This window comes from Nocardia colli, assembly GCF_008704205.1.
Taxonomy (GTDB): Bacteria; Actinomycetota; Actinomycetes; order Mycobacteriales; family Mycobacteriaceae; genus Nocardia; species Nocardia colli.
This window is the reverse complement of record NZ_VXLC01000004.1, coordinates 115344-1017760: the sequence shown is the minus strand read 5'-3', so window position 1 is coordinate 1017760 and position 902417 is coordinate 115344. Positions and strand designations below refer to the sequence as shown.

Annotated in this window: 876 protein-coding genes, 4 tRNA genes, 1 other RNA gene, 7 pseudogenes and 1 riboswitch (1 of these 889 only partly in view); of the genes and pseudogenes, 444 read left to right on the top strand and 444 right to left on the bottom strand. The window is 67.8% G+C overall.

Translation table 11 applies throughout. From position 1 onward, the window contains the following. Positions 1–8 precede the first annotated feature (8 nt). The 4 genes from F3087_RS16770 to F3087_RS16755 all read right to left on the bottom strand — a co-directional run bounded on the left by F3087_RS16770 (position 9) and on the right by F3087_RS16755 (position 2688). Positions 9–725, bottom strand: a complete 717-nt coding sequence (locus F3087_RS16770) for a hypothetical protein (protein ID WP_150402806.1) — start codon at positions 723–725, stop codon at positions 9–11. 186 nt (positions 726–911) lie between these two features. After that, positions 912–1166, bottom strand: a complete 255-nt coding sequence (locus F3087_RS16765) for a phosphopantetheine-binding protein (RefSeq protein ID WP_150402805.1) — start codon at positions 1164–1166, stop codon at positions 912–914. A gap of 31 nt (positions 1167–1197) precedes the next feature. After that, positions 1198–1845, bottom strand: coding sequence for an isochorismatase family protein (locus F3087_RS16760; protein WP_150402804.1), 648 nt, complete (start codon positions 1843–1845; stop codon positions 1198–1200). A 33-nt stretch (positions 1846–1878) separates the two neighbouring features. Continuing rightward, positions 1879–2688 (bottom strand): SDR family oxidoreductase, encoded by an 810-nt coding sequence (locus F3087_RS16755; RefSeq protein ID WP_191093983.1) that lies wholly within the window; start codon positions 2686–2688, stop codon positions 1879–1881. Positions 2689–2848: 160 nt separating this feature from the next. Here F3087_RS16755 and F3087_RS16750 point away from each other — a divergent pair, with 160 nt between their 5' ends. The 8 genes from F3087_RS16750 to F3087_RS16715 all read left to right on the top strand — a co-directional run bounded on the left by F3087_RS16750 (position 2849) and on the right by F3087_RS16715 (position 17767). Next, entirely contained in the window at positions 2849–4399 is a 1551-nt protein-coding gene (locus F3087_RS16750; RefSeq protein WP_223885133.1) for a (2,3-dihydroxybenzoyl)adenylate synthase, read from the top strand. A gap of 121 nt (positions 4400–4520) precedes the next feature. Next, the gene (locus tag F3087_RS16745; protein ID WP_150402802.1) at positions 4521–5531 is read left to right on the top strand and encodes an iron chelate uptake ABC transporter family permease subunit; all 1011 of its coding nucleotides are present in this window, start codon (positions 4521–4523) and stop codon (positions 5529–5531) included. Next, a complete protein-coding gene (locus F3087_RS16740; protein WP_150402801.1) occupies positions 5528–6574 on the top strand; it encodes a FecCD family ABC transporter permease in 1047 nt (348 codons plus the stop codon). The genes F3087_RS16745 and F3087_RS16740 overlap by 4 nt, the downstream gene beginning before the upstream one ends. A 41-nt stretch (positions 6575–6615) precedes the next feature. Beyond that, complete coding sequence (locus F3087_RS16735) at positions 6616–7467, top strand: ABC transporter ATP-binding protein (RefSeq protein ID WP_150402924.1); 852 nt, start codon at positions 6616–6618, stop codon at positions 7465–7467. Between the two features lie 160 nt (positions 7468–7627). Next, positions 7628–14674, top strand: a complete 7047-nt coding sequence (locus tag F3087_RS16730; protein WP_191093982.1) for an amino acid adenylation domain-containing protein — start codon at positions 7628–7630, stop codon at positions 14672–14674. Positions 14675–14706: 32 nt separating this feature from the next. After that, positions 14707–15705 (top strand): ABC transporter substrate-binding protein, encoded by a 999-nt coding sequence (locus tag F3087_RS16725; protein WP_150402799.1) that lies wholly within the window; start codon positions 14707–14709, stop codon positions 15703–15705. Then, positions 15702–16931 carry an enterobactin transporter EntS gene (entS, locus tag F3087_RS16720; RefSeq protein WP_150402798.1) on the top strand — a complete coding sequence of 410 codons (1230 nt, stop codon included), beginning with the start codon at positions 15702–15704 and terminating at the stop codon, positions 16929–16931. Before F3087_RS16725 ends, entS begins: the two co-directional genes overlap by 4 nt. Further along, positions 16931–17767 (top strand): siderophore-interacting protein, encoded by an 837-nt coding sequence (locus F3087_RS16715; RefSeq protein WP_150402797.1) that lies wholly within the window; start codon positions 16931–16933, stop codon positions 17765–17767. Before entS ends, F3087_RS16715 begins: the two co-directional genes overlap by 1 nt. 16 nt (positions 17768–17783) lie before the next feature. Here the strand turns inward: F3087_RS16715 and F3087_RS16710 are convergent, their stop codons facing one another. After that, entirely contained in the window at positions 17784–18743 is a 960-nt protein-coding gene (locus F3087_RS16710; RefSeq protein WP_150402796.1) for a purine-nucleoside phosphorylase, read from the bottom strand. Positions 18744–18901: 158 nt separating this feature from the next. Between F3087_RS16710 and gndA the strand changes: the two genes are divergently transcribed. Next, on the top strand, positions 18902–20356 hold the full coding sequence (gene gndA, locus F3087_RS16705; protein ID WP_150402795.1) for an NADP-dependent phosphogluconate dehydrogenase: 1455 nt from the start codon (positions 18902–18904) through the stop codon (positions 20354–20356). Positions 20357–20419: 63 nt separating this feature from the next. Here gndA and F3087_RS16700 read toward each other — a convergent pair whose 3' ends face one another. Beyond that, a complete protein-coding gene (locus tag F3087_RS16700) occupies positions 20420–20881 on the bottom strand; it encodes a hypothetical protein (protein ID WP_150402794.1) in 462 nt (153 codons plus the stop codon). A gap of 451 nt (positions 20882–21332) precedes the next feature. Between F3087_RS16700 and F3087_RS16695 the strand changes: the two genes are divergently transcribed. Together F3087_RS16695 and F3087_RS16690 are read left to right on the top strand one after the other, a co-directional pair. Further along, positions 21333–22667 (top strand): S8 family serine peptidase, encoded by a 1335-nt coding sequence (locus F3087_RS16695; RefSeq protein ID WP_150402793.1) that lies wholly within the window; start codon positions 21333–21335, stop codon positions 22665–22667. A gap of 9 nt (positions 22668–22676) precedes the next feature. Continuing rightward, positions 22677–22928, top strand: coding sequence for a hypothetical protein (locus tag F3087_RS16690; RefSeq protein ID WP_150402792.1), 252 nt, complete (start codon positions 22677–22679; stop codon positions 22926–22928). Between the two features lie 23 nt (positions 22929–22951). Here F3087_RS16690 and F3087_RS16685 read toward each other — a convergent pair whose 3' ends face one another. After that, positions 22952–23926 carry an alpha/beta hydrolase gene (locus F3087_RS16685; RefSeq protein WP_223885109.1) on the bottom strand — a complete coding sequence of 325 codons (975 nt, stop codon included), beginning with the start codon at positions 23924–23926 and terminating at the stop codon, positions 22952–22954. Between the two features lie 342 nt (positions 23927–24268). Beyond that, on the bottom strand, positions 24269–25117 hold the full coding sequence (locus tag F3087_RS16680; RefSeq protein WP_223885108.1) for an alpha/beta hydrolase: 849 nt from the start codon (positions 25115–25117) through the stop codon (positions 24269–24271). A gap of 713 nt (positions 25118–25830) precedes the next feature. Between F3087_RS16680 and F3087_RS16675 the strand changes: the two genes are divergently transcribed. Then, positions 25831–26802: a hypothetical protein gene (locus F3087_RS16675; protein WP_223885107.1), complete on the top strand. Its 972-nt coding sequence runs from the start codon at positions 25831–25833 to the stop codon at positions 26800–26802. Positions 26803–26901: 99 nt separating this feature from the next. Continuing rightward, entirely contained in the window at positions 26902–27693 is a 792-nt protein-coding gene (locus F3087_RS16670) for an SAM-dependent methyltransferase (protein ID WP_223885106.1), read from the top strand. Here F3087_RS16670 and F3087_RS16665 read toward each other — a convergent pair. Beyond that, positions 27690–29006: a HAMP domain-containing sensor histidine kinase gene (locus F3087_RS16665; protein ID WP_150402789.1), complete on the bottom strand. Its 1317-nt coding sequence runs from the start codon at positions 29004–29006 to the stop codon at positions 27690–27692. The genes F3087_RS16670 and F3087_RS16665 overlap by 4 nt on opposite strands. After that, positions 29006–29710, bottom strand: coding sequence for a response regulator transcription factor (locus F3087_RS16660; protein WP_223885105.1), 705 nt, complete (start codon positions 29708–29710; stop codon positions 29006–29008). The genes F3087_RS16665 and F3087_RS16660 overlap by 1 nt, the downstream gene beginning before the upstream one ends. Before the next feature lie 188 nt (positions 29711–29898). Here F3087_RS16660 and F3087_RS16655 point away from each other — a divergent pair, with 188 nt between their 5' ends. The 7 genes from F3087_RS16655 (at position 29899) to F3087_RS16625 (ending at position 38143) form a co-directional block, all read left to right on the top strand. Beyond that, positions 29899–31386 (top strand): alpha/beta fold hydrolase, encoded by a 1488-nt coding sequence (locus F3087_RS16655; protein WP_150402787.1) that lies wholly within the window; start codon positions 29899–29901, stop codon positions 31384–31386. A gap of 270 nt (positions 31387–31656) precedes the next feature. Beyond that, positions 31657–32568: a dihydrodipicolinate synthase family protein gene (locus F3087_RS16650; protein WP_150402786.1), complete on the top strand. Its 912-nt coding sequence runs from the start codon at positions 31657–31659 to the stop codon at positions 32566–32568. Between the two features lie 42 nt (positions 32569–32610). After that, entirely contained in the window at positions 32611–34077 is a 1467-nt protein-coding gene (locus F3087_RS16645) for an aldehyde dehydrogenase (NADP(+)) (RefSeq protein ID WP_150402785.1), read from the top strand. After that, entirely contained in the window at positions 34074–35291 is a 1218-nt protein-coding gene (locus tag F3087_RS16640) for an NAD(P)/FAD-dependent oxidoreductase (protein ID WP_150402784.1), read from the top strand. The genes F3087_RS16645 and F3087_RS16640 overlap by 4 nt, the downstream gene beginning before the upstream one ends. A 124-nt stretch (positions 35292–35415) precedes the next feature. Next, complete coding sequence (locus F3087_RS16635) at positions 35416–35724, top strand: (2Fe-2S)-binding protein (RefSeq protein ID WP_150402783.1); 309 nt, start codon at positions 35416–35418, stop codon at positions 35722–35724. Beyond that, a complete protein-coding gene (locus F3087_RS16630) occupies positions 35721–37142 on the top strand; it encodes an FAD-dependent oxidoreductase (protein ID WP_150402782.1) in 1422 nt (473 codons plus the stop codon). The genes F3087_RS16635 and F3087_RS16630 overlap by 4 nt, the downstream gene beginning before the upstream one ends. Continuing rightward, on the top strand, positions 37142–38143 hold the full coding sequence (locus tag F3087_RS16625; RefSeq protein ID WP_150402781.1) for a proline racemase family protein: 1002 nt from the start codon (positions 37142–37144) through the stop codon (positions 38141–38143). Before F3087_RS16630 ends, F3087_RS16625 begins: the two co-directional genes overlap by 1 nt. 67 nt (positions 38144–38210) lie before the next feature. Here F3087_RS16625 and F3087_RS16620 read toward each other — a convergent pair whose 3' ends face one another. Further along, positions 38211–39365 carry an RNA-guided endonuclease InsQ/TnpB family protein gene (locus F3087_RS16620; RefSeq protein ID WP_150402780.1) on the bottom strand — a complete coding sequence of 385 codons (1155 nt, stop codon included), beginning with the start codon at positions 39363–39365 and terminating at the stop codon, positions 38211–38213. Between the two features lie 86 nt (positions 39366–39451). Between F3087_RS16620 and F3087_RS16615 the strand changes: the two genes are divergently transcribed. Beyond that, complete coding sequence (locus F3087_RS16615) at positions 39452–40885, top strand: amino acid permease (protein WP_150402779.1); 1434 nt, start codon at positions 39452–39454, stop codon at positions 40883–40885. 42 nt (positions 40886–40927) lie between these two features. Next, the gene (locus tag F3087_RS16610) at positions 40928–41605 is read left to right on the top strand and encodes a GntR family transcriptional regulator (RefSeq protein ID WP_150402778.1); all 678 of its coding nucleotides are present in this window, start codon (positions 40928–40930) and stop codon (positions 41603–41605) included. Positions 41606–41608: 3 nt separating this feature from the next. Here F3087_RS16610 and F3087_RS16605 read toward each other — a convergent pair whose 3' ends face one another. The 4 genes from F3087_RS16605 to F3087_RS16590 are packed head-to-tail and all read right to left on the bottom strand — an operon-like array spanning position 41609 to position 45513. Next, positions 41609–42061 carry a hypothetical protein gene (locus F3087_RS16605; RefSeq protein ID WP_150402777.1) on the bottom strand — a complete coding sequence of 151 codons (453 nt, stop codon included), beginning with the start codon at positions 42059–42061 and terminating at the stop codon, positions 41609–41611. A gap of 57 nt (positions 42062–42118) precedes the next feature. Continuing rightward, the gene (locus F3087_RS16600) at positions 42119–43318 is read right to left on the bottom strand and encodes a methyltransferase (protein ID WP_150402776.1); all 1200 of its coding nucleotides are present in this window, start codon (positions 43316–43318) and stop codon (positions 42119–42121) included. 48 nt (positions 43319–43366) lie between these two features. Then, entirely contained in the window at positions 43367–44347 is a 981-nt protein-coding gene (locus F3087_RS16595) for a TauD/TfdA family dioxygenase (RefSeq protein WP_150402775.1), read from the bottom strand. Positions 44348–44397: 50 nt separating this feature from the next. Beyond that, positions 44398–45513: a hypothetical protein gene (locus F3087_RS16590; RefSeq protein ID WP_150402774.1), complete on the bottom strand. Its 1116-nt coding sequence runs from the start codon at positions 45511–45513 to the stop codon at positions 44398–44400. A 202-nt stretch (positions 45514–45715) separates the two neighbouring features. Between F3087_RS16590 and F3087_RS16585 the strand changes: the two genes are divergently transcribed. Further along, positions 45716–46321, top strand: a complete 606-nt coding sequence (locus F3087_RS16585; RefSeq protein ID WP_150402773.1) for a hypothetical protein — start codon at positions 45716–45718, stop codon at positions 46319–46321. A gap of 6 nt (positions 46322–46327) precedes the next feature. Here F3087_RS16585 and F3087_RS16580 read toward each other — a convergent pair whose 3' ends face one another. Both F3087_RS16580 and F3087_RS16575 read right to left on the bottom strand, forming a co-directional pair. Then, positions 46328–46882, bottom strand: coding sequence for a cysteine hydrolase family protein (locus tag F3087_RS16580; RefSeq protein WP_150402772.1), 555 nt, complete (start codon positions 46880–46882; stop codon positions 46328–46330). A 101-nt stretch (positions 46883–46983) separates the two neighbouring features. After that, on the bottom strand, positions 46984–47442 hold the full coding sequence (locus F3087_RS16575; protein WP_150402771.1) for an SRPBCC family protein: 459 nt from the start codon (positions 47440–47442) through the stop codon (positions 46984–46986). A 340-nt stretch (positions 47443–47782) separates the two neighbouring features. Between F3087_RS16575 and sph the strand changes: the two genes are divergently transcribed. The 3 genes from sph to F3087_RS45955 all read left to right on the top strand — a co-directional run bounded on the left by sph (position 47783) and on the right by F3087_RS45955 (position 50437). Next, positions 47783–48754 carry a sphingomyelin phosphodiesterase gene (gene sph, locus F3087_RS16570; protein WP_150402770.1) on the top strand — a complete coding sequence of 324 codons (972 nt, stop codon included), beginning with the start codon at positions 47783–47785 and terminating at the stop codon, positions 48752–48754. Positions 48755–48929: 175 nt separating this feature from the next. Beyond that, positions 48930–50303: an L-lactate MFS transporter gene (locus F3087_RS16565; protein WP_150402769.1), complete on the top strand. Its 1374-nt coding sequence runs from the start codon at positions 48930–48932 to the stop codon at positions 50301–50303. Next, on the top strand, positions 50300–50437 hold the full coding sequence (locus F3087_RS45955; protein WP_191093981.1) for an MFS transporter small subunit: 138 nt from the start codon (positions 50300–50302) through the stop codon (positions 50435–50437). The genes F3087_RS16565 and F3087_RS45955 overlap by 4 nt, the downstream gene beginning before the upstream one ends. Here F3087_RS45955 and F3087_RS16560 read toward each other — a convergent pair. After that, positions 50421–51860 (bottom strand): hypothetical protein, encoded by a 1440-nt coding sequence (locus F3087_RS16560; RefSeq protein WP_150402768.1) that lies wholly within the window; start codon positions 51858–51860, stop codon positions 50421–50423. The two genes, F3087_RS45955 and F3087_RS16560, sit on opposite strands and share 17 nt — an antisense overlap. Positions 51861–52243: 383 nt before the next feature. Here F3087_RS16560 and F3087_RS16555 point away from each other — a divergent pair, with 383 nt between their 5' ends. Both F3087_RS16555 and F3087_RS16550 read left to right on the top strand, forming a co-directional pair. Next, positions 52244–53101 carry a DUF1206 domain-containing protein gene (locus tag F3087_RS16555; protein WP_150402767.1) on the top strand — a complete coding sequence of 286 codons (858 nt, stop codon included), beginning with the start codon at positions 52244–52246 and terminating at the stop codon, positions 53099–53101. A gap of 28 nt (positions 53102–53129) precedes the next feature. Beyond that, positions 53130–53831, top strand: coding sequence for an NUDIX hydrolase (locus F3087_RS16550; protein ID WP_150402766.1), 702 nt, complete (start codon positions 53130–53132; stop codon positions 53829–53831). Positions 53832–53842: 11 nt separating this feature from the next. On the opposite strand, the gene F3087_RS16545 is transcribed toward F3087_RS16550, so the two are convergent. The 4 genes from F3087_RS16545 to F3087_RS16530 all read right to left on the bottom strand — a co-directional run bounded on the left by F3087_RS16545 (position 53843) and on the right by F3087_RS16530 (position 59837). Further along, on the bottom strand, positions 53843–56635 hold the full coding sequence (locus F3087_RS16545) for an outer membrane protein assembly factor BamB family protein (protein WP_223885104.1): 2793 nt from the start codon (positions 56633–56635) through the stop codon (positions 53843–53845). 83 nt (positions 56636–56718) lie between these two features. After that, complete coding sequence (locus F3087_RS16540) at positions 56719–57648, bottom strand: carbon-nitrogen hydrolase family protein (RefSeq protein WP_150402764.1); 930 nt, start codon at positions 57646–57648, stop codon at positions 56719–56721. 21 nt (positions 57649–57669) lie between these two features. After that, positions 57670–59550 (bottom strand): cutinase family protein, encoded by a 1881-nt coding sequence (locus tag F3087_RS16535; protein WP_150402763.1) that lies wholly within the window; start codon positions 59548–59550, stop codon positions 57670–57672. A 92-nt stretch (positions 59551–59642) separates the two neighbouring features. Next, entirely contained in the window at positions 59643–59837 is a 195-nt protein-coding gene (locus F3087_RS16530) for a hypothetical protein (RefSeq protein ID WP_150402762.1), read from the bottom strand. 296 nt (positions 59838–60133) lie between these two features. Here F3087_RS16530 and F3087_RS16525 point away from each other — a divergent pair, with 296 nt between their 5' ends. The 4 genes from F3087_RS16525 (at position 60134) to F3087_RS16510 (ending at position 66693) form a co-directional block, all read left to right on the top strand. Next, positions 60134–61261, top strand: coding sequence for a lactonase family protein (locus F3087_RS16525; protein WP_223885103.1), 1128 nt, complete (start codon positions 60134–60136; stop codon positions 61259–61261). A gap of 145 nt (positions 61262–61406) precedes the next feature. Continuing rightward, the gene (locus tag F3087_RS16520) at positions 61407–63632 is read left to right on the top strand and encodes a glycoside hydrolase family 31 protein (protein ID WP_150402761.1); all 2226 of its coding nucleotides are present in this window, start codon (positions 61407–61409) and stop codon (positions 63630–63632) included. A gap of 106 nt (positions 63633–63738) precedes the next feature. Further along, entirely contained in the window at positions 63739–65151 is a 1413-nt protein-coding gene (locus F3087_RS16515) for a serine/threonine-protein kinase (RefSeq protein ID WP_223885102.1), read from the top strand. 84 nt (positions 65152–65235) lie between these two features. After that, positions 65236–66693: a M20/M25/M40 family metallo-hydrolase gene (locus tag F3087_RS16510; protein ID WP_223885101.1), complete on the top strand. Its 1458-nt coding sequence runs from the start codon at positions 65236–65238 to the stop codon at positions 66691–66693. Between the two features lie 43 nt (positions 66694–66736). On the opposite strand, the gene F3087_RS16505 is transcribed toward F3087_RS16510, so the two are convergent. Further along, entirely contained in the window at positions 66737–67291 is a 555-nt protein-coding gene (locus tag F3087_RS16505; protein ID WP_150402759.1) for a hypothetical protein, read from the bottom strand. A gap of 186 nt (positions 67292–67477) precedes the next feature. Between F3087_RS16505 and F3087_RS16500 the strand changes: the two genes are divergently transcribed. Further along, positions 67478–68353, top strand: coding sequence for an LLM class F420-dependent oxidoreductase (locus tag F3087_RS16500; RefSeq protein ID WP_150402758.1), 876 nt, complete (start codon positions 67478–67480; stop codon positions 68351–68353). 80 nt (positions 68354–68433) lie between these two features. Here the strand turns inward: F3087_RS16500 and F3087_RS45950 are convergent, their stop codons facing one another. The 4 genes from F3087_RS45950 to F3087_RS16480 form a co-directional block, all read right to left on the bottom strand. Further along, positions 68434–69651, bottom strand: coding sequence for a CAP domain-containing protein (locus F3087_RS45950; protein WP_223885100.1), 1218 nt, complete (start codon positions 69649–69651; stop codon positions 68434–68436). Between the two features lie 128 nt (positions 69652–69779). Continuing rightward, positions 69780–70274, bottom strand: coding sequence for a hypothetical protein (locus tag F3087_RS16490; RefSeq protein ID WP_150402757.1), 495 nt, complete (start codon positions 70272–70274; stop codon positions 69780–69782). 297 nt (positions 70275–70571) lie between these two features. After that, the gene (locus F3087_RS16485) at positions 70572–72029 is read right to left on the bottom strand and encodes an AMP nucleosidase (RefSeq protein ID WP_150402756.1); all 1458 of its coding nucleotides are present in this window, start codon (positions 72027–72029) and stop codon (positions 70572–70574) included. Positions 72030–72135: 106 nt separating this feature from the next. Further along, the gene (locus F3087_RS16480) at positions 72136–72882 is read right to left on the bottom strand and encodes an alpha/beta hydrolase family protein (protein ID WP_150402755.1); all 747 of its coding nucleotides are present in this window, start codon (positions 72880–72882) and stop codon (positions 72136–72138) included. Positions 72883–73017: 135 nt separating this feature from the next. On the opposite strand from F3087_RS16480, the gene F3087_RS16475 reads away from it, so the two are divergent. Both F3087_RS16475 and F3087_RS16470 read left to right on the top strand, forming a co-directional pair. Further along, a complete protein-coding gene (locus tag F3087_RS16475) occupies positions 73018–74850 on the top strand; it encodes an ABC transporter ATP-binding protein (protein WP_150402754.1) in 1833 nt (610 codons plus the stop codon). Further along, positions 74847–76562 carry an ABC transporter ATP-binding protein gene (locus F3087_RS16470; RefSeq protein ID WP_150402753.1) on the top strand — a complete coding sequence of 572 codons (1716 nt, stop codon included), beginning with the start codon at positions 74847–74849 and terminating at the stop codon, positions 76560–76562. Before F3087_RS16475 ends, F3087_RS16470 begins: the two co-directional genes overlap by 4 nt. A gap of 5 nt (positions 76563–76567) precedes the next feature. Here the strand turns inward: F3087_RS16470 and F3087_RS16465 are convergent, their stop codons facing one another. After that, positions 76568–77548 carry a helix-turn-helix transcriptional regulator gene (locus F3087_RS16465; RefSeq protein WP_150402752.1) on the bottom strand — a complete coding sequence of 327 codons (981 nt, stop codon included), beginning with the start codon at positions 77546–77548 and terminating at the stop codon, positions 76568–76570. A gap of 90 nt (positions 77549–77638) precedes the next feature. Between F3087_RS16465 and F3087_RS16460 the strand changes: the two genes are divergently transcribed. Then, on the top strand, positions 77639–78037 hold the full coding sequence (locus F3087_RS16460) for a VOC family protein (protein ID WP_150402751.1): 399 nt from the start codon (positions 77639–77641) through the stop codon (positions 78035–78037). A 23-nt stretch (positions 78038–78060) separates the two neighbouring features. On the opposite strand, the gene F3087_RS16455 is transcribed toward F3087_RS16460, so the two are convergent. Continuing rightward, complete coding sequence (locus tag F3087_RS16455) at positions 78061–79449, bottom strand: glycosyltransferase 87 family protein (RefSeq protein ID WP_150402750.1); 1389 nt, start codon at positions 79447–79449, stop codon at positions 78061–78063. 111 nt (positions 79450–79560) lie between these two features. On the opposite strand from F3087_RS16455, the gene F3087_RS16450 reads away from it, so the two are divergent. Continuing rightward, positions 79561–80190 (top strand): VOC family protein, encoded by a 630-nt coding sequence (locus F3087_RS16450; protein WP_150402749.1) that lies wholly within the window; start codon positions 79561–79563, stop codon positions 80188–80190. On the opposite strand, the gene F3087_RS16445 is transcribed toward F3087_RS16450, so the two are convergent. From F3087_RS16445 to F3087_RS16425, 5 genes are all read right to left on the bottom strand, one after another. After that, positions 80187–80882 carry an MspA family porin gene (locus F3087_RS16445; protein ID WP_191093979.1) on the bottom strand — a complete coding sequence of 232 codons (696 nt, stop codon included), beginning with the start codon at positions 80880–80882 and terminating at the stop codon, positions 80187–80189. The two genes, F3087_RS16450 and F3087_RS16445, sit on opposite strands and share 4 nt — an antisense overlap. A gap of 29 nt (positions 80883–80911) precedes the next feature. Next, positions 80912–81517: an MspA family porin gene (locus F3087_RS16440; RefSeq protein WP_150402747.1), complete on the bottom strand. Its 606-nt coding sequence runs from the start codon at positions 81515–81517 to the stop codon at positions 80912–80914. Positions 81518–81652: 135 nt separating this feature from the next. Further along, complete coding sequence (locus F3087_RS16435; RefSeq protein WP_150402746.1) at positions 81653–82048, bottom strand: hypothetical protein; 396 nt, start codon at positions 82046–82048, stop codon at positions 81653–81655. A 70-nt stretch (positions 82049–82118) separates the two neighbouring features. Beyond that, a complete protein-coding gene (locus F3087_RS16430; protein ID WP_150402745.1) occupies positions 82119–82520 on the bottom strand; it encodes a hypothetical protein in 402 nt (133 codons plus the stop codon). 296 nt (positions 82521–82816) lie between these two features. Continuing rightward, the gene (locus tag F3087_RS16425) at positions 82817–83212 is read right to left on the bottom strand and encodes a RidA family protein (RefSeq protein WP_150402744.1); all 396 of its coding nucleotides are present in this window, start codon (positions 83210–83212) and stop codon (positions 82817–82819) included. A gap of 102 nt (positions 83213–83314) precedes the next feature. On the opposite strand from F3087_RS16425, the gene F3087_RS16420 reads away from it, so the two are divergent. Both F3087_RS16420 and F3087_RS16415 read left to right on the top strand, forming a co-directional pair. Continuing rightward, positions 83315–83719 carry a MarR family winged helix-turn-helix transcriptional regulator gene (locus F3087_RS16420; protein WP_150402743.1) on the top strand — a complete coding sequence of 135 codons (405 nt, stop codon included), beginning with the start codon at positions 83315–83317 and terminating at the stop codon, positions 83717–83719. Positions 83720–83772: 53 nt separating this feature from the next. Next, positions 83773–84564, top strand: a complete 792-nt coding sequence (locus tag F3087_RS16415; protein ID WP_150402742.1) for a helix-turn-helix domain-containing protein — start codon at positions 83773–83775, stop codon at positions 84562–84564. Here the strand turns inward: F3087_RS16415 and F3087_RS47115 are convergent. From F3087_RS47115 to F3087_RS16395, 4 genes and pseudogenes are all read right to left on the bottom strand, one after another. Beyond that, positions 84548–85273, bottom strand: coding sequence for an MFS transporter (locus tag F3087_RS47115; protein WP_263407211.1), 726 nt, complete (start codon positions 85271–85273; stop codon positions 84548–84550). The two genes, F3087_RS16415 and F3087_RS47115, sit on opposite strands and share 17 nt — an antisense overlap. Before the next feature lie 163 nt (positions 85274–85436). Next, a pseudogene (locus F3087_RS47110) lies at positions 85437–86051 on the bottom strand (MFS transporter); the annotation flags it as partial. 246 nt (positions 86052–86297) lie between these two features. Beyond that, positions 86298–86789, bottom strand: a complete 492-nt coding sequence (locus tag F3087_RS16400; RefSeq protein ID WP_150402739.1) for a MarR family transcriptional regulator — start codon at positions 86787–86789, stop codon at positions 86298–86300. Between the two features lie 100 nt (positions 86790–86889). Next, positions 86890–87309: a nitroreductase/quinone reductase family protein gene (locus F3087_RS16395; protein ID WP_150402919.1), complete on the bottom strand. Its 420-nt coding sequence runs from the start codon at positions 87307–87309 to the stop codon at positions 86890–86892. Positions 87310–87503: 194 nt separating this feature from the next. Between F3087_RS16395 and F3087_RS47430 the strand changes: the two are divergent. The 13 genes and pseudogenes from F3087_RS47430 to F3087_RS16335 form a co-directional block, all read left to right on the top strand. Further along, positions 87504–87764: pseudogene (locus F3087_RS47430) on the top strand (DUF6188 family protein); the annotation flags it as partial. Positions 87765–88324: 560 nt separating this feature from the next. Next, the gene (locus F3087_RS16390; protein ID WP_223885099.1) at positions 88325–89356 is read left to right on the top strand and encodes a ParB/RepB/Spo0J family partition protein; all 1032 of its coding nucleotides are present in this window, start codon (positions 88325–88327) and stop codon (positions 89354–89356) included. Between the two features lie 441 nt (positions 89357–89797). After that, positions 89798–91117: a lysine N(6)-hydroxylase/L-ornithine N(5)-oxygenase family protein gene (locus tag F3087_RS16385; protein WP_150402738.1), complete on the top strand. Its 1320-nt coding sequence runs from the start codon at positions 89798–89800 to the stop codon at positions 91115–91117. Beyond that, entirely contained in the window at positions 91114–92193 is a 1080-nt protein-coding gene (locus tag F3087_RS16380) for an NAD(P)/FAD-dependent oxidoreductase (RefSeq protein ID WP_150402737.1), read from the top strand. The genes F3087_RS16385 and F3087_RS16380 overlap by 4 nt, the downstream gene beginning before the upstream one ends. Beyond that, positions 92190–94205 carry a class I tRNA ligase family protein gene (locus tag F3087_RS16375; protein ID WP_191093978.1) on the top strand — a complete coding sequence of 672 codons (2016 nt, stop codon included), beginning with the start codon at positions 92190–92192 and terminating at the stop codon, positions 94203–94205. The genes F3087_RS16380 and F3087_RS16375 overlap by 4 nt, the downstream gene beginning before the upstream one ends. Beyond that, on the top strand, positions 94205–95692 hold the full coding sequence (locus F3087_RS16370) for an AMP-binding protein (RefSeq protein ID WP_150402736.1): 1488 nt from the start codon (positions 94205–94207) through the stop codon (positions 95690–95692). The genes F3087_RS16375 and F3087_RS16370 overlap by 1 nt, the downstream gene beginning before the upstream one ends. Then, on the top strand, positions 95685–95945 hold the full coding sequence (locus F3087_RS16365) for an acyl carrier protein (protein ID WP_150402735.1): 261 nt from the start codon (positions 95685–95687) through the stop codon (positions 95943–95945). The genes F3087_RS16370 and F3087_RS16365 overlap by 8 nt, the downstream gene beginning before the upstream one ends. A gap of 1 nt (position 95946) precedes the next feature. After that, positions 95947–96561 (top strand): GNAT family N-acetyltransferase, encoded by a 615-nt coding sequence (locus F3087_RS16360; RefSeq protein WP_150402734.1) that lies wholly within the window; start codon positions 95947–95949, stop codon positions 96559–96561. Continuing rightward, on the top strand, positions 96558–97598 hold the full coding sequence (locus tag F3087_RS16355) for a C45 family autoproteolytic acyltransferase/hydolase (RefSeq protein ID WP_150402733.1): 1041 nt from the start codon (positions 96558–96560) through the stop codon (positions 97596–97598). Before F3087_RS16360 ends, F3087_RS16355 begins: the two co-directional genes overlap by 4 nt. Positions 97599–97606: 8 nt before the next feature. Continuing rightward, positions 97607–98785 (top strand): acyl-CoA dehydrogenase family protein, encoded by a 1179-nt coding sequence (locus tag F3087_RS16350; RefSeq protein ID WP_150402732.1) that lies wholly within the window; start codon positions 97607–97609, stop codon positions 98783–98785. Continuing rightward, positions 98782–102480 (top strand): type I polyketide synthase, encoded by a 3699-nt coding sequence (locus tag F3087_RS16345; RefSeq protein WP_150402731.1) that lies wholly within the window; start codon positions 98782–98784, stop codon positions 102478–102480. The genes F3087_RS16350 and F3087_RS16345 overlap by 4 nt, the downstream gene beginning before the upstream one ends. A 2-nt stretch (positions 102481–102482) precedes the next feature. Next, positions 102483–103487 carry an AurF N-oxygenase family protein gene (locus tag F3087_RS16340; protein ID WP_150402730.1) on the top strand — a complete coding sequence of 335 codons (1005 nt, stop codon included), beginning with the start codon at positions 102483–102485 and terminating at the stop codon, positions 103485–103487. Continuing rightward, on the top strand, positions 103484–104701 hold the full coding sequence (locus F3087_RS16335) for a CynX/NimT family MFS transporter (protein WP_150402729.1): 1218 nt from the start codon (positions 103484–103486) through the stop codon (positions 104699–104701). Before F3087_RS16340 ends, F3087_RS16335 begins: the two co-directional genes overlap by 4 nt. A gap of 49 nt (positions 104702–104750) precedes the next feature. On the opposite strand, the gene F3087_RS16330 is transcribed toward F3087_RS16335, so the two are convergent. After that, positions 104751–105455 carry a DUF899 domain-containing protein gene (locus F3087_RS16330; RefSeq protein WP_150402728.1) on the bottom strand — a complete coding sequence of 235 codons (705 nt, stop codon included), beginning with the start codon at positions 105453–105455 and terminating at the stop codon, positions 104751–104753. A gap of 140 nt (positions 105456–105595) precedes the next feature. Between F3087_RS16330 and F3087_RS16325 the strand changes: the two genes are divergently transcribed. Together F3087_RS16325 and F3087_RS16320 are read left to right on the top strand one after the other, a co-directional pair. After that, on the top strand, positions 105596–105958 hold the full coding sequence (locus F3087_RS16325) for a PadR family transcriptional regulator (protein ID WP_150402727.1): 363 nt from the start codon (positions 105596–105598) through the stop codon (positions 105956–105958). Then, the gene (locus tag F3087_RS16320) at positions 105958–107304 is read left to right on the top strand and encodes a permease prefix domain 1-containing protein (protein WP_150402726.1); all 1347 of its coding nucleotides are present in this window, start codon (positions 105958–105960) and stop codon (positions 107302–107304) included. The genes F3087_RS16325 and F3087_RS16320 overlap by 1 nt, the downstream gene beginning before the upstream one ends. Positions 107305–107365: 61 nt before the next feature. Here F3087_RS16320 and F3087_RS16315 read toward each other — a convergent pair whose 3' ends face one another. The 4 genes from F3087_RS16315 to F3087_RS16300 all read right to left on the bottom strand — a co-directional run bounded on the left by F3087_RS16315 (position 107366) and on the right by F3087_RS16300 (position 110307). After that, complete coding sequence (locus tag F3087_RS16315; RefSeq protein ID WP_150402725.1) at positions 107366–107785, bottom strand: MarR family winged helix-turn-helix transcriptional regulator; 420 nt, start codon at positions 107783–107785, stop codon at positions 107366–107368. A gap of 28 nt (positions 107786–107813) precedes the next feature. Continuing rightward, a complete protein-coding gene (locus F3087_RS16310; RefSeq protein WP_150402724.1) occupies positions 107814–108347 on the bottom strand; it encodes a DUF6790 family protein in 534 nt (177 codons plus the stop codon). Positions 108348–108424: 77 nt separating this feature from the next. Then, positions 108425–109501 carry an NADH:flavin oxidoreductase/NADH oxidase gene (locus tag F3087_RS16305; protein WP_223885098.1) on the bottom strand — a complete coding sequence of 359 codons (1077 nt, stop codon included), beginning with the start codon at positions 109499–109501 and terminating at the stop codon, positions 108425–108427. Further along, positions 109498–110307 (bottom strand): alpha/beta fold hydrolase, encoded by an 810-nt coding sequence (locus F3087_RS16300; protein WP_150402723.1) that lies wholly within the window; start codon positions 110305–110307, stop codon positions 109498–109500. Before F3087_RS16300 ends, F3087_RS16305 begins: the two co-directional genes overlap by 4 nt. Positions 110308–110407: 100 nt before the next feature. On the opposite strand from F3087_RS16300, the gene F3087_RS16295 reads away from it, so the two are divergent. Continuing rightward, positions 110408–110980: a TetR/AcrR family transcriptional regulator gene (locus F3087_RS16295; RefSeq protein ID WP_150402722.1), complete on the top strand. Its 573-nt coding sequence runs from the start codon at positions 110408–110410 to the stop codon at positions 110978–110980. 117 nt (positions 110981–111097) lie between these two features. On the opposite strand, the gene F3087_RS16290 is transcribed toward F3087_RS16295, so the two are convergent. Together F3087_RS16290 and F3087_RS16285 are read right to left on the bottom strand one after the other, a co-directional pair. Further along, positions 111098–111994 (bottom strand): aminoglycoside phosphotransferase family protein, encoded by an 897-nt coding sequence (locus F3087_RS16290; protein ID WP_150402721.1) that lies wholly within the window; start codon positions 111992–111994, stop codon positions 111098–111100. A gap of 44 nt (positions 111995–112038) precedes the next feature. Then, positions 112039–112584 (bottom strand): dihydrofolate reductase family protein, encoded by a 546-nt coding sequence (locus F3087_RS16285; RefSeq protein ID WP_150402720.1) that lies wholly within the window; start codon positions 112582–112584, stop codon positions 112039–112041. Between the two features lie 91 nt (positions 112585–112675). Here F3087_RS16285 and F3087_RS16280 point away from each other — a divergent pair, with 91 nt between their 5' ends. After that, a complete protein-coding gene (locus F3087_RS16280) occupies positions 112676–113617 on the top strand; it encodes a LysR family transcriptional regulator (protein WP_150402719.1) in 942 nt (313 codons plus the stop codon). Here F3087_RS16280 and F3087_RS16275 read toward each other — a convergent pair. Both F3087_RS16275 and F3087_RS16270 read right to left on the bottom strand, forming a co-directional pair. After that, complete coding sequence (locus F3087_RS16275; RefSeq protein WP_223885097.1) at positions 113564–114157, bottom strand: TetR/AcrR family transcriptional regulator; 594 nt, start codon at positions 114155–114157, stop codon at positions 113564–113566. The genes F3087_RS16280 and F3087_RS16275 overlap by 54 nt on opposite strands. Before the next feature lies 1 nt (position 114158). After that, positions 114159–115010 carry an alpha/beta fold hydrolase gene (locus F3087_RS16270; protein WP_150402717.1) on the bottom strand — a complete coding sequence of 284 codons (852 nt, stop codon included), beginning with the start codon at positions 115008–115010 and terminating at the stop codon, positions 114159–114161. Between the two features lie 196 nt (positions 115011–115206). Between F3087_RS16270 and F3087_RS16265 the strand changes: the two genes are divergently transcribed. Next, positions 115207–115836, top strand: coding sequence for a VOC family protein (locus tag F3087_RS16265; RefSeq protein WP_150402716.1), 630 nt, complete (start codon positions 115207–115209; stop codon positions 115834–115836). Between the two features lie 8 nt (positions 115837–115844). Here the strand turns inward: F3087_RS16265 and F3087_RS16260 are convergent, their stop codons facing one another. Further along, a complete protein-coding gene (locus tag F3087_RS16260; RefSeq protein ID WP_223885096.1) occupies positions 115845–118553 on the bottom strand; it encodes an ATP-binding protein in 2709 nt (902 codons plus the stop codon). A 140-nt stretch (positions 118554–118693) separates the two neighbouring features. Between F3087_RS16260 and F3087_RS16255 the strand changes: the two genes are divergently transcribed. The 3 genes from F3087_RS16255 to F3087_RS16245 are packed head-to-tail and all read left to right on the top strand — an operon-like array spanning position 118694 to position 120020. Next, complete coding sequence (locus F3087_RS16255) at positions 118694–119044, top strand: VOC family protein (RefSeq protein WP_150402715.1); 351 nt, start codon at positions 118694–118696, stop codon at positions 119042–119044. Positions 119045–119086: 42 nt separating this feature from the next. Beyond that, the gene (locus F3087_RS16250) at positions 119087–119545 is read left to right on the top strand and encodes an iron chaperone (protein WP_150402714.1); all 459 of its coding nucleotides are present in this window, start codon (positions 119087–119089) and stop codon (positions 119543–119545) included. Between the two features lie 40 nt (positions 119546–119585). Beyond that, entirely contained in the window at positions 119586–120020 is a 435-nt protein-coding gene (locus F3087_RS16245; protein ID WP_150402713.1) for a YdeI/OmpD-associated family protein, read from the top strand. A gap of 21 nt (positions 120021–120041) precedes the next feature. Here the strand turns inward: F3087_RS16245 and F3087_RS16240 are convergent, their stop codons facing one another. Both F3087_RS16240 and F3087_RS16235 read right to left on the bottom strand, forming a co-directional pair. Next, positions 120042–121157 (bottom strand): hypothetical protein, encoded by a 1116-nt coding sequence (locus F3087_RS16240; protein WP_150402712.1) that lies wholly within the window; start codon positions 121155–121157, stop codon positions 120042–120044. A 13-nt stretch (positions 121158–121170) separates the two neighbouring features. Next, the gene (locus F3087_RS16235) at positions 121171–122304 is read right to left on the bottom strand and encodes a phosphotransferase family protein (RefSeq protein WP_150402711.1); all 1134 of its coding nucleotides are present in this window, start codon (positions 122302–122304) and stop codon (positions 121171–121173) included. A 193-nt stretch (positions 122305–122497) separates the two neighbouring features. On the opposite strand from F3087_RS16235, the gene F3087_RS16230 reads away from it, so the two are divergent. The 7 genes from F3087_RS16230 (at position 122498) to F3087_RS16200 (ending at position 128294) form a co-directional block, all read left to right on the top strand. Next, positions 122498–122731: a hypothetical protein gene (locus F3087_RS16230; RefSeq protein ID WP_150402710.1), complete on the top strand. Its 234-nt coding sequence runs from the start codon at positions 122498–122500 to the stop codon at positions 122729–122731. 147 nt (positions 122732–122878) lie between these two features. After that, entirely contained in the window at positions 122879–123958 is a 1080-nt protein-coding gene (locus F3087_RS16225; RefSeq protein WP_191093977.1) for an LLM class flavin-dependent oxidoreductase, read from the top strand. Positions 123959–124089: 131 nt separating this feature from the next. Further along, positions 124090–125157, top strand: coding sequence for a hypothetical protein (locus F3087_RS16220; RefSeq protein ID WP_150402708.1), 1068 nt, complete (start codon positions 124090–124092; stop codon positions 125155–125157). A gap of 151 nt (positions 125158–125308) precedes the next feature. Next, entirely contained in the window at positions 125309–126121 is an 813-nt protein-coding gene (locus F3087_RS16215; RefSeq protein WP_150402707.1) for an SAM-dependent methyltransferase, read from the top strand. 104 nt (positions 126122–126225) lie between these two features. Next, positions 126226–126708 (top strand): hypothetical protein, encoded by a 483-nt coding sequence (locus F3087_RS16210; RefSeq protein WP_223885095.1) that lies wholly within the window; start codon positions 126226–126228, stop codon positions 126706–126708. 15 nt (positions 126709–126723) lie between these two features. Then, positions 126724–127461, top strand: coding sequence for an ABC transporter ATP-binding protein (locus F3087_RS16205; protein ID WP_150402706.1), 738 nt, complete (start codon positions 126724–126726; stop codon positions 127459–127461). Continuing rightward, complete coding sequence (locus tag F3087_RS16200; protein ID WP_150402705.1) at positions 127458–128294, top strand: ABC transporter permease; 837 nt, start codon at positions 127458–127460, stop codon at positions 128292–128294. Before F3087_RS16205 ends, F3087_RS16200 begins: the two co-directional genes overlap by 4 nt. Before the next feature lie 29 nt (positions 128295–128323). On the opposite strand, the gene F3087_RS16195 is transcribed toward F3087_RS16200, so the two are convergent. After that, positions 128324–129700 (bottom strand): cytochrome P450, encoded by a 1377-nt coding sequence (locus F3087_RS16195; protein ID WP_150402704.1) that lies wholly within the window; start codon positions 129698–129700, stop codon positions 128324–128326. 682 nt (positions 129701–130382) lie between these two features. Between F3087_RS16195 and F3087_RS16190 the strand changes: the two genes are divergently transcribed. Then, positions 130383–131021 carry a helix-turn-helix domain-containing protein gene (locus F3087_RS16190; RefSeq protein WP_150402703.1) on the top strand — a complete coding sequence of 213 codons (639 nt, stop codon included), beginning with the start codon at positions 130383–130385 and terminating at the stop codon, positions 131019–131021. Between the two features lie 77 nt (positions 131022–131098). Here F3087_RS16190 and F3087_RS16185 read toward each other — a convergent pair whose 3' ends face one another. The 12 genes from F3087_RS16185 to F3087_RS16130 form a co-directional block, all read right to left on the bottom strand. Next, on the bottom strand, positions 131099–132772 hold the full coding sequence (locus F3087_RS16185) for a PucR family transcriptional regulator (protein WP_150402702.1): 1674 nt from the start codon (positions 132770–132772) through the stop codon (positions 131099–131101). A gap of 97 nt (positions 132773–132869) precedes the next feature. Beyond that, the gene (locus tag F3087_RS16180; protein WP_191093976.1) at positions 132870–133310 is read right to left on the bottom strand and encodes a DUF1931 family protein; all 441 of its coding nucleotides are present in this window, start codon (positions 133308–133310) and stop codon (positions 132870–132872) included. Positions 133311–133324: 14 nt separating this feature from the next. Further along, positions 133325–134974, bottom strand: a complete 1650-nt coding sequence (locus F3087_RS16175) for an FAD-dependent oxidoreductase (RefSeq protein WP_150402700.1) — start codon at positions 134972–134974, stop codon at positions 133325–133327. Further along, entirely contained in the window at positions 134974–135240 is a 267-nt protein-coding gene (locus tag F3087_RS16170) for a UBP-type zinc finger domain-containing protein (RefSeq protein WP_150402699.1), read from the bottom strand. The genes F3087_RS16175 and F3087_RS16170 overlap by 1 nt, the downstream gene beginning before the upstream one ends. Further along, the gene (locus tag F3087_RS16165) at positions 135237–135689 is read right to left on the bottom strand and encodes a thioredoxin family protein (RefSeq protein ID WP_150402698.1); all 453 of its coding nucleotides are present in this window, start codon (positions 135687–135689) and stop codon (positions 135237–135239) included. The genes F3087_RS16170 and F3087_RS16165 overlap by 4 nt, the downstream gene beginning before the upstream one ends. Before the next feature lie 14 nt (positions 135690–135703). Continuing rightward, complete coding sequence (gene clpB, locus F3087_RS16160) at positions 135704–138334, bottom strand: ATP-dependent chaperone ClpB (protein WP_150402697.1); 2631 nt, start codon at positions 138332–138334, stop codon at positions 135704–135706. Continuing rightward, on the bottom strand, positions 138316–138633 hold the full coding sequence (locus F3087_RS16155; RefSeq protein WP_150402696.1) for a chaperone modulator CbpM: 318 nt from the start codon (positions 138631–138633) through the stop codon (positions 138316–138318). Before F3087_RS16155 ends, clpB begins: the two co-directional genes overlap by 19 nt. After that, entirely contained in the window at positions 138630–139550 is a 921-nt protein-coding gene (locus F3087_RS16150; RefSeq protein WP_150402695.1) for a DnaJ C-terminal domain-containing protein, read from the bottom strand. Before F3087_RS16150 ends, F3087_RS16155 begins: the two co-directional genes overlap by 4 nt. A 6-nt stretch (positions 139551–139556) precedes the next feature. Next, entirely contained in the window at positions 139557–140054 is a 498-nt protein-coding gene (locus tag F3087_RS16145; RefSeq protein WP_150402694.1) for a nucleotide exchange factor GrpE, read from the bottom strand. A gap of 12 nt (positions 140055–140066) precedes the next feature. Beyond that, complete coding sequence (dnaK, locus tag F3087_RS16140; protein WP_150402693.1) at positions 140067–141959, bottom strand: molecular chaperone DnaK; 1893 nt, start codon at positions 141957–141959, stop codon at positions 140067–140069. A gap of 150 nt (positions 141960–142109) precedes the next feature. Next, positions 142110–143204, bottom strand: a complete 1095-nt coding sequence (locus F3087_RS16135) for a hypothetical protein (RefSeq protein WP_150402692.1) — start codon at positions 143202–143204, stop codon at positions 142110–142112. A gap of 73 nt (positions 143205–143277) precedes the next feature. Then, a complete protein-coding gene (locus F3087_RS16130) occupies positions 143278–144777 on the bottom strand; it encodes an alpha/beta hydrolase (RefSeq protein WP_191093975.1) in 1500 nt (499 codons plus the stop codon). Positions 144778–145006: 229 nt separating this feature from the next. Between F3087_RS16130 and F3087_RS16125 the strand changes: the two genes are divergently transcribed. From F3087_RS16125 to F3087_RS16115, 3 genes are all read left to right on the top strand, one after another. Beyond that, positions 145007–146191: a sensor histidine kinase gene (locus tag F3087_RS16125; protein WP_150402691.1), complete on the top strand. Its 1185-nt coding sequence runs from the start codon at positions 145007–145009 to the stop codon at positions 146189–146191. Then, positions 146192–146869, top strand: a complete 678-nt coding sequence (locus F3087_RS16120) for a response regulator (protein ID WP_150402690.1) — start codon at positions 146192–146194, stop codon at positions 146867–146869. A 697-nt stretch (positions 146870–147566) separates the two neighbouring features. Beyond that, the gene (locus F3087_RS16115; RefSeq protein ID WP_150402912.1) at positions 147567–148142 is read left to right on the top strand and encodes a TerD family protein; all 576 of its coding nucleotides are present in this window, start codon (positions 147567–147569) and stop codon (positions 148140–148142) included. 77 nt (positions 148143–148219) lie between these two features. Here the strand turns inward: F3087_RS16115 and F3087_RS16110 are convergent, their stop codons facing one another. Both F3087_RS16110 and F3087_RS16105 read right to left on the bottom strand, forming a co-directional pair. Then, positions 148220–148657 (bottom strand): F0F1 ATP synthase subunit epsilon, encoded by a 438-nt coding sequence (locus F3087_RS16110; protein ID WP_150402689.1) that lies wholly within the window; start codon positions 148655–148657, stop codon positions 148220–148222. 473 nt (positions 148658–149130) lie between these two features. Continuing rightward, on the bottom strand, positions 149131–149466 hold the full coding sequence (locus F3087_RS16105; protein WP_150402688.1) for a hypothetical protein: 336 nt from the start codon (positions 149464–149466) through the stop codon (positions 149131–149133). Positions 149467–149615: 149 nt separating this feature from the next. On the opposite strand from F3087_RS16105, the pseudogene F3087_RS16100 reads away from it, so the two are divergent. After that, a pseudogene (locus F3087_RS16100) lies at positions 149616–150096 on the top strand (PAS and ANTAR domain-containing protein). 5 nt (positions 150097–150101) lie between these two features. Here the strand turns inward: F3087_RS16100 and F3087_RS16095 are convergent. Next, positions 150102–151046, bottom strand: a complete 945-nt coding sequence (locus F3087_RS16095) for a helix-turn-helix transcriptional regulator (RefSeq protein WP_150402687.1) — start codon at positions 151044–151046, stop codon at positions 150102–150104. Between the two features lie 297 nt (positions 151047–151343). Between F3087_RS16095 and F3087_RS16090 the strand changes: the two genes are divergently transcribed. Both F3087_RS16090 and F3087_RS16085 read left to right on the top strand, forming a co-directional pair. Continuing rightward, positions 151344–152168 carry an RNA polymerase sigma factor SigF gene (locus F3087_RS16090; protein ID WP_150402686.1) on the top strand — a complete coding sequence of 275 codons (825 nt, stop codon included), beginning with the start codon at positions 151344–151346 and terminating at the stop codon, positions 152166–152168. A gap of 41 nt (positions 152169–152209) precedes the next feature. Continuing rightward, positions 152210–152494 (top strand): hypothetical protein, encoded by a 285-nt coding sequence (locus tag F3087_RS16085; protein WP_150402685.1) that lies wholly within the window; start codon positions 152210–152212, stop codon positions 152492–152494. Positions 152495–152534: 40 nt separating this feature from the next. Here F3087_RS16085 and F3087_RS16080 read toward each other — a convergent pair whose 3' ends face one another. Next, a complete protein-coding gene (locus F3087_RS16080) occupies positions 152535–153731 on the bottom strand; it encodes a zinc-dependent alcohol dehydrogenase (protein WP_150402684.1) in 1197 nt (398 codons plus the stop codon). A 155-nt stretch (positions 153732–153886) separates the two neighbouring features. Here F3087_RS16080 and F3087_RS16075 point away from each other — a divergent pair, with 155 nt between their 5' ends. Beyond that, the gene (locus tag F3087_RS16075) at positions 153887–155353 is read left to right on the top strand and encodes an aminotransferase class I/II-fold pyridoxal phosphate-dependent enzyme (RefSeq protein ID WP_150402911.1); all 1467 of its coding nucleotides are present in this window, start codon (positions 153887–153889) and stop codon (positions 155351–155353) included. A gap of 382 nt (positions 155354–155735) precedes the next feature. Here F3087_RS16075 and F3087_RS16070 read toward each other — a convergent pair whose 3' ends face one another. The 3 genes from F3087_RS16070 to F3087_RS16060 all read right to left on the bottom strand — a co-directional run bounded on the left by F3087_RS16070 (position 155736) and on the right by F3087_RS16060 (position 157240). Continuing rightward, positions 155736–156593: a hypothetical protein gene (locus tag F3087_RS16070; RefSeq protein WP_150402683.1), complete on the bottom strand. Its 858-nt coding sequence runs from the start codon at positions 156591–156593 to the stop codon at positions 155736–155738. Then, positions 156541–157014 (bottom strand): DoxX family protein, encoded by a 474-nt coding sequence (locus F3087_RS16065; protein ID WP_150402682.1) that lies wholly within the window; start codon positions 157012–157014, stop codon positions 156541–156543. Before F3087_RS16065 ends, F3087_RS16070 begins: the two co-directional genes overlap by 53 nt. A gap of 153 nt (positions 157015–157167) precedes the next feature. Continuing rightward, positions 157168–157240 (bottom strand) — tRNA-Ala (locus tag F3087_RS16060). Positions 157241–157362: 122 nt separating this feature from the next. Between F3087_RS16060 and F3087_RS16055 the strand changes: the two genes are divergently transcribed. Further along, complete coding sequence (locus F3087_RS16055; protein ID WP_150402681.1) at positions 157363–158742, top strand: DUF222 domain-containing protein; 1380 nt, start codon at positions 157363–157365, stop codon at positions 158740–158742. A 447-nt stretch (positions 158743–159189) separates the two neighbouring features. On the opposite strand, the gene F3087_RS16050 is transcribed toward F3087_RS16055, so the two are convergent. The 7 genes from F3087_RS16050 to F3087_RS16020 form a co-directional block, all read right to left on the bottom strand. Next, positions 159190–159993, bottom strand: coding sequence for an SAM-dependent methyltransferase (locus F3087_RS16050; protein WP_150402680.1), 804 nt, complete (start codon positions 159991–159993; stop codon positions 159190–159192). A gap of 113 nt (positions 159994–160106) precedes the next feature. Next, complete coding sequence (locus tag F3087_RS16045) at positions 160107–160844, bottom strand: DsbA family protein (RefSeq protein ID WP_223885094.1); 738 nt, start codon at positions 160842–160844, stop codon at positions 160107–160109. A gap of 374 nt (positions 160845–161218) precedes the next feature. Then, positions 161219–162763, bottom strand: coding sequence for an MFS transporter (locus F3087_RS16040; RefSeq protein ID WP_396897557.1), 1545 nt, complete (start codon positions 162761–162763; stop codon positions 161219–161221). Continuing rightward, positions 162756–164396, bottom strand: a complete 1641-nt coding sequence (gene pgm / locus F3087_RS16035) for a phosphoglucomutase (alpha-D-glucose-1,6-bisphosphate-dependent) (RefSeq protein WP_150402679.1) — start codon at positions 164394–164396, stop codon at positions 162756–162758. Before pgm ends, F3087_RS16040 begins: the two co-directional genes overlap by 8 nt. 47 nt (positions 164397–164443) lie before the next feature. After that, positions 164444–164680, bottom strand: a complete 237-nt coding sequence (locus tag F3087_RS16030) for a hypothetical protein (RefSeq protein ID WP_150402678.1) — start codon at positions 164678–164680, stop codon at positions 164444–164446. Continuing rightward, entirely contained in the window at positions 164677–165018 is a 342-nt protein-coding gene (locus tag F3087_RS16025; protein WP_150402677.1) for a DUF190 domain-containing protein, read from the bottom strand. The genes F3087_RS16030 and F3087_RS16025 overlap by 4 nt, the downstream gene beginning before the upstream one ends. Beyond that, positions 164979–165338, bottom strand: a complete 360-nt coding sequence (locus tag F3087_RS16020) for a fluoride efflux transporter FluC (protein ID WP_263407210.1) — start codon at positions 165336–165338, stop codon at positions 164979–164981. The genes F3087_RS16025 and F3087_RS16020 overlap by 40 nt, the downstream gene beginning before the upstream one ends. A 266-nt stretch (positions 165339–165604) precedes the next feature. On the opposite strand from F3087_RS16020, the gene F3087_RS16015 reads away from it, so the two are divergent. Beyond that, complete coding sequence (locus F3087_RS16015) at positions 165605–166780, top strand: lipase family protein (RefSeq protein WP_396897556.1); 1176 nt, start codon at positions 165605–165607, stop codon at positions 166778–166780. Positions 166781–166848: 68 nt separating this feature from the next. Here F3087_RS16015 and F3087_RS16010 read toward each other — a convergent pair whose 3' ends face one another. Continuing rightward, complete coding sequence (locus F3087_RS16010) at positions 166849–168348, bottom strand: MFS transporter (RefSeq protein WP_150402675.1); 1500 nt, start codon at positions 168346–168348, stop codon at positions 166849–166851. Positions 168349–168465: 117 nt separating this feature from the next. Between F3087_RS16010 and F3087_RS16005 the strand changes: the two genes are divergently transcribed. Further along, positions 168466–169137, top strand: a complete 672-nt coding sequence (locus F3087_RS16005) for a TetR/AcrR family transcriptional regulator (protein WP_150402674.1) — start codon at positions 168466–168468, stop codon at positions 169135–169137. Positions 169138–169190: 53 nt separating this feature from the next. Then, entirely contained in the window at positions 169191–170489 is a 1299-nt protein-coding gene (locus F3087_RS16000) for a D-arabinono-1,4-lactone oxidase (RefSeq protein ID WP_150402673.1), read from the top strand. A 3-nt stretch (positions 170490–170492) separates the two neighbouring features. Here F3087_RS16000 and F3087_RS15995 read toward each other — a convergent pair whose 3' ends face one another. Then, positions 170493–171245 carry an SIR2 family NAD-dependent protein deacylase gene (locus F3087_RS15995; RefSeq protein ID WP_150402672.1) on the bottom strand — a complete coding sequence of 251 codons (753 nt, stop codon included), beginning with the start codon at positions 171243–171245 and terminating at the stop codon, positions 170493–170495. Between the two features lie 109 nt (positions 171246–171354). Here F3087_RS15995 and F3087_RS15990 point away from each other — a divergent pair, with 109 nt between their 5' ends. From F3087_RS15990 to F3087_RS15980, 3 genes are all read left to right on the top strand, one after another. Then, entirely contained in the window at positions 171355–172257 is a 903-nt protein-coding gene (locus F3087_RS15990; RefSeq protein WP_150402671.1) for an oxygenase MpaB family protein, read from the top strand. A 349-nt stretch (positions 172258–172606) separates the two neighbouring features. After that, a complete protein-coding gene (locus F3087_RS15985; RefSeq protein ID WP_150402670.1) occupies positions 172607–173020 on the top strand; it encodes an arsenate reductase ArsC in 414 nt (137 codons plus the stop codon). A gap of 50 nt (positions 173021–173070) precedes the next feature. Then, positions 173071–173469 (top strand): VOC family protein, encoded by a 399-nt coding sequence (locus tag F3087_RS15980; RefSeq protein WP_150402669.1) that lies wholly within the window; start codon positions 173071–173073, stop codon positions 173467–173469. 25 nt (positions 173470–173494) lie between these two features. Here the strand turns inward: F3087_RS15980 and F3087_RS15975 are convergent, their stop codons facing one another. Next, positions 173495–174247: a helix-turn-helix domain-containing protein gene (locus F3087_RS15975; RefSeq protein WP_150402668.1), complete on the bottom strand. Its 753-nt coding sequence runs from the start codon at positions 174245–174247 to the stop codon at positions 173495–173497. A 170-nt stretch (positions 174248–174417) separates the two neighbouring features. Beyond that, a complete protein-coding gene (locus F3087_RS15970) occupies positions 174418–175119 on the bottom strand; it encodes a TetR family transcriptional regulator (RefSeq protein ID WP_223885092.1) in 702 nt (233 codons plus the stop codon). Between the two features lie 88 nt (positions 175120–175207). On the opposite strand from F3087_RS15970, the gene F3087_RS15965 reads away from it, so the two are divergent. Beyond that, positions 175208–176374, top strand: coding sequence for an FAD-dependent monooxygenase (locus tag F3087_RS15965; protein ID WP_191093974.1), 1167 nt, complete (start codon positions 175208–175210; stop codon positions 176372–176374). A 29-nt stretch (positions 176375–176403) separates the two neighbouring features. Here F3087_RS15965 and F3087_RS15960 read toward each other — a convergent pair whose 3' ends face one another. Continuing rightward, positions 176404–176910, bottom strand: coding sequence for a hypothetical protein (locus F3087_RS15960; RefSeq protein ID WP_150402666.1), 507 nt, complete (start codon positions 176908–176910; stop codon positions 176404–176406). A gap of 227 nt (positions 176911–177137) precedes the next feature. Here F3087_RS15960 and F3087_RS15955 point away from each other — a divergent pair, with 227 nt between their 5' ends. The 5 genes from F3087_RS15955 to F3087_RS15935 all read left to right on the top strand — a co-directional run bounded on the left by F3087_RS15955 (position 177138) and on the right by F3087_RS15935 (position 182084). Next, positions 177138–177908 carry a dienelactone hydrolase family protein gene (locus tag F3087_RS15955; protein WP_150402665.1) on the top strand — a complete coding sequence of 257 codons (771 nt, stop codon included), beginning with the start codon at positions 177138–177140 and terminating at the stop codon, positions 177906–177908. A gap of 215 nt (positions 177909–178123) precedes the next feature. Further along, positions 178124–179515: a bifunctional lysylphosphatidylglycerol flippase/synthetase MprF gene (locus tag F3087_RS15950; protein ID WP_150402664.1), complete on the top strand. Its 1392-nt coding sequence runs from the start codon at positions 178124–178126 to the stop codon at positions 179513–179515. An 8-nt stretch (positions 179516–179523) separates the two neighbouring features. Next, a complete protein-coding gene (locus F3087_RS15945) occupies positions 179524–180465 on the top strand; it encodes a threonine/serine dehydratase (protein ID WP_150402663.1) in 942 nt (313 codons plus the stop codon). Between the two features lie 66 nt (positions 180466–180531). Beyond that, positions 180532–181077, top strand: coding sequence for a thioredoxin family protein (locus F3087_RS15940; protein ID WP_150402662.1), 546 nt, complete (start codon positions 180532–180534; stop codon positions 181075–181077). Positions 181078–181160: 83 nt separating this feature from the next. Then, a complete protein-coding gene (locus tag F3087_RS15935; protein WP_150402661.1) occupies positions 181161–182084 on the top strand; it encodes a hypothetical protein in 924 nt (307 codons plus the stop codon). On the opposite strand, the gene F3087_RS15930 is transcribed toward F3087_RS15935, so the two are convergent. Continuing rightward, positions 182081–183256, bottom strand: a complete 1176-nt coding sequence (locus F3087_RS15930) for an MFS transporter (protein ID WP_150402660.1) — start codon at positions 183254–183256, stop codon at positions 182081–182083. The two genes, F3087_RS15935 and F3087_RS15930, sit on opposite strands and share 4 nt — an antisense overlap. Positions 183257–183338: 82 nt before the next feature. Between F3087_RS15930 and F3087_RS15925 the strand changes: the two genes are divergently transcribed. Together F3087_RS15925 and F3087_RS15920 are read left to right on the top strand one after the other, a co-directional pair. Then, positions 183339–183770: a MarR family winged helix-turn-helix transcriptional regulator gene (locus tag F3087_RS15925; protein WP_150402659.1), complete on the top strand. Its 432-nt coding sequence runs from the start codon at positions 183339–183341 to the stop codon at positions 183768–183770. Positions 183771–183811: 41 nt separating this feature from the next. Next, the gene (locus F3087_RS15920) at positions 183812–184522 is read left to right on the top strand and encodes an SGNH/GDSL hydrolase family protein (RefSeq protein WP_150402658.1); all 711 of its coding nucleotides are present in this window, start codon (positions 183812–183814) and stop codon (positions 184520–184522) included. Here F3087_RS15920 and F3087_RS15915 read toward each other — a convergent pair. From F3087_RS15915 to F3087_RS15905, 3 genes are all read right to left on the bottom strand, one after another. Further along, a complete protein-coding gene (locus tag F3087_RS15915) occupies positions 184516–185127 on the bottom strand; it encodes a dihydrofolate reductase family protein (RefSeq protein WP_150402657.1) in 612 nt (203 codons plus the stop codon). The genes F3087_RS15920 and F3087_RS15915 overlap by 7 nt on opposite strands. Before the next feature lie 78 nt (positions 185128–185205). After that, positions 185206–185922 (bottom strand): class I SAM-dependent methyltransferase, encoded by a 717-nt coding sequence (locus tag F3087_RS15910; protein WP_150402656.1) that lies wholly within the window; start codon positions 185920–185922, stop codon positions 185206–185208. Between the two features lie 97 nt (positions 185923–186019). Then, a complete protein-coding gene (locus F3087_RS15905) occupies positions 186020–186973 on the bottom strand; it encodes a GlxA family transcriptional regulator (RefSeq protein WP_150402655.1) in 954 nt (317 codons plus the stop codon). Between the two features lie 153 nt (positions 186974–187126). Here F3087_RS15905 and F3087_RS15900 point away from each other — a divergent pair, with 153 nt between their 5' ends. Then, a complete protein-coding gene (locus F3087_RS15900) occupies positions 187127–187576 on the top strand; it encodes a hypothetical protein (protein WP_150402654.1) in 450 nt (149 codons plus the stop codon). On the opposite strand, the gene F3087_RS15895 is transcribed toward F3087_RS15900, so the two are convergent. From F3087_RS15895 to F3087_RS15870, 6 genes are all read right to left on the bottom strand, one after another. After that, positions 187577–187942: an HPF/RaiA family ribosome-associated protein gene (locus F3087_RS15895; RefSeq protein ID WP_223885091.1), complete on the bottom strand. Its 366-nt coding sequence runs from the start codon at positions 187940–187942 to the stop codon at positions 187577–187579. Between the two features lie 110 nt (positions 187943–188052). After that, positions 188053–188712: a VC0807 family protein gene (locus F3087_RS15890; protein WP_150402652.1), complete on the bottom strand. Its 660-nt coding sequence runs from the start codon at positions 188710–188712 to the stop codon at positions 188053–188055. Positions 188713–188829: 117 nt separating this feature from the next. Then, positions 188830–189645, bottom strand: a complete 816-nt coding sequence (locus tag F3087_RS15885; RefSeq protein WP_150402651.1) for a mycofactocin-coupled SDR family oxidoreductase — start codon at positions 189643–189645, stop codon at positions 188830–188832. 25 nt (positions 189646–189670) lie between these two features. Continuing rightward, positions 189671–191200 carry a flavin-containing monooxygenase gene (locus F3087_RS15880; protein ID WP_150402650.1) on the bottom strand — a complete coding sequence of 510 codons (1530 nt, stop codon included), beginning with the start codon at positions 191198–191200 and terminating at the stop codon, positions 189671–189673. Between the two features lie 14 nt (positions 191201–191214). Beyond that, the gene (locus tag F3087_RS15875) at positions 191215–191820 is read right to left on the bottom strand and encodes a TetR/AcrR family transcriptional regulator (RefSeq protein ID WP_191093973.1); all 606 of its coding nucleotides are present in this window, start codon (positions 191818–191820) and stop codon (positions 191215–191217) included. A 116-nt stretch (positions 191821–191936) separates the two neighbouring features. Further along, positions 191937–192311 (bottom strand): hypothetical protein, encoded by a 375-nt coding sequence (locus F3087_RS15870; protein WP_150402648.1) that lies wholly within the window; start codon positions 192309–192311, stop codon positions 191937–191939. Between the two features lie 189 nt (positions 192312–192500). Between F3087_RS15870 and F3087_RS46560 the strand changes: the two are divergent. Both F3087_RS46560 and F3087_RS46555 read left to right on the top strand, forming a co-directional pair. Next, positions 192501–192614 (top strand): annotated as a pseudogene (locus F3087_RS46560) (ABC transporter ATP-binding protein); the annotation flags it as partial. 127 nt (positions 192615–192741) lie between these two features. After that, a complete protein-coding gene (locus tag F3087_RS46555) occupies positions 192742–193053 on the top strand; it encodes an AAA family ATPase (protein ID WP_317983924.1) in 312 nt (103 codons plus the stop codon). A gap of 6 nt (positions 193054–193059) precedes the next feature. On the opposite strand, the gene F3087_RS15860 is transcribed toward F3087_RS46555, so the two are convergent. Next, positions 193060–193464 (bottom strand): hypothetical protein, encoded by a 405-nt coding sequence (locus F3087_RS15860; protein WP_150402647.1) that lies wholly within the window; start codon positions 193462–193464, stop codon positions 193060–193062. A 102-nt stretch (positions 193465–193566) separates the two neighbouring features. Beyond that, positions 193567–194502, bottom strand: a complete 936-nt coding sequence (locus F3087_RS15855; RefSeq protein ID WP_223885090.1) for a phosphotransferase family protein — start codon at positions 194500–194502, stop codon at positions 193567–193569. A gap of 122 nt (positions 194503–194624) precedes the next feature. Between F3087_RS15855 and F3087_RS47425 the strand changes: the two are divergent. Both F3087_RS47425 and F3087_RS15845 read left to right on the top strand, forming a co-directional pair. Then, a pseudogene (locus F3087_RS47425) lies at positions 194625–194843 on the top strand (AfsR/SARP family transcriptional regulator); the annotation flags it as partial. A 58-nt stretch (positions 194844–194901) separates the two neighbouring features. Beyond that, on the top strand, positions 194902–197685 hold the full coding sequence (locus tag F3087_RS15845; protein WP_191093972.1) for an ATP-binding protein: 2784 nt from the start codon (positions 194902–194904) through the stop codon (positions 197683–197685). Positions 197686–197725: 40 nt separating this feature from the next. Here F3087_RS15845 and F3087_RS15840 read toward each other — a convergent pair whose 3' ends face one another. Beyond that, a complete protein-coding gene (locus tag F3087_RS15840) occupies positions 197726–198310 on the bottom strand; it encodes a hypothetical protein (protein ID WP_150402645.1) in 585 nt (194 codons plus the stop codon). Between the two features lie 114 nt (positions 198311–198424). On the opposite strand from F3087_RS15840, the gene F3087_RS15835 reads away from it, so the two are divergent. Both F3087_RS15835 and F3087_RS15830 read left to right on the top strand, forming a co-directional pair. Then, positions 198425–198691, top strand: coding sequence for a glutaredoxin family protein (locus F3087_RS15835; protein WP_150402644.1), 267 nt, complete (start codon positions 198425–198427; stop codon positions 198689–198691). A 430-nt stretch (positions 198692–199121) separates the two neighbouring features. Further along, positions 199122–199565, top strand: coding sequence for a hypothetical protein (locus F3087_RS15830; protein WP_150402643.1), 444 nt, complete (start codon positions 199122–199124; stop codon positions 199563–199565). Positions 199566–199611: 46 nt separating this feature from the next. On the opposite strand, the gene F3087_RS15825 is transcribed toward F3087_RS15830, so the two are convergent. Both F3087_RS15825 and F3087_RS15820 read right to left on the bottom strand, forming a co-directional pair. Then, entirely contained in the window at positions 199612–200760 is a 1149-nt protein-coding gene (locus tag F3087_RS15825; protein ID WP_150402642.1) for a hypothetical protein, read from the bottom strand. A gap of 96 nt (positions 200761–200856) precedes the next feature. Beyond that, on the bottom strand, positions 200857–201207 hold the full coding sequence (locus tag F3087_RS15820; RefSeq protein WP_150402641.1) for a hypothetical protein: 351 nt from the start codon (positions 201205–201207) through the stop codon (positions 200857–200859). A gap of 152 nt (positions 201208–201359) precedes the next feature. Between F3087_RS15820 and F3087_RS15815 the strand changes: the two genes are divergently transcribed. Beyond that, positions 201360–201770, top strand: a complete 411-nt coding sequence (locus F3087_RS15815; RefSeq protein ID WP_150402640.1) for a pyridoxamine 5'-phosphate oxidase family protein — start codon at positions 201360–201362, stop codon at positions 201768–201770. 1 nt (position 201771) lies between these two features. Here F3087_RS15815 and F3087_RS15810 read toward each other — a convergent pair whose 3' ends face one another. Together F3087_RS15810 and F3087_RS15805 are read right to left on the bottom strand one after the other, a co-directional pair. Further along, positions 201772–202425, bottom strand: a complete 654-nt coding sequence (locus F3087_RS15810; protein ID WP_150402639.1) for a Rid family hydrolase — start codon at positions 202423–202425, stop codon at positions 201772–201774. A 20-nt stretch (positions 202426–202445) separates the two neighbouring features. Further along, on the bottom strand, positions 202446–204020 hold the full coding sequence (locus F3087_RS15805; RefSeq protein ID WP_150402906.1) for a flavin monoamine oxidase family protein: 1575 nt from the start codon (positions 204018–204020) through the stop codon (positions 202446–202448). Positions 204021–204263: 243 nt separating this feature from the next. Here F3087_RS15805 and F3087_RS15800 point away from each other — a divergent pair, with 243 nt between their 5' ends. The 3 genes from F3087_RS15800 to F3087_RS15790 are packed head-to-tail and all read left to right on the top strand — an operon-like array spanning position 204264 to position 206964. Beyond that, positions 204264–205772: an APC family permease gene (locus F3087_RS15800; RefSeq protein WP_150402638.1), complete on the top strand. Its 1509-nt coding sequence runs from the start codon at positions 204264–204266 to the stop codon at positions 205770–205772. Then, complete coding sequence (locus F3087_RS15795; RefSeq protein ID WP_150402637.1) at positions 205769–206509, top strand: IclR family transcriptional regulator; 741 nt, start codon at positions 205769–205771, stop codon at positions 206507–206509. Before F3087_RS15800 ends, F3087_RS15795 begins: the two co-directional genes overlap by 4 nt. 59 nt (positions 206510–206568) lie before the next feature. Then, positions 206569–206964 (top strand): helix-turn-helix domain-containing protein, encoded by a 396-nt coding sequence (locus F3087_RS15790; protein ID WP_150402636.1) that lies wholly within the window; start codon positions 206569–206571, stop codon positions 206962–206964. Between the two features lie 3 nt (positions 206965–206967). Here F3087_RS15790 and F3087_RS15785 read toward each other — a convergent pair whose 3' ends face one another. Further along, the gene (locus F3087_RS15785) at positions 206968–207561 is read right to left on the bottom strand and encodes a ClpP family protease (RefSeq protein ID WP_150402635.1); all 594 of its coding nucleotides are present in this window, start codon (positions 207559–207561) and stop codon (positions 206968–206970) included. A 2-nt stretch (positions 207562–207563) separates the two neighbouring features. After that, positions 207564–208166 carry a ClpP family protease gene (locus F3087_RS15780; protein ID WP_150402634.1) on the bottom strand — a complete coding sequence of 201 codons (603 nt, stop codon included), beginning with the start codon at positions 208164–208166 and terminating at the stop codon, positions 207564–207566. Between the two features lie 150 nt (positions 208167–208316). Here F3087_RS15780 and F3087_RS15775 point away from each other — a divergent pair, with 150 nt between their 5' ends. Further along, positions 208317–208811: a GNAT family N-acetyltransferase gene (locus F3087_RS15775; RefSeq protein WP_150402633.1), complete on the top strand. Its 495-nt coding sequence runs from the start codon at positions 208317–208319 to the stop codon at positions 208809–208811. On the opposite strand, the gene F3087_RS15770 is transcribed toward F3087_RS15775, so the two are convergent. Both F3087_RS15770 and F3087_RS15765 read right to left on the bottom strand, forming a co-directional pair. After that, positions 208808–210025 (bottom strand): acyl-CoA dehydrogenase family protein, encoded by a 1218-nt coding sequence (locus F3087_RS15770; RefSeq protein ID WP_223885089.1) that lies wholly within the window; start codon positions 210023–210025, stop codon positions 208808–208810. The two genes, F3087_RS15775 and F3087_RS15770, sit on opposite strands and share 4 nt — an antisense overlap. 147 nt (positions 210026–210172) lie before the next feature. After that, positions 210173–211033, bottom strand: coding sequence for a helix-turn-helix transcriptional regulator (locus F3087_RS15765; protein WP_150402632.1), 861 nt, complete (start codon positions 211031–211033; stop codon positions 210173–210175). 101 nt (positions 211034–211134) lie between these two features. Between F3087_RS15765 and F3087_RS15760 the strand changes: the two genes are divergently transcribed. Further along, complete coding sequence (locus F3087_RS15760) at positions 211135–211884, top strand: SDR family oxidoreductase (protein ID WP_150402631.1); 750 nt, start codon at positions 211135–211137, stop codon at positions 211882–211884. Positions 211885–211944: 60 nt separating this feature from the next. On the opposite strand, the gene F3087_RS15755 is transcribed toward F3087_RS15760, so the two are convergent. From F3087_RS15755 to F3087_RS15745, 3 genes are all read right to left on the bottom strand, one after another. Then, on the bottom strand, positions 211945–213510 hold the full coding sequence (locus F3087_RS15755) for a peptide ABC transporter substrate-binding protein (protein ID WP_150402904.1): 1566 nt from the start codon (positions 213508–213510) through the stop codon (positions 211945–211947). A 206-nt stretch (positions 213511–213716) separates the two neighbouring features. After that, a complete protein-coding gene (locus F3087_RS15750) occupies positions 213717–215438 on the bottom strand; it encodes a thiamine pyrophosphate-dependent enzyme (protein WP_150402630.1) in 1722 nt (573 codons plus the stop codon). Positions 215439–215483: 45 nt separating this feature from the next. Beyond that, complete coding sequence (locus tag F3087_RS15745; protein ID WP_150402629.1) at positions 215484–215756, bottom strand: GlsB/YeaQ/YmgE family stress response membrane protein; 273 nt, start codon at positions 215754–215756, stop codon at positions 215484–215486. A gap of 146 nt (positions 215757–215902) precedes the next feature. On the opposite strand from F3087_RS15745, the gene F3087_RS15740 reads away from it, so the two are divergent. From F3087_RS15740 to F3087_RS15720, 5 genes are read left to right on the top strand one after another with little or no spacing between them, the layout of a single operon-like run. Further along, the gene (locus tag F3087_RS15740) at positions 215903–216667 is read left to right on the top strand and encodes a glycosyltransferase (protein WP_150402628.1); all 765 of its coding nucleotides are present in this window, start codon (positions 215903–215905) and stop codon (positions 216665–216667) included. Then, positions 216667–217644 carry an acyl-CoA dehydrogenase family protein gene (locus F3087_RS15735; protein WP_150402627.1) on the top strand — a complete coding sequence of 326 codons (978 nt, stop codon included), beginning with the start codon at positions 216667–216669 and terminating at the stop codon, positions 217642–217644. The genes F3087_RS15740 and F3087_RS15735 overlap by 1 nt, the downstream gene beginning before the upstream one ends. After that, the gene (locus F3087_RS15730; RefSeq protein WP_150402626.1) at positions 217626–218378 is read left to right on the top strand and encodes a PIG-L deacetylase family protein; all 753 of its coding nucleotides are present in this window, start codon (positions 217626–217628) and stop codon (positions 218376–218378) included. The genes F3087_RS15735 and F3087_RS15730 overlap by 19 nt, the downstream gene beginning before the upstream one ends. Then, a complete protein-coding gene (locus tag F3087_RS15725) occupies positions 218375–219001 on the top strand; it encodes a class I SAM-dependent DNA methyltransferase (protein ID WP_150402625.1) in 627 nt (208 codons plus the stop codon). Before F3087_RS15730 ends, F3087_RS15725 begins: the two co-directional genes overlap by 4 nt. 35 nt (positions 219002–219036) lie before the next feature. Continuing rightward, positions 219037–219225: a hypothetical protein gene (locus F3087_RS15720; protein ID WP_223885088.1), complete on the top strand. Its 189-nt coding sequence runs from the start codon at positions 219037–219039 to the stop codon at positions 219223–219225. A gap of 3 nt (positions 219226–219228) precedes the next feature. Here F3087_RS15720 and F3087_RS15715 read toward each other — a convergent pair whose 3' ends face one another. Further along, positions 219229–219810 (bottom strand): TerD family protein, encoded by a 582-nt coding sequence (locus tag F3087_RS15715; protein ID WP_150402624.1) that lies wholly within the window; start codon positions 219808–219810, stop codon positions 219229–219231. Positions 219811–219930: 120 nt separating this feature from the next. Then, positions 219931–220365 carry a MarR family winged helix-turn-helix transcriptional regulator gene (locus F3087_RS15710; protein WP_191093971.1) on the bottom strand — a complete coding sequence of 145 codons (435 nt, stop codon included), beginning with the start codon at positions 220363–220365 and terminating at the stop codon, positions 219931–219933. 203 nt (positions 220366–220568) lie between these two features. Between F3087_RS15710 and F3087_RS15705 the strand changes: the two genes are divergently transcribed. Further along, a complete protein-coding gene (locus F3087_RS15705; protein WP_150402622.1) occupies positions 220569–221993 on the top strand; it encodes a pyridoxal phosphate-dependent decarboxylase family protein in 1425 nt (474 codons plus the stop codon). Here F3087_RS15705 and F3087_RS15700 read toward each other — a convergent pair. Beyond that, positions 221990–222649 (bottom strand): RraA family protein, encoded by a 660-nt coding sequence (locus F3087_RS15700; RefSeq protein ID WP_150402621.1) that lies wholly within the window; start codon positions 222647–222649, stop codon positions 221990–221992. The two genes, F3087_RS15705 and F3087_RS15700, sit on opposite strands and share 4 nt — an antisense overlap. A gap of 583 nt (positions 222650–223232) precedes the next feature. On the opposite strand from F3087_RS15700, the gene F3087_RS15695 reads away from it, so the two are divergent. Both F3087_RS15695 and F3087_RS15690 read left to right on the top strand, forming a co-directional pair. Continuing rightward, a complete protein-coding gene (locus F3087_RS15695; protein WP_150402620.1) occupies positions 223233–223883 on the top strand; it encodes an amidase domain-containing protein in 651 nt (216 codons plus the stop codon). A gap of 91 nt (positions 223884–223974) precedes the next feature. Then, positions 223975–225657, top strand: coding sequence for a TerD family protein (locus F3087_RS15690; protein ID WP_317983921.1), 1683 nt, complete (start codon positions 223975–223977; stop codon positions 225655–225657). Between the two features lie 5 nt (positions 225658–225662). Here F3087_RS15690 and F3087_RS15685 read toward each other — a convergent pair whose 3' ends face one another. From F3087_RS15685 to recQ, 11 genes are all read right to left on the bottom strand, one after another. Continuing rightward, a complete protein-coding gene (locus F3087_RS15685; RefSeq protein ID WP_150402618.1) occupies positions 225663–226442 on the bottom strand; it encodes a class I SAM-dependent methyltransferase in 780 nt (259 codons plus the stop codon). Positions 226443–226517: 75 nt separating this feature from the next. Then, complete coding sequence (locus tag F3087_RS15680; RefSeq protein WP_150402617.1) at positions 226518–228272, bottom strand: sugar-binding protein; 1755 nt, start codon at positions 228270–228272, stop codon at positions 226518–226520. Positions 228273–228439: 167 nt separating this feature from the next. Further along, positions 228440–228724: a hypothetical protein gene (locus F3087_RS15675; RefSeq protein WP_191093970.1), complete on the bottom strand. Its 285-nt coding sequence runs from the start codon at positions 228722–228724 to the stop codon at positions 228440–228442. Positions 228725–228799: 75 nt separating this feature from the next. Continuing rightward, positions 228800–229270: an NUDIX hydrolase gene (locus F3087_RS15670; protein WP_150402615.1), complete on the bottom strand. Its 471-nt coding sequence runs from the start codon at positions 229268–229270 to the stop codon at positions 228800–228802. A gap of 178 nt (positions 229271–229448) precedes the next feature. Then, positions 229449–229820: a transfer-messenger RNA gene (ssrA, locus tag F3087_RS15665) on the bottom strand. A 90-nt stretch (positions 229821–229910) separates the two neighbouring features. Further along, positions 229911–230759, bottom strand: coding sequence for a DMT family transporter (locus F3087_RS15660; protein WP_263407209.1), 849 nt, complete (start codon positions 230757–230759; stop codon positions 229911–229913). Positions 230760–230770: 11 nt separating this feature from the next. Further along, on the bottom strand, positions 230771–231244 hold the full coding sequence (smpB, locus tag F3087_RS15655; protein ID WP_150402613.1) for an SsrA-binding protein SmpB: 474 nt from the start codon (positions 231242–231244) through the stop codon (positions 230771–230773). A 65-nt stretch (positions 231245–231309) separates the two neighbouring features. After that, complete coding sequence (locus F3087_RS15650) at positions 231310–231543, bottom strand: hypothetical protein (RefSeq protein WP_150402612.1); 234 nt, start codon at positions 231541–231543, stop codon at positions 231310–231312. Between the two features lie 68 nt (positions 231544–231611). Further along, positions 231612–232679: a metallophosphoesterase gene (locus F3087_RS15645; RefSeq protein WP_150402611.1), complete on the bottom strand. Its 1068-nt coding sequence runs from the start codon at positions 232677–232679 to the stop codon at positions 231612–231614. A 98-nt stretch (positions 232680–232777) separates the two neighbouring features. After that, positions 232778–234268 (bottom strand): alkaline phosphatase, encoded by a 1491-nt coding sequence (gene phoA, locus F3087_RS15640; protein WP_396897554.1) that lies wholly within the window; start codon positions 234266–234268, stop codon positions 232778–232780. 232 nt (positions 234269–234500) lie between these two features. Further along, the gene (gene recQ / locus F3087_RS15635; protein WP_223885087.1) at positions 234501–236390 is read right to left on the bottom strand and encodes a DNA helicase RecQ; all 1890 of its coding nucleotides are present in this window, start codon (positions 236388–236390) and stop codon (positions 234501–234503) included. 212 nt (positions 236391–236602) lie between these two features. On the opposite strand from recQ, the gene F3087_RS15630 reads away from it, so the two are divergent. The 3 genes from F3087_RS15630 to F3087_RS15620 are packed head-to-tail and all read left to right on the top strand — an operon-like array spanning position 236603 to position 238753. Continuing rightward, positions 236603–237580 carry an SMP-30/gluconolactonase/LRE family protein gene (locus tag F3087_RS15630; RefSeq protein ID WP_150402610.1) on the top strand — a complete coding sequence of 326 codons (978 nt, stop codon included), beginning with the start codon at positions 236603–236605 and terminating at the stop codon, positions 237578–237580. A gap of 31 nt (positions 237581–237611) precedes the next feature. After that, on the top strand, positions 237612–238130 hold the full coding sequence (locus F3087_RS15625; RefSeq protein WP_223885086.1) for a GNAT family N-acetyltransferase: 519 nt from the start codon (positions 237612–237614) through the stop codon (positions 238128–238130). Further along, positions 238130–238753: a histidine phosphatase family protein gene (locus tag F3087_RS15620; RefSeq protein ID WP_150402609.1), complete on the top strand. Its 624-nt coding sequence runs from the start codon at positions 238130–238132 to the stop codon at positions 238751–238753. Before F3087_RS15625 ends, F3087_RS15620 begins: the two co-directional genes overlap by 1 nt. Positions 238754–238762: 9 nt before the next feature. On the opposite strand, the gene hisN is transcribed toward F3087_RS15620, so the two are convergent. Then, positions 238763–239548 (bottom strand): histidinol-phosphatase, encoded by a 786-nt coding sequence (hisN, locus tag F3087_RS15615; protein ID WP_150402608.1) that lies wholly within the window; start codon positions 239546–239548, stop codon positions 238763–238765. 117 nt (positions 239549–239665) lie between these two features. Then, positions 239666–240256 carry an NADPH-dependent FMN reductase gene (locus tag F3087_RS15610; RefSeq protein WP_150402607.1) on the bottom strand — a complete coding sequence of 197 codons (591 nt, stop codon included), beginning with the start codon at positions 240254–240256 and terminating at the stop codon, positions 239666–239668. 140 nt (positions 240257–240396) lie between these two features. Between F3087_RS15610 and F3087_RS15605 the strand changes: the two genes are divergently transcribed. From F3087_RS15605 to ftsX, 6 genes are all read left to right on the top strand, one after another. Beyond that, on the top strand, positions 240397–241245 hold the full coding sequence (locus F3087_RS15605) for a helix-turn-helix transcriptional regulator (protein ID WP_150402606.1): 849 nt from the start codon (positions 240397–240399) through the stop codon (positions 241243–241245). A gap of 228 nt (positions 241246–241473) precedes the next feature. Beyond that, complete coding sequence (gene prfB, locus F3087_RS15600) at positions 241474–242589, top strand: peptide chain release factor 2 (protein WP_150402605.1); 1116 nt, start codon at positions 241474–241476, stop codon at positions 242587–242589. Between the two features lie 100 nt (positions 242590–242689). Further along, complete coding sequence (locus F3087_RS15595; protein WP_150402604.1) at positions 242690–243535, top strand: mechanosensitive ion channel family protein; 846 nt, start codon at positions 242690–242692, stop codon at positions 243533–243535. Beyond that, the gene (locus F3087_RS15590; protein WP_150402603.1) at positions 243522–243746 is read left to right on the top strand and encodes a hypothetical protein; all 225 of its coding nucleotides are present in this window, start codon (positions 243522–243524) and stop codon (positions 243744–243746) included. The genes F3087_RS15595 and F3087_RS15590 overlap by 14 nt, the downstream gene beginning before the upstream one ends. A gap of 73 nt (positions 243747–243819) precedes the next feature. Then, positions 243820–244509: a cell division ATP-binding protein FtsE gene (gene ftsE / locus F3087_RS15585; RefSeq protein ID WP_150402602.1), complete on the top strand. Its 690-nt coding sequence runs from the start codon at positions 243820–243822 to the stop codon at positions 244507–244509. Beyond that, complete coding sequence (gene ftsX / locus F3087_RS15580; RefSeq protein WP_150402601.1) at positions 244509–245414, top strand: permease-like cell division protein FtsX; 906 nt, start codon at positions 244509–244511, stop codon at positions 245412–245414. Before ftsE ends, ftsX begins: the two co-directional genes overlap by 1 nt. Before the next feature lie 132 nt (positions 245415–245546). On the opposite strand, the gene F3087_RS15575 is transcribed toward ftsX, so the two are convergent. After that, positions 245547–245918 (bottom strand): MerR family transcriptional regulator, encoded by a 372-nt coding sequence (locus tag F3087_RS15575; RefSeq protein WP_150402600.1) that lies wholly within the window; start codon positions 245916–245918, stop codon positions 245547–245549. Positions 245919–245977: 59 nt separating this feature from the next. On the opposite strand from F3087_RS15575, the gene F3087_RS15570 reads away from it, so the two are divergent. Further along, positions 245978–246739, top strand: a complete 762-nt coding sequence (locus tag F3087_RS15570; protein ID WP_150402599.1) for an alpha/beta fold hydrolase — start codon at positions 245978–245980, stop codon at positions 246737–246739. A 106-nt stretch (positions 246740–246845) separates the two neighbouring features. Here the strand turns inward: F3087_RS15570 and F3087_RS15565 are convergent, their stop codons facing one another. Next, on the bottom strand, positions 246846–248363 hold the full coding sequence (locus F3087_RS15565) for an ArnT family glycosyltransferase (RefSeq protein WP_150402598.1): 1518 nt from the start codon (positions 248361–248363) through the stop codon (positions 246846–246848). A 130-nt stretch (positions 248364–248493) separates the two neighbouring features. On the opposite strand from F3087_RS15565, the gene F3087_RS15560 reads away from it, so the two are divergent. Continuing rightward, on the top strand, positions 248494–249888 hold the full coding sequence (locus tag F3087_RS15560; protein ID WP_396897553.1) for an acyl-CoA dehydrogenase family protein: 1395 nt from the start codon (positions 248494–248496) through the stop codon (positions 249886–249888). A gap of 33 nt (positions 249889–249921) precedes the next feature. Further along, positions 249922–251151, top strand: a complete 1230-nt coding sequence (locus F3087_RS15555) for an acyl-CoA dehydrogenase family protein (RefSeq protein ID WP_150402596.1) — start codon at positions 249922–249924, stop codon at positions 251149–251151. 68 nt (positions 251152–251219) lie between these two features. Here the strand turns inward: F3087_RS15555 and F3087_RS15550 are convergent, their stop codons facing one another. Further along, positions 251220–252851, bottom strand: coding sequence for an MFS transporter (locus F3087_RS15550; protein ID WP_223885085.1), 1632 nt, complete (start codon positions 252849–252851; stop codon positions 251220–251222). A 95-nt stretch (positions 252852–252946) separates the two neighbouring features. Between F3087_RS15550 and F3087_RS15545 the strand changes: the two genes are divergently transcribed. Together F3087_RS15545 and F3087_RS15540 are read left to right on the top strand one after the other, a co-directional pair. Then, complete coding sequence (locus F3087_RS15545; RefSeq protein WP_150402595.1) at positions 252947–253453, top strand: MarR family winged helix-turn-helix transcriptional regulator; 507 nt, start codon at positions 252947–252949, stop codon at positions 253451–253453. A 30-nt stretch (positions 253454–253483) separates the two neighbouring features. Beyond that, positions 253484–253738, top strand: coding sequence for a DUF5713 family protein (locus tag F3087_RS15540; RefSeq protein WP_223885084.1), 255 nt, complete (start codon positions 253484–253486; stop codon positions 253736–253738). 13 nt (positions 253739–253751) lie between these two features. Here the strand turns inward: F3087_RS15540 and F3087_RS15535 are convergent, their stop codons facing one another. Genes F3087_RS15535 through F3087_RS15525 form a run of 3 tightly spaced genes read right to left on the bottom strand, consistent with a single transcriptional unit; the run spans position 253752 to position 255138 of the window. After that, complete coding sequence (locus F3087_RS15535) at positions 253752–254603, bottom strand: class I SAM-dependent methyltransferase (RefSeq protein WP_150402594.1); 852 nt, start codon at positions 254601–254603, stop codon at positions 253752–253754. A gap of 18 nt (positions 254604–254621) precedes the next feature. After that, entirely contained in the window at positions 254622–254960 is a 339-nt protein-coding gene (locus F3087_RS15530) for a VOC family protein (RefSeq protein WP_150402593.1), read from the bottom strand. 25 nt (positions 254961–254985) lie between these two features. Beyond that, a complete protein-coding gene (locus F3087_RS15525) occupies positions 254986–255138 on the bottom strand; it encodes a ribbon-helix-helix domain-containing protein (protein ID WP_150402592.1) in 153 nt (50 codons plus the stop codon). A gap of 642 nt (positions 255139–255780) precedes the next feature. On the opposite strand from F3087_RS15525, the gene F3087_RS15520 reads away from it, so the two are divergent. From F3087_RS15520 to F3087_RS15495, 6 genes are all read left to right on the top strand, one after another. After that, a complete protein-coding gene (locus F3087_RS15520; RefSeq protein ID WP_150402591.1) occupies positions 255781–256413 on the top strand; it encodes a hypothetical protein in 633 nt (210 codons plus the stop codon). A 96-nt stretch (positions 256414–256509) separates the two neighbouring features. Further along, on the top strand, positions 256510–257013 hold the full coding sequence (locus F3087_RS15515) for an ArsR/SmtB family transcription factor (RefSeq protein ID WP_150402590.1): 504 nt from the start codon (positions 256510–256512) through the stop codon (positions 257011–257013). 374 nt (positions 257014–257387) lie between these two features. Beyond that, a complete protein-coding gene (locus F3087_RS15510) occupies positions 257388–259013 on the top strand; it encodes an acyl-CoA synthetase (RefSeq protein WP_150402589.1) in 1626 nt (541 codons plus the stop codon). Positions 259014–259186: 173 nt separating this feature from the next. Beyond that, the gene (locus tag F3087_RS15505) at positions 259187–260845 is read left to right on the top strand and encodes an acyl-CoA synthetase (RefSeq protein WP_150402588.1); all 1659 of its coding nucleotides are present in this window, start codon (positions 259187–259189) and stop codon (positions 260843–260845) included. Positions 260846–260897: 52 nt separating this feature from the next. Beyond that, the gene (locus F3087_RS15500) at positions 260898–261461 is read left to right on the top strand and encodes a hypothetical protein (protein WP_150402587.1); all 564 of its coding nucleotides are present in this window, start codon (positions 260898–260900) and stop codon (positions 261459–261461) included. Positions 261462–261707: 246 nt separating this feature from the next. Beyond that, positions 261708–263177, top strand: coding sequence for a PepSY-associated TM helix domain-containing protein (locus tag F3087_RS15495; protein WP_150402586.1), 1470 nt, complete (start codon positions 261708–261710; stop codon positions 263175–263177). 203 nt (positions 263178–263380) lie between these two features. On the opposite strand, the gene F3087_RS15490 is transcribed toward F3087_RS15495, so the two are convergent. The 4 genes from F3087_RS15490 to galK form a co-directional block, all read right to left on the bottom strand. After that, positions 263381–263872 (bottom strand): FBP domain-containing protein, encoded by a 492-nt coding sequence (locus F3087_RS15490; protein ID WP_150402585.1) that lies wholly within the window; start codon positions 263870–263872, stop codon positions 263381–263383. Positions 263873–264086: 214 nt separating this feature from the next. Then, positions 264087–264341 (bottom strand): hypothetical protein, encoded by a 255-nt coding sequence (locus F3087_RS15485; RefSeq protein ID WP_150402584.1) that lies wholly within the window; start codon positions 264339–264341, stop codon positions 264087–264089. Positions 264342–264350: 9 nt separating this feature from the next. Further along, positions 264351–266078, bottom strand: a complete 1728-nt coding sequence (locus F3087_RS15480) for a sodium:solute symporter family protein (protein ID WP_150402899.1) — start codon at positions 266076–266078, stop codon at positions 264351–264353. Between the two features lie 143 nt (positions 266079–266221). Continuing rightward, positions 266222–267349, bottom strand: a complete 1128-nt coding sequence (galK, locus tag F3087_RS15475) for a galactokinase (protein WP_150402898.1) — start codon at positions 267347–267349, stop codon at positions 266222–266224. A 173-nt stretch (positions 267350–267522) separates the two neighbouring features. On the opposite strand from galK, the gene F3087_RS15470 reads away from it, so the two are divergent. From F3087_RS15470 to F3087_RS15460, 3 genes are read left to right on the top strand one after another with little or no spacing between them, the layout of a single operon-like run. Then, positions 267523–268119 carry a pyruvoyl-dependent arginine decarboxylase gene (locus F3087_RS15470; RefSeq protein WP_223885083.1) on the top strand — a complete coding sequence of 199 codons (597 nt, stop codon included), beginning with the start codon at positions 267523–267525 and terminating at the stop codon, positions 268117–268119. After that, entirely contained in the window at positions 268116–268775 is a 660-nt protein-coding gene (locus F3087_RS15465) for a hypothetical protein (protein WP_223885082.1), read from the top strand. The genes F3087_RS15470 and F3087_RS15465 overlap by 4 nt, the downstream gene beginning before the upstream one ends. Continuing rightward, positions 268775–270349 (top strand): GGDEF domain-containing protein, encoded by a 1575-nt coding sequence (locus tag F3087_RS15460; RefSeq protein WP_150402583.1) that lies wholly within the window; start codon positions 268775–268777, stop codon positions 270347–270349. Before F3087_RS15465 ends, F3087_RS15460 begins: the two co-directional genes overlap by 1 nt. A gap of 1 nt (position 270350) precedes the next feature. On the opposite strand, the gene F3087_RS15455 is transcribed toward F3087_RS15460, so the two are convergent. Continuing rightward, positions 270351–271130, bottom strand: coding sequence for a DUF6319 family protein (locus tag F3087_RS15455; protein WP_150402582.1), 780 nt, complete (start codon positions 271128–271130; stop codon positions 270351–270353). 161 nt (positions 271131–271291) lie between these two features. Continuing rightward, the gene (locus F3087_RS15450) at positions 271292–271921 is read right to left on the bottom strand and encodes a TetR/AcrR family transcriptional regulator (RefSeq protein WP_223885081.1); all 630 of its coding nucleotides are present in this window, start codon (positions 271919–271921) and stop codon (positions 271292–271294) included. Between the two features lie 239 nt (positions 271922–272160). On the opposite strand from F3087_RS15450, the gene F3087_RS15445 reads away from it, so the two are divergent. From F3087_RS15445 to F3087_RS15425, 5 genes are all read left to right on the top strand, one after another. Further along, entirely contained in the window at positions 272161–273528 is a 1368-nt protein-coding gene (locus F3087_RS15445) for a flavin-containing monooxygenase (RefSeq protein ID WP_150402581.1), read from the top strand. Next, positions 273525–274673 (top strand): serine hydrolase domain-containing protein, encoded by a 1149-nt coding sequence (locus F3087_RS15440; RefSeq protein WP_150402580.1) that lies wholly within the window; start codon positions 273525–273527, stop codon positions 274671–274673. The genes F3087_RS15445 and F3087_RS15440 overlap by 4 nt, the downstream gene beginning before the upstream one ends. Then, positions 274673–275713 (top strand): NAD(P)-dependent alcohol dehydrogenase, encoded by a 1041-nt coding sequence (locus F3087_RS15435; RefSeq protein WP_150402894.1) that lies wholly within the window; start codon positions 274673–274675, stop codon positions 275711–275713. Before F3087_RS15440 ends, F3087_RS15435 begins: the two co-directional genes overlap by 1 nt. Before the next feature lie 17 nt (positions 275714–275730). After that, positions 275731–277380, top strand: coding sequence for a class I adenylate-forming enzyme family protein (locus F3087_RS15430; protein ID WP_150402579.1), 1650 nt, complete (start codon positions 275731–275733; stop codon positions 277378–277380). Between the two features lie 106 nt (positions 277381–277486). Then, positions 277487–278341, top strand: a complete 855-nt coding sequence (locus F3087_RS15425) for an alpha/beta fold hydrolase (RefSeq protein ID WP_191093969.1) — start codon at positions 277487–277489, stop codon at positions 278339–278341. Between the two features lie 9 nt (positions 278342–278350). Here F3087_RS15425 and F3087_RS15420 read toward each other — a convergent pair whose 3' ends face one another. Then, complete coding sequence (locus tag F3087_RS15420; protein ID WP_150402577.1) at positions 278351–278635, bottom strand: hypothetical protein; 285 nt, start codon at positions 278633–278635, stop codon at positions 278351–278353. A gap of 203 nt (positions 278636–278838) precedes the next feature. Here F3087_RS15420 and F3087_RS15415 point away from each other — a divergent pair, with 203 nt between their 5' ends. Further along, positions 278839–279903 (top strand): DoxX family protein, encoded by a 1065-nt coding sequence (locus F3087_RS15415; RefSeq protein ID WP_150402576.1) that lies wholly within the window; start codon positions 278839–278841, stop codon positions 279901–279903. Between the two features lie 8 nt (positions 279904–279911). Here F3087_RS15415 and F3087_RS15410 read toward each other — a convergent pair whose 3' ends face one another. Continuing rightward, entirely contained in the window at positions 279912–280343 is a 432-nt protein-coding gene (locus F3087_RS15410; RefSeq protein ID WP_150402575.1) for an STAS domain-containing protein, read from the bottom strand. A gap of 91 nt (positions 280344–280434) precedes the next feature. On the opposite strand from F3087_RS15410, the gene F3087_RS15405 reads away from it, so the two are divergent. Continuing rightward, positions 280435–281025, top strand: coding sequence for a TetR/AcrR family transcriptional regulator (locus F3087_RS15405; RefSeq protein ID WP_223885080.1), 591 nt, complete (start codon positions 280435–280437; stop codon positions 281023–281025). 5 nt (positions 281026–281030) lie between these two features. Here F3087_RS15405 and F3087_RS15400 read toward each other — a convergent pair whose 3' ends face one another. Further along, on the bottom strand, positions 281031–281708 hold the full coding sequence (locus tag F3087_RS15400) for a hypothetical protein (protein ID WP_223885079.1): 678 nt from the start codon (positions 281706–281708) through the stop codon (positions 281031–281033). A gap of 298 nt (positions 281709–282006) precedes the next feature. Between F3087_RS15400 and scoE the strand changes: the two genes are divergently transcribed. From scoE to F3087_RS15360, 8 genes are read left to right on the top strand one after another with little or no spacing between them, the layout of a single operon-like run. Beyond that, on the top strand, positions 282007–282882 hold the full coding sequence (scoE, locus tag F3087_RS15395) for a (3R)-3-[(carboxymethyl)amino]fatty acid oxygenase/decarboxylase (protein ID WP_223885078.1): 876 nt from the start codon (positions 282007–282009) through the stop codon (positions 282880–282882). Beyond that, on the top strand, positions 282879–283418 hold the full coding sequence (locus F3087_RS15390; RefSeq protein ID WP_150402573.1) for an FcoT family thioesterase: 540 nt from the start codon (positions 282879–282881) through the stop codon (positions 283416–283418). Before scoE ends, F3087_RS15390 begins: the two co-directional genes overlap by 4 nt. Beyond that, positions 283415–284953, top strand: coding sequence for a long-chain-fatty-acid--CoA ligase (locus F3087_RS15385; protein ID WP_150402572.1), 1539 nt, complete (start codon positions 283415–283417; stop codon positions 284951–284953). Before F3087_RS15390 ends, F3087_RS15385 begins: the two co-directional genes overlap by 4 nt. Before the next feature lie 5 nt (positions 284954–284958). After that, on the top strand, positions 284959–285195 hold the full coding sequence (locus tag F3087_RS15380) for a phosphopantetheine-binding protein (RefSeq protein WP_150402571.1): 237 nt from the start codon (positions 284959–284961) through the stop codon (positions 285193–285195). Next, positions 285159–289631, top strand: a complete 4473-nt coding sequence (locus F3087_RS15375; protein WP_150402570.1) for a non-ribosomal peptide synthetase — start codon at positions 285159–285161, stop codon at positions 289629–289631. Before F3087_RS15380 ends, F3087_RS15375 begins: the two co-directional genes overlap by 37 nt. Continuing rightward, positions 289625–290674 (top strand): ABC transporter substrate-binding protein, encoded by a 1050-nt coding sequence (locus F3087_RS15370; protein WP_150402569.1) that lies wholly within the window; start codon positions 289625–289627, stop codon positions 290672–290674. The genes F3087_RS15375 and F3087_RS15370 overlap by 7 nt, the downstream gene beginning before the upstream one ends. Continuing rightward, positions 290671–291741, top strand: coding sequence for a FecCD family ABC transporter permease (locus tag F3087_RS15365; RefSeq protein WP_150402568.1), 1071 nt, complete (start codon positions 290671–290673; stop codon positions 291739–291741). The genes F3087_RS15370 and F3087_RS15365 overlap by 4 nt, the downstream gene beginning before the upstream one ends. Next, entirely contained in the window at positions 291738–292526 is a 789-nt protein-coding gene (locus tag F3087_RS15360; RefSeq protein WP_150402567.1) for an ABC transporter ATP-binding protein, read from the top strand. Before F3087_RS15365 ends, F3087_RS15360 begins: the two co-directional genes overlap by 4 nt. A 5-nt stretch (positions 292527–292531) precedes the next feature. On the opposite strand, the gene F3087_RS15355 is transcribed toward F3087_RS15360, so the two are convergent. Next, positions 292532–293311 carry an SDR family NAD(P)-dependent oxidoreductase gene (locus F3087_RS15355; RefSeq protein ID WP_150402566.1) on the bottom strand — a complete coding sequence of 260 codons (780 nt, stop codon included), beginning with the start codon at positions 293309–293311 and terminating at the stop codon, positions 292532–292534. An 87-nt stretch (positions 293312–293398) separates the two neighbouring features. Here F3087_RS15355 and F3087_RS15350 point away from each other — a divergent pair, with 87 nt between their 5' ends. Then, positions 293399–294250, top strand: a complete 852-nt coding sequence (locus F3087_RS15350; protein WP_150402565.1) for a helix-turn-helix transcriptional regulator — start codon at positions 293399–293401, stop codon at positions 294248–294250. Between the two features lie 4 nt (positions 294251–294254). Here F3087_RS15350 and sigC read toward each other — a convergent pair whose 3' ends face one another. After that, the gene (sigC, locus tag F3087_RS15345) at positions 294255–294821 is read right to left on the bottom strand and encodes an RNA polymerase sigma factor SigC (protein ID WP_150402564.1); all 567 of its coding nucleotides are present in this window, start codon (positions 294819–294821) and stop codon (positions 294255–294257) included. A 141-nt stretch (positions 294822–294962) separates the two neighbouring features. On the opposite strand from sigC, the gene F3087_RS15340 reads away from it, so the two are divergent. Both F3087_RS15340 and F3087_RS15335 read left to right on the top strand, forming a co-directional pair. Beyond that, positions 294963–295706, top strand: a complete 744-nt coding sequence (locus tag F3087_RS15340) for a zf-HC2 domain-containing protein (RefSeq protein WP_191093967.1) — start codon at positions 294963–294965, stop codon at positions 295704–295706. 10 nt (positions 295707–295716) lie between these two features. After that, a complete protein-coding gene (locus F3087_RS15335; protein ID WP_150402562.1) occupies positions 295717–297987 on the top strand; it encodes a heavy metal translocating P-type ATPase in 2271 nt (756 codons plus the stop codon). Between the two features lie 6 nt (positions 297988–297993). On the opposite strand, the gene F3087_RS15330 is transcribed toward F3087_RS15335, so the two are convergent. Both F3087_RS15330 and F3087_RS15325 read right to left on the bottom strand, forming a co-directional pair. Then, positions 297994–299967 carry a cytochrome c oxidase assembly protein gene (locus F3087_RS15330; RefSeq protein ID WP_150402561.1) on the bottom strand — a complete coding sequence of 658 codons (1974 nt, stop codon included), beginning with the start codon at positions 299965–299967 and terminating at the stop codon, positions 297994–297996. A gap of 124 nt (positions 299968–300091) precedes the next feature. After that, positions 300092–300922: a mycofactocin-coupled SDR family oxidoreductase gene (locus tag F3087_RS15325; RefSeq protein WP_150402560.1), complete on the bottom strand. Its 831-nt coding sequence runs from the start codon at positions 300920–300922 to the stop codon at positions 300092–300094. A 186-nt stretch (positions 300923–301108) separates the two neighbouring features. Between F3087_RS15325 and F3087_RS15320 the strand changes: the two genes are divergently transcribed. Continuing rightward, the gene (locus F3087_RS15320) at positions 301109–301342 is read left to right on the top strand and encodes a hypothetical protein (RefSeq protein WP_150402559.1); all 234 of its coding nucleotides are present in this window, start codon (positions 301109–301111) and stop codon (positions 301340–301342) included. A gap of 6 nt (positions 301343–301348) precedes the next feature. Here the strand turns inward: F3087_RS15320 and F3087_RS15315 are convergent, their stop codons facing one another. After that, positions 301349–302647, bottom strand: coding sequence for a cytochrome P450 (locus F3087_RS15315; RefSeq protein ID WP_191093966.1), 1299 nt, complete (start codon positions 302645–302647; stop codon positions 301349–301351). Between the two features lie 347 nt (positions 302648–302994). Between F3087_RS15315 and ctaD the strand changes: the two genes are divergently transcribed. Further along, complete coding sequence (gene ctaD, locus F3087_RS15310; protein ID WP_191093996.1) at positions 302995–304746, top strand: aa3-type cytochrome oxidase subunit I; 1752 nt, start codon at positions 302995–302997, stop codon at positions 304744–304746. A gap of 61 nt (positions 304747–304807) precedes the next feature. Next, complete coding sequence (locus F3087_RS15305) at positions 304808–305479, top strand: class I SAM-dependent methyltransferase (RefSeq protein ID WP_150402558.1); 672 nt, start codon at positions 304808–304810, stop codon at positions 305477–305479. Between the two features lie 107 nt (positions 305480–305586). On the opposite strand, the gene F3087_RS15300 is transcribed toward F3087_RS15305, so the two are convergent. Further along, positions 305587–306054, bottom strand: coding sequence for a hypothetical protein (locus F3087_RS15300; RefSeq protein WP_150402557.1), 468 nt, complete (start codon positions 306052–306054; stop codon positions 305587–305589). A gap of 148 nt (positions 306055–306202) precedes the next feature. On the opposite strand from F3087_RS15300, the gene F3087_RS15295 reads away from it, so the two are divergent. Both F3087_RS15295 and F3087_RS15290 read left to right on the top strand, forming a co-directional pair. Continuing rightward, complete coding sequence (locus tag F3087_RS15295; RefSeq protein ID WP_150402556.1) at positions 306203–306586, top strand: lipocalin-like domain-containing protein; 384 nt, start codon at positions 306203–306205, stop codon at positions 306584–306586. Positions 306587–306597: 11 nt separating this feature from the next. Further along, the gene (locus F3087_RS15290) at positions 306598–306978 is read left to right on the top strand and encodes a hypothetical protein (RefSeq protein WP_150402555.1); all 381 of its coding nucleotides are present in this window, start codon (positions 306598–306600) and stop codon (positions 306976–306978) included. On the opposite strand, the gene F3087_RS15285 is transcribed toward F3087_RS15290, so the two are convergent. Beyond that, positions 306965–307792 (bottom strand): amidohydrolase family protein, encoded by an 828-nt coding sequence (locus F3087_RS15285; RefSeq protein WP_150402890.1) that lies wholly within the window; start codon positions 307790–307792, stop codon positions 306965–306967. The two genes, F3087_RS15290 and F3087_RS15285, sit on opposite strands and share 14 nt — an antisense overlap. Positions 307793–308135: 343 nt before the next feature. Between F3087_RS15285 and F3087_RS15280 the strand changes: the two genes are divergently transcribed. After that, a complete protein-coding gene (locus F3087_RS15280; protein WP_150402554.1) occupies positions 308136–309656 on the top strand; it encodes a sensor histidine kinase in 1521 nt (506 codons plus the stop codon). A gap of 73 nt (positions 309657–309729) precedes the next feature. Here the strand turns inward: F3087_RS15280 and F3087_RS15275 are convergent, their stop codons facing one another. Beyond that, entirely contained in the window at positions 309730–310521 is a 792-nt protein-coding gene (locus F3087_RS15275; protein WP_150402553.1) for a PIG-L deacetylase family protein, read from the bottom strand. Positions 310522–310589: 68 nt separating this feature from the next. Here F3087_RS15275 and F3087_RS15270 point away from each other — a divergent pair, with 68 nt between their 5' ends. Beyond that, positions 310590–310895, top strand: coding sequence for a hypothetical protein (locus F3087_RS15270; RefSeq protein WP_150402552.1), 306 nt, complete (start codon positions 310590–310592; stop codon positions 310893–310895). Here F3087_RS15270 and F3087_RS15265 read toward each other — a convergent pair. Further along, positions 310859–312184, bottom strand: coding sequence for a cryptochrome/photolyase family protein (locus F3087_RS15265; protein ID WP_150402551.1), 1326 nt, complete (start codon positions 312182–312184; stop codon positions 310859–310861). The genes F3087_RS15270 and F3087_RS15265 overlap by 37 nt on opposite strands. Before the next feature lie 122 nt (positions 312185–312306). Further along, the gene (locus tag F3087_RS15260; protein ID WP_223885077.1) at positions 312307–312924 is read right to left on the bottom strand and encodes a lipocalin family protein; all 618 of its coding nucleotides are present in this window, start codon (positions 312922–312924) and stop codon (positions 312307–312309) included. Positions 312925–313013: 89 nt separating this feature from the next. Between F3087_RS15260 and F3087_RS15255 the strand changes: the two genes are divergently transcribed. The 5 genes from F3087_RS15255 (at position 313014) to F3087_RS15235 (ending at position 317977) form a co-directional block, all read left to right on the top strand. Continuing rightward, the gene (locus F3087_RS15255) at positions 313014–313376 is read left to right on the top strand and encodes a hypothetical protein (RefSeq protein WP_223885076.1); all 363 of its coding nucleotides are present in this window, start codon (positions 313014–313016) and stop codon (positions 313374–313376) included. A 90-nt stretch (positions 313377–313466) separates the two neighbouring features. Continuing rightward, positions 313467–314312, top strand: a complete 846-nt coding sequence (locus F3087_RS15250; protein WP_150402549.1) for a MerR family transcriptional regulator — start codon at positions 313467–313469, stop codon at positions 314310–314312. Between the two features lie 364 nt (positions 314313–314676). Next, entirely contained in the window at positions 314677–315999 is a 1323-nt protein-coding gene (locus F3087_RS15245; RefSeq protein ID WP_150402888.1) for an NAD(P)/FAD-dependent oxidoreductase, read from the top strand. A 53-nt stretch (positions 316000–316052) separates the two neighbouring features. After that, positions 316053–316724 (top strand): DUF1365 domain-containing protein, encoded by a 672-nt coding sequence (locus F3087_RS15240; protein WP_396897564.1) that lies wholly within the window; start codon positions 316053–316055, stop codon positions 316722–316724. Then, a complete protein-coding gene (locus F3087_RS15235) occupies positions 316721–317977 on the top strand; it encodes an SAM-dependent methyltransferase (protein ID WP_150402547.1) in 1257 nt (418 codons plus the stop codon). Before F3087_RS15240 ends, F3087_RS15235 begins: the two co-directional genes overlap by 4 nt. Before the next feature lie 9 nt (positions 317978–317986). Here F3087_RS15235 and F3087_RS15230 read toward each other — a convergent pair whose 3' ends face one another. Beyond that, positions 317987–319330 carry a TIGR01777 family oxidoreductase gene (locus F3087_RS15230; protein WP_150402546.1) on the bottom strand — a complete coding sequence of 448 codons (1344 nt, stop codon included), beginning with the start codon at positions 319328–319330 and terminating at the stop codon, positions 317987–317989. Positions 319331–319416: 86 nt separating this feature from the next. On the opposite strand from F3087_RS15230, the gene F3087_RS15225 reads away from it, so the two are divergent. Both F3087_RS15225 and F3087_RS15220 read left to right on the top strand, forming a co-directional pair. Beyond that, on the top strand, positions 319417–320394 hold the full coding sequence (locus F3087_RS15225; protein WP_150402545.1) for an SDR family NAD(P)-dependent oxidoreductase: 978 nt from the start codon (positions 319417–319419) through the stop codon (positions 320392–320394). Between the two features lie 86 nt (positions 320395–320480). Next, on the top strand, positions 320481–321287 hold the full coding sequence (locus tag F3087_RS15220) for a nuclear transport factor 2 family protein (protein WP_150402544.1): 807 nt from the start codon (positions 320481–320483) through the stop codon (positions 321285–321287). A gap of 54 nt (positions 321288–321341) precedes the next feature. On the opposite strand, the gene F3087_RS15215 is transcribed toward F3087_RS15220, so the two are convergent. Next, positions 321342–322238, bottom strand: coding sequence for a sterol desaturase family protein (locus F3087_RS15215; RefSeq protein ID WP_191093965.1), 897 nt, complete (start codon positions 322236–322238; stop codon positions 321342–321344). Positions 322239–322447: 209 nt separating this feature from the next. Between F3087_RS15215 and F3087_RS15210 the strand changes: the two genes are divergently transcribed. The 3 genes from F3087_RS15210 to F3087_RS15200 all read left to right on the top strand — a co-directional run bounded on the left by F3087_RS15210 (position 322448) and on the right by F3087_RS15200 (position 324962). After that, positions 322448–323611, top strand: a complete 1164-nt coding sequence (locus F3087_RS15210) for a sensor histidine kinase (RefSeq protein ID WP_223885130.1) — start codon at positions 322448–322450, stop codon at positions 323609–323611. A gap of 2 nt (positions 323612–323613) precedes the next feature. Further along, positions 323614–324279 (top strand): response regulator, encoded by a 666-nt coding sequence (locus tag F3087_RS15205; protein WP_150402885.1) that lies wholly within the window; start codon positions 323614–323616, stop codon positions 324277–324279. A 245-nt stretch (positions 324280–324524) separates the two neighbouring features. Continuing rightward, a complete protein-coding gene (locus F3087_RS15200) occupies positions 324525–324962 on the top strand; it encodes a hypothetical protein (RefSeq protein ID WP_150402543.1) in 438 nt (145 codons plus the stop codon). Between the two features lie 54 nt (positions 324963–325016). On the opposite strand, the gene F3087_RS15195 is transcribed toward F3087_RS15200, so the two are convergent. Further along, on the bottom strand, positions 325017–325820 hold the full coding sequence (locus F3087_RS15195) for a VOC family protein (protein WP_150402542.1): 804 nt from the start codon (positions 325818–325820) through the stop codon (positions 325017–325019). Between the two features lie 171 nt (positions 325821–325991). On the opposite strand from F3087_RS15195, the gene F3087_RS15190 reads away from it, so the two are divergent. Then, positions 325992–327254, top strand: coding sequence for an MFS transporter (locus tag F3087_RS15190; protein WP_150402541.1), 1263 nt, complete (start codon positions 325992–325994; stop codon positions 327252–327254). Positions 327255–327257: 3 nt separating this feature from the next. Here the strand turns inward: F3087_RS15190 and F3087_RS15185 are convergent, their stop codons facing one another. Beyond that, positions 327258–327878, bottom strand: coding sequence for an NAD(P)-dependent oxidoreductase (locus tag F3087_RS15185; RefSeq protein WP_150402540.1), 621 nt, complete (start codon positions 327876–327878; stop codon positions 327258–327260). A gap of 103 nt (positions 327879–327981) precedes the next feature. Here F3087_RS15185 and F3087_RS15180 point away from each other — a divergent pair, with 103 nt between their 5' ends. Then, positions 327982–328692, top strand: coding sequence for a TetR/AcrR family transcriptional regulator (locus tag F3087_RS15180; RefSeq protein WP_150402539.1), 711 nt, complete (start codon positions 327982–327984; stop codon positions 328690–328692). Positions 328693–328713: 21 nt separating this feature from the next. Here F3087_RS15180 and F3087_RS15175 read toward each other — a convergent pair whose 3' ends face one another. Then, positions 328714–329403: a chymotrypsin family serine protease gene (locus F3087_RS15175; protein WP_150402538.1), complete on the bottom strand. Its 690-nt coding sequence runs from the start codon at positions 329401–329403 to the stop codon at positions 328714–328716. A 198-nt stretch (positions 329404–329601) separates the two neighbouring features. Here F3087_RS15175 and F3087_RS15170 point away from each other — a divergent pair, with 198 nt between their 5' ends. Beyond that, a complete protein-coding gene (locus tag F3087_RS15170; protein ID WP_150402537.1) occupies positions 329602–330048 on the top strand; it encodes a GNAT family N-acetyltransferase in 447 nt (148 codons plus the stop codon). Here the strand turns inward: F3087_RS15170 and F3087_RS15165 are convergent. Then, positions 330042–330347, bottom strand: a complete 306-nt coding sequence (locus F3087_RS15165) for a hypothetical protein (protein ID WP_150402536.1) — start codon at positions 330345–330347, stop codon at positions 330042–330044. The genes F3087_RS15170 and F3087_RS15165 overlap by 7 nt on opposite strands. 372 nt (positions 330348–330719) lie before the next feature. Here F3087_RS15165 and F3087_RS45945 point away from each other — a divergent pair, with 372 nt between their 5' ends. The 3 genes from F3087_RS45945 (at position 330720) to F3087_RS15155 (ending at position 332251) form a co-directional block, all read left to right on the top strand. Further along, positions 330720–330872, top strand: a complete 153-nt coding sequence (locus tag F3087_RS45945; protein WP_191093964.1) for a hypothetical protein — start codon at positions 330720–330722, stop codon at positions 330870–330872. A gap of 392 nt (positions 330873–331264) precedes the next feature. Further along, entirely contained in the window at positions 331265–331828 is a 564-nt protein-coding gene (locus F3087_RS15160; protein WP_150402535.1) for a hypothetical protein, read from the top strand. A gap of 18 nt (positions 331829–331846) precedes the next feature. Further along, positions 331847–332251 (top strand): hypothetical protein, encoded by a 405-nt coding sequence (locus F3087_RS15155; RefSeq protein ID WP_150402534.1) that lies wholly within the window; start codon positions 331847–331849, stop codon positions 332249–332251. 303 nt (positions 332252–332554) lie between these two features. On the opposite strand, the gene F3087_RS15150 is transcribed toward F3087_RS15155, so the two are convergent. Then, positions 332555–332628: transfer RNA gene (locus F3087_RS15150), tRNA-Met, on the bottom strand. A 551-nt stretch (positions 332629–333179) separates the two neighbouring features. Between F3087_RS15150 and F3087_RS15145 the strand changes: the two genes are divergently transcribed. Continuing rightward, positions 333180–333740 (top strand): transglycosylase family protein, encoded by a 561-nt coding sequence (locus tag F3087_RS15145; protein WP_150402533.1) that lies wholly within the window; start codon positions 333180–333182, stop codon positions 333738–333740. 257 nt (positions 333741–333997) lie between these two features. Here the strand turns inward: F3087_RS15145 and F3087_RS15140 are convergent, their stop codons facing one another. Next, positions 333998–337000: a UPF0182 family protein gene (locus tag F3087_RS15140; RefSeq protein ID WP_191093963.1), complete on the bottom strand. Its 3003-nt coding sequence runs from the start codon at positions 336998–337000 to the stop codon at positions 333998–334000. Positions 337001–337191: 191 nt separating this feature from the next. Here F3087_RS15140 and F3087_RS15135 point away from each other — a divergent pair, with 191 nt between their 5' ends. Next, positions 337192–337791, top strand: a complete 600-nt coding sequence (locus tag F3087_RS15135; RefSeq protein WP_396897552.1) for a PPA1309 family protein — start codon at positions 337192–337194, stop codon at positions 337789–337791. 6 nt (positions 337792–337797) lie between these two features. Here the strand turns inward: F3087_RS15135 and F3087_RS15130 are convergent, their stop codons facing one another. Continuing rightward, entirely contained in the window at positions 337798–338823 is a 1026-nt protein-coding gene (locus tag F3087_RS15130) for a YlbL family protein (protein ID WP_191093962.1), read from the bottom strand. Between the two features lie 126 nt (positions 338824–338949). Between F3087_RS15130 and F3087_RS15125 the strand changes: the two genes are divergently transcribed. The 4 genes from F3087_RS15125 (at position 338950) to F3087_RS15110 (ending at position 343300) form a co-directional block, all read left to right on the top strand. Further along, positions 338950–340356 (top strand): zinc-dependent metalloprotease, encoded by a 1407-nt coding sequence (locus F3087_RS15125; RefSeq protein ID WP_150402530.1) that lies wholly within the window; start codon positions 338950–338952, stop codon positions 340354–340356. Positions 340357–340442: 86 nt separating this feature from the next. Further along, entirely contained in the window at positions 340443–341348 is a 906-nt protein-coding gene (locus F3087_RS15120; RefSeq protein WP_150402529.1) for a hypothetical protein, read from the top strand. A 77-nt stretch (positions 341349–341425) separates the two neighbouring features. Continuing rightward, a complete protein-coding gene (locus tag F3087_RS15115; RefSeq protein WP_150402528.1) occupies positions 341426–342769 on the top strand; it encodes an ABC1 kinase family protein in 1344 nt (447 codons plus the stop codon). 111 nt (positions 342770–342880) lie between these two features. Next, a complete protein-coding gene (locus tag F3087_RS15110) occupies positions 342881–343300 on the top strand; it encodes an SSI family serine proteinase inhibitor (RefSeq protein WP_191093961.1) in 420 nt (139 codons plus the stop codon). Here the strand turns inward: F3087_RS15110 and F3087_RS15105 are convergent. Both F3087_RS15105 and F3087_RS15100 read right to left on the bottom strand, forming a co-directional pair. Further along, the gene (locus F3087_RS15105) at positions 343237–344589 is read right to left on the bottom strand and encodes a uracil-xanthine permease family protein (RefSeq protein WP_150402526.1); all 1353 of its coding nucleotides are present in this window, start codon (positions 344587–344589) and stop codon (positions 343237–343239) included. The genes F3087_RS15110 and F3087_RS15105 overlap by 64 nt on opposite strands. Then, the gene (locus F3087_RS15100) at positions 344580–345674 is read right to left on the bottom strand and encodes an aryl-sulfate sulfotransferase (RefSeq protein WP_150402525.1); all 1095 of its coding nucleotides are present in this window, start codon (positions 345672–345674) and stop codon (positions 344580–344582) included. Before F3087_RS15100 ends, F3087_RS15105 begins: the two co-directional genes overlap by 10 nt. A gap of 143 nt (positions 345675–345817) precedes the next feature. Here F3087_RS15100 and F3087_RS15095 point away from each other — a divergent pair, with 143 nt between their 5' ends. Then, a complete protein-coding gene (locus F3087_RS15095; protein WP_223885074.1) occupies positions 345818–346426 on the top strand; it encodes a helix-turn-helix domain-containing protein in 609 nt (202 codons plus the stop codon). A gap of 142 nt (positions 346427–346568) precedes the next feature. On the opposite strand, the gene F3087_RS15090 is transcribed toward F3087_RS15095, so the two are convergent. The 3 genes from F3087_RS15090 to F3087_RS15080 form a co-directional block, all read right to left on the bottom strand. Continuing rightward, entirely contained in the window at positions 346569–346892 is a 324-nt protein-coding gene (locus F3087_RS15090) for a WhiB family transcriptional regulator (RefSeq protein WP_375912830.1), read from the bottom strand. 137 nt (positions 346893–347029) lie between these two features. Continuing rightward, positions 347030–347362 (bottom strand): hypothetical protein, encoded by a 333-nt coding sequence (locus F3087_RS15085; RefSeq protein ID WP_150402524.1) that lies wholly within the window; start codon positions 347360–347362, stop codon positions 347030–347032. Positions 347363–347473: 111 nt separating this feature from the next. Continuing rightward, a complete protein-coding gene (locus F3087_RS15080) occupies positions 347474–349645 on the bottom strand; it encodes an ATP-dependent DNA helicase UvrD2 (protein WP_396897563.1) in 2172 nt (723 codons plus the stop codon). 48 nt (positions 349646–349693) lie between these two features. Here F3087_RS15080 and F3087_RS15075 point away from each other — a divergent pair, with 48 nt between their 5' ends. Beyond that, positions 349694–350947 (top strand): low temperature requirement protein A, encoded by a 1254-nt coding sequence (locus tag F3087_RS15075; protein ID WP_150402523.1) that lies wholly within the window; start codon positions 349694–349696, stop codon positions 350945–350947. On the opposite strand, the gene F3087_RS15070 is transcribed toward F3087_RS15075, so the two are convergent. The 3 genes from F3087_RS15070 to F3087_RS15060 are packed head-to-tail and all read right to left on the bottom strand — an operon-like array spanning position 350942 to position 352257. Next, positions 350942–351394, bottom strand: coding sequence for a MarR family winged helix-turn-helix transcriptional regulator (locus F3087_RS15070; protein WP_150402522.1), 453 nt, complete (start codon positions 351392–351394; stop codon positions 350942–350944). The genes F3087_RS15075 and F3087_RS15070 overlap by 6 nt on opposite strands. Before the next feature lie 9 nt (positions 351395–351403). Next, positions 351404–351838, bottom strand: coding sequence for an EVE domain-containing protein (locus F3087_RS15065; RefSeq protein WP_150402521.1), 435 nt, complete (start codon positions 351836–351838; stop codon positions 351404–351406). Further along, entirely contained in the window at positions 351835–352257 is a 423-nt protein-coding gene (locus F3087_RS15060; protein WP_150402520.1) for an SRPBCC family protein, read from the bottom strand. Before F3087_RS15060 ends, F3087_RS15065 begins: the two co-directional genes overlap by 4 nt. Positions 352258–352376: 119 nt before the next feature. Between F3087_RS15060 and F3087_RS15055 the strand changes: the two genes are divergently transcribed. Next, positions 352377–352607 (top strand): mycoredoxin, encoded by a 231-nt coding sequence (locus F3087_RS15055; protein WP_150402880.1) that lies wholly within the window; start codon positions 352377–352379, stop codon positions 352605–352607. Between the two features lie 53 nt (positions 352608–352660). Here the strand turns inward: F3087_RS15055 and nudC are convergent, their stop codons facing one another. Further along, entirely contained in the window at positions 352661–353563 is a 903-nt protein-coding gene (nudC, locus tag F3087_RS15050) for an NAD(+) diphosphatase (RefSeq protein WP_150402519.1), read from the bottom strand. A 45-nt stretch (positions 353564–353608) separates the two neighbouring features. Then, positions 353609–354664 (bottom strand): potassium channel family protein, encoded by a 1056-nt coding sequence (locus tag F3087_RS15045; RefSeq protein WP_150402518.1) that lies wholly within the window; start codon positions 354662–354664, stop codon positions 353609–353611. A 139-nt stretch (positions 354665–354803) separates the two neighbouring features. Between F3087_RS15045 and F3087_RS15040 the strand changes: the two genes are divergently transcribed. Next, entirely contained in the window at positions 354804–355220 is a 417-nt protein-coding gene (locus F3087_RS15040; protein ID WP_150402517.1) for a DoxX family protein, read from the top strand. On the opposite strand, the gene F3087_RS15035 is transcribed toward F3087_RS15040, so the two are convergent. The 3 genes from F3087_RS15035 to F3087_RS15025 are packed head-to-tail and all read right to left on the bottom strand — an operon-like array spanning position 355174 to position 363172. Next, positions 355174–359085 (bottom strand): UvrD-helicase domain-containing protein, encoded by a 3912-nt coding sequence (locus tag F3087_RS15035; protein WP_150402516.1) that lies wholly within the window; start codon positions 359083–359085, stop codon positions 355174–355176. The two genes, F3087_RS15040 and F3087_RS15035, sit on opposite strands and share 47 nt — an antisense overlap. Further along, positions 359082–359267: a hypothetical protein gene (locus F3087_RS15030; RefSeq protein ID WP_150402515.1), complete on the bottom strand. Its 186-nt coding sequence runs from the start codon at positions 359265–359267 to the stop codon at positions 359082–359084. The genes F3087_RS15035 and F3087_RS15030 overlap by 4 nt, the downstream gene beginning before the upstream one ends. Then, a complete protein-coding gene (locus tag F3087_RS15025; protein ID WP_191093960.1) occupies positions 359264–363172 on the bottom strand; it encodes an ATP-dependent helicase in 3909 nt (1302 codons plus the stop codon). The genes F3087_RS15030 and F3087_RS15025 overlap by 4 nt, the downstream gene beginning before the upstream one ends. Before the next feature lie 113 nt (positions 363173–363285). Between F3087_RS15025 and F3087_RS15020 the strand changes: the two genes are divergently transcribed. From F3087_RS15020 to mtnC, 11 genes are all read left to right on the top strand, one after another. Next, positions 363286–364062, top strand: a complete 777-nt coding sequence (locus F3087_RS15020) for an alpha/beta fold hydrolase (protein ID WP_150402514.1) — start codon at positions 363286–363288, stop codon at positions 364060–364062. Positions 364063–364066: 4 nt separating this feature from the next. Further along, positions 364067–364363, top strand: coding sequence for an MGMT family protein (locus F3087_RS15015; protein ID WP_150402513.1), 297 nt, complete (start codon positions 364067–364069; stop codon positions 364361–364363). A 40-nt stretch (positions 364364–364403) separates the two neighbouring features. Next, a complete protein-coding gene (locus F3087_RS15010; protein WP_150402512.1) occupies positions 364404–365147 on the top strand; it encodes a VOC family protein in 744 nt (247 codons plus the stop codon). Between the two features lie 77 nt (positions 365148–365224). Beyond that, entirely contained in the window at positions 365225–366964 is a 1740-nt protein-coding gene (locus F3087_RS15005) for an NTP transferase domain-containing protein (RefSeq protein ID WP_150402511.1), read from the top strand. Between the two features lie 44 nt (positions 366965–367008). Next, positions 367009–367767 carry a class I SAM-dependent methyltransferase gene (locus F3087_RS15000; RefSeq protein WP_150402510.1) on the top strand — a complete coding sequence of 253 codons (759 nt, stop codon included), beginning with the start codon at positions 367009–367011 and terminating at the stop codon, positions 367765–367767. A 145-nt stretch (positions 367768–367912) separates the two neighbouring features. After that, a complete protein-coding gene (locus F3087_RS14995; RefSeq protein WP_150402509.1) occupies positions 367913–368113 on the top strand; it encodes a hypothetical protein in 201 nt (66 codons plus the stop codon). A 128-nt stretch (positions 368114–368241) separates the two neighbouring features. Then, complete coding sequence (locus tag F3087_RS14990; protein WP_150402508.1) at positions 368242–370554, top strand: arylsulfatase; 2313 nt, start codon at positions 368242–368244, stop codon at positions 370552–370554. Between the two features lie 104 nt (positions 370555–370658). Further along, positions 370659–371006 carry a DUF1330 domain-containing protein gene (locus F3087_RS14985; protein WP_150402507.1) on the top strand — a complete coding sequence of 116 codons (348 nt, stop codon included), beginning with the start codon at positions 370659–370661 and terminating at the stop codon, positions 371004–371006. 91 nt (positions 371007–371097) lie between these two features. Beyond that, a complete protein-coding gene (gene mtnA / locus F3087_RS14980) occupies positions 371098–372768 on the top strand; it encodes an S-methyl-5-thioribose-1-phosphate isomerase (RefSeq protein WP_150402506.1) in 1671 nt (556 codons plus the stop codon). Beyond that, positions 372765–373340 carry a 1,2-dihydroxy-3-keto-5-methylthiopentene dioxygenase gene (locus F3087_RS14975; RefSeq protein ID WP_150402505.1) on the top strand — a complete coding sequence of 192 codons (576 nt, stop codon included), beginning with the start codon at positions 372765–372767 and terminating at the stop codon, positions 373338–373340. The genes mtnA and F3087_RS14975 overlap by 4 nt, the downstream gene beginning before the upstream one ends. Then, the gene (gene mtnC / locus F3087_RS14970) at positions 373337–374026 is read left to right on the top strand and encodes an acireductone synthase (protein WP_150402504.1); all 690 of its coding nucleotides are present in this window, start codon (positions 373337–373339) and stop codon (positions 374024–374026) included. Before F3087_RS14975 ends, mtnC begins: the two co-directional genes overlap by 4 nt. 4 nt (positions 374027–374030) lie before the next feature. Here the strand turns inward: mtnC and F3087_RS14965 are convergent, their stop codons facing one another. The 3 genes from F3087_RS14965 to F3087_RS14955 all read right to left on the bottom strand — a co-directional run bounded on the left by F3087_RS14965 (position 374031) and on the right by F3087_RS14955 (position 375538). Continuing rightward, positions 374031–374465 (bottom strand): YdeI/OmpD-associated family protein, encoded by a 435-nt coding sequence (locus tag F3087_RS14965; protein ID WP_150402503.1) that lies wholly within the window; start codon positions 374463–374465, stop codon positions 374031–374033. A 19-nt stretch (positions 374466–374484) separates the two neighbouring features. Next, on the bottom strand, positions 374485–374940 hold the full coding sequence (locus tag F3087_RS14960) for a VOC family protein (protein WP_150402502.1): 456 nt from the start codon (positions 374938–374940) through the stop codon (positions 374485–374487). Between the two features lie 151 nt (positions 374941–375091). After that, positions 375092–375538: a cupin domain-containing protein gene (locus F3087_RS14955; RefSeq protein ID WP_150402501.1), complete on the bottom strand. Its 447-nt coding sequence runs from the start codon at positions 375536–375538 to the stop codon at positions 375092–375094. 150 nt (positions 375539–375688) lie between these two features. Between F3087_RS14955 and F3087_RS14950 the strand changes: the two genes are divergently transcribed. Then, the gene (locus F3087_RS14950) at positions 375689–377392 is read left to right on the top strand and encodes a metallophosphoesterase (RefSeq protein WP_150402500.1); all 1704 of its coding nucleotides are present in this window, start codon (positions 375689–375691) and stop codon (positions 377390–377392) included. Between the two features lie 10 nt (positions 377393–377402). Here F3087_RS14950 and F3087_RS14945 read toward each other — a convergent pair whose 3' ends face one another. From F3087_RS14945 to F3087_RS14905, 9 genes are all read right to left on the bottom strand, one after another. Next, on the bottom strand, positions 377403–377759 hold the full coding sequence (locus tag F3087_RS14945) for a TfoX/Sxy family protein (RefSeq protein ID WP_150402499.1): 357 nt from the start codon (positions 377757–377759) through the stop codon (positions 377403–377405). Positions 377760–377805: 46 nt separating this feature from the next. Then, a complete protein-coding gene (locus F3087_RS14940; RefSeq protein ID WP_150402498.1) occupies positions 377806–378783 on the bottom strand; it encodes an alpha/beta hydrolase in 978 nt (325 codons plus the stop codon). Positions 378784–378823: 40 nt separating this feature from the next. After that, entirely contained in the window at positions 378824–379537 is a 714-nt protein-coding gene (locus F3087_RS14935; RefSeq protein WP_150402497.1) for a DUF6875 domain-containing protein, read from the bottom strand. Beyond that, complete coding sequence (locus F3087_RS14930; protein ID WP_191093959.1) at positions 379534–383829, bottom strand: non-ribosomal peptide synthetase; 4296 nt, start codon at positions 383827–383829, stop codon at positions 379534–379536. The genes F3087_RS14935 and F3087_RS14930 overlap by 4 nt, the downstream gene beginning before the upstream one ends. Before the next feature lie 309 nt (positions 383830–384138). After that, positions 384139–384900, bottom strand: coding sequence for a sirohydrochlorin chelatase (locus tag F3087_RS14925; protein ID WP_150402495.1), 762 nt, complete (start codon positions 384898–384900; stop codon positions 384139–384141). Next, on the bottom strand, positions 384897–386117 hold the full coding sequence (locus F3087_RS14920; RefSeq protein ID WP_150402494.1) for a uroporphyrinogen-III synthase: 1221 nt from the start codon (positions 386115–386117) through the stop codon (positions 384897–384899). The genes F3087_RS14925 and F3087_RS14920 overlap by 4 nt, the downstream gene beginning before the upstream one ends. A gap of 5 nt (positions 386118–386122) precedes the next feature. After that, positions 386123–386524: a nitrite reductase small subunit NirD gene (gene nirD, locus F3087_RS14915; protein ID WP_150402493.1), complete on the bottom strand. Its 402-nt coding sequence runs from the start codon at positions 386522–386524 to the stop codon at positions 386123–386125. A gap of 64 nt (positions 386525–386588) precedes the next feature. Beyond that, positions 386589–389135 carry a nitrite reductase large subunit NirB gene (gene nirB / locus F3087_RS14910; protein ID WP_223885073.1) on the bottom strand — a complete coding sequence of 849 codons (2547 nt, stop codon included), beginning with the start codon at positions 389133–389135 and terminating at the stop codon, positions 386589–386591. 410 nt (positions 389136–389545) lie between these two features. Next, positions 389546–390802 (bottom strand): CynX/NimT family MFS transporter, encoded by a 1257-nt coding sequence (locus tag F3087_RS14905; protein ID WP_223885072.1) that lies wholly within the window; start codon positions 390800–390802, stop codon positions 389546–389548. 65 nt (positions 390803–390867) lie between these two features. Between F3087_RS14905 and F3087_RS14900 the strand changes: the two genes are divergently transcribed. Both F3087_RS14900 and F3087_RS14895 read left to right on the top strand, forming a co-directional pair. Then, on the top strand, positions 390868–391539 hold the full coding sequence (locus F3087_RS14900; protein WP_150402492.1) for a FadR/GntR family transcriptional regulator: 672 nt from the start codon (positions 390868–390870) through the stop codon (positions 391537–391539). A gap of 213 nt (positions 391540–391752) precedes the next feature. Beyond that, positions 391753–393261, top strand: a complete 1509-nt coding sequence (locus tag F3087_RS14895) for an MFS transporter (protein WP_150402491.1) — start codon at positions 391753–391755, stop codon at positions 393259–393261. 76 nt (positions 393262–393337) lie between these two features. Here the strand turns inward: F3087_RS14895 and F3087_RS14890 are convergent, their stop codons facing one another. The 3 genes from F3087_RS14890 to F3087_RS14880 all read right to left on the bottom strand — a co-directional run bounded on the left by F3087_RS14890 (position 393338) and on the right by F3087_RS14880 (position 396562). Beyond that, positions 393338–394192, bottom strand: a complete 855-nt coding sequence (locus tag F3087_RS14890; RefSeq protein WP_150402490.1) for a TIGR02569 family protein — start codon at positions 394190–394192, stop codon at positions 393338–393340. Positions 394193–394288: 96 nt separating this feature from the next. Continuing rightward, positions 394289–395455: an adenylyltransferase/sulfurtransferase MoeZ gene (gene moeZ, locus F3087_RS14885; RefSeq protein ID WP_263407212.1), complete on the bottom strand. Its 1167-nt coding sequence runs from the start codon at positions 395453–395455 to the stop codon at positions 394289–394291. 114 nt (positions 395456–395569) lie between these two features. Continuing rightward, the gene (locus tag F3087_RS14880) at positions 395570–396562 is read right to left on the bottom strand and encodes a DUF3152 domain-containing protein (RefSeq protein WP_223885129.1); all 993 of its coding nucleotides are present in this window, start codon (positions 396560–396562) and stop codon (positions 395570–395572) included. A gap of 372 nt (positions 396563–396934) precedes the next feature. On the opposite strand from F3087_RS14880, the gene F3087_RS14875 reads away from it, so the two are divergent. Then, positions 396935–397591, top strand: coding sequence for a TetR/AcrR family transcriptional regulator (locus F3087_RS14875; protein ID WP_150402487.1), 657 nt, complete (start codon positions 396935–396937; stop codon positions 397589–397591). A 72-nt stretch (positions 397592–397663) separates the two neighbouring features. Here F3087_RS14875 and F3087_RS14870 read toward each other — a convergent pair whose 3' ends face one another. Together F3087_RS14870 and F3087_RS14865 are read right to left on the bottom strand one after the other, a co-directional pair. Next, positions 397664–397891: a DUF3107 domain-containing protein gene (locus F3087_RS14870; protein WP_040738278.1), complete on the bottom strand. Its 228-nt coding sequence runs from the start codon at positions 397889–397891 to the stop codon at positions 397664–397666. Between the two features lie 152 nt (positions 397892–398043). Next, on the bottom strand, positions 398044–398595 hold the full coding sequence (locus F3087_RS14865) for a YceI family protein (protein ID WP_150402486.1): 552 nt from the start codon (positions 398593–398595) through the stop codon (positions 398044–398046). Between the two features lie 102 nt (positions 398596–398697). Between F3087_RS14865 and F3087_RS14860 the strand changes: the two genes are divergently transcribed. Further along, positions 398698–399537, top strand: a complete 840-nt coding sequence (locus F3087_RS14860; RefSeq protein ID WP_150402485.1) for a helix-turn-helix transcriptional regulator — start codon at positions 398698–398700, stop codon at positions 399535–399537. A gap of 4 nt (positions 399538–399541) precedes the next feature. Here F3087_RS14860 and F3087_RS14855 read toward each other — a convergent pair whose 3' ends face one another. The 3 genes from F3087_RS14855 to F3087_RS14845 are packed head-to-tail and all read right to left on the bottom strand — an operon-like array spanning position 399542 to position 402271. Next, positions 399542–400231 carry a ferritin-like fold-containing protein gene (locus F3087_RS14855; RefSeq protein WP_150402484.1) on the bottom strand — a complete coding sequence of 230 codons (690 nt, stop codon included), beginning with the start codon at positions 400229–400231 and terminating at the stop codon, positions 399542–399544. A gap of 58 nt (positions 400232–400289) precedes the next feature. After that, positions 400290–401357 carry an alpha/beta fold hydrolase gene (locus tag F3087_RS14850; RefSeq protein WP_150402483.1) on the bottom strand — a complete coding sequence of 356 codons (1068 nt, stop codon included), beginning with the start codon at positions 401355–401357 and terminating at the stop codon, positions 400290–400292. Positions 401358–401413: 56 nt separating this feature from the next. Beyond that, a complete protein-coding gene (locus F3087_RS14845; RefSeq protein ID WP_150402482.1) occupies positions 401414–402271 on the bottom strand; it encodes an SCO6745 family protein in 858 nt (285 codons plus the stop codon). A gap of 366 nt (positions 402272–402637) precedes the next feature. Between F3087_RS14845 and F3087_RS14840 the strand changes: the two genes are divergently transcribed. The 5 genes from F3087_RS14840 (at position 402638) to F3087_RS14820 (ending at position 407520) form a co-directional block, all read left to right on the top strand. Continuing rightward, positions 402638–404401, top strand: a complete 1764-nt coding sequence (locus F3087_RS14840) for a DEAD/DEAH box helicase (protein ID WP_223885071.1) — start codon at positions 402638–402640, stop codon at positions 404399–404401. 27 nt (positions 404402–404428) lie between these two features. Then, on the top strand, positions 404429–405664 hold the full coding sequence (locus tag F3087_RS14835; RefSeq protein WP_150402481.1) for an Rv3212 family protein: 1236 nt from the start codon (positions 404429–404431) through the stop codon (positions 405662–405664). Positions 405665–405741: 77 nt separating this feature from the next. Next, positions 405742–406353, top strand: coding sequence for an acid phosphatase (locus tag F3087_RS14830; RefSeq protein WP_150402480.1), 612 nt, complete (start codon positions 405742–405744; stop codon positions 406351–406353). Next, positions 406350–406835, top strand: coding sequence for a GNAT family N-acetyltransferase (locus F3087_RS14825; RefSeq protein ID WP_150402479.1), 486 nt, complete (start codon positions 406350–406352; stop codon positions 406833–406835). The genes F3087_RS14830 and F3087_RS14825 overlap by 4 nt, the downstream gene beginning before the upstream one ends. Positions 406836–406845: 10 nt before the next feature. After that, positions 406846–407520, top strand: coding sequence for an endonuclease V (locus tag F3087_RS14820; protein ID WP_150402478.1), 675 nt, complete (start codon positions 406846–406848; stop codon positions 407518–407520). A gap of 38 nt (positions 407521–407558) precedes the next feature. Here F3087_RS14820 and F3087_RS14815 read toward each other — a convergent pair whose 3' ends face one another. Further along, positions 407559–407987, bottom strand: coding sequence for a hypothetical protein (locus F3087_RS14815; protein WP_223885070.1), 429 nt, complete (start codon positions 407985–407987; stop codon positions 407559–407561). Positions 407988–408083: 96 nt separating this feature from the next. On the opposite strand from F3087_RS14815, the gene F3087_RS14810 reads away from it, so the two are divergent. Both F3087_RS14810 and F3087_RS14805 read left to right on the top strand, forming a co-directional pair. Then, positions 408084–409028: a diacylglycerol/lipid kinase family protein gene (locus F3087_RS14810; protein ID WP_150402477.1), complete on the top strand. Its 945-nt coding sequence runs from the start codon at positions 408084–408086 to the stop codon at positions 409026–409028. Positions 409029–409280: 252 nt separating this feature from the next. Further along, entirely contained in the window at positions 409281–409535 is a 255-nt protein-coding gene (locus tag F3087_RS14805; RefSeq protein WP_011211115.1) for a WhiB family transcriptional regulator, read from the top strand. Positions 409536–409650: 115 nt separating this feature from the next. Here F3087_RS14805 and F3087_RS14800 read toward each other — a convergent pair whose 3' ends face one another. Continuing rightward, the gene (locus F3087_RS14800; protein WP_150402476.1) at positions 409651–411165 is read right to left on the bottom strand and encodes a sensor histidine kinase; all 1515 of its coding nucleotides are present in this window, start codon (positions 411163–411165) and stop codon (positions 409651–409653) included. A gap of 22 nt (positions 411166–411187) precedes the next feature. Beyond that, positions 411188–411403, bottom strand: coding sequence for a biotin/lipoyl-binding carrier protein (locus F3087_RS14795; RefSeq protein WP_150402475.1), 216 nt, complete (start codon positions 411401–411403; stop codon positions 411188–411190). Positions 411404–411542: 139 nt separating this feature from the next. On the opposite strand from F3087_RS14795, the gene F3087_RS47420 reads away from it, so the two are divergent. Next, positions 411543–411617 carry a 50S ribosomal protein bL37 gene (locus tag F3087_RS47420; RefSeq protein WP_110293457.1) on the top strand — a complete coding sequence of 25 codons (75 nt, stop codon included), beginning with the start codon at positions 411543–411545 and terminating at the stop codon, positions 411615–411617. 79 nt (positions 411618–411696) lie between these two features. Here the strand turns inward: F3087_RS47420 and rsrA are convergent, their stop codons facing one another. Continuing rightward, entirely contained in the window at positions 411697–411990 is a 294-nt protein-coding gene (rsrA, locus tag F3087_RS14785; protein ID WP_150402474.1) for a mycothiol system anti-sigma-R factor, read from the bottom strand. A 73-nt stretch (positions 411991–412063) separates the two neighbouring features. Further along, positions 412064–412819 carry a sigma-70 family RNA polymerase sigma factor gene (locus F3087_RS14780; protein ID WP_449583772.1) on the bottom strand — a complete coding sequence of 252 codons (756 nt, stop codon included), beginning with the start codon at positions 412817–412819 and terminating at the stop codon, positions 412064–412066. A gap of 137 nt (positions 412820–412956) precedes the next feature. Between F3087_RS14780 and ybaK the strand changes: the two genes are divergently transcribed. After that, entirely contained in the window at positions 412957–413448 is a 492-nt protein-coding gene (gene ybaK / locus F3087_RS14775; protein WP_150402472.1) for a Cys-tRNA(Pro) deacylase, read from the top strand. 75 nt (positions 413449–413523) lie between these two features. Beyond that, positions 413524–413835, top strand: a complete 312-nt coding sequence (locus tag F3087_RS14770) for a hypothetical protein (protein ID WP_150402471.1) — start codon at positions 413524–413526, stop codon at positions 413833–413835. A 23-nt stretch (positions 413836–413858) separates the two neighbouring features. Here F3087_RS14770 and F3087_RS14765 read toward each other — a convergent pair whose 3' ends face one another. After that, a complete protein-coding gene (locus F3087_RS14765; RefSeq protein ID WP_150402470.1) occupies positions 413859–414644 on the bottom strand; it encodes an SOS response-associated peptidase in 786 nt (261 codons plus the stop codon). 204 nt (positions 414645–414848) lie between these two features. On the opposite strand from F3087_RS14765, the gene F3087_RS14760 reads away from it, so the two are divergent. The 3 genes from F3087_RS14760 to rsgA all read left to right on the top strand — a co-directional run bounded on the left by F3087_RS14760 (position 414849) and on the right by rsgA (position 418818). Then, the gene (locus F3087_RS14760; protein WP_150402469.1) at positions 414849–416348 is read left to right on the top strand and encodes an aldehyde dehydrogenase family protein; all 1500 of its coding nucleotides are present in this window, start codon (positions 414849–414851) and stop codon (positions 416346–416348) included. Between the two features lie 155 nt (positions 416349–416503). Further along, positions 416504–417805, top strand: a complete 1302-nt coding sequence (gene aroA / locus F3087_RS14755; RefSeq protein ID WP_150402468.1) for a 3-phosphoshikimate 1-carboxyvinyltransferase — start codon at positions 416504–416506, stop codon at positions 417803–417805. Further along, the gene (rsgA, locus tag F3087_RS14750) at positions 417802–418818 is read left to right on the top strand and encodes a ribosome small subunit-dependent GTPase A (protein WP_150402874.1); all 1017 of its coding nucleotides are present in this window, start codon (positions 417802–417804) and stop codon (positions 418816–418818) included. The genes aroA and rsgA overlap by 4 nt, the downstream gene beginning before the upstream one ends. A 4-nt stretch (positions 418819–418822) precedes the next feature. Here rsgA and F3087_RS14745 read toward each other — a convergent pair whose 3' ends face one another. The 3 genes from F3087_RS14745 to F3087_RS14735 all read right to left on the bottom strand — a co-directional run bounded on the left by F3087_RS14745 (position 418823) and on the right by F3087_RS14735 (position 422872). Beyond that, positions 418823–419245: a YybH family protein gene (locus F3087_RS14745; protein ID WP_150402467.1), complete on the bottom strand. Its 423-nt coding sequence runs from the start codon at positions 419243–419245 to the stop codon at positions 418823–418825. A 202-nt stretch (positions 419246–419447) separates the two neighbouring features. Then, on the bottom strand, positions 419448–422303 hold the full coding sequence (gene secA / locus F3087_RS14740) for a preprotein translocase subunit SecA (RefSeq protein ID WP_150402466.1): 2856 nt from the start codon (positions 422301–422303) through the stop codon (positions 419448–419450). Positions 422304–422461: 158 nt separating this feature from the next. After that, positions 422462–422872 (bottom strand): Rv3235 family protein, encoded by a 411-nt coding sequence (locus F3087_RS14735; RefSeq protein WP_223885128.1) that lies wholly within the window; start codon positions 422870–422872, stop codon positions 422462–422464. A gap of 304 nt (positions 422873–423176) precedes the next feature. Between F3087_RS14735 and F3087_RS14730 the strand changes: the two genes are divergently transcribed. The 4 genes from F3087_RS14730 to F3087_RS14715 all read left to right on the top strand — a co-directional run bounded on the left by F3087_RS14730 (position 423177) and on the right by F3087_RS14715 (position 427977). Continuing rightward, positions 423177–424598 (top strand): WS/DGAT/MGAT family O-acyltransferase, encoded by a 1422-nt coding sequence (locus F3087_RS14730; protein ID WP_150402464.1) that lies wholly within the window; start codon positions 423177–423179, stop codon positions 424596–424598. A 10-nt stretch (positions 424599–424608) separates the two neighbouring features. Next, on the top strand, positions 424609–425148 hold the full coding sequence (locus F3087_RS14725; protein ID WP_150402873.1) for a DUF6912 family protein: 540 nt from the start codon (positions 424609–424611) through the stop codon (positions 425146–425148). 149 nt (positions 425149–425297) lie between these two features. Beyond that, a complete protein-coding gene (locus F3087_RS14720) occupies positions 425298–426455 on the top strand; it encodes a ferredoxin reductase (RefSeq protein WP_150402463.1) in 1158 nt (385 codons plus the stop codon). Between the two features lie 82 nt (positions 426456–426537). Next, positions 426538–427977 (top strand): fatty acid desaturase, encoded by a 1440-nt coding sequence (locus F3087_RS14715; RefSeq protein WP_150402462.1) that lies wholly within the window; start codon positions 426538–426540, stop codon positions 427975–427977. 47 nt (positions 427978–428024) lie between these two features. Here the strand turns inward: F3087_RS14715 and F3087_RS14710 are convergent, their stop codons facing one another. Beyond that, a complete protein-coding gene (locus F3087_RS14710; protein ID WP_150402461.1) occupies positions 428025–429023 on the bottom strand; it encodes an endonuclease/exonuclease/phosphatase family protein in 999 nt (332 codons plus the stop codon). A 375-nt stretch (positions 429024–429398) separates the two neighbouring features. Between F3087_RS14710 and F3087_RS14705 the strand changes: the two genes are divergently transcribed. From F3087_RS14705 to F3087_RS14685, 5 genes are all read left to right on the top strand, one after another. Beyond that, entirely contained in the window at positions 429399–430673 is a 1275-nt protein-coding gene (locus tag F3087_RS14705; protein WP_150402460.1) for a fatty acid desaturase family protein, read from the top strand. 215 nt (positions 430674–430888) lie between these two features. After that, positions 430889–431113: a hypothetical protein gene (locus F3087_RS14700; RefSeq protein ID WP_150402459.1), complete on the top strand. Its 225-nt coding sequence runs from the start codon at positions 430889–430891 to the stop codon at positions 431111–431113. 136 nt (positions 431114–431249) lie between these two features. Further along, positions 431250–431480, top strand: coding sequence for a hypothetical protein (locus F3087_RS14695; protein ID WP_150402458.1), 231 nt, complete (start codon positions 431250–431252; stop codon positions 431478–431480). Positions 431481–431590: 110 nt separating this feature from the next. Then, complete coding sequence (gene bluB, locus F3087_RS14690) at positions 431591–432211, top strand: 5,6-dimethylbenzimidazole synthase (protein WP_191093994.1); 621 nt, start codon at positions 431591–431593, stop codon at positions 432209–432211. A 171-nt stretch (positions 432212–432382) separates the two neighbouring features. Continuing rightward, positions 432383–432622: a hypothetical protein gene (locus tag F3087_RS14685; RefSeq protein WP_150402456.1), complete on the top strand. Its 240-nt coding sequence runs from the start codon at positions 432383–432385 to the stop codon at positions 432620–432622. Between the two features lie 653 nt (positions 432623–433275). Here the strand turns inward: F3087_RS14685 and F3087_RS14680 are convergent. Then, positions 433276–434568: an acetyl-CoA C-acyltransferase gene (locus F3087_RS14680; RefSeq protein WP_150402455.1), complete on the bottom strand. Its 1293-nt coding sequence runs from the start codon at positions 434566–434568 to the stop codon at positions 433276–433278. Positions 434569–434885: 317 nt separating this feature from the next. Between F3087_RS14680 and F3087_RS14675 the strand changes: the two genes are divergently transcribed. The 4 genes from F3087_RS14675 to F3087_RS14660 are packed head-to-tail and all read left to right on the top strand — an operon-like array spanning position 434886 to position 437716. Further along, positions 434886–435596, top strand: coding sequence for a helix-turn-helix domain-containing protein (locus tag F3087_RS14675; RefSeq protein ID WP_150402454.1), 711 nt, complete (start codon positions 434886–434888; stop codon positions 435594–435596). A gap of 10 nt (positions 435597–435606) precedes the next feature. Then, positions 435607–436044 carry a hypothetical protein gene (locus F3087_RS14670; RefSeq protein ID WP_150402453.1) on the top strand — a complete coding sequence of 146 codons (438 nt, stop codon included), beginning with the start codon at positions 435607–435609 and terminating at the stop codon, positions 436042–436044. Between the two features lie 50 nt (positions 436045–436094). Next, a complete protein-coding gene (locus tag F3087_RS14665) occupies positions 436095–436619 on the top strand; it encodes a hypothetical protein (protein WP_150402452.1) in 525 nt (174 codons plus the stop codon). Then, a complete protein-coding gene (locus F3087_RS14660) occupies positions 436616–437716 on the top strand; it encodes an MAB_1171c family putative transporter (RefSeq protein ID WP_150402451.1) in 1101 nt (366 codons plus the stop codon). The genes F3087_RS14665 and F3087_RS14660 overlap by 4 nt, the downstream gene beginning before the upstream one ends. Before the next feature lie 115 nt (positions 437717–437831). Here the strand turns inward: F3087_RS14660 and hpf are convergent, their stop codons facing one another. From hpf to ahcY, 7 genes are all read right to left on the bottom strand, one after another. After that, a complete protein-coding gene (gene hpf / locus F3087_RS14655) occupies positions 437832–438596 on the bottom strand; it encodes a ribosome hibernation-promoting factor, HPF/YfiA family (RefSeq protein WP_396897550.1) in 765 nt (254 codons plus the stop codon). Between the two features lie 183 nt (positions 438597–438779). Further along, positions 438780–439424 carry a ComF family protein gene (locus tag F3087_RS14650; RefSeq protein ID WP_191093958.1) on the bottom strand — a complete coding sequence of 215 codons (645 nt, stop codon included), beginning with the start codon at positions 439422–439424 and terminating at the stop codon, positions 438780–438782. Positions 439425–439505: 81 nt separating this feature from the next. Continuing rightward, on the bottom strand, positions 439506–441329 hold the full coding sequence (gene lpqB, locus F3087_RS14645) for an MtrAB system accessory lipoprotein LpqB (protein WP_150402449.1): 1824 nt from the start codon (positions 441327–441329) through the stop codon (positions 439506–439508). Next, entirely contained in the window at positions 441326–443110 is a 1785-nt protein-coding gene (mtrB, locus tag F3087_RS14640; protein ID WP_150402448.1) for an MtrAB system histidine kinase MtrB, read from the bottom strand. Before mtrB ends, lpqB begins: the two co-directional genes overlap by 4 nt. Positions 443111–443180: 70 nt before the next feature. After that, positions 443181–443858 (bottom strand): MtrAB system response regulator MtrA, encoded by a 678-nt coding sequence (gene mtrA / locus F3087_RS14635; protein WP_069163595.1) that lies wholly within the window; start codon positions 443856–443858, stop codon positions 443181–443183. 78 nt (positions 443859–443936) lie between these two features. After that, positions 443937–444584 carry a dTMP kinase gene (locus F3087_RS14630; RefSeq protein ID WP_150402447.1) on the bottom strand — a complete coding sequence of 216 codons (648 nt, stop codon included), beginning with the start codon at positions 444582–444584 and terminating at the stop codon, positions 443937–443939. Positions 444585–444673: 89 nt separating this feature from the next. Then, a complete protein-coding gene (gene ahcY / locus F3087_RS14625) occupies positions 444674–446158 on the bottom strand; it encodes an adenosylhomocysteinase (protein ID WP_150402446.1) in 1485 nt (494 codons plus the stop codon). Positions 446159–446259: 101 nt separating this feature from the next. Between ahcY and F3087_RS14620 the strand changes: the two genes are divergently transcribed. Further along, positions 446260–447306 carry a glycerophosphodiester phosphodiesterase family protein gene (locus F3087_RS14620; protein WP_150402445.1) on the top strand — a complete coding sequence of 349 codons (1047 nt, stop codon included), beginning with the start codon at positions 446260–446262 and terminating at the stop codon, positions 447304–447306. A gap of 18 nt (positions 447307–447324) precedes the next feature. On the opposite strand, the gene F3087_RS14615 is transcribed toward F3087_RS14620, so the two are convergent. From F3087_RS14615 to cofD, 8 genes are all read right to left on the bottom strand, one after another. Continuing rightward, complete coding sequence (locus F3087_RS14615; protein ID WP_150402444.1) at positions 447325–448578, bottom strand: alkane 1-monooxygenase; 1254 nt, start codon at positions 448576–448578, stop codon at positions 447325–447327. A 193-nt stretch (positions 448579–448771) separates the two neighbouring features. Then, positions 448772–449392 carry a TetR/AcrR family transcriptional regulator gene (locus tag F3087_RS14610; protein WP_150402443.1) on the bottom strand — a complete coding sequence of 207 codons (621 nt, stop codon included), beginning with the start codon at positions 449390–449392 and terminating at the stop codon, positions 448772–448774. Positions 449393–449432: 40 nt separating this feature from the next. Beyond that, on the bottom strand, positions 449433–449615 hold the full coding sequence (locus F3087_RS14605; protein ID WP_150402442.1) for a rubredoxin: 183 nt from the start codon (positions 449613–449615) through the stop codon (positions 449433–449435). Then, on the bottom strand, positions 449612–449785 hold the full coding sequence (locus tag F3087_RS14600) for a rubredoxin (protein ID WP_150402441.1): 174 nt from the start codon (positions 449783–449785) through the stop codon (positions 449612–449614). Before F3087_RS14600 ends, F3087_RS14605 begins: the two co-directional genes overlap by 4 nt. Further along, positions 449782–451032: an alkane 1-monooxygenase gene (locus F3087_RS14595; RefSeq protein ID WP_150402440.1), complete on the bottom strand. Its 1251-nt coding sequence runs from the start codon at positions 451030–451032 to the stop codon at positions 449782–449784. The genes F3087_RS14600 and F3087_RS14595 overlap by 4 nt, the downstream gene beginning before the upstream one ends. Before the next feature lie 182 nt (positions 451033–451214). Continuing rightward, positions 451215–451733, bottom strand: coding sequence for an NUDIX hydrolase (locus F3087_RS14590; protein WP_150402439.1), 519 nt, complete (start codon positions 451731–451733; stop codon positions 451215–451217). Next, positions 451730–453070, bottom strand: a complete 1341-nt coding sequence (locus F3087_RS14585) for a coenzyme F420-0:L-glutamate ligase (RefSeq protein WP_150402438.1) — start codon at positions 453068–453070, stop codon at positions 451730–451732. The genes F3087_RS14590 and F3087_RS14585 overlap by 4 nt, the downstream gene beginning before the upstream one ends. After that, the gene (cofD, locus tag F3087_RS14580) at positions 453067–454206 is read right to left on the bottom strand and encodes a 2-phospho-L-lactate transferase (RefSeq protein WP_223885069.1); all 1140 of its coding nucleotides are present in this window, start codon (positions 454204–454206) and stop codon (positions 453067–453069) included. Before cofD ends, F3087_RS14585 begins: the two co-directional genes overlap by 4 nt. 381 nt (positions 454207–454587) lie before the next feature. Here cofD and F3087_RS14575 point away from each other — a divergent pair, with 381 nt between their 5' ends. The 7 genes from F3087_RS14575 (at position 454588) to F3087_RS14545 (ending at position 461106) form a co-directional block, all read left to right on the top strand. Next, positions 454588–454821, top strand: coding sequence for a WhiB family transcriptional regulator (locus F3087_RS14575; RefSeq protein WP_029901515.1), 234 nt, complete (start codon positions 454588–454590; stop codon positions 454819–454821). Between the two features lie 178 nt (positions 454822–454999). Further along, positions 455000–455482, top strand: a complete 483-nt coding sequence (locus tag F3087_RS14570; protein ID WP_191093957.1) for a metallopeptidase family protein — start codon at positions 455000–455002, stop codon at positions 455480–455482. 242 nt (positions 455483–455724) lie between these two features. Continuing rightward, positions 455725–456105 (top strand): DUF3499 domain-containing protein, encoded by a 381-nt coding sequence (locus tag F3087_RS14565; RefSeq protein WP_150402868.1) that lies wholly within the window; start codon positions 455725–455727, stop codon positions 456103–456105. 53 nt (positions 456106–456158) lie between these two features. Beyond that, a complete protein-coding gene (locus F3087_RS14560) occupies positions 456159–457535 on the top strand; it encodes a phosphomannomutase/phosphoglucomutase (protein WP_150402437.1) in 1377 nt (458 codons plus the stop codon). 118 nt (positions 457536–457653) lie between these two features. After that, positions 457654–458856, top strand: a complete 1203-nt coding sequence (locus tag F3087_RS14555; RefSeq protein ID WP_150402436.1) for a tobH protein — start codon at positions 457654–457656, stop codon at positions 458854–458856. Further along, complete coding sequence (gene manA, locus F3087_RS14550) at positions 458856–460073, top strand: mannose-6-phosphate isomerase, class I (RefSeq protein ID WP_150402435.1); 1218 nt, start codon at positions 458856–458858, stop codon at positions 460071–460073. Before F3087_RS14555 ends, manA begins: the two co-directional genes overlap by 1 nt. A 112-nt stretch (positions 460074–460185) precedes the next feature. Then, entirely contained in the window at positions 460186–461106 is a 921-nt protein-coding gene (locus tag F3087_RS14545) for a cation diffusion facilitator family transporter (protein ID WP_150402434.1), read from the top strand. Here F3087_RS14545 and F3087_RS14540 read toward each other — a convergent pair. Together F3087_RS14540 and F3087_RS14535 are read right to left on the bottom strand one after the other, a co-directional pair. Continuing rightward, entirely contained in the window at positions 461103–462557 is a 1455-nt protein-coding gene (locus F3087_RS14540) for a phytoene desaturase family protein (protein WP_150402433.1), read from the bottom strand. The two genes, F3087_RS14545 and F3087_RS14540, sit on opposite strands and share 4 nt — an antisense overlap. A gap of 64 nt (positions 462558–462621) precedes the next feature. Continuing rightward, a complete protein-coding gene (locus F3087_RS14535) occupies positions 462622–463212 on the bottom strand; it encodes a TetR/AcrR family transcriptional regulator (RefSeq protein WP_150402432.1) in 591 nt (196 codons plus the stop codon). A 108-nt stretch (positions 463213–463320) separates the two neighbouring features. On the opposite strand from F3087_RS14535, the gene F3087_RS14530 reads away from it, so the two are divergent. Together F3087_RS14530 and F3087_RS14525 are read left to right on the top strand one after the other, a co-directional pair. Next, the gene (locus F3087_RS14530; protein ID WP_150402431.1) at positions 463321–463746 is read left to right on the top strand and encodes a DUF4267 domain-containing protein; all 426 of its coding nucleotides are present in this window, start codon (positions 463321–463323) and stop codon (positions 463744–463746) included. Positions 463747–463910: 164 nt separating this feature from the next. Beyond that, positions 463911–464126: a DUF4287 domain-containing protein gene (locus F3087_RS14525; RefSeq protein WP_150402430.1), complete on the top strand. Its 216-nt coding sequence runs from the start codon at positions 463911–463913 to the stop codon at positions 464124–464126. Between the two features lie 58 nt (positions 464127–464184). On the opposite strand, the gene F3087_RS14520 is transcribed toward F3087_RS14525, so the two are convergent. Continuing rightward, on the bottom strand, positions 464185–465552 hold the full coding sequence (locus F3087_RS14520; RefSeq protein ID WP_150402429.1) for a cation:dicarboxylate symporter family transporter: 1368 nt from the start codon (positions 465550–465552) through the stop codon (positions 464185–464187). Positions 465553–465677: 125 nt separating this feature from the next. Here F3087_RS14520 and F3087_RS14515 point away from each other — a divergent pair, with 125 nt between their 5' ends. Then, positions 465678–467276: a sensor histidine kinase gene (locus tag F3087_RS14515; RefSeq protein ID WP_150402428.1), complete on the top strand. Its 1599-nt coding sequence runs from the start codon at positions 465678–465680 to the stop codon at positions 467274–467276. Next, complete coding sequence (locus tag F3087_RS14510; RefSeq protein WP_150402427.1) at positions 467273–467971, top strand: response regulator; 699 nt, start codon at positions 467273–467275, stop codon at positions 467969–467971. The genes F3087_RS14515 and F3087_RS14510 overlap by 4 nt, the downstream gene beginning before the upstream one ends. A gap of 66 nt (positions 467972–468037) precedes the next feature. On the opposite strand, the gene F3087_RS14505 is transcribed toward F3087_RS14510, so the two are convergent. From F3087_RS14505 to rfbD, 4 genes are all read right to left on the bottom strand, one after another. Next, positions 468038–468379 (bottom strand): hypothetical protein, encoded by a 342-nt coding sequence (locus tag F3087_RS14505; protein WP_150402426.1) that lies wholly within the window; start codon positions 468377–468379, stop codon positions 468038–468040. Between the two features lie 124 nt (positions 468380–468503). Further along, entirely contained in the window at positions 468504–469583 is a 1080-nt protein-coding gene (locus F3087_RS14500) for a mannose-1-phosphate guanylyltransferase (RefSeq protein ID WP_150402425.1), read from the bottom strand. Between the two features lie 121 nt (positions 469584–469704). Further along, a complete protein-coding gene (locus F3087_RS14495; RefSeq protein WP_150402424.1) occupies positions 469705–470601 on the bottom strand; it encodes a glycosyltransferase family 2 protein in 897 nt (298 codons plus the stop codon). Positions 470602–470612: 11 nt separating this feature from the next. Beyond that, positions 470613–471479, bottom strand: a complete 867-nt coding sequence (rfbD, locus tag F3087_RS14490) for a dTDP-4-dehydrorhamnose reductase (protein ID WP_150402423.1) — start codon at positions 471477–471479, stop codon at positions 470613–470615. Positions 471480–471723: 244 nt separating this feature from the next. On the opposite strand from rfbD, the gene F3087_RS14485 reads away from it, so the two are divergent. The 3 genes from F3087_RS14485 to F3087_RS14475 all read left to right on the top strand — a co-directional run bounded on the left by F3087_RS14485 (position 471724) and on the right by F3087_RS14475 (position 475443). Next, positions 471724–473196 (top strand): LCP family protein, encoded by a 1473-nt coding sequence (locus tag F3087_RS14485; RefSeq protein WP_446430545.1) that lies wholly within the window; start codon positions 471724–471726, stop codon positions 473194–473196. Between the two features lie 3 nt (positions 473197–473199). Then, positions 473200–473922 carry a TIGR03089 family protein gene (locus F3087_RS14480; protein ID WP_150402422.1) on the top strand — a complete coding sequence of 241 codons (723 nt, stop codon included), beginning with the start codon at positions 473200–473202 and terminating at the stop codon, positions 473920–473922. A 210-nt stretch (positions 473923–474132) separates the two neighbouring features. Beyond that, positions 474133–475443: a cytochrome P450 gene (locus F3087_RS14475; protein WP_150402866.1), complete on the top strand. Its 1311-nt coding sequence runs from the start codon at positions 474133–474135 to the stop codon at positions 475441–475443. On the opposite strand, the gene F3087_RS14470 is transcribed toward F3087_RS14475, so the two are convergent. Next, complete coding sequence (locus tag F3087_RS14470) at positions 475440–477038, bottom strand: carboxylesterase/lipase family protein (protein WP_150402421.1); 1599 nt, start codon at positions 477036–477038, stop codon at positions 475440–475442. The two genes, F3087_RS14475 and F3087_RS14470, sit on opposite strands and share 4 nt — an antisense overlap. Before the next feature lie 152 nt (positions 477039–477190). Here F3087_RS14470 and F3087_RS14465 point away from each other — a divergent pair, with 152 nt between their 5' ends. After that, positions 477191–477415, top strand: coding sequence for an FmdB family zinc ribbon protein (locus F3087_RS14465; protein WP_150402420.1), 225 nt, complete (start codon positions 477191–477193; stop codon positions 477413–477415). Between the two features lie 38 nt (positions 477416–477453). Here F3087_RS14465 and F3087_RS14460 read toward each other — a convergent pair whose 3' ends face one another. The 4 genes from F3087_RS14460 to F3087_RS14445 are packed head-to-tail and all read right to left on the bottom strand — an operon-like array spanning position 477454 to position 481094. Beyond that, positions 477454–477729 (bottom strand): SelT/SelW/SelH family protein, encoded by a 276-nt coding sequence (locus F3087_RS14460; protein WP_150402419.1) that lies wholly within the window; start codon positions 477727–477729, stop codon positions 477454–477456. 15 nt (positions 477730–477744) lie between these two features. Next, a complete protein-coding gene (locus F3087_RS14455) occupies positions 477745–478134 on the bottom strand; it encodes a YchJ family protein (protein ID WP_223885068.1) in 390 nt (129 codons plus the stop codon). A 58-nt stretch (positions 478135–478192) separates the two neighbouring features. After that, complete coding sequence (locus tag F3087_RS14450) at positions 478193–478666, bottom strand: hypothetical protein (RefSeq protein WP_223885067.1); 474 nt, start codon at positions 478664–478666, stop codon at positions 478193–478195. Positions 478667–478676: 10 nt separating this feature from the next. Next, the gene (locus F3087_RS14445) at positions 478677–481094 is read right to left on the bottom strand and encodes an AAA family ATPase (RefSeq protein WP_150402418.1); all 2418 of its coding nucleotides are present in this window, start codon (positions 481092–481094) and stop codon (positions 478677–478679) included. 420 nt (positions 481095–481514) lie between these two features. Between F3087_RS14445 and F3087_RS14440 the strand changes: the two genes are divergently transcribed. From F3087_RS14440 to F3087_RS14415, 6 genes are all read left to right on the top strand, one after another. Next, complete coding sequence (locus F3087_RS14440) at positions 481515–484388, top strand: SWIM zinc finger family protein (RefSeq protein WP_150402417.1); 2874 nt, start codon at positions 481515–481517, stop codon at positions 484386–484388. Continuing rightward, the gene (locus F3087_RS14435; RefSeq protein ID WP_150402416.1) at positions 484385–485485 is read left to right on the top strand and encodes an ATP-binding protein; all 1101 of its coding nucleotides are present in this window, start codon (positions 484385–484387) and stop codon (positions 485483–485485) included. Before F3087_RS14440 ends, F3087_RS14435 begins: the two co-directional genes overlap by 4 nt. Positions 485486–485524: 39 nt before the next feature. Then, positions 485525–487849 carry a DUF5682 family protein gene (locus tag F3087_RS14430; RefSeq protein ID WP_150402415.1) on the top strand — a complete coding sequence of 775 codons (2325 nt, stop codon included), beginning with the start codon at positions 485525–485527 and terminating at the stop codon, positions 487847–487849. Next, complete coding sequence (locus tag F3087_RS14425; RefSeq protein WP_150402414.1) at positions 487846–489006, top strand: VWA domain-containing protein; 1161 nt, start codon at positions 487846–487848, stop codon at positions 489004–489006. Before F3087_RS14430 ends, F3087_RS14425 begins: the two co-directional genes overlap by 4 nt. Positions 489007–489081: 75 nt before the next feature. Next, positions 489082–489321: an AbrB/MazE/SpoVT family DNA-binding domain-containing protein gene (locus tag F3087_RS14420; RefSeq protein WP_150402413.1), complete on the top strand. Its 240-nt coding sequence runs from the start codon at positions 489082–489084 to the stop codon at positions 489319–489321. Then, positions 489318–489746 (top strand): PIN domain-containing protein, encoded by a 429-nt coding sequence (locus tag F3087_RS14415; RefSeq protein WP_150402412.1) that lies wholly within the window; start codon positions 489318–489320, stop codon positions 489744–489746. The genes F3087_RS14420 and F3087_RS14415 overlap by 4 nt, the downstream gene beginning before the upstream one ends. Positions 489747–489947: 201 nt before the next feature. Here F3087_RS14415 and F3087_RS14410 read toward each other — a convergent pair whose 3' ends face one another. The 4 genes from F3087_RS14410 to F3087_RS14395 all read right to left on the bottom strand — a co-directional run bounded on the left by F3087_RS14410 (position 489948) and on the right by F3087_RS14395 (position 494820). Next, positions 489948–490775, bottom strand: coding sequence for a phosphatase PAP2 family protein (locus F3087_RS14410; RefSeq protein WP_223885066.1), 828 nt, complete (start codon positions 490773–490775; stop codon positions 489948–489950). Positions 490776–490996: 221 nt separating this feature from the next. Next, on the bottom strand, positions 490997–493525 hold the full coding sequence (locus F3087_RS14405; RefSeq protein ID WP_191093955.1) for an ABC transporter permease: 2529 nt from the start codon (positions 493523–493525) through the stop codon (positions 490997–490999). Continuing rightward, positions 493525–494301: an ABC transporter ATP-binding protein gene (locus tag F3087_RS14400; RefSeq protein WP_150402411.1), complete on the bottom strand. Its 777-nt coding sequence runs from the start codon at positions 494299–494301 to the stop codon at positions 493525–493527. Before F3087_RS14400 ends, F3087_RS14405 begins: the two co-directional genes overlap by 1 nt. An 81-nt stretch (positions 494302–494382) precedes the next feature. Then, positions 494383–494820, bottom strand: coding sequence for a MarR family winged helix-turn-helix transcriptional regulator (locus F3087_RS14395; RefSeq protein WP_150402410.1), 438 nt, complete (start codon positions 494818–494820; stop codon positions 494383–494385). 51 nt (positions 494821–494871) lie between these two features. Between F3087_RS14395 and F3087_RS14390 the strand changes: the two genes are divergently transcribed. From F3087_RS14390 to fmdA, 3 genes are all read left to right on the top strand, one after another. Then, complete coding sequence (locus tag F3087_RS14390) at positions 494872–495957, top strand: substrate-binding domain-containing protein (protein ID WP_150402409.1); 1086 nt, start codon at positions 494872–494874, stop codon at positions 495955–495957. Between the two features lie 103 nt (positions 495958–496060). Continuing rightward, the gene (locus F3087_RS46545) at positions 496061–496336 is read left to right on the top strand and encodes an FmdB family zinc ribbon protein (RefSeq protein ID WP_223885065.1); all 276 of its coding nucleotides are present in this window, start codon (positions 496061–496063) and stop codon (positions 496334–496336) included. Between the two features lie 16 nt (positions 496337–496352). Next, a complete protein-coding gene (fmdA, locus tag F3087_RS14380; protein ID WP_150402407.1) occupies positions 496353–497606 on the top strand; it encodes a formamidase in 1254 nt (417 codons plus the stop codon). Positions 497607–497608: 2 nt separating this feature from the next. On the opposite strand, the gene F3087_RS14375 is transcribed toward fmdA, so the two are convergent. Then, positions 497609–498841, bottom strand: a complete 1233-nt coding sequence (locus tag F3087_RS14375; RefSeq protein WP_150402406.1) for a type II toxin-antitoxin system HipA family toxin — start codon at positions 498839–498841, stop codon at positions 497609–497611. Continuing rightward, positions 498841–499089 carry a helix-turn-helix transcriptional regulator gene (locus F3087_RS14370; protein ID WP_150402405.1) on the bottom strand — a complete coding sequence of 83 codons (249 nt, stop codon included), beginning with the start codon at positions 499087–499089 and terminating at the stop codon, positions 498841–498843. Before F3087_RS14370 ends, F3087_RS14375 begins: the two co-directional genes overlap by 1 nt. Positions 499090–499528: 439 nt before the next feature. On the opposite strand from F3087_RS14370, the gene cqsA reads away from it, so the two are divergent. After that, the gene (cqsA, locus tag F3087_RS14365; protein ID WP_150402404.1) at positions 499529–500761 is read left to right on the top strand and encodes an alpha-hydroxyketone-type quorum-sensing autoinducer synthase; all 1233 of its coding nucleotides are present in this window, start codon (positions 499529–499531) and stop codon (positions 500759–500761) included. 54 nt (positions 500762–500815) lie between these two features. Here cqsA and F3087_RS14360 read toward each other — a convergent pair. The 7 genes and pseudogenes from F3087_RS14360 to F3087_RS14335 all read right to left on the bottom strand — a co-directional run bounded on the left by F3087_RS14360 (position 500816) and on the right by F3087_RS14335 (position 507485). Further along, positions 500816–501940: pseudogene (locus F3087_RS14360) on the bottom strand (GTP-binding protein). 252 nt (positions 501941–502192) lie between these two features. After that, entirely contained in the window at positions 502193–502807 is a 615-nt protein-coding gene (locus tag F3087_RS14355; protein WP_150402403.1) for a ribosomal eL19 family protein, read from the bottom strand. 439 nt (positions 502808–503246) lie between these two features. Next, a complete protein-coding gene (locus F3087_RS14350; RefSeq protein ID WP_150402402.1) occupies positions 503247–504173 on the bottom strand; it encodes a hydroxymethylglutaryl-CoA lyase in 927 nt (308 codons plus the stop codon). Next, positions 504170–504328, bottom strand: coding sequence for a hypothetical protein (locus F3087_RS45940; protein WP_191093954.1), 159 nt, complete (start codon positions 504326–504328; stop codon positions 504170–504172). Before F3087_RS45940 ends, F3087_RS14350 begins: the two co-directional genes overlap by 4 nt. Further along, positions 504325–505542, bottom strand: coding sequence for a CaiB/BaiF CoA transferase family protein (locus F3087_RS14345; protein ID WP_150402401.1), 1218 nt, complete (start codon positions 505540–505542; stop codon positions 504325–504327). Before F3087_RS14345 ends, F3087_RS45940 begins: the two co-directional genes overlap by 4 nt. 138 nt (positions 505543–505680) lie before the next feature. After that, on the bottom strand, positions 505681–506610 hold the full coding sequence (locus F3087_RS14340) for a TauD/TfdA dioxygenase family protein (RefSeq protein WP_150402400.1): 930 nt from the start codon (positions 506608–506610) through the stop codon (positions 505681–505683). A gap of 104 nt (positions 506611–506714) precedes the next feature. After that, entirely contained in the window at positions 506715–507485 is a 771-nt protein-coding gene (locus F3087_RS14335) for a deoxyribonuclease IV (protein WP_150402399.1), read from the bottom strand. Between the two features lie 129 nt (positions 507486–507614). Between F3087_RS14335 and F3087_RS14330 the strand changes: the two genes are divergently transcribed. Next, positions 507615–509444, top strand: a complete 1830-nt coding sequence (locus F3087_RS14330; RefSeq protein ID WP_150402398.1) for a serine/threonine-protein kinase — start codon at positions 507615–507617, stop codon at positions 509442–509444. A gap of 3 nt (positions 509445–509447) precedes the next feature. After that, positions 509448–511100: a serine/threonine-protein kinase gene (locus F3087_RS14325; protein WP_150402397.1), complete on the top strand. Its 1653-nt coding sequence runs from the start codon at positions 509448–509450 to the stop codon at positions 511098–511100. Positions 511101–511135: 35 nt separating this feature from the next. On the opposite strand, the gene F3087_RS14320 is transcribed toward F3087_RS14325, so the two are convergent. Further along, the gene (locus tag F3087_RS14320; RefSeq protein WP_191093953.1) at positions 511136–511969 is read right to left on the bottom strand and encodes a GNAT family N-acetyltransferase; all 834 of its coding nucleotides are present in this window, start codon (positions 511967–511969) and stop codon (positions 511136–511138) included. Between the two features lie 121 nt (positions 511970–512090). Continuing rightward, complete coding sequence (locus tag F3087_RS14315) at positions 512091–512384, bottom strand: hypothetical protein (protein WP_150402395.1); 294 nt, start codon at positions 512382–512384, stop codon at positions 512091–512093. 294 nt (positions 512385–512678) lie between these two features. Between F3087_RS14315 and F3087_RS14310 the strand changes: the two genes are divergently transcribed. After that, entirely contained in the window at positions 512679–513188 is a 510-nt protein-coding gene (locus tag F3087_RS14310) for a hypothetical protein (protein ID WP_150402394.1), read from the top strand. Positions 513189–513226: 38 nt separating this feature from the next. Here the strand turns inward: F3087_RS14310 and F3087_RS14305 are convergent, their stop codons facing one another. Further along, positions 513227–514354 (bottom strand): acyl-CoA dehydrogenase family protein, encoded by a 1128-nt coding sequence (locus F3087_RS14305; RefSeq protein ID WP_150402393.1) that lies wholly within the window; start codon positions 514352–514354, stop codon positions 513227–513229. 9 nt (positions 514355–514363) lie between these two features. Beyond that, positions 514364–515536 (bottom strand): acyl-CoA dehydrogenase family protein, encoded by a 1173-nt coding sequence (locus F3087_RS14300; protein ID WP_150402392.1) that lies wholly within the window; start codon positions 515534–515536, stop codon positions 514364–514366. 206 nt (positions 515537–515742) lie between these two features. Here F3087_RS14300 and F3087_RS14295 point away from each other — a divergent pair, with 206 nt between their 5' ends. Then, the gene (locus F3087_RS14295) at positions 515743–516651 is read left to right on the top strand and encodes a hypothetical protein (protein WP_150402391.1); all 909 of its coding nucleotides are present in this window, start codon (positions 515743–515745) and stop codon (positions 516649–516651) included. 47 nt (positions 516652–516698) lie between these two features. On the opposite strand, the gene F3087_RS14290 is transcribed toward F3087_RS14295, so the two are convergent. Beyond that, entirely contained in the window at positions 516699–517844 is a 1146-nt protein-coding gene (locus F3087_RS14290; RefSeq protein WP_150402390.1) for an epoxide hydrolase family protein, read from the bottom strand. A 97-nt stretch (positions 517845–517941) separates the two neighbouring features. On the opposite strand from F3087_RS14290, the gene F3087_RS14285 reads away from it, so the two are divergent. Continuing rightward, a complete protein-coding gene (locus F3087_RS14285) occupies positions 517942–518922 on the top strand; it encodes a helix-turn-helix transcriptional regulator (protein ID WP_150402389.1) in 981 nt (326 codons plus the stop codon). Here the strand turns inward: F3087_RS14285 and F3087_RS14280 are convergent. Beyond that, complete coding sequence (locus F3087_RS14280; protein ID WP_150402388.1) at positions 518907–519830, bottom strand: SMP-30/gluconolactonase/LRE family protein; 924 nt, start codon at positions 519828–519830, stop codon at positions 518907–518909. The genes F3087_RS14285 and F3087_RS14280 overlap by 16 nt on opposite strands. Positions 519831–519999: 169 nt before the next feature. Between F3087_RS14280 and F3087_RS14275 the strand changes: the two genes are divergently transcribed. From F3087_RS14275 to F3087_RS14255, 5 genes are read left to right on the top strand one after another with little or no spacing between them, the layout of a single operon-like run. Continuing rightward, positions 520000–520725, top strand: a complete 726-nt coding sequence (locus F3087_RS14275; RefSeq protein WP_150402387.1) for an alpha/beta hydrolase — start codon at positions 520000–520002, stop codon at positions 520723–520725. Positions 520726–520762: 37 nt separating this feature from the next. Then, positions 520763–521203, top strand: a complete 441-nt coding sequence (locus tag F3087_RS14270; RefSeq protein ID WP_150402386.1) for a hypothetical protein — start codon at positions 520763–520765, stop codon at positions 521201–521203. Further along, positions 521196–522521 (top strand): WXG100 family type VII secretion target, encoded by a 1326-nt coding sequence (locus F3087_RS14265; protein WP_150402385.1) that lies wholly within the window; start codon positions 521196–521198, stop codon positions 522519–522521. Before F3087_RS14270 ends, F3087_RS14265 begins: the two co-directional genes overlap by 8 nt. Continuing rightward, complete coding sequence (locus tag F3087_RS14260; RefSeq protein ID WP_150402384.1) at positions 522518–523288, top strand: ESX secretion-associated protein EspG; 771 nt, start codon at positions 522518–522520, stop codon at positions 523286–523288. Before F3087_RS14265 ends, F3087_RS14260 begins: the two co-directional genes overlap by 4 nt. Before the next feature lie 22 nt (positions 523289–523310). Beyond that, positions 523311–523835 carry a gamma carbonic anhydrase family protein gene (locus F3087_RS14255; RefSeq protein WP_150402383.1) on the top strand — a complete coding sequence of 175 codons (525 nt, stop codon included), beginning with the start codon at positions 523311–523313 and terminating at the stop codon, positions 523833–523835. An 81-nt stretch (positions 523836–523916) separates the two neighbouring features. On the opposite strand, the gene F3087_RS14250 is transcribed toward F3087_RS14255, so the two are convergent. Both F3087_RS14250 and F3087_RS14245 read right to left on the bottom strand, forming a co-directional pair. Then, positions 523917–524540 (bottom strand): phosphoribosyltransferase, encoded by a 624-nt coding sequence (locus F3087_RS14250; RefSeq protein WP_150402382.1) that lies wholly within the window; start codon positions 524538–524540, stop codon positions 523917–523919. Between the two features lie 87 nt (positions 524541–524627). Next, the gene (locus F3087_RS14245) at positions 524628–525476 is read right to left on the bottom strand and encodes a carbon-nitrogen hydrolase family protein (RefSeq protein WP_150402381.1); all 849 of its coding nucleotides are present in this window, start codon (positions 525474–525476) and stop codon (positions 524628–524630) included. A gap of 62 nt (positions 525477–525538) precedes the next feature. Here F3087_RS14245 and F3087_RS14240 point away from each other — a divergent pair, with 62 nt between their 5' ends. Together F3087_RS14240 and F3087_RS14235 are read left to right on the top strand one after the other, a co-directional pair. Then, positions 525539–527329: a DEAD/DEAH box helicase gene (locus tag F3087_RS14240; protein WP_150402380.1), complete on the top strand. Its 1791-nt coding sequence runs from the start codon at positions 525539–525541 to the stop codon at positions 527327–527329. Positions 527330–527539: 210 nt separating this feature from the next. Beyond that, entirely contained in the window at positions 527540–530905 is a 3366-nt protein-coding gene (locus F3087_RS14235) for an AAA domain-containing protein (protein ID WP_223885064.1), read from the top strand. An 11-nt stretch (positions 530906–530916) separates the two neighbouring features. Here the strand turns inward: F3087_RS14235 and F3087_RS14230 are convergent, their stop codons facing one another. After that, positions 530917–532095: an amino acid deaminase/aldolase gene (locus F3087_RS14230; RefSeq protein WP_150402378.1), complete on the bottom strand. Its 1179-nt coding sequence runs from the start codon at positions 532093–532095 to the stop codon at positions 530917–530919. A gap of 84 nt (positions 532096–532179) precedes the next feature. Then, positions 532180–532659, bottom strand: a complete 480-nt coding sequence (locus F3087_RS14225; RefSeq protein WP_150402377.1) for a TetR family transcriptional regulator — start codon at positions 532657–532659, stop codon at positions 532180–532182. 416 nt (positions 532660–533075) lie between these two features. Between F3087_RS14225 and F3087_RS14220 the strand changes: the two genes are divergently transcribed. Beyond that, entirely contained in the window at positions 533076–533822 is a 747-nt protein-coding gene (locus tag F3087_RS14220) for a tyrosine-protein phosphatase (protein ID WP_150402376.1), read from the top strand. Positions 533823–533829: 7 nt separating this feature from the next. Here the strand turns inward: F3087_RS14220 and F3087_RS14215 are convergent, their stop codons facing one another. Together F3087_RS14215 and F3087_RS14210 are read right to left on the bottom strand one after the other, a co-directional pair. Further along, on the bottom strand, positions 533830–535095 hold the full coding sequence (locus tag F3087_RS14215; protein WP_150402375.1) for a class I adenylate-forming enzyme family protein: 1266 nt from the start codon (positions 535093–535095) through the stop codon (positions 533830–533832). 92 nt (positions 535096–535187) lie between these two features. Continuing rightward, positions 535188–535982, bottom strand: coding sequence for an enoyl-CoA hydratase/isomerase family protein (locus F3087_RS14210; protein ID WP_150402374.1), 795 nt, complete (start codon positions 535980–535982; stop codon positions 535188–535190). 38 nt (positions 535983–536020) lie between these two features. On the opposite strand from F3087_RS14210, the gene F3087_RS14205 reads away from it, so the two are divergent. The 12 genes from F3087_RS14205 to F3087_RS14150 all read left to right on the top strand — a co-directional run bounded on the left by F3087_RS14205 (position 536021) and on the right by F3087_RS14150 (position 551472). After that, entirely contained in the window at positions 536021–537043 is a 1023-nt protein-coding gene (locus F3087_RS14205; protein ID WP_150402373.1) for a glutathione S-transferase family protein, read from the top strand. Between the two features lie 97 nt (positions 537044–537140). Further along, positions 537141–537872, top strand: a complete 732-nt coding sequence (locus F3087_RS14200; protein ID WP_150402372.1) for a hypothetical protein — start codon at positions 537141–537143, stop codon at positions 537870–537872. A gap of 5 nt (positions 537873–537877) precedes the next feature. Continuing rightward, positions 537878–538873 carry an ABC transporter ATP-binding protein gene (locus F3087_RS14195; RefSeq protein ID WP_223885063.1) on the top strand — a complete coding sequence of 332 codons (996 nt, stop codon included), beginning with the start codon at positions 537878–537880 and terminating at the stop codon, positions 538871–538873. After that, a complete protein-coding gene (locus tag F3087_RS14190) occupies positions 538870–539652 on the top strand; it encodes an ABC transporter permease (RefSeq protein WP_150402370.1) in 783 nt (260 codons plus the stop codon). The genes F3087_RS14195 and F3087_RS14190 overlap by 4 nt, the downstream gene beginning before the upstream one ends. Before the next feature lie 57 nt (positions 539653–539709). Next, a complete protein-coding gene (locus F3087_RS14185; RefSeq protein WP_150402369.1) occupies positions 539710–543381 on the top strand; it encodes an ABC transporter ATP-binding protein in 3672 nt (1223 codons plus the stop codon). Between the two features lie 126 nt (positions 543382–543507). Next, entirely contained in the window at positions 543508–547293 is a 3786-nt protein-coding gene (locus tag F3087_RS14180) for a multifunctional oxoglutarate decarboxylase/oxoglutarate dehydrogenase thiamine pyrophosphate-binding subunit/dihydrolipoyllysine-residue succinyltransferase subunit (RefSeq protein ID WP_150402368.1), read from the top strand. A gap of 110 nt (positions 547294–547403) precedes the next feature. Beyond that, on the top strand, positions 547404–547745 hold the full coding sequence (locus F3087_RS14175) for a WXG100 family type VII secretion target (RefSeq protein WP_150402367.1): 342 nt from the start codon (positions 547404–547406) through the stop codon (positions 547743–547745). Continuing rightward, the gene (locus F3087_RS14170; protein ID WP_150402366.1) at positions 547742–548041 is read left to right on the top strand and encodes a WXG100 family type VII secretion target; all 300 of its coding nucleotides are present in this window, start codon (positions 547742–547744) and stop codon (positions 548039–548041) included. The genes F3087_RS14175 and F3087_RS14170 overlap by 4 nt, the downstream gene beginning before the upstream one ends. Before the next feature lie 3 nt (positions 548042–548044). After that, positions 548045–549397: a hypothetical protein gene (locus tag F3087_RS14165; RefSeq protein ID WP_191093952.1), complete on the top strand. Its 1353-nt coding sequence runs from the start codon at positions 548045–548047 to the stop codon at positions 549395–549397. Further along, complete coding sequence (locus F3087_RS14160) at positions 549397–549915, top strand: Imm42 family immunity protein (RefSeq protein WP_150402365.1); 519 nt, start codon at positions 549397–549399, stop codon at positions 549913–549915. Before F3087_RS14165 ends, F3087_RS14160 begins: the two co-directional genes overlap by 1 nt. Positions 549916–549948: 33 nt before the next feature. After that, positions 549949–550458 carry a hypothetical protein gene (locus F3087_RS14155; protein WP_150402364.1) on the top strand — a complete coding sequence of 170 codons (510 nt, stop codon included), beginning with the start codon at positions 549949–549951 and terminating at the stop codon, positions 550456–550458. Between the two features lie 327 nt (positions 550459–550785). Then, the gene (locus tag F3087_RS14150) at positions 550786–551472 is read left to right on the top strand and encodes a hypothetical protein (RefSeq protein ID WP_150402363.1); all 687 of its coding nucleotides are present in this window, start codon (positions 550786–550788) and stop codon (positions 551470–551472) included. Positions 551473–551702: 230 nt separating this feature from the next. Here F3087_RS14150 and F3087_RS14145 read toward each other — a convergent pair whose 3' ends face one another. Beyond that, positions 551703–552329 carry a TetR/AcrR family transcriptional regulator gene (locus tag F3087_RS14145; protein WP_150402861.1) on the bottom strand — a complete coding sequence of 209 codons (627 nt, stop codon included), beginning with the start codon at positions 552327–552329 and terminating at the stop codon, positions 551703–551705. Between the two features lie 74 nt (positions 552330–552403). Here F3087_RS14145 and F3087_RS14140 point away from each other — a divergent pair, with 74 nt between their 5' ends. From F3087_RS14140 to F3087_RS14115, 6 genes are all read left to right on the top strand, one after another. Continuing rightward, positions 552404–553939, top strand: a complete 1536-nt coding sequence (locus F3087_RS14140; protein ID WP_150402362.1) for a flavin-containing monooxygenase — start codon at positions 552404–552406, stop codon at positions 553937–553939. After that, positions 553936–554766: an SDR family NAD(P)-dependent oxidoreductase gene (locus tag F3087_RS14135; protein ID WP_150402361.1), complete on the top strand. Its 831-nt coding sequence runs from the start codon at positions 553936–553938 to the stop codon at positions 554764–554766. Before F3087_RS14140 ends, F3087_RS14135 begins: the two co-directional genes overlap by 4 nt. A gap of 17 nt (positions 554767–554783) precedes the next feature. After that, complete coding sequence (locus tag F3087_RS14130) at positions 554784–555698, top strand: alpha/beta hydrolase (protein WP_150402360.1); 915 nt, start codon at positions 554784–554786, stop codon at positions 555696–555698. 118 nt (positions 555699–555816) lie between these two features. Beyond that, positions 555817–557610, top strand: coding sequence for an AMP-dependent synthetase/ligase (locus F3087_RS14125; RefSeq protein ID WP_150402359.1), 1794 nt, complete (start codon positions 555817–555819; stop codon positions 557608–557610). A gap of 124 nt (positions 557611–557734) precedes the next feature. Next, positions 557735–558391: a transcriptional regulator gene (locus F3087_RS14120; protein ID WP_150402358.1), complete on the top strand. Its 657-nt coding sequence runs from the start codon at positions 557735–557737 to the stop codon at positions 558389–558391. A gap of 69 nt (positions 558392–558460) precedes the next feature. Beyond that, complete coding sequence (locus tag F3087_RS14115; protein ID WP_150402357.1) at positions 558461–560296, top strand: molybdopterin-dependent oxidoreductase; 1836 nt, start codon at positions 558461–558463, stop codon at positions 560294–560296. Between the two features lie 55 nt (positions 560297–560351). Here the strand turns inward: F3087_RS14115 and F3087_RS14110 are convergent, their stop codons facing one another. The 6 genes from F3087_RS14110 to F3087_RS14085 form a co-directional block, all read right to left on the bottom strand. Next, positions 560352–561833 (bottom strand): DHA2 family efflux MFS transporter permease subunit, encoded by a 1482-nt coding sequence (locus tag F3087_RS14110; RefSeq protein WP_150402356.1) that lies wholly within the window; start codon positions 561831–561833, stop codon positions 560352–560354. Further along, complete coding sequence (locus F3087_RS14105) at positions 561830–562594, bottom strand: PadR family transcriptional regulator (RefSeq protein ID WP_150402355.1); 765 nt, start codon at positions 562592–562594, stop codon at positions 561830–561832. The genes F3087_RS14110 and F3087_RS14105 overlap by 4 nt, the downstream gene beginning before the upstream one ends. Before the next feature lie 238 nt (positions 562595–562832). Then, positions 562833–563549, bottom strand: coding sequence for an ABC transporter permease (locus F3087_RS14100; RefSeq protein ID WP_150402354.1), 717 nt, complete (start codon positions 563547–563549; stop codon positions 562833–562835). Beyond that, entirely contained in the window at positions 563546–564214 is a 669-nt protein-coding gene (locus tag F3087_RS14095; protein WP_150402353.1) for an ABC transporter permease, read from the bottom strand. Before F3087_RS14095 ends, F3087_RS14100 begins: the two co-directional genes overlap by 4 nt. Next, positions 564211–565374: an ABC transporter ATP-binding protein gene (locus tag F3087_RS14090; RefSeq protein ID WP_150402352.1), complete on the bottom strand. Its 1164-nt coding sequence runs from the start codon at positions 565372–565374 to the stop codon at positions 564211–564213. Before F3087_RS14090 ends, F3087_RS14095 begins: the two co-directional genes overlap by 4 nt. 10 nt (positions 565375–565384) lie before the next feature. Beyond that, positions 565385–566272: an ABC transporter substrate-binding protein gene (locus F3087_RS14085; RefSeq protein ID WP_223885124.1), complete on the bottom strand. Its 888-nt coding sequence runs from the start codon at positions 566270–566272 to the stop codon at positions 565385–565387. A gap of 244 nt (positions 566273–566516) precedes the next feature. Here F3087_RS14085 and F3087_RS14080 point away from each other — a divergent pair, with 244 nt between their 5' ends. Further along, positions 566517–567410 carry an ABC transporter substrate-binding protein gene (locus tag F3087_RS14080; protein ID WP_150402351.1) on the top strand — a complete coding sequence of 298 codons (894 nt, stop codon included), beginning with the start codon at positions 566517–566519 and terminating at the stop codon, positions 567408–567410. Between the two features lie 41 nt (positions 567411–567451). Further along, a complete protein-coding gene (locus F3087_RS14075; protein ID WP_150402350.1) occupies positions 567452–567673 on the top strand; it encodes a hypothetical protein in 222 nt (73 codons plus the stop codon). Between the two features lie 9 nt (positions 567674–567682). On the opposite strand, the gene F3087_RS14070 is transcribed toward F3087_RS14075, so the two are convergent. From F3087_RS14070 to F3087_RS14055, 4 genes are all read right to left on the bottom strand, one after another. Further along, the gene (locus F3087_RS14070) at positions 567683–568879 is read right to left on the bottom strand and encodes an NADP-dependent malic enzyme (protein WP_396897549.1); all 1197 of its coding nucleotides are present in this window, start codon (positions 568877–568879) and stop codon (positions 567683–567685) included. A 440-nt stretch (positions 568880–569319) separates the two neighbouring features. Next, positions 569320–571086 carry an FAD-dependent oxidoreductase gene (locus F3087_RS14065; RefSeq protein ID WP_150402349.1) on the bottom strand — a complete coding sequence of 589 codons (1767 nt, stop codon included), beginning with the start codon at positions 571084–571086 and terminating at the stop codon, positions 569320–569322. A gap of 96 nt (positions 571087–571182) precedes the next feature. Further along, positions 571183–571449 (bottom strand): hypothetical protein, encoded by a 267-nt coding sequence (locus F3087_RS14060; protein WP_150402348.1) that lies wholly within the window; start codon positions 571447–571449, stop codon positions 571183–571185. Continuing rightward, positions 571446–572300 (bottom strand): PHP domain-containing protein, encoded by an 855-nt coding sequence (locus F3087_RS14055; RefSeq protein ID WP_150402347.1) that lies wholly within the window; start codon positions 572298–572300, stop codon positions 571446–571448. The genes F3087_RS14060 and F3087_RS14055 overlap by 4 nt, the downstream gene beginning before the upstream one ends. A 61-nt stretch (positions 572301–572361) precedes the next feature. Here F3087_RS14055 and F3087_RS14050 point away from each other — a divergent pair, with 61 nt between their 5' ends. Continuing rightward, positions 572362–573438, top strand: coding sequence for a magnesium and cobalt transport protein CorA (locus F3087_RS14050; protein WP_150402346.1), 1077 nt, complete (start codon positions 572362–572364; stop codon positions 573436–573438). Between the two features lie 6 nt (positions 573439–573444). Here F3087_RS14050 and F3087_RS14045 read toward each other — a convergent pair whose 3' ends face one another. The 3 genes from F3087_RS14045 to F3087_RS14035 are packed head-to-tail and all read right to left on the bottom strand — an operon-like array spanning position 573445 to position 575502. After that, a complete protein-coding gene (locus F3087_RS14045) occupies positions 573445–574026 on the bottom strand; it encodes a suppressor of fused domain protein (protein WP_150402345.1) in 582 nt (193 codons plus the stop codon). Positions 574027–574029: 3 nt separating this feature from the next. Further along, positions 574030–574521 (bottom strand): general stress protein, encoded by a 492-nt coding sequence (locus tag F3087_RS14040; protein ID WP_150402344.1) that lies wholly within the window; start codon positions 574519–574521, stop codon positions 574030–574032. Between the two features lie 18 nt (positions 574522–574539). Then, entirely contained in the window at positions 574540–575502 is a 963-nt protein-coding gene (locus tag F3087_RS14035) for an HpcH/HpaI aldolase/citrate lyase family protein (protein WP_150402343.1), read from the bottom strand. Between the two features lie 51 nt (positions 575503–575553). On the opposite strand from F3087_RS14035, the gene F3087_RS14030 reads away from it, so the two are divergent. The 9 genes from F3087_RS14030 (at position 575554) to F3087_RS13990 (ending at position 583242) form a co-directional block, all read left to right on the top strand. Further along, entirely contained in the window at positions 575554–576840 is a 1287-nt protein-coding gene (locus F3087_RS14030) for a magnesium transporter MgtE N-terminal domain-containing protein (protein WP_150402342.1), read from the top strand. Further along, a complete protein-coding gene (locus F3087_RS14025) occupies positions 576833–577396 on the top strand; it encodes a DUF1003 domain-containing protein (protein ID WP_150402341.1) in 564 nt (187 codons plus the stop codon). The genes F3087_RS14030 and F3087_RS14025 overlap by 8 nt, the downstream gene beginning before the upstream one ends. 360 nt (positions 577397–577756) lie before the next feature. Then, on the top strand, positions 577757–578959 hold the full coding sequence (locus F3087_RS14020; protein WP_317983920.1) for a lytic transglycosylase domain-containing protein: 1203 nt from the start codon (positions 577757–577759) through the stop codon (positions 578957–578959). Positions 578960–579070: 111 nt separating this feature from the next. Further along, positions 579071–579934, top strand: coding sequence for a lytic transglycosylase domain-containing protein (locus tag F3087_RS14015; RefSeq protein ID WP_150402339.1), 864 nt, complete (start codon positions 579071–579073; stop codon positions 579932–579934). Between the two features lie 19 nt (positions 579935–579953). Next, positions 579954–581090 (top strand): Mrp/NBP35 family ATP-binding protein, encoded by a 1137-nt coding sequence (locus F3087_RS14010; RefSeq protein ID WP_150402338.1) that lies wholly within the window; start codon positions 579954–579956, stop codon positions 581088–581090. A gap of 73 nt (positions 581091–581163) precedes the next feature. Beyond that, a complete protein-coding gene (locus F3087_RS14005; protein WP_150402337.1) occupies positions 581164–581484 on the top strand; it encodes a DivIVA domain-containing protein in 321 nt (106 codons plus the stop codon). Then, entirely contained in the window at positions 581481–582089 is a 609-nt protein-coding gene (locus F3087_RS14000; protein ID WP_150402336.1) for a DNA-3-methyladenine glycosylase I, read from the top strand. Before F3087_RS14005 ends, F3087_RS14000 begins: the two co-directional genes overlap by 4 nt. A gap of 141 nt (positions 582090–582230) precedes the next feature. Further along, entirely contained in the window at positions 582231–582398 is a 168-nt protein-coding gene (locus F3087_RS13995; protein ID WP_011211259.1) for a DUF3117 domain-containing protein, read from the top strand. Next, the gene (locus tag F3087_RS13990; protein WP_223885062.1) at positions 582385–583242 is read left to right on the top strand and encodes a putative RNA methyltransferase; all 858 of its coding nucleotides are present in this window, start codon (positions 582385–582387) and stop codon (positions 583240–583242) included. Before F3087_RS13995 ends, F3087_RS13990 begins: the two co-directional genes overlap by 14 nt. A gap of 66 nt (positions 583243–583308) precedes the next feature. Here F3087_RS13990 and glgA read toward each other — a convergent pair whose 3' ends face one another. After that, on the bottom strand, positions 583309–584466 hold the full coding sequence (gene glgA / locus F3087_RS13985) for a glycogen synthase (protein WP_150402857.1): 1158 nt from the start codon (positions 584464–584466) through the stop codon (positions 583309–583311). 138 nt (positions 584467–584604) lie between these two features. Here glgA and glgC point away from each other — a divergent pair, with 138 nt between their 5' ends. From glgC to F3087_RS13970, 3 genes are read left to right on the top strand one after another with little or no spacing between them, the layout of a single operon-like run. Then, positions 584605–585819, top strand: coding sequence for a glucose-1-phosphate adenylyltransferase (gene glgC / locus F3087_RS13980; protein ID WP_150402335.1), 1215 nt, complete (start codon positions 584605–584607; stop codon positions 585817–585819). A gap of 45 nt (positions 585820–585864) precedes the next feature. Beyond that, on the top strand, positions 585865–586365 hold the full coding sequence (locus F3087_RS13975) for a hypothetical protein (protein WP_150402334.1): 501 nt from the start codon (positions 585865–585867) through the stop codon (positions 586363–586365). Positions 586366–586386: 21 nt separating this feature from the next. After that, the gene (locus F3087_RS13970) at positions 586387–587550 is read left to right on the top strand and encodes an MAB_1171c family putative transporter (protein ID WP_150402333.1); all 1164 of its coding nucleotides are present in this window, start codon (positions 586387–586389) and stop codon (positions 587548–587550) included. Here the strand turns inward: F3087_RS13970 and F3087_RS13965 are convergent. From F3087_RS13965 to F3087_RS13955, 3 genes are all read right to left on the bottom strand, one after another. Next, entirely contained in the window at positions 587528–587752 is a 225-nt protein-coding gene (locus tag F3087_RS13965) for a hypothetical protein (RefSeq protein WP_150402332.1), read from the bottom strand. The genes F3087_RS13970 and F3087_RS13965 overlap by 23 nt on opposite strands. A 293-nt stretch (positions 587753–588045) precedes the next feature. Then, the gene (locus tag F3087_RS13960) at positions 588046–588285 is read right to left on the bottom strand and encodes a hypothetical protein (protein WP_150402331.1); all 240 of its coding nucleotides are present in this window, start codon (positions 588283–588285) and stop codon (positions 588046–588048) included. A 62-nt stretch (positions 588286–588347) separates the two neighbouring features. Beyond that, a complete protein-coding gene (locus F3087_RS13955; protein ID WP_150402856.1) occupies positions 588348–588986 on the bottom strand; it encodes an O-methyltransferase in 639 nt (212 codons plus the stop codon). Between the two features lie 291 nt (positions 588987–589277). Here F3087_RS13955 and sigE point away from each other — a divergent pair, with 291 nt between their 5' ends. The 8 genes from sigE to F3087_RS13915 all read left to right on the top strand — a co-directional run bounded on the left by sigE (position 589278) and on the right by F3087_RS13915 (position 595570). Next, complete coding sequence (gene sigE, locus F3087_RS13950) at positions 589278–589940, top strand: RNA polymerase sigma factor SigE (RefSeq protein ID WP_191093951.1); 663 nt, start codon at positions 589278–589280, stop codon at positions 589938–589940. A gap of 64 nt (positions 589941–590004) precedes the next feature. Beyond that, positions 590005–590391, top strand: coding sequence for a hypothetical protein (locus tag F3087_RS13945; RefSeq protein WP_150402854.1), 387 nt, complete (start codon positions 590005–590007; stop codon positions 590389–590391). 10 nt (positions 590392–590401) lie between these two features. After that, positions 590402–591955, top strand: a complete 1554-nt coding sequence (locus F3087_RS13940; protein WP_150402330.1) for a S1C family serine protease — start codon at positions 590402–590404, stop codon at positions 591953–591955. A 77-nt stretch (positions 591956–592032) separates the two neighbouring features. Then, positions 592033–592449: a Sec-independent protein translocase protein TatB gene (gene tatB / locus F3087_RS13935; RefSeq protein ID WP_150402329.1), complete on the top strand. Its 417-nt coding sequence runs from the start codon at positions 592033–592035 to the stop codon at positions 592447–592449. A gap of 82 nt (positions 592450–592531) precedes the next feature. Next, complete coding sequence (locus F3087_RS13930; RefSeq protein WP_150402328.1) at positions 592532–593389, top strand: hypothetical protein; 858 nt, start codon at positions 592532–592534, stop codon at positions 593387–593389. Positions 593390–593536: 147 nt separating this feature from the next. After that, complete coding sequence (locus F3087_RS13925) at positions 593537–594100, top strand: hypothetical protein (protein WP_150402327.1); 564 nt, start codon at positions 593537–593539, stop codon at positions 594098–594100. A 22-nt stretch (positions 594101–594122) separates the two neighbouring features. Continuing rightward, a complete protein-coding gene (locus tag F3087_RS13920; RefSeq protein WP_150402326.1) occupies positions 594123–594341 on the top strand; it encodes a hypothetical protein in 219 nt (72 codons plus the stop codon). Between the two features lie 152 nt (positions 594342–594493). After that, positions 594494–595570: an XdhC family protein gene (locus F3087_RS13915; RefSeq protein ID WP_191093950.1), complete on the top strand. Its 1077-nt coding sequence runs from the start codon at positions 594494–594496 to the stop codon at positions 595568–595570. A gap of 78 nt (positions 595571–595648) precedes the next feature. Here F3087_RS13915 and F3087_RS13910 read toward each other — a convergent pair whose 3' ends face one another. From F3087_RS13910 to dapE, 9 genes are all read right to left on the bottom strand, one after another. Then, complete coding sequence (locus tag F3087_RS13910) at positions 595649–597892, bottom strand: xanthine dehydrogenase family protein molybdopterin-binding subunit (RefSeq protein ID WP_150402325.1); 2244 nt, start codon at positions 597890–597892, stop codon at positions 595649–595651. Continuing rightward, positions 597889–598890 (bottom strand): FAD binding domain-containing protein, encoded by a 1002-nt coding sequence (locus tag F3087_RS13905; protein ID WP_150402324.1) that lies wholly within the window; start codon positions 598888–598890, stop codon positions 597889–597891. The genes F3087_RS13910 and F3087_RS13905 overlap by 4 nt, the downstream gene beginning before the upstream one ends. Beyond that, the gene (locus F3087_RS13900; RefSeq protein WP_364722235.1) at positions 598887–599420 is read right to left on the bottom strand and encodes a (2Fe-2S)-binding protein; all 534 of its coding nucleotides are present in this window, start codon (positions 599418–599420) and stop codon (positions 598887–598889) included. Before F3087_RS13900 ends, F3087_RS13905 begins: the two co-directional genes overlap by 4 nt. A gap of 213 nt (positions 599421–599633) precedes the next feature. Then, positions 599634–600587 carry a glucosyl-3-phosphoglycerate synthase gene (locus tag F3087_RS13895; protein WP_150402323.1) on the bottom strand — a complete coding sequence of 318 codons (954 nt, stop codon included), beginning with the start codon at positions 600585–600587 and terminating at the stop codon, positions 599634–599636. After that, positions 600584–601468 (bottom strand): dihydropteroate synthase, encoded by an 885-nt coding sequence (gene folP, locus F3087_RS13890; protein ID WP_150402322.1) that lies wholly within the window; start codon positions 601466–601468, stop codon positions 600584–600586. The genes F3087_RS13895 and folP overlap by 4 nt, the downstream gene beginning before the upstream one ends. Positions 601469–601520: 52 nt before the next feature. Then, a complete protein-coding gene (locus F3087_RS13885) occupies positions 601521–603290 on the bottom strand; it encodes a long-chain-acyl-CoA synthetase (protein ID WP_150402321.1) in 1770 nt (589 codons plus the stop codon). A gap of 16 nt (positions 603291–603306) precedes the next feature. Next, the gene (locus tag F3087_RS13880) at positions 603307–603870 is read right to left on the bottom strand and encodes a TIGR00730 family Rossman fold protein (RefSeq protein ID WP_396897548.1); all 564 of its coding nucleotides are present in this window, start codon (positions 603868–603870) and stop codon (positions 603307–603309) included. After that, positions 603867–604676 carry an LOG family protein gene (locus F3087_RS13875; RefSeq protein ID WP_150402319.1) on the bottom strand — a complete coding sequence of 270 codons (810 nt, stop codon included), beginning with the start codon at positions 604674–604676 and terminating at the stop codon, positions 603867–603869. Before F3087_RS13875 ends, F3087_RS13880 begins: the two co-directional genes overlap by 4 nt. A 126-nt stretch (positions 604677–604802) precedes the next feature. Beyond that, a complete protein-coding gene (gene dapE, locus F3087_RS13870; RefSeq protein ID WP_150402318.1) occupies positions 604803–605906 on the bottom strand; it encodes a succinyl-diaminopimelate desuccinylase in 1104 nt (367 codons plus the stop codon). A 333-nt stretch (positions 605907–606239) separates the two neighbouring features. Between dapE and dapD the strand changes: the two genes are divergently transcribed. After that, the gene (gene dapD, locus F3087_RS13865) at positions 606240–607187 is read left to right on the top strand and encodes a 2,3,4,5-tetrahydropyridine-2,6-dicarboxylate N-succinyltransferase (RefSeq protein ID WP_150402317.1); all 948 of its coding nucleotides are present in this window, start codon (positions 606240–606242) and stop codon (positions 607185–607187) included. Positions 607188–607191: 4 nt separating this feature from the next. Here the strand turns inward: dapD and F3087_RS13860 are convergent, their stop codons facing one another. Then, the gene (locus tag F3087_RS13860) at positions 607192–608619 is read right to left on the bottom strand and encodes an acyl-CoA synthetase (RefSeq protein ID WP_191093949.1); all 1428 of its coding nucleotides are present in this window, start codon (positions 608617–608619) and stop codon (positions 607192–607194) included. 146 nt (positions 608620–608765) lie between these two features. Here F3087_RS13860 and F3087_RS13855 point away from each other — a divergent pair, with 146 nt between their 5' ends. Both F3087_RS13855 and F3087_RS13850 read left to right on the top strand, forming a co-directional pair. Further along, entirely contained in the window at positions 608766–609620 is an 855-nt protein-coding gene (locus tag F3087_RS13855; protein ID WP_150402316.1) for an oxygenase MpaB family protein, read from the top strand. A gap of 98 nt (positions 609621–609718) precedes the next feature. Further along, positions 609719–610432, top strand: coding sequence for a hypothetical protein (locus F3087_RS13850; RefSeq protein WP_150402315.1), 714 nt, complete (start codon positions 609719–609721; stop codon positions 610430–610432). Positions 610433–610439: 7 nt separating this feature from the next. Here the strand turns inward: F3087_RS13850 and F3087_RS13845 are convergent, their stop codons facing one another. Next, positions 610440–611072: a TetR/AcrR family transcriptional regulator gene (locus tag F3087_RS13845; RefSeq protein ID WP_150402314.1), complete on the bottom strand. Its 633-nt coding sequence runs from the start codon at positions 611070–611072 to the stop codon at positions 610440–610442. Between the two features lie 156 nt (positions 611073–611228). Between F3087_RS13845 and F3087_RS13840 the strand changes: the two genes are divergently transcribed. Then, positions 611229–612086, top strand: a complete 858-nt coding sequence (locus F3087_RS13840; protein WP_150402313.1) for an oxygenase MpaB family protein — start codon at positions 611229–611231, stop codon at positions 612084–612086. A 6-nt stretch (positions 612087–612092) separates the two neighbouring features. On the opposite strand, the gene F3087_RS13835 is transcribed toward F3087_RS13840, so the two are convergent. The 5 genes from F3087_RS13835 to F3087_RS13815 form a co-directional block, all read right to left on the bottom strand. Beyond that, positions 612093–613001, bottom strand: a complete 909-nt coding sequence (locus tag F3087_RS13835) for a proline dehydrogenase family protein (protein WP_150402850.1) — start codon at positions 612999–613001, stop codon at positions 612093–612095. A gap of 51 nt (positions 613002–613052) precedes the next feature. After that, positions 613053–614687 carry an L-glutamate gamma-semialdehyde dehydrogenase gene (gene pruA / locus F3087_RS13830; RefSeq protein WP_150402312.1) on the bottom strand — a complete coding sequence of 545 codons (1635 nt, stop codon included), beginning with the start codon at positions 614685–614687 and terminating at the stop codon, positions 613053–613055. Between the two features lie 81 nt (positions 614688–614768). Further along, positions 614769–615881 (bottom strand): succinyldiaminopimelate transaminase, encoded by a 1113-nt coding sequence (gene dapC, locus F3087_RS13825; RefSeq protein ID WP_150402311.1) that lies wholly within the window; start codon positions 615879–615881, stop codon positions 614769–614771. 7 nt (positions 615882–615888) lie between these two features. Further along, positions 615889–616212: a ferredoxin gene (gene fdxA / locus F3087_RS13820; RefSeq protein WP_150402310.1), complete on the bottom strand. Its 324-nt coding sequence runs from the start codon at positions 616210–616212 to the stop codon at positions 615889–615891. Positions 616213–616523: 311 nt separating this feature from the next. After that, the gene (locus F3087_RS13815) at positions 616524–619112 is read right to left on the bottom strand and encodes a bifunctional FO biosynthesis protein CofGH (RefSeq protein ID WP_223885061.1); all 2589 of its coding nucleotides are present in this window, start codon (positions 619110–619112) and stop codon (positions 616524–616526) included. 342 nt (positions 619113–619454) lie between these two features. Between F3087_RS13815 and F3087_RS13810 the strand changes: the two genes are divergently transcribed. Both F3087_RS13810 and F3087_RS13805 read left to right on the top strand, forming a co-directional pair. Next, positions 619455–619952 (top strand): PH domain-containing protein, encoded by a 498-nt coding sequence (locus F3087_RS13810; protein WP_150402308.1) that lies wholly within the window; start codon positions 619455–619457, stop codon positions 619950–619952. Positions 619953–620011: 59 nt separating this feature from the next. Beyond that, positions 620012–621508, top strand: coding sequence for a PH domain-containing protein (locus F3087_RS13805; protein ID WP_396897562.1), 1497 nt, complete (start codon positions 620012–620014; stop codon positions 621506–621508). Here F3087_RS13805 and F3087_RS13800 read toward each other — a convergent pair. The 6 genes from F3087_RS13800 to typA form a co-directional block, all read right to left on the bottom strand. Further along, the gene (locus F3087_RS13800; protein WP_223885060.1) at positions 621505–621945 is read right to left on the bottom strand and encodes a hypothetical protein; all 441 of its coding nucleotides are present in this window, start codon (positions 621943–621945) and stop codon (positions 621505–621507) included. The two genes, F3087_RS13805 and F3087_RS13800, sit on opposite strands and share 4 nt — an antisense overlap. Continuing rightward, complete coding sequence (locus F3087_RS45935; protein ID WP_191093948.1) at positions 621942–622100, bottom strand: hypothetical protein; 159 nt, start codon at positions 622098–622100, stop codon at positions 621942–621944. The genes F3087_RS13800 and F3087_RS45935 overlap by 4 nt, the downstream gene beginning before the upstream one ends. A gap of 45 nt (positions 622101–622145) precedes the next feature. Next, on the bottom strand, positions 622146–623615 hold the full coding sequence (locus F3087_RS13795; RefSeq protein ID WP_150402848.1) for an amino acid permease: 1470 nt from the start codon (positions 623613–623615) through the stop codon (positions 622146–622148). A gap of 176 nt (positions 623616–623791) precedes the next feature. Next, entirely contained in the window at positions 623792–624670 is an 879-nt protein-coding gene (gene mshB, locus F3087_RS13790) for an N-acetyl-1-D-myo-inositol-2-amino-2-deoxy-alpha-D-glucopyranoside deacetylase (RefSeq protein ID WP_150402847.1), read from the bottom strand. Continuing rightward, a complete protein-coding gene (locus F3087_RS13785; protein WP_375922543.1) occupies positions 624667–626451 on the bottom strand; it encodes an ABC transporter family substrate-binding protein in 1785 nt (594 codons plus the stop codon). Before F3087_RS13785 ends, mshB begins: the two co-directional genes overlap by 4 nt. Before the next feature lie 12 nt (positions 626452–626463). After that, a complete protein-coding gene (gene typA, locus F3087_RS13780) occupies positions 626464–628362 on the bottom strand; it encodes a translational GTPase TypA (RefSeq protein WP_150402306.1) in 1899 nt (632 codons plus the stop codon). A 153-nt stretch (positions 628363–628515) separates the two neighbouring features. On the opposite strand from typA, the gene F3087_RS45930 reads away from it, so the two are divergent. Further along, positions 628516–628692 carry a hypothetical protein gene (locus tag F3087_RS45930; protein ID WP_191093947.1) on the top strand — a complete coding sequence of 59 codons (177 nt, stop codon included), beginning with the start codon at positions 628516–628518 and terminating at the stop codon, positions 628690–628692. A 96-nt stretch (positions 628693–628788) separates the two neighbouring features. Further along, a complete protein-coding gene (locus tag F3087_RS13775) occupies positions 628789–629085 on the top strand; it encodes a 4a-hydroxytetrahydrobiopterin dehydratase (RefSeq protein ID WP_150402305.1) in 297 nt (98 codons plus the stop codon). Positions 629086–629091: 6 nt separating this feature from the next. On the opposite strand, the gene F3087_RS13770 is transcribed toward F3087_RS13775, so the two are convergent. Beyond that, positions 629092–630360 (bottom strand): mannosyltransferase, encoded by a 1269-nt coding sequence (locus F3087_RS13770; RefSeq protein WP_150402304.1) that lies wholly within the window; start codon positions 630358–630360, stop codon positions 629092–629094. A 299-nt stretch (positions 630361–630659) separates the two neighbouring features. Between F3087_RS13770 and F3087_RS13765 the strand changes: the two genes are divergently transcribed. Beyond that, the gene (locus F3087_RS13765) at positions 630660–631448 is read left to right on the top strand and encodes an Rv1157c family protein (RefSeq protein ID WP_150402303.1); all 789 of its coding nucleotides are present in this window, start codon (positions 630660–630662) and stop codon (positions 631446–631448) included. A gap of 121 nt (positions 631449–631569) precedes the next feature. Continuing rightward, positions 631570–631929 carry a hypothetical protein gene (locus tag F3087_RS13760; protein ID WP_150402302.1) on the top strand — a complete coding sequence of 120 codons (360 nt, stop codon included), beginning with the start codon at positions 631570–631572 and terminating at the stop codon, positions 631927–631929. Between the two features lie 4 nt (positions 631930–631933). On the opposite strand, the gene F3087_RS13755 is transcribed toward F3087_RS13760, so the two are convergent. The 3 genes from F3087_RS13755 to F3087_RS13745 form a co-directional block, all read right to left on the bottom strand. After that, a complete protein-coding gene (locus F3087_RS13755) occupies positions 631934–632641 on the bottom strand; it encodes a DUF1906 domain-containing protein (RefSeq protein ID WP_150402301.1) in 708 nt (235 codons plus the stop codon). 208 nt (positions 632642–632849) lie between these two features. Further along, positions 632850–633977: a hypothetical protein gene (locus tag F3087_RS13750; RefSeq protein ID WP_150402300.1), complete on the bottom strand. Its 1128-nt coding sequence runs from the start codon at positions 633975–633977 to the stop codon at positions 632850–632852. 233 nt (positions 633978–634210) lie between these two features. Then, positions 634211–634786 (bottom strand): CHAP domain-containing protein, encoded by a 576-nt coding sequence (locus tag F3087_RS13745; protein ID WP_223885058.1) that lies wholly within the window; start codon positions 634784–634786, stop codon positions 634211–634213. A gap of 234 nt (positions 634787–635020) precedes the next feature. Here F3087_RS13745 and F3087_RS13740 point away from each other — a divergent pair, with 234 nt between their 5' ends. The 6 genes from F3087_RS13740 to F3087_RS13715 all read left to right on the top strand — a co-directional run bounded on the left by F3087_RS13740 (position 635021) and on the right by F3087_RS13715 (position 639359). After that, positions 635021–635272 carry a type II toxin-antitoxin system VapB family antitoxin gene (locus tag F3087_RS13740; RefSeq protein WP_150402298.1) on the top strand — a complete coding sequence of 84 codons (252 nt, stop codon included), beginning with the start codon at positions 635021–635023 and terminating at the stop codon, positions 635270–635272. After that, positions 635269–635661: a type II toxin-antitoxin system VapC family toxin gene (locus tag F3087_RS13735; RefSeq protein WP_150402297.1), complete on the top strand. Its 393-nt coding sequence runs from the start codon at positions 635269–635271 to the stop codon at positions 635659–635661. Before F3087_RS13740 ends, F3087_RS13735 begins: the two co-directional genes overlap by 4 nt. A 105-nt stretch (positions 635662–635766) precedes the next feature. Next, a complete protein-coding gene (locus tag F3087_RS13730; RefSeq protein ID WP_150402296.1) occupies positions 635767–636417 on the top strand; it encodes an ABC transporter permease in 651 nt (216 codons plus the stop codon). After that, positions 636410–637609 (top strand): ABC transporter ATP-binding protein, encoded by a 1200-nt coding sequence (locus F3087_RS13725; RefSeq protein WP_150402295.1) that lies wholly within the window; start codon positions 636410–636412, stop codon positions 637607–637609. Before F3087_RS13730 ends, F3087_RS13725 begins: the two co-directional genes overlap by 8 nt. After that, positions 637606–638388, top strand: coding sequence for an ABC transporter permease (locus F3087_RS13720; protein ID WP_150402294.1), 783 nt, complete (start codon positions 637606–637608; stop codon positions 638386–638388). Before F3087_RS13725 ends, F3087_RS13720 begins: the two co-directional genes overlap by 4 nt. Next, complete coding sequence (locus tag F3087_RS13715) at positions 638385–639359, top strand: glycine betaine ABC transporter substrate-binding protein (RefSeq protein WP_150402293.1); 975 nt, start codon at positions 638385–638387, stop codon at positions 639357–639359. Before F3087_RS13720 ends, F3087_RS13715 begins: the two co-directional genes overlap by 4 nt. A gap of 73 nt (positions 639360–639432) precedes the next feature. Here the strand turns inward: F3087_RS13715 and F3087_RS13710 are convergent, their stop codons facing one another. Beyond that, positions 639433–640119, bottom strand: coding sequence for a TIGR03086 family metal-binding protein (locus F3087_RS13710; RefSeq protein ID WP_223885057.1), 687 nt, complete (start codon positions 640117–640119; stop codon positions 639433–639435). Between the two features lie 53 nt (positions 640120–640172). Between F3087_RS13710 and F3087_RS13705 the strand changes: the two genes are divergently transcribed. From F3087_RS13705 to F3087_RS13695, 3 genes are all read left to right on the top strand, one after another. Continuing rightward, complete coding sequence (locus tag F3087_RS13705; RefSeq protein WP_150402292.1) at positions 640173–641183, top strand: helix-turn-helix transcriptional regulator; 1011 nt, start codon at positions 640173–640175, stop codon at positions 641181–641183. A gap of 87 nt (positions 641184–641270) precedes the next feature. Next, positions 641271–642191, top strand: a complete 921-nt coding sequence (locus F3087_RS13700; RefSeq protein WP_150402291.1) for an alpha/beta fold hydrolase — start codon at positions 641271–641273, stop codon at positions 642189–642191. Between the two features lie 152 nt (positions 642192–642343). Continuing rightward, on the top strand, positions 642344–642991 hold the full coding sequence (locus tag F3087_RS13695) for an HD domain-containing protein (protein WP_150402290.1): 648 nt from the start codon (positions 642344–642346) through the stop codon (positions 642989–642991). A 54-nt stretch (positions 642992–643045) separates the two neighbouring features. Here the strand turns inward: F3087_RS13695 and F3087_RS13690 are convergent, their stop codons facing one another. After that, a complete protein-coding gene (locus F3087_RS13690) occupies positions 643046–644503 on the bottom strand; it encodes an MFS transporter (RefSeq protein WP_150402289.1) in 1458 nt (485 codons plus the stop codon). 74 nt (positions 644504–644577) lie between these two features. On the opposite strand from F3087_RS13690, the gene F3087_RS13685 reads away from it, so the two are divergent. Further along, positions 644578–645063, top strand: a complete 486-nt coding sequence (locus F3087_RS13685) for a MarR family winged helix-turn-helix transcriptional regulator (protein WP_150402288.1) — start codon at positions 644578–644580, stop codon at positions 645061–645063. On the opposite strand, the gene F3087_RS13680 is transcribed toward F3087_RS13685, so the two are convergent. Further along, entirely contained in the window at positions 645060–646052 is a 993-nt protein-coding gene (locus F3087_RS13680; protein WP_150402287.1) for an Lrp/AsnC family transcriptional regulator, read from the bottom strand. The genes F3087_RS13685 and F3087_RS13680 overlap by 4 nt on opposite strands. A 142-nt stretch (positions 646053–646194) precedes the next feature. Here F3087_RS13680 and F3087_RS13675 point away from each other — a divergent pair, with 142 nt between their 5' ends. Beyond that, on the top strand, positions 646195–647055 hold the full coding sequence (locus F3087_RS13675) for an NAD(P)H-binding protein (protein ID WP_150402286.1): 861 nt from the start codon (positions 646195–646197) through the stop codon (positions 647053–647055). 46 nt (positions 647056–647101) lie between these two features. Then, entirely contained in the window at positions 647102–647704 is a 603-nt protein-coding gene (locus F3087_RS13670) for a hypothetical protein (protein WP_223885056.1), read from the top strand. On the opposite strand, the gene F3087_RS13665 is transcribed toward F3087_RS13670, so the two are convergent. Together F3087_RS13665 and vapB are read right to left on the bottom strand one after the other, a co-directional pair. After that, on the bottom strand, positions 647701–648114 hold the full coding sequence (locus F3087_RS13665) for a PIN domain nuclease (RefSeq protein WP_150402285.1): 414 nt from the start codon (positions 648112–648114) through the stop codon (positions 647701–647703). The genes F3087_RS13670 and F3087_RS13665 overlap by 4 nt on opposite strands. Next, positions 648111–648401 (bottom strand): type II toxin-antitoxin system VapB family antitoxin, encoded by a 291-nt coding sequence (vapB, locus tag F3087_RS13660; protein ID WP_223885055.1) that lies wholly within the window; start codon positions 648399–648401, stop codon positions 648111–648113. The genes F3087_RS13665 and vapB overlap by 4 nt, the downstream gene beginning before the upstream one ends. Before the next feature lie 176 nt (positions 648402–648577). Between vapB and F3087_RS13655 the strand changes: the two genes are divergently transcribed. The 4 genes from F3087_RS13655 to F3087_RS13640 all read left to right on the top strand — a co-directional run bounded on the left by F3087_RS13655 (position 648578) and on the right by F3087_RS13640 (position 651960). After that, positions 648578–648895: a hypothetical protein gene (locus F3087_RS13655; protein WP_150402284.1), complete on the top strand. Its 318-nt coding sequence runs from the start codon at positions 648578–648580 to the stop codon at positions 648893–648895. 104 nt (positions 648896–648999) lie between these two features. Further along, entirely contained in the window at positions 649000–650856 is a 1857-nt protein-coding gene (locus F3087_RS13650; RefSeq protein WP_150402283.1) for a lipase family protein, read from the top strand. Positions 650857–650908: 52 nt separating this feature from the next. Then, complete coding sequence (locus F3087_RS13645; RefSeq protein ID WP_150402282.1) at positions 650909–651217, top strand: type II toxin-antitoxin system prevent-host-death family antitoxin; 309 nt, start codon at positions 650909–650911, stop codon at positions 651215–651217. After that, the gene (locus F3087_RS13640) at positions 651214–651960 is read left to right on the top strand and encodes a hypothetical protein (RefSeq protein ID WP_150402281.1); all 747 of its coding nucleotides are present in this window, start codon (positions 651214–651216) and stop codon (positions 651958–651960) included. The genes F3087_RS13645 and F3087_RS13640 overlap by 4 nt, the downstream gene beginning before the upstream one ends. A 29-nt stretch (positions 651961–651989) precedes the next feature. Here F3087_RS13640 and F3087_RS13635 read toward each other — a convergent pair whose 3' ends face one another. From F3087_RS13635 to F3087_RS13620, 4 genes are all read right to left on the bottom strand, one after another. After that, positions 651990–652574: an NADPH-dependent FMN reductase gene (locus F3087_RS13635; protein WP_150402280.1), complete on the bottom strand. Its 585-nt coding sequence runs from the start codon at positions 652572–652574 to the stop codon at positions 651990–651992. Positions 652575–652683: 109 nt separating this feature from the next. Then, positions 652684–653784, bottom strand: coding sequence for a hypothetical protein (locus tag F3087_RS13630; protein ID WP_150402279.1), 1101 nt, complete (start codon positions 653782–653784; stop codon positions 652684–652686). A gap of 173 nt (positions 653785–653957) precedes the next feature. Next, positions 653958–654590: a hypothetical protein gene (locus tag F3087_RS13625; RefSeq protein ID WP_150402278.1), complete on the bottom strand. Its 633-nt coding sequence runs from the start codon at positions 654588–654590 to the stop codon at positions 653958–653960. Between the two features lie 210 nt (positions 654591–654800). Next, complete coding sequence (locus F3087_RS13620) at positions 654801–655631, bottom strand: hypothetical protein (protein ID WP_150402277.1); 831 nt, start codon at positions 655629–655631, stop codon at positions 654801–654803. Between the two features lie 150 nt (positions 655632–655781). Between F3087_RS13620 and F3087_RS13615 the strand changes: the two genes are divergently transcribed. From F3087_RS13615 to F3087_RS13605, 3 genes are all read left to right on the top strand, one after another. Further along, a complete protein-coding gene (locus F3087_RS13615) occupies positions 655782–656162 on the top strand; it encodes a nuclear transport factor 2 family protein (protein WP_150402276.1) in 381 nt (126 codons plus the stop codon). Positions 656163–656244: 82 nt separating this feature from the next. Then, a complete protein-coding gene (locus F3087_RS13610; protein WP_150402275.1) occupies positions 656245–656955 on the top strand; it encodes a TVP38/TMEM64 family protein in 711 nt (236 codons plus the stop codon). Positions 656956–656985: 30 nt separating this feature from the next. Then, complete coding sequence (locus F3087_RS13605) at positions 656986–657354, top strand: hypothetical protein (protein WP_150402274.1); 369 nt, start codon at positions 656986–656988, stop codon at positions 657352–657354. A 16-nt stretch (positions 657355–657370) separates the two neighbouring features. On the opposite strand, the gene ychF is transcribed toward F3087_RS13605, so the two are convergent. Continuing rightward, a complete protein-coding gene (ychF, locus tag F3087_RS13600) occupies positions 657371–658450 on the bottom strand; it encodes a redox-regulated ATPase YchF (RefSeq protein ID WP_150402273.1) in 1080 nt (359 codons plus the stop codon). Positions 658451–658509: 59 nt separating this feature from the next. Continuing rightward, complete coding sequence (locus F3087_RS13595; protein WP_150402272.1) at positions 658510–659433, bottom strand: quinone oxidoreductase family protein; 924 nt, start codon at positions 659431–659433, stop codon at positions 658510–658512. A 130-nt stretch (positions 659434–659563) separates the two neighbouring features. Here F3087_RS13595 and F3087_RS13590 point away from each other — a divergent pair, with 130 nt between their 5' ends. Together F3087_RS13590 and F3087_RS13585 are read left to right on the top strand one after the other, a co-directional pair. Continuing rightward, positions 659564–660406 (top strand): AraC family transcriptional regulator, encoded by an 843-nt coding sequence (locus tag F3087_RS13590; RefSeq protein WP_150402271.1) that lies wholly within the window; start codon positions 659564–659566, stop codon positions 660404–660406. A 4-nt stretch (positions 660407–660410) separates the two neighbouring features. Then, entirely contained in the window at positions 660411–660833 is a 423-nt protein-coding gene (locus tag F3087_RS13585; RefSeq protein ID WP_150402270.1) for a VOC family protein, read from the top strand. 82 nt (positions 660834–660915) lie between these two features. Here the strand turns inward: F3087_RS13585 and F3087_RS13580 are convergent, their stop codons facing one another. From F3087_RS13580 to F3087_RS13570, 3 genes are read right to left on the bottom strand one after another with little or no spacing between them, the layout of a single operon-like run. Further along, the gene (locus tag F3087_RS13580; protein WP_150402269.1) at positions 660916–661758 is read right to left on the bottom strand and encodes a carbohydrate ABC transporter permease; all 843 of its coding nucleotides are present in this window, start codon (positions 661756–661758) and stop codon (positions 660916–660918) included. After that, positions 661755–662600, bottom strand: coding sequence for a carbohydrate ABC transporter permease (locus F3087_RS13575; protein ID WP_150402842.1), 846 nt, complete (start codon positions 662598–662600; stop codon positions 661755–661757). The genes F3087_RS13580 and F3087_RS13575 overlap by 4 nt, the downstream gene beginning before the upstream one ends. Before the next feature lie 41 nt (positions 662601–662641). Next, complete coding sequence (locus F3087_RS13570) at positions 662642–663925, bottom strand: ABC transporter substrate-binding protein (protein WP_223885054.1); 1284 nt, start codon at positions 663923–663925, stop codon at positions 662642–662644. Positions 663926–664279: 354 nt separating this feature from the next. Between F3087_RS13570 and F3087_RS13565 the strand changes: the two genes are divergently transcribed. The 4 genes from F3087_RS13565 to F3087_RS13550 all read left to right on the top strand — a co-directional run bounded on the left by F3087_RS13565 (position 664280) and on the right by F3087_RS13550 (position 669131). After that, entirely contained in the window at positions 664280–666574 is a 2295-nt protein-coding gene (locus F3087_RS13565) for a carbon starvation CstA family protein (RefSeq protein ID WP_150402267.1), read from the top strand. 47 nt (positions 666575–666621) lie between these two features. After that, a complete protein-coding gene (locus tag F3087_RS46540) occupies positions 666622–666825 on the top strand; it encodes a YbdD/YjiX family protein (RefSeq protein WP_223885122.1) in 204 nt (67 codons plus the stop codon). 147 nt (positions 666826–666972) lie between these two features. Next, a complete protein-coding gene (locus F3087_RS13555) occupies positions 666973–668592 on the top strand; it encodes a DNA-3-methyladenine glycosylase 2 family protein (protein ID WP_396897547.1) in 1620 nt (539 codons plus the stop codon). Continuing rightward, on the top strand, positions 668589–669131 hold the full coding sequence (locus F3087_RS13550) for a methylated-DNA--[protein]-cysteine S-methyltransferase (RefSeq protein ID WP_150402264.1): 543 nt from the start codon (positions 668589–668591) through the stop codon (positions 669129–669131). Before F3087_RS13555 ends, F3087_RS13550 begins: the two co-directional genes overlap by 4 nt. Before the next feature lie 45 nt (positions 669132–669176). Here F3087_RS13550 and F3087_RS13545 read toward each other — a convergent pair whose 3' ends face one another. The 4 genes from F3087_RS13545 to F3087_RS13530 form a co-directional block, all read right to left on the bottom strand. Then, a complete protein-coding gene (locus F3087_RS13545) occupies positions 669177–670373 on the bottom strand; it encodes an MFS transporter (RefSeq protein WP_150402263.1) in 1197 nt (398 codons plus the stop codon). A gap of 51 nt (positions 670374–670424) precedes the next feature. Then, positions 670425–670871, bottom strand: a complete 447-nt coding sequence (locus tag F3087_RS13540; RefSeq protein WP_150402262.1) for a MerR family transcriptional regulator — start codon at positions 670869–670871, stop codon at positions 670425–670427. 43 nt (positions 670872–670914) lie between these two features. Continuing rightward, the gene (locus tag F3087_RS13535; RefSeq protein WP_150402261.1) at positions 670915–674484 is read right to left on the bottom strand and encodes an AAA family ATPase; all 3570 of its coding nucleotides are present in this window, start codon (positions 674482–674484) and stop codon (positions 670915–670917) included. 67 nt (positions 674485–674551) lie between these two features. Then, the gene (locus F3087_RS13530) at positions 674552–675727 is read right to left on the bottom strand and encodes an exonuclease SbcCD subunit D (RefSeq protein WP_150402260.1); all 1176 of its coding nucleotides are present in this window, start codon (positions 675725–675727) and stop codon (positions 674552–674554) included. 405 nt (positions 675728–676132) lie between these two features. Here F3087_RS13530 and F3087_RS13525 point away from each other — a divergent pair, with 405 nt between their 5' ends. Then, positions 676133–677290, top strand: a complete 1158-nt coding sequence (locus F3087_RS13525; protein ID WP_150402259.1) for a DNA recombination protein RmuC — start codon at positions 676133–676135, stop codon at positions 677288–677290. Between the two features lie 58 nt (positions 677291–677348). Then, the gene (locus F3087_RS13520; RefSeq protein WP_191093946.1) at positions 677349–678224 is read left to right on the top strand and encodes a DUF6542 domain-containing protein; all 876 of its coding nucleotides are present in this window, start codon (positions 677349–677351) and stop codon (positions 678222–678224) included. Between the two features lie 1034 nt (positions 678225–679258). Here the strand turns inward: F3087_RS13520 and F3087_RS13510 are convergent. Continuing rightward, positions 679259–680272 carry a 4-hydroxy-3-methylbut-2-enyl diphosphate reductase gene (locus F3087_RS13510; RefSeq protein ID WP_150402258.1) on the bottom strand — a complete coding sequence of 338 codons (1014 nt, stop codon included), beginning with the start codon at positions 680270–680272 and terminating at the stop codon, positions 679259–679261. A gap of 166 nt (positions 680273–680438) precedes the next feature. Between F3087_RS13510 and F3087_RS13505 the strand changes: the two genes are divergently transcribed. Genes F3087_RS13505 through F3087_RS13490 form a run of 4 tightly spaced genes read left to right on the top strand, consistent with a single transcriptional unit; the run spans position 680439 to position 682985 of the window. Continuing rightward, positions 680439–681071, top strand: coding sequence for a lipid droplet-associated protein (locus F3087_RS13505; protein WP_150402257.1), 633 nt, complete (start codon positions 680439–680441; stop codon positions 681069–681071). Next, positions 681068–682405 (top strand): exodeoxyribonuclease VII large subunit, encoded by a 1338-nt coding sequence (gene xseA / locus F3087_RS13500; protein WP_150402256.1) that lies wholly within the window; start codon positions 681068–681070, stop codon positions 682403–682405. The genes F3087_RS13505 and xseA overlap by 4 nt, the downstream gene beginning before the upstream one ends. A 23-nt stretch (positions 682406–682428) precedes the next feature. Continuing rightward, positions 682429–682644 (top strand): exodeoxyribonuclease VII small subunit, encoded by a 216-nt coding sequence (locus F3087_RS13495; RefSeq protein WP_150402840.1) that lies wholly within the window; start codon positions 682429–682431, stop codon positions 682642–682644. Next, on the top strand, positions 682641–682985 hold the full coding sequence (locus tag F3087_RS13490) for a VOC family protein (protein WP_150402255.1): 345 nt from the start codon (positions 682641–682643) through the stop codon (positions 682983–682985). The genes F3087_RS13495 and F3087_RS13490 overlap by 4 nt, the downstream gene beginning before the upstream one ends. On the opposite strand, the gene F3087_RS13485 is transcribed toward F3087_RS13490, so the two are convergent. After that, positions 682982–683197 carry a hypothetical protein gene (locus tag F3087_RS13485; protein WP_150402254.1) on the bottom strand — a complete coding sequence of 72 codons (216 nt, stop codon included), beginning with the start codon at positions 683195–683197 and terminating at the stop codon, positions 682982–682984. The genes F3087_RS13490 and F3087_RS13485 overlap by 4 nt on opposite strands. A gap of 102 nt (positions 683198–683299) precedes the next feature. After that, positions 683300–683869: a DUF4245 domain-containing protein gene (locus F3087_RS13480; protein WP_150402253.1), complete on the bottom strand. Its 570-nt coding sequence runs from the start codon at positions 683867–683869 to the stop codon at positions 683300–683302. Between the two features lie 129 nt (positions 683870–683998). On the opposite strand from F3087_RS13480, the gene glpX reads away from it, so the two are divergent. Together glpX and F3087_RS13470 are read left to right on the top strand one after the other, a co-directional pair. Then, positions 683999–685042 carry a class II fructose-bisphosphatase gene (glpX, locus tag F3087_RS13475; RefSeq protein ID WP_150402252.1) on the top strand — a complete coding sequence of 348 codons (1044 nt, stop codon included), beginning with the start codon at positions 683999–684001 and terminating at the stop codon, positions 685040–685042. Positions 685043–685173: 131 nt separating this feature from the next. Further along, positions 685174–686580 carry a class II fumarate hydratase gene (locus F3087_RS13470; RefSeq protein WP_150402251.1) on the top strand — a complete coding sequence of 469 codons (1407 nt, stop codon included), beginning with the start codon at positions 685174–685176 and terminating at the stop codon, positions 686578–686580. A gap of 348 nt (positions 686581–686928) precedes the next feature. On the opposite strand, the gene F3087_RS13465 is transcribed toward F3087_RS13470, so the two are convergent. The 3 genes from F3087_RS13465 to F3087_RS13455 form a co-directional block, all read right to left on the bottom strand. Next, on the bottom strand, positions 686929–687783 hold the full coding sequence (locus tag F3087_RS13465) for an acyl-ACP desaturase (RefSeq protein ID WP_150402250.1): 855 nt from the start codon (positions 687781–687783) through the stop codon (positions 686929–686931). A 98-nt stretch (positions 687784–687881) separates the two neighbouring features. Beyond that, positions 687882–688421: an LGFP repeat-containing protein gene (locus F3087_RS13460; RefSeq protein ID WP_150402249.1), complete on the bottom strand. Its 540-nt coding sequence runs from the start codon at positions 688419–688421 to the stop codon at positions 687882–687884. Between the two features lie 175 nt (positions 688422–688596). Then, the gene (locus F3087_RS13455; protein WP_150402248.1) at positions 688597–689982 is read right to left on the bottom strand and encodes a PhoH family protein; all 1386 of its coding nucleotides are present in this window, start codon (positions 689980–689982) and stop codon (positions 688597–688599) included. A 316-nt stretch (positions 689983–690298) separates the two neighbouring features. Between F3087_RS13455 and F3087_RS13450 the strand changes: the two genes are divergently transcribed. Beyond that, a complete protein-coding gene (locus F3087_RS13450; protein WP_150402247.1) occupies positions 690299–690571 on the top strand; it encodes a hypothetical protein in 273 nt (90 codons plus the stop codon). Positions 690572–690648: 77 nt separating this feature from the next. On the opposite strand, the gene F3087_RS13445 is transcribed toward F3087_RS13450, so the two are convergent. Beyond that, positions 690649–691833, bottom strand: a complete 1185-nt coding sequence (locus F3087_RS13445) for a cytochrome P450 (protein ID WP_150402246.1) — start codon at positions 691831–691833, stop codon at positions 690649–690651. 235 nt (positions 691834–692068) lie between these two features. Between F3087_RS13445 and F3087_RS13440 the strand changes: the two genes are divergently transcribed. Then, positions 692069–692773, top strand: a complete 705-nt coding sequence (locus F3087_RS13440; RefSeq protein WP_150402245.1) for a GbsR/MarR family transcriptional regulator — start codon at positions 692069–692071, stop codon at positions 692771–692773. 19 nt (positions 692774–692792) lie between these two features. Here the strand turns inward: F3087_RS13440 and F3087_RS13435 are convergent, their stop codons facing one another. Continuing rightward, positions 692793–693212 (bottom strand): limonene-1,2-epoxide hydrolase family protein, encoded by a 420-nt coding sequence (locus F3087_RS13435; protein ID WP_150402244.1) that lies wholly within the window; start codon positions 693210–693212, stop codon positions 692793–692795. A 55-nt stretch (positions 693213–693267) separates the two neighbouring features. Then, positions 693268–693993 carry a TetR/AcrR family transcriptional regulator gene (locus tag F3087_RS13430; protein ID WP_150402243.1) on the bottom strand — a complete coding sequence of 242 codons (726 nt, stop codon included), beginning with the start codon at positions 693991–693993 and terminating at the stop codon, positions 693268–693270. A gap of 112 nt (positions 693994–694105) precedes the next feature. Between F3087_RS13430 and F3087_RS13425 the strand changes: the two genes are divergently transcribed. From F3087_RS13425 to F3087_RS13400, 6 genes are all read left to right on the top strand, one after another. Next, complete coding sequence (locus F3087_RS13425; protein ID WP_150402242.1) at positions 694106–695302, top strand: FAD-dependent monooxygenase; 1197 nt, start codon at positions 694106–694108, stop codon at positions 695300–695302. Between the two features lie 170 nt (positions 695303–695472). Next, positions 695473–695862 (top strand): hypothetical protein, encoded by a 390-nt coding sequence (locus F3087_RS13420; protein ID WP_150402241.1) that lies wholly within the window; start codon positions 695473–695475, stop codon positions 695860–695862. After that, positions 695859–696452 (top strand): DUF3558 domain-containing protein, encoded by a 594-nt coding sequence (locus F3087_RS13415; RefSeq protein WP_150402240.1) that lies wholly within the window; start codon positions 695859–695861, stop codon positions 696450–696452. Before F3087_RS13420 ends, F3087_RS13415 begins: the two co-directional genes overlap by 4 nt. 24 nt (positions 696453–696476) lie before the next feature. Then, on the top strand, positions 696477–697700 hold the full coding sequence (locus F3087_RS13410) for a hypothetical protein (protein WP_150402239.1): 1224 nt from the start codon (positions 696477–696479) through the stop codon (positions 697698–697700). Beyond that, complete coding sequence (locus F3087_RS13405) at positions 697697–698443, top strand: ESX secretion-associated protein EspG (protein ID WP_150402238.1); 747 nt, start codon at positions 697697–697699, stop codon at positions 698441–698443. Before F3087_RS13410 ends, F3087_RS13405 begins: the two co-directional genes overlap by 4 nt. A 38-nt stretch (positions 698444–698481) precedes the next feature. Then, positions 698482–698925 (top strand): hypothetical protein, encoded by a 444-nt coding sequence (locus F3087_RS13400; protein WP_150402237.1) that lies wholly within the window; start codon positions 698482–698484, stop codon positions 698923–698925. 4 nt (positions 698926–698929) lie between these two features. On the opposite strand, the gene F3087_RS13395 is transcribed toward F3087_RS13400, so the two are convergent. The 3 genes from F3087_RS13395 to F3087_RS13385 all read right to left on the bottom strand — a co-directional run bounded on the left by F3087_RS13395 (position 698930) and on the right by F3087_RS13385 (position 702089). Further along, positions 698930–699760, bottom strand: a complete 831-nt coding sequence (locus tag F3087_RS13395; protein WP_223885053.1) for a GDSL-type esterase/lipase family protein — start codon at positions 699758–699760, stop codon at positions 698930–698932. Positions 699761–700128: 368 nt separating this feature from the next. Continuing rightward, on the bottom strand, positions 700129–701424 hold the full coding sequence (glyA, locus tag F3087_RS13390; protein ID WP_150402235.1) for a serine hydroxymethyltransferase: 1296 nt from the start codon (positions 701422–701424) through the stop codon (positions 700129–700131). Between the two features lie 89 nt (positions 701425–701513). Continuing rightward, a complete protein-coding gene (locus tag F3087_RS13385; RefSeq protein WP_150402234.1) occupies positions 701514–702089 on the bottom strand; it encodes a TetR/AcrR family transcriptional regulator in 576 nt (191 codons plus the stop codon). A 236-nt stretch (positions 702090–702325) separates the two neighbouring features. Between F3087_RS13385 and F3087_RS13380 the strand changes: the two genes are divergently transcribed. Next, on the top strand, positions 702326–702784 hold the full coding sequence (locus F3087_RS13380; RefSeq protein ID WP_150402233.1) for a PaaI family thioesterase: 459 nt from the start codon (positions 702326–702328) through the stop codon (positions 702782–702784). Positions 702785–702802: 18 nt separating this feature from the next. Further along, positions 702803–703252, top strand: coding sequence for a nitroreductase family deazaflavin-dependent oxidoreductase (locus F3087_RS13375; protein WP_150402232.1), 450 nt, complete (start codon positions 702803–702805; stop codon positions 703250–703252). A 531-nt stretch (positions 703253–703783) separates the two neighbouring features. On the opposite strand, the gene F3087_RS13370 is transcribed toward F3087_RS13375, so the two are convergent. Beyond that, on the bottom strand, positions 703784–704983 hold the full coding sequence (locus F3087_RS13370; RefSeq protein ID WP_150402231.1) for a DUF885 domain-containing protein: 1200 nt from the start codon (positions 704981–704983) through the stop codon (positions 703784–703786). Positions 704984–705151: 168 nt separating this feature from the next. Between F3087_RS13370 and coaA the strand changes: the two genes are divergently transcribed. Further along, a complete protein-coding gene (coaA, locus tag F3087_RS13365; RefSeq protein ID WP_150402230.1) occupies positions 705152–706084 on the top strand; it encodes a type I pantothenate kinase in 933 nt (310 codons plus the stop codon). A gap of 6 nt (positions 706085–706090) precedes the next feature. Here the strand turns inward: coaA and F3087_RS13360 are convergent, their stop codons facing one another. Together F3087_RS13360 and F3087_RS13355 are read right to left on the bottom strand one after the other, a co-directional pair. Next, positions 706091–706681: a hypothetical protein gene (locus F3087_RS13360; RefSeq protein ID WP_150402229.1), complete on the bottom strand. Its 591-nt coding sequence runs from the start codon at positions 706679–706681 to the stop codon at positions 706091–706093. Positions 706682–706696: 15 nt separating this feature from the next. Then, positions 706697–707476, bottom strand: a complete 780-nt coding sequence (locus F3087_RS13355) for an isoprenyl transferase (protein WP_150402228.1) — start codon at positions 707474–707476, stop codon at positions 706697–706699. Positions 707477–707684: 208 nt separating this feature from the next. Between F3087_RS13355 and trhA the strand changes: the two genes are divergently transcribed. Both trhA and F3087_RS13345 read left to right on the top strand, forming a co-directional pair. Further along, complete coding sequence (gene trhA, locus F3087_RS13350) at positions 707685–708308, top strand: PAQR family membrane homeostasis protein TrhA (RefSeq protein WP_150402839.1); 624 nt, start codon at positions 707685–707687, stop codon at positions 708306–708308. Between the two features lie 96 nt (positions 708309–708404). Next, on the top strand, positions 708405–710006 hold the full coding sequence (locus F3087_RS13345; protein ID WP_150402227.1) for an adenylate/guanylate cyclase domain-containing protein: 1602 nt from the start codon (positions 708405–708407) through the stop codon (positions 710004–710006). 410 nt (positions 710007–710416) lie between these two features. Here the strand turns inward: F3087_RS13345 and F3087_RS13340 are convergent, their stop codons facing one another. Further along, the gene (locus F3087_RS13340) at positions 710417–712465 is read right to left on the bottom strand and encodes a thioredoxin domain-containing protein (protein WP_150402226.1); all 2049 of its coding nucleotides are present in this window, start codon (positions 712463–712465) and stop codon (positions 710417–710419) included. Positions 712466–712553: 88 nt separating this feature from the next. Then, positions 712554–712682, bottom strand: a complete 129-nt coding sequence (locus F3087_RS47105) for a hypothetical protein (RefSeq protein WP_263407207.1) — start codon at positions 712680–712682, stop codon at positions 712554–712556. A gap of 80 nt (positions 712683–712762) precedes the next feature. Between F3087_RS47105 and F3087_RS13335 the strand changes: the two genes are divergently transcribed. Further along, the gene (locus F3087_RS13335; RefSeq protein ID WP_150402225.1) at positions 712763–713278 is read left to right on the top strand and encodes a hypothetical protein; all 516 of its coding nucleotides are present in this window, start codon (positions 712763–712765) and stop codon (positions 713276–713278) included. Between the two features lie 5 nt (positions 713279–713283). Here the strand turns inward: F3087_RS13335 and F3087_RS13330 are convergent, their stop codons facing one another. Then, on the bottom strand, positions 713284–713664 hold the full coding sequence (locus F3087_RS13330; RefSeq protein ID WP_150402224.1) for a hypothetical protein: 381 nt from the start codon (positions 713662–713664) through the stop codon (positions 713284–713286). A gap of 323 nt (positions 713665–713987) precedes the next feature. Between F3087_RS13330 and F3087_RS13325 the strand changes: the two genes are divergently transcribed. Next, positions 713988–714449, top strand: a complete 462-nt coding sequence (locus tag F3087_RS13325) for a PPOX class F420-dependent oxidoreductase (RefSeq protein WP_150402223.1) — start codon at positions 713988–713990, stop codon at positions 714447–714449. A gap of 1 nt (position 714450) precedes the next feature. Here F3087_RS13325 and F3087_RS13320 read toward each other — a convergent pair whose 3' ends face one another. From F3087_RS13320 to F3087_RS13300, 5 genes are all read right to left on the bottom strand, one after another. Next, entirely contained in the window at positions 714451–715398 is a 948-nt protein-coding gene (locus F3087_RS13320) for an NADP-dependent oxidoreductase (RefSeq protein ID WP_150402838.1), read from the bottom strand. A gap of 57 nt (positions 715399–715455) precedes the next feature. After that, positions 715456–716766 carry an FAD-binding oxidoreductase gene (locus tag F3087_RS13315; RefSeq protein WP_191093944.1) on the bottom strand — a complete coding sequence of 437 codons (1311 nt, stop codon included), beginning with the start codon at positions 716764–716766 and terminating at the stop codon, positions 715456–715458. A 190-nt stretch (positions 716767–716956) separates the two neighbouring features. Continuing rightward, positions 716957–719662 (bottom strand): helix-turn-helix transcriptional regulator, encoded by a 2706-nt coding sequence (locus tag F3087_RS13310; protein WP_150402221.1) that lies wholly within the window; start codon positions 719660–719662, stop codon positions 716957–716959. 121 nt (positions 719663–719783) lie between these two features. Next, positions 719784–720269 carry a cupin domain-containing protein gene (locus tag F3087_RS13305; protein WP_150402220.1) on the bottom strand — a complete coding sequence of 162 codons (486 nt, stop codon included), beginning with the start codon at positions 720267–720269 and terminating at the stop codon, positions 719784–719786. A gap of 113 nt (positions 720270–720382) precedes the next feature. Continuing rightward, positions 720383–721354 carry an MBL fold metallo-hydrolase gene (locus F3087_RS13300; RefSeq protein WP_150402219.1) on the bottom strand — a complete coding sequence of 324 codons (972 nt, stop codon included), beginning with the start codon at positions 721352–721354 and terminating at the stop codon, positions 720383–720385. 89 nt (positions 721355–721443) lie between these two features. On the opposite strand from F3087_RS13300, the gene F3087_RS13295 reads away from it, so the two are divergent. Next, positions 721444–722388 carry a LysR substrate-binding domain-containing protein gene (locus F3087_RS13295; RefSeq protein ID WP_223885121.1) on the top strand — a complete coding sequence of 315 codons (945 nt, stop codon included), beginning with the start codon at positions 721444–721446 and terminating at the stop codon, positions 722386–722388. Here the strand turns inward: F3087_RS13295 and F3087_RS13290 are convergent. Beyond that, on the bottom strand, positions 722340–723242 hold the full coding sequence (locus F3087_RS13290; protein WP_150402217.1) for a serine hydrolase: 903 nt from the start codon (positions 723240–723242) through the stop codon (positions 722340–722342). The genes F3087_RS13295 and F3087_RS13290 overlap by 49 nt on opposite strands. 65 nt (positions 723243–723307) lie before the next feature. On the opposite strand from F3087_RS13290, the gene F3087_RS13285 reads away from it, so the two are divergent. Together F3087_RS13285 and F3087_RS13280 are read left to right on the top strand one after the other, a co-directional pair. Continuing rightward, positions 723308–723871: a GyrI-like domain-containing protein gene (locus F3087_RS13285; RefSeq protein ID WP_150402216.1), complete on the top strand. Its 564-nt coding sequence runs from the start codon at positions 723308–723310 to the stop codon at positions 723869–723871. Positions 723872–724084: 213 nt separating this feature from the next. Beyond that, positions 724085–724270: a hypothetical protein gene (locus F3087_RS13280; protein ID WP_150402215.1), complete on the top strand. Its 186-nt coding sequence runs from the start codon at positions 724085–724087 to the stop codon at positions 724268–724270. 4 nt (positions 724271–724274) lie between these two features. Here F3087_RS13280 and F3087_RS13275 read toward each other — a convergent pair whose 3' ends face one another. Further along, positions 724275–724853, bottom strand: coding sequence for a TIGR03086 family metal-binding protein (locus tag F3087_RS13275; protein WP_150402214.1), 579 nt, complete (start codon positions 724851–724853; stop codon positions 724275–724277). Between the two features lie 421 nt (positions 724854–725274). On the opposite strand from F3087_RS13275, the gene F3087_RS13270 reads away from it, so the two are divergent. Further along, positions 725275–725667, top strand: a complete 393-nt coding sequence (locus tag F3087_RS13270) for a VOC family protein (RefSeq protein WP_150402213.1) — start codon at positions 725275–725277, stop codon at positions 725665–725667. An 8-nt stretch (positions 725668–725675) separates the two neighbouring features. Here F3087_RS13270 and F3087_RS13265 read toward each other — a convergent pair whose 3' ends face one another. Both F3087_RS13265 and mca read right to left on the bottom strand, forming a co-directional pair. Further along, positions 725676–725945: a hypothetical protein gene (locus F3087_RS13265; RefSeq protein WP_150402837.1), complete on the bottom strand. Its 270-nt coding sequence runs from the start codon at positions 725943–725945 to the stop codon at positions 725676–725678. After that, entirely contained in the window at positions 725945–726811 is an 867-nt protein-coding gene (mca, locus tag F3087_RS13260) for a mycothiol conjugate amidase Mca (protein ID WP_150402836.1), read from the bottom strand. Before mca ends, F3087_RS13265 begins: the two co-directional genes overlap by 1 nt. 119 nt (positions 726812–726930) lie before the next feature. Between mca and F3087_RS13255 the strand changes: the two genes are divergently transcribed. Next, a complete protein-coding gene (locus F3087_RS13255; RefSeq protein WP_150402212.1) occupies positions 726931–727380 on the top strand; it encodes a DUF4307 domain-containing protein in 450 nt (149 codons plus the stop codon). Between the two features lie 300 nt (positions 727381–727680). Continuing rightward, complete coding sequence (gene greA, locus F3087_RS13250; protein WP_040738717.1) at positions 727681–728175, top strand: transcription elongation factor GreA; 495 nt, start codon at positions 727681–727683, stop codon at positions 728173–728175. A gap of 118 nt (positions 728176–728293) precedes the next feature. On the opposite strand, the gene F3087_RS13245 is transcribed toward greA, so the two are convergent. Next, positions 728294–729436, bottom strand: a complete 1143-nt coding sequence (locus F3087_RS13245; protein ID WP_150402211.1) for a cystathionine gamma-synthase — start codon at positions 729434–729436, stop codon at positions 728294–728296. 185 nt (positions 729437–729621) lie between these two features. On the opposite strand from F3087_RS13245, the gene F3087_RS13240 reads away from it, so the two are divergent. Then, entirely contained in the window at positions 729622–730797 is a 1176-nt protein-coding gene (locus F3087_RS13240; protein ID WP_150402210.1) for an acyl-CoA dehydrogenase family protein, read from the top strand. 204 nt (positions 730798–731001) lie between these two features. After that, positions 731002–731370 (top strand): DUF6401 family natural product biosynthesis protein, encoded by a 369-nt coding sequence (locus tag F3087_RS13235; protein ID WP_150402209.1) that lies wholly within the window; start codon positions 731002–731004, stop codon positions 731368–731370. 63 nt (positions 731371–731433) lie between these two features. Here F3087_RS13235 and F3087_RS13230 read toward each other — a convergent pair whose 3' ends face one another. Then, on the bottom strand, positions 731434–732306 hold the full coding sequence (locus tag F3087_RS13230; RefSeq protein ID WP_150402208.1) for a mechanosensitive ion channel family protein: 873 nt from the start codon (positions 732304–732306) through the stop codon (positions 731434–731436). A gap of 354 nt (positions 732307–732660) precedes the next feature. Between F3087_RS13230 and F3087_RS13225 the strand changes: the two genes are divergently transcribed. Continuing rightward, complete coding sequence (locus F3087_RS13225) at positions 732661–733095, top strand: DUF4254 domain-containing protein (protein WP_150402207.1); 435 nt, start codon at positions 732661–732663, stop codon at positions 733093–733095. A gap of 14 nt (positions 733096–733109) precedes the next feature. Here the strand turns inward: F3087_RS13225 and F3087_RS13220 are convergent, their stop codons facing one another. After that, positions 733110–734243: an AbrB family transcriptional regulator gene (locus F3087_RS13220; protein WP_150402206.1), complete on the bottom strand. Its 1134-nt coding sequence runs from the start codon at positions 734241–734243 to the stop codon at positions 733110–733112. A 255-nt stretch (positions 734244–734498) separates the two neighbouring features. After that, positions 734499–734614: riboswitch (TPP riboswitch) on the top strand. Between F3087_RS13220 and F3087_RS13215 the strand changes: the two genes are divergently transcribed. Further along, positions 734611–735999, top strand: coding sequence for a purine-cytosine permease family protein (locus tag F3087_RS13215; RefSeq protein WP_150402205.1), 1389 nt, complete (start codon positions 734611–734613; stop codon positions 735997–735999). (Overlaps the previous riboswitch by 4 nt.) 16 nt (positions 736000–736015) lie before the next feature. Next, the gene (locus F3087_RS13210; RefSeq protein WP_150402204.1) at positions 736016–736837 is read left to right on the top strand and encodes a DUF72 domain-containing protein; all 822 of its coding nucleotides are present in this window, start codon (positions 736016–736018) and stop codon (positions 736835–736837) included. A gap of 43 nt (positions 736838–736880) precedes the next feature. Here the strand turns inward: F3087_RS13210 and F3087_RS13205 are convergent, their stop codons facing one another. After that, complete coding sequence (locus F3087_RS13205) at positions 736881–738272, bottom strand: cystathionine beta-synthase (RefSeq protein ID WP_150402203.1); 1392 nt, start codon at positions 738270–738272, stop codon at positions 736881–736883. 109 nt (positions 738273–738381) lie between these two features. On the opposite strand from F3087_RS13205, the gene F3087_RS13200 reads away from it, so the two are divergent. From F3087_RS13200 to F3087_RS13190, 3 genes are all read left to right on the top strand, one after another. Continuing rightward, positions 738382–738861: a hypothetical protein gene (locus tag F3087_RS13200; RefSeq protein ID WP_150402202.1), complete on the top strand. Its 480-nt coding sequence runs from the start codon at positions 738382–738384 to the stop codon at positions 738859–738861. A gap of 99 nt (positions 738862–738960) precedes the next feature. Continuing rightward, positions 738961–739851 (top strand): SGNH/GDSL hydrolase family protein, encoded by an 891-nt coding sequence (locus F3087_RS13195; protein WP_223885051.1) that lies wholly within the window; start codon positions 738961–738963, stop codon positions 739849–739851. Between the two features lie 40 nt (positions 739852–739891). Continuing rightward, positions 739892–741112: an acetyl-CoA C-acetyltransferase gene (locus F3087_RS13190; protein ID WP_150402200.1), complete on the top strand. Its 1221-nt coding sequence runs from the start codon at positions 739892–739894 to the stop codon at positions 741110–741112. Between the two features lie 182 nt (positions 741113–741294). Here the strand turns inward: F3087_RS13190 and F3087_RS13185 are convergent, their stop codons facing one another. The 3 genes from F3087_RS13185 to F3087_RS13175 form a co-directional block, all read right to left on the bottom strand. Continuing rightward, positions 741295–742155, bottom strand: a complete 861-nt coding sequence (locus tag F3087_RS13185; RefSeq protein ID WP_150402199.1) for a Bax inhibitor-1/YccA family protein — start codon at positions 742153–742155, stop codon at positions 741295–741297. 124 nt (positions 742156–742279) lie between these two features. Further along, positions 742280–743431 (bottom strand): class I SAM-dependent methyltransferase, encoded by a 1152-nt coding sequence (locus tag F3087_RS13180; RefSeq protein WP_150402198.1) that lies wholly within the window; start codon positions 743429–743431, stop codon positions 742280–742282. Positions 743432–743549: 118 nt separating this feature from the next. Then, positions 743550–744158 (bottom strand): hypothetical protein, encoded by a 609-nt coding sequence (locus tag F3087_RS13175; protein WP_150402197.1) that lies wholly within the window; start codon positions 744156–744158, stop codon positions 743550–743552. Between the two features lie 164 nt (positions 744159–744322). Here F3087_RS13175 and F3087_RS13170 point away from each other — a divergent pair, with 164 nt between their 5' ends. From F3087_RS13170 to F3087_RS13155, 4 genes are all read left to right on the top strand, one after another. After that, entirely contained in the window at positions 744323–744901 is a 579-nt protein-coding gene (locus F3087_RS13170; protein WP_150402196.1) for an AMIN-like domain-containing (lipo)protein, read from the top strand. A gap of 60 nt (positions 744902–744961) precedes the next feature. Continuing rightward, positions 744962–745579: a DUF6153 family protein gene (locus tag F3087_RS13165; RefSeq protein WP_150402195.1), complete on the top strand. Its 618-nt coding sequence runs from the start codon at positions 744962–744964 to the stop codon at positions 745577–745579. A gap of 84 nt (positions 745580–745663) precedes the next feature. Next, the gene (locus F3087_RS13160; RefSeq protein ID WP_150402194.1) at positions 745664–746281 is read left to right on the top strand and encodes a DUF305 domain-containing protein; all 618 of its coding nucleotides are present in this window, start codon (positions 745664–745666) and stop codon (positions 746279–746281) included. A 160-nt stretch (positions 746282–746441) separates the two neighbouring features. Then, positions 746442–746993: a hypothetical protein gene (locus tag F3087_RS13155; protein WP_150402193.1), complete on the top strand. Its 552-nt coding sequence runs from the start codon at positions 746442–746444 to the stop codon at positions 746991–746993. On the opposite strand, the gene F3087_RS13150 is transcribed toward F3087_RS13155, so the two are convergent. The 4 genes from F3087_RS13150 to F3087_RS13135 form a co-directional block, all read right to left on the bottom strand. After that, complete coding sequence (locus F3087_RS13150; RefSeq protein WP_223885050.1) at positions 746990–747760, bottom strand: alpha/beta fold hydrolase; 771 nt, start codon at positions 747758–747760, stop codon at positions 746990–746992. The two genes, F3087_RS13155 and F3087_RS13150, sit on opposite strands and share 4 nt — an antisense overlap. A gap of 23 nt (positions 747761–747783) precedes the next feature. After that, the gene (locus F3087_RS13145; RefSeq protein WP_150402192.1) at positions 747784–748218 is read right to left on the bottom strand and encodes a hypothetical protein; all 435 of its coding nucleotides are present in this window, start codon (positions 748216–748218) and stop codon (positions 747784–747786) included. Between the two features lie 132 nt (positions 748219–748350). Next, positions 748351–748686, bottom strand: a complete 336-nt coding sequence (locus F3087_RS13140) for a hypothetical protein (protein WP_150402191.1) — start codon at positions 748684–748686, stop codon at positions 748351–748353. 100 nt (positions 748687–748786) lie between these two features. Further along, on the bottom strand, positions 748787–750208 hold the full coding sequence (locus F3087_RS13135; protein ID WP_396897546.1) for a three-helix bundle dimerization domain-containing protein: 1422 nt from the start codon (positions 750206–750208) through the stop codon (positions 748787–748789). Between the two features lie 245 nt (positions 750209–750453). On the opposite strand from F3087_RS13135, the gene F3087_RS13130 reads away from it, so the two are divergent. Next, positions 750454–751257, top strand: a complete 804-nt coding sequence (locus F3087_RS13130; protein WP_150402189.1) for an SDR family oxidoreductase — start codon at positions 750454–750456, stop codon at positions 751255–751257. 4 nt (positions 751258–751261) lie between these two features. Here F3087_RS13130 and F3087_RS13125 read toward each other — a convergent pair whose 3' ends face one another. Then, entirely contained in the window at positions 751262–751741 is a 480-nt protein-coding gene (locus tag F3087_RS13125) for a Dps family protein (protein WP_150402188.1), read from the bottom strand. Between the two features lie 117 nt (positions 751742–751858). Here F3087_RS13125 and F3087_RS13120 point away from each other — a divergent pair, with 117 nt between their 5' ends. Beyond that, on the top strand, positions 751859–752365 hold the full coding sequence (locus tag F3087_RS13120) for a DUF4240 domain-containing protein (protein ID WP_150402187.1): 507 nt from the start codon (positions 751859–751861) through the stop codon (positions 752363–752365). 18 nt (positions 752366–752383) lie between these two features. Here F3087_RS13120 and F3087_RS13115 read toward each other — a convergent pair whose 3' ends face one another. The 3 genes from F3087_RS13115 to F3087_RS13105 are packed head-to-tail and all read right to left on the bottom strand — an operon-like array spanning position 752384 to position 756354. Continuing rightward, on the bottom strand, positions 752384–753598 hold the full coding sequence (locus F3087_RS13115; RefSeq protein ID WP_150402186.1) for a hypothetical protein: 1215 nt from the start codon (positions 753596–753598) through the stop codon (positions 752384–752386). Positions 753599–753606: 8 nt separating this feature from the next. After that, entirely contained in the window at positions 753607–755229 is a 1623-nt protein-coding gene (locus tag F3087_RS13110; RefSeq protein WP_150402185.1) for a DUF885 family protein, read from the bottom strand. Between the two features lie 60 nt (positions 755230–755289). Then, entirely contained in the window at positions 755290–756354 is a 1065-nt protein-coding gene (locus F3087_RS13105) for a glycosyltransferase family 4 protein (RefSeq protein WP_150402184.1), read from the bottom strand. A 115-nt stretch (positions 756355–756469) separates the two neighbouring features. Here F3087_RS13105 and F3087_RS13100 point away from each other — a divergent pair, with 115 nt between their 5' ends. Then, a complete protein-coding gene (locus F3087_RS13100; RefSeq protein WP_150402183.1) occupies positions 756470–756973 on the top strand; it encodes a glycosyltransferase in 504 nt (167 codons plus the stop codon). Further along, entirely contained in the window at positions 756970–757989 is a 1020-nt protein-coding gene (locus F3087_RS13095) for a glycosyltransferase (protein ID WP_150402182.1), read from the top strand. The genes F3087_RS13100 and F3087_RS13095 overlap by 4 nt, the downstream gene beginning before the upstream one ends. Here F3087_RS13095 and F3087_RS13090 read toward each other — a convergent pair. After that, positions 757986–758555 (bottom strand): TetR/AcrR family transcriptional regulator, encoded by a 570-nt coding sequence (locus F3087_RS13090; protein WP_150402181.1) that lies wholly within the window; start codon positions 758553–758555, stop codon positions 757986–757988. The genes F3087_RS13095 and F3087_RS13090 overlap by 4 nt on opposite strands. A 132-nt stretch (positions 758556–758687) precedes the next feature. Between F3087_RS13090 and F3087_RS13085 the strand changes: the two genes are divergently transcribed. Then, positions 758688–760010, top strand: coding sequence for a family 1 glycosylhydrolase (locus F3087_RS13085; RefSeq protein ID WP_150402180.1), 1323 nt, complete (start codon positions 758688–758690; stop codon positions 760008–760010). 43 nt (positions 760011–760053) lie between these two features. Continuing rightward, positions 760054–760992 (top strand): esterase/lipase family protein, encoded by a 939-nt coding sequence (locus F3087_RS13080; RefSeq protein WP_150402179.1) that lies wholly within the window; start codon positions 760054–760056, stop codon positions 760990–760992. Here F3087_RS13080 and F3087_RS13075 read toward each other — a convergent pair whose 3' ends face one another. The 6 genes from F3087_RS13075 to F3087_RS13050 all read right to left on the bottom strand — a co-directional run bounded on the left by F3087_RS13075 (position 760993) and on the right by F3087_RS13050 (position 765854). After that, the gene (locus F3087_RS13075; protein WP_150402178.1) at positions 760993–761283 is read right to left on the bottom strand and encodes a hypothetical protein; all 291 of its coding nucleotides are present in this window, start codon (positions 761281–761283) and stop codon (positions 760993–760995) included. A 14-nt stretch (positions 761284–761297) separates the two neighbouring features. After that, the gene (locus tag F3087_RS13070; RefSeq protein ID WP_150402177.1) at positions 761298–761837 is read right to left on the bottom strand and encodes an LpqN/LpqT family lipoprotein; all 540 of its coding nucleotides are present in this window, start codon (positions 761835–761837) and stop codon (positions 761298–761300) included. Beyond that, on the bottom strand, positions 761838–763160 hold the full coding sequence (locus F3087_RS45925; protein WP_191093943.1) for a phage head morphogenesis protein: 1323 nt from the start codon (positions 763158–763160) through the stop codon (positions 761838–761840). Continuing rightward, complete coding sequence (locus F3087_RS13060; protein WP_150402176.1) at positions 763157–763486, bottom strand: WXG100 family type VII secretion target; 330 nt, start codon at positions 763484–763486, stop codon at positions 763157–763159. The genes F3087_RS45925 and F3087_RS13060 overlap by 4 nt, the downstream gene beginning before the upstream one ends. Before the next feature lie 122 nt (positions 763487–763608). Then, positions 763609–765219, bottom strand: coding sequence for an MDR family MFS transporter (locus F3087_RS13055; RefSeq protein ID WP_150402175.1), 1611 nt, complete (start codon positions 765217–765219; stop codon positions 763609–763611). After that, a complete protein-coding gene (locus F3087_RS13050) occupies positions 765216–765854 on the bottom strand; it encodes a TetR/AcrR family transcriptional regulator (RefSeq protein ID WP_223885048.1) in 639 nt (212 codons plus the stop codon). Before F3087_RS13050 ends, F3087_RS13055 begins: the two co-directional genes overlap by 4 nt. Positions 765855–766080: 226 nt before the next feature. Between F3087_RS13050 and F3087_RS13045 the strand changes: the two genes are divergently transcribed. Together F3087_RS13045 and F3087_RS13040 are read left to right on the top strand one after the other, a co-directional pair. Further along, entirely contained in the window at positions 766081–766485 is a 405-nt protein-coding gene (locus tag F3087_RS13045) for a hypothetical protein (protein ID WP_150402174.1), read from the top strand. 88 nt (positions 766486–766573) lie between these two features. Further along, complete coding sequence (locus F3087_RS13040) at positions 766574–767119, top strand: hypothetical protein (RefSeq protein ID WP_150402173.1); 546 nt, start codon at positions 766574–766576, stop codon at positions 767117–767119. 12 nt (positions 767120–767131) lie between these two features. On the opposite strand, the gene F3087_RS13035 is transcribed toward F3087_RS13040, so the two are convergent. Then, on the bottom strand, positions 767132–768466 hold the full coding sequence (locus tag F3087_RS13035) for an aspartate aminotransferase family protein (protein ID WP_150402172.1): 1335 nt from the start codon (positions 768464–768466) through the stop codon (positions 767132–767134). 86 nt (positions 768467–768552) lie between these two features. On the opposite strand from F3087_RS13035, the gene F3087_RS13030 reads away from it, so the two are divergent. The 3 genes from F3087_RS13030 to F3087_RS13020 all read left to right on the top strand — a co-directional run bounded on the left by F3087_RS13030 (position 768553) and on the right by F3087_RS13020 (position 771014). After that, positions 768553–769464, top strand: coding sequence for a LysR family transcriptional regulator (locus F3087_RS13030; RefSeq protein WP_150402171.1), 912 nt, complete (start codon positions 768553–768555; stop codon positions 769462–769464). A 352-nt stretch (positions 769465–769816) separates the two neighbouring features. Beyond that, positions 769817–770545: a C40 family peptidase gene (locus F3087_RS13025; protein WP_150402170.1), complete on the top strand. Its 729-nt coding sequence runs from the start codon at positions 769817–769819 to the stop codon at positions 770543–770545. 97 nt (positions 770546–770642) lie between these two features. Further along, positions 770643–771014, top strand: coding sequence for a MerR family transcriptional regulator (locus tag F3087_RS13020; RefSeq protein WP_150402169.1), 372 nt, complete (start codon positions 770643–770645; stop codon positions 771012–771014). A 16-nt stretch (positions 771015–771030) separates the two neighbouring features. On the opposite strand, the gene F3087_RS45920 is transcribed toward F3087_RS13020, so the two are convergent. After that, the gene (locus tag F3087_RS45920) at positions 771031–771192 is read right to left on the bottom strand and encodes a hypothetical protein (RefSeq protein WP_191094002.1); all 162 of its coding nucleotides are present in this window, start codon (positions 771190–771192) and stop codon (positions 771031–771033) included. 66 nt (positions 771193–771258) lie between these two features. Here F3087_RS45920 and F3087_RS13015 point away from each other — a divergent pair, with 66 nt between their 5' ends. After that, on the top strand, positions 771259–771600 hold the full coding sequence (locus F3087_RS13015; RefSeq protein WP_150402168.1) for a hypothetical protein: 342 nt from the start codon (positions 771259–771261) through the stop codon (positions 771598–771600). Between the two features lies 1 nt (position 771601). Here the strand turns inward: F3087_RS13015 and F3087_RS13010 are convergent, their stop codons facing one another. Both F3087_RS13010 and F3087_RS13005 read right to left on the bottom strand, forming a co-directional pair. Continuing rightward, a complete protein-coding gene (locus tag F3087_RS13010; RefSeq protein ID WP_150402167.1) occupies positions 771602–772345 on the bottom strand; it encodes a glutamine amidotransferase in 744 nt (247 codons plus the stop codon). Positions 772346–772592: 247 nt separating this feature from the next. Then, complete coding sequence (locus F3087_RS13005; protein WP_150402166.1) at positions 772593–773468, bottom strand: serine hydrolase; 876 nt, start codon at positions 773466–773468, stop codon at positions 772593–772595. 375 nt (positions 773469–773843) lie between these two features. On the opposite strand from F3087_RS13005, the gene F3087_RS13000 reads away from it, so the two are divergent. Next, positions 773844–774329 carry a hypothetical protein gene (locus F3087_RS13000; protein ID WP_150402165.1) on the top strand — a complete coding sequence of 162 codons (486 nt, stop codon included), beginning with the start codon at positions 773844–773846 and terminating at the stop codon, positions 774327–774329. 14 nt (positions 774330–774343) lie between these two features. Here the strand turns inward: F3087_RS13000 and F3087_RS12995 are convergent, their stop codons facing one another. From F3087_RS12995 to F3087_RS12975, 5 genes are all read right to left on the bottom strand, one after another. Further along, positions 774344–775390, bottom strand: coding sequence for an ABC transporter ATP-binding protein (locus F3087_RS12995; protein WP_150402164.1), 1047 nt, complete (start codon positions 775388–775390; stop codon positions 774344–774346). Further along, positions 775387–776466, bottom strand: coding sequence for an ABC transporter ATP-binding protein (locus F3087_RS12990; protein ID WP_150402163.1), 1080 nt, complete (start codon positions 776464–776466; stop codon positions 775387–775389). Before F3087_RS12990 ends, F3087_RS12995 begins: the two co-directional genes overlap by 4 nt. Beyond that, positions 776463–777443, bottom strand: a complete 981-nt coding sequence (locus tag F3087_RS12985; protein ID WP_150402162.1) for an ABC transporter permease — start codon at positions 777441–777443, stop codon at positions 776463–776465. The genes F3087_RS12990 and F3087_RS12985 overlap by 4 nt, the downstream gene beginning before the upstream one ends. 77 nt (positions 777444–777520) lie before the next feature. Further along, positions 777521–779293, bottom strand: coding sequence for an ABC transporter substrate-binding protein (locus tag F3087_RS12980; RefSeq protein ID WP_150402161.1), 1773 nt, complete (start codon positions 779291–779293; stop codon positions 777521–777523). 48 nt (positions 779294–779341) lie between these two features. Then, on the bottom strand, positions 779342–780346 hold the full coding sequence (locus F3087_RS12975; RefSeq protein ID WP_223885047.1) for an ABC transporter permease: 1005 nt from the start codon (positions 780344–780346) through the stop codon (positions 779342–779344). Positions 780347–780832: 486 nt separating this feature from the next. Here F3087_RS12975 and F3087_RS12970 point away from each other — a divergent pair, with 486 nt between their 5' ends. Both F3087_RS12970 and F3087_RS12965 read left to right on the top strand, forming a co-directional pair. After that, positions 780833–781606 (top strand): SDR family oxidoreductase, encoded by a 774-nt coding sequence (locus F3087_RS12970; protein ID WP_150402159.1) that lies wholly within the window; start codon positions 780833–780835, stop codon positions 781604–781606. A 32-nt stretch (positions 781607–781638) separates the two neighbouring features. Then, on the top strand, positions 781639–782382 hold the full coding sequence (locus tag F3087_RS12965) for an SDR family oxidoreductase (RefSeq protein ID WP_150402158.1): 744 nt from the start codon (positions 781639–781641) through the stop codon (positions 782380–782382). A gap of 3 nt (positions 782383–782385) precedes the next feature. On the opposite strand, the gene F3087_RS12960 is transcribed toward F3087_RS12965, so the two are convergent. Then, the gene (locus F3087_RS12960) at positions 782386–783282 is read right to left on the bottom strand and encodes a LysR family transcriptional regulator (protein WP_150402157.1); all 897 of its coding nucleotides are present in this window, start codon (positions 783280–783282) and stop codon (positions 782386–782388) included. A gap of 220 nt (positions 783283–783502) precedes the next feature. On the opposite strand from F3087_RS12960, the gene F3087_RS12955 reads away from it, so the two are divergent. After that, positions 783503–783751: a hypothetical protein gene (locus tag F3087_RS12955; protein WP_223885046.1), complete on the top strand. Its 249-nt coding sequence runs from the start codon at positions 783503–783505 to the stop codon at positions 783749–783751. A 33-nt stretch (positions 783752–783784) separates the two neighbouring features. Here F3087_RS12955 and F3087_RS12950 read toward each other — a convergent pair whose 3' ends face one another. After that, positions 783785–784177 (bottom strand): RDD family protein, encoded by a 393-nt coding sequence (locus F3087_RS12950; RefSeq protein WP_191093942.1) that lies wholly within the window; start codon positions 784175–784177, stop codon positions 783785–783787. A gap of 203 nt (positions 784178–784380) precedes the next feature. Between F3087_RS12950 and F3087_RS12945 the strand changes: the two genes are divergently transcribed. Beyond that, the gene (locus F3087_RS12945; RefSeq protein WP_223885045.1) at positions 784381–784779 is read left to right on the top strand and encodes a DUF4870 domain-containing protein; all 399 of its coding nucleotides are present in this window, start codon (positions 784381–784383) and stop codon (positions 784777–784779) included. Between the two features lie 378 nt (positions 784780–785157). Next, positions 785158–785610 (top strand): hypothetical protein, encoded by a 453-nt coding sequence (locus F3087_RS12940; protein WP_150402155.1) that lies wholly within the window; start codon positions 785158–785160, stop codon positions 785608–785610. A gap of 102 nt (positions 785611–785712) precedes the next feature. Here the strand turns inward: F3087_RS12940 and F3087_RS12935 are convergent, their stop codons facing one another. The 9 genes from F3087_RS12935 to F3087_RS12895 form a co-directional block, all read right to left on the bottom strand. Then, on the bottom strand, positions 785713–787299 hold the full coding sequence (locus tag F3087_RS12935) for an RNA polymerase sigma factor (RefSeq protein WP_150402154.1): 1587 nt from the start codon (positions 787297–787299) through the stop codon (positions 785713–785715). A 265-nt stretch (positions 787300–787564) separates the two neighbouring features. Continuing rightward, the gene (locus tag F3087_RS12930) at positions 787565–787861 is read right to left on the bottom strand and encodes a hypothetical protein (RefSeq protein ID WP_150402153.1); all 297 of its coding nucleotides are present in this window, start codon (positions 787859–787861) and stop codon (positions 787565–787567) included. Positions 787862–787870: 9 nt separating this feature from the next. Beyond that, positions 787871–789262: a hypothetical protein gene (locus F3087_RS12925; RefSeq protein ID WP_223885044.1), complete on the bottom strand. Its 1392-nt coding sequence runs from the start codon at positions 789260–789262 to the stop codon at positions 787871–787873. Between the two features lie 5 nt (positions 789263–789267). After that, entirely contained in the window at positions 789268–789567 is a 300-nt protein-coding gene (locus F3087_RS12920) for a WXG100 family type VII secretion target (RefSeq protein WP_150402152.1), read from the bottom strand. Then, on the bottom strand, positions 789564–789743 hold the full coding sequence (locus F3087_RS12915) for a hypothetical protein (RefSeq protein WP_150402151.1): 180 nt from the start codon (positions 789741–789743) through the stop codon (positions 789564–789566). The genes F3087_RS12920 and F3087_RS12915 overlap by 4 nt, the downstream gene beginning before the upstream one ends. Before the next feature lie 111 nt (positions 789744–789854). Beyond that, positions 789855–789931, bottom strand: a tRNA-Leu gene (locus tag F3087_RS12910). Positions 789932–790094: 163 nt separating this feature from the next. After that, entirely contained in the window at positions 790095–791012 is a 918-nt protein-coding gene (locus tag F3087_RS12905) for a ribonuclease Z (protein ID WP_150402150.1), read from the bottom strand. A gap of 149 nt (positions 791013–791161) precedes the next feature. Beyond that, positions 791162–792661 carry an amino acid permease gene (locus F3087_RS12900; RefSeq protein WP_150402149.1) on the bottom strand — a complete coding sequence of 500 codons (1500 nt, stop codon included), beginning with the start codon at positions 792659–792661 and terminating at the stop codon, positions 791162–791164. A gap of 55 nt (positions 792662–792716) precedes the next feature. Next, positions 792717–794183 (bottom strand): peptide MFS transporter, encoded by a 1467-nt coding sequence (locus F3087_RS12895; protein ID WP_150402148.1) that lies wholly within the window; start codon positions 794181–794183, stop codon positions 792717–792719. A 195-nt stretch (positions 794184–794378) separates the two neighbouring features. On the opposite strand from F3087_RS12895, the gene F3087_RS12890 reads away from it, so the two are divergent. After that, a complete protein-coding gene (locus F3087_RS12890) occupies positions 794379–794834 on the top strand; it encodes an SRPBCC family protein (protein ID WP_150402147.1) in 456 nt (151 codons plus the stop codon). Positions 794835–794846: 12 nt separating this feature from the next. Here the strand turns inward: F3087_RS12890 and F3087_RS12885 are convergent, their stop codons facing one another. From F3087_RS12885 to F3087_RS12845, 9 genes are all read right to left on the bottom strand, one after another. Then, complete coding sequence (locus F3087_RS12885; RefSeq protein ID WP_150402146.1) at positions 794847–795794, bottom strand: Ppx/GppA phosphatase family protein; 948 nt, start codon at positions 795792–795794, stop codon at positions 794847–794849. After that, complete coding sequence (locus tag F3087_RS12880; RefSeq protein ID WP_150402145.1) at positions 795791–796327, bottom strand: DUF501 domain-containing protein; 537 nt, start codon at positions 796325–796327, stop codon at positions 795791–795793. Before F3087_RS12880 ends, F3087_RS12885 begins: the two co-directional genes overlap by 4 nt. Then, positions 796324–796992, bottom strand: a complete 669-nt coding sequence (locus F3087_RS12875) for an FtsB family cell division protein (protein ID WP_150402144.1) — start codon at positions 796990–796992, stop codon at positions 796324–796326. The genes F3087_RS12880 and F3087_RS12875 overlap by 4 nt, the downstream gene beginning before the upstream one ends. Positions 796993–797007: 15 nt before the next feature. Further along, complete coding sequence (gene eno, locus F3087_RS12870; protein WP_150402143.1) at positions 797008–798294, bottom strand: phosphopyruvate hydratase; 1287 nt, start codon at positions 798292–798294, stop codon at positions 797008–797010. Positions 798295–798406: 112 nt separating this feature from the next. Beyond that, a complete protein-coding gene (locus tag F3087_RS12865; protein ID WP_150402142.1) occupies positions 798407–799144 on the bottom strand; it encodes a lytic transglycosylase domain-containing protein in 738 nt (245 codons plus the stop codon). Positions 799145–799172: 28 nt separating this feature from the next. Beyond that, positions 799173–801005, bottom strand: a complete 1833-nt coding sequence (locus F3087_RS46535) for an ABC transporter ATP-binding protein (protein WP_223885043.1) — start codon at positions 801003–801005, stop codon at positions 799173–799175. A gap of 120 nt (positions 801006–801125) precedes the next feature. Beyond that, a complete protein-coding gene (locus tag F3087_RS12855) occupies positions 801126–801974 on the bottom strand; it encodes an ABC transporter permease subunit (RefSeq protein ID WP_150402141.1) in 849 nt (282 codons plus the stop codon). After that, positions 801971–802954 (bottom strand): ABC transporter permease, encoded by a 984-nt coding sequence (locus tag F3087_RS12850; protein WP_223885042.1) that lies wholly within the window; start codon positions 802952–802954, stop codon positions 801971–801973. Before F3087_RS12850 ends, F3087_RS12855 begins: the two co-directional genes overlap by 4 nt. Further along, entirely contained in the window at positions 802951–804468 is a 1518-nt protein-coding gene (locus F3087_RS12845; RefSeq protein ID WP_150402140.1) for an ABC transporter substrate-binding protein, read from the bottom strand. The genes F3087_RS12850 and F3087_RS12845 overlap by 4 nt, the downstream gene beginning before the upstream one ends. Positions 804469–804684: 216 nt before the next feature. Between F3087_RS12845 and F3087_RS12840 the strand changes: the two genes are divergently transcribed. The 5 genes from F3087_RS12840 to F3087_RS12820 all read left to right on the top strand — a co-directional run bounded on the left by F3087_RS12840 (position 804685) and on the right by F3087_RS12820 (position 810961). Continuing rightward, positions 804685–805887, top strand: coding sequence for a TauD/TfdA family dioxygenase (locus F3087_RS12840; protein WP_150402139.1), 1203 nt, complete (start codon positions 804685–804687; stop codon positions 805885–805887). Then, on the top strand, positions 805859–806869 hold the full coding sequence (locus F3087_RS12835; protein ID WP_150402138.1) for an ornithine cyclodeaminase family protein: 1011 nt from the start codon (positions 805859–805861) through the stop codon (positions 806867–806869). Before F3087_RS12840 ends, F3087_RS12835 begins: the two co-directional genes overlap by 29 nt. Further along, complete coding sequence (locus F3087_RS12830; protein WP_150402137.1) at positions 806860–808218, top strand: alanine racemase; 1359 nt, start codon at positions 806860–806862, stop codon at positions 808216–808218. Before F3087_RS12835 ends, F3087_RS12830 begins: the two co-directional genes overlap by 10 nt. A gap of 33 nt (positions 808219–808251) precedes the next feature. Beyond that, entirely contained in the window at positions 808252–809289 is a 1038-nt protein-coding gene (locus F3087_RS12825) for a PLP-dependent cysteine synthase family protein (RefSeq protein WP_150402136.1), read from the top strand. A 322-nt stretch (positions 809290–809611) separates the two neighbouring features. Beyond that, the gene (locus F3087_RS12820) at positions 809612–810961 is read left to right on the top strand and encodes an MATE family efflux transporter (RefSeq protein ID WP_263407206.1); all 1350 of its coding nucleotides are present in this window, start codon (positions 809612–809614) and stop codon (positions 810959–810961) included. A gap of 69 nt (positions 810962–811030) precedes the next feature. Here the strand turns inward: F3087_RS12820 and F3087_RS12815 are convergent, their stop codons facing one another. The 3 genes from F3087_RS12815 to F3087_RS12805 all read right to left on the bottom strand — a co-directional run bounded on the left by F3087_RS12815 (position 811031) and on the right by F3087_RS12805 (position 812749). Further along, positions 811031–811606 (bottom strand): TerD family protein, encoded by a 576-nt coding sequence (locus F3087_RS12815; RefSeq protein ID WP_150402134.1) that lies wholly within the window; start codon positions 811604–811606, stop codon positions 811031–811033. Positions 811607–811683: 77 nt separating this feature from the next. Beyond that, positions 811684–812175 (bottom strand): pyridoxamine 5'-phosphate oxidase family protein, encoded by a 492-nt coding sequence (locus F3087_RS12810; protein WP_150402828.1) that lies wholly within the window; start codon positions 812173–812175, stop codon positions 811684–811686. 121 nt (positions 812176–812296) lie between these two features. Beyond that, entirely contained in the window at positions 812297–812749 is a 453-nt protein-coding gene (locus F3087_RS12805) for a flavodoxin domain-containing protein (RefSeq protein WP_150402133.1), read from the bottom strand. A 635-nt stretch (positions 812750–813384) separates the two neighbouring features. Between F3087_RS12805 and F3087_RS12800 the strand changes: the two genes are divergently transcribed. Further along, on the top strand, positions 813385–814842 hold the full coding sequence (locus tag F3087_RS12800; protein WP_150402827.1) for a stealth family protein: 1458 nt from the start codon (positions 813385–813387) through the stop codon (positions 814840–814842). On the opposite strand, the gene F3087_RS12795 is transcribed toward F3087_RS12800, so the two are convergent. Beyond that, a complete protein-coding gene (locus F3087_RS12795) occupies positions 814790–815743 on the bottom strand; it encodes a phosphodiesterase (protein ID WP_191093941.1) in 954 nt (317 codons plus the stop codon). The two genes, F3087_RS12800 and F3087_RS12795, sit on opposite strands and share 53 nt — an antisense overlap. 240 nt (positions 815744–815983) lie before the next feature. After that, on the bottom strand, positions 815984–817078 hold the full coding sequence (locus F3087_RS12790) for a glycerol dehydrogenase (protein WP_150402132.1): 1095 nt from the start codon (positions 817076–817078) through the stop codon (positions 815984–815986). Between the two features lie 258 nt (positions 817079–817336). Here F3087_RS12790 and F3087_RS12785 point away from each other — a divergent pair, with 258 nt between their 5' ends. Beyond that, entirely contained in the window at positions 817337–817951 is a 615-nt protein-coding gene (locus F3087_RS12785; RefSeq protein WP_150402131.1) for a peptide deformylase, read from the top strand. Here F3087_RS12785 and F3087_RS12780 read toward each other — a convergent pair. From F3087_RS12780 to F3087_RS12765, 4 genes are all read right to left on the bottom strand, one after another. Then, on the bottom strand, positions 817945–818577 hold the full coding sequence (locus F3087_RS12780; protein ID WP_396897561.1) for a MazG family protein: 633 nt from the start codon (positions 818575–818577) through the stop codon (positions 817945–817947). The genes F3087_RS12785 and F3087_RS12780 overlap by 7 nt on opposite strands. Positions 818578–818687: 110 nt before the next feature. Then, positions 818688–822302 (bottom strand): transcription-repair coupling factor, encoded by a 3615-nt coding sequence (gene mfd, locus F3087_RS12775; RefSeq protein ID WP_191093940.1) that lies wholly within the window; start codon positions 822300–822302, stop codon positions 818688–818690. An 82-nt stretch (positions 822303–822384) separates the two neighbouring features. Beyond that, complete coding sequence (locus F3087_RS12770) at positions 822385–823032, bottom strand: TetR/AcrR family transcriptional regulator (protein WP_014988187.1); 648 nt, start codon at positions 823030–823032, stop codon at positions 822385–822387. Positions 823033–823214: 182 nt separating this feature from the next. After that, positions 823215–823829 (bottom strand): TetR/AcrR family transcriptional regulator, encoded by a 615-nt coding sequence (locus F3087_RS12765; RefSeq protein WP_150402128.1) that lies wholly within the window; start codon positions 823827–823829, stop codon positions 823215–823217. A gap of 263 nt (positions 823830–824092) precedes the next feature. Here F3087_RS12765 and F3087_RS12760 point away from each other — a divergent pair. From F3087_RS12760 to F3087_RS12735, 6 genes are all read left to right on the top strand, one after another. Further along, positions 824093–824163, top strand: a tRNA-Gln gene (locus F3087_RS12760). 113 nt (positions 824164–824276) lie between these two features. After that, positions 824277–825767: a bifunctional UDP-N-acetylglucosamine diphosphorylase/glucosamine-1-phosphate N-acetyltransferase GlmU gene (gene glmU, locus F3087_RS12755; protein ID WP_150402127.1), complete on the top strand. Its 1491-nt coding sequence runs from the start codon at positions 824277–824279 to the stop codon at positions 825765–825767. Then, the gene (locus F3087_RS12750; RefSeq protein WP_107659278.1) at positions 825764–826744 is read left to right on the top strand and encodes a ribose-phosphate diphosphokinase; all 981 of its coding nucleotides are present in this window, start codon (positions 825764–825766) and stop codon (positions 826742–826744) included. The genes glmU and F3087_RS12750 overlap by 4 nt, the downstream gene beginning before the upstream one ends. Before the next feature lie 99 nt (positions 826745–826843). Further along, the gene (locus F3087_RS12745) at positions 826844–827104 is read left to right on the top strand and encodes a hypothetical protein (protein ID WP_150402126.1); all 261 of its coding nucleotides are present in this window, start codon (positions 826844–826846) and stop codon (positions 827102–827104) included. Positions 827105–827238: 134 nt separating this feature from the next. Further along, positions 827239–828141: a DUF4190 domain-containing protein gene (locus tag F3087_RS12740; protein ID WP_150402125.1), complete on the top strand. Its 903-nt coding sequence runs from the start codon at positions 827239–827241 to the stop codon at positions 828139–828141. Positions 828142–828168: 27 nt separating this feature from the next. After that, on the top strand, positions 828169–828831 hold the full coding sequence (locus F3087_RS12735; RefSeq protein ID WP_150402124.1) for a DUF2461 domain-containing protein: 663 nt from the start codon (positions 828169–828171) through the stop codon (positions 828829–828831). On the opposite strand, the gene egtD is transcribed toward F3087_RS12735, so the two are convergent. The 4 genes from egtD to egtA form a co-directional block, all read right to left on the bottom strand. Next, positions 828828–829799: an L-histidine N(alpha)-methyltransferase gene (egtD, locus tag F3087_RS12730; RefSeq protein ID WP_150402123.1), complete on the bottom strand. Its 972-nt coding sequence runs from the start codon at positions 829797–829799 to the stop codon at positions 828828–828830. The genes F3087_RS12735 and egtD overlap by 4 nt on opposite strands. Then, positions 829796–830686 carry a class II glutamine amidotransferase gene (locus F3087_RS12725; RefSeq protein ID WP_150402122.1) on the bottom strand — a complete coding sequence of 297 codons (891 nt, stop codon included), beginning with the start codon at positions 830684–830686 and terminating at the stop codon, positions 829796–829798. Before F3087_RS12725 ends, egtD begins: the two co-directional genes overlap by 4 nt. Before the next feature lie 25 nt (positions 830687–830711). Beyond that, positions 830712–832058 carry an ergothioneine biosynthesis protein EgtB gene (gene egtB / locus F3087_RS12720; RefSeq protein ID WP_150402121.1) on the bottom strand — a complete coding sequence of 449 codons (1347 nt, stop codon included), beginning with the start codon at positions 832056–832058 and terminating at the stop codon, positions 830712–830714. Between the two features lie 136 nt (positions 832059–832194). Continuing rightward, complete coding sequence (egtA, locus tag F3087_RS12715) at positions 832195–833559, bottom strand: ergothioneine biosynthesis glutamate--cysteine ligase EgtA (protein ID WP_150402120.1); 1365 nt, start codon at positions 833557–833559, stop codon at positions 832195–832197. Positions 833560–833762: 203 nt separating this feature from the next. Between egtA and F3087_RS12710 the strand changes: the two genes are divergently transcribed. Then, the gene (locus tag F3087_RS12710) at positions 833763–834935 is read left to right on the top strand and encodes an aminotransferase class V-fold PLP-dependent enzyme (RefSeq protein WP_150402119.1); all 1173 of its coding nucleotides are present in this window, start codon (positions 833763–833765) and stop codon (positions 834933–834935) included. A 12-nt stretch (positions 834936–834947) separates the two neighbouring features. Here F3087_RS12710 and F3087_RS12705 read toward each other — a convergent pair whose 3' ends face one another. After that, complete coding sequence (locus F3087_RS12705; protein WP_150402118.1) at positions 834948–835511, bottom strand: TetR/AcrR family transcriptional regulator; 564 nt, start codon at positions 835509–835511, stop codon at positions 834948–834950. Between the two features lie 107 nt (positions 835512–835618). On the opposite strand from F3087_RS12705, the gene F3087_RS12700 reads away from it, so the two are divergent. Both F3087_RS12700 and F3087_RS12695 read left to right on the top strand, forming a co-directional pair. Next, complete coding sequence (locus tag F3087_RS12700; protein ID WP_150402117.1) at positions 835619–836287, top strand: lysophospholipid acyltransferase family protein; 669 nt, start codon at positions 835619–835621, stop codon at positions 836285–836287. 204 nt (positions 836288–836491) lie between these two features. Beyond that, on the top strand, positions 836492–838138 hold the full coding sequence (locus tag F3087_RS12695) for a fatty acyl-AMP ligase (protein WP_150402116.1): 1647 nt from the start codon (positions 836492–836494) through the stop codon (positions 838136–838138). Between the two features lie 53 nt (positions 838139–838191). Here F3087_RS12695 and pth read toward each other — a convergent pair whose 3' ends face one another. Then, positions 838192–838773, bottom strand: a complete 582-nt coding sequence (pth, locus tag F3087_RS12690; RefSeq protein WP_150402115.1) for an aminoacyl-tRNA hydrolase — start codon at positions 838771–838773, stop codon at positions 838192–838194. A 23-nt stretch (positions 838774–838796) separates the two neighbouring features. Then, a complete protein-coding gene (locus F3087_RS12685; RefSeq protein ID WP_150402114.1) occupies positions 838797–839411 on the bottom strand; it encodes a 50S ribosomal protein L25/general stress protein Ctc in 615 nt (204 codons plus the stop codon). A gap of 306 nt (positions 839412–839717) precedes the next feature. On the opposite strand from F3087_RS12685, the gene F3087_RS12680 reads away from it, so the two are divergent. Then, entirely contained in the window at positions 839718–841337 is a 1620-nt protein-coding gene (locus F3087_RS12680; protein ID WP_150402113.1) for a peptide chain release factor 3, read from the top strand. Positions 841338–841339: 2 nt separating this feature from the next. Here the strand turns inward: F3087_RS12680 and F3087_RS12675 are convergent, their stop codons facing one another. After that, on the bottom strand, positions 841340–841957 hold the full coding sequence (locus F3087_RS12675) for a nuclear transport factor 2 family protein (protein WP_396897560.1): 618 nt from the start codon (positions 841955–841957) through the stop codon (positions 841340–841342). Between the two features lie 183 nt (positions 841958–842140). After that, positions 842141–843034 (bottom strand): Abi-alpha family protein, encoded by an 894-nt coding sequence (locus tag F3087_RS12670; protein ID WP_150402111.1) that lies wholly within the window; start codon positions 843032–843034, stop codon positions 842141–842143. A 243-nt stretch (positions 843035–843277) separates the two neighbouring features. On the opposite strand from F3087_RS12670, the gene F3087_RS12665 reads away from it, so the two are divergent. Next, complete coding sequence (locus tag F3087_RS12665; protein ID WP_223885041.1) at positions 843278–844621, top strand: hypothetical protein; 1344 nt, start codon at positions 843278–843280, stop codon at positions 844619–844621. Then, entirely contained in the window at positions 844612–845499 is an 888-nt protein-coding gene (locus F3087_RS12660) for an Abi-alpha family protein (protein WP_150402110.1), read from the top strand. The genes F3087_RS12665 and F3087_RS12660 overlap by 10 nt, the downstream gene beginning before the upstream one ends. A gap of 7 nt (positions 845500–845506) precedes the next feature. Here F3087_RS12660 and F3087_RS12655 read toward each other — a convergent pair whose 3' ends face one another. After that, on the bottom strand, positions 845507–847291 hold the full coding sequence (locus tag F3087_RS12655; protein ID WP_150402109.1) for an ABC-F family ATP-binding cassette domain-containing protein: 1785 nt from the start codon (positions 847289–847291) through the stop codon (positions 845507–845509). Between the two features lie 258 nt (positions 847292–847549). Here F3087_RS12655 and F3087_RS12650 point away from each other — a divergent pair, with 258 nt between their 5' ends. After that, the gene (locus F3087_RS12650; protein ID WP_150402108.1) at positions 847550–848398 is read left to right on the top strand and encodes an LLM class flavin-dependent oxidoreductase; all 849 of its coding nucleotides are present in this window, start codon (positions 847550–847552) and stop codon (positions 848396–848398) included. Positions 848399–848403: 5 nt separating this feature from the next. Here the strand turns inward: F3087_RS12650 and F3087_RS12645 are convergent, their stop codons facing one another. Then, a complete protein-coding gene (locus F3087_RS12645) occupies positions 848404–849339 on the bottom strand; it encodes a 4-(cytidine 5'-diphospho)-2-C-methyl-D-erythritol kinase (protein WP_150402107.1) in 936 nt (311 codons plus the stop codon). Between the two features lie 76 nt (positions 849340–849415). Further along, positions 849416–850168 carry an SDR family oxidoreductase gene (locus tag F3087_RS12640; RefSeq protein WP_150402106.1) on the bottom strand — a complete coding sequence of 251 codons (753 nt, stop codon included), beginning with the start codon at positions 850166–850168 and terminating at the stop codon, positions 849416–849418. A 79-nt stretch (positions 850169–850247) separates the two neighbouring features. Between F3087_RS12640 and F3087_RS12635 the strand changes: the two genes are divergently transcribed. The 4 genes from F3087_RS12635 to F3087_RS12620 all read left to right on the top strand — a co-directional run bounded on the left by F3087_RS12635 (position 850248) and on the right by F3087_RS12620 (position 852964). Then, positions 850248–850847 (top strand): TetR/AcrR family transcriptional regulator, encoded by a 600-nt coding sequence (locus F3087_RS12635; RefSeq protein WP_223885040.1) that lies wholly within the window; start codon positions 850248–850250, stop codon positions 850845–850847. A gap of 91 nt (positions 850848–850938) precedes the next feature. Then, positions 850939–851748: a CPBP family intramembrane glutamic endopeptidase gene (locus F3087_RS12630; protein ID WP_191093939.1), complete on the top strand. Its 810-nt coding sequence runs from the start codon at positions 850939–850941 to the stop codon at positions 851746–851748. Positions 851749–851849: 101 nt separating this feature from the next. Continuing rightward, positions 851850–852056, top strand: coding sequence for a heavy-metal-associated domain-containing protein (locus F3087_RS12625; protein ID WP_150402103.1), 207 nt, complete (start codon positions 851850–851852; stop codon positions 852054–852056). Continuing rightward, entirely contained in the window at positions 852056–852964 is a 909-nt protein-coding gene (locus tag F3087_RS12620) for a hypothetical protein (RefSeq protein WP_150402102.1), read from the top strand. Before F3087_RS12625 ends, F3087_RS12620 begins: the two co-directional genes overlap by 1 nt. A 333-nt stretch (positions 852965–853297) precedes the next feature. On the opposite strand, the gene F3087_RS12615 is transcribed toward F3087_RS12620, so the two are convergent. After that, a complete protein-coding gene (locus tag F3087_RS12615) occupies positions 853298–854152 on the bottom strand; it encodes a GNAT family N-acetyltransferase (RefSeq protein ID WP_191093938.1) in 855 nt (284 codons plus the stop codon). A 111-nt stretch (positions 854153–854263) separates the two neighbouring features. On the opposite strand from F3087_RS12615, the gene F3087_RS45915 reads away from it, so the two are divergent. Next, positions 854264–854860 (top strand): TetR/AcrR family transcriptional regulator, encoded by a 597-nt coding sequence (locus F3087_RS45915; protein ID WP_223885039.1) that lies wholly within the window; start codon positions 854264–854266, stop codon positions 854858–854860. Then, a complete protein-coding gene (locus F3087_RS12605) occupies positions 854857–856092 on the top strand; it encodes a cytochrome P450 (protein ID WP_191093936.1) in 1236 nt (411 codons plus the stop codon). Before F3087_RS45915 ends, F3087_RS12605 begins: the two co-directional genes overlap by 4 nt. 1 nt (position 856093) lies before the next feature. Here the strand turns inward: F3087_RS12605 and rsmA are convergent, their stop codons facing one another. From rsmA to F3087_RS12585, 4 genes are all read right to left on the bottom strand, one after another. Then, positions 856094–856975 carry a 16S rRNA (adenine(1518)-N(6)/adenine(1519)-N(6))-dimethyltransferase RsmA gene (gene rsmA, locus F3087_RS12600; RefSeq protein WP_150402099.1) on the bottom strand — a complete coding sequence of 294 codons (882 nt, stop codon included), beginning with the start codon at positions 856973–856975 and terminating at the stop codon, positions 856094–856096. A gap of 139 nt (positions 856976–857114) precedes the next feature. After that, positions 857115–858281, bottom strand: a complete 1167-nt coding sequence (locus F3087_RS12595) for an alpha/beta fold hydrolase (protein WP_150402098.1) — start codon at positions 858279–858281, stop codon at positions 857115–857117. A 226-nt stretch (positions 858282–858507) separates the two neighbouring features. Beyond that, on the bottom strand, positions 858508–859635 hold the full coding sequence (locus F3087_RS47305) for a resuscitation-promoting factor (protein WP_150402097.1): 1128 nt from the start codon (positions 859633–859635) through the stop codon (positions 858508–858510). 191 nt (positions 859636–859826) lie between these two features. Further along, positions 859827–860654 (bottom strand): TatD family hydrolase, encoded by an 828-nt coding sequence (locus F3087_RS12585; RefSeq protein ID WP_150402096.1) that lies wholly within the window; start codon positions 860652–860654, stop codon positions 859827–859829. A 166-nt stretch (positions 860655–860820) separates the two neighbouring features. Here F3087_RS12585 and metG point away from each other — a divergent pair, with 166 nt between their 5' ends. Together metG and F3087_RS12575 are read left to right on the top strand one after the other, a co-directional pair. Next, the gene (gene metG / locus F3087_RS12580; RefSeq protein ID WP_150402095.1) at positions 860821–862380 is read left to right on the top strand and encodes a methionine--tRNA ligase; all 1560 of its coding nucleotides are present in this window, start codon (positions 860821–860823) and stop codon (positions 862378–862380) included. Between the two features lie 106 nt (positions 862381–862486). Next, positions 862487–863155 carry a TetR/AcrR family transcriptional regulator gene (locus F3087_RS12575; RefSeq protein ID WP_150402094.1) on the top strand — a complete coding sequence of 223 codons (669 nt, stop codon included), beginning with the start codon at positions 862487–862489 and terminating at the stop codon, positions 863153–863155. Positions 863156–863222: 67 nt separating this feature from the next. On the opposite strand, the gene F3087_RS12570 is transcribed toward F3087_RS12575, so the two are convergent. The 3 genes from F3087_RS12570 to rsmI all read right to left on the bottom strand — a co-directional run bounded on the left by F3087_RS12570 (position 863223) and on the right by rsmI (position 865962). Next, entirely contained in the window at positions 863223–863975 is a 753-nt protein-coding gene (locus tag F3087_RS12570; protein WP_150402093.1) for an isocitrate lyase/PEP mutase family protein, read from the bottom strand. Between the two features lie 38 nt (positions 863976–864013). Next, the gene (locus F3087_RS12565) at positions 864014–864949 is read right to left on the bottom strand and encodes an SMP-30/gluconolactonase/LRE family protein (protein ID WP_150402092.1); all 936 of its coding nucleotides are present in this window, start codon (positions 864947–864949) and stop codon (positions 864014–864016) included. A 152-nt stretch (positions 864950–865101) separates the two neighbouring features. After that, the gene (rsmI, locus tag F3087_RS12560; RefSeq protein ID WP_150402091.1) at positions 865102–865962 is read right to left on the bottom strand and encodes a 16S rRNA (cytidine(1402)-2'-O)-methyltransferase; all 861 of its coding nucleotides are present in this window, start codon (positions 865960–865962) and stop codon (positions 865102–865104) included. Between the two features lie 146 nt (positions 865963–866108). Here rsmI and F3087_RS12555 point away from each other — a divergent pair, with 146 nt between their 5' ends. Further along, on the top strand, positions 866109–867731 hold the full coding sequence (locus F3087_RS12555; RefSeq protein ID WP_396897545.1) for a dolichyl-phosphate-mannose--protein mannosyltransferase: 1623 nt from the start codon (positions 866109–866111) through the stop codon (positions 867729–867731). Here F3087_RS12555 and F3087_RS12550 read toward each other — a convergent pair. Continuing rightward, positions 867728–868087 carry a GntR family transcriptional regulator gene (locus F3087_RS12550; RefSeq protein WP_135237604.1) on the bottom strand — a complete coding sequence of 120 codons (360 nt, stop codon included), beginning with the start codon at positions 868085–868087 and terminating at the stop codon, positions 867728–867730. The genes F3087_RS12555 and F3087_RS12550 overlap by 4 nt on opposite strands. Positions 868088–868094: 7 nt before the next feature. Beyond that, positions 868095–869393 carry an arginine deiminase gene (arcA, locus tag F3087_RS12545; RefSeq protein ID WP_223885038.1) on the bottom strand — a complete coding sequence of 433 codons (1299 nt, stop codon included), beginning with the start codon at positions 869391–869393 and terminating at the stop codon, positions 868095–868097. A gap of 173 nt (positions 869394–869566) precedes the next feature. On the opposite strand from arcA, the gene soxR reads away from it, so the two are divergent. Next, a complete protein-coding gene (gene soxR / locus F3087_RS12540) occupies positions 869567–870052 on the top strand; it encodes a redox-sensitive transcriptional activator SoxR (protein WP_150402090.1) in 486 nt (161 codons plus the stop codon). On the opposite strand, the gene F3087_RS12535 is transcribed toward soxR, so the two are convergent. From F3087_RS12535 to F3087_RS12510, 6 genes are all read right to left on the bottom strand, one after another. Next, entirely contained in the window at positions 870021–870860 is an 840-nt protein-coding gene (locus F3087_RS12535; protein ID WP_150402089.1) for an SDR family oxidoreductase, read from the bottom strand. The two genes, soxR and F3087_RS12535, sit on opposite strands and share 32 nt — an antisense overlap. A 91-nt stretch (positions 870861–870951) precedes the next feature. After that, positions 870952–872079: a glycosyltransferase gene (locus F3087_RS12530; RefSeq protein WP_150402088.1), complete on the bottom strand. Its 1128-nt coding sequence runs from the start codon at positions 872077–872079 to the stop codon at positions 870952–870954. A 91-nt stretch (positions 872080–872170) separates the two neighbouring features. Next, positions 872171–873181: a GAF domain-containing protein gene (locus F3087_RS12525; RefSeq protein WP_150402087.1), complete on the bottom strand. Its 1011-nt coding sequence runs from the start codon at positions 873179–873181 to the stop codon at positions 872171–872173. After that, positions 873178–874995, bottom strand: a complete 1818-nt coding sequence (locus F3087_RS12520) for a putative bifunctional diguanylate cyclase/phosphodiesterase (protein ID WP_150402822.1) — start codon at positions 874993–874995, stop codon at positions 873178–873180. Before F3087_RS12520 ends, F3087_RS12525 begins: the two co-directional genes overlap by 4 nt. 746 nt (positions 874996–875741) lie before the next feature. Continuing rightward, the gene (locus tag F3087_RS12515) at positions 875742–876176 is read right to left on the bottom strand and encodes an effector binding domain-containing protein (protein ID WP_150402086.1); all 435 of its coding nucleotides are present in this window, start codon (positions 876174–876176) and stop codon (positions 875742–875744) included. Next, positions 876173–876616, bottom strand: coding sequence for a GyrI-like domain-containing protein (locus F3087_RS12510; protein WP_040738955.1), 444 nt, complete (start codon positions 876614–876616; stop codon positions 876173–876175). Before F3087_RS12510 ends, F3087_RS12515 begins: the two co-directional genes overlap by 4 nt. Positions 876617–876854: 238 nt before the next feature. Here F3087_RS12510 and F3087_RS12505 point away from each other — a divergent pair, with 238 nt between their 5' ends. After that, a complete protein-coding gene (locus F3087_RS12505; RefSeq protein WP_150402085.1) occupies positions 876855–877622 on the top strand; it encodes a uracil-DNA glycosylase in 768 nt (255 codons plus the stop codon). Positions 877623–877757: 135 nt separating this feature from the next. Beyond that, positions 877758–878993 carry a cation:proton antiporter gene (locus F3087_RS12500; RefSeq protein WP_150402084.1) on the top strand — a complete coding sequence of 412 codons (1236 nt, stop codon included), beginning with the start codon at positions 877758–877760 and terminating at the stop codon, positions 878991–878993. Here F3087_RS12500 and F3087_RS12495 read toward each other — a convergent pair. Both F3087_RS12495 and F3087_RS12490 read right to left on the bottom strand, forming a co-directional pair. Further along, positions 878988–880217 (bottom strand): epoxide hydrolase family protein, encoded by a 1230-nt coding sequence (locus tag F3087_RS12495; RefSeq protein ID WP_150402083.1) that lies wholly within the window; start codon positions 880215–880217, stop codon positions 878988–878990. The two genes, F3087_RS12500 and F3087_RS12495, sit on opposite strands and share 6 nt — an antisense overlap. Next, positions 880214–880696, bottom strand: coding sequence for a MarR family winged helix-turn-helix transcriptional regulator (locus F3087_RS12490; RefSeq protein WP_150402082.1), 483 nt, complete (start codon positions 880694–880696; stop codon positions 880214–880216). Before F3087_RS12490 ends, F3087_RS12495 begins: the two co-directional genes overlap by 4 nt. A gap of 113 nt (positions 880697–880809) precedes the next feature. Here F3087_RS12490 and F3087_RS12485 point away from each other — a divergent pair, with 113 nt between their 5' ends. Next, positions 880810–881895, top strand: coding sequence for an ABC transporter permease (locus F3087_RS12485; RefSeq protein ID WP_191093935.1), 1086 nt, complete (start codon positions 880810–880812; stop codon positions 881893–881895). Here F3087_RS12485 and F3087_RS12480 read toward each other — a convergent pair. Then, positions 881845–883014: an alpha/beta hydrolase gene (locus F3087_RS12480; RefSeq protein WP_150402081.1), complete on the bottom strand. Its 1170-nt coding sequence runs from the start codon at positions 883012–883014 to the stop codon at positions 881845–881847. The genes F3087_RS12485 and F3087_RS12480 overlap by 51 nt on opposite strands. Positions 883015–883214: 200 nt before the next feature. Here F3087_RS12480 and F3087_RS12475 point away from each other — a divergent pair, with 200 nt between their 5' ends. Both F3087_RS12475 and F3087_RS12470 read left to right on the top strand, forming a co-directional pair. Further along, a complete protein-coding gene (locus F3087_RS12475; RefSeq protein WP_150402080.1) occupies positions 883215–883853 on the top strand; it encodes an HD domain-containing protein in 639 nt (212 codons plus the stop codon). Then, entirely contained in the window at positions 883850–884821 is a 972-nt protein-coding gene (locus F3087_RS12470) for a GlxA family transcriptional regulator (RefSeq protein WP_150402079.1), read from the top strand. The genes F3087_RS12475 and F3087_RS12470 overlap by 4 nt, the downstream gene beginning before the upstream one ends. Before the next feature lie 9 nt (positions 884822–884830). Here the strand turns inward: F3087_RS12470 and F3087_RS12465 are convergent, their stop codons facing one another. Beyond that, positions 884831–885265, bottom strand: a complete 435-nt coding sequence (locus tag F3087_RS12465) for a hypothetical protein (RefSeq protein WP_150402078.1) — start codon at positions 885263–885265, stop codon at positions 884831–884833. Between the two features lie 391 nt (positions 885266–885656). Here F3087_RS12465 and F3087_RS12460 point away from each other — a divergent pair, with 391 nt between their 5' ends. Further along, on the top strand, positions 885657–886976 hold the full coding sequence (locus tag F3087_RS12460; protein WP_191093934.1) for an FAD-binding oxidoreductase: 1320 nt from the start codon (positions 885657–885659) through the stop codon (positions 886974–886976). A 21-nt stretch (positions 886977–886997) separates the two neighbouring features. Here F3087_RS12460 and F3087_RS12455 read toward each other — a convergent pair whose 3' ends face one another. The 3 genes and pseudogenes from F3087_RS12455 to F3087_RS12445 all read right to left on the bottom strand — a co-directional run. Continuing rightward, the gene (locus tag F3087_RS12455) at positions 886998–887840 is read right to left on the bottom strand and encodes a GNAT family N-acetyltransferase (protein WP_150402076.1); all 843 of its coding nucleotides are present in this window, start codon (positions 887838–887840) and stop codon (positions 886998–887000) included. A gap of 51 nt (positions 887841–887891) precedes the next feature. Continuing rightward, complete coding sequence (locus tag F3087_RS12450) at positions 887892–888488, bottom strand: hypothetical protein (protein ID WP_150402075.1); 597 nt, start codon at positions 888486–888488, stop codon at positions 887892–887894. Between the two features lie 71 nt (positions 888489–888559). Next, positions 888560–889178, bottom strand: a pseudogene (locus F3087_RS12445) (cytochrome P450); the annotation flags it as partial. 268 nt (positions 889179–889446) lie between these two features. Between F3087_RS12445 and F3087_RS12440 the strand changes: the two are divergent. Both F3087_RS12440 and F3087_RS12435 read left to right on the top strand, forming a co-directional pair. Next, the gene (locus F3087_RS12440) at positions 889447–890319 is read left to right on the top strand and encodes an esterase/lipase family protein (protein WP_191093933.1); all 873 of its coding nucleotides are present in this window, start codon (positions 889447–889449) and stop codon (positions 890317–890319) included. A 180-nt stretch (positions 890320–890499) separates the two neighbouring features. Beyond that, positions 890500–891039: a hypothetical protein gene (locus tag F3087_RS12435; protein WP_150402073.1), complete on the top strand. Its 540-nt coding sequence runs from the start codon at positions 890500–890502 to the stop codon at positions 891037–891039. Positions 891040–891108: 69 nt separating this feature from the next. Here the strand turns inward: F3087_RS12435 and F3087_RS12430 are convergent, their stop codons facing one another. Further along, positions 891109–891699: a hypothetical protein gene (locus F3087_RS12430; RefSeq protein ID WP_223885037.1), complete on the bottom strand. Its 591-nt coding sequence runs from the start codon at positions 891697–891699 to the stop codon at positions 891109–891111. A gap of 114 nt (positions 891700–891813) precedes the next feature. Here F3087_RS12430 and F3087_RS12425 point away from each other — a divergent pair, with 114 nt between their 5' ends. Then, positions 891814–892338 (top strand): DUF3237 domain-containing protein, encoded by a 525-nt coding sequence (locus tag F3087_RS12425; protein WP_223885036.1) that lies wholly within the window; start codon positions 891814–891816, stop codon positions 892336–892338. 354 nt (positions 892339–892692) lie between these two features. Beyond that, positions 892693–894213 (top strand): peptidoglycan DD-metalloendopeptidase family protein, encoded by a 1521-nt coding sequence (locus F3087_RS12420; protein WP_150402072.1) that lies wholly within the window; start codon positions 892693–892695, stop codon positions 894211–894213. A 90-nt stretch (positions 894214–894303) separates the two neighbouring features. Here the strand turns inward: F3087_RS12420 and F3087_RS12415 are convergent, their stop codons facing one another. Beyond that, positions 894304–894954 carry a TetR/AcrR family transcriptional regulator gene (locus tag F3087_RS12415; protein WP_150402071.1) on the bottom strand — a complete coding sequence of 217 codons (651 nt, stop codon included), beginning with the start codon at positions 894952–894954 and terminating at the stop codon, positions 894304–894306. Positions 894955–895070: 116 nt separating this feature from the next. Further along, on the bottom strand, positions 895071–896378 hold the full coding sequence (locus F3087_RS12410) for an FAD-binding oxidoreductase (protein WP_150402070.1): 1308 nt from the start codon (positions 896376–896378) through the stop codon (positions 895071–895073). Positions 896379–897140: 762 nt separating this feature from the next. Between F3087_RS12410 and F3087_RS12405 the strand changes: the two genes are divergently transcribed. Further along, positions 897141–898079, top strand: coding sequence for an undecaprenyl-diphosphate phosphatase (locus F3087_RS12405; protein WP_150402069.1), 939 nt, complete (start codon positions 897141–897143; stop codon positions 898077–898079). Between the two features lie 5 nt (positions 898080–898084). Here the strand turns inward: F3087_RS12405 and F3087_RS12400 are convergent, their stop codons facing one another. From F3087_RS12400 to F3087_RS12380, 5 genes are all read right to left on the bottom strand, one after another. Then, positions 898085–898615, bottom strand: coding sequence for a hypothetical protein (locus F3087_RS12400; RefSeq protein ID WP_150402068.1), 531 nt, complete (start codon positions 898613–898615; stop codon positions 898085–898087). After that, positions 898612–899460 (bottom strand): hypothetical protein, encoded by an 849-nt coding sequence (locus F3087_RS12395; RefSeq protein WP_150402067.1) that lies wholly within the window; start codon positions 899458–899460, stop codon positions 898612–898614. The genes F3087_RS12400 and F3087_RS12395 overlap by 4 nt, the downstream gene beginning before the upstream one ends. Positions 899461–899462: 2 nt before the next feature. Further along, entirely contained in the window at positions 899463–899774 is a 312-nt protein-coding gene (locus tag F3087_RS12390) for a hypothetical protein (protein ID WP_150402066.1), read from the bottom strand. After that, the gene (locus tag F3087_RS12385; protein ID WP_150402065.1) at positions 899774–900358 is read right to left on the bottom strand and encodes a hypothetical protein; all 585 of its coding nucleotides are present in this window, start codon (positions 900356–900358) and stop codon (positions 899774–899776) included. Before F3087_RS12385 ends, F3087_RS12390 begins: the two co-directional genes overlap by 1 nt. Before the next feature lie 407 nt (positions 900359–900765). Beyond that, positions 900766–901929 (bottom strand): epoxide hydrolase family protein, encoded by a 1164-nt coding sequence (locus F3087_RS12380; protein WP_150402064.1) that lies wholly within the window; start codon positions 901927–901929, stop codon positions 900766–900768. Positions 901930–902032: 103 nt separating this feature from the next. On the opposite strand from F3087_RS12380, the gene F3087_RS12375 reads away from it, so the two are divergent. Beyond that, positions 902033–902417 carry the 5' portion of a CGNR zinc finger domain-containing protein gene (locus tag F3087_RS12375; RefSeq protein ID WP_150402063.1) on the top strand. The gene runs 221 nt beyond the window's last position, so 385 of the gene's 606 nt are visible here — the first part of the coding sequence; its start codon is at positions 902033–902035; its stop codon lies beyond the right edge, outside the window.

Genomic DNA, 902417 nt, shown 5'->3' with positions numbered 1-902417 from the left:
GAAAGGTATTACTTGGGGGCGGGAGCGGGGGTGAACGGCTGGTTGATCGTGGTGAAGTACTGGATCGCCGCGGCGATCGCGACCGGCGCGGTGATGAAGATCTGGCCCGCGACCGTGCCGAGGGCGCCCATGGCGGCCGCGCCACCGAGGCAGCCGGCGATGATGCCGCCGACGAACGGACCGAACAGGCCGACGATGGTGCCGCCGACGATCACGCCGCCGAGCGCGCCGCCCAGGACGCAGCCGACAGCCGCGCCGCCGAGGCCGCCGACCAGGGTGGCGATGGAGGCGCCGAGGCTGATCGTGCCGGTCATCCGCGACCAAGCGGCCTGCTCACGGTCGTACTCGGACTTCCACGGCGCCTTGTCCTCGAACGGCAGGGCGACCGGCTTGTAGGTGGCCTTGGCCAGGTCGAGCTGCGGGGTGAGGGTCGCGGTGCGGCCCGCGACGTCGGCCGCGATCGGGAACTCGAACTCGTCGATCCGGAACTTCAGCGGGGTGCCGGCCACCACATTTCCGTTGGCCGCCTTGATCTTCAGCGCGTCGCCCTCGACGACGATCGAGCCTGCGTCGATGGAGACGATCGCCTGGGAGTCGGTGGACTCGGCGGTGAAATTGATCGGCGCGTCAGCGTCCGCGGCCGGAGCCGCGTTGACGGTGCCGGCCGAGACGCCGAGCGCTGCGATCAGCAGCGTGGCCGTCGCGGCAAAGTTCCTCATCAACATTCTCAGATCCTTCTTAGGTGTGGTCGGGATGCGGTGAGCTTAGGATAGGCACTCCTAAACCTGTCAAGAGGTACGTTCTACCCCCGAGACGCCGCCCGGAGGCGTGCTTCATCACCCCAGATGCCAAGGCAGGCACCGGGTTACGCGATTTCGCCGCCCGATCGAGCGGTCAAGGCGTCGTCGTGGTTACCTCTCCACCCGGTCAGTGGGCACAAGGACCTCGAGCCAGGCACTCAGCACCGGCTCGGCCGCCAGGGTCGCGAAGTCGGCCTCGTCCACACCGGCGGAGCGCCACTTCTCCACCAGTGACATCAGTCGCACCGAATCCAAGCCCGCATCAGTGAGATCCGCGTCTACCGGCACCTCGTCCGGTGTCACACCCAACGCGGCCGCGATATCGGCGATCACGTCCTGGCGGCCGAGGGTAACCGGCTCGCTCATGTTTTCCTCCGTGTCAGTCAGCAAGGCCGCGTCAGGCCGCATTCGATTGCCGCAGCGCGAATTCCAGCGCGTCGGTCGTCGTCACCGCGCCGCAGCGGCGGGCCACGTAGTTCATGGCCATCAGGTGTTCGTCCCGGCCGAAGTCGGCGGTCGCGTCCAGCACCACGAACGGCTTGATGTCGTTCATGAACGCGTCCGCGGCGCTGAGCATGCAGCCCATGTGCGCGTACACGCCAGTGACGACGAGCTGGTCGCGGTTGTAGTGGTTCAGCAATTCGCGCAGGTCGGTCCGCTGGAACGCCGAGTAGCGCCACTTGGTCACCTGGATGTCGGCCGGACCGGGCTTCAGGTCGGCGACCACGTCGGTGGACGGACCCGTGGTCAACCCGCTACCCCAGAAATCCGCGAGAATGCCGCGGCGCGAGGGATGTTGATCGCCGGGCTGCATCGTGTAGATCACCGGAACGCCGGCCGCGTTGCACCATTCACGCAGCCGCCGGATGTTCGCGATGACCGACGAGATCGGTTCCTGGTCCAGCTGATACGCGTCGATGAAGTACCGCTGCATGTCGTGGATCAGCAGCGCCGAGCGCGACGGATCCAGCGACCACGGCACCTGGTTCGCCACGATGTCGTCGCGTCCCGGTATCGAATACGGTGCTATCGGCGGGATAGCCAACAGTCTTCTCCTGTTCAGTGATGTCGGACAGTGTCAGGCGTCGAACGTGGCGCCGCCATCGACCCGCAGGTCATGCATGGTGATGTGGCGGGCACGCGGGGAAGTCAGGAAGTAGATGCTCTCGGCGACGTCTTCGGGCTGGGCCACCCGGCGCAGCGGGATGCCGAGGCGGAAGTTGGCGGGGTCGCCGGCCAGCACGTGATCGCGGGCAGACTCGGACAATTCGGCCGCGTCCTCGGCCCACATGCCGCGCAACATCGGTGTGTCGGTGGATCCCGGGGACACCATGTTCACCCGGACGCCGGACGCGGCCACCTCCAGGCCGAGCGCCATCGCGAACGCGCGGGCCGCGGCCTTGGACGCGCCGTAGGCGGCCATGCCGACCCGCGGGGTGCCCGCGGCGTTCGAGGTGACGACCACGATCGAGCCGCCACCGTTCGCGGCGAGCACGGCGGCGGCCCGCCGGGTGACGTTCATGGTCCCGGTGGCGTTCACCGCCAAGCACCGATCCCATTGCGCGGCAGTCAATTCCGCCACCGAACCGGTTTCCAGGATGCCCGCCGCGTGCACGACGGATGCGATCGGGCCGACCCGTTCGGCGGCCGCGGCGAACGCCTTGTCCACCGAATCGGCATCGGTCACATCGACCTGTTGCGCGTGGGTGATGCTCTCGCCTCGGGTCGAGCCGATCTCGGTGGCCACGTCGTGCACCGCGGGATCCTGGTCCCACAGCACCACCGGCGCCGCCGATCTGGCCGCGAACATCTGCGCCGCCGCGCGGCCGATACCGCGGGCCGCACCGGTGACGATCACACCACCTTCGACTTTACTCTCCCGAGACATGTGCTTAGCCTAACCTTAATTCTCGATAGAAGTAAATCAACGACGTTTCGGCTGAAGGAGTTCGCCAGTGCCGTCTCAATCCGACCTAACCCCTTGGCCCGCAACGGAAGTCGAGCAGTATCGCGCATTGGGGTACTGGACCGGCGAGACCTTCCCCGGCATGCTCAGCGCCCGCGCGGCGGCGACGCCGGACGCGATTGCCGTGTTAGACGACCGGAATCGGTGGACCTACGCGCAACTGGAGACGCGCGCCAGTTCACTCGCGGCCGGGTTCCTGAACCTCGGCGTGCAGCCGGGCGATCGAGTGCTGGTCCAGCTGCCCAACATCGCCGAGTTCGTCGAGGTGATCTTCGGGCTCTTCTACGCGGGCGCGCTGCCGGTCTTCTGCCTGCCCGCGCACCGCCAGTCCGAGCTGATCCCGATCGCGCAGGCCAGCGGCGCGGTGGCGATCGTCACCTGCCATCACCACCAGAAGTTCAACCACGCAACCCTTTCCGCGATCCTGCGGGACAACTCCGCCGCGCTGCGGCACCTGATAATCGTCCCGGACCGGCAGGGCGCCGCGCTGCCCGGCGGCACGCACGCCCTCGACGACCTGCGCGCCGAACCACGCGAGCTGCCGCAGGTGGACGCCGCCGACGTCGCGTTCCTGCAACTGTCCGGCGGCAGCACCGGGACGCCGAAGCTGATCCCGCGCACCCACGACGACTACCTCTACAGCGTGCGCCGCAGCGCCGAGCTGTGCGAACTCGACAGCACCAGCGTCTACCTCGCGGCTTTGCCGGTCGCACACAACTTCCCGATGAGCTCGCCGGGCATTCTGGGCGCGCTGGTCGCCGGCGGCACGGTGGCGATGGCCATCGACCCCTCCCCCACCACCGCGTTCGGCGCGATCGAACGGTTCGGCGTCACCATCACCGGACTGGTCCCGCCGCTGGCCCGGCTGTGGGTCGAACGCGCGGAAGCAAGTACCAAGTACGACATTTCGAGCCTGAAGGTGCTGCTCGTCGGCGGCGCCCGCTGCCCGGACGAGCTGGCCCGCCGCATCCGTCCCGCGCTCGGCGCGACGTTGCAGCAGGTGTTCGGCATGGCCGAGGGCTTGGTCTGCTACACCCGGCTCGACGATCCGGAAGAGGTGGTGCTGGCCACCCAGGGTCGCCCGATGTCCCCGCACGATCAGGTCGCGGTGGTCGACGAGCAGGGCAACCACGTCCCGCCCGGCACCGACGGCCTGCTGATCACCAAGGGGCCGTACACAATTCGCGGGTACTACCGCAACCCCGAGGCCAACGCGTCCTCGTTCACCGCGGACGGCTGGTACCGCACCGGCGATGTGGTGAACCTGCGCCCGGACGGCAACCTGGTGGTCAAGGGCAGGCTCGGCGACCGGGTCAACCGCGGCGGCGAGAAGATCTCCGCCGAGGAGATCGAAGCGCACCTGCTGGACCACCCGCTGATTCGCGACGCGATCGTCGTCTCGGTGCCGGACGAGCGGCTCGGCGAGCGCAGCTGCGTATTCGTGCTGGCCGCCGACCCGGCCACCCCGCCGGCACTCGGCCAGATCCGCCAGTTCGTCCGCGAACGCGGCGTGGCGACCTGGAAGATCCCCGACCTGCTCGAGGTCGTCGACAGCTTCCCGGAAACCAGCGTCGGCAAGATCAGCCGCCGCTCCCTGCGCGCCGCACTCACCGCGCAGGCATCCGCGACCTGACCCCGCCGGATCTGCCGATTCTGGTTCTCGCGATTACTACCGACCGAGACGACACGCTAGGGTAGGCAAACCTAAATATTACTTCGCCTGTCACCGCTCGGAATCGTGGAGAAATTACCAGATGGAAGGTACGCGCGCACGGGCCAGGCGCTGGCCGGGGTGGCTGCTGGCGGCTGCCGTACTGGTAGCCGCCTGCTTGCTCAGCCTCATGATCGGCACCAAGGCGATCCCGGCCGGGCAGGTGTGGGATGCGCTGTGGGGTTCCGACGGGTCGGCGGACGCGCTGGTCATCACCGAGTATCGGGTACCGCGCACGCTGCTCGGACTGCTCGCCGGAATCGCACTGGGCGTGGCCGGCTGCCTCATGCAGGGGCTGACGCGCAATCCGCTGGCCGATCCGGGACTGCTCGGCATCAATGCCGGAGCGGCGTTCGTCATCGCGATGGCGGTCTCGTTCCTGGGCGTCACCGAGATCACCTCGTACGTGTGGTTCGGGTTCATCGGCGCCGCACTGGCGTCGGTCGTGGTGTATCGGCTGGGCACCGCGGGCAGGCAGGGGACGGATCCGGTCCGGCTGACGCTGGCCGGAGTCGCCATCACGGCCGTGCTCTCCGGACTCACCAAAGGTCTGATTCTGCTGAACCCCAAGGCCTTCGACCAGATGCGGAACTGGGATGCCGGATCGTTGACCGGGCGCGGTCACGACGTCATCGCCGGCGCCGCGCCGTTCATTCTCGTGGGCCTGGTGGCGGCGGTGATCGCCGCGCGCTCGCTCAACGCCGTCGCGCTCGGTGACGACCTCGCCCACGCCCTCGGCGTGCACGTCGGGCGGACCCGGCTGCTCACCGTCACCGCGCTCACCCTGTTGTGCGGCACCGCGACCGCCGCGGTGGGGCCGATCACCTTCGTCGGCTTGGCAGTGCCGCACATCGCACGCTGGATCGTCGGACCCGACCAGCGCTGGATCGTCGCCTACTCCATGCTGCTCGCGCCGATTCTGGTGCTTGGCGCGGATATGCTGGGACGCATCATCATTCGGCCCGATGAAGTCGCGGCAGGATTGGTCACCGCCTTCCTCGGCGCACCCATCCTGATCTGGCTGGCGCGGCGACCCCGGGTGGGTGCGCAGTGACCGCGATCGATTTCGGCCACTCGGTGCTGGTGGTCCGGACCCGCCGCCTCGCCGCGCGGGTGAGTGTTCGCACCGTGGTGGTGTGCGCGGTCCTGGTCGTCGCGGCCCTGGTCGTGGCCGTATTGTCGCTCGGCACCGGCGATTACCCGATTCCACCGGATCGGGTGCTGCGGGCGCTGTTCGTCGGGGATCAGCGTTTCGACCGGCTCGTGGTGTGGGAGTGGCGATTTCCCCGCGTGGTGCTCGCGCTGGTATTGGGTGCGGCGCTCGGGGTGAGCGGCGCGATCCTGCAATCGGTGACCCGCAATCCACTCGGCAGCCCGGACCTCATCGGCTTCAACACCGGCGCTTACACCGGCGCGCTCATCGTCATGCTGGTGCTGGGCGGCGGCGGATTCGAGACCTCGGCGGGCGCGTTCCTCGGCGGATTGGCTGCGGCCCTGGCCATTCAGCTGCTGGCCTTCCGGCACAACGTCACCGGCTTCCGGCTCATCATCGTGGGTATCGGCGTCAGCGCGATGCTGGCCTCGGTCAATACCTGGCTCATTCTGCGCGCGGATCTCACCGCCGCCATGTCGGCGGCCGCCTGGGGCGCCGGCTCGCTGGGCGGGGCCAACTCGGCGCAGATCGGGCCGGCGCTCATCCTGCTGGCGGTGCTGGCCGTGGCCGCGGTCGCCGCCGCGCCCCGCTTGCGCATCCTGGAATTGGGTGACGATCTGGCCCAGTCGTTCGGCGTCCGGGTCGGACGTGACCGCCTGCTGCTGATCGTGCTGAGCGTCGCGTTCTGCTCCGTCGCCACGGCCATCGCCGGGCCTATCGCCTTCCTGGCCTTGGCCGCACCGCAATTGGGCCGCCGCCTGGCGCGCACCGCGTCCACCGCCTTGGCCCCGGCCGCTGCCATGGGTGCGCTGCTGCTGGTGACCTGCGACTGGATCGCGCAACGGCTGTTCGCGCCCACCGCACTTCCGGTCGGCGTCGTCACCGTCTCGGTGGGCGGGTTGTATCTGGCGTATGTGCTGGTCGCCGAGGCGCGACGGAACTAGGGGAAACGACCATGAACGAGAAACACAGCGCCGGAATCGAAATGGCCGCGGATCGCGCGCCGGCGCAGACGAACGGCCACAGTGCGCCAAAGGACCAGGTCCGATTGCGAGCCGACCAGGTGCGCCTCGGCTATCGCGGCCGGATCATCAGCGACCAGCTCTCGGTGGATATCCCGGACGGCGCCTTCACGGTGATCATCGGCCCCAACGCCTGCGGGAAATCCACCCTGCTGCGCGCGCTGGCCCGGCTGCTCACCCCGGAGGACGGCGCAGTCCTGCTCGACGGCAAAGCCATCACCGCCTATCCGGCCAAGGAGGTGGCCCGCCGCATCGGCCTGCTCCCCCAGTCGTCCACCGCGCCGGACGGCATCCGGGTCGCGGATCTGGTTGCACGCGGCCGATATCCGCACCAGACCCTGCTCCGGCAGTGGTCGCAGGCGGACGAGGCAGCGGTCACCGCGGCGATGGCGGCCACCGGCGTCACCGATCTGTCCGCCCGCTCGGTGGACGAGTTGTCCGGCGGCCAGCGCCAACGCGTCTGGATCGCCATGGTGCTGGCACAGGAGACGCCGATCATTCTGCTCGACGAGCCGACCACCTACCTGGACATCGCGCATCAGATCCAACTGCTGGACCTGTGCCGCTCGCTGAACCGGGAATCCGGCCGGACCGTGGTCGCCGTCCTGCACGACCTGAACCACGCCTTCCGCTACGCCGATCACCTCATCGCCATGCGCGACGGCCAGGTGATCGCCGCCGGTGCGCCGCGCGAGATCGCGACCGCCGAGCTGGTGCGCGAGGTCTTCGCGCTCGGCTGCCGGATCATCGAGGACCCGGAAACCGGTGCGCCACTGGTGATTCCGCTCGCCGAAAACGCGGCCGCCACGGAGTGATCCGGCGCCGGGGAGCAGCCGGACAGGTGACCCGGGTCATGATTTCCGTCTGAAATTAATGTTAGGCTAACCTTCCTTGCGCCGGTACGGCCGGACGCTGCCCGAGCCCGGGCAGACCGAGGGACGAGGCGCGCGAACAATGCTGATGAAGGGAGCTTTCGTGGGACCGGAGGACCGGGACGAGTCGAACGACGGTCACCGAGGACTACCGCTCACCGGACCGCAGCTGGGCATCTGGAACGCCCAGCGCTTCGACCCGGAATCCGGCCGCTACCTGGTCGGCGAGGTACTCGAGATCTCTGGCGCGAAACCCGTCGACGTGGAACTGCTCGCCGAGGCCATCCGCCGCACCGTCGCCGAAGCCGAGAACATGCGGCTGCGGTTCCGCGAGACCGCCGACGGCCCACGGCAATTCGTCACCGAGGCCGCAGCCGTCCTGCGGCCGGTCATCGACTTACGCCTGGCCGCCGAACCGTTCGCGCTGGCCAACGAGGCCGTGGCGCTGGAGCGGCAGCGCGCCGCCGAGGACTGCCGCGTCATGGTGGACCGGCAGCTCTACAACTACACGCTGATCCGCGTCACGGACTGCGACGTGTGGTGCGTGCAGCTGTACCACCATCTGATCGTCGACGGCTACAGCGCGGCCATGCTCTCCCGGAAGGTCGCCGCCCACTACACCGCGCTGCGCCGTGGAAAGCCCACGCCCAAGCAGACTTTCGGCACCATCGCGACCCTGGTCGCGGAGGAGCAGGAGTACCGCGCGAGCGAGCAGTTCCAACAGGACCGCCGGTTCTGGCGCGAGCAGCTGACCCCCTGGCCCGACATGGACGGCCGCGGACAACATGTGGGCGGGGCGGTCGAACGCACCCTCCGCGCGGAAACGGCGCTGTCCGCCGAAACCCTTGCCTGCCTGCGCGAATGCGCCGACAACTACGGCATCACCTGGGCCGATGTACTGGTCGCCGCCTACGCCGCCTTCCTCAACCGCCAACTCGGCACCTCCGACGTGGTGCTGTCCATGCTGCTCATGGGCCGCGTCGGCCGAGCGGCCCTGACCACCCCGGCGATGGCCGTCAACATCCTCCCGCTGCGCCTGCGCGTGCACGCCGCCGACCGGTTGAGCGAACTCGGCCCCCGGGTGGCCGAAGCCCTGCGCGAGGTCCGCGCGCACCAGCGCTACAGCGGTGACGACCTGGCCCGGGACTTCCACGGCTACAACGCCGGTGAACTCCTGCACGGCGTCGGCATCAACCTCAAGCTCTTCGACTTCGCCTTGGACTTCGACGGCTCCCGCGGCGTCCTGCGCAATATCGCGGGCGGCCCGCCCGAAGACCTCGGCCTCACGGTGACCCCGCTCCCCGACGGCACCCTCCTGCTCGGCTTCGAACCCGATGCCCGCAGCAACGACCCCGAGACAGTCCAGCAGCGAATCAACGGCCTGGCTCGCGCGATCGTCGCGTTCACCGGCAGCGACAAGCCGGCGGTGGGCGCACTCGAGCTCATCGACCGAGAAACCCGAAGCCGCCTGCTGGACAGCCGTTTCGGCCCCACCACAACCGCTGCGGTCGAACTGGTGCCGGATGCGTTGACGAGACTGGTGGCCGAGCAACCCGACGCCGTCGTCCTCGCAACGGCCGAAGGACAGTGGACCGCAGCCGAGTTCGGCCATCGGGTCGACACGCTCGCTCGATTCCTGCGTGCGCACGGCGTCGGCCCGGAAGCGATCGTCGGTGTGGCACTGCCCCGCTCGGCCGATCTGGTGGTGGCGTTGTTCGCCGTTTGGCGGGCCGGCGGCGTCCATCTCCCGCTGGACCCGGAACATCCGGCCTCGCGGCTGCGCGCCGTAATCGCCGATGCCGCACCGACAGTGGTGCTCAGCTCCGATCTGCTGGCCGCCGATTTGCGGTCCGACCACGACGGACCGTCCTCCGCCGTGGAAGACGCGCTGCCGCCGATCATTCCGGCCCGGGTGTGGCACGCCGGGCCGGCGGAGGGCGCGGACTCGGCGGATCCAGTTGAGCCGCAGCCACTCCCGGGCAACGGCGCATATCTGATCTATACCTCGGGCTCGACCGGCCGCCCGAAGGGCGTGCTCGTGGAACACCGCGCGCTGGCGCACCTCTTGGCTGCCCACCGTGCCGGGATGTACGCCGACACGGCCGCGCGCGCCGGCCGGCCACTGCACATCGCGCACACCACCTCCTTCGCCTTCGACGCCGCCATCGATCCGCTGCTCTGGCTTCTCGACGGCCACCGAATCCATGTGTACGACAGCGATATTCGTCGTGACCCCCGCGCACTGGTCGAGGCGTTCGCCCGGGACGGGATCGACGTCGCCGACGGTACGCCGACCTTCGCCGCCGCCCTGCTGGAGCACGGGCTGACCGACATCGCACTGCTGGCGCTGGGCGGCGAGGCCTGCCCACCCGATCTCTGGCAGGCGATTCAGCATGCGGGGATCCCGGCGATCAACCTGTACGGGCCGACCGAGGCCACGGTGGACGCGCTCTGCGCCCCGGTGCAGGACGCGCGCCCGCGCATCGGGCTGCCGCTGCCGGGAGCACGGATCTATCTGCTGGACAACGCTTTACATGCCGTCGCCGACAATCAGGTCGGCGAGCTGTATCTGGCCGGGCCGCAGGTGGCACGGGGCTATCTCGGGCGGCCGGAGGCCACCGCGGATCGGTTCGTGGCCGATCCGTACGGACCCGCGGGCGCGCGGATGTACCGCACCGGTGACCGGGCGCGGTGGGTCCCGGGGCGGGGCTACGAGTACGTCGGACGTAGCGACAATCAGGTCAAGATTCGCGGGCATCGAGTCGAGTTGGGCGAGGTCGAGGCCGCGCTCGGCAGCCTGCCGGAGGTGCGGGCGGCAGCGGCCGATATCCGGGAGATCTCGGGCCGGCCGACGCTGGTCGGATACGTCGTACCCTGTGGGGCCGTGCCGAATTCGGTGCATTTGCGGTCGCGGCTGGCGGATCTGGTGCCCGACCATATGGTGCCGTCGCGGTTGGTGATGGTCGACGTACTGCCGCACACCGTGAACGGCAAGGTCGATCGCGCGGCGTTGCCGGAGCCTGCCGCGGAGGTGGCCGGACGGCTGCCCGCCACCCCGGCCGAATCGGCGATGTGCGAGGTGGTGGCGACCGCGCTCGGGTATGACGCGGTGAGCGTCGACGACGACTTCTTCGGGGCCGGCGGCGACAGCATCACCGCGATCAGCGTCAGTAGCCGGTTGCGCGAGCGAGGGCTCGTGCTGTCGCCGCAGCAGCTGCTCACCCGGCGGCCGCTGGCCGAGCTCGCCGCCTCGGCCACGGTGCTCGGTGCCGGGAAAACGGCGCCCGAGGCCGCCCCGACGCGGCCGGCGGCGCACGTTATCGCGTTGCCGCAGCAGAGCATCGGCGAGCTGACGGCCCGCTACGGGACGATCGACGATGTGCTGCCGCTGTCCCCGCTCCAGGAGGGGCTGCTCTTCCACGCGCTGCGGGACGGGGACGCCGATGTATACACCATGACGGCGCGCTTCGACCTGGACGGCGCGGTCGATCCGGATCGGCTCGCGCAGGCCTTCGAACGGACGCTGGACCGGCATCCCAATCTGGGCGCGGCCTTCTGCTACGAGGAGTTCGACCAGCCCGTCCAGGTAATCCCCGGCGAGCGCCGAATGCTGTGGCGCGTCGAAGATCTGCGCGGGCTTTCGGCCGAGGAAGCCGAGCGTGCGGCGGCGGAACTGGGCAGGCAAGCGGGCAGCGATCCGTTCGACATCGCCGAACCGCCGCTGCTGCGCGTGCTGCTGATCCGGTTGAGCGACACCGCGCAGCGCCTGATTCTCACCGCGCATCATCTGCTGGCCGATGGCTGGTCGGTGCCGATCATCCTGCGGGAGACGCTCACGCTGTACCACGGCGACGGCGAAAACCTCGCTGTCCCTGGCTATTACGGGGATTACCTGGCTTGGCTGATCGCCCAGGACACCGATGCCGCGATCGCCCGATGGAGCGAGTACCTGCGGGGCGCGTCCGCACCGACGCTGGTCGGCGTCGCCGGACCGCACTCCCCCGCGCAACTGCTGCGAATCCCCTTGCCGGACAACACCGCGACCGAACTGGAACGACTCGGGCGCGAGCACGGCCTGACCATGAGCACGCTCATGCAGGGTGCGTGGGCGCTGGTACTGGCCGATCATCTCGGCCGCGCCGACGTGGTGTTCGGCACGGTCATCTCCGGACGCCCGGCGGATCTGCCCGGCGTGGAGCAGACCGTCGGCCTGTTCAGCAATACGATTCCGCTTCGGCTGCGGCTGGATTCGAGCCGATCGCTGTTCGATCAGCTGGTGGACTTCCAGCGCGGCGCGTTCGAGATGCAGGAACACGGCTACCTCGGCCTGGCCACCGTCGAACGGGCGGCCGGACTCGGCCGGCTGTTCGACTCCCTCGTCGTCTTCGAGAACTTCCCGAAATCCGGCCTGCGCCAGCCGGATTCGCACGAGTTGCGGGTCGCCGACGTCGCGGTGCACAGCCTCACCCACTTCCCGGTCACGGTGACCGCGAGGCCCGGCGATCGCTTCGACCTACTGCTGCACCATGATCCGGCGGCAGTACCGGAGTCCACGGCCACCCGGCTGGCCGAGCGGCTGGGCACGGTGCTCACCGCCCTGACCGCGACGCCCGCGGCCACGGTCGCGGCGGTGCTGGCCGCGACCACGCAGCGCGAGACCCACGGCGCCACCCTCGCGGACTGGGGTACGGCGGTCGATCCCGAGGCCCCGGCGGTCACCTTCGAGGGAGCGACCATCAGCTTCGGCGAGTTCGAGGCCACCGCCAATCGCCTTGCCCGCTGGCTGATCTCGCGCGGCATCGGCACCGAGACCGTGGTGGCGGTGACCATGCCCCGTACGCCCGACGCGGTGATCGCGGCGCATGCGATCGTCCGCGCCGGCGGCGTCTACCTGCCGATCGATCCCGAACAGCCCGCGCAGCGCATCCAGCAGATCCTCGACACCGCCGCTCCCGCACTGGTTCTCGGTACCCTCGACGACCTGGACACCGCGGCCTTCGCCGACACCCCGGTCACCGATGCCGAGCGGATCGCGCCGCTGCGCCCGGTGAACACTGCCTACCTGCTGTTCACCTCCGGATCCACCGGCGTGCCCAAGGGCGTCGCCGTGGCGCACGAGGCGATCGTGAACACCTTCGAATGGTTGCAGCGCCGGCACGGTTTCGGCCGCGGCGACACGGTCCTGTACCGCACTCCGCCGACCTTCGACGCCTCCCTGCTGGAGCTGTTCCTGCCGCTGCACGTCGGCGCGCGGATCGTGCTGACCCGGCCGAACGGGCACCGCGACCCGTACTACCAGGCGCAGCTCATGCGCGCCGAACGGGTCACCGCGCTGCAGATGACCACCTCCATGCTCACCGTGCTCGGTGAGGAGGCGGACCTGACCGGATACACCGATCTGCGTTGCGTTTTCACCGGCGGCGAGGCCCTGCCCCCGGCCACCGCGCACCGCATCTCCGCCCTGACCGGCGCCCAGGTGGACAACCTGTACGGTCCGACCGAGGCCGCGGTGTGCATCACCTATCACGAGGCCACCGGTCTGGATCAGGTGTCGGTGCCCATCGGCCGCCCGGCCAGCCGGGCCGGCGTCCGGGTGCTCGACGAACGGCTGCTCCCGGTGACCGCCGGCGCCATCGGCGACCTGTATCTGACCGGTGTGCAGCTGGCCCGCGGCTACTTCGCCCGCCCGGACCTGACCGCCGCGTCGTTCGTCGCCGATCCGCACGGCAGCGGCGAAAGAATGTATCGCACAGGCGATCTGGTGAAATGGAACCCCAACGGGGAACTGGAGTACGTGGGCCGCGGCGACAGCCAGATCAAGCTGCGCGGCCAGCGCATCGAACTCGGCGATATCGAGGCCGCCCTGCTGGGTTGCGCGGGCGTCGCCCAGGCGGTGGTGCTGCTGCGCGAGGACACACCGGGCGATCAGCGCCTGGTCGCCTATCTCATCGCACGCTCCGGCGTCGACCTCGACACCGAGGCCGTGCGGGATTCGGTGCGAACGGCCCTGCCCGCGCACATGATTCCCGCCGCGTTCGTGGTGCTCGCCGAGATCCCGCGCACGACCAGCGAGAAGATCGACCGCAAGGCGCTGCCCGCACCGGCCGAGCCGGCGACCCCGGCCGAACCTGCGCGGGTGGTGATCACCGGTGCGGCAACAGAATTCGCGGATGCCGACACAGCGGAAGCGGTACGTGCGGCCATGGCAGCGGCGCTGTCCGCCGCCGAACTCGACCTGGATGACGACTTCTTCGCCACCGGCGGGCATTCGCTCACCGCGGTCCGGCTGGTCGGCCGGCTGCGCCGCGCGGGACTGGCGGTCGTGCTCGACGATGTCTTCGCCGCCCCCACCGCACGCGCACTGGCGGCACGGATCGCCCAGGCCGACACCGCCGTCGAGGGCGCGACCGAGGAGGGGCTGGCTATGCTGGGCAGCCGCCTCGATCATGTGCTGCCGCTGCGTGCCAACGGTTCCGGCGCACCGCTGTTCTGTGTGCATCCGGTGGGCGGCACCGCATGGCAGTTCGGTCCGCTGGCCCGCCTGCTGCGCGCCGACCGGCCGATCATCGGCCTGCAACTGCCGACGCTGAGCGGCACCGGTTTCCAGGCCGAGACGCTCGACGAGCTGGCCCGGCACTACCTGGCCACCATCCGTGGCATCCAGCCGCGCGGCCCGTACCACCTGCTCGGGTATTCGCTCGGCGGCACCATCGTGCACGCCCTGGCCGCGCTGATGATCGCCGAGGGCGAGTCCATCGCCTATGTGGGCATGGTGGATTCGCATCCGCTGGCCAACCTCGTCGATCAGGCCGAACGGGCACTCGCCGATCCCGCCGATCTGGATCGCCTGCTCCCCGAACTGCCCAGTGACGCACCGGAACTCGCGGCGGCGATCCGTACCGCCGCGGCCACGCTGCTCGGCATGGTCACCCGCTCGACCGCAGCGGACTATCGCGGCCCGATCGCGCTGTACTCCGCCGACGACGGCGCCGACCCCGGACGCGCCGAGGCTCAGCGGACCGGCTGGCATGCGCTGGACGCGCAACTCACCGTCCGCCGACTCCCCTACTCGCACTTCGACATCGTGTCCCCGAAGGGCTGGACCGAGATCGCGGCGCTGCTCGACGTGGATCCGGTGATCCACCCATGACCCCCTCCCCTAACCAGAAAGAACACCCCTCCATGTCGCTGTACCGAAAGACGGCCCGCCTGCGTGCCGCCGTCGCGCTGCTGATCCTCGCGCTCGTCGCGCTGGTGGCGGGCTGCAATAGCTCCGCAACGGACGATTCGAGCAAGTCCGGCACCAGGGAGGTGCAGACCGCCAAGGGCGCGGTCACCGTGCCCGCCGATCCGCAGCGCATCGTGGTGGTCAACGGCGTGCTCTCCGGATACCTCTTCGATCTGGGCGCCAAGGTGAAGGCCGCGGATCCGCGCATGCTGGGCGTCACGCTGAAGCCCGGTGAGTTCCCCGCGACCTGGGCCGCGGAGGCCAAGCAGCAGGGCACCGTGGCGGTCCCCTCCGGCGACAACATGAACCTGGAGTTCATCGCCGCGCAGCAGCCGGACCTGATCATCGGCGGCGGCCCCGGCTACCCGGGCCAGCAGTCGATCGACAACTACGACAAGCTCACCGCCATCGCACCCACCGCGCTGGTGCCGTCCAACGCCACCGACTGGCAGGACCAGTTGAAGGCGGTGGCCGACATCGTGAACCGCTCGGCGAAGGTGGACAGCCTGATCAGCGCCTACAACGACAAGGTCGCGAAGGTGAAGGCCGGGATCAAGCTGCCGCAGGGCGAGGCCGCGGTGCTGCAGTCGCGTAAGGACGGCAAGCCCACCCTGATCGCCCCCAACACCTCGCTGGCCGGACTGCTGACCTCGGTCGGCATCAAGATGGACGACAAGGTCGAGGCGAAGGCGGGCAACCCGGCCCGGCCTGCAGCCGGTGACTGGGTGAGCTTCAGCCCCGAGCTGCTGAGCACGGTCGTCGACGCCCCGGTGCTGTTCGTGATCACGCTCGACGGCGGCCGCAACATCGCCCAGCTGAAGGAAGACCCGCTGCTGGCCAAGCTGCCCGCGTTCCAGAACGGCCAGCTCTACGAGCTGCCGGCGACCAGCCAGCGTCCGGATTACCGCAGCGCCATGGCCACCCTCGACCTGTTGGCGGAGCGCTTCAAGTGACATCCTTCGGTGGCTTATTGATCGACACCTCGCCACTGCGGGCCAGCCGGGAGTTCCGCAATGCCTTTGCGGCCCGGCTGATCTCGGTGCTCGGCATCGGCCTGCTCATGGTGGCGCTGCCGGTGCAGGTCTATCAAGCCACCGGATCGTCACTGCACGTCGCCGGCGTCACCGCGGTCACCGCGGTCGCTCTGTTCGCCGGAAGCTTGGCGGGCGGGGTGATCGCGGACCGGTACGACCGGCGCGATGTTATTCAATGGTCGCGTACCGCAGCCGGTTTCGGCTTCCTCGCGCTCGGGTTGAACGCGCTGCTGCCGGATCCGTTCCTGGCTGTCATCTACGCCGCAGGCGTGGTGGACGGCCTGGCCGGCGGTGTCAGCGGATCGGCGCTCATGTCGGTGATCCCCAAGCTCGTCGGTCGGGAGAAGGTGGCCGCCGCGGGCGCGCTCACCTCGCTCACCACCGATCTGGGCACCATGATCACCCCGGCGCTGGCCGGCCTGCTGATCGCGAAAAGCGGTGTCGGGCTGGCCTTCTTCCTCTGCGCGGCCGCGACCGTCGCCACCGTGGGGCTGATCCGATCCATCGGACCGCAGCCACCGCCGCAGCGGGAGGTCGCGCATCCACTGCGCGAACTCGCCATCGGCATCAAATTCGCCGCCAGGCACCAGGTCATCCGGGTCACGCTGTTGACCGGCATGATCGCCATGCTGGTGAGTGGTCCGCTGGTGCTGCTGCCCGCGCTGGCGAACGACGAACTCGGCGTCGGGACCACAACTCTCGGCCTGCTCTATGCCGCACCGGGTGTCGGCGCGGTGCTGGGTTCGCTGACCAGCGGCTGGATCGGTCGCAGCACGCGACCCGGCCGGGCGCTGCTGATCTCGATGGCGGTCATGCCGCTCGGCGTGATCGTCGCCGGTCTCTGGCCGCATGCCGCGCCGGTCTTCCTCGGCCTGGCCGGGTTCGGTCTGGCGCGGGCGCTGAACATCGTGTTGCGCTACACCATCCTGCAGCAGGCGGCCCCGGAGGAGCTGCGTGGCCGGCTCTCCGGCCTGCTCATGGTGCAGTCGGTGACCGGGACCGCGGTCGGCTCGATGGCGGCCGGTCTGGTCGGCCAATTCTTCACGCCCGGAACCGCTCTCGTGGTCTACGGGCTGTCCGTACTGGTATTGGGCGGATTGACGGCCGTCGCCGCCGCGCCGCTGTTGGGAAAGGAGAACTCCTGATGGATCGTGCCGGCTATGCCGATCACATCGCCGAGGCGCTTGCGGGGTCGCACGGAACCAAGGTCGGATACCCGATCGGCCTGTGCGCGGTAGAGGTGGTGCGCGCCGAGCAGGTGGGCGCGGGCCTGATCCGCATCACCTTCGGCGGCCCGGATCTCGCCGAATTCCACAGCTACGTGCCGGATGAGCATGTGCGACTGGTCTTTCCGGACGAGGAGGGCGTGCTGCGGCTGCCGCAGAAGGACGGGCTCTCCCTGGAGTGGGGCAAGCCGCGTCCGGTGTCGCGGGAGTACACCGTGCGGCGCTTCAGTGCCGAGGACCGGGAACTGGATATCGACTTCGCCGTGCATCCGGGCGGTCTCGCCTCGGATTGGGCGCTGGCCGCCACCCCGGGTACCCCGATGCACATCGCCGGTCCGCCCGGCGGCGTGGTGGTGCCGAAGACCTACGACCGGTATCTGCTCGCCGGCGACATCACCGCGCTGCCGGCCATCGCGCGCTGGCTGGAATGGCTGCCCCGCGAGTCCGCCGGGTGGGCCGTCATCGAGGTGGGCGGTCCGGAGGAGGAGATCCCCCTGGACGCGCCCGCCGGCTTAGAGGTGCACTGGGTGCATCGCGGCAACGCCGCGCCCGGCACCGGCGACGCCTTCGAGAAGACGCTGCGCGCCCTCGAAGTGCCTGCCGGAGAACGGACTTACGTCTGGCTGGCCGGCGAGTCGGGCGTGCTGAAGCCGCTGCGCCGCTGGGTGCGCAGCGATCTCGGCATCGATCCGAAGGACTATCTGATCGCCGGGTACTGGAAGCGCGGCATCGCCGACTACGACCGGGACGAATAGGAACCGGCCTGCCTGCTCAGCGTGCCGGCTGGTACCGGTTCTTCAGGAAGTAGTCGACGACCGTGCGGCCCACGGTGTACCCGTTGTCGAGGGACAGCCGGAAGCCCGCGGAGTGCTGCTCGAGGTGGTCGAGCACACTCTGCCCCGGGTACGGCTGATCGAAATTGCTCACCGTGCGCAAGGCCAGGTAGCGGTTGAGATAGCCGTGCCGGTCGAGGACGGCGGCGGTGGCGTTGTCCTCCATCTGCGTGGTGCAGTAGGTGCCCTGGCCGTTGGTGCGCACGCCCATGATGTAGCGCGCGGTGTCGGAGAGTTCCTTGCCGGAGAACCAGTCGTCACCGGTCATGGTGTCGCACTTGGTCACCGACGGCTTGCGGTCGCCCTGACCGAACTGGACGCGTTCGGCGGCGGCCTCGGGGCTGTCGGCGAGGGTGGCGTGCTCGGTGAGGCCGAAGGCGGTATCGATCAGCTGATCGTTCAGGCGGTAGGCGGCGGTGTTGTAGTTCTCGACGGGGCGGTAGCCGTACGGCAGGCCCGGCGCTTCGGCCGGGATCAGGTGGTTGCCGAGGTCGAAGTCGACGACCCAGCGGGCCCAGGTCGCGGAGCCCAGGGTGGCCTGGTCCGGCGGCGCGCCCGCGGTGCCGACGGTGAGGAAGTGCGCGTTGGTGAAGTCGAGTTTCGGGCTGTCCAGCACGGCCATCATGGTGGCCGCGGCATTGGCCTTGCCCTGCCCGGTCTCCGCGACACACAGTCCGTCGTCGTTGCAGTGCACCGGCTTGTAGGAGGTGGGCACGTCCACGGTGATCGGCAGCGATTCGCGCTGCAACCACGGCTCGACCTCCGGGTCGAACATCGTGATGACCAGCACGCCGACCTGCACCGGCACCGCGGACGACTCCCCGCCGCCGCCGCATCCGGCCGCCGAGGCGACCGCCGTGAACACCGTCAACGCGACTATCCAGCGACGTAGTGGCATCGGATGATCCTATGACAAGTCCCCTTGCCGCAGCCCCGTGCACCGCGACCCACCTGAACGGCCGATAATCACGGAAAGCTACCCATGTAGGTTTGGACGGCAGGTTTTCTTGCGGCACAAGCGCGGCGAAGTCCGCGCCGAGTGAAAGGCCTTTCAGCATGACGTCATCGGCGGGATCGAACGCACGCGCCCACATCGGGGTCACCGGCCTCGCGGTGATGGGAAGCAATATCGCGCGCAACTTCGCCCGGCACGGACACACCGTCGCACTGCACAACCGCAGCATCGCCAAGACCGACGCGCTGCTCGCGGCGCACGGCGACGAGGGTGACTTCGTCCGCACCGAGACGATCGAGGAATTCGTCGGCGCGCTGCAGAAGCCGCGCCGGGTGCTGATCATGGTCAAGGCCGGCGACCCGACCGACGCGGTGATCGAGGAACTCGCCGCCGCGATGGACGAGGGCGACATCATCATCGACGGCGGCAACGCGCTGTTCACCGATACCATCCGCCGGGAGAAGTCGCTGAGCGAGCGCGGCCTGCACTTCGTCGGCGCGGGCATCTCCGGCGGCGAGGAGGGCGCGCTGAACGGCCCGGCCATCATGCCGGGCGGGCCCAAGGAGTCCTACGAGGTGCTCGGCCCGCTGCTGGAATCGATCGCCGCGCAGGTCGACGGCACCCCGTGCTGCACGCACATCGGGCCGGACGGCTCGGGCCACTTCGTGAAGATGGTGCACAACGGCATCGAGTACGCCGACATGCAGCTCATCGGCGAGGCCTACCACCTGCTCCGCGACGCCGTCGGCTACGACGCCAAGCAGATCGCCGACGTGTTCACCGGCTGGAACCAGGGCGAGCTGGAAAGCTACCTGGTCGAGATCACCGCCGAGGTGCTCAACCAGGTCGACGCCAAGACCGGCAAGCCGCTGGTCGACGTCATCCTGGATGCGGCCGAGCAGAAGGGCACCGGCCGCTGGACGGTCAAGGCGGCCCTCGATCTCGGCGTCCCGGTCACCGGCATCGCCGAGGCCGTGTTCGCCCGCGCGCTGTCCGGCGCCACCGATCAGCGCCGCGCCGCCGTGGGGCTCGCCTCGGGGCAGCTCGCGGACAAGCCGGCCGATGTCGAGCAGTTCACCAAGGACATCGAGCGCGCGCTGTACGCGTCCAAGGTGGTCGCCTACGCCCAGGGCTTCGACCAGATCGCCGCCGCCAGCACCGAATACGACTGGAACCTGCGCCCCGGTGACCTGGCCACCATCTGGCGCGGCGGCTGCATCATCCGCGCGCGCTTCCTCAACCGGATCAAGGACGCGTACGACACCAACGCGCAACTGCCGAGCCTGATCCTCGATCCGTTCTTCCAGGAAGCCATCGAGAACGCCATCGACAGCTGGCGGCGCGTGGTCGCGGCGGCCGTGCAGCTCGGCATCCCGGTCCCCGCCTTCGCCTCGTCGCTGGCCTACTACGACGGCCTGCGCGCCGAGCGTCTGCCCGCCGCCCTCACCCAGGCCCAGCGTGACTTCTTCGGCGCGCACACCTACGAGCGCATCGATATGCCGGGCAAGTACCACACGCTGTGGAGCGGTGACCGCAGCGAAATCCAGGCCGACTGATCGAGTCCGCACCGAGCGCCCGGCCGAGCAATCGGCCGGGCGCTCGTCGTTTTCTGCGGCAGATCAGCTGACTTGGTACTCCGCGCTGCATTCGCCGTTGGTGTAGTTCTGGCCCTCGCCGTGGTTGAACACGCCCAGGTTGAACAGGATTCGGCCGGGCTTGGTGGGGATGCCGGTGACGGTCAGGGTGTTGTCCGAGCCCTTCACCTGGGCGGAGGTGTCGGCTACGCCGCTGCGGCCGGTGTCGAGATTCGCCCAGTTGACCGAGAATTTCTGGTCGTAGGCGATATCCGTGCCCGCATTCGTGTGGACTTTCAGATCGACCGAGCCGTTGGCGGACGTCGCGAACACCTCGCTGGACGCCGGAGTTTGGAACGGCTCCACCGGGACCGGGTAACTCATCGTGCAGATCGGCGCGGACGGATCGTTCGGGGCAGCGAAGGCAGCGGGTGCGCCGGCCGCGGTTACTGCGAGGCAGGCGATCGCGGCGATCCCAAATCGAGCCGAGCGGGTTCCTGATTTCATCGAACCGTCCCATCAATCATCGAGATGAACTGGATGAACCTGGTTGCCACGGTGCCGAATAACGGTCGACAACGCCGGCAACCAACACCAGGGTAGCGACGACATCGGCGGCATGGCAACGTTCGAGAAATCGAAATAGGCTCTAGCAAAAGGGATCTCGACTAGCAAGACGTCAATTTGTCTGGGGCACAGCAATTCTGATGATGACCTGCGCAGACGTTGCCTGACAACCCGCCCGGCAAGGCATTCTGCGCGAATCGACCACCGCTGTCCGGTGTGCCTGATTCGGCATCCGGCAAACCCGCCCGAGCGCCGTACTGTGATCCGCACCACGCTCTTCGATGAAATTGCTGGCAGCTTGCAGTTACCCCGGTCGCCGTAGCGCATCGACACAGCCGCACTTTGCACGCCAGGCGCGAATTTTGCCGAACGGCGCGGCATCATGGCAGATATGCGCGTACTTATTCAGCTTCGTCCGTCCGTCGATCTGATTACCGCAGTGGCCGATCGCGCGGTTCCGGTCGCCTCCGCCGATGTTGCCGGGCATCTGTCCGGGATCGCCTTGGATCATGCCTACGCGCCGATCGCGGTGCCGAAATCCGTTCCCGCGGTGTCGGATACCGCCCGGTTGCAGTATTCATTGGCACCGGCGGACGCGTCGGTGCTGGTGCGCGGGGAGATCGAGGATGACGGCATAGCGGACAGTGTGTCGCGATTAGCGACAGCGCGCGGAGTGACCGGAGTCTTCGCTGATCCGGTGATCCAGACCAACCTCACCTGCGGCGGCACGCCCGCCGTCGGCAACTGGCACGATGTCGAAACCCTGTTGCACCACAGCGATTTGGCGGCGGCGGGCCTGGACGGTAGCGCGGTGGCGCTGGCCATCGTGGACACCGGGATCAACGCCGCGAAGGTCAAGCAGGTGCGCGGCGGATCGGTGACCATCGACAAGGCGCGCAGCTGGAATCCGTCCGGCGTCACCGGCACGGCGGGTGAGTTCCCGGTGGACCACGGCACGATGTGCGCGTTCGACGCGCTCATCGCCGCACCGAAGGCGTCGCTGCTCGACCTCCCGGTCTTGCAGAGCCGACGACAGGGCGGCACCGTCATGGAAGGCCTGCTGTCGGATGCGCTGGCCGGGTACGCCCACCTGCGTACCGTGCTCACCGATCAGCCCGCCGCGTCCCGGGCCCTGGTGATCAGCAACAGCTGGGGTTCGTTCTCGCCGAGCTGGGATTTTCCGGTCGGAGCGCCGGGCAATTACTCCGACAATCCGGCGCACCCGTTCAACGTGATCGTCGGCTCGCTCGAAGCCGCGGGCGCCGACATTCTCTTCGCCGCGGGCAATTGCGGGCGGGACTGCCCGGACGGCCGTTGCGCCTATCCGGACAAGCCGATCGGCGGGGCCAACTCGCATCCGAGCGTGCTGTCCATCGGCGGCGTCGACACCGCGGGCAAGCGGGTGGGCTATTCGTCCCAGGGCCCCGGCCGGCTGACCGACCGCAAGCCGGACGTCTGCTCCTACACCCATTTCCTCGGGTCGACGGCTTTCGGCGCCACCGAACCGGACACCGGCACCTCCGCGGCCACGCCGGTGGCGGCGGGCCTGGTCACGGCCATCCGCACCCGCTGGTCGGCCACCGCGCTGCCGCCCGCCCAGCTGCGAGAGTTGCTGCAGCGCACCGCGACCGCGCAGCCCGGCGGCTACAACTACGACTACGGGTACGGCGTCGCCGACACCACGGCATTGCTCGCGGAGCTGAACCGGGCGGCCACCCGCGCGTAACGTGGGGGCATGCCGCTGCTGACCGTCCGGCTCCCGCAGGAGGCGACCTTGGACGCCGCCCTGCGGGAGCTGAAACTCACCGCTGACGATGTCGATACCGCCTACGGCCTGGTGGCGGTGGATCCGGCGAACGGCCTGTACGCGCTGCGGGTGACCGACGCGGCCGCGGCCCGGATGAGTTCGATCGGGACCGAGATCTTCGCCGACCCCCGGATCGAGCCGGGCAACGGATCGGCGTTCGATCCGAAACCCCGTGCGTGAGAATCGGGCTCAGGTTCGGGTCACTATCGGACGATCGAGTCCATCCAGTCGATGACGGCGGCCCGATACTCGGCGGTGTTGGGCGCGAGGTTCACCGAATGCCCGGAACCGGGCAATACGAACGTCCGCAGCTTCGCGTCGGGACCGAAATACGGCGCCTCCGCCGCTTGCAGGGCCGCGGTGTCCGCGCAGATCGAGAACCCGGGTCCGCAGGACAAGATGTCCTTGCTGCCGTTGACCACCATGGTCGGCGCGGTGATCAGGCTGGACATCCCCGGCAGCGTGGACATCAGCCCGTCGGGATACTCGGTGAGCGAGAAGGTTTCCTTGGTCGCCTCGTCGGCGGCGACCACCTTCGGATCGAAATTGTCTCCGTAGAAATCCGCGGCGCGGGAGCCGGGCCGGGACACCAGATAGCCGGGGTCATAGCCACGACCGGCGAACGCCGGATCCTGGGCGGCCGGGTAGTACGTGCCGATCACCCCGAGCACTCCGGGCACGTACAGCGTGTGTGAATATCCGGTCAGCAGCACGCCGTCGACGTCGTGATACTTGGTGGCCTCCATGACGGAGGTGCCCGAGCTGAGCGAATGCCCGCCGGTGACGATCTTGCCGAACGGCTTCGGGCCCGGCAGACCCTGGCGCAGTTGCTGCACGATGAGGTGCAGGGCTTCCGCGGTGGCCGTCGCCGTCAGGGTCGCGCTCGGCGGCTTGGTGCTCGCGCCGTTGCCGAGCCGGTCGACCACCAGCGTGGCGTAGCCCGCGCCGTTCATCGCGCGCCGGAAGTTGTACGTCGCCGGCTCGTACTGGAAATCCCAGTAGGAGCCGTTGTAATTGGAGCCCGCCATCAACACCATGACGGCATCGGCCGGCCGGTCCGTCGGCTGGCATAGCTTCCCCGCCAGCGTTCCCTGCGGCACCGGGAAGGTGATCTCCTGGCAGCGATCCGGCAGCGAAACTTGGTCAGCCTGGGCAATACCCGGCGTCAGACAGAGCATTGTTGATATGACAAAAGCCCGTATCGAGGCCCGCACGCGACCGGCTCCCCTCGGAGTTATACGCGGATAACCACTTCGGCATCCTTGTTGAGTCATCAACCGGGAGGCTAACCCGCGCGCCGGATGATGCGCAATACCTATCGCGAAGTTGTGGCAACTGCGCCCGCGCGCCCCGCCCGGCGGAGATGCGTTGGCCCACTTGACAAACCAGCGCTACCAGCAAGGCGACGATCAATACCGCACCTTTCGGGCACATCGGGCGGCAACCGCCTGAGGGCGGGAGCTTTGCCCGCTCCCGCCCTCAGGGCTATCGGTCGTCCGCGCCGGCCGGCGGCGCGATGATCAGAACATCGAGGCCAGCCAATCACGCACTGCGGCTTGATAAGCGGTGGTGTTCAGGGCGAGATTCACCGAATGCCCGCTACCCGGTAAGACAAAGGTGCGCAGCCGGGCGGCAGCAGTGAAATACGGCGCTTCCGCGGCGGCCAGGGTCGCCGTGCTCGCGCAGGCGTTCAGGCACAACCGATCCGCACTTCCGTTGACCACCATGACCGGCACGTTGATCAAGTTGGTCGCCGGCGGAAGGGTGGACACGAGACCATCGGGATACTCGGTCAGCGAGAAGACCTCCTTGGTCGCCTCGTCGGTCGCGAGCACCGCGGGGTCGTAATCACCGGCGCCATAGAAATCGTCCGCCCGAGTGCCGGGCCGGGTGGTCAGGTAACCGGGGTCGTAGCCCTTTCCGGCGAATTGCGGGTCACCCGCAGCCGGGTAATAGGTGGCCACCACGCCGAGCGTGCCCAGCAGATTCAAACTGTGCGAAAACCCGGTCAGCAGAACGCCATCGACGTCGTGATGGGTGCTCGCCTCGATGACCGCGACCCCCGAACTGAGCGAGTGCCCGCCGGTGATCACCTTGCTGAACGGTTGCACGCCGGGCAACCCCGCACGTACCGCGCCGACGAGTTGATGCAGGGCGACGACCGAACCGGTCGCCGTCAGCACCGCGCTCGGCGGCCGGGTGCTCGCGCCGTTGCCGAAGCGGTCGACGACCAGCGTCGCATACCCCGCGGCGTTCATCGCGCGCCGGAAGTTGTACGTCTCCGGCGCATACGGAAAGTCCCAATAGGTGTGGTTGTAATTGGATCCCGGCATCAGCACCAGCACCGTGCTGGTCGGTGTCGCCGGCATACAGAGAGTGGCCGCCAAAGTGCCCGTCGGGGGAACGGCAAAGGAAATTGCGGTGCAGCCGCCTGGTGGTGATGTGTCGTCGGCGTGGGCTACAACCGGAACCAGACACAGAATTGATGACACGACAAACGCTTTTAAGAAGGCCCGCACGAGACGCGCTCCCCTCGGAGTTACACGAGGATAACCACTTTGGCATCCTGATTCAGTTGTCAGTCCGGAGGTTAGACCGCGATCCGGTGGACTCGCAACGGTTATCGGAAAACAAATGAATACTCGTTACCGTCGCAACCACCGACGGACTTGGATTGCCGCACTTGATAAATCGCCACATTTCAGTTGGACAAACGCTCAACTATTGATCGGCGGAATGAGTTTCACGAAATCGGCCTCGATGCACGTCCGGGTCGACCGCTCCGGCAACGACTTCGGACGCCTGCGCGTCGGACGCCGGGCGACCGAGCCCGGCCAGGGCCGGCCACCATTCGGCGAATCATCGCACCCCCCAGCATGATTCGCGAAACTCGCAGGGTAGACCACCCCGAGCACGCAGTCCGCCCGTCCGGGAAGGTAACAGTACGACAACGAGTCGTACCCGAACGCTCACGAGATCGCGCGCAGCAAACCGCCGGTCTAGTATCCGACCCATGGGTACGCGAGCGGTGCACTTCGTCGGGAGTTTTCCAGCGGAGAGCACAGACGCCGCAATGAGAGCGATGCTGGACAGCGTCGGTCCGCAGCTACGAACACTGCCCACCGGCGAAACGTGGCGCTACGAGTTCTACATCCGCCCCATCATCGAAGACCTGGTTGCGCAGGGCGCACTGGAATCGAAACGACCCGGGCAGTGGCGCACCAGCCGGGAGCGGACTATCTATCGGCCCGCGGGCGGCCGGAAACTCACCGGCGACATGATGGATCTCGGATATTTCCGCGAGGCGCAGGAAGCAGTCCCGGTATTCAACGCACTACGCGCGGAACGGGATTTGCCCGGCGTCACACTCCAACTGGGGATGGCAACCGACTTCACCATGGCGTTCGTCGCGCTCGGCCCCAAGGGGGTGCGGGAAAGCAAAAAGGCGTTCACCGATGCCACCGTTCGCGACATCGTGGCGATCCGGGAATTGGCCGGTGACGACGTCGTCATCCAGCTCGAGGCCACCGCGGAATTACTGCTGATGGCGAAGACGCAGCCGCTGCACCGTCTCCTCGATCGCGCACTCGGCGTCGGGCGCGGCATCGCCGAGATCGCCGCGGCGTCCCCGCCGGGCACTCGATTCGGCGTGCACCTGTGCCTCGGCAGTATGAACAACAAGGCCCGCGCCACATTGCGCACCATTCGACCGGCCGTGGATCTGGCGAACTCGATCGCGCGGCAGTGGCCCGCCGACCGCACCCTGACATTCGTGCACGCACCCTTCGCCGCGGGCGACATCCCGCCGTCCGCAAAGCCGAAATTCTATGCGCCCCTTGCTGATCTGGCGCTGCCCGCGGGCACCGCCTTCTACGCGGGCATGGTGCACGAGAGCCCGACCGAAGCCGAACAACTGCACACCTTGCACCTCGTCGAGCACGCGCTCGGCCGTCCGGTCGACGGCGTCGCCACCGCGTGCGGCCTCGGCCGCCGCCCACGCACGGTCGCCGACGCGCTCATGGCGCGAGCGAATACACTTGCTGCGAAAGGGTGATTCGGTGCGCGGGCCGCACGGGGTACACCCCACTGTGGCATAGCACACCATCCAGCCGGGAAGATCGCTACGATTGTGGTCGAGGATCGGGAGGACACCTTGTCGGACGTAGACCGAGCGCCAGGACTCAACCCGAACGTGCCGAGCTCTGCCCGGATCTATGACTACATGCTCGGCGGCAAAGACAACTACGACGTCGACCGCGAGGTTGCGCATCGGATGCTGGCCATCGCACCCGACACCAAAACCCTGGCCTGGTTCATCCGAAAATTCCTGGTGAAGGCGATCGAGATGGCCGCCGACGCGGGCGTGCGGCAGTTCGTCGATCTGGGTTCGGGCATCCCGACCTCGCCGAATGTGCACGAGGTCGCGCGCAAGATCCACCCGGAAGCACGCGTGGTCTACATCGACAACGACCCGATCGTGCACGCGCATTGCGATGCGCTGCTGGCACATTCGCCCGGCGTGACGGCATTGAAAGCCGACATCCGCCAGCCCGAGGACATCATCGACCGGTTGAAGACCGGCGCCCTGATCGACTTCGACGAGCCGGTCGCCGTGCTGATCATCGGCGTGCTGCACTACGTGATGGACGACGAAGACCCGTACGGGATCGTCGCGAAGTTCCGCGACCTGATGGCGCCGGGCAGCTACCTCGCGATCACACACGGCTCCAACGACACCCACCCGGACTTCATCACCCAGTCCCAGGACGACACCGACAAGAGCCCCTCCCAGGTCATCTACCGAGCGCACGACCAGGTCGAGGCGTTCTTCGACGGCTTCGACCTGATCGATCCGGGCGTGGTGCCCGCGCAGGAATGGCTCGACGACGACCTGCCCGCCACCCGCCTGGTGATCTACGGCGGCGTCGGCACCAAGGCGAGCTAGCGGCGGCGACGCCCGTCCACCGGTTCCCGCGGCGGGAGCCGGAAACCGATGCGCGCGCCGGGTCCGTGCTCGGCGAACACCGTGCCGTCGTGTGCGGTGATGATGTCCGCGACGATGGCGAGCCCGAGCCCGGAACCCGGTGTGCCCTGGGTGTTCGCGGCGCGATAGAACCGATCGAAGATGGCGGTGGTGTCGTCCGCGGCGATGCCGGGCCCTTGGTCGCGGACGGTCAGCTCGGTGCGATGAATGTGCACGTCGACCGGGGTGTCCGGCGGGCTGAACTTGATCGCGTTGCTGATCAGGTTGTCCACACATCGGGCCAGGGCGCGCGGCCGGGCCAGCACGGGTGCGGGATCGTCCGCGGTGACGGTGATGATGCGACCGCTGCGGTGACGGAAGCGCTGCGCGCAGTCTTCGGCCACCGTCGACAGATCCAGTTCGACGGGTTCCTCGGCGGTGTGCTGATCGGTAGCGAGTTCGACGAGTTCGGCGACCAGATCGTCGAGCGCGGCGGACTCCTGCACGAGGGTGTTGAGCACCTTGGTCTCGTCCTCGGCGCCGAGCCGGCCGCGGGCCCGCTGCAACAGTTCGGCGCTGCCGCGAATCGAGGTCAGCGGGGTGCGCAACTCGTGACTGGCGTCCTGGACGAGCCGGTGCTGCTGCGCGCGAGAACGGCGCAGCGCGGTCAGCATCGTGTCGAAACTGCCGGTGAGCCTGCCGATTTCGTCGCGACCGGTGGGCGGCAACGGCACCGACAGGTCCTGCGTGGTGCTGATCTGCTCGGTCGCGGCGAGCAGGCGGCGCACCGGTCGCAGGATGCGCCCGATCGCCAGCCAGCTCAGCAGCGCCGACAGCGCCACCGCGATCACGGTGATACCGCCGGTGCGCCAAAGGAATTCGTTGTCGATCCGTTCGGACTCGTGGTAGCGCTGCGCCACCATCACCGCACCGCCGCCGGGGCGCGGCTTGGTCAGGATCCCGTACGGTTCGCCGTCCAGGTCGATGTTGTATTCGGCTGTGCCGCTACCGGTTCGGGCCACCCGGTGATCCGCGTCGGAGACCGGGAGCGACATGTGGCCCGGCAGCAGCGGGCGCGCGCTCCCGTCGGCCGACAGCAACTGCTCGATGGTGTCGGACCGCTCGGGCAGCACCGCGGGCAGCACGGCGATGACGGCGTCGACCCGGTCGTTGAGGCTGCGGTCGATCTGATTACCGACCAGCTCGCTGACCCCGCGATACGAGGTGGCGAGCGTGACCACGATCGCGGCCACCACGGCCACGATGACGACGAGGGTGATCCGGGCGCGCAACATCAGGCGGGACGCACGGCGTAGCCGACATTGCGGACGGTGTGGATCAGCCGGGATTCGCCCTCCTGCTCGGTCTTCCGACGCAGATAGCCGATGTACACATCGAGCGAGCGCGAATCGGTGTCGAAGTCGTAGCCCCAGATGTGTTCATAGATCCGGCTGCGGGACAACACGATTCGCGCGTTGCGCAGCAGCAGCTCGAGCACGTCGAACTCGGTCTTGGTGAGTTCGATGGCCCGGTCCCCGCGATGCACCTCGCGGGTCGCCGGGTTCAGCGTCAGATCCGCGACGGACAGCACCTCGGTGTCCTCGTCCAGCGCGCTGCGCCGCAGCAGCGCGCGCAGCCGGGCGAGCAGCTCGTCGGTGGCGAACGGTTTGGGCAGGTAGTCGTCGGCGCCCGCGTCCAGCCCGGCGACCCGATCGCCGATCTGATGGCGCGCGGTGAGCACCAGGATCGGCAGCCGGTCCCCGCGGCGGCGCAGCAGCCGGCACAGCGACAGCCCGTCCATGCGCGGCATGACCACGTCGACCACCGCCATATCCGGCTCGATCTCGGCCAGCATCTCCAAGGCCTGCTGTCCGTCCGCGGCCAGGTGAACGGTGTAGCCCTCGAAGCGCAGCAGTTGATCGAGGGTGCTGCGCACGTGCGGGTCGTCCTCGACGACGAGCACCGAGGCGGCGGGGGCGGACGAGTTCGGTGTGCTCACGCTGCCATTGTTGCTGGTGAGTAGCGAGTTCGCCGGCATCGGCGGTCCACTTCGTGACCGCTGTCACGTGCCGTGGATTCTTACGTGATTCTGTCGTTGTCCTCGCCGACCCTTGACTTCTACCGCGCAGGATTCTCCTCAACACCCCGCCGAATGCGGGAGTTGCTTCAAGGGAAGGGATTTCGAGTATGCGCAACGGAATGCGGGCAGTCGCAGGCTTGGTCGCCGCACTCGCCGCCACCACGCTGATCACGGCGTGCGGGGACAGCAAGCCGGCCGGCCCCGACTGGTGCCCGACGGTGCCGGGTCATCAGGTCGAGTGCGGCGTGCAGTCCCGGCCGCTTGTCTCGGAAAAGCCCGAATTGGGCACCGTCGCAGTGAGTTACGCGCTCGTCCGGCGCAGCAACCTGGATGCGCCCGCCGCGGGCACGATCGCCCCGAACCCGGGTGGGCCCGGCGTCCCGCTGATCGACCACGCCGCGCAGGCCACTCAGCTGTCCGCGCAGTTGCTCGACGATCATGATCTGCTCCTCGTCGATCCGCGCGGCACCGGCCTGTCCAGCCCGTTGGATTGCGGCGCGGACGAGGCCGGATACGAGATCGGCACCCGCGAATACCAGCAGCAGACGGTGGCCCGCTGCGCCGAACAGCTCGGCCCGCGCGCGGCCGGCTACACCTCGGCCGCCACCGCCGACGACTTCGACGCGATCCGCGCCCGGCTCGGCATCCCCAAGCTGGTGCTCTACGGCATCTCCTACGGCACCTACCTGATGCCGATCTACGCCGAGCGCCACCCCGACACCGTGCAGTCGATGGTGCTCTCCGGCGCCTACCCGCCCGAGTTCGACCTGCTGTCGCGCCCCAACGCCGAAGCGGTATCGCTTGCCCTGCAACGGATCTGCGATCGCAGCCGGGCCTGTGACGGCGCGACCGCCGTCGCCGACCTGCGCACGGTGACGCAGCGCCTGGCCGCCCAGCCGCTCGCCATCGCCGGGCGGAATCCGTTGCAGCTCAGCGAAAGCAAGTTCGCCACCCTCGCCTTCGAGGTGGCCAGCACCAGCGTGGGCGCCGACCCGACGCAACCGACCCTGATGGGCGCGCTGCCCGCCGCCCTGCACAGCGCCGCCAACGGCGACGACACCGGGCTGCGGCAGTGGGCCGAGCAGGCGGGCAGTGAGCCGACCGCCGAGAACATCGACCTGTTCATCACCGTCGCCTGCAACGACTACCCGAACATCTGGAAGCGTCAGTCGCCGCTGAACGAGCGGGTGCAGCAGTACCGGGACGGACTCGCCGCGGCCGGATCCGACGGCGTCGGCGCGTTCAGCGCCGAGGGATTCAGCGCCGGTATGCGCGACGGCGGTGACGCGTGCATCCAGTGGCCCGCCGTCACCGATGCCTACCCCGGCCGCCCGGCCTCCGCGCTGCCGAACGTCCCGGTGCTGGTCATGTCCGGCGACCTCGATGCCATCACTCCGGACGCGAACGGCAAGCGGGTCGCCGCCGGCTTCCCGAACGCGACCTTCCTGTCCGTGCCCAACACCGGCCATGTCCCCGACCTGGAGCCCAGCGGCTGCATCACCGACCTGGTGGCCCGCTTCATCCGGACCGGCAACACCGGACCGACGTCCTGTGTGGATGCCATCCCGCCGATCGCGGTCACCCCGGTCCGCTGATCTACCCAGCCGAATAACGCCCAGCCCCGACACAGCGCGCGCTGATCGAAAGTCGAACAGCCGCAATGCCATCCCCGCGCGAGCGGACGGTGAGCGCTGTTGTCGGGGCGGGGCGTTTCCGCGTTTCCGGGATCGTAGAACTCGCGTGTCCCCAGTCACTTTCCCCATCTTGCGTGACCACCGTCACTTAGCTATCTTGTGCAATGTCACACGTCACATGACATCTGGATCGACCGTTGATCCGGACAATCGCGCAGATGGAGGCTTCACATGTCCGAACCGATCACCTCAGCCGCGACCAAGCCCTGGCACGGGATCCTGGTCGCGACGACCCTGCCGTTCGCTGAGGACTACTCGGTCGACTACGACGCCTACGCCCAGCACGTGCAGTGGCTGGCCGCCAACGGCTGCCACGGAGTGAGCCCGAACGGGTCGCTCGGCGAATACCAGACCCTCGACGACGAGGAGCGGGCCAGGGTGGTGCGCACCGCCATCGAGGCCGCGCCGGACGGCTTCACCGTGATGCCCGGCGTCGCCGCGTACGGCGCGTTGCAGGCGCGCAAGTGGGCCGCGCAGGCCGCCGAGGCCGGCGCCCAGGCCGTGATGCTGCTGCCGCCGAACACCTATCGCGGCGGGCGGGACTCGGTCCTCGACCACTACCGCACCGTGGCCGAGGTCGGCCTGCCGATCGTGGCCTACAACAACCCGTTCGACACCCGCATCGACCTGACCCCGGACATCCTGGCCGAACTGCACGGCGAGGGCCTGATCGTCGCGGTCAAGGAGTTCACCGGCGACGTGCGGCGCTTCTACGAGATCAAGGAGCTCGCCCCCGAACTCGACGTGCTCGTCGGCTCGGACGACGTGCTCCTGGAACTCGGCATCGCCGGCGCGGTCGGCTGGGTGGCCGGATACCCGAACGCGATCCCCCGGGCCACCGTCGAGCTGTACAACGCCGCGGTCAACCGGGATCTGGACAAGGCACTTCCGCTCTACCGCGAGCTGCACAAGCTGCTGCGCTGGGACTCGAAGCCGCAGTTCGTGCACGCGATCAAGCTGTCCATGGACCTGGCCGGCCGCAACGGCGGCAAATGCCGTCCGCCGCGGGTTCCGCTCGCGCCGGAGCTGATCGCGAAACTCACCGAGGACACCCGTGACCTGCTCGCCAAGGGTTACCGGTAGGCAGTCTGTAGCTCGGTGCACACGAAAGACGAGGAGTTGGCGATGAGCACGATCGAATCCGTTCGCGACACGACCGCCGAGGAGGTCGACGGCATTGCCGCCGCGGCCGCCACGGCGGCGGCGCCCTGGGCGGCGATGGGTCTGCCCGATCGGTCCCGGGTGCTGCGCGGCATCGCCGATCGGCTGGACGCGCAGGCCGCGGAGCTGATCCCGCTGGCCATGCGGGAGACGCACCTGCCAGAGCCGCGACTGGCCGGTGAGCTGAAGCGCACCAGTTTTCAGCTGCGGTTGTTCGCGCAGACCGTGCTCGACGGCGATTTCCTCGACGTGCGCATCGACACCGCGGACGCGGACTGGCCGATGGGCGCGCCGCGGCCGGATCTGCGGCGGATGAATATCGCGCTCGGTCCGGTGGTGAATTTCGCGGCGAGCAACTTTCCGTTCGCGTTCTCGGTCGCCGGCGGCGATACCGCGTCCGCGCTGGCGGCGGGTTGCCCGGTGATCGTCAAGGCCAGTCCCGGGCACCCCGCGCTGTCCCGCGCGGTCGGGCGGCTGATCGACGCGGCACTCGCCGAATGTGGTTCTCCGAGTGGCACTTTCGGTCTCGTATTCGGTCGCGACGCTGGTGTGCAGGTGCTCACCCATCCCGCCGTCGCCGCCGCGGCGTTCACCGGGTCGACCGCGGGTGGGCGGGCGCTGTACGACCTGGCGGCCGGTCGGCCGGTGCCGATCCCCTTCTATGGCGAACTCGGTTCCATCAACCCGGTATTCGTCACCCGCGACGCTGCCCGGACCCGGGCAGCGGAGATCGCTTCGGGTCTGCTGACGGCGGTCAGCGCCAGCGCGGGTCAGCTGTGCACCAAGCCGGGCCTGGTCGCAATCCCGGAGGAGGCAACGGTTTTCAGTGAGTTGGCTCAGCTGATCAGGGACCGTCCGGTGCCCACCGGCGACCCGCTCAACGCGGAGATCGCCGCCGGGTTCGCCCGTGCTGTCGAGCAGGTTCGCGCGCATTCGAACGTGGAACTGCTCGCGGGCGGCGGACCTGGCGAGGCGCTGCTCCTCGCCACCACGGCGCGCACGGTGTTGTCCGATCCCGAGGCATTGCTGCACGAGATGTTCGGCCCGGCAACACTTCTGGTCAGCTATCGGAACACCGACGAGCTGCTCGAGCTGGCTCGTTCGGTGGGCGGTCAGTTGACGGTCTCCCTCTTCGGCGATCAAGTCGACGACACCGCACGCGCGTTGATCGCCGCCGCGGTGGACACGGCCGGGCGGGTGCTGTGGAACAGCTGGCCGACCGGGCTCTCGGTGACCTACGCGCAGCAGCACGGCGGCCCCTACCCGGCGACGACGGCTCCGACCGCGACCTCCGTCGGCACTGCGGCGATCTCCCGTTTCCTGCGTCCGGTGACCTATCAGTCGGTGCCGGAGGATCTGCTGCCGCTCGAACTGCGCACGGACAACCCGCTTTCCGTGCCGCGCTCGGTGAACGGGGCCCGCGCACGATGACCGGAGCCGCGCCCCTGCGGGGATCAGACGTCCTGATCATCGGCGGCGGCATGATCGGATGTGCGCTCGCGGACCGGCTCAGCCTGGACGGCGCCTCGGTCCGGGTCTGCGAGCGGGGCGGGGTCGCCTCCGGCACCACGGCGCACGGCGAAGGCAATGTGCTCGTCTCGGATAAGGGACCCGGGCCCGAGTTGGCGCTGGCCCAGTTGTCCCGGCGACTGTGGCCCGCCGTGCTCGAGCGGATCGCCGAGCGACTGCCCGACGACGCGGCCGGCATCGAATGGGAACCCAAGGGCGGCATAGTCGTTGCCACCACCGAAGCGGGCGCTGCCGCACTGGGCGCGTTCGCCGACGGACAGCGCGAAGCCGGAGTGCGGTGCGAACATCTCGACGGGGATCAGCTGGCCGCGGCCGAGCCCGCGCTTACCCGCGATGTGTGCGCGGCGGTGTATTACCCCGAAGACGCGCAGGTCCAACCCGCCGGTGCCGCAACGGCTTTGCTCGGATCCGCCGTCGCGGCAGGCGCGATCGTCGAGACTCGCTGCGAGGTCACCGCGCCGCTGATCCAGGACGGCCGGTTGGTCGGGGTGGAAACCACTCGCGGACAACGGCATGCCGACATCGTGATCAATGCGGCGGGCCCGTGGTCGGGCATCGTGTCCGGACTACTCGGCGCACCGATCGCGATCAAGCCCCGCCGTGGCGACGTACTCATCACCGCACCCATGCCGCCGACCGTGTTCCACAAGGTCTACGACGCGGATTACGTCGGCGCGGTAGGCAGCTCGGACGCCGCATTGCAATCGTCGGCGGTGGTCGAATCGACCAGGGGCGGCCCGCTGCTGCTCGGCTCGTCCCGCCGTCAGTGCGGCTTCGACGATCGGATCCAGCCGGACAGCCTGGCCGCCATCGCCCGAAAGGCGTTGCGGCTCTACCCGATCCTCGCCGACGTCGCGATCATGCGGGCGTACGGCGGCTTCCGTCCGTACGTCGACGACCACCTTCCGGTGATCGGCCCCGATCCACGGCTGCCTGGCCTCTGGCACGCGACCGGGCACGAGGGTGCGGGCATCGGCCTGTCGGTCGGTACCGCCCAGCTGATCTCGTCCGCACTGGCCGGGCAACCGGCCGAGGTCGACATCGCGGCCTTCGCCATCGATCGCCCCGCCGTAATCCCTAGCCGCACCGAACCGACCCAGAAGGCATCCCGATGACCGAACCCGCCGACCCTCATCCGACCGAAGGGCACCTTCAGCCCGCCAGACCGACTGAAAGCGCCCCTCGGTCGATGGCGGATGTCCGACCGGGTGCGACGTTCGGCCGGGACGGGGGGATCGTGTGAGCGCGCGTTCGATTGGGGCGGATGTTGATTCGGTTGGGCGGAGGGATCGGCCGCTGGCGGTGACTGTCGATGGCACGTCGGTTGCTGGTGTGCATGGTCAGACGCTTGCGACGGTGCTGTTGGCCGATGGTCGGTCGCACTGGCGAACCGGGCCTGACGGTGGTTCGCGTGGTGTGTTCTGTGGCATCGGTGTGTGTTTCGACTGTGTCGCCACCGTCAATGGGATTCCGGATGTTCGGCTGTGCCGTCGACCGGCTCAAGATGGCGACCGGGTCACCACTCAAAACCGTTCGGCGGCACAATGAGCCGGCATGTAGTGGTGGTCGGTGGGGGTCCGGCGGGCACTGCGGCCGCCGAATCCGCGCTGCGGCACGGCGCGACGGTGACCCTGATCGACTCGAACGAAGCCCTCGGTGGTCAGTACAACCGGCGCATCCCGGCCGCGTACGGCGTCCGTCAGCCGCTCGCTATCGGGCACGGGTATGCCGCGGCCGCCCGCCGCGCACGGCTGCTGATCGAGCACCCGCGTTGCGAATACCTGTCCTGGGCGTCCGTCTATCAGATCGAGCGTCACCTCGAAGGTGGTTGTCCCGCAGTACGTTTGCTGATCGGTGTAGAGGGCGACCGGCGAGCGCATCGGGTAGTGCAAGGTGACGCACTGGTTCTCGCCACCGGTGCCTACGACCGGGTGTGCCCGTTCCCCGGTTGGGATCTGCCGGGCGTCTACACCGCCGGTGCCGCGCAGACTCTCGCGAAGACCCAGCGGCTCTTGGTCGGCAAGTCCGTATTGCTTTCTGGTACCGGCCCATTCCTCCTACCGGTCGCACAATCGTTGGCGGACAACGGTGCCCGAGTGCAGGCTGTGCTCGAAGCCAACCCCGGTCGCCGGATCGCCAAGCAGTGGGCGGCGCGACCGTGGGAACTGCGACACAGTGCGGCCAAGGCCGCTGAGCTGATCGAATATCTGGCCTGCGGTGTGCGGCATCGGATTCCGCTCCGCACCTCGCGCGCAGTGGTCGCAGTCTCAGGTGACGGCCGGGTGGAAGAAGCCACCGTCGCTCGACTCGACGAGAGCTGGACGCCGATCCCTGGCAGCCATATCACGGTGCCGGTAGACGCGGTCGCAGTCTCCCATGGCTTCACCCCGCAGCACGAGCTCGCGGTCGCCGCCGGCGCGAAGCTGACCCCGGACGGCTTCGTCCAGGTCGACGGCAACCAGCAGACAAGCGTCGAATGCGTTTGGGCCGCAGGAGAAATCACCGGCATCGGCGGCGCTCAGGTCTCCGTCATCGAGGGAACCGTTGCCGGTCTGGCCGCGGCGGGCGCCGCCTCGGATCGCGCGCTACGGACACGCCACCGCACCGCCGAGCAATTCGTGACCCGTCTCGCGACCGCGCACCCCATCCGCTCCGGCGTACTGACCTGGTCGCGCCCCGACACCGTCATCTGCCGCTGCGAGGGCACCACCTGCGGCGAGCTGACCGCCGCCTGGTCCCGCGCCGCGGGCGAGAGCTACCGCTCCGCCAAACTCGCCACCCGCGCCGGACTCGGCCCGTGCCAGGGCCGAATGTGCGCGGCGAACATCGAGGCATTGCGTGACCGGCCGTACGCCGACAGCGCAACTCCCACAACAGGTCTCGCCGCGGCCGGTCCCGCCTGGCGACCGCTCGCCGCCCCCGTGCGCCTCCGCGAACTCGCCGAACTAGACGAAGGACAGTCCTGATGCGCAGCAACAGAATCATTTCCGCGATCGACACCCACACCGAAGGCATGCCGACCCGGGTGATCACCGGCGGGATCGGCACGGTCCCCGGCGACACCATGGCCGCCAAGCGCATGCACTTCATCGAGCACCTCGACGGCTTGCGCACCCTGCTGGTCGACGAACCGCGCGGCCACGCGTCGATGAGCGGCGCGATCCTGCAACCGGCCACCACCGGCGACGGCCACTACGGCGTCCTGTTCATCGAGGTCAGCGGCCTGCTGCCGATGTGCGGACACGGCACCATCGGCGTCGCGACCGCCTTGGTCGAGGCGGGCATGGTGCCGGTCACCGAACCGGTCACCGACATCCGCCTCGACACCCCCGCCGGCCGCGTCGTCGCCTCGGTCGCGGTGACCGACGGCCACGCGGATTCGGTCACCCTGCGCAACGTACCCGCCTATTGCGACAGCCTGGACAACGAAGTCGAGGTATCCGGCCTGGGCACAGTGCGTTACGACATGTCCTACGGCGGCAACTTCTACGCCATCGTCGACCTCGGCAAGCTCGGCCTGCCCTACGAACGCGCGCACAAGGACCGCATCCTCGACGCCGGACTGCGAATCATGGCGGCCATCAACGAGTCTCGTCGCCCGGTCCATCTCGAAGACGAACGCATCGCCGGCTGCAAGCACGTCCTGTTCCTCGACCCCGCATCCGAGCCGACCCACACCCGCAACGCCTTGGTCGCCCACCCCGGCTGGTTCGACCGCTCCCCCTGCGGCACCGGCACCTCCGCCCTGCTCGCCCGCCAGCACGCCCGCGGCCTCCTCACCGACGACCAAGTCCTGCAAAGCGATTCGTTCATCGGCACCACCTTCTACGCCCGCGCCATCGACACCGCCACCGTCGGCGACCGCCCCGCCATCGTCCCCGCCATCACCGGCCGCGCCTGGGTCACCGGCACCGCCAACTATCTACTCGACCCCACCGACCCTTTCCCCGAGGGCTTCCGATTCTGACCAGCACCACCACCTGAAAGGCCAGTCATTAACGCTTCTCCTGCATGGAAGGCAGGGGATTTCACGCTCAGACCGCAACCGAACCAACCACCCGAAGGAGGTGATCCGATTGTCTGACATCCTCAACACGTATGTGGCCGCGCTCTGCCACAGCCAGAATCACCCTGGCGGCGTTACGGTCCCGGCTCTCCGAAAATCCGCAGCCCTGGCACCGGAAGGTTCGCTCCCCGAGTTCGAGTCGCTGCTTGGCTCTCGCGAAGCAACTCGAACACGTCATGCTCGTATAGGCGGGCTGAACCAACACCACCCTCCGGCCAGCCCGCACACCACGCTCGATCAACTCCCGCTTCGCCGCACCGATCGCCGCGTCAGCGGCCTTGCGCGCCATCGTGGACTTCGCCAGAAACCTCGGCTTGAAATCCTCTACTGCGATCAGCTCATGATGATCGACAACGGCTTTCACCCATGTCCGCACATCATGCTGACTCTGACGGGCGGCCTTGATGTGCAACCTGGCCGCCTGGCGCGCTGCTTGTTGGTATCCGCGCGACTGCGGACCCTGCTTGCTGCGGCGGCGAGCCATCTTGCGTTGTATCCGAGCCAACTCGGCCGCGCAGCGTGCCCGATGCCCGCGATACGGCAGATCGAACTTCGAGCAAGTGGTCGTGGCCGTGACGCGCACACCCCAATCGACGCCGATAAGGCCTTCGGCGGCGGCCGGAAGTTCGGCGCTACGGCGCACGACAAACGACGCGTACCAATGCCCGACCGAATCCCGGGTCACACGCACACTAGTAGGTTCCGAGGGCAACTCTCGCGACCACACCACAGGAACAATCACTCCCTTTGCCAGAACCAGTCGTCCGTTTCGGATGCTGAATCCCCGCCTGGTGTACTCCAGCGACACACGAGCCCTCTTGCGGGTCTTGAACACCGGCAGTCCCCGGCCCTTGACAGTGCGCGACTGCGTCACTGCCTGCACGTACGTCCGCAGCGTCTGTTGTTGAGCGACCTGAGACCCATCCCGCAGCCACGTATTCCGCGCGCGGGCCCCGGTGAGCTGCCTGCTCAGCAGGCCAAAGGGCGTCGGCGCTTTGCGCGAATTCTGCTGATGGACAGCCTCATTCCAGACAAACCGGCACCGACCCCACTCGGCCAGCAATGCCGATTCCGCAGTACGGCCCGGCCACAAACGAAAGCTGTACCGCACCACCTCATCCATGCGCCACAACCTAACTGCCACCACCGACACCGAATGGAGGACAGCGCTTCCCCTCATCAATGAGGGCTGTCCGCGCTGAAAATCTGATGAAGACTGTCGTCACCAGGCCCGCGCGTCCACCGCTCAGCAAGCGCGGGGTCATGCGGCGAATGCCGGTAATCGTCGCCGACACCGGCGATTTCACGAAGAGCATGGGGCTGTGGCAGCTAGTCGCGCTGAGTCTCGGCGGGCTGGTCGGGGCGGGGGTGTTCTCGCTGGCCGGGGTGGTGGCCAACGAGGTCGCCGGTCCGGCGGTGCTGGTCTCGTTCGCCATCGCGATCATCGCCTCCGGCGCGGCGGGGCTCTGCTATGCCGAGTTCGCGGGCATGGTTCCGCGCGCCGGGTCCGCGTACACCTACTCGTATGTCGCGCTCGGCGAGATCATCGGCTTCATGATCGGCTGGGATCTGTTGCTGGAGTACACGGCCATCGTGTCGGTCGTCGCGATCGCGGTGTCCGGGTACCTGAACTACATCACCCACTACATCGGATTCGACCTGCCCACTTGGGCGCTCGGCGCGCCGGGCACCGGATCCGGGCACAAGGTCGACCTGTTCGCGGTGCTGCTGTGCCTGCTGCTGGCCTTCCTGCTCTCCCGCGGCACCCGCGAATCCGCCCGGGTGCAAACCGGTCTCGTCGCGCTGAAGCTGGTGATCGTCGCAATCGTGGTGGTGGCGGGCGCATTCCACATCAAGGCCGGTAACTATCAGCCGTTCTTCCCGTTCGGCGTCGGCGGCGCGGTATCCGGTGCGGCCCTGGCCTTCTTCGCGGTCTACGGCTACGACGCGATGAGCGCCGCCGCGGAGGAATCCAAGGACGGCAAGCGGCTGATGCCGAAGGCGATCATGATCAGCCTCGGCATCGCGTCGCTGGTCTATCTGCTGGTCTGCCTGGTGATCGTCGGGATGGTCAACTACACCGACATCAACGTCTCCGCGCCGTTCTCCAGCGCGTTCGACTCGGTGGGCATGGGCGTGCTCGGCCTGATCATCGCGGTCGGCGCCGTCGTCGGCGTCACCACCTCGGCGTTCGCCAATATGCTCGCCGTGACCAGGGTCGGCTTCGCGATGAGCAGGGACGGCCTGCTGCCGGCCTACTTCGCCAAGTCCAGCCCGGTCCGCAAGGTGCCGTCCCGGGTGATCTGGCCGGTCGGCATCGTGTCCGCGCTGATCGCCGGCTTCCTGCCGATCCGCGAGGCCGCCGAGCTCACCAATGTCGGCATTCTGATGGCGTTCATCGTGGTGGCGCTCGGCGTCATGCGGCTGCGCCGGACCCGCCCGGAGGTCGAGCGCGCGTTCCGCACCCCGTGGGTGCCGGTGGTGCCGCTGATCGGAATCGTCTTCTCGCTCTGGCTGATCAGCCACCTTACCTGGGTCACCTGGCTGCGGTTCGTGGTCTGGCTGCTGATCGGCCTCGCGGTATACGTCGCGTTCAGCTACCGGCACTCGAAGCTGAACGATGCCGACCGTTCACTAACCTGATACCAGCGGTGCTCGCACACAGGAGAAACCCGGAGCGCATTGATGATCGAACGGCTGGATATACCCAAGCGGCCCACGCTGCGCGATCACGTGTCCGACGCGCTGCGAGCCGCGATCATCTCCGGTGAGCTCGAACCCGGAGTGCTCTACTCGGCCCCGTGGCTGTCGGAGCGCTTCGGGGTCTCCCCCACCCCGGTGCGCGAGGCGATGCTGGATCTGGTCAAGCAGGGCCTGGTGGTGTCGGTGCCGAACAAGGGTTTCCGGGTCACCGAGATCTCCGACGCCGACCTCGATTCGATCGCCAAGATCCGGATGCTGCTGGAACCGCCGAGCGTCCGGGCGATCGTCGGCGAGATCCCCACGGCGGACATCCCGGGCCTGCGCACGCAGGCCGACAAGATCGTGGACGCGGCCAAGCGCGGCGATCTCGTCGAATACGTCGACGCCGACCGGCAATTCCACCTGATGCTGCTGGACTACTGCCACAACCCGCGGCTGTCGCAGATCGTCGGCGACCTGCGCGCCCAAACCCGCCTGTTCGGTCTCGCCGCGCTCGTCGAGCGCGGCGAGCTGGACAAGTCGGCGCAGGAGCACCACACGATCATCGACTTGATCGAGACGCAGCGCGACGAGGAGCTGGAGCGATTCCTGCGCAAGCACATCGGGCATGTCCGCGGCATCTGGGCGGCCGGTAACGCACCCGACGAAGACATCTCGTAAGAACTATCGGCTCCGCATTTTCTTTGTCTCCAGCTCGCTGGACACATCCGACTCCGCGAGGAATTCGGCGGTCCGCTTGGCCAGCGCGTCGGCCCACCAGAATGCGCTGGCGATCTGGAGAAAGCCGTTCACGTCGTAATTGATCGCCAGAAACGACACCAGAGTGCCTTTGCCCGCGGTGTAGAACAGCGTCTGGATATGCAGGCCGCCGCCCGCGTCGACCAGCATCGCCATCGCGGGTTCGTGCTCGGTGACGAGCCTGCGCGCCTCGCCGGGATGCAGCGCGCGCACCGACCAGAATTCGCCGATCCCCGGCGTCTTGTAGTACTTGAGCCTGCGCTCGGCGAACGACGGGTTCTTGGTGGCGGCCATGTGCACTGCCGCGGCGACCGTGGTGATCGGCGCCGCTGTGGTGAGCACGACGCCGACCTTCGCGGGAGCGATCAGTCCGGACATGCGGTTCCTAGGGTCAGCCATCGTGGTATGGCCAACGGTAGGTGCCGAAATCCCTTGTCAGTATCCGTCGTTCGACCGACTCAGGCTGCCCGGCTTGCGCCCGTACACCATCGATGTGGGCCCGATCAGGTGCCGCTTCTTGATGTTCACGAAGCCCGCCTCGCGGAACCAGTCCGCGCATTGGGTCGTCGTGGCTTCGAAACCCTCACGCATCTCCAACATGATGTTCAGGCTGGACAGCGAACTGATGAGGTTCTGCTTGCGCCCGGGATCGGTCATGGCGTCGTAGACGAGCAGTGCGCCGCCGGGCGGCACCGCCGCGTAGGCCTTGGCGATCAGTTCACGCCGCACGGTCTCGCTGTAGCCGTGCAGCACGTGGCCGAAGCTGATCACGTCCGCGCTGGGCAGCGGACCGGCGAACATGTCGCCGGAGGTGAACCGGATGCGGTCACCGAGTCCGAACGACTCGACGTATTCCTCGAAGATCGGCTGCACGGCGGGCAGGTCGTAACTGACCCCGCTGATGTGCGAATGGGTGAGCGCGACCCGCACCGGCAGTGCGCCCTGTGCCGCACCGACATCCAGGAACGTCCGGAACCGCTTCCACGGAAAGCGCGCGGCGATCAGCATGGCCTCGCCGGTCGAGATCCCGGTCATGCCGGCCAGGAATTTCCGCAATGCGGTCTGATCGCCGTAGAGGGTGGAAAAGAATTCGCTCTCGCCCTGTTCCTCTTCGGCTCCGGGATTGCCGGTGCGCAGCAGATCCCCCAGACCGGACCACAGATCGTAGAGGCGAGTGCTGGACAGCTCCATCAACCCGCCGATATAGCTGGGTTTGGCCCGGTCCAAGAAGAGGGCGGCCTGGCGGGAATTCGTGTAGCGCCCAGCACGATCGCGCCGCAGCAGACTCATGTCGACGAGCGCGTTGAGGAATGGGCCCGCGGCGCGTGGATGCCAGTTCAGCCGGTCCAGCAATTCCTGCTGCGACAGCGGACGCACCGCCAGTTCGGTGAACACGCCCAGCTCGACCGCCGTGAGCACGACCCGGGACGGCCAGAAGCCCATCCCCGTTTCCAGGATCTGCTGCGGGTCGGCGAAGCGCCGCAGCACCGGACCGGCGATCCGGCTCTGGAAGGCCTTCATCAACAGCAGCTCCCGGCGCAGGTCTCCGTTGCCCGGGGCCGGGTCGAGCACGTCGGGCGCCGTCGGGTCCGGGGTGGACGCGCGGTCGTCGGTCGGGCTCTTGGGTTGTGCCATCGTGCGACTCCTCGGTGGTGCGGACGTCGGGTCACTGCTCACCGGCGATCATCGGGCGATGATGTAGCCGTCTTCCGGTCGGTGGTCGCGGGAACGGCGCAGGTCGGCGATGGCGAACGTGCGTTGCACCCAGCGGTCCGCGCCGTCGTAGCGGGGAGTGAACGCCGTACGGCCGTGGACGGTGACCCGATTGTCCACGATGACCAGGTCGCCCGGGGCGAGTCTGGTGATGTGCGCGACCGTGTTGCAGGCCTGGCCGAATTCGGTCAGCGCCGCTTCGGCGCGTGCGGTCAGCGGTGTGGTGGCGATGGTGGCCATTCGGATGTCCGGGTCTTCGACCGACCCGGACAGCAGGGGTTTCGGCGCACGGGCCTCGCCGTCGGAGGAAAACGACGGCGGCGGGGCGGTGATGAATTCCGGCGCGAACAACGCTTCGCGGCTCGCGGCGGTCAGCAGCGGCAGCACTTCGCGCAGGCAGGCGGTGCGCAGGCCGGCCACCTGATCGTGGTCGGCGCGCAGGCACAGCAGCAGCACGTAGTCCGGTTCGTGCTGGTGAAAGGCGTTCTCGTTGTGAAAGGTGAGCAGCACCGAACCGGCGTTGCCGGAGAAGGTCTCCTTGCCTCGCACCGGCACGACATCCTGGACGAGCGCGCCCGACTTCTCCGCCAGGTACGCGGCGGGATCACCGAGCCCGCAGGCCAGCATGGTGAGCACGGCCGCGGAAACGGTCGCGACGCGCTGCACCGAATCCGGCGTCGAGGGCGTCGCGGGCAGCCTCGCCTCGTCGACCGGGAGGCCTTTGATCGTCAGCGTGCCGCGTACACCGGAGTGCCGCCGGAATTCGCGCACGCCGCGACGCAGCGGACGCGGCAACGCATCCCAGGAACGCCGTGCGCGAGCGACCCATTCGGGATCGTCCACCTGATCCCGCGGACCCGCACAGAGTGCGCGCGCCAGCTCATCGATCTCGGTCGTGTCGGCCGAGTTCAACTCCAGGTCGACGGTGGTCTCGGCGATCTCGTACGACAACGCGCTCTCCTGGATCGGAAAAATAAAGGCGGCGAATCACTCTCGGTCGATCAGCGGTGCCGGCGGGTCGAGATGGCCTCGGCGAGGTAGTGGTCGCCGAAGCGGATCAACGGGGCGTACTGGGCCGCCCGGCGGTGGCGCATCAGGCGGAGTTCGCCGACGGCATTGTCGGGGCCGGTGGGTAGCTGTGCGATGGAGCGGCGCAACCGGACCATCGAATAAGCCAGCGTGACATGGCGTTCGCTGTCCACCAGGTCGGCTTCGAGCAGCGCGTCCCTGGCCTCGGCGAGTTCCGGGTCGCGGGCGTGCAATTCGGCGAAGGTGTCCGGCAGCACGCCGAGCAGATCCTTCATCGCGCCGCGAAAGGTCTTGTAGCCGCGGTGTTGTCGGCCGCTCAACGGAATCGACACCTCCGGCGGCTGCATGGTCGGGCGGACCGAGGCCATGTAGTACTCCACCGGAATGGTGCTGGCGTGGGTCATCGCGGCGGGGAAGCCACGCACATAGGTGGTCGCGTGGTCGAGCCGGGTCAATGCGGTCTCGGTCGCGCCGTCGCGTAGGTGTTGCGCGGCATCGGTCACCGCGACGGCCGCGCAGATGTTGAACAGGACGTGGACCTGGTGCCCGACGAGCCAGCGCGCGGTCCACTCTCGCTCTTGCGAAAGCTCTTCCACCGCTGCCGAACTGGGCAGGGTCTCGCCGGATGGCGGGTCGGATTCGGTGGCGCCGGTGAGGTCGAGCGCGGCCTGTCGCATGCCCGCGACCTCCACCGCCAGATCAGCGCCGGACAGCGGGGCTCGACAGAGATCCCGCACACCGCGGTAGACGACCAGGAGTCCGTGCAGCGCGGCCTGTTGATCGGACAGATCCACCTCGCGGACCCGGAAGAACGACTGGCTCACCGACTCCGCGGGTAGCTCCTCACCGATGATCGGCCCCGCCTCTGCCGACAGCGCGTTGACCAGCTCACCGGCCGCGGTCGCGGCGTGCTGGAGTGCGGCGGTGCGCTCGCCCGGACCGGCATGTGTCGGCACTCGTGCCAGCGTCAGCGCGGTCCGCTGTGCTTCCGATCGGATGCGCGAGTTCAGCTTCGGGACGGTCCCCCCGTCCGCCAGTCCTCGGAACACGGCCACGGGCGGATGCGGGTCTGCCACCGAGGTACCCATGGTCAGAGGATATCCGCAACCGGGGTCACGGCGCTGGATTGTCGCGATCGTGCGAGTGACGAATTCCTTTGGCACACCAGCTATTTCATGGCACATAAAGCTGGCCGAGGCGATTTGCTCCAAGTACGGCACGGCAGGCTCTCGCCGACTTCACCGTCGGCCCACCCGACTACCACGGCATCGACCTACTAGGTTCGGATATATGCCATCGTTCACACCACGCCGCCCATGGGGTTGCCTGCTGCCGCTGGCAATCATGGTGCTCGTCGTCGCCGGGTTCGCCGTCTACCTGAAACTTCAGAGCAAATCCGAGCAATCCCACCCGGCCGCCGCCGCGCCGCCCGATCTGTGCGCGGCCATCGGTCCGGCGATGTTCGAGCGGCTGGTGCCGTCCGGCGTGCCGGATACCAAGGCGAGCTACTCCTCGGGCTCGGATGCGGCGTGCGACTACAGCACCGCGGACGGCCGCCCGGTCGGCTCCGACACCTATGGCTACCTGCATGTGCGGCTGCTCCGCTACGGCCAGATCGGCTGGAAATCCGGAGCGGATCTGGCGGACGACGCCCAGACCTCGGCGTGCGCGGGCAGCGCGTCGGCCGGTCCGTACCACGGCGCCAGCGGGCTCGGCGACAAAGCCTGCGCCGTCTACAGCGACGAGGGTCCGGGCGGGACCGCCCACGGTTCGATGGTGATGCGCCGCGGCGCCGACGTGTTCTGGGTCGACTATTACACCCACCCCGGCGCCGCGAACCGGGCCGAGCGGGCCGTCACCGAGGTGGCGCAGGCCGCGCTCGCCGGCGTCCGATAGTCGAAGTCAGCCGCTGAACGCCACGTCCGCGGCCTGCTCGACGCCGGCGGTGCGGCCGGGCGCGGTCTGGAACCGCCAGTAGAGGTTGGTGTGTGCGATGACCTGCTCCGGCGGCGGCGCACCCCATTCGCTCTTGTCGAAGGTGGTGTGCGCGTCACCGACGAGCGTGACGTCGTAGCCGCGGGCGAACGCGCCGTGAATCGTGGACCTGATGCAGGCGTCGGTCTCGGCCCCGGTGACGACCAACCGTCCGATGCCCGCTTTCGCCAGCACCTCCTCGAGGTCGGTGTCCTCGAAGGAGTCGCCGAACATCTTCTGCACCAACGGTTCCGATTCCAGGCGGATCAGCTCCGGAACATAGTCCCAGCCTTCGCTCCCCCGCACCAGCTCCTCGGAGTTGTGCTGAATCCAGACGACCGGAACACCCTGGTCGCGCGCCTTGTCGACCAGGGCGCCGATGGTGGCGACGACCGCGTCACGCTGATACGCCTCGCCCACGACGCCGTTCTGCACGTCGATCACCAGCAAAGCGGTGTTCGGTCGGTCCGACAGCACTGTCATGATGGGTCTCCTCTACTGGCCGAACAGGCGCTGACAACACCGATCACGGTAGACCGGACCACCGACAGACCGCGTGGACCCGAGACGTCACGCAGCCGGATTCACTGACGTTCGGCGAGTTCGGCCAGCCGGTCCAGCGATGCCTGCAGCTTCTCCGGCGTGGTGGCGCGGGCCCGGACGAGGCGCTTCTCGTCGGTCAGCTGCGTCCAGTCGTAGGTGTGGGTGACCCGGCTGTGCGTGTCGTCGATGGGCTCGACCTCCCAGCGCCACAGGTGTCCGGGCGGCTGCTGCCCCGGCTCGGACGGCCGCCAGGCGATGCGCCGGCCCTCTTCGAACTCGACCACATGGTTGTCCCGGTCGGCGCCGGTGGTCAGCGTCATGACGAACACGTCGCCGACCGCGCGAACCCGTTGCTCCGCCGCGGCTTTCGCCAGATTCTCGTTGCCGTCCCAGAGCGGCTGCCGGGCCGGATCGGCGATCAGTTCGAAGACCTGTTCCGTGCCTGCCGCGATGTCCCGGCTCGCGGTCACGGTACGCGAAGACTCGATGTTGTCCGTCATCCCCTGATCGAAGCATCCCGCCACCGGCTTGCGCCAGGGGCTCGGCGATCAGGATTGCAGCGGAATCTTTCCCGGCAGCGGCGGAAAGCACGGCAACGCAGGCGCTTCGACGGAGTCACCGTCGGCGATTACCTGAGCGGCCGCCATTCGAAAGAAATTGTTTGAGCATTACCGGCTTATACCCACGTTCGTCAACGCTGATATTCCCCAGTTCCACGCACAAGAAATTCAGTCAAACTTATTGTGCCGCTCAGTGCATCGCGACGTCATGAACGCGTCACCGACGCCTGGTCTCATCACTTCTGTCCGATCCGGAATCTATGAGATTCGAGGAAGTGCAATGCCGCTACCGAAGCCCACCCGGCTCAGCATCATCGCCGCACTCGCCACCACCCTCATGGTGAGTGCCCCGCAGGCCTCCGCAGCACCCGCCTCGACCCCCGAGCTGAAAGTGCTGACCTACAACACTTTCCTGATGAGCAAGAACCTGTATCCCAACTGGGGACAGGACCATCGGGCCGCCGAAATCGCGAAGACCGACTTCTTCAAGGGCAACGATGTCGTCGTGCTGCAAGAGATGTTCGACAACGAGGCCTCGGACGCGCTGAAGGCGAAAGCCGCAGCGGAGTACCCGAATCAGACGCCGGTCGTCGGCCGCTCGAAGGACGGCTGGGACGCCACCGGCGGCAAGTACAGCGCGCTGACTCCGGAGGACGGCGGGGTCACCATCCTCAGCAAGTGGCCGATCATCCGCAAGGAGCAGTTCATCTTCGCCGACGCGTGCGGCGCGGACTGGTGGTCCAACAAGGGGATCGCCTACGCGGTCCTCTCGGTCAACGGCAGCAAGGTGCACGTGGTCGGCACGCACAGCCAGTCCACCGATCCGGGCTGCAGCGCCGGTGAGGCGGCGCGCGATCGGTCGTTGCAGTTCAAAGAGATCGACGCGTTCCTGACCGCGAAGCGCATCCCGGCGAACGAACAGGTGCTGCTGGCCGGCGACCTGAATGTCGACTCGCACAGTGCCGAATACGGTTCGATGCTGGCCGACGCCCGCCTCGAACCCGCGACCGCCCGCACCGGGCACCCGTTCTCCTTCGACACCAAGGAGAACTCGATCGCCAACTTCCGCTACCCGAACGACCCGCGCGAGGATCTCGACTACGTCCTGCACCGCAAGGGGCACGCCAAGCCCGCGAGCTGGCAGAACCGGGTCATCAAGGAGACCTGTCCGGCCTGGACGGTGACCAGCCAGGGCAAGGACTACACCTACACCAACCTGTCCGATCACTACCCGGTGACCGCCGGCGCCTGATCCGCTGAGCGGACCGCGCCCGGCTCGCCTGCACTGCGGACGGGCGCGGTTTCCGCTGGTAGCGGACGGATTGTTGAGCACCGATGCCGGTGCGGCAGCGGCGAGTGAAAGTTGTTGCCACAGAACCGGGTCGTGCGCCCTATGATCGCCACACAGCGAGAGTGGAGAGCGCCGCATGACCGCAGTTACCAATGCCGGTACCACCGGATATTCCCGCGTGATCGCGCCGCCGGGCTGGAGCCGCTGGCTGGTTCCGCCCGCCGCGCTGTCCATTCATCTCGCCATCGGGCAGGCCTACGCGTGGAGCGTGTTCAAGCCGCCGCTGGAAAAGGCGATGGACATCTCGGGGACCGGCAGCGCGCTGCCCTTCCAGATCGCCATCGTCATGCTCGGGCTGTCCGCCGCCTTCGGCGGGACGCTGGTCGAGCGCCGCGGACCGCGCTGGGCGATGACCGTCTCGCTGGTGTGTTTCTCCTCGGGCCTGCTGATCTCGGCGATCGGCGCGTACGCGAATGCCTACTGGCTCATCGTGTTCGGCTACGGGTTCGTCGGCGGGATCGGGCTCGGCATCGGGTACATCTCCCCCGTGTCCACGCTGATCCGCTGGTTCCCCGACCGGCCGGGCATGGCCACGGGTTTCGCGATCATGGGCTTCGGCGGTGGCGCGTTGATCGCCTCGCCGTGGACGACCCAGTTGCTCACCACCTTCGGCAAGGACCACGTCGGCATCGCCGAGACCTTCCTGGTCATGGGGTTGGTCTACGCGGTGTTCATGTCGGTCGGCGTGCTGCTCGTGCGGGTGCCGCCGCCCGGTTGGCGGCCTGCGGGCTGGGTGCCGAAGGCGAATACCGCGAAGCTGATCAGCGAACACGACGTCGCCGCCAATGACGCGATCCGCACGCCGCAGTTCTGGCTGCTGTGGATTGTGTTGTGCTTCAACGTGACCGCGGGCATCGGCATCCTGGAGAAGGCAGCGCCGATGGTGATCGACTTCTTCAAGCAGACCTCGACGCCGGTGACGGCGGCCGCGGCGGCGGGCTTCGTCGCGGTGCTGTCCGCGGCGAACATGGCCGGGCGAATCGGCTGGTCGTCGCTGTCGGATGTGATCGGCCGCAAGCACATGTACCGGATCTACCTGGGCGTCGGCGCGCTCGCCTATGCCATGGTGTGGTCGGTCGGGCAGACCAGCAAGCCGCTGTTCATCCTCGGCGCGATGGTGATCCTGTCGTTCTACGGCGGTGGATTCGCCACGGTTCCGGCGTATCTCAAGGATTTGTTCGGGACCTACCAGGTGGGGGCGATCCACGGCCGGCTGCTCACCGCGTGGTCGGCGGCGGGTGTCGCGGGACCGTTGATCGTCAATGCCATCGCGGATTCCGGTGCGCGGCACGGGAAGACCGGGCCCGAACTGTACGGGGCGTCGTTCGCCATCATGATCACGTTGCTGTGCCTCGGTTTCGTCGCCAACGAGCTGATCCGGCCGGTCAACTCGAAGTATCACCGGAAGGTTCCGGCGGAAGCCGTCGTCACGGAGGGAAATCCGGCATGACCGAACTCGACAGCGCCGAACCGGCTCCGCCGCGGCGCATTCCGCTGCTGATCTTCGCCTGGCTGTGGGTGGCCGCGCCGTTCGCCTATGGGCTCGATCGGCTGATCGTGAACCTGCTCAAGCTGTTCCAGTAGGGATCGTGTCCCCGGTGTAGATGTGCAGCGGGTGCAGGCCCCAGGATCTGGCGACTTTCTTCGCGAGGTCGGCGAGTTCCGCTGCGGTGTGCGCCATCTCGGGCTTGAGGCTCTCCAGAGCCCAGTGGATTCTGCCGTCGGACTCCGACAGCCAGGTCGCCAGCGCGACCGGCTGCCTGGCCGTGCGTGGGACGTCGATGCCCTGCACCACGGCGCGCTTCATATGCAGCGACGGCTCGAATCCGGCGAGCTGCGGGGCGATGAACGAGTCCAGAACGCCCATGTTGGAACACATTCCGACGGTGATCGGGACCGTTTCCAGGAGCCGGTGCACCACGCCGTCGGGCAGCACGTCGAGTAGATCGGGCGGCATCTGGCGCGGCTGGGAGAGGACGCCGGAGCCGACCGCAGCCACCGCCGCGAAGGCCGCCTTGCTGACCGCGCGCAGGGAGACGAGGTCGTGGCTGTCCAGCCAGTCGCGCTGCACCACGATCGGCACCCTGGTGAAGGAGTTCGAATCCGGTTGATCGCGTTCGCGGAGGACACGGACGGCGGGTGTCAGTACCGGCGGGATGTTGTCGATGAGGGGGCAGCGGCGCAGGAGGTCGGCGGTCAGTGCGAGGTACAGCGTGTTGGTCGTGCCGCCGTCACGCTCGGCCGCCGATTTCCATTGCGCCGCATCGAAGGTGACGATCGCCGACTGCTCGTGCCAACCTTTGGGGTCGGGCGCGGGTTCCGGTGCGCGGGAGAACAATGCTGTGCGCACGGCAGCGCGATGCAATGGGTCGCGGGCGGCTCGTCGCATTTCCGTAAACGCTTGGCGCGCAATAGCGATGCCGCGGTGATAGCCGTCGGAGAGTTCCTCCCACGCGCCGACCTGTGCATCGAGGCCGGCGTTCGTGGCGAGTTCCGGATCGACCAGACCGGCCTCGGCCATCAACCCCGCGTGACCGTCGGCGACCGCGTGCGACTTGGTCAAGCAGACGACCATGCCACCGGAATGTGTTGCTACCGCGGACAATCGCCATCCGAAGCCCGCATCGGGATCGAGCCGATACTGTGCCTGCTCGTTCGCCCAGGTCAACGCGTCGGCCGCATCGATCGGCGCGGGCGCGACATACAGCGGAAGCGCGTCGGCGGCTGGCACCCACCGCGCGCGAGCGAACGGGACCATCGAGCGGTGCACCCGCCGCGCCAACGGGCCGGATTTCAACAGCGCGTACATCTCGTTCAGCTGATCGTCGCCCGGTCTGCGACCGAGCACCGTCAGCGTCTGCGTGACAACCGGCATCCCGTACCCGTGATGCAGCCGCAAGAACGCCTTGTCGGTGAGATTGACATACACCGGCCCCGCCGCCGGGGACCCACCATTACGGGCGATGTCGTTCCGATCGGCCCGAAAGCCCCGAGTAATGGTTGCCATGAATACTCCTGTGCGCCAGGCCGCGCGATCGATCACGTCGTCCGTCCGCAGCCGAACGCCCAATAAACGGATTCCACCGAACGCATCCGGCACAGGTTGTCTCCCTGCCGGATTGGAAAGCCCGAGCTCCCACTGAATACAAGTATTCGTCAACTAATCTACCGTAACCACATATCAACGACACCGGTGAGAACCACCACATAAATAAGCCGTAAGTATTCGCATTACGCGCAATTCCCCGGTCGGGCCGGCGCTGCCCGATCGCAGCACAGACACCGCCCCACGAGCCTGCGCTGCCGGGGCCTGGTCGGCCGGGTGGTGTTTCGAACCGGGCTCGCCGGGTATCTGCCGGACGTTCGGTTCGACGGAGATGAGGACGTCTGATGAGTGGGTTGTCGACTGGGACGAATCGGTCTCGTGGCCGGCAGGGCGGGGGTGGGAACTCGTCCACCGCCGAGCGGTTTGCGCAGCACGAGATTTTCGAGCGATTTGCCCGCGCCGGGTTCGTGATGACCGGGATCGTGCATCTATTCGTCGGGTATATCGCCATCCGGATCGCGCTCGGTGGGTCGGGCGGCAATGCCGATCAATCCGGCGCGCTGGGGGAATTGGCGAGTAAGCCGGGTGGCATCGTGCTCATGTGGGCGGGGGTGGTGGCGTTCGTCCTGATGGGGTTGTGGCGGCTGGCGGAGGCGGCGTTCGGGAGTGCGTCCAAGCCGGAGAAGGACAGCAAGAAGTCGGAGGCGTTTCACCGGGTGAAGGCGTTCGCGCTGGCGGTGATCTATTTTTCGTTCGCGGTGTCGGCGTTCGGGTTCGCCCGTGGGGCGGGCAAATCGAGTAGCGAGCAGAGCACCGGGATCACCGGTCGGTTGATGCAGAACACGGCGGGCAAGGTCGCGCTGGTCGTGGCCGGGCTGATCATCATCGGCGTCGGCGGATATCACGTCTACAAGGGCATCAGCCGCAAGTTCGTCAAGGATCTCGAGGGCAACACCACTGCCCTCGTGCGCCGGCTGGGCACGACCGGGTATATCGCGAAGGGGCTCGCGGTCGGGGCCATCGGGTTGCTGGTGATCCTCGCGGTCGGCAAGGCCGAGCCGGGCAAGGCCGCCGGCCTCGACGGCGCGTTGAAAACCCTTGGCGCGCAACCGTATGGCGTGATCCTGCTGGTCGTAGCGGGTCTGGGCATCATCACCTACGGTCTCTACAGCTTCGTCATGGCCCGATACGCCAAGATGTAGCCGCCGGCGCGTGGGGCAAGATCGAGGCATGAGCTCCACCAACGGACCGCTGGCACCCGCGACCGTGGACGAATTCCGCGGCCTGGCGCGCACTCGGCTGCGTGAATTCCCGCATACCGAGGTCCCGGACACACCGGGCCTGCGCCGGGCCGCGGTGCTGCTGTGCGTCGTCGCGGAGGACGACGGCACGCCGTCGGTGGTCGTCATCCGGCGGGCCTACCGTGGACGCAATGCCGGTCAGTGGGGATTGCCCGGCGGCAGGCTGGACGAGGGCGAGACCGCGGAGCAGGCCGTAGTACGCGAACTGCACGAGGAACTCGGCCTGACCGCCGCGCCCGCCGACCTCCTCGGCCGGCTCGACGACTTCCCCGCGGCATCGGGTTTCGCGATCACCCCGTTCGTGGCGGCGCTCCCCGATACCGCCGAGCTGAAGCCGAGCCCGGACGAGGTGCACTCGGTGCACCTGGTGCCGCTCGCCCGGCTGGCCGCCGACGATGTCCCGCACTGGGTCGCGCCGCACGAGGCGGTCAAGCAACCCGAACTCCGCAACAGCGCGGCGTCCGTGCCGGAAAGCGTTGGCCTGCTTCAGATGCGCCTCGGCGAGGGCATGACCATCCATGCCCCCACCGGTGCGCTGCTCTGGCAGTTCCGCGCGGTCGTACTACTCGGGCTGGATCATGCGGCCGCCCGCGTAGCCCACTTCACCCAACCCGACTGGACTCAGCACTAGGACAAGATTTTTCACCGGCGAGCAGCCAGTGCGTGCACGGTGCCGTCGGTGGTGAGGACGAACAGCCAGTCGCCGGTCACCGACATGGCCGAGGCGACCGCGCCGCCGAAGTCGTACTGGTTCAACTGCTTTCCGGTGCGCCGGTCGAGGACAACCAGTCGGCCGTCCCAGGTGCCGACGTATACGACGGTCTCGGTGGTCAGCGCGTGCATCGCGGGCGCGTTCGGTGCCGCCGTGCAGCCTGCCGCCACTCGTGCAGGATCGTCGAGTGGCCCTGTGCCCGGCAGATAGCCGATCTCGGTCGCCCACAAGGGTTCTGCCGGGTTACTCGCCGACGTATCGAACGCGCGAACCTTGCCGTCGATGGACGCGACGTAGACCAGTTGCCCACGGACAGCCGGGCTGGTGATCGGTGGCGGGCCGGGTTCGCAAGCGCTGCCGGGGATTTCGGCATGCCACAGGGCACGGCCGTCGCGCGGATCATGACCACTCAGACCATCACCGGTCATGGTGACCAGCTGCCGCCCACCCTCGGTGAGCGCGGGCGACGAGTGGCTGAACAGTCCGCCCGCCGTGTCGACGGAGTATCGACTGGTGCAGGTGGTCAGGTCCATGGCGATGAGCGATTGACTCGAACCTGAGTGCAGGTAGGCGGTTTTCGTGTCTGTCCCGCGCACGGCGGCGCTGTGGAACTCGCCCCAGCCGGCGGGCGCGGCGAAGCCACCACCGAGCCGGGCTCCGGTGCCTGCATCGCGGCAGACGATCTGGTCGTAGGCCTGGTAGACCGCGACCGCGCGATGCTGGTCGGGTAGGTCGAAGACGCTGACCGGCCCGCCCGCCCGGCCGTAGCGGCGCACCGTCTCGCCGGTGCGGTGCTCGTCGTCGATGGTCTGCCAGTCCACGACACCGGTGCGCGAGTTGAGCGCGTACACCCGGCCGACGCCGGTGGTGAGATAGACCTGGCCGCCCTGCACGGTCGGGAAGGACTCCGCGTCGCCGTCGAGGTAGGTCCGCCACAGCTGCTTGCCGGTGTCGCGGTGATAGGCCAGCACCTGGTTGTACGGCGAGGCAAAGGCCTGGGAGGACACGATCACCATGTCGCCGACCACGGCAGCGCCGTTGAGGGCGAAGTGCTCCCCGGTATTGGCCGACCACCGCTGGTCCAGCACTGCGCCAGGATCGGAAGCCGCGGTGGATCCGCCTGATTCGGCACCGCCTTGGCGCGGCCAGTCCGCTCCGGCGGCCGGTGGTGAGCCGACCGGCAGCACGCGGAAGGTGCTCGTCAGCACGGGCCATTTCCCGCCCGCGGTGTCGGTGGCGATCGCCTCGACCCGGTAGGTCCCCGGTTGCAGAAACAGAATGCTGCCGTGCGCGGTCGCCGCATTGGCGCGAACGGGTGGGCACGCCTCGGCCCGTCCGCCGGGCGGCGTGTAGCAGTTCACCCAGCCGGGCGCGGCGTCTGTGCTGCCGAAGCGCAGGTCCGCGCGCCACACCTCGCCGCCGCGGTCGTCGCGCACCAGCACCTGCGCACTCGCCGGAGTCCGTCCCGCGTCCTCGACGTACAGGTCGACCGGGATCGATGCGCCGGAGCGATGGGCGCTCTCGGGTGCGGGACTCACCAGCGCCGTCCGGTCGTGGACGAAGAACTGCCGGTGCACGCCGGAGACGTAGCCAGTGTCCTCGTTCGCCGGCGTCGCCCGGTCGTCGGTGATGCCGGCGAAATCCAGGACCTTGTATCCCGGTCGCGCGCCGTCGATTCCGTAGGTGGCGCCCATGTTGTTCACCTCCACCGAGCGCGGGAACGCGCCGCGACGGAACTCGCTCTGCTGATTGTGCCCCGAGGCGAACATGCGCACGTCATAGCGGGCCAGCTCATCGATGGTCGGCTGAATAGCCTGTCCCGCGCCCCATTTGGTGAACAGCGACCGGTGGGCGAAGACGAACACCTGCTTCCCCGTCGCATGGCGGCGCAAATCCTCACGCAGCCATTGCAATTGCGGCGCGAGGCCGGTGGTGTCGTAATTGTCCTCCAGCACCACGATGTGGCGGCCGTTGCGGTCGAAGCTGTACCACTCCGGACCCAGGTTGCGCCGATAGAGCTCCATGCTCGCGGAATACCCGGACGCCGTTCCGGTGCCGCCCGCGTCGTGGTTGCCCATCACCGGGTAGAACGGGCGGCCGAAGCGCCCCTTGGTCAGACCCGCGCGCAGGATGTCGTAGCTGCCCTGGCGGCGCTCGGGAGCGGTGTAGTCGGTGACGGTGAGGTCGCCGGTCGCGATGGCGACGGTGCCCTCCCGGTTCCTGGCCATCGCCTCGACCTGGCCGGTCCATTGGGCCCGGCTCGCCGCCGCGGCGGCGTCGCTGCGGTTGTCGGTCTCGGTGTCGGACAACATCAGCCACGCCTCCCGCGGGTCGGCCGCGTGTTTGTCGGGAACCATGGCGAAGTCGATGTTGTCCTGCCGAGTCGCGCCCTCGGTGAGCGCCCGGAAGTAGCGCGGGACCGAGTCCTCGCGCAGGACCGGGGTGTAGCCGTCCGGCGAAACTACCTGTACCAGATCGGTTTCCCGGCGGCGCGGATCGATCCGCAAGCTGTAGCCGCCGTCCTTGCCGGTCTTCGCCCAGACCGCTCCGTCGGTGACGGAGATGCCCGCCAGACCCGGCTCGTCCCGGTCGCGAATTCCGTTGCCGTTCTTGTCGTCGAAGACCGTGCCGCGCGCCTCGACCGAGGCATCCGCCGCAAAGGCCGGAGTGGGTGCGGTGATTGCCGTCAGAGTGATGAGCAGACTTAGCAGATATTTCCACACGGAAATAACTCTAAATCTAGCGTGCCGCAATGAGACCCGGCTCTCACTACAGTTCGTCCGATGTACCGCGGTTGTTCAGCGGATCAATCCTCCAGGAAATTCGCGGCGGTCCGGCGGCGGCGGTCCACGGTTACGGTGAATACATCCGGACGTCCGTAATGTCCCGTCGGATCGAAATTCTGCCGCTCCCTTGCCACTTCGCCCGGATCGATATCGGCGATGACGAGTCGTTCTTCGCCGGCTATCGGTTCGATCAGCCAATCACCGTTGGGGCCGGCGAGGGCGGAGCCGCCGTCATAGCCCGCGGGCTTACCGACTGCCAGAAGTTCGTCGCGCAGCGGAAAGTCGGTGGGCACGTCCGCGTAATCGAGAACAGCGCCGACCGCGAGCGAGTACACCCGGCCTTCCATTGCGACGAAACGGGTTATGTCCCTGGTGTTTCGGACCGACCCCGGCCAGGTGGAGACGTGCAGGGTCGTGCCGTCGGCATACAACGCATGCCGCGCCTGCGGCATCCAGTTCTCCCAACAGGACAGACCACCGACACGGAACTCGCCGACGTCATGCGCACGTAGCCCGTTACCGTCACCGATCCCCCAGACCATCCGCTCCTCGTGCGTGGGCATCAACTTGCGATGCGCACTCACCACGCCGCGAACCGGATCGATGGCGACCAGCGTGCAGTACACGGTGCCGCGGACCCGCTCGGTGATGCCGAGATAACAGAACACCCCGAGATCGGCGACCGCCTCCCGCACCGTGGCGATATGCGGCCCATCGAGTGTGACCGCCGCGTCCAAATAATAAGCGTAAGCGGCCTTTTGCTCCGGATTGTCGAACCGCGCCCCGCCGGTCCTGGCCAACCAGATCGGATAGCCGGACAGAAATGTCTCCGGAAAGGCGACGAGCTCCACCCCCGCCGCCGCGGCCTGGGTCAAATAGTCGACAACAATCTTGGTCCCGGCCGTGGGGTCGAGCCAGGCAGGCCGTGCCTGCGCCGCAGCAATTCGCATGCGGCGACCCTAACGCCGGATTCAATTGGCCTGCCCGATTTGGCCGTTCATCCAGTCGCCGAGCCACTGGATGGCGTTGCGGCCGGAATCGTCGACGACCAGGGCGCCGTAGTTGATGTGGGCGTTGGAGGAGAAAAACGTTGCGGCGCTGAGGCCGTCGCGGATGAGGCCAAGCAGGTTGATGCCAACCTTGGGCGGCGCGGTCTTGGCGAGTGCGGCACTCAGGTCGTCGATGTCGAGGTGCTGGGTGTTCTTGCTGCCGAGCAGGCCGGTGGCGACGGTGGCCAGTTCGAGGCCGACCGGCAGCAAGCCGGACAGCACGGCGGCCGCGCCGGCCGGGTCCGGCGCCCGCCCGGGCGGCGGGACCAGTTTCTCCACCACCGACCAGGCGATCTCCTGGATCTGGCCGACCAGGGTGGCCATCCGGATGACGTCCACGTTCGACAGGATCGAGGTCATGGACGCGGCGATCTGGACGTACCCCTGCGAGTTCGGCACCGTGGAGAGCACCTGCGCGACCGATTTCAGGTCGGCGCTGGCGACCAGATCTACCAGCGGTTTGAACTGGTTGTTCAGCGCACCGGCGACCTGATGGGCGCCCTGGGCGTCCATCGCCGCCACCTTCTGCGGCAGCAGCGCGAGGTTCGCCATGATCGCGCCGAAGTCGAGCGCGGTGACGTTGGCGACGACGTCGAGGGTCTGGTCGACCAGCATGGTGGGCTTCAGCATCGCGAGGATCTTGGTCGCCGAGCCGAGGATGGCCGCGGGCAGGTCGGCCAGCGGCGCGATCTGATCGACGAGGGCCTCGACCTTGATGGTCAGCGTGGCCGCGTCGGGCGAGTTCACCTGGAGGGTATGCACGCCTCGGTTCAACAGGTTGGTCGCGGTGTCGGTAATCGTGCTCACCGCTGTGGCGGCGCCGGTCAGGTCGGACTCCCCGGCCTTGATCAGCACCTGGCCCGCACTGTTCTCGGCCGATCCGGCGGGGGCATCGGCGAGTCGGGCGGCGGTATCGGAATCATGTAGCCCGGCAAGGATCTTGAGGTTGCCTTCCAACTTCGCGGCGGTGTCGCGAAGCTGGGTCAGGTTGATGCCGCCCGGCGCGGTGAGGCCGGTGGACAGCTCGTCGACGGCGCCGGCCAGACCGGGGAGGTCGGCCTTTGCGGCATTCGCGGTCAGGGTCTTGGCCAGGGTGGAGTTGCTGAGCACCTTGCTCAGCAGCGAGCCGAGCTTCCCCAGTAACGGGTTGTCGCCCTTCTTGATCGAGCAGTACAGGTCCCCGGGATCGCAGATCGAGCTGACCCGCCCGGTGAGCTTGCCCATGCCCAGCGGCCGCGGATCGGCGATCCCGGAACCCACGGTGTGCGGGCCGACGGCGGTTTCGCCCTTGGTGCCCGCGGCCGGGTCGGCGATGAGTCCCACGGCAATAACCCGTTCGGCGGGCACCGGGCCGCGGTCGTTGCCGATCTCGGCGGCGACGTCACCCGCGGCGTCCGCGCCCTGGCTGTAGCCGGTTATGGTGAATTTCGCTCCGGGACAACGATTGCCGTAGTCATGCAAGGCCTTGCGCGCGTTGACCAGCGCGGTGTTCTTGCTGTCGGCATAGGTGTAGCCGTTGTCGAAGGCGCGGGCCATGTACGGCGTGAAGTAGATGTCGGAGCTCGGGCCGTGCTGGCGCTGGATGGCCTCGGCGATCGGGCGGAGCATTCCGATGGGCTGTGCGGGGTCGGCCTTTTCGTTGGTTTCCCAGGTGCCGGGAATGAACAGGTTGAAGGTGTCCGCGCAGTCGGCGGGCGCCGCGTGCACGACGGCCGGGGCGGCGACAGTCGCGGAGGCGACGGCCACCCCGAGCGCCACCATCGTCGCCACCACGTAGCGATTGGACGAATGCGTGACTGACATCTGAACCTCACTACGCGCGAAATTGCCGATACGATGCGCATGCGTATTCAGCGCGGCAGCCGAATGCGCCGCGCTGAATATCGCGTTCCGGGTCAGGACAAATGACCGACCAGCAAACTGAGCAGTTTCAGGGCCACCTTGGCCAAATCCAATCCGGTGCCGAGCGATCCGGTCGATGATCCGCCGCCGCTGAGGGAATCGCCTGCGTCGCTGGACCCGGAGTCGCTGGACCCGGCGCTCGCGGCAATGTAGTGCACGGTATCCATAACGCTGAGGAGTGTGGACATGTCTCAAACCGCCTGTCTGGTAACGGTATTGACCGAGCAGCACCTGAGCACAGGTGCCTGGATCATGGGGATGTTGGCAGCAACCAGATTCCCCTCGGATCCCCGTCGCGTCCAGATGTTCAACTGGGGAAGTTGTGCCGTAGTGGGCCTTTCGGAGCGAATGCCGGTGGCAGACCGGCAGGTTTTCTGATCTCCCCACTCCGCACTGGGGATTCGACGCCAAGGAAATTCTCAGACGCGTGCGACATTCTGACCCGCACGCGGAGAGATCTGCCGCGGGACGGAAGGAGAAATCGGTGCGCAATGGTGAGCTCGGACGGCGGGGATTCCTCGGGGTACTGGGTGCCGCGGTCACGACCGCAGCGGTCCGGCCCGCGGTAGCGGGCGCGGCGAACGGCACTCGCGCGTTCCTCGGTTCCTATACCTCCGGTGGCGCAGGCGGTTCCGGCATCAGCGTCGCCACCGTCGATCCCGGCAGCGGCCGGCTCGTCGTGGAAAGCACTGTGCGCGTGGCCGATCCGTCGTTCCTCGCATTGTCTCCCGATCGGCGCTACCTGTACGCGGTGAACGAGGGGTCCGGCCCGGGCACGGCCACCGCGCTCGATCTCCGGGGGCCACGACCGACGGTATTGAATACCGTTGCGGTACAAGGCGATGCGCCCACCCACCTGTGCGTCACCCCGGACGGACGGTACGTGCTGACCGCGAACTACACCTCGGGCAGCGTCAGCGTGCTCGCCGTGGGCCGGGACGGACGGCTCGGCGCGGTGGTCGACGTGGCAAAGCACACCGGCAGCGGACCGGATCCGGATCGTCAGACCGGACCGCACGCGCATCAGGTCTCGATCGATCCGTCCGGCCGCTGGGTGCTGGCGGTGGACCTGGGCGTCGACTCGGTCTACGTCTATCGGCTGGCCGGCGGCAAGCTGAACCAGCACGCGCGGGTCGCGCTGGCGCCGGGCAGCGGACCGCGGCACTTGACCTTCCATCCCAACGGCCGCAACGCCTTTCTCGCCAACGAGCTGAATTCCACGGTGACCGTGCTGAATTGGCGGGCCGATCGCGGCGAGCTACGGGCCGGGCAGTCGGTGCCCGCGGACCAGAACGCCGGCGGCGACCGGAACTATCCCTCCGCGCCGGTGGTCGCCAGGGACGGCCGATTCCTCTACCTGGCCAACCGGGGCCACGACAATGTCGCGACCTTCGCCGTGGTCGGCGAGATGCTGATGCCGATGGGCAGCACGCCCTGTGGCGGAAAGTTCCCCCGTGATCTGACCCTGAGCCCCGACGGCAGGCACCTGTACGCGGCCAACCAGAAGTCGAATTCCGTGGCCCTGCTCGACCTCGATCCCGTTACCGGACTGCCCGCCGCACCGTCGGCCGTGCTCGCCGCGCCCGCGGCCACCTGCGTGCTGTTCGAGTAGCGAGTCAGCCTCTCGTACACCAGATTCCGGGCTGCCGCCGCAGGTAGACCGGTCCCCAGTTGCGCGCCAGTCGAGATGGCCGACCAGGTTGGTTCTACTTGGTCCTAGATCATCCATGCTCGTTCACGCGTGAAAGGGTTTCTGAATGCGCAGAATCACGCATATCACGCTAGGTCTGCTGGTGGTCGCCGGCAGCCTGGTGGCCACGCCCGACGCTTGGGCCGACGCGGACAACGGCCGGCTCGGCAACCTCGGCCGCATCGTCGACGACGGTACGACCACCACCATGTACTCCGGATCGGCCGCGGTCCGGGTCAACTTCCCTACCGCGGGCGCGGTGCGGGTGCAGCTGGCGCCGGACGGCAAGTTCACCGATCCGGCCCGCGACAAGATCGTCCTCCCGACCAAGGTCCCACCCGCCAAGACGAAGAAGACGGACAAGGGCGACTACTGGGCCATCACCACCACCGATCTCACCCTGCGCGCCTACAAGTCTCCGCTGCGCTTCGCCCTCTACGACGGCACCAACCGGCGGCAGATCTGGGCCGAGTCGGCGCCGCTGTCCTGGACCAAGACCGCGACCACACAGAGCCTCGGCCGGGGCAAGGACGAGCAGTTCTTCGGCGGCGGTGAGCAGAACGGGCGGTTCAGCCACCGCGACCAGACGATCAAGATCTTCGCCGACGACAACTGGAACGACGGCGGCGCGCCGAACTCCCAGCCGTTCTACCTGTCCAGCAACGGATACGGCGTGCTGCGCAACACGTTCGCGCCGGGCAACTACGCCTTCACCGATCCGGCCCGCACCACCCACGAGGAACGCCGCTTCGACGCGATCTATGTGGTCGGCGACGGCCCGAAGGGGGTGATCTCCGCCTACACCGCGCTGGTCGGCCGGCCGTTCCTGCCGCCGATCTACGGCCTCGAGATGGGCGACTCGGATTGCTACCTGCACAACGCCAATCGCGGTGAGCGGCACACCCTCGACGCGGTCGGCATCGCCGACGGATACGTGCGCAATCAGATGCCCAACGGCTGGATGCTGGTGAACGACGGCTACGGCTGCGGTTACGAGAATCTGCCGCAGGTCGGCGAGGGACTGCGCAAGAACAACATGCAGCTCGGATTGTGGACCGAGAACGGACTGCCGAATCAGGCCGAGGAGGTCAAAGCCGGTGTGCGCGTGCGCAAGCTGGACGTGGCCTGGGTGGGTCCCGGCTATCAGTTCGCCTTGGACGCGTGCGACAGCGCGCACCGCGGCATCGAAGAGAACAGCGACGCACGGGGTTTCGTCTGGACGCCGGTGAGCTGGGCGGGCGCGCAACGCTGCGCGGTGCTGTGGAGCGGGGACCAGTCCGGCACCTACGACTACATCCGCTGGCAGATTCCCACCTACGCGGGCTCGACGATGTCCGGCATCGCCTACAACACCGGCGACGTCGACGGCATCTTCGGCGGCAGTCCCCGCACCTACACCCGCGACCTGCAGTGGAAGGCGTTCCTGCCCACCATCATGTCGATGGACGGCTGGGCGCCCAACGACAAGCAGCCGTGGCGGTACGGCGAGCCCTACACCTCGATCAACCGAAAGTACCTGCAGCTCAAGGAGAGACTGCTGCCCTATACCTATTCTTATGCGGTCGAGGCGAATCGCACCGGGGTGGGCCAGGTCCGGCCGCTCGCGCTGGAGTACCCGCACGACAAGGCGACGTGGGGCGAGCAGGCCCGCTACGAATTCCTTTCCGGGAAGGACTTTCTCGTCGCGCCGGTATACAACGACGCCGAACAGCGGGACGGCATCTACCTGCCCGAAGGCACCTGGATCGACTACTGGAGCGGCCGCACCTGGACCGGGCCGACCACGGTGAACGGCTACAACGCTCCGCTGGACACGCTGCCGCTGTTCGTGCGGGCGGGCGCGGTGGTCCCGATGTGGGCCGAGGGCACCCAGTCCTGGCGGACCCGCGACCAGAGCGTGCTGAACCTGGACGTCTACCCGCAGGCCGCGGGCAACTTCACGCTGGTCGAGGACGACGGAGTAACCCGCGGTTATCAGCGCGGCGAACAGGCATCGCAGAACTTCGCGGTGCGCTCGCCCGAGGCCGGTGCGATCGAGGTGAGCATCGGCGCCGGTTCGGGGTCGTATCCGGGCAAACCGGCCGCGCGCCGCTACGAGATCGCGGTGCACACGGCCGCGGCGCCGAAGGCAGTCCAAACCGCGGCGGGTCCGTTGACTCAGCGGACCAGCCGGGACGACCTCGACCGTGCGCCCAACGGCTGGTGGTTCGACCCGAACGACCGCGGCGGCATCGTGCACGTCAAGACCGATCCGGTCGATGCGGCGAAGAGTCAGTCGGTGGTTCTGCGGTGACGATTTCCCTGGCCCGGCCCGAGGTGGCAGATTCGGAGGGTGCGGGTTATGGGTGAGGGTGGTTAACTCCTCTCGGATTGTCAGCTCGAAGGGAGTAGGGGTAGGCGTGGTGCAGCTCGGAGTGAACGAGTCGTTCGCGGACTACCTCATCGAGGGCGTGCTCGGTCGCGGCGGGATGGGCACTGTGTATCTGGCGCAGCATCCGCGGTTGCCGCGCCGAGTCGCCCTCAAACTGTTGAATCGCGAGGTCTCCGCGGATCCGGAATTGCGGCGGCGGTTCGAGCAGGAGGCCAATGTCGTTGCCCGGCTGGATCATCCGGGCATTGTCGGCATCCACGATCGGGGCACCCACAACGGGCACCTGTGGATCGCCATGCAGTACATCCACGGCTCCGACGCCTCCCGGTTGAATCCGCGGGACGTGCCGGTCGACCGGGCCTTGCGCATCGTCTCCGAGACCGGTTCCGCGCTCGATCACGCGCACAGCCGTGGCGTGCTGCACCGTGACATCAAGCCGGCGAACATTCTGCTGTCGTCGCCGGATACCGGGCGCGCGGAACGGGCGGTGCTGACCGACTTCGGGATCGCCCGGCTGCTCGATTCGAATACGCAGCTCACCTCCAGCGGCACGTTCAACGCCACGCTCGCCTATGCCTCGCCGGAGCAGCTGTCCGGCGAGCGGGTCGATCACCGCTCCGATCAGTATTCGCTCGGCTGCACCTTGTTCACGCTGCTCGCGGGGCATCCGCCGTTCGCGGCGACGAATCCGGGACAGGTCGTCGCGGGGCACATCAGCAAGCCGGTGCCGCGGCTCAGTTCCGTTCGGCCAGACGCACCGCCGGCGTTGGACGAGGTCATCGCCCGGGCGATGGCGAAACGGCCGGACGAACGATTCGACAGCTGCCGCGAGCTCACCGCGGCGGCCTGGGAATCGCTGCACGGCCGTCCGCCCGCTCGAACCGCCGTGGCACCGGCCCGGATCGCTCCGACGGCGTTGAATCAGAATCCGCCGAGCCGGCCGTCGGTACCGTCGCAGGCCGCACAGCCCGCACGCCCTCCCCAGCCCGCCCCGGAACCGGCGGCGGCCGGTGAGCCGTCCCCGTCGAGCGGTTTCCGCGACGCGCTCGGTGCCTGCGTGCTCGCGGTGCTGCTCGGCTGCCTGGTCGCCTACGAGGTGGTGTCGCCCCGGGAACCGGTCATCCGTGCGTTCCTCGCGGACGGCGAGCCGCGCCTGGCCCCCTATGCCGCGTCCGGTGTCGCGGGCGGCGGCGCGGTGGTGTTGCTGCTCTGTGGTGCGGTTCTGCTGCTGGCGCGTAAGCGATTGGGCCGTGCGCTGGTGGTTTTGGGGTGTGCGGGCTATCTGGCGAGCCTGGCGCCCGTCCGGTTCGGCTACGACAGTCCGGCCGGCACCACCGGGTGGACGATGGCAGCGGGCGTCGGATTGCTGTTGCTGACAGTGGTTTTCGCCATGTCCAAGCCGACGGCCCGGTGGCTGCGGGCGGGTCGGGCACGACGGTAGCGGGAATTCTGGAATTCGGGCCGACGAAATATCCCCGAGTCCATTTCCGGGGGCGAATTGAGCATTTCGGGTAAAATCTTTCGCGTGTCTAATATCAGTCGCCGCAACCCGCTCATTTCGGTGGCCGCATTGGGACTTATCGCGGCGCTTACCGCAACTGCCTGCAACTCAGAGGCTTCGAAGAACGATTCGAGTCCGCCGCCGAGCTCGTCGAGCGCGCCGGCCCAAGACAATACGCAACTCTTCCACGATATCTACAAGCAATTGGTGGAGACCGACACTTCGCACTCGACCGGCAGCACCACGGTCGCCGCGAACGCGGTCAAGCAGCGCCTGCTGGACGCGGGCTTCGCCGAATCCGATATCCAGATCTTCGAACCGGTGCAGCGCAAGGGCGACCTGGTGCTCCGGTTCACCGGGTCCGGGCAGCGTAAACCGTTGCTGCTCTTGGGCCATCTCGATGTGGTCGAGGCCAAACGCGAGGACGGGTGGAACACCGACCCGTACAAGCTGACCGAAACCGACGGCTTCTACGCCGCCCGCGGTTCGATCGACGACAAGGCCATGGTGTCCGCGCTGGTTTCCGGCCTGATCCAATTGAAGCGCGAGGGATTCAAGCCCAACCGCGACATCGTGCTCGCCCTGACCGCCGACGAGGAGGCCGGGACGGACAACGGCGCGAAATGGTTGATGGACAACAAAGCCGACCTGATGAGCGCCGAATACGGCCTCAACGAGGGCGGTCGGGCGCTGCTGGTCGACGGGAAGCCGTCGCTGCAAGGCGTGCAGGTGGCCGAGAAGACCTACACCACCTACCAGGTGGAGGCCAAGGCGAGCGGCGGTCACAGCTCGGTGCCGACGCCCGACAATGCCATCTACACCCTCACCGCCGCGCTGAATAGGCTTGCCGCATACCGGTTCCCGACCTCGCTCAGCGACCCGGCCAAGGACAACTTCGGCGCGCTGGCCGCCGGGCGCACCGGGCAGGAAGCCGACGACATGCGTGCGGTCGCGGCGGGCAATCCGAGTCCGGAAGCGCTGGAACGGCTTTCGGCGACGCCCGAGTACAACGCCCAGCTGCGGACCACCTGCGTGAGCACCATGCTCAAGGCCGGGGAGGCCGAGAACGCGTTGCCGCAGACCGCGACGGCGACGGTCAATTGCCGAATTCTCCCGCAGGACAACCCCGAAGACATCGACAAGCAGTTCAAGGCCGCGCTCGCCGACAGCAAACTGAACGTCACCCGCAAGCTCGATCCGGCCGGCGGCATCTCGCCGGCCAACGGCGACGTCATGGCGGCGGTCACCTCGTTGACCAAGGAGCTGTTCCCCACCGCCGCGGTGAGTTCGTTCATGTCGACCGGCGCCACGGACAGCAAATACGCGCGCAGCAAAGGGATTCCGATGTACGGGGTCAGCGGATTGTTCATGGTGTCCGCCGATGCCGGCCGCATTCACGGCGTGAACGAACGAGCGCCGATCGCCGGACTCGACGCCAGCCGCGAATTCCTCTACCGACTGGTCAAGCAACTGTCCCAATAGTTTTCGACCCGATGTGACTCGCCGCGCCCCTGGGTGCGGCGAGTCACTCTGTCTGGTCGAGGGATTCGAGTTCCGTGCGCAGCTCCACCACCTCGGCGGCGAGTTCGTCGCGCAGCTGCTCGCGTTCCAGCAGGCTGGCGCGCATGCTGTCGATGGTGTCGTTCATCGCGGCCAGCTTCTGGTCGGCCCCGTTGAGCCGCCATTCGATGACGCCGCGGCGATCCACGTCCTCGCTGGCGTTGCGCACCCACTCCACGACATAGTCCAGCCACTCCGGCTGCTTGGGCATCTCCTCGTCGCCGTCCCAGCCGCGCCGGGTCGCGGTCTTCGGCGAGAGCACCCGATCGCCGGCCGGCCCGGCGATCGGCGCGTTCATCTGCACGTGGCTGAGCTTGCCCGCCGTCGTCACGATGGCGGTGATCCGGTAGCGCCCGGCCAGGTGCATCTTCAATTCCGCCGCGCCACGACCGTCGGCATCCATCGCGCCGAGCCACGGCCCGTCGGCCGCGCTGATGATCGACTCGAGCACGCCGAGCTGCCCGACCGCGCGGCGAACCCGGTTCGCGCGCTCGCGTAGTTCGTCCGGTGTGGCGGTCATCTGGTCCCAGTGCATCGCACCTACTTCCTCGTCGACCGGCTCCCAGGGATTAGGAACTGCTACGAACGTACATTCGCCGCGCGCTCGAACGACGCAGACGTGCGGCGGCGGCGACACTTGACTTGGAGTGCACTCCAGGTCGTAGCGTGGGGAAATCTCGGTTACCGACACATAAGGGGAAGCTCGATGGAGCTCGGTTTTCACGTTCCGATTTTCGACATCGACGGTGGTACCACCGCTATCGCCGGCGAACTGGCCAGGGTGGGCGCCGCGGCCGAGGCGTCCGGCGCGACCTGGCTGTCGTTCATGGACCACTACTTCCAGATCGAGCCGACCGGGCTGCCCGCCGAGTCGAACATGCTCGAGGGTTACACCACGCTCGGCTTCCTGGCCGCGCACACCTCCACCATCGAACTCGGCCTGCTCGTCACCGGCGTGACCTACCGGCACCCCGGCCTGCTCGCCAAGATCGTCACCACGCTCGACGTGCTCTCCGGCGGCCGGGCCACGCTCGGCATCGGCGCCGCGTGGTTCGAGCGCGAACACCTCGGGCTCGGCGTGCCGTACCCGCCGATCGCGGAACGGTTCGAGCGGCTGGAGGAGGCGTTGCGGATCTGCCGGCAGATGTGGGATCCGGCGGACAACGGGCCGTTCGACGGCAAGCACTATCAGCTGGCCGAGACGCTCTGCTCGCCGCAGCCGATCAACCGGCCCAAGGTACTCATCGGCGGCAGCGGCGAGCGCAAGACGCTGCGCCTGGTCGCGCAGTACGGCGACGCGTGCAATCTGTTCGGCAGTTCGCCCGCCGAGGTCGAGCACAAGCTCGAGGTGCTGCGCCGGCATTGCGACGACGTCGGACGGAATTACGACGACATCCGGGTGACCATCATGGCCAACAATCCGCGGCCGAACCCGGGCACCCGCGACGAATTCGTCCGGACGATGGCCGACTACGCCAAGCTCGGCGTGCACGCGGTGATCATCACGCCGACCACCGGGGCACCGGCCGCGTGGATCGATGCGATGGCGCCCGCCGTCGCGCAGCTGGCCGAACTCGGCTGACCGAGTCAGGGTCTACAACGTAGACGATCGCCGAACAAGGTGGGAGTCAACCTTGTTCGGCGATCGCTATTGCCGATCGGCTACAGTCCGCCGGCGAGTGCGCCGAGGCCTTCGCCTAAGCCGCCGAGTCCGCCGAGGGCATCTCCGGCTTCGCCGAGTCCGCCCAGCGCGTCGCCGGCGCCGCCGAGTCCGCTCAGCAGCTCGCCGAGTCCGCCGAAGGCGTCGCCGCCGCCGGTGAGTGCGCCGAGGCCGTCGTCGGAGGGAGCGTTGAACCAGTCGAAGGCGTCGGCGGACGCGTCACCCGCGCCGCCGTCGGCGGACGCATCGCCCGCGTCGTCGGAGAAGAGGTCGCTCCAGGAGTCCTGGAGCGAACCGCCTGTGTCGTCGGCGGATTCGTCCGAACCCTCGCCCAGCGCGTCCTCGGACCAATCACCGCCGTCGGACGACTCGTCACCCGATGAATCCTCGGACGCATCGCCGCCGTCTGCCGAGGAGTCGTCGGCACCCTCACCCCACGGGTCCGCGGACGAATCACCCTCACCCTCCGAAGATTCGTCCGAACCGTCGCCGGACGGGTCCTCCGCCGAATCGCCTGCGCCGTCGGAAGATTCGTCCGAACCGTCACTCGACGGGTCCTCGGCCGAATCGCCCCCGTCCTGCGTGGGGTCTTCCGAACCGTCACCCGAAGGATCCTCGGACGAGTCGTCGCCACCGGAAGGCTTGTCACCACCGGGCTTGTCCTTGTCGCCACCCGAGGGCTGGTCGCCGCCGGGCTTGCTTTTGTCACCACCGGAAGGCTTGTCACCACCGGGTTTGTCCTTGTCACCACCAGAGGGCTTGTCCTTGTCTCCCCCGGACGGCTTGTCTTTGTCCGAGCCGTTGGACGCGCCGAAATCCTGTGTCCAGTACGGGGTTCCGTCGCCGGCCTTGGCATAGCCGACGCCGATGTCCTTCAGCCCGCAGTTCAAGATGTTCGCGCGGTGGCCTTCGCTGTTCATCCACGCGTCGACCACCTCGGACGCGCTGGTCTGGCCCTGAGCGATGTTCTCCGCCCAGGTCTGTGCCTTGTAGCCCGCCGCGCTGATCCGGTCACCCGGATCGCCCTTCGACGAGTTGTGGTCCAGGTTTCCGGACGCGGCCATATCTTTGGTGTGGGCCTGCGCGGCCTCGGTGAGATGCTCTTCGGATTTCAACGCAGAGCAGCCGGCTTTGGTGCGTGCCGCGTTGGTAAGGCTGATCACCTCATCGGCGGGAGAATCGGGACCCGCCGAGGCCGTGGGAGCTCCAGCAAAAGTCACAGCAAAAGCTGATACTCCGAAAGCGGTGGACAATGTGAGCATTGTTGCCGGCGAAACTTTCCGCGGTGCACTGTGCTTACCCATGAAATGCCTTCTGGTTGCTGGTCAGCGGCCTCGAGTCGGCCGGATCAGGCGCTGCCGGTGAGCAGGCCGAGCAGCGGCGCGAGTCCGCCGGCGGCCTTGCTGCCGGTCGCGGCGCTGCCGGAGACCGCGGTGCTGCCGGTGCTGAACGCCTTGGCCAGCGGGGTGACCGCGGCACTGCCGGTGTTGAGGCTCTTCGCCAAACCGCCGAGCGCGGCGCTGCCGCTGTTCAGCAGCTCGAACGGGTCGGCGGGCTTGTCCGCGGCCGGCTTGGCCTTCGGCTTGGCGCCGGGCTTCTTCTTCTTGGGCTGCACCGCGTTTCGGCTGTGGTGGCCCTGTCCGTTCGCGGCCAATACCCGCTTCGCCTTGGCCGGCGCAGGCGCTACCTGGTCGCCCGCGGTGGTGGTGCTCGTCGTCGTTTCCGCGACGGCCTGGCCCGCGCCGCTGTGCGCCGAGACGCCGAGGCCGATCAAGGTGGCCGTCGACAGAATTGCCAGCCGGGCCGGAATCTGACTTTTACTTGGTGCGCTGTGCTTACCCATTAGACGCTTCTTTCGTCAGTGGTCGATCACCTGCCGGATCGCCTGTCCGCCAAAGGCACAGGCTCTGCTTCGAGGTTAGAACTCGGCAGCCGAACCCACGACTTGTAAGCCGAATTCTAAAATCGAGTTGAGAGCTGATTAACAGCGACACAGGCGATCACGAGCAGATCACGCCCCGATCACATCCGATCACGAGCGGTCCACCGCCGCCGACCTGGGCGGTGGACCAAGCCACGCGCGTACCCGGTGTGCACCCTGCGGCGCGGCGCACCCACGCGGCAGGATCCGGCCGAGCCGCTACCGGAACGGCGGCTCGTTGAACGTGCGCAGCTTGCGCGAATGCAGCCGATCCCCTTCGGCGCGAAGCAACTCCACGGCCCGGATGCCGATCTGCAAATGCTCCGAAATCGCGCCCTCGTAGAAGCGATTCGCCTGCCCCGGCAGTTTGATCTCGCCGTGCAGCGGCTTATCCGAGACGCACAGCAAAGTGCCGTAGGGCACCCGGAAGCGATATCCCTGCGCCGCGATGGTGGCGCTCTCCATATCGATGGCGACCGCGCGGCTCAGATTGAATCGCAACGCCGACGCGGAGTATCGCAGTTCCCAGTTCCGGTCGTCGGTGGTGACCACGGTGCCGGTGCGCAACCGCTGCTTCACCGCTTCGCCCGGCATTCCGCTGACAATCTTGGTGGCGTCGTAGAGCGCCCGCTGCACCTCGGCGATGCTGGGAATCGGAATATCCGGCGGCAGTACCGAATCCAGCACGTGATCGTCGCGCAGATACGCGTGGGCGAGCACATAGTCGCCGATCGCCTGGCTTTCCCGCAGGCCGCCGCAGTGCCCGATCATCAGCCAGGCGTGCGGGCGCAGCACCGCCAGGTGATCGCAGATGGTCTTCGCGTTCGACGGGCCGACGCCGATGTTCACCAGGGTGATGCCGCGTCGATCGGCGGAGGTCAGGTGCCAGGCCGGCATCTGATGCTTCTTCCAGGCCAGGTCGGAAGTGGTTGCCGCGCCGATGGTTTCGGCGGTGATCACGGTGCCGCCCGGACAGGACAGGCCGTCGTAGGGGCTGTCCGGGTCGGCGATCTGCGCGCAGGCCCAGCGCACGAATTCGTCGACGTAGCGGGTGTAGTTGGTGAACAGCACGAACGGCTGGAAATGGTCGACCGGGGTGCCGGTGTAATGCTGCAACCGGGCCAGCGAGAAATCGGTGCGCAGCGCGTCGAAATGGCTGAGCGGGAAGGTGTCGACGGCATTGAAGATGCCGTCGGCGGTTTCGTCGCCGATGCTGGCCAGGTCGGTGGTCGGGAAATAGCGCGCCATCACCGCGGCCATCGAGCTGTCCAGGGCGAGGTCGGCGCGATCGATCACATAGGGGAACGGGATCTCTTGGCGCGACGGCAACACCTCGATGCGCACCTCGTAGTCGCGCTCGATCATCTCCAGTTGTTCGGCCAGATAATGGCGCAACAGGTCCGGGCGGGTAATAGTCGTCGCATAGCTGCCCGGCCGGGTGAACCGGCCCCACGCACGCGAACGATCCTTCGACGGGGCGGCGCCGTCCCAGCTGATCCGGAGTTCGGGATAGACGAACAGGCCGCCTTCGCGGGTGGCCTCGTCGGGCACGGATCCGTTCTCGACGAAGGCCCGGATCGCGTCGCGCAAGGCGGCGACGGACTGCTCGTACAGCTTCTCCAGCTGGTCCAGAGCCTCGGCGCTGGTCAACGAATTGGCTGGTGACCGATTCGGCATGTGTCTCCCTGCGTCGCGTTCGTACGTTCCGAGGACACCGTATTTCACGCCGGCTACGGGCCGGCGAACCGGCAGTGACCAGCGTTGCGCCCGGCTCGGCCGGGACTCAGTCCGCGTCGCGCAGACGGCCTGCCGCCGAACGCACCAATTCCAGTATCCGGGGCCATCTTTCGGACTCGGGATCGATGAGGTCGAAGTGGTGGGTGTGCGGTAGGACCAGTGCATCGGCTGGGCTGTCCTGGCTCAGCGCGACCGGGACGGTCTGGTCGTCGGTGCCGTGCACCAGGAGGACATCGGGTGGGTTCGGCGGCAGTCGGCGTTGGGGATCCAGGTCCGCGTATCGGCTCGGGTGCTGCTCGGGGGTTCCGCCCATCCATGCGGTGACCGCGCCGTCCCCGAGATGCAGCCGGGAGGCGCGGGTGAGGTCGGCTACCGGTGCGAGGGCGAGGATCGCGGCCGGTCTCCGGTAGGCCCGGGTCAGTGCCAGCATTCCGCCGGCGGAGTGGCCGGCCCAGAGGACCGGCTCGGTCAGTTGGCTCTCGAACCGGTCCAGGTCGTCGATCGTTGCCTGCGGATCGCCCGGTATCCGCCGGTATTCGAGCAACACCACCCGCACGCCCGCCCTGGCCAGCGCGCGGGCGAGCGGCCGGGCATGGGTCCGATCGATGGCAGGCCGGAAGTAGCCGCCGTGGATGAAGACCACGGCCGGCCCGGTTTCGCCGAAGACCTCCAGCACCTGGTCCGGGTGCGGGCCATAGGCCGTGCCGGCGCCCGCCTCGGCGCCCTGCTGAATCAGGCGCTCGACTACTGCGCGTTCCTCGTGATCGATGCGCCGGCGGTCTGGATCGGTCAACGGAGACTCCCTTCCCTTGCAGGCAAATTAGCAAAGTTTCGGTGCCGGTCCGCTGGGGTCGATCGGTCTATGGCCCGTCGGGGATGCTCGAGGTACATTATTTATACGCGTACTAAAACTGTGAACGGGAGAGCGATGACCGCGATCGACCTTGCGGAGGCGAGGGTGCAGACCGCACCGGCACCCCGCCCTGATTCCGCGGCGGGACAGCACCTTTCGGGTTTGCTGCGGCCGCACGCACCGAGTTTCGCCGCGGTGATCCTCACCCAGGTGATCGGCGCCCTCGCGGGTCTCGCGCCGCTGCTCGCAGCGGTCGAACTGGGGCGAATTCTGTTGTCGCCCGGGCCGATCGATCACCGGCACGTGTGGGTGGTGGTGATCGCGGGTGCGGTAGGCATGTTCGTGCGACTGGTGTTCACCGCCGCGTCCGCCGGGATCGGGCACATCGTCGACAACCAGGTGCAGCTGTCGTTTCGCCGGCGGCTGGCGCAGCAGTTGGGGCGGGTGCCGATCGGCTGGTTCGCCCAGCGCCGGACCGGTGAGTTGGCGAAGGTGGTCGGCGAGGACGTCAGCGCCGTGCATCCATTTATCGCGCATGCCCCCGGTGAGCTGGTTTCCGCGTTCGTGGTGCCGCTGGTCGCGTTGATCTACCTGTTCACCATCGACTGGCGGCTCACGTTGGTCGCGCTGATACCGGTGGTGCTGGCGATAGCGCTGGTCCCGCTGATGATGACGCCGGCCCGGCAGCGCGAGCAGGCGGAGTTCGATACCGCCATGGGACGGATCGCCAGTTCGGTGGTGGAGTTCGTGCAGGGCATCTCGGTGGTCAAGGCGTTCGGCGGTTCCGGGCGGGCGCACGGTAAATTCCGCACGGCCGCAGATGATTTCGTCGACGCCTTCCTGCAGTGGGTGCGCGGCGTCTCGGCGATCGCCGCGGGGATGCAGTTGGCGTTGTCGCCGCCGTTCGTGTTGCTGGTCCTGTTGATCGGCGGTACGACGCTGATCACGAACGGTTCGCTGGCCCCGGCGGATCTGCTCCCCTTCCTGCTGCTCGGGCTGGGGTTGACCGCGCCGGTGGCGGCGCTCGGTCACGGGTTCGACGATATGCAGGCCGCCGGACGCGCGGTCGGCCGGATGAAGGACGTGCTTGCCGTGCCGCCCCTGCCGGAACCTGCGCATCCGGTTGCGCCGCAGGGACATCGGGTGGAGCTGCGCGGCGTTCGATTCGGTTACGCCGCCGACCACGAGGTGCTGCGCGGGATCGATCTGGTGCTCGAACCGGGGACGGTCACCGCGCTCGTCGGGCCTTCCGGGAGCGGGAAATCCACACTGGTGCAGCTGTTGCCGCGATTCTTCGATCCGACCCACGGCTCGGTCGTGCTGGGCGGGGTCGATCTGCGCGAGCTGAGCAGCGTCGATCTCTATCGGACGGTTTCCTTTGTCTTCCAGGATGTTCGACTGCTGCGCGCATCGATCGCGGACAACATCGCGCTGGCGGTGCCGCACGCCGATCTCGCAGAGGTGATGCGGACAGCCCGCTTGGCGAACATCCATGATCGGATTCTGGAGCTGCCACGTGGCTACGACTCGGTGATCGGCGTCGATGTCAAGCTGTCCGGCGGTGAGGCGCAACGCATTTCGATCGCCCGCGCGCTACTCGCGGCCGCGCCGGTACTGGTGCTGGACGAAGCGACCGCCTTCGCCGACCCGCAGACCGAACACGCGGTGCGCGCGGCCCTTTCGACGCTGTCCGGTGATCGGACCATTCTGGTCATCGCGCATCGCCTGGAGACGGTCGCCGATGCGGACACCGTGGTGGTGCTGGACGACGGAGCGATCGTAGAGCAGGGACGGCCCGCCGAATTGCTCACGCAGAACGGCAAGTTCGCGGAATTCTGGCGATCGCACCAGGGCGCGATCAGCGACGAGATCGACCCGCAGGTGCGGCAAGGAGACGAGCTCCGATGATTCGAATGCTGTTGCAGATCCTGGGACCCGAGTATGCCCGGACGATGCGCCGCACCATGGCCCTGATGACGACCACCGCGGTGGCGGAGGGTTTGTCCTACGCGCTGCTGGTTCCCGTGCTGCGCGAACTGCTCGGGAGCGATCCCGGGAATGCGCGGCCGTGGCTGATCGCGTTCGCGGCGGCGGTCGCGGTGTACGCGGTGCTGCGCTATCGCAGTGATCTGTCCGGATTCCGGGTCGGGGCAACGATGTTGCGCGGGATGTATCACCGGCTCGGTGATCATCTGGCCCGCTTGCCGATCGGGTGGTACAGCGCCGATCGGGTCGGCGAGGTGTCCGTCATGGCCAGTCGTGGTCTGCTGCAAGCGATGAGCGTGGCGGCGCATCTGCTCGCGCCGTTCATCTCGGCGTGCGTGACGCCGCTGACGATCATCGCGGTGATGTTCGCCTTCAATTGGCAGCTCGGGTTGGCGGCGCTGGTCGCCGCGCCGATCGTTGCGGCAGTGCAGATTTGGACGGGACGATCGATGGCCGCCGCCGATGCGGAGAGTGCCGAGCGGAGTCGTGAGTCGTCGGGACGGGTCATCGAGTATTTGCAGGCGCAGCCGGTGCTGCGGGCGGGTGGCCGGACGGGCGAGCGTTTCGAGCTGCTCGACGACTCGTTGCGGGAAGCTCAGCGCGCGGCTCGTCGTTCGACGCTCTCGGCGTTGCCCGGGGTGGTCGGCCTGACGCTGACCGTGCAGGCGATGTTCACCGCGCTGCTCACCCTCGGCGCGTATCTCGCGCTCGGCGGAAACATCGGCGCGGCAGAGGTTTTGGCCATCCTGGTGCTCACCGCCCGCTGCGCCGACCCGCTGCTTTCCCTGTCGGATATCGGCGGCAAGCTGCGCGGCGCGCGGTCCGAGCTGGCCCGGCTCGACGCGGTACTGCGCACCGAGCCGCTGCCGGAACCGCGCGAACCGATCCGGCCGGTCAACGGTGAGCTGGCGTTCGAGTCCGTCACCTTCCGGCAGAACGGTCGCACGTTGATCGACGACCTGTCGCTGTCCGTGCCGGAGGGACAGCGGCTCGCCGTCGTCGGCCCGTCGGGTGCGGGAAAGAGCACGCTGCTGCAACTGCTCGCACGGTTCTACGACGTAGACGCGGGCGTGGTGCGCGTGGGCGGCGCCGACGTCCGCGCGATCAGCACCGAAACGCTGATGCGGCAGATCGCCATCGTCTTCCAGGACGTCTACCTCTTCGACGGCACCATCGAGGAGAACATCCGCCTCGGCCGTCCCGGCGCCGACGACGCCGAGGTCCGCGCGGCCGCTACCGCGGCACGCCTGGACGAGGTGATCGACCGCCTGCCCGGCGGCTGGTCGACCAACGTCGGCGAGGGCGGCGCGCTCCTGTCCGGCGGTGAGCGCCAACGTGTTTCGATCGCCCGAGCGCTCCTGAAGAACTCCCCCATCGTCCTGCTCGACGAGGTGACCTCCGCCCTGGACCCGGTGAACCAGGCGGCCGTGCACGAGGGCATCGAACGCCTGATGGCCGGCCGCACCGTGGTCATGGTCGCCCACCGCCTGCGCACCGTCCACCGCGCCGACCACATCGTCTTCCTCGACGCCGGCCGAATCGTGGAACAGGGCACCCATGCCGAACTCCTGCACCGCGCAGGGCGATACGCCGATTTCTGGGGCATCGCCATGGCACCCGCGGCGAGTGCCTGAGTCGGTCAGGGGGTTCGGCGGGCGGAGGTCATCAGCCGGTTGGCGAAGGCGATGACCAGGGGGCGGAGTTCGGCTGGTTGTTCGATGACGAAGGGTAGGTCGAGGGAGGCGAGTACGGCGGGGAGCCAGTCGAGGCGTTCGGCGCGCAGTTCGACGTGCGACCAAGGCGGTGCTCCGCGCACGGACGGTGGCTCCGTCACGGTCGCGATAGAAGCCGGAAGCCGGGTGCGGATCTGCTCGGTTGTCCCTTGGATTCGAAGGGTCACCTCGTATCGATAGGGAGCGGTGGCGAGGCCGGTGAGGAGGCGTTGCGCCGGATCGAATCCGGTTGGTGGGTCGAAGGAGCCGGGCAAGGTCCGGGCTTCGGTGATGCGGTCCAATCGGAGGGTTCGGTCTTCGCTGATCGCCGGGTCCGCGCCCGTCACATACCACCTGCCGGAGTGGGCGACCAGCCCGTACGGGTGCAGGGTGCGTTCGCTGCGGCGGCCGTCGGCGGCGGTGTATCGGATGGAGATCGGCCAGTGCCGGCGTACGGCGTCGGCGATCGTGAGCAGGACTGTGGTTTCCGGAGCCGCCGACGCACCGGGCGGTGCGGTGAAGGCGAGGGTGTCGAGGACCGCGTCGAGTTTGCGGCCGAGCCGGTCCGGCAGCACCCGGCGGATCTTGGCTGCTGCCGTTTCGCTCGCCGCGCCCGTGGTCGTCAGCAATCCGGCTCGCCGACCCGCGACCAAGCCGAGCAAGACGGCCAGCGCTTCGTCATCGCTCAGCATGAGCGGCGGCATGCGGTAACCAGGGGCGAGCCGATAGCCGCCGTAACGTCCGCGCACCGATTCGACGGGGACGTCGAGGTCGAGGAGGTGATCGACGTATCGGCGCACAGTGCGTTCGTCGACGTCGAGGCGGCCGGCCAGTTCGGCGACGGTTCGGGTGCCGCCCGCTTGCAGGAGTTCCAGCAGGGTGAGCACGCGGGCGATCGGTCGAGGCATGGTGAAAGTCTCTCGCGAATACCGGGCGGTTTCTGTCCGGTATCGACCGTAGCGTGCGGTCAGTAGCCCCGACCGATCAGGAGAGAATCCATGAACTTCGTCTCGATCCGCATCATCACCGGCGACGTCGCCCGCCTTGTCGGCTTCTACGAACGCGTCACCGGCGTGCGGGCGAACTGGGCCACCGAGGACTTCGCCGAACTCAGGACCGACGCGGCAACCCTCGCGATCGCCAGTACCCGAACGGTCGCGCTGTTCGGGACCGACTCGGCGCACCCGGCCGACAACCGCAGCGTCATCATCGAATTCCTGGTCGACGACGTGGACCGCGTGCACCGGAACCTGACCGAGTTCGTGCCGGACTTCGTCCAGGAGCCCACCACGATGCCGTGGGGCAACCGCTCACTGCTGTTCCGCGACCCGGACGGCAACCTGGTGAACTTCTTCACTCCGGTCACCGCGGCGGCGATCGAGAAGTTCGCTCGCTGAACCGAAGCCGGGCAGCGGCAGGATCACACCTGCCGCACCCGTTCGTCCGCCGGATGTTCCGCCGGCTCCGCGTCTGGCTTCGAACTCGAGCGCAGCGCTACAGCGGCGGCCGCGAGCAGCACCATGGTCAACCAGAGGTAGGCGTTGCGATAGAGCACGCTCGGCCGGGCCCGATCCGCGTAGTCGAAGATGCTGACCAGCGTCGGATCGTAAAAGGTCAGCAGGCCGCTGGAGACGACAAGCGCGGTCAGCAGGAAACCGATCGGCGCGATGAAACCACGACGGCGCACTGCGAGATCACCCATATAGATGAGCAGCGGTGCGAGCCAAACCCAGTGGTGCACCCAACTGAACGGCGACACCGCGGTCATGGTGACACCCACGCAAACCACCGCGGCAAGTTCGCGTCCGGTCTGCGAGAACCGCCGCGCGAGGTACAGGCACAGTGCCGCCATCGCGGCCGCCCCGACCAACCAGAGCAGTTGATGCGCGCCCTCGACCCCGACCCGGCGCGCGATCAGGCCGCGCAACGATTCGTTGGACAGGTTCCCCGGCACGCCGACCCGTTGCGGGTCCATGAACGCACCACCCCAGAACGTCAGCGAATCCTTCGGCAGCACCGCGAATCCGATGATCATCGTCGCGACGAGGGCACCCACCGCGTTCGCCGCGGCTCGATACCGCCGCGTGACCAGCAGGTAGAGCACGAAGAACGCGGGCGTCAGTTTGATGCCGGCGGCGATACCCGTCAGCACGCCCTTCCATCGCGACGTATCCGGCAGCGCCATATCCACGATGACGATCAACAGCAGCAAGATATTGACCTGCCCGAACGCCATGGTCATCCGGATCGGTTCGCACCACATCAGCAGTCCGGCGATCGCGACGGCCGCGATGGCCAGCCGCCGGTCGCGCCGGTAGCCGAGCATCGACAGCGCCACCCAGCACGATGCGGCGAGCATGACGAAATTGCCGAGACCGCCGACCCACGTGTACAGGTCGCCGTGCAGCCAGCGCAGCGGAACGAACAGCAGCGCGGCGAACGGGGTGTAGACGAACTCCCAGACGCCGCGGGTATTGCCGAGCAGCGGACTGTCGTAGACCGAAACATGATGGCTCACGCGGTCTCCGGCGATCTGATAGACGCTCAGGTCGATCAGGTGCATCATGATCTGCCGATGCTCGAGCACCTGGACCAGGTAATACGCGCCCGCGACGACTCCGGCCAGGACGATCGTCCACCAGACGGCCGGCGCGATGGTGCGCGGCGAATCGTTCGGCGCGGCGGAGGATGCTTCGATGTTCTCGATGGTCGAACTCGACAAACTAACTCCCAGATATCGGACTCCGTTCGCGCCACCCCACGCTAGCGGCGCTCGGGCGCTCTTTCCAGCGCGACCGCAACTGGGCATACCCAGCGCCGCGCCCCGTACACGACCCCTCTCGGTCCGACCCGGAGACCGGAAACAGGTGATCAGGAATCGAGAAGCGCTGGTCACGACCCAGCGCATAGCGTCGGTCCCATGAACATCAGCACTGATCAGACCGCTATCGAAGCCGTCACCCTGGAGGTGCCCGACCCCGCGGCCGCCACCGCTTTCTATGCCGCCGCGTTCGGCCTCTGCGACCAGCTGCGGGTCCGCGCCGCCGCGGCCCCGACCGCCGGATTCCGCGGCTACATCCTGTCCCTCGTGGTGTCGCAGCCGAGCACCGTCGACAGCCTGATCGGCACCGCGATCGAGGCCGGCGCGACGACGGTGAAGCCGGCCAAGAAGAGCTTCTGGGGCTACGGCGGCGTGGTCCAGGCGCCGGACGGGGCGATCTGGAAGATCGCGACGTCGGCGAAGAAGGACACCGGACCGGCCACCCGGAAGGTCGACGATCTCGTGGTGCTGCTCGGCGTCGACAACGTCAAGGCGACCAAGCAGTTCTACGTCGACCGGGGCCTGACCGTGGGCAAGAGCTTCGGCAGCAAGTACGTCGAGTTCGAGGCGCCGGCCGGGTCGGTGAAGCTGGCGCTGTACGGGCGCAAGGCCGCCGCCAAGGACGCCGGCGTCGACCCCGAGGGCAGCGGGTCGCATCGGATCGTCCTCGGCAGCGGGATCGGCCCGTTCGCCGATCCGGACGGTTTCGCCTGGGAAGCCGGGCACTAGCCGAGGCTGAAGGGTTGGCCCCACAGGGTTTCCGAATCGTCCATCACGTTGTCGTGCACGGTGACCGTCGTGTACGCGCGGGCTTCGGCGGCGCCCGCGCAACCCTCGACGGACAGTGTGTGATTCACGTATTGCGTGATGCCGGAGGTGCCGGTGAAGGAGTAGTCCTCGATCTTCTTCGTGGCGACCTTTCCCGGCTCGAGCTGAATGCTCATCGAGGGATCGGCGTAGGGCGAGACGCCCGATTTGTTGACGGTGCCGCCGGCGTTACCGCCCGCGCTGAGACCGTCGTTGCCGCCGCCGTCCTTGCCCGGCTTGTCCGGGGCATCGGGTTTCGGGTCGCCGGGGGTGTCGCCGCTGCCGTCCGCGTGCGTGGCACTGCCGAGGTCGACCTGGCAGCCCACGAGGTAGCCGGTCTCGATCCGGCCGCCGGTGACCGTGACACCGGCGGGGACGGTCAGATGAATCGACGTCACCCCCGATACCCACGCGTTGCGCGAAAGTGGGCTCGCCGCCATCGAACCGGAGATCTTTGCCTGTTCACCGGTGCGGTCGACCGCGGCGACGACACCGCCGTGAATCGTGAACTGGTCGTGTCCATCCGGGAGCGTCACCGCCGTGTCCGCCTGGGCCAGACCGACCGGGACCAGTACGAATGCGCACGCCACCGCGGCGCACAACGAACCGCGCATCGCGGTGTTCCTCTCGTTCGATCGCATGCTCAACCCACGCTGAACGGGTCGCCGTACAGGGTCACTTCGGCGGAACCTTGGTCGTTGGTGACCGTCAGCGCGCTGTATGCGCGGGCCTGCGCGAATCCGCCGCAGCCGCTGAGCTGGATACCGCGGTTGCGGTAGGCGATTCCGACGGCGCCCGCGGCCGGATCGAGTTGCTTGGTGCCGAACTTCACCACCGCTACCGCGCCCGGGCCCAGTTTGATGCTGGGGTTCAATTCCGGAGAGACCGAGTCGGGCGAGAGGTAGACATCGCCGCCGAGGGACAGTCCGCCGGACAGATCCACCTGGCAGCCGACCAGATACCCGGTCTCCAGGCTGCCTGCCGTCGCGCCCGGGATCGTGGCGTAAGTGGTGCCGGACAGCTGCGCCGTCCGGGACATGCCGTTCGCGGCCAATGACGGGGAGAGGACTGCGGTTTCGCCGGTCCTGGTCAGATCGACCGGGATGCCCGTCGCCGTCGTCAACGCCTGTTCCCCGTCCGGCAGCGGGACCACCGTGTCGGCGTTCGCGCTCCCGCAGCCGAGCAGCAGCGCGGCCAGCGCGATGCCGATCCCGGCCGCGCTTCGGCCGGCGCCTTCCACAACCCTCATCAAACCTCAACTTCGACAGCCAGCAGGAACCGCAAACTTCGCACGCGAAGTTGAACGTCAGCTGGGAATCAGCGGTGGGCTTGCTGTATGCCGGTGCGTGCGCCCAAAGAGGTTCTGGTGGGATCGAATTCGCGATCAGGGGTTCGGGACGACGCCCGCGCGGCGTAGTGCGTCGACGGTGGTCTCCGGTGAGGTGTTGAAGCAGAACACCGCTCCGCTGAGCAGGTTGACGATGCGTTCGAACAGCACGGTGTGCTCCGGCATCATCCGGATCGCTCCCCCGATCATCGCCACGGCGATCGGGCCCTCGGCGAGGTGGGCGCGGATTTCGCGTTCGGCGTCGTCGGGTTCGGTGCCGATCAGGCAGGACACGGCATCGAAGCCGGCCGCGCGCATGGCGGCGTGGCCGGTTTCGATGCGGGCCAGCAGTTTCGGCTCGTCCAGGTCCGGGAATCGGCTGTAGTCAAGGACTTTCGGGTGTAGGCCGATGGTCAGGACGCGACCCGTCGTGGGTTGTTCTTCGTGGACCATGCCGGCACTCCCGCCTCCGATTTACCTTTGATTGCAAAGTTAATTTGGAGTCAAAGGTATGTCAAGGACGCTAGGGCACCAGCAGGTACCACTCCGCGAATGTGCCCTTGATCGGCCACGACGCCGCCATCACCTTGGCCGGGCCCATTCCGACCCACAGGTCCGCCGTCACGGTGTCACCCGGTGTCGCGCCGGCACCGACCCAGACATCCTGGGTCCGCGGACCCGCCGAACCCACCCAGCCCAGCTTCACCTGATTGCCGCACGGGCCGCCCAGATAACCCCGCGGGGTTATCTGGGCCAGCACATGACCCGGTCGGCGCGGCGCCGCCTCGAGCGCGACGTCGATCAGGCCCGCACAGACCTTCGCGTCACCGAACGCGAACAGCGTGGTGCCGACCGTGGTCACCTGCGGCAGCGGATCCGCCTGCGCCGGGGTCGCCACCGCCGCCATGCACACCGCAGCGCTCACCGCTGACACCAACCCCGCTACCATCCGCCGCGCCCTCATCAGTTGAAACCCTTCTCACAGAACGACATTCGTGACCGCGCCACGCGCGTCGGCCACCAGACCCCACAACCCGGCGCGCGCAGCTTTGCGCGGCGGCGGGTGTTTGCCGGGCCAGCGTAGCGAGGAAAATGAGGTGGTGTCGGCAAGTTAAGACCCGCCTAATCGCTTCTGAAGTTCAGCTGCGCCAACCGAATTGGGCGATCACGGCGCCACCGTGGATCGCCGCCATCGGCGTCGGCTTCGTGCGGTCGCGGGAATCAGGGCGCGAGGGCGGTGACTTCCACTTCGATCTGCCAGTCGGGCTGCGCGAGGGAGGACACCTCGAGCAAGGTGTCGGCCGGATAGGGCTCGGCGAGAAACTCCTCGCGGAGCTGAATTACCTTGTCCAGGTTGGCCGCCATGTCGGTGACGAAGATGCCGACCTTCACCACGTCCCCCAGGTCCGCCCCGGCCTCGACCAGAACTCGCCGGATGTTGGCGAACGCCTGCCTGCCCTGGGCCAGGAAGTCGTCGGAGACCGTTTTCCCCTGCTCGTCGATGCCGGCCTGGCCGGACACGTAGAGCACGCCGTTCGCCTTGATCGCCTGCGAGATCTTGTACGGCTGGTACCAGTCCGGCGTGGTGGCGATCTTCTCGATGCGCTGTGTGGTCATCGCCGTTTCCTCTCGAACATTGCATGTACATGCAATAAATGTAGGTGCATGCACATATTGTCACTGCATGTATCCTGATGTCAACACAGGAAGGCGGTGATCATGGACGCGACCGACTGGGATCAGCTGGTGACGCTGCACGGCATGGTGACCCACCGGCTGGCCAAGGAGATGCAGCGCCGCCACAACATCGGACTCTCGGAGTACCAGGCCCTGTGCCGGCTCACCCAGGCCGACGACGGCGAGCTGCGAATGCAGGAACTGGCCGAGCTCATCGGCCTCAACCAGAGCTCGGTCAGCCGCCTGGTCGCCCGCCTGGAAACCAGCGGCCTGTCCCGTCGCGACCTGTGCCCCAAGGACCGCCGCGGCGTGTACACCGTGATCACCGAGGAGGGGCGCGCCCTCCAGCGGAAGGCCGAGCCGACCTACCAGGCGGCCCTGACCGAGGCGATGGACGAGGCGGCCGCGGACGTCCGGGTGCGCGAGTTCGCCGCCAAACTCCGTTGAAGTCACTCCGCGCCAACCGAATTCGGTTCGGCTGCCTCCGATAGGGTTCCGACATGGCGACCGACCCGCCTCCGCGGCTCGACTATTCCGACTACCCGAGCATCGTGATTCCACTGGAAGCCACCACCGGCGTCGGGATGCACAGTCATCCACAGCATCAACTCACCTGGGTGCCCGACGGTGTGCTGACGATGGAGGTCGGTTCCTGCCGCTGGATCGTGCAGCGGTCGCGGGCGCTGTGGATTCCCGGCGACACCCCGCATGCGGTGATTCCCAATTCGTCGTGCGAGATGCTCTCGCTGTTCTTCGACCCGGCGGACTGCCCGCAGCAGTGGGACCTGCCGACGGTTGTCGATGCCACGGGGCTGGTCGGGCCGCTGCTCAGGTATCTCGTCGGGCTGCCCAACGGAGCCGACGCCGAACGCGGGCGGGCCAACGCGGTGCTGTGGGATCTGGTGAAACCGCTCTCGGTGACCACGATTCCGACCATCTTGCCGACGGATCCGCAGGCCAGGCAGGTCGCGCTGGCGATCAAGCGGGATCCGGCCGATACTCGTGGGCTCGACGCATGGGGCAGGCAGGTCGGCGCGTCGCAGCGGACGTTGTCGCGGCGGTTCCGGGCCGAGACCGGTGTGAGCTTCGAGAGTTGGCGGACCTTCGAGCGGCTCAATGCGGCGCTTCCGTTACTCGGTGCGGGACTGCCTATTTCGCAGGTGGCGCGGTCGGTGGGTTACCGGACTGCCAGTGCGTTCATCACCGCGTTCCGACGGGAAATCGGCACCACTCCCGCCGCGTATTTCGGTGGGAGTGGCGCCGATTCGGAGAGATCTAGACCGGTTGCTTGACCAGCCGTCTGCCTATGAGGAAGGCGAGGGCCGAGCCGAGTACGGCGACGACGCCGATGCCTGCACCGAGGTTCGCCAGTGCGTTGAGGGCGTCGATCGACGCGGTGTTCGCAGTATCGGTCAATGACGTTGCAGCGCTGGCGAATTCCGGCGGCAACGCATGGACAACCTCGGCTCCCGCACCGGCGCCGACACCGTCGAGGAACTGTTCGCGCAGCCCCGTCGGGATCTGGTCGGCATGCGAGAGCGCATCGAATCCGTTGCCCGCGCGGTCTTTTGCGGTGTAGCTGAACAGCGCGCCGAGGCCGGCCACGCCGATCGCCATGCCGACCTGACGCAGCGTGCCGAAGGTGGCGCTCGCCATGCCCGCGTTCTCCGCGGCGGCGAAGGTCAGGGACGCGGCCTGGGTGATCGCCGTGATGGCGCCGAGTCCGATGCCGCCGATCACCATCCCGGGGACAAAGTGCGTCCACGAATCACCTTGCTCGAAGCCGCTGATCAGCACCATGCCCAGAGCAACGAGGGCCATGGTCGCGGGCAGCGCGATCGGAATCGGGATCCGCTTGGCGTAGATCGCCGCCAGCGGTGCCGTCGCCAACGCGGCGATGCTGATCGGCAGCAGCCGCAGACCCATTTGCAGCGGGGTGTAACCGAGGGTGTTGATGAGGAACAGCGCGAGATAGTTGGAGGCCGCCATCAGCGTCGCCATGTGGGCGACGGAAACGATTGCGGTACCGGCGAATCCAGGCTTCTTCAGCATCGAAGAGCGGGTGCGCGGTGCGGAACTGCCACACCATGAAGAGCACGAGCAGCGCGATGGCGAGCGCGGCCAGCGTCACGCTGGTCGCCGAACCCCAGCCGAGAGCGTTACCGCGGGTCATGCAGTAGACCCCGGCCACGAGTCCGCCGGTGAGCAGCAACGAACCGAGCCAATCCGTGCGCCGCTCCGGCGTGCGCGGCGATTCCGGCATCCGCAGCACCGCGATCGCGATGATGACCAGGCCGATCGGGATGTTGATGGTGAAGACCGATCGCCAGCCGAACTGGGTGACCAGCAGTCCGCCGAGCACCGGACCCGCGACCGAAGCGCCCGCCATCACCGCTCCGTAGATGCCGATTGCCTTGGCGCGCTTGGCCGAATCGGGGAAGGCGACCGAGAGCAGTGGCAGCGCGGTCGCGAACAGCATTGCCGCGCCGACACCTTGCACCGCACGGAGAATATTGAGCTGCAAGATCGTGTCCGAAAGCGTCAGCGCCAGTGACGATGCCGTGAACACCGCCATGCCGAGCACGAACATTCGCTTGCGTCCGTAGCGATCGCCGACCGTGGCGAAGGTCAGCAGCACGCCGGCCAGCGGAATCGCGTAGGCATCGATGACCCACTGGAGGCCGTCGATCGACGTGTTGAAGTCGGTGCGGATATCGGCGAGCGTGGCCGAGACGACGGTGGCGTCGAGCATCAGCATGAAGATCGCCGAGCACACCATGAACAGCACCAAACCGGCGCCGCGACGGGCGTCCGAGCCGACCCAGGCCGGGCCGGGCGGCATGACAGTAGTGGTTGACATCGAATCCCTCACTTCAGCGCATGCAGGAATGCCGTTGTCCTGCAAACGATTTCGATTGAATTGCGCATCCGGAAGGGGCGCGTCTCCAACGGTAATGAGGGAATCCCGCGACGGGAAGGCGAAATGAAGACAACCGATTTCGTTTAGCGGACAGGTTTAGCTGCCTCAGCCCTCGGACAGCTCCTCGGCCGAAGCCTGTCCAGCTGTGCTGGTGCGATGGAGGAAGTCGGCGATCAGCTCGAGTTCGGCCTCGGAGTAGTGCGCGCAGACGTCGTCCATTCGGCCGTTCATTCCGGCGAACAGCTCGAAAAGCGTCGAATTGCGTTCGCGGACAGCGCGTATGGTGACTGCGCGGCGATCCGCGGACTCCGGGTCGCGCTCGCGCGCGACCCAGCCGCCTTTCTGTAGCCGGTCGAGGATGCCGGTCAGGGTCGCCGGATGCAGCCCGGCCTGGCGCGCCAATGCGGTCGGGGTCATCGGCCCGTACCGGTTGACCAGGTCGAGGCAGGTCCAGTCGATATCTCTGAGCTCGACCCGGCCGCCGAATCTGCGGTTGAGCAGCGACAGCTGAATGTTCAGGTCGCGCACGGCTTCCTTGACCGCAACCGTGAGCTGCCGGCGCTGGCGCGCCCTGGCCCGATCTGCCCCTGAACTCACCCGGCACTACTTTCACGTCAGGTTGTATGGATTCCATACTGTATCGCGGCGCCGGATCGTTCGACGCCACCGCAGACCGGGTCGGCGCGTGCCCGTCCGATCAGGCCGGTTCGACGCGGAAGACCGCGATCCGATGCGCCGCCTCCGCGACCCCGTCCGGCGTGGCGGTCGCGGCCAACCCGGTGGTCACGAAGCGATTGCCGACGCTCGCCGGACTGGTCGTCACCAATTCACGCAGCAGCACACGACGCTCCTCCACCGGCACCTCGACCAGCCGAGCAGTCGACGACTTCCGCCCCCGCGTCAACGTGACAGTGCTCGCATCCCGAACGTTCACCACCCAGGCAGCCTTCGGAAACGCCTGAAAGATGTACCGCCCGCCACCCACCTCGTTCACCGCGATCGGAAACGTACGCAACTCCCCACTCCGCCGCCCCCTCACCGTAAGCAACTGCATCGGCCCAAAAGCGATCCCCCTGCGCTGCAACCCAACGATCACCCGATTGATCGTGTTGGTCATCCGGCGATATCTGTCTGCGTTCATGCCCCGCAACCCTTCTCAGAAGATGCCGCAGCAGAAGCTACGGTTCTCATATAATATCAGAAGCATACGATATTTGACCCTGGTCGGCGACCAGGACCAGACAGCACCACCGGCCCCATCCGTACGAGCCGCACAACGAGCACCTCGAGGCAAGGTGCCCGGCCACCAGCCGGGCACTACTCCCCTCCAGCAGTTACGCCGACCTGGCCACCGAACTCGAAGCGCTGATTGGTTCGACAGCGACCAGGGCCGACGCCAGCGAAGCCGATGGGTTGAGCCTCGAGTTCGACTCGGGCGTTGCGATTCATGTTCCCGTCCACGAGAAGTACGAATCTTGGGGAATCGTCGGGCTGGATGGCTATCGGGTTATCTGCTTGCCGGGCGGAGAGTTCGCCATCTGGTCTGCCCGCCGAATGAATTCCCTTTTCTAGCAACGGATTCCCCTGGGATAGCGGAACGAAGCGAACTTTTGCACAGCCGGAGTTCACCCTTCAATGGCTCACACGAGATCTCCACGAATACGCCACCGCATGTGCACCGCTGACCCGCATTTCACCCGAGCGCTGTATGGGCGCCCATCACGCAGGTCAAGGCGTGGACCGGAAGGGCGACCGCCGGGCGGGCAAGACGTGAGACATGCGAACGGACTCGATTCGTGCGGGCGGTATACCGTCGCGGAAGCCCGTCGCAGATGCGCCACTGCATACCGCGCAGGTGATTCCATGCGGTAGCTTTTCAGAGTCGAGGCAGACGTGCGGACACGCCGCCATCGAAAGGGCCGCCGAGGGGCGCGGCCAGGAGAAAGGGGTACGCGAGACGGCGCGATGCCCCGCCCGCGCCGCGGCGCGATACCCCCCGAACGGGGGGAGCCGGGGCGGCGGTGTCGCTGGTTAGGCTGAGGTGGGACTCGATCCCGGATTGCCTGCGCCGTGGCCGTCAGTGCACTCGGCTGCGCGGCGTATCGGAAGCATACGGACCCGGGAGGGAATCCATGACCAGTGGGGGTAATGCCGGTTCGTTCCGGGCAGGGGCCCTATCCGTACCGAATTTCCCTGGCGCACATACACACTGCTCGGAGATCGTCGAACTGCCGATCAGCGGGCTCCGACCGGCGGATGCGCCACCCCGCGCGGCCGCGGAGAACACGGCACACACGCGCGCGCTGGCCGAATCGACGACCGCACCCGCGCCCATCGTGGTCCGGCGCGCGACGATGCAGGTCGTCGACGGCTGGCATCGATTGTGCGCGGCTCGGCTGCGCGGCGAAAAGACCATCGCGGCAGTGTTTTTCGACGGCGGACCGGAGGAAGCGTTCGTGCTGGCGGTGCAACTGAACACCGCGCACGGCCTGCCGCTGTCGCTGGCCGAACGCAAGGCCGCCGCGCTCCGCATCCTGCTGTCGTATCCGGACTGGTCGGATCGCGCGATCGCCGCCATCGCCGGGGTCTCGCCCAAGACCGTTTCGGCGATCCGCAGGCGGTCGCCTGTGGAAGTTCCACAGGCGACCGGTCGGATCGCTCGTAACGGTGTCCGGCATCGGTTCGGATCGCAGGGCCGGCAGCGGGCCGCCGAGCTGTTCACCGCCGATCCCACCGCGTCGACCCGGAAAGTCGCTGTGGCGGCGGGTATTTCGGTCACGACGGCGAAGGATGTGCGCAAACGGCTACTCAGCGGCAAGAATCCGGTGCCACTGCGCCGCTCCGCGCGTCGTCCGGCTTCCACGACCGACGCCGCCGACCGGTCCGAGGCGACGCCGATCCCGCTCGCGCAGCGGATGATCACCGCGGAGATGTTGCATCAGCTGCGCAAGGACCCGTCGCTGCGTTTCTCCGAGACCGGCCGAAAACTGCTGCGGTGGTTGGAGTTTCCGTTCGATGACGACGTGGAGTGGGATGACGTCATCGGCAATGTCCCGAGTCACTGCGCTCCGCGCATCGCCGAGCTCGCGCGCCGACGTTCGCAGGACCTGCATCGGCTGGCACAGCTGCTCGACCCGCCCACCCGCGGAGCATTCTCCGCGTAAGCGCCATAGACGCCTGACGATCGGCATCAACCGCCGAAACAGCTGCCATGCAACAGCTTTCGCTGTGCACACGCAACACCGGCGCTACGCCGAGAGAAGCGACCGGCCACCGCCCGCCTCCAAGGTTACGCCTTCGACGTCTCATCCCAAAGACCCACCGCGCCAACCGCTTCCCGCGCCGCGTGGCCGAGATCGTCAGCGCCGCAGAACACCCCGTCAAAAACTTTCACTTTTCTTGTGCGCGCCTGCCCCACCCGCTACCGTTGATTTCGAGGATATTACCGCGGGTTCCGAAGTGGTAAACAGGGCTCCAGCCGATCGACGGGGGTTCTATTCATTGCAGGCAAATCTGCCCGGGCGGGCGAGTATTGCGGATCAGCAACCGATGATTGTTTCGGTATTCACCCCGGGGGCCGGTGGCCTCGAGGGGCAGGAGGCGTAATGAGCCAGGGATCGCTCACCGACAATTCTGAACATTACCGATGCGTCGGCATCGGTATCGGACCAGCAAATCTGAGCCTGGCGTCGCTGCTGTACGAGCAGCCGGACGTCTCGAACCGGTTCTTCGAAAAGCGGCGCGACTTCCGGTGGCACGACGGCCAGCTCCTGCCCAATACCTCGCTGCAGGTCTCGATGCTCAAGGACCTGGTCAGCCTCTCCGACCCGACGAACCGGTTCACCTTCCTGGCCTATCTGCATGCCAAGGGCCGGATCTACCACTATCTGAACGCGCAGTTCGATGCGGTGCCGCGCAGCGAGTTCCGGAACTATCTCGAATGGGTCAGTTCCATGAACGAGAATCTTGTTTTCGGTGAACAGGTGCGGTCGATCGAATTCGACGGGGTCTTCCGGTTACGCACCGGCAACCACACCGTGACGGCCGACAACGTCGTGATCGGCGTCGGCCGGAAGCCTTATGTTCCGCCGGTGGCCGAAAACCTGCTCGGGCCTACGCAATTCCATATCAGCGAATTCGCCGACAAGGCAGCCGGCCTCGCCGGAAAACGGGTCTGGGTGATCGGCGGCGGCCAGTCCGGCGCGGAGGCGTTTCTCGAACTGATCTCCCGCCCACGCAGCGAGCTGCCGCGCCGGGTGGGCTGGATATCCCGGCGGCGCAACTACTTTCCATTGGACGACTCGCCGTTCACGAACGACTATTACATGCCGGGCTATTCGGAGTACTTCTCCGGCCTCCCCGGCGCCGCCCGCGAAGCGCTCAACTTCGCCCACGTGCTGACCAGCGACGGCATCTCCGAGGCGACCCTGCGCGAGATCTATCAGCGCATCTACCTGCACCACTTCGTCGACGGCGCAACCGATCTGGTCGCCCTGTACCCGAACCGTGAGGTGCTGCGGGTCACCGGCGATCCCGGCTCCGGCTGGGACATCACCTTCACGCACAACGACCAGCCCGGCGCGGAAGAGCACGCCGAGGCGGATGTGATCGTCTGGGCGACCGGCTTCCGCACCGACGACATGGAGTTCCTGTCCCCGGTCGCGGACCGCTTGGAACGCGACCACGACGAATACCGAATCGACTCGGATTTCGCCGTCTGCTGGGACGGCCCGGCCGACCGAAACATATTCTTACAGAACGGGGCCCGTCGCCAGCGTGGCCTCGCGGACACCAATCTGAGCCTGCTCGCCTGGCGCAGCAAACGGATCGCCGATCGTCTGCGCGGCATCCGCTCCGACGATCCGCACGATTCCTTCCTCGAATGGTCGGCCAAGGCTCCCGACGACCGGAGCGTAGAGCGATGACGAGCCGGACCGTCGCCGTGGTCGGCGGCGGCATCATCGGCTGTCTGATCGCGCGCGAGGTGATTTCGCGCTCCCCCGACACCCCCGTCGTGGTGTTCGACCGGGACGGCATCGGCAGCGGAGCGAGCAGGCGCTCCGCGGGACTGCACTTTCCGCGCGGAGCCACCGAGCGGGTGCGGCGGATGACCGCCTACAGCCACGACTACTACCTGGACCTGGTGGCGCAACATCCCGCGCTGCCGATTCATTCGGTCGACATGACCGTGGTGGCGACGCAGACCGCGGCGAGCCTCGGCGAGGTCTACCTCGACCGCGCGGCCCTGACCCCGACGGTCGCGGTGCCGGGCGGTCTGGTCCGGGTGCCGCGCGAGGCCGGCGTCTGGCGCGGTCACGGTTGCCACTACGCCGACGTGTCCGCGGTGGCGCAGGCAATCGCCCACGAGCTTCGCCCGCGCGTCACCTTCCGGGAAGGCCTGCGCGTCAACGCAATCGAAGACGCCGAAGGCGAGGTGCTGCTCCGGCTCAGCAGCGGAGAGACGTGCACGGCCGCCCGCGTGGTGCTGGCCCCTGGACCGTGGCTGGCCGACCGCGCCTGGCGCGACCTGGTGGCCCCGCTGAACGCCCAAGTCAAGAAGGTGGTCGCGCTGCACATCGAACAGCAGCCGGGGCCCGACGACGGCGTCATCGTGTTCCAGGACGAGGACGCCTTCCTGCTGCCGCTGCGCCACCGCGGGCACTGGCTGTTCAGCTACACCCACGACGAGTGGGACGTCGACCCCGACACCGTGTCCGGCGGGCTCGACGACCGCGTCTTCGCGGCGGCACTGCCACTGCTGCACCAGTATTCGCCCGCGCTCGCCGAGCACGCCGTGGGCGGCCGGATGTTCTGCGACGCCTACAGCGTCGATCGGCAGCCGCAGGTGCGGGCGCTCGACCCGGCCGGGCGGGTGATCTTCGCGGGCGCAGCGAACGGGTCGGGTTATCGGCTGGCCCCGGCGATCGCGGCCGAGGCCGTCGGCCTGCTGCACCTGGACGGGCAGCCAAGTCAGCCACCGAAGGAGATGAGTCCCGCGTGATCATCAATCGTTTCGACACGGCCGAACTGCACGCCGCATTCGGCATCGACATGAGTTCGATCGACGGATTCGGTTTCGGCGCCGGCTGGGCGCGGGTGGCCCCCGGCCGGCACTCCGATCCACACCAGCACGACGAGACCGAGCTGTTCCTGGTGGTCAGCGGGCACGGCGACGTCGTCGTGGACGGTGCGCGCCATCCGGTCTCCCCCGGCATGGCCGTGCTGTTCGACCCGTTCGAGACCCATGTCGTGGAGAACACCGGGTCGACGGAGCTGGTGTTCTTCGACCTGTACTGGCGTGATCCGAGCCGGGCCGCCCGGGCGGCGACCGGACGCAGCGACCGGCGACGGTTCGGCGAGCGGCCGATCTTCGTGTTCTCCACACCGCCGACGCCGAACGGCGACCTGCACCTCGGACACCTTTCGGGCCCCTATCTGGGTGCGGATGTGTTCGTCCGTTTTCAGCGGATGAACGGCGCCCAGGCCTGGCACCTCACCGGCAGTGACGATTATCAGAGTTACGTGGTCGATCTGGCGAAACGCGAGGGCAGGGAGCCCGCGGCGACGGCGGCGCACTACAGCGCCGAGATCGCCGAAACGCTGCGGCTGATGGACATCGAACCCGATCAGTACACGGTGACCGACACCGAGCCCGCCTACCGGACCGGCTTGCAGGAGTACTTCTCTCGCCTCGTGGCGTCGGGATCGGTTGCGCCCCAAGCGGGTCCGGCGCTGTTCGACGGGACGACCGACGACTACCTGTACGAGGTCGACGTGTCGGGCGGTTGCCCCGGCTGCGGCGCGACGACCGGCGGCAATATCTGCGAGGGCTGCGGCGAGCCGAATTCCTGTGTCGACCTGAGCGATCCGCGATCGAAACGATCGCCGGCGACCCCGCGGATCGATTCGATCACCCGATTCACCTTGCCGTTGCACGAATTCGCGGCCGAGCTCGCCGCGCACCACCGCCTGGGCCGGGTTCCGGCGCGGCTGCGCGAGCTGGCCAGTCGAGTGTTCGCCCGCACGCGGCTCGATGTGGCGATCACCCATCCGGCGACGTGGGGCGTGCCGCCTACCGAAAAAGGCGCGGACGGACAGGTCATCTGGGTCTGGCCGGAGATGTCCTACGGGTTCCTGCACGGCATTTCGGCGCTGGGGCGTCGCCTCGGCCGGGACTGGCAGGCGGGCCGGCCGGAGCAGGACTGGAAGATCGTGCATTTCTTCGGCTACGACAACAGCTTCTACCACTCGATCCTGTATCCGGTGCTCTACCGGCTGGCCTTCCCCGACTGGCACCCCGACATCGACTACCACGTCAACGAGTTCTATCTGCTGAACGGCGGCAAGTTCTCCACCAGCCGACGAAATGCCGTCTGGGGCAAGGAAATCCTCACGCCGGACAGCGTGGACGGGGTGCGGTACTTCCTGTCCCGGACGCGACCGGAGTCGCGGAGTACCAACTTCACTCGGGATGACTACGCGGCCACCGTGCGCGAGGAACTGATCGGCACCTGGCAGCAATGGCTCAACGACCTCGGCCACCGCATCCAGACCCGGTACGGCGGCCAAGCGCCGGACGCCGGTGTCTGGACACCGGAGCACACGGCATTCCTCGGACGCCTCGGCGCCCGGTTGTCCGCGGTGACCGCCGCCCTCGGCCCGGACGCGTTCTCGATCGCGGTCGCGACCGCGGAACTGCACGAAATCGTTACCGACACAGTTGAATTCGCCGAGCGAGAAAGCGCGGTGGCGACGATCGAGGGCTGGCACGACGAGGCCCGCACCGCCGTCGCGCTGGAACTGGCCGCGGCACGGTTGCTCGCCCACTGCGCCACACCGGTGCTGCCCCGGTTCGCCGGGCGGCTCGGCGAAGCCCTCGGCGGACAGCGCCCGGACGAGTGGCCGCACATCGTGCAACTCGTGCCCGCGGGCACCCGGATCGACCTGGTGCGGGAGTTCTTCGCCGAACCAGCGGTCACGGCGGCGGAGCCGGTCGGCGTGGGGAGCGCCTGATGGATTCGGTGATCAACAGGATCGTCACGACACCGCCGCCTGCGGGCTATCACGCCACCTTCGCGCGGCTGGGCACGACGGAAACGATCGAGCTGCGCGAGTTGTCCGCGCTGGCCGACTGTTTGGCGGTTCGACTGCGCGAATTGGGCGTGGCGCCCGGGGATCGCATCGGGATTCTCGCCGCGAACTGCCTGGAGTGGGTGCTGCTGGATCTCGCCGCGTTGCGGTGCAAGGCGGTGACCGCCGGGCTGGAACCCGGCAAATTCGAGCCTGACGCGGCGCTGCTCGCGCGCTACGACTTGAAGCTGCTGTTCACCGATCAGCCGTCCGCCGCCGCCGGCGTCCGGCCGATCAGCGAGGCGCGCACCCTCGCCGGCCAACCCGCGGACCCACTGCCCCCGGTCCGGTACGACAGCGACGAGGCGACGACGCTCAAGTTCACCTCGGGCAGCACCGGGGTGCCGAAGGGACTCGCGGCCAGCGTGGGCAGCATCGACAGCTCGCTGCGCGCGGTCCAGGACATGTTCGCGCACGGCCCCGGCGATCACCTGTTCGTCTTCCTGCCGCTGGCGCTGTTGCAGCAGCGGTACTGGATCTATTCGGCGCTGTGCTTCGGCCACGACGTCACGGTCAGCACCTATGAGGCGGCGTTCGCCGCGATGCGGCAGGTGCGGCCCACCGTGGTGATGGGGGTGCCGGGTTTCTACGAGACGGTGAAACGGCATCTGTCCGCGCAGGCCGATCCGCAGGTCGCGGCCAAGGAGTTGCTCGGCGACCGAATCCGCTACCTGTGGACCGGTTCCGCGCCGGCCGGCGCGGACATGCTGCGCTTCTTCACCCGTCTCGGCGTGCCCATCTACGAGGGCTACGGGATGAACGAGACCTGCATCGTGGCCAAGAACTATCCGGGCGCCAGCAGGGAGGGCAGCGTCGGGCGGGTCGTGCCCGGCAAGGAGGTGTTGTTCGACGCCGACGGAGTGATCAGCGTCCGCAGCGATTATCCGGTGGCGCGGCGGTACGAATACGGTGCGGCCGGGCCGGCGATGGGGGTGTTCGGCGCGGACGGCACGGTCCGGACCGGCGATATCGGCTACCTCGACGACGACGGGTTCCTCTACATCCGTGGTCGCGCCGACGACGTGATCGTGCTGGCGAACGGGAAGAAGATCATCGTCCGGCCGATCGAGGAGCGGATGGCGGCGAGCCCGGCGATCGAGCACTGCGTGGTGTTCTGCCCGGCGCAGACCCAGCTCGTCGCGGTCGTCTCCCCCACGGCCGAACCGGCCGACGAGGCGGCCATCGCCGAGCACGTCGAGCGCACCAACGCCGAGTTGGAGCGCGACGAGCGCATCGGCCGGATCGTGCTTGCCCGGCCGCGGTTCAGCATCGACAACGGACTGCTCAGCGCGCAGTACAAGCCGAAACGGCGGCAGATCCTCGACCAGTATCGACGGGAAATCGGTGAGAAAGGAAGAACCCATGCCTGATGTGGAAAAGGCTGTGCACGACAACTTCCGGAAGGTGATCGCGTCGAACAACGCGCAAGGTGAGCTCGATCCGGACCTCGACATGGTCGACGACTACGGGCTCACCTCACTGAACAAGGTCCTGTTCCTGACCGCGGTCTGCGACGACACGGGCATCTCGCTGGCGAACTTCACCGAGGAGAACGTGGCCGCGATGCGCACCCTGCGCGACGTGACCGCCGAGCTGTCCCGGCACGCGGAAAGTGCGGTCTGACATGGGATGGGCAGAGCTTGCGCCGGCGCGGCTGGAGAACGATCACCTCCTGCTCCGGCCGATCGAGCCGGCGGACCGGGCGGCGCTGTGCGAGATCGCGCTGGATCCGGACATCTGGCGGTACTTCGTTTCGCTGGTGGAGACCGAGGCCGACTTCGACGCGTTCTTCGACGCGGCACTGGAGGATCAGCGAGCCGGGCGCCGGGTGGTCTTCTACATCGTGGACAAGGCCAGCGGGCGGGCCGCGGGCAGCATGAGCTACGGGAACCTGGCCGAGCGCGACGGCAGGCTGGAGATCGGCTGGTCCTGGCTCGGGCGCGATTTCCGCGGCCGCGGGCTCAACCGGTGGGCGAAATACCTGCTGCTGGAGCACGCTTTCGAACGGCTCGGCGCGGAACGGGTGGAGTTCAAGACCGACGTGCTCAACGAGCAGGCGCGGCGCGGTCTGCGCAATATCGGGGCGACCGAGGAGGGGGTGCTGCGCAGTTTCAATCCGATGCCGGGCGGCCGTCGCCGCGACGCCATCTTCTACAGCGTGCTGTGCGGCGAATGGGCCGGTGTCAAAAGCAAATTGGCGGCTTATCCGAAGGTGCAGTTGGCGGGCGCCGTCGAATGAGCGCGGTCCTGCGGACTCCGTTCATTCGAGTCGAGGGTGACTGTTTCGCCCTCGGCTATCAGCACGGGCAGGCCAGGGCCGCCGAGTTGCGGAGCTTCCTGGACGACGGGCTGTGCCGGTTGAACCGGCTCCTCCCCGCCCCGGTCTCGCCGGCCGAGCTGGGGCCGACGATCGACGCCTACCTGGCCGAGATCACCGCTGCCACACCGGAATTGGCCGAGGAGATCCAGGGTCTCGCCGCCGGGGCGGACCTCGACCTGCGGGAAGCCGTGCTACTGCAGGTGCGGCGCGAAATCCTTGGCTACCAGAAGATTCCGACCGCCGGGGACTGCACCACCTTCGCGTCGGCCGATCCCGATCCGGTGCTGGCGCAGACGGTGGATCTCAACGGCAATCTCGACGATCAGATCAGCGTGCTGGAGATCGCGCGAGCCGGGACAGCGCGGCGCGCGCTGGTGCTCAGTTTCGGCGGGCTGCTCGGCTACCTCGGCCTGAACAGCGATGGGCTCGCGGTGGGATTGAATCTCGTGCTCGGCGGGGAGTGGGGGCCGGGTGTGCCGCCCTACCTGGCTATCCGGCATCTGCTCGACCACGCGGGCTCGGTGGAGGAAGCGGTGGGTCTGTTGCGGGAGTTGCCGCTGGCGAGTTCGCGCAACATCGTACTGTGTGACCGCGACGGTGCCGCCTATGTCGAAGCGCTCGGTACCGAGTTCAGGGTCGAGTACGGGCCGAATGTGTTGCACACCAACCATTTCCTGCATCCCGATTTCGCAGCTCAGGACGAGATCAACGTGTTCGCCCGCAATTCCTCCGTGCGCAGGCTCGAGGTGTGCCGGTCCCGGCTCGCCACCGCGGGCACCGAACCGGAGGACCATTTCGCCGTGCTGTCCGCGCCACCGATCAACGTCACGGACAACGGGGACATCCGCCGCGAACGGACGGTGGCGGCGGTCGTGTTGTGCCCCGGTCGCGGCCAATTGCACCTGCGGCCAGGTGATCCCGTGGTGCACCCCACCGAAATCTTCACGCTGTCCTAGGAGCAACGATGAGCTTCGATGCGGGCATCCTCGCCCTTCCGTTCTACGAGCCGCGACATGTGCAGCGCGCCCAGCAGATCGAGAGTTGGTGCGCGGAAAACGCTGAGCTGTGGGATGACTCGAGCGCCGATCCGGATGCGGCCGGGCTGCGGATCCTGCGGGCGCTGGGTGAACACGGCTGGTTGGCCGCGCTGGATCCGGCGGCGGGACCGGAAGGCTCGGCGGCCGGTGACTGCCGCTCCCTGTGCCTGCTGCGCGAGGGGCTGGCCTACGCCGACGATCTCGCCGATTTCGCGTTCTCGATCCAGGCGCTGGCCGCGACGCCGATCGTGCGGCACGGCAATGAAGAACAGCAGCGACGGTATCTCGCGCCGATGGCGAAGGGCACGCTGTGCGGTGCGTTCGCCATCTCCGAACCGGACGTGGGGTCGGATGTCGCGGCGATCGGTCTGCGGGCCGACAAGGACGCCGATGGTTATGTGCTGAACGGGGCCAAGGCGTGGATCGCGAACGGCGGTATCGCCGACCTGTTCTGCGTCATCGCGCGGACCGGCGAGGGGCCGGGCGCGCTGGGGCTGACGGCGTTCCTGGTGCCCGCGGATACCCCGGGATTGACCGTGGGACAACGGGTTCCGCTGATCGCGCCGCGCTCCTTCGCCGATCTCGAGTTCACCGACTGCCGGCTGCCGAAGGACAGCGTGCTCGGCCGGCCGGGCGCCGGCTTCGTGATCGCGATGGAGGTGCTCGAACGGTTCCGGATGACCGTGGGCGCGGCGGCGATCGGGTTCGCCCGCCGGGCCACCGATGCCGCGCTGAGCCACGCGAAGAACCGGAAGATGTACGGCGCCAAGCAATTCGACTTGCAGCTGGTGAAGGCCACGTTCGCGGACATCGAGGTCGAGCTGAACGCCGCCGCGTTGCTGGTGGCCCGCGCCGCGTGGGCAGCCGACCGCGGGGATCCGGCCGCGGCGAAACACTCCAGCATCGCCAAGCTGTACGCCACCGAGCACGCACAGCACATCGTGGATGCCTGCGTGCAGGTCTTCGGCGCGGCGGGGCTGGTCGCGGACAGCGTGACCGAGCGGCTGTACCGGCAGATCCGGTCGCTGCGGATCTACGAGGGCAGCTCCGAGGTGCAGAAGATGATCATCGCGGGCTCGCTCGGCGGGCGGGGGCGGGCGAAATGAGTGCGTTTCTAGCCCGGCAGCCCCGGCGCTCGGCTCGGGTGCGGCTGTTCTGCTTCCCGCATTCCGGCGGCGGCGCTTCGGTTTTCCGTGGCTGGCCGCAGGACTTGCCGGGCTGGGTGGACGTGCTGCCGGTGCTGCTTCCCGGCCGGGAGGAACGCGCGGACGAGGCGCCGCAGGCCGATCTGGACGAACTGGCCGATGCGATCGCCGAGACGCTCCGTCCGCATCTCGACGTGCCCTTCGCGTTGTTCGGGCACAGCCTGGGCGGCCTGCTCGCGTATCAGGTGGCGGTGCGGCTGCCCCGGGCGCCGGTGGCGCTGCTGGTGGCGGGCTTGGCCGCGCCGCACCGGCTCGCACCGGAGCCGATGCACGAGTTGTCCGACGACGATCTGCTCGATCGGATCTTCGAGCTGGGCGGCACCCCGGCCGAATTGCGCGATGAGCGGGATCTGCTGCGTTCGGCGTTGCCCGCGCTGCGCGCGGATGTGACGATGTTCTGCACCTACCGGCATCGGCCTGCCGCGCCGCTGGCGTGCCCGATCGTGGTGTTCAGCGGTCGCGACGACGCCCTTGCCGCACCGGACGATGCCGCCGAATGGGGCGCGCTCACCGACGGGGCCGTGCGAACGCGCGAATTGCCCGGTGGTCACTTCTTCGTCCGGACCCATCGCCGCGAGCTGACCCGGATGATCGCCGCCGAATTGCGCCGATGCCTGCCACCGAGCGATGAGTCACGAACGCCGGCCCCGGAACCCGTTCTGCGCGGGCGTATCGAACCGGTCGCCGTCATCGGTATCGGCTGCCGTTTGCCGGGCGCGGATGGGCCCCAGGCACTTTGGCGGTTGCTGATCGACGGCGTGGATGCGGTGACCGAGGTGCCCGTGGAGCGCGCCGACCATCCGACCGTGCTCGGTCGGCTGCCCGCGGTCCCGTCCGGGTTTCGCCGCTTCGGCGGATTCCTCGAGGACGTCGAGGGTTTCGATGCCGCGTTCTTCAGCATCTCGCCCCGGGAGGCCGATCGGATGGATCCGCAGCAGCGGTTGCTGCTGGAGGTGGCGTGGGAAGCATTGGAGGACGCGGGGATTGCGCCTACCGCGCTGGCGGGCACGCGTACCGGTGTCTTCGTCGGGCAGATGGGCCGGGACTACTGGGAATTGCAGGCCCGGCAGAGTTCGCTCGACCTGCACGCGCTGACCGGCGGCGGGTTGTCCTCGTTCCTGTCCGGGCGGATCTCGTTCGCGCTGGACCTGCGCGGGCCGAGCGTGTCGGTCGACACGGCGTGCTCGTCGTCCCTGACCGCGGTGCATCTGGCCTGGCAGAGCCTGCAACTCGGGGACTCGGACGTCGCGCTGGCCGCCGGGGCGAACCTGGTGCTGCTGCCCGAGCTGGCCGCGATCTACGAGCAGGTCGGGTTGATGTCGCGGCGGGGGCGCTGCCGGTTCGGCGACGCCACCGGCGATGGGTTCGTCCGGTCCGAAGGTGTCGGCGTGGTGGTGCTCAAACCGCTGGCGCAGGCGCGCGCGGACGGCAATCGTGTGTACGCGGTGATCGCGGGTAGTGCGAGCAACAACGACGGCAGCGGGGGCGGTTCCCTGGTCGCGCCGGCGCAGGATGCACAGGAGCGGTTGCTGCGCGACGCGCTGGACCGCGCGGGGGTCGATCCCGCTGCGGTGGATTACGTGGAAGCCCATGGCACGGGGACGAATACGGGTGACGCGATCGAGCTGCGGGCACTGTCCCAGGTGTTCGGTGGAACGCGCCCCGATGGGCGGCCGTGTCTGGTCGGTTCGGTGAAGACCAATATCGGTCATCCCGAAGGGGCGGCCGGGATCTCGGGCTTCATCAAAACGGTGTTGAGCGTGCATCATCGGCTGATTCCGGGGAATCCGCTGCTGACCGAACCGCATCCGGTCTTGCTGGAGCCGGGCACGCCGCTCAGTGTGCCGACCGAACCTGTTGCGTGGCCGGAGGATTCGTCGCCGGTAGCCGGTGTGACGTCCTTCGGTTTGTCCGGAACCAACGTGCACGTTGTGCTGACCGCCTCCCCCGTGGTGGCGGAAACGGACGACGACGATGCGCCTGAGTCGCTGGTGCTGCCGCTCTCGGCACGCGATCCCGTTGCCGCGCGGGAGCTTATAGCTGCGTATGCGGACCGGCTGGACGGCGCAGACCCGGTTACCGCGCGGCAGGTGTGCGCCGTCGCGGCCCGTGGTCGGGCGCATCACGAATGGCGTTCGGCGGTGGCCGCTTTCGACGGCGACGGACTGGCCGCCGCGTTACGCGATCGGCTGCTCGACGAGGTCGCACAGCAGCCCTCCGGCGGACGCCGCGTCGCCTTCGTCTTTCCCGGGCACGGCAGCCAGTGGGTCGGCATGGGTCGCGAGCTACTGAACACCTCGGCCGCATTCCGCGACGCAATCGAAAACTGTGACGCGGCAATTCGATCCGCGGCCCGCTGGTCGCTGCTGAAGGTGCTCGCCGACGACGACGGGACGGAGCTGGCCAAGACAGCGGTGATCCAACCGGCTGTGTGGGCGATGCAGGTGGCGTTGACGCAACACTTGAGGTCCTGGGGAATTCGGCCCGATATCGTCATCGGTCACAGCTTCGGGGAGGTGGCCGCCGCCACGGTCGCCGGGGCGATCGATCTACCTACCGCCGCCGAACTCATCTGTCGCCGTGGTGAACTCACCGCGCAGGCGGACGGCCTGGGCGGGATGGTCGCGGTGGCGATGCCGGTTGCCGAGGCGGAGGCGGCCGTCGCGCGCTACGGCGATCGGATCGTGGTGGCCGCGCGCAATAGTCCGCGTCTGACGGTGTTGTCCGGTGAGACGGACGCGCTGGACGCGTTGCTCGCCGAGCTGCGCGACTCCGGGGCCCGTGCGGGGCGGGTGCGGATCAACTTCGCCTCGCACAGCCGGTTCATGGATCCCCTGCAACCGCAGCTGATCTCCGCGCTCACCGGAATGCGGGCCGCGCAGGTTGCCGTGCCGTTCCGGTCCACGGTCACCGGCGAGCGCATGTCCGGTCCGGATCTCGACGCCCGGTATTGGGCCGGCAACCTGCGATCCGCCGTTCGATTCGCCGACGCCATAGGTGCTGAAATTGCCGAGGGCCCAACGGTTTTTCTTGAGATCAGCCCACATTCAGTGCTGGCGCAAGCCATCGAGCAATGCCTCGCCGACAGTGACAGCGGGCTGGCGGTGGCCGGGCTACGCCGGGACGAGTCCGAAACCACGCGGCTCGCGGAGATCGTCGCCGGCTTGTACGCCGCCGGTGTCGATCCGGATTGGACCGCGCTGTACCCGACGCTCACCGTTCCGGACGAGATGCCGACCTACCCGTGGCAGCGGCGGCGCACCTGGTTCACGCCGGTCGAGTCGGCGCCGGTCGACACACAGGTCCCCGCCGCATCACCCACGGTGGTCTCGGCTACCGGGGGTCTGCTGGACACCCTGACCGCCGAGCTCGGCGCGGCGCTCGGCCTTCCCGCGCAACGGATTCCGCGCCGTCGCCCGTTGCGCGACGTCGGCTGCGACTCACTGGCCGCGGTCGAGATCCGGGCCCGGATCGAGCAGCGCTGGGGAACCCAGATTTCGTCGAGCGCGGTGCTCGCGGCGAGCGTCGAGGACCTCGCCGAGGCGATCACCACTAGCCGCCCGGACACGGGCGGCCGGAAGGAAATGGAGGGATAGCCGTGACTTTGCCACAATATCCCGGAGGCGGTACTGCCGTGCCGTCGCTACCGGAGCACGACCCCGACGATCCGGTCGAGAACGCGGTGATCAGCAGGCTCACCGCGAACTGGCATCGGCGCGCGATGGTGAAGCGCCCCGAGCCCGACCTGGACGAACTGTTCGAACCCGCCCGGCCCGACTATCCGGAAGGTCTCATCCCGTTCCGGGACCACCCGACCTACCAGGCCATGGACCCCGATCTCCGGGCGCGGTTGCTCGGCTGGGGCTGGGTGGCCTTCAACAAGCACATCATGGACACCGAACAGCACGTGGTGAACCCGACCTTCGCGCTGGTCATCGACGAAACCTTCGACACCGGCCTGCAGATGGAGACGCTGACCACCTCCATGACCCAGGCGATGCTGGACGAGCAGTACCACACCCTCATGCACCTCAATGCCAGCTCGGTGATGCGGCGCCGGCGCGGCTGGCGGATGCCCGAGACGGCACTCCCGCTCGGGCACAAGGCCTCCCGGCTCCGGCAGCGCATGGAACGCAGCGAGCACCGCTGGCAGCGCGACCTCAGCGCGCTCGCCTTCACCACGGTCGCCGAGATCTCGATCAACTCCTACCTCGATCTGATCGCCGAGGACGACGAGATCCAGCCGATCAACAAGGTCACCGCGACCATGCACAACCGCGACGAGTACTGCCACTCCTCGATCGCCGACGAGATCGCCAAGGCGGTGTATCACCGGCTCGGTCCGGCCGAACGCGCCCTGTTCCGGGAGGCTATGGTCGACGGGCTGGAAGCGTTCGCCGCGAACAACTTTCCGACCTGGCATCGGATCGTCGATCTGGTCGGGTTCGACGGCGGACACGAGATGCTGCGCGAGGTCGAGCACGACCCGTCGGCGAAGCGGTTGCTGTCCAATTTCAGTGGGCTGCACAAGTTCTGCAGCGAGCTGGACATACTCGAGGAGCTCACGTTCGATTGGTCGACGGTGACGGTCGAGGGCCCGTGAGGGCGGACTCGACAGCTGACACCCCGGCGGTTGCGCCGAAATCCGCGGTGGCGGTGCCGATCTGGCTGGTGGCCGTCGGCGTGTCGCTGGTCGCGCTGAACCTGCGGCCGCCGATCACGGCGATTTCGACGCTGATGCCGCAGGTGCAGCAGCAGGAGGGGTTCAACAGCACCGTCGCCAGCCTGCTGGTGGCGGTGCCGATCGCGTGCTGGGTCGGCTTCTCCGGGCTGACGCCGCGCATCGGGCGCACGCTCGGGCTCAACCGCACCATCGGGTTCGCGCTGCTGGTGTTGTTGGCCGGCTTCGGTATTCGACTGCTGCCCGGCGTGCCTGCGCTGTTCGCGGGGACCGCGATCATCGGTCTGGCCATCACCGTCGGCAACGTTCTGGTGCCGGCCGCGATCAAGCGCGATCACCCGGCCCACGTCGGGTTGCTGACCGGGCTCTACACCATGTCGCTGTACACCGGTGCGGCCGCGGCCTCCGGAATCACGCTGCCGCTGCAGGATGCCACCGGGTTCGGCTGGCGCGCGACGCTGGGCCTGTGGGCCGTTCCCGTGGTCATCGCGTGGCTGGTCTGGTTGCCGCAGTTGCGCGTTCGCAGCGACGCAGGCACCGGACCCGCGTCGGAGGGCACGCCGCGCAGCCTGTGGTTACAGCCGCTGGCCTGGGCGGTAACCATCTTCTTCGCCATGCCCGCGCTGCTGTTCTACACCGTTTCCGCATGGCTGCCAACGATTCTCGTGGACGCCGGCATGAACGCCTCGGTGGCGGGCGGCATGCTCTCGGTCGCCAATCTGGTCGCGGTCCCCTCCGCGCTGGCCATGTCCATCCTGGTGAACCGCAGCGAACGACAGGTCTGGGCCGCCACCTCGACCGGCGCCGTGCTGGCCATTGCCTTTGCTGGACTGCTGATTTCGCCGACCGGTGCGGCGATCGTCTGGATGACCCTGCTCGGCATCGGACTGGGCGCCGGCACCGCGATCGGCTACTCACTCCCGATCCTCCGGTCGCACGACGCCCAGACAACGGCGAAACTGACCGCGATGAGCCAAATCGCCGGCTTCGCCCTCTGCGCGATCGGCCCGGTCCTGGCCGGCGCCCTACACGACCTCACCCACGCCTGGACCTCGGTCCTGGTCCTGCTGATGGCGCTTTCGCTCGTGCAGATCGTGTCCGGCGCACGAGCCGGAACCCCACGCTTCGTCTCCTGAATCGCCCCTTTCGCGCTTTACCGTCGAAGCCGGTGAAACCCGCTGCCCCCTAGGATGTTTCGCCGTTGGGGCCGAAGAGGCGGGCGACGTCGGGGGAGTCGAGCCACTTGGAGTAGGTGGGCGACTTGGGCCAGCCGTCGGGGGAATCCTGCCATTCTTCCTGGCGGCCCCAGGGCAGGACGTCGATCAGCGCGAAGGTGTAGCTGAGTTGTTCGGTGCCGCGGCCGTTGGTGTGCCAGGTGCGGTAGACCTTGTCGCCGTCGCGGAGGAAGACGTTCACCCCGAAGCCGGCGCCGGGCGGGGCGTCGACGTCCGCGCCGAACGAGCTTTCCGCGGACGAGTACCAGTCCATCTTGTTGCCGACTTTGGTCTTGTAGGCCAGCGCTTCCTCGATCGGGCCGTTGGTGACGATGACGAAACGCGCATCGTAGTTGGCCAGCAGGTCCAGGCGGACGTACTGCGAGGTGAGCCCGGTGCAGCCGCCGCACTGCCACTCGGCGCCGTCGGACCACATGTGGTTGTAGACGATGAGCTGGGAACGCCCGTCGAAGACGTCGACCAGCCGGACCGGGCCGTCCGCGCCGATCAGCGTGTAGTCCGGGAGCTCGACCATCGGGAGTCTGCGGCGCTGGGCGGCGATGGCGTCGAGTTCGCGGGTGGCGGCCTTCTCTCGTATCCGTAAATCGTCGAGCGCGGCTTGCCAAGTCTGCCGGTCTACGACGGGTGGCAGTGCGCTGGTGGTCTTCTCGGTCACGGTTCCTCCCGGGGTTTCGGATCGATCTGCTGTGTAGACCCGGGACAGCCACGAAAATCATCGGTCTCGGGCCGGATCATCGATACCAGCCGAGGTCTCTGCTAACGTCGATACCTAGCAGATCTAGGTATCGGAGTCCGGTGCACATAGACAAAGACTTGGTGGCGGCGTCGGCGACGCCGCTGGTACTCGGGATACTCGCCGACGGCGAGTCCTACGGGTACGCCATTCTCAAACGGGTCAACGAGCTGTCCGGCGGGCGCATGCAATGGACCGACGGGATGCTCTATCCGTTGCTGCACCGGTTGGAACGGCTGGGGCATGTGACATCGAGCTGGCAGTCCGCCGACAGCGGGCGGCGGCGCAAACACTATGCGATCACCGAGTCGGGTCGGGCCGCGCTCGCGGAACGCCGCACCCAGTGGGCGGTCGTGGCCGAGGCACTCGGGCAGGTCTGGCGCAGCGTCGAGCAACCGCCGGACGCGGCGAAGGGATGGGCGTGATGAGTACCGATGCCGAGCTGGAATCGCAGATCGGGCAGTGGCGCGGATATGTCCAGCGCCATCAGGCGATCTCGGCTGCCGATGTCGAGGAGATGGAAGACCATCTGCGCGAGCAGGTTTCGGACCTGACCGGTGCCGGGCTGGCGTCCGACGAGGCATTCCTGGTCGCGGTGAAACGGATGGGCAGCGTGGACTCGATCTCGCGCGAGTTCGCCCGTGAACATTCCGAGCGGCTGTGGAAACAGTTGGTACTGCTGCCGGCGGAGCCGGAAGGCGGGGACGCTCGGCCCAAGCGTGAGCTGATCGTCGTGCTCGCGCTGGCCGTGGTTGCGGCGCTGGCGTTGAAGGCCGGCCTTGCGTTGCTCGACGGCGCGACGGCGGCGCGCAATCTCAGCCTGTTCGTATTGCCTTTCCTCGCTGGATATTTCGCATGGAAGCGGCAGGTCCGCCCGCGCGTCGCCGCCGCGTTGCTGGTGCCGTTCGCGCTCGCGGCCGTGGTGCTGAACGTCTTTCCGTTCGAGCCGGACGGATCGACCGAGGTCATCGCCGCGATCCACGCGCCGATCGCGTTGTGGTTCGCCGTCGGCCTCGCCTACGTCGGCGGGGACTGGCAATCCGACCGGCGCCGAATGGATTTCATCCGGTTCACCGGTGAATGGATCGTCTACCTGACCCTGCTCGCGTTCGGCGGCGGCGTGCTGATGGGGCTGACGGTCAACGCGTTCGACACGCTCGGCATGAGCATCGAATGGGTCATCCAGGACTGGGTGGCGCCGTTCGGCATCGCGGGCGCGGTGATCGTCGCGGCCTGGCTGGTCGAGGCCAAGCAGAACGTGGTGGAGAACATCGCCCCGGTGCTCACGCGCGTGTTCACCCCGCTCACCGTCGTGATGCTGCTCGCGCTGCTGGTGGCGTTCGCGGCCAACCGCAGCGTCATCGACATCGACCGCAATCTGCTGATCCTGATGGACCTGATCCTCGTGGTGGTGCTCGGATTGCTGTTGTACGCGATCTCCGCGCGCGATCCGCGACTCGCACCCGACACCTTCGACCGGCTGCAACTGCTCCTGGTCATCAGCGCCCTCGCCGTCGACGTGGTGATGCTGGCCGCAATGCTGTCCCGCATAGCGGAATTCGGCTTCACCCCGAACAAGGCGGTAGCCCTCGGCATGAACCTGGTGCTCCTGGTGAACCTGGCCTGGTCGGTCTGGCTCGGCTTCGGATTCGTCCGTGGCCGACACGGATTCGCCGACGTCGAACGCTGGCAAACCCGTTACCTCCCGGTTTACGGGGCGTGGGCCGCAGCCGTAATCGTCGTACTCCCACCGATTTTCGACTTCGCCTGAACGGCGAAGCCGCTGCGGTAGGACAGATCGTCCGCAGCGGCAAGGTCGATTCGGTGTGCTATCAAGACGGTTCGAGGAGTTCGGCCAGCGCGAGGGTGTCGTTCAGGTAGCGGTCGTAGGGGAAGTCGGCGGCGAGTAGGGCGGTGCGTAGTTCGTCGACCAGGGGTTTGCCGTTGGTGTGGAACGCTTTTCGGCCGGCTTCGGTGAGGCCGACCAGGCGGCGGCGCTTGTGGTCGGAGTCGGTTTCGATGTGCACGAGTCCGGCTTCTTCCAAAGGGCGTAGTGCGCGGCTGACGGCCGGGTCGGAGACCGCCAGCGCTTGGGCCAATTGGTGCTGGGTGACCGGTTCGATGTCTTCCAGGGTTCCCAGCAGGCGGATTTGGCTGTAGCTGAGCCCGGCGGTGTTGTCCACTCGCCGCCGGGCCGCTTCGCCGAGTAGGTACACCACGCGATGCAGCAAGTCTCCGAGTCCATCGTCCACGTGTCGAGCATAACCGAGTGTTGCCTGGTTAAGACTTGACGGCGGCGAAGGCGGTCTCGGTCTGCTCGGTGGCGGACAGTTGTTGCGAGCGCCGGGCGAGGATGATCAGGACGGCGGGGAGGAGCAGGTCGCAGACCAGGACTCCCCCGGTGTTGCCGGGCTGGTGGTCGCCGTTGGCCAACCACTGGTAGACGTGACCGATCAGCGCGCCCCAGAGGAACATTCCAGCGCCGAGGCCGATGGTGATGCGTTCGCGAGCCGTCGCCGAGACGGCGCGGAAGCCCATGACGGCGAGGCCGAGGTTGGCGAACGCGATCTCGAACTGGAACGGGGTCGAGTCGAAGCCGATCGCGGTCGCCATGACGTCGGGAACCAACACGAAGGTGATCGTCATCCACAGGCTGCCGAACCCGAGTGCGACGACGGCCCACCACCGGTGCCAGGTTTCGAGCGCCGCCTGACGGGAGGGGCTGTGCCGGGTGGCGACGAATGCGCCGACGACCGCGATCAGCGGCCAGATCAAAGGAACGGAGGTCTGGGCGAGGTAAGAGGTTGTGCTCATGACCTCAGTCTTGCATGGTTAATATTAACTACGCAAGACTCTCTTTCGAACTCACGTCCCACGCCGGCCCCAATGGCTCACAGAGCGCGTTGATACTGGTCGGGCCAGGCCGTTTTATCCATCGGGGGCTGGCGTAAGGCGAGGTACGGGTCGCGAAGCAACGGACGTCCCAGCATCGCGGCGTCCAACTGACCGTTCGCCACCAGTTCGCCGACCAGCGACACGTCTGCGATCTGGCCGACCGCGGTGACCGCGAGTCCCGTCGCGTTCTTGAGCGTCGACGCGAACTCGACGTGGACCCCGGGCCGCTTCGGCGGGCGAGCCTGCTGGTCGCGCACCACCAGTCCGGATGTGACGTCCAGGAGGTCGATCCCCAGGGCCGCGAGTTCCTTGGCGAACAGCACCGCGTCGTCGATGGTGAGCCCGCCCTCGACCCAGTCCGTGGCGGTGATCCGGACGGAGACCGGGTTGCCGGCCGGGAATGCCTCCCGGACTGCGCGGGCCACCCGCAGCGCGAGCCGCATCCGATTCTGCGGACTGCCGCCGTATTCGTCGGTGCGGTGATTGGTCAGCGGTGAGAGGAACTCGTGCAGGAGGTATCCGTGCGAGCCTTGGATCTCGACCACTTGATATCCGGCCAGCGCGGCCATCCGGGCCGCATGGGCGAACGCCTCGACCACCTCATCGATGTCGGCGTGATCGGCTTCCCGCGGTACGGCCAAGTCGCCGAACGGAATCGGCGAAGAGCCGAACGTCCGCCAGCCGCCGTCGGTCACCCCCACGGAACCGTTCTGCCCGTCACCCACCCAGGGCAGCTGGTGTGAACCTTTGCGGCCGGCGGCCTGCAATTGAATCCCGGGAACCGTGCCGCGCTCGCGGATGAACGAGGTCAGGCGGCGGTGCGCGGCGGCCTGGTCCTCGTTCCAGATGCCGAGGTCGGCGGTGGTGGTCCGATGCAGCGGGCCGACGGCGGTGGCCTCGACCATGATCAGACCGACCGCGCCGACCGCGCGGGCGCCGTAGTGCACGAGATGCCAGTCGTTCGGTTTTCCGTCCGGGCCCGCGGCGTATTGGGCCATCGGGGACATCCACACACGATTGGGAAAGGTGACTTCCCGCAGTCGCAGTGGGCTCAGCTCGGGTCGGGTGGTCACAGCCGAACTCGCTCCTGCACGCCGGCCAGCAGCTGCGCCGTGCCTTCGGGGGCCTCTACCTGGAAGTGGTGACTGCCCAGGTCGATGAGCACGATGTCGAGGCGGTCCGCGTAGCGGTCGAGCGCCTCCTGGGTCACCAGGTCACGGATCGCGAAGACGGTGATCGGCGGCTTCGTTTCGCGCAGCGCGGCGTCCATGTCCCAGTGGATCAGGCCTTCGATGGCCCGCAGGCCTGCGGGTTGCCGCACCGCGACCATCTTGTCGAAGTAGGCGTCCTGGCGCGCCTGGTCCGTTCCGGCCGGCGAACCTCCCTCGACGAGACCACGCACCGCACCGGCGAAGTCCGTTCGGAACATGTGCACCATCGCCTCGGTCTGCTCGTCGTCCAACGCGGGGAACAGCGACAGGTAGTGCAGCGCGTCGAGCGCGACCACCTGCGAGACCAGATCGGGGAACAGTCGGCCGACCTCGACGGCGACCGCGCCGCCATGCGAGTGACCCGCCACGATCACCGCGTTCGCCGACTCGGCGCGCAGCACCGCGGCCACGTCGTGCGCGAACTCCTCGATGGTCCAGACGTCCCGGGTCGACCGGGACTCGCCGTGCTCGGCGAGATCGATCGCGAGGACCCGGTAGTCCTCGGGCAGATGGTCGGTCACCGCATCGAAATCGCTGCGGTCGCAACCCCATCCGTGGATGAGCGCCAGGGTCGGACCTTCCGCCGGACCGCTGGCGGTGTATCGGATCGTCGTGTGGCCGGATCGCTGAACCTCGCGGTTCTGCTTGGTCCTACCTGAAGTCGTCATGCAAACCTCGCAGTGATCGTTGCGTTAGTGATCTCACCGTAGCGCAAACGCATCGATCACTGCAATAAAAAAAAGCAATGATCAGTGCAATAATGGACGTATGTCGGTGTCGAACCCCTCTCCAACCCACGCAGGTAGCAGGCCTGGGGGGCGTTCCGCCCGAGTCCGCGCGGCCGTACACCGGGCGGCCGAAGAGCTGATCACCAGTGAGGTCGCCGAGCAATTGACCATCCCCGCCATAGCCGCCCGCGCGGGCGTCCACGCCACCACGGTCTACCGTCGCTGGGGCTCGGTCGGCGAGTTGCTCGCCGACGTCGCGACCAGCCGCTTCTCCGGTGACATCGTGGTGCCGGACACCGGAAACCTGCGCGGTGATCTGGAGCGCTACGCGTGCGACCTGGCCAGGGACCTCTGCGATCCGGACACCCTCGCCCTGGTGCGCGCCACCATCGGCATCGGCGGAGAACAAGGGTCCGCCGCCTGCCGCGGGGAACGGCAACAGCAGCTCGAGGCGATCCTCGAACGCGATCAGGGCCGGGGAAACCAGCCTCCGACCTTGGAGCGCACCACGGATGCGGTGCTCGCTCCGCTGTACTACCGGGCCGTTTTCACCAACGATCCGCTGACGCCCGAGTGGGCACACAGCCTCGTGGCGCACCTGTTGCCGGACTGATACGTCCGGTACGAGGTCGGCTTTTTCCGGGCCCTATGTGCTTCTCCCCCATCGCTATTGGGCCCCGTCACCTCGGCGTAGTACATCACCGTCCGCAACCCGCAGGGGAAAGCTGCGTCAAATGCCGTGCAGGACACGATCTAGTGCCGCGCGGCCCACGGGTCCCCAGTGCGGCTTGCCGCCGGGGAGGCCTCGATCTCCGTTCTGTCCCATGAGCATCAGGAAGAGACTTTTTATCGCGGCCAGGCCGCGGGCGCGCCGGATTGCCGCGTCGTCTGCTTGCGCGTAGCTGCCGAAGAACCGTGCGGCGGTGCCCGCGGGTAGCAGCACCCACGCCGCGGCGAGGTCCCACGCCGGGTCGCCGGCGAACATGTCACCGAAATCGACTATGCCGGAGAGTGTTCCGTCCGAGACGACGACGTTCGCGGGATGGAGGTCGCCGTGCACCCACACCGGCGGGCCCGTCCACGCCTGGGCCGCAACGGCTTCCGCCCAGACGCTGCGGACATCGGCGGCGATGTCCTCGGGAGCAACGGCCTGAAGAAGGTTCTCGAAACCGTCCGTGTAGTTCCGGGGATGGCCTCCGCGATCGGCGGAGATCGGCGCTTCGGCCGGTGCCTCCACATGCAGTGCCCGAAGGAAACTCGCCAACGTGTCGGCCGCGTGGGCACTGCGGCTGATCATGCCGTGATCCAGCGGCTCGCCGGGAACCCACGTCATCACCGTCCAGTGCTTGGGGAAACGCTCGGACGGTTCGCCGAACCGCACCGGGTTCGGCACCGGGAGCGGCAGGCGCGGGGCTAGAACCGGTAGCCACCGCCGCTCCTTGAGCTGGAGCTCCGGGGTCGGGTCCATGCGCTGCATGCGCACGGCCAACTCGTCTCCGAGACGCCACATCTGGTTGCCCCAGCCGCCCGCCACCTCGCGGATGGTCAGCCTCGCAAGGTCCGGATGCTGCTCCTGTAGCAGGTCCCGGACCAGGTCTGCGGTGATCTCGAACCCGTTGTCGGTCATCCGGATTCAGTGTACCGAGGCAGACCGACCGCGCCCGGTCGTCGTCAGCGGTTGGCGATCACCGCGGCGAGGGTATAGGTGTGCTCCACCGACCCGTCCCCCAGTGTTCGCGACGATTCGAGGCGCAGATGCTGCGGCGCGCTGCCGGCCGGGGTGAGCCGCATGCCGTCGCCGAGCAGGATCGGCAGCAGGACGACGCCGAAACTGTCCAGCGCATTGATGCCGCGGAAGGCCTCGATGGTTCGCTGACCACCGACCAGATGTACGTCGCCGTCGAAGTCCGCGTCCCGCATCGCCTCGAGCAGCTTTTCCGGCGTCGGCGCCGACACCACGTGGTCGGGAGTTCCAGCTGGAAGGGGACGGGTGGTCAGCACGAACACCCTGAGGTCGGGCCACGGCCAGGTCGGCGAGCCGACGGCGGGTTCGAAGGTGTTGCGCCCCATCACCACCGCACCGCAGCCGGCGATGAATTCCGGCAGGCCGTGCGATCGCCCGGTTTCGAAGGTCGGCATGGTCAGCACGGCCGGCAGACCGTCGGCCGATGTGATGAAACCGTCGAGGCTGACACCGATATGGGTCTTGATTTTCATGTGTCCAGCTTCGGCGGCGCGATGTGCCTGATCAACGGCCGAATTCGCACACCAGCCATTAGCCGGCCTTATCAATGTCTATGATTCGGGCGTGGAATTGCGTGCCGTCGAGATCTTCTTGGTGCTGGCCGAGGAGTTGCACTTCGGCCGGACCGCACAGCGCCTGTACCTGACCCAGCCGCGGGTCAGTCAGACCATCAGGGCACTCGAGGAGAGCATCGGCGGAAGACTCTTCGACCGAACGTCGCGACAGGTGCGGCTCACCGCGCTCGGCGAGCGGTTGCGCGACGAACTACGCCCCGCACATGACCAATTCCGACATGCGATCAGCACCGTCACCGAGCTGGCGCGTGGCGTCAGCGGTGAATTGCGGGTCTGCCTGGCGAGTTACGCGATGGCGGGTCGCCACTTCACCACGATCGTCCGGGAATTCACCCGCCGATATCCCGATTGCCGGCTCACGGTGACGGAGGAGTTTCCCGGCGAGTTCGCGCGCCTGCGCACCGGCGTCTATCACCTGATGTGCCATCGGCAGCCGATCACGGAACCCGATCTGACCATCGGCCCCACCCTGAGTCGCGAGCCGAGCATTCTGCTGGTGCAGGCCGGGCACCGCCTCGCCGTGCGTGGATACGCGACGCTCGAGGATCTCGGCGACTACGCCGTCATACCGCGTGGCGATATTCCGAAAGCCTTGTACGAGAAGTATTTTCCGCTCACCACTCCGGCGGGAAGGCCGATCAGGCGCGGCTCACCGATTGCGACGACCAGTGACATCTTGCATCGCATCGCGGGAGGTGAAGTGGTTCATCCGACCTCGGAGTCCTTCGTGAACTACTACCACCATCCGGACGTGACTCATGTTCCGCTGCACGGGAATCCGGAGGTGGAAAGCGCACTCGTCTGGGTCACCGAGATGGAGAACGCTGCGGTCCGCGCCTTCGCCGAGGTGGCCGCGGAAGTGCTCGCCTGCGCCGGATCAGTCGGCGGCCGGTCCGTGCAGATCGGTTCGGCGCGAACCGATCTGGGTTAGACCCTGGTCGATGAACCGGATCATCCACTCGAAACTGCTGTCGGTGTCTTCGCTCCACTGGAAACCGTTGGACGTCTGTAGCGTGGCGAAGCCGTGGAAGGCGCCGCGTAGCGCGCGCATCGCGTGCACCATGTCCTGCTCGTCGATGTCGTAGCCGTGCAGGACCGTTTCCATGGACTCCAGCAGCCGGGAACCGCTGTGCAGCATGGGATCTTCCGGTCCGGTGTAGGGCTCGCCGATGGTGGCGGCGTAGCGGCCGGGATGCGCGACGAGGTAGTCGCGGAAGGCGTTGGCGAAGGCGGCCAGCGCGCCGGTTCCGGAGCGATCCCGCATGGCGTCGCGGACCTGCTGGTCGAGTTCGGTGATGGCCAGGGCGGCGATGCCGTGTCGCAGGTCGGCGAGGCTGTCGATGTGCTTGTACAGCGACGGGGTGCGCACACCCAGCCGCTCGGCCAGCGTGCCCAGCGCTAGATTCGCGAAACCGATCTCGTCCACGAGGGTCGCTCCCGCCGCGACGACGTCGGCTCTGCTGAGGCCCACCCTAGGCATGGTGTTCCTTCAGGAACGGCAGGATCACCTCGGTGGTTTGCCCGACGGCATCGAACTGCGGGTAGTGCCCGCTGCCGTCGATCACGGCGAGGCGGCCCAGCCCGGCCGGCAGTGCGGCGACGATGCGTTCGCCCTCGGCCTGCGGGCTCGGGAAGTCAGGATCGGCGGAGCCCATGATGATCAGCGTGGGCTGAGTTACGTTGGGCACCTGCGCTTCCGCGTCCGCGGGTGTCGTCTTGCCGGTCTTCATGAACTCGGCCATCCGGCCCGGCTCGCGCAGCTTCGCCGCGACCGTGGTCAGGTACTCGTCATAGTCGGCGGGCTTGACCGGAATGGCCACGCTCAAGTACTTCAGCCACTGGCCGACGCTCTTGAAGATCATCGTGCCCATCAACGGCAGCATGCCGCGCCGGTGGCGCGAGTTGGTGAGCAGCGCACCGATATCGGCCTTCTGGGTCAGCGTGAACGGGTTGATCTCCACGATCGCCCGCACGAGGTCCGGCCGCCGTGCGGCGGCGATGGTGGCCGAGCCGCCCGAGAGCGAGTTCCCGACGATGACCGCCGGCCCACCACCCAGCTTCTCGATGACCGCAAGCAGATCCTCGGCCACATCGGTCCGGCTGATGGCTTCCTTGCCGGTGACCGAGGTCCAGTTCATGCTCGACTCCCCGTGGCCGCGCATATCGGTGTTGATCACCCGGTATCCGGCACCGACCAACTGCGGGATCAGGTGCCGATAGGCGTGCCGGTCCACGCCCATCCCGTGCGACAGCACCACCAGCGGCCCGGTGCCGGCCTCGTCGTACGCGATCCGGCCACCGTCGATGTCCACATACAGCGTCATGGTCTCACCCTTCGAGAAAAGCTAACTGCATTAGCCACTAAAGCTAATCGCATTAGCCACGGGCGTCAACCCCATCGGGGATGCAGCAGTAGACGAAGTTCCTGGCCGGACCACGTAGCCACCGACCGACTCTCAGTGGTGGGTTACGTGGTTGGCACGGATGTGACCGGGGCGGGGCGAATCTAGCGTTATGAGCATGGAAAACAACACGAAGACCAGCACCGATATCAACATTCAGCTCGAGGTGGCCGATCCGCAGGCCGCGGCCGCGATCTATGACGCCGCGTTCGGTTTGGGGGACCGGCTCGGGTTCCGGGCCGCACAGGAGCCGACGACCGGCTTCCGTGGATTCATTCTGTCCCTGGTGGTTTCGCAGCCGTCCACCGTCGATAGCTTGGTCGGGACCGCGGTCGATGCCGGGTTCACCGTCCTCAAGGCCGCGAAGAAGAGCCTGTGGGGTTACAGCGCGGTGATCCAGGCGCCGGAGGGGACGATCTGGAAGATCGCCACCTCGAAGAAGAAGGATGTGGGTCCGTTCACCCGCGAGATCGACGACATGGTGTTGCTGATGGGCGTGACGGACGTGAAGGCCAGCAAGCAGGTGTATGCCGATCGCGGACTGACGGTGTCGAAGAGCTTCGGCGGCAAGTACGCCGAGTTCGAGAACCAGGGCTCCCCGGTCACCCTAGCGTTGTACCCGCGCAAGGCGGCCGCCAAGGAGGCAGGGGTCGACCTGGACGGCAGTGGATCGCACCGCATCGTCATGGATGGCGGCATCGGATCGTTCACCGACCCGGACGGGTACCTGTGGGAAGCGACGGCCTGAGCCGGGTGTCAGGCTCCGCCGTCGGCGTCGAGCCGGGCGGCAGCCCGCTCGACGATCGAACCGGCTATCGGGTTGCCGGACACCGTAGTCCGTGCCGCGGCGACGAGGCCGCGCGCATCCCGATGGCCGGCCAGGGCAGCGGCTTCGGCGCGCAGCGCGACATACCAGTGCCGCCAGATCCAGATGGCGCGTTCGTCCAATGCGTCGGGCTCGGTGGACAATTCGGCCAGTGCCTGTTCGGGCCGGCCACAGTCGAGCAGCACGATGGCGTCGAACACGGCGCGGTAGGCGGACCGATAATCGGACGTGCCGGCGAGGATGTCCACGATGTTCAGCCACTCGGCGCGCGCGACGTCGTCGCCGCGCAGGCCGTGGGTCATCGCGACGGCCGCGGCGGCCGGCGCGAGACCGGGGGCGTACGGCCGGCCGGAGAGTTCCCAGGCGTCGAGGAATCGTCCACTGGCGGTGAGTACTTCATCGAGGTTGCCGGCCAGCGCATCCGCGACCAGCAGCGCGGAGGTGGCGAAATCACCGCGCTCGGCCAGCAAGGGCAGGTCGCGCAACTGTTCGGCCCAGCGGTGCGAACCGTCGAGGTCGCCGACGCCGATACCGATCTCGGCCGCCTCGGACAGCGCGTTGACGTGTTCGAGGGCGCTGGCGGGCGTGCGCGGCATGGCGGCCAGCAGGGAGACGCGCCGCTGGGTGGTCTCGGCGGCGGCGAAGATGTCCCCGGCCCAGCATTGTGCCGCGGCGAGAGCGTCGAGGGCCGCGCTGCGGGCGAACGGGTCGCCGGTGCGATCGGCCAGTTCCACTGCCCGTAGCGCACGCGAGATCGCCACGGAGACAGATGTTTCCGATTCTTTCGGATCGGCGCGTGCGGTATCGGCGGACGCGATCACTTCAGGCGCAACGGTTTTCGACTCGGTGGTATCGGCGAGCACACCACACTCGGCGAGGGCCACCGCGGCAAGTGCGGCCGGGTCCACACCGGCGAGCGATCGTGCCTCGGACAGCAGAGCCGCGGCCTCGCCCGCCGCAACCGGCTGCGCGAACGTGTCGGACATCCGGTAGGCGGTGATCGCCGCGGTGGCCAGATCCCGGGCCGATGCTGCGGAATCGCCTGCCCCGACTGCGATTTCGGCGGAAGCACGGTACAGGCGGTACATGTCCTCGCCACGCATCCGGCACCCGGCCACCTCGGCGGCCCGCCGTAACGCCCCCGCGGCCACGACCGGGTCATCGGTAAGCGCCGCGGCCTGTTCGTAACGACGCTGGGATTCACTGATCAGATTTCGAGCAAAAGCCAACTGCGCCAAGGAAATCGCCAGCGCGTACGCGTCGTCCCGACGCTCGGGCAGCGCGGCCACCCAGGCCAGTGCGGCGCGCATGTCGTCGGCGACGGCATCGAACGCCCGGTGCCAGTCGCGGGTCGCCGACGTGGGATCGGCGATCAGCTGTCCGGCGGTTTTCGAACACCAATCCAGATGGCGCGCAAGGACTTCGTCGAGTTCACCGGCCGTGGCCAGTTCTTCCCGTTCGTATTGGCGGATGGTCTCCAACGCCCGGTATCGAGTGCCGCGCGGGGACGGCACCATGGTGAGCAAGCTTTGCTCGGTGAGCCGAGCCAGCCCGTCGGCGACCGCGATCGGATCCAGGTCCGCCGATCCCGCCACCACCATGGCGTCGGCAGCGGTGAACGGCGCGGCGAACACCGCGATCCGCCGCAGCACGCGCCGGTCCTCGGCGGTCAGCAGCGCCTGACTCCAATCCAGCATGGCCCGCACGGACCGATGCCGTTCGTCGGCGCGGCGACCGCCGACGAGCAGTCGCAACGGATCCGCGAGGCTCGCGCCGAGCCCGTCGAGACCGAGGGTGGGCAGCCGGGCGGCCGCGAGTTCGATGGCCAGCGCCAGCCCGTCGAGCCGGCCGCAGATCTCGTGCACCCGAGCCGACTGCTCGGCGTCCACCGGCCAGCCCAGCGCCGCGGCCCGATCCAGAAACAACGCCACGGCGTCATCGCCGAGCGACAGCGGCGGCACCGTGAAGACCTGCTCGAACGGCACCATGAGCCGCGCGCGGCTGGTGGCCAGCACCGTCACGTTCGGACAATGCGCGAGCAGGTGCTCGGTGAACGGCGCCACCCCGTCGCGCAGATGCTCGCAGTTGTCGAGCACCAGCAGCACCCGGCGCTCCCCCAGCGCGGCCGACACCGACTCGTCGAGCGTGCGCCCCTGCTGCTCACCGAGCCGCAGCGCCCGCGCCACCGCGGCCCCGGCCATCGCCGGATCGGTCACCGGCACCAGGTCGACGAACCATGCGCCGCCGGTGAATTCACCGGAGAGGTCCGCGGCGACCGCCAGGGCCAGCCGGGTCTTGCCGACGCCGCCGGGCCCCAGCGCGGTCACCTGCCGATGCGTCCGCACGGCCTCGCGCAGCGCGGAACGCTCCCGCTCGCGGCCGACGAACGAGGTCAGCGGCGTGGGCAGCACGGCGGCCACCGCGCCGCCGTCGTCCGCCTGCGCGAACTCGGAAGCCCGGCCGGCCAGCGCCCGCCGGTCGACCACCCCGACCTTGCGCAGCAGCGAGGACACATGGGTCTCCACGGTCCGCACGGAAATGAACAGCTGCGCCGCGATCTCGGCATTGCTGCGATGTTGCCCCACCAGGGCGAGCACCTCGGCCTCACGGTCCGAGATCCCCAGCTTCGACTTCGACACGCCCACATTCTCACGTACCACCGATTCACCCGCACGAGAGCATCTCCGTGGCGCGCTCCGTGGTCAGCACGGATGTCCCGGGAACGCGCCGGCAATACCGTTTACCCATACCGAACAGCACAAAGACTTCAGGAGCAGCTATGACCGCGACCAAGGGGATCAAGACCGTCTTGCACCCCGTCACCGACCTGAAAACGGCCACGGCGGTGTACACCGCACTGCTCGGCGTGCCGCCGCAGATCGAGGGCACCTACTACGTAGGTTTCGACATCGACGGCCACCACATCGGCCTGGTCCCCGACGGCGGCCCGCAGGCCATCACCACCCCGGTCATCTACTGGGAGGTGTCCGATATCGAGGCCAAGCTGGCCGAACTGACCGCCGCCGGCGCCACCGTGAAGCAGGCGCTGCGCGATGTCGGCGAGGGCCGCCGGGTCGCCGAGGTCCTCGACCCCGACGGCAACGTCGTCGGTCTGCTCCAAGATCGCTGAAACCCACCCACCGAAACCAACCCGCACCCGAAGGAAACCGAAATGACCACTCGCACCACCACCAAGAACCAGCCCACCGTCGGCTTCTCCGCCGAGGAGCGCGCCGCCATGAAGGACCACGCCCAGGAACTCGGGACCGCCGCGCGCCGCGGCGCCCGCGCCACCAAGGCCGACGGCACCGCGGACGTCTTGGCGAAGATCGCCGAAATGAACGACTCCGACCGCGCGCTGGCCGAACGCATCCACGCCATCGTCACCGAGCACGCCCCGCACCTGAGCCCCAAGACCTGGTACGGCATGCCCGCCTACGCCAAGGACGGCAAGATCGTCTGCTTCTTCAAATCCGCGGAGAAGTTCAAATCCCGTTACGCCACCCTCGGTTTCGAAGACAAGGCCACCCTCGACGCCGGCACCGTCTGGCCCACCTCCTTCGCCCTCGCGGGCCTCACAGCCGCCGACGAACAGATGATCGGCGCACTGGTCGCGAAGGCCGCGAACTGACCCCGTCCGGAAAGCCGGCCGCACGAACAGGAGAGAGAACATGAAGTTTCGCACCCACGTCGAGCCGCCCGAGCCCATGCGCGGCCTGGAGATTCCGCCCGAGGTGGTCGCGGCGCTCGGCGAGGGTGCACGGCCGCCGGTGACGATCACGCTCAACGGTCATACCTGGAAGAGCCGGGTCGCCCTGATGCGCGGCCGCTACCTGCTCGGCCTCAGCCACGCCAACCGGCAGGCCGCGGGTGTCGAGATCGGCGAGGAGGTCGAGGTCGAACTCGAACTCGACACCCAGCCGCGCGTCATCGTCGAGCCCCCGGACTTCGCCCGGGCCCTGGACGACGATCCGGTCGCCCGCGCCGCCTACGACCAGCTCGCGTACAGCCGCAAGCGCGAACACGTGCACGCCATCGAGAGCGCGAAGAAGCCGGAGACGCGCCGGCGACGGATCGAGAAGGCCATCGCCACCCTGCGCGGCTGAACCCCGGAGCGCACTCGAATGTCAGGGGGCGACCGACGCCCAGTCAGCGAAACCGGTGGAGTCGTGGCGGCCGAGGCTCGCGTGATCGAACAGGCCCCAGCCCTCGGCGTCGCCGCAGCGGGCGTGGGCGACGTATTCGACGACACCGTAGGGGACGCGAGCGATGATCTCCGGATCGGTCAGGTCATACGAACTGGATTTGACCCAGTCGCGGCCCATCCACCGACCGTGCAGCCACTCGGGGTCGCCGCCGTAACCGCATCCGACATGCAGGGCGACATGCGCGCCGGTCTGCACGTCCACCTCGAGCGGCCTGCCGTCCGGAGTGCTGAGGGTCAACTTGGCCGCGACGACATGTCTTGTCCCCGAGCGGTATTCGAGCTGGACGTGCGGCCAGCCGAGTTGCTCGACTCGGCCGTCCGGCCAGATTCGCACGGCGTCGTTGAGCGTGCGATAACCGTCGGGCTCCTCCTGCACGATCACCACGATGGCGAAGTCGTCGAAACGCAGCGGCACGTACAGCCACCAGTACCCCTCGGTTGTCCCGGCCTCGCGCCCCGCGGGATCGGGCTCGCCGACCGGGCGGATGCCCCAGGACCGATCCCGCGTGCCGACCCAGACATCGGGGTCCACTGTGACGTCCGTGCCGTCCACGTGCAGGGTGCCCGCCCACGTTCCGACCTGAGCGAACCGGGTCGCCTCGATGATCGGCCTGGCTCCGGACAGAATCAGGTGGGGCTGTTCCCGCACGGCGGGGAAGGAACCGTTCCAGAGGATGTCGCAGCCGAGATCATCGTGTTCGCAGATCACCCGGATCTGTTGCAGCGGCTCCCGCACCTCGATCCGGTAGCCGCCGACCTGCTGCGTGAGACTGCGTTCGGCGAGCGCGTCGGAGAAGCGGACGCTTCGTTGCGTATTACCTTGCCGGACAGTGAGATAGGCGTCGATTACGCCGAGATTCGGGTAGACGCCGAGCCCGGTGATGAGAAAGGTTCCGCCGTCTCGGTCGTGGGCGTTGAAGTAGCTGCGGTCGTAGAAGTTCCGGTCGCTGGTAGCCACCCTGGCCAGCGACAGCGGGGTCTGGTGGATGGGGTACTCGTCCAGCGGCGCCGGAGCGACGCCAAGGGTCCGGGTCATCAGCTGTTTCCTCTCAATCCCATGCATAGGTTCCGTCGAGCAGCGCGGTGAGCCCGGCTCGGTGCATGACGTAGTCGTCGCGGTCGGGAGTGTCGGTGTCTTCGCCGAAATGGATCATCCGGCGCTTGATCCTGGCCATGCCGATGGCATGCCGCAGCGCGGCGTAGACCAGGTGGAAGTCCAGATCGCGCACCGAATGTCCGCTCAGTTCTTCGTATTTCGTGACGACATCGGCGCGGCACAGAAAGTCGGGCAGTCCCGGGTGGTCGAAGCGGGTGGCGATATCCTGGAAGAAACGGTGCATGAAGATGAGCCACGCGAGGTCGATTTCCCGCGGGCCGAGCGCCGCAAGTTCCCAATCCAGCACGCCGACCGGCTCGAAACCGCGGTAGAGGATATTGCCCGGCCGCGCGTCGCCCCACAGCAATACGTCAGGTCCCGGTTCGGCGGGCCAGCGCGCCTCCAGCCACTCGAACCCGCGCTCCACGATCGGGATTCGAAATCCGTCGTCGACGAGTCCCCAGCGGTACAGCGCGCGAACGGAGTCGACGTGCCTGCGCAGTGCCTGCCCCGGTCCCGTGAGCATCGGAAACCGCACGGCCGGTTCGGGAATCGCGTGGATCTTCGAGATCACCTCGACGGTGTTCGCGGCGAGCCGGGCACGCTCCTCGACCGTGGCATCGAACAACCAGCCGGTGAACACATACGGCGGATTGTCCGCGGGTATCCGGCCGACTATCCGCTTCATCACGAAAAATGTTGCGCCGAGCGGTGATTCGTCGGTCTCCAACCAGCACAGCTCCGGCATCGGCACATCGGTGGCGGCTGCCACGCCGACCATGATGTCGAATTGCCGGGCCAGGTCATAGGTCTCGAAGACCGGGAACGAGTCGAGTTCCGGGGCCATCCTGGCTACGAAAGACTCGCGGACGGGCAGACCGCCGACCGTCCATCTCGCGTCGAAAAATACTGTCGAGCTGGACATTCCAGAACCCTCTGGACTCGACAGCGCCGAAATCTCGGGCGGCTGGTCGGCGGCGATTCTGGTGGCCAGCCATCGAGACAGCGCCGCGGCGATACTTTCGGCGTTGCGCGCACTCACCGTCAGCTGTCGGCGCGCGGTCGGATCAGGATTGCCGTCGCTCATCGTGCTCACGGTAAATGGATGGACAATCCGTCGAATCACGACTGGAAAAACCCTCCCACTGAGCGGAATTCGCCCAGACCACGGCCCTGGCCGGGATGGCGCAGTCCATCGTCTCCCGGGCCGCGCCGAAGTCATCGATCGTCTGGTCGATGACCGCTACGGTTCGAGAACTCATCTCGGCTAGATTCCAGTCATGGATGTTGATCGGGTGGACGTGGTGTCGCTGCTCGACAGCCTGTGCGTCGATCACGGTTTCTGCCTGCCGCCGGACGAGCGGAACAGGTTCTGCACATCGCCGCCTTCGGACGTCGACTCGTTTACCGACGCTGTCTTTGTCGCCGAGGGGATGGACCCGCATGGGGACAAGCACCTGCGTGCGTTGGTCCGTCAGAAGGTGATACGCGCGTTTCCGGGTCAGGAGTCCTAGCTTCTTGCTATAACTCGAGCAGGATTCCTCTCGGGGGTGGCGATGGGCCGGCGCGAAAGTTCGTACAAGGTTCGGCGGCGGGATGACCGGGTGCGGGTCGGGTCCTTGATCGAGCCGGTTGCTCCTGTGTGGGCGATCAGGATGAACATGCGGACCGCGAGGGTGCTCGGGGTCGATGACGTGTGGTTTTCCGACCACACCAAGTCGGCGTTTCCGGCTGCCGCGTGGAACGTTCGGTTTTCGCCGATGGCGCGCTTCGTTTCCTCGCTGGACGCATACCTGGATCCGACTGTCGCACTTGCTCGTTGGGCTCGTCCGCGCGGGCCGGTGATGGGGGTCGCGGTCACCGATGTGGTCCGGCGCAGTCCGGCCGATCTGGCGCGGGCGTGGATGTCGTTGCATCATCTGTCCCGCGGCAAGGTCGTGCTGGGGATCGGGTCGGGCGAATACGAGAACACCGTCCCCTACGGACTGACCCTCGAGCCGCGCGCCGGGCGCTTGGCCGACGCCTTGACCGCGTTGCGCGCCGCGTGGGCCGCTCCGGACGAATTGCTCACGCACACAGGGCCGTTCCACGACTGGCACGCCGCCAGATTCGGGCTGCCACCACTCGATGGCACGACTCCCCCGGTCTGGGTCGCCGCGCAAGGCCCACGCGCGTGCCGGATCGCCGGGCAGCACGGCGACGGCTGGATGTTCATCCTCAACGACACCACCACCTCCTGGCACACCGCCGCGACCCACTTCGCGCGCGGCGCCCAGGACGCTGGGCGCGACCCGGAAACCTTGCACCGCAGCGTGCTACTGGCCCCGCTGCTCGCGCCCGACCAGCGTGTCCTCGACGAACTGTGCCGCGCGCCCTTCATCCAAGCCATGGCGCTGGTCATGCCGGGAGCGAGCTGGACCGCGGCCGGGGCGACACACCCGCTCGGCGCGGACAACCCCGGTTATTCGCAGGTCGATCCCGCCGTCTTCGAGGGCGAGCGGTTCGCCGAATACAGCAAACATGTCACACCCGAATTGGTGCGCGCCCTGATGCCGTCCGGCACCGCCGCCGATGTCGAACGCTGGCTGGACCCCTACCTCGACGCGGGACTGAACCACATCCTCTTCTATGCCTTCGCCTCCGCGGTCAAACCGACGTTGGCCGCGGCCGGCCTCCGGGAACAGCGTCGCCTGATCAGCAAACTGAAGAAACGGCGACCAGGTCCGCTCGCGGTGGGGTGACGCGCCGATCGGTCGAATCTCGCTGCCAGGTGGTCGAATCCGACGCCCGCCGAGAGTCGGGCAACGCTTACGTCGCGAGACGGTCGATATGCGACACTGGCGCGGTGCAGCCTAAGCGCAGGATTCACTTCGTGGGCAGTTTGCCCCCGCAGTTGGACAGTCCGGAAAAGGCAATGGCGTTCGCCGTCGACACAGCCGGGGAATTCCTGGACGGCCTCATTCCGGGCGGTGAAGCGGATCCCTATCGCGCCCAGTGGTACGTCAGACCGATCATCGACCGGCTCGGCAAGATCCCGGCGCTGGCGCCCGTGCGCACCGGTGATTGGTCGACGCTGCGTTCCCGCGACACGTTCCGGCTTCGGGCCGGCCGATCGCTGGCCGAGGCCGATGTCGACGCCGCGCTCGGCTATGCGGCGGAGGCCGGACGGGCGATGGACGCGCTGGCCGAGGTGCGCCGCACCGATCCCGGACTGCGCTTGCAGGTAGGCATACCGACGCCCTTTGTCATCGGTTTCATCGCCTTCGAGGCGCGGATGCTGCTGCGGCGTCGAGGCTCGGTCGGCCACGGTGACCGAGGCTTTCCTTATTATCGCCCGCTTGTCGACGCGACCGTCAGGGAGATCGTCCGGATCCAGGAAGCGTTGCGGGACAACGTCGTTTTCCAACTCGAACTGCCGGCGGAGACGCTCATCTGCACGGGAACACCCGCGGGCCTGCGGCGCGCTCCGGCCACCGCGGTCGGCCGAGCCATCGCCCGACTCGTCGCCCGGGCGCCCCACGACTCCCGTTTCGGCATACACCTCTGCTACGGGAGCCTCGACGACAAGCCGGTCGTGCGGCCGAGATCGGCGGCCCCGGTCGTCACGCTGGCCAACGCGATCGCGCGATACTGGCCTGCGGGAAGGCAGCTCGAGTTCGTCCACTTCCCCATCGGCGACGGCAAACAGGCGCCGGTTCGGCCGCGGTACTACGCGCCGCTGGCCGGCCTCGAATTGCCTGCCACCACGCGGGTTGTCGCCGGACTCGCGCATCCGGCGCAGCCGCTCGCGCAAGCACGGGAGGCGCTGGCGACGGCGGAGTCGGCCTTCGGCGGCCTGCTGGACGTCGCGTCCCCCTGCGGACTCGGCCGCTATGCGACCGTCGACCGGGCGCGGTCCGCGGTGGCACACGCAGTCGCCTTGGCTGAAACAGGTTCGTAAAACCTTGTGTCGGAACATGGTTCGCCGATGGTTCAAACCGGGGGCCGGTTCGGGCGGGCAAAGCAGCGCCTCGTTCGGGCAATGCGCCCATCGGGGCAGCAGATCTGCGAAGGCCCCCCGTCGGCGGTAGCGATCGGCTACGGTTACCCCTGTGGTCCATGGAACCGAAGGGCCGGTGTCGGCGGACGACCGAACACCGCAACCATTCAAACCCGATCAGCCCAATTCCGCCCGGGTGTATGACTACCTGTTAGGCGGAAAGGACAATCGCGACACCGACCGCAACCTAGCGAACGAAATGCTCGCTGACGCACCCGAAGTCAAGACCGTGGCCTGGTTCGCCCGGAGTTTCGCGCTCAAGGCGGTCCGGATGGCCGCGGAAGCCGGTATCCGTCAGTTCGTCGATCTCGGCTCGGGCATCCCCGCCTCGCCCAACCTGCACGAGGCAGCTCGGGAGATCGAGCCGTCGGCCCGGGTGGTGTACGTGGATTACGACCCGGTGGTGCACGTCCATTGCGAGGCGCTGCTGGCCGACCCCCATGGTGTCTCAGCATTGCTGGGCGACATTCGGCGTCCTCGCGACATCATCGATCAGCTGACGACCAACTCCCTGATCGACTTCGACGAGCCGGTGGCGATCCTGCTCATCGGCGTGCTGCACTACATCACGGACGACGAAGATCCCGCCGGGATCCTCGCCACCTTCCGCGATCGGATGACACCAGGCAGTTACCTGGCAATCACCCACGGCTCCCTCGATACCTCCCCCGAGATACTCGAGGTGCTCACCGCTACCAAGGGCACCTCGGCCCAAGTCGAATTCCGGTCCGCGAAACAGACCGAAGCGTTCCTCGCCGGCTTCGAGTTGTTCGAACCCGGCGTGGTGCCGATACAGCAGTGGCTCCGTCCGGATCTGCCGGAGACTCGAATGGTCATGGACGGCGCCATCGGCCGCAAACCCTGAGAAACCGGCCGGAACAGGAGTAATCTCGTACGCGCGAATTACTTTGGCCGCCTGAACATTCGATGACATGTCAGGCATTGTTCCAGTCAATCAGAGGATGAAAGATGAAGACCCTCAAAATTGTCGCCGGTAGCGTGTCGACGATCGTAGCGGTCGCTGTGGTCACGACTGGCGCCTCAGTTGTCAATGCCCCTGTCGCCGCCGCCGCTCCCGGTTTGCTCCCCATTACCAGCGAAGTCCCCACCCTGGACGAACTCAACGCTCAGGTCGATTTCCTGATCGAAGAGCCCGGCTCCGACGAGGCCAAGGCTGCCCAGATGGAAGGCGGCATGCGCGCGGTCGTGGTTGCCCGCACCCTCTACAACCTCGGCTGGTACCGAGCTCCGCTCGGGTCGAATGACATCACCGGTCCCGAAACCCACAACGGCAACGTGCACACCGCGAAGCTGGTCAGCAAGTCCGTGGGAAAACCGACCTTGCAGGCGACTGTGGTCTGGAAGCGTATCGATGGTGCCTGGAAGCTGTCCAACAGTTCCGTGTGCGAGGGCGTCAGGGCCGTGGGCCTGCCGATGGCCTGTGACTTCTGACCGGCTCCGAGCGCCGTGATAGATATTCATGACCTCACCTTGAGCTACCCGGGCGTAACCGTCCTCGAAGTCCCCGAACTGACCGTGGCTGACGGGGCACTCACCTACCTGATCGGTCTCAACGGCACCGGCAAAACCACGCTGCTGCGGTGTATCTGCGGTGTCATCGCACCTGCCGCCGGCACCGTCCGGGTCGACGGCACCCTCGTCCGGGCCCATCACACCACGCCGGCAACGCTCGGCATGCACCTCAACTACCGAGCGTTCGACCCACGCCACACCGCCCGCCGGCACCTCCGCTGGCTCGCCCGTGCCCGTGGCGTGCCCACCGGTCGAGTCGGCGACGTCCTCGAGATCGTCGACCTCGTCCGGGTCGCCGATCGCAGGCTGGGGCACTATTCGCTCGGCATGCTGCAACGTGTCGGCATCGCCGCCGCATTGCTCTCCGACCCGCGCACCCTGCTGCTCGACGAACCGCTCAACGGCCTGGATATCGCGGGCATCCGCTGGATCCGCGAACTGCTGCGCGACCTCGCCGATGCCGGGACCTGCGTCCTGGTTGCCACGCACCTGCTCGATGAGGTCGCACGCAACGCCGACCACGTCGTCATCCTCGGAAACCAGCGCGTACTGGCGGACCAGCCGTTCGCTCAGCTCATGAACACCCTGGGTGCCGGCGAGACCACCCTCGAAGACGCCTACGTGCGGATCGCCGGCCTGCCGACTCACCGAGCATCCGGCGTTGCGCCATGAACAATCCCGGTCCGGCCACCATGATTCGCCGCGGCATCGCCGCCGAATGGACCCGCACCACCGGACGCAGCTTCCTGTGGGCCGTCGCGGTCCCCCTCACCTTCGCGCTGCCGCTGGTCGTCACCTTCGGAATCGCCGCCGTCGCAGAACGACTCGCCACCCTCCCCGGACAGAGTTTCGTAGCCCCGGTCTCCACCACGAACTCCGTGTACTGGGTGATGACCTTTTCCGTGTCCATCATGATGGTCACCGCCGCCTACGCCCACGCAGCCCAATGGCGGGGTCAGACAAGCGATCTCAATGCCTTCCTGTTTCCCCGGACCTGGACGGTCGCGCTCGCCCGGTGGTTCTACTACGGCATCATCGCGGCAATCTCGACGGTTGTGCTGCTCGTCGTCGTCATGGTCACGTTGCCCCACCAGTTCCCGCAGCTCTATGGAGATGTAGACATCACCGACTCGGCCGGCATCCGGTTCCTCTGGACCGTCCCGATTTACGCGTTCGCCGCATGCGGAGTGGGTATCGCGGCCGGGTCACTGATTCGCACCCCGTCCGCCGCCGTCGCAGCCCTGCTGTTCTGGGTCTATGTGGCCGAGAACTCGCTCAATCTGCTGCCCCATGGGTTCACGCTGCAGGCCTACGCGCCGTTCCTCAATGCCGTCGCCGCAACCGGGCAGCAGGTTGCTTTCCTCCCGCGCTTCGGCCGCAACGGATCTCTGCTCTACTTCATTCTCGTCGCCGCGGCGCTCTTCATCATCACCGCCGTCGTACCCGTCCTCGTACGCCGGTTGTCCGGACGCCGCAAAACGCTCACCGAATCAGGCACAACCTGAGCCGAACTCCGCGACTTGCGGCCGCGCGATCATCCGGCGACTGGACGGACCTCGAGCGGAAGTCGCCTCGGCCCAGGAATCGGGCCCATGGCCTGCGCGATCTTCTTGGTCGCGACCGGGTGGAACTCCCATTTCGACAGCAGACTGAGCAGAGTCGTTTGCAGGACTATCCACGCCACGTTGTTGCCGATACACATCTGGCTGCCCATGCTGAACGGAACGAAGGTCCGGCATTTCGACCCGGCGGGCGACCACCGATCGGGGTCGAAGGTGTCGGGCTCGGCGAAAAGGTTCGGGTTGCGGTGAACGGCGGCAAGGCTGTAGCCGATATCTATCCCAGCGGGGAAGGTGAAACCGCCGAGTTCGACCGTCGTGACGGTGCGGCGGGTCTGCAGTAGCGGCGAATGGAGCCGGGTGACCTCGTTCAGGAACCGGTTCAGGTAGTCAAGTTTGTCGAGGCTCCGAGGACTGGGATCTTCGACCGTGGACAGCTCTTTCCGCAGTTGCGCGGCCACCTCCGGGCGCTGCGCCAACTCGTGCAGAGTCCAGGTCAGCATGGCGGTCGAGGCGTCGATCCCGCCGAAGAGGATGGTCACTGCCTGCTCTGCCAGGAACTTGTCGCTGCGGGGTTCGTCACCGAACGAATTCAGCAGGAGGTCGATCAGGTCGTTGCGGCGTTCACCGCTCGCCCGGCGTGCGACGAGCAACTTCTGGCAGAACTCCCGAAGCTGCGTGCCTGACGACAGGAAATTGCGGTTCACCGCCAACGGCAGTTTCGCCAACCACTTCGGCAGCACACTGCCCACTATCGCGCCCGCCGCGATGTCCTCGATGAGCCCGACGATGAGTTTCAACTCGTCGTCGTCTGGCTCATGGGAGAACATGGAGCCGAGCAGGTCGGTGATCACCAATCCCAGCAGCGCGGAACGGACCTCGACAATCTGGCCGGGCTGCCACGAACTCGCCAATACCTCCGCGTTACGCTTTATCGCGTGCGCGTAGTTTTCCAGCAATGTCCGATGGAATGCTGGTTGCAGCAGCCGGCGAAGATCCCGGTGTTGCTGACCATCCGCGACGATGAACGAATCACCGAATATGAGGCGAATTCGTTCGAACAGAAGCCCGCGCTCGAACTCGTCGGAGTTTTCCAGCAAAACCTTGTGCAGTAATTCGAAATCGGTGATGACATAGACAACGCGACTGCCGATATCGACCCGCGCTATTTTCCCGACATCGACCAGATCGACCATGAACTGAACCGGATCGCGCCGCAATCGCCAACCGTGGCCGAGAATCGGCAAATGCCCGGGCCCGCACGGGACGTCCCGGAAATCCACTGCGGGTTGCCTTTCCGTCGGCCGGTTCGAGGCCAGCGGCTTCTGGTGATCGGACGCCATCTCAGACATGAGCGATCCCACTCCTTCCCTGCTGCCCGCCGGCGTGATCGCCGGCCAACCGGTCCAGGCCGGCGACGGCACGACGCTGAGTGCCCCGCCTGCGCGAAGCGGTCTTTACGAGCAGGTCAGTCAAAGCCAACTCCCGGATCAGCGGTCGAGCAACGATCTCCGCACAACTGTCGGCACATTCGCCTCGGTCGCAGACCTCCCCGATCGTCCACAGAGGAACACCTGGGTGAATAGGTGTCCACCGAGCGGGATCGCTGAGGCCTGTTGCCCGTCAACACGTTACATTAGTCGGGATGGCATCCCGGCCCCGGCTCTTCCGCCGAATCCCCACGGGCCGAGCGCTATTCACAATCGACCCCACGTCTTCTGCAACGGCGTCCCGGTGTCGCCAGCGGCGACGTCGAAACCACCATCCTCATCTGCGCACCGAATTATGCGGATCGGCTTGACTATTGGACGCGTCATGTTCGTTCGAACCACGGTGAATACCGGATGGATTTCCGCGAAATTCTGCGATCGCGCAAGGGAGATCCGCTCGCCGACTACCACGTGGCCGAACGGATCACCGCGGCATCCCGACACGCAACACTGGTGTACGGACTCAGCACTGCGAGTCGTCGCCGCGGCAGGAAAGCCCCCAATTCTGGTCGAGTGTCCGGTCATCGAGTGAAATGACCGACCGATGGGTCACAGCGCGACTCCCGCCGTTTACGAGATCCGGTCCACCGTCGATGTGTCGGCCCGGGACGCATTCGAGCAGTGGGAAGGCGCGGCGGCCGTCGTTGGCCAATTCTTTCGCGGTGTTGCCCCACTGCAGACTCTGTCCAAGCAGACGGTCTTGGCCTTCATTCGCCGCAACTACACGAATCCCGAGCTGACCGCCGAGCAGATCGCGCGTGCCTGCATGGTGTCGCCGCGCAGCCTGTACCGGTTGTTCGAGGACACCGAGCACGGAATAGGCGCCCGACTGATGCGGATGCGGCTCGACCACGCACGGAAGTTGCTCCGTACCCACCCCTTCCGGTCGCTGGCATCGGTGGCGGCCGCGTCGGGATTCGCCTCCGAGACCCACACCGAGGGCGCGGCGATAGTTCCGCGGTCGACGTTCTTCCACAGCGTGGTCACGCTGGTGCGGTGCATGCGCAGCATGGCGGCGGTGTCGACGAAGCGCACGCATCGAGGTCTCGGGAAAGGGTTGCGCTCCAGATGTTTCCAGTGCTCGGCACACGGCAGCGTCCAGCAGGGCCAGCGGCCGACCGTGACGTCGGGCGAGGGCACTCACACCGGGCCCAGCTGCCGCCAGCGCAGCAGCGCGTCGTAATCGGTATCGGTGACCGCGGCCAGGCTGCGCGCACCGATGTACGCTCGGCCTCGCCGCATGGGCCGAAGGCCGCGGCGTCAGGGATCCGGGACGACAGCGAGGAATTGCCACGCGCGCGTTGCCGCTTGGAGATTGAATCGGACATTCATATCGCGCAAATCGAAGCCCGTGAGTTCGCGGATGCGGCCGAGACGATAGCGCAGAGTGCTGCGATGGATGTGCAACACGGCGGCGGAATCGTCGTAATTGCCGCCGCATTCGAGATACTGGGCCAGGGTGTACACGAGGTCGGAGTGCCGGTTGTCGTCGTAATCCAGGAGGGCGCCCAGCCATTCGCGCACGAAGTCCTCGACCTGCCCCTGGGTGTGGGCCGCGTCGACCAGACGATAGAAACCGAGTTCGTCGAATGCCGTCGCGCCGTCCGGGACACGCGACCGTTGCCGGATGTGAACCGCGCGGCGCGCATCGGCGAAGGATCGCGCGAAATCGCTCGGCTGCTCGCACCGGCCGCTGATGCCGATGGTTATCGGCGTCGTGTCGACGCCCTCGCGCAGCGCGTGATGGAAGGCGGCCGGATCCGGTCTGCGGTCGGTGATCAACACGATCATGCCGCTGTAACGCCCTTGGATGGCGTGCAGACTCGCGGCCGACGCGGCGCGGCTCGCCGTCTCGGCGATCGCCTCGAGGTGGCTCGCGCTGTGCACGAGAACGACGTAGTGCGCTCCGCGCAGATCGTGGCCCAATGCGTCGGCGCGGGCATAGGCGCTGTCGTTGTCGGTGCCGGAGGCAAGATCGTCGACCAGATCGCGACGTAACCGCAACTCGACCTCGGCGAGATTGCGTTGGTGTGCGAGTTCGAGGGCGAGCATGGTACTGCCGTACATCAGCGCGAACAGCTGAGCGTCGGCCACCTGGTCGTCGGGATCGATCAGCGCGAGTGTGCCGAGGATCTCGGCCCGCGGCTTCACCAACATGATCACCCGATCGTGGACCCGCAGCGGCGCATTATGCGTTGCGAGCCGACGCAGCAGTCGATCACGTTGCTCCGGTGCGGTTTTCGGATAGCGTTCCGGTCGGCCGGGTCCCGACCAGGCCCGCAGATTGCCGAAGAGGTCCTCGACCACGACCGGCAAATCGGTCAGCTGGGCGATGGCATCGGCGATACCCTGTTCGCCCTGTCCGTAGGCGGCGGCTCCGGAGAGCACCTCGAGTGCCCGCGCCTGCCGTTCGAGACGCAGCACAGTGGCGGCCAAATGCTCGTTGATCTCGGTCAGTTCGGTCGCATGCAGGCCGGCGCGCTCGTGGGTGGCCGCATTGGCCAACGCCGCACCGGTGACCTGCGCCAGCACTTCCAGCAGGAATATCTCCTCGGGTCGCGGCGCGCGATCGGAGCCGACAATCAGTGAACCGACGACTCCGGACCAACTCCCGAGGACAAACGCCCAACCCCATTTCTCGTCGGCCACACTCACACTGCCCGCACCGTCCTGCGCGCTGACCTGCGCGTCCAGGCCTGGCTGTGCGGGCCGCTCCTGCGGATCCCGCCGGAATTCGCCGTCCACCCGACGGTAGCTCGCCAGCGTGCGACACGAGCCGAGGGACGGGACAGCGGCACCGGCCATGCGCAGTATTTCGACGACTTGGTGCTCGCCCGACAGCGCCGCGGACAACGCGCACAGCCCGCGCAGCGACACCAGCTGAGCATCTGCCGATCCGTCGACGACGGGAAAACTCAGCAGTGGCTGGTTCATGGCAAAGAGGTCTGGCTTCCGAGGTCGGATGATGATCATCGAAATACCCCAACTCATCCGGCGTATGCCGATCCAGACAATATGCACCGTTAATGCATCAAAGCAGCAAATGGAATATCTCGAATACCGTCGACCATTCGGCGGTACCCGGATGCTTGGCTTTCGGGGCGATCGCGACGAACGTCTGCGCGAGCGCCACACTCAGGCCGCCGGCGATCAGCGGCAGCCTGCGCTCGGTCTCCTCCGCGAGCGCCACGTCCAACGGCGGATGAGCGACGAGTTGGTCGAGCAGCGGTTGCAGCTCGATCTCCTCGTCCAGCTTCTCGAACCGATGGATGCTCTGCTGCAGGCCTGCGGTGATCGGCAGATCCCACGGTTCGATCACATCGCGCGCGTTCGCCTTCGCCGACGCCTTGGCGACGAGGAACAGGTCGTAGATCTTCTCGTCGATGAACTCGTTATAGCGCTCGATGTCATTGTGGTGCACCTGCAGCCCGGCCGCGGCGCGGAAAAAACGCTGAAATTTGACAACGCCCATTATCGGCATTCAGATCAGCCCCTCTCGAAGTATTCGTGAATGTGGCGCACCGCCATTGCGCCTTCACCGACGGCGGACGCGACCCGTTTGACCGAGCCGCTACGGACATCGCCCACCGCGAAGACGCCGGGCCTGCTTGTCTCGAGTGGCAGCGGCCGACGGCCCGGATCGTGCTGGTCCTCGGCCGGATATACCGCGTCCAGCCCGGTGCGGACGAAGCCGTGCGCGTCCAGCGCGACAGAATCCGCCAACCACTGGGTGCACGGCGTCGCGCCGATGAAAACGAACAGTGCCCGCACCGGGAGCGTCTCTCGCTGCGCGGTGTGATTGTTCTCGACCTCGATGGCATCGAGCTCGCCGACTCCGATCAACTCGCGCACCTCGGTGTTGCGATGCACCGTCACCCGCGGGTGCTGCTCGATCCGTTCGACCAGATATCGGGACATGCTCTTGCCTAGGTCGTCGCCCCGGATGAGCAGGTGCACGTGCGCGACCCGCCCGGCGAGAAACACCGTCGCCTGTCCGGCGGAATTGCCGCCGCCGACGATCGCCACCGGGTCCACGCCGCACATCGACGCCTCCTGATGGGTAGCGGCGTAATACACACTGGTGCCTTCGAAGCGCTCGATCCCGGTTACGGCGAGTCTGCGATAGCGGGCACCGGTGGCCAGGACCAGCGTGCGGCCGAGCACCGCACCGCCACCGGCCAGCCGCAGCAGATGATGTCCGTCCTCGGCCTCCAGCCCGACCACCTCCGCGGACACCAGCAATCGAGCACCGAACTTGCCGGCCTGGATGACCGCTCGCTCGGCCAGTTCGGTGCCCGAGATGCCCGCGGGAAAGCCCAGGTAGTTCTCGATGCAGGAGGAGGTGCCCGCCTGCCCGCCCGCGGCGATCGCCTCCAGCACCGAGGTGTCGAGCCCGTCCGAGGCGCCGTACACCGCGGCGGCCAGACCGGCCGGGCCGGCGCCCACCACGATGAGGTCGCACACGTCGCGCAGCGGCTCCGGCACCGGTAGGCCGACGAGTCGCGCCAATTCGGCATTCGTCGGGTTGCGCAGCACGCGCTCGCCCCGCCAGATGACGACCGGGGTGTCCTCGGCCGCGACACCGAGATCGGCGAGGAGCTGCTCGGCCCTGCTGTCGCGCTCCAGGTCGATCCAATTGTGCGGCAGACGGTTTCGCACGGCGAACTCGCGCAGCCGCCGGGTGTCGGGTGAGTAGCAGGACCCGATGATCCGGAACCCGGATACCATGCCGAGCAGTCCGCAGCGGCGGATCAGATACGCACGCAGAATGAGGTCGCTGAGCATCGGATCGTGTTCGACCAGTGCGCGTATCCGGTCGACCGGAACGGCCAGCACTTCGCCGTCTTCGATCATCTGCGCGGTGTAGAACGCGACCTGACCTTCCAGCAGACCCAGCTCGCCGAGGAATCGGCCCGGCCCGTGAATTCGCAGCACCCGTCGTTCCACCGCATCCTCGTCGACGATCGCGACGGTGCCGGACAGGATCACGAAGAACTCATCGCTGGGCGCGCCGGCCCGAACCAATATCGCACCGGCACTCACCGGCCGCCGGTCGCCGCCGACGGCGAGCGTCGCCACCTGCGGCTGCGACAATCGCGGAAACGCGCCCACGTCATCGGGGGTTTCGACGCTCATCAGACGAAATTCTGGTGGACGTAGCACCAGCGCCAATTCTCGCCGGGTTCCATCGATTCGACGATCGGGTGACCGACCCCGCCGGCGTGCGCTCGCGCGTGCCGCATCGGGGACGAGTCACAGCAGCCGACGTGCCCGCAGGTCAGGCACAGCCGCAGATGCACCCACGGCGTGCCTAGTTGAAGACACTCCTCGCAACCCTGCGGTGTCCGCGGCGTCACCGACCGGATCGCCGCGACGTGGGGATCAGTATGGATCGAAGTCATGCGCTCACGTCCTTCTCCGCTCGGTCGGACAGGTTGTGGTCCAGCCATCTGCGCAGTTCCGGCATCGGAGCGGCGCCGGCCTGCCGAGCCAGCACCGCGCCGTGGTCGAGTATCAGCAGGGTCGGCACGGCCCGGACGACGAACCGCTCGGCGGTGCGGGGTGCGGCATCGACGTCGACCTTGACCAGCTTCAGCCGGCCGGCGCGTTCAGTGGCGAGCTGTTCGAGGGCCGGGCTGACCAGCACACAGGGCCGGCACCAGGTCGCCCAGAGGTCGACCAGGACCGGCACCGAAGACTTTTCGGTCACCTCGGTGAAGTCGTCGTCACCGGCCGCGACGATCCACGGCAGCGGTGTGTGGCAGTTACCGCAGCGCGGTGTGCCCGCCGCCACGGCCGGTACCCGGTTCGTCTTCCCGCAGTTCGGGCACTTGATCGTCGTGGTTTCCATAGTCATACCTCGTTTCACGCGGCGACCGCGGGCGCGGTGTACGCGACGGCGAGCTCCGAACCGGCCACGGTGACGGTGACGGTGCCGCCCTGACCGATATCGCCGCGCACGAGCGCCCGGCCGATCTTCGTCTCCACTTCGTGCGCGATGTAGCGGCGCAGCGGCCGCGCACCGTAGACCGGATCGAATCCGTGCTCGGCGATGAGCCTGCGCGCCTCGGGGGTGATGTCGAGCGTGATCTGCCGCTCGGCCAGGCGGTGTCGGAGTTCTTCGAGTTGCAGCACGACGATGTGCTCGATCTGCGGCAGCGTCAGCGGCGTGAACAGCACGATGTCGTCCACCCGGTTGAGGAACTCGGGGCGGAAGTGCCCGCGCAGCTCGGCAAGCACCCGATCCCGTGCGTCCGGCTTGATCTCGCCGTCGGGGGTGACACCGTCGAGCAGGTGGTGGGAGCCGATATTCGAGGTCATGATGACCACGGTGTTGCGGAAATCGACGTGCCTGCCTTGCGAATCGGTGATCCGGCCGTCGTCGAGCACCTGCAACAGCGTGTTGAAGACGTCGGCGTGCGCCTTCTCGATCTCGTCGAACAACACCACCGAGTACGGCTTGCGGCGCACCGCCTCGGTGAGCTGCCCGCCCTCGTCATACCCGACGTAGCCGGGCGGCGCGCCGATCAGCCGGCTGACCGTATGCCGCTCCTGGTACTCGCTCATGTCCAGGCGCACCATATTGTCTTCGCTGTCGAAAAGTGTTGCGGCCAAGGTCTTCGCGAGTTCGGTCTTACCGACTCCGGTGGGACCGAGGAAGATGAACGACCCGATCGGCCTGCGTGGATCGCGGATGCCCGAACGGGCCCGGATCACCGCATCGGCGACGAGTTGCACCGCCTCCTCCTGCCCGATCACCCGCTCGTGCAGGATCTCATCGAGCCGTAGCAGCTTCTCCCGCTCGCCCTCCTGTAGCCGCGCTACCGGGATTCCGGTCCACGCGGCGACGATTTCGGCGATCTCGTCCTCGGTGACCACCTCGCGCAGCAGCGGCTGCTTACCCTGCTTGGTCCGCAATTGTTCCTCTGCCGCTTGCAGATTGCGTTCCAGCTCGGTGATCTCGCCGTAGCGCAACTCGGCCGCGCGGTTGAGGTCGTAGTTGCGTTCGGCCTCTTCTGCCTCATGGCGCAGTTGCTCGAGCTGTCCACGCAGTTCCTGCACCCGCCGGATCGCTTGCCGTTCGGCCTCCCACTGGGCATGGCGCGAATCGGCCTCGGCCCGTAGATCGGCGAGTTCGCGGCGGAGCTCGTCGAGCCGCGCCTTGCTTGCCGCGTCGGTTTCCTTGGACAGCGCCGCCTCTTCGATCTCCAGCCGGGTCACCCTCCTGGTCAGCTCATCGAGTTCGGCCGGCATGGAGTCGATTTCGGTGCGCAGCCGGGCACAGGCCTCGTCTACCAGGTCGATGGCCTTGTCCGGCAGGAAGCGGTCGGTGATGTAGCGATGCGACAGGGTCACCGCGGCCACCAGCGCGCCGTCCTGGATCTTCACGCCGTGGAAGACCTCGAGGCGTTCGCGCAGCCCGCGCAGGATGGACACCGCGTCCTCGACGCTGGGCTCGTCCACCAGCACCGTCTGGAATCGGCGTTCCAGTGCCGCGTCGGCTTCGATATGCTTGCGGTACTCGTCCAGGGTGGTCGCGCCGATCATGTGCAACTCACCGCGGGCGAGCATCGGCTTGAGCATGTTGCCCGCGTCGAGCGATCCTTCGCCGCCGGCCGATCCCGCGCCGACCACGGTATGCAGCTCGTCGACGAAAAGCAGGATGCGGCCCTCGGCCGCCTTCACCTCCGACAGCACCGCTTGCAGCCGCTCCTCGAATTCGCCGCGATACTTCGCGCCCGCGACGAGCGACCCCATATCGAGCGAGAAGATCGTCTTGTCACGCAGGCCTTCCGGCACATCACCACGGACGATGCGCTGAGCCAAGCCCTCCACGATCGCGGTCTTGCCGACACCGGGGTCACCGATCAATACCGGGTTGTTCTTGGTCTTCCTGCTCAAAATCTGGGTCACCCTGCGGATCTCGGCGTCTCGGCCGATGACCGGGTCCAGCTTGCCCGCGCGGGCTTCGGCCACGAGATCGCGGCCATACTTCTCCAGTGCCTCGTAAGCACCCTCCGGGGTCGCCGAGGTCACCCGCTGATTACCCCGAACCGTGGTCAGCGCCTGCAGGAACGACTCTCTGGTGATGCCCTGACCCGCGAGGATCCGGCCCGCCGCGGTGCCAGACCCCTCCTCGGCCAGCGCCATGACCAGGTGCTCCACCGAAACGTAGGAGTCCTTGAGCCGCTTGGCTTCTCGCTCGGCCGACGCCAGCAAGGCGGCCAATCGCCGGGTGACCATCACCTGGCCCGGCGCGGCGCCGGGCCCGCTCACCTTCGGCCGGCGGGCCAGCTCGCGATTCACCTCGGCGCGCAACGCGTCGAGGTCCGCGCCGGCCTGGTCGAGCAGCCGGGGCACCAGTCCGTCCGGCTGGTCGATCAGGGCGAGCAGCAGATGTTCCCCGTCGACCTCGCTGTGCCCCAATCGCGTCGCCGCGTTCTGTGCTTCGCTCAGGGCTTCCCGAGACTTCTCGGTCAACTTGCTGGTGTCCATCGGGACGTCCTCCTTCGAGGATCGGCTTCGAGTTCTTCGATTCGGTCCAGCAGATCGAGCACCAACCCGATTGCCGCGTAGTTCAATCCGAGTCCGGACCGCAAGCGCTGGATTCGGGCGACAACGGCCACCGCGGACGGTTCGAAGCGAAGATCGGTGCCTTCGCGCGCTCCGTCGAGCAGCCCGAGCGCGACCAGTCTGCGCACCAGGCTCGGATGCAGACCACAGCGCCGGGAGAACTCGTCCAGCCGCAACCCCGCTTGCCGCACGATCACGTATCGACGGGTGGGCGCGCTCATTGCTCTCTCCTCGGATCGAAGGTCGACGCGGCGGCCAACTGCTCGAACAGCTCGCGTTCACGCGCGGTCGGTTTCGCCGGGACCATGACCTTGACCTCGGCGTACAGGTTGCCGCCGGCGCCGCGGGGATTGGGCATGCCCGCGCCGCGCAAGCGCAGCTTGCGTCCGGTCGAGGAGCCCGGCACCACTTTGACTTTCGCCTCGCCGCCCGGCGTCGGGATCGCGACCGTGGCCCCCAGCACCGCCTCCCACGGGGACACGGGCAGGTCGAGGTAGATGTCGCGACCGACCAACCGGAAGCGCGGATGCTGCTTGATATGCACGACCAGGTACAGATCTCCGGCGGGCGCGTTGCCGCTACCACTGCCGCCCTGCCCGGCCAACCGGATTCGCTGGCCGTCGATGACCCCGGCCGGGATATCGACGTCGTAGCTGCGCTCGCCGAGCCGTAGCTTGCGCTTGCCGCCGCGATAGGCCTCCTCGACGGTCAGCTCCAGGACCGCCTCCTGATCGGCGCCGGGAATCGGGCCGTATCCGCCACCCCGGCCACCGAAGATATCGCCGAATATGTCACTGAAGTCGGCGTTTCCATCGAAACCGCGACCGAAGTGCACCCGGGTTCCGCCGCCGAAACCGCCGCTGCCGCCGCCGAAACCGCCGGCGGCGGCGCCGACCCGTTCGTCGTAGTCCTCCGGCACCCGCCGGAAGTCGGCGCCGAAGCGGTCGTAGCGACTCCTCGTCGACGGGTCGGACAGGACCTCGTAGGCCTCACTGACCTCCTTGAACCGATCCTCCGCCGCCGGATCGGCATTCACGTCCGGGTGATATCGCCGTGCCAGCTTGCGATACGCCTGCTGGATCTGGTCCTTGTCGGCGTCGCGGGGAACCCCGAGGACCTCGTAGTAGTCGCGCGCCATCGACGCTCACCCCTCGCGTCTGCTGACGATCACGGTCGCCGGACGCAGTTGCTGTCCGTTCTCCCCATATCCGGGGCGCAGCACCTCGACCACGGTCCCCGGCGGCAGATCGGGCCGGTCGACCACGCTGACCACCTCGTGCATATGCGGGGAGAACGGGACTCCGACCTCCGAATGTCTCGGGTAGCCAAGCTGTTCGAGGACCTGCACCGCCTGGTCCCGGATCGCGCGGACGCCCGCGACGAGAGGGTCCGCCTCCTCGTTCGCATGTGCCAGCGCCAGTTCCAAGTTGTCCAGCATCGGTAGCCAGGCGCCCGCGACCTTCCATCGTTCGGCCGCACGCTCTCGCTCGAGATCCCTGGCGTAGCGCTTGCGCAGGTTGTCCAGATCGGCGGCGGTGCGCCGCGCGCGGTCTTCCCACTCGGAAATCTGGGCTTCGGGTTGTTCGACTACCGCGTCCGGGTCTGGGGTGTCGGTGAACGACTGGTCTGCGGAGGTTTCCATCGCCGAACCTCCTCAGCTCTGGTCGAACTCGGCGTCGATCACGTCGTCGTCACCGGGCGCGCCGGCCCGCGCACCCGCGCCCGCGTAGCTGGACTGTCCGTCGCCGCCTCCGGATTGCGTGGGCTGCAACCCGTATAGCAATTGCTGCAGCTCCGAGGTGAGCGACTGCACCCGATCCAGCGGCGCTTCCGCTTTGACCGCCTGTCTGGCGTCGGTGATCAGCATCTCGGCACGTGCCCGGTCGTGCGGCGGCGCGCTGTCGCCGAGCTCGGCGAGTCGCCGCTCCACCTGGTACGCGGCCGAATCCAACGCGTTGCGGGCATCGACGGCCCGGCGCAGCTCCTCGTCTTCGCGGCGGTGCCGCTCGGCCTCGGCGAGCATCCGGTCGACTTCGCTCTGGTCCAGATTGGACTGCTCGCTGATCGTGATGCTCTGCTCTTTACCGGTGTCCTTGTCCCGTGCGGTCACATTGAGGATGCCGTTGGCGTCGATGTCGAAGATGACCTCGACCTGTGCCTGGCCGCGTGGCGCAGGCCGGATGTCCTCCAGCCGGAACCGGCCGAGCACTCGGTTGTCGGCGGCACGCTCGCGTTCGCCTTGGAGCACAACCACATCGACCGCGGGCTGGTTGTCCTCGGCGGTGGAGAACACCTCGCTGCGCCGGGCCGGGATGGTGGTGTTGCGTTCGATGATCTTCGTCATCACCCCGCCCTGGGTCTCCACGCCCAGCGACAGCGGCGTGACGTCCAGCAGCAGCACGTCGGAGACCTCACCCTTGAGCACGCCGGCCTGCACCGCCGCACCCAACGCGACCACCTCGTCGGGGTTGACGCTCATGTTCGGGTCCTTGCCACCGGTCAGCCTGCGTACCAACGCCTGTACCGCCGGAATACGGGTGGAACCGCCGACGAGGATCACCTCGTCGATGTCGTTGGCAGTGACCTTGGCATCGGACATGGCCTGTTCGACCGGGCCGAGGCAGCGCTGCACCAGATCCGCGGTCAGGTCCTCGAACTTCGAGCGCATGAGCGTGGAGGTGAGGTGCTTGGGTCCGTTCGCGTCGGCGGTGACGAAGGGCAGGTTCACCTGCGTCTGCGTCACCGAGGACAGCTCGACCTTGGCCTTCTCCGCCGCCTCGAAAAGTCGTTGCAGCGCTTGCGGATCGGCCCGCAGATCGATGTGCTCGGCGCGCTGGAACTCGTCGGCGAGAAAGTCGACGATGCGCCGGTCGAAGTCGTCGCCGCCCAGATGCGAATCACCCGCGGTGGAACGGACTTCGACTACGCCTTCACCGACGTCGAGCAGGCTGACATCGAAAGTGCCACCGCCGAGGTCGAATACGAGCACCGTCTCATGAGTCTGCTTGTCCAACCCGTACGCCAACGCGGCGGCGGTCGGCTCGTTGATGATGCGCAGGACCTCGAGTCCCGCGATCCGGCCCGCGTCCTTGGTGGCGTTGCGCTGCGCGTCGTTGAAGTAGGCGGGCACGGTGATCACCGCTTCTTTGACCCGCTCGCCCAGATACTTGCTCGCGTCATCGACCAGCTTGCGCAACACCTGCGCGCTGATCTCCTCGGGTGCGTACAGCTTGCCCCGCACATCGAATCGGGCAACGCCGCCCTCGCCTTCGACGACGTCGAAGCTCACGGCCTTGGCTTCTTCCGAGATTTCGTCGAAGTGACGCCCGATGAATCGCTTCGCCGAATAGATCGTGCCCTTCGGATTCAAGATCGCTTGTCTGCGGGCGAGCTGACCGACAAGGCGCTCACCGCTCTCGGTGAAGGCCACCACCGATGGCGTGGTGCGCGCGCCTTCGGCGTTGGCGATCACCACCGGCTCGCCGCCCTGCCAACTCGCGATGACAGAGTTCGTAGTTCCCAGGTCGATTCCTACTGCAGTGGCCATATCAATTCCCTCGGATCGGCGCGACCGGCCGGCCGCCGGATATTCGACACCGCCAATCCTTCCGATCGCGCCCGAGAGACGAAACGGCCTGTCAAGGCGAAAAAAACTCGCCGGTTCGTCCTGCCAGGACAACCTCGCGCGCCGCGCGCATCAGGCGTCGTTCGACCGACCCTGGTTTTCCTCGAGGCGCTGGCGCTGCCGGACCCCGTACGCCGCCGCCTTGACCGCGGTGTCGTCCTCGAGACCGGACCCGAGCGCCCCACCGATGGTCGCGATCGAGGCCAACAGCCAAGCGAGGGTGAGGTAATCGGAAAAGTTCACTCCGTGCCCCAGGATGCGAGACAGCAGTTCCGGGGGAAGTGTCAGGGACGCGGTGAACAGCAGCAGGCAAAACAGGGCCACGTGCAGGACACCGACGCCGGTGACCAGGGTGACTACGGTCGCGAAGTTGTACAGCACCGATCGATCACGGTCGGACGGCGAGGTCGGCCGCTCCCAGAGTTCGTGATCGAGGATCAGCCATAGAACCATCGCCGCGATCGTCAGGATCGTCGCCGCACTCATACGCCACGGACCCATCAGGTCGGCGAACATCCAGATCGTGCTGGTGGCCAACGCGACCGCACCCGTGGCGAAAGCGCCGACGAGCACCTTCGAAAGTCCGGTGACCAGCCGCCACGGCCGGTTGGCCCGCACCATCCCGGCCAGCAGGCGCAGTCGCCGCAGACCTGGCGGAGTGAAATACCGTATGCCGCCGGGGATCCGGGCAGCTGGGAACCGCCGTGCCGCGCCGGGCGGCGGGAGTTCCGGGTCGCCGAGCATATGGGTGATCGCGAGTTCGGTGACAGTGCGGACACGTCGCTCGATGTCGATGCCGCCCACACCCGGCAGGGAAACGAGGGCGAATTTGTGGTCGGCACTGACATCGGCCACCACCGGCAGGGTTTCCGCGCGACGCGGTAAATCGGTGAGGTAGACAACGAGGTCCTCGTCTTCCGCGGACGGGTCGACAGTGTCGATCACCTCGGCGAAATCCGCTTGCTCGTCGGGCAGATAGGGCTTGGGGCGCACCCGCGTCGTCCACCGGCGCTCCGGACGAGCACGGCTGCGCAGGCCGCCCGGCAGGCGTTCGGCGAGACGCTCCGCCACGGCGGCTGCCTTGCCCGGATCCGCGATCAGCAACACCGAAACCCGCTCACCAGCCGTGCCGGCCTGTCCAGTTGCCCCGTGCTCGTTCCCATCCACGGCCGGCGGCTACCCGCCCGAGCCGCCCCCAAACACCAGGCAGCGGAAGCGAACCCACGACGGCACGGCCGGGCTAGCCCGCCCGGCAGGTCATGTCGTGTTCGGGCAAGGTGCCCTTTACCAAGTAGCTGGTGACGACGTCCGACGTGCAAGGGTTGGCGCCGAGAACATAGGCTCCGTGCCCACTTCCGTCGACGGTGACCAATCGAGACCGCTGACCGAACTTTTCGTCGAGCAGCTCACCGCCGCGGAGCGGGGTAACCGGGTCGCGCTGGTTCTGCACGATCAGCACATCGGCCGGGCCGGTGTCGTCGATCCGCACCGGCGGCTCGGACGGACCGAGCTTCCAATAAGCGCAGGGCATGACGTTCGCGGCGGCCGCACCGAAGAGGGGGTAGCGTTCCCGGTCCTCGGCGACGGCACGGCGATAGGTCCCGATGTCCTCGGGCCATTCGATATCGTTGCAGGTAACGGCCAGAAAGACCGACCAGGCATTGTCGTTCGGCGAAGGCGCTCCGGTACCGGGCGCTCGGCCGCCCGCAGGGCCGGGATGCCCGGTTTCGCGGAGCGATTTCCAGCTCTCGGCCGTCGATTTGTACAACGCCGGGCGATAGAGCGTGAAGAAGGTGCCGAACCGGAAGAGGCCGCCATCCAACCCGTCCACGGGATTCGCGTCGAGTCGCTCAGCGAGGGTGAGGTACGTCCGCCGCACCTCGTCCGCTGTGCGCCCCAGACCGTAGATGTCATGGCGGGCTGCGGCCCACTCGGCGAAGTCTGGGAACGTTTCTTCCATTCCGCGGCCGTACAGACGCATCCCGTCATGGTCGAGATAGGTGTCGCCGATGTTGCTGTCGAGCACGATGCGGTCGGCCCGCTGCGGGAACATCGAGGCATAGGCGGCGCCCAGCGCGGTGCCGTAGGAGTAACCGAGGAAACTGGCTTTGCGCTCACCTAGCGCCGCCCGGATCTGGTCCAGGTCACGGGCCATATTCGCCGTCGAGACATACCGCAACCGGCCCTCGTGGTCGTTGGCCGCGCACTGGTCGGCGACCCCCTTGGCGACCGTGGCCCGCTCGGTGACCGCCGCATCGTTCACCGCGTACGGCGAGATATTGCCGAAGTACGTCTGATCGTCGGTGAAACCGCAGCTCACCGGTGTCGAATGCCCGACCCCGCGGGTATCGATACCGATCACGTCATAGCTGTCCAGCACCTCGGCGGGCAGCCCGTGCGCGGCCAGGAATGTTGGCTGGTCCAGCCCTGGACCACCAGGCCCACCGGGGTTGAGCATCAACACTCCGCGACGCTTGCCCGGATTCTTACTCGCCAGCCGGGAGATCATGATCTCGATCTGCGCACCCTCCGGCTCGCTGTAATTCAAGGGCACCGGCACGGTGGCGCAGTGCAACTGGGAGGGCCCGGCCGCGGGATCTTCCACCCCCTCCGGACAGGCTCCCCACGACACGTGCGCCGCCGGACCATCGTCCGACTGTGCGGCCACGACCAGCGCCCCGACCAGCGCTCCGGTGAGACCGAGCACGGCCAGCAGGATCAGGCTCCGTTGTCCATTCATACGTTGCTACTCTCCGACGAAATGGCGCCGGCCACGAGCAAGCCGTCCGCAGGGCTTCGTGGGTCCGGCTGGTACCTGAACGAGTCTGTCGAGCTCATGCCGCCGGCACATCGCTCCGGCGGCGGCGATCGTGTCCGACGAAAGTCGAAGCGGCGATTAGACCCGGGTCGAGCACGCCTCAGCCGCTGGGCTGCTGCTTGCGGCCGGTCGATGCCGCGATAATGACCGGGTGGACACCGACAGCGCCGCCCCGCTCGGGGTATGGCAGCAGAGCTGGCGGCTGGCGGCGGCCGCTGTACTCGGCATCGCGTTCTGGTTCTCCCTCGCCACGGCACTGCCGGTGGGCTGCGCGGCCGATACGTGTTCGTGGTTCGTCTCCGGTGATCCGCTGATCGCACTCGGCTGCCTGACGGTGCTGCTGTGGCGGCGGCGGTTCCCGTTCCTCGTCGCTCTGGCGGTCGTGATCGCTGCGGCCGCATCGGCGCTCGCCACCGGTGCCGCGCTGCTGGCACTGTGTTCGCTGTCCACTCGCCGCCGTCCGGTCGAGATCGCGGTGGTCGTCCTGGCCTACGTGACTGCGGCGCAGTTCAGCGATGACCTCTACCCGATCACCACGCTGCCCGCTCCGGCCTGGCTGCAACTCGCGCCGCTGGTAACGAGCGCGGGAATCGCGGTGGCAACCGGTGTGGCCATCGACGCCCGTCGCGCCGAACTGCGATCGCTGCGGGACCGCGCCGACAGCGCGGAACGCGAACAGGCTGCCCGGGCCGCGCAGGCACAGGCCACCGAACGCAACCGGATCGCCCGCGAAATGCACGATGTGCTCGCGCACCGGATCTCGCTGGTCGCCATGCAAGCCGGCGTCCTGGACCACCGCGAGGATCTCTCGATCGTGGACAAGCGCACACTGATCCGCGGGATCGCCGACGGCTCCCGTCAAGCGCTGGAAGAACTCCGCGACGTCCTCGGCGTCCTCCGCGCCGATCCCGACCATCCCGAACCACCGCAACCCACTTTGGACCGGATCTCGGATCTGGTGGCCGAGGCGCGGTCGGCGGGCCTGGACGTCACGCTCGCCACCACGGTGACCGCTACTCCGCCCGAGACCCTTGGACGCACCGGTTATCGGGTAGTTCAGGAAGGGCTGACCAATGCCGCGAAACACGCCCCGGCTGCGGCGGTGCACATCACCGTAGACGGGACGCCCGGCAGGGAACTGCACGTCAGCGTCCGTAACTCGGCGGCCGCCACCGCCGTTACCCGGCCGCCGGCCTCGGGCTTCGGGCTGCTCGGCCTCGCCGAACGAATCACGCTCGCCGGCGGAACGCTCGACCATCGTCGGACGGAAGACAACGGCTACATTCTCGCCGCGCAACTTCCCTGGCCGGGACACGACCGCGAGGAAAGAGCTTGAGTGCACACTGAACAGGACTTGGTGCGCGTGGTCATCGTCGACGACGACCAGCTGGTGCGGATGGCGCTGCGACTCGTCATCGACGGCGAGCCGGATCTGACCGTCGTCGGGGAAGCCGCAGACGGGGACACCGCGATTCAGGTAGTGGACCAACAGCGGCCGGACGTAGTGCTGATGGATGTGCGGATGCCCGGCCGCGACGGCGTCGACACCGCCCGGCACCTGCGCAGCGCACCGGACGCGCCGGCGGTACTCATGCTGACCACCTTCGACTCCGACGAGCTGGTACTCGCTGCCCTGCGGGCCGGGGCGCTCGGCTTCGTGCTCAAGGACACCCCGCCCGCTCGGATCGCCGACGCGGTGCGCACGGTCGCGGCCGGCCACCCCGTGCTGTCTCCGACGGTGACAGCCCGGGTGATCGCCGCGGCGACCGGGCCGGGTTCCGCCGAATCCCGCAGCGACTCCCGCGACGCCGCGCGACAACGCTTGGCTGCCCTGTCCGAACGGGAGCTCGATACCGCGCGGGCGATTGCGGACGGGCTGGGCAACCCGGAGATCGCGGCCCGGTTGCAGGTCACCGTCGCCACCGTCAAGGCGCACACCGGCAATCTGTTCACCAAGCTGGGTGTCGCCAATCGAGTACAGATCGCGCTAGTGGTCCGCGACGCAGAACAATGACTCCGGTGCAGCGCCGAGCGACGACTGCGTCCCGACCAGCGGTACGCGGTGCGGCGAGCGGGTGGCATTCGCGACCTCCCGACCGACCGAGTTCGTGCCGCGCCGACGTCGGCAACTGGCATCATGGTGATAGCGACAGTGAATCATGTTGTGCGGTAACGGTGTTTGGGTTGTCAACCTGCGGAACCGCCGAGACGAGGGGCATCCAGGCGGTGTCGTATCGGAAAGGACCGCGGTGGGTGACAACAGCGACCACGAACCGGCGGTAGCCGAGGCGAGTACGGTCGCGGCGCGGCTACGCGAGGCGGTGACGGCGGCGAATGCGGAGGCGTCGCGCGCATTGGGCGAGGCCCGCAAAGCCGGCCTTCCGCTCTCGCGTGACGTCATCGAGTTGATCGCATTGCGGCGCCGGGTACTGACCATCGCCGAGCAACTCGAGCACGGCGGCACCCCGGCGCGCGAGCGCCCGGGCCACGACGTCGCCGCGGAGCACGATCGGCCACGGCCCCGCACCGGAAACGAGCCGGTGTTGCCGATCACCGAGCGCCATGTGATCGCCCCGCCGGGTAGCTTCGATATCGGTGATCGGCGCGATGCCGAGCACGGCAAGTCGGCGGCGCCGGTGGGAGACTCCACCTCCGCAGTCGACTGGGGTTGGTGGCAGAAGATGTTTCACAGCGATACGGAGGGAAAGATCATGGGTGTCAGTCTGGCCAAGGGCGGCAATGTGTCGCTGTCGAAGCAGGCCCCGAACCTGACCGCGGTAGCGGTGGGACTGGGCTGGGACGTGCGCTCGACCACCGGCGCCGATTTCGACCTCGACGCCAGCGCGCTGGCCACCGGCGAGAACCGGAAAGTGCTCTCCGACAGCCATTTCGTGTTCTACAACAACCTGCGCTCGCCCGAAGGCAGCATCGAACACACCGGGGACAACCTCACCGGCGAGGGCGAGGGTGACGACGAAGTGATCAACGTCGATCTCGCGGCGACGCCGCCGACGATCACCAACATCTTCTTCCCCGTCTCGATCCACGACGCCGAGGCACGTCAGCAGTCCTTCGGTCAGGTTCGCAACGCCTTCATCCGGGTCGTGGACCGCGCAACCGGGGTGGAATTGGCCCGTTACGACCTGTCCGAGGACGCCTCATCGGAGACCGCGATGGTCTTCGGCGAGCTCTACCGCCATGGTCCGGAGTGGAAATTCCGGGCGATCGGCCAAGGTTATGCGTCCGGGCTGGCCGGGATCGCCCGCGATTACGGCGTCAACATCTAGGCGGCATCGCACGCCGCGTATTCGCCGAAGCCGCAGGGCGGGGGAGCTTGGCAGCGCTTGTCGAGCGGGTGTCTGCCTCAGGGATGGACCCGCGCCGCGACCGCCAGTCGGAGATTGGCGCGTCGCAGTGCGGCTCGGGCGCCGGAGTCGGCATGGTTATTCGTCAGCCGTTGCGCCGCGTCGGACTGTGCGGCCTTGGCCCTGGTCACATCGATGCGATCCGCGAACTCCAAGGCCTCGGCCAGCAGACGCACCTCGTCGTCGCGCACGCGCACGACTCCACCGTGCAACGCGGCCAGCCACTGGCGTCCACCGGCGCGTACGGTCAGTACTCCGATGCCGAGTGGGGCTTCTAGTCGGTGGTGGCCCGGCTCGATCACGTGCGCGCCGTCGAGCGCAGGAACATCGACATACTCGGCGCCGAAGGCGAATTCGCGATAACCGGGCACCGCCAGGGTGACTGCCAAGGGTGCGGAGGTGCGTACCTGCACCCCGGGGCCGGCATCTCGTCGCATAGCGGGCCTTCTTCCGATAGTCGAGGGCACTGCGTTGGTGGACTGCCACGGCGGGTGGCGGGCCCGAACGCGGATACCCCTGTAGAAAGCGTCGAAACCTCATGTATCCGCAGACCGCAGTCTCGGCACCGGGGTCTATCCGGCCTGCGAATAGCCGGTGCAGCCGCCGTGATCCGCTAGCGGATGGCATCGAGCTGGTGCCGGGATTGAGGCCCGAGACTGCGGGTATGCGGCCAGCGTCGGCTGTTGCCGAACCTGCCCTTGCCCGCGGCGGTTGAGGCGAACTCAGCGCTGAACATCCCGAGCTGGAACGCCACCGCCGGGAACTGGCCGACGCTGTCGGACTCGAGCAGCGCGAGACCGCATGAGCCGGGTTGTCGATGGCAGACGAGCCCGCCGTCCTGGGTTTGCCCGACCGCGGCCGGAGCCGCCCGACGGGCGAACTCCGTACCGACGGTCCAGGACTCGGTAAGTCAGTCGGGCGGTTCTTGGGCGTCCTCGGGGATCGAGCCGGGGATGTTGGCGGCAAGGTCGTCATTGCCGTCGTAGCTGCCCGGGCCGAGATCGGCGGACGGGCGGCGGACCGTGTCGGGTGGCTGCGGTGCGGCACCGGTGCCGGCGAGGCCAGGTGCCGACGCACCGGGTTCCGGTGCACTGGCTTTGGTTCCGGTGCCAGGGTCGGTGTTGTCGATGGCGTCGATCGCCGCGCTCAGTTCATCGCGCAGGCGATCGGCAGCCGCCTCGTCTCCGGCGTCGGCTGCGGTGGTGATGTCTTGACGTAGCTGGGCGATGACGTCGTGCAAAGCCATGATCCTCCTAGCTGATGGGCTGACGCGGGTAGGTGGGCGCCAGCGCTGGTGCGGCCCGCTCAGATCGATCAGCCGCGGCTACGCGCTACCCGCTATGCCCGGCAGTAATCCGCAACCCCGAGTGGACGCAGACCCCCGAGGACCGGCCGATGGTGGGGAGCTTCCGGTTCTGGTTCACCACCGGCCGGTGGGAGTGGTCTCCCGAGGTATACGCCATGCACGGCTACACACCGGGGCAGGTCGAACCGAGCACCGAGCTGGTGTTGCAACACAACCATCCCGACGATCGCAATCACGTCGCCGAGATGATCACCCGCTCCATCCGCCAGGGCGAGCCGTTCTCGAGCCGGCACCGTTTCCTCGACATCCGCGGCGGCGAACATGCGGTGATCGTGGTCGCCGATCGCATCTTCGACGACAGAGGTGCTGATGTACGTCTATCGGGTCAGCGCCGAACAAGCCTTCAAGGTGTTGCAGTGGCGCTCGCAGGAAACCAATACGAAACTACGCACCCTGGCCGAACAGATCCTCACCGAACTCGGCAAAGCGCAACCCCCGCCTGCCACCGTCAATGAGTTCGACTCGATCCTGTTGACCGCCCACACCCGCGTGCCCCCGCCTGAGCGGTAAAGCGTTCAGGCACGCAGAGTTTCGCTCGGCGGGTGGCCGTAGGCACGCTTGTACGCGAGCGCGAACCGTCCCGAATGCGCGAATCCCCATTCGTAGGCGACGGAGGTCACGGTGACCAGACCGCCGGGTACGGCGGCCCGCAACTGCTCGTGCGCCGCGGCCAGCCGCAGCCGGCGCAGCATCGCCAGCGGCGTGGTGTCGAGGTGTTTGCGGAACGCCAATTGCAGCGCGCGCACCGTCACGAACGAGGCCATCGCGATGTCGGCGACGGCGAGATCCTCGTCGAGATGGGTCTCGATGTAGGAGACGGCACGCCGCACTGCCGCCGGGCGGGCGTCGCGCCGGTCCGCCGAGGTCGGGTCGTTCGCCGCCGTCGTCGGCATGACGTCCAGGACGGTCGCGGCCAAATAGTCGGCGAGGGTCGAGGCGACGAGGTCACCGGTCGGGCCCTCGGGACTCGCCGCGACCAGTTGCAGATGCGCGATCGCCCGCACCAGGCGGCGCCCCGCACCGGCGCCGGTCGGCCGATGCCCGAAGAACCGGACGGGTTTTCCCAGATCGGCGGGATCGCGGACCCTGGCCAGCAACGAGGGATCGAACATTGTGATGCTGTATCGCGCCGAACGGACCGCCCCACGATACGGTTCCGGCGGAGCCGCCGATCCGACCTCCCCTGAGCTGACCACCTCCACTTCGGTACTGCCGTAAGTTTCCTCGATGGTGCCGCTGTGTACTGCGCAGACGCACACTTTCTCCAGCGGATCGGCGTCGTAGAACAGGTCGAACCCAAGGTCCAGCTGATCCAGGCTGACCGGTCCGAGAGTGTCTCGCCGGATATGCGCGGATGTCTGCCGAGCACCGGCGTTGCCGATCTGCATAGTGGTGTAGGCGCTGTTGAGGAATACCTCGATGGCACTCAGGTCGTCGCTGTCGAATATCAGAGTGCGCACGATCCACCTCGTCCTTGTGTCGGCACAGCTTGCCGAACGACCCCCTTGACGTCGGACCGAGGTATCGCCCATGCCACGCCTGTCGATGTGGCAGTTCAGTGGCGATCTACCCGGCCCTGGTTCGTCCAAACGCGATAACGCTTGTCGTTTTCTGTCCCGTTGCGCGAGCAGACCTTCGTTATCGGGACTGACACGCACGGTTGCGGGCTGAGAAGCTGACAGGGCGTCGAGTCGACTGAGGACGTTCAGACCACGAGCGAAACCTCACCGTGAGCTCGTGCGCTGGGAAGGTTTCCGATGACCGACCACTCCAGTCTTGCCGCACCCCCTGCTCGTACCGCCCGCCGACACGGCGGCGATCCCTACGACAACATCGAACCCTGGCTGGCACAGCTGGGCGAACTGCCGTCTGGCTCGCGCGAATACGCCCGGATGCGCGAGGAAATCCAGCTCCGCTGCCTGCCGTTGGCCGACCATATCGCCCGGCGCTACACCGGGCGCGGGGAGTATTACGAGGACCTCTATCAAGTCGCCTGCCTGGGCTTGGTCGCGGCCATCGACCGTTTCGACCCGGCTCGCGGGGTTCCGTTCCCGGCCTTCGCCGTGCCGACCATCATGGGTGAGGTGCGCCGGCACTTCCGTGATCGCGGCTGGGCGGTGCGAGTTCCCCGCCGCACCAAGGAAATTCAGCTGACCCTCGCTCCCGCGGTCGAGGCCCTGTGTCATCGGCTCTCGCGAATGCCTACGGCTGTAGAGGTCGCCATGGAACTCGGCGTCGACCTGTTCGAGGTGACCCAGGCGATGCTCGCCGCCAACGCCTACACCAGCGACTCCCTCGACACCTCGGCCTACGACAACGATGAGGACTTCGCGCCCAGCGCGGCCGCCACCTACGGTGCGGTGGACCCGGGTTATCAGCTCAGCGATGAGGCGATCACCGTCGCACCGCTGCTCGATGAGCTTCCACCCCGGGAACGCCTGATTCTGCACCTACGATTCTTCGGCGGTCAGACCCAAACCCAGATTGCCGAGCGGTTGGGCGTCTCTCAAATGCAGATCTCGCGTATTCTCAGCCGAACGCTGACCCTGCTGAGAGAAACCGCCACGACCACTAAGGACTGAACCACCGAGCAGCCACATACCCGGCAAGCCGAGAGGTAGATATGGCATCCAGGGAAATCACCGTTCGCCTGGCCAAGGCCGACTGGCGTATCGTCAGCGACGCCGCTGACTGCGCGGGCATGAGTATCGAGGCCTACATCAGTTGGGGCGTACGGCTTTTGGCGTTGCAGGCCGTGCCGGGCGCGGCCTCGCCCGGCCCGGGGTTCGCCCGTCCCGAGCAAAGCCGGCGGGCGAAAACGCCGGTGGAACAACCGGAGTCGGCGGTGTGGGAGCAATGCTTCGCCGAACGGCTGTCGCATCACGCCGAACAGTTCCGCGAAGTCTGAATCCGATCGCCGGGACAGTCCGGGATGCCCGGAACGCCGATCAGTTCGAACGCAGCGTGGGATCCAGCACGATTTTCACCGCACCGTCGGTCTTGCGCTGGAACATGTCGTAGGCCTCGGGCGCGGCATCGAGCGGAAGCCGATGAGTGGCAAAGGTTTCCACGCCCAACGGGTCATCGTCACCGAGCAGGGGCATGATGTCGTCGACCCACCGCTTGACGTTGGCCTGGCCCATGCGGAGCTGAATCTGCTTATCGAACAGGATGCGCATCGGCATCGGGTCGAGCATGCCGCCGTACACGCCGATCAGCGAGACCGTACCGCCGCGGCGGACGATGTCGATAGCACTGTGCAAGGCCGACAGGCGATCGACCCCCGCGGTGCCGATCACCTTCTCCGCCAACGCATCCGGCAGGAACGCGGCCGAGCGTTGCGCGATCGAGGCGATCGGCGAACCGTGCGCCTCCATGCCGACCGCGTCGATCACCGCATCGGTGCCACGACCCTGGGTCATCTCCCGGATGACGTCGCCGATCGGCTGATCGATCGCAGACAGGTCGACCGTTTCGATGCCCCGATCGGCGACCCGGCGCACCCGCTCCGGCACGAGGTCGACACCGATCACCCGCAGACCACGCTGCGCGGCCACCCGGCACGCCATATCCCCGATCGGCCCCAAGCCGAGCACGGTGAGTGACCCGTCCTTGGGCGTCCCCGCGTATTCGACGGCCTGCCAAGCCGTCGGCAACACATCGGACAGGTACAGAAATCGGCTGTCGGGCGGCCCGTCCGGCACCTTGATGTGAGTGAAGTCCGCATGCGGCACCCGCAGATACTCCGCTTGACCGCCCGGCACCTGGCCGTAGAGCTTGGAGTAACCGAAAAGCGCTGCTCCGCTACCTTGTTCACGCACCTGAGTGGTCTCGCACTGAGTGCTCAGCCCTTGATCACACATGAAACAACGACCGCAGGCGATCTGGAACGGAACGACCACCCGGTCACCCACCGACAGATTCCGCAGACCGGCGCCGACCTCTTCGACCACCCCGATCGGTTCGTGCCCGAGCACGTCACCTTCGCTCATGAACGCGCCGAGCACCTCGTACAAATGCAGATCGGATCCACAGATTCCGGACGAGGTCACCCGGATGATCGCATCGGTCGGCGCCTCGATCCTCGGATCGGGAACAGTGTCGACACCGATCTTGCGCCTGCCTTGCCATGTCACAGCTTTCATGTCAGCTCCTGGGCCGCTCGCGAATATCGTGCCGCGACTACCCGCAGTGCGCAGGGCGAAACTGCGGGCATCGCCGCGGCGGCCGGTCGACCTCACCCAGTGATTGCCGACCGGATGCACGGGTAAGCGCGGAGCAGGAGGCGCATATGTCGACAATGCAGCACGACCATGCCAAAGCTCCGCTCATCGACGCCCTCGCGGCGTACCACGATTGGGGCCGATACGGATTCACCCCGCCCGGTCATCGGCAGGGACGCGGCATCGACAAGCGCGTGCTGGAAGTCATGGGCGCGGACGCGTTCGGTTCCGATGTACTGATGAGCGCGGGACTCGACGATCGGCTGACCCGCAATGGTTATCTGCGCGACGCAGAGGAACTGATGGCCGACGCGGTCGGCGCGGATACCACGTTCTTCTCTACCTGCGGCAGTTCGCTGTCGGTCAAAGCCGCGATGATGGCTGTGGCCGGCGGGCACGACGGAGGTTTGCTGGTCGCCCGGGACAGCCACAAGTCGATCGTCGCCGGGCTGATCTTCTCCGGCGTGCTCCCCCGCTGGATCACTCCCCGCTGGGACGCTGACCATCATCTGTCCCATCCGCCGTCGCCGGAGCAAGTCCGTCAGGCTTGGGACGCCCAGCCCGACGCGGCCGGGGCGTTGATCGTCAGCCCCAGTCCGTACGGTACCTGCGCCGATATCACCGGCATTGCCGCCGAATGTCACGCCCGCGGCAAGCCGCTCATCGTGGACGAGGCCTGGGGTGCGCACCTGCCATTTCACCCCGCCCTGCCGACCTGGGCGATGGACGCCGGCGCCGACGTCTGTGTAGTCAGTGTGCACAAGATGGGAATGGGATTCGAACAGGGATCGGTTTTCCACGTCCAAGGCGACCTCATCGACCGGGCCAGGCTCAGCGCCTGCGCCGATCTGCTGATGACAACCAGTCCGAACGTGCTGATCTACTCGGCATTGGACGGCTGGCGCCGGCAAATGGTCCAGCACGGACGCGAATTGCTCGACGCCGCATTGGGTATCGCCGATGAGGCGCGCACCGCACTCGACCAGATCCCCGGCATCCGGGTCCTCGAGCATGAACTGCTCGGCGCCGAAGCCTCGCACGACCTCGACCGCATGCAGGTGCTGATCGATCTGTCCGACACGGGCGCTTCGGGGTATCAGGCCGCCGACTGGATGCGCGAGCAGCGCCGGATCGACCTAGGTCTCACCGACCATCGCCGCATCCTGGCGACCCTGTCCACCGCCGACGACACGAACACCATCGCCGGCCTGGTCGACGGCCTCACCGCCTGGCGAAAGAATCTGAAAGACCCAGAGCCACCCAAGATTTCACTGCCCGCACCCGGCGAACTCGAGCTCGAGACAGTCCAGTCACCGCGCGACGCGTTCTTCAGCCGCACCGACACCGTGCCCCTCGCCGAAGCCGCCGGACGAATCGCCGCCGAACAACTCACCCCCTACCCGCCCGGCATTCCGGCAGTCGTCCCCGGCGAACGCCTCGACACCGCGGTCATCGACTACTTACGCACCGGCGTCGAGGCAGGAATGAACGTCCCCGACGCCGCCGACCCGCGCCTGCACACCATCCGGGTCACCGCACGCTGAGCCACGCCGACACCACAACCGGTAGCGGCGGTATCGTCCGCCACCGGCTCCCTCATGGAACCCTCCAGTCCGTCGGCCTCGGTGAGGAGTTCGGACCTCGGCCGTGCGCACATGCCGATTCGACGAATTCCGGTTTGCCGGTCGGGCGGGCTCGGCCTGTGCCGAGGGAACAAGCATGCTCGATGCGGCCGATCCGAGCACGACGACCGCTGCCATCAGTCGCAGCGTTCGACTACGAGCGTCCGGCCCCGGTCGGAGGTTCTGTGGTGATCGACGTTGGAGTTCGGCGATGACGGCTATATAACTCTCGACCGCTCCTGGCCCGATTGTATTTCGCTCAAATGGTCGGACTACACGACACCAGCTGTCGCGCCGACTTCGATTAATTGGCCACGGCGCCCACGTTATCGGGGGAGGTGATCCTCCATGTCAGGTCGCCGGCGTATTCCGCCGTGAAGACGATGGTGGTGGACGCACCGCCGGCCAGCGTGCCGAGCTCGCATTCGGACATCTCCTTGTTGCTGGCGCACCGCGGGTCCTCGGTCTGCGCGGCCTGGTTCACCGCATAGCTGTCCATCTCGGACTTCGCTCTATCGATCCTGGACTGCTTCGAACCCTTGAAAACGGGCTCCGTGGCGAGTGCCCTGCGATATTGCTTGACCGCGTCGAGTGCAATCAGGGCGTCCCAGTCGATGATTCGCCCGTTGCTCGTCGTCATGACCACCGAGCCGGCCTTGCCCGGTCCGGTGTTGGTGATCGTGAGGGTGAGCGTCTTGCCGTCCTCGCCCGGCTGCACCGAGGCGCTGAGCCGCGGGCCGGTCGGTGCGCTGGTGAAGGTCACCGGCACCGATACCGTGCCCTGTACGACACCCTCGGAGCGTGCCCCACCTGAGTGATTCGTGCGGCCGTTGGCGATGACGGTCGCGGTGAGTTCGTAGCTGCCCGGACCGGGGTAGGGCACCGCGTGCAGATCGCCGGCAACCACCTCGGCGCCGTCCCGGGTCAGCCGCCAGCTTCCGTCGACCTGGCACGAGTCGTACCGGCTCCAGCCGATGGTCTTGACGAAGCAGTCGCCGCTCATCCGCACGGTAAGCCGGTTGCCGTCGGTCTCGGTGCACAAGGCAACGTTGGCCTTGACGACATCGTCACGATTGATCTCCCGAGTGGCCGAACAGGACTTCTCGACCTCAGCAGCGGACGCGGGACCGGCGAGCGGGGCGACGACCGCAGCCGAACCCACCAACAACACGCCAAGAGCGGCACAGGTTTTCATGCGCAACAGCTATACCAGCAAGATGGTGCCGCATCGGTTCGCCACGCCCCGCCGCCGGGCGCTGGCGGTGCCGATAACAAATTCCGACCGGAGTCGTCGTGGATACACGAAATGTCTTGCAGCCCTGCAGGTTTAGCCACCCTCGGGCGAGGGTCATCGTCAATACCAGCCCGGTCGCGGCCAGCGGCACCAGGATCGGGGCGATCCCGGTTACCGCCGGCAGTATCAATCCGAGTGCGGCCAGCACCTCGAGTACGCCGAGCCCCTTGATCGCGGGCGGTGGCCAACCTTCGTACAAACCCAGTCCGGAGGCGATCAACTCCTGTCTCGAGACCCCGACATTCTTCGTATCGCCGACACACTCTTGGCGTCCAACTGCCGGCCGCACGAGGGATCAGCACCGGCGCCGCGCTACCTCGGCCGGCCACGGCAGGCACCGCTAGGACGAACCATGGGATCGAAACCTGGGGTAAACCATGAGGAATCCTCCAAAACAAACAAGTCAGGCCCGGCAAATGCCGGGCCTGACTTGCGTAAACGGTGGAGCTAAGGGGACTCGAACCCCTGACCCCCACACTGCCAGTGTGGTGCGCTACCAGCTGCGCCATAGCCCCGAGTGGGTTGCTTTCAGGTTTCCCTGACTGCCTGAACGAAGTTACACCACGGGTGTGGTGGCGGCCAAATCGCGTTGAATCGGGGGTAGCGGCGGAGAGGTTGGAGTCGTAGAATCGAACACATGTTCGATTGTAGCGATCTCTCGGTGCTGGACTTTCAGGCCATGAGCGATGAGGGGCTGATCGATGCTCTTCGGACTGCGCATGGGGCGTCGGCGGCCGCGCAGGCGGCGGAGGTGTTCGCGGTACGGGAGCTGTATCGGCGGCATCGGGCGGTGAGCGCGGAGCCGGGGCCCGGTGGGGTGCGGGCGGGTGAGTTCGCGGCGACCGAGGCAGCGGTGGCGGTGGGGGTCGACGAGGGGTCGACGGCCGCGATGATCGATATCGGGCTGGCGCTGGAGGATTGGCTGCCGCGCACGCGGGCGGAGTTCGCGGCGGGGCGGATCGACCTGGCGAAGGTGCGGGTGATTATCGACAACACGCGTGCGGTGGCCAGGGAGGTGCTCGGCGAGTTGGAGCCGAGGTTGCTGGAGACGGCGGGGCGGACGACGCCGGTGCGGTTGCGGCAGGCGGCGCGGCGGTGGGCGGGGCGGCTGGATCCCGCTGGGGCGCAACGGCGGCGGGAGCGGCGGCAGGATGATCGGGACGTCCGGATTCGGGCGGTGCAGGACTGCATGGCGGTGTTCGACGGGCTGTTGCCCGCGGCCGGCGCGCAAACGGTGGCGATGCGGCTGCGGGAGATGAGTCTGGAGGTGTGTGCGGCGGATCCGCGGACGATGCCGCAGCGACGGGCGGACGCGCTGGTGGCGCTGGCGGACGGGTCGGGGCGGTTGCGGTGCGCGTGCGGGCGTGGCGCGCGCTGTCCGAAGGAGGAGGTGACGGGTGAGGCCTCGCGGCGGCCGTTGATCCAGATCGGGATCGCGGCAGACACATTGCTGGACATGCGGGACGCGCCCGCGTTTCTAGCGGGGTACGGGCCGATCGATGCCGCGTTGGCCCGGTTGCTCGCCGAACATGCTCGGTTCCAAGTGATTTCGGAGCGGGCGGATGCCGGCGATACGGAAACGCCACCGCTGGATCGGGAAGTTCTTGCGCTGGACGGGATGTGCCGGTTCCCGGGGTGCACGATGCCCGCCGCCGAATCCGAACTGGATGACGCCACGGTGCTGTGCGCACGCCACCGACGCTTGAAAACGTTGGCAGACAACAAGAAAGTGCCGTGGGACACGTGGCTGGCCGACCCGGATCGGTTGCAGTGGACCGCACCGACCGGCGAGATACACACCACGTCTCGCGAAGGTGCCCGATACCTGTTCCCGCACAACGACATCAACCTGCCGATAAGCCAGAACTTCAGCGCGCCAACACCTTCGACAGATCTGCCCGACGATGTCGCGTATCCCTTCCGCGGCCACGCCCTGGTCCACCGTCAGCTCTGCCGAATCGCACCGGAGGACGAAATCCCCGACGAAGCAACAACTCCCGCGATCAACCGGGTGTAGGAAACGAGAGGGGTGCGGACAGATGCGGACCCCCACAGACCAACTGAAGACTCGACGCGCGGCGGTCCCGGCCGACTGGGGAAGCAGGACCGCGCCGTCGAACGGGTCGAGCCGCCGACTGGTGGAGTCGGCGGCTCGGCCGCACGAAACGACGCGCGCGATGCAGGGGGATATCCGATCGCGCCGTCGAACGGGCCGGGTCGCCGGGTGGTGGATGCGGCGACCCGGCCCTCCGACCATCAGAATGCTCGGCGCGCGGCTGTCCGGCTGACTGGGGAAGCCGGATACCGCGCCGAGCGGGCCGAGTCTGCGATGCGTTCGCCGGCTCGGCCCCCGGACCAACCGAATGCTCGGCGTCCGCGGTCCCGGGGAACTCCTGGAGTCGGATCGCCCGCGTCGAGCGGGCCGGGCCGCGACCAGGTGGTGTGTCCGGTCCGGCCCCCGAGCTCAGGACTTGATGGCGATCCCGCCGACGATGATCTCTTCTACCAGCGTCAGCTTGTCCCGCACGATGCCGTCCGGCCGCCAATACGACAGCGGCACCAGGCCGGGCTCGACCAGCTCGCAGCCGCGGAACAGACGCAGGATCTCCTCGCGGGTGCGGAACCGGCCGGTGCCGAGGAAGTCGAGGAACGACTTCTCCAGCGCCCGCGATTCGTCGCCGGTGTCGAGGAAGTGCGTGATGAACAGGTGACTGCCCACGGGCACGGCATCGAGGTATCCGTCGACGACACCCTCGGGATCCTCGTCGTCGTGCAGGTGATGCAGCATGCCGACAAGCATGATGGCCACCGGCTGGGAGAAGTCGATCATGCTCTGCACGTCGGGATGGGCCAGCACGGCGGCGGGGTCGCGTAGGTCGGCGGTGATGACGCGCGTCTGGCCGTTCTCGCCCAGCAGCGCGCGCCCGTGCGCGAGCACGATCGGATCCTTGTCGACGTAGACGACCTTGGCTTCCGGTTGCAACGCCTGCGCGACCTGGTGGGTGTTCTCCATGGTGGGGAGCCCGGCGCCGAGGTCGAGGTACTGCTTCAGCCCACCCTCGCCGGCCAAGTACCTGACCCCGCGACCGAGCACCGCGCGGTTCAGTTTGGCCAGTTCATCGACCTCGGGCATGGTTTCGCGCAGATGTTCCAACACGTGTTCGTCCGACGGGTAGTAGTCCTTACCCCCGAGTAGTGCATCGTAGACTCGCGAGATACTCGGCTTCGAAACGTCGAACTCGACTGGGGCCGATTCGGAATTCGTCATCGTTCATCCCTTACGCTTACGCGCGATACTCGGACACTTGACCGCTTTTCAAAAGCCTATCCACGCAAGCGGATATCGTGCGGCGCAATTGGCCGATCTGTGTCAAAGCGACATCACGGAGCGAGAACCTGCAGCCAGTCCTCTTTGTTCACATCGATTTTCGTCTTGCCGTCGAATACAGCGGGGGTGGCCGCGGAGCCGTTGAGGGCCGCGCCGAGGGCATCGGTCGTGGCGGTCGCGCTGGTGCGGGCACCCTCGACTTTGGCGCCGGTGGAGATGCACTGCAACACCGATTCCGGGGCACCGGCGACCCGGGCGACCGCGGCGAGTTCGTCGTTGTTCAGGTCGGAGCCGCCTTCGCTCGGACGCTTGCTGGTGAACAGTTCGGTGTGGAACTTCGAATACACCGGCCCCGAACCGCCTTCTGCGACACACTGATTCGCGGCCACCGCACGCGTCGAGTAGTCCTTGCTGCGCGAGCGGGGATCGAGGAAGTTGACCAGCCGGTAGCGCACCGCGAGCTTGCCCTCGTCGATCTTCTGCGCGATCTCCTGACCGTAGATGCGCTCCATGTTCCCGCAACCGGGGCAGATCGGATCCTCGAAGATATCGATCGTCTTCGGGGCGCCGGGCCGACCGAGCAGAATCGAACCGTCCGGTTCCAGCATGACGAGCACGCCGGGATCGTGCGCGGACCCATACCCGTCGTTACGCACGCTCGCCTCGTCGTGCCCACCGCGGATCGCCAAGATAACGATCACCACGATCAACGCGAGGGCGACGGCACCCAACGCGTAGGTGGTCTTGCTGGACATGGGCCGCGGGGTGTAGTTCGAACGCGATTCGCTCACCCCAACACTCTGCCGCAACCCACGCAGTCCCCCACCGCCAACCCCCACCAGCTGCGAACTTCCACACATTCAGCCGGTCCGCCGCGCCCGAAGCCCCACCCCGCGCGCGATCTATTCGGCCGATCTGCTGCGCACGATTTCGCATCCCGCGCATGATCCAGCTAGCAAATTCGTGCGCAGCAGGCAAATCCGCGCGCAGGAACCGGCCGCCGCCCGCAACCCGCACCCGGCAGGGGTGCGGTAGAGGTAGCAGTGCCGTGCGGTCGCGGCGTTGGAATTGGTGCGCCGCGCGCAGTTTCGCCAGCGATTTCGTACGCTGCGAGCAAACGTGCGCGCGTCACCTCCGCTGATTAGCGGTCGGTGACGCGCAGGAGTTAGCGCGCGACTGAGTCGCGGGCGATCGGTCCGGAGTCCGCGTCGGCGGGATCGGTTGCGCGGCCGACCGGGCGGTCGTGCCCCGCCGATTTCCGCGCGGCCGAATCGCGCGTCGTCGCTTCCGTGCCGGATCGCTCCGGGCTGCCGATATCGGGCACCGAGCCCTCGGCGGTAACGGGCTCGGCGATCGGCGGCACCGGGCTGTCGGCGATCGGCGCACCGGCCGCGTCGTTCACCGCGTGCTCGACCTCGGCATCCTGCCCCGCCAGCTGATGATCGGCCCCGTCCGCACCACAGATGTGGTCGCATTCGCCTTCCGCCTTACGCGACGGTTTACGCAACGGCTCCGGCACCAACGCCCAGCCCACCGCCGCGACGGCGAGCAGCGCACCGGTCACCGCGAGCGCGAGACCATACGACGCCTGCTGCGCCAGCGCACCGACGGCGACCGGACCGAGCACGGTCCCGAGATCCGCCGCCATCTGGAACCCGGCCAGCACCGGCCCACCACGAGCATTCGGCCCGATGATGTCGGCGACCGCGGCCTGCTGGGTGGGCGTGAACATGCCCGCCCCGAGACCCGCCACGAACGAGGTGCCGAGCAACCACGGCAGCGTGTCGGCGATGCCGAGACCGGCCGTGCCGAGCGCACAGACCAGCGACCCGACGATCAGAAAGGGCTTGCGCCCCCAGCGATCCGAGTATCGGCCCGCGGCGAAGAGCACCGCGATATTGCCCGCCGCGAACACGGTCAATGCCACCCCGGCCATGCCGGGCGTCTGATGCAGCACCTCGACGACGAGCAACGGCACCAACGCCATGCGCACACCGAAGATCGCGGCCCCGTTGGCGAAGTTGGACCACAGCACCGCCCGATACTCCGACCGGGCCCACGCTTCCCGGAACGACATCATCCGCAGTCCACCAACGGGTTCCGGCGCGGCCAGCTGCGAATTGCGCAGCGCCAGATACACCGCGACGGTCACCACGAGCAACGCGACCGCGTAGATCACGAACGGCATCCGCAGGCCGAGCCCGGACAACGCCCCGCCGACCAGCGGCCCGCTGACCGACCCGATCAGGAACCCGGTCGACCACAACCCGGATACCCGCCCGCGCGCGGCGGGCGGCGACATCCGGATCACCAGCGCCAGCGAGGACACGGTGAACATGGTCGACCCGATTCCGCCGAGCGACCGCAAAACCATCAGCTGCCAGTAACTTTGGGCGAACGCGCTGGCTCCGGTCGACACCGCGACGATCAGCAGACCGCCGAGATACACCGACCGCTCCCCCAGCCGCTGCACCAGCCGGCCGCTGACCGGCGCGAACAGCAACCGCATCAACGCGAACGCGCTCACGATCGCCGAGGCCGCCGCGACCCCGACGCCGAAGCTGCGGGCGAACTGCGGCAGCACGGGCGCGACCAGCCCGAACCCGATGGCGATGACGAACGCGCCGCCGACCAGCACCCAGATCTCGATAGGCAGTGGCTCCGCCCGATCGCTGGACCGGGCCGGGCCGACTGCCGGGGATCTACTCACCGCCTAGCGCCTGTCCCACCACTTCCTCCGCGGCCGCCTGCACCTGCGCGAGGTGCTCGGGTCCGTGGAACGACTCCGCGTAGATCTTGTATTTGTCCTCGGTGCCCGAGGGGCGGGCGGCGAACCACGCGTTCTCGGTGGTCACCTTGAGCCCGCCCAGCGGCGCGCCGTTGCCCTTCGCCCGGGTGAGCACGGACGTGATGGGCTCACCAGCGATCTCCTTGGTGGTGATCATGTCCGGAGTCAACTTCGCCAGGAGCGCTTTCTGTTCCGTCGTCGCGGCGGCGTCGATCCGCGCGTAGGCCGGACTCCCGTAGCGGCGTTCGAGTTCGACGTAGCGCGCCGACGGGCTCTGGCCGGTGACCGCGGCGATCTCGGCGGCCAGCAGCGCGAGCAGGATGCCGTCCTTATCGGTGGTCCAGACGGTGCCGTCCATCCGCAGGAAGGACGCGCCCGCGCTCTCCTCACCGCCGAAAGCGAGGCTGCCGCTGAACAATCCGGGCACGAAGAACTTGAAGCCGACCGGCACCTCGTGCACGTCCCGGCCGAGTACGCTGACCACTCGATCGATCATCGACGAGGTAACCGCCGTCTTGCCGATCTTGGTGAGCGCGTCCCAGCCCATCCGGTTCGCGACCAGATACTCGATCGCCACCGCGAGGAAGTGGTTCGGGTTCATCAGCCCGCCGTCGGGCGTGACGATGCCGTGCCGATCCGCGTCCGCGTCGTTGCCGGTGGACAGGTCGTAGTCGTCCTTGATCGCGATCAGCGAGGCCATCGCGTAGCGCGAGGACGGGTCCATCCGGATCTTGCCGTCGCTGTCCAGCGTCATGAACCGCCAGGTCGGGTCGACGAACGGGTTGACCACCTCCAGCTCGAGGTCGTAGCGCTGGCCGATCTCTTCCCAGTAGTCGACGCTCGCGCCGCCCATCGGGTCGGCGCCGAGCCGGATGCCCGCGCCGCGAATCGCGTCCAGGTTCAACACATTCGGCAGGTCGGCGATGTAGTGGTCGAGGTAGTCGTAGCGCTGGACGTTGGTTTCCAGCGCGTGCTGCAGCGTGGTCCGCTTGATCTCGGACATGCGGTCGCGCAGCAGCTCGTTGGCGCGCGCGGCGATGGCGTCGGTGGCGGTGTTGTCGGCCGGACCACCGTGCGGCGGATTGTATTTGAAGCCACCATCGCGCGGCGGATTGTGCGACGGGGTGATCACGATGCCGTCGGCCTGGTTCCGGGTGCCGCCCCGATTGTGGCGCAGCACAGCATGACTCAGCGCCGGCGTCGGCGTGTACCGGTCGCGGGCGTCGATCATCGCGGTCACGTCGTTGGCGGCGAGCACCTCGAGCGCGGTGACCAGGGCCGGCTCGGACAGCGCGTGCGTGTCCCTGGCCAGGTACACCGGACCGGTAATCCCGCGGGTGGCACGGTATTCCACGATCGACTGGGTGATCGCGAGGATGTGTGCCTCGTTGAACGCCGTGTCCAAGCTGGAGCCGCGATGTCCCGACGTGCCGAAAACCACCTGCTGCGCCGGATCCTCCGGATCCGGAATCCGGCTGTAGTACGCCGTGACCAGATGCGCGATGTCTTCCAGGTCGGTGGGACGCGCGAGTCGCCCTGCTCGATCATGGGCCATGCTCGGGTCTCCCTTCCGTATCGGCTGTGCCCTGCTCGTCATCAGGATCATGGGCACAACCACTGTGTCGTCGACGCGGCGACGAAGACCGCGATCAGGCCGGCCGCGACACTGGTTTTCAGCAGCCGGTTGCCCGCACCCGCGCCGATCAATCCACCGAGCAGCGCCGAACCGACAATGCTAACGGTCAGCGCGCCCAGTGGCAGCAGAGAAGCGAAACGTGCTGGTACGACATGGTCTACGCGGTGCGCTGCCGCGCCGGACCTGACGAGCGGCAGGGTCATCGGGCGGCTCCCTGCCACAGTTCCAGTGGCGAGAGCGCGACATTCAGGGTGGTGAAAAGCTCCGCGTTCTGTTCGACGAACGCGCGCAGCCGGATCGGTTCGTCGACCAGCATCAGCACCAGCGGCAGATGCTCGGCCATGTCGAGTACGCGCGTGGTGTGGATCCGGGAGGACGCGCCGTAGCCTTCGATGCCGCGCCACACGCTCGCGCCGGCCAGGCCGGTGTCGCGGGCGCGCCGGACGATCTCCGCGTACAGCGGCGTGTGCCGCCATTTGTCGTCCTCGTCGAGCAGCACCGTCAGTCGCGCCGCGGGTTGCCACTGTCCTGCTTCTCCCACTGCCTGGCCCCCTTCCGTCGTGCCGTTGCCTGCCGAGTGAATCCAGTTGTCCACCCCGACGACGCCACCACCGCTCCCCCGCGGGAGCCGGGCGCCTGGACCGCGGCGCCCGATTCGAGCAGTCTACGAACCTCGAGCCGGTGGGTGGAAAAGGTGGTGAAACCGCCGAGCACTCCGATACCGAGAACGGGACGCAGCAGTCTGTGGGCTACCCACACCTCGGTGCTCAGAACCATCAGAATCCCGATAGCAAAGCATCCCATGACATTTACCGCGCGCGTCGACCAGGGGACCCTCCGCGCGCACGCCACCCGAGTCATGTTATCGGGTGTACCGGACGGTCCGTTCAGCCGGACCCTGCGGGTCACAGCACTACGAACAGCGTTGTTCATTGACATTGGGCCGAGTTCCGCGTACGAATGGCCTGAAGGTTTGGCCGAAGTTGCCTCCACCCCTCACTCACAAGGTCGGAGCAACGATGGTGGCACAGCGGGCACAACCGAATGCGCACCCGGAAACGGCGGAATCCCGCCGACCGGGTCCTCAGCAAATATCAGGCAGACGGCAACTAGCCGTCGGCCGTACTTTGCGTCGACTCTCGATCGTGGCCCTCGCGACGGCGGCGGCCGGGCTCGGACACCTCGCTCCCGCGGTGGCCGCTCCTATCTATCCGGTGCCCGACGGCGACGGCTTCTATTCCGCGCCACCGGATGTCGCGAACTTCCAGCCGGGCGACGTGATGCGCAGCAGGCAGGTGCCCGCGGCCGGCTTTCCCGGCGCGACGGCCTGGCAGCTGCTCTACCGATCGACCAATTCGGCCGACGCGCCGATCGGCGCGATGACCACACTGCTGCTGCCGCCGGGCGGCGGGATGAACCGGCCGATCGTGTCGTATCAGCCGTTCGTCAACTCGCTGGGCATGCAGTGCGCGCCGTCGCACAGCATCTTCGACGGCACCATGCAGGAGGCGCCCGCGCTGAACATGCTGCTGGCCCGGGGCTGGGCGGTCGCGGTGCCCGATCATCTCGGACCGACCAGCGCCTACGGCGCCGCGAAGCTCGGCGGGCGGCTGACCCTGGACGGCATTCGCGCGGTAAAGCGTTTCGGCCCAGCCGATCTCGGCGGTAGCCCGGTGGGCATGGCGGGTTACTCGGGCGGCGGCATGGCGACCGGGTTCGCGGCGGCGCTCGCGCCCGAGTACGCACCCGAACTGCCGATCGTCGGCGCGGCCCAGGGCGGTGTCCCGATGAACATCGGCAAGCTGGCCCAGGACGTCGGGTTGCAGCGCAGCCCGCTGTTCGGCCTCGGCTTCGCCGCCGCCATCGGGCTCGAGCGGGAGTACCCCGCCGAGTTGCAGATGGACCGGATCCTGAACCCGGCCGGCTACGCCCTGCGCAACCAGATCGCCAACGCCTGCACCAGCCAGATCATCGACGCGGGCGCGAACAAGAGCTTCAGCGATGTCTTCTACGGCGCGATGGATGCCGACCCGACGGTGGTCCGGATCCTGCACGAGAACAGCATCGAGATCTACCCCGGCGTCCCGCGCACCCCGATCTACGAGTGGCACGGCGCCAACGACCAGGTGTCCCCGCAGCTCGTGCGCGACGTCCTCGGCCGGTACTGCAGCCAGGGCGTGCGCGTCCAGCTCGACATGATCCCCGGCGCCGACCACGGCACCGCGATCGCACCGGGCGCGATCAATGCGTTCAACTACCTCGGCGACCGCTTCGCGGGACTGCCCGCTCCCAGTAACTGCTAGGTCTGTACACAGCACAGCGGCCCGCATTCGACATTGAATGCGGGCCGCTGTGTCGTTCGAGCGGAACGTCAGTGCGCGAGCACCGGCTCACCCTCCGACGGCACGGGCACCGTGTTCGGCATGAGCACCGCGGTGATCAGCGCGCCGGCCACGAAGATCGCGGTCGCCCACCAGAAGCTGGTGGTGTAGCTCTCCACCGCGGACTGGGCGACGGTCAGCGGATCCGGCGTGCGGGTCGACAGGTAGTCGGTGGCGGCCGAGGCGGCGATGGTGCTGAGCAGCGCCGTGCCGATCGAGCCACCGACCTGCTGGCTGGTGTTGATCATCGCCGAGGCCACACCGGCGTCCTCGTGGTGCACCCCGGAGGTCGCACCCTGGAACGCGGTCGACATCGCGCCACCGAGGCCGAGGCCGAGCAGGATCAGCGCGGGCAGGATGTGCGAGGAGTACCCGGTCTCCAGCCCGATCTGGGTCAGCCAGGCCATACCGCCTGCGGCGATCAGGAAGCCGCCGGACATGACGACCTTCGGGCCGAGCTTCGGCAGCACGAACGAGGGCACGGTGGTCGAGGAGACGACCATGGCCGCGACCATCGGCAGGAACGCCAGGCCGGTCTTGATCGGCGAGTAGCCCATGCTCAGCTGCATGTAGTAGGTGAGGAAGAGGAAGATCGCGAACATACCGATGCCCATGACGAACACCGTCAGGAACGAACCGCCACGGGTCCGGTCCAGCACGATGCGCAGCGGCAGCAGCGGGTTCTTGACCTTGGTCTCCAGGAAGGCGAACACGCCGATCAGCACCGCGCCGCCGATCAGGAAGCCGAGCGTGACCGGGTTGGTCCAGCTGGTCGATTCGGCGTGGGAGAAGCCGTACACGATGCCGAACAGGGCCGCGGTCACCACGATGGTGCCGGGGATGTCGAGCTTGGGCCGGTTCTCGGTCACGTGCTTGGCCAGCAGCAGCACCGCACCCACCAGGGCGACGGCGGCGAAGGCCAGGTTGACGAACATCACCCAGCGCCAGTTGGCCCATTCGGTGAGCATGCCGCCGAGCAGCAGGCCGATCGCACCACCGGCACCGGCGACCGCACCGAAGATGCCGAATGCCTTGGCGCGCTCACCCGGTTCGGTGAACGTGACAGTAAGGAGCGACAGGGCAGCCGGAGCCAGCAGCGCGCCGAACACACCCTGGCCGACGCGGGCCGCGACCAGCATCTCGAAGCTGGTGGCCGCGCCGCCGACCGCGGAGGCGCCGGCGAAGCCGATCAGGCCGATGATGAAGGTGTTGCGGCGACCGAAGAGGTCACTGAGCCGGCCGCCGAGCAGCAGCAAGCTGCCGAACGCGAGCGCGTAACCGGTGACCACCCACTGGCGGTCGCCGTCGCTGAAGCCGAGGTCGCGCTGCGCGGCGGGCAGGGCGATGTTCACGACGGTCGCGTCCAGCACGACCATGAGCTGTGCCACGCCGAGGACGGCGAGCACCCACCAACGCAGGGCGTGCGAGCCGCGACGGCCCTGATCCGGTTTCGCGGGGGCGGGTGCCCCACGGTCGAACGTGGTAGTCATGTGTCCCCTTTGTCTCGAGTATTGATGCGGAGTTGACGCCTCCGGTTACTGTTAGAAGCTACCACCATAACGGAGAGAACGCCTCCGCTTAATCCCGATACTTGATAGGATGTGGGTGTGAATCACGCCACGGCCCTCTCTCCACCCCGGCGCCTGCGTGCCGATGCCGCCCGGAACCAACAGCGGATCATCGCCGCGGCACGCGAGCTATTCGCCGACCACGGGCTCGAGATCACCCTCGACGACGTCGCAGAACGCGCCGGCGTCGGCGTCGGCACCGTCTACCGGCGGTTTGCCAACAAAAAGGAACTGATCACCGAGGTCTTCGAACAGAGCATCACCGAGTTCGCCGAGGCGGCCGAGTCCGCCTACCGGCACGCCGATCCCTGGTTCGGACTCGTCGAGTTCTTCGAATACGCCTGCCGTCATATGGCGAAGAATCGCGGCTTCAGCGAGGTGATGCTCGAACTGGAGGACGACGTCGACCGGTTCGTCGTCGTGCGCGACCGGATCAAGCCGACCGTCACCGGCATCGTCGACCGGGCCCGCGAGGCGGGCGTGCTCGCGCCCGGCATCGAGCCCTCCGACTTCTTCGCGCTGATCCACATGGTCGACGGCATCGCCGAGTTCGCCCGGCCGGTCAATCCAGACGTCTGGCAGCGTTATATGGCCATCGTGCTGAACGGCGTGCGCTCCGAGCAGACCCCGCCGCAGCAACTGCTGGTGCCGCCGCTGAACGACACCGAGGTGGAACAGGCGAAGGGCGCGTGCCAGGGACGCAAAAGGTAACAACTGCGTTATAGGTAGGCCAGATCACACACTGATCCCCTACAGTTGGACACATGACCAACTCGTGGGTGAACTGGGCTGGCGATCAACAGTGCGCACCGGCGACCATCGCCGCCCCGCGCACTGCTGATGAGGTCGCCGAGATCCTCGGCCGGGCCGGCGATGCCGGTCAGATCGTGCGCGTCGCGGGCGCCGGACATTCGTTCACCGACACCGTCCTGACCGACGGCGTGCTATTGAACCTGGCCAATCTCAACCGCGTCCTGGACGTGGACACCGCCACCGGACGCGTCCGGGTCGAAGCGGGCATCACCCTCAACGCCGCGAGCAACCAGCTGCACGAGCACGGCCTCGCCTTCCCCAACCTGGGCGACATCGACGTACAGACCGTGGCCGGCGCGACCGCCACCGCCACCCACGGCACCGGGGCCACCCTGCAAAACCTCTCGGCCGCAATGCATTCCATCGAACTGATGCTCGCCGACGGCAGCCGGGTCGAGCTGAACGCCGAGACCGATCCGGACGGCTGGCGCGCGGCTCGGGTCAGCGTCGGCGCACTCGGCGTGATCACCGCGATGACGTTGCAACTGGTGCCGTCGTTCGTGCTCGAAGGCATCGAGCGGCCGATCCCGGTGGAAGACCTGCTGGCCGACCTGGATACCTACGTCGACACCAACGAGCACTTCGAGTTCTACATGTTCGGCCACAGCCCGCTGGCCATGACCAAGCGCAACAACCCGGTCGAGCTGGTCGAGCAGCCGCGCAGCAAGGCCGCCGACTGGTTCACCGACATCCTGGTGTCCAACCACACCTTCGACCTGCTGTGCAAGCTCGCCCGCTGGCAGCCGCGCATGGTGCCGATGATCCAGCGCGGCGCCGCCTACGCGGGCAGCTACCGCCGCCAGGTCGACCGCTCCTACCGGGTCTTCGCGTCCCCGCGCCTGCTGCGCTTCACCGAGATGGAATACGCGATCCCGCGCGAGCACGCCGTCGCCGCGATCCGCGAAATCAAGGCCGTCTCCGCGAGTTCCGATACCGCGATGCCGATCGAGATCCGCTGGGTCGCCCCCGACGACGCGTTCCTGTCCCCCGCCACCGGCCGCGACACCTGCTACATCGCGGTGCACCAATACCGGGGCATGGCCTACGAACCGTACTTCCGCGCCTGCGAGGCGGTATTCGACAAGTACAACGGACGCCCGCACTGGGGCAAGCGGCACTTCCAGACCGCGGACACGTTGCGCGAGCGCTACCCCGACTGGGATCGCTTCGCCGAGGTGCGCCGCCGGTTCGACCCGAAGGGCCGGTTCAGCAACGCCTACCTGGACCGGGTGCTCGGCCCGATCGACTAGGCGTTATCCGCGCGCGGCGAGGATCTCGGCGACCAGGCGCGGGACCGCGGTGCCGATGGGTTCGCGGACCAGCTCGGTGGCCATCGAGTCGTACGGTGTCGCTTCGTTGTTCACGATGACCAGGTCCGCGCCGTTCTCGACGGCCACGGCACACATCGAGGCGGCCGGCTCGACCTGCAGCGAGCTGCCGATCGCCAGGAAGACGGCGCTGGTCTGCGCGGCCAGCGCGGCTTTCAGCATGGTGCGCCGATCCATCTGCTGGCCGAACATGATGGTCGCCGATTTCAGCACGCCGCCGCACTGCGGGCACGGCGGGTCCGCCTCGCCGGCCGCGACTCGGTCGAGGGTCGCGGCCATCGTTGTCCGGTAATCACATTCGACGCAGACCACCTCGAACATGTTGCCGTGGATCTCGATCACCCGATCCGGCGGTGAACCGGCCCGCTGATGCAGCTGGTCGATGTTCTGCGTGATGATCGTGACCGCGCGCCCGGCCTGTGCCAGCTCGGCCAGCGCGATGTGCGCGGCATTGGGCCGCGCCTGCCAGGCCGGGTTGTCGCGGCGGGCCAGCCACGCGCGTTGCCGCAGTTCCGGATCGGCCAGGTAGTTGTCGTAAGTCGAAAGCAGTTCGGCGATCGGGTCTTTCGTCCACACGCCGCGCGGGCCGCGGAAGTCGGGGATGCCGGAGTCGGTGGAGATGCCCGCCCCGGTGAGCACCCCGATGCGGCCGTCGCGGCTGCGCCACTCGCTCGTCATGACATCGAGCCTAGGGGGTCATCCGAGTTCGAATGACTCTTCGCAAGACGATGAGAGAATGTTACGCTAATCCTCTCATCGCTTTGGGTGTTGATCAAAGGAGATCACGATGACCGTGTCCGCCCTCGAATCCACCAGCGCGCCCGCGGCGCGCCGCCCGTTCGCACCGGGCACCCGGCTCTGGGACGAAACCGGCCTGATCACCTTCTCGCTCACCGCCGGTTCGGCCTTCCTGTTGCAGACCATGGAACCGAGCATCTCCGCGGTGGTCGACGAGCACTCCACCTTCCGCACCGACCCCATGGGTCGCGCCCTCCGCAGCATCGCCTCGGTGATGATGTGGATCTACGGCGGCGACGAGGCACTCGTCGAGGCCGATCGGCTGCGCACCATGCACGCCTCGCTGAACACCACCGACGCGCACGGCGTCCGGCACAAGGCGCTCGCCTCCGGGCCGTGGGCCTGGGTACTGCACACCGGAACGTTCGCCTTCGCCGAGAACGCGAAGTACTTCGCCCGCAACCCGCTCTCCCCCGCCGAGAAGGAGGCGGTCTACCAGGAGATGGTGCAGCTGATGCGCAATTTCTCGGTGGCGCCCAAGGAGATTCCGGCGAGCTACCCGGAGTTCGAGACCTTCTTCAACGACATGGTGGCAAATCAGTTGGAGGCCACCGGAACCGCGCGCGACTACCTGCGGGTGATCCGTTCCGTCGCGCCGCCGAAGCAGTTGCCGCGCGTCTTCGCGCCGATCTGGCGGCGCGCGGTCGCACCGGTCGGCCGGATGCAGTACTTCGTCACGGTCGGCACCACACCCGAGGTCGCCCGGGCCAAGCTCGGACTGACCTGGAGCGAGTCCGACGAGCGCAAGCTGCGCGCACTCGGCTGGATGATCGCCCGGGCCGTTCCGCTGCTGCCGGAACGCGTGCGCTACTTCCCGATCGCCTACGAGGCCCGCCGCCTGGAGCGCGACCGCGCACGGTTGCGCAAGATGATCGACTTCCGCCCGATCTGAGCGATGCCTTCGACGGCGCCGTGGCCACTATCGGCCGCGGCGCCGTCTTTGTTTGTGTGGCAATGGCTTTCGATTCGCCTACAAACCGACCAGTCCGGAAACCGGCTCCGATCAATCCCTTCGAACGCGACATCGGCGTCATCCGCACTTATCCTATAAAGGGCTGTGCAACAACAACTTTCGAAGCACCTCGAGTGCGGCGAACCGGCCCGATGAGGGGCGTTACTGCGGACGAGGACCTGTCCGCAGTAACGATCTTCGTCGCGCTGGTATACGTATCCCGTACGCTTCGACAGCGTTTCGGCCCCAGACAATTCTTGCTTCAGCTCCGCTCACGAAAGGCGCTTCTATGCCGCACAAGCCCAGCGTGCTGTTCATCTGCGTGCACAACGCGGGCAGATCGCAGATGGCCGCCGGGTTCCTCAGCACGCTCGCGGGCGACCGGATCGAGGTCCGGTCGGCAGGCAGCGCACCGGCCGACGCGCTCAACCCGGTCGTCGTCGCGGCCATGGCCGAGGTCGGCATCGACATCTCGGGCCGCACGCCCAAGCCACTGACGATGGACGCCGTCGGCATCTCCGACGTGGTGGTGACCATGGGCTGCGGCGACGCCTGCCCGTTCTTCCCCGGCATCAGCTACCGCGACTGGGTGCTGCCCGATCCGTCCGGGCAGACCATCGACGTGGTCCGCACCATCCGCGACCGCATCCAAATTCTCGTCGAGAACCTGATAGCCGAACTGGTCCCCGCGCTCGCCCGCTGAGGTCCGATTTGTTCAAGACCGGCGGGGGCGTGGGTGGTTACGGTTCGGGTATGACTCCACAACTCGACGTCATCGGCATCGTTGTCACCGATATGAGCGCCTCGGTCGCGTTCTATCGCCGCCTCGGCCTCGACTTCCCCGACGGTTCGGAGGCTGAGCCGCATGCCGAAGCGGCGCTGCCGGGTGGTTTCCGGCTGGCCCTCGACACCGAGGCGACCATCAAGTCCTTCCACGCCGACTGGCGGCCCCCGACCAGTGCGGGCCGAATCGGATTGGCGTTCCGCTGCGCCGATCCCGCCGAGGTCGACTCGGTGTACGCGACGCTCGTCGGGGCCGGATACCACGGTGAGATGAAGCCGTGGGATGCGTTCTGGGGCCAGCGCTACGCCGTCGTGCAAGACCCGGACGGTAACGGCGTCGACCTCTACGCGGCACTCTCGGCAGACTGAACCAATTCTCCACACAGGCGCCTGATCAGCCCACCTCCGACAGCGGGCGAACCTCTTCGGCGCGAGACCGAGTCAGCACCTGCCCCAACGGCATTCCGGTGAGGTCACGCACCTCCCGGGCCAGGTGTGCCTGATCCGCGAAGCCGGTGGCGGCCGCGGTGTCGGCGAACGACACCCCGCGCCGCGCCGCCGCCAGCGCGCGTTGCATGCGCAACACCCGCGCCAAGGTCTTCGGTCCGTAACCGAACGCCGCCAGCGAACGCCGATGCAGCAGCCGCGCATTCCGCCCGGCCGCATCGGCGGTCGCGCCCACCGACCAGCCCGCGTCCAACGCCGTCACCACGCGCCGCAGCACCGGGTCGGGCGGCGCCACCTCCGCCGCCCGCCGCAGCGCGATCCGCTCCAACGTCGACACCGGATCGTCGGCCTCGCCGAGTTCCTCGCTCAGCCGCCGCACCGTCCCCGACGACCACACATCGGCCAGTTCGATTCGCTGGTCCCGCAATTCGTCCGCGGGCACTCCGAGCAGCGCGGGCGCCGTCCCGGGAAAGAATCGAATCCCGGCGTACCTGGTCCCCACCGCCGCGACCGGCCGATAGGCCCGCGTATCCGGCCCGGCGATGACGAGCTGCCCGCCGACCCACAGCAGATCGATACACCCGTCCGGCAGCACCGGCATTCCGGCGTCCTGCTCGCGCACCGTCCGCGTCCACACGACCGCCCGCTCGAACCGCGACGGCCGCTCCCGGTACCCGCCGCTGCTCGAGGTCTCATCCATATTCCGACGCTACCGCCGCTCACCGACACCACCAGGGGTCGACCGCGCAACCGACCTGTTCGTCCGGCTCGCCGAAAAACTGCCGCGACCACCACGTCCGACCGTTCCTGATGGACGGCGCCCGCTTCCACCGGCTCGCTGTCTCAAAAATAATGTCTCAAAAAGAGGCATTATTTGAGATATCGGTAGACCGTCGCCCGCGAAACACCGAGGACTCGCGCGACATCCGGAACACTGCGCTTTTCCACCTGGTGCAGATGCCGAGCCTGCGCGACCAGTTCGGGCGTCATCGCGGCGGGACGCCCGCGCTGCCCGTTGGCCGGCGTGGGATCGACGGACAACAGCAGCCGCACGCCTTCGAGCACCTCGGTCCGCAACTCCGCCACCGGAGCCTCGGCATACAGCACCACCGGATCGCTCAGCCCGGCGATCGCCTGACTCGCTCGCACCCGTTCGGCAAAGGTCGGGTTCGGCCCGGCGACCAGCAGGTTCGCCTGCATCATCGTGTCCCGGAAGCGATCGAAAATGCTTCCGGGAGCGGCCAATGCGAGATCGTTGACGTTGAGCCTGAGCAGATAGCGGTACTCGATGAAGGTCTCCAGCAACCCGTGGATCACCCGCCGCCGCGCCTCGCACGGATCCGGATGCCGCGCCTCGGCGACGGTCGACTCCATGGCCGTGAGCAGCGGTTCCGCCAGCCCGGCCAGGATGTCGTACTTGCTCGGATAGTGGTACAGCACGCCGGCCTTGCTGATGCCGAGCTGTTCGGCGATCGCGCGCACCGAGGTGCGGTGATAGCCGTGCGCCGCGAACAGGGCCATCGCCACCTCGAGGATCTTCGCCTGGGTATTCGGCGCCGTTTCGTCACTCACGGCTCGATCCTACCGCTTGACTGACCGCTGGTCAGTGATCTACCTTCATGACTGACCAACGGTCAGTATCAATCTCGAGGAGGCCACCGTGCCGAACAACCCCCGCGTTCTCATCTCCGGCGCCAGCATCGCCGGCCCCGCACTCGCCTTCTGGCTGGCCCGCAACGGCTTCGCGCCCACCGTGGTCGAACGGACGCCCGCCCTGCGCGACGGCGGCAACGGCGTCGACATCCGCGGCGACTCCGTGCGCATCGCCACCGAAATGGGCATCCTGCCCGCCCTGCGCGAACGGGCCACCGACATCCGCGAATTGACCTTCGTCGACGCCGCCGACCGCCGCGTCGCGGGCATGCCGACCAGCACCTTCAATGCCGAGGGCGACATCGAGATCATGCGCGGCGATCTGGCCCGGGTGCTCTACGACGCGACCGCCGACGACGTCGACTACACCTTCGGCGATTCGATCGCCACCATCGCCCAGCGCCCCGCCGGCGTGGACGTCACCTTCGACAGCGGCAGGCAGGCCGAGTTCGACCTGGTGATCGGCGCCGACGGATTGCATTCGCGGGTCCGCAATCTCGCGGTCCGGCCGGAGGCCGACGCGCTGCACCATCTCGGCATCTACTTCGCCACCGCCCGCGTCGACGCCGATCTCGGCCGCCCGCGCTCGGTGGTCCTGTACAACACGCCGGGCAAGGTCGCCGGCGTCTACCGCTCCGGCAACCACGACATGGCCACCGCGTTCTTCGCCTTCCGCGAGCCCCGCGTGCTCGACTTCGACCACCGCGACCAGGCGGCGCAGAAGTCGTTGCTGCACCGCTACTTCGGCGATCTGGGCTGGCAGGTGCCCACGCTGCTGGACCAGGCGAGCGCCGACGAGGGCTTCTATCTCGACGCGGTGAGCCAGGTCCGGATGCCGGCCTGGTCGAACGGACGGGTCGCGCTGGTCGGCGACGCGGGCTACTGCGCGACGCTGCTGTCCGGCGCGGGCGCCGCCCTGGCGCTGGAGGGAGCGCACCTGCTCGCCGGCGAGCTGGCCGCGGCCGACGGAGACCATCGAGTCGCGTTCACCCGCTACCAGGACAGGCTGCGCCCGACCGTGCTGAGGCGCCAGCGCTCGGTCCGCGCGAGCAGCGCGATGCTGATTCCCGCCGCGGGCAGCCACATCTGGCTACGCAACCAGCTGACCCGCCTGTCGGTCCTGCAGTCCATGGCCGCCCGGGTCTATCGCCCGACCCCGGCCGAGGCCGCGTGATCGACCCGCCCGCCGCCCGGCGCTGAACCTCAGCGCTGGGCAGGCATCGGCATCACCCCGCGCGGGACGACGCGCACGAACGCGTCGGGGTGCGCGGCGGCGATTTTCGAGTCAGGGTCTTTGCAACCGACCGTGACTTCGCCGACCGGGGCGGCGGAAAACGTCCACACCGTCATCCAGTCCTTGCCATTCACCGATTCGGTCTTTTTCACATCCGAGGATCGTAGATCTTCGTTCCGCCCGGAACTGTCGACCACCGTGCAGCGCAGCTCATTTGCCGCCGCGCCCCACTCCGCGGGCACCCGGATATCCATCACCGCGTCGGCGGGTACCGCGACTTTCTTCGTCTCGCCGAGCGCGATCCGCACGCCCCCGCCGGTTTCGCTGTCCGCGCCCACGGCGGTCGTGGTCGCTTCCGAGCTGGACGTCCCCGGATTACTCGACGAGGACGTTTCCTTGCTTGCGGACTTGTCGTCGGAACATCCCGAGACGACCACCGCGACCAGCGCCGGACCCACCAGCCAAATCAATTTCACAGATCAAACCCTCTCGTCGTGCCCCACTTACCAGGCGATTGGTACGGATCAGCGATCGAACTGCGGGTGCGCCTCGTGACCACGGGCACGCCGCCGACAGACAGAGCATGACAACTTCGGAGTCGAATGGAGAGTACACGCGCCCGAAATCGCCGATTTATTCAGTAATTTGCCGGAGTAATGTTGGCTCGTTCGGTTGTCACCATTACTCCACGGAGACTCGTCTGATGACTTCACCCGTCGCGTTCAACGCGGTCGAAATTTCCCTGCCCGACGGCACCGCCGACGCCTACTTCGCCCATCCCGGCGACAACGCCGCGCATCCGGGCCTGCTGTTCTATCCGGACGCGCTCGGCCTGCGACCGACGCTGCGCGAGATGGTGGAAACCATTGCCGCGCACGGGTTCGCCGTACTCGCGCCCAATTTCTTCTACCGCTCCGGTCGCGCGCCGGTGGTGCCGTTACCCGATTTCAGCGAACCGGACGCGATGGGCGACTTCTTCACCGACCTCGCCCCGGTGCGGGAGGCCCTCACCCCGGACAAGGCCATGCAGGACGCGCACGGCTACCTCGCGTGGCTCTCCGCCAACGAACTGGTGGCGCCCGGCGCGCTCGCGACGACCGGCTACTGCATGGGCGGCCGGCTCGCCCTACGCACCGCGGCGACCTTCGGCGACCAGATCGCCGCCGCGGCCAGCTTCCACGGCGGCTTCCTCGCGGCCGACGACCGCCCGGACAGCCCGCACCACACCGCGGCCGACATCACCGCCGAACTGTTCGTCGCGCACGCCGACCACGACGGGTCCATGCCGCCCGAGGACATCACCCGGCTCGAGCAGGCGCTGGACAAGGCGGGCGTGCGCTACACCTCCGTCGTCTATCCCGACGCCCCACACGGTTTCACCATGCGGGACACGCCGGCCTATCGCCCGGAGGCGTACCAGCGCCACCTGGACGATCTGCTGACGCTGCTGCATCGTTCCTTCCGCCCGGAATAAAGGCCATATCATCCGATGTTTCGGCTGGAGTCGGTATCGACTCCAGCCGCCGGATCGTCTTGTGCCCGTCACGCGACCAACCGGACGGTTTCCAAGGGGGTCGTTGCCGCTGGAACCGCCGGTTCCGCATAGTGTTGTGAGTAGGCGATCACGGGAGGACCACATGGCGATGCTGTTGTGGATGGAGGAACGCGACAACGGGGCGGAGTTCCGGCGTGAGTGACGAACGGGGAACGGCGGCGGCCGCACAGCGATACTCGTCCTTCACCGGGTACCGCCAGGCCGCGCTCACGACCACCTCGTCGACCCGCCCGGTCTTCATCGGCGTCGCGCTGGTCGTCAGCGTGCTGCTGGTCTACGCGGCCCATCCCGCCGCGAAGGACGGGGCCGATCACGCGTGGTTCGTCGGCATCGCGGTGGCGGGCGTGTTCGTGGCCCGCGGGCTGCACCTGCGCCGGCCGATCACCCTGGCGCACTTCGCGGTCGCCGTTCTGGTGCTCGCGATCGCGAGTCTCGCCTACCGCGCCGAGCATCCCGGCATCGGTTTCGTGCTGCTGGCCGCCAGCGGATTCATCATGGTGCTGCCGCAGTCGAGCCGGCCACAGCCCGAACAGCTCTACCGGGTAGCCGAATTGGTCGGCCGGACCGAACTGGACCCGCTGGCGCCGTTCGCCCTGCACTCCTCGAAAACCTACTTCTTCAACGGCAATTCGACCGCGGGCATCGGCTACCGCACGCGCTTCGGCATCGCCGTGGTGGCCGGCGATCCGATCGGCGACCGCGCGGCCTTCCCCGAATTGCTCACGGAGTTCTCCGAATTCGCGATCAACCAGGGCTGGCGGGTCGCGGTGCTCGGCGCGAGCCCCGAGCTGGCCGAGCTGTGGCGTCGCCGCGCGCTCGATCACCGCGGGCTGCACGCCGTCCCGATCGGCCGCGACGTGGTGATCGACGTGGACGAGTTCAAGATGGTCGGCCGGCACTTCCGCAACCTGCGCCAGGCGGTCAGCCGCACCCGCAACTTCGGCGTCACCACCGAGATCGTGGACGAGTCCGCGCTCACCGACGCGCAGCGCGACGAGCTGCTCGCCATCGTCGACTCGTGGGGACACGGCAGGCAGACCCGCGGTTTCTCCATGATCCTGGACCACCTGCTCGACGGGCGGAACCCGAACATGCTGGTGGTGATGGCCAAGGACGAGCACGGAACGCTGGCCGGCTTCCAGCGCTACGGCGTGTCCAACCGCGGCCGCGAGCTCAGCCTCGACGTGCCGTGGCGGCGCAAGGACGCGCCGAACGGGCTGGACGAGCGGATGATCATCGACCTCGTCGACTACGCCCGCGAGCACGACATCCACCGGATCTCGCTGGCCTTCGCGCCGTTTCCCGAGCTGTTCGCCGACAAGGAGAAGTCGCGCACGGCGAAGCTGATCTATGTGGCTGTGCACCTGGGTGATCCGCTGATCCGGCTGGAATCGCTGTATCGGTTCCTGCGCAAGTTCCACGCGCTGACCGATCAGCGGTTCGTGCTGATCCGCTGGCGCGAGGTGGTCATCGCCGCCGCCGCGCTGCTTACCCTGGAGTTCGCCCCGCACCGCCGCGAACACTGAGGAAGCCGATGGAACTCACGCACAGCGATATCAAGGCCGCCGTCGAACGGGTGGCGGGCCGGGTCCGGCCGATCGCCCTCGCCCCCGCCGACGACGGGCAGCTGTGCTTCGCGCTGGAGTTCCTGCAGCACACCGGCAGCTTCAAAGCCCGTGGCGCGCTGAACTTCCTGCTCACCCACCGGGAGAACGGCACGCTGCCGGACGCGGGCGTGACCATCGCCTCCGGCGGCAATGCCGGGCTGGCCTGCGCCTGGGCCGCGCGCAGTCAAGGCGTGCGGGCGACGGTGTTCCTGCCGGCCACCGCGCCGAAGGTGAAGGTGGACCGGCTGCACTCCTATGGCGCCGAGGTCACGCTCATCGGCACCCAGTACGCCGACGCGCTCGCGGCCAGCCGCGAATTCGCCGCCAGGACCGGCGCTCTGCTCTCGCACGCCTACGACAACCCGCTGATCGCCGCGGGCGCGGGCACGCTGATGGAGGAGATCCATCAGCAACTGCCGGACCTGGACACCGTGGTGGTAGCCGTCGGCGGCGGCGGGTTGTTCGCCGGAGTAGCTACCGCCGCACAGCATTACGGCGTCCGGACGATCGCGGTGGAACCCACGCGGTGCCGCGCTCTCAACGCGTCGATCGAGGCCGGCGAGCTGGTCGACGTGGACATCGACTCGATCGCGGCGGACTCGCTCGGTGCCCGTCGGGCCACCGAATTGGCGTTGTTCGCGGCACAGAACTACAACGTCACCTCGGTGCTGGTCGACGACGCCGACATCGTCGCGGCCCGCCGAGCTATCTGGGAAGACCGCCGCCTCGCCGTCGAATACGGTGCCGCCACAGCACTTGCCGCACTGCGCGGCGGTGCCAACCCGCCGGCTTTCCGCCCGGAACCCGGCGAGAAGGTGTGCGTCGTAGTGTGCGGCGCGAATACCGATCCCGCCGATCTGGCCACCTGATCCCCGGCGAACGCCACCGAGCGGAGTTACGCTCGTACCGTCTTCGATCCCGACGGAAGCACTTCCATGGCGCTCGCATCCCGCATGGTTCCCCTCGGCACACCGGCACCGGACTTCACGCTGCCCGATCTAGATCACCGGACCCATTCGCGCGCGGACTTCGCCGGCGGTCCCGGCCTGCTCGTCGTCTTCGCGTCCAATCACTGCCCGTACGTCAAGCATCTCGAAGCGGCCCTGGGTGAACTCGTCGATTCACTGCCCATCCCGACGGTGGCGATCTGCACCAACGACATCGTCAGCTACCCCGATGACTCCCCGATCCGGCTGCGCGACCAGGCCATTCGCGCCGGCTGGACGTTTCCCTACCTGGTCGACGAGTCACAGGAAGTAGGCCACGCCTTCGAGGCCGCGTGCACTCCGGACTTCTTCCTCTACGACGCGACCCTCGCCCTCGCCTACCGCGGCGCCTTCGACGAATCCACCCCGGGCAACGGAAAACCGTTGACCGGCAACGCATTGCGCGCCGCCATCGAAGCGGTCCTGGATGGCAAGCCGGTGCCCGAACCGCACCGGCCGAGCATGGGCTGCTCGATCAAATGGCGCGCGGACTGAATCAGCGCACGACAATCCGCGCCGGCTCGGCGAGAATGAACGCCGAAGGCCGGACTTGACCGTCCAACGAAAGGGGTGGGACGTTGGCAACGATCGTCCTCGTGCACGGAATCGCCCAGGAGCAGGCCGCGGCCGACACCCTGGAGGCGCAATGGCTGCCGGGATTGGCGGGCGGGGTGCGCAACCACGGCGACAACGAGCTCGCCGATCGCCTGTGGCGCAACGGTTTACCCGGCGACATCTCGACCAGGATGGCGTTCTACGGCAATCAGTTCCTGGCCGAGGGCGCGCAGGGCACCGCGGTCGGCGACCTCGACGACGAGCAGCTCGAACTCATGGAGCAACTCGCCGAGGAGTGGTTGGCGACGGCCGCCGAGTTCGCCGGCGACCAACGCGACCGCGCGACCGCCCAGCGGTTGAGCGCCGTGCCGCCGCCGGAGGCCAAGCCGCAGGGGGCCAAAGCCGCTCTGCGCCCTGCGCTCAACGCGCTGGTCCGGCTGCGCTGGTTCGCACCGTTCGGCGTGGGGCTCGCGGAGAAGTTCGTGGTGCGTGCCCTGTCTCAGGTCACCCGGTACTTCACCGATCCAGCCGTTCGCGAGTACGCGCAGCAGCAGGTGCTCGCCCACATCGGCCCGGAGACGAAGCTCGTCATCGCGCACTCGCTCGGCTCGGTGGTCGCCTACGAGGCGCTGCACCGGGTCGACCAGGAGGTGACCCTGCTGACCATGGGTTCACCGCTCGGCCTGCGCACGGTCATCTACGACCGGCTCCAGCCGAAACCGTCCACCGTGCCCAAATCCGTTGCCGGCTGGCACAATCTGGTCGACCGCGACGACCTGGTCGCCGCCCACCTCGATCTCGTCCCGTACTTCCCGCCGTTCCCCGGCGCCGGCGTCGCCCCGATCACCGAGGAACCGCTGGACAACGGCGCGAGCCCGCACGATTCCACGAACTATCTGACGAAGGCGATCACCGGCGGCATCGTCGCCAAAGCACTGACGCCCTAACGGTTCTCGACAGCCCGCGTCCGTTCGGACGCGGCGCTGGACGCACGCCACCATAGGTACGCCGCCAACGCCAACCCCACGACGGTGAGCGCAGCACCGACCAACGGAATCGATCGCAAGCCCGATCCGTCACCGATCACCGCACCGCCCAACCGTCCGGCGACGGCCGCCGCGAGCTGAAACCCGGAGGCGTTGACCGCGACAGCCAGCGTCGGCGCCACGGCCGCTGCCGCGACAACCCGCGTCTGCATCCCGGGAATGATCGCGAACGCCAGCGCGCCGATCACGAAAGTCAGTATCGCCGCGGATATTTGGTTCCCACCGACGAGCCAGAACAGAAACAGCGCGCCGGCCAGAGCGGCAAGCAGTCCCGTCACCGAAGGCAGCAGTGCCCGGTCGGCCAACCACCCGCCCGCCTGATTGCCGACTACCGCACCGACGCCATACACCAGCAACAGCACCGGAACCGTACTCGCAGCGAACCCGCCCACATCGGTGAGCAGGGGCGTGATGAACGTGAAAACGGTGACCACACCGATGTTTCCGAGCGCTGTGAGCCCGATCGCCCACCACACCCCGCGGTCACCGAAGACCCGCAACTCACCGAACACCGAACCATCGGCCGCGGGCAGGTCCGGCATGAACCGGACCACCAACGGCAACGCCACCGCCGCACACACCGCCACCGCGACGAACGTCGCCCGCCAACCCAGACTTTGGCCGATAACCGCCCCGATCGGCGTCCCGAGCACGATCCCCAGATTCATCCCGAGCGCCACCCGCGCCACCGCCGCAGCCGCTTTGCCTGGCACCGCGGTCGACACCGCGGTAGCGATCGCCACCGCGAAGAACGTGGCCACCACCAACCCCGCAGCTCCCCGCATCACCAGCAGCACAGCGTAATTCGGCGCGATCGCCGATCCCAGATTCGCGAGCACCGCGAACAGCACCAGCCCGGCGACCAGTCGCTTACGCCTCACCCGAGCCGTCGCCACCGTGACCACCGGCCCGCCGACGATCATCCCGATCGCATACGCGGTCACCAGCATTCCCGCCGATGACACCGAAACATCAAGCCCCGCAGCCACTTCCGGCAGAATTCCGGCGATCACGAACTCCCCGGTCGTGAGACTGAACACCACCAACATCAACGAAAACACAGCAGGCCGCATCAGGCATCCTCATATAGTTCTAACTCAAATGATATGAACTAGAACTATCACAGTTCGAACCATGAGCGCTAGACTCGGACCAATGAACCGCCAGCCCCCGCCGACCGTGGACACCGAGCTCGACCGGGACGTCTGCAAGCTGGTGCACCAGTTCACCCACCGGCTCGACGTGCACGTCCGGCGCGTCGCCGAACAGCTGGACCTCACCCCGTCCCAGGTCATCGCCCTGCGCGAATTGTCGGAGCCGATCACCGCGCGCGAGCTCGCCACCCGCATGTCCTGCGAGCCGTCCAACGCGACCTTCGTCCTCGATCGACTCGAGCAGCAGGAGTTGATCCGCCGTGAACCCCACCCGACCGACCGGCGGGCCAAGCAGATCGTGCTGACCCCGGCCGGTCAGCGGCGGCGCGCCGACGCGGTCGAGCTACTCGGCGCCGAGTCGCCGCTCACCTCGCTCACCGCCGCGCAGCAGAAGGCGTTGCGCGATCTGCTGCACGCCATGGCCGAGGACTGATCACTTGAAATAGACATACGTACGCACGTATTGTTTGTTTCATGACCGTGGCTATCCCCACCACCGAAGAAACCGATCCGTTCTGCCTGCCACCCTTGGAGGCCGCGGCACTGATCTACGACGCCCCCTGGCAACGCTTCGCCGTGATCGGCGACAGCCTCTCCGCCGGCACCGGCGACCCGAGCCCGGGCTACGCCACCCTCGGCTGGAGCGACCGGGTGGCCGACGTCCTGCGCCGCGTGCACCCCGGCCTCGCGTATCTCAACACCGCGGAAATCGGGGCCACGACTCCGGAAACCCTTCGGCAGCAAGCGGATCGAATGCTGGAGTTCGCCCCCGAGCTGCTGCACCTGCCGTCCGGCGCGAACGACATCGTCCGCCGCACACCGGATTTCGACGAGATCGAACAGGTGCTGCGCGACATGTACCGCATGGCGGCAACCACGGGCGCCCGGCTGACCGTCTTCACCCTCGGCAAAGCCTATGTCGTGCCGGTCTTTCCGGATTGGCGTGACCGCGTCCGCCGGGTCAACGACCGCACCCGCAAGCTCGCCGCGGAATTCGACGCCACGGTGGTCGACATGTGGGATCATCCGCTCAACGAACGCCCGAACCTGTTGAGCGCGGACGGTATTCACTTCGCCACCGCCGGACAGGCGGTCCTCGCCACTGAATACGTCAAACAGCTCGCGCACCTGCTCGCCCCCGCGATGCGGGCCGTCCAGGACAGCCCGCCGCGGGTGGACTACTGATCCTTGGACAGCGCGGCCTTCGCCGTCTCGTAGTCACCGGTCGGCGCCGCATCGTCCTTGGTGTAGACGAGGTGCAGTACACCGGTGGTGAAGGTCTCCGAAGACAACAGCCGCAACGGCAGCGTCGAGTCACTCTCGTCGAACAACCGCAGCCCCTTGCCGACCGTGATCGGGTGCACCAGCAGGTGCAGCTCGTCCAGCAGCCCCGCCCGCAGCAACTGGCGCACGACCGACACCGACCCGCTCATGCCGATGTCGCCGCCGGGCTCGTTCTTCAGCGCGGTCACCGCCTCGACCAGATCGCCCTTCAGCACCTCGGAGTTGCGCCAGGGCAGGTCCAGGTCCTGATGCGTGACCACGATCTTGCGGGCATCGCCCATCGACTTGGCCATGCCCGCGTCCTCGCCGCCGGCGTCCTCGCGCTCCGGCCAAGCCGCCGCGAAGCCCTCGTAGGTCACCCGGCCCAGCAGCAGCGTGTCGGCGGTCCCCAGCTGCGCGGAGACCGCCGCACCCATCTCCTCGTTGAAGTACGGGAAGTGCCAGTCCTGCGGGTCGGCGACCACGCCGTCGAGCGCCACGAACATGCCTGCGGTGATTTTCCTCATCGTCCATCTCCTGGATCAGTAGTGCCGGTGTTGCCTGATCTGACGGAGCGGTGATCGGGAAATCATCGGTGCCGAGGGTCAGACCCGTTCAGCCTCCACTACCCAGATCGGCAGCAGCATCGAACCCTCGGCATCGAACTGGAGCTTCGCCCCGCTGCGGTCCATCACCGCCTTGAACTCCGGGGAAGGCTTGATCGCGGTCAGCTTGTCGTTGCGCAGCTCGGTGAGGTTCCAGTCCGGCGCGCGGAAGGTGGCGCGCAGCTCGTCCTCGCCGATCGAGTACGGGGCGTAGGTCTCGCTGAAATCGGCTGCGGAGAAACAGAATTGGATCAATCGCGCACCGGGTCGCATCGCCCGGACCAGCGCGGCCACGTGCGCTTTGCGCTGTTCCGGATCGAGGCAATGCGCGAGCGCACTGCTGACCACGGTGTCGAACCGGCCGTCGTAACCGGTCAGCACGGTCGCGTCCGCGACGGCGAACGACGCGGTCACGCCGCTTTCCGCGGCCTTGGCCCTGGCCTTCTCGATCGCCGTCGGCGCGAAATCCAAGCCGGTCACCTGGTAGCCGAGGCCGGCCAGGTAGATCGTGGTATCCCCTGGGCCGCAACCGATATCGAGCACGTCACCGGTGATCCGCCCCGCCTGCTCGAACTCGACCAGCAGCGGCTGGGGCCTGCCGATCTCCCACGGCAGCCGGTCCATGGCCAGGCCCTCGACGATGGTGCCGCCCTGGTAAGCCTGTTCGAAATCGATGTTCGTCGGGTCGATCGCGGGTGTTGCGTCATTGTCAGTCATCACTAACCTGTCCCTCGCCTTGATGGTGGATCGGGAATTCGACGGATGAAGTCTAACCAGAAACGGAGTAAGTGTCTCCGGTTTGACGTGACATGCTTCAGCCGACAGCGGACCCGTGGAAGGCCGCGCGATAACTGTGCGGACTGGTGCCGACGACCCGCTTGAACCGGTCCCGGAACGCGGTGGGCGAACCGAAACCGACCTGTCCGGCGATCCGGTCCACCGGGTGCGCGGTGGATTCGAGCAGGTACTGCGCCTGCCGAATCCGGGCGCGCAACAACCATTGCAGCGGCGTGGTTCCGGTCTGTTCGCGGAAGCGGCGGTTGAGCGTGCGGGTGCTCATCCCGGCCTGCGCGGCGATGTCGTCGAGGGTCAGGTCCTTGGCGAAATTGTCTTGCAGCCAACGGGTTACCGGTTCCAGCACCGAGCCGCGCGGGGTCGGCGGCTGGTCGTGCACGATGAATTGCGCCTGTCCCCCTTCACGTTCCAGCGGCACGACGGACAACCGGGCGGCGTCGGCCGCGACGGCGGAACCGTGGTCGCGGCGAATCAGGTGCAGGCACAGGTCGATTCCCGCGGCGGCGCCCGCCGAGGTGAGCAGTTGCCCGTTGTCCACGTAGAGCACGTCCGGGTCGACCTCGATGGCCGGATAGCGGGCCGCGAACTCGGTGGCGGCGGCCCAGTGCGTGGTCGCGCGGCACCCGTCCAGCAGGCCGGTGTCGGCGAGGATGAACGCGCCGACACAGATCGAGGCGATGCGGGTGCCGCGGGCGGCCGCCTGCCGCAGCGCGGCCAGGACCTCCGCCGGCACCGGCAGCGTGAGATCGGCGCGGCCGGGCACGATGATCGTGTCCGCGTCGGCCAACCCGGTCAGGTCGAACGGGGGCTGCAACGTGAACGCCCCGGCATCCACCGTCGGCGTGACGCCGCAGACCCGCACCCGGTAGGCGGCCCGCCCGTCGGGCAGCCTGGCCGCGCCGAACACATCGATGGGTGTGGTCAGATCCGACGGGATGACCTTGTCCAGCGCGAGCACGGCCACGACATGCATGACGCCAGGATAGGTGGCTGCCGAATTCGAGCCAATACCTGTGAGCTGCGGATATGAGGCAGATCACCAGGCCGAGGCGGTTGGCCGGAATCGACCGGTGTGTGGCAGTTTCGCCTGTTCCACACCGGTCGTTTCACCACTAGCCTCGCCGCTGTGACGAAGTTTCTGCTCTCGGTCCACGTGCTGGCCGTGATCCTCGCCGTAGGCCCGGTGACGGTCGCGGCGAGCATGTTCCCGCCGACCACGCGCCGGACCCTGGCCGAGCCCGGCAGCGAACCGGTCGTGCTGAGCACGCTGCATCGCATCTGCCGCGTCTACGCCTACCTCGGGATTCTGGTCCCGGTCTTCGGCGCGCTCACCGCACTGAGCCTCGGCGTGCTCACCGACACCTGGCTCGTCATCGCGATCGGCCTGACCGCGGCCGCCGCCGGCGTGCTCGCGCTGCTCATCCTGCCCGGCCAGCACAAGATCCTCGCCGACCTGCCCGGCACGACGCCGACGCTGATCCGCCGGCTCGGCATGGACACCGGCATTTTCAACCTGCTATGGGTCGTCGTCACCGTGCTGATGATCGTCCGGCCGGGCTCGACTACCGGGGCCTGATCACTCCGGGGCGGCCATGTGCCGGATCGTCTCGCCGCCCTTGGCGTGGTGCAGCCGGCCGAACTTGCTGTCGAGCAGGTGCGCCATGCTGTCGGCCGCACCGCGAACCGCCTCTTCCAGCGTTTCCCCGCGATGCGTGGCCGCGACCGGATGCTGTCCGGCGGGCCGGGCCTCCAGTACGCACTGCTTGTCTTCCGGCCCGCCCTTGTCGCCGTTCTGGTCGGTCAGGTGGGCCTCGACCCGCGTCAGCTGTTCGCTGAAACGGTCGAGCACCGAAGCGATCTCGGCCTCCGCCCACCGCATCAGGTCTTCGCCGCCGTGGATGCCGCTTCCGGTATTGATCTGGATCTGCACTGCGTTCTCCATTCCGTTAGGTAGCAAACTCCACGAAACCGACACTACCTGCGCGACCCGAGTGGCCGAGGGCACAGGCGGAAGGCCCGGTCCGCGTCGGACCGGGCCTGCACCGCGACTGCTCAGGCGCGACGGCCCCGATTGCGGGCCACGATGCTGAGCGCGATCAGCGGCCCGACCACGGCGATCATCAGCACCGGCGACAGCCACGCCATGGTGTGGATCGGCAGTTGGTAGGCCAGCACGATTCGGATCGCGGCCTCGAGCACCAGGCCCGCGCCCCACATCACGGTCAGCACGGTGAACGCGCGGCGCTTCGCCGGATCGGTGCGGTAGGCCGTCTCGAGCTCGGCGATCCGGGCCGGACCGCCCGCGCTGACCGCCTTGCGCGCCACCAGGTAGGTCAGCGGCTTGCCGATCATCGCGCTGATCAGGAACGCGAGACCGATCAGCACCGTCGCCGCGGAATCCTTGACGATCATCATCCGCGGGTCACCACTGATCAGCGACGCGACCAGCCCGAAGACGAAGCCGCCCAGGATGATCGCCGACATCAGCTCCAGCCGCCGGGACCGGATCGCCTGCCCGATCACCATCAGCGCCGAGACCACGGTGCCGGCGAGCAGCCCGGCGAAGTCGCTGTAACCGAGTGCGTGCAGGACGAAGTACGCGCCGACCGGTATGGCGATATCACGGGCGATCGACGCCACCCAGGCGTACTGCTTGACCGGCGACTCGGCCGGCCGGTCGACCTTGCTGGTGTCGGATGCGGTGCTGATCATCGGATGCTCCTCGTCGGCGTATTCAGCGGTGCGCTACGAGAATTGACGCTACGGAGAGCGGCGGGCGAGCAGATCTGTCAACCATCACGACTGCGGCATGACATGTGTCATGCCGGGTTACCTGGCCAGGTAACCCTTGTCCACCGGTATCTGGGCGCCGGTGATGACTCCCGACGCGTCCCCCGCCAGCCACACCACGACCTCGGAGATCTCCTCGGGTTCCACCAGTGCGTCGGTCTTGAGCAGGTTGGGCGGGAAGCTGTAGACGAAGGCCGGGTGCTGCTCGAACATCGAATACATCGACGTGTCGTTGCCGAGCGGGGTGTTGGTGCCGTAGGGCAGCACCGTGTTCGCCCGGATGCCGTACTCGCCGAGCTCGACCGCGAGCGACTTGGTCAGGCCGACGACGCCGAATTTGCTTGCGGCGTAATGGCCGCAGCCCGGCGGCGGCTTGACGCCGGCCACGGAGCTGACGGTGATGATGGATCCGCCGTTGCCCGCCTCGATCATCGCGGGCACCACCGCCTTGATCGTGTTCCACACCCCGACCAGGTTCACGTCGACGGCCTCCTGGAACTGTTCGGCCGAGATCTCCCAGAGCCGGCCCCAGCTGCACACGCCGGCATTGGCGACCACGATGTCGAGCCGGCCGAAGGTGGCGACGATCTCGGCCACCACCTCCTGCTGGCCGGCCAGGTCGCGCACGTCGACCTGCTTGGTCAGGATCTTGCGCCCCTCGGCCTCGACCAGGCGGGCGGTCTCGGCCAGATCCTCCGGCTCGGACATCGGGTAGCCGCTGTACTTCGCGGCCTGCGCGCAGACGTCGATGGCGACGATGTCGGCGCCCGCGCGGGCCAGCCGGACCGCGTGCGAACGTCCTTGTCCGCGAGCGGCTCCGGTCACCAGCGCTACTTTTCCGGCGAGTGCGGTCATAGTGTTCCCTCGATTCTCGATGGATTCAGTTGTGGGATGTGAAGGAGTAGTCGTCGATCGGCGAGAACCGGCTGAACCACAGTGCGCCGCTGATGGTTTGCGGTCGGTAGTAGAGCGCCTCGCCCTGCGAGTTGACGAAATAGGTACGCAGACCGGGATTGCAGTCGGCGGTGTAGGTGCTGATCACCTTGCCGTGCCGGTTCATCTTGCGGACCCAGCGGGCGAACGCCGCGGTGCGGACCTGTGCGACCGCGGCTTCCCGGCGCTTGGCCTCGGTGATCACCCGAACCGCGTGGCGCGCGGTGAGATCGACGAAGGTGTGCCAGGCGGCGCCGACGAAGCCCTGGGGGGCGACGAGTGCCCAGCGGTTGGGCAGGCCGGGGTGGGCGGAGCCGCCGTAGCTACGCAGGCCGTTGCTGCGGTACTCGTCGGCGAGATCGAACCCGTTGGGGCCCAGCGTCGTTCCGGGACGATAGGTCTCCGGGTCGGTGAACAGCTCATAGCCGGTGGCCAGGACGATGAGGTCGTACGGGCGATCCGTGCCGTCGGCGGTGCGAATGCCGTCGGCGGTGATTCGTTCGATCGGGTTCGCGACCAGCGCCGCCGAGTCCGATTCGAGGGCGGCGAAGAAGCTGCTCGACAGCACCGGACGCTTGGCGAGGATGCCGTAGCCCGGGACCAGCGCCTTGCGATCGGCGTCGTCGCTGATCTTGCGCCGCAACAGGACTCGGTACAGGCCGCGCCAGATCTTGTCGTACTGCGGGAGAGCCGCGGCCAGTAGCCGGCGGGGCAGCAGCGGGAGCACGTTGCAGATCAGCTGCAGCGGGAGCTCCATAGTCGCCAGCACCGCTCCGTTGATCGCCGCGGCCACGCCCGGCAGCGCCAGAATCCGTTGCGCGCGTGGCGAAAAGGCGAAGTCCGGCTTGGGCAGGATCCACGAGGGCGTGCGCTGATAGACGTCCACCCGCTCGGCCTCGTCGAGGACCGCCGCGACGATCTGCACCGAACTGGATCCGGTGCCGATCACGGCGACTCGTTTACCGCGACAGGAGTATTCGGGATCCCAGGCATTCGGCCGCAGTATCGTCCCGCCGAATTCGCCGGTTCCCGGAATCGTGTCGGTCGATTTCGCGTTGATGTATCCGCCGACCGCGTTGATCACGAACCGCGCCCGGACCGGCTCGTCCCCGGCGATGTCGAGCACCCAGACCTGATCTCGGTCGTCCCACACCTCGCGTTCGACCGTGCAGTTACTCCGAAAGTACTTGTACAGGTGGAGATCTTCCGCGACCTGCTGGTTGTACCGCTGGATCTCGGCGCCTTCGGGGAACAGCCGCGACCAATCGGCCTTGCGGGCGAACGGGAATTGATAGAACAGCGTCGGAATATCGACGGCGAGACCGGGATATACATTGTCGCGCCAGCTGCCGCCGAACTCGCCCGCCCGGTCCAGAATAACGAAATTCGTTATCCCGGAACGTAATAGGTGATAGGCCGCGGTGATGCCGCCAGGACCGGCACCGATGATCGCGACCTCGAAGTCGTCACTTGCCATGTTGTGTGCACTCTCTAGGTATTGCGGGGCGCGAGACCGTTGAGCAAGAAGTCGCCGGTGCGCGCCCGCACGTCGTCCGGGCCGGCGAAATCGGCCACCACGAACGGCAGGATCTCCAGGCTGAGCAGCACCCGGACGATCCAGTCGCCCGCGTGCAGCGGCTCCAGCCCGCGGTCGATCTCGCCGCGGTCCTGCGCCTCGATGACCAGCGTCGCCCAGAACGCCGCCCAGCTGTGGCACAGATTGCCACCGTAGTGTTCGAGCAGCGTGGCGATGATGCTCTCGGTGCGCAGCGCGGGCGAGAAGGTCTGCGGCGTCTTGACGTGGTCGTAGATCATCGCCGCCGCCTCACCGATCTGCTCGCGCAGTGTCGGCAGCGGACGGACCACCGCCGCCAGCGCGTCGATGAAGGCGTTGCACAGGTAGGCCAGCCCGGCGTTGATCGCGGTTTCCTTGTCGCCGAAGCCGTTGTACACCGTCCCGCGGGACACCCCCGCGATCTTGGCGACCTCGGTCAGCCGAAACCCGTTGACCCCGTAGCGCCGAACGCATTCCGCCGCACCGAGGACCAGCTCGATCGAGGCCTCGACCCGGGGAGCGTCCTGCGCCGCACTGCTCATGTTGAACATATTGCGTCAAGTTGTTCAATGCGTCAAGAGTGTGGCAGCGAAGTCGCCGGTATGAACTCGTCAGCGCTACGCGCGGGGCAAGCCCGGCGCGTCAATCCCGCAGTGGGTCAATCCCACAGCGCCGCAACAACAGTCTGGTAGTCGCACGGCGCGAGCGTCGAGCGTCCGGTCGCCAGCAACCACCGCTCGACCGCGCGATCACCATCGGTGCGATACGTCCGCTCCGCGCCGCGCGCGATCTCGATGACCCCGCGCTGCACCCGCACGGTCTCCTCGTCCGACAGCTGCGCGACGAAACCCCGGTAGGCACTGTCGTTTTCGCCGTCACTCGGGTTCGCCCGCGGTGCCGCGGCGATCAAGCCGTGTAGCTGCGCCTCGTCCCCCGGCGCCAGTAGCCACTTCGGATTGGGCTGGTCGGAATGGATGTCGAGCTCGACCTTGATCATGACCGTCCCCCTGGCGACGAGCGGAATGTCCGACATCACTGCCCTCCTCACGGGGCGCTGAATGGGGTGATGGTAGCCCCGCTCCGCCGCCCCCACCACTCGGCGAAACAAATTCTGACCAGGCAATTCCGACTGTCCTGTTCGCTCCTACGATGAGGTGTGCGCAACCACGTCGACCGACCCGGATTCCTGCGCGAGCTGCGGCTCGAGTCGGATGCCGTTGACATGGACGAATATCCGTTCTGCCTGCCGGCCGTGACCCAGCTCTCGCGGGCCGGCGGCCTCGCGCTGGCGCCGGGGGTCACCTTCCTGGTCGGCGAGAACGGCAGTGGGAAGTCCACTCTCGTGGAGGCGCTGGCGGTGGCCGTACTACAACGTCGCTACCGCGACAGAGGCCCTCGGACCGGATCAACTGGCGGTGTTCGGCGGGGTGTCGCCACACGAACGCTCGCATGGCGAATCGTTCATGGACCTGATGCGGCTGCGCTTCTACCCGAACGGGCTGTACCTGCTGGACGAGCCCGAAGCGGCCCTGTCACCCCGCGGCTGCATGACCGTGCTGGCGCTGCTGGCCGACCTGACCGCGCGGGGCTGCCAGTTCGTGGTGGCGACCCACTCCCCGATCCTGCTCGCGCTGCCCGGCGCGACCATCTACGAGATCGCCGAGGACGGCGACATCGGCGAGGTCACCTACGACGAGGCGCTGCCGGTCCGGCTGACCAGGGACTTCCTCGCCGAACCGGACCGCTACCTGCGACATCTGGTCGACCCGGACTGAGCCCGCTCAGCCGCCGAAGACGTTGCAGCCGTATCCCAGGTGCACGCCGTTGCCGACCCGCAGGTCCACGCTCGCGACCACGCTGTCATCGGGCGCCTGCACCGCGCTGATCGTGTGCAACCCTTGCGTCGCGGGCACCCAATCCACCAGCGCGACACCGCCGGACGGTTTCACCACCGCGAACGGAATCCCGTTGTCGTAGAACACAACCGGCTGCACCACATCGGTCAGCTTCGCCTTCGCCTGATAGGTACAACCAGTTCCGTAATTGGTCGCCGACCCGAAATTGATCCCCGGCGACATACCGACCTGCGTCACCGTGGCGCCCGCGCCCGGCATGGCACACACCGCCGCGGCTCCCACCATTCCCGCAACAACCCCGACTCGCATCCAGATGGTTCTGTCCGTCATGAATTCGGTCCTAGTCCTGGGCGCCGGAGCACCACGCACCGGCGAGATACCTTGCATCCTCACTCGCCGGGCGGATCCGTGTGACACAAACCGCCGAATGTTTCAGATCATCTGGCGGATGTCGTCGGCGATGCCGGGCAACGGCGCTTTGTCACCGATGGAAGCGAACCAATCCCAGAGTTCGAGTGCGTGATAGAGGCGATACAGCGCGGAGGTCGCAGACCAGTCCTCGGGAAGCTCGCCATAACCGTCGATGACTGCTGCCCGTTTTACGGGATTACCGTGCACGGAGTAATAGTCGGTCTTGGCCAGGTCCAGGAGTGGGTCACCGGCAAGGGCATTCTCCACATCGATGAATCCGGTCATCGTCCAATGGCCTGCGACCTGTCCGACGAGCACGTTTCCTTCGTGTAAGTCGTTGTGGCACAACACCGGAACTGTGCATCGACGGAACAATCCGACCCGGTTCGCGACGTATGCGTGGATACCAGCGTGCAATGCGGAGTCACCACCGAGCTCCGCGAATTCGTTGAGCTTCTTGGTGAACTGACGCGTCATATAGGCGGTGTTGTCCGGCTCCGGATCGAGGATTCGAGTCGTCAGATAACCATAGGAACTCTGCTCGATCCGATGGATCGCCGACAGGGTCGCGCCCACCTGCCGGTACACATGGGCGAGCTGCGCATCGTCGAAGTACGCGCTGACCTGCGACAGCGGCTGGCCGGGCAGCATGGTCAGCACGGTGAACGCGCAGCCGAGCACACCGGTGTCCGGCTCGACCCGCAGGATCTCCGGCACCGGACCGACCTCGTGTGCCCGCAACAGGCGGTAGACGAAGACCTCTTTGGCCTGCTTCCACCGCCACTGCTCGGCATACACCTTCACGATCACCGACGTCGCGGGCTCCGCGCACCGCACCTCGTAGACCGAACTCAACTGCCCGCCCGTGCGAACCCGGAGGTCGATCACGACCACATCCGGCCACACCGGACGGAGGATTTCGGTCGCCTGCGCGTTGTCCAGAGGTCGGTCGATCACGCCCTGACCGTAGAGGCGTCGCCCGCCCAAATCGACCGATTTTCCGCGCCGGCCCACATCTTTCGACAGACGCACGCGGGCGGGCGGCGTGGCCGGCAAAACCGTGCGGCAGGCTGTAGCGCGTGCGTGTGTTGCTTTTGGGAACGTTCGAGGTGCGGGGGGCAGACGGGCTGCCGGTCGAGATTCCGGGGGTTCGGGTGCGGGCGTTGCTGGCTCGGCTTGCCATGGAGGCGGGGCGGGTGGTTTCGGTGGACACGTTGATCGACGCGATTTGGGCGGAGCAGCCGCCGGCGAAGGGCGGCAATGCGCTGCAAGCGCTGGTGTCGCGGGCGCGGCGGGCGATCGGGGCGGAGCGGGTGGAGGGGGCGCGCACTCGGATATCGCCTGCTCATCGATCCCGTGGATGTGGATTTCATCCGGTTCGAACGGCTGGCGGCGGCGGGGCGGGAGTCGGGCGATCTGGCGACATTGCGCGAGGCCGAGTCGTTGTGGCGAGGTCCCGCGCTGAGCGACCTGCGCGAGATGCGCTTCGCGGCCGACGCCGCGGTGCGGTGGGACGAGCTGCGGATGGCGGCGAACGAGCAACGCCTCGGGCTGGAAGTCGCCGCGGGCCATGACGTGCTGGACGAGGTACGCGCACTGGCCGACACGCATCCACTGGCAGAACCGTTGCAGGGCTTGCTGATTCGCGCGTTGTATGCGGCGGGTCGACAGGTCGATGCACTCGACGCGTACGAGCGGGTCAAGGAGCGGCTCGGCGACGAATTGGGTGTCGACCCATCGCTCGAACTGGCCGAGCTGCACCTGGCGATCCTGCGCCAGGAACCGCAGCGACCGCGGCCTCGGACGAACCTGCGCGCTCGAGTGACGAGCTTCGTCGGTCGCGCGGACGACGTGGCCGAGTTGGCCGGACGTCTGGCGACCGTCCGGCTGATCACCCTGGTCGGACCCGGCGGCGCGGGGAAGACCCGGCTCGCGATCGAGGTGGCCGAGCGGGTGCCCGGAACCGTCTGGCTGGTCGAACTCGCGGCGGTCACCGACCCGGGCCAGGTCGGTTCCGCGGTGCTCACCACGATCGGCGTCCGGGAAGTCGGCCTGCTGGAGCAACCGAGCGGCGACCCGGTGGACCGGTTGGCGGAGTTCTTCGCGCAGCAGCAGGTGGTGCTGGTCCTGGACAACTGTGAGCACCTGGTCGACGCGGTCGCGGATCTCGCGGATCGACTGCTCGGTGCGTGCCCCGAGTTGCACATCCTCGCCACGAGTCGCGAACCATTGCTGATCGACGGCGAACATCTGCACCAGGTCGGTCCGCTCCCCTGGCCGGTCGATACCGCCGACGCGCCCGAAACATTCCCTGCGGTAGAGCTTTTCGTCGAACGCGCGACCGCGGTGCACCCCGGCTTCGCCCTCACCGCGGACAACACCGCCGACGTGATCGAGATCTGCCGCAGGCTCGACGGCCTGCCCCTGGCCATCGAATTGGCGGCGGCCCGGCTGCGCACGTTCTCCGTCGCCCAGATCGCCGCCAAGCTGGACGATCGGTTCGCCTTGCTCGGTCGCGGCAGCCGAACCGCCGACGCCAGGCATCGCACGTTGCGCGCGGTCATCGAATGGAGCTGGTCACCGCTGTCGGAATCCGAACGCGCACTGGCGATGTGGCTCGCGGCCTGTCCCGCGGGCGCGACGCTCGATGCCGTAACCGATACCGGACTCGCCGCTGTGCGCGATACCGGCAAAGCGATCGACTCTGGATCGGATCGGCTCCGCGACGCATCCCCGGCAGCGCAGCTGGCCCTGCAGCATCCGGCCGACCCGGACACACTTACCGATCTGGTGGACAAGTCGCTGGTCGAGCGCCAAGGCGAGCGGTATCGGATGTTGGAGACGATCCGGTCCTATGCGCTGGAGCGGTTGGCGGAGTCCGGCCACGAGCAGGCAGTTCGTGTTGAGCACGCGCATTATTTCCTGCGTCTCGCCGAAACCGCCGAGGCGGAGTTGCGCACCGCGGACCAGCTCACCGCGCTCGCCCGTCTCGACGCCGAACGCGACAACCTCTCGGCCGCACTGCGATTCGCGGTCGACACCGCCGACCCAGATCTCGGGCTCCGATTTATCGCCGCCCTGTTCTGGTACTGGACACTGCGCGGCATCCACACGGAGCGGCTGCGCTGGACGCGAGAGGTGCTGAACATTCCCGGCGCACCCTCCGAGAGTCTGCGAGTACTGCGCACGGTTCTCGACGAACTACTGCGCTACGAGACCGGGACGAGCGCAGGCCGCACGGTGGACCTCGGACTCGAACTCGGCGAACCGAATTCGCCCGGCCGGACGTTATTGCTCGTCGCCCCGGCATTTCTGGAGAACCGCGACCTCACCGCCTGGTCGTCACACACCGGTCTCACCGGCTGGGAACGCGGCATGGCGCTGCTGCTCTCCGCCGCGGACGATACTCGATTGGCCGAGGCCAGAACGGAATTCGAGGCCGCAGGCGATCGCTTCGGGCTGTCGACCACGCTGCGCGCGATCGCCGACTACCAACTCCGTCGAGGAGAACTGCGCGCGGCGGTATCCGGACTCGGCCGCGCCGCCGAGGCGATCGAGCAGCTCGGCAGCGCGGGTGACGCCGCGGCGGCGGGAGCGGAGCTGGCCACGGCATTGGCCCGGCTCGGCGAACTCGACCGCGCCCAAGGCGCTTTGACCCGCGCTCGACAGCACGCCGACCAGGCCGGCGAGCCCCGCACCGTGACCTACGTTCAGCTCGCCGCCGCCGAACTCCTGCTGCGCCAAGGCGATCGGACGGCGGCGCGGCGCGAACTGGACCGCATCGAGACCGGACTCGCGCACACCCCATCCGGCGCACGAGTCCGACTGTGGTGCACGGTCTTCCGGGCAATCATCGCGATACAGGACGGCGATCCGATCGCGGCCCGCCGCACGCTCGGCACTGCCGATCTCGACGGTGCTCAAGCCGAGGACCTGGCCGGGCAGGCGCACCTGCACGCCGCACTCGCTGTGCATGTTGGCGATCCGGCCACGGCGGCCCGACTCGTCGGTGTCGCCGCCGCTCTGCTCGGCGCGGAGGATCGTCGCGGTTACGACAACCTCCTCGCGCCGGCCGAGCGTGCCCGCGAGCTGCTCGGTCCGGACGCTTCGCCGCGGTCTTCGACACCACCGCCACGCTGACCCCTGCCGCCGCAACGGAATTCCTGCGCACCCATGCGCTTCAGGCGGCCTTGCGGAAGTAGGCCCGCGCAGAACCGAGCGACAGGAGCAGCACGACCAACGCCGAACCGACGGTGATGGTCGCCGACCGCCCCTTGGCCAGCGACGGCAACCAGCTCGGATACACCGATTCGGCCGCATCCAGGAACGACTGGATGTCGATGTCGCGCACGCTGTCCTTACCGGTCTTCTCGAAGACCTTCGCGACGGCCTGCGCGGCCCCCTTGTTGCTGGCCATGATCGCGTAGTTGCCCGCGATCACGATCGGCGCGAAGACCAGCGACGCGATCCGCCCGACCCGGCTGCCCGACAGGTTCAGCACCGCGAGCGCAGCCAGCGCCGCGGCCACCGATCCCGGGATCGCCGACTCGAACCCGCTGGCGTCGAAGCGAATGCCGGTGTCCACCAGCACCTGTCCGTCGTGGCCCTGCCGCTCGATATCGGCGACCGCCGCCGCCTGTGATTCGGCCCCGAACCGGGCCCGGATGGCGGGGGTGCTCAGGAACGCGCCGGCCACTAGGAATTGCGCGACCGCGGCGAGGGTGACGGTGGTCGGGCGGAACAGCTTCAGCGAGTCGGTGCTCATGTCGTTCTCCTTGTCAGCGGCGGCGCCCCGGTGGCGTCTCGGCATGAACAGAGAATCGCCGGGCGCGCTGACATGGCGCTGACACGGGCGAAAAAGCGGGTATACGCTCGATGGATGACGAATTCCGCCGCGGCCGATCCGATCACCGTCTACTGGCGTTGGGGCTGTCCGTTCTGTCTGCGGCTCGGCGCACGACTGCGGCTGGCGCGCATTCCGTTCCGCCGGGTCGACATCCGCGATCCGAAGGCGGCGGCCGAGGTGCGGGCAATCACCGGCGGGGACGAGGTCACACCCACGGTGATCGCGAACGGGCACGAACTGGTGAATCCGAGTCTCGCCGAGATCCGCGCCGCGCTGGCCGGACCGCGGCCGACGGCGTAGCGGCGACGTCCGGTTCAGACCGCGATCGGTCGGCGAACAATTCGAGCTTCACTAACCTATTCGTTGCCAGGACAGTTCTGGATGGGTGTAATTTTCGGTCATTTCCGATCATTGCGCGAACTCCCATAAATCGCCCCTGACCTGGCATTTTGCCGAGCCTCACGGCGTGCGCTAACCTTTGCGCGATTCATCGAGTTCCGACGTTCAGGCATGCGGCCGCCGCGCACAGCCTGCCCTCGCAGCCGCGATAACGCCCTGCGATCGGGCCCCGGACAATGCGATGGACGCTGTTCGAAATTTCGCATGAGCATTGCCCAGAGCCTGCTTCACACGTTTCAGCCGGCAGCTTCTGCCGAGAATCCATGACGCACAGGGAGCTCTTGGCTCGGCCACCGGCGTCGCCGAAACAGCAATGGGAGGTAGCGTTTCTATGCGCACATCAAAGGTCCTGGTCGGCAGCGCGATGGCGGTTGCCGCGGCGATGCAGATCGGTTTGGGTGGTATCGCGTCGGCGGGAGAAGGAGAGGCCCTGTCGGTCAGCGGCGTCGCTGTCGATTCGAATGGCACGACCATGACCGTCCTCGTCGGCTACACCTGCGCCGAAAACTCGAAGCACACGATGCTCAGCGTGGTAGTCGCAGAAGACGGGGAGAAGGGCGTCACCGGCACTGGCACGGCGAAGGTGGACAAGTCGACCTGCGACGGGTCAGCGCAGCAAGCAATGGTCAAGGTCGAGGCGGACACGGATGCCGACGATAAGCAGCTCAAATGGACAAAGCCCGGAAAAGGCACCGTGACTGTGTCATTCAGCGATGACATCCAGTTCAACACGAAAACAAGCGGCCTGCAGTGGGTTTCCGGAAAGGGCGCGTAGCACAAGCGTTGGTAACTCAACGGGCCGGAACTGAGCACTCAGCCGTTCACATGAACGACGACTCCTTGGTCAGCCCAAGGGCTTCGTCACCACCGGTGATGATCGGCTGGCAGTTGCCGACTCCGGTCGCACCCGTGGAATCGGTTACCCGGACCACGGTGTCGCGGATCTGATGTAAGCGGCGGGCGGATTCGTAGGTGGAGCAGTCCTCGATCCGCTCGCCGTCTACGTGCAGTCCGGGGCCGAGCCAGGAACCGTGATGCCGGCCTTCGAAGCCGAAGTAGAGACCGGCGCCGAGGTGAAACCCGGTGTCCGACACGGCTTCCAGCTTCAGCACCCGCTCGGTGCCGTCCTCGGACGTCGCGAGGATCTCACCGCCGCGCAGTCGCCGGTTGTCCGGGTCGAAGGACAGGTCGGGCACCAGGTCCTTCCACTTCTCGAACCGCCCGTCCGTGTGCTCGATCCCACCCATCACCGTTTTGCTGAAAAACCCGTCCATTCGCACGATTTGGCAATGCAGGTGCAGTCCGTACCGGGACCCGTCCGACCGAGTCATCAGGATCGGCGCCCAGATCATCCGGAACGATACCTCCGGCGGCAGCTCCATCGACTCCACATCACCGAGTGGCACCCCGACGTCGTAGCGCACGCCCCACGAGTGATCCCTGGTCGACACCCAGTCCTCGAACGTGGTCCGCACCCCGTCGATGCTGACCCACCCTGCGGCAGTGCCGATTTGGTGATAGCGCACCAGATCCGACATCACCCGATAGCCACGCCGCATGTGCGTGCGGTCCTCGAGCTGCGCGGGCAATGCCGCCTCGAAGGTCCACTCGAAAGCTACCGGCTGACAATCGTTTTCCGCCAGGCTGAACCGAATCTTCTGTAGCGGTTCCACGATCTCGTACTGAATCGGCCCCACCGACAACGCTTCCGGCGTGGGCATCAGCGTCCGGCTCCCCCGCACCGTCACCTGCTCGACGCCCCGCGAAACCCCCGCGTACCCGTCGAGCACGTTGCGATTCTTGTACTGCCCCAACCCGAACCCCAGCTGCACCGACCCATCCGGCGCACACGCCATCGCGCACACCTTCTCGGTCCACGCCAAGTCACTCGTGCCGACCGTCGCAACGGTATCGACGATCTGATGGTTGAAGCCTTCGTCAGCGGCCCCGAGCGGCCCAATCGGATTCACATCGCCTGTCCTAACACCCCGCCCGAACCTCGGTCGACCAGTGATCCCACCCACCGGACGCCGCGATCTGACCCGCCGTGCGTCAAGTCGGCAAACTCAGCGGCGGCGGAGACGCGCGCGGGGGATCTGCCCGTCGGCGGATGTGGGGCGTTGGCGTTCGCTGGCGAGGGCGAGCATGGCCAGGCCAGTGTCACGAATCAGCATGTCGAGATCATCGACCAGGGCGGTGATGGTCTCGCGGACCTGGGGTTGCGTGGTGGGGTCCAGGTCGTCGAGCACGTGGTGCAGTTGCAGGCCCACGTCGAACAGGTGCCGGACCAGACGATCACTGGCATCCGCGAATTCCGTGCTGCTACCGGGCGATTCATCGGGCAGGTCGGCGGCTCGGTGCGGGAGGCGGACGCGGGTGGAGCTGCCGGTGTAGCCGAGCCGAGCAGAATATGGCATGTGGTCCTCCTCAATCGAAACATGGCTCGACGCCACCCCCGGCCACGCTTCGGGACTCCACGGCGTTGCCTAATTTTACGGATACCTGTGCAATTTTCGCCATCGGCGTCCATGCCCCGAAACCGATCCGCGACAGGTGGGACAATGGGGACATGCCCGCCCACCGCGCAAGCGAGACGCGTGAGCTGTCGGTAGAGGATTCCCTGGACCTGCTGCACACCGTCCGATTCGGCCGTATCGCGTTCTCGCGGCATGCTTTACCCACGATCCGCCCGGTCCGGCACACCGTCGTGGACGGCTGCATCGTGATCGCCGCCGACCCGGCGATGATCCGCACGCTGCACCGCCAGGTCGTCGCCTACGAGGTCGACACCATCGATCATCACACCAGCCTCGGCCGGTGCGTGATCATCACCGGCATCGCCGACACCGTCACCGACCAGCAGGAGCTCGCGCACTACCGGGTCCACCTGCGGTCCGAGGCCGGACCGGACAATCAGCTGATCGTGATCGACCCGGACATCATCACCGGCATCGAGTACATCGGCGGCAACGGCGCCTGAGTCAGGACGCCGTCCCCTTCGCCGGATACACGGCGTCTACCTCGACCTCCACCAGCCAGCCTGCGACCGGAAGACTGGCGACCTCCAGCGCGAAGCGGGTCGGTCGTGCGGCATTGCGGATCACCGGAGCCGCGGGCGCCGCCGTGCCGAGCGGCACGAGTTCGGTATCGCCGCTATCCAGGTTGGTGTTGGCGAAGTACTGGCGGTAGGCCCGATTCCAGCCGGCATAGTCCGCGCGGTCGGCGCCCGGCGCGTTGTCCAGGAACACCCGCATGGTCGTCACGTTGTCCAGGGCCAGGCCCTGCGCCTCCAGGTTCTCCTTGATCCGCGAAAGCACCGCCATGCCTTGCGCTTCCGTGAGGGTGACGCCCGCAGGCAACACTCCACCGGCGAACAGCGTTGGGTCGATATAGAACTCGGGGCTGCCCTCGCGTGCTGCCTTGTTGGTCACGGAGGGTCCGATACCACTGGTCTTGTAGAGCGCCGCTCCGTTGGCGATCACCACTCCCTGCGCGATCATCGGATTCGCCTGTCCTGCTTCGAGAACGGGCTTGGTGCTCAACGTCTCCGTCGTCGCCTTCTCGGTGTCGGCGGAGCAGGCGGTGAGTGCGAGCGCGGCGGCGATGAGCGCGGCAGCGGCATACGGTCGGGTCATTCGATACTCCTTGGGTGAGGTCAGCTGGCGGCGACGCGGGTGTGCAACGCGGTCACCACGTCGCGAGCGGAGGTGAAAGCGCCGTGCTGCCAGGCGATCGCGTTGGACAGGTGATCCCCGGCGAAGTAGATGCGCTGGACCGGCGCGAGCAGCTTGGTGTACTCGGGGGTCGCGACACCGCCGTGCGCGTCGCTGCCGGACCAGCCGACCCACGCGCCCTCGGAATACTTGGTCCGCCGCCAGCTGCCGGAGAACGACGAGCTGATGTCGCGCCCGTACTTCTCGCCGTGAATTGTCTTGCCCTCGGCGACCGCCTTGGCCAAACGCTGCTTGTGCGTGAGCGATTCGAACGCCTGATGCCGCTTGCCGGTGTTGTAGTAGCCGACCACCACGCCGCGATCGGAGTTGAAATGGTCGTAGGGGAACATGATCTGCGCGATGTCCTTGTCGGTGTTGCTGGCGCCGCCGTAGATCCGGTCCTCCAGCTCCCACCACCGGCGCGAGTACTCGATGCCGAGCTTGCCGGAGGACACCGGCACCGCCGCCTTGAGCGCCGAAAGCACCTCCGCGGGAAGGTTGTTGGCGAGCCGGCCGACCAGATTCGGCGGCAGCGCGCACACGCAGTAATCCGCGTCCACGGCCTGCTTCCGGCCGCCCTGGGTGAACTCGACCCGCACCCCGTCGGTCGTATTGTGCAGCGCGGTCGCCTCGGCCCCGAACTTGATCCGGTCCATCCCGATCTTGCGCTGGAAGGCGTAGTAGATGCGATCCATCCCGCCGATCGGGGTCATCATCATCATGGCCTGGTCGTAGTCGAACTCGAAGCTGAAGTTGCGGCCGAGACCGCCGCGGATCACGTCCGACATCGGGTACGGCTGCCGCGGCGCGCCGAAGTTCAATCCGGCGCCGGGCTCGGAATCGTACCCGCGGCGCGGAGATCCGAGGTAGCGTCCGTCGCTGGACAGATCGCCGAAGTCGCGCAGGAATGACGACAGCGCCTCCTTGTCCGCCGTCGACAGCACGTCGTCGAGCGCTCCCCGGGACGCCGCCTTCTGCAACAACTCCGCCAGGTACCCGTACACGTCGGCCTTCGCCGTCCGATACTGGACCGACTGACCGGACAACGCCGTATCACTCTTGTACTGCACCAATGTATTCGCGTTCTGATTGCCGAAAGGCTGGATGGGGACGTCCAATTCGCGGCAGTAATCCAGGGTGATGTGACCCTGCGGGATGCGGGTGGCGCCGAGGTTGAAGAAGTGCCCGTCGGAGAACGTGCAGTGCTGGGTTTCGCCGTTGAGGTCGGTCTCGCTGGTCCCGTTGCGGATCGACCACACCCGGCCGCCCGGCCGCTGCCTGGCCTCCAGCACCGTGACGTCGTAGCCGGCCTTACGCAGTTCATAGGCCGCGCACAGCCCCGCCGGTCCGCCGCCGAGGACGACCACCGAGCTCTTGCCGGACGCCCGCCCGATCAGATCCCCCATCGCGGGCGGATCGAACCGCCGCGGCGCTTCGGCCAGCGCCGGTGCCAAGCCGAGCGTCGAGAGCGCGCCGTAGGCCAGTCCCGCGCCACCGGTCACGCCGAGGCCCTGTATCAAAGATCGCCTGGTGACAGTCAATTCGAGCTCCATCCGCCGAGATGTCCGTGCTGGGAAAATCGTCGGACGGACACGAGTCGCGGCCGCTACGGCGAGGCAACGATTCACCGATCGCCGAGTGGGAGCGGCGTCGCCGATATTTCCCACTCGCCGACGGACAACCGAAGCGCTGTCGCAATATCCGCGAAACGCGCCGCCGATAGCCTCACCGCACAAGGTGTGCGTGTGGAGGTGTGGCTGATGACTGCTCTGGCCGACGCCGTCGCGCGGTCCTTTTCGGCGGGTGAGCCGGAGCGCCCGGCGGTCTCGCCGCTGCGCGCCCTGGGGCGCAGGCAGCTGTCCGGCGCCGAGCTGCTCGGTCAGTCGGTCGCGACGACGGCGCCAGCCGCGTCGATGGTGCTGCTGCCGGTCACCATGCTGAGCCACGAGACGTTGCTGCCGGGGCTGATCACGATCGTCGTCGCGACGGTGGTGACCACGCTGATCGCCGGCTGCGTCGCGCAATTCGCCCGGCGGCTGGCCGCGTCCGGAGGTCTGTACACGTTCGTGTTCCAGGGGTTGGGTACCCGGGCGGCACTGACCTGCGGCGTCGGCATGCTGGTGAAATACCTCGGGAGTGCGGCGCTGACCATGTATTTCGGCGGGCAGTCGGCGATCGCGGTCGCGGCACAGCTCGGCGTCCACCTGCACGGGTGGCGCGTTGCGGCCGTCTATCTGGCGATCGCGGCGGCCATCGGTGGCGCGCTCGTGCGCGGTGTGCGGTTCGCCGCGGTGGTGATCCTCGCGGTCGAGGCGTGCTCGCTGACCTTCATCGCCGGATTGATGCTGCTGTCCGGCACACCGGGCGAGGTACCGATCACCGCGCCGAGTACCGACGGACCCGGCGTGCTGCTCGTGGCCCTGTCGGCGCTGTTCGCGCTGGCCGGTTTCGAGAGCGCCACGTTCTTCGCGCCCGAGACCCGGCGGCCGCTGGTGACGGTGCCGCGGACCGTCCTGTTCACCCCGGTGCTGTGCGGCGCGCTGTTCATCTTCGCCGCCTGGGCGGCGTGGTCCGGGCGGGCCGGTGTTCTGGTCAACGCCTATCTGCACGGCACGGCGACCGGGGTGAGTCCGCTCGTGGTCATCGTGCTCGATATCGGGCTCACCTGCTCGTGGCTGGCGTCCTCGATGGCGTCGTCGAATGCCGCGTCCCGGCTGGTCTATTCGATGAGCCTGGAAGGCGTGCTGCCACGCGTGTTCACCCGGGTGAACCGGCGCCTGCGCACCCCGCAGGTCGCGCTCGCGGCGATCGTGCTCGCCGTGGCCGCGGGCGACATGGTGTTCGTCGCGCTCGATGGTGTGCCGAACGAAGCGAAAATGATCGTCCGCACCGCGATCGCCGCCGCCTATCTGCTGGTGGCGGTCGCATCGGTGCGGTTCTTGCGGCGAATCCATGAAATACGTCCGCTGGATACCTATTTCGCCCGGATCGGCGGCACCGCGATCGCCGCGATGTTCGGTGCCCTGCTCGTATTCGGCACTCCGGGCAGCATTCTCGCCTTTGCCGCGACCGCGGTCTCGGTGGCCGCGGCAAGCCTGTTGTGGCACCGGTACTTACGCGTCGCTCACCCTCGAACCCTCACCACCATAGGAGTTTTCGACAGTCCCGAATCGGCCGATGTCCTACCCGGCGCCGGGGTGTTCGCCGTCAACGCGCGCGGCACCATCGCCCTGGTCGGCGCGCGGCACACCGACGCCAGCGGGCCATGACCACCCAGCACCGCCAGGGCGCGCCGAGCGGCCACGAACCGCGCGCCGTGCAGAAGGCACTGGCCCTGCTCGAGGCGGTGGCCCGGCTCGGCTCCGGCGCCACCGCCAAAAGCATTGCCGCGCATACCGGTATCCCGCCCGCGACCGCCTACCGGCTGCTGAACCTGCTCGTCGCCGACGGCTACCTGGTGCGCATCGAGGACCTGTCCGGCTTCGCCCTCGGCCGCCGCACCCGCGAACTCGCCGGTGCCGCACCGCCGCCTGCGGACAACCGCCATGTGCTCGACGAACTGCGCGCACAAATCCGCTTCGGCATCCACCTGGCCGCGTTCACCGGCAATCGAGTTCGGTTGATAGACAAGGACCCCGACCACGAACTCGGCGGCGAACACCTCCTCGGCACGCACCTGCATGCCTCGGCGATCGGCAAACTCCTGCTCGCCGCGCACCCGGAACTCGCAGGCGGACCGCTGCGCAGAGTCACCGCGACAACCATCACCTCCGCCGCCCTGCTCACCGAGGAACTCCGCCGGGTCGCCACCACCAACGTGGCCACCGAGGTCGACGAATGCCGCGTCGGCCGCAGCGCCCTCGCCGTGCCGGTGCACGCCGACGACGGTGCGCTGGTCGGCGCGCTGGCCGCGATCGGCACCACCGGTCGCATCGCCGTCCACGACCCGGCCCTGCTCGACCTGCTGCGCGCCTGCGCCGCCCGGCTGACCCTGGTCGCGGCGTAGTTGTCTGCCGTGGGCGAACATGGACCGGATCGGTTCCGCGAGGTGTAAGACTCGTCGATATGGCAGCAGAAGAGGATGGCGTCGTAGTCGATCTCGATGCGCACCGTCGTAGCGAGCCGCGCCGGAACCGGGTCGAGACACCCGCACCGCGCGAGGTCGCGACGGTCTCACCGCTGCTGCGTTCCGTCTACGGCGAGGTGCTGCGCGACGAGCGCCGGGATCAGGACCGCACGCTGGCCGAGGTCGCGGACGCGGTCGGCATGTCCAAGCAGTACCTGTCCGAGATCGAACGCGGACGCAAGGAAGCGTCCTCGGAGATGCTGCACTCGATCTGCGACGCGCTGGGCATGCCGGTCGAGTCGCTGCTGTTCCGCGGCGCTCGGCGACTGGGCGCACTGCGGCAGCTGCGCCGCCGCCCGATCGCCGAGGCGCACGTCCAACTGCTGGCGGCCTAGCCGTCAGCGATCGCGGGTGAAGATCAGCTCGTCGGCCAGGCCGTACTCCACGGCCTCCTGTGCGGTGAACACCCGATCCCGTGCGGTGTCCTTGCGCAGCTGTTCGACGCTCTGACCGGTGTGCTTGCTGAGGATGGCCTCGGTCTGCGCGCGAATCCGCATCACCTCCGCCGCCTGCAAGGCCAGGTCCGAGATGGTGCCCTGCCCCTGCGCCGACGGCTGATGCAGCAGCACCCGGGAGTGGTTGAGCACATAGCGCCGCCCGGGCGTGCCCGCCGACAGCAGCACCGCGGCCGCCGAGACCGCCTGACCCATGGCGTAGGTCTCCACCGGCGTCCGCATGAACTGCATGGTGTCGTAGATGGCCAGCATCGCCGTGTTCGAGCCGCCCGGCGAGTTGATGTACAGGCTGATCTCGCGATCGGGCGACTCCGACTCGAGGTGCAGCAGTTGCGCCATCACGACATTCGCGACGCCGTCGTCGATCTCGGTGCCCAAGAAGATGATTCGGTCGTTGAGCAGCCGGCTGAACACGTCGAAGGAGCGCTCGCCGTTCGGGGTGCGTTCGATGACATGCGGAATCGTGTACTGGGACATGGTCACAACCCCGCTCGGTGTGCGTTGGTGAAGGGTGCGATCTGGGCGAAGCCGGCCGCGATCTCGTCGACGATGCCGTATTCGCGCGCCTGTTCCGGCGTGAACCAGCGGTCGCGGTCGCTGTCGGTGCGGATCTCCTCCAGCGAATGACCGGTCTCCGCGGCGAGAATCTGCTCCGACTGCAGCTTCATGTACTCCAGGTTCTCCGCCTGGATCGCGATGTCCATGGCGGTGCCGCCGATGCCGGCCGACGGCTGATGCATCATGATCCGGCTGTGCGCCAAGCTGATTCGCTTGCCCTTGGTGCCCGAGGCGAGCAGCACCTGCCCCATGCTCGCGGCGAAGCCGACGGCCACGGTGACCACGTCGTTGGGGATCAGCTTCATCGTGTCGTAGATGGCCAGCCCGGCGAGCACGGACCCGCCCGGCGAATTGATGTAGATGACGATGTCGCGCTTGTTGTCCTCGCTGGCCAGCAGCACCAGTTCGGTGCAGGCCCGCTCGGCCATCGCGTCGTCGACCTCGCCGGTCAGTTGGATGGTCCGGTGGCGGAACAATCGATCGGCTAGTTGACCTCGGTAGTCCAGGTGCGATGTTTCGATCATGGATCAGGTCTATCGCGCGCGGACCATCGAAAGTCGCTGTGTCTGCCGACAGCAGACGCAGGTGCCCGCATGCCTGATCCAGATGCCGCTGACCAGTGCGGATGCCGAGAAGGGGTGTGGATCTTCGGTGCCATCTCGTAGAGTGCGCGAATGGTCGACAGTGTTGCGGCGGTGGTGCTGCGGGCGGCGCGGCCGGAGGATGCGGCGACGGTCGCCGAGATCTGGTACTCGGGCTGGGGCGACGCGCACCTGGGGAACGTGCCCGACGCGTTGATCGTGGCCCGCACCCGCGAATCCTTCGATACCCGTGCGGTGCAATACCTCTCGAATACCACCGTCGCGACGGTCGGCGACGCGATCGCCGGGTTCGTGATGGTGATCGACGACGAGGTGAATCAGGTCTACGTCGCCGCCGACCACCGCGGCGCCGGCATTGCCCCGATCCTGCTGGCGGCGGCGGAATCCCGGGTGCGTGACAACGGCCATCAGCGAGCGTGGCTGGCCGTCGTGCCGGGCAACGCGCGTGCCCGCAAGTTCTACGCGAACAACGGCTGGTCCGACGAAGGCCTGTTCATGCTCGACGCACCCGGCCCGACGGGCACCATCGACGTACCGTGCCACCGCTACGTCAAACGGGTCGGCTAACGCACACCGAGCACGAGCGGGAATTCCGGCCGGCCGCCGAGCAGGAACGCGCCCGCCGTCTGGATCATTTGGTCGTGCGCCATGAGATGCGTTGTCATGGTGCTCATATCGCGCAACCAGACGTCGAGCGGGCTCGGCTTGTACACCGATTCGGTGCCGACCAGCTCGCACAGGCGGGCGATGATGCGGCGGCAGGCGCGGTAGGAATGGGTGCGGGTGAGCAAGGTCTGGATCCGGATGTCCGCCGGGATATCGGCAAACCGGTTCTCGTCCAACGCATCCCACAGCGTGCGCAGGCTGTCGACCACCGCGCCCCGCGCGACGATGTACTCCATCTCGCACTCGCCCAGAATGTATTGCGCCCGATAGTTGTCCGCCCACTTCTGCCCGGTGGTCGCCACGACCTTGCCCTGCGCGAGCTCGCGGACGTAGTCCAGGGCGGCCCGCGTCGCGCCGAGCGGGATGCCGGGCATCACCCGGGCGAGGGTCTCCGGTTCGGCGAGTTTACCTGTGCCGCTTCGGGGTTCGTAGAAGTCGAAGCAGTGATGTTCAGGGATGAAGAGGTCGTCGGTCGCGTAATCGTTGCTGCCGCTGCCGCGCAGGCCGGTGCTGTCCCAGGTGTCGAACACCTGGACCTGATCGCGGCGCATGAAGAACATCTTCGCGATCGGGGCTCCGTCGGCCATCGCCACGACGTCGCCGTCGAAGATCATCGCGCCGGCCACCACGAGGTCGGCGTGGTTGATCGCGCTACCCAGTTTCCAGCGGCCGGTCAGCCGGTAGCCGCCATCGGTCCGCACCGCCCGGCCTGCTGGCGCGATCAGCCCGGAGGTGATCAGGTCGCGCGTCGGGATCAGCTCGGCGAGGGCCTGTTTGTCCAGGAACCCCGCGTAGATGCCGGTCGCCGCCCCGATCATCGCGCACCACCCGGTGGCGGTATCGCCGTACGCCAGGGCCTCGAAGACTTCCATCTGCTCCAGCGAGGTCAGCCCCGGCCCGCCGAGCTCGGCACTGAATCCCATCCCGTAGATACCCATGGCACGCAGCCGCTCGACGATGTCGCGCGGCAGTTGCCGCGCCGCATCGATCTCCTGCCGCCGCGTCGCCAGTTCCGGCGCGAACGCACGCGCCGCCGCCAGCAGTTCACCCGCCGTCGTCGATTCTCCGGTCACCATCGCCCCAATCAGCTCCAGCCACAATCGAATTCGCGTCACCGACCGCATACCGAGAGTAGCCCCGCCGCCGCTCCGCGAATCGAGTTACCGGCGAACGACACAGAGCTATCCGGGAAGCAACGCCCTCGATCGAGTATGGCCAGCCGCCACCCCCCTCGCCAGGAAACGGACCGTTGATCGAACCGGCTAGTCGCGCACCGCGGCACGTGATTCGTGCGGCACCGCATCCCCGGTGGCGGCCATGCTGCCGAGCAAGGCCAACGCACGCTCGGACTCGGAGCCAGGTTCCGCGTGGTAAGCGATGAGCAGCTGCCCGGGCGCCCCGTTCACCGAGAACGTCTCGTACGACAGTTTCAACTCACCGACCATCGGATTGACGAAGCGCTTGAGCCCCGCCGTCTTCCCCCTGATGTCGTGCCGCGCCCACAGCCGCCGGAAGTCGTCGCTCTTCAAGGACAGTTCGCCGACCAGCTCGGTCAGGTGCGGATCGTCGAGATCGCCCGCGCTCGCCCGCAGACTCGCCACCGTCTCCGCGGCATGAATCGCCCAGTCCGGGTAGATGTTTCGCGCCTCCGGATCGAGAAACATCATCCTGACCTGGTTGATCCCCGGCACCGAACAGGCATTGACCGCGACCGCCAGCGGGTTCGCGGCGAGCACGTCCAGGTGCCGGCCGAGAACCAGCGCGGGCGTGTCCTGCCACGCCTGCATCAAGGCCAGCAACCCTGGACTCACCCGTTCGGGACGCTGCGGCGCCCGTCGCCGCCGCACCACCGGACGGGCCAGCTCACGCAGGTGCGCGGCGCCCTCGTCGTCGAGCGCGAACACCCGCGCCAACGCAGCCACCACCTGCTCGGACGGATGCTTGTCCCGTCCTTGCTCCAGCCGCACGTAATAGTCGGCACTCATTCCAGCGAGCATGGCGACTTCCTCGCGGCGCAGCCCGGCCACCCGGCGCTGGCCGCCGCCGGACATCCCGAAATCCTCCGGGCGAACCAGCTCGCGCCTTGCCCGGAGAAAGACGCCCAATCGGTTGTCCGAATCCATTCTTCGAGCGTAGGCGAGGGTCCGGCCGGCTGGGTGGCCCTCCCGCTACCAGGAAGTCCGCCCCCTGGCACAACCCGCTGACCAGCGCGAATGTTGTCCTCATGACAAACAACCTCACCGGCCGCGTCGCGGTCGTCACCGGAGCTTCCAGTGGAATCGGCGCCGCCACCGCGCAGCGGCTCGCCGCCGACGGCGCGAAGGTCGCGCTGCTCGGGCGGCGCAAGGATCGGCTCGAAGAACTGGCCGATCGGATCGGTGGCGAGGTGCTCGCGGTGACCGCCGACGTGGCCGTGCAGCAGTCGGTGCGGGACGCCGCGGCGACCGTGCGGGCGGCGTTCGGTCCGGTCGATCTGGTCGTCGCCAACGCGGGCGTCATGCTCGGCGCCCCGTTCGAGTCGGCACAGACCGACGAGTGGGAGCAGATGGTCGGCACGAACATCAACGGATTGCTCTACACCGGAAGGGCTTTCATCGATGACCTGCTCGCCGCGGCGGGCAACGGCGAACGGGCCGATCTGCTGCATGTCGGCTCGGTCGGCGGGCACCTGCCGTTCCCCAACTACGGCGTCTATTGCGCGACCAAGGCCGCGGTCGCCCACCTGACCCGCAACCTGCGCACCGAGTTCGGTCCGCGCGGCGTCCGGGTGAAGACCATCGAACCCGGTTTCGTCAGCACCGAACTCGGCGCGGGCATGCTCGACGAGGACCAGAAGACCGTCCTCGCCGGGTGGCGCAGCGATATCGGAACCCTTGTCGCCGAGGACATCGCGGACGCGATCGCCTACGCGATCGCGGCCCCGAAGCGGGTGAACATCGCCGAAATGATCGTCGTACCAACGCCGCAGGGCTGACCTGAAACGAAAAGCCCGCCGGCGCAACATGCGTCGGCGGGCTCTCGCGTTCTGCCGGTATTACTTCTCGATGCCCTCGAAGTCGAACAGGCCGTTCCAGGCCAGCTCGGCCTTCTTGACCTTGTCCGAGCGGCCCGCGGCGGCCACGTAGTCGAACATCGGGATGTCGACCATGTCCCGGAGCAGCAGCGCCTGCGCCTGGCCGACGATCTTGTAGGACTCCTCCAGCGTCGGCGCCGCCAGCGCCGCGTTCAGCAGGGCGTCGAACTCCGGGTTGTCGTAGTTGACGTTGTTCCCGTCGGAGAAGCTGTAGTACTGCGAGGTGAGGAACTGCAGCATGGTCGGGTAGTCACCCTGCCAGCCGTAGCGGAACGCCTTGCCGATGGTCTTCGCGTTGATCGCGTCCCGGATGGTCTTGAACGTCGGGTACGGCGTGCCGATGGCCTCGATGCCGAGGGTGTTCTTGATGCTGTTCGCCGTGGCCTCGATCCAGCCCTGGTGGCCGCCGTCGGAGTTGTAGGCGATTTCGTAAGTACCCGACCACGGGGAGATGGCGTTGGCCTGGGCCCACACCTTCTTGGCTTCTTCCGGGTTGTAATCCAACGCCTCTACCCCGGGCAGGTGCTCGTTGAACCCGGGCAGGGTGCGGGCGGTGAAGTCCCGCGCAGGCAGCCGCAGACCGTGGAAGATGTTCTGGCTGATCTGTTCTCGGTTGATCGCCATCGACAGCGCCCGGCGACGCAGCAGGCCTTCCTGGCCGCCGAAGTGCGGTGCGTTGGTCTGGATGCCGATGGCCGCCTTGTACGCGATCGGCTTGGTGATCGCGCGATCGCCGAGATCCTTCTTGTAGCTCGCCATCGCGCTGTCCGGAATGACGTCGAGCGTGTCCAGGTTGCCCGCCAGCAGATCGGCGTAGGCCGTCTCGAAGGTCTGGTACATCACGAACCGCAGGCCCTTGTTCTTGGCCGGGCGGCCGCCCTTGTATTCGGGGTTCGGCACCAGGTCGATCTGCACGTTGTGCTGCCACGCACCGTTTTTCGCGAATTTGTACGGGCCGTTGCCGATCGGGTTCTCGCCGAACGCCTTCATATCCTTGAACGCGGCCTCGGGCAGCGGGTAGAACGGCGCGTAGCCGAGCTCGGTCTCGAAGTCGATCGACGGCTGCTTCAACGCCACGGTGAAGGTCTTGTCATCGACCACCTTCAACCCCGACATCGTCTGCACCTTCGCGTCTTTCGCCTGCACCTCGTCGAAGCCGACGATGGGTGCGAAGACGTAGCTCTGCAGCTGGGCGTTGGTACCGAGGGCGCCGTAGTTCCAGGCGTCGACGAAGGACTTCGCGGTCACCGCCGTGCCGTCGGAGAACTTCCAGTCCGGCTTGATGGTGATCTTGTAGTTCTTCCGGTCCGTCGTCTCGATCGACTGCGCCAGCTCGTCGTGCGCCACACCGCTGGCGTCGTAGTACTTCAGCCCCGAATACAGCCGGTCGACGACGCGTCCGCCCATGTTCTCGTTGGTGTTGGTGGGCACCAAGGGATTCTGTGGCTCGCCGGCGTTGGTCGTGACGATGTCGGCATCGCCACCGTCGTCCGACGAGCATGCGGTCAGCCCCAGGCTTGTGGCCATGAGCGCCGCCGCGAGCAGCGCACCAGCTCTTGTGAATCTCACGCGTTCTCCCGATTTCGAACAGATCATCGGGACACGCAGAGACACGAACCGTGCCCCACCCCGATCACCTTGGAATGTTCTCGGACAGTAACCATTCCGAGACCCGTTGTCATGGGATCCGCCGATGATCGGACCGGCCGCAGGTCACCGCGGCCGGCGGCCCGTTATGTCCGACTCTCCAGGGTCTCCTTGACCTTGGCGATGGCGAAGCCCCACGCCTGGTCGAAGGTCGGTTTCGGCGGGATGGAGATCTCGTCGGGATTGGTGACGACATCGAGGAGCACCGGCTTGCGTTCGGCGAAGGCCGCCGCGACCGCCTCGTCCAGATCCTCGGGATCGGTCACCCGGCGCGAGTGCAGACCCATCGCGGCGGCGACCGCGGCCAGATCCGGGTTGTCCAGCACGGTGCCGAATTCGGGCAGGCCACCCTCTTCCTGCTCGAGTTTGACCATGCCGAGGCGTCCGTTGTTGAACACCACCAGCGTGACCGGCAGGTCGTAGGTGACCGCGGTGCGCAGGTCGCCGAGCAGCATCATCAGCCCGCCGTCGCCGCAGAAGGCGACGACCTGGCGGTCCCGATCGAGGATCTGCGCGCCGAGCGCCTGCGGCATGGCGTTGGCCATCGACCCGAAGTTGTACGAGCCGATCAATCGGCGCGAGCCGCGCAGGCTGAGGAATCGGGACAGCCAGACCGTGGACATGCCGGTGTCCGAGGTGAAGATCGCGTCGTCGGCGGCGTGCGTATCGACCGCGGCGGCCACCGCTTCCGGGCGGATCAGCTGGTCCGGGTTGTCCAGGTGGCGGCGGATCCGGCCGAGGAGTTTGCGGTCGTGCTTGGGTTCGGCCAGGCGCTGCTGGAGGCCGGTCCAGCGCTGATACTCCGTTTGCGCCTTCTTCAGGTGCTTGTCGGAGGACTTCGTGTCCAGCTTGAGCAGGAGTTCGCGCAGTGACGGTCCGGTGTGGCCGACCATCGCGACATCGACCGGGGTGCGGCGACCGATGTGGTCGAGCCGCGAGTCCAGCTGGATGACGGTCTTGCCGGTCGGATACCAGTCCCGGTACGGGAAGTCGGTGCCGACCATGAACAGCACGTCGCAGTCCTCGAGCGCCGAATTGGCGGCGGGATTACCGATCAACCCGGTCTGCCCGACCGCATACGGATTGTCGTGTTCGAGGCCCTCTTTCGCCTTGATGGTGAGCACCATCGGCGCGGAGAGTTGCTCGGCGAGCCGCAGCACCTCGTCGCGGGCTTCCCGCGCGCCGATGCCGACGAGCAAGGTGACCTTGTCCGCCTTGTTCAGCGTCTCCGCGGCCTGCACGATCTCGGTCACGCCGGGCACCGTCGTGCGGTCACGGGCGACGAACCGGGGGCGGACATCGGTGTCCAGCTTCAGGCCACCGATGTCGCCCGGGATGGTCAGCACGGAGACGCCCTGGCGCGACACCGCCGCGTTCACGGCCTGTTCGAGCAGGCGCGGCATCTGCGCGGCATTGGTGACCGTCGCGGTGAACTCCGAGACATCCCGGAACACCGCGTCGTTGTCGACCTCCTGGAAGTACTCGCTGCCCATCTCGGAGGTCGGCACCTGACCGCAGATGGCGAGCACCGGTGCGTGTGATTTCTTGGCGTCGTAGAGACCGCCCAGCAGATGGATCGAACCGGGACCGACGGTGCCCGCGCACACCCCGATGGTGCCGGTGAGCTGGGCTTGCGCGCCCGCCGCGTAGGCGGCGACCTCTTCGTGCCGCACGCCGATCCATTCGATTCGATCCTCCCGGCGGATCGCGTCGGTGATCGGGTTGAGCGCGTCGCCGACCACACCCCAGACCTGGGTGACGCCTTCGTCCGCCAGCGCAGTGACGATCATTTCCGCAACCGTGGTCATCCTCGACTCCTCCGCGTCATAGTCGGTTCTGCTGGGCGGCCGCTGTCATCGAGAAACTCGTCGACCGGTGACCAGGCCGACCAGGAACAGCAGGATCACGGCGCCGCCGATGCAGGTGAAGAAGCTGAACCAGAGCCCGCCGCCTTCGACGTCCACGCCGAGCAGCTTCAGCAGGAAGCCGCCGAGCAGACCGCCGACAATGCCGACGACGATGTTCAACAGAATGCCCTGCTGAGCATCCGTCTTCATGATCTTGCTGGCAATCCACCCGGCAAGGCCGCCGATGATGATCCACCCGATAATCCCGAGTCCCAGCATGATGTCCTCCTGTTCGTTCGCGCCCATCGGAAAGGCGCGCTGCGCGGGTCATACCCGCCCGCGCGCGGCCCAAGCAGAGCAGCGAGGTTCACCACATCGAAACTCGCTGTCCGTTTGCCCGGCCCGCCGCCGGGTAGCCGGGGGGCATGACCGACTCCCGTCCCCGCGACAGAGTCCTTATCCCGCCCGCCGACCGGCTCGAAGTAGCCGATTCCGGTGGTGCCGTCGCGCGGATTCTGGTCGTCGTTCCGGTCCGTAACGAAGAGCGGCTGCTGCCCGCCTGCCTATCCGCATTGGCGCACGCGGCCGGGCGCGTCGAGGTTCCGGTCCGGGTCCAGCTGGTGCTCGACGGGTGCACCGATGGTTCCGCGGACGTGCCCACCTCGAATGTCGCGGTGCTGCACGTCGACGAAGGCAATGTCGGCGCCGCCCGCGCGTTGGGTTTCGCGCATGCGGGCGCGAACTGTGCGGGCGAGACCTGGTTCGCGACAACGGATGCCGACTCCGAAGTCGATGAGCGGTGGTTGCAGGCCCAGCTGGCGTACGCGCACGCGGGAAATGATGTGGTCGCCGGAATCGTCGGCGTGCGGAGTTGGGCCGATCATGCCGCCGCTACCCGGCAACGCTATGAGAAGGAGTACGGCACCGGCGGCGCCCACGGGCATGTCCACGGCGCGAATCTCGGCTTCCGGGCCGACGCGTACTGGCGGGTCGACGGGTTCCGGCACCTGCGCACCGGTGAGGACGTCGATCTGGTCTCCCGCATGGTGGCCGGCGGCGCCCGGATCGCCTGGGCCGAGGATGTCCTCGTCAGCACCTCCGCGCGCCGGGTCGGCCGCGCCCCGCAAGGGTTCGCTGCGCATTTGCGGCGACTGGAGAACACGTATCGCGCACAGAGCAGGAGCGCCTGATGCCGCCCACTGACCTCCTGGACACCGCGCCCACCGCGACCGCGCTCCAGCGACTCGCGGAGGCCGGTCGGTTGGCCTTGCCCTATCCCGGATCCGGACGCACCCTCGACCGCTGGCGCGCGCTCGCCGATTTCGCCTTCGGCAATGTGGTGATCGGACGGATGGTGGAGGCGCACGCGGATGCCGAGGCGATTCTGGCGGAGCTCGGCGGTGGGGTCGTCGAGCGTGGCCAGATCTGGGGCGTGTGGGCCGCCGAGCCGCCGAAGCCGGTGCTACAGGCGCGATTCGAGGCCGGGCGGTGGCGGCTGGACGGGCGCAAGCCGTGGTGTTCCGGCGCGACGATCTGCACGCATGCGCTGGTCACCGCGCGCGTTGGGGACGAGCGCCGGTTGTTCGCCGTCGATCTCAGCCAACCTTCCGTTCGTGCGGTGCCCGGTACCTGGCACGCCGTGGGTATGGCGGAATCCGACTCCGGTGCAGTGGATTTCACCGATGCGGTCGCTGAGCCGGTCGGAGAACCCGGGGCGTATCTGACACGAGCAGGGTTCTGGCACGGTGCAATCGGCGTCGCCGCCTGCTGGTACGGCGGGGCGTGCGCCGTCGCGCGCACCCTGCACGATCGCGCGTCCGACGAACACGCCCTGGCCCACCTCGGTGCGGTCATGAGCGGATTACACGCCGCCGCACTGTGTTTGACGGATGCCGCACGGCAGATCGACGCCGACCCGGACGACCGTTCCGGCACGGCGCGGCTGCGCGCCAGGGCGGTGCGGGCGGTGGTCGAGGACGCGGCGTCGGCGACCATCGATCGAGTCGGGCGTGCGCTCGGCGCCGGTCCGCTGTGCGCCGATGCCGAGCATGCACGACGCGTCGCCGACCTCACCGTCTATCTCCGCCAGAGTCATGCGGAACGAGATCTGGCCGATCTTGGCCGTGCCTACGCGGAAAAGGAGTTCTCATGGTTGCCGAACCGCTGATCGACCTAGCCGCCCGGGGCACTCCGGAGCGCACCTGGACCCGGTGGCGCCACCGGCGACCGGAGTTGTCCCTCACGGGCTGGCGGCATTTGATCGTCGTCGCGCCGCATCCCGACGACGAGGTGCTCGGCGTCGGCGGTTTGATCGCGCTGGCCCGCGCGCACGGGCTGCCGGTCACGGTCGTCACGGTGACCGACGGCGAGGCGTCGCACCCGGGCTCCCCCACCTGTTCGCCGACCGAGCTCGCGGATCTGCGCGTAGCGGAATCCCGCCGCGCCGCAGCGGAACTGGGTGTCGAACCACCGATTCGGCTAGGTATCGGCGACGGCAAAGTGGCCGCCGCCGAAGCGGCGGTGACCGAAGCGTTGTCCCGCGTCCTCACCGAGTGCGGCCACGCGGGCGCGTGGTGCGCGACCACCTGGCGACGCGACGGCCACCCCGATCACGAAGCGGTCGGCCGGGCCGCCGCCGCGGCCTGCGCGGGCACCGCGACCCGGCTACTGGAGTTCCCGGTATGGATGTGGCACTGGGCAACTCCAGAACACCCGGTGGTGCCTGGCAGTCGCGCCCGGACGTTGACCTTGCCCAGCACGGCGGTCGACGCCAAGTTGCGCGCCATCTCGCAATTCCACAGTCAGATCCTGCCGATGTCGGAGGATCCCGCCGATCAGCCGATCCTGCCGCCGCACGTGCTGGACCGGTTCACCGGCAACACGGAAACGTACTTCGTATGAGCGAAACCAGGCTCGCCACCGACTATTTCGACGATATGTACGCCCGCGATCCCGACCCGTGGGGCTTCACCACCCGCTGGTACGAACAGCGCAAACGTGCGCTCACCATGGCCGCGCTGCCGAAGACCCGGTACCACAACGCCTTCGAGCCAGGCTGTTCGATCGGCACCCTCTCCGCCGAACTCACCGACCGCTGTGATCGCCTGGTCTGCACCGACATCGCCGCCCAGGCCCTCGACTCCGCCGGCCGCCGCATCGATCGGCTGCCCGAATCCGAGCGCGGCGCAGTCGAATTCCGCCGCTGGGCGCTCGGCGACCCCTGGCCCGACGAACACTTCGACCTGATCGTGCTCAGCGAGGTCTGTTACTACCTCGACTCGGTCAGCCTGCGCACCGCCTTCGCCCAAGCCGTCGACCACCTCGAACCCAACGGCGCCCTGCTCTGCGTGCACTGGCGCCGCAAGGTCCCCGAATACCCGCTCTCCGGCGACCACGTCCACGCCATCGCCCGCACCACCCACGGCCTCACCGCCCTGGCCGGCTACCACGACGAAGACCTCCTCCTCGACGTCTTCATCGCCGGCGACCCCATCTCCGTCGCCACCACCGAACACATCGAGTAACCAATCCACACAGGCAGATACGTCCCATGAATGGGTTGACCTCAACCCTCCCGCTCTCGGCGGCCGTCGTGCGCCGCATCGTCGACGGATTCGACCCGTATTCCTACGACCGGCTCTACACCCTCGGCGGGCACACCATTGATCGCGACGCCGAGCAGGCCGTACGCAAGTCAGCCGAGCGGCACATCCGCTGGCTCAGCGGCGAATTCGATCATCTGACTTGATCGCTAGGCCATCGCGAAGCGGAGCAGGGCCTGCTTGTCGCCCTGCTTGATCTTGCCCTTGCGGTTCAGCACTTCGAGTTGCCAGGTAGCGCCGGAGCGGAAGGCGCGGGCGACGGCGTTGGCGTTGTCCGCGCCGAGTAGCGACGGCCAGATGTCGGCGACCTGCTGGCTGCTGCCGCCGCTCGCGTCGTAGACCTTGAAGCTGATGTTGTTCGCCTTCTCGAACGAGCTGCCCTTCTTGAAGGCGGCCGCGACGAAGACGATGGCGTCGATGCCGCCGGGCACGTCGGCGAAGGTGACGTGGACCGTCTCGTCGTCGCCGGCTGCGGCACCGGTCTGCTCGTCGCCGCTGTGCAGGACCGAGCCGTTGCCCAGCGGGTCGAGGGAGTCGAGTCCGGCGAAGCGGACCGGCTCGGCACCCTGCATGAGGATGGCGATCAGGTCCAGGTCGACGCCTTTCTTGCGGCGTGCCCAGCCGAGTGCCCCGCCGCTGGTCCCCGCCGAAGGATCCCAGCTCACGCCGACACTCAGCTTGGTGACGCCGGCGAGATCCGCGGCGCCGTCTTCTTTCTTGAGCGTGATCATGGGTTCAGATTAGCGGGGGTTTCGTAACTTCAAGCGCCAGAAAGATTCTCATTCGGGACATCGACGATGACAGCAGAGTGGCAGTGAAATCTATTGATAGCGAATAGCTCTCGTCGCCGATCAGGCGATGGAGGTGGCCTTAGCCAGCAGCCGGTGCAGCTGCCGCTGCTCCCTGGCGGAGAGCCGGCGCAGTGGCAGATGCTGGGTCATCGCGTCGACCAGCTGCTCGCGTTGGGCCGCCCCGGCGGCGGTGAGGGCAACCACTTTCACCCGCTTGTCGTCCGGCCCGGGTAGTCGCTCGACCGTGCCGCGTTTCTCCAGCTTGTCGATGATGAAGGTGACCGTCGACGGGTCGCTGCAGGTGCGGCGGGCCAGCTCGGACATCGATGGCAGCGGGGCCGCCGGATTGAGATGCCAGAGGACGTTCGCGGAGGGCACGGTGAGATCCAGTTCACGCAGGACGCTCACCAGCGCGGCATCTAGCTGGTCGGATACCGTGCGAAGCTCGGCGAGCAGGCGATAACCCAGGTCCGCTTCAGGCAGGTCCGCTGTCACGCACGACAGTGTAGCCAGCTACTTGAAGTCTCCTATGAAGTTACTTTGACACTCAAATTTCGACAGGGTGATTTCGGCGGGCGCGTCGTTCGGCAGCGGTCTCCAGATCGTTTGCCGCTTCGGCGTGCCGCGGACCGGCCGTGACCAATCACCTTGGCCGACTGGCTATTTACAAAGAGGGCCGGGGCGCGGTTCGGTGAGGCATGGGTGATCCGCTGAACGAACAGGACCTCGCGGCGCAGGCGCTGGCATTGGTGAACCAGGCGGCGGGGCCGTACCTGGACAGCCTGCCCGAGCGCCTGGTGCGCGACGCCACTGCCGACCCGCTCATCGACGAGCTCGGCGGCCCGCTGCCGGAACAGGGCGCGGGCGCATTGGCGGCGATCGAGGAGTTGCTCGCGGTCGGGACCCAGGCGTCAGTGCACTCTTCCGGCCCGCGCTTCTTCCATCTCGTGGTCGGCGGGGCGACACCCGCGGCGATGGCCGGGGATTGGGCGACCGCACTGCTGGACCAGAACGCGGGGCTGTGGGTGACGTCGCCGCTCGCGTCGCGCCTCGAGACCGTCGTGCTCGGGTGGTTGAAGGATCTGTTCGGCCTGCCGCAGGACTTCGGCGGAGTGCTCACGCCCAGTGCCACTTTCGCGAACCTGACCGGGTTGGCGGCAGCACGCTATTGGTGGGCTGATCGGCACGGAGTCGACGTGGTCGCCGACGGTCTGGTCGGGCTGCCGCAAATGCCGGTCCTGACCAGCGGATACGTGCACGCCAGCACGCGCAAGGCGTTGCAGCTTCTCGGTTGCGGACGAGATACCTTGCGCACCTTCGTCCGTGACGATGCCGGGCGGATCGATCCGGCCGCGCTGGAGCGGGCGCTGATCGAGCTCGACGGCGCGCCCGCGGTGATCGTCGGCAACCTCGGCGAGGTGAACGCCGGCGACTCCGACCCTATCGACGAGCTGGCTGATCTGGCCGAGCAGTACCGCGCCTGGCTACACGTCGACGGCGCGTTCGGATTGTTCGCGGCGATCTCTCCGCGCACGGCGCACCTAGCCCGCGGTGTCGAACGCGCCGACTCGATCACCGCCGACGGGCACAAATGGCTGAATGTGCCACAGGAGAGCGGGTTTTCGTTCGTCAAGGACAGCTCGATCCTCGGCAAGACCTTCGGCGGCTGGGGCGCCGCCTACCTGCCCACCCTCGATGACGAGCAGATCAGCTACAACATGCACGGCCCCGAATCCTCCCGCCGCGCACGGGCATTCCCCATCTGGGCGACGTTGCGCGCGTACGGCCGTGCGGGCCACCGGGAAATGGTGGAACGCCATCTCGACGTAGCCGCCCACCTCGGCCGAATCGTCGACGGCGCACCAGACTTCGAACTGCTCGCCCCAGTCCAGTTGTGCGTCACCTGTTTCCGCTACCGCCCGCCCGGCGTACCGGAACCCGACCTGGACGCCCTCAACGCCCGCCTAGGCGCGGCCATCCTCGAAGACGGCCGCGTCTACGTCGGCACCACCACTTACCGAGGCGTGACGGCGCTACGCCCCACCTTCGTGAATTGGCGCATCACCGAACCCGAGGCGGACCTGCTCGTCCAGGTCATCCGGGAGATCGGACCTCAGCTCTAGGCCAAGAACTGAAGCGACGAACGTTCGCCGCGTTGCAGAGCCTCGGTATGCGCGGCAACGTTCACCGCATCACTCAACGTCGCGCCCGCATCCAATTTCGCCACCACCCTGGCTTCGGCTTCCTTGGTAGCCGCAGCCGCGTCGAGCAGCGCCTCGACCCGCTCGGGCTCGACCACGATGATCCCCTCCTCGTCGGCAAGGATCACGTCGCCGGGAGACACCGGAACACCACCACAGGTCACCGGAATCTGCAGCTCACCGAGCTGAGCAGTAGTCCCCGCCATCGGCGTCACAAACCGGCTGTAGATCGGCAGCTCACACCCCCGAACATACGAAATATCCCGATATCCCCCATCGATGATGATCCCCCCGAGCCGCCGCACCAGCGCCCCCCGCGCGAAAAGCTCACCAGCAAAAGCGATCTCACGCCCACCCCCGTCCACAACGATCACCTCCCCCGGCGACGCGGCCTCGATCGCCCGCAGCACCCCGAAAAAGTCACCCCTGCACTGCACAGTGAACGCGGTCCCCACAATCCGCACTCCTGCCGACCGCGCCCGAATCCCACTGTCCAACACCCGAATCGACTTATCCGCATCACAGATAGCAGTCGTATCAACGGAGTCGAACTTCGCAACAACCTCATCAGCCACCATCGGCGCCACCCTCTTCAAGGCTCGGAGTATGCGGTCGCCTCGACCTTACGTCCCAGCCCGGATCTCGCCGCAGCATACCGGAACTACAGCGGGTCTTGAATATTGAGGGTGTGACCTCCCCGTGGTACCAGAACAGCGCCGCCATCGACGCCTCCGGAGGATCCACCCGGCAGTACTCGAGACCGGTCAGCGGAAGCGATTTCTTCCCCAGACACCGCACCTCCCGCGACTTCGGAATCGGCCCTTTCAGCTCGAATCGCTTGCCGGACAACGCGATCGTAGACGGCCGTGCCAATACCAATCAGGCTTGCCGAACAACCACCAGTAATAACCGAAGATGACCGAGACCACCAGAACAACAGCGGTCACCAATACCGCGACCACCTTTTCCGCCTAGAAGTCATCTCTCATACTCGGTCGAGCATGTCGGCCGATCGGCGTACAGACGCGATAGCGGTGCGCTGCGTACGGTCAGGTTCGATGGCGGGCGTTGCCGCCACCAACGGGCGCGTAACTGCGGTGATGGAACGTGCCTGTGTCATCAGGGCGGCGTTCGGCGTCGTCGCGAGAGAGGTTCGTGCCGATGAGTACTGCGCGCGCACGCGTCAACCGTCGAACACTTTTTGCCGGGTCGGGCGCACTCGCGCTCGCCGCCAGCGTGTTCGGCGTAGCCCCCGGCTCGGCCGGAGCCAAGGTGGGCTATGACCGGACGAAGGCGGTGACCTGGGCTCGGGGACGAGTGTACGACGATCCCGACCCGATCAAGTTCGACAACAACTGCACCTGGTACGTGTCCAAGGTGCTGTGGGTCGGCGGCCTGCCACAAGACGCGGACTGGACGAGTTCCAGTCCAGATCCGACGAAATGGGCGTCCAAGTGGACGGACCAGGGGCCGACCAAGACCGCGGCGCATGCCGACAGCTTGAAGAACCATTTGATCAACAAGAAATACGCGTCGATCCGCGAACTGAACTGGCGGCAGAACGACGTCCCCGACGCCCAAATCGGTGACGTGATCGGCTACGACTGGGACAACGGCGCCGACGGCTACATCGATCACCTCATGGTCGTCACCGGCTTCTCCGGAAAGTACCCACTGGTGTCAGGTCATTCCCTCCCCCGCCTCGACGCCGGCTGGACCTGGAGCGACAAAGCAAACGACTGGATCGAGCGTGCCTACACATCGCCCACCGGCAACCCGCCACGCGCCTACCTGCTCCATATCAACACCTGATTCCCAACCACACAGTGGCAGCGGCTGCTCGATCAGGAAAACCGAATCAGCCTGCGCCGCAATTGAGGACACATATGCACCACCAGCAACCATGCGTGTAGCGGAATCTCGTCATGGAAACGGTATGCGCCAAGTGAAACTCGCAAGAGGTGGGAACACTGCAGTCACCGCGCAGACAGTCACAGTGACACTCACCTGGGGATCGCGGCATGAGGTCGATCCGCAAGCGCTGCTCTTGGCAGAAACCGGAAAGATCCGGACCAACGACGACTTCGTCTTCTTCAACGCGCCACGTCACCCATCAGGTTCGGTCTCGATGGTCGAGTCCATGGCTGGCCGGGCAGCGCTCTCGATCTCACTGACCTCAGTCGAAGCTGGTGTTTCCCGGATCGTCATTTCGGGATCGGTCGACGGAGGTTCGTTCCGGGACATCCCCGATCTCACGTTGAGCGTTCAGAACGGAAACGGCACACTGATCTCGTTCGATGTCGATCAGTCGGACGCCGTCACAGCGATGGTGTTCGGCGAGCTCTACCGCAGAGGCGGAATGTGGAAATTCCGCGCGGTCGGCCAAGGCTGGACAAGCGGGCTACGCGGGCTTGCCGAGGAGTTCGGCGTCGAAGTCGACGATTCGCCCGCCACCCTGCCACCGGCGGGATCACCCGTTCCGCTGGTTGGCAACGCGCCACCTCAGCAACAGTTGGAACCCGGATGGTATCCAGACCCGAGTGATTCATTTCGTGTGCATTGGTGGAACGGTACGACTTGGACCGAGGACACCACACAATTGTTTCCGTCAGATCCCGCAGTCTGCGAGCGTTGCGGCCGGGCGAAACGAGTTTCGCGCTTCGGGAGCCCGCCACCCTGTCGACCGTGTGAGTCAGAGGTCAACAGATTCATGGAAACATGGCGGTCCCAGGCTTGGCAGGTGCTGACCACCACAGGTCCGCACGGCACCGCCTGGGACGAGCTGTGGATCGCCCTGCGCTTCCAGCGAATACATGAAACCAATGGTCGGGAAGCGCTGCGCCCGATCGCGATCGCGTATCTGGAGCGAGTGGTCACCTTCGCCTTCGCCGACGACGAAATCGAGGCGCATGAACTCGACGATTTCGAGCGGGCGGTGACCGATCTGCAAGCGGCGGTAAACCTGGGCGCTGCCCAACGACGGGTGGACGAACTTCGACAGCGCATGCTCCGCGGTCGATCACTCACCCAGGTGCGCGCCGGCGAACTGCCCCGCATCCGACGACCGGGCCTGCATCTGGAAGCTGACGAGACGCTGTACATCGACGTCAACGCAGCCCAAATCAAGTACTTGGCAAATGGACCAAGGCACAACAACGGCAGGTTGATCGGTAGCAGCAAGAAGTTGCGATTCGTCGGTGCAGGCGCCGGTACCGAATTGGCGTGGTCAAAAATCGTCTCGATTGCCAGCGAGTACGGCAACGTCATTGTCTCCGCGACTACTGCTCGCGGTGGTGGAACGTACAGCGTTCCCGACCCCGAATACGTTGCCGCCGTTCTCGAAGGAGCACTACGGGTCGCGAAGCGGCTGGTACTTGCTCCCGGGCAACGAGATTCCCGATCGATACCACCCGATGTGAAATCCGAAGTGTGGCAACGAGATGGCGGTCGATGCCAGCAATGCGGCGACACTCACTACCTGGAGTTCGATCACGTTATCCCACTGAGCCGAGGTGGGGCGACCAGTGTTGGCAATCTTCAGATCCTTTGCCGCAGATGCAACCTGGCCAAGGGCACGCGCCTCTGACCTGATCATGTCCGTGAAAAGACGGCGCAGGTGAGAGGTGGCTGCGCGGGGAGGAATTCGACCTGTATTGCGGGGTCGGCGGCTTGGGCGAGGGCGGTCAGGGCTTGAGGGCGGTAGGCGCGGAGCATGCTGATTATGGCGTCGTGCAGGAAAGGCAGGATGGTGAGTGGGCCCTGGCGGAGTGCGCCTGGTGCTGCGATGAGGAGTCCGAGCAGCGGGATCAGTGGGAGGGCCGGGGTTGGTAGGCGGGCGAGGTCTATTACCAGGAATTTGGCGCTGATGCGGGTGGCTTCGGCGATGGCGCGGGAGGCGAGGGCGGGTGGTAGGTGGTGGAAGGACATCGCGAATACCACTAGGTCGTAACTGTTTTCGGCGGCATCGATGGCGGTGGCGTCCACGACTTGAGTGTGGGCGCGTGGGTGTGTGCCGAGGGGGCCGGCGGCGATCTTGGCGACCGAGGTGGGGTCCAGGTCGGTGACGGTTACCGTGGCGGTGGGGTGTAGTTCGAGGATCTTGGCCGACAGTTTTCCGTGGCCTGCACCGAGTTCGAGGATGCGGGGATTGTCGATGTCGGCGACCAGAGACAGTGCGGTGCGGGCGTTGCTCTCGTGCCAGTCCTGGCGGTCGAGTTCGCTGATCACTACCTGTTTGATCTCGTCGGATACGTCGTAGCGGTCGATGTATTCGAGTACGTCGGTCTGCATGCGCCGGTCGAGCCAGGAGGCGTTCGGGCCGCCGCGGGGCATCGTGCCGATGTCGAAAGCACGGGATCGCTGCTCGGTCATTACGTCCTCCACGGGACCAAAGCCCCTCACTAGCCGGTGTTTTCACCGTACCGGGCGGGCAGGAGGAGGGCCGGGCTAGCGGGGATTGCCGGCGATCGGGACTCGGGTGCGCTCGGCCTGGGCCAGTGATGCGGGTGAGTCGGCGCTGCGGGCGGCGGATTGCGGTATGGCGGGCGGTATTTCGGGTGTCGGCGCGGGGTGGTAGTCGGCGAGGGTCGCAGTGCCCCATACGTAAGGGTCTGCTTGGGGACTGCCGAAAGGTGACCAGGCCAAGCGGGTTTGGCCGGTCTTGTCGGTGGTGTCGGAGTCGTAGACCAGGATGTTCATCGCGAACTTGGCGGGGTCGACCGGTGCGGGCAATTCGTCGAGCGGGATTTTCACCTCCACCGAGTAACCGCGGTAGGGCTCGGAGACGACTGCGGCCACCTGCATTCCGGGTGTCGTCGCGCCCTGATGGTTGTCGGCGTCGCGCTCGGCGGCCGGACCCCCGCTTGCCGTGTACGGCAGGATGCCGGTCTTGAAAGTTGTGGAGGTGTCGTCGGAGTCTCCACTGGGATCGATGGCAATCTCGACCGAGTCTGTGCGCCAATGCCTTTTGATGTCGTCGGCGGTCAGTTCCGCGCCCTTACGGTCGTCGGTCACGGTGACCAGCACGTATAGATCGTTGTCGTGCCTGGACAGTTTCGCGGTTGCCGCGCAGGTGTCGCCACCCTGCCAAATGGCAAGTGGCAGTTCCGGTCCCGGGTACTCCCCCGGTCCTTCGACACCGTTGAGAGTCGGCGCGACGGCAACGGCGGGGACCGTAGTTTCGGGGTTCGGTGGGTAGTCCGGTTGGACTCGGTTTGCCAGCCAAGGCAACCCGGTCCGGTCGGCCCAGGCGGCGAACTCTGCGTACAGCGGTTTCAGTTCGGTTTGGCGGTGCACCGGCACCTCGACGAAGCGGCCGTCGTCGGCCAGGACGGTGAACCAATCGGAACCGAGCTGCTGCGGGTCCGTCGGCTCCTGTGCGGGCTTCGCGGCGAAACCCTGTGTGAGATATAGGCGAGCCGCGTCACGCTCGACTTGCGCCCAGGTGGTGTTGTGCTCGCGCGAAGGTGCGCCGGACCAGACACCCATGACCGGCAACCCGGTGCTGGAGTCGGTATGCGGCTGTTCCGGAGCGTCTGGACCCAGTAATGCATCGAAGCCGTAGTTCTGGGCGAAGAGCCTCGTGGGATGCCACGGCGTCAGCGCCTCGTCGGCGATCTGCCCGGGGAAGGCGTTCGGGTCGCCGGCCATTCGGAACGCTTCGATCCCGAGCCGGGCCGAAAGCTGATGCCCGCCATGCTGATTGAACGGTCGAGGATCCATCACCACGATGGTGTGCGGTGTGGTCCGGCGGACCAGTCGTACCAGCCTCGCCAACGTGTCTCGCTCGTCCCAGATCCGCGCGGTCAGCGGCGCCGAGAGCGTGTACCAGAAGTCCGGCTTGTCGAGGTAGTAGATGTTTTCGATGCCGGCGAGGGCGGTGGCGGTGCGCTCCTCGGTCTCGCGGAGCAGACCCAGCTCGGGTCCTTCCGCCAAACCGACGGCGTTGCCGCCGCCCTCGCCGCGCGTGATGGTGACGACGCCGGTGGTCCAGCCCCGGTTTTCGTGCCACTGGCCGAAGGTGGACAGGTTGCTGGATTCATCGTCCGGGTGCGCGCCGATGAACAGCACGTCGGTGTGCGCCAGATCGCCCGCAGGCTTGTTGTCCGATGAACAGCTCGCGACCAGCCAGGGTGCGGCCAAGGCCGAGACGAGAAGGGTGCGGCGACTCAGTTTGCCCCTGAACCCACCTGTTTCCACCATTCACTGCCTCCAGTCGCCCTCCTCACCGTCATGTCGAATCACAACACATCAGTAGTCCGAGGTCGCGCCCGCGGTGTTCTCGGCGCGTCGGTCGACCGATGCCCACCACAAGAACTTGTTAGCTGACCGGCGGACTCACCCACACCACTCTGGAAAGCCTGAAACCCCTAGGGCTGCCCACCGTCAGGATCGATAGTGGTGATGACGTCGCCAGGCTCGACATTATCCGAGACGGGTTCGGAAAATGTGATCGAGAAATGATTCGGGGCGACCGAGGACGTGTGAATATGCATCCCCGTCATCACGCCACGGTAAACTCGACCATCGGCCTTCGCGAGCTCGACTCCCTGCCCGACCGTGAACTCCCCATCGACGAATCCGGTAACGATGGGCAGCCTTTGGAAGCTCACCCTGAACACGTCGTCCACCTCGAATTTACTCAACCCGTTCACTTTCCTCCGTTAGCGATGCACTTGGCCCAGAATGCGTCCTCGGCAGCGGAATATCGGATGTCGTCGGTGGAATCTTCAGCCGAGGTATGGCGTGGATCGCCCCTCGAGGTAGTGGGTCAGCCTGAGTCGCTGTGTGTGGTGCATGTCGAGGCTGTCCAGCTCGGCGGGGGCTACGAACCGTAGTTCAGTGGACTCATCGGAGATTGCGAGGTCTCCCCCGATGACACGGGCCAGGAAGCACACGTTGAACTGGCGACGGACTTCGCCGTCGCTGTAGGCGATTACGTGGCGCGGATCGGTGTAAGTGCCTACGAGACCGGTGATTTCGATGTCGAGACCGGTTTCTTCCTTGACCTCTCGCACCGCACACCCAGGGAGACTGTCAGTCATCTCCATACCGCCGCCAGGCAGTGCCCACAGCCCGCTGTCGGCGCGCCGTTGAAGCAGGATGCGGCCCTCGCCGTCGCTCACCACGGCGGAAGCCGCGACGACGAGACTGTTCGGCTCTGGTGCGGCTGGATCGTCGTAGAACTCGGTGCGCGCCATCGGCTCAGCCTTCCACGGGTCGGGCCGTCTGCAGACCGCGTCGAAACGACGGCGTGGCCGATCGAACGGGCGTTGGATCCGAGCCGCCGCTGCAAGGTGTGCCCAAACAGCCCGATCTTCGAGTAGTCGGGGCATGAAAAAGGCCCTTCACCTGCGTCGCAAGTGAAGGGCCTTTGGGCGGTGGAGCTGCCGGGAATCGAACCCGGGTCCTCTGCCGTGTCTCCAGGGCTTCTCCGTGTGCAGTTCGCTGTGTCTCTACTTGGATCTCTGGGTCTCGCGAACAAGCTCAGATGACGATCCCAGTCGCTGTTTGGTGTTCCGTTCTGGTCCGCGACCGGCCAGGACGGTAAGTCTCTCTAGCTGATGCCAGGACCCGGGTCGAGAGACGAACCCGGACTGACAGACTTGCTCTGCTACTTAGGCAGCGAGAGCGAAGTCGCGCTGATTGGAATCGGCGCTTAATTGGTTGCAATGACGCTTACGGTGGTCTCTTGCCTGCACCGACACGCTTCCCCTGAATCTACGTACAAAGTCGAAACCGTTCAGCCCCGTACGTCCCGGCACCTTGCCGGGCTGTTCATGTTAACACCGGCCACAGCGCGGTTCTTCCCATTATCGGGCCGGGTGTCCCGGCACCTGCTCACGCTGCGGCGATGAGCGCGACGGAGACGAGGGCGAGCACCATGCCGACCTGTTGCTGCCGGCCGACGCGTTCGCCGAGCAGCACCATGGCGAGCAGGACGGTGGTGGCGGGGTACAGCGACCCGATGACGCTGACCAGGGAGAGCAGCGATCCGTGGAAGGCGTGCAGCAGCGCGACGTTGGCGATCACGTCGAGCACGCCGATGTAGCAGGCCAGCCGCAGCGGCTCACCGCGCAGCCGCTTGAACTGCCTGGCCGACAGGGCGGTCATCCACACCACGCCGGTGGCGGCGCCGCGCTGGGCGAGCAACGGCCACAGCCCGGATGACGCGGCGGTCTGATGCAGGAAGACGAACATGAAGCCGAAGGCGAGACCGGATCCGACGGTCAGCAGGGCGACCTTCTTGGTGAAGCGCAGCTCACGCCCGCCGGTGATCTCTTCGGTGACGGCGTCCGGTGATTCCCGGCTGACCAGCAACACGGAGACCAGGGCAAAAGCGATCCCGATGAAGGCGAGCAACCCGGGTCGCTCCCCGATCACCAGCCCGACCAGCACAGGCACACCCGCCACCAGCACCGCGGTCAGCGGCGACACCACGGCCATCGGACCGCTGGCGAGCGCGGCGTAGAACCACCACACCGCGACACCGCTGGCCACGCCCGCCGCCAGACCCCAGCCGATCGACGCGGCGTCCGGAGTCCCGTCGACGAACGGCAGGAGCAGCAGCACGAGCAGAACCGAAAACGGGTACGAGTAGATGACGACCCGTAGTGCGGTCACCTTTCGAGCAGCGACTCCGCCGTAGAAGTCGCTCACGCCGTAGCCGAGGGCGGCTACCAGCGCCAATAGGACGGCGGTCAGCGCATGCCTTTGATGCGCCGCCCTAGTTCGCGGGTGACTTCCCGCTCGGCGTCGCGCTTGGCCAGATCCTGGCGCTTGTCGTAGTCCTGCTTGCCCTTGGCGAGAGCCAGTTCGACCTTGACCTTGCCGTCGGAGAAGTACATGGACAGCGGGACCAGCGTCTGATTGCCCTCGCGCGACTTGCCGACCAGGCGGTCGATCTCACGCTTGTGCAGCAACAGTTTCCGGACGCGGCGCGGCGAATGGTTGGTCCAGGTGCCGTGGCTGAACTCCGGAATGTGCAGCCCACGCAGCCACACCTCGCCGTTGTCGACCGTCGCGAACGCGTCCACCAGCGAGGCCTTGCCCTCACGCAGGCTCTTGACCTCGGTACCGACCAGCGCGATCCCGGCCTCATAGACGTCCAGGATCGTGTAGTTGTGCCGCGCCCGGCGGTTGGTCGCGATGACCTTGCGCCCCTGTTCCTTCATAACGATCAACCTTAAGTGACGCGGCAACCGGATTATTCCCAGGTCGAGGCGCGGCACCGGCCGAACTAGCCGCCGGGGTGCAGAACAACCCACAGGGTGAGCAGCGCGATGAAGGCGAGCACGAGCAGTACCGTGGAAAAACGCGGTCTGCCCGGCCGCGGGGGCGGGCGATGCCGCAACCACACACTCTCTACGGTCGGGTCGATCCCCCGGCGGGTGTTCGGCGGCGCGTCCGGCACCTCGGAGCTGGGGGAACTGCCCGACGAGTCCCCATCGTCCGGGCCATCACCGGTAGCCATAGCCAGCACGGTAGCCCGCACCGCCCGCGACACGCCGCAATTCCCGCGCGCCGCAACAGAGTTGGTACTCAGGCGAGACGTCGGGCGAAGGCCTGGGTGGCGGCGGAGGTCGCCACGTCGACGGTGAACACGCGCAGATCGACGGTGGCCGGGGTGAGATCCAACACCATGAAACCGAGCTCGTGGTAGTTCTCGAACAGCGCGGGGTGCCCGGCGCGCGGCGTGACCGCGGGCTCGGCGCCCACTGTCTTGGCGGCGGCACCGGAGATGATCTGGCGGGTGCCCTTGGATTCGACGGTCGGTTCCAGCACCTGGAGCGAATGGTCGTGCCCGGAGAACAGGAACTGGCAGGCGCCGGCGACGTGCTGCTCGATGAACCGCTTGACGTGGATGCCGTTGATCGGCTCGATGGGCAGGCCCTCGTAGTGTCCGGCGTCGCCGTGCGGGCCGTTGTTGAGGTACGGGTGGTGCGTGCAGGCGATCTTCCAGGTGGCGCTGGATCCGGCGATGGCCTGGTCGAGCCAGGCGCGCTGCTCGTTCATGAACTGACCGTCGACCGCCCAGTACGGGGACAGGATCGGCGGGATGTAAGCCGCGAGCGGGTTGAGATCGAGGACGAAAAACTCGATGACGGGGTTCTGCTCGGGCACCCGCACCGAGTAGTAGCGGCTCGGCATCCACCAGCGCGGTGAGTTCGCGTGGTATTCGACCTCGTGATTGCCGCGCGCCAGCCAGCCGCCGTCGCCGGGCAGCACGGAACTCGTGTCGTGGTTGCCGAGCACCATCAACCACGGGAAATCCAGTCCGGCGTTGGGGTTTTCGAACTTGTCCGCGAACTGGGGATCGGTGCCGCTGTTCGGGCCGGATTCGTAGATGTTGTCGCCGAGGCCGACGGCGAGCGAAACCGGTTCGCGGCGGTGGAATTCGCGCATGGCGTTGGCGACGGCCCACTGCGTGCGGGTCCCGGTGCCGGCGTCGCCGGTCATCAGTACCCGCACATTACGTCCGGTCGGGAAGCCGAACTTGGTGACACCGGGTGCGATCGGCACCGCCTGCGCGGGCGAGAGCCCGACCAGCGACGCGACGCCCGCCGCGCCGGCCAGGAAGCCCCGGCGACCAAAGCTGTTGTCAGGCATGCGATGTCCTCTGCAGTCCGGTGTCCCACCCGGCGACCATCTTCACCCATCGGGGGCGCGATGGCGATGCCGGGTGGGACCGGATCGACTGGGGAGACCTACTTCGCCGCGGCGACCGGCTTCTTGCTCCGGTCCAGGCCGAGCGCGTCGGACATGGTGAAGAACAGGTCGGTCTGGTCGGTGAGGCCGACCACGTTGGCCGCGCGCGGGCCGTAGGCGGCGACGCGCAGTTGCGTGCCGGTGTGCTCCTGCGAACCGCCGGCCTCGGCGTTGCCGTAGGAGACACCCATCTCGGCGCCGTCCTTGGTGACGACCTTGCTGGTCAGCGACTGCGACTTGGTCTCCAGCGGGACGATCTGGCTGCTGTGCGCGTGGTCGGCAGTGACGATCACCAGGGTGTTGCCGTCGTTCTTGGCGAATTCGAGCGCGGCCTGCACGGCCTCGTCCAGGTCGACGGTCTCACCGACCTGGCCACACGGGTTGGCGTTGTGGTCCTGCTTGTCGATCGAGGCGCCCTCGACCTGCAGGAAGAAGCCATCCTTGCGCGGCTTGAGCAGGTCGATCGCCTTGCGGGTCATGGTCGCCAGGTCGGGCTGGGTGGCGGCCCGCTCGGGGTTGGGCTTGCAGGTCTGCGCAGGCAGGTTCAGGCCGTTCTGCACGGCGAGGTCGCCGGTCCAGCGGACCGGCATGTTGCCGGGGCTGAACAGGCCGAGCACCGGCGCGTCCTGGTCGGCCTTGGTGACGGCGTCCAGGCCGGCCTTGTCCGCGACGATGTTGTAGCCGCGCGCCTTGGCCTGGTCACGCAGGGCCTGGCCCTGCCACTGACCGCCGGCCGCCTTCTGCTCGAAGCTCTTGGAACCGCCGCCGAGGGTGACGTCGGCACGGGTGTTGAGCAGCTGCTCGCTGATCGAGCCGAGGCCGCCCTTCTCCAGCGCGTTGGTCGGGCACTTCGCCGCCGTCTCCTCCGGGCCGTAGCACTTGCGGTCGGTGACGTGCGCGCCGAGCACGGCCGGGGTGGCGTCCTGGATCTCGGCGGTGGTCACGTTGCCGGTGGCCTTGCCGTTCGCCTTGGCGATCTCCAGCAGGTTGGTCTGCGGGTCACCCTTGAGGTCGACGCCGATGGCGCCGTTGTAGGTCTTGGTGCCGGTGGACCACGCGCTGCCGCTGGCCGCGGAATCGGTGACGTAGTCCGGCTTTCCGGTCTTCTTGTCCAGCGAGTAGTGGGTGTAGGAGCCGGTGAGCGGCAGCGCGTCGATGCCCTTGAAGTAGCCGCCCGCACCCTCGGCGACGTTGCGCGCCACGGTGATCTCGGAATCGCCCATGCCGTCGCCGATCAGCAGGATGACGTTCTTGGCCTGGTTGCCGTTGAGCGAGGCGCGCAGCGCGTCGGTGCGGTCGCCGGTGGTGCGGCGGGCGCCACCGTTCTCGGTGACCGTGCCCTTGGCGTTGGGGGTGAGGAGATCGCCGTTGCCCTGCTTCGTGGAATCGGACGAACCGCAGGCGGCCAGGGCCCCGACGAGAACAGCGGCGCCCAGGATGGCGCCCGCGCGGAACCGGCGGGGCATGGAACGCGACGAGACAGGGGGCATGAGCGAAAACTCCATTGTTCGTAGATACGTCGGTTGGCTGGAGCCTTGCGAGGTCTTCTGAACAAAAAGGGCATAGTGGGCAACCGGGCGGTTACCGGACTATTTCTCATTCGCATGTTCGCATACGTCTACTTGCCGTGCGACAACCCAATAGCGATGCCGCACAGTGTCTTTCACCGAAAGCGAGGGACCGAATCCACTTTCCGGTCAGCCGGCCGAAAGGTGCAGAATCTCACTCCGCGGCCAGGACCTCCAGTACTCCTTCGCCGTATTTGGCCAGCTTGTTCTCGCCGACGCCGCCGACCTTGCCGAGCTCGGCAAGGCTGGTCGGCTTGCGCGCCACGATCTCGCGCAGGGTGGCGTCGTGGAAGACGACGTACGCGGGTACGCCCTGTTCCTTCGACGTCGCGGCCCGCCACTCGCGCAGCCGCTCGAACAACGGAACATCGGCGGGCGCCAGATCGGCGGCGGCCGCGGCCTTGCCCGACTTGGCGGTGCGCGCCGGCTTGGTCGGCCGTTCGCGTTCGCGGCGCAGCAGTACCTGACGTCCCTCGAAGAGCACCTCGTTGCTCGCCTCGGTGAGCGTGAGCACGCCGTAGTCGCCGTGCACCGCGAGCAGCCCGCCGGCCAGCAATTGCCGCACCACGCCGCGCCATTCGAGGTCGCGCAGGTCGGTGCCGATCCCGAACACCGTCAGCTCGTGATGATCGTGTTGCAGCACCTTGGGGTTCTTCTTGCCGAGCAGGATCTCGATGATGTGCCCCGCGCCGAAGCTCTGGCCGCGCTCGCGTTTGAGCCGCAGCACCGTGGACAGCAGCTTCTGCGCGGGCACGGTGCCGTCCCAGGATTCGGCCGGGGTGAGGCAGGTATCGCAGTTGCCGCACGGCTGCTGATCGTGCTGACCGAAGTAGTTGAGCAGCTGCACGCGCCGGCAGGACACCGTCTCGCACAGCCCGAGCATGGCGTCCAGGTGCAGTTGCAGCTGCCTGCGATGGGCGGCGTCACCCTCCGAGGAGTCGATCATCTTGCGTTGCTGCACAACGTCGTTGAGGCCGTACACCATCCACGCCGTGGACGGTTGTCCGTCGCGGCCCGCGCGGCCGGTCTCCTGGTAGTAGCCCTCCACCGACTTCGGCAGGTCGAGGTGCGCGACGAAACGCACGTCCGGCTTGTCGATGCCCATGCCGAAGGCGATGGTCGCGACCACCACCAGGCCGTCCTCGCGGAGGAACCTGGTCTGGTTCTCCGCGCGGGTGCGGTTGTCCAGCCCCGCGTGATACGGCACCGCGCTGACGCCGTTCTCGGTGAGGAACGCGGCCGTCTTCTCCACCGAGTTGCGCGACAGGCAGTAGACGATGCCCGCGTCCCCGGCGTGCTCGGTGCGGATGAATTCCAGCAGCTGCCGATCGGGTTTGTTCTTCGGCTCGATCCGGTACTGGATGTTCGGCCGGTCGAAGCTGGCGACGAAGCGCCGAGCCGAGCCGAGATCGAGGCGCTGCACGATCTCGTCGCTGGTCTTCGCGGTCGCGGTGGCGGTCAGCGCGATGCGCGGCACGTCGGGCCAGCGCTCGTGCAGCATGGACAGCGCGAGGTAGTCGGGCCGGAAATCGTGGCCCCACTGCGAAACACAGTGCGCCTCGTCGATGGCGAACAGTCCCACCTTGCCGCGATCGAACAGTTGCGCCGTCGACTCCAGCCGCAACCGCTCCGGCGCGAGATACAACAGGTCCAACTCCCCCGCGACGAACTGCGCTTCGACGGTGCGGCGCTCATCCGGGAATTGCGTCGAATTCAGGAAGCCCGCGCGCACGCCGAGCGCACTGAGCGCGTCCACCTGGTTTTGCATCAAGGCGATCAGCGGTGAGATCACCACGCCGACCCCGGGCCGGACCAGCGCGGGCACCTGGTAGCACAGCGACTTACCGCCGCCAGTAGGCATGAGCACGAGCGCGTCACCACCGGCGACCACGTGGTCCACGATCTCGCGCTGATCACCGCGGAAGCTGTCGTAACCGAAGACCCGGCGTAGAACCTCTTGCGCCGCACCGGATTCGGCGTCCACACCGGGATCGGTGTCGGTCGCAGCGGTCGCGAATGCATCGGTGGGAGTCACCCGGCCCATCCTACGAGCGCGCGCTCGCGGCGCTACCGGTACGTCGCCAGATTTCCCAGCTCGGGTCTCGAGTCATCCACATGTGGATAAACGGCTATCCGCCGAACGGGGCCGCATCCCTGACCTGCCACTCATCCGATCGGCCGGATTTCACCACCCGACCGGCGCCTGGAGCTGCTGTTAGATTGACGCGCATGACCAGCGGGATGGGGAGAAATCGAATGGCGCGCAGCGCAATCGGGTTGAGAAGCAATCGAGTTCGGGCGGCACTGCTCACCACGGCGGTCGCGGCGGGGATCCTCGCCGGGGCGCCCACGGCGACAGCGGACCCGGTGCCGGCCATGTGCGCGGACGGCTGGGAGGCGACCACGCTGGTCGAGGGGGTGGGCAATCTGGAGAACCTCGACTCCGACGGCAACGGCGGGTTCTATGTCACCGGAATCGTCGACGGTTTCCTTGCGCACGTTGACGGCGCGGGTCGATTCGAGAAGCTGCTGACCGGACTGGACCATCCGGCCGGTGTGCGGGTCGCGGGCCCATATATCTACTTCTTGACCGGCGACGGGATGACCGAGGCTCCCGGCACACTGCAACGGTACGAGAAGGCGACCGGCGTGGTGACGACCCTGCTCACCGGGCTGAACGGCCCCAACGGACTACTGCTCCTACCCGACGGTGATCTGCTGTTCACCACGATCGGCACCACCGGAACGCCGACCGGGATCGCCCGCTATCGGCCGTCCACCGGCGAATACACCCGCACGTGGGCGGATCTGCCGCTGTCCAACGGCATCGCGCTGGCCGCCGACGGAAAGTCCGTCTACGCCGACAACCTGACGATGCGGATCTTCCGTATCCCGCTGGATGCCCCGGATCGTCCGGTCGTCGTCACCGGAATCCCGAACCTGATCTCACTACCGGACGACATGGAAGCGACTCGCGCGAACACGCTGTACGTCGCCGACCACGCGTTCGGCTCGATCAACCAGGTGAACACCGAGTCCGGCGCGGCCTGCGCGATCATCACCGGCCTGATCAAACCGGGCCCGACGCGCATCCCGCCGGACGGGACCACCTCGGTCCGCATCGCCCGCGATGGTGACAGCTGGGCGTTGTACATCACCGCAATGGACGGAACCCTGCGCCGACTACGTCCGCCGGCGGGCATCGACCTCACTCCGGCCACGCCGGCGCGGTAGAAACGAAGAGTCTCGTGGAAAGGAACCAAGCATGCCGGAATCAGCTCCCATGATCGCGGCCACACTCGACGACGCCGAGGACATCGCGAAGCTGCGCGATCGGCTCGCGCAGTGGATGGTCGACCGCGGCATCGTGCAGTGGGTGCCCGGCGAGTACCCGGCCGCGGCGGTCGCCGAGGAAGTGGCGCGCGGCGAGTGGTTCGTCTGGCGCGACGAGAACGACACGCTGATCGCCGTGGTGCGACTGCTCTGGCGCGACCCGGAGTTCTGGGGAGCCGACGATGCCGAGGCGGGCTACATCCACGGGCTGATGGTCGCCCCCGAATGGCGCGGACACGGACTCGGTGACCGGATCATCCGGTTCTGTGCCGAACAGACCCTGGCCAACGGCATCACCCGGCAACGTCTCGACTTCGCCGCCAACAATGCGGTGCTCCGGAAGTACTACACCGCACAGGGTTTCATCGAGTTACGCGAGGCGCCGCTGCCACCCCGGTTCCATTCCCACGGCACGACGAACGTCGTACTGATGGAGAAGATGCTGGCCTGATGACCGCCATGGCCACCAGGTATCTCTATCTCGCCCGGCACGGCGAGGCGACATCGGACGAGAGCACGCTGAGCGAACGAGGTCGCAGCCAGGCCTGGCTGCTCGGCGAGCGGCTGCGGCACAGTCCGCTCACCCAGGTCCATCACGGTCCGCTGCCCAGGGTGGCGGAGACGGCGCAACTGATCGTGGAGCGCTTGGACGGCGTGCCTGTGCGCGCCGCGGAGTCCGCCGGCGACTACCTGCCCTACCTGCCCCGGAAGGACGAACTGCCCGCGGAATCCGCGGATGCCCTGCTGGGCTTCCTCGCGCAGTTCCCCGCCGAGCAGCGCGACCACGGACCGCGGCTGGCACAGGCGGCCGTCGAACAGTTCACCGGTCCGGTCGAGGGTGATCGCCCCAGGCACGAACTGGTCGTCACGCACGCCTTCCTCATCGGCTGGCTGGTACGGGCCGCGCTGGACGCACCGAAGTGGCGCTGGATGGGATTCAGTCCGGCCAACGCCGCGCTCACCGTGATTCGTTACGCGCCAGGCCGACCCGACTCGGTGCTGTTCTTCAACGACACCGGTCACCTACCACCGGATCTACGCTGGACCGGCTTCCCACCGGAACTCCACATCTGAGCAAGCTGCTCAGGACCGCAAACGACTCAGCGTCTCGTCGTGCAGCAGGCCGTTCGTCGCGACCGCGTCACCACCGTGCGGCCCCGGCTGCCCGGCCAGCGAGGTGAACCGCCCGCCCGCCTCACGCACCAGAATGTCGAGCGCGGCCAGGTCCCACAGGGACACTTCGGGTTCGGTGGCGATGTCGAGCGCACCCTCCGCGAGCAGGCAGTAGGTGAAGAAGTCGCCATACCCGCGCACCCGCCACACGTCGTCGGTCAGCGCGACGAATTTCTCCCGCAGGCCACGATCGCGCCACCCGGACAGACTGGAGAACCCCAGGCTCGCGGAACTGAGCTCACCGACCGCGGACACCGAAATCGGTTTCGGCGCTTCGGCATCGAAGCTCGTCCACGCACCCGACCCCGCCGACGCCCACCAGCGCCGGGACAGCGCGGGCGCGCTCACCACGCCGGCCACCGGCACGCCGTCTTCCAGCAGCGCGATCAACGTGGCCCAGATCGGCACGCCGCGGACGAAGTTCTTCGTCCCGTCGATCGGATCGATCACCCACTGCCGCCCGGTGAACTCGGCATCTCCGCCGAATTCCTCACCGAGCACCGAATCGTCCGGCCGCTGCTCGGCCAGCACCTGCCGGATCGCCTTCTCCACCGCGAGATCGGCATCCGAGACCGGCGTCAGGTCCGGCTTCGCATCCACGGTCAGATCGAGCGCCCCGAATCGGGCCCGGGTAATGCCGTCGGCCGCATCGGCCAATCGCAGCGCGAGTTCGAGGTCAGAAGAGTCCACAGCCACGCCCGCACCCTATCGGGTCACCCCGCCACCCGATCCGCGCGGCACGACTCCGCGCGACCCACCGCCCCTTTCGCCCGCGAGCCGTTGAGCAGGGCGGAAGGCCGTCGCGGAATCACCTCACGCCACAGCGGAAACCGTGCGTGCCGCGGCCAAAGCATCGGCCCACCATTGCAATTGATCGAGCATCGCCAGCGCCGCCGCGGCGGGCTCGTCCGGTTCCCGCAGCCGCCCTTCCGCGTCGAAGAGCAGGTAGTAGCGCGGAAACGAGACGTAGTTGCGCACCGTATGCGCATTCAGTTCGTTGAAGATCTGCCGCAGATGTTCGATGGCCAGCAGCCCACCGCTCGCGCCGCTGTAACCGACGAAACCGATCGCCTTGGCGTCCCACTGGGTGAAGTGCCAATCGATCGCGGCCTTCAACGCGGCCGGAATGCTGCGGTTGTAATCGGGCGTGACGATCACGAACGCGTCCGCCGCCGCGAGCCGCTCGGTGAGCTCGAGCATCCCGTCCGGCCGCTCCGGATTCGGCTCCAGCGCCGGTGAAACGGCGGGCAACGCCAGCGGCAGGTGCGCCTCCGCCAGATCGATGACGTCCACCTCGAACGCCCCGTGTCCCCTGGCGTGCTCGGTGAACCATTCGGCCACCACCGGTCCGAAGCGTCCCTCCCGGACGCTGCCGATGATCACCGCGAGTTTCAATGCCGACATCGAGTTCCTCCCACAGGTTTCGCGACCGGGCTCGGCCGCGGTTCCCAATCTGCTGGCCGGCGCGAAGACCAGGAAGACCGCCGTGAGAGTGGTAGTGGCAGGGACACCCTCCGGCCGCCGACTCTTGTTACGTTCGAAAGGTGAGCGACAACGAGCTGGGCCTATTCCTCCGCACCCGGCGCGAGGCGGTCAGTCCGGCCCAGGTCGGCCTGCCCACCGGCCCGCGCCGCCGCACCCCCGGCCTGCGCCGCTCGGAGCTGGCCACCTTGGCCGGGGTAAGCGTCGAGTACATAACCCGGCTCGAGCAAGGCCGTGATCGCCACCCTTCGCCACCGGTGCTGTCCGCGCTCGCCGACGCGTTGCGCCTCGCCGCGAGCGAACGAGTCCACCTGCACCGCCTGACGAAATCCGCCGACGCCGGCTTCAACTGCATGGGCGGCGCCCAGCCACCCCGCGACGTGCGCCCCGCGGTCCGCGCCATCCTCGACCGCCTCGAACCCGCGCCCGCGGTGGTGGTGAACCGGCTCACCGAGGTCCTCGCCCACACCGACGCGTACCACCACCTGATGGCGCCGTTCGGCCTGTTCGAGTCCACTCCCCCGAACCTGGCCCGCTTCGCCTTCACCGATCCGCGCGCCCGCGCCGCCTACCCGGACTGGGATCACCTCGCCGATCACACGGTCGCCACCCTCAAACACGGCCCGTCCCGCAAAGACCCGCACATCGCGATGCTCGCCGACGAACTCACCGTCACCGTCGGCCCGGAATTCACCGACCGCGTCGACACCGTGCCCAGTCTCCCCGCGGCCACCGGCATCACCCGCCTCACTCACCCCGACGCGGGCCCGTTGCGCCTGGCCTATGAGATCCTCGATCTCTCCGCCGACGACGACCAGCAACTGATCGTCCACCTCCCCGCCGACGATGCCACCGCAACCGCCCTGGACAAACTCGCCGGACTCCGTCCGGGTGCACTCCGCGCGGTCTAGGTTCGCGCGCCTACCTACTCGAGCCTGCCGCACCCGGAGGTCATCCCGCCGACCCGCCGCCTGCCCTTCGGACGGGGCGACACCCCAGCGGAAGTCGGCGCCGAGCTCCATGGCGCCGCCCGGCAACCGCGTCCGCGCGAACACCACCGATCGCCAAACGCCGAACGCGACCCGTTCGGGCCGCACTGCTGCGGCCCCACCTTCGCCATACCAGTAGGCTTGACCATCGTGCATCCTGACGTTTCCGCTGATCTCGCCGAACTCGACGCCACCCTCAAGACGGTCGAATCGGTCCTCGACATCGAGGAGCTGCGCCGACGCATCGACGAGCTCGAGCACCAAGCCGCAGATCCCGATCTGTGGAACGACCAGGACCACGCTCAGCAGGTGACCAGCGAGCTCTCGCACGCGCAGGGCGAACTGCGCCGCGTCGAGGAATTGCGGCAGCGCCTCGACGACCTGCCGGTGCTCTACGAGCTGGCCGAGGGCGAAGAGGGCGAATCACAGGAGGCCGCGCTGGCCGACGCCGACGCCGAACGTGCCGCATTGCACGGCGACGTGGAGGCGCTCGAGGTCCGCACCCTGCTGTCCGGCGAATACGACAAGCGCGACGCGCTGGTCAACATCCGCTCCGGCGCCGGTGGCGTGGACGCCGCCGACTGGGCCGAGATGCTGATGCGCATGTACATCCGCTGGGCCGACCGGCACAAGTACTCCGTCGAGGTCTACGACACGTCCTACGCCGAAGAGGCCGGCATCAAGAGCGCCACCTTCGCGGTGAAGTCGCCCTACGCCTACGGCACGCTGTCGGTGGAGATGGGCACGCACCGGCTGGTGCGGATCAGCCCGTTCGACAACCAGGGCCGCCGCCAGACCTCCTTCGCCGAGGTCGAGGTGCTGCCGGTGGTCGAGACCACCGACCACATCGAGATTCCCGAGGGCGACATCCGCGTCGACGTGTACCGCTCGTCCGGTCCCGGCGGCCAGAGCGTCAACACCACCGACTCGGCGGTGCGCCTGACCCACATCCCGACCGGCATCGTCGTCACCTGCCAGAACGAGAAATCGCAACTGCAGAACAAGATTTCGGCCATGCGCGTGCTGCAGGCCAAGCTGCTGGAACGCAAGCGGCAGGAGGAGCGCGCCGAGATGGACGCGCTCAAGACCAACGAGGGCGCGTCCTGGGGCAACCAGATGCGCTCCTATGTGCTGCACCCGTACCAGATGGTCAAGGACCTGCGGACGAACTACGAGGTGAACAACCCGTCGGCGGTGCTCGACGGCGATATCGACGGTTTCATCGAGTCCGGCATCCGCTGGCGCATGCGGGAGCAGCCGAACTAAACGTTGCGGTTAGCGCGGCCCGCTCGCGCGGAATGGTAGGACGTACGGCGGTAATCTGTCTGGCGTGCGTCCAGTTGGGAGTTCAGTCGAGGTGTTGACCATGTCACTCGCAACGACCACGGAAACCACGAACTGGCTACGTTCCAACGGGCTCGAGATCGTGTTGCTGATCCTCGGCGCGATGCTGTTCAGCCGGTTCGCCACGTTCCTCCGGGATCGGATCACCCGCAAGATCGACGCCGAATTCCGCGGCGGCGACGCGCTGGTGCGCACCGAGGCGGCCAAGCACCGGCACGCGCTGGCGCAGGTGGTCACCTGGGTGGTGCTGACCATCGTCTACGTGCTGATAGGCGTGGAGGTGCTGCGCCGCCTCGGCTTCGCGGTGACCGGCCTGGTCGCGCCGGCCGCGGTGCTCGGCGCCGCGCTCGGTTTCGGCGCGCAGCGCATCGTGCAGGACATTCTCGCCGGGTTCTTCCTCATCACCGAACGGCAGTACGGCTTCGGTGACGTAGTTCGCATCGCCGTGACTGGAGCCTCCGAGATGGCGGAGGGTACGGTCGAGGACGTCACGTTGCGGATCACCACACTGCGCAATTCCGACGGTGAAGTGATCACCGTGCCCAACGGCCAGATCGTGAAAGTGACGAATCTGTCGAAGGATTGGGCACGCGCGGCGATCGACGTTCCGGTGTCCGCCAGCGCGGACATCACCAGGGTCAACGAGATCCTGCACGAGGTCGGTACAAGGGCGTACGAAGATCCTCGACTCAAACCACTGCTACTCGACGAGCCCACCGTGATGGGCGTCGAGGATCTGACCGTTGACCAGATGAACATCCGGATGGTTGCCCGCACCTTGCCGGGCAAGCAATTCGAAGTCGGCCGTGAACTGCGGGTGCGAGTAGCCGCAGCGTTGCGCCGGGAGGGAATCAGTGAGACCACGTAGAACCATCTCGCTCCTGAAGGAATCGGTGCGACCCACCGCGCTCCTGAAGGAATCACGACCACGCCGATCCACCGCGATCCTGATGGCCACCTGGCTCGCGACGTTCGTGCTCTACCTGTTCGTCAAGCCGGATCAACCGTATGCGCCGGGCTCCGAGCCGAGCCTGAACACCGTTCCCGCAGCGGTGAATCCGGCAGTCGCGCCACGCTGAGCTCGGTGGACTCGCCGGGCGTCGATGATCGGCAACACGGCGGACACAGGGTTGCTGGTTACACTGGCTCCCCGTGATCACCATGCGGAACGTCACCAAGTCGTATAAGACCTCGACGCGACCCGCGCTGGACAACATCACCGTCGATGTCGACAAGGGCGAGTTCGTCTTCATCATCGGACCGTCCGGCTCGGGTAAGTCCACCTTCATGCGACTGCTGCTGAAAGAGGAGAGCCCCACCGCGGGGCAGATCCAGGTCGCGGACTTCCGGGTGGACAAGCTGCCCGGCCGGAAGGTGCCGAAGCTGCGTCAGCGGATGGGGTGCGTGTTCCAGGATTTCCGGTTGCTGCAGCAGAAGTCGGTGCACGACAACGTCGCGTTCGCGCTGGAGGTGATCGGCAAGCGACGCCAGTTCATCGACCGCACCGTGCCCGAGGTGCTCGACATGGTGGGCCTCGGCGGCAAGTCCGACCGACTACCGTCCGAGCTCTCCGGTGGTGAACAGCAGCGCGTGGCGATCGCCCGCGCCTTCGTGAACCGGCCGCTGGTGCTGCTGGCCGACGAACCGACCGGCAACCTCGACCCGGATACCAGCGGCGACATCATGATGCTGCTGGAGCGGATCAACCGGATCGGCACCACGGTGCTGATGGCCACCCATGACAACCACATCGTCGACGCGATGCGCAGGCGAGTGATCGAACTCGATCGCGGCCGCCTGGTGCGCGACGAGGCGACCGGTGTCTACGGGGTGGATCGCTGATGCGCGCGAGTTTTCTGTTCAGCGAGGTCTTCGCCGGCCTGCGGCGCAATGTCACGATGACCATCGCGATGATCCTGACCGTCGCGGTCTCGCTCACCATGCTCGGCGGCGGCCTGCTCGCGGTGCGGATCGCGGACAAGACCGAGCAGTACTTCCTGGATCGGCTCGAGGTGCGGCTCTACCTCACCGAGGACGTCTCGGCCAACGATCCGGACTGTTCCGTCGATCCGTGCAAGGCGTTGATGACGGATCTCAAGGCGACCAAGGACGTCGAATCGGTCCAGTACCTCAGCCGCAACGACGCCGTTCGCGAGGCGAAGGAGAAGACGTTCAAGGACCAGCCGGAGCTGGCCAAGTACGTCAGCGAGACGCCGCTGCCCGCGTCGCTGCGGGTGAAGATGAAGAACGCGGAGCTGTATCCGCAGATCTACGAGAAGTTCTATCAGCGGCCCGGCGTCGGCATGGTGCGCAACGACAAGGACATCGTGGACCGGTTGGTCAGCCTGTTCGACGGGTTGCGCAACGCGGCGTTCGGCCTGGCCGTGTTGCAGGCGCTGGCGGCATTGCTGCTGATCGCGAACATGGTGCAGATCGCCGCGTTCACCCGGCGGACCGAGGTCGGCATCATGCGGCTGGTGGGTGCGACGCGGTGGTATACGCAGCTGCCGTTCCTGCTGGAGGCGGTGGTCGCCGCGTTGGCCGGGTCGCTGGTCGCGGTGGTCGGGCTGTTGCTCGCGCGGCCATTGGTGATCGATCGGGCGCTCGGGGATCTGTTCGCCAGCAAGGTTTTTCCGCGGATCACCGGGGACGATATCGCGATGGTCGCGTTGGTGATCGCGCCCGTCGGTATCGTGTTCGCCGCGCTGACCGCGTACGGCACGTTGCGGTATTACGTGCGCGAATAGTGTTGCGGCACTAGTGCGAGCCGGTCCGGAGTTCTGGGCCGGCTCGTTCTGATTGTCGGCCGGTGCGGACAATTCCCGCGCGGTGGACCGGGATTCGAGCGTTGTGCGTCGAAGATTGTCCGGTCAGGCCGGTCACCGCGTGGCCGGCTCCACGTCTCTGATCGAGGCGCGCTGCACGGCGAGCAGTTCGCGCTGGCGCACGAGTGCGGCGATCTTGTCATCCAGTTCGCTCTGCCGGCTCTCGACGACGTCCACGGACTTGTCGCAAGCCTGAATCCATTGGTCGACGTGGCCGATAGCGCAAGGCAGCAAGCTGCGGATGTCTTCGGTCGACAGGCCCGCGGCCAGCATGTCCCGGATGCGGCCCACCCGTTCCGGTGCGTCCTCGGCGTAGAAGCGATAACCGAGCGAATCGCGCTCCGGTTGCAGCAGGCCCTGCTCCTCGTAGTAACGGAGCAGCCGAGTGCTCACCGACGTGCGGCGCGCCAGTTCTCCGATCAACATATGACCTGCCTCACCCTCGCCTTGCCTTCACACTCATGTGAATTCCTAACTTGGCGGACATGACAGCAATTCCCCTGCGGACCACGGTGCACGGCACCGGACCGGGTCTCGTCCTCGCCCACGGCGCGAGCGGCACCATCGAGACCAACTTCGGCGCCCTGATCCCCGCCCTCGCCGCGACGCACACCGTGGTCGCCTCCGACTATCCCGACAACGACCTCGCGCTCACCCTCGACGGTCTGGCCGACGCGCTGGTCGCGGCGGCGATCGAGGCCGGGGTCGAGACCTTCACCGTTCTCGGCTATTCACTCGGCTCGGCGGTCGCGGTGCGCGCCGCGATCCGGCATCCGGAGCGCGTCCGTGGGCTGCTGCTGGCCGCCGGATTCGCCAAGGCGGACAATAAGGCTCGGCTCACGGTACAGAACTGGCAGGCCCTGATCGATCGTGATGACACCGCAGGCTTTGCACGCCTTGGGCTTTCGTTGGCGTTCAGTACCGGCTACCTGAACAGTCTGCCCGCCGAACTGATCGACGAACTCGTCCGCGCCGGTGCGACGTCCATTCCCGGCGGCACGCGGCAGCAGGCCGTCCTGGTCGAAACCGTGGACATCACCGGCGATTTGGACCGCATCACCGTGCCGACGCTGGTCGTCAACGCGACCGACGATCTGCTGATCGACCCGGCGAACTCGCGGTTCCTCGCCGAGTCCATCCCCGGTGCGGAGTACGCCGAGATCTCGGCGGGCCATGTGCTCATGCTCGAACAGCCCGATCAGTGGCGCAAGACCGTCGAAGAATTCCTGGATCGCCACCGGCTCTGATTCGGTGCGGCGTCGAACGGGACATGGCGGTGGCGTTCGCCGAGTGAATCCTCAGTCAGGTCCCGTTCGATGTGCGGTCGGTGGTGGGGCGTCGGGGACTAGTGGATCAGCCCAGGTTCTTGGTCTGTGGCCATAGTTCGGACCAGGGGGCGCGGAGGTTCCGGCAGATGAAGAGGGGTTCGCCCTGTTCGTCGTTGTCGATGTCGCGGGTGTTGTCGATGTGGCCGGCGGGCTGGATGTCGGTGCAGAAACGCGTCAGGTGGTCGCGATCCAGGCCGACCGTCAGCACCTCGGTGGCGGTGTCGCTCGGCGGGCCCCACCACCAGCAGGAGTTGTGGCCGGAGTGGGGTTTCGGCAGGTTGTAGGGTGCGCCGAAGCGTTCGATGGCGCCGGCCTCGCCATAGTTGGCGGTCAGGACGGCGACGTCGGGCCCGAGTCCGGCCCGTACCTGGCCGACTCGGCGGGTGAACTCCGGCCAGCCGATCGTTTCGCCCGCGTCGTAGTTGATCCCGAGGACCGGCGAGTCCTTCAGCATCGAAATGGGCAGTACCGGAAGGAACAGTATCGCCGAGGAGACCACGTTCGCGGCGACCACGAAACTCACTGCCGCCCAACGTATTCGTCGCTGTCCCAGCCATGCCGCGAACGGGACCGCGCCGGCCGCGAGCAGGATCGGATACATCGCGCCCAGGTAGTACGCCTTCCCGCCGGTCGCCAGGAACAGCACGAAGAGCAGGCCGTACGCCGCCGCGAAAGCGCGATAACGCCTGTCCCGGGCGAGCCGCCACAGGCCGAACGCCCACAGCGGCACCAACATTGGTCCGATCAGCCCGAACTGCAAGAGTACGAACATGATCGGCGTATCCGAGGTGCCGGAGGAACCGCCCGCGATCGCGCGGCTCATCTCCCACTGCGGCCACCCGTTGCTCGACTGCCACACCAGATAGGGCAGCCAGATCAGCACCGCGATGCCGATCGCCAGTGGAAAGAACTTCGTGGCGAACAGCTTTCGTGGACCGAACGCCAGCAGCGACGCCAGCAGCGCGAGGACCGGGAAGATCAGCAGCAGCTTGTTCTGCAAGCCGATACCGACCACCAGGCCGATCACCAGCCACCACCGTGGACCGCTGAGCCACAATGCCTTTCGGTGATCGGCCTTGAACTCGTCCGCCTCGGTATGGCTCTCGGCTTCCCCCGGCGGATCGAGCCGCCCGAACTCCCGGATCAGCTTCAGCACCACCAGCGACACCACCGACCACGCGGCCAGATCGAACACCGCCGTGCTCAATAGGTGCCCGACCCCCATGACAAACGCCGCACTCGCCACCGCGCCGGCCGCCAGCGCCTGCGCGCCCCGCCCGCCACCGAACTCCCGCGCCATCAGCCCGGCACCCACCACCACCGACGTGGCCGCGAGCACCGCAGGCAGCCGCAGCAGGAATAACGAATCGGGATAGATCGCAGCCATCGCCTTGGCAATCAGCGGCGTTAGTGGGGGCTGATCCGGGTACCCCCACGAGAGGTGGCGACCGGCCGCCAGAAAGTACAACTCGTCGCGGTGATACCCATAGCGGGGCGCGCAGGCGAACAGGACAACGGCAAAGAGCACCGCGACAATGGGCACCCGCTCAGCCTGGCACAGATACCCGGCGTATGCTGCACCTCGACGCGGTTCTTACTCTGGAGTAAGATAGTCTTACTCAGGAGTAAGATAGCCGGGGCCAAGACCTCACCCCACCCACCCGAGAAAACAGGTGATGATGAGCACTCGAGACAGCGCAACGAAGCGAAGTCCAGACACGTCCGCAGTCGGCCTCAGCCACCCCAAGCGGGACTGGATGGGCGCGGCCATGCGGGTGATGACGACCATTACCGGGTCGGAGCTCGCCGAGAAGTACAACCTGCGCAAGCCGATCGAGCGAGTCACCTACGAAGGCACCAAGACCGGTTTCCGCACGCTCGGCGCCGCCACCCGGGCCTTCGCCAAGGTCACCGGTAACGGTCAGCCGAAGCGGCTCGCGCCGAACGAGGCGAAGACGAAGGACTTCTTCGACCTCACCCCGAGCGACGAGCAGCAGATGATCGTCGAAACGGTGCGCGAGTTCTCCGAGGAGATCCTGCGCCCGGCCGCCTACGACGCCGATGCCGCCGCGAAGGCCCCGCGCGACCTGCTCGAGCGCGCCGCCCAGCTCGGTATCACCCTGATCAACGTCCCCGAGGAGCTCGAGGGCGCGGCGTCCGAGCGCGGTGCGGTCACCAATTCCCTTGTGGCCGAGGCGCTCGCGCACGGCGACATGGGCTTGGCGCTGCCGATCCTCGCGCCGAGCGGGGTCGCGGTCGCGCTGTCGCAGTGGGGCACCGACGCCCAGCAGAAGACCTACCTGCCCGCCTTCACCGGCGAGAACGTCCCGCAGGCCTCCGTGGTGATCAGCGAGCCGCGCGCGCTGTTCGATCCGTTCGCGTTGCAGACCAAGGCCGTTCGCTCGCCGAGCGGCTACCGGATCTCCGGCGTGAAGAGCCTGGTGCCCGCCGCCGCGGATGCCGAGCTGTTCCTCATCGCCGCCGAACTCGACGGCCGCCCTTCGCTTTTCATCGTTCCGTCGGACACCCCCGGCCTGGTGGTGGAGGCCGACCCGAGCATGGGTCTGCGCGCCGCCGGTCTGGGCCGGCTGCTGCTCGACAACGTCGCGGTCGGCACCGAGGCGATCCTCGGCGACGGTGACGCCAAGCAGCGCGCCGAGGACTACGCCGACGCCGTCCGGCTGGCCCGCCTCGGCTGGGCCTCGCTCGCCGTCGGCACCGGTCAGGCCGTGCTGGACTACGTGATTCCGTACGTGAACGAGCGCGAAGCGTTCGGCGAGCCGATCTCGCACCGGCAGGCGGTCGCCTTCATGGTCGCCAACATCGCGATCGAGCTCGACGGCCTGCGGCTGGTCACCCTGCGCGGCGCCTCGCGCGCGGAGCAGGGCCTGTCCTTCGCCCGGGAGGCCTCGCTGGCCCGGAAGCTGGCCACGGACAAGGGAATGCAGATCGGCCTGGACGGCGTGCAGCTGCTCGGCGGCCACGGCTTCACCAAGGAACACCCGGTCGAGCGCTGGTACCGCGACCTGCGGAGCATCGGCGTCGCCGAAGGTGTCGTGCTCATCTAACCGGCCTGTTCCTTACCTTCCAGGAGACTTCCCATGATCAATCTCGAACTCCCCAAGAAGCTGCGGGCCAGCGCCAACCAGGCCCACCAGGTCGCGACCGAGATCTTCCGGCCGATCTCGCGCAAGTACGACCTCGCCGAGCACGAGTACCCGGTCGAGCTGGACACCATGGCCGCCATGGTGGAAGGCCTCGCCGACTCCGGCACCCAGAAGATCGGCGGCGCGGCCGGCGGCCGCGAGGACGACAGCGAGTCGGACGCGCACGCCACCGAGCTGCTCGGAAACAGCAACGGCGGCAACATGTCCGCGCTGCTGAACGCCCTGGAGACGTCCTGGGGCGACGTCGGCCTGATGCTGTCCATCCCCTACCAGGGGCTGGGCAACGCGGCCATCGCGGCCGTCGCCACCGACGAGCAGCTGAAGCGGTTCGGCAAGGTGTGGGCCTCGATGGCGATCACCGAGCCGTCCTTCGGCTCCGACTCCGCCGCCGTCACCACCACCGCCGTGCTGGACGGCGACGAGTGGGTGCTCAACGGCGAGAAGATCTTCGTCACCGCCGGTCAGCGCTCCACCCACATCGTGGTGTGGGCGTCGGTGGACAAGAGCCTCGGCCGCGCGGCGATCAAGTCGTTCGTCGTGCCGCGCGACGCTCCGGGCCTCTCGGTGGCCCGGCTCGAGCACAAGCTCGGCATCAAGGCCTCCGACACCGCCGTGCTGCTGTTGCAGGACTGCCGGATTCCGAAGGACAACATCCTCGGCAGCCCGGAAGTCAACGTGGAGAAGGGTTTTGCCGGGGTCATGCAGACCTTCGACAACACCCGTCCGCTGGTGGCCGCGATGGCGGTCGGCGTGGCCCGCGCCGCGCTCGAGGAACTGCGCGCCATCCTGACCGACGCCGGTGTCGAGATCTCCTACGACACCCCGCCGAACAACCAGCACGCCGCGGCCGCCGAATTCCTGCGCATGGAAGCCGATTACGAGGCCGCCTACCTGCTGTCGCTGCGCGCCGCGTGGATGGCCGACAACAAGAAGCCGAACTCGCTCGAGGCCTCCATGTCCAAGGCGAAGGCCGGTCGCACCGGCACCGACGTCTCGCTCAAGGCCGTCGAACTGGCCGGCGCCATCGGCTACTCGCAGCGCACCCTGCTGGAGAAGTGGGGCCGCGACTCCAAGATCCTCGACATCTTCGAAGGCACCCAGCAGATCCAGCAGCTCATCGTGGCTCGCCGGATCCTCGGCAAGACCAGTGCCGAGCTGAAGTAGCAAGGTCGACAACAGAATCCGGTGTGAGTCTGGTTTGACTCGCACCGGATTTTTGTTTGCGGTTGTGGTCAGACGTGTGCCGGTGGGGCCGTGTGGCTTGGTTCGTCTTCGTGCGCAGTCGATTTCGGGATCAGAGCCGTGGCGAGTAGGCCGAGCAGGACGAATGCCGCCGCGAGGTAGCCGCCGAGCTGGATGCCGTCGGTCATGGCGGTGCGTCCGGCGTCGGCGATCGGCTGTGTCGGCGGCTGGGCGGCGAAGCCTTCGATGGCCGCGCCGGCGCTGTCGGTAATGGCGTGGGCGTACTGCTCGGCTTGGGCCGAGGGCACGCCGTCTGCGGTCAGGTGGTCGGTGACCCGTGAACCGAGTGTGGTGAAGAAGACCGTGGTCAGGATGGCGATGCCGAGCGCGGACCCGAGTTGGCGGAACGCGCTCTGGATGCCCGAGGCCTGGCCGTTGCCGGCTTCCGGGATATCGGCGAGCACGACGTTGGTGACCTGCGCGGTCGCGAAACCTACGCCGACGCCGTACAGGCACAGGACCAGGGCGAGCGACCACCAGGAGCTGTCGGTCGAGGCGAACAGGCCGAGCGCGGCCAGGCCGGCGACTTCCAGGGCCAGCCCCAGCCGAACCAGGTTCAGCGGCGACGCCTGGCTGGCCATGCCGAAGCTGGCGCCGCTGGCGATGAAGCTGCCGATGGCGATGGGCACCAGGGCGAGACCGGATTGCACGGCGCTGTAGCCGAGGGTGAACTGCAACCAGAGCGGCAGCACGGCGACGATGCCGAACTCGCCGAGCCCGATGATCAGGGTGGCGATATTGCCGTTGCGGAACGAGGCCAGCGAGAACAGGCCCAGATCCATCAGTGCCTTGTCCGAGTTACCGGTCCGGCGCAGCTGCGCCTGCCGCCAGAGGAATCCGGTCAGCGCGGCGGCGCTCAGCACGAGCGCGACCACGATCGGTGAAACCCCACTGCCCCAGGTGAATCCGCCGATGTTCAGCGGATAGGTGGTGGTGAGCCAACCGTAGGTGCGGCCCTCGACCAACCCGAAGGCCAGCAGGCCCAAGCCGAGCACCGACAGCAGGGATCCGAGGACATCCAGTCGTCCGGGCACGCGGGATGACGGCGCGACGCAGGTCAGCACACCGACCACGATCAGCACCGCCAACGGCACGTTGATGCCGAAAGCCCAACGCCACGAGACCTGTTCGGCCAGCCAGCCGCCCAGCAGCGGGCCGAGCGCGGCGGCGGCGCCGATGGTCGAGCCCCAGATCGCGAAGGCCTGACCGCGCGCCTTGCCGGTGAAGTTGGCGTTGAGCAGGGCGAGCGAGGTCGGCAGGATCATGGCGGCCCCGGCGCCCTGCAGGAATCGGGCGACGACGAGCAGCCCACCGCCGGGCGCGAGCCCCGCCAGGATGCTGGTCGCGCCGAAGACGACGACGCCGGCGACGAATACTCGCCGAGCGCCCAGGATGTCGGCGATCCGCCCGACCACCAGCAGCAGCGCCGCGAACACGATCGCGTAGGACTCCTGAATCCATTGCGCCTCAGTCGAACCCGTGTGCAAGCCCTCGATGATCGACGGGATGATCACGTTCACGATCGTGGTGTCGACCACGATCAGCGCCACACCCAGGGCAATGGCGATCAAGCCGAGCCAGCTACGGGCGGGTGTCGTCTCGTCCATTACTCCTACTTCCATGATGGAATGATTCCATGGTGAAAGTAACTAGGATCGAGTAGGTTGTCAAACGGTGTCGCGGGGACTCGCTCCGGCATGAGGAAGGCGGGCAGACGATGGACCACCCGGTGGCCCGGGCGCAGCAGGAACTGGTGATCGAGGGACTGCATGCCTACGGCGCGAACTTTCGGGAGTTCAGCCGCCGATTCGCGGCGTGGCTGGGGCTGCATTCCACCGACGCCGAGGCCCTGCTGGAAATCCTGGCCGCCGAGGAACGCGGCGCGGCGCTGTCTCCCGCCCGCCTCAGCGAGCGGATCGCGCTGTCCCAGCCCGCGACCACGGCGCTGCTGAACCGGCTGGAACAGGTCGGCTACGTCCTGCGCACGCGCGACAACAGCGACCGCCGCATCGTGACGCTGCGCAGCAGCGCCGAAGTACAGCAACTCGCCGACGAATTCTTCCGCCCGCTCGGCGAGCAGGTCACCGCCGTCATGGCCCGGCACTCCCCCGAGCAGCTACAGCAATTCGAGAAGTTCCTGACCGAACTGACGGCCGCGATGAACCGCCAGCTCGCCGAGCCGGTCAACGCTCCACTGCCACAACGGAATCTGCGCAACGACTGACACCACCTTCCCAGCGTCGCCTCCGCTACAGTGACGCAAAGTCAGTTCGGTGAAAGGAAAAGTGTCGGTGTCGATCACGAATCAGCCGATCTGACCGCACTGGACGAACACACCCAGCGTGCGACGGAGGAGTTCAACGCGCTGGAGGAGGAGTTCGACGCCGCGGGCAGCGAGATCGAAACCGTAGCGCGCGAAGTGATCTGTGAGGAGTTCTGCTTCGTGGCCGACGCATACGGGTTCGCGGATGCGGATCGCGAAGAATTGACCGCTACTCGCGAGTGGTAACGGTCGGCTTCGATCAGGTGGTAGCGACCAAGAAGTCTTCGCCGCTCGAGGGGTGGAGACCGTCGGTTCGGTTCGCGAAGTAGCGCTCGGCTAGGGCGTTTCCTGAAACATGTTGTGTGTCAGGGAAACCGGCTTCCTCGGCGACGGCCAGCATTTCCTGTGGGGTGTAGAAGCTGACGAAGGGCGTGCCGGCCGCACGGGCGCCCTTTTCCGACGTTCGGAGTCCGGCGCGGTCCGCGCCGGCGAGGTGGTCTGGCGGGAGCAGGAAGGTCATCGCCAGCGTTGAACCGGGGGCGAGCTGAGCGAGTCGGCGCAGGTTGGCCGCGTTGGTTTCTTTGGTGAGGTACATGGTTACGCCGGTGGAGGCCACGACCGCGGGGCGGGCCGGATCGAAACCGGCCGAGATCAGTTGCTCCCACCAGGATTCGCTGGCCTCGAAATCGACTGGTACCAAACGCAACCAGTCGGGGATGCCGTAGCCGAGGTCGATCAGACGTTGCCGCTTCCAGGCTTGGGTGGCGGGTTGTTCGATCTCGAAAATTGTTATTCGTGCAGCGATGTCAGGTCTGCGCTGGGCGAAGGTGTCCAAACCCGCACCCAGGATGACGTATTGGGTGATGCCGTGGTCTGTCTGCTCGGCAACCAGGTCCTCGACGAATCTGGCTCGGGACACCATCGATGCCCGAAACCTACTGGTGCCAACAGAATCCATGTCCGGTCGGCCGCGCCAGCCATCGGCGGGAGCGACTAGTTGAAGGCCGATTTCGTCCGTTAGTACGTGTGGCGCCGGGTCGACCTGGACATGCATCGCCCGCCACAAGGCGACTCGCACCGCAGTATTGTCCGGCACCTGCTCATCTGCCATGAGCTGTTCTCCTTACGATTACTTCTCGGCCTGCACACTCCAGAGCCGCCCGTCCGGATCACGGACGGTCATTTCCTTTGTCCCGTAATGGGTTTCCTCGAGTGGTGTCACCACCTCGACGATCGGGTCGGCCGCGATCGCATCCGTATCGGTCGCTTTCAGCACGAGTTGCATCCCGGGTGTCTTGTTCTTGGGGACCTCGGCGATGAATACATAAGGGCCGTCACCGTTTCGGAGCTGACCGGAGCCGTGGTCGGTCGCGAAGTCCAATTCATAGCCCAAGGCCTGGAAGAACTTCGCCGCCTTGCCCCAGTTGTGCGTCTCCAGGAACACGGCCTCAATGCCATTGGTCGTCATCAGGATTCCTTGTCTGTCGAGTCCGTCATTGCTCGTCGGCGTCGTCGAGGTAAGCGCGCAGCGCCGCGGCGACCAGCGCCGACAGCGAGAGCCCCGACTCGATGGAGCGGTGCTTGACCTGCTTGATCAGCCCGATCGGCAGGTACACGTTGAACTGCTTGATCTCCTCATCGCCCACGCTAGAATGCTAGCATCCTAGAAAGCTAAGCGCTACGGCTCGTTCTCGCCGGGGGCGACACCAGCACAGGACGCCTTGAACTACCTGCACACAGGCGGGGAGGCTTGGTAAGATCGGATCATCACGAGAGTGATGCCGAGCGGTAGGACCGCTGCGCGAACAGCGGCCCTACCTGGTGGGTTATCTAGCCAGCCAAACTCGGCGGACCAGGTTGAGCGCCCCGGCGATTACGACAGCAGCCGCAAGCATGATGCCGTAGTCGACCGGGGCCTTGCTCTTTGCCCGGCGATGTTTCGCCATACCCCACCACCTCCTTCCTGGGCGCGATGTCTGGACCATGTCCATCGCCCCTCGGAAGGAAGTGGCACCACAATACCCGGGCCCACCAACAACTTTCGGCCCGATTCGCAAACCAGTGCGAACGCATTCGTTTCACTTTTCGACCCCTCGCGCACCGATCGAAAGTCAGCCGTTACGTCATTGCCGACCTTCAACCCAAGACACGCACTTCTCCGAGATCCCCTTAGCCCGAACAAGACACGTTCAGGCGGATAGTGGACCGGGCGGGAAATGGCTGGCAACGTAACCGCCCTGCGTAATTTCTTTCGAGCTGTACCAGAGACCCTCGAGGAGCAACTGGATATGGAACGACTGAGCGTGACGCGTCGTCTTGCTACCGTTTTCGCCGCGACCACGGTGGTAGCGAGTGTTTTTGCGGGTAGTGCCGGCGCGGAACCGGCGACCGTGGATTGGGCAGGTGCCGCGCAGCAATTGCGGGCGGCGGCCGCAGGAAACCCGGCGGCCGAGCAGGCGGTGGATCGGCTGCTGGCCTCCGGGCAGGTGAACAAGGCGGGGCAGATCGCGTTGCCCGCGCAGCCATTCCAGATTCCGGCACAGTCGGATATCGGGCGCGGGGACGGGCCGGGCGTGTACGGCTCAGGTATCGCACTGGGCCTGGACGGGTTCCGCTTCGGATTCTTCGGCGGCCCGGGCACGATCGCGCCGAATCAGGGTGGCGCGAAACTGGAAGTGCTGTGGATCAACCTGTCGAGCGGACGGAGCGGGACCGAGGTGCTTTATGAGCACCAGGATGTCCCGGTGGACACCACGATCCGCACCCGGCCGCTCGACACCGGCGGCGGCATGATCGTGGCCGCGGTGTACGGCAGCCTGTGGCACCGCTGGTCGGTTCCGGTGAGCGATGCGAACCCGGACGGCTATCAGTACCAGCTCGGCACCATCTCGGTGCCCTCGTTCGGCGCCGTCTACAACTGATCGACGCTTCGGGCCCCGTGGCGTGCGCCGCGGGGCCCGAACTGTCCCCGAATCGACCTCTTGTCTGGAATTACGTAATTCCGTAGCTTCGGTGGCGTGAGTCTGGAAGAGCGGGTGGCGGAACTCGAACGGCGGCTCGACGAATGGGCCGATGAGCGCGCGAACGACAACGTGGCGGCGAACACCGACGACAGGTGGGCGGCGGTCCGCCTGCACGAGGAGTTCGTCGCGGACGACGAGCCGAACGGCGGCGTCCTGTTCGCCGGTTCGGTCCGGCTACCGGCCGGCGAGCACTACGGCTGGCAGGCCACCTTCACCACCGGCGACCTCATCGAGGACGACTGGGCCGAGACGGCGGAATGCCTTGCCGCACTCGGCAATCCGGTGCGGCTACGACTGCTGCGGGAGATCATGGGCGGCCGGCGAACCGCGGCCGAACTGGTCGGGCTGGAGGGGGTCGGCACGTCCGGGCAGGTCTATCACCATCTACGCCAGCTGGCGGCGGTCGGCTGGCTGCACACCGCCGGCCGCGGGCGGTTCGAGGTGCCCGCGGGCCGGGTGGTGCCACTACTCATCGCATTGGCCAGCGCACGGCGCTGACCGCGGGCTCAGCAGCTATTGCCACCGCAGCTGCACGAGCCGCCGGACTGGCAGCCGCACTGACAGGACGGGCCACACTGGCAGTCCGCCGGTACCGAAGTCGATCGAACAAGCGTGATGATCATCGTTGATTCAGCTCCATTCTCTGTTCGACTACCCCCTACCGGTATCGAACGCCTCGTGCGCGACGCTGTCAAATAGCTGCCGGTGCGGTTCGCGTGAAACGCCGAGACCTGCGCGCACGGCACAACCAGGGCTCGAGACCGGCACTGTGATGTGATGACCGACACGCCGCTGCTACGGTGGTGACCTCAGTTACGCCGTTCGATATCGCTAGGTCGAGTACCGACGCGAACTTGGTGGAGGTGTTCGACATGAAGGTGGCGCACGCGCTGGAGAACCTCAAGGCGCTCGGGGTGCTCAGGTCCCGCGGGGTTTCCGATCCGAAGAATCCGCTGGAAACCCTTCGGACACTGAAGGAGTCACAGATCTACGGCCCGCAGGCCACCCTGATCCGGCACAACGCGCGCATCGCGCCCGACTCCCCCGGCCTGGCCGACGAGCGCGGCGAGCTGACCTACGCCGAGCTGGACCGGCAGTCGAACGCGATCGCCCGGGGTTTGCGGGCGGCGGGGATCACTGAGGGCACCGTGGTGGGCGTGCTGGCCCGCGATCACCGCGGCCTGCTGCTGTCGATGGTCGCCGCGGGCAAGCTCGGCGTGCGGCTCGCGCTGATGAACACCGGCTTCGCCAAGCCGCAGTTCGCCGAGGTCTGCAAGCGCGAGAAGGTCAAGGCGGTACTGCACGACAGCGAGTTCCTCGGCCTGCTCGACGCGCTGCCCGCCGACCTCCCGCGCTTCCTCACCTGGGTCGACGAGGGCACCGAATTGCCTGAGGGCGCAACGACTCTCGACGAACTGACCGCGAAGAACTCCACCGCGGAGCTGCCGAAGCCGAGCAAGCCGGGCGGCTTCATCATCCTCACCAGCGGCACCACCGGCCTGCCGAAGGGCGCGGCCCGGGTCAAGGTGTCGCCGCTGGCGACCTCGCAGTTCCTCGACCGAATTCCGTTCCCGTTCAAGGGTACTCAGGTAATCGTTTCACCGATCTTCCACAGCACCGGGTTCGGCACCTGGCTCGTCGGCATGGCCATGAGCAATAAAGTGGTGGTGCGCAGGCGATTCGACGCCGAGGCCACGCTGAAGCTGATCGCCGATCACCGGGCGGAACTGCTGGTCGCGGTGCCGACCATGCTGCACCGGATGACCGAGCTGGATCCGGAGATCCGCGCCAAGTACGACACGTCCACACTGAAGGCCATCGTGCTCGCGGGCTCCGCCCTGTCGCCGGAGCTCACCGTCAAAGCCACCCGAGTGTTCGGCCCCGTGCTTTATAACGTGTACGGCTCCACCGAGTGCTCGGTCGCGTCGGTCGCCAACCCGGAGGAACTCGCGCTGGCCCCCGGCACCGTCGGGCGCGCGCCGATCACCTGCGAGGTGCGGCTGTTCGACGACAACGACAAGCAGGTCACCGCGATCAACACGACCGCGCGCATCTTCATCCGCAGCGGCACGCCGTTCGAGGGCTACACCGACGGCAGGCACAAGCAGATCATCGACGGCTACATGTCCAGCGGTGACGTCGGCCATTTCGACGAGCACGGCCTGCTGATGGTCGACGGCCGCGACGACGACATGATCGTCTCCGGCGGCGAGAACGTCTTCCCGCAGGAGGTGGAGAACCTGTTGCTCGAGCGGGAGGACATCTTCGACGCGGCGGTCGTCGGGGTGGACGACGCCGAGTTCGGCAAGCGGTTGCGCGCGTTCGTCGTGCCCGAGCCGGGGCACACGCCCGACGGCGAGGAGATCAAGGCCTACGTCAAGAACAACCTGGCCCGCTACAAGGTGCCGCGCGAGGTGGTGTTCCTCGACGATCTGCCGCGCAACCCGACCGGCAAGTTGCTGCGCCGGGTGCTGGTGGAATACGACGTCCCGGCCTGATCTGCGAGGGAGGCAACCCCAACTGGTTACCCATCGGTAGCTGCTGTTGAGATACGTGACACACCGGGTTACAGATGGTTGCTATTGTTAGCGATAGCACTGGATCCCGAAGCTGCGGTCCGCACCACCCATAAGCCCCGCACCGGGTGGGACCGCCGGAAGGTTGTTGTCGAATGGTTGTCTCCTTCCCCGCGTTGAGTGGCACTGCCCGAAAGGCCGGCGATCTCGCCCTCGGCGTGAACGTCATGGTCAAGCGGCGGCTGTTCAATCCGCTCCGTCTCGATCACGCCGCGCGTTCCGCGTTCAACGTGGTCAAGTTCGGCCCGTTCGCCGGCGTCGCCATGCACGCCGCCCAGACCAGGCCGCAGGCGGGCGCCATCGTCGACGAGCTCGGCGAGCTGACCTTCGGCGAGCTCAACGAACAGTCGAACGCCTTCGCCCGTGGCCTCGCGGCACACGGCATCAAGCCCGGTGACGTGGTGGCGGTACTGGCCCGTGACCACCGTGGCATGGTGCTGAGCCTGCTCGCGGCGGGCAAGCTCGGGGTGCGGGCGGTGCTGATGAACACCGGGTTCGCCAAGCCGCAGTTCGCCGACGTCGCCGCGCGCGAAAAGGTGAAGGCGGTGCTGCACGACAGCGAGTTCATCGACTTGATGAGCGCCATTCCTGCCGAGATTCCGCGGGTGCTCACCTGGGTCGATGCGACGGATAACGTCGATCCGTCGACCGCGACCATCGAGTCGCTGTCCGCGGGGCAGTCCACCGCTCCGCTGCCCGCCCCGGCGAAGGCCGGCGGCATGATCATCCTGACCAGCGGCACCACCGGAACGCCCAAGGGCGCGCCGCGCGACAAGGTGAGCCCGTTCGCCTCGGCGCAGTTCGTCGACCGGGTGCCGCTGCCGCACAACGGCACCATGGTGATGGCGGCGCCGATCTTCCACGGCACCGGCCTTTCCCAGTTCACCATCGGTGTGGCCCTCGGCAACCGGGTCATCTTCCAGCAGCGCCGCTTCGACCCGGAGAAGACCCTCGCGAACATCGTGAAGTACCGGGCGGATTCGCTGGTGGTCGTGCCGACCATGCTGCAGCGCATCCTCGACCTGGACGACGAGGTGCTGGCCAAGTACGACCCGAGCACCATCAAGGTGATCTTCGCGGCGGGCTCGGCCATCGCGCCCGACGTCGTCACCCGCACCCTGGACTACTTCGGCGACACCCTCTACAACCTGTACGGCTCCACCGAGTGCGCGGTCATGACCGTCGCCACTCCGGCGGACCTGCGCAAGGCGCCGACCACCGCGGGCAAGGCCCCGGTCGGCATCCGGATCGTGCTGCTCGACGAGAACCGCAAGGCGATCACCCAGCCGGGCGTCACCGGCACCATCTTCGTGGACAACGGCTTCGCGTTCAGCGGATACACCGACGGCCGGACCAAGGAGATCGTGGACGGCATGATGAACAGCGGCGACGTCGGGCACTTCGATGCCGACGGCCTGCTCTTCATCGACGGCCGCGATGACGACATGATCGTCTCCGGCGGCGAGAACGTCTTCCCGCTCGAGGTGGAGAACCTGATCGCCGGTCGCGAGGACATCTTCGAGGCCGCCGTGGTCGGCGTGGACGATCGCGAATTCGGCAAGCGGCTGCGCGCGTTCGTCGTGCCCGGCCCGGATTCCCGGCGCGACCCGCAGGAGATCAAGGACTTCGTCAAGGCGAACCTGGCCCGGTACAAGGTGCCGCGCGAGGTGATCTTCCTCGATGAGCTCCCGCGCAACGCCACCGGCAAGCTGCTGCGCAAGCCGTTGATCGAAATGGACATCGAAGCGAGCTGACCACGGTCTTCACTGGGGAAATCGCGCGCAATTGGTCGGCTACTATCAGCGCGTGAGTATCGAATTCGGCCGATCCGTCGCGGGGCACCGCGGCGCTGTCGCGCGGGTGCGCGGCGGTTCGGCCGGAGCGATCTCGGGGACCGTTTCCGTTGCGGCACATGGCTGGGCGTCCGGGGGGATGTCGCTGGACAGCACGACGCTCGCGCTGCTGGTGGCCGCCGCCTCGGTGGTCGGTGCGCTGGTGGCCGGGCTCGCGCCGCTGCGGGACACGTCCGTCGGACTGGTCACCGCGCTCGTCGCCGGGCAGCTGCTCGGGCATCTGACCATGGGGTTCGGTTCCGGGCATCTGCATCACGGCGACGCGCAGCTGACGCCGGCGATGCTCAGCGCGCACGTATTCGCGGCCGTTGTCGCCGCCCTTGTCATCCGCGGTACCGAAGCGGCGTATCGAACCGGTACCGCGGTGCTCTTCCGCGTATTGCGGTCCTATCGGCCCGCACCCATTCGCGCCGATCCGGCGTCATTCCGGACCGCCTATCGGGACCGCGTGATTCTGCGGGTTTTCGCCGCGGAATCGCTGCGGACGCGCGGGCCTCCATCCGCTGTCGCCAGCTGACTTCGCCTTAGCGCTCAATATGCAGCGCGTGTTCCGGTGTACGCCTCGCGTCACCGGCATCGCCGACGCGTCGATCTTGTCGTCTCGTCGACCTGACCGCTCCGCCGACTTCATTGTCGCCGTAAGCAATTCCTCGACCTATGTGGTCGACCCATCGATGCCGCCGAAGCGTGCCGCACCCGAAGCACCGATCCGACCGCTTATTCGCCGAACATCGCGCTCCCGAGCCGCAGAAACGAAAAGACCGTGAGCACAACAGAGATCATCACCCCCGACGCCGAATTACCCCCGCCGGCACCGGAACCGACGCCGGTACGCAATAAACCGACCGCGCGAAATGGGCTGTACGCGTTGGCCATGCGCCTGCATTTCTACGCGGGCATCTTCGTCGCCCCGTTCATTCTCATCGCCGCCGTCACCGGCGCCCTCTACGCCATCTCCCCGACCCTCGAATCGATCGTGTCGCGCGACCTGCTGACCGTCGAGGCGGGCGATGCGCCGAAACCCCTGTCCGAACAGGTCAGTGCCGCTGTCGCCACCCAGCCGAAACTCGCGCTGGCCGCCGTCGCACCCGCTCCGGGCGCCGAGGACACCACCCGCGTGCTGTTCAACGACCCGTCGCTGGGCGAATCCGAACGCCGCGCGGTATTCGTCAACCCATACACCGCCCAACCGGTCGGCGAGTCCGTCGTCTACGGCAGTTCCGGCGCGCTTCCCCTGCGCACCTGGATCGACCGCCTGCATCGCGACCTGCACCTGGGCGAACCCGGCCGCCTCTACAGCGAGCTGGCCGCGTCCTGGCTGTGGGTCATCGCGCTGGCCGGCCTGATCGTCTGGATCCGCCGCGTGCGCACCCGGCGCAACCGCAACACCGCGGGCTGGCTGTTCGCGCCGGATCGCTCGCAGAAGGGCCGCGGTCGCACGGTGAACTGGCACGGCTCGGTCGGTATGTGGGTGTTGCCGATCATCCTGCTGCTGTCCGCGACCGGCATGACCTGGTCGACCTACGCGGGTGCGAACATCACCGAGCTGCGTCAGCAATTGAGCTGGACCACACCGTCGGTCACCACGGCGCTGCCGGGAATCGCCGCGCCCGAACATGTTTCGGGCGGCGAGCACGCCGGTCACGAGATGACGCCCGCCACGTCGGCGGATCCGAGCATCCGAATCGCCCAGATCGACCGGGTATTCGCGACCGCACTGGCCAACGGGGTGGACCAGGCCGCCGAGATCACCATCCCGGCCGAACTGAACCAGGCGGTCACGGTGAAGGAGCGCCGGATGCCCGGCACGTTCACCGTCGACGCGGTCGCGGTCGACGGCACCACCGGCGCGGTCACCGACCGGCTGGCCTACGCCGACTGGCCGCTGATGGCCAAACTGACCAACTGGGGAATCCAATTCCACATGGGCTTGCTGTTCGGTCTGCTCAACCAGCTGCTGCTGCTCGCCGTCATGATCGGGCTGATCACGGTCTTGGTGCGCGGCTACCTGATGTGGTGGCGCCGGCGGCCGACCCGCCGGACCGGAAAGCCGGCGCTGGGCCGGGCGCCGAAGCGGGGTGCGTTGCGCCGGACCTCGCCATGGTTGGCGGTGCCGGTTGTCGCCGCGGCGCTGGTGGTCGGCTGGTTCGTCCCGCTGGTCGGGTTGAGCCTGCTCGCGTTCCTCGCCGTCGACCTGTTGATCGGTCTCAGGGCAAGGCTGCGCACCGCGTAATCGGTGGCGGTTCCGCTCCGGATGAGGCGGTCTGGTGCGCTGTGCGGCAGCCAGGCCGTCTCGACCGGAGCGGAACCTCGCGCACCCCGAGTGTGCTTGCGCGATCGCGGAACTCGGGGTGCGGGTTCGGCGAGCGGAGTGTCAAGTGTCGGCGCATGGCATCTACCTCCATTTCGAACAGTGCTTACTCGGTCAGCCGGTGATCAGCTGTACAGCCTGGCGACGAACGCCTGCATATTGGCGAACATCCGCTCGACCTTCTGCTCCGGATTCAGATTCTCCCGGTACCGATTGCCCAGTGCCGGGGTCTTCTTGCCGCGCGCGTACAGCGGACAGGCGAGATCGGTGCACATGTAGGTGCCGACGGTGTTGCCCTTGCGTCCGGACGGGCCCGCTTTGGCCGCCGTCAGCAGGGACACGCCGGAACCGGTGTGCGTGGTCAGGCAGATCGAGCACATCTGGGCCCGACCTGTGCCGCCGGTCTCGTAGCGCAGCGCGACACCGATCAGTTCCTCGTTGTCGTTCGGGATGACCAGGTAGGCCCGGCCGGGCAGCGACGGGTCGCTCCAGCCGAGAAAGTCGAGATCATCCCAGGGCTGGTCGTCGAGATGCCGCGGTACCGGCAGCTTCTTGGACTCGGTCTTGGAACAGTTGATGAACGACGACCTGATGTCGCGCTCAGTCACTGGCTTCATTGCGTTGCACTCCATTCCTGATTGTTAGCTGACCAAACCGTATTGACGGTACGGGCCGCGCAAGCATCGAACAAACGCATTTTGTCCAGGAATACCTGCTGTTCAGAAACTTGTGCCGCACATAACAAGACCGTTCGGTCTGCCTAGAATCGGTCGGGCGCCAGCAAAAAGCCCCCGCCCTGGTGCACCAGGGCGGGGGCTCGGCACGCTCGCATCAGTGCTCGGCCGGCGGATCCTCCTCGGACTCCGCGGGCGACGGCTGCTCCGGCAGCGCGATCGGGCGCAGGACGACCCACGCGATGAAGAGCAGGGAAACCACGCACATCCCCGCCCCCGCCCAGAGGTTGATGTTGACGTTGCCGGTTTTTGCCTGATCAGCGGCGGTATTGCTGACCAAGCCGGTGATGACCAGGACCACCCCGTAGCAGCCGAGGAGGGCGCCGACGATGGTGCGGATGTCGAAAAGCATTGCGGCTCCTTATCCGACGATGATGTTGAGGGCGATGACCAGCACCAACGCGATGCCCGCGAGCAGCACCGGGCGCTGATACCAGGGCAGGGAGGCCTGATCCGGATCGGTGCGCACGTCCTTCGGCGTTTCCGAATAGACCAGCCCGACGAGTTCGGACACGGGTTTCGGCGTGGTCACCTGGGTGACGAGCACGCTGACCACGATGTCGACCACGAACGCGGTGCCCGCGGCCACGAAACTCGAGCCCTGCCCGGACAGGTGGAACACCTTGGTCTGATGCAGGATGAAAATCACCACCGCGGAACCGGTTCCGAAGACCAGACCCATCCAGCCCGCCGTCGGCGTCATCCGTTTCCAGAACATGCCGAGAATGAACGTCGCGAACAGCGGCGCGTTGAAGAAGCTGAAGAGGGTCTGCAGGTAGTCCATCATGTTGCTGAAGCTCGACGCGATGAAGGCGGTGAAGATCGCCGTCACCGTCGCACCGACCGTGGCCAGCCGGCCGACGGTCAGGTAGTACCCGTCCGGGCGCTCCTTGCGCACGTACTGCTGCCACAGGTCGTAGCTGAACACCGTGTTGAACGCGGAGATGTTGGCCGCCATGCCAGCCATGAACGCCGCGAGCAGGCCGGCGATGCCGACGCCGAGCAGACCGTTCGGCAGCACGTCCTTCATCAGATACAGCAACGCCTGGTTATAGGTGGTGTCGCCGGTGAAGTCCGGATCCGCCACCTTCGCCGCCTTGTACTCACTCATCTGCGGCACCAGCACCGCGCTGATCATGCCGGGAATGATCACGATCAGCGGGATGAACATCTTCGGATAGGCGCCGAGGATCGGGGTGCGGCGCGCCGCCGAGATGGAGTGCGTCGCCAGCGCACGCTGCACCTCGACGAAGTTGGTGGTCCAGTAACCGAACGAGAGCACGAACCCGAGCCCGAACACGATGCCGATCACCGACAGGATGTTGTTGCTGAATCCGCTCAGCTCGTTACCCGGCCACGATTGCAGTTGCGCGCTGCCGCCCGGCGACGCGGTCACCTTGTCCCGCAGCCCATCCCAGCCGCCGACCTTGTGCAGGCCGACCAGGGTGAGCGGCAGCAGCGCGGCAACGATGACGAAGAACTGCAGCACCTCGTTGTAGATCGCGGCCGACAGCCCGCCGAGAGTGATGTAGGACAGCACGATCACCGCCGCGACGACCACCGACAGCCACAGCGGCCAGCCGAGCAGCACGTTCAGGATGGTGCCGAGCAGGTACAGGTTGACGCCCGCGATCAGCACCTGGGCGACCGCGAAGCTCAGCGCGTTCACCAGGTGCGCGCCGGTGCCGAAGCGCCTGCGCATGAACTCGGGCACGCTGCGCACCTTGGAGCCGTAGTAGAACGGCATCATCACCACGCCGAGGAACAGCATGGCCGGGATGGCGCCGATCCAGAAGTAGTGGAAGGTCGGGAAGCCGAACTGGGCGCCGTTGGCCGACATGCCCATGATCTCGACGGCGCCGAGGTTCGCGGAGATGAACGCGAGGCCGGTCACCCAGGCCGGCAGCGACCGCCCGGACAGGAAGAAGTCGATGCTGGACGAGACGCGTTGCCTGGCCAGCAGACCGATTCCGAGGACGAACACGAAATACAGGGCGACCAGGGCGAAGTCGACGGGCGCCGCGTCCAGCCGCAGCGTCGATGAGGCGTCTAGATAGGTCGAGGCCGACCGTGGTTCGGCGGCGAGCAGGGTCAGAACTGGTGAATCGGCAAGCGGCACAGCGTCCCTCCTGGCGTGAAACAGGCAGCCGAATGGGTGTCGGCCGACACCTACTCTGCGTGATTGTGCCTCACTCGCGGGCCACAATCGTGGACAAAAACCTGGGCGGTCGCTCAGTCGGCGCGGTGCGCGCCGGCCGCCGGGCCGACCACGAAGGTGCGTGGCTCGGCAAAGCCCGCGTCGGCGAACCGATTCCGCACGGCCGCCACCACGGCGTCGGTCTGCGCGCGATCGATGAGCGCGATGACGCTGCCGCCGAATCCGCCGCCGACCATCCGCGCGCCGTGCGCCCCCGCCGCGATCGCCGCGTCTACGGCCGCATCCAGCGCGGGCGTGGACACCTCGAAATCGTCGCGCAACGAGGCGTGTCCCGCGGTAAGGATCGGCCCGACCGCGCGCGGATCCGCACCGTCTCGCAATCTTTGGGCAACAGTCAACACGCGGGCGTTCTCGGTCACCACATGCCGAGCCCGGCGGCGCAACACCTCGTCGGCGATCCGGTCGAGCGCGGCCACCGAGTCGACGTCGCGCAGCGCGGCCACGCCGAGTTCTGCGGCGGCAGCCTCACATTGGGCGCGCCGCTCGGCATACCCGCCGTCGACATGCTCGTGCGGCTGCCCCGTGTCGATCACCAACAGCTCCAGCCCGAATCGTGCCAGATCGAACGGAATCTGTTCGTGCGCACCAGTATTCACGTCCGCGTCGACGCCGTCCTCGACAAACCGCCGCACATCGAGGAACAGCGCGTGCCCCGCCGTACACAGGATCGAGGCCGACTGATCCAGCAAACCGGTCGGCGCACCCACATAATCGTTCTCCGCGGCCCGCGCGAACTCGATCAGCTCCCGATCGGTGACGGTGGGCGCGAACAGATCTCGCAGCGCGATCGCCACCGCACAGGACAGCGCCGCCGAAGACGAAAGCCCCGCCCCGATCGGCACCGCCCCATCCAGCTCGAGCTCGACCCCACCGACGGCATGGCCCCGCCGCACGAATTCGGCGACCACCCCGAGCGGATACCGCGACCACCCCGGCACCCGATCCCGTTGAGCCACAAGATCGGCCACCTCGACGAGCACCGGCTCGTCCGGCCGCTGCGCCGAGACCACCCGCACCTTGGTATCGGCACGCACCCCCGCCCGGCACTCCATCACCAGCGGCAGCGCGATGGGCAGGACGAACCCGTCGTTGTAATCGGTGTGCTCACCGATGATGTTGACCCGCCCCGGCGCAACCCACATCCGCACGTGCTCTCCCGCTCTGTCATGTCCACTGGCCCTGCCACACGTTACGAGACACGCCACGGGAACACTGCTTTCAGCTGTCGAAGGTGCGCGATTCACCTCCGTGCCGCACAGTCGATTTTGATGTATTACCGGCCTGCAAAATGAGGCCGGGCGTTCTGGGAGGCACTATGATTCACACCACCCCGCGCAGCGGTCTAGTGGGGCCGCGCGGCCGCCTACTCGGGCTGCCGTGGATAGATCGGCTACGCCCGCCCTCGGGCAGACAGATCTACGGGTCCCCGCTGACAATAGAGATAGGCGCCGCGACGGGAACCGGGCCGACCGCCATGTCGGCCTTCGATGCGGCACTGCGTGAGCTGGGAGTGGGTGATGCCAACTTGATTCGACTGTCGTCGGTCATCCCGCCGCGCTCCACCCTGGAACACACCGAGCGGGTCCGTAAACCGATCCTGTGGGGTGACCGTCTCTACTGCGTGTACGCCGTGCAGCACGCGAACGAACCAGGTCAGACGGCTGCCGCAGGCATCGGCTGGGTCTTGCGTGACGACGGTTCCGGCGCAGGTCTTTTCGTCGAGCACGAGGCCGAAACCGCCGACGAGGTGACCACCCTGATCCGATCCAGCCTGAACGACATGACCCGCAATCGACCGGGGAGCTTCGGACCTGTCCACCTGCGCACCACTGAAACGCGCTCGGACGGCGTTCCCGCCTGCGCACTCGTGCTGGCCGCATACCGCACCGCCCCGTGGGGGCGGCAACGATGAGCCTTGACTCGACCGCCGCCCGCCCGTCCGGAACCGCCCGTTTCGATACCCCCCACGCGGGGGGATTCGAGCCCGGCGGGGAGACACAGCCGGGATTGCACATCACCATAGAGGGCAAGATCCCGGACGACCGTATAGACCAGTTCTACCTACTCTACGAGGAGGCGTTCGGTCCACTGCGCGCCAAGGCCATCGCCAGACAAGTTTTGCACCCGGAGGAATTTCACGCGGTGATGACCGATCCCCGGGTGGACAAGCATGTGGCAAGACTCGGTTCCGGCGAACCCGTCGGCGTGACCACGGTGACCAAGCATCTCGACACGGTCCCGTGGATCAGCCCGGACTACTTCGCCGCCAGATATCCGGAACACGCGGCCCGCGGCGCGATTTATTACGCAGGTTTCACCCTGGTTGTGCCAAGTGCCCGACACGGAGCGGCATTTCATGCCATGATCAAATCAATTGTCCAGGTTCTGGTTGCCGACCGTGCTGCGGTCGGTTGGGACATTTGCTCGTACAACAACACTCGGTACTCGTTCGCCGACAGCATTCAAGTGATGCTCGAGGACCAGGCGAACGTCGAGGTCGTGGTGGCGGACTCACAAACCTACTACGCGGCTCGGTTCACCGGGGATGGAGCGACCGAGGGGGGCTGATGACTGTCAGCGGAGAGCAGAAAGACCAGCACCGTCCGTTCCGCACATGGTGCTACGCACTGCTTCTGGGGGGAAGCGCGGTCGTGATCGCGGTGCACGCCACGGTCGATTCCAAGCTGTGGTCGTTCCTGACGCTCGCGACCGTCCTCCTCGGCACGGTCGCGATGATCAGCATCGGTCTGCGGGCGTATCGTCCGGCCCGGCCCCTGCCGTGGTACCTGCTGTGCGCTTCGGCCGTGCTGTCCGGCGCGGGAGCCGGTCTGCGCAATGCGTCCGAGCACGGGCTGCATCCGCTGGATGACGTGTGCACGCTGCTCGCCTATCTCGCGGTCGGCCTCGCCGCCCTGATCTGGTTGCGCCCGCGCCAGGTTCGCTCGAACTACGATCTGCTGCTCGACTCCGGATTGATCGGCCTCGGCGCCCTGCTCGCGTCCTGGACTTTTCTGATCTCACCGATCCTGCACAACCACGACACCACCGTGAACACGATTGTGGCTGCCACGTATCCGGTGCTGGATGCGCTGCTGTTGACGCTCATCTCGCATTCGATGGCCACCTCGACCCGCTCGGAATCCTCGCTGCGGTTCGTCCATGTCGGGCTGATCGCGGCGCTGCTCGGCGATCTCGGCTACAGCCTCGATACCGCCGGTGCCGCGACGATCGGCCGCGAGGTGATGATGATTCCGCTGCTCGCGGCCTACGCGATCGTCGGCGTCTCGGCATTGCACCCGACCATGACCGGTCTCGGCGCACCGCGCCGGATCCATCCGCATCAATCGCGCCAGCGCGCCAGCTTCATCGCGGTCGCGCTGATCGTGGCCTCGCTGGTACCGGTGGTCGGCTCATCTCTGGGGACCGTTGACCGCGTGGTGGTCTCGTCACTGTTCGCACTCCTGCTGATCGGCGTACTGGTGCGCAGCGAGCGGGCCATCGTGCGCAGTTCGCGCAGCGAGCGGCGGGCGCAGTATCAGGCGGATCACGACATGCTTACCGGGCTGTTGAATCGGTCTGCGCTGTTGCGGGCGTTGAACCTGAACAGTGAGCGTTGGGCCGAACAACCACTGTGTTTGCTGTTCATCGACCTTGACGGGTTCAAGATGGTCAATGACAGCTATGGGCATGCGGTGGGGGACGAGTTGATCGCCAACGCGGCGTCGCGGATTCGGCGGGTGGTGCTGCGGGATGATGTGGTCGCGCGGTATGGGGGTGACGAATTCGTGGTGTTGTCGCCACTCGATCGTCAAGCGGCCGCGACGTTGGCCGAGCGGCTGCTGGGCGCGTTTGTCCGGCCGTTCGAGTTGAGTGCGGGCGAGATTCCGATCACCGCGAGCATCGGGATCGCCTGCGGGTCACCGCGCAGCACCGAGTCGACCGTCTACGACCTGATCCGCGACGCGGACTCGGCGATGTACCACGCGAAGGAATACTCGCTCGGCTACGCGTTCCACGACGACGCGCGGCACGCGCCCGATTCCGTGCGGCACATGGCGAACGACCCGGCGCGGCACGGCGCGAACGAGTCGGGCCGGCGGATCTGGCGCGCGAGCCCCAGATCCACCAGCACCGCGGTCTGAACTAGTCGACCAGCTCGTCGAGCAGCCGCCGCGCGGCCTCCAGCTCGGCCTGCAGGGCCTGCACCTTGGCCTCCTGGGCTTCCCTGGCCGCGTCGAGGATGCCCGCCACCACATCGGCCACCTCGGGGTGCAGAATCTTGGCGGCCTGCGCCACCGCGGAACTCGGCACGGCGAGACCGCGCACGGCGCGCTTCTTGCCGCTGACCACGTCGACGGACCATTCGCCGTCGGCGGTGCCGGTCAGCGTGACGGTGACCTCGGGCGTCTTCGCCTTCGGCCGGGCCGGAGCCTTGGCCGCCTTGGCCGGCGATGCCGCCGGAGCCGGCTTGGCCGCGGGCTTGCTCGCGCCGCCGTCGTGTTCGTCCGATTCCGGGGTGCTCGCAACGGGTTTCGGGACGACCGGTGGCGGCGTGACAGAACTGGGGGTGGTCGGTGTCGCAGTGCTCGTCAAGGTCGACGGCTGGGTCACGGGTGATTCCTTCCTGGTTGTCGACTTCGGCTGGGCAGTGGAAACGGTCGCCGCCCCTCGTGGCGGCTTGGTCAACGTCACTTCTGTCGGAGAAAAGGACAGTACATCCTTCGATCCGGTGGGCCGGACCTGCAGGAAGTCTCCGTCGGCCGGATCGCCGAGGGAGATCACCTTTCCCGACCGTCCTTCCGGCACGCCCACCGCGGCGGCGGTGAACCACACCATGGGCGGGCGGCCTCCGGCGATATCCGTGGCGATCCGCTGAATCTCGCTGTCCGACAATGGCTTGGGCTTGGTTTTAGGCGACGGCATGGTGACTCCGAGCAATATTCGTGGATGGCTGCGTGCACAGATGATGCCGCACCGCACCGACAGATTTACAGGCCGCTACGAAATCGAGTCCCAGAACACGATTCCCGCGCGGCCAGCGAATATCGAGCTACGCCCGGTGGACCCGCGAATCGCCGTGCCGATCAACCCGGTCCGGCGGGCGCCTGCAGCGCGGGGAACCAAATATCGGCGAGCACCTCCGCGGCCCGCTCGGCGGACACATTGATGGTGCCCTGGACCGCCCAGCGGGTGAAAAACCGCTCCAGTTGGGCGACAAGCAGTTCCACGCGCAGCCGCGCCTCGTCGGCGCGCTCGGCGGGCCAGCGGGCGAGATAGGACGTCATCGCGTTGGGCAGCGCGAGGATTCCGGCGCGGGCGATCTCGCGGAACTCCGGCTCCAGCGCGGTCGCCTCGTCCCAGGCGGGCAGTAGCGCGCGGTATTCGTGGAACCATTCGATGGCCCGGCTCATCCAGGCGACCAGTTCGGCGCGCGAGCCGGTGTCCAGCACCCGATCCAGGTCCTCGTAGAAATGCAGGGCGCTGGGCGCGGTGCTCTGCTCGGCGATCGCGCGCAGCAGCTCGAGCTTGCCGGTGAAGTGCAGATAGAAGGTGGCCCGGCTACAGCCGACGGCGGCGGCGATGTCGTCGACCCGCACCGCCGCGTAGCCGCGGGTGCTGAACAGCTCCTTGGCGCCGGCCATCAGCCGGGTCCTGGTCTGCTGCTTCTGCTCGTCCCGCAGGCTGCCGCCCGCCGGATTCGGGTTCGTACGCAACGGTTACCTCGTGTCGGTCGAAAGTTCTGCTGACGTGCGACTTTCGGTGGGCAAGTCTACTGCGGACCGGCGATCTACACCGCCTTCACTAGACAATACGTCATTCACTAGACACGCTGTCTAGCCAGTGTTACCTTGTTGCCTACGTCACTCCGGAAGCCGCACGGCTACGGACGGTTTCGGCGCCGGGCGCGCCGCCGCAGGCAGGTGACCGCCCTCCCAGCACGAGGACACGTGAATTGACTCAACCCACTCTGCCCAGGGTCTGCCTCATCGGCGCGGGCCCCTCTGGGATCACCACCGCGAAACGGCTGCAGGACTTCGATATTCCGTTCGACCTGTTCGAGGCGTCCGACGAGGTCGGCGGCAACTGGTATTTCAAGAATCCCAACGGGATGTCGGCGTGCTACCAGTCGCTGCACATCGATACCAGCAAGTTCCGGCTGGCCTTCGAGGACTATCCGGCGCCGGCGGATTGGCCGGACTTTCCGCACCATTCCCAGCTGTTCCAGTACTTCAAGGATTACGTCGACCATTTCGGTTTCCGGGACAAGATCCGGTTCGGCACGAAAGTCACCGCTGCCGAACGGCAGACCGACGGCCGCTGGCTGGTCACCGCGAGCGACGGGCGCACCCGCGACTACGACGTATTGATCGTCTGCAACGGTCACCACTGGGATCCGAACACCCCCGACTATCCCGGCGAATTCGACGGCGTGCTGATCCACAGCCACGCCTACAACGATCCGTTCGACCCGGTCGATATGCGCGGCAAGAAGGTCGTGGTGGTCGGCATGGGCAATTCCGGGCTGGACATCGCCTCGGAACTGTCGCAGCGCTTCGTCGCGGCGAAGCTCACCGTTTCCGCGCGGCGCGGTGTGTGGGTGTTGCCGAAATACGTGAACGGCAAGGTCGGGGACAAACAGAGTGTGCCGCCGTGGATTCCGCGCAAGGTGAGCATGAAGCTCAAGCAGCGCTTCGTGCGCAAGTTCCGCGGCGAGATGGAGTTCTACGGGCTGCCCAAGCCCGATCACCTGCCGTTCGAGGCGCATCCGTCGGCCAGCGAGGAGTTCCTGCACCGCGCGGGCTGCGGCGATATCGCGTTCAAGCCCGCCATCACGGCGCTGGAGGGTCCGCGCGTGCGCTTCGCCGACGGCAGCACCGAGGAGGTGGACGTGATCGTCTGCGCCACCGGCTATCACATCAGCTTCCCGTTCTTCACCGATCCGGCCCTGGTGCCGGACGAGCAGAACCGCATCCCGCTGTTCAAGCAGATGATGAAGCCGGGCGTGGACAACCTGTTCTTCATGGGCCTGGCGCAACCACTGCCGACGCTGGTGAATTTCGCTGAGCAGCAGAGCAAATTGGTCGCCGCCTACCTGACCGGCAAGTACCTGCCGCCGCCGGAATCGGAAATGCACGAGGCGATCCGCGCGGCCGAGGAACGCCGGAGCGGTCGCTACTACAACTCGCCGCGGCACACGATCCAGATCGAGTTCGAGCCGTATGTGCGCGACCTGAACAAGGAAATGGCCAGGGGCGCGAAGCGGGCCGCGGCAACCGGTTACGCGCTGCCGGTGCCGGCCAGAACGTTCGAGCGCGCATGATGACCACCTCGGGCTTCTGTGCCGATCAATTCGCCGGTGTCCGGGCGGAATTGGCGAACCGGCTCGCCGCGGGCGAGGAACTCGGCGCGGCGATCTGCGTGACCGTCGACGGCGAACCCGTCGTCGATCTCTGGGGCGGGCACCGCGATCTCGATCGCACCGTGCCGTGGACCTCGGACACCCTGGTCAACGTATTCTCGATCAGCAAGACGATGACCGCGCTGTGCGCACTGCTGCTGGTCGATCGCGGCGAGCTGGACGTGCGGCAGCGGGTCGCGCACTACTGGCCGGAATTCGCGGCGAACGGCAAGGGCGACATCGAGATCCGGCACCTCCTCGGGCACACCTCCGGTGTCTCCGGCTGGGAACGGCCGATCGAACTGACCGACATCTACGACCCGGAGGCGGCGGCCGCCTGGCTCGCGGCGCAGCCGCCGTGGTGGACGCCGGGCACCGCGTCGGGTTATCACGCGCTGAATTACGGGCACCTGGTCGGCGAGGTGATCCGCCGGATCACCGGCCGCGGCCTCGGGCGGTTCTTCGCCGAGGAACTAGCCGGTCCGCTCGACGCGGATTTCCATATCGGCACCGGACCCGAACTGCACCATCGGATCGCGTCGTTGGTCCCGCCGCCGCAGTTGAAGTTCGACATGGCCGCGCTCGATCAGGAGAGCATCCTGGTCAAGACGCTCACCAGTCCCCTGCTCGATCTGCACGAGGCCAACAGCGCGGCGTGGCGGCAGGCCGAGATCGGCGCGGTGAACGGCCACGGGAATGCGCGCTCCGTGGCGCGGATCCAGTCGCTGGTCTCCGGTGGCGGCGTGTTGGACGGTCGAAGGATGTTGTCGGAGAAGACGATCGACCTGATCTTCGAACAGCAGTCGGACGGCGCCGACCTCGCGTTGCTGCTGCCGCTGCGCTTCGGCATCGGTTACGGGCTCCCCCAAGCACAAACCGCGCCGGCGGTTCCCGACGGCAAGGTCTGCTGGTGGGCGGGACTGGGTGGCGCGATCGTCGTCAATGATCTGGATCGCCGAATCACCTTCGCCTACACCATGAACAAGATGGAGCCGGGCCTGATCGGCTCCCCACGCGCCGACGCTTACCTGCGCGCGGTCTACACCGCGGTGGGGGTCCACACATGATGCGAGCGCTGCAACTCACCGAGCCGGGCGTGCTGGAACTGCGCGAAGTCCCGATCCCCGAGATCGGCCCGACCGACCTCCTGCTGCGCGTCGGCGCGGCCGGGATCTGCCATTCCGACCTGCACGTGCTGCACATCCCGTTCCGCATGCGCGACGAGCCGCTCACCCTCGGCCACGAAGTCGCGGGCACCATCGAGGCCGTCGGCGCCGCGGTCGACGGTCGTGTCGCCGGCGAACGCGGCATCGTCTACCTGTGCTGGTCCTGCGGCGTGTGCCGGGAATGCGTCAGCGGCAACGAGAATGTCTGCCTCGCCGCGGGGCGCACGGCCATGCCGCCGTGTCCCGGGCTCGGCCCGGACGGCGGCATGGCCGAGTACATCCGCATCCCGGCCGGCTCTTTCGTACCGATCGGTGACCTCGACTTCGTGCAGGCGGCCCCGCTGGCCGACGCCGCGCTGTCGAGCTATCACGCGATTCGCGGCGCCCGCGACCACCTTCGGCCCGACTCGGTCGCGGTGGTGATCGGCATCGGCGGGCTCGGCCATGTCGCGGTGCAGATTCTCGCCGCGACCAGCGCGACCCGGGTGATCGCCGTCGATATCGGCGCGGACAAGCTCGAATTGGCCGCCCGCTGCGGCGCGGCCGAAGGTCTGCTCGCCGGCCCGGACACCGCGCGCGAGATCCTCGACCGCACCGGCGGTCGCGGCGCGGACGCGGTGTTCGACTTCGTCGGCGTCGACCAGACCGCCACCCTCGCGGTGGAATCGGTGGCGCCCAACGGCGCCTACCGGATGATCGGCCTCGGCGGCGGCGCGCCGGAGCTCACCGCCGGTCCGGCCGGCGGACCCGGCTGGCCGTGGGGCGCTTCCGTGCGAAAGTCGTACGGCGGCACCAAATCCGATCTGATCGAGTCCGTCGCGCTGGCCCGCTCGGGCAAGCTCACGGTGGAGGTCGAGCGCTACGACCTGGCGGCAGGCCGCGACGCGCTCGACCGGCTGGAGCGCGGTCTGGTGACCGGCCGCGCGGTATTGGTTCCGTAGAACAGGAAGAGCGCTACATGACGAAGCCTTTCGACGCGCAGGCATTCGCCGCAGCCGCTGTGGCTCGGCTGACCGGTCCCGGTGGGCGATTCGAGATGGTGGTCGAGGACGTGCTCGGCGCACCGGTGCCGGTGCTGCGCAACCGCGGCAGGTCGCTCGGCGAGTTGGTGGCCGCGTCGGCGAGCTGGGGCGAGCGCGACTACCTCGTCAGCGAGGACACCCGGTTGTCCTTCGCCGAGCACGCGGCGGCGGTCGGCGCGCTGGCCAACGCGCTGCGTGATCGATACGGCATCGAAAAGGGCGACCGGATCGGCATTCTGGCCGCGAACACGCCCGAATGGGTCGTGACCTTCTGGGCGGCGCAGTGCCTCGGCGCGATCGCCGTGGGCTACAACGCGTGGTGGACGCCGCGCGAAATCGCCTACGGCGTCGAGCACACCACCCCCGCCGTGCTGATTGTCGACGCGAAACGCGCGGCACTGCTGGCAGAGTTGGATATTCGCGTGCCCGTGCTCACCATGGAGCACGACCTGCCCGCGCTGATCGCCGAATTCGCCGGCGGCACAACCCCGCTCGCCGAGGTGGAGGAGGACGATCCGGCGGTCGTCCTCTACACCAGCGGCACCAGCGGACGCCCCAAGGGCGCGGTGCACACGCAGCGGAACGTGCTGGCGGTCATCGGATACCACCGGTTCAACGACGCGCTCGCCGCCGAGTTCAGCGGCGCCACCGAACCGCCGAGCGGCCGCAGGTTCCTGCTCACCTCCCCGCTGTTCCACATCGCCAGCCTGCACAACCTGGTGGTGCCGCGCCTGGTGACCGGCGATACCTCGGTGCTCTATCAGGGTTCGTTCGACGGGGATCGGGTGCTGCGGCTGATCGAACGCGAACGCATCACCAACTGGGGCGCCATGCCGACCATGGCCACCCGGATGCTCGAACAGGATCTGTCCGGCTACGACCTGTCCTCGCTGGCCTCGTTCTCGCTCAACTCCGCGCCGTCCTCGGCCGCGCTGCAACATCAACTGCGCGAACAACTTCCGGTGGCCAAGACCGCGTTGGTGACCAGTTACGGCCTCACCGAATGCAGCACCGCGGCCACCCTGGCCAGTCCCGCCGAACTCGCCGCGTTCCCGGATACCGTGGGCCGCCCCGTCATCGGGGTCGCCGTGCAGGTGCGCGACAGCGCAGGCAACCCCGTGCCCGACGGGACCGAAGGCGAGATCTGCGTACGCAGTCAGTACGTGATGCTCGGCTATTGGAACGACGAGGCGGCGACCACCGCCGCGATCACCGCGGACCGCTGGCTGCGCACCGGCGATATCGGTGTGCTCACCGAGGGCAGGCTCCAATTGTCCGGTCGCCGTTCGGATCTCATCCTGCGCGGCGGCGAGAACGTCTACCCCACCGAGATCGAACAGTGCCTGGAGGAACATCCGGCGGTCCGCGAATGCGCGGTCGTCGGCGTACCGGACGCCGATCTGGGGCAGCAGGTCGCCGCGCTGGTAGTGGTCGAAAACCTTTCGGCGACAACCGAAGCGGAGCTGCGCGCGTTCGCCGCGGAACGGATCGCCTACTACAAGGTGCCGAACCGCTGGCGGCTCACCACCACCGCGCTGACCCGCAACGCGACCGGCAAGGTGGTGCGCACCGGCATCGAGGTGTGACCACTCCACACCAGAACCGCCGAAGTCCCAGCTCACTGCTTGACAACAACGTAAAATTGCAGCGGATCGGGCGACGTGTTCGCCCGGCCGCTCGCAAGGAGTCACTGTGGACATTTTCGAGCATCAGGGCAGGGCCGTGGCCTTCGAGCGCTCCGGTAGCGGCGCGCCGGTGGTCTTCCTGCACAACGCGGGCACCCAGCGCCGCATCTGGGACGACCAGGTGGCGACGCTGCGCCGCGACCACGAGGTGTTCGCCCTCGACCTGCCCGGATACGGCGAATCCGACCAGCCCGCGGACGGCTACCGGCTCGCCGACTACGTGCGGATGCTCGGCGCCTTCCTCGACGCCTACCGGCTCACCGACGTGGTCCTGGTCGGCAATTGCCTCGGCAGCGCCACCTCGCTGAGCTACACGATGAGCCACCAGGACCGGGTGCGGGCGCTCGTTCTGATCAACCCGCTGACCTGGGACACCGTCAGCTCCGGGCAGTCGGCGGCGATGGCCTGGGCGGATGCCCGGCTACCGCTCGGACCGCTGGCCCGCAGGCTCGCGCTGCCCGGTCGCGCGGTGTCGCTGATCGTCGGCAATCAGCTCGGGGCTCGCGGCAAGCGCCAAGGCCTGCAGCACTCCCCGCGCCTGCGCGCGCACTGGTCCGATCGCGGCCGCCTGCACGCGCTGCACGAGCTGGTCCAGGACTTCCCCACCTATGCCGCCCTGGACCGCTTCGACCCGCCGGCGGACTTCCCGCCGATCTGCACCATCTGGGGCAAGCAGAACCGCATCCTCTCGGCCCGCGCGGGCGCCCGGCTCAACCGCACCCTGCACGCCGAGACCGCGGTCGAGCTGCCGGACTGCGGTCACCTGCCCATGGTGGAGGACCCGGACCAGGTCACGTCGATCATCACCGAGTTCCTGACGACGACTCGGTCCAGCGTCCCGAAGGTGGTCGGCGGTCCCTGACCGCCCGGCTCACAGCGGCGCCGCGGTCGGATAGAGCTCGGTGAAGCTGTCCGACCGCACACCGCAACCGGCGCACTCGAATTCGACGCCGATGGTCAGCAACCAGTGGATCCGGGTGTGACACGTGTCGCACATGAAGTCGACGCCCTCGGCATGACAGCATGGCCGCTTGCGGATGAACCATTCGGCGCGATGCCGGCAGGGCACGGTATCGAAGCGAAAGGTGCAGCCCGGCGCGGCCGGGAGCGGGGCGACGATCGACTCGAAAGTCGTTGCGGCCGTGCTGGAGTTCATCGGCGGTACCTTCCGGCGGGGCATCTCGGTCGAGGACCGGCGGATCAGCTCGGATCCACCACCTGGTGATCGTTCGCTCAATATTTGCCGTTACCGGGTGTAGATTCTGTGTCCGATACGCCCGTAACTCCCCGCCCACCGGGTTTGATGCGACACCTTCCGGGAACCCGGTCGAATAGAGCCGTCGAGGAAAGGGATCCGTCATGTTGTTACGCCGACTTGCCCGCCCGCTTTTGGCCACTGTCTTCGTCGTGGAGGGTGTCGATACGTTGCGGCACCCGGAATCGCGCGTGAAGGCGGCGACCGAGCTGGTGCAGCGAGGCCAGCGTCAGCTTCCGGAGGAATATGCCGCGAAGTTGCCGAACGACCCGGGCACCGTTGTCCGGATCAATGCGGGTGCCCAGGTAGCTGGTGGTGTGCTGCTCGCGCTCGGCAAGGCGCCACGCCTGGCCGCGCTGGTCTTGGCCGCGACCGTCATCCCGGCCACGGTCACCGAGCAGGACTTCTGGAACGAACCGGACCCGGCGCAGAAGGCGATCAAGCGGAACGCGTTCCTCAAGGATCTCGGCCTGCTCGGCGGGCTGATGATCGCCGCGGCCGACACCGAGGGCAAGCCCTCGCTGGGCTGGCGCGGCAAGCGGGCCGCCAGGGATGCCGCGGCCACGGTGACCGCCGCGCTGCCGTTCACTGGCTCCTCGGAAAGCGCGACCGGTGAGGTGCTCAAGCGCCGGGCGCACGAAGTCGCCTCTGCGGCAGGCAGTCTCGGCAGTGCCGCGGCCGCCAAGGGGTCCGAGCTGGCCGAGACGGTGCAGCACCACGGCCCCGAATGGGCTTCTGCGGCAAAGGAACACGCCGCCCCACTGGCCGCGGCCGCGAAGGAACATGCCGCGCCGCTGGCCGAGACCGCCAAGGAACGCGGCGCGGAACTGGCCGACGTCGCCAAGCACCGCGGCGCCGAATGGGCCGAACTGGCGCGCGAGCGCGGACCGAAGTGGGCCGAGTTCGCCCGCGAGCGCGGCGCCGAGCTGGCGGAACTGGCCCGGGAACGCGGCGCGGAACTGGCCGACGTGGCCAAGCACCGCGGCGCCGAATGGGCCGAACTCGCCAAGGAGCGCGGCGCGGAGTTCGCCGAGGTCGCCAAGGAACGCAGTGCCGAGCTGGCCGACACCGCGCGCGAGCGCGGCCCGGAACTCGCCGATACCGCCCGCAAGCGCGGCGGCAAGTTCGCCGACACCGCTCGGCACCGGATGGAGAAAAGGCTGAACTGAGCCGAAAACTACGCCGTCTCTTCGTATCCGACGGCATGGTCGGCCAGCGCGGCGTCCAGCGACCGCACTCTGCGGAAGCTGGGCGCCAGGCCCGTCACCTCCAGCGCGCGATCGACACAGCGCACTGCGGTGATCAATACCATTCGGCGCCTGGCCTTTTCGGCTTGTGTCTGCGCATCCACCAGCACCCGCAGACCCGCGGCCGCCATGAAGGTCACCGGGGACAGGTCGAGTACGACCAGGACGGGTCCGGCGCCGAACAATCGGCAGAGTTGGTCACGGAAGCTCGGTGCGGTGCGCAGATCGATCTCGCCGTCCACCAGCATCATGGCGATGTCACGGCGCGGACAACACACCGAAAAACGAAGAACGTCAGGGACTTCCAGTACCGACCGGTCCAGAGGTGGGGTAGCGAACCGGTCGTCGTCGTTGCGGGACATATGCCGACTCCTCGGCCTGCCCCGCACGGGACAGACCTGTCTACCTAGTGAAGCATGGCAGGTCGGGTCTGTACAGCGTTATGGTAAGAGGGTGACGGCAAGCGACGACACGATTGTCGGTGCCCGCGAACGGATATTGTCCACTGCCTACGACTTGTTCACTCGCCGCGGCATCCGGGCGGTCGGCATCGATGAGGTGATCGCCAGGGCAGGCATCGCGAAAGCGACGCTGTACCGGCACTTTCGCACCAAGGACGAGTTGATCCTCGCGGTGCTGGAACGTCGCGAGCTCGTGTGGACCTTCGGCCTGGTCGAACAGCAGTCCAGCCGGCGCGGCAACACCGCGGAGGAGCGACTGCTCGCCATCTTCGACGTGCTCGACGACTGGTTCGGCACCGAAGGATTCGAGTCGTGCACGTTCATCAACGTGCTGCTGGAGCTGGGACCGGATCATCCGGCCGGGCGGGCCAGCATCGCCCATCTCGGCACCATCCGCGGCATCGTCCGGGCGCGCGCCGAGGAGGCGGGCCTGCGCGATCCGGACGACTTCGCCAGGTCCTGGCACATTCTGATGAAGGGCTCGATCGTCTCGGCCACCGAGGGCGACCGGCAGGCGGCGCGGCGGGCCCAATCGATGGGCCGGACGCTCATCGACAGCCATCGCGCCGAACCCGCGGCCTGAGCCGCTCAGCTCGTCGCCTGTTTGCCCAGCGCACCCGCGAACAACAGGCCGCCGATGATCGCGGCGGGGACGCCGAGCGCGATGGTGCCGATGATCGCGCCGATCGGGGCCGCGGCGGCGCCGGTGACCAGGCAGCCGCCGAGGAATCCGGGGACGGCCAGCACGCCGATCGTCGGAACCGCCGCGGCCGCACCGACCAGGGCGCCGCCCGCGACGCAGCCGATACCCGCGCCGATCGTGGTGCCGATCAGCGTGCCGAGCGCGACGCCGAGGGCGGCCACCGTGGCGAAGTTCATCACCGCGATGTTGAAGTCGGTGGATTGCGGGTCGATCGCGATGTCGCGCAACTCGACCGGCGCGGGCCGGGCGGCGGCCGGGTCGGTGTCCGGGGTCAGGGTGGCGGTGTTGCCGACGATCTTCGCTGTGATCGGCCACACCTTGTTGTCGCGTTGATAGCTGAGCGGCATCGAAACGAGTAGGCGTCCGGTGTCATCGGCGAACCGGAATTGCCCGTCGGCCACGGTCAGCGCGCCCGCGTCGGTGCTCAGCACCACCGATTTGTCGACCACGCTTGCGGTGTAGTGGATTTCGGGCGTTCCCGGGCCGGCATGCGACGTGCCCGCCGAACCGGCCAGTGCGGCAACCATGCACGCGGCCAGCGTTACCAATGTTGTTCTGCCCATGGGGATCCCTCATCTTCTCGCCTCGGCACAATCCGGGCGTGCGGTCGCCAGTACGCCGACGGCGCACTGTTGAGTACGAAAGGTGTTGCAGAGAAGCACTATTGGCGAATCAGCCGAGACTGGTCGGGTCGCCGTGCGCAGCGGTGATCGCTACCGCGGAAGGACGCTAGCCCCAGTCGGGTTCGCGATGCAACCACTGCTCGCGCAGTGTCGGCCAGGTCACAATATTTGCGGAAGGACGGGCAAATCACTCGAAATTGCCGGGAACTACAGGGCGTAGTGGGCCGACTAAGTGGCTATGCAGCGAACAGCCATGCGGATCAGCCCGCAGGGAGACTTCGGTGTGGTGGTCGAGGACTTCGACCCCACATCCCTCGATGACATCCGTGCGGTCAAGCGTGCCGTGTACCGCGAGCGGATCGCGGTGGTCAAGGGCATCGAGCTCGATCCGCACCAATTCGTCGCGCTGGCAAGCGGTTTCGGCGAGCCGATCCGGTACTACGAGCCGATCTACCACCACCCGGACGTGCCCGAGGTGTTCGTGTCGTCGAATGTGGATACCGGCAAGCAGCGGGTCGGTGTGCCGAAGACCGGGAAGTTCTGGCATTCGGACTACCAGTTCATGGCCCGTCCGTTCGACCTGACCTTCACCCACACCCAGGTGGTGCCGACGCACAGCCGGGGCACCTATTTCATCGACCTGGCTCGCGCGTATCAGCAGCTCAGCCCCGAATTGCGGGCATCGGCCGCCGCTACGGTGGCGACGCACAGTGTCCGCCGCTACTTCAAGATCCGGCCGAGCGATGTCTATCGGCCCATCTCGGAGTTGCTCGCCGAGATCGACCGCAAGACGCCGCCGGTGACGCTGCCGACGGTGCACCCGCACCCGCACACCGGCGAGCCGATCGTGTATATCAGCGAGGGCCTCACCGAGTCGATCACTGCGGCCGACGGCACCGACCGGCCCGATCTGCTGCACGAACTACTCACTGCCACAGGTCAACTCGATGACACCTTCGAGCATCCGGCGATCCGGTTGCAGACCTTCGAGCGGGGCGACCTGCTCATCTGGGACAACCGCAGCCTGGTGCATCGGGCACTGCACAACTCGACCTGCGAACCGGCCGTGTCGCATCGGGTCACGGTGTACGACGACGAGGGCATCCCGGCATGACCGGCGAGGTGTTCCCGAACGATCCGGTGCTGCTGTCGGAGGTGCTGCGCTGTTACAAGCCGCATTGCCGGTATCTGCGTGAGCTGACGGTTCAGGCGCAGGGCGAGAAAGCCTCCGCCACTGGCACATTCGAGATTCCCGAGTCCTGCTACATCGATGCGACCGGGCACCTCAATTCGGTCGAGGTGAACATCTGCTACAACCAGATGCTCTATCAGACCATCGCAATGCTGGTGCGCCACGGTGCCGGGCCGCTGTTCGGCGGGTGGACCATGGACGACTACTGGCGGCGTCAACTGCCCGACATCCTGATCACCCGGCTCGACAGCGAGTACCGGCGGCCGATCGATCCGCGGCGGTTCTACGGCGAATTCGCCCTGGGCGGCAGCCAGGAACGCACGCGCGCGAGCGACGGCGAGCCGTTCACCTCGCTGGACACGTCGTTCCGGTGCTGGGACGACAACGGCGGGCAGTGCGCGGGCACCGTCCGCTTGGCCATCGTGAACGCGGCGCGACCGCTCGGAGCCGCGCTGTGAGCGCACCCACCGTGACCTCGATCCTGGACGAGCACGCGCGCAATCGGCCGGACACGCTGGCCATCGCGTGTGCCGGGGTGGGACTCGACTACGCGCGGCTGCGCGCCGACAGCATCCGGCTGTCCCGCGCGCTGCGGGCCCTCGGTATCGGCAAGCGCAGCCGGGTGGCCTATCTGGGCAAGGAATCCGTCTACTACTACGGCCTGTTCTTCGCCTGCGCGCGACTCGGCGCGGTGCTGGTGCCGATCAACTTCCGGCTGACCGCGCCGGAGGTCGAGCACATCATGCGCGATTCGGGCAGCGCGCTGGTGCTGGTCGACGCCGACACCGCCGACATCGCCCGGTCGGCCGCGCCGCACGTACACGCGGTCCGGCTGGACGGCGAGGAGTTCGGCGACTGGCTGGCCGGGATCGCCGACCCGGATCTCGGCGAACGACCGTCGGGACGTGACGACGCGGTCATCCAGCTGTACACCAGCGGGACCACCGGGCTGCCCAAAGGTGTTGTACTGGCCCAGCGCAGCTTCTTCGCGATCGCGGAGGCGCTGGACGAGTCCGGGCTGGATTGGCTCGGCTTCCGCGACGGGGATCGCAATCTCATCGGCATCCCGGGCTTCCACGTCGGTGGAATCTGGTGGGCAATGCAGGGTTTCGCGGCGGGGATCACCAATGTGGCGATGCCCCGATTCGACAGCAGCACCGCGGTGGCGATCATCGAAGAGGCGCGGATCACCACGATGTGCGTCGTCCCGTCGATGCTGCGGCTGATCCTCGGCGAGCCGCGGGTCACGCCGGAGGCGCTGGGCTCGGTGCGCAAGGTCGTCTATGGCGGATCACCCATTTCGGCGACGCTGCTGCGGGAAGCGTTGGAGCTCTTCGGCGCCGAGTTCGCGCAGATCTACGGGCTGACCGAGACCGGGAACACCGCGATCTGCCTGCCGCCGCAGGAGCACGTGGCGGGCAATCCGCGGTTGGCCGCCGCCGGTCGGCCGTATCCCGGTCTGTCCGTGCGGATCATCGACGTATCCGGCGCGGAGCGGCCGGCCGGGGAGGTCGGGGAGATCTGCCTGCACTCGCCCGCCGCCATGCTCGGATATTGGAACCTGCCGGAGGCGACGGCCGAAACCCTGATCGACGGCTGGATTCACACCGGGGACGCCGGATACGTCGACGCCGACGGCTACCTGTACATCCGGGATCGGTTGAAGGACATGATCATTGTCGGCGGCGAGAACATCTATCCCGCCGAGATCGAGAACGCCCTCGCCCGCCACCCGGCCGTGGCGGACACAGCGGTGATCGGCGTGCCGGACGACGTGCTCGGCGAATCGGTGCACGCGTTCGTCGCGTGCCGGCCGGGCGAGCAGGTCCGGGTGCGCGAGCTGATGACGTTCTGCCGGGAACACCTGGCGTGGTTCAAGATTCCGGTGCGCTTCGAGTTCGTCGAACGCATTCCGCGCAATCCGAGCGGCAAGATTCTGCGCTGGCAGCTGCGCGACCGGTTCTGGGCCGAGCGGGAGAGACAGGTCAACTGAGCGCGATGGAACCACTCACCTACGACACCGTCCGGGCGGATATCGCCGATCTGCTGTATCTGGAGCCGGACGAGTTGGACGACACCGACGATCTGTTCGCCGCTGGACTGGATTCGGTGCGGTTGATCGGATTGATCGAACGCTGGAAATCTCGCGGTGCCGCACCGGCTTTCGTGGATCTGGCGGAGAATCCGACGCTCGCCGCATGGTGGGCATTGCTCGCGCCACGGGCCGCGCCGTGAGTTCCGCCCGGCCGTTGACCTCCGCGCAGTTGGGCGTCTGGCTCGGGCAGCAGCTCGATCCGACCGCCGCGGTCTTCAATATCGCCGAGTATGTGGAGATTTCCGGGGCGATAGCGGTGGGTCACCTGGTGAACGCCATCCGTTCGGCGGTCGATGAGGCTGCGGCGCTGCATGTTCGGTTCGTCGAGGACGGGCCGGGGCAGGTTGTGGAGTCTCCCGCATGGGAGGTCCGAGTGGTGGACGTCTCGGAGGAGTCGGATCCGCTGCGGGCCGCGCTGGATCTGATGAATCGGGATGTCTCGCAACCGGTGTCCCTGACCGGCGACGTTCTGTTCGCGCACATCGTGTTTCGGCTCGATGCCCGGCGGACGCTCTGGTACCACCGGGTGCATCACATCCTGCTCGACGGCTACGGCATGGCGCTCATCGCGCGGCGTGTTGCCGAGCTGTACTCGGCGTTCGTCGCTGGAACCTTGCCACCCGCTTATGCATTCGGGTCTTGGGACGCTGTCGTGGCAGCGGACGCCGCCTATGCAGAGTCTGCGGATCTCGATCGTGATCGTAAGTTCTGGCTCGACTACCTCCGCGATCGTCCTGCACCGGTGACCTTGTCCGGTGCGGCACCGCGCTCGACATCGGTTGCGGGCCGGGCGCTTCGGGAGTTCACCACCCTCGATACCGAGACGGTCGCACTGTTACGCCGCGTCGCGGAGACCTCGCGCGCCAACTGGACCGATGTGCTGACCGCCGCGATTGCCGCGTACGTGCACCGAATGACCGGGGCAGCCGAGGTGTGTCTCGCGCTGCCGGTGATGCTGCGGACCGGCACGCCCGCACTGCGGGTGCCGTGCATGACGCTCAACGGTGTCGCCCTGTGGGCCGACTTCGCGGACGATCCGACCCTGATCGACCTGACCGGGCGGGTCGCCCGTCACCTGGTGCGCAGCCGGCGCCATCAGCGCTACCGCAGCGAGCAGGTGCGCCGCGACCTGGGCCTGGTCGGCAGCGATCGCAGCATGTACGGGCCGTCGGTCAACCTCATGCTGTTCGACTACGATCTCCGCTTCGGTGAGTGTGCCGGCGCGGTGCACAACGTCACCGCGGGCATGATCGACGACCTGGTCTTCAACCTCTACGACCGGATCGACGGCGCCGGTCCGACGCTATACCTCGACGGGCACCCGGGCGCGTATACGGCGGTCGAGTTGGCCACCCACCTGCGGCGCTTCACGACCTTCCTCCGCCGGATCCTGGACCGACCGGATCAACCACTCGATGCGGCCGATCTGTTTCTGCCGGGCGAACGAGAGTGGGTGCACGCCAACAGCCGTGGCATCGATCGCCCTCGGCCCGACAGCACCGTGCCCGACCTGCTTGCCGCGCAGGTAGCCCGCACCTCGACCGCAGTCGCGCTCGTTGCCGACGGCGCGAGGCACACGCTCACGTATGCCGAACTGGCCGCACGGACACGAGAAATCAGTGCCGCGCTGACGACCGCAGGTACCCGTCGCGGCGATGCCGTAGCGGTACTGCTTCCGCGCACCAGTGACGCGATCGCCGCGTTGTTCGCCGTACTCGCGTGTGGTGCAACGTATGTTCCGCTGGATCCCGGACAGCCGGCTCCACGTTCGGCGCTGCTCCTCGAAGGACTAGAGGGCGGCGGGGCAGAGCTCAGCGCCATCATCACTACGACCGCGCTGGCCGTGCCGATACCGGACGCGCTGCTACACCGCGCTCTCCTGCTCGATGAATTGCCCGTCACCACAACCACATCGGCTATAGCCGGGGACGCACAGTCGAACGCAATCCCCGATTCGACGAGCGCGGCTCGATCCGGCCCCGTGAACCCGGCGAGGGCCGCCGTGCCCCTGCGTGCGCACCCGCCGACCCGGCTACACCCCGAGCAACCGGCGTGGGTCATCCACACCTCGGGCACCACCGGAACTCCTAAGGCCGTGCTGATTTCGCATCGGTCGGTGGCGAATCTGTACCACCATCATCGCGAGAATCTGATCGAGCCCGCGGTGGCGGCACGCGGCGGGCGGCGGATGCGGGCCGCGCTGACCGCGTCGATGACGTTCGATACCGCGTGGGAAGGGCTGCTCTGGCTGCTCGCAGGACACGAGCTGCACTTCATCGACGACGATTTACGGCGCGACCCGGACGGTCTGGTGCGCTACATCCGGGACCAGCGCATCGATTTCCTCGATGTCACACCGACTTTCGCACGAGAACTGCTGAATGCCGGACTTCTCACCGGAGCCCATCGTCCGACGGTGATCGCGCTCGGCGGCGAGGCCGCCGATCCGGCGCTGTGGACCGCACTGCGCGCCGAGCCCGGGCTTGCGGTTTACAACCTGTACGGCCCAACGGAATGCACGGTCGACGCGACCTGGACGGGCATCGAAGCGCATCCCCAACCGTCCATCGGGGTTCCGGTCACCAACGGCCGCTGTTATGTCCTCGATCGAAGCCTGCAGTTGGTGCCGCCGGGGGTTGTCGGCGAACTGTATGTCGGTGGAATACCGGTCGGGCAAGGGTATCTCGGACAACCGGCGGCGACCGCGACGCGATTCGTGGCGGATCCGCTCGCCACGACGGGAAGCCGCCTCTACCGCACCGGAGATCTGGTGCGGTGGCACAGGGACGGTCACCTCGAATACCTCGGTCGTGGCGACAGCCAGATGTCGTTGCGCGGCTATCGGATCGAGGTCGGCGAGGTGGAAGCGGCACTTGCCGCCCATGCGCAGGTCGATGCCGCCGCAGTGCGCATTCACGCGGAAGTCCTAGTTGCCTACGTCGTGCCCACCCAGGGAGCAGGGGAACCCGAGACCCAGTCACTACGGCTGCACATGGCCGGTCGACTACCGGACTACATGGTGCCGTCGGTGTACGTCACGCTGGATCGCCTGCCGCACACCACGAACGGAAAGCTGGACCGCGCGGCACTCCCCACACCGCCGGATGCCGAGTTCACCGATCGACCCGCCGGCACTCCCACCGAACGCGCCCTGGCCCGGCTCTTCGCCGAAGCGCTCGAGGTCGAGTCGGTCGGCATCGATGACGACTTCTTTGCCCGCGGTGGGCATTCGCTGCGCGCGGCGCGGGTGCTGAACGGGATCCGGGAAGCCTTCGGGATCCGGTGGGATCTGCGCGCCATGTTCGACACCCCCACCGTCGCCGGGCTGGCCGAACGTCTCGATTCAGGCCGGGACCGTGCCGAATCGACCTGGACCGCCGCCGATCTCGAAGCAGACACCCAGCTCGACAACACCATCCGGGCAACGGCCGAAGCACCGGCGATGTTGCGTACGGTGTTGCTCACCGGCGCAACCGGGTTCCTCGGAGCGTTTCTGCTCGCAGCTTTGCTCGAACGTACCGACTTACACGTGTGCTGCTTGGTGCGAGCAGACGACGATCGCGCGGCCCTGGATCGAATCGAATCTGCCTTCGCCCGTTATGGTCTCGACACCACGTGGACAGACGGCGGTCGAGTCATCGCGGTCGCGGGTGACCTCGCCCTCCCCCAATTCGGCCTGGCTCCCGAGCGCTACCAGGACCTGGCTGACACCGTCGACGTCATCCTCCACAACGGTGCCCGCGTCCATCACTTCGAGCCGTACTCACGCCTGCGCCCGGCGAATGTCGAAGGCACCGAACGCATCCTGCGACTCGCGACCACCGGCACACCGAAGGCGGTCCACTTCGTCTCCTCCATCGACACCGCCATCGCTGTCGACGGCAATCCGCCGATCCTCACCGAAGACCGCCGAGTGGCCGCGACTTCGTTGCCGCACAACGGATACGTGGCCAGCAAATGGGTCGCGGAGGGCCTGATGTACGCCGCCGCCGACCGCGGCATTCCGGTCACGGTGTATCGCCCCGGGCGCATCGGCGGCCACTCCACGACCGGAGCCTCCGGCCCCGACGACGCATTCTGGAGCCTGGTCCGCGCGATGGTCGTCCTCGAGGCCGTACCGGCGGAGATCTACGACACGGGCAGCATCAACCTGACGCCGGTCGACTGGGTCGCCGCCACCATCACTCACCTTGTCGCCCACCGGCCTACAGCCCGGACGTTCCATCTGACCAGCCAACGCTCACTGACGTTCGCCACTGTCGTAGACGCATTACGCGACCGCGGCTACCCGGTCGAGGCCATCCCCGCACCGATCTGGCACGCACGCCTGACCGCGATGGCGGATCGCGCGTCAGCACAGAACGACCACTCCTTGACCATCGCCCGCGCCCACACCGCCCACTTGGCCCCGGCCGGCGACGCCGTCATCTACGGCCGAGACGGCCTCATCGATTCGGTAGTCCCCCAACCGGATTTCGCCACGGCACTAACCGCCGGAATCGACTACCTGATCGAAACCCGATTCCTCCCACCGCCGCCTGCCCTGGCGCACCGATCGAGAAGGCACCCATGCTGATGAAACGCGCGCTGCTCCTGGCACTGGCGGCAAGCACGCTGGCCGTCACCGGCTGCACCACCTCGGTGCCCGAGGCGACCGACAACAAGCCGGCATCCGCAACCGAAGGCGTCACCAAATACCCGGTGTCCCTGGAGAACTGCGGCAAGACCTACACGTTCACCGAGGCACCCAAGCGGGTCGTCGTGATGAACGGCGGTTCCGTCGGCGAGGTCTCCTCGCTGGTCGCGCTCGGCGTCGCCGACCGCGTGGTCGCCAACGCACAGTCCTACGGCACCTCCGACGTGCCGGACCGCGCCGCCGCCATCGATGCCCTCCCGACCGGCAACATCACCCCGAACAGCCTCCAGGACATCCCCAGAGAGGCGATGCTGAACCAGCACCCGGACCTGGTGATCTCCACCGGCGGTGGCGGTTTCGCCGCCGACCAGGGCTTCGCGACCCGCGATGAACTGGCCGCCGCCGGCGCCAATACCTATGTGCCCCGGGCGAACTGCGGCGTGACCGGCGCCGTCACCGGCACACCGACGATCGAGGACAGCTACGCCCTGCTGCGCGACCTCGGCACCATCTTCGACGTGCCGAGTCGAGCCGAACGCCTCATCGCCGATGCGCAGAAGGCCGTCGCGGAGACGGCGACCCGGGTCGCCGGGCAGCCGAAGAAGAACGTGCTGCTCGTCTTCCCCGGCATGGGCATGGGCGGCGACTCGGACTTCTCCGCGATCGCCGCGGGCGGCATCTGGAACGACGTGATCGACAAGGCCGGCGGGGTGAATCCGTTCAACCGCGACGACGGCACCACCTTCGTGACGATCAGCAAGGAACAACTCGCGGTGACCCCGATCGACGGACTCGTCGTGATCAACTATCGCAGCCCCGACATCGACGCGGTCGCCAAGCGGATCCTCGACCAGTTTCCGCAGTGGAGCGCCACCAAGTCGAATAACTATGCGGTGCTGTCGGATTCGATCTACCTCGGCCCGAGCAACGACCTCGCCGTGCAACGCATCGCGAAACTGGTGCACCCCGAGCAGTTCCGATGATCCGTAGGAGCGGAGCCACCGACAGCCGGAGCGCCACTCGCCCGCCGCTGGCGGCGGCGCCGCTGCCGATCGCGCTCGCCGTGTCGGCGGCGGTGCTGCTGGCCGTGATGCTGCTGTCGATCGCGGCGGGCTCGGTCACCGTGTCCGCCGCCGACACCGGCCGGGTGATCCTGGCCCACTTGTCCGGCAAGACGGCCGATGTCGGCTTCACCGTCGACCAGATCGTCTGGAACTACCGGCTGCCCCGGGTGATCCTGGCCGCGCTGTGCGGCTGCGGTCTCGCGGTGGCGGGTGTGATTCTGCAAGCGCTGGTGAACAATCCGCTGGCCGACCCGTACGTGCTCGGGCTGTCCTCCGGTGCGTCGCTCGGCGCGGTGACCGTGGTCGTCACGGCGGGCGGCGTGCTGGGCGGCATCGGGGTGTCCGCCGCGGCGTTCTGCGGTGCGATCGCCACCATCGCGGTGGTGTTCCTGCTCGGACAGCAGCGCGGCAGGCTGGTGCCGATCCGGTTGGTCCTGGCCGGCGTCGCGGTCGGCTATCTGCTGCTGGCGGCCACGAACTATCTCCAGCTGCGCGCGACGCCGAATGAGCTACGCGCGGTGATGTTCTGGACGATGGGCAGCGTCGCCGGGGCGAGCTGGGATCGGCTCGGACCGGTCACCGTGGTGGTGCTGGCGACCGTCGCCGTCGTGCTCGCCTTCGGCCGTCGGCTCAACGTGCTCGGCACCGGCGACGAACAGGCCACCGCGCTCGGCGTCGACGTGCGCACGCTGCGGATCATCCTGCTGGTGCTGGCCTCGCTGCTGACCGGGGTGCTGATCGCGGTGGCCGGCGGAATCGGCTTCGTCGGCTTGATGATTCCGCACCTGGTCCGCCTCGCCTTCGGGCAGGATCACCGGCGGGTGCTGCCGCTGTCCGCGCTGGTCGGCGCCGCGTATCTGGTTGCGGTGGACTTGCTTTCGCGCACCATCGACGCGCCGAACGAGTTGCCGCTCGGCATCTTCACCGCCGCGTTCGGCGCCCCGTTCTTCCTCTGGCTGCTGCGGCGCAACGGTGGACTGACATGAGCGCCGCAGCCGAATTGTCCGTCGCCGGAGTGAGTGTCACGTTCGGTGCGGCCCCCGTGCTCGACCAGGTGACCCTGCACGCGCCACCGGGCACGGTCGTCGGCATCGTCGGCCCCAACGGCAGCGGCAAGACCACACTGCTGCGCACCATCTATCGATCGCTGCAACCTGCCGCGGGCATCGTCACGATCGATGGCGCCGATATCTCCGGGATGTCCATCCGCGCCGCGGCCCGTACCACCGCGGCGGTGCTCCAGAATGGTTCGGGTTCAACGGAACTCACGGTCGCCGAGGTGGTCGGCCTCGGCCGCAATCCGCATCACGGCCTGTTCAGCCGGGACACCGCGACCGACCACGACGCCGTCGCCGACGCCATGGACCGCACCGGCGTCACCGCCTACGCCGACCGTGCCATCGGCTCCCTGTCCGGCGGCGAACGCCAACGTGTCCTGCTCGCCCGAGCACTCGCGCAACAACCGCGGCTGCTCGTGCTCGACGAACTGACCAACCACCTCGACGTCCGGGCCCGCTTCGAACTACTCGACCTGATCCGCTCGACCGGCATCACCACCCTGGCGGTGCTGCACGAACTCGACCTCGCCGTCCGCTGCTGCGACCGGTTGGTCGTGCTCGATCACGGCAGCGTCGTCGCGGCGGGCGAGGTGCTGGAAGTGATGACGCCAGAACTACTCCGGACAGTGTTCGGCGTACACGCCACCACTACCCGACACGACGACAGCATCATCCGATTGCACTACGCCGCAAAGCCTTTGGCCGACCCCTGACTTGTTCAGGCGCGCATACCGCCATCGACGCGCAGCACGGTGCCGGTCACGTAGGACGAACGGTCGCTGAGCAACCACGCGGCGGCCTGGGCGATCTCGTCCGGGTCCGCCGCACGACGCAGCGGCGTGACCGCGTTGAGCCGCTCGATGACGCCGGGCGAGCCCGCTTCCCAGTCCTGGATCATCTCGGTCAACGTGGTGCCGGGCGCGATCGCGTTCACCCGGATCCCTTCCGGGCCGTAGGTGACCGCCGCCGATTCGGTGAGGCTGTTGACCGCCCGCTTCATCGCTCCGTAGGCGGGCAGTTCCGGGTTGCCCATCAGACTGCCGACGCTGGAGGTATTGACGATGGCGCCGGTGCCGGCAGTCGCCCGGATGGCGGCGATCTCGGCGACCATGGCCAGCCACAGACCCTTGAGGTTCACGGCGTAGACGTAGTCGAAATCCGCCTCCCGCACCTGGTCCATCGGGCCGGGCGGCACCCCGGCCGCGCCGTTGTTGAAGGCGACGTCGAGCCGGCCGTGCCGGTCGATTACGTGGTCGACGGCGGCGCGCACACCGTCCGGGTCGGCCAGGTCGCACACCACATAGTCCGCGATACCGCCCGTCGCACTGATCTCCTCGGTCACCGCCTTCAGCTGTGTTTCCGTCCGGGCCGCGAGCACCACCCGGGCGCCCTCCCTGGCGAACAGCCGCGCCGCGGCGGCGCCGATGCCGCGTCCGGCACCGGTGATGAAGGCGACCTTGTCGGCCAAGAGGCCGGTAGTGGCGATTGTGTTGTCCATGGCATCGAGCCTCGGCCCGGACCCCGGGCCGAGCCAGGTACCGGCTGTACCTGGCTCGGCTCCGCGACATTGGAGCACACTGAAGCGGTGGACAGACGAGAACTGGCGGACTTCCTGCGCAGCAGGCGCGAGCGGATCACCCCGGCCGACGTGGGTCTGCCCGCCGGACCACGCCGCCGCACCCCGGGCCTGCGCCGCGAGGAAGTGGCACAGCTGGCTTTCATCTCGACCGAGTACTACACCCGGCTGGAGCAGGCGCGCGGCCCGCGCCCGTCCCCCGAGGTGCTGAGCGGTCTGGCCCGCGCGCTGCGCCTGTCGAACGCCGAGCGCGACCATCTGCACCACCTCGCCGGAACACCGCCGGGCCCACCGGCCGGGCCGTCGCGCGAGGTCCGGCAGAGCATCGTCGACCTGCTGCATCGGCTGCCGCTGGCCGCGGCGGTCGTGCTGTCCGCGACGTACGAGGTGATCGCCTGGAACGACCTGGCGGCCGCGTTGATGGAGGACTTCTCCGCGCTGTCGCGACGCGACCGGAACCTGGTGCGGCGGGCCTTCCTCGGGCCGAGCCCGCACGGGCGGCGGCTGTACGGGGTGTCGGACGCGGACGCGTTCGCCCGCAGCGCGGCCCAGGAACTCCGCGCGACCGCCGCTCGCTACTCCGGCGATCCCGAGGTGACCGAGCTGGTCGCCGAACTCCTCGCCGGCAGCCCGGAATTCGCCCGGCTGTGGGCGTCACACGACATCCGGGCCGAGCCGACGCTGTGCAAGATCTTCGAGCATCCGCTGGTCGGTCCGATCGCCGTCAACTGCGATGTGCTCGACGTCGCCGATCGAGATCAGCGCGTCGTGATCTACACCGCCACGCCCGGCTCCCCGGCCGAGCAAGCGTTACAGCTGCTCTCGGTCATCGGCACACAGCGCATGGACGCTACGCCGTGAATACTCAGCCGTTGGCGCTGCGCCGTACGCCGAAACGCGTTGCGGCAACTAGATCTTCGCGGCCGCGAGCCACCCGGGAGCGGACGGTGCCGACCGGGCAGCCGCAGACTGCCGCGGCCTCGGCGTAGGACAATCCCAGCACCTGGGTGAGCACCAGCGCCTCGCGCCGCTCGGGCGCGAGATCGTCCAGCAGCAGGTTGAGTTCGACGATCTCGGTCAGTCCGTCGCGCCGGGGCACCTGCCGGTCGGCGGCCGCGACCCAGTCGACGCCGTGCGCGATCTTCGGCCGGGCCACCGCCATCCGCACCTGATCGACCACGACCCGGCGCGCGATGGACAGCAGCCAGGTGCGCGCGCTGGCGCGGCCCTCGAAACGTTTGATGCTGCCGAGCGCCCGCAGGTAGGTCTCCTGGGTCAGGTCGTCGGCCCGGCCGACCTCGGTCAGATGGGCGAGCAGTCGCCACACATCCTTCTGGGTGGCCCGGATGAAACCTTCCAGTGCCCGCCGGTCGCCACGCGCCGCGGCCAGAGCCAGGCGGGTCGTCTCGTCATCCTCGGCGGGCGTCGGCATGGTGTCGACAATAACCCTCGCCTACCGGTGTGCCGGACCGGCCCGGCGGAGGTAACGCAGGTCACCACGGGGCCGCAGTGAGCGGCGCCACGATGGGCAACCGCCGGGAACTTCGGGGTCCGGGTAGACGACAATCTGGACGTGGAGTGCAAAGTGTGCCGGACGGCGCTGTCGGCCCGGATCGACGGCGAGCGCGAAACCGTTCCCGCCACCCGGGTGGATGAGCATCTGGAGCGGTGCGCCGACTGCTGCTCCTGGTACGTCGCCGCGGTGGAGACCTCGAAGCAGTTGCGCGGCGCCTCGTCCTACGCGCCGGACCTGACCGACGCGATCTTCGCCGCCGCCGAGTTGGAGCGGCCGCAGCCATCACCGCTGGCCAGACTGCGCGCCGCCGTGCCGACCTCACGAATCGCGTTGTCCCGTGTCCTGCTCGGCTTGCTCGGCGTTTTGCAATGCGCGTTGGCGCTGGCCCAGCTGGCCGGGCTCGACTTCGGCATGAGCCATCACCACGGCGCCGAGATGACCCGGCACCTGCTCAACGAGAGCACCGCGTGGAGCCTGGCCATCGGCGTCGGATTCATCTACTGCGCGCTGCGGCCGCACGCCGCGGCAGGCGTGCTGCCTGTACTCGGAGTGCTGGTCGCTGCATTGAGCGCGTTCGTCGTGTCCGATCTCTACTCCGGCGTGGTGCCGGTGTCCCGAGTTCTGTCGCACGGCCTGCTTGTCGTCGCCTTGGCCCTGGTCGTGGTCGTCCACCGCACGCGCCGCCCGGAAACCTCCCCGCCGACCAGCGACCGCGTCCCCGTCGACCTGGTGCTGCCGCCGGGCGCTCAGCTCGGCCGCCGCACCCGCCACCTCCGCTCGACCCAAGATCCCGCCGCCTGAACGGAATTTCATGACCATCGAGCTCGAACCGATCGTTCGAACCGAAGCCCCCGAACCGAACCGCATCTCGCTGGCCGTCACCGGGATGAGCTGTGCGGCCTGTTCGACCCGGGTGGAGCGCAAGCTGAACAAGATCGACGGGATTACCGCGTCGGTGAACTATGCCACCGGGATCGCGACGATCGATGCGGTCGGGGAGATCACCGCCGAGCAGTTGTGTGCCGAGGTGGATGCGACCGGGTTCGGGGCGTCGCCGATCACCGACCGTTCCGAGCCGATCAGCTCGGCGCCCGAGGACGCGGCGGTCAACGATCTGCTGCGCCGGCTGGTGGTCGCGCTGATGGCGTTCTTCCCGCTGGCCGATCTGTCGGTCATGTTCGCCACCATCCCCAGTACCCGGTTCACCGGCTGGCAGCTGGTGCTCACCGCGCTCGCGCTACCCGTGGTGGCCTGGTCGGCGGCGCCGTTCCACCGCAAGGCTTTTGCCAACGCGAAAGCGGGGGCGGCCAGCATGGACACGCTGGTCTCGGTCGGCGTGCTGACCGCGACGCTGTGGTCGCTGGACACGATGTTCCTGCACCCCGACCGTTCCGGGCCCGCGCCCGACGGCGTCTGGGCGGCGCTCTGGGCCAGTGACGCGATCTACCTCGAGGTGGCGGCGGGTGTCACCGCATTCGTCTTGGCCGGAAGGTATTTCGAGGCGAAGGCCAAGCGATCGGCGGGCAGCGCGTTGCGGGCGCTCGCCGCGCTCGGCGCCCGCGAGGTCACCGTGCTGACCCGCGACGATCGCGAAATGCGGGTGCCCATCGGCGAACTCGTGGAGGGCCAGCGATTCGTGGTGCGCCCCGGCGAGACGATCGCGACGGATGGCCTTGTGGTGTCGGGTGAATCGAGCGTCGACGCCAGCGCGATGACCGGTGAATCGATCCCGGTCGACGTGCAGGCGGGCATGGCGGTGATCGGCGGCACCACCGCGCTCACCGGGCGGCTGATCGTGGAAGCCGCTGCGGTAGGGGCGGATACGAAGCTGTCCGGGATGATCCGCCTGGTCGAGCAGGCGCAGACTGGTAAGGCGCGGATGCAGCGGATCGCCGACCGGGTGTCGGCGGTGTTCGTTCCGTTCGTCTTCCTGGTGACGGCCTTGACCTTCGCGACCTGGTTGATCACCGGTTCCGGTGCTGGACGGGCGGGCGCCGCCGCGCTGGCGGTGCTGGTCGTGGCGTGCCCGTGCGCGCTGGGCCTGGCCATTCCCACCGCGCTGATGGTGGCGTCGGGACGCGGTGCGCAGCTCGGCATCTTCATCAAGGGCCATCAGGCGCTGGAAGCCACCCGCGACGTGGACACCGTGGTGCTGGACAAGACCGGGACCGTCACCAACGGCGCGATGAGCGTCGTCGCGGTGATCGAGCACGAATCGTTCGACGCCGCAGAGGTGCTGCGCCTGGCCGGTGCGGTGGAGGCGGCGTCCGAACACGCGGTGGCCGCGGCGATCACCCGGCACGCGCGCGCCGCGCTCGACGCCCTGCCCCCGGTCGAATCCTTCGAAGCCCTACCGGGATTGGGCGCGCGCGGCGTGGTGGACGGCCGCCGGGTGCTGGTCGGCCGGTCGCGGCTGTTCGACGATCAGTGCGTCGGCATCCCGCCGGAGATGAATCGCGCTGTCCGGCAACAGGAACGATCCGGACGCACGGTGGTGCTGGTCGCGGTCGACGGCACGGTCGTCGCGGTGATCGCGGTGGCGGACACGGTCAAGGAGACCGCGGCCGCCGCGATCGCCCGGCTGCACCGGCTCGGCCTGCGGGTCATGATGTTCACCGGCGACAACGCCTACGCCGCGCAGTCGGTGGCCGACGAGATCGGCATCGATGAGGTGGTCGCCGAACTGCTTCCGGAGGGCAAGGTCGAGCTGATCGCCCGCATGCAGGAACAGGGACGACGCGTCGTGATGGTCGGCGACGGCATCAACGACGGGGCCGCGCTGGCCACCGCGGATCTCGGCATGGCGATCGGCGCGGGCACCGACGTTGCCATCGCCGCCGCCGACGTGATCCTGGTGCGGGAGGATCTGGGCGCGGTCGCCGACGCCATCGAGCTCGCGCACGCCACGCTGCGCACCATCAAGGGAAACCTGGTGTGGGCGTTCGGCTACAACGTGATCGCCATCCCGATCGCCGCCCTGGGCTTGCTGAATCCGCTGATCGCCGGCGCGGCCATGGCGTTCTCGTCGTTCTTCGTGGTCTCGAACAGCTTGCGGCTGCGGCGAGTTCGCTTCAATCGCTGACCGGGCTCAGCGGCGGGTTTGGGCCAGCTGCTCCAGCATCGCGTTGTAGGCGGCGAGGTCGGAGTCGCCGTAGTCGTCGTCCTTGCGGTCGGTGCGGACGGCGGTGCGGCGGTCCTGAGCCACCCACTGGGTGAGTAGCGCGCCGACCACCAGCAGGATGGGGATTTCGCCGGAGACCCAGGCGATTCCGCCGCCGACGCGCTGGTCGGCGAGCAGGTCGATGTTCCAGGGCAGTTGCAGGTTGGTGTAGAAACGCGAGCCGATGACGGTGTTCATCGACATCACCGCGACGCCGAAGAAGGCGTGAAAAGGCATGACCGCGAACAGGACTCCGAGCCGGCCGAGATGCGGCAGGCGGCGCGGGCCGGGGTCGATGCCGATGATGCCCCAGTAGTAGAGGTAGCCGACGATGAGGAAGTGCACGTTCATCAGCACGTGACCCCAGTGGTAGCGGATCAGGCTCTCGAACAGCGGCGTGAAATACAGTCCGTAGAGCGAGATCACGAACAACGACAGCGCTGTCGCGGGATGCGCGATCACCGCCGTCGGTCGCGAATGCAGCACGGACAGCACCCATTCGCGCACGCCGTGCACCTGGCCGCGCTTGGCCGCCGGAACGGCGCGCAGCAGCAGGGTCACCGGTGCGCCGAGTACTAGAAGTACCGGCACGAACATGTTCAGGGCCATGTGCGTGATCATGTGCATGCTGAACATCGCGAACCCGTAGGTGCCGATGCCGGACGAGGTCGCGATCAGCAGGGCGAGGCAACCGCCGATCCACGACAGGGTGCGCCAGCGCGACCATTCGTCGCCGCGCCGCCACAACCGCAGCACGCCGAGCACATACAGGACGATCGCGGCCAAGGCGGCGGTGCCGAGTACGATGTCGAAGCGCCACAACGTGATCAGCCGCAGCAGGTTCGGGCGGTCGAACAGGTCGAAACCGAGGAACACCTCCTGCGCGGTGAACGATCGATCGGCGAAAGCCGGGGCGGGCTGTACCGCCATGGCCACCGTCGCGGCCAGCGAGACCGCGGAAAGCGCTCCGCTGCAAGCGATCAGAAAGGCAGTACGGGCACCGGGTTCACGGTGCTTCAGCACCACACGCATGGTCAGCGCGAGGCCGACGCCGACGGCGACGACCACCAATGCGAGCCGCCCGTAACCGGTGGTGAACACATCCGACCACGGCAGCAGGATCACCCACAGCACGAGCCCGCTGAGGGCGGCGGCCGCCACGCACAGCAGGGCGATCGTCGCGCCGCGGCGGACCGCGGTCTCCGCGTGTGACCCGTTGCGGCGCAAATGATCCGCGACGCACCACAGCAGTCCGGGCAGCACCGAGATCGCGAGCTGGAAGATGATCATCGCGCCGGTGCCGTAATCGTGATTCGGCCCCTCCCCCGCGTTGCCGACCATCGCGGGCGGCAGCACGCCGATGGCGGCCACCAGCAGCAGAACCACTGCCCCGTTCCAGGACAACAACATTCGCGCGCCCAGCGTCACCACGGCGGCCAGCACGGCGACCACGATCCATGCCTTCGGCTTCTCGCTCGCGTCGATCAGCGCACCGAGCGCGCCGATCCGGAACAACCCGGAGAAGGTCAGGCCGCCGACATTGGCCGCGGTCATCGGGATGAGCGCGAGCGCCGACAGCAACCACGTCAGTCCGGCCCGCTCGGCGAGTCGCAGCCCGGAATAGCCGTCGACGTCGAGGCGGCCGCGACCGGTGACCGCGGTACAGCACACCGAGTAGACCAGCGCACCGAGCGCGGTCGCACCGGCCAACCCGGCCACGACGCGCAGCAGCACGTAGGCGAGCACATCGGCGAAACCGGGATAGGCGGTGCCGGCGGCCCGATACGGGGCATCGCCCGCTTCGATCACCGACCCGAGGACGAGGGCAAGCAGAACCGCCGCCGCGACGAGCCGAACCAGGTGGACTGTCGAGCGTTTCACCTGCACGTTGCCGTCCACCATCCTCGAGAGCGAAAGTTTGCACCTGAACCAGGTCTCGCTGACCGGTCGGATGCGGCACCGGGAAAGTTCCGGCGCCGTGCGCACTGCGATGCGGGTCACATTCGCTCGACGGTGGAGCGCGCGCTCAGATGGTGTTGGCGCTCATCCCGCCGGAGATGGTCAGGGCCTCGCCGTTGAAGTGCCGCCCGCGCTCGGACACCAGCATCAGCACCGCGTCGGCGATCTCCTCCGCCGCGATCAGATCGGAGTTCGGCGGACCGGACGCGAACATCGCGGCCACGTCTTCCTCGGTGGGATTCTCCAGGTCCGGCAGCATCATTCGATACATCGCCGGATTCTGGATCATGGGCGTGTCCACGCCGCCGGGCAGCACCGCGTTGACCGAGATGCCGTACTCGACCACCTCCAGCGACAGCGACTTGACCAACCCGATCACGCCCCATTTCGCCGCCGCGTAGTGACCGGCGTTGCGCACGCCCATCCGGGCCACGATGGACGAGGTGGCGACGATGCGGCCCCACCGGCGCTCGATCATGTGCGGCACCACCGCGCGGAAGCTGTGGAAGACACCGGTCAGATTGACGTCGATCATGTCCTGCCACACCTCGTCGTCCATCTCGGCGATCACCGAGTTGGAGGCGATGCCCGCGTTGGCGACCAGGATGTCGATCCGGCCGAAGTCATCGATGGCGCGCTGGGCCACCGCGTTCATTTCGGTCTGGCTGCGCACGTCGGCTTTGAGCGGTACGCAACGGCGACCGGTCTCCTCGACCAGTTTCGCCGTGTCGGCCAGATCGGATTCCGAACTCATCGGATACGGCACGCTCGCCAGCTGCTCGGCGAGATCACAGATCACGATGTCCGCGCCCGCCGCCGCCAGCGCCACCGCGTGCGCACGCCCCTGACCTCGGGCTCCGCCGGTGATCACCGCGACTCTGTCGTCCAGATTCCCCATATCGGCCCCTCACCACATCGGTATTTTGTTCGGCCGAACTCATGCTTTCACGCGGGAATGACGTGTAGCTGCCGTTTACGTTCGTATTGTCCAGAACTACACACGAAACGTTCCGGGCCGATCCAGCGACGAAGGGAGTGCGCAGGCGCGCGTCCCAGCGCGCCCACAATGGTCCCAGGGGGCCAGATGACCGATTGTGAGTACTTCGCCGTGGATCTCGACCAGCTCGTTCGACCTTTCGACAGCACACCGACCGACTACGACGCGACCGTGGCCCGCTCGATCGACAGCCCGCGATTGCGCCGGCTGCTGAACACCGTGGTCGGGCTCTCGCACGACTCCATCGACCTACTGTCCACCATGAGTGACCGGCTGCGGGCGGTCGAGGGCATGCTCATCCGCGATCCGCTCGATTTCTGACCGGGTTCAGGCGGTCCGGCTGGTCGCCGCGGCCAGTCCGGGCGCGGCCGGTATCCGTTGGTAGCCACGGAGATTGACCAGCCCGCGGCGCTCCGGGCGGCCGGTGAGGCGCACCTCGGGGAAGCGCTCGTACAACGCGGACAACGCGACCAGGCCCTCCATTCTGGCCAGGCTGGCGCCGAGGCAGGAGTGCACGCCGCTGCTGAACGACAGGTGCTCGCGGGCGTTGGTCCTGGTCACGTCGAAGGTGCCGGGGTCGGCGAAGACCTTCGGATCGCGGTTCGCCGCGCCGAGCAGCAGCGAGACCAGTTCGCCGCGGGCGATCGGCTGACCGGCAATCTCCGTGTCGCACAACGCGGTTCGGGCGGTCATCTGCACGGGGCTGTCGTAGCGCAGGATCTCCTCGATCGCACCCGGCCACCGGTCCGGCTCGGCGCGCAGCAGGTCGAGCTGGTCCGGGTGCTGGTGCAGGGCCATCATGCCGTTGCCGATGAGGTTGACGGTGGTTTCGAAACCCGCGCCCGCGACCAGGGCGACGGTCGACTTCAGTTCGGGCATGGTCAGGTTGTCGCTGGCGGCGAGTTTGCTCAGGATGTTGTCGCCGGGCTCGGCGCGCAGCCGGGCGATGTGTCCCTCGGCGAAGGTCTCGCTCGCCTGTAAGGCGGCGGTGGCGCGGCGGAAGGCGCGCCAGGTGATGCCGACATCGAGCAGCGGCGCGCCCGCGTGCCCCATTTCGAGCATGTAGAACTGGTCTTCGCTTGGCACGCCGAGGATTTCGCAGATGATCGCGACCGGTAGGCGGCTGGCGAAGTCCTCGATCAGATCGGCGTCCGGGCGGGTGGCCAGTCCGGTGAGCAGTTCGTCGGTCACCTCGACGATGCGGTCGTGCAGCCGGCCGACCGCACGCGGGGTGAATTCCTGCGCGACGAGCTTGCGGTACCGGGTGTGCTCCGGCGGGTCGACCATCAGCATCGACGGCGGTTCGACCGGACTGGCCAATTTCGGGTCGGTCGCGCGGAGCAGGCGCCGTAGCGTGCGGGGCACATCCAGGGCTTCCGGCGGGGAGACGCCGAAGTTTTTGTCGCGCAGAATCTTTCGGCAGACTTCGTGGTCGGCGGAAACCCAGGTGAGCGGGGTGCGGACGATCGGGCCCTGCTCGCGGATGCGGTCGCCGAACGGGTAGGGGTTCGCTCCGGCGCGGTAGCCGGTCAGGATCTCGGCGAACGGATCACCGCGGCGCGCCCGCGTTCTGAGGTAGGTGCGCGGTACGGCGTGCAACACCGTCCAGCGAATCCAGTTCTTCATAGCGGCCCCCGCCTGTGGTCTCGGGTACTTCATGTTAGGCATCGAGGGTGCGCGGCGCATCGGTCCACGGTCGCAGACACGCCTGATATCCAGGGAGTATCAATTCGGCCCCTCGGCGAGGCGGGTTCCGTGCCGCAGAAGCCCAGTTGGGGAGCCACATTCGGCTCTGCCAGGGCTAACCTTCGGCAAAGTCGATCTAGGGGTGGCGTGAGACTGCTGTCACATGGTTTCGTTGATGCAGGCCGGTCGCGCCGGCCTTCAGCTGGACGGCGGTTCGGAAGGTGGCGGCGGCTGTGAGTGTGACGCAGACCGAACAACTTCAGGCGGTGCGACCGTATCCGCGGCGGATGGGGCCGAAGGGTTCCTACATCTGGAAGATGATCACGACCACCGATCCGAAGGTGCTCGGGATCATGTACCTGGTCACCGCGATGACGTTCTTCTTCATCGGCGGGCTGATGGCCTTGCTGATGCGTGGTGAACTGGCCAGGCCGGGGATGCAGTTCCTGTCCACCGAACAGTTCAATCAGTTGTTCACCATGCACGGCACGCTGATGCTGCTGTTCTACGCGACGCCGATCGTGTTCGGCTTCGCGAATGCCGTGCTGCCCTTGCAGATCGGCGCGCCCGATGTCGCGTTCCCGCGGCTCAACGCGTTCAGTTATTGGCTGTACCTGTTCGGCGCGACCATCGCGACCGCGGGCTTCATCACCCCCGGCGGCGCGGCCGACTTCGGCTGGACCGGGTACACGCCGCTGAGCACCTTCGAACACGCCCCGGGCGCGGGCGCCGACCTGTGGATCATGGGCCTGATCCTGTCCGGGCTCGGCACCATCCTCGGCGGCGTCAACATGATCACCACGATCATCTGCCTGCGCGCGCCCGGCATGATCATGTTCCGGATGCCGATCTTCACCTGGAACATCCTGATCACCAGCATCCTTGTGCTGCTTGCGTTTCCGATCCTGACCGCGGCGCTGTTCGCGCTGGCGATCGACCGGCACCTGGGCGCGCACATCTACGACACGGCCAACGGCGGAGTCCTGCTGTGGCAGCACCTGTTCTGGTTCTTCGGGCATCCCGAGGTGTACATCGTCGCGCTGCCGTTCTTCGGCATCGTCACCGAGATCTTCCCGGTGTTCTCGCGCAAGCCGCTGTTCGGCTACAGCGCGCTGGTGTACGCGACGATCTCGATCGGCGCGCTGTCGGTCGCGGTCTGGGCGCATCACATGTATGCGACGGGATCGGTTCTGCTGCCGTTCTTTTCGCTGATGACGTTCCTGATCGCGGTGCCGACCGGGGTGAAGTTCTTCAACTGGATCTTCACCATGTGGCGCGGGCAGTTGACCTTCGAGACGCCGATGCTGTTCTCCCTCGGCTTCCTGACCACCTTCCTGTTCGGTGGACTGTCCGGGGTCATCCTGGCCAGCCCGCCGCTGGATTTTCACGTCACCGACTCATATTTCGTTGTGGCGCACTTCCATTACGTGCTGTTCGGGACCATCGTGTTCGCGACGTTCGCCGGGATCTACTTCTGGTTCCCGAAGATGACCGGGCGGATGATGGACGAGCGGCTGGGCAAGTGGCACTTCTGGACCACGTTCGTCGGGTTCCACACCACGTTCCTGGTGCAGCACTGGGTCGGGGCCGAAGGTATGCCGCGGCGGTACGCCGACTACCTGCCGAGCGACGGCTTCACCACGTTGAACACGATCTCCACCATCGGCGCGTTCATTCTCGGCGGGTCGATGCTGCCGTTCATCTGGAACGTCTTCAAGAGTTACCGGTACGGGGAAGTGGTCACCGTGGACGATCCGTGGGGTTACGGCAACTCGCTCGAATGGGCCACCACCTGCCCGCCGCCGCGGCACAACTTCTACGAGCTGCCGCGCATCCGGTCCGAGCGGCCGGCGTTCGAGCTGCACTATCCGCACATGGTGGAGCGGATGCGGACCGAGGCGCACGCGGGCTGGGGGTCCGGTCATCGGTCGGCCATGCTCATCGAGGACCGTGCGGTCGCCGAGGAGAAGCAGGCTGCGGATCAGGAGACCAAGCCCTCGCTGGAGAAGCCCACCGATACCGGGATCACCCCGGAGTAGGTGTTGCCGAACCAGCAAAGAAGTTTGCCGTAACGGCTCCGTACGGGGCATCGTGGTTCGCATGACCGAGACACATACCCACGGCGGTGGCGGCAATCACACTCAGGCCGGTAGCGGCGACACGGTGGAGTTCTGGGAGAACTTCTACCAGGAGCGGGAACAGGTCTGGTCCGGCTCGCCCAACTTCCTGCTGGTCCGCGAAATGGATTCGGCCCCAGCCGGTTCCGCGCTCGACCTCGGGTGCGCCGAGGGCGCCGACGCGATCTGGCTGGCCGAGCGGGGCTGGAAGGTCACCGCGGTCGACGTCTCCGAGACCGCGCTCGCCCGTGCCCGGGCCCGCGCCGCCGAACAGGGCATCACCGACATCGACTGGCAGCAGCACAACCTCTACGAAACGTTCCCCACCGGCACCTTCGACCTCGTCACCGCCCAATACCTGCACTCCCCCGTCGCCAAGATCGACGAGCGCGCGGAAATCCTCCGCCGCGCCGCCGCAGCCGTGGCCCCCGGCGGCCAACTCCTCATCGTCGGCCACGCCGATTGGCCCTCCTGGGTAGAAACCCCACCCCACGACGTCCACTTCCCCACCACCGCCGAAGTCCTGACCGGCCTCGCCCTCACCCCCACCGAATGGACCGTCAAAACCGACGCCCTCGCCGAACGCGACCACACCGGCCCCGAAGGCCAACCCGGCGTCCGCCGAGACAACGTCCTCCGCATCCGCCGCCACTGAACCGGATCTACCTTGCCCCACAACTGAATACCACCTGGCCGTGCGATCACAGCGTCCTTGAACGCTCGATTCGCGCGGCCAGATCCGCGTCGACGATGAGCCTGCGCTCAGTGCAGGATGCTGTAGACGGCGGAGAGGATGAAGCCGTGGGGGCCGGTTTCGCAGTCGACGGTGCCTTGGTAGCCGACGCCGCAGGTGGTGTTGGCGAAGGTTACTTTGTGGCCTTCGGGGAGGATTTTGGCGCCGTTGGGGTGGGTGAAGGTGGGGTGGTCGGCGGTGACGAAGTGGGCGGGTTCGATGATGGAGGCGCGGATTTGGTTGGTGCCGGCGGGGGCGTCGAGGGAGACGGCGTCGCAGCCGACCGGGCCGCTGTTCCAGTGGAAGGCGCAGTTGCGGCCGTCGGGGGTGCGGAAGTAGAGGCCGCCGCTGTGTTCGGCGTCGGTGGCCAGGTATTCGGTGTAGTCGACCGGGGTCCATTCGTCGAGGTCGCCGGGTTGCGCCGTGGCCGGGCTCGCGGTTAAGGCGAGCGCTGCGGCAAGGGTCGGCAGTACGAGCAGGTGCGCACGCTTGAACATGATGGTCCTCCCTGGTCGGCGTCCTGCGGTCGTTGCAGTGCAGCGCGGATGCGGCGCCGGTTAGCAGGACTTTCGCCGGCACGGCCAGCGGCGTTAACCGCGATGCCGAACTGCGACGTTCGGCCGTGTCGCACAGCATGATGGACCCATGCGTGCGCTGGATCTGGCCGGAACCTGGGAGCTGACCGCCTATCTCGACACCGATGAGCAGGGCGTGATCAGCGAAGGGCCGCTCGGTCACGCACCGCGCGGGCTGCTCATCTACGGCGTAGACGGGCACATGTCGGTGAGCATGATGCGCACCGGCGAGGCCGAGCCGCTGTACAAGGGCTATGCGGGCACGTGGCGGATCGCCGAGGGGAAGATGGTGCACGGGATCACCGTGTGCACCAATCCCGAGTGGGCGGGCACCGAACAGGTGCGCGAGATATCGCTGGTCGGCGACACTTTGACGTTGACCGGGATCGTGCACGTGGGCGGACGTCCGCTACGCCGAGCGCTGACCTGGCGACGCATCCCCGCAACCGCCTGAGGAGGGCCACGATGACCCGGATCGCACTCGCGGCGCTGTTGACCTTGACCGTCTTGGGATCGGTGTCCGTCGGCGCCACAACCGCTGTCGCACAACAACTTCGACCCGAAAGGTTCGCGGTCACCGTTCGCCCGACCGTCCGCGAGACCGGCACCACCTACACCATCGACGGCACCGGCTGGGCGCACGACGCCACCGTGCACCTCTACGTCGACGGCTGGACTCGCGCGCCGAGCACCCGGAGCTGGGGCCAGGCCTACACCGACGCCCGCGGCAGCTTCCACCTCAGCCGCTTCGAACCGTTCGACCCCGGTGAATCGGGCAAACTCCAACTGTCCGTGGTGGATCCGGACACCGGCCATCGCAGCACGACCCCGATCAGCCTGCGCTGACCTCGTCCAGCCGGAACACCCGGCGCGCGTTGCCGGACAGGAACAGCTCGCGAACCTCGTTGTCCAGCTGCAGATCATCGAGTCCGGCGAGCGCCCGGTCCGGCATGATCATCGGGAAGTTGGTGCCGAATAAGACCTTCTCCCGGCCGTGTTTCTGCATATAGGCCACCAGCTCGGGCGGGTACCGGCGCACGGTGTACGCCGAGGTGTCGATGTAGACGTTCGGGTATTTCGTTGCGACCGCGATCATTTCGGTGGTCCACGGGTAGCCGATGTGGCCGCCGACGATGACCAGGTCGGGGAAGTCCAGGGCCACGTCGTCGAGGTACGGTATCGGCCGCCCGGTCTCCGAGCTGCGCAGCGGTCCGGTGTGCCCGACCTGGGTGCAGAACGGGATGCCGAGCTCGACGCACTCGGCGTAGAGCGGATAGTAGCGGCGGTCGTTGGGCGGCAGACCCCACAACCACGGCACGATGCGCAATGCCTTCATCCCCAATTCGTTGACCGCGCGGCGCAACTCGCGCACCGCGGCAACCGGCTTGCGTAGATCCACCGAGGCGACACCGACGAACCGGCCTGCGGATTCCGCGGCGAACGAGGCGACCTCGTCATTGGAGATCAGCACGCCCTCGGGCCCGTACCAGGCGCTGATCAACGCGGTATCCACACCCCCGGCGTCCATCGCGGCCACGGTCGCGGCGACCGGCGGCTGCTCGGTCGGCAGCGGCGCACCCCATCGGCGCAGCGAATCGAACATGTCGTGCTCCACCATCCGCACCGTCGGATGCTGCGCCCACGCATCGATGATCGTCATCGCCACTCCCGCTGATCGGTCGGTCACCGCAGCTCACGCTAGCCAGAACGGCGGCCCGCCCCGCCGGGATTCGAGGAATTCACCCGCGCGATCGAACTCGCGAAAATTCGTGGGGTGACCGGCGCACCGAATGGGTACTAGTTCTCTACGCCGGATCAGCGCTGACCGGCTCGAGCCAACTGGCCCGGGTGTCCGCGACGCAACGGCGCGGTGCGGACGCCCCTGGTCGGCCCGCTCACAGCAGATACCCAGCTCGCTCGCAGCTCGGCCAGCGGTAGCGCCGCGATCATGGGCAGATGATCGGAGTTGGTCAGCTGCCGTGCGCACGGCAAACGAGCCGGACATGAACGCGCGCGCCAGGCTGTCACGCCGGGTGGCGTCGGTTCCGCTCCGGATCGGACTGGTGATCGCGCTGCTCGTGCTCACCGCGTCCGCGCTGCTCGCCTCGGGAGCGGCGGTGACGTCGGCCTTGAGCCAATCGCTGACCCAGCGGACCGACGAGCAACTCTCTGACGCGGCCCGCGGCTGGGCGCAGCCCCGGCCGATGAAGCAGGTTCGGACGAACGATGGTGCGCTGCAATGGGTACCGGCCGATCTGCCCGGCCCGCTACCGCAACCGCGATCGGTAGCCGAGCAGCCGCGCCGCTTCTTCGAGCTGCACAAAAGCGCCGGCGGGCAGGTGCTGTTCGAGGTGCCCGGCGGCGGAAACGCCTCGGGGATACCGGATCTCAGCGCGCAGTCCGGTGACGCGCCGACGACGGTCGGCTCGGCCGGCGACTCGTCCCTGCACTGGCGGGTATTGACCACCTCGAACCAATTCGGCTCGACCACCATCGGTTTGCCGCTGACCGACAATCAGGAGACGGTCTCGCGCTTGATCTTCTTCGAGATCGCCACCGGCACCATCGCTCTGGTCGCCCTGGGCGTGGTCGGCTACCTGGTGATCCAGCGCAGCCTGCGGCCGCTGCGCGAGGTGGAGGTCACCGCGGCCGCGATCGCGGGCGGTGACCTGCACCGCCGGGTTCCGGTGCGCGGCGTGGACACCGAGGTCGATCATCTCGCCCGCTCGTTGAACGAGATGCTCGCGCAGATCCAATACGGCGTCGCGGCGACCGAGGCGTCGGAGGAGGCGGCCCGCAGATCCGAGGCGAAGATGCGCCGGTTCGTCGCCGACGCCAGCCACGAACTGCGCACGCCGCTGACCACCATCCGCGGCTTCGCCGAGCTGTATCGGCAGGGCGCGAGCACGGACGCCGGCCTGGTGGTCGGGCGGATCGAGTCCGAGGCCGAACGGATGGGCCTGCTGGTCGAGGACCTGTTGCTGCTGGCGCGATTGGACGAAAAGCGCCCGCTGGAGCGCAAACCGGTGGATCTGCTGACGCTGGCCGGCGATGTGGTGCACAACGCGCAAGCCCTCGCCGCCCGCCAGCAGCCGACGCCCACTTCGCCGGAACGCCGCATCGGCGTGGTGGTGGACACGGGCGAGGGCACGCTGGACGTGATCGGTGACGAGCCGCGCCTGCGTCAGGTGCTCACCAACCTGCTCGGCAACGCCGTCGCCCACACCCCGCCGGAGGCCGCGGTCATGGTGCGGCTCAAGCCTTTTCGTGACGAGGTCCGCGTCGATGTGATCGACTCCGGGCCCGGCCTGTCCCCCGATGCCGCCGCCCGGGTCTTCGAACGCTTCTACCGCACGGACACCTCGCGGACCAGGGCGAGCGGCGGCAGCGGACTCGGGTTGTCGATCGTGCACGCGCTGGTCGCGGCGCATGGCGGGCGGGTCACGGTGCACAGCGCACCGGGCGAAGGGGCCGTCTTCACCGTCGTGCTGCCGCGGGGATCAGCCTGCGACGCCGCAACCTGACCGTCGCACAATCGATCTCGGCCGCACGAACTCGAGCGAAGGCGCGGTCGCCCGCACCGCCACGTCCGAACGGTCAACGTCCGGCAGGCACGAAGATATCGCCGAGTGGATCGCCGGTCGGCGCGGCCCCCTCTTCGATGTACCACTCCCAGTGCATCACTCTGCCCAGGATCGGTGTCGGCAGCCGGAGCAGGATTTTGGCGAGCGCGGCGAAGGTGCCCGATCCCTCGACCGTCGAGCGGTGCGCGGCGACAGCGGCTTTGCGCTGAGCCGCGTACGCGCGCACATCGATGCGGTGGGTGATCTCGGAACCCGAGCTGTAGAGCGAACCGAGGACAGAAGGGCCGACGCGGACCCGCAGCAACTGGAGGAAACGCACGATGCGAGCGACGTTTTCGCGCGGCATGGTGGCATCGAGTACCCGCGGCACCCCGGCCAACTCGGCGGCCCTGGTACCGACCTCGTGTACCCGCACGTGATCGCGGTGCCCGTAGCCACCGTTGCGGTCGTAGCTCAGCAAGATCTCTGCGTTCTCTTCGCGCAATATCGCGGCGAGCCGTTCAGCGGCCTCGTCCACCTCGGCCCGCAGAAACCGCACGCGGTCAGGAGGATCCGCGAAGAGCACCGCACCGTGGCCGCTGTCCGCATAGCCGAGATGCACCACCCGGGCGACACCCAATGCCGCGGCGCTCGCCTCCAACTCGGTCAGCCGCAAGGCTTTTCGCCCGTCGAGCGCGGCCATGTGCCCGTCGGTGGCGACAACGATCACCGTCCGATGCCCGGCCGCGGCCGCCGCCGCCAATGTCCCTCCGGTCAGCAGGGTTTCATCATCCGGGTGCGCATGAAACGCGACAACAGTCACCACCGCCCCAGTTTGACACCCCGCGACCTGCCCAACCATCCGGGCGCCGCGCACTAATCAGCCTGCCGCGCATGAACTGGCCGACCGCGCACCGATCAGCCGGCGAGTTCGTGCGCGGCGAACCGCAACCTGCGCGGCAGGGGCGGTCAGCCACGCAGGATCAGCAGGAACAGCGCTTTCTGCAGTGTGTCGAATATGCGGCCGACGGTGATCACGAAGTCGACGGTGCCCATCATCACGACCTCTTTCCTGGAGCAAGGCAAAGCCTCGATGCATCGATTCAAGACCTGGCGCCGGGAATTAGGAAGGGCAACGCTTCATCTGCGGCGAAATCGGTGCGCTACATCCCGACGCATTCGATGATCGGCGCGGGATAGTCGGCGGGATCGATGTTCTCGCGCCAGGGTGTGTGTACCGCGGGACCGGGGATGTGGGCGAGTTCGGGCAGCCAGCGACGCACGTATTCGCCGTCCGGGTCATACCGCTTGGCCTGACGCAGCGGGTTGAGCACGCGGTTCGGCCGGGTGTCGGTGCCGGTGCCGGCCGCCCACTGCCAGTTGAGCTGGTTGTTCGCCAGATCCGCGTCGACCAGCCAGCGCAGGAAGTGCTCGGCGCCGATCCGCCAGTCCACCTGCAGCGATTTGGCCAGGAAGCTGGCGGCGATCAGCCTGGCGCGCCCCGGCATCCAGCCTTCGGCCAGCAGCTGCCGCATGGCCGCGTCGATCACCGGATAGCCGGTGCGGCCCTCTTTCCATGCTTCGACGGCTTGGGGATCGTCGCGCCAAGGTTTCGACCGGGGCCGATAGTCCGACCATGCCGCATCCGGCCGGGCGGCGAGCAGCTGGTGGTGGAAGTCGCGCCAGGCCAACTGCCGGGCGAACGCATGACCGCCGGGCGTCGACATGTCGACCCGGCGTACCAGGTCCACCGGCGACACGCACCCGAAGTGCAGATACGCGGACAGGTGCGAGGTGGCGTCGGCGGCGAGGTCGTCGTTGTGCTCTTCGTATCCCTCGATGGGTCCGGAAAGCCAGTCCCGCAGCACCTTTCGCCCGGTCGTCTCGCCGCCGACCGCGAGCTGCGGTGACGTCGGACCCGCGCAGAGTTCTTCGGCCTCCGGCAGTGGATCGCTGTCCACCGGCGGCATCGTGAGCTCGCGCGGCTTCCCGAGCGACTTGCGCTGATGGGTCTCGGCCCAACGACGGAAGTACGGGGTGAAGACCGCGAAATGATCTCTGCCGGTGGATGGCACGAGCTCTGCGGGATCGCTGGCCGTGATCGACGAGGCATGGGTGTGCAGCAAGCAGTCGCGCTGCTCCAGCCGTTCCCGGAGCGCTTGTTCGCGTTTGCTCGAGTACCTGCTGACATCGGCGGCGATATGCACGCTGTCCGCATGTACCTGCGCCACCACCCGTTCCACCTCCGTGACGACATCGCCACGGCGCACCACCAGCCGGCCACCGATCGCGCGTAGCTCGGCGTCCAGCTCGCCCAGCGCGGCGGCGAGGAAGCGCGCCCGATTCGGCGCGGCGAAACGACCGGCCGCGATGGCCTCGTCGACGACGAAAAGCGGTACTACCGAGGCGCCTTCGCGATGCGCCGCGGTGAGCACGGGGTTGTCGTGCACCCGCAGATCACGGGTGAACAGGGCGATGGTGACGGTCATCTACTCCTCTTCGCGGGGTGAAGTGGACACGGCCGGCGTCCATGAGGGTGGCGCCACGGCGACGTGGGCGGCTCAATGCCCGGCGCCGTAGACGCAACCCTCGCAGGCGCCGGGGGCTTGGGTCAGAGCGTGCAGAGCGGGGTGATGTCCGATCGGCCGCCGGTGGTCGGCGAGGTCAGGTATAGGCACGGATTCTCGCCTGCTGCAACAATTTCCGCGCGTATCCGATCCCACGCCTCAGCGTCGAGCATCGGTGCGCGGGCGAGGACGAAGCCGGAGGTGCGGCCGGGATCGGTGACGAGCGCCCAGGAGTAGTCCGGGCCGAGGGCGGTCACGATGTAGTTGGTCGGCCCGTCGATCCGGTCCTGCGTCGGCACGCCGGGGAAGCTGACGTGCAGCTGCGCGCCGGTCATCCGGTCGTTGATCGTTGCGGTGCCGTTGATTTCGTTGTTCATGTTCGACCAGGTGGTGCAGGTGTTGCGCACCGAGACGTTGCCCTGCGGGTCGAGCGCGTAGTTCGCCTGGGTATCGCGGGCGCAGACGAGGTTGAAGTACTGCGGCACCGCCGCGAGCTGATTCCAGGTACCGAGGTATCGGTTGAGATCCAGCGAGGACACCGGCGCGGGTGCGGCGACCGGGGTGGGGGCTGCTTGCGCGCTGCCCGGCACCAGCAATGCGACGGCCGATCCGGCCAGAGCAATCAATAGGCGAACGGGAAACCGCTTCGTTCGAGATGTCACGCGAACTCCTCGGAAATCGACGATACTGGCCATGTTAACCGATAACGATGCATGATTGATGCATACCCCCGTTTTCAAGGAGGAACCTAGTGACCTTGCTCTGGCTGCCCCGGATCGCAGGCGCGCTGACCGCGGGATACGGCGTCGCGGTCGCGGCCCGGCCCGCGGTCATGCTCGGACCGTGCGGCTGGTCCGACGACGACCCCGCCCTGCGCGCGGTCGCCAGGATGGTCGCGATGCGGGACGTCGCGTCCGGGCTGGCCATGCTGGCCGCACCGACCACGAACGCGCTCCGGCTGGCCATCGCCGCCCGGGTGATGGCCGATCTGTCCGATGCCACCGTCCTCGGCCTCGCGCTGCGCGGACGACCACAACGCGGTAAAGCGATCGCCGTCGCAGCCGGCTGGGGCCTGCTGTGCGGCGCGACCGCGGCGACCACCGTGCGGAGCTGATCGCCGTGGCCCGGGCGCCGGAGACCCCGCGCGACGCGCGATCGCCCGGGCATGATGAAGCGGGCGAACCGGAACAGGCAGAATAGGGCGATGTCCGCCGGTTCCGCTCCCGTTTCCGACGCGGCCGGCTACACGGTCCGCGCGGTTGCCGAGCGCCTGGGCATCCCCACCGCGACCCTGCGGAGCTGGAACCGCCGCTACAACATCGGCCCGCCGCAGCACCGGCCCGGCAAGCACCGGCTCTACACCGAGGCCGACATCGCGCTGCTCGGACAGATGCTGACACTGATTCAGGACGGCGCGAGCCCGGCGGGTGCGGCCGCCGCGGTGCGCGGACCGACGCCGCGACTGGGCGACCGATTCCCGTTGCTCGCCGCGGCATTCACGCTCGAAACGCGCGCGGTCTCCGATTACCTGGAGGCGCATTTCCGCGCCTACGGCGTGGTGGACACGTGGGATCGGTTGTGCCGCCCCGCGTTCGGCGAGATCGTCGCGCGCCAAGGCGCGGGCGAGAGCTGTATCGATGTGGAGCATCTGCTGTCCTGGTGCATCACCTCGGTGCTGCACCGCACCAATCCGCCGCCCGCCGCGACCGCGCCGCGACCGGTGGTGCTGGCCTGCACCAGCGGTGAGACGCACGCGCTGCCGCTCGAGGTGCTGCGCGCGGCACTGGCCGAGCGCGACGTCAGCGCGCACATGCTCGGCGCGGACGTACCGACCGGCGCCTTGACCGACAGTCTCGCGCGCCACGATCGGCCCGCCGCGGTGATGCTGTGGTCGCAGCAGGAATCGACCGCGCTGAGCTCGGCGGTGCGGGTCTGCCTCGACCTGGGGTCGCGGGTGCTCGTCGGCGGGCCCGGCTGGGATTCGGTGATCCTGCCGGAAACGGCCGAACGGGTCGCGAGCCTGTCGGACGCCGTCGATCACCTGAGCTGACCCGGGACTGCCCGAGACGCTCCGGCGACGAACCGCGCCCCGATCGATAGCGGCATTCCCGAGCACGGCGCGTCGCGGTGGACGGCCGCGCGTAGCCACGCCGAATTTCAGTTCGCGAGCAATCCGCGGATGACACCGAGGCGAAGTCCTTTCCGAGGTCGACGACACCCTGACGGCCAGCGGTCGGGTCAGCGCCGCCCATGAGACGGATCGTACGTTGCCCTTGCCACAAAACGATGCATAATCGAGGCAACACATGGAACGGCACGGCGTGGCGCGACAGCAACGCCGGCCCGATCGCTTGACCGCGGCGGCAACCCGCCGGCCACCCACCTGCGGGGTGACCGGCGACGAGGAGGAACAGATGGGCGAGCACACCGAGCCGAGCGCGGACGGCGTCCGGCGGGTCGCGGTGATCGGCAGCGGCGTGGCCGGGCTGACCGCGGCATGGGTGCTGTCCGGGTCCGCCGAGGTGACGCTCTACGAGGCCGACCATCGGCTCGGCGGCCACGCCGACACGCACGAGGTCACCGGCCGTGACGGGGTGCCCATCGGCGTGGATACCGGGTTCATCGTGCACAACGACCGCACCTATCCGACGCTGCTGCGGCTGTTCGGTGAGCTGGGCATCGCGACCCAGGAATCGGATATGAGCATGTCGGTGCGCTGCGACGGCTGCGGCCTCGAATACGCGGGGGCACGCGGCGCCGGCGGATTGTTCGCCACCCCAAGGTCTTTGGCGCGTGGGCGTTATCTGCGCCTGCTCACCGAGGTGCCGCGATTCCATCGCCTGGCCCGCGCGGAATTGGAACATGCGACCGAAACCGGCCGCACGCTGGCGGAATTCGTGTTCGCGAACGGTTTCTCCGACTACTTCGTCACGCACTTCCTCACCCCGCTCGTCGCGGCGGTGTGGTCCTGCGATCCGGGCACCGCGCTGCAATATCCGGCGCGATACCTGTTCACCTTCCTCGACCATCACGGCATGCTGACGGTGTTCGGCTCCCCCACCTGGCGCACCGTGGCCGGCGGTTCGGCCATGTATGTCCGCGCGGTCGCCGAGCGACTCGACACCGTACGGGTGGGCACGCCGGTGCGCGCGGTGCACCGGCTCCCCGACGGTGTCGCGGTGCGCGACGACGCGGACGAGGTGACGGTGTTCGATGCCGTGGTCATCGCCACCCATCCGGATCAGGCGTTGCGGATGCTCGCCGAGCCGACCGAGGCGGAGACCGAAATCCTTTCCGCCATGCCGTATTCGGTGAATCACACGGTGCTGCACACCGACGTGTCGGTGCTCCCGCGCGCACCGCGGGCGCGGGCGTCCTGGAACTACCGGCTGCCGTCCTGCACGGCGCAGACGGATCGGGTGCTGGTCAGCTACGACCTGAGCCGGTTGCAGCGGCTCGGCGACGAGCCGCGATTCCTGGTCACCCTCGGCGACGGGGACCGGGTCGATCCGGAACTGATCATCGATCGGATGGTCTACCAGCATCCGCGCTACACCCCGAGTTCGGTGGCGGCGCAGCGCCGGCTCGGCGAGATCGGTTGCGCGCGAGTGGCATTCGCCGGCGCCTATCACGGCTGGGGATTCCACGAGGACGGCGCGCTGTCCGGGTTGCGCGCCGCCGAACGGCTCGGCGCCCGCTGGACGACCAAACCTGTTGCGGCAGTGCGTACCTCGTGAACACGACCGCCCAGATAGTCCGCACGCGGATCCACCACGTGCGCCTCGCCCCGATGCGTCATGAGTTCAGCTACCGCAGCTACAGCTGGCTGGTCGATCTCGACGACCTGCCGAAGCTGCCGCGCTGGCTGCGCCCGCTCGCCGGGTTCCGCGCGGCCGATCATCTCGGCGACCCGGACCGCACCCTGCGCGAGAACGTCGACGGCTACCTCGCCGAGCAGGGTATCGACTTACGCGGCGGTCGCGTCCGGATGCTCGCCAACGCGCGGGTGCTCGGTTACGTGTTCAACCCGCTGACCCTGTTCTGGTGCCGCGACGACACCGGCGAGCTGGTCTGCGTCATCGCGGAGGTGCACAACACCTACGGCGGACGGCACCGCTACCTGGTGCGCACCGACGACCGCGGCGGCGCGACCACCGCGAAGAGCTTCTACGTCTCCCCGTTCAACGAGGTCCGCGGCGAATACCGGATGCGCCTGCCCGAACCCGCCGATCGGCTGCGGGCCGCCATCACCCTGATCGATAACCAGCCGATTTTCGCCGCCTCGATGACCGGGCGTTGCCATTCGGCCACCGTCCGTACCATCCTGCGCGCGACAGTGGCGGTACCCCTTGCCCCACTTGTGGTCTCGGCGCTCATTCGCTGGCACGGCGTGCAGCTCTGGGCGCGCGGCCTGCCTCTCGTTCCCCGGCCCGCCCAGCACTTCGAGGAGTATTCGCGGTGAGTTTAGAAACACACGTCACAGAATCACCCTCGACGTACTGGCCCGACGTCGAGCGGGTGCCGACCGGCACTCGCGCGGCGATCGCCGCGGCGGTGGCGGACCGGCTGTTCCGGCGGGCCGTCCGCACGCTGCCGATCCGGGTGGAGTATCCGGACGGGACGGTGCTCGGCAGTGGCGCGGAGGACGCGCCGCGGCTGATCCTGCACCGTCCGGCCGACTTCACCGCCCGGCTGGGGGTGGGCGGGCTGATCGGCTTCGGCGAGTCCTACATGGCGGGCGACTGGTCGGCGCCCGATCCGGCCGCGACGCTGACCGTGTTCGCCGCGCACATCGACACGCTCGTGCCCGCGCCGCTGCGCGCGCTTCGCCGGCTCTACGTCTCGAGACATCCCAGCGCCGAACGCAACAGCGAATCGAACAGCCGCAGCAATATCGCCAGGCACTACGACCTGTCGAACAATCTCTTCGAGCTGTTCCTGGACGAGACGCTGACCTATTCCAGCGCGTTGTTCCCGGCCACCGCGCCGCCGCCGCGCTGGGCCGATCTGGCTGCCGCTCAGCGGGCGAAGATCGACAGGATACTCGACCGCGCCGGTGTCGGCCCGGGCACCCGCGTGCTCGAAATCGGCACCGGCTGGGGCGAATTGGCGTTGCGTGCGGCCGCTCGTGGTGCGACGGTGCGTTCGGTGACGCTGTCCACGGAGCAGCGCGCGCTCGCGCTGAATCGCATTGCCGCCGCCGGGCTTTCCGACCGCGTCACCATCGATCTGCTCGACTATCGCCAGGTGACCGGCGAATTCGACGCGGTGGTCTCGGTGGAGATGATCGAGGCGGTCGGCTACGAGTACCTGGAGACGTTCTTCGAGACCATCGACCAGGTGCTGGCGCCCGGCGGACGCGCGGTGATCCAGGCGATCACCATGCCGCACCACCGCATGCTGGCCACTCGCTACACCTACACCTGGGTGCAGAAATACATCTTCCCCGGCGGCTTCCTGCCGTCCACCCGGCTGCTCGCCGACGTGGCCGGGCGGCGCACCGAACTCGTTGTCCGCGAACAATTGTCGATGGGCGAGCACTACGCGCACACGCTGCGGCTGTGGCAGCAGCGGTTCAACGCGCGCGCCGACCGGGTCGCGGAGCTGGGCTTCGATCCGATCTTCCGGCGGATGTGGCGGTTGTATCTGGCGCACGCCGAGGCCGGATTCCGCTGCGGTTACCTCGATGTGCACCAGATCCTGCTCACCCGCTGACCGCGCGGATCAGCGGCGGGCGCGACCGAGCAGATGACGCAGCGCCGAGGCGAGATCCGGTGTGCGGAAACGATGTCCGGCCTTGCCCAGCACGGCCGGCACGACCCGCTGGCTCGCCGCGGCGAGTTCGCGCGCGCCCTGCTCACCCAGCAGCAGCGCCGGACCGAACTCGGGCACCGGCACCAGCGCGGGCCTGCGCAGCACGCCGGCCAGGACGTGGGTGTATTCACTGTTGCGAACGGGTTGCGGCGCAACGGCATTCACCGGACCGGACAGGGTGCTGTCCCACAGCGCGCGATAGTAGATGTCCACCAGGTCGTCGATGCCGATCCAGGACAGCCACTGCTCGCCGTCCCCGATCCGGCCGCCGAGTCCGGTCGCGAACAGCGGCCGCAGCAGGCGCAGGGTGCCGCCGCGCGGCGATTGGACGATGCCGGTGCGGATCTTGACGACGCGAACCCCGGTGGCGGCGTCGGCGGCGGACTCCCACGCGTCGACCACGTCGGCGAGGAAACCGTCACCGCGCGAGGCGTCTTCGAGCAGTCGCTCGTCGCCGCGGTCGTAGCCGTAATAACCGACGGCGGACGCGCTGACGAAGGTCGGAACGCCGGCGCGGGCGGCCAGCGCGGCGAGCTGCTCGGTCGGCCCGATGCGGCTGTCGAGGACGGCCTGCTTGTGTTCGTCGGTGAAACGGCCGGCGATGGATGCGCCTGCCAGATGCACCACCGCGTCCACCCCGTCGAGCAGGCCGGGCGCGGGGTCGTCCGGATTCCATTGCCGTTCACCGGTTTTCGGAGCATGCCGGACCAACGAGACCACGGTGTGCCCGCCGGTGGTCAGGAACGCGGTCAACGCCGAGCCGACCAGTCCGGACGCGCCGGTCATCGCAATAGTCTTGGCCGTGAAGCCCGCTCGGGCCGCGTCGGCATGAGCGGCCAGATCATCGGCGAGCTGACGATAGCGATAGTCGAACATCGGGCGCAGCACGAAACCGGGCACCGGCGTCTCGACCCGGTCCAGCACCCGGGTGTGCGTGTCGTCGACGACCTCGAAGTCGTGGATGTGCCGCCAGCGCAGCAGCAGTCCGGCGGGCAGCGAGGTAAGGCCGTCGACGGCGATCTGGTCGACGAATCGTTGCGGCGGGTCGTAGCGGGTGGGGTCATGCTTGGCCACCCAGCGCAGCCCGCCCGGCAGGCCGAGCACGGCCTTGCCGTCGGCCAGCGACGTGGCCTCGGCGAGCACCGACGCGGGCTGCCACGGCGGCGCGAGCCGCGCGAACGCACCTGGACGGGTGTGCCAATCGAAAACCTCGGACCGGGGTGCCGCGACGACGCTCGAACACTCGATGCCCATGCCTCGACTCTAGCGAGGTATCGGGCCAATGCAACGTTCATGCATCGTTGTTCTCTTGCGATGCCGACACACAGGAGAATTGCTCCATGACCGATGCGTCCAGCACGCCCACGTTCCTCGACACTCTTCTCGACCGGACGATCGTGCCGGGCTACAGCCGCCTCGGGCTCGCGCTGCGCCGCCGCGGCTGGCCTGCGGATGACCCGGAGCCCGCCGCCCTGCGCGGACGCACGGCGTTGGTGACCGGCTCGAATTCCGGTATCGGGAAGGCGATCGCGGCCAGCCTGGCCGGACTCGGCGGCACGGTGTTGCTCGCCGTGCGCGACCGCGAACGTGGCGAACAAGCCTGTGCGGAGATTCGGGAAACCGATCCGGCCGCCGACGTCTCCGTGACCGTCTGCGATGTGTCCGACCCGAGTTCGGTGCGGGCCTGCGCGGACGAACTCACCGATCGACTACCGAGCCTGGATGTGCTGATTCACAACGCCGGCCTGCTGCCGCCCCGGCGGATCGAGACCGCCGAGGGCCACGAGATCACCCTCGCCACGCACATCCTCGGCCCGCTGCTGCTCACCGAGCGGCTCGCCCCGCTGCTCGCCGCCGCCGACGGAGCGCGCGTCATCCTGATGTCCTCGGGCGGGATGTACGCGCAACCGCTCGCCGTCGGCGATCCCGAATACCGGCAGGGCCGGTACTCCGGCACCACCGCGTACGCGCGCACCAAACGCATGCAGGTCGCGCTGACTCCGCTGCTGGCCGAACACTATGCACCGCAGCATATTTCGGTGCACAGCATGCATCCCGGCTGGGCCGACACACCCGGCGTCACTTCGTCGCTGCCCGGCTTCCACCGGCTCATGCGGCCGCTGCTGCGCACTCCCGAAGCGGGCGCCGACACCGCGGTCTGGCTCGCCGCGACCGCCGCGACGCTGCCCTCCGGCCGGTTCTGGGCCGACCGCAAAGTGCGCCCGGAGCACTATCTGCGCCGCACGCACTACACCCCGGACGAGGCCTGGCGGCTGTGGCTGTACTGCCGGGAAGCCGCCGGAATCACCGTCGGATAGGCCGATCCGGCGGCCGCGGCCGCGATCCGGCAATTGGAACTTGTTCTACCATGGGACGAGTCATCGTCGACATCGGAGGATTTGTCATGCCGCTGGAACCCTCGGCCGCCGAGCTGCTGACGGCCGTCCAAGCGTCCCCGCGCGCGGTCGCCGTGCACGACAAGTCCGCGTGGGTCGACCTCTTCACTCCCGACGCCGAGGTCAACGACCCGGTCGGGGCCCGTCCGCACGTCGGCCGCACCGCCATCGAGGCCTTCTACGACACCTTCATCGGCCCCAACGGCATCGTCTTCCGGGTGGAACGCGACATCGTCGCGCCGCCGACCGTGGTGCGCGATCTGACCATCGAGACCACGATGTCGACCGGCGCCCGGGTCTCGGTCCCGATGCACCTGCGCTACCAGCTGACCGAGCAGGACGGCGACTGGAAGATCGCGCACCTGGCCGCGCACTGGGAGCTGGGCCCGATGATCGTGCAGCTGTTGCGCACCGGGCCCAGCGGGCTCGGCGCCGCGCTGCGCCTCGGACCGCAGTTGATCAGCAATCAGGGCTTCGACGGCGCGCTCGGCATGCTGCGCGCGCTCGGCGGGGTCGGCCGGACCGGTCGCCGGGTGACCTCACGACTGTTCGCCGCCGCGGGCAGCACCGACATCGTCCGCGTCCGCGGGCTGCTCGGCCACTACGCCGTGGTCGAATTGCCCGCGGGCACTCCGGTTTCGGTGGAGGAGTTCACCAATCGGGCCCGGAACATGCGCTGGGGCAAGCTGATCGCCGCCGGGCGCACGGTGACCGCGTCGGTCCGCTTCGGCGATACCCGCGGTGTCGCGTTCGTCGAATTCGCCGAGGGCTCGCCGAACATCGCCGGCCTCCGCTTCTTCCTCGACAACGCCTGAGATCTACCACCGGACAAGCGAATCCGGGCGATGCCGAGCATCGCCCGGTCACGCTCAGGTGAGCTGAACCGACTTGATCTGCGGCGCCGGTTCCGGCGCGGGTTCGCGGTGCTCGGTCCAGCCGGGCGGACCGAAAACGTAGCCGAGACGGCCGCGCCAGGTGTCGGCGCCGCGAACATCGCGGACCAGTCCGGCGAGTTCGTGATAGTTGACCTTTAGCGGGTTGTCGGTGCCGATGTTTTTGGTGAGGCCGTAGCGGATGGGTTCGGATTCGGCGGCGAAGCTACCGAACATGCGGTCCCAGATGATCAGGATGCCACCATAATTGCGGTCGATATAGGGCTGGTTGGAGCCGTGGTGGATGCGGTGGTGGGCGGGGGTGTTGAACAGGAACTCGATCGGACGGCCCAGCGTGCCGACGCGCTGGGTGTGGATCGGGAACTGGTAGAGCAGGCCGATGCTCTGCAACAGGAAGATCATCCACACCGGGAAGCCCAGCAAAGCCGCAGGCACCCAAGCCATTCCGCGCAGGACATTCGCCACCGGGTGCACCCACGGCAGGCGGATCGCGGTGGACAGATTGAAGTGCTCGCTGGAGTGGTGCACGCTGTGCGAGGTCCACAGCAGCCGGACCCGGTGGTCGGCGCGATGCGCCCAGTAGTAGCAGAAATCGGTGACCACCAGGCCGAGCACCCACACCCACCACGACGTCGCGGACAGGTGCAGCGGCGTGATCGCGGCGGCCGCCACCACGGCGGAGAACGGAATCAGGTACTGCGTCAACGGTTTCGCGAGCCGGCCGAGGGTGAAGGTGGCGATGTTGGACGCGGTGTCGCGACCCGATCCGCCGTTCTTCGGCCGGTCCGGATCGCGGCGATACGCGATCCACTCCACCAGCATGAACAACGCGAAGGCGGGCAACGCGTAGGTCAGCAGTTCCACTCGGTCCATGTGATCTCCTCGGATCGTCCGGCGTCGGATTTCGACGCTACGGGCGATGGCCTGCGTAAACATCGCGCCGCCGAGGGATTCGGCGTCCCCCGCGCGGGGGACGCGATCGGGCGCGGCGGCGGGCAGAGTTGACGGCACCCCGACGACCGATCTGGCTAGGATCGCCGCGACGGCTCCGACAACCCGAAGGCGGTGGCGAACTGTTGGATGTGAGCAGGTCGCTGGCCCGCCAGTCGCTGGTGGTCGCGGCGGTGGCGGCGCTGATCGACGCCGTGGCGATCGGTGTGTGCGGCATCTTCGGCGTCGCGCCGGGGCAGACCGTCACGATGCTGGCGGGCATTGTCGTCGTCGATCTGGCCCTGGCCGGGCCGCCGCGCACGGCCGGCCTGGTGGCGGTGGCCCAGGCGCTCGTCCGGCTGGTGGTCACCTGGCTGCTGCAACGGCACGGCTTCGACGGGCAGTTCGCCGGCGTCGGCCTGCTGGTCGCCGGGTATCGGACCGGCGCGTGGCTGGCCGGTCCGAAATCGGTGCTGACCATGCTCATGCTGTGCGGTGGCGTCGCGGCCGCGCATCTGCTCGCGCACGATCACGCCGGGCACGACTGGCGGCTGCTGATCGCCTCGACGACGGCGGCGGGCTGTGTGCCGTGGCTGGTCGGCCGCTACACCGCGGCGCGCGGCGCCTACATCGCCGAGCTCGAGCAGCGGGAGCGGCTGCGCAGGCAGGAGCATCAGGTCGCGGTGGAGCGGGCGGTGACCGACGAGCGGGCCGCGATCGCGCGGGACCTGCACGATGTGATCTCCCATCACGTCAGCGCCATCGGCATCCACGCGGGTGCGGCGCGAATGGCCATGGCGGACACCGCGAATGGCGCGGCGACCCGGTCGCTGGCGGCCGTGGAGTCGAGCAGCCGGGCCGCGATGGTGGATCTGCGGCGGCAGCTCGATCTGCTGCACGGCCGCGACGACGCGGGGCAGCGGCAGCCCGGGCTGGCCGATATCGACGGACTGGTCGAACATGTGCGCGCCGCCGGATTGACTGTCGAAGTGGCCGTGCAGGGTTCGGTGGTCGAGTTGCCGGAGTCGTTGGATGTCACGGTGTATCGGATCGTGCAGGAGATGCTGACCAACGCGCTGCGGCACGGGGACGGCGAACATGCCCGGCTCACGGTGGCGTATCAGCCGAATCGGGTGGTGTTGCGGGCGAGCAATCCGATTCCACCGATCCCGTCGGTCAGCGATACTGCGGTGCCGCGTGGGCTCGGCGGGATCCGGCGGCGCACCGACCTCTTCGACGGCGACCTCGACTATGGTCCCGATGCGGCCGGAACCTCTTGGCACACCACGGTTTCCGTGCCGATCGGCGGGTCGTGACCATGCCGATCCGGGTGCTGATCGCCGACGACCACAGTATGTTCCGCTCCGGGCTGCGGGCGGTGCTGGACAGCCAGGCCGATCTCGACTGTGTCGCCGAGGTCAGCGACGGGCGTACGGCGATTGCCGAAACCGCAAGGCTGCGACCGGATGTCGCGATTCTCGACGTGCGGATGCCGAAGCTGGACGGGCTCGCCGCGACCGAAGCCATTGTCGCGGCGGGTGGCACGCATGTCCTCGTACTCACCACGTACGACAGCGACGCCAATCTGTACCGCGCGTTGCAGGCCGGCGCGAGCGGGTTCCTGCTGAAGAGCCTGCCGCCGGAGGAACTCGTCGCCGCCATTCGCATCGCGGCTCGCGGCGACGCGCTGATCGATCCGTCGATGACCCGCCGGCTGGCCGCGCGCTTCGCCGCCACGCTCGCGCCGCCGCACACCCCGCCCGAGGTCGAACACCTCACCGCGCGCGAGCTGGAAGTGCTGCTCCTGCTCGCCGACGCCCGCAGCAATGCCGAGATCGCCACGCAACTCGGCGTCGGCGAGGAAACCGTGAAGACGCACGTCTCGCGCGTGCTCGCGAAACTGGGTGTGCGCGACCGTATCCACGCGGTCGTCTACGCCCATCAGCACGGCCTGATTGCCCGCACTCCGCCCGGATATCGCTGATCAGCACCCGATGGAAAGCGCGCGGCACGCCAGGGCCGAGGTCTGACCGAAACCGACCAATTGGACGTACGGTTAACCAGACTGGCTGGTCTTCTTCCATGGATGGAGCGCTTATGCGTAGGGATCGCCCCCGAGTCGTTGTCCTGGTCGTCACGTGCGCGGCTCTGGCATTGTCCGGAGCCGGTGTCGCGAATGCTCAGGACGTCAGCGGTCAGGCGCCCGGCGCTCATTCCATCGAGCAGCCCATGACGCGCGCTTTGATCCAGCAGGCACGGCAGCGGGCCGCGAGTGCCCGCGATCGCGCCGCGGCCGCCGACCGCGCCACGGTCCCCGGCGGGAAAACCGACCGCAAGGCGAAGGCCGGCAGCCCGCGCGCCACCATCCACACCGGGATCGACAGCGCGACGAAGGCCGCGGAGGCAGCCTCGACTGCCGCCTCCGCCGCGCAGGCCGCCGCCGACGCCGCACGCGCCGCTTTGGCCGCCGTGCTCGCCACCGAGGAAGCCACCAACAGCTTCCTCGGCGCTTTCGAAGCCGATCAAGCGGTGCGGGCCGCCGACAAGGCCGCCGCCGCTCCGGAGAATGTCGAACTGGCCAATGCCGCCGCGGCGGCGGAGAACAAGGCGGTCAAGGTGACCACGCGGCGCACCGATCTGGCCGTTCCCCCGATCAAGCAGCGATAAAAAGGACCAGCGCCGAAACGCTGGCCCTTCCTATATCTTTCGTGCGGATCCGGACTACGCGCCGGCCTGCGGTTCAGCGACGGTCGACGGGTCGATGACGCCGAACGCCTCACCCTGCGGGCCCTGCAGAACACTCATCCGGCCGAATGCGCTGTCGTGCACCCCCATCAGCACCGTGGCACCCAACTCGGTGGCCTTGGCGACGGACGCGTCGGTGTTGTCCACCTGGAACCAGGTCAGCCAGAAGGACGGAGCGTCGCCGGGCGTCTTGCTCGCGTCGTTGACGCCGCCGACCGGAGCGCCGTCCTGGCTCAGGCCGAAGGTCGAGTAGACGAAGTTCGCCCCGTCACCGATTTCGGTGTAGTGCCAACCGAATACGGACGCGTAGAACTCCTGAGCCTGCTTGTACTGATCGGTGTGCAGCTCGTTCCAGCAGTACGCGCCGTCTTCGTTGTAGATGCCGGCACCGGTGTGCGCCTTGGCTTCCCACACGCCGAAGATCGCGCCGATCGGATCGGCGGCGATGCACATCCGGCCGACGTCGAGCACGTCGAACGGCGCCATCAGCACCGAACCGCCTGCCGCCGTGACCTTCTCGGCGATCGCGTCGGCGCTGTCGGCGGCGAAGTAGGTGGTCCACACCGACGGCATGGCCATGCCGTCGGGCTTGGCGCCGATCCCCGCGGCCGGCCTGCCGTGCCGTAGCGCCATCAGATAGCCGCCCGCGTCCGGCGGGCTATCCAGGATTTCCCAGCCGAATAGTTCCGCGTAGAACTCACGGGCCCGCGCGGTGTCGTCGACCTGACTGTCGACCCAGCAGGGTGTTCCCTGCGGCCAGCTTCCGTCGTGAGTAGGCATATCCGTGGCCTCCTGACCTCGGTGTACTGAAGTGCGGCCGGACGCGGCCGGCACGCGGCCAAGTCAACCACCGCGCCACGGCGGACAGGGCGGAATCGGGGTTCCGGACACGAACCGGACACACCACGCTGATTTGTTGCCGGAAGGGGGCTCGATCAGGAGTATGGCGGGATGACCACAACATCCGACGTCGGCCGGGAACGGCTGCGGCTGGACGAGCTTCCGGTTCGTCCCATTCATCGCAAGCTGGTCGCGCTGGTCGGTGCCGGACTGTTCTTCGATCTCTACGAACTGTTCCTCGCCGGGACGATCACCGGGGTGCTGAAGCAGGAGATGCACCTGTCCACGTTCCAGCTCAGCGGGATCCTCGCGTCGGCGTTCGCCGGGCAGTTCCTCGGCGCGCTGGTGATCGGCCGGTTGTCGGATGTGTTCGGGCGGCGGCGCATGTTCATGGTGAATATCGCGTTGTACTCCGGGTTCACCCTACTCGGCGCGTTCAGCCCGAACATCACGTTCCTGATGGCGACGCGATTCCTGGCGGGGCTCGGGATCGGCGCCGAGATGACGGTGTCGGACACCTATCTGTCGGAAGTGGTTCCGCCGCAGGTGCGTGGGCGGATGATCGCCATGGCGTACACGATCGGTTTCTGCGCGGTGCCGACCGTCGGATTCCTCGCCAAGTGGCTGGTTCCGTTGCAGCCCTTCGGGATCGACGGCTGGCGCTGGCTGTTCGTGATCGGCGGGCTCGGCGCCGCGGTGGTGGTCGTCGCGCGCCGGGACATGCCCGAATCGCCGCATTGGCTTGCGCGACAGGCGAACAAGACGAAGGGCCTGCCGTTCAGCGCGATCGTCAAGCCGCCGTACCGGGCCAAGACGACGCTGTTCTCCGCGGTGATGATCCTGCAGGTGTTCGGCTACTACGGATTCGGCACGCTGGCCGTACTCGTGTTGGACCGCAAGGGATTCGAGGTGGTCACCTCGCTGAGCTACCTGGCCGTCACCTATCTCGGATACCCGCTGGGGTCGCTGCTGGCGATCCCGCTGATGGAGCGGATAGAGCGCAAGTATCTCGTCATGGGGACCGCGACCCTGATGGCGCTGTTCGGCCTGACCTTCGGTTTCGCCACCAGCGTGCCGCTCATCCTGCTGTCGGGCGGGTTGTTCACCATTGCCAGCAACGTCTTCTCCGACGCCATTCACGCGTACCTGCCGGAGTCGTTCCCGACCGCGGTGCGCGGCACCGCGTCCGGCGCGACCTATTCGCTGTCGAAGGTGAGCACCGCGCTGCTGCCGTTCCTGCTGCTGCCGCTGCTCGACCGGGCGAACGGGCCGGGGCTGGTGTTCTCGGTGATCACCGTCGCGCTGCTCACCATGGTCGCGCTGGTCGGGGTATGGGGGCCGGTGACCGGCCGGCGGGCGCTGGACGAGGTGTGAGGTTTATCGCGCGAGGGTCGGCGCGGCGTGGGACCAGCGGTGGCGGTCCAGTTCTTCGATGATGAACCGGGCCACGTCGGCGACCGGCACTTTCCAACCGCCGCTTGGTGTTTCGCCGTCCTGGACGCGGTAGGTCGCGGTCGGCGGGTCGTCGGTCAGGCGGGTGGGACGGACGAAGGTCCAGTCCACGGCGGATTCAGTGATGATGGATTCCATCAGCCGCATGTCGCCGTAGAGCTCGTTCATCAGGGTTCGGGCGAGGCAGCGGTACCAGCGGGCGTGGTTCGGGTCGTCGCGGCGGACGCCGCTGGAGGTGATGGCGATCAGGCGGTCCACTCCGGTGGATTGCATCGCGGGAACGAGGGCGCGGGCGGCGTCGGAATAGAGGCCGTGCGCGTGGCGGCCGGCCGGGCCGATCGCGCTGATCACCGCGTCGTGCCCCGCGATGGCCGCGCGCACGCTGTCCGGGTCGCGAACGTCGGCGCGCACCATGGTGAGCTGATCGGCCGGTGACAGTTTCGCCGGGTCGCGGACCGCGGCGGTGACGTCGTGACCGGCGGTCAGCGCCTCGGTCACGATGGCTCGACCCGCCCGTCCGGCGGCACCGAAGACGATGACCTTCATGGCAACTCCTCTGCATAGTTTGACGATCAGTGATCGTAACGATCACTGATCGTTCCGAACGATGCTCGCCGCGAGCACTGTTTGTCAAGCTAGGATTCGGCGCATGCCCGGCTCCCCCCGCCCCAATCCCCGCACCAGTCCCGCGAAGGCTCCGCTGAGCCTCGACGCGATCGTGGCCGCGTCCCTCGACCTGGTCGACGAGTTGGGCTGCGCCGCGGTGAGCATGCGCCGAGTGGCCCAGGTTCTCGATACGGGTTCGGCGTCGCTCTATGTCTATGTGCACGACCGGCGCGAGCTGATGCTGCTGACCCACGACCTCGCCGTGGCGGCCGTCGAACTGCCGGCCGAGGCGGACGGCGACTGGCGCAACCGGCTGGAACTACTCGTCGAACGAACCGTCGCCGCGCTTGCCGCGCACCGCGACCTCGCCGCCGTCGCGTTCACCGAGGCCCCGACCGGCCCGCACATCCTGCGACTGGTCGAAGAGATGCTGCGCCTGCTGCGGCTCGGCGGAGTCAAGGACGCCGCCTGTGCCTGGGCCGTCGACCTACTGGGCCAATACATCGCCTCGGCCGCCCTGGAGGCCGCCGCACGGGCGGCCACCGACGAACCCGCCGAGTCCGTAGCCGACACGGCCGCGCGCCTCGACGCCGTCTATCAAGCCCTCCCCGCCGACGACTACCCCACGATCCGCGAGCTCGCCCCGCTGCTGACGGTAGGCGGCAGCAAACGCGAGACGTGGAAGCTACGGGTCATCCTCGATGGGATCCTCGCGCGGGACGCCGACGAGTCCGACCGGCACGCGGCTCGATGATTCGACGCTGGTGTGGCGCGGCTAGATAGGACGGAAGGCGCTACCCGGGCCGCCTCCGGCATCTATCGCGCGCAGGATGTCGGTGATGGAGTGGGTGAAAGCGGGTGAGTGGACCGGGTTGGCCGCGGTGACGCACTCGACATTCAGGTCGATTCCGGCAACGCCGACCACTCGGCCGTTGTTCATCCCGACGAGCAGATCGTCCACAGTGACGGGGCCGCCGGAATCACCTGGGCGCGAACAGGTCTGGTTCAGGATGCGGTCACCGAGGTGACCCCAGACGATGCCGCAGTCGAAGCCGGTGGAACGGCCGTTTTCGCAGACCACACCGCCCTGGCCCGGGTAGGTGCCCAGGCCGGCAATCGTGGTGCCGCCGATCTGGCGCACCGGGGTCACCTTCGCGGGGTCGAACTCGATCACCGCGTAATCCAGGTCGTCGTTGACGTCTACCACTCGGCCGACGTCGCCGGCACCCCAATCTTGTTCGGACGCGATCGGGTCACCGATCAGAGCGCAGTGGCCGGCCGTCAGGCCGACCAAGCGGCCGGCGCCGTCGCGACCGATCGTGGTCAACGTGCACAGTTCGTAGTCGTCGAGGATGATTCCCGAGCCCCCGCCCAGCATCACTCCGGGTTCCGCGTGGGCGGGGCCGGCGACGACGGATACCGCGACCACCGCGGCGGTCATGACAGTCAGTGGAATCGTGTTCATCAAGTCTCCTCGGTTAGGAATGAACCTCCGGAACACCTGCGGCGAACATCGATAGCGATCTGCCTGTGAACGTACCCTCGAGATCATCAACGGACCGGACGAATCGGACAGATCGCCAGCTCAGCGGGCAGTGGCCTGGCGGAGTTGAGGCGAAGTGGCCCTCGGCCGAGGCGGTGGGGCGGCGCTAGCGTCGGCTCCGTGACCGAGATTCGTGAAATCAGTGCAGATCAGACCAAGTTGGCGGCGGCGACCCTGCTCGAGTTGCGCCCTCGATGGGGCACGGTGGACGCGCTGGTCGACTTCGTCGACACCGACCTGCGGCCGCGCGGCTACCGGCTCGTCGGAGTGTTCGCCGGGAACGGCGACGTGGCCGTCTCGGTGCTGGGTTTCCGCGAGGCGTGGCACAGCGCGTGGGGACATCACCTGTACGTGGACGACCTCATCACCGCGTCCACCGCGCGCGGTCACGGTTACGCGGATCTACTGATGGCGTGGGCGAAGCAGGAGGCACTGCGCCTGAAGTGCGAAGCCGTCCACCTGGATTCCGGCGTAGGCCCCGACCGAGCCGCCGCGCATCGCCTCTACATGCGCCACCACCTGAACATCACCGCTCATCACTTCACGGTGCAGATGGACAGTCACTGAGCATAGAAAACGGCCCGGAACTGTGTGTTCCTGGCCGCTTGCATGGTCAGGATGACGATATCGAGGTGGCGCACGGGTCGGGTGCGGCTGCCGATGAGCGCGATGGCGGCAGGGGCGAGTAGCCGAGACCGGGTGATTCGGGCTCCGCTCATGGCGCCGAGCAGGGCCATGGCGAAGGTGGCGCCGTCGGCGATGGGGTAGAGGTAGGTCAGTCGGATCCGGGTGACGTCGGTGCCGGGGGGACCGGCGTCGAGCGGCGCGCTCGATTGTGCCGGTATGGCGTAGCGCGCGATCGCCATGAGGGGAGTCTGTCCTCGATCGAGAATGCCCGCGAGACGGTGGTGTGGCTGACCTGTGCGCGTTGACCGATCGTCCGCAAGCTCGGCTCGGGTGTTCACCACGCAGTTGCTTCAACCGTAGTGCCAGCGCTTCACGCCCCTGCTCGCGGTGGTTCACGGGTGCGAATTCCAGGTCCCGCGCTGTCACAGTGGCGCGGATCACGGGGGTGAGTTGATGTCTTCGATCGGGTTTCGACCTGTGGCAACCCACATGTGACAGGGGTTTCCAGCGGGGTGTGACAGCTGCGCCCGTTCCGTTGACAACCGGGTTACAGCTCTAGTTGCCACAGCGATGCTGCTGATGCGTCGATCCAGGAAGGGGCAGCCGAAGTCATGCCAACCACACGCACCGCACTCACCACCGTGCTCACCGCATTCCTCGCCGCGGGCCTGCTGGCGCTGAGCTCGGGCACCAGTAGCGCCGACACCGTCCCGGACAAGAACCGCGTCGCCGACACCGATGCCGGCGATCCCATCTGGCTCTGACCCTCGACTACCGCCGAGTCCGAAACAAGGAGAGCCAACCGATGACCTCACCCTGCCCTCGCAGACGACTATCCCGTCTCGTCCTCGCGCTAGGCGTATCGGCTGCACTGCTGATCACCGACGCAGCGCTGCTCTCGGTCGCGCAAGTGGGTGCTCCCGCGCAGGCCGGACCCAATATCCCTTGTGCGCAATGGCAGCAGATGCACCCCGGCTGGCCGTGCGTGGATGTGCCCGATCCGCCGACGCCACCACCTGGACCTCCGAGCACTCCACCCCCGCTGCCTACCGCGCCGCCCGCAGTCCAGTCGCCCAGTGGTGCCGGGAGCGGGACGAATGCGGGAGCGCTTATTCCGCCACCGGTCGGCACTGGCAACGGCACACCCATCGTCCCCGTGCCGGGGGCGCCCGGCGATACTTCCCGCGCGCCGTTTGTTCCGCCATCGACGATCGGTGAACCGACACCGCTGGGTGGTGAACCGTCGGCACCTTCGGCCGGCAGCGGATCGCAGCAAGGCGAGATTGCTCCGACGACGGTGTCACCGCAGCCTTCCTCGAATGCTGTTGTGCCGGCCCTTCCGCGCCCACAAACGACCCCGGCGAAATCGGATATGGGGTCGATAACTGTTCCGCCCGGCTATATCTACGACCCCGATTGCACGCGAACACCTAACTGCGAGAAGGCCCGCCACGACTACTGCACCGGCTCGCCAGACCAGACGCCGATGCCCGGCACCAACGCTGACTTCAGCGGCGCCTGCGCCCGTCACGACATGTGTTACGACGCGGCGGACAAGACGGGGCAGGGCTACGGCGCATGCAACACTTCTCTCTATGACGACATGAAGAAGGTGTGCAGCGACGTCTATAAGGGTTACGACCCTCGCCGGGTGGTTTGCTACACGTACGCGGAGACCTACTGGGTTGCCGTAACCGCTTCCCACGGCAACAAGCTTTAGAGCGAGGAGATCAACGTCATGGCACCTACCACGAACTACTCACCGGCAGTATCCACGGCACAGAAAATCCTCACCATTGCCGCACTGGCGGCGGCGCTGATCGGTGGTTTCATCGGGCGATCCGTACCGCAGGGTGCGTTGCTGATGGCCCTTGGCATCGCGGCCATTCCCGCTGGGCTGCTTGGCATTTCGCTCAACACCCTGACCAAGAACTCGAGCGGCAAAACCCAGCGGATCCTTTACCTGGCCATGCTGGTTGCGGGTGTGGTCACCCTGGTGGTCTTTCTCATCGTACGAGGCCGCAGCGGGTCACCGGATATCGGCGGCGGGTTCCTTGCAATCGCAGCGCTGTTCGTCGGATTGCCAGGCCTGGTCGGCACACTCGCGATCGTCAACGCCGACAGGAAAACGATTCGGCAATAGGCGCTGCTGAATTCTCGAAAGCTGACAGCGAAGCAATGGTCGATACTCGTACGTGACCGGCGCACCGGCAGCCGGGATCAGCCCCAAGATGGTCAGCGAGCGCGCCGGTCACGCCGACGGTCGCTCACCCTCGAGACCGACTCGCACGTACTGCCAGGGATGGATCCGAACGCCGCAGTGCGTGCCGCGAACTACCTACTGGGCGGCACCGACCCGAACCTCACGGCAGCCCCGAGTCACTGTCCGGGCCCAGGAGAACAGAAGAACGGCCCGGAACTGTGTGTTCCGGGCCGTTCTTCGTTGTAGCGGGGACAGGATTTGAACCTGCGACCTCTGGGTTATGAGCCCAGCGAGCTACCGAGCTGCTCCACCCCGCGTCGGTAAACACAACATTACACACGGGTTCCCGTGGACGCCAAATCGCCTGGTTAGCGGCGCATTCGTCGCGCTGCGGCACGGTCTTGGAGGCGGGCTCCGGAGGTAGAAAATCAGCACTGGAGAGCAGGGTCACACAAGCCCGGAGCCAGCGGGCCGTGCACGGAGCGACGAGATCTGCGATGCGAATGGGCCTATCACCGCTCGCGGCAACCGGTTAAACGTGATCCGGGTCACAATATCGTAGTGATCTCGAACACATAACGTTGCTATAACAGACCGTCCAGAATGCGTGTCGGCGGCATTTGCGACCTGCGCAAAGGGCCATATTCGGGTTATTCGCATCATGGAATGCGAGTGTTATCAAGACGTGATCTGCCGAGATTTCTTCGTTACCGTGCGTTCACGGCCCGGATCATCCGTGAAGGGCTCGAACTCGAACCGTTCGAATACCGGCGACCCTGCCCTGCGGTTCGAGGATCCCCGACAACCTGGGGGCAGGGACCGGCGGCTTTATCGCCGAGTTGGTAGGCGCAGGGAGGGAAATGCACTTATGACTGAGAACCGGAAGTTCAACGCCCGCGCCCTCGGCTTTGCCGCTGTTACCGGCGCCCTTGTTGCCGTCCCGTTCGCACTCTCCACCGCGACCGCATCCGCCGCGCCTGCCCACAACTGGGACGGCGTCGCGCAGTGCGAGAGCGGCGGCAACTGGGGCATCGCCACCGGTAACGGCTACTACGGCGGCCTGCAGTTCTCGCAGAGCACCTGGGCGGCCAACGGTGGCCGCGGCTCTGCCAACAACGCCAGCAAAGAGGAGCAGATCCGCGTTGCGGAGAACGTGCTCGCCACGCAGGGCCAAGGCGCCTGGCCGGTGTGCGGCCAGTACCTGAAGCCGGGCACCTCCGAGCCGGAGCCCCAGGCCGTGCAGGAGCCGGAGCCGGCTCCCGAGGCCGCCGCACCCGCCCTCCCCGCCGTCCCCGGCAGCCCCAAGGCCCTGGTCGAGCAGGCCAAGTCCCTCGGCAGCGACCTGGCCAAGCAGCACGGCCTCGACGCACAGTTCCAGCAGGTCCTGGAGCAGAACGGCGCGCTGATCGAGTCGATCGCCGGCCGCTGAGTCCCGGCTGATCCCGCATCGGCGCTGCTGTCCCGGATGGGATAGCAGCGCCGATTCGTTTATGCAGACCGCTGTATAGCGATACCTTCCTCGGCAACAATCCGGGGAATACCGTGCTTGAATTCGTTTTGCTACCGAAGTTCTACTCACCGCGAATAGCTTGCTAATAGCATTCGAGGCCGGAAAACCCTTTACCGTAACGAAATACGCCGCCAGCTCCATGCTGGCGGCGTATTTCGTTCAGTTACCGACGGTGGCTAGCGCCCTGCGTCCTGGTACGCCTTGACCGCGGCGTCCAGCTCGTCGAGTGCTCGGCCGAAATCCTGGAAGTTGCCCGTGCGCATGGCATTACGCACGTTCTCGATCTTCTGGTTCAGCGCCGCGGCCGCGGCATCCTTGGCCGCGGACGAACCGGCCGGCGGCGGGGTGCCCGTGTTCGGCGGCGGAGTACCGGTGTTCGGCGGCGGGGTGCTGGTCTCCGCCGGCGGCGTGGGCACCGAACCCGGACGCGGTCGAGTACCCGAGTCGCCACCGAAAGGCGTTGCCAGCGCGCCACTTCCGGGCAGCACCTGGTTCAGCGCCTCGGCCAGGGTCGAGGCGTAACCGACCTTCACGCTGCCCGCGTCGTCCCGGTAACTCACCAGCACGCGCAGCAGCTGCGGGAAGGTCGCGGTGTTCGCTCCGGTATTGCGTTCGTTGTAGAACGGCTCCACGTAGAGGATTCCGCCGTCGGCGATCGGCAGGGTCAGCAGATTGCCATATTTGATCTTGTTCGAGTTGGACAGCAGCGTCTTCTCCCGCGAGACCTCCGGCGCTGTCGTCATCCGGTTCTGGGTCTGCTGCGGGCCGAGCGTCTGCGTATCGGTCGGCAATCGCAAGATGGTGAACTTGCCGTAATCGTCCGGATCCGACCGCACCGAGATGTAGGCCGACAGGAATTGCCGGTTGTAGCCGACCATCGCGCTGGTCAGATTGAAGACCGGCTTGTTCCCGCCCTTCGGATCGCCCAGCAGCACGTAGTACGGCGGCTGGTTGGCCGGCGCCCCGCCGTCGATCGTCGGGTCGGCGGCCACGGACCAGAAGGCGTTGTTGGTGAAGAACTCACGCGGATCGTCGACGTGGTACTTGGTCAACATCTCGCGCTGCACCTTGAACAGGTCTTCCGGATAACGGAAGTGCGCGCGCAGCTCCGGGGTGATCGCGCTCTCCGGCTCGACCGCCCCGGGGAACACCCCGCGCCAGGCCTTCAGCACCGGATCCTTCGAATCCACCTCGTACAGCTTCACCGTGCCGTCGTAGGCATCCACGGTGGCCTTGACCGAGTTACGGATGTAGCTGACCTGCTTGCGCGGCAGCAGCCTGCCGGTCTTCTTGTCGATGCTGTCCTCGACCCCGTCCAGCGAGGTCTTCTGCGCGTACGGGTAGTCGTCGAGCGTCGTGTAGGCGTCGACGATCCACTGGATGCGCCCGTTCACGACCGCCGGGTAGGCGTTGCCGTCGGTGGTCAGCCAGGGCGCGACCTTCTGCACGCGCTCGCGCGGATCGCGGTTGAAGATGATCTTGGAGTCGTCGCCGATGGCCGAGGAGAACAGGATGTTGCGCTCGGCGTACTTGGCGGCGAAGGCGAGCCGGTTGAACCAGTTGCCGATCGGCACGCCACCCTTGCCGTCATAGGTGAATTGCGCGGTGTCGGAATCGTATTCGCGCGGCCGCTGGGCATCCTTCGCGCCGACGATCGCGTAGTCCGGGCTGGCCTGCGAGATCACCTCGCCGAAATAGATGCGCGGCTGGTCGACCTTGATCCGCTGCTTGTCCGTCGGCGTGAACAGGTCGCTGACCATGAAGATCGGGTAGCCGCTGTCGCTGCTGCCCCCGGTCGCGTTCGGGTCGTCGGTCTGCGGCTTGTTGACCCGGTTGGCGGGCGCGGCGACGAAACCGTTGCCGTGCGTGTAGACGGTGTGCTGGTTGATCCAGTCCTTCTGGTTACCGCTCAACGCGGCCGGCGACAGCTCGCGGGCGGCCACGATGTAATCCTGCACATCGCCGTCGATGTTGTAGCGGTCGATGTCCAGCGACTCCGGGAAGCCGTAGAAGTTCTTCAGCTGACGCAGCTGAGTGAAGGTGGGCGACAGGATGTTCGGGTCGAGCAACCGGGCATTGCCGATGGTCTGCGCGTCGACCGGAACCTGCAGCGGGCTCTTGTTGCTCTCGCCCTTGTAATCCTGATACGTGATCTTGTCGTCGGTGATGCCGAACGCCTGCCTGGTCGCGGCGATATTGCGCTGGATGTATTCGCTTTCCTTGTCCGCGGCGTTCGGGCGCACGGAGAACTGCTCGACCACCAGCGGCCACACCGCGCCGACCAGGATCGAGGACAGCACCAGCAGCGCGGCGGCCATCGCGGGCACCCGCAGATCGCGCAGCACGATGCCGGCGAAGAAGGCGAGCGCGCAGATCACCGCGATGGACAACAGGATCAGCTTGGCCGGCAGCACCGCGTTGATATCGGTGAACGAACCGCCGGTGAAGGTGGGCTCCTTGCGGCTGCTCATCAGCAACTCGTAGCGGTCGAACCAGTAGGCGATCGCCTTGAGCAGCACGAAAAGCCCGGCGATCACGGCCAACTGGATGCGCGCGGCGCGGGTCAGCGTGCCCTCGCGGCCGCTGAGCCGCAGCCCGCCGAAGACGTAGTGCGTCACCAGGCTGGCGAAGAACGCGATGACCACCGCGACGAACAACCAGTTCAGGATCATCCGATAGAACGGCAGCTCGAACGCGTAGAAGCTGACGTCGAGATGGAACTGCGGGTCCTGCTCGCCGAACGAGCTGGTGTTCAGGAACAGATTGACGGTGACCCAATTCGATTGCGCCACCAGGCCGGACAGCAGGCCGAGCAGCACCGGGATGCCGACGCCGAACAGCCGCAGCCTGCTCATCACCGTGGTGCGGTAGCGCGCGATCGGATCGTTCGGACCGGCCACCGGCACGAACACCGGCCGGGACCGATAGGCGAGCAGCAACGCCAGCCAGACGACCACACCGACGAAAATAGCGACGCCGAGGAACAACAGGATCCGGGTCCGCAACACCGTGAGATACACGTTGCGGAAACCGACCTCGCCGAACCACAACCAGTTGGTATAGGTGTCGGTCAGTCGTGGACCGAGTAGCAGCAACGCCGCGAGGGCGATGGCCGCCAGCAGCAGTACGCGGCTGCGTCGGGAAAGCGAAGGTAAGCCGGTGGGGGGCCGCATGCCCACGATGCCACTCTCCAAGGTCCGGCGGCACTCGCGCCGATACGTCCGGCCGAGATGCCGCAGTCCGATGTTGCGGGTGGTCCTGTCGGACCGTCGGCCCCACTCTACGGAATCGGACACCGATGACACGCCCTGCCCAGTGAAGCAGCGGGTTTGTGGATTGCCCGCGCGGTTCGTTTGATTGGATGTTGACCGTGACCCCCGCAGATCTGCACGCCGAACTCGTCCTCGCCCGCTCCGTCCGCGAGGTCGCCGAATTCGTCGACGCCGAAGGATGGGGCAGACCGCCGCAGATGTTCGCGCTGGTGCCCACTGCCGACCTGGTCGCGGCCCAGCCCGAGCTGGTCGACGAGGTGGACGAGGCGGCCGAGCTGACTCCCGTTGCCCAGGAACTGTTTCCGGACGACATCACCGGCGGATCGGTGGCGCTCGACGACTTCCTCGCGACCACCAGCTGGCCGCCCGCCGTGCAGGGCTGCGTGCTGGTGCAGGAGATCGTGGTGCTGCCGCCGGACGCCGAATCCACCCTGGACGAGGCGCTGGTGCCGCTGCTCGCCGATCACGAGGCGGCCGACGCCGCCGCGCGCGCCGCCGCCGAGGCGCACCCGGATCGGCGCGAGGCGCGCCTGTTCGCCGCGGTGCTGCGCGAGGGCGCGTCGCTGTGCCTGCTGCAACTGCGTCCGGAGGAGGACGCCGACGACTTCGGCGACCTGGACCTGCGCACCTACCCGAACCTGGCGCCCAACCTCATCGACGCGCTGCACGCGACGCTGGAGTGGTCCGGGCTCGACTGACCTTGGTCAGCCGCAGCTGACCGGCTCCTTGCCCGCGTTGATGTCGTTGAGCGATTGCACAGCGCCGGTGAGGTTTTCGACCTTCACCAGGCGCAGCCCATCGGGCGTGCGCTGCTTGGCCTCGTTGCAGTTGGCGGCGGGGACCATGAAGGTCTCCGCGCCTGCCTCACGCGCGGCCATCATCTTGTACTGGATGCCGCCGATCGGCCCGACCTTGCCGTCCTGATCGATGGTGCCGGTGCCCGCGACGAACTTGCCGCCGTCCAGCTCGCCGGGGGTGAGCTTGTCGATCAGCGCGAGGCTGAACATCAGCCCGGCCGACGGGCCGCCGATGTCGGCGAGGTTGAAGTCCACCTGCAACGGCGGGCGCGCGCCCTCCCCCGGGGTCACGCCGAGGTAGCCCTTGTCCTTGTCGTCGGGCCGGGCGCCGAGGGTCACCTGCACGGTCTGCTCGGCGCTCTCCCGGCGCAACTGCACGGTCAGCTGCGCGCCGGGCGGCTGCGCGGACACGGCCGTCACCACGTCCTTCGGCGCGGCGATCGGCGCGCCGTTGATGCTGATGATCTCGTCGCCGGCCTTCAGCGCGTCCTTGGCCGGGCCGTCCTCGGCCACCTTGCGCAGCAGCACGACGGTCGGCATGTTCAGGTAGTGCAGCGAGGCGACCTCGGCGTTGCTCTCGGAATCCTTGAAGTCCTGCTGGTTGGACTTGTCGATCTCGTCCCGCGACACCCCGGGCGGATAGACCTCGGCGCGCGGCACCAGGCCGTGCTTGCCGCTCACCCAGAAGCCGAATGCCTCGAAGATGCTCAACCCGTCGCGCACCGACACGGTGGTCATGTTGAGGTGGCCGGTGGTCTGGTCCACCTCGGCGCCGCGGACGTCGACGACCTCCTTGCCGTCGACCTTGCCGAGCGTGTTGAAGGTGGGGCCGGGGCCGAGTGCGACGAACGGCACAGTCAGCACGGTGCCGAGCGCGCCGAGCACGAGCACCGGGATCAGAGCGGCCACCAGGGTGAGGATCCGACGATTCACCTGGACCACAGTAGTGATGGCCGCCGTGCGCGGACGGCAGAGGCGGACATTCGGCGCTCCCGCGCGTCCCCGATTTCGCGCCGCGCGAACATCAACTGCCTGCACTACACGCGTAACGTGAAGCATATGAGTGACGTCCCCTTCGGATTTTCGAACCGCGACGACGACGACCGCAAGCGCGGTGACGAGCCGGGCGGTCCCGAGTCGAACAACCCGTTCGGAGTGGGTGGACCCGGCGGCGGTTTCGATCCGTCCCAGCTCGGCCAGATGCTGACCTCGCTCGGTCAGATGCTCAGCGGCATCGGGCAGCCGGGTTCGGCGCAGTCCGGCCCGGTGAACTACGACGTCGCCAAGCGCCTGGCCCGCCAGCAGCTCGGGGCGAGCGTGACCCCGGTGTCGGCGAAGACCGCGAGCGCGGTCACCGATGCCGCGCACCTCGCCGAGCTGTGGCTCGACGGCGCGACCACGTTGCCCGCGGGCGCGAGCAAGACCGTCGCGTGGACCGCCAACGACTGGATCGAAGAGACCCTGTCCACCTGGCAGCGGCTGTGCGACCCGGTGGCCCAGCAGATCTCGGGCATGTGGACCGCGTCGCTGCCCGAGGAAGCCAAGGAGTTCGCGGCGCCGATGGTCGGCATGCTCGGGCAGATGGGCGGGCTCGCCTTCGGTTCGCAGCTCGGCCAGGCGCTCGGCCAGCTCGCCAAGGAGGTGCTGACCTCCACCGACATCGGCCTGCCGCTCGGACCGTCCGGCACCGCCGCCCTGCTGCCCGCGGCGATCGCGGACTTCAGCGCGGGCCTGGAGCAGCCGGAGAGCGAGATCATGGTGTTCCTGGCGGCCAGGGAGGCCGCGCATCAGCGGCTGTTCGGGCACGTGCCGTGGCTGCGTCAGCAAGTGCTGGCCGCGGTCGAGGACTACGCGCGCGGCATCCGGATGGACTTCTCCGCGCTGGAGGAGGCGGCCCAGGGCATCGATCCGTCGGCGCTGACCGATCCGGGCAAGCTCGAGGAGATCCTGTCCCAGGGTGCGTTCGAGCCGCAGACCACGCCGGAGCAGAAGCAGGCGCTGGAACGGCTGGAGACCTTGCTCGCGCTGATCGAGGGCTGGGTGGAGGTCGTGGTCACCGATGCCGTCGGCGATCGGTTGCCCGGCGCGGGCGCGCTGGCCGAGACGTTGCGCCGCCGCCGTGCCACCGGCGGACCGGCGGAGCAGACGTTCGCGACCCTGGTCGGGCTGGAGCTGCGGCCGCGCAAGCTGCGCGAGGCCGCCGCGCTGTGGCGCAGGCTCACCAGCGACGCGGGCATGGAGAAGCGCGACGGCGTCTGGGCGCACCCGGACCTGCTGCCCGACTCCAACGACCTGGACTCCCCCGCCGGTTTCATCGATTCGGTGATCGGCGGCGGCACCACCGCGTTCGACGATCCGCTGGCACAGCTGGCGGAGACCGAGGCGCGGGAAAAGGCCGAGCGCGACAAGGCCGCCGGCGAACAGTCCGGGCCCGACCTGGGCAAGGACAGCGGCCCGTCCGCCTGATTGTCCTGTTGGTAGCGACGAATCCCTGTGGATAACTACGGGATTCGTCGCTTTTTCAGTTTCGCGGGTTGCGCATACTGCCGGGCATGACATCACTGTGCCGTGGTCCGATGCTGCCCCCGCAGCTCACCGTGCTGGTGCGCCCGTCCGGCGTCGTGCAACTCGGCTGGCATCCCGAGACCGCGGTGCTGCTCGACGCCGCCGGGCTCGACGCCGACACCGTGCTCGCCTTCCTCCGGCTGCTGGACGGGACCCAGTCCCGGCCCCAGATCGTCTGGCGCGCAGGCGAATGCGGCATCGAGCCGGATCACGCGATGGCGCTGCTCGACGTCCTCGACCAGGCCGGGCTGCTCGACCACCCCGACGATCGCAGCGGGCGGATCCGGTCGGTGCGGGTGCACGGGCTCGGCCCGCTGTCCGACGCGGTCGCCACCGGACTGCGCAAACTCGGTGTCCGGCCGAGCCGTTCGCGCGACTACCGGCCGCACGCGGCGCCGGTGTCCGGCTGGCGGGCCGACCTGGTGGTGCTGGCCGACACGATGGTCACCGACCCGCGCCTGATCGAGGATCTGGTGCAGCACCGGGTCGCGCATCTGCCGGTCCGGATCCGCGACGGCCGCGGGGTGATCGGCCCGCTCGTGCTGCCCGGTGCGACCAGCTGCCTGCGCTGTGCCGATCTGCTGCGCGCGGACAACGACGCGGACTGGCCGCATCTGGCCGCGCAGTTGCTGGGCCGGGTCGGGCACGCGTCGCCGGCCAAGATCGCGGCCATCGCCGCCCTCGCGGTCAGCGAGGTGGACGACATCCTCGCCCTGTCCACCCGCCGGTCGCTGGCCACTTTGGACACGACGCTCGAGTTCGACCCGGCCACGCACCGGCTCGGCCGGCGGCAGTGGCCGCGGCACGCGGACTGCGGCTGCCGGCGAATTCCCGCTGGTCTCACCGCATGTCGGGCTCGCTCGCGAACACCGCCGCAGGAGCCGGACAAGTGATCGGGGTCACTGCCGCCGGCGGCGGCGATTCAAGATTGCCATGGCTAAGAACCGGTTCCTTCCGCCATGATGGGTACGTGTCTGAGATTGTGCGCCGCCGCTCATCCCGTAACGCCAAGTTGGCCAAGATTCCGCTCGGCATCGCCGGTCGGGCCGCCGTGGGGTTCGGGAAGAAGCTGGCCGGCGGCGACAAGTCCGAGATCAACGCACAGCTGAACCAAAAGGCCGCTGAGCAGCTGTTCACCGTGCTCGGTGAGCTCAAGGGCGGCGCGATGAAGTTCGGGCAGGCGCTCAGCGTGATGGAGGCCGCGGTCCCCGAGGAGTTCGGCGAGCACTATCGCGAGGCGCTGACCAAGTTGCAGGCCGCCGCACCGCCGATGCCGGCCGAGACCGTGCACCGGGTGCTGGACCAGCAGCTGGGTACCCAGTGGCGGCAGCGGTTCCAGGAGTTCGACGACAATCCGGCCGCGTCGGCCAGCATCGGCCAGGTGCACAAGGCGGTGTGGTCGGACGGGCGCACGGTCGCGGTGAAGGTGCAGTACCCCGGCGCGGACGAGGCGCTGCGCGCGGACCTCAAGACGCTGAACCGGATGACCGGGCTGCTCGCCTCGGTCATCCCGGGCGCCGACGTGAAGCCGATCCTCGCCGAGATCACCGAACGCACCGAGGAAGAGCTGGACTATCGCAACGAGGCGGCCAACCAGCGCGCCTTCGCCAAGGGTTTCGACGGGCACCAGGAGATCGTGGTGCCCAAGGTGGTGGCCAGCGCGCCGAAGGTGATCGTCACCGAATGGCTGGACGGCACCGCGGTGTCCTCGATCATCAAGGCCGGCGCCGAAGATCCGGAGGGCACCCGCGACCTGCGCAACCGGGTGGCGGGCCTGATGGGCCGCTTCCACTTCTCCTCCCCCGAGACCGTCGGCCTGCTGCATGCCGATCCGCACCCGGGCAACTTCATGATGCTGGCCGACGGCAAGCTCGCCGTCATCGACTTCGGCGCCTGTGCGCCGATGCCGAACGGCTTCCCGGTGGTGCTCGGCCGGATGCTCGCGCTCTCGGTCGAGGAGCGGTTCGAGGAACTCACCGAGCTCATGTACGACAACGGCTGGGTCATCCCCGGCCGCACGGTCACGGACAAGGAGATCGCCGACTACCTGCGTCCGTTCACCGATCCGATCAAGTCCGACTCGTTCCACTTCACCCGCCGGTGGATGCAGCGGGTCGCGGGCAAGGCCTCCGACATCTCCAGCCAGGAGATGAAAACCGCACGCGCCCTGCAACTCCCGGCCGAATACGTGATGATCTTCCGGGTGCTCGGCGGCTCCGTCGGCATTCTCGCCCAGCTCGACGCCGAACTGCCGTTCATGGAACTGGTCCGCACCTGGATGCCGGGCTTCCGCGAGGAGCGCACCGCCAGCTGACCGGCGCCCGTTTCTGACCGAGCCGCGTGCGCCCAATTGCGGAGGGCGGAATGGTTGGTCGACTAGCCTCGGCTCAGGTCGGATCGGCTCCGTCGACGAAGGGTGATGACCATGTCGTGCACCGGTCGGGTTATCGGCGTTTCGATCGCTGCGGCGGTGACGTTCGGGGCCGCGATGGTCGCGCCGGTCGGCGCGACGGCCGAGGTGGACGGGCAGTCGGTGGTGTCGTTGTCGGTGGGGCCGGGGGTGTCGGTCGAGGTGGTGGACAAGCGGACCGTCAGCTTGATCTGCGCGCCCACGGTCGGCGGGACGCATCCGAAAGCCGAGCAAGCCTGTCAGAACCTGGTGGCGGCGGACGGCAATATCCGGGCGCTGGCCGATTTCACCGTGCCGCCGCTGTGTTCAGCCGACTTCGATCCGGTGGTCGCGACCATAGACGGGGTGTGGCGCGGCAAGCCGATCTCCGATCACGGCTTCTTCTCCAATGTTTGTGTGTTGCGGGCTACCACGGTGTCGGTGTTCGACTTCTGACGCAGACGGGCAGCGAACACGAGGTGCACGAGCACGCCGACGACGGCCGTCATCGTCACTCCGCTGCCGAGCAGCAGGCGTAGATCCGTGGGAAACCCGCGGTAGATGCCGGGGATGAGGATCGGGAGCAGACCCGCGGTCAAAGCCGCTGTGGCGGTGAGCAGTACGGGGTCGGCGGCGAGGTCGACCTCGCGGAACATGCCGAGGCCCGCGGTGATGATCATGGCGAAGGTGATGGCCGCCGTGCCGCCGATGACCGGGCCGGGAAGCGAATTCACCAGGCGGCCGATCGGGGCGAGGAAGGCCGCGACGAGCAGCAGCGCGCCGGTGATGGCAGTGACGTAGCGGCTGCGGATGTTGGTCAGGCGGATCAGCCCGATGTTCTCGCCGCTGGTGACCATGGTCGGTCCGCCGAAAAGGCCGGACAGCAGCGAGGTTACGGCGTCCCCGCGAATCGTGCGGCCGACGGTGACCGGAGTGTCGATCTGCTTGTCCACAATCTTCGCGTTGAGCACGGTCTGACCGGTCGCCTCGGCCATCGAGCCAATGCTGAACACCAGCAACGGAATTGCGGCGAGCAGATCGAAATGCGGTGTCCCGAACAGGAACAGGTCGGGCGCCTGCGCAAGCGCGGAACCCGATTGCAGATGGAACTGCCCCAGGCTCGCCGCGACGGCGCTGCCCACCGCCATGCCGAGCAGCACGGACAAACGACGCCAGCCGGTCGGCAGCACTCGATAGGCCAGCACGGTCGCCCCAATGGTGATGGCGGCCAAGGCAACCGAACGCACCGGAGACGGATCGTCGGGCGTGGTGATCAGATTGCCCGCGACCTTCACCAGGTTGATGCCGATGACCACGATCATGCTGGCGATGACCACGGCGGGCAGGCGCGTGACCAGCCGCCGGGCCAGCGGCACCAGCACGATCCCGGCCAGCGCGGTGATGATCACCGCGCCGCTCGCGGTGGCCGGATCCGATTCCTGCGCGATCTGGATGAACAGCACCACGGCCGCACCACCGGGCAGCATGACGAACGGCAGCCCGGCGCCGAGCCCGAACCGCCCACTGGATTGCAGAATCGTCCCGATGCCGCTGAAAAGCAAAGTGGCGCAGAGCAATGCGCGGGACTGCGCGTCATCCAGATGCAGGCTGCGGCTGATCAGCAGGACCGAGGTGATCGGCGTCGCGACCATCACGACCAGATGCTGCACCGCCGATGCGAGGGCGCGACCGGGCGGCGGGACCTCGTCGACCGGATGCACTGCCGGTCCATTGATCACAGCCACGGAACATCCTGATAGCGATAGGCACGGAAGATCGCATTGGAGATTCCCGGAAAGACCTGCGCGGTATCGGCATCCGGATACTCGGTGAACGACGGCACCACGTACTCCCAGCAGATCCGCTGCGCCGGAGTCACTTCGAAGATGCGGCCGAACGCGGCCTCGGTGATCAGCGTATTGCCGTTGGGCAGCCGCTGCGCGCCACCCATGAACGGGGTGAAGAATGCCTCGCGCGGCGAATCCTGGTAAGTCCAGGCGATTTCGCCGGTGGCGCGGTCGATTTCGACGATCCGGCTGTAGGTGACCGACTCGCCCGTGCGGAAGGTGCCGTTGTCGAACAGCAGGATATTGCCGTCGCCGGTCGGCGTCGCGTGATGCTGCTGGGCGACGGTCGAGCGATCGGCGAGGGTCGTGACCGCGCCGGTCCGGCGATCGATGGTGATCACCGCGGACACGCTGCGCAGGCTCGCCACGATGGTGTCGTCGTCCAGCGGATGTACGCTGTTGATCAGCGGCCAATGCTCGCGCCAGTAATGCGGTTGCAGCGCAAAGTCTTCCGGCGTCAGATGCTCGGCCGCACGCCACTCCCAGAGCAGGCTGCCGTCCGGCGCGACCTCCCGGACGACGTCCGACCAGACGATCCCGTCGGCCTCGGTGCCGGGTACCCCGCCCTGAATGCGCGCCGCGGCGGGACCGGCCAACGGCTCGACCCCGGTGTAGAGGATGCGCCCGTCGTCGTAATGGTGGGCGTCGTGATGCTGGAATTCGTCGCGATGCTCCGACAGCAGCGTCCCGTCCTGGTCATAGCGCCCCATCGATCCACCGCTGTATTTGCGCCACATCGCGAACAGCGGGGGCTGGGCCAGCGTCGCACCGTTGTAGGCGAGCGATCCGTCGGCGAGCAGCCGTGCGTGCCGGCCCGGCCGATACGGCAGCTTCCAGCGATGCACCACCTCGCCCGCGAGATCGACCAACTCGACCAGGCCGCGCCCGGCCAGCGGCGCATACAGCGTGTAACCGGGCGACGCCGCCGCCGCATCGATACCGATCAGCCCGGTACCCCGGCGCTTGAGGGTGTTCTGCTCCACCGATCCTCCTGAATATTCAGCTCCACTGAATATTCAGTACGCTAGAAGGCCCTGGAAGCATTGCGATCACCGTGATGTAAACACGAGGATTCAGTACCCGGCTGCTGAGAAGGTGCTGAAGCAACAAGAGAGGTTTTGGTTAGGTGCATCAGAACGGAAGCGACGACCAGGCGCGCTGGCCCGGGCTCGGCAACGTCGTGCACGACCGCAGGCGTGCGGCGCGACTGACGCTGGCTCAGCTGGCTGCGAAGACCGAATTGTCGCAGTCGTTTCTGAGCCAACTGGAAAACGGGCGGACCAACACGAGCCTGCGCTCGCTGCAACGCATCGCCGACGCGCTCAGCACCACGGCGACAGAACTATTGGCCGCGGCCGACAGCACGCCGGGCTCGGTGATCGTGCGGGCCGGCGAGGGCGTGCTCGAACAGGCCGAGCGGAACAACGACGGTTCGGTGCGCTCGCTGGTCCACGGACCGCGGGATCTGCGCGCACTCGAGTTCACCGGCGGAACCGGGCGGAGCGAGCGCGAATTCACGCATCAGAACGATGAATTGATCTACGTGGTCTCCGGGACCATCACGGTCGCCGCCAACGGCGAGCAGGTGACGCTGTCCACCGGAGACTCCTATTACTGCCCGTCGGGCGTGCGCCACCGCTGGTGGGCGCACGCCGACGACACCAGAACATTATTGCTCGCCGTTGCCGACGGGCTGACGGTCCGCCGGGCACCCCACGGGCCACGGCGAACCTGATACTTCCTGCACGACAACGCAAACGAGCCGCTCACCGGGCGACGGTGAGCGGTTCGTCTGCTTTCTCGTTCGTTGGCTCGGCCCATGTCAGGACCAACCGGATCGAGCACATCGACCGGAGGGAGGGAAGTCACTCCCGGTTTCATGCCGGGACCGCGACCTTGCGCGGACGTCCGCGCGGGCGCTTACGGGCGATGACGACCCCCTGATCGAAGATCTCGCCACCCCAGACACCCCACGGCTCACGCCGATCCATGGCTGCGGTCAAGCAGCCCTTCCGGATGGGGCAGCTGGCGCACAGCGCCTTGGCCTGCTCCAACTGGTTGGGGCTCTCGGCGAACCAGAGATCGGGATCTCCGGCTCGGCAAGGCACGGACTTGTTGCCCTCCCGGGTCCGAGTGGTCGGCGCCACGGTTCCGCATGTCACGTCAGTAGTGGCCTGAGGCCATTCCTGGGCGGTGAACACGTCGTTCTCCTTCAGCTCGTTGCAGCGGTTCGTTGTGTTGTCCGCGAAACCGGGGCCGGCTGGCTGAAGGGCCGAAAAGATTGGCCACGGTTTCGCGGTGTGCGATCCGTGGCCAGGAGGTCTGGGAGGGAAGTTCCCTACCTAGGTATTCGACATCTCTGTCGAGTCCTGATCACGATCGCTTGGTGTGCGGGACGGAGGCGTGTTGCCTGCAGATCCGCCGGCTCATAACCGGCTGCTGCGGCGACGTTGACGTCTGCCGTGTCGACGACAGACGGGTGCCAGCCACCGGCACTGGGCTTGTCCGAAATGAGGGTGCACATCGGGGCATGCGTGGGCGCGAGTTGCGCCTGCGTGCCGTACACACCGATTTCGGACAGACCGATCCCCTGCAAGGCGAGGATCCCCCGGGAGGCCGACATGGGTGAATTCACCGCAACGTCGATCGCATTGAAGAATTTGATGTTCACGTCTGCCTCCCTCCTAACTCGTTGTGTGTGTTTGAACTCTGCGCGCCGGGATAACCTCCCGGTGCGTAAAACCCACCATAGGCAAGTTCGCCGGGTGGTACAACCTATTTTCTACCTGCGGTTTTGGGGTCTTGCGCGCAACCGCGAAGCGATGATCGCGAGCACCTCGCCGCCGTACTGTTCGAGCTTCTTCTGCCCGATGCCCGCGATCGACCCCAGCGCGGCGTCGTCACCAGGGAGTTGTTCGGCGATCGCGGTCAACGTGGTGTCGGTGAACACCACGAATTCGCGCACCTGCAACGCCTCGGCCTTCTCCGCACGCCACTCCTGTAGCGCGATCAGAAGTTCGGCATCGAGCTCCGCCGGGCAACGACGACAGCGGCCAAGCATAGTCGCATAGGTACCGATCAGTGGCTTCGCACACACTCGGCAGGTCGGACGCATGCCTTTCGCCTCGACGACCGGCGTCGCGATCCGGGACGCGGGCGAATCGTCGGGGACGAGTCCGTTGAGGAATCGGGACCGGCGGCGGGTGCGGCGCTTGCCCTCGGCCCGGGCCAGCGCCCAGGACAGTTGGAGATGTTCGCGCGCGCGAGTCACCCCGACGTAGAGCAGCCGCCGCTCCTCCTCCAGCTTCGCCTCGTCGCCGACCGAGCCGTCGTCGGAGAGCACGTGCTGGATCGGCAGCGTGCCGTCGGCGACGCCGACCAGGAAGACCGCGTCCCACTCCAGGCCCTTGGCGGCGTGCAGCGACGCGAGCGTGACGCCCTGCACGGTCGGTGGGTGCCGCGCCTCGGTGCGGGCGGCCAGTTCGCGCAGCAGGCCGGGCAGGTCGAGTTTGTCGTCGTGCTCGACCAGGTCTTCGGTCAGCGTGACCAGTGCGACGAGCGAGGCCCATTTCTCCCGCGCCTGCGCGCCGACCGGTTCCTCCTTGGTCAGTCCCACCGGTGCCAGCACCGCGCGGACCAGCGTGACCAACGCGGTGCCGCTGCGCGCCTCGCCGGGCAGGTCGTCGCGCGACGCGGCCTGGCGCAACGCCGAGACGGCCTGCCTGACCTCGGCCCGGGAGAAGAATCCCTCGCCGCCGCGCACCTGGTAGGCGATGCCGCGCTCGGTCAGCGCCTGCTCATAACTCTCGGACTGAGCGTTGATCCGGTAGAGCACGGCGATCTCGGCCGCCGGCGTGCCCGCCTCGATCAGCCGCTGGATCGACTTGGCCACCGCGGCCGCCTCGGCGGGTCCGTCGTCGTATTCGGCGAACACCGGCTCCGGCCCGTCCGGCCGCTGGCCGATGAGCTGCAACCGGGTGCCCGCGATGCGGCCGCGCGCCACCCCGATCACCCGATTGGCCAGCGAGACCACCTGCGGGGTCGAGCGGTAGTCGCGTTCCAGCCGGATCACCGTGGCGTCCGGGAAGCGGCGGGAGAAGTCGAGCAGGTAGCCGGGGGTCGCGCCGGTGAACGAGTAGATCGTCTGGTTGGCGTCGCCGACCACGGTCAGATCGTCGCGCTCGCCGAGCCAGGCGTCGAGCACGCGCTGCTGCAACGGCGTGACGTCCTGATACTCGTCGACCACGAAACTGCGGTAGCGGCCGCGGAACTCGTCAGCCACCGCCGGATAGTCCTCCAGCGCCGCGGCGGTGTGCAGCAGCAGATCGTCGAAGTCGAGCAGCAGGCCGTCCGGGGTGGCCTTGAGCTTCTCGTAGCCCGCGTACACCTCGGCCACCCGCAGCGCGTCGTACGGCGTCTCGCGGCGCTGCTTGGCCACCGCCGCCGGATAGTCCTCGGGCGCGATGAGCGAGGCCTTCGCCCATTCGATCTCGCTGAGCAGGTCGCGCACGCTGTCGGTGGCCGAGGAGAGCCCGGCCCGGTTCGCCGCCTGGGCGACGATCGGGAACTTGCCGTCGATCAATCGCCACGGCACGTCGCCGACGATCTGCGGCCAGAAGTATTTGAGCTGCCGCAGCGCGGCCGCGTGGAAGGTGCGCGCCTGCACCTGGGTCGCGTCGCCGCCCAGACCGAGCGCGCGCAGCCGGTTGCGCAGCTCCCCCGCCGCCCGCGCGGTGAAGGTGACCGCGAGCACCTGGTCGGCCTTCACGTGCCCGGTGGACACCAGATGCGCGATGCGATGGGTGATCGTCCTGGTCTTGCCGGTGCCCGCCCCCGCGAGTACACACACCGGACCCCGGGGCGCGCGCACGGCGGCGGCCTGCTCGGGGTCGAGCGAATCCAGCTCGAGGCCGGTCGGTCGGTGTGTACTGGTTGACGACACGGCACCCATCATGACAGTGCCCGCCGACAACTCTTGCCGCGCGCGCAATACTGTCCCCTCGTGGCACACGACACGCCGTCAACCGACGCTAGACCCGCCGACCGGCACGCGACCTGGATGGAGTTGTTCTTCGACCTCGTCGCGGTGGCCGGCATCGGCCAGCTCACCCATCTGCTCCATCGCGGCCCCTCGCTCGGTGACTTCGCCCTGTATATCCTGCTCTACCTGGCCTTTTGGACGGTGTGGGCGTGCATGATGCTGTACGGCAACATCGCCCGCGACCACACCAGGATCTATCTGATGCTCGGGGCGATGCTCGGTCTCGGCGTGATGGCCTCGGCGGTGGCCGGGATCCCGGACCGGCACGCGACCACGTTCGCGGCGGTCTATGTGCTCGTGCGCATGGTCGCCGCGCAGGTCTGGGGGCGCGGCCGGCTGGTGGTCGATTGGCCGATCGCCCAGCTGTCCGTCGGCGTGCTGCCGTGGATCGCCTCGCTCTGGGTGCCCGAACCGTGGAAGTACTACCTGTGGGCGCTCGGCCTGGTCATCGATCTGTGGCTGATGTTCGCGGTGACCGGCGACAAGATGATGGTGGGCGCGCAGGAGGCGATCGATCGCCGGATTCGCGACTCGCGCCGGCTCCAGAATGTCGAGCCGCCGAAAGTCAAGGCGCTGCACGCGGATTCGGTGCACCTCGGCGAGCGGCTCGGGCTGTACGTGATCATCGTGCTCGGCGAGGGGGTCATCACGGTGATCACCGCGGTGGGCGGGGTGATGTGGCACTTCCGGGTGCTCGCCCTCGGCTTCGGCGCGTTCGTCGTGCTGGCGAGCCTGTGGGCGCTGACCCTGATGTACGGCTTCGTGCCGCGCCTGATGACCGGCGACGATCCGGACCACGCGGTACCGCGGCAATACGTGATGGCGATGCACTGCTGGATCACCGCCGCGATCGCCACCATCACGGCCGGCCTCGGCCTGGCCGTCGAGCACGCGGAGGCCCACGTGTCCACCGGCATCGGCTGGGCGCTCGGCGGCGGGGCCGCGGCGTATTTCGTCATCACCGGACTCGGTGGCGTGCGCAGCGAGGCGGGCTGGCGCTGGCTGCTGTCCTGGCCGCTGCCGTGCGCGGTGCTGGCGGTGGCGCTCGGCGCTCTCGGCCCGTACATCGGCGCGCTCGGTCTCGTGTATGGCGTTGTCGCCCTGTGTGTTTGGGCATTGCTGTGTCAGACACACGCGGCAGGCCAGTGGGGCGCCCGATTCGGTCGCCCGCGCCGGAAGCCGCAGCACGGCCTCGGGATCGACGAGGTCCTATAGTCGCCGCAGGCTGCGCAGGTCGGTAGCGAACTGCGCGGCCCGCAGCCCGAGCGGACCGAAGAACTCCCGATCGCAGGCCTCCACCACGACCACCGCCCGATTCGCCAGCGCCGCACCGGCTTCGGTGGGCACCAGCGATTTCGCCCGCCGGTCACTCGGGTGATCGCGCCGCTCGACCAGGCCCTTCTGCTCGAGCGCGCGCACCACCTGCGAGGTCATCATCGGGTCGGTGGCGGCCTGCGCCGCCAGGTCGCGCTGCATCACCGGATCGCCGGCCACCGCGAGGTAGGTCAGCGAGGCGAGCAGCACGAACTGGACGTGGGTCAGATCGAACGGGGCGAGCGCCGCGCGCTGCGCCGCCTGCCACCGATTGGTCACCTGCCAGAGCAGCAACCCGGGACTCTCGTCGGCCTGCTCGAATTCGGTGTGTAGCCCTTCATTGCTCATCGGCCTCCCTTACTCGCCCGACATCGCTTTCGCGATCACCGCATGATCGTGTGCGGTGAGTTCTATCAGGCCGCGCCGCAATACCATTCCCCAGTTCGGTGAGCTGGTCAGATCGAGTCGGTCGCGCAGGTCGTCGATCGCGGTCTGCTTCGCGCCGGTCCGATAGCTGACCGCCCGGCGCCACGGTTGGAAGCAGCCGCCGCCGGGGAGATCGACCGGGTCGGCCTGCCAGACGGGGCGGTCATCGATGGTGCCGATCGCGGTGAACGCGCGGACCGGCGCGCCGGAACGGATGCCCTCGCGCGGCGAGTAGTAGATGAGTGTGTCGCCGGGCTGCATGCGTTCGACGGGTGCGCGCTTGCCGTGATTGGCCTGTGCGAAGCCGAGTTCGACGCCGCGCAGCACGTGTTCCTTCGAGACGACGCCCAACCAGTACTTGGTCATGCAGGCACCCCCTCGGCGACCGTGATCAGCGCGTCCAGGTCGGGGCGCACGGATTTGGCGAGGTCGCCGCCCATGACCTTGGTCCAGAGCCAGCGCAGCGGGCCGTCGATCGAGACGGTGACGGTGATCGTCGTGCGGCCGTCGGTTGCGGAGATCTGGTGATCGAAGATCAGCCGGGCGCCGATGAGCTTGGAGACATCGACGAACTGGGTGTCGTCGAGCCGCTCGACGACGAACGGCACCTTCGGTCCGCCCTTCGGCTTCAGGACGCCGGTCGCGCCCTGGACGAACGGGCCGTCGAGCCGGACCCATTCGGTGTCGTTGTTCCACTCCGGCCAGGTGGCCATGTCCGCCCATCTGGCGAAGAAGGCGGCGGGAGCGGCGGTCGAGGTGGCTTGCGCGGTGGCGATGATCGTCATGAATTTAGTATGCGCGCTTACTAAAACCTTGGCAAGGGTGACGAAAAAGACTTGACTGGAACACCCACGGCCTGATCGACGTTGCACAATCCGTGACTGACGCAACGCCCGACCTGACGATGTACTCGACCACCTGGTGCGGCTACTGCCGCCGGCTGAAGAAGCAGCTGGACGAGTCCGGTATCAGCTATATCGAGATCGACATCGAGCAAGATCCGGCATCGGCCGAGTTCGTCGGCAGCGTGAACGGCGGCAACCATGTGGTGCCGACCGTGAAGTTCGCCGACGGCTCCACCGCGACCAATCCGACGCTGGTCGCCGTCAAGCAGGCCCTCGCCGCACTGGCCTGAGCACCGACCGAATCCGCGCGGGCCGCACCGGCCCGCGCTGATTTTTCCTGCGCTCAGTCGAGCGCGGCCCAGGATTCCATGATGGTGCGGGCGATCGAGATCGAACCCGGCAGCAGCAACCGTGCGCCCGTCCCCTGCGCCGACCAGTCGCCGGCGGACAACGCCTCGCGCACCTCCGCACGGGTGAACCAGTGCGCCTCGGCGATCTCGCCGTCGGAGAAGACCAGCGGCTGCGCCGGATCGCCGAGCGCGGAGAACCCGAGCATCAGCGAGCGCGGGAACGGCCAGGGCTGGCTGCCGAGGTAGCTGATGTCCTGGACATCGACGCCGACCTCTTCCTTCACCTCGCGCTCGACGCAGCGCTCCAGCGACTCGCCCGCCTCGACGAACCCGGCGAGCAGCGAGAACAACGTCTCCGGCCAGCTGTGCTGGCGGGCCAGCAGCACCCGATCGCCGCCGTCGTGGATCAGGCAGATGACCGCGGGGTCGATCCGCGGGAACTCTTCGTAACCGCCCTCGGTCGTGCGCGACCAGCCGGCCTTGCTCGACGTGGTCGCCGTTCCGTCGGCGCTGTTGAATCCGGCCTTGTCGTGCCAGTTCAGCAGCGCGACCGCGGTGGAGAGCACGCCGGCGGTGAGATCGTCGACCGTGTTCGACATGCCGCGCAGATCGGTCAGCGAGCCCTGGATGTCCCGGTCACGCACGGCCCACAGGTGCACGCCGCCGTCGATCCCGAGGAACACCGCCTCGGGGCTCGGCTCGGGCGACAACTCGATCGCCTTGTCCAGCACGAGCGCGCCTTCTTCGAATCTGACCTGGCCGCGGGCGTTCACCCGGAGCAGCTTCGCCTCGCTCCAGCCCTCTTGTAAGGCCTGGGCGTCGCCCCGCGTCTCCTCGGCGCGATCGAGCACGGAACGGGACAGCAGGGGAACACCATTGAGCTGAAAGACCGGCACCCATCGAGACTATCGCGCCGGCCGTCCGGGTCCCCGCACGCGGCCTTACTTGGCCGCGCGGCGGATGTAGAGCAGCTTGTCCCCCGCCTCGAGCGAATCCACCTCGGGCTCGCCGACCCGGGCCAGCACGCCGCTGCGCACCACGCCGAGCACGATGTCGCCCAGATGCCGCGGCGAGCCGCCGATCTCCGCGGACTCCACCTCGCGCTCGGCGATCGCGAAGCCCTCTTCGGGGGTGAGCAGATCTTCCATCATCTCGACCACGGACGGCGTGGTCGTCGCGATGCCGAGCAGCCGGCCCGCCGTCTCCGAGGACACCACCACCGAGTCGGCGCCGGACTGACGGACCAGGTGGGTGTTCTCCGCCTCGCGGATCGAGACCACGATCTTGGCGCTCTTGGTCAGCTCGCGGGCGGTCAGGGTGACCAGCACCGCGGTGTCGTCCCGGTTGGTCGCGACCACCACCGAGGACGCGTTCTGCACTCCGGCCAGCCGCTGCACGTCGGACTGGGTCGCCGAACCGTGCACCGTCACCAGGCCCGAGTTCGCGGCGGCCTCCAGCGCGACCATGTCGGTGTCCACCACCACGATGTCGGCGGGCTGCACGTTGTCGCCGAGCATGGCGTCGATCGCGGTGCGCCCCTTCGTGCCGTAACCGACGACCACGGTGTGATTGCGCACGCTGTGCCTCCATCGCTGAATCTTGAACGCCTGCCGGGACCGTTCCGTCAGCACGCCGAGCGTGGTACCGACGAGAACGATGAGGAAGAGGATGCGCAGCGGGGTGATGATGACGATGTTCACCAGCCGCGCCTCGGCCGTCACCGGGGCGATATCGCCGTAACCGGTGGTGGACAGCGACACCGTCGCGTAATAGAACGCGTCCAGGAACCCGAGCGGGTCACCCGCGTTGTCGTGGTAGCCGTCCCTGCCGATGTAGACCACCAGGGCCGCGGCGAACAGCAACCCGACCGCGAACAGCACCCGGCGCGAGAGCGAAATCCACGGGCTGGTCTGCACTTCCGGAATGCGCAGCACCCCGACCAGCGCGAAATGCGGGCGATTCGACAGCCCCAGCGAGCGCGCGCGATCACCGAACATGAGACGCACCCGCCCTGCTATACCTCGCGTCGGATGTCTCCGGCACTGCTTGTCCCTCCGGCACAGCACGGGAGCCTACCCGGTGCCCGCGATACCGCCCGGCCTCGACGCGAACACCCGATGAATGCAAAGGTGCCTCATGGCAGAAAACGCACTCGCCCCCGATCGCACCTCCGCGCGCAGGCCCGCCCTGGTCCTCGCCGCCCTGTTGTTCCCCATGGGGGTGCTGCATTTCGTCATGCCGAAGCCCTTCGACAAGATGGTGCCCAAGGCGCTCCCGGGCGAGCCGCGGAACTACACCTATGCCTCCGGCGTCGCCGAACTCGGGGTCGCCACGGCGCTGGTGATTCCGCGGACCCGCGGCCTCGGCGGCCGGCTGGCCGTGCTGCTGTTCCTCGCGGTCTTCCCGGCGAACCTGCAGATGACGGCCGATGTACTCGGCAACAAGAAGGCCTCGCCGCTGTTCAAGATCGGCACCGTGTTGCGGCTGCCGTTGCAGATCCCGATGATCAGGCAGGCGCGGAAGGTGAGCCGGCTGGCGCGGAATTCCGGATGAGTTCGGCCAGTTCGGCCGGTCCGGCCAGGTCGGCGGGGGCGATGGTGCGCCCGGTGCGCACGTAATGGAAGGCGGCGCCGATGCGTTCGAGCATCTCCTGCTCGGGCCTGCCCTCCCTGGACGCCATCAGCCTGGCCCAGGCCAGCCGGTAGACGGCCAGCTGCATGGCGACCGCGGGCTCTTCCGCGGGGGTCGGCTCGGCGCCGGTCTTCCAGTCGACCACGATCCAGCCGCCGCCCGGCTCGGCGAACACCGCGTCCATCCGGCCGCGAATCACGGTGCCCGCCAACGATGTTTCGAACGGGACCTCCACGTCGAGCGGGCTGCGGTTGGCCCAGGAGGAATTGAGGAACGCGTTCTGCATCGCGGTCAGTTCGTCGTCCACGCTCGCGTCCGCGGCGGTGGTGTCGGCCGCGCCGGGGAGTTCGTCGAGGCCGAGCAGCCGGGTCGAACCGAACCAGCGCTGCACCCAGGCGTGGAACGCGGTGCCGCGGCGGGCCAGCGGGCTCGGCGGGAACGGCAGCGGACGGCGCAGGCGCGCGGCGAGTTTCGCCGGATCGGCGCGCATCTCGACCAGCGCGGTCGCGGCGATCTGGCCGGGGAGTTCGACCTCCTCGGCGGCGGCCTGCTCGGATTCGAATTCGGCGAGTAGCGCGTCTACGTCGGCGGCCCAGCCGTCCGGGTCGTCAGGGTCGACGGGTGGGGTGAGCGGCTCTAGGTCGGCGAATTCCGCTGCGGCGAAGGCGATGTCTTCGTCGGAGATGAACTCGTGCATGGGGTCGGGTGGGATGTCGCTGAAGGTGGGGGAGCTGGGGGGCGTGGGATCGTAAGCTGCGGAGTCCATGGGATCCGGTGGCAGGTCATCGAATTCGGCTGGTGGCTCGAAGTCGTCGTCCGGCGGCTCGAAGGATTCGACCGGCGGTTCGAAGGCGAAGGCCTCGTCGAAGAGGCCTTCGGGTTCGAGGACCGGTGTCGGCTGTTCTTTCGTCTGCGCCGTCTTTGCGTCTCGCGGGGCGGACGGCTGAGCGCGGAGTTCGGCCAGCGCGGCGCGGACCAGCGCGGCCCCCTGCTCGATGGGGTCGCGGCGGTTGCCGAGGGGGTCGCGGGGCCATTCAGCGGTGGCCGGGTTGTCGGTGAACGGGTTCACCGCGTCGTGCTCCGGCGGGTCGTCCCAGCGGGCGATGTCGACGACGCCGTTGGCGGGGCTGTCGGCGGCTTCGCTGGCCTGCTTCAGTTCGAGCAGGAAGTCGGAGGGCCCCTTGGGGGAGGTTCCGGTTTCGGCCCAGTGGTGCGACGAAACGAGCAGTACGCGTTCGGTTCTGGTGAGCGCGACATAGAAGAGGCGACGTTCTTCGTCGATGCGGCGGCGCTCCAATGCCTCCTTGTGCGACTTGATCGCGCGTTCCAGGTCGGAGCGGTCGTACAGGTCGGTGAGGTCGAGGACGGGGACGCCCTCGGTCGAATCGTCCTGTTGCCGGTCGCCGCGCAGCTTCGTCGGGAGTTCGGCGAGCGCGCCGAGCCAGGTGCCCGACGCGGTGCCGGACGGGAACACGCCGCGCACCACGTGCGGCACCGCGACGATCTCCCACTCCAGGCCCTTCGCCGCGTGCACGGTCAGCACCTGCACCCGGTCCTTGGCGACCTCGACTTCGCCCGGCTCCAAACCGTTTTCGACCGATTCGGCGGCGGCCAGGAAGGACAGCAGCCCGCTCAGCGCCGCACCGGAGTCGGCGGCGTATCCGGCGACCACCTCGGCGAAGGCGTCCAGGTGTTCGCGGCCGGCGCCGGTGCCCGACATGGCGCGACGGGCCTGGGTTTCGACGCCGACACCGATGGTGCGCTCCACGTCCGCGACCAGTTCGGCCAGTAGCTGGCCGCTGCGTTCGCGCAAGGCGGCCAGCTCTCTGCTGAGTGCCTCGATGCGGGCGAAGCCCGACTCCGAATACTGGTCGCGCGGACCGGGATCGGCGATCGCGTCGGCCAGGCCCGCCTGTTCGGCCGGCTCCGGGGCCACCTCGCGCAGCGCCGCGGCCAGCGTGCTTCCGTCGGTGATCTCCGGCGCGTCGCCGCTGGTGAAGCGGCTGATCGACAGGGTGCGGGCGCGACGGGCCAGCGCGGCGATATCGGCGACGCCGATGCGCCAGCGGGCGCCGGTGAGCACGCGCATCGCCGCGCTGCCCGAGCCCGGTTCGGCGATCAGGCGCAGGGTGGCGACGATATCGGCGACCTCGGGCGTGGCCAGCAGGCCGCCGAGTCCGACGATTTCGACCGGTAACCCTTGCGCGCGTAGGGCTTCCGCGAGCGGCGACGCGTCGGCGTTGCGGCGGACCAGTACGGCGGAGGTCGGTGGCGGCTCGCCTGCGGCGCGGCGGGCCGCCCATTCCTCGGCGATCCGGATGGCCAGCCAGTCGCGTTCCTCGGCGACGGTCTCGGTCAGTGCCAGCGCGACCACGCCCGGTCCCGCGTTCGGTTTCGCGCGCAAGGCGTCGACCGTCACGCCGCCGCCCTCGACGGCCTTGCGGCGCAACGGGTCCGCGACCAGGTTCGCCAGCGCCAGGGCCTCGGGCGGATTGCGCCAGCTGGTCAGCAGCGGCAGCGTCGGCGCGGGAACGCCGGGCGCGGTGGGGAAGTCGGTGGCGAAGCGCGGCAGGTTCGCGGCGGACGCGCCTCGCCAGCCGTAGATCGATTGCATCGGATCGCCGACGGCGGTCACCGCCAATCGTTGATGGCTACGCGATTCAGCTTCCCCCGCATCGGCATTCGCGGGCTTGGCTGTCCGCTGCCTGCCCGATCGCTGCCGCCCGGACTCCTCGTTCGCCGGTCGTACGTACCGGGGCTCCTGCGCGCGGGCCGTCGGGACAGCCTCCGTCGGCTGTCCACGATCCGCCTGCTCGCCACTCGGGGGCTGTGCTGACGCCGATTCGGCGCGGGGAACCGAATCGGCCTCGGGCGCACCGCCGAACAGCGCGGCCAGCAGGACACGTTGCGCGTGGCCGGTGTCCTGGTACTCGTCGAGCAGGACGAGGCGGAAGCGATTGCGTTCGGCGGCGGCGACCTCGGGGTGTTCCGCGGCCAGGCGCGCGGCCAGGGACATCTGCGCGCCGAAATCCAAAGCGCCACGGCGGCGTAACGCGTCGGCCAGTTGCTGCACGAGCGGGAGCAGGGCGATGCGTTCGCGCTGGACCTGGAGGATGCCGAGCAGGGTCTGGCTCGGCCCGCCGCGCTGGCGTGGGCCGGGCGGCAGGGTGTGCACCAGCTTTTCCAGGTCGGTGTGCGCCTCGGCCAGCTGTTCGGGCTCGACCAGATGCTCGGCGAGCTGGCCGGACAGGGCGAGGATCGCCTCGGTGACCGAGACCGGGGTGCGGTCGGTGTCCAGGTCGCCGTCCCAGGTGCGCACCACCTGGTGTGCGAGCTGCCAGAGCTGGGTCTGGGTGAGCAGCGTCGCCGAGGGTTCCACGGGCAGCAGCAGGCCGTGCTCGGTGAGCAGCCTGCCCGCGTACGAGTGGTAGGTGCTGATCTCCGGTTCCGCGCCGGAGAGCTGGGCCCGCAGCTGACCGGACGGGTCGAGGTCCCGCAGCAGCGGCGCGCCGGCCAGCCGGGCCAGCCGGGTGCGGATGCGAGCGGTCAACTGCTGTGCGGCTTTTCGGGTGAAGGTCAGCCCGAGCACCTCGTCGGGCAGCACCAGCCGATTGGCCACCATCCACACCACGCGGGCGGCCATCGTCTCGGTCTTGCCCGCCCCCGCACCCGCGACGACCAGCGTCGGGCCGGGCGGTGCGGCGATCACCGCCGCCTGTTCGCCGGTCGGCGGCGGCAGGCCGAGCGCCTCGGCCAGCTGATGCGGGGTCACCCGGGCGACGGTCACGGTTGTGCCTCGTCGGCGCCGGACGCGGGCTTGCCCGGCGGCTTCGGTCGCGCACGAACCGCACGGTGCCGGCCGATCGACGAATGCGCCGCGCCATCGATCGCCCGCTCGGGAATGACTCCGCAGCACAGGCATTCGGGTCCGCAGATCGGCAGCGGCACGCGGAAACGCTTGTCGCTCACTCGTCGGTCACCTGCCTGCCGGTGTCCTGGACGGGGCAGCTGCCGGAGACCGGGCAGTGGCGGCAGCCGTCGTTGCGCATGGCGAGGTAGCTGGGGCCCTGGGTGGCGGCGGCCGCGTCGTGAATGGTGTTGCGCCACTTGTCGAGGGCTTCGGGGTCGAGCGGCGGTTGCATGCGCTGGGTGGCGCCCTCTTTGGTGCTCGGCTTGGCGACGTACACCAGGCGAGCGCCGCCGGGCTCGCCGAGTTCACTTGCGCCCGGGTCCTGTTCGCCTGCGTCCGACCAGCCGGCGTCTGAGCCCGATCCGTCGTCTTCCGGTTCGCCGGGTTCATCGTCATCCGTGACCGGCTCGTCCGCGTCCGGCCGATCGTCGCCCGGCGCGACCAATCGGCCTTGGACAGGACCTGATTCGTCCGATTCACCGTCGGCGGAACCGGATTCGCGCGCCTCCTCGGTGGCCGAGTCGAGCGCACCCATCGCCGCCGCCACCTGATACGTCGCCAGCTGCGCGTGATCGACCGCCGCCTGCTTGGTCACCGGTGACTTGCCGGTCTTCACGTCCACGATCACGAAGCGGCCCAGCGCGTCCCGCTCCAGCCGGTCCACCCGGCCGCGGATCCGCACGGCCCGTTCGTCTTCCGTGCGCGGCGGCAGCACGCAGTCGACCGGGACCTCGACGCCGGCCTGGGTGAGTTCGCCGCGGGTGTTGCGCACCCACGACATGAACGTCTCCAGCATGGCCTCGGTGCGGCGCAGTTCCTGCCGGGAATGCCAGCCGGACCCGGGATCGACCGACTGCCAGGCCTTGTCGAGCGCGGCCCGCACTTGCGCCTCGGGCACCTGCCCGGCCAGCGCCTGCACCAATGTGTGCACCAGGTTGCCCTTGACCGCGTGCGGGTTGTCGCCGTCGGTCCCGCCGTGCCGTTCCAGCGCCCAGCGCAGCGGGCAGGTGCGCAGCAGCTCCACGGTGGACGGCGAGAGGCCGACCGCGCTGTCGTCCTCCTCCCACAGCGTCCGCTGCGAGCTCAATTCCGCGGTGCCGTACCAGTCGTCGGGATGCGTGCCGGGCACGCCGGCCCGGGCCAGCCGGGCCAGCTGATGCGCGGCGCGCTGCCTGCGGTCCGGGTCGGACTCGGGATCGCAGACGGCGCCGCGCAATTCGGCCACCAGCGAATGCATCACGAGCGCGCGACCCGGATCGGCGATCGGCAAGGCGCCGGGTTCGCCGTCCTCGTCGTGCCCGAGCAGCTCGGCGAGGAAGCGCGAGGGCACCAGATCCCGTTCTCCCGAAACGGATTCCACCGCGGTGACCAGCAGCGAACGCCGAGCGCGACTGCACGCGACCAGCAGCAGCCTGCGCTCCTCCGCGAGGATCGGCGCGGCGCGGCTCACCTGTTCGCCGCCGTCGATGACGCCGGCGGTCAGGTCCACCAGGTCCTCGGTGTTCAGCAGCGTGCCGCGCGCCCGCGGGTTCGGCCAAATCCCTTCCTGCACAGCGGCGACCGCGACGACGTCCCACTCCCGGCCCGCGGCCGCGTGCGCGCTCAGCAGCGCGACCGCTTCCTTGGGCGCGGTGCGCGGCCCCGAACCGTTCGGAATCTCCTGTTGCGTCAGGTATTCCACGAAGCCTTCGATGCTCGCGCGCGGCAGTCGGTCCACGTAACCCGCGGCGGCGTCGAACAATCCGACGGCCGCGTCGAGGTCGCGATCGGCCTGCATACCCACCGCACCACCACGTTCGGACTGCCCGACCCAGCGCCGCTCCAGTCGCGACGCGGTCCACAGCGCCCACAGCACGTCCTCCAGACCCGCTCCGCGTCGCCGCGCCTTGCGGGCCCGTTCCAACGCGTCGAGTACTCGGCGCAGGGGCGCCGCTTCGACATCGGTCAGCCGATCCAGGATGCGCGGATCCCCGGCCCCGATCAGCAGATCCCGCAGCACCTCCGCGGAGGATTGATCGATGCCGTGCAGCAGTTCGACGGACTCGCCGCTCTCTTCGGAACTCTCAGTGGGCTTCTCGGCATCGGCCGCACCCGGTTCGGAGCCGACTGCGGCGGTCTTCCCCGCAGCGCCGGCAATATCGGCCGAGTCGCCGCTCTCTTCGGCAGCCGCATCGGTCTCGCTGCTCTGCTCGGCCTCGCTACCCCGCCACTCCGAGTCCTCCGGCGTCCATTCCGGCTCCACGCCATACCAATCGGCGTCATCGGCCGCCCGCTCGAGATTCCCGATGGACGGCTCGGGCAGCCCCGAACTCCGTTCCGAGCTCTCGATCGCCCGAGCGGGCTCATCCGCCGCCCGCTCGGAATATTCGCTCTCCGGAACCTCCCGGCCCGACCGCGCCCGACTCCGCTCGGACTCCAGCACGCTGCGCCGCACACCACGCCGCAACCGCCGCAGCGTGATCTGATCCGCACCGCCGAGCGGACCCGCGAGCAGGTCCAGCGCGTCCTCCGGCTCGAACGCCGCCCCCTTCTCCCCGGCAAGCAGCGCCCGCAGCGACAGCAGCATCCAGGCCGCACCCCGCCGCCGCGCCAACGGCGTATCCAGCGCGGGCTGCTGCACCGGCACCCCCGCCGCCAGCAGCGCCCGCCGCAGCGGCGGCAACGACAGCGGCACCGAACGAACGATCACCGCCATCCGCGACCACGGCACTCCCCCGGTCAAATGCGCCCGCCGCAAGTGATCGGCAATGAGCGCCGCCTCCTTGGCCGGTGTGGCGAGCACCCGCACCCGGACCTCGGTGCCGTCATCCACCGGTTGATCGGCCCGCTTCGGCAACGAAAAGCGTTGCGGCGCACTGCCCGGCAACTTGGCCGCGACCCGCGCGACCGCCAACTGCACCGGACCACCGGCTCGGTGGTTGTCCCGCAACACGATTCGCTGCCCGTCCGGCGCGGGCAGGTCGGCGACGAACCGGGCGTCCGCGCCGCGGAAGGCGAAGATTCCCTGATCGGGATCACCGGCGATCACCGTGGTGTGCGCGCTGTGCCCGATCGCCCGGACCAGGATCGCGGCCTGCGGATCGAGATGCTGCGCGTCATCGACCAGCAGGTACCGAATCCGCGCCCGTTCGGCGGCGAGCAGCTCAGCGTCGCCGGCCAGCGCGTCCAGCGCGGCGCCGATCAGCTCGGCGGCATCGAGCGCGGGCGCGGTCGCCTCCGGCGCCTCGACCCCGACCGACCAGCGCAGCAGCATCGTCTGCTCGTACCGCACCGCGAACTTGCCCGCCGCCACCCACTCCGGTTTACCGTGCTCGCGGCCGAGGTGCACCAGATCCTCCGGCCCGAGCCCGCGTTCGGTGGCGCGCAGCATCAGGTCGCGCAACTGTTCGGCGAACCCGCCGAGCGCCAGCGCGGGTTGCAGGCGTTCCGGCCAGAGGGCGTCCGCGCCCGCCGCGATGTCGGTCAGGTCGCCGCGCAGCATTTCGCGCAGCACCGCATCCTGCTCGGCACCGGTCAGCAAACGCGGCGGCGGGTTGCCGTGCGCGGTCGCGTGCCTGCGCAGCACCGAGAAGGCGTAGGAGTGCAGGGTGCGGGCCAGCGGTTCCCTGGTCGCGCCGGGTACGCCGCCCTCGGCGTCGGGGCCGGGCAAGGGGACGGCAGGAGGCGAAGCCGACGGGGTGGGTGAGCTCAGCCGGGCGGTGATGGCGTCGCGAGCGGCACTGGCCGCCTGCTTCGAATGGGCAAGGACCAGTACGGATTCGGGATCGTCACCCGCCGCGATGCGCTCGGCGGCGAGATCGACGAGCAGGGCCGTCTTGCCCGTGCCTGGTCCGCCGAGCACCTGCCAGGGCCGCCAGCCCGGGCGCGTCGGCCCCGCCGCGGCCGCGGCGTCGAACAGCGCGCGAACGTCGGCGCCCCAGCCGCGCGGCCGGGGTGCCGCCACGTTCCGGCGAACAAGTCGCACCGCGCTATCCGATCGCACCACGCGGGCTATTGCAACAGACACGACCGACACGCCGACGGCCCCCTCGCGCGACTCGCCCAACAGCGTGTGCCCGCACCGGTCAGAATGGACCGGTGTCTGCTCTGAATGTCTATCGATTCGGCCCTGCCACCGGACCGGCGGTGCTGGTCCTGCACGGCGTGACCGGCCACGGCAAACGCTGGGAAGACCTGGCCGCCAACCATCTCCCAGGCGTCCGGATCATCGCACCTGACCTGCGTGGACACGGGCGGTCGAGCACGTTGCCGCCGTGGACCTTCGAGGCCGTCGTCGACGATCTGATCGAACTGCTCACCGCCGAGACCACCGAACCGGTGACCGTGGTCGGGCACTCGTTCGGCGGCGCGTGTGCGTTATATCTCGCCCGGCGCCGCCCGGACCTGGTCCGGCAGCTGGTGCTGCTGGATCCGGCGCTCGGGCTCGAGCCCGAGCTGGTCGGCGAGGTCGCCGATTCGCTGCTGGCCGAGCCGGACTACGAATCCGTCGCCCGGGCGCGCGCGGACAAGCTCGGCTCGGCCTGGGGCGAGGTCGCGCCGGAGATCCTGGACGCGGAGCTCACCGAGCATCTGGTGCCGACCGCGCAGGGCCGCTTCGCCTGGCGGATGAGCCTGGCCGCGATCACCTCGTACTGGGGTCAGCTGGCCCGGCCGTTCGTGCTGCCGCCGCCGGACCTGCCGACGGTGCTGGTGCAGGCGCTGAAGGTGCAGCCGCCGTTCGTCACACCGGCGTTCCGCGCCGCGCTCGCCGAGCACCTGGGTGATCGCCTCACCGTGCACGAATGGGAGTGCGATCACATGATCCCGCAAGCGCTTCCGGCCGACACCGCCGCGCTGCTCCGATCGGTACTCTGACCAGGTGCCGACCACAGACGATCAGGTCGAGCGGGTCCGGGCCCTGGTCGCGTCGATCCCGCCCGGCAAGGTGGCGACCTACGGCGACATCGCCGCGGCCGCCGGACTGTCCACCCCGCGCACGGTCGGCTGGATCATGCGCACCGACGCCGCCGACCTGCCCTGGCACCGGGTGATCGGCGCGGGCGGCAAGCCGGCCGCGCACCTGGCCGACCGGCAGCTGCGGCTGCTCGCGACCGAGGGCGTGCCGATCAACGAGGGGCGAGTGAACCTGCGCGCGGCGCGTTTTCCGTTTCCGTAAACGCGCACCCGCCGGGCCGCGCGCCGGTTACCGTTGAACCATGTCCACCCGCCTGGCGTGTGTCGTGTTCGATGCAGACCGGCCGCGGTTCATCGCGGACTTCTGGGCCGAGCTGCTCGGTTGGGGCGTGACCATCGATCGCCCCGAGGAAGTAGATGTGGCGGCGCCCGATCCCGACGGCGCCGAAGTCGCCCTGGCGTTCCTGCCTGCCGCGCGGGCCAAGCACGGCAAGAACCGGATTCACCTGGATCTTGCCAGCCGCTCGATCGACCATCAGCGGGTGCAGGTGGATCGCGCGCTGTCGCTCGGTGCCCGCCGCGTCGACATCGGGCAGGGCGCGGTGCCGTGGGTGGTGCTCGCCGATCCCGAGGGCAACGAGTTCTGTGTGCTGGAGCCGCGCGAGGAGTACGTGGACACCGGCGCGGTCGCGGCCATCGTGATGGACACCCGGGATCCGCTGCGGCTGGCCGAATTCTGGGCCGCCGCGTCCGGCTGGCCGGTCACGCACGGCGGCGAGCAGGTGGCCGGGCTGCGCTCGGCGACCGGGCTCGGCTCGTGGCTGGAGTTCGTGCGCACGCCCGAGGTCAAGTCGGGCCGCAATCTGCTGCGGCTGAATCTGGCCTCGTTCGACGAACAGTCCGTCGAGCTGGACCGGCTGCGCGCGGCCGGCGCCACCTCGATCGAGCGCGCCGGCCAGCACCCGGCGACGAGCCTGGCCATGGCCGATCCGGAGACCAACGAGTTCGGCCTGCTCCGGCCGGTGCGCGACTGCTCGACCGTCTGAGCCGTCCGCCTCCCGGGTTCGGGGCGGCGACGAATTAGCATGTCCGCCATGTTGTACCTAGCTCGAGGCCGTACTCGGTGACCGCTGCCGACGCGATCGTGCTCGCCGGTGGGCGGGCCAGCCGGATGGGCGGGGTGGACAAACCCGCGATCGTCATCGGCGGCCGCTCCATGCTCGACGCCGCCCTGGCCGCCGTCGCCAAGTGCGCGCACACGGTCGTGGTCGGCCCGCATCGGCCCGAGCTGGCGCCGGAGATCAAACAGACCCGCGAGGTGCCGCCGGGCTCCGGTCCGGTGGCGGCGATCGGGGCCGGCCTGCACACCCTCGGCTCGACGGCGCCGCTGGTGGTGGTGCTCGCGGCCGATCTGCCGTTCCTGTCTCCCTGGTCGATCACCGAATTGATCAGGCACACCTGCGAATCCGGGGCCGACGCGGTGTTCGCCGCGGACGAGTCGGGGCGGCCGCAGTATCTGATCGGGGTGTGGCGGCGCACCGCGCTGCTGGCCGCGCTCGATCGGCTGGATTCGCTGATCAATCAGCCGATGAAGGCGCTGATCCCGGCCGACTCGGCGATCATCGCGCTGCCCGGTATCGCCGACTGCGACACCGAGGAAGAAGTACGGCTGGCCCGCGCGTCGGTCGCCGGACCGGCCCCCGCGCTCGCGCTCGACGAGGCACGGAAAGTTCTGCGCGACAATCTCTCCCGGCTCACCAGCTACGCCGCCGATCTGCGTTCGGTGCCCGGTGCGGCGCTCGCGGCGCCGTTGACCGCCGTCGGGCCGCTACCGCGCTTCGATGTCTCCGCGATGGACGGCTACGCGGTGGCGGGCGAGGGACCGTGGCGGTTGCGCCGCGATATCGGTTTCGCCGGCGGTCACCGCCCGGTCGGGCTGCTGTCCGGCGAGGCGGTGCGCATCGCCACCGGCGCGCATGTGCCGGACGGCACCACCAGCGTGGTTCGCGACGAATTCGTCGAGGTGGCAGCCGATGACCGCCTGCATCGACTACCGGACACCCCGGTCCGCGACGACGTCCGCCGCCGCGGCGAGGACCGGCAGCCCGGGGATCTCGTTGCGCCGCAAGGCACTCCGGTCACCGCCGCGTTGATCTCCGCGGCGGCGAGCGTCGAGGTGACCGCGGCGCCGGTGCGCGGGCCGGTCCGGGCCAGGATCGTGATGACCGGCGACGAGATCCGCAGCGACGGCCCGCTGCACGCGGGCCAGACCCGCGACTCGATCGGGCCGATCCTGCCGGATCTGCTGTCCTGGTACGGGATTCACACCGCCGACCGGGTGCATCTGCGCGACACCCCGAACGGTTTCGACGAGGTGCTCGGCGAGGCGCCCGGCTGCGACCTGCTGGTGATCGTCGGCGCGACCGGCAGCGGCGCGGCCGATCAGCTGCGCGCCGCGGTCGACCGCACGCAGGCGCGAATACTGGTGCACCGACTACGACTACGGCCGGGCGGCTCCACCCTCGTCGCCGAACTGACCACGGGCACTACGGTTCTCGGGCTGCCCGGCAATCCGTTCGCCGCGGTGGCCACCCTGATGGCGCTGGCCCCCGCCCTCGTCGCGGGCCGCACCGGCGGCGTCGCCCGCCGCCCGCTGCTCGGCCCGCTGCACAACGCCGCCGAGATCTCCGGCCCGGTCGCCCGCATCGTCCCCGCCCGCTTCGCCCCGCAGGGCGGCTGGCTCGGCGACCCGAACATCCGCACCGCACACCTCGGCGGCCTGGTCGACCGCGACGGGCTGGTCATCGTCCCCGCCGAGGCCGCCGACGGCGCGTCCGTCGAGTTCCTGCCGCTGCCCAGGTAGAAACCCGGTTGCCCCGGCGGCAACCGCTCGGCAACAATCGGGGCATGGGACGCAGCTATGAGGATCTGGTGGCGGAGGCCGGCGCGGTCTCGGTGGCCGGTTGGGATTTCGGGTGGCTCGACGGGCGGGCCAGCGAGCAGCGGCCCTCCTGGGGCTATCAACGGGTGCTGGGTGAGCGGCTGGGGAAAGTCGCTGCGGCACTGGACATTCAGACCGGCGGCGGCGAGGTGCTGGCCGGCGCCGGGAACCTGCCGCCGCTGATGGTGGCGACCGAGTCGTGGCCGCCGAACATCGACAAGGCCACCCAGCTGTTACATCCGCTGGGCGTGGCGCTGGTCGCCGATCCGGACGAACCGCCGTTGCCCTTCGGGGACAATGCCTTTGATCTGGTGAGCAGCCGGCATCCGGTCACCGTGTGGTGGTCCGAGATCGCCAGGGTATTGCGGCCGTCCGGCACCTATTTGGCGCAACATGTCGGCGATGCAAGTGTTTTCGAACTCGTCGAGTATTTCATCGGCGCGCAGCCGGAGGAAATTCGTAAGCGCCGCAATCCGGATGACGACCGGGCCGCGGCAATCGCCGCCGGACTGGAAATCGTCGATCTGCGCTACGAACGCTTGCGCGTCGAGTTCGGCGATATCGGCGCGGTCGTGTACTTCCTGCGGAAGGTGCCGTGGATGGTCCCGGACTTCACCGTGGACCGATACCAGGACAAGCTCCGGTCGATGCATGACGAGATCGAGGAAAATGGTCCATTCGTCGCCCACTCGACCAGATTTCTAATCGAAGCACGCAAGCCTTAACCGGTTAATATCGCTTCTACCTGCGGAAACAACCCGGATCGCCGATGCGACAGCCTTTTTTCACTTTCCCTTCCGGAATTGGTAGATGCTCGCTATCGTGAGTGTCGTTAGGCGAATAACAATCCCCGGAAAGGACCGAGTGGAGATGGCTGAAAAGTCGAAGAAAACGCCTAAGAAAATGCCGAGGCAGATGGATCGGCAGCAGCAACAGCAGCGCCAGGATCAAAACCAGAACCAGGGCATGAACCGCCCCGGCGCACCCTCGGACGGCCAGCGCATGCCGAACCAGCGCCAGTCGGACGACGATCGGCGTAACGCCGATCAGCGCCGGATGGGCCAGAACTAACTGATCTGCACCGCGCGCCGCCGGTTCACTGTCGAACCGGCGGCCGCGGCTGTGGCCGGTGCGCCGCGTTCCGCGCACCGTGCGCCGAACGCTGGTGCGCCGGGCGGCGTCCGACGTTTACTGAAACAATGCCTGTTCCCTCCCATGCGCGCGGTTACGAGTCGTTTGCCGGCACCATCGGCCGCACCACCGCCGATTCGACCCCCGAGTGGACCTACCCGCCGACCGCGCCGGCCGACGCACCGAACATCATCGTGGTGCTGGTCGACGACATGGGATACAGCGACATCGGGCCGTTCGGCTCCGAAATCGACACGCCGACCCTGGATCGCCTTGCGGCGCGCGGTGTCCGGCTGACCAACTACCACACCACCCCGCTGTGCTCGCCGTCGCGGGCCGCGCTGCTGACCGGAATCAACTCCCACCGTGCGGGTTTCGGTTTCGTCGCCAATGCCGATCCCGGATATCCCGGCCTGCGCCTGGAACTCGCCGACGATGTGCTGACACTGCCGGAGATCTTGCGCGCGAACGGTTACGCGACCTACGCGGTCGGCAAGTGGCATCTGGTCCGCGACGCCACGATGAACCCGGCGGCGCACCGGGATTCGTGGCCGACCCAGCGCGGTTTCGATCGCTACTACGGCTCGCTGGAGGGCCTCAACTCCTTCTACTACCCGAATCAGCTGGTGTCGGACAGCTCCGTGGTGGACGTCGAGGAGTACCCGGAGGGCTACTACCTCACCGACGATCTGACCGACAAGGCGATCTCCTACATCAAGGATCTGCGCGCGCACGATTCGGCCAAGCCGTTCTTCCTCTACTTCGCGCACGTCGCCATGCACGGCCCGTTGCAGGCCAAGCCGGACGACCTGGCGAAGTATCGCGGCCGCTACGCCGAGGGCTGGGACAAGTTGCGGCAGAACAGGTTCGCCGCACAGCTCGCGCAGGGCCTGTTCCCGCCGGGCACCGAGCAGAAGCCGCGCAACACCGAACCCGGTTACGAAGCGGCGGAATGGGATTCGCTCAGCGCGGCGGAGCAGCGCCGGTTCGCCCGGTACATGGAGGTGTACGCGGGCATGGTCGACAGCATCGACCAGAGCCTCGGCCGCATCCTCGACACCCTCGAACAGTTCGGCGAACTCGACAACACCATCGTGGTGTTCACCTCCGACAACGGCGGCACCGCCGAGGGCGGACCGGAGGGAACCCGCACCTACTTCGCCGAATTCGCGCACATCGACGATCCGGACTGGGTCGGCGACGTCCCGCTCGACGAGGAGCTGATCGGGACCGCGCAGCTCGGCGTGCACTATCCGCGCGGGTGGGGGCAGGCGTCGAATACGCCGTTCCGCTTCTACAAGGGACAGACCTTCGCCGGCGGGGTGCGCGTGCCGTTGCTCGTCTCGTGGCCGAAGGGCTTGCCGCGCAACGGCGAGGACAACGGCATTCGCCACGAGTACGCCTACGTCACCGATCTCGCGCCGACCCTGCTGGAGCTGGCCGGTCTACAACGGCCGAGTGTGCGTAACGGCTTGCCGGCCAAGGACTTCGACGGTGTCTCGGCGGCCGAGCTGCTGCGGGACCCGCAGGCGCGCACGACGCACACCGAGCAGTACTCGGAGATGACCGGGCATCGCGGCTTCTATCGCGACGGCTGGAAGCTGTTGTCCCTGCACGAACGCGGCGCCGACGTGGACGCGCCGAACTGGCAGCTGTTCGACGTGCGCACCGATCCGACCGAGTTGCACGACCTTTCGGCGCAGTTTCCGGACAAGGCGGCCGAGCTGGCCGCCGCCTGGGACGAATCAGCCTGGGCGAACACCGTTTTCCCGCTACTCACCCGGCAGGACCTGGCCCGCAGGCGACCCGAGGAGCGGCGCTTCAGCGAGCCGCTGCGACTGCTGCCGGGCACCCCCACGTTGGAGCGCTACCGCTCGCAGCGGCTGATCGCCTACCGGGACTTCACCATCACCGCGGAGCTGCACAATTATCGGCCCGGCGACGAGGGAGTCCTTGTCGCACACGGTGATCCGCTCGGCGGCTACCTGCTCTACCTCGAAGACGGCTGGCTGACCTTCGGCGTGAACAGCTACGGCAGATACGACTCGGTGTCCACCGGCCCGCTCGCGCCGGGCACCCGGCGGATCTCGGTGTCCGCGACGGTCCGTCCGCGCCTGCGCTGGGATTTCGGCATCGAGGTCGACGGCACCCGGGTCGCCGAACTCCGCGATCAGGTGCAGTTGGTCGGGATGTCGCCGTGGACCGGCATTTCCGTCGGGGTCGATGCCCGCGGACCGGTCGCGTGGGACCTGCGGGAACGGCGCGGCGCCTTCCGCTACACCGGCACGCTGCGCGCGATCACCTACTCCCCCGGCCCGATCCGCGTGCCGGCCGGCACCATCGAGGCGGTGGAGCGGGAGGCGGAATTCGTTGCGGAATAAGCGGATACGCCCTTACCTCCGAGGTAATTGTCCCGCCTCGGCAGGCGGCCTACGTTCGGATCGGGGTCGCGCCTCGGCGACGCCGCCGAACAAGGGAACCGCTGATGACCGCCTTTGGCTTCGCCCACCTGCGCGCCCGCAGGCCGCACGCCGACATCCTGGAATACCTGGAGCGCATCCAGGACACCTTGGATCCGTTTCACGGCCGCTTCGTCATCCACGGACCGCCCGCCGAGATCGTGGAGGGCGACTGGCCGGGCAGCATGGTGCTGCTCGAATTCCCCGACCTGGACACCGCGCGGGCGTGGTATCAGTCCGCCGCGTACCAGGCGATCCTCCACCTGCGCACGGACCACATCGACGGGGATCTGCTGCTGATCGAGGGGGTCGGCCCGGATTACGACCCGCGCGAACGGGCCGCGAAGCTGCGCGCCCAGGCCGCCGCCGGGTAGCCGGGGCGTTCGGCCGACTTTCTCCGGGCCGCTCCGGTCCGATACCGTTGACCAGGCACAACACGGCTCCACGCGATAAAGGATGCGCCTGATGGACGACAGTTCCCTGATCTGGGACGACGGTGCGCTGGTCACCATCGACCAGCGCGGGCTGCCGCACGAGGTCCGCGAACTGCGGCTCGGCACGGTCGACGCGGTCATCGACGCCATCCGGGTGCTGGCCATCCGCGGCGCGCCGGCCATCGGCATCGCGGGGGCGTTCGGCGTGGTCATCGCCACGGCCGCGCACACGGTGGACGGCGTGGTAGACGAGGATCGGGTGCAAGCCGACGCCGATCGCATTGCGGCCGCCCGGCCGACCGCGGTGAATCTCGCGTGGGCGGTGCAGCGGGTGCGGACCAAGCTCGCAGAGGGCGCGGACGCCGTGCTCGCCGAAACCCTGGACATGCTCGCCGAGGACGGCCGGGTGAACCGGGCCGCCGCGACACACGCCGCCGATCTGGTCCAGCGCCTCTGCCCGGACCGGCCGCTGCGGGTACTCACCCATTGCAACACCGGACGGCTCGCGACAAGTGCGTTCGGCACCGCGATCGGCGCGCTGCGGGTGCTGTCCGAGCGTGGCGCGATCGAGAACGTCCTGGTCGACGAGACCCGGCCACTGCTGCAAGGCGCGCGGCTCACCACCTGGGAGCTGGCCGAGGCGGGCATCCCGCATCGGCTGACCATCGATTCCGCGGCGGCCTGGGCGATGGCGACCGGGCAGGTCGATTGCGTGCTGGTCGGCGCGGACCGGGTGACCGTGAACGGCGATGTGGCGAACAAGATCGGCACCTACGCGCTGGCGCTCGCGGCGCGGCATCACGGCATTCCGTTCATCGTGGTGGCGCCGGAGTCGACGCGCGATCCGAACATGGCGACCGGGCGCGACATCGTGGTGGAGGAGCGGGCCGCCGCCGAGGTGATCGGATTCGGCGGTGTCGCAACGGCTCCCGACGGTACCGAGGTGTTCAATCCGGCTTTCGATGTGACGCCAGGCGATTTGGTGACGGCGGTAGTCACCGAGCTCGGTGTGGTGCACAGCGCTGCGGGCGATTCGGCATCGACCCCGGGGGATCCCCGGCCCGGCAAGGTGATTGCCGATATCGCGCGCGGCTTGTACCAGCGCGGGTGGATGCCGGGCACCGCCGGCAATATCTCGGTGCGCACCGGCGAGACCGCGGTGATCACCGGAAGTGGTTTGTCCAAAGGCGAACTCACCGAACACGACATGGTGACCGTCCTGGTGGCGGATTCGACGCCGACGGCAGGCAGCCGGAAACCCTCGGCGGAGACCACGATTCACACCGCGGCGTACCGCACCACGTCAGCGCAGGCGGTCGTGCACATCCATCCGCCGTTCGCGACCGCGCTGGCGACCCGGGTCGGCGCGTCCGACGCGGTGACCACCCTGCGCATCACCGACTACGAGCTGATCAAGGGCCTCGGCGGCACCGAGCCCGCGGTCATCGACATCCCGGTCTTCCCCAACTGGGCGGACGTACCGCGCATCGGCGCCGATATCGAGCGCTATCTGGCCGAACATCCTGCCGCGCCGCCGATCCTGTTCATCACGGGCCATGGGATCACCGCGTGGGGGGACAATATTTCCCAGGCGCGCGATCGCGCCGAATGCCTGGAGGCCCTGTGCGAGCTGGTGTCCCGCACCGGGCGGCTGAACGCCTTCGGCGCGCGCGACGAGACTCTCGAGATTGGACTGATATGACCCTGCTTCAGGTGATGGCCGCCGACAACGCGGCCGACGTGCGCGTGCGGACCACCGACGACGCGGTGATCGGCACCGAATTGGCCGGGCACGGTATCACTTTCGGCCGCTGGCCGGTGGTGGACAATGCCACGGCCGTCCCCTCCGACGAGCTGCTCGCGCACTACCGCGATCAGGTGGCCGAGCTGAACGAGTCCGGGCGCTACAAGCACATCGATATCGCCCGCATCCATCCGGACGACGCCGACCCGGAGTGGCCGAAGACCGCCGAGGGGGCGCGGGCGAAGTTCCTCAACGAGCACCGGCACGCCGAGGACGAGGTGCGCTACTTCGCCGCCGGGCGCGGCTGCTTCTACCTGCATCTCGGGCACGAGGTGCTGGCCGTCGTCTGCGAGGGCGGCGATCTGCTCTCGGTGCCCGCGGGCACGCTGCACTGGTTCGACATGGGCAGCCGGCCCGACTTCATCGCCATCCGGTTCTTCGAGGAAGAGGACGGCTGGGTGGGCGATTTCAGCGGTGACCGGATCAGCGAAGGGTTCCCGACCCTCGACGAATTGCTCACCAGCTCGTGATCACCACGGTCGTCCTCGACATCGAAGGGACCACCAGCCCGACCAGTTCGGTGCGGGAGGACCTGTACGGCTATACGCGGGAACGGCTTCCGGCCTGGCTGGCCGAAAACCGCACGGGCGCGGCGGAACCCATCCTTGCCGCGGTGCGGGCGCAGGCTGGGCGGCCGGACGCCGATACCGACGAGGTCGCGGAGATCCTGCGGGAGTGGCTCGATACCGACGTCAAGGCGGAGTCGCTGAAAGCGGCGCAGGGGCTGATCTGCGCGGAGGGGTTCCGCAACGGTGCGCTGCACGGGGAGTTCTTCGCCGACGTGCCGCCCGCGCTGCGGGCATGGCACGCGGATGGGCTTGCGCTGTACGTGTATTCGTCGGGATCTGTACGTAACCAACAGGATTGGTTCGCGTTCGCGCGGGGCGGCGAATTGGCCTCGCTGATCAGCGGGCATTTCGATCTGTCCACGGCGGGAGGCAAGCGGGAGCCGTCGTCGTACGAGAAGATCGCGAGTGCGATCGGGGTGGCCGGGGAGCGCATCCTGTTCCTGTCCGATCATCCGGACGAGGTCGATGCGGCGGTCGCGGCGGGGTGGCAGGCGATCGGGCTCGCCCGGCCCGGTGAGCCCAATCCGCCACGGCCACCGCATCGTTGGGTCGATACGTTCGCCGATATAGACCCTCGGGCGCTGTAGCGGATCAGCTCAGCGACTCGACCACCTTGGTGATCCGCCGGGCGCGCGTCTCCGCGCGCTTGGCTTCGGTGACCGCCGTGACGTGTTCGCGGCGGCGCGAATAGGACAGTTCGTCGAAGGTGGCCGCTAGACCGGCGGTGCTCAACGCCGCCGCCAGGTCGTCGGGGATCTCGATGGTGCGTTCGGCGTCGTCGCGCGCGACGGTCACCACGACCCGGTCGCCGGGCTGCTTGCCCAGCTCGGTGCGGATCGCCTCGAGCACGCCGAGGCAGGGGCCGGACCCCATGTCCGCGATCGAGCCGCGGTACTCGACGCCGTCGAAGGCCGCGGCGACCGGGATGCGGCCGCCGCCGCCCAGCGCCGCGACCACCTCGCCCGGCACGGCGACGTAGGCGCCGCCGCCCGCGCCGGCCTCGATGATCGCTTCGAACTGCTGCACAGGGTCGACTTTAACCTGGTCAGGCGTTGTCGTAGGCGTCCTGGAGGGTCTTGATGTCGAGCTTGGACATGCCGCGCAGCGCGGTGCCGACGGCGATGGTCTTGGCCGGATCGTCGCTGCTCATCAGGGTTTGCAGGGCCGCGGGCACGATCTGCCAGGCCAGGCCGAAGCGGTCGGTCAGCCAGCCGCACGGGCCGCCCTCGCCGCCGCCGTCGGTGAGCGCGTCCCAGAGCCGGTCGACCTCCTCCTGCGTCTCGACGACGACCTGCAACGAGGCCGAGTCGGTCAACGCGTGGCCCGGCCCGCCGTTCATCAGGGTGACCGCGTGGCCGTCGAGGTCGAGCGAGACGACGAACGCCGCCCCGTCCGAATTGCGGGAGATGTCGGTGATCCGCGAATTGGGGACCACTGCCGCGTACAGGGTGGCGGCTTCTTCGGCCGCGTTGTCGAACCAGAAGTAGGTGTTGACGGACATGATGGGCTCCTTGCCGATGGTGTGTGACTTGCTGTCACCCTCTGGTCGGAGCCGCCCGCGCCGCATCGACCTATCTCACCGAAATTCTCGAAAGTTTTTCCGACCGGCGTCGACCAGGGCTTTCACCGTCACGATATCGGCGCGAAACCGGCTATGCGCAGGGTGGGGCGGGGGCGTCTTGGAAGAGGGGTTTGGTGGTGGGTGGGGCGTAGACGACGTCGAGGATGAGGGGGTCGGGGCCTAGGTTGCGGCCGATGTGGGTGTTCCAGTCGCCTTCGGGTTCGTAGATGAAATCGCCGGTGTGGAAGACGGGGGCGACGCAGTCGGGGCCGGGGTGGGTGAGGGTGCCGGCCCGGATGATGCCGAAGACGGGGCCGTCGTGGTAGTGCCAGCCGGTGGAACCGCCGGGGGCGATGGTGATTTCGCGGACGACGAGGTCGGTGCCGGCGACGAAGGGGAGGAGTCCGGCGGGGATCTGGGCTTGGGCGAGGGTGACGGCGGTGATGTCAGTGCCGGGGGTGGCGTTGGCGGGGATGCCCGTGCAGAGGGCCGCGCCGAGCAAGATCGCGACGGCGGTTCCGCGAGTGAATGGCGTCATCGCGGGAGCATATCGGGGTGCGGTAGGGCGCGGGAATAGGCGAATTTCGCCTGGCCGGGGTGGCCGGGACGACAGAGTTCACCGAGTGTTCGCACGCGGCCCGCAGTGTCGAGTTGCCGAGCGGCCTCGACCGGCGCAGCATCGGTCGGTATGGCGTCGAATCCGCTGAATCCCGCAGGCGACATTCCGGAAACCGGAATCCCGGGCGGGCGCTCCGCCGAGATGACCATGGCCGAGCAGCACGAATGGCATCGCGACTATCTACGGCGGCATTCGGTGTCGCGCCGCAATATCCTGCGCGGCGCCGCGGCGGCCGCAGCCGTGGCGGCGGTCGGCACGTCGCCGTTCGGTAAGCGCGCCTACGCCGAGGAGGCGCAGCTCGCCGTCGGCGGCCGCCACGTCGGCTTCGGTCCGGACTCGACCAGCCAGCTCCGCTTCGCCGCGCAACTGTCCAGGCAGCCCGCGGGCACCAAGGTGTTCCTCGACCACGGCCCGACGCCCGCGCTCGGCGCGACGGTGGAGGCCGAGGTGCGCAACCTGCTCACCCAGCTGCCGACCAGCGACGGCGGAGTGCTTGCGGCCGAACAGTTCTACGCGCACGCGCCGGTGGACGGGCTGCCCGGCCGGGTGCCGCATTTCTATCGCTGGCGCACCGCCGACGGGTTCACCGGCGACATCCGCGCCGCCGCCACCGCGATGCCCACCGCGCGCGCCGCCATCGTGCCGTTCCGCTTCACCATGATGGGCGATCAGGGCACCGACGAAACACCGGCGCTGCCCTCGGGTGTCGCGCCCGGCGACTACGACGACAAGTACTACAAGGCGGACAACGACCCGAACGCGCCGCACGCGACCAACGTGCTGCGCCAAATCGCCGCGGCCAGACCGGATTTCCACATCCTGGCCGGCGACATCGCCTACGCCGACCCGTCCGGCGCGGGCAAGCCTGCCCAATTCGTCGCGCACGGCGGGAAACTCCCGGACGGCTTCGACAAATTCAACCCGTACGTGTGGGACGTCTACTTCGGCGCCATCGAGGCGAGCGCCGCACAGACGCCGTGGATGTTCGCGACCGGCAACCACGACATGGAGGCGACCTACGGCGCCCTCGGCTACGGCGGGCACGCGGCGCGACTCGACTTCCCCGGCAACGGCCCGGCCGGCTGCCCGTCGGCGTATTCGTTCACCTACGGCAATGTCGCGGTGCTCTCCCTCGACGCCAACGACGTCTCCTACGAGATCCGCGCCAACACCGGGTATTCCGGAGGGGCACAGACGAATTGGGTGGAGCGCACGCTGGCGGCCTACCGGGCCGACCCCGGCATCGACTTCCTGGTCTGCTTCTTCCACCACTGCGCCTACTCGACGACCGACGCGCATGCCAGCGACGGCGGCGTACGCGATGCCTGGGTGGCGCTGTTCGACCGCTACCAGGTGGATCTGGTGCTGCAAGGACACAATCACGTGTTCGAGCGCACCGACCCGATCCGCGGCAACGCCGCGACGAAGGTGGCCGGCGACAATTCGGTGGTCTATCCGGAGACCGACGGCACCGTCTACTACACGGTCGGCGGCGGTGGTCGGCCCCGCTACGACTTCCAGCCGGGTTCGCGGGAGTCCTACCGCGGCAACGAATTACCGGACACCACGGTGCCCAACAGTTACGTCTGGGGTTCCGGCGGCAACAAGCAGGACGAGGCGGCCCCGTGGTCGCGGGTGCGGTTCCGCAACTATTCGTTCCTGCGCGTGGACGTCCGCCCCGGGATCTTCGCCAGCGAGATGGATGTGACCGCGGTGGACGAGTACGGCCGCGAGTTCGACCGCGTCACCTACCGCAGGCAGGTTCGCGGCTGACCCGCGCGGGCTACTTCTGCTTTCTCGGCGACAGCTTTTTCGGCGGCAGCGACCGCGCGTAGCCGACGCCACGGTCGACCCACTCGCGCAGCACCGCGTCGTCGTCGGCCGCGTCGGGGGTGACCCGTAGCCAACCCGTCACGTCTCGACCACCCATCACCATGGACTCCACGAAGTCGAGCTCCAGGAGTTCATCGGCGTCCTGCGGATCGACCCGGACCAGCAGCCCGCCCTGTCTGCTGGCGGCCACGGCCATATTGCCGCCGATCAGGAAGGCGAGTCCGCCGAACATCTTCCGCTCGGACAGCTCCGGCCCGGGTTTGATGTGCAGCCGGATTCGGTCGGCGAGTTCCTCGTCATATGCCATGGCCAAATTGTCGACCCGGGCACCGACATTTTCCGGGCGAGCGCCCTCAGGCGCCGATCGCGGCGGCGAACAGCGGCCAGGACTGGTGCACGTCGTCCTGCCAGTAGGTCCAGGCATGCGTGCCGGCCGGGCGCAGGTTCGCGGTGACCGGAATGCCGAGCGCGTGCAGCCGGTCCACGAACGGCCGGGTGCAGCTGCCGACGAACGTCTCCATCACACCGCCGACCAGCACTCGGTCGGCCAGCCGGGCCGGGTTGCCGTCGATGCCCTGATCGGCGATGTTGTCGTGCTCGCCCGGCGCGCCGGTGCCCGACGAGACATACAGCGCCAGCCCGCGCAGCCGTTCGGCCTGCACCATCGGGTCGTTCGCGGCCCAGGCCGGATTGTCCGGCGCGCCCCACATGTTGGCCGGGTTCGCGCCGAACACGCCGAGTTGCGACGCGACCAGCGCCTGCGCCACCGGATCACTGGTGCGCGGGCAGCCGCTGTAGGCGCCGACCGCCTGATAGAGGCCGGGTGCGCCGGCCGCGAGGTTCAACGCCGAGGTGGCCGACATGGACAGTCCCGCAATGGCATTGCGTCCGGTCATGCCGAACTTGGTCTCCAGCAGCGGCGGCAGTTCCTTGGTCAGGAAGGTGGTCCACTGATTGCGGCCGAGCGCCGGATCGTCGCGCAGCCAGTCGGTGTAGTAGCTGGCGCGGCCGCCCATCGGCACGATCACGTTGACGTTCTTGTCCGCGAAGAACTCCGCGACGTCGGTGCGCCGGGTCCACGGCCCGCCGTCCTCGCCGCCGTCCACCGCGTTGAGCAGATACAGCGCGGGTGCACCGGCGCCGGGATGCGACATCCACAGCGTGATCGGCTTGTCCATGGCCGCCGAGTGCACGACGACCTCCATTTCCCGCCCGCCGAGCGGCCGCACATCCAGGATGCGGGAATCGGGATCGGCGGCGGCCGTGGTGGCCGGGAGGACCGCGGCGGCAACCGCGAGAAGTGGAACCAGGCATCGCATCAGCCGGCGCATGGCATCGAGTATCCATCAGCGGCGCCGCGCCGCCCGGCATTCACCGGGCGTGTTCGCCGAACGAATGAACGCGCAGGTCGGTGATGGCATCGTCGGTGACGCCGGTCACTCGCAGTCGCTCAGCTATCGACCAGCGCAGGCGGCGCGGAAGATCGGGCGCGACCTGGGTCAGGTACGCGTACAACCATTCCGTTCGGCCCACCAGGAACGGGAAGTCGGTGTTCATCATCTTCCGGATCACCAGCATCGGCAGCGGGGCGTCGAGCGGGCGGAAGTCCTTGTTCCACAGGCCGGATACGCCGCAGCCGGGATAGAACTGGCCGAGCATCAGGCCCTGCTCCACCACCGCGGTCTTGCCCGCCAGGTGCACGGAGTCGATCAGCTCGTGGCGGGTGAGGCCGGGAAAAATGGTGGCGGAGGCCAGCATTCGGGCGTCCGCCTCGGTGCGCAGGCCGCGGTAGATCTCGAAGGCGTCGTCCAGCGCGGCGGTCATGGTTTCGGCGGTCAGGTCGTCGCCGCCCGGCACCACGGCCACCCACAGGCTCCGGTGCGTGATCGTATGGCGGACAAAGGGACACACCGGTCCGTCGCGACCCAGTTCCGGATGCGGGCGGACCAGGTAGTCGCCGAGGTAGCGAATCAGGTCGGCCGCGTGCGGATTCTGCCGCGACCACGCCCCTGGATCGTCGTAAACGTTGCACCACTCGAATCCGGTGCGGGTACCGAGGTGCCTGCGTGCGGTCGAGGCGGTCACGGCGCGGTCCGGGCCGTGACCGGCACGGCGATGCGCTCGAGGTGCCTGGCCAGCATCGGGCCGATCACGGCGACGACCGCCGGGTTGGTGAGCTGGGCGTGGGTGGCGGCCACCGGGTGTTCGATGAGGTCGCCGGTGACGAAGGGCCGCCACAGGTCGGCGCCGAACAGTTCGGTCATGCCGCGGGTGGCCGAAAAGTACAGCAGGTCACCGTCGAAGACGCCGGGGCGGTAGTCGTGCGAGAGGGCGACGCCGTCGACGTAACCGCGGTGCAGGCGTTCGAGCTGGTCCGCCGACAGTCCGGTGCCGAACGACGCACCGGCGCCGGCCAATTCGGCGGCGGCCTCGGCGGCGGTCACCTCGGGCAGGGTGTCGGCGTCGGCCGGTTCGTCACCGAGCAAGTGGGTCAACAGGTCTCGCATCCGCGGCACCGGCGGCGGGGCCGCGCCGTCGGGGAAGACGACGCTGTCCAGCATGGCCAGCGCGGCGACCGAGGCGCCGCGGGCGCGCAGCCGGACGGCGATCGCGTGCGCGATCTGGCCGCCGAGGGACCAGCCGAGCAGGTGGTACGGGCCGTCCGGCTGGACGCGGATCATCGCCTCCACGTAGCTGTCCGCGAGGTCGTCGATCGTGCCGATCGCCCCGGCTGGACCGGTGAGGCTCGGTGCTTGCAGGCCGTACACCGGGCGGTCGGTGACGTATCGGGCCAGACCGGCGTAGCACCAGGCCAGCGGGACGGCGGAGTGGACGCAGAACAGGGGTGGGCGGGTTCCCTTGCGGCGCAGGGTGAGTAGGACGCCGAGGGCGTCGTCAGTGCTGTCCGCACCCGTGTAGCCGGTGATGCGGTCGGCCAGCGCCTCGACCGTGGGTGTCGTGTAGAGCCAGCGCACCGTCACCGGAACGTCCGTCGCGGCGGCCAGTTCGGCCGAGACCGTCACGCCCAGTAGGGAATTCCCGCCCAGTTCGAAGAAGTCGTCGTCCAGGCCGATGCGCGGTTGCCCGGTCGCCTTGCCGATGTGCTCGGCGACCAGCTGCTGTGTTGCGGTCGCGGGAGCGCGATAGGGACGCGGCGCGACCACCGGGGCAGGTAAAGCGGCGCGATCGAGTTTGCCGTTGCCGGACACCGGTAGTCGGTCGAGTTCGATCAGCGCCGACGGGACCAGCGCCGCGGGCAAGGTGTCGCGCAGTCTGCGCACCGTGTCGGCGGCGTCGAAGCGAATCCCGGCCGCTGCCACCACATAACCGACCAGGCGGGCCTCCGGCTGCCCGGCATCGGCGACGGTGACCACCGCGCGCGCGATCCCCGGCTCCGCGAGCAGAGCCGACTCGACCTCCGCCGGTTCGATGCGGCGACCGCGTACTTCGACCTGACCGTCCACCCGGCCGAGGAATTCGAACGCGCCGTCCGGACCGGCGCTGACCAGATCGCCGGTGCGATAGAGCCGTCGCCCGATACCGAACGGGTCGGCGATGAATCGGACGGCGGTGCCTGCCGGATTGCGCAGGTAGCCGTCCGCGACACCGAGACCGCCCAAGTACAGCTCTCCCCTGGCGCCGGGCGGAACCTGCACCAGACGCGAATCGAACACCACCGCAAGCACTCCCGGTAATGCCGCACCGATGGTGATCGGTTCGTCGGGTGCCATGGCCTCGGTTTGTGTTGCCATGACAGTGGTTTCGGAAGGGCCGTAGCCGTTGAACAGACGGACGTGCGGTGCCCATTCGCGCACCAGTTCTGCCGAGCAGGCTTCACCGCCGACCACGACGGCTTGCAGGCCGGGTAGGTCGGTGGGCGTCAGGGTGGCGAGAACCGCCGGGGTGGTGAGGAAGTGCGTGCCGCCGGTGTCGGCGATCAGCTTGGACAGCGCGGTGCCCGCGACGACCGACGTCGGCGCGACCACCAGGCGGGCGCCGGCCGCGAAGCAGGCGAGAAGTTCGAGCAGGTGCGCATCGAATGACGGGGCGTGCGCGTGCAGGACGACCGAATTCCGATCGACCCCATAGTGTTCGGTGATGTAGTCGGTCAGCGCCCCGAGGCCACGATGGGTGACGAGCACGCCCTTCGGTAGCCCGGTGGTGCCCGATGTGTAGATCAGGTAGGCCGGGTGATCAGGCCGCAAGGACCTCGGCCGTTCGGCGTCGGCGATCGGTGTGCTCGCTCGGCGATCGGCTTCCGCCAGCGTCCGGGAGTCATCGAGGGTCAGCCAATGAATGCCGCATCTGGCCGAACTCTTCCGGCCGCCGACCGCGCCGTCGGCCCGCGCGATCGGCCGCTGGCCACCGTCGCCCGCGGGGATCGGTTCGGCCTCCCGATCCGCGAAGGCCGTGTCGCACGGCAGGCAGTCACGCGCCGCGGTGACCGTAAGCCCCTGTCGTGCTCCGGAATCCGCGATCACCCTGGCGATCCGTTCGACGGGATCGTTCGGATCGACCGGCACGAAACACGCTCCGGACTTGGCGACCGCCCACAGCGCGAGCACCGATTCGAGCGAGCGCGCGATGGCGACCACGACGAACTCACCGGGCCGGGCGCCGCCGGCCATCAGCTCGCGCGCCCAGCGCGAGGACGCTTCGTCCAGCTCGCGATAGGTCATGGCGCACGTGCCATCCTGCACCGCGACTGCGTCCGGCACCAGGCCGGCGCGGAGCAGGTCGGGTAGTACCCGGACCGGACCTGCGGGATCCGATGCCACCGGGGCGGGCGGTGTGAGATCCAAAGCCGGTATCGGGCAGTCGGATTCGGCGGCCAGGAAGCGGGCGAAGTAGTCGAGGAACATGCGGTGGTGCCAGGCCAGCAGGTCGGGCCGGTAGCGGGCCGGGTTGGCGTGGAAGTCGATGCTGATCGAGCGTTCGTCGGGACCGGCCTGGTAGCCGTTGATCAAGAGGTCCTCGACCGGGCCGAGGGACAGCAGGCGCACCTGCCCGGTCAGTGCGCCCAGGCCGAACGGCTCGGTGAAGCCGAGGACGTTGACGACCGGCCCGAAGCCCCCGCGCACCACGTGCTGCTGACCGCGGTCGTGCTGCATCTCCTCGTAGCGGTAGCGCTGATGGCGCAGCCCACCGATCACCCGGGACCGTACCTGGGCGATGACGGTGTCGACGGTGCCGGTGTCGAAGCCGTTGAGCCGCAAGGGCACCACGTTCGACATCGAACCGGCCGAGCGGCGCAGGACCGCGGTGGGGCGCGCGGTGACCGGCAAGGTGAGGGTGATCTCGCTGCGGCCGGTCATCCTGGCCAGGTAGCAGGCGAAAGCGGTGACGGCCAGTTCGGGGAAGGTCGCGCCGTGACGGGCGCGGGCGGCGGCGACCAGTTCGGCGGTCGCGGCGTCCAGTGTCGCGGTGACTCGATGTGGTTGCGGCCGAGGCGCGGTGGGATGTCCGGCCAGGCCGAGTGGTTCGGGGAGTGTTTCGAGTTGGTCGTGCCAGTAGGCGCGGTCGGTCGTGGCGCGGTCTGAATCTTGGTATCTGCGTTCGTCTTCCAGCAGCTCTGACACGGACAGGGGCTGGATTGCCTTCGACCGGGCCTTGTCCGGCATCGTCACCGAGTCGTGCTTTGCCGCAATGGTGTTCACTGCCGGTCCGGCCATGGTCCGGGTCGAACCCGATGTCGCGGTGCCGGATTCGGCGTCCGCTGACCGCCATAACACGCGTGCGGTCGGACGGCGGTGACCACTGCCGGACTCTCGGGCGACACGAATAGACGTGGAACCCGAACCCTCTGGCATCGTCCCTTGCCCCGCAACGATTTCCGCGCGGTATAGCTCACCCGTCCGACGGAGCACCGCTGCGGCGCCTACGCCGTCGACCACGATGTGATGGCTGCGCAGGTACAGCAAGTGATGATCGGGCGCGATCCGGAACACCGTCGCGACGGTCAGATCGTCGGTGAGCGGATCGAGCGGCGCGCTGTAGTCACGCTCCATCTGATCCTGCGCGGCGGCGATCGGGTCCGCCTGATCGGTGACGTCCACAACCCGTATCGACAGCTCCGCCGTGGCGTCGACGTACTGCTGCGGATATCCGTCGACGAGGCGGAATCGCAGGTTCGGCGATTGGAGTTCGCGGGCCGCGCGGCGGGCACAGCGCGACATCAGCGCGACGTCGAGCGGGCCGGACAGGTCCAGATACATGGCGACCGTGATCGGCACCGCCGGCTGCAATTGCTGGGCCACCCACCAGCGCAGCTGCGCCGTCGACAGCGGATGCACCGACTGCGCCGCGGCGTCCGTCCGGTCGATCGACACCGTGTCGTCGGCTCCGGTCAACACGCCTCCCTCGGATTCGGAAGCCACCGCTGGATCATTCATCGGCAAACTTACGGCATCCGCGCTCGAACGAGCCGTAATTCCAGCACGATCGGCGCGTGCCGAGGCTGCTGTCAGCGCATATGCCGGAGGCAGAGTCGCTCAGCCCCGTTCAGCCACATGCTACGGCCACTCTAGGCATCCTCCGCGCTACCCGAGCGCTGTCAGCTCGGCGGAGCTGTCCCTGACCTCACGCCGACACAGCGCGCCGGGCCGTGATCCGCGGCCTTGCAGTGCAGCGCTGATTGCCCGAGCCACACGGCCACAGGGGGAACTCGTTGATCGCCGCCGAAACGATCAGACGACGCGTGTCCGCACCAGATCCCGGGCGGCGACGCGATAACGGTCGGCGATCAACCGGACCACCGCGGGGTGCACACCGATAGGTTCGGCAACCCCATCAGCTCCTGCATCGTGCAGGCGTTGGTGAAACAGACCGTGCGCCAACAGATACGACGCGATGAACACGCGTTCGGCACCGGAAGCACGAAGGTCCGCAACGACTTCCGGAACCCGAGGCGTACCGGTGGCGATGTAACCGAGACGCACCGGCGTACCGAGCCGCTCGGTAAGCATGGCCGCGGCACGGCGAACATCTTGGCGGGCACGGGGATCCGAGGAGCCGGCCGCCGCGAAGACGACCGCGTCACCGGGACGCCAGCCCGCGGCACGCAGCCGCATGGTCATGATCCGGGCCAACGCCGGGTCCGGACCCATTGCCGGAGTCACCGCCACCGCAGGATGCGCGCTCTGCGCCACTTCCCGCGGAACATCCTTGTACACGTGATAACCAGACGCGAGAAACGCCGGAACCACTACGGCGGGAACGGATTCCCCCGAAGCGTCGACCAGATCGCGCAAAACCTCGGCCGGCGACGGACCGAGCACGTCGACGAACGCGGTCCGCACCGCCGGAGCCGTCCCGGGTAGCTCGGCATCGCGCCCCGAAACCGCGACGCCGAGCTCCCTGGCCACCGCCTCGGCCAGCGCGGCGATCATCTGGACCCCACGGGTGCTCCTGGTGCCGTGCGCCACCAGCACTAGAGCGGGATCCGTCATGGCGTCCCCAAGGTCTGCACGTATCGCGTCGGCATGGCCGCGCCGGACGCCGCCAACTCGGGTCGCGGGTTGTTGTCGATGCATTCGGCCGCGTCCAGCGCCAGCCGGTAGCCGCGCTTGACCACGGTCTGAATCGCCTTCGGCGCACCCAGTCCCGCGCGCAGCCTGGCGATCGCCGTCTCGACGGCGTGGGTGTCGTCACCGCCACCGGGCAGCGCGGCGAGCAGGTTCTCCCGGGAGACGACCCGGCCGGGCTGACGAGCCAGCGACCGCATCAATGCCATCGGCGCGGGCGCGAGCTGGCGCACCTCACCGTCGACCACCACGCAGCCGCCGCGCACGCTGAGCGTGTGCCCCGCGGCGTAGATCCGATTGGCCCGCCGCGGCAGTTCCTCGGCGACGTGCCGAGCGAGCGCACCGAGCCGAGCCCGTCCGGGCATCGAGGTGGCCACGCCCAGTTCTTCCAGCGGCGCAGCGGTGATCGGGCCGACGCACGCGGCGAGCACTCGCCCGCGCAACGCGTGCAGCACGCCTTCGAGCAGCCCGGTTTCCTTGGCCCGCATCAACATCGACGCCACCGCGGGCGCGCTGGTGAACGTCACGCAGTCCAGATTCGAGGTCACGATGGCCTCGATCAGCTGATCCATCGGGCCCTGATCCTCCGGCGGCACCCACCGGTACACCGGCACCGGCACGACATCCGCACCGGCACAACGCAATACCTCGCAGAAGTCGGGCACCGGCTCCCACTCGGTGGTGGCGCCGTGCAGCTGCACCGCGATCCGCACGCCCTCCACGCCCTCGGCGAGCAGGTGATCGAGTACCTCCGCGGACGACTCCGACGCCGGTGACCATTCCTCGCGCAATTCGGCAGCGCGGATCGCGCCCTTGGCTTTCGGGCCGCGCGCCAGCATCCGGGTGGAGCCCAGCGTCGCGCGCAGGTCCTCCGCGACACCCCAGCCTTCGGCCGCCTCCATCCAGCCGCGGAAGCCGATCCCGGTGGTGGCCACCGCGATTCGCGGCGGATCGAGGATCAGCTGGCGGGTGACCCGCTCCAGCTCGGTGTCGTCGGCTAACGGGATGATCCGGATGGCGGGGGCGGACACGATGTCGGCGCCGCGCCGTTGCAACAGCGTGGCGAACTCCTCGGCCCGCCTGGCCGCCGTGATGCCGATGGTGAAACCGGCGAGGCAGGGGCCGGCGTCGATGGTTGTCATGCGGTTTACCCGTCCGAGGAAGCGAGCCCGGAAATTACCGGCTCGTTGGAGATCGAAACGATGCCGTCGGCTACGCGGATCGCGTACACCGGCAGCAGCGCCGATTCGTCGTCCAGGCAGCGCCCGTCGACCAGGGAGTACGCCTGCTTCAGCAAGGGTGAGGCGACGACCGGGACGCCGCCGCGGTCACCGACGATGCCGCGCGACATGACCGCGGCGCGGCCGATCGGATCGATGTTGCCCACGGCGTACAGCATGCCGTCGGCCAGCAGGAACAGGGCGGCCTGGCGGCCACCCTTCAGCAGCACCGCGACGCCGCGGCCGGGAATCAGGTAGTCGAGCCGGCACGCCTGGGTCCAACCGGTGGCGGTAACTGCGGCGATGCCGGGGGTATCGATCACGGTCATGGGTGTCATCCTCCAAACGCCTTACCCATTGGTACAGGCGCCCTGTTTCTGTGGGGTTAAGCCGTCATTTCCCGTGCGTGCCGACCGGAATGTCGGGCATCCCGAGCAGGACCGGTACCTTGCGTTCGCCGGTTTCGTCGAACGAGATTGTGGGATCGGTCTCATCGGGGGCGTTGACGAAGGAAACGAAGCGCGACAGCTTCTCCTCGTCCTCGAGCACGGCGGCCCATTCGTCGCGGTAGCCGGCGACATGCTGGGCCATGGCGGCCTCCAGTTCGGCGGCGATGCCGAGGCTGTCTTCGCAGACGACCTGCTTGAGGTAGTCGATGCCGCCTTCGAGAGCCTCCTGCCACGGCGCGGTGCGCTGCAACCGGTCGGCGGTGCGGACGTAGAACATCAGGTACCGGTCGATGTATTTGATCAGCGTCTCGTCGTCGAGGTCGCCGGCCAGCAGCACCGCGTGCTTCGGGGTGAGGCCGCCGTTGCCGCCGACGTAGAGGTTCCAGCCGTGTTCGGTGGCGATCACGCCGACGTCCTTGCCGCGCGCCTCGGCGCATTCGCGGGCGCAGCCGGACACGGCCAGCTTCAGCTTGTGCGGGGAACGCAGTCCGCGGTAACGCTTTTCGAGCAGCACGGCCATGCCGACCGAGTCCTGCTGGCCGTAGCGGCACCAGGTGGAGCCGACGCAGCTCTTCACCGTGCGCAGCGACTTGCCGTACGCGTGACCGGATTCCATGCCGACGTCGACCAGTCGCTGCCAGATCCGCGGCAATTGCTCCACCCGCGCGCCGAACAGGTCGATCCGCTGGCCGCCGGTGACCTTCACGTAAAGGTCGAATTCCTTGGCGATCTGGCCGATGGTGATGAGCTGGTCGGGGGTGACCTCGCCGCCGGGCATCCGCGGCACCACCGAGTAGGTGCCGTTCTTCTGCAGGTTGGCCAGGAAGTGGTCGTTGGTGTCCTGGAGGGCGGCCTGTTCGCCGTCGAGGATGTGCTCGCTGGAGGTCGAGGCGAGGATGGAGGCGACGGTCGGCTTGCAGATGTCGCAGCCGGTTCCCTTGCCGTACTTGGTGATCAGGCCGGAGAAGGTGCGGATGCCGGTGACCTGGACGATCTGGAACAGCTCGGCGCGGGACTGGCCGAAGTGCTCGCACAGCGCCTTGGACATCTCGACGCCGGACTGTTCCAGCAGCTTCTTGAGCATAGGAACGCAACCGCCGCAGGAGGTTCCGGCGGACGTGCACTTCTTGATGCCCGGGATGTCGCACGCGCCCTCGGCGATGGCGCCGCAGATCGCGCCCTTGGAAACGTTGTTGCAGGAACAGATCTGGGCGTCGTCGGGCAGTGCGTCGGCGCCCAGTTCCGCGCCGGCGGGCGAGATCAGCGCGGCGGGCTCGGCGGGCAGCGGCCGGCCGACCAGCGGACGCAGCGCGGCGTAGGCGGTGGCGTCGCCGACCAGGATGCCGCCGAGCAGGATCTGCGCGTCATCGGAGACAACGAGTTTCGCGTAGGTGCCCTTGGCGGCGTCGTGCAGCACCACCGACAGCGCGCCCTCGGTGACGCCGTGCGCGTCGCCGAAGCTGGCCACGTCGACGCCCATCAGCTTGAGCTTGGTCGACATGTCCGCGCCGGGGAATTCGCCTGCGCCGCCCAGCAATCGGTCGGCGACGATCTCCGCGGTGGTGTAACCGGGGGCGACCAGGCCGTAGCAGGTGCCCTCGACCGCGGCGCACTCGCCGATGGCCCAGATGCTCGGATCCGAGGTCTGCAAACCGAGATCGGTGATGATGCCGCCACGCGGGCCGACCTCGAGTCCGCTGTCGCGGGCGATCTGGTCACGCGGGCGCACGCCGGCCGAGAAGACCACGAGCGAGGCGTCGATCACCGAGTCGTCGGACAGGCTGACCCGAACGCCGTTGCCGGCCGCGTCGATCGAGGCGGTGCCGACGCCGGTGTGCACGAACAGGCCGAGATCGGTGACCAGGCGTTCCAGGATCGCGCCGCCGCCCTCGTCCACCTGGGCGGGCATCAGCCGCTGGTTGTACTCGACCACGTGCGGCGTGAGGCCGAGCAGCCGAAGCGCGTTCGCGGCTTCGAGGCCGAGCAGGCCGCCGCCGACCACGACGCCGACCGCACCGGGCCCGGCGGCCTCGGCGGCGGCCCGGATGCCGTCCAGATCGTCGATGGTGCGGTAAACGAAGCACTCCGGGCGGTCATGTCCCGGAACGGGCGGAACGAACGGGTACGAGCCCGTGGCGAGCACCAGCGCGTCGTAGGCGATGGTGTCGCCGGCCGACGTGGTGACCTTGCGGGCGTCCCGGTCGATCGACTCGGCGCGTTGGCCGAGTCGCAGTTCGACCAGGGCGTCACCGGCGTACTCGTTGCCGGGCAGCGCCAGCGCGGCGGTGTCCCAGTCCCCGACGTATGCGGACAGGCCGACGCGGTCGTAGGCGGGCAGCCGCTCCTCGCTCAGCACGACCACCTGCCACTGCCCCGCCTCGTCCCGCGAGCGCAGCGCCTCCACGAAACGGTGCCCGACCATGCCGTGGCCCACGACCACGGCGGTATTGCGCTGGGCAGGTGCGACTGGGTGATTCGTCGGGGTGCTCAAGAAGGGCCTCCAATGATCCGGTTGGCCCCACGGTAGGAAACAGGTATTGCCGCCATGCTGCGCGCGATGACCACAGCATCAACGGTTGCTCACGGGTCGGCGAATACCCACGTGAGCACGGCGCTGTGTTGCGCGGATGTGACGCAACGATTTCCGCGCGTCACCAAAACCCGACCGCGCAGAAATCGGCCGGTGAGATATGACGCCGAAATCATGAACTCCGCCGCACGGCCGCGCAACTCGAACGGTGAGATCGCCCGCACCCAGCGAACACAGGCACTGATTTCGCGAGCACATGGGTAACTCGTGGGGTACGGGCGGACTCGCTCGCAACGCCACCGCCGGTCGCCGACGCGGCTATCGCGGCACCTGAGTCTGGCCTGAATACGCGGAGAGGCGGATGAGCGAGGTCAGTTCCAGGTGTCCTCGAGCATGCGCGGCTTGCAGGCCTGCCAGGCACCGGCCAGCAACACCAGGACGGCGATGCCGAGCAGGATGAACGGGGCGAGCCAGCCGTCGGTGGCCGAGTGCAGGACGCCGAACAGCAGCGGGCCGACGCAGGCGACCGCGTAGCCGACGCCCTGGGTGAAGCCGGACAGCGCGGCGGAGCCGCCGGGGGTGTTGGTGCGCAGGTTGATCAGGGTCAGCGCCATCGGGAAGGTGCTCGGGCCGAGGCCGAGCAGCACCACCCAGAGGATGGGCGCGCTCATCGGCGCGACCAGCAGGCCGACGAAGGCGGCGATGAAGAAGGCCGCGCAGCCGACCACGACGGGGAACGGATTGCGGAATCGCGTGACGACCGTCGGCGCACTCAACGCCGCGACCAGACCGACCACCGCGAACAGACCGAGCATCGACCCGCCGAACCCGGCGCTTGCTCCGGCGTCGCTGAGGATCTTGGGCAGCCAGGTGAACATCGCGTAGGTGATCAAGGACGTCATGCCGAACATGCCCGCCATGCCCCAGGCCACCGGCGAACGCCAGACCCGGCCGGCCCGCGGCGCGTCGGTGGGCAGCGCGGTGGTGTCGTTGACGTCGCGGCCGCGCCGGTCGCGCAGCACGCCGAGCCACGGCAGCACCGCCGCGAAGCCGAGCACCGACCACAGGCCGAGGGAGATCCGCCAGCCGTGCGCGTCGGCGATCGGGACCGCGATGAACGCGGGCACCACGGTGCCGAGCTGCACCATCATGATGTAGAGCGAGCTGACCACCGCGAGCCGATCGGCGAAGTAGCGCTTCACCAGCGGCGGGATCACCACGTTGCCGATGCCCATGCCGGCCAGGGCCAGGGCGGAGAAGACGAGGAGTTCGCCGGTGCCGGACAGCAGCACCCGGACGAGCTGACCGAGGCCGGCCATCAGCATGGCGACCAGCGCGGTGCGCTCGAGTCCGAGGCGGCGCACGAGCACCGGGGTGAGCAGACCGGACACCGCGAACATCGCGGTCGGGATCATGCCGAAGACGCCGACGACCGCGGTGCCGTAGCCCACATCGTCGCCGATCCGTTCGGCCAGTGGGCTGAACGCGGTGACCGCGACGCGGAGGGTGAGCGCGGACATAACGATGGCGGCGAGAACGAGCAGACGCCCCTCCGTCAGCGCGCGCCGACGCCGCTCGACCTGCGGTGATTCCTGCTCGGTCGAGGTTTTCTGGAGGGTTGCAGTCACTGCGAAATCATAGGATGACCGGATGATAGGAGGCAATGATTTGTGATGAGCGGTACTCTATGCAAGTGCAACCAGTCCGGCGCACCAGCCTCATAGCCCAGGTCACCGAGCAGCTGCGTGCCGAAATCCGTTCCAGCCGTTGGCCCATCGGCTCCCGTATCCCTACCGAACCGGAGCTGACCGAGCTCACCGGAACGGGTCGAAACACCGTGCGCGAGGCCGTCCAGGCACTCGTGCACGCGGGGATGCTGGAGCGACGCCAAGGTTCGGGAACCTATGTGATCGCCTCCTCCGACCTCGGCGGCACGCTCGGCAAGTACTTCGCCGACGCCGAAGAACGTGATGTCCTCGAACTACGCCTCGCGCTCGACACCACAGCGGCCGCGCTCGCCGCGCGCCGCCGCGACGACGGCGATATCGCGAACCTACTCCAGCTGCTCAGCGAGCGGGACAAGGCCTACAACGACGACAACCCGACCGCGATCGAGTCCGACGTCGAGCTGCACCGCGCCATCGTCGTGGCCAGCCACAACGCCGTCTACCTAGAGTTCTACGACTCGCTGCTGCCGATCATCGAACAGGTGATCCGGGCCAGGACGTTGAAATCCGACGATTCCTTCCCCGAGGAGCACGCCGAGCTGGTGCACGCCGTGATCGACGGCGATCCCCAGCGCGCGGCCGAGGCGGCCCGCTGCTTCCTCAACACCCTGATCGCCGAATACCCGGACGTGCGCTGACTGCTCGTTCGCCCGCAACGGACGCCAGGTGAGCGACTCTCACTCGGCGTCCGTTCCGTATGTGAGTCGGAATTGCCTCGAACGTCACGCGAAGCCACGGTGCCGCAACAACCGGCCCCTACGTTGTGAAACGACCGTAGCTAGGCAACTCGACTCCGCCGGCGGCGCCAGTGCCGCGATGAGGGCCGGTCGAGTGCGAACGAGAGGACGCCGATGACTGCCATCGCAGCCGCAACCGGCACCGAGTCGGACACCGCGACTGACGCTCCATCGGACACCCCGGCCTTCCAGCACCAGACCCGCGGACGCTGGCTGGAACAGTGGGAGCCGGACAACCTGAAATTCTGGGAGTCCGGCGGCGCGCAGACCGCCCGTAAGAACCTGATCTTCTCGGTGTTCGCCGAGAACCTCGGCTTCAGCATCTGGGTCATCTGGGGCACCGTGGTCACCAGCATGGGCGCCGCGGGCTTCGGCTTCCTGGCCGGGCTCGGCAAGGGCGACCCGACCGCGGTGAGCAACGCGCTGCTGCTGTCGTCGACCCCGACCCTGGTCGGTGCGGCCCTGCGCATTCCGTACACCTTCGCCATCCCGAAGTTCGGCGGGCGGGCGTTCACCGCGTTCAGCGCGGCGATGCTGCTCATCCCGACGCTCGGGCTGGCCTACTTCATCAATCAGCCGGGCACGCCCATGTGGGTGTTCATGATCCTGGCCGCGCTGGCCGGCGTCGGCGGCGGCAACTTCTCCTCGTCGATGTCGAACATCAACTTCTTCTTCCCCGAGGGCAAGAAGGGCGCGGCGCTGGGCATCAACGCGGCGGGCGGCAATCTCGGTGTGGCACAGACCCAATTGGTGCTGCCGCTGCTGATCACGCTCGGCACGCACATCATGGCCAAGGACGCGGCGGGCTACCGGTTCGGCATCACGCTGTCCATCCTGGTGTGGGTGCCGTTCATCCTGCTGGCGCTGTTCGGCGCGCTGCGCTACATGGACAGCATCGCGACGGCCAAGTCCGACGGGAAGTCCTACAAGCTGGCGCTGACCAACCAGCACACCTGGGTGATGGCGCTGCTGTACGTCGGCACGTTCGGCTCGTTCATCGGGTTCTCCTTCGCCTTCCCGACATTGATCAAGGCCAACTTCCCGAGCCTGGCCGGCATCGGCTGGATCAGCACCATCGGCAATCTCGCCTTCCTCGGCGCGTTCGTCGGCTCGTTCAGCCGTCCGTTCGGCGGCTGGGTGTCGGACAAGATCGGCGGGGCGAAGATCACCCTGTTCGTGTTCGGCGGCATGGCCGTCTCGGTCTGCCTGATCATGGCCGCGCTGGAGCTGAAAAGCTTTCCGCTGTACCTGATCTCGTTCCTGCTGCTGTTCGTGATGACCGGCATCGGCAACGGCTCGACCTACCGGATGATCCCGACCATCTTCAGCGCGATCTCCAAGAAGTACGCCGCCGAGCACGGCCTGGATATCAGCGAGTCGACCGCCTCGGCCCGGCGGCAGGCCGGCGCGGCGATCGGCGTGATCGGCGCGGTGGGCGCGTCGGGCGGCTGGGTGTTGCAGCAGGCGCTGCGGCTGTCCAACACGCACTATCACACGATGGCGCCGGCCTTCTGGGGTTACGCGGTGGCGTTCCTGCTGATGGGCGCGGTCACCTGGTGGTTCTACCTGCGGTCCTCGTTCGCCGTGGAGCGGGTGCCGTCGCTGGCCTACGCCAAGGTGTAACCGGCACAACGCATAACGCCCGTCGGCCGTCGGAAGTCTCTGCTGCGCAGGACTTTCGGCGGCCGACCTGTGCGTGCTAGAGCAGGAGCCGGACCATGTCCGCCGTGCGCGCCAGACCGGGGAACGCCTCCGGCGTCGACCGCGGATGCAACGCGTGCACGGCGAGCCGGAACATGACCGCGCGCAACAACATCTGCGGCCATTCGGGCAGATCCCGCCACCGCTCCAGCAGTCCGTCGTCGGCGCCGCCCCAGGCGAGCGCGTCCACCACGATCACCCCGGCCGCCCACGGCGCGGGCCGCCAGTACGGCGTGATATCGGTGAGCCCGGGGGTGAACGTGCCGGCGAACAGCACCGTGCCGAACAGGTCGCCGTGCACCAGCTGGGCGGGCGTCTTGACCGGCTTGCGCAGGGTGGCCAGCTGGCCGATGAGTTCCATGCTGCGTTGTCCGTCCGGGGAATCCGCCGAGGGCAACGTGCCGCCCGCGCGCAGGCTGCGCAGCGGCACCGCCTCCCAGGCGGCCCGGTCGGCGGCGACGAACACGTCCACGTCGACCCACGGCGCCACCGGCGGCTGCACCAGGAACCGGGGCCGTTCGAGGTGGGTCGTCGCCTGATGCAGGCGCAGCGACACCGAAACCACCTCGTCGTGGCGAGGTTCCGGGATGCCTTCCAGAAAGGTGTCGGCCCGCCAGCCGGAAACCACGTAGCGGCCGTCGGTCGCGCGCACCGGGCGGGCCAGCCGCAACCCGTCCACCTTCAGCGTCTCGCGCACCTTGGCCGACCACGCCGCGCGGGCGTGATCGGCGACCGGGCTGAGCACCACGTCGCCGAACCGCCAGCCACCTTCCCAGTCGCCCAAGGTGACCGGGGAAACCTCGCGCAGACCGAACGTGGCACGCACGTGCTCGGGGGGTTCCACAGAAGTCACGGCCGTACCGTACCGCCGGGGTGGACGCTGTACAGGACGCCGCGCCGATGCGCAACCCCGACCGCTCCGGCCGGGGTCACAGCGTGCTTCGGTGGATCAGTAGACCGGCAGCGACGGGTCGATCTGCCGCGCCCACGCGATCACTCCGCCTTGCAGATGGGTGGCGTCGGAGAAACCGGCCCGCTTGAGCGCGGCCAGCGCCTCCGCCGAACGCACACCGGTCTTGCAGTGCAACACGATCGGCCGGTTCTGCGGCAGCTCGGAGAGCGCCTCGCCGGACAGGATGCGGTCCTTCGGAATGAGTTTCGCGCCCTCGATGTGCACGATGTCCCACTCCACCGGCTCGCGCACGTCGATCAGCTCGATCTCCTTGCCCGCGTCGAGCAGGTCCTTCAGCTCGCGTGCGGTGACCGTCGAGTCGGCCGCGGCGGCCTGGCCCTCCTCGGACACCACCCCGCAGAACGCCTCGTAGTCGATCAGCTCGGTGATCGGCTGACGCTCCGGGTCGCGGCGCAGCTTGATCGTGCGGTAGTTCATGTCCAGTGCGTCGTAGACCATCAGGCGGCCGAGCAGCGGCTCACCGATGCCGGTGATCAGCTTGATCGCCTCGGTCACCATCACCGAGCCGATGGACGCGCACAGCACGCCAAGCACGCCGCCCTCGGCGCAGGACGGGACCATGCCCGGCGGTGGGGCCTCCGGGTAGAGGTCGCGGTAGTTGAGGCCGCGCCCGTTCGGCGCGTCCTCCCAGAAGACCGAGACCTGGCCCTCGAAGCGGTAGATGGAACCCCACACGTACGGCTTGTGCGCCAGCACGGCGGCGTCGTTGACCAGGTAGCGGGTGGCGAAGTTGTCGGTGCCGTCGACGATCAGGTCGTACTCGGCGAACAGCTCGACGGCGTTCTCCGGCTCCAGCCGGATCTTGTGCAGCCGCACGTCGATGCCGGAGTTGATCTCCAGGATGGAGTCGCGCGCGCTGTCGGCCTTCGGGCGGCCGATGTCGGACTCGCCGTGGATGATCTGGCGCTGCAGGTTGGAGGCGTCCACCTCGTCGAACTCGACGATGCCGAGCGTGCCGACGCCCGCGGCGGCCAGGTACAGCAGCGCCGGGGAGCCGAGCCCGCCCGCGCCGATCACCAGGACCTTGGCGTTTTTCAGCCGCTTCTGCCCGTCCACGCCCAGGTCGGGAATGATCAGGTGGCGGCTGTAGCGGGCGACCTCGTCCTTGGTCAGCTCCGCGGCCGGCTCGACCAGCGGCGGCAGGGACTCAGTTGATGACACGTCCAGGACTCCTCGCATCGAATGGGTCGATCTCGTTGTGCAACACCCGCGACCAGACCGTTCTTCCCGACCTATCGTCGCGCACCGCGCGCCGGGTCAACCGCGGGGGTACGGCCAGGGGTTGAAGCGGCAGCGCTTGCCGTCCATCGGGACCACGCCGTCCGGTTCGAGGGTGGCGATGTCGTTGTTCTTGGTGCCGAAGGTCTGCTGCATCATCACCGGGGCCAGGCCGCCGTCGGTCTCGCACGGCTGGTGCTGGTGGTAGCCGATGGCGTGACCGACCTCGTGATTGATCTGGTACTGCCGGTAGGAGCCGATGTCGCCCTCGAACGCGATCGCGCCGCGCACCCAGCGGACCTCCGACAGCACCACCCGGCCGAGATCGGCGTTGTAACAGGAGGAGTCGATCGGGATCTCGAAACCGCAGGCCTTGCGGCTGGATTCGCGCGAGGTGAGGGAGACGCGGAAGTCGGTGTCGCCCTGGTCGACTCGGCGGAAGGCGAACTTCTGGTCGTGCGTCCAGCTTTTCGGGTTGGCGAGAGTGGACTCGATCAGCTTCGCCACCGACTCGTCACCGCCGAGCGCCGAGGTGTCCACGCCGTCTTCGACTTCCACCGTGTACCTGAACACCGAGTCGGCGCCGGTGCCCACCTGCGCGGTCGACCCCGGCACCACATGCCAACTGCCCGTGCCGGTTTCGGCGAAGCTGCCGCCCTGTGGGAGCGCGCCGGAGGGGAGGTCGGTGGGAAAGTGGCCGTCGCCGGTCGGCCCGCCGATGATGCCGTTGTTGGCGGCGCGCGGGCTCAGATGCCCGAGACCGGGCACACCGCCCACCGTGGTCGCCGGGTCGGAACCGCGGACCGCGTCCACCACCACCAGCACCGTGACCGCGAAGAGCACCGGCAGGGCGTACGCGCGCCAACCGTAGGTGGAGACGAATCGTCCTAGGGCGCTTTGCTTTTTGACGCTGCGCTCCGGACGGTCCCGGGTTCGGCCCTCGGTCGCGGCGGTGGGATCCCAACTGGCGCGCAGTGGTTGATGCGAACGATCCCCTTGACCGTAGAGGCCCAGCGGATCGTAGATCTCCACGCCGTTGCGATCACGTCGCGGCGCGGTCGAATCCGGCTTTGCTTCCTGGCCTGACCTTGCCACGGGTTCCGACCCTACGGAACCGGGCGCGCCGGGGCCAGCACGGCGGCGCGAATCGCGCCCGCCGCCGGACGTGACCGGCGGATCGGCGTGCCGCTCCCCGGGTCGGTCGGCGCGGAAAGTCACGATCACCAGGTTCTCACAGGGTCCGGGCGGCCCCGTCGGGCACGCCACATCCGCCGTGAGGTGCGACATTTCTCACCGCGTTCCACCAGTTCCCCGGGGCCGGTCTGCGAGCGGGCGGCAACCGAGTATCGTTCTTGGGATACCCGGTGCTTACCCCTTGCCGGGGAATCAACTGGGAGAGCCGAAATGACTGACCTCGTGGACCGGATGGCGTCCCGCAGATCGTCGTCCGAGCCCGCTAAACGCGGCACCCGGTTGCCGCGTGACGAGCGTCGTCTGCAGCTACTCGCGGCAGCCAGCGAAGTCTTCGTGCAGCGCGGCTATCACGCGGCCGGCATGGACGAGATCTCGCAGTGCGCCGGCGTGAGCAAGCCGGTGCTGTATCAGCACTTCACCAGCAAGCTGGAGCTGTATCTGGCCGTGCTGCAGAACTACGTGGACATGCTGGTGTCCAGCGTGCGGCAGGCGCTGCGGTCGACCACCGACAACCGGCAGCGCGTGCGTGCGGCGGTGCAGGCCTACTTCGATTTCGTGGACAACGAGATGCAGGGCTTCCGGCTCGTCTTCGAATCCGACCTGACCAGCGAACCGCAGGTGCAGCGCCGGGTAGAGCAGGCCACCGAGGCCTGCGTGGACGCCGTCTTCGACGTGGTGGCCCACGACTCCGGCCTGGACCCGTACCGGGCCCGGATCCTCGCGGTCGGCCTGGTCGGCGCGAGCCAATTCACCGCGCGCTACTGGCTCGAGGCCGACCGGCCCATCCCGAAGGAAGAGGCGATCGACACGACCGTCTCCCTCGCCTGGGGTGGTCTGTCCCGCGTGCCGCTGCACCCGATCGACTGAACTACAGAACGAAGCGAGCCCCTGCATCCGATGGTTGCAGGGGCTCGTTGCTGTCGGCCTGAGCCGAGAAAATCAGACGGTGGCGAAGCCGACCCGGCCGCTGGTCACGGTGCCGATCTCGACATAGGCGACCTTCGAGGCCTGGATCAGGAACTTGCGACCCTTGTCGTCGGTCAGGGACACGACGCCGCCGCTGCCGTTCAGCGCACCGGACACCAGCGCCTCGACCTCTTCCGGGGTCTGCGAGCTGTTGATCAAAAGCTCGCGCGGGCTATCCGAAATACCGATCTTGACCTCCACGGCCAACCTCCGAACGTAAGAGTCCTGTGCTGTCGATCCCAGGCTAGTGCAGGGCAACGCCGTCCCGGCAGACGCATGCCTGCGCCCTCAGCGAACAGCAGACATGACGGCGCCCCGCACACCGTTGTGCGGGGCTGCGGACTGCGGTGGTCTTACTTGGGCTCGATGAGCTGGATCTCGAGCTCGATGTTGACCTTGTCGCTCAGCATGCCGGGCAGCGGGCCGCCGACGCCGAAGTCGGTGCGCTTGATCGTGCCGGTGGCGGAGAATCCGGCGTGCCGGTCGCCGGTCGCGCCGAACTCCTGCACGCCACCCCACTCGACGTCCAGGGTGACCGGCTTGGTGATGCCGCCGAGCGTGGCCTCGCCCTCGACCTCGAAGCTCTCCGCGATCTGCACCGGCTCGGTGGCGCGGAAGGTCAGCGTCGGGCGGTTCGCGGCGTCGAGGAAGTCGGCGGTGCGGATGTGCGCGTCCCGGTCGGCGTTGCCGGTGTCGAACGACTCGAGGTGGATGGTCGCGCCGAGGGTGGCGGCGCCGGACTCGTCGACCACGAATTCGGTCTCGAACTTGGTGAATCCGCCGCGCACCTTGGAGATGCCGAGGTGGCGAATGGTGAAGGCCACCGACGAGTGCGCGGTGTCCAGGGTCCAGGAGCCGGGCTTGAGCGACTGGGTGGTCGTGGTGGACTCAGAGGAAGTTGTCATGTCGTCCACCTTGGCCGGACCGCGGTCCGTTAACCAGACCGCCGTTATCCTGGTCCTGACAGGGCGAGGCTAAGCCTCCTAGGACACGGCACGATGGATCCCATGGCTCGGAACGGTTTCGCGGAATTCCTCATCGCCCGGCGCGCTGAATTGCGCCCCGGTGACGTCGGCATGCCCGAGGGCAGGCGTCGCCGTACCCCGGGGTTGCGCCGCGAAGAGGTCGCGGTCCGCGCGGGGGTGAGCGCGGACTATCTGGCCCGGCTCGAACAGGGCCGGGACAACAATCCCTCGGTGGCGGTGATCGATGCCCTCGCCGACGCGCTGCTGCTGCGCGGCAACGAGCGCCATCACTTCAGCATGTTGGCGTTGGCCTCGGGCAACGAATCGCAGTGCCCCGGCAGCGAATCCGCCGAGGAGAAGATCGCGGACACGATCGAGTCGATCCTGCGCGCGTTGCAGCCGACCCCCGCGTTCGTGGTCGGCCGCCGGCTCAATGTGCTCGGCTGGAACGCGGCCTGGGCGGACTTCGTCGCACCGCTCGGCCTGCTCGACCACACCGAGGGCCAGCCGAACCTGGCCTGGTATACCTTCCACGATCCGGCCGCGCGCCAGGTGCTGCGGAACTGGTCCGAGGCGGCGGACATGTTCACCGCCGCGCTGTCGCGGGCCAAACTGCGCTGGCCGGGCGACAACTCGGTACTGGAGACGATCGAGGCGCTGCGCCGCCACCCGGATTTCGCGGCCCGCTGGAAGCCGCACCACGTCGGGGCGCGGGTGTCCGGGATGCTGCACATCGATCATCCGGTGCACGGCCTGGTGCAGGTTCCGTTCGAGACGCTCGAGGCCGACCGCGATCAGAGCGTCATCGTGTGGCTCACCGATCAGGCCCAGGTGCAGACGCCCGGCCTGCGACTGGTCCGACCGGCGGCCGCCAACGAGTAAGAGTTCAGATTCCGAGCTTCGCCATGCGCTCGGCGTGGCTGGCCTGCATGCGCTCGAACAGCGCGGCGATGCCGTTGAGGTCGCCCGCGGCGCCGAGCACCAGTTCGGTCAGCTCGTCGCGCTGCGCCATGACGTACTGGGCCTGGGTGATGGCCTCGCCGAGCAGCCGCCGGCCCCACAGGGTGAGCCGGTCGCGTTCGGAGCGGCTGGTCGCGACCGCGCGCCGGACCTCCTCGACGACGAACTCGGAGTGGCTGGTCTCGGCGAGCACGTCGCGGACCACCTCGGCGACCTCGGGCGGCAGCGCGCCGGCGATCTCGTTGTAGAAGTCCGCGGCGATGCCGTCGCCGACGTAGAACTTCACCATCGACTCGAGCCAGGTGGAGGGGTCGGTGGAGGCGTGATAGGCGTCCAGCGCGCGTACGAACGGCGCCATCGCGTCGAAGATGTCCACGCCGCGCTCGGCCAGCGCCGACTCCAGCGCGTTGAAGTGGCCCATCTCGGCCGAGGCCATCTTGGCCACCGCAACCTTGCCGCGCAGCGACGGCGACAGCTTGGCTTCCTCGGCCAGCCGGTAGAACGCGGAGATCTCACCGTAGGCGAGCACCGCGAACAGATCTATGACGCCGGGATGGTCGGCGGAGACGGAATCGGTCGACGAAACACCCAGCGCGGCAGGTGACTGTGCTCCCATGGCCCCAGCCTAGTACTCGAAAACGGTCGCGCCGCCGGGGAGCGAAAGTTGTCCGAATTCAGGCGTTCTCCCCGAGGAACTTGTCCAGATACGACCATGTCGTGTCCCGGGCATCCGGCCCGGTGAGGATGCCGAGGTGGGAGCCGGGGGCGGTTTCGTAGCGGACCGAGGCCGCGCCGGTGAGCGTCCGGGTGCCCGCCTCGACGGCGGCCGCCGCGGTGATCACGTCGGTGGGACCGCCGACCAGCAGCACGGGCGCGCTCACCTGAGCCAGCTCGATGCGCCGCTTGCCCAGTTGCACGACGCCGCGGCCGATGTCGTTGTTCAGGATCAACCGGCCCCACAGCTGGTTGTAGAAGCGGCCGGGATAGCCGGGCATCTCGGCCATGAACCGGTCGATGGTCTCCATCCGGGCCAGTGTCTCGGTGCGCGCGATATTGCTGGCGACGAACCACGGGCGGGTCAGCTCGCGGTCCCAGGAGGTGACCTTGTACGCGAACCTGGTCAGCGGCGCGGGCACGCCGCCGGCCGCGCGGATGAGCGTCGAGGTGCCGATCCCGCCGGTGAGCTTGGCGACCGAGCGCAGCTGCGGGATGCCGGTCATCTTGTCGTAGTCCAGCGGGGCGCCGACCGCGGTGATCGAGCGGATCGGCAGTTCGGGGTGCGCGGCCGCGGTGAGCAAGGCCAGCGTGCCGCCGAGTGACCAGCCGACCAGATCGACCGGCTTGCCGTCGCGGTCGGCGGAGGTGCGCAGCACCGCCTCGGGCAGGATCTCGTCGATCCAGTCCTCGAAGCCCATCCGCCGGTCGCCGAAGGAGATCTCGCCGTAGTCGATCACGTACGGCGATCGCCCGGTCTCCAGCAGGAACCCGGCCAGGCTCTGATCGGGACGCAGATCGAAGCAGCTGGCCGGCGCGGCCAGCGGCGGCACCAGCAGCACCGCGGAATCCGTTGCGGCCGAGGCTGTTCCGGTGGCACCGGCGCGCTGCTCGAACCGACGCAGCTGCCGGTGCGGTTCGTCCCACAGCACCGTCGACGGGGTGGGGTCGGGCGCCTCGACGCCCGAACCGAAGGTCAACGCCCACGCGTTGCGGGCGGCGGTCGTGACGGTGTCCGCGATATTCACCCCGAAAATGTCTCACATCTCGGTACCGCCGGTAACAGGCAAGTCCGGTTTCGCGGCTATCGCTTGCCCATGGCGAGCGGATTCGCCCGCGGCACGATGGCGGCGTGCACCCGGTCGGCCAGCGGCGCGAGCGAGGTGCGCAACTCGGTGACCGAGTCGGCGGACAGCACCGCCAGCGCGCCGTTCCAGGCCGCGTCGTCCGTGCTCGCCTCGACCCGGCCGAGCAACTCGGCGCCGCTGCCGGTCAATGCCGGATTGACCGGCTCCCCCTCGACCACTCCCCTGGCCCGCAATTCGTCGAACGCGTCCGCCCACTCGCGCTCGGAGACCCCGCGCGCTCCGCGCAGGACCGATTCCGTCGCCTTGCCCGCCGCCGCCTGCATGACCATCGCCTGCCGCCCGGTCAGGCCGTGCGTCACCAAGGCCGCCACGTGCCCGTCGCCGCGATGCTCGCGCAACGCGGTGGTCAGCTGCCACAGCGCGCCCACCGGGTCCGCGGTCAGCGGCAGCGCCGCGTTGGCCGCGTAGAGCGGCCTGCCGGTCGGATCGGCCTGCTCGAGCACCGGCGCGAGCAGCGAGACCGCACGGGCACACTCCGCCTCACCGGCCCCGAGGCCGCGTAGTAGGGCCGTGGATAGGTCGAGCCGGACCGCGAGGCACTGCTCGGGCGTGGCCCGCGACCAGGCCCCCGGGAGCGCTTTGCGCACCATTTCCGGATGAAATCCGGCGAAAACCGCCTCCACTGTGGCGGCGGTCACCGCGCCGAGCGGCGCGGCCCGAAATGCGAAGTAAGTTTGCCAGTAACCACGCAGTCCGATCGCGACTCCTGCCTCCTTGACACCGGCCCCGAAATAGACCACGTCATGTAGTGGTTCGAGAGTCGTCCAGATTTGCCGCGCGGGATGAATTGCCATGTCGCGCAGCGTACGTCGATGAACGGCGGCGCGAGACCTGAGTTCGATTTCCGAATATGCGCCGACGGCAATTCGAGCCGCGCACAATATCACGCTACAATCGCACCGGACAACGAAAAGTTTCACTCGCTCGAGTTGCCGGATCTGTGCGTGCACCGCCCCGCGGTACCGCCGATCGGCATAACGGGCAGAGGTTTCGTCGTTCAGGAAAATGTGCGCGCACCAGCTCCGCATCACCAGTGCGCCGCGCCGATGTCTGCCGAGGTAGCCGCCCAGTCGCGGCACCCGAAGACCTCGCGAGCGTGGCCGGGTGAGTATCACAGGCGGAGACGTGGTCGTCGCGGGCCGACCGGTCCGCCCCACCTCGTGCGCGCGGGACGCGATTACGAGGAAGGCACGAACCTGAGCAAGATCACTGTCGAACAGGAACCCGGGGTAGCGGAGACGCTGTTGACCGCCGAACTGGACGCCACACATACCGCACCCACATTTGCCGAATTGGGCGTTCGCGACGAAATCGTCCGCGCGCTCGACGAGATCGGCATCGAACGTACTTTCGCCATTCAGGAACTCACCCTGCCGTTGGCGCTCGCCGGTGAAGATCTCATCGGGCAGGCCCGCACCGGCATGGGTAAGACGTTCGGTTTCGGCGTGCCGCTGCTGCATCGCATCGCCACCGCCGACACCGGCACCACGCCGCTGGACGGCACCCCGCGGGCACTGGTCATCGTGCCGACCCGCGAGCTGTGCATCCAGGTCACCTCCGACCTGGAGAACGCGAGCAAGTACCTGACCAACCACCAGGGCCCGCTGAAGGTCGCCTCCATCTACGGTGGGCGCCCCTACGAGTCGCAGATCGCGGCGCTGCGCACCGGCGTCGACGTGGTCGTCGGCACTCCGGGCCGGCTGCTGGACCTGGCGAACCAGAACCATCTGATCCTCGGCAAGGTCGGCGTGCTGGTGCTGGACGAGGCCGACGAGATGCTCGACCTCGGCTTCCTGCCGGACATCGAGCGCATCCTGACCATGGTCCCGGACAAGCGCCAGACCATGCTGTTCTCCGCGACCATGCCGGGCCCGATCATCACCCTGGCCCGCACGTTCCTGAGCCGACCGACGCACATCCGGGCCGAGGAAGCACACGAGACGGCCGTCCACGATCGCACCGCGCAGTTCGTCTACCGGGCGCACGCGCTGGACAAGGCCGAGCTGGTGGCCAAGATCCTGCAGGCCGAGGGCCGCGGCGCGACGATGATCTTCACCCGGACCAAGCGCACCGCGCAGAAGGTCGCCGACGATCTGGCCGAGCGCGGCTTCTCGGTCGGCGCCGTGCACGGTGACCTCGGGCAGATCGCCAGGGAGAAGGCGCTGAACAAGTTCCGCAAGGGCGGCATCGACGTGCTGGTCGCGACCGACGTCGCGGCCCGTGGCATCGACATCGATGACATCACCCACGTGATCAACTACCAGTGCCCCGAGGACGAGAAGACCTACGTCCACCGGATCGGCCGCACCGGCCGGGCCGGGCGCACCGGTATCGCGGTGACCCTGATCGACTGGGACGAGCTGGGCCGCTGGGCCGCCATCGACAAGGCGCTCGGCCTCGGCATCGCCGAGCCGGTGGAGACCTACTCGCGTTCGCCGCACCTGTTCGCCGAGCTCGGCATCCCCGAGGGCGTCACCGGCACGGTGCGCAAGACCAAGCCGGAGCGCGACGAGGACGCGGTCGTGGTGGAGCGCCCGGCGCGCGCCCCGCGCAAGCGCAACCGCAAGCGCACCGTGCGCGGTCAGCCGATCGACGAGACCACCGGCAACGACGCGGCGAGCAACGGCGCGGAGGAATCGGCGAACGGCAACGGCACGCACTCCGCCGAGGACGCACCGGCCGACGAGAACGGCGATCAGCCGGCCCGTCGCCGCCGCCGTCGGCGCAAGCCCGCGGGCGAAGGCGAGAACGGCACGGACACCGGCGCCGAAGCCACCACCGACGCCGCGAACGACAACGGAACCGACGATGCCGACTCGGGCGATCAGCCCGCGCGTCGCCGGCGCCGGCGGCGCAAGCCCGCCGGTGACAACGCGAACGAAGACAGTGGTAGCGCGGTAGAGCCCGCCACGGCTTCGGTCTGACCGACCGGATCCGCTACTCTCGCAACCGTGCTCGCACCCGAGCGGCGAACGCGCGCCGACGTCATCTCCGCTGCCGCGATCGCCGTACTCGTGGTGATCGCGGCGGTGGTGGTGTGGGTGCGCGGCGATGCGAACGGCACCGAGTCGGTGACCGCCAGCTCGCCCGTGCCGACCCCCGTCGCCGCCGACCAGCTGCCCACCACCCTGCGCGAGCTGTGGCACGCGCCGGACACGGCGAGCAGCCGGGCCCTGACCTCCGCGGGCGTCGCCGTCACCGGTGACGACGGCACGGTCACCGGCCACGACCCGCGCACCGGCCAGGACCTCTGGCATTACCGGCGGGACATGCCGCTCTGCGGGATCGAAGGCCAGTTCAGCACCGTGGTCGCGGTGTACCGCGACGAACGCGGGTGCAGCCAGGCCACCCTGCTGGCCGGTGAGAACGGCGCCCGGCGCACCGCGCGCAGCAGCTACATGGATCCGTCCGTGCGGCTGTCCGTCGACGGCACCTACGTGCTGGCGCAGGGCCCGAAGCGGCTGGAGATGTGGCGCTCGGACCTGGTGCGCACCATCGAATACGGGTTCGTGGACGCGCCGGTGAACGTGAAAACCCAACCGCGCAAAGGCTGCACGCTGCTGTCCTCGGGTTCGAGCCCGTCCCGGCTCGGCGTGCTGGAACGCTGCCCCGAGGATGCCGCCGACCGGCTGACCATGCTGAACCCCGCGCCGAAGGACAACACGGTGCCCGAGGAATTCGGCTCGCACGTGCTGACCGGCGCCGGATCGGACTCCCCGGACGCGCGAGTACTCGCGGTGTCGGACAACCGAATCGTGCTCTACCTGCCCGGCGCACCGGCCACGGCCGGCGTGGAGGCCGCGGCGCCCCGCCTGGCGGTCTTCGACGCGACCGGCAATCCGATTGTGGTGCACCAGCTTTCGGCGCCGCTCAGCGACAAGACGACGACCACCCGAATCGGTTCGGCCTACCTGGTTTTCACCGGCAACAGCGTAATCGCGTTGAACGGCAGCACCTTCGACCCGATCTGGACCGCCGCGGGCGCGCTCGGCTCCCCCGGCATGATGGCGGGCCGGCTGCTCATGCCGACCGCGGGCGCGATCGCCGCCCTCGACCCCACCACCGGCGCCGAGGTCGGCCGCATCCCGGTCGAGCGCCCCGGCTACACCGGCGCCCCCATCTCCCTCGCGGTGCTCGGCACCATCGTGCTCGAGCGGCGCGGCACCGAGCTCTACGCCCTCGGCTGAGCCTGGACCAGCCGTGCCGACCGGAGGTAACACCGGCCGGGCGGTACGGTTCGGCGCGGGTGAACCATGATGGATCCATGTCAGTACTCGATGACGCTCGACTAGTGCTGCTGCGCCACGGCGAGACCAGCTGGTCGACGCAGCGCCGCCACACCGGCCGCACCGATCTGCCGCTCACCGAGCACGGCGAGGATCAGGCCAGGGCCGCCGGTCCGCTGCTGACCGCGCTGAAGCTGCGCGATCCGCTGGTGTTCGTCAGCCCGCGCCGGCGGGCCGCGCAGACCGCGGAGCTGGCCGGACTCACCGGCATCACCGTCGACGACGATCTGGCCGAATGGGACTACGGCGACTACGAGGGCCTGACCACCCCGCAGATCCGGGAGACCGCGCCGGACTGGACCATCTGGACCGGCGCCGTGCCGGGCGGCGAGTCCGCGGACGAGGTGCGGGCCCGGGCCGATCGGGTGCTCGACGCGGTGGCCCCGCGCCTGCCCGAGCGCGATATCGTGCTCGTCGGGCACGGACACTTCTCCCGGGCGCTGATCGCCCGCTGGGCCGAATTCGATCTGCGCGAGGGCCGCCGGTTCGCCATGTCGACCGGCGCGCTGACCGTGCTCGGCTTCGAACACGACGTGCGAACCATCCTGGCGCACAACCTGGTTCCGACCGCCAATGGAGTGACACTGTGACTGCACAACTACGCCGCGCCGTCCCCGCCGACGTGCCGGGCCTGGTCGGCCTCGTGCACGACCTCGCCGAGTACGAGAAGGCCAGCGACGAATGCACGGTGACCACCGCGCAATTGGACACCGCGCTGTTCGGTCCCGAGCCCAAGGTCTTCGCGCACGTGGTCGAGGAGGACGGCGACCTGGTCGGCTGCGCGATCTGGTTCCTGAACTTCTCCACCTGGAACGGCGTGCACGGCATCTATCTGGAGGACCTCTACGTCAAGCCGGAAACGCGCGGCAAGGGCTACGGCAAGGCGCTGCTCGCGACGCTGGCGAAGGAGGCCGTCGACCACGGTTACAGCCGGCTCGACTGGGCCGTGCTGACCTGGAACAAGCCGTCCATCGATTTCTACGAATCCCTCGGCGCCGCAGCGCAAGACGCGTGGGTCGGCTACCGCCTCACCGGCGAACCGCTCGGCAAGCTGGCCAAGGAAGCGCAGTAGCTCACCGACGATGACTTGGCTCACCCCGATCGATGAGCACGCCTGGCCGACCACGCTCGACGAAGCCATGGCGATCCAGGACGAATTGCGGCCGAAGGTCGAAACCACCGGATCGACAAGGGAATTCGGCACCGCCGCGGGTATCGACTGCGCCTACTCCGAAACGGGCGCGGTCGCGGCCGCCGTCGTGGTGCTGAACACGACCACCCTGGAAACCGTCGATTCCGCTGTCGCACACGGCACTACGGAGTTCCCCTACTACCCGGGCCTGCTCGCGTTCCGCGAATTACCTACGACCATGCGGGTATTGGCGCAACTCGACACCGCGCCCGACCTACTGGTCTGTGACGCACAGGGTTTGGCCCACCCGCGACGCTTCGGCTTCGCGTGCCACCTGGGCGTGCTCACCGGCCTGCCGTCGATCGGCGTCGCCAAGTCCGTCTGGGGCGACTACCTCGAACCCGCACCCGAACGCGGCGCCCGCACCGACATCATCATCGACGGCGAGGTCGTCGGCGCGGCCCTGCGCACCAGCGCCGGGGTGAAACCGGTCTTCGTCTCGATCGGCCACCGCATCGACTTGGACACCGCGTGCGCCCAGGTTCTCGCGCTCACGCCGAAATACCGGCTCCCCGAAACCACTCGGCGCGCCGACTCCCGCTGCCGCACAGCGCTCGCCGACTAGCTGTCAACGGGACAAGACACCCGGTCAAGTCCCGTTGATCAAGATTTCTCCGGCTCGATCGCGTAGTCCGCGGCCATCCAGCGGGTGGACGCCGGGGCGAACAGCAGCACCAGCGTCGCGATGACCACCACCCCGAGCAGCGTGCCGAACACCGGCTGATGCGAGTCGGTGAGCAACGACCAGGTGACCGGCAGCAGCAGCAACTGTGCGATCACCGCGATCGCCCGCCCCCACCGCTTGCCCAGCAGCAGCCCGATGCCCGCGGCCAACACCGCCCCGCCGAGGATGCCGAACCACGCGGCCGTCCCGTACCCGCTGGTCTTCGACTGATCGTGACCGAGCAACCCGCGCACGATCAACACCAGCGCGACGACCACCGCGACGGCGCCCTCCAGCGTCACCAGCCCGCCTGCGCCACGCACCGTCCTCGGCACGCCACCGGAAACGTCACCCTTACGTTCAGCCACCCGGCAAGCCTACGACCCGCCGTAGTCGACGTCGCCGCGACCGTTGCGGTTCAGCGGCTTTTCGGACCGGCACCGGCGGCGATTAGGCTGCGGGACGTGCGGACGCTGCTGATCGTGAATCCGAATGCCACCTCGACCACTCCGGCGACTCGGGACCTGCTGGCGCACGCGCTGGAGAGCCGCACCCAGCTGACCGTCGCGCACACCCAGCACCGCGGCCACGCCGCCGAGCTGGCGCAGTGGGCGGCGACCAACGAGATGGATCTGATCGTCGTGCACGGCGGCGACGGGACGGTCAACGAGACCATCAACGGCTTCCTGCCGCTGCCCGAGCTCAACGACGGGCAGGCCTGGCTGCCCCGACTCGGCGTGATCCCCGGCGGCTCGGCGAACGTCTTCGCCCGGGCGCTCGGTATCTCGCCGGATCCGGTCACCGCTACCAACCAGCTCATCGATCTGCTGACCCTGGACCGGGACCGCCGGATCGGCCTCGGCCTCGCCGACGACCGGTGGTTCACCTTCAGCGCCGGCGTCGGCCTGGACGCGGATGTGTGCGAGGCGATCGACGAGAGCCGCGCCCGCGGCAAGACCGCCACCCCCGCCCGCTACCTCCGCACGACCGTGCGGCAGTTCTTCCGGGCCAAGCGCAAGGAGCCGAGCGTCCGGATCGAGGTCCCGGGGCACGAAACCATCGCCGACGTGCATTACGCCTTCGTAACGAACACGACCCCCTGGACCTACCTCGACTCCACCCCGGTGCACACCAACCCCGGCACCAGGTTCGAGGACGGACTCGGCGTGTTTGCCGTGCGTTCCATGGCGGTACTGCCTACACTGCTGCTTGCCAGGCAGCTCTTGGCCGCCGACGGAAACCCCAAGTCTCGCAATTTGTTTCGCGAAGACAACGTTCCGTCCGTGCGCATCGAGACGAAGGAACCCATCGGTCTGCAAATCGATGGCGACTTTATCGGGAAGCGCAACGTGGTGGATTTCACGGCCGTGCCCGCCGTCTTGGATGTCGTGGCGCCGCGACCAGAGTGATGCACGAAACGCACGAAAAACATCGTGGTAGTGCTGCGAAAACTGGGTAGAGCGAGTACAAAGGACCGGGCAGGTTCCCCTAGCGGGGGCCGATAGAGCGTGAGCTTCCCCACGGTGCACCAGATACCTATTGACATCTACGGTGTTCGTGAAAGCATTCACAAGCAACCGTGCGGAAACATTCGAGTCGCACAAGTGAACGATCCACAAACCGTCGGCGCCATTTGCGGCGCCCAGCAAAGGAGCAGAGGAATGGACTGGCGCCACAAGGCCATCTGTCGCGACGAGGACCCCGAACTGTTTTTCCCGGTGGGTAACAGTGGTCCTGCGCTCGCGCAGATTGCCGATGCCAAGCTGGTCTGCGCTCGCTGCCCCGTTACCGCTGACTGCCTGTCCTGGGCCCTGAAGTCCGGACAGGATGCCGGCGTGTGGGGCGGTATGAGTGAAGACGAGCGCCGGGCGCTCAAGCGTCGCAACGCACGCACGCGCACCCGCACCGTCGTCTAGCAGACGATCGGATTTACCGGACCATTCAGCCCCGGTCCGGTAATCGCATTTAAGCCCGGCACCCTAGAGGTGCCGGGCTCTCTTGTGCCCCAACGCATATAACGAAACGACTTACTCAACGCCCGGAGCGGCGGCCCAACGGAACCCGCAGTACCGCATCGGTACCGATATCGGCGCCCGGATGCAGGCCGATCGAACCGCCGAGTTCCGCCGTCACCAGGGTCCGCACGATTTGCAGGCCGAGGCGGTCGGAGGATTCCAGGCTGAAACCGGTGGGCAGGCCGCGGCCGTCGTCGCTGATGATCACGTCGAGCCAGCGCGCCGAACGCTCGGAACGGATTGTCACCGTGCCGTTCTCGCCGGAATCGAAGGCGTGCTCGATCGCGTTCTGCACCAGTTCGGTGAGTACCATCACCAGCGGCGTCGCGCGTTCGGCGGAGAACACGCCGAGCGAACCGGCCCGGCGGACCTTGATCCGCGCGGTGTGCACGGTGGCCACGTCGGCCATGATCGGCAGCAGCCGGTCCACCACCTCGTCCAGGTCGACCTCTTCGTCCACCGACATCGACAGCATCTCGTGCACCGAGGCGATCGAGGTGACCCGGCGCACCGACTCGGTGAGCGCGACCTGCGCCTCCTCGTTCTCGGTGCGGCGCGCCTGTAACCGCAGCAGCGCGGCGACGGTCTGCAGGTTGTTCTTCACCCGGTGGTGGATCTCCCGGATGGTCGCGTCCTTGCTGAGCAGCGCCCGATCCCGGCGTTTGACCTCGGTGACATCGCGCACAAGTACTGCGGCACCGGCCAATTCGCCGTGCGGGCGCAGCACCAGGGTGCGCAGCAGCACGGTCGCGCCGCGCGCCTCCACCTCCATCCGGCGGCCGGTGCGCCCGGCCAGCGCGGCCTGGATGTCGCCGACCACCTCCTGCGCGTCGAACGGATCGGTGATCAGCGAACGGGTCAGCACCGCGAGATCCTGACCGGCGAGGTCGGCCTGCAGGCCCATCCGGTGGTAGGCGGACAACGCGTTCGGGCTGGCGTAGACGACGATGCCCTCGGTGTCGAGGCGGATGAAACCGTCACCGGCGCGCGGGCTGGAGTGGGTGGCCGCGCGGTCCTCGGTGGTCGGGAAGCTGCCGTCGGCGATCATCTGGCACAGATCGTCGGCGCAAGCGACATAGGCGATTTCGAGTGTGCTGCGCACGCGGGAGCGCTGCACGTCGGTGTCGCGGCTCAGCACCGCGATCACGTCGTCGCCGCAGCGCACCGGGATGGCCTCGCGTACCGCGTGCACCGGTGTCGGGTGATATACCCCGGCCGTTTCCACGTCGCGATCGGCGCGCACGATCTTGCCGGACATCAACGCCTCGAACACCTGCGGATGATCGGCCTGCAAGGCCAGGGTGCCGACCAGGTCCTCGTGATGCACGGTGGAGGCTGTGGTCGGCCGGCACTGCGCGACACACACGATGTCCGCGCCCGCCGCGATCGGGCCTGCGCCGACCCAGAGCTGCAGGTCGGCGAAGGACAGATCGGCCAGCAGCTGCCAATCCCCCACCACGCGCTGCAGATGGTCCACGGCGACGCCGGGTAGGTCGGTGTGTTCGGCTAATAGCTCGCTCAGCGTCGCCATGAAGATCTACCGCTATTCGCTTCTAGGAGATGACGGCAATGAGATGCCCGGCCTTGATGGCGTCGCCCTCTTTGACGCCGATGGAGGTCACGGTGCCGCCGACCTCGGCGAGCACGGGAATCTCCATCTTCATCGACTCGAGGATCACCAGGGTGTCGCCTTCTTTGACCGCGTCGCCCTCTTTGACCACGACCTGGAAGACGACCGAAACCAGCTCGGCGAGCACTTCCTCAGCCATCTGACACCCCATTCGTTCGGTTGGTACGCCGCAGCTCACTTCGGCGAGTCCGAGCCGTCGAGCCGCCCGGCCTGCATCCGCTGAAGGTATAGCCAACCACACGTGAAAGAATGGCCTTCAATCAGAAGGGAGACTACTCATGGGCAAGCGCGGACGTAAGAAGCGTAGTCGCAAGGGCAACGCGGCCAACCACGGCAAGCGGCCGAACTCCTGAGCGAAAGCTCGGCCGAAAAACGCAGAGCGGCACGCACTTCCGCAGGGAAGGCGTGCCGCTCAGTTGTTTACGGGGTGACCTAGGAGTCGGCGGAGTCGATCTTGGTCTCCACCACGGTCACCGTCCGGCGAATCTCGAAGGTCAGTCGCTCGCGCAACGCGTCGGGCGCGCGGTCGCCGCCGCATTTGCGGCTCAGCAGACCCTTGATCTTCTCCTCGATGCCGTAGGCCTCGATGCACGGCGAGCAATGATCCATATGGTGCTGCAACCGAGCACGCGTGTCGTCATTGCACTCACCATCGAGCATCAACCAGATATCGGTGAGTACTGCCGTGCAGTCGAGATCCATATCGGGGTCCCGCTCCGCGTTCATGCCTCCACCTCGCTGGCGCTCGGCTCCGCCATGACCGCGTAGGCGGCTGCGCTTATGCGCTCGCTGCGCTCGCTCACTGCTTGACCTCCTGGCGTTCCCCCGAACGATTGAAACCACGTTCGCGCGCCACATCGGCGAGCAAACCCTTGAGCTGCTTGCGTCCGCGGTGCAGCCGGGACATCACGGTACCGATGGGGGTACCCATGATGTCGGCGATTTCCTTATATGGGAAGCCTTCGACGTCGGCGTAATACACGGCCATCCGGAATTCCTCCGGAAGCTCCTGCAACGCGGCCTTGATGTCGTCGTCGGGGAGCGCGTCGAGCGCCTCCACCTCGGCCGAACGCAGACCCTGCGAGGTGTGCTCGGCGGTTGCCGCGAGCTGCCAGTCGGTGATCTCATCGGTCGGGTACTGCGCGGGCTGACGCTGCTTCTTGCGGTAGGAGTTGATATAGGTGTTGGTCAAGATCCGGTAGAGCCAGGCGCGCAGGTTCGTGCCCTCTTTGAAGGACTTGAACCCCTGGAACGCCTTGACGTAGGTCTCCTGCACCAGGTCCTCGGCGTCGGCCGGGTTCCTGGTCATCCGCAGCGCGGCACCGTAGAGCTGGTCGAGCAGCGGGAGCGCGTCACGCTCGAACCGCTGGGCCAGCTCGGTTTCGTCGACCGCGGCACCGACTCCGTCGGTCACCACGTGATCGTCGCTCGTCACACCTGTCCCTTCGATCGCCGTACCTGCCAAATCTACCGGTACTGGCAATTCGAATGAGAATCCGGCTTCCGTCGGTGACGCCTTCGTCCAGATCGGACGTTCGTCGAGCAGTACTGGCACCGACATCTCCTTCACGTCATTTACTGGGCTGATCAGTGGCGACGGCCGGGAAGGCGGTCCCGTCCGTGCGCTGTGTATTCGCTTCCAACATGCGGGACACGTCCTGTGTTCCCGAGGCCATCGTTAAGGTCTTCGCCATGGCAGGAGCCTCGACACCGGCGATCCGGACGCTCACCCAGGCGAAGGTGGCCCATCGGGTGCACGCCTACACCCACGATCCGCGCGCCGATTCCTACGGCACCGAGGCGGTGGACGCGCTGGCCGGCGAGCTGGGCGTGACCGCGGCACAGATCTTCAAGACGCTGGTGCTCGAACTGTCCACCGGATCGCTCGCCGTCGCGGTGCTGCCGGTGCCGAATACGTTGTCGCTCAAGGCCGCGGCGGCCGCGCTCGGCGTGTCGAAGGCGAGCATGGCGGACAAGGCGAAGGCCGAACGGACGACCGGCTACGTGCTCGGCGGCATCTCCCCGCTCGGCCAGCGCAAGCTGCTGCCGACCGTGGTGGACGACTCCGCGCTGACCTGGGACCGCATGCTGTGCAGCGCCGGGCGGCGCGGGCTGGAGATCGAGGTCGCGCCCGCCGACCTGATCCGGCTGACCGCGGCGGTGACCGCCACAGTGAGGACCTGACAATCCACTTGATTCGGGACAATCTGTGCGTCAATGGACGGGCCAGATTCGTCCGACTCGAGGATGTGATGCGAAATGCCCGCGCACCAGCGTGTACGCACCGTGATCGTCGCCCTGCTCGGAACCTTCGCCGTGGCCCTCGGCACGGTCGCCCTATCCGCCCCGGCGGCGGTGGCCGCGCCGATCGTGACCCAGGTCGACTTCCCGTTCGACGGCCTGGGCACCGACGACGCCCCGAGCACCCCGAGTGCGCCGAAGGCGGACGACAAGGGGAAGAAGGCCGAGAATCTCGGCGGGGCCGTCACCAACAAGGTCATCGACCTGGTCACGGGCATCGTCAAGTGCGGGCTGAACATCGCCAGCCCGGCGGTGAAGTGCTCGCTCTGATCTAGTGCCGCGGAGCCGGGCGATCAGAGCAGACTGATCTGCCCGGCTTCCTCGTCTTCGGACACCTGGTCGAGCAGTTCCGGCCCGTTGTTCTTCACGCTGTTGACCAGCGACGGCACCGGCCGCGCCACGATCCCCGCGATGGCCGCCTCGCTCGGCGTCTCCAGCAGTTCCGCGGGCGCCGGGTGGTCCGGGTCCAACCAGGCGTCCCAGTGCTCCTGCGGCATCGGCAGCGGCATCCGATCGTGGATGCGGGTCAGGTCGCCGACCGCGTCGGTGGTCAGGATCGTGCAGGACAGCAGCGGTTCGCTCGTTTCCAGCGACTTGTCCCGCCACACCGACCACAGGCCGGCCATGTACAGCCGGGAGCCGTCGGCCTGCGCCATGAAGAACGGCTTCTTCACCGCCTTGCCCTTGGCGTCCGGGTCCGGCTCGACCACCCACTCGTACCAGCCGTCCATCGGGATCAGGCAACGCCGGTACTTCACCGCGTCGCGGAACGACGGGGTGGTGGCGGCCTTGTCGGCGCGCGCGTTGAACAGCGGTTTGCCCTTGACCGGAACGCCCGGTTCGGCGGCCTTGGTCCACAGCGGGATCAGGCCCCAGCGCATCCGGCGCAGGCGCAGCCTGGGGTCGTCGTCCTTGTGACCGTGCTCGTGCCGCTCCACCACGGTCAGGATCTGGGTGGTCGGCGCGACGTTGTAGTTGGTGAAAGTGCCCGCGCCCGCGGTGCTTTCGGTTTCATCGAGCGCGTCCAGTTCGGCCGCCAGCCGACCCGGATCTGTCGTGGTCGCATATCGTCCGCACATATCTCGATACTTCCACCTGCCACCGACATTCTCATGGACAATTGATCCATAGCTGGTGACCAGTTGAGAGTTTTGACCTACCATTCTCTCAGAGGATGGGTGGTCTGTGCCCGTCCGCTGACGCATGCGCACCGACCGGCCACCGCCAGGAGTATCCGGGATCGACGTCGTCCCGAGCCCCATCGGCAAGAGGAGAAACTCACCGTGACATCCACCGACACCAAACCGGACACGACGCTCACGTCGGTCGATCCCGCCACGGGCGAGGTGATCGGCACCCATCCGATCGCGGACGACGCGGCCGTGCTCGCGGCGGTGGCGAAGGCCCGCACGGCCGCCGCCACCTGGGGCGCGTTGAGCTACGACGAGCGCAAGACGCACTTGTTGCGCTGGTCGAGCCAGTTGGTCAAGGATTCCGACGAGTTCTGCAAGCTGATCCACGCCGAGAACGGCAAACCGCTCGACGACGCCTTCCTGGAGCTGATGCTCGCGCTCGAGCACATCGCCTGGGCGGCCAAGAACGCCAAGAAGGTGCTCGCGCCCAAGAAGGTCTCCCCCGGCGCGTTCATGTCCAACTTCGCCGCCCGGGTCGAACAGCGCCCGCTCGGCGTGGTCGGCGTGATCGGCCCGTGGAACTACCCGGTCTACACCCCGAACGGCTCCATCGGCTACGCGCTCGCCGCGGGCAACACCGTCGTGTTCAAGCCCAGTGAGTTCTCCACCAGCATCGGCAATTTCCTCGCCGACGCGTTCGCCAAGGCCAACCCGGAACTGCCCGAGGGCGTGTTCATCACCGTCAACGGTTACGGCGCGACCGGCGCCGCGCTGGTCAAGGCGGGCGTCGACAAGCTCGCGTTCACCGGCTCCACCGCGACCGGCAAGCGGATCATGGCCGCCGCCGCCGAGAACCTCACCCCGGTGCTGCTCGAATGCGGCGGCAAGGACGCGGTGATCGTCGCGGGTGACGCGGATGTGAAGGCCGCCGCCGACGCGGTCGCCTGGGGCGCCACCGCGAACAGCGGCCAGACCTGCGCGGGCGTCGAGCGGGTGTACGTCGACCGGTCGGTGCGCGACGAGTTCGTCGCCGAGGTGAAGAAGATCCTGGAGAAGGTCGGACCCGGCTCGGGCGCCGAGGCCGCCTACGGCCCGATGACCATGCCCAGCCAGGTCGACATCGTGCGCCGGCACATCGAGTCCGCGCTGAAGAACGGCGGCACCGCCGTGCTCGGCGGCCCGGAATCGGTGAAGGCGCCGTTCATCGAGCCGGTCGTGCTGGTCGACGTGGACGAGAAGTCCGAGGCGGTGCAGGAGGAGACCTTCGGCCCGACCGTCACCATCCGCACCGTCGACGGCGTGGACGAGGCGGTCGAGCTGGCCAACAGCTCCAAGTACGGCCTGTCCTCGGCGGTGTACTCGAAGAAGAACGGCCTGGAGATCGCGCGCCGGCTGCACGTCGGGGCCACCTCGGTGAACTCGGTGCTCGCCTTCGCCGCCATCCCCGGCCTGCCGTTCGGCGGCGTCGGCGATTCCGGCATCGGCCGCATCCACGGCGAGCCGGGGCTGCGCGAATTCGCCCGCCCGCACTCGATCGCGGTGCAGCGCTTCGCGATTCCCGGCATGGCCCTGCTCAGCTACTCGCGCACCCAGTCCACGATGAAGCTACTGCGCAAGCTGGTTCCGTTCATCCACGGGCGGCACAAGTAAGCGGGAAATTCGTTGCGCCCCACAGATCTCCTCGCCGTCGCACCGTAGGCACCGCCACGATGCATCGGCGGCTGGATCTGTGGGGCGGCCGCGTTCGGGCGAATTGCGTTGCATTCGGGCGACCGCCCGTGTGTCCGGTTGGGCGATGGGTGAAGATGGAACACGTGAGTTTCTGGCCAGCGCCCTATGTCGATGTCCCCGTGCACGCGACCGTGACCCTGCCTGGATCGAAGTCGATCACGAACCGGGCATTGATCTTGGCCGCACTGGCCGACGGTCCGTCGACGCTGTCCGGCGCGTTGCGCAGTCGCGATACCAACCTGATGATCGCGGCACTGCGCGCGCTCGGCACGAGCATCGAAGGCGATGCCGACACACTGACCGTCACCCCGGCCCCGCTACAGGGCGGCACGGTCGACTGCGGGCTCGCGGGCACCGTGATGCGCTTCCTGCCGTCGGTGGCCGCGCTGGCCGACGGCGAGGTGGCCTTCGACGGTGACGCGCAGGCCAGGGTTCGCCCGCTCAGCACCATCTTGGACGCGCTGCGCACCCTCGGCGCCGACATCGACGGCGACGCGCTGCCGTTCACCGTGCACGGCAAGGGCGCGCTGCGCGGCGGCACGGTGACCATCGACGCCTCCGGTTCCTCGCAGTTCGTCTCCGGCCTGCTGCTCTCGGCCGCCCGGTTCGACGAGGGCCTGGTCGTGCATCACGACGGCAAGGCGCTGCCCTCGATGCCGCACATCGAGATGACCGTGGAGATGCTGCGCCGGGCCGACGTGCAGGTGCAGGCGCCCGAGCACAGCCGGTTGGCGCAGACCTGGCAGGTCGCGCCCGGCCCGATCCGCGCGGTGGACTGGGACGTCGAGCCGGACCTGTCCAACGCGACGCCGTTCCTGGCCGCCGCGGCGGTCACCGGCGGCGAGGTCAAGATCCCGCACTGGCCGCGGCTGACCACCCAGCCCGGCGACGTGATCCGGGAGATCCTGGTCCGGATGGGCGCCGAGGCGCGGGTCTTCGACGGCGTGCTGACCGTGCACGGCCCCGATCGCCTGGCCGGCATCGATATCGACCTGCACGACGTCGGCGAGCTGACCCCGACCGTCGCGGCCCTGGCCGCCCTCGCCGACTCCCCGTCGCACCTGCGCGGCATCGCGCACCTGCGCGGGCACGAGACCGACCGGCTGGCCGCGCTGTCCACCGAGATCAACCGGCTCGGCGGCAAGGTCACCGAGACCGAGGACGGCCTGGAGATCGAGCCCGCCGAATTGCACGGTGGCCGTTGGCATTCCTACGCCGACCACCGAATGGCAACGGCCGGAGCGATTCTCGGCCTGCGGGTGCCGGGCATCGAGATCGAGGACATCGGCACCACGGCCAAGACGCTGCCGAATTTCGTTGCGCTGTGGGAGCGGATGCTCGATCCGACGCTCTCCGATCAAGGGGCGGCGCACTGAGGAAGCGCGAGTACGACGAATCCGACGTCCGGGTACGCCCGGGCAAGAGTTCGCGTCCGCGCACGAAAACCCGTCCGCAGCACAGTGATGCGGAATCCGCCATGGTGGTCTCGGTGGACCGCGGCCGCTGGGGCTGCGTGCTCGGCGACGACCCGGACCGGCACATCGTCGCCATGCGCGCCAGAGAGCTCGGCCGCACCCCGATCGTGGTCGGCGATCAGGTGGACGTGGTCGGCGACCTGTCCGGCAGGCCCGACTCGCTGGCCCGCATCGTGCGGGTCACCGAACGCCGAACGGTGTTGCGGCGCACCGCCGATGACACCGATCCGTTCGAGCGGATCGTGGTCGGCAATGCCGAGCAGCTGTTCATGGTGGTCGCGCTCGCCGACCCGCCGCCGCGCACCGGATTCGTCGAGCGGTGCATGGTCGCCGCGTACGCCGGCGGGCTGCATCCGGTGCTGTGCCTGACCAAGCACGATCTGGACGCCGGATCCGAATTCGCTTCCGCCTTCGAGGATCTCGACCTCACCATCGTCTACGGCGGCGTCGACGATCCGCTCGAACCGGTGCTCGAATTGCTCACCGGCCGGCTCACCGCGTTCATCGGCCACTCCGGCGTCGGCAAGTCGACGTTGGTGAATCGCCTTGTGCCGGACGCATATCGAGCCGTCGGCGAGGTTTCCGGGGTCGGCAAGGGCAAGCACACCTCCACCCAATCGGTGGCGCTACCACTGCCCGGCGGCGGGTGGGTCATCGATACGCCGGGCATCCGTTCCTTCGGCCTGGCCCACATCACCCCCGACGACGTGGTCGCCGCGTTCAGCGACCTCGCCGCCGCCATCGAGGACTGCCCGCGCGGCTGCACCCATCTCGGCCCGCCCGCCGACCCGGAGTGCGCCCTGGACAAACTGCCGGGCAAGGAACGCCGAGTGGCCGCCATTCGCCTGCTGCTCACCGCGCTCAACGCCAACGAGCACTGGCAGAACAACAGCGGCCCCCGGCCCGTCGACTAGTCGATCACGGCTGGGGACTTTCCCCACTGGCGCTCAGTGCCGCGGTGGATCGGTCCTGCCCGTCGGGCTGACCGGGAGTGAACGGCCACTCCTCGAACCAGGTGCAGCGGCCGTCGTCGTCGAAGCGCAGCACCCATAGGTCGCGCCAGCGCGCGGGTTGGTCCGGGTATTCGACCTCCGCCCGGACGACGGCGGTAAGCCCGTCCACCGCAACGACTTCGGGCTCGATGGTGAACGACTCGTCCGGGCTGTCGCGTCCGGTCTCCCAGAACTTCGCCAGCGCCGGTAACCCCGTGAGCGGTTCCGCCCAGGGCGAGACCTGATATCCGATTCCGGGGGCGAAGAGGTCGCCTAGCTTGTCGGTGCCCGGCGCTCGCCAGGCCCGCTCGTATTCGCCGACCCACGCCTCAACTGTGCTGCGGTCCACGACGGGCAAAACTACGCCTGTTCGCCCACCTACGGGCCGGTTCCCGCCCAAAGACACCCCGCAGCCGCACCACTTCTGATTTCCCGCACCGAATTTTGCCTGCGATTTTCGGTGCGGGAAATCAAGAGTGGTGCGGCTGATCGGGGCCGGAACGCGACAGCGCCCGAGGACCGGAGTCCTCGGGCGCTGTTACGGCGAACTGTCAGTGCCTGCGACGCGGCTTCGGCGCGCGCTTCGGCTTTTCCTGCGCGCGGGCGGCCTCGCGGCGCTCGCGGCGGGTGGTGCCGTCGCCGTACTCCTCGGCGTCGCTGTGCACCTCACGATGCCCGCCCTCGTCCGGACCCGAGTAGCTCAGGCCACGCCGGGCGGAGTCGTCGATTCCCTTGGCGCGCAACGCCGCCGGGGCGGCGCCGCTGCCGTTGGGCAGGGGCGCCTCGTCGGTGGGCAGCGGGCGCGGCGCGGCCATCGCACCGACCGGCGAACGCAGGCCCTGATCGACCGAGACGCCCTCGGGCTGCGGCTGCTGCACCTCGACCTGGAGGTTGAACAGGAAGCCGACCGACTCCTCCTTCAGGCCCTCGAGCATCGCCGAGAACATGTCGAAGCCCTCACGCTGGTACTCGACCAGCGGGTCGCGCTGCGCCATCGCCCGCAGGCCGATGCCCTCCTTGAGATAGTCCATCTCGTAGAGGTGCTCGCGCCACTTGCGGTCCAGCACCGAAAGCAGCACCTGGCGTTCGAGATTGCGCATGCTGCCCTCGCCGGCCAGCCCGTCGATCTCGGCCTCGCGCCGCTCGTAGGCCTCGTGCGCGTCGTCCAGCAGCGCCTCGAGCAGCTCGTCGCGGCTCAGGTCGCCGGCCTCGCCGACCGCGGTCTCGCCGGTCAGATCCTTGTAGCTGACCTTCACCGGGTACAGCGTCTTGAGCGCCGTCCACAGCTTGTCCAGATCCCAGTCCTCGACGTAGCCCTCGGCGGTCGCGCCGTTGACGTAGGCGGTGACCACGTCCGTGATCATGCTCTGGACCTGGCCCTCCATGTCCTCGCCGCGCAGGATCCGGTTGCGCTCGCCGTAGATGATGGTGCGCTGCTGGTTCATCACCTCGTCGTACTTGAGCACGTTCTTGCGGATCTCGAAGTTCTGCTGCTCGACCTGGGTCTGCGCGCTCTTGATCGCCTTGGAGACCATCTTGGCCTCGATCGGCACATCGTCGGGCAGGTTGAGCCGGGTCATGATCGCCTCGAGCGCGGCGCCGTTGAATCGGCGCATCAGCTCGTCGCCCAGCGACAGGTAGAACCGCGACTCGCCGGGGTCACCCTGACGGCCGGAACGACCACGCAGCTGGTTGTCGATACGCCGCGACTCGTGCCGCTCGGTGCCGAGCACGTAGAGCCCGCCCGCGTCGCGCACGATCTCCGCGTCCGCCGAGGTCTGCGCCTTGACCTGCTCCAGCGTCGGCAGCCAGGCCTGCTGGTAGGCGTCCGGCGTCTCGACCGGGTCCAGGCCCTCGCGGCGCAGGATGAGGTCGGCGATGATGTCCGGGTTGCCGCCGAGCACGACGTCGGTACCACGACCGGCCATGTTGGTCGCCACGGTCACCGCGCCCGGCCGGCCGGCCTCGGCGATGATCTCGGCTTCCTTCTCGTGAAACTTCGCGTTCAGCACGGTGTGCGCGATGCCGCGCTTGGTGAACTGCTTGGACAGGTACTCCGAGCGCTCGACGCTGGTGGTACCGATCAGCACCGGCTGGTCACGCTGGTGCCGCTCGGTGACGTCGTCGACCACGGCCGCGAACTTGGCCTCTTCGGTCTTGTAGATCAGGTCGGACTGGTCCGCACGGACCATCGGCCGGTTCGTCGGGATCGGGACCACGCCGAGGCTGTAGATCTGGTGCAGCTCGGCCGCCTCGGTCTCGGCGGTACCGGTCATGCCGGAGAGCTTGTCGTAGAGGCGGAAGTAGTTCTGCAGGGTGATCGTGGCCAGGGTCTGGTTCTCCGGCTGGATCTCCACCCCTTCCTTGGCCTCGATCGCCTGGTGCATGCCCTCGTTGTAGCGGCGGCCGACCAGGATGCGGCCGGTGAACTCGTCGACGATGATGACCTCGCCGTCGCGGACGATGTAGTCCTTGTCGCGCGAGTACAGCTCCTTGGCCTTGATCGCGTTGTTCACGTAACTGACCAGCGGCGAGTTGGCGGCCTCGTAGAGGTTGTCGATGCCGAGCTGGTCCTCGATGAACTCGACGCCGGCCTCGTGCACGCCGATGGTGCGCTTCTTGATGTCGACCTCGTAGTGCAGGTCCTTCTTCAGCAGCGGTGCGATGCGCGCGAATTCGGCGTACCACTTGCTGGACGCGTCGGCCGGGCCGGAGATGATCAGCGGGGTGCGCGCCTCGTCGATCAGGATCGAGTCGACCTCGTCGACCACGGCGAAGTTGTGCCCGCGCTGGACCAGATCGTCGAGCGAGTGCGTCATGTTGTCGCGCAGGTAGTCGAAGCCGAACTCGTTGTTCGTGCCGTAGGTGATGTCGGCGCCGTAGGCGACCCGGCGCTGCGCGGGGGTCATGCCGCCGAGGATCGCGCCGACCTCGAGCCCGAGGAAGCGGTGCACACGGCCCATCCACTCGGAGTCGCGCTTGGCCAGGTAGTCGTTGGTGGTGACGATGTGCACGCCGTCGCCGCTGATCGCGTTGAGGTAGGCGGGCAGCACCGAGGTGAGCGTCTTGCCCTCACCGGTCTTCATCTCGGCGATGTTGCCGGTGTGCAGCGCCGCGCCGCCCATGATCTGCACCTTGTAGTGCTTCTGGTTCAGCACTCGCCAGGACGCCTCGCGCGCGACCGCGAAGGCCTCGGCCATCAGCGCGCCGAGCGGGTCCGCGTGACCGTCCTCGACCATGTCCGAGTAGCGCTCGCGGAACTCGTCGGTCTTGCCGCGCAGCTCGTCGTCGGTGAGTAGCTCGTACTCCGACTCGAGGTCGAGAACCTGATCGGCGAAGTTGGCGAGCCGCTTGACCATGCGACCTTCACCAATCCGTAGCAACCTCGTCAGTGTCAGCGCAGGCACGGGTCTCGTCAGTCCTCTGGTCGGTGTGTCATTTCGTGTCGTCGGCGCCGGGCCGAGGGGTGGACGCACGGCCGGCGTGCGGGTTCGCGCTCCGAGTGCGGAATCCGCTGCACGCCCCATGGTAATGCGGTACCCCGCCGGGTCGTCCGCCCTGGTACTCACAGTACGCGGAACGCGCTCAGCTGCCAGCCCGTGCGGTGCAGCACAACGCACGCGGCGAGCGCGAACACCCGATTCCCGCGCTGATAACTGCCATAGACTTCGGCCGTGTTCGGCCCGGTCAACTCGACCCCGAGCTTGGTCAGCAGGGCCGGGCCGAGGCCGTGGCCCGGCGGCGCGGTCCGGGCGAGCGTCTCGATCGCGGCCAGCACCGAGGGCGTCATCAGCCGGCGCAGCTGGACCACCGGCCGCCGGCCGTCCAGCACCTCCAAGACGAGGCGCAGCGAACTTTCAGCGAATCGACTTGCGGCGGAACCCGTTTCGCCATCGGTGCCGTACGATGTAAGGCGTCCGTCGTGCCGGGCGCGTCGCGGTGCCGCCCGATTGGCCGGCCCGCTATGTGCCGGCATGCGACGGCAGGGCAGCGCGGCTCGTGGCGACACCGCCTCCGCGCGCGTGCGCACCGGCCGATCGCCGTCCAGCGGCGGCTCGTTTCGCGGCGCGGGCGACAGCGATGGTCGTCGGCTGTGCATCCGGTCTCCCCCTGTGATCGAATCGAGTTCCCCGTGCTCGAGTCGAACAGCTTGCCACGACCGCCGGGACGGGTAAAGGGGAACGCCGATTTCACCGGATACGCCACAGCGGAGCAGCTGAATCCCTGTGGCGACAGCACAATAGGCGTGAGGCGGCATCGAAAAAGGAGCACCGGGCAGCGTGATCACGAGACTGACGCCGCAGGACGCGTCGTTCTATCGGCTCGAGCCGAGCACCAATCCGATCCACATCGGCTCCCTCGCGATCCTCCGGAATACCGAGCCGGGCAGCGCCGCCGCCGGCCCGGCGCTCGACTACGACCGGCTGGTCGACCTGGTCGACGCCCGGCTCTCGCTGGTTCCCCGCTATCGGCGCAAGGTGCGCGAGATCCCGTTCGCGCTGGGACGGCCGGTGTGGGTGGAGGACAGCCAGTTCGACGTCACCTATCACATCCGCCGCTCCGCGCTGCCGATGCCGGGCACCGACGAGCAACTGCACGAACTGGTGGCCAGGCTGGCCTCGCGGCCGCTGGACCAGACCCGGCCGCTGTGGGAGATGTACCTGATCGAGGGCCTGTCCGACGGCCGCTGCGCGATCTTCACCAAGACCCATTCGGCGCTGGTCGACGGGGACACCGCGCTGGAGATCGGCCACGTCATCCTGGACAACGGCCCGTCACCGCGCGAACTCGCCGACGACGCGTGGCTCGCTCCCCGCGAACCCAACGAGGCGGAACTGCTGGTCGGCGCGCTGACCCACCTGGCCGCCCAGCCGCGCGAGGCCATCGAGGTGGCGCGGCGGGCGAGCGGGCACGCGTTCGCGGTGATCGGCGCGGCGGGCCGGGCGATGGACTCGGTGGTCTCCGCGGTGCGCGCCGCGACCACCGGCGCGCCGGACAGCCCCCTGAACGCGCGCACCTCGCGCAACCGCCGCTTCGACACGGTGCGCACCGAGCTGGAGGACTACCGCAGGATCCGCAAGCGCTTCGACTGCTCGATCAACGACGTCATCCTCGCGGTGGTCACCGGCGCGCTGCGCAACTGGCTGCTCTCCCGCGGCGAGGGCCTGACCGAATCGACCACGCTGCGCGCCGTGGTGCCGATGTCGGTGTATGTCGAAGGGGCGGACGGGGACCAGCTGAAACCGGCAGGCGAGGTGTCCTCGTTCCTGATCGATCTGCCGGTCGGCGAGCCCAATCCGGTGATGCGGCTGTCGCACATCGCGCACGCCACCGAGGCCAACGGCAGGCACCAGCGCGGGGTCCGCGCGCGCACGCTGGTACATCTGGCCGGGTTCGCTCCGGCGAGCCTGCATGCCATGAGCGTGCGTGCGGCGAGTACCTTCGCAGAACACACTTTCAATCTGGTGATCACCAACGCACCGGGTCCGCAGACCCCGATGTTCATCGGCGGCGCGCGGATGCTGGAGATGTATCCGGTGTCGCCGCTGCTGCGTAATCAGGCCTCGAGCATCGGGATCACGTCCTATGACGGACGCGTTTTCTACGGACTCAACGCCGACCGCGACGCGATGGCCGACATCGGCGTGCTGGCCGCGTCGGTGCGCGATTCCATGGAGGAGATGCTCGGTGCCTGCGTCTGATCAGGAGAAAATGCGGGTCTACATCCCCGCGACGGTGCCGATGCTGCGCGAGCTCGTCACCAACCGGGAGCTGCGCCCGATCGGCGGCACCGCGTTCGCGGTGACCCCGGCGCTGCGCGAGGCGTACGCCTCCGGCGACGACGAGGAGCTGGCCGAGGTGGCGATGGGCGAGGCCGCCCGCGCCTCGCTGCGCCTGCTCGCCGCCGAACGCGACGACGCCGACGACTCGGCCGACGACGCCGAGCCGGCCGCGACCGGACGGCCGGTCTACCGGCGCGCGGTGATCGCCGCCGACGTGACCGGCGTCAAGCTGCGCCCCGACCTCGACGACGCCGTGGTCAAGCTGGCCGCGCCGATCACCTACGACCAGATCGGCTGCGTGCACGTCGACCTGGCCGAGGCCGAGCCCGAGGTGGCCAAGGCGGTCGACGTGGTGGACGCCGCCGACCTCGGCGACACCGACGCCGAGTTCGTGCTCGGCGACGCCGAGGACCACCAGCTGGCCTGGTACGCCGCGCAGGAACTGCCGTTCCTGATCGAACTGCTCTGACGTTCCCTTATCGCCCGGACGTGGTGACGGACGGTCGTTCGCCCGGGATGATAGGGGTGACGGCCACGACACGTCAGCTAACCTACGATGCCGTAACCTGGCTGTTGCGTGGGCAGCGCATCCGACGAACAGGAAGACGAACGGCAGCGATGAGCTCGAAAAATGGGGGATTCTCCGTGCGGGGCGTGCGGGAGTGGCTGGAGGCTCCGGCCGCCGCGGTCGCCGAGCGCGGCGGCAGGCTGAACGTGCTGCGCGGGGCCGTGGCCCGAGTCACCACCCCGCTGCTGCCGGACGATTATCTGCACCTGGCCAACCCGCTGTGGTCGGCCCGCGAGCTGCGCGGCCGCATCGTCGACGTGCGCAAGGAGACCGCGGACTCGGCCACCCTGGTGATCAAGCCGGGCTGGGGTTTCGACTTCAAATACGAGCCGGGCCAATACATCGGCATCGGCGTGCTGATCGACGGCCGCTGGCATTGGCGGTCCTACTCGCTGACCTGCCCGCCGAACTGGTCGGATCCGGAGGCAGGCGGCAAGCGGGTCATCTCGATCGCGGTGAAGGCGATGCCGGAGGGCTTCCTGTCCAGCCACCTGGTCAGCGGCGTCCCGGTCGGCACCGTGGTGCGGCTGGCCGCGCCGCAGGGCGGTTTCGTGCTGCCCTACCCGCCGCCGGAGAAGGTGCTGTTCCTCACCGCGGGCAGCGGCATCACCCCGGTGCTGGCGATGCTGCGCTCGATGGACCGGCGCGACATGGTCACCGATGTGCAGCACCTGCATTCCGCGCGCACCGCCGAGGACGTCATGTTCGGCGCCGAGCTGCGCGACCTGCACGACCGGCACCCGAGTTTCACCTCGCACCTGAACCTCACCGGCGAGCACGGCAAGTTCGCGCTGGCCGGGCTGGACGAGAAGTTCCCCGATTGGCGCGAGCGCCAGACCTGGGCCTGCGGCCCGGCCGCGATGCTGGACGAGATCGAGCATCACTGGCGCGACGCGGGCATCGCGGACCGGCTGCACATCGAGCGGTTCGAGATCGAGCGCGGCGCGGTCGGCGAGGGCGGCACGGTCATCTTCGGCAAGACCGGCCGCACGGCCGAGATCGACGGCGCGACCAGCCTGCTCGAGGCGGGCGAGGCGGCCGGCGTGCAGATGCCGTTCGGCTGCCGCATGGGCATCTGCCAGACCTGTGTCGTGACACTGAGTTCCGGGCACGTGCGCGATCTGCGCAACGGTGACGAGCATCGCGAAGGCGACAAGGTGCAGACCTGCATCTCCGCCGCGGCAGGCGACTGCACCCTGGACGTCTGAGCGAGCGCCGGGCCTCGGCCCGGAACGCCGCCGACGTTCTTTGGGTACCCTCAAATCAAATTGAGCAGCGAAAGGACACCCGGTGGCAATCACCGATATTCAGGCGTTCGCCCACCTGACTGCGGCAGACATCGAAACACTGGGGCAGGAGCTCGATTCGATCCGGCGCTCGGTGGAGCAGTCACGCGGCGAACGTGACGCGAAATACATCCGGCGCACCATCGCCGCGCAGCGCGCGCTCGAGGTCGCCGGTCGCGCGGTGCTGTTCGGCAGCCGCAACCGGTGGGCCTGGCTCACCGGCACGGCCTTGCTCTCGGTCGCCAAGATCGTCGAGAACATGGAGCTCGGGCACAACATCAGCCACGGGCAGTGGGACTGGATGAACGACCCGGAGATCCACTCCAGCAGCTGGGAGTGGGATCAGACCGGACCCTCGTCGCAGTGGCGGCGTGCGCACAACTACTCCCATCACACCTATACCAACGTGCTCGGCAAGGACGAGGACCTCGGCTTCGGCATCCTGCGGATGACCCGCGACGAGACCTGGCGCCCGATCCACCTGGTGCAGCCGCTGGCCAACCTGGTGCTGGCCGCGACCTTCGAGTGGGGCATCGCGCTGCACGACTGGAGCATCGAGAAGGAACTGTCCGGCACGCCGCCGCGCGAGCTGATGTCCGAGCCGAACCGCGAGTTCGGCCGCAAGATCGCCCGTCAGGTGGCCAAGGACTTCCTGTTCTACCCGGCGCTCACCGGCCCGGCGTTCATGTCCACGCTGAAGGCGAACGCGACGGCCAACCTGGTCCGCAACCTGTGGGCCTACGCGGTGATCTTCTGCGGCCACTTCCCGGACGGCGCCGAGAAGTTCACCATCGAGCAGCTCGAGGGCGAGACCAGCGGCGAGTGGTACCTGCGGCAGATGCTCGGCAGTGCCAACTTCAAGGCCGGGCCCGCGATGGCGTTCATGAGCGGCAACCTCTGCTACCAGATCGAGCACCACCTGTTCCCCGACCTGCCGAGCAATCGGTACTCGGAGATCGCCGTGCGGGTGCGCGAACTGTGCGACAAGTACGACCTGCCCTACACCACCGGCTCGCTCGGCAAGCAGTACCTGCTCGCCTTCCGCACCATCCACAAGCTCGCGCTGCCGGACCGCTTCCTCAAGGCCACCGCGGACAACGCGCCGGAGACCTCCTCGGAACGCAAGTTCGCCGGCATCACCCTGCCGTCGCTGCCGAGTTCGGACACCGCGAGCTGGCTCGGCGTCGACCCGGAGACCGGGCAGCGGCGCGGGCTGCGCTCGGCGATGCGCGAGGCCAAGGTGGTGCTCAAGGAGAAGGCGCGGCAGGAGAAGGAAATGCTGCGCGAGGCCAAGCGCGCGCTGCGCGAGAAGGCCGAGCACGAGAAGGAAGCGCTGCGCGAGGCCACCGTGGCGTTGCAGGAGCGGGCGCGCACCGAGCAGGCTTCGTTGCGGCGCAAGGCCGTTCGGCAGCGGGCGTCGTTCCGTACTCGCCGCCGTCGTTGAGCGGGAAAGCCGGTACTCGGGTGAGTACCGGCTCGGCGATCAACTGATCACCAGCGCACCTTCAAGTCGCTGACCACCGCGGCATGGTCGGAGTAGAACACTCCCGGGCCGTGGCGGCGCAGGCGCTGATCGATGATGCGCGACTCCCGCGTCTCGACCTGGCCCGTGGCGAAGAGGAAGTCGATCCGCTGATCGGTGAGCAGCTGCTCTGTCGGCAGCGGACTCCAGGTCCGGCCGGGGACCGCGCAGACATCCGGGTTGGCCGCGCGGAAGGTGTCCACGAAACCCGCGTCGGTGACGGCCTTGGTGGCGGTCAGCGGATAGCTCAGCCCGAAGTGGTTCGGGCAGTTCGCCTGGGCGGGCGTCCAGTCCGCGCCGGGCAGCGTGTTGAAGTCTCCGCCGAGCAGTATCGGCGCGGTGTTGCCTCCGAGCATCCGCGGAATCTGGTTGTGCACGATGTCGGTGATGTACTGCGTCTGCGCCCGCTCCGCCTGCACCACGGCGGCCACCGAGTTGCGCGGTTCGCGGCCGTCGCGGCGGTCGATCGCGTTCTCGTCGATCAGGTAGCCGTCCCACGGATCGGTGTAGGTGAGCCAGGTGGCGAATAGATTCAGCTCACCGTCGTGCGGCACCCGCACCCGGACGCCGCCGAGATCGAAGTCGCTCACCGGGCCGCCCTGCGGCTTCGGATAGGTCGCGACGACGTCGTATTCGGTGAAGATCCACAGGTTGTCCTGCCCGGCCGGGCGATCGGTGATCTTGACGCCGGTGTAGCGGCCGTTGTGCGCGCGGCGGGTCAGCGCGTCGGTGATGGTCTCGCCGGAACCGTAGGTCTCCACGGCGAAGAACACGTCCGGCTTGATCTCGATCACCTGGTCGATCAGGTCGTTCAGATTGTCCGGCGTGGGCTCACGGCCACCGTGCAGGATGTTCCAGGTCAGTACGCGCACGCGCGCGTGGTCGTCGGCCTGCGCGAGTGGCGCGGCCCCCACCAGCGCGGTGCTCGCGAGCAGAACAGCCGTGAGCAACGCCTTGGATAATCGCATTGTCGAACTCCATTCGTCAGAGACGCTGGAAGTTAGGTGAATCTTCGGAACAGCATGTGTCGTGCTGGCAAAAGTTCGACAAAGCGGCTGGTTGACCGGATATCCCCAGTGCGATTGAGGAGCCGATCGAGGCGCGCGCACCGGGCGGCCGAACACGCCGCCTCGAGTTGCGCACGACGGCCCGGCGGAGCAGGATGAGCGCGGACAAGGACAGGTTCCGGCACGCCGGAACTCCGTGCGAGAGAAGGCTTTACGCCGTAACGTCGATGCGCGCGACCTAGCATCGAATGATCGTGAACGCAATGGGAGATTTGCCATATCCGCGTTCAGGTCCACGTAACCTACGGTCTCGTAACTTACGGTACTGTAACCGCCATGGCGATCTCGGATGTCAAGGAATACGCACATCTCACCGAGGCCGACGTGGAAGCACTCGGCGCGGAATTCGACGCGATCCGGCGGGATATCGAAGCCTCGCGCGGTGCGCGCGACGCGCGATACATCCGCAACGTGATCCGTCTGCAACGCGCACTCGAGATCAGCGGCCGCGGCGTGCTGTTCGCCAGCTTCTTACCCCCGGCCTGGCTGGCCGGCGTCGCCCTGCTCGGCACCGCCAAGATCATCGAGAACATGGAGATCGGGCACAACGCCATGCACGGGCAGTGGGACTGGATGAACGATCCGGAGATCCACTCCAGCACCTGGGAATGGGACAACGCGGGCGCGGCCAAGCACTGGAAGCACACGCACAACTACCTGCACCACAAGTACACCAACGTGCTCGGCATGGACGACGACATCGGCTACGGCCTGCTGCGCGTCACCCGCGACCAGCGGTGGAAGCCGTTCAACCTGGGCAACCCGGTCTACAACCTGGTGCTGCAACTGCTGTTCGAATACGGCGTCGCGATCCAGCACATGGAGCTGGGCAAGCTCGCCGCGGGCCGGTTCAAGCCGGGCACCCCGGAGCGGGCCGACTTCGAGCGCAAGCGCACCGAGGCGCTCACCAAGATGGGCAAGCAGGTGGTCAAGGACTACGTGATCTTCCCGGCGCTCACCGGCCCTGCCTTCTTCTCCACGCTCACCGCCAACCTCGCCGCGAACGCGATCCGCAACGTGTGGTCCAACGCGGTGATCTTCTGCGGTCACTTCCCCGACGGCGCGGAGAAGTTCACCAAGGCCGACATCGACGGCGAGACCAAGGGCCAGTGGTACCTGCGGCAGATGCTCGGCAGTGCCAACATCTCCGGCGGCCCGATCACCCACTTCATGACCGGCAACCTGAGCCACCAGATCGAACACCACCTGTTCCCCGATCTGCCGAGCAACCGGTACGCCGAGATCGCCGTGCGGGTCCGGGAGCTCGCCGAGAAGTACGACCTGCCCTACACCACCGGCTCGCTGCCGGTGCAGTACTTCAAGGCCTGGCGCACCATCCTCAAGCTGTCGCTGCCGAACAAGTACCTGCGCGACACCGCCGACGACGCGCCCGAAACCGCCTCGGAGCGCAAGTTCGCCGGCGTCACCACCCCGGTGATCGACCCGGAGACCGGCAAGCGCCGCGGCCTGCGCACCGCCCTCGCCGAGGGCCGCAAGCGCTTCTCCCGCCGCCCCGCGCCGGCCGCGCGCGAGCTGCAACTGACGAAATAAGGCAGTCGGCCCGGATTCGCCGATCCGGGCCGCTCAGGAATGTGCACCCTATTCGATCGATTCGAATCGACGTCCCGCACATTTCGCCGAAATATGGCAGTGCCCAATGTATCTCGTGAATTCCACCCTGGTCGACGGCACCGCGTCCTGATAAATTGGGAAGCGGTTCCGGCGTCATGGGAGGACCCGGACCATTCGCAATGGGAGGGATTCACATGTTTCGTACGGTTTTCTGTGCCTGCGCCGCGGTCGCCATCGGGCTGGGCGCCGCAGGCGTCGCGTCCGCCTTCAACGGGCAATACTTCAATGGCCCCAACGCCTACTGGGATTGCAGCAGGCAGATGGATCAGGACCTGACGGACAACCCTGGTCTGCAAAGCGTCAGCTGCAAGTCCGACGGCAACGGCGGCTATACCGTGACGTTCGAGCAATGGAAGTAAAGACTTCTCCGAAACATGGCACTGCCGAATAACTTTCGTGAATCTCGGCAGGTTCGATCGCGCGCCGTCCTGATAGCGTCGGAAACGGCTCCGGCGATATGGGAGAGCCGGGCCGTGGAATCGGGAGGGATTCATCATGTTTCGTAAAGTCTTCTATGCCTGTGCCGCCGCCGCGACCATCGGCCTCGGGGCGACCGGGGTGGCGTCGGCCTACGACGGACAGGTCTACTCCGGCCCGGACGCCGAATGGGACTGCGCAAGGCAGCTGGAAAAGGACCTCGTCAACACCCCTGGCCTGCTGAGCGGTACCTGCGATCGCGATGGCAACGGCAACGTCGTCGAGCATTACGGGCAGTGGCGGCGGTAGGCATCTGACCGGTGCGGGCGGCGGAATGTGCCGCCCGCACCGTCGTGTTCCGGGCCGCTGATTGCCGCGGTCGCGCGGCTGGTTGACTGGGCCGCATGTGTGCTGCTGAGCTGAGCGTTTACGAGGCCATCCGGACCCGGCGGGACGTGCGGGCCGAGTTCACCGGGGAGCCGGTGGACGACGCGACGCTGTGGCGGATGCTGGAGGCGGCGCATCGGGCGCCGAGTGTCGGCAATTCGCAGCCGTGGGATTTCGTGGTGGTGCGCGACCCGAGCACGCTGCGCAAGTTCGCCGATCATGTAGCGGACAAGCGGGTCGAATTCCGGGCGGGGCTGCCGGCGGAACGCGCGGCCACCTTCGAGCCGATCAAGATCGAGGGCATTATCGAGAGCGGCACCGGCATCGTGGTCAGCTACGACCACGACCGCGGCGGACCGCAGGTGCTCGGCCGTGCCACCGTGCCCGAAACCGGGGTCTACTCCGCCGTTCTCGCGATTCAGAACCTGTGGCTGGCCGCCACCGCGGAGGGCGTCGGCGTCGGCTGGGTGTCCTTCTACGACCCCGAATTCCTCACCGACCTCGTCGGCTTGCCCGACGGCATCCGCCCGATCGCCTGGCTGTGCGTCGGCCCGGTGCACGAATTCCAGCAGACCCCCGACCTGGAACGCTTCGGCTGGCGCACCCGTCGCCCGCTGCACGACGCCGTCCACCACGAGACCTACCGCGCATAACGCACATTTCCCGATCTCCCGCAGACGTTTTCACTGTGCGGGAGATCACCAGGCGGGTGGCCGGAGCGTGAGGATTCACAGACCCGGCGATTGGGTACGCCACTGACGGATCCATCTCGGACAATGGATTCTTCGCGCGCGCTCGGTTTTTCAGCTTCAGGAGGTTTTGCCATGGCCAACGTCGATGCCGTCCGGTTGTCGAATGAGCTCGGCATCGACCTCGCGTCCGCCATGCTGCGCCTGCGCCGCGAGGGCCGCCCCGGCGAAACCAACCACGACACCTGCCTGCGCATCATCGCCGACGAGGGCGGCCGCAAACCGCAGACCGCACGCCGCGTCTTCACCGGCTACGGCATCCGCCCCACCGCCGACGGCACCATCCCGGCAATCCCACCCGACCGCCGCCGCTGACCCACCGCCACCCACGCCGCACACATTCCATCCCACCGCGCACAAAATCGCTAGCCGATTCATGCGCGGCACGCCAACCACTGCGCGGCACGCCAACCACTGCGCGGCACGCCAACCGGTGCGCGGCACGCCAACCGGTGCGCGACAGGCCCACCCGGGCGAAGCGCGAACACTGATCTCGGACAGTGAACCCGCCGCGCAGGTTTCCCCTCGCCGCGCACGAAATCGCTAGCTGATTCGTGCGCGGCAGGCGAACCCGTGCGCGGGAGGTGCGTTCAGACGCGTTCTAGGACGGCGGAAGCGCCGATGCCGCCGGCGGCGCAAATGCCGAGCAGCGCGGACACTAATCCCGGACCATGAACCGCCGCGCAAGCTTCGCCCCGCCGCGCAAGTTTCGTCCCGCCGCGGACGAAATCGCTAGCTGATTCGTGCGCGGCAGGCGAACCCGTGCGCGGGAGGTGCGTTCAGACGCGTTCTAGGACGGCGGAAGCGCCGATGCCGCCGGCGGCGCAAATGCCGAGCAGCGCGGACACTAATCCCGGACCATGAACCGCCGCGCAAGCTTCGCCCCGCCGCGCAAGTTTCGTCCCGCCGCGGACGAAATCGCTAGCTGATTCGTGCGCGGCAGGCGAACCCGTGCGCGGGAGGTGCGTTCAGACGCGTTCTAGGACGGCGGAAGCGCCGATGCCACCTGCGGCGCAGATGCCGAGCAGCGCAGCGTTTTTCCCGGTTCGGGCCAGCTCGTTCGCCATTGTGGTGACCATTCGGGCACCGGTGGCGCCGAAGGGGTGGCCGAGCGACACCGAGCCGCCGTGCACGTTGAGCTTGTCGATGTCGACCTCGCCGACCGCGGTGTCCCGATCGAGGCGGGTCTTGGCCCACTCGGTGCTGCCGAGCGCGGCCAGCACGGACAGCGTCTGCGCCGCGAACGCCTCGTGGATATCGACGAAATCGATGTCGCTCAACGACATTCCGGCCTTGTCCAGCGCGCGCGGCATGGAGATCGCCGGGCCGATCAGCACCTGATCGGTCGGATCGACGCTGACATAGCTCCACGACCGGAACGCGGCCAGCGGCCGATATCCGAGCTCGAGCGCCTTCTCCTCGCTCATCAACAGCACCGCGGAGGCACCGTCGGTGAGCGGGCTGGCATTGCCTGCCGTCACGGTGCCGTTTTCGGCGAACACCGGCTTGAGTTTCGACAGTTTTTCGATGCTGGTGTCCCCGCGCACCAATCCGTCGCGCGCGATCTCGGTGCCCTCGGGCGTCCGCACCCGCAGCACCTCGTCGTCGAATCGTCCCGAATCGATGGCCGCGGCGGCGCGATGGTGTGACCGCGCGGCGAACTCGTCCTGATCGGCCCGGCTGACCCCGTGGATCCGCGCCATCTTCTCCGCCGACTCCCCCATCACCTCGCCGGTGGTCCGCTCGGCGATCTTCGGCCGGCTCGGCAGCAGATCGGTGAACGGCGCGAGCTGGGTGAGCGCGGACAGATAGTCCTTCGGCTTCGGCTTGCCCAGGGCCAGCGGCGCGGCCGCGTGCACCACCTTCTGCGGCAGCTTGACCTCGGCGTTGGAGGTCGAATCGCTGCCGCCGGCGATCATGATGTCGTATTCGCCGCGCTCGATCGCGGCCGCGGCGGAGGTCACCGCCTGCAGGCCGGACGCGCAGGCGCGGGTCACCGTGTAACCCTCGCAACCCGGGTCCAACCGCAGGTCGAGGGCGATCTCCCGGGCGATGTTCGGCGCCGCGCTGGGCAGGATGACCCCGCCCCAGACGATCGCCTGCACCTGAGCGCCGGGCAGCCCGGTCCGCTCGAGCACCCCGCGGACGGCGGCATCGGCGAGCGCGATGGAATCCATCCGCGTGTATCCGGTGAACGCACGCACGAACGGCGTGCGCGCACCGGACACGATCACGGCACGGCGAGCAGCCTTGGTGGCCATGCGATTTCCTTTCGAGAGATCTCCGACCACCAAACTTACTCCATAGTAAGTTCACCGTCGACCCCCTTCGCCGACGGTGATCCCGTGCGCAGCGGCGATCCCCTCCACCGTCGCTGGTTCCGGCCTGCCGCGCGCCGTTGCGCAACAGACCGGAGGCGCCCGTCCCGACGAACGCCCCTGCTCGTCTCGGAACGCTCCGCAAGGCCGATGTCGTAGCGACTCGGCGCATCAGAACAGTAGCAATATTGCTACTGATTTTTCAAACACTTTCTATTGATTTGCCTTTGACCCTGGTCGCGCCTACCCTTGAGTGCACTATGCATAGCCCTTCGGAGCTGTCGCGGCGCCAGAAGAGATTCGGCCGAATCATCAAGGAACGCCGGGACGAGCTCGGACTCACGCAGTTACAGATCGGCGACCTCGGGGGCCCTTCGGCACCGACGATTCGCAAGATCGAGGACGGCGACGCGGCGATCAGCACCACCACGCTGAACAAACTCGACGCGCCGCTGCGCTGGCTGCCGGGCAGTGCCGCGCGGACGTACGCGGGCGGCACGCCCGCCGTCGCCGACGACCTCGGGCCGGCCGCCCGCCACCCCGGCGAGTCCGTCGTGGCCGGACCCGACTCGATCCGCTTCGAGATCGCCGACCTCACCGGCCTGCTCGCCACCGCGGGCCGGCTCAACGACGCGGTCGAGCAGGGCCGGGCGACCGATCCCCAATTGACCTCCGCGATCGACGAACTCAACCGGGTCGTGTCGAAACTCTCGGCGCGCTACGCGACCGCGATGCTGGAACGCAACGGCGGTCCCGGCCGCGTGCTACACCCCCTCGTCGAAATGGCCTTCGCGCACCTGCTCGAGGTGCCCGCCGAAGCCAGCGAGGGCACCGAACTGCAGGAACGGCGATACCGGCGCTGGCTGGCCGGACGATCGGAGGACGTGGATGCTGCGACAGAAGGTCAGTTCCGGGCACGGTGGCTGGCTGCCAACCTGGCCACGACCGCGAGTCGAAACGGTGGGCACTGAGGTGACGGAGATGACGAACGGCGCGCCGGCCAACGGGGCGCTCACGCTGAGCCACAAGATCAATCGGCTGTTCGCGGTCGTGCACCCGCGCTCGGCCCCGGAGCGCAGCAACGCGACGGTGGCCGCGCAGGCCGGCGACTACCTGCGCCGGACCGTCCCCGCGAGCCAGCTGGAACGACTACGCCGAGGCGAGTTCGACGGCGAAAATGCCGCCGCCGCAGTCGAACCGGATCTGCTGGCCGCGATCGCCCAGAGTTTCGGCGTGGCCGCGGACTACCTCACCACCACCGGCCCCGCGGCCGCGGCCATCGACCGGGAACTCGAACTCCTCGCGACCATGCGCGATGCCAACGTTTCCAGCATCGCGCTGCGCGGTTCCAACGTCGACCAGTCGATTCTCGCGAGAATCATCGAGAGCACGGATGGTCCCGTACCGCCGAGTCGGTAATATCGCTACCTACATGGGGGCACCGAGCTTGCTGTAGGAGATTCGATCGCATGGCCATGCAGGCCCAGTTCCGGAACCTGACTCGGGACGTACCGATACCGCACCCGTGGGATCTGTCGAGCTACCTCGACGATGTCGCGCGGTACCGCGGCCGGGACATCAGCCTGCTGCCGATCGATACCGCGCTGCTCGCGGGCACCGGCTGCGGCACCGGCAGCGGACTGTGGATCGCCAAGCAGGACAGCGACGTCATCGTCTACGGCGCGGACACCACCGAGTGGCACGCCGAGCACATCATCGTGCACGAACTCGGCCACATGCTGCTCGGCCACGGCCCGGAGCAGCCGGCCGACGGCGAACCCGGCCAGACCACCCCGACGGTGGCCGCGGTCGCCGAACTGCTGCCGTCGATCTCCCCCGAATCCATCGCCCATGTGCTCGGCCGCACCGACTACGGCACCACTCGCGAACGCGATGCCGAGACCTTCGCCGACATGGTCATGCTGCACGCCATGCGGCCACCGCGCCGAGACTCCTTGCTGCACCGGACGTTCTTCCGCGACCGCCGTCGGTGAGCTCACCCGTTCCCGCGATCTTCGCGGTGCCGGTGATCGTCTTCGTGGTCGCCGTGGCGATCGGGCGGTTCGCGCTGCTCCACAGCACCGCGATCGATCGCCTGCTCAACCGCTCGCTGGCCTGGACCGCGCTCTCGCTCGTCCTGCTGGAACGAGGCATCGCGCCGCGGTTCGGCAGCCTGATGCATCAGCTGTCGATGGGGTGCACCATCCTCGCGATCGCCAGCCTCTACGGCGCGGCGATGCTGTGGGCCGATGCCGATCCGCGCCAGGCCGCCCGTCGCCAGCGGTATTTCGACCTGGCCGCGACCGCGGCCGTCGTGCTGATCCTGATCATCGGCACGCCCTATCGACGCGCAGGCACGCTGCTCGGGCAGGACAGCAGCTGGCAGGAATTCGTGGTGTCCGCGCTGATGTGGGTGCCGCTGATCGCGGCGGGCAAGCTGGTCTGGCGGGTCGGCCTGCGCGAACTGCGCACCGGTGACGTCACGCCGTATGAACGCGTCGTCTTCTGCGCGCTGCTGGCCACGCCGTTCATCGCGAGCGCCGGCCTGATCAGCTCGATCGCCCGGCACACCGGCCGCTGGCAGGCCGAGGACCCGCACCTGACCCGGTGGGCGGCACCGAATTTCGGCACCGTGTTCGTGCTCGCCGCGATGCTGGCGGTACCGCTGGCCGAGCTGGTGTCGGCGCGCGCGGGCTGGGACCGATCGGGACGCAACTGCCGTCGGCTGCGCCCGCTGTGGCGCGAGCTGACCGCGGCCGTGCCCGAAATCGTGCTCCCCGCAAGCGGTTCGGTGCCACCGGATGCGCGCCTGCTGCGCATGACGGTGGAAATCCGCGACGCCCTCATGCAGCTGCACCGGTACCTGCCCGCCGACCGAGCGCTGGGCCCACCGAGCGATGAGCGCTATGCCCGGCAGCTGAAGCAGGCGATTGTCACCAAGCGCACCGGTGCCGCGCCGGCCGCGGTTGCCCGCGAGATGGATCGTTTCGGCGCCGCGTCCAACGACATCGACGCCGACATCCGCCGCCTGCTCGACCTCGCGCGGGCCTGGAATAGCGAAACTCGCAAGGCCGCAACGATTCTGGGGTAATTCGCGGCGAGGCCGAGTCATCGGCGGCGGATGGATCTACAGACCGGGGCGGATCTCCGGGCACCCAACTCGAGCGTTGACTGCCCGGAGAGATGGATAGGGTGCGGACCCTGGACTATGCGAGCCGGATGAGGCCGTAGTCGAAGGCGTGCCGACGATAGACAACCGACGGTCGGTCGGTCTCTCGGTCTTGGAAGAGGAAGAAGTCATGGCCGACGAGTTCCATCTGGTAGAGGGCGTCGTCGACGGACATCGGGGTCGCGGTGTGCACCTTGGTGCGAACGATATGGCCGGGTCCGGCCGCGTATTCCGAGTTTTCCGGCAGGTCGTCGGTGCGACGGCGGGATTCGCCGTCGGGGTGGTCGTGTGCGGCGGCGGAGCCGTTTCCGTTGGGCTGGGTGAACAGCGAGTCGTCCACCAGATCGGCGGTCGCCTGGGCGACGGAGACGGGGGTCTTGTCCCCGTAGTGCACCTTGCGGCGATCCTTGGTGCGGCGCAGGCGGCTTTCCAGCTTCGCCGTCACCGACTCCAGCGCGGCGTAGAAACTGTCGGCGCAGGCCTCGGCCCGGACGATCGGGCCCTTGCCGCGCGCGGTGATCTCCACCCGCTGACAACTCTTGCGCTGCCGACGATTTCGCTCGTGGAACAGCTCGACGTCGAAGATGAAAATGGACGGATCGAAACGTTCGAGCCGGGAGAGTTTCTCCGCGACATAGATTCGAAAGTGATCCGGAACTTCGACATTGCGACCCTTGACCACGACTTCCGCGCGGGGCGTCCTGGTTCGATCCGCAACGGATTGTTCGGTCACGTCCAAGGTGCTGTCATCCAACACCGAACGGTCGGCGTCTTGCACTGAAGGTCGTGAAGAAGTCGTCACGCGTACCTCCCGAATAATGGCCGCACAGACAACGTGCGTGCGGCGGGAATGAGCCGTGCCGATCGACGATCTCTCGGCACTTGATGTCCGAGGCGCCACCTCCAAACTCCCGGTTCGGGTGTGTGTTCGCGACGCTAGTACGACATCGGGGAGTGCGCCAGTGTTCACGCAAATTTCCCGGAGTCAAGCAGCACAGGTAACCAGTACCGCGCGTGTCGGCAGGCCGATCCGAGCCAGTGCGCGCACCGACTCGCGCGCCGTGGCACCGGTGGTCAGCACATCGTCGACCAGCACTACCTCGGCGTTTGCCGGAATCCGCGGTGTGGCCGCGCGACCGGGTAGTGTGGTGACCCGGCCGTGCAGATTGTGAGCCCGCTCACCGGGTGTCAAGCCCACCGAATCCCGCACAGCCCACCACACTCGGAGCACGGATACCATCTGGCTATCGGGCAGCCAACTCGCGGCTACCCGCGCTGTGCGGAGCACCGGATCGCCACCCCGCCGCCGCGCCGCGATCTTCCGGCTCGGTGCGGGAACGAGCACCAGCGGCCGATCCCCCGCCCGCAGGCGCGCGAGACCACGAGCCAGCGCCAGCCCGAGCGGCTCGGCCAGATCCCGCCGACCGCGCTCCTTGGCTGCCAGCACCGCCCGCCGCCCCGGCCCCGCGTACGGACCGAGCGCCCAGCACGGCACCCCCGGATCGGTGCGCGGCCACACCCTAATCGGCGGGCCGGCGAGCGCCGCCGCGCAGTCGGCGCACCAGCCGACGCCCGCCATCCGGCAGCCCGCACAAGCCGCGGGCAGGATCAGATCCAGCAAGGTCCGCATCACCCGAGTGTGCCCGCACCCACCGACAACAACCGCCGAACACAGTCCGATTCGCTTGGCCCGGAACCGGTTACGCGCGGATCAGCCGGGCAGCACCGGGACGGCGTTCGCGCCGAGCCCGGGCACCTCGCGCCAGTACGGCTCGCCGCCGTCCGGGTTGCTGGTCAGCTCCAGCACCGCGCGCGAATCGGCGGCGTACTGATGTTCCGGGTTGGCGCTGACCTGCCGCACCGGCGCGGTCAGGTTCCGGCTGGTCTGCGGGGTCGGCTGCGAACCGTCGATGGACACGGTGCCGACCGGGTCGACATTGCCTTCCCTGGAGATGATCAACCGGTCGCTGCCGAACCAGGACAGCGACACCGCGGCCGCGCTCGAGTTGACCCCGACGGGCAACGGCGAAGCCAGCGCAAATCCGCCGCCCGGCTTCGGAATGACCACCGCGACATAGACTTTCCCGTCGGCGATGAGTGCCGCCCGCACCCCGGTGCGGGAGATCCGCAGCTCGGTGATCGGCGCCCGGAAGGCCGACCCGGAACCTGCGGAGGTGAGCGCCGAGGTGTCGACGTCCTGCACCGAGACGGTGTTGGTGGACCGGTCGTTGACCGCGCGGATCACCCGCTCGCCATCGATCACCGCCCACGCGGCGGTGCCGTCGATGTTCCAGGACGGCCGGGTGATGGAGTTGCCCGCGGCGACCGGAATCGCGTTGCCGCCGTAGGTGCCGATCATCAGCGTGCGCGCCGGGTCCGGCGCGGGCCGTCCGGTGTCCGCGACACCCGCGATCAGCTGACTGTCCGGCGACAGCGCCGCCGACAGCAGGTTGTTCACCGTGCCGAAGTAGCCGGGTGCCGGGGTGATCGGAGCGTTGTTCTCCGGCACCTGCACCAGCGCGCCGCCGCGCAGCGCGTGCAGCCCGGCCTGGCTGTTGCCCAGCGTCGGCTGGCTGTACTGCTGCACATCGGCGACCGCCCAGCCGCTGCCGGTAAACCGGTCGTCGAACGGCTTTCCGTCCGCCAGCAGCACATACGGCCCGAGGATGTCCGCGCCGGCCAGGGTGAGCACCACCTGCGCGGCGAGCAGCTCCCGATCGTGCGGGTTGAGCGCCGAGGCGCCGGCGAAGTCGATCTTCACCCCGCCGAGCCCGACGCCGACCTCGTCCGGATCGCCGTTGGCCTTGGTGATGGGGCCGCGCAGGGTGATCGGCGCGGCCAGCTCGTTACGCAGCACCGGGGCCAGCGCGGGCTGGGTGCCCTCGCCGAGCATGGCCAGCAGCCGCTGGGTCAGCTGCGCCTTGGGCACCGCGGCCCAGCGCAGGTCGGGCACCACCACGCTGCTGGTCGGGTCGACGAAGTAGAGCACGTAGCGCCGGTACATCTTGCCGAACGCGATCGCGTCCATCACGACGCCGTCGGGCAGCTCGTCGATGCGCCACTCGTCGTTGACCTTGGTCATCTCGATCTTGTTTTCCAGCGGCGGGTCCGCCGAGGCCCGGTACGCGCCGTTGCTGTCCAGGTCGGCGAGCTTGCGCGCCCGGATCCGATAGGTCGCCTTGTCGCCGGTGCGCGACTCACGCAGGGTATCCGGCTTCTCCACGATCGTGGTGCCCGCGGAGTCGTCCCACTGCGCCGCGGCCGACGGGGTCATGTACTGGCGGGCCGCCAGGTGCCGGTTGGCCGGGTCGGCGGTGGCCAGCAGGAAGTCGCGCAGCAGCAGATCGGGGTCGCGCCCCTGGGTGGGCGGCGGCGGGCCCTCGGAGGTGGGCTCACGGTTGATCGTGCCGAGGGCCTGCGGCGCCGACGATTCCGGCAGGCTCGCACACCCGGACAGCACGATCAAGGCAGCAAGGGCCGCCGCGCCGAACGCGAACAGCCGCTGCGTCTTCGCAGAACCGACACGCATTCTCATGACGGTACGTCCCCTGATTCGTTCACCGCGTCGGCCCCCGCCGACGGTTGCGCCGCGCCCGGCGCCGGATGCCGGACGGCCGACGAGCCGTTTCCGGTCGAGGGTGCCGCGACGCCGTCGCCGGAGGTCGTACTCGATTCCGGCTCAACCGAATTCGGCACGATCTCCAGTTCGGCCTGCCGCACCACGACCTGCTTGCGCACGGGTTCCAGGGACAGCGGGCTCGCGCCGAGCTTCTTGCCGCGCACCAGCGGCAGGGTCAGCCGGAAGCTCGCGCCGATCCCGACCTCGCCCCAGGCCTCCAGCCGGCCTTCATGCAGATTCGCGTCCTCGACGCTGATCGAGAGCCCGAGCCCGGTGCCGCCGGAGCGGCGCATCCGGGACGGATCCGAGCGCCAGAACCGGTTGAAGACCAGCTTCTCCTCGCCCGGGCGCAGGCCGATGCCTTGGTCGCGCACCACCACCGAGACCGCGTTCGCGTCCACGTCGCCGCGCATCCGGATCAGCACCGGCTTGCCCTCGCTGTGGTCGATGGCATTGGCCAGCAGGTTGCGCAGCACCCGCTCGACCCGGCGCGGATCCACCTCGGCGACCAGCGGGTCCTCCGGCATGTCGATCACCACCTCGACCCCGGCGTCCTTGGCCAGGTGCCGCACCGTGGAGATCGCCGCCCGCGCGCACATCCGCACGTCCAGCGATTCGACCTGCAACTCCGCCACGCCGGCGTCGTGGCGGCTGATCTCGAGCAGATCGTTGAGCAGGCCCTCGAACCGATCCAGCTCGTTGACCAGCAGCTCGGCGCTGCGGGCCAGCGCGGGATCCAGGTCGTCGCTGCTGCCATGGATCAGATCCGCGGCCATCCGCACTGTGGTCAACGGCGTGCGCAGTTCGTGGCTGACGTCAGAGGTGAAGCGGCGCTGCAGGTTTCCGAATTCCTCCAGCTGGGTGATCTGGTTGGACAGGCTCTCGGCCATCTCGTTGAACGCCTGCGCCAGCCGCGCCATGTCGTCCTCGCCGCGCACCAGCATGCGTTCTTTGAGCCTGCCGTCGGCGAAGCGACCGGCGATCCGCGCCGCCGAGCGGATCGGCAGCACCACCTGCCTGGTCACCAGCGCGGTGATCGCGGCCAGCAGGACCAGCAGCACGATGCCGCCGATCAGCATGGTGCCCCGGATCAGCGACAGGCTGCGCGCCTCGGTGGCCAGCGGGAAGATGAGATAGATCTCCAGCGTGGGGATTTCGGTGCTCGGGCTGCCGATGATCAACGCCGGACCGCGGTAGCCGCTGGCGTCGGAGACCGTGGTGAACTGGCGGCTGACCTGTCCGCGCCGGACGAAGTTGCGCAGCTCGTCAGGCACGTCCTGAATCGGGCCCGCGGTGGCTTCCTGCTGGCTCGGGCCCACCATCGCGAGCACCACGTCGTAGCTGCCGGCCACGCCGGTCTGCGGGCCGCCGTCGCTGGACAGCGCGTTGCGCGCCGGCGTCAGCTGGGTACCCGTATCGTGCGTGCCGACCAGCTGGCTGTGCACCGCGTTGCGGGCGCGGCCCATCTCCTCGACCGCCGCGTTGATCTTGGTGTCCAACATCCGGTTGGTGATCTGATCGGTCAGCACCACACCGAGGATCGTGATCACGATCAAAGACAGGGTGATCGTCGAAACGGCCACCCGCAGTTGCAGCGAGCGCTGCCACAGATGACCGAGCAGTGTGCCCAGTTCGGTGAACCGGGCACCGATCGCCGCCAGCCGCCGCTCCAGTTGGTTTCTGGAGCGATCGGTCACGACCGAGCCTCGTCGTCGCTCGATGCCTCCGTCCGCACGAGCGCTGCCGCGCCTCGCTCACCGCGACGGATCACGGCGGTCCGGCCTTGTAGCCGACGCCGCGGACGGTCAGCACGATCTCCGGGTTCTCCGGATCCTTCTCGACCTTGGCGCGCAGTCGCTGCACGTGCACGTTCACCAGCCGGGTGTCGGCGGCATGCCGGTAGCCCCAGACCTGTTCGAGCAGCACCTCGCGGGTGAAGACCTGACGCGGCTTACGCGCAAGGGCGACAAGCAGATCGAACTCCAGCGGCGTCAGCGAGATCTGTGCGCCGCCGCGAGTCACCTTGTGCGCGGGCACGTCGATCACGATGTCGGCGATGGACAACAGCTCGGCGGGCTCGTCCTCGGTGCGGCGCAATCGAGCGCGCACCCGGGCCACGAGTTCCTTCGGCTTGAACGGCTTGACGATGTAATCGTCGGCACCGGACTCGAGTCCGAGCACCACGTCGACCGTGTCGGTCTTCGCGGTGAGCATCACGATCGGTACCCCGGAATCGGCCCGCAGCACGCGGCATACATCGATGCCGTTCATGCCGGGCAGCATCAGGTCCAGCAACACCAGATCGGGGCGGATCTCGCGAACCGCCGCCAGGGCCTGTGTGCCGTCGCCGACCACATGCGGGTCGAACCCTTCCCCGCGCAAGACGATCGTGAGCATCTCTGCGAGTGCCATATCGTCGTCGACGACCAGAATCTTCGGCTTCATAATTACTATGTTGTCATCTCCCAGGCCAGGATCGGGCTGCCACGCCAACACTGGTGTGAACCCGCCGCACATCTAACCCTAATGGGTAATCAAATCGGCCAATCGCCCAGCCAGCGTGGCTGGATCGTCACCTGATCGGAATATCCACCACGGCCCATACCAGTTCCGTTGAGCGAGCTCACGGTACACCGCGAGGGTGCGCTGCTGCAGCGCCGCATCACGTTCGTAGGCGTCGAGCGCCCGAGTGTGGTCCAGCTCACCCCGGCGGCGGGCCCGCTCGGCCGCGAGTTCCGGTGAGACATCGAGCAATACCTGCAACGCGGGCGTGGGCAGATCGAACCTGCCGTACTCCAATTCACCTATCCAGCTGACGATTTTGCCGTCCACGGGCTGTTCCAGCCGGGCCGCGTTGTAGGCGGCGTTGGAGGCGACGTAGCGGTCGAGCAGCACGATGTCGTTGTCCGCCAACGATTTCGTCAGTTCGTCACGCGCGTCCGCCCGATCCAGCGCGAACAACAGCGCCATCGCGTTGACCGAGGCCGCGAGATCGCCGTGCGCACCGTGCAGCGCCTCCGCCGCCAGATCGGCGTGCACCGAACGCCCGTACCGCGGAAACGCGAGCGAGGCGATCCGCACTCCGCCGGCCCGCAATCGGTCGCTGACGTCCTCCGTCAACGTCCGCTTACCAGCGCCGTCCAGCCCCTCGATCACAACCAGCACGCCCATGCCGAGCAGGCTACCTGCGCCCCCGAACCGGCCGAAGGCGCCCTCCACCCCCGTCTTCCGGGATGCAGGACGCCTTCGGTCAGGTGAACTCAGTAGCGGTAGTGCTCCGGCTTGTACGGGCCGTCGACATCCACGCCGATGTACTCGGCCTGATCCTTGGTGAGCTTGGTCAGCTCGCCGCCGAGGGCCTCGACATGGATCTTGGCGACCTTCTCATCGAGGTGCTTGGGCAGGCGGTAGACCTCGTTGTCGTATTCGTCCGGCTTGGTCCACAGTTCGATCTGCGCGATCACCTGGTTGGAGAAGCTGTTGGACATGACGAACGACGGGTGGCCGGTGGCGTTGCCCAGGTTCAGCAGGCGGCCTTCGGACAGGACGATGATCGCCTTGCCGGACTCCTTGAACGTCCACTCGTCGACCTGCGGCTTGATGTTGATCCGGGTGGCGCCGGAGCGCTCCAGGCCGGCCATGTCGATCTCGTTGTCGAAGTGACCGATGTTGCCGAGGATCGCGTGATCCTTCATCGCCTTCATGTGATCGAGGGTGATGATGTCCTTGTTGCCGGTGGAGGTGATGACGATGTCGGCGTCGCCGATCGCGCTCTCCACGGTGACCACGTCGTAGCCGTCCATCAGCGCCTGCAGCGCGTTGATCGGGTCGATCTCGGTGACCTGCACCCGGGCGCCCTGTCCGCCAAGGGATTCCGCGCAACCCTTGCCGACGTCGCCGTAGCCGCAGATCAGCACCTTCTTGCCGCCGATGAGCACGTCGGTGCCGCGGTTGATGCCGTCGATCAGCGAGTGGCGGGTGCCGTACTTGTTGTCGAACTTCGACTTGGTGACCGAGTCGTTGACGTTGATCGCCGGGAACACCAGCTCGCCGGCGGCGGCGAACTGGTAGAGCCGCAGCACGCCGGTGGTGGTCTCCTCGGTGACGCCCTGCACCGAATCGGCGATGGCGCTCCACTTGCCCTTGTCCGACTCGAACCGCTCGCGCAGCAGGTTCAGGAACACCTTGTACTCGGCCGAGTGGCTCTCGTCCTCCGGCGGAACCACGCCGGCCTTCTCGAACTGCGCGCCGCGCAGCACCAGCATGGTGGCGTCACCGCCGTCGTCGAGGATCATGTTGGCCGGCTCGTCGGGCCAGGTGAGCATCTGCTCGGCGGCCCACCAGTACTCCTCCAGGCTCTCGCCCTTCCAGGCGAAGACCGGGGTGCCCTTGGGCTCGTCGACGGTGCCGTGCGGCCCGACCACGATGGCGGCCGCGGCGTGGTCCTGGGTGGAGAAGATGTTGCAGGAGGCCCAGCGGACCTGCGCGCCGAGCGCGACCAGGGTCTCGATCAGCACCGCGGTCTGCACGGTCATGTGCAGCGAGCCGGAGATCCGCGCGCCCTGTAGCGGCAGCACCTCGGCGTATTCGCGGCGCAGCGCCATCAAGCCGGGCATCTCGTGCTCGGCGAGCCGGATCTCCTTGCGGCCGAATTCGGCCAGTGCCAGATCTGCCACCTTGAAGTCGATGCCATTGCGGACATCGGCGGTGAGTTCAGTTCGGGCGGGAAGTTCTGAGGTCGTCATAGCCTCTATCTGCCTCTCCTGGAAAGTCGGTACCAACACGCAAGGCTAATCGCTGGCGCGGCGGATGGGTACACCGTACTCACCCTTGCTAGCTTGGCGCGATGCCGAACCTTCGCGCCATCGTCACGACCGCTGTCGCCGGCTCGCTCGTGCTCGGCCTCAACGCCGCGTGCGACAGCGGATCGGACTCGTCACCGGCTACCGCGCCGCGAACGGTGGAGCTGCAAGCCCACCGCGGCGGCCGCGGTCTCACCGCCGAGGAGTCGCTGGCCGGCTTCGGTAAAGCGATCGAACTCGGCGTCAGCACGCTGGAATTGGACATCGTGCTCACCCGGGACAAAATGCCGATGATCTGGCACGACCCGGCCGTGCTCGGGACCAAATGCGCGGACACCGCACCGGTTACGCCGGACGATCCGCAGTTCCCCTACGTGGGCAAGCTGATCCACGACCTCACCTACGCGCAGACCCAGACCCTGGACTGCGGCAAGGCGCTCGCCGACTTCCCGGGCCAGCAGGCGGTGCCCGGCAACCGGATAGCCACGCTGCCCGCGCTGTTCGATCTGGTGAAGACCTACCGCGGCGCGCACCCGCGCTACAACATCGAAACAAAAGTGGAAGCCGAACATCCCGAGCAGTCCGCCACGCCGCAGGAGTTCGTCGACGTCATCCTGAGCACGGTCGCCGCAGCCGGCGAGACCGGCAATGTCGACATCCAGAGCTTCGACTGGCGCTCACTTCCGCTGGTGCGCAAGGCGAGTCCGACGATCCCACTGGTCGCGCTCTATGACGACACCACCTTCGTCGCGGGTTCGAAGTGGCTCGGCCCGATCCGCTACGAGGATTTCGCGAACGATCCGCTCGGCGCGGTGAAGGCGCTCGGCGCGAACGCCGCCTCACCCGGCTACTCGGTTCCCTACGGCCGCAAGGCCGGTGAATCCGGTTTCGCGCTGGTGGCGGACAAGACGTATGTCGAGCGCGCGCACGAACTCGACCTGAAGGTGATCCCGTGGACGGTGAACGACAAGGCCACCATCGCCGCGCAGATCGACACCGGAGTAGACGGCGTGATCACCGACTACCCCGACCGCATGCGAGAGGTCTTGCAGGAGCAGGGATTACCCCTGCCGCCTGCCTACCGCCGCTGAGCCGGGGTAGCCGGTCGGCTACGCGGCGCCGGACTCCGGCACGTCGGACTCCGCCGCGTTCGACGGCTGCGCCGGACCGCCCTTGGCCGAATTCGCCTGCGCCGCACCGGTGATCGTGGCGACCGTGCCGTACTGCTCCAGCAGGCGGCGACGCTTGCGCGGATGGATATTCGCCTTGGTGACGTCGCCGTCGTAATGCTCGAGCACCCGGTGGTCCATGATCGCCCGCCACAGCGGCGGCACGGCCGCGAACAGAATCATCGTCGCGTACCCGGCGGGCAGCTGCGGCGCCTGCATCGAGCTGCGCAGCGTCTGGTACCTGCGTCCGGGGTTGGCGTGATGGTCGCTGTGCCGCTGCAGATGGAACAGGAAGATGTTGGTCACCAACCGATCACTGTTCCAGCTGTCGCGCGGCGAGCAGCGGGCGTAATTCCCGTTCGGGCGCTTGGCCCGCAGCAAGCCGTAGTGCTCGATGAAGTTCACCGTCTCCAGCAGCGACGCGCCGATCACCGCCTGCAGGATCAACCACGGCAGGATGCCGATGCCGAAGATCGCCATCATGGTGCCGAACAGCAGCACGCTCATCGACCACGCCTGCAGGATGTGGTTGTGCACGCTGAACCAGCGCAGGCCCTTGCGCTCCAGCCGCACCTTCTCCAGCTGGATGGCCGAGCGGAAGCTGCCGAACACGCTGCGCGGCAGGAACTCCCACAGCGTCTCGCCGAGCCGGCCGCTGGCCGGGTCCTCCGGAGTCGCCACCCGGACGTGATGTCCGCGGTTGTGCTCTACGAAGAAATGCCCATAGAACGACTGCGCCAGCGCTACCTTGGCCAGCCAGCGCTCCGCGTGCTCGACCCGATGTCCGAGCTCGTGCGCCGCGTTGATGCCGATGCCGCTGACGAAGCCGAGAGTGGCTGCCAGGCCGAGCTTGTCGACGATGCTCAGCTCGTGACCCGCCCACATGGCGCAGGCGATCAACAGGCCGATCAGTTGAACAGGAAGGAAAAGATAAGTGCACCACCGGTAGTACCGGTCGTTGCTCAGCAACTCGTAATCCTCATCGCGCGGGTTGGTGCCGTCCTCGCCGACAACCCAGTCCAGGACCGGGATGACGATCAACACGATGATTGGACCGATCCACCAGAACACCTTTGCGCCCGTTTGCAACACAAGTTGCGAGGGCAAGAGTGCGCTCAGTGGAGCGATCAAGCCGAAAACCCATAAGTGTCGTTTGGGATCAGAAGATACCGCCGGTTTGCCAACCGTTTGCACGTTTGCCCCGCTAAATAGGAACCCTAACTCCGATGTACGAGAATAGTTCCAGACTGTACGGCCGTTTCGCAGATCTTGGAGGCCGAAACGTGATGAGGGTTACATCCATGGCAGTTGGTTTTTAAGCGGGCTCACAGACGCTTGAAGTCCTGGCTTACTTAGTGCAAACAGACTGGGGTTCTTCAGGGTTCGATCAGTGATCGATCCGGGCCGCCAGAATCGCTTCCACGTACGGACTCAGCAACGCACTCAACTCACCCGGCGCATCGCGTGCCGGATCCGGCGGCGTCGGGATGTAGCTCATCGCGATGCGCACGAGCGCGTGCGCGATGACCTCCGATTCGGCCGCGGTCGCCGCGACCCAGCTGTGCTGGAAAGCCAGCGACAGCCGCCGGGTCGCCTGGTCGAGCAACGGTCCAGCATCAAGGGTGATGAGCCGCAGCAGATCCAATTTCACCTCGCCGGCGAGCAGCGACTGCACCAGCGGGTCGGCGGCGGCATCGACGAAGAAATTGGTCATGCCCTCCCGGAAGGCCGCGCGGACGTCGCCGACATTGCCGGTGATGGCCGCGTCGACGTGATCGACCAGATCGTCGGCCAGGCGCAGCGAATATGCCTGCGCCAGGCCACTGCGGGAACCGAACTCGTTGTAGAGGGTCTGTCTGCTCACCCCGGCCTTGGCCGCCACATCACCGAGGGTGATCTTGGACCAGTCCCGTTCGGTGAGCAGTTCGCGCATCGCCCCGAGGACGGAGGCGCGCAAGAGTTCACGCGCCGCCTCCTGATAGGGGATGCGGGTTCCGGAGCGCGGCATACCGGCGACCCTGTCACGGGCGGTTCCCGCAGTCAAAACCTCACGACCGTTCGATTTCGACCATGTAGAAGTCGGCCTTCGCCGCGCCGCAGTCCGGACAGGTCCAGTCGTCCGGGATATCGTCCCAGCGAGTGCCCGGCTCGATCCCGTCCTCCGGCCAGCCCTTGGCCTCGTCGTATTCGAAGCCGCACTGAATGCACTGGAAAAGTTTGTAATCGCTCATTTGACGGCTCCCATCGGTTCGAAATCGATCTTTTCCCGCACCCCGCAGTCCGGGCAGCACCAGTCGTCCGGAATATTCGCCCACGGCGTTCCCGGGCGAAATCCTTCGTGCGGCGCACCTTTCGCCTCGTCGTACACGTAATCGCAGACGGGGCAGCGAAAGCGATTCATGCCTGCACCTCGCCGGTCGCGACACCGCCCTGGTAGCGGGCAATCACCTTGTCCCGCTTGGCCGGGTGGATGTTCGCGAGCGTGATGTCCCCGTGATAGTGCGCGAGCACCCGCTTGTCCATCACCCGGCGCCACAGCGGCGGGAAGTAGGCGAGCAGGATCATGCTGGCGTAGCCGCTGGGCAGGTTCGGCGCGCCGTCCCAGCTGCGCAGCGTCTGGTAGCGCCGGGTCGGGTACGCGTGATGATCGCTGTGCCGCTGCAGGTGGTACAGGAAGATGTTGGTCACGATGTGGTCGCTGTTCCAGCTGTGCACCGGGGCGGGCCGCTCGTAGCGCCCCGACGCCGTGCGCTGCCGGACCAGCCCGTAGTGCTCCAGGTAGTTGACCGCCTCGAGCAGGCTGAAGCCGATCACCGCTTGCAGCACCAGGTACGGCAGCAACTCGATCCCGAAGATCGCGACCAGGACCACGTACAGCGCCGCCGACATCAGCCACGCACTCAGCACCTCGTTCTTCGGGCTCCACCACTTCTTGTCCAACCGCGCCAGGCGGGTCTTCTCCAGGCGCAGCGACGACGTCAGACTCCCCCACACGGTGCGCGGCCAGAAGGCCCAGAAGCTTTCGCCGACCCGGGAACTCGCCGGATCCTCGGGCGTCGCGACGCGCACGTGATGGCCGCGATTGTGCTCGATATAGAAATGCCCGTAGAACGACTGGGCCAGCGCGATCCGGGACAGCCAGCGTTCCAGCTGAACCTTCTTGTGCCCCAATTCATGTGCGGTGTTGATGCCGATGCCGCCGAGCATGCCGACGGTGATCGCCAGGCCGATCTTGTCCACCAGGTGCAGGCCGTTGTCGAAACCGAGCCAGCTCACCTGATCCGCGGTGATCAAATAGCAGGCCATGACCAGCGACGCGTATTGGAACGGCAGATACAGGTAGGTGAGATAGCGGTAGTACCGGTCGTGCTCCAGGTACTCCATCACCTCGTCCGGCGGATTGTCGCCGTCCGGCCCGAAGAATATGTCCGCCAACGGAATCAGCAGATACACCAGAATCGGACCGAGCCAGAACGGCACCTGCGCCAAACGATGCCAGCCGATTGCGTTGAGCGCCAGGATCAATGGGATCCCGATGGTGAAAAGCCCAGTGGGAGCGAACAATCCCCAGAGCCACATGTAGCGCTTGCGATCGCGCCAGTCCGGGTTGGTCACCGGTTTCGCGGACGTGTCGGCGTCGGTCGACATCGTTGTCTCCAATCCAAAAGCGGCACGTCACGTGTGACGTGCGTTACCTCTGAGATGGACGATAGAGATAGATTTGTCGTTTGTCTAGACAAATCTGCTGATTTGTAAAGCAGAGTGTCGACGCAAACGAAACCACCCCGGTCAGCGCGGTGGCCGACCGGGGTGTGGGGTGTCCAGGGGTATTAGCGCAGCAGCACGTCGGCGTTCGCCGGCAACGCGTCGACCGGCCACCAGCGCAGATCGGTGGACTCCGCGCTGCGCACCGGGACCGCGCCCGCGGGCGCGGTGATCCGGAACAGCAGATCGAGATGCCGGGTCGGCGACCCGAGCGAGCAGGTGATCGGATGCGCCTGCGCGCCATACAGTTCCGGCTCCAGCCGGAGCCCGGCGATGCCCGACTCCTCGGTCGCCTCGCGCAGCGCGGCGCCGGCCACCGTGTCGTCGCCCTCCTCGCAATGCCCGCCGAGCTGGATCCAGCTGCCGACCCGCGGATGCAGGGTCAGCAGGACCTCGCGTTCGTCGTGCGAGAAGACCACCGCCGAGGCGGTGATGTGCCCCGGCACGTGCTCGCGCAGGCACCCGCGCGGCGCCGAGCCGAGGAACGCGAGCATCGCCTGGCGCAGCGATTGATCCGAACCCGCGGCCGGAGACCAGGATTCGAGCAACGCGGTCGCCGACGCGTGCAGCGAATCAGCCGTCACAGTTCGACCAGTCCAAAGCCGGAACTAGGCGTAGGACGCGGCGTGAGCGGCTCGAGCGGATGGCCGATAGCGATGGCGCCCAGCGGATTCCAGTCGTCGTCGAGGCCGAGCACAGCGCGGGTGACGTCCGGCGCGAAGATGGTGGAGCCGATCCAGCAGCTGCCCAGCCCCTCGGTGGCCAGCGCGACCAGCAGGCCCTGCACTGCCGCACCGACCGCGACGGTGAACATGGTGCGCTCGTTCGCCCGCCGCCGCTCGTCCGGATAGTCGTGCGCGCCGTCCGGCACGCAGAACGGGATGATCACCTCGGGAGCGTCGAAAAGGATTCGGCCCCGGGCGATCCGGCGTTCCACCCGATCGGCGGGCAGCCCGTCCGCGGTGAGATCGGCGCGCCACTTCTCGGTCATGGCGGCCAGCAGCCGCGCCCGCAGGCCCGGTTCGCGCAACCACACGAACCGGACCGGACGGGTGTGATGCGGCGCCGGCGCGGTCAACGCCACCGCGACCGCGGCCCGGACCCGTTCGGGATCGACCGGCTCGTCCGCGAACTGACGGATCGACCGGCGCAACAGCACCGCCTCGCGCCGCCCCTGCTCGATCGCCTCGGCGGTACCGAGCCAGAACAGGTCGTCGACGCCGCCGCGCAGCAGATCGGCGGCGCTGGACCCGTCGTCGGCGATCGGCAGCCCGCGCACCACCGCGACCGGCACGCCGCCGAGCTTGCCCTTCACCAGGTCCGCCGCGGCGGCCAGCTCGTCCGCGATCGCCACCTGGGTGACGTGCAGCTCATTGCCCTGCCCGTCGATCGCGCCCGCGTAGTCGTGCAGCACGCGCAGGCCCGAGGCGCCGATCGCGGTGTCGGTCTGGCCATTTCGCCACGCCCGGCCCATGGTGTCGGTGACGACCACGGCGACCCGCACGCCCAGCCGCTCGGCCAGCGCCGAGCGCAGGGCCTTCGCGCTGGCGTCGGGATCGGCGGGCAGCAACACCAATTCGCCCTGCTCGACATTGGACCCGTCGATGCCGGACGCGGCCTGCACGATGCCGAGCTTGTTCTCGGTGATCAGGGTGCGGCCCTTGCGCGCGAGCACCCGCACCGCCTCCTGCTCGACCAGGGCGCGGCGCATCGTGTCGCGCTCCTCCGGGTCCAGCGGGGCCTCGACGATGCGGCCCTCGACCTTGGCCACGATCTTGCTCGTCACCACGAGCACGTCGCCGTCGACCAGCCAGGGCGCCTGTTCGGCGATGTGCCGGGCGAGATCGTCGCCGGGCCGGAACTCCGGCAGGCCGGTGATCGGCAGGATGCGCAGTTCACCCGCCGCGTGATCGATGGTCACGGTTTCACTCCCGCGAGGTCCAGGGCCTCCCGCACCATCTCGGCGGTGGTCGGCGGATCAGTCATGAGCAGCGGCACGCTGCGTACTTCGACACCGGGCACGTCGGCGGTGTCGGTGGTGTGGATCAGCCAGCCGTCCAGAATCCCGGTGGCCGAGCGGGCGCCGTAGTAGCGGCCGATCGCCTCGGCGGTCGTCTCGACGCCGATCACCGACAGACATTCGTCGGCCATCCCGCGCAGAGGTTTACCGTCGATCACACCGGATATACCGATCACTTTGGCCTCGGTGGTGCGCAATGCGCCGCGGATTCCAGGCACCGCCAGGATCGCGCCGATGCTCACCACGGGGTTCGACGGAGCGAGCAAGACCACATCCACCGACTCTATGATCTCGGTCACATTCGGGGCTGGTTTGGCGTCCTCTGCCCCAATTGTGGCGAATCCATGGGTCTCGATGTTCGCGCGATAGCGAACCCACCACTCCTGAAAATGGATCGCGCGACGTTCGCCAGGGTTGTCCGGGTCGCTCACAACCACATGCGTTTCACACCGATCGTCGGTTGCCGGGATCAGTTTCACGCCGGGCTGCCACCGGTTGCAGAGCGCCTCGGTCACCGCGGACAGCGGGTACCCGGCACGCAACATTTCGCTCCGGACCAAATGCGTGGCGAGGTCGCGATCGCCGAGCCCGAACCAGTCCGGTTGCGCGCCGTACTTCGCCAGCTCTTCCTTGGCGTGCCAGGTCTCGCCGGGCCTGCCCCAGCCGCGCTCGGTATCAATGCCGCCACCGAGGGTGTACATGCAGGTATCAAGGTCAGGACAGATCCGGAGGCCATGCATCCAGACGTCGTCGCCGACGTTCACGATCGCGGAGACATCGGCATCGGGCAGCAGTTCCCGGACGCCCTGGAGGAAGCGAGCGCCGCCGACACCCCCGACCAGGACGGCAATCCGTGGCCCGCCGACGGGTTCGGTGTCCGCTTGAAGGGAAGTCACATCCGCACAGCCTATGCGCTGCCGGACCGGGCGATGTTCGGGCCATAGTTGCTGGTCATTTGCCCTGCTCCGACTCAAGATCATCTTCGAAAGCGTTCGCGGATAGTAACGGAATAGCGACGGCCGCTTGACCATCGACACGTCCGGCGTGTCTAATCACAGTCATGTCATTTCGGGTTCGCGCGAGAGTGCAAGGCGCGAACGGCTTTTCGAACAGATGTTCGCATCGAGATGACGAGCTCGGGGACGTCCGCGGGACAACGTCGCGGGGTATGGCCGTCGGTAAGCGTGTTGGTCCGACGGATCGAATCATTCTGCGCTAACACACAGTGAGGAGGCGGAGCGATGGCCAACGAGATGGTCTCGCCGACCGATTCCACAGCAGGCGCAGCACGTGGCGTCTGCGCAGAAAACGGCTGGATAGAACGCGAGGGGGGTGACGAGGTCTTGACGCCTGGGCTCAACATGGGCGACGAGAACTCGACGCCCCGGCTCAGCCTGGTCGTCACGGGCTTCGACGAGATGTTCGAATCCATCGAAGAGCAGTGGCAAGAGCGAGCCCTGTGCGCGCAAACCGATCCGGAGGCGTTCTTCCCAGAGAAGGGCGGCTCGACTCGCGAGGCGAAACGGATCTGCATGGGCTGCGAGGTGCGCGACGAGTGCCTGGAATACGCACTCGCCCACGATGAGCGCTTCGGCATCTGGGGTGGCCTCTCCGAACGAGAGCGCCGCCGCCTGAAGCGCGGCATCGGCTAGCCGACCTGGGTTGGCCCCCGAGTTATCCGCACGTGCGAGAAGTCGCTACGGCGACAACGATTCTCACGAACACACGGGTAGCTCCGGGGGTACGCCCGACCCCCTGCCCACGGCCCGCAGGCCGGCTGGGGCAGCACTGGGTGCGCAGGCACCGGACGGGCTGACTAGGTTTTAACCCATGGCACGTTCCCGTAATCGTCGTCCGCCGACCGCCCGGTCGGTGATCCGCCGTGGTCGCGGGGTACGTGGGCCGATGTTGCCGCCCACGGTGCCTGCCTGGCGCACCAGGGGGCAGAAGTTCGACCGGCTGGTGCTGGAAGCGTTCGCACCGTTGGACACCCGCTGGCACGACCGCCTCACCAAGCTCGACATCGCGGTTGACGATGTGCCGAAAATCCGTCCGCTGCATCCCGATTCGGTCACCTGGCCGGACGAGGTGGTGGCCGACGGCCCGGTGCCGCTGTCCCGGCTGATCCCGGCCGGCGTGGACCGGCACGGCACCGCCACCCGCGCCCGGGTGGTGCTCTTCCGCAAGCCGCTGGAGCTGCGCGCCAGCGATCCCGACGACCTGGTCGACCTGCTGCGCGAGGTGCTGGTCCAGCAGATCGCCACCTACCTCGGCGTCGATCCGGACATCATCGACCCGGAACCGGAATCGTAAAATCGCACCGAGCCGCGGGCACTTCGGTAACGAATGTTGTTGCGAGCAGCGATGACTGATTACCGACACCGAGTGCGCGGCCCGCAGACCGCACACTCACCCGACCTTCGGCCGACCGCATGGCCGCGAGGCTCGCCCGCTCGCCCGTGGCGCCGCCGCGTGGCGGGAGTTTTTGCCCGAATCCTGAGCGTGTCTATCCACATCGGCACGCCGGGAGGGTTACTCTCATCGGCGTGATCCCCATGCGTCGTTGTTGCCGACCAGGTTGCAAGAATCCGGCCGTCGCGACGCTCACCTATGTGTACTCGGACTCGACCGCCGTGGTCGGACCACTCGCGACCGTCGCCGAACCGCACTCCTGGGATCTCTGTGAAACGCACGGCTCGCGCATCACCGCCCCGAAGGGCTGGGAGATGGTTCGGCACGAGGGCGGATTCTCCTCCAGCACACCGGATGACGACGATCTGACCGCGCTCGCCGAGGCGGTCCGCGAGGCCGGACTGCGCCGCCGCCCGCCGGAACAAGATCAGCGCGGCTATCGCGACTACGCGCCGCCGCCGCAGCGCACCACCCGCACCGGGCGCCGGGGACATCTGCGCGTACTCCCCGACCCGCCTTCCTGAACAAACCCAGGACCGGGTCAAACCGTTGCCGCGCAACCATTAGGGTGGTGGGCATGACAGTCGCCCGCTCTGCCGAATTCGTAAACGCGGTGATCAAGGCTTACGACGTTCGCGGTGTGGTGGGTGAACAACTCGACGCCGAATTCGTCAGGGACATCGGCGCATCGTTCGCCCGGCTGATGCGCGCCGAGGGCGCGACGCGGGCGGTCATCGGACACGACATGCGCGAGTCCTCCCCCGAGCTGTCCAACGCCTTCGCCGACGGCGTGCTGGCCCAGGGCCTCGACGTGGTGCACATCGGGCTCGCGTCCACCGATCAGCTGTACTTCGCCTCCGGCAGCCTGAACTGCCCCGGCGCCATGTTCACCGCGAGCCACAACCCGGCCCGCTACAACGGCATCAAGATGTGCCGCGCCAAAGCCATTCCGGTAGGCCAGGACACGGGCCTGGCGACGATCAAGAGCGAGGTCGCCGAGGGCGTCCCCGGCTACGACGGGCCGCACGGCACCGCGTCCAGCGTCGACCTGCTCGCCGACTACGCGGCGTTCCTGCGCAACCTGGTCGACATCGCCGGGGTCCGCCCGCTGACCATCGCCGTGGACGCGGGCAACGGCATGGGCGGGCACACCGTGCCCGCCGTGTTCGACGCGCTGCCGCAGGTGACCATCGTGCCGCTGTACTTCGAGCTGGACGGCTCGTTCCCGAACCACGAGGCGAACCCGCTCGACCCGAAGAACCTGGTCGACCTGCAGGACCTGGTGGTCAAGTCCGGCGCCGACATCGGGCTCGCGTTCGACGGCGACGCCGACCGCTGCTTCGTGGTGGACGAGAAGGGCGACCCGGTGTCCCCGTCCACCATCACCGCGCTGGTCGCCGAGCGTGAACTGGTCAAGGAGCCGGGCGCGGTCATCATCCACAACCTGATCACCTCGCACGCGGTGCCCGAGCTGGTCACCGCGCTCGGCGGCACCCCGGTGCGCACCCGGGTCGGCCACTCGTTCATCAAGCAGCAGATGGCCTCGACCGGCGCGGTGTTCGGCGGCGAGCACTCCGCGCACTACTACTTCCGCGACTTCTGGGGCGCCGATTCCGGCATGCTCGCGGCGCTGCACGTGCTGGCCGCGCTCGGCGAGAAGGACCGGCCGGTGTCGGAGCTGATGGCGGCTTACGAAACATATGCGGCCTCCGGGGAGATCAATTCCACAGTGCCGGACGCGAAGGAGCGGACGATGGCTGTGGTGGAGGCATTCGGGGATCGGACGATCTCGGTGGATAGGCTGGACGGCGTGACCGTCCAGCTGGCCGACGACGCCTGGTTCAATCTGCGCGCGTCCAATACCGAACCGCTGCTCAGGCTGAACGTCGAAGCCAGATCGCCGGAAGAAGTAGACGCACTCGTAACAGAGATTCTGAGCATCGTCCGCTCCTGACTGGAATAGTGGAATCACAGGCCTTGGATTCGCCCGACTCGGGCCCGGCGTGGCAGCTGACCCGGGGGCGAGCGAGGGCGGAAACGACTCAGCGCGATGAGGGGAGGTGGGACGCCCGATGATCGCTGGAACACCGGTTCTCGACCTCGATGATGCCGCTTCGCTGGAGGCGGCCGATACCGGCGGCGCCCTGCGCTCGGCCGCCTCCGGCGGCGCTCAGGTCCGTGCCACCGCGGCAGCCGTCGGTGAAGACGCGCTCGTGCGCCTGGACGGACTGCGACCGCGCAGTCTCGTACTTGTCTCCGGCTCCGGCCGGGCCGCGCGCGCCGCGAGCCTGCTGGTCGCCGCGCTCGGCGACCGGGCCGGCCTGCCGGTCGTGCCCGTCACCGCCTTACCGCCCTGGGTCGGCCCGCTCGACGTCGTCCTGGTCGCCGGTGACGACGCCGGCGATCCCCGCCTGACCGACGCGGTGGACCGGGCGCTGCGCCGCGGCGCCGAGGTCGTCGTGGCCGCACCCATCGAAGGACCGATGCGCGCCGTCGCGGCCGGCCGCGCGGCCGTGCTGGCCCCGCGGGTCCAGGTGCTCGATCACAACCGGCTGCTGCGCTTCCTGGCCGCCGGTATCGCCGTCCTGCGCGCGATCGACCCGTCCCGCAGCGGCACCCTGGTGCCCGACCTCACCGACCTGGCCGATGTGCTCGACGCCGAGGCGTTGCGCGCCGGTCCGACCAACGAGGTCTTCCGCAATCCGGCCAAGACCCTCGCCTCGCGCATGCATCAGCGCGGGGTCGTGCTGGCCGGTGACTCACCCGCCGCGGCCGAGCTGGCCGAGCACGGCGCGGAGGTGCTGTTGCAGTCGGCCGGCCGGGTCGCCACCGCGGTGGATCTCGCCGAGGCGGTCGCCGCCAGGGCTCGAATGGTCGAGGCCGCAGGCGAATCCGCGCCCGGCTTCGATCCGCTGTTCCACGACGAAGAGCTCGACGGGCCGGTGCAGGTGGAACGCATCCGGGTGTTCGTGCTCAGCGCCGACGCCGACCAGGCGGCGGCGCGCCGGCGGATCGCCGTGTTCGGCGGCACCGGATCCAGCCTGGTCGACGCCGACCTGGTGAACGCCGAGCTCGACCTGCTGCACACCGGTCTCATCGACCCGTCCGTGCCCGCCCCGGCCCGGCCCGAGGAACCGGTTCCCGGTTCCGGCGGTGAACTCGAACAGCTCGCCGTGCTCGCGGTGCGGCTGGAGATGGCCGCCGCCTACCTACGGCTGATCGGAACCCGCGGCACCGCGACCGACAGCCAAGGGCAGTTCGGGGGAAGCTACTAGTGCACGAACTCGTTGGTGCGCTGCGTTCGTATGCCTGGGGCTCGCGCACCGCGCTCGCTCAGCTGTGCGGCAGGCCCGTCCCGTCCGCCCACCCGGAGGCCGAGCTGTGGTTCGGCGCGCATCCCGCCGATCCCGCGCACGTCCTGATCGACGGCGACTCCCGCTCGCTGCTCGATTTCGTCGCCGACGATCCGCAGCGCGAATTGGGCCCGGCCGCCGGGGAATTCGGCGGCAAGCTGCCGTTCCTGCTGAAGATCCTGGCCGCCGAGGAGCCGCTGTCGCTGCAGGCGCATCCGAGCACCGCGCAGGCGCGGGCCGGATTCGAATGGGAGAACCGCACCAAGGTCCCGCTGGACTCGCCGATGCGTAACTACCGCGACGACAACCACAAGCCGGAACTGGTGGTGGCGCTGGATCGGTTCGAGGCGCTGGCCGGCTTCCGCGACCCGCACCGCACCGTCGAACTGCTGCGCGCGCTGCAAGTGGACGGCCTCGGCTCGTTCGCCGACCTGCTTGCCGCACAACCGGATTCCGACGGCCTGCGCACCCTGTTCACCACCTGGATCACGCTGCCCCAGCACGTGCTCGCCACGCTGCTGCCCGAGGTGCTGGACGGCTGCGTGCGGTATCTGTCCGGAAAAGGCAAGCGCGAGTTCACTCCCGAGGCGCGCACCACGCTCGAACTCGCCGAGGCCTACCCCGGCGACGCCGGCGTGCTCGCCGCGCTGCTGCTGAACCGGCTGACCCTGGAACCCGGTCAGGGCCTGTTCCTCGCGGCCGGCAACCTGCACGCCTACCTGCGCGGGCTCGGCGTGGAGATCATGGCCAACTCGGACAACGTGCTGCGCGGCGGGCTCACCCCCAAGCACGTCGACGTGCCGGAACTGTTGCGGGTGCTCGACTTCGAGCCGATCGACCTGCCCGTCGTGCTGCCCGAACCGGCCGGCGACGGCTCGGTCCGCTACCGCACCCCCGCACCGGAATTCGAACTGCGCCGCTTCGACCTCACCGAGGGCTCGGCCCAGGTCCCGCTCACCGCCGCCGGTCCGGGCATCGTGCTGTGCACGTCGGGGTCGGTACGGCTGCTACACGGCGAATCCGAACTGACCTTGCATCGCGGCGCCGCGGCATGGATCTCGGCCGCCGACAGCGACATTCGCGCCCGCGCGCTGGACGGACCGGCCCAGCTGTTCTGCGCGTGCGTCGGCAAGGTCTGATTCCGGCGCGGAGTCGCGGATCGCGATGATCGGTCGGGCATCGGGTACTCCGGACACCGGCACACGCTAAGTTAGCCAGGATCGGGCAATTCGGAGAGAGGACGTCCAGGGCATGTCGGCTGGTGGTGGCAAGAAGGCGATTCTCGCCGCGTTGTCGGCGAACGCGGGGATCGCCGTGGCGAAGTTCGTCGGTGCGCTGATCACCGGTTCCGGATCGATGCTCGCCGAGGCGGTGCACTCGGTCGCCGACACCGGCAACCAGGCACTGCTGCTGCTCGGTCAGCGCCGCGCGGCGCAGGAGGCCGACGCGCTGCACCCGTTCGGGTACGCGCGCAATCGCTACTTCTACTCGTTCATCGTGGCGCTGGTGCTGTTCACCCTCGGCTCCGGATACGCGCTCTACGAGGGCGTGCACAAGATCCAGCATCCCGAGGAGCTGAGCTCGCCGATCGTGGCGATCGTCATCCTGCTCATCGCGATCGCGCTGGAGTCCTACAGCTTCATGACCGCGATGCGCGAATCCGCGCCGCTCAAGGGCGACGCGAGCTGGTGGCGGTTCATCCGCAACTCGCGCAGCCCGGAGCTGCCGGTGGTGCTGCTGGAGGACACCGGCGCGCTGATCGGCCTGGTGTTCGCGTTCGCCGGCGTCGGGCTGACCATGCTCACCGGCGACGCGGTATGGGACGGCGTCGGCACCATGGCCATCGGCATCCTGCTCGGCATCATCGCCATCGTGCTGATCATCGAGATGCAGAGCCTGCTCATCGGTGAGGGCGCGACGCCCGCCGAGGATCGGCTCATCCGGGAGAACCTGGTCGACGGCGATCGGATCGACCGGGTCATCCACCTGAAGACCCAATACCTCGGTCCCGAAGAGCTTTTGGTGGCCGCCAAGATCGGCGCGGTGCCCGGGCTCGACGTCGCTCAGCTCGCCACCGCCATCGATGACGCGGAGGCGCGCGTCCGGGCCGCGGTGCCCGCGGCGCGGGTCATGTACCTCGAACCGGATCTCTACCGCACCGAGTCCGTCTAGCGCTTACGGAGCAGGTCCGACGGGTCGGTGGTGATGCCGAACCGCTGGCGCAGCACGTGCCGGGCGGCGTGCAGGCCGGACATGCCGTGCACGCCGGGGCCGGGCGGGGTCGACGAGGAGCACAGGTACACGCCGGGAATCGGTGTGGCGTAAGGGTTCCAGCGCGCGGTCGGACGGAACGCGAACTGGCGCAGGGTCATCGCGCCCGCCGAGATGTCGCCGCCGATGTAATTGGCATTGTGCGAGGGCATTTCGGCCGCGGTGTAGACGTGCTTGGCCAGGATCAAGTCGCGGAAGCCCGGTGCGAACCGCTCGACCTGAGTGATGACCGCCTCGCTGACGTCGCGGGTGGAGCCGTTCGGCACATGTGCGTAGGTGTAGAAGGTGTGCTTGCCCGCCGGCGCCCTGGTCGGATCCACCACACCGGGCTGGATGGACAGCACATAGGGCCGTTCCGCGTGCTGACCCGCGGCGACCGCGCGTTCGGCGGCCATCGCCTCGGCGCGGGTACCGACCAGGTGCAGGGTTCCGGCGCGGTCGAGGCCCTCGGCCTGCCACGGCACCGGACCGGCCAGCGCGAAGTCGACCTTGCACGCCGCGCCGCCGTAGCGGAAACCCCTGAGCCGCTTGGCGTATCGGTCCGGGAGGCGGTGGCCCGCGATGCGCAGCAGTTCCGCGGGCGCGAGGTCGAGCACGACCGCGCGGGCGTCGTCGAACTGTCCGAGCGAGTCGACGCGGTGACCGGTGTGCACCCGGCCGCCGAGGCGTTCCAGTTCGGCGATGAGCGCGTTCGGGATCGCCTGGCTGCCGCCCTTCGGGATCACCCAGCCGCCGGCATGGGCGAGTGTGCCGAGTAGCAGCCCCGCCCCCGCGGCCGGGATGCGCCGCGGTGGAGTGATCGCGTGCGTGGCCACACCGGTGAGCAACGCGGGCGCGACATCGCCCTGAAACCTGGTGTTCCACAACGGCGATCCCTGCTCCAGGGTCCGCAGGCCGAATCGCACCGCGGTCAGCAGGTCCTTCGGCGGGCGGCGCAGGTCCGACATCGCGAGGTCGACGACCGCCTCCCAGTGCGGCACCAGCGGTCCGAACAGCGAACGCCACGCGGCGCCGTCGCCGCCGAGTCCCTCGACGGTCCGCTCCAGATCGCGCCAGGCCACGCCGGCCGTGCCGCCGTCCATCGGGTGCGCGTAGGACGCCTCCGGCGTGAGCAGTTCGACGCCGTGCGCCGCGAGATCGAACGCGCGAAAGAACGGGGACGCCAACGCCATCGGGTGCGCGCCGGCGCACACGTCGTGCTGAAAACCGGGCAGCGTCAGTTCCGCCGTGCGCGACCCACCGCCCGCGCCGAACTCGGCCTCGTACACCTCCACGGAGAGCCCGGCCTTCGCCAGAATCACCGCGGCGGCGAGACCATTCGGCCCGGAACCGACGACCACAACATCAGGCATATCCCCACGCTACCGATCCGGCTTCGGCCGCAACCGAAATGCGCGTCCGATCACAGCGGGCGCGCTACGCGGAATCCGCGCCGACCGCGGCCAGCCATTCGGCGACCAGGATTTCCAGGCGCTGCTCGCGCAGGTCCGGCCGGAGCCGGCCGCCGCGGTCGAGGGTCGCCAGGCCGTGCATCGCGCTCCAGGCCACTTCCGTCCGGGCCCCGATGTCCGCCTCGTCGACGAACGGGCGGAACAGCGCCTCCAGTTCGGCGAAGGCGTCGATCAGCAGCTGCGGCGCGTCCAGGCCGAAGACCAGGTCGACGTTCATCATGAACATCGCCTCGTAGCGGGCCGGGTTGGCGGCGGCGAAGTCCAGATAGGCGCGGGTGACGCGGCGCAGGGCGTCGGCCGGGCCGGTCGCCTCGGCGTGGGCTCGGCGCATCACGGTGGTCAGGTCGGCGATGCCTTGCAGGGCTACCGCCGTCACGATGGCCGACTTGCCCTCGAAGTGGCTGTACAGCACCGGCTGGCTGTACTCGATGCGCTCGGCCAGCTTGCGCACCGTGACCGCCTCCCAGCCCTGCGCCTCGGCCAGTTCGCGCGCGGTGTCGATGATCTGCTGATGGCGTTCGGCGCGTTCGCGTTCCTTGCGGGTCTGGGGGCTCATGACCAAAATACTAGCAGCGCTAGACAAGCTACCGAAGCTCCGTTATTGTTGCTCGTGAACCTAGCGCCGCTAGAAAACGAAGCACCACCGCACCAAGGAGCACCCACCATGACCACCGCACGCATCGCCACCGCCCTCTCCCTCGCCGGCGCGGCCTTCATCCTCTACATCGGCATCAGCTACCTGTTCACCCCCGACGCCATCGCGCCGGGCTTCGGCCTGCCCGCCTGGCCGGACGGCGACGCCGCCGCGTTCATGAACCTGAAGGGCGTGCGCGACACCGTCTTCGGCATCCTGATCCTGGTCCTGCTCGCCGCCAAGCAGCGCTACGCCCTCGGCATCGCCACCCTGGTCATCGCCCTGGTCCCGGTCGGCGACATGCTCACCGTCCTGAGCTGGAGCGGCTCCTCCGCCGCCGCCTTCGGCATCCACGGCCTCACCGCCGCCCTCGTCTTCCTCACCGGCGCCCTCCTCCTCCGCGAACACCAACTCGCCACCAAGACCACCCCCGAACCCATCGCCGTCCCCGCCTGATCCCGATTACCTGTCCGGTACCGGCATCACGCCGGTACCGGACTTTTTCGTTCCGGGACTCGTTCGCACACAAGCCATTTCGTGACCCCCAACACACCGCGATGAATTTCGCGACGCACCGCCGTCGATATCCCTGAACGCATAACAAAGCACAGGAGACCACCATGCCGACCAAGCCCCACGGCCCCGCGTCCTACTTCCCCGCCATCGAAGCCAAATACGGCCGCACCATCGATGACTGGAAAACCGCGATGCGCGAGTCCGGCCTGACCTCCCACAAACCCCTCGTCGAATGGCTCAAGACCGAGCACGCTCTCGGCCACGGCCACGCCACCGCCCTCACCCAACACCACCTCAACCCGGAAAAGTGGGCATCCTGATCCCGGACATGGCGAAGGGCCCGCAGATCCTGCGGGCCCTTCGTGTTTCACCGAGCAGTTAGGCCGAGACCAGGTCCTTGGTGTCGGGGTCCTGCTGCGGGGGCGTGCCGTGGTCGTTATCGACCATGGTTTGTTCGTCGAAGGGGAGTTTGCGGTCGAGGACCTCGCGGGTGCGGTCGGCGTCGATGGTCTTGGTCCAGGTGCCGATGAGCACGGTGGCGACGGCATTGCCGGAGAAATTGGTGAGCGCGCGGGCCTCGGACATGAAGCGGTCGATGCCGACGATCAGGCCGACGCCGTCGAGCAATTCGGGGCGATGACTCTCCAGTCCGCCGGCCAGCGTGGCCAGGCCGGCGCCGGTGACCCCGGCCGCGCCCTTGGACGCCACGATCATGAACAGCAGCAGGCCGATCTGCTCGCCGATGTCGAGCGGTTTGCCCATCGCGTCCGCGATGAACAAAGACGCCATTGTCAGGTAAATTGCAGTGCCGTCCAGATTGAACGAATAACCGGTCGGCACAACCACACCCACGGTCGTCCGCTCGACGCCCATGTGCTCCATCTTCGCGATCAACCGAGGCAACGCCGACTCGGACGACGAGGTCGCGAGGATCAGCAGATATTCGCGGGCCAGGTAGCGGACCAGCTTCAGCACCGACACCCGAGCGACGAGCCACATCATCACCCCGAGCACGCCGAACACGAAGATCAAGCAAGTCAGGTAGAACGCGATCATCAACGTTGCCAATTTCAGCACGGCGTCCAGACCACTCTTACCGACCAGATTGGCGATCGCGCCGAACGCACCGATCGGCGCCAGCCACAGAATCATCACCAGCACGCGGAACACGAGCTTTTGCAGCAACGCGACGCCACGCACGATCGGCTCGCCGGATTTGCCCATGGCCTGCACCGCGAACCCGACCAGCAGCGCGATGAACAGCGCCTGCAACGTACTGCCCGATGTCAGCGAGGACAGCATGGTCGTCGGGACGATGCTGGTCAGGAAGTCCCACGTGCCACCGGCGCTGTGCGCGGTCTTGGCCAGATCCTTACCCGCATTGACGGTCTTGCCGAGGTTCAACCCGGTGCCGGGCGAAATCACGTTGCCGACCACGAGCCCGATCACCAGCGCGACCGTCGACATGACCATGAAGTACGCGATGGTCAACCCACCGACCTTGCCGACGGTGGCCGCCGACCGGATCGAACCGATGCCGAGCACGATGGTGCAGAAGATGACCGGCGCGATCATCATCTTGATCAGGTTGACGAAGATGGTGCCGAGCGGAGCAACCGATACGCCGAACCCCGGCGCGAGCCACCCCACCAGAATCCCCGCGATAACCGCGACGATCACCGCCAGATACAACCAGTGGGTGCGGTCACGCTTACGTGCGGGTGCTTCGGGTGTTGCTTGGCTCATACGAGTTGATGTCCTCCGAGGTGGTGCCGACGTGAGGGGCCTCACGCACTCCAGGCAGAATGATGACGGTCCGGGTGACGCCGGTCACGGTTTGGTGCATTACGTTCAGCGGAGGAAAGCAGCCAGTGAGACGCGGTCGGCTATCCCTGGCCGGTCAGGCCTTCGCGCTACAGCTGATCGTGTTGACCCTGATGGTCGCTGTCGGCGCGGTCCTCGCGGTGCTCGACGCACGCCATCACAGCGACGTGACGACCACCAGGGAAGTGCGAGATGTCGCGGTGAGCGTCGCTGAGGCGCGCTCCACGCTGAGCGCTGTCTACACCACCGATCCCACGGCCATGCTGCAACCGGTGACCGAGCGCATCCGCGAGGCGACCGGCATGGACTTCATCGTCGTCATGGCGCCGGACCGCACCCGCTACACGCACACCAACCCGGACATGATCGGCAAGCCGTTCAGCGGCAACATCGACCGCGCGCTGGCCGGGGAGACGTTCACCGAGACCTTCACCGGCACCCTCGGCCCGTCCATCCGCGCGGTGACGCCGGTCTACGACGGCGGCCGGGTGGTCGCGCTGGTATCCGCCGGGGTGACCCGCGCGAAGATCGGCGATCAGGTCGCGACCCAGCTGCCGTTGATCCTCGGCGTCGCCGCGGCGGGCCTGGTGGTCTCGGGTAGCGGATCGTTCCTGCTGAGTCGTCGGCTGCGCAGGCAGACGCACGGACTCGCGCCGGACGAGTTGCGCGCCATGTACGAACAGCACGACGCGGTGCTGCACTCGATCCACGAGGGACTCGTCGTGTTCAACATGGCCGGCGAGCGCGCCGAGGTGGTCAACGACGAGGCGCGCAGGCTGCTCGAACTGCCCGACGGCGAGGTGCGCCGCGGCGACCTGCCGACCTCCATGCAGCAGATGAGCTGGGGCGTGGTCCGCGACGAGATGCATGTGACCGGCGACCGGATCCTGCTGATCAATCAGGACATCGTCACCTGGGAAGGACGGCCGATCGGCACCGTCATGACCATCCGCGACCACACCGAATTGCGCGCGGTGATGGGCGAACTCGACTCGGTGCGCAGCTTCGCCGAGTCGCTGCACGCGCAGGCGCACGAGTCGGCCAACCGGCTGCACACCGTGGTCACCATGGTCGAATTGGGCCGCTACCAAGCGGCGGTGGACTTCGCCACCTCCGAACTCCAACTCTCCCAGGCACTGATCGATCGGCTGCTGGACGCGGTCGGCACGCCCGCGCTGGCCGCGCTGCTGCTCGGCAAGGTGAACCAGGCGGCCGAGCGCAGCATCGAGTTGACCATCACCGAGGAGACCGCGCTCGATTCCATCGAACCGCTCTCCCCGCAGGAGACGGTCACGCTGGTCGGCAACCTCATCGACAATGCCATCGACGCCGCCGCCGAGAGCCCGTCGGGCTGGGTGGAGGTGACCGTGCGGCACGCGGATCCGGCGGCCGGGGAAAACGCCGAAGCTGTTTCGCCGGAACAACATTCGGCGCTGTATGTTCGCGTCGCGGACAGCGGGCCCGGAATGTCGGAGGAGACATTCGCGCGGGCGTCGCAGCGCGGTTATTCGACCAAGGCCGACCATCACGGGCTCGGTTTAGCACTGGTCCACCGCCTGGTGGCCCGGCACGGGGGGACCATTCGTACCGAACTAGATCCGGAAAGCGCGGTAACCGTGACGATTCCGCGAAAGGACGCACAGTGATCCGAGTGCTGATCGTCGAGGACGAGCCGCTCATCGCCGAGGCACACCGCGCCTATGTGGACCGCATCGAGGGCTTCACGCCCGTCGGGGTGGCGCACACCGGTCGCGAGGCGATGCGCGCGGCCGCCGATGCCGCGGCCGAGAATACGCCGATCGACCTGGTGCTCATGGATATCGGGCTACCCGATGCCAGCGGCCTGGATGTCGCCGCGGCGCTGACCGGACTCGCTCCCCGGCCCGATGTCATCGCCATCACCTCGGCCCGCGACCTCGCCATGGTGCGCACCGCCGTCTCGCACGGCGTTGTCCTTTATCTCTTGAAGCCGTTCACCTTCGCCGCGTTCCGGGACAAGCTCGACCGCTATCGCGAGTTCCGCACCGCGCTTCCGGCGGGCGAGACGGCGGTCTCCCAGCACGACATCGACCGCGCGCTCAGCGCGCTACGCACCCCCGACCAGCGCGCCACCACCCCCAAAGGTGTTGCGCCGCAAACCCTCGACGAGATCTCCCGCACCGTCCGCGCCGCCCCGGAGGGCATCACCGCCGCGGACACCGCGACCACCATCGGCGTTTCCCGGATCACCGCCTGGCGCTACCTGGAGAAGCTGGCCGACGACGGATTGGTCACCCGCCGTTCGGATTACGGCCGCGCGGGCCGCCCCAAGACCCGCTACGTCTGGAAAACCAAAGCGTGACCGGAGTCTTCGCGCAGGCGACTCGAAAGCCGGCCTGCGCGAAGACTTCCGATCACGCTCGTCGAGCTAGGCGGGCAAGTGGCCGTAGCCGAAGATGTTGATGAAGTAGTTGCCGGGGATCAGTTGGTTCATCGCATGCCACTGCCCCGACGGGTCCCGCTGGTAGTAGCTGACCCCGAAACCCGCGTCGTAGCAAACGATGTCGCCGGTCCCGAACGGACTCCAGTAGGTGCTCGCGTCCGGTCGGCCGAAATCGAACGGCGTCTTGAACAGGTGACTGCACGGGGTGATGCTCGGCTCGTAGATCGACGGCGCGGCCGCGGCGCTCGGCGCGAAACCGATCGCACCGAGGCCGACCGCTCCGGCGAATACCGCCGCGACCAGTGCCCGCGGGAAAGACTTCCGCATAAAGGTTCTCCTCGACCATTCCAGTTGGCAACAGTGAGCAAACGTAGCGGTCCCGCGACAGAGCCCCGGGACCCTGCGCAGCACCCTGCCAGAAGGACCGCTACGCCGACACTGTTTCCGACCGTCAGACGTCGGTGGAGAACCTGATTCCGCCATCCGGGATCTCCACCCCGGGCCAGACGCGCGCGCCGCGTAGTAGTTCGCAGCGGGCACCGACCTGCGCACCGTCACCGATGACGCCGTCGCGCACCAGGGCCCGCGGCCCGATCCGCGCGCCGAAACCGACGATCGACCGCTCGACCGTGGCGCCGGCCTCGATGATCGCGCCGTCGAAGATCACCGCGCCGTCCAGCCGGGCGCCCGCGCCGACCTCCGCGCCGCGACCGACCACCGTGCCGCCGATGAGCAACGCACCCGGCGCGACACCCGCACCGGGATGCACGAGCGATTCGCCGCGCTGTCCGGGCAGCGCCGGCGAGGGTGCGATGCCGCGAACCAGGTCGGCGGACCCGCGCACGAAGTCCTCGGGCGTGCCCATGTCCCGCCAGTACGACGAGTCGACGTGCCCCTGCACGCGAGCCCCCTCGGCGAGCAGCGTCGGGAACACCTCGCGCTCCACCGAGACCGGACGCCCGGACGGGATCTTCTCGATGTACTCACGCCGGAAGACGTAGCAGCCCGCGTTGATCTGATCGGTCGGCGGATCCTGCGTCTTCTCCAGGAACGCGGTGACCCGGCCGTTCTCGTCGGTCGGCACGCAGCCGAAGGCGCGCGGATCGCTCACCCGGACCAGGTGCAACGTCACGTCGGCGTTCGTCGACTCGTGCGTGTCGAGGATCGCGCCGAGGTCGGTGCCGCCGAGCACGTCGCCGTTGAACACCATCACGGTGTCGGCGCGCAGCTTGGGCAGCACGTTGCGGATGCCGCCGCCGGTGCCGAGCGGCTCGGTCTCGGTCACGTACTCCAGGTCCAGGCCGAGCTCGGAACCGTCACCGAAGTGCTCCTCGAACACCTCCGCCTTGAACGAGGTGCCCAGCACGACGTGCGTGATCCCGGCGTCGGCGATGCGGGCCAGCAGGTGCGTGAGAAACGGCAGCCCGGCCGTCGGCAGCATCGGCTTGGGTGCCGAAAGGGTCAGTGGACGCAGTCGTGTGCCCTGCCCACCCACCAGGATCACGGCGTCGGTGCCTGCATTTCCTGCCATTCAAGGTCCCCTGTTCACAGTGGATCGAATTGTCGCTCACGCGCCGAATGGCACGCGGCCTGCGCCAGTACACGCCGGGCCCGAATGCGGGCCCGTCGCCCATTGTCGCTCAGCCGCGCGCCTAGTGACCCGCTTCTTGCGCCTGTTGGCGCAGCGCAGATCGAACCGCAATCCGGGAGCGCACCGCAAGTCCGGCCCGCAGCGCCAGCCGCAACGGCAGCTGCCACCAGTGCGGATGCCGGTCGGCCTGGAATCGGTAGGCGCTCGCGTGGTGCGCGGGCAGCATCACCTCGGGGTGCCGGCCGGCCGCGTGGCCCTTGGCGTGGGTGACCTCCGCGGACGGCACGAACACGTTGTGCCAGCCCGCTTTGCCCATCCGGTCGCCGAAGTCGACGTCCTCCATGTACATGAAGTAGCGCGAATCGAAGCCGTCGATCGAGTCGAACGCCGCGCGCCGCACCAGCAGGCAGGAGCCGGACAGCCAGCCGACCACGCGCTCGGAGATCTGCTCGTTCTCCTGGCGGTAGCGGCGGGTCCACGGGTTCGTCTTCCACACCGTGCCGAGGATCGCGTGGCCCGCGCCATCGAGCAGGCCGGGCACCTGACGCGCGGACGGGTAGACGCTGCCGTCCGGTTCCAGCACCAGCGGGCCGAGCGCCCCCGCCCGCGGCCAGCGCTTCGCGGCCTCGAGCAGCTTGTCGATGGAATCGGTGCCCCAGCGGATGTCCGGATTGGCGATCACCACGAACTCGATGTCCGGGTCGATCTCGGCGACCGCCCGGTTGATCGCGCCGCCGTAGCCGATGTTGCCGCCGGTGCGCAGCAGCCGCACATGCGAATTCGCCTCGGCGATCAGCTCCGGCACCCCGTCGGTGGACCCGTTGTCGGCGAGAATCACCTGTGGTTTCTCGGTCGTGGCGTCAGCCAGCGTGGTGATGAAGTGCTCGAGGTGCTCGCCCGGTGAATAGGTCACCGTGACGACGGCCAGGCCCGCGGAGGCGGAATCGGAAGCGCTCACGGCCGCACAGCCTAGTCGGACAACCGCGCCAGCGCGTCCCCCAGTGCCACCTGCCACTGACGCAGCGGAGTCAACCCCGCATCATCCCAGGCACGGTGTGACAAGACCGAATATGCCGGTCGCCGTGCAGGTCTCGGAAATGCGGACGAGTCACACGGTCGCACGCGCTCCGGATCGGCGCCGACTCCTTCGAATACCGCGCGCGCCAGTTCGAACCAGGTGGCCTGTCCGGCATTGGTCGCGTGCAGCAGTCGCGGAGCGTCCGGACGACCGGCGAGTTCGAGCAGAGCGGCCGCGAGATCCGCCGCGTAGGTAGGGGCCCCGAGCTGGTCGTCGACCACGTTCACGGTGTCGCGTTCGCGCTCCAGCCGCAGCATAGTGGCGACGAAATCGCTTCCGCGCCCGGCATATACCCACGCGGTGCGCACCACGTGCGACTGCGGCGCGAGCTTCAGCACGGCCTGCTCGCCGGCCAGCTTGGACTGCCCGTAGACGCTGACCGGCCCGGTCGGATCGCTGGTCTCGTACGGACGATCGTGCACGCCCGCGAACACATAGTCGGTGGACAGATGAATAAGCCTGGCCCCCACCCGCGCACACGCCGCGGCCAGCACGGCGGGCCCGGTCTCGTTGCCCGCGAAGGCCCCCGCCACCTCGGACTCGGCCAGATCGACCGCGGTGAAGGCGGCACAGTTGATCACCACCGAACCCGGTTCGATCGCTGCGGCCACCGCGTCCGCGTCGGTGATATCGAGGTCGCGGCGGCCGACGCCGCGGGCCTGCGGTGCAAGGCGGAGCAATTCCTGCCCGAGCTGCCCGCCGGCGCCGGTGACGAGGAGGCGGGCGGGCTGGGCGGCCGACGTTGTCGAAGCTGTCACAGAGTCGAGTCTGGCACGCCGCCACACCTGCGATTTGCGGGTGGCCGGGCCGCTATTCGTTAGCCTTCAGTCAGTGGCTCTCGCCCGGCGCCCGCCGCAGCGCGGGGTTTGCCGGATCGAAGCGGGGATATGAGAAAGGTGGGGTGGTCACTCAGACCGTGCTGTCGAAAGAGGCCCCGAGCTTGTCGAAAGGATGTCGAGTTGTCGAGAGGACACAAAGTAGCTGCGGCGCAGGAGGTTCCGGGTGACCCGGCCGCGCGCCGCTGAATCGCTGTTACCGGCAGGGGGTCCGCTGCGCGGATTCGCCGCGCTGCTGGCCGTTGTGGTGCTCGTCATCACCGGCTTCGCCTGGCACAGCGTCGACAGCCTGATCTCCAATATCGAACGCATCGGCGGCCTCGGTCTCGGCGGCGGGCGCGACGGCGCGGTGGACATCCTGCTGGTCGGCGTCGACAGCCGCACCGACGCGCACGGCAACCCGCTCTCCGACCGGGAACGCGCGCTGCTGCACGCGGGCGACGAGGTCGGCACCAACACCGACACCATCGTGCTGATCCGGGTGCCGAACGACGGCCGGTCCGCGACCGCGATCTCCATTCCCCGCGACTCCTATGTCGACATTCCCGACCTGGGCAAGGGCAAGATCAACTCGGCGTACGGCGCGACCAAGGAGACCCAGCGGCTCAAGCTGATCAACCAGGGCGTGTCGGAGGGCGACGCGGACAAGCAGTCCACCCAGGCGGGCCGCCAGGCGCTGATCAAGTCGGTCGCCAACCTCACCGGCATCAGCGTCGACCACTACGCCGAGGTGAGCCTGCTCGGTTTCGTGCTGCTCACCGACGCGGTGGGCGGGGTCGAGGTGTGCCTGAACAACGCGGTGGACGAATGGATGTCCGGCGCCGACTTCCCGGCCGGGCGGCAGCGCCTCGACGGCCCGTCCGCCTTGAGCTTCGTGCGCCAGCGGCACAACCTGCCGCGCGGTGACCTCGATCGCATCGTGCGCCAGCAGGTGTTCATGGCGCAGCTGGTCGGGCAGGTGCTCAACGCGAAGACGCTCAGCAATCCGGGACGGATGAAGCAGCTCAGCGACGCGGTCGGGCGCACGGTGGTGCTCGACGACGACTGGGACGTGCTCGCGTTTCTGCAACAGCTGCAAGACCTTTCGGGCGGGCAGGTGAAGTTCGAGACCATCCCGGTCACCGATCTGAACTACATGACCAACAACGGCGAATCCGTGGTGCGGGTCGATCCCAAGGCGGTGAAGGACTACGTCGGCTCGCTGGTCGACGGGAAGTCCGCCGAATCGGACGAACCGGCGCTGGATCCGGCCACGGTGACGGTCAGCGTGTACAACGCCAGCGGGGTCGGCGGCCTGGCCGGTCAGGTCGCACAGGCTTTGAGCGGCAAGGGTTTCCGCGAGGGCGTGGTCGGCAACTACACCGGCGGCAGCGTCACCGGTAGCCGGGTGCTCGCCGCGAACACCGCCGACGCCAAGGCCAAGGCGGTGGCCAAGGCGCTCGGCGGGCTGCCGGTGCTCGCGGATACGACGCTGTCGCCGGATTCGGTGAGCGTGGTGCTGGCGAGCGACTATTCTGGTCCGGGCTCGTCGGCCGGGGGGATGTTCGACTTCTCCGGAACGTCGAGCGCGACCGCGACACCAGTCCCGCCCGCCCCACCGATCGACGCAGGCCAGAACGGACCGAAATGCGTGAACTAGACCATGCGTGAATTCGACCAGGCGCTCACCCTCACCGAGCGGGTGCTCGATCCGATTCTCGCGCGCGAGCCGGCGAATCCGCGCGTCACCTACTACGACGACGCCACCGGCGCCCGGATCGAGCTGTCCGGGCTGACCCTGGCCAACTGGGCGGCCAAGACCGCCAACCTGATCCGCGACGAGTTCGGCCTCAGCCCCGGCGCCCGGATCGCGGTGCTGCTGCCCGCGCACTGGCAGACCGCCGCGGTGCTGCTCGGCTGCTGGTGGGCGGGCACCGAGGTGGTGCTGCGTCCCGACCAGGACGCCGAACTGGCCCTGGTGACCCCCGACCGGATCGACGACGCCGACGGCATCGCCGAGGTCGCGGCGCTGTCGCTGGACGCGATGGGCACCCCCGTGCGCGACCTGCCGATCGGCGTCACCGATTTCGCCACCTCCGTGCGCGTGCACGGCGATCAGTTCCTGCCCGGCGGCGCGGGCGCGGCACTGGACGGCATGCCGGTCGCCGAGGTGTTCGCCGAGGCGAAGAAATCCGCCATGCGGCAAGGGTTTTCCGAGGGCGACCGAGTGCTGTCGAGCACCCCGTGGGACACCCCCGCCGAACTGATCGACGGCTTCGTCGCGGTCCTCGCCGCCGGCGCCTCCCTGGTCCAGGTGGTCAACCCCGACCCGGCCCGGCACGAGCGCCGCATCGAAACCGAACGCGTCACCGCCCAGCGCGCCTGACGCACACCTGCTGATTTCCCGCAGACCTATTCGTCGGCGATTCGGTCTGCGGGAAATCGAGGCGTGTGCGGCGATCTCGTCCGCCGTCCTGCCCGCACGCAGTAGGTTTCTCCTACCACGGTATAAGCGGAAGTCCGACTAGAGGACGTTCCACATTCTGGCTGGATTCCGTACGGTTGCCATATCGCACAACGACGGAGTTGGTGAATGATGATGCCGCAGTATTGGTTCCGCTGGTTGTCCGTTCAAGGCGTGCCCCGGCTCGTGCTGCGCCTGCAAGCGCGGCGCGGAGAGCCGTTCGCCGAACTGATGGGCGGGACCACCGGACTCGCCGATCCCTATCCGCTCATCGAGCGGCTACGCGGCGAGGGCAGGCTGATCCGCACCTCCATCGCCTGGGCCACCTTCGACCACGAGCTGTGCCGATCCATCTTGCGCGACAACCGATTCGGCGTGCACAGCACCGACGGCTTCGCGGTCCCCGAGGCGGTCCGGCAGCTCACCAAGAAGTACTTCCCGCTGCCGCCGAACCCGGTGGAACCGCCGTCGATGCTGGTGATCGACCCGCCGCAGCACACGAAGATGCGCAAGCCGGTCGCCGCCGCGTTCACCCCGCGCGCCATCGGCAGGCTGCGCGACCGCGTCGAAACGGTCACCGCGGAACTCCTGGACGCGCTGCCCTCCGGCGGTTCCGCCGATCTGATCAATGCCTTCGCCGCGCAGGTCCCGATCGCGATCATCTCCGAAATGCTCGGCTTCCCGGACGAGGAGAAACAACGGTTCCTGACCTGGGGCGACCAGGTGACGCCGCTGCTCGACGTCGGCATCTCCTGGCGCGCCCACCGGCGTGCGCTGCTGGCCATGGAGGTGATGAACGACTACTTCGACGAGCACATCGCGCGACTGCGCCGCACCCCCGGCGACGACATCTTCAGCGCCCTGGTCACCGCGGGCGAGCTGAGCATGTTCGAGCTCAAGGCCTCCGCCAGCCTGCTGATGGGCGCGGGCTTCGAAACCACGGTGAACCTGATCGGCAACGGGGTGGTGCAGCTGATCAACCACCCGGAACAGCTGGCCCGGCTGCGCGCCGAACCCGAGCTGTGGCCCAACGCCATCGAGGAGATCCTGCGGTTCGACTCACCGGTGCAGACGACCGCGCGCAGCGTGCTGTGCGACCTGGAGATCGACGGCGTCCAGCTGCGCGCGGGCGACACCGTCGTGCTGTCGCTGGCGGGCGCGAACCGCGACCCGGCGGTGTTCGCCGAGCCGGACCGTTTCGACGTCGGGCGCGCGAATGCCAAGGAGCACTTGTCCTTCAGCAACGGCATCCACGTCTGTCTCGGCGCCAGCCTGGCCAGGATGGAGGGTGTCTACGCGTTGCAGTCGCTGTTCGACCGCTTCCCGGACCTGCAACTCGACGGGGCACCGGAGCGCCGGAAGTTGTTCACGCTGCACGGTTACGAGCGGTTGCCGGTTGCGCTCGGCCGCCGCGCGCTCGCGCCCGAACCCACGACCGTCTAGCTGAAGCCGACGGCCTGCTCACCCCACGCGGTGTGCAGGTCGGCGTCGGGGTCGTCGACCACCCGGTCGACGGTGTCGATCAGCAGGGTCGTGCGGGTCGACGGCCGGTACGGCGGCCAATGTTTCGAGCCGTCGAGCGCGGCGGGCACGCCGTGGGTGGCAAACGCCAACCAGCGCCGCATCATTCGGCCCGACACCTCCATGGCCACCTTGCGCCCGCCCAGCCAGAACGTCGGATCGTGGTTGAACGAGCCGAAATTGCCGAACACGTAGGGCAATTCGGTGGCGTGCCCGGCCCCGACCCGGGCCGCGCGCAGCATCGGCGTCGCATGGTCGAAGCGGTACATCCAGGTCGGCGAGTGCTGTGCGTGCGCGTCGGCCACCCAGTGCGCGGGCATCCGGAACGCGGCGTCGCCGGACATGGCCAGCGCGCCGCGGGTCTTGTCCAGATCCGGGTAGGCGGAGGTGATTTCGGCGATCCGCTCGTGCGACAGCTCCGGGTGATTGGCCGCGACATCGTTGAGCATCGCGTTCACCGCGTCCGGCGTCACCGGCATGATCGGCGAGCGGAACACCCGGAACAGCGACGCCTCGTCCTTGTTCGCGCCGATCATCAACGGCACCCGATGCGAGCGCCCGTGCTGGAACCGATCGATCGGATAGGTCGGCAGCAGATCGCCGTCCACCACCGGGGCGGCCGCCAGCCGGCCGGGTTCCTTCAACGGGACCTCGTCCAGCAGGATGCCCGCGACCTCGACGATCTTCTCGATCGGCCAGTCCAGCAGTTCGATGGCCCGGTCCGGCGTCAGCTCCAGCAGCTCGAGGAAGCGGCGGGCCACCGCGGCGGCCCGCTCCTGGCCGAACACCGTGGTGGCCGGCGGGCTCTCCGCGATCGCCTTGTGGAACAGCCCGGCCGCGCGCGGCGAGGTCAGCAGCGCGGTCACGCAACCCGCGCCGGAGGATTCGCCGAACAATGTGACATTGCCCGGGTCGCCGCCGAACGCGGCGATATTGTCGCGCACCCATTCCAGCGCGGCGATCTGGTCGTGCAGGCCGAGATTCGGGGTGAACGGGCCGGGCAGCGAGGACAGATCGAGGAAGCCGAACGCGCCGAGGCGGTAGTTCACCGTGACGATCACGACGTCGCCGGTTTCGGCCAGCTTGCGTCCGTCGTAGATGCCCTGCGCGGCGGTGCCGAGGCAGTACGCGCCGCCGTGCAACCAGACCAGGACCGGGCGCGGTTCACCGGTTTCGAAGGTGTGCACCATGTCGCCGACGTCGCGCCGGGGTGACCAGACGTTCAACCACAGGCAGTCTTCGCCCATGCGCAGGTCGGAGTCGACGGGAACCATGTTGCCCATCGTCTGCGGCGCGATGTCGCCGAAGACGGCGCAGTCCCTCGTCCCGGTCCATTCGGGCGCGGGCAGTGGCGGCATGAATCGATTTACCCCGCTCGGCGCTGCCGCATACGGAATGCTGCGCCATACTGCGACCGGACCATCCCAGCGCCCGCGCACATCCCCCGAGGTAGTGGTGGCTATCGGCTCGGCGCCGCCCACGTCCAAACCCGGTTCAGCTTCGAACTGAGTGCTCATGGTCTCGCACCTCCTGCCAGGGACCCATCGGTGTGCTGCCGGTTTGCTCCAGCGGGCCCCGCACCTCGTGATCTCTTCATCGAGAGTACGTCCATGCCGACCACCTGGGAACGCGACGCACCATTATGAGACCGTGGCGGTACGCTTGACCGATGCCGAGCTACAGCTATCGGTGCCGCGGTTGCGGGGACACTTTCGAGATGAACCGCCCGATGGCGGAGTCGTCGGATCCGGCGTCCTGCCCGAGCGGCCATGCCGACACAGTCAAGCTGCTGACCACGTTTGCCACGGTCAGCCGGGGTAGCGCGACGCCGGCACCGAGTCCGGCGGCCGGTCCCGCCGGTGGCGGCTGCTGCGGCGGAGGCTGTTGCGGCTAGGCAAGGCCCTGCCCGCATCGAGGGCGCGGCGAGCGAGTTCAGTCGCGCCGATCGGCGTGGCCGAGATCACGGTCCGGCGCGACCCGATCGCGCACCCGTTGTTTCAGCACCGCGATATCGGGAAAACCGCCGTCCGCCTTGCGTTCCCAGATCTGCTCGCCGTCCACGGTGATCCGGAAAACGCCGCCCGTGCCCGGAATCAGCGCCACCTCACCGAGTTCGGTGGCGAACGTGCTCAGCAGTTCCTGCGCCATCCAACTAGCACGCAGCAACCAGCGGCACTGCGTGCAGTACTCGATCGCGACCCGGGACATAGTGCGTGAGGGTACTCAGGCTTCGACTTCGCCGTCGAGGTAGACCCAGGCCCCGTCGGCGCGCAGGAACCGGCTGACCTCGTGCAGCGAACCGCGGGTGCCGTCGGCCCGGTAGTGCGCGACGAACTCGACCAGGCCGGTCTCGTCGAACAACCCGCCGTCCGCGGTGCGCAATATCTCCAGGAACAACCACCGCTGCCCAGGGTCGAGCTCCAGCGTCGCCGGCCGGGTCCGCGGATGCCACGATCCACGAAGATAGTCGGTGTCCCCGACCGCGAAAGCCGTGTAGCGCGAACGCATCAACGCCTCGGCGGTCGCCGCCGCCCGCTTCCCGCTCAGCACCGGCCCGCAGCAGTCGTCGAAGGCCTCGCCCCGGCCACACGGACACATCCGCGTCCCACTCATACGTCGATTGTTGCGCGCCGCTCGCAACAAAGATCAGGCCGGGTCGCCTGGAGCGCGCTCAGCGGGCTTCGACGGTGGCCAGCGCACCGGCGATCGCGACCGTCTGTTCGCGCCAACGACGCAGGTCGGTGACGCTCGGCGCGAGTTCGTAGTCGTGGTGATGCGCGGCGCGCGACAACGCGGCCCAGAGCGCGGCGACCTGCGCCGCCACCTCGGGTCCGGCGAAGGTGCGCAGCGCGATCAGCTGCGCGCGCATCGGGCAGCGCATCAGCGCGGGCGCCAGCCGGCCCCACAGCTCATCTACCGACTGCTCCAAGGCAATTCGGAGAATCCACGCGGTGGCGCGGGACCACAGGCCGCCCGCGTCGGTCACCGAGCCGGCCAGCAGGCGATCGACCGTATCGAGCCGCTCGGCCACCGATGGCCGCGGCCGCTTCGGGCCCTTCTCCGGTCCGCGCTTCGGCCGCTGCCCGCCGCCGTTGCCGCCGCGGCCGCCGTTCGCACCGCGCCGCGGTCCGCGCCGCTCGCTCATCGGCGCCTCGTCAGCGCGCGAGCCATGCGACGAATCTTTCGGTCTCCGTGATCAATTCGCGCATGCTGCGGCCGATCGGCACGTGTGCGCCCGCGGTCGCGTCCCGCAGCGCCTCGACCACCCATTTCCCCTCACGCGCGACCAGATGCTTGTTGAGGTCGTCGACCTTGCCGCCGACGCCCATCACCGCGAGCGCCACTTTCGCCCTGGTGGATTGGGCGGCATCGATGTGGCGCTCCACCTCGCGGTGGTTCATGCCGTCGGCGAGCAGGCTGCGCCTGGCCCGGCCCAGGCTCGCGGCCTCGACCGCGGACCGGCAACACGTGGCGACGAGTTCGTCGGCGATGGCCTGCGGCAGCTGCGGGGTACGCACCAGTGCGCGAGCGTCATCCAGGTAGCGGCGGACCGGGTCGCTGGACACCCGCACCTCGACCACCGAGCGGTCGCGGCGCTGCACCTCGAGCACGGTGGCGTCGAGCTGCATCCGGCGCACGGCCTCGGCGAGCCGCTCGTCGTGGGTGAAGACGACCACCTGCCGGGTCCACGCGACCGCGGCGAGCACCCTGGCCAGGCCGTCGACCTTCGCCGGGTCCATCGCCTGCACCGGGTCGTCGATCATGACGAAGCGGAACGGGCTCTCCTCGACCGTGGCGCGCGGCAGGAACAGCGACAGCCCGAGCGCGTGTAACTCGCCCTGGCTCATCACGCCGAGCGCGGCGCCGTCCACGTCGTCGACGGTGACGTCCAGGAGCACCCGGCGGGCGGTTCCGGCGTTGCCCTGCAACGTGATCGAGCCGAGTTCCACGTTGCTCTGCTGGCGCAGCGTCTGCCAGACCCAGCGCGCGGTGGTCTCCAGCGGCGTCATGCGTTCGCCGCGCAGGCCCGCGGTCGCGGACTTGAGCCAGTCCTCGGCCTTCTTGACCGTGCGCAGTTCGGCCGCGTGCGCGGCGACCTCGCGCGCGCCCTCGAGCCAGCTGACGATGCGCGGGACCAGCGGGGTCCACACCTCGTCGAGCCGGTCGAGTTCCTTGCGCGTGCCCTGCTGCACCAGGTCGAGTTCGTCGACCAACCGCGCGTGCGCGCCGCGCAGCCGGTCCGGCAGGTCGGCGGCGTAGTCGGCGGAGGTGAGCGCGGCCCAGTCGGCCCAGGCGCGGCGGACCGCGGAGGTGTCGACCGAGGGCGGGTTGCGCGGATCGAAATCCAGTTCCGGCGGAATGAGATCCGGCAGCGAGCGGGCCGCGCGCAGGGCATCGCCGAGTTCGGTGCGCGCGGTGGTGAGCGCGTCGACCCGGGCGGCGAGCTCGGTGATCGAGTCGTCGGCCGCGAGGGCCCACTCGTCGTCCAGTTCGCCGCGGCCGCAGACCGGGCACGGGCAGGTGCCGCTCGCCTTGTGGTGGTCGCGGGCCCGGCGCAACAGTTCCAGCACGCGCCAGTCCGCCTCGGCGTCGGCGGTGGTGCCGCGGGCCAAGGCCGTGCCGCAGTCCGCGAGCCGGGTGGCCACCTGCGCCACCTCGGCCGCCGTCGGCAGGGTGAGGCGGACAATCGCGCGCAGGCCCGCGGGGCCGCCCGGGTCGTCGAAGGTGCCGGACACCTCGCGCCCGACCGCGGCGAGGTCCGGTTGGGCGGGACGCAGCAGGGCGTTCACCCGGACGGCGCGGTCGTCGGCCACCGTCTCCAGCGCCTCCAGGAGTTCGAGGCGTTCCTGGCGGGAATCCCGCACGGCGCGTTCCAGTTCCAGGCGGCGCATCCGAATTCGCTCCTGCGCCAAGGTCAATTCGTCCAGGCCGAGCAGCTGGTGCAGCGCGTCGAACAGGTCGCTCGGTTTGCCGTCGACCAAGGCGCCCAGCTCGCTGTAGGACAGGAACGGGCGGTACAGCTCCAGCCTGCCCGCCCAGCGGTCCATATCGAATTCCGTTGGGGCGGTGGGCGGATGCTGTTCGGTCCAGGTCGCGTCGGGCAGGTCCGCGTCGGCGGCCCACTCCTTGCTGATGGTCAGCTGCGGCTTGCTTCCGGTGGTGAGCAGCTCCACCTCGATGCGGGCGGTGCCGCCGTCGTGCAGGTTGCGCCAGCCCTCCCGCCAGGCCGCGGATCGACCGTCCCAGCGGCGATTTCCGCCGGTGAACACCAGTTCGGCGGCCTCGGCGAAGCTGGATTTGCCGCTGCCGTTGCGGCCGACGACCAGGGTGAGGCCGGGCCCGGGCGGCAGTTGCAGCTCGGCCTGCGGGCCGATGCCGCGGAAGCCGCGGACCCGGATGGCACGCAGGAAGATCCCGCCGTCATCGAATTCGGTTGCCCGATCGTCGTTCTCGGTGCCGCCGAGGGCACGCAGGACGGTCCGGGCCACCGAGGGCGTCACCGAGGGGTCCGCGGCGAGCCGGCGGGTCACCACCTCGGTTAATCGCGGCACCGGGTCTGCGTCGGGACGCATTTGGTCGGGACCCCCTCCACCACCGAGCCGCTACACGTCCTCCGACCTCGTGCGCGGCGCCACTGTCGAAGCTCTGCGAAACGCTACCCGATCGCGTCGCATTCGCCCACCGGAGGTAATCGTCCGGTCACCAGCGAATCTGCCCGCGGGGATGGATATGGCCATCGAAACGGCTGGGGCCGCGCCTCGATGTCCACCCCTCGCCAGCCCCGGCGGGCAGCTCGATGGTGTATCACCCGATTTGGATGGTTCGGTCGAGCCGAACAGGACAGAATGCCAGAGAACAACAATGTACGCAAGAGGCTTTCCGCGGCGAAAACCGGCACGCCGCAGTAATTTCCGTGCGGAACACACCGGCCGGATCGGCACTTGTCGGTGGCCTGCGGTAGAAATCCGGTCAACCGACGAACGGGGGAAGACATGACGCGCTGGAGCGAGGACCAGGTCACGGCGCTTGCGCCGGACGCGAGCTCGCTGTCGGCCGCGCGGAAGCTGGCCAGTCGCTGGCGCGACACCGGACAGCACGACATCGCGCTGTGGGGACTGTGCCAGGGCAGCGGTGCCAAGCCCTATCAGACGATCATCGATCTATCCGGGCCCGCGTACAAGTGCTCCTGTCCGAGCCGCAAGTTCCCGTGCAAGCACGCGCTATCGCTGTTGCTCGAATGGTCCGCGGGCCGGGTCGAGGACGCGCCCGCGATCGTCGACTTCGCCGGGAGCTGGATCGGCGGCCGGATCGCCAAGGCCGCTAAACCGGCGGCGGAGGCCGGCCCCCGCACCTCGAATCCGGCCACCGCGGAACAGCGCCGGGTGCGGGTCACCGCGGGGCTGGCCGAACTCGACGTCTGGCTCGGCGACCAGGTGCGCACCGGCCTGGCGCAGGCCGATCGCTCGTACCGGGCGTTCGAGACGATCGCCGCGCGCATGGTCGACGCGCAGGCGCCCGGGGTTGCCTCGGCCCTGCGTCAGCTGCCGACCGCCGTGGTCACCAGGCCGGACTGGCCCGACGTGGTGCTGCGCGAATACGCCAGGCTGCACCTGCTCGTCGCCGCGCATCGCCGGCTGGACGAGTTGCCGCCCGAGCTGGGCGCCAGCGTCCGTACGCACGTCGGCTATCCGAATCCGGCCGAGTCCGTGCGCACCGAGCCCGCGGTGCGGGACCGGTGGATGGTGCTCGGCCTGCGGATCACCGAGGACGAACGCCTCTACACCCGGCGAACCTGGTTGTACGGGCGGGCATCCCGGCGCTGGGCCCTGGTGGTCGACCACTCGTTCGGCTCACCGGCCTTCCCCGCGGACGTGCCGCCGCTCGGTCTGCTCGCCGACGCGGACCTGCACTACTACCCCGGCGCCGCGCCGCTGCGCGCGCTGTGGGGCGAACGCCACGGCGCGACAGAGCCGTTCACCACCTTGCCGACCGATCCGGACCGGCCCGGCACGATCGCCGCCGCACTCGCCGATCACGCGAGCGCGCTCGGCGCCGATCCGTGGCTGCGCGGGTGGCCGGTGCTGCTCGTCGACGTGGTCCCGGTGCACACCGAAAATGGTTGGTACATCGCCGAATCCGACGGCACCGCGCTGCCGGTGGCGCCCACCGAACAGCCGTGGCGACTGCTCGGCGTCTCCGGCGGCCATCCGGTAACCATCGCCGCCGAGTGGACCGGCGAAGGCTTGGTGCCGGTCTCGGTGTTCAATGCCGGCGAGGTGATCGATCTGGCCAGGCTCGATCCGGTCGGCCGGAGTACGCCGAATGCCCGGGCGGCGCAGTCGGCCGACGCGGCCGACCTCACCGCCGTCGCGCTGCTCGGCACCGCCCGCCGGCCGCCGGACCTCACCGGGCTCGCCGCGCCGATCGCCGAGGCGGCCGACCGACTACCAGCCGATCCGGCGCTGCGCCTGCTCGAATCCGCGGCGCTCCAAGATGTTTTCGCGCGCGGCGGGGTGCGTGCGGCCACCGCGACCGCCCCCGAACCGGCAGAGGACGACTCCAGGCGGCTGCTCCCGCCCGTCGCCGCGGGGCGCCTTGCGCGGATGTTGCAGGAGAAGTCGCCGTTCCTGCCCGAATGGTTCACCGCGGCAACGCCTTACGACTACCGCGCGCCGGACGCGCTGTGCGGGCAGTTGCTCGACCAGGCGAAGAGCAACGTCGAGCTGCGCGAGCCGTTGCTGCGCCTGGCCGGCACCCGCGGCCGGTGGCTGGCGAGCCAGCATCCGGAATGGCGAAACCTGGTGCGGCAGCAGCCTGCTGCGGCACCCACGGAGGACGCCTGGCAGTTCGGGCAGCCGCCGGAGCGCCGGGGCTGGCTGGCCGAGCTGCGCCGCCGGGACGCCGACGCGGCGCGCGAAACCCTGGCCACCGCCTGGCCGAAGGAATCGGGTCCGCTGAAGGCGGAGTTACTCGCCGTGCTCGCCGACGGGATTTCGCGGGCCGACGAACCGCTACTGGAAGCCGGGCTGGACGATCGGCGCTCCGACGTCCGGCGGACCGCCGCCGGACTGCTGACCCTGCTGCCCGATTCGGCGTTCGCACACCGCATGACGCGGCGGGCGAACGAGTGGCTGCGCGTCGAGCACCGGATGTTGCACACCGAACTCGTTGTCGCCCTGCCCGATACGCTGGATCCGCCCGCGCATCGCGACGGCATCACCGACCGCAGCGTCGAGTTCACCTATCGGTGGGGCGGCGCTCCCGACGTCAGCGCGGGCAGGCTGCGCCAGCTGGTCGCGGCGACACCGCTCGGCCACTGGGCGAACGTGCTCGGCGCGCCCGACAAGGCGGTCAGGGTCACCATCGACGACCGCTTCCGCCAGCCGGTGTTCGACGGCTGGGTGGATGCCGCACTGGCCCAGCACGATTCGGTGTGGGCGCGGGCACTGTTCGACGCGGGCGTGCCGACCGACGTCGCCATGCTGCGCAGGCGCGAGCTGTTCGCGCTGCTGCCGCAGGCCGACCGCACCCGCCACCTGCTCGACCTGGACGGCTCCTGGCTCTCCGAGATCGAGGCGCTGCTGCCCGCGATGGGACATCCGTGGCCGGAACCCTTGGCGCAGCACCTGATTCTGCTGCTGTTCGAACGTGCCCGCGCCGCCGCCCGCCGGCCAGAAGCGCACGGCAACACCCCCAACGCGCACCGCTCGCTGCTGGCCGCGGCGTCGGTGCACCTGCCCGTTGCCGCCGCGAGCGCCGCCGCCGTGGTGGCCCGCCGGTGCGGCGATCCCACCTGGGAGCGAGCCTTCGATCAGCTCGCCCACGACCTCAACCACCGCTCGATGATGCTCGAGGAGTTGCAGTGACCACTACCGACGTGACGCCCGACCTGCTGCGTCCGCACGCCGAACAGGCCTACGCCGACGAACTGTCCGCCCTCGCGAGCGCCGACGAGCGCCCGCGCCCGCCGTCCTGGCGGCTCTCGCCGTGGGCGGTGGTCACCTACCTGCTCGGCGGCACCCTGGACGACGGCACCGTGATCAGCCCGAAGTACGTCGGCCCGCGCCGGCTCATGGAGGTGGCGGTCGCGACCCTCGCCACCGACCGCGCACTGCTGCTGCTCGGCGTGCCCGGCACCGCCAAAACCTGGGTGTCGGAACATCTTTCGGCCGCCATCTGCGGCGAATCGACGCTGCTCGTGCAGGGCACCTCGGGGACCGCGGAGGAGGCGATCCGGTACGGCTGGAACTACGCGCGGCTGCTCGCCGAGGGCCCGAGCGAGGGCGCGCTGGTGCCGTCGCCGGTGATGACCGCGATGCGCGCGGGCTCGATCGCCCGGGTCGAGGAGCTCACCCGCATCCCGTCCGACGTGCAGGACGCGCTGATCACCGTGCTGTCGGAGAAGACGCTGCCGGTGCCGGAACTCGGCACCGAGGTGCAGGCGGCCAAGGGCTTCAACGTCATCGCCACCGCCAACGACCGCGACCGCGGCGTGAACGAGCTGTCCTCGGCGCTGCGCCGCCGGTTCAACACCGTGGTGCTGCCGCTGCCCGCCAGCGAGGACGAGGAGGTCGCCATCGTCAGCCGCCGCGTCGAACAGCTCGGCGCCTCCTTGGAACTGCCGAAGGTGCCCGCCGCGGCCGAGGAGGTGCGCCGGGTGGTGCGCGTCTTCCGCGAATTGCGCTCCGGCATCACGGCCGACGGCCGCACCAAGCTCAAGTCGCCCTCGGGCACGCTGTCCACCGCCGAGGCGATCTCGGTGATCACCAACGGGATCGCGTTGTCCGTCCACTTCGGCGACGGCGTGCTGCGGGCCGGGGACATCGCCGGCGCGGTGCTCGGTTCGGTGATCAAGGATCCGGTCGCCGATGCGGTGGTGTGGACCGAATACCTGGAAGCCGTTGTCCGCGAACGGCCGGAGTGGTCCGACTTCTACCGGGCCTGCCGCGAGATCTCCGGGTGACGGACGCGACCACCAGGTAGAGGAGAAGGGGGTGACACCATGACGCAAGCACAGAACGGCTCGGGCGCGCAGACCCGCGTGTTCGGCATCCGCCATCACGGGCCGGGTTCCGCGCGCTCACTTCGGTTGGCACTGGAGGCTTTTCAACCCGACACCATCTTGATCGAGGGGCCCGCGGACGCCGATCCGCTGGTCGGATACGTTGCGGCCGAAGGGATGGCGCCGCCGGTAGCGCTGCTCGCCTATGTGCCCGATACTCCGGCGAAGGCCGCGTTCTGGCCCTACGCCGTGTTCTCGCCGGAGTGGCAGGCGCTGCGATATGCCGCCGAACACGATGTGCCCGTTCGGTTCTGCGATCTGCCCGCCACCATGGTGCTGGCCGCCGAGGAGGAGCCCGGCGACCGGTTCGACCCGCTGACCGAGCTCGCCGCGGCCGGCGGCTACGACGATGCCGAGCGCTGGTGGGACGCGGTCGTCGAATCCGCCCCCGACGCCACCGCGTTCGACGCGATCACCGAGGCGATGGGCGCGCTGCGCGAATCCGCCGAGCTGATCGCGGCCGAGCCGGAGCCGCTCGGCGCCACGCTGGACGACGCGGGCGTCAACTCCGTCGCCGAGGCGACCGCGGAGGTCATCGGGCTGGAACCGATTGAGCTCGACGCCGTCCACATCGACGCGCACACGCTGCGCCGCGAGGCCTACATGCGGCAGACGATGCGTAAGGCGTTGAAGGACGGCGCGGTCCGGCTCGCGGTGGTATGCGGGGCCTGGCACGCGCCCGCGCTCACGGGCAAGCTCGGGCCCGCGACCGCGGATACCCGGCTGCTGAAAGGACTTCCGAAGACGAAGGCCACACTGACCTGGGTGCCGTGGACACATTCGCGGCTGTCCACGATCTCCGGCTACGGCGCGGGCATCACCTCCCCCGGCTGGTACCACCACCTGTTCACTGAGACCGAGCGGCCGATCGTCCGCTGGCTCACCAAGGTGGCCGGCGTGCTGCGCGCGCACGATCTGCCGGTGTCCAGCGCGCACATCATCGAGGCGGTCCGGCTCGCCGACACCCTCGCCGCGATGCGGGACCGCCCGCTGGCCGGGTTGTCCGAGGTCACCGAGGCCACCCGCGCGGTGATGTGCGCGGGCGACGAGACCATGCTGCGGCTGGTGGTGAACGAGCTCGTCGTCGGCGAGGCGCTCGGCACCGTCCCCGAGGGCACGCCGACCGTCCCGCTCGACGCCGACCTGCGCGCTCGGATCCGCACGCTGCGGATGAAGCAGGAGGCGCTGTCCCGGGTGCTCGATCTCGACCTGCGCAAGGAACGCGAGGTCGAGCGTTCCCGCCTGCTGCACCGGCTGCGCGTGCTCGACATCCCGTGGGGCACGCTCACCACCAGCGAGGTGCGCAGCACCGGCACCTTCCGCGAGACCTGGACGCTGGAATGGCGCCCGGAGTACGCCATCTCGATCATCGAGGCATCCCGCTGGGGCACCACCATCGGCACCGCCGCCGAGGCGAAGATCCTCGACACGGCGAGTCGCGAGGACAGCACCGTCGGCGACCTGTCGGCTGCGCTGGAGGTGGCGCTGCTGGCCGATCTCGGTGGCGCCACCGACGGCCTGATCACCCGGCTGGAATCGGCCGCCGCGCTGGATCACGACATCACCCATCTGCTCGCCGCCCTGCCGGGGCTCGTCCGGACGCTGCGCTACGGCGATGTCCGCGGCACCGATACCAAGGCCCTGGCCCACGTCGCCGACGGCCTGCTCGTGCGCATCTGCGCCGGCCTGCCCGGTGCCGTCACCGGGTTGGACACCGATGCGGCGACCGAGTTCCGCACCTTGCTCGACGCCGCCCACACCGCCATCAGCACCCGCGACGACGGCTGGGCCACCGGCGAATGGCTCGGCGCGCTGGGCAAGCTCGCCGACCGCGACGACGTGCACGGCGCGCTCGTCGGCCGCGCCGTCCGAGTGCTCGCCGACGCGGGCCTCATCGACGAAACCGATTCCGCCCGTCGGCTTTCCGCCGCCCTGTCGGTCGGCAACACCGCCGCCGCGAAGGCCGCCTGGATCGACGGCTTCCTCGGCGGGCGCGGGCTGCTACTGGTGCACGACCGGGAGTTGTTGCGCCTCATCGACGATTGGCTGAGCGCGCTGCGCGAAGACCAGTTCGTCGAGACACTTCCCTTGCTGCGCCGGACCTTCGGCGCGTTCGAGTCGGGCGAGCGGCGCGCGATCGGCCGCGCGGTGCGCGACGGCGGCACGATCGCCACCCGGACCGCCGGCGAGGGCGGCAATTTCGACCTCAGTCGCGGCAGCATCGCCTTGCGCGCCGCCGCGGAGATCTTAGGAGTTCCGGTATGAACGCGGTCGATGAAACGCAGGCGCGGCGTTGGCGTCTGGTGCTCGGCGCTGCCGCCGAAGAGGGGCTCGGTGGACTCGGCGACGGCGACGATGTCGCGATGGACCGCGCGCTGTCCGCGCTGTACAACGACAACGAACGCAGCTCGGGTAAACGCTCCGGCGGGCTCGAGGGCTCCGCGCCCCGGGTGGCCCGCTGGCTCGGCGACATCCGCAACTACTTCCCCTCGACCGTCGTCGAGGTGATGCAGCGCGACGCGGTCCAGCGGCTGAACCTCACCCAGTTGCTGCTGGAGCCGGAGTTGCTCGAGGCGGTCGAACCCGACGTGCACCTGGTCGGCACCCTGCTGAGCCTGAACCGGGTGATGCCGGAAACCACCAAGGCGACCGCGCGCATGGTGGTGCAGAAGGTGGTGCGCGAGATCGAGCAGCGCATCGCCGCGCAGACCGTCGCGGCCGTCTCCGGCGCGTTGAACCGGGCCGCCCGCGTCTCCCGGCCACGGCTGCGCGATATCGACTGGGACCGCACCATCCGCAAGAACCTGGCCAACTATCTGCCCGAGCATCGCACCGTCGTGCCCGAGCGGCTGGTCGGTTACGGCCGCAAAGCCCAAGCGGTGCAACGCGACGTGGTGCTCGCCATCGACCAATCCGGCTCGATGGCGGCCAGCGTCGTCTACGCCTCCGTCTTCGGCGCGGTGCTCGCCTCCATGCGCTCGCTGAAGACCTCGCTCGTCGTCTTCGACACCGAGATCGTCGACCTCACCGACAAACTCGACGACCCGGTCGACGTCCTGTTCGGCACCCAGCTCGGCGGCGGCACCGACATCAACCGCGCCATCGCCTATTCCCAAACCCTCGTCACCCGCCCCACCGATTCCCTCTTCGTGCTCATCTCCGACCTCTACGAGGGCGGTGTCCGCGATGAAATGCTGCGCCGGATCAATGCCATGAAGGAATCCGGCGTCCAGGTGGTGGTCCTGCTCGCCCTGTCCGACGAAGGCGCCCCCGCCTTCGACCACGACAACGCCGCCGCCCTGGCCGCCCTCGGCGTCCCCGCCTTCGCCTGCACCCCCGACAAATTCCCCGCCCTACTCGCCGTCGCCCTGGACCGCGGCGACCTGCAAGCCTGGGCCAACTCCAACACGAGCCACAGCTGAAATACAATGGACTACTATGCCATATGATCAGTATCTACTCTATTGCACAAACTGATCACGCTGTAATATGAATACATGAGCTCTGCACATGCCAAGGTGACCGGCAACGGTCAGATCTCGCTCCCCGCAGATCTACGCCGCCGGTGGGGTGCCTCCTCGGTGCTGGTCATCGACCGCGGCGACTACGCGATCGTGCGGCCGATCCCGACCGATCCGATCACCGCACTGATGGGCGCCCATGCAGGTCCAGGACCGGACAGCGAGGAGGCCCGAGCAGCCGAACGCGCCGCCGAACCGACAAGCAGGGAACGATGACAGTCCTTGATGCCTATGCAGTTATCGCGTACTTCCGCGCCGAGCCGTCAGCCCGCGAAGTCGCGAACCTACTAGTCGCGCCCAGCGTCCTGTCCACCGCGAACGCCGCGGAAGTGATGGATCAACTCGCCCGCGTGTACGGGCGCCACCCGGACGACGTGGAGGCAGACATCGCCCTGCTCTCCACGATCGGCATGCGACTTGCTCCCGTGACCGCCCCGCTGGGGGTGCTCGCTGGGCGTTTGCGCACTCGGCATTACCATCGCGAACGGATGGCCGTAAGCCTGGCGGACTGTGTCGCCGCGGCCACCGCACTGTCCGAGGAGCTCCCGCTGGCAACGGCGGACCCCGCACTTGCCGAGGTGGTGCGATTGGAAGGCGGCAAGGTCTACCCGCTTCCCGACAGCAAGGGCCGACTGCCCTGATCGAAGCCGAATCACCCTGAGAGACTGGAGATCGCCGAGACCAGGTTGATCAACTGCAGTGCGATGCCGAGCAGGGTGGAGAGCGTGGTGAGGAATTCCATCGGGCTCCTATCTGAACGGGCGAACCGGACAGCTCAGGAGATCCTACGACAGCGGTTGCGGCGGTGAGCCTGGTTCGGCCGACCGGCGCGGGACGAGTTCTCAGCTGGTCACGAGGGGTTTCGCGGCCACCGGGCCCATGATGCCCCAGGCCGTCGCGGCGGTCGGGACGAGCTTCGGGTGCAGTAGTGCGGAGATGGCCAGCAAACCGATCGCAACGATGACGTCCAGCCAGTAGTGGTTGCCGGTGCCGATCACGACCAGGGTGGTCAGCACCGGATGCGCGAGGGCCAGCCAGCGCCATCGGGTGCGGGTCGCGGCGACCACGGCGAACGCGAGCAGTAGCGCCCAGCCGACGTGCAGCGAGGGCATGGCGGCGAATTGGTTGGACAGGCCGCCGGATTCGGCCGAGCCGTAGACGGATTGGCCGTGCACGGCGGCCAGATCGACGAAGCCGTACTCCGGCAGCATGCGCGGCGGCGCGAGCGGCACCAGGACGTGCACGACGAGCGCGGCGGCGGTCAACGCCACCATCAGGTTGCGCGTCCATCGATAGTGCTCGGGCCGAAACACCCACAACCACAACAGAACCGCCACCGCGACGGTGAAATGCGCGGTGGCGTAATAGAAGTTGGCCGGCAGGGCGAAGGAGTCGTGGCGCACGAAGACCGACTGCAACGTCGTCTCCTCGGGTAGCCAGAGGCGATCCTCCAGTCCGAGCAGTGCACGGGCGTTGCCGAACGCGCGCACCGTGTCGTCGGCGGTCACCATCCGGCCCACCCGATAACCGACGTAGAGCACGGTGATCAGCACCAGCTGCCCGACCGCCTCGCCGCCGCGGCCGTGCACCGCCGCCCGCATCCGTTCGACGATCCCGCCCGGCGCGACCTCGAATCCGGCACCCGGCCCGCCAAGACCCACAGCCACCATTGCCCGCGGCCTCCTTCCCCGTTGAACCAGGCCGATCCCGGCAATTAAGCGGAGCTACATCCTCCGTTTAACCTAGCATCATCCCCCGGCCGACTTCACCACGGTGTGACGGGACAGACACCACGGTTCCCGCACCGCCCCGGACCTGCTGCGGGCCAGTCGATTCCGCACAGCAGAACGGCGGGCCCCGACGAATCGGGGCCCGCCGGACAGCGGTGCGCTTACAGGTCGGCGATGGCCGCCAAGGGTGGGGTCCGGGCCGCCCGGACCGCGGGCCAGAGCGCGGCCAGCACCCCGACCACGCCCGAACTCACCAGCACGAGCACCAGCTGCGACCACGGGATGGCGATCTGATCGAGCCCCAGATCCCGCAGTGTCCGCAGGAAGCCCACGCCCAGCCCCAACCCCAGCAGCATGCCGATGATGGCCCCGAAGACCGCGATCAGCATGGATTCCAGATAGATGGTTCGCCGCACTTGCGCGCGTTGCATCCCGACCGCCCGCAGCATGCCGATCTCGCGCCGCCGCTCCACCACCGACAATGCCAGCGTGTTGACGATGCCGAGGATGGCGATCACCACCGCCAGCGCGAGCAGGCCGTAGAGGATGGCGAGCAGCGTGTTGATCTGTTTGCCTTGCGCGCCTTTGAATTCCTCCCGGTCCTGCACCTGAACCACCGGGAACGGCTCGACCGCCCGCTCCAGATCAGCGCGCATCTCGGTCAGGTTCGCGCCGGGCTTGGCGGTGACCAGCACGACGACATTGCTCTGGAAGTTGACCGGCACCACCTCCTTGTAAACCACCGGCGACACCACGAGCGCGCCGAGCAACGGGGTCTTGCGATAGATGCCGGCGACGGTGAGCGGAACCTTCTTGCCGTCGAAACTGGTCGGCGAGACCTCCTGGCCGACCCGCCAGCCGCGCTTGTTCGCCTCGTCCTCGGACACCAATATGTCCCGGTCGCCGAGAGTCGCTGAGCCACGCAGTATTTCGTAATTCAGTGCCTGATCCAGCCGGCCGTCCGGCGAGGTGCCGCCGACCTGGTCGTCCCCGATCTTGAAGCCGACGCCGCGCAGCCCGACCACCTCGGCGACGCCGGGCACCGACTTGCGCACCGCGTCGGCGGCGCCGAACGGCACTCCGACGAATTGCTGACTGGCCAGCACATAGTCGGACCGCACGCCCTTGTCCACCAGCACCCCGACGCTGGCTTTCGCCGAAGCGCCGAGCATTCCGATCGCGGTCACCAGCATCAGCCCGAGGGTGAGCGCGAAAGCCGTTGCGGCCGTGCGGCGCGGGTTGCGGGCGGCATTGTTGCGCGCCATCCGCCCGATCGGGCCGAACGGACGAGTCAACACCCCGAGCCCACCGACCACCGGTCGCGAAAGCGCGGGCGCGGCCAGCAATACCGCGAGAATCAGCGCCAGCGCGCCGATGCCGACGGTCAAAGCCGCGTTCCCGCCGGTGGATTGGGCGCCGACGTAGACGAGCACCGCACCCGCCACCGCGAGCACCGCACCGACCAGCGTCCGGATCCGCAAAGAATCACCGGCGGAGGCGAATTCCTCGCGCATCGCCTCGACGGGCGGAATCTTCGCCGCCCGGCGGGCCGGCGCGTAGGCACTGAGCACGGTCACGATGAGACCGACGAGCAACCCGACCGCGATGGTGCGCGGCAACACCGTCATCGACCCGGTGGGCAACCCGAGATCGAACGCGTTGAGCACCGCGGACAGCCCGAACGCCAGCCCGATGCCGCCGGCCAATCCCAGTGCGCTGCCGACCAATCCGATGACGAACGCCTCCGCGACCACCGATCGCCCGACCTGTTGCCGGCTCGCCCCGACCGCACGCAGCAAGGCGAGTTCACGCAGCCGCTGCGCGACGATCATCGAGAAGGTGTTGTAGATGATGAACGTCCCGACGATCAGCGCGATCGCGCCGAACGCGAGCAGGAAGTAGTTGATGAAGTTGAGCGCGTTGGACACGTCCTTCTTCAGGTCCGCGCGCACCTGATCGCCGTTCTGCACCTTGTAGTTCGGCAGGTCCTTGATCAGGTTGTCGCGCAACTGATCCCCGGGTATCCCGGTGGCCGCGACATCGACATAGGCCACGTGCAGCCCGTCGGTGAACAGCTTGCGCGCCTGGGTGTCGTCGAACAGCACGCCGATGAATCCGCCGGTGTCCGAAGGCACCTGGTAGATGCCGGTGAGCGTCACATCGATCGGATCGCCCTGCGACGGGATCATCAGCTTGGTGTGATCGCCGATCTTCAATCCGGCCCGCTCGGCGCCACCCGTATTCAGCGCTATCTCACCGCTTTTCGCCGGCGGCACGCCCTGGACGAACTTGTTCGGCTCGGCGACCGCCCGCTCCGGCGGCAGATACGACTGCCCGAAGGTGGGCGCGCCGCCGGTCTGGATCGCCTTCTTCCCGTCCGGCGTGAGCAGCACCAGGACGCCGTTCACGCTCGGCGCGATCGTGCGCACCCCGGGATACTTCTGCAGTTCGTCGACGATGTTGTTCGGAACCCCTTGCGCCTGCCGCTCTTTGGGACTCACCCGAACGTCGACGCCCTTCGCCTGACCGGCGAAGATCCCGTCGAACGTGCGCTGCAACGTATCGGTGAACACGAACGAGCCCGCGATGAACGCGGTGCCGAGCACCACCGATAGCAGCGTGAGGGCGAGGCGCACCTTATGTGCGGCAAGGTTGCGTAGCGCAACCTTCCGCATCGGACTACCACTCATCAGGCTTGCTCCAGCGCCTTCATCCGGTCGAGCACGGTATCCGACGTCGGATCACGCATTTCGTTGACGATCTTGCCGTCGGCCAGGAAGATCACCCGGTCGGCGAACCCGGCGGCGTGCGGCTCGTGTGTGACGATCACCACGGTCTGCCCGAACTCGTCCACCGCGGCGCGCAGGATGGACAGCACCTCCTCGGAGGCCTTCGAGTCCAGGTTGCCGGTCGGCTCGTCGCCGAAGATGATCTCCGGCTTGCCCGCCAGCGCCCGCGCGCAGGCCACCCGCTGCTGCTGTCCGCCGGACAGCTCGCTCGGCCGATGGGTGAGCCGGTCGTTGAGGCCGAGCCGCTCGAGCACCGTGGCCAGCCAGGACTGATCCGGCTTGCGCCCGGCGATGTCCAGCGGCAGCGTGATGTTCTCCAGCGCGGTCAGCGTCGGCACCAGGTTGAACGCCTGGAAGACGAAGCCGATCCGGTCGCGCCGCAGCCGGGTCATCTGCTTGTCGGAAAGGCCGGCCAGGTCGGTATCGCCGATCCGGACGGTGCCGGTGCTCGCGCTGTCCAGCCCGGCCAGGCAGTGCATCAGCGTCGACTTGCCGGAGCCCGACGGACCCATGATCGCGGTGAATTCTCCCTTCGCGAACTCGGCCGACACGCCGTCCAGCGCCCGGACCTGCGTATCTCCCGACCCGTAGACCTTGACCAGGTCGATCGCACGGGCCGCGACATCGGTCGGTACCGCCAGGTCAGCGGTGTCGGAACCCAAAGCTTGCGAAGTCATGCACACCAGTCTTACCGCGTTCGGGCCGGTGCGCCATCAGGGAATTCCCCGACTCGTCAGGTATCGATGCGCGACGGCGGGTTACGTGGTAGCGGGTTCGGTGTGCAACTGGTCGACCAGGCCGGCCAGCGACTTGGCCAATCGGGCATTGCCCGCGGCCAGCGCGTCGAGTCCGCTGGCGCCGACGGCGCGGTTCATCGCCTGGAAGGCGAGCACGCCGCGGTGGGTGGGGAACACCAGCACCCGGCGGCGATCGGTGTCGTCGACCTTGCGGTGCACCAGGTTGTCCGCGATCATCCCGTCGATCAGCCGGGTCAGGTTGGCGCCGGTGAGCAGGGTGGCCTCCGCGAGGTGCGACATCGGGTAACCGACGCCGTCCACCACCGCCGCGAGGGCGTGCCAGCGCACGACGGAATTCTCGCCGAGACTGGTCGCGATGGCCCGGTCGAGTTCCTGCGAAGCCCTGCGCACCAGCCGGGCCAATTCTTCCAGCGCGGCGGGGGCGGTGCTATTGTCCACGGCAGTACTATATCCAACCCCGTATGGTTAATATTCAAATGGAAATATACGGTGGTGATTCCGTTGTCGCGCTACGGTTTTCGTCGCTCCACGGTGGACATCGCACTGGTGGTGCCGCGCAGTGGGTCCGCGGGCATGTTCGGTCCCTCCTGTGAGGCCTGTGCGTCCTTGGCCGTGGCGGATATCAATGCCGCCGGCGGAATTCTCGATCGGACCGTCCGGCTGCATCCGGTAGACGCGGGCGCGCCGCTGCCCGTGCTCGCCGCGACGATCGACCGGATGGTCAGCACCGGCATGGTCGACGGCGTGGTCGGCTGGCATCTGTCCAACGCGCGCAAGGTGATCACGCCACATACCGCAGGCCGGGTGCCCTACGTCTACACCACGTTCTACGAGGGCGGCGAGGACTCCGACGGGGTCTACATGGTCGGCGAGACACCTGAGCAACAGCTGTTCCCCGCGCTGCGCTGGCTGCGCGCCGAGCACGGCATCCGCCGCTGGTGCGTGGTCGGCAACGACTACGTGTGGCCTCGGGAAACCGCCAGGGCCGCAGCGGAATTCGCGGCGACCACGGATATCGACATCGTCGGGCAGACCTTCGTCCCGCTCGGCGGACGCGACTTCCGGCAGGCCCTGGAGCTGATCCATCGCTCGCCGGCGCAGGGTGTCCTGCTGTTCATGGTCGGCGCGGACTGCGCCGCGTTCAATCGCGCCTTCGCCGAGGCGGGCCTCGACGACGGCAGGCTGCGGCTGAGCATGATGATCGGCGAGGACGTGCTGTACGCGGGCGGTGCCGACAGCACGCGCGGATTGTTCACCGCCAGTGGCTATTTCGAGAGCGTCATCTCGTCGGCGGGGATGGATTTCGGCGCGCGCTATCTGCGCGAGTTCGGTCCGGCCGCGCCCGCGCTGAACAACATCGGCGAATCCTGCTACGAGGGACTGCTGCTGTTCGCCTCGCTCGCCGAATCCGCCCGCAGCCTCGACCTGCGCGCCATCGAACGGCACGCGCCGCGGGTCAGCTACGGCGGCCCGCGCGGCGAGGTGCGGGTGCGCGGCGCGCACACCACCCAGCCGGTCTATCTGGCCGATGCCGACCTGCTCGAATTCAGCGTGCGCGCCGAACTCAACTCCTGACGCTCGTAACACGAACTTCACCTTGCGGTTTCGCTGCGGCGACCTGCCTGCCTTTGTATCGTCATCATACGAAACATATTCAAATGAAAATAATGAGGTCCCCGTGCCCCTCTACTGGTTCCACTGCCGCGCCTGCGGCGGCTTCGATCTCGCCTTCGCGATGGCCGACGTGCCGGCCGCCGCGCCCTGCCCGGACTGCGCGTCGAGCAGCAAACGCCAGTTCGGCGTCGCGGCGTTGATCCGGCCCGGATCGGCGGCCACCCGGTTGATCGACGCGACCCAGCGCACCGCCGGCGAGCCGTCGGTAGTTTCCGCGCCCCCGCGCAAGTCCGTGCCGGTGACGCGAAACCCCTTGCACCGCAAGCTTCCCCGCCCCTGATACCGAAGGACACACGATGCCCGAATTACTGTTTCCGCTCGATTCCGGCAAGCGATTCACCGAGCAGAAGTACGTCGGCCACAACCGGTGGCATCCCGACATTCCCGCCGCGGTGACGGTCAAGCCCGGCGCCGAGTTCCGGGTGCACGTGCGCGAGTGGTTCGACGGCGCCATCCACAACGACGACTCCGCCGAAGACGTGCTGAACGCGCCGCTCAGCACGGTGCACTGCCTGTCCGGTCCGTTCGCGATCGAGGGCGCGCAGCCCGGCGACCTGCTCATCGTCGACATTCTCGACATCGGGCCCATTCCGCAGGAGGACGCGGGCCCGCTGGCCGGGCAGGGCTGGGGTTACACCGGCATCTTCGCCACCGACAACGGCGGCGGCTTCCTCACCGAACACTTCCCGGACGCGTACAAGGCGATCTGGGATTTCAGCGGGCAGACCACCACCTCGCGCCACATTCCCGGGGTGAAGTTCACCGGAATGACCCACCCCGGTCTGATGGGGACCGCGCCGTCGGCCGCGCTCCTGTCGAAGTGGAACGCGCGCGAGGAGGCGCTGATCGCCACCGACCCGCACCGGGTGCCGCCGCTCGCGCTGCCGCCCGAGCCGCGCGACGCCGTCCTCGGCTCGCTGTCCGGGGTCGAGTTCGACCGGGTCGCCGCCGATGCCGCGCGCACCGCGCCGCCGCGGGAAAACGGCGGTAATCAGGACATCAAGAACTTCACCAGGGGCAGCCGGGTGTTCTATCCGGTGTTCGTCGACGGCGCCCACCTCTCGGTCGGCGACCTGCACTTCTCCCAGGGCGACGGCGAGATCACCTTCTGCGGCGCGATCGAGATGGGCGGATTCATCGATCTGCGCGTCGATCTGATCAAGAACGGCATGGAGCTCTACGGCGTCGCCGAGAACGCCATCTTCATGCCCGGCAACTCCGGCCCCAATTACTCCGAGTACCTTGCCTTTTCGGGCACCTCGGTGACCCTCGACGGCGAACAGCGCTACCTCGACTCGCAACTGTCCTTCGAACGCGCCTGCCTGCACGCCATCGACTACCTCACCAAGTTCGGCTACACCCCCGAACAGGCCTACCTCCTGCTCGGCGCCGCCCCCATCGAGGGCCGCTTCTCCGGCGTCGTCGACATCCCCAATTCCTGTGCCACCGTCTACCTCCCCACCGCCATCTTCGACTTCCCCATCACCCCCACCGCCGCCGGCCCCACCCGCATCGACCCCGGCCCCGGCGCCCCCCGAGCCACCCGCTGACGCTACGAAAGCTCGCCGATTCGCCGACGAAGCATCGCCTCCAACATGACGCTGTGCTTGTCGGCGAATCCGATAGCGGATATCCGCTCGATCCCGTCCGAGACGCCCGCGACGATCCGATCGAGGGCTCGATCCATTGCCCGCCGAGGCACCGAAAGTCGTTCGGCCGCTTGGATCATGACCGCCCGGGTGAGCCTGTTGGCGCGCCCGTAGAGGTCGAGTGCCATCGGATCACGCCAGCTGAGATACGGCTGGGTGCACAACAAGTCGTAAGCCGGCGTCAGTGCCCACCGGCCATCAGGGGCATAGATAGAGAAGTTCTTTCCGTGCAGGTCGCCGTTACCGATGGCATACGAGTACGCGACCAGACGCAGCGCCTCCAGCGTCACGAGCCGAGCAGAACCACCGCCCGCCTCGCACCGGCGGGCGAGTTCGGCGATGACGACCTCCGTCTTCATGCGGTACTTCGCCGCCGGGTACAGGCCGAGCACCTGGCATGCGTCCTCCTGGGCGATCCGCACCACCTCACCACCCGCACCGATCGTTCGATCGAAGCGCGTCACCAGCAGACCCGCTGTCCCCCGCGCGTCGTGCAGCACCCGATGGTCGGCAACGGGCACGCCGCACTCCCGTGCCAGGCTCATGAAGAAGTTCTCGTTTTCGACCAGCTGCGGAAAGTCGTCCTGCGGTGCCAGCTTGAGGATCGCCGACCCGGACGCGGTGCCGATGGGCACGCTGAACTCGAGCGCCGAGACCTTGGCCTGCACACCGGGCAACCCGCGAGGATCCAGCCTGAGCGAACGGGGTCCGGAAATCTGCCCGAAGAGATCGTGCAGGTCCGGGACCAAGTCGCCCGGGTCGAACACCACCGACGGTAACGGGATCTCCAGTCCGGCAGGCAGCACGCGCACATCTCCGATCGCGTCCGCGCCGACCGCAAGCAAGATCGTGAAATGGTCGTCGGGCGAGGTCTTGGTGCCGTCGATGGCAGCGCGCAGGCGGATTCCCTCCGGCAGCAATCCCGCGAAGAACGGTGGCACACTGCCGCCGGTCGCTTCGACCGGACCGGCGTCCCTCGGTATGGTCCAAGCCAGCGCGGGCGCATCGGGGTCGTCGAGATAGTCCTCGGCATAACGGAATTCGACTCGGTCGCGATGGCGGATCAGCGAGCCGGCCAGCCGATCGCCCTTGTATACGTCGGCCGCGTCGACCCCACGCAGCGAGGAGAAGGCCATCAGCCGGCGATCCGCGCGCCGGAGCGAGTCGTCAGTGTGAGGTCACAGCCGAGGGCGGCGGCGATCTCCTGAACCAGCGACAGCCGGACCGATGCTTGGCCGGCCTCCAGCGCCTGCACGCTGGATCGCGACACACCCGCAAGATCGGCCAGATCGGCCTGGGTCAGGCGCAGCTCATGCCGGCGTGCGATGAACGCATCCGCGACGCTGCCGGTCGAGGCCCGTTTGACCCGACGAGGGACTGCCATCCGCCACTCCTTATGCTTGCCATGGCAGGCCTAACGGCAAGTTGCTCGCCATTCAGCCGCCATCCGTCCCTTATGCCTGCGATTGCAAGCATAGTCGACCAAACGGGACTCACGAAGCACATTCAGCTCTTTATGCCTGCGTTCGGAAGCATAAGATTCAGCCCAGGGCACGGCTGCCGCGATCGAACCGGCGTCGGATGCGACACCGCGAGCCGCGCTCCGCCGAGGTCGCCCGGGGGCGCAGGAACATCGACAAATAATTGCTGAGACATTGCCACTACTTGCATGGAGCGCGACGGCAATCTCTTTGGTGGCGAACGGCAGCGGATGAATTGGTGGTCAACCGTCAAGTTATCCAATATGACCCGGGGTGGATCTGGCGGTGGTTCAATCGGGGTGCGTGTGCTCTGGAGTAGCTGTTGGTGGCGAAAGGAGTTTCATGGGGCCGACGGTTGCGGAACGGATTCGCTTGCGGGTCGAGAGATTTCATTCGGAAAGGCTTGCCGGGCAGTGGGGCGGGCGGCATATTCTGCACGGTCGCGCGCCCGCGTTCGGCGATATCGTGCTCAGCAGCAACGACTATCTGGCGTTGGCCGCGGATCCGCGGATCACCCATGCGATCCGGACCGCGCTGCGGGCGGCGTATTCGCCGAGGTTTTCCTCGGGTGCTTATCTACCCGGTAATCATCCACAGGTCGCGCTGGAACGCACCTTCGCCGAGCATCTGCGCGCGCCCGCCGGAATACTCTGCCAATCCGGGTGGGACGCGAAAGTCGGGCTGCTGCAATCGATCGCGGATCCCGGAACACCGGTCTATATCGATCAATTCGCGCACATGTCGTTCTGGCATGGCGCGCGAGCGGCTGGTGCGCAGGTGTATTCGTTCCGGCACAATTTTCCCGGCCATCTGCGCGAGCAGATCCGCGCGCACGGGCCGGGCATCATCGCGGTGGACGCGATCTACGGCACCAACGGCAGCCGCTGTCCGCTGACCCAGATCTGTGACGCCGCAGATGAAACCGACAGCGTGCTCGTCGTCGACGAATCGCACGCGCTCGGCACCGACGGACCGGCCGGCGCCGGAATGGTGGCGGCGCTCGGCCTCACCGAACGGGTGCCGTACCGAATTGCCAGCCTGGCCAAGGCCTTCGGCGCCCGCGCCGGATTCGTCGGCGCGAACAGCATCGATTTCGTCGACTACTTCAAGCTGGAATCCCATCCCGCCGTCTTCTCCTCGACCCTGCTGCCGTACGAAATCGCCGGTCTCGCAGCGACACTCGAAGTGATCCGGCTGGACAATTGGCGACGACAGCGACTACGTGAGCTGTCCACGATGGTGCGCCGGGCGCTCACCACGCTCGAATTCGACCTGGAGGGCTCGGCCAGTCACATCGTCGCGCTCCAGGGCGGACCCGACGCACGCGCCATGGCCATGCGCGACTTCCTGGAGGCGCGCGGCATTTTCGGCACCCTGCTGTGCCCACCGGCCACCGCCCGCAACCATTGCCTCGTCCGCTTCGGCCTGCACGCCGGCCTCACCGACCAGCACGTCGACCGAATCATCGGCGCTTGCAACGAGATCCGCACGCACTTCGGCGCGGCCCCGCCCATCGAGCCGCAGCCGCGGCCGGCGAAACACGCGCTGCCGACCCACGCGGCGAGCGGCACCTGACGCCGAGACCGAGCGCGGGGACCCGTACAGGTCCCCGCGCCCAGCCTTGAACCGCTAACCGGTGGTCAGGACGGTGCCCGCACCGACGGTCCGCCCGCCCTCGCGGATGGCGAAGCCGAGACCCGGCTCCACCGGGGTCGGACGACCCAGCTCGACGGTCAGCTCGACCGTGTCACCGGGCATCGCTATCCGCGTGTCACCGGGCAACGTCACGTCGCCGACCACGTCACCCGTGCGGATGTAGAACTGCGGCCGATAACCGGTGGTGATCGGCGTGCGCCGCCCGCCTTCCGCGGTGCCGAGCAGGTAGACCCGAGCGGTGAACCTGCTGTGCACGGCAACGCTGCCGGGCTCGGCGACCACCTGACCGCGACGAACCTGACCGCGCTGGATGCCCCGCAGCAGCAGCGCGACGTTGTCCCCCGCCTCCGCGAATTCCATCGTGCGCCCGAAGGTTTCGACTCCGGTGACGACCGAACTCAGCTCGTCGTCCAGACCGGGCAGGGCCACCCGATCGCCGACCCGGACCCGGCCGCGCTCCACCGCGCCGGTGACCACGGTGCCTCCACCGCTCGTCGCCTTCCAGCGCACGCAGGCCCGACACCCGCACGACCGGAAGTTCGGTGCCCGGATATCCCTGGGCGGTGAGCAATTCACGGACTTTCAGCTCGATCAGGTCGACCAGTTCCGGGTCGCCCGCGTCGGCCTTGTTCAGCGCGACCACGATGTGCTCGACGCCGACCTGCCGGGCCAGCAGCACGTGCTCGGCGGTCTGCTCAGAGCGCTTGCGAGCCGCGAATGCGCGAGGCCGCGCATCACGCCGTCCCGCGCGGAGACCACCAGGATCGCGCCGTCCAGCTGGGACGCCCCGGTGATCATGTTCTTCACGAAGTCGGCGTGACCCGGCATGTCGATGTGCGCGTAATGCCTGGTCGCCGTCTCGTATTCGACGTGCGCGATGTTGATGGTGATGCCGCGTTGCGCCTCTTCCGGGGCGCGGTCGATCCGGTCGAACGGCACGAAGCTGCCGCCGCCCCGCTCGGCGAGCACCTTGGTGATCGCCGCGGTGAGCGTGGTCTTGCCGTGGTCGACGTGGCCCATGGTGCCGATGTCGAGGTGCGGCTTGGTGCGGACATCCCGGGGAAGGTCAGCTTCGGGCTCCGTCGAGCTGCGCGGCAACTGCTGCCGAGGCGGCCAGGACAGCGGCCATCGCGCCCGCGAATGCGGACGATGCGGCGATGGCGTAGCTGAACATGTCGGGAATGGTATGGGGCGAGACCGCCTCGGCGCGACGGATTTTCCGTGCGGCGCGAGCGTGATGTCCCCGGAAACCAGAAATCCGACCCCGGCGTTGCTCGGGATCGGACGGTGTAGCGGTAAGTCAGCCGAGGCGCTCGGGGTTGCAGAACACCGAGCGCCTCGATTCGCGGACTACTTCGCGGAGCTGCTGCCCGCGAGCAGCGCCTTGAGGAACGTGTCGATCGCCGCGCCGGAGCCCTCGGCCGAGCCGGTGCCGGAACCGGTGAGCGGCGGCGCCGCGACGGTGCCGTTCGCGGAGCCGGTGTACGGCGGCTTGAACGTTTCGATGGAACCGGTGCCCGAGCCGGTCAGCGGCGGCGCGGCCACGGTGCCGGGGTTGGCCGAACCGGTGTACGGCGGCTTGAACGTTTCGATGGAACCGGTGCCGGAACCGGTCAGCGGCGGCGCGGCCACGGTGCCGGGGTTGGCCGAACCGGTGTACGGCGGCTTAAAGGTTTCGATGGAACCGGTGCCCGAGCCGGTCAGCGGCGGCGCGGCCACGGTGCCGGGGTTGGCCGAACCGGTGTACGGCGGCTTAAAGGTTTCGATGGAACCGGTGCCCGAGCCGGTCAGCGGCGGCGCGGCCACGGTGCCATTCGCGGAACCGGTGTACGGCGGGGTCTGGGTGGCCGCGGAACCGGTCCCCGAACCGGTCAGCGGCGGCGCCGCCATCGCGAGGCCCGAGCCGGCCACCGCGATGGAGGTGGCGGCGAGCGCCACGAAACCGAACGTACGAATCTTCTTCAAAGACTTTCCCTTCAGAGAACAGCAGCCGACACTCCCTCGGTATCAGCCCGCTAGAGATATCACGGTAAGGGAACATTCAGGTGCGCTCTGTTGAACGCACGGCCAACGGGCTGATAACTGGAAATTTGCGCAATAGCCGACGCCACGCCGGGGAAACCGCGCAAGCCCATGCCGCGCAACGAATCCCGTTCGGCCGAGGTTTTTCCGCAGGTGACCCACTTTCGGCTACCGCGAACCGATGGCTAACATGTGATATGAGCCACACAATTTTGTTCTCACTGAACTAATCTCCTGGTCAATGATGTCGACCACATCGCGGCTCGCGCTGAATTATTAGCCTAGCGCAGGATTCGCGTTCCCTCGGCCGAAAACCGCACCGCGCCTTCGCCCGCTCGTCGAATTGTCTATCACGATCACCGGCCGGCCGCTGGCTGAATATTTACCCAGCAGCCCGCGCGCTAACCCATTCGAAAGCATCAGCTTTGGATCGGGCACCCTCCGCGGTGCGCGATCGATTCGCCTCACCGAGCTCGGTGAGCAGGTCCTCGGACAGCTCTACCAGCGCCGCGAGCGTGGCCGGGGCGAACCAGTCGGGCCGCGTCGCGAACAGAATGTCCTCGGTGGCGGTGTTGCCGCTGGCGCCGGGCGCGAACGGGCAACCTCCGAGCCCGCCGAGCGCACCGTCGACCATCGTGGCGCCCGCCTGAATGGCGGCCAGGGTATTCGCGACCCCCATACCCCAGGTGTCGTGACCGTGAAAGACGATGCGCCGCTGCGGGGTTCGCGTCCGCACGGCGGTGACCAGCGCGGCCACCTGTCCGGGATAGGCCTGACCGAGGGTGTCGGCGAGGACGATGTCGCCGGCCCCCGCGGTGCGCGGGTCGTTGGCGATGGCGACGACCCGCTCCGGATCGACCGGACCGTCGAACGGGCAGGTGAAGCTGGTGGCCAGGCACAACTGGATCGAGCCGCCCACCGCCGCGGCATGCTCGACCGCGGCCGGCATGGCGGCGACGCTGTCCTCGGTGGTGCGGCCGATATTGGCCTTGTTGTGCGCGTCCGAGACGGAGAAGCAGTACTGGAAATTACGCACGCCCGCCGCAGCGGCCTTCTGCACGTGCCGCGGCGTGGCCACCCACACCCAACAACGTTGCAGCTCTTCGGGACTCAGCGCGGCGACGAGCTCCATGGTGTTCGCCATCGGCGGCACCAGATCGGGCCGCGCCATCGAACCGATCTCCAAGGCCGGTACGCCGAGCGCGAGCAGGCGGCGGACGATGTCCACCTTGCGTTCGACCGGCAGCGCCTTTCCGGTGAGCTGCAAGCCATCTCGCAGCGTGACGTCGCGCAGCAGCGCCGCGGTCACCGCTCGTCCCGCTCCTGCCGCGGCGCGCACATCACGCCGCCCCACGGCTTTTCGTGCACGCCGGCCGGGTTCGGATGCACCGTCGGCCGGGTGAACCCCGGTGACCGGATATCGCGCGGACCGCGCCCGGGCGGGCGCCTGCGGTCTTGTCTCATTTCGCCTCCAAGGCGTCGATCTCGCTGTCGCTCATGCCGAGTAGCCCGGACAACACTTCCCGCGTGTGCTCGCCTAGATCCGGGCCGATATTACGGATGGGCAGGGACTGCTCGCCGATCACCGGGACGATCCCGGGGAAACCGACCGTCTTCGGTTCCGCCGCACCGACATCCACCGAGAACGGCTGAATCATATTGCGCGCCTTGTACTGTTCGTCGGCGACGATGTCGGCCGCGGTGTAGATGGGACCGCACGGGATGCCCGCGGCCTCGAGGATCTTCAATGCCTCGGCGCGGGTGTGCTGAATCGTCCACTCGGCGATGGCCCGGTCGAGGCGGTCGTGCTGGCGCCAGCGGCCCGCGTTGTCGTGCAGTTCCGGGTCGGCGGCCAGGTCGGGACGGCCGATCACCTGCATGTAGCGCTGGAAGATGGCGTCGCCGTTGCCGCCGATGATGATGCTGACGCCGTCGCTGCACGGGTAGGCGTTGCTCGGGGCGATGCCCTCGACCAGGCCGCCGACCCGGCCGCGGTTGATGCCGTAGGCGAGATAGTCGGGGACCAGGGATTCCATCACCGACAGGATCGTCTCGTTGAGCGCGACGTCGATGATGCGCTCGCGCAATGGAATCGGCGTCTCGCCGGGCTTGCGTTCGCGCTGGAACAGCGCCATCACCGTGCCGAACGCGGCATAGACGCCCGCGATCGAGTCGCCGATGGAGACGCCGGTGCGCACCGGCGGGCGATCCGGCTCACCCATCAGTTCGCGCAGGCCGCCGACCGCCTCGGCGACCGCGGCGAAGCCGGGCCGCGACGCGTGCGGGCCGGTCTGCCCGTAGCCGGAGATCCTGGTGATCACCAGATCCGGGTTCGCCTCGTTGAGCACCTCCGGGCCGAGCCCCCACTTCTCCAGCATCCCGGGGCGGAAGTTCTCCAGCAGCACATCGCACTGGCGGACCAGGTCGAGCACGACGGCACGACCCGCCTCGCTGCGCAGATCCAGCGTGATCGACTTCTTGTTCCGATTGACCGTGCGATACAGCATCGAGGTGTCGCCGCCGTAGAGCCGCCAGTTGCGCAACTCGTCACCGGCCTTCGGGCGCTCCACCTTGATGACCTCGGCGCCGAAGTCACCGAGGATGCGCCCGGCGGTCGGCGCGGCAATGTAATTGCCCAGCTCCAGGACGCGAACACCGTCCAACGGCCGAATACTCATCGCAACAGTGTCTCAGGGGCCCGAGTGGCGGCGCACGACGACACCTCGCTGCGACCGAACAAGATCATGCGCGCCGGCCGTCGCGCAGGATCGATGTCCGCGGATTCGACCGGCCGTGTCCGGTGTCGCCGAGCCGGCTCAAGAGGCGAGCAGCTGGGTGTCCTCGACGATCGAGTAGTGCTCGGCATTGCCGGCGATGCTGGTGCTCGCGGTGCCGTCGACGCCGACCGGGATGTCGCCGGCCAGGGTGATCCGGGTCAGCTTGCGCGGCTGGTCGTCGTAGTCGTCGATGGCGTAGTGCTGGGTGGCGCGGTTGTCCCAGATCGCCACGTCACCCGGCGCCCAGTTCCAGCGTGCGGTGTTCTCCAGGCGGGTCACCCGATCCTGGAACAGCCGGTACAGGGTCTGCGATTCGGTGCTCGACAGGCCGACGAAGTGCTTGACGAAGTGGCCGAGCAGCAGCGCCCGCTCGCCGCTCTCCGGGTGCACCCGCACCACCGGGTGTTCGGTCTCGTAGTAGCTGGACTCGAACTCGGCGCGGTAGGCCTGGGTGTTCGGGCGCAGCGGTTCTACGTTGCGGGCCGCGTAGTCGTAGACATTGGTGTGCACCGCACGCAGGTTCTCCGCGAGCAGCTTCAGCGAGGCGGGCAGCGACTCGTACGCGGCCACGGTGGACGCCCACGTCGTCGACCCGCCGTAGGTCGGCAGGTGCACCGCACGCAGGATCGACGCCTTCGGAATCCGATCGACGAACGTCACATCGGTGTGCCAGCTGTTCGCCCGCCCGTGCTCGGAGTCGATCGCCAGGCTCTTGACCCCGTGCGAGGTAACCGTCGGGTGCGGCGTAGTCGGGCTCCCGAGCAACTGCGCGAACTCGTACTGCCCGTCCTCGGTCAGCTGATCCTGCCCCCGGAAAAAGATCACCTTGTGCTCCACCAGCGCCCGCCGGATCACCTCGACGGTCGCCGCGTCCAGATCACCACCGAGCCGAACATTGTCGACCCGCGCGCCGATCCGCGCGCCGAGCTTGGTCACCGAGGCAGTGCTTGGTGCGTGTGCGACCGTCATGAGATCACCTTCGCTGTAGAGAACCCGATTAGTGCTCACCCGAGCACATCACCGAATCCCCCACCCCAACCAGGGTTTTCGTCGCCCTGATCCCAACCGGACGCTCAGCCCAGGTGTTCGCGGAGGTACTTCAGATCGTCGGCGACGCCTTCGCCGGGCGTCTCCAAGATGACCGGGGCGCCTGCGGTTTTGCAGACCTCGGCGAGGAGTTCGGGATCGATCGTCCCGTCGGAGAAGTTGGCGTGGCGGTCGGCGCCGGAGTTGAACTCGTCGCGTGAGGAGTTCAAGTGCACCAGGTCGATTCGGCCGGTGATGGCCTTGATCCGGTCGACAACACCGATCAGTTCCTCGCCGCCGGCCCAGGCGTGGCAGGTGTCGAGGCAGAAGCCGGCGCCGAAATCGCCTACGGCGTCCCACAATCGGGCGATCGAGTCGAAATGCCGGGCCATGGCGTGGTTGCCGCCCGCGGTGTTCTCGATCAGGATCGGCACGGCGAAGCCGCCCTTGTCCTGCTGGCGCTCGAACAGCTTGCGCCAGTTGTCGATTCCGGTGTCCAGCTCGGCGTCGGAGCGCACGTGCCCGCCGTGCACGACCAGGCCGAACGCGCCGAGATCGGCGGCGGCCTTCGCCTGTTGCGCGACCGCGTTGCGCGACGGCATCCGCAACCGGTTGTTCAGGCTCGCCACATTGATCTGATACGACGAGTGCACCACCACATCGATCGGGCTGGCCAGAATCTCTTCCGTGCGCGGGTGCGGCGTGGGCTTGTCCCAGCTCTGCGGGTCGACGACGAACATCTGGATGACGTCGGCGCCGAGTTGCTCGCCGAAACCGATCGGGTCGCCGTCCTGCCTGACGTGTGCTCCAATCTGCATGCGGCCAGCTTAACGACCACCACCGACAGCATTGCGCGGATTGCCGACGGGGGTTTGTTGCATCGCGCGGGCCCGGCGAGATACATCGGTAGTATCCGCGCGCTCGACCCGAAGACGGGGGTGAACACCATGTTGCAGACCGGCCAGGTCTTCGCCGGCTATGTCATAAAACGCGTCCTCGGCCAGGGCGGCATGGGCACCGTCTACCTGGCCCAGCACCCGCGGCTGCCCCGGCTGACCGCGCTCAAGCTGCTCAAACGCGAGCTGTACAGCGAGGTGGAGATCCGTCGGCGGTTCGAGCGGGAGGCCGATCTGGTCGCCGGGCTCGACCATCCCAATATCGTCACCGTGTACGACCGCGGCACCGAGGACCAGCAGCTGTGGATCTCCATGCAGTTCATCGACGGTATCGACGCCGCGTCGGTGCAGCCGCAGGCGCTGCCGCCCGAGCGCGCCGTGCAGATCATCAAGGAAACCGCGGACGCCCTCGACTACGCGCACGGCATCGGCGTGCTGCATCGCGACGTGAAGCCCGCGAACATCCTGCTGGCCCGCTCCGGTAGCGGCCGCGGCGAGCGGGTGTACCTCACCGACTTCGGCATCGCCCGGTTCCGGGACGACACCGGCCACCTCACCCAGACCGGAACCTTCACCGCCACACTGGCTTACGCGTCCCCCGAACAGCTGACCGGCTCCGCCCTGGATCACCGGTCGGATCAGTATTCGCTGGCCTGCTCGCTGTTCTGGTTGTTCACCGGCAGCGGGCCGTTCTCCGCGACCAATCCCGCCGCGGTGATCCAGGGTCATCTGCAGGGCGCGCCGCCCGCGTTGAGCAGCCACCGTCCGGGCCTGTCCTACGCCCTGGACAGCGTGCTGGCCAAGGCGATGGCGAAGCGACCGGACGACCGCTACCCCAGCTGCGCCGACTTCGCCGCGGCCGCGCGGCATGCGCTCACCAACCCCAGCGTGCCCTCGATGCCGGTGGTCGGCGGGCCGCGACCGTTCACCGCACCGCCGACGCCGGTCAGCGGGCCGCGACCGACGACCGGGCCACGTCCGACGACGGGTCCGCGACCGACCACCGGACCGCCGACCCCCACTACCGGCGCGCCCTACCAGGTGCCACACGGCCAGGGGCAGCCGAGCGGACCGAATTACCTTGCGGGGTCGAACTTCCAGACGCCGCCTCCGGCCACGGTGATAGCCCAGCCGCGAGGGACCGGACCGACGCCGCAACCGACCAGCCCGTACTCGGGCCCGCAGGGCGGGTACAACCAGGGTCCGCAGTCCGGATACAACTTCACCCCGCCACCGCCGCCGATGTCCCCGGTCGGGGTCGCCGGACAGCGACCGCGCAAGTCGAATGTCGGCCTCATCATCGGCATCTGCGTCGCCATCGTGATCCTGCTGGTCGTGGTGCTCGCCATCATCGGTGCGGTCAGTGACTCGGGTTCGTCCGCGGGCAGCACCACTACTACCTCTGCGGGTACCGGACCGGGCAATACCGTGCCGGCTACCGCGGACTCGATCAGTGCCGAATTCCCCCGCATGGTGCCCGCGACGAAGACCGAACAGGTCGGCTACAACGGCGCGAAGTGCTGGGAGACCGACACCAGCTACACCCCGTCGCCGAGCGACGGTGACCCCGATTTCGGCGCCTGGCAGTGGCAGTGGCGCTGCTACGGCGGCGGCGACAACTCCGATCCGCTGTATCGCATCTACGTCTACAAGTCCGCCGCGGACGCGCAGGCGGTGCTGAAGACGCTGCCGAGCAACAGCAAGTCGATGGACTCCAACGGCGGAAAGTCCTACACCAACTACAAATTCGACTCCGGCGGCCCGAAGATCGTCACCGCCTTCACCGGCGATCCGGACCGCGCCCAGTACGTGATGTTCACCGACGGCTCCGGCTCCATCGACCAGACCCTGCGCTGGTGGCGCTCGGCACCGCTGAACTGACCGATGCTGCGCACCGGAGAGATATTCGCCGGGTACACCATCGAACGCCTGCTCGGCCGAGGCGGCATGGGATCGGTGTACCTGGCGCGGCATCCACGCCTGCCGCGGTTGACGGCGATGAAGCTGCTGAACCCGGAAGTGTTCCACGACAACCAGATCCGGACCCGGTTCGAGCGGGAGGCCGACCTGGTCGCCCGGCTCGACCACCCGAACATCGTGACCGTGTTCGACCGCGGCGTCGAGGACGAGCAGCTGTGGATCTCGATGCAGTACATCGACGGCACCGATGCCGCAGCGGTGGACGCCTGGGCACTGGCGCCGCAGCGGGCGGTGCAGATCATCGGCGAGACCGCCAAGGCGCTCGATTTCGCGCACAGCCGCGGCGTGCTGCATCGAGATGTGAAGCCCGCCAACATCTTGCTCGAAGGCACCGGGGGCGCGGCCGAGCGGGTGTTCCTCACCGACTTCGGCATCGCCCGCTTCCGGGACGAGACCGGACGGCTCACCCAGACCGGAACATTCACCGCGACACTGGCGTACGCGTCGCCGGAGCAGCTGTCCGGCGCCATCCTCGATCACCGTTCGGATCAATATTCGTTGGCCTGCACGCTGTTTCGACTGCTCACCGGGACGGTGCCGTTCGAGGCCACCAATCCGGTCGCGGTGATCCAGGGGCATCTCCAGGCGCCACCGCCGCCGGTCAGCCGGTTGCGCCCCGGCCTGCCGGTCGCGTTGGACGCGGTGCTGGCCAAGGCGATGGCGAAGCGGGCCGACGATCGGTTCGACTCCTGTGCCGAGTTCGCCGGCGCCGCATGGCACGCGCTCACCGCGCCACCACAGTTCGCGCCGTTCCCGACCGTGGATCAGCCGTCCCCGGTGGTGCGGCAGCCGCCCACCGTGGCACAGCAGTGGGGACGCGGCACCGAAACCCCCGCGCCGCCCGCCGGTGGTCCCGGTCGCTCCCGGTCCAACGTCATGATCGGCAGTGTGCTCGGCGTGCTGCTGGTCGCCGGACTGATCGCCTCGATCGCCGTATTCTCGCGCGGCGGAACAGGTTCGGCCGCGCCGACCACCACGGTCGCCACCCCGGCCAGCCCCGCACCGACGACGACGCGCACCGGCGGCAGCACACCGACCACCAAGCCGTCGACCTCGCCGCGTCCGACACCCGACCGCAACCAGGTGAGCGCCAACGCCGCGGCGCTGAGCACCGAGTTCTCCGCCATGCTGCCGGAAACCACGCCGCGGCAATCGGTTCAGGCCGGAACCGGCTACAACAAGGCGGGCTGCTTCTCCTACGCGCCCGGGTCCGCGCCGCCGCTCGACAACGACGATCCCGCGCTCGGCGACTGGCTCGTGCTGTGGCGCTGCTTCGGCGGCCCGAACAAGGCGTCGTTCTCGTTCTACCTGTACAACTCCCCCGCCGACGTCCGCGCCGCGCTCGACGGACTACCCGCCAACGACCGGAGCACGGCGGCCAATCACGGCCACGAGTACACCAACTACACCCTGCGCGACAGCGACGAACGGCGCCCGCGCATGGTCACCGAGTTCACCGCGGACCCGCAGCGCGCCGCCATGCTCATGTACAGCGCAGGTTTCATCGCCGATCAGGCCGAACTCATGCAATGGTGGACCGCCGCCCCGCTGAACTGAGTCCACGCGCGGCGGCAGCCGGAACACCAAGGTGGCTAACCGAATTCGAGATGCACGAATTCGTGGGTCGGATGAAAGCCGATGGCCTGGTAGATCTTGCCGGCGGTGCGGTTGGCGTTGTCGGCGAAGAGACAGACGTCCAGGCAGTCGGCACGCAGGACCTGCGCGATGTGCGCGGTGACGGCGCTGGCGTGACCGTGGCCGCGCTCCTGCGGCGGGGTGTAGACGAGTCCGATGCGGGCCCAGCCGCTGACCGGGATCTGGTGGGCGGCAAAGCTTGCCGGGCGACCGTCGCGCTCCCAGAACCAGACCATGCCCGCGGCGACCCGTTTGCCGATGGCGGCCTTGTCCAGCGCGGTCGGCGGTATCCCGGCGTCTTTGTGCATGGCCGCGGCCCATTCCAGGCACAGCGGCAGCTCGGATTCGGTTGCCCGGCGGGCCTTCCCGGCCACATCGGGGATGCGCAGCGCGCCGAGCCGGTACAGCCGGGTGGTGTAGGACGGCTGGAATTCGAGGTCGAAGCGGGCGCTCCAGCGCTCGGCGAAGGCCGTCGCGTCGGCGACGAGTCCTTCCACACCCTTGTTTTCCGGAGCCACGTCAGCCATCGCATCGGCCACCGCGGGCGCGCTGCCCGCGGGCAGTTCACCGAGATACACATCCCGGCCGTGGACCCGCATCGCGACGCCGGCCACGGTGGCGTCGTCGGCATATAACGATAGGAACCGGGAGGATCCGTCGGTGGCCTGGATGCCCTCGACCTCGCTGGCGATGCTCGTGGTGATCACGGTGTGCCGCAGCGGATCACGGAGCAGGAACGATTCGGTGCGCGAGCGGAACTCGGCCGCGTCCGTGGTGATCTCGATCCTCATGATCATCCACGGTAGGCGTCGAAATCGTTGCGCGCCCGTATTTTTCGGCGACCAGCCGGGATCGCTGGGCAACCGACCGACCAGTAGTGCTGGCGGCCAAGGCGTTCAGTGGGTTCCGGCGTCAATCCGTTTCGCTGCCGCCACTGCCACCCGTGCGGAGTTTGAGCAGGATCAGCCCTGCGGTGCACGCGAGAATCAATCCGGCGACGGTGATTTCGACGTGTAAGCCGGCGATGCCGAGGACAGCCCCGACGATTCCACCGACGAAGAAAAGCCAGGCGAAGGTCCGCGAAATGATCGTGGACAGCGAGCGCGCTGACTTGTTCGACATGAGCTGCGGCGAAGTAGCCGGCACCGCGTCCTTGGCGGTTGCGGACGACGACTCCCGCTGCGACGTTGTCGAGTAAGCTCCCATCATCTACTCCTCGATGACGCCGATCAGAGAACCAATGCCGCGTTCATCACACAACGCTTCTCTCATCTGGGTACAGGCGTCTCACGCGTAACTTTGCTCACACGCTACGACCTGCCGCGTCGGATAACGGCGACACGTGCCCACGACACGCCGAAGATATCAATTCGAGATCTGAATTACTGATGTTTAAAATCATGCCTGGTCGGCGCACCGATGGGGACCGTTCGTCTGGCTGCGTGGGCCGCGCTCGAGTAAGGTGATCCCGACTCGAATCGCAGCAGGAGTGAATCACCGATGGAGAGCACCAGGACCAAGATCGCAGGTCCGGCGATCGCCGCAGGCGCGATCTCCGTTGGGCTCGTCCTCATCGGCGCCTGCGGAATCGGCAAGCAGGACACCTACGTGGCACCGCCGCCGTTGCAGTCGGACCCGAATGTCGCGCCCGTGGCGCACGAGGGACCGACTCTGACCGCGCCGAAGGTGGCCATTCCCCCGTCGCCGACCTGGCAGATCGCGCCCTACCAGGCGCCGCACGCCTCGCCGTTCACCGGATTCAGCACCACGACGCCGGGCGAGACCCCGCCGCCGGAAGAGGCGCCGGGCGCGCTGCCGAACGGGAACCCGCCGCACGAGCGTCCGTCCGAGGACGCCAGGCCCACCACCGAGTCGCCGACCACGACCGAGTCGCCCACGACGCGGCGGACCACCACCCGGCCGACGACCACCAGGCCCCGGCCCACCACGACGACGCCGGACGAGCCGACCACGCATCCGTACGGCGGGCAATCCCCCGACGACGAGTGACCCGCGGTGGTGCGCGGATCGCGCACCACCGCAAGGGTTTACAGCTCGGGCAGGGCGTACTCGCCGACCCGCGCGCTGAGCACCCGCAGGTGCTCGAGCCCGCCGCCGAGCGTGCGCTCGATCGCGGTCAGCCGGGCCACGTAGTGACCGACCGGGTATTCCGCGGTGACGCCGATGCCGCCGTGCATCTGGATGGATTCCTGACCGATGTGCCGCGCGGACCGGCCGACCTGGAGCCGGGCCCGGGAGGCGACGTGCGGATCGCTCGCCCCGTCCGCGACGGCCGCGGTGGCGTAGAGGCTCATGCTGCGCGCCAGTTCCAGGGAGACGTACATGTCGGCGGCCCGATGCGTGAGCGCCTGGAACTTCGACAGCGTGACCCCGAACTGCTTGCGCTGCTTCAGATAATCGGTGGTCAGCCGCAGCGCCTCCTCCATCGCGCCGATGGATTCCGCGCACAGGCTCGCCTGCGCCAGCACCAGCGCCGACTCGATCGCCGCTGCCGCATCGCCGTCGCCGCCGAGTAGCTCGGCCGGGGCCTGCTCGAATTCGAGCTGTGCGCCGCGCTGCCCGTCCACCGTGCGGTAGGACTTGCGGGTGACGCCGGTGGCCTCGGCGCCGAGCAGGAACAGCCCGGTCCCGCCGCCCGGCAGCTGCGCGCTGACCACCAGCTCGTCGGCGCAGTCGCCGTGCGCGACCGGGTTCTTGATGCCGGTCAGCACGTACGAATCACCTTGCGGCACAGCCGTGGTGGCGAGTTCGGTGGACGGCCAGCGGACGCCGGGCTCGGCATGCGCGAAGGCGAGCAGCTTGGTGCCCGCGGCCACCTCCGGCAGCACCCGCTGCCGCTGTTCGGCGCTGCCCGCGGCGGCGATCAGCGCACCGGGCACCAGCACCGCGTCCAGGATGGGCTCGGGCGCCAGCCTGCGGCCGACCTCGTGCAGCACGACCATCGACTCCACCGGGCCGGCGCCGACGCCGCCGTCCTCCTCGGTGAACGTCAGGCCGAGCACGCCGAGTTCGGCAAGCTGCTGCCAGACCTCGCGACTCCAGCCGAGTTCGGTGTCGGTAACCTTCAGCCGGGTCTCCGGGTCGTAATTGCGGGCGAGCAGGTCACGCACGGTGTCCCGCAGCATTTCCTGTTCATCGGTGAGATCGAAATCCATGGCGGCGCCTCACAATCCGAGGATCGTGGAGGCGATGATGGTGCGCTGCACCTCGCTGGAGCCTCCGTAGATGGTTGTCTTGCGATAGTTCAGGTAGCCGGGGCCGCTGCGTTGCGCCCAACCGGGCGAAGCGATGTCGTCGGCGCCGACCGGCAGCGCGTCCGGGCCGGCGATGTCGACCAGCAGCTCGGTGGCGGCCTGCTGCAACTCCGAGCCGCGCAGCTTGAGCACCGAGGACGCCGGATTCGGCTTGCCGTCGGTGGAATTCGAGACCACGCGCAGCTGGGTGAGTTCCAGCGCGAGCAGTTCGTTCTCCAGTTCGGCGATCCGCGCCGCGAACAACGGATCGCTCAGCAGCGTGCCGTCACCCGACTTGGTCTGCGCCGCATACTCTTTCGCGATGCCGAGCTTGACCTTGGTGCGGCCGACGCCGGTGATGCCGGTGCGCTCGTTGCCGAGCAGGAACTTGGCGTAGGTCCAGCCCATGTTCTCCTCGCCGACCAGTTGATCGGCCGGGACGCGGACGTTCTCGAAGAACACCTCGTTCACCTCGTAGCCGCCGTCGATCAGCTTGATCGGGCGGATCGTGACGCCGGGCGACTTCACGTCGAACAGCAGGAACGAGATGCCCGCCTGCTTCTTCGGCGCGCTCGGATCGGTGCGCACCAGGCAGAAGATCCAGTCCGCGTACTGGGCCAGGGTGGTCCAGATCTTCTGGCCGTTGACGATGTAGGAGTCGCCGTCGCGCACCGCGGTGGTGCGCAGCGAAGCCAGGTCCGAACCGGCGTCGGGCTCGGAAAAGCCTTGGCACCACCAGATGTCGAGCGCGGCGGTGGGCGGCAGGAAGCGTTCCTTGAGCTCCTGGGAGCCGAAGTGCGCGATCACCGGGCCGACCATCTGCGCGTTGAACGTGAGCGGCTCGGGCACCGAGGCCAGCTGCATCTCGTCCTGCCAGAGGTGGCGCTGCATCGGGGTCCAGTCCTTGCCACCCCACTCGACCGGCCAGTTCGGCACGGCGAGGCCGTGCTCGTTGAGGGTCTTGTGCGAGCGGACGATGTCGGCGCGGGACAGCTCCTGGCCGTACTTGGCGCGCTCACGGATGTCCGCGGGGATCTCGGTCCGATAGATGTTTCGCAGTTCGTCGCGGAAGGCGACATCATCGGGGGACAGGCTTATTTTCATACGCAGCTCCGTCTGTGTCTCGTACGTCCGAGTCCAACCTACCCTCCGGTAATCCTCTACTGTCGAGTGGATCACACCGGCAGGACACGCTCGCGGGCGTCAACACTGGGTGAACGGCAGCGCTACCTGGGCGGTATCGCAGACGAACTGGTACGTTGCTGCACGTGGGTTGGGGACCCCGAGACTTTGCGTATCGAGGAGTTCGAGTGAACGGCAGGACCATCGCACGCGCCGCCACGGCCGTGACAGCTCTCGGCATCGGCGCGGCGCTGACCATGGGTGGCACCGCAGGCGCGGATCCCGAACCGTCGCCGCTGGATGCCGCGCTGACCTACCTCACCGACACCGCCGGTCCCGACCCGACCGCGCAGGCGGGTGTCGCCGCGTTGACGCAGTACACCAAGCTCGCCGACGTCGCCGGGCTGCGCCACGTCACCAGCGCCTTCACTCCGTTCGCCTATGCCGCACCCACTTTCGGCTGCGGCAGCATCGGCCCGGTCACCACGATCATCGCGGCGGCGACCACCGACGGCGTCGGCAACAGCCAGGACCTCAATGTCGCGCCGGGCTCGCTGCGGTTCAGCGCCACCCCCGCGCACTCCGGTACGCCGCTGGCCTCGGGCCTCGTGGTGGCCTGGGTGAACATCAACAACGGCGCCAGCGGGATCGACTCGCTCGACGACATCACCGAGTACGGCCTGCCGTCGCTGTCCAAGACGGTGAACAGCGGACCCGGCACGGTGATCGCCTCGATGTGGGGCATCATCGACTACCCGTTCGCGCACTGCCTGATGACCCCGACCGTCGGCACCTTCATGGTGCCGGACCAGCCGGTGGCCCACCCGGCGCCGTCGAACACGAACGCCCCCGGCGGCCTGGTCACTCCGGGACCGAACGGGACCGAGGTCGGCCCGCTGCCCGCGCCCACCACCGAGCAGAAGCCCGCGCCTGCCCCGGCACCGGCACCGGCACCCGCCCCGGCCCCGGTGGCTCCCCCGTCGCCTGAGCCTGCTCCGGCGCCCGCACCCGCGCCGCCGCCGGCCCCGTCCACCCCGGGCGCGCCCGCCGGTGCCGCGGTGCACGGCGAGTTCACCAAGCCGGCCCCGGCCAACTGATTCGACGGCACCGCCGCGAACGGCGGTGCCGCACCGACTGATTCGGCTCAGCTCAGCTCGGCGAAGAAGGCCCGGATGTCGGCGACGTGCATGCGCGGACGTTCCATCGGGACGAAGTGATTGCCGGTGTTGCCCTCCGGCCAGTGCACGATGTCGTTGTCGCGCTGGGCAAGTCGCAGCATCAGCGCCGAGCCGCCGGCGTAAACGCCGGTCGGCACCAGCTTTTGGCCCTTCGGCCAGGCGAATCCGTGCTCGCCCAGGCCGTTGTACATCGGCCAGGACGAGGTGGCCGCGGTATTGGTGAACCAGTACAGGCTGATGTTGGTCAGCAGGTGGTCGCGGTCGATGACGTCCTCGGCCCGATCGGCGAGCGGGGCGAATTCGTTGAACTTGTGCATCAGCCAGCCGAGCAGGCCGACCGGGGAATCGGTCCACCCGTGCGCGAAGGTCTGCGGCGCGGCGTGCAGCAGGACGTGGTGGTTCACCCCGGTCATCCACTTCTGCATCTGATCCCATTCCGCCCGCTCGTCCGGGGTCATGGTCGGCACGTCGGCCGCGCTCGGCATGCCGACGCCGCCGTCGATGTGCGCACCGAGCACCCGATCCGGTGCGGCGATCGCCAGCTCGGGCACCACATACGCGCCGAGATCCCCGCCCTGGGCACCGAATCGCCGGTAGCCGAGGCGGTCCATCAGCACGAGCCACATCTCGGCCACTCGACGCGGCGTCATCCCCAGTTCGTGCGGCGCCTCCGAGAACGCGAAGCCGGGCACCGACGGCACGACCACATGGAACGCCTGCGCCGGGTCGAGGCCGTGCTTGCGCGGATCGGCGAGCAGGCCGATGGTCTTGGTGAATTCGACGAAGGTGTTCGGCCAGCCGTGGGTCAGGATCAGCGGCACCGCGTCCGGCTCGGGTGAGCGCACGTGCACGAAATGCACGTCCAGGCCGTCGATTTCGGTGATGAACTGGGGGAACTCGTTGAGCGCCGCTTCCTGTGCGCGCCAGTCGAACTCGGTGCGCCAGTATTCGGCGAGCTCGCGCAGGTAGGCGACCGGAACGCCACGGTCGCGGCCCGAACCGGGCAGCTGCGGTGACCAGCGCGCGCGGCGCAGCCGGTCGTGCAGGTCGTCCAGGTCCGCCTGCGCGATATCGATGCGAAACGGGCGAACGGCGATGCGGTGGTCGGTCATCGGTGCGGCTCCTTGCGTGTGGGGCTGGCGATCTATGCACCACGCTAGAACCCATGTAGGACCATTTATGTCCTAGTTATCTGGAATCCTCGGATTCATGAACGACACACCCGCACGGCTGCTTCGCCTGCTGTCGCTGCTGCAGACACCACGGGAATGGCCGGGTAGCGAACTGGCCGAACGGCTCGGCGTCACCGACCGGACGGTGCGCCGCGATATCGATCGTCTGCGTGAGCTGGGCTATCCGGTCGAGGCGACGATGGGAGCCGCGGGCGGGTATCGGCTGGTCGCGGGGTCGGCGTTGCCGCCGCTGCTGGTCGAGGACGACGAGGCGGTGGCCATCGCGGTCGGGCTGCGGGCGGCGGCGGGTTACGCGGTCGCGGGCATCGAGGAGTCGTCGGTGCGGGCACTGACCAAGCTGGAGCAGGTGCTGCCGGCGAAGCTGCGCCGCCGGGTGCGGGTGCTCGGCACCGCGCTGGCGCTGCCGGCCGACACCGGTCCGCTGGTGGATCCGGAGGTGTTGACGGCGCTGGCCGCGGCCGTAACCAACAGGGAGCGGGTGCGTTTCACGTATCGCGACGGTGGTGGCGCGGAATCGCGGCGGCATGCCGAACCGGTCGGCCTCGCACCGTCGCGGCACCGGTGGTATCTCGTGGGGTATGACGTCGACCGCGACGATTGGCGCATCTACCGGGTCGATCGGATCGAACGTCCGCAGCCGACGGCGGCGCGCTTCACGCCACGCGAACTACCCGTCGCCGATCCTGCGGCGTACGTCGCCGGACACCGAACCAACTGGGGCACAACGACTTTCCGGCTATCGGTCACTTTTCACGCGGCCGCGCAACGGATCGCCGGCCGGTTGGGTGACCAGCCCGGCGACGTCATCGGGATCGACGAGCGCACCTGTCGCCTGGACACCCTCCGGGACGACTCCCCGGAGTGGTTGGCGCACAGGCTGATCACCCTCGGCGTGGACTTCGAGGTGCACGAACCACCGGAACTGATCCACGCGTTGCGCACGGTATCCGCGCGGATCGAACGTGCCGTCGGCCCGGAAGCTCAGCGCGGCAACTGAACCCGCAGGACCGCACCGCCCTCGGTACCGGCCAGCAGCTCGTCCGGCCGTCCGGGCGTGGCGACGACCGACGTCAGCGGCTCGCCGGACAGCACCGCGCAGGCCGCGCCGGTGACCGGATCGACGCGGACCAGCTGGCCGGAAAGCGTGGTGGCGTACAGGATGCCGTCGGCATCGACGAGCAGATCGTCGGCGAAATCCGGGACACCGGGCAGCGACGAGGCGAGGTTCGCGACCACCGTTTGACTACTCGGGTCGTCGATCGAAATCCGGAGAACCTGACCGAGCGGACCTCCGTTCGCCGTCACATAGAGCGAGCGCCCCTGCGCGACAATGCCATTGGCGCCGAGCTTCGCCGCCTTCCCGGTCCAGGCGGGGTCGATGCTCCCGTCCCGGCGCACGCGGATCACACCGACCGTGGACGCGACGTAGAGATCGCCCGTCTCGTCGAAGGCCGCGCCATTGGGGAACGTGAACCCGGAAACGAAGACCTCGGGTTTCGGGTTCACGGCCGCCGGATCGAACCGGACGACGCCGCCGGGCCGGACCACGCTGGTGGGCGAGTCGCCGTAGACGACATAGAGCAGTCCGTCCGGTCCGCTGCGCACAGCGCCGGGGAATTCGACGGGAACGGTCGCGGTCAGTGCGCCCGAACGGTCGTACCGCTGCACCTCGTTGCGGTAGAGCCGGGACACCCACAGGTTGCCCTGCGCGTCGTAGCCGACGTTCTCCGACCAGTCGAGCATCGGCACCCCGGCGGGGACCGCGGTCGCGGCGAGCGCGGGCGCGCACGCGGCGATCGGCTGTGCGGCGCCGATCGGGTCCGCGGCAGCGATGGGTGCGGTGCACGCCAGCGCGACCAATAGGGCGGGGCACAGCAAGGAACCTGGGCGGCGGAGTGTTCTCAACGGGCACCTCGGGTCTCGGCAGAACGGCACGGCAATCGGCTGGAAGTCTAGCCACCTGAACAGAAGCGGTCCGTTCTCACACCGCGTGTGGCCGGGGCGAAGACCGCCGCGCCCGCTCGGCGTCGGCATGAAGTCCCCTGAGCGACAAAATATTTGGCAAGATCAGGGCATGCCATTTTTCGACGGCGAGCGCGGCCGGATGCACTATCGGCGGTGGCCGGTCGAAAACAGCGTCGCGACGGTGCTGTTGCTCCCCGGAATCGGTCAGCACAGCGGTCACTATCACCGCTTCGCCCGCACACTCAAGACCGCCGACATCGGGACGTGGGCGCTCGATACCTACGGCCAGGGCCTCAGCGAGGGCGAGCACGGCAACCCCGGCACCCTGGCGGAACTGGTCGCGGACGCGCGGATGCTGTTCGATCTCGTCCGCGCCACGGAGCCGGGACCGCCGCTGGTCCTGATGGGGCATTCACTCGGCGCGGTCACCGTGCTCGGCCTGTTCGGCGCGGCGGAACCGGAGGCGCGCGAGACGACCGCGGGCACCGCCGCGCTGGAACGCGCCTATCCGCTGCGACCGGCCATCGCGGCCGACGCGGTGCGCGGTCTGGTGCTGTCCGGCGTATCGAAGCGGGCGCTCGGCGGCGGCACCCCCGACGCGCTGGGAACACCACTGCCGCGCGGCCTTCCGATCCTCGCGGTGCACGGCGTCGAGGACCGGCGGGCGCCGATTGATGCGGTCAGGGTATGGACTCAGCGCCACGAATCGGTAGATTTACGCGAGTACACCGATGCCGGGCACGATCTTCTGCACGAGCCGGTGCACGCGCGGGTCACTGCCGACATCGCGGACTGGATGCAGGGTGCCGTCGTGGGGTTGGCCCGGCGCCCGTGAACTGAGCCTGCTCAGAGATGAGGAAGGGGGACGCCAGATGCCAGCTGACGAGAACGCCAACGGGGTCGGGAGCCCGGATCTGTCGGCTTTCGCGGCGCCGGGAGCCAGTGCCGCCGGACTACACAGCGCGGTCAACGACGGGGACCTGTGGATCGACCGCGTGCTCGTGGCGGACGGGGTGCACGAACGCTGCGCGCGCCGCTACGAGCAACTCGCCAATCAGATCGAGGATCAGATCCGCACGCTCAGCGCCGCCTCGTCGCTGCCCGGGTTCGGCGGCTTCGCCTCCGGTGACGCGCTGCGCGCAGGCTTCGAGAACAAGGCGCACGGCGCGCTCACCCGGATGTGGGAATACGCCGAAGCCGCCAGAGAACTCGCGCTGACCTTCCGGGCCGCGGGCGCGGCCTACCACCGGGCGGACCATGTGCTCGCCTCCGCCGTCGGCCGGATCGACGTCGAGGGGGCGGCGCATGCGTAAGTTGCCACGCACGCCCGAACGGTTGCTCGCCAGGCACAACGATCCGGCGTACGCGCCGAACGTCGAGGTCTTCGACAACCTGACCCATCAGGAAATCCACGACAAGGTGCAACTGCTGAATCCCGCCGTGCTCACCGGCGGACAGCAGGCCTGGGGCGACGCGGCGGCCGGGCTGGCCGAGGCGATCTCGCAGGCGCACATCGAGATTCGGGCGGACATCGCCGACGGCTGGCGCGGCAGCGCGGCGCAGCAGGCGGTCGAGGCCGTATACGGGTTCGAACAGACCGGCCAGGATCTCGCGGACGTGCTCGCGGTGGTCTCGCAGCGACTCGGCCAGGCGGGCGACGCGGCGGAGGCGTTGCGGGCCGCGGTGTCCGCGCCGTCCGGGAAGGCGCCCGATCTGGGTGCCGCTCTGCTGGATCCGACCCAGGCGACCAGCAATGTCGTCGACCAGAAGACGACCGAGCACACGCGGCAGGACATCGTGCGCTCGATGAACGACATCTACGCCGGGGTGTTCATCCCGACCGGCAACAACGTGCCCGCGTTCCTGGACGAGCAGTTCGGCGACGCGCCGGCCGCGTCGAACGGGAGCCCGGCCGCCAAGCTCACGGGACCCGGGAGCGACGCGGGAACGCCGGTCGCCCAACAGATTCCGGCGCAAGCCCCGGCAGCCGCGACGCAACCGGTCGAGGCGCAGGCCGCCGACGCACCGGCCGCCGAGCAGGCCGCGCCCAAGGAACAGCAGCCCGCGGAAACCCCACCCGCGACGGTGGCCGCGTCGAGCGCGGTCACCGATGCCGGAAGCCCCGCCACACCGGCGGCGCCCCGGGTCACCGCGGCCGCGGCGGATACTCCACTGTCCTTGGTGCCGTCCGCGACCCGCCCGCACATCGCGCCGGCATCGGCGGCCGCGGCACCGAGCACCACCACCGCGTCGACGGCCCAGCCGCTCAGCGTGCCGGGCACCCCGGGCACCGTGGGCGCGGGCACCCCGGACGAACAACGCAAACGCGAGGAGCGCCGGACCAACTCGCCCAGCACCGGCGACGCGGTCACCGGGCTCGGCGCGGGCGCGATGGGCGGCCTGATGGGCGGCGCGATGGCCGTCGGCGACGCACCCCGCCAGGGCTCCAGCGTCGCCGCCGGCGCCGCGGCGAACGCGCGCGCCCCGCGCTTCGACGACGAGGACGAGGACGACTTCCACTTCGACGACCTGCCGACCTACCTCGAACCGGCCGATGACAACGGCGAGCTGATCGGCGCCATCGATCCGACCACGCCGCCGGTGCTCGGCGAGTGGACCGAGCTGGAGTGAATTGGACGCTGACGCCGGACCAGTTCGCGCTGGCCTGGGCGCGCACCGACGGTGATCGGATCCCCTATCCGCTGGCCGTCCGGTTGTCCGCGCGCGACACCGACGAGCGGGACGCGCAACTACCGGCCTTACAGAGCTGGTGCGATCGGGTGCTCGACCCCGACCTGGAGGCGACGCTGCGTGTGCTCGGCGCGCCGGAACTGCGGATCGAGGTGTTCGGCGAGCGGGATGCCGAGCCGGGTTCGGCCGCGGGCATCCGGCCGGTGCGGGTGCTCGGCGCCGCGGCGGGCAATGTCGCGGTGGTGGCCGCGCAGCGTCCCGGCGCGACCGCAGATCGCGGCGGCGACATCCGGTTGTTCGTCGGCAGCGTGAAAAGCCTGACCGCCCGGGTCGTTTCGATGCTGCCGGAGCGCACCCCGGGCACCACCCCGCGACTGACCGCGCCGCTGGCCCGGGTCGGCGAGGACAGCCGCGACCTGGTCACCGTGCCGGTCGCCGGTCCGACCGTGCCCAGCCGGATCCGCCGCATGCTGCGGCAACCGCGCGACGGCATCGGCCAGATCGTGGTGTCCGCTCGGCGCGGCGACGGCGAGTTGCGGCCGTTCGGGGTGCTCTGCTGGATCGATGTGGTCGACGACGGCCGCTACTCGGTGCGCACCGGCACGGATGTGGACATCATTCCGGTGACCGCACACGGATTCATCGCACAGCTGCGACCGATGGTCACCGCGGCCGAACGGGCGGGCGCTTACGCCGACCGCTGGTGAGCCGCGGCGTTACGGTGGGCGAATGCCCCTCTATGAATTCGAAGGCAAACGCCCGCAAGTCGATCCGACCGCGTTCATCGCACCGACCGCGACCCTGATCGGCGACGTGCGGGTGGAAGCGGGCGCCTCGATCTGGTACGGCGCGGTGCTGCGCGCGGACCTGGCGCCGATCATCATTCGCGAACGCGCCAACATCCAGGACAACGCGGTGCTGCACGTGCCGCCGGACGTGCCGATGGAGATCGGCGCGGGCGCGACCATCGCGCACAGCGTGGTGTTCCACGGCGCATCGGTCGGCGCGGAAGCCATTGTGGGCAACGGAACCACGGTGCTGGATATGGCGAAGATCGGCGCGGGATCGATGATCGCGGCACACTCGCTGGTGCAGCCGGGCACCGAGATCCCCGACGGCGTGCTGGCCGCGGGCTCCCCCGCCGTGGTGAAGCGGCCGATCGAAGGCACCCAGGCGCAGATGTGGATCCAGCTCAACCCCGGGTTCTATGCCGAACTGGCGCAACGCCATCGCCAGGGGATCACCGAGGTCTGACACACGCACCATTTCTGATTTCCCGCACCGAAAATCGCATGCAATTCCAGGTGCGGGAAATCAGAAGTGGTGCGGCGAAGCTCAGGCGAGGAGGGTGGTGACCTCGTCGTCCTCGAGCTGGTGGAAGTCTTCGTAGGCGGTGCCGACGCCGCCGAGGGTCTCGGGCACCAGCGGGCAGACGATCTGATCGGCTTCCGCGGCGACTCTGCGCAGGGCCTCGGCCGAGGAGACCGGGATCGCGACCACGACCTGGGCCGGATGATGCCGGCGGGCGACCCGGCAGGCGACCACCACGGTCGCGCCGGTCGCCATTCCGTCGTCGACGATCACCACGGTGCGTCCGTCCAGCGGGATCGATTCCGCGTCGCCGCGCCACACCATCCGGCGGCGATCCAGCTCCACCCGCTCGAGGTCTTCGATCTCGGCGAACTCCTGCGGCGTTATCCTGATGTGCGACAACACATCCGAGTTGAGCACCCGGACCCCGCCCTCGCCGATCGCGCCCATCGCCAGCTCCGGCTGCCACGGCACGCCGAGCTTGCGGACCAGCAGGATGTCGAGGTCGCCGCCGATGATCTCGCGCAACCCGGCGGCCACCGGTACCCCGCCGCGGGGCAGGCCGAGCAGCAGCGGATGGGTCGCGCGCAGGTTGTCCAGATGCGTGGCGAGCGCGCGACCGGCGGCTGTCCGATCGGTGTAGATCATCCACTGAAACGCTACGCCGACCGGTCGCCCGATCTGTCCGCTTCGCGATACTGCGCCGATCCGCCGCCGATCGCTCGGCGTGCCGGGTCAGCCGCGTTCGGCGATCGCGAATCGGCGCAGGGCAAGGCTCGGATTGGTGGTGCGGACCTCGGCCAGCCGGGCGAGGTCGATGCCCGCGGTCAACACGCCCGGTTCGTCGCCCAATTCGGTGAGCACGGCGCCGGTCGGATCGATGATCATCGAGGCGCCCGCCCCGAGCGGCGCGGCCTGATCGGCGGCGGCCACATAAACGGTGTTCTCGATGGCCCGGGCGCGCAGCAGCGTCGTCCACTGATCCACCTTGGCCGGACCGGGAATCCACTGGGCCGGCAGCACCAATACCTGAGCGCCCGCGGCGGCCACCCGGCGGATGCCCTCCGGGAAGCGCAGATCGAAGCAGGTCTGCAATCCGAATGTCACGTCCGCCACAGTGAAGGTGGCCGGCGGCTCGATCGCGCCGGCCTCGATCACCTCCGATTCGAGGTGTCCGAAGGCGTCGTAGAGATGGACCTTCCGATACGTCGTGACGAGATCTCCGTCCGGCCCGAGGACGACGAGGGTGTTGCGGATCCGGCTACTGTCCGGCGCGATCTGTTCGACCGTTCCGGCCACCAGATGGACCCCGAATTCACGTGCGAGTTCGCCGAGTCCGGTGACGAACGGCCCGGTCAGAGGTTCGGCGGCGGCCACGACGCGCGCGTCGAGCCGGGTGACGGCAAACATCGAGTATTCCGGCGCGACCACCACCGACGCGCCTCGCTCGGCCGCCGCGCGGACGTGCTCGCGCAGCGTGGAAAGGTTGGCCGACGGGTCGGTGCCGGGGGCGAACTGGACGACCGCGACGTCCAGCTGGTTCGGTGCTGTGGTCTGATTCGTTTCGGAGCTATCCAGTTGCATAGGTCTCACCGTATTGGGGCGGTGGCCGGGCAAGCCAGCACGAGGCAGTAAACTCCTGGTCAATGAGTACCAATCAGGTCGACAGCGTTCCTGGCGACAACGACAGGGACACCGACGGCCCGACCTTCGCCGATCTCGGGATCGATGACCGCATCCTCGCGGCCATCGCCGATGTGGGCTATGAGTCGCCGTCGCCGATCCAGGCTGCGACGATTCCGCCACTGCTCACCGGCGCCGATGTGGTCGGCCTCGCGCAGACCGGCACCGGCAAGACCGCCGCGTTCGCGATCCCGATCCTGATGGGTCTCGAAACGTCCGGCAAACTTCCGCAGGCCCTGGTGCTCGCGCCGACCCGCGAGCTCGCGATCCAGGTGGCCGAGGCGTTCGGCCGCTACGCCACGCACATCCCCGGGCTGCACGTGCTGCCGATCTACGGCGGCCAGGCCTACGGCGTGCAGCTGTCCGGCCTGCGCCGGGGCGCGCACGTCGTGGTCGGCACGCCCGGCCGGGTGATCGATCACCTGGAGAAGGGCACGCTCGACCTGTCCCAGCTGAAGTATCTGGTGCTGGACGAGGCCGACGAAATGCTGAAAATGGGCTTCCAGGAGGACGTCGAGCGCATCCTCAAGGACACGCCGTCGACCAAGCAGGTCGCGCTGTTCTCGGCCACGATGCCCGCGGCCATCCGCAAGATCTCCAAGCAGTACCTGAACAACCCGGTGGAGATCACGGTCAAGTCGAAGACCTCCACCGCCACCAACATCACCCAGCGCTGGGTGCAGGTGTCGCATCAGCGCAAGCTGGACGCGCTGACCAGGGTGCTCGAGGTCGAGTCGTTCGAGGCGATGATCATCTTCGTGCGCACCAAGCAGGCCACCGAGGAGCTGGCCGAAAAGCTGCGCGCCAGGGGCTTTTCCGCCGCCGCGATCAACGGCGACATCGCGCAGAACCAGCGTGAGCGCACCATCGGGCAGCTCAAGTCCGGCGCGCTGGACATCCTGGTCGCCACCGACGTGGCCGCGCGCGGCCTGGACGTGGACCGCATCTCGCACGTGGTCAACTACGACATCCCGCACGACACCGAGTCCTACGTGCACCGCATCGGCCGCACCGGCCGGGCCGGGCGCAGCGGCGAGGCCCTGCTGTTCGTCGCGCCGCGCGAGCGCCACCTGCTCAAGTCGATCGAGCGGGCCACCCGGCATCCGCTGGAAGAGATGCAGCTGCCCAGCGTCGACGACGTCAACGCGCAGCGCGTGGCCAAGTTCGGCGACAACATCACCGAGAGCCTGACCTCGTCGAACCTGGCGCTGTTCCGCAGGCTCATCGAGGATTACGAACGCGAGCACGACATTCCGCTGGTCGACATCGCGGCGGCACTGGCCGTGCTGTCCCGCGACGGCGACAACTTCCTGATGCAGCCCGAGCCGCCGGAGCCGGTGCGCGAGCGCCGCGAACGCCCGGATCGCCCGCGCCGCTTCGAAGGTGAGGACGACCGTTCCGGTTTCGGTCAGCACAGCCGGGCCAACGGCACCGAGCTGGCCACCTACCGGATCAGCGTCGGCAAGCGGCACCGCGTGGTGCCCGGCGCGATCGTCGGCGCCATCGCGAACGAGGGCGGCCTGCGCCGCAGCGACTTCGGGCACATCAGCATCCGGCCCGACCACAGCCTGGTCGAACTTCCCGCGGACCTTCCCCCGGAGACCCTGGAAGCGTTGCGTCGCACCAGGATCAGCGGCGTACTCATCCAGCTGACCCCCGATCAGGGTCCGCCCGGACAGCGTTCGTTCACCCGCGGACCGCGCCGCGAGGGCGCGCCGGCGAAGCGACCGGAGCGGCGTAAGCCACGCTCCTGACCCGGGGAGGGTTCCCCGAGGTCAGTCGCGCTAGCTACAGTGTTGCCGTCCGGGCGTAATTAGTGCCGACGGCAGCGGGTGTCCCGCGAAAACTCGAGACGTGATGAGCGACAATGGCGCAGCCTGCTCTGGGCGACTATTGCGCAGCCCGTTCATCGTCGCCGACCGGGTGCGGGTGTCCCGCAAGACACAGGAGGGCCGCGTTTGTTCGTGTTCGGTGATCGTGTCGTCTGCTCCGCCGTCGACCTCGTGCGCGCGGCGCGCTGTGAATTCGCGCTGCTTCGCGCCCTCGACACCGAACTCGGCACGATCGCGGCCGATCCGGAGACCGCCGCCGACTGGGCGCCCGAGCCGCGCACCTGGTTCGACGACTCGCGCGACCGCAGGCTCAGCGACTTCCGCGACCGGTTCGGCAGCTCGATGGTGGAGATCCAACGCCCGCAGCACAACTCGGACAGCCCGCAGGCGCTGATCGCCGCGTTGACCGCCGCGCACGCGGAGACCGTCGCGGCGCTGCGCGCCGGGGTGCACGTGATCCACGGCGCCACCTTCTTCGACGGAACCTTCGACTGCTCCGGCGATTTCCTGGTGCGCGCGGGTCATCGGGTGCGCTACACGGTGCACGGCACCGCGCACAGCAAGGGCGACCGGGTCGGCGCCGCACTGGAACTCGCCGCCTGCGCCGACGCGGTGGACCACAGCGGATCGCTGACCGGTCCGCTGCTGCGGCTACATCTCGGCGAGGACAACACCGCGTACGCGCTCAGCGATCTGATCCCGGTGTACCGGGCGCGCCGGCACAGGGTCGAACGCATCCTGGACGAGAAACTCAGCGAGCTGCTACCCGTGCAGTGGGGCGATCCCCGCTACCTCGCCTGCGGACGCTGCGGAACCTGCACGACGGCCTCGGCGGCCGCGCGGGATCTGCTGCTGGTAGCGGGCATGCCGACCACGACCAGGGCCCGGCTCCGCGAGGCCGGCGTGAGCACCATCGACCGACTGGTCAGCACCGAGAACACCGTCCGCGGCGTGCCGCCGCGCACCTTCACCGCGCTGCGCCGCCAGGCCGAAATCCAGCTGCGCCGGGAGGATTCGGGCCGGCCGACGCACAGCCTGATCGACCCGATCGCGCTCGGCGCGCTACCCCCGCCCTCCCCCGGCGATCTCTCGCTCACCGTCGACGGGGGCGGGCGTACGCCGCTGGCCGTGGATGTCGGCGGGCCGGGCACCGTGCACCTCACCTTCCGCGGACCGTTCGGCGTCGAGGGCGAGCCGGGCAGCGAGGCGGCGGGGCAGCGGCGCGCGCTGGAGGAGGTGCTCGACTATCTCGCGCAGCGGCGGCGGATGTATCCGGACATGCACGTCTACCACTACACCTCCGCGGTGCGCTCGGCGCTGCTGCACTGCACCGGCAGTTCCGGTGTCGGCGAGGAGATCGTGGACGAACTGCTGTGCGACGGCGTGCTGGTGGATCTGTATCCGATCGTGCGCAATGCGCTGATCATCGGCGAACGGTCCTACCGGTTGAGCAGGCTCGCGCGGCTGCTGCCCGGTGCGGCGCATTCGCCGGCGGCTGAACGGGATTGCCTGACCGTGCTCCGGCTGCGCGACTGGCTCCTGGATCGGGCGGCCGAGCAGCGCATCGACCCGCAGGCGATCACGCTGGAGCGGGCCGGATCCTGGTGTCAGGTGGCCGGCCCGGACGAGCTGGAACCGATTCCGCCGTCGCGGCCCTCGTCGTTCGAGGCGGCGCTCGCCGAATACGCCGCGGCGCAGGACGAACCGCGGCACACCGCCGCCATGATGGCCGCGGCGCTCGGGTATCACCGGCGGGAACGGCAGCCGCTGTGGTGGGCGCACGTCGATCGGCTCAGTCATCCGGTCGACGAATGGGCCGACGCGCCAGGGGTTCTGGTCGCCGAGTGGGGCACCGTCGACACCAAGTGGCATCGCAGTCCGGACCGGCCGACCATGCGCCGGTATCTCACGCTGACCGGACGGATCGGGTCGAGTTGGAGTGCGGGCGGGCCGGGACCAGCGACCGTGCTGACGCCGGGCGCCACCGTGTACACGTTCTATGACCGGCCCGCCGCCGCGGGAATGGTCACCGCCGTCGGACGCCGGGCCACCGCCGTCGCCACCGTGCTCGGCTGCTCGGTGGACGCCGAATTCGACGACACCGTCCGGCTCGAGGAACTGCTGCCCGACGGCTGCGAACCCTACGACGAACTACCCACCGCGATCGCCCCCGGCCTACCCGCGTGGGACTGGAACGCCGAGACCGCGGTCGAATTCGCCGCCCAGCAGCTGCTTGTCGCGCTCCCGGAGATCCCCGAGGGCGCCGTGTTCGACCTGCTCGCCCGCCGCCCGCCGCGCCTGCGCAACGGCGCCGCGCTGCCCGAAGTGCACGGCGACCACGCCGCCGCGATCACCGCCGCGATGCGCGAACTCGATCACTCCTACCTCGCCGTGCAGGGACCCTCCGGCACCGGCAAGACCTCTACCGCCGCCCGCGTGCTGGAACGCCTGGTCACCCGGCACAAGTGGCGGATCGGCATTGTCGGGCAAACGCATTCGACGGTGGAGAACCTGCTGGACGCGCTCGTGCGGGTAGGCGTACTGCCGGAGCTCGTCGCGAAGAAAGACGTCGAGTCGGTGGCCCCCGAATGGGTGGTCATCGATGCCTCCCGCTTCTCCCGCTTCCTGGACAACGCCATCAGCGGTTGCGTACTCGGCGGCACGCCAACGGATTTCGCAAACGAGGAGATGGTGCCGCGCGAGGCGCTCGATCTGCTGGTGATCGCGGACGCGGGGCGCTTCCCGCTGGCCGACGCGGTCGCGGTCGGGGTCAGCGCGCGAAACCTGTTGCTGCTCGGCGATCCGGTGCCGCCGGCCACGCACAGCGCGCACCCGGAGCCGGTCGGCGAATCGGTGCTCGGCTGGCTCGCCGAGGGGCGGCACACGCTGCCCGGCGAACGCGGCTACTTCCTGGATCGCACCTGGCGGATGCATCCGCAGGTGTGCGACCCGATCTCCCGGCTGTACTACGACGGACGGCTGCGGTCCAACGAAACCGTCACGCTCGCACGGGAACTCGACGGCGAGGCGCCCGGGGTGAGCACCGTCCTGGTCCCGCATCACGGCAATGCCACCGAATCCGCGGCCGAGGCGCGCGAGGTGGTCCGCCGGGTGCGCGCGCTGCTCACGATGAACTGGACCATCGGCACGCTGACCAGGCGACTGCATCCGCACGACATCTTCGTGGTCGCGCCGTACGCGGCGCAGGTCGGGCGGATTCGCACGCTGCTCGCCCGGGCCAAGATCGAGGACGTGCTCGTCGGCACGCCGGACCGGTTCCGCGGCCGGGAGGCGGCCGTGGTGCTGCTCTCGATGACCACGTCCAGCCCGGCCGACGCGCCCTACGGGATGCCATTCCTGTTGTCCCGCGCGCTGATTCACGCGGCGCTGTGCCGCGCGATGTGGAAGGCCGTGATCATTCGCTCACCGCTGCTGAGCGAGTACCTGCCCGCCTCGCCGGACGAGCTGCCCGACCTGGCCGGTTTCCTGCGACTCTGACGAAATTCGGCTCAGCCGAAGCACTTTCCTTCGCCGCGGTAGGTGGGGACGGTGGTCCGGGTGCCGTCGGAATCGACCAGATGCACCGTGTCGAAACGCTCACACAGCTCGCCCGCCTTGGCGTGCCGGAACCAGACCCGGTCGCCGATGCGCAGCTCCGACGCACCGGTCAGCGGCGTCTGCACCTCGCCCGCGCCTTCGGTGCCGATCAGGCCTAATCCCTTCGGCCACACCGGCTTCGGCACGCGCGAGGCCCCGGTCGGGCCGGACGCGATGTAGCCGCCCGCGAAAACCGTGGCGATGGAAGGGGTCGGGCGGCGCAGCACCGGCGTCGCGAAAAACAGTGCGGGCCTTGGGGTGAAGGACCGGTAGTGGTCGAACAGCGTGGGCACGTACAGCCCGGAACCCGCGGTCACCTCGGTGACGTCCGGGTCGGCGGTGCTGACCTCGATGGACCCGGAGCCGCCGCTGTTGACGATCTCCAGCTTGCCGGTCACCGACCGCACCGCGTCGAGCACGCGCGTGCGGCGCTTGGTGATCTCCGCCGCGGACGCCCGCTTCATCAGACGCAGCGCGACATTGCTGTCCGGCATGCCGGCGATCTGCGCCTCGTAGGTCATCACGCCGACCACGTCGAACTTGCGCCGCAGCGCCTCGCTCGCGAGAGTGGCGGCCTGTTCCGGCGTGCGGATCGGCGAGCGGCGGACGCCGAGGTGGATCGGGCCGATGCGCAGGGAGGCGTCGACGTCGAGGCACACCCGCGGGCGCACCCGGTCGGTGCCGACGGCGGCGCGGATGAGGGTCAGCTGGTCGACATCGTCGATCATCAGCGTGATGGACCGCAGCAGGGTCTCGTCGGCGGCGAGTTCGGCCAGGCCGGCGCGGTCGACGGTCGGGTAGCCGAGCAGGATGTCGCGGGCGCCGCGGCGGACCAGCCAGATGGCCTCGGCCAGGGAGTAGGACATGATGCCGGCGAAGCCGCCGGCGGCGGTCAGCTCGTCGCCGAGCACGGTTTCGAGGATGGCGCGACAGCGCACGGATTTGCTGGCGACCCGCACCGGGACACCGTTCGCGCGGCGCGTCAGATCGGCGGCGTTCGCGCGCAGAGCGGTCAGATCGAGGGCGGCCAGCGGCGGGTCGAGCTCGGCGGTGGCCGCGTGCAGCCCCGCAATGGGAGATGTCTCGCTCACAAAAACAACTCAACCATCAAACTGGTCAAACGTCCAGTATTTGCGGGTTCCTCATTTTCCGAGGTCACCGCGCCCCTGAGCCGACTAGATCTCGGCGGCCCTGGTCGCCAGGCTGCTCACCAGATCGTCGAGCACCACCAGCATTGTCTCGTCATTGCAGTCGGCCAGCCAGCGCAACACGGTGCCTTGCAGCACCGAGACCGCGTAGGCGGCGATGGCCTCGACCGGCTCCAGCCACTGCGCGCCCGAACGATCGGCGCAGAGTTGTAGGAAGGCGGCGACCTCGGTGTCCATCTCCCGATAGACGGCGGACGCGGCCGGGTCGGCTATGCAGTCGGTCTGCACTGCCCACCGCTCGCGCAGGGTCTGCACCGTCGCCTCGTAGGCCTGGACCTGCTTGGCCGGCGCGGCCTTGACCAGCGGCCAATACGCGCTCACGCCGGCATGCAGTAGCACCCGTAGCGCGCGCACACCTCCATGGTCCAGTGACGCGGCCGCCTTTTCGACGGCCTCGCAGATGGTCGGCCGCAGCCGAACCACTGCGGTGTCTCCTCGTACGCTCAACGACGACTCCCTCGGCGAAAAGATCTCGCGCACCCTCGTCGGCGCGACTCGTCGAACATGGCGGGCAATTCGCTGGAAATCCCAGGCTGCCCGGTCCAACGTTCATCAATGGTAGAGGGTTTCCGGGGTTTGAGAACAGGTTCAGTGGGTAATTCCAGACTGAAAGAATGTTTTGTTACCCAAACGGAATAGTGGGGGTACCACTCCGCCCTGTCCGGATTTCCCTCCCTCGGGGTCACTCTCAGCCCTGCCCGGCCGATAAGCAGACCGTTGTCCACTGTACGGGCGGGCTCGAAGGCACCCCGAATCCTGTGGCCGATCACACAGGTGAACCGCGCAAATCGGTCACCTACCGGTGTGCGGTTCGATCCATGAACGACACCCGCTCGATGCCGACGGCCGGATAGCCTTGGTCGGTGACTCTCTCGCCGCCAGCCGACCAGTACTTCATCTCCGGCACCTTCAACTTCCGCGACCTGGGTGGACTGCGCACCGACGACGGCGCGAAGATCCGCCCCGGCGTGCTGCTGCGCTCGGCGCAGCTGACCGGCCTCGACGAGGCGGGCCTGGCCGCCCTGCGCACCCTGCGGGTCAGCGACGTGCACGACCTGCGCGGCGAACGCGAGATCGACCACATCGGCCACGACCGGGTGCCCGAGGGCGTCCGGGTGAACGTCACCCCGTTCGACGCGCGGATGGCCGAGGCGCCGCCGCACCACACCGACGCGCAGGGCGCGTTCACCCACATGCTCGAGGTCTACCGGATGTTCCCCGCGCTGCCCGAGGCGCACGCCGCGATCGCCGCGCTCGCGGAGTCGATCGCGCGTGGCGACGGCGCGGTGCTGGTGCACTGCGCGGCGGGCAAGGACCGCACCGGCTGGGCCATCGCCACGCTGCTGCGCGCGGTCGGGGTGTCCGAGGCCGACGTGCGCGCCGACTATCTGGAGAGCAACGGCGCCGTCCCGGCGTTGCGCGCCATGATGACGACGAAACTGCTGGGCGGCGAGGAACTTTCGATCGACCTGCTCGGCGTGCGCGAGGAATACCTCAGCACCGCCACCGCATCGATGCACGAGTTGCACGGTGACGTCGGCACCTATCTGACGGCCGCCGGGATCACCCCGGAGCTGCGGGCCCGGCTGCGCGAGCGGATGCTGGAGTGAGACAGCATCATTCGTCCTGAGCCGGACCGCGGCGGACCAGGCCGTCGGCATCGATGGTGACCTGATCGCCGGTGTGGAACCAGGTTCCGGTGAAGCGGGCGGCGGTGGTGGTCGGGTCGTTCCAGTAGCGCGGGCAGACGTTCGGGCCGCGGCACAGCAGTTCGCCGTGACCGGCCTGCGCCTGCGGGCCCCACAGCGCCAATTCCGTACCGCCGAACGGGAATCCGAGCACGGTGTCGGCGTCGGCCGCCGGTTCCGCGTCGTCGACGGCGAGGCCGATGCCGCTGGTTTCGGTGGCGCCCCAGATGGACCATTGCCGTGCGGCCGGGAACATGTCCCGCAATTCGGCGGCCAGGTCGGCGGGAGTGGCGGGCGTGGCGGCGCGCTCGCCGCGGTGCCCGGCCTTGCTGATCCGGGCGATGTCCTCGGTGCGCACGCCGTCGGCGCGCAGCGCGGCCAGTTCGGGCAGCAGTCCGGCGAAGATCCGCGGCGTCGCCGAGACCATGTCGATCCGTTCGGCCACAATGGCTTCCGCGAGTCCCCGGTTGTCCCGGGCCAGCACGACGGTGCCGCCGACGGCGAAGGTCGGCAGCAGCTGATCGACACAGCCGCTGGCATGGGCGAGCGGCAGCAGCACCAGGTTGCGCAGCCCGTCGGTCGGCAGATCGAGCGCCGAGACCACCGAACGTATTGCCGACAAGAGGTTTTCGTTGGTCAGCTCCACGCCCTTGGGCGCGGTGGTCGCGCTGAGCTGAGTCCCGCTGGTGTAGCTGAGCAACGCCAGATCACCCAGGGCCGCACCGTCATCGATGAACGCCGCACCGTCGGGCAGGTCGGCGCCGCGCGCGATCTCCCGGCCGAGCACGAAATCCGCACTGCTGTCGGCGATCACCCGCTCGGCCACCGCGTCCGGCAGGCCGTCGTGCACCAGCACCGGCACCGCGCCGCTGAGCAGCGCGCCGAGAAACGCCTGTACCCAGCGGACACCGGTGGGCATGTGCACGGCGACCCGATCGCCGTAACCGATGCCGTGCTCCTGCAATCCGCCCGCGATGCGCGAGGCGGAATGCCACAGCTCCCGATAGGTCAGCCGCGGGCCGCCGATCTCGACCACGGCCTCGCGCTGGGAGAAGGCGTGCACCTGTAGATCGAGTAACTCGGTGAGCGCCGGGGTGAGGTTGCCGTAGCGCAGCACGCCGTCGGCCGCGCGCGCCAGCGGGTTAGCACTGGCATACGGGCGGGTCAGGGGGTATTCGACGAGCAACTGCGACATTCGTCCTCCGCGCGCCTCGAGTCAGCAGGCCCTGCGACTATATGACGCGAGTCACATTTTAGCCGGGAGAGGCGACGAACGTGTCCGGTCTGTCACCGCCCGGTGTAAGTCGCCTTCCCCGGACCGACCTCGAGGAAGCTGCGCACCGCGCCTTTCAGGTCGGCGGTGTCGAACAGCGCGCCGGACACCTCGGGCGTCACCGAATCCGCGTGTGCGACACCGCCGGAACGCCACGCCTCGATGATCTGCTTGGTCGCGGCGTGCGCCCGCGTCGGGCCGTTCGCCAGGCGGTGCGCCAATTCCCTTGCCGCCGTGTCGACGTCGTCGTGGATCGCGTTGACCACGCCCCAGTCCGCCATGGTCGCCGCGGCGTACAGGTCGCCGGTCATCACGAATTCGCGCGCCCGGCCCGAGCCGGCGCGTTCGGCGAGTCGCTGCGGCCCGCCCATCGACGGCGTCAGCCCGACCACGGTCTCCACCAGGCCGAACTTCGCCTTGGGCGCGGCCAGGATGATGTCGCAGGCCAGCGCGATCTCGAACGCGGCGGTCAGGGTGAGGCCGTGCGCGGCGAACACCACCGGGCACGGCAGCGCCTCGACCGGGTGGATGATCTGCGCGAACAGGGTCCGCCACAGTTCGGCGCCCTGCTCGACCGACAACCCGTCGAAGACGTGCACGTCCACGCCGCCGGAAACCAGCTTGCCCTCGGCGCGCAGCAGGACCGCGCGCGGCGGGTTGGCCGACAGCTCGGCGACGTCCTCGATGAGCGCGTCGAGCATCGCCCGGTCGAAGAGGTTCAGCGGCGGATGGGCGAGCGTCAGCGTCGCCACCTCCGCGCCGCCGTCGGTGATTTCGCGTTCCAGGCGAGTGGCCTTCGTATCGGTCATCCGGTCAGACTAAGTGCTACGTCTGCGAGACTGTCCAGGTGACCAAGTCGGCGGAAAGCGGCTCCTACGTCGAGCCCGGCGAGTTCAAGCGGGATACGAACTACATCACCACGCGAATCACGGCCGACGGCCGCGATGGCTATGCCGTCGAGCCGGGGCGCTACCGGTTGATCGCGGCGCGGGCCTGCCCGTGGGCGAATCGCACGCTGATCGTGCGGCGCCTGCTCGGGCTGGAGGGGGTGCTGTCGCTGGGGTTGTGCGGACCGACGCACGACAAGCTCAGCTGGACCTTCGATCTCGATCCCGGCGGCGTCGACCCGGTGCTCGGCATCCCCCGGCTGCGCGACGCGTATCTGGCCCGGTTCCCGGACTATCCGCGCGGCATCACGGTGCCCGCGGTGGTGGACGTGCCGACCGGGCAGGTGGTGACCAACGATTACGCGCAGATCACCCTGGACTTCTCCACCGAGTGGACCGAGTTCCAGCGCGCGGGCGCGCCGCAGCTGTATCCGGAGGCGCTGCGCGCGGAGATCGACGAGGTGAACCTCGCGGTGTTCCGCGACGTCAACAACGGCGTCTACCGCTGCGGTTTCGCCGGCTCCCAGGACGCCTACGAGGCCGCCTACGATCGGCTGTTCAACCGGCTGGACTGGCTCACGGAACGCCTTGCGACGCAACGCTATCTGGTCGGCGACACGATCACCGAGGCCGATGTCCGGCTGTTCACCACGCTGGCCCGGTTCGACCCGGTCTATCACGGCCACTTCAAGTGCAACCGGTCCAAGCTGAGCGAGATGCCGGTGCTGTGGGCGTACGCGCGTGACCTCTACCAGACACCGGGTTTCGGCGACACGACCGATTTCGGGCAGATCAAGGAGCACTACTACGTGGTGCACCGCGACATCAATCCCACCGGAATCGTGCCCAAGGGGCCGGACCTGGAGAACTGGCTGACCCCGCACGGCCGGGAAGCGTTGGGCGGCCGCCCGTTCGGCGACGGCACCCCGCCCCCGCCGCCGGCGCTGGCCGAACGAGTGCCCGCGCTGCGCCAACCGGACTGATGGAACCGATCAGGCTGGGTACATCGTTGTCATGACGAGCTGATTGCGGCTGGTGCCATACAGTTCACTCAGCAGACCGAAGAGGAGGGTGCCGCCGATGTTCAAAGGCGCGTTCGAGAAGACGGTGGTCCAGCTACTCGATACCGGGTCTCGCCTGCAAGGGCCCGCGGTCGCCAAGTATGTCGATCGGATCCGGCGTTCCCACCCGTCGGAAAGTCCCGCGCAGATCATCGAGCGGCTGGAGAACCAGTACTTGCTCGCGGTGACCGGCAGCGGCGGCGCGGTCGGCGCGACGGCGGCGGTGCCCGGCGTCGGCACGGTCGCGGCGATCGCCGCGGTCAGCGCGGAGACCACCTTCTTCATGGAGGCCTCGGCCGTGTTCACCCTCGCGGTGGCCGCGGTGCACGGCATCTCGCCGGAGGACAAGGAGCAGCGCCGGGCGCTGGTGCTGGCCGTCGTGCTCGGCGAGGGCGGCATGGACATCGTGCAGAAGACCGTCGGCACCTCGGCGAAGAACTGGGGCACGGTGTTCGCCAACCGGATCCCCGGGCTCTCCTCGATGAACGACTCGCTGCTCAAGCGATTCATCGTCCGCTTCATCACCCGGCGCGCCGCCCTGATGGCGGGCAAGGTCGTGCCGGCGGGCATCGGCGCGGTGATCGGCGGCGTGGGCAACCGGGCGATGGGCAAGACCACGATCAAGAACGCGCGCGAGGCCTTCGGTCCCCCGCCGGTGGTCTGGCCGGCCGACCGGCACCTCATCGTCGACGCCGATCCGCTCACCGCGATCGACCCGACGAAGCCGCAATCGCCGACCAAGCCACAGTGAACGCGGTGCCGTCGCTCGCCTTCTCCGTCCGCGGCCTGACCAAGCGCTACGGTCTGGTTTCCGCCGTCGAGAACGTGAGTTTCACCGTCGCGTCCGGGAGCACCGCAGCCCTGGTCGGGCCGCGCGGCGCGGGCAAGAGCACCATCGCGCGGACGTTGCTCGGGCTGCTCGTGCCGACCTCGGGGACCGCCGCGGTCGGCGGGCCCGGATCGAATCGGGCGCGCGGCGACGCCGATCGGGACATCAGCTCGGCGCGGGTCGTCGGCGGCGTGCTCGCGCCGCGCGGACTGCACCCCGCCCGGACCGCGCGCGACCATCTGCGGGTGTATGCCGCGGCGGTCGGTGTGTCGGATGGGCGCGTCGAGGAGGTACTCGACCTGGTCGGGCTCGGCGAGGAAGCCGGCTCGAAGGGCAGCGCGCTGTCGGCCGGTCAGCAGACCCGGCTGGCGTTGGCGACGGCCGTGCTCGGCGATCCGCCGCTGCTGATCCTGGACGAGCCGATGGACGGCCTGGAAGCCGCGGAACGTGGCTGGCTGCAAGACTTTCTGCGCAGGCACGCCAAGCGCGGCGGCAGCGCGCTGGTGACCAGCGAGAGCCTCGCCGCGGTGCTGCCGGGGGCGGACAGTGTGATCGTGCTGAGCGAGGGTGCGGTGGTCTATCAGGGCACTCCGGCGCGGTTGCGGCGCAGCCATCCCGATCGACTGGTCGTCGCGGCGTCCACGCCGATCGCGCTGGCCACCACGCTGGCCGCACGCGGGTTCACCGACGCGGTGATCCGGCCGGACGGACGGCTCGCGGTGGCCGAGGCGACCGAGACCGATATCCGGAACGCGGCGACGACGGCGCAGGTGCGGCTGGACAGCATCATCCCCGACCTGATCCATCCCGACCGGGTGCTCGCGTCGCTGACCAAGCCGCAGGGTCCGGCGGTCTCGCCCTACCCCGGTCTGTCCGGGGCCGCCCATCATCCGACGCCGACGCCCTACGGAATTCCACGATGATCACGATTGTGCCCCCGGACCTGGTGCCGTCCATCAACTCCGAGGTCCGCAAGGTCAGCACGCTGCCGCTGAGCCGGATCCTCGCGGGCGTGCCGCTGGTGGTCGCGTTGCTCGCGAGCGTGGCCAGCGGGCTGCTGGCGGGCAAGGCCGATCCGCGGAGCGAACCGGTCACCGGTACCGCGACGATCGGGCTCTACGTCGGTATCGCGGTGGTAGTGCTGGCCGCGGCCGTGTTCGGCGCGGTCGGCAGCGGCGGCGAGTACCGGCACCAGAGCATGCCGGTGACCGCGCTGTTCACCGCGGACCGCGATCGGCTCACCGCCGCGAAGCTGTTGGTAACCGGCGTGTTCGCGCTGGCTGTCGCGCTCGCGGTCGAGGTGGTCGCGGTCGTGACGCTCATTGCTTTCGGGCGCGGCAAATTCGACCTCGACCTGGAACTGGCCGCGGTGCTCGGCGGCGGACTGCTCGCCGCGGTCTGCTGGTCGGTGATCGGCGCCGGGCTCGGCCTGCTGCTGCGTTCGTCGTCGAAGGCCATCGCGGTCGTGCTCGGCTGGCTGGTCATCGCCGAGCCGTTGCTCTGGCTGATCGCCAACGGTGTCGGCGCGACCGGCTTCGTCACCCTGTTCCCCGGGTCCGCCACGATCAGCACCATCGCCGTCGGCTCCTACCCCGACAGCGACTTCCTCGCCCCCACGCCCGCCGCGGTCGTGGTCCTGTTGCTGTGGACCATCGGCATCGGGGGCGCGGGCTGGTGGAACCTGCGCCGCCTCGACCTCTGAGCCGGCGCAGCACGGGAACAAAAGACGTGTCGGTGAGCGTCGTTACCGTGGATGGTTATGGGCGGGGTTGTCGAAGCGAGTGCACACACCGAGTCCGCTGAGCGCGACCCGGACGGTCCTGGCTGGATTCGCCGGCTGTGGGCCGAAAGCCGGTCGCACCGGGGCACGCTGGCGGGTCTAGGGGCGGCCGTGCTGGCGGGTGCGGCGGTAGAGATCGCCGGACCGCTGCTGACCAAACGCGCCGTCGATGCCGCGGGCACCGGTGAGACCGCGGTGATCGGTGTGGTCGCCGGGCTGCTGCTGTTGCTGGCGCTCGGCAGGTTCGCGGCCGGGTTCGGGCGGCGGCTGCTCGCCGGCAAGTTGTCGTTGGACGTGCAGCATTCGTTGCGGGTGGATCTGCTCGGCTCGCTGCAACGCCTAGATGGTGCCGGGCAGGACGCGATCCGGACCGGGCAGGTGGTGTCGCGATCGATCACCGATCTGCAATTGGTGCAGGGGCTGCTGGCGATGGTCCCGTTGTCGAGCATGGCGGTGCTGGAGTTCCTGCTCGCCGCGGCGGTGATGCTGTGGCTGTCGCCGCCGCTCGCGGTGCTGGCCCTGCTGGTCGTGCCCGCGATCGCGGTGGTGGTCTATCGGGTCCGGCCGAAGCTGTACGCGGCCACCTGGTCCGCGCAGCAGCGGGCCGCCGATGTTGCGCAGCACGTCGAGGAGACCGTCACCGGCGTACGCGTGGTGAAGGGGTTCGGGCAGGAGGCCCGGATGGTCGACGTGCTCGAAAAGCACAGTCGCACGCTCTATTCCGAGCGAATGCGGGCGGCCGCGGTCGACTCCCGGTTCGCGCCGACGGTGGCCGCGATTCCGCAGCTCGGCATGGTCGGGGTGATCGTGCTCGGCGGATTGCTCGCGTTGCACGGGACGATCGGGATCGGCACCTTCGTCGCGTTCGCGGCCTATGTCGCGACGATGACCGGGACCGCGCGGATCATGGCCGGCGCGCTGGTACTCGCGCAGCTGACCCGCGCCGCGGCCGAGCGGGTGTACCAGGTGATCGATACGTCGCCGATCGTCACCGACCCGCCCGAGCCGACGCCGCTGCCCTCGGGCCCGCTCGGCATCGAAATCGACGCGGTGACTTTCGGATTCGACCCGGAGCAGCCGGTGCTGCGGGAGCTGGACCTGACCGTGCGGCCCGGTGAGACCGTCGCGATCATCGGGCCGGCCGGTTCCGGGAAGACGACGCTCTCGCTGCTGCTCCCCCGGTTCTATGCGCCGAACTCGGGCCATATTCGCTTGTTCGGCAACGACGACGATCGAGTCGATCTCGAGGATCTGCGTGCCGCCGAGCTGCGCAGCGCCATCGGGGTGGTGTTCGACGACCCGTTCCTGTTCTCCGACACCATCGCGGCCAATATCGCCATCGGCCGGCCGGAGGCGACCGACGCCGAGATCCGGCACGCCGCGACCTCCGCCGCGGCCGACGACTTCATCAGCGAACTCCCCGACGGCTACGACACGGTCGTCGGCGAACGCGGGCTCACGCTGTCCGGCGGGCAACGCCAGCGCATCGCGCTGGCCCGAGCACTGCTGGCGCAGCCGCGCATTCTCGTGCTGGACGACGCGACCTCCGCGGTCGACGCGATCACCGAGGCCGCGATCTTCGGCACGCTGCCCGATCAGGCCGGGCGCACCACCTTGATCCTGGCGCACCGGGAATCGACGCTCGCGCATGCCGATCGGGTGATCCGGCTGCCCGCACCGCAGAGCGCGCACCTGCCCACGCACGGCGCGACCGCCGCGATTCCCACCACCGCCGCCAACGGCAGTGCGGGCCGCACCTTCGCGGCCGCGGCCGCCGATCTCACCGAAACGCCTGAGCTGCGCCGGAATATCGCGCTGCTGCCGCCCGCCACCGAACAGCCGAGCATCGATGAGCAGCAGATGCGGCAGCCCGATCCCGAGTTCCGGCTGACCAGGTTGTTGCGGCCGGTCCGCGGGCTGGTGTTCGCCGCGATCGCGTTGCTGCTGCTGGACGCGCTGGTCGGGGTGGCCTTCCCGCCGATCGTGCGGTTCGCCATCGACAGCGGGGTCAGCGGGGACGATGCCGGTGCGCTGGGTGTGGCCGCCGTGCTCGGTCTGCTGCTGGTCGCCGCGGGCTGGCTGGTCGGCGCGGCGAACACGCTGATCACCGCGCGAACCGGCGAACGGGTGCTCTACGGCCTGCGCATCCGCAGCTATGCGCACCTGCAACGGCTCGGGCTCGACTACTACGAGCGGGAACTGTCCGGCCGGATCATGACCCGGATGACGACCGACCTGGACTCGCTGTCCACGTTCATGCAGACCGGGCTGGCGACCACATTGATCGGCGCGCTCACCTTCGTCGGGATCGCGGTCGCGCTGCTGGTGATCGACCTGTCGCTGGCGCTGGTGGTGCTGGCCACGCTGCCGCCGCTATTCGTGGCGACCGCGCTGTTCCGCCGGTTCGCGTCCACGGCGTACACGGTGTCCCGGGAGAACGTTTCCACGGTGAACGCCGACTTCCAGGAGAACGTCGCCGGACTGCGTGCGGTGCAGGCCAATCGGCACGAGCCGGTCGCGGCCCGGCGGTTCGCCGAATACTCCGATCGATACCGGCGCAGCCGGATGCGCGCGCAGGCTTCGATCGCGCTGTACTTCCCGTTCGTCACCGCGTGGTCGGGTGTGTCGCTGGCCGCGGTGATCTTCGTCGGCGCGCGCGAGGTGGCGGCCGGCACGACGACGGCGGGCACGCTGATCGCTTTCGTGCTGTATCTGGATCTGTTGTTCATGCCGGTGCTCGCGCTGTCGCAGGTGTTCGACGGATATCAGCAGGCGCGGGTCGGACTGCGCCGGATCGGCGAACTGTTGCGCACGCCATCGGCGATCGCGATCGATCGCGCCGACTCGGTGCCGATCGAGCAGCGGCTGCACGGCGAGGTCGTCTTCGACAACGTGCGCTTCCACTACCCCGGCGTCGAAGCACTCGCCCTGGACGACGTCTCGCTGACCATTCCCGCGGGCAGCACCCTCGCCCTCGTCGGCCCCACCGGCGCGGGCAAGTCCACCATCGTCAAGTTGCTGGCCCGCCTCTACGATCTCCCGGCCGACGGCACCGGCGCGATCCTGGTCGACGACACCGATATCCGTGATTACCGTCTCACCGACTATCGCGCCCGGCTCGGCATCGTCCCGCAGGAGGCACACCTCTTCAGCGGTGATGTCGCGAGCAATATCGCCTTCGGGAAGCCGTCCGCGACCGAGGCAGATATCGCCGAAGCCGCAGCTGCCGTCGGTGCGAGCGAGATGATCGCCGCCCTCCCGCACGGCATGCGGCAGCCGGTCGGCGAGCGCGGGCGCGGCCTGTCCGCGGGTCAGCGGCAGCTGATCGCGCTAGCCCGTGCCGAGCTCGTGCGCCCCGATCTACTCCTGCTGGACGAAGCCACGGCTACCCTCGACCCGGACGCCGAGGCCTCGGTGCTTGCCGCGAGTCGATCGCTGACCCGTGGCCGGACCACCGTCCTCGTCGCACACCGGCTCGGTACGGCCGCACGGGCCGATCGGATCGCCGTCGTCGAGCACGGCCGGATCGCGGAAATCGGGACCCACGCCGAGCTGCTCGCCGCGGCTGGACCGTATGCCGCACTGTGGTCGGCGGCACGTGAGACCGGGGGAATATTCTTGGTTACGGACAAGTCGTCTTCTATGAGGTGAGGTTTGTCGGGTGGTCAGTCGCTCCGTCGGTTTGCTGCTGGGCCTATCCTCAGATAGGGCGCATCGGCGCGATTCCGCTGATCCCCGTGCCGGGCACGTCACAAACGTCGCAGCGCGAAGAACGAAATGAGGCGAACACCTGCTGTGAGCAGCTCAACTTCCCAGTTCGGACAGAACCAGTGGCTAGTCGATGAGATGTATCAGAAGTTCAAGCAAGATCCATCTTCGGTCGATGAGAGTTGGCACGAGTTCCTCGCCGATTACACGCCCGAAGCCACGGGTGATTCCGGTAACAGCTCGGCCGCTCCGGCCGCGGCCGCTCCCGCGCAGGCGCCGACCCCGGCTCCGGCACCCGCGTCGGTGAACTCGGCCCCCAAGGCGAACGCGGCGCCCAAGGCCGCCGCGCCCGCACCGGCCAAGCCCGCCGCCCCCGCGCAGGCGCCGGCGAAGGCCACCGCGCGCACACCGCAGACCACCCCGGCGCCGACCTCCAACGCGGCGCCCACCTCCGGCGCCCCGAAGCCGGCCGCCGCGGCCGACGAGGCCAAGGTGCTGCGCGGCGCTGCCGCCGCGGTGGCCAAGAACATGGCCCTCTCGCTGACCATCCCGACCGCGACCAGCGTGCGCGCCATCCCGGCGAAGCTGATGATCGACAACCGGCTGGTCATCAACAACCATCTGGCCCGCACCCGCGGTGGCAAGATCTCGTTCACCCACCTGCTGGGTTTCGCGATCGTCAAGGCGGTCAACGCGTTCCCGAACATGAACCGGCACTTCGCCGAGATCGACGGCAAGCCGAACGCGGTCAGCCCGGCGCACACCAACCTCGGTCTCGCCATCGACCTGCCCGGCAAGGACGGCAGCCGATCGCTGGTCGTCGCGGCGATCAAGGGCACCGAGGCGATGTCCTTCGGCCAGTTCCACACCGCCTACGAGGACGTCGTTCGTCGTGCCCGCGACGGCAAGCTGACCGCCGACGACTTCGCCGGCGTCACCATCTCGCTGACCAATCCCGGCACCATCGGCACCGTGCACTCGGTGCCCCGGCTCATGCCGGGTCAGGGCGCCATCATCGGCGCGGGCGCGATGGAGTTCCCGGCCGAGTTCCAGGGCATGAGCGACGAGCGGATCGCCGATATCGGCGTCGGCAAACTGATCACGCTCACCTCCACCTACGACCACCGCATCATCCAGGGCGCGGAGTCCGGTGACTTCCTGCGCACCATCCACCAGCTGCTGATCTCCGACGAGTTCTACGACGAGATCTTCCACGGCCTCGGCGTGCCGTACGAGCCGGTGCGCTGGCGCAAGGACATTCGCGAACGCGGCGTCGACAAGAGCACCCGCGTGCTCGAGATGATCGCCGCCTACCGCAACCGCGGCCACCTGATGGCGGACACCGATCCGCTGCGGCTGGTCAAGGACAAGTTCCGCAGCCACCCCGACCTCGACGTCACCCAGCACGGCCTGACCCTGTGGGACCTGGACCGCACGTTCAACGTCGGCGGCTTCCACGGCCAGGAGCAGATGAAGCTGCGCGAGGTCCTCTCGGTCCTGCGCGACGCCTACTGCCGCCACGTCGGTGTGGAATACACGCACATCCTGGAAACCGAGCAGCTGCAGTGGATCCAGGAGCGGGTCGAGCAGAAGCACGTCAAACCGACTGTCGCGCAGCAGAAGTACATCCTGAACCGGCTGAACGCGGCGGAGGCCTTCGAGACCTTCCTGCAGACCAAGTACGTCGGGCAGAAGCGCTTCTCGCTCGAGGGCGCCGAGGCCGTCATCCCGATGATGGACGCGACCATCGACCAGTGCGCCGAGCACTCGCTCGACGAGGTCATCATCGGCATGCCGCACCGCGGCCGGCTGAACGTGCTGGCCAACATCGTCGGCAAGCCGTACTCGAAGATCTTCACCGAGTTCGAGGGCAACATGAACCCGGCCGGGGCGCACGGCTCCGGCGACGTGAAGTACCACCTCGGCGCGCACGGCACCTACCTGCAGATGTTCGGCGACAACGAGATCGAGGTCTCGCTCACCGCCAACCCCTCGCACCTGGAGGCGGTCGACCCGGTGCTCGAGGGTCTGGTCCGGGCCAAGCAGGACCTGCTGGACAAGGGCGACGGCCCGGAGGGTTACTCCGTCATGCCGTTGATGCTGCACGGTGACGCCGCGTTCGCGGGTCAGGGTGTGGTGGCCGAGACACTGAACCTGTCCGGCCTGCGCGGCTACCGCGTCGGCGGCACCATCCACATCGTGGTGAACAACCAGATCGGCTTCACCACGGCGCCGGAGAACAGCCGCTCGACCGAATACTCCACGGACATCGCGAAGTTCATCGGCGCGCCGATCTTCCACGTGAACGGCGACGACCCGGAAGCCTGCGACTGGGTGGCCCGCCTCGCGGTCGACTTCCGGCAGAAGTTCCGCAAGGACGTCGTGATCGACATGGTCTGCTACCGCCGCCGTGGCCACAACGAGGGCGACGACCCGTCGATGACCCAGCCGGCCATGTACGACGTGATCGACACCAAGCGTTCGGTGCGTAAGGCCTATACCGAGAGCCTGATCGGCCGTGGCGACATCTCGCTGAAAGAGGCCGAGGACGCGCTGCGCGACTACCAGGGTCAGCTGGAGCGGGTGTTCAACGAGGTCCGCGAGCTGGAGAAGTACACCCCGGAGCCGAGCGAGTCGGTCGAGGACGACCAGCGCGTGCCGACCACCGTGCAGACGGCCGTGGACAAGACCATCCTGCAGCGCATCGGCGACGCGTTCCTGAACGTGCCCGACGGATTCAACGTGCACCCGCGGGTGAAGCCGGTGCTGGAGAAGCGTCGCGAGATGGCCTACGAGGGCAAGGTCGACTGGGCCTTCGCCGAGCTGCTGGCCTTCGGCACGCTGATCGACGAGGGTCGCGCGGTGCGCCTGACCGGTCAGGACTCCCGGCGCGGCACCTTCACCCAGCGGCACTCGGTGATCATCGACCGCAAGACGGGCGAGGAATACACCCCGCTGCACAACATCGGCAGCAAGGACCCGGGCTGGTTCGCGGTGCACGACTCCGCGCTGAGCGAGTACGCCGCCGTCGGCTTCGAATACGGCTACTCGCTGGGCAACGAGAACGCGCTCGTGCTGTGGGAGGCGCAGTTCGGCGACTTCGTCAACGGCGCGCAGTCCATCATCGACGAGTTCATCTCCTCCGGTGAGGCCAAGTGGGGTCAGCTCTCCGACGTCGTGCTGCTGCTGCCGCACGGCCACGAGGGTCAGGGTCCGGACCACACCTCCGGTCGCATCGAGCGGTTCCTGCAGCTGTGTGCCGAGGGCTCGATGACGGTCGCCGTGCCGTCCACCCCGGCGAACTACTTCCACCTGCTGCGCCGCCACGCGCTGGACGGCATCCGCCGCCCGATGATCGTCTTCACCCCGAAGTCGATGCTGCGCAACAAGGCCGTCGTGTCGGATCTGAAGGACTTCACCGAGAGCAAGTTCCGCTCGGTGTTCGACGAGCCGTCCTACGAGCAGGGCGTCGGCGACCGCAGCAAGGTCAAGCGGGTCCTGCTCACCAGCGGAAAGCTCTACTACGAGCTGGCCGCCGAAAAGGCCAAGCAGAAGCGTGAAGACGTCGCGATCGTGCGGATCGAGCAGCTCTACCCGCTGCCCACCTACCGCCTGAACGAGTCGCTCGACCGCTACCCCAACGCGACCGACATCGCGTGGGTCCAGGAGGAACCGGCCAACCAGGGCGCCTGGCCCTTCTTCGGCCTCAACCTCCCCGAGGTCCTCCCCGATCGCCTCGGCAAACTGCGCCGCATCTCCCGCCGCGCCATGTCCGCGCCCTCTTCGGGTTCGAGCAAGGTGCACGCGGTGGAACAGGCGGAGATCGTCGCCGAAGCTTTCGAGCCGACCAACTAAGTAGCCCCACCCGGACGCCGGGTCGGCTCCGCCTTTCGCGCGGAGTCGACCCGGCGTTCGGCGTTTATCCACATCGACACTGGTGGGTGCGGTCAGTAAACTTCGCCAGCATGAGCGACGGGGGTACGCCGGTAACACCCGGCCAGCAGGTTTCGGTCGTTCCCGAGCAGGTTCGCGATGTCGGCAAATACGTCTACGAGCTGGCCGAGGCGCTGCGTTCGGCGCTGGATTCCGCCGCGAAAGACGTGGACGCGCTGACCAATGGGAGCTGGACCGGGGACTCGGCCACCGAGTTCGCCAACGGCTGGACCGATGTCCGCGATGGTGGCGTGCAGATCATGTCGGCCTTGACCGGCATGGCGGAGAAGCTCGGCGTCACCGCCGACACGTATCAAGCCCGTGATTCGGACAATGCCGCCGCGCTGCAGACCTCCACCCTGGATCTGCCGTGAGCTCGGAATTCTCGGTCGACCTCGAGCACCTCGACCAGATCGTCTCCCGCCTTTCCGGGCTGGCCGGTTTCGTCGCCGACCATCTCGACGAGATCGACGACCGCGTGGCCGCCTTGCACGACACCGGCTGGGAAAGCGTTGCCGCCCAGGCTTATGCGGACGCCCACCGCCAATGGGCCACTGGTGCACGCGAATTCGTCGAGGGCGTGCGCGAGATGAGCGACGCGGCGAAACAAGCGCATGCGCGCTACACCCGGGCGATCGAACTCAACAGCAAGATGCTGCAAGGGGGTTGAGCCGTGCGCATCGACTGGCAGATCTATTACGACGCCGCCAAGAAGTGCCATGACCTCGCCGCCGATCTCCGCCGCGCGGACAAACCGGTGCACGACGCCGTCAAAGGCGAATGCGCGGGCATGGCCGGGGACGCGCCCGGCTGCAAAGAGTGGGGCGAGAAGTACGACACCGCCGCGCGCGACACGATGCAGTCGTGCACCGACCTCGCGGACGCCCTCACCAACTTCGGTTATGTGCTGTACGCGACCGGATACAACTACGGCAAGAACAACAAGAGCAATCCACTGCCCGATCTGCCCGATGTTCACGAGGTGTCGAAATACCAGGTCACCATCCCGACGTCGGTGCGCAACAACGGGATCGGCATCGAACACCACGGCGGTATCCAGGAACTCTTCGACGCCCTGATCGCGCAAATCCTGAAACAGTTCGGCAAGCTACCCAACGGTGATATCGCGAAGCTCGCGACAGCGTCGTCCACCTGGAGCACCTTCGCCAATCATCAGACGGTCACCGGTGCGGCCGCCCAAATCACCACCATCATCGGCTTATTCGACAGCATCGATGACAAAACGAATCTGCCGCCGATCCTCGGCCACCTCGAAACATTGCGCAACGGCGCAACCCAGGTCGCCGCCGCGTCCCAGAACCTGGCCGTCCCCGTCGCCGAATACCACACCGGCACAGTCGATGTGCGCCGCAACTTCGAATCCTCGATCACCCAGGCCGAATGGGCGATCGGCCTCACCGTGGTCGCCGCCGCAGCCGCCGCCTTCTTCACCTTCGGCAGCAGCGCGGCCGCCGGCGCAGGCGGCGTCGGCGTCATAGTCACCAACACCGTCAACACCATCCGCACCGTCTACCAGGGCAGCAACCTCCTCAAAGCAGTAGGCCTAGCCACCACCGCCGCCGGCGCCATCGGCATAATCAAATCCTTCGACAAAGTCCCCGACCTAACCACCACCCTCACCTCCCTAGCCACCATCATCGCCATGCGCGTCCTGATCGATGATGACGGCGCTGGCAATCAGCCCGGACAGGATGGCAGCGGAGCCAACGCGCAACCCGTCGACAAACCCGAGTTCCGCCCGAATCCGGCCCATACACCTGGGCAACCCGGGTTCAACCCACGAAAAACAATCGAACCAGCCGACTCGAAGGATGTCTACGACAAGGCTATTCAAGGCAAGGATGGCAAATGGTACGGCGTGGGCGGCAACGGTGAGATCTACCGATATGCGCCCGACAACACGGGTGGGGCGCATTTCAATGGCACGACTGCTCCTGGCAGCAATACCATCAGGTCAGAAGACATCCCGATCGAAGTCCGTAGAAAACTTGGAAAGGTGCGCTGATGCTCGTCGGTGACAAGAGTCGGTTCGCGATCGAATTCGAGCTGGACGAGGAGAAACTCGCCGACTCTGCCCTGGCGGAATGGTTGTACGGACGGATTCGGTGGTGGTGTGGTGGCGAGCCGGTCGGGCTGTTCGACGACGACACCACGCTGCGGGACGCGGCCATCGAGGCTGAGCGCGTGCTCGCAGCTGCCGATGGTCGACGTGACGATGCCTTGATGCAGGTCCCCGCTCAGGAGGTGGTCGACACCATTGTTCGGGCGCTGTTCGAAGACCGGGGACAATCCGACGAGGAACTCGCAGCGGACGAGAAGAAATACCGACCGTTCCTGGTTCGTCCACTAATCGGTGAATTCGATGCCTGGGATGTCTTCGTCATCGAAGGTGCCCGCGAGGCTCGACTTATCTGGCGCCTTGCCGGTGATGCGCGGATAAACGAGACACGGCTCGCCATAGGCGAGTTCGATACAGTTCTGAAGAAGTTCCTTACCGAGCTACGATCGACGTCCATCCGCTGAAGCGTGCAGGAATCGACGATAGGCGGGCTAGGGATGAATCAAGAAATCATCGAATACGAGGATCGGTGGCTGTTGTGGCCGTTGCGGGATAGTCGGGGTAATCGTATCGAGTGGGGCTCGGATGAATTCGCGCTCTCGATGGATTCGGGGTTTCGGATCGTTGCCGGGTATGGGACGGAGTTGTCGCCGCGTTTTTACAGGGGGTTTCCCGATCGACATGTGATCACTCACTGGCCGAAGGCTGAGGTCGAGCAGATTCTTGGGGCGCCGGTGAAAGCCACGGCGTTTTTCAAGACTGGGTGCGTGCAGCTCGGATTTGGGAACGGGTGGGTCATGCTTACGTCGGAGCATTACCCAGACGTCCCTTTCTCGGTCTACTCCGGCAAGGATCTGCTGTGGCGTCGGTCGGGCATGGTCGAGCAGACGAAATATCCTGTCATTCAGGTCAATCGATGGACAGGCGATCGAATTACGGCACCGCCGTGGCCGTCTCGGCCGGCTGATCTGAACATTAATTATGATTCGGATGATATCAACGATTGAGTGAGGGCGGCGGGGGCTTCAGGGTTGCCGGGTGGGGTTTGACGAAAGTTGTTGGGGGCGGGGGGTAGGCGGGGGCTGCTGGCCTCGATATGAAATCCTCGATTCGGGGTCTCGCGGTGGCTGTCACCAGGTGGAAGCAATCGTTTTGCGGGGTCGGCAGCCCCGAGAAGTGGGGGCATTTTGTTGAATCAATGTGGCGCTCGTCACATTAGTTCTGGTTCTGGGGGATCGTCGGATATGAATATCCCTGTCGATCAATATCAACGCTTCGATTCGTCTGGGGGACAAGGCGTTCCATAGCGATCGGGGGCGGGAGAGAAAGCCTAAATGTTCCAAAAGACTGTCATGCGCGCAGGCCGCCAGATCCTCACCGTGGTTCTGCCCTTCGCGGTAGTGGCAAGCCTCGCCAACGCGGGCACCGCGTCCGCGACCGAACTCGCGGACCAGCAGGCTCGGTGGGCCGACAGCCTGTCGGCGGCCGGTGCCGAGCAGGGCGTCGAATACAAGACGACCACGTCGGCGGACCTGAAGTCCGTCTCCACCGTGCTGAACAGCGGCAAGTTCACCCTGACCGCGGATTCGTCGGCGGTGCAGGTGGAATCGGCCACCGGCGCGAAGGTCACCGAGTTCCCGATGTCGATGAAGTCGGCCGCGGGCAACACGATCGCGCTGGCCCCGCAGATCTCCCCGGACGGGAAGACCCTGGTCGTCACCCCGCAGGTGACCACGGAGATCGCCGGTGAACTGAAGAACGTCGCCGCCGGCGAACTGAAGCCCATCGCGACCAACCCGGACGCGCAGAACCACGACCCGGTGGCCAACGGCCTCGCGGCCGGCGCGATGACGGGCCTCGGCGTCGCCGCAGTCCTGTGCATCCCCGCCATCCTGGTCTTCATCGTCGGCTACTTCGCCTGCATCATCGCCAGCGGCATCAGCTACGTGGTGTTCGCCGCAGTGATCGGCGCGATCCTGGGCGCGGTCGCACCGCAGATCATCCCGCAGGTTCTGCCCTGATAACCACCTGACCGGGGCGATTCACCGGTCAGCAAAGAGCCCGCCCTCATCGAAAACCGATGCGGGCGGGCTTTTTTCGTCAGATGAAATGGCATGACCGCGGAAATCGGAATAGCGGCTATTTCATGGCGCATCAATTTCGCGCACAGGATGACCGGCGAATGCTCTACATCGAAGAAACTGCTGACCGGTCGGTCCCGTAACGCATGCGTTCCCGAGAGCCGAAACTCTCAGCCGCGCAGCGCTTCGGCCAGCGCGGGACTGAGCGCAAGCGCCGGCAGGGATTCGACGAGCAACTCGATGAGTTGTTCACGGGTAACGGGCTTTTCGCTCATCCAGGTGAGAATCGTTTCCTCCACGAAGGCAATCCATCCGCGAACAGCGAGCGACAGCCGGGGACGATCCGGGTCGTCCGGCGGGATCGGAACCTCGGTGAGCACGAGTTCGGCGATGGCACTACGAGATTCGTTGACATAGGTGACCATGCCGGGGTTGTAGCTCGACGGCCCGCGCAGGATCGCGTGATAAGCCGCGCGATTGTCCTCGACATAGTCGACGTAACGCTCGACCGAGTCACGCAGCATGTCGAACAGACCGAGGCTGCGATCCGGCGCGGTGGCCGTGAGGAATTCGGCGCTGACATGCCGCGCGATCGCCTCGTGGAACTCACCGACCGAGGCGAAGTAGTGGAACAGCAGCCCGCGGGAGATGCCCGCCTCTTTAGCGATGTCGTCGACGGAGATGTCCTGGAGCGCGCGCTCGCCGAGCATCTCCGCCCCGAGGGTGATCAGCTGCAGGCGGCGTTCGTCCGGGCTGAGCCGGACACGCTTGGACTCTCCCGAACCGGAACGACTGATACTCACACCGACATCCTACTGAACGTGATTCAATACTGTTGACTGCTGCTCAATAAGCCTCTACGCTCGGATACATGAGTCGCAAGGTTACAGACAAAGCTGTCCGCGACCGGCAAGCCCGCCGCGTCAAGACGATCATCATCGGCAGCGGGTTTTCGGGCCTCGGCCTAGCCATCCGGCTCAGCCAGCAGGGTCGTGACGACTTCCTGGTGCTCGAGCGCGGCGGCGACGTCGGCGGCACCTGGCGCGACAACACCTACCCCGGCGCGGCCTGCGACGTCCCCTCGCACCTGTACTCGTACTCGTTCGCGCTGAACCCGGACTGGACGCGCTCGTTCTCCCGGCAAGGCGAGATCCAGCAGTACATCCAGAGCGTGGCGAAGAAGTACAGGGTCTACGACAAGCACATCTTCGACTGCGACGTGACCAGTGCCCGCTGGAACAACGACACCTCCCGGTGGGAGGTCGAGTCGACCCAGGGCAGCTTCGTCGCCGAGACCGTGGTCTCCGCGGTCGGCGCGCTGTGCGAGCCCGCGCTGCCGGATATCAAGGGCATCAACGACTTCCAGGGCGAAACCTTCCACTCTGCCCGCTGGAACCACGACGCGGACCTGACCGGCAAGCGGGTCGCGATCATCGGCACCGGCGCCTCGTCCATCCAGATCGTGCCCGCGATCGCGGGCAAGGTCGCCCACCTCGACGTCTACCAGCGCACCGCGCCCTGGCTGCTCCCCCGCTTGGATCGCCCGTACACCAAGCTCGAGCGGCTCGCGTTCAAGCACGTGCCCGGCTTCCAGCGACTCTCCCGCGCGGCCATCTACGCCGCGCGCGAGACCCAGGTGGTCGGCCTGGCCAAGCTTCCCGCGCTGATGGGCGCGTTCGAGCTGATCGCCAAGGCCAAGCTGCGCGCCGAGGTGCCCGATCCCGAACTGCGCGCCAAGGTCACGCCGAACTTCCGGATCGGCTGCAAGCGCATGCTGATCTCGAACAACTACTACCCGGCGATCAGCCGGGACAACGTGGACGTGGTCACCGACGGCATCGCCGAGGTGCGGGCGAACTCGATCGTCACCCAGGACGGCACCGAACGCGAGATCGACGCACTCATCGTGGCTACCGGCTTCCACGTGACCGACTCGCCGACCTACGAGACCATCGCCGGTCGCGACGGCCGCACGCTGAGCGAGGTCTTCGACGAGATCGGCCAGCAGGCCTACAAGGGCGCGACCATCGCCAACTTCCCCAACATGTTCTTCCTGCTCGGCCCGAACGTCGGCCTCGGTCACACCTCGATGGTGTACATGATCGAATCGCAGCTGAACTACGTCGCCGACGCGCTCGCCACGGTGGACAAGCTCGGCCTGCAGACGGTCGAGGTGCGCCGCGACGTGCAGGACGAGTTCAACCAGGACCTGCAGCGCAAGCTGGGCAGGAGCGTCTGGCTCAACGGCGGCTGCGCCAGCTGGTACCTGGACAAGCACGGCAACAACACCACGCTGTGGCCCGACTTCACCTTCGAATTCCGTAGGCTCACCCGGTCGTTCGATGTGGACGCCTACCAAATAACCAACCAGGCCACGGCCGACTTGAAAGTAGGAGCACCCCAGTGAGCAAAGACGCTTACTTCGAGAACAAAGTCTGTGTGATCACGGGAGCCGGCTCCGGCATCGGTCGCGCACTCGCGGAGAATTTGGCCAAGCGCGGCGCGAAGCTGGCGCTGTCCGACATCGACACCGAGGGCCTGGCCGAGACCGTGCGCCGCTGCGAAGCGCTCGGCGCCGAGGTCAAGTCCGACCGGATCAATGTCGCCGAGCGCGAGGCCGTGCTGCTCTACGCGGACGCGGTGAAGGCGCACTTCGGCAAGGTGCACCAGATCTACAACAACGCAGGCATCGCTTACCACGGCGACGTGATCAAGTCCGAGTTCAAGGACATCGAACGGATCATGGACGTCGACTTCTGGGGCGTCGTCAACGGCACCAAGGCGTTCCTGCCGTTCCTGATCGAGTCCGGCGACGGGCACGTGGTCAACGTGTCCAGCCTGTTCGGCCTGATCGCGGTCCCCGGCCAAAGTGCTTACAACGCAGCCAAGTTCGCGGTGCGCGGGTTCACCGAGTCGCTGCGCCAGGAGATGCTGGTCGGCAAGCACAAGGTCAAGGTCACCTGCGTGCATCCCGGCGGCATCAAGACCGCAGTCGCGCGCAACGCCACCTGGGCCGAGGGCATCGACGGCCAGAAGGCCGCCTCGATGTTCGACGCGAAGCTGGCCATGCACACCCCGGAGATGGCCGCGCAGACCGTCACCGAGGGCGTGCGCAAGGGCCACGGCCGGGTGCTGATCGGCTGGGAGGCCAAGCTGCTCGACGTGTTCGTCCGCGTCACCGCCTCCGGTTACCAGCGCATCGCCGCCGTCGTGAACCGTCCGTTCCTACCCTGATTCGAGTTCGAAAGATTATGCGGGACATCAATCTTCCGCTGCCCGTCGCACGAGCGGTGCTGCGTCCGATCTTCCGCGTCACGCTGAACCAGCGGGCGCCGTGGCGGATACAGCGCCTGCTGCTCGAAGTCGGCTCGGCAGCGCAACTGGTGCCCGCGGGCACCACCATCGATCACATCCGACTCGGCGGCAGGCCCGCCGAGAAGATCACCGCCACCAAGTCGCCCCGCGGCGCGGTGCTCTACCTGCACGGCGGCGGTTACGCGGTCGGCTCACCGGCCACGCACCGGTCGCTGGCCGCCCGGCTGGCCCACCAAACCGGTTCGACCGTCTACGTTCCCGACTACCGGCTGGCCCCGGAGCACCCGTTCCCGGCCGCGCTCGACGACGCCGAGGCGGCGTTTCTGGAGCTGGTGGACAGCTCGGGCTACCTGCCGGGCCAGATCGCCCTAGCCGGCGATTCCGCGGGCGGCGGACTGTCCCTGGCTACCGCGCAGCGGCTGATCGCCCGGCACGGGCACACGCCGGCCGCGCTCGGCCTGATCGCGCCGTGGACCGACCCGAATCAGATTCCCGAGCGCGACAGCGACCTGGTGATCAACCGCCGGTGGTCGCGCGCCTGCGCCGCCGCCTACCTCGGCGGCGGAGATTCCAGTGATCCTGGTTACGCGCCGCTCACCGGCGAATTGGTCGGCCTGCCGCCGACCTATGTGCAGGTCGATGTGGACGAGCTGCTGCACGGGCAGTGCGGCGAGCTGGTCGACGCCCTGCGCAATGCGGGCGTGCCGGTCCGGTTCACCGAGACCAAGGGCCTGTGGCATGTCGCGCAACTGCAAGCCGCGCTGGTCGCCCCGGCCGCCGCGGCGCTGAGCGAACTGGCGGCGTTCCTGCGGGAAGCGATTCAGCCGGCCGAATTGCGGGACTTAGGATAACTACGACACGGGTCCGTACTCGGCTGTAACGCACGGATCCGTTTCTGGTGGTCGACCTCACGGCCCTGACCAAGGTGTCGTAGATTACTGGCGAGTAAACCCACGTGGAAGGGCACTGATGCGAGAGTTCGAAGTCCCGGCTTCCTACACAATTCCGGAAGACGCGAACAATTCCGACAACGTCTTCCGGCACGCCGAGCAGTCGCCGGACGCGGTGCTGTTCAACGTGCCGAACGGGAGCGGTGGCTGGCAGGACGTGACGGCCGCGCAGTTCGCGAAGACCGTCACCGGCGTCGCCAAGGGACTGATCGCCTCGGGCATCGAACTGGGCGATCGGGTCGCCATCATGGCCCCGACCCGCTACGAGTGGGCCGTGCTCGACTTCGCCATCTGGGCCGTCGGCGGCTGCACCGTCGCCATCTACGACAGCTCGGCCGCCGAGCAGGCCAAGTGGATCCTGCAGGACTCCGCCACCAAGCTGCTGTTCGTGGACAGCGACAAGCACCGCGCGATCATCGACGAGATCGACCCGGCCGCGCTGACGGATCTGCGGGAGACTCTGCAGATCGACAAGGGTGTCGTCGACGAGCTGATCGGCCGCGGCACCGACCTGGACGACCAGGCCGTGCACGATCGGCGCAAGCAGGTGAACGCGGACTCGCCGGCCACCCTGATCTACACCTCGGGCACCACCGGGCGACCCAAGGGCGTCATGCTCTCGCACGCCAACCTGTACGCCGAGTCCCGCTCGGACCAGATCGCCCTCGGCACGTTCATCCGGCCGGGCAAGAAGACGCTGATGTTCCTCCCGCTGGCGCACGTCTTCGCCCGCGCGGTCGCGCTGGTCGCGTTCGATGCCAAGGTGACGGTCGCGCACACATCCGACTGGTCCACCCTGGTCGACCAGTTCGGCAGCTACAAGCCGCACTTCATCCTCTCGGTGCCGCGGGTGTTCGAGAAGGTGTTCAACAGCGCGAAGCAGAAGGCGCACGACGGCGGCAAGGGCAAGATCTTCGACGCGGCCGCGGAAACCGCCATCGCGTGGAGCGAATCGCTGGACAACGGCGGACCCGGGCTGGTGCTCAAGCTCAAGCACGCGCTGTTCGACAAGCTGGTCTACAGCAAGCTGCGCACCGCGCTCGGCGGCCAGTGCGATGCCGCGGTCTCCGGCGGCGGACCGCTCGGCGCGCGCCTTGGCCACTTCTTCCGCGGCGTCGGCGTCACCATCTTCGAGGGCTACGGGCTCACCGAGACCACCGCGGCGATCACCGTGAACACCCCCGAGAACATCCGGGTCGGTTCGGTGGGCAAGCCGATCGAGGGCCACGGCGCCAAGATCGCCGAGGACGGCGAGCTGCTGCTGCGCGGGTCGGTGGTGTTCGACGGCTACTGGGGCAACGAGGAAGCCACCAAGGAAGCCTTCCAGGACGGCTGGTTCAAGACCGGCGACCTCGGCGCCATCGACGCGGACGGGTTCATCACCATCACCGGCCGCAAGAAGGAACTGATCGTCACCGCGGGCGGCAAGAACGTCTCCCCCGCGCTGCTCGAGGATTCGCTGCGGGCCAACCCGCTGATCAGCCAGGTGATGGTGGTCGGTGACGGGCAGCCGTTCGTCGCCGCGCTGATCACCCTGGACCCGGAGGCGCTGCCGGGCTGGAAGAAGAACCACAACCTGCCCGAGGACACCCCGATCGAGAAGCTGATCGAGAACCCCGAGCTGATCGCCGACGTCGACGCGGCGGTCGCCGAGACCAACAAGAAGGTCTCGCATGCCGAGGGCATCAAGAAGGTCCGGATCCTGCCGATCGACTGGACGCAGGAGACCGGGGAGCTCACCCCGAAGCTCTCGCTCAAGCGCGCTGTGGTGATGAAGCAGCACGCCGACGATGTGGCCAAGATCTACAGCTGAGTTCACTCCGACCGCGCCGTCCGCGAATTTCATTCGCGGACGGCGCTTTTCGGTTTTCCGGGACGGGTTGTCGTGGTTCGCGCTTCAATGGGGGGACACCGTCGAGGATCGGGAGCGTGCTGAGATGACTGACGGCGCAAGGAAATTGCTCGATGAGATCCAGGCGGAGCTGGCGCCGCGCGAGGCGGACAATCGGCTTGTGCCGTTGATCGCCGCGGGCAAGGCGGCGCGCACCGTGTTCGCCGCGATCGCCACCGAGGAGTGGCGGATCACCGGAAGTGACTGGCGCAGTTTCCATGAGATGGCGGCGCGGGCGGCGGATACGCAGGCCCGCGCGTTCTTCGGCATGCTCGCGCCGGGTGAGCAGCAGGCGCAAGGGATGCTGGACGCGCTCTTCGCCGCGGCCGGCGCGGATCCGGGGACCGAACTGCCGCGGGCGGGATGTCAGGCGTATCCGGCGTATGTGGCGTGGCTGGCGGTGAACGGTGAGTCGTCCTCGGTCGCCGCGGGGATCTACGCGAACTTCGCCACGTTCGGTGCGTACTGCCGCGACGTCGCCGCGGGCATGCGCGAGCACTACGGATTCGACGACGCGGCCTGCGCGTTTTTCGACTTCTACGCCACCGATGTGCCCGAGATCGAACAGCAGGCGCTGCGGGCCATCCAGGCCGGGCTCGACTCCGCGCGGCTCAAGCGCGACGAAGCGCACCTGTATGCGCGCCTCTTCCAGAGCTATGAGCTGATGTTCTGGAACACCCTCGCCGACGAGTTCGCCGGATAACCCGACCGGGCCCATGCCGTCACTGAATGGTCACATTCCTGGGCCTTTCCCCGCAGTACGCTCGGATTCATGGCCGATCTGCGATCGCGGGTGGCGGCTGGGATCGTCTCGGCAGCTGTGACGCTCGGCGTCGCGGAACTGCTCGCGGCGTTTTTCGGCCCCGACAGCGCACCCCTCAATGCCCTCGGCGCGACCGTGGTGGACCACACTCCGGACGGTGTGCGCGAATGGGCGATCAGTACGTTCGGTACCAGCGACAAGACCGTGCTGTATATCTGCATGGCGCTGGTCGCGGTGGTGGTCGCCGGGCTGGCGGGGGCGCTCGAACGGACTTCGCGCACAGCGGGTTCGACGATTCTCGCGATCTTCGGCGTGGTCGCGACGATTGTCACGGTCGGGCGGACCAGTCTGTCCGGGGCGCTGCCGACGATCGTCGGTGTGGCCGTGGGCATCTATGCGCTGCGCGTGCTGACCCGGCGGATCGACGCGGTTGTCGAGACGACCGAGCGGGCCGAGGAACAGCACTCTGCGACCGCCGTTCGCCCGGCGGGTGAAACCGACAGCGCTACAACGGAATCGGCGGCAGCGCCGGAGACCCGCTCGACAACCACCGACAGTCCGGCCGCGTCGACAGTGCCAGCAGATAAGGCCGCGCACGTAGGAGCAGCCGCTACCTCAGGTGGCATCGCCGATTCGGCAACGTCGAACGAGACCGCGCCCACGGCAGCTCCCGCTATCTCTGGCAGCATCGCCGACTCGACTACGGCAGGTAGGACCGAGCCTGCGTCATCCATCGCTATCTCTGACTCCGCCAGCGCTGGGCGAGAGGTGGCGGCACCCGAACGGCGGCGAGTGCTGCAAGGTCTGGCGATTGTGGGCGGTCTGGCCGTTGTCACCGGTGTCGGCGGGAAGGTGCTCGGGCTGCGGCGGCGGGACGTGTCGGGTGAGCGGGCGGCGGTCGAACTACCGCAGCCGGTCGCGCCCGAGGTGCCGATCGCGCCGGGCGCGGATCTTCGAGTGCCGGGGCTGACGCCCTACCTCACCTCGAACGCCGACTTCTATCGGATCGACACCGCGCTGATCGTGCCGCAGCTGTCCAAGGACGACTGGTCGCTGCGCATTCACGGCATGGTGGATCGCGAAATCCGGCTCAGCTGGGCGGATTTGGCGAACCGTCCGGTGCTGGAGCGGCTGGTGACGCTGGCCTGTGTGTCGAACCCGGTCGGCGGCGACCTGATCGGCAACGCCCGCTGGCTCGGCTATCGCCTGGACGAACTGCTGGCCGAGGCGGGTCCGCACCCCGACGCGGACATGGTGCTCTCGCGCAGCATCGACGGTTTCACCGCGGGCAGCCCGCTGTCCGTGCTCACCGACGGCCGCGACGCCATGCTCGCGGTCGGCATGAACGGCGAACCGCTCCCTGTCGCGCACGGCTACCCCGCCCGGCTCGTGGTCCCCGGCCTCTACGGTTACGTCTCCGCCACGAAATGGGTGACCGAGCTGGAGGTCACCCGCTTCGACCGCGCCACCGCCTACTGGACCCGCCGCGGCTGGTCCGCCCTCGGCCCGATCAAGACCGGCACCCGCATCGACACCCCGCGCGGCCGCGGCCGAATCAAGCAGGGCCGCACCACCATCGCCGGCGTCGCCTGGGCCCAGCACCGCGGCATCCGCGCCGTCGAGGTCCAGATCGACAACGGCAACTGGCAACCCGCCCGCCTGGCCGACGAACAATCCCTCGACACCTGGCGCCAATGGACCTTCGACTGGGACGCCACCCCCGGCCCGCACACCCTCCGCGCCCGCAGCACCGACGGCCCCGGCGACGTCCAAACCGCCGACCGCGCCGACGTAGTCCCCGACGGCGCCACCGGCTACCCCTCCGTCACCATCCAGGTCGGCTGACGACAGCACTGCGCCCCACGGACGAAGGTTCGTGGGGCGCAGTGAGTTTCGTTGGTCAGACGGTCAGGGAGTCGGCCTTGGTGAGCTTGTCTTTCGGTTCGGCCGGGGCGGGTTTGCCGTGGCGGATGAAGAGGGCGGAGGCGAGGACGCCGACGAGCAGGATGCCTGCGGGGAGCAGGGCGGACTGGCCGAGGGCGGTGCTGAAGGCGTCCTTGACGAACTCCGGGATGGGGCCTTGGCCCGCACCGCCTTCGGCGACCTTGCCGCCGCCGAGTCCATTGGCCGACATGCGGGACGCGATCAGGGCGCTGATCGCCGCGCTGCCGAGCACCGAACCGACCTGACGGGTGGTGTTGTAGACGCCGGCACCGGCGCCGGCCTGCTGAACCGGCAGGTTGTGCGTGGCGGTGGTGGCGAGCGGACCCCAGATGCAGGAGTTCGCGAAGCCGGCCAGCGCGGCCGCCAGCAGGAACCACACGATGGACGAGTCCGGCGACATCAGCGCGGAGAAGCAGAAGATCGACGCCGAGAACAACGCGAAGCCGATGGTCGGCAGCAGCCGTGGATGCAGCCGGTCGGAGACCTTGCCGATGAACGGCGCGAAAATGAAGGTGACGATGGCCATCGGCGCGAACACCAGGGCCGACTTGGTCGGCGACAGCTCACGCACCGCTTGCAGGTAGAAGTACGACGGCACCATGAACGCGGTGACCGTGGCGCCCATCGCGGCGATGGCCACGTTGGACAGCGCGAAGTTGCGCTCCTTGAACAAGTTCAGCGGCAGCAGCGGTTCGCCGGTGTTGCGCGCCTGGTTCACGAAGAACGCGGCGAGCACCAGCACACCCGCGCCGATGATCAACCAGATCCGCAGCGACCAGTCGTAGCTGTTGCCCTCCTGGATGCCGAACACCAGCGCGAACATGCCGACACCGCTGAGCAGCACGCCGGGGATGTCGAACTTGTGCTGGTTGGTCGGCAGCGCGGGCACCAGCCAGACGGCCAGCGCGAAGGCGACGATGCCGACCGGGACGTTGACGAAGAAGATCCACTTCCAGCTCAGACCGTCGACCAGCACACCACCGAGGATCGGGCCGACCAGCGTGGCCAGACCGGCCACCGCACCCCACAGGCCCATGGCCGCGCCGCGCTTGTCCGGCGGGAAGGTACGGGTGATCACCGCCATGGTCTGCGGCGTCATCAGCGCGGCGCCGATGCCCTGGGCGGCACGCGCCGCGATCAGCATGCCGATGGTGCCGGACAGGCCGCACCACAGCGACGCGCCGGTGAACACGGCCAGGCCGATGAGGTAGATGTTCTTGGGGCCGAAGCGATCCCCGAGCCGGCCGGTGACCAGCAGCGGCACCGCATAGGCCAGCAGGTAGGCGCTGGTCACCCAGATCACCTTGGAGATGTCGGCGTGCAGGTCGGTCATGATGGCCGGGTTGGCCACCGCGACGATGGTCATGTCCAGCAGGATCATGAAGAAGCCGACGACCAGCGCGGTCAGCGCCAGCCACGGATTGCGTTGAGTGGTCATGGATTCGGAGTTCCTATCTCGGATGTTCCCGATGACGGGGGAAGAACGGCGGATGCGTGCCGGCCGGCGGCGTCGGGCAGGTGGCGAGTCAGCCGCCGGGTCTGCGGCGTCGGTGGCGGCTCGCTGTGGCTTTCGCTGATCCACGAGTGGTGATGCTTGGCGGTCCTGGTTCCGGTGACCTGATCGAAGTCTTCCCATTGCAGGCCGCCATCCTCGAGCTCGCCGAGAAAGCCGGTGACCCAGGCGATCTCGGCGCCGATCATGGCGTGCAGATACGGGAGCACGACGGTGTAGCGGCGCGGCACCTTCCGCTCGGCCGCCCAGTCGATCAGCATCGCGACCTCGCCGTGTTCGGCCTCCAGATGCCCGATCCGCTCGCGCAGCAGCGCGAGCACGTCGTCTTTGGGCAGGTTGTGCGCCTCGGCCAGCGCGACCGGGAACACCGGGTACTCCGGCGCCGGATACCGCAGGATCTCGGTGATCCTGGTGCGCAGCGCCGTCCGGCCGCGCTCGGTGATCCGGTAGGTGGTGCGCTCGGGGCGGTTGCCCTCCCGGTCGACCCCCTCCGATTGCACCAATTCCTGCTCGGCCAGCCGGGCCACCGTGTGGTACAGCGAGCCGGGGCGCACCTTGATCAGCGCGTCTTCGCGGCGCGCGATCAGCAATTGATACATCTCGTACGGATGCATGGGCTGCTCCTCGAGCAGCGCGAGCACAGCGATCGCCATGGGCGTCACCGCCGGACGCGCCTGCTGCGCCATTTCCGTCACCTCCCGCAGATCGCTCGCGCGGTCGTCGCGCGAGCCGGAACCATCGACCCGCGGAGCGAACGTTAGCCCCGTCCTACGACATGCTCCACACTTAATATTCCACGTGGAATATACGGCGCGGAACAATGCGGCCGCAAGGTCTGCCGATCGGGCGGAAAGGTGACTGTGCGCACAGAAAACCGGCCCCGACATCAGTCGGGGCCGATCGGCTGCGGGCTATTTCAGCAGGTCAGTCGGCTGAGGACACGCTGAGGTCGGGCGCGATCGGCAGCGCGTCGCCGCGCCGGAGCCGTCCGGTACCTGGCGTGCTGGCCCAGACCGCGAAGGCGAGCAGACCGTCTAAGACCATGGCCAGCACGGCGACCAACAGCGCGCCGACTAGGACACGGTCGTATTTGTAGAGGCTGATCCCGTCGAAGATGTAGCGGCCGAGGCCGCCGAGGTTGACGTAGGCCGCGATGGTCGCGGTGGCGACCACCTGGAGGGTGGCCCCGCGCAAACCAGTGAGCAGGATGGGCAGCGCGTTGGGCACCTCGACCCGGAACAGGATCTGCGTCTCGGTCATGCCCATGGCGCGCGAGGCGTCGACGACATCGGCCGGGACATTGGCGATGCCGGCGTAGGCCCCGGCCAGCAGCGGCGGAATGCCCACGGTCACCAGGGCGAGCAGCGGCGGGATCAGGCCGAGCCCGAGGCCGAGCACCAGGAAGGTGAGCAGGCCGAGCGTCGGCAGCGCGCGCATCGCGTTGGCGAAACCGACGAGCAGCGCCGCGCCGCGCTTGGTGTGCCCGATCACCAGGCCGAGCGGCAGCGCGACCGCGGCCGAGATGACGATGGTGAGGAAGCTGTACCAAAGATGTTCGGCGATCCGGTGTTCGATGCCGGCCGGTCCGCTCCAGTTCGCGCCGTCGGTGAGGTAATGCCAGGCGTCGAGGAAAAGGTTCATGCGGCACCGCCTTTCGCCCGCGCGGCTCGGGCGTCGGCCCGCACCCACGGTGTCGACCAGCGGCCGAACGCGTAGACGAGGCGGTCGAAAATCAAAGCGAGCGCGAGGATCACGATGATGCCGGCGATGATCTCGTCCGGATAGTCACGCTGATAGCCCTGGGTGAACAGCTTGCCGACGCCGCCGACCCCGATCAGCGCGCCGACCGAGACCATGGCGATGTTGGTCACCACCACCACGCGCAGGCTGGACACGAAAACCGGGATGGCCAGCGGCATGTCGACGGTGAGCGTGCGCCGCAGCGGGCTGAACCCGACCGCGTCGGCGGCGTCGATCACCTCGGCGGACACCGAATCCAGCGCCGCGGGCACCGCGATCACCAGCAGCGCGGTCGAATACAGCGTCAGCGCGATGATGACGTTCAACGGGTCGATCGTCGAAATCCCCACCAGCGGTGGGATAATCACGAACAGCGCCAGCGACGGAATGGTGTAGGCCAGGCTCGCCGTGGTCACGGTCACCCGGCGCAGCCAGGACACCCGGCGCACCAGCGCGCCCACCGGAATCGCGATGATCAACCCGAGCACCAACGGCACCAGCGCCAGGTACAGATGGGTTTTGGTGAAACCCATGATCTCGGCGAAATTGTCGATCAGGTATCTCACGTCGGTCCCCCGCCGCTCACTTCCTGTTCGAAGAAGTGCCGGTTGCGTTCGGCGTCTTCGACCGAGCGCTGGTCGGCGAGCTGTTGCAGGATCTCGGTGGCCAGCACCCCGCCCCGGACCGCGCCGGAATCATCCACGGCCACACCGACTCCGGAGGGTGAGGAGATCGCGGCGTCGAGCGCCTGGCGCAGGTCGCCGGTCGGGGTGAACAGCGAGCCGCCCGCGGAGGTGCTGTCCGGCAGCGAATGTCCGCCGCGCACCGACTCCACGCCGGTCACGTCGATCCAGCCGGACGGCTTGTGTTCCGCGTCGACGATCAGCACCCAGTCGCCGCGATCCAGTCGCAGCGCCGGGATCTCCGCGGCGGTCGCGGTCTGGATCTCGTGCAGCGGAACATCTTTCGCCGAACGGAAGGACAGTCCGCGATACCCGCGATCACGCCCGACGAAATCGGCGACGAAGTCGGTGGCCGGTTGGGACAGCACCTGATCGGGTGCGTCGTACTGCTGCAACACACCGCCGCGCCCGAACACCGCGACCCGGTCGCCGAGGGTGATCGCCTCGTCGATGTCGTGCGTGACGAACACGATGGTCTTCTGCAATTCGGCTTGCAGCCTTTGCATTTCGCTCTGCAACTCGGCCCGCACCACCGGGTCGACGGCGCTGAACGGCTCGTCCATCAGCAGCACCGGCGGGTCCGCGGCCAGAGCCCTGGCCACGCCGACGCGCTGTTGCTGCCCGCCGGACAGCTGCGCCGGATAACGAGTGGCCAGCGCTCGATCCAGGCCCACCCGATCGAGCACCTCCAGCGCCGCCGCCCGGGCGGCTTTGCGTGAATCACCGCGCAGCACCGGCACGGTCGCCACATTGTCGACGACCGTGCGGTGCGGCAGCAGTCCCCCGCTCTGGATCACGTAACCGATACCGAGCCGTAGCTTTACCGGATCGACCTTCGAAATGTCCTGTCCGGCAATGGTGATCGTGCCGGAGCTGGGCGTGATCATTCGGTTGATCATCCGCATCGAGGTGGTCTTACCGCAGCCGGACGGGCCGACGAACACGGTGAACGAGCCGGATTCGATGCGCAGATCGAGGTCGGTGACGGCCTTGGTGCCGTCCGGGTAGGTCTTACTGATACCGCGGAATTCGATATCGGACAACGGTTTTCCCCTAGCCGGTCGGTGTGTTCAGTCCCTGCGCGGCCACCCACGCGGCGGCGGCCGCCTTGGGCTCGGTCTTGCTGGAGCCGGACACGGCCTCGTTCAGCTTGATCAGCTCCGCGGTGGTCAGCTTGGCCGAGGCGGCGTTCAGCACGGCCAGCGCCTTGTCCGTCTTCTTGGCCGAGTTGAGCAGCGGGACCACGTTCTGCGCGGGGAAGTTGTGCTTCGGATCCTCCAGCACCACAAGGTTGTTCTGGGTGATGGCGGGCGAGGTGGTGAAGATGTCGGCCGCGGTCACCTGGCCTTCGACCAGCGCGCGCACGGTGGCCGGGCCGCCGCCGTCGGCGATCGGCACGAAGTTGTTCGCGGCGATGTCGAGGTTGTAGTTCTTCTTCAGGCCGGGCAGACCGCCCGCGCGCTCCTGGAATTCGGCCGGCGCACCGAATTTCACCTCGGCGGCGTGGGCGGCGAGATCGGCGATGGTGCGCAGGTTCCAGCGCTCGGCGGTGGCCTTGGTGACCACCACCGCGTCGGAATCCTCACCCGGAGCGGGGGTGCCGATGGCGAGATCCGCACCGAGCGCGGTGGCCAGCGCGCTGTTCACGTCGGCCGCGCTGGTCGCGGTCGCGTTCTTGTCCAGGTACTGGAGCAGGTTGCCGTTGTACTCGGGGATGACCGAGATCGCGCACGACCGCACGGCCGGGACGTAGGCCTCCCGGCTGCCGATGTTCAGCTTGGTGTCGACCTTGAATCCGTTGACGCGCAACACTTCCGCGTATACTTCGGCTACCGTCTCGGATTCCGGGAAGTTCGCCGAACCGACGGTGAGCCCGTCGCCCTCGCAGCTGCCCTTGCTGGCCAGTGGGTCGGGGTTGCCGCCGCACGCGGACAGGATCATGGCGACGGCCAACGCCGCGGCCGCGACGATGAACCGGGTGGCGCGCAGCGTGAGCCGCAGCGCCGACCGGCCATGCCGCGCCGCATGGGGGGTGATCGAGGTTTTCACTGGAGTCCTTCCGGCCTGACGGGCAGTGCGAGGTCCCGGGGCAACACAGCCACCGGTACATTCTGGGTGTCCATACTGCCCGCTTCAGGGTGTTCGTGTTGGCTCTGTCGGTCTCTCGGAGAGTTGGTGTCGCCGGATGGTGTTGCCCGCGTCGCTGCGGATGCTGGCTCGAGTACTGGTCGTCGCGACCGCCACACTGGCCGTATCCTGCGGTAACAGTGATGACGGCGCGCGGATCACGGTCGGTGCGGGTGATTCGGTCGAGTCGAGTGTGCTCGCCGAGATTTATGCGGGCGCGCTGGCGCGGGTCGGCGCGCGCACGTCGGTCGCACCCCATCTCGGTAGTCGCAGCGACTATCTCGCCGCCTTGGACGCGGGCCGGATCGATCTGATCGGTGAGCACAACGGCGCGCTGCTGGCGTACCTCGATGCGAAGAACGCCGAGCGCGCGCCGGACAAGGTGCCTACCGCACTGAGCATGTCGCTGCCCGAGGGGCTGGTGGTCAGCGATGCCGCCGACGGCACGGACCTGCGACCGCGGGTCGTGCTCAGCACCGAGGCCGCCACCCACGACAACGTCCGCACCATCGGCGATCTCACCCCGCGCTGCGAAACGCTCACGCTCGGCGTGGCGCCCATCCCGGACCTGATCACGCTGCCGCCCGTGCTCGAGCAGGTGGCGGGCTGTCACTTCGCCGCGACGGTGTCGTTCCCCGACGCCGCCGCATTGCGGAAAGCCCTGCTGGACGGACAGGTTCAAGCCGGTCTGCTGACCGGGCCGCCCGCCGCCGTCCCCGGCTCGACCGACGGACTGACCATGCTGTCCGACGCCGACTACGCCATCCGCACCGAAAACGTGCTGCCCCTGTTCCGCAAGGGCGTACTCGACGACCGTCAGATCAAGAAGCTGAATTACGTTGCGGGCGAACTCACCACCGACGAACTCGCGAAACTGATCCGCGACGTCCGCGACTCCGGCGCGAATCCCGCGGAGGTCGCGCGCAAGTGGCTCGACGACCACTCGCTGTAAACACCGCACGTTCGACGCCGGACCTGGCTAACGTCTGACCAGTGAGTATCAGGTTCATCGCCGGCTATGTGGCGCTCGTAGCGATATTGCTGTTCGCCTGGACGACCTACTCGGACAAGAATCCCTTGTTCGCGGCGGCGTTGATCTTCGCGCTGTGCGCGATGATCGCCATGAACGTCTGGATCCATCTGTCGCTGCGTAAGCACACGCCCAAGCGAAAGGCGCCCGGTCCCGAGCGGGACAAGGCGCCTTCCAGCAACTGAACTGACTTACTACGCAACGCCTTCGGCACGCGCGGCGGCCGCGACCGCCTCGGCGACCGCCGGGGCGACCCGCGGGTCCAGCGGGCTGGGCACGATCTTCTCCGGGCTGAGTTCGTCGGCGACCACGCTGAGAATCGCGTCGGCGGCGGCGATCTTCATGCCCTCGGTGATGCGGCGGGCGCCGGCGTCGAGCGCGCCCTTGAACACGCCGGGGAAGGCGAGCACGTTGTTGATCTGGTTCGGGAAGTCGCTGCGGCCGGTGGCGACGATCGCGGCGTACTTGCGCGCGACCTCGGGGTGGATCTCCGGGTCCGGGTTGGACATGGCGAACACGATCGACTCCGGCGCCATCGAGGCGATGAGCTCCTCGGCGATAAGGCCGGCCGACAGACCGAGGAAGACATCGGCGCCGTTGAGCGCCTCGGCGGCGCCGCCGACCAGCCCGCGCGGGTTGGTGCGGGTGGCCAGCTCGGCCTTCACGTCGTTGAGGTCGCTGCGCTCGCGGCTGATGATGCCCTTCGAGTCGAGCACGGTGACGTCCCGGACACCCGCGGCCAGCAGGATATTCGTGCACGCGACACCGGCCGCGCCGGCGCCGGACACGACGACCTTCATGCCGTCGGTCGAGCGACCCTGCACCTTGGCCGCGCCGTTGAGGGCGGCGAGCACCACGATGGCGGTGCCGTGCTGGTCGTCGTGCATGACCGGGCAGTCGAGCGCCTCGATGAGCCGGTTCTCCACCTCGAAGCAGCGCGGCGCCGAGATGTCCTCCAGGTTGACCGCGCCGAAGCTCGGGCGCAGGCGGATGATCGTCTCGACGATCTCGTCGACGTCCTTGGTGTCCAACACGATCGGGATCGAGTTGAGCCCGGCGAACTTCTTGAACAGCGCGGCCTTGCCCTCCATCACGGGCAGCGAGGCGCGCGGGCCGATGTCACCGAGGCCGAGCACGGCGGTGCCGTCGCTGACCACGACGACGAGGCGGTCGGTCCAGGTGTAGCGCTTGCAGAGCTCGGCGTCTTGCGCGATCGCCCGGCTGACCTGAGCGACGCCCGGGGTGTAGGCGATCGACAGGTCGCGCTGGGTTTCCAGCGGCGAGCTGAGTTCTACCGAGAGCTTGCCTCCGAGATGTCCCGCGAAAATCTCGTCGTGGGTGATTTCGGAAAGACTTGCAGTGGCATTCGGTGCGTCAGTCACAGGTGACACGATTTCACTCCTGCTCGGGCCGGACAAACCGGGGGACGGTTACCGCCGGGTATATAGGTATAAGGGTTTTCATTACGCTCATCGAGTGCGCTGACCGGTACGTTTCGCTGGTACGGCGGGTTACAAAAAAACCCGTAGCCGATTTCGCTGACGTGGCGCGGCACTGATCCGCGGAGCGGGAGCCGGACGGGTGGGTCCGGACAGAACATGCGGCGTGATCCTCGGGTCGCGACGGTGCGTCGCGAGGCGGAGATCTCCGTAACTCCAGTACCCGGCGGTGGCTTAGGTAAAGGAATCCGACATATTCTGCCAGCACGGTCCGCGACTTGCCAAACCGGTCGGGTTCCCGCTGTGTCGCGCGCCGGTATCCAGCCTAGAGCGGCGGAATTACCTGGCGGTAAGGGAAAACTCGCACGTGGCCGCGGCCGCGCGGTGAGTTGTCACATGGCGATGGGGTCGGCCGAGGTGAGGTGCGGGGCGGTGCCGTCCTCGTCCTCGGGCAGGATCGCCGGGGCATCCGGAACGGCCGCGGACCGCGCGCTCAGCACGCCAGGGTCGCGCAGGTGCGCGACGGCGGGGCCGCGTGCGTCGAGCACGAGCGTCTCGCGCCGGCCGCGCGGGAACGGTTCGCGCGCAGGCACCACCGAAATCTCGGTGGCCCCGACCACGCCCGCGTCCAACGCCGCGATTTCTCGCGCGTCCGGGCGCACCCAGACGTTGTCCAGGCCCCCTGACATCAATCGCACCCGCCAGTCCGCCTCGGCCCCAGGATGATCGGTGCGCCGATGCATGCCGCGGCTCTCGGTGCGGGCCAGCGCGCTGTATTTGGTCCACCGCGCCACGGCCAGCAGCGCCGCCGCCTGCCTGGCCCGCAAGCGATCCAATCCGGTGCCGCCGAGGTCGAATTCGGCGCCGGGCCACATCGCGTCGAGTTCGCCGATGCTGTCGACCAGGCTGCCCGCGCTGCGCCAGTAGCTGCGCCGCAGCGGCAACGTGTGTTCCTGCACGAGGCCGACCACGGCGCGCGGATCGATCCGCGCGACGGAGCTGAGTCCGGCGCCGGCCACCTCGCGGGTCGGGCTGCGCCGATCGGCGGTGCGCGCGTGCCTGGCCGCGCCGGCACCGGCCCACACGCCGGACGCGATGGCCCACGCGCCACCCTGACCACCGAAACCGCTGACCGCGCCGGTGATCGGTTCCCTGGTGGTCACGTCGCCCGCGCCGAAGAGTCCGCGGACCGTGGTCGCACAGTCCGGACCCGCTAGGCGCAGGCCGCCGGTGCCGCGCACGGTGCCCTCGAGCACGGCGCGCAGCGGCACCCGTCCGGTGCGGTCGACCAAGCCCTGCTCGATCAACCAGCCACGCATCGTGGCGGGCACATCGTCGAGTGCGGCGAATACCCGGCGGCCGTCGGCGATCGCGGCGAAGGCCGCGGCTCGGTGACCCTCCAGGATCGTGCCGGACTCGTCGTAGAGGGTGGCGAAATGCAATCCGAGGCCGGGCGCGGAATGCAGCGGCGCGGCGGGGCGCGGCACGTTCACCACGGGTGTCAGGCCGTACGCGCTGGAGAATTCCATGCCCGACAGTTGCGCGCCTGCCTCCGCGGCGAACAGCAGCCCGTCGCCGGTGTCCACGTCGGTGCCCGCGCCGCCGGACAGAAACGCGCAGCCGCCGGTGGCCACCACCACGGCGCCGGCCCGGACGGTCCACGCCTGGTACTGATTGTGCTGCTGCACCCCGGTCGCCCCGGCGACCTTGCCGTCGCGATCGATGAGCAGTTGCAGCGCGGGATGGTGATCGAGGATGCGCACGCCCGCGTTCAGCACGCTGCGGCGCATCCGGCGCAGATAGCTCGCGCCGTCGAGGTACACCCGCAGCGAGGAGCCGGGACCCGCGCCGGGAAACCGATAGCCCCAGCGGGCCAGCTGTTCGACCCGCAGGTGCGTCTCCTCCAGCACCCGGTGCATCCAGTCGGGGTCGCCGAGTCCGCCGCCGTTCGCGTAACCGCGGTGCACCGCCTCGTCCCTGGCCGGGCCGGGTGGGATGTTCCACAGCGAGGTGGTGCCGTGTGCGGTGGGGCCGCTGGTGCCGCATCTGGCCTTGTCGGCGAGCACGACCCGGGCTCCGGTGGCGGCGGCGGATACGGCTGCCCAGGTTCCGGCGGGGCCGCCGCCCAAAACCAGTACGTCCGTCTCGAGTTCCGCCACAAAGAGAAATGTTCGGCCACAATTCACGGAACCGCAACCATTAACCGAATATTTAGCGCTGCCGTATTCGATCCGTTGTCAGCGGAGTACCACCGATCAGCTCCACCACTGGGTCCAGAGCAATAATCCGGCGGCGATAAAAACAACCGCAGATCCGGAAAAGGCGGCGAAACCCCGACGCTTATCCGAATAAATCTGTGCCGCAACGGCAATCACCGCGGACACCGCGTGCCACGCCACCGATTCGGTGCCCGGCCCGGGGAACTCTCGCCGGGCCGCGACGACCGCGGTGCCGATGACGACGAGCGCCAGCGCCACCGTGCCCGCGGCGACGACGCCGCTGAAGCCGCGCAGCAGTTTCACGAGACGATCACCGGCACGCCGGTCGCCTTGCCCACCAGCACCTCGAATTGCGCGGGGTCGGTGGTGAACTGGCCGAGCTCGATGGTCTTGTTCGAGCCGTGGTAGTCCGACGAGCCGGTGGTGATCAGGCCGAGCTCGGCGGCCAGCTCCGCGAGCACGGCGCGATCGGCCGCCGAGTGGTCCGGATGGTCGAGCTCGAGTCCGCCGAGGCCGAGGGTGGCCAGCTCGCGGATGTCGTCCAGCGCGAGCAGCCGGCCGCGCTTGCGGGCCCGCGCGTGCGCGACCACGCTGACCCCGCCCGCGGTGGCGATCATCTCGACCGCGCGACGCAGCGGCGTGTCGGCCTTCTCCGCGTAATACGGCCCGTGCGGCGCGAGGAGTTCCTCGAACGCGGCATCGACACTCGGCACCACGCCCGCCGCGACGAGCGCCCTGGCCAGGTGCGGGCGGCCCGCGGACGGTCCGGCCGAGGCGAGCACCGCGTCGGGATCGATCGGCAGGCCGTCGGCCACCATCCGGTCGGCCATGGCCCGCACCCGCTGGATCCGTTCGGCGCGCAGCCGCTCGCGTTCGTCGGCGAAACTGCGGTCGGCCGGGTCGAAGAGATAGGCCAGCAGGTGCACCGGCACCGGCCAGCCGTCCTCGCCCATGCCGATGCAGGACATCTCCATGCCGCGGACCAGCGTCAACCCCTTCGGCAGCGCGTCGACCGCCTCGGTCCAGCCGGACGTGGTGTCGTGATCGGTGATCGCGACGACGTCCAAGCCGGCGGCGGCCGCGTTCCGGACCAGTTCGGCCGGACTGTCGGTGCCGTCGGACGCGGTGGAATGGGTATGCAAGTCGATGCGCACGCCCTCAGTCTTACAGTGCTCATGCCGAGAACCGCACCTCGCCGGGACGTAGCATCGCGGTGTGCCATCCATTCCCCCGCTGCCGTCGTTCCGCGGTTCGGGCCGTCCGGCCCGCGCGCTGCCGCGGATTCCGATCCCGACCGCGCGGGCGATCGTCGACTGCGGCGTGTACGTCGAAGGTCGGCGGCTGCCCGGCAGATTCACCCATCGGGACGCGCTCGCGGAGGTGCGCAACCGGGGCGCGGGTTTCGTCTGGGTGGGCCTGCACGACCCGGACGAGGCGCAGATGGCCGATATCGCCGAGACATTCGGGCTGCACGCGCTCGCCGCCGAGGACGCGGTCAAGGCGCATCAGCGCCCGAAGCTGGAACGCTACGACGACACCCTGATCCTGGTGATGCGGACGGTCGCCTACGTCGAGCACGAGATGCACAGCATCAGCGAGATCGTGGAGACCGGCGAGATCATGGTGTTCACCGCGCCGGACTTCGTGGTGTCCGTGCGGCACGGCGAGCATTCCGAATTGGCCTCGCTCCGTAAGGAATTGGAGGCCGATCCGGCGCAGCTGATGCTCGGCACCGGGGCGGTGCTGCACGCGATCGCCGACCACGTGGTGGATTCGTATATCGAAGTGACGCAGTCGATCGAGCTCGACATCGACGCGATGGAGGAAGAGGTCTTCACCCCGCGCAGCCGGGTCACCATCGAGTCGATCTATCAGCTCAAGCGCGAGGTGGTGGAGCTGCGGCGCGCGGTGAACCCGCTCGCGGTGCCGCTGCAGGTGCTCGGGCACAAGCCGGATGTCCCGCTGCCCAAGGAGATTCGGCGCTACATGCGCGACGTGGCCGACCATCACGCCGGGGTCGCCGAGCGGATCACCGACTTCGACGAGGCGCTGAGCGCGCTGATCAGCGCGGCGCTGGCCAAGGTCGGCGTGCAGCAGAACACCGACATGCGCAAGATCTCCGCCTGGGTCGCGATCGCCGCGGTGCCGACCATGATCGCGGGCATCTACGGCATGAACTTCACGCACATGCCGGGATTGGAAGCGACCTGGGGCTTTTGGCTGGTGATCGTGGTCACCCTGGGCATCTGCGTCGGCCTGTACGCCAACTTCCATCGCAACAACTGGCTGTAGCCCGAATTACAGGCTGGCCGCGCCGCGTTCGGGGTCGCGCACGTCGATTCCCGCCTCGGCCCAGGCATCTCGCAACGCCTGCGCCCCGCGCACCCGCACCCAGGCCGCCTCGGTGGCGGTCACCGGCGTGACCGCGAAGTAGCGCACCGGATCGGCCGGCGCGGGCAATACGACCTCGGGAATTCCGCTGTCTCCCAACAACACCGCGGTGAACGGCGCGCCGTGCCACATCTGCTCACCCAGGTCCATCAGCGCATCGGCTTGCAGCACAACGCCTTCCACCGCGGGCGCGGCGGCCAGCACGCCGAGCGTCTTGGCCAGCCCCGAGCTCGCGCCGGCCGAACCGCGCAACGTGAGCACCAGCTCCGCGCGCGGTCCCTGCACCGGATCGGCAAGCAGCGCAGTGGGATCGCCCATCGGATGCCGGGAACCACCCACCGTCGCGTAATGCACCAGGTCGCCGTCGACGATCCGCAGGATCTCGATCGGCTCCAACCCGAGGAACGTCACCGACGCCGAATCGACGCCGGTGGCCGGCACACCGAAATGGTCGAGCACACCGGTGCGGACCGTCGACAACACCTCCATGCGTCAGATGGCCAGCCGCGCAAGCATGTCCCGCGCCTGTTCCGCGGACTTCGGGTCGCACAGCACGTCGTAGCGCCCGGCCACCAACTGCATGGTGGAGGCGAAGTCGCGCTGCCCCTTGGTCGCCGCGTACGGGATCGAGGTGGAGATGACGCCGAAGATGATGCCGCCGACCAGGCCGACCAGCAGCGGGCCGAGCGCGCCGCTGGTGGTGAACAGGCTCAGCAGCAGACCGAGGAACAGGCCGAGCCAGGCTCCGCTCACCACGCCGCCGCCGATGACCTTGCCCCAGGTCAGCCGGTAGAGGACCCGTTCGACCTGCATGAGGTCGACGCCGACGATGGTCACGTCCTGCACCGGGAACTCGCCGTCGGCCAGGTAGTCGACCGCCTTCTGCGCCTCGGCGTAGGTGGGATAGGAGCCGACCGGCCAGCCGGACGGCGGCGTCGGCAGGGCCTGCCGTGCGCGATTCGAGTTCCCTAAGGGATTCGTCATGTCTCTATTCTGCTATTTCTACCGGTTATCCGGGGGTGTGAAACGCGTGGTGCGCGTCATTGCGGCCGCGCGGCCCTTTTCCGCGATCACCTGAGCCATTTTCGCGCTCGCCTCATCGATCATTTCCTCGCCCAGCATGACCGCGCCGCGCGCGCCGCCCTCGGCCGAGGTGTGGAAGGCGTACGCGTCCAGGATCAGCTCGGCCCGGTCGTAGTCGGACTGGCGCGGGCTGAAGATCTCGTTGGCGGCCTCGATCTGGCCGGGGTGCAGCACCCACTTGCCGTCGAAACCGAGTGCGGCGGTGCGCCCGGCGGCCCGGCGGAACCCGTCCAGGTCCCGAATCTGCAGGTACGGGCCGTCGATCGCGTGCAGGCCGTGCGCGCGGGCGGTGAGCAGGATGGTCATCAGGATGTGGTGATAGGCGTCGCCGGTGTCGTAGCCCTCCGGCTGCTCGCCGACCACCAGGGTGCGCATGTTGATGCTGGCCATGAAGTCGGCCGGGCCGAACACCAGCGCCTGCACGCGCGGGCTCGCGGTAGCGATCTCGTCGATGTTGCGCAGTCCCAACGCGTTCTCGATCTGCGGCTCGATGCCGATCCGGCCGACCTCGAGTCCGGTCGCCTTCTCCAGCTGGGTGAGCAGCAGATCCAGCGCGCGCACCTGGCCGGCGTCGGTCACCTTCGGCAGCAGGATGGCGTCCAGCGCGGTGCCCGCGCCCTCGACGATGGTGATCACGTCGGTGTAGGTCCACTGCGTGGTCCAGTCGTTCACCCGGACCACCCGTAACTGGGATCCCCAGTCGGAGTCGTTGAGTGCCGCCACGATATTCGCGCGCGCCTCCGCCTTGGCGTGCGGCGCGACCGCGTCCTCCAGATCGAGAAACACCTCGTCGACAGGTAGACCCTTGGCCTTTTCGATCATCTTCTTGCTGCTGCCCGGGCAGGCGAGCACCGAACGACGCGGCTTCAAGATCACTCCCATCGATCGTGGCGTGGTACTTACACCCGGCCGCGAACCTCTAGCCTGGCAAGCATGGCAGCTACCAGGGTGTACGTCGCCAGGCTGGCCGGCCTGGTGGTGCTGGGACCGGACGGCGAGTCTATCGGCCGGGTCCGTGACGTTGTGGTGGCCATCCGGTATGACCGCCAGCAGCCCCGTATCCACGGCCTCGTCGTGGAATTGCCCACCAGGCGGCGCATTTTCGTGCCGATCCTGCGGGTCACCGCGATCGAACCAGGCGTTGTGACATTGAACACCGGGACGGTCAGTCTGCGCCGGTTCAACCAGCGCCCCGGGGAGATGCTGGCGCTGGCGCAGATCGTGGATTCCTCGGTGCGCGTGGAGGATCCGGATCTGCCCGACCTGGCCGAGGTGGACGCCGTCGTGGTCGATCTCGGCATGGAGCAGACCCGCACCAGGGATTGGCGGGTCACCAAGGTCGCCGTACGCGGGCATCGCCGGATCGGGCGCAGGCGCACCGTGCACGTAGTGGATTGGATTCAGGTCTCGGGGCTGACGCCGAACGAGATCGACCGCCCCGGACAGGAAGTCACCCAGCTGCTCGAGCAGTTCGAGGGATTGCGCGCCGCCGACGTCGCACACCTGCTGCGCGAGCTGCCGGACAAGCGCCGCATCGAGGTGGCCGTCGCGCTCGACGACGAGCGGCTGGCCGACGTGGTGCAGGAATTGCCCGACGACGAGCAGGTCGAGTTGCTCAGTCATCTCGAGGTGCGCCGCGCCGCCGACGTGCTCGAGGCGATGGATCCCGACGATGCCGCCGATCTGCTCGGCGAACTGCCGGTCAACGAGGCGGAATCGCTGCTCGCGCTGATGGATCCGGAGGAGTCCGAACCGGTTCGCCGGCTGCTCGAGCATTCCCCGTACAGCGCGGGCGGCCTGATGACGCCGAAGCCGGTGATCCTCACCCCGGCCACCACGGTCGCCGAGGCCCTGGCCCGGGTGCGCAATCCCGATCTGACGCCGGCGCTGGCGTCCATGGTGTTCGTGGTCCGGCCACCGACCGCGACCCCCACCGGCCGGTATCTCGGGTCGGTGCATATCCAGCGGCTGCTGCGCGAGCCGCCGGCCCATCTGGTCGGCGGGATCCTCGACGCGGGTCTGGCTCCGCTGCGCCCCGACGTCCCGCTGGGTGCGGTGACCCGCTATTTCGCGACTTACAACCTGGTCTGCGGACCGGTCGTCGACGACGAGAACCATCTACTGGGGGCGGTCACCGTAGACGACGTGCTCGACCATTTGCTCCCCGATGACTGGCGCGATCAGGAAGAGCTGCACGAAGGGATAGCTGGACATGAGTGACAAGGGCGGCGGGGCGCGGCAGCGGCTGGAAACGCCGGTCGAGTCCCGCTTCCGCATCGATTGGGACGCCGACGCTCTCGCGCGCAGCAGCGAACGCGTCGCCCGATTCCTCGGTACCGGCCGCTACCTGGCCATTCAGACGATCATCGTGGTCGTCTGGATCGCGCTGAACGTATTCGTCATCGCCTTGCGCTGGGATCCATATCCGTTCATTCTGTTGAATCTGGCGTTCTCCACCCAGGCGGCCTACGCCGCGCCGTTGATCCTGCTCGCGCAGAACCGGCAGGACAACCGCGACCGGGTCTCGCTGGAGGAGGACCGGATGCGGGCCGCCCAGACCAAGGCGGACACCGAGTTCCTCGCCCGCGAACTCGCAGCGTTGCGGATCGCGGTCGGCGAAGTCGCGACTCGCGACTATTTGCGCAGGGAATTGGAGGAGATGAAGGAGATACTCGATCGGATCGAGGGTGCCGGCCCAGCCAAGCCGCGACGCAAGAAGAGTTCCGGCCAAAAGCAGGCCCCAGCCCCGGTTTCACCGCCTGTTGCTGACGATTGACCGGAAATACCAAACAACTACCTGACTGGTGGGTAACCTGGACAGCGTTGTCCCGAGCGGCGCCCGGGAGGGGATGTCCCAGATGGCCGCTCACACGACGTAGAGGATTGGTGTGGCTGAATGCGTATATCTGCTCCGATAACCGTCTCGGCCCTGGTCGTAGCCGGTCTGGTCGCCTCAGGCTCAGCCTCCGATCCCACAACTTCCGCCGGTGCACCCACCGCACCTGAGGCTTTGCTGGCCGCATCCACGAATCCCGCCGGATCCGCGGACAGCTCGGCCAAGTCGAGCGAGACCGGACTGTCTAAGACAGTTGGATTGCTACCGGTGACCCAGGACTCGCCCCGCAAACTCCGGGCAATGACCCCGTCCGACGGCACACCGCCGTTTGCCGGCCGAGTGCCGTTGCAGGAGATCTCGCTGCCGCTGATCGGCGGCGCGCTCGGCATCCCGGAGGTCGTGCTCGCCGCGTATCGCAACGCCGAACTCGCGCTGGAGTCCTCCACGCCGGGCTGCGGGTTGTCCTGGAGTCTGCTGGCCGGCATCGGCCGCATCGAATCCGGGCACGCGGGCGGCGGCCGCACCGACGCCGCGGGCACCACGGTCTCCCCCATCTACGGCCCCGCGCTGGACGGCACGCTGCCCGGCAACGAGGTAATCAAGGCCGCCAGCGGCGGTTACGTGCGCGCGGTCGGGCCGATGCAGTTCCTGCCCAGCACCTGGGACCACTACGCGGCCGACGGTAACGGCGACGGCGTCGCCGATCCGAACAATGTCTTCGACGCCGCGCTCGCCGCGGGCAAGTACCTCTGCTCGGGCGGCCTGAACCTGCGCGATCAGGCGCAGGAACTCCAGGCCGTGCTGCGCTACAACAACTCCACGGCCTACGCGGCCAACGTGCTCAGCTGGGCCGCGGCCTACCGCACCGGCGGCGCGCCGACCCAGGTCACCATCTCCCCCGAGCTGATCCCGCCCGGCAGCGCAGCGCCCGCGCAGATCCCGGACATGACCGCGGTGACCTACACCAACAGCACGCCGACCACGACGGCCCCCGCGGCGCCGCAGACCACCACGCCGACGCCGACGCCGACCGAGGTGATGATCACCATCCCCGGCCTGCCGCCGATCCCGTGTGGCATCTTCTGCCCGCCGCCGCCGAAGCCGCTCAATCCCTGTGAACCTGCGGTCATTCCGGCCCCCATGCCGCAGCCCGGCGAGCTCGCGGAGCCCGCCGCGGTGCCCGGCGCGCCTGCCCAGACCTTCGGCGCCGGCGTGGCCCCGAAGGATCCCGCGGTGGCCGACGCGAAGGATCCGGCGCGCCCGGATCAGCCGCCCGTCGCACCGGTCTGCACGCCGCCGGACGCCGCCCAGCAGCAGGCGCAGCCGCCGCAACCGCCCGCGCCCGGCCAGCAGGCCGTACAGACGCCGGAAGCGACCCCGGAGGCCCCGCCGACGGTCTCGGTCGAGCCGACCCCGTCCGCGGAGGCCGCGCCGACCCAGCAGCCGGGCATCACGTTGCCGTTCGGCATCGTGATTCCGCTGCCGCCCGCCCCCCAGGGCTGACGCCACACTCGAAGTAGGTCACGAAGCAGTAACAAAAAGGTCTCGGGTGCGGTAGTCTCCTCTTCGTCAGATCACGAAGGGCTCATCGAGCCGTTGGAGGGTCACCGCACAGTGGGGCGTCACCGAAAGCAACCAGCTGTCACCGTTAAACGCAGCTCGGTTATCGCATTGACCGGATTGGTTCCCGCTGGACTGATGGCATGTACTGCCGCGTCCAACGTGGGACACGGGACCACCGCGAACGCGGTGGAACAGCACCTTCCGGCGAACGATCAAGGCGAACTGGGCGCCAAGCCCGCAGCCCTGATGACGGATCCGGGCGCGACGACGGAATTCGTCGCCAACAAGATGGCCAAGCCGAGCGGACCGCCGGTGGTGAAAAGCGTTGCGCTGGCCGACAACCGGCAGCTCGCCGCGCTGCCCGCCGGGCCGATGGGCGTGCCCGGCATCGCGGTCGCGGCGTATGAGAACGCCGAGCGCATCCTCGCCGAGGAGAACCCCACCTGCCACATGCCGTGGTCGATGCTCGCCGGAATCGGCCGCGTCGAGTCCACCCACGCGTACGGCAAGGCCGACGCCGACGGCAACCCGATCAACGCGGTCTACGGCCCGGTGCTCGACGGAAGCCTCTACGGCAACAACATCGTTCGCGACACCGACGGCGGCGAGCTGGACGGCCTGGCCGGATACGACCGGGCGATCGGCCCGATGCAGTTCCTGCCGCAGACCTGGAAGCGATACGCCGCCGACGGCAACGGCGACGGCATCGCCGACCCGCAGAACCTGTACGACGCGGCCCTGACCGCCGGAAAGTACCTGTGCGACGGCGGTTTGAACATGCGCGACCTCGCCCAGCAGTCCAAGGCGATCCTGCGCTACAACAACTCGATGGCCTACGTCGCGAACGTCATGGCCTGGGAGACCTCCTACAGCAGCGGCGTCGCACCACGGGCCGGGGACCTGCCCAGAATTTGACACGCCTAAAATTCCTGCCATGCCAGTAGTTACGGAATCGGATGTGCGGGGCGCGCTCGCGAAGGTCGACGATCCGGAGATCCGCAAGCCGATCACCGAACTGGGCATGGTGAAGAGCATTGCGATCGCCCCGGACAGCAACGTCCACATCGAGATCTACCTGACCACCGCGGGCTGCCCGCTGCGCACCGAGATCATCCAGCGGGTCACCAAGGCGGTCGCGGACGTGTCCGGGGTCGGCGCGGTCACCGTCGACCTCGACGTGATGAACGACGAGCAGCGCACCAACCTGCGCAAGCAGCTGCGCGGCGACTCGGCCGACCCGGTCATCCCGTTCGCCCAGCCCGGCTCGCTGACCCGGGTGTACGCGGTCGCGTCCGGCAAGGGCGGCGTCGGAAAATCCAGCGTCACCGTCAATCTCGCCGCCGCCCTGGCCGCGCGCGGGCTCTCGGTCGGCGTCCTGGACGCCGACATCTACGGCCACTCGATCCCGCGCATGCTCGGCACCGACGCCCGGCCGACCCAGGTCGAGAAGATGATCATGCCGCCGCAGGCGCACGGCGTGAAGATGATCTCCATCGCGCAGTTCACCCAGGGCAATACCCCGGTGGTGTGGCGCGGCCCGATGCTGCACCGGGCGCTGCAACAGTTCCTCGCCGACGTGTTCTGGGGCGACCTGGACGTGCTGCTGCTCGACCTGCCGCCCGGCACCGGCGACATCGCCATCTCGATCGCCCAGCTGATCCCCGGCGCGGAGATCCTGGTCGTCACCACCCCGCAGATCGCCGCCGCCGAGGTGGCCGAGCGAGCGGGCGCCATCGCGTTGCAGACCCGGCAGCGGATCGCCGGCGTGGTGGAGAACATGTCCTGGCTCGACCTGCCCGACGGCAGCCGGATGGAGCTCTACGGTTCCGGCGGCGGACAGGTGGTCGCCGATCGCCTCACCCGCGCGGTAGGCGCCGACGTACCGCTGCTCGGTCAGGTGCCGATCGAGCAGGCCGTACGCGAGGCGGGCGACGACGGCGTACCGATCGTCCTGAGCGCCCCGGACTCCGCCGCGGGCAAGGCGCTGCTCGACATCGCCGACAAGCTGGCCGTCCGCCGCCGCGGGCTGGCGGGCATGTCGTTGAACATCGACACCACGCGCCACGGGTAGTCCGAACTCGACGACCGATTGCCGCGTGGACGTTGTTCGCCCGGTGTCGGTGGGTGGCAATAAGCTCGGGGGCATGCTCACGTTGCTGCTGTACGTGCTGATCGTCGGTCTGGTCGCCGCGGTGCTGTTCCTGCTCGCCAGTGCGGTATTCGGCCGGGCCGAGGAGCTCGGGCCGCTGCCGGAGGGGACCACGGCGACCGTGCTGCCCGCCGAGGGGATCGCCGGCGCCGATGTCCGGGCGCTGCGGTTCCAGCAGGTGGTGCGCGGTTACAAGGCGTCCGAGGTGGACTGGACGCTGGCCCGCCTCGCCGCCCGGATCGACGAGCTACAGCATCAACTGGCCGAGGCGCAGGCCGCGCGCTGGCAGACCCCCGTCGCGCCGGAATCCAAATGAGCCCGGCCGCGCTGACCGTCGCCGAGGACGACGGCCGGATCCGCTGCGCCTGGCCGCTGGAGACCCAGTTGTATCGGGACTACCACGACTTCGAGTGGGGAAAGCCGGTGCACGGCGACGACGCCCTCTTCGAACGGCTGTGCCTGGAGGCCTTCCAGTCCGGCCTGTCCTGGATCACCATCCTGCGCAAGCGGCCCGCGTTCCGGGAGGCATTTGCCGGGTTCTCGATCGAGCGGGTGGCCGAGTTCGGCGACGCTGATGTGGCGCGCCTGCTCGCCGACCAGGGCATCGTGCGGAACCGGCTGAAAATCGACGCGGCGATCAGCAACGCCCGGGTTGCTCGGGAGCTCGATATCGGACTGGACGCACTGCTCTGGTCGTTCGCGCCGGACCCCCGACCGCGCCCGCGAACCGGCGCCGACGTACCCGCCAGCACACCCGAATCCGTAGCTCTGGCAAAAGAATTGAAGCGCCGCGGGTTCCGTTTCGTGGGGCCGACCACGGCCTACGCCATGATGCAGGCGACCGGGATGGTAGACGATCACCTGGCCGATTGCTGGGTCGGTAGTGACGTGTCCGACACAGTCCGACCGGTCACTTTTTGAACTCAGGTATCCGTCCACATCCGCGATAGGGAAGAATGGGACAGGTGTAGCTCGCCAAATGCCGGCGAGCTCGCTGGTTGGTGACAACTGGAGTTCCAAGAAAGTGCGCAGCATATCGCGCAGATCTGGAGGGAGCAGAGGATGGCGGCCATGAAGCCCCGTACCGGGGACGGTCCCCTCGAGGCAACCAAGGAAGGGCGTGGAATCGTCATGCGGGTTCCACTCGAGGGTGGCGGGCGTTTGGTCGTCGAACTCACGCCGGACGAGGCCGCGGCGCTCGGCGACGAACTGAAGAGTGTCACCAGCTGATACCTCGGCGCTGGCCGCTGTGGCCGGTCTGCTGGCTTGCCCGGAATGCGCGCTCGGACTCGAGCCGCGTGATCGGGTACTGCGCTGTGGACACGGGCACAGTTTCGACATCGCCAAGCAGGGCTATGTCAGCCTGCTGACCGGCGCGTCGACCAAAATGACCGGTGACACCGCGGCCATGCTGGACGCGCGTGCCACCTTTCAAGGTGGGGGACATTTCGCACCGATCGCCACCGCGGTGGCAGCGGCGGTCGGGCCGGGCGAGCATGCGTCCGGCACCGTACTGGAGGTGGGCGCGGGCACCGGCTATTACCTGGCCGGTGCGCTCGACGCCGCACCTGCTACTTCGGGCATCGCACTGGACGTGGCCAAACCGGCCGCCAAGCGCTGTGCCCGCGCTCATCCACGGGCGGCCTCGGTGCTGGCCGACGCCTGGCGTGGGCTGCCCGTCCGGGACGGCACCCTGTGCGCCGTGCTCTCGGTGTTCGCGCCGCGCAATCCGGGTGAGGTCGCGCGCGTGCTCGCCGCGGACGGCAGATTCGTCGTCGTCACCCCGACCGAACGTCACCTGCGCGAATTGATCGGCCCGCTCGGCATGGTCACCGTCGACCCGGACAAGGATCGCCGGCTCGACACGGCCATGTCCGGCCACTTCACCGCGGTCGATCGCGTACTGGTCGAGTATCCGATGAAACTCACCCAGGCCGACGTGGCGAACGTCGTCGGCATGGGTCCCTCCGCCCACCACACGACCACCCGCATCCCGAACCTCCAGGACACCACCGAGGTCACCGCCTCGGTCCTGATCTCCACCTACCGCCCGGCCGAAGGCGCCCCTCGGTAGCTCAGACCCGCCGAAGGTCGCCTTCGGTCGATCCGGTGGCTCCGACTGCGGGCCCAGGCGCAAGCCTCAGGACTTGCGGACCTGCTCGTAGACCCCGACGGTCTGCTCGGCGATCTTGGACCAATCGAAGTCCGCGATCGCTCGCGCCCGCCCGGCCGCACCGAACTCGGCGGCCAGCACGGGATCGCCGGCCACTTCGTTGATCGCCACGGCCAGCGCCCGCTCGTATTCTTCGGTCGCGCTCGGGTCGTAGTGCACCAGCCGCCCGGTGCCGCCGTCGACGACCACCTCCGGGATGCCGCCGACGTCCGAGGCGACCACCGCGGTCGCGCACGCCATCGCCTCGAGATTCACGATCCCGAGCGGCTCGTACACCGACGGGCAGACGAACACCGTCGCGGCGGCCAGGATCTGCCGGATCTGCTCGGTCGGCAGCATCTCCCGCACCCAGAACACATTGCCCCGGCTGCGCTGCAACTCCTCGACCGCGGCGGCCGTCTCGGCCTCCAGCTCCTTGGTGTCCGGCGCGCCCGCGCACAGCACCAGCTGAATGTCCGGGTCGAAGTCGCGGGCCGCGGCGAGCAGATGCCCGACGCCCTTCTGCCGGGTTATCCGCCCGACGAACGCCACCATCGGCCGGTCCGTGCGCACCCCGAGCACGGCCAGTACCGGCCGCGCGCCCGCCGCCACCGGTCCCGGGTACCAGACGCCCGCGTCGATGCCGTTGTGCACGACGTGCACCCGGTCCGGGTCGACCGCGGGGTAGGCGTCGAGCACGTCGTGGCGCATGCCCTCGCTCACCGCGATGATCGCGTCCGCGTGCTCGACCGCGTTGCGTTCCGACCAGGAGGACAGCCGATACCCGCCGCCGAGCTGTTCGGCCTTCCACGGCCGGCGTGGCTCCAGCGAATGCGCGGTGAGTACGTGCGGGATGCCGTAGAGCGTGGCCGCGAGGTGCCCGGCCAGGCCGGTGTACCAGGTATGGGAATGCACGACGTCCACCTGTCCGGCGGCGTCGGCCATGCGCAGCTGCGCGGACATCATCTGCAACGCGGCGTTGGCGGCGTAGAGCTGCGGATCGGGTTGGTGCACTACGGCATCGGTGCGCGCGACACCCATGCAATGCACGGTGACCTCGCACAGTCGCCGCAGCTGCGCGGTCAATTGCGTCACATGTACCCCGGCCCCGCCGTATACCTCGGGTGGGTACTCACGGGTCAGCATCGCGACCCGAAGCCGGTCCTGCGCGCCGGAATCCGCCGTCGAGCGCCCGGTGTCCGTGCCGAAACTCACCAGGTTCAAAGTAGACGTTCACCTCCGCTGGGGCCACTCGCGCGCCGGTTACCCGGTAGTTTGACAGGTGTGAGGAGCCAGCCGCACGTACTCGGGATCGTGCTCGCCGGTGGCGAGGGCAAGCGACTCTTTCCACTCACGGCGGACCGTGCCAAACCAGCGGTGCCATTCGGCGGCGCGTATCGACTGATCGATTTCGTCCTCAGCAACCTGGTCAACGCGGGTTTCCTGCGCCTGTGCGTACTGACGCAGTACAAGTCGCACTCGCTGGATCGCCATATCTCGCAGACCTGGCGGCTGTCCGGTTTCGGGGGCGAATACATCACCCCGGTGCCCGCGCAGCAGCGCCTCGGCCCGCGCTGGTACACCGGCAGCGCCGACGCGATCATGCAGTCGCTGAACCTGATCTACGACGAAGACCCCGACTACATCGTGGTTTTCGGCGCCGATCACGTGTACCGGATGGATCCGGAACAGATGGTCAACCATCACATCGAGTCCGGCGCGGGCGTGACCGTCGCTGGGATCCGGGTGCCGCGCAGCGAGGCCAGCGCGTTCGGCTGCATCGACTCCGACGAGTCCGGCCTGATCACCCAGTTCCTGGAGAAGCCGGCGCATCCGCCCGGCACGCCCGATGATCCCAATGTCACTTTTGCGTCAATGGGCAACTACGTCTTCACCACCAAGGTGCTGGTGGACTCGATCAAGGCGGACGCGGACAACTCCGACTCCGATCACGACATGGGCGGCGACATCATTCCGTCGCTGGTGGCCGCGGGGCAGGCCGGCGTCTACGACTTCGCCGACAACGAGGTGCCCGGCGCGACCGAACGCGACCGCGGCTACTGGCGCGACGTCGGCACCATCGACGCCTTCTACGACGCGCACATGGACCTGGTCTCGGTGCACCCGGTGTTCAACCTCTACAACCGGCACTGGCCGATTCGCGGCGCCGCGGAGAACCTGCCGCCGGCCAAGTTCGCCCAGGGCGGGCTGGCGCAGGAGTGCATCGTCGGCGCGGGCAGCATCCTGTCCGCCGCCACGGTCCGCAATTCGGTGCTCAGTTCGAATGTGGTGATCGACGACGGCGCGACCGTCGAGGGCAGCGTGCTGATGCCCGGCGTGCGGATCGGCCGGGGCGCGGTGGTGCGCCGGGCCATTCTGGACAAGAACGTCGTGGTCGGCGAGGGCGAGATCATCGGGGTCGACCTGGAGCGCGACCGCGAGCGGTTCGCGGTCAGCAATGGCGGTGTGGTCACCGTCGGCAAGGGTGTCTGGGTGTAGCGAAGCATTGGACAGCACGGGCGTTCCGGCCGCAAGATTGGTCCCATGATCAGGCGCGCGCAGTCCGATCCCGCGCTGGAACAGGTTCGTGCCCTCGCCGCGTCGCTCGACATTCCACGGCCGTGGCAGCTGGCGAAGTTCGTCGATCACGTCGCGACGCGGCTCGGCAAGCCGATCCTGCTGCTGCCCCAACCCGAGTTGACCGCCAAGGGATTTCCCTGCGGGGTGGTCATCGAACGCCCGGACAGCTTCGCCGTCGCCTATGACGCGGCGAGCTCGGGTTATCACACCGACCACATCGTGTTGCACGAGCTCGCGCACCTGCTGCTCGATCACGCGGGCTACGTCTCCCCGGCCGCGCACCTGCGCACGCTGCGGCAGCTGTTCACCGAAATCGACACCGAGATCGTGCTGCGCGTGCTGGCCCGCACTGACTACGACGACATCCTGGAAAGCCAGGCAGAACTGTTCGCCTCCCTGGTGATGTCCGAAACCGACGCGCCCCGTTCGGGTTCCGTGCTCGGCCGCGCGATCTTCCACCACTGACGATCCGGGGAATCCGCCCTGATGCTGCCGACCGCCGTCACCTTGCCGATCACAGTGGCCGCCTGGCTGCTGCTGATCATCCGGCTGCCCTGGTTCCGCACCACGCTCATCGAGCGGCGCTTGAACATGCTGATCGCCCTGGTGACCGAGATCCTCACGACACACGAGCCGATGCTGCGCGCTCAGCTCAGCGCGCTCACCGGCGGCCGCCTGAGCCCCGGATTGATCTACCAGCTCGGGGCCATCGGATTCGTGTTCACCACGGCGACCAGCCTGCTGCTCGCGGGCGTGATGCTCGGCCGTTCGCCGTCGGCGGTCGCGGTCTACGGGCTGGCCGGCACGTCCTGCGCGGTGGCGCTGCTCTGTAGTGGACCGGCGCAGGGGCCGAGTCCGGACACCATGTACACCCAACCCGGCTGGGGACCGTTCGGCTTCTGGCTGGCGCTGGCGCCGATGTCCTACTGGATGGTCTTCTACTTCGGCCGGGTGTGCCTGGCCGAGATGCGCGAACAGAGCGATCGCCGCGAGCGGACCCTGCACGCGATGGTGCTGGCCACCGGCGGCACCGTCTTCCTGATGTTCAGCCTGACCCTGGTCAGCGCGGGGCTGCGGTCGTTCGGGCACGAAAGCTGGCTGACCCGAGCGCAGGTCGTCATCGACAACAACGCCATCTTCGTCCAGGGGCTGCCGTTCCTCGGCATCGGCGCGGTGCCGGTGTTCGCCCGGCTGATCAACGCGACCGAACTCGACGTCTGGTCGCGTCGCCGAAAGCGGTTGCTGCCGTTGTGGTTCGACCTCACCGCGGCCTGTCCCGAGATCGTGCATCGCACGTCGAACCCGGACGCCGCGCACCGTAACCGATATGCCCTGCACCGCACCGTCATCGAGATCCGGGACAGCGTGCTCATCCTGGCCCGGTACGCCACGCCCACACCGGCGGACCTTCAGTCGGAGATCGCCACGGCAGGCCAGGAACGTGAAGCGCTGGACCTCGCGGTGCGCCTGGTGCGCGCCTGCGCCGCCAAAACCCGTGGCGATTCGCCGGCGGGCACCGGCTCGTTGCGCCATTGTGCCGGTGACAATCTGGCGGAGGAAGCCGCCGAGCTGGCCGCCATCGCGGCGCAGTGGCCACGGGCGCGCGCCCTGGTGGACGCGGCGGCGATCAGAACCGCGGCGCGGGCGTAGCCGGGCAGAACGGCGCGCAGGGGCCGGGCGTGCGCGGCACCGTGGATTTCGACGGCTGACCGAAGTCGGCCGTGCTGACCAGGTAAACCACCAGCACAGCGGCGACCAGGACCAGGGCGAACGCGACCATCGCGCCGCCCCAGTGAATCTGCGGCCGGCCGTCGTCATCGTTGTTGCTGTTGTTCAGGATGTAGTAGAGCACTCGGCTCGCACCTCTTCCGCATGCCCGTTGCCGGGCATCACCGCTCTGGTATCGGATGTGCTCTGAGCAGCATGCGCCTCGAATCGCCGCGATGTAGCTGTTTGGTCCACCCGGCGGAACAGCGCTGGCGACCGGCCCACCCCTCCGGGGTCGGTCACCAGCGATCCGGCTGACCTTCGTGCGCGTCCGTCATCGGTTTCCCCGCCGCGGACGCGACCTCTCGAAGGCGAACCGGACATCGTACATCCGTTGCGGGACTTCATATTCCGTGACATGTCCCACACCGGGACGAGCTACCGGCCGGGCACCGGCGGCGCGGGCGAGGCGGTACAGAACGGTTCGCACGATCCGTGCGTCGGGGTGACTTTCGCCGGGCCGGTATCGAAATCGGCGTTACTCACCGCCACCATCGCGATCACCGCGGCGAGAATGATCAGCGCGAAGAAGATCAGCGCGGGCCGCAGCCAACTCGATCGGGTTTCGAAGATGGTGTGGCCGATGTGGCCGATTTCGAACAGTTCGTGCCCACGCATTGCGGTACCTCCGCCCGCGGAATACCCGGCGTGCGCGCAGGGAACCGCGATGTCGGTACGGACTAACCGCGCGAAGCGCAGAGCAACCCGTCGCCGACCGGAATCAGCACGCTGGTGAGTTCCGGGTCCTCGGCGATCGCGCGGGTGGCCGCGCGCACCGCCTGGGTGGCCGGATCCCGTTGTGCCGCATCGGGTACCCGCCCGCCGAGCAGCGCGTTGTGCAGCAGGATCGCGCCACCGGCGCGCAGCAGCCGCACCGCCTGGGTGACGTACTGCGGGTGCTCGAGCGGCGCGGCATCGATGAAAACCAGGTCGTACGCGCCGTCTGCGAGCCGGGGTAAGACGTCGAGCGCGCGGCCATTGATCAGCCGGGTGCGCGCGGGCGGAATCTCAGCGGCGCGGAACGCCTCCTTGGCCGCGCGCTGATGCTCCGGCTCGGAATCGATGGTGGTCAGGGTGCCGTCCTCGCGCATGCCGTCGAGCAGCCATAGTCCGCTGATCCCCGCGCCGGTCCCCACCTCGACCACGGCCTTGGCGTCGAGCAGCTGCGCGTACATGCTCAGCAGCGCCCCCACCGACGGTGGCACCGGCACCGCACCGAGTTCGGTGGACCGTTCGCGCGCGCTGACGAGGATCTCGTCTTCCACGACGGATTCCTCCACGTAGGCGAGATTTCGCTCCAAATTCGATGCCACGCCTATGAGGTTAATGCTGGGCGCCTGGTATGGGCGTTCCGAACTACTCGCCCCGCCGAGCAATCTCCGCGCAGATTTTCTCAGGTGTCCCTCAGCATCTCCATATCCAGGCCATATCCGGACAGGAAAGAGTATGGGCAACGCAAGACCAACAGACCGGCTCGACCCGGGACGCGGGAACAACGACAGACATGTTGTCGGTTGTATCCGAACGTAACGGTTTCCGGCCCGAAAGAGATTTCGGATCGGAGCCTGGTTCCGAGTTTACGGTCCCTAGTAGGAGGTAGCCCCATCCACATGGTCGATGCGGCGCGTGAGCACGCCACCCTGCCAGAGCAGATTCTGCCGATCGAATCCGACGCCGCCGAAGAGGCTGTCGATCTGACCGGTACCGCTGCTTTCGATGCCACCGGTGACCGGGCGGCCATGCCGTCCTGGGACGACCTGGTCCGCGAACACGCCGACCGTGTCTACCGTCTTGCCTACCGTCTGTCCGGCGATGCCCAGGACGCCGAGGATCTCACTCAGGACACCTTCATCCGGGTGTTCCGCTCACTGTCCAGCTACCAGCCGGGCACCTTCGAGGGCTGGTTGCACCGCATCACCACGAACCTGTTCCTGGACATGGTCCGGCGCCGCAACCGCATCCGGATGGAGGCGCTGCCCGAGGACTACGACCGGGTCCCGTCCGAGGGTCCCGACCCGGAGCAGGCCTACCACGACGCCCGCCTCGACCCGGATCTGCAACGCGCGCTCGATTCGCTCGCGCCGGAATTCCGCGCCGCGGTCGTGCTGTGTGACATCGAAGGACTCTCCTACGAGGAAATCGGCGCTACGCTCGGCGTGAAACTCGGCACCGTGCGCAGCCGGATTCATCGCGGGCGACAGGCACTGCGCGACTACCTTGCGCATAATGGAAGTGAGCAGCGGTTCGCCGCTGATGCAGCAAGTATCGGGTGAGCTGGACGAAAGCCGGCATCACCCCCAAGGTTCGGATGATGTCGGTTGGAAGGATGAGCACCGAATGAGTGGCGACTCCAGCACGCCCGGTCGTCCGCCTCGTTTTCGTCCCACCGAGCATCTGGCCAGCGAGGCGATCGCGGCCTATGTGGACGGCGAGTTGCGGATGAACGCCTATCTGCGTGCCGCCCAACATCTTTCTCTGTGCCCGGAATGCGCGGCCGAGGTCGATGCACAGCAGCAGGCGCGTATCGCGCTGCGCCAGTCGGGCCCCATCTCGATTCCGCACGGACTGCACGACAGCCTGACCCGAATTCCGCTCGCCGATCTTCCCGGCGCCGCGTCGAGCCAAACTTCGGGCACCACCGGGACTCCGCGCAACGAGGCAGTTTTCGGCTTTCTCACCGATTCGTTTGCCGCGACTCGGTGGACAACGTGGTGGCGCAAGTAGAGTTTCCCGAGTGACGACGGAATCGACGAATACCGGATCGGCCGACACCCCGGATCGCGTCCAGGGTAGGTCCACGGATTCGGCGGGCGACAGGGGAACCCTGAGGCCGCCGGACGCGCCCGTATTGGGCCCCCGGCCGGTATATCGACCCCATGTCGACAACCACACCGCGCACGCTTTCCGCAGGCCGGCGGGCCAGCGCGGGTCGTTCGCCGAACCGCTGCCGCGCGGCGCGCAGCCGGTGTCCGGCCAGGACGTGCAGAACCGTCCGCCGGACGCGGTGCTCGCCGAGGCCTTCGGCCGTCCCGACGGTTCCACCGAACTGCTGCAACGCGATCCGGACGCGGCCAACGGCGCCGCACCCGTCGCCGGCCCGGTCGATCCGTGGCGTGATCCGGACTCCGCCGCCCGCCTCGGCGCCCCCGCGGTGCCGACCCCGAAGCCCCAGCCGCTGCCGCAGGCGCAACGCCTCAGCGCGCGCGAGGTCCTCTTCGGCTCCAGGGTCGCCCCCAAGGCACTCGCCCTGCTCGCCTTGATCGCGCTCGCCGTCGGCGTGCTCGGCGGCCTGGTCGGCAGGCTGACCGCCGAACAGGCCTCCACCCTCACCTCGCGCAAGGTGACCCTCGAGCAGAGCACCGACACCGCACAGCCGCACAGCCAGATCGCCAAGGTCGCCAACGCCGTGCTGCCCGCCGTCGTGTCCATCCGGGTCACCGTCGGCGACAACGGCGCGACCGGCTCCGGCGTGGTGATCGACGGCCTCGGCTACATCGCGACGAACAATCACGTGGTCTCGATGGCCGCGCAGGACAAGACCAACCGGGCCGTCATCCAGGTCCAGTTCTCCGACGGCTCCCGGGTGCCCGCGCACATCGTCGGCCGCGACCCGAAGTCCGACCTGGCCGTGCTCAAGGTCGATGTGAAGAACCTCACCGTGGCCAAGCTCGGCAAGTCCGGCGACGTCCAGGTCGGCGACGAGGTGCTCGCCATCGGCTCCCCACTCGGCCTCAGCAAGACCGTCACCTCCGGCATCGTCAGCGCCCAGCACCGCCCGGTGAAACTCCAGGGCGAGGGCAGCGACACGAACGCGGTGATCGACGCGGTCCAGACCGACGCCTCGATCAACCCCGGTAACTCCGGCGGCGCGCTGGTCGACATGGAAGGCCGGGTCATCGGCATCAACACCGCCATCCGCAGCGAGACCGGCGGCTCGGTCGGCCTCGGCTTCGCCATCCCGGTCGACCGGGTGATCCAAGTCGCGCAGATCCTGATCAAGGACGGCTTGATCCACCACCCGACGATGGGCCTCAACCTGCGCACCAAGGTGGTGGCCAACGAGCAGATGAGCGGCGCCGAGGTCGCCGACGTGGTGGCCGGCGGCCCGGCGGCCAAGGCGGGCATCGTGGAGAAGGACGTCATCGTCAAGGTCGGCGACCGCGAGGTCACCGGTCCGGACGAGCTGGTGGTCGCGGTGCAGTCGCGCAATATCGGCGAGACGGTGAACGTGGTGTTGATCCGTGACGGCAGGCAGGTGGACGTCCCGGTAACGCTGGAATCCGACTGAGTTCACCCACTCCGGCCGAACTCCGTCGGCCTGCCGTCCCCTGCGCCGCTGGGCGACTGGCCGGGTAACCTTGATACGTGTTCAGCAATATCGGCTGGAGCGAGATGATGATCTTGCTCGTCGCCGCCCTCGTGATCCTCGGACCGGAGCGACTGCCCGGCGCGGTTCGCTGGACCACGCGCAGCCTGCGGCAGGTGCGCGACTACGCCAGTGGCGCGACCTCGCAGCTGCGTGATGAGCTCGGTCCGGAGTTCGAGGACCTGCGCAAGCCGCTGGCCGACCTGAACGAACTGCGCGGCATGACGCCGCGCGGCATGGTCACCAAACACCTTCTGAACGGCGACGATTCGATCTTCCGCAACATGGAGGACGCGCTGCCGGACAAGAAGGACTTCCTCGGCGCGAACAGCGGCATGCCGGACTATCCGATGCCGAAGCTGGAAAAACCGTTGGAGCGCAACGAACGTCCACCCATCGACACCGACGCCACCTGACCTGGCGTCACTGCGTCACGAGAAGGGTGCAGTGTCAAGAGTTCTAGACACTTTGGCCTGTCCAGCTGTCTAGACTTCCCACATGTCGGCCGATGACGTGGCGCGCGTTTTCGCGATCGAAGACAAGGTCGAGCGACTCAAAGCGGCCACCGATGGTGTGGCTGCGGCCCAGCAGACCATCAACGAGCTAACCAGGATCCGTCGTGCGGTCATCCGGGAGCTACACGCCGAAGGCTGGACCTTCGCCAGAATCGGTGCGGCAGCCGGACTTTCCCGTGCGCGCATCCATCAGGTGAGTACCCAGGGTCCGGCGCCGGAGGGTCTGTTCTTCGGGCACGGGACGCTCACGGTGCTGGTGCCGGAGGTCCGCGCGGGCCGGGTGATCGGCGCACCGGATCCCGCGGCGGCGCACCGGCTCGTCGAGTTGCTCCGGGAGCTCGGCTTCACCGCTTCGGTCGAACACTTCCTCCCCGGGCGACCGGTGGACCTGAACCGGGACGGCCTGATCGTGCTCGGCGGGCCGGAGCTCTCGCCGAGCGTGCGGCAGCTGATCGCCGCCGACCCGCGGCTACGGCGCGCGGTGGCCAGGGCGGGCGACGCCCGGCGGGGCATCGAGGATCGAGCCGCGCGCCGGGTCTATCGGCCCGGCGGGCCCGATCCGCACGACATCGCCTACCTGGCCCGGCTACCGCGTCCGGACGGGCGCGGCTCGGTGCTGATGATCGACGGCATGCACCCGCCGGGCTCGCTCGGTGCCATCCGGTTGCTCGCCACCCGATTGGCCACCTTGCACGAACGCGCGGGCACCCACCTGTTCTCCGTGCTGGTGGCCTGCCGCTTCGACCGGGCGACCGGCGAACCCCTGGAGGCCGAGCTGCTCACGCCGGTCTATCGGCACGACCCCGAAAACCGTTTGCCCGCACCGGGTATCCGGCGCTGAAAAACGCAGGCCGCCGGCGCGTGGCCGGCGGCTGCCGATGATCATCGTGACCGAATTGTGTCGCGGGTCACTCACCTCTTCCGTTCGGGAAATCTTGGTGCAATGCTTGAATAGCTAGAAGGTAACTATGCGTGATAGGTGAGCTCGATGAGTGTTGAACTTTCGACGGCGGCCAGTTCCGCACCCACAGTCCGGACGGTGCGGCCGAGGCCGACGCAGTCCGGCGCTGTCGACGCGGCCGACCCGATCATCACCACCCACCGGGTCACCTACAGCGATCGGCTGAAGCTGTTCATCGGCGCGGGCGAGACCATCGACAACTTCCTGCGCCCGCTGCGCAGGCTGGACGGCTACCACCGCTTCTCGGTCCAGCTGTCCCGGCTGCCCGCACCGATGCGCTCCGCCGACATCACCCCCGCGATCAGCTCCGCCCCCGGGCAGAACTATCTCCAGTGCACCGGCTCGGCCGACGCGCTGGTGATCGAACTGCGCACCGTTCTCGACGGTGTCGCCCACCGCCGCACCGTCGGCCGTGGCACCGGTCACGACGGCGAACCCGGCATCTGCGTGCAGGTTCCGGAGAGCATGCCCGCGCCGTGGATCTATCCGGACGAGGTATTCACGGCCGAGGACGCGGCCGAGATCTTCGCCGTCTACTTCCGCACCGGCACGGTCCCACCCGGCCTCGCACTCCGCGAGACGACCGATTGATGCGTGACCAGAGGAGGCAGTGATGAATCTGCTCGTCACAGTCGGCGGCGCCGTCCTGGCGCTCGGCCTGCTCATCCTGGTCGTCACCGTGCTCAGACGGCCGAGCAAGTCCCCCGGCCGGCTCACCGTCGCCGCCCTACAGGCGCGACTCGCCGAAGAGGGAACCCCCGTACCCGACGAGGCCGAGGAGCGCCTCGCCGACCACGTGTCGGCCGGCTCGAATCAGCCGCACACCTCCTGATTTCCCGCACGCGCGATCGTCGGCGATTCGGTATGCGGGAAGTCAGCGGGTGTGCGGTGCGTCGCTGCCGCACGGCCGAATAGCTTTCGGATAGCTAGGCTGGGAGGAGCCGGTGTACTCCGGTGTGCTCGCTCGAGAGAGGAACCGTGCTGATGCGCGCAATGCTCGAGCAACTGATAACGCTGGCGGGGCAGGGGGCCGTGGCCTTGGCGCGGGTGGTCGATACCACCGGGCCCGGGCCGCGAGAACCGGGTGCCGCGATGATCGTGACCGGCTCCGGTGACGTGTTCGGTTCGCTGTCGGGTGGGTGTGTGGAGGCAGCGGTCGTCGAGTCGGCGCGCCAGGTGCTGGCCACCGGCCACGCGGTGACCGATCGGTTCGGTTATGCCGACGGTGATGGCATGGCGGTGGGATTGACCTGCGGTGGGGAGATCGAGGTCTTCGTCGAAAAGCTGGGGCCGGATCAGGTTCCGGTGCTGTCCGCGTTGCGCGAACGGATCGCGAGCGGATCGCCCGTCGCGCTGGCGACCAGGCTGGATACCACCGCGGAGTGGAAGCTGCTGGAAGGCGGGTCGAAGGAGATCTGGCACGACGTCGATCGGGACGCGCTCGCATTGCTCGCCGCCGGACGCAGTGGCGTGGTCGGCGCCGACGAATGTGAAGTCGACGCCTCCCCGCGTCCACGGGTCTTCGTGCAAGTCTTCGGCGCTCCCGCGCGGATGATCCTGGCCGGTGCCAATGATTTCGTGCGCGCGCTGAGCCGCACCGGGCGGCAACTCGGTTACCGGGTCACCGTGGTCGATGCCCGCGAAACCTTCGCCACCTCGGCGCGATTCCCGTCCGCGCACGAGGTCGTGGTGGATTGGCCGCACCGGTATCTTCGCACCGAGCACGCGGCGGGACGCATCGATGGCCGCACCGTGGTCTGCGTGCTCACCCACGACACCAAGTTCGACGTGCCGACGATCGCGACGGCCCTGGACATCGACGAGATCGCCTTCGTCGGCGCCCTCGGTTCCCGCCGCACACACGCCGAGCGCACCGAACGCCTGCGCGCCGCCGGCGTCGCCGAAAGCAAACTGGCGCGACTGAAAAGCCCCCTCGGCCTCGACCTCAACGCCCGCACCCCCGACGAGACCGCGATCTCCATCGCCGCCCAGATCCTCGCCGACCGAGGCAACGCCTCAGCCCGCCCCCTCGACCGCCTCAACGGCCCCATCCACCGCTGAGCCGCACCACCTTTGATTTCCCGCACCGAAATTTTGCATGCGATTTTCGGTGCGGGAAATCAAGAGTGGTGCGGGAAGTCAGAGCAGGTGTTCTATGCGCAGCGGGATGTCGCGGAAGCGGCGGCCGGTGGCGTGGTGGACGGCGTTGACGATGGCGGCGGCCGCGCCGATCATACCTAGTTCGCCGATTCCCTTGACGCCCAATGGGTTCACTACGGTGTCGTCGACCGCGACGAACGAGATGTCCACCTCGGGGGCGTCGGCGTTGACCGGCAGCAGGTACTCCAGCAGTGACGCGTTGGCCCAGCGGCCGTCGCGAGTGTCGGGCAGCGAGCCTTCCATAAGTGCTTGGGACAGGCCCCAATTCATGCCGCCGAGCACCTGACTGCGGGCCAGCTTGGTGTTGAGCACCCGGCCGGGTGCGAACGCGCCGACCATGCGCCGCACTCTGATCAACCCGAGCTCCGGGTCGACCGCGACCTCCGCGAACTGGGCACCGAAGCTCATCTTCCCGTACGGCGCGGCGGGCGAGGCCGGTCGCCAGCTGCCGGTCGTCTCGATGTCCGAAAGATGGTTGCGCTCCAGCACATCCGCGTAGGCGTCGGTCACCGACGGATCATCGACCAGCCGCAGCACGCCCTCGACCCCTTCGATCTCATCGGGCGTGCGACCGCGCAACGGTGAATCGATATCCGCGACCGCGATCTCGATGAGCTGGGCCAGCAACTGCGTGCACGTGGTGTGCACCGCGGAACTGACCGCGCTCGCGCCGATCGAGCCGACGGTGGCCGCGATGTTCGGGTAGTCGGTGTTGCCGATCTCGAAGCGGATGCGGTCGAACGGCATACCCATGGCATCGCACGCGACCTGCGACATGGCGGTCGCGACGCCGGTGCCGAACTCCTGCGTGCCGGTCTGGACGACCAGCGAGCCGTCCGAGCGCAGCCGGGCATGGGCTCGCTGCGGCTGCCCCGGCTCGTACACCGGGTAGCCGGCGGTGCCGACGCCCCAGCCGAGCAGCCAGTTGCCGTCGGTGTGCGATCCGGGGGTCTGGATCCGGCCGTCCCAGCCGAACCGTTCGGCCGCCAGCCGGAGACATTCGACGTAACCGTCGGAGCTCCACGGGTTCCCGCTTTCCGGATCGACGGCGGCGTGATTGCGCAGCCGCAATTCGACCGGGTCCGCGCCGAGCTGTTCGGCCAGTTCGTCGATGGCGCATTCCAGCGCGACCATCCCGGACGCCTCGCCCGGCCCGCGCATGAAGGTCGGCGTCATCGTGTTGCCCTTGATCAGCCGATACTGCCCCTCCCAGTGCGGAATTCCGTACGCCTTGCTCGCCACCTCCAGCGACGGCTCCGCCCAGTCGTCGAAATGCGAAGTGACGGAGAGCTTGTGGTGGCGCAGCCCGGTGAACCGGCCGTCGGCGTCGCTGACCAGGGTGACGCGCTGTTCCTGCTCTTCGCGTAATCCGGTGCCGTGGAACATCTGCTCGCGATTCAGGATCACCCGCAGCGGCCGGCCCAGCTCCCGCGCGATCAGCGGGGCGAGCGTAACGTGCGGCCACATCATGGCTTTCGCGCCGAACCCGCCGCCGACGTAGTCGGTGACCACCCGCACCTTGCTCGGCGAGATGCCGAGGTGCGCCGCGATGGTCAGCTGGCTGGCCACGATGCCCTGGGTGGCGTCGTAGACGGTGACCGAATCCCCGTTCCACATCGCGGCGGTGACCGAGCATTCGATCGGATTGTGATGATTGGCGGCGAACCGGAACGTCGCGTCGACCGTGTGCGCGGCGGCCTTGCTCGCGCTCGCGAAGTCGCCGCGCGACTGGGACGCGGGTATCTGACCGGCGAAAATGCTGTCCGGCAGGTACTGCTCGTCGCGTCCGTCGTCCAGGCGCACCAGCGCGGGCCGCGCATCATAGGTGGCCTCGACCAGGCGGGCGGCCTCCTGCGCCACCTCGAAGGTATCCGCGACGACAACCGCGATCGGCTGACCGAAGTAGTGAATCGTGGTGTCCTGCATAGGAAAGAAGGTCTGCCCGGGCGCGGGCTGGCCGAACAGCGACGGCAGCAGCGGCACCGACGGCACCTTCGGCAGGTTCTCGTGGGTGAGCACGGCGACCGCACCGGCCCGCAGCGCGCGGCCGACATCGATGGATGTCATTGTGCCGTTGCCGATCTCGGCGCCGACGATCACCCCGTACGCGGCGTTCGGCATGGGGATCTCGGCGGTGTAGCGGGCGGCCCCGGTGACCTTGGCGTGCCCGTCGATCCGGTCGAGTCCCTGGCCGATCAGCTTGGGAACGGCGGGGGCGCTCATTTCCGCCCGCCCAGTTGCTCGGTCACGATCTCCAGGGTGCGCACCATGGTGCGTTGTGCCAGTTCGATTTTGAACCGATTCATCGCGTGGCTGCCGTCGGCGGCGGCGAGCTCGGTGGCCGCGGCCGCCGCGAAGTTCTCCTTCGTCGCGGGCTTGCCGATCAGCAGCGCCTCGGCCATCCTGGCCCGCCACGGCTTGGTCGCCACCCCGCCGAGGCCGATGCGGACATCGCGCACCTGACCGTCCGCCAGGTCCAGCGCGACCGCCGCGGAAGCCGCCGCGAACTCATAGGATTCGCGGTCGCGCACCTTCAGATAGTGCGAGTTCACCGCGAACGGCAACGGCGGCACGTCGATTCGGACGATCAGCTCGTCGGCGGTGATCGGATGCTCCAGATGCGGTGTGTCACCGGGCAACAGGAAGAAATCGTCGAAGGCGATGGCGCGGGTACCGCGCGGTCCCTGCACATGCACCACGGCATCGAGCGCGGTCAACGGAATCGCCATATCGGACGGGTGCATGGCGAAACAGTGCTCGCTGGTACCCAATACGGCATTCCCACGGTGCAGCCCCTCGTGCGCACCGCACCCGCTGCCCGGCGTCCGCTTGTTGCAGTCGAACGCGACATCCCGGAACTGCGGACAGCGCACCCGCTGCATCAGGTTGCCGCCCATCGACGCCATGTTGCGGATCTGCGCGGACGCGCCCTTCCACAGGGCGATGGACAGGAACGGGAAGCGTTCCACCACAACGGGATCGGCGGCCACCTCACTCATCCGGACCAGCGCACCGATGCGCAGGCCGCCGTCCGGCCGGTGCTCGAGATCGGTCAGCGGCAACCGGTTGATGTCGACGACGTTGTCCGGCTCCATCGCGCCGATCCGCAGCATGTCCACCAAAGTGGTGCCGCCCGCGAGGAATACGGTATTCGGGCGGGCGGTCACCGCGGCGAGCGCCTGGTCCACCGTCTCGGCGCGGGCAAACGCGATGGGCTTCATCGGTTCTCCCCCATCTCGTCGCGCGCGCTCTTTATCGCGTCCCGGATGTTCTGATACGCGGCGCAGCGGCAGATATTGCCGCTCATCCATTCGGCGATCTCTGCGTCGTCGCCGGTATGTCCCTCTTCGATGCATTTGATCGCCGACATGATCTGTCCCGGCGTGCAATACCCGCACTGGAAGCCGTCGCAGCTGATGAACGCGCGCTGCACCGGGTGCAGCTCCTCCCCCTCCGCGACCCCCTCGATGGTGGTGATCTCGCGCCCCTCCACACTCAACGCCAAGGTGAGGCAGGACAATTCGCGCTTGCCGTCGACCCAGACCGTGCACGCGCCGCAGGCCCCCTGGTCGCATCCCTTCTTGGTGCCGGTGAGCCGCAGGTACTCGCGCAGGGCGTCGAGCAGGCTGACCCGCGGTTCGAGCGCCACCGGGAAAACGTGACCGTTCACGCGCAGTGTCGCCAGCGTGTAGTCCGGACCGGCAAACTCTGGTTGCCGCGTGTCCTGCTTGGGTAGCTCCCCAATAGTCATCAACGTATCTCCTGCTCATGAGCGCGCGATGGACGGCGTCTTGAAGTAAAGAATGCGAACGTAAGACCAAAACAACACTCTAGCGTTCAGTCAGCAAACACGCTCGTTAACCAACGAACGCGCAGATCGCATCCTTTGTCGGCGCACGGCTTTCGGCACAACGCAACGAACCCGGGCGCCACTGGCACCCGGGTTCGCGCGTCGAGATATCGGTCAGGCAGCCGCCCACTCGGGGCGCAGGGTATTCATCGGCGGCCGATCGGCCAGCGACACCTCGGTGCTCTGCGCGGTGAAGGCGTCGCCGACCAGCGGGAACTGGGTCAGCGCGGCGCCGGAGTCCTGCACCCCGCTGCGGCCGAGCACGGTGCCGAGGATCTGCCTGCTCATCACGCCGAGATCGGCCAGCGGGCGATTGCGGTGGGTGCGCACGCCCAGGTTCACCTGCCCGATCGCGGACAGCCCGAGCTGATCGTAGGTATCGAGCAGCAACCCGATCTCCACGCCGTAGCCCGGCGCGAACGGGACCGAGGTGAGCAGCTCGCGGGTGCCCGCGTATTCGCCGCCGAGCGGTTGCAGCACCTGGGAGAGCTCCGGACGCAACGCGGCGAGCAGCGGGCGGGCGACGAGCTCGGTGACCCGGCCGCCGCCGTGCGCGTCCACCGCGCCGCCCTGCCGCAGTGGCCTGCGGTAGTAGGCCTTGACCAGGTGCATCGCATCGACGGTGAGCAGCGGGCCGAGCAGTTTCGGCACGAACTCCGGGTCCGGGTCGATCAGGTCGGAATCGACGAAGGCGATCAGATCGCCGCTGGTCACGGCCAGCGAGCGCCACAGCACCTCGCCCTTGCCGGGCACCGGATCCAGCTCCGGCACCGCCTGCTCGCGGGTGATCACCTCGGCGCCCGCGGCCAGCGCCCGTTCGGCGGTGGCGTCGGTCGAACCGGAATCGAGCACGATCAGCTCGTCGACCAGGGTGCCGAGCAGCGGCATGATGCTGCCCACCACGTCGGCGACGGTGTTCTCTTCGTTCAGCGCGGGCAGCACCACCGATACGGTGCGGCCGTCTTTGGCGGCGACGAGTTCGTCGACCGACCAGTGGGGGCTGTCCCAGGTGTTTGTCGTCGCCCACGCGGGGCGGTCTTCGCGGCTGTGGGGGTGGTGGAATTTCATACCAAACCTCGCAGGGTGCGTGCTGGGGGCCGGATGCCTTGGATCGCGGCGATCATGTCCACCACCCGCCGGGTCGCGGCGACTTCGTGGACTCGGAAGACTCGGGCGCCGGCGGCTGCCGACCAAGCTGTTGCTGCCAATGTGCCCTCCAACCGTTCGGAAAGATCGACACCTAGAGTCTCCCCGATGAAATCCTTGTTGCTCAGTGCCATCAAGACTGGCCACCCGGTATTTACAAGAACGTCCACTCCGCGCAACAAGTCGAGCCCGTGATAAGTGTTCTTGCCGAAATCATGGGTCGGATCGATCAGAATCGAATCCGCGCGAACTCCCGCCGCGGCCGCTTTTTCCGCCGCGCGCACCAAGGTATCGGTCACTTCGGCCACGATGTCGGCGTAGCGGACGCGATGCGGGCGGGTGCGCGGGATGGCCCCGCCGGTGTGGCTGCACACGATGCCGACGCCCTGTTCCGCGGCCACGGACACCAGGTCGGGGTCGGCGCCGGACCAGGTGTCGTTGATCAGATCCGCGCCCGCTCGGACCGCGGCCAGGGCCACATCGGCCCGCCAGGTATCGATGCTGATCAATAACTCCGGGTACTTCGCCCGAATAGCGGCGACGAACGGGATCACCCGGCGCGCTTCCTCGGCCGCGTCGACCAGCGATCCCGGTCCGGCTTTTACCCCGCCGATATCGACCAGATCCGCGCCTTCGTCCACCGCCCGGGAGACGGCCGCCATGGCCGCCTCGTCGGTGAACGTGGCCCCTTTGTCATAGAACGAATCGGGGGTGCGATTCACGATCGCCATCACTAGCGCCCGATCGGTCGCCACCGGCTTGCCGCACAAGGTAGGAAGCGGCGTAACGGTGGTACTGAACATCCTCTGACTGTACCGACCGGTGTGCTACCGGTCTCTCCACCCGGCGGTGCCGCTAGTTCTTCGGAGCGCGCCCCGCGGCCACGTCGGCGGCGTAGTCGTCGTAGAAGGGGACGTAACCGTCGGAGCGGCCCGCGAGAACGTACAGACTGCCGTCGCCGTCGGCGGCGTATCCCTGCTTGCGCAGCTCGACCTTGCGGCTCTTGAAGGTGGAGGTCTGCTCCAGCTCGTCGACCACCCGGATGAACAGCGGAACGGCGTAGCCGGGCAGCTGTTGGTAGACCTCGCCGGCGATCGCCTTGCCGTCGAACTCGACGTCCGGGGTCAGCGTCACCGCGGCCATGCCCGCTTTGCCGTCGGCGCCCGGTACGTCTACGCCGTAGACGACCGCCTGGGAGAGCGCGTGCGAGCGAGTCAGCGCGCCCTCGACCTCGGTGGTCGCCACGTTCTCGCCCTTCCAGCGGAAGGTGTCGCCGAGCCGGTCCACGAACGCGATGTGATGCCAGCCCTGGTTGCGCACGAGGTCGCCGGTGTCGAACCAGACGTCACCCTGCGCGAACCCGTCGCGGACCAGCTTCGCTTCGGAGGCGTCCTTGTCCGTGTAACCGTCGAACGGTGAGCGGTCGGTGACCTTGGACAGCAACAGCCCGACCCCGCCCGCGCCTACCTTGCGCAGCCGGCCGTCCTTGCCCCGCTTGGCTTTTCCGGTCTCGTCGTCGTACTCGACCACCGCGTACGGCAGCGGCCCGAAGCCGGCCGTGCGGTCGACGCTGAACGCGTTGATGAAGGCGATGTTGGCTTCGCTCGCGCTGTAGAACTCGACGATTCGATTGATGCCGAACCGCGTCTTGAACTCGTCCCACAGTTCCGGGCGCAGCCCGTTGCCGACCGCGAGCCGCACCTTGTGCTGCCGGTCGGTCGGCTTCGCGGGCTGGTTCAGCAGGTACCGGCACAGTTCGCCGATGTAGATGAAACCCGTTGCCTGCTCGCGGATCACCTCGTCCCAGAAGCGGGACACGGAGAACTGCCTGCCCAGGGCGAGCGTGCCGCCGGCGCCGATCACCGCCGACAGCGCGACCGTCATCGCGTTGTTGTGATAGAGCGGCAGGCAGCAGTACAGGGTGTCGTTGCCGCGCAGGCGAATTCCGAGTCCGGCGATGCCGGCCAGGCTCTTGGTCCAGCGCAGGTGGGTCATCACGCTGGCCTTGGGCAGGCCGGTCGTGCCGGAGGTGAAGATGAGGAAGGCGCGTTCCTTGGCGGTGACCTCCGCGCATACCGGCGGATCGGTGGCGTCCGCGTGCTGCGCGGCGGCCTGCAAGTCGTTGGCGGGCAACACGTTCGGCAGCGGCTCGGCCAGCGAGTCCAGCGCCTCCTTGCATTCCTCGCCGATCACGTTGAGCACACTGTTCAGCAGGCCGAAGCTGTGCGCGAGCACCTGGTCGCGCTGATGATGATTGAGCAGGCCGACGGTGGCGCCCAGTTTCACCGAAGCCAGTGCGGTGAACAAGGTTTCGGGCCGGTTGGTCATCAGCAGGCCGACCACGTCGCCGCGCCGCACACCCCGCGCGGCGAGCACCGAGGCGTAGCGGTTCACCTCGGCGTTGGCCTCGCCGTAGGTGTAGGCGGTGCCCTCGAAGCGCAGGAACGTCCGGTCCGGATGCCGGTGCGCGGCGCGCTGGAAGTACAGCCCCACCGAGGATTTGTCGTCCGGCCCGACCAGCATGCCCGCCGCGTTGCGCAGCATTGCCGGTACTTCGAGCGCCATCGCGGGCAGGTTTTGGGCCAGGCTGAACAAGCTCACCGTCGAGCGGCCGTCTGAACTCACTTGGTAATGCTCCTCATCAGGAAGGTGTTGCTCGCGCCTCCAGCGCCGTGAAGGCGGACGAAAGATCGGTGACCACGGTGATGCGGTCCATGGCGGGCTGGGGCACGAACTTACGGTCGTAGAGCTCGTCGAGCCACTGGAAAAGGCCTCGGTAGAAGCCATTCGGGTCCAACAACACCACCGGTTTATTGTGCTGTCCCAGATACCCTCCGGTCCAGGTTTCGAAGAACTCCTCGAGCGTGCCGATGCCGCCGGGCAGGGTGAGGAAGGCGTCGGCGCGGTCCTCCATGATCTGTTTGCGCTGGCGCATGGTGTCGGTGACGACCAGTTCGTCGGCGTCCACATCGGCGACCTCGCGGTGCACCAGATGCTTCGGGATCACCCCGATGGTGTTCGCGCCGCCGGCTCGCGCCGCGGTCGCCACCTCGCCCATCATCGAGACGTTGCCGCCGCCGGACACCAATTGCCAACCGCGCCGGGCGATCTCGGCGCCGACCTCGGCGGCCAGCGTGAGGTAGGTGGGATCGGCGGTGCTGGCCGAGCAATAGACGCAGACGGCGTAGGGCTGCTGTTCGGTCACCACTGGTCCTCCGTGCCGAGTGCGTCCTCGGCGGCGCCCGCCTCGGCGTAGGACAGGATGATCTGCACGATCTCCTCCACGCTGTCGGTCACGTGGATCAGCCCCAGGTCACCGGGCGAGATCTTGCCCGAGCCGCCGAGCGAATCGCGCAGCCAATCGACCAGGCCGGACCAATATCTGCTGCCGAACAGGATGATCGGGAAGCGGGTGATCTTGCGGGTCTGCACCAGGGTGAGCGCCTCGAACAGCTCGTCCAGGGTGCCGAAGCCGCCGGGCAGGCAGATGAACGCCTCGGAGTACTTCACGAACATCGTCTTGCGGACGAAGAAGTAGCGGAAGTTGATGCCGAGATCGACCCACTCGTTGAGGCTCTGCTCGAACGGCAGCTCGATGCCGAGGCCGATCGAATAGCCGCCGGCCTCGCACGCGCCGCGGTTGGCCGCCTCCATCGCGCCGGGACCGCCGCCGGTGATCACCGCGAAACCGGCCTTGGCCAGCGCCGCGCCGATCGCCCGGCCCGCCTCGTACTCCGGATGATCCGGGCCGGTGCGCGCCGAACCGAAGACGGTGACCGCGCGCGGCACCTCGGCGAGCGCGCCGAAGCCCTCGACGAACTCGGCTTGGATGCGCAGCACCCGCCACGGGTCGGTATGCACCCAATCGGTGTCGCCGCGCCGGTCCAGTAGATTCCGGTCGGCCGTGCCGGTCCCGTCCTTGCGGTCGCGGCGGAGCATGATCGGCCCGCGGAACTTGGCTGTCGACTTCTGCGTATTGGCAACCTCGCGGTCAGCGGCGTCGGTGGACATGTCGACCACGCTACCGGGGACGGCGCGAAGCAACTGCCTGGAGGCGAGAAGTCGTCCCACGTTCAATAGCCCGACCCGAGGGCGAGACAGGCCCGCAATCTACGCGGCGGCAAACCTCGCGGGCGGTCAGCTCGCCGAGCCGGTCAGGTAGTTGCGCAGCATCGCGGTGACGGCGGTGATCTGGTCGACGGGGACGTGCTCGTCGCGCTTGTGCGCGAGGTTCGGGTCGCCCGGGCCGAAGTTCACCGCGGGGATACCGCGGGCGGCGAAGCGGGCGACGTCGGTCCAGCCGAACTTGGCTCGCACTCCGCCGCCGCCGTGGCTGTTCACCGAGGCGATCAGGTCCTTGGCGGCCGGGGCGGTCAGGCCGGGCAGCGCGCCGGGCGCCGAATCGGTCACCTCGAAGGTCAGCTCCAGATCCGCGAAGACCTCGCGGACGTGCTCGACGGCCTGCTCGACCGTGCGGTCCGGAGCGAAGCGGAAGTTCACGTCGACCTCGGCGGCGTCGGGCACCACATTGCCCGCCACTCCGCCGGAGATACGCACCGCGGACAGTCCCTCGCGGTAGACGCAGCCGTCGATGTCGACCTCGCGGGCCCGATAGTCGGCCAGCCGCTGCACGATCGGAGCCAAGCGGTGAATCGCGTTGTCGCCCAGCCAAGCTCGGGCCGAATGCGAGCGCACGCCGGCGGTGGACAGCCGAACCCGCAGCGTCCCTTGGCATCCCGCCTCGATCCAGCCGCCGGACGGTTCGCCGAGCACCGCCAGATCGCCGTCGAGCCACTCCGGCAGCTCGCGCTCGATGGTGCCGAGCCCGTTGAACTCGGCCGCGATCTCCTCGCAGTCGTAGAAGATCAGCGTCAGGTCGTGCACGGGGTCGGCGACCGTCGCGGCCAGGTGCAGGAACACCGCGTCGCCCGACTTCATGTCGACCGACCCGCAGCCGTAGAACACCCGCTCCCCCGCCGCGTTCTCGGTGAAGTGCCCCGGCACGTTATCGGCGATCGGCACGGTGTCCAGGTGCCCGGCCAGCACCACCCGGCTCGGCAGCCCCCGATTCGTCCGCGCCAGCACCACATTCCCGTGCCGCAGCACCTCGAACCCGCTCGTCTGCTCGCGCAGCGCCTGCTCGACGAGGTCGGTGATAGCCAGCTCGTCCCGCGAAACGCTCGGAATATCGACGAGAGCGGCGGTCAAGGTAATCGGGTCAGCACGCAGGTCGAGGGTCACGCACCCACCCTACGACCGCGCAGCACCACCCGCGGCAGCACCGCCGCGCACATTGGGGCCCGCCGCGCACAAGACAGTCGGCGATTCCGTGCGCGTGGTGCCGATCGGTGCGCGGCCGCCCCGCACAGCTGTCACCGCGGCAAAACAGCGAGCTCACAGCAAGGAGCCGCGTCGGGTGCAGCCGCGCATGTTTCAGTCCGCCGCACACAAGACAGTCGGCGATTCCGTGCGCGTGGTGCCGATCGGTGCGCGGCTGTCGTCGAACCGTGTGGTGTGGCACATCGGCGGAGCAGGCTCACCACTTGTTACGACGGGTCGGTAATCTCTGTTGACGTGAGCATTCAGGGAGCAGCAGCAGTCGGTATCGCCAATGTGACCGCGGACGGGACCGTCCTGGACACCTGGTACCCGAGCCCGGAGCTCGGCGAGTTCGCCGAGACCGGAACCAAGCGCCTGGATGACGCGCCCGCGGAGTTCGCGGCGCTGCTCGGCTTCGACGAGGCGCGCGGGGTCGACGTGGTCGCGGTACGCACCACGATCGCCGACCTGTCCGCCGCCCCGGTCGACGCGCACGACGTCTACCTGCGGCTGCATCTGCTCTCGCATCGGCTGGTCCGGCCGCACGGGGTGAGCCTGGACGGCCAGTTCGGGCTGCTCAGCAATGTGGTGTGGACCAACCACGGCCCGGCGGCGGTGGAGGGCTTCGAGACCACCCGGGCCAAGCTGCGCGCCCGCGGCCCGGTGACCGTGTACAGCGTCGACAAGTTCCCGCGGATGGTCGACTACGTCATCCCGTCCGGCGTGCGCATCGGCGACGCCGACCGGGTTCGCCTCGGCGCGCACCTCGCCTCCGGCACCACCGTCATGCACGAGGGCTTCGTGAACTTCAACGCGGGCACCCTCGGCAACTCCATGGTCGAGGGCCGCATCTCGGCCGGCGTCGTGGTCGGCGACGGCTCCGATGTGGGCGGCGGCGCGTCCATCATGGGCACCCTGTCCGGCGGCGGCACCACGGTCATCTCCATCGGCGAGCGCTCGCTGCTCGGCGCCAACGCGGGCGTCGGCATCCCGCTCGGCGACGACTGCGTCGTGGAGGCCGGCCTCTACCTGACCGCAGGCACCAAGGTCACCACCCCCGACGGCACCGTCGTCAAGGCCGCCGAGTTCAGCGGCCAGAACAACCTGCTGTTCCGCCGCAACTCGGTCAGCGGCGCGGTAGAGGTGGTGCCCCGCAAGGGAACCGGCATCGAACTCAACGCCGCCCTGCACGCCAACGACTGACCCGTCAGGTCAGGCGCTTCTTCTGCACCTTGCCCATGGCGTTGCGGGGCAGGGAGTCGACCACGCGGATCTCGCGGGGGCGTTTGTGGGTCGAGAGTTGTTCGGCCACATGGGTGATCAGGTCTTGTTCGATGGAAGACGGTGCGTCGCCGCGTAGTACGACGAAGGCGACGATGCGCTGGCCGAGGTCGGGGTCGGGCAGGCCGACGACGGCGGCCTCGGCGACGGTGAGGTGGCCGAGAAGTACGGTCTCGACCTCGCCCGCGCCGATGCGGTAGCCGCCGGACTTGATCAGGTCCACCGACTCGCGGCCGACGATGCGGTGGAAGCCGTCCTGGTCGATAGCGGCGACGTCGCCGGTCTTGAACCAGCCGTCCTCGGTCCAGGTCTCGGCGTTCGCATCCGGGCGGTTGAGGTAGCCGTCGAACAGCATCGGGCCGGAAACCTGGAGGCCGCCGATGCTTTCGCCGTCGTGCGCGACATCTGCTCCAGCTTCGTCGCGCAATCGGGTCCGCACGCCGCGCACCGGGGTGCCGACCCAGCCGGGGCGGCGCTCGCCGTCGGCGCGGGTGGACAGGGTGATCATGGTTTCGCTCATGCCGTAGCGCTCGATCGGCGCGTGGCCGGTGAGCTCGCGCAACCGCTCGAACACCGGGACGGGCAGCGGCGCACTGCCGGACACCAGTAGCCGGGCATCGGCCAATTGCTTTGCCGCTTCGGGATCTTCGACGACCCGCGACCACACGGTCGGCACCCCGAAGTACAGCGTGCCGCGCGCGGCGGCGTACGCCTGCGGGGTCGGCTTGCCGGTGTGGATCAGCGGGCTGCCCACCCGCAGCGGGCCGAGCACGCCGAGGATCAGACCGTGCACGTGGAACAGCGGAAGCCCGTGCACCAGAACATCGTTCGCGGTCCAGGCCCAGGCGTCGGCGAGCGCGTCCAACCCGGCCGCGATCGCGCCGCGGCTGAGCACCACGCCTTTCGGCAGCCCGGTCGTACCCGACGTGTAGAGCACGAAAGCCGTTGCGGCCGGGTCGGGTTCGGGATAGGTGTGCCACGACCGCGCGTGCACCCGCACCGGCACCACCGGCAACTCGCTGCCCGCCGCGGCCTCACCGAGCCACGCCTGCGCCCCCGAATCGGCCAGAATGTGCGCCAGCTCAGCGGTTCCCGAGTCCGGCGGCACCGGAACGACGGTCACGCCGGCGATCAGGCAGCCGACGACCGCGAGCACCGTGGTCACGGTCGGCTTGGCCAGCACCGCGACCCGATCGGCCCGGGCCACCCGCTCGGCCACGGAGGTCGCGGCCCCGAGCAGATCGCTGCGGGACAGCGTCACCCCGTCGATGGTGACGGCATCCGGGATGTCCGCGCCGCCGGCGACGGCGAGCGGATTCAGGGAACTGAGCAGCAACGGCGGACCGAACGACATGCGCTCAAACTACTTCGCCCACCTCGTCCGTCCCGCAACACCTCGGCCGATCACAGGTGAATGAACCACCGATGTGACCGTTGACACACCCGATGAGGCGGTGAGACAGTAAGCGTATAGCCTTCTCAATGAGACAGGGGTCGACGATGACCAGGCCACTCCGCGCAACGACGGACGAGACCGAACCGCCGGACGAGCTCGACATCACCCAGTTCATCGACGGCATCGCGGGCCTGCTCGGCGGCGCGGCGAACGTCATCATGCAGCTCAGCACCCGGCCGGTCGGCTACGGCGTGGTGGAGAGCACCGTCGACAGCGGGAAGGTCATGCTGCACCCGGTCAAACGGCTGCGCACCACGATCACCTACCTGGCCGTCGCCATGCTCGGCACCGAGGACGAACGCGCCGACTATCGCGCGGCGGTCAATCGCTCGCATCGCCCGGTGCATTCGACCGCGTCGAGTCCGGTGCGGTACAACGCCTTCGACCCGCGTCTCCAATTGTGGGTTGCCGCTTGCCTTTACTGGGGCGCGAAAGATCTGTACGAGCGGATGCACGGCCCCATGGATGAGCCGACCGCCGACGCCTTCTACCGCTACAGCGCCCGCCTCGGCACCACTTTGCAAGTGCGCCAAGACATGTGGCCCGTCGATCGGCAGGCCTTCGCCGCGTACTGGGACGCGCATCTGGCCGACACCACGATCGATCCGCCGATCCGCGATTACTTCAACGACCTGATCGATCTGAAGATGCTGCCCTGCCCGGTGCAACTCGCCTTCGCCCGACCGCATCGCTTCTTCGTCGCGGGCCTGCTCCCGCAGCACCTGCGCGACCAGATGGGCTTCACCTGGACCGCGCGCGACGAACGCGTCCTCCGGCGCATCATGCGCACCCTCGGCACCACCCAGACCTGGCTGCCCCGGCAGGCCCGCATGTTCCCGATGAACGCCTACCTGCTCGACCTGCGCCTGCGCCGCCGCCTCGGCCTGCCCCTGGTCTGACTGGGCGATTGATCAGCTACCGCGTGTCGCGAGTGCCTTTTCACCGCTGAGCGGTGTTATCTCGAAGAGCACACCGGGGGCCGAGCCAGGAGGAAACGATGGGCTATCGGACTGTTGCGACCGCGGCCGCCGCCGCGGCGACCTACTGCGCGCTGGTCGCGCCGACCGCCTGCGCGGAACCGCTCGATCCCGACGTGGTCCCGCCGCGCACCTCGATCTCCATCCGCTCCACCCTCGGCGCGCACTGGAGCACCGCGAACGAGCACGAATCGCGCACCAGCCTCTCGCTGACGAAGCTCTACCTGGCCGACTACGCGCTGCGGCACGGCGACGGCTCGCACGCGGACCGCGACCTCGCCGAGCGGATGATCCGCTACTCCGACGACGGCGCGGCCACCACGATGGAGGCCAAGTACCCGCAGGCGCTCAAAAGCGTTGCGGCGGAATATCATCTGAGCGACACGCATTCCGCGGGCAGTTGGGGCGCGGCCTACACCAGCACCGCGGACCTGACCGACTTCCTGGACGCCAAAATGCGCACCGACCCCGGCTCACCGATCTTCGACTGGATGGCCGCGGCCGGCCAGAGCGCCGTCGACGGCACCGAACAGGACTGGGGCACAGCACGTTTGCCGTTCGTCCTCGGCACCAAGTGGGGCTGGTCGGATATCGGCGAGCCCGACGTCGCCTCGGCCTCCTACGGCCCCGGGTTCACGGTGGCCGCACACACGCACGGCACCGCGACCGAGCAGACCCTCGACATCCTCGGCGCACTCCCGCTCGCTGCCCTCGAACTGGTGACCGGTCACTGATGCCAGGTCAGGGCACCCGGAACGACACCACGATGTGATCGCGGGCGAACTGCCGGATCGCCACCTCGTCGCCGAGCGGAATCACCGTCTGCGGCGTCAACGCCAGCGACAACGCGGTCCGCGCGATCATCTCCGCGAGCGGTTCCGGGTCGTAGGCGGGCAGCTTGCCCTCGCGCTGCAACCGGGAGATGAACTCGGCCACGTAGTCTCGGCCGAGCTCGAGCACCGGCGCGCCCTTGATGGTCAGATACGGCAGCACCAGTTCGGGCTCGGTCGCCAGCAGCCGGTGCACGAGCCGGTTGTCCCGCAGCCCGGTGATGAACGCGGCGAACAGCTCGACGATCTGCTCCTCCGCACCCGCGTCGCGATCGAGCTGCCGCTGCAAGGCGGCGTCGACCTCTTCGACGAACTCGCGGGTCTGCCGCAACCCGACCGCCTCGATCAGGTCGGACTTGCTGGCGAAGCGGCGATACAGGGTGGCGAGGGAGAGCCCGCAGCGCCGGGCCACCTCGACCATGCTGGTGCGTTTGATGCCGAAGTCGAGGAACGCCAGCATCGCCGCGTCGAGCACGCGCGCCTGATTGCCGTCCTCCGGACCGGTGCTCCGCACCAGCGGCAACAGTCTGGTCAGCCTCGCCATGCGATCAGCCTATCCGGATCGCCGAAACGATGACACAAGAACCATTGCAGCGCATCATTGACACAGTTGGCGAGGCAATGAGAAGGTGAGATGAGAACCTTCTCATCCGTTCGCCGGTCCGAATCCTGCTTCGGGCCCAGAAAGTCGAGGTCAACGATGACCGCACCGCTGCATCGGGTCGAGCCGTCCGCCACGCCGTCCCTCACGCCGGAAACCGTCGAGCCGTACATGGACGGCATCGCAGCCTTCCTCGGCGGCACCGCCAACGTCATCATGCAGCTGAGCCTGCGCCCGGTCGGGCGCGGCGTGCTGGAGAGCACCGTGGACAGCGGCAAGGTCACGCTGCATCCGGTCAAGCGGTTGCGCACCACGCTGACCTACATCGCCGTCGCGATGATGGGCTCCGACGAAGAACGCGCGGCCTACCGCGAGGCGGTCAACCGCTCGCACCGCCCGATCCGCTCCGGACCGCAGAGCCCGGTGAAGTACAACGCCTTCGATCCGAAGCTGCAACTGTGGGTGGCGGGCACCATCTACTGGGGCATCGACGACCTCTACACCCGCATGCACGGACCGCTGGATCCGGCCACCGCCGAGGCGCTCTACCAGTACAGCGCGCGGCTCGGCACCACCTTGCAGATGCGGCCGGAGATGTGGCCCGCCGATCGCGCGGAGTTCCATCCGTGGTGGGAGCAGAACCTGGCGCAGCACCGCATCGAGCCCGCCCTGCGCGAATACTTCGACGGTCTCATCGATCTCCGAATGATGCCGTGGCCCCTCCGATTCACCTTCGCCAAGGTGCAGCGATTCATCGTGGCGGGACTGCTGCCACAACACGTGCGCGCGGAGATGCGGATGACCTGGACCGACCAGGACCAGCGCCGATTCGACCGGCTGCTGCGCGGCATCTCGGTCGTGAACAGCCGACTGCCGAAGCAGGCGAGGCTGTTTCCGTTGAACGTCTACCTGTTCGACCTGCGCCGGCGGATGCGGCTGGGAAAGCCACTGGTGTAAAGGCTTTCAGGACTTACTGACCAGGGCACGCAGGAAGAACGTGAGATTGGCGGGTCGCTCCGCCAATCGCCGGGTGAGATAGCCGTACCACTGGCTGCCGTAGGGCACGTAGACCCGCACCGCGCTACCTGCCGCGGCCAACCGCAACTGCTCGGCGTCGCGGATGCCGTACAGCATCTGGTACTCGAAACGATCAGGGCCGCGGTCGCTCTCCGCCGCCAGGTCCACGGCATCGGCGATCGGCTCCGGATCGTGCGTGGCCACCATGGGGTACCCGTCGCCGAGCATCAAAGCGTCGAGGCAGCGCAGGTACGACTCGGTCACCTCGTTCGCGCGCTGGAAGGCGACGTCGTGCGGCTCGCGATAAGCGCCCTTACACAACCGGATTCGCGATCCCGGCCCGGACAGCTCGCGGCAGTCCGCCTCGGTCCGGCGCAGGTAGGCCTGGAGAACCGCACCGAGCCAGGGGAATTCACCGCGCAGCTCGCGCACGGTGGCCAGTGTGGCGTCGGTCGTGGTGTGGTCTTCGGCGTCGACGGTCACCCATACGTCGGCCTGGGCAGCCTTGGTGCACAGGATGCGCAGGTTCTCGGTGGCGACCGCGGGTCCGTCGTCCGGCAGCGCCTGGCCCAGTGCGGACAGCTTCACCGACACCTCGACGGGCGGCGCGTCGATCCCCGGCAGCGCCGGACGATTCAGCGCGGCCAGGTCGTTGATCAGCGAAAGATATTCGGCCACTGTGGCATCGGCCTGGCCCCGGTCGGTGGTGTTCTCCCCGAGGAAGTCCACGCTGACCATCCGGCCGCTGTTCAGCAGGGTCTGCGCCACCTCGATCAGCTCGGCCCTGGTCTCTCCGGCGACGAACCGCCGCACGATGTCGGCGGTGATCGGGATGCCGGTGAGCGCGCGCTTCATCCGCGGCGATTCCGCCGCCGCGAGGATGAGGGGACGCAGCGGATTCACCGGTCAGTCCCCCATGTGCGGGTAGCGGTACTCGGTGGGTGGGACGAAGGTTTCCTTGATCGTGCGCGCACCGACCCAGCGCAGCAGGTTCAGCGGAGAGCCCGCCTTGTCGTCGGTGCCGGACGCGCGTGCGCCGCCGAACGGCTGCTGACCGACCACCGCGCCGGTCGGCTTGTCGTTGACGTAGAAGTTTCCCGCCGCGAATCGCAGTGCGGCGCCGGCCTGTTCGATCGCCTGCCGGTCCTGCGCGAACACCGCGCCGGTCAGCGCATAGGGTGCGGCGGCATCGACCTCGGCCAAAATGGCCGCGTACGAACCGGGTTCGGCGTCGTCGTAGACGTGCACCGACAGGATCGGGCCGAAATACTCGGTGGCGAAGGACTCGTCGTGCGGATCGTCGGCCAGCAGCACCGTCGGCCGGACGAAATAGCCCTCGCTGTCGTCATAGGTGCCGCCGACCGGGATGGTGACTCCGGCATCCCTGGCGCGCCGGATCGCGGCGGCGTTCTTGTCGAACGAGCGCTGATCGATCAGTGCCCCACCGAAATTGGCCAGGTCCGTCACGTCGCCGTAGGTGAGCCCGTCGGTCAGGTGCAGGAAGTCGTCACCCATCTTGCGCCAGACCGATCGCGCGATGTAGGCGCGCGAGGCCGCCGAACACTTCTGCCCCTGATACTCGTACGCGCCGCGAATCAGCGCGGTCCGCAACGCATCCGGATCGGCCGACGGATGCGCGACGATGAAGTCCTTGCCGCCGGTCTCCCCGACCAACCGCGGATACCCGTGATACCGGCCGATATTCGTGCCGACCTGCTGCCACAGGTACTGAAAGGTCTTGGTGGAACCGGTGAAATGAATCCCGGCCAGCTGCGGATCGGCCAGCGCCACCTCCGACAGAGCGATGCCGTCGCCGGTGACCATATTGATCACACCCGGCGGCAGGCCGGCGGCCTCGAGCAATCGCATCGTGTAATACGCCGACAACGTCTGCGTCGGCGACGGCTTCCACACCACCGTGTTGCCCATCAACGCGGGCGCGGTCGGCAGATTCCCGGCGATCGCGGTGAAGTTGAACGGCGTGATCGCGTAGACGAACCCCTCCAGCGGCCGGTAATCCAGCCGATTCCACACCCCTGCGCTCGACTCCGGCTGCTGCGCCATGATCTGCCGCGCGAACGCCACATTGAACCGCCAGAAATCGACCAGCTCGCACGGCGCATCGATCTCCGCCTGCTGCGCTGTCTTCGACTGCCCGAGCATGGTCGCCGCGGCCACCGTCTCCCGCCACGGCCCGGCCAGCAAGTCCGCGGCCCGCAGGAACACCGCCGCCCGCTCGTCGAACGGCAGTGCCCGCCACCCCGGCGCGGCCGCCATCGCCGCGTCTATCGCGCCCTGCGCTTCGGACTGCGTGGCATCGGTGTAGGTCCCCAGCACCTGACTGTGTCGATGCGGGGCGACGATATCGTGCCGCTCCCCGATCCCCGGCCGATGTTTACCGCCGATGACCAGCGGCACCTCGACGGTCTCCGCAGCGATCTCGGTCAGCTTGGCGACCAGCAGTTCCCGCTCGGGACTGCCGGGCGCGTAGGAATGCACCGGCTCGTTGGCGGGGGTAGGAACAACCGTGACAGCGTCCATACTTCAGGCTAACGCCGGCTCGCGCCTCGTGCCCTTGCCCGTCGTGCGTGTCGGGTCTCCGTCAGTGCGAGCCCGACCGGGTTACGCCGCGGCGGTCAGTCGTTCGGCGGCGGCGGCGATGCGCTCGTCGGTGGCGGTCAGGGCGATCCGGACGTGCTCGGTGCCGGTGGGCCCGTAGAAGTCGCCGGGCGCGGCCAGGATGCCGCGATCGGCGAGCCAGTCGAGGGTGGTGCGGCAGGCTTCGCCGCGGGTCGACCAGAGGTAGAGGCCCGCTTCGGAGTGATCGATGCGGAAACCGGCCTGCTCCAAGGCCTTTCGCAGAACCTCGCGACGGACCCGGTAGCGCTCGCGCTGCTGCGCCTCGTGCGTGTCGTCGCTCAGCGCGGCGGTCATCGCGGCCTGGATGGGGAACGGCACCATCATTCCGGCGTGCTTGCGCACTTCCAGCAGTTCGGTGACCAGAGCCGGGTCGCCCGCGACGAAACCGGCACGGTAGCCGGCCAGGTTGGAAGTCTTCGAAAGCGAATGCACGGCAAGCAGATTCGTGTGGTCGCCGGCGCAGACCTCGGGGTCGAGGATGGACACCGCGCGACCCTCCCAGGTGAGCCCGAGGTAGCACTCGTCGGAGGCGATGACCACGTCGCGTTCGCGGGCGAATTCGACGACCTTGCGCAGGTGGTCGACGCCGAGCACGCGACCCGTCGGATTCGACGGCGAGTTCACGAACATCAGCGCCGGTGTCTGCGGGCCGAGCTGGGTGAGCCCGTCGGCGCGCACGATCTGCGCGCCCGCGAACAGTGCACCCACCTCATACGTCGGGTAGGCGACCTCGGGAATGACGACCAGGTCGTCCGCGCCGAGGCCGAGCAGCCGGGGCAGGCCGGCGATCAGTTCCTTGGTGCCGATCGCGGGCAATACCGAGGCCGGGTCGAGACCGGTGATCCCATAACGCCGCTTGAGCGCGTCGACCGCGGCCGCGCGCAGCTCGGGGGTGCCATGGGTGGCCGGATAACCGGGTACCGCCGAGGCCGAACTCAAGGCCGTGCGGATGAGCGGATCGACCGGGTCCACCGGGGTGCCGACCGACAGGTCGACGATCCCGCCGGGATGCGTCGCCGCCTTCGCCTTCACCGAAGCGATGGTGTCCCAGGGAAAGTCGGGGAGCAGACTGCTGACCCGGTTACGCGCGGACACGGCAGAGCTACTCGCTCGCCATCGGCGGCAGTTCCTTGATGAACGGCGGGTCGTACTCGACCTGGCCGACCTTGGTCGCGCCGCCGGGCGAACCCAGCTCGTTGAAGAAGTCGACGTTCGCGTTCACGTAGCCGCTCCACTGGTCCGGGGTGTCGTCTTCGTAGAAGATCGCCTCCACCGGGCACACCGGTTCACATGCACCACAGTCCACGCACTCGTCGGGATGGATATACAGCATGCGACCACCCTCGTAGATGCAGTCCACGGGGCATTCCTCGATGCATGCCTTGTCCTTCACGTCAACGCACGGTTCAGCGATGATGTACGGCACTGCCGTTCTCCTAGTCTGTCCTCACCTTGCGGGGATAGTCCGCCCAGCGAAACCCTATCCGGACACCCCACGCTACTCCGGGTCAGCCTTACCTAACTTCAGATGTTCCGCACGCCACTCTCGCCGTCCGAAACCCCGGTCAGGACCAGGCCGTTCGGAGCCGTCCCACGTCATCGCGGGTACGGCTCCAGCTATTCGGAACCCTCCCGGTCGGTTCGCCGGTATTCCGGCAATCCGGCCAGATCCGAATTCGATCGCCGCGTGGAGCCTTGCCTATCACCGCCACCGGCAGTTACCGGAAGCCTACGCCGCTATCCCACGGTGAGGGGTAACGCCGAAACCTTGTGCTGCGGAACGCCGTACGTGGTGGTCCGTTCGCGGGCCGGGCGGCCGATGCCCGCGGCGATGTCCACCAGCTCCGCGACGGTCTTCGCCGAGCCGTGCTGCGAGCCGGCCATCCGGGAGATGGTCTCCTCCATCAGCGTGCCGCCGACGTCGTTGGCGCCGCTGTTCAGCATCACCCTGGTGCCGACCGTGCCGAGCTTCACCCAGCTGGTCTGGATGTTCTCGATCCGCCCGTGCAGCATGATCCGCGACAGCGCGTGCGCGGCCTGGTTGTCCCGGTTCGTCGGCCCCGGCCGCGCGGCGCCCGCCAGGTACAGCGGCGCGCTCTGATGCACGAACGGCAGCAGCACGAATTCGGTGAAACCGCCTGTCTCGTCCTGGATTCCGCGCAGCACGCGCAGATGGCCGACCCAGTGCTTCGGGTTGTCCACGTGCCCATACATCATGGTCGAGCTGGAGCGCAGGCCGATCTGATGCGCGGTGGTGATCACCTCGATCCACGCCGAGGTGGGCAGCTTGCCCTTGGTGAGCACCCAGCGCACCTCGTCGTCCAGGATCTCCGCGGCGGTGCCGGGGATGGTGTCCAGGCCGGCCTCCTTCAGCGCGACCAGCCAGTCCCGGATGCTCTGCCCGCCGCGCGAGGCGCCGTTCACGATCTCCATCGGGCTGAACGCGTGCACGTGCATGGACGGCACCCGCTGCTTCACCGCCCGCACGATGTCGGCGTACCCGGTGACCGGCAGGTCGGGGTCGATGCCGCCCTGCATGCAGACCTCGGTGGCGCCGTCGACGTGCGCCTCCCAGGCCCGGTCCGCGACCTCGTCCATGCTCAGCGTGAACGCGTCCGCGTCGCCCTTGCGCTGGGCGAACGCGCAGAAGCGGCAGCCGGTGTAGCAGATGTTGGTGAAGTTGATGTTCCGGTTGACCACGTAGGTGACGTCGTCGCCCACGGTGTCGCGGCGCAGTTGATCGGCCAGCGCCGCCACTGCCTCCAGGTTCGCGCCGTCCGCCGTGGCCAGCGCGAGGTATTCGGCGTCGGAGAGCCCGGCCGGATCCTTCTCCGCCGCCCGCAGCGCGGCGAGCACCTCGGAGTCGAGGCGTTCCGGCGCGACGACCGCGAGGTCGCGGGCCTGCTCCCGGATGGTGTCCCAATCGCCGAACGCGCCGACCACGTCCTGGCCGATCGCGGAATCGCTGCGGCTCTCGGTGTTGCGGCCCTCGGTATCGATCGAGGTGTTGAGGTCGACCCGGCCGGCGGACTCCCAGGACTGGTCCGGTTCCTGCCAGGGCAGGCCGACCGGCATCGCGTCCGGGTTGGCCAGGCCGGTGACCGGATCGCTGAGCGCGGCGACGTGCACGCCGATCCGCGGGTCGATCCACGGGCTGCCCGCGCGCACGTACTTCGGGTGCGCGGAGGTCCGCTCGACCAGCTGATAGCCGGCCGCCTCGGTGATCTCGCGCAGCGTGTCCAGGTTCGGCCAGGGGCGTTCCGGGTTCACGTGGTCCACCGTCACCGGCGACACGCCACCCCAGTCGTCGATGCCCGCGTCGATCAGCGCCAGGCAGTCCTCGTGCGACACCAGGTTCGGCGGCGCCTGCACCGGCACGTCCGGGCCGAGCAGCAGCCTGGTCACCGCGATGGTGGCCAGGAACTCCTCGATGCCCGCGTCCGGGACATCGCGCATGGCGGTGTCGTCCTTGGCCCGGAAGTTCTGGATGATGACTTCCTGGATGTGCCCGAAAGCCTTGTGCTGCTTGCGAATCGCCATGATCGACGCGGCCCGCTCGGCGATCGTCTCGCCGATGCCGACCAGCAGGCCGGTGGTGTACGGGACGGACAGCCGACCGGCGTCGGTGATGGCGCGCAGCCGGACCGCCGGGTCCTTGTCCGGGCTGCCGTAGTGGCATTCACCCTTCTCGGTGAACAGCCGGGTGGCGGTGGTCTCCAGCATCATGCCCATCGACTGCGCGACCGGCTTGAGCCGGGAGATCTCCTCCCACGACATCACACCGGGGTTCAGGTGCGGCAGCAGGCCGGTCTCCTCCAGCACCATGATCGAGACGGCGCGCAAGTAGTCCAGGGTCGAGTCGTAGCCGCGCTCGTCGAGCCACTGCGCGGCCTCCGGCCAGCGATCCTCGGGCCGGTCGCCCAGCGTGAACAGGGCTTCCTTGCAGCCGAGGGCGGCACCGCGCCGGGCGATGTCGAGCACCTCGTCGGGTTCCAGGAACATGCCCTTCCCCTCGGCACGCAGCTTGCCCGGCACGGTGACGAAGGTGCAGTAATGACACTTGTCCCGACAGAGGCGGGTCAGCGGGATGAAGACATTGCGCGAATAGCTGATCGTCTTGGGGCGTCCGGCCGACTCCAACCCGGCGTCACGCACCCGCGCCGCACTGGAGCTCAGATCTTTCAGATCGTCGCCGGTCGCGTGCAGCAGGACTGCGGCCTCGTCCACGTTCAGCGTGACGCCGTCCCGGGCCCGGCGCAGGGCCCGGCGCATGGCCGACGGAGAAGGGGGTGCAGCAGGAATGGTCGGATTCGGCAGTTCGGTCACGCTTGCGCCTCGCTGACGCTCGGCTCCACCGCGACCGATGGGGCTGTGTTTGTGGTTCCTTCGCTACGCTCAGTCACAGCTTCGATCATGCGCTAACCATCCGGACCTGTCTCCTTCCGATGCTGATGAGTGAGCGTAGCGACCGGAACCCACCGGGCGCGGGACGCGCCGCTCACCACGGAGCCCTGGGACAGCGAGGCACCATGTGAGCGTTGACAACTGCGCGAGCCGCGGGGAAATTCCATCGGCGCCCGGGCGAATTCCGGCAGTGCCGGTCCGGGTACGCCGCGCCGCGCGCGATCGGCAGCCCCCGAGGGCGGAGTTCATGGAACCATGGCAAGCATGTCGCAGCCGCGCACGATCATGGCCGATCCGGCCTGGCGCCCCAGTCCGAAGGCGAAACTCTTGTGGACCATTCAGGCCGTCCTGGTCTGGGTGGTTCCGTTCGCGGCGCAGCTCGTGTGGGCAGTGCTCGACTCCGGCAACCGGGGGTGGCAGCTGGGCGTGTTCCTGGTGACGCTGGTACTCGCCGGGCTGAATATCGGGGTGGTGCCGTGGTGGCGGTACGCGGTGCATCGGTGGGAGGTGACCGAGGAGGCCGTATACACCAGGGTCGGCTGGCTCACCCAGGAGAGCCGGGTGGCGCCGATCTCGCGGGTGCAGACGGTGGATACCGAACGCGGGCCGTTGGAGCGGTTGCTCGGGCTGGCCACGGTGACGGTGACCACCGCCTCGTCGGCCGGCGCGGTGCAGATCTCCGAACTCGATCTCCCGGTGGCCGAGGAGACGGTCACCCGGCTGACCCGGATCGCGGCGCAGCATCGGGGCGACGCGACGTGAGTTCTGTGGAGGCGCTCGCGCCGGAGACCGATCAACCGTGGTCGCGGCTGGACAAGCGAATGCTGCTGGTACATCCGGTCACCGAGGTGGTGAAGTTCATCCCGGTGCTGATCGGGTCGGTGATCCTCGGCACCAGCAGCGGTAATCATGTGTGGAGCATCATCCCGCTGGCCTTGATCGTCGGGTTCGCGCTCACCCGCTGGTTCACCACCACGTATCGGGTCGGGCCGACCCATGTCGAGCTGCGCACCGGCCTGGTGCAGCGCAAGAAGCTCGCGGTGCCGCGGTCGCGGATCCGGTCGGTGGACATCGAGGCGGACCTGCTGCACCGGCTGCTCGGGCTCGCGGTGCTGGCCATCGGCACTGGGCAGCAAGCGGATTCGGGCGAGAAGTTCAAATTGGACGCGCTGGATGCGCGTTTGGTACCCGACCTGCGTACCGCGTTGCTCGCGCACACCGGCGCGGCACCGCAAGGCGTTGCCGGACAACCTGTTCCGGACGATGCCGCGGTCACCGAAACCAAAGACGCGCAACCCGGACGCGAGATCGCGCATTGGAATCCGGGCTGGGTTCGGTACGCGCCACTGTCGTTGACCGGTTTCGCGATCATCGCGCCGATCGTCGGCCTGGCGTTCCAGTACGGCGTCGGGCAGGTGCTGTTCCGTTCGGACGCGGTGCAGCGGGTGGAGAACGGCGGCGCGGCGCTCATCGCGATCGGCACCGCCGGGTTGCTCGTGGTGATCGTGCTCATCGTCAGCCTCGCGGCCTGTGCGCGTTATCTGACAACGTATTTCGGCCTGCGGGTGATCGACGACGGGCGGACGCTGCACCTGCGCCACGGCCTGTTCACCACCCGGCAGATCACCCTGGATCTGGCCCGATTCCGGGGCGCGACGGTGAACGAGCCGCTGCTGCTGCGGCTGGCCGGGGCGGCCGAGCTGGAGGCCATCATGGTCGGGGCGAGCCCGCGGCAGAAGATTCTTCCGCAGGCGCCGCGCACCGCCATCGAGCACACGCTGAGCCATCTGCTCGCGCCGGATGAGTTCCAGGACAAGGCCATTGCCCCGCCGGCCGGTCCGACTCCCGGCAGCGCCCCGCTGATCCCGCACGGGCCGATCGCGCGGCGCAGGCGGTACACCCGAACGCTGGCCCCGATCGCCGTGGCCGCGCTCGTCATGCTGGGCTTTTCGGTTGCGGGCGCGGGCTTTTCGCCGTGGTGGTATGTGCTTCCGGTGGTGCTGGTTCCGATCGCGATCGCGTTGGCCGAAGACCGGTATCGCGGCCTCGGCCACACCGTGCTACCCGAAACCCCTACCAGCCCAGCCTGGTTGATCGCCCGGTCCGGCTCACTGGGCCGGGACCGGGACTGTCTGGAGGCGCCCGGCGTGATCGGCTGGACCGTCCGGCAATCGTTCTTCCAGCGCCGGGCCGGCGTCGCCACCGTCGTCGCGGCCGCCGCCGCGGGCAAGAAGCGCTATCACGTGCTCGACCTGCCGATCGAGGAAGCCTGGGCCCTCATCGACTCGGTGACGCCGGGGCAACTGGGCCAGCGCTAACGCCGGCTGAACAGCCCGGAATTGATCCGGATGTAGATGTAGATCAGCGGTGGCACCAGTCCGCAGAACAGCAGCAGCACGGTGCGCCAGTCGCTGGCCAGCATGATGTCGCCGCCGGGGCCGGTGCTCGCGCAGACGAGGAACCCGAAGGTCCACGCGGCCAACGGCAGGAACATCGCCGCGACCCGCGTCGAGACGGCGCGGGCACCCAGCACGAGCAGGATGTTCACCACGCCCGCCAGCACGCCCGACAACGGAACCGCGGTGCTGCCGAAATAGGTCGGCAGGTACAGCACCTCCAGCGCCAGCGTGATGAACGCGTCGATCACCAGCACCACCAGGATGAGCGGCGCCAACCAGGGCGCGACCGGGGCGGGCGACTCCAGATAGGACACCGGCGCGCGACCGCCCGGCTGACCGTCGACCGCCGTCCTCACGGCACCGGCGGGAAGCCGAGCAGGGTCAACAGGTGACTCTGCATATCGACGAACCCGTACAGCACCGTCAGATACAGGTCGTGTTGCGCCTGCCAGTTCGGCTTCATGCTGTCCACGAACGCGGCGATCGCGTCCTGGACCGACCAGTTGTACATGGGAGCGAGTCTATTCCGGCGCCGCGGCGGCCGTGCCCCGCATGATCACTTCTCGCCGTCGATCGGAATGTTGGCCACCACCGGGAACTCGCCGGTGTAGCCCATTCGCTCCTCGGCGATGGACAGCACCCGCTTGCGCGCCACCAGCCAGCCGACGATCAGCATCGGGATGATCAGCACCAGCGAGGCGACGGTCCAGGTACCCACCGGATAGTCGAAACCGGTCAGCACCACCACGAAGAACAGGAACACCAGCGTGAGCAGCCCGGTGTAGGGCGCGCCGAACATGCGGAACGACGGCCGCTCCGCCTTGCCCTGCTTGCTCCACCGCCACAGCTGCAACTGGCACAGCACGATGGTGGCCCAAGAGGCGACGATGCCGAGCGAGGCCAGGTTCAGCACGATCTCGAAGGCCCGGTCCGGCACCACACCGTTGAGTGCGATGCCGACCAGCGCGATCAGGCTGGTCAACAGGATGCCGCCGTAGGGAACGCCGTTGCGCCCCATCACGCCGGTGAACTTCGGCGCGCTGCCGTTCATCGACATGGACCGCAGGATGCGCCCGGTCGAGTACAGGCCGGCGTTGAGGCTGGAGAACGCGGCGGTGAGCACGACCAGGTTCATCACGCTGCCGATGCCCGGCACGCCGAGCATGGTGAAGAAGGTGACGAACGGGCTCTCCTTGGCGGTGTACGCGGTGTACGGCAGCAGCAGGCCGAGCAGCACCAGCGAGCCGACGTAGAAGATCGCGATCCGGGCGATCACCGAGTTGATCGCGCGCGGCATGATCTTGGCCGGGTTCTCCGTCTCGCCCGCCGCCGTGCCGACCAATTCGACCGCCGCGTAGGCGAACACGACGCCGGAGACGACGACGACCAGCGGCAGCACACCGGTCGGGAACAGCCCGCCGCTGTCCGCGATCACGCTCGGCCCGGTCGGGTTGCCCTGCACGGTGAATCGGCCGATCAAGAAGATCGTGCCGACGATCAGGAACGCGCTCAGCGCGAACACCTTGACCAGCGCGGCCCAGAACTCCATCTCGCCGAACCACTTCACCGAGATCAGGTTGATGCTGAGCACCAGGATCAGCGCGATCAGCGCGAGCAGCCACTGCGGGATGCTGCTGAACCCGGACCAGTAGTGGAAGTACTGGGCGATCGCGGTGGTGTCGGCGATGCCGGTCATGGACCAGTTGAGGAAGTACATCCAGCCGGCCACGAACGCGGCCTTCTCGCCGAAGAACTCACGCGCATAGGACACGAACGACCCGGAGGACGGCCGGTGCAGCACGAGTTCGCCGAGCGCGCGCAGGATCAGGAACGCGAAGAATCCGCAGACGCCGTAGACCAGGAACAGTCCCGGTCCCGCGTTGGCGAGCCTGCCGCCCGCACCGAGGAACAGCCCTGTGCCGATGGCGCCACCGATGGCGATCATCTGCAGCTGCCGCGGTTTGAGACTCTTGTGGTAACCCTCGTCCTCGAGGCTGAGGTGAGCCTTGTCGCCGACCGCCGTCATGAACCGCTTCGCCCTCCACATCGATGAATTCGAGATCACGGGAACGGTACCCGGCGAAAAATTTCGAGGTAACAGCAACCCTCAAGCTACGAATATTCGCAGCTCAGGGCACATTCGAAGATTACGCCGAAATCTGGAAGGAAGTGCGGAAGGCCAGCCGCAGCCGCGCTAGAAGTTCACTGTTCGAGGCCGGCGAACAGATCATGTTCACGGCCGTCCGTACCGACCGGTCCGCGTCGACCGCGCACCAGGGCGTAGCACTCGGCCGGCAGTACCGGCTGAGCAACATTGTTGGACAGGGCGAATTCGCGGCCGGACGGCGCCAGCGTGACCTGCGTGGCGTGTGCCCGCAGCGCGGCCCGCTTTGCCGCGAGCGCGTCGGACACGTCGATGGTGGTGGTCACGGTGCGGCTCGGCACGCTCGCCAGTTCGCCCTCGGCGGGCAACCGCCAGCCTGGTGGCAACGCGCCGGGCAACCCGTCCACGGTGCGCTTGGCCAGCGCGCTCGTGTGCTGCCGCAGCATGTCGGCGTCGGTGACGGTCCAGTAGAACTTCGGCGTGTCCCAGCCCTGCTCGGCCGCGGAATGCACTGCGGCCGTGGTGATCTGGTGGGCGCGAATGTGATCGGGGTGGCCGTAGCCGCCGTTCGGGTCGTAGCTGATCACCACCTGCGGCCGCAGTTCCAGGAGCACCTCGGTCAGCGCGCGCACGGCCGCGTCGCCCGACTTCACGAACACGCCCGGCTTGTCCGCCGCCGGGGTGCCGGCCATGCCGGAGTCGCGCCAGTGGCCCGCGCCGCCGAGGAACCGCGGCGGCGCGGCGTCCAGGGCCTGCAACGCCCGGGTCAGTTCGAGAATGCGGTAGCCGCCGAGTTGGTCGGCGCGATCGGCGGTGAGCTGGGCCCACTCGTCGCCGATCACCTCGCCCTCCTCGCCGAGCGTGCAGGTCACCACGGTCACCGGCACACCGCGGCGCCGGTAGTGCGCGATCGTGCCGCCGGTGGTGATGGTTTCGTCGTCCGGGTGCGCGTGCACCAGCAGCAGACCGCCGGTCATTGGATCTTTCGCCATTGGCCGGCGTCGCCGAAGATGCCCACCTGGATGCTGCCGCTGAGCGACGCGCCGTCCACCCGCGGGCCGGCCGCGGCGACCACGTTGTCCTGCACGATCGGCAGCACCGTGGCCAGCTCCCACAGCTTCGGCTCGGCCTCGGCCAGCACCCGGCCGGTCTCGATGCCGCGCAACGCCTCGTCCATCGGCAGTTGCAAGGTGGGGTCGCACACCCCGGACAGGTTGGCGGGCGCGCGGCGCGCCGGGTCCGAACTCTGCTGCGCCGTACCGGCGGCCCCGGTGCCGGGTTCCGGTGGCGGGCAACCGTATCGGGAGGCGAGCACGGTGGCCGGATCCGAACCCGCACGCTCCCAGCCGACGATCGCGTCGACCGTGCCCTCGACGAGCTCGCGCCCGTAGAGCTGATCGGCGGAGATGCTGCGCACCGTGGCATCGATTCCGGCACTGCGCAATTGGTCGGCGGCGGTATTGGCCACCGAGATGGCGGTGGTGTCGCCCTCGGCCGCGCCGATCCGGATCGACAGGGATTTACCGTTTTTCGCGACCGGTCGCGGCGTCGGCGCGGGCGAGGTCGGCGAGTTCACCGGCGGCGGCTCCGGCGCGCGGCCGTAGCCTGCCTCCGCGAGCAACGCGAACGATTCCTCGGCCGGCGGCCGCGGCGGCGAGGTGGGCGCGTAGCCGGGATCGGACGGCGAAAGTATCTGTGCGCGAGCCGGTTCCACCCAGCCACCGGTCTGCGCGCCGACCGTGGCGAGCAGCGCCGGATCGAGCAGCGCGAGCACCGCGCGGCGGACCCGGATGTCGCTCACCGGTCCGGTCCTGGCGTTGAGCGCGAGTTGCAGCACCCGCGACTGCGGCATGATCGCGGTGCGCACCGACGGAATCGCGGCCAGCTGCGCCTGCGTGGCGACGCCGCCGTGCACCAGCGTCATCTGTGCGTCGTTGGTGCGCAACGACTCCGCCAGCTGCGCGGGCGTGCCGCCGCGGCGCAGCAGGATCTCGTCCGGCGCGGCCGGGGTGCCCCAGAAGCGCGCGTTGCGCTCCAGCAGGACCTCTTCCCGCTGCGGATCGACGTTCTTGATCGCGAACTGCGAGCCGGACACCCGGATGCTCTTCACCCAGCCGTCCTGGAACCCGCCGGGCGAATCCTTCATCAGATGCGAGGGCAGCAGATTGGTGAACAGCTGCTGCCACGCCGGATACGGCTCGCGCATCTTCACCGTGACCAGCTTGCCGCCGTCGGCCGAGCCGATGTCGGTGATCAGCCGGTAGCCCGCCGAGTCGATCACGCCGGGCTGGGAAATCATCTGCTGCCAGAGGAATTGGAAGTCCTCGGCGGCGATCGGCGCACCGTCGGACCAGTTCGCCTCGTTGCGCAGCGTGTAGGTGATGGTGAACGGATCCTGCGCGCTGACCTCGGCCGAGGCGAGCAACGACGTGTCCGGCACCCAGTCCGTGACGCCCGGCGCCACCTGACTCGGCACCGGCCGGAACGGGCTCGGCAGCACCATCGAACTCAATGCTGCCGAGGCCGGCGACTGATCCGAACGCAGGTGCGGATTGAACCCGATCCCGATCGTGTCGATCGCGACGACCACCGTGCTCTTGCCCGGCTTCGCCTGCGTCGTCTTCGGACTGTCCGTCGTCTCGATCGGCGGTGGCGGGTTCGCCGTGCAACCGGCGAACACCGTCAACGACGCGGTCACGATGATCAACAGTGCGCGCCACGTGGCGCGATTCCTTGCCCCCGTGCTCACGCTGCGCACTCTACCCGCGACTTACAGCGCGGCCCGGTCCCGAGCCTTCCGACGCGACAGTTCGCGGCCACGCTCGGTCGCGCCCAGGATCACCTTGCGCACCCGGACCACCTCCGGTGTCACCTCGACGCACTCGTCGTCGGCACAGAACTCCATCGCGGCTTCCAGATCCAGCTGCAACGGCTTGGCCAGCGTCTCGAACACATCCGCGGTCGCGCTGCGCATGTTGGTCAGCTTCTTCTCGCGGGTCACGTTGATGTCGAGATCCTCGGCGCGCGGATTGATGCCGACGACCATGCCCTCGTAGGTGTCCGCGCCCGGTTCGACGAAGAACTGGCCGCGATCGGCGAGCTGGATCATCGCGAACGGGGTCACCGAGCCCGCGCGGTCGGAGACCAGCGCGCCGGTGTGCCGGGCCCGGATCTCGCCGGCCCACGGCGCGTAACCGTGCGAGACCGCGTTGGCGATGCCGGTGCCGCGGGTGTCGGTGAGGAAGTCGGTGCGGAAACCGATCAGGCCGCGCGAGGGGACGATGAACTCCATCCGCACCCAGCCCGCGCTGTGGTTGGCCATCTGCACCATCTTGCCCTTGCGGGCGGCCAGCAGCTGGGTGACCGCGCCGAGGTACTCGTCGGGGCAGTCGACGGTCAGCTCTTCGTAGGGCTCGTGCACCTTGCCGTCGACCAGCTTGGTCACCACCTGCGGCTTGCCGACGGTCAGCTCGAAGCCTTCGCGGCGCATCTGCTCGACCAGGATGGCCAGCGCGAGCTCACCACGGCCCTGCACCTCCCAGGCGTCCGGGCGGCCGATGTCGAGCACGCGCAGCGACACGTTGCCGACCAGTTCCTGATCGAGGCGCGACTTCACCATGCGCGCGGTGAGCTTGTGTCCCTGCACCCGGCCGACCAGCGGCGAGGTGTTGGTGCCGATGGTCACCGAGATGGCCGGCTCGTCGACGCTGATCCGCGGCAGCGCGACCGGGTTCTCCAGGTCGGCGAGGGTGTCGCCGATCATGATCTCCGGAATGCCCGCGATGGCGACGATGTCACCGGCCACGGCGACCTCGCCCGGCTGGCGCTCGACGCCGATGGTCTGCAGCAGCTCGGTGATCTTGACCTGCTTGACGCCGTCGCCGTGCATCCACGCGACGTTCGCGCCCTTGCGCAGCTCGCCGCTGTAGATGCGGACCAGCGCGAGGCGGCCGAGGAACGCGGACGCGTCGAGGTTGGTGACGTGCGCCTGCAGCGGTCCGGCCGGATCGCCCTTGGGCGCCGGGATGTTGTTGAGCAGCACGTCGAACAGCGCGTCCAGGTTCTCCGCGTCGGGCTCGTGCCCGTTCTCCGGACGCTCCATGGACGCCTTGCCCGCGCGCCCGGAGGCGTAGAGCACCGGCAGGTCGAGCGCGAGCTCGGCGGCCTCGGCGGCGGAGTCGTCCAGATCGGAGGCCAGGTCGAGCAGCAGGTCGTGGCTCTCCTCGACGACCTCCTCGATCCGGGCGTCCGGCCGGTCGGTCTTGTTGACCACCAGGATCACCGGCAGCGACGCGGCGAGTGCCTTACGCAGCACGAACCGGGTCTGCGGCAGCGGGCCCTCGGAGGCGTCGACCAGCAGCACGACGCCGTCGACCATGGACAGGCCGCGCTCGACCTCACCACCGAAGTCGGCGTGGCCGGGGGTGTCGATCACGTTGATGACGGTGACGGAACCATCCGCGTGGTGCCTGTGCACCGCGGTGTTCTTCGCGAGAATGGTGATGCCCTTCTCGCGCTCCAGGTCACCGGAGTCCATCACCCGGTCGACGAGCTCGGCTCGCTCGGCGAACGCGCCGGATTGCCGGAGCATGGCGTCGACCAGCGTCGTCTTACCGTGGTCGACGTGCGCCACGATGGCGACGTTGCGAAAATCGCGCGCAGACGACACGCTGAATCCTCCTGCTGTTAGGTGTAGGTACCGGCCGACCCCTGCAAACAGGTGGAGAATCGAAACTCACCGGGCATTGCGGCCATATACACCCTACCTGCGTTCGGGTCACCCCTCCGCGCCAGGCACGTAACTAAGGGTATGCTAACCGACATGGGCAAGGTCAAGGCTAAGCAGGTTTCGCGTCTGAAACCCAAGAAGAAGTGCTGTCGGAAAAAGACGCGCTGCGTGAAATGCCCTGTGGTCATTATGCGTATGAAGAAGTGCGAAGCCGCAGGCATCTGCGGCAAGGACCTGAAAAAGGCGCTCAAGCAAGCCCGCGCCGCCTGACCTTTTCGTCCCCTCCCGACGGGTCTCGCACCCGGCTGCGCTCGAACGTTCCGGCAATGACGGACATCACTCTCGGCACAGGTGTAGAACCGGGTTATGAGCGCCCCGCTGCTGACCGAAACCGAACTCGAACAGTCACTGACCGAACTGCCGGACTGGACCAGGGACGGCGATGTGCTGACCCGCACCGTCCAGGCGCCCACCTTCCTCGCGGGCATCGAGCTGGTCCGCCAGGTCGCCGAGGCGGCCGAGGCCGCCAATCATCATCCCGACATCGATATCCGCTGGCGCAAGGTCTCCTTCGCGCTGTCCACCCATGATTCCGGCGGTCTCACCGCGCTGGACGTCGAGTTGGCGCGCAAGATCGATCACCTGGCCGCACAGCTCGGCTGACCCGGTTCAGGCGGCGCGCGCCTGGCCTTCGGCGGCCACGTGCGCCGCCCCTTCCGGGTCCGGCTTCGCCCGCCGGCCGACCCGGATCACCCAGGCGAAGAACACCAGCGTGCCGAGCACGTCCACCGCGCCGAGCCAGGCCAGCACGGCGGGCCGCGGAATCGTCCAGATCGAATCCTGGAAGAACGAGAGCACCCACGGCACCCCGATCAGCGTGTTCACCAGCCAATAGCCCGCGATGAGCTTGGCTCCCGGGGCCCGCCGCAGCGGTCCGTAGAGCAGCCACAGCACCATCGGCAGCAGCCAGACCCAGTGATGCGACCAGGAGATCGGCGAGACCAGCAGCCCGAACAGCTGCACCATGATCAGCGTGCCCATCCGGTCGTCCGGCCCGAGCACCCGCCAGGCGAAGAACGCCAGCACCGCCACCACCAGCACGCCGGCCATCCACCACGGTCCGGACTGCACGTCGTAGCCGAGGATGCGGCTCAGCGTGCCGCGCAGCGACTGGTTCCACACCGAGCCGACCGGGCCGATCCGGTCGGCGTCGCCGAGCAGCGTGCCGAAGTAGCGCCGCGCCTCGTGCGGGGCGATCAGGAAGCTGATCCCGACCGTCGCGCCGAACACCACCGCCGACCAGACCACCGCCAGCCAGCGCCGCTGGGCGACGAAGTACAGACCGCTTATCGCCGGGGTCAGCTTGATCCCCGCGATGACGCCGATCAGTCCGCCGGACAACCACCAGCGCGAGCTGCGCACCGCGATCATCGCGCCGAGCACCAGGAACACATTGACCTGGCCGTAGTCGATCGTGGTGCGCACCGGTTCCATCCACATGCCCAGCGCGGTCCAGCCGACCGTCGCGGCCTGCCAGCCGGGCTCGCTCGCCCGCTCCGTGCCGAGGATCAGCTCCAGCGCGATGCGCACGACCACATAGAGCGCGGCGACGGTGGCCAGCAGCCAGCCGACCGCGACGGCGGTGAACGGCAGATAGTGCAGCGGGAAGAAGACCAGCGCGGCGAACGGTGGATAGGTGAACGGCAGCGGGAAGTCCGGCGTCTTCTCCGCGTAGGTGAAGTCGTAGAGCTTGTCGGTCAGCAGCGACGCCGACCCGTCCACGTAGACGTGGAGGTCGACGACGTTGATCCCGTTCTTGTTCAAGAACATCCAGAGCAGCCGTGCCAGCACGGACAGACCGAGTGCCGAGACAGCCCATCGGAGTTGACGGTTCAAATCGCAGGCTTTCGACTCGGGTGCGGTAGGTCGGCCCGGCACCCGGCGATGCGGGTGTTCGGCGACAAGAATGGATGGCTGGGACTAGATTAACCGCAGCGCCGATCCCGATCGCCGCGCCCTCGTATCACCAGATCCCTTCCGAATCACTGATAACATTTGCATCACCTTTCACACCAGTAACACCAGTAGCGCGCTACCGTCTGATAACACTGATCGTCCGCAGCACCTGTAGGGCGACGCAGCTGTACACATAGCCGCGATGTCCCTAGAGTGACCCCCGAAACGATGGCTTTTCAGCATCGGCCCCAGATGTACCCGAGGTAAGGACGGCTAGACCAGTGCTTCGCACCCGAGGATCGCGGATTGCATTGTCCGCGCTCGCCATCGCGGCGAGTGCCACGCTTGCCGCGCCGATGACGACAGCTGTCGCGGCGCCCGCGCCCGCGCCTGCGGCGACCCCGAACTCCGTGCCCATGGTCCCGGAGGGTGTCCCGATCGACGCCCTCGCCGCCCTGGCCCCCGCCATCGTCGGCTCGATCGCCGGCCCCGCCGATATCGCGGCAGGCCCGCAGTCGGCCATCCTCGATCAGGCCCGCAAACTGCTTGCGACGCTGGCCCTCCCGCCGCAGATCAAGTCGACGCTGGAACGGATCATCACCTTCCTCGACGGCAGCGGTGGCGGTGGCCCCGAGCTGCCGCAGGAGGGCCCGGTCATCGCCCAGTTCCTCTACCCGACCATCGGCAAGGGCTGCATCGGCCCGACCGCCGACTCGATCGGCACCGCGCTCGCCGTCGCCGGCCCGGCCCAGCTGCCGCCGCCGGGACCGAAGGCCGGTCAGGCCGGGTTCGTCTTCACCGCGCTCGGCACCAAAGCGCCGACGGTGGAACAGAATCCGCCGATGACCGTGCAGTGGATGAACCTGGACACCCGGCAGTCCGGCCTGCTGCCGCTGACCGACGAGGCCAAGATCAACCCCGGTGGCCCGGCCACCCTGTCCGCGATCGCCGACACCGGCGCCGGCCGCGTCGTCGCGGTCATCTCCGGCTCGCTGACCACCAAGGCCGACGACGCCGACCCGCGGACCTGCTCGTTCCTGCCGACGCTGGGATTCTTCACCGTCGCATAAGTTCCGACGCACAATGGCGGCGACTCTTCGGGGTCGCCGCCATTGCGTTTTTACGACACCACTACGGAGAATCGCTGCGATGACCCCTACCCGGGGTGCCGATTGTGGTAGACCGCTAACTATGGCGACGATCGAACATTCGATACGGCCCGGCCGCTCCATCCGGAGCAGGCGCTCGCATCGATCGATACTGTCCATCCGGTCCGAGGGCTCGATTCTGTCCATCGGGTCGGCCTACTCGATCCTGTCGATCGGCAGCGTCGGCTCGGTGTTGTCGATCGGGTCGGTCGGCTCGTTCGGGTCGGCCATCTCCTCGTTCTCGTTCACCAGCCTCGGTTCGGCGTTCTCCGGACTGTCCCGCTGGTCGCTGTTCTCCTGGCTCGGCGATCACGAGGCGCCGGACTCCCGCCCGACGCTACGGGTGGTGCCGGACGAGGAACCCGATCTGCGCGAAGCCCCGCTGAGCCACTGCCAGACCTAGCGGGTCACCACTGCCCGTAGTCGGCGGCGAGCGCGTTGTTGAGGTCGATGCCGATGCCGTCGAGCGAGCGCTTGTCGATCTCGAACTGATGCAGGTGCGCGGCCGGGTGCACGACTCCGTTGGAGCCCCAATTGTGCTGCCAGTACCAGGAACACAGGCCGGCGGCGCGGGCCAGTTCGATGGTGGGCGCGTTGGCGTACATGCCGGTGTTCTCCTTGCCGAGCACCGACTGCCAGCCGAGGAGATAGGGCGCGATCATGGTGGCGAATTCGACGGCGGTCGGGTTGTCGTCGATGGCCGCGTAGATCGGCACGTCGTCCGGACCGCCCGCGGCTAGGTGCAGGTCAAGGCCGCGCTGGGCGTGCTTCTTGCCCGCCTCCAAGCCGCCGCGCCAGTCTGCCGTCGGCCCCTTGCCGAACTGGTAGCAGGACACGATGTCCAGGTTCGCCGCGTGCAGCTCGTCGACCTCATTGGCGCGCAGCGGTTTGCCCGCCATCCATTCCGCGCCCGGGCGACGGTCCGAGACGTACCGGATCACGCCGAGATGGCCTGCGTCCCTGATGGACTCGGCCGAGGGCACGCCACCCGCGTAATCGATCAGGGTGCCGAACGAGCCGGCGGAAGCGGGCTTCGCGGAAACGGTCAGGCCGATCGCGGCTGCCGCTGCGGCATACCCGAATAGCTCACGCCGGGATACAGACTTGGAACGCATCGCAGGACTCCTTCGCGCAACCCCGACCATGGATGGCAGCGTGCCCGGCGCACCTTCCCCAAACACATAGGCACGCGCCGGGAGCCTCGAACGTGTACTTATTTCACCATATTCACATGGGAACCGCTAGACCCACGGGACACACCCGTTCACATTGGTCACACTGGTGCGCGCGCGGGTGTCCGGGGCGAGCTCTGGCTGGTGGTGGCTAGCGCACGCCGCTCATGCGGGCGGCGACGTCGATCGTCCGGCCGGAACTGTTGGCCAGTTCTTTGCGCACGACGCTCGCCACCTGGGCGATCACCTGTTTCTTGATGCCAGCGAGCGCGCCGAGCGTCGCCGCCCGCACGCCGTGCGCCTTGAACTCCAGGCGGATGTCGTCGAGGTCCGGCGGCGGCACATCGATGACGACCAGCAACGGATCGGCGGCGCGCGCGGTCAGCACCAACGGCACCTCCACGTCGGCGCGATAGCGATTGGCTTTGAGCACGTCCACGGTGATGTCGAGGCTGACCGGCAGTGTGAGGTCGAAAGACCGTGGCGTGTCCGTCTTGTCGTCCAGTTGCGGCACCCGGACGCTTCCGCGCACCGTGACCGTCGCCGACTTACCCGGGCCGGTCTTCAGCGGCCCGATCTCGATCGGCCGGCCCGCCATCCGCTCCACCACGTCGAACACCCGCTCCCGGGTCACGATGCGGGAGAAGAACCGGTGCCCGAACTCGTCGTAGCCGATCCAGTCGAACTCCGCCTGCTCCCGGTGCTCCGACCGGGTGCCGCTCACGATCGCCTCGACATCGAAGACCCGGCTGCGGCGGGCCTGCGGATCGGCGAGCATGGCGTTCACCCGCGACGCGACCTCGCGTTGCACCAGGCCCGCGATCGGGTCGAGCAGCATCTCCCCCGCCGCGTCCATCGCCTGGGCGCGCAGCACGAAGCTGACGTCGCGCTGGGTGACCGGCGGGATATCGATGACGATCAGCAACGGATCGGCGGTGCGCGCGTGCAGGGTCAGGTCGATCTCGACCCTGGCCTCCAGCCGCAGCTTCTTGCCGCCGAGCATCACCTTCAGCGCCAGCGACACCGGCACGGTCACGTCGAACGTGACGTGCGGGCCGCTGTGCAGCACCTTCGGCGTGCCGACCTTGCCCTCGGCGACGAATCCCGCGAGCCCGGCCGGGCCGAGGGAGAACGGGCCGATGGTCATGCCGCGACCGGTCATCCCGGACACCGCGGCCTCGATCCGGTCCTTCGTCACCGCGTGCGTGACGAAACGTTCGCCGAAATCGGCATAGTCGATCCAGGCCGGATCGCTACTCGGTTCGTCGGTCGACTGCATCAGATGTTCCGGAACCCTCACCGCTCGATGGACAACGGACACGGTACGCGACCGACATTGCCCAGAACTTGCACGAGTCTGAACCCGAGATCCCCGTCCTGCCGATGAGGGGGAGGCAGGGCGGGGATCGGCGACAGCGCTGCCGGGCGCCGTCACTATCTATCGTAGGGCTATCCCGCGCGCTCATCGGCCGTCTGCCCGCACCGGCTACCGCAGGCCGCCGGCAATCTCGCTCACAAGCGGCCGAATCCCACGATTCCCGGCACCTGGGCCAGCGCGAACGTGTGGATACTCACCTCGCCGAACTCGTTGCCGCCGATGGTCGTCACCGTCCCCGCTCCGGATTTCAGCACAATGTTCGTGTGCTGGCCGAATGGACTGGTGCTGTCGTACATCAGCACGTCACCTGTGCGCGGCTGATACCCACCGATCGGCGCGAACCGCCCGGCACTCGCGTAGTACTCCTGCAACGTGTAGACGCCCGGGATCCGCCACGACCCCGAATTCGGGTTCGCCAGCGGCACACCCGCCTCCCGCATCACCCAGCTGACGAAGTCCGCACACCACGGTTCGCTCACTCCTTCGGCGTACTTGCCACCCGAGCCCGGACTGCGAAACTCCTGCGCGGTCACCGCGACAATCTTGGCCTGCGTCGGATCCAGGGCCGACTTATCGATCGCCGGGAAGGCGGTACTGCGTTCCCCGACGATGGCCGCCGGATTCGAGTGGTCCTGCCACCAACGGACTCCTACTACCCCGGCGCCCGCGAGCGCGATCACCACCAGCCCGATCACGAGCCACGGACCCACTCGCCGACCAGTTTGCCCATGCCGAGGCCCCGCATTGCGTGACCGCACCCGATGCGACCCCCTGACCTGCTGTTCCGTCATCTTTCCCCCACGTTCGTCGTGCTCGCGGCCGGTCTCGGCCCTTGCTGAATTGGACGAACGAAGAAGTCGAACGGTTCCCGCCGAAAAATCACTTTCCCCGCCGACACTCTCGAGGTACCGTTCTACCACCTCATCCCAGAAGGGTAGATACCAATGGGTTTGAACATAAAAAACGAGAAGGTGCACGCCTTGGCGCGTGAGGCAGCGGAACGGATGGGGATGTCCCAGACCAGCGTCATCGAGGAGGCACTGAAGCGCATGTTGAAAGAACTCGACACCGAGCAGCACGCTCGGCTCAACGATCTCCGGCTGATCGTGGCGGATATCCACGCGGTCATGCAGGAATCCGGACAACTGCCGTTGACCACGGACGATCTCTACGACGATGAGGGGATGCCCGCGTGATCGTCGATGCGTCCGCCCTGCTCGCAATCCTCAACGAAGAGCCGGAATCCGACTCGTTCACCGAGATTCTGGGCACGACCCACAGCCTCGCGATGTCGGTCGTCAACCATTTCGAAGTAGCGATCAAAGCCGACCGGCATCCGAACCCGGTGTTCGCCCGTCGTGCTGATCAGCTGGTCGAAACCGCGCGGATCGAGCTCGTTCCTGTCTCGCTCGAGCAGGCCGCGATAGCCCGCGCCGCGTACCGCGATTTCGGCAAGGGCAGCGGGCACAAGGCACAGCTCAACCTCGGCGATTGCTTCGCTTACGCACTCGCCACCGTCAGAAAGAAGCCGCTGCTCTACAAGGGCAACGACTTCGTCCACACCGATATCAGATCCGCGGTCTGACCTCGGCGCTCGGTTCCGGGCGGCGCGCCGCCGCCCGGAATACCGTCCGGGCGAAGTGAATCCGCGCTACCCTCCCAGGACACCGGGCGACGGGGAGGTACGACCCTGGACACGCTGTGGACTTTCGTAGTACACCGGCGACATCAGCTGCTCATCGACTCCTATCTGCATGTGTCGGCGGTGTTGCAGTCGGTGCTGATCGCGACCGTGGTCGCGGTGCTGATCGGAATCCTGGTGCACCGCAGCCCGATCGGCTCGTCCATCTCGACGGCCGTCGCCAGCGCCATCCTCACGGTGCCGTCGTTCGCGCTGCTCGGCCTGCTGATTCCGGTGCTCGGCCTCGGCGTCGCCCCGACCATCACCGCGCTGGTGCTCTACGCGCTGCTGCCGATCCTGCGCAACACGATCATCGGCCTGTCCTCGGTGGATCCCGCGGTGACCGACGCGGCCCGCGGCGTCGGTATGAACCGCCTGCGCGTGCTCACCGCCATCGAACTCCCCCTCGCCTGGCCCGCCATCCTGGCCGGCATCCGGGTCAGCACGCAGTTGATCATGGGCATTCTCGCCATCGCCGCGTACGCCAAGGGCCCGGGGCTCGGCAACCTCATCTTCTCCGGACTGGCCCGCCTCGGCAGCCCGAACGCGGTGCCGCAGGCCCTGGTCGGCACGGTGCTGATCGTCGTACTCGCGCTCGTACTGGACGGGATCTACGTCCTCGTCGGACGGCTCACCACCTCGAGGGGAATTCGTGACTGACACCGAAACCCGTTCCGGCGGCATCGAATCGGCGGTGTCCGGCGCGGAGATCGTGCTCGACGCGGTCACCAAACGCTATCCGGGCCAGCGCGATCCGGCCGTCGACGCGGTGTCGATGACCATCCCGGCCGGCGAGATCGTGGTGCTCGTCGGGCCTTCCGGCTGCGGCAAGACCACCACCATGCGGATGATCAACCGGCTGATCGAGCCGACCTCGGGCACCATCACCATCGGCGGCCGCGACGCCGCGTCGATGAATCCCGACGAATTGCGTCGCGGCATCGGCTATTCGATCCAGCAGGCCGGGCTGTTCCCGCACATGACCGTCGCCAAGAATGTCGCGACGGTACCCGGCCTGCTCGGCTGGGACCGCAAAAAGATCGCCGCCCGCACCGACGAGATGCTCGATCTGGTGGGCCTCGATCCCGATACCTATCGCGACCGCTACCCGCGCCAGCTCTCCGGCGGCCAGCAGCAACGCGTCGGAGTCGCCCGCGCGCTCGCCGCCGACCCGCCGGTGCTACTGATGGACGAACCGTTCGGCGCGGTCGACCCGATCACCCGCGGCCTGCTGCAAGACGAATTGCTACGGCTGCAAGGCGAATTGGGCAAGACCATCGTCTTCGTCACGCACGACTTCACCGAGGCGGTCAAGCTCGGCGACCGAATCGCGGTGCTGGGCAACCAGTCCCGCATCCTGCAATACGACACCCCCGCTGCGGTCCTCGCCGATCCCGCCGACGACACCGTCGCCGGCTTCGTCGGCGCGGACGCCTCGCTCAAGCAGCTCACACTCACCCGGGTCAGCGATGTCGACATGGGGCAATGCCCGACCGCCGTCGAGGACGAGCCGGTCGACGTGCTGCGGACCGCGCTGGCCGGGCAGGATTGGCCGTGGGCGCTGGTGCTCGACAAGCAGCGCCGCCCGCTGCGCTGGGTCTCGGCCGAACATCTGGCGCACGCGAACTCGTTGCGCGGCACCGGAACACCGATCGGCGAGCCGCTCTCATTGCGCTCGACCTTGCAAGACGCGCTGGAGGCCCTGCTCGCGGATCAGACGGCGAACGCGGTGATCACCGGCAAGCGCGGCGAATACGTCGGGCTGATCAACATCGACACCTTGGTCGCTCACCTCTCGGCGATGCGCGCCGAACACGGATCCGGCCGTCCCGCGGCGGGTGACGCGCCGTGACGGCGGCCACCGGCACCCCGCCCGCGACCTCGGCGCCCGCCGCCCAGCGCCGGGCCGAACGCATCCGGCTGTTCGTCCAGCCGGTGGTCGTGCTGCTCCTGACCGCGGGCGTGCTGGTGTGGGCCTTCGCCCGCGACCTGACCACCACCCAGCAGGCCAGCCTCAATACCCGCAACATCGTCACCGTCACCTGGCAGCACATCCTGATCTCGGCGACCGTCGTGTTGATCGTCATCGCCGTCGCGGTACCGCTCGGCACGCTGCTCACCCGCCCCGGATATCGCCGTCTGGCACCGGTTTTCGTCGGCATCGCCAATATCGGCGCGGCCGCGCCCGCCATCGGCCTGATCGTGCTGTTCTATCTCGCCACCCGCACCACCGGCTTCTGGATCGGCGTCGCGCCGATCGCGTTCTATTCGCTGCTTCCGGTGCTGCGCAACACGATCCTCGGCTATCAGCAGGTGGATCAGACGCTCACCGACGCCGGCCGCGGCCAGGGCATGTCGGCGGTCACGGTGTTGCGCCGCATCGAGTTTCCGCTCGCGGTGCCCTACATCCTGGCCGGCCTGCGCACCTCGCTGGTGCTGGCGGTCGGCACCGCGACGCTGTCGTTCCTGGTGAGTGCGGGCGGTCTGGGCATCCTGATCGACACCGGCTACAAGCTGCGGGACAACGTCACGCTGGTGGTCGGCGCGGTTCTCGCGGTCGCGCTCGCCCTGCTGGTCGACTGGCTCGGGGCACTCGCCGAACAGTTTCTCGGGCCGAGGGGGCTCAAATGAACCGGCGCTGGCGCGGGGTGGCACTGGCGGCTGGAGTCCTGCTGGTCGCGGCCTGTGGCCTGGAATCCGGTGGCGCGGTGCCGCTTCGGGTGGGGCCGGGCAGCATCGTCGCGGTTCCGGAACTCGACGGGGTCCGAATCATCGTGGGGTCCAAGGACTTCACCGAACAGAACATCCTCGGCTATATCGTCGAGTTCGCCATGTCGGCAGCCGGCGCAGAAGTGCGCGACCTGACGAACATCCAGGGCTCCAATAGTCTGCGCGACGCCCAGCTGCACGGTCAGATCGATGTCGCCTACGACTACACCGGTACCGGCTGGATCAACTACCTGGGCAAAGAGACCCCGATCCCGGACGAGGTGGAGCAGTTCAATGCCGTCCGCGACGCCGACCTCGCGGCACACGGCATGGTGTGGACGGACATGGCGCCGATGAACAACACCTACGCGCTGTTGATGAGCCAGGCCACCGCGCAGGAGACCGGTGTGCGGACGCTGTCGGACTACGCCGCGCTGATCGCGAAGGATCCGGACGCCGCGGCAACCTGTGTCGGTACCGAATTCAATGTGCGCCAAGACGGCTACCCCGGCCTGGCCCGCAAATACAACATCGATGTCGGCAAGGTCCGCAAACAGATCGTGCAGGACGCCGTGGTCTATCAGGCGACCGCCGACGGCAAGCAATGTAAGTTCGGCTCCGTGGCCGCGACCGACGGTCGCATTCCCGCGCTGAACCTCATTCTGCTGCAAGACGATCAGCGCTTCTTTCCCAAATACAATGCGGCAGTGGTGATGCGGAAGTCCTTCGCCGACGCCCACCCCCAGGTCGCCACCGTCCTCGCGCCGATCTCACAGCGCCTCACCAACGAGGCCATCACCGAGCTGAACCGGCAGGTCGACGTCGAGGGCCGCGAGCCCGCCGATGTGGCCCGCGACTGGATGGTCGCCCAGGGTTTCGTCACCGCGCGCTGACGATTTCGACTGCGCCCCAGGCGTTCTCCCCGAGCAGCAAAGGTGCGCGGCAAGTGCCGCGCACCGCGCCACGTCAGGCGCGCGGCACCCGGCCGAGGTAGTGCAGCAGTTCGGCCACCGCGCTGTCGCCGGGCGCACCGTCGACGATCTCCGCGTACGCGCCCCACTGCCGCAGCGGCTCGACGATTTCCGCCTCCTGGCCGCTGCCGGGCGCGGGGTGCCCGGTGCGCGCGGCGGTGAGCAGGTATCCCGCGAGCTCTTCGGTCAGCGGCGAGGCCTGACCGGTGCCGATCGCGATATCCCAGGCGTGCACAGCGGCATCCAGCGCGCACATCACCGCGGCGACCGAGGTCGGCAGGGCGCCGTGCGGCAACGGCGTCGGCACGTTCTCGGTGTCGTCGGCGACGGTCGCCCACGCGGCGGCGGTCTGCTCGATCGCCACCTCGACCAGCGCCGACGGCGAGCCGTCGATGGCGCCGGAGGGGGCGAAGGGGTTGTAGTCGGGGCCGGTGCCGATCCCCAGCACCGCGGCGTAGGCGAGCTGATCGCCGGCGGCGTGCTGGACCACCTGCGTCACCGTCCACTCCGAGCACGGCGTCGGCAGCTGCCACTGGTCGTCGCCGACCCCGGCGACCACGTTTGCCAGGGCGCGGTAGGACTGCGCGAGCACGTCGCGCCACACCGGGTTGAGGGTGGCGATGGAGGTGGTGGTGACGTTCATGTCCGGGCCTTTCGAGAGGGTGTTCCTTGCTTCTGACATCAGCTTATGAGTCCATTAGGCTATTTTCGTTCCTAATAAATCAGAGGTGAAATGTGACGCCGACCACAGTTCGCGTACTGCGTTTGCTGGCCCTGCTCCAAGATCGCGCGCACACCGGCCGCGAGCTCGCCGACCGGCTGTCGATCACCGACCGCACCCTGCGCAACGACATCCAGCGGCTGCGCGAACTCGGCTATCCCGTGCAGGCGCAACGCGGTGCGATCGGCGGATATCGCCTGGGTCGCGGCACCACCATGCCGCCGCTACTCCTGGACGACGACGAGGCCGTGGCGGTCGCGGTGGCCGTCGGACTCGCCGAGGACGGCGCGACCGGCATCGCGGACATCACCGACAACGTCACCCGCGCCCTGGCCAAGCTCGACCAGATCCTGCCGAAACGCTTGCAGCGCAAGGTGACCGCCCTGCGCGAGGCCACCGCCATCGGCCCCGCCACCACCGGCTCGCGCGAGCCCGACGCCCCGGTCCCCGCCGCGATCCTGACCACGCTCGCCGGCGCCATCCGCGACGCCGCCACCGTGCTGATCGAACAGCCGGAGCAGGAACGCAGCGAGGAAGTCGAGCCGTATCGCCTCATCAATTGGCAGCGCCGCTGGTATCTGGTCGCCTACCACCTCGAAACCCATTCCTGGAGTGCGATTCCCGTCGCCCGAATCCAGCAGGCCGCCCCGGGAACTCGCCGTTTCGCCGCCCGCGCGCTGCCCGACGACGACCTGGTCGCCTTCGTCATGCGCCACATCGCCAGCACCGGCTGGAAGGTGCACGCCCGGGTCACCGTCCTGGCTCCCGCCGAAACCGTCATCGCCAGAATCAATCCCGCGGTCGGCGTAGTCGAGGCCGTCGATGCCGACAGCTGCGTCCTGATCACCGGCGCCGATGCCCTGGAAACCCTCGCCATCTATCTGAGCATGCTGATGATGGACTTCCGGGTGGACGACCCACCAGAACTGGTCGACCACATTCGCACCCTCGCCCGCCGCTACACGAACGCCGTCCCGCCCGAAAACACCAGCGCCACAACACCTCACCGAAACCTGGACGAGTGACCGCAAGGAGCTGACGCCGAAATATCGCGAGAGGCGGCCGACACCGGTTCTCCCTTGCCGGACAACGACCGGCATAGGCTGCGATCCGTGGCCGACAACGAGTTGTTCCTGGAACCGAACATCGGAAAGCCGACCGAGAAGGTCGGGTACTTCGCGACCAGGGCGGGTTTCGACCGATTCGCCGCCGCGTACACCGCCGGCCTGGCCGAACTACCCGCCCCTGCCGAACAAGTCGCCGTGCCGACCTCGTTCGGCCCGGTCCGCGCCTACCGTTTCGGCGACGCGGGCGGCACGCCACTGGTCCTGCTGTCCGGTCGCCAGGCCTCGACGCCGATGTGGGGCGCGAACCTGCCGGGCCTGATGGCGGACCGCACCGTCTGGTCGATCGACAGCATCGGCGAGCCCGGCGCCAGCAGCCAGCACAAACAACTCGTCACCCCGGACGACCAGGCGACGTGGGTAGCCGAGGTACTCGCCGGTCTCGAACTACAGCGCGCACACCTGCTCGGCGTCAGCATCGGCGGCTGGCTGGCCACCCAGGTCGCCCTGCGCCGCCCCGAATGCGCGGCCTCGGTAACCCTGCTCGATCCGGCGAATACCTTTGCGCCCCTTACCTGGAAGATGATCGTCGTCTCCCTCGGCGGCCTGATCCCCGGTCTCCCGAAACGAGTGCGCTATTGGCTGCTCGGCTGGATCTCGGGCGGCATCCCGGTGGACGACTCGATCCCTGAAGGACGCCTGATCGCCTCCGCCATGCGCGATTTCACCTCCGCACAACCGATGCCGGTGCGCCCGACCGCCGACGAACTAGCCGCCATCAAGGTCCCGGTACTCGCAATCCTGGCCGGGCGCAGCATAGTTCACAACGCAACCCGCGCCGCCGAAACCGCCCGCACCATCCCCGGCGCGCAAGTCGAGGTCTGGCCGGAAGCCTCCCACGCCATCAACGGCGAGTTCCCGGAGCGGATAGCCGAACGCGTCGCCGAGTTCACGGCCGACCTTCGATAGCCCCGTCGGTTACGCACCGGTCGAAGTTCCCGGACGCGCCTGTAGAACTTCTCACGTCGCCGCTCGACGCGGTCTCTCCTACGCTCACAAGCAGTTTCCCTGTCCAGTTTGCGTGCATCGACCCTCGAGGTCCGATGTGAGAGAGGTCGGGCATGACCAGCGAAACCCCGGTGGCGCTCGTGCTGCCACAGACACCGCTCGCCCAGGCAGTACTAGCCCTGACTCTCCAAGTGGAGTCGCCGGCCATCGCCAACCACAGCATCCGCAGCTTCGTGTTCGCCAGGCTCTTCGCCGACCACATCCAGGCCGCGTCCGATGCGGACTACGACCCCGACCTGCTGTTCGCCGCGACGGTCCTGCATGACATCGGGCTCAGCGAGGCGGGCAACGGCCACCGCCGATTCGAGGTCGACGGGGCGGACAAGGCCGCGGAGTTCCTGACCGAGCAGGGTCTCGGCGCAGCCGCCGTCGACTCCGTCTGGGAGGCCATCGCATTGCACACCACGCAGCACATCGCCGACCGCCGCGGCACGCTCAGCATGCTCACCACGAACGGGATCTCACTCGACTTCGGCAAGGACACGGAGTTCATCAGCGATGAGCTCGGCGCGGCGATTCACGCGCAGTATCCGCGGCACTCCATGGCGACTTCCGTGGTGGACGTCATCGTCGAGCAGGCGACGGCACGACCGGACAAAGCACCACCGTTCTCCCCCGCCTTCTCGTTGATGCTGGAACGCAGAGCGGGACAGCGAACGATGCTCGAGCACGCCGCCGACCTCGGCCGCTGGGGTAACTGAGCCACAAAAAGAGCCGACCCGGACGAATCCGGGCCGGCTCCAATGCTTCTCGGGTCAGGCGTGCCCGACCGTCGCCGCGGCGTCCGGCGCCTTGCGCATCGGGATCAGCGCGGTAAGCACGATCGCGACGATCGCGGCTGCCGTGGCGATCAGGAACGTGGTGTGGAATCCGTCGCGCGACGGGAACACGTGCACGCCGAGCTGCATGGTCATGTGCGCCAGCACGACGCTCATCACGGCCGACGAGGTCGACGTACCGACCGAGCGCATCAGCGAGTTCAGCCCGTTGGCGGCGGCCGTCTCGGTGATCGGCACCGCGCCCATGATCAGCGCGGGCATCGCGGCGTAGGCCAGGCCGACACCGGCGGCGACGATCATCGACGCCACCATGATTTCCCAGACGCTGTTCATCAGCACTACCGCGCACAGGTAGCCCGCCGCGATCACCGCGGAACCGAGCGCCAGGGTGATCTTCGGACCGCGCGCGGCGGACAGCTTCGCCGACACCGGCGAGAGCAGGATCATCACGAATCCGGTTGGCGCCAGCGCCAATCCGGCGTTGACCATGGTCAGGCCGAAGCCGTAGCCGGTCTGCTCCGGCGCCATCAGCAGCTGCGGGAAGGTCAGCGACATGCCGTAGAGCGCGAAGCCGACCGCGACGGACGCGATATTGGTGAACAGCACCCGCGGCCGCGCCGAGACCCGCAGGTCGACCAGCGGCGAACGCTGACGCAGCTCGTAGGCGCCCCAGCCGAGGAACACCACCAGCGACACCGCGAACAGGATCAGCGTGGTCGGGCTGCCCCAGCCCCAGTCCGCGCCCTTGGTGATCGGAATCAGCAGCGCCAGCAGCGCGATCGAAAGACCGAGCGCGCCACCGAAATCGAACCGCGCGGGGGTGCGCACCGGCGACTCCGGCACGAACACGAAAACCAGTGCGGCGCAGACCAGGCCGAGGCCCGCGGCGGTCCAGAACAGCATGTGCCAGTCCGCGTTCTGTGCGATCGCCGCGGCGAGCGGCAGGCCGAGGGCGCCGCCGACGCCGAGCGTCGCGCTCATGATCGCCATCGCCGAACCCACCTTCTCGGCGGGCAGTTCGTCGCGCATGATGCTGATGCCCAACGGAATCGCGCCGACCGCGGCGCCCTGCAGTGAGCGCCCGATGATCTCGGGGATCAGCGAGGAGAAGGCGGCGCAGACCACCGAACCGGCGACCAGCGAGAGCAGGTTGACGAACAGCACCCGGCGCTTGCCGAACATGTCGCCGAGCCGGCCGCTGATCGGGGTGAACACCGCACCGGCCAGCAGCGTGGCGGTGACCACCCAGGAAGCGTTGGACGCGGAGGTGCTCAGCAGATCGGGCAACGTCGGAATGATCGGGATGACCAGCGTCTGCATCAGCGAGACGACGACACCGACCATGCCGAGGGTCGCGATGAGGACGGCCGGCGATGGACGCCTTCGGTCGTCGGTATCGGAGACGGTCGAAGACGCGTCGGCAGCAACAGTCACAAATGTGCACGCTACACACGTTGTGTATCGTGCACAATTGGATATAACGTGACGCACCCGACATAGTGAGGCCCATGTCCGAATTCGGTCCCGCCGACAACGCAGCGCTCACCCGCCTGGTCTTCGAGCTCACCCTGCTCGCCAGGCACTTCCCCGCGTCGCTGCTCCGCCGCCCCGGCTTCCAGCTCGACCGCTCGGCGTTCCTCATCCTGACCCGGCTGGAGTACGACGAGCCGCTGAGCCTGCGCGAGCTGTCCGAGGCGTTCCAGCTCGATATCTCCACGATCAACCGCCAGGTCGGCGCCATGCTCAAGCAGGGCCTGGTCGACCGCGTCCCGGATCCGGACGGCGGGATCGCGCGCAAGATCCAGGCCAGCATCAAGGGACTGGATGTACTGGCCGCCGATCGCCTGCAGAGCCGGGAAGGCATCGGGGCGGTCATCGCGGACTGGGACGGTACCGATGTCGATCAGTTGAGCAGGTTGATCGCGCGGTTCAATCAGTCCGTCGAGCAGATCGAGGAAAACCCGTGGCCGCGGCCGCCGGAGGTGCGGCTCTAGCGGACGCCGCGCGCGGGTGTCAGCTCGGAGATCGTCCGGCCGCCCGCTTTGACCGTGGCCAGGACCGGGGCGGTCTCGAGGGTGCGGATCGCGTCGAGGGCGCCGAGGCGGGCAGTGAGGTATCGGTGCAGGGCGGCCGGGTCCGGGCACATGGCCTGGGCGACGAGGTTCGCCGAGCCGGTGGTCGCGACGACGAAGGCCAGCTCTTCGTGGCCCGCCAGCGTGCTGGCGACTTCGTCCAGGTGCGCCGGCGCGATCGACATCCACAGCAGGGCCCGGGTGGTCGCGCCGAACAGGGCGTCATCGAATTCGACATCGAAGAAGAGTGCGCCGGTTGCCCGGAGTTCGGTCAGCCGCCGGGTGACCGTGGCCGGGGACCAGCCGGTCGCCGCCGCGAGTTCGGCGAGGCCGGCGCGACCGTCCCGGCTCAATGCGCCGAGTAGGGCGGTCTCGGCCGGAGACAGTGCTCGCCGCTGGGGCGAGGCGTCGGTTGCGATCCGAAGTTGTTGCTGCTGAGCAGTGTTCAGTGCGTTGACATGACCGTGCCATACACCGGGACCGCCGTGGTAGGTGTGCAGTACCAGATGTGCGGAGACTCCGGTAATGCCCGCCGTGCGTGGAATGTCGTGCAGCAGTAGCGATCGCGAGGTTCGAGCACCGAGCGGCACGTCGACGATGAGCAGGATTTCGGTGCCGCCGGACATCAGCTTGACCCACGAGGTGTCCGATCTTCGCGCCAGCGAGTTCGCGAGGTTCTGCGCGGCGGCGGTTGTGGTGGTGAGCCGAACCAGCCACTGCGCCTTGCCGATTCCGCTCGTGTCCGGAAGTCCGACGACCCGCAGGCCGGCCTCGGTACGCAGCCGGCGGTAGCGGCGGGCGACGGTCTGGGTCGAGACGCCGAGGACCGCACCGATCTGGCTGAACGGCGCCCTGCCGTCTATGTGCAGGGCGTGGATCAGGCCGCGATCCACGTCATCGAGTGTGGTCATTCCTTTCATATCACCACTCTGTGTGGAACTTTTCCACTATCTGTAAGCAGCAGATGGATCTGTTCACGGTTCCGGTCGCACGCTGGTCCAAGCAGCGGGCGTTCGACCCGAACGCCGCGCCATCAAAAGAGGAAGCAACACAATGATTCTCGTGACCGGGGCGACCGGAACCGTTGGCCGTGCCCTGATCGGCCAGTTGCTCACCGCAGGCGAACAAGTCCGCGCAACCAGCCGGAACCCCGCAGCGGCGAAGTTGCCCGACGACGTCGAAGTGGTCCGAGCCGATCTGCGCGACTCCACCCGACTGGCCGCCGCCATGCGCGATGTGGACCGGGTCTTCCTGTTGTCCACCGGACCCGGTATTCCCGAGCACGACGCCGTCGTCGCCGGCGCGGCCGCTCAGGCGGGTGTCGCGCGACTGGTCAAGCTGTCGTCCGGGCGCACCGGCGACGACACCGCCACCGATCCCATTCCCACCTGGCACCGCGCGGGCGAGCAGTCGGTGCGCGCGTGCGGCGTGCCGTGGACCATCGTGCGCCCGCTCGGATTCATGTCCAACGCACTGCACTGGGCAGGCACGATCCGGGCACGCGATGCCGTGTACGCGCCATTCGGCCAGGGCCGCATCGCCGTCATCGATCCGCGGGACATCGCCGCGGTCGCGGCCGTCGCACTCACCACCGACGGGCACGACGGTCAGATCTACACCCTGAGCGGCCCGCAGGCCCTGTCCCCCGGCGAGCAGACCGCGGTCCTCGGCGAGGTGCTCGGCCGACCGCTCGAATTCGTCGAAGTCGCACCGGCACAGGCCCGGCAGGCCATTCTCGACCACGGTGTTCCCACCGAAATGGCGGACGCGATCATGGCGCTCCGAGCCACCGCGCTGGAGTCCTTCACCTCCGTCGTGCACGACACCGTCGAACGACTCACCGGCACCCCGCCGCGTACCTTCCGCCAGTGGGCCGCTGACCACGCCACCGAGTTCCGCTCCGCCGCAGCCTGACTCGGCCCGGACAGCGCCGCGGCGGCAACCCCCGTACCATCGAGGCGTGAGGCTGGGTGTGGGGTTGCTGGCCGTGTCCGTCCTCGCGGCCGGATGCCAGGCCGGCGAAGATGAGTGGTCCGACTGGACCGTGACGGTGTACTACACCGCCGTCGAGTCCTACCACGACGGCCCGCGCGAGACCGTGCACGGCTGCACCACCATCGACTGTGTCGAGTCCGACGCCCAACTAGGCGACCTGCCAAGTGATTTCGTCGACGCCGTCCGTGACGAGGGCACCGGCCGGATCACCAGCGGCGCCAACGCCGGCGCCTACCTCAACTGGTCCTACGACACCGGCTTCTGGCTCGACTCGCACCCCCGGGACGCCGCGGGCGAAATCCTGCAACCTTTCCACAGCGCCGCCGCCGACGGCCTCGATCCCGGCACCCGCCTGCGCCTCACCGACTGCGGCATCATCGACCCCGAAACCACCCCCGCCTGCACCAGATTCCAAGCCGCCGAATGGTCGATCGGCGAAGAATTCATCCCCGGTCCCAGCGGCCCGCACCACCTCGACCTCTACATCGGCGAAGAAACCGCCCCCGATTTCCCGGACACCCCCGACTTCCCCCTCTTCGCCGGCGCCGCCCTGGAACCTCTCCCCTAGCCGAGGCGTAGCTCTTCGATCGGTTGGCCGGTGACCTCCGCGATGAGTTCGAAGTCCTTGTCGACGTGGAGCACAACGAGTTTCGACTGTTCCGCGATGGCGGCGATCAATAGGTCGGGGATCGATGGAGCGCGGTGATGCCCCTGCTCGGCGAGGGTCCGGAGCACTTCGACCGACCGGTTCTCCGCGGACGGGGTCAGGTATTCCACCGGCATGCTCGCGATGGGCGGGAGATCGAGCAGCTCGGTCAGATCCTGCGCAGATCTGGCCGAGTAGCCGGTCTCCAGCACGGTAACTGTGGAGATTCGCACCAGTCCGCGTTCGATCCGGGTAGCCCAAAGCTGTGCGTCGGGACTGCGACCGAGCCGCACCAGGGCGGACTTGTCGACGAGCCAAGGCCGCTCGCTCACGACCACGCCTGCCGCATGACCTCCGAGTCGCCCAGGTCTTGCGCTAGGCGCCCAAGCCGATCGAGGTCTGCCGCAGTCACCGGCGCCGCAGTGGACCGGAAGTCCCGGGCGATCCAGCGACGAAGGAATTCACTGCGAGATACGCCCAGATCCTTTGCGCGCCGATCTATCTCGGCGATCGTCGAGTCGGGCACATCCCGGATCAAGATATCGGTCATCCGCCTCACCTCCTTGATATCAACGATATCATCAAGAGGCAGACTCCAAAAGAGGCTCAGCGCTGTCATGTCCACGCCTCAACCCTCGACCACAGCAGCCACAACCGGAACCCGCACCTGGGCAATTGTGGATAACTCGGGGCTGTTAGGGAACGAGGCCTCAACCAGCGCAACGTGATCCGGGAGTTCGCCGGTGGCGCGGGCGGTGGGCCGCTAGGCTCTGCGGCTGGGTCGGACCCGACGTCTTGGGAGGCGCTTCGATTCACACGAAACAACACGCATGGTGGGACAACTATCTGGTCGCCCTGCTGGGGCTGGTTCTCGCGGCGGGGTTCGCGTTCGCCGCGATCGCCGCGGCCGCGGGCGGGGCTTATCCGCTGGCGATTGCTCTGGCGGTGCTGGCCGTACCGTTCGCGATTCCCACCATCGTTCAAATACTCGGTGAGCTGTTCATTTACTTGATGATTCCGGTCGCATTGGTCGGGTTCACTCTGTTTCTCCCGGTTCTGGCGGTCAGTCCGGTGGCGCGGAAGTGGGCGCGGCGGAGGTGGCGTCACCGCTGAGCCAGGGGCTCGGGCCGACGAAGATCACATAGATCATTTGGTGGTCGTCCGTAGAGTTACCGCATCGAGCTGTATGCCGCGTAACCGAAGGACGGAGGCCCCGGGTGAGCGGTGGTAAGGCTGTGAGCTGGGATTTACGTGGTATCGCGTGGTGGTTGCCTGGGCTCGTCGTGATTCTTGCAGGCGTACTGCTGTACTCGCCGTTCGGCGTTTCCCTGATCGAGGGACGCGTGGTCGTGGTGGTCGCGATGCTGGTGCTCAGCGCGTCTGCCGCGGCTCGGTGGTGGCTGGCCCGGCGAGACGGCTTGTCCGATTCCGCGACAGATCAGCTCCCGGGTGGCGACAGGGCCTGGCTCGTGCGTGCTCAGCGGTTGCTGGGTTCCGAGGCGATCCTCGCCGTAGGGTTCGGCGTCCTCGGTGTCGCCGCGCTACCCATGTCGGTGTCGGCGTCTCTCGTGTGGGTCGGGACTTTCTTCGTCGCACTCGGAGTCTGCGGGCTGCTGGCCGGTACGCGGCGCGACGATGTCCTCGTCGCGTCCGCGGCACTAGCGGGCTGGCAGGTGCTCGCCGGCGTGATTCTCGCGACGCTGCCCTTCCGCACCGGGCTGGATTTCACCGCGTGGACCATCATCACGCTGTTGATCACCGGAGTGGCGATGGTGGTCCGCGGCCTCCGGCTGACCGCGCCGCTGCCTCGCGCCAGTTCCCTGCGCTGGTGGCGTCCGGCGGCGGTCACCGTGCAGCTGATCGTGCTCGCCGTGACCGTCGGCTGGTACGGAACGATCGTCACCCAGGCTGCCCGGCAAGACGCCGAACAAACCCGGCTCGCCGCCTTCTACGAAGTGCCCCAGGGCATTTCACCCCAACCGCCCGGCACCGTGATCCGCTCATCACCGATGTCCCTACCCGGCGTGAACGGCCACGGCCAGCGCATCCTGTACTGGTCCCAGGACCGCAACGGCACTCCGGCGGTGTCCTCCGGCATGGTCTGGACGCCACTCGCCGAAGGCGCCAACCGGCCCATTCTGAACTTCGCCCACGGCACGGTCAGCCTCGGCGCCGAATGCGCCCCCAGCCGGCAATCCGGGATCGCCTCGACCATGCCCTGGCTCAACGACGCACTCGGCCGCGGCTGGGTGGTCGCCGCCAGCGACTACGCGGGCGCGGCAGGCACCGGCGACGGCGAGCACTACCTGGTCGCCGCCGACCAGGGCCGCGACACCGTGAACGCCGCCCGCGCCGCCCGCAACCTGCCCGGCACCAACGCCGGCACCGATATGGTCATCTACGGCGTCTCCCAGGGCGGTCTCATCTCCCTGGCCGCCGCCGCCCAATCCCCCACCTACGCACCCGAATTGCACCTGGTCGCCGACGCCGCCACCGCCCCGGCCTCCGACATCGCCGGCATCCTCCGCGCCAACCCACCCCAACTCCTCAACGGCTGGGCCGTCACGCCCTTCCTCACCACCCAGTACGCGAAGGCCTACCCCCAACTCGACCCCAACGCCCTCCTCACTCCACAGGCCGCCCTGCGCAACCAGGAGATGGCCGGAGCAGGTTGCGCCGCAACACCTTTCGCCGCCCTCTTCGCCCGCATCACCACCGTCCCCGGCATGGGCGACTACTTCAAGGGCGACCCCCTCGCCGACCCGTCCTGGCGCCGCGCCTTCGAGGAAAACCGAGCCCCCGACCTCCCTCCCGGCATCCCGGTCTACCTCGCCCAAGGCCTGGACGACCAACTGGTCCCCCCGAAATTCACCGCCGCCCTGGTCAACCGCTACTGCGCCACCGGCACCCCCGTAACCACCCAGTGGAACCCCGGCGTAGGCCACGACAACAACAACGAAAAAGCCGTCTCACCCCGAGTAATCCAATGGTTCGCCGACCGCCTCACCAACACCCCCACCCCCACCAACTGCGGCGACGCCCTCCCCAGCTCCCTGACCGGCGACAACCACTAGCCGACCCGCCACCTCCATTGCATATCTATCTAGATCTAGGTAGATTTGCAACATGACCTCCGTTCGAGTACCGATCACCACGGCCTCCCGCAAAGGCGTGTCCGGGCTGGTCGCCGCGAGCGAAGAGCAGCGGGTAGTGCTGACCAGCCACGGCCGACCGGTCGCCGTCGTCGATTCGGCCGACCGAATCGACGAGGACATGCGCAAGATCCGCGAAGCGAAGCTGGCAATCCTCGATGCCGCAGCCGATCTCGCCTCGAACCGGACCCGGAAGTTCAACCTCGCCGAGGTGTGCGTCCGCCTAGGCGTCGACGAGTCGCGCGTGCGCGCTCTGGCCGCCGAGCGAGTCGCGAATCAGTGAGGCGCGGCGAGGCCTTTCCTTGCGACCAGGCGGAGATCGAGTTCTCCGATGCGTTCGTCGAATACCTGGAGGATCTGCCCGCCGCCGAATGCGAATCCGTCCTGGTGGATCTGCTGACGCTGTGCGGTAATCCGGTCGGCACTCATCCGCTCAGCAACCGCGGATCCGGCGATCGGCTGACCGGCTGGAACACCCTCGATGTGCTCGGTAAGCAACACCGCGTCATCTTTTCCAGCCGGATTGTCGACGACGTCGGCATCATCGAAATCCTTTGCGCGGGACCACGGCGTGCGGACGCCGCCTACGACATGGCGAATGCGTTGATCCAGAGCGGACAGCTCACCCTCGACGAAGCCACCGACCTGTGGCAAGCACTGATCCTGCTCGACGTACTGGCCGAAGACATCGGTCTGGACGGCTGGGACTATCGGCCCGGACCAGCACCGGAAGGTCTTATCCGTACCGCCGTCGCGGCTGGATTGCTCGACGAGACCATCGCTCGGGTGATGTCGAAAGACGAGATCAATGCGGCCATGGCGCACGGGTGGGGGCCGGACGGTCCCGATCCCAGGTCTGCCCTCCGTGCCGCCCTGGCCCGTGCGCGCGCCGGCGTGGATGCCGGCGACCTGAACCGCATCGTCGCCGAGCGAAGCGAACCACGTTGTGGCGCAGTACTTCCCCGCGCCGGGGCAGCCTGCATTCGTCGCAAGGACCACCCCGGGCCACACCGCGCCACGCCCTGACTACATATCAATGCGGTAGGTATTGGTAATCAGGCTGTGTAGGGGCGTTCGGCGCGGGCTGTGCGGAGGGCGGATCCCCACCAGACGAGTTGGTTGAGGAGTTGGTCGGCGGCGGCGGTGGGGGCGGCCGGGTCGGCGAGTTTGCCTGTCGGGTCGAAGAGTTGGCCGGCTCCGTGGAAGCTCACGGTGTCGCGGACGGTGACGGCGTGCAGTTCGGCGAAGACGTGGCGGAGGTGCTCGACCGCGCGCAAGCCGCCGGAAACGCCTCCGTAAGAGACGAATCCGATCGGCTTGGCCTGCCACTGGGTGAAGTGCCAGTCGATCGCGCTCTTCAGGGGCGCCGGGTAGCTATGGTTGTACTCGGGAGTTATCACGACGAATCCGTCGGCGTCGGTCAGTCGCGCACCGACGGATTGCAGCGCTCGCGCACCCTCGGGGTCGGGTTCGTTCGACATGTAAGCGGGCAGTTGGTCTTCCGCGAGATCGATGAGGTCGACTGCGATGTCGTCGCGCTGCTTCGCGTGATCGATGAACCAGTTGGCCACAGTGGGACCGAACCGTCCCGCCCGGGTGCTCCCGAGGATGACCGCGACCTTGACCGGATTCTCTGTCATGACAGTTCCTTTCGATGTGTGCAGGTGATTGCCGCAAGCATCGAACATCAACAAAGGTTCAGGTCAAATCAGCGAGTTCTGTTCGGCATGTACGCCAGGTCAGGGACTGTCAGCCTTCCCGGTGGCTGCCCGGGACCCAGCCTCGACCTACACCGAACGGGGTGCCGCCGAGCCGGCCGCGCTCGATCTCGAAGGCGGGCCGCTTCCGGTAATCAGCCTCGAGCAGGGGTTCGACGTCGCGGCCCTCGTGAACGGCCAGGCAAGGCGCTACGAACGCGCAGTTCGAGCAGTGTGCGGGCGCAGGATTCGGGTAGACGCGTACGCCGGGCCGGAACATGTCCAGTAGCTCGTCAGCCAATTGCACACCGGCCGTGTGGATCTCGGCGGTGCTGCGCCTGATTGTGGTGCGGCGGAGACCATTACCTTCGATCTGACTGATCCGATCGGCGCTCTCCGCCGGTCTACCTTTCACGTAGGCGCGCCGTGGTGACGAGACGCCCCGGCCACCGCCGCTGGGTTCGTGCTGAGGTATTCCGCCACGACGTTCGGGTGTCCTACCGGGGATTCGCGACGGATTCTTATCGTACGGCGAGAGTTCGTTGTAGATCGTTCCCGCGATTTCCATACCGTCATAGAAGCGCCCCCACGCCCAACACGCTGCGAGCGAATCCTCATCCAGCACAAGTTGTTCCGTCGACGGGAACGGTTCATCGAGCACTCGATGGCGGACGACCCAGTAGCGGTCGTACTCATCGATGGCCAGTAGGTCGATCCGCCCGGTGTAGTGGATTCCGCCGCCGCCCGGACCCACCAACCCGTGTTCGGGATTCGCGGGATCGGGCACGATCGCGTCGAAATCGGTCTCCACCCGAATCGGCGAGAAACGGTCGACCGCCGGCGCCCACGCGAAATACCGCTCCAACAACCGGTGTGCCCGATCGAGAGCCGACTGCCGGTCCGGCGGATCACCCCCGATCGCCTCACATTGACGCGCGAGCGAGTTATCCAGCGCCTTGTTCACCAACGGCAAGACAATGGCCGCATCCCAATCCCACATCCCAGGGAAGTAGTAAACCGCGAGGGCATCCCGCACGGCCCGATCCAGATCGAATGTTGTTCGCCGAAGCGGACTTCGGCCACGACGCACGGACGCGGTGAAATCCCATTGCCGGCGGCACCGCTTGAACGCGGCCCGATCCGCGGCGCTCACGAGGTTCTCCATGGCGACCTCAGCGTGCCCGAGGCCGGTCGAGCGGGCATGAGTCGCGACCCGGCTGAGGTTCAACAGTCAGGATGATGTCGACCAGCGACTCGCGGTCCACGGCCTCCTCGCAAGGTTTGTCCGGCGAGTCGAATTCTACCGTGGACCGCAGGTCGAAGCCGCTATTTCGCGGTTGTGGTGACCGTCGGCGCGGGAGTGGTCGCGACGGATGTGGTCGCGGACGGTTGCGCCGTGGGCGACACGGTGGCGGTCGGCCGAATCGGGTCGGGGCACCGCTTGTTCCACTCACCGAGGGTGTTGATCTCGCCGGGTGTCCGCGGATCACCCGTGTAGTCGATCTGGTCCGTGCATTTCGCCGGCTTGGGCGTCTCACCGCAGACGATCACGCCGCAGTTGTCGGTGCCGCCGGGAGGCGGCGGGGTCTCACCACAAACGATTATCCCGCAGTTGTCGGTGCCGCCGGGACGCGTGGCGTTCACGTCTCCGCAAAAGATCTCGCCGCATCGGTCGGTGCCGCCGGGAGCCTGTGTCTCCGTCGGCTGAGCGGCGGGCTGACCCGGGTCACCGGCGCCCGGACGGGTTGCGGCGGGAACCCGCGGCGTACCCGGATCGGCCTGCGCCGGAACCGAACTCGTCGGCGTCACCGGCTTGGTCGCGGTGACCGAAGTCCCGGTCACCTTGCTGGACGCCGGCGCAGCGGAATCCGACTCTTTCGACCCGCACGCTGCCAATACCAGCACCAGGGCAGCCAACAGCACCCCTAGCACCGCGCGCAGCCGAATATCAACCTTCATGGTTTCCCTCTATCTCCTCCAGCTGCCGAAGCAGCACCCCGATCCGAAGGTAAAAGTACACGGAGACTGAGGATTTCGGGCAATGCGCTTTACGACGCCGAGCGGCGACTCCGTTATTCGAGTCAAGACCGCAGAATAGGTGCCCCTTGTTCACGGGGCCGGGAATGCCACGGAGACAGCGCATCCCGTGAACTGCGCCACCTGGATGAGTCAGGTCGGCCGCTTCTTGATGGCATATTGCAACGCGCTTTCCGCGTTGGCGGTGCCTTTCATCATGATTTCGAGCGCGCGGACAAACGGATCAATGCCGGTGGCCACGCGCCCCTGCTCGAGTATGGCGACGCGACGGACCCGCTGGTCGGCAAAACCACATACACCGCGTTCTCCGGAGGTCAGCGCGGTCTCGGGCGGCAGCGACACCATCGTCGGCGTCGCCTCGGCGATCAGCAGGAATCCACTGGCGGCAAATCCGCGCAGGGCCCCGAGCGACCACTCCTCCAACCGGCCTTCCTTGGTGGTCTTGACGCCTTCTCCGGTTTGCCGTCCCGCGTCCGGGTCGGTGGGCGCGTCCGCTCGCGCCGGTCCCGGAACTTCGCCCCCGAATGTTTCATAGGTCATGATGTTGATGGCCTGACTCGGATCTGTCCCCCTGGTGATCACCACGCTCTCCGCCTTGCTCAGCGAATCCAACCGCTTCTCCTGATCGCGTTGAATGCGCAGAAGTTCCCCCGCCAGTTTGCGATTCAGCTCGTTATCCAGGTATCGCTTACAGCGCGCGGTGTCCTCCGCCCACTCCTGTACCCGCGCCTCCGCGAGCGCGTACAGCTTCTGATAGGCGACCACTATGTCCTGCGCCGTGTAAGTCTCATCGGGATCATCGATCGCGGTCTTCACCAGCACCGTGAGCATTTTATGCAACGGACCGGTCGATTTGGTCGGTGGCGTCACCTGGCTGGCGAGAATGGTGGCGGCACGGGGAAATTCAGTGATCGGACTCGGTCCTGAAGTAGTGGGTTTGGTGGGATCCTGCAAAATGAGCACGGCGATCTCCAGAGCTGAACGAGATGGTGAGACCCCTTCAGTCTGAACCCTGCTCGACTCCGACTCGCCCGGAATCCGAAGCATACGAACAGGTTCGGTTCGACCGTCCGAGTACGCTGCGTACACCCGTCTACCGAAGGAAGGTTCGCCATGCCTGACGACGACGTACGCGCCGCCCTGCAACGGCATTGGTCGGCTTCCGACGCCGACGACTTCGCGACGGAACACGAAATCTACCGGGCCGACGCAATCCTCGAATATCCGCAATCGGGCGAGCGAATCCGCGGTCGGCACAACATTCAGGCTTCCCGCGAGGCCCAGCCGAACGCGAAACGCTTCACCGTGCGCCGCATACTCGACGGCGGCAACCTGTGGATCAGCGAACTCGTCCTCAAATATGACGAGGAACCGTTCTACGTCGTGAGCATCATGGAATTCGAGGGCACGGAAGTTGTCCGCGAAACCCAATACTTCGGCGAACCCTTCGCGCCGGGACCGTCCCGCGCTCAATGGGTCGAGCACATGGACTGAAGCCTTTTCAAATCCGACACGGAGCGGATTCGCCCCCTTCGATTCGCGACCGCGGTCAACGTGCGGCAGGGTTGAGCGCATCATGACTGACGAAGGCTCTCCGCAGACCAACCGCTGGCGACACGGCGCGCGACTCGCGGCGTGCATCGTCTTCCTGCTCGCGATGTTCTATCTCGTCGCCGTCGCACGAGTTATCGACATCAACCGCGTGCGCGACATGGTCGAAACAACCGGCCCCGCCGCACCATTGGTCTACGTGGTCGTCGCCGCACTCCTCGGCGCCATCCTCGTCCCCGGGCCGATCCTCGCCGCCGGAAGCGGCCTGCTGTTCGGCCCGCTGCTCGGCACCTTCGTAACCCTGGGCGCAACGGTCGGCACCGCAACAATCTCCAGCTACCTCGGCCGCCGAGCCGGCCGCACAAGCGCCCACGCGCTACTCGGCCCCGACCGCGCCGACCGCCTCGACACCAAACTCAACCGCCACGGTCTCTGGGCCGTAGTCGGCCAACGCTTCATCCCCGGCGCCCCAGACGCCCTGTCCTCCTACATCTTCGGTGCCCTCGGCGTCCCCCTCTGGCAAATGGCCACCGGCGCCTTCATCGGCTCCGCCCCCCGAGCCTTCGTCTACACCGCCCTAGGCGCCTCCATAGGCGACCTATCCGCCCCCCTCGCCTACACCGCCATCACCGTCTGGTGCATAACCGCCATCCTCGGCGCCTTAGCCGCCCACCGCACCCTCCGCACCTGGCGCCGCCGCAACACCCCCGACCCCGAGCCAACAGCAAATCCCTAGGCAGACAGAGCCCCTCGGTACTATCCGGAAATGAGCATCAGTCTCAGCTCGGCCAACGGCAGCCTGAACGTCAGCGCGTGGACTTGGGGCCCACTCCACGAACTGGTCGCCGACGCGAAAATCCTCCCGGAAGACCAGTGGGAGACAACTCGCTACAACTGCAGCACCGAACTCGACCCGCAACAAGTCGAGATACTCGCGAACTTCCTCGAACTCCAAGTCCTCCCGAGACTCGGCACAGGCGAGCGCCTACTCAACGATGGCACCGTAACGGACGTCCCCGACGACGGAACATTCCACCGCAACGACCTCTCCAAGAACTACAGCATCCGCCGCGAAATGCTGGTCCACATCATCGATTTCCTCCGCGCCGCACCGGGCTCGGTATCATTCGACTAGGCCCGCCGACGAAAATCTATACGTTGAAGCGGAATTCGACTACGTCGCCGTCTGCCATGACGTAGTCCTTGCCTTCCATGCGCACCTTGCCTGCGGCCTTGGCTGCCGCCATGGACCCGTGTTCGACCAGGTCGTCGAAGGCGACGATTTCGGCCTTGATGAAGCCGCGTTCGAAGTCGGTGTGGATGACGCCGGCGGCTTTGGGGGCGGTGTCGCCTTGGTGGATTGTCCAGGCGCGGGACTCTTTCGGGCCTGCGGTGAGGTAGGTCTGGAGGCCGAGGGTGTGGAAGCCGGTGCGGGCGAGGGCGTTCAGGCCGGGTTCGGTTTGGCCGATGGATTCGAGGAGTTCGAGGGCGGATTCGTCGTCGAGTTCGAGGAGTTCGGCTTCGACCTTGGCGTCCAGGAAGACCGCGTCGGCGGGGGCCACGGCGGCTTTCAGCTCGGCGATCTTCGCGTCGTCGGTGAGGACGGACTCGTCGGCGTTGAAGACGTAGAGGAAGGGCTTGGTGGTGAGCAGCGAAAGCTCTTTCAGCAGTTCGCCGTCCAGCTTGGTGCGCGCGGAGTAGAGGGTCTGGCCGCTGTCCAGGACCGCGTTGGCGGCGACGGCCGCGTCCAGCAGGGGCTTGCGGTCCTTCTTGATCCTGGCTTCTTTTTCCAGCCGCGGGATCGCCTTCTCCAGGGTCTGCATGTCGGCGATGATCAGCTCGGTCTCGATCACCTCGATGTCGGCGAGCGGGTCGACGCGACCGTCGACGTGCACCACGTCATCGTCGGCGAAGACGCGCACGACCTGGCAGATGGCGTCGGCTTCGCGGATGTTGGCGAGGAACTTGTTGCCGAGACCGGCACCCTCGGACGCGCCCTTGACGATGCCGGCGATGTCCACGAAGGACACCACGGCGGGCAGGATTTTCGCCGAACCGAAGATTTCCGCGAGCTTGTTCAACCGCGGATCGGGCAGCGGGACCACGCCGACGTTCGGCTCGATGGTCGCGAACGGGTAGTTCGCGGCCAGCACGTCGTTCTTGGTCAGCGCGTTGAAAAGCGTCGACTTTCCGACGTTGGGCAGGCCGACGATTCCGAGGGTGAGACTCACGAGAACGAGAGTCTACGCGGCAGGCGCGGGGCCACGACCCGCGCCTGCCCCACCGGTGATCAGGGGATAAGCACGACCTTGCCGAGATTGCCGCGATCTTCGATCAGCGCGTGCGCCTCGGCGACGTCGTCGAGCGCGAATTCGGCGTGCACGACGGCCCGCAGCTGATCCGAAGCGACGTACTGCCACAGCTCCTGCCGCCACTGGTCGAGCAGGTCCGGCTGGCGCTGCGCGATGCGCGCGATCTGGAACCCGATCACCGACTTGGCGCCGACGAGCAGGTCGTAGGCCTGGATGGTGCCGCCGCCGGAGCTGTAGGCGACGAGCCGCCCGCCGGGCGCGAGCGCGGCGATGGCGGGCCCGAGCAACTCGCCGCCGACCGCGTCCAGCGCGTAGTCGACCGGCTGCCCCCAGGACTCCTGCCCGTACTCGATCACCTCGTCGGCGCCGAGCCCGCGCACGAATTCCGTCTTCGCCTGATCCGAGACCGCACCGACGACCCGCGACGCCCCACGCACCCGCGCCAGCTGCACCGCGAGATGCCCGACACCGCTGGCCGCCGCCGTGACCAGCACCGACTCACCGTCGAGCGGGTTCGCCGCGGCGAGCGCACCGAGCGCGACCAGCCCGCTGCGGACCAGCGCGACCGCGTCCACGGCCGACGCCCCGTCCGGAATCGGCGACGCCATCGCCGCCGCGACCAGCGCGTATTCGGCGTATCCGTGCCCGAACACCAGCCCGGTCACCCGATACCCCGGCGCGTAGCCGGTCACGCCGTCACCGACCGCGACCACCTCGCCCGCGACCTCACCGCCGAGCGGGATCGGCTCGGGATGCTCGCGCACCTTCCGCACCATCGGCAGGGTCACCCCGATCGCCTCGACCCGGACCAGGAGTTCACCCGGGCCCGGGGTCGGCACCTCGGCCGACCCGACCTCGAGCACCTCAGGACCACCGCTGCGCTCGTATTGGACCCGCCGCATCACACCTCCAGAAATCGTCAGAAGACGACACGGTAACCAGTGCCCGGTGTGGGCTCATACCCAATTACGGGTCCGAGTGCTCCATCTCACCGCGCTTGCGGTCGACGCTGGGCGGCGTAGCGTGACCTGCATGGAGCCGATCACCGAGGTGGTGACAGCGCGGCCGGCGCCCATGCTCACGCCGTTCATCGATCACTATCTCGGCTACCGCATGACGGGTTATCCCGCCGGGCTGCATCGCGGGCTGCCCTCGGCGCACATGACCTTCATCATCAGCATCGGCCCGACGATCGACGTTGTGGCACAGACGGATCCGAGCCAATCCCCGCAGGAATATCGCTGCTCGGTGAGCGGGTTACAGGCGAATACCGCGCTGATCTCGCATACCGGTCATCAGGAGGGCGTCTCGGTCGCGCTGACCCCGCTCGGCAGCCGAGCGCTGTTCGGGGTGCCGGCCGCGGCGCTGTGGGACACGTCGGTGGAATTCGCGGACGTGGTCGGCCCGGTCGGGCGCGAGCTGTGGGAGCGGTTGCAGGAACCGATGAGCTGGCCGGAACGCTTCGCCACCGTCGATCGGATCCTGACCCGGATCGCCTACCCCGATCGCATGGTCGCCCCCGAGCTGACCCGGGCGTGGCGCGCGCTCGTCGACTCCGGCGGCACCGTGTCGGTCGGCGCGCTGGTCGAGGAGATCGGCTGGAGCAGACAGCACCTCGCCCGCCGGTTCGGCAACGAGTTCGGCCTGAGCCCGAAGCTCGCGGCCCGGATCACCCGCTTCGAACGGGCGCGGCGCATGCTCGAGCGCACCCCCTCGTTCATCACCATCGCGCAGGTCGCGGCCAGCTGCGGCTACTACGACCAGGCGCATCTGAATCGCGACTTCGCCGAACTGGCCGGGACCAGCCCGACGGTCTGGCTGAGCGAGGAGATTCCATCCGTCCAAGACACCGAACGGTCCGCCGGGCGACGCTGAGCGCATGACGAATCCAACCCCCACCGACATCACCACCCGCACCGCCGTCTGGCCCGCGCTGACCTTCCGCGACGCCAAGGCCATGTCCAAGTTCCTGGTCGACGCCTTCGGTTTCCAGGAGACCGCGATGTACACCCGCGAGGACGACCCGTCGATCGTCGTGCACGCCGAACTGCGCTGGCCGCTCGGCGGCGGCGTGATGTTCGGCTCCGCGTGCAAGGACGAAAGCGAGTTCGGCAAGCGCGTCCCCGGCAACGACTCGACCTACGTGGTCTGCGAAGACCCGGACGCCCTGCTCGAGCGTGCGACGGCCGCCGGGGCCGAGGTGCTGCGCGGTCTGCGCGATGAGGACTACGGCTCGCGCGGTTTCACCGTCCGCGATCCCGAGGGCAACCTCTGGAGTTTCGGCACCTACTGGGGCGAGTAGCCCGGACGACTGGGAGCACTGCGTAAGTTCACCTGGGGACTGCGGCCCGACGGCACCGAGTACCGTTGGGCCGCTGAAACATTCAGCGGCCGCCGAGACCGGACATGGCCATGCCACGGATGAACGCACGTTGCGCGATGCCGTACACCACGAGCAACGGCAACAGGATGACGATCGACGTGGCCATCAGAATCGGCCACTGGGTGTAGTACTGCCCCTGCAATCGAACCAATCCCAATGTGACGGTGGCGATCTCGTTGCGCTGAATCATGACCAGCGGCCACAGGAAGTCGTTCCAGACGGTGATCCAGGTGAGCACGCCGAGCACCATCAGGGCAGGCCGGGTGTGCGGCAGCAGGACTCGCCAGTAGACCTGCCAGGTGGAGCAGCCGTCGAGGATGGCCGCTTCCTCCAATTCCATGGGCAGCGTGTAGAAGAACTGGCGCATCAGATAGGTGCCGAAGGCGCTGCCGAACAGGCCGGGCACGATCATCGCCCACGGCGTGTCCACCCAGCCGAACGCCCGCATCAGCAGGAACTGCGGGATCACCGTGACGGTCAGCGGCACCATGAGCGTGCCGAGGTAGGCGACGAACAGCACCTCACGACCGCGAAACCGCAAGCGCGCGAACGCATACCCGGCCAGCGAGCAGAAGAACACCTGCCCCGCGGTGACGCAGGCCGCGTACACCGCGGTGTTGAGCAGCATCCGCCACAGCGGCAGCAGCTCGAACACCTTGCCGTAGTTGGACCATTGCGGGCTGGCCGGCAGCAGGTTCCGATCGGCGATCTCACCTTCCCGCTTCAACGATCCGGACAACGCCCACAGAATCGGTGCCAGCGCACACCACGCGATCCCGATCAGCACCGCGTAGATCCCCACTCCACGCAACGTCCGGCGCACGATCGCCTTGTCCGCGTTCACAGATCCACGGCCTCCCGCCGGGCAAACCGCAACTGCAACAGCGTGAGTACCAGCAGAATCGCGAAGATCACCCACGCCAGCGCCGACGCGTACCCGACCTCGTAGAACCCGAAGGCGTTCTGGAACAGCATGATTCCCAGCAGATAGGTCCCGGTATCCGGTCCCCCGTTGCTCCCGGTCAGCGCATACACCTGATCGAACGCCTGCATCGAGTTGATCACGGTGATCACGAACACGAACGACAACGGCCCGCGGATCAGCGGCAGCGTGATCGCCGAAAACCGCCGCACCGCACCGGCTCCGTCGAGTTTCGCCGCCTCGTACAGCGGCTCCGGCACCCCTTGCATCGCGGCCAGCAGAATGACGGTCGCGAACGGCACGCTCTTCCACACGGTGACCACGCTCAGCGACACCAGCGCCAGATCCGGATCGGTCAGCCAGGGCACCGGCCCCCACCCGATCCAGCCCAGCCCGATATCGAGCATCCCGTCCTCGGTGAAGATGAACCGCCACACCACCGCCATCGCCACCGTGGACGCGACCAGCGGGAGGAACGCCACGGTCCGAAAGATCCCGATGCCGAACAACTTCCGGTTCAACGCCGCGGCGATCCCCAACCCGATCACCACCGTCGGCACCAGCGTGAGCACGGTGAACACCGCACTGTTGCGTAACGCGATGAGAAACAACGGATCCGACCCGAACAACCGCCGATAGTTGGCCAACCCGACGAACCGCATCGGCCGGAACAGATCCCACGCGTGAAAGCTCAGATACAGCGAGAACCCCAGCGGAAACAACAGGAACACCGCCACCGCAGCGACATTCGGCGCGATGAACATCCACCCGGCTCGCTCACGTTTGCGCGCGAGCTGCGTGCCCTTCACGAAGACTCCAGTAGGGCATCCAGATCGGCGGTGAACTGACCGTCGAAGGAGGCGGCCGTCGCGGCCCCGCGGAGAACCCGGTTGGATCCACGTTCGAGCAACGCGGAAACCTTCCCCCAGGCAGGCGTCACCGGCAGCGGACGCGAGCTGTCCGGCCCCTCGGTGAACACCGCGAGGTTGCGAATATCCCGATGTGCCGCAGCGAAACCGGGCGAACCCATCGCGGACTTCAACACCGGTACGAACAGCCCGGACGCGGCGACGATCGCCTGCCCCACCGGCCCGGTAGCGAATTTGACGAATTCCCAAGCCTGCTCGATCCGCGGACTCCCCGCCGCGATGGACAACCCGGTACTGCCGACATCGGTGATCGAACCGGGCCCACCGTGCGGCCCCACCGGCAGCACCGTGACATCGATCGAAAGCCCCTCCCGCCCAGCGAATTCGGAATACAACCAGTGTCCGCCGAGCACCATCGCCGCCCGCCCGCCGCGGAACAGGTCCGGCGCCGAGATCGACAGCTGGTCGGCGACTCTCGGCGCCACCCGGTGCCGCACCGCGAGATCGGCGTAGAACTGGAACCCCGCGGCGAACCGAGGATCACCGAGGTTGGCCTTGGTCGGCGCCACCGACGGCGTGAACCACTCGGCCCCGTTGTTCATGCCGAAGCAGGCGGCGGAGTAGTACGGCACCCACGCATCGGCAAAGCCCCATTGCCGGCCCCGGGTGAGTGTGCGTGCGGCGTCGAGGAATTCGTCGAACGACCACGCGTCCCGCCAGCGCGCCGGCGGCGTCAGACCAGCCGCCGCGAACAGCTCCCGGTTGTAATAGAGGAACACACCGGACCACTGCTCGGGCAGCGCGTACTGCCCGCCGCCATAGGTGAACGTGTCGTACAACGCCGGATAACTGTCCCGCCGCAACATCTCCGCGTACTCGGGCTCCCGCGCGAGCAACGTGCGCAGATCGAGCAGCACCCCACGCTCGGCCAGCCCGGAGTAGAGCAGTTCCCACGCCATGATGACGTCCGGGCACCGCCCGCCCGCGCAGTAGGTGAGCAGTTGCTGCTGCGGATCCGGCCCGGACATGATGGTGCGAATCCTGATGTCCGGGTGCCGCTTCTGGAATTCGTCGATGATGGTCAGCCGCACCCGGGCCTCTTCCGGCCTGGCCTGGAAGAAGAAGGTCAGCGCGTCGTCGGGCGTTCCGCATCCGGTCGCGCTCAGCAGCGGCGCGGCCAGGGCCGAGCCGAGCAGGGTGCGACGGCGGACCGGTGACACGAGCTCCTCCACGGCGGCGGGCGGGTGGATCCGGGAACCTCGGCATCAGAAACGTCAGTGTGTAGGACCGATCGGCGGACGTCGGAGCCAGCATGGCAGCATACGGATGGCAACATCGCCGGGCGAGCGAACACGCCCACCCGCACCGGCGAACTGAGGCCGCGCGGGCCACCCGTACCCGCCGCGTACCCGGATCGAGCCCCGCTCGTACGAAGACACAGTGCGAGCCGACGCGGCGCGCGCGATCCGTATCGCAATGTTCAGACTTCACTAAGTCCGGCTCATTCGCGCTTCAGTTCAGCTACGTTGTGAACGTTTCAGCAAGTCCAGCTCGATCACGGGAGAGTAGTTCGCATGGCGACCATCGAATACCTCCGGACTGATCCCGACCTCCCTCCCGTGGGTGTCGTGGACCGTTCGCCTATTACCCCTGTCAAAAAGGGCATCTTCGCCGCCATCGCGATCGTCGGCGCGATCGCCTGGGCGGTGCTCGCCATCTCGCGCGGCGAGTCGGTCAACGCGGTCTGGATCGTGGTCGCGGCCGTGGCCACCTATGTATTGGCCTATCAGTTCTATTCCAGACTCATCGAATACAAGATCGTCAAGCCGCGCGACGATCAGGCCACCCCGGCCGAAATCCTGGAAAACGGCAAGGACTACATGCCGATGGACCGGCGGGTGCTGTTCGGGCACCACTTCGCCGCCATCGCCGGCGCGGGCCCGCTCGTCGGCCCCGTCCTCGCCGCCCAGATGGGCTACCTGCCGGGCGTGCTGTGGATCGTGATCGGCGTCGTGTTCGCCGGCGCGGTGCAGGACTACCTGGTGCTATGGGCCTCGACCCGCCGCCGTGGCCGCAGCCTCGGCCAGATGGCCCGGGACGAGCTCGGTGCGGTCGGCGGCGTCGCCGCGATCATCGCCGTGCTGGTGATCATGATGATCCTGCTCGCCGTGCTCGGCATCGTCGTGGTGAACGCGCTGGCCGCGACCCCCGGCAAGGACGGGACGTTGCAGGGCGGCAGCCCGTGGGGCGTCTTCTCCATCTCGATGACCATCCCGATCGCCCTGTTCATGGGCGTCTACCTGCGCTACTTCCGGCCGGGCCGGGTCGGCGAGGTGTCCATCATCGGCTTCGCGCTGCTGCTGCTCGCCATCATCTCGGGCAACTGGGTGGCCGGATCCGGCTGGGGCCAGGACCTGTTCACCCTGTCCGGCACCACCATCGCCTGGTGCCTGATCATCTACGGCTTCGTCGCCTCGGTGCTGCCGGTGTGGCTGCTGCTCGCGCCGCGTGACTACCTGTCCACCTTCATGAAGATCGGCACCATCGTCCTGCTGGCGGTCGGCGTCCTGATCACCATGCCGGTGCTGAAGGCCCCGGCCGTCTCGGAGTTCGCCAGCTCCGGCAAGGGCCCGGCGTTCGCCGGCAGCCTGTTCCCGTTCCTGTTCATCACCATCGCCTGCGGCGCGCTGTCCGGATTCCACTCGCTGGTCTCCTCCGGCACCACGCCGAAGCTGCTGGAGAAGCAGTCGCAGGCCAGGATGATCGGCTACGCGGGCATGCTGATGGAGTCGTTCGTCGCGGTGATGGCGATCATCACCGCGAGCATCATCGACCAGCACCTGTACTTCGCCATGAACGCGAGCGCCGGCCTCACCGGCGGCACCGCGGAGAAGGCGGCCACCTACACCAATAGCCTTGGCCTGAGCGGGAATCCGATCACCCCCGCGGAGCTGACCCAGGCGGCGAAGGACGTCGGCGAGACCAGCATCGTCTCGCGGACCGGCGGCGCGCCGACGCTGGCCGTCGGCATGTCCGAGGTGCTGCACCGCTTCCTCGGCGGCACCGGGCTCAAGTCGTTCTGGTACCACTTCGCGATCATGTTCGAGGCACTGTTCATCCTCACCACGATCGACGCCGGTACCCGGGTCGCGCGCTTCATGCTGTCGGACTCGCTGGGCAACCTCGGCGGCCCGGCCAAGAAGTTCAAGGATCCGTCCTGGCGTCCGGGCGCCTGGCTCTGCTCGGCGATCGTGGTCGCCGCGTGGGGTTCGGTGCTGCTGATGGGCGTCACCGATCCGCTCGGCGGCATCTACACGCTGTATCCGCTGTTCGGCATCTCCAACCAGCTGCTCGCCGCGATCGCGCTCACCGTCGTGCTGACCATCGTGATCAAGAAGGGCCTGATCAAGTGGGCCTGGATTCCGGCGATCCCGCTGATCTGGGATCTCACCGTGACGATGACGGCGTCCTGGCAGAAGATCTTCTCCGCCGATCCGAACATCGGCTACTGGAAGCAGCACAGCAACTATGTCGCCGCGGTGGACGCGGGGAAGATCCTGGCGCCCGCGAAAACGGCCGCCGACATGGACAAGGTCGTGCGCAACACCTTCATCCAGGGCAGCTTGTCCATCATCTTCGCGGTGCTGGTGCTGATCGTGGCTATCGTCGGACTATGGGTCTGCGTACGCGCCTGGCGCGCGGGCGGCGGACCCGACAGTGAGTCGCCGGACGAGCCGTCGAAGATCTTCGCGCCGAAGTCCTTCCTGGCGACCGCGGAAGAGAAGGAGGTGCAGCGGGAATGGAACGCCCTGATCGAATCGGGGAAGGTCCGAGCACCGGGCGCCGCGCAGTCGAAAGTGACGCATTGACCGTGCACGTGACTCCGCAGGACAGCCGACCGGCTGCCCTGCGGGGCCTGCGCGCCGCTGGAAGTTCTTGTGCGACAGCGGTTCGCGCGGCCGGTTGGTGGTTCAACTCGATCCTCGGCGGCCAGGACTATCAGCGGTACGTGGACCATCTCACCCGCAACCATCCCGGCTGCGCGGTGCCGACGGAACGCGAATACTGGCGCACCCGGCACGCGGACGCGGACAACAACCCGACGAACCGCTGCTGCTGAGGCACGGCGGGGCGACGCGATGAGGGCGACGCTCCGCCGGGCTGATCTGCAGGTTCGCGCTACGACCGGGCCATACTCGGATACCTCCGGGCGGTGATGGCAGATTTCCGCTAGCGGAGTGTGCCCTTACCTGACATTGTGGTTGGCGTGACGATCACGGCGTTTGATTTCGAGCGGTGCTACCGGGCGGTATCGACCAGGGACTCCCGCTTCGACGGGCAGTTCTTCACCGCGGTGCGGACCACCGGAATCTATTGCCGCCCTTCGTGTCCGGCAATCACGCCGAAACGGGCGAACGTCTCGTTCTTACCGACCGCGGCGGCGGCGCAGCAGGCCGGTTACCGCGCCTGCCGCCGCTGCCTGCCGGACGCGGCCCCCGGATCCCCCCTCTGGAACACCCGGGCCGACCTGGCCGCGCGCGCGATGCGGCTGATCGGCGACGGCGTCATCGAACGCGGCGGCGTGCCCGCGCTGGCCGCCACTCTCGGCTATTCACAGCGGCAGCTGACCCGGGTGCTCACCACCGAACTCGGCGCGGGACCGCTGGCGCTGGCCCGCGCGCACCGGGCGCACACCGCCCGGCTATTGATCCAGACGACGGCAATGCCCATGTCCGACATCGCCTTCGCGGCCGGGTTCGCCAGTATCCGCCAGTTCAACGACACGGTGCGCGAGGTGTTCGCGGTCAGTCCGACCACCATGCGGACCGAGGCGCACAAGGTGAAGTCCACGTCGAACGGGCGTCCGGTGCCCGCCGTCAACGGGGTACTCAGCCTGCGGCTGCCCTATCGCGAGCCGCTGGACAAGGCCTGGCTGGAGTGGTTCCTCTCCGCGCACGTGGTGCCCGGCATGGAGCTGTGGGAGAACCGCTCCTACACAAGGAATCTGCGTACCCCACACGGCCATGCGACCACGCGGCTCAGCTTCCAGCGCGACCATGTGCGGGCCGAGCTGGCGCTGCACGACATGCGCGATCTGGCGCCGACGGTGGCGCGGCTGCGGCACCTGCTCGATCTCGACGCCGACCCGATCGGCATCGACGAGGCGCTGGGTGTCGCTCCGGGACAGCGGGTTTCGACGCCGGAGCTGACCGGTCCGGACACCACGCGGCTGCCGGACGCGGGCGCGGGATCACCACCGGATGCCGACGCCGCGCTCGACCCGGGTGCGCGGCGACAGCCAGTGTTCTCCCCCGGCATCCGAGTGCCGGGCTGCCTCGACGGGCCGGAACTGTTGCTGCGCACCATGATCGGGCAGCAGATCTCGGTCTCGGCGGCGGCGACGCACACCGCGCGACTGGTGGACGCGCTCGGCGACCGGGTCGACGGGCCGATTCCGCTGCTGTTCCCCACGCCGGCGGTGATCGCCGAACGGGGTGCCGAGGTGCTCACCGGGCCGACCCGGCGGATCCGTTCGATCATCGGCGCGGCCGAGGTCCTCGCCGGCGGCGAACTGGCGTTGCATCAGGGCCGCACGGCGGCCGATCTGCGCCGCGACCTGCTGGCGCTGGACGGAGTCGGCCCGTGGACGGCCGACTACGTGACCATGCGGCTGCTCGCCGATCCGGACGTGCTGCTGAACACCGACCTGGTGGTCCGTCAGGGCGCGGCGGTGCTCGGCATCGACCTCGCCGACACCACGCACTGGGCGCCGTGGCGCTCGTATCTGTCCATGCACCTGTGGAAAGCGGCGCTGACCGAGCGCGCCGACCGATCCAAGTCCGCCGCGGCCAAGTCCGCCTCCTCGAAAGCGAAGTCCGAAGCATGAACGCCCCCACCGCTGTTCGCTCGGCCAAGCGCCATATCGGTGCCACCACTGCGGATTTCGCGACGGTCGAGACGCCGATCGGTCCGTTCACCGCGGTAGTCGATGCCGACGGTGCGGTCATTGCCTCCGGGTGGACCGCCGAGGTCGGCGAGCTGACCCCCGTGATCCATCCGACCTTGCGTCCGGCCGAACTGCGGCAACGGGATTCGCTGGGTGAGCTGACCCGGGTCATCACCGCCTATCACGAGGGCGACCTCGCGGCGATCGATGCCGTTCCGGTTCGCCAGCAATCCGGCGAATTCCTCATGCACGCTTGGGATGTGCTGCGCAAGGTGCCGGCGGGCGCGCCGATCACCTACACCGAGTACGCCGCCATCTCCGGTCGTCCCGACGCCACCCGGGCCGCGGCCAACGCGTGCGCGCGGAATGCGGCGGCACTGTTCGTTCCGTGCCACCGCATCTACCGCATCGGCGGAGCGCTCGGCGGTTTCCGCTGGGGTCTGCCGGTCAAGCGCTGGCTGCTCGATCACGAGGCGTGATCGTTCCGGCTCCGTGACTCGGTCGGGCCGGCTGACGGTGCCGGTTCAGGACAGTGCTGGGGTGGCGCGCTCGATATAGCGGGCACGTCCGGCAGACCAGCCGATCGCCACGTTGAATGCCATCAGCACCAGCAGTCCGATGAGCGGCACCGTCCACGAGCCGGACAGCGAGTACAACGCGGTCGCGATCAACGGTCCGGCGCCGCCGATCAGATAGCCGATCGTCTGTGCCTTCGTCGACAATGCGGCGGCGGTGTGGTGATCGCGGGTGCGCAGCACGTACAGCATGCTCGGAATGGTTTGGCCTGCACCGATACCCACGCCGAGCAGCACCAGCCACAGCGGGGCGGTCGCGACCGGCGCGCACAGGATGCCGAGAACGCCGATGAAGCACAGTGCCGCGGCGACGGCCAAATGCAGGCGCTGGTTGCTGTGGCGGCCGGCCAGCGTCGGTCCGAAGAACCCGCCGACGGCCAGCATCAACGCGCAGATCGACAGATAGAACCCCGCGGTGGTCTGGCTGACTCCGCGCGAGACGTAAATCGAAGGCAGCCAGGCAAATACCGTGTACAGCAGTAGCGACTGCAGGCCGAAGTAGCCGGTTACGCTCCACGCCAACCGGTTTCGCAGGAGCCATGACCAGGAGTTCGAGACCGCACTGGGCACGGGCTGTTGCTCGAGCTGTGGGATCAACGCGACGAGCGCGAGCAGGGCGGGGACGAGCGCGATGCCGAGCGCCAGCGCCGTGGAGCCTGTCGCTCTGTAGACCGGCACCGTCAGTGCGGCGACGATCGCGGCTCCGACGCTGATCATCAGTCCGTATACGCCCAGCATGGCGCCGATTCGCGGGGCCGGGAACCGCTTCTTCACCAGCACCGGCGTGATCACGTTCAGCACGGCGATGCCCGCGGCCGCCACCACGGTGCCGGCGAACAGCCCCACGGTGCCGATCGAGCGAATCGCGAGGCCGGCCACCAGCACGGCCGTCGCCGAGAACAACGCGCGCTCCTCGCCGAGCCGCCCGCGCGCCAAGACCCCGACCGAGGCGAAGAGGCCCATGCACAAAGCGGGCAGTGCGGTCAAAAGCGTTGCCGCGGAACGACTCAGGTCCAGCGCGGGCAGCAGCGGCCCCGGACCGGCGAACGGGATGCGGAGATTGACACTGACCAGAACAAACGCGGTGACCAGCAGCGGCATCGACGCCGCCCGGGTGACCTGCGGCGGATCCAGAACTCGGCTCATGCCATCACTGTTGCGGCTCGAGTCGACTTGAGCGCAAGCGTCATCCGGCCGCTAAGCGGGGAACTCCAGATCCCGCGGAGTGATGGGATTGCCTGCCATCCGCTGCGCGATCACCTCGCGCATGAAATCGCACCGCCCCGCCGGATGGGAGTTCGGGCACACCAGCATGTGTTCGAGCTGCGCCTGCCCCTCGGCCAGTCGTCGCCGCTGCGCCTCGATGGCGTCGATGCGGTCGCGCACCACCTCGCGCCAGCCGTGCGCGTCGCCGGACAGCATGGCCGCGATCTCGTCCAGGCTGAGCAACCCCAACTCCTGCCACAGCTGGATCAGGCCGATCCGGTGCAGCTGATCGGCGTCGAACTGGCGCACTCCCGCGCGCCGGGCAGAGGCGGTGATCAGGCCCCGTTCTTCCCAATAGCGCAGGGTGGAGACGGACAACTTGAACCGCCGACCGACCTCGCCGATGGCCACCAACTCCTGCGCCGCGTTCTCCGTCACTTCCTCATTCGACCCCGGTACGGCGTCGAGTTCAACCGGCCGGTCAGGCGACGGTGGCCTCGAGGTGCGAGCCGGTGCGGCCGCGGCGGACGTGCAGGCGGCTGGGGATGCGCTGGCGCATTTCGTCGACGTGGCTGACGACGCCGACCACCCGGCCGCCCGCGCGCAGTTCGTCGAGCACGCCCATCACCGCGTCGAGGGTGTCGGCGTCGAGGCCGCCGAAGCCCTCGTCGATGAAGAGGGTGTCCAGCACCAGGCCGCCGGATTCGGCCGCTACGGTGTCGGCGAGGCCGAGGGCCAATGACAGTGAGGCCATGAAGGTTTCGCCGCCGGAGAGGGTTTTGGCGGGGCGGACGGCGCCGGTGTAGTCGTCGCGGATGTCCAAGCCGAGACCGCCGCGGCGCCCGCGCGGGCCCGCCTTGTCGGAATGGACGAATTCGTAACGGCCGCCGGACATTCGGCGCAGGCGCAACGAACCCGCCTGAGCGACCTCTTCCAGTCGGGCGGCGAGGACGTAGGAGCGCAGCGACATCCGGCGGTTGTTCTCGCCGCGGCCCGCGACAACCTCGGCGAGGCCGGCCAGTTCATCGTGGGTGCGTTGCAGCGGGGCAATTCGATCGACTGCTGCCCAGAGTTGGCCGCCGAGGTCTTCCAGGAGGCTGACCCGCCTGGTTGCCTCGGCGTGTGCGGCTACGGCGGTGTTCAGTTGCGTCTGTGCGGCTGCGACTGCGGACTCGAGTTCGGTCAGATCGCCGGGTTCGAGCGAGGCAGCAGCTTGGATTTCCGGTTCTGCGAGAACAGCTTCCGCGTGCGCACGCGCACGGTCCGCATTGGTGAGTTCGGCTTCGATCTCCGCCTGGCGTTGTGCGGTACGGCTCGCCGCAGTGACCACACGCGCGTAGGCGGTGAGCCGAGCAACAACGTCTTGGGCTGTCTCGACCATGGCTGCGCGTGATGCACGTTCCGTCGCCGAGTCGTCGGCGTGCGCCGAGGCTGAATGGTCGGCAGTCGCTGTAGCCGCATTGTCGGCGGTCGCTGTGGCTGCGCCGTCTGCGTGCGCCGAGGCCGGATCGCTCGATTCGGCGTTTGCGGCACCTGCGGCATTGTGCGACACCTGTGCACCGGTCGTCGCTGTCTCGGTTCGCTGCCGGCCGAATTCGCCTTCGGGGATGAAACCTGCGGCGCGGGCGAGGTTTTCGACGCGGTCGGCGATGACGGCTACCTGTTCGCGGGCGGCCGCGGCGTCGGCGCGGGCTTCGCGCAGGGTGGTGGCGTCGGCTACGAGGGCGGTGAGGCGGGCGTAGCGGCGTTCGATGGTCTCGTCGTTGCCCGCTGCGGCGCGGAGGCGGTCGTTGAGTTCGGCGAGGCGGGTGGTGGCGGTGGCTACGTTGGCGGCGACTGTGCTTCGGCGCGAATCGGATTCGCGGAGTTCGTCGTGCAGGCGGGACTCGTCGGTGCGCAGGCGGGTGAGTTCGGCGGTCAGGCCGTCGGTGAGGGCGGCGAGTTCGGCGGTGTCTTCGTAGCGGTCGGTGGCGGCGCGCAGGGCGGCGGCCAGTTCGACCCGGTCGGCGTCGCCGCCGCGGGCAATGAGCGCTTCGATCTCGCGCTCCAGTGTGGTGATTCGGGCCTGCACGCGGTCACGCGCATCCTCGGCGGCGCGTTCGGCCGTCATCGCGGACTCTTCGGCGTCCTTGGACACGGCGGTGGCGGCCGGACGGGCGGGCGCGGGGTGGTCGGCCGAGCCGCACACCGTGCACGGCTGGCCGTCGGCGAGCTCGGCGGCCAATTCGGCGGCCATGCCCGCCAGCCTGCGCTCGCGCAGATCGAGGACGCGCTCCTTGGCGTCGTTGTGCGCGGCGCGCGCCGACTCGAACTCGACCCGGGCATGATCCAAACCCGTTTTGCGGGAAGCGAGTTCGACCGCAGCGGCGGCGGCAGTCTGGAGACGCTCGCATTCGGCCGTCAGGGTCGGCAGCGTGGCGGCCGCGTTGGTCGCCTCGCGCAGGCGGACTTCGAGGGTGGCCAGCGAGCCCGGCAGTTGTTCACGCAGCCGGGTCAGCTTGGTCACCTGGGTGTTGAGAGCCGCATCTTCGTCGCGCAGCCCCGCCAGCTCCCGGTTGAGCCGAGTAGCCGCCGTCGCATCGGCCCGCACCTCGTCCAGCCCACCGATCTGCGCACTCCACCGCCGAATCGCCGCATCGATATCGGCGTCGTCCCGGATAGTCGCCGGTTCCGCAGACCGCGCCCCCGACCGATTCGCCTCGGCACCACGACGATCCCCACGTAGCGGTCGGACAGATCGCCGCCCGGCATCGATCCCGCCGGCCTTACCTGTGCGATTCGACTCGGCGCCGACGTGATCCACGGGTACCGGGCGCTCAGTGTCGTCCTCGCTGGCCGCCACCGCTCGATTCGACCCGGTACCAGGGTGATTCGCACGGAGGCGCTGGGTATCTTGTCGTTCGGTGTCGGAGGGGTCCTCGGCTTCGTCGCTCGGCTCGGGGGCGGCATCTTCGTACTCGTGCTCGAGTTGGACCAGCTCGACGCCGTTGAGGTCGGCGCCGGCGGGCTCGAGCAGGCGGGCGGCCAATGTGTGGCTGGCGCTGAGTGTTTCGGCATCGCGGCGGCGCATCTGCATGACGGCCTCGCGGGCTTCATCGATGGCGGCGGCGACCGGTTCGGCGCGGCGGGCCAGTTCTAGTTCGTCGTGCAGTGCGGTGCGGTGATCTGTGGTTGCGGTGTAGTCGTCGAGTTGCTTGCGGGCGGTTGCCATTCGGCGGCGGAGTTCGTGCAGGCGGCGTTGTTCCTCGGCGAGCGCGCGTACCCGTCCCGATTCTTGTTGGCGGCGTTCGGCTTCCGTTGCCGCGGTGGTCAGATCGGTGCGCGCGGTGGCGAGTAGTTCCTGCGACCAGCTGACCGCTTCCAGCGGGCCGAGGGTCTCGGCCGCGCCCGTGCCTGCGGCGACGCCGACCTGCGCGATCAGCCGGTCGATGCCCTGCTTGCGGGAGTCGAGGTCGGCGGTGGAGGCGCGGCGCTTATCCGCGAGCCACTGTTCGGCGCTGCCGAATCGTTCGGTGTCGAAGAGCTTTTCGAGCAGCTTCTCCCGATCTTCGTTGTCCGCCCGCAGGAATCGGGCGAAGTCGCCCTGCGGCAGCAGCACCACCTGGAAGAACTGGTCGGCGCTCATGCCGAGCAATCGGATGATCTCGTCGCCGATATCGGGTATGCGGGACAGGTTTTCACCGCGCCCGTCCAGCCAGGCCAGCGTCGCCTTGGCGGGGTCGGTGCGCATGCCGGTACCGCGTAGCTTCGGGCGTTCGAATTCGGGGATGCGGGTCAGCCGCACCCGCCGTCCGCCGAGGGTGGCCTCCAGGGTCACCTGTGGCGGAGTCTGTTCCGCCGCGTGATCGGAGTGCAGGCGCTTGCTTTCGCCGCGCGCGCCGGGAACCCGGCCATAGAGGGCGAACGCGATCGCGTCGAGCACGGTGGTTTTGCCCGCGCCGGTCTGACCGTGCAGCAGGAACAGCCCGTCGGCGCCGAGCGCGTCGAAGTCGACGACCGTGGTCTCGGCGAACGGGCCGAACGCGGTCATCTCCAGCCGGTGCAGCCTCATGCAGCCGCACCACCGCGGGCGATGCGCAGGCTGCTCGGCAGCACGGGGCGAGCGGCGGGCCGCGCGCTCACGCCGAGAGTTCCGCGGCCGAGTCGGCGGTCAGCACGTGGTCCGGTTCCGCGACGGCGGCGGCGAGTGCGCGCTCCAGCCAGGCCATTTCGCCCTTGCTGGGCTCCCCGCGGACGTCGGTGAGGAAGCTCTGCGCTACTTCGGTGTCGCGGCGGCCGTGCACCCGTTCACGGTAGCGCAGCTCCGGGTTGCCCTCCGGGCGCACCCACTCGACGTGCACCGCGTGCGGGAACCGTTCGCGCAGCTTGCGCATGGCGTCGACGGGACGGGTCGAGTCGGTGAGCACGGCAGAGACGTAGTGCTCCTCGGCAGGCGCGTGGCCCGCGTCGTTGAGCAGGTCGTCGAGGGTCCCGGTGAGCTTGGTCAGCCCACGGACCACAGGTAGGTCGCGGCGCTCGACCGAATGCAGTCCGGTGGCGTCGAGTTCGATGAGCCACACCGCTTTACGGTGCGAGCTCTCCGCGAACGAATACGGCAGCGGGGAACCGCAATAGCGCACGGATTCCGACAGCGTCTGCGGGGAATGCAGGTGGCCGAGGGCGACGTAGTCGATGCCGTCGAAGGCCGACATCGGCACGGTCTCCACGCCGCCGACCGAGATCGAGCGTTCCGAACCGGTCGCCTCACCGCCGACGACGAAGGCGTGCGCGAGCACCACGGTGCGGATCTTGTCGCGCTGCGCGATGTCGGCGCGGATCCGCGCCATCGCCGCGTCCAGGATGTCGGCGTGCGAACGGGCCTGCGGCACACCGAGTTCCGCGCGGGTGATGTCGGGTTCCAGGTACGGGATGCCGTAGAAGGCGACGGGGCCGTGCTCGTCGTCGAGCAGAACCGGCCGGTCGGCCTCGGCGACGGTGGTGCGCAGATACAGCCCGCCCGCCGCCGCGAAGCTCGCGCCGGCGCCGAGGCGCGCGGGCGAATCGTGGTTGCCCGAGGTGGCGACGATGCGGGCGCCGGCCGCGCGGATGGCCTCGAAACCGCGGTTGCACACCGCGATCGCGTCCGCGCTCGGGATGGACCGGTCGTACACGTCGCCGGGCAGCACCACCACGTCGACCGACTCCGCAGCCACCAGCTCCGCGATCGCGGTCAGTGAACGCGCCTGGTCGGCAAGCAGATCGACCCCGTGGAACGTGCGCCCGATGTGCCAGTCCGAGGTGTGCAGCATCCGCATCCGCGAAACCGTAGGCCACCGCACCGACACAATTCAATTGCCGAACCCCTCGTGTCGGATAGCCGCCCGCTCGTGCGGCGTGTCAGCGGTGATTCGTCCGGCACTCCGATGGCTATTTCGCGGCGGGTGCGCGCACGGTGTGGCCCCCGTGTGTTCGTTCGATCTTCTGCCGCACAGCCCAACCGCGAGTGCGGTTTTCGACGCCGAGCCATCCCACGAGGTGGATCGCGCGCGGCCTGATCCATGACTGCTGAGCGACGCGCGTCACGAATTCGGTTGCCACGTCATGACCGACCGCGCCGCGCCGCCGCGTATGTATGGCTTGACCGTTGTGTTTGCCGACACGGCGCTGCGTAATTGCCGACCGGCGCGTTCTTGTCGGTGGTGTGCGGCACTATCGGCGCTATGACCGCACCGATGCTCGTCGCACTGATGCTGGTGTTCGCCGCCGGGGTAGGGCTCGGCTGGCTCGGCCATGCCGCGCGCGCGGGGCAGCGGGCGGCACAGGCGGAGGCGAGACTCGCGGCGGCCACGGACAACGAGCACCTGTTGCGGCAGTCGCTCACCGCGGCGAACGAGGATGCGGCGCGCAGGCATTCGCACGCGATCGGCGCGATGGTCGACCCGCTGCGCGATGCGGTCGGCGCGCTGAACCAGCACATCCAGCAGGTCGAACATCATCGGATCAACGCGTATTCGAGCCTGCGCGAGCAGGTCGCGGGGATGCAGCGCACCTCGCTACAGCTCACCAGCCAGACGAGTCAGCTGGTCGCGGCGTTGCGCGCGCCGCAGGTGCGCGGGCGGTGGGGCGAGATCCAGTTGGAGCGGGTGGTCGAGCTGGCCGGAATGACCAGGCATGTCGACTTCGATACTCAGGTGACTCGCGCGGCCCGCGGGGACGGCGATGGCGACCGGACCGGCAATGTCCGTCCCGACCTGGTGGTGAACCTGTCCGGCGGCAGGCACATCGTGGTCGACGCCAAGGTGCCGTTCAGTGCCTATCTGGACGCCAGCATGGTCGACGATCCGGACATGCGCGCCGAGCACCTGACCAGGCACGCGAAACATCTGCGCGGGCACATCGACCAACTGGCGGACAAGGCGTACTGGGCCGCGTTCGATCCCGCGCCGGAATTCGTGGTGCTGTTCGTGCCCGGCGATCCATTCCTGGACGCGGCGCTGACCACGGACTCGGGGCTGCTGGAATACGCGTTCGGCCGGAACGTGATCCTCGCGACGCCGACCACACTGATCGCGTTGCTGCGCACGGTCGCGTTCGGCTGGCGGCAGGAGGCGCTGTCCCGGGATATGGCGACCGTGCAGCAATTGGGTAAGGAGTTGTACGCGCGACTCGGCATGACCGGCAGGCATCTGGACCGGCTCGGCGCGCAACTCGGCAAGGCGGTCGACGCGTTCAACTACACCGTCGCGTCGGTGGAATCGCGGGTCATGGTCACCGCGCGCAAACTGCACGACCTGGAAATAGCAGAACAGGAGGTGCCGGCCATCCAGCGGGTTGATTCGTGGCCACGCGCGGTGGGCTTCGCCGACGCCGACGATTAGCCGGGACAACCGCCGTGCCATAACGCCGTCCGAGGCGGCGAAGGTTAGTGTTCATAATGTGGCTGCTTCCCAACGTGTGCGAACCCGGGTGCCCGCGCCGCAACGCTCGATACTGCCGACGGTCCCGGGAATCCCGGTGGGCGCGGCAGTCCTGATCGCGGTTGCCTGCACGTTTCTGGGTTTCTTGATCGATGCGAACGGCGACAGTACCGATCTGACCGGTACCTTCGCCGCGCTATACGTCGTCGGTTGTGTCGCAGCCGTACTGACGGTCCGCTATCGCGGGCTGTTCACCACCATGGTGCTGCCACCGCTGCTGCTGTTCATCGCGGTGCCGCTGGCCTACAAGGTGCTTACCGCCGTGGCCATGACCTCGATCACCGAGGTCCTGCTGAAGCTGGCGGTGCCGCTGGTCGAGCGGTTCCCCACCATGTTCCTCGCCACCGCGCTGGTGCTGCTGATCGGCGGGGCGCGCATCCTGATGCAGCGCCGCGGCGAGCCGGCCGATCGGGGCACCGAGGCCAAGCGCGGCGAGAGCTGGGGCCGGACCGCGGCCAAGCGCCCGCGCACCGGCCGGGCGTCTGGCGCCGCCGGGCTCGCCGACTCGGCCAAGCGCCGCACCCGCCGCCCCAAGCCCGACCCGGACGATCTCGACGACATCGAAGACACCCCGCGCCTGTCTCGCCGCGCCGCCACCCCGGTCGCCGACGCCCCGCCGCGCGTGGCCACCCCGGCCCGCCCGCGCGAAGGCCGCCCGGGCCCGCGCACCGGCGCCCGCCCCGCCGCGGCCGCGCCGCGCGCCGAAAACGAACCGCCCCGTGGTGCTCCCCCACGCCGCCGCGGCGACCTGCCGCCCCCGCACCCCCAGCCCAATGTCCGCTACCGCGAACGCGATTCGAGCCGCACCGACCGCCGCCGGCCGGAAAACCTGTAGGTCGTCAGTCGCGCAGACCGCTGGCGAACGGCATCGTCCGCCAGTGCTCGATCGACGGTTTCAACGCGTCGGCGAGCATCGGCAACTGCGGCACGAGTGCGAGGCATGACAGCGTTCCTAGCCCATGCCGACAGCGTTGACGAACCGCATCACCCGCTCATCGAGCTGCCGCAGTCCGCGGCGTTAGGTCGCGGCCTCGAGTCGCAGCATTAGACCGCCGCATCGGCTGCAGCGGTAGGCCACGACATCGACCACAACGGCCAGCCACCACACCGACCCCAGTGATGGGCCGCGGCGGTGAGGGCGGCCGCGCACGCGGCGTCGGAAACCGATGGGAGCAGTCCTGAGCCGCAATCGAGGCAGGTAAAGGTTCAGCAGCAATCGAGGCGAGTCATATGGTCGCTAGCTGATCTTCGCGAGCCACCTTTTGACTCGACTCGATTCAGGCCATCTCGAGAACAGCACCACAGCCAGTCCCCCCGTCGACAACACTCGCCTCGCCCACCCAAGCCGCGGGAGAGCAGGCCGGGGACCCCACCTCACGCGCCCAGCACTACCCGGGCATCCCCTCAGCCAGGCCACAAACACCGCGGACCGCCCGCACCGGGACGTCTTCGAGTGCGCACACCGAAACCAGGACACCCCGAAACCCTGAGGGAAACGCACCTGTCCGGTGACTACTTCCCAGCCCTTCCCCTGTGCACTCGCCAGTGAAGCTGAAGACCTGTCCACGCTTTCCCGTGAGTAATGCTGGGCACGCCGCCTGCCGTACCCGGCTTACCTCCGCCGTCACTCACGCAGCGTCGAGTTCCAGCCTGGTCATCTGGCTGTGGTTGCGTCACAAACACTTCCGACACGACAAGAGCCGGTCAGTGGCGGTCAGGTGGTCGAAAAGACCTGCGAAGCGACCCCAATCCCACGACCACCAGAGATCGCTCGCCGCGCACGGGTTGTCTCGACGCGCGCGGAATTGCTTGCTGATTCGTGCGCGGGGGTGTGAAGGGTGCGCGGGGGTGCGGCTGGGCCGCGCCGGTTCAGCGCGCGCGGGTGGTGCGCAGTTCGCGGGGCAGGGCGAAGACCAGGGTTTCGTTGGCGGTGGTGACCGGCTGGACGTCGGCGTAGCCGTGCTCTTCGAGCATGTCCAGGACGCCGCGGACCAGGATCTCGGGGACCGAGGCGCCGGAGGTGATGCCGACCGTGCGGACGCCGGTGAGCCAGGCGGGGTCCACCTCGCGGGCGTAGTCGACCAGGTAGGAGGCCTTGGCGCCGGCGTTGAGGGCGACCTCGACCAGGCGGACCGAGTTCGAGGAGTTGCGCGAGCCGACGACGATCACCAGATCGCATTCGGGCGCCATCGCCTTGACCGCGACCTGACGGTTCTGGGTGGCGTAGCAGATGTCGTCACTCGGCGGGTCTTGCAGGTTGGGGAAGCGCTCGCGCAGCCGCTGCACCGTCTCCATCGTCTCGTCGACGCTGAGCGTGGTTTGTGAGAGCCAAATCACTTTCGACTCGTCGCGAACGGTGACCTTGTCCACCGAGGCCGGGCCGTCGACGAGCTGCACGTGGTCGGGCGCCTCGCCCGCCGTGCCCTCGACCTCTTCGTGCCCCTCGTGGCCGATCAGCAGGATGTCGTAGTCGTCGCGGGCGAAGCGCTTGGCCTCCTGGTGCACCTTCGTGACCAGCGGGCAGGTCGCGTCGATGGTGTGCAGGTTGCGCGCCGCGGCGGAGGTATGCACGGCCGGTGAGACGCCGTGCGCGGAGAACACGACGACCGAGCCCTCGGGCACCTCGTCGGTCTCGTCGACGAAGATGACGCCCTGCTCACGCAGGGTTTCCACGACGTGGCGGTTGTGCACGATCTCCTTGCGGACGTAGATCGGCGCGCCGTGCTTCTCCAGCGTCTTCTCCACGGTTTCCACCGCCCGGTCCACGCCGGCGCAATACCCACGCGGCTCCGCGAGCAGCACCCGCTTGCCGCCGAGGGTATCGGCGGTTCCGGCACCCGCTGAGCGGGCGATTCCGACGTTCAAGGGTATGGCCGTGGACATGCCGACAGCTTACGTGCGTGCACCGGCTCCGTGCCGTCCGGGCGTTGCGCCGGCGAACTCGTCGCGCGGCGGCGAGGCGTACTCTGTGCACGCCCGCGCATGCGCCAGAATCACTCCCGTGAGCCCCGACCTTTGCATAGCACACCATTTCGGGCAGGCTAGGACCATGTTTCGACCACCGTTCCTGGCCCGGGTAGCCGCCGGGGCCGCCGTATACGCCATTGAGGAAACTCGCCGGCTACCCACGGCCGCAATGAATTTGCCGATCACCGCCATCAGCCAGATGCTGCAGACGACCATGCACGTCCAGCAGTTCGTGACCAGTCTCGCGCTCAAGGGCGACGCGGTCTTCGATCGATTGGGCAACGCTCCGGAGGAACAGCCGGAGTGGGCCACCTTCGACGAGGACCTCGACAGCGAGCAATCCTTCAGCGGCACCGCGGCGCGCACCAGCCGCTTCGATCTGTACGCCGCCGACGAACCCGAATCGCCCTTCACCACGCAGGAGACCCCGTCCGGGCGCAACGGCCACCCGGTCGACTTCGTCGCCGAGCCGGAATCCGCTGAGCCGGAACTGGAGATCGTCCGCGCGGAGGACCCCGCGCCGGCGATCAGCGAGCCGGAAGTAGCCACCCGCTACGACTACGCCAACATGACTCTCGCGCAGCTGCGTGCCCGCCTGCGCATGCTGACCGTCGAAGACCTCACGGCGCTGCTGGATTACGAGCAGCAGACCCAGGACCGGGCACCGTTCGTGACCATGCTGACGAATCGGATCGCCACCGTGCGGGCCCAGTGACCGAACCCCGGACTCCGTCGACGGTTGGCCGGGCCGCCCCCGGCCAACCCGAGCAAGCCCAACCCGCCGCCCCGGCGAACTCCGCCGAACAGCCGTATCCGGTCCGCTCCGTCGCGATCAAGGTCGCGCAGTGGATCGATCGGCTCGGCAGCATCTGGGTCGAGGGCCAGATCACCCAGATCAACCTGCGCCCGGGCACCCGCACCGCGTTCCTGGTGCTGCGCGACCCGTCCGCGGACATGTCGCTGTCGGTGACCTGCGATCCCGACCTCATCCGCAAGTCCCCGGTCCCGCTGCAAGAGGGCAGCCGGGTCGTGGTCTACGGCAAGCTGTCCTTCTTCACCGGCCGCGGCACATTGTCGTTGCGCGTCATCGAGATTCGCCCGGTCGGCATCGGCGAACTGCTCGCCAGGATCGAGCGGCTCAAGGCCCTGCTGGCCGCCGAGGGACTCTTCGATCCGCGGCTCAAGCGGCCGATCCCGTTCCTGCCCAAGACCATCGGCCTGATCACCGGCCGGGCCGGCGCCGCCGAGCGCGACGTGCTGACCGTGGCCCGGAATCGCTGGCCCGCAGTACGTTTCGAGATCCGCAACACCGCGGTGCAGGGACCGAGCGCGGTGCCGCAGATGCTGGAGGCGCTCGCCCAGCTCGACCGCGACCCGGCCGTCGAGGTGATCGTGCTCGCCCGCGGCGGCGGCAGCGTCGAGGATCTGCTGCCGTTCTCCGACGAGGCGCTGTGCCGGGCCATCGTCGCCGCGACGACTCCCATCGTGAGCGCGATCGGCCACGAGCCGGACAACCCGCTCAGCGATCTGGTCGCCGACCTGCGCGCCGCCACCCCGACCGACGCCGCGAAACGCGTTGTCCCCGATGCCGCCGCCGAGCTGGCCGGGGTGCACGACCTGCGCGCCCGCGCCGCCGCCGCGTTGCGCGGCTGGGTCGACCGGGAAACCCGCGCGCTGACCCAGTTGCGTTCGCGGCCCGTGCTCGCCGATCCGTTGCGCGAAATCGACCGTCGCCGTGAGGAAATCGAACGGCTGCGCGCCTCGACCCGGCGCAGCGCGGAGCAGTTCATCCGCACGGAGGCCACCGCGACCAGGCACCTGCGGGAGAAGCTGACCGCGGTGGGCCCGGCCGCCACCCTCGCCCGTGGCTACGCTGTCGTGCAGCGCGTCGCCGGTCCCGAGCGGCACGTGGTGCGCACGATCGAGGACGCGCCCGCGGGCAGCCAGCTGCGCATCCGGGTCGCCGACGGCGCGGTCACCGCGGCCGCGCTCGGCACCCAGTCGCTCGGCCCGCGATCCACCGAAGACACCGAAACCAGGAGGAGCTGACCTTGGCCGAGCCCGAGACCGAAATGGCCGAGATCGCCGCCTTCGGCTACGAGCGTGCCCGTGACGAACTGGTCAACGTGGTGAAGATGCTCGAGCAGGGCGGTCTCGACCTGGACGAGTCGCTGGCCCTGTGGGAGCGCGGCGAGGCGCTGGCCAACCGCTGCGAGGAACACCTGGCCGGGGCCAGGAAGCGCGTCGAGGACGCGTTGTCGCGCACCGACCTCGAGGACGGCAAATGACGATCCGCCGGGCCACGCCGGACATCCGCACCACCGATACCGAGCGCAGCCGCGAGTTCTACAAGCAGCTCGGCTTCGAGGAGGCGATGGATCTCGGCTGGGTCGTCACCATGGTCTCCCCGTCCAACCCCACCGCACAGGTGCTGCTGGTCGGACCGGGTGCGGAGAAGCTACAGCCGAACATGAGCGTCGAGGTCGAGGATGTCGATGCCGTGCACGCGACGATGACCGCCGCGGGCGCCGACATCGTCTATCCGCTGACCGACGAGGAGTGGGGCGTGCGCCGCTTCTTCGCCCGCGATCCCAGCGGCACCATCGTCAACGTGGTCAGCCACCGCTAGGGAAAGGTGCAGGCCGGGCCGCCGCCCGAGCTGTCGACCCAGCCTGCGCGCAACATCCGCAGCAGCTTGCACAGGTAGTCGCCCGCCGAGGCGGAGCCGCTGTCGGCGACGAGCGTCGAGGTCGTCGCCTGGTCGATCGGTGTGGCGGTCGCAGTGGTGGCCGGTGCCACCAGCATGGCGGTGACCGCGAGCCCCGCAATGGTCTTCTTCATCAGCTCTGTCCGAGTTCGTCCGAAATCCCTGCCCACAAGCAGTATTCGACGACTCCGTCCGGCGCGCACGACCCCAGTCATCAGGGCCGACGCGCACCGGGGTCAGGGCTTGCTGATCGGCTGGGCCGCCGCGATCGCCTGGGCCAGCGTGACGAACGAGTCGCGCTGCCCGGCGCCGGTGATCAGCGCCCGGGACTGGCCGAGGTCGGCGATCCAGGCCGATTCCGAGCCGGGCTCGGAGTAGACGATCCACTTCTGGTCGCCGACCTGCTCGGTGCCGGTGGCGTAGCGGGAGCCGAGGACGAACCGCGACATCGATTCCTCGGTCGCGTTGCTCTGGCTGAAGCGCATGTAGGAGCCGTGGCCAGTGATATAGCCGACAGTGCTGATCGGGCCGCCGCCGGTGCCGCTGATCGATTCGCGGCTGCCGGAGTTGGGCGTCCAGTCCGAGGGCACGGCCGGGTTCCGGATGGGGAACGGCAGGCTGCGCGCGTCGGAGGTCAACGCCGCCTTCACGTCGAAGTGGGGAATCTGCCCCTGCGTCGGACCCTTTGCGGCGAAACTGCATTGGCTGGCCAGGCCGGCGAAAACCACGGCGATCAGCACGAGCGGAATCAGTGACCAGAACAGATCCCGGTAGTCGTTCATGATGCGTGGCTTTTGTGGGGACACGCACTCAGTATCCACTCGTGGGTCGGGTGCTCGAGCTCGCACCCCGCTGGGGCGTGCAGGGTGTACGCCCGTCTCAGTCGGAGTGAGACAATCGTCCGGTACGTACCGACGCACAGGAGGCACCCCGCAATGACGGCATCTTCCCCGACACCGAGCCGCCGCGAGGCGCCGGACCGCAACCTCGCACTGGAGCTGGTCCGCGTCACCGAGGCCGGTGCGATGGCCGCGGGCCGGTGGGTCGGCCGCGGCGACAAAGAGGGGGGCGACGGCGCCGCGGTGGACGCGATGCGGCAGCTGGTGAACTCGGTGTCCATGCGCGGCATCGTGGTCATCGGCGAGGGCGAGAAGGACGAGGCGCCCATGCTGTTCAACGGCGAGCTGGTCGGTGACGGCACCGGTCCCGAGGTCGACTTCGCGGTCGACCCGGTCGACGGCACCACGCTGATGTCGAAGGGTTCGCCGGGCGCCATCGCGGTGCTCGCGGTGGCCCAGCGCGGCGCGATGTTCGACCCGTCCGCGGTGTTCTACATGAGCAAGATCGCGGTCGGCCCGGACGCCGCGGACGTGATCGATATCTCCGTCCCGATCGGCGAGAACATCCGTCGGGTGGCCAAGGCCAAGAGCCTGTCGAAGTCGGACCTGACCGTCTGCATCCTGGACCGGCCCAGGCACGCCGGGCTGATCCAGGAGGTCCGTGACGCGGGCGCGCGCATCCGGCTGATCTCCGACGGCGACGTCGCGGGCGCCATCGCCGCGGCCCGCCCCGATTCGGGCACCGACATCCTGGTCGGCGTCGGCGGCACCCCCGAGGGCATCATCGCGGCCGCCGCGATGCGCTGTATGGGCGGCGAACTCCAGGGCATGCTGGCCCCGACCGACGACGACGAGCGGCAGAAGGCGATCGACGCGGGCCACGATCTCGATCGGGTGCTCACCACCGAGGACCTGGTCGCCGGCGACAATGTCTTCTTCTGCGCGACCGGCGTCACCGACGGCGACCTGCTGCGCGGCGTCCGCTACTACGGCGGCGGCGCCTCTACCCAGTCGATCGTGATGCGCTCCAAGTCCGGCACCGTCCGGATGATCGACGCCTACCACCGCCTGACCAAGCTGCGCGAGTACTCCTCGGTCGACTTCATCGGCGACGAGCACGCGGTGCCGCCGCTGCCCTGACCCGGCATCGACCCGTGAAAGACGCGCAGGCCTGCCCGCCTGCGCGTCTTTCTTATTCCGGCTGCCGCATGTGCGAATCACTACAGGCGTGGCAGCCCCACGGCCGCTTGGTGCGGCATAGGGTCGAAATCATGACCGAGGAGACGCAGCAGTACCGCATCGAGCACGACACCATGGGCGAGGTCCGGGTTCCGGTGGACGCACTCTGGCGCGCGCAGACCCAGCGGGCCGTGGAGAACTTCCCGATCAGCGGCCGCGGCCTGGAGCGCGCGCAGATCCGCGCGCTCGGCCTGCTGAAAGCCGCCTGCGCCAAGGTGAATCGAGATCTCGGACTGCTCGATCCGGCCAAGGCCGACGCCATCATCGCCGCGGCGAACGAGATCGCCGCGGGCAAGCACGACGCGCAGTTCCCGATCGATGTGTTCCAGACCGGCTCGGGCACCAGCTCGAACATGAACGCCAACGAGGTGATCGCCTCGATCGCCAAGGCGAACGGCGTCACCGTGCACCCGAACGACGACGTGAACATGTCCCAGTCGTCCAACGACACCTTCCCCACCGCCGTGCACCTGGCGGCCACCGAGGCGGTCATCACCGATCTGGTGCCCGCGCTGGATCACCTGCGGCTCGCCCTGCTGGACAAGGCGACCGAGTGGCGGACGGTGGTCAAGTCGGGCCGCACCCATCTGATGGACGCGGTGCCGGTCACGCTCGGTCAGGAGTTCGGCGGCTACACCAGGCAGATCGCGGCGGGCATCGAGCGGCTGCTGGCGACGCTGCCGCGGCTCGGCGAGCTGCCGATCGGCGGCACCGCGGTCGGCACCGGGCTCAACGCGCCCGCCGGTTTCGGCGGGAAGGTCGTTGCGGAGCTGGTCCGTTCGACCGGGCTGGACGCGCTGCGCGAGGCTGCGGATCACTTCGAGGCGCAGGCTGCGCGGGACGGGCTGGTCGAGGCGTCGGGCGCGGTGCGCACGGTCGCGGTGAGTCTCACCAAGATCGCCAACGACATTCGGTGGATGGGATCGGGGCCGCTGACCGGTCTGGGCGAGCTTCAGCTGCCGGATCTGCAGCCCGGCAGTTCGATCATGCCCGGCAAAGTCAATCCCGTTCTGCCGGAGGCGGTCACGCAGGTGGCGGCGCAGGTAATCGGTAATGACGCGGCGGTCGCGTTCGGCGGGGCGAACGGCGCGTTCGAGCTGAATGTCTATATCCCGGTGATGGCGCGCAATCTGCTCGAGTCGATTCGCTTGCTGGCCAATGTTTCCCGGCTCTTCGCCGACCGGTGTGTGCACGGTCTGGTCGCCAATGTGGATCATCTGCGCACCTTGGCGGAATCGTCGCCGTCCATTGTGACGCCGCTGAATTCGGCAATCGGTTATGAAGAAGCCGCCGCGGTCGCCAAGGAAGCGCTGAAGCAGAAGAAGACAATTCGCCAGACGGTTATCGATCGTGGTCTGCTCGACGAGAAACTCACCGAGGAAGAACTCGACCGGCGATTGGATGTGCTGTCGATGGCGAAGGTGGAAGATACTAAGTAACAGGGACTTTCGACGCCGTGTCGGGCGCCACGTTGAATACCCTCATGGTCCAGCGTGACGCCCGAACAAGCGTATGCGCGGGTAGGTCAGCCGAAGTAGACGTACCCGCGCAGGGCATCACAAAAAGATGCCGAGTGCCGTAAGGAAGGCACCTGCGCCAAGAGTCACCAGTGCGACGAGGCCCGAGACAATTGCTGAGAGGATCATTGATTCTTTCCTTTCTTGCGTCCGCGCATTGCGGATGTACTCAGCTAATCGCGAGCAATGCCACGTGTGTTTCATCACATTTCGCGGCGCAAGAAAGAAAACCGGCCGGCGCGGTAAAACCACGCGCCGACCGGGAGTAATTCAGCGCAGGTACGCGAGTTCTTCGCGCGCCTTTTCGCCCGCTTCACCGAGATCGGTCCGGGTGAAGACGTTCCACCGCTGCAGCAGCGGCTTGAACACCAGCTCGTCCTGCTTGGCCGGATCGTAGATCCCGGCCTCGGCGAGCACGTCGTCGCTGTTGCGCCCGTCGGCGAGCGTCACCGACGGCACGGTGAAACCGGCCACCTGGTCGGCAATGGCCCGCATCGCCTGATCCGGCGCCACGTTCAGGCCCGCCTCGACCAGCTCGGCGAACACGACCGCCTGCATCTCGTCGTCGATCGCGATGCGTTCGGCGATCGCGGTGACCATCGGGCTCTCGTCGAGCGCGGCGGTGTTGCGATGCCGGATCGCGGCGGCGATCTCCTCGAACGCGCAGGCGGCCAGCACGTCGAGCAGGTGCATGCCGGGGCGGCGGAAGCCGGTGGTCATGTTGTCCATCCGCATCCGCTCCAGCGCGACCGGGTCCACCGACCTGGTCGTCATGAGGAAGTTGCGGATCAGGATCTCGTGGCGGTTCTCCTCGGCGGTCCACCGGCCGACCCAGCGCCACCAGGCGCCGGTGCGCAGATACTTGCCGAGCTCGCGGTGATACGAGGGCAGGTTGTCCGCGATCAGCACGCTGACCGTCAGGGCGAGCTTGGCGACGTCGCTCAGCTCGGACTGCTCCGGCGCCCAGTCGGTGCCGTGCAGGAACGCGAAGTTACGGCCGTCGTCCCACGGCACGAAATCGTGCGGCTGCCATCCGTCGGCGGCGTCGATGTGACGGCGCAGAATGGATTCCACGTCCAGCGCGAGGGATTCGAGCAACTCGCGATCGGTCAAGAGAGTTTGCACCTAGACAACCTAGCGGTTGAGCCCGTGATACGGGGATTTTTGGAATGAGACTGGACGGGCGTCCGGGACCGCTCGGGGCGTCCCGGACGCCGCACCGACTACTGCTTCGGGGTGACCGTGGTCTTGCCGTCGACCCAGGTGATGGTGCCGCCGGAGAAGTCGCTCTCCTTGCCGCCTGCGATGTCCTTCTCGTCGCTGGTCGGGTAGCCGAGCTTGCCCATGGCGCCGCCGTTGTCCTCCCACGCCTTGCGGATCTCGCCCCAGACGATGTGCGCTTCGCCGTCCTTGGCCTTGTACACCGTGCCGCCGACGAAGTCCTGGTATTTGCCGTCCTCCGGACCGGACTCCTGCGCCTCCAGCGGAGCGCCGAGCGCGCCGGCCGGACCGCCGGACTGCACGTACTTGTCGAAGATCGCACCGGAGACCGTGAGGTCACCGCGCTGTGTGGCGATCTTGGTCTCTTCCGCGGCACCCGAGGCGTGCTCCTCGCCGTGCTGCATCGCGGCCGTGGTGGTGGTGATGGACGCTGCCGCGTTGTTGTCGTTCTTGTCGTCGTCCTTGCTGCAGCCGGCGACGATCAGGCCTGCTGCGGCGAGCAGGGCAGTGTATCCAGCCGTTCGTCGAGCGAAGTGGTGCATTTCCATCCTCTCGAAAGTGGCTACCGAGGACGTCGCCGACTCGGTGACGCCGCTGGCAGCCTAGGCCGATGTTCAGCAATGACCCGGCGAATCCACCAGGGACACGCCGGGTCATACCGAACAGCTATCGCAGGGATATTACCCGGCGACTGTGAGCGGAAACACACCGCCCAACTCAGGCGTTGGGGCCGTACTCCTCCAGCATCTCGGTCACGAGCGCCGCGATCGGCGAACGCTCACTGCGGGTCAGCGTGATGTGAGCAAACAACGGGTGACCCTTGAGCTTCTCGATCACCGCGGCCACGCCGTCGTGCCGGCCGACGCGCAGGTTGTCCCGTTGCGCCACATCGTGAGTGAGCACCACCCGCGAGCCGGTGCCGAGTCGGCTGAGCACCGTCAGCAGCACATTGCGTTCCAGCGACTGGGCCTCGTCCACGATCACGAACGAGTCGTGCAACGACCGTCCGCGAATGTGGGTGAGCGGCAACACCTCCAGCATGTCGCGGGCGAGCACCTCCTCCATCACCTCGCGACTGGCCAGCCCGTCGAGCGTGTCGAAGACCGCCTGGGCCCACGGGCCCATCTTCTCGCTCTCGCTACCCGGCAGGTAGCCGAGCTCCTGGCCGCCGACCGCGTAGAGCGGACGAAAAACAACCACCTTTCGCTGAGTTCGCCGCTCCAGCACCGCCTCCAGGCCCGCGGTCAGCGCGAGCGCGGACTTGCCGGTGCCCGCCCGGCCGCCGAGCGAGACGATGCCGATGCTCTCGTCCAGCAGCAGATCGAGCGCGATCCGCTGCTCGGCGGAGCGGCCGTGCAGGCCGAACGCCTCGCGTTCACGCACCAGCTGCACCCGCTTGTCCGGGGTGACCCGGCCGAGTGCGCTGGAGCTACTGCCCAACAACCGGATTCCGGTATGGCAGGGCAGTTCCCGGGCGTCATCGATATCGAGGACGGAATCGGAGTAGAGCTGGTCGATCTGCGCCGTGCTGACGTCGAGTTCCACCATTCCGGACCAGCCGGAAGTAACGACGTCCTGTGCGTGGTATTCGTCGGCTTGCAAGCCCACCGCACTCGCTTTGACCCGCAGCGGAATGTCCTTGGACACGAGCACCACCTGACGGCCCTCGGCCGCCAGATTGAGTGCACAGGCCAGGATTCGGGAATCATTGGTGTCGGTGCGGAATCCGACCGGAAGGACCGCGGGATCGGTGTGGTTCAGTTCCACCTGCAGCGTTCCACCCTCGGTGCCGATCGGCACCTGCTGATCCAGCCTGCCGTGCTGCAGGCGAAGATCGTCCAGGTTGCGCAGGGCTTCCCGCGCGAACCAGCCCAATTCATGGTGATGCCGTTTGCCTTCGAGTTCGCTGATGACCACCAGCGGTAGCACGACGTCGTGTTCGCCGAACCGGGTGAACGCCCAGGGATCGGACAAAAGGACCGAAGTGTCGATGACAAAGGTATCGGCCGGGGAATGCGAGGGGTGTGCCCCCTTCGCGGCGGTTCCGCCTTTCGCGGAACGGGATTGCGCCGAGGGAGCGGGAACGGAGCGTGAAGCAGTCACGGTGGGCTCCTCTTTGTCCGCGCGGCACCCGCACGAACGATCTCGCTGGACCGGTCCGTCCTGATGGGACCTGACGTTGCCGTCAGATGCCACGAGGGCCGGGTGCCGGCCCCCTCGTACTGATCAGCTCAGTCACGGTCAGGACCTCCCGTACGAGCCACACCGCCGCGGCCCGCACCATCGACGCTACCGTCGAACTACGCTTCCTCGCTCCCGCACAGGTAGGCGTGTCCGTGAATTTGTCGTTAACCTCACTCGCCGACCCGAATGCCCGGGTCGGCGCGGGCCGTCGGCGGGGCCGGTTAGAGTCGCCTGTATGGCCGGTAACGAGGACCTGGAGAAGCTGTCGTCCAAGGAACTGCACGATCGGGCGGTGAAGACGGCCGTGCGGCACGGGGACGTGAAGTTCCTGTGGCGGCTGCTCACCTCGATCCCGGCGGCCGAGGCCGCCGCGGGCAACCTCGGGGAGAGCGAGGCGGACATCAAGTACGTGCTGCCGATGCTCGACGACTACATCCACGCGGGTGACGGCGAGATCGCCGAGGTGCTGCGGCCGTTCTACCTGGAGTACCTGACCGAGCACAGCTGAGCGCCGGACGCGAGCAGGACGCACATCCCCGCACCGATGCAGCGGCGCCGGTCGGCGGAGATCTTCATCGCGCCCGCCTACCAGGTGACCGGGAGCCGGTGCACCCCATAGACGTCCATGTCGTGGCGCAGCGGGATGTCCTGGGCGGGGACGGCGAGCCGCAGCGTCGGGAAGCGATTCACCAAGGCGGGCAGTGCGACTCGCATCTCGACGCGGGCAAGTTGCTGACCGAGGCACTGGTGGACGCCGTGACCGAAGCCGACATGTCCGACGGCGCTGCGCTGGATGTCGAAGGCATCGGGCTCGTCGAACTTGGCCGGGTCACGGTTGGCTCCCTGGATCGATAGCGCGACCGTCTCCCCCGCTTTGATCGCCTGCCCGTCCAGCTCGACGTCCGCCAAGGCCGTCCGCGACGTGGTCGGCACGATGCTCAAATAGCGCATGAGCTCTTCGACGGTCTGGTCGGCTAGTTCGGGCCGAGCGCGTAGTTCGGCGAGTTGGGCGGGGTGGGACAGCAGCGCGAAGGTGCCCAGCGCCAGCATGTTCGCCGTGGTGTCCAGGCCCGCGCCGAGCAGCAGGGCGCCGACGCCGGCCAGTTCGTCCTCGCTGAGGTCGGAGTCGGTGAGATCGCTGAGCAGGTCGTCGGCCGGTTCGGCGCGCTTGGCCACCGCCAAGGTGTGGATGTGCTGCTCGACCGCCGCGAACGCCGCCGATCGGTCGGCCCCGGTCGAGTTGTTGTCGTTGGCCACCTCGACGTACCGGCGGAATCGATCGCGCTCGGCGGCGGGGACGCCGAGCAGCTCGCAGATGGTCAGCGCGGGGATCGGGAAGGCGAACGCGTCGACCAGGTCGACCGGCCCGCCGGTGCGCGCCATCGCGTCCAGGTGCTCGGTGGTGATCTGCTCCACGCGCTCGGTGAGCACGGCCATCCGGCGCACGGTGAACTTGCCTGCCAACAACTTTCGGTAGCGGGTGTGCTGCGGCGGGTCGACGCCGAGCATGTCGCCGGGCGGTGCGGGCGGCATCGGGCCCAGATCGGCGATCGGGTTGTGGCCCAGCTCGTAGCGCACGCTGAAGCGCGGGTCGGCGAGGATCGCGCGGACGGTCGCGTGCCCGGTGGCGAGCCAGCCGCGGTGGCCGTCGGGGAACTTCATGCGGACGAGCGGAGGCAAAGTGGCCAGTTCCGCGGGCGGGTCGAAGGGGCAACCGGACGCGCGAGCGGTGGGGAGTTCGACGGCTTCGGAGAGTGGCTGATTCGGCATAATTCCTGCTTCGATCTTTATTCGGATTTACCCGAACGCTACGTCGCGCTCAAAGCCTCCTCAACGATCAAAACTGCAATCCCGACCAAATAGCCTGTTGCAGGCCATATTTGAATTGCAATAGTCCTGCCGATGAATGCAATCCAGCGCTGGCGCCGTTGCAATGGTGTGCGGCTGAGCGCAATACTGGATCTGCGGTTCGCGACGAATCACGCTATCTCCAGGGGGCGATCTCATGCCGGGTGGCAGGCTGACCGGATTCGATCGCGAACAGATCGCGAATGGTCTCGCAGCGGGACTCGGATACGCCGAGATCGCCCGCCGGCTCGGCCGGCCGACCTCCACCGTCAGCCGGGAGGTCATCCGCAACGGCGGCCCGAGCCGCTACCACCCCGGGCGCGCGCACAAGGCGACCGCGCACCGCGCCCGCAGACCTAGGTCGCCCGAATCAGCGACCGAAAACACCGGGGCCACAGCCGATCCGGCGATCGAGGAATTCTTCACCCGGTTCGTCGCGCAGATCACCAGGACCGGTGTCCCCCGCACCGCGGCCGCAGCCCTGGCCTGCCTGTACACCACCGACAGCGGCAGCCTCACCGCCGCCGAACTGGCCCAGCGACTTCGGGTCAGTCCAGCCACCATCTCCGCCGCCGTCGGCATGCTCGAGGACCAGGGCCTGATTCAGCGCGAACGCGAGGGCCGCCGGGATCGCTACACCGTCGACGACAACGTGTGGATGCATGCGACATCGGTCAGCGCGCGACAGGTCCACGATCTGGCCGAGACCGCCCGGCTCGGCGCCGCGGCATTCGGCATCGGCACTCCGGCGGGCCGCCGCGCGCAGTACACGAGCCAGTTCCTCGACTTCGTCGGCCGCGACATGATCGAATCCGCCGAACGCTGGCGAAAATTTCTGGAACAACAGCGGACTCAGCACTGAGGCTGGCGCGCGCCCTTGTTCAGCCGCGCGGCAACACGGCGCGGAAGAGGCCGACGGCGGTGCCGCGCAGGAAGTTCTCCCAGCTGAAGTGGTCGTGCCACAGGATGATCCGGCCGTCGCGCAGTTCGAAGGTGCCGGTCACCCAGAACGCGATCCGCACCGGGCCGAAGCGCAGGATGTCGGTGCGGTCGGTGAGCACGATGTTGCCGTCGGCGGCGATGTGGTGCATCTCCACCCCGAAACCGAACGCGTCCTTGTCCAAGCCGAGCAGCACTTTGCGCGCCAAGCCGCCGCCGAGATCGGGTAGCGAGGTGTTCTTCCACACCACATCCGGGTGCAGCAAGTCCAGCGCATCCGAGACCGGGCCGTGTTCGAGCGCGGCGAAGAACTTCCGCACCGTGGTGATCGCGTCCTGCTGAAGTTCCAAGTCCTGGGTCATGGTCCGACGATAGGCCGAAGTCGGGCGCTGCGGCAGGCCCGGCGTGCGCGACCGCTCACCTGCCCGCCCGTCGCGCGATCAAGACGGCCAAACCGTCGAGGACGCGTTCGATGCCGAAGTTCAGGGCGTCGTTCGTGCCTGCCGAATCGGCCGCCGCCGCCTCCTCGGCGAACGCGGCGACGACCTGCGGGTAACGATCGCCCGCCTCGGTCATCATCTCGGTGAACTGCTCGGCGAACTGCACCGTCGGGTCCTCGCCCAGGCTGTGCGTCTGTTGCGCCAGGCTGCGCGCGTGGCCGTTCACCAGGACGATGGTGTCCAGCTTTTCCGGGCCGGTCAGGCCGGTGGCGCTGAGCGCGACCAGCGCGCTCTCCGTCCAGCCCAGCTCGTTCGGGCCGAAGGGGCGGGCGCCGACGGTGAGCTCCATGGCCCACGGATGGTCGCAATAGCACTGATAGATCGACTCCGCCCAGAGCCGGATCCCGGCTCGCCATGATTCCGAATCCCCCTGTAGTGCAGCGGTATCCGGCGGCGTGCCCATCGCGGCATCGAGCATCAGCGCGGTCAGGTGCTCCTTGGCCGGCACGTACCGGTACAGCGACATCTTGGTGAAGCCGAGGCTTTCCGCCAATCGTTGCATCGACAGGTTCGCCAATCCTTCGGCGTCGGCGAGCGTGATCGCCTCGGCCACGATCCCCTCCAGTGAGAGGGCGGGCTTCGGGCCCCGCTTGGGTCGCGGCTGGGTCCCCCACAGCAGCTGAACGGTGGTCGGTGTCGGCATGCGCAAATCCTTCCGGAGAACGGCTTGACTTGAAACTGTGTCTACCATACGCTGAGTCGTGTCCGGCGGAAACAGTTTCCAAAGGACGCTAATCAAGACTACAGGAGTCACCATGCGCAACCAGTCCGTTCTCATCTCCGGCGCCAGCATCGCGGGCCCGGCCCTCGCTTATTGGCTGAACCGCTACGGCTTCGACGTCACCGTCGTCGAGCGCGCCCCCGGCCTGCGCCCGGGCGGCCAGGCCATCGACTTCAAGGGCAAGACCCACTTCACCGTGCTCGAGCGGATGGGCATCCTGGAAGACATCAAGGAGCGCCGGACCGGGACCACCGACACCGTCTTCGTCGACGAGAACGGCAAGCATCTGGCCGTGATGTCCGGCGACTTCACCGGCGGCGACGTGGAGATCCTGCGCGGCGACCTGGCCGAGATCATGTACAAGCGCACCGCCGAGCACTGCGAGTACCTGTTCGGCGATTCGATCAGCGCCCTCACCGAACTGTCCGACGGCGTGTACGTCGAGTTCGAACACGGCCCGGCGCGCACCTTCGACCTGGTCTTCGGCGCCGACGGCATCCACTCCCGGGTGCGCAAGCTGACCTTCGGGCCGGAAAAGGACTTCGTCAAATACCTGGGCCACTACTACTGCGTGGCCGGCGCCAGCCCGTGGAGCAAGGACGCCACCGGACCGCGCGAACGGGTCACCGCCTACGGCCACAACGCGCCCGGCAAGCTCGCCATCAGCGGCGGGTCGAAGGCACAGCAGCTGTACATGTTCATGTCCCCCGAGCTCGACTACTCCCGCGACGACACCGCGACCCAGCGGCGCATCGTCGAGGAGGTCTACGCCGACGTGAACTGGGACGTTCCCCGGATGCTCAGCGAGATAGCCGATTTCAACGACTTCTACCTCGATTCGATCAGCCAGGTGCGGATGCAGGGCGCCTACACCAAAGGCCGGGTCGCGCTGGTCGGCGACTCGGCGTACGGAAACACCTTGGCGGGCTTCGGCACTGGGCTCGCGGTGGTCGGCGCGTACGTCATCGCGGGTGAACTCGCCGTCGCCGACGGCGACTACACCGTGGCCTTCGCGCGCTACAACGAGATCATGCAGGGGTACGCGAAGATCATGGGAAACAGCAACGCTGGAAGGTTCCTCGCGCCGAAGACCGGGTACGGCATCAAGATGCGCAACTGGTTCCTCGGATCGCGGATGTTCACCTTGATGATGAAGTACGCGGACAAGGCCGCCAACGACATCGACCTGCAGGATTACCCGGCCCTGGTCGGCCCGACCGAGATCAACTGAAACCGTTGGCCGCGCGGGATTTTCGGCCCCGCGCACCGGTTCGAGGCCGACCGGTATGCGGGGGCGATCCGCCGATGTGCTCGCACCGGAGAATTCGCTGTGTTTCGATGGAACCGAAGCGGGGCGGGGCGCGTCTATAGGGTCAGAGGCACTCATGAAAGGGGACGGTGATGGCGGTGGACAGCCCGTTTCCCGGGTACATCGAGGATGCGAAGTCCGGGGCGTTGAAGGTGCGGATGGATCCGCAGGGGTTCGTGGATATCGACAAGGCGTGTCAGGACCTGATCGACTCGCTCGTGGCGGTACAGACCGACGCCCGCGAACTCGGTGAGCGATCGTATTGGGGCCTGGGCGAAGCGAATCCCCGGCTGTCGTCGGCGATCGAACTGGTCACCCTGTTCCGCGAGAAGGCATTCGGCGGCCCGAACAACGCCTTCGACACCATCACCGACTACATCGCGGTCGCGCAGGAGATCCAGGCCATGTTCACGGCCATCCGCGATACCTACGTCCGCACCGACGCCGGGTTCGCCGCCAAACTGCGGGAGCTCAGCGTATGAACCTCGGGGCCGGCGGAACAGTCACTCCGCGAATAGGTTTCGCGGCAGCGGCGGCGGGGTTGCTGCTCCTGGCCGGCTGCGGCGAGGAAAAGGGCGCGGGCACACCGACACCGGGCACCTCGCCGACCTCGTCCGCGGCCGCTTCGAGCGCATCGACCGGGTCCAACCAGCCCACGGCATTCGACCCCTGTACGGCACTGACGCCGCAGTTCTTGAGCCAGCACCGATGGGACGCGAAACCGCCGGAACCCAAGCAGGACAGCGCGAGTGGCATCGTCTGGAAAGGCTGCCGCTATGTCGCCAAGGCGGGCTACGGCTTCGTCATCGAGACGACCAACAGCACCCTCCCGCAGGTACAAGAGAAATTCCCGGCCGCAGTGGAGGTCCCGGCGGGTACCCGCAAAGCGGTGCGCTACGAAGCGCGACCCGATGTCCCCGGCGGCTGCTCGATCAACATCGAGATGCGGTCCGGCTCACTGTATGTCCTGACCAACGTTCCGCAGACACAGGCGAGCAAGAGTCTTCCCGCCTGCGACGTCGCCACCGAAATCGCCCAAGCAGTCGCACCACTGCTGCCGGCGGGCAGCTGAACCAAACCCTACGGGGGAGCGATCATGAAACAGACCGACGGCCGCGCGATCACCAATCCCGAGAACGCGCAAAGCTTTACTCACGCCGAGATCAAGCAGGCGGCCGACGAGATGAACCCGGACGGGCTGGACAGCGCGTTCGACGCCTGGTCGAAGATCGCGACGGCGGTGACGGATGCCGGGCACCAATTCGAGACCGCCATCAAGCAGGCGATCGAACAGCATTGGGAGGGCGCGGCGGCCGACAGTGCGGTGCGCGGCATCCGCGACTACGCGACGCAGGTCGGCGAGTTCGGGGACACGCTGAACGCGCAGACCACGCCGTTGTCGCAGGCGGCGAGCGCGGCGGCGAAGTTCAAGCTGTCGGTGCCCGACGTGGTGGACACCTCGACCAATCCGCGTGGGCCGGAACTGCGTAACTCCAGCGAGGGGCAGGCCCGCGACGACATGACCACGCAGTACATCCAGCCCTACTGCACCACCGCCCCCGCCATTCCGACGCTGCCGCCGCCGATCAGCCCGATCTCGGTGACCCCGCCGGGCGGTGACAGCAGCGTCGATCCGGGTACGAGCCCCGGCCCGGCGAAGACTCCGGACCACAGCAGTTCCAGCACCGAGGATTCCAGCAAGCAAGCACCGACCGACAAGGCGGGCACGTCGGACAAGGCGTCGGACACCGGTGCCTCGGAGACCGAAGCGAAGCCGGAAGACACTGCTCCGCAGTCTGTTTCGACGGACAAGACCAACGATCCGTCGACCACCCCCGCCGCTACGACCACGGCGGCAACCACACCGAAGTCCCCGACCACCACCTCCTCGCCGTTCTCGGCCAGCCCGATCACCACGGCGATCCCCACTACGACGCTGCCGTCGGCGACCGTCACCCCCGCATCGGCCAACGGGACACCGAGCAGATCCGGCGCTCCGACCACCAGCGGTCACCCGAATACCTCGGCCACCCCGAACACCTCGGCGAGCCCGAACAGCGAAGCCCGCCAAGGCACCTCGCGACCGCCGGTGCCCGCCACCGCCCCCGTCGCCGCGGCAGCCCAGCCGGCCGCCGCTCCCGGTCGAACCGGCGCGATGGGCACGTCCGGCTACCCCGGCATGTTCCCGCACGGCGCCCGCAGTCGAGGTGAAGACGACGGCGAACACAAGTCCCCCGGTTTTCTGCGCACCGAGGAGCACGCCAAGGAACTACTGGGCGAGGTGGAAAAGACCGTGCCGCCGGTCCTCGGAGAAAAATGACGGCGCAGTGGTCGCTGTCGGCGGAGCAGTTCGCGGCGGCCTGGTTCGGCACCGGTCTCGATCGACTGCCGTTTCCGTTCCGCTTCACCAGCCGCTTTCCCGGTCTGCGCGAATACCAGATCTACCAGCAGCAATTCCGCGAGGAGCTGGCCCGGCCGGAGCGCGTCCCGCTATCGCGCACCATCACCGTGCTTGCCCGGCCCGATTGGCGCATCGAGCTTTTCGGTCATGACAACACCCGCGACGGTGTCGAGCTGAGGGCGATCGGCTGTGCCACCCGCGGCGGCGCGGGCGTGATCGCCGAGCAGACACCTGCACCCACCGGCGGCCGAGTTCAGCTGCGCCGCTGTCGGATAGACCAGCTGGCCACCGAACTGGTGCGGCTGCTGCCCGATACCCCGGCCGGCACCACCGGTGAAAAGTCGTTCCTGCTGGACGATCTCAACGACGAGCGCCCCGACCTGTTCGGCAGCGCCCCGGCCAGCGAGGTCAAGGATCGCTACCGCCGCTTCTGGCGCCAACCCTGCGGCACCCGCGGTATCGCCGCCGTCCTGCTCGGTCCGCGCAACGCCGAACCGTTGCGCACCGGCCGCCTGCGCTGGATCGACACCACGGCCGACGGCCGCTACTACGAGGTTCCCGCCAACCGCGCCCTGATGATCCGCCCCGGCACCAGCGCCGACCTCGTCCGCTATCTCGACGAGTCGATCGCCCGCGCCCGGGCCAGAATGGATTCGACATGAACCGTGTCGGTACCGGCCGGTCTGGGTAAGTTGACGGCATGACTACTACTCGGGATGAGATCGAGTCGTTTTTAGTCGAATACCAGGACTCATTGACCGCGTTCGATGCCGAACGCTCGGTCGCGCAGTGGGGCATGCCCGGCACGATGGTCAGCGATGCGTTCGTCGGTACGTTGTCCTCCGCCGCGGAGATGGCCGAAGGGCTGAAGAAGTCCTACCCGTTCTATCAGAGCCTCGGCCTGGCTTCCGTCGGTCACACCCTGCTCGAGCAGGCCGACCTCACCGCCCGCCTGACCCGGATCCACGTGCGCTGGCACTTCTACGACAGCGACGGCGCCCTGCTCACCGACGGCGACTATGAATACCTGCTGCGCCGTGAGGACGACAGCCGGCTGAAGGTGTACGTCGCGGTGGCCATCGATGATATGGAGAAGCTCGCCGCACTAGCCGCCGCCAAGGGTGTCGAGATGCCGACCGGCTGAGTGCTCAGGTGTTCCGGCGGATCGCCTCGATGAGCATCTGTGCTTCGTATTGATGGCCGATGGCGTTGGCGTGCAACGGTTGTGCCGGTGAGTTCGGGAAGACGCCTTCGGCCCAGCGACTGTCCTCCGGCGCGCAGGCGTCATGGCCGATGCTCGCCGGATACACGTCGACGAAGGTAGCGTCGTGCGCTGCGGCCTGGGCGGCAAGCACCGCGTTGACGGCTTCGACGCCGGTATAGATCTGGTCGGCCTGGCTCGGCAGCAGCGGCACCGCCGGGAAACAGCCACCCGCACGCACACGCTCGATCTTGCCCATCACGAAGACCTCGGCCTGCGGTGCACGCGCGTGGATATCATCCAGCAGCGCAGCCAATTTCGGCGCTAGGGCGGTGGCGGTCCAGCCGTCGTCGGCATAGTCGTTGATACCGAAATCTACCGATACGATCGTCGCGTCCGCGCTCACCGCATCCATCTGCGGGATATTCGGCGCCCCGAACGGAAGCGGCTGCGCCACATACATATTCGCGATCTTCGCACCGGAACACGCCGGATCACGCAACGTCACCCCGAGCGCATCCGCAGTCAGATGCGCGTAATTGTGATCGGACCGAAAACACCCCAGCGGATCGACCTGATCCGGAATGAACGGCCCCGCCGCACTCGACTCCCCCACCGACACATAAACCCCCGGCGCTTCCGCCCCCGCCGCCGAACCCCCCGCAGCCAGCACCACCAACGCACAGACCACCCGGACCACCCGCCAGCCGACCACCAGGTTGCCTCCGCGCCGAGTCGAATCCCCTACCTGAGCCGCACAAACCCAGACTGCACCCACACACTCATCCGACGAGCGCAATCCGCGAAAACACTAGCGGGACGACTCCTCAGCACCACACGACGACACGCACACAAACAAACACCGCGCCCACATCCACAGCACACACCCCCAACCGCCACAACCACGCGGTAGGAAACACAGCACCGGGCAGCTAGCCCCACACCCCTAGCCATCGGGACATGGCCGAGGCATTTCGCGAGTAGCGCCACCACCAAGTCCCGTTGATCATGATGGGCAGACGACTCTTCCGGCGAGGGCGGCGATCCGCGCGTCGAAGCTGATCTACAGAGGCGACCGGAAACGACGCGGGCTCGCATCGCCGGTGGATGACCGGATACGCGAGCCCGTCGGGTGAATCAGGCTGGTCAGCCGAGGAGGCGCCAGTCCTCCAGGCCGTCGTAGAGCGGGACGCTCTGGGCCAGTTTGGTGACTCGGTTGCGCAGGGTGTCGACGTCGGAGCCGCCGGCGAGGGCGGTGCCGATGATGTCGGCGACCTCGGTGAACTCGGTGTCGCCGAAGCCGCGGGTGGCCAGGGCGGCGGTGCCGATGCGCAGGCCGGAGGTGACCATCGGGGGGCGCGGGTCGAACGGAACGGCGTTGCGGTTCACCGTGATTCCGATCTCGTGCAGCAGATCCTCGCCCTGCTGGCCGTCGAGCTCGGAGTTGCGCAGGTCGACGAGCACCAGGTGCACGTCGGTGCCGCCGGTGAGCACGCTGACGCCCTTGCCCTTGACGTCGGCGGCGGTGAGGCGCTCGGCCAGGATCTTGGCGCCGGACAGGGTGCGCTCCTGCCGGTCCTTGAACTCACTGCCCGCGGCGATCTTGAACGCGACGGCCTTGGCGGCGATGGCATGCATGAGCGGGCCGCCCTGCTGGCCCGGGAACACCGCGCTGTTGAGCTTCTTGGCGAATTCCTGCTGGGCCAGGATCAGGCCCGAACGCGGTCCGCCGAGGGTCTTGTGCACGGTGGAGGACACGACGTGCGCGTGCGGCACCGGCGAGGGGTGCAGCCCGGCCGCGACCAGACCGGCGAAGTGCGCCATGTCCACCCACAGGTAGGCGCCGACCTCGTCGGCGATCGCGCGGAACGCGGCGAAGTCCTGCTGCCGCGGGTAGGCCGACCAGCCGGCGACGATCACCTTCGGACGAGCCTCGAGCGCGATGGTGCGCACCTCGTCCATGTCGATGCGGTGGTCTTCCTTGCTGACGCCGTAGAAGTGCGTCTCGTACAGCTTGCCGGAGAAGTTCAGCCGCATGCCGTGGGTCAGGTGACCGCCGTGCGCGAGGTCGAGGCCGAGCAGCTTGTCGCCCGGGTTCATCAGCGCCATCAGCACCGCGGCGTTCGCCTGCGCGCCGGAATGCGGCTGCACGTTGGCGAATTCGGCGCCGAAGAGTTCCTTGGCGCGATCGCGGGCGAGGGTCTCGACGACGTCGACGTGTTCGCAACCGCCGTAGTAGCGCCGGCCCGGGTAACCCTCGGCGTACTTGTTGGTGAGCACGCTGCCCTGCGCCTGCAACACCGCGCGCGGCACGAAGTTCTCCGAGGCGATCATCTCGAGCGTGTCGCGCTCGCGCGCGAGTTCGCCTGCCATCGCGGCGGCGAGCTCCGGATCGAGCTCGCCGAGAGACTGAGTATTGACCGAGGCCGTCGTCTGCGTCACCGCCACAGTCTATGGGCCCGCATTGTGCTCTTCAGCATGGGGTTCCAGGCACTCCCGGCCATCCACCAGGCGACGCGGGGTGCGGGCGGTTAGCTGTCGGCGGGCGGGAGATACCGGTCGAGGAGGACCGAAAGGTGCTGCTGCGCGTCGATGAGCGGCTGGGTGGATTTCATCGCGCGCGACTGCACGATGGCCCCTTCCAGCGTGCTGATCACGAAGGAGGCGAAGGACTTCGCCTCCTCGGCAGGCAGGCCCGCCGCCGCGAAGCCCGCGCCGAGCCGTTCGTGCCAGTCGGCGAATACCGCACCGGCCGCGGCCTGCACGTCGGGCTCGGACTCGGCGAGCGCGGCGCCGACGATCGGGCAACCGGTGCGGAACGAGCTCGCGTCCAGCGCGGTGACCCACCAGCCGAACAGCGCGTCGAACCACCGCTGCGGCGGACGCGAGGTGGTGATCTTCTCGATCACGGTCGCGAGCCGGGCGCCGGCGATGGTGGTGGCCGTCGCGACGAGCTCGCTCTTACCGGCCGGAAAGTGCTGATAGAGCGAATTGCGCGAGGCCTTGCCACGATCGAGCAGCGCGGTGAGCCCCGCGCCGGCCACGCCTTGTTCGCGGACCAGTTCGATCGCGCTCTCGATCAGCCGAGCGCGTGGACCTGCGGTCATCGAGCACCCCCTGTCCGGTCGAAGTTCCGCGTGCCCGTCGGCCAGCGCACTGCGCCATTGTGACTTACGCCACCGCTCGCCGGCCGAGCGGCGATTCCGCCCGTTGTCGGCGGCACGAACGCGGCGCGAATGGCTCCCACGCGGATCTTCTCCTCCAGCACTGTTGCATGAACCGATCGGTCCATGCTCCAATCATGACAGATGTGGACCGATCGGTTCACCGAAAGGACGGATTCATGTCGGAAACCACGATCGATCTCGCGCAGCTGACCGGCCTGGAATTGCTCCGCCTCGGCATGACGCGGCAAGACCGCCCGCCGTTCATCGGCGATCTGCTCGGCATGGAGGTGGACCTGCTCGAGCAGGGCAAGGTGGTGTTCGGGCTGCGCACCCGCCCCGATTTCGCCAACCCGCTCGGCACCACGCACGGCGGCATCTGCGCCACCCTGCTCGACTCGGTGATGGGTTGCGCGGTGCACTCCACCCTCGACGCGGGCGTCGGCTACTCCACCCTGGAACTGAAGGTCAACTACATCCGCGCGGTCCCGACCGACGGCCAGCGACTCACCGCCACCGGCACCACCATCCACGTCGGCCGCACCACCGCGACCGCGGAGGGCCGCGTCGTCGACGAACAGGGCAGGCTGGTCGCGCACGGCACCACCACCTGCGTCATCCTCCGCGGAAACCGCTGAGCCACAGGGAGTCTCGCGATGACTGAACGCAGCACCAGGGCCGCCGTCCGCAAGTTCCGCCGCGAACGCCTGATCGGCCGCTACCTGGCCAACCCGGCCGTCGGCCTGCTCGACCGCATCGGCATCCGCTCGGCCCTGCTCGCCGAACTGGAGACCACCGGCGCGAAAACCGGTCAGCCGCGCCGGGTTCCGGTCACCGTGTCGATCGACGAGCACGGCGCCTGGCTCATCTCCCAGCACGGCCGCCGCTCCGGCTGGGCGCGCAATATCGTGGCCGACCCGAATGTCCGCCTGCGCCAAGGCAAACGCTGGTACACCGGCACCGCCGCGTTCGTCCCCGACGACGACGTGATCGCCCGCGCCCGCAGCTTCGCCAAGGGCCGCGTCCCCGAATCCGCCGCCGAGTGGACCATGAAGGCGCTGGAAAGCGACCCGATCTCGGTGCGCATCACCTTCACCGACGCCTGACGAAACCTGCCCCCACCACCCGGGGCACACTGATTCGGGGCTCCTCGGGACGTAACGAGACGCACCGATTCCCACGGTTTAACCGATGGAATCGGCCACACTCCGTCTCGAGGAGCCAGTCATGCTCACCCTGATCTCGGTCCCCACCAACCCGCTCGAAGCCCTGCTCCGCCAGCTCTCCACCATCATCTGCACTATCTCCTCCGGCCAGGGCTGCGCAGTCATCCAGTAACGCACCGGCATTCCGCCCGCCGCGAGCCATCGCCCGGCGCGGACGCGACTGCGGAGCCGGCCGGCACGAACCGGAGGGGATCGCGCCGTACGACAACGCCGCGCCATCGCCCTCGGGCACCCGTACCCGCTGCCACTGCCCGGCAGCGGGTACGGGCTCGCCGCGCACCGTTCTCGCCGCGCACTCAATCTCCAGCCGCGCACCTGTTCTCTCGCCGCGCATGACTTCGCTAGCAAATCAGTGCGCGTGAGAACAAGTGATGCGCCGGGCTCGGCGCTGGTTTCCGCGTTTCAGGACTGTTATGCCGCGCGGCGGAGCGCGCCGGGAGTCAGCGGTTCGTCCAGGAGTCGACGGAAACGATCCGAACGGTCGTCCGCATCGATCGCCTTGTTCAGCCAGCCGCCGAGCAGGCGGTAACCCTCCACATAGGTGGAGATGTAGGCGCGCCAGAGCGGCGAGGACAGGAAACGCAGGGACTGGCGGGCGCGCTCCGGGGTGGTGAGGCTCCAAGTCTGGAGGAACTCCGCGACCTCGTCCTGGCTCCGGTGCTGATCGTGCAGCAACAGCGCCGCGTCCTGGCGGACGCTGATCAGTTCGGCCGAGGCGGTCGAAAGCCGTTCGGCGCGTTCGCCGTCGAAACGCAGGCCGAGGTCGGCGTAGATCTCCTGCGCCCATTTACCCCAGCCGGGGCCGACGATGGACTCCAGGGCCAGGTCGGCGAGGCCCTCGGCCATCAGGCACTGCGGGGTGTTCACCACGAACAGGGTCTGTTCGGCCTGACCGGCCGCGACCAGACCGGCCTCCTTGCGGCAGTGCTCGGTGTGATGGCCCGGGTAGGACTCGTGCGCGATCAGCACCGGCAGGTGCGTCATGTGCTGCTTGAGGTCGGAGTTGATCGCGACGCGGGAGTGGTAGTTGCCGAGGTAGTAGTTGAAGCCGGACCAGGGCTTGTCGCCGACCACCTCGTAGGTGACGTGCTCGTGGTCGGGCAGCGGGTAGCGATCGCGGACCAGTTCGCGCAGGGCGCCGGAGAACGCCTCGACGCAGGCGGACAACCGCTCCGGCGGGATCTCGTCGGCCTTGCGGTGCGCGACCACCCGTTCGGCCAGCGGGCCGGTGCCGGCCAGGACCTCGTCCATCTGCCGGTGCGCGTCCCGGTAGTTCTCCACGTCGCCCGGCGCGATGTCCACGTCGAAGTAGGCACGCACCTCCTCGACGAAACCGATGTCGTCACCCGCGAACTTGCGGCCGGAGCATTCCAGCGCGCGCAGGTGCGTGTCCAGGAACTCGGTGCGCTCCGCCGAGAGCCCCGCGTCGGCCAATCCGGCGCGCAGCTCGGCCGCCCGGCGGGCCAGCTGACGCGGCTCCGGCGCGGGAGCGTTCTGCACCTCGCGCCGCAAGGCCGGATCGCCGGTGAACGCGTCGACGAAACCGTCTTCGAGCCGGTCGAATGCCAACCCGAGCCGCAGGTACTCGGTCACCAGTGGATGCGTTGCCATCCGCCCGACATTAGTCGTTCGCCGACCCGGGATACCCCGCTATCGGTACCCCGCTTTTCGCACGCTGTTGACGCAGAGCAGAATTCGGCTATGCGGCGAGAGTTAGACCGAATCACACGGAGCCGGCACGGTATGTGTACGCGTTTGCCGAACTGGAGCGTCGGGTAAGTGGCACGAATGAGCGAGCCCAGTCCGTATGTGGAATTCGACCGCAAACAGTGGCGCACACTGCGAAAGTCGACTCCCCTGGTGCTCACCGAGGAAGAACTGAGGGGCCTGCGCGGTCTCGGCGAACAGATCGACCTCGAAGAAGTCGCGGAGGTCTATCTGCCGCTCGCTCGACTCATCCACCTGCAGGTGGCCGCGCGCCAGCGGCTGTTCGCCGCGACCGCGACCTTCCTCGGCGAGACGCACCCCGATCGGCAGGTGCCGTTCGTGATCGGCGTCGCGGGCAGCGTCGCGGTGGGCAAGTCCACCACCGCCCGCGTGCTGCAGGCGCTGCTCGCCCGGTGGGACCACCACCCGCGGGTGGACCTGGTCACCACCGACGGATTCCTCTATCCCACCGCCGAACTCACCCGCCGCGGCATCATGCACCGCAAGGGCTTCCCGGAGAGCTACGACCGCCGCAAGCTGCTGCGATTCGTCACCGAGGTGAAGTCCGGCGCGGCCGAGGTGTGCGCGCCGGTGTACTCGCACATCTCCTACGACATCGTGCCGGACAAGTTCCACTGCGTGCACCAGCCCGACATCCTGATCGTCGAGGGCCTGAACGTGCTGCAGACCGGGCCCCGGCTGATGGTCTCGGACCTGTTCGACTTCTCCATCTACGTGGACGCGCGCATCGAGGACATCGAGAGCTGGTACGTGCAGCGGTTTCTCGCGCTGCGCGAGACCGCCTTCGCGAACCCGAACGCGCATTTCCACCACTACTCCGGATTCACCGACGAGCAGGCCACGCATGCCGCGTCGGAGATCTGGAACAACACCAACCGCCCGAATCTGGTGGAGAACATTCTGCCCACCCGGCCGCGCGCCACCCTCGTGTTACGTAAGGACGCCGACCACAGCATCAATAGACTGCGACTACGGAAATTGTGATCCCGCTTACAATTTCCAGGCGGCGTCGAGGCGTTCGGCCACATTGATATCGCGGGCCGCGGCAATGTGCGGTTTGTCGATCTCCTTGGCGATATAGCGGGCGACGAAACGACGGATCTCCTGATCGACGCTGGCGAAGATGCGCAACAGGTTCCCGCGAATGGTGTCGGTGGCGACATTGATCCGCACGTCGCTGGAGCGCGGCGTCGCGATGTCGATGATCACGCGCAGCGGCTCGGCGGCGCGCACGACCAGGTGCACGTGGATGTGGCCGTCGACCTCGAACCGGTGCTTGTCCAGTGCGAGGTCGATGAGCATGTCGACGCTCAGTGGGATCTTCAGCGCGAACGAGATCACCTCGTCGACGTCGCGGCGCACCACCGCCTGACCGAGCTGCACCTGTGCACTCGCCTTGGCCAACCGGCCGGGCCCGACCCCGATCGGGCCGAAATCGAAGGCGGCGCCGGTCAACTGGGAGAACGCGCCCAGGATGCGTTCCTCGGTGGCGGCGTACTCCAGGAACCGGCGCCCGAAGTCCTCGTAGCTGATGTAGGGCGCGGTGTGGTGCCCGTCGGAGCGGCTGTCCAGGTCACTCATGACCCACCGCCCGGCTCAGATGCCGAAGCGCCGGTGTCGTGCCGCGAAGTCGCGCAGCGCCCGCAGGAAGTCCACGCGCCGGAATTCCGGCCAGTACGCCTCGGTGAACCATATCTCCGAGTATGCGCTCTGCCACAGCAGGAATCCGGAGAGTCGCTGTTCTCCGGAGGTGCGAATGACCAGGTCCGGGTCCGGCTGGCCGGAGGTGTAGAGGTGCTGGCCGATGGCGTTGACGGTGATCGACTGGACCAGATCCTCGCCGGTCTCGCCCGCGGCGATCTCCTGGCGGACCAGCGAGCGCACCGCGTCGGTGATCTCCTGCCGGCCGCCGTAGCCGACGGCCACGTTGACGTGCACGCCGCTGTTGCCCTCGGTCCGCTCGGCGGCGGTGCGCAGGCGCTTGGCGATCAGCTCGGGGAAGCCGTCGAGCGTGCCGACGATGCGCACGCTCCAATTCTGTTCCGGCGCCGACAGTTCCTCGACCACGTCGGTGATCACCTCGAACAGCGTTTCCAGCTCTTCGGGATCGCGCTGCAGGTTCTCCGTGGAGAGCAGATAGACGGTGACCATCTCGATGCCCTCGGCCTGACACCAGCCGACGAGCTCGGCGATCTTCACCGCGCCGACCCGATGTCCGTGGCTGACGTCGGTGAAACCGTTTTCCCGGGCCCACCGCCGATTGCCATCGCACATCACCGCGACGTGGCGGGGATGTTGTTTGCCGGCCAGCTGCTTCATGAGCCGGGCCTCGTAGATGCGATACGGCAAACCCCGCACCTGAACCGGAAGCTCCACGCGGCCACCCTACGCCCCACGGGCGGGATCCTGGCAGCGACCGGGTCTCCCGGTACAGTAGCGGTGGGCCGGTAACCTACGGTTCCGTAGGTTACCGGTGAGTTCAACCAGGAGGTAGCTCGTGTCCGAATCGGTCGGCGCCGCAGACCCCGCAGTGGTCGACGGCTCGGGGCCGGAGTCCCCGGCCGACGCGCTGGTGAAGCCTCGGATGCGTGGCTGGATCCACACCTGGGCGGTCGGCATCGCGGCCGTCGCCGCCATCGTGCTGGTCGCCAAGGCGGCCACCATCTCGGCGACCGCGGGGTGGTCCACCGCGGTCTACGGACTGACTGTGTGCGGTCTGTTCGGCATCAGTGCGGTGTATCACCGGGTGACCTGGCCGACCCCGCAGGCGCGCATCCGGATGAAGCGCGCGGACCATTCGATGATCTTCCTGTTCATCGCCGGCAGCTACACGCCGTTCGCGCTACTCGGCCTCCCCGGACGCACCGGGCAGACGCTGCTCATCGTGGTGTGGGCGGGCGCGCTGGCCGGTGTCGCGCTGAAACTGTTGTGGCCCACCGCTCCTCGCTGGGTCGGCGTGCCGCTGTACCTGTTGCTCGGCTGGGCGATCGTGCCGGTGGCCGGGCAGTTGAACAGCGAGATCGGCATCGCCCCGCTGATCCTGCTGCTGGTCGGCGGCCTGTTCTACAGCGGCGGCGCGATCCTCTACGCGACCAAGTGGCCCAACCCGTGGCCCACCGTCTTCGGCCATCACGAGTTCTTCCACGCCGCGACCGTGCTCGCCGCGCTCACCCACTACGTCGCGGTGTGGCTCGTCGTCCTCCGATGACCAGCACGAACGGCTAAGCTGCTCGTTCGTGTTCCTAGTCACTGCCGTTCGTGGCGTCGCATCGCCCGGACGGGCCATCGCGGACGTGCGAACGCCATGATCGCCCGGTTGGTCATCTGGGCCCTCAAGGCCCGCGCGGGTCTCGCGGCGGTGGTGATCACCGCGAATCTCAGCGGTCTCGCCGTCATCATCACCGAACTGTGGCTCAGTGGGTCGCTCAGCCGGCTCGGGCCGGACTGGATCCGGCACATCGCGCTGGCCGGCATCTATCCGACCCTCGGATTCCTGCTGGGTGTCGTGCTCGCGGTCCGGGATCGGTCCCACCATTTCGGCTGGCTCGATCAGGGACGTAAACCGACCGAAGCGGAAGCGCGGCAGCTGCTGCGGCTGCCGATCAGCATCACCATGCGCGCGTCCGCGGTGTGGGTCACCGGTGTCATCGTGGCGACCGTGTCGCTGATGCGCCTGGCGCCGGACAACGATCCGGCGGTGATGGCGTCGCTGTTCACCTTCGGTGGGATCGAATCGGTCGGGCTGACCTTCCTCATCGTGGATCGGCTGATCCGGCCGACCATTCCGGTGGTGGCGGCGGTCCTCGGGCCGACGATGCACTGGAGTTCCTCGGTACTGGTCCGGGTGGTGGTGAGCTGGGCGGTGGCTGCGGCGTTGCCGCTGCTGATGCTGATCGTGGTGCTGGGTAATCCGGTGGCGGATCCGCGCGATCGCGTGCGCACCGCGATCTACCTGTCGGTGGTCGGTCTCGGGGTCGGCGCGCTCGCCACCGCCTTCCTGGCTCGCGCAGTGGCGACCCCGATGCGCACGTTGCGCCTGGCCTTGGATCGGATCACCGGGGGTGATCTCGACGTGCGCGTCCCGGTGGGCAGCACCAGCGAGATCGGCCGGCTGGAGAACTCGGTCAACGAGCTGGCCACCAATCTGCGTGAGCGGCAACGGATGCGGGACCTGTTCGGTCGGCACGTCGGCACCGAGGTGGCCGAGCGCGCGCTGGCCGGCGGGCTGGATCTGACCGGTGACGTGCGGGTGGTCTCCGCGCTGTTCGTCGACGTGACCGGCTCGGTCGAACTGTCCACCGGGCTGCCGCCGGAGGAGTTCGTGGCCAAGCTGAACCGGCTGCTCGCGACGGTCGTCGCGGCGACCGAGGAGAACAACGGGCTGGTCAACAAGTTCGAAGGTGATGCGGCGCTGTGTATCTTTGGTGCGCCGATCGCCTTGCGCGACAACGCGACTCCCGCATTGCGGGCGGCACGGCGGATCCGCGACGAAGTGGTCGCGGCCGGGGAACTCGATATCGGCATCGGTGTCGCGCACGGGCCGGTCTTCGCCGGGGACATCGGTGCGGATACCCGGCTGGAGTACACCGTCATCGGCGACGCGGTGAACGAGGCGGCGCGGCTCACCACCGAAGCCAAGGAGGTGCCGCGGCGAATCCTGGTGAGCGGTGCCACGATCGAGGCGGCCGCGCCGCACGAGCGCGCGAAATGGACACTGTACGAGACGATCCTGCTGCGCGGGATGAAGAACCCGACCGCCTGCTGGACGGATGTCGACCAGCCCACAGCCCCTACCTCGGCGAGCAACAACGGTGACGAGGCCGCGGCACCCAGCGGCACCGCCGATCCCGAGACCGATCGCAGCGGGGTGGTCGAAGTTCGCACCGCCGCAACGGAAATCGACTGAAGCGTTGGGTATTCATTGCGGCCCGCGGTCGCATCGACAACCGTGATAGCCAGTGGTGCCCGCCGCTCCATCACTGCGGCCGCCTTTCGCGCGCGACTGACCAACCCACAATAAGCGGGCGGTCAGCCAAGCACACAGCAGCGCTTATGCTTCCGCCTCCTATCGGCCCGCAGCCCGGGCATCGCCACCACCAGTGAGGCCCCGGCCGACCAGCGCGCACACCAGCACCTGCATTCGCTCTAACGCAGCACGGCCCAGCGGCAGTCGCTGACCGACACCGCAGCGTTCACGCTCGCCTCCACACAGGAGCTCGGACGTCCGCTCTGTCGGCCTGCGACTCGACCACCGCAAGCTGGTGCCTTAGTGACCCACTGCCCAGCGCGCGGTCGACTACGCCTCGTAGCCAGCGCCTATGTCCGCTCCAAGGCTGCACGCAGTTCTCCGGCTGTCGCTACCGGGAGGTCGCATACTGTGCCGCGGCAGACGTAGGCGGCGGGCTCGCCGCCCAGCAAGGGGCGGTCCGCCAGCAGAGGCACCGAATTCGGCGGGCCAGCAAGGATTACCGTGCCGCCGGGGGCGGTGGTGCGCGCCGTGGCAAGCAGTTCGCTTGGGTCACTGGGTGATTCGGTGGCGATGGCGACCTGGAGGGGGCCGCGCAGGGCCGCCTCGGCGACCGTCATCCACTGGCCTGCGGAACGTGGGGCGCGGGCCAGGACGACTGCGCCGCGCTGGAGGGTCTGTTCGGCCAGGGCGAAATAGGGGACGGCTTGGTCGGGTTCGCTGACAGCGGCCGCAGTGAGCAGCGCTTCGGCGAGGGCGGACGCGCCTGCGGGGGTTGCGCCGTCGACGGGATCGCGGGGACGCGTGACCAGGGTTTCCGCGTCATCGGCGGTGTCGAACCAGCTGCCGGGGATGCCGGGGTCGGCGAAGTGCTGGATTGCCGTGTCCAGCAAGCGTTGTGCTTCGTCGAGCCAGTTCAGTTCGCCGGTTGCCTGATGCAAGGCGAGCAGCCCGGTGACGAGCCAGGCGTAGTCCTCGAGCACACCCGGCGATGCCCCAGCGGTGCCGTTCAACGAGGCGCGGCGCACTCGGCCGTCGATCACGTGCTCGGACAACAGGAATCGCGCGCAACGAACCGCGGCGGCGACCCAATCGTCTTCGCCCAGTGCGGCACCGGCTTCGGCCAAGGCGGTGATCGCCATGCCGTTCCATGCGGTGACCACCTTGTCGTCGCGGTCCGGCTGCGGCCGGCCGTCGCGCGACTTGCGGAGGGCAGTGATGATGTGTTCGAGCCGATCGATGTCGGCGGGTGCGGGGTCGGTGTACCGGGTGAGCACCGAGGTGCCCTGCTCGAAGTTCCCCGCGGTAGTCACACCGAAAAACTCTGCGGCCCAGGCACCTTCGATCGGTCCCAGTTCGCCGACGAGTTCGGCAGGCGTCCAGACATAGGTCGCGCCCTCTACTCCAGGCTGACCGGGCTCGAGATGCGTGTCGGCATCGAGGGCCGAGGCGAAGCCACCCTGCTCGGTGCCCAGATCATCAAGCAGGAAGTGAACGGTCTCGCGAGTAACCCGATGGGCCAGCGACTCCGGCAGATCCCTCGGTGCACGCCGCGCCAAATGCCCATAGGCCCGCAGCAATTGGGCATTGTCATACAGCATCTTCTCGAAATGCGGTATCAGCCAGGCAGGATCGACGGAGTAGCGCGCGAACCCACCGCGCAACTGGTCATAGATCCCGCCCCGAGCCATCGCGTCAGTCGTCCGAGTAACCGCCCCGAGCACCGCCGAATCGCCACTGCGCTCCCAACTACGCAGCAACCCCTCCAGCAACGCCGACGGCGGAAACTTCGGCGCCCCACCGAATCCCGCATACTTCGGATCCTCGTCCCGCAGCACCGCCGCGACCGCATGGTCGAGCAGTTCCGCCGTGATCGCCAGATCCGAGTCCGGCAACCCCGCCGCCTGCGCCTGCAACGCCTCGGTCACCTGCCCCGACGCCGTGTGCACCTCATCCCGCCGCTGCACCCAGGTCTCGCTGATCGCGGTCAGCAACTGCGTGAACGACGGCATCCCACCCCGCGCCACCTTCGGGTAGTACGTCCCGCAATAGAACGGCTCCCCCGCCGGCGTCAGGAAGCAGGTCATCGGCCACCCACCCTGCCCCGTCATAGCAACGGTCGCATTCATATAGACCGCATCCAGGTCAGGCCGCTCCTCCCGATCCACCTTGATACAAACGAAGTTCTCGTTCATCAACTCCGCAGTACCCACATCCTCGAACGACTCATGCGCCATCACATGACACCAGTGACACGACGCATACCCGATCGACAACAGAATCGGCACATCCCGCTCCCGCGCCTCCCCCAGCGCCGCAGCACCCCACTCCTGCCAGTGCACCGGATTGTCCGCGTGCTGCCGCAGGTAGGGCGAGGTCGCGTTCCCGAGCCGATTCATGACTCCACCGTCTCACAGTGCCGGTCCGCAGACGATCGGCGGTGACGAACTCATCCGGACCCAGACGTCCGCGGAAAGAGGAAGCTGCTCAATGGACGATATCGACACTCGGAACGACATACTGGATTCGGTCGGTATTGTGCGCCTCTGCTTTAGGGTCGATGACCGTTGCGTCCCCGACCTGTTCAACGAGGTCGACGCCGATCTCGGCCGGCACCGGATAGACCGAATCCGCACCCAGATCGTCGGGCGCTACGGCGATCCCACTCGGCTTCCAGCTCGCGAAAGGAACAGCGCATGGCTCAGCTTCCGATCCGGATCGAGAACATGCCGGACGACTCGGGCTTTCTCGGCATCGTGGACCTCCACGCTTACCCGACGTTCGTGAGCGAGAACTGGACGCTGGAGTCCCTGTTCGAGCATTTCAGGTCAGAAATGGGGCGGCAAACAATGCTGCTCTGGGGAACCGGCAGTGAGGGCAGCTGGCGGATAGACATATCCACCGCACCAGCCGGCCCGCAGTTCCCGATCGCCAGGCAAGCCATCGGCCCCATCACCGTCACCGGTGGTGAGCTACTCGTCGTCAACTACGAGATCCTGACGATGGCCGCCCAATTCGAGGGCGAACGCATAGACCGGCAAAAGGACTGGTACGGCTCCGGCATCGACCTGCCCAACGGCGACTACATATGCACCATCAGTCAGCTCACCGAACCTGAACTACGCAGGATGCACGACGGCCCGGACTTCCATCTCCAACTCGTCCCCGGCGAAACCCAGCCGTGGACCAAGACAGCCTGGTTCGAGCTCTGACGTCGTCAGCCTGCCGATCCGGAGGGTGGAAGCACCGATCCCGGCGCGACGCCGGTGATGGCGGCTCCGGTCATGCTGTCGCCGCCGCGGCAGAGCGGGGTCAACGCCATCGTCGAATGCGGATTGACCACAACACTCATCGGGTTCGTATAGGGAGTAGGAGCGGCCGGTGGCTGGCCGGGCATTGCCGGTATATTGGCCGGGTTGGTCAAGCAGTTGACCACGCCCGACACCACGTACGGTTCGTCGGAGTCGTTGGTGCAGCTGAGGCCTTCGCAGTTCACACCGGGCGCGAACTCCTGCGCGTGCACCACTCCCAAAGTCGTCAGCGAGACCGCCACCAAACCTATGGCCAGCGTCGAAGCCTTGATCTGCACAACATTCATTGCGGCACCTCCTGCCTCGAAAAGCCGGATGTCTGACACACATGACGATGTTGCAAAGTTTCCCGATATGATCGGGTTATCACGGTCCGCGAGAATCTTTTTCGCCGACAAATATACCATCTGCCAGCACAAACACAGCTCGCAATCCTGAACATCATGTGACACCAATGACAGCTCGGATTATCCGCATCCTGCCGCAGTAGGGCGCGGTCAACGTTCCCGGACCGATTCATAACTGGACCGTTTCCGGCGCGAAGCCTTGCCGAAGCGATGAATCGACGCGCAGTCCGCGACGCCGGCGCACGCGGTGACAGGATGGGGGGATGCCACGAATTGCTACTGCCGACAAGGTTGAACAGGCTGCGCTGCTGGAGTTCTTGCGGGAGCGGCATCGCGGGGTTTTGGTCACCAGCCGGGCGGATGGGGCGCCGCAGCTCTCGCCGGTGACCTGCGGGCTCGACGCGGAGGGGCGCATTGTCGTCTCGACCTATCCGAGCCGGGCCAAGACGCGCAACGCCCGCCGCGACCCGCAGGTGTCGATCTGTGTGCTCTCCGACGACTGGAACGGTCCGTACGTGCAGGTCGACGGCCGGGCCGAAGTCCTGGACATGCCGGAGGCGCTCGACGGACTGGTCGACTACTTCCGCGGCATCTCGGGTGAGCACCCCGACTGGGACGAATACCGGACGGCGATGGCCCGCCAGAACAAGTCGCTGATCCGTATCCAGATCGAACGCTGGGGGCCGATCGCCACCGGAGGGTTCCCGCCCGAACAGGCGGAGTAGGTCAGCGCGACGCGCGACGACCTGCCGCCTCGTTCCGCAGGACGAACTTGCCCGGCGTCCCGTTTTCCTTGTCCGCGAAGGCCTTCGACGCCTCCGCGAGCGGGTAGATGGTGGGCTCGGGAAGGCGCAGATCACCGGCCGCGAGGCTGCGGACGAGTCCGGTGAGCTGATCGCGGTTTGGCTCCACGATGAAGTAGACGGCCTTGCCGCTGCGGGGTTTGACCGGCGGCGGGGCCGCGATGGAGACCAGGGTTCCGCCGGGGGCGACGAGGGCGGCGGAACGGGACAGCACGTCGCCGCCGATCATGTCGAAGACCAGATCGATGGAGCCGCTGAAGGTTTCGATGGGCTGCTCGGCCAGATCGACGAAAATCGTTGCGCCGCAGTCCAGCACGGTCTGGCGGTCGACGGCGCGGCCGGTGCCGATCACGTCGGCGCCGGCATTGCGGGCGAGCTGCACGGCCAGCGCGCCCACCGCACCGCCGGCGCCGTGGATCAGCACCCGCTGCCCCGCGGTGAGGCCGCCGTGGCTCATCAACGCCTGCCACGCGGTCAGGCCGGACATCGGCAGGGCGACGGCCTGCACGTGGTCCACTCCTTCGGGCACCAGCGCCAGATCGCGCGCCTCCACCGCGACGTACTCCGCCGCCGCGCCGTCGCGATAGCGGTCGATCATGCCGAAGACCCGATCACCGACGCGCAGGTCGCTGGGATTGGTGCCGAATCCGAGTTCGACGACCACGCCGGAGACATCCCGCGCCGGAACGGCCGGCAGCCGTGCACGTCCGGCGCGATCCACATAGGTTGGCTCCCAATTCAATTCGCCGGGTGTGAAGGCCGCCGCGTGCACTTCGACGACCACATCTCCGACCGCGGGGCGCGGATACGGCGCGGTCTCGACGGTGAGTTCGGCGGCCCGGCCGGGTCGCGACATGCGGGCGGCCCGCATGGTTCTGCTGGTCAACATTGCTCCAGATCGGTTGTGCGGTAATGGATCAGCACGGCGTCAGTCGAGAACCGGGAAGTTCGCGCGGATGATGTTGTGCGGGTCCCGGTTCCGCTTGATCTCCCGCAGTCGCGCAAGCGTGTCCGGGTCGAAGGCCGTCGCGGCGGACTCGCCGGAAGCGAGGAAGGTGTAGGGCTTGACACCGGTGATCCGAGTACCGAGCGCGTCGGTGATCTCGGCGAACCGGGCCCGGATGTCGCCGAGCAGATGCGGCAGCCCGAGGCCGAGCAGATACAGCGCATACGGTTCGGTCACCGCGCCGCGCGCACCGTCACCGGGCGAGTTCTCCGCGAGCGCCTCACCCAAACCGCGGATCTGCACGTTGAGCAGCGGCGCGACCGGCGCGTCGATGAGGGTCTTGACCACCGCGTCGTCGAGTTCGGTGAGCAATTCACCCCGGGAGAGCGACGGGCTGGGGTCGGTGGGTTCGGCGGTGATCTTGCCGATCTCGGCCGGGGTCAGCACACCGCGGGTGTCGGCGATGACGCCATCGATCGTGTCGAGCCGACGAGTCAGGTCCTGTCCCTCGGCGGATTCTCCGAGGTAAGCGAAGTCGATCGAGACACTCGGCGCGATACCGGGAATCTGGTAGCGCTGCAACCACACCGACAACTCCGCCGGCGCGTCGGTAGTGAGTTCGGTGAACGCCTCGAACACCTCGCGCGTGCGCTCGGCCGGCCACGTCACCCGCCCGCCGTAGAGCCGGGGCAGCGCGAACAACTCGAACTCCAGCCCGGTGACGATCCCGAAATCACCACCGCCGCCCCGCACCGCCCAGAACAGATCCGGATCGGAGTCAGCGGTAACCCGCTGCGGACGCCCGGCCGCATCGACGAGTTCGACCGCACGCACCGCATTCGCAGCCCACCCGTACTTGCGCGCGAACCAGCCGAAACCGCCGCCCAGCGTGTATCCGGTCACCCCCACCACCGGATTGCTCCCGGCCAGCCCGGTCAACCCGCACCCGGCCGCCGCAGCCTGCACCTGCCCCCACTGCACACCGCTACCCACTCGCGCCACGCGCTGTCCGGGATCGATGTCGATGGTGTTGAAGTGCTTGGTACGCACCAGAATCGCGCCATCGATACCACCGGTCGCACCGTGACCGGTCGGCTGCGTCACCACCACGCGACCCGACTGTCGCGCATACTCCAGCACCGCCGCCACGTCCTGCGCGTCGGCCACCTCCACCACACCCGCCACGGACTGCGCCACAGCGGTATTCCACGGCTGCGCCGCCCGATCGAACTCGGCATCACCCGGCAGCAGCACACCGCCACGGACCGTGGTCCGCAAGGTCTCGATTGACATTCCCATCCTCATCTTCGTGTGTTCCCTGAGCGGACGACTTCGACGTGGATACACCGACCGCCCGGTCCGGACTCGACAATACGAAGCATGGCGCGCAGGCACTATCGGTAACTTGACCTAAGTCCGCTTGTGGTCTGCTGCACAATCGCCGATGCACACAGCGATGGCCTGGGATCGAACCGGGTTCGGCTCAGTCGAGATCGAGCCGCGCCAGTTCCACGCGGCTCGCGATGCCCAGTTTCGGGAAGGCCCGATAGAGATGGTGCGCGACCGTCTTCGGGCTGAGGAACACCCGCGCACCGATCTCCCGGTTGGTGGCGCCGGCCGCGGCCAGCCGAACCACCTGGAGTTCCTGCGGGGTCAGCGTCGCGGTCAGCGCGGCGGCGGTCTCGGGCAGCGCGCCCTCCCCGGCGGCACGCAGCTCGGCGCGAGCACGGTGCGCCCAGGGTTCGGCGCCGAGGCGATCGAAGGTCTCCATGGCTTTGCGCAGCTGGGTGCGGGCCTCGCCGAGGCGGCGCTCCCGCCGGAGGAACTCGCCGTACACCAGGCCCGTTCGAGCGTGGTCGTACCAGAGACCCGCACCGGCTTGCAGCTTCATCGCGGTCACGTAGGCAGACTCGTCGCCGTGCAGCATCGCCCGGCCGCGCAGCGCGATCGCCTCGGCGAACGGCACCCGCAGCGCGGCCGACCAGTGCTCGATCTCGGCCATCGCCCGCGCCGCGCGATCGGGCCGCCGCAGCCGGGCCGCCGCCTCGACCAGATCGCGCAACAGGTGAATCCAGTGCCCGCGCACCCGATTCGGGATCTGGTAGTGGGCCTCCAACCGGTCCAGCGCCGACTCGTTGCGCCCGTACCCGAGGTCGAGCACCGCGAGCGCCCACTCGCAGTGCGTGACGTCGATGAAGTTGTAGTCACCCGGCGAGCCGCGCAGGTTGCGTTCGGCGAGTTCGCGGCACCGCTGCTCGTCACCGCGGATGGCGGCGATGAGCGCGAGGTTGGCCTCGGCATGCGCCATCCGGCTCGGCTGGCCGATGTCGGTGGCGATCCGCAACGCCTGATTCGAGGCCGTGTCGGCTTCCCGGAGCCGGCCGAGCATCAACTCGGACGTGCCGAGCGACGCGCTGGCGGCGGAAAACCAGCCCAGCATGCCCCGATCGCGGAGATCCGCGACCAGGTCGGTGAGGATGTCGCGTCCGTTGACGACGTCGCCGATGAGCATCGCCTGCGCCGCGAAGGCCAGCTTGAGCGAGGGCAACTCGGCCGGAATGTGCCGGCTGTGGGTCACCGTCTCGCGGATCGAGACGATGGTGGCTTCGAGCTCACCGGAGCACAGCCCGATCACACCATCGAGCGCGGCGAGCATCGGCGCCAACTGGGCGTCGCGCTCGACCAGCTCCGCGAGCTTCTCGCGGGACGACTGCACCTCGGAAAGTTCGCCCATGGTCCAAGAGGCCCTGCTCGCGTCGACCAACATGGTCGCGGCCCGGGTCGGTTCCGTCGCGGCAGCGTCTTGGGCGGCGACCATCAGCAAGTCCCGTGCCTTGCGCAGGGAACCGTATTCGAATTCGATCAAGGCGCGCGCGGCGCCGAGCCTGGCTCGTTCCAGCGGGGCCAGCGGCAGTTGCTCGGCTTCGTGGGCCAGTCGCAGCGCGCGATCGGAACGTCCCGCCTCGGCGGCCCACTCGGCGGCGAGCACCAGCCGGCGCATCCGCGCGGATCGGTCCGCGCTGAGCCGGGCGGCGCGTTCCACCGCGGTCGAAGCGGCCGCGTAGCCGGCGCGTTCGCGCGCGCGTTCGGCGACCGATTCCAGTGCGGCGGCTACGGTTTCGTCCAGGCCGGGGGTGGCGGCCGCGAGATGCCAGGCCCGGCGATCGGGATCGTCGGCCAGTGCGGCCGCGATCGCGGCGTGCACGGCGAGCCGTTCGGTGAACGACGCACTGTGATAGGCGGCCGCGCGTTGCAGCGGGTGCCGGAAGCTGACCGACCGGTCGGCAACGAGCACCAGTCCGGAGCGTTCCGGCTCGGCGAGGGCCGTCGCCGGCAAGCCCAGATCGGCCAGTACTGACAGCACCAGGCCCAGCGCACCGGATTCCTCGGCCGCCACGACCAGCATCGCGGTGCGGGCCGCGGCGGATTGCTCGGCGACCTGCCGCCGATAGCCGGACTCCAGCCGGTCCGGCAACCGCAGCGGGCCGACCGGCAGCGAGTCGAGGTCCATGGTCGGCAATTCGAGTAGCGCCAGCGGATTTCCGCACGCCTCGGCCAGGATCCGCTCGCGCGACTCGATGCTCAGCGCGGGCCAGCGATCGGCGAGCAGCGCACCTGCCGCCGCGGGGTCCAGCGGCGCGGGGCGCAACTGCGGCACCCCCGCCGCGGCGGACTCCGTGCGGCCCGCGAACAACACGACGACACCCTCGGCGTCGAGCCGCCGCGCCGCGAAGCGGAGCGCTTCGACCGAGGCTTGGTCGAGCCACTGGAAATCATCGACCAGGCACAGCACCGGCCCCTGCGCCGACAGCTCGGCGAGCAGCGACAGCGTGGCCAGGCCCACGACGTACGGATCGGCGGGATAGGCGGCCGAGGTCAGGCCGATCGCACTGCACAGCGCATCGCGCTGCGGCTCGGGCAGCGCGTCGATGATCGAGGCGCCGCGGGTGCCCAGGGCCGAGGCCAGCAGGCTCTGCAAACCGGCGAAGAGGAATTCGGATTCGGCCTCGACGCCGGCGCAGCGCAGCACCTGCCAGTCCGGGTCCACCAATTCCGCGGCGCGGTCCAGCAACGCGGTCTTGCCCGCGCCGGGTTCGGCGACCAGTGCCAGCGCGGCGCTGCGACCCTCCCGTGCTGCTGCCAAAAGTGTGCTGATCTGCCGTTCTTCACCCATGCGGCCGTACAGCATGGCAACTAACCTAGGCTTTCTGGAACGAATCAGCAAAATGGCAACGATGCGGTGAAGTTGCCACAATCCGGTGCCGGCCGCCGAACTGGTCGTCAGTCCGGGATCAACCGCGCCGACCCGTTCAATTCCACTCGGACCAGACCGGCGGCGGGCCGACGACGGTGACCCCGTAGCTGCCGAGCAAGTCCAGCTGCTTGTCGTGTTCCCTGGCCTCGGCCGCGCCGACGCCCTGGAAGTAGCCTTCGATCGCACCCGGCGTATTACCGACCAGGACCTCGCTCTCCTCGGTGATGGTCTGGAAGGTGTGCGGAATGTTGCGCGGGCCGTAGACGAAAGCGCCGGGACCCGCCTCGCTGACGGCGCATTCCGTCAAGGAGTATCCACCGATCCAGAACCGGACCCGCCCGGACAGGATGACCCAGAACTCGTCTTCCCTGGTGTGGAAGTGCAGCGGCGGCGCCCCTGCGGGAAACACCTTGGCCCGCATCACAGTCAGTGCACTCGCGGTTTCCTGCTCCGAGAGCACCTGCTCGAAACCGCCGTCGTAGTACCGAACCTGCGGTTGAGTCCAGGGTGCCCGGACGCCCACGGGACCTGCGTAACTCATTGCGATGTCCTCTCTGTACGGGTGGGACCGCTATGTCGTCCCCCGTACCAAGAGAACCGCAACCACCGTCAGCGACGGATCACTGTCCGATAACCATCGATCGCGGCCATACCTCAGGGGGTGAAGGTCTGTAGGTGGTCGACGGTGACGAACTTGCTGGCAGGACTGGCTTGCGCGACCGCCTTGCGCAGCGCCTCGAGACCACCCCAGTCGCGGGCGGGTTCGGCGAGCGGGTAGTCGAAATCGTCCCAGTGCGTGGGGATTACGTAGCGCGGATGGCCGGTGACGCGCAGCAATCGCGCGACGTAGTCGGTGATCTTGCCGCCGCCCGCGGGCAACAGCAGCACGTCCGGGTGCAGGCCGGCCAGCTCGGACTCGATGTAGTTGGAGCCGCCGAAGTTCAGCACGCTCACGCCGCCGCCACTCACCTCGTAAGCGAGCGTGCCGCCCTCGACCAGATCGCGAATCACCTTGGGCTCCGGCAACTTTCCCGCGCCGAGCCCGGGGCGGGTGCCGGCGAAGGCCACCTCGGCCCGCGCGCCGGAGACCGAATGCAGTGAGCGCAGTGCGCGAACCGTGTAGCCGTCGAAGCGCAATTGCTCGCCGCCGGTGGTGATCGAGAGTTGCTCTTCCGGTGCGCCGAGCGCGGCCAGCAGGTTGAGGTGGGTCTCGGTGCCGAGCACCGTCGCGCCGGTCTTCTTCGCCAGGTACGGCACATCGGTGAGGTGGTCGTAGTGACCGTGGGTGACCAGGATGTGGTCGGCGCGCAGTTCACCGCTGTCCACGTAGCGGTCGATCAGGGCGGTGTCGACGGTGATCGGAGTGTCCGGGTCGGCGCCCGCGGCGGTATAGGTTCCGGTATGGAACCTGGTCAGCCAGGGGTCGATCAGCACCGTCTTGCCGCCGGGCAACCGGACTTCCCAGCTGTTGTTGCCCCACCAGCGCAGGGTCATCCCGCCGGGTGCGGGAGCGGGGGCATCGGCCGCCGGTTTCGCGGATTCCGTTCCGCCACATGCCACTACACCCGCGAGCACCGCCGCGCCCGCGGTCACCCCGAAGAATTTCCGCCGTCCGAAACCTGTCATGCAGGCACCCCAGCACAGCAACGATCCCGCTGTCCAAGACCGGCGCGACCGCTCGGCGATATCGAAACCGATATCGTCGCAGCGTGGACATGCTGCGACAGCTGCGGTACTTCGTTGCCGTGGCCGAAGAACTTCATTTCGGGCGGGCCGCCGAACGCCTCGGCATCGCCCAGCCGCCGCTGAGTCAGCGCATTCGCAAACTCGAAAACGACCTCGGCGCCCGGCTGTTCGACCGGGACAGCCGCCGGGTCGAGCTGACCGAGGCGGGCCAGATCCTGCTCGCCGAGTCCCGCGATCTGCTCGCCCGCTGGGAGCGCGCGACCTCGCTGGTCGGCAAGGCGCATCGGGGCGAGATGGACGCGTTGCGCGTCGGCGTGCCACCCGAACTGGCGGGACGGGTGCTCGCCGCCATCCTCACCGCGTTCGAGAGCCGCGAGGTGCGGGTGGATCTACAGGAACTGACCACCGCCGAGCAGATCCGCCTGCTGGCCGACCGGCAGCTCGACGCGGGACTGCTGCAACATCCGGTCGATGTCGTCGGCCTGGAACTGGGTCCCGCCGTGGACACTCCCGTCGGCGTGGTCCTCCCCCGCGATTCCGCACTGGCCGTGCGCTCTTCGCTCACCCTCGCCGATCTGGCCGGACTCGGATTGGTGATCTTCCCCCGTGCCGCCGCGCCCGGACTCTACGACGCGACCCTGCGCACCTGCTGGGAGCACGGCTTCAAACCCACGCGCGTCCAGCACGCCCGCAACCCCGAATTCGTGCTCGGCATGGTGCTTTCCGGCCGCGGCGTCGCCTTCGATCAGGGCATGGTGGCCCAGAAGGAACCGCGGGTCGTCTGGCGGCCGCTCCCGGAAGGCACGTTGAACTGGCGGCTGTCTCTCGCCTGGCCGGCCCACGCGCCGCATCCGCTGGTGGCCGAACTCGCCGAGCTGATCGTGCGAGTTGTGCAGGGCGACGGCACATCTCGGCCCGCGGCGATTCAGGCGGCGCCGCACCGACCGTGGAATGTGGTGTACGGCAGGCCGTGATCGATGCGGCCGATCGCGTGCGCGGCGACGGCGCCGATCGCGCGATCCACCTCGGGCAGCCGTTGCGCGAGCGACTCAACCCTGGTGAATACCGCTACGGCATAACGACTTCCGTCCGGATACTCCAGCACACCGATCTCGTTGCGCACTCCGGGCAGGGTGCCGGTCTTGGCCCACACCTGCACTTCCGGCGGGAACGCCCCCGCGAGCCGATGCCAATTCACTTGCCGGCGCATGAGATCGCGCACCCAGCCGCATGCCTCGGCGGGCCCCGCGAGATCCTGACCGATGAGCGTGAGCAACCGGGTCATCTCCCGCGGCGTGCTCGCGGTTGTCCGCAGCGGGTCCAGCGCCCGGGTGCCGAGAATCTCCGCGGCGGTGAGCGCCGGAAACCGCGCGGCGAACTCGGCGGCATCCCGCGCGCCGATATCGTCCGCCATGCTCTGCACGATGTGCCGCGGCGCGCCGACAATGCGGGTGGCGTCGAGGCCGAGTTCACGCACCAGCGAACGCACGTTGTCGATACCGACCCGATCGAACAGCAGATCGGCAGCGGTGTTGTCGCTCACTGTGAGCGCGAAGAACGCCGCATCGCGCAGGCTCAGCTCGACATCGTCGTGACAGCCCGCCGTGCCGACCCCGCCGAGCCGATCCGCACCCCCGGCCCGCACCCGATCGGCCGGATCCACCTGCCCCGCCGCGACCTGCCGGGCGAACTCCAGCACCAGCGGCACCTTCACCACCGAGGCGAGCACCACCGGCTCGTCGGCACCCGACCCGGCCTCCGCACCACAGTCGAAACACCGCGCATGCACCCAGCCCCGCACCCCCGCGTCCCGAAAGATCTCGTCCACGCCTCCACGCTGCCACAGGGATCGACGCTTGACTCTCCCGGTGCTGGAGCCTCCAGGCTCGCGGCATGAAGCTCGACCTGGCCAAAACCGACAAGCACTACTACCACGCACCCACCGAGCCGACGCTGCGCACGTTCGACACCTACGCGTACGTGACGGTCACCGGTTCCGGCGCTCCGGCGAGCCCGGAGTGCCTCGCGGCGATCGAGTCGCTGTACCGAACGGCCTACGGCGCGAAGAGGATTGCCAAGGTCGCCGGCCACGACTTCGTGGTACCGAAGCTGGAGGGCCTGTGGTGGGTCGACTCCGACGAGCCGCCGCTGACGGTGCCGCGTGAGCAGTGGCACTGGAAGCTGATGCTGCGCATGCCGGAGTTCGTCACCGCGGCCATGGTGCCCGGGGCAACCTACGAGCAGATCACCGAGGGCGACGCCGTTCAAGCGCTGCACATCGGTCCCTACGCGACCGAACCGGAGACCCTGGCCAGGATGGACGCGTTCATGAACGCCGAGGGGTTGACGATGAACGGACGCCATCACGAGATCTATCTGTCCGACCCGCGCAGAGCGCCGGCCGCGAAGACGAAGACCATCCTGCGCCACCCGGTCCGCCGGGTCACCGAAAAATAGGATGCGCCGGTCGAATTCGACCGGATACAGTTCGCAAGCGCCCGGTACACGGGGCAACGGTGGAATGGAATCCGTTGCCCATTCAGAACTCCGGCGCGCACGGACACGCACCCACGGTGCGCGGTGCCCGTTTCTTTTCGGGTGCCCGAAATCGGTGGGCGCGGAGGAAATCGAGCCGATATACCTGCATCTTATGGAAAGGGCGTATTTGCCATGCGCAAATTCACCATCGCACGTCCGAAAGACGACGCAGCCCGGGATATCAGCGCGGCGACGTCATCGGTACATGCCGAACAGCATGCCTTGCACCGCAACCACGGTGGCCGGCTCGCCTACGAGCAGGCCGCGGCGCGCGAGCTGCTGCTTCTCGCGGCCTCGACCGTGGTACGGATCCGGTAGCGCGCTACGGGGTCCGCGCCAGCACTTCCCGGCCGACGTAGCCGAGCAACCGGCGATGACCGGGCTCGTCCGCCTCGACGAAGACCTCGGCGTCGAAGATGCCGGGGGCGCGGAACCGGTCGATGCCGCCACCGGCCTGCATGGTGGCGAGAAGTTCGCCACACAACTCGTCGTCGGCCAGGTCCGGCCTGCCGATGGCGACCGCGAGATCGACACCGTGCACAACCAATTCGGTGAGGTGCACAAGGGCCGCCGTCGCGGCGGGCAGCTCGCCCAGCGGTATGTGCACGGTGTACTCGAGCGCGTCGGGCCGATGCCAGGCCGCTCGATCCACCTCCGCCGCCGCCGCGTACGCGCCCTGCGGATCGCCGCCGAGCCAATCGGATTCATGATCGGCGCCGGAATCCGTGCCGCTCAACGCGGCCGCGAAGATGTGCATGTTGCCCACCATGTGGTTCAACACGGTACGCACATCCCACTCCCGGCAGGGCGTCGGCGCGGTCATGGAGCTGTCGTCCAAAGCCGCGACGATCACGCTCGTCGCATCGAGTGCACGGTCGATCTGTCCGATCACGTTGTCCATGAGCTTCCTTCGGTCGAGCGGTCTGGCTGAATTGGTAACACAGGCGGGCGACATACGGAGGCCGTTGCGAAAGCTGCTCGCGGCGAATTAGGTTGCCAGCAGTGTGCTTCTCGGTGGCCGTGGGATTAAGCGGCTGTGCTAGCCGAATACATCTCGCTACAGTGTGCAATGCGCCCGGTGCGCATGCAACGGCCGCCACACAACGTTTGAAAACTGTTGTGTCAGCGGCGTTGTGACCGTAGAGCGGGCTATGCAGTGATGTGAAGCCGACAACCGGTTTCGATTAAGCTACAGCTGTAGCGATTTCGTTATCCAGTTCAGGTCTTGTTTAAACCTGTTACCCCGGCCGAAATTCGGACATTCACTCATTCACCTGGCCATCCGGCCGGCAATGCCGCACTGTCGCCTACCATCCGGACCCATGCGCATCGACCTCTGCACACTCGTCGTCGAGGACTACGACCCGGCGATCGCTTTCTTCACCGAGGCGCTCGGATTCGACCTGATCGAGGACTCTCCCGCGCAGACGAACGACGGCCGCCCGAAACGCTGGGTCGTCGTCCGCCCGCCCGGCGCCCAGACCGGCCTGCTGCTGGCTCGCGCGGACGGCGCCGTGCAGTCCGCGGCGGTCGGGCACCAGACAGCGGGCAGAGTCGGATTCTTTCTCCAGGTAGACGATTTCGACGCCGCGTTCCACCGGATGGTGGCGCGCGGCGTCGAATTCGTCACGGTGCCAAGGCAAGAGCCTTACGGACGGGTCGCGGTATTTCTCGATATCGCGGGCAATCGCTGGGACCTACTGGGCCCCAACTGATCCGAGCGTCAGGTCTTTTCGACGCGACCGTCCGGCTCGGCCTCGTCCGGCCGGGTGGTGATGCCGCGCTCGGTTCCCTCGTCGGCCTCCTGATCCGGTTCCGGGTGTTCCGGCTCGAAGGTCGCGGGCAGCTTCTTGAGGTGCTTGTTCATCGAGCGAACCAGCAGCACGGTGCCCGCGAGCAGGATCAGGATGATGACCAGGCCGAGCGGGGACGCCTTGCCGAACTCCGGCCCGGTGGGCGTGCCACCGGGCGCCTGGGCGAGCAGAACCAGCATCACCGGTGCTCGTCCTCGATGCCGGCGAACAGGTCGGTCTCCGGCAGCGCCGTCTTGACCCTGGTCTTGGCCAGCTCGAACTCCTCGGTCGGCCAGAGCCGCTGCTGCAGTTCCAGCGGGATGGCGAAGAACGCGCCGTTGGGGTCGATCTGGGTGGCGTGCGCGCGCAGGGCGTCGTCGCGCTGCGGGAAGTACTTGGCGCAGTCGATCTGCGTAGTGACCCGGGAGAACACGTCGCCGCGCTCCGGGACGTACTTGCGCATCCGGTCCAGCCACTCCTGCAACGGGAACGGCTCACCCATCCGCTCGTACTCCTCGGCGAACACTTCCATCCGCCGGGCGGTGAAACCGTGGTCGTAGTACAGCTTCAGCGGCGTCCACGGCGCACCCGCGTCGGGGAACTGCTCCGGATCGCCGGCCGCCTCGTAGGCGGCGACCGATACCTCATGGCAGCGGATGTGGTCCGGGTGCGGGTAGCCGCCCAGCTCGTCGTAGGTGGTCATCACGTGCGGGCGGAACTCGCGCACCACCCGGACGAGCGCCTCGGTGGCCTCCGCCAGCGGCACCACCGCGAAGCTGCCCTCGGGCAGCGGCGGCAGCGGATCGCCCTCCGGCAGACCGGAATCGACGAAGCCGAGCCAGTGCTGGCGCACGCCGAGCGCCCGCGCCGCGGCGGCCATCTCCTCGCGCCGGATCTCGTTGATCCGGTCCAGGACACCGGGGGTGTCCATCGCGGGGTTCAGGATGCTGCCACGTTCGCCGCCGGTCAACGTCACGATGAGGACGTCGTGTCCCTCGTCGGCGTACCGGGCGGTCGTCGCGGCACCCTTACTGGATTCGTCGTCGGGGTGGGCATGCACCGCCATGAGGCGAAGGCCACTCACGTCTCGTTCACCATCGCTCTCGCTCGCGGGTGTCTGGTCTTCGTTCCCTATAGTTCCATTCGACCGACTTTTGTTCCGACGTACCCCCCGGGAGCGACCTTGTGACCGATCGAAGCGACGCCCCGGCTCCCGCCGCGCCCCAAAGGCCGACCGACCGGTATGGAACCCGGCCGCCGGTGCAGCGCCGCTGGCTGCCGCTGGTCCTCGGCGTCGTCGTGGTGCTGCTCGGCTGCGGCGTGGCCTTCGTGGGCTACCAGAAGTACGGCCCCAAGGACCTGGAGTCCGAGCAGCTCGGCTACACCGTGGTCGACGATTCGACGATGACCATCCGGATCAAGGTCACCCGCAAAGATCCCGCACAACCCGCCGTCTGCTTCGTCCGCGCGATGGCCCGCGACAGCGTCGAGGTGGGCCGCCGCGAGGTGCTGATCGAGCCGTCTACCAGCGGCACGATCGAACAGACCACCACGGTCAAGACCTCGTCAAGACCGGCGTCGAGCAGTATCTACGGTTGCAGCTCGCAGGTCCCCAGCTACCTCCGAGCAGGGTGATTTGCCGCTTTTGCCGCAGCAATTGTCCTCGAAATTAACTCCGACCTGCACGTTTGTGATTCATGCTAAAATGGCCTGATACACGGTTCCGGGGTTCGGAGCCGTGTTTGCTGCATTGGCGGCCAGCGCTATCTGTTCCGGATTACGAGCTTTGCCCGGAACCAGGGTCTGTCGGGGTTCGATGAACTTCCCAGGATCGCTCTAGCCGTCGACTGGTGCGTGCCCGCCCCACGGGTGGGTACCGCGGCAGTTATCAGGGAATCCCGGCCTGCCGGGAACAACTACTAGGGAGTGATCGAGATGACTGAGACGCAAGTGACTTGGCTGACCCCGGAGTCGCACGACAGGCTCAAGGGCGAACTCGATGCGCTCATTGCCAATCGTCCCGTTATCGCTGCCGAGATCAACGAACGCCGTGAAGAGGGCGACCTCAAGGAGAACGGCGGATACCACGCCGCGCGCGAGGAGCAGGGCCAGCAGGAGGCGCGCATCCGCCAGCTGCAGGAGCTGCTGAACAACGCGAAGGTCGGCGTCGCGCCGACCAAGTCCGGTGTCGCGCTCCCCGGTTCGGTCGTCAAGGTCTACTACGACGGCGACGAGTCCGACACCGAAACCTTCCTCATCGCCACCCGCGAAGAGGGCCTGAACGACTCCAAGCTGGAGACCTACTCGCCGGCTTCCCCGCTCGGCGGCGCGCTCATCGACGCCAAGGTCGGCGACACCCGGGAGTACACTCTGCCCAACGGCAAGACGATGAAGGTCACCCTGGTCAGCGCGGAGCCCTACCACAGCTGACCCGTCCGGCCGCGGTGTCGCGTAGCCACGCGCTGCGCGCCCCGGCCGACCTGTTCCCCTGAGACACGAACGGCCGCACCCGAATCCCCGGTGCGGCCGTTTCGTCATTCTGCGGACCCTAGCTCAGCGCCTGTTCGAGGTCGGCGAGCAGGTCGGCGGCATCCTCGATGCCGACCGAGAGCCGCACCAGATCCGCGGGCACCTCGAGCACGGAGCCCTCGGTGGACGCGTGCGTCATCGCGGCCGGGTGCTCGATCAGCGATTCCACCCCGCCCAGCGACTCGGCGAGGGTGAAAACCTTGGTGCGCGAGCAGAGATCGCGGGCCGCGTCCGGGCCGCCGTGCAGCCGCACCGAGATCATGCCGCCGAAGCGGCGCATCTGCTTCGCGGCGACCGCGTGGCCCGGGTGCTCCGGCAGGCCCGGGTAGATCACCTGGGCGATGGCCGGGTGCCGGGTCAGGAACTCGGCCAGGGTCTCGGCGTTGTCGCAGTGCCGATCCATCCGCACCGCGAGGGTCTTGGTGCCGCGCAGGGTGAGGAAGGCGTCGAACGGGCCGGGCACCGCGCCCGCGCCGTTCTGCAGGAACGCGAACGCCGCGTCGAGTTCGGGATCGTTGGTGATCAGCGCGCCGCCGACCACGTCGGAGTGCCCGCCCAGGTACTTGGTGGTCGAGTGGGTGACGATGTCGGCGCCGAGCAGCAGCGGCTGCTGCAGGTACGGGGTGGCGAAGGTGTTGTCCACCACCAGCTTCGCGCCCGCGCCGTGCGCGATGTCGGCCAGCGCCGGGATGTCGCCGATGCTCAGCAGCGGGTTGGTCGGGGTCTCGACCCATACCAGCTTGGTGTTCGGCCGGATCGCCGCGCGCATCTCGTCCACGTCGAACACGTGGGCCGGCGAGTGCTCGATGCCCCACTGGCTGAACACCTTGTCGATCAGCCGGAAGGTGCCGCCGTACGCGTCGTCCGGGATGACGATGTGGTCACCGGGACGCAACGTGGCGCGAATGGCACAGTCGGTGGCGGCCATGCCGGACGCGAATGCCCGGCCGTAGGTGCCGGATTCGAGCGCGGCGAGGTTCGCTTCCAGCGCGGACCGGGTCGGGTTGCCGGTGCGCGCGTACTCGAAACCGCCGCGCAGGCCACCGACCCCGTCCTGGGCGAACGTCGAACTCGCGTAGATGGGCACGTTGACCGCGCCGGTCTGCGGATCGGGATCGAATCCTGCATGCACGGCCCTAGTGGAGAACCCCAGATCACTCATGGCCTCAGCCTAATCAGGGGCGATTTCCGGGCAACCCCCTGGTCGGGTCAGATCGACGTTCTGCGGACGAATCCGGGCTGACACCGATCTAGTTACGCAGATAGGGCGAGTAGACCGGAAATTTTCTCATGAGAACCTCACCAGACCCCGATCTCACCGGCGGCGTTCCCATTTACGCTTAGCCCATGGTGACTGTGGAAGAACTGTTCGCGATCGACTCCCTGCTGTCCGACGATGAGCGCGAGATCCGCGATGCCGTCGCGACCTTCGCGAATCAACGCTTGCGACCGCACATCGCGGACTGGTTCGAGGAGGGCACCTTCCCGGCCCGCGAGCTCGCGCCGCAGCTGGGTGAGGTCGGGCTGCTGGGCATGCATCTCGAGGGTTACGGCTGCGCGGGCATGTCGGCGACGATGTACGGCCTGGCCTGCCAGGAGCTGGAGGCCGTCGACTCCGGCGTGCGCAGCATGGTGTCGGTGCAGGGATCGCTGGCGATGACCGCGATCCACAAGTACGGCTCGGAGGAGCAGAAGCAGCAGTGGCTGCCGGAGATGGCGGCCGGCCGCGCGCTCGGCTGCTTCGGGCTCACCGAACCCGACTTCGGCTCCAACCCCGGCGGCATGCGGACCCGGGCCAAGCGCGACGGCGCCGACTGGGTGCTCAACGGCTCGAAGATGTGGATCACCAACGGCTCGGTGGCCGACGTCGCGGTGATCTGGGCGCAGACCGAGGACGAGGGCAAGCAGGTCATCCGCGGCTTCCTGGTGCCCACCGGGACGCCCGGGTTCAGCGCGCGGGAGATGCATCGCAAGCTGTCGCTGCGCGCCTCGGTGACCGCCGAACTGGACCTCGACGATGTCCGGCTGCCCGCCGACGCGGTGCTGCCGGAGTCGCGCGGGCTGGCCTCGCCGCTGGGCTGCTTGAGCGAGGCGCGGTTCGGGATCATCTTCGGCGCGCTCGGCGCGGCCCGCGACTGCCTGGCCTCGACCATCGAATACGCGCGCACCCGGGAGGTGTTCGACAAGCCGCTGGCCGGGTACCAGCTGACCCAGGCGAAGCTGGCGGACATGGCGCTGGAGTTCGGCAAGGGACAGCTGCTCGCGCTGCACCTGGGCCGGCTCAAGGATCGGCACGCGGTAACGCCCGAGCAGGTGAGTGCCGGGAAGTTGAACAGCACCCGGGAGGCCATCAAGATCGCCAGGGAGTGCCGCACCATCCTCGGCGCGAACGGCATCACGCTGGACTACCCGGTGCTGCGGCATGCGAACAACCTGGAGTCGGTGCTGACCTACGAGGGCACGGCCGAGGTGCATCAGCTGGTGCTCGGTCGCGCGCTGACCGACGCCAACGCCTTCCGGTAACCGGCGGCATCGACGGAATCAGTTCGCGGTCGCCGGAAATCGTATCCATACCGGACGGTCGCATTTATCGACACCGGCTGGCGAACTGATTCTCTCCCAATACTTTTCAATGCGGCGAGTTTGCTGTAACTCACTTTTCCGGCAAAACAGACTGGGTGAAGCGTCACAGTTCTATAAAGACTCGCCGATTGCTAGCATAGGAACATGTTTCTGCTCGGCCCCGCGTTGCTCGAAGTGTCGGCGCGCAAGATATTGACCCGCCTGCACAAGACGCACGGGATGCCGGCGCTTGCCGCGGCGGCGGAACTGCCCGCCCTTTCGGCGGCGCTGGACCAGCATGCGGCGGCCGTGCGCGACATTCTCGAACTCGGCGTCGAAGGCGCCGCGCGGGTGCCGATGAGCGTGCTGCTCGCGGGTTACGCGCGCGGACTGCTCGATCAAGTGCGCGAGGCCGCGGCCGAGCACGGCATGACCAGTGCCGCGCCGGGTGACCTCGGTAGCTGGGCGAACGCCGATTGGCTCCAGCTGCGCCTGGCGAGCGTGTGCCTGCACTCGTCCCAGCAGTTCGCCTGAACCCCTGACACAACGCGTCCGCCGCAGGCACAAGCCCACGGCGGACGCGTTTGTTGTGCGTGCCTAGCGCCGCTCGCCCGGGTCGCGGTAGCCCATGTACTCACCGGACTGCTCGTACGAGCCGCCGCCCTGCATCGCGCCCTGATCCCACTGCTGCGCGTGCTGGCCCTGGCCGCGGGTGGCCTGCTGATCCATCCATAGCTGCTCCCGCGAGGCATCCTCACGGCCGCGCGAGTACGCCTCCGCATGCCCCTTGACCGCGGGCATCTCCTCTTCCAGGCCGCTCAGCCAGCCCTCCCAGCGCTGCTGCATCGGCCGGACCATGCCGCCGCCGACGCCGACCACCAGAATGCCGCCGATGGTGGCGAGCACCGTGATCAGGATGGGCATGGTGACCGACATGGCCACACCGATCTGGTTCAGCGCGGCCACGATGCCGACGCCCCAGATGAACACCGCGGCGATCCGGCCGATCATCGCGCCGTAGGACAGCCCGCCGAGCATGTTGCCGACCAGGTCACGCACCGCGGACGCGATCGCGCCGGCGATCACCACGATGATGATGGCGACCGCGGCCTTCGGCAGCCAGGACACGATGCCGTCGAGCAGATCGCTCACCGGGTTCGGCCCGAACACGCCGAAACCGAGTTGCAGGGCGATCAGCAGAATCGCGTAGTAGGCCAGCTTCGCCAGCAGGTCGGAAGCGTCGTAGCGGCTGCGCGACATCATCTGCTTGAGCCCGCCGCGCTCGACCAGGCGGTCGAACCCGAGCCGGTCGAGCACCTTGTCCACGATCGTCGAGACGACCTTCGCGACGATCCAGCCGATGAGCAAGATGACGATGAATCCGGCCAGCTTGGGGACGAACGTGGCCACCGAACTCCACGCGTCCGAGAACCCCTTCTGGAAATCGATAGCCAAACTGGAGGTGTACATGCCCATCCCTTCGCTATCCGATTACGCCATGGCGGTTGCCGAGGCTGCTTCATGGCCGGTTATACCCTGGCCACATAACTCGAATCGTCTATTTGCAGATAATTTGCCACATTGCGACTTTCGGCGCGACCGCTAACCTGTCCGGCACGCGGGCGACGTACTCTCTACTCCGGCCACCCGAGACTGGTCGATCTTCCTCACAACCCCGGCCCACGCCATGAGGAGAAGATTGTTACGACCTGTCATCGCGGTGCCATCTCGATGTCACCGACACGCCGAGGTACGCGGCGCACGCTTATCCCGGATTCGGCATCAGGGCAATGCCTCCCGCCTGACGTCACCCGGAGGTGCACGATGAAGACCTTGTCAGCCGACCGATCATTGCCTGATCAACGCGAACTGGTCGCCGCCTTCGGCAGCCACGCCGGCGATCCGAACACCGACCATCCGCTGATCGACCTGGCCCGCCGGTTGGCCACGCTGCACCGGCAGCGGCACGGCAATCCGCTCGGGGCCGCCGGAATCGATTGCCGGCGCGCCGAATTGGTCGCCGCCATCGACAACTGGGTTGCCACTCAGCTCCCGCGCCGCAGCTGCACCGAGCATCTGCGCACCGGATCACTCGGCGCCACCGTCGATCGCATGGCCGCGGCGCACGCGCACGCCAGTCATCTGCTGCACACCGCCGAGAAAGTCTCCGACCTCCGCGTACACGCGGCGTGGTATCGGCTCGCCTCGCTGGCCGACGAATGGACGGATCTCATCGTGGGTGCGGTGCGAAAGGCGTAGTGCCGCAGGCCGGGTCAGGCCACCAGTTCGGGCTGCGCCAGCTGTAACTGCCGCGCCGAGAACCAGCGCATCGCCTTGGCCAGCAGCGGCAGCATCAACACCATGAGCAGCAGCCGCATGCTCTGCACGCAGGTGATCAGCGGCAGGTTCGCGTCCATCGACTCGGCCGTGGCCAGCACCGCGTTGATCCCGCCGGGCGTGGTCGCGAGGTAGATATCGGACAGCTCGAGATCTACGAAAGTTGCCACCGCGAAGGCGAGTCCCGCGACGATCGCGGACAACGCGACGATGGTGACCGTCATGCCGGGAATCATCCGGGCCATCTCGCGAACGACGGTGCGGGTGAAGCGAGTTCCGACCTCGAAGCCGATCAGCACGAACAGCAGATCCTTGAACAGGTTCGTCGGCGCGTACCCGTGGCTTACGCCCAACGCGGTGAGCACCGCGGTCATCAGCATCGGCCCGATCAGCGCGGGGCTCGGCAACCCGAGCCGCCGGCCCAGCTTGGTGCCGATGACGCACAGCATCACCGCGATGGACAACCCGGCGACCTGATCGCCGCGCCCGACGATCATCCAGAACGGCAGATCAGGATTGGTGACCGCGCCGCCGAGCGTCACCTTCTCGTTGCTCAGCCCGTCGCCGCTGTTGCTCAGCAGCGCCCCGAGGGCCGGCGCGCTCACCGCGACCAACGCGACCCGCAGGTACTGCATGAACGCCACCTGACGCGGATCGGCGTCCATATCGTCGGCCACCGCCACCACCGCGGCGGAACCGCCGGCCAGCAGCCCGAGCGTCGCGGTCGGCAGTTCGACGTGCGCGAAGCGGGCGAACACCACCGCGACCAGCAGGCTGATCAGCAGCGTCGCCACCGTCACCGCGAGCACCGGGATCAACGCCAGCCCGATACTCGACAGCAGCGAGATCTCCAGATAACTGCCCATCAACACACCGAGCATGGACTGCACGCCGCACGACAGCTGGCGGGGCATCGGCGCGGGCAACTTCCCGGCCAACGCGAGGGCGCCGCCGACGACGATCGCGAGAATCATCTGCGGCGCGGGAAAATTCACCCGATCGAGCAACTCGGCCCCGGCAAGCACCGAGGTAAGCAGAGCTACCCAACCGATCACTTGCCTCCGAGTCATACCTCGTAATCCTGGCCCTAGACGGTGAACAGACCGTTACAACTCCGTTATCGCGGTTAACGGCCGGTGTGATCCCGGCCGCAGGCACCAATCCCCAGTTCAGAACGGACATTTCCTAACGCCTGCAATGGTTCGTACTCAGTCCGGTTTCCAGGATACCGAGTCGAGCGAACTTGCAGTTCACAGCCGTTCGAACGCAGCGGCCGTGCGAATCGCACGGACCGCCGGACACCCACGTGTACTATTCGCCCGAACCACCCCCACCGCGGGAGCTCGGGCAAGGCCGGGCTGAGAGGGCGAACCCCAGCGCTTCGCCGACCGCATGAACCTGTCCGGGTAATGCCGGCGTAGGAAGAGCGTTTCGGGCATGTCTTCATCGACCCTGCACAACTCCGAACGGCACGAGGCCCCCTTCACCCTCGACGAGCCCGCCCCGAAGGTGCTGTCCTTCTGGGACCAGAGCGCATTCTGGGCAAACCTGGGTGTCAGCCTCATCGCCTTCTCCGGCGCGTACACCGTGCTGGCACCGAATTCCGACGGCGCACCGCAGATTTCCATCTCCGCGGGCATCCTCGCGATGATCGTCGGCACGGTCGTCGGCGGCCTGATGCTCGGCCTGGCGGCCATCCCCGGCGCCAAGACCGGCAAGCCGGCCATGGTCCTGCTGCGCGGCCTGTTCGGCGCGAAACTCAGTTATCTGCCCACCGTTTTGAACATCGCGCAGCTGATCGGCTGGGGCACCTTCGAATTGATCGTGATCGGCGACGCGGCCGACGAGCTGTTCGGCGGCGGTCCGCACTGGCTCTACGTGGTAGCGGCCGGCGTGCTCACCACGGCGCTGACCATCTGGCCGCTCGGTTCGGTGCGGCTGCTGCGCCGGTTCGTCACGGTCGGCGTGGTGATCGCGCTGATCTGGTTCTACATCCAGTTCTTCCGCACCGGCCTGCCCGATCTGTCGGCCAACCCCGGCCCGCACGGCAGCGGCCCGTTCGGCGCCGACTGGAACCTCTTCTGGATCGCCACCGATGCCGCGCTCGCGGTGTCCATCTCCTGGGTGCCGGTGGCCGCGGACTACACCCGGCACTCGCGCAGCACCGGCTCCGCGTTCGGCGCGGCCAGCGGGGCCTACGCGATCACCCAGATCGTGGCCTACACGCTCGGCCTGTTCGCGCTGGCCCGGGCGACCGGCGACGGTCAGTACTCGCCGTTCCTCCAGGTGAGTCTCGGCGGACTGTTCTTCTTCGTGTTCGTGCTGCGCGAGGCCGATCAGTCGTTCGCCAACGTGTACTCCACCGCCGTCTCGATCCAGAACCTCGCACCGCGCATCGACCGGCGGATCCTGTCGATCGGGCTCGGCGTGCTGATCACGGTGCTCGCGTTGCAGCTGAACATGGCCAACTACTTCGGCTTCCTCGGGCTGATCGGTTCGGTGTTCGTGCCGCTGCTCGGCGTGCTGGTCGCCGACTTCTTCCTGCGGGCGAAAGGCGACTGGAACACCGCCGACGACGCCCCGCCGCGCTGGGGGATGATCGTCGCCTGGCTGGCCGGGCTCTCGGTGTATCAGCTCATCAATCCCGGCGATGCCGGGGTGTGGACCACCTTCTGGGTAGACGTGCAGGAAAAGCTGCACTTCACCAAGCAGGCGTGGATGAGCGCGTCGCTGCTGTCGTTCCTCGCGGCGCTGGTGGTCGCGTGGGCGTTCGGCCGGATCTCGACCCTCCGGCGTGCTCGGGTAACCGACGGCGTATCCGGCTAGCTGCCACGATGGAGTGATGGGCGAGATCAGGATCGGCACGTCGGGGTGGGTGTATCCGCCCTGGCGTGGGGTCTTCTATCCGGAAGGCGTGACGCAGAAGCGTGAGCTTGCCTATCTGTCGCAACAGCTGAACAGCGTCGAGATCAACGGCTCGTTCTACGCGTTGCAACGCCCGTCGAGTTATCAGAATTGGGCGAGTCAGACGCCGGACGATTTCGTGTTCGCGGTGAAGGGCAGCAGATTCATCACGCACATGAAGCGGCTGCGCGACGGCGACGAATTGCTGGCGAACTTCCTCGCCTCCGGAATGCTCGCCCTCGGGCCCAAATTGGGCCCGATCCTCTGGCAGTTGCCGCCGAACTTCCAGTTCGATCCGGAGGTGCTGGCTAACTTTTTCAGCCACCTCCCCCGCACCACTACACAGGCCGCGGAAATAGCGAAACAGCATGACCACCGGGTGGATCCGGCCTACCCGACCACCGACGCGGACCGCCCGCTGCGGTACGCCTTGGAGATCCGCCACCCCAGCTTCGCCACGCCGGAATTCACCGACCTACTGACCAAGCACCAGATCGCGCTCGTAATCGCCGACGCCGCAGGCAAATTCCCGATGATCGAGGAGGTCACCGCGGACTTCGTCTACCTCCGGCTGCACGGCCACGACGAGCTCTACGTCAGCGGCTACACCGACGAGGGCCTCGACATGTGGGCCGACAAGATCCGCACCTGGTCTGCCCATCACGACGTCTACTGCTATTTCGACAACGACGCCAAGGTCATGGCCCCGCGCGACGCCCTCGCCCTGCGCGCCCGCCTCGAACAGACGCACGCCCCCTGACCTCCCGCACCAAGGCACGAAAGATCAAGAGGCGTGCGAGAACTCAGTGCCCGAGCGTGCCGATGCTCAGGAAGCCGAGCAGGTCGTGCCGGGTGATGACGCCGACCGGCTTGCCCTCCTCGACCACCATCAACGCGTCGGTGTCCGACAGCGCCTTGGTCGCGGCGGAGATCGGTTCGCCCGCGCCGATCAGCGGGAACGACGGGCTCATGTGCTTGCCGACCGAATCCGTCAGGTGCGCACGGCCTTCGAACACCGCCGAGAGCAGGTCGCGCTCCGAGACGCTGCCCGCGACCTCGCCCGCCATCACCGGCGGCTCCGCGCCGACCACGGGCATCTGCGAGACGCCGTACTCGCGCAGGATCTCGATCGCGTCGCGCAGGGTCTCCGACGGATGGGTGTGCACCAGGTCGGGCAGCTCGCCGGACTTGCCCCGCAGCACGTCGCCGACCAGCGGTTCGACCATGGAGCCGTCGAGCCGCTCGCGCAGGAAGCCGTAGGAGCTCATCCACTGGTCGTTGAAGATCTTGGACAGGTAGCCGCGGCCACCGTCCGGCAGCAGCACCACGACCACGGCGTCCGGGTCGCGCTTGGCGACCTCGATGGCCGCGACCACGGCCATGCCGCACGAGCCGCCGACCAGCAGGCCTTCCTCGCGGGCCAGGCGGCGGGTCATGTCGAAGGAGTCCGCGTCGGAGACCGCGATGATCTCGTCCGGGATGGCCGGGTCATAGGCGGACGGCCAGAAGTCCTCGCCCACACCCTCGACCAGGTACGGCCGACCGGTGCCGCCGGAGTACACCGAGCCCTCGGGATCGGCGCCGATGACCTTGACCTTGCCGCCGGACACCTCCTTGAGGTAGCGCCCGACGCCGGTGATCGTGCCGCCGGTGCCGACACCCGCGATGAAGTGGGTGACCTTGCCGTCGGTGTCGCGCCAGATCTCCGGGCCGGTGGTCTCGTAGTGGCTGTCCGGGCCGCCCGGGTTGGAGTACTGGTCCGGCTTCCACGCGCCGTCGATCTCGCCGACCAAGCGGTTGGACACGCTGTAGTAGCTGGCCGGATCCTCCGGCGCGACGGCGGTCGGGCACACCACGACCTCGGCGCCGTAGGCGCGCAGCACGTTGCGCTTGTCCTCGCTGACCTTGTCCGGGCAGACGAAAACGCAGTGGTAGCCGCGCTGCTGGGCGACCAGCGCGAGACCGACACCGGTGTTGCCGGAGGTGGGTTCGACGATGGTGCCGCCGGGGCGGAGCTGCCCGGACTTCTCCGCGGCGTCGATCATCTTCACCGCGATCCGGTCCTTGGAGCTACCACCCGGGTTCAGGTATTCGATCTTGGCCGCTACCAGTCCGGCATTCGGGCCTACAACAGAGTTCAACCGGACCAGCGGCGTATTGCCGATGAGGTCCACGACATGGTCGGCGATGCGCATGCGCCCCATAGTTCCAGATGGACCCGGTGTGAGTTGGCGCACGCCACGCGCAAGGCCGTCCGGCGCGACAAACCGGGATTCCAGCAAACCCCGATTTAGGATCCGAACCATGAAGCAGCCGAACATCGCCAGGGCCGGCGTTGTTCTGGCCGGAGCGGCCGTGGCCGCGCTGGTCGGACCGGGCGCGCAGGCGAACGCAGTCACCATCGAATTCCCGCAGGTGCCGACGCTCGCCTACGGCGGCTGGTGTGGGACGACCATCCGCACCTGGGCCGATGTCAGTGCAGCGTGGCCGGGCCGGGCCATCCTCAACATGCGCGCGCTGCCGGTGGTCGGCATCGGTCCCGGCGACTATCCGCTGGCGCCGCTGTGCGAGGTGCACACGAAGGTGGACTGGCGCAACACCACCACCGGTGCGGTGGGCCGGTACGAGGACACGATCGTCACCGGTCTCTACGGCAGCATCCAGTACGCGCTGTTCCAGGACACTGGGCCCGGCCACATCGAGGTCACGGTCAGCACCGACGCGGCCAGTATTCCGGCGCACGGCTGGTTCGACGTTCCGGCTGCGGCTGCCCCGCCTGCGTAAAGTCGGTACATTTTCTGTTGTGAGCGAGCGTCAGCGAGCGAACCAGGGATGCAGCGCGCCTGGGCGCACGACGGAACCGAGCGCCAGCGAGGTGGAGTCGTGAGCGCACCACGCATCGGCTGGCGTACGGCCGCGGTGACCGGTGCCGCAACAGTCCTGGCCGGTTCCGGAACCGGCGCTGCCTGGTGGGTGACCTCTCGACTGTTGATGGCGCAGGCCGGCGCGGCGCGTGGCGTCATCGGCCGCGACACCTCGAAACCTCCTGAAGCGGACGGCATCTACACCCCGGGCTGCCTGGTACCGGAGCGCTGGCGTTCGGGTAAGCAGGCGGATCTGCACCTGATGATCTTCGGTGATTCCACCGCGGCCGGGGTCGGCTGCCTGGTCGCCGACGAGGTGCCCGGCGTGCGCCTGGCCCGCGGCCTGGCGCTCGCTACCGGGCAGCGAATCCGGTTGAGCACCAAGGCGATCTCCGGCGCCACCTCCAAGGGACTGTCCGGTCAGGTGGACGCCATGTTCGTGGCCGGCCCGCCGCCGGACGCCGCGGTCATCCTGATCGGCGCCAACGACATCACCAAGAAGCATTCGGTCCGCGCGTCCGCGCGCCGGCTGGCCGCCGCGGTCGCCCGGCTGCGCACCGCGGACAGCGTCGTGGTGGTCGGCACCTGCCCGAATCTCGGCACGGTGACCGCGATTCCGCAGCCGCTGCGCACGGTGGTGCACAACTGGAGCGTGCGGCTGGCCAAGGCCCAGACCGTGGCCACCGCGGTGGCCGGCGGCCGACCGGTGCCGATGGGTTATCTGCTCGCGCCGGAATTCCGGGCGCAACCCGAACTCCTGTTCTCCGCCGACGGTTTCCACCCGTCGGCGGCCGGCTACGAACTGGCCGCCGCACAACTACTTCCGGTGCTGCTCGAGGCCCTGGACGAGGTGACCCCGCCTTCCCGTTCTCCGGGACGGGACGTAGATTCGGTAAGAACCCGCGAGTAACAACAGCGGTTCGCACGTTCCTTCCGACAAAGGAGTCCTCATGCCTGAGGCTGTCATCGTCTCGACCGCCCGCTCCCCCATCGGCCGGGCGGCCAAGGGATCGCTGGTCGACATGCGGCCCGACGATCTGACCACCCAGATCGTCCGCGCGGCGCTCGACAAGGTGCCCGCCCTGGACCCCGCCCAGATCGATGACCTGATCCTCGGCTGCGGTTCCCCCGGCGGCGAGTCCGGCTTCAACATGGCCCGGATCGTCGCGGTCCAGCTCGGCTACGACTTCGTGCCCGGCACCACCGTGCACCGCTACTGCGCGTCGTCGCTGCAGTCCACCCGGATGGCGTTCCACGCGATCAAGGCCGGCGAGGGTCACGCGTTCATCTCCGCGGGCGTCGAGACCGTGTCCCGCTACAAGAACGGCTCCGCCGACAGCTGGCCGAACACCCAGAACCCGCTCTTCGCCGAGGCGCAGGCGCGCACCGCGAAGACCGCCGAGGGCGGCGCGGGCATCTGGCACGACCCGCGCGAAGACGGCCTCATCCCGGACGCCTACATCGCGATGGGCCAGACCGCGGAGAACGTGGCCGGCTTCACCGGCATCACCCGCGAGGAGCAGGACCGCTGGGGCGTCCGGTCGCAGAACCGGGCCGAGGAAGCGATCAACAACGGCTTCTTCGAGCGCGAGATCACCCCGGTCACGCTGCCCGACGGCTCCGTCGTGTCCAAGGACGACGGCCCGCGCGCGGGCGTCACCTACGAGGCGGTCAGCAAGCTGAAGCCGGTCTTCCGCCCGGACGGCACGGTCACCGCGGGCAACTGCTGTCCGCTCAACGACGGCGCCGCCGCGCTGGTCATCATGAGTGACACCAAGGCCAAGGAACTCGGTCTGACCCCGCTGGCCCGCATCGTGTCCACCGGCGTCTCCGGCCTGTCCCCGGAGATCATGGGCCTCGGCCCGATCGAGGCGTGCAAGCGCGCGCTCGCGCTGGCCGGCAAGTCGATCGACGACATCGACCTGGTCGAGATCAACGAGGCGTTCGCGGTGCAGGTGCTCGGCTCGGCCCGCGAGCTGAAGATCGACGAGGACAAGCTGAACGTCTCCGGCGGCGCGATCGCGCTGGGCCACCCGTTCGGCATGACCGGCGCCCGCATCACCACCACGCTGATCAACAACCTGCAGACCCACGACAAGCAGTTCGGTCTGGAGACCATGTGCGTCGGCGGCGGCCAGGGCATGGCGATGGTCATCGAGCGCCTCAGCTGAGCTAGGTAGTACGCAGAAGGGCGGTCGTCCGGTTTCCGGGTGACCGCCCTTTCGCGTCTGCGGGATTGCGGCGACGATCACGTGGTGACCGACGGGCGGGCTGACCCCGATACGCAGAACGGGTGGCCACCGGAGACCGGTGACCACCCGTGGTCAGCTCAGCGGGTCGGAACCCGCTGTCGTCAGTCGTTGTTGAAGTAGCTCAGCAGTCGCAGGATCTCGACGTACAGCCAGACCAGGGTGACGGTCAGGCCGAGCGCGACGCCCCAGGCCGCCTTCTCCGGCGCCTGCGCGCGGATCAGCTGATCGGCGGCGTCGAAGTCGAGCAGGAAGCTGAACGCGGCGATCGCGATGACCACCAGGCTGAAGATGATCGCGAGCGGGCCGCCATCGCGCAGGCCGAGGCCGCCGGAGATGAAGAAGCTGGCGATCAGGTTGCCGACCACGAGGACGAGCACGCCGATCATCGCGCCGACGACCATCCGGGTGAAGCGCGGCGTCACGCGAATCGCGCCGGTCTTGTAGACGACCAGCATGCCCGCGAACACACCGAACGTGCCGAGCACGGCCTGCGCGATCATCGCGCTACCGCCGACCCCGCCGAACGAGATGTTGGTGAACATGAACGACAGCGCGCCGACGAACAGGCCCTCGAACACCGCGTAGGACAGCACGATGACCGGGTTGTCCATCTTCCGGGCGAAGGTCGCGACGAGCACCAGCACCAAGCCGACGAGGCCGCCGCCGATGACGAACAGCGGGGCCAGCGAGTGGTTCGCGTTGGTCAGGCCGTAGGAGATGATCGCCGACAGCGCGAGCACGCCGAGCGTGATGGCCGTCTTGGTCACCACGTCGTCGATGGTCATCGCGCGGGTCGCGGTGGGCTGCTGGTACGGCTGCGGCTGCTGATACTGCTGGCCGTACTGATTACCGAGTTGCTGGCCCATCTGGCCCGCCCCGGTCACGCCCGAACCGAAGTTGGCGTAGCCACTACCCTCTTGCCGGGGCAAGTTTCGGAAAACCGGATTGCTTGTGCTACGCACTTGCGTCCCTTTCTGGTCGTTGCCGCTGTTCGTCGAGCTCTCGCTCGAGAACCAACTGCTAGGTCCAACGTTTGCTGCGCGGCGCGAGTTCCCGAGGGAGTCGCCGACGCGGACAATTCGGACTCTACCGCTGTTGCGCGTCGTGCAGGCCACGCACGGACCGAGTGACCGTGAACTTGCGGTTGCGCCCGACCACGTCGGTGCGGCCGACCATGCGCTCGATCACACCTCGATAGTTGAGATGCGAGTTGAACACCGTCCACAGCTCGCCGCCCGGCCGCAGCACCCGGCCGGTCTCGGCGAACATCTTGATCGCCGATCCGGTGTGCACGGCGGCGCCGACGTGGAACGGCGGATTGCACAGCACGAGGTCGGCGCTGTTGTCCGCGGCCGAGGACATGGCGTCGTCGCGCACCACGGTCACCCGCTCCGCGACCCCGTTGACCGCCACGGTCGCCCGGGCGGAGGCCACCGCGGCCGCGGACTGATCGGTGCCGAGCACCCGGAGCGCGGGCCTGGCCCTGGCCAGGGCGACGGCCAGTATCCCGGTGCCGCAACCGAGGTCGATCGCCTCGCGGGCGTCGGGCTTCATCCACTTCAGGTGGTCCAGCAGGAATCGGGTGCCGATATCCAGTCGAGCGCCGGAGAAGGCGGCGCCGTGCGCGACCACGTCGATGCCGAGGTCGTCGAGCCGGTCGCGGACCGGGAACGGCGGGTCGCCGACCGGTTTCGGCCCGCTGACCAGCAGCGTGCGCGACTTCTGCCGGCCGCGGCTGGCCCGGACCTCGGAAAACGACTCGGCCAGAACGTCGTTCATCGATTTGGTCAGGTACTTGTCCCGGCCGCCGGCGAACACCACCACCTCGGGGTCGGCGTAACGCGCGATGGCGTCGGCGACCTCGGACAGTCCGGCGAGGGCACGGGGCAGGCGCAGCAGCACCACCCGGACGCCGGTCAGCAGCTCGGGGCCGAGTGGGAACGCGGTGTAGCGATCGGCGTAGCCGAGGGCGCGGGCATTGTTGGCCAGCGCGAGCTCGCCGGTCAGCAGATCCTGGTACACCCGGACGCCGCGCAGATCGTGCGCGGCGACCGCGCCGATGGTCAGCGCGCCGTACGCGTCACCGAGAATAGCTATCTTTCCGCTATCGGTGCTGGCGAGGGCTTCGTCGGCGACGTCGAGGATCAGCCGATCGGCGGCATCCACAGCGTAGAGGTTTAACGCCTCTACATCTGGATACCGCCGCAGCCGGCTCAGTACGTCCTCGATATCTGCCACGCCTCAAGTGTGCTAGATCGTTGCCCCAAGGTCACATCGGCCCCGGCAAACCGGCGCCAGCAAACCGCGCAGTCTCATGTGCGTTTGCCATAACTCATAGTGCCACAACAGGTTTCGCTCAATTGACGCCCGCTTTGCCGCCCGTGGGGGTCACCGCGTGCCATACCCCACCGACCCCTTGACCGAGCAGATCGCCCGCCTTCTGGTCCTTGGCGAAGAAGTAGACGGGCCAGCCCGCGATGGTGATTTGGCATGCGCCATCAGCACGTTCGACGAAGCCGACGAGTTGCGGGTCCACACCGGCGGCGTACACGGCCTGACCGCGCTGCACGAGCAGCGGCGGCCAGGTGGTGGCGCACGCGCCCGCGCAGTTCGACTTCGGCGGCCTCGCGGTGTCGTTGTCGAATCGGTACAGCGCGCGGTCCGTGGCCGTAACGTACTGTCCGACAGCGTTATTGTTCGCGATCGCGAGCTGAACGGCATTCGTGCCGGTCGGCGCCGTTCCGCTGTAGATCTCCAGCCAGCCTTGCGTCTTGGCCGGCGCCTGACGCTGCGGCGCACCCGCCGGAGCCACCGCCGAGGTCGTCGCTGCCACCGGAGCAGGCGCGGGCGCGGGCACCGCCTTCGCCGAGTCGGTGCTTCCGCACGCACTCAGCAAACCGGCGAGAATCACCGAGGCAGCGGCGAATGGCAGCGCGGCTCGCTGGAAGTGCTTGGTCGACAGCATTTTTCAGATCCTCCGGATCGATCGATGACGCGCGATTCGCGTCCGGTCATCGACAACTACGAGACAGCCCCGCGCCCGGTTCATCCGAAAGTACTTCCGATGGCAAACATCGAGAAACCCGCAAATCCCGCGCCACGGTCGGCTCGGGGTTTACCATCAGCCCCATGCGTAACAGGATGGTGTTGACCATCGCCGCGGCGACGGCACTGCTCGCGGGCTGCGGCGACGACGGATCCACCGCCGGCACCACCCCTGCGACGACCACCCCGTCCACCGCGACCGTGGCCGAAGCGCCCAAGGTCCCGCACGACGCCACGCCCAAACGCGGCCCGGCCTCCGGCGACGCGGGCCTGACCGTCACCGGCATCCGGATCGGCCACCAGCCCGGCTTCGACCGCGTCGTCTACGACCTCGGCGGCCAGGGCACCCCCGGCTGGATCGTGCAGTACGCCGACCGGGCCGTGCAGGACGGCAGCGGCAAGCCGGTCGACGTGGCCGGGAAATCCATTCTCGAGGTGCAGATCCTCGGCTCGGCCTATCCGTTCGACAGCGCCGTGACGCCGTACTCGGGACCCGACCCCGCGACCGATCCGAGCGCCCCCGGCATCGCGGGCGTGTACCGCAACACCGTGTTCGAGGGCACCACGCAGTCGTTCATCGGCGTGAACGCGGACCGGCCCGGGTTCGTCGTCAGCTCGCTGAGCAATCCGACGCGACTGGTCATCGACGTCGCCACCCCGTAGGTACCCGTACCGCCAGGGGGTATCGGAACCGGGCCGGCTCGGCGTCACTACACTGGCCGCGTGGTCGAACAGCACCTGCCGCTCCGCGCAACCGGGCTCGCCCGGGCGCTCGGCGTGCTGGTGCTCCTCGCCGGGATCGTGGCCATGCATGCGGCGGTGTTCGCGGTGCATGGGGAGGCGGCCGCCGCCGATCACCATGCGATGGCGGGTGGCGACCCGATCGGCGGCATCGGGCAGATGCGTGCCACTGCTGAGGCAAACCGCGAGTACGCCCGCATGAACGGGACACCGGCGAGTGCGTTCTCGCGCACCATGTCGGACGACATCACCCCGGATCCGATGTCGGTCGAGCACGGTATCGCCGGAAAAGATGGCCGAGGCCTTCTGGCGATGTCGATGGCCGTCACCGGGTCGGCTGTGCTGTCCGACGCCAATCATGTTGTGCCGAAACCGGATTGCGCAGGTGACGGATGCGGCGGCACGCACGGCGGAATGCACGGCTGCGTGTTCATCCTCGCCGCTGCCGCGCTCCTGTTGGCACTGGTACTGCTCTACCGGCTCGGCGTCGCCCGGCCGGGCAATGCGGTTGCGCGACTTCGCCATCGGCGGCCGCGGCGGGAACGCTCGCCGCCGTGGACCGTGCTCTCCCTAGCCGAATTGTCGATTCTGCGGATCTGACAGGTACCCGGCGACCCGCTCGAACGGTCGCCGTGTTCGCCCTGCCCACAATCCGATCATGCGCAATTCCCAAGGAGCACAACCATGTTCATCAGCCGTACCCGAACCATCGCCACGATCGTCGCCGGCGCCGCGGTTACCGCCCTCGTCCTGACCGGCTGTAGCGACAACGACTCCATGTCCGGTATGGATCACGGCACGTCCAGCACGCCCGCCTCCGCGAGCGCACCGGCGGCCCGCACCGACTTCAACGACGCCGACGTCACCTTCCTCCAGATGATGTATCCGCATCATGCCCAGGCGGTCGACATGGCGAAGCTGGTGCCGAGCCACAGCCAGAACCAGCAGCTACTCGCGCTCGCCGCGAACGTCGAGCAAGCCCAGGCACCGGAGATGCAGCAGATCACCACCCTGCTGCAAAGCTTCGGCAAGCCCGCCCCGACCGCGGGCGGTCACGGCGGCCACACCATGCCCGGCATGATGAGCGCCGACCAGATGACCGCCTTGCAGGCAGCCGCCGGCCCGGACTTCGACCGGCAGTGGCTGACCATGATGATCGAGCACCACACCGGCGCGGTCGCCATGGCCGAGACCGAGCTCGCCGGCGGCACGAACGCCGAATCGAAGACCTTGGCCCGCACCATCATCGACAGCCAGCGGGCGGAGATCGACACCATGCGCGGCATGCTCGGCCAGAGCTGATCCGACGGCCGGTCGCACCGGGATACCCCGCCGACCCCGGTGTGACCTGCCTCGGTCCGCACATATCAGTTGGTCATCGATATCGGTCCAGCCCGCCGAGCCGCCCGCCGCGCGGACGTACCGTCGAAATGTCCGGCATCTGCGAAGAGAGGGACCGAGCATGCGACGACTGGAACGCGCGGGCCTCACCGCCGCCGCGGCGGCGACCGCGATCGGCGTGCTGATCATCGGCGCCTGCTCGCAGCAGGTTTCCGGGACCGCCCAGGTCAACCGGTCCGACCTGGCCGCTTACACCTCCGACGTGACCGCGTCCTCGATCGCGGCCTCGGCGGCCCGCACCGCCGCCATCGAACGCGCCACCGACTCGGCCTGCGACGCCTTCGTCGCCGCGAACGGCAACTCGATTCGCGACTTCAACGCCTACATCGCGCTCAGCAACGACAAGGGCCCCAACGATCCGGAGGCGAACGGCAAGGCCGACATCGCCGTCGGCACCCTGCACGACGGCGCGGGCGCGGTCGACCGGAAGGTGACCGCGGACGTGCCGTCGAACATCGCCGACGTGCTGCACGCCTACCGCGACGACAGCAACGCCCTCGCCGACACGGTCGCCCGCCGCGCCGACACCGACACGCTCAACGGCACCATCGACAAGTTCAACGCCACCAAGAACACCGCCCTCGCCGCCTGCGCCGGCCACGGCACCCGCTAAGCCGCGCCGCTCTGCTCGAAGAACTTCTCCAGCAGCGCGTTGAACGGCGCACCGGTGTCGGGCACCAGGTGTCCCATCCCCGCGCACACCGCGCGTTCGGCGCCGGTCTGTTCGGCGATGGCGTCACAGATGATCTCGTTCGACTCCATGTGCCCGCCGGAGATCACCAGGATCGGAAAGTCCGCCGCCCGTAGCAGTTCCATGGGCGGCGCGGCCTCGTCCGGCGGTCGTGCGCCCTGTAGCCGCCGCATCCCGTCGATCAGCACCCGCGGCACCGGCTCGCCGAGGGCGACGGGCACGCCTTCGACATCGAAGAAGCGCGCCAGCGCGGCCGCCGGCGACAGATCGGGGTCTTCGATCAGCGCGCGCGTCGCGGCGGACACCCAGTCGACCGCGGGGTTCCCGCGGGCGATGCCGAACAGCGGCGGCTCGACGATGGTGAGTGATCGGACGTGCTCCGGCCGCAGCGCCGCGGCATACATCGACACGATCCCGCCGTAGGACAACCCGACCAGATGCACCGGGCGATCGAGCAGCTGATCGGCGAGCAGCCGGGCTTCCGGCTCGAAATCCTGCCGGCCCGCGGCGGGTGTGCCGCCGTGACCTGGGCGGTCCGGTGCGAGCAGGGTCCACCGCTCGGTCAACGGCCGCTGCGCGCGCCAGGCTTCGCGGCCGCCGAGAATCCCGCCGTGCACCAGCACGACCGGTGGCCCATCGCCCCATCGGTGCACATGCAACCGGACATCGGAATTCGTCGGATCCATCATCGATCTCCTCCGGAGTTCAGACTTTACCGAGGTGTGCTGGGCGGGCCGCACTTCTCCATGTTGACCTGGGTCATGTGCAGGCTGGCCTGGGCGATGTCCGGGCCGACGGAGTCGATTGTGGCCTGTCCCTTCGAGATCGCCCGGTAGCCCGCGCTGATCTTCTCGATATCGCCGGCCACCTCGGCCGGCGCGTCGCCCTTGATCTGATCGAAGAGGTCGGCGGTCTGCCCGTAGTCGAGCTTGCTGATGTCCGACTTCGCGCCCAGTTCCCTTGTCTTGAGCGACAACTGGATCATCTGCTGGCAGTAGTCACCCGGCGTGCCCGGGCTCTGCGCTGCCGCTGCCGCGGAGCTACTGGTGGCCGGGGCTGCGCTGGTGCTCTTGTCGTCGGAGCAGGCCGCGCCCGCGCCGGCGACGAGGACAGTGAGCGCGATCGTGCAAAGTGTTCGGCGATTCATGGACGTTCCTCCGAGCATCGTTGGCTTGTGCTGCGGTAGATACTCCGGGGCACACGTCTCACCGACCTTTCACCCGCATCTCAGCGAACTACCGCCGGTAGTTCACCGATCGAGCGCGCCGCAGCACCCCACTCACGCTCCGGGCGGGACGATGACCTGCCAGGCGGGTGCGTCCTGGGGCGCGGCGCTGCCTCGCTTGCGTCCACGCAATAGATCGAAGGTGACGAGTGCCGCGCCCGCGACCAAGGTCACTGCGGCGAAGATCGTGATGGCGAGGGCCGCGGCGCCGAATCCCCATGTCGCGACCACCGCGGCGACGACGGCGATGACCACGCCGATGAAGAGCAGGCCGAAGCCGGCCCAGTTCCGCGTGTTGGCCAACGTTTCGCCTGGCTGTGGCTCCGTGGTGCGGGTGATGTCCGCGGCGTCATCGAGCGGGGGAATCTCGTACGGACCGTCGACTGTCATGCTGGTTTACCTCACGCCGCGATACCGGCTGGTCGGCCGGTACCTGATGCGACAATTATGCCCCGATCGCTTCATCCGAAACCCGGCGCGGCGAGCCGGATCAGTTGTAGGACTTGCCGACTCCGTCGAGCAGTCGCTCCAGCGTGTCGAACGTGGGCGTGGTGATCACGTCGATGAGATCGGCGGCGACCGGGATCTTGTGCTCGGTGGTCACCGCGGCGAACTGCGCCGCGTCGCCGGTGCGGAAGCCGTGCACCGCGGCGAGGCGTTGCAGTTCCGGATCGGTGGACAGCAGGCGGCCGATCCGGTCGCCCGCCTCGCCCAACGCCACCAGCGTGTGCCGGGACATGATGGTCGGCGACGGGTACAGCAGCGTCATGTCCGGCTTTATCTGGCCGCGCACGGTGGCGTCCACGAACTGCGACTCGTAGATCCAGACCATCGGCGTCGGGCCCATACCGGAGGCGAGGTAAGCGTCGAAGGGGCCTTCGCTACTGCTCTGCGTGTAGCCCTGACCGACGAAAAGCCTTGACACCGTTGGGATTACGTCCTGCTCGGCGGATGTGCCCTGCACGATCGTGTTGTTGTTCGCGACGTAGCCCGCGATCGCCAGGTACATCGCCGCGGAGTTCGAACTGCGCGGGTCGGTCGTGGAGATCAGCACGTTCTTGCGCACCGCGTACGCGGTGTTGTCGGCGAGCTGGTCCCACCGCGTGTTGTTGCCGACCATGCGCAGGTAGGGCGCCATGTCGAAGGTCGGCACCGGACCCTGGTGCACCACACCGGCTTTGGCGAGCAGATCCGCGATCGGCGTGAAGGTCGCGATCGCCATCGGCGAGGAGAACGGAATGTACTTCGCGCTCACGTTGCGCTGCCGTTGGATTCGTTCCGCCGCCTGCTCACTCGACGGGAACGCGAACTCGTACTTCCCGAGATCCACCGAGGTGGCGATCTCCCGCGACCCCGCCGAGTCCACCTCGACCTTGATTCCGTTGCGCGCCAACACCTCTGCCACCTTGGGATCCTGGAAGAACGACATCTTCTCGGACCCGACCACTCCGCGCACCAGCGTCAGCGACGACACCCCGGGCGCCGCCGCCTGCGGAGCCGGACTCGGCTGCCGCACCGCCAACGCCACCGTCACCACGGTCACCACCACCAACGCCGCGACTACCGCGGCAACCGCCGCGGGCGCGAAACGCTTGTTCGCCGAACATGTTTCACGAAACGCGGCAGGCAATCGCCCCTCGCCCGATTCCGCTTTGTGCTTAGCCCTGCGCGTCCGCGCGGTATCGGGACCGGCAGCATCAGCCACCTCTCCCCCGCCTTCCAACTGCCGACGCACATACCGCTCAACCAGAATGGGAATGAACGTCCGCACCGGATGCCCGTCGAACCGCCGCCGAGCCGCCCCCACCAACCCCTCGATGTGCTCCGCAGAGTAAGTGCCGCCGAAGTTTTCGACCAACCGCTCCGTCAACTGAAGGATCGCCTGTTCCTCACGAACAGTGTCGACAACCACCACATTCTCCTCGACATCCCAGCGGCCTACACATCCCCGCGACAGGTCCCCAACCCCATCGCGCCGGCCAACCCTAGCCCCATCCCACCCCCCGCCACCTGCCCCGATCGCCCCCACCCACAGAATTCAACCCCCCACCCCCAACCCGAAACCCCCCGTTGCGCCCCCGTTTCCCCCACCGAACCGCCCACCGTAGAAGCGAGGGGCTATCGTCGGGCTGGAGTCCCTGGTTAAGGAGAACGCTTATGCCTCGTACTGCTGTTGTTACCGGTGCTTCGTCCGGGATCGGGAAGGCGACGGCCGCGGCGTTGGTGGCGCGGGGGTATCGGGTGATCGGGACGAGCCGGAAGCCGGAGGGGGTTTCCGATGAGGCTCGGGTGGCGGGGGTGGAGTATCGGGCGCTCGATTTGACCGATGCCGGGTCGATCGAGGCGTTCGTGGCCGGGCTCGGGGACGTGGATGTGCTGGTCAACAATGCCGGGGAGAGTCAGGCGGGGCCGTTGGCGGAGCTGCCGACGGACGCGGTGGAGCGGCTGTTCCGGCTGAATGTGCTCGGGCCGGTCGCGCTGACCCAGGCGGTGCTGCCGGGGATGCGGGAGCGCGGGTACGGGCGGGTGGTGATGGTGGGGTCGATGATCGCCAGCTTCCCGATGCCGTATCGCTCGTCCTACGGCGCGACCAAGGCGGCGCTGAAGGGTTTCGCGGTGGCGGCGCGGTTCGAGGAGTCGCCGTTCGGCGTGTGGATCTCGACTGTCGAACCGGGACAGATCAATACGGGCCTGCGCGAGCGCCGGACGAAGTATCTGAACGAAGGTTCGCCGCACACCGCCGATTTCACCAGGTTCATCGCGAAACTGGATGAGGCACAAGGGAAAGGCATCACCGCCGAACGGGTGGCCGACACGATCGTGCAGGCCGTCGAGGCGGACCGCCCGCGCCCGCTCTACGCCGTCGGCAGCAATGCTCCGGTGATGTTCGCGGTGCGCAGGCTGCTACCGCGCACGGTGATGGAACGCCTCATCGCGCGCGTGCACGGCCTGTCGCGCTAGCCGCTCAGTCGGTCGCGACCTGCGCCTGCCACATCCAGTGCAGCTGCTCGAGCCGCGCCGCGAAGCCGATGAGCAGGTCCTGCGTGACCGGGTCGGCTTTCTCGGTCGCCTCGATCCGCTCCCGCAGCCCCTTGATCACGGCGGTCAGGTTGCCGACGATCCCGTCGATCACGGCGGTGTCCTGCTGCCAGCCGTCGGGGAAACCGAGCGCACCGGTCTCCTTCGCGACGGTCGCCGCGCGCCCGTCCGGGCTCACGCCGACCGCGGTCGCCCGCTCGGCCGCGGCATCGGTGAAGTCCCTTGCCGCGGTGACCAATTCGTCCAGTGCCAAGTGCACCGACCGGAAGTTCCGGCCGATCACGTTCCAGTGCGCCTGCTTGGCGATCAGCGACAGGTCGATCAGATCGATCACGGTGGCGCGCAGCGCCTCCCCCGCGATCTTCTGCTGCTCCGCATCGAGGGTGCTGGTGATGGGCTGGCTCATCGTTCACGCCTTTCTGGTCGGATCCATGTCACCCACCGTCTACCCGCACCACACGACCTAAACGTCAGCAGTGACAAGCGCCATGTCCTGTCGGCACCCTCTGATAGCGTCCGCCGCGTGCGTGACCTTCCCACCGCGGCCGACGAAGCCCGGTTCTGGACCATTATCGAATCGGCCTGGCAGTTGACCGGCGACGAATCCGCTGCCCTCCGGAAAGGCTTGATCAACCGGGAAAACGACGACGTCGCCTACGCCCTGGACAAGCACCTGCCCGCTTTTCTCGACCACCTGCACGCGCTGAGCGAGCCGCTGTCGACCGAGGACCTGACCACCCTGGACCGCGTCTTGGAGCGCAAGCTCTACGACCTCGACCGCGCCGACATCCACGAGGTCACCGACGGCTCGGACGACGGATTCCTCTACTGCCGCGGCTTCATCGTCGCGATGGGCCAGGATTTCTACGACGCCGTGACCACCGATCCTGCCGTGGCCGTGGTCGACGCGGAATGCGAAAGGATGTGCTACTTCTTCGCCCACGTGCACAACAATCGCGTCGGCGGCTTCCCGCAAACCGGCTCCGGCATCTCCCGTGAGTCCTTCTCCAACCCGGCAGGCTGGAACTGACGGTCCGATGACGCCGAGTCAGCTCGGCGGAACTTGTTGTCGAAACCAGGTGAGAATCTGCGGCATGGCCACCCGAGCCGAGTTCGTGTGGTCGAGTTCGCCCAGGTTGTGCAGGGTGGCGTTGCCGCTGTGCAGGGCCTGTAGGCAGTGCTCTGTGTTGGCATAAGGCACGTTGCGGTCGGCCGTTGCGGCATAGAGGCGGACCGGAACACGCGGAGTCCAGTCGCAGGTGCTGTCGCTGTCGGTCACGGCTTTCGCCGCCGCGCCGGTCGGATGGGTTGCCCACTCGCGGAATCGCGGCGTCAACAGCAGATCCGGGGTGATGGGCAGGGCGGTGGCGATGCTGAGTTCGTTGCGGGTGCCGTCGAAGAGGCCCTCGATCTTTCCGGCGTACGGCTCCTGGAAGGCCTCGGCTGGATCGTCGTACAGGTGATAGATCCGGTTCATCGCGGTGAGCCAGTAGGCGAAGAAGAACACGGCCGGCCCCGGCGCGATCCGTCCGTCGAGGCCGGCGGGGGCCTGAACATCGCGCAGCGCGTACGGACCGCTGACCGGCGCGAGCGCGGCGAGACCGAATCCAGGCACCGCACCCGCCTGCAAGGCCTTGCCGAATGCCATTGCCGCGTGGCCACCTTGGGAGAAGCCGGTCACCAGCACATCCGGATCGAGTTCTCGATGCTGTTGTGCGGCAAGGCTTTTGGCCGCGAACAGCAGATCTGCCGACGCACTGACCTCGGTCGGCGCATGCGTATAGGGATGTCTCCCCGGTCCGTCGCCGAGGCCGAGATAGTCCGGCGCGATCGCCGCGTACCCGGCCGCCGCGAACAGGACGGTGCGCGCCTGATCGGGACGACTCCGGCTATTGACCGACGGCGCATCACTTTTCGCCGCCAAGGTGCCGTGCGCGTAACTGACTGTGCGCAGTCGAGGCGAATCCGTGCGCGGCAGCACGACCAGCCCGCTCGCGGTGGTCGGCTCGCCCGTCGCTCCGACGGTGCGATAGTCCACCCGATACGCATCCACCCCGTTGTGCACCGGAGTATCGAAGTTCCCTTGGGCCACATAGGCCGCGGTCTCCTCGGTCGACAGCTGCGCGACCGGAATCGAGGACACCACCGTGCCTCGATCACCCTGCCCAGGAGCAGTCGCGTCGGCGCCATGCGTCGTCTCGGCCGCACAGGCACCGGACCCGCAGAGCAGGACGAGCGCACCGACCAGGGCGAAACGACGCATTCCCGACCCTATCCCGCCAGGCGATCCGCCTCGTCGAGGTGATCACGCAACCCGAGCAGTTCCCAGCGCTGCAACGCCAGCGGCACGTTTCCTTCGCGCCACAGCCGATCGTGGAACTGCTTCAGCTCGAACTCCTCGCCCAGTTCGCGGACCGCCGTGCTGAGCAGATCCTGAATCTGGAGTTTGCCGATCTGGTAGCTCAACGCCTGGCCGGGGTTGCCTGCGAAGAACACCGCCTCGTCCCGCGCGGTCTCGCGATCGAGCGGGACCGCGATCTCCAGCCGCTCGGCCGCCTCCTCGATGGAGAGTTCGCCGAGAGCGAGCCCGAGGTCGACTTCGACGCGTAAAGCCCGCAGCCGCATGGCACTTGCCACGAATATCGCGCTGGCCGGCGCATCATCGAACAGACCGGCGTGCAACATCATCTCTTCGTAGTTGAACGCGATGCCCTCGTTGGGCGTCGAGTCGTAGAACCACCGCCGGGCCGGATTCTCGTGGTGCCAGCCGATGGCGACCTGCTGGGCATGAACGCCCTCGTGCACGATCGCGGTGCGTGCATCGAACGCCGCGGCCCGCTCGAAGTACGGCAGATCCGGGGCCGGAGCCGGGATGTACCGTGTGGCGTCCTCGTCCATTCGGCCGGGCCCGGTCAGATCATCGGCGACGCCGAGCCAGGTCAGCGGCGCGAGGTAGGGCGGAAGCGGCGCGAATCGGTAGTGCCGCAAGCTTTCCGGCTGACTGAGAAGTCCGCGCTCGTCGGCGAACCGGCGCACGGCGAGTTCATCGACAGCCTGGCGCTGCACATGCTCCTGCGCGTCGACAGGCAGCGCGGGCTCGACCGCGTCCCGGTGCCGGGTGCGCAGCAGAGTTTCCAGGGCGACGGCCCGATGCCACTCCTGGATACCCATCTCGCGCAGCTGCTGGGCCGAATAGGGCAGCAGCGCAACGCGATGCAGGAAGTAGGCCAGCGACTCCGGTCCGACCGGTTCGGTCTCGCCGAGCGACGGCAGCTGTTCGGCGAGCCAATCTCGATACGCCGCAACGGCATCCACGGCAACCCTGGTGGCGGCCGGCAGTTCGGGTGCGTACTCGTCCGGCAGGAACGGGGTCAGCGCGATCATCGCCGCCTCGAGCGAGCCCGCGTTGTCGTCCAGCAGGCTCAGTGCACTGCGTGCGAACGACGCACCGGCCGCGCCCGCGAGATTCTCCCGCGCCTGCTCGAGCACGAGCGGCACATGCCGCAGCAGCGCGCTGATCCGCCCTGCCCGAGCAGTGTCGAACGGCGACGAAACCAGCAACTCCACATAGATCGGCCCGAGGCTCTGCTGAATGTAGAAGCAGGGATCACGCTCCCAGGCCCGGATCAGGTCCAGTTCCCAGTGCACCCGAGCCAGCGCCGAGCCCAGCAGCCTGCCGTCGACCTGCACCGCCACCGGCTCGTCGGACAGGTCGAGTTCGCGGTGCCTGCGGGTCAGTTCGGCGAGCACGTCCCGGCGATCCGCGACGGCCTTCGGCGACCAATCGGGCAGCCAGCCGTCCGGCCGCCGCACTCTGGGCAGGTCGTCACTGGAGTCGGGCACCGTCGCCAGTCGCCAGTTCCAGAACTCTTCGGCAAGCTTCGCTAGACCCATGTCCGCACAATACGTTTGGCGCCCGCAACCGGCCAGCCGCCAGATGCGGGGTGGGCGGGCCTAGAGCCCGGCGTGCGAGAACAGCCCGGGCGAGCCGATGCCCTGCTGCTGCGGCGTCTTGGGCACGATGCGCTCGAACAGCGCCAGATAATCGTCGATCATCCGATCCGCGCTGAACCGCTCGCGCACGTCGTCGCGGGCGACCCGCCGGTCGAGCTGATCGATCTTCGCCAAGGCGGCCACCGCCGCGGCGACATCGGTGACGAGGAAGCCCGTTTCGCCGTCGCGAATGATTTCCGGCATCGAGCCCAGCGGGGTGGCGATGACCGGCGTTCCGGTCGCGAGGGCTTCGACCACCGCGAGACCGAACGGCTCGGCGAAGCCGATGAGGTGCAGCAAAGCGCGTGCGCCGCTGAGCAATTCGTCCCGGCGCTGCGGTCCGACCGGACCGACGTAGGTCACGGCGTTCTCGGCGAGGTGCGGTTCGACCTCCGCGCGGAAGTACTCCTCGTCCTGAATCACGCCGGCGATGATCAACGGCAGCCCGCTCAGCCGCGCCACCTCGATCGCCAGATGCGTCCCCTTGTCGGGGTGAATTCGGCCGAGAAAGAGCAGATATTCGCCGTGGTCGGGCCGAAATGTGAACTGCGCGGTATCGATACCGTGATGAATTGTCGCGGCATAGCGCAGGTCCGGGTGCCGATCGGCATCGCTGATCGCCACATAGTGCGCGATATCATCGAATGCCCGATATAGGGGCACGATTTTCGGCGAGGAAAAGCCGTGGATCGTGGTGACCATCGGGGTCGACACCAGCCTGCTGTAGGTCAGCGGCATGAAGTCGAAATGGTTGGCCAGCACGTCGAATTCGCCCGCATGCGCGAACGCGGTCGAATTGTGCAGCGCCTCGGCAACTTTCGCGTCCGCGCCGGTCGTCTCCGCGTAGCCCGAGGACACCGGCGCGACCAGCCGCGCCGACGTCTCGGAGTCCGCGGTGGCGAACAGCGTGACGTCGTGCCCGCGCGCGACGAATCCCTCGGCCAGGGTCGACGCGATGTGCTCCCACGGTCCGTAGTTTTTCGGTGGCGTGCGATGAGCTACCGACGCGATTACGCCGATCTTCATAAATTCCTCGATTACTGGCGAATTTACCGCCGAGAGCCGTCCCGAACGGGCGGACTTGATGCCACGACCATATCACACCACCCACCCGTGACCTGGGTGTTACTATCGAGGCCTAGTGGTCGATCCGCCCGTGTCGTGCTCCGGAGCGGATTCTCGAGCGCTTCAGCGCGACACGATTCAGCCAATTGAGTGGCTGCAGACAGCGGCACCGTGGGCGCTGGCTCGAATCAGAAAGGCTGACGTTGTGTCAGTTCGGTCTTACACCGAAACCGCTTTCGCTACGGTCGATGTGGTGCTGCTGCCGTACGACTCGCGCGAACATGTGACGTCGGGAGTTCTGATAGAAGCCGTCGCAGCGGGTAAACCAGTGGTATCGACGGACTTTCCGCACGCGCGGGAACTGCTGTCGAGCGGCGCCGGTCTCCTTGTCGATCGCGAATCACCGACCGCCATCGCGTCCGCGCTGCGCCAGGTGTTCACCAAGCCCGGCCTGGCGGCCCGGATGAGCGCCGAAGCGAAACGCATTGCACCAGACCTACTCTGGCCCGCAGTGAGCAGGAAATACCATGAGCTTGCCGCAGAGACGCGACAAGCCGATGCGAAGTTGGCGACAGCATGAGCGAGACAATCTCTATCTCCTACGCACACCTTTTACGACTCAGCGATGACGTGGGGATCTTCGAGCACGCCAAGTTCACCACGCCGCGGCTCGAAAACGGTTACTGCGTCGACGATGTCGCGCGAGCCCTCGTCGTCGTGCTCCGGGAGCCGGAGCCGACCGCGGACCTGGACGCGCTCGTGCCGGTGTACGCGAGCTTCGTCTTCGACGCGCTCACCGAGGACGGCCGCAGCCACAATCGCCGCGGCACGGACCGGACCTGGCAGGACGAGCCGAGCGTCGAGGATCACTGGGGTCGCGCCGTCTGGGCGCTCGGCACGCTCGCCGCGCACCGGCCCGAGTTCGCCGAAAAGGCGTTGACGCACTTCACCATCGCGGCCAAGCAGCGCTCGCAGTTCCCGCGCGCGATGGCCTTCGCCGCGCTCGGTGCGGCCGAGGTGCTGCGCGTCGATCCCGGAAATCTCATCGCCCCGGCGCTGTTGGCCGACGCGGCCAAGCTGATCGGCCCGCCGACCCGTCGCCTGGACTGGCGCTGGCCGGAACCGCGGCTGCACTACGCCAATGCCGTACTGGCCGAAGCGCTTCTGGTGGCGGGTACCGCACCCGGGCAGGGCCGCACGCACGCCGACGGTCTGGCGATGCTGCGCTGGCTGCTGGAGACGGAGACCGCGGGTGACCATCTGTCGGTGACCCCGGTCGACGGCTGGGCGACCGGGGAGAAGCGTCCCGGTTTCGATCAGCAGCCGATCGAGGTCGCGACGCTGGCCGACGCGTGCGCCCGCGCCTACGACGACACCAAGGACTATCACTGGAAGGACGCGGTCATGTTGTGCGAGGCCTGGTTCCGCGGCGCGAACGACGTGTCCACCCCGCTCATCGATCCGGCCAGCGGCGGCTGCTGCGACGGGCTGGAGCACACCGGGCGCAACGAGAACCAGGGCGCCGAGTCGACGCTTGCGCTGATCTCCACGATGCAGCAGGCCCGGCGCCTGATGAACCACTCGTCGCCGACCTAGCCGGCGCCGGTGTAGCGGTGCCAGGCATGTTCGAGCTGCGCCGCCATATCGATCGCCGGGTCGATCAGCCATCGGGCCTGCAGGCCGTCGGCGAGCGCGAAGAACATGGTGGCCGCGGCGTCGGCGTCGACCCGGTCGGGCAGCGTGCCCGCCCGCTGCATCTCGCGCAGGGCCTGCGCGAACGATTCGGTGCCGAGCCGGTAGCGCTCCAGCATGTAGTCGTGCGCCGGGTGGCGCGGGTCGGCCGCGGCCGCCTGCATGTGGGTGAACAGTTCGATCAGCCCGGGCACCTTCGCGTTGCGCCGCACCACCGCCACGAACGCGTCCGGCGCCGCGCCGCGCATGGTCGCGAGGTCGGATTCGTCGCGCTTGCGCAGCACCGCGACGAACAGCTCCTCTTTCGAGCCGAAGTAGTGCAGCAGCCCGCTCTGGCTCAGGCCGACCGCCTCGGCCAGCTCGGCGACCGAGGTGGCCAGGTAGCCGCGTTCGGCGATGGTGCGCAGCGCGGCATCGAGGATCTGCTCCCGTCGTTCGATGCCTTTGCCGTACGGACCCCGTTTCGCCACCGGGTCAGTGTAGGCACGACGGGGTCCGCCCTTGCCACCTAAAACCGAGCGTTGTACGGTTTTCATTAAGGCCCGCCCGCGGCGTCCGCCGAGGTCCCGGCTTGTCACCCCAACGAACGGGAGCACCACCCGATGCGATTCCGTCTGCGCGGCCTCGGCCTGGCCGCCGTGGCCGCCGCCACCGCCCTGACCTGTCTGCCCGGCTCCGCCGCCGCCCGCCCCGAACCGCCGGTGCAGGTCGCGCCGCTCGGCCCGGACTTTATGTGGGGCGTCGCCGCCTCCGGCTATCAGTCCGAAGGGCATGCGCCGGACAGCAATTGGAGCCGCTACGTCGCGGCGGGCAAAACCGAGGACCCGTACCGGGATTCGGTCGACTTCTCCAGCCGCTACGCCTCCGACATCGATCTCGCCGCCGGACTCGGCGTCAAGGTCTATCGGATCAGCATCGAGTGGGCCCGGGTGCAGCCGGAGCCCGGCGTGTGGTCGGCGGAGGGATTCCGCTTCTACGACAACGTGATCGCGAAGATCACCGCCGCGGGCATGCGGCCGATGATCACGCTCGATCACTGGGTGTTCCCCGGCTGGGAGGTCGACCGCGGCGGCTGGCACAACCCGGGGATGGTCGAGGACTGGCTGGCCAACGCCCGCACCGTGGTCGACCGCTACGCGCGCGTCGACCCGCTCTGGGTGACGTTCAACGAGCCCACCTTCTACGGCCTCAACGAACTACGTCACGGCGGTCTCCCGGCCACCGATGTGCCCGGCATGCAGGATCGACTGGCGCAGGCGCACAACGCCATCTACGACCACATCCACCAGGTACAACCCGGCGCGATGGTGACCAGCAATGTCGCCTACATCCCGGCCGGCGAGGACGCGATCAACAAGCCGTTCATCGATAAGATCGCCGCCCGGCTCGACTACGTCGGCATCGATTACTACTACGGCATGTCCCCCGACACCATCACCTCGATGGGCCAGAACCTGACCCAGCTCTGGAAGAATCCGCTGCAGCCGGAGGGCATCTACTATGCCCTGCAACACTATTCGCGCCAGTTCCCGGGCAAGCCGCTCTACATCGTGGAGAACGGCATGCCCACCGAGAACGGCAAGCCCCGCGCCGACGGCTACACCCGCGGCGACGACCTGCGCGACACGATCTACTGGATCCAGCGCGCCAAGGCCGACGGCATGAACGTCATCGGCTACAACTACTGGAGCCTCACCGACAACTACGAATGGGGCAGCTACACACCGCGCTTCGGCCTGTTCACCGTCGACGTGCTGACCGATCCGAGCCTCACCCGGCAACCCACCGACGCCGTCGCCGCCTACACCGACATCACCCATGCCGACGGCGTGCCCGCCGACTACCGGCCGACCCGGGCACCGCAGCCCTGCTCGCTGGTCGACGCCGCCGCCAGCTGCCTCGACCCGCTGACCGTGCCGCGCTGAACCGTCAGCTCGTTCGTAACAACCGATCGCAGAACGGATTTCGATGGATCTGAGATGGCGTCGCCTGACGGCGGCCGGCGCGGTAGCGGGCATACTCACGGGCATCTGCGCCCCGGCGGTGCAAGCCCGGGCGGAACCCGGCCAATCGACCGCGAGTGAGATCGCCGGAGTAGGCAAGGATCCGGACGGCAGCATCCCGCCCGAAGGGTCCGACGACTGGACTTGCCAGCCGACCGCCGCGCACCCGCGACCGGTCGTCCTCGTGCACGGCACCTGGGGCAACCAGAACGACTGGAACGTACTCGCGCCACAGCTGAAAGCCGAAGGCTACTGCGTGTTTTCGCTGAACTACGGCCACGACACGTCGAGCGTGCTCGGCGCGCTCCCCGGCATGTACGGCGTCGGCGACATCCATGCCTCCGCCAAGGAACTCGCCGCCTTCGTCGACCGCGTGCGCGACGCGACCCACGCCCCGAAGGTCGATCTCGTCGGCCACTCCCAGGGCGCACTGATGTCCCGGCAATACCTGCGCTTCGAAGGCGGCGCCGCCGAGGTCGACCACCTGGTCTCCCTCGCGGGCACCAACCACGGCTCCACCATGCGCGGCGTCGCCGCCCAACTCCCTTCCGGCAGCGCACATTCGGCTTTCTCCGCCGGACTGACCGAAATCGCCGGAGTCGCAGCCGCCCAACAACTCGTAGGCAGCGACTTCCTCCGATCCGTCAACGCCGCGGGCGACACCGACCCCGGCGTCACCTACACCGTGATCGCCAGCACCCGCGACGACGCCTCCACCCCACCGGAAGCCACCTTCCTCCAGCCGGGCCCCGGCGCAACGGTCGACAACGTCTGGGTCCAAGCCTTCTGCCCCACAGACACTTTCGACCACGGCACCCTCCCCCAATCCCCCACCGTCGCCTACATCATCCAGCGCGCCCTCGACCCCACCTACGTCGGCACCGCCTGCCCCGGGCAGCCCTGATCATTCGTGGAATTCGCCCTTGGGCAGCCGAGGCCGCGCGGTGGCCGGCCAGCGATCGTCACTGAGCTCCAGCGTCCAGCCGGCCGGCGGTTCGGTGAAGTCCATCCACTTACCGTCGCCGAGCCACAGCGACCAGAGGTCTTCCTCCGGGAAGTTGCCCATCCGGACGTGCAGCGTCTGAGTCGGCGTCCGGCCGATCATCCAGGTGTCGTCGGCCGCGTCCTCGGTGAAGACGACGTGCGCGGCGAGCGCTTCCTCCAGATCGGATACCACGTCCGAGCGTCTGACCATGAGTTCTTGCCCCTTCAGTCGTCGAAGTTGACGCTGCGCACAACCTTGTCGAGCAGGCTACCGAACACCGGCGTCTGTTCGGCCGTGGTCGTCCCCGTCGCTTGCAGCAGGTAGCCGACGTTCCCGCGCTGGTAGACCGCGTATTGCGTGACGGTATACAGCAATTGGCCGTCGGCGGAGTAGGTGCCGGACTGGATCGACCAGCCGCTGTGGCGGTTGGCCGGTGGCCACACCTCGGCGTGCTCCTCGGTCCAGCCGGGCAGTCGCCGCGAGTCGGTGAACGAGTGCTCGATCAGGCCGGCCAGGTCGATGCCCCGGCCGACGATCACGCGGGTCAGCACCACCACGATATTGGTCCGGAACTGGGACGGCTGCTCGTGCTGCGCCGCTAATACGTTGAGATAGCCCATGTTCCGGCCATCGATCTCGGCCCAGGTATCGGGATCGAGGTCGAGTGTGACGCGTCCCGGGATCGTGCTCGGGTCGGCGACCCGGTGGGTACTGAGCGCCAGGGATTCCAGCGCTGGGTAGATGGAGGTCTCGTTGTCTGCCATCTAGAACAACCCACCTATCCATTTGCCGACCGAGCTGCCCGCGATGCCGCCGACCACACCACCGACCACGCCGCCGACGGCAGCACCGACCGGCCCGCCGAGCGCGCCGATCATCGCGCCGCCCTCTGCGCCGGCCACCATACCGCCCAGGGCGCCCGCGCCACTGCCGACCGCTTCCGGCACCGTCTCTTTGCCCGCCTTCACCTGGTTGTATCCGTCGTAGACCTCGTACGCCGCGGCCAGCGGCAGCGCCGCCTTGCCGGCGACCCGCAGCGCCTTCGAGCCCGCGCTCTCGCCCGCACCCGCCAGCGTGTCGGTGACTTTGGGCGTGCCCGGTCCACTGTTGGGCCCACGCACCCGCGCCTGTACTTCCTTGGGGTCCGGCAGTTTCGGATTCTTCGGATCGACGCCGAGCGCCTCGTTGACCGCACCGCGACTCTTCGACGAGGAGTCGATGACATCCTGCATCGCCTGCTCGCGGGTCATCCCCTTCTTCGCCATCTTGTCTTCGATCAGCTGATCGAAGGGCCGGTTTCCCTCTTTCTTCATGAGTTCTTCGGCCGCGGCCCGGTTCGACATCAAATCCCGTGCCTTGGTGCGGAACTCGTTGCGTATCTCGCTGGCGATCCTGGCCCGCTCCTCCAGCGGCATGTCCGTTTTCGCGAGCTGTTCATTGAGCGCGGCCAAGCGCCGCTCGGCTTCGAGGTAATAGTTGCGCACCTCCACGTCGGTCAGCGAACCGTTGGGATACTCCGGCAATCCCAGGGAGCCGAGACCGAATGCGGCGGCGTAAACCGGCGGATGATTCTGCTTGTCCAGATCGCTTTCGCTGAGTTGCCCGTCGGCGCCTTTGATCGCCGCGGCGAGATCGGCGTCCACCAGCTGGGCATTGATCATCAACCGGTTGACCTCGAGTTGCAGCGCCACTCGGTTTGCCTCGATTTTGGCCAGCTGATCGGCGGTGTAGGGCCCCTGCACGATCCGGGTGACCTTGCCGTCGTCGCCGATCGCGAACCCACCGGTCTTGGCATCGGCGCGCAGGCCGGTCAATTTGGACTTGACCGTGGCGACCTCTTCGGCAGCGGTCTTCGCGGCCGCGGCGATAGCGGCGACGTGTTTGCCGTGCGCATCGAAGTCGACGCGCGTCTTGCCGACCGAGTGCTTGGCGGCCTCCGCCGCCTCCCCGTCCCAGGTCTGGAACATCTGCAGGTTACCGAGATTCGACGCACGTTCGTCGCAGTGCTGCGCGTGCGAAGTACAGACTTGGAATACCGACTCGATATCCGCGACGTTCCACCGATCGATGTCGGAGATCGTGATCATAGATCCAGCAATTTCCGACCGGTCGGCTGGTCGACCTGGGCAAGTTCGGTCGCGGATTTGTGTTCAGTGGTACTGAATTCACGCACCGCGTCGGTGACCAGGGACGAATGGCCGTCGAGCCGCCCGGTCAACGCGGTGCCCGAGCCGCGCAACTTCTCCAGCGCGCCCTCGAGCGCCGCGCGCGAACTACCTACCCAACCCGAGGACGCCGAGGAAATCTCGGAATGCCCGGATTCGAAGAGCGCGCTGCTGTCCCCGCACCAATCGGCCAGGCACCCCGCCGAGTGATGCAGATCGGTAAAGTTCACCGAAAGTTCGCCAGTCATCGAATACCCCCGTATTCAGGTGCAGTGTTGAATGGACTGCACCTGAATACGTTAACGGGCCGCTGATGCCCTATTCATGCCCCAATTACTTGGGGCCCCAACGATTTTCGGACTTTTCGCCCCTATTTAACCGCGAGGTCGGTTTTCTCTTCGTCCTTATCCGATACCGTTTCTTCCAGTACCGCTTCGCCGCGGGCGACCATGCCTGCCTCGTCCGACAGTTTCAGCTGGGGGATGAACAGGGCGAGGACGAAGACGATTACGGCGCCGGGGATGAGGTACCAGAAGCCGGGGACGAGGGCGTTCACGTAGGCGCCGACGATCGCGTCGTGCAGGCCCTCGGGCAGGTTCTTGACCACCGACGGCACCAGTGCGCTCGGGTCGAGCTTGGCCGCCATGACTTCCGGTCCGTGTGACATGAACGCGTCGGTGAGGCCGTCGGTCAGCCGGCTGGTGAAGATCGAGCCGAAGATCGCGACACCGATCGCGCCACCCATTTCCCGGAAGTAGTTGTTGGCGCTGGTCGCCGTCCCGATCTGGTTGGGCGACACGGCATTCTGCACGACCAGCACGATGATCTGCATAATCAGGCCGAGGCCGGCGCCGACCACGAACAGCATGGCCGAGACGACCCACATCGGGGTGTTCGCGGCGAGCGTGGTCAGCCACAGCATGGCGGCGAGCATGATCAGCGCGCCGATCGGCGGGTAGATCCGGTAGCGACCGGTCTTGGTGATCGCGGTCATCGACCCGATCAGGGTGATCATCATGCCGACCATCATCGGGATCAGCAGCAGACCGGACACCGAGGCGGACGCGCCGGTGGCCATTTGCAGATACGTCGGGATGAAGCCGATCGCGGCGAACATGACCAGGCCGACCAGCAGGCCGATCGCGGAGGTCAGCACGAACGTGCGGTTGCGGAACAACCACAGCGGCAGCATCGGCTCCTCGGCCCGCACCTCCACCATGACGAACGCGGCGACCACGACCACCAGCGCGGCGATCATCGCGATGATCGTCGTCGAACCCCACGCGTACTGCTTGCCGCCCCAGTCGGTGATCAGGATCAGCAACGTGGTCGCCGAGGACATCAGCAGCACACCGAGGTAGTCCGGCTTGGTCTTGGGCCGGTGGCTGGGCACGCTCAGGTAGCGGAACGCGATGAACAGCGCCGCGATACCGATCGGCACGTTGATCCAGAAGCACCAGCGCCAGCCGAGCGTGTCGGCGAAGAAGCCGCCGAGCAGCGGCCCGGCGACCGAGGTGATGCCGAAGACCGCGCCCATCGGCGCCATGTACTTACCGCGGTCCTTGGCGGGCACCACGTCGGCGATGATCGCCTGCGCCAGGATCATCAGGCCACCGCCGCCGACGCCCTGCAGGCCGCGGAAGACGATGAACTCCCAGAAGCTGGTCGAGGCGGCGGCGCCGACGGACGCGGCGGTGAACGCGGTCACCGCGAACAGGAAAAGCCAGCGCCGGCCGAACATGTCGCCGAATTTGCCGTAGATCGGCATCACGATGGTGGTGGCCAGCAGGTACGAGGTCGCGGTCCAGGCCATGTGCGAGACGCCGCCGAGCTCGCCGACGATGGTCGGCATCGCGGTGCCGACGATCATCTGGTCCAGGCTGGCCAGGAACATGCCCGCGATGAGCGCGGAAAAGATGAGCCAGATTCGTTTCTGGGTCAGGATAATTGGGGTTGGCGGCGAGTCAGCCGTCGTGGTCATCGCTTCTCCTGGTTTCGTTCGGCGGGCTGGTCGAACATCCGGGCGGCCATCGCGCAGTGGTCCTGCATGGCCGCGGTGAGGGATCTGCTGGTGTCGGCGGTCGCGGACATCGCGGCCCGGGTGGTGATGTTGGTCATGACTCCCGCTGCGAGAGCGGCGAATTCGCGCGCCACCGGTTCGCCGGCCCGTGCGGACAACAGTTCGCCGACGATGGCCTCCTGTTGCGCGCCCGCGGCCATGAACGCCGCGAACACCCGCGGCTCCTCCTTGACGAGCTCGATGATCAGCGAGATCGCTTCGCGCACTTCGTCTTCCGGCTCGAGCGCCGAGGCGAACAGCCAGGTGAGGTCGGACATGAGCATCCCGCTCGGCCCGCCGGCCACGAATTCCGCACGCGCGGCGGGGGTTCCGATCTCTTCGATCGGGCCGACGATCGCGTCGAGTTTCGTGTCGTAGTAGTTGAAGAACGTGCGCGGCGAGACGCCGACAACCTTCGCGATGTCCTCGACCGTCGTCGCGTCGAGCCCGTGCGCGACCACCAGCCGCCGAGCCGCCATGCACAGCTCGAGCCGGGTCTTGCGCTTCTTCTGTTCGCGCAGGCCGATCGGCGGCTCCGCGCGAGTGGGGGATGACATGGCGAAAATTTAACACAAACTGCAAAATTTCAGACAGTGCAATTTTCTGTGATCGTGCTCACCCCGGCCACTTGGACCGTCGGACAGAGTTATCCGATCTACTGCTTGAATGCGTATTCGATCACACTTCACCTAAGCTCAGTGAGATAAGCGCTGGTCATAAGCAACCTCTCAGAATCTTCATCTACTGTTCACCTCAGTAGATGAGCAGAGAGGCAACGACGCCATGAAGCGATCACCCCTACGACCGACCGGGATTCTCCGCCGACACCGCCGCGCCACCGCACTCGCGTTGATCGTCGGGTTCCTCGGCACCGCAACCGTGCTCAGCACCGCCGTCGCGGTCGCCGACCCGGGCACCCGGTCGAACCAGGCCCCCGGCCGCGCCGGTTCCGCCCACCCCGGCAACACGACCGGCGCGCACCACATCGACCCGTTCGGCTACAACCACACCGACGCCAACCCGCTGCAGCAGAACGAACACCGGAACGCGTTGCGCGAGTACCGAAGCCAGCAGAGTCCGGCCGAACCGACGCAGAACCGCAGCGGCGGCGCCAGCACCTGGACCGCCGTGCCGCGCGCCGACGGTGACGGCTGGGTCGTCTGCCGCCCCAGCGCCAGCTGGTGCTAGCCGAACATTTTCGAAACCCCTTGCAGTACTTCGCATTACCGATCGGCGGCAATCACGCCGCCAGGTCGAGGACGAAAGAGAGAACCCGATGAGCACGGCAACGACGCCGAAAACCCCTGCCCTACGCCGCACCTCGATCGCGCTGCTCGCCGTCGCCACCCTGGCCGGCGGTCTCACCTTCGGCGCGGGCACCGCCGCGGCCCAGGCCCGGACCAGCGCGGCCGGCGCCGGGGCGCACTGCCTGTGGGCAGGCACCGGCTACCCGCAGGGCGCGACCGTCGCCGCGGGCGGGCAGACCTTCCGCTGTGACATCGACCGCGGCGCGGCGTCCTGGTCGCGTGGCCCCGCCGACGGCAAGGCGACCGCCGTCCGCAACCCCGGCGCCTACGCCGACCCCACCGGCCTGTTCAGCGCGGGCGCGCGGCAGCCAGGCACCGAGTACAACGACTACTGCGTGGGCAGCCAGCTCATCGAGGGCAACGAGGACGTCTACCAGGTGGTCGCGGCCCGCGACGGCAAGCTGCTGTGGAAGGCGGCCGCACCGATCTCCCAGTGGGCCTTCGCCGCCGACGACATCCGCCCCGGACTGTCCTCGCGGTCCGTGAGCCTCTGCATCGACGGCAACCTGACCTGAGCCGCGCCCGCGTCACATCCGCGCGGCCGCGTCGCCGATCGCCTCGTCGAGGATGGCCAGGCCGAGGGACAATTCGTCCTCGGTCGCGGTCAACGGCGGGGCGATCCGGAACACGCCACCCATGCCGGGCAGCTGCACGATGTTCATGTGCAGGCCCAGCTCCAGGCAGCGCCGGGTGACCAGCGCGCCGAGCTCGTCCGAGCCCTCCTTGGTTTCGCGGTCGACGACCAGTTCCAGCCCGGCGAGTAGTCCGCGACCACGGATATCTCCGACGACGTTGTGCCGCTCGGCAATTCGCTCCAGTCCACCGCGCAGGAACGCGCCGAGTTCGGCGGCCCGCACGTCGAGGCGATCGCGCACGAGCACGTCGAGCACGGTGTTGCCGACCGCGGCGACCAGCGGGTCGGCGACATGGGTGGTGAAGAACAGGAACCCGCGATCGTGTGCCGCCTGCTCGATCTCCGCGCTGGTGAGCACGGCCGCGAGCGGCAGTCCGGCGCCGAGCGTCTTGGACAGGGTGAGGATGTCGGGCACGATGCCGTCGCGCTCGAACGCGTACCAGGATCCGGTGCGGCACAGGCCGGTCTGGGCTTCGTCGAGGATCAGCAGCATGCCGCGTTCGCGGCACTTCTCCTGCAGCGCGGCGAAATAGCCGAGCGGCGGTTCGACGACGCCGCCGGAGCTCAGGATCGGCTCGACGATGCAGGCGGCCAGGCTGCCGACCGATTGCGCGTCGATCAGGTCGAAGGAGAAGTCCAGCTGCTTGCGCCAGTCGAGTTCGCCGGTGGCCGTGGTGAAGTCGGGGCGATAGGTGTGTGGCGCGGGGATGGCGAAGTTGCCGGGCGCGGCGGGCCCGTAACCCTTGCGGCCGGCACTGTAGGTCGCGCTCGCCGCGGCCTGAGTCATGCCGTGCCAGGAGCGGGCGAACGAGACGATCTCGTGCTTGCCGGTGACCAGCTTGGCCATCCGGATCGCCGCCTCGTTCGACTCGGCGCCGGTGGTCAGCAGCAGCGCCTTTTCCAGCGGTGCCGGCAAGGTGCCCGCCAGCCTGCGGGCGAGGTCGACGACCGGGCGGCTGAGCATGCCGCTGAACAGGTGGTCGAGTTCGCCGACCTGACGCCGGACCGTCGCGACGATGTCCGGGTGCGAGTGCCCGAGGATCGCGCTCATCTGGCCGGAGGTGAAATCCAATATCTCCCGGCCGCTTTCGGTGTACAGGAAGCTGCCGGCGGCGCGGGCGATGATCTCGGGCGTGAAGCTGCCCGCGCCCGCGTAGCGCACGAGGTACCGGTCGGTGTCGGCCCAGAAGTCGTCGGTGGACTGCGGTGTGAAGGTGGGGGAAGCCATATTCCGACGGTAAGGGCGGCACGAGCGACACGTCCATCTCACAATTCCGGCTGTGCTGTTCGGCTCAGCCGTACAACAATCGAGGCATGCTGAACCCCTGGCGGCTGCGGTTGCTCAGCCAACTCGATTCCCTCGGCACCGTCCGCGCGGTCGCGCAGGCGGCCAATCTGAGCGCGTCGAGCGTGTCCCAGCAGCTCGCCGTGCTGGAGGCGGAAACCCGCACGCAGCTGCTGGAACGCACCGGCCGCCGGGTCCGGCTCACCCCGGCTGGGCTGATCCTGGCCCGCCGCGCCAGGGCGATCCTCGACCACATGGGCACGGTCGAGGCGGAGCTGCGCAGCCTGGGCGGCGAACCGGCAGGCCTGGTCCGGCTAGGTGCGTTTCAAAGCGCCATCCACTCGCTGTGCGTGCCCGCGGTGACCCGGCTCGCGCAGAGTCATCCGCATCTCGACATCACTTTGCACGAGCTGGAACCACACGAGAGCATGCGCGCGCTGCGCGCCGGTGATGCCGACATCATCATCACCACAACGGATTTCGTCGCGCAGCCGCTCGGCCCGGACATCGACATCGTGCCGCTGGCCACCGATCCGATCGTGCTGGTGCTGCCGCCCGAGCAGGCCGCGCGCGGACCGGCCGACCTGGCCGCGTACGCCGACGAGCCGTGGGCCTTCGATACCCCGAAGTCCTATATGGCGAGCCTGGCCACCCGGCTCTGCCGCGAATCGGGCTTCGAGCCGCGGATCGTCTGCCGGTTCAGCAACTATCTGATGGCGCTGCAACATGTCGAGGCCGGGCTGTCCATCACACTGTTGCCCGGCCTCGCCATCGATCCGCGCTATCACGTCGCGACCAGGGAACTCGCGAGCCCGGTCACCCGGACCATCACCGCGGTGATCCGGCGCGGAACGCCTCCGCGTCCGGCCGTGAATGTGGTGCTCGATGCGCTGCGCAGACATGGCGATCTACCGGGCGCGACCGGGCCGATCGGCGGTTGAAAACACCCGATCGAAAAGCGGACAGCTCGCCGGCGAACAGTAATTAGCCCGCCGTACGGGTCGTCGACACGGGAATTCGAACCGGATTGAATGTCGCGTTACCCCAGGTAGACGCCTATTTTCAATAGCCAATAAGTATTAGTTACCGTTTCGTTATTGCTTTACCGTGTGTCGGAAATTTGTTCGAACCCACTTGTGTCGAAAGATGGGAAATCGGATCCGCTTGGACTGACAGATCACCGTGATGTTCTCGAATCTTATTCGGAGACTTTGGTGAAGTCCGGTGCGCCTGCATGTGCGGCGCCACATGGCCGAGCCAATGCCTTCGAAATGACCATCGGAGGACTTGATCATGGCATCGAAGACCGACGACGACGTCCGAAGTACCCGCTCGCTGCGCCGGGTGTTCTGGTGGACACTGGCCGCGGGCGCAGCAATATCCGGCGCACTCCTGTTCTCCGCCGCCGAAGCCTCGGCGCAGACGGTGACCCTGCCCGGCATCGGAGCTTTCGAGGTTCCGAACGAAATCTCTGTTCCCCCAGGCATTCCCGGCTTGCAGGCCTCGGGTCCCGCGCAGGAGAGCGCGCCGTCCGCTGCTCCCTCGAAGACCGAGTTCTCCGCCCTCGGAATCCAATTCACGCTTCCCGACATTCCAGGCATCGAATACTCCGGCCTGGCCGGGCTTCCGGGCGTCACCGCGCCGAATTCCGTTCAGCCCCAGGTCGCGCCGATGAAGACGACCGGCGAGGTCGCCGTCGAAGCGGCCCGCGCCAAGATCGGCTCCAGCTACGGAACCTCGGCGGGGCCTGATGTTTTCGACTGCTCGGGTCTGGTCCAGTGGTCCTACGAACAGGCCGGCGTCGAGGTCCCGCGCACCAGCTACGACCAGCTCGCCGCAGGGACTCCGGTGTCGCGTGAGGATCTCCGCCCCGGCGACGTGGTGTCGTTCTACGGCGGCGGCCACTCCGCGCTCTACGCCGGCAACGGCAAGGTGATCCACGCCTCGACCTACGGCACCGGCGTCGTCGAATCTCCGATGTCGTCGATGCCCTACGCGGGAGCCTGCCGGTTCCAGCGCTAGCGCAGAGCTGGTCGAGGCCGGGATCCAATGCCGCTACGCTGAATCTGACGCTGACGTCAGAGGTAGCTGTCAGTGGCCCGGATCACCAGGAGTACCCATGCGAATCGGCGAGTTGGCCACCAAAACCGGCGTGAGCGTCCGCGCGCTGCGCTACTACGAGGAGCATCACCTGCTCGGCTCCACCCGGAGCGCGAGTGGGCAACGCCACTACTCCGATCATGCGGTCGTCCGCGTCGCAATGATCCAGCGCATGTATGCGGCCGGGCTGTCCAGCAAGACGATCCTCGATATCCTGCCGTGCATGTCCACCGGTTCGGTGACCCCGGAACTCGCGGAAAGGTTTGCCGCCGAACGCGATCGCATCGATCGCCAGATCCGCGACCTGAACCGCACCCGCGACGAACTCGACGCGATGATCAGCTGCACGAACGACATGGTCGACGCCGGCCGGCACTGCGACCCGCAGTAGCTCCGACGGGACGACCCTACTTTTCCGTCGGCTCGTCCGCCGGTGCGGCCGGGGCGATCCGGATCACCCCGGCCTCCAGGTCCAGCGCGAGCCGGGGACTGTGCCCCTGCCCATCACTGTCTTCGCTGCCCTCGTCGGCCAGCTTCTTACCCGGAAACAGTTCGCCCATGACGCCCATGAACTCCACGATAGCCCCGGCGTCGGGGGGTGCCCGAAATGTTCCGATTCGCTCTACGCTGGCCGCATGTCTGTTCGTCGCCTGATCGCCATGTCCGTGTTCTCCGCGTTCGCCGTGCTGGGGGTGTCCGCGTGCACCGTGGAGGGCGCGGGGACCAAGACCGAATGCGCGGTGAGCGGCTGCACGGTGACCTTCGATCGCGGGGTGAACGCCAAGGCCAGCGTGCTCGGGGTGGACGTGGAACTGGTTGCGGTGAACGGCAATACGGTCACGCTGAAGGTGGGCGGCCAAGAGGTCAGCGTCCCGGCCGGGGACAGTCAGCCCGCCGACGGGCTCAACGTGACCGTGCAGGAGGTCACCAGCGACAAGGTCGTGGTCAAACTCTCCACCGGAATCACCACCAGCTGACCTAGTCCGTGTCGCGGTGATACCTGGCGATGAATCGGCGCAGGATCTCCTTGGGCGCGGTGATCGCTTCCCGGTGGCCCAACGCGGTGAGGTAGTCCGCCTCGTCCGGGTCGAAATAGCCTGCGTGCCGGTAGGTTTCGATGCGCAGCGCAAGTCCGTCCCCGTCGAGTTCGGGGTGGAACTGGGTGGCGTAGATGTGCCGGCCGACGCGAATCATCTGCACCGGGCAGTCGGCGGAGGTGCCGAGCAGCACCGCGTTCGGCGGAACCTCCTGGCACGCCTCCTTGTGCCCGACGAAGGCGCGGAAGGTCTGCGGGAGGCCCCGCAGCAGCGGATCCTCGCCCGCGTGCTCGGTCAATTCGATGGTCTGCGCGCTCGGCGATTCACCGAATCGCTCGTCGCTGACCGTCCCACCGAGCACATCCGCCAGAATGCTCAATCCGTAGCAGGCACCCAGATACGGGAAGTCCCGGCCGACGATCTCGACCAGCAGTTTCTTCAGCCCGGGCTCGAATCGCTGCTGATAGTCGTATTTTTCGGCATCCGGATTACCGACATTGCTCGGCCCGCCGCCGACGATCACCGCCGAGAAATCGTCGAGCATCAGATCGGGCAGCCCCTGGTCCATCTGCACCCGCACCACGTCGGCGACCTCGAGCTCGCCCGCGCGCAGGACGGCCTGATACTCGTCGTCCGCGGCGGGGCGCTCGGGTCGCAGCTGGAGCAGCAGGCAGGGCTTGGGCATGCCTCCGATTGTGCAAGATCGGCACCGCGGAGCGGGGCTAGTGCGGACAACTCGCGTGTTCGCCGAAAGAATTGTCGGTCGTTCGAATGACAGTCGTCTGGCCTATACCCGATAACGATCGCAACTGTCAGGCTCGTCGGCAGACGACGAACAGTCGGACCCGACTGAGGCCGAGCACCGAGGGGTTAATCGGCCATCAGTTCGGCAAGCCGCAGACTCCCGGTCTGCGGCTTGCCGTGTCCCGGGCTCAGCCCGGCTCGCCGACGAGGCCGCGCAGGACGCCGATGCCGGCGGTCAACGCGGAACCTCCGGTGGCCCAGTCGATTCCGGCGGGTTGCGAAGTCAGCACGACCACTACGTACGGCAGCCGTCCCGTGGTCGGACCGACGAGACCGGTGGTGTCGAGCGTCGTCGAGGTGTCGAGGGACATCCAGCCCTGTTTCACCGCCCAGCTGACACCGCTCAGGCCGTCCGGGATGCCGAAGTACTGATCGGTGCCGTCCGCCGAGATCTCGCTGGTCCCGCGCAGCGCGTCGACGACGAGCGAACGGGACGGCTCGGGCACGGTGGTGGCGAGGAAACGGTAGATGGCGACCACATCCCGTGCCGTGGTCAGGGTCTCGCCCCACTGCTCCGGGTCCTCGGGTGGCTGGGTCGCGGTCAGGCCGATCGCGTCGATCATCCGGCTGACGATCGAGTCGCCGCCGTGCTCATCCCACAGCTCGTCGGCGATATGGTCGTCGCTGGCCGAGAGCATCGTGGCGACCCGGTCCGCGGTATCCGAATCCGGTTGCCAGCCCTGCTGGTTCAGCGCGTCGAGCGCGATCAGCAGCTTGACCACCGAGGCGGTGTAGAACTGCTGATCGGGGTTCAGACCGACCAGGGTGGTCCCGGAGTCGAGGTCGACCACGTCGATGCCGACTTCGGTTCCCGGTGAGACGGCCTGGATCGCCGCCTGCATCTGCTGCGCGAGCTCCGTGGACGGTCCGGCCGTTCGCAGCGGGTGCGGAGCGAGCGTTCCCCGCACCGGTGTCATCGCGGCCGGCGGCGTCGGCGGGACAAAGTCCTGGTCATGCGGGCGTGCCGTGGCCAGCGGAGCCGCCACCAGCGCCGATATCGCCACTGCCGCCGCACATCCGACGGACGCCGCCCCCCACCCCCATATCGATCCCATACCTATTTGAACCATGCCGGGCTGGTGAAACCTCGAGGGGTACTTGGCAATTGGCTGTGACCGCGTCCCCGGTCGCCCGCGCGCACGGCGGCACCGCCTCAGGGTCGACGCGCGACGGGTATCGGGGTAGGTCCGCCCAAAGGATGACATGGGACGCGACCGCGGGCCGATGCCCGCCGAGGGGGCACCCGCGCAGAATCGCTAGGGCGGTTGGCGATCACAAGCATTCTGTAGGGAAACTGCTAGCCGCGCAGGATTTGATGCACAGGTGCAGTTGGCGGGGCTCCTGCGCAACCGATGTGAGATCTCGATCTACCTGGTGAAATGGAGAAGACAGTGCCCGCGACGTTCCAGAGTTCCAGCACCTCTACCGCAGCTGACGCAGTGGAGGACTACCGCAGCCGCGGCTGGACCGTCGCCGAGACCGCCAATGGCGCGTGCCTGATCACCGACGAGCAGGTGGCCGCCGTCGAACTCACCGGCCCGCTCGCCGCCGAGGTCCGCCGCTTCCTGCGCGCCAACAAGCTCTCCGGCCCGGTCATCGAAATCCCTGGCGCCGAGCGCCGCGAGATCCATCTGGTGGTGGGCGTCGCCAAGGCCGCACTGGCGATCGAGGCGCTGCGCGGCGCGGGCGCGATCGTGCACACCGACGGCGCGAGCATTCCGCTCCCGCCGACCCGGCTGACCCGCGGTTCCGCCGAGTGGGCCATCGCCCCCGCCGAAGCCCGCTGGATTCCGCCGGTAGTTGCCATCGCCGCCGCGGTACACGCCGCTGTCCCGGCCCGCCGTCTCGCCGAAATCGCCTGCTAATCAGGCTGTCTGCATCAAGCGACCACGTGTCGCGGCTCCGGGAAGTGGCAGGCCGCCAGGTGGCCCTCGGCGGATTCGCCCAGTTGGATCAGGGGCGGCTCTTGTTCGGCGCAGATGTTTTCGGCCTTCCAGCAGCGGGTGCGGAAGCGGCAGCCGGACGGGGGGTTGATGGGTGACGGGACGTCGCCGGTGAGCCGGATCCGCTCGCGCTGCTTGGCGCTGTCCGGGTCGGCCTCGGGCACCGAGGACAACAGCGCCTGGGTGTACGGGTGGTGCGGGCGGCCGTAAAGATCGGCGCGATCGGCGATTTCGACGATCTTGCCCAGGTACATGACCGCGATGCGCTCGCTGAAGTGCCGCACCACGGCCAGGTCGTGCGCGATGAAGACGAAGGCGATGCCGAGCTCGCGCTGGAGTCGTTGCAGCAGGTTCACCACCTGCGCCTGGATGGACACGTCCAGCGCGGACACCGGTTCGTCGGCCACGATCAGCTTGGGGTCCAGGGCCAGCGCGCGGGCGACGCCGATGCGCTGGCGCTGCCCGCCGGAGAACTCGTGCGGAAAACGGTTGAAGTGCTCGGGATTCAGGCCGACCGTCGCCAGCAGTTCGCGCACCCGGTTGCGCCGGCCGCCCGGCGGGTCGATGCCGTTGATCTCCATCGGTGCGGCGATGATCCGGCCCACCGTCTGCCGCGGGTTCAGCGAGGAGTACGGATCCTGGAAGATCATCTGGAGCTCCGGGCGGATCGACGCCAGCTCGCGCCGGCTCCGGTGGGTGATGTCCTGGCCGTTGTAGGTGATCGTGCCTGCGGTCGGTTCCAGCAGCCGGGCCAGCATTCGCCCGGTGGTCGACTTGCCGCAGCCGGATTCGCCGACCAGCCCGAAGGTTTCGCCCGCGGATACGGTCAGGTCGATGCCGTCCACCGCGCGGACGACCTCGGTTTTCCGTTTGATCAGAAACCCGGAGCGGATGGGGAAGTGCATCTGCAATCCGGTTGCGGTCAGCAGCGGCTGGTTCGCGGCGGGCCGCGACTTCGACAGGTGCAGAGTCTGTTCGGTCATGATGCCTTCCCGATGCCGAGCGTCGGCTGGACCGCGTCGACGAAAATGCGGTCGGCCTCCTCGGTGGCCAGATGGCAGGCGGCCCCACGTCCCGTGGCCGAGCCGAGTTCCGGCCGCTCGGTGCGGCAACGCGCGTCCGCCACACGGTCCACGTAGTCGCATCGCGGATGGAACGGGCAGCCGGACGGCACATCGATCAGGCTCGGCGGCGCGCCCCGCACCGGGGTCAGCGGGGTGTCCACATCCCCGCCCAGATGCGGGATCGAGGACAGCAGACCCCAGCTGTACGGATGCCGCGGCCGCTTGAGCACCTCACGCACCGTGCCCCGCTCCACGCACCGGCCCGCATACATCACCAGCACGTCGTCGGCCATCTGCGCGACCACGCCCATGTCGTGGGTGATCAGGATGATCGCGGTGTCGAACTCGGTCTGCAACTCGCGCAACAGATCCAGGATCTGCGCCTGCACCGTGACATCGAGTGCGGTCGTCGGCTCGTCCGCGATCAGCAGGTCCGGGTCGCAGCAGAGCGCGATCGCGATCATCACCCGCTGCCGCATGCCACCGGAGAACTGGTGCGGGTACTCGTCCACCCGTCGCTGCGGCTGCGGGATGCCGACCTTGGTCAGCATCTCGACGGCCCGCGCCCGCGCCTGCTTGCGGCTCGCGCCGGTGTGCTTGCGGTAGGTCTCCATGATCTGGTCGCCGACGGTGTAATACGGCGACAGCGCGGTCAGCGGATCCTGGAAGATCATCGAGATCCGCTTGCCCCGGAACTGCCGCATGGTGCGTTCGTCCGCGCCGGCCAATTCCGTTCCCTCGAACCGGATCCGACCGCCGATCATCGCCTGCTTGCGGTTGTGCAGGCCGAGGATGGCCATGCTCGACACGCTCTTGCCGGAACCGGACTCGCCGACAATGCCCAGGGTTTTGCCCCGGGCGAGATCGAACGACAGCCCGTCGACCGCCTTGACCGTGCCGTCCTCGGTGCGGAAGTGCACCAGCAGGTCTCGCACCGAGAGGATGGCGTCTTGGCCGGACATGTCACGCTCCAGGTTCGCATCGGGCGGGGTCATCCGAGCCGCACCCTCGGGTCGATGAACGCGTACACGACGTCCACCACGATGTTGGCCACCACCACGGCGGTCGCGGCCAGCAGCACCACGGCCATCATCACCGGCAGGTCGGAGTCCTGAACGGAGTTGACCGCCAGCTGACCGATGCCGGGCAGGTTGAACACGGTCTCGGTGACCAGCGCCCCGCCGAGCAGCACGGCGATATCCAGGCCGAGCAGGGTGGCGATCGGGCTCATGGTGCCGCGAAACGCGTGCTTCAGATAGATGTTTCCGTTGCCCATGCCCTTGGCCCGCACGGTGCGGATGTAGTCCTCGTTGAGTACCTCCACCATCGAGGAGCGGGTGAACCGCGCGTAGTACGCGGCGGTGATGATGGCCAGGCAGATCCACGGCAGCAACAATCCGGTCCCCCATTTCACCGGGTTGCTGAAGAACGAGGTGTAGCTGGGCACCTTCATCAGGTGCGTCGAATACACGAAGAGGAACAAGAGGAACGGGCCGAGCACGAAAATCTGCTGCGCGCCGCCGAGTACCGCGAAACCCATGGCCGTCTTGTCCGCGACCTTCCCCTTGCGCAGCGCGGCCAGCAGGCCAAGACCGATGCCGACCACCAGGAACAGCACCACCGCCCCGATGGTCAGCGAGAACGTGACCGGGATCCGGTCCAGAATGGTGTCCAGCACCGGCCGGTGGTTGTGGAACGAATAGCCGAGACATGGTGCCGCGCAATAGGTATCGGCGATGGTGCGGCCGGCGAAGATCCCGCCGAGGTAGTCGAGGAACTGCTTCCAGACCGGCTGGTCGACGCCCAATTGGTGGGCGACGGCGGCGATCAGCTCGGGCGAACAGCTCTTTCCGCAGGCCAGTCTGGCGACGTTGTTGCCGGGGGCCACGTAGAACAGCATGAAGGTGATCGCGCAGATGATCAGCAGGATCAGGATGCCGCCGAGGATCCGGCGGGTGAGGAAGGCCAGCATGCGGAGATCGCTCTCTGGAGGAGGTGGCGGCCGAACCGGGTGCCGGGCTGTTCGTCACCCGGTTCGACAGACCTGCGCTACTTCTTGATGTAGGTGTTGTACAGGTCGATGGTGGCGCTGAGCATGTCCATCCGCGCTCCGCCGACCTTCGAGCCGTACATCACCTGTTTGCGCGTGTACACCACCGGGATCGCGGCCGCGAAGTCCTTCTGGATCATCTGGTCCAGCGGCATGTACCCGGCGCCCTGGGCGGTGATGTCCTGGATGGACTGGACACGATTGATCTCGTCATCGACGCGCTTCTCTTTGAGCTGGGCGTAGTTGTTGCCCTCGTCGCGGACCGCGCCGCCGTAGTACACCGCGCTGTAGACGGTCCGGTTGGTCGGCCAGTCCGGGCTCCACTGGTTCCAGATCAGGTCGAACGGATTGTCCAGGCGCCCGATCGCGTCATAGAAACCCTTGTCCGGCACCGGATTCAGATTGACCTTGAAGCCGGCCGCCTCGAACGCGCGCTTGATCGGGACACCCCATCGGTCCGCGGTCGGGGTGGAATCCCAGGCCACGTTGACCTCGTAGCCGAGTTTGCCTGCCTCGGTGAGGATCTGCTTCGCCTTCTGCGGGTCGCCGTTGTCGCCGACGCCGTACGCGTTGGGCTGCTCCACGAAACCCAGCGACGAGCGCGGGCTGAGCGTGTCGGCGATGTTGCCGAAGAACGGGCCGCCCTGCGTGGTGACGACATCCTGCTTCGGGAAGGCGGTCGCGATGGCCTTGCGCACCTGCACGTCGGTGACCCGGGCGGTGTTGATCGCGAAGACCTGCACGCCGTTGGTCTCGTTGTCCAGGACGCGCTGCTTCAAGTTCGGATCCTGCATGATGGCCTGGACCTGGTCGCTGTCCACGCCGCTGTAGTACGAGGCGGAGTTCGGGTCGGTGTCGGCCTTGAGCTGGTCGGTCTGCTGCTTGGCCATGACGCCGAACTGGAAGTGGATCTGGTCCAGGTACTGGTGGCGGACCGGGTCGGTCTTCGGATCCCAGTTCGGGTTCTTCACCAGGGTCAGCGTCTTGTCGACGTCGTGTGCGCCGATCTTGTACGGCCCGGTGACCATATCGCCTAACCCGTTGGCGTCCAGGTCATCCGGCTTCGCGTCGCGGTCCTTGCGCACCGGCACGGTCTGGCCCATCGAGGCGGCCATCGGGAAGTCCGACTCCGGCTCGGCCAGGTGGAAGATGATGGTCTTGTCGTCCGGCGTCTCGATCTTGTCCGGCCCGAGTTCCTTGCCGCCGAACGGACCCGGATAGACGGAGTTGAAGTCGTCCTTGCCGGTCAGCCAGAGCTGAACCCACTTGGGCCCGGTGGCGAACTTCGTGTCGAAGCTGCGCTCGACGCCGTACTTGATGTCCTGGGACCGGATCGGGGAACCGTCGGCGTACTTCACCCCGTCTTTCAGGGTGTACTTCCACGTCTTGCCGCCGTCGGAGGCCTCGCCGGTATTGGTGGCCAGATCGCCGACCAGCGCCATCGTGCCGTCGTCGTGCTGATCGAAAACGGTGAGCCTGCGGTTGATCAGGCGGAACGCCTCGTCGTCCGGAGCGGTGTAGATCTTGGCCGGGTCGTAGTGCGGGAAGTCGGCGCGCCACATCAGGTTGAGCGAGCCGCCCTGCTGGGCGCCGGGCACCTCGGCGGCCGGGCCCTGGGACTGTTTGCCCTCCGCGTCGAGGGTGAGCTTGCTCTGGGCGGACTTCGGCTGGTCACCACTGCCGACATTGGTGCCGCCGGCCGAACAGCCCGCCGTCACCATGGCCAGCGCCGCGGCCACCGCGGCGGCCTGCGCGAGATGCGATCTTTTCATTCCAGTTCCTGCCTCCTCTTACCGCCGAAAAGCCCGGCGACCCAACGGTTATCGGCTTCCCTTCGGGTCAAGGGCATCGCGCACCGAGTCCCCGAGCAAGTTGAACGCGAGCACGAACAGGACCATCCCGATGCCGGGGAAGACCAGATAGGTGATGTCGGAGGAGATCAGGCCGGAGCCGTTCTGCACCATCACGCCCCAGTCGGGTGTCGGATCCTTGATGCCGACGCCGAGGAACGACAGCGCCGCCTCCGCCGTGACGTAGGCGGGCAGGTCCAGCGTCGCCAGCACCAGGATCGGGGTCCACAGGTTCGGCAGCAGTTCCCGGAAGATGATCCGCCGGGGGCTGGCCCCGGTCACCTTGGCCGTCTCGACGAATTCGAGCTCGCGCATCGAGAACACCTGCCCGCGCAGCAATCTCGCGTTGCGGGTCCAGCCGAACAGGGTCAGCAGCCCGATCATGCTGGCCGCCCGCACCCACGGCGGAACCTCCTGCCCGGTCGCCTGGTAACTGGCCCAGGCGACGGGCATGAAGGCGAGGATGAACAGGGTGGACGGGACCGACAGCAGGGTGTCGGTGATCCGGCTGATGAGGTAATCGGTCCGGCCGCCGACGTATCCGGCGGTGACGCCGAGGACCGTGCCGATGATCGTCGTCAGCAGCACCACGGCCACCGCGATCAGCAGCGAGGTGCGAATTCCGTAGGCCAGCACGATGAGTACGTCGCGTCCGGTGTGCGGCTCGATGCCGAACCAGAATTGGCTGTCGATGCCGCCGTTGGGTTTGATCGGGAAGCCGGTGTCGGTGAGCAGTCCATTGGCGGTGGTGGCATACGGGGTATAGGGGTCTTTGCCGTAGAGCCAGGAGATCAGTGGCGCGCCCAGGCCGACGGCGAAGAAGAACACCACGACAATGGCGGCGGTTACGCCGGTTTTGTCCCTTTTGAATCGAAGCCAGGCGAGTCGACCGGGGGAACGGCCGAGCGGGCCGGTGCCGGCCACCTCGACGGTGGCCACGGCATCCGGTGGAAGCTCGTCCGTGCGCAGGGCCACTAGTCCCCCTAGATCACCTTGTAAGAATGGGCGAAAGGTACGGCGCGCGAGCATTCAGCGTCAACCCCCACTCGGGTTTACTGAGCAAGATGTACACATAAATCGGACAGTTGCTCACGAATAGTGCACTGTTGCATCAGTTTTTGTTGCCGGGGCGCGGTGAGAGCAACTGCTCAGCAGTCGATCGGTGCCGAAAAGACCTGAACCTCAACGGATGTCGGTGCCGGGTCAGTGCCGTTGCCCGGCCGATCAACTGGGGAATTCCCCAGTTCGGGGGGGGTTGCGCTGCGGGCGTGGGTGTGGTTCCACCCACGCGCGCGGCGGGGTCCGGCGTGGGGCGGACCTGACGGAATAGGCATCTCCTATGGCGGCTACTGAATTTTCGTCTTTGCTTCCGGTTCTTTTCCGGACGTAGCGTGAAAACAGTTCGACGAGGTCAATTCTTTTCCGTCGAGTCGATGAATACGCAATCGAAAGGACCGTGGCATGAGCACGTTTGGCAGCGGAGCCGGAACGCAGGAACTCAAAGGAAAGCGGGCGCTGGTCACTGGCGGTTCGCGCGGAATCGGAGCCGCCATTGTGCGGCAGTTCTTGAATGCGGGCGCCGAGGTAATCACCACCGCACGGTCGGCGACGAGCACGGTGCCGGAGGGCGCCACTTTCGTGGCGGCCGATGTGCGGACAAAAGCCGGAGCGGAATCACTTGCCGCGGCAGCACACGAGGCGCTCGGCGGGGTGGACATTGTGGTGCACAACGTCGGTGGTGCGCGACCGCACCCGGGCGCGCTGGCCATTCCGGATGCGGAGTGGCAGGACGCGCTGGACCTGAATTTCCTTGCGTCCGTTCGGCTGGACTCGCTGCTGGTGCCGGGGATGCGGGAACAGGGTTCGGGCATGATCGTGCACATCTCCTCGGCCGCGGTGCCGACCGTGGCGCCGCCGTTCCTGCACTACGTGGCGGCGAAGGCGGCGCTCGAGGCCTACAGCCGGGGACTGGCCCTGGAGCTGGCGCCGTCCGGAATCCGGGTCAACACAGTGTCTCCGGGCAAGACCGCCACACCCGGTGGCGAAGAAACGCGGGAGCTGTGGGCACGCTTGGACGAGACAGCGGGCTCGGCCGCCGGCAGCACCACGCCGCTGGGGCGCGACGGCAGGCCCGACGACATCGCCGACGCGGTGCTGTTCCTCGTTTCCGACCGGGCGAGCTGGCTGACCGGGAGCAATCTCTTCGTCGACGGTGGCGAATTCCCCAGGGGCTGAAGGTATTCCAGTTCTTCGCAAAGGAGTTCTACGTGAGTAGATATAGCAACAAGAATGCTGTGATCACCGGCGGAGGCAGCGGCATCGGGTTCGGGATGGCGAAGCTGCTGGCAGAGGGCGGGGCTCGGGTAATGATCACCGGCCGTTCGCAATCCGCGCTCGATGCCGCGCGGGAGCAACTCGGTCAGAACGTGGTGGCCGTCCGGAGCGATGTATCCGTACTGTCTGATCTGGATGCGCTGGCCGATCGGGTGAAGGATGAATTCGGTTCGCTCCATGGGCTTTTCGTCAATGCGGGCATAACCCGCACCATGCCGTTCGCGTCGACGACCGAGACCGAGTACGACGAACTGTTCGCGACCAACGTCAAAGGCGCGTTCTTCACCGTGCAGAGGCTCGCCCCGCTGCTGAGCACGGGTGCTGGCGTCGTCCTCACCACCTCGGTCGCGAACGTCATGGGTATGACGGATGCCGGGGTCTATTCGGCAGGCAAGGCCGCGCTGCGGTCGATGACCCGTAGCCTCGCACGCGAGTTGCTGGCGCAAGGAGTTCGGGTCAACGCGGTCAGCCCAGGACCGATCGACACGGGGACGTTGGAGAAGACGATGACCGCGGCGGCGGCCGCGGAGTTCAAAGCTGAACGGGTCGCGGCCAATCCGATGCAGCGGTTCGGTACACCGGCCGAGATTGCCACAGCGGCAGCATTTCTCGCCTTCGACGCCACCTACACCACCGGTGCCGAGCTGGTCGTGGACGGCGGCGCCACCCAGCTCTGAACGTCAGGACACCTGGGCCAGGGAGGAGGGCTCGGGCCAGGTCTCCTGGCGCAGGAGTTCGAGCAGGGTCTGCTCCGCCGGGCCCGCGTTGGGCCGCAGGACGGCGATCACGGGCTGGGACACGACCGGGAACACCGGGCGCGTGAGGTGCTCATGCCCGGGCGGCACCGCGGAGGCCGGAATGAGCGTGACCCCCAGTCCCTGCGCGGCCCAGCGGGCGGCCGTCGAGGTTTGGGACACCCGGGCGACGGTCGACGGGGTCAGCTCGTTCCGCCGCAGCACGTCCACCAGCACGGCATCGAGGGCGCTGTCCCGGTCGAACCGCACCCATGGTTCTCCGTCCAGGTCGCGCAGTTCGACCCGGTCCGCGGCGAGCAGCCGGTGCCCGGCGCTCAGCATCACGACGAACTCCTCCGCGCCGAGCCGGTGGGCGTCGGCCGGGGTCCGGTCGCACGCCGCCATGAACGCGAGGTCCAACATGCCCTGACGGCACAACCGGTCCAGCTCGGCCGAACTCGCCTCCTCGAAAACGGTGACCTCCAGCCGCGGAAAGCGGCGGCGCAATGCCCCCAGCGCCCCCGGCAGCTGCCGCGTGCCCAACCCCATCTGGACCGCGATCACCACCTCCCCCACCAGCTCATCCGCCCCGGCCCGCGCCGTCGCCCGCGCCCGCCGCGACGCGCTCACCGCGACCTCCGCCTCCCGCAGAAACGCCCGCCCGACCACCGTCGGCACCAGCCCGCTCGGCGTGCGCGCGAACAACTGCACCCCGAGCTCCCGCTCCAGACTGCGAATCTGCTGCGACAACGACGGCTGCGCCACATGCAACCGCTCCGCCGCCGCCGTCACCGACCCTTCCTCGGCCACCGCCAAGGCGTACTCGTACTGACGCAGGCTCATCAGATCCCGTCCCGCGGTGGACCACGACCCACCCCGTTGTCATCGAAGTATCAACAAGCCCTACAACACCCCAGCCAACCCGTTTACTCCGTGTGCGCCCCCGAACGGCTCGGCTGTGGCTCCTGTTCGACAGAGCGGAACAGTCTGTATCCAGTCAGGGCGGGAGCGGCCATCCTGGGGCGACGGCAACACCGGAAGTAACGAACACAGGGGGTTCATCATGTCGGATTTGGCTGTTCCTACCCAGGTCACTCATCCCTGGCAGGCCACTGCGCGAACGGTCTTCGCCGTGCTGGTCGCGCTTGCCTCGCTGATTCCTGTTGTCGCGGTTGCGGGCGGTATCGATACCGTGCCCGCCGTCGCGCAGTTGGTTGCGGTGTGCGGTGCGGTTACTCGCGTTCTGGCATTGCCCGCGGTCGACGATTTCCTGTCGCGGTTTCTTCCGTTCCTCGCGGCCGGAAGGCGCTGACCGGAACCGGTCCTCGGTGTGGAAACCGGCGGATCAGCGTCGTTCGTCGCGCCGGCGCACGGTGCGCAGGCCGCATGCCTGGCCGACGCTCGCGCCTTCCAGCAGGAACTGGCACACGATCACTACATAGCCGAACAACCACCTGCCCACGGTCTGCCACACGCGCGGGCGGCGGCCGTCCTTCCAGCGCAGCACGCGCATGCCGAACAGGAACTTGGCGAGACTGCCGCGGAAGATCAGGGTGCCGAACACGTGGTTGGCGAAGGACACCGCGAACAGGCAGGGCAGGAACACCGGTGCGAACTCGGCGATGCCGGCCTCAGCGTGAAAAACCCGCACCGCCAACGCGAGAGCGATAAAGAACGCCAGCAACCCATCCGTCATCGCGGCCAGGGCAAGCCGATTCTCCCCCGCCTCTTCCGGCACCCACACATTCGCCCGACGCGATTGCCGGGTGCGACCCGAAGTTGCCGTTGCTGGATCGACGTAAGGTGCGCTCACGCACCACATTGTGCACACCGCCGACCCCCGTGCCCAGCACCGAAAACTAGGGGCCACCCAGCGCGCGACCACGGGTTCGTGCCGAAACCTGGGATCGGTAGGCGGCGCCCCCGGCATCTACTTACCCCATGACATCTTCTCCATCACATACGAACCGACCGCAGCCCGCCGGCCTGGACAAGAAGATCAGCGCGATCCTGTCCTACGCCCTGGGATGGCTCACCGGCGTCATCTTCCTCTTCGTGGGAAAACACGATCCCGACGTGAAATTCCATGCCGCACAATCGATCGTCTTCTTCGGAGCGGTCTCGGTGCTCAACATCGTCCTGAGCATCGTCGGCTCGTTCCTCGGCGCCCTGGGAATCATCTTCAGCCTCGCCGGACTCGCACTCTCCATCCTGACGCTCATCGTCTGGATCATGGCCATGGTCCAAGCGAACAAAACCGGCGGCGCCCGCGCAGCACTCCCCATCGTCGGAAAATTCACCGCGCGCTACGCCGACCAGTTGGCCAACTCGGTCAAGTAGCGGTTTATTCGAAGTCCCGAAGACCAACGGCCCGAGGCTATCTCGGGCCGTGTCTCGCGTGTGGTCCGAATTTCGCCGATGGTGGTAGCGGCAGCAGTGACCCGGCCATCGACCGTCTCTTTCGCGTCGCATTACGCCGCTACCTGGCCGTATCCGGCCGCCTCGATCGCACCCGCGACGGTGCTCGCTATTGGCTGCCTGGCAGTTCGGATCCGAAGGCGAGCTGTGGCAACTGAGCTGACCGTGTTCTCCTGAACCAGCGGCATCGGCGTTACCGCGCATTCCACCCAAAAAGGACAACCGTGATGTTGCCGGTCGCCTGTATAGTTCGGATCGACTCCAAACGGGGGAATCCATTGCTAGAGAGAGTATTTCAACGTGCGTAAATCCAACAGGGCAGCCGTCACCACCGTGGCGGCACTCAGTGCGCTGGCTGCGGCGGTCGCGTTCGCCGCGCCGCAGGCGGGGGCAACCGTCACGAGTGTCCAGGTCGACAAGGGACAGAGCTTCGGCAGTTCGGCCGACGCCCGCGGCACCGGCTGCTCCTACCCGATCATCGTGAACACGGACCCGGGCAAGCGGGTGGTCGTGCTCGACCAGATCGGCGACGACCCGAATACCGCGGACTACAAGCAATTCCAGCCGTATGAACTGGTCGCGGACGCGTCCGGCGCGGCCCGCTCCACGTGGACCCCCGATCGTAAGGGCCCGCACAAGATCGTGGTCCTCGAGCTCCGGGCCGATGAAGACTACGACGTCTACAGCCCCCGCAATGCGATGAACATCGGAACCGGCGTCAACCTCGGCCCGGCCTGCGTCGTACTGCCCTGAGTGCCCGCCGCAGACCGGTGTCGCTCCGAATCCACACTGGGTGACACCGGTCTGCGGCGCTGACGCGGGCCGCGTCGCGCGTCTGCCGGACAACCCGCGATTTCAACCACGGCACCAATCCCAGGGCATCCCTGGGTATCCGGGCTCGACGAGGCAGACTCGGGAGCGACTGGTCGGTGTGAGGGTGCAAGTATCGCCGGAAGCGGAACAGCCTGTCCAGGACAGGGCCCCCTGGTAGGTCACGAATTCTCCTCGGTACGCGGTGAGGGTTACTCGGGTGCCAGGTCGGTATTTCAGGGTGCAGTTCGTCGCGGAGACCGGACTGCACGTGACTCCGGGTGGGTTCGCAGAGACGGTATAGCCCCCGGGTACGAAGATCGACAAGGTCACCGTGCTGTGCGAAGTGGACCAGTTCAGCTTGTCGAAGACGTCCGGAAACAGTTTGGGGCCGATCGTGGCGACGAGGATCAGCACGAAGATTCCTTTGAGGCCGTCGAGTATCCAGTCGACAACCTTGCCGGTCTTCGGCGGCGGCGCATCGGTGCTCTTCGCCGCGGCGCCGACCAAGACGACACCGGCAGCAACTCCGCCGTCGCGTTTGCCGGTGCGATCGCGCTCCTCTTCATCGAGGACTCGGCGAATGGTTTCCGGTAGCAACTCGTTCAGCTCCGGGGCAATGAGAATCGGGATGAGCACCGGGCTGTAATGCACGATGAGCCGAGCCCGCTGCTCGTCACAGGTGTCACAGTTATCGCATTTCCGGCAGGTGCCAAGATGGCGAAGGATGCGCTGCCGCAGCATGCGGGTGAACTGCTCGTCGCTCTTGCCGTCCCAACCGGAGCGATCGAGAATACCGGCGAGTTGAATACAGTGCGGCCGACCGTGTTTGGCGAGGATCAGCGCGCCGAATCCCTCGTCCACCCGAATTCTGTTCTCGTAAGCGAACTTATAGGCATTCTTCGTACTGACAGACAGCGCGGTGGCCAACGCCTTTCCGTGTAGTTCGCGACGGATGTTGAACTGGTAGATCCGGCGTTGATGGCGGGTGAAGGTCGTGGCGACGACGTCGAGCATGCGGTTGACCTCGTCCGTGCGGCGCAGCCGGTCCGCCTCGTCATCGTCGGCCGCCGGCGTTTCCGACGGCAGCGGGCTGGTGCGGCTTCTCGCCTGCCTTCGCCAGTCCTCGCGGCAGCGATTGCGCACGATCCCGCACAGCCATGCCCGCAGCTTCTCGGGCTCCCGCGGGTTCTCCCCGCCGACCAGTTCCCGCGTCGCGACCTCGACGGCGTTCTGGACGATGTCCGTCACCCGGTCCCGGTCCGGGACGTCCAGTTGGTACACACAGACGGTCGACATGACCTTCTGGTAGCGGCGCACGATCTCCCCCAGCGCCGCTTCGCGTTCGGCGCGGTCGATCGGATGCCGGACTCGTTCCACCAGCCCGGCGTCCGGCAACCGGGTCCAGCTGTCGTCATCGGTCACCGGCCACATCCCCTGGTCTTCCTGAGAATTATCTAAGGATTCGGCCGACTTCGGGGGAGATTTCGGCCTTCGCGGTCCCAAGCCTTCAGACCACGAGCCAGAGGAGGCCGACCATGAACGACAACGACTTTCGAGCGCCGAGGCAGTGATCACCATGGCGAACTCGAGAATCCCGGCCTGCGCATCCGTCGCCGCACTGACCGCCATTGCCCATCACCTGCCCGCGCTGGTCATCGGCGCCATCGCGCTCGTCCTCAGCATCCTGATTCCCGTTGTCCCCCAGATCCTCAACGAAGTCTTCTGGCTCAGGGCGCTGGACCGGCCAGAGCGGAGTCTGCGCCGGATCCTCGATCACGCCTCGATCGCCGAAGCAGACCGCCCGATGCGGATGCTGCGACATGCGCGACGCGATGTGCTGCGCGCGAGAGCGGACCGTCCCTCGTGCGACCGACGAGAAATAGCCGAGGTGGCCTCAGTCTCCGCTGAACCACAGGTATCCGCGTTGCCGGATCGCGGATTCGGCGGCGTCGCGTAATACCTTGAACAGTTCACGCTCACTGTCGTTGCCGGGCACAAAAGAGGCAATCTCGTCGATAAATAAATTGAGCTGGGTGGTATTGAACATGGTGTCCGCGTGCCTGTTTATACCCCGAGTCAGTGACCCTGCCGGCGCTTGCGAGATCACGTCGTCCAGCGTATTCGACGCATACCCAGCAACTTCCGCGATTTTTTCATGAATTTGATTTTGAATGAATACCGAAACGCCCACTTATTCTCCTTAAGGGATCGGATACATAGTGATGACACCGCCGAATCGATCGGTCACCACCTTGTAGCGCCTGGTCGCGGCACCACCGAGTTCTTTTGAGACGTTCCCGATTATGTCCGGAGCGGTTATTTCACGTTCAAAATTGCCATCGCCGTTCGGGCCGCGCGCCGGGGAGTTTTCAGCGGCTTCGACCAGGTCATCCAGATCTTCACCGGTAGTCCCCGCAGGCCAGGTCCCTTTCCTCGGCGTGTAGTTGGCAGCTCCCTCGATATGCTTTCCCAGGATGTACTTTTCGGCCTCATCAGTAAGGCCCGGCGCGGGGTTGTCCGGTGCCGCAGGCAGGTCGTCGAACGTGGTGGCAACGGTTTGGCCCTCATCGAGGAACACTTTCATCGTGACAATGACGCCGAGCTTGAGAGCTTCCTGGGTGAGATCGACGTCTTTGAACGCGGTGATGGCGGCAGCACCGGCGCCTGCGGCGGCCGCTGCCGCGCCGATAATTCGGTAGAGCTTGCTGATGTCGTAGGTGGTCTTGAGCACACGGGCGGTGTTGCCTGCGATGACAACGACGCCTGCCCCTGCGGCGGCGGCACTGAGCGCCGCGGTGATCCAGGCGGCAGCGACACCAATGACGACGGTCGCTCCGGCCGCGATCAGGGCATTGGTCACCGCCTCCTTGAATTTGTCGCGGACCTCGGAGGTGCCTTCGCTGTATGCCGACACGGGCGCGGCGATGTTCACCGATGCGGCCGCGAGTTGAGTGGCACCGCCCTTCAACGTGGTCAGGTGTCCGAGGAGACTTTCGAGGCCACCCCCCTTGTCCTTGATGTCGGCGAACAGATCACTGATCTCGGCGATCCGGCCTGGAGCGCCCTTGATAGTGGTGTGTTCGGAAAAGGTCTTCCAGACAGACGCGGCCTTGGCCAGATCCTCTTTGTGACCGTTGGGCAGCTTGCTCCCGAACTCTTCCTGGATCTTCCCGACCAAGGCGTCATAGAAGCCGGGCACACTGTTGTCCCCTTCGGTGATGCCATCCCCGTTGTTCCCGACAGAGGTCGGCAGCGACACTTTATGCTCGGTCATCGCGGTCACCGCGGGGCGGTCTGGCATCGTGTTGGAATTATTGGACAGCGCCCAGTTGTATCCCGCGGCCGACAGCATATAGCCGAAATTGGTCAACGCGTCAGCCAAATTTGTGCAGGTCTGCAACGTCCCCTGAACAGCTCGGTCGTATTCCTTGCCCCAACTTTCGCAGCCTGCGGTGTCACCGGCCATGCCCGCGCACTCTCCTTTGAGGGCATCGTGGACCGGCTTGTCGGCGGCGCGGAGGTCGGCGGCGAGGGCATGGCACTTCTTGGCGGCGTCGTAGTAGGTCTCCCAGTTGATGACGAGTACACCCATGCCGGCTATCCCTGGTTGAACATCTTGTAGTTGGTATCGATAGCGCGCATATAGCGGGTGTGTGCAGCCTTCGCTGCATCACTCATATCCTGCAGGCCTTCTACGAATTCGCGTGCCCCTGCGATCCACTGAGCGTGGGCTTCGGCATATGCCTGCGCGGCGATACCTTCCCATCCGGTGCCGGTCAGGGTGGAGACGCGGTCGTCGATCTCGACGAGATGCTCTCCGACGAACCCTGCCAACCCCGAAAGCTTCGCCACTACCTCATCGAGATGGTCCAAGTCCACGGTGAACTCTGAACTCACGGCAGATCCAAACTCGAGGCACCCAGACCGGCGGCGTTGCACTCGCCGGGTGCCTGGGATGCGGTGCAGTCCAGCGCATTGCGCAGAACTTCGGACAGCGCGTAAACATACTCGCCGATCTCGCGCACCACCGAAAGGTCCTGGCCAGCAGTGGGCGTCCCCCCGTCCTCACTCATGCCATGGATCGTACCGACACCGTCGCAACCTGCGGTCTATGCTTCCGATAGCGGCCTGAACTGCACCACACCTGAATGTGCGCGTTTGACCTGTGCGTATGCCGAGCGGCCTGGTGCCCCCAGTCGGACTCGAACCGACACTCGATGGATTTTAAGTCCACTGCCTCTGCCAATTGGGCTATGGGGGCGTCCGGGACAGCGTACCGAGTCGTACGGGTGTACCGGAATTCCGACTGTTCAAGCTGTGCAACGTGTCGGCGTCCTCCTGGAAAATGTCGGGCAGTTGACCAAAGCGGAGTGATCGGGCGGGGTGGTATGGGCCGGGCGCGGTCGTGTCTGGTGCGGTGCGGGTTATCGCCTGGGCGGCAGCGGGATTCGGGCGAGGTCGGTGGCGATGTGGATGGTGCCGGCGAAGTGTTCGCGGGCCTCGGCGAGGTGTGCGGAGAGGTCGCGGTAGCGCTGGGAGAAGTGGGTGAGGACGAGGGTGCGGGTGCGCGCGTCGGCGGCGACGCGCGCGGCTTGACCCGCGGTGAGGTGGCCGTATTCGGCGGCGAGGTGGGCGTCGGCGTCGAGGAAGGTGGCCTCGATGACGAGCATGTCGGTGTCGGCGGCGAGTTCGTGCACACCGTCGCAGAGGCGGGTGTCCATGACGAAGGCGAAGCTCTGGCCGGGACGCGGTTCGCTGACCTCGTCGAGAGTCACTGTGCGCCCCGATATCTCGATCCGGCCCGCTTGCTGTAGCCGGGTGATGACCGGTCCGCTCAACCCGAAGGACCGCAGGCGGTCGGGCAGGATGCGCCGGCCGGGCGGCTCGGTGAGCCGGTAGCCGAAGGTGTCGACGGGGTGGGCGAGAGGAACGGCCGTCACCTCGAATGGCGCGCCGGGAAACTCCACCGGGCCAGATCGATCGATGGGCCGGGGACGCAATTCAGCGCGCCGATAATAGGACGTGGCGTTGACGAGCCGGTCGTAATACTCGGCACCCGACGCCGGAAAGCACACGTCGACCGCGTGCGGCACCTGGTCGAGATTGATCCGCTGCACCACTCCGGCGAGCCCGAGGCTGTGATCACCATGGAAATGCGTGATCGCGATCCGGGTGATGTCGGTGGCCGACACCCCGGCGTACGTCATCTGCCGCTGCGTCCCCTCCCCCGGATCGAACAGCACCCCTTCCGCATCCCAGCGCAGCAGATACCCATTGTGATTGCGCTGCTTGGTGGGTACCTGACTGGCAGTCCCGAGGACGACGAGCTCCCGCTGCGACACTAGCGCCACGCTACTCTCGCGCCGCTTCCCCACCTGATGCCCGAAACGCGCACCCGACGTGGTGTCGAGCGCGCGCTTCGGCGATCAAGCACTGGGTAAGCGGCACACCACGATGAGGACTTCGCGCAGACCATGTGCCACTCTCCCCATTACTCCGCGGGAGTGTTGCGCAGCACCGAGTGGCGCCGGCTGTAGGCGAAGTAGATGACGAAGCCGAGCGCCATCCAGACGATGAACCGCAGCCACGTCTCGACGGACAGGTTCAGCATCAGCCAGAGGCAGGCCAGCACACCGAGAATCGGCACCACCGGCACCAGCGGGACGCGGAAACCGCGCGGCAGATCCGGCCGGGTGCGGCGCAGGATGAGCACGCCCACCGAGACCAGCACGAACGCGAACAGCGTGCCGATATTGACCATTTCCTCGAGCGTGCCGAAGTCGACGAAGCCGGCCAGCACCGCGCAGACCACGCCGACGATCGCGGTGATCCGCACCGGCGTGCCGAACTTGCTGGTGTGCGCCAGCTTTCGCGGCATCAGTCCGTCGCGCGACATGGCGAACAGCACCCGGGTCTGGCCGAGGAACATCACCATGACGACGGTGGTGAGCCCGGCGAGCGCGCCGATCGAGATGATGTTCTTCACCCAGGTGTCGCCGTGGATCGCGAAAGCCGTTGCGAGCGTGGCATTGTCGCCGGACAGCTCGGTGTAGGGCACCATGCCGGTGAGCACCAGCGACACCGCGACGTACAGGATGGTGACGATCAGCAGCGAGCCGAGAATGCCGCGCGGCACCGCCTTCTGCGGGTTCTTGGTTTCCTCGGCGGTGGTCGCGACCACGTCGAAGCCGATGAACGCGAAGAACACCAGGCTGGCCGCGGCGAGCAGGCCGTACCAGCCGAAGCTGCTGTGCCCGGCGCCGGTCAGGAAGGAGAACAGCGACTGGCGCAGGCCGTCGCCCGATTCGCCGGGCTGCGACGGCGGAATGTAGGGGGTCAGGTTCTCCGACTTGAAGTAGGTGATGCCGACGATCAGCACCAGCGCGATCACGGCCAGCTTGATCGCGACCGCGACCGCCGACACCCGTGAGGACACCTTGGTCCCGGTGGCCAGCAGCACGGCCAGGACCGCGATGAGCAGCACCGCGCCCCAGTCGAAGGACACCGAGCCGATGTGCACGATCGGCGTCGTGCCCATCACCTCGCCGAGGTACTGCGACCAGCCCTTGGCCACCACCGAGGTGGCGAGCGCGAATTCCAGGATCAGGTCCCAGCCGATGATCCAGGCGACGAGTTCACCGAAGGTGGCGTAGGAGAACGTGTACGCGCTGCCGGCCACCGGCACCGTGGACGCGAATTCCGCGTAACAGAGCGCGGTGAGCCCGCAGGCGATCGCGGCGAAGACGAAGGCGAGCGAGACCGACGGCCCGGCCACATTGCCCGCGGTGCGCGCGGTGAGGGTGAAGATGCCCGCGCCGATCACCACCGCGACGCCGAAGACGGTGAGGTCCCACGCGGTCAGGTCCTTGCGGAGTTTGGAGTCCGGCTCGTCGGTGTCCTTGATCGACTGCTCGACGGATTTGGTGCGGAACAACCCGCCCCATCGAGCCGGGTCCTGCCCCGTCGCGTCGTCCGGCTTGCGGATCGCCACACCTTCTCCTCTACCTCTGGTCGTGCTGTCGAGCTGTCTATGGCCCGGGGGCAGGCTAATGCACGCCCGCCATGTACTTGCTGATCCGCGGCGCGATGGCGGCCACGATCAATCCGGCGCAGACCGCGACGGCGCCGGTGATACCGAAGTAGGCGACTTCGTGGTCTTGGTCATAGAACCGAGCCAAAGTACCCGACATCGAAGTGCCGATGCCAACCGAGAAAAAGTACAGCGCCATCATCTGTGCCCGGAAAGCTTCCGGTGCGAGCTGGGTGGTGACCGCAAGACCGATGGGCGAGAGCAGCAGCTCCGACACCGCGAATCCGGCCATGACGGCGACGATGAGCAGGACGGGCACGTGCTGTCCGTTGATGAACGACAGCGGCACGAACAGCATGAAGGCCAGTCCCATGCCGATCACGCCGAGCGCGAATTTGCGCGGCGTGCTGGGCGCGCGCGAACCGAGCTTGGTCCACAGGAGTGCGAACAGCGGCGACAACGTGATGATCCAGACCGGCTCGACCGAGCTGATCCAGTTCGACGGCGCGGTCCAGCCGAACAGGCGCCAGTCGATCCGGTTGTCGGAGTAGCCCGAGAGCACCGTGAAGATCTGCTGGAACAACGACCAGAACACCGCGTTGGCGATGAACAGCGGGATGAAGGCGCGCACCCGGCTGCGCTCGAGCGGCGTCACCTTGGCGCTGGTCAGCATGACGACGAAGTAGATCGCCGCCGCGACGGCGATGACGCCGGTGGTCACGTCGGGCAGGTTGTCCAGGGTGACGAGGCCGGTCAGGAAGGCCACGGCGACCACAACGGCCGCGGCGGCGAGCAGGCCGACCAGCGGGCCGATCGCGGTGCGCGGCAACGGGTTCGGCACGTCGCGGCCGTGCGTGCCGAGGTTGCGCCGGAACACGACGTACTGGATCAGGCCCAGCGCCATGCCGATCGCGGCGGCGCCGAACGCGTAGTGGAAGCCGAGGTGGTCGTGCAGCAGGCCGGTGAGCAGCGGGCCGCTGAACGCGCCGAGATTGATGCCGAGATAGAAGAGGGTGAATCCGCCGTCGGCGCGCGCGTCGCCCTTCGGATAGAGCGTGCCGAGCAGCGACGAGGCGTTCGCCTTGAGCGCGCCGCTGCCCAGCGCGACCAGCACCAAGCCGACGCCGACTCCGGTCAGACCGGGCAGCACGGCCAGCGCGACGTGCCCGGCCACCACGATGACGCCGCCGTAGAACACGGTCCGTTCCATGCCGAGCAGCCGGTCGGCGACCCAGCCGCCGAGCACCGTGGACAGATAGACCAGCCCGCCGTAGGCGCCGACGATGCCGAACGCGGTGCTCTGATCCAGCCCGAGGCCGCCGTCGGTGGCCGAGTAGTACAGGTAGTACCCGAGGATGCTGACCATGCCGTAGTACGAGAACCGTTCCCACAGCTCGACTCCGAAGAGGTTGGTCAGCCCGATCGGGTGGCCGAAGATGGTCCGTTCGGCAATCGGTGAATCTGCCGTTTTCGCTTCCGACATCCTCAGACCTTCCCATGTTTGCGACGATTCTTCGGCATCAACGCCCAAATCTCGAAGATCATCGCAGCGTCGCGCACGGTAGCGGATCGTGCCAGACTGCATATCGGAGCGTTTCCTCAGGCCCTTGTTGGGCATCCGGGGAGCAGTGCGGTCCCGGCCGCGACGGCCTCGGCAGACGACGAAAGTGACGCACGGATGGATCCGATCGAAATCACGGTGCCCGCCTCGGTCGAGGACACGTTCGCGGTGCTGGCCGACGGGTGGTTGTATCCGCTCTGGGTGGTCGGCGCGTCGCATATCCGCGATGTCGACGCGGGCTGGCCCGCCGTCGGCACCCGCATCCATCACAGCGTCGGGCCGTGGCCGCTGAACCTGTCCGACACCACGAAGGTCCGCGAGGTGAACCCGCCGCGGATGATCGAGCTGGAGGCGCGGCTGTGGCCGGTCGGCTCGGCGTGGATCCGGTTGGAGCTGACCGAGATCACCGCCGCGACCACCCGGATCAGCATGTTCGAACGCGCGATCAGCGGGCCGGCCGCCCTGGTGCCCGATCTGATTCAGACGCAGGTGCTGGCCCCGCGCAACAAGGAATCACTGTCCCGGCTGGCCGATCTGGTCACCGGCCGGGCGCGCGAAGGCAAGTCCGACTAGGCGGACCGCCGGTCAGGCGATGGAGAGCGCGATGCCGTCGAGGATGTCGTGTTCGGAGACGACCAGCTCGGAAATGCCTGCGCGGCGGGCGAGCTCGTCGGCCAGTACCTCGGCGATGACACCGCCGCCGCCGATCACGTCGACCCGGCCGGGATGCATCGGGCCGAGCGCGGCCCGCTCGTCGTGGGTCATGCCGATCAGCCGATCACACACCGCGCGAAGCTGATCCAGGGTGAGCCGGGTGAGATGAACCTTCTCCGAGTCGTATTCGGGCAGATCGAGGGCGACGGCGGCCAAGGTGGTCATGGTGCCGGCCACGCCGACCCAGGTGTGCGCGCCCTCGACGGGCACCCGGGCGAACGCCTCGGCCAGCCGCTCGGCGGCGAATTCCCGTGCCGCGCCGACCTGTTCGGCAGTCGGCGGATTGCCGGGCAGGCAGCGTTCGGTGATCCGGACGCAGCCGATGTCGGCGGAGAACGCGGCCTGCACGCCCGCGCTGTCGCCGAAGACGAGTTCGGTCGAGCCGCCGCCGAGGTCGACCACGACGAACGGCCCTGCCTCGCTGGACAGTTCGCCGATGGCGCCGGCGAACGACAGCCGCGCCTCCTCGTCGCCGCTGATCACCTCGGCCTCCGCACCGGGCACCACGGTGCCGAGTTCGGCGCGGGCCATGGCGAAGAAGTCCTCGCGGTTGGACGCGTCGCGGGTGGCGGAGGTGGCGGTCATGCGCACCCGGCCGACGCCCGAATCCCGCATCAGCGCAACGTAATCGGCCAGCGCGACCCGGGTGCGCTCGATCGCGTCGGGGGCCAGCGAACCGGTCGCGTCGACGCCCTTGCCGAGCCGCACGATCCGCATCTCGCGGTGCACGTCGGCCAGGGTGCCGTCGTCGAGCACGTCGGCGATCAGCAGTCGGATCGAGTTGGTCCCGCAATCGACGGCGGCTACCCGGTTGTTCATGCCTGTGCTCCGTTTTCCGCCGCGCCGACTCGCTCGTACTTCGGCCAATCGGCCGGAATCGCGGTGCCGCGCAACCCGTTGTCGGCGGCCAGCGCCACCGCCTCGTCGCCGAACGGATTCACGCCCGGCCCCTTGGCCAGCGCGTGCGCGATCAGCACGTGCAGGCACTTCACCCGCTCCGGCATCCCGCCGCCGGTGAAATCGGTGCCGAGCGACTCGATCTCGTCGCGCTCGGCCAGGTAGCTCCGGTGCGCGGCCAGGTAGGCGGCGGCCAATTCCGGGTCGCTGCCGAGCCGTTCGGTCATCTCGCGCATCACCCCGGCCGATTCCTGCCTGCTCGCCTCGGCGGTGAGCCGCGGGTCGGTCAGGTAGTACAGGGTGGGGAACGGGGTGCCGTCGGGCAGCCGGGGCGCGGTTTTGACGACGGCCGGGATCCCGTCCGGGGTGCGATACGCGACGGCGAGCACGCCGCGCGGTTCGCGGCCGAGCTGCTTGGCGATGATCGCGAGATCCTGGTCGTTCGGCTGGGTCACCTGGGTCCTTCCGGTCCTGGCGGCGGCGCGACCGGCGGGGCGGGAGGTGGTGCCTGGTCGGCCGCGGGGGCGGGTTGTGGTTCGGAAATGCTGTGCCACAGTTCGGTGTACCAGGGATCCGGCTCCCTGGACTTGGTCACCGCGGTCGGCGGGGCGGAGGCCTCCATGCCGGGCACCTGCACGATGTACGGGGTCTCACCGGGCAGCACCAGCCGCAAGCGATCGCGCGCCTCGGAGCGGATGTAGGCCGGATCCTGTTGCTGCGCACGGCGATCGCGCAGCCGCGCCAGGTCGGCTTCCAGATCCCGGCGCTGCTGCGCCAGCTGCGCGGCCTCGGCCCGCTGGGTGAAGTACGTGCGCATCGGCACGGCCAGGGTGAGCGCCAGCGCGCACACCACGATCGCCAGGATCACCGCCTTGCCTGTGGACAGGCCGAGAATCGTGCGGTCGTGCTTGTCCGCGCCGTGGCCTCCGGTACGCAGGCCGACCTTCTGCGGCCCGGCCTTCTTGTCCTCGGATCGCCTGCGCGCGGTGCGTTTTACCGCGGCGGGCCGGGCGGCCGTCTCCGTATCGGATCCGGCCTTGGGACGCGAGCTGGCCGAACGCGACGTGCGGCGGTCCCCACGCCCGGCTGGACTGGTCCCACGCGCACGTCGCTCCGTCATAGCGTCCCTTGTTTACTAACCCTCGAAGGCGAACCGCGGGAACGCGACGTCTCCCGCGTACCGCGCGGAATCACCGAGCGCGTCCTCGATGCGCAGCAGCTGGTTGTACTTCGCAACCCGCTCGCTGCGCGCCGGCGCACCGGTCTTGATCTGGCCGCTGCCCACCGCGACCGCGAGGTCGGCGATGGTGGTGTCCTCGGTCTCGCCGGAACGGTGGCTCATCATCGTCTTGTAGCCGTTGCGGTGCGCGAGCTCCACGGCGTCCAACGTCTCGGTGAGCGTGCCGATCTGGTTGACCTTCACCAGCAGCGCGTTCGCGGCGCCCTTGGCGATGCCCTCTTCCAGGCGCTCCGGGTTGGTGACGAACAGGTCGTCGCCGACGATCTGGATCTTCTCGCCGATCTCGTCGGTGAGCGAGACCCAGCCGTCCCAGTCGTCCTCCGACAGCGGGTCCTCGATGGAGACCAGCGGGTAGGAGGCGAGCAGCTCGGCGTAGAACTGGGTCATCTCGGCGGCGCTGCGCACGCTGCCCTCGAACTTGTAGCCGCTACCGGTGGTGTAGAACTCGGTCGCCGCGACGTCGAGCGCGAGCGCGACATCGCTGCCGAGCTTCAGGCCGGTCTTGCCGATGGCCACGCTGATCAGGTCGAGCGCCTCGCGGGTGCCGGCCACGTCGGGGGCGAAGCCGCCCTCGTCGCCGAGACCGGTGGACAGGCCCTTGGACTTCAGCTCGGCCTTCAGCGCGTGGTACACCTCGGCACCCCAGCGCAGCGCCTCCTTGAAGGTGGGCGCGCCGATCGGGGCGACCATGAATTCCTGCACGTCCACGCTGGTGTCGGCGTGCGCGCCACCATTGAGGATGTTCATCATCGGCACCGGGAGCACGTGCGCGTTCGGGCCACCGAGGTAGCGGAACAGCTCCAGGCCGGAGGACTCGGCGGCGGCGCGGGCCACCGCGAGCGAGACGCCGAGCAGGGCGTTCGCGCCGAGGCGGGACTTGTCCGGGGTACCGTCCAGGTCGAGCAGCACCTGGTCGACGGTGCGCTGTTCGACCGCGTCCAGGCCGATGACGGCCGGCGCGATCTCGTCGAGCACACCCTCGACGGCCTTCTGTACGCCCTTGCCGCCGTAGCGTTCGCCGCCGTCACGCAGCTCGACGGCCTCGTGCTCGCCGGTGCTCGCGCCGGAGGGCACAGCGGCCCGGGTCAGGGTGCCGTCGTCGAGGGCGATCTCGACCTCGACAGTGGGGTTTCCGCGAGAATCCAGGATCTCGCGAGCTCCGACCTGTTCGATGATGGCCACGAAAACGACACTCCTTAGGCTGCAGGCACGGTGGGTATTACGGGAATTGCCGTGCGCTGCGAGCCTAGCCTCCGCTGCGCTCGGCGGGTAACCGGCACTCCGGTCGAGGAGGTCATACCCGGCGACCGACGCTGTAGGCGGCGGCGCGGTCGCGCACGGTCAGCAGGTAACTGTTGGACTGGTTGTAGGTGAGCAGCGCCTTCTGCCAGCCGTGTTCGGAGGTCAGATCGCCGCCGCTGGCGCACAGGTAGCGGGCCGTGGTGAGGGCCGCGTCGTCGATGTTCTGCGGGTCGGCCACGCCGTCGCCGTTGGCGTCGACGCCCCAGCGCTTCCAGGTTTCCGGGATGAATTGCAGCGGGCCGATCGCGCGGTCGAACTCCCGGTCACCGTCCATCACACCGCCGTCGGTGTCCTTGACCAGGGCGACGCCCGGTGCGCCGTCCAACGGGATGCCGATGATCGGCGGGCGCACGGTGCCGTCCGCGTCGATCCGCGAGCCGCCGTGTGAGCCGTGTTTGCTCTCCACGCTCGCGATGCCGGCGATGGTGGTCCAGGCGATGCCGCAGTCCGGTTTGGCGCGGGCGAGGACCGCGGCCGCGTAGCCGTAGGCCTCCAGGGCGACCGAGGGAATGGCCATGCGGTCGGCCTGTTCTTCGGCCCAGCCGCGCAATTGGATCGCCGTGCGGCCGGGGCCGTCCAGATCGATCAGCGGCAGCGGGGTGCCTGGGCCGGGCGGGATGCCCTCGGGGATCGGCGGGAGATCGCGGTCGATCCCGCAACCGGCGAGCGCGAGGGTCACCATGACGGCGGCCAAAGCGCCGGTCTTTCTGAGGAGCACTCCATCTATCATCCAGGTCCGGCGGAGTGCCCCGGCGAACTCAGCCGAGCAGCTCGCGCGTCGCGGTGTGCGCGGGAGCGGCGAGTATGGCGCGCGTCTCACCTGATTCGACGACTCGGCCGTGGTCGAGGACGACCATGCGCGGGCAGTGCGCGGCGACCAGGGGCATGTCGTGGCTGATCACCAAGAGGGCCATGGTGCGCTCGTTCTTGATGCGATCCAGCAGAGTCATGATCGATGCGGCGGTGGCGTGATCCAGGGCGGAGGTGATCTCGTCGCAGATGAGGATCGCGGGTTCGGCGGCGAGGGCGCGGGCCAGGGCGACTCGCTGGCGTTGGCCGCCGGACAGTTCGTGTGGGTAGCGGGCGGCCAGCTCGGGGGCGAGTTCGACCGAGGCGAGCAGGTCGCTGATCCGTTGGGGTAGTTGGCGTCTCGGGACGCCGCCGATGCGGCGCAGTGGGCGGCCGAGGGTCTGGGCGACGGTTCGGCGTGGGTTGAGCGCGGATCGTGGGTTCTGGGTCACCAGCTGAATGCCGTTGCTGCCCTGCGTTCGTCGGCGACCGGTGACCAGGATCGGCGTGCCGTGCAGTTCGAGCGTTCCGGTTGCCGAGCGGTGCAGACCCGCGATGACCCGGGCGAGCGTCGTTTTGCCCGCGCCGGATACGCCGACGATCGCGAGCGCCGCGGAGGGTGCGAGCTCGAGGTCTATGTCGGCGAGGACGGCACGGCCGTCGATCGATGCGCCGATACCGTTGGCGCGCAGCAGGAGTGGGCCGGTTGTCTCGGTCGAGGCATCCAGGTGCGGATCGGCCGATCCATCGATGCGCCCGAGTCGCGGAGCCTTCTCCAGCGATGTTGCGTCTCCGCTAGTGCCCTTGTGCTGGACCGGGATATCCGCTGGCGCTTCATGTTCCGCCGAACTGTTGATCAGGAGCGCGGACTGCTCGTTGACCGGCTGCTCGCCCTCATCGCTCACCTTTGTCGGTGAAGTCGGAACGCCCACCGGCGAGTCGGATCCTGAGGAGCGGTCGATCGCGAGCTGTGCAGGCGTAGTCGGATGTTTGTGGCGAACGGGGCCGAGGTGCGCCACCAGTCCGCCGCCGAGTTCGATCACGGTGTCGGCGATCGCGTGCACGGTGTCGGTGTCGTGGCCGGACAGGAGGATCGCGGTTGAACGTTCGGTGGCGATCTCGGCGAAGAGGCGGGCGATGTCGGTGCGTAAGGCTCCGTGTAGCCCGGCGAGGGGTTCGTCGAGGATCAGTACGCCGGTGCGGCGGATCAGGGCGCGGGCCAAAGCGACTCGGCGTTGCTGGCCGCCGGAGAGTTCGCCGGAGCGGCGGCGCAGGTGTTCCGCGGAGAGGCCGACCAGTTCGAGGGTCTCGATCAGGGTGTCGCGGGAGGCGTGCCGGGCGACCTCGTGCAGCAGTCCGTGCACCCGGATCAGCGGGTTGAGCGCCGACCCTGGGTCTTGGCCGACGAAGGCGACGTGTGTGCGGCGGAACCTTTGCAGGGCTGCGGGATCCAGTGCGAACACATCGTGACCCGCAACCGACGCGGAGCCGCTGCACCGGGACGCACCCGTGGGCAGCTGTCCGAGTAACGCCCGCATCAGTGTCGTCTTCCCGGATCCGGAAGGTCCGGTGAGCGCGGTGATCTCACCCGCCGCAATCTGGAAGCCGATGGGCCCGAACAACTCCTGCCCCGTCGAACTGCGCACCGACAACCCGTCGACCACAACCGGTATGCCGTCCCCCGCTCGAGACCCTGGCACTGGGTCACCGGCGTCGTTCACCGCATCATCGCGCGGGCGCATCGACGCGCGCGGTGCATCGTCGACGATCCGTGCCTCGGCCTCGGCAACAGGTTCACTCACCATTGCTCCCCACCTCCGCCGGCCACTGCCGGACATCCGCGGAGTCCGGATGCCGTTGCGTGCCTTGCCCACCTAGCCGATGTCCGCCACCGCCGAAGACAACGCGCGAGGTTCGGTCGCTCATGGGCGCTCCCCTCGGCCGAAGGCGGTGACGGCCAGGTTCACGCTGACCGCGACGACCGCGATGGCCAGGCTCGGCGCGAGCACGGCCCACGGGTTGAGCAGCATGCCGGAGGCGTTCTCGCGCACCATGACCGCCCAGTTGCTTGCGCCGAGAGTGGCCGGTAGTTGCAGGAACGAGGCGGTGCTGACCAGGTAGACGGCGGCGACGAAGCGGAGGCCGAGTTGTGCGGCGACGACCTCGCGCAGGTTCGGGATCACCTCGCGGAAGACCAAGTGCGGCAGTGTTTCACCGCTGGCCTGGGCGGCCTCGACATAACCGGAGGCGGCGACGCCCGCGGCGGCCGCGGCGAAGACCCTGGCACAGTACGGGGTACCGAACAGCAGCGCGACGACGAGCAGTCCGAGGACGCCCGCGTCCGGCCACGAGGTCAGGACGAGCAGGATGCCGAGCACGGCGGGCAGCAGCATGGCGAAGTCGGTCGCCAACTCGATGAACCGGCCCACCCGCGGTCGCAGTGCGGCGACCGTGCCGAGCACACACGACAACGCTGTCACCGCCACCGCGATCACCGCCGCCAGCAAGAGCAGACCCCAACCGCCGTACAGCAATTGGCTCAGGACATCACGGCCCAGCCGGTCGGTGCCGAACCAGGCGTCGGTACCGGCCGGGCCGAACGGGATGCCGACGGGCGCCTCGGCCGGGTGCGGGGCCAGTGCGGGACCGAGCACGGCGAGCAGGGTCACCAGCACGGCTGGCAATACCGTCAGCAGCCGAAGGCGTTGCACCCGAAGGCGATTCCGCCGCGCGTCCGCGTGCTCGGCACGCCGTACCAGTAGCCGTTTCATCCACGCCCCCGCAACGACCAGGCGCGAATACCATCCGCGACCGCGAGCACGCACATGATGACCGCACCGGACAGCGCGACCACCGAGGCGATCAACGACACGTCGCGATCCGCCACCGAGCCGGCCAGCAACGCCCCGAGTCCCGGATAGTTGAAGATGGTCTCCACCACCAGCGATCCGCCGAGCACCATGCCGACGGTGGTCGCGAAGCTCGCCACGATCGTGGGCAGGGCGAACGGCAAGGTATGCCGAAGCTGCACGGCCCGCGTGGGGATCCCTTCCAGCACAGCGCTTTCCACGTGCGGCTCCCGAGCGGCGTCGACCATCGCGGCGCGCACCACCCGGGTGTTCCAGCCGATCTGCGGAATCGCCAGCGCGAGCACGGGCAGCACCAGCATGTCCGGGCTCGCCGGGAAGCCGGACCGATCGGTGATGGTGACCGCGGGCAACCAACCGGCGGCCAGCGCGAACACCAGAATCAACAACGTCGCGACCACGAATTCCGGTACGGCGGCGGCAATGGTGGTCGCGGGCTGGAGCAGCCGCACCGTGCCCTGCCGGAGCGCGGCACCCCGCCCCCGGACCGCGGCAGCACCGGGCCGAGCCTGCACACCCTGTCGCGCCGCCCACCACATCCCGAGCAGCAGCGACGCGATCACGGTCAGCGTCAATGCCAGCCCGCCGAGCAGCAGGGTCGGCGGGAACTTGTCGGCCAGCAGGTCGTTGATCGAACGTCCGCGCGCCGTGCGCCCGAAGTCACCGGTCAGCACCCCGGAGATCCAGTCCCAGAAGCGTTGCGGCAATGGATGATCCAGTCCGAGTTCACGCTCCTTGGCCGCGATCTGCTCCGGCGTCGCGTCGCGTCCGAGCACCGCCCGCGCCGTATTGCCGGGCAGCAGGTCGACGACCACGAAGACCGTTGCCAGCAAGGCGATCAGCAGGGCGATGCGCCGGACGAGCAGGCGCGCGAACGAGATCACCCGGCCAACCAGGCTCGTTCCAGCTGCACCCGGGCGAAGCCGCCGAGCGTGGGCAGATCGTGCACGCGAGCCGACGCGATGTCGATGCCGTCGGCCATGCCCCACACCAGGTAGCCACCGCGATCGTGCTGGATCTGCTGCACCTCGCGGCAGGCTTGCGTGTAGTCCGAGTCGCTTTGTGCGGCAAGGGCTTTCGCGGTGGCCGCGTCGAATGCCGCGTCCTTGAAGTCGGTTTCGTTGCGGTTGGAGCCGCTGGACATCAGATTCTTGGCATAGAACAGCGCGGAATCGTTGGTACCCCAGGAGACCGTGTAGAGCGGCGCCTTCAACCAGGTTTGGTCGTAGAAGGCGTTCGACTCCTGCGTGACCACGTCGAGCCGGACCCCAATGTCGGCCAGCTGAGTCGCGATGACCTTGGCCGATTCGACCTCGCCGGGCGCCTCCGCCTTGGTCACCAGCGGATAGCTGCCTCCGGTGTCGAAATTGGCCTCGCGCAGCAGGGTTTTCGCGCGATCGAGGTCGCGGGTGCGCTGCGCGATGGCCTTGTCGTACTGCGGATCGCCGGTGCCCAGAATGTCGTTGGCGATCTTGCCGTAACCCGAATGCACCTGAGTCACCAGCGCGTTTCGATCGACACCGAGCCGCAGCGCGGTGCGCACCCTGGGGTCGGCGAACGGTCCGTCCGAGGCGCGCATCGCGACGCCGAGCATGGTGTCGTCGGCCCGGCGCACCACGCGCAGGTCGCCGCGCCCCTCCGCCGTCCGCCCGGCGATCGCGCCGACATTGGACGCGAGGTCGATCTGCCCGCCGAGCACCGCATTACCCAGCGCGGTCACGCTTTCGAACGCGGTGATCTCGATGGCGTCGAGCAGCGGCGCCGGACCGTGCCAGCGCTCGTTGCGTACCAACCGGGCATTGCCGCCCTGGTACGACTCGAGCCGGAACGGCCCGGTACCAATGGCTTTGGTGAAGTCGGTGGTGTCCTTCTTGACCGTGAACGTCATCAGCCGCACCAGCAGCGGCAGTTGGGTGTTCGGCTCGGGCACGGTGAGCACCACCCGGTTAGGGCCGTCTGCGATGATGTCTTCCACTGCCACCGGCATTTTCGAGGCCCCGCCGACCGTGCGCAGCCTGCGCAGCGACCACACCACGTCGTCCGAGGTGACCGGGCTGCCGTCGTGGAAGGTCGCGCCGTCGGCGAGGGTGAAGGTCCAGCGGCGGCGTTCAGCATCCGGCTCCCACCGGGTGGCCAAGCGCGGCGCGACATTCGGGTCGCCGCCGGGCACGGTGAGCGCGTCGTACACCAGCGAGGTGATCAGGAAGTCGCTGTCGTTGCTCAGATTGGCGTGCGGGTCGCGTTCGCTGCGGGCCGCGGTGCCGAGCGCGCCGACCCGGAGCGTGCCGCCACGCTGCGCGGGCCCGGACGAGTCGGTCTCTTTCGAGCACGCGGCAACGACAAGCACCGCGCCGATTCCGAGACTCGACTGCAAGAGCTGCCGGCGATTCAATCCCATTGCGCTGCCTTCTTCCTGGACGATCAGGACAGGCTAGCCTAACGGGTTGAGCGCAATACAGCCGCGAGTTAAGTCGAACTTCGCGATAATTATGCGTTTCTGCTATTTTCCGCAGACTCGCTTAGGTAAGCCTTGCTTAACGCCGCCAGACGAGATAGCTTCGCAGATCGACGTCACTCCTGCTTTTTCGAACGATGCGAAGAAGGGACTCCCTCGGTGAAAGGCGTTCTCTCCGAACGTAAGACGCTTCACCCGCAGGATATCGAACGTCGCGAGCTTCCCGCCGCCGCCGGGCGTGCGGTCCGTGAACTCGCGCGAGAGATATCTACCACACTGGATGCCGCGCTGATCGACGACGCCGCGAGGGCAGCCACGCTGACCGATCCGGCGCTGATCGCGCAGATCGACGCCCGGGTCACCGAATTACCTGCCGACGTCCGCCGCACCCTGCGCCCGCCCGCCACCAGCGCGGGCGCGACCATCGTCAGCCGCCTGCCGCTCACCGATGCCGAGCTCGGGCCGACGCCGCCGAGCTGGCGCGAAGCCGCGCAGTGGAGCGGCACCGCCGCCCGGCGCGCGAGTTCGTTCGAACTCGACCTGGTGATGCTGCTGCTCGCGCGTTGCGCCGGTGAGCCGTTCGGCTGGCAGGGCCAGCAGGGCGGACGACTGGTCAACAACATCCTGCCGTCCCCCGGCCACGAGCACGAGCAGTCCGGCGCGAGCAGCAAGACCCTGCTCAGCCCGCATTCCGAGGACGCCTTCCACCCCGAGCGGGCCAACCTGCTGATGCTCGGCTGCCTGCGCAATCCGGACCTGGTCGGTACCACCGTGTCCTCGGTCCGGCGGGTCGAACTGACCGCCGCGCAACGCCGGCTGCTGAGCACGCCGACCCTGCCGATCCTGCCCGATGTCTCGTATGGCACTGGGCACGAACAGTATTCGGCCGCGCCGCTGCCGACGCTGTGGAGCTCGGCCGGCCCGGACGAGACGACGCTGCGCTACGACCCGGCCTACACCCCGCTCGACGATGCCGACGCCGACTTCCGCGCCGCCTACGCCAGGCTCGGCGCCGAGTTCGAACGCGTCTGCGTCACGGCCGCACTCGCGCCGGGCGAGCTGCTGCTGGTGGACAACGACGTCGCGGTGCACGGTCGGGTACCGTTCACCGCGCGCTACGACGGCACCGACCGCTGGCTCAAGCGGGTGAACGTCCGCCTGCCTGATCGGCCGCGGCGGCCGGAAGAGACCGACGAGAATGGATACGGGCAACGGACCGTCGCCCCGTTCCGAGCAGCAGTGAATTCCGCGTTCGCGTCCGGCGGCTACGAGCCGACCCGTACGGACGAACACCGGGAGACCCCTCCGGTGGCGACAGAGCGGGAAGCAGCACATGATCGAGGACCCTTTGAACACCCGTGACCGCACCACCCCCTTACGGGTACTGAGCCGCAGCGATCTGGCCTGCGTGCCGATCACACCCGGCGATGTCGTGCGGGCCGTGGAGGACGCGTATCTCGCGTTCGCCGCGGGCGATTCGGACAATCCACGCAAACTCAGCGTGGCCAATCCCGACGGCTGGTCGGTGTCCTACGCGATGCTCGGCCGCGACGGCCGCCGCCGGGTGGTGGCGATGAAGACGTCGTACAAGTTCGATCCCGGGCACGATCGCAGCACCAAGCGGTACTACACGACCATCACGCTCTACGACGACAGCACCGGCGCGCCCATCGCGATGATGGACTGCTCACGGGTCGGCGCGCTGCGCACCCCGGCGGTGTCGGCGCTGCTGGTCCGCGAGACCGTCCGCCGCGGCGCGGAGAGCGTGCTGCTGATCGGCACCGGCACCCAGGGCCGCAACGCGTTGCCGCACCTGCTCGCCGCGAACCCGCAGCTGCGCAAGCTGATGCTGTACGGCACCCATCCCGAAGGCCTGGACGCGGTGCACCGGCAGCTGGCCGAGCACTACCCGCACGCACTGCTCGAGACGGTGGAAGACCCGAAGGTCGCCGCGGCCAGCGCCGACGTGGTGCTGGCCACCGCCGGCCCGGGCACCGAGGTGGCGCTCGAATCCAGTGATCTCGCACCGGGTTCGACGGCCGTGCTGGTCGGCTACGGCCTGGCGCCCTCGGCCTTGATCGACGCGGACCGGGTGATCGCCACCAGCGCCGAGCAGATGGCGTTGACCGGCACCGACATGGCCGGGCCGGACGGGACGCTGCGCGCGGTGGACGCCGAGCTGCCGCAGATCCTGAGCCGTCGCGCGGTGGCGCGGCGCTCGGACGACGAGCGGATCTTCGTCTACAACAGCGGACTCGTGCTGACCGACATCGCGGTCGCGCACGCGCTCGCCGAACGCGCCATCGCGGAGGGCCGCGGCACGGAGGTGCCGCTGTGGGATTAGACGCCGGCGGGACCGGGGTGACGCGCGATTCGATCAGCGCCGCCCCGGTCCCTGCGCTCCTGGACGAATGGGAGCGCCGCGCGCTCGATGACCCGAATCTGCTGGGTGACATCGGTTTTGCCGTGGGCGGGCCGTTTCACGTCATGTACCCACCCGCGGTCGGCCGCAACATCCGCGGGTTTCGCGCGGTGTTCGAGCAGGCCGGGATCGATGGCGTCATCTACTACGGCAAGAAGGCGAACAAGTCGCCCGCCGTCGCGCGCGCCTGCGCGGAAAACGGTGCGGGCGTGGATGTTTCCAGCGTTGGAGAGCTGACCGCCGCACTGGCCCAAGGGATTCGCGGTACCGAGCTGATGGTGACCGGGCCCGCGAAGTCCGATGAGCTGCTCTGGCTCGCCACCCGGCACGGCGCGCTGCTCGCCGTCGACGACCTCGGCGAGCTCGAACGTCTTGCCGCCCTCGGCACCTCGGCCGCGCCGGTCCGGGTTCTGCTCCGGGTACTGCCCGCCGCGTCGGCCAGCCGGTTCGGCATGACCGAAGCCGAGCTCGAGCAGGCGATGACCGCCCTCGACGGCCGCGGCTCGATCCGCCTGGAGGGCTTCAGCTTTCACCTCTCCGGCTACGACGCGGTGGCGCGCGCCGAGCTGGCGTCCGAGCTGATCGCCCGCTGCCTGCACGCGCGGACCCTGGGCCATCCGGCCACGACGCTGTCGATCGGCGGCGGATTCGGCGTCGACTATGTGCCCGCCGCCGAGTGGGCGGAGTTCACCGAGCACGTCGGCCGGCAGTGGTTCCACTCGGGCAAGTCGTTCGAGTCGTACTACCCCTATCACTTCCCGGCCCCCGGCCCGGCCATGCTCGCCGCGATCCTCGACCACGACGGCCTCGCGCAGCGGCTGCGCGACAACACCATCCGGCCGGTCATCGAACCGGGCCGCGCGCTGCTCGCGCACGCCGGCTTCACCGTCTTCCGGGTGCAGGGCAGCAAGCTCCGGCATGCCGACGGCGCGCCGTACCGCCTGCTCACCGTCGACGGAACCAGTCTGAGCCTGTCCGAGCAGTGGTTCGAGAGCGAATACCTGCCCGACCCGCTGCTGTGGCCGGCCCGGCCGGGCACCCCGACGCCGACCAGCGTCGGCGCCGCCACCTGCCTCGACTCCGACATGCTCAGCTGGCGCCGAGTCCCGCTGCCGCGCGCCGCCGAGGTCGGCGACCTGCTGGTCTACCCGAACACCGCCGGTTACCAAATGGATTCGAACGAATCCGCCTTCCATGACCTGCCGATTCCGCCGAAGGTCGTGCTGCACGACGTATCCGGCGACCGGTTCCGCTGGACGCTCGACGGCTGACCCACAACCCACCCCGACCCGAGGAGAAATTCAATGCCGCTCGTCACGCGCGTGACGGATCTGATCGGCCGCACGCCGCTGTTCGAACTGGCGGCGACCTCGACCGGCACCCGGTTACTGCTCAAGCTCGAGCAGTTCAACCCGACGGGCGCGGCGAAGATCAGAATGGCTCGCGAGATGGTGCTCGATGCGGAGCGTCGTGGTTTGCTGAGAAGTGGCGGGCATATCATCGAGTCCACCTCCGGGAACACCGGGCTCGGTCTCGCGGTAGTAGCTGCCGAACGTGGGTATCGCTTCACCGCGGTGGTCGATCATCACGCGTGTAAGGACAAGTTGCGGGCTATGCGGGCAATGGGTGCGGAATTGGTGTTCGTCGCCGACGACGGCGACGACAACCTGGCGACCTCGGCGCGGGAGGACCTGGCCGAGGCGATGGCGGCCGCACGGCCGGACGCGTACTTCACCGAGCAGCACAACAACGACGCCAACGCGGTCGGCTACTACTCGGTCGCCGAAGAATTGCTGGAAGACGTTGAGCGGGTCGATATCCTGCTCTCCTCGGTCGGCACCGGCGGTTCGCTGTTCGGCACCGCGACCCGGCTGCGCGAACTCGGCTACCCCGCCAAGGTGATCGGTGTCGAGCCGGTCGGTTCGATCGCGTTCGGCGGCGAGGGCGGCCCGTACTGGCAGTCCGGCACCGGCACGCCGCCCGGCGCCACCATCGGCACGGCGGTGGACTACTCGCTGCTGGACGAGGGCCTCAAGGTGACCGACGTGGACGCCTTCGCCACCGCCCGCGCGGTCGCCGCCGAACTCGGCCTGATGATCGGCGGCTCGGCCGGCGGCTCGGTGCACGCCGCGCTCAGTCGCCTCGACGAATTCCCGGCCGGCTCGACCATCGTCACGCTCGTCTGCGACGGCGGCGAGAAATACCTGGACACGGTCTTCGACGACGAGTGGATGGCCGACCGCGACCTGCTCGACCCCACCGCCGAAGCTGAGGTCAGGACCATGCTGCACCAATACACCCCCGCCGCCCGCCGTCCCGTCGCGCTCGCCGAGGCGCGATGAAGCGCGCGCACCAGCCTTACGGATCGCACCCGCCCCAGCGCCGCGCAGTAATTCGCCCACCGCGCACGAAATTGCCCGCAATTCAGTGCGCAACAGAACAAACAATGCGCCGCACTCGAATCATCGCGCGCCCCACGCCGCCGGCCGCTGAGCGGCGCCGCGCGCGAATCAGCCTGCCGCGCACTGAATTGCCATCGATATTGTGCGCGGCCCGCGATTTTGTGCGCAACATCGCCGCTGAGGGTGCGGGGGTGGGTCGGTGATTCTGTCGGGGTATCGGGCGGATAGCCGGCGGTTGACGGCGCTTGCGGCGCCGATTGCGATGACGCAGTTGGCGCAGATCGCGGTGTCGACTACGAACGTGGTGCTGATGGGCACGCTCGGCGTGCAGCAGGTGGCCGCGGGCGGGCTGGCGATCGCGCTGTTCAATCAGATCCGCACCATGTGCGTCGGGCTGATCACCGCGAGCGGCAATCAGATCGCCACCGCGGTGAGTTCGGCGGGCAAGCGCGGCGTCTCCCCCGACGACGAGATCAAGGACGTCCTGCGGTCGAGTTTCCTGATCGCCACGGTGGCCGGGTTGGTGGGCGGCGGGCTGCTCATCGGACTCGGCTGGGCGCTGCAATGGCTCGGGCAGGACGCGGGCGTGCTGGCCGACGCGCGTCCGCTGATGGTGGCGCTGGCGCCGGGTCTGTTGCCGTGCCTGTGGTTCCAGGTGTTGCGGCAGTACACCGTCGGCATGCAACGACCGCAGGCGCTGCTGATGGTCACGCTCGGCTCGGTGCTGCTGAATCTGGTGCTGGCCCTTGGCTTCATCCACGGCCGGGCCGGACTGCCCGAACTCGGCCTCACCGGTATCGGCGTGGCGACCTCGCTGGTCTTCCTGATCACCTTCGGGGTGTTCTGGGCGATGGTGCGCCGCGATGCCCGGCTAGGCGCGACGCTGCCGCTGCGGCCGTGGCCGGTGCGGCGCTCGACCGTGCTCGCCGAGCTGAAGCTGGGTGCGCCGATCGCGCTCACGTACGGCTCCGAGGCGGGCATGTTTTCGGTGCTGGCGCTCGTCATGGGCAGCATCGGGCCGGCCGCGCTGGCCGCGCACAACATCGTCTACCAGATCATCTACATCGTGTTCCAGGTCGCCATCGGCCTGTCGCACGGCGCGTCGATCCTGGTCAGCCATGCCGTCACCCGCGACGAGTACCAGCACGCCAGGGCGCTGGCCTGGATCGCGCTGCGGCACGTGGCGGTCGTGGCCGCGATCACCGGCGCGGTGTACGTGATCGCACCCGATCTGGTGTTGCGGCCGTTCTTGAACTCGAGCGATACCAGCACGATTCAGATCGCGCACACCCTGTTGCTGATCGGCATCGTGCTGCAATTCTTCGATGCCGCACAGAACATCGGCACCGGGCTGCTGCGCGGATTGAAGGAGACCAACGCCGGCTTCCGGCTGTCGATCATCGGCTACTGGTGTGTCGGACTTCCGGTCGCGCTGCTGCTGGCCTTCCCGATCGGCCTCGGCGCGGCGGGCGTCTGGTGGGGCCTCACCGCGGGCCTGGCCACCACGGCCGTGCTCATGCTGCGCCGGTACTTCGCGCTGCTGGACCGCCGCGAACGGGACCGCCCGCAGCTGATCGCGGAGGCCCCGGAAAGTCTCAGCAGCCCGAGCTGATTCGGGGCGGGTCTTCCGGATGTCTTGCAGCCCGGCAAGATCCGGAAGGCCCGCGCCCCGGACGAACGATCAGATGTGCACGCCGTAGTCGCGGGCGATGCCCGCTAGTCCGGAGGCGTAGCCCTGGCCGATGGCGCGGAACTTCCACTCGTTGTTGTGCCGGTAGAGCTCGCCGAAGACCATGGCGGTCTCGGTCGAGGCATCCTCGGTGAGGTCGTAGCGGGCCAGTTCCACGCCGGTCGCCGCGTCGGTGACCCGGATGAACGCGTTGCGGATCTGCCCGAACGACTGGCTGCGCGCGTCGGCGTCGTGGATGGACACCGGGAAGAAGATGTTGGTGATGGTCGGCGGAGTGGCACTCAGGTCGACGTTGATCACCTCGTCGTCGCCCTCGCCCTCGCCGGTCAGGTTGTCGCCGGTGTGCTCGATCGAGCCCTCCGGCGAACGCAGGTTGTTGTAGAAGACGAAATGCTGATCCGACAGCACCTTCAGGTCCGGTCCGGTGGCCAGCGCGCTTGCGTCGAGGTCGTAGTCGGCGCCCGTGGTGGTGCGCACGTCCCAGCCGAGGCCCACCGCGACCTTGCTGAGGTTGGCTGCCTGCTTAGACAGCGAAACATTTCCGCCTTTGGCCAATGTGACGCTCATGAATCCCTTCCATGCGGCCCGTTCGCGCCGCCTTCGTTCCCGATTATCATCGTGCGTTCCGGAAGTGTTATGCGGGTTCAGTTTTGGTCGTTCGACCAGGTACGCAGGGTGCGCACCCGGCCTTCGAGCGCATGCAGTTCACTCGGGTCGAGCACGGTTCGCTGGATGCCGTTGGCGACCTGGAACGCCGACTGCCGATGGTCATCGATCGCCTCGACATCGATGCGCACCGCGACGTAATCGGCGGCGTCGGGCATCTCTTCGGCGATGACGTGCGCCGTCCCCCGCGCACACAAGGCGACATTGCCGCCGCCGAGAATCAGCAGCGCCACCTGCGGGCGCTCCCGCAGCCGGGCCAGCGACCCGCGATCGAACTTGAGGCTGAGCAGAATGCGCCGATCACCAGCCCGCACCGGCCAGGACACCGGGATGGCGTGCGGTCCAGGGTCGGTGGTGACCAGGACCGCGATCGTTTCCTGCGGCCATTCCGGAAGCACGTCCAGCTCGGGATGATCATCGTGATCTGTCGAGTGGTCTTGACGTTGCACGTGGCTCGCTCCGGCTACCATCTTCGTCACCTCATGGATCGTCGAGCGCGACGGGCTGTGCCGCGCTTGATAGCAGTCTAAAGTGCTGGGCCACTTGTCCGCTGGCGCTGCACCCTATGTCCGGACTGCTCTCAGCCGACTATCAGGCCGGGGCGAACGCGGCGATGGGCAGCGTCGCCGCCCAGTCGCGGGCCATCTCCTTCGCCCGGATTTCGGTCGACGCGTCGTGCCGCGCGTGCTCGCCGACCTGAATGGCGCCGCACTCGACGAGCTTCTCGGCCGCGATCTCGCCGCCGCGATTGAAGGTGTCACCGTAGATGCTGTCGCCCATGCCGAACACCGCGAACCGCAGGCCGGTCAGATCGGGCGCGGCAACGGCGAGTTCGTCGAAGAACGGTTCCGCGTTGGTCGGCAGGTCGCCGTCGCCGTAGGTCGAGCACACGATGACGTGGAAGTCGTGCACGTCGAGGTCGTCGACGGCGAAGTCGCCCATGTCGTAGACCGACACGTCGTGCGCGGCGAGGGCGTCGGCGACGCTGTCTGCGACGGTCTCGGCCGTGCCCATCTCGGATCCGAACAGAATGACGACGCGCACGCGGTGCACTCCCTTCTCGAAAAGATTGGTGAGGCTAGCCTAATTAATCGGCCCGTCGGCCGCCACCCCCTCGTCCGCCGGACATGATGCCGGTCACCGCGACAGACCGGCTGAGCTGCGACGCGACCGCCCACGCCGGGCCGCTCGGTGGTCATCACCAGGCAATGTGGAGGTTTCGGGCGCGCGAGCGGGCGCAGGGGCAGCGAAACGGCAGCGGGTGAGACGGAGTGTCCCGATTGACGAAATGTCACCGTCGATGCATCATTCGTACAGTCCCCATTGTTGTCTGGGACATCTTCTCTTTGCCGGCCGATGATTGTCCGGCCCAGCGTGCTGTCTCCCGTGCGCACGCTCGGTCGTATCGCCCGCGCGCACGGATGCAGCACACCCATCATTTGACGCTTGTGCGTTCTGCCGTGAGTGAGGTGAAAACGAATGGTTTACCTGTCGTCTACATACCGCGTGATCAATTCGTTCCTGCGCTACGGCATCGTGCCCCACTTCTGAATGCGACCGCGCCGGGCGCGGCAATGCACGGCCGACCTCTCGACGTCGGCGGTGCGGCCGCTCGGCTCCGGCGCGGTGCCTCGGTAGTTGGCCCCAACGGAGCACGAACGAATGTGGAGAACAAGCTGATGATGGACATGGGGGCAGTGAACCCGGTAGAGATGGTGACCCGTCCGATGGCGGGCAACCTGGTCGTATCGGCCTCGATGATCGAGGATTTGGGCTATCTGCGCTCCGAGCTCGCGGCGGCCGAGGTGCCGTTCCTGCTGGTGCGCGACCGCGGGCACCGGCTGGTGCTCGCCGCGGACGCGGCCCATCACCTGATGGTGGGCCGGGTCATGGCCGGCGCGACGGCCGCGGGCTTCGCGTGTGACGAGGTGCAGCACAACGTCTTCCGGATCGGGCGCGACAGCGACCCGGCTCACCGGGTGGACCTGGAACTGTGGCAGTACCACGGCGACACGGTCGAGTGCCCGCGCCCGAACTCGTTGACCCGCACCATGTTCGACCTCGCCGATGTCGAGCAGACGCAGGTGCTGCTGTTCGATCGGGCCTGGCCGACCCTGGTGGACATGTTCGCGCCGCAACCGAGCGACGTGAGCTTCGACATCGACCTGGTGTTCTCTTGGGTGGACGGCTCGGATCCGGAGTTCCGGGCCCGCCGCGCGGGCATGCTCGCGCAGGTCGTGGTCGGCGAGGGTGACGACGCGGACGCGCGCATCCGGCAGATCGACGAACTGAAATACGCACTGCGGTCGGTGGACAAGAACGCGCCGTGGATCCGGCGGATCTTCATCGCCACCGACTCCACCATGCCGGCCTGGCTGGCCGATCATCCCCGGGTGACGGTTGTCCGTGCGCTGGACCACTTTTCGGACACCAGCGGGCTGCCGACCTTCAATTCCCATGCGGTGGAAAGCCAGTTGCAGCACATCGAGGGGCTCAGCGAGCACTTCCTGTACTCCAACGACGACATGTTCTTCGCGCGGCCGGTGCGCCCGTCGATGTTCTTCACCTCGGCCGGGATCAGCCGATTCATCGAGGCGGACACCAGGATCGGGCCGGGGCGCAACAACGAGCGGCGCAGCGGATTCGAGAACGCCGCCCGGGTGAACCGGGAACTGCTCGCCGCGCGGTTCGGGCACCTCATCTCCCGGCACCTCGAGCACACGCCGGTTCCCTTGCGCCGCAGCGTGTTACTGGAGATGGAAGACGAGTTCGCGGCCGACTTCGCCCGGACCCGGACCAGCCGATTCCGTTCGGCCACCGACATTTCCGTCACCAACTCGCTGTATCACTACTACGCGATGCTGACCGGACGGGCGGTGCCGCAGGAGACGGCGAAGGTGCGTTATGTGGACACGACGAGCCACAAGGGGCTCTCGCTGCTGGACGGGATCGCGCGCAAGCGCAACGTCGACTTCTTCTGCCTGAACGACGGAAGTTTCCCGGAGATCTCCGAAACCGAACGCGTGCTTGCGGTTTCGGCGTTCCTCTCGCGCTACTTCCCGGATCCGGCGCCGTGGGAGCAGCTCAGCGCACCGTCTCGTCGTCCGATTCCGGAGTCGACGCCCGGCGCCGCATGACATGCGGGATGCGCGCGGCGGGTGGGATGACGATGCCCTCCGCCGCGAGCGTCCGGGCGGCCTCTTCCGCGGTGGCCGGCTGGCCGACCGTCGCGCCGCGGTCGATCGGGACCACCGAGTGCACCACGGTGTCCGGGTAGATGTGCACGTAGTTGAACGCCTGCGCGCCGTCGCGGCCGCGCTGGGCGCCCTGCTCGACGCCGAGATCCTGGCTGTAGCAGGTCGCCGAGGCCACTGAAACGGGGATGCCCGCGAACGTCGCGTTGGTGGAGAAATGCAGGTGACCGGCCAGGATGGCGCGGACGTCGCTGCCGTCGAGCACGTCGGCCAGCCTGCGCTGGTCGCGCAGCTCGACGGTGACCGCGAGGTCGAGCACGCACGGGATGGGCGGATGGTGCATGGCCAGGATGGTGCCGAACGGCGCCGGTTCGGCGAGCACCGCACGCAGCCAATCCAGCTGTTCGTCGGAGATCTCGCCGTAGTGATGGCCGGGGACCGAGGTGTCCAGCGCGATGATGCGCAGGCCGTCGATCAGATGCACACGGTCGAGCGGAGCGGTGGAGGCCCGCTCGCCGAGTAGCTTGCGGCGCAGGAGACTGCGGTCGTCGTGGTTTCCCGCGACCCACACGATGGGCGCCGGCAAACTCCGCGCGAACGGCTCGATCAGAGCCTTGAGCTTGTCGTAGGCCGCGGGCTCACCCTTGTCGGTGAGATCGCCGGTGAACACGATCGCGGTCGGCTGGATCCGACTGGCCGCGGCCTGCTCGAGTAATTGGCGTAACCGCTGGTCCGCGTCGACGTCACCGTATAACTCGCCGTCGCCGGCGATGACATGGGTGTCGCTGAAGTGGAACAGCACATGATCCGGTCGCGGGTGCTCCGCGACTCTGCTGATGTGCACCGGACCGAACGTCCTCCCCGGCGGTTTGCCCGCCATTGGCTTCGGGTTCCACCGCCAGAATAGCGAAGGACTACTGACAGGTTTCCCGACGGACGGTGACGACATGCTTGCGGGAAGGTGAGGTTTCTATGTCGAAATCCCGCGGAGGTGCTCGGACGTTAACCGGTCCTCCGGTCCGTTAGTGACACGGTTCATACCTGACGCGAGCCGCGGACTCCCCCCGTGCGGCTGTAGGGGTGGCTAGCGGGTGCGGCCGAGGGCGTCGGCGGCGCGGAGGGCGTCGATCGTCATCGCGGCGTCGACGGTGAAGGGTTCGTTGTGGATCGACTCGGTGGGAGCAGTGGCGCGGGTGGCGATCGCGGACAGAGTTGCTTCGTCTACGTCGGCCAGGCCGACACCGGCGAGGGTGGTCGGCAGACCGATCTCGGTGCAGAAGTCGACAACCGTGTTGATCTCGGCGGCCGGAGCGCCCTCCAGGACCAACTGGGTGACGACGCCGAAGGCGACCTTCTCGCCGTGCAGATACGCGTGAGTCTGTGGCGCGGCGGTGAGCCCATTGTGGACGGCGTGAGCGGCGGCCAGGCCGGAGGATTCGAAGCCGAGACCGGACAGCAACGTGTTGGCCTCGACGATCCGCTCGAGTGCCGGGGTGATCGCATGCTCCCGCACCGCGGCCAAGGCTTGCGCGCCATCCGCGAGCAGCGTGTTGTAGCAGAGCTCGGCCAGGGCGGTGGCGCTGCGCGTGGACGCGCCGCCACGCAGATTGCGCACCTGCGCCGCCGAACAGGTCCGCGCCTCGAACCAGGTGGCGAGCGCGTCCCCCATCCCGGAGGCGAGCAACCGGGCCGGCGCCTGCACGATGACCGAGGTGTCGACGAGCACGAGCGCCGGATTGCGGCGCAGCAGCTGCGAGGTCTCCACTTCGCCTGCGTCCGTGTAGATCACGGACAACGCACTGCACGGCGCGTCACTCGACGCCGTGGTCGGACAGCTGATCATCGGCAACCCGAGGTCATCGGCGACCACTCGCGCCGAGTCGAGCACCTTTCCACCGCCGGCACCCAACACCACCGTGCTGCCGTTCTCCTGCACACCCGCGGTGATCCTGGCGATCTCCGCCCTGGTGCACTCGCCGTTCGAAAGATGCACGGAGTAGGCGATTTTCGCGTCCGTCAGCGACCGCTCCCACACCTGCGCCAGCAATCGCTGCGCACTCCGCCCCGCGACAATCGTGACCGGCCCCCCGATCCCCAGCCGGGCCATCTCCGCCCCGAGCTGCTCGGTCGCCTCCCGCCCCTGCACGTAATGCCCCGGCGAAGAAAACACACTCAACATCGCAACCTCCCGATCGCGCACCCACCGACGTCGTACCACACAAACGCTACCCGGGCCGAACCGCCGCGACCGGGACCTGGCCGCGCCGAAATACGAGTGGGCCCGCAGTGAGGTCCCGGTCGGCAACGCGATATGCAGTACGGCGGCTTGCTTGGCGGGAGGGAAGTCCGGTGCCGAGCGGAGGTGGTGGATCGGGCTAGCATCACGATCAGCTGCCGGGTCAGTCGTCGCGGCGTCGGGAGAAGTGAGGGAAGGGCCATGGCAACACCAGCTGAAGATGCGGGCGCGTCGAGTCTGCGGGGGCAGGTCGAGCAGTTGCTGGATCGATACGACGACGGTGTCGCGCCCATCGTCCAGTCCGGCGATCCGGTGCTGCGGTCGGTCGCCCAGGAGTACGACGGTCAGCTCGACGACGAAACGCTGTCGGCCCTGGTCGAGTTGATGCGGCGGACGATGCACGCGGCACCCGGCGTCGGCTTGGCCGCGCCGCAGATCGGCCTGCCCGTACAACTGGCGGTGATCGAGGATCTGTTCCCGGTCAGCGAGGAGATCGCCATCACCCGCGAACGGCATCCGCAGGAATTCCTGGTGATCGTCAATCCGACGTACACGCCCTCGTCATTGCGCACCGCCGATTTTCCCGAGGGCTGTCTGAGCGTCACCGGGTACCACGCGGTGGTTCGCCGGCACGCCGATGTCACGCTGCGCTACACCGATCTCGGCGGAACCTCGCGGCTCGCGGAGTTCAGCGGCTGGCCCGCCCGCATCGTGCAGCACGAGACCGATCACCTCAACGGCATCCTCTATGTCGACAAGGCCGAACCCGGCACGCTCACCGAGATCGTGGATACGCCGCCGGTCTCGTCTCAGTGAACCCAGTACTTGCGCCAGTCGTCGCCGGCTAGCGGAAGTCGTTCCCCGCGATCGGCTTCCGCGGCGTCCTCGGTGGCGCGGATGGCGGTGGCGAAGGTGAGGGTGGCTTTGCGGAGGCGTTCCTCGGCGCTGTCGGCGAGGCCGAGGTGGACGACGCGCAGGTCTTCGGGGACGAGGTCGTCGGGGAGGCCGGCCTTGGTGCTGCGGTCGCGGATCTTCTCGGCGAGGGCCAGTGCGGGTTGGGCCATGGCGATGCCGTCCAGGCAGGAGCGGCGGGACTTCTCGGCAGATTTGCGCTCCTCCCAGGCGCTTTCCTGGGCGGCGATCTTTTCTTCGAGGGTGGTGTCCGCGGCGAATCGGGTGTCGCGGAGGTAGGGGCTGCGGTTGACGAGCTTGGCCACCAGGGCGGCGGCCACGTCGTTGACCGTGAATTCGCCTGCGGCCTGGGCGATTCGGGAGTGGAAGAGGACCTGGAGCAGCAGATCGCCCAGTTCCTCCTTGATGGTTTCGGCGTCGTCGTGCTGGATGGCGTCGAGGAGTTCGTAGGTTTCCTCGAGCAGGTAGGGGCGCAACGAGTCGTGGGTTTGGGTCACTTCCCAGCCGCCGAAGTGCCAGAGGCGATCCATGACCTCGACGGCCCCGGTCAGGCCCGCGGCCACCACGGCGGTGTCGGACGGGGTCCCGCTGGCCGCGGCATGCCTTGCGGCGCGCAGGACGGCTTCGTCGCGATCGGCAGTCATCGGGCCGCCGAGACCTCGGTCGCGGTGGTGAGATCCACTGCGCCCTGGGCCTTTCCGTCCAGGGCGAGGAGCAGGTCGGCGACGAATTGCAGCAACACCACGTCGCGGACGCGCTCGGCGCCGACGCTGTCTTCCACCCGCGGCAGCGGCAGCGAGATCACGCCGCTGGCCGCGCGATAGCTGGCGCTGGGGTAGATCCGTTTGAGCCGCATCTGCTTCGAGTCGGGCAGGTGCAGCGGCGAGATCTTGAGCGTTGTTCCGGTGACCGCGATTTCGGTGACCTCGTACTCGCGGGCCAGCAGCCGCAGCTTCGCCACCGAGACCAGGCGACCGACCTCGACCGGCAGCGGACCGTAGCGGTCGACGAGTTCCTCGACCACCGAGGCGAGGTTCGAATCGTCCTGGGCGGAGGCGAGTTTGCGATAACCCTCCAGCCGCAGCCGATCGCTGCCGATGTAGTCGGGCGGGATGTGCGCGTCGACCGGCAGGTCGATGCGCATCTCCTTGGGTTCCTCGGTGGTGATCGGCCTGCCGTCGGCGGCGGCCCGATACGCCTCGACGGCCTCGCCGACCAGCCGGACGTAGAGATCGAAGCCGACGCCCGCGACGTGCCCGGACTGTTCGGCGCCGAGCACGTTTCCGGCGCCGCGGATTTCGAGGTCCTTCATCGCGACGGCCATGCCCGCGCCGAGGTCGGAGTTCTGCGCGATGGTGGCGAGGCGGTCGTAGGCGGTCTCGGTGAGCGGCTTCTCCGGCGGGTACAGGAAGTAGGCGTACCCGCGTTCCCGGCTGCGGCCCACTCGGCCACGCAGCTGGTGCAGCTGCGAAAGACCAAGAGCATCAGCGCGTTCCACCAGCAGGGTGTTCGCGTTGGAGATGTCCAGGCCGGTCTCGATGATCGTGGTGCAGACGAGCACGTCGAACTCGCGCTCCCAGAACCCTTCCACGGTGGACTCGAGCGCGTCCTCGTTCATCTGCCCGTGCGCGACCGCGACCCTGGCCTCGGGCACCAGGTCGCGAATCCGCTTGGCCGCCTTGTCGATCGAGGACACCCGGTTGTGCACGTAGAACACCTGGCCGTCGCGCAGCAGCTCGCGCCGGATGGCGGCGGTGACCTGCTTGTCGTTGTAGGCGCCGACGTAGGTGAGCACCGGATGCCGCTCCTCCGGCGGAGTCAGGATGGTGGACATCTCGCGGATGCCGGCCAGGCTCATCTCCAGGGTGCGCGGAATCGGCGTGGCGGACATGGTCAGCACGTCGACGTGCGTACGCAGCGCCTTGATGTGCTCCTTGTGCTCGACGCCGAAGCGCTGCTCCTCGTCGACCACGACCAGGCCGAGGTCCTTCCAGCGCACGCCGGTCTGCAACAACCGGTGGGTGCCGACCACGATGTCGACGGTGCCGTCGGCCATGCCCTCCATGACGGCGCGGGCGTCGGCCGGATCGGTGAACCGGGACAGGCCTTTCACGTTGATCGGGAAGCCGGCCACCCGCTCGGTGAACGTCTGCAGATGTTGTTGCGCCAGCAGGGTTGTCGGCACCAGCACGACGACCTGCTTACCGTCCTGCACCGCCTTGAACGCGGCGCGCACGGCGATCTCGGTCTTGCCGTAGCCGACGTCGCCACACACCACCCGGTCCATCGGGACCGGCTTCTCCATGTCCGACTTGACCTCGGCGATGGCGGTCATCTGATCGACGGTCTCGGTGAACGCGAACGCGTCCTCCATCTCCTGCTGCCACGGGGTGTCCGGGCCGAACGCGTGCCCCGGCGCCGCCTGGCGCGCGGCATAGAGCTGCACCAGCTCGCCGGCGATCTCCCGAACGGCCTTGCGCGCCTTGCGTTTCGTGTTCGCCCAGTCGGACCCGCCGAGCTTGGACAGGCTGGGCAGCTCGCCGCCGACGTAGCGGGACAGCTGATCCAGCGACTCCATCGGCACGAACAGCCGGTCGCCCGGCTGACCACGCTTGCCCGGCGCGTACTCGATGACGAGGTATTCGCGGCGCGCGCCGCCGACCGTGCGCTCGATCATCTCGACGAACCGGCCGATGCCGTGCTGGTCGTGCACCACCATGTCGCCCGCGTTCAAGGCCAGCGGATCGACCTGGTTGCGCCGCTTGGCGGGCAGCCGCTTGCCGTCGCCGGGCGCGGTCATCCGGTTGCCGGTGAGGTCGGATTCGGCGACGACGACCAGCCCGGCGTCGTCGAACACCAGACCGTCGTGCAGCGATCCGCACAGCACGCCGACCACGCCGTTGCCCGGTTCGGTACCCGGCTCCAGCGCGGCCGCGGGAACGTCCGCGTCGGCCAGGCGTTCCAGAATGCGTTGCGCCGTACCGTGTCCCGCGACGACGACCACGGCGCGGCCACCGGTCGCCACGTGCGCGCGCAGCGAGGCGAAGATGGTCGCCACGAGTTCGTCGGAGCCGCGTGCGGTCGGCCCGGCCAGCACCGGCAGCACCACCTCGGCGGGGGTGCCCGAGGTGAGCGGGCTCAGCGTCCACCAGGGCAGGCCGCGCTCGTCCGCGCTCGCGTGCACGTCGGGCAGCGCTTGATAGCCGGATGCGGCCAGGTCCAGGCCGTGCGCGCCGAGCGGCGCGTCGGCGCCGAAGGACGCGGCGGTCCAGGATGCCTCCAGGAACTCCTCGCCGGTGCGCACCAGATCGGCGGCGCGGGTACGGATCTTCTCCGGATCGCACAGCAGCAGATGGGTGCCCTCGGGCAGCACCTCGGTGAGCAGCCGCAGCTCGCCCGGCTTCAGCACCGGCAGCAGCGCCTCCATGCCGTCCACCGGAACCCCGTTGGTCAGCTTCTCCAGCATCTCCACCAGGGCGGCGTCGGCCGCGTTGGCCGCGGCGACCTCGGCCGCGCGCTCGCGCACGTCCTCGGTGAGCAGCAGTTCCCGGCAGGGCGGCGCGACAACGACATCCACCGACACCTCGGCCAGCGACCGCTGGTCGGCCACGGCGAACGGGCGTAGCTCGGTGACCTCGTCGCCCCAGAACTCCACGCGCACCGGATGATCGGCGGTCGGCGGGAACAGGTCGAGGATGCCGCCGCGCACCGCGAACTCGCCGCGCTTGCCGACCATGTCGACCCGGCTGTAGGCGAATTCGACCAGGCGCGTGAGCAGTTCGTCGAAATCGAGCTCGGCGCCGACACGCAGCACGATCGGCTCGATGTCGCCGAGGCTGCCCGCCATCGGCTGCATCAGCGAGCGCACGGTGGTCACCACGACGCGCAGCGGCGCGGGGAACGCCGGGTCTTCGGGATGGGCCAGCCTGCGCAGCACCTCGAGCCGGCGCCCGACGGTGTCCGCGCCGGGCGACAAACGCTCGTGCGGCAGGGTTTCCCAGGAGGGGAACTGCGCGACCGCCGGGCCGAGCATCTCCTCGAGCTCGACGGTCAGATCGTCCGCCTCGCGACCGGTCGCGGTGACCACCACCAGCGGCCGTTTCGCCTCGATCGTCGCGGCCACGAACGGCCGCACGCCGGACGGCCCGACCAGCTGGACCGAGGACTTACCGACCAGCTCGGCGACGGTCCGCAGAGCGGCATCGGCACCGGCGACCGCCGCGAGTCCCGCAAGCGGTGGACGATGGGTCGGCATCACAACTCCTGAGCTCAAGCCGGGTATTTCGAGCAACAGGCAAAAGTCTAGTCAGTGCCGCCGACACGATTGGCTCGGGCTGTTAGGGCACGTAGCGACGCAAGCGCCTGGCCGCGAACTCGCGGAAGTAGGCGAGCTTCTCGGCGGGGACGATCGACGGCAGCAGGAAGTACCAGACGCGTTCCATCCGGGTGGCCATCTGATCGATCGACTCGGTGCCGACCGCGATGATGTGCACGCCCGCGGTCATCTCCTGCAGCAGCATGCCGATCACCTCGGCGTCGAGCTCGGGCTGCAAATCGCCTTGGGCGATAGCCCTTTCGGAGAGCACGCGGTAGGTGTCGCCCCACGTCTTGGCGATGTTGTCGCCCTGCGCGCCGCGGTAGTCACCGATCTGATGGGTCAGCTTGAGCATGGCGCCGACCATCGGATCGTTCATCGATAGATCCGCGACCACATAGGTGATACCGATGCATGCCTCGAGCGCGGGCACCCGGGGATCGAAGAAACCCTGACACGAGCTGACCAGCCGCTCGTTGCCCTGGTCGACCACCGCACGCGCCAGCTCTTCCTTCGAGCCGAAGTGAAAGTACAAGGCGCCCTTGGTCACATTGGACTGCGCGATGATCTCGCTCAGACTCGCGTTCGCGTAACCCAAGCGCAGAAAGACATCGGCAGCGCCCGCAAGAACGGAGTCGCGGGTGATCTCCGCGCGCGCTTGCCTAGCCATCAGATCCGCCTGTCATCCTAAAAACCAGCCATCCTGAAGTAGACCGACATCACGAAGTAGACCGACTTACCGCCCGAACAGCACCCAAAGGATGGGTGAACCGTACCACCAGGCGGGCCCTCGGCAGTCAATTCGAGCATTCGACCAGACCCGCTTCGCAATTCGCTGGTTAACAACCCGAGTCACTCCTCGACACCGGCGCGCCACTCCGAGCTGAGATGCGGGTCGGCCTCCAGATGGCTCAACCCGTTCCAGCACAGATTCACCAAGTGCACGGCGACAACCTCTTTCGACGGTTTGCGTTCGTCCAGCCACCAGGTGGCGGCGGTGGCGACCTGCCCGACCAACGCCTGGGCGTAGAGCGTGGCCAAGCTGGTGTCGAAACCGCGCCGCTCGAAATCCCCGGCGAGGATGTGCGCGACCTGGTTCACGGCCTCGTTGAGCAGGCTGGAGTAGCGGCCCTCGGCATTACCCGCGGGCTGATCGCGCACCAGGATGCGGAATCCGTCGGTGCGTTCCTCGATGTAGGTGAGCAGCGCGAGCGCGACCTGTTCGAGCCGGACCCGCGATCGATTCTGGGTCAGCGAGGACACGATCATGTCCAGCAGCATGGACATCTCGCGATCGACGACGACCGCGTACAGCCCTTCCTTGCCGCCGAAGTGTTCGTACACCACAGGTTTGGAGACTTGAGCCCGCTGCGCGATCTCCTCGATCGAGGTGGCGTCATATCCGCGCTCGGCGAACAGTGCGCGACCGATCTCGATGAGTTGCTGTCGCCGCTGGGTACCGGTCATCCGCGGACGCGACACTTTGGGCGGTTCACTAGTCGACATCGCTCCCGCCTCCCTTCGTCACCCGACCGTCCAGTGCCTCAACTGTTCCAGACAGCCCGCAAGATTGCCCCGTCAACCCCGGGCGCGCCGTCGAATCAGCACCCGGTCGGACACTCTCAACGCTCCAACTACCGGCAAGAATCGCGGAGAGGCGTGGGTGTATGCGAGGATCTTTCCCGTGCCGTGGCACAGCGGCGGGTGTTCCCGATCCGCCGATGTGACAATCCGCCGTGGTGTAATGGCAGCACCTCTGATTTTGGTTCAGATAGTTCAGGTTCGAGTCCTGGCGGCGGAGCTCGGCAGCACGATGACCTATCGTTGGCCCGCACATCTGCGCCCAGCACAGCAGACACCCCAGCACGATGAGCAGAGCCCAGCAGCATGATGACAGGCAGCCGAGGGAGATCCATGCCACAGCAGACCGCCGTCGTCGTTCTCGCAGCCGGTGCCGGGACGCGAATGCGGTCGAAGACCCCCAAAGTGCTGCATTCGCTGGCCGGTCGAAGCATGCTCGCACACGCGCTGCATGCGGCGAACGAGATCGACCCCGCATATCTGATCACCGTGGTCGGCCACGACCGCGAACAGGTCGGCGCCGCCGTGCAGGCGGTGGCCACCGACCTCGGCCGTGAGATCACTCCGGCCATTCAAGAGGAGCAGCTCGGCACCGGGCACGCCGTGCAGTGCGCGCTCGCCGCACTGCCCGTCGGCTTCACCGGCGACCTGCTGGTCACGTCCGCCGACGTGCCGCTGCTCGACGGGCACACGCTGTCCGCGTTGCTCGACGAACATCGCAGCTACACCGAACGTTCCGCGGTGACGGTGCTGACCTTCGTGCCGGACGACCCGAACGGCTACGGCCGCATCGTCCGCGACGCCGACGGCCGGGTGGCCGAGATCGTCGAGCACGCCGACGCCACCCCCGCCCAGGCCGCGATCACCGAGGTCAATTCGGGTGTCTACGCGTTCGACGTGAATGTGTTGCGCACCATGATCAGCCGGTTGTCCACCGCCAACGCCCAGCACGAGCTGTATCTCACCGACGTGCTGCGGCTGGCCCGCGAGGCCGGGCATCCGGTGCACGGCGCCCGCCTGGTCGACGCGGCCAAGGTCACCGGCGTGAACGACCGGGTCCAGCTGGCCAACGCGACCAACCGGCTCAACCGCTACATCCTGGAACGGCACATGCGGGCCGGCGTCACCATCATCGATCCGGCCTCCACCTGGGTGGACGCGAGCGTGCGGATCAGCAGGGACGCGATCCTGCGCCCCGGCGTGCAGCTGCTCGGCGACACGGTGATCGGCGAGGACGCCGAGATCGGGCCGGACAGCACGCTGACCGATGTGGTCGTCGGCGACGGCGCGCGGGTCGTCCGCACGCACGGCGAGGGCGCGATGATCGGCCCCGGCTCGACCATCGGCCCGTTCAGTTACCTACGACCGGGCACCGTGGTCGGCAATTCCGGCAAGCTCGGCGCCTTCGTCGAAACCAAGAACGCCTCGATCGGCGCGCACTCCAAGGTGCCGCATCTGACCTACGTCGGCGACGCGACCATCGGGGAACACAGCAACATCGGCGCTTCGAGTGTTTTCGTGAACTACGACGGAGTGACCAAGCATCACACCACGGTCGGGTCGCATGTGCGAACGGGAAGCGACACGATGTTTGTCGCACCGGTAACGGTGGGTGACGGCGCGTATACGGCGGCGGGTACTGTACTGCGCAGAAGCGTTCCGCCCGGGGCACTCGCGATTTCCGGCGGGCCGCAGAAAAACATCGAGGGCTGGGTGCAACGCCACCGTCCTGGAACGGCCGCGGCGCGCGCGGCGGCAGAAGCCAACGCCGCCAAAGAGGACTCCGGTCAGGCACACGAGCAAAAGGATGGCAAACAGCAGTGACCGCGTCATGGATCGATAACCAGAAGAACCTGATGCTCTTCTCGGGACGCGCTCATCCTGAGCTGGCCGAACAGGTCGCCAAGGAACTCGACGTCCACGTCACGCCGCAGACCGCACGCGACTTCGCCAACGGCGAGATCTTCGTCCGGTTCGAGGAGTCGGTGCGCGGCTCCGACGCGTTCGTGCTGCAGAGCTTCCCCGCGCCGCTGAACCAGTGGCTGATGGAACAGCTCATCATGATCGACGCGCTCAAGCGCGGTTCGGCCAAGCGGATCACCGCCGTGCTGCCGTTCTACCCGTACGCCCGCCAGGACAAGAAGCACCGCGGCCGCGAGCCGATCTCCGCTCGCCTGGTCGCCGACCTGCTCAAGACCGCGGGCGCGGACCGGATCATCACCGTCGACCTGCACACCGATCAGATCCAGGGCTTCTTCGACGGCCCGGTCGATCACATGCACGCGCAGCTGCAGCTCGCCGAGTACATCCGCACCAACTACACCCTCGACCACATCACCGTGGTCTCCCCCGACTCCGGCCGCGTGCGCGTGGCCGAGAAGTGGGCGGACTCGCTCGGCGGCTCGCCGCTGGCGTTCATCCACAAGACCCGGGATCCGCTGGTGCCCAACCAGATCAAGGCCAACCGGGTGGTCGGCGATGTCGAGGGCCGCACCTGCATCCTGATCGACGACATGATCGACACCGGTGGCACCATCGCCGGCGCGGTCAAGGTGCTCAAGGATGCCGGCGCGGGTGACGTGGTCATCGCCGCGACCCACGGCGTGCTGAGCGACCCGGCCGCGGAGCGCCTCGCCGCCTGCGGCGCCAAGGAGGTCGTGGTCACCAACACGCTGCCGATCACCGAAGAGAAGAAGTTCCCGCAGCTGACGGTGCTGTCCATCGCCCCGCTGCTGGCCCGCACTATCCGCGAGGTCTTCGAGAACGGCTCGGTCACCGGCCTGTTCAACGGCAACGCATAGCTTTTCCGCACAACACTGGCGGCTCGGACTTCGGTCCGGGCCGCCATTGTTTTGCGCCGGGTCCGTTAGTTACGGCGATGCATGGGGATACTGGGAGGTATGGACCGTGAATCGCTCGACACCGACATGGGAGACGACGACCAGGCCGACGAGATCCGCGCCTATCAGCGCAATATCGAGGATCCGCCGGATGAACTGCGCATTCGCTATCACGAGAACGACGATGACGGCAGGTTGGGCATCGCGGACGAGCTGGCGCAGGAGTCGACCCCGCGCGAACAGCGCCGGGAAAGGGCCGAGGACGACGAGCGGCCCGCCGAGGTGGTAGCGATGGAGATCGTCGACGACACCTCGCTCTAGCGCAATCGGCTATCACAGCTCGGCCGTCGTGGTACGCATAACGGACAAGCCGGACGCAGTCCGTCCGCCGATCGCGGACGGCCGCGGCGGCGCAGGACGCAGAGGTGGCGACCGGACGACACAAGGAGGGCGCGATGAGCACGCCGCAGGATCCGAAACCGGCCGGCGGTACCCCGGAGCCCGCCGAGTCCGCGTCGTCACCGAGCGCGTCCGGGGCGGCGGATTCCGCTGCGGCTCCGAGCTCGGGTGCGGCACCTTCGTTGTCCAAAGATGTTGGTGCGGCGGAACCTTCGAGTGAGCCGTACACTGCGCCACCTCCCCCGGCCGGTGAGTGGTGGCAGCCGACCGACGCGCCCGCCGGGCCGTTGGGCGGGCAGACGCCGCCGGGCCCGAGCGGGCAGCCCCACCCCGGCAACGACCCGGCCAGGCACTGGCAGCCGCCTCCGGCCGGACCACAGGCTGATCAGCCGGCGTGGGCCACGGAGCCGTCCGACGAGCGGCCGTTCGCGGATTCTGGACCTGCGCAGCCTGCTTGGGGTGGCGACCCGTCCAGTGGTCTACAGCCGTTGGATGCGTCGACCGATCAATCGCAGTGGGGCGGACAGCACTCTCCCCCGCAATACCCGGGCGGTGGACAACCGCACTATCCGGGTAGCGGTGCGCCACCGGATCCGGCTGGTGCGCCGCAGTACCCGCAGGGCGGGATGTACAACTACCCGCCCGCCGGCGGCTACGGCGAACAGCAGAGTCCGCAGCCCGGCGGCTACGGCGCGTACCCGCCGCAGTCCTACGAGCCGTACACCACGCCGCAGCGCGCGTCCGGCAGCCAGGTGTTCTCGATCATCGGTTTCGTCTGCGCGGTGATCGCGGTGTTGTTCTGCCCCATCCTGTTCGGGCCCGCGGGCATCGTGCTCGGCATCATCGGCCACAACAAGGGTGAGCCGCTGGGCAAATGGGCGGCGATCACCGCGGGCGTCACCATGATCATCGGCTTCCTGGTGGGGTTCCTTATCTTCAACGGAGACCTGAGAACGTAGATTGCTCTGTATGAGCGAGGCACAGTCATGACCGAATTCGGCGGGTTTCCGCTGGCGGGACTGGATTTCTACGAGGACCTCGAGGTCGACAACTCGAAGATGTTCTGGACCGCGCACAAGGACGTATACGAGTCGGCGGTGAAGGCGCCGATGCTCGCGCTGACCGCCGAGCTGGAGCCGGATTTCGGTGCGGCCAAGATCTTCCGGCCGTATCGCGACGTCCGCTTCTCCAAGGACAAGACGCCGTACAAGGATCATCAGGGCGCGTACGTGTCGGTGGCGCCGAGCACCGGCTGGTACGTGCAGATCGGCGCGGCGGGGCTCTACGTCGCGGGCGGTTTCTACGGCGGCTCGTCCGAGCAGATCGCCCAGCTGCGCTCCACCATCGATCACGATGTGCGGGGGCCGGAGCTGGAGCGGATCCTGGCGAAGCTGACCAAGGCGGGCTTCACCATCGGCGGCGAAAAGCTGAAGACCAAGCCGAAGGGTTACGACGCCGACCATCCGCGCATCGACCTGCTCCGGCACAAGGCCCTGGTCTGCAACAAGGAATTCGGCTCGCCCGCCTGGCTGGACAAACCCCGCGCCGCCAAGGAGATCCGCACCGCCTGGGAGACGATGCGGCCCCTGGTCGACTGGCTCGCGGCGGTGGTGACCGGGGCGACTACCCGTTCACCACTGCTCGCCTAGTCGCGCGCCGCGAGGAACAGCGCGAAGCGGTCGTCGGGATCGGTCCACACCTGCTCGGTGCTGAACCCGGCGGCCGCGAGTTCCGCGCTGAAACCATCGACGCGGAACTTGGCCGAGATCTCGGTGCGCATCTGCTCGCCGGCGGCGAACTGCACGGTGAGATCGAGCTCGCGAACCCGGACGGTCATGGCTTCGGTGGCGGCCAGGCGCATTTCGATCCACTCGTGCTCGGCGTCCCAGACCGCGATGTGCTCGAACTTCTCCGGCGCGAAGTCGGCGTCGAGGCGAGAGTTCAAGACGTGCAGCACATTCCGGTTGAACTCGGAGGTGACACCGGCCGCGTCGTCGTAGGCTGGGACCAGCACGGCCGGGTCGATGACCAGGCCGGCGCCGAGCAGCAGCTGCTCGCCCGGTTCCAGCACCTCGTAGATGCCGGCCAGGAACTCGGCCCGCTCGGCGGGGACCAGGTTGCCGATGGTGCCGCCGAGGAAGGCGATCATCCGGCGGCCGCCGCCGGGCAGGTTGTGCAGGGTGTCGGTGAAGTCGCTGACCACACCGTGCACCGCCAGCCCGGGGAACTCGGCCGCGATCTCGTCCGCCGCCGCGCGCAGCGCCGAGGACGAGACATCCTGCGGGACATAGGTCTTCAGCGGACCCTCGGCGGTCAGCGCGGACAGCAGCAGCCGGGTCTTGGCGGCCGAGCCCGCGCCGAGCTCGACCAGTACCTCGGCCTGCGCGACCCGGGCGATCTCGCCGACCACCCGCTCCAGCAGCGCGCGTTCGGTGCGCGTCGGGTAGTACTCGGGCAGCTCGGTGATCTGCTCGAACAGTTCACTGCCGCGGGCGTCGTAGAACCACTTGGGCGGCAGCCACTTCGGGTCGGCGGTCAGGCCGAGCCTGGCGTCCGCGCGCAAGGCCGAGGTGAGGTCGTCGTCGGATAGGTGGATCTCCAGCGTCGGTGCGGTCATCGGGAGGCGCCTTTCGTGCTGTCGGGCAGCGGATCGATGGTGAGCTTTCCTGGGCGAGCGATAACCAGGCTGCGGTCGGGGATCGACCGCCAGTTGGGGTCGTCGTCATAGGGTTCGGAGGCGAGCACGGCGGAGGTGTCGGTAACCAGCGCCGACAAGGCGTGGTGCACCGTTGTGGCCCAGAGGGTTTCGCCGTCGCCGAGCAGGAAGTTGAGCCGGGCGGCGGGCGCGTGTCTCAGCACGCCGGCGGCGAGCAGGCCGAGGGCGGTGCCCGGGGAATCGACGAAACCGTCCGGGGACACCGCGGTGAGCAGTTGCCGCAGCAGCACCCAGAGCGTCGCGGCATCGGTCGGCGATTCGGCCTCGAGCAGCTGGATCGTCTCGAAGAGCCGGGTCGCGCCGAATTGCGTGGCGGCATTGTCCAAGTCCGAGGACGCCGCGGTGATCACGTTGCGCCAGTTGGGTACCGAGCCGTTGTGGCTGAACGCCCACTGCGCGCTGGTGAATGGCGCGCACGCGGCCCGCTCGACCGGCATGCCGACGGTGGCGGACCGGATCGATGCCAGCACCGCGGCCGAATGCAGTTGCGGCAGCACCTCTTCCACCGCGGGGTCGGTCCAGATGGGTGCGGGGTTGCGGTATCGGCTGGCGATCAGCGTGCCGCCTGGCGCGGTATCACCGGACAGTGTGCTGGTCGCCGACGGATTTTGCGTGCTGTCCGGCTCGACGGCTCGCCACCAGGCGACGCCGAACCCGTCGGCGTTGATCGTGCCGCCGCCCCGCATATCCCGCGGTGCCCACGCTTGAGTGCGCAGGGAATGCGTTCCGGTGGTGAGCGTCTCGCCGACGCTCACCACCGGGCCGACGTAACCGAGATGTCTGCACATCAGCGCGCGCCTCTCGTCGGCCGGCTCATTCGCCCTCCCCCGGTCGCAGATCGCGCGCGAGCCGGAAACCGGAGAAGATCTGCCGCCGGATCGGGTGATCCCAGTTGCGGAAGGTGCTGCGGCAGGCGACCGGATCGGTGCCGAAGGAGCCGCCGCGCAGGACGCGGTAGTCGCCGCCGAAGAAGACCTCGGAGTACTCCTGATACGGGAAGGCGTGGAAACCCGGGTACGGGTCGAATCCCGATGCGGTCCACTCCCATACGTCGCCGATGAGCTGGTGCACACCGGCCGGGGACGCACCCGCCGGATAGGCGCCGACATCGGCCGGTTCCAGGTGGCGCTGGCCGAGATTCGCGGTGGCCGCGTCGGGTTCGGTGTCGCCCCAGGGGAATCGGCGAGTAGCGCCGGTGGCCGGGTCATAACGCGCGGCCTTCTCCCACTCGGCCTCGGTCGGCAGTCGCTTGCCCGCCCAGTTCGCGTACGCCTCGGCCTCGAACCAGCAGACGTGCACCACCGGCTGATGCGGGCGCACCGGGGTCAGCACGCCGAAGACGCGACGCCACCACTGCCCGGCCGAGTCGCGCTCCCAGAATTGCGGCGCGACCAGGCCCGCCTCCTGCCGGTGCGCCCAGCCGCGCTCGGACCACAGTTCGGGCCGGTCGTAGCCGCGGTCGTCGAGGAACGCGAGGTACTGCTCGTTGGTCACCGGCGCGGCGTCTATTGCGAAGCCGGGCAACTGAACTCGATGCGCGGGGCGTTCGTTGTCCAGCGCCCACGGTTCGGTGGACGTGCCCATGGTGAATTCGCCGGCCGGCACGACGACCTCGCCGGTCACCGGCGCGGTCGTGGTCGGCGCCACGAGCGCCGTCAAAACCGCAGGCCCGCTACGCAACTGGTGGGTGGCCAGCATGGTCTCGTCGTGCTGCTGCTCGTGCTGGGCGATCATGCCGAACGCGAACCCGCCGTCGACCAGCGGCGAACCGCGTAAATCGCTGCGGTCCAGCACATCCCAGACCTTGTCCCGGACGGTGCCGACGTAACCCCTGGCCTGGGCAGGGTCGAGCAGCGGCAGCGCGGGCCGGTTCGAGCGGGCGTGCTTGAACGCGTCGTACAGCTCGTCGATGTCGGCCCGGACCGCCTCGCGGCCGCCGACATCGCGGACCAGCCACAGTTCTTCCTGATTGCCGATGTGGGCCAGATCCCACACCAGCGGGCTCATCAGCCGCGAATGCTGCGCGACCAGCTCGGCCTCGTCGATGCAGTCGGTGAGGGTGAGGGTGCGCTGCCTGGCGCGGGTGAGCACCTCGGCGATCTGCTCACGTAGTCGTTCGGTGCCCGCGTTGTCGGTAGCGGGCGGATGCTGAATGGTCATGATGAGTCTCCGGTGCTAGTTCCTGTCGGCTTCGGCGCGGCGCTGCCCGCCGGACCGGATCGGCAGTGCAGGCACGCTCTGCACGCGACTACGCGCGCGGTGGTGCCGCGTGCTCGGTTCGCTCGCTGAGCGGCGCTCACGAATCCGCTCCAGGACCGCCCGTCCTGGTGCCGGCCGCGGCGGAATCCGCCCCGGGTCTATCGCCGCTGCGACATCGCTGAACGGCGGCTTCGATCTCGCGGGCGGCCTCGGCGCTCGACGCATTGGCCGCGGCCAGGGTGAGCAGTTCGACCGCCACCGAGCGGATGTTCAGATCGGCCAGCCCGTAGCGGGCCGCATCGAGCCAGTGCCCGGCCAGCGGCGCGGCGATGGTGATCGCCTGGGCCACAACCCGGCTGCTGGACATGAGCGCGTCCAGGACGTGGATCGGAACGGTCCAGCCGTCGCCGGGCTGGGCGTCGATGTAGCGGACCTCCAGGTACCCGGACGCGCGCACCGGCGGGAACAGCGTGGTCAGGTGATAGTCGAGGTCGTTGCGGTCGGGCCGGCGGCCGACCTCGTCGTCCAGGGCGCCGGTGAGCCAGTCCGCGAAGGTCGCCCCCGGCGGCGGCGACCAGCCGGTGTCGGCACCGTGCCCGTTCGCGGGCTGACCGTTCGCGCCCGGGCCGGTGCCGTCCGGTCTTCGCACGCACAGCAGCGGCACGTCGAGCGCCCACCTGCTGTAGCCGAGGATCGGATCGGCCCAGTCCATCAGCGGCGGCCGGGTCCTGGCGTTGTCGAGGCGCAGCCAGGCCCGCATCCGCTGGGAGGCCCACTCACCGGCGGGGGCGCCCCGCAGCGCGGGCGAGCAGGCGAAGGCGGCGAGCAGGGCCGGGCCGATGGCGTAGAGCGCGGTCCAGCGGGCGGCGATGTCGGCGCGGTCGGCGCCCGCGTCGACGCTGACCTGGGTCGCGGCGGTATTGCACATCATGAGTTTGCCGAACGGGCCGATGCCGGCGAAGGTCTGTTCCATGGCGCGGTAGCGCGGCAACTGGAGCAGCCGCTTGGGGCGGCGGTCCGCGTCGGCGGCGGCGGAAACGGTTCGGATGGAGCGAGATTCGAGAAGTTCCCGCAAAAGGCGGGCATCGTCGCGGAGCGAGGTATTCAGCTGCGCGGCATCAGCGAATGGTGCGCTGGATAGTTCGATCTGACCGCCGGGTTCGATGGTGACCCGGCTGCCCCCTGGTAGCGCCAGTTCCGGCGAATCGGGGGCGATGGACCGTGGTGCGTAGGGTCCGAGGGCATCCGCTAGAGCAGTCAGTTGCGGACGCGGGGCGGCCGAGGGGCCTGACGCCTGACACTCACCCTGCACGGTGAGCCATTCGAGCTCGGCGCCGATCAGCGTCGGTGGTCCCTGCTTGAAGCAGACACCCCCGATATAAGCCTCCGCGGCGGCTCGCGAGTTGAGCTCTCCGTCGTGGATTACGTGACTGACCAGCTCTGATTCCAGCGTGACCGCCATGCCAACCTCCGTTGTGCGTCCGAGTTGCTGTGGTTTCGTGTCCGCTGTCGATCTGCAACCACCGGGCGGTCGTGCTCTGTTCCGCCGGCGGCGATCCATCCAGAGTAGCGATGGGGACTGACAAGAAATCGACAAGAATCCGAACTGGGGACCGGCTCAGGACGGACGGACTCCGCCCGGCTATGCCCGTTAGAGTCGGAATCATGCTGGCTGAAGAGCGTGTCCGCGCCGACACTCCGGGTTGTATGTCCGGTTCCGTTTTTCTCGACAGTGCCGGGTCCTCGCTGCCCCCGCGGGTCGTGCTGGACACCGCCATCGACCATCTGCGGCGCGAGGCGGAGATCGGTGGCTACCGCGCCGCGAACGAACGCCTCGGCGATCTGGCCGCGGTGAAGACCGCGATCGGCGCGCTGATCAACGCGACGCCGGCCAGTATCGCGTTGAGCGACAGCGCGACTCGTTCCTGGGCGGATTTCTTCTACTCGATTCCGCTGGCCGCGGGCGACCGCATCCTAGTCTCCGAGGCCGACTACGCGAGCAACGCCATCGCGGCACTACAACGCGCCCGGGCCACCGGGGCCACGGTGGAGAAAATCCCCAGCGACAGCACCGGTCAGATCGATCTCGACGCGCTGGCGAAGCTGGTCGACGAACGGGTCAAGCTGGTCTCGGTGCTGCACGCGCCGACCAACGGCGGCCTGGTCAACCCGGCCGCCGAGGCCACTCGAATCGCCCATTCGGTGGGTGCGCTGGTGTTGCTCGACGCCTGCCAGTCGACCGGGCAGTTGCCGATCGACGTGGCCGAACTCGACGTCGACGCGCTCTCGGCCACCGGACGCAAGTGGCTGCGCGGACCGCGCGGCACCGGATTCCTTTACCTCCGACCAGAATTGGCGCAATCCCTCGAGCCAGGCCGGCTCGACCTGCACAGCGCGTCCTGGGTCGGCGCGGACGAGTATCGCCTCGCCCCCGACGCCAGCCGCTTCGAGTTCTGGGAATGCGATGTGGCCGGACGACTCGGCCTCGGCGCGGCCGTGCAGTACCTGCTCGACCTCGGTCCGGAGAACGTGTACGCCGCCATCTCCGCCCGGGCCGAACACCTGCGCGAGGCGCTACCGGAGATTCCCGGAGTCACGGTGCGCGACATAGGCATTCGGCACAGCGGCATCGTATCGTTCACCGTCGACGGCCTCGAGGGCATCGCGGTGCGCGATCGGCTTGCCGCACAAGACATCACGGTGACGGTCAGCCACGCCGGCTCAACCCTCCTGGATATGACCGGCCGCGGCCTGAGTTCGGTGGTCCGCGCCTCACCGCACTGCTTCGTGAGCTTCGACGAGCTGGACCGTTTCGTCGCCGCCGTCGCGCAGTTGTAGCCCGAAACTCGTTCAGGCCAGATGTAATTCGAGCGCGCGGTCGACCAGCGCGCGAATATCGGCGGCGGGCGCGACCAGGCGCAGGCTGCGGTTCGCCTGGAGGGCGGCGATGCCGTGCAGGTTTGTCCACAGGGCGATCGCGCGTTCCCCGGGATCTGCGGTTCCGGGGTGCGCGGCCTCGCTCGCCAGCGCCGCGAACCGGGCGAACAGGGGCAGGGTGGTGCCGCGCAGGTTCTCACCCGAGCCTTCGAGCAGGTCGTGCCGGAACATCAGGGTGAACATCTCTGGGCGTTCGCCGGCGAACTCGACGTAGGCGACGCTCATGCGTACCAGGCGATCTCGCGGGCCGGTGCCGGGATCGACGGCGGCGAACCGGTCGATCAGGTCGGCGAATCCGCGCACCGCGATGGCCGCCAGCAACGCGCGATGCGTGGGGAAATGCCTGCGGGGTGCCCCATGTGAGACACCTGCGGCGCGGGTGATGGCGCGGAGTCCCAATTGCGCCGCGCCCACCTCTTCGAGCAGGTCCACGCCCGCGCCGACCAGGCGTTCTCGCAGCGGCTCGTTCTCGACCATGCGGACATTGTCTACGGCAACCATCGGCGATCCCCACTTCGGGTGTAGACACTGTCTACAGGAATGCGGTAGACAGTGTCTACACATTCTTTTCCCGGGAGGTTTTCGTGTGGTACTGGCTCTTCAAGTACGTGTTTCTCGGCCCCCTGTTGCGGGTGCTGGGTAGACCCGAAGTCGAAGGGCTGGATCAGGTTCCGCGCACCGGGCCGGTGATCGTCGCGGCCAACCACCTCGCGGTGATCGACTCGCTGTATCTCGCGCTGGTGCTGCCGCGCCAGGTCGCGTTCCTGGCCAAGCAGGAGTACTTCACCGGAACCGGCCTGCGCGGGCGGTTCAAGCGCTGGTTCTTCTCGGCGGCGGGCCAGGTGCCGGTCGACCGGACCGGCGGCAGCGCCGCGGCCGACGCGCTCGCCGCGGCCACCCGCATTCTCGAGGCAGGCGGCGTCTGGGCCATCCACCCCGAGGGCACCCGCTCGCCCGACGGCCGGATCTACCGCGGCCGCACCGGCACGCTGCGCGTCGCGATGGCCACCGGCGCCCCCGTGATCCCGGTCGTGCTGTCGGGCACCGACCGCGTCAACCCCCGCGGCACCCGGCTGCCCCGCTTCGGCAAGGTCCGGATCAGCTTCGGCGCCCCGCGCTACTACCTGCCCGCCGAGCAGCATCACGTCGCGCGGGCGAACACCGACGAACTGATGCGCGAGCTGGCGGCGCGGTCCGGCCGGCACTACGTCGACCAGTACGCCACCACCTTCCCGGCCCGGGCAGCCAAATAATCGCGGCAGCGACGCACTGAATCACCGTTCGGCGATAACCAATCCGGCACCGACGTCAGCGCGAATACTCCCATCGAGCCCGGTTACCCGCGACACTCCAGCAAACCTAGACACGCGGTAAAAGGGTTAACGCCACGCCGAAATGGCGGGATAGTTGATTGCAGGTCGACAGGCGGCCCGAAGCTGGTGATGAGGGAGTTGACGTTGAGCAGGTTCACCGACGAGATGTATGCGACGGCGCAGGCGTCGACCCGGGGGCTGGTGACCGGCGAGCCGGACGCACCCCGGCGTCAGAGCTGGGGCGAGATCCATCGGATCGCCCGGCGGATGGCGGGCGGCCTGGCGGCGGCGGGCATCGGACACGGTGACGCGGTCGGCGTGCTGGCCGGCATGCCGGTCGACATCGCACCGGCCTGCCAGGCCATCTGGATGCGCGGCGCCTCGATCACCATGCTGCACCAGCCGACCCCGCGCACCGATCTGGTGGTCTGGGCGCGCGACACCGAGACCGTGCTGACCATGATCGAGGCGCGCGCGGTGGTGCTCGGCGCCCCGTTCGAGGCGGCCGAGCCGCTGCTGCGCGAGCGCGGCATCACCGTGGTGCGGATCGATCAGCTGCACGAGGGCACCGACACCGATCCGGTGCCGACGGCCGAGGACGATATCGCCTTGCAGCAGTTGACCTCCGGGTCGACCGGATCGCCCAAGGCGGTGCGGATCACCCACGGCAACTTCTTCGTCAACGCCTACGCCATGTTCGACCGGGTCAAGTTCCAGCTCGACGACGACGTGATGATCAGCTGGCTGCCGCTGTTCCACGACATGGGCATGGTCGGATTCCTCAGTGTCCCCATGCAAATCGGCGCCGAGGTGGTGTGCGTGACGCCGCTCGACTTCCTCATGCGCCCCTTGTTATGGGCCGAACTGATCGCCAAGTACCGCGGAACCGTCACCGCCGCACCGAATTTCGCGTACTCCCTGCTGGCCCGCCGGCTCAAGCAGGCCGACGACGGCGCGTTCGATCTGAGCAGCGTCCGCTACATGTGGAACGGCGCGGAGCCGGTCGACCCGGACACCATGGAAACGTTGGCCGCGGCCGGAAAGCGTTTCGGGCTCAGCCCGATGGCGCTCACCCCGGTCTACGGCATGGCGGAAACCACACTGGCCGTGTCGATTCCGGATCCGGGCCTGGGTCAGGTCATCGATGTCATCGACGCCGATCTGCTCGAGGCGCTGGGCAAGGCGGTGCCGGTGCACGACGCGCACGGGCATCCGGGCAACATCCGCCGGCTGCCGACGCTGGGCTACCTGGTCGATCATCTCGAAGGCCGGGTCGTCGACGCGGAACGCCAGGAGCTGCCGAGCCGATCCGTCGGCGTCATCGAATTACGCGGCCCGGCAGTCACTTCCGGCTACGTCACGGTCAACGGGTTCCGCCCGGCGCAGGACGCGGCGGGCTGGCTCGACACCGGCGACATCGGCTACTTCACCGACGAGGGCCTGATCGTGGTCTGCGGCCGGATCAAGGACGTCATCATCATGGGCGGCCGCAACATCTACCCCACCGACATCGAACGCGCCGCCACTAGGGTGACCGGCGTGCGACCCGGCAACGCGGTCGCCGTACGCCTCGACGCCGGCCAGAAGCGGGAGAGTTTCGCGGTGGTGGTGGAGAGCAACGAATACCAGGATGCCGAGGCGGTAAAGCGAATCGAACGCGAGATCGTGCACGCCGTGTTCTCCGAGGTGGGCTCCCGCCCGCGCACCGTCGCCGTCCTCGGCCCCGGCGCACTGCCGAAGACCTCGTCCGGCAAACTCCGCCGCGCCGCCACCGCCGTCCACCTGCGCTGACCGGCGGCGCAGATATCGAAAGGCGTTGACAGCGCTACGAATTCGCGACGCTGTCAGTGCACTCGGTTCTGCGCGGCTTCCAGTCCGACCCGGAGCAACAGCTCGACGGCGTCGGCGGCCTGCTCGACGATCACCGGTATTTCCTTGCGTTCCGGCGCCGCGAACGGCTTGAGCACGTAGTCCGCCGGATCCTGCCGGCCGGGCGGGCGGCCGATGCCGATCCGGGTGCGCAGGTAGTCCTTGGTGGTCAGCGCGCTGGACACGGAGCGAAGGCCGTTGTGCCCGCCCTCGCCGCCGCCGCGCTTGAGCCGGATCTCGCCGAACTGCAGGTCGAGCTCGTCGTGCACGACGATCACCTCGGTCGGCGGCACGGAGAAGAACTTGGCCAGCGCCGCGACCGGGCGCCCGGACAGATTCATGAACGAGCGCGGCTTGGCGATCAGCACCTGGCGGCCGTCGAGCCGGGCCTGCAACAGGTCGGCGCCGGACTTCTTGTGCACGCCAAAACGGCCGCCGACGCGCTCCGCGAGCACGTCGGCGACCAAAAACCCCACATTGTGCCGGGTGCGCTCGTATTCGGTGCCTGGGTTACCCAGTCCGACAACGAGCGCGGGCCCGGTCGTGGATTCGGTCATCGACAACCGATTCCCGGTACTGCTTACTCGGCGCTCGCGGCTTCGGCGGCGGCCTCGGCAGCCTCGGCGGCTTCCTCGACCTCGGCCTCGGACTGCGGCGCGGCGATGACGTTGACGATCAGCGTCTCGGCGTCGACGTTGAGGGTGACACCCTTGGGCAGCGTGAGCTCGCCCGCGTTGATCTGGGTGCCCGCCTCGACACCCTCGACCGAGACCTCGATGGACTCGGGGATGCTCATCGCGTCGGACTCGATGGAGATGGTGGTGGCGTCCTGGGTGACCAGGGTGCCGGGGGCGGCGTCGCCGACGACGATGACGTTCACGTCGGCGGTGACCTTCTCGCCCTTCTTGATGATGAGCAGGTCGGCGTGCTCGATGTAGCGGCGAATCGGGTGCACGACAACCGACTTGGTGAGCGCGAGCTGCTTCTTGCCGTCGATGACGAGGCTGAGCACCGCGTTGGTGCCGTGCTCGCGCAGAATGGCGGAGAAGGCGCGGGCATCCAGCGAGAGGTGCTGCGGGTCGGCCTGGTGGCCGTACAGCACGGCGGGAACGTTGCCCGCGCGACGGGTACGGCGGGCGGCACCCTTACCGAACTCGGTGCGTACGGCGGCTTCGAGAAGGTTGGCGTCGGACATGACTGGATCTACTCCCTACGGCTGTTCCGGGCTGTCAACAGTGCGCCAGGGTCTGTTTCCGCCCTGGCTAGGTTGGTCTACTCGTCCGACGAAAGAACCAACGGGGACGGCCGGAAGCCGAGCCGCGTCGATCACGGTGAACGCAAATCAAGGTCTGCGGTCACCCTCGCCGAGACAACCCGAACACCATACCGCAAGGGTTATGCCCAGGTTGAATCGGGTGGTCGGGCACAGGTCGTGTCGGGGCCATGCGGATCGCGTAGATTAGACAGGTTGCCGATCGGTCGTCTGTGAAAGGTTGTTCCGTTGACCGCCTCCCCTGAGGGACTTCCCGCCGAGGTTTCCCGACGGCGCACGTTCGCGGTGATCTCGCACCCCGACGCCGGCAAGTCGACGCTCACCGAAGCGCTCGCGCTGCACGCCAGGATGATCTCCGAGGCGGGCGCGATCCACGGTAAGGCGGGCCGCCGCTCCACCGTCTCGGACTGGATGGAGATGGAGAAGGCGCGCGGCATCTCGGTCAGTTCGACCGCGCTGCAGTTCAATTACCGCGCCGAGGGCTCCGACGTGGACAGCGTGATCAACCTCGTCGATACGCCCGGCCACTCCGATTTCTCCGAGGACACCTACCGGGTGCTCACCGCCGTCGACGCCGCGGTGATGCTGATCGACGCCGCGAAGGGCCTGGAGCCGCAGACGCTCAAGCTGTTCCAGGTGTGCCGGCACCGCGGCATCCCGGTCATCACCGTGATCAACAAGTGGGACCGGCCCGGCCAGGCGCCGCTGGAACTGCTGGACGAGATCAGCGAACGGATCGGCCTCACCCCCACCCCACTGTTTCTGCCGGTCGGCATCGCGGGCGACTTCCGCGGCCTGCTGCGCCGCGGCGACGAGGGTGCCCCGCTCGAATACATCCACTTCACCCGCACCGCCGGCGGCGCGACCATCGCGCCGGAGGAGTCGCTGACCCCGGCGCAGGCCGAGGCGCGCGAGGGCGAGCCGTGGACCACCGCGGTCGAGGAGAGCGAGCTGCTCTCGGCCACCGGGCAGGACCACGATCAGGAAATGTTCCTCGCCGGGCAGACCTCGCCGGTCATCTACGCCTCGGCGATGCTGAACTTCGGCGTGCGGCAGCTGCTGGAGGCGCTGGTCTCGCTGGCGCCGCCGCCCGGCCCGCGCCCGGACGTGAACGGCGGGGCACGCGAGATCACCGAGCCGTTCAGCGCGGTGGTGTTCAAGGTGCAGGCGGGCATGGATGCCGCGCACCGGGATCGATTGGCGTTCATGCGGATCGTGTCCGGCGAGTTCGAGCGCGGCATGGTCGTGACGCACGCACAGACCGGCCGCCCGTTCGCGACGAAGTACGCGTTGACCGTCTTCGGCCGGGAGCGCAACACCGTCGACACCGCCTACCCCGGCGACGTGGTCGGCTTGGTCAACGCGACGGCGCTGGCCCCGGGCCACACGCTGTTCGTGGACAAGAAGGTGGAGTTCCCGCCGATCCCGTCGTTCGCGCCGGAGCACTTCGCGGTGCTGCGCGCCGAGAGCGCGGGCAAGTACAAGCAGTTCCGCAAGGCCATCGATCAGCTGGACTCCGAGGGCGTTGTGCAGGTGCTGCGCAACGACATTCGCGGCGACGCGTCGCCCGTGCTCGCGGCCGTCGGGCCGATGCAGTTCGAGGTGGTCACCGCGCGCATGCTGACCGAGTTCAATGTCGAGACCAAGATGGACAATCTGCCCTACACGCTGGCTCGGCGCACCGACGCCGCGTCCATGGACGAGTTGGGCAAGCAGCGCGGTGTCGAGGTGTTCACCCGCAGCGACGGTGCGCTGCTCGCGCTGTTCAGTGACAAGTGGCGGTTGCAGTACATCGAGAAGGAATTCCCGAAGCTGACCTTGGAGCCACTGGTCGCGACGGCGGACTGAGCTCAGCCCGCTTCCGGTTCGCGCCGAACCGGCGGTGCGCCGGGGTCGCGTTCGACCGAGGAGATGACGCCGTCTTCGCGGGAGATCAGGCCCCAGCGGCTCGAGGTCAGGCGCAGGCTCGGCAGATCGCTCAGCGAGAGCACCACTTCGTAGGTGCGTTCGTAACCGGTGTGCGAAATGCGCCAGCGGCCGTCGTCACAGCGGACATATTCGTCGGAGTAGAAGGCCGCGCCGCGCAACAGCATGTTGTGGCCGGGAATGAGCACGGTGTCGGCGAGGTACCAGGTGCCGGTCGCGGCGTCGCCGTCGACGTCGATCTCCGGGTGGTCGCAGCGATGTTCGGTGATGACGTGCGGGCCGAGGGTGTTGCGCATGAACGCGAGGAACGCGTCGCGCGATTCGAACTGGAGGTATTCGCTGTAGGTGGCGGTCGCCTCGGGAATCATGGTGTCCGCGAACTCATCCCAGGATTTCGTGTCGAGGCTGCGTAGGTAGCGGAACTTCAATCTGCTGATCGCGGTGACGTCGTCGAGCTTGCGCTCGTCGCCGCGCGGTCTGCCCTCGCGGCGTTTCTGCTCGTCCGCCCCGGGGTCGCCGCGCTCGAGCCGGCCGATGTCGATCCTCGGGTTGCCCCGCTCCTGTCCGCCGCCACCCGCACTCGGGTCGCCGCGGCCTAGCCCGCCGGTTCCCTGATCCATACTTAACAATCCCATCCAAAGCCATTCGGCTACACGATTTGGGAGATTTGTATCAGATCGCTATCACCGGTCGGGGGACATTTCGCCCAAGATCGACTTTAGGTTTCAGTTGGCGATGGTGAAGCAGGTGCGGCAGAAATCCTCGCCGAACTCGGTCAGGCGCAGGCTCTTGCGCACGATTTTCGGTGCGCGACCGGCCTTCTTCAACGCGGCCTCGACCACCGGCTGCACCTCGAGCACCATGTATCGGCTCAGTACCACCGGGTCGTCGGAGACCAGGGTCAGCCCGAGCCGGCTGAGGTTGATCAGGTAGGGGCGCGACCGATCCGGGTAGCGGACGCCGGCCTGCTCGGGCACCGAGGTCAGATCCCCTTGAACGAGTTCGGAGCCGATGCCCAGCGGGCGGTTGGTGCGCACGTCGACCGAGGGTTGCGGGCCGTTCTGCGCCATGAAACGCAGGATGCGCGCCTCGTCGGGGGCGAGTTCGTCGAGGATGCGGTCGTAGGCGGGGTGCACGTCTTCGGTGAAGTAGACGTCGGCGGAACGAGCGAGCAGCGCGTCGCCGCGCCGGCGTAGCTCGTCGGTGCTCGCCGACCGAAGGTAGGAGCCGACGGCCAGCGCCTGCTGCTGCGCGCCGCTGTTGTTGCCGGGCCCGTTCGGCGTCGGCACGTAACTGACGATCTCGCGCACCGACCCCTCGGTGACGCCGAGCGCGCTACGGGCTATGGAGCGCAACGCATTTCCGGTTCGCTCGGCGATATCGGCGGACGATTCACCGTCCAGCGCCGCCTGAGTGATCTCCTTGGTGACCTCGAAGGTGGTGCCGACCGCCCACTGACCGCCGCGCACCACGCTGCCCGCCGCGACCCCCGCCGCCCGGAATACGCCGCGAATCAGCCGGGCCTCATTGCTGATCTGCCGCTGTTCGACATCCGAGCTGCGCTCAACGGCGCGAGAACCGGCTCGAGCGATGTCCTGTCCGGCCCTGTCGTCTGCCACGTCATACTCCGATATCGCCAGGTGAACGAATCCCGCCCCACAGATTACTTCCCCCTGTGTCGCTGGTCATTGTCGCCGTCGCCCTCCGCCGATGCGGCATTGCGCACAAACACTGTGACCGATATCTCGGCATGCGGCAGTGTGGCACCGCGCACTCGAGGTGGACCCGTCTCTTCTCCTCACAATAAGGTCCCGGTGCCGACAGGGTGCTACTTTGATGTTCCGGTGAGGCGGCGGTCACCGGTGTGTCGGCAGGAGGGTGTCGTGTTAGAGAGTGTGTTCGGTGTCCACCCAACAATCCTGCTAGAGCTTCTGACTATCCCACTTTTCACCGGAATCATCGGCTACATCACCAACTGGACCGGCGTGCTCATGCTGTTCCAGCCGATTGCCTTCCACGGCTTCCGATTGCCTGGACTTCGCGCGCTGTATCCCTTCCTGCCCAAAAGAATTCAGGTGTTGCCGCTACTGAGTTACGACGGCAGATTCGGCTGGCAGGGCATCGTCCCCTCGCGCGCGGACAAGATGGCCAGCATCGCGGTGGACAAGGGCCTGGCGAAACTGGGCAGCGTCGCCGATTTCTACCGCGAGCTCGAGCCGGACAAGCTCGCCGAACATCTCGCCAGCATCGCCGACGAACAGATCCAGACCATCGTCGAGGATATTCTCAAGCGCGAACATCCACAGCTCTGGTACAACCTGCCGAGCCAAGTTCGCGACATGGTACAGGCTCGAGTTCGTCAGCAACTGCCGGATATTCTGCGCGAGCTGACCGATGAATTAGGCGCGAATATTGATCAACTGCTCGATGTGAAGCAGATGGTGATTCGCTACTTCCAGGGCAGGCCGCAACTGCTCAACACGCTGTTCCAAGTCCTTGGCGCGAAAGAGCTGCGGTTCATGATCAATTTCGGCTTCTACTTCGGCGCCCCGATGGGCGTGGTACTGGTAGCCATCCTGCATCTCACCGGCTGGTCCACGCTGGTCGTGCTGCCCATCGGCGGCGTGGTGATCGGCTGGGTGGTCAACTGGGTCGGCATCAACATGATCTTCGCGCCCGCCTACCCGAAGTGGTGGTGCCCGTGGCGGCAGGGCCTGCTGATCAAACGCCAGTCCGAAATCACCGACGGCTACGCCGAACTGGTGTCGAGCCAGGTGCTGACCGTGGCGAATATCGGCGACGAACTGCTCAACGGCCCGCGCTCGGACCGCACCATCCAGATGCTGGAGGACACCCTGCGCCCGGCCGCCGACCGCGCGCTCGGCCCGGCTCGCCCCGCGGTCAAGTTCATGCTCGGCAGCCGTGACTACGACACGTTGCAGGACACGTTCACCGCCGAGGCCATGGCCATCGCCCCGATCGCCTTCGCCGACCCGGAGTTCAACGTCCGCCAAGGCAGGCAGATCAACACCTACATCGCCAAACAGATGGCGGCACTGAAGCCGCCGGACTTCGTCGACATGTTGCGCTCGGCCATCAAGCAAGATGAGTGGCTGCTTTTTCTCCATGGCGGCGTGTTGGGGCTCTTCGCCGGATACGCTCATATTCTGATTTTCGGAACAGGAGTGGCGACCACATGGCTGTAGCGAAATCCGGCCCCGGCGACGATGCCGGGGACGTCGAGCACACCGCCGCGGAGGTGGCGCCGTCGACGGAGATCGCTCGACGGTCCGGCAGCCAAGTCGTCCGGCAGGACGAATCCGCTTCGCGGGTGCCCTATCCCATCGCCGGCGTGCGCGCGGCCACCGGCGTGGCCAGGGTGGCCTGGACCGCGGTGACCGGCATGACCGCGTGGAGCCTGGGCACGGCGGTCGGCGTCACCTCGACCGTCGTGCAGCGCAGCATCCAGGGCGTGCCGCCGCGAGAAGTGCTGGCCGAGGCCGAATCCGAGGTGCGCGACCGGTTGCGCCGGGCGCTGGGTTTCCCCGAGGCGCCGAATGAGCCTGCCGCACAATCGGTTCCCACGCTGCGCGAGCAGGGTGCGGCGCTGCTGCGATTGTCGGCGAGCACGCACGGGGACGACGACAACCATCCGGCCTTCGCCGGCATGCTGGCCGAACTGACCCCGGACGAGGCGCGGATCCTGCGCTTCCTGCACCTGGACGGCCCGCAGCCCTCGATCGACATCCGCACCGGACGCCCGCGCGCACTCGGCGCGGAACGGGTCGGCTCGATGCTGACGCTGGTCGGCGAGCACGCCGGGTTGCGTTTCCCGAACCGGATCCAGCAGTACCTGACCAACCTGCGCAGGCTCGGACTGGTCGAGCACGCGCGCGAGCCGGTCGGCAATCCGCACCGGTACCAGCTGCTGGAAGCCCAAGGGCCGGTGCGTGATCTGCTCAAGCGCTCCGGATTCGGCACCAAGGTGATCTACCGCAGCGTGTCGCTCACCGGATTCGGCGCCGACTTCGTCCGGACCTGCCTGCCGGTGGCGATCCAGGACGACCGCGCCGCCGGGCACTGACGGCCGGTTACCCGTCCGCCAGCTCCATCCACCGTTCCTCCGCGGCTTCCTTTTCCGCGACGACCTGCTTGAGTTCGGCGTTGAGCCGGACCAGCTTGTCCGGGTCGGTCGCGGCCTCGGCCAGCGCGGCGTGCAGCTTGCGCTCGCGCTCGTCGAATTTCTCGATGGACCGTTCCAGCTTGGACAGTTCCTTGCGCGCGGCCCGCTGGGTCGCGGCGTCGGTGACCGGCGCGGCCTTGGTATCGGCGCCCGAGCGCGGCGCGGTATCACCCTGTGCGGCACGCTTTTTCAGGTATTCATCGATGCCGCCGGGCAGGTTGGTGAGCTTGCCGTCGCCGAACAGCGCCCAGGTGGAGTCGCAGATGCGCTCGATCAGGTACCGGTCGTGGCTGATCACGACCAGGGTGCCCGCCCAGTTGTCGAGCAGGTCTTCCAGCTGTTGCAGGGTGTCGATGTCCAGGTCGTTGGTCGGCTCGTCGAGCAGCAGCACGTTCGGCTCGGCCATCAGGATGCGGGTCAGTTGCAGCCGGCGCCGCTCGCCACCGGACAGATCGCCGACCGGGGTGCGCTGGCGGGCCGGGGTGAAGCCCAGCCGCTCGGCGAGCTGACCCGCCGAGATCTCCTTGTCGCCGAGCATGATTCGCTGCGCGACCTGCTGGACCGCTTCCAGCACCCGCATATTGGTCGGCAGGTCGTCGAGTTCCTGTCGCAGCCAGCCGATCTGCACCGTCTGGCCCTGAATGCGCTTGCCCACCGCGGGTTCGGTCTCGCCGGCCAGCGTACGCAGCAGGGTGGTCTTGCCGGAGCCGTTCACCCCGACCAGGCCGACCCGTTCGCCCGGCGCGAGCCGCCAGGTCAGGTCGCGCACCAGCTCCCGGCCGTCCGGGGTGGTGAGGGTGGTGTCCTCGAGCTCGATCACCACCCGCCCCAGGCGCTTTCGCGCGAACGCGGCCAGCGAGACGCTGTCGCGCGGCGCGGGCACATCGGCGATGAGCGCCTCGGCCGCCTCCACCCGATAGCGCGGCTTGGACGTGCGGGCCTTCGCGCCGCGGCGCAGCCAGGCCAGTTCCTTACGGGCCAGGTTGGCGCGGCGGGCCTCGGAGGCGTCGGCCTGCCGGGCGCGCTCGGCACGGGCGAAGATCCAGTCGCCGTAGCCGCCCTCGTAGGTCTCGACCTTGCCGCCGACGACCTCCCAGGTGTTGGTCGCGACGGTGTCCAGGAACCAGCGATCGTGGGTCACGACCACGAGCGAGCTGCGCCGGTTGAGCAGGTGCTGGGCCAGCCACTGCACGCCTTCGACATCGAGGTGGTTGGTGGGCTCGTCGAGGACGAGCAGATCGAGGTCGCGAACCAGCGCGGCCGCCAGCGCGACGCGGCGGCGCTCGCCACCGGACAGGTTGTCGATCGAGGTCTCCAGGCCGAGGCCGGCGATTCCGATTCCTTCCATCACCGAGCGGATGCGCGGGTTGGCGGCCCATTCGTGCTCGGCCACATCGTCAGTCATCGCGTCGTCGGCCAGACCAGCCAAGACGACGTCGCCGACGGTCGAACCGGGCGGCAGCACGCCGCGCTGGGTCACCGTGGCGATCCGCAGCCCGCCGACGCGGCTGACCCGCCCGCTGTCCGGCGGCTCGAGCCCGGTGAGCACCTCGAGCAGCGTGGTTTTACCGCCGCCGTTCAGACCGACGACGCCGATCCGCTCGCCCGCGTGGACGCCCATCGAGACGTTGTCCAGCAGCGGCGTGATCCCAAAGCTCTTGGAAACCTGCTCGAGGTTGATCAGGTTGGACATGAATCCTTCCGGTTCTTGCAGCGGCGGGCGAGTTGCTTGCCCTGAGCCAGCGTACTGAGCTTCCCGAACCCGCTCCGCCGCCCCCTTGCGGAACGAACGCTGTTCGTCTAGATTAATGCCAACGAACAGCGTTCGTCACGAACGAAGTTAGTTAACCAGGTGCTCTCCGGAATTACAGCCGCAGCATGGGAGCCCCACCTCGGCCGAGGTGAGCGGGCGGCACACATCCAGTTCGCGTTTCCTCATGGAGGTTCTCCCATGCACGTCGGTCTCGGTCTCCCCATCTCCGACCCCACCGTTCTGCTCGACTGGGCCCGCCGCGCCGACGCCGGCCCGTTCTCCACCCTCGGCCTGCTCGACCGGCTGGTCTACGACAATCCCGAACCGCTGGTCGCACTGGCCATCGCGGCCGGCGCCACCAGCCGGATCAAGCTGCAAACCGAGGTGCTCCTCGCGCCGCTGCGCGAGCCGACCCTGCTCGCCAAGCAGGTCGCGACGCTGGACCGGATGTCCGGCGGCCGCTTCGTGCTCGGCCTCGGCGTCGGCGGCCGCGCGGACGACCACATCGCCTCCGGCACCGACCTGCGCACCCGCGGCCGCCGCCTGGACGAGCAGATGGAGATCATGCGCCGCGTCTGGTCCGGTCAGCCGTACGGCCCCGACTGCGGCCCGATCGGCCCCGCGCCGCTGCGGCCCGAAGGCCCCGAGATCCTGTTCGGCGGCTTCCAGCCCGCCGCGCTCGACCGCGTAGGTCGTTGGGGCGGTGGCTTTCTCGCCGCTGCCCCGGCCGCCTGGGCCGGTCGGCTGTTCGACACCGTGCGCAAGTCCTGGACCGACCACGGCCGCTCCGGCGCGCCGCGCATCGTCGCCCAGGTCAACGTCGTGCTCGGCGACCAGAACCTGATCGACGAGGCCCGCGCCTCGATGGGTGGCTACTACGAATTCAGTGGCCGTGCCGACTACATGCTCGAGGGGATGCTCACCACCCCCGACGCAATCCGTTCCGCCATCAAGCAATTCGACGATCTCGGCGCCGACGAGGTCATGCTCTACTGCTACGGCGGCGACGCCGACCAGGTCGACCGCCTGGCCGAGGTCATCGCCTGAGCCGGCTACCGCTTACCCGGCGTCTCGCTGCTGAGCACGCGAGCGCCGGGCACCGGGCCGCTCGCGGTCCGGATGCTGCGACAGACGCCCGCGCCCGCCAGTTCCGCCGCGACCGCCACCGCGGATTCCTCACTCTCACAGAGGAATGCGCAGGTGGGCCCGGAGCCGGAGACCAGACCGGCGAGCGCGCCCGCGTTGACCCCGGCGCGCAGCGTGCGGCGCAACTCCGGCTTCAGCGACAGCGCGGCCGCCTGCAAGTCGTTACCCAGCAGCGGCGCAAGCTGTTTCGGATCGCCGAAGGCCAAAGCCTGCATCAGCTGCTGTGGTTCGCCCAGTCGCGGCGGAGTTCCGTTCGCGCGCAAGCGATCTAGTTCAGCGAATACCGCAGGGGTGGACAGCCCGCCCTTGGCCAGCGCGAGCACCCAGTGAAAGCTGTTGCGGGACAACACCGGAAGCAGACGTTCGCCCCGTCCGGTGCCGAGCGCGGTGCCGCCGTGCAAGGCGAACGGCACGTCGCTGCCGAGTTCCGCGCCCACGGCGGCGAGTTCGTCCCGGGTGAGCCCGAGATCCCACAGTTCGTTGAGACCGACCAGTGCCGCGGCGCCGTCCGCGCTGCCGCCGGCCATCCCACCCGCCACCGGAATGCCCTTGGCGATCGCGAATTCCACCAGCGGCGCCCGCCCGGCCTGATGCGCGAGCCGGACCGCGGCCTTCCAGACCAGATTGGTGCGGTCGGTCGGCACGTCCGCGGCGCCTTCGCCGGACACCCGCACGGCCAGCGAGCCCGCCGGGGCGATCTCCACGTCGTCGCTGAGCGAGAGCGCTTGGAACACCGTGGTCAGGTCGTGATACCCATCGGGGCGCAGGTCACCGACTCCGAGATGGAGGTTCACCTTCGACGGCGCGCGCACGGTGATGGGGCTCGGGACAACTGACAGCACGGTGCCCAAGCCTAATGGGTGGTCCTGGCCGTCGCGCGGCTCGATATCGGCCTTTCACCGTCCGTGAATCATTCGGTTACAGCAGTCCCCCGCCGGTGGCATCGATCCACTGCCCGGTAACCCAGCGGGCGTCGGCGGAGGCGAGGAAGCCGACCACATCGGCCACTTCGGCGGGCTGACCGAGCTGTTTGAGCGGGGACATCTGTGTCACCATCGCCACCGTTTCGGCGTTGTTCAGCCAGCCCGCGTTCATGTCGGTGTCGATGATGCCGGGGGCCACCGCGTTCACCGTGATCCCGCGCGCGCCGACCTGCTTGGCCAGCACGCTGGTGAACGAGTCGAGCGCGGCCTTGGTCATCGTGTACGCGATCAGCTCCGGCATCCGCGCGCCGTTGGTGAGGCCGGTGGAGAGATTGACGATGCGGCCGCCGTCGCGCATCCGGTCCAGGCCGAGCTTGGTGATGAAGAACGGGGCCTTGGCATTGACCGCGAACACCCGGTCGAAGGCGGCCTCGTCGGTGCCTTCGATCGGTTCGCGGGTGCCGTCGATGCCGGCGTTGTTGACCAGGATGTCGACCCCGTCGGCATGCGCGTCGAAGGCGGCCCACAGGGCGGCGGCGTCGTCGGGGACGCCGAGTTCGGCGCGGATCGCGAAGGCTGACCCGCCCGCGGCCTCGATGCCGGTGACGACCTCCTCGGCGGCCTGCTCGCTCCCGTTGTAGTGCACCGCCACCCGCGCCCCGTCCCGGCCGAGCCGTTCGGCGATGCCTCGGCCGATGCCCCGGCTGCCGCCCGTCACCAGTGCGGTCTTGCCTGTCAGTGCGCCCATCGTGGGGTTCCTTTCTCTAGCGATCACTACAGAAGTGGACGTTAGCACAATATCTAGTGATCGCTATAGAATGATTTCCATGAGCCCTACGACCCGCGGCAGGCCGCGTTCGTTCGATCGGGACGCCGCGCTGGAGCAGGCGCTGCGGCTGTTCTGGCAACGCGGTTACGAGGCCACCTCGATCGGTGACCTGACCACGGCGATGGGCATCGGCGCGCCGAGTCTCTACGCGGCGTTCGGCGACAAGACGACGCTGTTCAAGGAGGCGGTCGAGAGCTTCGGCGCGAAGTACGGCGACTTCATCGGGCGGGCACTGGCCGAGGAGCCGACCGCGGCGGCGGCGATCCGGCGCACGCTGCACGAGGCGGCCGCGGAGTACACCCGGCCGAACTATCCGCGCGGTTGCCTGGTGATCAGCGCCGGCATCAACACGAACAGCGGTGAGGTCGCGGACATGCTGCAGGGGCTGCGCAGTCGGAATCTCCAGTTGTTCACCGACCGGATTCAGGTCGATATCGACTCGGGCGTGCTGGTCACCAAGGACGACGCGTCGACGTTGGCCCGCTATGTCGGCACGGTGCTGCAGGGAATGTCGCACGCGGCCAGGGATGGTGCGAGCCGGGCGGAACTGGAGAAGGTCGCCGAATTGGCGATGTACGGCTGGGGCCGGACAAACTAGGCAGTGTCGCACCGGAAGTATGAGGTCACAGCAGCACAAATGGCCCTGAAGCATGAGGGCAACGACACCGGCGCGATGTGACGATTTCCTGATGATAGATAGACCTGAAAGTCCTACCGCCACTTTCGACTACGCAGCTCAGCAAGTTTCGGCGCCAACCGCGCGAATCTTCTGGGCATTCATCGGAATCTACATTTTTGCCACGCTGCTCGCCTCGGCGGCAATGCTTGCGCTGCAACCGGTTTCGGGGATCGATCCGGCGGCCTTGTCGGTGGTTCAATTCGCGCCCGCCCTCGGCGCACTGGTTACCTGGCTCGTCGGTCGCAAGTTTCTCGGCCCACTATTTCCGGCGTCGGTGCCTGCCCGGCAAGTTCGCGAGAATCTCGGCTACATCGTGGCGGCGTGCATTTTTTTGGCGTTATTGATCGCCGGGGCAACAGCATTGGCGGGGCACGATCTCGTCGGTCCGGCGGCCGTCGGCGGCGTGCCCTTCGTGGTGTTCTTCGTGATCCAGCTCATCGGCGCGACCGGCGAGGAGATCGGGTGGCGCGGATTCCTGCAACCGCTGCTGGAATCGCGGACGCGCCGGTCCGTGGCGATCGCCGTAACCGGCGCGACGTGGGCACTGTGGCACGTGCAAGCATTCGGCGCGGGTCCGGTGGTCGCGGTGTCGTTCTTTGTCTCGACCATGGCGTTCGCCGCGCTGCTCGGCACGTTCGGCACCGGCGGCTTCCGGCAGCGGGTGCTGATCGCGGCGGTCGGGCACTGGCTGATCAATGTCGGGATCTACCTGACCGCGGGCGACGCGACCTACGAACCACCACACATCGTGATCACTGCGGTCGGAGCGGTTTTCGTCGCCGCGGCGACGCTCGCAGTACGGTCGTGGCGTGCGCGATGAGCGGGATTCCAGCACTTGCGTGCAATACCCACTGGGGGTATGTTCGATCGAGTCGGGGTACCCCCGGCCCGTATGATGGAGAATGAGCGAAGGAGTCGGAGATGCCCAGTTCCACCTACACCGTCACGGGGATGACCTGCGGGCACTGCGTGAGCTCCGTCAAGACGGAGATCGGCAAGATCGACGGTGTCACCGGTGTCGATGTGGATCTCGCCAGCGGCGCGGTCACGGTCGACAGCGCCGCGCCGATCGCCGACAGCGCCATCCTGGCCGCCGTGGACGAGGCGGGCTACGAGGTCGCGGTCTGATGCAGGACCGGCTGAAGTTCGCCGCCTTCGGTGGCGCGCTCGTCGTGCTGTTCGGTGCCGCGCTCGGCATCGGCGCCCTGGTCGGCGATCCGGCCGAGCGCGCCGCGGACCGCACGACGAGCTCGGCCGGGTCGGACACCGGGCTGTCGGAGACTCGATCCGGCTACACCCTCACCGACCTGACCGCGCCGACGGAGCCGAATCAAGCCGGTGCCCTGCGCTTTCGGATCACCGGGCCGGACGGCGCGCCGGTCGTCGGGTTCCGGACCCAGCACGACAAGAAGCTGCACCTGATCATCGTCCGGTCCGACGCCACGCAGTACCGGCACGTACATCCGACCATGGACACGGCCGGCACCTGGTCGATCGATTGGACCTGGGCGCAGCCCGGGACGTATCGGGTGTTCACCGACTTCATGCCGGAAACCGACGGCAGCGGACCCGGCGGACTGGTCCTCAGCCGGACCGTCTCCGTGACCGGAACGGCTGCGCTACAACCACTTCCGCCGCCCGCACGGACCGCGGCAACGGACGGTTACCAGGTCACCGCGACCGGCGATCTCCGCACGGCCGGCAGCGAGCTGCGGTTCACCATCACCCGCGATGGCACACCGGTGACCAACCTCGAACCGTACCTCGGCGCCTACGCGCATCTCGTCGCTTTGCGCGCGAACGACCTCGCCTATCTGCACGTGCATCCGGAAGGCGAGATCGGCCGCACCCCCGCCGGACCCGAGGTCGCGTTCCATGCACAGGCCCCGAGTGCGGGCCCGTATCGGCTGTATCTAGACTTCTCCCACGGCGGCGCGGTGCACACCGCCGAGTTCACCATGGAAGCACCTACGGTCGAATCATCCACAGGCTCATCCACATCCGGCGGCGCGCCGCATCAGGGTGGCGGGCACTGACGTCCACACTCGCCGGTGCGCGCTCGATCGAGCCGCCGATCGGCAGCCTGACCTGCACTTCTCGGGTCACGCGGATCGATATGAGACACAACCGAATCGACGTCGCCACAGCGATCGTGACCCCTGCCACAAAAATGGCAAAGATAAGTTATCCACAATGTGCATGGCCGGATTCGTGGATAGAACACGTTCTCGATGCAGGTGCATGACGCGTGTATTCAGTTCCGCCGCAACACAAACCGACCAGTACGCCTAGGTCGGTGCTTGCCGTACGGAGACCGCCGACCAGCACTGCCCAGCGAAAGCCCCTGAGCCCCAATCGTTATCTGATGCTCAGCCCAGCGCCTGCGCAAACGGCGACCGCAACATCACCCGTTGTCCGGGCAAATCCACGCCCAGCACCATGAGCGGCAACGGCGGCCTGGCTGTCAGCCCGCGCTCGACCAGCCAACCGCCGAGCTCGGCAACCGCACCGCCGCCTACATCGACCCGCGCCGAACCCCCTTCCGGGAGCACAGCATCGAGCAACGCCGTCGCCGTGCCTATCGAGTCCGCAACCAACGGGCCCGCCTGCACCGTGCCCAAGTTGCGCCACGCAATCACGTAACCGCCCTCCGCAACAACCACCCGGTCGGCGATCCCAAGCACAGACCGCAACAACACGCTCCGGTCGGCACCGAATGCCCGCCGATCAAGACTGGCCAGCGCCGACAGGTCGCCGGTTTCATCGATCGGCAGCCCCAAGGCGTGCGCACCTCGCGTGAATACGCCGGTGTGCGAAACGACCTCGTCCACAACCCGAAATCCCAGCTTCGTATACAACGGCCTGCCCGCCTCGGTCGCATACAAGAACACCGTTGCACAGTCGGCAGTGCTCAATGCCGCTTCCATCAATCGACGGCCCAGACCCCGGCCACCATGCCGGCTCGCAACCAGCAGCATGCCCACCGCGCCGATTCCCGGCGCCACCTCGGTCAGGAAAACCGTGGCCGCCAAACCTCCACGCGGATCGTCGATTCCGAAGCCACCGCCGAGTTCCAGTAATAACCGCCACTTGACTTCCTCACGCGGCCATTCCCGATCCGCGGCGAGATCCAGACAAGCCGGCAGATCCCCTACTCCGAGCTGACGAACCAGCACTTCTTCCGCAACGATCCCAGGCACCGCGCTATGGTAATCACCGACCAACCGTCAGCACCCGCGCTTATTTCGCGAGTTCCTTTCGGTGGCTCAGCATCATTGCCTCGCCCGATATCCAAGCGCACACTTGGAAAGAGTAAGCAGCTGATTGGGGAAACCGTGGCGGACGGTACGCGGGAACGGATTGTCGCCCAAGCGCTGCGCCTGTTCGCCGAGCAGGGATACGCCGCGACGAGTGTGGCCGCGATCGAAGAGGCCGCCGGGCTTTCGCCTCGATCCGGGGCGCTGTACACGCATTTCAGCTCGAAAGAGCAGGTGCTCGCCGCGGCCGTCGAGGGTGCGATTCAGCTGGCCGAGACCGGCTTCGCCATGGCGCCGATGTTCCCGCTGGGCGACCTGCGCGCGGAACTCATCCTGGTGGCGCGGGGCTCGCTGCTGCTGATGTCCAACTGGCGCAACCTGATTCGCGTGATGATGAAGGAGAGCGACCAGTTTCCCGAGGTGATGGCGGCGGCCAGGGAGCGACTGTTCGAGCCGTCGTACGACTTCCTGGCCAAGTGGCTGGCCGAGCGGGCCGAGCAAGCGGGGTTGCCGGAGCGCGACTTCGCCGCGATGACGACGATCTGGCTCGGCGCCATCGAGAACTACTGGGTGCTGACGAACGTCTATCACCACCCGCCGTTCGACCTGGACGACGCGCGCTTCGTGGACGAATGGGTCGATTCACTGCTGATCACACTGGGGGCGAAACCATGACGCACACTTTCGATCTGAACGATCCGGCGGTCATCGCCGATCCGCACCCGAGCTACGCCCGGCTGCGCGCGGAGGCGCCGGTCTACCACTCGCTCGATCCCGACCTGTGGATCGTCAGCCGCTACGACGACGTGCGCACGGTCGTGCGGGATGCGCAACGGTTCTCCTCCGCGGTGGGCGCCATCGAATCCGATCCGTTCAACCCCGGCATGACTCCGCCGAAATGGTTGAGCCACCTCCTTTCCCGCCTCACCGCGGTGCGCGTGCTGCTCATCAGCGATCCGCCGGACCACACGATCCTGCGACGCAAGGTCGGCCGCGCGTTCACCCCGCGCCGAATCACCGCCTGGGAGCCGAGGATTCGCGAGATCAGCGCCCAGCTCGTCGACGCGATGCTGACCGCCGACCACCCGGCGGATCTCGTCCGCGATCTCGCCTCGCCGCTGCCGACCGCCATCATCGCGGAAATGCTCGGCGTACCCGAGGCCCGCAACGCCGACTTCAAACGCTGGTCCGACGATCTGGTCAACGGACTGCTCACCGGCGGCTCCCGGGTCGCCATGTTCCGCAGCGCGATAGCCATCTCCTGGTTCTTCTTCCGCACCGCGCGCAGGCGTCGGCGCGACCCGGGCGACGACCTGATCAGCCTGCTGGTGGCCGGCACCGGCGACGACGCGCTGACCACCCCGGAGATCGTCAACTTCTGCATCCTGCTGCTCGCCGCGGGCAACGAGACCACCACCAACCTGGTCGCCAACGCCATGCTCGCCGTCTTCGACCGCCCGGACCTGCGGCAGCAACTCCGCGATGATCCACCCGCGGCCGCGGCGGTGGTCGCGGAAACCCTCCGCTTCGACGGCCCGGGCCAGGGACTGCTGCGCCGAGCCGTCACCGATATCTCGTTGAGCGACACCACGATTCCCGCCGGCGCCTACGTGCTCCCGTTGATCGGCGCGGCCAACCGTGACCCCGGCCACTGGCCCGATCCGGACGAATTCCGGCTGGACCGCCCGAATATCGCTGACCATCTCGCATTCGGCTCGGGCACCCACTACTGCATCGGCAACGCGCTGGCCCGCATCGAGGCGACCGCGGCCATCGAGGAGATCATGCGCCGCCTACCGGATGTCGCACCGAACGGCGCGCCGGTCCGCATCGCCAGCCCGGTGCTGCGCGGACTGCGCACCCTGCCAGTCGAATTCACGCGCGCGCATACCGCGGTCGCGCCCTGAGCTAGCCCTGCGCCGCCAAGCGAACGAAGGCGGCGGTATCGAGGGTTTCGCCGCGGGCAGTGGGGGCGATGCCGGCGGCGAGCAGACGGCGCTCGGCTTCGGCCGGGGACCCGGCCCAGCCGGACAGGGCGGCGCGGAGCGTTTTGCGGCGTTGTGCGAAGGCGGCGTCGACCACCTCCCAGACGCGGCGACGATGTTCTTCGTCGATCGGCCACGGCGGTTCGGTGTAGCGGTCGACGCGAACCAGGCCGGAGTCGACGCGTGGAACCGGCCAGAAGACCTGGGTACCGACCGCGCCCGCGCGGCGAACGGTGCCGAAGAACCCCGCCTTCACACTGGGTACGCCATAGATGCGACTGCCGGGAGCGGCCGCCAGCCGGTCCGCAACCTCCGCCTGCACCATCACCAAAGAGACTGCGATGCTTGGCAATTCGGCCAGCAGATGCAGCAGCACGGGTACCGCCACGTTGTACGGCAGGTTCGCCACCAGCGCGGTCGGCACGACCGGAAGATCCGTGGCCGCGACCCGCAGCGCATCCGCCTCGACCACCTTCAGCCGGTCGGCCAGCTCCGGCGCCCGATCGGCGACCGTCACCGGCAGATGCTCGGCGAGCACCGGATCGATCTCGACGGCGACCACCGAATCCACCACATCGAGCAGCGCCAGCGTCAGCGAACCGAGCCCCGGCCCGACCTCGAGCACCACGTCGTCGCGCCCGACCCCGGCCGCCGCGACGATCCGCCGCACCGTGTTCGCATCGTGCACGAAGTTCTGCCCGAGCTGCTTGGTCGGGCGCACGCCGAGCCGCTCGGCCAGCACCCGCACTTCGGCGGGACCGAGCAACGCGGCACTCCCACGAGCAGCAACTTCAGGTTCGGACACCTGAAGAACCTATCAACCCGCCGGCTCGGCGCCGCGCGACGTCTCCCCACCGCGCACCTGGTTCCCGCGCGCTTTTCGGTGTGCCGCGCGAGAAACAGCCGGCAATTGCGTGCGCGACGGGCGACGTTGTGCGCGACGGCTACCGCTGGAGCGGGGTGGCCTTGATGCGGTTCAGGAAGTCGTCGATGGCCGCCTGCATCGGGGCGTTGAGCTGGGTGTGCTTGCCGGTGCCGGTGACCGTGCGGAAGTCGACGCCGTTCGCGGCGAGCTGCGCGGCGAGCGCGGCGTGCAGCGGCGACGGGACGGTGGTGTCGGTGGCGTTGAGCAGCAACAGGATCGGCGCGTTGTAGCCGGAGGTCGGCACGGTGAGGTACTGGTCGAGGGCCGAGCGGATGGGCTCCTGACCGAGCGGCCGGGCGAGCAGGTCGCCGACGCCGAGGCCGTGCACGCGGTCGATGATGCCGTCCAGGCACAGCGTGCCGACGCTGTCCAGGACCGCGCGGCCCTGCGGGGTGAGGTACTGGTCGACCTGCACATCGGGGCGGGCCGCGCGCAGGCCGGCCAGGATGCTGACGAAGAAGCTCAGCGCCCCGTCGTTGCCGGGGATCGTGGGGATGATCGGCCCGGCCAGCGGCAGGATCTTCTCCACGTCCGATTCCGGGTCGATCGCGATGGTGCCGCGGAAGTCGAGGTCGGGCGCGTCGACGGCCTGCCGGTGGCCGGTGCCGAGCGCGGCCTGGCCGCCCTGCGATACCCCGAGCACGGCCCAGGTGCGCGAGAGGTCCGGGTTGGTGGCGCGGGCGGCGCGCAGCAGATCGATGGTGGCGGTCGCCTCGGTGGCGATCTCCAGGTACGGGTGCGGGCCGGTGTCGAAGCGGCCGAGGCCGAGGTAGTCGGGGGCGACCACGGCGAAGCCCTGCGCGAGCAGGTTCTGGATCAGCTGATCCTCTTTGGACCGAATCTGTTGGTACGGATGGCTTTCCGGCGCGGACTGGCCGCCGCAGCCCGCGCCGAGGCCGCTGGTGCCGTGGTCGTAGGCGATGACCGGCCATCCGCCCGCGGACGGCGTGCCCTGCGGGACGAACAGCGCCCCGCTGGCCGGCCGAGGGGTGCCGTCCGAGCCGCGCATCCAATACTCGAGCACCGAGCCGCCCGATACCCCGTGCCAGCCGTCCGGCTGGGCCGCGATGGAGATCAGCGACCCCGGAGTTTCCGCCTGCGCCGGCGCGACATTCACGAACAACGCGGCACTCGCCGACAACGTGGCCACCGCCACCGCGCGCCGGAACCCCTGAACAACCCTCATCGACCACACCTCACTGACCCGACCCACACCGTCACAAACCTGGACGAGTGTACAGATCAGCGAATACTGCCAGCTCACCGTGACGACCCGGCGAATCGCAGGCAACACCGAGGGGTGCCAGCCGGTAACACGCTCACCTTCAACAGCCGCACGCCTTCTGATGCACCGCACCGAAAATTGCATGCGATTTTCGGTGCGGGGAGTCAGAAGTAGTGCGGCTGCGCGGTCAGCTGATGCCGAGGCGGCTGGTGCAGGCGGGCCACGCGCCCCAGCCCTGGCGGGCGCGGGTGATCTCGGCGATGGCGATCTGCTCTTCGCGGGTGGCCAGGTCGGCGCGGGGTGCGTACTTCAGTCCGCCCTGGCGTTCCCAGGTGCCCTGGTCGAACTGGATGCCGCCGTAGTAACCGTTGCCGTTGTTGATGTTCCAGTTGCCGGTGGATTCGCAGCGGGCCAGCGCGTCCCAGGTCGAGCCGTCGCGCACCGGCGGCACCTCGGTGCCCGGCTTGGCGCCCTTGCGCACGGTCTTCGGCTGCGCGGTGACGGTGACGTTCGAGGCGATCGGCTTGCGGTCCACCTCGGCGCCGTTGACCATGGTGACCGCGAAGGTGACGTCCTGGACGCCGGGCGCGCCCTGGGTTTCCACCACCGAGCGGCTCATGTTCATCTCCGGGTCTTCGATCACGTTCTCCGGCGGGTCGAGCGGCAGCGTCTCGGTCCGGTTCTCGATTCGCTTGCGGGTCACCGTGATTCGCACACCATCGGTGAGCGGGGTGGTCGCGGCGGGCTCGACGGTGTCCTGCTCGATCAGCGGAATACCCGCCACCGCAAGGAGTTCACCGACCGTCGGCGCGGCGAGTCGTACGTCGACCGGAGCACCGATGCCGTCCAGCAGCGAGACCGACCGCGGCGTCGCGACATTCAGCGCGGCGCCCTCCAGCGGCAGCTTCTCGTCCCGCTTCGGCGAGACGTACACCTCTTTGGGCAGGCTCAGCTGCTCGAGCGCCTCGCCGGCGGTGAGCCCGGTGGTCCACACCTTGCGCGCCTGGCCGTCGACCATCAGCTGGACCTCGCGCGCCCGGTTGAGCGTGATGGTCGCGCCGTCGCCGATCTTCGCGGCCAGCGCGGGGGCGACCCGGTCGCGCTCGGTCACGGCGAAGCCGGCCGTCCGCAAGACGCCGCGGACGTCGAGCGACATCGTCGTCTCGACCCGCTTCTCACCGTCGACGACGACGGTCACCGTCTTGCGGTTCACGATCGCCAAGCCTGCGCCGACGATCAGCGTCATCAACAGCGCGCCGACCGCCGCGTACAGCAGCGGCGATCGTGACTGGTTGATTCGCGTGAATGGGGACATGGTCACAGTACGATAACGAGGGGTTTGGGGGTAGACAACCTTCACTTGCTTCAGCTGGGTCTTTCAATATCACGAACAGATATCGCTGCCGCAGGTTGATCACGATATATGCCTATCGATGTGACCTAAGACACACCGGGTATATCCAGCCCCCTTGCGGGTACTCGAATAGCCGGAAAATAGCCCTTTGCTCAGATTCCGTACACGCGGCGCGCGTTCGCCGTGGTGATCTTCGCCAATTCGGCCGCGTCCTGTTCGCGTAGTTCGGCTAATGCGCGAACGGTGTACGGCAGGCAATACGGTTCGTTGGGCGCACCACGGAATGGGTGCGGGGTCAAATACGGCGCGTCCGTTTCGACCAGAATCAGCTCGTCCGGCACGACTTTCGCGGCCTCGCGCAACTCGTGCGCATTCTTGAAACTCACGGTGCCGGAAAAACTCAGCACATAACCCTCGGCGACGCAGGCCAGCGCCATGTTCGTGTCCGAGGAGAAGCAGTGGAAGATGACCGTGTCCGGTGCGCCCTCGTCCAGCAGCACGGTCAGCAAATCGTGGTCGGCCTCGCGGTTGTGGATCATCAGCGGCTTGCGCAGCCGCTTCGCCAGGTCGATGTGCCAGCGGAAGCCCTCGACCTGGGTCTCGATGTCGGCGCAGCCATCCAGCTTGCCGGGCCAGTAGTAGTCCAGGCCGGTCTCGCCGATCGCGACCACCCGCGGGTCGGCGCCGAGCCGTTCGAGTTCGGCCTTCGCCGCGTCGTCCAGCGCGTTGGCCCGGGTCGGGTGCAGGGCGACGGCGGCGTAGACGCGAGGGTCCCAGTGCGCGGCCTGGACGGCCCACTGCGCGGCGGCGAGGTCGTCGGCCACGGTGACCACCTGGCCGACGCCCACCGACGCGGCACGGTCGACGATCACGGCGGTGGACGCCGCGTCCGTCGCGCCGCAGGCGTCGAGGTGGGTGTGCGCGTCGATGATCGGAGCGAGGGGCTCCGGCAGCGCGGGCGCGGGGCGCTTGTTACTCATCGAAAACCGCCGCAGGACACGGGGGAACCGGCAGCGGGGATATTCGCGTGAGTGTAGGAAACCACGGCCATTACAGTAGACACACCATGAGCGAGCGAAGCGAGCGAACCATCAACACAGCCGCCCATGCGGTCATGCCGGAACCGAGCGTCAGCGAGGTGCAGGCATGAGCGCAGCTGACCGCCCCGCCTTCTATATCACCACGGCCATCGCCTACCCGAACGGTGCGCCGCACATCGGGCATGCGTACGAGTACATCTCGGCCGACGCCATCGCCCGGTTCAAGCGGCTCGACGGGTTCGACGTCTTCTTCATGACGGGCACCGACGAGCACGGTCAGAAGATGCAGCAGGCCGCCGCGGCCGCGGGGGTCCCGGTGGAGGAGCTCGCCAGCCGCAACTCGGACGTGTTCGAGGCGCTGGACAAGACCCTGGACATTTCCTACGACCGGTTCATCCGGACCACCGACGAGGACCACCAGGCGGCCAGCGTCGCGCTGTGGGAGCGGATGCTCGCCAACGGCGACATCTATCTCGGCAACTACTCGGGCTGGTACTCGGTGCGCGACGAGGCCTTCTACACCGAGGAGGAGACCACGCTGCTGGAGGACGGCAGCCGGATCTCCACCGAGTCGAAGACGCCGGTCACCTGGACCGAGGAGTCGAACTTCTTCTTCAAGCTCTCCGCGTACCAGGACAAGCTGCTCGCGCTGTACGAGGAGCATCCCGAATTCATCGCGCCCGCAACGCGTCGCAATGAAATCGTCAGCTACGTCAAGGCCGGGCTGAAGGATCTGTCCATCTCGCGCACCACCTTCGACTGGGGTGTGCCGGTGCCGGGCCATCCCGATCACGTGATGTACGTGTGGGTGGACGCGCTCACCAACTACATCACCGGCGTCGGCTACCCGGACACGGAATCGGCTGCGTTCCAGAAGTTCTGGCCCGCCGACGTGCACATCATCGGCAAGGACATCACCAGGTTCCACACCGTGTACTGGCCGGCGTTCCTGCTGTCGGTGGGCGTCGAGGTGCCGAAACGCGTGTTCGTGCACGGGTTCCTGTACAACAAGGGCGAGAAGATGTCCAAGTCGGTCGGCAACGTGGTCGACCCGCTGGAGCTGGTCGAGACCTACGGCGTCGACGCGGTGCGCTTCTTCCTGCTGCGCGAGATCTCCTACGGGCAGGACGGCAGCTACAGCCACGACGCGATCGTCGGCCGGATCAACTCCGACCTGGCCAACGAGTTCGGCAACCTGGTCCAGCGCAGCACCAAGCTGGTCGCGCGCGACTGCGGCGGCGTGGTGCCGACGCCGGGTGAATTCACCGACGCGGACCGCAAGCTGCTGGATCTGACCAACGGGCTGCTCGACCGCTGCCGCGCCGAATTCGACGCGCAGCAAATGCATCTCGCGCTGGAGGCGATCTGGCTGACCCTCGGCGAGACGAACAAGTACTTCTCCGCGCAGGCGCCGTGGGCGCTGGCAAAGTCCGGCACGCCGGAGGATCTGGCGCGCGAGGCGACGGTGCTGTACGTGACGCTCGAGGTGCTGCGGATCGTCGCGATCCTGGTGCAGCCGGTGATGCCGGCTTCGGCGAGCAAGATCCTCGATCAGCTCGGTCAGCAGGAGCGCACGTTCGCCGATATCGCGACGCCGATCGTGCCGGGCGTGCTGCTGCCCGCACCGGAACCGGTGTACCCCAAGTACATCGAGCCCAAGGACTGACCCCTCCCGAATCGGCGAACATGGGCACCGACGCGTAATCCCCTGGCGCGCAGTCGCATAATGCTGGGTTACGAATACTCATGTTCGCCGAACAGGGAGAGCACCCATGCGCCGACAACAGGCGACCGACTCGACGCCCGTGCCGCAGAACAGCTTCGCCGACCGGCATCGGGCGGCGCGCGACGCCGTTCTGGTCTCGCAGCGCGGGCGGCTCATCGAGGCGATGGTCCAATGCGTCGACAGCGCGGGGTATTCCGCGACCACGCTCACCGATATCGTTGCCCGAGCACGGGTCTCGCGCAGCACCTTCTATGAGCACTTCGCGAACAAGGAAGAGTGTTTCGTCGAGGCGGTGCATACCGGCGTCGATATCGTGGAGGCCCGGATCACCGAGGAGCTGGCGCAGCTCGCCCCGGCGGCCGGGGTGGCCGCCATGATCGAGTCGATCGTCGGCACGTTCTGCGAAACCGTCGCCGCCGAACCGGATTTCGCCCGCCTGATCCTGGTCGAGTCGTTCAAGGTGAACCAGGCCGCGGTCGACTACCGCGACCTGGCCGTCGACCGCTTCGCCCTGCTGTACCGCTACTTCTACGACCAAGCGCGGCAAGCGGATCCGCACCTGCCGGAGGTATCGGACGAGCTGATCGCCCTGATCCCGGACGCGATCGGCGAGCGCACCCGCCGAGTCATCGTGTCCGACGGCCCCGCTCGCGTCCCGGCCCTGGCGCCCCTGTTCGTCCAGTTCGTCAACCAGACGCTCGGCCTGACCGCCTGAAAGCGTTCCCCCGCTTCGATATTCATGCCCCGGGCGATCCGCATCGGCGAATCGCCCGGCACATCGGCTACTTCCAGCGGCCGAGCAGGCGTTCGATCTCCGCGGTGAGCGCGCGCTGCAGGAACGGACCGAAGCTGATCCGGGCCACGCCCTGATCGGCGAGCAGCGCCTTGTCCGACTTGTCCGGGAGCCCGACCATGCTGATCGGCAGCGACAGTTCGCTGGTCAGCCTGCGCACCGCGGCGTCGTCCTGCGCGCCTGCCGGGAACAGTACGTCGGCGCCGGCGGCAGCCGCGAGACCGAGACGCTCGATGGCGCGGTCGACGCGATCTGCCTCGTCACCGTCCTCGCGCAGGAACAGATCGGTCCTGGCGTTGACCACCACGTGCACCCCGGCGGCGTCGGCGAACTGCCGCAGGCCGTGCACCAGGTCGGCGTGCTCCTGCGGCGCGCGCAGCCGCTTGCCCTCGCTGTGCACGGTGTCCTCGATGTTGAGGCCGACCGCGCCCACCTCCAGCAGCCCCTCGATCAGTTGGGCCGGCTCGAGGCCGTAGCCCGATTCGATGTCGACCGACACCGGGACCTCGACGGCCTCGGTGATCTGCCGGACCCGGGTGAGCAATTCGGCGAACGTCATGCCTTCGCCGTCGGCGCGGCCGATCGAGTCGGCGACCGGATGACTGCCCACGGTGAGCGCCGCGAACCCGGCGTCCACCGCGACCTTCGCCGACCACGCGTCCCACACGGTGGGCAGCACGGCGGGATCACCGGGACGGTGCAGTGCGAGGAAGGCCTTGGCCTTGCTTTCGAGAGAGGTCATAGGACGATCATGCCGCGTCGCCGCGGTGCGCGCATCGGTCAGGCCGACGGCGTCAACCGGGTGACGGTACCGAGAAAGCTGGTGACGTAGACCGAGCGCGAATCCCAGCCCGGACCCGCACCGAAACGGGCCGAGGTGACAAACGGAATACCGTCGGCGACCACACAGGAGCGGCCGGTGTCCGGGTCCACCCGGACAACGCGGCCCGCGACGTTCAATGCGAGATAGACGTCGCCGTCCGGGCCGACGGTGAGATCGTCGGCCGAGTTGAGTGGGCCGTAGCCAGGGATGGTGATTCGGGCCGGCGCGGCATCGGGCTGTGCGACATCGATCGCGGCGAGGGTCGTGGTCGGATCAAAGGTGGTGGAGACGAACAATTTTCGCCGGTTCGCGTCATAGGCCAACCCGTTCGTCGAGGTCAATTCCGGGAGGAACGGGTGTGCGCCGGATCCGTCCGCGGCGACCCGGGTGAGTGTGGTCGGTGAGCCCAGGTCACGGCTGACCACGAAACTGCCATCGGGCAGCCGCGCCAAACCGTTCGGCGTGGTCAAACCGGTCGCCACGGGAGAGACCGTGCGCTCGGTGAGGTCGAGCGCGTCGATCGTCCCGTCGGCCCGTCCGGCCAACCCGCTGCTCACCGCGCCACTGTCCACGAAATACGCGGTGTCGCCCGCCACCACGATGCCGCCCGGAGCACCGACCTGCGCCAGTACTTCCCGCGATCCGTCCGGGTGCAGGCGGCGCAGCGCGCCCGCGCCGCCGGACACGGACAATTCGGAGAGCAGCAGGCCACCGTGTCCGTCGAAGGCCAGGTTCTCGAGCACGCCGAAGCCGGACGACACGGGCGAGGCAGTCCATCCACCGCATTGCGCGCCGGCGGTTTCCTCGGCCCCTGCCGCGCCGGCACCGGTGACCAGGGTGAGCGCGACGCCAACTGCCAGTGCGCTGTTGACTACGACATGGTGAATCGCCATCCGAATATCCTCCCCACGCACCGAATCCGGCGTCGGCGCCGACGCTAACGTACCGACCGTGCAGTGCGAATTCCGCAAATCCCCCGACCCTTGTGCGGCCGCCGGAATTTTGCTCGCGATCTTGTCTCGTTGCACAAACCCGTAGGCGGAGTTCAGTCTTCGACTTCGCGGCGGGCGATCAGCACCGCGTCGTAGAGCTCGTTGCGGGAGGCGCCGTGCTCGCCGGCGATCTGCGCGCACGCGTCCTTGAGCCGGATGCCTTCCGCGGTCAGCGCCTCGACCAGGTCGACCAGGTCGGCCGGATCGGCGGACTTCGGTTGTGCGCCTTCGAGAACGACGGTGATCTCGCCGCGGGCGCCGTCGACGGCCCAGGCCGCGACCTCGGCGAGGGTGCCGCGGATGACCTCCTCGTAGGTCTTGGTCAGTTCGCGGCAGACGGCGGCGCGGCGATCCGGGCCGAGCACGGTGACCGCGTCGGCCAGGCAGTCGGCGAGCCGGTGCGGCGCCTCGAAGAAGACGCAGGCGCGCGGCTCGGTGGCCAAGGTGCGCAACCACTCCCGGCGCTGGCCGCCCTTGCGCGGCGCGAAGCCGTCGAAGCAGAACCGTTCCACCGGAATGGCGGACAGCGCGAGCGCCGTGGTGACCGCGGACGGCCCCGGCAGGCAGGTCACCGGAAGGTCCCGCTCCGCGCAGGCCGCGACCAATCGATAGCCAGGGTCGCTGACCGACGGCATGCCAGCGTCGGTCACCAGCAGCACCGTGTGCCCGGCCGCGATGTCGGCGAGCAACGCCGGAATCCGCGCGATCTCCACGTGGTCGTAGAAGCTGACCACCCGTCCGGTGATCTCCACCCCCAGCGACTTCGCGAGTGACTTCGTCCGCCGCGTGTCCTCCGCCGCGACGATGTCGGCCGACCCGAGCGCGTCGCGCAGCCGCTGCGAGGCGTCCCCGATGTCACCCATCGGCGTCGCCGCGAGCACCAGCCTGCCCGGCCCTGTCGCCTCGTCCGTCACCGCACTCCTGTCTCGACCGACCACGCCCGGCGCCTGCCGAACCTTCGCAGCCTAAGACATGCGGGGCGCGGCGAACCTGCGGCCGTGGCGCGATCGACGGCTCACCGCTGCGGGACCTCACGGCCCGCACAGCATACGATCGGTACGTGACACAGGTGACCGACCAGCGCGCAAACGCTCCGTTCGGGGCCGTGCCCTCCTGGTCGAGCCCCGCGCCGCGGCGGCCGGCCCCCGATTTCGGCCCGACCGATACGCTGCGCGGCTGGCTCGTCACCGCGTTCCTGACCGCGATCGCCGCGGTGACGCGGTTCACCATGCTCAACTACCCGACCGACGCGGGCACCCCGGTCTTCGACGAGAAGCACTACGCGCCGCAGGGCTGGCAGATGCTCAACGGCGGCGGGGTGGAGGACAACCCCGGCTACGGGCTGGTGGTGCATCCGCCGGTCGGCAAGCAGCTCATCGCGATCGGCGAGGCGATGTTCGGCTACAACGGCTGGGGCTGGCGCTTCGCCTCCGCGATGGCAGGCACCATCATGATCCTGCTGGTCATCCGGATCGTGCGGCGCCTGGCCCGGTCGACGTTGATCGGCGCGATCGCGGGCATCCTGCTGATCGCCGACGGCACCACCTTCGTCTCCTCGCGCATCGGCATGCTCGATATCTTCCTGGCGTTCTTCGCCACCGCGGCCTTCGGCTGCCTGATCGTCGACCGGGACGAGGTGCGGGCCAGGATGGCGCGGGCCGACACGGAAGGCCGGATCGGCGAAACCCCGTGGGGCCCTCGGCTAGGGGTCCGCTGGTGGCGGTTCGGCGCGGGCATCCTGCTCGGATTGGCCTGCGGGACAAAATGGTCCGGCGTCTACTTCATCGTCGCCTTCGGCCTGCTCAGCGTCTGTTTCGACGTGGCGGCGCGGCGGGCCTACGGGGTGCGCAATCCGTGGTTCGGCACCGGGATCCGCGATGTCGGGCCCGCGCTGTACGCGCTGGTGCTGATTCCGATCGGGGTGTATCTCGCCACCTACTGGGCCTGGTTCGCCAGCGAAACCGGCATCGATCGGTACATGGTCGGCAACCCGTCCGCTCCGACGGAACCGATCGGCACCGGCGGCTATTTCAGCTGGGTCCCCGACGCGTTGCGCTCGCTCTGGTATTTCAGCGCCAGGGCACTGGAATTCCATGAGGGCTTGACCAATTCGGCGGGCAACCACCACCCGTGGGAGTCCAAGCCGTGGACCTGGCCGATGGGTCTGCGGCCGATGCTCTACTACTACGCCGACAACGGGGTCAGCGGCTGCGGCCAGACCCAATGCGTCAAGGCGGTCATGCTGATCGGCACCCCCGCGATCTGGTGGCTCGCCTTCCCGGTGATCGGCTGGATGTTGTGGCGCACCGTGGTTCGCCGCGACTGGCGCTACGCCGCGGTGCTGGTCGGTTACGGCGCGGCCCTGCTGCCCTGGTTCCTGACCCTCGACCGGCAGATGTACTACTTCTACGCCGTCGCCCTCGCGCCGTTCCTGGTGATGGGCATGGCCCTGGTGCTCGGCGACATCCTCGGCCCCTCGCGCCGAATAGCCGTGCCGCGCAGCCCCGTCGGCACCTATCTACCGGTCTCGCCGGACGAACGCCACGCCCTCGGCCTGCTCGCGGTCTGCCTCTATCTCGCCCTCGTGATCGCCAACTTCATCTGGCTCTGGCCGATCCTCACCGCACTGCCGATCACGCCGGGCAACTGGCACGACCACCTCTGGCTACCCAGCTGGCGCTAACCCTCCAGCGCCGCTTTGACATAACGCAGCGCGGCCGCGTCGTCGAGTCCGAGCCGACGGACCGTGGCGACGTAGGCCGTGGCGGCGCGACCCGCGACATCACGGGTCGGGTCGCCGGAGGAGGCGATGAACGAGCCTTGCCTGCCCCGGGTTTCGACCACGCCGTCGGCTTCCAGCTCGCGATAGGCGCGGGCCACCGTATTCGGGGCAAGGCCGAGTTGCGCGGCGAGCGCGCGCACGGTGGGGATCTTGGTGCCCGCGGTCAGCTCACCGGAGCGCACCTTGGCGATGATCCCCATGCGTAACTGCTCGTAGGGCGGGACGGCCGACTCGTGCGACACGGTGATGTTGAACATGACTGGATCACAACTCATCCCGGGAGAGTGGACAGGACAGGCAGCGGGGTCCGCCTCTACCGGAACCCAATTCGGAGCCGGGAATGCGCAGCACCTCGATGCCGGCGTCCTCCAGGCGCGCGTTGGTCATCTCGTTGCGCTCGTAGGCGGCGACCACGCCCGGCGCGAGCGCCAGCGTGTTGTTGCCGTCGTCCCACTGCTCGCGTTCGGCGGTGACGCCGTCCAGCCCGGTGTCGATCACCCGGAGCTTGTCGATGCCCATCGCCTTGGCGGCAGCGACCAGGAACGGATCGGGCCCGCTCATCGCCACCTTGCCGTCGCCGTTGCGCGCGCTGTAGTCGTCCTCGCGTTCGATGGTGAACGCGCACAACGAGTCCCGCACCGCCGGGTACATCACCAGTGCGTCGCTGTCGACCATCGTGCAGACGGTGTCCAGGTGCATGGTCGCCCGGTTCTGCGCGATCGGGACGACCAGCACGGTGTGCGCGAGATCGTCGTCGAACAGGCTGCGCGCCAACGCTTCCGCGCCCGCGGGCGAGGTGCGTTCGCCCACGCCGACCGCGACCACGCCGGGCGCGAGCAGCAGCACATCGCCGCCCTCGATCGGCGCGGTATGCGATTCGTAGGCGCGGCGCACCCCGAGGAAGCGCGGATGGAAGGCGTAGATCAGGTCGGTGAGCGAGGTCTCCCGGATCCGCGCGGGCAGCGCCAGCGAGGTGATCGCCACCCTCGGCCCGATCCAGAACGAGGAATCCCTGGTGAACAGCAGATTGGGCAGCGGATCGATGACGAAATCCGCGCCGTGGTGCATCCGCCGCACCAGCGAGGTGGCATCCGGCCCGAACGGCAGCTCGTCGAAGGTCATGCCGGCCATCAGGATGTTGGCCAGGTCCCTGGCCCGGACGCCGCGCAGGAACGCGGCGAGCTGGTCGGCCAGCGAATGCCCGAGCCTGCGCGCGTCCACCGCGGCGGAAATGCCCTGGATCCGCGCCGCCCCGCTGACCGCGAGGGTCTCGGCGAGCAGGTCGGCCAGCAGCAGCACCTCGACGCCGCGATCCCGCAGCACCCCGGTGAACGCGTCGTGCTCTTGTTGCGCCCGCTCCACCCAGGGAATGCCGTCGAACAGCAGCTGATCGTTGTTGCGCGGGGTGAGCCTGCGCAGTTCGTCGCCCGGCCGATGCAGCAGCACCGTGCGCAGCGTGCCGACCTCGGAGGTCACCGTCAACCGCGTGCCCGGACTGTCGGGGTCCAGCCCGTCCGCGTCCGAGTCCTCTCCGTGCCGCGCGGGCACAGCGTCTGCTCCCATGCTCAGACCGTAGTTCGCCGCGGCCACAAGAGCACGTAATTCGGGCCTTCGTTGCCGTCTTGCCGTGTGTGAGGTGGCTCGCTGCCCGGACTCAGGCGACTTGCCGAAGCGGTCCGTTTCTCCCCCAGCTCACCCTAACCTCAAGTATTGTTGAGGGGAATGGAGGAGCGTGCATGTCGACAGCCGATTGGCGAGCGAAGGAGCTGACCCCCGGGCAGCTTTCCGAGCGTAGCGGAGTAGCAGTTTCCGCGTTGCACTTCTACGAACGCGAAGGACTCATCAGCAGCCGCCGGACCAGCGGGAATCAACGCAGATATGCGCGCGAGACATTACGGCGGGTCGCCTTCATCCGGATCTCGCAGCGGGTCGGCATACCGCTCAGTGAAATTCGCGACGCCCTCGATCAGCTCCCGGAAGGCCGCAACCCCACCCGCCGCGACTGGGAGACGCTGTCCACCACCTGGCGCGCGGACCTCGACGACCGCATCACTCAACTGATTCGCTTGCGCGACAACCTGACCGGCTGCATCGGCTGCGGCTGCCTGTCGCTGGGCAGCTGCAAATTGGTCAACGAACACGACCGGCTCGGCACCGAAGGTCCCGGCGCGCGCGTGCTCGACGTGCAGCTCAACTGTTCTGCGCGGCCAGCAACCGGCTGAACCGGGCGGAGGCGCGGCGCATCACGATCTCGTAGGGCAGCGCGAACTTTCGCGCCCACCAGTAGCCGAACCGGATGTCGAAGGACGTATAGATCAGGAACCGGTTGCGGGCGACGCCGCGCAGGATCGCGGACGCCACATGCTCCGGCGACACCGCGCGCTTGGTGAACGACTGGGTGAGCCGCTGGATCCTCGGCGACTCCCGATCGACGCCGACCAGCTCGACGCTGTGCACCAGCGGGGTGTCCACCGCGCCGGGCACCACCAGGTGCACCGAGATGCCGTGCTGGTCCAGGTCGAACCGCAGCACCTCGGACACGCCGCGGATGCCGTACTTGCTCGCGCTGTAGGCCGCGTGCCAGGGCAGGGCGAGCAGTCCGGCCGCCGAGGAGACGTTGACCAGCGACCCGCCCTTGCCCGCGCGCACCATCGGCGGCACGAAGTTCTCGATCACGTGGATCGGGCCCATCAGGTTGACGTCGACCATCCGCCGCCAGTGCTTGTGCTCCAGGTTCTCCACGGTGCCCCAGGCCGAGGTGCCCGCGACGTTCATCACGATGTCGAGGCTGCCGTGCGCGTCGTGCACCTTCTCGGCGAACGCGGTGACGGCGTCGAAGTCGGTGATGTCGAAGGCCTGCGCGACCAGCACCACGCCGCCGTCGCGGCGGATGTCGGCCACCGTCTCGTCCAGCCCGGCGGCATTGATGTCGGTGAGCACCAGCTGCCCGCCCGCCTTCGCGGCGGCCACCGCGGTGGCCCGGCCTATTCCGCTGGCCGCGCCGGTGATCAGCACCTTTGCGTCTCGCACTGTATTGCGGCCCGGTCGCCCATTACCTCGCACTGCGCATCCCCATCTCGAATTGCTCGAATCGGCTCACCGCAGGGTACTTGGGCACGGCTCAACGGCCCAGTACGGCGAGCATTCCGGCGACCGCCCGGGGCCAGGTGTATTGCTCGGCGCGGCTGCGCGCGGCGCGCCGGCGGCCGACCGTCGGCAGGGCGAGCACGTCGGTGACGGCCTGCGCGAACGCGGAGCCGCGGTCCTCGGCAACCGCACCGCACTCGGCGGTCACGATGTCCTTGAGCGCCGAGGAACGGCTGGCCACCACCGGGGTACCCGCCGCGAGCGCCTCCAGCGCGGCCAGGCCGAACGTCTCGTGCGGTCCGGGCGCCAGCGAAACATCGGCAGTGGCAAGGAGTTTCGCCACCATCGCGCGCTCGGAGATGAAGCCGGTGAAGTGCACGGCGGGAAGTCCGTCGGCCAGCGCGGGCAGTGCGCGCGCCCGGCGCTCCAGCGCCTCGCGGCGCGGCCCGTCACCGGCGACGACCAGCCGAACCTCGGTGCCCGCCTTGCGTAATGCCGCGACCGCCTCGATGCTGCGCTCCACCCGCTTCTCCACCGACAGCCTGCCGCAATGCACGAGCAGCGGATGTCCGGGCACACCGAGGTCGGCGCGCAGCCTGCCGTCGCGCCGGCGCGGGCTGAACAGCTCCAGGTCGACGCCGAGCGGCACCAGCTCGACGTTCGGCGCGTCGATCCGCAGGAACTCCTCGCGCGCGAATTCGGTAGTGCAGACCACGATGTCGTAATCGGCGGCGGTGCGCCCGTTCGCCACGTCGGCGCAGCGCCGGGCCGCCGGCCGCGGCATGAACTGACCGAGCAGCCGATCCAGTCGTTCGTGCGAGATCATCACCCCGGCCACGTCGCGCCGGCGGGCCCAGCGGCCGAATCCGCGCAGGGTCAGCCGGTCGGAGACCTCGAGCACGTCGGGGCGCAGCCCGGTGAGCACGTCGGCCACCCGGCGCGGATCGGCCGCGCGATAACCGCCGGTCCACGGAATCGCCAAGGCGGGCAGGGTTATTCGGACAACGCCGGTAGGCAGAATCTCCTCCGAGCGGCGCGCACCCGGCACGATGAGCACCACTTCGTGGCCGGCCGACACATATCCCTCGCCGAGGTGGTGCAAGGCAGTGCGCAACCCGCCCGAACGCGGGCCGTAGAAGTTCGCAAGCTGAACTATGCGCACCTCGCCGATGGTGCAGCCAGTCGGGTTATCTTCGGGACCGGTGCGCCCAACTCGACATGAACAGCCGTGAAAGACCCGGCGAACCCGCTTTTCAGGGCGCTTCCGGCCACACCCGGATCAGCCCGTGCCCGCGCTCGACGGGCACCGGCGACAGCTCGGCGCGCACCGGAATCCAGCCGGTATCGGTGAAGCGCACGCGAAAGCGCAGCTGTTCGGCGGTCGCGTCGTCCGCGAGCAGATCGGTGCAGGCGGAACGGAAGTCATCGAGATCGTCGGGATGCACGGTCGGACGTTCGACGGCCCAGCGGTCCAGCGGCGGGGCCGGCGTGCGGATCCACTCGTAGATGAGAAAGGAGTTCAGCCCGACGAAGCCGACGCCGTCCTGGATCCGCTGCGACACCGCACGCACCATGGCCAGGTCGACCTCGGGCCGGGCCGCCGCCGCGTCGGCGCATTCGCGCATCACCGCCCTGATCCGGCGGGCGACCGGATCGGCCCTGGTCACCATCTGGAAGCAGCGCACGCGACCGTCGTCGCCGATCATGTCGACCTGGCTCTGGTGCCGGCCCTCGAACGCGCCGACCATCTCGAAGTAGTCGACCCGCCCGTCGAAACGCACCATCCGGCCGAAGGCTTCCGGTGGCGTCCGGATCACCCGAACGTCCTCCGGCGCGCGGGCGAAGATCAATTCCTCCAAACCCGGTCCGTGATGCGCCAATTCGGTGTCGGCCTGCCAGTCCCACGCCCCGGCCCGCGGACGCGGCGGCGGGGGCGCATCGTCGGCGGCCACCCACACCTGCACGCCGTGCACCTCGCCGAACGCGCACCGGACGGGGATGCCGACCACGACAAGCCCGATCTCGCCATGGTGCACCGGCTCCGCGGTCACGACACACTGCTGCACCGCCTCGGCGATCCGTTGCGGCGCGGCGGCATGCAGATCCCGGCGGACCCGCACCAGGCTGGCCCAGTCCTTGATCTTCGCCCCGTCGGCCACCAGGGTCGGCTCGGCACCCGCCCCATCGGGCGTCCGGCCCAAGGTCTCGATCAGCAACCAATCCTGTTCGGACAGTTGACGTTCGGTCCCGCGGCCAGCGGTCATATCCCCGCAGTACCGCGGCTCGCCCGGGGCAGATCGAGATCCAGCGGGATACGCCCCACCGCCAGATGCGCTTCCACTTCGTCGGCCGGCATCGGCCGGGCGATCAAGAAGCCTTGCGCCCGATAGCAACCGAGGCCGACCAGGGTGCGCGCGGCGACCGCGGTCTCGACGCCCTCGCCGACCACCCCGAGGCCGAACGAACCGGCAAGTCCGATAATGGATTTCACGATCGCGAGATCGTCGGTGCTGGCGCCGAGGCGCTGCACGAAGCCGCGGTCGATCTTCACCGCGTCGACCGGGAGCGCCTTGAGGTGCGACAGCGAGCTGTAGCCGGTGCCGAAATCGTCGATCGCGATCTGCACGCCCATCCGCTTGAGCCCGCGCAACGTGACCTGGGTGCGGGCCAGGTCCTGCACGACCACGTGCTCGGTGATCTCCAGGCAGATCGAGCTGCCGTCGATACCGAACAGCCGCAAAATGTCCTCGATCCGTTCCACGAAGTCGAGGCTGACCAGCTGCACCGGCGAAACATTGATCCGCATCACCACATTCGCGGCCAGGCCGCGTCGGCGCCACTCGGCGAACTGCGCGCAGGCCGATCTGATCACCCAGCGCCCGAGCTCACCGGCCAGGTTGGTCGCCTCGGCCACGGTGACGAACGCGGCAGGCGGCAGCAGGCCTCTGGTCGGATGCAGCCAGCGGACCAGCGCCTCCAGCGCGACGATCCGGCCGGTGCGCAGATCGACCTCCGGCTGATAGTGCAGCAGCAGCGAGCCGTCGGACACCGCACCGCGCAGGTTGAGCTCGACGTCGTCTTGCAGTTCGAACTGCGCGCGCATCGCGTCGGTGAACACGGCGACGCCGTTGCCGCCGCCCGATTTGGCCGAGAGCAGCGCATGGTCGGCCCGGCGCAGTACGTCGGCGACCGTGGTTTCGCCGGGAATGCCGACCGCGACACCGATGCTGGCCGCGCGGCTCACCGATTCCCCGCCGACGGTGACCCGGCGGCCGATGAGCTGCTGGATCCGGGTGCCCTCCTCCTCGGCCGCGACCGCGTCCATCGGCTTGGCCGGCACGATGACGAACTCGTCACCGCCGAGGCGGGCGATCATGTCGTCCGGATCGAGATGCTCGCGCAGCCGGGAAGACAGCGTGCGAATGAAGTTGTCGCCAGCCGTGTGCCCGAGGAAGTCGTTGAGCGCCTTGAGCCGATCCAGGTCGAGGAAGAACGCCGCCACCGGTCCGGGACTGCCCGGTTTCAGCCGCTCGTCCATGTGCTCGAGCAGCGCGCGGCGGTTGGCCAGTCCGGTGAGATCGTCGTGCAGCGCGATGTAGCGCAGCCGTTCCTCGGCGACCACCCGCGCCTGCAGCTGGGCGAACAGCGCGGCGATCGCCTTGAGCACATTCAGCTCGCGGGTGCTCCACTGCCGATCGCCGGTCTTGATGAAGCCGAGCACGCCGGTCGACTCGCCGCGGGAGAGCAGCGGCACCGCGGCCGTGGTGACAACCGGGATGCCGGAGGCCCGGCGCATCGTCTCCTGATAGTCGGCGAACTCCGGGGTCGGGCGGGCGATCATCGGCTCGGTCGCGTGCTCGAACGCGCGGAACACCGGATCGGCGCCCTCGAAGTAGACGACCTCGAGCGGATCCGGATCGGGTACCTGCGGACGGTGCGGCCATTCGGCGATCAGCAGCGACGCCCGGCGTTCGCGGTCGGTGTGGCGCACATAACTGAAGTCGACATCGAAGTATTCGACCAGTTGGGCCAGGACCCGTTCGGTTGCCTCGGCCATGGTCGTGGCGTCGACACCCATCAGCTCGGAGGCGACCTGGGTCACCAATGAGTCGAGCGTCCGCCGAGGCACCTTGTCTCCGATCACGCTATCCACGGGTGTCCACGCCAGGCATCGGCCGAATCGCTCAGGCATGGCACCAACGCCATGGTCTCATGCTCAGGTGTTGTGAGCAGGTCCGAGAAACGAAGCGACGTCAGTGTATCCACGCGATCCGGGAAAATCGTGGCCGGTGCGCACGGGAGTCGCGTTTTTCGGCTGCTGCCGTCATCCATCGTCACCCCACCATTCCGGGTTCGGTATCCGGTACCCGGCGCCCACGCCGTTCGACTCGAATCCGAGATCCCTGCAATTCATCGGCAATTGCCCGACCGGACCGATTATCCCACCAGGCCGGATCGGCCGAACGATGATCTTCCGAATCGGGGCACGGCGGGAAATGACCTGCTACCGTCCCGCCGAAGCCGCCAGCAACCCGGATCGGCGCGGCGGCGGTGCTCGCCTCGACAGCCATACTGTTCCTACTCCGTTGCTCCGCATCCTCACGCGGTCGTCGAACCGGGGCCGACATCTTCACCCGAATCCTGCTTTCCGGACGAGTTTGCCTAGGGCAGTATCCGTCATCCGACAAGAATTGACCAGACGTCTGGTTAATCTTCCGAAAACTGGATGCGGACCCGCAAATTCCCCCTGGTCAGAACCCGTCTCGCGGTTGAGCAAGATACCAGAGAGACCGGTCGGTTCTAGCACAGCTAATACACAGCAAGCTAGACCAAGATCGAAATGAACAGCTCCACCGAATCCGACCCCTGCCAGATCTCGATCTCTTCCCGGTAGGCGCGGGTGATCTCGGCCGACGCCGTCGCGTCGTCGACCTGAGCCCACACATCCTCCACCGGATCGTGATAGTCCCCGTTCGGCGCGAAGCGCGCGTAGACGCCCTTCGGCACGCGCACCAGGACATCGCCGATCGGCACCGCCTCGGGCTCGCGGTACTCGAAACACACCACCGCGTTGTAGTTACCCGCCGGATCCGGCACGTACACGGTGAACATCGGCCGGTCGGCGCCCTTGCGGTCGCGCAGCCGGTCCTTGAGGAACTCGATCAGGTCGCTGTTGCTGACCTTGAAACTCGGGCGCACCCTGGGCACCACCAGGCCGCCGTAAATCGCCTCGTGCCGCACTGCGATCGCATAGGTCATCGGGCGTCGACCGCCAGGTAGAGCTCGATCTTGTAGGCGTGCGGGTAGCACTCGAAGTCGCCGGTGTAGGTGCGCTTGATCTGGTTGTGCTCTTCGGCGTACGCGATCTGGGTCCAGAGGTCGGTCATCACCTGCGGGAAGTTACCGACCGAGGAGAACCGCGCATAGGTGCCGCGCGGCAGCCGGGCGACCAGATGGCCGCGGGTGACGTCGCCGAAGGACGCGCACTCGTAGCCGACGATCTGCGTGTTGTAGGTGCCGAGCTCACCGGTGTAGTCGGTATAGGCACTGGCCAGCGGGCCACCGAGCTCCTGGTGCAGCACGGTCGCCCAGGCTGCCTCCAGGTCGTGATCACGCAGCTCTCCGAGCGCACGTTTAGGGCTGCGCACCGGCAACCCGGCAACCCACGTCTCGTCCCGCTCGACGATTTCAAACTGCATGGAAAGACTCTTTCGAGATGAATCAGGGGCGAAGCCCCCAATTGAACGCAGCGGCCCCGCCCGGCGAGCGCAGCGAGCTTCGGGCGAGGCCCGCATCCGGTCGGTCGGAAAGGCCATGCTATCAACACAGACCGGGTGGTCACGATCACATGTCCCCCGGGTTACTCATGCTCACGACGGTCCCGAACTGGACAAATGACCGGTGGCAGCCTCACCGGAGACCCCGAACGGAGTCCTGATGCACGACAGTCCGATCCACGACGAATCGGACCGGCGCGCCGCGGCGCGGACCATCGCCGAGCTGGACGCCGCGGTCGCCGACTGCTTCGCCTGTCCGCGGCTCGTCGCCTGGCGCGAGCAGGTGGCGCGGGAAAAGCGGGCGGCGTTCCGGGACGAAACCTATTGGGGACGACCGGTTCCCGGGTACGGGCCGGACGACGCGCGGTTGCTGGTCGTCGGGCTGGCGCCGGCCGCGCACGGCGGCAACCGAACCGGCCGCATGTTCACCGGCGACCGCAGCGGCGACGTGCTCTACGCGGCCATGCACGCGGTCGGGCTGGCCAACCAGCCGACGGCCACCAGTCGCGACGACGGACTGCGCCTGCTCGGCACCCGGGTCACCGCGCCGGTGCACTGCGCGCCGCCGGACAACAAGCCGACCCCGGACGAGCGCGACCGCTGCCGGCACTGGCTGGCCACCGAATTCGCTTTGCTCGCACCGACTGTCCGCGCCGTGGTGGTGCTCGGCGGGTTCGGCTGGCAGGCGCTGCTGCCCGTGCTGGCCGACGCGGGCTGGACCATTCCGCGGCCGCGACCGAAGTTCGGGCACGGTGCGCACTTCGAGCTATCGCCCGCCGACGCGGGTCGCGCGCCGCTACACCTGTTCGGCTGCTATCACGTGAGTCAGCAGAACACCTTCACCGGCCGGCTCACGCCCGCAATGGTCGAGGAGGTCCTGCGCGCGGCGGCGCGGGCGGCCGGACTCGATATTGCCGCGATCGACTAGTTCTATTGTCCGAGAATGGATTTTCGGCGTTCCACCTTGTCCACGTTATCGTTATAGCCGGGGAGTCGGTCGCGGGCGCGGCTCGACGGAGGAGCCGGGCGGGCCACGGCGCGCCCATTGCGAACGGAGCGAACGTTGCCCAGTAACCAAATGGTGTTCCTGCTGGTAGATCTCGTGCTTATCGCGGTGGCCGCGCGATTGCTCGGCAGGCTGGCCCAGCGGCTCGGTCAACCGCCGGTAATCGGCGAAATCGCGGCGGGAATCATTGCGGGGCCCACAATTCTGGGGGCGCATTTATCCGGAATCGTCTTTCCGCAGGACGTCCGCTCCTATCTGAGCGCGTTCGCGAATGTCGGCGTCATGATCTTCATGTTCCTCGCCGGGCTGGAGATCGATCGGAGCTCGTTCAACGGCAATCGTCGCGCCGTGGCCAGCGTGTCGCTGTCGGCCTACTTCGTGCCGTTCGTGCTCGGCTGCGGGGTCGCGCTCGCGGCGCTGTCGCGATACCACCAGGGCAATCGGCTGACCTTCGCGCTGTTCATCGGCTGCGCGCTCGCGGTCACCGCGTTCCCGGTGCTGGCCCGCATCCTGATCGAACGCGATCTGATGGGCACCAGGATCGGGCAGCTCAGCATGGCCAGCGCGGCCATCGACGACATCCTGGCCTGGACCGTGCTCGCCTTCGTCATCGGCCTGGCCCGGCCGGGTGCGACCAACCAGTGGAAACTGCTGCTGTTCGTGCCGCTGGTCGCGGCGATGTGGTGGCTGGTCCGCCCGCTGCTCACCCGCGCCTCCCGGTCCACTACGGCGACCAGCAACAACACCATGATCTTCCTCGCCGTCTGCGGGGCGCTGATCTGCGGCGCGGCCACTGAATGGATCGGCCTGCACCTGATATTCGGCGCCTTCTTGTTCGGCGTCATCTTCCCCCGCACCCACCGGCCGATCGTGGAAACCGGTGCGCAACTGCTGAGTTCGGTGTTCCTGCCCGCCTTCTTCGTCATCGCGGGCCTGCAGGTGGACCTCAGCTCACTCGACCGCGCCGGTGTCGTGGAGATGCTCGCGATCCTGGTGACCGCGCTGGCCGGAAAGCTCGGTGGCACCTATCTGGCTGCCCGCGCCAACGGAATCGAACCGCGCGAAGCGGGTGCGCTGGCGAGCCTGATGAATACTCGCGGACTCACCGAGCTCATCATCCTGAATGTCGGCTTGACCACGGGACTGATTGGGGTGCAGCTGTATTCGATTCTCGTCGTGATGGCCTTGGTGACTACGGCGATGACTTCGCCGCTGCTGCGCCTGCTCGAGGTGACGCCCGACCTCGGACGACTGCCCATCCAGAACACGGAGGAGACCCGGACGGCGTCATGACCGGCGGGTGCGGAAAGTGCGGCGCAGGTCGTCGATCCAGGCGTCCGGGACTTCCCAGGGAATGAAGTGACCGCCCGCCTCGTGCGCGGTGAGGTTGACGTGGTTATACCAGCCGGCCCGGTCCGTGGCGAGCCAGCTCTCGACGCGTTGCTCGGGAGTGGTTACGCCGGGCGGGTTTTCGTGACCGACGAAGGTGATCCCGGTGGGCGCCTCGATGATCGGGACCCGATCGTGCGCCGGGGTCCAGGGGTAGCGATTCGCGTTGGCGTAGTAGCGGATCGAGGTGCCGATGGCGTTGTTCGCCCAGAAGATCATGGCGTGGGTGAGCAGGTCGTCCTTGCTGAAGACGGTCTCGATATCGCCGTGGTTGTCGCTCCACTTGACCCAGCGTTGCAGGATCCAGGCTAGGAGTCCGACCGGCGAATCGGTGAGACCGTAAGCGAGAGTGCTGGGTTCGAGTACGTGGGCGGCGAGGTGGACGGCGAAACGGCGTTCGATGGAGAGGAACCGCCGGTAGTCGGGCTCGGACAGACCCGTCGGGATCGGTTGTCCCCCACTGAGATCCCACGCCCGATCGCCGGTGAACAGGGTGAGCTTCAGGCCGGAGCCGATGTGGATGCCGTGCAGTTCTTCGGCGTACTTGTGGCCGAGCTGGCCGGTGACGAGCGCACCGACATCGCAGCCTGCCGCAGCGTATTTCGGATAGCCGAGGGTGTCGGTCATCAGCGTGTGCCAGAGATCGGCGACCTTCCAGAAGTTCATATCCGGATGCTTAGGCAGCGGCGTGGAGAAGCCGAAACCGGGCAGCGACGGAACGATGACGTCGAACGCGTCGGCCGGGTCACCGCCGAACGCCGCGGGGTCGGCGAGCGGGTCGATCACCTTGGCCCAGTGCCAGAAGGTCCACGGCCAGCCGTGGGTGAGGATCAGCGGGGTGGGATCGGGACCGACACCCGGTTTACGCATGAAGTGAATCGGCACGCCGTCGACGTCCACCCGATAGTGCGCGTAGGCGTTGATCGCGGATTCCGCTGTGCGCCAGTCATATTCGTCGATCCAGTACTCGACCAGCTCCTGCAGATATCGGCGGCTGACGCCATAGTGCCAGTCGTCGTTGTCCACATCGTCGGGCCACCGGGTGAGCCGAAGCCGCGTCGCGAGATCCTCCAGCACCTGGTCGGAAATCCGAATCGGTGCGGCCGCGAGCGGAAACTGCGATGTCATGAATACCCTTCCGAGATAACCGATTCGGCCGCCGCCACGAGCTCGTTGTCCATCAGCTCGGCCATCCGCTCCAGCGCGGGCAGCGCCGCGCTGACCGCGTGCCGTTCCGCGTCCGTCAACGCCTCGACCAGCTCGGTGAACCGGCGGACCCGCTCCCGATGCCGCGTCTGCACGACCCGCGCCCCCGCCGCCGTGATCTCGACCAGCACCGCCCGGCCATCCGCCGGATCCGGCCGCCGCTCGACCAGCCCGTCCCGCTCCATCCGGCTCACCAGCTGCGTGATCGCCGGCTGCGTGATCTGCTCGGTCACCGTCAACGCCGAAACCCGCTGCGCCCCTTTGTGAGCCAGGGTGTGCAGCACCGACAGCGTGGTGAACGTGTGCTTCTCCGCGCTCGGCAGCCGAATAGACCCGCGGGTGAACGCCCCCATCACCCGGGCGAGATCATCGGCTTCGAGCTCGCGGCGCTGTGCTGCCATAACCGGCAATGTATCACCTATTTATCTAAATTGCTTATGTAATTATCGCGACCCGAACACCCCCGACGGCGTGGGGAACTGGCATTCTTGCTGGTGAGACCTAGTCTGCGGGGATGGACAACCTGCGCGGGCAGCATGAGCGGCGGCGGACGGCGGGCGAGTGGTGGGCGATGGTGCGGGCCTCGCCGTATCTGCCCGCGACAGTGCTCGTGTTGCTGGTCGCGGCCGCGGCGGGGTTGTTCGCGGGGTCGTACACCTACGCGCTGGCCAATCCGACGCCACGGCAGATCCCGATCGCGGTGATCGGGTCGGAGCAGGACGCTTCGGTGCAGGGATTCCTGACGCGGATGCAGGGATCGCTGGATGATTCGCTGGTGGTGCGCAGCTATCCGAGCGCGGCGGCGGCGCGGGAGGCGATCGAGGATCAGAAGGTGTTCGCGATCGTCACCGCGCAGCCGCCGGGGGTGCGGCTCGACATCTCCAGTGCCTCCGGTCAATCGGTGGCACAGTTGCTCACTCAGGTGGCGACGACCGCGGGGGCGGTCGAGGTGGCCGACGCGGTGCCGTTGCAGCGCGGCGATCCGCGTGGACTCGCGATCTTCTATATCTCGCTGGCGGCGGTGATCATCGGTTTCGTCGGCGCGACCCAATTCAGCGTGCACGCCTCCGCCTTGAATCCGCTGGAACGGATCGGCTTCACCGCGGCGTACGCGCTGTGCGGCGGCTTCGCCATTGTGGCAGTGGCGGATTGGGTGCTGGGCGTGGTCCGGTTACCGTTTCCGGAGTCGTGGGGAATTCTGTCGCTGACCATGTTCACCTCCGGCATGGTGTTCACCATGTTCAACACCCTGTTCGGGCGGTGGGCGATTCTGCCGACCTGGGGTCTGATGGTGCTGCTCGGCAATCCGTCCTCCGGCGGCGCGGTGTCCTGGCCGCTGCTGCCGTCGCTGCTCGGGCACATCGGCCGCTGGCTGCCGCCGGGCGCGTCGGTCAACGCGCAGCACAGCGCCGTGTATTTCGGTGCGCACCAACATCTTCTGCCGTTCGCGGTGCTCGCCGGGTGGGCGCTCGTCGCGTGTGCGGTGTTCTGGATCTGGCGCAGCCGCCATCCCGGCGGCCGGACGACCGGCAACGCGCACGACGCACGATCACGCAACCGGGAAGTGGTCGGCCAGGAACGCGGCGAAGACCTGCCGTGAGATCTGGGTGCCCCAGCCCGCCCAGGTGAAGTCGTAGATGTGTTCGCCGTAAGGCACTGCGAGCAACTGGTTTTCGACGCCGACCCGGCGCAGCCGTTCGGCTAGTTCGGCCGAACCGCGGTACGGCGCAACGTGATCCCGATTGCCGTGCATGAGCAGCGTGGGCGGCAGGTTCGGGCGGACATAGGTGACCGGCGAGGCCGCCTTGTAGCGGTCGGGCACCTGGTCCGGAGTTCCGCCGGTGTAGTCCTGCAGGAACGTGCGCATCCGTCCGGGCAGCCCGGTGTCGCGCCACGCTTCGACCAGGTCGGGCACCGGGTAGAACGCCGCGACCGCCTTGACCTTCGTGTCGGTGACCGCGCAGCTCGGTGCGACCCGGTCGTCGGCATAGGCGCCCATCAACGCGAGATTGCCGCCCGCCGAACCGCCCGCGAGCATCACCCGTTCGGGATCGACGTTGTACTTCGCCGCCTGCTGTTTGACCCACCCGACGGCACACTTCACATCGCCCGGCGATTGGTTCCAGCGCGCGGGCGGCGTCAGCCGGTAGTCGATGGCGAAGACGGCATATCCCCTGTCGGTCAACCACTTGTGCCACATCGGCGCCTCGCCGCGATCGCCGTTGCGCCAGCCGCCGCCGTGCACCCAGACCACCGCGGGGCGGGGCCGGGCCGAATCGCCTTCCGGCAGTTTCACATCGAGCTTCAGGTCCTGACCGTCGACGGTGTGGTAGACGGTGCTCAACGATTCGTCCGGCGTGCCGGTGTTCGTGCCGCCGGAAAGATAGTCGCCGAACGACAGTTTCGCGTCCTGTCGCACCGCCGTCCCCCATGACGCGGCCAGCGGGAAGCCCGAGGCGACCACGCCGAGCAGGCACACCAGCCCGGTCACCGCCGCCACCCGGCGCACCCCGACGCGGCCCTTCTTGCCAAAAGCGATCAGCGACAACAAGAATCCCGCCAACCCGAGCGGAATCAGGTACAGCCCATAGTCACTCACGATGTGCGTCAGCACCACGAAGGGCGCCGGCACCTGCACCGCGATGATCACGTAGATGAACAGCACCATCAGCACGGCCACCCCGGCCGCCGATGCCGCAACCAGCCAGCGAATGAGCATTCGATCATTAACCCACGACCGTCCGCACCAGCACAGATGGCACGCCGCGCGTGGTCGTCCAGGCGTCATTTGAGGTGTGCGGCGAGAAGGGGGAGGATGTCCTTATCTGCGGTATATCGGTCCGAAAGGACACGGCCGACAAGGCACCCGAAGACGCATTCTGGGACAGGTCAGCACCTACGTTTACAGGAGCGTTCCCCATGACAGAGCACATCGCAGGCATCGCCATCCCGGACAGCCGCCTGGTCGCCGAGGCCACCGAACTGGTCCGCGCCAGCGCACCGCCGCTGCTGTTCCATCACTCCCGGCGCGTCTACCTGTTCGGCATGCTGCAAGGACAGCTGCGCGGCCTGAAGCCCGACCCCGAACTGCTCTACGTCGGCGCGATGTTCCACGACCTCGGACTCACCGGCGCCTATCGCACCCGGAACCAGCGATTCGAGGTCGACGGCGCCGACGAGGCCCGCCGATTCCTCACCGCGCACGGCATCGATGACGACGCGGCGCAGCGGGTGTGGACGGCCATCGCGTTGCACACCACGCCGGGCATTCCCGAACACATGGCGCCCGAGATCGCGCTGGTCACGGCCGGTGTCGAAACCGATGTCCTCGGTATCGGATACGGCGACCTCGCGCACGCCGACATCGCCGCGGTCACCGCCGCGCATCCGCGGCCCGACTTCAAACGGCAGATCCTCGCCGCGTTCACCAACGGCTTCGCCGATCGGCCCGACACCACCTTCGGGACCGTCAACGCCGACGTTCTCGCGCACTTCGTGCCCGGCTTCGTCCGGACCGATTTCGTCGAGGTCATCCAATCCAACCCGTGGCCCGAATGAGCGGGACGACCCGTCCGCACGTCGTCGGCATCCTCGTGTTTCCCGGCGTCACGCTGCTCGATGTCGCCGGGCCGAGCGAGGTGTTCACCGAGGCCAACCGGTGCGGCGCGAACTATCGGCTCACGTTGATCTCCCCCGACGGCGCGCCGGTGCGCTCGTCCACCGGGTTGCGGTTCGACGTCGACCGCGGCGCCGAGGGGGCGGGCAGGCTGGACACGCTGATGGTGCCCGGTTCGGAGGACGTGGTCTCCGCGCCGCTGCCACCCGAACTGGTCTGCGCCGTAACCGGATCGGCCGAACGCACGCCACGGATCGCGTCGGTCTGCACCGGCGCTTTCCTGCTCGCCGCCGCCGGCCTGCTCGACGGACGCCGCGCGACAACGCATTGGCGGCACGCCGCGACCCTGCAACGCCGCCACCCCGATCTCGAGGTCGTCCCCGACGCTCTCTTCATCACGGACGGACCGATCATGACCTCGGCCGGCATCAGCGCGGGCATCGATCTCACCCTCCATCTGGTCGAACAGGACCACGGCCCGGCGCTGGCCCGCGACGTGGCCCGCTCGCTGGTCGTCTTCCTCCAGCGGCCGGGCGGCCAATCGCAGTTCTCCGTCCCGATTCGCACGCCGGCGCCGAAGGACACCACCCTGCGCACGCTGCTCGACACCATCCACACCGATCCCACGCGGGACTACACCGTGCCGGTACTGGCCGCCCTCGCCAACACCAGTCCGCGCCAGCTCACCCGACTGTTCCGCCGGGAATTGGACACCACCCCGGCCCGCTACCTGGAGCGGGTCCGCCTCGAACAAGCCCAAATACTGTTGGATCAAGGACATTCCGTCACGACCACCGCCGCCCGCAGCGGCTTCGGCAGCGACGACACGCTCCGGCGCGCCTTCCAGCAGCACCTCGGCATCGCACCGAGCACCTACCAGCACCGCTTCACCGCGACCACCGAGCACTGAGGTGAACGGTCAATTCGACTGTCGCAGATCCGGTTTCACGTCGCTCGGCGCTGCCGCCTGCCAGGCCGTGATGGCCGCTTCCCATCGGCGATTGTTGGTGAACTCGGAGATTTCCCGGCGATCGATCAGGATGTAGATCTCCCCCGCCGTGGTCGTCTCCATGATCAGCGGCTTGCCCGCATTCAGCAGCCCGCCCATGAATCTGCCGTAGAGCGAGGTGAATTCGCGGCGCAGCGACACGATGGCCGCCGGCGACAACGTCAGATCGTCGCCTGCGCTCCAGTTCGACAGCACCAGGCGCTGCCCGTCGAGTTCGATCCGGCCGCGGCGCGGGAACAGCGCGCGCTGGCTGACGATTCCGGCTGCCTTGTCCGCGGCACTGTGTCGGCGTAGTTCTTCCACAGTGGCGGCGATGTAGCTTGCACTTCGCACAACATCCGTCATCACGAACACCTCCCGGCCGAATGGCAAGCACCTACCGAGAATTGTCCGGCCGGGCACCCGTGCCACACATCGCTCTCGCGCACCCCTTCGATGTCCCCCGCAAGTACTACGCGACGCCGCACCGGTCCTCCGGGAGGAGGACACCGCTCGGCCGCTATGGCCGGGCGAGACCGCGTCCGGGCCACGACTGCCGGTGTCGTACCGCTATTTTCCGTGGTCACGCCCCTAGGCTTGGACCATCGATACCAACTTCTCGCGCAGCACCTTTCTGCGGAACGCACTCGGAATCGGCCTGACCGGATGGGCGCTGGCGGGCCTACCGGGCACCTCCGGCGCTCGCCTCGCGCGGGCCGAGCCGCTACCGCTGGCGGTCAACCGCACGGCGGCGGGCGTGGACTGGAGCAGGCTCGACAAGCGTGTGCGGGGCCGGGTCTTCCTGGCGAACGACGCGGATTACCCGACGGCGAAGCAGATCTTCAACACCCGGTTCGACGACGCGAAGCCGACCGCGGTCGTGCAGGTCGACACGGTCGACGATGTCGCGGCCGCGCTCACCTTCGCCGCCGAGAACGACCTGAAGCTGGCGGCCCGCGCGGGTGGGCATTCGTACGTGGGCGCGTCGGCGGCGACCGGCGCGATGATCGTCGATCTGCGCAAGCTGTCCGGGGTGACCTACCGCAACGGTGAAGCCGTTGTCGCGCCGGGCATGACGTTGAACGCGGTGTACCGCGAGCTCGACCGGTTCGGGCAGACGCTGCCCACCGGAATGTGCCCGATGGTCGGCATCGCCGGGCTCACCCTCGGCGGCGGCCTCGGCTTCGAATCCCGGCGCTACGGCCTGACCTGCGATCGGCTCGCGGCGGCGACGATGGTGCTGCCGGACGGCACGGTGACCGAGGTGTCGCCGACCTCGCGCCCGGATCTGTTCTGGGCCCTCCGCGGTGGCGGTTCCCATCTCGGCGTGGTCACCTCCCTGACCTATCGCACGTGCCCCGCAACGCCGAAAGACGTTGTGCAACTGTCTTTTCCCGGCGAACTGGCGGCGCAGGTGATCGCCGGCTGGTCGGCCTGGCTCGCTACCGCGGACCCCGGCGAGTGGGCCTGCGTCAGCGTGGACGCGGACGGGCGCGGCGGCTTGAAGTGCTGGATGCAGCTGGTCTGCCCGGCCAAGGCGGGCATCCGGGCCGCGGTCGCGTTGATGGCCGCCACGGCGAAACCGCTGAACGTGGAGTACCGGAGCCTGAACCACATGGACACGGTCATGTACCTCGCGGGCGGCAACGCCACCCAGCCGCGCGCCACCTTCACCTGCGGCTCCGACGTCGTGACCGAACTGTCCACGGACGCTGTCACCGCGATCCTCGAGGCGATATCCGCGCACTCCCGGGCGGGCGGCACCGGCTGGGTGCAGATCAACACGCTCGACGGCGCCGTCCGCGACACCCGCCCCGGGGATACCGCCTTCCCGTGGCGCGAACACGCGGCCCTCGTGGAATGGGGTAACTACCAAGCGATTCCGCACGAGCAAGCCGCCGCGTGGATCGCCGAGGCGCACCACCTCGTCGCCCCCTACTCCGCGGGCGCCTACGTCAACTACCTCGAGACCGGCGACCCGATGGAGCGCTACTACGCGCACAACTATCCGCAAATCGACCGGGTTCGCCGAAAAGTGGACCCGCAGAACCGGATACACACGGTGCTGGTCAGCTGACTCCGCTTCGCCGACGGCGAGCTAGGCCGAGCGGACGAGAATCGCTCGGGTGTACAGGATTTGGAAGCCGAGCCGCTGCACGTTCTGCTGCGACTTCGAGCCGGGGAGCGTGGTGACCACGCCGAGGTCGCAGCCTGCCGATGCGGCGGCAGCCAGACGGGCGGACAGGAGCGAGGCCTGCACGCCGCGGCGGCGGAACGCCGGAAGAGTTGCCGCCCCGCAGAATTGCGCGACCCCGTCGGCGAGGCGCAGGCTGGCGCCGCCGGCCGGGACGCCGTCGATGCGGGCGATCGAACCGGAAAAGCCGGTGGCCGAGGCGATGTCGCGCACCGAGTTGTCGAGGGCGTCGCGCGGGAATTCCTCGTGCGATGCGACGCCCTGGAGGTCGGGTGCGGCGAAGCCGGTGGCGACGACGTCCATCCAGGTGTCGAACTCGTCCGGGCCGACCGCCGAGATATCCACTCCGGCCGCGATATTCGCCTGCCTGCCCGGTTCCAGCCGCAGACCGAGCACATTCTCGAATCCGCTGAGCACGTAGCCGCGGCGGGTCAGGCGTTCGGCCACGGCAGGATCAGCGAGCGTCGAGACCTCGAACTGGACCGGGGTGTCGCGCTCGGCGAAAGCCGCCTCCACCGCGTCCAGGGTGCTGTCGTCGAACTCGTCGCTCATGCCGGCCCCGACCACCTTGTCGAGCGGTGAACTCGGCCCCGCCCACACGGCCGACCCGCTGCCGACGGGGAGCACGAGCACCCGCGGCTCCCGCTGCGCGGCGGCGCGGGCGCCCTCTTCGATCAGCGACCGTTCGACGCGCTCGATCCGGGCCGCGAGATCGGTTCCGGCGAACAGGCTGGATTCAGACGACATGGATGCATTCCTACCAGGGCGAACCATCCACGCGACACTCCTTTTCGGGCCCTAGGTGGAGGCCCGGAGGGCCGGGGAGGACGCCTCGAATCGCTCGGCGGGACGTCGGAGCCCGACCACCGACGCGAGGATGCCGAGGCCCGCGAGCGGAATCAAGTCGAGCGTGAGCATCGGCGTCATCGCGCTCACCGCCAGCACCACCGGGCTCCACCACGGGAGCCGGCCCGCGCGGACGAGCAGAACGGTCAGCCCGATCAGCCCGGCGAAGAACAGCGGCGGCCCGACCTCGTAGAACGCCAGGCGAACACCGGGAACAGCCGAGAATTCGCGGCTCAGCCTGGACATGTCGGCCTTGTCCGCGGCCAAGGCGGCGAACGCGATATCCGCACCGAACTGAACGATCGTCGCCGCCAACCCGATCAGCGTGACGATCACCGTCCCCATTCGCCATTTGCTCTGCGGGAGCATGCGTTCCAGACCGAGCACTGCCGGAACGAACAACACCATCCCGATCAGGCCGACGATATGCGCTGCCTGCCAATCGATTCCGGGGCCGTAATGGCCGTCCGCCAGGCCGAACAGCCGGATCACGCCGTATCCGGAAAAGCACAGCGGCGCGGAGAAGAGCAGCACTCCTGGGGATTTCACGGTTTCCAGCTTGGCAGGACGAAGGCAGGTGAGCCTCCGGGAAAACCCTGGTTCCGACCCGAGATCCAGGGCTATGACTGCGGCAGCGGCGGAGATTCCGGGAAGGTGACCGGGAGCGCGGTCAGTGCTCGATGGAACGGACCCGGCCGCCAGGTCAATTCACCGGCCGGTACCGCGAGCCGGATCTCGGGTAGCGCGTCGAGCAACTGGTCGATGGCGTCCTGCGCGATCAGGTAGGCCAGCGAGCTGGCGGGGCAGACGTGCGGGCCGGTACCCCAGGACAGGTGGGAACGGTTGCCCGCGAACTGGTTCGCGCTGATCTCCGGGTCGGTGTTGCCGGCGGCCATGCTGTTGGTGCGCCGGCAGCCAGACGTCATCGATCAGGATCGGCTGTCGCGGAAAGCTGATGCAGAAGTTGGCCATCGGCGGATCGTTGAACAGCACCTCGTCCAGCGCGTCCCGGGCGGACAGGCTGCCGCCCAGCACGCTGCCGCCGAAGCGCTCGTCGCTGAGGATCAGCAGCAGCGTGTTGACGATCAGATTCTGCTGCGGCTCGATGCCCGCGCCGTACAGCGTGGCCAGCTGACGCACCATCTCCGTGTCGCTCAGCTCGGCATGGTGTTGCAGCATGCGGGTGGTGACGTCGTCGCCCGGTTCGGCGCGCTCGAGCTGGGTCAGCTCCAGCAGCGCGCCGGCGAACCGGGTACGGCCCGGCTGTGCACGGTGGGCGGGGGCAACGTCATCGCAGCAAACGTTTTCACGCCACTCCGCCGACATGTTTGCCCAGCATTCGCGCCGATGGTTCCATGAGGCCGCGACACCTGGTGACGGGACTGGCTTCCAAGTAGCCGAGCAGATCTTCTTTGCTGGCGAAAGGAACCGTGTCTCGATGCGTCCAGGGCAAACACGTCGGTGCCGTTGGGGAATCAGTCTCACCGCTGCGCTCGCGGTCACCGGAATGGTCACGGCCGTTCCCGCTTTCGCCGAGGTCACCGAGGACGGCAGTGTCGCGCCCGCCGGGGCGAACGATTGGACGTGCGTCCCGAACGCTAAACGACCGGAGCCGGTGGTGCTCGTGCACGGCACCTGGGGCAATCAGAACTCCTGGGACGTGCTCGCCCCGCAATTGAAAGCGCTTGGGGTGTGCGTGTATTCACTGAATTACGGGCACGCGCCGTTCAGCGTTCGCGGTGCGGCGCCCGGGGTATTCGGCACCGCGGATATTCGCTCGTCCGCCAAGGAACTCGCGGCATTCATCGAGCGAGTGCGTGGCGTGACCGGCGCGACGAAGGTCGATATCGTCGCGCATTCCCAGGGCGCGCCGCTGACCCGGCAGTATCTGCGTTTCGAAGGTGGCGCGTATCGCGCCGACCCGAGCCGCAACAAGGTCGATCACCTGGTCACCATCGCCGGCACCAACCACGGCACCACGGCCGACGGGCTCGGCTTTCTGCTACCCACGGGGAGCGCGTCCGGAATATCGGACGGCGTGATCGCCAGGGTGCTCGGCACCTCGGCGGCCCAGCAGCTGACCGGCAGCGAATTCATCCGCACGCTCAATGCCGGCGGCGACACCGAACCCGGTGTGCATTACACGGCGATCGCCACCCGCGTCGATCACGTCGTCACGCCGCCCGAAGCGACATTCCTGCGCGCGGGGCGCGACGCCACCGTCGAGAATCTATGGGTGCAGGACCTGTGCCCGACCGATACTTTCCACCACGGAATTCTCCCCGAATCCCCCGCCGTCGCTTATCTCGTGCACCGCGCCCTCGGCCTGCCTTTCGCCGGCGATCCCTGCCCCGAACCCAGCGCCGAGCAATCGAAGTAGCCGCCGGGGCGGCCGATACCCCACCCCCGAGCCCCGGGGGCCGAAACCATACCGAAAATACGCTTTGATCAGGGGAAATGCCCAATAGACAGGTCTAATTCACCAGCGCATCATGATCTTTACGTCCGGTGCCGTTCGTCGGGGGAACGTCAAAGGAAACCCGCACGGATTGGAAAGACCATGTTTATCAAAAAGTTGGTGGCGACCGCAGTATTCGCCATCGCGGCCACCGGAATCACGATGGCAACGGCACACGGTGAAGCGGAATTGGCCGACATCTCGGTCAGCGCGACGGACGGCCCGATCGGTTACACGACGACGCTGGCCGCGGATCATTCCCAGGCCGTGGTCACCTTGGCCTCCGGAAAGTTCGTCCTGACGCCGGACGCGGTTCAGGTGGTCGCCGAAGACGGCACGGTGGTCGGCGCGATTCCCACGACGCTGCGCGTCGAAACGGGTCAAACCCTCGCCGTCACACCGGCTTTGACCAGCGATACCGCGCTGACCCTCACCCCGGTGGGTGGCCCGACGGCCGCCGCGACCAGCTCGCAGGACCTGCCGTTCGTGCACACCGTCGGGGGCGGCGGAGCGATTCTCGCCGGTGCGTTCGTCGGCTGCCTGGTCGGCATCCTGATCGGAATCTGGTTCTTCCTGGTCGGCGCGATCTTCGGCTGCGCCATCGGTGCCGCGATCGGCGGATTCATCGGCGCCGTCTCCTGACCGCGCCCGATCATCGAAAGACCCGTGCTCCCACCGAGCACGGGTCTCTTACGTACGGAACAGAATTCGCTACACGCAGTATTCGCAGGTGCCGTTGGCGGGCAGCTGGATGAAGCATTGTGCGCACACCGCGGGGCGGGTCGGCTGCGGCTTGATCTCGACCTGCGCGGTGGTGCTGGGCGCCCGGCGCCCGGCCACCTTGGGCGTGAGCGGCGGCACTGCCATGTCGGCCGGCATCGCGGCGCCGTAGAACTCGTAGCACTGCCAGCGCGCGTAGGCGGCGTGCAGCTCGAGGTCGTCCGGGATCGGCAGCCCGGCCAGCTCGAGCACGTACTTGTAGGTGTCGTCGACCGTGTGGTTCTGCCGCACGCACAGCGCGGTCAGCGGCGGCTCGCCGGCCTTGTGACAGCGGCGCGCGATCTTGCGCAGGATGGCGTCCATCCAGGTGCGGGTCGGCGCGCCGGTGTGCACCCCGGACACCTCCTGCACCCGCTCGGCCAGCTCGCCGACAGTGATGAAATGCCCGTACCCGGTGGCGATCTCGGACAACTCCGCGTGCGCGGCCAGCGCCCACGCCACCGTCGCCTCCCGCAACGTCACCGCGGTGCCGTCACCCGCCCGCCATGCTCCTGCCGTCGTGGGTACCGAATTCCTGATCACCTGATCAAGTTATCGCGGGAGACCGGGAAAAGACCAATGACGGGACAAGTACTCGAAGGTGCGCGTCGCCGATGGAACCTTGACTCTACATACGATCGACCGTACGTTTACTTTGTGACTATCGAAACCGGCCGAGGCCGAGACATGACAACGGATCCACGCGTGCGGGATGTCGGCGAGGTGCGGACCGAGCATCTCTTCGATGTGGTCGTCGACCTGAACCCGCCGCTGGACATGGGCGCCGGCCCGTTCGGGCGGCGGATTCTTTATGGCGCGGCGGGCGGGTCGTTCGCGGGGCCGAAGTTGCGCGGCGAAGTGGTTGCGGGCGGCGGGGATTGGACGTTGTTCCGGCCCGATCGGGCAATGACGGTGGATGTCCGGCTCACGTTGCGCACGCAGGACGATGCGCTGATACATGTGGCGTACGGCGGTCGATGGATTGTTCCGCCGGAATTGCACGACGATATCGTCGACCCGGTGCGGAGTCGTCAGGTCGATCCTGCGCGTTATTACTTCCGGACCGCCCCGTTATTCGAAACCGGGTCGGATAAATATGCATGGCTGAACGATATCGTGTGTATCGGATCGGGGTATTTGATCGAGGGCGGGGTGGCTTACCAGATTTCCCGCGTCCTTTAGAAATCAATTCTAATTCGCCCGCCCGATGCGGCGAGCGAGCGTGACGATCCGCAAGAGCCCAGGCAGAAGGGGCCTCGAGGGCGGCGGATCGACTGCAGCAGGGCGCGGCCGCCGAGCGGTGCAGTGCCGCCGAAGCCAGGGGTTCGCATTATTGAATCCCTGGCTTAACTTCATTTATAGAATGGCTAACTTTTCCGTCGATCGCTAATCGCCTACCCTACACTTTCGGCTGGGAAGTGGGAATCCGATCAGGCAAGCGAGATCTAGACGTTATATGCCGACACCCACCTCCCCGTGGCCGTTTCGGCCCATCGATCGACGATTATCACGACCGACGGAGAAAGTTGCCTCATCTTGAGATCGATCAATCCACGCCGCACCGGACGTTGGATATTCCCCAGTGCAGTAACCACACTCGTCCTCGCCACCCTCATCGGCCTGACGGTCACCATCAGCCCGGTCAGCGCGGAACCGACCGCGGACGGCCTTGACGACGCCATCACCGACACCCTCGCGACGCAGCCGGCCGCGCGGACCGGCACCAGCGACAAACCCCCGGTCATCGACCGCATGCGCAGCGACGGCGAATGGGTCTTCGGCGCCGCGACCGTCCCCGAGGACAGCGACAGCGAGGAAGCGCCGAAATCCACGCTATATGTGGCGAAACTCGACGACGAAGGCGATTGGGACGTCGCGTTCGAAGGCACCCCCGAGTTCGGCAGCATGGTCAGCAACGCGCCGGAGTCCGTGGTCAGCGGCGGCGAGAAGGCGGCATTGGCCGCGCCGCAACCACGTTCGGGCAACACCGGACTGTCGCTGCCGTGGAAGCAGGGCCAGAGCTGGTACATGGGCGGCGGTCCGCACGGCATCAGCGGCGAGAGCCGGCCGTACAACTCGGTGGACTTCAACGGCGGCGACGGCCGGGTGCTGGCGCCCGCGTCCGGCCGGATCTACAAGACGTGCGTGCGCAACGGCAGCGCCGAGGTGAAGATCGTGCACAACAACGGCTTCACCACCTCCTACTACCACATGACCGACCTGATCGGCGCCGCCGACGGCACCGAGATCACGGCGGGCACCTACCTCGGCCGGACCGGAACCCAGTTGCCGTGCGGCGGTTTCGCCAGCGGGGCGCACGTGCACATGTCGCTCTACAAGGGCGCGCAGCCGGTGCCGGTCAACGGAGTGACCATCGGCGGCTGGACCTTCCGCGAGGGCCGGGAAGCCTACGGCGGCTACGCCGAGCACGAGGGTCAGCAGGTGCGCACCGGCGGCAGGCTGGTCAACTACGGCGGCGGGGACGATTCGAGCCCCAAGCCGACCGACCCGAAGCCGACCGACCCCAAACCGACCGACCCGAAACCCACCGATCCGAAACCGACGAACCCTAAGCCCCCGACCACCACACCGAAGCCGCCCAAGCCCAATCCCACACTGGCCAAGGGCACTGTGCGCCCCTATCCCGACCGCAACCGGAACGTCAATCTGCGCTCCGGCCCGGGCACCCGGAATTCGGTCGTCGGCACGGTTCGCGACGGTGACGTGCTGACCATCACCTGCACGGCGCGCGGCGACCGGCTCAGCGGCAAGTGGGGCGGCACCGACCTGTGGAACAAGCTGGACAACGGCAAGTGGATCAGCGACGGCTTCCTCGAAACCGGAAGCAATGGCCCGGTAGCGCCCGCGTGCCAGTCGAACGAGACCCCGAAGCCCGCCCCGCACAAGGGAACCGACGGCGACGAGCCGGACGCCGGGCAATCCGACGAGAACACCGGCGAAGAACAGCCGGCCGAGGAATCGCCGGAGGACGAATGGACCGAAGACGAATGGCCGGATGACGAATGGGGAGACAGTGATTGGAGCTGGTGGAACTAGTGACCCACGGCTGATCGGCTGACTCGATCGGTCCGGTAGAGGCGTTGAGTCGTGGGATCGCCTCCACCGGGCCGGTCGCTCAGGTACTGCTCAGGGGCGCGGCCCGAGGACCATCGGCGCCAGCGTGCCCTCGATGTAGCGGCGGACCGCGGGTTCGTTCTCGAGATCGATTGCCCCGCCCGGCAGCAGGACGAAGGACGCGAGCAGGCGGGCCACGGTTTCGCCCGCGAGTTCGGGGTCGACGTGGCGGGCAGCGCCCTGAGCCTGCGCCTCCACAATGCCCGCGGCGATGAATTGCGAACCGATGCGCAGCATTCCGGCGTCGCCAGCAAGGCCCGCCTCGATCAAGGCTTGCGGTTCCATCCGCGCCGTACGCTGCACGATCGGGTGATTCTGGATCAGATGTATTGCCAGCGAACAGGATTCGATGAAACGATCGTAGGGGTCGGCAATCGAGCCCGCCGCCTCGGTGATCGCCGACGCGATGCGCCAGCCTTCCCTGGCCGCGAGCGCCTCCAGCAGGCCGTCCCGGTCGCCGAAATGGCGGTAGATGGTGGCGCGATTGACCCCCGCACGGCGGCTCACCCGATCCATGGTGAGCCCGTGCAGACCCTGGGCCGCCTCCGTCACCGCCGCGTCCAGAACCCGCCCACGGCTCCCATCAGCCCCCTGATCAGCACCGGACCCGGCCACGACCCCCGCGGCCGCGGCAGTGAGGAACATCTGCACATCGGTGCTCATCGGCCCATCGTGGCACCACCCGGCACCGCCGCCCAACAACAGCGGCAGGACGTGTCGCACCTGAGACCGTGCCCGAATGCCCCGTCTACCCAGGGCAGACGGGGCATTCGCAGGTGTTACCCGAGCACCGGGTAGTTCGAGCGGATCACCGACTGCGGGTCGCGGGCGCGCTTGATCGCGCGCAGGCGGGACAGGGTGGCGTCGTCGAAGGCCGCGGCGGCGGTGTCGAGCGGGCCGAGGAAGGTGTACGGCTTCGGCCCGCCGAGGTGACCGGCGATCGCCGAGACGATCTCGGCCTGCCTGGCCCGCACCGCGTCCGCGAGCTGCGGCAGACCGAGGCCGAACAGGTACAGCAGGTAGGGCTCGGCCACCGGGCCACGCGCGGCCGCGTCCGAACCGGCCGCCAGCGCGCCGCCGAGGTGGCGGATCTGGATGTTCATCAGCGGCGCGACGGGGTCGTCGAGCAGGGTCTTCACCACCGCGTCGCCGAGATCGGTGAGCAGTTCGGCGCCGGACAGCGACGGGCTCGGCTCGGTCGGCTCCGCGGCGATCTCGCCGAGATCGGCCACCGCCAGTTCGCCGCGGGTGTCCGCGATCGCGCCGCCGAGCGCGTCCAGCGGGGCGAGCAAGGCCCGGCCCACCTCGGGATCGCCGAGGTAGGCGGCGTCCAGCGCGACCATCGGCGGCGCGTCGGGGAACTGGAATCGGTTGAACCACACCGAGAGTTCCGCGGGCGCGGTGGCGGTGATGGTCTGGAACAGCTCGAACACCTCCGCGGTGCGGGCGCCCGGCCACATCACCCGGCCGCCGTACAGGCCCGGCGCCGGGAACAGGTCGAATTCGAGCCCGGTCACCACGGCGAAGTCGCCGCCGCCACCGCGCAGCGCCCAGAACAGCTCCGGGTCGGTCGCCGCGGTGACCCGCACCCGCTCGGCGTCCGCGTCGACGATCTCGAACGCGCGCACCGCATCCGAGGCCCAGCCGTACTTGCGCCCGAACCAGCTCAGGCCGCCGCCGAGGGTGTAGCCGGTGACACCGACCGCCGGGTTGCTCCCCGCCAGCCCGGTGAGTCCGTACGCACCCGCCGCGGCCTGCACCTGGCCCCAGTTCGCGCCGGCGCCGACCTTGGCGAGGCGCTGTTCGGCGTCGATCTCGACGCTGTTCAACCGGTTGGTGCGCACCAGGATCGCCTCCTCGAGCCCACCGTTGGCCCCGTGCCCGGTCGGCTGCGCGGCCACCGGAATGTTCGCCGCCCGGGCGTAGGCCACCACGGCGGCCACATCCGCCGCGTCGGCGACCTCGACCACCGCGGCCACCGGCTGGGCGACCGTGAGGTTCCACGGCTGGGCGATGGCGGCGAATCCCTCGTCGCCGGGCACCAGCACCCGGCCCTGGACAACATTGCGTAGATCTGCGAAAGACATGACTGTTTCCTAACTTTCAGAAATTGGTGCGGCACGGTGTCGGGTCCGTGCCGAATGGATCAGCCGCGGCTGGACAGCAACCGCAGCGGCTTGGGGTCGCGTTGCGCGGATGAGCGCAAGGACCAGGAGACGAAGGTGAGAGCGGCGAATCGGCCCCGCAGACTCAGCAGCGTTCCGGCGGCCTGATCAGCCAGGGCGACAGGGCGATTGGATTCGGAGGTGCGAATCGTCGGGCAGCGGATCGACCGGGGTTGCAGTGTGTGATCATGACTTCTTTCCTCATTCTTCGGTGCGGTTCGTTGCCCGGTACTGCATTGACGAAGCAGCGCGGCCAGGTGTGACAGGGCTGGGCATTTCAGCAGCTCAGGAGCTTTTCGACGGCGGCCCGTGCGGCCATGGCCGCGTCGGCGGCAAGCCGGAGCTATGCGGCCGCCAATAGGCTCGGCGAATCGGCAAGGGCGGCAGGTTATCCGATGCGCGCGGCACATCAGCGGCCGGTGGCGTTGTTGCCGACCGGCGAAACGGCGATGGGCCCGAACGCGTCCGCGTGCACGAGGATCTGCGCCAGTTCCTGCGTGGTCTGGGGTGATCCGATCCGGCGGCATTCTGCTCGAAGTTCGTGATCTTGTCGAGGCCGTTCGCGGTGAACAATCAGTGGACTCGAATCGGACGAAAGTCACTGGGGGAAACCGGATTCGGGCATAACGGTCGACGCCTGGGGTCCCGTCGAGTTGCCGTCGAGCACATGCGAAACTCGTCGCGGTGCTCACCTACTTTCAAGCGACGGTCATCGGCGTGGTGCAGGGAGTCACCGAACTGTTCCCGATCTCCAGCCTCGGACATTCCGTGCTGATCGCGGCCTGGGTCGGCGGTGATTGGCAGAAACTGGTCAACTCGGGCGAATCACCCACGGGCACACCATATCTGGCGTTTGTGGTGGCCTTACACGTGGCAACTGCCTTGGCGCTGCTCGGCTACTACTGGCGCACCTGGTGCAGCATCGTCGTCGGTCTCGTCACCACCCTGCGAACCGGCCGACTCGACACCGTCGCACAACGATTGGCGCTGCTGATCGTGATCGCCACCATCCCCGTCGGCATCCTCGGCCCGCTGCTCGAACATCCGCTACACGCCCTGTTCGCCGCCCCCATCTGTGCCAGCATCTTCCTGGTGCTCAACGGCATCGTGCTGCTCATCGGCGAGGGCCTGCGCCGCCGCAACGAACCGACCCTGGCCGAATACGGCCGTCGCTTCGCCCGGCAGCAAACCCGCACAACGGTTCTCACCCTCGAGGCGCCCCCACCCCGCCCCTCCGACCGCAAGCTCGCCGCCCTCGACCTCAGCGACGCCATCGGCATCGGCTTCGCCCAGGCCGGCGCCCTCCTCACCGGCTTCAGCCGGGCCGGCCTCACCATGGTCGGCGGCCTCTGGCGCGGCCTGGAAAACGACCACGCCGCCAAATTCGCCTTCCTCCTGGCTACCCCGGCAATCCTCGGCGCAGGCCTCCTCGAAGTCCCCGAACTCACCGGCCCCGAAACCATCGGCATCCGCGGACCAATCCTCCTCGGCGCCCTAGCCTCCGGCCTCTCCTCCTGGCTAGCCGTCCGCTTCCTCGAACGCTACTTCCAAACCCGCACCCTCCTCCCCTTCGCCACCTACTGCGTAACCGCCGGCCTACTCTCCATCGCCCACTTCAGCTGAACTCATCAGCTCTTCAGCGTCTTGACCGTGTTGACCAATACTCGGGCAGCCGCTTGTATCGTCGGATCTTCGCCGCCGAGGAAGTAGAACTGCCCCTTCCATCCATCGATGGTGGCGGACAACCGAAGTGGGGTGAACCTCGACTCCAGGTAGGTCGGTAGCGGTTCGGGCGTTTCGGTGACGGCGACACCGTCGACGGTCAATCGAGTGGGAATGGGCGGGGCACTCGGAGCGGGAGCACCCGTCGGCGCGTCCAGATAGAGGTACCCGAGGTACTTGTCATCGGCAGTGTGGTAGGTGCATTGATTGTTCTGGCCGATACGCTCACTCAACGGCGTCCCGGTCACTGTGCCGATTTTGAGATTGTCGGCGTGGAATTCTGTCGCGAAGAACTGCTTCGGGGAGTCGCACAGCTCCTGAAGGCTGTGCGTATTCACCGGAGCGGTGCTCGGATCGGCGGGCGAATTCGACTGCGTTCCGCAACTTGCGAGACATATCGCCACCGCCGCCATGCCTGCGCTCCGTACGACGTTCATTGCGCCTTCCATTTCTCATTGTTCGGCGAATTGATGTCCAGATCGGTGGTGGCAGTCCGGGGCCACTTGTTGTTCAGCAGGCCCTTCGGGTTGGCCGTGGCCGCCGATATGGAATCGATCGCGGCGACTTCGGTACGGAGAGCAGAGGTTAACGTCGTGAACGCGTTCACCGCGAATGTGATCATCTTCTTGATGAGATCGATGCAGTCCGAGATGCCGATCGGAGACGAAATTACGGCCGCAATTTTACCAATTGCGGTGGCCAGGCTCGCGAGAAAATCAACCAGCTGCGCCGCGACCTCGGAATAGAATGTCCATGAAGCGTCGGATACCTTGAGCAGCTGCGTGTTGACAGTGTCGCAGATACCTTTTACGGAGTCCAATGCAGTGTCTTGGACCATACGTGCGGCCCGATAGCTGTCGGCCGCCGAGCCCTGCCACTTACCGGTGAGATCGCCGCGGACTACCTCGTTGTTCTGAGCGGCTCCGATCTTGGTCTTCAGATCCAGCCAATCTCCGCTTGTCTGCAGCAGGGCAATCGGCGCCTTCAGCGCTTCGATGGCGGAAGCCAGCTTCTCCAGTAGTGTTTTGATCAGGTTCTTGATTTCTTCTTTCTTGGCACTCATCGTACCCGTGAAATCATCTTCGGTCATCGAGCCGTAGATCCCGCCGACAACGCCACCGAGGATCCCGCCGAATGACGCGCCTTCCGAAGCGGCCGCCGCTATGGCCAACTTCTTGAATGCTTCGTCGACATCGTCCGGAGTTTGCCTGACCTTGGTGATCTGATCCGAAAACGACTGGAGCGTAGTATTGATTTCGTCGAGAGTCTTCGAGGGAGCCACTACTATTCTCCTTGGAGCTTGATGAGTACGTTGGCGAAGTTTTCGTCCTTTTCTTTGTAGACTGCGGCTACATGATTCAGCACGTTGCCGATCGCGCTCGCTTCGTCACGCCCCTCGGTCAGTCTGTTCTTCAGGTATTCCGCGGCTTTGACCTGACTGGTCCACACTTCTTGAAATACTGCCCATACCACTTCGGCATGGCTTTCTTGAATACTCTTCGCCTTCTCGGCGGATGTATTGAATTCAACGCTTGCGTCTTGCCACGCATCTGCGGCATCGAGAAGCTTGTTCAGATCGGCCGAAAAATCTGGCATTATGAGGTCCTCGTCAGGTAGTTCTTGTATTCTCGGATCTCGGCCTCGAGATCTTCGTCCGACCGATCCGCCCAGGTCCCGCTCTCGTGAAAGCGCGGGCGCTGCTCCCGAATCTGGTTCGCGGCGTCGAGGATGTCGTACGCGATGTATGACGGCTGAGTGGTCGCCGCCCATCGCTGATCTATTTCTATCTTGGTGATTCGACCCAGATCTGCGGTAACCGCGAGCGAAGAAACCCCGAAGTCCGTCATCGCACCGTATCCGGTGAATTCAGCAAGCCCCCACGCCGCGCGTTGGACGACCTCGAATTCCGCCAGCGACTGCACATCGAGCAATGTGATGATCTCGGCGCGGCGCGTGGGTATGGCACTGAACGCCGACCAATTTCCGCCTGCAATATTGGCGCTCTCCTGGCGCCAAAATGCAGCGTAATAACCGGTCATCGCCGCAGCGGAGAAGTATTGCGGTTCCAGTTTGTCGTGGATAGTTCTGTTGACATCGACATGGACCGGGAGATGACCTTCGTCGAGAGTCATATCGAACAGTCCCGCACCGATCAATGGGGTCGTCACGCTGTCATTCACTTTCTTACGGATATGATGGCAAGCAACTCAGAGGTGGCACAGTGCGCTGGGCGTGAGTGGCGGACACCTATCACAACCATCGGTCACCGATGCGAACAGCGTTCGCGTCCCAGGAATCAGCATTGAACCCCCACTCGTCTACCCACCCGCCGCTGCGGCGGCCGCCACCACCCTCTCCGGCCGCATTCATTTTGTCAACCGGGCCACCCGCAGGCGGGATAGGCATTGTCATGCCTGTCGACCCCTGATGCGGCGGCGACGACTGATTTGTCCGTTTCGAAGATGGCAGCTCGGCAACTGCCATCTTCGAAGCCGGTGTTCTAGCGCTGCACGAAAAGCGTCCAGCCGTCTTTCGGTGGCAGGAGATGCACGTCGCCGTTTACCAGATGCCTGATCGGCTGCCCACTTCAGTTAGCGGCGAGCACGGCTGCGAGGCCTGCTTGCAGGTCCTTGACGAAAAACTCGGGGACCTCGAGGGAGGGGAAATGTCCTCCGGATTCGGGGGACCTCCATCGGACGATCTGGCGGTAGCGGTGTTCGGCCCAGGGGCGGGGATACTTCTCGATGTCGCGGGGGTACATGGTGATTGCGGATGGGACGTCGACTCGGAGTTCGGGGTCGAGTGAGTTGTGGCTTTCGTAGTAGATGCGGGCGGCGGATGCGCCGGTTCGGGTCAGCCAGTACAGGGTGACGTCGTCGAGGATGCGGTCTCGTGAAATCGTTTCGAATGGGCTGTCTTTGGTGTCTGTCCATTCGGCGAACTTGTCCAGGATCCAGGCGAGCAGACCGACCGGGGAGTCGACGAGGGAGTAGCCGATGGTCTGTGGCCGGGTTGCCTGCTGCTTCGCGTAGGCCGCGCGGTGGCGCCAGAAGTCGCGGGTTTCCTCGGTCCATGCGCGCTCGGTCGCCGTCAGCCCGTCGGTGGTCAGCCCGGGCGGGGATTGCGCAGTCGTGGTGTGGATGCCGAGAACGTGCTCCGGGAAACGGCCGCCGAGGATCGTGGTGATCACCCCTCCCCAATCTCCGCCGTGGGCCAGGAATTCGGGGTAGCCGAGCTTTTCCATCAGTTGCACCCATGCGGCCGCGATCTTTTCGGTTCCCCACCCGGTGGTGGCCGGCTTGTCGCTGTAACCGAAACCCGGCAGCGACGGGACCACGACGTGGAACGCCGGTGCACCTGCGTCTTTCGGATCTGTCAATTCGTCTAGTACATCGATGAATTCGGCGATGCTGCCCGGCCAGCCGTGCGTCAAGATCAGCGGAGTGGCGCCGGCGCGCGCGGATCGGCGGTGCAGGAAGTGGATGCTCAGACCATCAATGGTCGTGCGGAACTGGCCGATTCGGTTGAGGCGCGCCTCGAACGCGCGCCAGTCGTAGTCGGTGCGCCAGTAGTGCACGAGATCGACGAGGTCGGCGAGCGGAACGCCTTGGTCCCATCGGCGCGGGTCGGGCGCGGCGCGGTAGACCGTCTCGACTTCCGGCAGGCGCGCCGCGGCCAGTCGCGCACGCAGATCATCGAGGTCGGCGTCGGTTGCGTGGGCTTCGAATGCTTGCACGTCGCTGGTGGGCATGAGACCTCCTGGTCGTCGTGGAACCGACTCGGACTTGTCGCGAACCGTCTAAGACGGTTCTAACATGTCCCGACGACAGGTTGCAACCAGCTAAGGTGGTTCCATGCCTGCTGAGTTTCCCGACTTCCGCCTCGGTAGCGTGCTGGCGACCAGCTTCACCGGGACGCTGTCGGAGCGTCAGGGCACCTCCGTGGAGCGCATCCCCACGCCGCAGCGACTGATCGACTGGCTGGCGATTTACGGCCTCGCCGTGGACTCCTGCACCACCGCCCAGCTCGAACTCGCCCGGGAACTGAGGGAATCAATTCACGCCGCCGCGACAGCGGCCGCGACCCAAGCCCCGCTCCCCGCGTCCGCGGTCCAAGTCATCAATGACCGCAGCATTCAAGGCCGCGCCGCGGCCATCCTGACGCCCGACGGCAACCGACAATGGCAACTCAGCTCGCCTTCCCGCGTAGAAGACGCATTAGGCGTGATCGCCGCCGACG

Bases quoted from the DNA above. Each gene is read 5' to 3' on its own strand.
- F3087_RS16770 (WP_150402806.1), bottom strand. From the start codon at position 725: ATGTTGATGAGGAACTTTGCCGCGACGGCCACGCTGCTGATCGCAGCG.
- F3087_RS16765 (WP_150402805.1), bottom strand. From the start codon at position 1,166: ATGAGCGAGCCGGTTACCCTCGGCCGCCAGGACGTGATCGCCGATATC.
- F3087_RS16755 (WP_191093983.1), bottom strand. From the start codon at position 2,688: ATGTCTCGGGAGAGTAAAGTCGAAGGTGGTGTGATCGTCACCGGTGCG.
- F3087_RS16750 (WP_223885133.1), top strand. From the start codon at position 2,849: ATGCTCAGCGCCCGCGCGGCGGCGACGCCGGACGCGATTGCCGTGTTA.
- F3087_RS16745 (WP_150402802.1), top strand. From the start codon at position 4,521: ATGGAAGGTACGCGCGCACGGGCCAGGCGCTGGCCGGGGTGGCTGCTG.
- F3087_RS16735 (WP_150402924.1), top strand. From the start codon at position 6,616: ATGGCCGCGGATCGCGCGCCGGCGCAGACGAACGGCCACAGTGCGCCA.
- F3087_RS16725 (WP_150402799.1), top strand. From the start codon at position 14,707: ATGTCGCTGTACCGAAAGACGGCCCGCCTGCGTGCCGCCGTCGCGCTG.
- F3087_RS16715 (WP_150402797.1), top strand. From the start codon at position 16,931: ATGGATCGTGCCGGCTATGCCGATCACATCGCCGAGGCGCTTGCGGGG.
- F3087_RS16710 (WP_150402796.1), bottom strand. From the start codon at position 18,743: ATGCCACTACGTCGCTGGATAGTCGCGTTGACGGTGTTCACGGCGGTC.
- gndA (WP_150402795.1), top strand. From the start codon at position 18,902: ATGACGTCATCGGCGGGATCGAACGCACGCGCCCACATCGGGGTCACC.
- F3087_RS16700 (WP_150402794.1), bottom strand. From the start codon at position 20,881: ATGAAATCAGGAACCCGCTCGGCTCGATTTGGGATCGCCGCGATCGCC.
- F3087_RS16695 (WP_150402793.1), top strand. From the start codon at position 21,333: ATGCGCGTACTTATTCAGCTTCGTCCGTCCGTCGATCTGATTACCGCA.
- F3087_RS16690 (WP_150402792.1), top strand. From the start codon at position 22,677: ATGCCGCTGCTGACCGTCCGGCTCCCGCAGGAGGCGACCTTGGACGCC.
- F3087_RS16685 (WP_223885109.1), bottom strand. From the start codon at position 23,926: ATGCTCTGTCTGACGCCGGGTATTGCCCAGGCTGACCAAGTTTCGCTG.
- F3087_RS16680 (WP_223885108.1), bottom strand. From the start codon at position 25,117: ATGCCGGCGACACCGACCAGCACGGTGCTGGTGCTGATGCCGGGATCC.
- F3087_RS16675 (WP_223885107.1), top strand. From the start codon at position 25,831: ATGCTGGACAGCGTCGGTCCGCAGCTACGAACACTGCCCACCGGCGAA.
- F3087_RS16665 (WP_150402789.1), bottom strand. From the start codon at position 29,006: ATGTTGCGCGCCCGGATCACCCTCGTCGTCATCGTGGCCGTGGTGGCC.
- F3087_RS16655 (WP_150402787.1), top strand. From the start codon at position 29,899: ATGCGCAACGGAATGCGGGCAGTCGCAGGCTTGGTCGCCGCACTCGCC.
- F3087_RS16650 (WP_150402786.1), top strand. From the start codon at position 31,657: ATGTCCGAACCGATCACCTCAGCCGCGACCAAGCCCTGGCACGGGATC.
- F3087_RS16645 (WP_150402785.1), top strand. From the start codon at position 32,611: ATGAGCACGATCGAATCCGTTCGCGACACGACCGCCGAGGAGGTCGAC.
- F3087_RS16640 (WP_150402784.1), top strand. From the start codon at position 34,074: ATGACCGGAGCCGCGCCCCTGCGGGGATCAGACGTCCTGATCATCGGC.
- F3087_RS16630 (WP_150402782.1), top strand. From the start codon at position 35,721: ATGAGCCGGCATGTAGTGGTGGTCGGTGGGGGTCCGGCGGGCACTGCG.
- F3087_RS16625 (WP_150402781.1), top strand. From the start codon at position 37,142: ATGCGCAGCAACAGAATCATTTCCGCGATCGACACCCACACCGAAGGC.
- F3087_RS16620 (WP_150402780.1), bottom strand. From the start codon at position 39,365: ATGGATGAGGTGGTGCGGTACAGCTTTCGTTTGTGGCCGGGCCGTACT.
- F3087_RS16615 (WP_150402779.1), top strand. From the start codon at position 39,452: ATGAAGACTGTCGTCACCAGGCCCGCGCGTCCACCGCTCAGCAAGCGC.
- F3087_RS16610 (WP_150402778.1), top strand. From the start codon at position 40,928: ATGATCGAACGGCTGGATATACCCAAGCGGCCCACGCTGCGCGATCAC.
- F3087_RS16605 (WP_150402777.1), bottom strand. From the start codon at position 42,061: ATGTCCGGACTGATCGCTCCCGCGAAGGTCGGCGTCGTGCTCACCACA.
- F3087_RS16600 (WP_150402776.1), bottom strand. From the start codon at position 43,318: ATGGCACAACCCAAGAGCCCGACCGACGACCGCGCGTCCACCCCGGAC.
- F3087_RS16590 (WP_150402774.1), bottom strand. From the start codon at position 45,513: ATGGGTACCTCGGTGGCAGACCCGCATCCGCCCGTGGCCGTGTTCCGA.
- F3087_RS16585 (WP_150402773.1), top strand. From the start codon at position 45,716: ATGCCATCGTTCACACCACGCCGCCCATGGGGTTGCCTGCTGCCGCTG.
- F3087_RS16580 (WP_150402772.1), bottom strand. From the start codon at position 46,882: ATGACAGTGCTGTCGGACCGACCGAACACCGCTTTGCTGGTGATCGAC.
- F3087_RS16575 (WP_150402771.1), bottom strand. From the start codon at position 47,442: ATGACGGACAACATCGAGTCTTCGCGTACCGTGACCGCGAGCCGGGAC.
- sph (WP_150402770.1), top strand. From the start codon at position 47,783: ATGCCGCTACCGAAGCCCACCCGGCTCAGCATCATCGCCGCACTCGCC.
- F3087_RS16565 (WP_150402769.1), top strand. From the start codon at position 48,930: ATGACCGCAGTTACCAATGCCGGTACCACCGGATATTCCCGCGTGATC.
- F3087_RS45955 (WP_191093981.1), top strand. From the start codon at position 50,300: ATGACCGAACTCGACAGCGCCGAACCGGCTCCGCCGCGGCGCATTCCG.
- F3087_RS16560 (WP_150402768.1), bottom strand. From the start codon at position 51,860: ATGGCAACCATTACTCGGGGCTTTCGGGCCGATCGGAACGACATCGCC.
- F3087_RS16555 (WP_150402767.1), top strand. From the start codon at position 52,244: ATGAGTGGGTTGTCGACTGGGACGAATCGGTCTCGTGGCCGGCAGGGC.
- F3087_RS16550 (WP_150402766.1), top strand. From the start codon at position 53,130: ATGAGCTCCACCAACGGACCGCTGGCACCCGCGACCGTGGACGAATTC.
- F3087_RS16540 (WP_150402764.1), bottom strand. From the start codon at position 57,648: ATGCGAATTGCTGCGGCGCAGGCACGGCCTGCCTGGCTCGACCCCACG.
- F3087_RS16535 (WP_150402763.1), bottom strand. From the start codon at position 59,550: ATGTCAGTCACGCATTCGTCCAATCGCTACGTGGTGGCGACGATGGTG.
- F3087_RS16530 (WP_150402762.1), bottom strand. From the start codon at position 59,837: ATGTCCACACTCCTCAGCGTTATGGATACCGTGCACTACATTGCCGCG.
- F3087_RS16520 (WP_150402761.1), top strand. From the start codon at position 61,407: ATGCGCAGAATCACGCATATCACGCTAGGTCTGCTGGTGGTCGCCGGC.
- F3087_RS16505 (WP_150402759.1), bottom strand. From the start codon at position 67,291: ATGACCGCCACACCGGACGAACTACGCGAGCGCGCGAACCGGGTTCGC.
- F3087_RS16500 (WP_150402758.1), top strand. From the start codon at position 67,478: ATGGAGCTCGGTTTTCACGTTCCGATTTTCGACATCGACGGTGGTACC.
- F3087_RS16490 (WP_150402757.1), bottom strand. From the start codon at position 70,274: ATGGGTAAGCACAGCGCACCAAGTAAAAGTCAGATTCCGGCCCGGCTG.
- F3087_RS16485 (WP_150402756.1), bottom strand. From the start codon at position 72,029: ATGCCGAATCGGTCACCAGCCAATTCGTTGACCAGCGCCGAGGCTCTG.
- F3087_RS16475 (WP_150402754.1), top strand. From the start codon at position 73,018: ATGACCGCGATCGACCTTGCGGAGGCGAGGGTGCAGACCGCACCGGCA.
- F3087_RS16470 (WP_150402753.1), top strand. From the start codon at position 74,847: ATGATTCGAATGCTGTTGCAGATCCTGGGACCCGAGTATGCCCGGACG.
- F3087_RS16465 (WP_150402752.1), bottom strand. From the start codon at position 77,548: ATGCCTCGACCGATCGCCCGCGTGCTCACCCTGCTGGAACTCCTGCAA.
- F3087_RS16460 (WP_150402751.1), top strand. From the start codon at position 77,639: ATGAACTTCGTCTCGATCCGCATCATCACCGGCGACGTCGCCCGCCTT.
- F3087_RS16455 (WP_150402750.1), bottom strand. From the start codon at position 79,449: ATGCCCAGTTGCGGTCGCGCTGGAAAGAGCGCCCGAGCGCCGCTAGCG.
- F3087_RS16450 (WP_150402749.1), top strand. From the start codon at position 79,561: ATGAACATCAGCACTGATCAGACCGCTATCGAAGCCGTCACCCTGGAG.
- F3087_RS16445 (WP_191093979.1), bottom strand. From the start codon at position 80,882: ATGCGCGGTTCGTTGTGCGCCGCGGTGGCGTGCGCATTCGTACTGGTC.
- F3087_RS16440 (WP_150402747.1), bottom strand. From the start codon at position 81,517: ATGAGGGTTGTGGAAGGCGCCGGCCGAAGCGCGGCCGGGATCGGCATC.
- F3087_RS16435 (WP_150402746.1), bottom strand. From the start codon at position 82,048: ATGGTCCACGAAGAACAACCCACGACGGGTCGCGTCCTGACCATCGGC.
- F3087_RS16425 (WP_150402744.1), bottom strand. From the start codon at position 83,212: ATGACCACACAGCGCATCGAGAAGATCGCCACCACGCCGGACTGGTAC.
- F3087_RS16420 (WP_150402743.1), top strand. From the start codon at position 83,315: ATGGACGCGACCGACTGGGATCAGCTGGTGACGCTGCACGGCATGGTG.
- F3087_RS16415 (WP_150402742.1), top strand. From the start codon at position 83,773: ATGGCGACCGACCCGCCTCCGCGGCTCGACTATTCCGACTACCCGAGC.
- F3087_RS47115 (WP_263407211.1), bottom strand. From the start codon at position 85,273: ATGGCGACGCTGATGGCGGCCTCCAACTATCTCGCGCTGTTCCTCATC.
- F3087_RS16395 (WP_150402919.1), bottom strand. From the start codon at position 87,309: ATGACCAACACGATCAATCGGGTGATCGTTGGGTTGCAGCGCAGGGGG.
- F3087_RS16390 (WP_223885099.1), top strand. From the start codon at position 88,325: ATGACCAGTGGGGGTAATGCCGGTTCGTTCCGGGCAGGGGCCCTATCC.
- F3087_RS16385 (WP_150402738.1), top strand. From the start codon at position 89,798: ATGAGCCAGGGATCGCTCACCGACAATTCTGAACATTACCGATGCGTC.
- F3087_RS16380 (WP_150402737.1), top strand. From the start codon at position 91,114: ATGACGAGCCGGACCGTCGCCGTGGTCGGCGGCGGCATCATCGGCTGT.
- F3087_RS16370 (WP_150402736.1), top strand. From the start codon at position 94,205: ATGGATTCGGTGATCAACAGGATCGTCACGACACCGCCGCCTGCGGGC.
- F3087_RS16365 (WP_150402735.1), top strand. From the start codon at position 95,685: ATGCCTGATGTGGAAAAGGCTGTGCACGACAACTTCCGGAAGGTGATC.
- F3087_RS16360 (WP_150402734.1), top strand. From the start codon at position 95,947: ATGGGATGGGCAGAGCTTGCGCCGGCGCGGCTGGAGAACGATCACCTC.
- F3087_RS16355 (WP_150402733.1), top strand. From the start codon at position 96,558: ATGAGCGCGGTCCTGCGGACTCCGTTCATTCGAGTCGAGGGTGACTGT.
- F3087_RS16350 (WP_150402732.1), top strand. From the start codon at position 97,607: ATGAGCTTCGATGCGGGCATCCTCGCCCTTCCGTTCTACGAGCCGCGA.
- F3087_RS16345 (WP_150402731.1), top strand. From the start codon at position 98,782: ATGAGTGCGTTTCTAGCCCGGCAGCCCCGGCGCTCGGCTCGGGTGCGG.
- F3087_RS16320 (WP_150402726.1), top strand. From the start codon at position 105,958: ATGAGTACCGATGCCGAGCTGGAATCGCAGATCGGGCAGTGGCGCGGA.
- F3087_RS16310 (WP_150402724.1), bottom strand. From the start codon at position 108,347: ATGAGCACAACCTCTTACCTCGCCCAGACCTCCGTTCCTTTGATCTGG.
- F3087_RS16300 (WP_150402723.1), bottom strand. From the start codon at position 110,307: ATGACGACTTCAGGTAGGACCAAGCAGAACCGCGAGGTTCAGCGATCC.
- F3087_RS16295 (WP_150402722.1), top strand. From the start codon at position 110,408: ATGTCGGTGTCGAACCCCTCTCCAACCCACGCAGGTAGCAGGCCTGGG.
- F3087_RS16290 (WP_150402721.1), bottom strand. From the start codon at position 111,994: ATGACCGACAACGGGTTCGAGATCACCGCAGACCTGGTCCGGGACCTG.
- F3087_RS16285 (WP_150402720.1), bottom strand. From the start codon at position 112,584: ATGAAAATCAAGACCCATATCGGTGTCAGCCTCGACGGTTTCATCACA.
- F3087_RS16270 (WP_150402717.1), bottom strand. From the start codon at position 115,010: ATGACGCTGTATGTGGACATCGACGGTGGCCGGATCGCGTACGACGAG.
- F3087_RS16265 (WP_150402716.1), top strand. From the start codon at position 115,207: ATGGAAAACAACACGAAGACCAGCACCGATATCAACATTCAGCTCGAG.
- F3087_RS16255 (WP_150402715.1), top strand. From the start codon at position 118,694: ATGACCGCGACCAAGGGGATCAAGACCGTCTTGCACCCCGTCACCGAC.
- F3087_RS16250 (WP_150402714.1), top strand. From the start codon at position 119,087: ATGACCACTCGCACCACCACCAAGAACCAGCCCACCGTCGGCTTCTCC.
- F3087_RS16245 (WP_150402713.1), top strand. From the start codon at position 119,586: ATGAAGTTTCGCACCCACGTCGAGCCGCCCGAGCCCATGCGCGGCCTG.
- F3087_RS16240 (WP_150402712.1), bottom strand. From the start codon at position 121,157: ATGACCCGGACCCTTGGCGTCGCTCCGGCGCCGCTGGACGAGTACCCC.
- F3087_RS16235 (WP_150402711.1), bottom strand. From the start codon at position 122,304: ATGAGCGACGGCAATCCTGATCCGACCGCGCGCCGACAGCTGACGGTG.
- F3087_RS16230 (WP_150402710.1), top strand. From the start codon at position 122,498: ATGGATGTTGATCGGGTGGACGTGGTGTCGCTGCTCGACAGCCTGTGC.
- F3087_RS16225 (WP_191093977.1), top strand. From the start codon at position 122,879: ATGCGGACCGCGAGGGTGCTCGGGGTCGATGACGTGTGGTTTTCCGAC.
- F3087_RS16210 (WP_223885095.1), top strand. From the start codon at position 126,226: ATGAAGACCCTCAAAATTGTCGCCGGTAGCGTGTCGACGATCGTAGCG.
- F3087_RS16200 (WP_150402705.1), top strand. From the start codon at position 127,458: ATGAACAATCCCGGTCCGGCCACCATGATTCGCCGCGGCATCGCCGCC.
- F3087_RS16195 (WP_150402704.1), bottom strand. From the start codon at position 129,700: ATGTCTGAGATGGCGTCCGATCACCAGAAGCCGCTGGCCTCGAACCGG.
- F3087_RS16190 (WP_150402703.1), top strand. From the start codon at position 130,383: ATGGGTCACAGCGCGACTCCCGCCGTTTACGAGATCCGGTCCACCGTC.
- F3087_RS16185 (WP_150402702.1), bottom strand. From the start codon at position 132,772: ATGAACCAGCCACTGCTGAGTTTTCCCGTCGTCGACGGATCGGCAGAT.
- F3087_RS16180 (WP_191093976.1), bottom strand. From the start codon at position 133,310: ATGGGCGTTGTCAAATTTCAGCGTTTTTTCCGCGCCGCGGCCGGGCTG.
- F3087_RS16175 (WP_150402700.1), bottom strand. From the start codon at position 134,974: ATGAGCGTCGAAACCCCCGATGACGTGGGCGCGTTTCCGCGATTGTCG.
- F3087_RS16170 (WP_150402699.1), bottom strand. From the start codon at position 135,240: ATGACTTCGATCCATACTGATCCCCACGTCGCGGCGATCCGGTCGGTG.
- F3087_RS16165 (WP_150402698.1), bottom strand. From the start codon at position 135,689: ATGGAAACCACGACGATCAAGTGCCCGAACTGCGGGAAGACGAACCGG.
- clpB (WP_150402697.1), bottom strand. From the start codon at position 138,334: ATGGACACCAGCAAGTTGACCGAGAAGTCTCGGGAAGCCCTGAGCGAA.
- F3087_RS16155 (WP_150402696.1), bottom strand. From the start codon at position 138,633: ATGAGCGCGCCCACCCGTCGATACGTGATCGTGCGGCAAGCGGGGTTG.
- F3087_RS16150 (WP_150402695.1), bottom strand. From the start codon at position 139,550: ATGGCGCGCGACTACTACGAGGTCCTCGGGGTTCCCCGCGACGCCGAC.
- F3087_RS16145 (WP_150402694.1), bottom strand. From the start codon at position 140,054: ATGGAAACCTCCGCAGACCAGTCGTTCACCGACACCCCAGACCCGGAC.
- dnaK (WP_150402693.1), bottom strand. From the start codon at position 141,959: ATGGCCACTGCAGTAGGAATCGACCTGGGAACTACGAACTCTGTCATC.
- F3087_RS16130 (WP_191093975.1), bottom strand. From the start codon at position 144,777: ATGAATGGACAACGGAGCCTGATCCTGCTGGCCGTGCTCGGTCTCACC.
- F3087_RS16115 (WP_150402912.1), top strand. From the start codon at position 147,567: ATGGGTGTCAGTCTGGCCAAGGGCGGCAATGTGTCGCTGTCGAAGCAG.
- F3087_RS16110 (WP_150402689.1), bottom strand. From the start codon at position 148,657: ATGCGACGAGATGCCGGCCCCGGGGTGCAGGTACGCACCTCCGCACCC.
- F3087_RS16105 (WP_150402688.1), bottom strand. From the start codon at position 149,466: ATGGCTTTGCACGACGTCATCGCCCAGCTACGTCAAGACATCACCACC.
- F3087_RS16090 (WP_150402686.1), top strand. From the start codon at position 151,344: ATGACCGACCACTCCAGTCTTGCCGCACCCCCTGCTCGTACCGCCCGC.
- F3087_RS16085 (WP_150402685.1), top strand. From the start codon at position 152,210: ATGGCATCCAGGGAAATCACCGTTCGCCTGGCCAAGGCCGACTGGCGT.
- F3087_RS16080 (WP_150402684.1), bottom strand. From the start codon at position 153,731: ATGAAAGCTGTGACATGGCAAGGCAGGCGCAAGATCGGTGTCGACACT.
- F3087_RS16075 (WP_150402911.1), top strand. From the start codon at position 153,887: ATGCAGCACGACCATGCCAAAGCTCCGCTCATCGACGCCCTCGCGGCG.
- F3087_RS16055 (WP_150402681.1), top strand. From the start codon at position 157,363: ATGTTCGATTGTAGCGATCTCTCGGTGCTGGACTTTCAGGCCATGAGC.
- F3087_RS16050 (WP_150402680.1), bottom strand. From the start codon at position 159,993: ATGACGAATTCCGAATCGGCCCCAGTCGAGTTCGACGTTTCGAAGCCG.
- pgm (WP_150402679.1), bottom strand. From the start codon at position 164,396: ATGGCCCATGATCGAGCAGGGCGACTCGCGCGTCCCACCGACCTGGAA.
- F3087_RS16030 (WP_150402678.1), bottom strand. From the start codon at position 164,680: ATGACCCTGCCGCTCGTCAGGTCCGGCGCGGCAGCGCACCGCGTAGAC.
- F3087_RS16020 (WP_263407210.1), bottom strand. From the start codon at position 165,338: ATGACTCGGGTGGCGTGCGCGCGGAGGGTCCCCTGGTCGACGCGCGCG.
- F3087_RS16010 (WP_150402675.1), bottom strand. From the start codon at position 168,348: ATGACTACCACGTTCGACCGTGGGGCACCCGCCCCCGCGAAACCGGAT.
- F3087_RS16000 (WP_150402673.1), top strand. From the start codon at position 169,191: ATGACCAACTCGTGGGTGAACTGGGCTGGCGATCAACAGTGCGCACCG.
- F3087_RS15995 (WP_150402672.1), bottom strand. From the start codon at position 171,245: ATGACGAGCGAGTGGCGCAGCCGCGACGGCCGCATCGGGGTGCTCACC.
- F3087_RS15990 (WP_150402671.1), top strand. From the start codon at position 171,355: ATGACCGTGTCCGCCCTCGAATCCACCAGCGCGCCCGCGGCGCGCCGC.
- F3087_RS15985 (WP_150402670.1), top strand. From the start codon at position 172,607: ATGCCGCACAAGCCCAGCGTGCTGTTCATCTGCGTGCACAACGCGGGC.
- F3087_RS15980 (WP_150402669.1), top strand. From the start codon at position 173,071: ATGACTCCACAACTCGACGTCATCGGCATCGTTGTCACCGATATGAGC.
- F3087_RS15975 (WP_150402668.1), bottom strand. From the start codon at position 174,247: ATGGATGAGACCTCGAGCAGCGGCGGGTACCGGGAGCGGCCGTCGCGG.
- F3087_RS15955 (WP_150402665.1), top strand. From the start codon at position 177,138: ATGACTTCACCCGTCGCGTTCAACGCGGTCGAAATTTCCCTGCCCGAC.
- F3087_RS15945 (WP_150402663.1), top strand. From the start codon at position 179,524: ATGGAACTCACGCACAGCGATATCAAGGCCGCCGTCGAACGGGTGGCG.
- F3087_RS15940 (WP_150402662.1), top strand. From the start codon at position 180,532: ATGGCGCTCGCATCCCGCATGGTTCCCCTCGGCACACCGGCACCGGAC.
- F3087_RS15930 (WP_150402660.1), bottom strand. From the start codon at position 183,256: ATGCGGCCTGCTGTGTTTTCGTTGATGTTGGTGGTGTTCAGTCTCACG.
- F3087_RS15925 (WP_150402659.1), top strand. From the start codon at position 183,339: ATGAACCGCCAGCCCCCGCCGACCGTGGACACCGAGCTCGACCGGGAC.
- F3087_RS15920 (WP_150402658.1), top strand. From the start codon at position 183,812: ATGACCGTGGCTATCCCCACCACCGAAGAAACCGATCCGTTCTGCCTG.
- F3087_RS15915 (WP_150402657.1), bottom strand. From the start codon at position 185,127: ATGAGGAAAATCACCGCAGGCATGTTCGTGGCGCTCGACGGCGTGGTC.
- F3087_RS15910 (WP_150402656.1), bottom strand. From the start codon at position 185,922: ATGACTGACAATGACGCAACACCCGCGATCGACCCGACGAACATCGAT.
- F3087_RS15905 (WP_150402655.1), bottom strand. From the start codon at position 186,973: ATGCATGTCGTGGCCGTGCTCGCGCTGGACAAGGTCATCCCGTCGGAT.
- F3087_RS15895 (WP_223885091.1), bottom strand. From the start codon at position 187,942: ATGGAGAACGCAGTGCAGATCCAGATCAATACCGGAAGCGGCATCCAC.
- F3087_RS15890 (WP_150402652.1), bottom strand. From the start codon at position 188,712: ATGATCAGCACCGCATCCGACACCAGCAAGGTCGACCGGCCGGCCGAG.
- F3087_RS15885 (WP_150402651.1), bottom strand. From the start codon at position 189,645: ATGACCGCACTCGCCGGAAAAGTAGCGCTGGTGACCGGAGCCGCTCGC.
- F3087_RS15880 (WP_150402650.1), bottom strand. From the start codon at position 191,200: ATGGCAAGTGACGACTTCGAGGTCGCGATCATCGGTGCCGGTCCTGGC.
- F3087_RS15875 (WP_191093973.1), bottom strand. From the start codon at position 191,820: ATGAGCAGTGCGGCGCAGGACGCTCCCCGGGTCGAGGCCTCGATCGAG.
- F3087_RS15870 (WP_150402648.1), bottom strand. From the start codon at position 192,311: ATGTCGGACATTCCGCTCGTCGCCAGGGGGACGGTCATGATCAAGGTC.
- F3087_RS46555 (WP_317983924.1), top strand. From the start codon at position 192,742: ATGGACCTGATGCGGCTGCGCTTCTACCCGAACGGGCTGTACCTGCTG.
- F3087_RS15860 (WP_150402647.1), bottom strand. From the start codon at position 193,464: ATGACGGACAGAACCATCTGGATGCGAGTCGGGGTTGTTGCGGGAATG.
- F3087_RS15840 (WP_150402645.1), bottom strand. From the start codon at position 198,310: ATGAGCACCGACTCGCTGAAGCTGTTCCGCCCGACCACCGTCACCCTC.
- F3087_RS15835 (WP_150402644.1), top strand. From the start codon at position 198,425: ATGACGAATTCCGCCGCGGCCGATCCGATCACCGTCTACTGGCGTTGG.
- F3087_RS15830 (WP_150402643.1), top strand. From the start codon at position 199,122: ATGCGCACATCAAAGGTCCTGGTCGGCAGCGCGATGGCGGTTGCCGCG.
- F3087_RS15820 (WP_150402641.1), bottom strand. From the start codon at position 201,207: ATGCCATATTCTGCTCGGCTCGGCTACACCGGCAGCTCCACCCGCGTC.
- F3087_RS15815 (WP_150402640.1), top strand. From the start codon at position 201,360: ATGCCCGCCCACCGCGCAAGCGAGACGCGTGAGCTGTCGGTAGAGGAT.
- F3087_RS15810 (WP_150402639.1), bottom strand. From the start codon at position 202,425: ATGACCCGACCGTATGCCGCTGCCGCGCTCATCGCCGCCGCGCTCGCA.
- F3087_RS15800 (WP_150402638.1), top strand. From the start codon at position 204,264: ATGACTGCTCTGGCCGACGCCGTCGCGCGGTCCTTTTCGGCGGGTGAG.
- F3087_RS15795 (WP_150402637.1), top strand. From the start codon at position 205,769: ATGACCACCCAGCACCGCCAGGGCGCGCCGAGCGGCCACGAACCGCGC.
- F3087_RS15790 (WP_150402636.1), top strand. From the start codon at position 206,569: ATGGCAGCAGAAGAGGATGGCGTCGTAGTCGATCTCGATGCGCACCGT.
- F3087_RS15785 (WP_150402635.1), bottom strand. From the start codon at position 207,561: ATGTCCCAGTACACGATTCCGCATGTCATCGAACGCACCCCGAACGGC.
- F3087_RS15780 (WP_150402634.1), bottom strand. From the start codon at position 208,166: ATGATCGAAACATCGCACCTGGACTACCGAGGTCAACTAGCCGATCGA.
- F3087_RS15775 (WP_150402633.1), top strand. From the start codon at position 208,317: ATGGTCGACAGTGTTGCGGCGGTGGTGCTGCGGGCGGCGCGGCCGGAG.
- F3087_RS15765 (WP_150402632.1), bottom strand. From the start codon at position 211,033: ATGGATTCGGACAACCGATTGGGCGTCTTTCTCCGGGCAAGGCGCGAG.
- F3087_RS15760 (WP_150402631.1), top strand. From the start codon at position 211,135: ATGACAAACAACCTCACCGGCCGCGTCGCGGTCGTCACCGGAGCTTCC.
- F3087_RS15755 (WP_150402904.1), bottom strand. From the start codon at position 213,510: ATGGCCACAAGCCTGGGGCTGACCGCATGCTCGTCGGACGACGGTGGC.
- F3087_RS15750 (WP_150402630.1), bottom strand. From the start codon at position 215,438: ATGACCACGGTTGCGGAAATGATCGTCACTGCGCTGGCGGACGAAGGC.
- F3087_RS15745 (WP_150402629.1), bottom strand. From the start codon at position 215,756: ATGCTGGGACTCGGGATTATCGGGTGGATCATCATCGGCGGCCTTGCC.
- F3087_RS15740 (WP_150402628.1), top strand. From the start codon at position 215,903: ATGACCGACTCCCGTCCCCGCGACAGAGTCCTTATCCCGCCCGCCGAC.
- F3087_RS15735 (WP_150402627.1), top strand. From the start codon at position 216,667: ATGCCGCCCACTGACCTCCTGGACACCGCGCCCACCGCGACCGCGCTC.
- F3087_RS15730 (WP_150402626.1), top strand. From the start codon at position 217,626: ATGGTTGCCGAACCGCTGATCGACCTAGCCGCCCGGGGCACTCCGGAG.
- F3087_RS15725 (WP_150402625.1), top strand. From the start codon at position 218,375: ATGAGCGAAACCAGGCTCGCCACCGACTATTTCGACGATATGTACGCC.
- F3087_RS15715 (WP_150402624.1), bottom strand. From the start codon at position 219,810: ATGATCACGCTCAAGAAAGAAGACGGCGCCGCGGATCTCGCCGGCGTC.
- F3087_RS15705 (WP_150402622.1), top strand. From the start codon at position 220,569: ATGGGTGATCCGCTGAACGAACAGGACCTCGCGGCGCAGGCGCTGGCA.
- F3087_RS15700 (WP_150402621.1), bottom strand. From the start codon at position 222,649: ATGGTGGCTGATGAGGTTGTTGCGAAGTTCGACTCCGTTGATACGACT.
- F3087_RS15695 (WP_150402620.1), top strand. From the start codon at position 223,233: ATGAGTACTGCGCGCGCACGCGTCAACCGTCGAACACTTTTTGCCGGG.
- F3087_RS15690 (WP_317983921.1), top strand. From the start codon at position 223,975: ATGCGTGTAGCGGAATCTCGTCATGGAAACGGTATGCGCCAAGTGAAA.
- F3087_RS15685 (WP_150402618.1), bottom strand. From the start codon at position 226,442: ATGACCGAGCAGCGATCCCGTGCTTTCGACATCGGCACGATGCCCCGC.
- F3087_RS15680 (WP_150402617.1), bottom strand. From the start codon at position 228,272: ATGGTGGAAACAGGTGGGTTCAGGGGCAAACTGAGTCGCCGCACCCTT.
- F3087_RS15670 (WP_150402615.1), bottom strand. From the start codon at position 229,270: ATGGCGCGCACCGAGTTCTACGACGATCCAGCCGCACCAGAGCCGAAC.
- smpB (WP_150402613.1), bottom strand. From the start codon at position 231,244: ATGAAGGAACAGGGGCGCAAGGTCATCGCGACCAACCGCCGGGCGCGG.
- F3087_RS15650 (WP_150402612.1), bottom strand. From the start codon at position 231,543: ATGGCTACCGGTGATGGCCCGGACGATGGGGACTCGTCGGGCAGTTCC.
- F3087_RS15645 (WP_150402611.1), bottom strand. From the start codon at position 232,679: ATGCCTGACAACAGCTTTGGTCGCCGGGGCTTCCTGGCCGGCGCGGCG.
- phoA (WP_396897554.1), bottom strand. From the start codon at position 234,268: ATGCCCCCTGTCTCGTCGCGTTCCATGCCCCGCCGGTTCCGCGCGGGC.
- recQ (WP_223885087.1), bottom strand. From the start codon at position 236,390: ATGGGCCGGGTGACTCCCACCGATGCATTCGCGACCGCTGCGACCGAC.
- F3087_RS15630 (WP_150402610.1), top strand. From the start codon at position 236,603: ATGGCGCGCAGCGCAATCGGGTTGAGAAGCAATCGAGTTCGGGCGGCA.
- F3087_RS15625 (WP_223885086.1), top strand. From the start codon at position 237,612: ATGCCGGAATCAGCTCCCATGATCGCGGCCACACTCGACGACGCCGAG.
- F3087_RS15620 (WP_150402609.1), top strand. From the start codon at position 238,130: ATGACCGCCATGGCCACCAGGTATCTCTATCTCGCCCGGCACGGCGAG.
- F3087_RS15610 (WP_150402607.1), bottom strand. From the start codon at position 240,256: ATGTCGGCATTGAAACTCGCGGTGATCATCGGCAGCGTCCGGGAGGGA.
- F3087_RS15595 (WP_150402604.1), top strand. From the start codon at position 242,690: ATGTCACTCGCAACGACCACGGAAACCACGAACTGGCTACGTTCCAAC.
- ftsX (WP_150402601.1), top strand. From the start codon at position 244,509: ATGCGCGCGAGTTTTCTGTTCAGCGAGGTCTTCGCCGGCCTGCGGCGC.
- F3087_RS15575 (WP_150402600.1), bottom strand. From the start codon at position 245,918: ATGTTGATCGGAGAACTGGCGCGCCGCACGTCGGTGAGCACTCGGCTG.
- F3087_RS15570 (WP_150402599.1), top strand. From the start codon at position 245,978: ATGACAGCAATTCCCCTGCGGACCACGGTGCACGGCACCGGACCGGGT.
- F3087_RS15555 (WP_150402596.1), top strand. From the start codon at position 249,922: ATGATCAATCTCGAACTCCCCAAGAAGCTGCGGGCCAGCGCCAACCAG.
- F3087_RS15550 (WP_223885085.1), bottom strand. From the start codon at position 252,851: ATGGAAGTAGGAGTAATGGACGAGACGACACCCGCCCGTAGCTGGCTC.
- F3087_RS15545 (WP_150402595.1), top strand. From the start codon at position 252,947: ATGGACCACCCGGTGGCCCGGGCGCAGCAGGAACTGGTGATCGAGGGA.
- F3087_RS15535 (WP_150402594.1), bottom strand. From the start codon at position 254,603: ATGGCAGATGAGCAGGTGCCGGACAATACTGCGGTGCGAGTCGCCTTG.
- F3087_RS15530 (WP_150402593.1), bottom strand. From the start codon at position 254,960: ATGACGACCAATGGCATTGAGGCCGTGTTCCTGGAGACGCACAACTGG.
- F3087_RS15520 (WP_150402591.1), top strand. From the start codon at position 255,781: ATGGAACGACTGAGCGTGACGCGTCGTCTTGCTACCGTTTTCGCCGCG.
- F3087_RS15510 (WP_150402589.1), top strand. From the start codon at position 257,388: ATGAAGGTGGCGCACGCGCTGGAGAACCTCAAGGCGCTCGGGGTGCTC.
- F3087_RS15505 (WP_150402588.1), top strand. From the start codon at position 259,187: ATGGTTGTCTCCTTCCCCGCGTTGAGTGGCACTGCCCGAAAGGCCGGC.
- F3087_RS15490 (WP_150402585.1), bottom strand. From the start codon at position 263,872: ATGAAGCCAGTGACTGAGCGCGACATCAGGTCGTCGTTCATCAACTGT.
- F3087_RS15485 (WP_150402584.1), bottom strand. From the start codon at position 264,341: ATGCTTTTCGACATCCGCACCATCGTCGGCGCCCTCCTCGGCTGCTAC.
- galK (WP_150402898.1), bottom strand. From the start codon at position 267,349: ATGTGGGTTGCGCCGGGGCGGGTCAACATCATCGGTGAGCACACCGAT.
- F3087_RS15470 (WP_223885083.1), top strand. From the start codon at position 267,523: ATGATTCACACCACCCCGCGCAGCGGTCTAGTGGGGCCGCGCGGCCGC.
- F3087_RS15465 (WP_223885082.1), top strand. From the start codon at position 268,116: ATGAGCCTTGACTCGACCGCCGCCCGCCCGTCCGGAACCGCCCGTTTC.
- F3087_RS15460 (WP_150402583.1), top strand. From the start codon at position 268,775: ATGACTGTCAGCGGAGAGCAGAAAGACCAGCACCGTCCGTTCCGCACA.
- F3087_RS15455 (WP_150402582.1), bottom strand. From the start codon at position 271,130: ATGCCGTCGCCTAAAACCAAGCCCAAGCCATTGTCGGACAGCGAGATT.
- F3087_RS15440 (WP_150402580.1), top strand. From the start codon at position 273,525: ATGATGACCACCTCGGGCTTCTGTGCCGATCAATTCGCCGGTGTCCGG.
- F3087_RS15435 (WP_150402894.1), top strand. From the start codon at position 274,673: ATGCGAGCGCTGCAACTCACCGAGCCGGGCGTGCTGGAACTGCGCGAA.
- F3087_RS15430 (WP_150402579.1), top strand. From the start codon at position 275,731: ATGACGAAGCCTTTCGACGCGCAGGCATTCGCCGCAGCCGCTGTGGCT.
- F3087_RS15420 (WP_150402577.1), bottom strand. From the start codon at position 278,635: ATGAACTCCAGCACGGCCGCAACGACTTTCGAGTCGATCGTCGCCCCG.
- F3087_RS15415 (WP_150402576.1), top strand. From the start codon at position 278,839: ATGTTGTTACGCCGACTTGCCCGCCCGCTTTTGGCCACTGTCTTCGTC.
- F3087_RS15410 (WP_150402575.1), bottom strand. From the start codon at position 280,343: ATGTCCCGCAACGACGACGACCGGTTCGCTACCCCACCTCTGGACCGG.
- F3087_RS15400 (WP_223885079.1), bottom strand. From the start codon at position 281,708: ATGGGCAGAACAACATTGGTAACGCTGGCCGCGTGCATGGTTGCCGCA.
- scoE (WP_223885078.1), top strand. From the start codon at position 282,007: ATGCAGCGAACAGCCATGCGGATCAGCCCGCAGGGAGACTTCGGTGTG.
- F3087_RS15390 (WP_150402573.1), top strand. From the start codon at position 282,879: ATGACCGGCGAGGTGTTCCCGAACGATCCGGTGCTGCTGTCGGAGGTG.
- F3087_RS15380 (WP_150402571.1), top strand. From the start codon at position 284,959: ATGGAACCACTCACCTACGACACCGTCCGGGCGGATATCGCCGATCTG.
- F3087_RS15375 (WP_150402570.1), top strand. From the start codon at position 285,159: ATGGTGGGCATTGCTCGCGCCACGGGCCGCGCCGTGAGTTCCGCCCGG.
- F3087_RS15370 (WP_150402569.1), top strand. From the start codon at position 289,625: ATGCTGATGAAACGCGCGCTGCTCCTGGCACTGGCGGCAAGCACGCTG.
- F3087_RS15365 (WP_150402568.1), top strand. From the start codon at position 290,671: ATGATCCGTAGGAGCGGAGCCACCGACAGCCGGAGCGCCACTCGCCCG.
- F3087_RS15360 (WP_150402567.1), top strand. From the start codon at position 291,738: ATGAGCGCCGCAGCCGAATTGTCCGTCGCCGGAGTGAGTGTCACGTTC.
- F3087_RS15355 (WP_150402566.1), bottom strand. From the start codon at position 293,311: ATGGACAACACAATCGCCACTACCGGCCTCTTGGCCGACAAGGTCGCC.
- sigC (WP_150402564.1), bottom strand. From the start codon at position 294,821: ATGCCGACGCCCGCCGAGGATGACGAGACGACCCGCCTGGCTCTGGCC.
- F3087_RS15335 (WP_150402562.1), top strand. From the start codon at position 295,717: ATGACCATCGAGCTCGAACCGATCGTTCGAACCGAAGCCCCCGAACCG.
- F3087_RS15330 (WP_150402561.1), bottom strand. From the start codon at position 299,967: ATGGTGGACGGCAACGTGCAGGTGAAACGCTCGACAGTCCACCTGGTT.
- F3087_RS15325 (WP_150402560.1), bottom strand. From the start codon at position 300,922: ATGGGGAATCTGGACGACAGAGTCGCGGTGATCACCGGCGGAGCCCGA.
- F3087_RS15320 (WP_150402559.1), top strand. From the start codon at position 301,109: ATGACCGATTGTGAGTACTTCGCCGTGGATCTCGACCAGCTCGTTCGA.
- F3087_RS15315 (WP_191093966.1), bottom strand. From the start codon at position 302,647: ATGAAGAACTGGATTCGCTGGACGGTGTTGCACGCCGTACCGCGCACC.
- ctaD (WP_191093996.1), top strand. From the start codon at position 302,995: ATGGGGCCGAAGGGTTCCTACATCTGGAAGATGATCACGACCACCGAT.
- F3087_RS15305 (WP_150402558.1), top strand. From the start codon at position 304,808: ATGACCGAGACACATACCCACGGCGGTGGCGGCAATCACACTCAGGCC.
- F3087_RS15300 (WP_150402557.1), bottom strand. From the start codon at position 306,054: ATGTTCAAGCGTGCGCACCTGCTCGTACTGCCGACCCTTGCCGCAGCG.
- F3087_RS15295 (WP_150402556.1), top strand. From the start codon at position 306,203: ATGCGTGCGCTGGATCTGGCCGGAACCTGGGAGCTGACCGCCTATCTC.
- F3087_RS15290 (WP_150402555.1), top strand. From the start codon at position 306,598: ATGACCCGGATCGCACTCGCGGCGCTGTTGACCTTGACCGTCTTGGGA.
- F3087_RS15285 (WP_150402890.1), bottom strand. From the start codon at position 307,792: ATGACGATCATCGATGCGTGGGCGCAGCATCCGACGGTGCGGATGGTG.
- F3087_RS15280 (WP_150402554.1), top strand. From the start codon at position 308,136: ATGAACGCGCGCGCCAGGCTGTCACGCCGGGTGGCGTCGGTTCCGCTC.
- F3087_RS15270 (WP_150402552.1), top strand. From the start codon at position 310,590: ATGAACTGGCCGACCGCGCACCGATCAGCCGGCGAGTTCGTGCGCGGC.
- F3087_RS15265 (WP_150402551.1), bottom strand. From the start codon at position 312,184: ATGACCGTCACCATCGCCCTGTTCACCCGTGATCTGCGGGTGCACGAC.
- F3087_RS15250 (WP_150402549.1), top strand. From the start codon at position 313,467: ATGTCCGCCGGTTCCGCTCCCGTTTCCGACGCGGCCGGCTACACGGTC.
- F3087_RS15245 (WP_150402888.1), top strand. From the start codon at position 314,677: ATGGGCGAGCACACCGAGCCGAGCGCGGACGGCGTCCGGCGGGTCGCG.
- F3087_RS15240 (WP_396897564.1), top strand. From the start codon at position 316,053: ATGCGTCATGAGTTCAGCTACCGCAGCTACAGCTGGCTGGTCGATCTC.
- F3087_RS15230 (WP_150402546.1), bottom strand. From the start codon at position 319,330: ATGGGCATCGAGTGTTCGAGCGTCGTCGCGGCACCCCGGTCCGAGGTT.
- F3087_RS15225 (WP_150402545.1), top strand. From the start codon at position 319,417: ATGACCGATGCGTCCAGCACGCCCACGTTCCTCGACACTCTTCTCGAC.
- F3087_RS15220 (WP_150402544.1), top strand. From the start codon at position 320,481: ATGCCGCTGGAACCCTCGGCCGCCGAGCTGCTGACGGCCGTCCAAGCG.
- F3087_RS15215 (WP_191093965.1), bottom strand. From the start codon at position 322,238: ATGGACCGAGTGGAACTGCTGACCTACGCGTTGCCCGCCTTCGCGTTG.
- F3087_RS15205 (WP_150402885.1), top strand. From the start codon at position 323,614: ATGCCGATCCGGGTGCTGATCGCCGACGACCACAGTATGTTCCGCTCC.
- F3087_RS15200 (WP_150402543.1), top strand. From the start codon at position 324,525: ATGACGCGCGCTTTGATCCAGCAGGCACGGCAGCGGGCCGCGAGTGCC.
- F3087_RS15195 (WP_150402542.1), bottom strand. From the start codon at position 325,820: ATGCCTACTCACGACGGAAGCTGGCCGCAGGGAACACCCTGCTGGGTC.
- F3087_RS15190 (WP_150402541.1), top strand. From the start codon at position 325,992: ATGACCACAACATCCGACGTCGGCCGGGAACGGCTGCGGCTGGACGAG.
- F3087_RS15185 (WP_150402540.1), bottom strand. From the start codon at position 327,878: ATGAAGGTCATCGTCTTCGGTGCCGCCGGACGGGCGGGTCGAGCCATC.
- F3087_RS15180 (WP_150402539.1), top strand. From the start codon at position 327,982: ATGCCCGGCTCCCCCCGCCCCAATCCCCGCACCAGTCCCGCGAAGGCT.
- F3087_RS15175 (WP_150402538.1), bottom strand. From the start codon at position 329,403: ATGAACACGATTCCACTGACTGTCATGACCGCCGCGGTGGTCGCGGTA.
- F3087_RS15165 (WP_150402536.1), bottom strand. From the start codon at position 330,347: ATGGCGATCGCGCGCTACGCCATACCGGCACAATCGAGCGCGCCGCTC.
- F3087_RS45945 (WP_191093964.1), top strand. From the start codon at position 330,720: ATGCCAACCACACGCACCGCACTCACCACCGTGCTCACCGCATTCCTC.
- F3087_RS15155 (WP_150402534.1), top strand. From the start codon at position 331,847: ATGGCACCTACCACGAACTACTCACCGGCAGTATCCACGGCACAGAAA.
- F3087_RS15145 (WP_150402533.1), top strand. From the start codon at position 333,180: ATGACTGAGAACCGGAAGTTCAACGCCCGCGCCCTCGGCTTTGCCGCT.
- F3087_RS15125 (WP_150402530.1), top strand. From the start codon at position 338,950: ATGAGTGACGTCCCCTTCGGATTTTCGAACCGCGACGACGACGACCGC.
- F3087_RS15120 (WP_150402529.1), top strand. From the start codon at position 340,443: ATGACATCACTGTGCCGTGGTCCGATGCTGCCCCCGCAGCTCACCGTG.
- F3087_RS15110 (WP_191093961.1), top strand. From the start codon at position 342,881: ATGTCGTGCACCGGTCGGGTTATCGGCGTTTCGATCGCTGCGGCGGTG.
- F3087_RS15080 (WP_396897563.1), bottom strand. From the start codon at position 349,645: ATGATGGGTGCCGTGTCGTCAACCAGTACACACCGACCGACCGGCCTC.
- F3087_RS15070 (WP_150402522.1), bottom strand. From the start codon at position 351,394: ATGAGCAATGAAGGGCTACACACCGAATTCGAGCAGGCCGACGAGAGT.
- F3087_RS15065 (WP_150402521.1), bottom strand. From the start codon at position 351,838: ATGACCAAGTACTGGTTGGGCGTCGTCTCGAAGGAACACGTGCTGCGC.
- F3087_RS15060 (WP_150402520.1), bottom strand. From the start codon at position 352,257: ATGACGATCATCGCCACCGCGCAAGCCACCTCGACCGCCGCTCCCGCC.
- F3087_RS15055 (WP_150402880.1), top strand. From the start codon at position 352,377: ATGTACTCGACCACCTGGTGCGGCTACTGCCGCCGGCTGAAGAAGCAG.
- F3087_RS15045 (WP_150402518.1), bottom strand. From the start codon at position 354,664: ATGTTCGGTGATCGCGCGCGCTCGCTGGGGCTGTCGAATCGCCCGCAT.
- F3087_RS15040 (WP_150402517.1), top strand. From the start codon at position 354,804: ATGGCAGAAAACGCACTCGCCCCCGATCGCACCTCCGCGCGCAGGCCC.
- F3087_RS15010 (WP_150402512.1), top strand. From the start codon at position 364,404: ATGTCCACCCGCCTGGCGTGTGTCGTGTTCGATGCAGACCGGCCGCGG.
- F3087_RS15000 (WP_150402510.1), top strand. From the start codon at position 367,009: ATGGGACGCAGCTATGAGGATCTGGTGGCGGAGGCCGGCGCGGTCTCG.
- F3087_RS14995 (WP_150402509.1), top strand. From the start codon at position 367,913: ATGGCTGAAAAGTCGAAGAAAACGCCTAAGAAAATGCCGAGGCAGATG.
- F3087_RS14990 (WP_150402508.1), top strand. From the start codon at position 368,242: ATGCCTGTTCCCTCCCATGCGCGCGGTTACGAGTCGTTTGCCGGCACC.
- F3087_RS14985 (WP_150402507.1), top strand. From the start codon at position 370,659: ATGACCGCCTTTGGCTTCGCCCACCTGCGCGCCCGCAGGCCGCACGCC.
- mtnA (WP_150402506.1), top strand. From the start codon at position 371,098: ATGGACGACAGTTCCCTGATCTGGGACGACGGTGCGCTGGTCACCATC.
- F3087_RS14975 (WP_150402505.1), top strand. From the start codon at position 372,765: ATGACCCTGCTTCAGGTGATGGCCGCCGACAACGCGGCCGACGTGCGC.
- F3087_RS14960 (WP_150402502.1), bottom strand. From the start codon at position 374,940: ATGTCCGTCAACACCTACTTCTGGTTCGACAACGCGGCCGAAGAAGCC.
- F3087_RS14955 (WP_150402501.1), bottom strand. From the start codon at position 375,538: ATGACGCCATTCACTCGCGGAACCGCCGTCGCGATCTTGCTCGGCGCG.
- F3087_RS14950 (WP_150402500.1), top strand. From the start codon at position 375,689: ATGGCGTCGAATCCGCTGAATCCCGCAGGCGACATTCCGGAAACCGGA.
- F3087_RS14945 (WP_150402499.1), bottom strand. From the start codon at position 377,759: ATGGCATATGACGAGGAACTCGCCGACCGAATCCGGCTGCACATCAAA.
- F3087_RS14940 (WP_150402498.1), bottom strand. From the start codon at position 378,783: ATGCGCCGGCTGATGCGATGCCTGGTTCCACTTCTCGCGGTTGCCGCC.
- F3087_RS14925 (WP_150402495.1), bottom strand. From the start codon at position 384,900: ATGACGGATCCCGCTCTAGTGCTGGTGGCGCACGGCACCAGGAGCACC.
- F3087_RS14920 (WP_150402494.1), bottom strand. From the start codon at position 386,117: ATGACAACCATCGACGCCGGCCCCTGCCTCGCCGGTTTCACCATCGGC.
- nirD (WP_150402493.1), bottom strand. From the start codon at position 386,524: ATGACCGTGATCGATACCCCCGGCATCGCCGCAGTTACCGCCACCGGT.
- F3087_RS14895 (WP_150402491.1), top strand. From the start codon at position 391,753: ATGACTGCCATCGCAGCCGCAACCGGCACCGAGTCGGACACCGCGACT.
- F3087_RS14875 (WP_150402487.1), top strand. From the start codon at position 396,935: ATGACTGACCTCGTGGACCGGATGGCGTCCCGCAGATCGTCGTCCGAG.
- F3087_RS14865 (WP_150402486.1), bottom strand. From the start codon at position 398,595: ATGACAACTTCCTCTGAGTCCACCACGACCACCCAGTCGCTCAAGCCC.
- F3087_RS14860 (WP_150402485.1), top strand. From the start codon at position 398,698: ATGGCTCGGAACGGTTTCGCGGAATTCCTCATCGCCCGGCGCGCTGAA.
- F3087_RS14855 (WP_150402484.1), bottom strand. From the start codon at position 400,231: ATGGGAGCACAGTCACCTGCCGCGCTGGGTGTTTCGTCGACCGATTCC.
- F3087_RS14845 (WP_150402482.1), bottom strand. From the start codon at position 402,271: ATGGCAATTCATCCCGCGCGGCAAATCTGGACGACTCTCGAACCACTA.
- F3087_RS14830 (WP_150402480.1), top strand. From the start codon at position 405,742: ATGTCAGTACTCGATGACGCTCGACTAGTGCTGCTGCGCCACGGCGAG.
- F3087_RS14820 (WP_150402478.1), top strand. From the start codon at position 406,846: ATGACTTGGCTCACCCCGATCGATGAGCACGCCTGGCCGACCACGCTC.
- F3087_RS14805 (WP_011211115.1), top strand. From the start codon at position 409,281: ATGGACTGGCGCCACAAGGCCATCTGTCGCGACGAGGACCCCGAACTG.
- F3087_RS14800 (WP_150402476.1), bottom strand. From the start codon at position 411,165: ATGGCGACGCTGAGCGAGCTATTAGCCGAACACACCGACCTACCCGGC.
- F3087_RS14795 (WP_150402475.1), bottom strand. From the start codon at position 411,403: ATGGCTGAGGAAGTGCTCGCCGAGCTGGTTTCGGTCGTCTTCCAGGTC.
- rsrA (WP_150402474.1), bottom strand. From the start codon at position 411,990: ATGAACGCGGAGCGGGACCCCGATATGGATCTCGACTGCACGGCAGTA.
- ybaK (WP_150402472.1), top strand. From the start codon at position 412,957: ATGGCAGGAGCCTCGACACCGGCGATCCGGACGCTCACCCAGGCGAAG.
- F3087_RS14770 (WP_150402471.1), top strand. From the start codon at position 413,524: ATGCCCGCGCACCAGCGTGTACGCACCGTGATCGTCGCCCTGCTCGGA.
- F3087_RS14765 (WP_150402470.1), bottom strand. From the start codon at position 414,644: ATGTGCGGACGATATGCGACCACGACAGATCCGGGTCGGCTGGCGGCC.
- aroA (WP_150402468.1), top strand. From the start codon at position 416,504: ATGGAACACGTGAGTTTCTGGCCAGCGCCCTATGTCGATGTCCCCGTG.
- F3087_RS14735 (WP_223885128.1), bottom strand. From the start codon at position 422,872: ATGCCGGCACATAGCGGGCCGGCCAATCGGGCGGCACCGCGACGCGCC.
- F3087_RS14725 (WP_150402873.1), top strand. From the start codon at position 424,609: ATGCGGGTCTACATCCCCGCGACGGTGCCGATGCTGCGCGAGCTCGTC.
- F3087_RS14720 (WP_150402463.1), top strand. From the start codon at position 425,298: ATGAGCTCGAAAAATGGGGGATTCTCCGTGCGGGGCGTGCGGGAGTGG.
- F3087_RS14710 (WP_150402461.1), bottom strand. From the start codon at position 429,023: ATGCGATTATCCAAGGCGTTGCTCACGGCTGTTCTGCTCGCGAGCACC.
- F3087_RS14705 (WP_150402460.1), top strand. From the start codon at position 429,399: ATGGCGATCTCGGATGTCAAGGAATACGCACATCTCACCGAGGCCGAC.
- F3087_RS14700 (WP_150402459.1), top strand. From the start codon at position 430,889: ATGTTTCGTACGGTTTTCTGTGCCTGCGCCGCGGTCGCCATCGGGCTG.
- F3087_RS14695 (WP_150402458.1), top strand. From the start codon at position 431,250: ATGTTTCGTAAAGTCTTCTATGCCTGTGCCGCCGCCGCGACCATCGGC.
- F3087_RS14685 (WP_150402456.1), top strand. From the start codon at position 432,383: ATGGCCAACGTCGATGCCGTCCGGTTGTCGAATGAGCTCGGCATCGAC.
- F3087_RS14680 (WP_150402455.1), bottom strand. From the start codon at position 434,568: ATGGCCACCAAGGCTGCTCGCCGTGCCGTGATCGTGTCCGGTGCGCGC.
- F3087_RS14675 (WP_150402454.1), top strand. From the start codon at position 434,886: ATGCATAGCCCTTCGGAGCTGTCGCGGCGCCAGAAGAGATTCGGCCGA.
- F3087_RS14670 (WP_150402453.1), top strand. From the start codon at position 435,607: ATGACGAACGGCGCGCCGGCCAACGGGGCGCTCACGCTGAGCCACAAG.
- F3087_RS14665 (WP_150402452.1), top strand. From the start codon at position 436,095: ATGGCCATGCAGGCCCAGTTCCGGAACCTGACTCGGGACGTACCGATA.
- F3087_RS14650 (WP_191093958.1), bottom strand. From the start codon at position 439,424: ATGCGGACCTTGCTGGATCTGATCCTGCCCGCGGCTTGTGCGGGCTGC.
- lpqB (WP_150402449.1), bottom strand. From the start codon at position 441,329: ATGAGAATGCGTGTCGGTTCTGCGAAGACGCAGCGGCTGTTCGCGTTC.
- mtrA (WP_069163595.1), bottom strand. From the start codon at position 443,858: ATGAAGCCGAAGATTCTGGTCGTCGACGACGATATGGCACTCGCAGAG.
- F3087_RS14630 (WP_150402447.1), bottom strand. From the start codon at position 444,584: ATGGGCGTGCTGGTTGTGATCGAGGGGCTGGACGGCGCTGGTAAGCGG.
- ahcY (WP_150402446.1), bottom strand. From the start codon at position 446,158: ATGACGACCTCAGAACTTCCCGCCCGAACTGAACTCACCGCCGATGTC.
- F3087_RS14620 (WP_150402445.1), top strand. From the start codon at position 446,260: ATGCCGAACCTTCGCGCCATCGTCACGACCGCTGTCGCCGGCTCGCTC.
- F3087_RS14610 (WP_150402443.1), bottom strand. From the start codon at position 449,392: ATGCCGCGCTCCGGAACCCGCATCCCCTATCAGGAGGCGGCGCGTGAA.
- F3087_RS14605 (WP_150402442.1), bottom strand. From the start codon at position 449,615: ATGAGCGATTACAAACTTTTCCAGTGCATTCAGTGCGGCTTCGAATAC.
- F3087_RS14600 (WP_150402441.1), bottom strand. From the start codon at position 449,785: ATGAATCGCTTTCGCTGCCCCGTCTGCGATTACGTGTACGACGAGGCG.
- F3087_RS14595 (WP_150402440.1), bottom strand. From the start codon at position 451,032: ATGTCGACCGACGCCGACACGTCCGCGAAACCGGTGACCAACCCGGAC.
- F3087_RS14575 (WP_029901515.1), top strand. From the start codon at position 454,588: ATGTTCGAATCCATCGAAGAGCAGTGGCAAGAGCGAGCCCTGTGCGCG.
- F3087_RS14570 (WP_191093957.1), top strand. From the start codon at position 455,000: ATGGCACGTTCCCGTAATCGTCGTCCGCCGACCGCCCGGTCGGTGATC.
- F3087_RS14565 (WP_150402868.1), top strand. From the start codon at position 455,725: ATGCGTCGTTGTTGCCGACCAGGTTGCAAGAATCCGGCCGTCGCGACG.
- F3087_RS14560 (WP_150402437.1), top strand. From the start codon at position 456,159: ATGACAGTCGCCCGCTCTGCCGAATTCGTAAACGCGGTGATCAAGGCT.
- F3087_RS14555 (WP_150402436.1), top strand. From the start codon at position 457,654: ATGATCGCTGGAACACCGGTTCTCGACCTCGATGATGCCGCTTCGCTG.
- F3087_RS14545 (WP_150402434.1), top strand. From the start codon at position 460,186: ATGTCGGCTGGTGGTGGCAAGAAGGCGATTCTCGCCGCGTTGTCGGCG.
- F3087_RS14540 (WP_150402433.1), bottom strand. From the start codon at position 462,557: ATGCCTGATGTTGTGGTCGTCGGTTCCGGGCCGAATGGTCTCGCCGCC.
- F3087_RS14535 (WP_150402432.1), bottom strand. From the start codon at position 463,212: ATGAGCCCCCAGACCCGCAAGGAACGCGAACGCGCCGAACGCCATCAG.
- F3087_RS14530 (WP_150402431.1), top strand. From the start codon at position 463,321: ATGACCACCGCACGCATCGCCACCGCCCTCTCCCTCGCCGGCGCGGCC.
- F3087_RS14525 (WP_150402430.1), top strand. From the start codon at position 463,911: ATGCCGACCAAGCCCCACGGCCCCGCGTCCTACTTCCCCGCCATCGAA.
- F3087_RS14520 (WP_150402429.1), bottom strand. From the start codon at position 465,552: ATGAGCCAAGCAACACCCGAAGCACCCGCACGTAAGCGTGACCGCACC.
- F3087_RS14505 (WP_150402426.1), bottom strand. From the start codon at position 468,379: ATGCGGAAGTCTTTCCCGCGGGCACTGGTCGCGGCGGTATTCGCCGGA.
- F3087_RS14500 (WP_150402425.1), bottom strand. From the start codon at position 469,583: ATGGCAGGAAATGCAGGCACCGACGCCGTGATCCTGGTGGGTGGGCAG.
- F3087_RS14480 (WP_150402422.1), top strand. From the start codon at position 473,200: ATGCGTGAATTCGACCAGGCGCTCACCCTCACCGAGCGGGTGCTCGAT.
- F3087_RS14475 (WP_150402866.1), top strand. From the start codon at position 474,133: ATGATGCCGCAGTATTGGTTCCGCTGGTTGTCCGTTCAAGGCGTGCCC.
- F3087_RS14470 (WP_150402421.1), bottom strand. From the start codon at position 477,038: ATGAGCACTCAGTTCGAAGCTGAACCGGGTTTGGACGTGGGCGGCGCC.
- F3087_RS14465 (WP_150402420.1), top strand. From the start codon at position 477,191: ATGCCGAGCTACAGCTATCGGTGCCGCGGTTGCGGGGACACTTTCGAG.
- F3087_RS14460 (WP_150402419.1), bottom strand. From the start codon at position 477,729: ATGTCCCGGGTCGCGATCGAGTACTGCACGCAGTGCCGCTGGTTGCTG.
- F3087_RS14455 (WP_223885068.1), bottom strand. From the start codon at position 478,134: ATGAGTGGGACGCGGATGTGTCCGTGTGGCCGGGGCGAGGCCTTCGAC.
- F3087_RS14450 (WP_223885067.1), bottom strand. From the start codon at position 478,666: ATGAGCGAGCGGCGCGGACCGCGGCGCGGTGCGAACGGCGGCCGCGGC.
- F3087_RS14445 (WP_150402418.1), bottom strand. From the start codon at position 481,094: ATGCGTCCCGACGCAGACCCGGTGCCGCGATTAACCGAGGTGGTGACC.
- F3087_RS14440 (WP_150402417.1), top strand. From the start codon at position 481,515: ATGACGCGCTGGAGCGAGGACCAGGTCACGGCGCTTGCGCCGGACGCG.
- F3087_RS14430 (WP_150402415.1), top strand. From the start codon at position 485,525: ATGACGCAAGCACAGAACGGCTCGGGCGCGCAGACCCGCGTGTTCGGC.
- F3087_RS14425 (WP_150402414.1), top strand. From the start codon at position 487,846: ATGAACGCGGTCGATGAAACGCAGGCGCGGCGTTGGCGTCTGGTGCTC.
- F3087_RS14420 (WP_150402413.1), top strand. From the start codon at position 489,082: ATGAGCTCTGCACATGCCAAGGTGACCGGCAACGGTCAGATCTCGCTC.
- F3087_RS14415 (WP_150402412.1), top strand. From the start codon at position 489,318: ATGACAGTCCTTGATGCCTATGCAGTTATCGCGTACTTCCGCGCCGAG.
- F3087_RS14410 (WP_223885066.1), bottom strand. From the start codon at position 490,775: ATGGTGGCTGTGGGTCTTGGCGGGCCGGGTGCCGGATTCGAGGTCGCG.
- F3087_RS14405 (WP_191093955.1), bottom strand. From the start codon at position 493,525: ATGAGTGGTAGTCCGATGCGGAAGGTTGCGCTACGCAACCTTGCCGCA.
- F3087_RS14400 (WP_150402411.1), bottom strand. From the start codon at position 494,301: ATGACTTCGCAAGCTTTGGGTTCCGACACCGCTGACCTGGCGGTACCG.
- fmdA (WP_150402407.1), top strand. From the start codon at position 496,353: ATGCCCGAATTACTGTTTCCGCTCGATTCCGGCAAGCGATTCACCGAG.
- F3087_RS14375 (WP_150402406.1), bottom strand. From the start codon at position 498,841: ATGGCCTTCTCCTCGCTGCGTGGGGTCGACGCGGCCGACGTATACAAG.
- F3087_RS14370 (WP_150402405.1), bottom strand. From the start codon at position 499,089: ATGGCAGTCCCTCGTCGGGTCAAACGGGCCTCGACCGGCAGCGTCGCG.
- cqsA (WP_150402404.1), top strand. From the start codon at position 499,529: ATGGGGCCGACGGTTGCGGAACGGATTCGCTTGCGGGTCGAGAGATTT.
- F3087_RS45940 (WP_191093954.1), bottom strand. From the start codon at position 504,328: ATGAGACAAGACCGCAGGCGCCCGCCCGGGCGCGGTCCGCGCGATATC.
- F3087_RS14345 (WP_150402401.1), bottom strand. From the start codon at position 505,542: ATGAGTATTCGGCCGTTGGACGGTGTTCGCGTCCTGGAGCTGGGCAAT.
- F3087_RS14340 (WP_150402400.1), bottom strand. From the start codon at position 506,610: ATGACGGTCGCACACGCACCAAGCACTGCCTCGGTGACCAAGCTCGGC.
- F3087_RS14335 (WP_150402399.1), bottom strand. From the start codon at position 507,485: ATGCAGATTGGAGCACACGTCAGGCAGGACGGCGACCCGATCGGTTTC.
- F3087_RS14330 (WP_150402398.1), top strand. From the start codon at position 507,615: ATGTTGCAGACCGGCCAGGTCTTCGCCGGCTATGTCATAAAACGCGTC.
- F3087_RS14325 (WP_150402397.1), top strand. From the start codon at position 509,448: ATGCTGCGCACCGGAGAGATATTCGCCGGGTACACCATCGAACGCCTG.
- F3087_RS14320 (WP_191093953.1), bottom strand. From the start codon at position 511,969: ATGAGGATCGAGATCACCACGGACGCGGCCGAGTTCCGCTCGCGCACC.
- F3087_RS14315 (WP_150402395.1), bottom strand. From the start codon at position 512,384: ATGGGAGCTTACTCGACAACGTCGCAGCGGGAGTCGTCGTCCGCAACC.
- F3087_RS14310 (WP_150402394.1), top strand. From the start codon at position 512,679: ATGGAGAGCACCAGGACCAAGATCGCAGGTCCGGCGATCGCCGCAGGC.
- F3087_RS14305 (WP_150402393.1), bottom strand. From the start codon at position 514,354: ATGGATTTCGATCTCACCGATGAACAGGAAATGCTGCGGGACACCGTG.
- F3087_RS14300 (WP_150402392.1), bottom strand. From the start codon at position 515,536: ATGAAAATAAGCCTGTCCCCCGATGATGTCGCCTTCCGCGACGAACTG.
- F3087_RS14290 (WP_150402390.1), bottom strand. From the start codon at position 517,844: ATGACCGACCACCGCATCGCCGTTCGCCCGTTTCGCATCGATATCGCG.
- F3087_RS14285 (WP_150402389.1), top strand. From the start codon at position 517,942: ATGAACGACACACCCGCACGGCTGCTTCGCCTGCTGTCGCTGCTGCAG.
- F3087_RS14275 (WP_150402387.1), top strand. From the start codon at position 520,000: ATGCCATTTTTCGACGGCGAGCGCGGCCGGATGCACTATCGGCGGTGG.
- F3087_RS14270 (WP_150402386.1), top strand. From the start codon at position 520,763: ATGCCAGCTGACGAGAACGCCAACGGGGTCGGGAGCCCGGATCTGTCG.
- F3087_RS14265 (WP_150402385.1), top strand. From the start codon at position 521,196: ATGCGTAAGTTGCCACGCACGCCCGAACGGTTGCTCGCCAGGCACAAC.
- F3087_RS14255 (WP_150402383.1), top strand. From the start codon at position 523,311: ATGCCCCTCTATGAATTCGAAGGCAAACGCCCGCAAGTCGATCCGACC.
- F3087_RS14250 (WP_150402382.1), bottom strand. From the start codon at position 524,540: ATGATCTACACCGATCGGACAGCCGCCGGTCGCGCGCTCGCCACGCAT.
- F3087_RS14245 (WP_150402381.1), bottom strand. From the start codon at position 525,476: ATGCAACTGGATAGCTCCGAAACGAATCAGACCACAGCACCGAACCAG.
- F3087_RS14240 (WP_150402380.1), top strand. From the start codon at position 525,539: ATGAGTACCAATCAGGTCGACAGCGTTCCTGGCGACAACGACAGGGAC.
- F3087_RS14215 (WP_150402375.1), bottom strand. From the start codon at position 535,095: ATGTCGCAGTTGCTCGTCGAATACCCCCTGACCCGCCCGTATGCCAGT.
- F3087_RS14210 (WP_150402374.1), bottom strand. From the start codon at position 535,982: ATGACCGATACGAAGGCCACTCGCCTGGAACGCGAAATCACCGACGGC.
- F3087_RS14200 (WP_150402372.1), top strand. From the start codon at position 537,141: ATGTTCAAAGGCGCGTTCGAGAAGACGGTGGTCCAGCTACTCGATACC.
- F3087_RS14190 (WP_150402370.1), top strand. From the start codon at position 538,870: ATGATCACGATTGTGCCCCCGGACCTGGTGCCGTCCATCAACTCCGAG.
- F3087_RS14185 (WP_150402369.1), top strand. From the start codon at position 539,710: ATGGGCGGGGTTGTCGAAGCGAGTGCACACACCGAGTCCGCTGAGCGC.
- F3087_RS14180 (WP_150402368.1), top strand. From the start codon at position 543,508: ATGAGGCGAACACCTGCTGTGAGCAGCTCAACTTCCCAGTTCGGACAG.
- F3087_RS14175 (WP_150402367.1), top strand. From the start codon at position 547,404: ATGAGCGACGGGGGTACGCCGGTAACACCCGGCCAGCAGGTTTCGGTC.
- F3087_RS14160 (WP_150402365.1), top strand. From the start codon at position 549,397: ATGCTCGTCGGTGACAAGAGTCGGTTCGCGATCGAATTCGAGCTGGAC.
- F3087_RS14155 (WP_150402364.1), top strand. From the start codon at position 549,949: ATGAATCAAGAAATCATCGAATACGAGGATCGGTGGCTGTTGTGGCCG.
- F3087_RS14150 (WP_150402363.1), top strand. From the start codon at position 550,786: ATGTTCCAAAAGACTGTCATGCGCGCAGGCCGCCAGATCCTCACCGTG.
- F3087_RS14140 (WP_150402362.1), top strand. From the start codon at position 552,404: ATGAGTCGCAAGGTTACAGACAAAGCTGTCCGCGACCGGCAAGCCCGC.
- F3087_RS14130 (WP_150402360.1), top strand. From the start codon at position 554,784: ATGCGGGACATCAATCTTCCGCTGCCCGTCGCACGAGCGGTGCTGCGT.
- F3087_RS14125 (WP_150402359.1), top strand. From the start codon at position 555,817: ATGCGAGAGTTCGAAGTCCCGGCTTCCTACACAATTCCGGAAGACGCG.
- F3087_RS14120 (WP_150402358.1), top strand. From the start codon at position 557,735: ATGACTGACGGCGCAAGGAAATTGCTCGATGAGATCCAGGCGGAGCTG.
- F3087_RS14115 (WP_150402357.1), top strand. From the start codon at position 558,461: ATGGCCGATCTGCGATCGCGGGTGGCGGCTGGGATCGTCTCGGCAGCT.
- F3087_RS14110 (WP_150402356.1), bottom strand. From the start codon at position 561,833: ATGACCACTCAACGCAATCCGTGGCTGGCGCTGACCGCGCTGGTCGTC.
- F3087_RS14105 (WP_150402355.1), bottom strand. From the start codon at position 562,594: ATGGCGCAGCAGGCGCGTCCGGCGGTGACGCCCATGGCGATCGCTGTG.
- F3087_RS14100 (WP_150402354.1), bottom strand. From the start codon at position 563,549: ATGAACCTTTTCCTCGACGCCTGGCATTACCTCACCGACGGCGCGAAC.
- F3087_RS14085 (WP_223885124.1), bottom strand. From the start codon at position 566,272: ATGATCCTGTCCGCGTGCGGCGGCAACCCCGACCCACTGGCCAGCAAG.
- F3087_RS14080 (WP_150402351.1), top strand. From the start codon at position 566,517: ATGGTGTTGCCCGCGTCGCTGCGGATGCTGGCTCGAGTACTGGTCGTC.
- F3087_RS14045 (WP_150402345.1), bottom strand. From the start codon at position 574,026: ATGGAGGTGTTGTCGACGGTCCGCACCGGTGTGCTCGACCATTTCGGT.
- F3087_RS14040 (WP_150402344.1), bottom strand. From the start codon at position 574,521: ATGACGAATCCCTTAGGGAACTCGAATCGCGCACGGCAGGCCCTGCCG.
- F3087_RS14035 (WP_150402343.1), bottom strand. From the start codon at position 575,502: ATGGGAGTGATCTTGAAGCCGCGTCGTTCGGTGCTCGCCTGCCCGGGC.
- F3087_RS14030 (WP_150402342.1), top strand. From the start codon at position 575,554: ATGGCAGCTACCAGGGTGTACGTCGCCAGGCTGGCCGGCCTGGTGGTG.
- F3087_RS14025 (WP_150402341.1), top strand. From the start codon at position 576,833: ATGAGTGACAAGGGCGGCGGGGCGCGGCAGCGGCTGGAAACGCCGGTC.
- F3087_RS14020 (WP_317983920.1), top strand. From the start codon at position 577,757: ATGACCCCGTCCGACGGCACACCGCCGTTTGCCGGCCGAGTGCCGTTG.
- F3087_RS14010 (WP_150402338.1), top strand. From the start codon at position 579,954: ATGCCAGTAGTTACGGAATCGGATGTGCGGGGCGCGCTCGCGAAGGTC.
- F3087_RS14005 (WP_150402337.1), top strand. From the start codon at position 581,164: ATGCTCACGTTGCTGCTGTACGTGCTGATCGTCGGTCTGGTCGCCGCG.
- F3087_RS14000 (WP_150402336.1), top strand. From the start codon at position 581,481: ATGAGCCCGGCCGCGCTGACCGTCGCCGAGGACGACGGCCGGATCCGC.
- F3087_RS13995 (WP_011211259.1), top strand. From the start codon at position 582,231: ATGGCGGCCATGAAGCCCCGTACCGGGGACGGTCCCCTCGAGGCAACC.
- glgA (WP_150402857.1), bottom strand. From the start codon at position 584,466: ATGCTGACCCGTGAGTACCCACCCGAGGTATACGGCGGGGCCGGGGTA.
- F3087_RS13975 (WP_150402334.1), top strand. From the start codon at position 585,865: ATGATCAGGCGCGCGCAGTCCGATCCCGCGCTGGAACAGGTTCGTGCC.
- F3087_RS13970 (WP_150402333.1), top strand. From the start codon at position 586,387: ATGCTGCCGACCGCCGTCACCTTGCCGATCACAGTGGCCGCCTGGCTG.
- F3087_RS13960 (WP_150402331.1), bottom strand. From the start codon at position 588,285: ATGCGTGGGCACGAACTGTTCGAAATCGGCCACATCGGCCACACCATC.
- sigE (WP_191093951.1), top strand. From the start codon at position 589,278: ATGGTCGATGCGGCGCGTGAGCACGCCACCCTGCCAGAGCAGATTCTG.
- F3087_RS13945 (WP_150402854.1), top strand. From the start codon at position 590,005: ATGAGTGGCGACTCCAGCACGCCCGGTCGTCCGCCTCGTTTTCGTCCC.
- F3087_RS13930 (WP_150402328.1), top strand. From the start codon at position 592,532: ATGTCGGCCGATGACGTGGCGCGCGTTTTCGCGATCGAAGACAAGGTC.
- F3087_RS13925 (WP_150402327.1), top strand. From the start codon at position 593,537: ATGAGTGTTGAACTTTCGACGGCGGCCAGTTCCGCACCCACAGTCCGG.
- F3087_RS13920 (WP_150402326.1), top strand. From the start codon at position 594,123: ATGAATCTGCTCGTCACAGTCGGCGGCGCCGTCCTGGCGCTCGGCCTG.
- F3087_RS13915 (WP_191093950.1), top strand. From the start codon at position 594,494: ATGCGCGCAATGCTCGAGCAACTGATAACGCTGGCGGGGCAGGGGGCC.
- F3087_RS13910 (WP_150402325.1), bottom strand. From the start codon at position 597,892: ATGAGCGCCCCCGCCGTTCCCAAGCTGATCGGCCAGGGACTCGACCGG.
- F3087_RS13905 (WP_150402324.1), bottom strand. From the start codon at position 598,890: ATGAAGCCCATCGCGTTTGCCCGCGCCGAGACGGTGGACCAGGCGCTC.
- F3087_RS13900 (WP_364722235.1), bottom strand. From the start codon at position 599,420: ATGACTATTGGGGAGCTACCCAAGCAGGACACGCGGCAACCAGAGTTT.
- F3087_RS13895 (WP_150402323.1), bottom strand. From the start codon at position 600,587: ATGAAATTCCACCACCCCCACAGCCGCGAAGACCGCCCCGCGTGGGCG.
- folP (WP_150402322.1), bottom strand. From the start codon at position 601,468: ATGTTCAGTACCACCGTTACGCCGCTTCCTACCTTGTGCGGCAAGCCG.
- F3087_RS13875 (WP_150402319.1), bottom strand. From the start codon at position 604,676: ATGTCCACCGACGCCGCTGACCGCGAGGTTGCCAATACGCAGAAGTCG.
- F3087_RS13860 (WP_191093949.1), bottom strand. From the start codon at position 608,619: ATGTCGTTCGGTCCGCCGTTGCTGCTCAGTTCCCTGAATCCGCTCGCC.
- F3087_RS13855 (WP_150402316.1), top strand. From the start codon at position 608,766: ATGACCAGGCCACTCCGCGCAACGACGGACGAGACCGAACCGCCGGAC.
- F3087_RS13850 (WP_150402315.1), top strand. From the start codon at position 609,719: ATGGGCTATCGGACTGTTGCGACCGCGGCCGCCGCCGCGGCGACCTAC.
- F3087_RS13845 (WP_150402314.1), bottom strand. From the start codon at position 611,072: ATGGCGAGGCTGACCAGACTGTTGCCGCTGGTGCGGAGCACCGGTCCG.
- F3087_RS13840 (WP_150402313.1), top strand. From the start codon at position 611,229: ATGACCGCACCGCTGCATCGGGTCGAGCCGTCCGCCACGCCGTCCCTC.
- F3087_RS13835 (WP_150402850.1), bottom strand. From the start codon at position 613,001: ATGAAGCGCGCGCTCACCGGCATCCCGATCACCGCCGACATCGTGCGG.
- pruA (WP_150402312.1), bottom strand. From the start codon at position 614,687: ATGGACGCTGTCACGGTTGTTCCTACCCCCGCCAACGAGCCGGTGCAT.
- F3087_RS13810 (WP_150402308.1), top strand. From the start codon at position 619,455: ATGTCGCAGCCGCGCACGATCATGGCCGATCCGGCCTGGCGCCCCAGT.
- F3087_RS13805 (WP_396897562.1), top strand. From the start codon at position 620,012: ATGCTGCTGGTACATCCGGTCACCGAGGTGGTGAAGTTCATCCCGGTG.
- F3087_RS45935 (WP_191093948.1), bottom strand. From the start codon at position 622,100: ATGTACAACTGGTCGGTCCAGGACGCGATCGCCGCGTTCGTGGACAGC.
- F3087_RS13795 (WP_150402848.1), bottom strand. From the start codon at position 623,615: ATGACGGCGGTCGGCGACAAGGCTCACCTCAGCCTCGAGGACGAGGGT.
- mshB (WP_150402847.1), bottom strand. From the start codon at position 624,670: ATGACCGGCGGTCTGCTGCTGGTGCACGCGCACCCGGACGACGAAACC.
- F3087_RS45930 (WP_191093947.1), top strand. From the start codon at position 628,516: ATGGGCAAGGTCAAGGCTAAGCAGGTTTCGCGTCTGAAACCCAAGAAG.
- F3087_RS13775 (WP_150402305.1), top strand. From the start codon at position 628,789: ATGAGCGCCCCGCTGCTGACCGAAACCGAACTCGAACAGTCACTGACC.
- F3087_RS13760 (WP_150402302.1), top strand. From the start codon at position 631,570: ATGGCGACGATCGAACATTCGATACGGCCCGGCCGCTCCATCCGGAGC.
- F3087_RS13755 (WP_150402301.1), bottom strand. From the start codon at position 632,641: ATGCGTTCCAAGTCTGTATCCCGGCGTGAGCTATTCGGGTATGCCGCA.
- F3087_RS13750 (WP_150402300.1), bottom strand. From the start codon at position 633,977: ATGCAGTCGACCGACGAACCGAGTAGCGATCCGGCCTGGATCGACTAT.
- F3087_RS13740 (WP_150402298.1), top strand. From the start codon at position 635,021: ATGGGTTTGAACATAAAAAACGAGAAGGTGCACGCCTTGGCGCGTGAG.
- F3087_RS13715 (WP_150402293.1), top strand. From the start codon at position 638,385: ATGAACCGGCGCTGGCGCGGGGTGGCACTGGCGGCTGGAGTCCTGCTG.
- F3087_RS13710 (WP_223885057.1), bottom strand. From the start codon at position 640,119: ATGTCAGAAGCAAGGAACACCCTCTCGAAAGGCCCGGACATGAACGTC.
- F3087_RS13695 (WP_150402290.1), top strand. From the start codon at position 642,344: ATGACCAGCGAAACCCCGGTGGCGCTCGTGCTGCCACAGACACCGCTC.
- F3087_RS13685 (WP_150402288.1), top strand. From the start codon at position 644,578: ATGTCCGAATTCGGTCCCGCCGACAACGCAGCGCTCACCCGCCTGGTC.
- F3087_RS13680 (WP_150402287.1), bottom strand. From the start codon at position 646,052: ATGACCACACTCGATGACGTGGATCGCGGCCTGATCCACGCCCTGCAC.
- F3087_RS13675 (WP_150402286.1), top strand. From the start codon at position 646,195: ATGATTCTCGTGACCGGGGCGACCGGAACCGTTGGCCGTGCCCTGATC.
- vapB (WP_223885055.1), bottom strand. From the start codon at position 648,401: ATGACAGCGCTGAGCCTCTTTTGGAGTCTGCCTCTTGATGATATCGTT.
- F3087_RS13645 (WP_150402282.1), top strand. From the start codon at position 650,909: ATGACCTCCGTTCGAGTACCGATCACCACGGCCTCCCGCAAAGGCGTG.
- F3087_RS13635 (WP_150402280.1), bottom strand. From the start codon at position 652,574: ATGACAGAGAATCCGGTCAAGGTCGCGGTCATCCTCGGGAGCACCCGG.
- F3087_RS13625 (WP_150402278.1), bottom strand. From the start codon at position 654,590: ATGAAGGTTGATATTCGGCTGCGCGCGGTGCTAGGGGTGCTGTTGGCT.
- F3087_RS13615 (WP_150402276.1), top strand. From the start codon at position 655,782: ATGCCTGACGACGACGTACGCGCCGCCCTGCAACGGCATTGGTCGGCT.
- F3087_RS13610 (WP_150402275.1), top strand. From the start codon at position 656,245: ATGACTGACGAAGGCTCTCCGCAGACCAACCGCTGGCGACACGGCGCG.
- F3087_RS13605 (WP_150402274.1), top strand. From the start codon at position 656,986: ATGAGCATCAGTCTCAGCTCGGCCAACGGCAGCCTGAACGTCAGCGCG.
- F3087_RS13595 (WP_150402272.1), bottom strand. From the start codon at position 659,433: ATGCGGCGGGTCCAATACGAGCGCAGCGGTGGTCCTGAGGTGCTCGAG.
- F3087_RS13590 (WP_150402271.1), top strand. From the start codon at position 659,564: ATGGAGCCGATCACCGAGGTGGTGACAGCGCGGCCGGCGCCCATGCTC.
- F3087_RS13585 (WP_150402270.1), top strand. From the start codon at position 660,411: ATGACGAATCCAACCCCCACCGACATCACCACCCGCACCGCCGTCTGG.
- F3087_RS13575 (WP_150402842.1), bottom strand. From the start codon at position 662,600: ATGTTCATCGCGCCGAATGTCGCTGCGGTGGCGGTGTTCCTGTTGTTT.
- F3087_RS13565 (WP_150402267.1), top strand. From the start codon at position 664,280: ATGGCGACCATCGAATACCTCCGGACTGATCCCGACCTCCCTCCCGTG.
- F3087_RS13550 (WP_150402264.1), top strand. From the start codon at position 668,589: ATGAACGCCCCCACCGCTGTTCGCTCGGCCAAGCGCCATATCGGTGCC.
- F3087_RS13545 (WP_150402263.1), bottom strand. From the start codon at position 670,373: ATGAGCCGAGTTCTGGATCCGCCGCAGGTCACCCGGGCGGCGTCGATG.
- F3087_RS13535 (WP_150402261.1), bottom strand. From the start codon at position 674,484: ATGAGGCTGCACCGGCTGGAGATGACCGCGTTCGGCCCGTTCGCCGAG.
- F3087_RS13530 (WP_150402260.1), bottom strand. From the start codon at position 675,727: ATGCGGATGCTGCACACCTCGGACTGGCACATCGGGCGCACGTTCCAC.
- F3087_RS13525 (WP_150402259.1), top strand. From the start codon at position 676,133: ATGACCGCACCGATGCTCGTCGCACTGATGCTGGTGTTCGCCGCCGGG.
- F3087_RS13510 (WP_150402258.1), bottom strand. From the start codon at position 680,272: ATGTCCACGGCCATACCCTTGAACGTCGGAATCGCCCGCTCAGCGGGT.
- F3087_RS13505 (WP_150402257.1), top strand. From the start codon at position 680,439: ATGTTTCGACCACCGTTCCTGGCCCGGGTAGCCGCCGGGGCCGCCGTA.
- F3087_RS13495 (WP_150402840.1), top strand. From the start codon at position 682,429: ATGGCCGAGATCGCCGCCTTCGGCTACGAGCGTGCCCGTGACGAACTG.
- F3087_RS13490 (WP_150402255.1), top strand. From the start codon at position 682,641: ATGACGATCCGCCGGGCCACGCCGGACATCCGCACCACCGATACCGAG.
- F3087_RS13485 (WP_150402254.1), bottom strand. From the start codon at position 683,197: ATGAAGAAGACCATTGCGGGGCTCGCGGTCACCGCCATGCTGGTGGCA.
- glpX (WP_150402252.1), top strand. From the start codon at position 683,999: ATGACGGCATCTTCCCCGACACCGAGCCGCCGCGAGGCGCCGGACCGC.
- F3087_RS13470 (WP_150402251.1), top strand. From the start codon at position 685,174: ATGACCGAGGAGACGCAGCAGTACCGCATCGAGCACGACACCATGGGC.
- F3087_RS13460 (WP_150402249.1), bottom strand. From the start codon at position 688,421: ATGCACCACTTCGCTCGACGAACGGCTGGATACACTGCCCTGCTCGCC.
- F3087_RS13450 (WP_150402247.1), top strand. From the start codon at position 690,299: ATGGCCGGTAACGAGGACCTGGAGAAGCTGTCGTCCAAGGAACTGCAC.
- F3087_RS13445 (WP_150402246.1), bottom strand. From the start codon at position 691,833: ATGCCGAATCAGCCACTCTCCGAAGCCGTCGAACTCCCCACCGCTCGC.
- F3087_RS13440 (WP_150402245.1), top strand. From the start codon at position 692,069: ATGCCGGGTGGCAGGCTGACCGGATTCGATCGCGAACAGATCGCGAAT.
- F3087_RS13435 (WP_150402244.1), bottom strand. From the start codon at position 693,212: ATGACCCAGGACTTGGAACTTCAGCAGGACGCGATCACCACGGTGCGG.
- F3087_RS13430 (WP_150402243.1), bottom strand. From the start codon at position 693,993: ATGCCGACACCGACCACCGTTCAGCTGCTGTGGGGGACCCAGCCGCGA.
- F3087_RS13425 (WP_150402242.1), top strand. From the start codon at position 694,106: ATGCGCAACCAGTCCGTTCTCATCTCCGGCGCCAGCATCGCGGGCCCG.
- F3087_RS13420 (WP_150402241.1), top strand. From the start codon at position 695,473: ATGGCGGTGGACAGCCCGTTTCCCGGGTACATCGAGGATGCGAAGTCC.
- F3087_RS13415 (WP_150402240.1), top strand. From the start codon at position 695,859: ATGAACCTCGGGGCCGGCGGAACAGTCACTCCGCGAATAGGTTTCGCG.
- F3087_RS13410 (WP_150402239.1), top strand. From the start codon at position 696,477: ATGAAACAGACCGACGGCCGCGCGATCACCAATCCCGAGAACGCGCAA.
- F3087_RS13405 (WP_150402238.1), top strand. From the start codon at position 697,697: ATGACGGCGCAGTGGTCGCTGTCGGCGGAGCAGTTCGCGGCGGCCTGG.
- F3087_RS13400 (WP_150402237.1), top strand. From the start codon at position 698,482: ATGACTACTACTCGGGATGAGATCGAGTCGTTTTTAGTCGAATACCAG.
- F3087_RS13385 (WP_150402234.1), bottom strand. From the start codon at position 702,089: ATGACCGCAGGTCCACGCGCTCGGCTGATCGAGAGCGCGATCGAACTG.
- F3087_RS13380 (WP_150402233.1), top strand. From the start codon at position 702,326: ATGTCGGAAACCACGATCGATCTCGCGCAGCTGACCGGCCTGGAATTG.
- F3087_RS13375 (WP_150402232.1), top strand. From the start codon at position 702,803: ATGACTGAACGCAGCACCAGGGCCGCCGTCCGCAAGTTCCGCCGCGAA.
- F3087_RS13370 (WP_150402231.1), bottom strand. From the start codon at position 704,983: ATGGCAACGCATCCACTGGTGACCGAGTACCTGCGGCTCGGGTTGGCA.
- F3087_RS13360 (WP_150402229.1), bottom strand. From the start codon at position 706,681: ATGAGTGACCTGGACAGCCGCTCCGACGGGCACCACACCGCGCCCTAC.
- trhA (WP_150402839.1), top strand. From the start codon at position 707,685: ATGCGTGGCTGGATCCACACCTGGGCGGTCGGCATCGCGGCCGTCGCC.
- F3087_RS13345 (WP_150402227.1), top strand. From the start codon at position 708,405: ATGATCGCCCGGTTGGTCATCTGGGCCCTCAAGGCCCGCGCGGGTCTC.
- F3087_RS13340 (WP_150402226.1), bottom strand. From the start codon at position 712,465: ATGAATCGGCTCGGGAACGCGACCTCGCCCTACCTGCGGCAGCACGCG.
- F3087_RS13335 (WP_150402225.1), top strand. From the start codon at position 712,763: ATGGCTCAGCTTCCGATCCGGATCGAGAACATGCCGGACGACTCGGGC.
- F3087_RS13330 (WP_150402224.1), bottom strand. From the start codon at position 713,664: ATGAATGTTGTGCAGATCAAGGCTTCGACGCTGGCCATAGGTTTGGTG.
- F3087_RS13325 (WP_150402223.1), top strand. From the start codon at position 713,988: ATGCCACGAATTGCTACTGCCGACAAGGTTGAACAGGCTGCGCTGCTG.
- F3087_RS13320 (WP_150402838.1), bottom strand. From the start codon at position 715,398: ATGCGGGCCGCCCGCATGTCGCGACCCGGCCGGGCCGCCGAACTCACC.
- F3087_RS13315 (WP_191093944.1), bottom strand. From the start codon at position 716,766: ATGTCAATCGAGACCTTGCGGACCACGGTCCGTGGCGGTGTGCTGCTG.
- F3087_RS13310 (WP_150402221.1), bottom strand. From the start codon at position 719,662: ATGCTGTACGGCCGCATGGGTGAAGAACGGCAGATCAGCACACTTTTG.
- F3087_RS13305 (WP_150402220.1), bottom strand. From the start codon at position 720,269: ATGAGTTACGCAGGTCCCGTGGGCGTCCGGGCACCCTGGACTCAACCG.
- F3087_RS13300 (WP_150402219.1), bottom strand. From the start codon at position 721,354: ATGACAGGTTTCGGACGGCGGAAATTCTTCGGGGTGACCGCGGGCGCG.
- F3087_RS13295 (WP_223885121.1), top strand. From the start codon at position 721,444: ATGCTGCGACAGCTGCGGTACTTCGTTGCCGTGGCCGAAGAACTTCAT.
- F3087_RS13285 (WP_150402216.1), top strand. From the start codon at position 723,308: ATGAAGCTCGACCTGGCCAAAACCGACAAGCACTACTACCACGCACCC.
- F3087_RS13280 (WP_150402215.1), top strand. From the start codon at position 724,085: ATGCGCAAATTCACCATCGCACGTCCGAAAGACGACGCAGCCCGGGAT.
- F3087_RS13275 (WP_150402214.1), bottom strand. From the start codon at position 724,853: ATGGACAACGTGATCGGACAGATCGACCGTGCACTCGATGCGACGAGC.
- F3087_RS13270 (WP_150402213.1), top strand. From the start codon at position 725,275: ATGCGCATCGACCTCTGCACACTCGTCGTCGAGGACTACGACCCGGCG.
- F3087_RS13265 (WP_150402837.1), bottom strand. From the start codon at position 725,945: ATGCTGGTTCTGCTCGCCCAGGCGCCCGGTGGCACGCCCACCGGGCCG.
- mca (WP_150402836.1), bottom strand. From the start codon at position 726,811: ATGGCGGTGCATGCCCACCCCGACGACGAATCCAGTAAGGGTGCCGCG.
- greA (WP_040738717.1), top strand. From the start codon at position 727,681: ATGACTGAGACGCAAGTGACTTGGCTGACCCCGGAGTCGCACGACAGG.
- F3087_RS13245 (WP_150402211.1), bottom strand. From the start codon at position 729,436: ATGAGTGATCTGGGGTTCTCCACTAGGGCCGTGCATGCAGGATTCGAT.
- F3087_RS13240 (WP_150402210.1), top strand. From the start codon at position 729,622: ATGGTGACTGTGGAAGAACTGTTCGCGATCGACTCCCTGCTGTCCGAC.
- F3087_RS13235 (WP_150402209.1), top strand. From the start codon at position 731,002: ATGTTTCTGCTCGGCCCCGCGTTGCTCGAAGTGTCGGCGCGCAAGATA.
- F3087_RS13230 (WP_150402208.1), bottom strand. From the start codon at position 732,306: ATGTACACCTCCAGTTTGGCTATCGATTTCCAGAAGGGGTTCTCGGAC.
- F3087_RS13225 (WP_150402207.1), top strand. From the start codon at position 732,661: ATGAAGACCTTGTCAGCCGACCGATCATTGCCTGATCAACGCGAACTG.
- F3087_RS13220 (WP_150402206.1), bottom strand. From the start codon at position 734,243: ATGACTCGGAGGCAAGTGATCGGTTGGGTAGCTCTGCTTACCTCGGTG.
- F3087_RS13215 (WP_150402205.1), top strand. From the start codon at position 734,611: ATGTCTTCATCGACCCTGCACAACTCCGAACGGCACGAGGCCCCCTTC.
- F3087_RS13210 (WP_150402204.1), top strand. From the start codon at position 736,016: ATGGGCGAGATCAGGATCGGCACGTCGGGGTGGGTGTATCCGCCCTGG.
- F3087_RS13205 (WP_150402203.1), bottom strand. From the start codon at position 738,272: ATGCGCATCGCCGACCATGTCGTGGACCTCATCGGCAATACGCCGCTG.
- F3087_RS13200 (WP_150402202.1), top strand. From the start codon at position 738,382: ATGAAGCAGCCGAACATCGCCAGGGCCGGCGTTGTTCTGGCCGGAGCG.
- F3087_RS13190 (WP_150402200.1), top strand. From the start codon at position 739,892: ATGCCTGAGGCTGTCATCGTCTCGACCGCCCGCTCCCCCATCGGCCGG.
- F3087_RS13175 (WP_150402197.1), bottom strand. From the start codon at position 744,158: ATGCTGTCGACCAAGCACTTCCAGCGAGCCGCGCTGCCATTCGCCGCT.
- F3087_RS13170 (WP_150402196.1), top strand. From the start codon at position 744,323: ATGCGTAACAGGATGGTGTTGACCATCGCCGCGGCGACGGCACTGCTC.
- F3087_RS13160 (WP_150402194.1), top strand. From the start codon at position 745,664: ATGTTCATCAGCCGTACCCGAACCATCGCCACGATCGTCGCCGGCGCC.
- F3087_RS13155 (WP_150402193.1), top strand. From the start codon at position 746,442: ATGCGACGACTGGAACGCGCGGGCCTCACCGCCGCCGCGGCGGCGACC.
- F3087_RS13150 (WP_223885050.1), bottom strand. From the start codon at position 747,760: ATGATGGATCCGACGAATTCCGATGTCCGGTTGCATGTGCACCGATGG.
- F3087_RS13145 (WP_150402192.1), bottom strand. From the start codon at position 748,218: ATGAATCGCCGAACACTTTGCACGATCGCGCTCACTGTCCTCGTCGCC.
- F3087_RS13140 (WP_150402191.1), bottom strand. From the start codon at position 748,686: ATGACAGTCGACGGTCCGTACGAGATTCCCCCGCTCGATGACGCCGCG.
- F3087_RS13130 (WP_150402189.1), top strand. From the start codon at position 750,454: ATGCCTCGTACTGCTGTTGTTACCGGTGCTTCGTCCGGGATCGGGAAG.
- F3087_RS13125 (WP_150402188.1), bottom strand. From the start codon at position 751,741: ATGAGCCAGCCCATCACCAGCACCCTCGATGCGGAGCAGCAGAAGATC.
- F3087_RS13115 (WP_150402186.1), bottom strand. From the start codon at position 753,598: ATGCGTCGTTTCGCCCTGGTCGGTGCGCTCGTCCTGCTCTGCGGGTCC.
- F3087_RS13110 (WP_150402185.1), bottom strand. From the start codon at position 755,229: ATGGGTCTAGCGAAGCTTGCCGAAGAGTTCTGGAACTGGCGACTGGCG.
- F3087_RS13105 (WP_150402184.1), bottom strand. From the start codon at position 756,354: ATGAAGATCGGCGTAATCGCGTCGGTAGCTCATCGCACGCCACCGAAA.
- F3087_RS13095 (WP_150402182.1), top strand. From the start codon at position 756,970: ATGAGCGAGACAATCTCTATCTCCTACGCACACCTTTTACGACTCAGC.
- F3087_RS13085 (WP_150402180.1), top strand. From the start codon at position 758,688: ATGCGATTCCGTCTGCGCGGCCTCGGCCTGGCCGCCGTGGCCGCCGCC.
- F3087_RS13080 (WP_150402179.1), top strand. From the start codon at position 760,054: ATGGATCTGAGATGGCGTCGCCTGACGGCGGCCGGCGCGGTAGCGGGC.
- F3087_RS13075 (WP_150402178.1), bottom strand. From the start codon at position 761,283: ATGGTCAGACGCTCGGACGTGGTATCCGATCTGGAGGAAGCGCTCGCC.
- F3087_RS13070 (WP_150402177.1), bottom strand. From the start codon at position 761,837: ATGGCAGACAACGAGACCTCCATCTACCCAGCGCTGGAATCCCTGGCG.
- F3087_RS45925 (WP_191093943.1), bottom strand. From the start codon at position 763,160: ATGATCACGATCTCCGACATCGATCGGTGGAACGTCGCGGATATCGAG.
- F3087_RS13060 (WP_150402176.1), bottom strand. From the start codon at position 763,486: ATGACTGGCGAACTTTCGGTGAACTTTACCGATCTGCATCACTCGGCG.
- F3087_RS13055 (WP_150402175.1), bottom strand. From the start codon at position 765,219: ATGACCACGACGGCTGACTCGCCGCCAACCCCAATTATCCTGACCCAG.
- F3087_RS13050 (WP_223885048.1), bottom strand. From the start codon at position 765,854: ATGTCATCCCCCACTCGCGCGGAGCCGCCGATCGGCCTGCGCGAACAG.
- F3087_RS13045 (WP_150402174.1), top strand. From the start codon at position 766,081: ATGAAGCGATCACCCCTACGACCGACCGGGATTCTCCGCCGACACCGC.
- F3087_RS13040 (WP_150402173.1), top strand. From the start codon at position 766,574: ATGAGCACGGCAACGACGCCGAAAACCCCTGCCCTACGCCGCACCTCG.
- F3087_RS13035 (WP_150402172.1), bottom strand. From the start codon at position 768,466: ATGGCTTCCCCCACCTTCACACCGCAGTCCACCGACGACTTCTGGGCC.
- F3087_RS13030 (WP_150402171.1), top strand. From the start codon at position 768,553: ATGCTGAACCCCTGGCGGCTGCGGTTGCTCAGCCAACTCGATTCCCTC.
- F3087_RS13025 (WP_150402170.1), top strand. From the start codon at position 769,817: ATGGCATCGAAGACCGACGACGACGTCCGAAGTACCCGCTCGCTGCGC.
- F3087_RS13020 (WP_150402169.1), top strand. From the start codon at position 770,643: ATGCGAATCGGCGAGTTGGCCACCAAAACCGGCGTGAGCGTCCGCGCG.
- F3087_RS45920 (WP_191094002.1), bottom strand. From the start codon at position 771,192: ATGGGCGTCATGGGCGAACTGTTTCCGGGTAAGAAGCTGGCCGACGAG.
- F3087_RS13015 (WP_150402168.1), top strand. From the start codon at position 771,259: ATGTCTGTTCGTCGCCTGATCGCCATGTCCGTGTTCTCCGCGTTCGCC.
- F3087_RS13010 (WP_150402167.1), bottom strand. From the start codon at position 772,345: ATGCCCAAGCCCTGCCTGCTGCTCCAGCTGCGACCCGAGCGCCCCGCC.
- F3087_RS13000 (WP_150402165.1), top strand. From the start codon at position 773,844: ATGGAGAAGACAGTGCCCGCGACGTTCCAGAGTTCCAGCACCTCTACC.
- F3087_RS12995 (WP_150402164.1), bottom strand. From the start codon at position 775,390: ATGACCGAACAGACTCTGCACCTGTCGAAGTCGCGGCCCGCCGCGAAC.
- F3087_RS12990 (WP_150402163.1), bottom strand. From the start codon at position 776,466: ATGACCCCGCCCGATGCGAACCTGGAGCGTGACATGTCCGGCCAAGAC.
- F3087_RS12985 (WP_150402162.1), bottom strand. From the start codon at position 777,443: ATGCTGGCCTTCCTCACCCGCCGGATCCTCGGCGGCATCCTGATCCTG.
- F3087_RS12980 (WP_150402161.1), bottom strand. From the start codon at position 779,293: ATGAAAAGATCGCATCTCGCGCAGGCCGCCGCGGTGGCCGCGGCGCTG.
- F3087_RS12970 (WP_150402159.1), top strand. From the start codon at position 780,833: ATGAGCACGTTTGGCAGCGGAGCCGGAACGCAGGAACTCAAAGGAAAG.
- F3087_RS12960 (WP_150402157.1), bottom strand. From the start codon at position 783,282: ATGAGCCTGCGTCAGTACGAGTACGCCTTGGCGGTGGCCGAGGAAGGG.
- F3087_RS12955 (WP_223885046.1), top strand. From the start codon at position 783,503: ATGTCGGATTTGGCTGTTCCTACCCAGGTCACTCATCCCTGGCAGGCC.
- F3087_RS12945 (WP_223885045.1), top strand. From the start codon at position 784,381: ATGACATCTTCTCCATCACATACGAACCGACCGCAGCCCGCCGGCCTG.
- F3087_RS12935 (WP_150402154.1), bottom strand. From the start codon at position 787,299: ATGGCGGTCAGTGCGGCGACGGATGCGCAGGCCGGGATTCTCGAGTTC.
- F3087_RS12925 (WP_223885044.1), bottom strand. From the start codon at position 789,262: ATGGGTGTACTCGTCATCAACTGGGAGACCTACTACGACGCCGCCAAG.
- F3087_RS12915 (WP_150402151.1), bottom strand. From the start codon at position 789,743: ATGAGTGAGGACGGGGGGACGCCCACTGCTGGCCAGGACCTTTCGGTG.
- F3087_RS12895 (WP_150402148.1), bottom strand. From the start codon at position 794,183: ATGTCGGAAGCGAAAACGGCAGATTCACCGATTGCCGAACGGACCATC.
- F3087_RS12890 (WP_150402147.1), top strand. From the start codon at position 794,379: ATGGATCCGATCGAAATCACGGTGCCCGCCTCGGTCGAGGACACGTTC.
- F3087_RS12885 (WP_150402146.1), bottom strand. From the start codon at position 795,794: ATGAACAACCGGGTAGCCGCCGTCGATTGCGGGACCAACTCGATCCGA.
- F3087_RS12875 (WP_150402144.1), bottom strand. From the start codon at position 796,992: ATGACGGAGCGACGTGCGCGTGGGACCAGTCCAGCCGGGCGTGGGGAC.
- F3087_RS12865 (WP_150402142.1), bottom strand. From the start codon at position 799,144: ATGATAGATGGAGTGCTCCTCAGAAAGACCGGCGCTTTGGCCGCCGTC.
- F3087_RS12855 (WP_150402141.1), bottom strand. From the start codon at position 801,974: ATGAAACGGCTACTGGTACGGCGTGCCGAGCACGCGGACGCGCGGCGG.
- F3087_RS12845 (WP_150402140.1), bottom strand. From the start codon at position 804,468: ATGGGATTGAATCGCCGGCAGCTCTTGCAGTCGAGTCTCGGAATCGGC.
- F3087_RS12835 (WP_150402138.1), top strand. From the start codon at position 805,859: ATGATCGAGGACCCTTTGAACACCCGTGACCGCACCACCCCCTTACGG.
- F3087_RS12825 (WP_150402136.1), top strand. From the start codon at position 808,252: ATGCCGCTCGTCACGCGCGTGACGGATCTGATCGGCCGCACGCCGCTG.
- F3087_RS12820 (WP_263407206.1), top strand. From the start codon at position 809,612: ATGACGCAGTTGGCGCAGATCGCGGTGTCGACTACGAACGTGGTGCTG.
- F3087_RS12815 (WP_150402134.1), bottom strand. From the start codon at position 811,606: ATGAGCGTCACATTGGCCAAAGGCGGAAATGTTTCGCTGTCTAAGCAG.
- F3087_RS12810 (WP_150402828.1), bottom strand. From the start codon at position 812,175: ATGGTAGCCGGAGCGAGCCACGTGCAACGTCAAGACCACTCGACAGAT.
- F3087_RS12800 (WP_150402827.1), top strand. From the start codon at position 813,385: ATGATGGACATGGGGGCAGTGAACCCGGTAGAGATGGTGACCCGTCCG.
- F3087_RS12790 (WP_150402132.1), bottom strand. From the start codon at position 817,078: ATGTTGAGTGTGTTTTCTTCGCCGGGGCATTACGTGCAGGGGCGGGAG.
- F3087_RS12785 (WP_150402131.1), top strand. From the start codon at position 817,337: ATGGCAACACCAGCTGAAGATGCGGGCGCGTCGAGTCTGCGGGGGCAG.
- F3087_RS12780 (WP_396897561.1), bottom strand. From the start codon at position 818,577: ATGGATCGCCTCTGGCACTTCGGCGGCTGGGAAGTGACCCAAACCCAC.
- mfd (WP_191093940.1), bottom strand. From the start codon at position 822,302: ATGCCGACCCATCGTCCACCGCTTGCGGGACTCGCGGCGGTCGCCGGT.
- F3087_RS12770 (WP_014988187.1), bottom strand. From the start codon at position 823,032: ATGGCTAGGCAAGCGCGCGCGGAGATCACCCGCGACTCCGTTCTTGCG.
- F3087_RS12765 (WP_150402128.1), bottom strand. From the start codon at position 823,829: ATGACCGGTACCCAGCGGCGACAGCAACTCATCGAGATCGGTCGCGCA.
- glmU (WP_150402127.1), top strand. From the start codon at position 824,277: ATGCCACAGCAGACCGCCGTCGTCGTTCTCGCAGCCGGTGCCGGGACG.
- F3087_RS12745 (WP_150402126.1), top strand. From the start codon at position 826,844: ATGGACCGTGAATCGCTCGACACCGACATGGGAGACGACGACCAGGCC.
- F3087_RS12740 (WP_150402125.1), top strand. From the start codon at position 827,239: ATGAGCACGCCGCAGGATCCGAAACCGGCCGGCGGTACCCCGGAGCCC.
- F3087_RS12735 (WP_150402124.1), top strand. From the start codon at position 828,169: ATGACCGAATTCGGCGGGTTTCCGCTGGCGGGACTGGATTTCTACGAG.
- egtD (WP_150402123.1), bottom strand. From the start codon at position 829,799: ATGACCGCACCGACGCTGGAGATCCACCTATCCGACGACGACCTCACC.
- F3087_RS12725 (WP_150402122.1), bottom strand. From the start codon at position 830,686: ATGTGCAGACATCTCGGTTACGTCGGCCCGGTGGTGAGCGTCGGCGAG.
- egtB (WP_150402121.1), bottom strand. From the start codon at position 832,058: ATGACCATTCAGCATCCGCCCGCTACCGACAACGCGGGCACCGAACGA.
- egtA (WP_150402120.1), bottom strand. From the start codon at position 833,559: ATGGCGGTCACGCTGGAATCAGAGCTGGTCAGTCACGTAATCCACGAC.
- F3087_RS12710 (WP_150402119.1), top strand. From the start codon at position 833,763: ATGCTGGCTGAAGAGCGTGTCCGCGCCGACACTCCGGGTTGTATGTCC.
- F3087_RS12705 (WP_150402118.1), bottom strand. From the start codon at position 835,511: ATGGTCGAGAACGAGCCGCTGCGAGAACGCCTGGTCGGCGCGGGCGTG.
- pth (WP_150402115.1), bottom strand. From the start codon at position 838,773: ATGACCGAATCCACGACCGGGCCCGCGCTCGTTGTCGGACTGGGTAAC.
- F3087_RS12685 (WP_150402114.1), bottom strand. From the start codon at position 839,411: ATGTCCGACGCCAACCTTCTCGAAGCCGCCGTACGCACCGAGTTCGGT.
- F3087_RS12660 (WP_150402110.1), top strand. From the start codon at position 844,612: ATGGCTGTAGCGAAATCCGGCCCCGGCGACGATGCCGGGGACGTCGAG.
- F3087_RS12655 (WP_150402109.1), bottom strand. From the start codon at position 847,291: ATGTCCAACCTGATCAACCTCGAGCAGGTTTCCAAGAGCTTTGGGATC.
- F3087_RS12650 (WP_150402108.1), top strand. From the start codon at position 847,550: ATGCACGTCGGTCTCGGTCTCCCCATCTCCGACCCCACCGTTCTGCTC.
- F3087_RS12640 (WP_150402106.1), bottom strand. From the start codon at position 850,168: ATGGGCGCACTGACAGGCAAGACCGCACTGGTGACGGGCGGCAGCCGG.
- F3087_RS12635 (WP_223885040.1), top strand. From the start codon at position 850,248: ATGAGCCCTACGACCCGCGGCAGGCCGCGTTCGTTCGATCGGGACGCC.
- F3087_RS12630 (WP_191093939.1), top strand. From the start codon at position 850,939: ATGATAGATAGACCTGAAAGTCCTACCGCCACTTTCGACTACGCAGCT.
- F3087_RS12625 (WP_150402103.1), top strand. From the start codon at position 851,850: ATGCCCAGTTCCACCTACACCGTCACGGGGATGACCTGCGGGCACTGC.
- F3087_RS12620 (WP_150402102.1), top strand. From the start codon at position 852,056: ATGCAGGACCGGCTGAAGTTCGCCGCCTTCGGTGGCGCGCTCGTCGTG.
- F3087_RS12605 (WP_191093936.1), top strand. From the start codon at position 854,857: ATGACGCACACTTTCGATCTGAACGATCCGGCGGTCATCGCCGATCCG.
- F3087_RS12595 (WP_150402098.1), bottom strand. From the start codon at position 858,281: ATGAGGGTTGTTCAGGGGTTCCGGCGCGCGGTGGCGGTGGCCACGTTG.
- F3087_RS47305 (WP_150402097.1), bottom strand. From the start codon at position 859,635: ATGTCCCCATTCACGCGAATCAACCAGTCACGATCGCCGCTGCTGTAC.
- F3087_RS12585 (WP_150402096.1), bottom strand. From the start codon at position 860,654: ATGAGTAACAAGCGCCCCGCGCCCGCGCTGCCGGAGCCCCTCGCTCCG.
- metG (WP_150402095.1), top strand. From the start codon at position 860,821: ATGAGCGCAGCTGACCGCCCCGCCTTCTATATCACCACGGCCATCGCC.
- F3087_RS12575 (WP_150402094.1), top strand. From the start codon at position 862,487: ATGCGCCGACAACAGGCGACCGACTCGACGCCCGTGCCGCAGAACAGC.
- F3087_RS12570 (WP_150402093.1), bottom strand. From the start codon at position 863,975: ATGACCTCTCTCGAAAGCAAGGCCAAGGCCTTCCTCGCACTGCACCGT.
- F3087_RS12565 (WP_150402092.1), bottom strand. From the start codon at position 864,949: ATGGCGATTCACCATGTCGTAGTCAACAGCGCACTGGCAGTTGGCGTC.
- F3087_RS12550 (WP_135237604.1), bottom strand. From the start codon at position 868,087: ATGTTCAACATCACCGTGTCGCACGAGTCGGCCGTCCCGCCCTACGAG.
- arcA (WP_223885038.1), bottom strand. From the start codon at position 869,393: ATGGGAGCAGACGCTGTGCCCGCGCGGCACGGAGAGGACTCGGACGCG.
- soxR (WP_150402090.1), top strand. From the start codon at position 869,567: ATGTCGACAGCCGATTGGCGAGCGAAGGAGCTGACCCCCGGGCAGCTT.
- F3087_RS12525 (WP_150402087.1), bottom strand. From the start codon at position 873,181: ATGACCGCTGGCCGCGGGACCGAACGTCAACTGTCCGAACAGGATTGG.
- F3087_RS12520 (WP_150402822.1), bottom strand. From the start codon at position 874,995: ATGGGTGTCGACGCCACGACCATGGCCGAGGCAACCGAACGGGTCCTG.
- F3087_RS12515 (WP_150402086.1), bottom strand. From the start codon at position 876,176: ATGACCTATGCGATCGCAGTGCGGCACGAGGCGATTTACGGCGGCCTG.
- F3087_RS12510 (WP_040738955.1), bottom strand. From the start codon at position 876,616: ATGCAGTTTGAAATCGTCGAGCGGGACGAGACGTGGGTTGCCGGGTTG.
- F3087_RS12505 (WP_150402085.1), top strand. From the start codon at position 876,855: ATGCACGACAGTCCGATCCACGACGAATCGGACCGGCGCGCCGCGGCG.
- F3087_RS12495 (WP_150402083.1), bottom strand. From the start codon at position 880,217: ATGACATCGCAGTTTCCGCTCGCGGCCGCACCGATTCGGATTTCCGAC.
- F3087_RS12490 (WP_150402082.1), bottom strand. From the start codon at position 880,696: ATGGCAGCACAGCGCCGCGAGCTCGAAGCCGATGATCTCGCCCGGGTG.
- F3087_RS12485 (WP_191093935.1), top strand. From the start codon at position 880,810: ATGGACAACCTGCGCGGGCAGCATGAGCGGCGGCGGACGGCGGGCGAG.
- F3087_RS12480 (WP_150402081.1), bottom strand. From the start codon at position 883,014: ATGCTCATTCGCTGGCTGGTTGCGGCATCGGCGGCCGGGGTGGCCGTG.
- F3087_RS12475 (WP_150402080.1), top strand. From the start codon at position 883,215: ATGACAGAGCACATCGCAGGCATCGCCATCCCGGACAGCCGCCTGGTC.
- F3087_RS12470 (WP_150402079.1), top strand. From the start codon at position 883,850: ATGAGCGGGACGACCCGTCCGCACGTCGTCGGCATCCTCGTGTTTCCC.
- F3087_RS12465 (WP_150402078.1), bottom strand. From the start codon at position 885,265: ATGACGGATGTTGTGCGAAGTGCAAGCTACATCGCCGCCACTGTGGAA.
- F3087_RS12455 (WP_150402076.1), bottom strand. From the start codon at position 887,840: ATGTCGTCTGAATCCAGCCTGTTCGCCGGAACCGATCTCGCGGCCCGG.
- F3087_RS12440 (WP_191093933.1), top strand. From the start codon at position 889,447: ATGGTCACGGCCGTTCCCGCTTTCGCCGAGGTCACCGAGGACGGCAGT.
- F3087_RS12435 (WP_150402073.1), top strand. From the start codon at position 890,500: ATGTTTATCAAAAAGTTGGTGGCGACCGCAGTATTCGCCATCGCGGCC.
- F3087_RS12415 (WP_150402071.1), bottom strand. From the start codon at position 894,954: ATGAGCACCGATGTGCAGATGTTCCTCACTGCCGCGGCCGCGGGGGTC.
- F3087_RS12410 (WP_150402070.1), bottom strand. From the start codon at position 896,378: ATGTCTTTCGCAGATCTACGCAATGTTGTCCAGGGCCGGGTGCTGGTG.
- F3087_RS12400 (WP_150402068.1), bottom strand. From the start codon at position 898,615: ATGAACGTCGTACGGAGCGCAGGCATGGCGGCGGTGGCGATATGTCTC.
- F3087_RS12390 (WP_150402066.1), bottom strand. From the start codon at position 899,774: ATGCCAGATTTTTCGGCCGATCTGAACAAGCTTCTCGATGCCGCAGAT.
- F3087_RS12380 (WP_150402064.1), bottom strand. From the start codon at position 901,929: ATGCCCACCAGCGACGTGCAAGCATTCGAAGCCCACGCAACCGACGCC.